At 65.9% G+C, this 676,292-nt stretch carries 609 protein-coding genes, 7 tRNA genes, 1 pseudogene and 2 riboswitches (1 of these 619 running past the window's edge); of the genes and pseudogenes, 289 read left to right on the top strand and 328 right to left on the bottom strand.

Annotated elements, in window-relative coordinates:
• Positions 1-529: 529 nt before the first annotated feature.
• Positions 530-1,303 (bottom strand): helix-turn-helix domain-containing protein, encoded by a 774-nt coding sequence (locus ACQR1E_RS10240; RefSeq protein ID WP_315717055.1) that lies wholly within the window; start codon positions 1,301-1,303, stop codon positions 530-532.
• A gap of 200 nt (positions 1,304-1,503) precedes the next feature.
• On the opposite strand from ACQR1E_RS10240, the gene ACQR1E_RS10235 reads away from it, so the two are divergent.
• The 4 genes from ACQR1E_RS10235 to ACQR1E_RS10220 all read left to right on the top strand — a co-directional run bounded on the left by ACQR1E_RS10235 (position 1,504) and on the right by ACQR1E_RS10220 (position 6,152).
• On the top strand, positions 1,504-3,771 hold the full coding sequence (locus ACQR1E_RS10235; RefSeq protein ID WP_434843325.1) for a marine proteobacterial sortase target protein: 2,268 nt from the start codon (positions 1,504-1,506) through the stop codon (positions 3,769-3,771).
• A gap of 100 nt (positions 3,772-3,871) precedes the next feature.
• Entirely contained in the window at positions 3,872-4,441 is a 570-nt protein-coding gene (locus ACQR1E_RS10230; protein WP_434896986.1) for a class GN sortase, read from the top strand.
• Between the two features lie 113 nt (positions 4,442-4,554).
• Positions 4,555-5,271, top strand: a complete 717-nt coding sequence (locus tag ACQR1E_RS10225) for a DUF1614 domain-containing protein (RefSeq protein ID WP_315751140.1) — start codon at positions 4,555-4,557, stop codon at positions 5,269-5,271.
• A 56-nt stretch (positions 5,272-5,327) separates the two neighbouring features.
• Positions 5,328-6,152, top strand: a complete 825-nt coding sequence (locus ACQR1E_RS10220; RefSeq protein WP_434896985.1) for an MlaD family protein — start codon at positions 5,328-5,330, stop codon at positions 6,150-6,152.
• 29 nt (positions 6,153-6,181) lie between these two features.
• Here ACQR1E_RS10220 and ACQR1E_RS10215 read toward each other — a convergent pair whose 3' ends face one another.
• The 7 genes from ACQR1E_RS10215 to urtA all read right to left on the bottom strand — a co-directional run bounded on the left by ACQR1E_RS10215 (position 6,182) and on the right by urtA (position 13,156).
• Positions 6,182-6,523 carry an FmdB family zinc ribbon protein gene (locus tag ACQR1E_RS10215; RefSeq protein WP_434896984.1) on the bottom strand — a complete coding sequence of 114 codons (342 nt, stop codon included), beginning with the start codon at positions 6,521-6,523 and terminating at the stop codon, positions 6,182-6,184.
• A 98-nt stretch (positions 6,524-6,621) separates the two neighbouring features.
• A complete protein-coding gene (gene fmdA, locus ACQR1E_RS10210) occupies positions 6,622-7,851 on the bottom strand; it encodes a formamidase (RefSeq protein ID WP_315827910.1) in 1,230 nt (409 codons plus the stop codon).
• A gap of 36 nt (positions 7,852-7,887) precedes the next feature.
• Entirely contained in the window at positions 7,888-8,577 is a 690-nt protein-coding gene (gene urtE, locus ACQR1E_RS10205) for an urea ABC transporter ATP-binding subunit UrtE (protein WP_315751136.1), read from the bottom strand.
• 204 nt (positions 8,578-8,781) lie between these two features.
• Positions 8,782-9,537, bottom strand: a complete 756-nt coding sequence (gene urtD, locus ACQR1E_RS10200) for an urea ABC transporter ATP-binding protein UrtD (RefSeq protein ID WP_315751135.1) — start codon at positions 9,535-9,537, stop codon at positions 8,782-8,784.
• A 10-nt stretch (positions 9,538-9,547) separates the two neighbouring features.
• Entirely contained in the window at positions 9,548-10,687 is a 1,140-nt protein-coding gene (gene urtC / locus ACQR1E_RS10195) for an urea ABC transporter permease subunit UrtC (RefSeq protein ID WP_315751134.1), read from the bottom strand.
• Positions 10,688-10,726: 39 nt separating this feature from the next.
• The gene (gene urtB / locus ACQR1E_RS10190) at positions 10,727-11,653 is read right to left on the bottom strand and encodes an urea ABC transporter permease subunit UrtB (RefSeq protein WP_316165667.1); all 927 of its coding nucleotides are present in this window, start codon (positions 11,651-11,653) and stop codon (positions 10,727-10,729) included.
• Positions 11,654-11,893: 240 nt separating this feature from the next.
• Complete coding sequence (urtA, locus tag ACQR1E_RS10185; RefSeq protein ID WP_316187897.1) at positions 11,894-13,156, bottom strand: urea ABC transporter substrate-binding protein; 1,263 nt, start codon at positions 13,154-13,156, stop codon at positions 11,894-11,896.
• Positions 13,157-13,342: 186 nt separating this feature from the next.
• Between urtA and ACQR1E_RS10180 the strand changes: the two genes are divergently transcribed.
• Positions 13,343-16,717, top strand: coding sequence for a hybrid sensor histidine kinase/response regulator (locus ACQR1E_RS10180; protein WP_316195115.1), 3,375 nt, complete (start codon positions 13,343-13,345; stop codon positions 16,715-16,717).
• Positions 16,707-17,624 carry a response regulator transcription factor gene (locus ACQR1E_RS10175; protein ID WP_315750850.1) on the top strand — a complete coding sequence of 306 codons (918 nt, stop codon included), beginning with the start codon at positions 16,707-16,709 and terminating at the stop codon, positions 17,622-17,624. The genes ACQR1E_RS10180 and ACQR1E_RS10175 overlap by 11 nt, the downstream gene beginning before the upstream one ends.
• Before the next feature lie 217 nt (positions 17,625-17,841).
• On the opposite strand, the gene ACQR1E_RS10170 is transcribed toward ACQR1E_RS10175, so the two are convergent.
• The gene (locus tag ACQR1E_RS10170) at positions 17,842-19,344 is read right to left on the bottom strand and encodes a flavin-containing monooxygenase (protein ID WP_315750821.1); all 1,503 of its coding nucleotides are present in this window, start codon (positions 19,342-19,344) and stop codon (positions 17,842-17,844) included.
• A gap of 110 nt (positions 19,345-19,454) precedes the next feature.
• Positions 19,455-20,225: a S1 family peptidase gene (locus ACQR1E_RS10165; RefSeq protein WP_409999278.1), complete on the bottom strand. Its 771-nt coding sequence runs from the start codon at positions 20,223-20,225 to the stop codon at positions 19,455-19,457.
• A 90-nt stretch (positions 20,226-20,315) separates the two neighbouring features.
• Here ACQR1E_RS10165 and ACQR1E_RS10160 point away from each other — a divergent pair, with 90 nt between their 5' ends.
• Positions 20,316-20,951: an HAD-IA family hydrolase gene (locus tag ACQR1E_RS10160; RefSeq protein WP_315750818.1), complete on the top strand. Its 636-nt coding sequence runs from the start codon at positions 20,316-20,318 to the stop codon at positions 20,949-20,951.
• Positions 20,952-21,040: 89 nt separating this feature from the next.
• Here the strand turns inward: ACQR1E_RS10160 and mtnA are convergent, their stop codons facing one another.
• The 3 genes from mtnA to ACQR1E_RS10145 all read right to left on the bottom strand — a co-directional run bounded on the left by mtnA (position 21,041) and on the right by ACQR1E_RS10145 (position 23,397).
• The gene (mtnA, locus tag ACQR1E_RS10155; protein WP_315717039.1) at positions 21,041-22,147 is read right to left on the bottom strand and encodes an S-methyl-5-thioribose-1-phosphate isomerase; all 1,107 of its coding nucleotides are present in this window, start codon (positions 22,145-22,147) and stop codon (positions 21,041-21,043) included.
• 11 nt (positions 22,148-22,158) lie between these two features.
• Entirely contained in the window at positions 22,159-23,034 is an 876-nt protein-coding gene (locus ACQR1E_RS10150; protein ID WP_316165677.1) for an S-methyl-5'-thioadenosine phosphorylase, read from the bottom strand.
• Positions 23,035-23,124: 90 nt separating this feature from the next.
• Positions 23,125-23,397 (bottom strand): phosphopantetheine-binding protein, encoded by a 273-nt coding sequence (locus tag ACQR1E_RS10145; protein ID WP_315717167.1) that lies wholly within the window; start codon positions 23,395-23,397, stop codon positions 23,125-23,127.
• Positions 23,398-23,739: 342 nt separating this feature from the next.
• Here ACQR1E_RS10145 and ACQR1E_RS10140 point away from each other — a divergent pair, with 342 nt between their 5' ends.
• The 3 genes from ACQR1E_RS10140 to ACQR1E_RS10130 are packed head-to-tail and all read left to right on the top strand — an operon-like array spanning position 23,740 to position 26,892.
• A complete protein-coding gene (locus ACQR1E_RS10140) occupies positions 23,740-24,966 on the top strand; it encodes an acyl-CoA dehydrogenase family protein (RefSeq protein WP_316185581.1) in 1,227 nt (408 codons plus the stop codon).
• 42 nt (positions 24,967-25,008) lie between these two features.
• Positions 25,009-25,971, top strand: coding sequence for an amino acid--[acyl-carrier-protein] ligase (locus tag ACQR1E_RS10135; protein WP_316169882.1), 963 nt, complete (start codon positions 25,009-25,011; stop codon positions 25,969-25,971).
• A 39-nt stretch (positions 25,972-26,010) separates the two neighbouring features.
• The gene (locus tag ACQR1E_RS10130) at positions 26,011-26,892 is read left to right on the top strand and encodes an acyl-CoA acyltransferase (protein WP_434896983.1); all 882 of its coding nucleotides are present in this window, start codon (positions 26,011-26,013) and stop codon (positions 26,890-26,892) included.
• Between the two features lies 1 nt (position 26,893).
• On the opposite strand, the gene ACQR1E_RS10125 is transcribed toward ACQR1E_RS10130, so the two are convergent.
• Positions 26,894-27,781 (bottom strand): branched-chain amino acid aminotransferase, encoded by an 888-nt coding sequence (locus ACQR1E_RS10125; protein WP_434896982.1) that lies wholly within the window; start codon positions 27,779-27,781, stop codon positions 26,894-26,896.
• A gap of 141 nt (positions 27,782-27,922) precedes the next feature.
• On the opposite strand from ACQR1E_RS10125, the gene ACQR1E_RS10120 reads away from it, so the two are divergent.
• The 5 genes from ACQR1E_RS10120 to ACQR1E_RS10100 all read left to right on the top strand — a co-directional run bounded on the left by ACQR1E_RS10120 (position 27,923) and on the right by ACQR1E_RS10100 (position 33,121).
• The gene (locus tag ACQR1E_RS10120; protein WP_434896981.1) at positions 27,923-28,879 is read left to right on the top strand and encodes an alpha/beta hydrolase; all 957 of its coding nucleotides are present in this window, start codon (positions 27,923-27,925) and stop codon (positions 28,877-28,879) included.
• Between the two features lie 149 nt (positions 28,880-29,028).
• The gene (locus ACQR1E_RS10115) at positions 29,029-30,333 is read left to right on the top strand and encodes an O-acetylhomoserine aminocarboxypropyltransferase/cysteine synthase family protein (protein ID WP_434896980.1); all 1,305 of its coding nucleotides are present in this window, start codon (positions 29,029-29,031) and stop codon (positions 30,331-30,333) included.
• Between the two features lie 12 nt (positions 30,334-30,345).
• Positions 30,346-31,326 (top strand): homoserine O-succinyltransferase MetA, encoded by a 981-nt coding sequence (gene metA / locus ACQR1E_RS10110; RefSeq protein WP_316191837.1) that lies wholly within the window; start codon positions 30,346-30,348, stop codon positions 31,324-31,326.
• 87 nt (positions 31,327-31,413) lie between these two features.
• The gene (locus ACQR1E_RS10105; RefSeq protein ID WP_434896979.1) at positions 31,414-32,655 is read left to right on the top strand and encodes a DUF763 domain-containing protein; all 1,242 of its coding nucleotides are present in this window, start codon (positions 31,414-31,416) and stop codon (positions 32,653-32,655) included.
• 4 nt (positions 32,656-32,659) lie between these two features.
• Positions 32,660-33,121, top strand: a complete 462-nt coding sequence (locus ACQR1E_RS10100) for an NUDIX domain-containing protein (protein ID WP_315827900.1) — start codon at positions 32,660-32,662, stop codon at positions 33,119-33,121.
• 23 nt (positions 33,122-33,144) lie between these two features.
• On the opposite strand, the gene ACQR1E_RS10095 is transcribed toward ACQR1E_RS10100, so the two are convergent.
• The 3 genes from ACQR1E_RS10095 to ACQR1E_RS10085 all read right to left on the bottom strand — a co-directional run bounded on the left by ACQR1E_RS10095 (position 33,145) and on the right by ACQR1E_RS10085 (position 38,223).
• Positions 33,145-34,842 carry a methyl-accepting chemotaxis protein gene (locus ACQR1E_RS10095; protein ID WP_315827899.1) on the bottom strand — a complete coding sequence of 566 codons (1,698 nt, stop codon included), beginning with the start codon at positions 34,840-34,842 and terminating at the stop codon, positions 33,145-33,147.
• A gap of 839 nt (positions 34,843-35,681) precedes the next feature.
• A complete protein-coding gene (locus ACQR1E_RS10090) occupies positions 35,682-36,887 on the bottom strand; it encodes an MFS transporter (protein ID WP_434896978.1) in 1,206 nt (401 codons plus the stop codon).
• Positions 36,888-37,290: 403 nt separating this feature from the next.
• Positions 37,291-38,223 carry an alpha/beta hydrolase gene (locus tag ACQR1E_RS10085; RefSeq protein WP_434896977.1) on the bottom strand — a complete coding sequence of 311 codons (933 nt, stop codon included), beginning with the start codon at positions 38,221-38,223 and terminating at the stop codon, positions 37,291-37,293.
• Between the two features lie 184 nt (positions 38,224-38,407).
• On the opposite strand from ACQR1E_RS10085, the gene ACQR1E_RS10080 reads away from it, so the two are divergent.
• On the top strand, positions 38,408-39,307 hold the full coding sequence (locus ACQR1E_RS10080; protein ID WP_434896976.1) for a helix-turn-helix domain-containing protein: 900 nt from the start codon (positions 38,408-38,410) through the stop codon (positions 39,305-39,307).
• A 217-nt stretch (positions 39,308-39,524) separates the two neighbouring features.
• Here ACQR1E_RS10080 and ACQR1E_RS10075 read toward each other — a convergent pair whose 3' ends face one another.
• Entirely contained in the window at positions 39,525-39,776 is a 252-nt protein-coding gene (locus ACQR1E_RS10075) for an excisionase family DNA-binding protein (protein ID WP_434896975.1), read from the bottom strand.
• Positions 39,777-40,129: 353 nt separating this feature from the next.
• On the opposite strand from ACQR1E_RS10075, the gene ACQR1E_RS10070 reads away from it, so the two are divergent.
• A protein-coding gene (locus ACQR1E_RS10070) for an IS3 family transposase (protein ID WP_434896974.1) occupies positions 40,130-41,316 on the top strand; the annotation gives its coding sequence in 2 pieces (ribosomal slippage) (positions 40,130-40,382 and positions 40,382-41,316; 1,188 coding nt in all).
• A 263-nt stretch (positions 41,317-41,579) separates the two neighbouring features.
• On the opposite strand, the gene ACQR1E_RS10065 is transcribed toward ACQR1E_RS10070, so the two are convergent.
• From ACQR1E_RS10065 to ACQR1E_RS10030, 8 genes and pseudogenes are all read right to left on the bottom strand, one after another.
• Entirely contained in the window at positions 41,580-42,518 is a 939-nt protein-coding gene (locus ACQR1E_RS10065) for an HNH endonuclease (protein ID WP_434896973.1), read from the bottom strand.
• Positions 42,515-42,919 (bottom strand): very short patch repair endonuclease, encoded by a 405-nt coding sequence (locus ACQR1E_RS10060; RefSeq protein ID WP_434896997.1) that lies wholly within the window; start codon positions 42,917-42,919, stop codon positions 42,515-42,517. The genes ACQR1E_RS10065 and ACQR1E_RS10060 overlap by 4 nt, the downstream gene beginning before the upstream one ends.
• A gap of 28 nt (positions 42,920-42,947) precedes the next feature.
• Complete coding sequence (locus ACQR1E_RS10055) at positions 42,948-44,771, bottom strand: response regulator receiver domain (protein WP_434896972.1); 1,824 nt, start codon at positions 44,769-44,771, stop codon at positions 42,948-42,950.
• The gene (locus ACQR1E_RS10050) at positions 44,764-47,679 is read right to left on the bottom strand and encodes an ATP-binding protein (RefSeq protein ID WP_434896971.1); all 2,916 of its coding nucleotides are present in this window, start codon (positions 47,677-47,679) and stop codon (positions 44,764-44,766) included. Before ACQR1E_RS10050 ends, ACQR1E_RS10055 begins: the two co-directional genes overlap by 8 nt.
• Positions 47,676-48,821 carry a DNA cytosine methyltransferase gene (locus ACQR1E_RS10045; protein WP_434896970.1) on the bottom strand — a complete coding sequence of 382 codons (1,146 nt, stop codon included), beginning with the start codon at positions 48,819-48,821 and terminating at the stop codon, positions 47,676-47,678. The genes ACQR1E_RS10050 and ACQR1E_RS10045 overlap by 4 nt, the downstream gene beginning before the upstream one ends.
• Positions 48,822-48,828: 7 nt before the next feature.
• Positions 48,829-49,020 (bottom strand): hypothetical protein, encoded by a 192-nt coding sequence (locus ACQR1E_RS10040; RefSeq protein ID WP_434896969.1) that lies wholly within the window; start codon positions 49,018-49,020, stop codon positions 48,829-48,831.
• A gap of 1,734 nt (positions 49,021-50,754) precedes the next feature.
• Positions 50,755-51,016: pseudogene (locus tag ACQR1E_RS10035) on the bottom strand (conjugal transfer protein TraD).
• 1 nt (position 51,017) lies between these two features.
• Positions 51,018-51,344 (bottom strand): conjugal transfer protein TraD, encoded by a 327-nt coding sequence (locus tag ACQR1E_RS10030; RefSeq protein ID WP_434896968.1) that lies wholly within the window; start codon positions 51,342-51,344, stop codon positions 51,018-51,020.
• A 170-nt stretch (positions 51,345-51,514) separates the two neighbouring features.
• On the opposite strand from ACQR1E_RS10030, the gene traA reads away from it, so the two are divergent.
• Both traA and ACQR1E_RS10020 read left to right on the top strand, forming a co-directional pair.
• Positions 51,515-54,526 (top strand): Ti-type conjugative transfer relaxase TraA, encoded by a 3,012-nt coding sequence (gene traA, locus ACQR1E_RS10025; protein ID WP_434896967.1) that lies wholly within the window; start codon positions 51,515-51,517, stop codon positions 54,524-54,526.
• A gap of 128 nt (positions 54,527-54,654) precedes the next feature.
• The gene (locus ACQR1E_RS10020) at positions 54,655-54,867 is read left to right on the top strand and encodes a helix-turn-helix transcriptional regulator (protein ID WP_434896966.1); all 213 of its coding nucleotides are present in this window, start codon (positions 54,655-54,657) and stop codon (positions 54,865-54,867) included.
• A gap of 5 nt (positions 54,868-54,872) precedes the next feature.
• On the opposite strand, the gene ACQR1E_RS10015 is transcribed toward ACQR1E_RS10020, so the two are convergent.
• On the bottom strand, positions 54,873-56,786 hold the full coding sequence (locus ACQR1E_RS10015) for a hypothetical protein (protein ID WP_434896965.1): 1,914 nt from the start codon (positions 56,784-56,786) through the stop codon (positions 54,873-54,875).
• A 663-nt stretch (positions 56,787-57,449) separates the two neighbouring features.
• A complete protein-coding gene (locus tag ACQR1E_RS10010) occupies positions 57,450-57,686 on the bottom strand; it encodes a helix-turn-helix domain-containing protein (RefSeq protein WP_316179274.1) in 237 nt (78 codons plus the stop codon).
• A 204-nt stretch (positions 57,687-57,890) separates the two neighbouring features.
• On the opposite strand from ACQR1E_RS10010, the gene ACQR1E_RS10005 reads away from it, so the two are divergent.
• The gene (locus tag ACQR1E_RS10005; RefSeq protein ID WP_434896964.1) at positions 57,891-58,421 is read left to right on the top strand and encodes a hypothetical protein; all 531 of its coding nucleotides are present in this window, start codon (positions 57,891-57,893) and stop codon (positions 58,419-58,421) included.
• Between the two features lie 264 nt (positions 58,422-58,685).
• On the opposite strand, the gene ACQR1E_RS10000 is transcribed toward ACQR1E_RS10005, so the two are convergent.
• On the bottom strand, positions 58,686-59,927 hold the full coding sequence (locus tag ACQR1E_RS10000; RefSeq protein WP_434896963.1) for a tyrosine-type recombinase/integrase: 1,242 nt from the start codon (positions 59,925-59,927) through the stop codon (positions 58,686-58,688).
• A gap of 161 nt (positions 59,928-60,088) precedes the next feature.
• A tRNA-Ser gene (locus tag ACQR1E_RS09995) sits at positions 60,089-60,178 on the bottom strand.
• A gap of 221 nt (positions 60,179-60,399) precedes the next feature.
• Between ACQR1E_RS09995 and ACQR1E_RS09990 the strand changes: the two genes are divergently transcribed.
• Entirely contained in the window at positions 60,400-60,744 is a 345-nt protein-coding gene (locus tag ACQR1E_RS09990) for a hypothetical protein (protein ID WP_315717023.1), read from the top strand.
• Positions 60,745-60,782: 38 nt separating this feature from the next.
• On the opposite strand, the gene ACQR1E_RS09985 is transcribed toward ACQR1E_RS09990, so the two are convergent.
• From ACQR1E_RS09985 to ACQR1E_RS09970, 4 genes are all read right to left on the bottom strand, one after another.
• Positions 60,783-62,243, bottom strand: a complete 1,461-nt coding sequence (locus tag ACQR1E_RS09985; RefSeq protein WP_315750791.1) for a trehalose-6-phosphate synthase — start codon at positions 62,241-62,243, stop codon at positions 60,783-60,785.
• A 216-nt stretch (positions 62,244-62,459) separates the two neighbouring features.
• Complete coding sequence (otsB, locus tag ACQR1E_RS09980) at positions 62,460-63,281, bottom strand: trehalose-phosphatase (RefSeq protein WP_315750788.1); 822 nt, start codon at positions 63,279-63,281, stop codon at positions 62,460-62,462.
• Complete coding sequence (locus tag ACQR1E_RS09975) at positions 63,282-64,796, bottom strand: MFS transporter (protein WP_315750786.1); 1,515 nt, start codon at positions 64,794-64,796, stop codon at positions 63,282-63,284.
• A gap of 407 nt (positions 64,797-65,203) precedes the next feature.
• Positions 65,204-67,240, bottom strand: coding sequence for a methyl-accepting chemotaxis protein (locus ACQR1E_RS09970; RefSeq protein WP_315750784.1), 2,037 nt, complete (start codon positions 67,238-67,240; stop codon positions 65,204-65,206).
• A 297-nt stretch (positions 67,241-67,537) separates the two neighbouring features.
• Here ACQR1E_RS09970 and ACQR1E_RS09965 point away from each other — a divergent pair, with 297 nt between their 5' ends.
• The 4 genes from ACQR1E_RS09965 (at position 67,538) to ACQR1E_RS09950 (ending at position 72,683) form a co-directional block, all read left to right on the top strand.
• On the top strand, positions 67,538-68,023 hold the full coding sequence (locus tag ACQR1E_RS09965) for a (2Fe-2S)-binding protein (RefSeq protein ID WP_315717018.1): 486 nt from the start codon (positions 67,538-67,540) through the stop codon (positions 68,021-68,023).
• Between the two features lie 99 nt (positions 68,024-68,122).
• A complete protein-coding gene (locus tag ACQR1E_RS09960; protein WP_315717017.1) occupies positions 68,123-70,468 on the top strand; it encodes a xanthine dehydrogenase family protein molybdopterin-binding subunit in 2,346 nt (781 codons plus the stop codon).
• Between the two features lie 18 nt (positions 70,469-70,486).
• Entirely contained in the window at positions 70,487-71,287 is an 801-nt protein-coding gene (locus tag ACQR1E_RS09955; protein ID WP_315750781.1) for an FAD binding domain-containing protein, read from the top strand.
• A gap of 283 nt (positions 71,288-71,570) precedes the next feature.
• On the top strand, positions 71,571-72,683 hold the full coding sequence (locus ACQR1E_RS09950; RefSeq protein WP_315717014.1) for a CaiB/BaiF CoA transferase family protein: 1,113 nt from the start codon (positions 71,571-71,573) through the stop codon (positions 72,681-72,683).
• A 368-nt stretch (positions 72,684-73,051) separates the two neighbouring features.
• On the opposite strand, the gene hppD is transcribed toward ACQR1E_RS09950, so the two are convergent.
• Positions 73,052-74,170 (bottom strand): 4-hydroxyphenylpyruvate dioxygenase, encoded by a 1,119-nt coding sequence (gene hppD, locus ACQR1E_RS09945; RefSeq protein ID WP_434896962.1) that lies wholly within the window; start codon positions 74,168-74,170, stop codon positions 73,052-73,054.
• A 122-nt stretch (positions 74,171-74,292) separates the two neighbouring features.
• On the opposite strand from hppD, the gene ACQR1E_RS09940 reads away from it, so the two are divergent.
• On the top strand, positions 74,293-74,772 hold the full coding sequence (locus ACQR1E_RS09940) for an Lrp/AsnC family transcriptional regulator (RefSeq protein ID WP_315750774.1): 480 nt from the start codon (positions 74,293-74,295) through the stop codon (positions 74,770-74,772).
• Positions 74,773-74,864: 92 nt separating this feature from the next.
• Positions 74,865-75,176 carry a DUF1272 domain-containing protein gene (locus ACQR1E_RS09935; RefSeq protein WP_434843331.1) on the top strand — a complete coding sequence of 104 codons (312 nt, stop codon included), beginning with the start codon at positions 74,865-74,867 and terminating at the stop codon, positions 75,174-75,176.
• A gap of 64 nt (positions 75,177-75,240) precedes the next feature.
• Here the strand turns inward: ACQR1E_RS09935 and fahA are convergent, their stop codons facing one another.
• The 5 genes from fahA to ACQR1E_RS09910 all read right to left on the bottom strand — a co-directional run bounded on the left by fahA (position 75,241) and on the right by ACQR1E_RS09910 (position 80,937).
• A complete protein-coding gene (fahA, locus tag ACQR1E_RS09930) occupies positions 75,241-76,533 on the bottom strand; it encodes a fumarylacetoacetase (RefSeq protein WP_434843332.1) in 1,293 nt (430 codons plus the stop codon).
• 198 nt (positions 76,534-76,731) lie between these two features.
• The gene (gene hmgA / locus ACQR1E_RS09925; RefSeq protein WP_434843333.1) at positions 76,732-78,078 is read right to left on the bottom strand and encodes a homogentisate 1,2-dioxygenase; all 1,347 of its coding nucleotides are present in this window, start codon (positions 78,076-78,078) and stop codon (positions 76,732-76,734) included.
• Positions 78,078-79,034, bottom strand: a complete 957-nt coding sequence (locus tag ACQR1E_RS09920) for an MBL fold metallo-hydrolase (protein ID WP_315750766.1) — start codon at positions 79,032-79,034, stop codon at positions 78,078-78,080. The genes hmgA and ACQR1E_RS09920 overlap by 1 nt, the downstream gene beginning before the upstream one ends.
• Before the next feature lie 27 nt (positions 79,035-79,061).
• Positions 79,062-79,289 carry a DUF2783 domain-containing protein gene (locus ACQR1E_RS09915; protein ID WP_315750764.1) on the bottom strand — a complete coding sequence of 76 codons (228 nt, stop codon included), beginning with the start codon at positions 79,287-79,289 and terminating at the stop codon, positions 79,062-79,064.
• Positions 79,290-79,302: 13 nt separating this feature from the next.
• A complete protein-coding gene (locus tag ACQR1E_RS09910; protein ID WP_315828366.1) occupies positions 79,303-80,937 on the bottom strand; it encodes an FAD-dependent oxidoreductase in 1,635 nt (544 codons plus the stop codon).
• A 150-nt stretch (positions 80,938-81,087) separates the two neighbouring features.
• On the opposite strand from ACQR1E_RS09910, the gene ACQR1E_RS09905 reads away from it, so the two are divergent.
• Positions 81,088-81,645, top strand: a complete 558-nt coding sequence (locus ACQR1E_RS09905) for a MarR family winged helix-turn-helix transcriptional regulator (RefSeq protein WP_315750760.1) — start codon at positions 81,088-81,090, stop codon at positions 81,643-81,645.
• 135 nt (positions 81,646-81,780) lie between these two features.
• On the opposite strand, the gene ACQR1E_RS09900 is transcribed toward ACQR1E_RS09905, so the two are convergent.
• Both ACQR1E_RS09900 and ACQR1E_RS09895 read right to left on the bottom strand, forming a co-directional pair.
• Positions 81,781-84,234 carry an adenylate/guanylate cyclase domain-containing protein gene (locus tag ACQR1E_RS09900; RefSeq protein ID WP_316204101.1) on the bottom strand — a complete coding sequence of 818 codons (2,454 nt, stop codon included), beginning with the start codon at positions 84,232-84,234 and terminating at the stop codon, positions 81,781-81,783.
• Positions 84,235-84,493: 259 nt separating this feature from the next.
• Positions 84,494-86,575 (bottom strand): AsmA family protein, encoded by a 2,082-nt coding sequence (locus ACQR1E_RS09895; RefSeq protein ID WP_316165710.1) that lies wholly within the window; start codon positions 86,573-86,575, stop codon positions 84,494-84,496.
• Positions 86,576-86,787: 212 nt separating this feature from the next.
• Between ACQR1E_RS09895 and ACQR1E_RS09890 the strand changes: the two genes are divergently transcribed.
• A complete protein-coding gene (locus ACQR1E_RS09890; RefSeq protein ID WP_315717001.1) occupies positions 86,788-87,462 on the top strand; it encodes a Crp/Fnr family transcriptional regulator in 675 nt (224 codons plus the stop codon).
• 266 nt (positions 87,463-87,728) lie between these two features.
• Positions 87,729-89,363 carry a glycosyltransferase family 39 protein gene (locus tag ACQR1E_RS09885; protein WP_434896961.1) on the top strand — a complete coding sequence of 545 codons (1,635 nt, stop codon included), beginning with the start codon at positions 87,729-87,731 and terminating at the stop codon, positions 89,361-89,363.
• A gap of 24 nt (positions 89,364-89,387) precedes the next feature.
• On the opposite strand, the gene ACQR1E_RS09880 is transcribed toward ACQR1E_RS09885, so the two are convergent.
• The 4 genes from ACQR1E_RS09880 to ACQR1E_RS09865 all read right to left on the bottom strand — a co-directional run bounded on the left by ACQR1E_RS09880 (position 89,388) and on the right by ACQR1E_RS09865 (position 95,976).
• The gene (locus ACQR1E_RS09880) at positions 89,388-92,537 is read right to left on the bottom strand and encodes an efflux RND transporter permease subunit (protein WP_434896960.1); all 3,150 of its coding nucleotides are present in this window, start codon (positions 92,535-92,537) and stop codon (positions 89,388-89,390) included.
• Positions 92,537-93,463 carry an efflux RND transporter periplasmic adaptor subunit gene (locus tag ACQR1E_RS09875; protein ID WP_315828371.1) on the bottom strand — a complete coding sequence of 309 codons (927 nt, stop codon included), beginning with the start codon at positions 93,461-93,463 and terminating at the stop codon, positions 92,537-92,539. The genes ACQR1E_RS09880 and ACQR1E_RS09875 overlap by 1 nt, the downstream gene beginning before the upstream one ends.
• A 160-nt stretch (positions 93,464-93,623) precedes the next feature.
• Complete coding sequence (locus ACQR1E_RS09870; RefSeq protein WP_434896959.1) at positions 93,624-94,301, bottom strand: OmpA family protein; 678 nt, start codon at positions 94,299-94,301, stop codon at positions 93,624-93,626.
• Between the two features lie 130 nt (positions 94,302-94,431).
• Complete coding sequence (locus ACQR1E_RS09865; protein ID WP_434896996.1) at positions 94,432-95,976, bottom strand: caspase family protein; 1,545 nt, start codon at positions 95,974-95,976, stop codon at positions 94,432-94,434.
• Between the two features lie 351 nt (positions 95,977-96,327).
• Between ACQR1E_RS09865 and ACQR1E_RS09860 the strand changes: the two genes are divergently transcribed.
• Entirely contained in the window at positions 96,328-97,134 is an 807-nt protein-coding gene (locus ACQR1E_RS09860; protein WP_434896958.1) for an N-acyl homoserine lactonase family protein, read from the top strand.
• A 759-nt stretch (positions 97,135-97,893) separates the two neighbouring features.
• Here the strand turns inward: ACQR1E_RS09860 and ACQR1E_RS09855 are convergent.
• Positions 97,894-98,871 carry a L,D-transpeptidase family protein gene (locus tag ACQR1E_RS09855; RefSeq protein WP_434896957.1) on the bottom strand — a complete coding sequence of 326 codons (978 nt, stop codon included), beginning with the start codon at positions 98,869-98,871 and terminating at the stop codon, positions 97,894-97,896.
• A 200-nt stretch (positions 98,872-99,071) separates the two neighbouring features.
• Between ACQR1E_RS09855 and ACQR1E_RS09850 the strand changes: the two genes are divergently transcribed.
• Complete coding sequence (locus ACQR1E_RS09850; RefSeq protein WP_315716991.1) at positions 99,072-99,950, top strand: efflux RND transporter periplasmic adaptor subunit; 879 nt, start codon at positions 99,072-99,074, stop codon at positions 99,948-99,950.
• A 212-nt stretch (positions 99,951-100,162) separates the two neighbouring features.
• On the opposite strand, the gene ACQR1E_RS09845 is transcribed toward ACQR1E_RS09850, so the two are convergent.
• Positions 100,163-101,023, bottom strand: a complete 861-nt coding sequence (locus ACQR1E_RS09845) for a caspase family protein (protein WP_315750742.1) — start codon at positions 101,021-101,023, stop codon at positions 100,163-100,165.
• Between the two features lie 430 nt (positions 101,024-101,453).
• Between ACQR1E_RS09845 and ACQR1E_RS09840 the strand changes: the two genes are divergently transcribed.
• The 4 genes from ACQR1E_RS09840 (at position 101,454) to ACQR1E_RS09825 (ending at position 107,552) form a co-directional block, all read left to right on the top strand.
• Positions 101,454-103,178: a hypothetical protein gene (locus ACQR1E_RS09840; RefSeq protein ID WP_316169903.1), complete on the top strand. Its 1,725-nt coding sequence runs from the start codon at positions 101,454-101,456 to the stop codon at positions 103,176-103,178.
• A 197-nt stretch (positions 103,179-103,375) separates the two neighbouring features.
• A complete protein-coding gene (locus ACQR1E_RS09835) occupies positions 103,376-104,101 on the top strand; it encodes a thermonuclease family protein (RefSeq protein ID WP_315716988.1) in 726 nt (241 codons plus the stop codon).
• A 155-nt stretch (positions 104,102-104,256) separates the two neighbouring features.
• Complete coding sequence (locus ACQR1E_RS09830; RefSeq protein WP_315716987.1) at positions 104,257-105,444, top strand: pyridoxal-phosphate-dependent aminotransferase family protein; 1,188 nt, start codon at positions 104,257-104,259, stop codon at positions 105,442-105,444.
• 8 nt (positions 105,445-105,452) lie between these two features.
• On the top strand, positions 105,453-107,552 hold the full coding sequence (locus ACQR1E_RS09825; protein WP_434896956.1) for a S9 family peptidase: 2,100 nt from the start codon (positions 105,453-105,455) through the stop codon (positions 107,550-107,552).
• A 216-nt stretch (positions 107,553-107,768) separates the two neighbouring features.
• Here the strand turns inward: ACQR1E_RS09825 and ACQR1E_RS09820 are convergent, their stop codons facing one another.
• The 5 genes from ACQR1E_RS09820 to ACQR1E_RS09800 form a co-directional block, all read right to left on the bottom strand.
• The gene (locus ACQR1E_RS09820; protein WP_434896955.1) at positions 107,769-108,488 is read right to left on the bottom strand and encodes a ribonuclease activity regulator RraA; all 720 of its coding nucleotides are present in this window, start codon (positions 108,486-108,488) and stop codon (positions 107,769-107,771) included.
• A 121-nt stretch (positions 108,489-108,609) separates the two neighbouring features.
• Complete coding sequence (araD, locus tag ACQR1E_RS09815; RefSeq protein WP_434896954.1) at positions 108,610-110,346, bottom strand: L-arabinonate dehydratase; 1,737 nt, start codon at positions 110,344-110,346, stop codon at positions 108,610-108,612.
• Positions 110,343-111,203 carry an ABC transporter permease gene (locus ACQR1E_RS09810; protein WP_315750732.1) on the bottom strand — a complete coding sequence of 287 codons (861 nt, stop codon included), beginning with the start codon at positions 111,201-111,203 and terminating at the stop codon, positions 110,343-110,345. Before ACQR1E_RS09810 ends, araD begins: the two co-directional genes overlap by 4 nt.
• Positions 111,204-111,214: 11 nt before the next feature.
• Complete coding sequence (locus ACQR1E_RS09805) at positions 111,215-111,979, bottom strand: ABC transporter ATP-binding protein (protein ID WP_315750730.1); 765 nt, start codon at positions 111,977-111,979, stop codon at positions 111,215-111,217.
• Entirely contained in the window at positions 111,979-113,010 is a 1,032-nt protein-coding gene (locus ACQR1E_RS09800) for an ABC transporter substrate-binding protein (RefSeq protein WP_434896953.1), read from the bottom strand. The genes ACQR1E_RS09805 and ACQR1E_RS09800 overlap by 1 nt, the downstream gene beginning before the upstream one ends.
• Positions 113,011-113,134: 124 nt before the next feature.
• Here ACQR1E_RS09800 and ACQR1E_RS09795 point away from each other — a divergent pair, with 124 nt between their 5' ends.
• From ACQR1E_RS09795 to ACQR1E_RS09785, 3 genes are all read left to right on the top strand, one after another.
• On the top strand, positions 113,135-113,845 hold the full coding sequence (locus ACQR1E_RS09795; protein WP_434896952.1) for a GntR family transcriptional regulator: 711 nt from the start codon (positions 113,135-113,137) through the stop codon (positions 113,843-113,845).
• A gap of 381 nt (positions 113,846-114,226) precedes the next feature.
• The gene (locus ACQR1E_RS09790) at positions 114,227-114,661 is read left to right on the top strand and encodes a response regulator (RefSeq protein WP_315750724.1); all 435 of its coding nucleotides are present in this window, start codon (positions 114,227-114,229) and stop codon (positions 114,659-114,661) included.
• Positions 114,642-118,253 carry a PAS domain S-box protein gene (locus ACQR1E_RS09785; protein WP_316227040.1) on the top strand — a complete coding sequence of 1,204 codons (3,612 nt, stop codon included), beginning with the start codon at positions 114,642-114,644 and terminating at the stop codon, positions 118,251-118,253. The genes ACQR1E_RS09790 and ACQR1E_RS09785 overlap by 20 nt, the downstream gene beginning before the upstream one ends.
• A gap of 114 nt (positions 118,254-118,367) precedes the next feature.
• On the opposite strand, the gene ACQR1E_RS09780 is transcribed toward ACQR1E_RS09785, so the two are convergent.
• The 10 genes from ACQR1E_RS09780 to ACQR1E_RS09735 form a co-directional block, all read right to left on the bottom strand.
• On the bottom strand, positions 118,368-119,003 hold the full coding sequence (locus tag ACQR1E_RS09780) for a response regulator transcription factor (RefSeq protein ID WP_315750719.1): 636 nt from the start codon (positions 119,001-119,003) through the stop codon (positions 118,368-118,370).
• A 461-nt stretch (positions 119,004-119,464) separates the two neighbouring features.
• Complete coding sequence (locus ACQR1E_RS09775) at positions 119,465-119,974, bottom strand: response regulator (RefSeq protein WP_316165721.1); 510 nt, start codon at positions 119,972-119,974, stop codon at positions 119,465-119,467.
• A gap of 197 nt (positions 119,975-120,171) precedes the next feature.
• The gene (locus ACQR1E_RS09770; RefSeq protein ID WP_315716973.1) at positions 120,172-120,495 is read right to left on the bottom strand and encodes a PilZ domain-containing protein; all 324 of its coding nucleotides are present in this window, start codon (positions 120,493-120,495) and stop codon (positions 120,172-120,174) included.
• Between the two features lie 34 nt (positions 120,496-120,529).
• Positions 120,530-121,399 (bottom strand): CheR family methyltransferase, encoded by an 870-nt coding sequence (locus ACQR1E_RS09765; protein WP_315750716.1) that lies wholly within the window; start codon positions 121,397-121,399, stop codon positions 120,530-120,532.
• 29 nt (positions 121,400-121,428) lie between these two features.
• Positions 121,429-121,818 carry a response regulator gene (locus ACQR1E_RS09760; protein ID WP_315716971.1) on the bottom strand — a complete coding sequence of 130 codons (390 nt, stop codon included), beginning with the start codon at positions 121,816-121,818 and terminating at the stop codon, positions 121,429-121,431.
• 30 nt (positions 121,819-121,848) lie between these two features.
• A complete protein-coding gene (locus ACQR1E_RS09755) occupies positions 121,849-122,322 on the bottom strand; it encodes a chemotaxis protein CheW (RefSeq protein WP_315750715.1) in 474 nt (157 codons plus the stop codon).
• A gap of 26 nt (positions 122,323-122,348) precedes the next feature.
• Entirely contained in the window at positions 122,349-125,117 is a 2,769-nt protein-coding gene (locus ACQR1E_RS09750) for a hybrid sensor histidine kinase/response regulator (RefSeq protein WP_315714011.1), read from the bottom strand.
• A 256-nt stretch (positions 125,118-125,373) separates the two neighbouring features.
• A complete protein-coding gene (flbT, locus tag ACQR1E_RS09745; protein WP_434896951.1) occupies positions 125,374-125,769 on the bottom strand; it encodes a flagellar biosynthesis repressor FlbT in 396 nt (131 codons plus the stop codon).
• A gap of 216 nt (positions 125,770-125,985) precedes the next feature.
• On the bottom strand, positions 125,986-127,536 hold the full coding sequence (locus ACQR1E_RS09740; protein ID WP_315825812.1) for a flagellin: 1,551 nt from the start codon (positions 127,534-127,536) through the stop codon (positions 125,986-125,988).
• A gap of 297 nt (positions 127,537-127,833) precedes the next feature.
• On the bottom strand, positions 127,834-128,583 hold the full coding sequence (locus tag ACQR1E_RS09735; RefSeq protein ID WP_316169910.1) for a histidine kinase dimerization/phospho-acceptor domain-containing protein: 750 nt from the start codon (positions 128,581-128,583) through the stop codon (positions 127,834-127,836).
• A 669-nt stretch (positions 128,584-129,252) separates the two neighbouring features.
• Here ACQR1E_RS09735 and ACQR1E_RS09730 point away from each other — a divergent pair.
• From ACQR1E_RS09730 to ACQR1E_RS09710, 5 genes are all read left to right on the top strand, one after another.
• A complete protein-coding gene (locus tag ACQR1E_RS09730) occupies positions 129,253-129,975 on the top strand; it encodes a Crp/Fnr family transcriptional regulator (protein WP_315715994.1) in 723 nt (240 codons plus the stop codon).
• Positions 129,976-130,212: 237 nt separating this feature from the next.
• A complete protein-coding gene (locus ACQR1E_RS09725) occupies positions 130,213-130,602 on the top strand; it encodes a response regulator (RefSeq protein WP_008968243.1) in 390 nt (129 codons plus the stop codon).
• A 223-nt stretch (positions 130,603-130,825) separates the two neighbouring features.
• Entirely contained in the window at positions 130,826-131,140 is a 315-nt protein-coding gene (locus tag ACQR1E_RS09720) for a response regulator (RefSeq protein WP_315825810.1), read from the top strand.
• Between the two features lie 6 nt (positions 131,141-131,146).
• Complete coding sequence (locus ACQR1E_RS09715; RefSeq protein ID WP_434896950.1) at positions 131,147-133,696, top strand: ATP-binding protein; 2,550 nt, start codon at positions 131,147-131,149, stop codon at positions 133,694-133,696.
• 247 nt (positions 133,697-133,943) lie between these two features.
• On the top strand, positions 133,944-134,189 hold the full coding sequence (locus ACQR1E_RS09710; protein ID WP_006614403.1) for a hypothetical protein: 246 nt from the start codon (positions 133,944-133,946) through the stop codon (positions 134,187-134,189).
• A 123-nt stretch (positions 134,190-134,312) separates the two neighbouring features.
• Here ACQR1E_RS09710 and ACQR1E_RS09705 read toward each other — a convergent pair whose 3' ends face one another.
• Complete coding sequence (locus tag ACQR1E_RS09705) at positions 134,313-134,918, bottom strand: helix-turn-helix transcriptional regulator (protein ID WP_315825808.1); 606 nt, start codon at positions 134,916-134,918, stop codon at positions 134,313-134,315.
• A 315-nt stretch (positions 134,919-135,233) separates the two neighbouring features.
• Between ACQR1E_RS09705 and ACQR1E_RS09700 the strand changes: the two genes are divergently transcribed.
• On the top strand, positions 135,234-136,385 hold the full coding sequence (locus ACQR1E_RS09700; RefSeq protein ID WP_315750707.1) for a hypothetical protein: 1,152 nt from the start codon (positions 135,234-135,236) through the stop codon (positions 136,383-136,385).
• A gap of 32 nt (positions 136,386-136,417) precedes the next feature.
• Here the strand turns inward: ACQR1E_RS09700 and ipdC are convergent, their stop codons facing one another.
• From ipdC to ACQR1E_RS09680, 4 genes are all read right to left on the bottom strand, one after another.
• A complete protein-coding gene (ipdC, locus tag ACQR1E_RS09695) occupies positions 136,418-138,055 on the bottom strand; it encodes an indolepyruvate/phenylpyruvate decarboxylase (RefSeq protein WP_315715990.1) in 1,638 nt (545 codons plus the stop codon).
• 156 nt (positions 138,056-138,211) lie between these two features.
• Positions 138,212-138,403, bottom strand: coding sequence for a hypothetical protein (locus ACQR1E_RS09690; protein WP_315715989.1), 192 nt, complete (start codon positions 138,401-138,403; stop codon positions 138,212-138,214).
• A 141-nt stretch (positions 138,404-138,544) separates the two neighbouring features.
• Positions 138,545-139,456 (bottom strand): acyl-CoA acyltransferase, encoded by a 912-nt coding sequence (locus tag ACQR1E_RS09685; RefSeq protein ID WP_316167734.1) that lies wholly within the window; start codon positions 139,454-139,456, stop codon positions 138,545-138,547.
• Positions 139,457-139,651: 195 nt separating this feature from the next.
• Complete coding sequence (locus ACQR1E_RS09680) at positions 139,652-140,911, bottom strand: hypothetical protein (RefSeq protein WP_316167814.1); 1,260 nt, start codon at positions 140,909-140,911, stop codon at positions 139,652-139,654.
• 108 nt (positions 140,912-141,019) lie between these two features.
• On the opposite strand from ACQR1E_RS09680, the gene ACQR1E_RS09675 reads away from it, so the two are divergent.
• Positions 141,020-142,204: a glycosyltransferase family 4 protein gene (locus ACQR1E_RS09675; protein WP_316167736.1), complete on the top strand. Its 1,185-nt coding sequence runs from the start codon at positions 141,020-141,022 to the stop codon at positions 142,202-142,204.
• Here ACQR1E_RS09675 and ACQR1E_RS09670 read toward each other — a convergent pair whose 3' ends face one another.
• The 9 genes from ACQR1E_RS09670 to ACQR1E_RS09630 form a co-directional block, all read right to left on the bottom strand.
• Entirely contained in the window at positions 142,205-143,383 is a 1,179-nt protein-coding gene (locus tag ACQR1E_RS09670) for a glycosyltransferase (protein WP_315750701.1), read from the bottom strand. It lies immediately after the preceding gene.
• Complete coding sequence (locus tag ACQR1E_RS09665) at positions 143,376-144,398, bottom strand: polysaccharide deacetylase family protein (RefSeq protein WP_315750699.1); 1,023 nt, start codon at positions 144,396-144,398, stop codon at positions 143,376-143,378. Before ACQR1E_RS09665 ends, ACQR1E_RS09670 begins: the two co-directional genes overlap by 8 nt.
• The gene (locus ACQR1E_RS09660) at positions 144,395-145,915 is read right to left on the bottom strand and encodes a lipid II flippase MurJ (protein WP_434896949.1); all 1,521 of its coding nucleotides are present in this window, start codon (positions 145,913-145,915) and stop codon (positions 144,395-144,397) included. The genes ACQR1E_RS09665 and ACQR1E_RS09660 overlap by 4 nt, the downstream gene beginning before the upstream one ends.
• Complete coding sequence (locus tag ACQR1E_RS09655) at positions 145,912-146,091, bottom strand: hypothetical protein (RefSeq protein WP_315750695.1); 180 nt, start codon at positions 146,089-146,091, stop codon at positions 145,912-145,914. The genes ACQR1E_RS09660 and ACQR1E_RS09655 overlap by 4 nt, the downstream gene beginning before the upstream one ends.
• A complete protein-coding gene (locus ACQR1E_RS09650; protein ID WP_434845008.1) occupies positions 146,088-147,245 on the bottom strand; it encodes a glycosyltransferase family 4 protein in 1,158 nt (385 codons plus the stop codon). Before ACQR1E_RS09650 ends, ACQR1E_RS09655 begins: the two co-directional genes overlap by 4 nt.
• Positions 147,242-149,512, bottom strand: coding sequence for an exopolysaccharide transport family protein (locus ACQR1E_RS09645; RefSeq protein ID WP_434896948.1), 2,271 nt, complete (start codon positions 149,510-149,512; stop codon positions 147,242-147,244). The genes ACQR1E_RS09650 and ACQR1E_RS09645 overlap by 4 nt, the downstream gene beginning before the upstream one ends.
• A gap of 26 nt (positions 149,513-149,538) precedes the next feature.
• Complete coding sequence (locus ACQR1E_RS09640) at positions 149,539-150,693, bottom strand: glycosyltransferase (RefSeq protein ID WP_434842401.1); 1,155 nt, start codon at positions 150,691-150,693, stop codon at positions 149,539-149,541.
• 377 nt (positions 150,694-151,070) lie between these two features.
• Positions 151,071-151,763, bottom strand: a complete 693-nt coding sequence (locus ACQR1E_RS09635) for a DUF2848 domain-containing protein (protein ID WP_434842152.1) — start codon at positions 151,761-151,763, stop codon at positions 151,071-151,073.
• Positions 151,764-151,835: 72 nt separating this feature from the next.
• The gene (locus tag ACQR1E_RS09630) at positions 151,836-153,161 is read right to left on the bottom strand and encodes a DUF3422 domain-containing protein (protein WP_434842402.1); all 1,326 of its coding nucleotides are present in this window, start codon (positions 153,159-153,161) and stop codon (positions 151,836-151,838) included.
• A gap of 1,181 nt (positions 153,162-154,342) precedes the next feature.
• Here ACQR1E_RS09630 and ACQR1E_RS09625 point away from each other — a divergent pair.
• Positions 154,343-155,647: a PQQ-dependent sugar dehydrogenase gene (locus tag ACQR1E_RS09625; protein WP_434842403.1), complete on the top strand. Its 1,305-nt coding sequence runs from the start codon at positions 154,343-154,345 to the stop codon at positions 155,645-155,647.
• A 60-nt stretch (positions 155,648-155,707) separates the two neighbouring features.
• Here ACQR1E_RS09625 and ACQR1E_RS09620 read toward each other — a convergent pair whose 3' ends face one another.
• Positions 155,708-155,956 (bottom strand): hypothetical protein, encoded by a 249-nt coding sequence (locus tag ACQR1E_RS09620; RefSeq protein WP_315715976.1) that lies wholly within the window; start codon positions 155,954-155,956, stop codon positions 155,708-155,710.
• A gap of 186 nt (positions 155,957-156,142) precedes the next feature.
• On the opposite strand from ACQR1E_RS09620, the gene ACQR1E_RS09615 reads away from it, so the two are divergent.
• The gene (locus ACQR1E_RS09615; protein WP_315715975.1) at positions 156,143-156,316 is read left to right on the top strand and encodes a hypothetical protein; all 174 of its coding nucleotides are present in this window, start codon (positions 156,143-156,145) and stop codon (positions 156,314-156,316) included.
• Positions 156,317-156,446: 130 nt separating this feature from the next.
• On the opposite strand, the gene ACQR1E_RS09610 is transcribed toward ACQR1E_RS09615, so the two are convergent.
• Entirely contained in the window at positions 156,447-157,325 is an 879-nt protein-coding gene (locus ACQR1E_RS09610; protein ID WP_316186403.1) for an NAD-dependent protein deacetylase, read from the bottom strand.
• A 38-nt stretch (positions 157,326-157,363) separates the two neighbouring features.
• Between ACQR1E_RS09610 and ACQR1E_RS09605 the strand changes: the two genes are divergently transcribed.
• Positions 157,364-157,519 (top strand): hypothetical protein, encoded by a 156-nt coding sequence (locus ACQR1E_RS09605; protein WP_315715974.1) that lies wholly within the window; start codon positions 157,364-157,366, stop codon positions 157,517-157,519.
• Between the two features lie 6 nt (positions 157,520-157,525).
• On the opposite strand, the gene ACQR1E_RS09600 is transcribed toward ACQR1E_RS09605, so the two are convergent.
• From ACQR1E_RS09600 to ACQR1E_RS09580, 5 genes are read right to left on the bottom strand one after another with little or no spacing between them, the layout of a single operon-like run.
• Positions 157,526-158,431 (bottom strand): polysaccharide deacetylase family protein, encoded by a 906-nt coding sequence (locus ACQR1E_RS09600; protein WP_315715973.1) that lies wholly within the window; start codon positions 158,429-158,431, stop codon positions 157,526-157,528.
• 4 nt (positions 158,432-158,435) lie between these two features.
• Positions 158,436-159,236: an ABC transporter permease gene (locus tag ACQR1E_RS09595; RefSeq protein WP_315715972.1), complete on the bottom strand. Its 801-nt coding sequence runs from the start codon at positions 159,234-159,236 to the stop codon at positions 158,436-158,438.
• Complete coding sequence (locus ACQR1E_RS09590) at positions 159,233-160,099, bottom strand: ABC transporter permease (protein WP_434896947.1); 867 nt, start codon at positions 160,097-160,099, stop codon at positions 159,233-159,235. Before ACQR1E_RS09590 ends, ACQR1E_RS09595 begins: the two co-directional genes overlap by 4 nt.
• Before the next feature lie 2 nt (positions 160,100-160,101).
• Complete coding sequence (locus ACQR1E_RS09585; protein ID WP_315715970.1) at positions 160,102-161,172, bottom strand: ABC transporter ATP-binding protein; 1,071 nt, start codon at positions 161,170-161,172, stop codon at positions 160,102-160,104.
• Positions 161,169-162,203, bottom strand: coding sequence for an extracellular solute-binding protein (locus ACQR1E_RS09580; protein ID WP_315715969.1), 1,035 nt, complete (start codon positions 162,201-162,203; stop codon positions 161,169-161,171). The genes ACQR1E_RS09585 and ACQR1E_RS09580 overlap by 4 nt, the downstream gene beginning before the upstream one ends.
• Before the next feature lie 198 nt (positions 162,204-162,401).
• On the opposite strand from ACQR1E_RS09580, the gene ACQR1E_RS09575 reads away from it, so the two are divergent.
• Positions 162,402-163,139 carry a GntR family transcriptional regulator gene (locus ACQR1E_RS09575; RefSeq protein WP_315715968.1) on the top strand — a complete coding sequence of 246 codons (738 nt, stop codon included), beginning with the start codon at positions 162,402-162,404 and terminating at the stop codon, positions 163,137-163,139.
• Between the two features lie 14 nt (positions 163,140-163,153).
• Here the strand turns inward: ACQR1E_RS09575 and ACQR1E_RS09570 are convergent, their stop codons facing one another.
• Positions 163,154-165,250 carry an adenylate/guanylate cyclase domain-containing protein gene (locus tag ACQR1E_RS09570; protein ID WP_316204056.1) on the bottom strand — a complete coding sequence of 699 codons (2,097 nt, stop codon included), beginning with the start codon at positions 165,248-165,250 and terminating at the stop codon, positions 163,154-163,156.
• Positions 165,251-165,538: 288 nt separating this feature from the next.
• On the opposite strand from ACQR1E_RS09570, the gene ACQR1E_RS09565 reads away from it, so the two are divergent.
• Genes ACQR1E_RS09565 through ACQR1E_RS09550 form a run of 4 tightly spaced genes read left to right on the top strand, consistent with a single transcriptional unit; the run spans position 165,539 to position 168,103 of the window.
• Positions 165,539-165,844, top strand: a complete 306-nt coding sequence (locus ACQR1E_RS09565; protein ID WP_315715966.1) for a BufA1 family periplasmic bufferin-type metallophore — start codon at positions 165,539-165,541, stop codon at positions 165,842-165,844.
• A gap of 39 nt (positions 165,845-165,883) precedes the next feature.
• On the top strand, positions 165,884-166,804 hold the full coding sequence (gene bufB / locus ACQR1E_RS09560; RefSeq protein WP_434842404.1) for an MNIO family bufferin maturase: 921 nt from the start codon (positions 165,884-165,886) through the stop codon (positions 166,802-166,804).
• Positions 166,791-167,573, top strand: a complete 783-nt coding sequence (locus tag ACQR1E_RS09555) for an HvfC/BufC family peptide modification chaperone (RefSeq protein WP_434896946.1) — start codon at positions 166,791-166,793, stop codon at positions 167,571-167,573. The genes bufB and ACQR1E_RS09555 overlap by 14 nt, the downstream gene beginning before the upstream one ends.
• Positions 167,573-168,103 carry a DoxX family protein gene (locus ACQR1E_RS09550; protein ID WP_409977912.1) on the top strand — a complete coding sequence of 177 codons (531 nt, stop codon included), beginning with the start codon at positions 167,573-167,575 and terminating at the stop codon, positions 168,101-168,103. Before ACQR1E_RS09555 ends, ACQR1E_RS09550 begins: the two co-directional genes overlap by 1 nt.
• Here the strand turns inward: ACQR1E_RS09550 and ACQR1E_RS09545 are convergent.
• From ACQR1E_RS09545 to ACQR1E_RS09535, 3 genes are all read right to left on the bottom strand, one after another.
• A complete protein-coding gene (locus tag ACQR1E_RS09545; RefSeq protein ID WP_316169931.1) occupies positions 168,043-169,662 on the bottom strand; it encodes a hypothetical protein in 1,620 nt (539 codons plus the stop codon). The genes ACQR1E_RS09550 and ACQR1E_RS09545 overlap by 61 nt on opposite strands.
• 150 nt (positions 169,663-169,812) lie before the next feature.
• Positions 169,813-171,321: a bifunctional class I SAM-dependent methyltransferase/glycosyltransferase family 2 protein gene (locus tag ACQR1E_RS09540; RefSeq protein ID WP_316195928.1), complete on the bottom strand. Its 1,509-nt coding sequence runs from the start codon at positions 171,319-171,321 to the stop codon at positions 169,813-169,815.
• A gap of 619 nt (positions 171,322-171,940) precedes the next feature.
• Positions 171,941-172,438, bottom strand: a complete 498-nt coding sequence (locus tag ACQR1E_RS09535) for a YchJ family protein (protein ID WP_315715960.1) — start codon at positions 172,436-172,438, stop codon at positions 171,941-171,943.
• A 132-nt stretch (positions 172,439-172,570) separates the two neighbouring features.
• Here ACQR1E_RS09535 and ACQR1E_RS09530 point away from each other — a divergent pair, with 132 nt between their 5' ends.
• Entirely contained in the window at positions 172,571-173,809 is a 1,239-nt protein-coding gene (locus ACQR1E_RS09530) for a hypothetical protein (protein ID WP_315715959.1), read from the top strand.
• Between the two features lie 533 nt (positions 173,810-174,342).
• On the top strand, positions 174,343-175,377 hold the full coding sequence (locus ACQR1E_RS09525; protein ID WP_315750659.1) for a hypothetical protein: 1,035 nt from the start codon (positions 174,343-174,345) through the stop codon (positions 175,375-175,377).
• 41 nt (positions 175,378-175,418) lie between these two features.
• Here ACQR1E_RS09525 and ACQR1E_RS09520 read toward each other — a convergent pair whose 3' ends face one another.
• Complete coding sequence (locus ACQR1E_RS09520) at positions 175,419-175,754, bottom strand: MmcQ/YjbR family DNA-binding protein (RefSeq protein WP_315715957.1); 336 nt, start codon at positions 175,752-175,754, stop codon at positions 175,419-175,421.
• Positions 175,755-175,944: 190 nt separating this feature from the next.
• Between ACQR1E_RS09520 and ACQR1E_RS09515 the strand changes: the two genes are divergently transcribed.
• Entirely contained in the window at positions 175,945-176,553 is a 609-nt protein-coding gene (locus ACQR1E_RS09515; RefSeq protein WP_315716186.1) for a hypothetical protein, read from the top strand.
• Positions 176,554-176,730: 177 nt separating this feature from the next.
• Here the strand turns inward: ACQR1E_RS09515 and ACQR1E_RS09510 are convergent, their stop codons facing one another.
• From ACQR1E_RS09510 to ACQR1E_RS09490, 5 genes are all read right to left on the bottom strand, one after another.
• The gene (locus ACQR1E_RS09510) at positions 176,731-177,633 is read right to left on the bottom strand and encodes an HNH endonuclease (RefSeq protein WP_434842410.1); all 903 of its coding nucleotides are present in this window, start codon (positions 177,631-177,633) and stop codon (positions 176,731-176,733) included.
• 165 nt (positions 177,634-177,798) lie between these two features.
• Positions 177,799-178,557 (bottom strand): DUF7168 domain-containing protein, encoded by a 759-nt coding sequence (locus ACQR1E_RS09505; RefSeq protein WP_315750657.1) that lies wholly within the window; start codon positions 178,555-178,557, stop codon positions 177,799-177,801.
• 211 nt (positions 178,558-178,768) lie between these two features.
• Positions 178,769-179,347: a hypothetical protein gene (locus tag ACQR1E_RS09500; protein ID WP_434896945.1), complete on the bottom strand. Its 579-nt coding sequence runs from the start codon at positions 179,345-179,347 to the stop codon at positions 178,769-178,771.
• Positions 179,348-179,412: 65 nt separating this feature from the next.
• Positions 179,413-180,405, bottom strand: a complete 993-nt coding sequence (locus ACQR1E_RS09495; protein ID WP_434896944.1) for a DUF6925 family protein — start codon at positions 180,403-180,405, stop codon at positions 179,413-179,415.
• A 29-nt stretch (positions 180,406-180,434) separates the two neighbouring features.
• The gene (locus ACQR1E_RS09490) at positions 180,435-182,438 is read right to left on the bottom strand and encodes a TonB-dependent receptor plug domain-containing protein (RefSeq protein WP_434896995.1); all 2,004 of its coding nucleotides are present in this window, start codon (positions 182,436-182,438) and stop codon (positions 180,435-180,437) included.
• A gap of 188 nt (positions 182,439-182,626) precedes the next feature.
• Positions 182,627-182,842: riboswitch (cobalamin riboswitch) on the bottom strand.
• A 208-nt stretch (positions 182,843-183,050) separates the two neighbouring features.
• On the opposite strand from ACQR1E_RS09490, the gene ACQR1E_RS09485 reads away from it, so the two are divergent.
• The 4 genes from ACQR1E_RS09485 (at position 183,051) to ACQR1E_RS09470 (ending at position 185,357) form a co-directional block, all read left to right on the top strand.
• Positions 183,051-183,260, top strand: coding sequence for a CbtB domain-containing protein (locus ACQR1E_RS09485; protein ID WP_434896943.1), 210 nt, complete (start codon positions 183,051-183,053; stop codon positions 183,258-183,260).
• A gap of 88 nt (positions 183,261-183,348) precedes the next feature.
• Complete coding sequence (locus ACQR1E_RS09480) at positions 183,349-184,119, top strand: CbtA family protein (protein WP_434896942.1); 771 nt, start codon at positions 183,349-183,351, stop codon at positions 184,117-184,119.
• A gap of 15 nt (positions 184,120-184,134) precedes the next feature.
• Complete coding sequence (locus ACQR1E_RS09475; protein ID WP_434896941.1) at positions 184,135-184,707, top strand: histidine phosphatase family protein; 573 nt, start codon at positions 184,135-184,137, stop codon at positions 184,705-184,707.
• Positions 184,707-185,357, top strand: a complete 651-nt coding sequence (locus ACQR1E_RS09470) for a hypothetical protein (RefSeq protein ID WP_434896940.1) — start codon at positions 184,707-184,709, stop codon at positions 185,355-185,357. Before ACQR1E_RS09475 ends, ACQR1E_RS09470 begins: the two co-directional genes overlap by 1 nt.
• Before the next feature lie 260 nt (positions 185,358-185,617).
• Here ACQR1E_RS09470 and ACQR1E_RS09465 read toward each other — a convergent pair whose 3' ends face one another.
• The 7 genes from ACQR1E_RS09465 to ACQR1E_RS09435 form a co-directional block, all read right to left on the bottom strand.
• Positions 185,618-187,375, bottom strand: coding sequence for a DUF3363 domain-containing protein (locus ACQR1E_RS09465; protein ID WP_434896939.1), 1,758 nt, complete (start codon positions 187,373-187,375; stop codon positions 185,618-185,620).
• An 879-nt stretch (positions 187,376-188,254) separates the two neighbouring features.
• On the bottom strand, positions 188,255-189,652 hold the full coding sequence (locus tag ACQR1E_RS09460) for an AAA family ATPase (RefSeq protein ID WP_434896938.1): 1,398 nt from the start codon (positions 189,650-189,652) through the stop codon (positions 188,255-188,257).
• Positions 189,653-189,707: 55 nt separating this feature from the next.
• Complete coding sequence (locus ACQR1E_RS09455; RefSeq protein ID WP_434896937.1) at positions 189,708-189,959, bottom strand: helix-turn-helix domain-containing protein; 252 nt, start codon at positions 189,957-189,959, stop codon at positions 189,708-189,710.
• Between the two features lie 197 nt (positions 189,960-190,156).
• Entirely contained in the window at positions 190,157-191,380 is a 1,224-nt protein-coding gene (locus tag ACQR1E_RS09450) for a tyrosine-type recombinase/integrase (protein ID WP_434896936.1), read from the bottom strand.
• Positions 191,381-191,544: 164 nt separating this feature from the next.
• Positions 191,545-191,634, bottom strand: a tRNA-Ser gene (locus tag ACQR1E_RS09445).
• Between the two features lie 233 nt (positions 191,635-191,867).
• Positions 191,868-192,527, bottom strand: coding sequence for an outer membrane protein (locus tag ACQR1E_RS09440; RefSeq protein ID WP_409998630.1), 660 nt, complete (start codon positions 192,525-192,527; stop codon positions 191,868-191,870).
• A 473-nt stretch (positions 192,528-193,000) separates the two neighbouring features.
• A complete protein-coding gene (locus tag ACQR1E_RS09435) occupies positions 193,001-194,140 on the bottom strand; it encodes an ROK family protein (RefSeq protein WP_315750655.1) in 1,140 nt (379 codons plus the stop codon).
• 359 nt (positions 194,141-194,499) lie between these two features.
• Here ACQR1E_RS09435 and rplU point away from each other — a divergent pair, with 359 nt between their 5' ends.
• The 3 genes from rplU (at position 194,500) to ACQR1E_RS09420 (ending at position 196,025) form a co-directional block, all read left to right on the top strand.
• Positions 194,500-194,883, top strand: a complete 384-nt coding sequence (gene rplU, locus ACQR1E_RS09430; RefSeq protein WP_315750653.1) for a 50S ribosomal protein L21 — start codon at positions 194,500-194,502, stop codon at positions 194,881-194,883.
• 139 nt (positions 194,884-195,022) lie between these two features.
• The gene (gene rpmA, locus ACQR1E_RS09425; RefSeq protein ID WP_315750651.1) at positions 195,023-195,292 is read left to right on the top strand and encodes a 50S ribosomal protein L27; all 270 of its coding nucleotides are present in this window, start codon (positions 195,023-195,025) and stop codon (positions 195,290-195,292) included.
• Positions 195,293-195,434: 142 nt separating this feature from the next.
• On the top strand, positions 195,435-196,025 hold the full coding sequence (locus tag ACQR1E_RS09420; protein WP_434896935.1) for a GNAT family N-acetyltransferase: 591 nt from the start codon (positions 195,435-195,437) through the stop codon (positions 196,023-196,025).
• Between the two features lie 78 nt (positions 196,026-196,103).
• On the opposite strand, the gene ACQR1E_RS09415 is transcribed toward ACQR1E_RS09420, so the two are convergent.
• Positions 196,104-197,021 carry a DMT family transporter gene (locus tag ACQR1E_RS09415; protein ID WP_315825786.1) on the bottom strand — a complete coding sequence of 306 codons (918 nt, stop codon included), beginning with the start codon at positions 197,019-197,021 and terminating at the stop codon, positions 196,104-196,106.
• A gap of 201 nt (positions 197,022-197,222) precedes the next feature.
• On the opposite strand from ACQR1E_RS09415, the gene obgE reads away from it, so the two are divergent.
• The 11 genes from obgE (at position 197,223) to ACQR1E_RS09360 (ending at position 208,233) form a co-directional block, all read left to right on the top strand.
• Entirely contained in the window at positions 197,223-198,293 is a 1,071-nt protein-coding gene (gene obgE / locus ACQR1E_RS09410) for a GTPase ObgE (protein WP_315715949.1), read from the top strand.
• A 144-nt stretch (positions 198,294-198,437) separates the two neighbouring features.
• Positions 198,438-199,574, top strand: coding sequence for a glutamate 5-kinase (proB, locus tag ACQR1E_RS09405; protein WP_434896934.1), 1,137 nt, complete (start codon positions 198,438-198,440; stop codon positions 199,572-199,574).
• 74 nt (positions 199,575-199,648) lie between these two features.
• Positions 199,649-200,938 carry a glutamate-5-semialdehyde dehydrogenase gene (locus ACQR1E_RS09400; RefSeq protein WP_434896933.1) on the top strand — a complete coding sequence of 430 codons (1,290 nt, stop codon included), beginning with the start codon at positions 199,649-199,651 and terminating at the stop codon, positions 200,936-200,938.
• A gap of 66 nt (positions 200,939-201,004) precedes the next feature.
• Positions 201,005-201,628, top strand: coding sequence for a nicotinate-nucleotide adenylyltransferase (locus ACQR1E_RS09395; RefSeq protein ID WP_315716185.1), 624 nt, complete (start codon positions 201,005-201,007; stop codon positions 201,626-201,628).
• Between the two features lie 311 nt (positions 201,629-201,939).
• Positions 201,940-202,296 carry a ribosome silencing factor gene (gene rsfS / locus ACQR1E_RS09390; protein ID WP_315715946.1) on the top strand — a complete coding sequence of 119 codons (357 nt, stop codon included), beginning with the start codon at positions 201,940-201,942 and terminating at the stop codon, positions 202,294-202,296.
• A 57-nt stretch (positions 202,297-202,353) separates the two neighbouring features.
• Entirely contained in the window at positions 202,354-202,836 is a 483-nt protein-coding gene (rlmH, locus tag ACQR1E_RS09385; protein WP_315715945.1) for a 23S rRNA (pseudouridine(1915)-N(3))-methyltransferase RlmH, read from the top strand.
• A gap of 33 nt (positions 202,837-202,869) precedes the next feature.
• The gene (locus tag ACQR1E_RS09380; RefSeq protein WP_315715944.1) at positions 202,870-204,240 is read left to right on the top strand and encodes a murein hydrolase activator EnvC family protein; all 1,371 of its coding nucleotides are present in this window, start codon (positions 202,870-202,872) and stop codon (positions 204,238-204,240) included.
• The gene (locus tag ACQR1E_RS09375; protein WP_315715943.1) at positions 204,237-205,589 is read left to right on the top strand and encodes a S41 family peptidase; all 1,353 of its coding nucleotides are present in this window, start codon (positions 204,237-204,239) and stop codon (positions 205,587-205,589) included. Before ACQR1E_RS09380 ends, ACQR1E_RS09375 begins: the two co-directional genes overlap by 4 nt.
• A gap of 182 nt (positions 205,590-205,771) precedes the next feature.
• A complete protein-coding gene (locus ACQR1E_RS09370; protein ID WP_316200560.1) occupies positions 205,772-206,989 on the top strand; it encodes a divergent polysaccharide deacetylase family protein in 1,218 nt (405 codons plus the stop codon).
• 89 nt (positions 206,990-207,078) lie between these two features.
• Positions 207,079-207,585 (top strand): RNA pyrophosphohydrolase, encoded by a 507-nt coding sequence (locus tag ACQR1E_RS09365; RefSeq protein WP_315715941.1) that lies wholly within the window; start codon positions 207,079-207,081, stop codon positions 207,583-207,585.
• A 141-nt stretch (positions 207,586-207,726) separates the two neighbouring features.
• On the top strand, positions 207,727-208,233 hold the full coding sequence (locus ACQR1E_RS09360) for an RNA pyrophosphohydrolase (protein ID WP_316169939.1): 507 nt from the start codon (positions 207,727-207,729) through the stop codon (positions 208,231-208,233).
• Positions 208,234-208,319: 86 nt separating this feature from the next.
• Here ACQR1E_RS09360 and ACQR1E_RS09355 read toward each other — a convergent pair whose 3' ends face one another.
• From ACQR1E_RS09355 to ACQR1E_RS09330, 6 genes are all read right to left on the bottom strand, one after another.
• Positions 208,320-210,002, bottom strand: coding sequence for an adenylate/guanylate cyclase domain-containing protein (locus ACQR1E_RS09355; protein WP_316159429.1), 1,683 nt, complete (start codon positions 210,000-210,002; stop codon positions 208,320-208,322).
• A gap of 166 nt (positions 210,003-210,168) precedes the next feature.
• Entirely contained in the window at positions 210,169-210,576 is a 408-nt protein-coding gene (locus tag ACQR1E_RS09350) for a F0F1 ATP synthase subunit epsilon (RefSeq protein ID WP_315715938.1), read from the bottom strand.
• Between the two features lie 90 nt (positions 210,577-210,666).
• A complete protein-coding gene (atpD, locus tag ACQR1E_RS09345) occupies positions 210,667-212,109 on the bottom strand; it encodes a F0F1 ATP synthase subunit beta (protein ID WP_315715937.1) in 1,443 nt (480 codons plus the stop codon).
• 95 nt (positions 212,110-212,204) lie between these two features.
• Positions 212,205-213,083: a F0F1 ATP synthase subunit gamma gene (locus ACQR1E_RS09340; protein ID WP_315715936.1), complete on the bottom strand. Its 879-nt coding sequence runs from the start codon at positions 213,081-213,083 to the stop codon at positions 212,205-212,207.
• A 155-nt stretch (positions 213,084-213,238) separates the two neighbouring features.
• Positions 213,239-214,771 (bottom strand): F0F1 ATP synthase subunit alpha, encoded by a 1,533-nt coding sequence (gene atpA / locus ACQR1E_RS09335; RefSeq protein WP_315715935.1) that lies wholly within the window; start codon positions 214,769-214,771, stop codon positions 213,239-213,241.
• Positions 214,771-215,331 (bottom strand): F0F1 ATP synthase subunit delta, encoded by a 561-nt coding sequence (locus ACQR1E_RS09330; protein WP_315715934.1) that lies wholly within the window; start codon positions 215,329-215,331, stop codon positions 214,771-214,773. The genes atpA and ACQR1E_RS09330 overlap by 1 nt, the downstream gene beginning before the upstream one ends.
• 649 nt (positions 215,332-215,980) lie before the next feature.
• Between ACQR1E_RS09330 and ACQR1E_RS09325 the strand changes: the two genes are divergently transcribed.
• Positions 215,981-216,529, top strand: a complete 549-nt coding sequence (locus ACQR1E_RS09325) for a septal ring lytic transglycosylase RlpA family protein (protein WP_315715933.1) — start codon at positions 215,981-215,983, stop codon at positions 216,527-216,529.
• A gap of 112 nt (positions 216,530-216,641) precedes the next feature.
• Here the strand turns inward: ACQR1E_RS09325 and ACQR1E_RS09320 are convergent, their stop codons facing one another.
• Positions 216,642-218,852, bottom strand: coding sequence for a primosomal protein N' (locus tag ACQR1E_RS09320; protein WP_434896932.1), 2,211 nt, complete (start codon positions 218,850-218,852; stop codon positions 216,642-216,644).
• 316 nt (positions 218,853-219,168) lie between these two features.
• Between ACQR1E_RS09320 and ACQR1E_RS09315 the strand changes: the two genes are divergently transcribed.
• Both ACQR1E_RS09315 and ACQR1E_RS09310 read left to right on the top strand, forming a co-directional pair.
• Positions 219,169-220,071 (top strand): tyrosine recombinase XerC, encoded by a 903-nt coding sequence (locus tag ACQR1E_RS09315; RefSeq protein WP_315716184.1) that lies wholly within the window; start codon positions 219,169-219,171, stop codon positions 220,069-220,071.
• Positions 220,072-220,153: 82 nt separating this feature from the next.
• Positions 220,154-220,744, top strand: coding sequence for a DUF4337 domain-containing protein (locus tag ACQR1E_RS09310; RefSeq protein ID WP_315715931.1), 591 nt, complete (start codon positions 220,154-220,156; stop codon positions 220,742-220,744).
• Between the two features lie 40 nt (positions 220,745-220,784).
• Here the strand turns inward: ACQR1E_RS09310 and ACQR1E_RS09305 are convergent, their stop codons facing one another.
• The 11 genes from ACQR1E_RS09305 to ACQR1E_RS09255 all read right to left on the bottom strand — a co-directional run bounded on the left by ACQR1E_RS09305 (position 220,785) and on the right by ACQR1E_RS09255 (position 234,392).
• Positions 220,785-221,315: a hypothetical protein gene (locus ACQR1E_RS09305; protein ID WP_315715930.1), complete on the bottom strand. Its 531-nt coding sequence runs from the start codon at positions 221,313-221,315 to the stop codon at positions 220,785-220,787.
• A 129-nt stretch (positions 221,316-221,444) separates the two neighbouring features.
• Complete coding sequence (gene lpdA, locus ACQR1E_RS09300) at positions 221,445-222,848, bottom strand: dihydrolipoyl dehydrogenase (protein ID WP_315715929.1); 1,404 nt, start codon at positions 222,846-222,848, stop codon at positions 221,445-221,447.
• Positions 222,849-222,893: 45 nt separating this feature from the next.
• The gene (locus tag ACQR1E_RS09295) at positions 222,894-223,640 is read right to left on the bottom strand and encodes an SDR family oxidoreductase (RefSeq protein ID WP_315715928.1); all 747 of its coding nucleotides are present in this window, start codon (positions 223,638-223,640) and stop codon (positions 222,894-222,896) included.
• A 68-nt stretch (positions 223,641-223,708) separates the two neighbouring features.
• Positions 223,709-224,947: a 2-oxoglutarate dehydrogenase complex dihydrolipoyllysine-residue succinyltransferase gene (odhB, locus tag ACQR1E_RS09290; RefSeq protein ID WP_315715927.1), complete on the bottom strand. Its 1,239-nt coding sequence runs from the start codon at positions 224,945-224,947 to the stop codon at positions 223,709-223,711.
• Between the two features lie 137 nt (positions 224,948-225,084).
• Complete coding sequence (locus tag ACQR1E_RS09285) at positions 225,085-228,042, bottom strand: 2-oxoglutarate dehydrogenase E1 component (RefSeq protein WP_315750632.1); 2,958 nt, start codon at positions 228,040-228,042, stop codon at positions 225,085-225,087.
• 139 nt (positions 228,043-228,181) lie between these two features.
• Positions 228,182-229,066 carry a succinate--CoA ligase subunit alpha gene (sucD, locus tag ACQR1E_RS09280; protein ID WP_172184319.1) on the bottom strand — a complete coding sequence of 295 codons (885 nt, stop codon included), beginning with the start codon at positions 229,064-229,066 and terminating at the stop codon, positions 228,182-228,184.
• Positions 229,067-229,121: 55 nt separating this feature from the next.
• Positions 229,122-230,318: an ADP-forming succinate--CoA ligase subunit beta gene (gene sucC / locus ACQR1E_RS09275; protein WP_315715925.1), complete on the bottom strand. Its 1,197-nt coding sequence runs from the start codon at positions 230,316-230,318 to the stop codon at positions 229,122-229,124.
• A gap of 127 nt (positions 230,319-230,445) precedes the next feature.
• Positions 230,446-231,414, bottom strand: coding sequence for a malate dehydrogenase (mdh, locus tag ACQR1E_RS09270; protein ID WP_009031546.1), 969 nt, complete (start codon positions 231,412-231,414; stop codon positions 230,446-230,448).
• Positions 231,415-231,640: 226 nt separating this feature from the next.
• Entirely contained in the window at positions 231,641-232,822 is a 1,182-nt protein-coding gene (gene zapE / locus ACQR1E_RS09265; RefSeq protein ID WP_315715924.1) for a cell division protein ZapE, read from the bottom strand.
• A gap of 153 nt (positions 232,823-232,975) precedes the next feature.
• A complete protein-coding gene (gene thpR, locus ACQR1E_RS09260; RefSeq protein WP_315715923.1) occupies positions 232,976-233,554 on the bottom strand; it encodes an RNA 2',3'-cyclic phosphodiesterase in 579 nt (192 codons plus the stop codon).
• A 205-nt stretch (positions 233,555-233,759) separates the two neighbouring features.
• The gene (locus ACQR1E_RS09255; protein WP_315750842.1) at positions 233,760-234,392 is read right to left on the bottom strand and encodes an arylesterase; all 633 of its coding nucleotides are present in this window, start codon (positions 234,390-234,392) and stop codon (positions 233,760-233,762) included.
• Between the two features lie 55 nt (positions 234,393-234,447).
• On the opposite strand from ACQR1E_RS09255, the gene ACQR1E_RS09250 reads away from it, so the two are divergent.
• From ACQR1E_RS09250 to ACQR1E_RS09235, 4 genes are all read left to right on the top strand, one after another.
• Positions 234,448-235,185: an ABC transporter ATP-binding protein gene (locus tag ACQR1E_RS09250; protein WP_315750630.1), complete on the top strand. Its 738-nt coding sequence runs from the start codon at positions 234,448-234,450 to the stop codon at positions 235,183-235,185.
• Positions 235,182-237,752, top strand: coding sequence for an ABC transporter permease (locus ACQR1E_RS09245; protein ID WP_434871768.1), 2,571 nt, complete (start codon positions 235,182-235,184; stop codon positions 237,750-237,752). The genes ACQR1E_RS09250 and ACQR1E_RS09245 overlap by 4 nt, the downstream gene beginning before the upstream one ends.
• Before the next feature lie 264 nt (positions 237,753-238,016).
• A complete protein-coding gene (locus ACQR1E_RS09240) occupies positions 238,017-238,808 on the top strand; it encodes a Bax inhibitor-1/YccA family protein (protein WP_434896931.1) in 792 nt (263 codons plus the stop codon).
• Positions 238,809-238,963: 155 nt separating this feature from the next.
• On the top strand, positions 238,964-239,491 hold the full coding sequence (locus ACQR1E_RS09235; protein WP_315716183.1) for a GNAT family N-acetyltransferase: 528 nt from the start codon (positions 238,964-238,966) through the stop codon (positions 239,489-239,491).
• Positions 239,492-239,536: 45 nt separating this feature from the next.
• Here ACQR1E_RS09235 and ACQR1E_RS09230 read toward each other — a convergent pair whose 3' ends face one another.
• The 3 genes from ACQR1E_RS09230 to acnA all read right to left on the bottom strand — a co-directional run bounded on the left by ACQR1E_RS09230 (position 239,537) and on the right by acnA (position 244,011).
• On the bottom strand, positions 239,537-239,902 hold the full coding sequence (locus ACQR1E_RS09230; RefSeq protein ID WP_315750627.1) for a DUF2794 domain-containing protein: 366 nt from the start codon (positions 239,900-239,902) through the stop codon (positions 239,537-239,539).
• 420 nt (positions 239,903-240,322) lie between these two features.
• Positions 240,323-241,105 (bottom strand): DUF1223 domain-containing protein, encoded by a 783-nt coding sequence (locus tag ACQR1E_RS09225; RefSeq protein ID WP_315716182.1) that lies wholly within the window; start codon positions 241,103-241,105, stop codon positions 240,323-240,325.
• Between the two features lie 188 nt (positions 241,106-241,293).
• On the bottom strand, positions 241,294-244,011 hold the full coding sequence (gene acnA, locus ACQR1E_RS09220) for an aconitate hydratase AcnA (RefSeq protein ID WP_434896930.1): 2,718 nt from the start codon (positions 244,009-244,011) through the stop codon (positions 241,294-241,296).
• Between the two features lie 223 nt (positions 244,012-244,234).
• Here acnA and ccmA point away from each other — a divergent pair, with 223 nt between their 5' ends.
• The 5 genes from ccmA to ACQR1E_RS09195 all read left to right on the top strand — a co-directional run bounded on the left by ccmA (position 244,235) and on the right by ACQR1E_RS09195 (position 247,502).
• Positions 244,235-244,864: a heme ABC exporter ATP-binding protein CcmA gene (ccmA, locus tag ACQR1E_RS09215; RefSeq protein ID WP_315715916.1), complete on the top strand. Its 630-nt coding sequence runs from the start codon at positions 244,235-244,237 to the stop codon at positions 244,862-244,864.
• A 325-nt stretch (positions 244,865-245,189) separates the two neighbouring features.
• Entirely contained in the window at positions 245,190-245,858 is a 669-nt protein-coding gene (gene ccmB / locus ACQR1E_RS09210) for a heme exporter protein CcmB (RefSeq protein WP_315740697.1), read from the top strand.
• 93 nt (positions 245,859-245,951) lie between these two features.
• A complete protein-coding gene (locus tag ACQR1E_RS09205) occupies positions 245,952-246,728 on the top strand; it encodes a heme ABC transporter permease (protein WP_316191882.1) in 777 nt (258 codons plus the stop codon).
• Position 246,729: 1 nt separating this feature from the next.
• Positions 246,730-246,909 carry a heme exporter protein CcmD gene (gene ccmD / locus ACQR1E_RS09200; RefSeq protein ID WP_315715913.1) on the top strand — a complete coding sequence of 60 codons (180 nt, stop codon included), beginning with the start codon at positions 246,730-246,732 and terminating at the stop codon, positions 246,907-246,909.
• Positions 246,906-247,502: a DsbE family thiol:disulfide interchange protein gene (locus ACQR1E_RS09195; RefSeq protein ID WP_315750624.1), complete on the top strand. Its 597-nt coding sequence runs from the start codon at positions 246,906-246,908 to the stop codon at positions 247,500-247,502. The genes ccmD and ACQR1E_RS09195 overlap by 4 nt, the downstream gene beginning before the upstream one ends.
• Before the next feature lie 302 nt (positions 247,503-247,804).
• Here ACQR1E_RS09195 and ACQR1E_RS09190 read toward each other — a convergent pair whose 3' ends face one another.
• Together ACQR1E_RS09190 and ftsY are read right to left on the bottom strand one after the other, a co-directional pair.
• Positions 247,805-248,407, bottom strand: coding sequence for a septation protein A (locus tag ACQR1E_RS09190; RefSeq protein ID WP_315750623.1), 603 nt, complete (start codon positions 248,405-248,407; stop codon positions 247,805-247,807).
• Between the two features lie 85 nt (positions 248,408-248,492).
• A complete protein-coding gene (gene ftsY, locus ACQR1E_RS09185) occupies positions 248,493-249,440 on the bottom strand; it encodes a signal recognition particle-docking protein FtsY (RefSeq protein ID WP_434896929.1) in 948 nt (315 codons plus the stop codon).
• Between the two features lie 59 nt (positions 249,441-249,499).
• Here ftsY and ACQR1E_RS09180 point away from each other — a divergent pair, with 59 nt between their 5' ends.
• Positions 249,500-250,399, top strand: a complete 900-nt coding sequence (locus tag ACQR1E_RS09180) for an RluA family pseudouridine synthase (RefSeq protein ID WP_315750621.1) — start codon at positions 249,500-249,502, stop codon at positions 250,397-250,399.
• A gap of 53 nt (positions 250,400-250,452) precedes the next feature.
• On the opposite strand, the gene mtaB is transcribed toward ACQR1E_RS09180, so the two are convergent.
• The gene (gene mtaB, locus ACQR1E_RS09175) at positions 250,453-251,775 is read right to left on the bottom strand and encodes a tRNA (N(6)-L-threonylcarbamoyladenosine(37)-C(2))-methylthiotransferase MtaB (protein ID WP_315750620.1); all 1,323 of its coding nucleotides are present in this window, start codon (positions 251,773-251,775) and stop codon (positions 250,453-250,455) included.
• A complete protein-coding gene (dapF, locus tag ACQR1E_RS09170; RefSeq protein WP_315750619.1) occupies positions 251,772-252,638 on the bottom strand; it encodes a diaminopimelate epimerase in 867 nt (288 codons plus the stop codon). Before dapF ends, mtaB begins: the two co-directional genes overlap by 4 nt.
• Before the next feature lie 170 nt (positions 252,639-252,808).
• Here dapF and ACQR1E_RS09165 point away from each other — a divergent pair, with 170 nt between their 5' ends.
• Both ACQR1E_RS09165 and ACQR1E_RS09160 read left to right on the top strand, forming a co-directional pair.
• Positions 252,809-253,582 carry a GyrI-like domain-containing protein gene (locus ACQR1E_RS09165; RefSeq protein WP_315750618.1) on the top strand — a complete coding sequence of 258 codons (774 nt, stop codon included), beginning with the start codon at positions 252,809-252,811 and terminating at the stop codon, positions 253,580-253,582.
• 5 nt (positions 253,583-253,587) lie between these two features.
• Positions 253,588-254,298: an SIMPL domain-containing protein gene (locus ACQR1E_RS09160; protein ID WP_315750617.1), complete on the top strand. Its 711-nt coding sequence runs from the start codon at positions 253,588-253,590 to the stop codon at positions 254,296-254,298.
• Between the two features lie 212 nt (positions 254,299-254,510).
• On the opposite strand, the gene ACQR1E_RS09155 is transcribed toward ACQR1E_RS09160, so the two are convergent.
• Entirely contained in the window at positions 254,511-255,503 is a 993-nt protein-coding gene (locus ACQR1E_RS09155; protein ID WP_315750616.1) for an MBL fold metallo-hydrolase, read from the bottom strand.
• 336 nt (positions 255,504-255,839) lie between these two features.
• Here ACQR1E_RS09155 and ffh point away from each other — a divergent pair, with 336 nt between their 5' ends.
• The 7 genes from ffh to ACQR1E_RS09120 all read left to right on the top strand — a co-directional run bounded on the left by ffh (position 255,840) and on the right by ACQR1E_RS09120 (position 262,303).
• Positions 255,840-257,387 carry a signal recognition particle protein gene (gene ffh / locus ACQR1E_RS09150; protein ID WP_315715903.1) on the top strand — a complete coding sequence of 516 codons (1,548 nt, stop codon included), beginning with the start codon at positions 255,840-255,842 and terminating at the stop codon, positions 257,385-257,387.
• 169 nt (positions 257,388-257,556) lie between these two features.
• Positions 257,557-257,889 (top strand): 30S ribosomal protein S16, encoded by a 333-nt coding sequence (gene rpsP, locus ACQR1E_RS09145; protein WP_008964221.1) that lies wholly within the window; start codon positions 257,557-257,559, stop codon positions 257,887-257,889.
• A 127-nt stretch (positions 257,890-258,016) separates the two neighbouring features.
• Positions 258,017-258,610, top strand: coding sequence for a ribosome maturation factor RimM (gene rimM / locus ACQR1E_RS09140; protein ID WP_315750615.1), 594 nt, complete (start codon positions 258,017-258,019; stop codon positions 258,608-258,610).
• Between the two features lie 197 nt (positions 258,611-258,807).
• Entirely contained in the window at positions 258,808-259,584 is a 777-nt protein-coding gene (gene trmD / locus ACQR1E_RS09135) for a tRNA (guanosine(37)-N1)-methyltransferase TrmD (RefSeq protein ID WP_315750614.1), read from the top strand.
• A gap of 109 nt (positions 259,585-259,693) precedes the next feature.
• On the top strand, positions 259,694-260,077 hold the full coding sequence (gene rplS, locus ACQR1E_RS09130; RefSeq protein ID WP_015663536.1) for a 50S ribosomal protein L19: 384 nt from the start codon (positions 259,694-259,696) through the stop codon (positions 260,075-260,077).
• Positions 260,078-260,488: 411 nt separating this feature from the next.
• Positions 260,489-261,895 (top strand): 3-isopropylmalate dehydratase large subunit, encoded by a 1,407-nt coding sequence (leuC, locus tag ACQR1E_RS09125; protein ID WP_315750613.1) that lies wholly within the window; start codon positions 260,489-260,491, stop codon positions 261,893-261,895.
• A 192-nt stretch (positions 261,896-262,087) separates the two neighbouring features.
• Positions 262,088-262,303 (top strand): hypothetical protein, encoded by a 216-nt coding sequence (locus ACQR1E_RS09120; protein WP_315750612.1) that lies wholly within the window; start codon positions 262,088-262,090, stop codon positions 262,301-262,303.
• Between the two features lie 83 nt (positions 262,304-262,386).
• On the opposite strand, the gene ACQR1E_RS09115 is transcribed toward ACQR1E_RS09120, so the two are convergent.
• From ACQR1E_RS09115 to ACQR1E_RS09100, 4 genes are all read right to left on the bottom strand, one after another.
• Positions 262,387-263,037, bottom strand: a complete 651-nt coding sequence (locus tag ACQR1E_RS09115) for a hypothetical protein (protein ID WP_315750611.1) — start codon at positions 263,035-263,037, stop codon at positions 262,387-262,389.
• Between the two features lie 316 nt (positions 263,038-263,353).
• On the bottom strand, positions 263,354-263,629 hold the full coding sequence (locus tag ACQR1E_RS09110; protein ID WP_434896928.1) for a hypothetical protein: 276 nt from the start codon (positions 263,627-263,629) through the stop codon (positions 263,354-263,356).
• 94 nt (positions 263,630-263,723) lie between these two features.
• Entirely contained in the window at positions 263,724-263,993 is a 270-nt protein-coding gene (locus ACQR1E_RS09105) for a hypothetical protein (RefSeq protein WP_315715894.1), read from the bottom strand.
• 286 nt (positions 263,994-264,279) lie between these two features.
• Entirely contained in the window at positions 264,280-264,597 is a 318-nt protein-coding gene (locus tag ACQR1E_RS09100; protein ID WP_434896994.1) for a hypothetical protein, read from the bottom strand.
• Between the two features lie 131 nt (positions 264,598-264,728).
• Between ACQR1E_RS09100 and ACQR1E_RS09095 the strand changes: the two genes are divergently transcribed.
• The 5 genes from ACQR1E_RS09095 (at position 264,729) to ACQR1E_RS09075 (ending at position 267,635) form a co-directional block, all read left to right on the top strand.
• Positions 264,729-265,127: a metallopeptidase family protein gene (locus ACQR1E_RS09095; protein WP_316173403.1), complete on the top strand. Its 399-nt coding sequence runs from the start codon at positions 264,729-264,731 to the stop codon at positions 265,125-265,127.
• A gap of 89 nt (positions 265,128-265,216) precedes the next feature.
• Positions 265,217-265,819, top strand: coding sequence for a 3-isopropylmalate dehydratase small subunit (gene leuD / locus ACQR1E_RS09090; RefSeq protein WP_315715892.1), 603 nt, complete (start codon positions 265,217-265,219; stop codon positions 265,817-265,819).
• A gap of 81 nt (positions 265,820-265,900) precedes the next feature.
• Entirely contained in the window at positions 265,901-266,701 is an 801-nt protein-coding gene (locus tag ACQR1E_RS09085) for a hypothetical protein (protein ID WP_315715891.1), read from the top strand.
• Positions 266,702-266,812: 111 nt separating this feature from the next.
• Entirely contained in the window at positions 266,813-267,229 is a 417-nt protein-coding gene (locus tag ACQR1E_RS09080; protein WP_315715890.1) for a DUF6455 family protein, read from the top strand.
• A gap of 34 nt (positions 267,230-267,263) precedes the next feature.
• The gene (locus ACQR1E_RS09075; RefSeq protein ID WP_315715889.1) at positions 267,264-267,635 is read left to right on the top strand and encodes a c-type cytochrome; all 372 of its coding nucleotides are present in this window, start codon (positions 267,264-267,266) and stop codon (positions 267,633-267,635) included.
• Positions 267,636-267,639: 4 nt separating this feature from the next.
• On the opposite strand, the gene ACQR1E_RS09070 is transcribed toward ACQR1E_RS09075, so the two are convergent.
• A complete protein-coding gene (locus ACQR1E_RS09070; RefSeq protein ID WP_315715888.1) occupies positions 267,640-268,518 on the bottom strand; it encodes an HpcH/HpaI aldolase/citrate lyase family protein in 879 nt (292 codons plus the stop codon).
• Positions 268,519-268,619: 101 nt separating this feature from the next.
• Between ACQR1E_RS09070 and ACQR1E_RS09065 the strand changes: the two genes are divergently transcribed.
• A complete protein-coding gene (locus tag ACQR1E_RS09065) occupies positions 268,620-269,264 on the top strand; it encodes a carbonic anhydrase (protein WP_315715887.1) in 645 nt (214 codons plus the stop codon).
• 66 nt (positions 269,265-269,330) lie between these two features.
• Here the strand turns inward: ACQR1E_RS09065 and ACQR1E_RS09060 are convergent, their stop codons facing one another.
• Complete coding sequence (locus ACQR1E_RS09060) at positions 269,331-269,873, bottom strand: TIGR00645 family protein (RefSeq protein WP_315715886.1); 543 nt, start codon at positions 269,871-269,873, stop codon at positions 269,331-269,333.
• Positions 269,874-269,907: 34 nt separating this feature from the next.
• Positions 269,908-270,942, bottom strand: coding sequence for an aspartate-semialdehyde dehydrogenase (locus ACQR1E_RS09055; RefSeq protein ID WP_315715885.1), 1,035 nt, complete (start codon positions 270,940-270,942; stop codon positions 269,908-269,910).
• Positions 270,943-271,056: 114 nt separating this feature from the next.
• Here ACQR1E_RS09055 and ACQR1E_RS09050 point away from each other — a divergent pair, with 114 nt between their 5' ends.
• Together ACQR1E_RS09050 and ACQR1E_RS09045 are read left to right on the top strand one after the other, a co-directional pair.
• A complete protein-coding gene (locus tag ACQR1E_RS09050; protein WP_316186217.1) occupies positions 271,057-271,857 on the top strand; it encodes a hypothetical protein in 801 nt (266 codons plus the stop codon).
• Between the two features lie 228 nt (positions 271,858-272,085).
• Positions 272,086-272,469, top strand: coding sequence for a hypothetical protein (locus ACQR1E_RS09045; RefSeq protein ID WP_316186218.1), 384 nt, complete (start codon positions 272,086-272,088; stop codon positions 272,467-272,469).
• 1,138 nt (positions 272,470-273,607) lie between these two features.
• Here ACQR1E_RS09045 and ACQR1E_RS09040 read toward each other — a convergent pair.
• The 4 genes from ACQR1E_RS09040 to leuB form a co-directional block, all read right to left on the bottom strand.
• A complete protein-coding gene (locus ACQR1E_RS09040) occupies positions 273,608-274,549 on the bottom strand; it encodes an ABC transporter substrate-binding protein (RefSeq protein WP_316169954.1) in 942 nt (313 codons plus the stop codon).
• Between the two features lie 135 nt (positions 274,550-274,684).
• Entirely contained in the window at positions 274,685-275,725 is a 1,041-nt protein-coding gene (locus ACQR1E_RS09035) for an ABC transporter permease (protein WP_315825755.1), read from the bottom strand.
• 4 nt (positions 275,726-275,729) lie between these two features.
• Positions 275,730-277,241 carry a sugar ABC transporter ATP-binding protein gene (locus tag ACQR1E_RS09030; protein ID WP_316187930.1) on the bottom strand — a complete coding sequence of 504 codons (1,512 nt, stop codon included), beginning with the start codon at positions 277,239-277,241 and terminating at the stop codon, positions 275,730-275,732.
• Between the two features lie 566 nt (positions 277,242-277,807).
• A complete protein-coding gene (leuB, locus tag ACQR1E_RS09025; RefSeq protein WP_316169956.1) occupies positions 277,808-278,920 on the bottom strand; it encodes a 3-isopropylmalate dehydrogenase in 1,113 nt (370 codons plus the stop codon).
• A gap of 275 nt (positions 278,921-279,195) precedes the next feature.
• On the opposite strand from leuB, the gene ACQR1E_RS09020 reads away from it, so the two are divergent.
• Positions 279,196-280,392 (top strand): YbfB/YjiJ family MFS transporter, encoded by a 1,197-nt coding sequence (locus ACQR1E_RS09020; protein ID WP_316200546.1) that lies wholly within the window; start codon positions 279,196-279,198, stop codon positions 280,390-280,392.
• Positions 280,393-280,556: 164 nt separating this feature from the next.
• On the opposite strand, the gene ACQR1E_RS09015 is transcribed toward ACQR1E_RS09020, so the two are convergent.
• From ACQR1E_RS09015 to ACQR1E_RS09005, 3 genes are all read right to left on the bottom strand, one after another.
• Positions 280,557-281,339 carry a molybdopterin-dependent oxidoreductase gene (locus ACQR1E_RS09015; RefSeq protein ID WP_316193727.1) on the bottom strand — a complete coding sequence of 261 codons (783 nt, stop codon included), beginning with the start codon at positions 281,337-281,339 and terminating at the stop codon, positions 280,557-280,559.
• A gap of 14 nt (positions 281,340-281,353) precedes the next feature.
• The gene (locus ACQR1E_RS09010; protein ID WP_316187932.1) at positions 281,354-282,007 is read right to left on the bottom strand and encodes a cytochrome b/b6 domain-containing protein; all 654 of its coding nucleotides are present in this window, start codon (positions 282,005-282,007) and stop codon (positions 281,354-281,356) included.
• Positions 282,008-282,221: 214 nt separating this feature from the next.
• Entirely contained in the window at positions 282,222-282,776 is a 555-nt protein-coding gene (locus ACQR1E_RS09005) for a fasciclin domain-containing protein (RefSeq protein ID WP_315715875.1), read from the bottom strand.
• Positions 282,777-283,258: 482 nt separating this feature from the next.
• Here ACQR1E_RS09005 and ACQR1E_RS09000 point away from each other — a divergent pair, with 482 nt between their 5' ends.
• Complete coding sequence (locus tag ACQR1E_RS09000; RefSeq protein WP_316200543.1) at positions 283,259-283,627, top strand: hypothetical protein; 369 nt, start codon at positions 283,259-283,261, stop codon at positions 283,625-283,627.
• 12 nt (positions 283,628-283,639) lie between these two features.
• Here the strand turns inward: ACQR1E_RS09000 and ACQR1E_RS08995 are convergent, their stop codons facing one another.
• Positions 283,640-284,827, bottom strand: coding sequence for a DNA topoisomerase IB (locus ACQR1E_RS08995; RefSeq protein ID WP_434896927.1), 1,188 nt, complete (start codon positions 284,825-284,827; stop codon positions 283,640-283,642).
• A gap of 378 nt (positions 284,828-285,205) precedes the next feature.
• Here ACQR1E_RS08995 and acs point away from each other — a divergent pair, with 378 nt between their 5' ends.
• Together acs and ACQR1E_RS08985 are read left to right on the top strand one after the other, a co-directional pair.
• Positions 285,206-287,158, top strand: coding sequence for an acetate--CoA ligase (gene acs / locus ACQR1E_RS08990; RefSeq protein WP_315715872.1), 1,953 nt, complete (start codon positions 285,206-285,208; stop codon positions 287,156-287,158).
• A 228-nt stretch (positions 287,159-287,386) separates the two neighbouring features.
• Positions 287,387-287,881, top strand: coding sequence for a L,D-transpeptidase (locus ACQR1E_RS08985; protein WP_409998633.1), 495 nt, complete (start codon positions 287,387-287,389; stop codon positions 287,879-287,881).
• An 84-nt stretch (positions 287,882-287,965) separates the two neighbouring features.
• Here ACQR1E_RS08985 and ACQR1E_RS08980 read toward each other — a convergent pair whose 3' ends face one another.
• Complete coding sequence (locus ACQR1E_RS08980; protein WP_315825830.1) at positions 287,966-288,160, bottom strand: DUF1674 domain-containing protein; 195 nt, start codon at positions 288,158-288,160, stop codon at positions 287,966-287,968.
• 255 nt (positions 288,161-288,415) lie between these two features.
• Between ACQR1E_RS08980 and ACQR1E_RS08975 the strand changes: the two genes are divergently transcribed.
• The 3 genes from ACQR1E_RS08975 (at position 288,416) to purH (ending at position 293,596) form a co-directional block, all read left to right on the top strand.
• A complete protein-coding gene (locus ACQR1E_RS08975) occupies positions 288,416-289,768 on the top strand; it encodes an RsmB/NOP family class I SAM-dependent RNA methyltransferase (protein ID WP_434842119.1) in 1,353 nt (450 codons plus the stop codon).
• 242 nt (positions 289,769-290,010) lie between these two features.
• Positions 290,011-291,726 (top strand): heparinase II/III family protein, encoded by a 1,716-nt coding sequence (locus ACQR1E_RS08970; protein WP_315825829.1) that lies wholly within the window; start codon positions 290,011-290,013, stop codon positions 291,724-291,726.
• A gap of 173 nt (positions 291,727-291,899) precedes the next feature.
• Positions 291,900-291,980: riboswitch (ZMP/ZTP riboswitch) on the top strand.
• A gap of 23 nt (positions 291,981-292,003) precedes the next feature.
• A complete protein-coding gene (gene purH / locus ACQR1E_RS08965) occupies positions 292,004-293,596 on the top strand; it encodes a bifunctional phosphoribosylaminoimidazolecarboxamide formyltransferase/IMP cyclohydrolase (protein WP_316194680.1) in 1,593 nt (530 codons plus the stop codon).
• A 130-nt stretch (positions 293,597-293,726) separates the two neighbouring features.
• Here purH and ACQR1E_RS08960 read toward each other — a convergent pair whose 3' ends face one another.
• Positions 293,727-295,136: an MFS transporter gene (locus ACQR1E_RS08960; protein WP_316194679.1), complete on the bottom strand. Its 1,410-nt coding sequence runs from the start codon at positions 295,134-295,136 to the stop codon at positions 293,727-293,729.
• 124 nt (positions 295,137-295,260) lie between these two features.
• Between ACQR1E_RS08960 and ggt the strand changes: the two genes are divergently transcribed.
• Together ggt and ACQR1E_RS08950 are read left to right on the top strand one after the other, a co-directional pair.
• The gene (gene ggt, locus ACQR1E_RS08955) at positions 295,261-297,012 is read left to right on the top strand and encodes a gamma-glutamyltransferase (RefSeq protein WP_410051834.1); all 1,752 of its coding nucleotides are present in this window, start codon (positions 295,261-295,263) and stop codon (positions 297,010-297,012) included.
• A gap of 167 nt (positions 297,013-297,179) precedes the next feature.
• On the top strand, positions 297,180-298,586 hold the full coding sequence (locus ACQR1E_RS08950; RefSeq protein WP_434896926.1) for a serine hydrolase domain-containing protein: 1,407 nt from the start codon (positions 297,180-297,182) through the stop codon (positions 298,584-298,586).
• A gap of 3 nt (positions 298,587-298,589) precedes the next feature.
• On the opposite strand, the gene ACQR1E_RS08945 is transcribed toward ACQR1E_RS08950, so the two are convergent.
• A complete protein-coding gene (locus tag ACQR1E_RS08945; protein WP_315715866.1) occupies positions 298,590-299,255 on the bottom strand; it encodes a glutathione S-transferase family protein in 666 nt (221 codons plus the stop codon).
• A 162-nt stretch (positions 299,256-299,417) separates the two neighbouring features.
• Between ACQR1E_RS08945 and ACQR1E_RS08940 the strand changes: the two genes are divergently transcribed.
• The 5 genes from ACQR1E_RS08940 (at position 299,418) to panE (ending at position 304,051) form a co-directional block, all read left to right on the top strand.
• A complete protein-coding gene (locus tag ACQR1E_RS08940; RefSeq protein ID WP_434896925.1) occupies positions 299,418-299,990 on the top strand; it encodes a DUF2239 family protein in 573 nt (190 codons plus the stop codon).
• 151 nt (positions 299,991-300,141) lie between these two features.
• Positions 300,142-301,455 (top strand): MATE family efflux transporter, encoded by a 1,314-nt coding sequence (locus tag ACQR1E_RS08935; RefSeq protein ID WP_315716177.1) that lies wholly within the window; start codon positions 300,142-300,144, stop codon positions 301,453-301,455.
• Positions 301,456-301,559: 104 nt separating this feature from the next.
• A complete protein-coding gene (locus ACQR1E_RS08930) occupies positions 301,560-302,168 on the top strand; it encodes a 2-hydroxychromene-2-carboxylate isomerase (protein WP_434862526.1) in 609 nt (202 codons plus the stop codon).
• A gap of 108 nt (positions 302,169-302,276) precedes the next feature.
• Positions 302,277-303,014: an SDR family NAD(P)-dependent oxidoreductase gene (locus ACQR1E_RS08925; protein WP_434896924.1), complete on the top strand. Its 738-nt coding sequence runs from the start codon at positions 302,277-302,279 to the stop codon at positions 303,012-303,014.
• Positions 303,015-303,127: 113 nt separating this feature from the next.
• Positions 303,128-304,051, top strand: coding sequence for a 2-dehydropantoate 2-reductase (gene panE, locus ACQR1E_RS08920; RefSeq protein WP_434896923.1), 924 nt, complete (start codon positions 303,128-303,130; stop codon positions 304,049-304,051).
• 251 nt (positions 304,052-304,302) lie between these two features.
• Here panE and ACQR1E_RS08915 read toward each other — a convergent pair whose 3' ends face one another.
• The gene (locus ACQR1E_RS08915; RefSeq protein WP_434862527.1) at positions 304,303-304,878 is read right to left on the bottom strand and encodes a c-type cytochrome; all 576 of its coding nucleotides are present in this window, start codon (positions 304,876-304,878) and stop codon (positions 304,303-304,305) included.
• A gap of 172 nt (positions 304,879-305,050) precedes the next feature.
• Positions 305,051-306,328 carry a PQQ-dependent sugar dehydrogenase gene (locus ACQR1E_RS08910; RefSeq protein ID WP_315750582.1) on the bottom strand — a complete coding sequence of 426 codons (1,278 nt, stop codon included), beginning with the start codon at positions 306,326-306,328 and terminating at the stop codon, positions 305,051-305,053.
• A 384-nt stretch (positions 306,329-306,712) separates the two neighbouring features.
• Here ACQR1E_RS08910 and ACQR1E_RS08905 point away from each other — a divergent pair, with 384 nt between their 5' ends.
• From ACQR1E_RS08905 to ACQR1E_RS08895, 3 genes are all read left to right on the top strand, one after another.
• The gene (locus ACQR1E_RS08905) at positions 306,713-308,056 is read left to right on the top strand and encodes an amidase (RefSeq protein ID WP_434896922.1); all 1,344 of its coding nucleotides are present in this window, start codon (positions 306,713-306,715) and stop codon (positions 308,054-308,056) included.
• Positions 308,057-308,155: 99 nt separating this feature from the next.
• A complete protein-coding gene (gene pncB, locus ACQR1E_RS08900; protein ID WP_316173099.1) occupies positions 308,156-309,460 on the top strand; it encodes a nicotinate phosphoribosyltransferase in 1,305 nt (434 codons plus the stop codon).
• 113 nt (positions 309,461-309,573) lie between these two features.
• Entirely contained in the window at positions 309,574-311,007 is a 1,434-nt protein-coding gene (locus ACQR1E_RS08895) for a caspase family protein (protein ID WP_434896921.1), read from the top strand.
• 37 nt (positions 311,008-311,044) lie between these two features.
• Here the strand turns inward: ACQR1E_RS08895 and ACQR1E_RS08890 are convergent.
• Positions 311,045-311,119, bottom strand: a tRNA-Gly gene (locus ACQR1E_RS08890).
• A 288-nt stretch (positions 311,120-311,407) separates the two neighbouring features.
• Between ACQR1E_RS08890 and trxA (ACQR1E_RS08885) the strand changes: the two genes are divergently transcribed.
• Entirely contained in the window at positions 311,408-312,328 is a 921-nt protein-coding gene (gene trxA / locus ACQR1E_RS08885; RefSeq protein ID WP_434896920.1) for a thioredoxin, read from the top strand.
• 48 nt (positions 312,329-312,376) lie between these two features.
• Positions 312,377-313,051 carry an LON peptidase substrate-binding domain-containing protein gene (locus ACQR1E_RS08880; protein WP_315715855.1) on the top strand — a complete coding sequence of 225 codons (675 nt, stop codon included), beginning with the start codon at positions 312,377-312,379 and terminating at the stop codon, positions 313,049-313,051.
• On the opposite strand, the gene ACQR1E_RS08875 is transcribed toward ACQR1E_RS08880, so the two are convergent.
• The 3 genes from ACQR1E_RS08875 to ACQR1E_RS08865 form a co-directional block, all read right to left on the bottom strand.
• Positions 313,052-313,882 (bottom strand): FTR1 family iron permease, encoded by an 831-nt coding sequence (locus tag ACQR1E_RS08875; protein ID WP_315750577.1) that lies wholly within the window; start codon positions 313,880-313,882, stop codon positions 313,052-313,054. It lies immediately after the preceding gene.
• Positions 313,883-313,893: 11 nt separating this feature from the next.
• Positions 313,894-314,190 carry a cupredoxin domain-containing protein gene (locus ACQR1E_RS08870; RefSeq protein WP_315715853.1) on the bottom strand — a complete coding sequence of 99 codons (297 nt, stop codon included), beginning with the start codon at positions 314,188-314,190 and terminating at the stop codon, positions 313,894-313,896.
• 348 nt (positions 314,191-314,538) lie between these two features.
• Positions 314,539-314,889: a hypothetical protein gene (locus ACQR1E_RS08865; RefSeq protein ID WP_316169970.1), complete on the bottom strand. Its 351-nt coding sequence runs from the start codon at positions 314,887-314,889 to the stop codon at positions 314,539-314,541.
• 89 nt (positions 314,890-314,978) lie between these two features.
• Here ACQR1E_RS08865 and ACQR1E_RS08860 point away from each other — a divergent pair, with 89 nt between their 5' ends.
• Genes ACQR1E_RS08860 through ACQR1E_RS08850 form a run of 3 tightly spaced genes read left to right on the top strand, consistent with a single transcriptional unit; the run spans position 314,979 to position 316,708 of the window.
• Entirely contained in the window at positions 314,979-315,521 is a 543-nt protein-coding gene (locus ACQR1E_RS08860; RefSeq protein ID WP_315715851.1) for a TetR/AcrR family transcriptional regulator, read from the top strand.
• 56 nt (positions 315,522-315,577) lie between these two features.
• Positions 315,578-315,775, top strand: coding sequence for a Trm112 family protein (locus ACQR1E_RS08855; protein WP_006613415.1), 198 nt, complete (start codon positions 315,578-315,580; stop codon positions 315,773-315,775).
• A gap of 3 nt (positions 315,776-315,778) precedes the next feature.
• Positions 315,779-316,708 (top strand): alpha/beta hydrolase, encoded by a 930-nt coding sequence (locus ACQR1E_RS08850; protein WP_316169971.1) that lies wholly within the window; start codon positions 315,779-315,781, stop codon positions 316,706-316,708.
• An 86-nt stretch (positions 316,709-316,794) separates the two neighbouring features.
• On the opposite strand, the gene ACQR1E_RS08845 is transcribed toward ACQR1E_RS08850, so the two are convergent.
• On the bottom strand, positions 316,795-318,015 hold the full coding sequence (locus ACQR1E_RS08845) for a ubiquinone biosynthesis hydroxylase (RefSeq protein WP_315715849.1): 1,221 nt from the start codon (positions 318,013-318,015) through the stop codon (positions 316,795-316,797).
• 155 nt (positions 318,016-318,170) lie between these two features.
• On the opposite strand from ACQR1E_RS08845, the gene tesB reads away from it, so the two are divergent.
• Entirely contained in the window at positions 318,171-319,046 is an 876-nt protein-coding gene (gene tesB, locus ACQR1E_RS08840) for an acyl-CoA thioesterase II (protein ID WP_315715848.1), read from the top strand.
• A 5-nt stretch (positions 319,047-319,051) separates the two neighbouring features.
• On the opposite strand, the gene ACQR1E_RS08835 is transcribed toward tesB, so the two are convergent.
• On the bottom strand, positions 319,052-319,927 hold the full coding sequence (locus ACQR1E_RS08835) for a DUF4339 domain-containing protein (protein WP_315750571.1): 876 nt from the start codon (positions 319,925-319,927) through the stop codon (positions 319,052-319,054).
• A gap of 208 nt (positions 319,928-320,135) precedes the next feature.
• Here ACQR1E_RS08835 and ACQR1E_RS08830 point away from each other — a divergent pair, with 208 nt between their 5' ends.
• The 4 genes from ACQR1E_RS08830 to ACQR1E_RS08815 all read left to right on the top strand — a co-directional run bounded on the left by ACQR1E_RS08830 (position 320,136) and on the right by ACQR1E_RS08815 (position 324,088).
• Entirely contained in the window at positions 320,136-320,474 is a 339-nt protein-coding gene (locus ACQR1E_RS08830) for a P-II family nitrogen regulator (protein ID WP_172112996.1), read from the top strand.
• Between the two features lie 90 nt (positions 320,475-320,564).
• Positions 320,565-321,875, top strand: coding sequence for an ammonium transporter (locus ACQR1E_RS08825; protein ID WP_434842433.1), 1,311 nt, complete (start codon positions 320,565-320,567; stop codon positions 321,873-321,875).
• Positions 321,876-322,207: 332 nt separating this feature from the next.
• The gene (locus tag ACQR1E_RS08820; protein ID WP_006611147.1) at positions 322,208-322,546 is read left to right on the top strand and encodes a P-II family nitrogen regulator; all 339 of its coding nucleotides are present in this window, start codon (positions 322,208-322,210) and stop codon (positions 322,544-322,546) included.
• A 39-nt stretch (positions 322,547-322,585) separates the two neighbouring features.
• The gene (locus tag ACQR1E_RS08815; RefSeq protein WP_316186420.1) at positions 322,586-324,088 is read left to right on the top strand and encodes an ammonium transporter; all 1,503 of its coding nucleotides are present in this window, start codon (positions 322,586-322,588) and stop codon (positions 324,086-324,088) included.
• Between the two features lie 1,018 nt (positions 324,089-325,106).
• Here the strand turns inward: ACQR1E_RS08815 and ACQR1E_RS08810 are convergent.
• The 4 genes from ACQR1E_RS08810 to tsaD all read right to left on the bottom strand — a co-directional run bounded on the left by ACQR1E_RS08810 (position 325,107) and on the right by tsaD (position 328,342).
• On the bottom strand, positions 325,107-325,322 hold the full coding sequence (locus ACQR1E_RS08810) for a dodecin family protein (protein ID WP_316186421.1): 216 nt from the start codon (positions 325,320-325,322) through the stop codon (positions 325,107-325,109).
• Positions 325,323-325,490: 168 nt separating this feature from the next.
• The gene (locus ACQR1E_RS08805) at positions 325,491-325,904 is read right to left on the bottom strand and encodes an EVE domain-containing protein (RefSeq protein WP_434896993.1); all 414 of its coding nucleotides are present in this window, start codon (positions 325,902-325,904) and stop codon (positions 325,491-325,493) included.
• 175 nt (positions 325,905-326,079) lie between these two features.
• A complete protein-coding gene (locus tag ACQR1E_RS08800; protein WP_315750570.1) occupies positions 326,080-327,060 on the bottom strand; it encodes an NAD(P)H-dependent glycerol-3-phosphate dehydrogenase in 981 nt (326 codons plus the stop codon).
• Between the two features lie 214 nt (positions 327,061-327,274).
• Positions 327,275-328,342, bottom strand: a complete 1,068-nt coding sequence (tsaD, locus tag ACQR1E_RS08795) for a tRNA (adenosine(37)-N6)-threonylcarbamoyltransferase complex transferase subunit TsaD (RefSeq protein WP_315715842.1) — start codon at positions 328,340-328,342, stop codon at positions 327,275-327,277.
• Between the two features lie 140 nt (positions 328,343-328,482).
• On the opposite strand from tsaD, the gene ACQR1E_RS08790 reads away from it, so the two are divergent.
• The 5 genes from ACQR1E_RS08790 (at position 328,483) to ACQR1E_RS08770 (ending at position 334,465) form a co-directional block, all read left to right on the top strand.
• A complete protein-coding gene (locus ACQR1E_RS08790) occupies positions 328,483-329,211 on the top strand; it encodes a uroporphyrinogen-III synthase (RefSeq protein WP_315825732.1) in 729 nt (242 codons plus the stop codon).
• A gap of 50 nt (positions 329,212-329,261) precedes the next feature.
• The gene (locus ACQR1E_RS08785) at positions 329,262-330,560 is read left to right on the top strand and encodes a COG4223 family protein (protein ID WP_434896919.1); all 1,299 of its coding nucleotides are present in this window, start codon (positions 329,262-329,264) and stop codon (positions 330,558-330,560) included.
• Positions 330,561-330,577: 17 nt separating this feature from the next.
• On the top strand, positions 330,578-332,455 hold the full coding sequence (locus ACQR1E_RS08780) for a heme biosynthesis HemY N-terminal domain-containing protein (RefSeq protein ID WP_434896918.1): 1,878 nt from the start codon (positions 330,578-330,580) through the stop codon (positions 332,453-332,455).
• Positions 332,456-332,605: 150 nt separating this feature from the next.
• Positions 332,606-332,681: transfer RNA gene (locus tag ACQR1E_RS08775), tRNA-Thr, on the top strand.
• 380 nt (positions 332,682-333,061) lie between these two features.
• Positions 333,062-334,465: a GSCFA domain-containing protein gene (locus tag ACQR1E_RS08770; RefSeq protein ID WP_434862531.1), complete on the top strand. Its 1,404-nt coding sequence runs from the start codon at positions 333,062-333,064 to the stop codon at positions 334,463-334,465.
• A 17-nt stretch (positions 334,466-334,482) separates the two neighbouring features.
• On the opposite strand, the gene ACQR1E_RS08765 is transcribed toward ACQR1E_RS08770, so the two are convergent.
• Positions 334,483-335,061: a hypothetical protein gene (locus ACQR1E_RS08765; protein ID WP_315716722.1), complete on the bottom strand. Its 579-nt coding sequence runs from the start codon at positions 335,059-335,061 to the stop codon at positions 334,483-334,485.
• A gap of 425 nt (positions 335,062-335,486) precedes the next feature.
• On the opposite strand from ACQR1E_RS08765, the gene ACQR1E_RS08760 reads away from it, so the two are divergent.
• The gene (locus tag ACQR1E_RS08760) at positions 335,487-335,888 is read left to right on the top strand and encodes a hypothetical protein (RefSeq protein WP_315716723.1); all 402 of its coding nucleotides are present in this window, start codon (positions 335,487-335,489) and stop codon (positions 335,886-335,888) included.
• Between the two features lie 79 nt (positions 335,889-335,967).
• Here ACQR1E_RS08760 and ACQR1E_RS08755 read toward each other — a convergent pair whose 3' ends face one another.
• Positions 335,968-337,014 (bottom strand): polysaccharide deacetylase family protein, encoded by a 1,047-nt coding sequence (locus tag ACQR1E_RS08755; protein ID WP_434862532.1) that lies wholly within the window; start codon positions 337,012-337,014, stop codon positions 335,968-335,970.
• A 321-nt stretch (positions 337,015-337,335) separates the two neighbouring features.
• On the opposite strand from ACQR1E_RS08755, the gene ACQR1E_RS08750 reads away from it, so the two are divergent.
• The gene (locus ACQR1E_RS08750; protein ID WP_315716725.1) at positions 337,336-337,623 is read left to right on the top strand and encodes a hypothetical protein; all 288 of its coding nucleotides are present in this window, start codon (positions 337,336-337,338) and stop codon (positions 337,621-337,623) included.
• 115 nt (positions 337,624-337,738) lie between these two features.
• Positions 337,739-337,954, top strand: coding sequence for a hypothetical protein (locus ACQR1E_RS08745; RefSeq protein WP_316166443.1), 216 nt, complete (start codon positions 337,739-337,741; stop codon positions 337,952-337,954).
• A 28-nt stretch (positions 337,955-337,982) separates the two neighbouring features.
• Here ACQR1E_RS08745 and ACQR1E_RS08740 read toward each other — a convergent pair whose 3' ends face one another.
• Positions 337,983-339,665: an MFS transporter gene (locus ACQR1E_RS08740; protein ID WP_316173431.1), complete on the bottom strand. Its 1,683-nt coding sequence runs from the start codon at positions 339,663-339,665 to the stop codon at positions 337,983-337,985.
• Positions 339,666-339,842: 177 nt separating this feature from the next.
• Here ACQR1E_RS08740 and ACQR1E_RS08735 point away from each other — a divergent pair, with 177 nt between their 5' ends.
• The 6 genes from ACQR1E_RS08735 (at position 339,843) to ACQR1E_RS08710 (ending at position 346,762) form a co-directional block, all read left to right on the top strand.
• A complete protein-coding gene (locus ACQR1E_RS08735) occupies positions 339,843-341,213 on the top strand; it encodes a hydrolase (RefSeq protein WP_316173432.1) in 1,371 nt (456 codons plus the stop codon).
• Positions 341,214-341,414: 201 nt separating this feature from the next.
• The gene (locus tag ACQR1E_RS08730; RefSeq protein ID WP_434896917.1) at positions 341,415-342,806 is read left to right on the top strand and encodes a cytochrome P450; all 1,392 of its coding nucleotides are present in this window, start codon (positions 341,415-341,417) and stop codon (positions 342,804-342,806) included.
• Between the two features lie 69 nt (positions 342,807-342,875).
• Positions 342,876-344,285, top strand: a complete 1,410-nt coding sequence (locus ACQR1E_RS08725) for an adenylate/guanylate cyclase domain-containing protein (protein WP_316166436.1) — start codon at positions 342,876-342,878, stop codon at positions 344,283-344,285.
• Between the two features lie 126 nt (positions 344,286-344,411).
• Positions 344,412-344,879, top strand: a complete 468-nt coding sequence (locus ACQR1E_RS08720; RefSeq protein WP_315716731.1) for a TerB family tellurite resistance protein — start codon at positions 344,412-344,414, stop codon at positions 344,877-344,879.
• A 216-nt stretch (positions 344,880-345,095) separates the two neighbouring features.
• Positions 345,096-345,875 (top strand): SDR family NAD(P)-dependent oxidoreductase, encoded by a 780-nt coding sequence (locus ACQR1E_RS08715; protein WP_315716732.1) that lies wholly within the window; start codon positions 345,096-345,098, stop codon positions 345,873-345,875.
• An 80-nt stretch (positions 345,876-345,955) separates the two neighbouring features.
• The gene (locus ACQR1E_RS08710; RefSeq protein WP_315716733.1) at positions 345,956-346,762 is read left to right on the top strand and encodes a glutamine amidotransferase; all 807 of its coding nucleotides are present in this window, start codon (positions 345,956-345,958) and stop codon (positions 346,760-346,762) included.
• A 149-nt stretch (positions 346,763-346,911) separates the two neighbouring features.
• On the opposite strand, the gene ACQR1E_RS08705 is transcribed toward ACQR1E_RS08710, so the two are convergent.
• A tRNA-Ala gene (locus ACQR1E_RS08705) sits at positions 346,912-346,987 on the bottom strand.
• 199 nt (positions 346,988-347,186) lie between these two features.
• Here ACQR1E_RS08705 and ACQR1E_RS08700 point away from each other — a divergent pair.
• From ACQR1E_RS08700 to folD, 3 genes are all read left to right on the top strand, one after another.
• The gene (locus tag ACQR1E_RS08700) at positions 347,187-347,477 is read left to right on the top strand and encodes a YggT family protein (protein ID WP_315716734.1); all 291 of its coding nucleotides are present in this window, start codon (positions 347,187-347,189) and stop codon (positions 347,475-347,477) included.
• Positions 347,478-347,494: 17 nt separating this feature from the next.
• On the top strand, positions 347,495-347,833 hold the full coding sequence (locus ACQR1E_RS08695; RefSeq protein WP_315716735.1) for a DUF167 domain-containing protein: 339 nt from the start codon (positions 347,495-347,497) through the stop codon (positions 347,831-347,833).
• A gap of 264 nt (positions 347,834-348,097) precedes the next feature.
• On the top strand, positions 348,098-348,982 hold the full coding sequence (folD, locus tag ACQR1E_RS08690) for a bifunctional methylenetetrahydrofolate dehydrogenase/methenyltetrahydrofolate cyclohydrolase FolD (protein WP_315716736.1): 885 nt from the start codon (positions 348,098-348,100) through the stop codon (positions 348,980-348,982).
• On the opposite strand, the gene ACQR1E_RS08685 is transcribed toward folD, so the two are convergent.
• The 3 genes from ACQR1E_RS08685 to ACQR1E_RS08675 form a co-directional block, all read right to left on the bottom strand.
• Positions 348,979-350,466: a M20 family peptidase gene (locus ACQR1E_RS08685; protein WP_434871760.1), complete on the bottom strand. Its 1,488-nt coding sequence runs from the start codon at positions 350,464-350,466 to the stop codon at positions 348,979-348,981. The genes folD and ACQR1E_RS08685 overlap by 4 nt on opposite strands.
• Before the next feature lie 126 nt (positions 350,467-350,592).
• The gene (ppa, locus tag ACQR1E_RS08680) at positions 350,593-351,129 is read right to left on the bottom strand and encodes an inorganic diphosphatase (RefSeq protein WP_434896916.1); all 537 of its coding nucleotides are present in this window, start codon (positions 351,127-351,129) and stop codon (positions 350,593-350,595) included.
• A 198-nt stretch (positions 351,130-351,327) separates the two neighbouring features.
• Complete coding sequence (locus ACQR1E_RS08675; RefSeq protein ID WP_006611902.1) at positions 351,328-351,837, bottom strand: GNAT family N-acetyltransferase; 510 nt, start codon at positions 351,835-351,837, stop codon at positions 351,328-351,330.
• Between the two features lie 240 nt (positions 351,838-352,077).
• Here ACQR1E_RS08675 and ACQR1E_RS08670 point away from each other — a divergent pair, with 240 nt between their 5' ends.
• The 6 genes from ACQR1E_RS08670 (at position 352,078) to ACQR1E_RS08645 (ending at position 357,304) form a co-directional block, all read left to right on the top strand.
• Positions 352,078-352,983 (top strand): alpha/beta hydrolase family protein, encoded by a 906-nt coding sequence (locus tag ACQR1E_RS08670; protein ID WP_434871759.1) that lies wholly within the window; start codon positions 352,078-352,080, stop codon positions 352,981-352,983.
• A gap of 9 nt (positions 352,984-352,992) precedes the next feature.
• Complete coding sequence (locus ACQR1E_RS08665) at positions 352,993-353,460, top strand: DUF2269 family protein (RefSeq protein WP_316169984.1); 468 nt, start codon at positions 352,993-352,995, stop codon at positions 353,458-353,460.
• A gap of 10 nt (positions 353,461-353,470) precedes the next feature.
• Positions 353,471-354,796 carry an SDR family oxidoreductase gene (locus ACQR1E_RS08660; RefSeq protein ID WP_434896915.1) on the top strand — a complete coding sequence of 442 codons (1,326 nt, stop codon included), beginning with the start codon at positions 353,471-353,473 and terminating at the stop codon, positions 354,794-354,796.
• Complete coding sequence (locus ACQR1E_RS08655) at positions 354,796-355,206, top strand: thiol-disulfide oxidoreductase DCC family protein (protein WP_434871757.1); 411 nt, start codon at positions 354,796-354,798, stop codon at positions 355,204-355,206. The genes ACQR1E_RS08660 and ACQR1E_RS08655 overlap by 1 nt, the downstream gene beginning before the upstream one ends.
• Positions 355,207-355,341: 135 nt before the next feature.
• Complete coding sequence (locus ACQR1E_RS08650) at positions 355,342-356,412, top strand: YeiH family protein (protein WP_434896914.1); 1,071 nt, start codon at positions 355,342-355,344, stop codon at positions 356,410-356,412.
• A 7-nt stretch (positions 356,413-356,419) separates the two neighbouring features.
• Complete coding sequence (locus ACQR1E_RS08645) at positions 356,420-357,304, top strand: LysR family transcriptional regulator (protein WP_316166427.1); 885 nt, start codon at positions 356,420-356,422, stop codon at positions 357,302-357,304.
• Positions 357,305-357,401: 97 nt separating this feature from the next.
• Here the strand turns inward: ACQR1E_RS08645 and ACQR1E_RS08640 are convergent, their stop codons facing one another.
• The 3 genes from ACQR1E_RS08640 to ACQR1E_RS08630 all read right to left on the bottom strand — a co-directional run bounded on the left by ACQR1E_RS08640 (position 357,402) and on the right by ACQR1E_RS08630 (position 361,764).
• Positions 357,402-358,646 (bottom strand): flavin monoamine oxidase family protein, encoded by a 1,245-nt coding sequence (locus ACQR1E_RS08640; protein ID WP_316194674.1) that lies wholly within the window; start codon positions 358,644-358,646, stop codon positions 357,402-357,404.
• Between the two features lie 126 nt (positions 358,647-358,772).
• Complete coding sequence (gene typA, locus ACQR1E_RS08635; RefSeq protein WP_315716745.1) at positions 358,773-360,599, bottom strand: translational GTPase TypA; 1,827 nt, start codon at positions 360,597-360,599, stop codon at positions 358,773-358,775.
• A 403-nt stretch (positions 360,600-361,002) separates the two neighbouring features.
• Positions 361,003-361,764, bottom strand: a complete 762-nt coding sequence (locus ACQR1E_RS08630) for a Crp/Fnr family transcriptional regulator (protein WP_315716746.1) — start codon at positions 361,762-361,764, stop codon at positions 361,003-361,005.
• A gap of 167 nt (positions 361,765-361,931) precedes the next feature.
• Here ACQR1E_RS08630 and ACQR1E_RS08625 point away from each other — a divergent pair, with 167 nt between their 5' ends.
• Positions 361,932-362,306 (top strand): response regulator, encoded by a 375-nt coding sequence (locus tag ACQR1E_RS08625; RefSeq protein ID WP_315750548.1) that lies wholly within the window; start codon positions 361,932-361,934, stop codon positions 362,304-362,306.
• 45 nt (positions 362,307-362,351) lie between these two features.
• On the opposite strand, the gene ACQR1E_RS08620 is transcribed toward ACQR1E_RS08625, so the two are convergent.
• Positions 362,352-363,923, bottom strand: a complete 1,572-nt coding sequence (locus tag ACQR1E_RS08620; RefSeq protein WP_434896913.1) for an alkaline phosphatase D family protein — start codon at positions 363,921-363,923, stop codon at positions 362,352-362,354.
• Positions 363,924-364,062: 139 nt separating this feature from the next.
• Positions 364,063-365,406 (bottom strand): TAXI family TRAP transporter solute-binding subunit, encoded by a 1,344-nt coding sequence (locus tag ACQR1E_RS08615; RefSeq protein WP_315750546.1) that lies wholly within the window; start codon positions 365,404-365,406, stop codon positions 364,063-364,065.
• Between the two features lie 375 nt (positions 365,407-365,781).
• Between ACQR1E_RS08615 and ACQR1E_RS08610 the strand changes: the two genes are divergently transcribed.
• Positions 365,782-366,084: a 4a-hydroxytetrahydrobiopterin dehydratase gene (locus tag ACQR1E_RS08610; RefSeq protein ID WP_434896912.1), complete on the top strand. Its 303-nt coding sequence runs from the start codon at positions 365,782-365,784 to the stop codon at positions 366,082-366,084.
• A 105-nt stretch (positions 366,085-366,189) separates the two neighbouring features.
• Positions 366,190-366,591, top strand: coding sequence for a YkvA family protein (locus tag ACQR1E_RS08605; RefSeq protein ID WP_434896911.1), 402 nt, complete (start codon positions 366,190-366,192; stop codon positions 366,589-366,591).
• A gap of 119 nt (positions 366,592-366,710) precedes the next feature.
• On the opposite strand, the gene ACQR1E_RS08600 is transcribed toward ACQR1E_RS08605, so the two are convergent.
• The 3 genes from ACQR1E_RS08600 to ACQR1E_RS08590 form a co-directional block, all read right to left on the bottom strand.
• Positions 366,711-367,886: a TAXI family TRAP transporter solute-binding subunit gene (locus tag ACQR1E_RS08600; protein WP_316201882.1), complete on the bottom strand. Its 1,176-nt coding sequence runs from the start codon at positions 367,884-367,886 to the stop codon at positions 366,711-366,713.
• Between the two features lie 149 nt (positions 367,887-368,035).
• Positions 368,036-369,046 (bottom strand): hypothetical protein, encoded by a 1,011-nt coding sequence (locus ACQR1E_RS08595; RefSeq protein ID WP_316173442.1) that lies wholly within the window; start codon positions 369,044-369,046, stop codon positions 368,036-368,038.
• Positions 369,047-369,566: 520 nt separating this feature from the next.
• Entirely contained in the window at positions 369,567-370,541 is a 975-nt protein-coding gene (locus ACQR1E_RS08590; RefSeq protein ID WP_315750543.1) for an NADPH:quinone oxidoreductase family protein, read from the bottom strand.
• 262 nt (positions 370,542-370,803) lie between these two features.
• On the opposite strand from ACQR1E_RS08590, the gene ACQR1E_RS08585 reads away from it, so the two are divergent.
• Both ACQR1E_RS08585 and rlmN read left to right on the top strand, forming a co-directional pair.
• Complete coding sequence (locus tag ACQR1E_RS08585; RefSeq protein ID WP_315716756.1) at positions 370,804-371,415, top strand: invasion associated locus B family protein; 612 nt, start codon at positions 370,804-370,806, stop codon at positions 371,413-371,415.
• A 115-nt stretch (positions 371,416-371,530) separates the two neighbouring features.
• The gene (gene rlmN, locus ACQR1E_RS08580) at positions 371,531-372,742 is read left to right on the top strand and encodes a 23S rRNA (adenine(2503)-C(2))-methyltransferase RlmN (RefSeq protein ID WP_315750541.1); all 1,212 of its coding nucleotides are present in this window, start codon (positions 371,531-371,533) and stop codon (positions 372,740-372,742) included.
• Here rlmN and ACQR1E_RS08575 read toward each other — a convergent pair.
• Positions 372,709-372,900 (bottom strand): hypothetical protein, encoded by a 192-nt coding sequence (locus ACQR1E_RS08575; RefSeq protein ID WP_316186429.1) that lies wholly within the window; start codon positions 372,898-372,900, stop codon positions 372,709-372,711. The genes rlmN and ACQR1E_RS08575 overlap by 34 nt on opposite strands.
• Here ACQR1E_RS08575 and ACQR1E_RS08570 point away from each other — a divergent pair.
• The 3 genes from ACQR1E_RS08570 to argG all read left to right on the top strand — a co-directional run bounded on the left by ACQR1E_RS08570 (position 372,899) and on the right by argG (position 375,660).
• On the top strand, positions 372,899-373,384 hold the full coding sequence (locus ACQR1E_RS08570) for a hypothetical protein (RefSeq protein ID WP_315716758.1): 486 nt from the start codon (positions 372,899-372,901) through the stop codon (positions 373,382-373,384). The genes ACQR1E_RS08575 and ACQR1E_RS08570 overlap by 2 nt on opposite strands.
• 46 nt (positions 373,385-373,430) lie before the next feature.
• Positions 373,431-374,210 (top strand): phosphatase PAP2 family protein, encoded by a 780-nt coding sequence (locus ACQR1E_RS08565; protein ID WP_315825708.1) that lies wholly within the window; start codon positions 373,431-373,433, stop codon positions 374,208-374,210.
• Positions 374,211-374,322: 112 nt separating this feature from the next.
• Positions 374,323-375,660, top strand: a complete 1,338-nt coding sequence (gene argG / locus ACQR1E_RS08560; protein ID WP_316169991.1) for an argininosuccinate synthase — start codon at positions 374,323-374,325, stop codon at positions 375,658-375,660.
• A 242-nt stretch (positions 375,661-375,902) separates the two neighbouring features.
• Here the strand turns inward: argG and ACQR1E_RS08555 are convergent, their stop codons facing one another.
• From ACQR1E_RS08555 to sdhC, 10 genes are all read right to left on the bottom strand, one after another.
• Positions 375,903-378,116 carry an OmpA family protein gene (locus ACQR1E_RS08555; protein WP_316169992.1) on the bottom strand — a complete coding sequence of 738 codons (2,214 nt, stop codon included), beginning with the start codon at positions 378,114-378,116 and terminating at the stop codon, positions 375,903-375,905.
• Between the two features lie 244 nt (positions 378,117-378,360).
• Positions 378,361-378,579: a hypothetical protein gene (locus tag ACQR1E_RS08550; protein WP_434896910.1), complete on the bottom strand. Its 219-nt coding sequence runs from the start codon at positions 378,577-378,579 to the stop codon at positions 378,361-378,363.
• Complete coding sequence (locus tag ACQR1E_RS08545; RefSeq protein ID WP_315825706.1) at positions 378,579-379,064, bottom strand: pyridoxamine 5'-phosphate oxidase family protein; 486 nt, start codon at positions 379,062-379,064, stop codon at positions 378,579-378,581. The genes ACQR1E_RS08550 and ACQR1E_RS08545 overlap by 1 nt, the downstream gene beginning before the upstream one ends.
• Positions 379,065-379,146: 82 nt before the next feature.
• Entirely contained in the window at positions 379,147-379,974 is an 828-nt protein-coding gene (locus ACQR1E_RS08540; RefSeq protein WP_315750535.1) for an FkbM family methyltransferase, read from the bottom strand.
• Positions 379,975-380,092: 118 nt separating this feature from the next.
• Positions 380,093-382,048 carry an ABC transporter ATP-binding protein/permease gene (locus ACQR1E_RS08535; RefSeq protein WP_434896909.1) on the bottom strand — a complete coding sequence of 652 codons (1,956 nt, stop codon included), beginning with the start codon at positions 382,046-382,048 and terminating at the stop codon, positions 380,093-380,095.
• A gap of 64 nt (positions 382,049-382,112) precedes the next feature.
• Positions 382,113-384,263 carry an ATP-binding protein gene (locus ACQR1E_RS08530; protein ID WP_434896908.1) on the bottom strand — a complete coding sequence of 717 codons (2,151 nt, stop codon included), beginning with the start codon at positions 384,261-384,263 and terminating at the stop codon, positions 382,113-382,115.
• Between the two features lie 121 nt (positions 384,264-384,384).
• The gene (locus tag ACQR1E_RS08525; RefSeq protein WP_315716769.1) at positions 384,385-385,167 is read right to left on the bottom strand and encodes a succinate dehydrogenase iron-sulfur subunit; all 783 of its coding nucleotides are present in this window, start codon (positions 385,165-385,167) and stop codon (positions 384,385-384,387) included.
• Between the two features lie 48 nt (positions 385,168-385,215).
• Positions 385,216-387,054, bottom strand: a complete 1,839-nt coding sequence (sdhA, locus tag ACQR1E_RS08520) for a succinate dehydrogenase flavoprotein subunit (protein ID WP_315750532.1) — start codon at positions 387,052-387,054, stop codon at positions 385,216-385,218.
• A gap of 3 nt (positions 387,055-387,057) precedes the next feature.
• Positions 387,058-387,432: a succinate dehydrogenase, hydrophobic membrane anchor protein gene (sdhD, locus tag ACQR1E_RS08515; RefSeq protein WP_315716954.1), complete on the bottom strand. Its 375-nt coding sequence runs from the start codon at positions 387,430-387,432 to the stop codon at positions 387,058-387,060.
• Positions 387,433-387,452: 20 nt separating this feature from the next.
• Entirely contained in the window at positions 387,453-387,851 is a 399-nt protein-coding gene (gene sdhC / locus ACQR1E_RS08510) for a succinate dehydrogenase, cytochrome b556 subunit (RefSeq protein ID WP_315716771.1), read from the bottom strand.
• A gap of 555 nt (positions 387,852-388,406) precedes the next feature.
• Between sdhC and ACQR1E_RS08505 the strand changes: the two genes are divergently transcribed.
• Positions 388,407-388,664, top strand: a complete 258-nt coding sequence (locus ACQR1E_RS08505) for a hypothetical protein (RefSeq protein WP_315758639.1) — start codon at positions 388,407-388,409, stop codon at positions 388,662-388,664.
• A gap of 7 nt (positions 388,665-388,671) precedes the next feature.
• Here the strand turns inward: ACQR1E_RS08505 and ACQR1E_RS08500 are convergent, their stop codons facing one another.
• Positions 388,672-390,198 (bottom strand): malonate--CoA ligase, encoded by a 1,527-nt coding sequence (locus ACQR1E_RS08500; RefSeq protein WP_434862539.1) that lies wholly within the window; start codon positions 390,196-390,198, stop codon positions 388,672-388,674.
• Between the two features lie 186 nt (positions 390,199-390,384).
• Between ACQR1E_RS08500 and ACQR1E_RS08495 the strand changes: the two genes are divergently transcribed.
• Positions 390,385-391,143, top strand: coding sequence for an SDR family oxidoreductase (locus ACQR1E_RS08495; RefSeq protein ID WP_434862540.1), 759 nt, complete (start codon positions 390,385-390,387; stop codon positions 391,141-391,143).
• Between the two features lie 1,161 nt (positions 391,144-392,304).
• Here the strand turns inward: ACQR1E_RS08495 and bamA are convergent.
• The gene (gene bamA, locus ACQR1E_RS08490; protein WP_315716775.1) at positions 392,305-394,806 is read right to left on the bottom strand and encodes an outer membrane protein assembly factor BamA; all 2,502 of its coding nucleotides are present in this window, start codon (positions 394,804-394,806) and stop codon (positions 392,305-392,307) included.
• Between bamA and ACQR1E_RS08485 the strand changes: the two genes are divergently transcribed.
• The 4 genes from ACQR1E_RS08485 (at position 394,757) to ACQR1E_RS08470 (ending at position 400,277) form a co-directional block, all read left to right on the top strand.
• The gene (locus ACQR1E_RS08485; RefSeq protein ID WP_315716967.1) at positions 394,757-394,945 is read left to right on the top strand and encodes a hypothetical protein; all 189 of its coding nucleotides are present in this window, start codon (positions 394,757-394,759) and stop codon (positions 394,943-394,945) included. The genes bamA and ACQR1E_RS08485 overlap by 50 nt on opposite strands.
• Before the next feature lie 670 nt (positions 394,946-395,615).
• Positions 395,616-396,830, top strand: a complete 1,215-nt coding sequence (locus tag ACQR1E_RS08480; protein WP_434896907.1) for an aminotransferase class I/II-fold pyridoxal phosphate-dependent enzyme — start codon at positions 395,616-395,618, stop codon at positions 396,828-396,830.
• A gap of 11 nt (positions 396,831-396,841) precedes the next feature.
• Entirely contained in the window at positions 396,842-399,319 is a 2,478-nt protein-coding gene (locus tag ACQR1E_RS08475) for a DNA translocase FtsK (RefSeq protein WP_434896906.1), read from the top strand.
• A gap of 196 nt (positions 399,320-399,515) precedes the next feature.
• On the top strand, positions 399,516-400,277 hold the full coding sequence (locus ACQR1E_RS08470) for an outer membrane lipoprotein carrier protein LolA (protein ID WP_315716778.1): 762 nt from the start codon (positions 399,516-399,518) through the stop codon (positions 400,275-400,277).
• Positions 400,278-400,296: 19 nt separating this feature from the next.
• Here the strand turns inward: ACQR1E_RS08470 and ACQR1E_RS08465 are convergent, their stop codons facing one another.
• Complete coding sequence (locus ACQR1E_RS08465) at positions 400,297-401,367, bottom strand: DUF2336 domain-containing protein (RefSeq protein WP_315825700.1); 1,071 nt, start codon at positions 401,365-401,367, stop codon at positions 400,297-400,299.
• A gap of 233 nt (positions 401,368-401,600) precedes the next feature.
• On the opposite strand from ACQR1E_RS08465, the gene ACQR1E_RS08460 reads away from it, so the two are divergent.
• From ACQR1E_RS08460 to ACQR1E_RS08450, 3 genes are all read left to right on the top strand, one after another.
• Positions 401,601-403,139, top strand: coding sequence for a YifB family Mg chelatase-like AAA ATPase (locus ACQR1E_RS08460; protein ID WP_434896905.1), 1,539 nt, complete (start codon positions 401,601-401,603; stop codon positions 403,137-403,139).
• Positions 403,140-403,242: 103 nt separating this feature from the next.
• Complete coding sequence (locus ACQR1E_RS08455; RefSeq protein ID WP_434896904.1) at positions 403,243-403,722, top strand: hypothetical protein; 480 nt, start codon at positions 403,243-403,245, stop codon at positions 403,720-403,722.
• A gap of 137 nt (positions 403,723-403,859) precedes the next feature.
• Positions 403,860-406,094 carry an ATP-binding protein gene (locus ACQR1E_RS08450; RefSeq protein WP_434896903.1) on the top strand — a complete coding sequence of 745 codons (2,235 nt, stop codon included), beginning with the start codon at positions 403,860-403,862 and terminating at the stop codon, positions 406,092-406,094.
• 47 nt (positions 406,095-406,141) lie between these two features.
• On the opposite strand, the gene coaA is transcribed toward ACQR1E_RS08450, so the two are convergent.
• From coaA to hisB, 7 genes are all read right to left on the bottom strand, one after another.
• A complete protein-coding gene (coaA, locus tag ACQR1E_RS08445) occupies positions 406,142-407,098 on the bottom strand; it encodes a type I pantothenate kinase (protein ID WP_315716783.1) in 957 nt (318 codons plus the stop codon).
• A gap of 33 nt (positions 407,099-407,131) precedes the next feature.
• Positions 407,132-407,455, bottom strand: a complete 324-nt coding sequence (locus ACQR1E_RS08440; protein ID WP_315716784.1) for a phosphoribosyl-ATP diphosphatase — start codon at positions 407,453-407,455, stop codon at positions 407,132-407,134.
• A 77-nt stretch (positions 407,456-407,532) separates the two neighbouring features.
• Positions 407,533-408,309 carry an imidazole glycerol phosphate synthase subunit HisF gene (gene hisF, locus ACQR1E_RS08435; RefSeq protein ID WP_315716785.1) on the bottom strand — a complete coding sequence of 259 codons (777 nt, stop codon included), beginning with the start codon at positions 408,307-408,309 and terminating at the stop codon, positions 407,533-407,535.
• Between the two features lie 11 nt (positions 408,310-408,320).
• A complete protein-coding gene (gene hisA / locus ACQR1E_RS08430; protein WP_434896902.1) occupies positions 408,321-409,055 on the bottom strand; it encodes a 1-(5-phosphoribosyl)-5-[(5-phosphoribosylamino)methylideneamino]imidazole-4-carboxamide isomerase in 735 nt (244 codons plus the stop codon).
• Between the two features lie 59 nt (positions 409,056-409,114).
• Positions 409,115-409,765: an imidazole glycerol phosphate synthase subunit HisH gene (gene hisH, locus ACQR1E_RS08425; protein ID WP_315750522.1), complete on the bottom strand. Its 651-nt coding sequence runs from the start codon at positions 409,763-409,765 to the stop codon at positions 409,115-409,117.
• Positions 409,762-410,286: a DUF2628 domain-containing protein gene (locus ACQR1E_RS08420; RefSeq protein ID WP_434896901.1), complete on the bottom strand. Its 525-nt coding sequence runs from the start codon at positions 410,284-410,286 to the stop codon at positions 409,762-409,764. Before ACQR1E_RS08420 ends, hisH begins: the two co-directional genes overlap by 4 nt.
• 27 nt (positions 410,287-410,313) lie before the next feature.
• Positions 410,314-410,907, bottom strand: coding sequence for an imidazoleglycerol-phosphate dehydratase HisB (gene hisB / locus ACQR1E_RS08415; RefSeq protein WP_315716789.1), 594 nt, complete (start codon positions 410,905-410,907; stop codon positions 410,314-410,316).
• Between the two features lie 195 nt (positions 410,908-411,102).
• Here hisB and hslV point away from each other — a divergent pair, with 195 nt between their 5' ends.
• From hslV to ACQR1E_RS08395, 4 genes are all read left to right on the top strand, one after another.
• Positions 411,103-411,663, top strand: coding sequence for an ATP-dependent protease subunit HslV (hslV, locus tag ACQR1E_RS08410; protein ID WP_434896900.1), 561 nt, complete (start codon positions 411,103-411,105; stop codon positions 411,661-411,663).
• Positions 411,664-411,666: 3 nt separating this feature from the next.
• Positions 411,667-412,266: a DUF2585 domain-containing protein gene (locus ACQR1E_RS08405; protein ID WP_315716791.1), complete on the top strand. Its 600-nt coding sequence runs from the start codon at positions 411,667-411,669 to the stop codon at positions 412,264-412,266.
• Between the two features lie 51 nt (positions 412,267-412,317).
• The gene (hslU, locus tag ACQR1E_RS08400; RefSeq protein WP_315716792.1) at positions 412,318-413,622 is read left to right on the top strand and encodes an ATP-dependent protease ATPase subunit HslU; all 1,305 of its coding nucleotides are present in this window, start codon (positions 412,318-412,320) and stop codon (positions 413,620-413,622) included.
• Between the two features lie 234 nt (positions 413,623-413,856).
• A complete protein-coding gene (locus ACQR1E_RS08395) occupies positions 413,857-414,978 on the top strand; it encodes a hypothetical protein (protein WP_434896899.1) in 1,122 nt (373 codons plus the stop codon).
• A gap of 3 nt (positions 414,979-414,981) precedes the next feature.
• Here the strand turns inward: ACQR1E_RS08395 and ACQR1E_RS08390 are convergent, their stop codons facing one another.
• From ACQR1E_RS08390 to ACQR1E_RS08380, 3 genes are all read right to left on the bottom strand, one after another.
• Positions 414,982-415,557 (bottom strand): Smr/MutS family protein, encoded by a 576-nt coding sequence (locus tag ACQR1E_RS08390; RefSeq protein WP_315716794.1) that lies wholly within the window; start codon positions 415,555-415,557, stop codon positions 414,982-414,984.
• A 12-nt stretch (positions 415,558-415,569) separates the two neighbouring features.
• Positions 415,570-417,150: a murein transglycosylase A gene (gene mltA, locus ACQR1E_RS08385; RefSeq protein WP_434896898.1), complete on the bottom strand. Its 1,581-nt coding sequence runs from the start codon at positions 417,148-417,150 to the stop codon at positions 415,570-415,572.
• Between the two features lie 169 nt (positions 417,151-417,319).
• Positions 417,320-418,021, bottom strand: a complete 702-nt coding sequence (locus ACQR1E_RS08380; RefSeq protein ID WP_315716796.1) for a Tim44/TimA family putative adaptor protein — start codon at positions 418,019-418,021, stop codon at positions 417,320-417,322.
• Between the two features lie 384 nt (positions 418,022-418,405).
• Here ACQR1E_RS08380 and secB point away from each other — a divergent pair, with 384 nt between their 5' ends.
• Complete coding sequence (gene secB / locus ACQR1E_RS08375; protein WP_315716797.1) at positions 418,406-418,894, top strand: protein-export chaperone SecB; 489 nt, start codon at positions 418,406-418,408, stop codon at positions 418,892-418,894.
• Between the two features lie 57 nt (positions 418,895-418,951).
• On the opposite strand, the gene dnaQ is transcribed toward secB, so the two are convergent.
• The 4 genes from dnaQ to ACQR1E_RS08355 are packed head-to-tail and all read right to left on the bottom strand — an operon-like array spanning position 418,952 to position 421,790.
• Complete coding sequence (dnaQ, locus tag ACQR1E_RS08370) at positions 418,952-419,650, bottom strand: DNA polymerase III subunit epsilon (protein WP_315716798.1); 699 nt, start codon at positions 419,648-419,650, stop codon at positions 418,952-418,954.
• A gap of 42 nt (positions 419,651-419,692) precedes the next feature.
• Positions 419,693-420,292, bottom strand: a complete 600-nt coding sequence (gene coaE, locus ACQR1E_RS08365; RefSeq protein ID WP_315716799.1) for a dephospho-CoA kinase — start codon at positions 420,290-420,292, stop codon at positions 419,693-419,695.
• A gap of 38 nt (positions 420,293-420,330) precedes the next feature.
• Positions 420,331-420,939, bottom strand: a complete 609-nt coding sequence (locus ACQR1E_RS08360; RefSeq protein WP_315716800.1) for a Maf family protein — start codon at positions 420,937-420,939, stop codon at positions 420,331-420,333.
• A gap of 11 nt (positions 420,940-420,950) precedes the next feature.
• A complete protein-coding gene (locus ACQR1E_RS08355; protein WP_315716801.1) occupies positions 420,951-421,790 on the bottom strand; it encodes a pyruvate, water dikinase regulatory protein in 840 nt (279 codons plus the stop codon).
• 414 nt (positions 421,791-422,204) lie between these two features.
• On the opposite strand from ACQR1E_RS08355, the gene hemJ reads away from it, so the two are divergent.
• The 7 genes from hemJ (at position 422,205) to ACQR1E_RS08320 (ending at position 430,369) form a co-directional block, all read left to right on the top strand.
• On the top strand, positions 422,205-422,627 hold the full coding sequence (gene hemJ, locus ACQR1E_RS08350; protein WP_316166404.1) for a protoporphyrinogen oxidase HemJ: 423 nt from the start codon (positions 422,205-422,207) through the stop codon (positions 422,625-422,627).
• A gap of 239 nt (positions 422,628-422,866) precedes the next feature.
• Positions 422,867-424,132, top strand: coding sequence for a transcription termination factor Rho (gene rho, locus ACQR1E_RS08345; RefSeq protein ID WP_008965552.1), 1,266 nt, complete (start codon positions 422,867-422,869; stop codon positions 424,130-424,132).
• Positions 424,133-424,311: 179 nt separating this feature from the next.
• A complete protein-coding gene (gene mnmE, locus ACQR1E_RS08340; RefSeq protein WP_434896897.1) occupies positions 424,312-425,649 on the top strand; it encodes a tRNA uridine-5-carboxymethylaminomethyl(34) synthesis GTPase MnmE in 1,338 nt (445 codons plus the stop codon).
• Between the two features lie 229 nt (positions 425,650-425,878).
• Entirely contained in the window at positions 425,879-427,756 is a 1,878-nt protein-coding gene (gene mnmG / locus ACQR1E_RS08335; protein ID WP_434896896.1) for a tRNA uridine-5-carboxymethylaminomethyl(34) synthesis enzyme MnmG, read from the top strand.
• Positions 427,757-427,784: 28 nt separating this feature from the next.
• Entirely contained in the window at positions 427,785-428,435 is a 651-nt protein-coding gene (gene rsmG, locus ACQR1E_RS08330) for a 16S rRNA (guanine(527)-N(7))-methyltransferase RsmG (protein ID WP_434896992.1), read from the top strand.
• A gap of 34 nt (positions 428,436-428,469) precedes the next feature.
• On the top strand, positions 428,470-429,321 hold the full coding sequence (locus tag ACQR1E_RS08325) for a ParA family protein (protein ID WP_315716805.1): 852 nt from the start codon (positions 428,470-428,472) through the stop codon (positions 429,319-429,321).
• 154 nt (positions 429,322-429,475) lie between these two features.
• Positions 429,476-430,369, top strand: a complete 894-nt coding sequence (locus tag ACQR1E_RS08320; protein WP_315716956.1) for a ParB/RepB/Spo0J family partition protein — start codon at positions 429,476-429,478, stop codon at positions 430,367-430,369.
• A gap of 413 nt (positions 430,370-430,782) precedes the next feature.
• On the opposite strand, the gene holA is transcribed toward ACQR1E_RS08320, so the two are convergent.
• The 3 genes from holA to leuS are packed head-to-tail and all read right to left on the bottom strand — an operon-like array spanning position 430,783 to position 434,992.
• Positions 430,783-431,811 (bottom strand): DNA polymerase III subunit delta, encoded by a 1,029-nt coding sequence (gene holA, locus ACQR1E_RS08315; protein WP_315716806.1) that lies wholly within the window; start codon positions 431,809-431,811, stop codon positions 430,783-430,785.
• An 18-nt stretch (positions 431,812-431,829) separates the two neighbouring features.
• Entirely contained in the window at positions 431,830-432,381 is a 552-nt protein-coding gene (gene lptE, locus ACQR1E_RS08310; protein ID WP_315716807.1) for an LPS assembly lipoprotein LptE, read from the bottom strand.
• The gene (gene leuS, locus ACQR1E_RS08305; protein ID WP_316173472.1) at positions 432,368-434,992 is read right to left on the bottom strand and encodes a leucine--tRNA ligase; all 2,625 of its coding nucleotides are present in this window, start codon (positions 434,990-434,992) and stop codon (positions 432,368-432,370) included. Before leuS ends, lptE begins: the two co-directional genes overlap by 14 nt.
• A gap of 324 nt (positions 434,993-435,316) precedes the next feature.
• On the opposite strand from leuS, the gene ACQR1E_RS08300 reads away from it, so the two are divergent.
• Positions 435,317-436,303 (top strand): GGDEF domain-containing protein, encoded by a 987-nt coding sequence (locus tag ACQR1E_RS08300; protein ID WP_315716957.1) that lies wholly within the window; start codon positions 435,317-435,319, stop codon positions 436,301-436,303.
• A 21-nt stretch (positions 436,304-436,324) separates the two neighbouring features.
• On the opposite strand, the gene ACQR1E_RS08295 is transcribed toward ACQR1E_RS08300, so the two are convergent.
• Positions 436,325-438,022 carry a sensor domain-containing diguanylate cyclase gene (locus tag ACQR1E_RS08295; RefSeq protein ID WP_316173475.1) on the bottom strand — a complete coding sequence of 566 codons (1,698 nt, stop codon included), beginning with the start codon at positions 438,020-438,022 and terminating at the stop codon, positions 436,325-436,327.
• 109 nt (positions 438,023-438,131) lie between these two features.
• Between ACQR1E_RS08295 and ACQR1E_RS08290 the strand changes: the two genes are divergently transcribed.
• Positions 438,132-438,818, top strand: coding sequence for a YggS family pyridoxal phosphate-dependent enzyme (locus tag ACQR1E_RS08290; RefSeq protein WP_316166397.1), 687 nt, complete (start codon positions 438,132-438,134; stop codon positions 438,816-438,818).
• Between the two features lie 26 nt (positions 438,819-438,844).
• On the opposite strand, the gene ACQR1E_RS08285 is transcribed toward ACQR1E_RS08290, so the two are convergent.
• Both ACQR1E_RS08285 and ACQR1E_RS08280 read right to left on the bottom strand, forming a co-directional pair.
• Positions 438,845-439,630, bottom strand: a complete 786-nt coding sequence (locus tag ACQR1E_RS08285) for a 2-keto-4-pentenoate hydratase (protein ID WP_434896895.1) — start codon at positions 439,628-439,630, stop codon at positions 438,845-438,847.
• 23 nt (positions 439,631-439,653) lie between these two features.
• Entirely contained in the window at positions 439,654-440,175 is a 522-nt protein-coding gene (locus tag ACQR1E_RS08280; RefSeq protein WP_315825687.1) for a L,D-transpeptidase family protein, read from the bottom strand.
• A gap of 274 nt (positions 440,176-440,449) precedes the next feature.
• On the opposite strand from ACQR1E_RS08280, the gene ACQR1E_RS08275 reads away from it, so the two are divergent.
• Together ACQR1E_RS08275 and ACQR1E_RS08270 are read left to right on the top strand one after the other, a co-directional pair.
• Positions 440,450-441,136: a response regulator transcription factor gene (locus tag ACQR1E_RS08275; RefSeq protein ID WP_315716813.1), complete on the top strand. Its 687-nt coding sequence runs from the start codon at positions 440,450-440,452 to the stop codon at positions 441,134-441,136.
• 66 nt (positions 441,137-441,202) lie between these two features.
• Positions 441,203-441,646, top strand: coding sequence for a cyclic nucleotide-binding domain-containing protein (locus ACQR1E_RS08270; RefSeq protein ID WP_315716814.1), 444 nt, complete (start codon positions 441,203-441,205; stop codon positions 441,644-441,646).
• Between the two features lie 13 nt (positions 441,647-441,659).
• Here ACQR1E_RS08270 and ACQR1E_RS08265 read toward each other — a convergent pair whose 3' ends face one another.
• The 4 genes from ACQR1E_RS08265 to rsmI all read right to left on the bottom strand — a co-directional run bounded on the left by ACQR1E_RS08265 (position 441,660) and on the right by rsmI (position 444,925).
• Positions 441,660-442,478: an exodeoxyribonuclease III gene (locus ACQR1E_RS08265; protein ID WP_315716815.1), complete on the bottom strand. Its 819-nt coding sequence runs from the start codon at positions 442,476-442,478 to the stop codon at positions 441,660-441,662.
• A 115-nt stretch (positions 442,479-442,593) separates the two neighbouring features.
• Positions 442,594-443,535, bottom strand: a complete 942-nt coding sequence (gene gshB, locus ACQR1E_RS08260; protein ID WP_315716816.1) for a glutathione synthase — start codon at positions 443,533-443,535, stop codon at positions 442,594-442,596.
• A gap of 33 nt (positions 443,536-443,568) precedes the next feature.
• A complete protein-coding gene (locus ACQR1E_RS08255; RefSeq protein WP_315716817.1) occupies positions 443,569-443,979 on the bottom strand; it encodes a YraN family protein in 411 nt (136 codons plus the stop codon).
• Positions 443,966-444,925 (bottom strand): 16S rRNA (cytidine(1402)-2'-O)-methyltransferase, encoded by a 960-nt coding sequence (rsmI, locus tag ACQR1E_RS08250; RefSeq protein WP_315716818.1) that lies wholly within the window; start codon positions 444,923-444,925, stop codon positions 443,966-443,968. Before rsmI ends, ACQR1E_RS08255 begins: the two co-directional genes overlap by 14 nt.
• 300 nt (positions 444,926-445,225) lie before the next feature.
• Between rsmI and ACQR1E_RS08245 the strand changes: the two genes are divergently transcribed.
• Positions 445,226-446,434 (top strand): penicillin-binding protein activator, encoded by a 1,209-nt coding sequence (locus ACQR1E_RS08245; RefSeq protein WP_316170007.1) that lies wholly within the window; start codon positions 445,226-445,228, stop codon positions 446,432-446,434.
• Between the two features lie 13 nt (positions 446,435-446,447).
• On the opposite strand, the gene hemW is transcribed toward ACQR1E_RS08245, so the two are convergent.
• The 3 genes from hemW to rph are packed head-to-tail and all read right to left on the bottom strand — an operon-like array spanning position 446,448 to position 448,946.
• The gene (gene hemW / locus ACQR1E_RS08240; protein WP_315716820.1) at positions 446,448-447,605 is read right to left on the bottom strand and encodes a radical SAM family heme chaperone HemW; all 1,158 of its coding nucleotides are present in this window, start codon (positions 447,603-447,605) and stop codon (positions 446,448-446,450) included.
• Positions 447,592-448,236: an RdgB/HAM1 family non-canonical purine NTP pyrophosphatase gene (gene rdgB / locus ACQR1E_RS08235; RefSeq protein ID WP_315716821.1), complete on the bottom strand. Its 645-nt coding sequence runs from the start codon at positions 448,234-448,236 to the stop codon at positions 447,592-447,594. Before rdgB ends, hemW begins: the two co-directional genes overlap by 14 nt.
• Complete coding sequence (rph, locus tag ACQR1E_RS08230) at positions 448,233-448,946, bottom strand: ribonuclease PH (protein WP_315716822.1); 714 nt, start codon at positions 448,944-448,946, stop codon at positions 448,233-448,235. Before rph ends, rdgB begins: the two co-directional genes overlap by 4 nt.
• Positions 448,947-449,110: 164 nt before the next feature.
• Here rph and hrcA point away from each other — a divergent pair, with 164 nt between their 5' ends.
• A complete protein-coding gene (gene hrcA, locus ACQR1E_RS08225; protein ID WP_316173482.1) occupies positions 449,111-450,199 on the top strand; it encodes a heat-inducible transcriptional repressor HrcA in 1,089 nt (362 codons plus the stop codon).
• A gap of 132 nt (positions 450,200-450,331) precedes the next feature.
• The gene (grpE, locus tag ACQR1E_RS08220) at positions 450,332-450,952 is read left to right on the top strand and encodes a nucleotide exchange factor GrpE (RefSeq protein WP_315716824.1); all 621 of its coding nucleotides are present in this window, start codon (positions 450,332-450,334) and stop codon (positions 450,950-450,952) included.
• A gap of 156 nt (positions 450,953-451,108) precedes the next feature.
• Here the strand turns inward: grpE and ACQR1E_RS08215 are convergent, their stop codons facing one another.
• Both ACQR1E_RS08215 and ACQR1E_RS08210 read right to left on the bottom strand, forming a co-directional pair.
• The gene (locus ACQR1E_RS08215; RefSeq protein WP_315716825.1) at positions 451,109-452,044 is read right to left on the bottom strand and encodes a hypothetical protein; all 936 of its coding nucleotides are present in this window, start codon (positions 452,042-452,044) and stop codon (positions 451,109-451,111) included.
• Between the two features lie 208 nt (positions 452,045-452,252).
• Entirely contained in the window at positions 452,253-453,761 is a 1,509-nt protein-coding gene (locus ACQR1E_RS08210) for a hypothetical protein (RefSeq protein ID WP_434896894.1), read from the bottom strand.
• 418 nt (positions 453,762-454,179) lie between these two features.
• Between ACQR1E_RS08210 and dnaK the strand changes: the two genes are divergently transcribed.
• From dnaK to ACQR1E_RS08170, 8 genes are all read left to right on the top strand, one after another.
• Complete coding sequence (gene dnaK / locus ACQR1E_RS08205) at positions 454,180-456,075, top strand: molecular chaperone DnaK (RefSeq protein ID WP_315716827.1); 1,896 nt, start codon at positions 454,180-454,182, stop codon at positions 456,073-456,075.
• Between the two features lie 145 nt (positions 456,076-456,220).
• A complete protein-coding gene (gene dnaJ / locus ACQR1E_RS08200) occupies positions 456,221-457,351 on the top strand; it encodes a molecular chaperone DnaJ (protein WP_315716828.1) in 1,131 nt (376 codons plus the stop codon).
• Positions 457,352-457,587: 236 nt separating this feature from the next.
• Complete coding sequence (locus ACQR1E_RS08195; RefSeq protein ID WP_315716829.1) at positions 457,588-458,190, top strand: class I SAM-dependent methyltransferase; 603 nt, start codon at positions 457,588-457,590, stop codon at positions 458,188-458,190.
• A gap of 45 nt (positions 458,191-458,235) precedes the next feature.
• On the top strand, positions 458,236-458,814 hold the full coding sequence (locus ACQR1E_RS08190) for an NADPH-dependent FMN reductase (RefSeq protein WP_316186447.1): 579 nt from the start codon (positions 458,236-458,238) through the stop codon (positions 458,812-458,814).
• 6 nt (positions 458,815-458,820) lie between these two features.
• On the top strand, positions 458,821-459,552 hold the full coding sequence (pyrF, locus tag ACQR1E_RS08185; protein ID WP_316186448.1) for an orotidine-5'-phosphate decarboxylase: 732 nt from the start codon (positions 458,821-458,823) through the stop codon (positions 459,550-459,552).
• A gap of 33 nt (positions 459,553-459,585) precedes the next feature.
• Positions 459,586-459,888, top strand: coding sequence for a DUF1330 domain-containing protein (locus ACQR1E_RS08180; RefSeq protein WP_315716832.1), 303 nt, complete (start codon positions 459,586-459,588; stop codon positions 459,886-459,888).
• 94 nt (positions 459,889-459,982) lie between these two features.
• Complete coding sequence (gene dapB / locus ACQR1E_RS08175) at positions 459,983-460,801, top strand: 4-hydroxy-tetrahydrodipicolinate reductase (RefSeq protein ID WP_316191524.1); 819 nt, start codon at positions 459,983-459,985, stop codon at positions 460,799-460,801.
• Between the two features lie 24 nt (positions 460,802-460,825).
• Positions 460,826-461,449: a 2,3-bisphosphoglycerate-dependent phosphoglycerate mutase gene (locus ACQR1E_RS08170; protein WP_434896893.1), complete on the top strand. Its 624-nt coding sequence runs from the start codon at positions 460,826-460,828 to the stop codon at positions 461,447-461,449.
• A gap of 602 nt (positions 461,450-462,051) precedes the next feature.
• Here ACQR1E_RS08170 and ACQR1E_RS08165 read toward each other — a convergent pair.
• Positions 462,052-462,951, bottom strand: a complete 900-nt coding sequence (locus ACQR1E_RS08165) for a bifunctional helix-turn-helix domain-containing protein/methylated-DNA--[protein]-cysteine S-methyltransferase (protein ID WP_315750496.1) — start codon at positions 462,949-462,951, stop codon at positions 462,052-462,054.
• Positions 462,952-463,271: 320 nt separating this feature from the next.
• Positions 463,272-463,805, bottom strand: coding sequence for a DUF2244 domain-containing protein (locus ACQR1E_RS08160; RefSeq protein WP_316193793.1), 534 nt, complete (start codon positions 463,803-463,805; stop codon positions 463,272-463,274).
• A gap of 22 nt (positions 463,806-463,827) precedes the next feature.
• Here ACQR1E_RS08160 and nth point away from each other — a divergent pair, with 22 nt between their 5' ends.
• The 4 genes from nth (at position 463,828) to ACQR1E_RS08140 (ending at position 468,033) form a co-directional block, all read left to right on the top strand.
• A complete protein-coding gene (gene nth / locus ACQR1E_RS08155) occupies positions 463,828-464,652 on the top strand; it encodes an endonuclease III (RefSeq protein ID WP_434896892.1) in 825 nt (274 codons plus the stop codon).
• 209 nt (positions 464,653-464,861) lie between these two features.
• A complete protein-coding gene (locus ACQR1E_RS08150; protein WP_315750493.1) occupies positions 464,862-465,914 on the top strand; it encodes a type III polyketide synthase in 1,053 nt (350 codons plus the stop codon).
• Positions 465,911-466,417, top strand: a complete 507-nt coding sequence (locus ACQR1E_RS08145) for an isoprenylcysteine carboxyl methyltransferase family protein (protein WP_315716838.1) — start codon at positions 465,911-465,913, stop codon at positions 466,415-466,417. Before ACQR1E_RS08150 ends, ACQR1E_RS08145 begins: the two co-directional genes overlap by 4 nt.
• A complete protein-coding gene (locus tag ACQR1E_RS08140; protein ID WP_434896891.1) occupies positions 466,414-468,033 on the top strand; it encodes a DHA2 family efflux MFS transporter permease subunit in 1,620 nt (539 codons plus the stop codon). The genes ACQR1E_RS08145 and ACQR1E_RS08140 overlap by 4 nt, the downstream gene beginning before the upstream one ends.
• Here ACQR1E_RS08140 and ACQR1E_RS08135 read toward each other — a convergent pair.
• A complete protein-coding gene (locus tag ACQR1E_RS08135) occupies positions 467,971-468,723 on the bottom strand; it encodes a sulfate transporter family protein (RefSeq protein ID WP_434896890.1) in 753 nt (250 codons plus the stop codon). The genes ACQR1E_RS08140 and ACQR1E_RS08135 overlap by 63 nt on opposite strands.
• A gap of 76 nt (positions 468,724-468,799) precedes the next feature.
• Positions 468,800-471,268, bottom strand: coding sequence for a heavy metal translocating P-type ATPase (locus ACQR1E_RS08130; RefSeq protein ID WP_434896889.1), 2,469 nt, complete (start codon positions 471,266-471,268; stop codon positions 468,800-468,802).
• On the opposite strand from ACQR1E_RS08130, the gene ACQR1E_RS08125 reads away from it, so the two are divergent.
• The gene (locus ACQR1E_RS08125) at positions 471,267-471,524 is read left to right on the top strand and encodes a hypothetical protein (protein WP_434896888.1); all 258 of its coding nucleotides are present in this window, start codon (positions 471,267-471,269) and stop codon (positions 471,522-471,524) included. The two genes, ACQR1E_RS08130 and ACQR1E_RS08125, sit on opposite strands and share 2 nt — an antisense overlap.
• A gap of 15 nt (positions 471,525-471,539) precedes the next feature.
• On the top strand, positions 471,540-471,815 hold the full coding sequence (locus ACQR1E_RS08120; RefSeq protein ID WP_315716843.1) for a metal-sensitive transcriptional regulator: 276 nt from the start codon (positions 471,540-471,542) through the stop codon (positions 471,813-471,815).
• Positions 471,816-471,827: 12 nt separating this feature from the next.
• Here the strand turns inward: ACQR1E_RS08120 and ACQR1E_RS08115 are convergent, their stop codons facing one another.
• A complete protein-coding gene (locus tag ACQR1E_RS08115; RefSeq protein ID WP_315716844.1) occupies positions 471,828-472,805 on the bottom strand; it encodes a YiiX/YebB-like N1pC/P60 family cysteine hydrolase in 978 nt (325 codons plus the stop codon).
• Positions 472,806-472,998: 193 nt separating this feature from the next.
• Here ACQR1E_RS08115 and ACQR1E_RS08110 point away from each other — a divergent pair, with 193 nt between their 5' ends.
• Positions 472,999-474,411 (top strand): flavin monoamine oxidase family protein, encoded by a 1,413-nt coding sequence (locus ACQR1E_RS08110; RefSeq protein ID WP_316170009.1) that lies wholly within the window; start codon positions 472,999-473,001, stop codon positions 474,409-474,411.
• Positions 474,412-474,548: 137 nt separating this feature from the next.
• Here the strand turns inward: ACQR1E_RS08110 and ACQR1E_RS08105 are convergent, their stop codons facing one another.
• The 7 genes from ACQR1E_RS08105 to rpmI all read right to left on the bottom strand — a co-directional run bounded on the left by ACQR1E_RS08105 (position 474,549) and on the right by rpmI (position 481,098).
• Positions 474,549-475,493 carry an MBL fold metallo-hydrolase gene (locus ACQR1E_RS08105; RefSeq protein ID WP_315750484.1) on the bottom strand — a complete coding sequence of 315 codons (945 nt, stop codon included), beginning with the start codon at positions 475,491-475,493 and terminating at the stop codon, positions 474,549-474,551.
• Positions 475,494-475,526: 33 nt separating this feature from the next.
• Positions 475,527-476,303 (bottom strand): sulfite exporter TauE/SafE family protein, encoded by a 777-nt coding sequence (locus tag ACQR1E_RS08100; protein ID WP_315750483.1) that lies wholly within the window; start codon positions 476,301-476,303, stop codon positions 475,527-475,529.
• On the bottom strand, positions 476,300-478,708 hold the full coding sequence (gene pheT, locus ACQR1E_RS08095; protein WP_316166384.1) for a phenylalanine--tRNA ligase subunit beta: 2,409 nt from the start codon (positions 478,706-478,708) through the stop codon (positions 476,300-476,302). The genes ACQR1E_RS08100 and pheT overlap by 4 nt, the downstream gene beginning before the upstream one ends.
• A gap of 16 nt (positions 478,709-478,724) precedes the next feature.
• On the bottom strand, positions 478,725-479,144 hold the full coding sequence (locus tag ACQR1E_RS08090; protein ID WP_315716850.1) for an endonuclease domain-containing protein: 420 nt from the start codon (positions 479,142-479,144) through the stop codon (positions 478,725-478,727).
• A 92-nt stretch (positions 479,145-479,236) separates the two neighbouring features.
• The gene (pheS, locus tag ACQR1E_RS08085; RefSeq protein ID WP_316166383.1) at positions 479,237-480,319 is read right to left on the bottom strand and encodes a phenylalanine--tRNA ligase subunit alpha; all 1,083 of its coding nucleotides are present in this window, start codon (positions 480,317-480,319) and stop codon (positions 479,237-479,239) included.
• 142 nt (positions 480,320-480,461) lie between these two features.
• Positions 480,462-480,821, bottom strand: a complete 360-nt coding sequence (rplT, locus tag ACQR1E_RS08080; protein WP_012040570.1) for a 50S ribosomal protein L20 — start codon at positions 480,819-480,821, stop codon at positions 480,462-480,464.
• A gap of 76 nt (positions 480,822-480,897) precedes the next feature.
• Entirely contained in the window at positions 480,898-481,098 is a 201-nt protein-coding gene (gene rpmI / locus ACQR1E_RS08075; protein ID WP_008539890.1) for a 50S ribosomal protein L35, read from the bottom strand.
• A 261-nt stretch (positions 481,099-481,359) separates the two neighbouring features.
• On the opposite strand from rpmI, the gene ACQR1E_RS08070 reads away from it, so the two are divergent.
• Positions 481,360-481,740, top strand: coding sequence for a hypothetical protein (locus ACQR1E_RS08070; RefSeq protein ID WP_316166382.1), 381 nt, complete (start codon positions 481,360-481,362; stop codon positions 481,738-481,740).
• Between the two features lie 90 nt (positions 481,741-481,830).
• Here ACQR1E_RS08070 and infC read toward each other — a convergent pair whose 3' ends face one another.
• Positions 481,831-482,370 carry a translation initiation factor IF-3 gene (gene infC / locus ACQR1E_RS08065; RefSeq protein WP_315716960.1) on the bottom strand — a complete coding sequence of 180 codons (540 nt, stop codon included), beginning with the start codon at positions 482,368-482,370 and terminating at the stop codon, positions 481,831-481,833.
• 327 nt (positions 482,371-482,697) lie between these two features.
• Between infC and ACQR1E_RS08060 the strand changes: the two genes are divergently transcribed.
• Complete coding sequence (locus ACQR1E_RS08060) at positions 482,698-483,483, top strand: alpha/beta hydrolase (RefSeq protein WP_315716853.1); 786 nt, start codon at positions 482,698-482,700, stop codon at positions 483,481-483,483.
• 11 nt (positions 483,484-483,494) lie between these two features.
• Here the strand turns inward: ACQR1E_RS08060 and queG are convergent, their stop codons facing one another.
• Both queG and ACQR1E_RS08050 read right to left on the bottom strand, forming a co-directional pair.
• On the bottom strand, positions 483,495-484,679 hold the full coding sequence (gene queG, locus ACQR1E_RS08055; protein ID WP_316191544.1) for a tRNA epoxyqueuosine(34) reductase QueG: 1,185 nt from the start codon (positions 484,677-484,679) through the stop codon (positions 483,495-483,497).
• Positions 484,628-485,320, bottom strand: a complete 693-nt coding sequence (locus ACQR1E_RS08050) for a glutathione S-transferase family protein (RefSeq protein ID WP_315716854.1) — start codon at positions 485,318-485,320, stop codon at positions 484,628-484,630. Before ACQR1E_RS08050 ends, queG begins: the two co-directional genes overlap by 52 nt.
• A 357-nt stretch (positions 485,321-485,677) precedes the next feature.
• On the opposite strand from ACQR1E_RS08050, the gene ACQR1E_RS08045 reads away from it, so the two are divergent.
• On the top strand, positions 485,678-486,484 hold the full coding sequence (locus ACQR1E_RS08045) for an undecaprenyl-diphosphate phosphatase (RefSeq protein WP_315716855.1): 807 nt from the start codon (positions 485,678-485,680) through the stop codon (positions 486,482-486,484).
• A gap of 124 nt (positions 486,485-486,608) precedes the next feature.
• Here the strand turns inward: ACQR1E_RS08045 and ACQR1E_RS08040 are convergent, their stop codons facing one another.
• Positions 486,609-487,577, bottom strand: coding sequence for a complex I NDUFA9 subunit family protein (locus ACQR1E_RS08040; protein WP_434896887.1), 969 nt, complete (start codon positions 487,575-487,577; stop codon positions 486,609-486,611).
• 222 nt (positions 487,578-487,799) lie between these two features.
• On the opposite strand from ACQR1E_RS08040, the gene ACQR1E_RS08035 reads away from it, so the two are divergent.
• Positions 487,800-487,886: transfer RNA gene (locus ACQR1E_RS08035), tRNA-Leu, on the top strand.
• Between the two features lie 1,334 nt (positions 487,887-489,220).
• On the opposite strand, the gene ACQR1E_RS08030 is transcribed toward ACQR1E_RS08035, so the two are convergent.
• The 6 genes from ACQR1E_RS08030 to ACQR1E_RS08005 form a co-directional block, all read right to left on the bottom strand.
• Positions 489,221-490,105, bottom strand: a complete 885-nt coding sequence (locus ACQR1E_RS08030; RefSeq protein ID WP_434896886.1) for an NAD(P)-dependent oxidoreductase — start codon at positions 490,103-490,105, stop codon at positions 489,221-489,223.
• A gap of 31 nt (positions 490,106-490,136) precedes the next feature.
• Positions 490,137-490,295, bottom strand: coding sequence for a hypothetical protein (locus ACQR1E_RS08025; RefSeq protein ID WP_315750477.1), 159 nt, complete (start codon positions 490,293-490,295; stop codon positions 490,137-490,139).
• On the bottom strand, positions 490,282-490,710 hold the full coding sequence (locus ACQR1E_RS08020; RefSeq protein WP_315750476.1) for a hypothetical protein: 429 nt from the start codon (positions 490,708-490,710) through the stop codon (positions 490,282-490,284). Before ACQR1E_RS08020 ends, ACQR1E_RS08025 begins: the two co-directional genes overlap by 14 nt.
• A gap of 127 nt (positions 490,711-490,837) precedes the next feature.
• On the bottom strand, positions 490,838-492,130 hold the full coding sequence (locus ACQR1E_RS08015; protein WP_315716864.1) for a TRAP transporter large permease: 1,293 nt from the start codon (positions 492,128-492,130) through the stop codon (positions 490,838-490,840).
• Positions 492,121-492,666, bottom strand: coding sequence for a TRAP transporter small permease (locus tag ACQR1E_RS08010; protein WP_315716865.1), 546 nt, complete (start codon positions 492,664-492,666; stop codon positions 492,121-492,123). The genes ACQR1E_RS08015 and ACQR1E_RS08010 overlap by 10 nt, the downstream gene beginning before the upstream one ends.
• A 75-nt stretch (positions 492,667-492,741) precedes the next feature.
• Positions 492,742-493,713, bottom strand: a complete 972-nt coding sequence (locus ACQR1E_RS08005; protein WP_315716866.1) for a TRAP transporter substrate-binding protein — start codon at positions 493,711-493,713, stop codon at positions 492,742-492,744.
• Between the two features lie 479 nt (positions 493,714-494,192).
• Between ACQR1E_RS08005 and ACQR1E_RS08000 the strand changes: the two genes are divergently transcribed.
• The 7 genes from ACQR1E_RS08000 (at position 494,193) to ptsN (ending at position 501,045) form a co-directional block, all read left to right on the top strand.
• A complete protein-coding gene (locus ACQR1E_RS08000; RefSeq protein ID WP_315716867.1) occupies positions 494,193-494,807 on the top strand; it encodes a ribonuclease D in 615 nt (204 codons plus the stop codon).
• A 161-nt stretch (positions 494,808-494,968) separates the two neighbouring features.
• On the top strand, positions 494,969-495,670 hold the full coding sequence (gene lptC / locus ACQR1E_RS07995) for an LPS export ABC transporter periplasmic protein LptC (RefSeq protein ID WP_315716868.1): 702 nt from the start codon (positions 494,969-494,971) through the stop codon (positions 495,668-495,670).
• A gap of 4 nt (positions 495,671-495,674) precedes the next feature.
• On the top strand, positions 495,675-496,367 hold the full coding sequence (locus ACQR1E_RS07990; RefSeq protein ID WP_434842483.1) for an LptA/OstA family protein: 693 nt from the start codon (positions 495,675-495,677) through the stop codon (positions 496,365-496,367).
• Between the two features lie 351 nt (positions 496,368-496,718).
• A complete protein-coding gene (gene lptB, locus ACQR1E_RS07985) occupies positions 496,719-497,732 on the top strand; it encodes an LPS export ABC transporter ATP-binding protein (RefSeq protein WP_315741251.1) in 1,014 nt (337 codons plus the stop codon).
• A gap of 211 nt (positions 497,733-497,943) precedes the next feature.
• Entirely contained in the window at positions 497,944-499,581 is a 1,638-nt protein-coding gene (gene rpoN / locus ACQR1E_RS07980; RefSeq protein ID WP_315825669.1) for an RNA polymerase factor sigma-54, read from the top strand.
• A gap of 72 nt (positions 499,582-499,653) precedes the next feature.
• A complete protein-coding gene (gene hpf / locus ACQR1E_RS07975) occupies positions 499,654-500,256 on the top strand; it encodes a ribosome hibernation-promoting factor, HPF/YfiA family (RefSeq protein WP_315741249.1) in 603 nt (200 codons plus the stop codon).
• Between the two features lie 327 nt (positions 500,257-500,583).
• A complete protein-coding gene (gene ptsN, locus ACQR1E_RS07970; RefSeq protein ID WP_315716874.1) occupies positions 500,584-501,045 on the top strand; it encodes a PTS IIA-like nitrogen regulatory protein PtsN in 462 nt (153 codons plus the stop codon).
• Here the strand turns inward: ptsN and ACQR1E_RS07965 are convergent.
• The 10 genes from ACQR1E_RS07965 to ACQR1E_RS07920 form a co-directional block, all read right to left on the bottom strand.
• Entirely contained in the window at positions 501,006-501,878 is an 873-nt protein-coding gene (locus ACQR1E_RS07965) for a hypothetical protein (protein WP_315750472.1), read from the bottom strand. The genes ptsN and ACQR1E_RS07965 overlap by 40 nt on opposite strands.
• A gap of 311 nt (positions 501,879-502,189) precedes the next feature.
• Positions 502,190-502,696 carry a GNAT family N-acetyltransferase gene (locus ACQR1E_RS07960; RefSeq protein WP_315750471.1) on the bottom strand — a complete coding sequence of 169 codons (507 nt, stop codon included), beginning with the start codon at positions 502,694-502,696 and terminating at the stop codon, positions 502,190-502,192.
• Positions 502,697-502,857: 161 nt separating this feature from the next.
• Entirely contained in the window at positions 502,858-503,121 is a 264-nt protein-coding gene (locus tag ACQR1E_RS07955; protein ID WP_009026315.1) for a DUF1150 family protein, read from the bottom strand.
• 58 nt (positions 503,122-503,179) lie between these two features.
• The gene (locus ACQR1E_RS07950; RefSeq protein ID WP_006613108.1) at positions 503,180-503,605 is read right to left on the bottom strand and encodes an Hsp20 family protein; all 426 of its coding nucleotides are present in this window, start codon (positions 503,603-503,605) and stop codon (positions 503,180-503,182) included.
• Positions 503,606-503,739: 134 nt separating this feature from the next.
• Complete coding sequence (locus tag ACQR1E_RS07945; RefSeq protein WP_315750470.1) at positions 503,740-504,819, bottom strand: sn-glycerol-3-phosphate import ATP-binding protein UgpC; 1,080 nt, start codon at positions 504,817-504,819, stop codon at positions 503,740-503,742.
• Positions 504,820-504,925: 106 nt separating this feature from the next.
• On the bottom strand, positions 504,926-505,774 hold the full coding sequence (gene ugpE, locus ACQR1E_RS07940) for a sn-glycerol-3-phosphate ABC transporter permease UgpE (RefSeq protein ID WP_315716878.1): 849 nt from the start codon (positions 505,772-505,774) through the stop codon (positions 504,926-504,928).
• Positions 505,774-506,655 carry a sn-glycerol-3-phosphate ABC transporter permease UgpA gene (gene ugpA / locus ACQR1E_RS07935; RefSeq protein WP_315716879.1) on the bottom strand — a complete coding sequence of 294 codons (882 nt, stop codon included), beginning with the start codon at positions 506,653-506,655 and terminating at the stop codon, positions 505,774-505,776. Before ugpA ends, ugpE begins: the two co-directional genes overlap by 1 nt.
• A 50-nt stretch (positions 506,656-506,705) precedes the next feature.
• Positions 506,706-508,025: a sn-glycerol-3-phosphate ABC transporter substrate-binding protein UgpB gene (gene ugpB / locus ACQR1E_RS07930; RefSeq protein WP_315716880.1), complete on the bottom strand. Its 1,320-nt coding sequence runs from the start codon at positions 508,023-508,025 to the stop codon at positions 506,706-506,708.
• Positions 508,026-508,227: 202 nt separating this feature from the next.
• A complete protein-coding gene (locus tag ACQR1E_RS07925) occupies positions 508,228-509,430 on the bottom strand; it encodes a CaiB/BaiF CoA transferase family protein (protein ID WP_315825665.1) in 1,203 nt (400 codons plus the stop codon).
• Positions 509,431-509,551: 121 nt separating this feature from the next.
• Entirely contained in the window at positions 509,552-509,977 is a 426-nt protein-coding gene (locus ACQR1E_RS07920; protein ID WP_009026309.1) for an organic hydroperoxide resistance protein, read from the bottom strand.
• A gap of 169 nt (positions 509,978-510,146) precedes the next feature.
• On the opposite strand from ACQR1E_RS07920, the gene ACQR1E_RS07915 reads away from it, so the two are divergent.
• Entirely contained in the window at positions 510,147-510,608 is a 462-nt protein-coding gene (locus ACQR1E_RS07915; RefSeq protein WP_315716963.1) for a MarR family winged helix-turn-helix transcriptional regulator, read from the top strand.
• Between the two features lie 7 nt (positions 510,609-510,615).
• Here the strand turns inward: ACQR1E_RS07915 and ACQR1E_RS07910 are convergent, their stop codons facing one another.
• From ACQR1E_RS07910 to ACQR1E_RS07900, 3 genes are all read right to left on the bottom strand, one after another.
• A complete protein-coding gene (locus tag ACQR1E_RS07910; RefSeq protein ID WP_315716882.1) occupies positions 510,616-510,852 on the bottom strand; it encodes a GIY-YIG nuclease family protein in 237 nt (78 codons plus the stop codon).
• Between the two features lie 415 nt (positions 510,853-511,267).
• A tRNA-Ala gene (locus tag ACQR1E_RS07905) sits at positions 511,268-511,343 on the bottom strand.
• 81 nt (positions 511,344-511,424) lie between these two features.
• Positions 511,425-511,829 (bottom strand): TIGR02300 family protein, encoded by a 405-nt coding sequence (locus ACQR1E_RS07900; protein WP_315716883.1) that lies wholly within the window; start codon positions 511,827-511,829, stop codon positions 511,425-511,427.
• 151 nt (positions 511,830-511,980) lie between these two features.
• Here ACQR1E_RS07900 and aroA point away from each other — a divergent pair, with 151 nt between their 5' ends.
• The 12 genes from aroA to ACQR1E_RS07840 all read left to right on the top strand — a co-directional run bounded on the left by aroA (position 511,981) and on the right by ACQR1E_RS07840 (position 523,971).
• Positions 511,981-513,318: a 3-phosphoshikimate 1-carboxyvinyltransferase gene (gene aroA / locus ACQR1E_RS07895; RefSeq protein WP_316170023.1), complete on the top strand. Its 1,338-nt coding sequence runs from the start codon at positions 511,981-511,983 to the stop codon at positions 513,316-513,318.
• Positions 513,315-513,953: a (d)CMP kinase gene (gene cmk / locus ACQR1E_RS07890; protein WP_316166372.1), complete on the top strand. Its 639-nt coding sequence runs from the start codon at positions 513,315-513,317 to the stop codon at positions 513,951-513,953. The genes aroA and cmk overlap by 4 nt, the downstream gene beginning before the upstream one ends.
• A 248-nt stretch (positions 513,954-514,201) precedes the next feature.
• The gene (gene rpsA, locus ACQR1E_RS07885; RefSeq protein WP_315716886.1) at positions 514,202-515,911 is read left to right on the top strand and encodes a 30S ribosomal protein S1; all 1,710 of its coding nucleotides are present in this window, start codon (positions 514,202-514,204) and stop codon (positions 515,909-515,911) included.
• 206 nt (positions 515,912-516,117) lie between these two features.
• Positions 516,118-517,098, top strand: a complete 981-nt coding sequence (gene sppA / locus ACQR1E_RS07880; protein ID WP_434896885.1) for a signal peptide peptidase SppA — start codon at positions 516,118-516,120, stop codon at positions 517,096-517,098.
• 169 nt (positions 517,099-517,267) lie between these two features.
• Positions 517,268-517,585: an integration host factor subunit beta gene (locus tag ACQR1E_RS07875; RefSeq protein ID WP_315716888.1), complete on the top strand. Its 318-nt coding sequence runs from the start codon at positions 517,268-517,270 to the stop codon at positions 517,583-517,585.
• Positions 517,586-517,662: 77 nt separating this feature from the next.
• Positions 517,663-518,055 (top strand): lipopolysaccharide assembly protein LapA domain-containing protein, encoded by a 393-nt coding sequence (locus ACQR1E_RS07870; RefSeq protein ID WP_315750462.1) that lies wholly within the window; start codon positions 517,663-517,665, stop codon positions 518,053-518,055.
• 77 nt (positions 518,056-518,132) lie between these two features.
• Positions 518,133-518,792, top strand: a complete 660-nt coding sequence (locus tag ACQR1E_RS07865; protein WP_434896884.1) for a phosphoribosylanthranilate isomerase — start codon at positions 518,133-518,135, stop codon at positions 518,790-518,792.
• Positions 518,789-520,012 carry a tryptophan synthase subunit beta gene (gene trpB / locus ACQR1E_RS07860; protein ID WP_315716891.1) on the top strand — a complete coding sequence of 408 codons (1,224 nt, stop codon included), beginning with the start codon at positions 518,789-518,791 and terminating at the stop codon, positions 520,010-520,012. The genes ACQR1E_RS07865 and trpB overlap by 4 nt, the downstream gene beginning before the upstream one ends.
• On the top strand, positions 520,009-520,845 hold the full coding sequence (gene trpA, locus ACQR1E_RS07855; protein WP_434896883.1) for a tryptophan synthase subunit alpha: 837 nt from the start codon (positions 520,009-520,011) through the stop codon (positions 520,843-520,845). The genes trpB and trpA overlap by 4 nt, the downstream gene beginning before the upstream one ends.
• Positions 520,846-520,939: 94 nt before the next feature.
• The gene (gene accD, locus ACQR1E_RS07850; RefSeq protein WP_315716893.1) at positions 520,940-521,878 is read left to right on the top strand and encodes an acetyl-CoA carboxylase, carboxyltransferase subunit beta; all 939 of its coding nucleotides are present in this window, start codon (positions 520,940-520,942) and stop codon (positions 521,876-521,878) included.
• A complete protein-coding gene (locus ACQR1E_RS07845; protein ID WP_315716894.1) occupies positions 521,875-523,218 on the top strand; it encodes a bifunctional folylpolyglutamate synthase/dihydrofolate synthase in 1,344 nt (447 codons plus the stop codon). Before accD ends, ACQR1E_RS07845 begins: the two co-directional genes overlap by 4 nt.
• 12 nt (positions 523,219-523,230) lie before the next feature.
• Complete coding sequence (locus ACQR1E_RS07840) at positions 523,231-523,971, top strand: metallophosphoesterase family protein (RefSeq protein ID WP_315716895.1); 741 nt, start codon at positions 523,231-523,233, stop codon at positions 523,969-523,971.
• A 2-nt stretch (positions 523,972-523,973) separates the two neighbouring features.
• On the opposite strand, the gene ACQR1E_RS07835 is transcribed toward ACQR1E_RS07840, so the two are convergent.
• From ACQR1E_RS07835 to ACQR1E_RS07815, 5 genes are all read right to left on the bottom strand, one after another.
• On the bottom strand, positions 523,974-524,984 hold the full coding sequence (locus tag ACQR1E_RS07835; protein WP_316183771.1) for an ATP-dependent DNA ligase: 1,011 nt from the start codon (positions 524,982-524,984) through the stop codon (positions 523,974-523,976).
• A gap of 142 nt (positions 524,985-525,126) precedes the next feature.
• Positions 525,127-525,447, bottom strand: coding sequence for a thioredoxin (gene trxA / locus ACQR1E_RS07830; protein ID WP_015663255.1), 321 nt, complete (start codon positions 525,445-525,447; stop codon positions 525,127-525,129).
• Positions 525,448-525,546: 99 nt separating this feature from the next.
• The gene (addA, locus tag ACQR1E_RS07825) at positions 525,547-529,020 is read right to left on the bottom strand and encodes a double-strand break repair helicase AddA (RefSeq protein WP_434896882.1); all 3,474 of its coding nucleotides are present in this window, start codon (positions 529,018-529,020) and stop codon (positions 525,547-525,549) included.
• Positions 529,014-532,160 carry a double-strand break repair protein AddB gene (addB, locus tag ACQR1E_RS07820; protein ID WP_434896881.1) on the bottom strand — a complete coding sequence of 1,049 codons (3,147 nt, stop codon included), beginning with the start codon at positions 532,158-532,160 and terminating at the stop codon, positions 529,014-529,016. The genes addA and addB overlap by 7 nt, the downstream gene beginning before the upstream one ends.
• A 545-nt stretch (positions 532,161-532,705) precedes the next feature.
• Positions 532,706-532,876: a hypothetical protein gene (locus tag ACQR1E_RS07815; protein ID WP_434896880.1), complete on the bottom strand. Its 171-nt coding sequence runs from the start codon at positions 532,874-532,876 to the stop codon at positions 532,706-532,708.
• Between the two features lie 251 nt (positions 532,877-533,127).
• On the opposite strand from ACQR1E_RS07815, the gene ACQR1E_RS07810 reads away from it, so the two are divergent.
• Positions 533,128-533,661 carry a hypothetical protein gene (locus tag ACQR1E_RS07810; RefSeq protein WP_434896879.1) on the top strand — a complete coding sequence of 178 codons (534 nt, stop codon included), beginning with the start codon at positions 533,128-533,130 and terminating at the stop codon, positions 533,659-533,661.
• Between the two features lie 516 nt (positions 533,662-534,177).
• Here the strand turns inward: ACQR1E_RS07810 and ACQR1E_RS07805 are convergent.
• The 8 genes from ACQR1E_RS07805 to ubiE all read right to left on the bottom strand — a co-directional run bounded on the left by ACQR1E_RS07805 (position 534,178) and on the right by ubiE (position 544,172).
• Positions 534,178-534,900 (bottom strand): nucleotidyltransferase family protein, encoded by a 723-nt coding sequence (locus ACQR1E_RS07805; RefSeq protein ID WP_315751761.1) that lies wholly within the window; start codon positions 534,898-534,900, stop codon positions 534,178-534,180.
• Between the two features lie 150 nt (positions 534,901-535,050).
• Entirely contained in the window at positions 535,051-535,356 is a 306-nt protein-coding gene (locus ACQR1E_RS07800) for a PilZ domain-containing protein (RefSeq protein WP_315751762.1), read from the bottom strand.
• 184 nt (positions 535,357-535,540) lie between these two features.
• The gene (gene tsaE, locus ACQR1E_RS07795; protein WP_434896878.1) at positions 535,541-537,094 is read right to left on the bottom strand and encodes a tRNA (adenosine(37)-N6)-threonylcarbamoyltransferase complex ATPase subunit type 1 TsaE; all 1,554 of its coding nucleotides are present in this window, start codon (positions 537,092-537,094) and stop codon (positions 535,541-535,543) included.
• Entirely contained in the window at positions 537,091-539,598 is a 2,508-nt protein-coding gene (locus ACQR1E_RS07790; protein WP_434896877.1) for a PAS-domain containing protein, read from the bottom strand. Before ACQR1E_RS07790 ends, tsaE begins: the two co-directional genes overlap by 4 nt.
• Positions 539,599-539,787: 189 nt before the next feature.
• Positions 539,788-540,246 carry a dUTP diphosphatase gene (dut, locus tag ACQR1E_RS07785; RefSeq protein ID WP_315716902.1) on the bottom strand — a complete coding sequence of 153 codons (459 nt, stop codon included), beginning with the start codon at positions 540,244-540,246 and terminating at the stop codon, positions 539,788-539,790.
• The gene (gene coaBC / locus ACQR1E_RS07780; RefSeq protein WP_316191508.1) at positions 540,243-541,670 is read right to left on the bottom strand and encodes a bifunctional phosphopantothenoylcysteine decarboxylase/phosphopantothenate--cysteine ligase CoaBC; all 1,428 of its coding nucleotides are present in this window, start codon (positions 541,668-541,670) and stop codon (positions 540,243-540,245) included. Before coaBC ends, dut begins: the two co-directional genes overlap by 4 nt.
• A gap of 169 nt (positions 541,671-541,839) precedes the next feature.
• On the bottom strand, positions 541,840-543,414 hold the full coding sequence (ubiB, locus tag ACQR1E_RS07775; protein ID WP_315716904.1) for a 2-polyprenylphenol 6-hydroxylase: 1,575 nt from the start codon (positions 543,412-543,414) through the stop codon (positions 541,840-541,842).
• On the bottom strand, positions 543,411-544,172 hold the full coding sequence (ubiE, locus tag ACQR1E_RS07770; RefSeq protein ID WP_434896876.1) for a bifunctional demethylmenaquinone methyltransferase/2-methoxy-6-polyprenyl-1,4-benzoquinol methylase UbiE: 762 nt from the start codon (positions 544,170-544,172) through the stop codon (positions 543,411-543,413). Before ubiE ends, ubiB begins: the two co-directional genes overlap by 4 nt.
• Positions 544,173-544,277: 105 nt before the next feature.
• On the opposite strand from ubiE, the gene mutM reads away from it, so the two are divergent.
• From mutM to ACQR1E_RS07755, 3 genes are all read left to right on the top strand, one after another.
• Positions 544,278-545,159 carry a bifunctional DNA-formamidopyrimidine glycosylase/DNA-(apurinic or apyrimidinic site) lyase gene (gene mutM, locus ACQR1E_RS07765; protein ID WP_434896875.1) on the top strand — a complete coding sequence of 294 codons (882 nt, stop codon included), beginning with the start codon at positions 544,278-544,280 and terminating at the stop codon, positions 545,157-545,159.
• A gap of 605 nt (positions 545,160-545,764) precedes the next feature.
• Entirely contained in the window at positions 545,765-546,385 is a 621-nt protein-coding gene (locus tag ACQR1E_RS07760) for a Fic family protein (protein WP_434896874.1), read from the top strand.
• 267 nt (positions 546,386-546,652) lie between these two features.
• The gene (locus ACQR1E_RS07755) at positions 546,653-547,135 is read left to right on the top strand and encodes a Crp/Fnr family transcriptional regulator (RefSeq protein WP_315716907.1); all 483 of its coding nucleotides are present in this window, start codon (positions 546,653-546,655) and stop codon (positions 547,133-547,135) included.
• 122 nt (positions 547,136-547,257) lie between these two features.
• On the opposite strand, the gene ACQR1E_RS07750 is transcribed toward ACQR1E_RS07755, so the two are convergent.
• Both ACQR1E_RS07750 and ACQR1E_RS07745 read right to left on the bottom strand, forming a co-directional pair.
• Positions 547,258-548,061 carry a ParA family protein gene (locus tag ACQR1E_RS07750; protein ID WP_316191506.1) on the bottom strand — a complete coding sequence of 268 codons (804 nt, stop codon included), beginning with the start codon at positions 548,059-548,061 and terminating at the stop codon, positions 547,258-547,260.
• 451 nt (positions 548,062-548,512) lie between these two features.
• Positions 548,513-549,871, bottom strand: coding sequence for a peptidoglycan-binding protein (locus ACQR1E_RS07745; RefSeq protein WP_434896873.1), 1,359 nt, complete (start codon positions 549,869-549,871; stop codon positions 548,513-548,515).
• Between the two features lie 153 nt (positions 549,872-550,024).
• Here ACQR1E_RS07745 and ACQR1E_RS07740 point away from each other — a divergent pair, with 153 nt between their 5' ends.
• A complete protein-coding gene (locus tag ACQR1E_RS07740; protein WP_434896872.1) occupies positions 550,025-550,828 on the top strand; it encodes a HesA/MoeB/ThiF family protein in 804 nt (267 codons plus the stop codon).
• A gap of 219 nt (positions 550,829-551,047) precedes the next feature.
• Here the strand turns inward: ACQR1E_RS07740 and ACQR1E_RS07735 are convergent, their stop codons facing one another.
• On the bottom strand, positions 551,048-552,052 hold the full coding sequence (locus ACQR1E_RS07735; protein WP_316191505.1) for an aldo/keto reductase: 1,005 nt from the start codon (positions 552,050-552,052) through the stop codon (positions 551,048-551,050).
• Positions 552,053-552,174: 122 nt separating this feature from the next.
• On the opposite strand from ACQR1E_RS07735, the gene ACQR1E_RS07730 reads away from it, so the two are divergent.
• On the top strand, positions 552,175-553,119 hold the full coding sequence (locus tag ACQR1E_RS07730; RefSeq protein ID WP_434871743.1) for a LysR family transcriptional regulator: 945 nt from the start codon (positions 552,175-552,177) through the stop codon (positions 553,117-553,119).
• 111 nt (positions 553,120-553,230) lie between these two features.
• Here ACQR1E_RS07730 and ACQR1E_RS07725 read toward each other — a convergent pair whose 3' ends face one another.
• A complete protein-coding gene (locus tag ACQR1E_RS07725; RefSeq protein WP_315716913.1) occupies positions 553,231-554,232 on the bottom strand; it encodes a 2-hydroxyacid dehydrogenase in 1,002 nt (333 codons plus the stop codon).
• Positions 554,233-554,645: 413 nt separating this feature from the next.
• On the opposite strand from ACQR1E_RS07725, the gene ACQR1E_RS07720 reads away from it, so the two are divergent.
• On the top strand, positions 554,646-555,131 hold the full coding sequence (locus tag ACQR1E_RS07720) for an SH3 domain-containing protein (RefSeq protein ID WP_434896991.1): 486 nt from the start codon (positions 554,646-554,648) through the stop codon (positions 555,129-555,131).
• A gap of 107 nt (positions 555,132-555,238) precedes the next feature.
• On the opposite strand, the gene irrA is transcribed toward ACQR1E_RS07720, so the two are convergent.
• On the bottom strand, positions 555,239-555,709 hold the full coding sequence (gene irrA / locus ACQR1E_RS07715) for an iron response transcriptional regulator IrrA (RefSeq protein ID WP_315716966.1): 471 nt from the start codon (positions 555,707-555,709) through the stop codon (positions 555,239-555,241).
• Between the two features lie 456 nt (positions 555,710-556,165).
• Here irrA and fabA point away from each other — a divergent pair, with 456 nt between their 5' ends.
• The 4 genes from fabA to ACQR1E_RS07695 all read left to right on the top strand — a co-directional run bounded on the left by fabA (position 556,166) and on the right by ACQR1E_RS07695 (position 561,145).
• A complete protein-coding gene (gene fabA, locus ACQR1E_RS07710; RefSeq protein WP_315716914.1) occupies positions 556,166-556,687 on the top strand; it encodes a 3-hydroxyacyl-[acyl-carrier-protein] dehydratase FabA in 522 nt (173 codons plus the stop codon).
• A gap of 76 nt (positions 556,688-556,763) precedes the next feature.
• Complete coding sequence (gene fabB, locus ACQR1E_RS07705) at positions 556,764-557,987, top strand: beta-ketoacyl-ACP synthase I (protein ID WP_315716915.1); 1,224 nt, start codon at positions 556,764-556,766, stop codon at positions 557,985-557,987.
• 147 nt (positions 557,988-558,134) lie between these two features.
• Positions 558,135-558,935, top strand: coding sequence for an enoyl-ACP reductase FabI (gene fabI, locus ACQR1E_RS07700; protein ID WP_316203447.1), 801 nt, complete (start codon positions 558,135-558,137; stop codon positions 558,933-558,935).
• A 224-nt stretch (positions 558,936-559,159) separates the two neighbouring features.
• Entirely contained in the window at positions 559,160-561,145 is a 1,986-nt protein-coding gene (locus ACQR1E_RS07695) for an autotransporter outer membrane beta-barrel domain-containing protein (RefSeq protein WP_434896871.1), read from the top strand.
• Positions 561,146-561,163: 18 nt separating this feature from the next.
• Here ACQR1E_RS07695 and ACQR1E_RS07690 read toward each other — a convergent pair whose 3' ends face one another.
• The 11 genes from ACQR1E_RS07690 to rimP all read right to left on the bottom strand — a co-directional run bounded on the left by ACQR1E_RS07690 (position 561,164) and on the right by rimP (position 574,142).
• Positions 561,164-561,796, bottom strand: coding sequence for a hypothetical protein (locus ACQR1E_RS07690; RefSeq protein ID WP_315825654.1), 633 nt, complete (start codon positions 561,794-561,796; stop codon positions 561,164-561,166).
• A gap of 259 nt (positions 561,797-562,055) precedes the next feature.
• Positions 562,056-562,892 carry a hypothetical protein gene (locus ACQR1E_RS07685; RefSeq protein ID WP_315716919.1) on the bottom strand — a complete coding sequence of 279 codons (837 nt, stop codon included), beginning with the start codon at positions 562,890-562,892 and terminating at the stop codon, positions 562,056-562,058.
• A gap of 114 nt (positions 562,893-563,006) precedes the next feature.
• Positions 563,007-563,477 carry a GNAT family N-acetyltransferase gene (locus tag ACQR1E_RS07680; RefSeq protein ID WP_315716920.1) on the bottom strand — a complete coding sequence of 157 codons (471 nt, stop codon included), beginning with the start codon at positions 563,475-563,477 and terminating at the stop codon, positions 563,007-563,009.
• A 139-nt stretch (positions 563,478-563,616) separates the two neighbouring features.
• Complete coding sequence (gene pnp, locus ACQR1E_RS07675) at positions 563,617-565,773, bottom strand: polyribonucleotide nucleotidyltransferase (protein ID WP_315716921.1); 2,157 nt, start codon at positions 565,771-565,773, stop codon at positions 563,617-563,619.
• Positions 565,774-566,135: 362 nt separating this feature from the next.
• Positions 566,136-566,405 carry a 30S ribosomal protein S15 gene (rpsO, locus tag ACQR1E_RS07670; protein ID WP_009025947.1) on the bottom strand — a complete coding sequence of 90 codons (270 nt, stop codon included), beginning with the start codon at positions 566,403-566,405 and terminating at the stop codon, positions 566,136-566,138.
• A gap of 2 nt (positions 566,406-566,407) precedes the next feature.
• Positions 566,408-567,514, bottom strand: coding sequence for a tRNA pseudouridine(55) synthase TruB (gene truB, locus ACQR1E_RS07665; RefSeq protein WP_434896870.1), 1,107 nt, complete (start codon positions 567,512-567,514; stop codon positions 566,408-566,410).
• A complete protein-coding gene (gene rbfA, locus ACQR1E_RS07660; protein ID WP_315716923.1) occupies positions 567,514-567,930 on the bottom strand; it encodes a 30S ribosome-binding factor RbfA in 417 nt (138 codons plus the stop codon). The genes truB and rbfA overlap by 1 nt, the downstream gene beginning before the upstream one ends.
• Positions 567,931-568,090: 160 nt before the next feature.
• The gene (gene infB / locus ACQR1E_RS07655; protein WP_315716924.1) at positions 568,091-570,850 is read right to left on the bottom strand and encodes a translation initiation factor IF-2; all 2,760 of its coding nucleotides are present in this window, start codon (positions 570,848-570,850) and stop codon (positions 568,091-568,093) included.
• A gap of 94 nt (positions 570,851-570,944) precedes the next feature.
• A complete protein-coding gene (locus ACQR1E_RS07650) occupies positions 570,945-571,658 on the bottom strand; it encodes an RNA-binding protein (RefSeq protein WP_315751781.1) in 714 nt (237 codons plus the stop codon).
• Positions 571,659-571,738: 80 nt separating this feature from the next.
• Entirely contained in the window at positions 571,739-573,361 is a 1,623-nt protein-coding gene (gene nusA / locus ACQR1E_RS07645; RefSeq protein ID WP_315716926.1) for a transcription termination factor NusA, read from the bottom strand.
• 13 nt (positions 573,362-573,374) lie between these two features.
• The gene (gene rimP, locus ACQR1E_RS07640) at positions 573,375-574,142 is read right to left on the bottom strand and encodes a ribosome maturation factor RimP (protein WP_315716927.1); all 768 of its coding nucleotides are present in this window, start codon (positions 574,140-574,142) and stop codon (positions 573,375-573,377) included.
• Between the two features lie 424 nt (positions 574,143-574,566).
• Between rimP and ACQR1E_RS07635 the strand changes: the two genes are divergently transcribed.
• Positions 574,567-575,643: a DUF2336 domain-containing protein gene (locus tag ACQR1E_RS07635; RefSeq protein WP_434896869.1), complete on the top strand. Its 1,077-nt coding sequence runs from the start codon at positions 574,567-574,569 to the stop codon at positions 575,641-575,643.
• 21 nt (positions 575,644-575,664) lie between these two features.
• On the opposite strand, the gene ACQR1E_RS07630 is transcribed toward ACQR1E_RS07635, so the two are convergent.
• From ACQR1E_RS07630 to murJ, 16 genes are all read right to left on the bottom strand, one after another.
• Positions 575,665-576,399 (bottom strand): tRNA (guanine(46)-N(7))-methyltransferase TrmB, encoded by a 735-nt coding sequence (locus ACQR1E_RS07630; RefSeq protein WP_434896868.1) that lies wholly within the window; start codon positions 576,397-576,399, stop codon positions 575,665-575,667.
• A complete protein-coding gene (locus tag ACQR1E_RS07625; protein WP_315716930.1) occupies positions 576,396-577,526 on the bottom strand; it encodes a M20 family metallopeptidase in 1,131 nt (376 codons plus the stop codon). Before ACQR1E_RS07625 ends, ACQR1E_RS07630 begins: the two co-directional genes overlap by 4 nt.
• A gap of 318 nt (positions 577,527-577,844) precedes the next feature.
• Positions 577,845-578,261, bottom strand: coding sequence for a helix-turn-helix domain-containing protein (locus ACQR1E_RS07620; RefSeq protein WP_006615449.1), 417 nt, complete (start codon positions 578,259-578,261; stop codon positions 577,845-577,847).
• Positions 578,262-578,493: 232 nt separating this feature from the next.
• The gene (gene lnt / locus ACQR1E_RS07615; RefSeq protein WP_315751784.1) at positions 578,494-580,104 is read right to left on the bottom strand and encodes an apolipoprotein N-acyltransferase; all 1,611 of its coding nucleotides are present in this window, start codon (positions 580,102-580,104) and stop codon (positions 578,494-578,496) included.
• Positions 580,101-581,270: a hemolysin family protein gene (locus ACQR1E_RS07610; RefSeq protein ID WP_315716932.1), complete on the bottom strand. Its 1,170-nt coding sequence runs from the start codon at positions 581,268-581,270 to the stop codon at positions 580,101-580,103. Before ACQR1E_RS07610 ends, lnt begins: the two co-directional genes overlap by 4 nt.
• Positions 581,271-581,272: 2 nt before the next feature.
• On the bottom strand, positions 581,273-581,782 hold the full coding sequence (gene ybeY, locus ACQR1E_RS07605) for an rRNA maturation RNase YbeY (RefSeq protein WP_316170042.1): 510 nt from the start codon (positions 581,780-581,782) through the stop codon (positions 581,273-581,275).
• 63 nt (positions 581,783-581,845) lie between these two features.
• The gene (locus ACQR1E_RS07600; protein ID WP_315716934.1) at positions 581,846-582,823 is read right to left on the bottom strand and encodes a PhoH family protein; all 978 of its coding nucleotides are present in this window, start codon (positions 582,821-582,823) and stop codon (positions 581,846-581,848) included.
• 64 nt (positions 582,824-582,887) lie between these two features.
• Positions 582,888-584,285 (bottom strand): tRNA (N6-isopentenyl adenosine(37)-C2)-methylthiotransferase MiaB, encoded by a 1,398-nt coding sequence (gene miaB / locus ACQR1E_RS07595; protein WP_315751787.1) that lies wholly within the window; start codon positions 584,283-584,285, stop codon positions 582,888-582,890.
• A 56-nt stretch (positions 584,286-584,341) separates the two neighbouring features.
• A complete protein-coding gene (locus tag ACQR1E_RS07590; RefSeq protein ID WP_315716936.1) occupies positions 584,342-585,061 on the bottom strand; it encodes an HAD family hydrolase in 720 nt (239 codons plus the stop codon).
• Complete coding sequence (locus ACQR1E_RS07585) at positions 585,054-585,506, bottom strand: Fur family transcriptional regulator (protein ID WP_315716937.1); 453 nt, start codon at positions 585,504-585,506, stop codon at positions 585,054-585,056. The genes ACQR1E_RS07590 and ACQR1E_RS07585 overlap by 8 nt, the downstream gene beginning before the upstream one ends.
• Positions 585,507-585,549: 43 nt before the next feature.
• Positions 585,550-586,032, bottom strand: a complete 483-nt coding sequence (rimI, locus tag ACQR1E_RS07580; protein WP_316166350.1) for a ribosomal protein S18-alanine N-acetyltransferase — start codon at positions 586,030-586,032, stop codon at positions 585,550-585,552.
• Entirely contained in the window at positions 586,029-586,730 is a 702-nt protein-coding gene (tsaB, locus tag ACQR1E_RS07575) for a tRNA (adenosine(37)-N6)-threonylcarbamoyltransferase complex dimerization subunit type 1 TsaB (protein WP_315716939.1), read from the bottom strand. The genes rimI and tsaB overlap by 4 nt, the downstream gene beginning before the upstream one ends.
• A 574-nt stretch (positions 586,731-587,304) precedes the next feature.
• Positions 587,305-587,874, bottom strand: a complete 570-nt coding sequence (locus ACQR1E_RS07570) for a NifU family protein (protein ID WP_434896867.1) — start codon at positions 587,872-587,874, stop codon at positions 587,305-587,307.
• A 108-nt stretch (positions 587,875-587,982) separates the two neighbouring features.
• A complete protein-coding gene (locus tag ACQR1E_RS07565) occupies positions 587,983-588,477 on the bottom strand; it encodes a universal stress protein (protein WP_315716941.1) in 495 nt (164 codons plus the stop codon).
• Positions 588,478-588,667: 190 nt separating this feature from the next.
• On the bottom strand, positions 588,668-589,720 hold the full coding sequence (trpS, locus tag ACQR1E_RS07560; protein WP_015663202.1) for a tryptophan--tRNA ligase: 1,053 nt from the start codon (positions 589,718-589,720) through the stop codon (positions 588,668-588,670).
• A gap of 48 nt (positions 589,721-589,768) precedes the next feature.
• Positions 589,769-591,328, bottom strand: a complete 1,560-nt coding sequence (gene murJ, locus ACQR1E_RS07555) for a murein biosynthesis integral membrane protein MurJ (RefSeq protein WP_434896866.1) — start codon at positions 591,326-591,328, stop codon at positions 589,769-589,771.
• Between the two features lie 70 nt (positions 591,329-591,398).
• On the opposite strand from murJ, the gene ACQR1E_RS07550 reads away from it, so the two are divergent.
• A complete protein-coding gene (locus ACQR1E_RS07550; protein WP_315751792.1) occupies positions 591,399-592,400 on the top strand; it encodes an adenosine kinase in 1,002 nt (333 codons plus the stop codon).
• Positions 592,401-592,610: 210 nt separating this feature from the next.
• On the opposite strand, the gene ACQR1E_RS07545 is transcribed toward ACQR1E_RS07550, so the two are convergent.
• Positions 592,611-593,804 carry a serine hydrolase domain-containing protein gene (locus ACQR1E_RS07545; RefSeq protein WP_315716945.1) on the bottom strand — a complete coding sequence of 398 codons (1,194 nt, stop codon included), beginning with the start codon at positions 593,802-593,804 and terminating at the stop codon, positions 592,611-592,613.
• 342 nt (positions 593,805-594,146) lie between these two features.
• Between ACQR1E_RS07545 and ACQR1E_RS07540 the strand changes: the two genes are divergently transcribed.
• Together ACQR1E_RS07540 and ACQR1E_RS07535 are read left to right on the top strand one after the other, a co-directional pair.
• On the top strand, positions 594,147-594,467 hold the full coding sequence (locus ACQR1E_RS07540; protein ID WP_011942561.1) for a hypothetical protein: 321 nt from the start codon (positions 594,147-594,149) through the stop codon (positions 594,465-594,467).
• 152 nt (positions 594,468-594,619) lie between these two features.
• Entirely contained in the window at positions 594,620-596,113 is a 1,494-nt protein-coding gene (locus ACQR1E_RS07535) for an NAD-dependent succinate-semialdehyde dehydrogenase (protein ID WP_316194641.1), read from the top strand.
• 17 nt (positions 596,114-596,130) lie between these two features.
• On the opposite strand, the gene ACQR1E_RS07530 is transcribed toward ACQR1E_RS07535, so the two are convergent.
• Positions 596,131-596,733 (bottom strand): hypothetical protein, encoded by a 603-nt coding sequence (locus ACQR1E_RS07530; protein WP_315716947.1) that lies wholly within the window; start codon positions 596,731-596,733, stop codon positions 596,131-596,133.
• Positions 596,734-597,032: 299 nt separating this feature from the next.
• Between ACQR1E_RS07530 and ACQR1E_RS07525 the strand changes: the two genes are divergently transcribed.
• The 4 genes from ACQR1E_RS07525 (at position 597,033) to ACQR1E_RS07510 (ending at position 599,875) form a co-directional block, all read left to right on the top strand.
• The gene (locus ACQR1E_RS07525; protein WP_434896865.1) at positions 597,033-597,716 is read left to right on the top strand and encodes a phytanoyl-CoA dioxygenase family protein; all 684 of its coding nucleotides are present in this window, start codon (positions 597,033-597,035) and stop codon (positions 597,714-597,716) included.
• 57 nt (positions 597,717-597,773) lie between these two features.
• Positions 597,774-598,403, top strand: a complete 630-nt coding sequence (locus ACQR1E_RS07520; RefSeq protein WP_434896864.1) for a glutathione S-transferase family protein — start codon at positions 597,774-597,776, stop codon at positions 598,401-598,403.
• A 4-nt stretch (positions 598,404-598,407) separates the two neighbouring features.
• Complete coding sequence (locus tag ACQR1E_RS07515; protein ID WP_434896990.1) at positions 598,408-599,076, top strand: HAD hydrolase-like protein; 669 nt, start codon at positions 598,408-598,410, stop codon at positions 599,074-599,076.
• Positions 599,077-599,197: 121 nt separating this feature from the next.
• On the top strand, positions 599,198-599,875 hold the full coding sequence (locus tag ACQR1E_RS07510) for a nitroreductase (RefSeq protein ID WP_315751798.1): 678 nt from the start codon (positions 599,198-599,200) through the stop codon (positions 599,873-599,875).
• On the opposite strand, the gene ACQR1E_RS07505 is transcribed toward ACQR1E_RS07510, so the two are convergent.
• The 3 genes from ACQR1E_RS07505 to ACQR1E_RS07495 all read right to left on the bottom strand — a co-directional run bounded on the left by ACQR1E_RS07505 (position 599,872) and on the right by ACQR1E_RS07495 (position 603,396).
• Positions 599,872-600,570 carry an alpha/beta fold hydrolase gene (locus tag ACQR1E_RS07505; protein WP_315825640.1) on the bottom strand — a complete coding sequence of 233 codons (699 nt, stop codon included), beginning with the start codon at positions 600,568-600,570 and terminating at the stop codon, positions 599,872-599,874. The genes ACQR1E_RS07510 and ACQR1E_RS07505 overlap by 4 nt on opposite strands.
• Before the next feature lie 951 nt (positions 600,571-601,521).
• Positions 601,522-602,436: a phosphoribosylaminoimidazolesuccinocarboxamide synthase gene (locus ACQR1E_RS07500; RefSeq protein WP_315715007.1), complete on the bottom strand. Its 915-nt coding sequence runs from the start codon at positions 602,434-602,436 to the stop codon at positions 601,522-601,524.
• Between the two features lie 42 nt (positions 602,437-602,478).
• On the bottom strand, positions 602,479-603,396 hold the full coding sequence (locus tag ACQR1E_RS07495; RefSeq protein ID WP_434842500.1) for a pirin family protein: 918 nt from the start codon (positions 603,394-603,396) through the stop codon (positions 602,479-602,481).
• A 140-nt stretch (positions 603,397-603,536) separates the two neighbouring features.
• On the opposite strand from ACQR1E_RS07495, the gene ACQR1E_RS07490 reads away from it, so the two are divergent.
• Together ACQR1E_RS07490 and ACQR1E_RS07485 are read left to right on the top strand one after the other, a co-directional pair.
• Positions 603,537-604,589, top strand: coding sequence for a helix-turn-helix domain-containing protein (locus tag ACQR1E_RS07490; RefSeq protein WP_316194636.1), 1,053 nt, complete (start codon positions 603,537-603,539; stop codon positions 604,587-604,589).
• A 141-nt stretch (positions 604,590-604,730) separates the two neighbouring features.
• Positions 604,731-606,137, top strand: coding sequence for a serine hydrolase domain-containing protein (locus tag ACQR1E_RS07485; RefSeq protein ID WP_434842502.1), 1,407 nt, complete (start codon positions 604,731-604,733; stop codon positions 606,135-606,137).
• Positions 606,138-606,145: 8 nt separating this feature from the next.
• Here the strand turns inward: ACQR1E_RS07485 and ACQR1E_RS07480 are convergent, their stop codons facing one another.
• Entirely contained in the window at positions 606,146-607,516 is a 1,371-nt protein-coding gene (locus ACQR1E_RS07480; RefSeq protein ID WP_434842503.1) for an MmgE/PrpD family protein, read from the bottom strand.
• A 121-nt stretch (positions 607,517-607,637) separates the two neighbouring features.
• Here ACQR1E_RS07480 and ACQR1E_RS07475 point away from each other — a divergent pair, with 121 nt between their 5' ends.
• Positions 607,638-608,780 (top strand): FUSC family protein, encoded by a 1,143-nt coding sequence (locus tag ACQR1E_RS07475; RefSeq protein WP_316191484.1) that lies wholly within the window; start codon positions 607,638-607,640, stop codon positions 608,778-608,780.
• A gap of 5 nt (positions 608,781-608,785) precedes the next feature.
• Here ACQR1E_RS07475 and ACQR1E_RS07470 read toward each other — a convergent pair whose 3' ends face one another.
• The 9 genes from ACQR1E_RS07470 to dnaA form a co-directional block, all read right to left on the bottom strand.
• Positions 608,786-610,171: an MATE family efflux transporter gene (locus ACQR1E_RS07470; protein WP_434896863.1), complete on the bottom strand. Its 1,386-nt coding sequence runs from the start codon at positions 610,169-610,171 to the stop codon at positions 608,786-608,788.
• Positions 610,172-610,938: 767 nt separating this feature from the next.
• Positions 610,939-611,418: a DUF2867 domain-containing protein gene (locus ACQR1E_RS07465; protein ID WP_315751811.1), complete on the bottom strand. Its 480-nt coding sequence runs from the start codon at positions 611,416-611,418 to the stop codon at positions 610,939-610,941.
• A 142-nt stretch (positions 611,419-611,560) separates the two neighbouring features.
• Positions 611,561-612,856: a UDP-N-acetylglucosamine 1-carboxyvinyltransferase gene (murA, locus tag ACQR1E_RS07460; RefSeq protein ID WP_316170050.1), complete on the bottom strand. Its 1,296-nt coding sequence runs from the start codon at positions 612,854-612,856 to the stop codon at positions 611,561-611,563.
• A 174-nt stretch (positions 612,857-613,030) separates the two neighbouring features.
• Positions 613,031-615,466 carry a DNA topoisomerase (ATP-hydrolyzing) subunit B gene (gene gyrB, locus ACQR1E_RS07455; protein ID WP_315751813.1) on the bottom strand — a complete coding sequence of 812 codons (2,436 nt, stop codon included), beginning with the start codon at positions 615,464-615,466 and terminating at the stop codon, positions 613,031-613,033.
• A gap of 282 nt (positions 615,467-615,748) precedes the next feature.
• Entirely contained in the window at positions 615,749-617,890 is a 2,142-nt protein-coding gene (locus ACQR1E_RS07450; RefSeq protein WP_316170051.1) for a hypothetical protein, read from the bottom strand.
• A gap of 131 nt (positions 617,891-618,021) precedes the next feature.
• Positions 618,022-619,158: a DNA replication/repair protein RecF gene (gene recF / locus ACQR1E_RS07445; RefSeq protein ID WP_434896862.1), complete on the bottom strand. Its 1,137-nt coding sequence runs from the start codon at positions 619,156-619,158 to the stop codon at positions 618,022-618,024.
• 63 nt (positions 619,159-619,221) lie between these two features.
• A complete protein-coding gene (locus ACQR1E_RS07440) occupies positions 619,222-619,509 on the bottom strand; it encodes a GIY-YIG nuclease family protein (RefSeq protein ID WP_316170053.1) in 288 nt (95 codons plus the stop codon).
• A gap of 69 nt (positions 619,510-619,578) precedes the next feature.
• Positions 619,579-620,697, bottom strand: a complete 1,119-nt coding sequence (dnaN, locus tag ACQR1E_RS07435; protein ID WP_315751817.1) for a DNA polymerase III subunit beta — start codon at positions 620,695-620,697, stop codon at positions 619,579-619,581.
• A gap of 311 nt (positions 620,698-621,008) precedes the next feature.
• Complete coding sequence (gene dnaA / locus ACQR1E_RS07430) at positions 621,009-622,448, bottom strand: chromosomal replication initiator protein DnaA (RefSeq protein WP_315715023.1); 1,440 nt, start codon at positions 622,446-622,448, stop codon at positions 621,009-621,011.
• Positions 622,449-622,938: 490 nt separating this feature from the next.
• On the opposite strand from dnaA, the gene ACQR1E_RS07425 reads away from it, so the two are divergent.
• Positions 622,939-623,259, top strand: a complete 321-nt coding sequence (locus ACQR1E_RS07425; RefSeq protein ID WP_315715025.1) for a hypothetical protein — start codon at positions 622,939-622,941, stop codon at positions 623,257-623,259.
• A 539-nt stretch (positions 623,260-623,798) separates the two neighbouring features.
• Here ACQR1E_RS07425 and rpsT read toward each other — a convergent pair.
• On the bottom strand, positions 623,799-624,065 hold the full coding sequence (gene rpsT, locus ACQR1E_RS07420) for a 30S ribosomal protein S20 (RefSeq protein ID WP_315715026.1): 267 nt from the start codon (positions 624,063-624,065) through the stop codon (positions 623,799-623,801).
• Between the two features lie 358 nt (positions 624,066-624,423).
• On the opposite strand from rpsT, the gene ACQR1E_RS07415 reads away from it, so the two are divergent.
• The 3 genes from ACQR1E_RS07415 (at position 624,424) to ACQR1E_RS07405 (ending at position 626,476) form a co-directional block, all read left to right on the top strand.
• Entirely contained in the window at positions 624,424-624,741 is a 318-nt protein-coding gene (locus tag ACQR1E_RS07415) for a hypothetical protein (protein ID WP_315715027.1), read from the top strand.
• Between the two features lie 184 nt (positions 624,742-624,925).
• Positions 624,926-625,582, top strand: a complete 657-nt coding sequence (msrA, locus tag ACQR1E_RS07410) for a peptide-methionine (S)-S-oxide reductase MsrA (protein WP_315751818.1) — start codon at positions 624,926-624,928, stop codon at positions 625,580-625,582.
• 177 nt (positions 625,583-625,759) lie between these two features.
• Entirely contained in the window at positions 625,760-626,476 is a 717-nt protein-coding gene (locus ACQR1E_RS07405; protein WP_315715029.1) for a polysaccharide biosynthesis/export family protein, read from the top strand.
• A gap of 99 nt (positions 626,477-626,575) precedes the next feature.
• On the opposite strand, the gene ACQR1E_RS07400 is transcribed toward ACQR1E_RS07405, so the two are convergent.
• Complete coding sequence (locus tag ACQR1E_RS07400) at positions 626,576-627,247, bottom strand: dienelactone hydrolase family protein (protein ID WP_315751819.1); 672 nt, start codon at positions 627,245-627,247, stop codon at positions 626,576-626,578.
• 31 nt (positions 627,248-627,278) lie between these two features.
• Positions 627,279-627,593: a hypothetical protein gene (locus ACQR1E_RS07395; RefSeq protein ID WP_434896989.1), complete on the bottom strand. Its 315-nt coding sequence runs from the start codon at positions 627,591-627,593 to the stop codon at positions 627,279-627,281.
• A 296-nt stretch (positions 627,594-627,889) separates the two neighbouring features.
• Between ACQR1E_RS07395 and ACQR1E_RS07390 the strand changes: the two genes are divergently transcribed.
• From ACQR1E_RS07390 to ACQR1E_RS07375, 4 genes are all read left to right on the top strand, one after another.
• Entirely contained in the window at positions 627,890-628,378 is a 489-nt protein-coding gene (locus ACQR1E_RS07390; protein ID WP_315715032.1) for a (2Fe-2S)-binding protein, read from the top strand.
• Positions 628,375-630,657: a xanthine dehydrogenase family protein molybdopterin-binding subunit gene (locus ACQR1E_RS07385; protein ID WP_315715033.1), complete on the top strand. Its 2,283-nt coding sequence runs from the start codon at positions 628,375-628,377 to the stop codon at positions 630,655-630,657. The genes ACQR1E_RS07390 and ACQR1E_RS07385 overlap by 4 nt, the downstream gene beginning before the upstream one ends.
• A gap of 218 nt (positions 630,658-630,875) precedes the next feature.
• Positions 630,876-631,985 (top strand): HD-GYP domain-containing protein, encoded by a 1,110-nt coding sequence (locus ACQR1E_RS07380; RefSeq protein WP_315715034.1) that lies wholly within the window; start codon positions 630,876-630,878, stop codon positions 631,983-631,985.
• A gap of 112 nt (positions 631,986-632,097) precedes the next feature.
• Positions 632,098-633,399 carry a cytochrome P450 gene (locus tag ACQR1E_RS07375; RefSeq protein ID WP_316183721.1) on the top strand — a complete coding sequence of 434 codons (1,302 nt, stop codon included), beginning with the start codon at positions 632,098-632,100 and terminating at the stop codon, positions 633,397-633,399.
• Positions 633,400-633,407: 8 nt separating this feature from the next.
• On the opposite strand, the gene ACQR1E_RS07370 is transcribed toward ACQR1E_RS07375, so the two are convergent.
• Positions 633,408-634,982 carry an AMP-binding protein gene (locus ACQR1E_RS07370; protein WP_434896861.1) on the bottom strand — a complete coding sequence of 525 codons (1,575 nt, stop codon included), beginning with the start codon at positions 634,980-634,982 and terminating at the stop codon, positions 633,408-633,410.
• A 155-nt stretch (positions 634,983-635,137) separates the two neighbouring features.
• Between ACQR1E_RS07370 and ACQR1E_RS07365 the strand changes: the two genes are divergently transcribed.
• A complete protein-coding gene (locus ACQR1E_RS07365) occupies positions 635,138-635,962 on the top strand; it encodes an RnfABCDGE type electron transport complex subunit D (RefSeq protein ID WP_315715037.1) in 825 nt (274 codons plus the stop codon).
• On the top strand, positions 635,959-637,287 hold the full coding sequence (locus tag ACQR1E_RS07360) for a DUF2330 domain-containing protein (protein WP_434896860.1): 1,329 nt from the start codon (positions 635,959-635,961) through the stop codon (positions 637,285-637,287). The genes ACQR1E_RS07365 and ACQR1E_RS07360 overlap by 4 nt, the downstream gene beginning before the upstream one ends.
• Positions 637,288-637,305: 18 nt before the next feature.
• On the opposite strand, the gene ACQR1E_RS07355 is transcribed toward ACQR1E_RS07360, so the two are convergent.
• Positions 637,306-637,716 (bottom strand): VOC family protein, encoded by a 411-nt coding sequence (locus ACQR1E_RS07355; RefSeq protein ID WP_315751825.1) that lies wholly within the window; start codon positions 637,714-637,716, stop codon positions 637,306-637,308.
• Between the two features lie 112 nt (positions 637,717-637,828).
• Here ACQR1E_RS07355 and ACQR1E_RS07350 point away from each other — a divergent pair, with 112 nt between their 5' ends.
• The 9 genes from ACQR1E_RS07350 to ACQR1E_RS07310 all read left to right on the top strand — a co-directional run bounded on the left by ACQR1E_RS07350 (position 637,829) and on the right by ACQR1E_RS07310 (position 648,363).
• The gene (locus ACQR1E_RS07350; RefSeq protein ID WP_316166327.1) at positions 637,829-638,803 is read left to right on the top strand and encodes a Bug family tripartite tricarboxylate transporter substrate binding protein; all 975 of its coding nucleotides are present in this window, start codon (positions 637,829-637,831) and stop codon (positions 638,801-638,803) included.
• Positions 638,804-639,010: 207 nt separating this feature from the next.
• Entirely contained in the window at positions 639,011-639,304 is a 294-nt protein-coding gene (locus tag ACQR1E_RS07345) for a DUF3551 domain-containing protein (protein ID WP_315715041.1), read from the top strand.
• Between the two features lie 144 nt (positions 639,305-639,448).
• Positions 639,449-640,066 (top strand): hypothetical protein, encoded by a 618-nt coding sequence (locus ACQR1E_RS07340; protein ID WP_315715042.1) that lies wholly within the window; start codon positions 639,449-639,451, stop codon positions 640,064-640,066.
• Positions 640,053-640,433: a winged helix-turn-helix domain-containing protein gene (locus ACQR1E_RS07335; RefSeq protein ID WP_315715043.1), complete on the top strand. Its 381-nt coding sequence runs from the start codon at positions 640,053-640,055 to the stop codon at positions 640,431-640,433. The genes ACQR1E_RS07340 and ACQR1E_RS07335 overlap by 14 nt, the downstream gene beginning before the upstream one ends.
• A gap of 36 nt (positions 640,434-640,469) precedes the next feature.
• The gene (locus ACQR1E_RS07330) at positions 640,470-641,213 is read left to right on the top strand and encodes a di-trans,poly-cis-decaprenylcistransferase (RefSeq protein WP_315751826.1); all 744 of its coding nucleotides are present in this window, start codon (positions 640,470-640,472) and stop codon (positions 641,211-641,213) included.
• Between the two features lie 69 nt (positions 641,214-641,282).
• Positions 641,283-643,229, top strand: coding sequence for a tetratricopeptide repeat protein (locus ACQR1E_RS07325; RefSeq protein WP_434896859.1), 1,947 nt, complete (start codon positions 641,283-641,285; stop codon positions 643,227-643,229).
• Between the two features lie 152 nt (positions 643,230-643,381).
• Positions 643,382-644,479, top strand: a complete 1,098-nt coding sequence (locus ACQR1E_RS07320; protein WP_434896858.1) for an HlyD family secretion protein — start codon at positions 643,382-643,384, stop codon at positions 644,477-644,479.
• 8 nt (positions 644,480-644,487) lie between these two features.
• Positions 644,488-647,235, top strand: coding sequence for a ribosome-associated ATPase/putative transporter RbbA (rbbA, locus tag ACQR1E_RS07315; RefSeq protein ID WP_434896988.1), 2,748 nt, complete (start codon positions 644,488-644,490; stop codon positions 647,233-647,235).
• Positions 647,236-647,238: 3 nt separating this feature from the next.
• Positions 647,239-648,363: an ABC transporter permease gene (locus ACQR1E_RS07310; RefSeq protein WP_315751829.1), complete on the top strand. Its 1,125-nt coding sequence runs from the start codon at positions 647,239-647,241 to the stop codon at positions 648,361-648,363.
• 81 nt (positions 648,364-648,444) lie between these two features.
• Here the strand turns inward: ACQR1E_RS07310 and ACQR1E_RS07305 are convergent, their stop codons facing one another.
• Positions 648,445-649,266: an outer membrane protein gene (locus tag ACQR1E_RS07305; protein ID WP_315715048.1), complete on the bottom strand. Its 822-nt coding sequence runs from the start codon at positions 649,264-649,266 to the stop codon at positions 648,445-648,447.
• Between the two features lie 331 nt (positions 649,267-649,597).
• Here ACQR1E_RS07305 and ACQR1E_RS07300 point away from each other — a divergent pair, with 331 nt between their 5' ends.
• Both ACQR1E_RS07300 and ACQR1E_RS07295 read left to right on the top strand, forming a co-directional pair.
• Positions 649,598-649,867: a hypothetical protein gene (locus tag ACQR1E_RS07300; RefSeq protein ID WP_316166325.1), complete on the top strand. Its 270-nt coding sequence runs from the start codon at positions 649,598-649,600 to the stop codon at positions 649,865-649,867.
• Between the two features lie 152 nt (positions 649,868-650,019).
• The gene (locus ACQR1E_RS07295; protein ID WP_434896857.1) at positions 650,020-651,381 is read left to right on the top strand and encodes a UDP-N-acetylglucosamine-peptide N-acetylglucosaminyltransferase; all 1,362 of its coding nucleotides are present in this window, start codon (positions 650,020-650,022) and stop codon (positions 651,379-651,381) included.
• A gap of 27 nt (positions 651,382-651,408) precedes the next feature.
• On the opposite strand, the gene ACQR1E_RS07290 is transcribed toward ACQR1E_RS07295, so the two are convergent.
• Both ACQR1E_RS07290 and ACQR1E_RS07285 read right to left on the bottom strand, forming a co-directional pair.
• Positions 651,409-651,969, bottom strand: a complete 561-nt coding sequence (locus ACQR1E_RS07290) for a hypothetical protein (protein WP_434896856.1) — start codon at positions 651,967-651,969, stop codon at positions 651,409-651,411.
• 90 nt (positions 651,970-652,059) lie between these two features.
• Positions 652,060-653,649: an ATP-binding protein gene (locus tag ACQR1E_RS07285; protein WP_315715052.1), complete on the bottom strand. Its 1,590-nt coding sequence runs from the start codon at positions 653,647-653,649 to the stop codon at positions 652,060-652,062.
• Positions 653,650-653,928: 279 nt separating this feature from the next.
• On the opposite strand from ACQR1E_RS07285, the gene ACQR1E_RS07280 reads away from it, so the two are divergent.
• From ACQR1E_RS07280 to ACQR1E_RS07265, 4 genes are all read left to right on the top strand, one after another.
• Complete coding sequence (locus tag ACQR1E_RS07280) at positions 653,929-654,390, top strand: nuclear transport factor 2 family protein (protein ID WP_316226039.1); 462 nt, start codon at positions 653,929-653,931, stop codon at positions 654,388-654,390.
• A gap of 13 nt (positions 654,391-654,403) precedes the next feature.
• On the top strand, positions 654,404-654,967 hold the full coding sequence (locus tag ACQR1E_RS07275; RefSeq protein ID WP_316166320.1) for a TetR/AcrR family transcriptional regulator: 564 nt from the start codon (positions 654,404-654,406) through the stop codon (positions 654,965-654,967).
• A gap of 133 nt (positions 654,968-655,100) precedes the next feature.
• The gene (locus ACQR1E_RS07270) at positions 655,101-656,114 is read left to right on the top strand and encodes a formamidase (protein WP_316166319.1); all 1,014 of its coding nucleotides are present in this window, start codon (positions 655,101-655,103) and stop codon (positions 656,112-656,114) included.
• A gap of 105 nt (positions 656,115-656,219) precedes the next feature.
• Complete coding sequence (locus tag ACQR1E_RS07265) at positions 656,220-657,416, top strand: acyl-CoA dehydrogenase family protein (protein WP_434896855.1); 1,197 nt, start codon at positions 656,220-656,222, stop codon at positions 657,414-657,416.
• 13 nt (positions 657,417-657,429) lie between these two features.
• Here the strand turns inward: ACQR1E_RS07265 and ACQR1E_RS07260 are convergent, their stop codons facing one another.
• The 9 genes from ACQR1E_RS07260 to ACQR1E_RS07220 all read right to left on the bottom strand — a co-directional run bounded on the left by ACQR1E_RS07260 (position 657,430) and on the right by ACQR1E_RS07220 (position 666,351).
• The gene (locus ACQR1E_RS07260) at positions 657,430-657,936 is read right to left on the bottom strand and encodes a hypothetical protein (RefSeq protein ID WP_316166317.1); all 507 of its coding nucleotides are present in this window, start codon (positions 657,934-657,936) and stop codon (positions 657,430-657,432) included.
• A gap of 430 nt (positions 657,937-658,366) precedes the next feature.
• Positions 658,367-658,987, bottom strand: coding sequence for a hypothetical protein (locus ACQR1E_RS07255; RefSeq protein ID WP_316166316.1), 621 nt, complete (start codon positions 658,985-658,987; stop codon positions 658,367-658,369).
• A 23-nt stretch (positions 658,988-659,010) separates the two neighbouring features.
• A complete protein-coding gene (locus ACQR1E_RS07250; RefSeq protein WP_315784314.1) occupies positions 659,011-660,357 on the bottom strand; it encodes a type II and III secretion system protein family protein in 1,347 nt (448 codons plus the stop codon).
• 2 nt (positions 660,358-660,359) lie between these two features.
• On the bottom strand, positions 660,360-661,052 hold the full coding sequence (locus ACQR1E_RS07245; RefSeq protein ID WP_315784312.1) for a tetratricopeptide repeat protein: 693 nt from the start codon (positions 661,050-661,052) through the stop codon (positions 660,360-660,362).
• A 76-nt stretch (positions 661,053-661,128) separates the two neighbouring features.
• Entirely contained in the window at positions 661,129-663,144 is a 2,016-nt protein-coding gene (locus tag ACQR1E_RS07240; protein WP_316189442.1) for a flagellar biosynthesis protein FlhA, read from the bottom strand.
• 54 nt (positions 663,145-663,198) lie between these two features.
• Positions 663,199-664,188: a SctD/MshK family protein gene (locus tag ACQR1E_RS07235; protein WP_316189443.1), complete on the bottom strand. Its 990-nt coding sequence runs from the start codon at positions 664,186-664,188 to the stop codon at positions 663,199-663,201.
• Between the two features lie 513 nt (positions 664,189-664,701).
• Positions 664,702-665,154, bottom strand: a complete 453-nt coding sequence (locus tag ACQR1E_RS07230; RefSeq protein WP_315751842.1) for a hypothetical protein — start codon at positions 665,152-665,154, stop codon at positions 664,702-664,704.
• Between the two features lie 326 nt (positions 665,155-665,480).
• Positions 665,481-665,693, bottom strand: a complete 213-nt coding sequence (locus tag ACQR1E_RS07225; RefSeq protein ID WP_315751843.1) for a hypothetical protein — start codon at positions 665,691-665,693, stop codon at positions 665,481-665,483.
• A 61-nt stretch (positions 665,694-665,754) separates the two neighbouring features.
• Positions 665,755-666,351: a nodulation protein NolW gene (locus ACQR1E_RS07220; RefSeq protein WP_315751844.1), complete on the bottom strand. Its 597-nt coding sequence runs from the start codon at positions 666,349-666,351 to the stop codon at positions 665,755-665,757.
• A gap of 343 nt (positions 666,352-666,694) precedes the next feature.
• Between ACQR1E_RS07220 and ACQR1E_RS07215 the strand changes: the two genes are divergently transcribed.
• The 12 genes from ACQR1E_RS07215 to ACQR1E_RS07160 form a co-directional block, all read left to right on the top strand.
• Complete coding sequence (locus tag ACQR1E_RS07215) at positions 666,695-667,132, top strand: hypothetical protein (RefSeq protein WP_315825611.1); 438 nt, start codon at positions 666,695-666,697, stop codon at positions 667,130-667,132.
• A 2-nt stretch (positions 667,133-667,134) separates the two neighbouring features.
• The gene (gene sctJ / locus ACQR1E_RS07210) at positions 667,135-667,992 is read left to right on the top strand and encodes a type III secretion system inner membrane ring lipoprotein SctJ (RefSeq protein WP_434842514.1); all 858 of its coding nucleotides are present in this window, start codon (positions 667,135-667,137) and stop codon (positions 667,990-667,992) included.
• A gap of 63 nt (positions 667,993-668,055) precedes the next feature.
• Positions 668,056-668,718 carry a SctK family type III secretion system sorting platform protein gene (locus tag ACQR1E_RS07205; protein WP_315825609.1) on the top strand — a complete coding sequence of 221 codons (663 nt, stop codon included), beginning with the start codon at positions 668,056-668,058 and terminating at the stop codon, positions 668,716-668,718.
• Positions 668,715-669,332 carry a type III secretion system stator protein SctL gene (gene sctL, locus ACQR1E_RS07200; RefSeq protein ID WP_315825608.1) on the top strand — a complete coding sequence of 206 codons (618 nt, stop codon included), beginning with the start codon at positions 668,715-668,717 and terminating at the stop codon, positions 669,330-669,332. Before ACQR1E_RS07205 ends, sctL begins: the two co-directional genes overlap by 4 nt.
• Positions 669,332-670,675 carry a FliI/YscN family ATPase gene (locus ACQR1E_RS07195; protein ID WP_409997691.1) on the top strand — a complete coding sequence of 448 codons (1,344 nt, stop codon included), beginning with the start codon at positions 669,332-669,334 and terminating at the stop codon, positions 670,673-670,675. Before sctL ends, ACQR1E_RS07195 begins: the two co-directional genes overlap by 1 nt.
• Positions 670,676-670,707: 32 nt before the next feature.
• A complete protein-coding gene (locus tag ACQR1E_RS07190; RefSeq protein ID WP_434842515.1) occupies positions 670,708-671,160 on the top strand; it encodes a hypothetical protein in 453 nt (150 codons plus the stop codon).
• Positions 671,157-672,224, top strand: a complete 1,068-nt coding sequence (gene sctQ, locus ACQR1E_RS07185) for a type III secretion system cytoplasmic ring protein SctQ (RefSeq protein WP_434896854.1) — start codon at positions 671,157-671,159, stop codon at positions 672,222-672,224. The genes ACQR1E_RS07190 and sctQ overlap by 4 nt, the downstream gene beginning before the upstream one ends.
• A 9-nt stretch (positions 672,225-672,233) precedes the next feature.
• A complete protein-coding gene (gene sctR, locus ACQR1E_RS07180) occupies positions 672,234-672,881 on the top strand; it encodes a type III secretion system export apparatus subunit SctR (RefSeq protein WP_315735421.1) in 648 nt (215 codons plus the stop codon).
• Positions 672,882-672,905: 24 nt separating this feature from the next.
• On the top strand, positions 672,906-673,175 hold the full coding sequence (sctS, locus tag ACQR1E_RS07175) for a type III secretion system export apparatus subunit SctS (protein ID WP_315715074.1): 270 nt from the start codon (positions 672,906-672,908) through the stop codon (positions 673,173-673,175).
• Between the two features lie 51 nt (positions 673,176-673,226).
• Positions 673,227-674,045, top strand: coding sequence for a type III secretion system export apparatus subunit SctT (gene sctT, locus ACQR1E_RS07170; protein WP_315751851.1), 819 nt, complete (start codon positions 673,227-673,229; stop codon positions 674,043-674,045).
• Positions 674,042-675,091 carry an EscU/YscU/HrcU family type III secretion system export apparatus switch protein gene (locus tag ACQR1E_RS07165; protein ID WP_434896853.1) on the top strand — a complete coding sequence of 350 codons (1,050 nt, stop codon included), beginning with the start codon at positions 674,042-674,044 and terminating at the stop codon, positions 675,089-675,091. Before sctT ends, ACQR1E_RS07165 begins: the two co-directional genes overlap by 4 nt.
• A 272-nt stretch (positions 675,092-675,363) precedes the next feature.
• Positions 675,364-676,292 carry the 5' portion of a LysM peptidoglycan-binding domain-containing protein gene (locus ACQR1E_RS07160; protein ID WP_434896852.1) on the top strand. It continues 4,711 nt past the right edge of the window, so only the first 929 of its 5,640 coding nucleotides appear in the window; the start codon lies at positions 675,364-675,366; its stop codon lies off the right edge, out of view.

Below are 676,292 nucleotides of genomic sequence, written 5' to 3'. Positions count from 1 at the left end.
GGTACCTGCCGCCTGCATTCTTTTCGCAGGCGGGCCATGGGTGAGGCCTTCACCCGGCATTCCCTGCGCCCTCTGCACTTTCAGGAGGGACGAACCGGTCGCATAGCTCGGGCGTCACCCGCCGCGAGACTGTATCTTTGTGCCCCTCTTTCACAATTTCCGAGCGTTGCTGAGACCCGAATTGCTCGCAACGTTCGCGCTGTTTGAGATGTGAATCCGATCTCCCCTCCCGTCGTCCCGGACAAGCCGTGACGTGCGCCAGCACGCCGCGGCGCCGATCCGGGACCTATACGCCGCAGCAGACATGAGGGGCGAGATGCTCATGACTATCCTGCCTCAACCCACGCCCTATGGTTATGGATCACGGCGTTCGCCGGGATGACGGGGGTGCGTTGAGGCGATGCCGCCCCCCCCCAACATGCTCCGTCATTGCGAGTGAAGCGAAGCAATCCAGGCTGAGTGCGAGACTCTGGATTGCTTCGTCGCTTCGCTCCTCGCAATGACGGTGGTGAGTTTTGCGCCCAACACGTCACGGCACGCCCTGCACGAACAGCGCGAACGGCTCCTCGACCGTCTTGCGCAGGTGCTCGCGATACAGCGGGTAGTGCCGGTCATCCGCGCCGAGCCGGCCGAAGCTCGGCTCATCGACATTGCGCAGCGGCAGCAGCGCGATCGGCGCGGCGATCGGTGTCAGCAGCGAGCCGCGGCCGGCGAGCAAGGTCGTGATGATGCCGTACATCTCGCCGGTAATGGTGGGACGCGACACCGTGATCAGCCGGTGCTGGCCGTGGCGGTTGGTGACGAGGTAGACGAAGCCGGACTGGTTGGGCACGGCGACCTCGCCGAACTGCGTGAACGCCGCATCGAGCCGCGCGCCCTCGCGAAACACCAGCGACGACGCCGCATCGTCCCAGACGATGTCGGTGCGGTACGCATAGACGGCGTCCTTGTCGCCGAATGACGGCCGCAAGGTGACGTAGGTGCCCTCGATCCACTCCACAGCCCGCCGCGAATAGGAGCCGAGGCTGTCGGGCGCAATGCCGCCGCTTGCGGCAGGTGCGGCGAGAGGTGCACTCGGCGGCTTGCGCAGGGACATGCCGAGCGCCTGCTCGAGCCGGACGATGGTAGCGAGCGTGAACGGGCGGCGGCCGCCGAGGGCCTTCTCCAGGGTCGAGAGGCTCAGCTTGGCCTGCTCCGCCAGCGCCTGCCGCGACATCCGGCGCCGCGCAATCTCCTCGCGGATGGTCTCCGCGACCTGCCGGCTCTGTTCGTCGGAAAGCTCGCTGTTGTCCGGTATCGACATCCTGTCCCCTGCCGCGTGGTGCGCACCTCTTCTAGCAGACGGACAAATCAGCACAAACCCGGACAGATCAGCCGCGCTCTCGACCACCACCGGACATGCGCGGGCGGGCGGCGGCCGAACAAGACCGACCATTCCGCTCGCGGCGCTGGCGGGCTGCGCTCAGTGTCGGCATGCCGAAATTGTTCGTTGCGGAGCCAATGATGAGCGAGACGATGGACCACGATATCAGAAGCAGCACCCATCCGGTCCGGTCGTGGATCGTGACCATGCTGCTATTCCTGCTGCTGCAGGCCGCCGCCGTGCTGCTGGTCGGCTTCACGGCGCTGTTTCTCAGCGTCACCCCTGGCTGGTCCGCCGAAGGGCCGCTGGCGCCGCTGACCAGGCCGGGCGATGCCCGCTCCGGGGCGCTGCTGTTCAAGAGCGACGCCGGTTACGCCGAGGCGCCGCGGCTCGGCATCGACGTCGATATCGTCGTGTCGGGGCCGACGGCGCGGGCGCGCGTGACGCAACTGTTCAAGAACACGAGTTCGCAATGGATGGAGGCGGTCTATGTCTATCCGCTGCCGCCGGACAGCGCGGTGGACACGCTGAAGATGATCGTCGGCGACCGCGTCGTGGTCGGCGACATCAAGCCGCGCGAACAGGCCAAGGTGATCTACGAGCAGGCCAAGCGCGACGGCAAGACCGCGGCGCTGACCGAGCAGGAGCGGCCGAACATCTTCACCAACTCGCTCGCCAATATCGGCCCCGGCGAAACCGTGCTGGTGCAGATCGAATATCAGCAGCCGGTGGCGCAGGCGGCCGGCGAATTCTCGCTGCGGGTGCCGCTGGTCGTCGCGCCGCGCTACAATCCGGCGCCGATCGTGCAGAGCGTCGATTTGCGCCCTGATAGCAACGGCTGGGGCGCCGCTGCGAACGATCCGGTACCGGACCGCAAACGCATCTCCCCGGAGGTGCTCGATCCGGCCAAGAATGATCCGGTCAATCCAACCAGGATCGCGGTGCGGCTGCAGGCCGGCTTTGCGCTCGGCGAGGTCAAGAGCCACCATCACCAGGTGACGATCGACAGCCCCGATGCGAAGACGCGAGTCGTCACCCTGGCCGAGGGCGTGGTGCCGGCCGACCGCGACTTCGAGCTGACCTGGAAGCCGGCCGCTGCGACGATGCCGTCGGTCGGGCTGTTTCACGAGCAGGTTGGCGACGCCGACTATCTGCTCGCCTTCGTCACGCCGCCGGCGGTGGCTGCAACGGCGCAGCGCCCGCAGCCGCGCGACGTCATCTTCGTGATCGACAATTCCGGCTCGATGGGCGGCACCTCGATCCGCCAGGCCAAGGCCAGCCTGCTCTATGCGCTGGGACGGCTGCAGCCGAACGATCGCTTCAACGTGATCCGCTTCGACGACACCATGACGGTGCTCTTCCCCGCCTCGGTGCCGGCCGATGCCGAGCATGTCGGCAGCGCCACCAGCTTCGTGAGTTCGCTGGACGCGCGCGGCGGCACCGAGATGGTGCCGGCGATGCGCGCGGCGCTGACCGATGATGGCAGCGACGGCGACCGCGTGCGACAGGTGGTATTCCTCACCGATGGCGCCATCGGCAACGAGCAGCAGCTATTCGAGACCATTACCGCAATGCGCGGCCGCTCGCGCATCTTCATGGTCGGCATCGGCTCGGCGCCGAACACCTATCTGATGACCCGCGCCTCAGAGCTTGGCCGCGGCGCCTTCACCCATATCGGCTCGGTCGAGCAGGTCGAGGGGCGCATGCGCGATCTCTTCGCCAAGCTCGAGAACCCGATCGTGACCGGGCTCAGCGCGAGCTTCTCGGAGGCCTCCGCCGATCTCACGCCAGCCGTGCTGCCGGACGTCTATCGCAACGAGCCGCTCGTGCTCGCCGCCAAGATCGACCGTCTCGCCGGATCGCTGCAGCTCAAGGGCCGCATCGGCGACCAGCCATGGACCATCACGTTGCCGCTGTCCGGCGCCGCCGAGGGCAAGGGCCTCTCAAAGCTGTGGGCGCGGCGCAAGATCGGCGACGCCGAGGTGGCCAGGACCATGCGGCAGATGACGCCGGAGGAAGCCGACGGCGCCATTCTCAAGCTGGCGCTGGAGCATCAGTTGGTGACGCGCCTGACCAGCCTCGTCGCCGTCGACAAGACGCCGCGCCGTCCCGACGGCGAGCCGCTGAGGCTCGCCGAGTTGCCGATCAACCTGCCGGCCGGCTGGGACTTCGAGAAGGTGTTCGGCGAGCACGGCCGGGTGCCGGCAATGCAGAACGAGCGCCGCGCTGAGGCCGACGGCGACGTCCAGCTCGCCGCGGTGAAGCGACCGGTGGTGCCAGCGTCGCCCGCGACGATCACCCTGCCGAAGACGGCGACCGATGCCGAGCTGAGCATGCTGCTCGGGTTGGGCGTGCTGATGCTCGAACTGATCTGGCTCGTCGCGATCAGGCGACGAGTTGCCAACTAAGGAGCACGTCGTTGCGAGCGAAGCGAAGCAATCCAGGGCTCAGGACCCGACTCTGGATTGCTTCGTCGCTTCGCTCCTCGCAATGACGGGAGGAGAGAGAATGCCCCGCTTCGTCACCCCGCTCGCCGTCGCGCTCGTCGGTCTCATCCTGTTCGGCCACGGCGCCTTCATCCACGCCAAGGCCGTTCTCGCGCAAGTGCTGCTCGACCGCGCGTTCAGCCAGACCGTTGCGACCGGCCATGCCGCCAAGCCCTGGTCCTGGGCCGACACGGTCCCGGTGGCGCGCATCGAGGTGAAGCGCCTCGGCGTCTCCACCATCGCGCTGGCCGGCTCCAGCGGCCAGGCGCTCGCCTTCGGTGCCGGCCATGTCGAAGGCAGCGCCGAGCCGGGCGAGCCGGGCGTCGCGGTGTACTCCGCGCACCGCGACACGCATTTCCGCTTCCTGCGCGACATCAAAATCGGCGAAGAGATCGACATCGTCAGGCGTGACGGCAAGACGTTCCGCTATCGCGCCGACGCCGCCCGTGTGGTGCGCTTCGATGCCTCGGGGATCGATCCAGGGACCGAGAGCGCCGAACTGGTGCTGTCGACCTGCTGGCCATTCGACGCCCTGACACCGGGGCCCGAGCGTTATGTGCTGCACGCCACAATGATCGCTGCGGGCAAATGAACACGAGCATGGCCGCTCTCGGGAACCAGGCGACGAATGCCCATTTGTCACCCTGCCGCTCCCGTGGGATGATCCCACGGGCTCAGCAAGGCTCACACCCAAGCGCTTCCGACATGCATTCCCAGGTCCAATATCTGCCAATCACGCCGGTCTTCTTCGCCATCCTGGTGCTGGCGTTCGGCGTCCTGATCGTCCTGATCCAGCTCGGCATCCTGCGCTACGCCTACATGAAGCTCGGCGTCAGCTCGGGCACCGCGATGCTGCTGCTGTTCGGCTCGCTGGTCGGCAGCTATTTCAACATTCCGATCACCATGCTGCCCGGGCAGGTCGCGCGCTCCGGCGAGATCATCGACTTTTTCGGCATGCAATATGTCGTGCCGCTGGTGCATCAATGGCCCGGCACCCTGCTCGCTGTGAATGTCGGCGGCGCCGTGATCCCGACGATCATGTCGACCTATCTCATGCTGCGCTACCAGCTCTGGCTGCGCGCCGCGATCGCGGTGCTGGTGATCGCCGTGATCATCCACGCGATGGCGACGCCGGTGGAGGGCGTCGGCATCGCCGTGCCGGTCTTCGCGCCGGTCGTCGTGACCGCGATCCTGGCGTTCCTGCTGTCGCGCGAATATGCCGCGCCGCTGGCCTATATCGGCGGCTCGATGGGCACGCTGGTCGGCGCCGACCTGATGAACCTCGACAAGATCGGCAGCCTTGGCGCGCCCGTGGCCTCGATCGGCGGTGCCGGGACGTTCGATGGCATTTTTCTCACCGGTATCCTGGCGGTGCTGCTGGCCGGCCTCGCCGCGCCCTCCCGGCCGGGCCTTGCGCGCTGAGCTTTCAACCGGGAGACATAGCGGCTAAAATCGAGCGAGACAGCAGTGGGCACGGAATGCGCGCGATCAATCTCATCGTGGGAACCCTGACGATCGCGGCCGTCGCGGCCGGGATCAGCGGCGTCCTGATCAAGCAGAAGCATCGCCTTGCCGAGCAGCGCAGCATGATGCGCGTCGTGTTCGACGGCGGCTCGGCGGCGGGCCTGCGCAAGGGCGGGCCGGTGAATTTCGACGGCGTGCAGGCCGGGCAGATCCTGTCGATCAATCTGGAAAGCCCGCGCAAGATCGTTGCCATGATCACGCTCGACAAGTCCGCGCCGATCCGCAAGGACACCACCGCCGGCATCGAGTTCCAGGGCCTGACCGGCATCGCCGCGATCTCGCTGGTCGGCGGCGCGCCGACGGCACCGCCGGTGCCGCTGGATCGCGACGGCGTGCCGGTGCTCACGGCGGACCTGAAGGATCAGGAGACGATGGTCGAGACGGTGCACAACATCGACAAATACGTCGTCAGCAACGCACCGGCCATCAAGGAGGCGCTGCAGACCTTCGAGTCCGAGACGGCCTCGCTGCAGGCCAAGACCGCGGCGTTCGACTCCGCGATCGACAAGGCCGAGGACATCTTCAAGGGCTTCGACACGCTCGTGACCAAGATCGACGGCGCCATTCCCGGATTTGCCGACGGCAATCCCGGCCAGCTGTTCGACCAGATCAAGTCGATGCGCGAGCTGGTCGACGGCTTCAAGCGCAAATCTGCCAAGGTGATCGACGACAGCCGCAAGACGCTGGTCGACATCAGCGACGGCGCCAACGCGATGACCGTCAAGTTCGGCGGCCAGCCGGCGGGTCCGGGTCCGCGCCGCGTGCCGGCGTCACGCTGAGGGGCGGACGCGCCGCCCCTCGCGTTCGTTCAGTGGCTGATCATCCAGGGCCGCGCCGTCGGAAAGCCCTTGGCGCCGCTCCTGGTCTTGGTCATCAGCCGCGGCGATTTCTTAGGCCCGCAGCAGCCGCAGCCTGCACCGTGTTTGGCCTTGTACTCGGCCACCGTCTGCGGCGCGTGACGGCTGCGCTCGTTGGTGGCATGCGCCGTGCACCGCTCCGCCGGCATGCAGGCGAAGGCGGGCGCGGTGAGGATCACGCGCGGCGCCATGTCCTGGCATTGCGGACAGACCTGCGGATCATCACATTCCGCCATCGGACGCATGTCCGTGAACGGACCGCATGCATCACAGAGATATTCATAGACCGGCATCGTCTCGTCTCCTGCGCAACAATCGTCATCAACTCACGCGCGGCGGATGCGGGGCGGCGAATACGCTGCCGTCCCGCACCCATCGCGCAGGGAGATCGTTATTTGTCCGGCGAGATCGGCATCTGGATGTCGCCCTTGATGTGCTTGATCGGACCCGCCGACGACGGCATCACGTCGAAGTCGAAGATCTCGGTCGGCAGCCACAAGGTGGCGCAGGCGTTGGGCACGTCGACCACGCCGGAGATGTGGCCCTGCACCGGCGCGGTGCCGAGGATCGAATAGGCCTGGGCGCCGGAGTAGCCGAACTTCTTCAGGTACTCGATGGCGTTGAGACACGCCTGGCGATAAGCGATGTGGACGTCCAGATAGTGCTGCTTGCCGGTCTCATCGACCGAGATGCCCTCGAAGATCAGGTAGTCGCGATAATTGGGCGTGATCGGCGACGGCTTGAAGATCGGGTTCTTGATGCCGTACTTCGCCACACCATCCTTGATGACGTCGACCTTGATGTGCAGCCAGCCCGCCATCTCGATGGCGCCGCAGAAGGTGATCTCACCGTCGCCCTGGCTGAAGTGCAGGTCGCCCATCGAGAGGCCGCCGCCGGGCACGTAGACCGGGAAGTAGATCTTCGAGCCGCGCGACAGGTCCTTGATGTCGCAATTGCCGCCATGCTCGCGCGGCGGCACGGTGCGGGCGCCCTCGGCGCCGATCTTGGCCTTGACGTCGCCCTTGGCCTGGCCGGCATGCGCGGTCGGCGCGAACGGCGGGTTGGCGAGACCGGGCACACGGGTCGGGTTGGTGGCGATCAGCGCATTCTCACGCTCGTTCCAGGTCGCGAGCAGCTTCGGATCGGGCAGACAGCCGATCAGGCCGGGATGGATGAGGCCAGCGAAGTTCACGCCGGGCACGTGGCGCGACGAGGTGTAGAGGCCCTTGATGTCCCAGATCGACTTCTGCGCCAGCGGGAAATGGTCGGTCAGGAAGCCGCCGCCGTTTTGCTTGGAGAAGAAGCCGTTGAAGCCCCACAGGCTCTCCTTCAGCGGACCGACATCGAGCAGGTCGACGACCAGGAGGTCGCCAGGCTCGGCGCCCTTGACGCCGATCGGGCCGGACAGGAAGTGCACGATCGACAGGTCGATGTCGCGCACGTCGTCGGCGGAGTCGTTGTTCTTGATGAAGCCGCCGGTCCAGTCATAGGTCTCGATGATGAAGTCGTCACCCGGATTGACCCACTCCACCATCGGAATGTCAGGGTGCCAGCGATTGTGCACCTTGTCGTTCTCGTAGGCCGATTTGGTCAGATCGACCTTGATCAGTGTGTCAGGCATCAGAAGCTCCCCTTGTTACTTGCTTGCACGGAGTGGTTAGACGGACAGATATTTCGAGACCTGCGCAGCATCGACCTGGTCGCGCGGATCGTCGCGGACGATCTCGCCGTTCTCGATCACCAGCACGCGGTCGGCGATGTCGAGCGCAAAGCTCAGCACCTGCTCGGAGACGACGATCGACAGCCCCTTCTCGTCGCGGATGCGCTTCAGGGTGCGCGCCATCTCCTTGATGATCGACGGCTGGATGCCCTCGGTCGGCTCGTCGAGCAGCAGCACCTTCGGCTTGGTGGCGAGCGCGCGCGCGATCGCGAGCTGCTGCTGCTGGCCGCCGGAGAGATTGCCGCCACGGCGTCCCTTCATCTCCAGCAGCACCGGGAACAGCTCGTAGATGTCGCCGGGCACCTCGGACCCGCCGGACACGACGAGCCCGGTCTCGATGTTCTCCTTCACCGTCATGGTCGAGAAGATCATGCGGCCCTGCGGCACGTAAGCGAGGCCCTTGGCGACACGCTCATAGCTCTTCAGGCTTGCGAGCTCGGCGCCGTCCATCGCGATCGAACCGCTCTTGGCCGGAAGGATGCCCATCAGCGACTTCATCAGCGTGGTCTTGCCCATGCCGTTGCGCCCCATGATCGCAACGATCTCGTTGGGCGCGACCTTGACGTTCAGGCCATGCAGCACCTCGCTCTGGCCATAGGCGACATGGAGATCGGAGATTGCGAGCATCGGATATCTTCCTATGCAAGAGGGAGTGAGACGGCCGATCGAGCGGCATTGGCACTAAGCTCCCTCCCCCCTTGTGGGGGAGGGTTGGGGAGGGGGGTGGCTCCGGGCGAGACTGCCCGTGTGGACCCCCACCCCCGACCCCTCCCCGCAAGGGGGAGGGGGGCGCAGCGAGGGTGTGGATCGAGCGATTTCCCGAGCATCGGCTCAGTGCCCCAGATAGACTTCGACGACCTTGGGGTCGTTCTTGACTCGCTCCATCGTCCCTTCGGACAGGATCTGGCCCTGGTGCAGCACGGTGACCTTGTGAGCGATGTCCTCGACGAACTTCATGTCGTGCTCGATCACCAGCACCGAGCGGTCCTTGATGATGCGATTCAGCAGCTCGGCGGTCTTGGCGCGCTCGCTGACGCTCATGCCGGCGACGGGCTCGTCGAGCATCAGAAGGTCCGGGTTCTGGATCAGCAGCATGCCGATCTCGAGCCACTGCTTCTGACCGTGGCTGAGCACGGCCGCCGAGGTCTTGAGACGATCCTTGAGGAAGATCATCTCGGCGACCTCCTCGACGCGATCCTTGACTGCGGCGTCACGCTGGAAAGTCAGCGAGCCGAAAACGGTGCGACCGCGCGGAAACGAGATCTCGAGATTCTCGAACACGGTGAGATCCTCGAACACCGACGGCGTCTGGAACTTGCGGCCGACGCCGGCCTTGACGATCTCGTTCTCGCGCAGCTTCGTCAGCTCCTTGCCGCGGAACTGGATCGAGCCCGAGGTCGCCTTGGTCTTTCCGCAGATCAGGTCGAGCACAGTGGTCTTGCCTGCGCCGTTCGGGCCGATGATCACGCGGATCTCGTTCTCCTCGACATAGAAGGAGAGATCGTTGACCGCCTTGAAGCCGTCGAACGACACGGTGAGCGCTTCGACCGCGAGCAGGAATTCCTTGGGCTGATGACCGATGAGCATCGCTGTGTCCTCACTCTGCGGGGGCGCCGTTGGCGACGAGGCCGCCATTGCCGGATTTCTTGGTGCGGGAGGCCAGTAGCTTGTCGATGCGCGGCTGCACGTAGTCGCCCCAGATGCCGGCGAGGCCGTTTGGGAAAGCGAGGACGACGGCGATGAACAGCGCTCCCAGGCCAAACAGCCAGAGCTGCGGGAACGTCTCCGAGAGGCTGGTCTTGGCAAAGTTGACGAGGAGCGAGCCGTAGACCGCGCCGAAGATCGAGAGCCGGCCGCCGACCGCGGTGTAGATCACCATCTCGATCGACGGCACGATGCCGACGAAGGACGGCGACATGAAGCCGACTTCCAAGGTGAACAGCGCGCCGCCGACTGCGGCGAACACGGCGGCCGCGCAGAAAGCAAAGATCTTGAAATTGGCGACGCTGTAGCCGGAGAAGCGGACCCGGTCCTCCTGCTCACGCATCGCCACCAGGATGCGGCCGAGCTTGGTCAGCCGGATGAACTGGGCGACGAGGATCGCTGCGAACAGGAAGAACACCTCGACGAAGTAGAGGATGTACTTGGCGTGGTCGGTGCGGATGTCCCAGCCGTGCAGCGTGCGCAGGTCGGTGATGCCGTTGATGCCGCCGGTGTAGCCCTGCTGTCCCACGATCAGGATCGTCATGATCGCCGCGATCGCCTGGGTGATGATTGCGAAGTACACGCCGCCGACCCGCCGCTTGAACATCGCAGCGCCGATGATGAAGGCGAAGATCGCCGGCACCAGGATGATCGCGGCGAGCGCGAACGGGAAGCTCTGGAACGGCTTCCAGAAGAACGGCAGCTGCGTCAGCTGATTCCAATCCATGAAGTCCGGAATGCCCGGCGTCGACTGGATCTTGGTGTTGGCGACGCTGGAGGCTTCCAGCTTGAGGAACATCGCCATGCAGTAGCCGCCAAGGCCGAAGAACACGCCCTGCCCGAGGCTGAGAATGCCGCCATAGCCCCAGCACAGCACCAGGCCGATCGCGACGAAGGAATACGTCAGATACTTCGCGACGAGGTTGAGGCGGAAGATGTCGAGTGCCAGCGGCAGGATGACGACGAGCAGCAGCAGCAGCGAAGCGAAGCCGATGAGCTCGGAGCGGTTGAAGAAGCGCGTGTTGATGATCATGACCGTGCCTTCTGATTCCCTATTCCCTGCGCGTTTCGGCTATTTGCGGACCTTCAGGGCAAACAGCCCCTGGGGGCGCAGCATCAGGATCGCGACGATCGCCAACAGCGTGAGCACCTTGGCCATCGAGCCGGACATGAAGAACTCCATGGTCGACTGCGCCTGGGAGATGGTGAAGGCCGATGCGATGGTACCGAGCAGGCTGGCGGCGCCGCCGAACACGACGACCAGGAACGTATCGACGATGTAGAGCTGTCCGGCGGTCGGACCGGTCGAGCCGATCATGGTGAAGGCGGAGCCGGCGACCCCGGCGATGCCGCAGCCGAGGCCGAAGGTGTAGCGGTCGACTTTCTCGGTGTTGATGCCGACGGCGCCCGCCATGACGCGGTTCTGCACCACAGCGCGCACCTGCTTGCCCCAGCGCGACAGGAACAGCACGTAGGCCACGACGATCGTGATCAGGATGGTCAAGCACATCACGAACATGCCGTTGATTGGGATCTGGATGGCGTCGGTCGCCTGCCAAGAGCCCATCATCCAATCCGGCAACTCGACGCCGACCTCGCGCGCGCCGAACACGGAACGATAGGCCTGCTGCAGGATCAGGCTGAGACCCCAGGTGGCGAGCAGCGTGTCGAGTGGCCGCCTGTAGAGACGGCGGATCATCGCCCACTCGACCAGCATGCCGAGGGATCCGGAGGCGATGAAGGCGAAGATCATCGCGACGAAGAAGTAGCCAGGAAACAACGAGGGCAGGAAATGCTGGAAGGCGTTCGACGTCATCCAGGTGACGTAGGCGCCGAGGATCATGAACTCGCCATGCGCCATGTTGATGACGCCCATCTGGCCGAAGATGATGGCAAGCCCCAGCGCCATCAGCACATAGACCGAAAACAGGATGAGGCCCGCGAAGCCCTGCATCGCGAAGATGGCCCCGAGGTCGCCGATGGAATAGTCACCGAACATGATCCGTCCTCTCGTGATGCCCTGCTGCAAAATGGATCGGCGCCGGCACAGTGTGTCCGCAGCCAAGATCGCTCCCCCCCCCCTTGTGGGGGAGGGCTAGGGAGGGGGGCCTCCGCGCCGAGCTGCGGGTGGGGTACCCCCCTCCCCAGCCCTCCCCCACAAGGGGGGAGGGAGCGCACTTCCCGCGCAGCAGCATCAGCGATCTCATTCGCCTGTTGCTATGAGACGCGACAGATCAGCTCACTGGTAGCCCTTCGGAAACGGATCGGGCTCGACCAAGTCGGCGGTCTCGTAGATCAGCTCATACTGACCATCCGCCTTGGCGCGGCCGACGCGGGTCTTGGACCAGAGATGGTGGTTCTCGTGGATCCGAACGTAGCCTTCCGGCGCGCCCTTGAACTCGATGCCAGGCGAGGCGGCGGCGACCTTGTCGATGTCGAAGCTGCCGGCCTTTTCCACCGTCAGCTTCCACAGCCACGGACCGAGGTAAGCGGCTTGCGTCACGTCGCCGATGACGGTCTTCTCGCCCCACATCTTCTTGAATTCGGCGACGAAGGTCTTGTTGTTCGGATTGTCGAGCGACTGGAAGTACTTCATGCAGGCGTAGGCGCCCGCGATGTTCTCGCCGCCGATGCCGTCGATTTCGTCCTCGGTCACGGAGATGGTGAGCAGCGTCTGCTTCGACATGTCGATGCCGGCCGCCTTGAGCTGCTTGTAGAACGCGACGTTGGAGCCGCCGACGATGATCGCGTAGATCACGTCCGGCTTGGTCAGCTTGATCTTGTTGATGACCGAATTGAACTGGGTGTGGCCGAGCGGGAAGTATTCCTCGCCGACGACCTTGCAGCCCTGCAGATGGCCCTCGATGTGCTTGCGCGCGATCTTGTTCGAGGTGCGCGGCCAGATGTAGTCGGAGCCGAGCAGATAGAAGGTCTTCGCGCCCTTGGTCTTGTTGACCCAGTCGAGGCCGGCGATGATCTGCTGGGTGGCTTCCTGGCCGGTGTAGATGACGTTCTTGGACTGCTCGAGGCCTTCGTAGAAGGTCGGGTAGTATAGCATGCCGTTGTACTGCTCGAACACCGGCAGCACCGCCTTGCGGGAGGCGGAGGTCCAGCAGCCCATCACGGCGGCGCATTTGTCGTTGACCAGCAGCTTCTTCGCCTTTTCGGCGAAGGTCGGCCAGTCGGACGCGCCGTCTTCCTGGATGTACTTGATCTTGCGGCCGAGCACACCGCCCGCGGCATTGATCTGCTCGATCGCGAGCTTCTCGGCCTGCACTGACCCGGTCTCGGAGATCGCCATGGTGCCTGTGACCGAATGCAGAATACCGACGGTGACTTCGCTATCCGTGACTGCAAGGCCGGTAGTGTTGACAGCGGAGGTTGCGGGGCCGGCGCCGAAGGACGGCCGCGGCATCATGGCCAGCGCCGGGATCGCGGCCATTCCCATCAGCAATTGGCGCCGAAGCGGCGACTTCAGGCCCTTTTTCGTTTCGTCTGACATGAGCACCCCATTTATTTGGTTCGAGGACACGCGTTGGGTCAGACGAAGGATGGCGCGCTTTGTGCAACGCACGGATACGCAAGATTGCGTATACTGCACCGCAAAAGCGCGACGTAGGCTCTGCGTAAGTCTTGCGAGGGGCAGGACGAGCGTGCGGACAAGCGCTCGCGGGTGAGGAGTTCGAGAGTGGCAGGGCGGCAGCGGATCGACCGCGTCAGGCGCCAATACAACCAGTGGGTCGCCAACCAGACGTTGGAGGACTATGCGCTCCGTTTCACGGCCAAGAGCGCACGGCGCTGGTCGGCCGCCCGCGTCGCCAACACCGCGCTGGGCGCGATCTCGTTCCTCGCACTCGAGGCCATCGGCGGCACCATTACGCTGAACTATGGCGTCACCAACGCGACCGCCGCGATCCTGGTCGCCAGCGTCATCATCTTCTGTTGCGGCCTGCCGATCGCCTATCATGCGGCCAAATGCGGCATCGACATCGACCTGCTGACCCGCGGCGCCGGCTTCGGCTATATCGGCTCGACCGTCACCTCGCTGATCTACGCGTCGTTCACCTTCATCTTCTTCGCCATCGAGGCGGTCATCCTGGCTTCGGCGCTGGAGATGTGCTTCGGCATTCCCCGGCCGATCGGCTATCTCATCAGCGCCGTCGTCATCATCCCGCTCGTCACCTACGGCATCACCCTGATCAGTCGCTTCCAGCTATGGACGCAACCGCTATGGGTCGTGCTGCACATCCTGCCCTTTGCCGCAATCGCCTATGCCAGCCCGCACTCCTTTGTCGAATGGCAGCAGTTTCCCGGCGAGCACGGCGATCCCATGGGCCATCTCGATCTGGCGCTGTTCGGGACCGCGGCGGCGGTCGTGTTCTCGCTGGTCGCCCAGATCGGCGAGCAGGTCGACTTCCTGCGCTTCCTGCCGCGCGACAGCCGCACATCGAAGCGCTCGTGGTGGATCGCGCTGCTGTCGGCTGGCCCCGGCTGGATCGTGCTCGGGGCACTGAAGCTGCTGGCAGGCTCGTTCCTCGCCTTTTTCGCGCTGAGCCACGGAGTCTCCGCCGACCACGCAGCCGAACCCGCGCACATGTATCTGGAGGCGTTCCGCTATGTCTTGGCCCGGCCGGACCTGGCGCTTGCGTTGACCGGCACCTTCGTGATCGTCTCCCAGATCAAGATCAACGTCACCAACGCCTATGCCGGCTCGATCGCCTGGTCGAACTTCTTCTCGCGTCTGACGCACAGCCATCCGGGGCGCGTCGTGTGGCTGGTGTTCAACGTCGTCGTCGCGCTGCTGCTGATGGAGATCGGCGTCTACAAGGCGCTGGAGCAGACGCTGGCGCTGTACTCCAACATCGCGATCTCCTGGGTCGGCGCACTAGTGGCCGACCTCGTGATCAACAAGCCGCTGGGCCTGCGCCCGCCGCAGATGGAGTTCAAGCGAGCCCATCTCTACGACATCAACCCGGTCGGTGTCGGCGCGATGACGATCGCGACGATCGTCTCGATCAGCGCCTTCTATGGCCTGTTCGGGCCGACCGGAAAGGCACTGTCGACCTTCGTCGCGCTCGGCGTCGCGCTCGTCACCGCGCCTGCGATCGCCTATCTGACCGACGGCAAATACTATCTGGCACGCAAGCCAAAGCGGAGCTGGCAGAACATCGAGCGGATCCAATGCTGCATCTGTGAGCATCAGTTCGAGCCGGAGGACACCGCCTCTTGCCCGGCCTATGCGGGTCCGATCTGCTCGCTGTGCTGCTCGCTCGACGCCCGCTGCCACGACCTGTGCAAGCCGCACGCGCGGGCACAGGCGCAGGTCGCAGCGGCGCTCAGCGGCATGCTGCCAGAGTCGTTGCTGGCCAAGATCAACTCGCAGCTCGGTCACTATGTCGGTGTATTTCTGACATCGGCCGGGCTCGTCGCACTGACGCTCGGCATGATCTATCTGGAGACCTCGGCGGCGCTCCCGGGCTTCAAGGGCATCATCTCCGACGTGCTGTGGAAGGTGTTCTTCGCCCTGTCCATCATCATCGGCGTGGTGACCTGGCTGTTCGTGCTGGCGCAGCAGAGCCGTCGCGCCGCCGAGGCCGAGACGCGCCGGCAGACGCAGCTGTTGATTCAGGAGATCGAGGCGCACAAGCGCACTGACGCCGAGCTGCAACGCGCCAAGGAGGTGGCGGAGTCGGCCAATCTCGCCAAGAGCCGCTATGTCGTCGGCCTCAGCCACGAGCTGCGCTCGCCGCTGAACGCGATCTCCGGCTATGCGCAACTGCTCGAGCAGGACACGAGCCTTGCACCGAAGCCGCGGGACCAGGTCCGCGTCGTCCGCCGCAGCGCCGATCATCTGTCCGGCCTGATCGACGGCATTCTCGATATTTCCAAGATCGAGGCCGGGCGACTTTATCTGTCGCGCGACGAGGTCCGCCTGAGCGAATTCCTCGATCAGCTCGTGGGCATGTTCCGATTGCAGGCTGCGGCGAAGGGCGTCGACTTCGTGTTCAAGCGGCCTGCCGTACTGCCGCTGGTCGTCTATGCCGACGAGAAGCGGCTGCGCCAGATCCTGATCAACCTGCTGTCGAATGCCATCAAATTCACTGGGGAAGGCAGCGTCCAGTTCGTCGTGCATTATCGGAGCCCGGTGGCCGAATTCGAGGTGATCGACACCGGTCCGGGCATCCAGCCTGACGATCTGGAGCGCATCTTCGCGCCCTTCGAGCGCGGCGCGCTCGGGGTTGCGCAGCCGCAGACAGGTACGGGGCTCGGCCTGACGATCAGCCGTCTGCTCGCCGGCGTCATGGGCGGCGACATCAAGGTCGTGAGCAAAGTCGGCGCGGGCAGCACGTTCAAGGTCAAGATCCTGCTGTCGGAGGTCACCAACCCGACACGGCATCCACCGGTGAAGGCGCCGGTGGCCGGCTATCTCGGGCCGCGCAGGACGATTCTGATCACCGACGATGATCCTGTGCATCGCGACCTCCTGCGCGAGGTGCTGACGCCGCTCGGCTTCATCCTGCTGAGCGCGCCCGACGGTCCCGCCTGCCTCGCGCTTGCACAACATTGCCAGCCGGATCTGTTCGTTCTGGACATCTCGATGCCCGGCATGGACGGCTGGACAGTGGCCGAGACCTTGCGCAACAGCGGTCATCATCAGGCCCGGATCCTGATGACATCTGCGAGCGCGCTCGAAGCGCACGGCCGGCCGTTGGCGCAACCATTTCACGACAGCTACCTGATGAAGCCGATCGACATCCCAAGGCTGCTGGAGGCGATACGTCAATTGCTGAAGCTCGAATGGAGCTACCAGACCGATATCCCCGTGGTTTCGCCACGCTGGCGGCCGGACACCGGATCCAGGCCCCCGCTCAACTATGTCGAGGAGTTGATGAGCCTCGGCCAGATCGGCTACATCAGGGCCATTCAGCTCAAGCTCGACGAGATCCGCAATGCGCATCCGGAGCATGCCGACTTCGTCGCACATATGCGCACGCTCGTTGACCGCTTCGATCTCGATCAGTACATGGCAACTCTGAAGACCTTGCATGCCTATGAGCACTGACAGCAGGAAGCGTGACGTCGCGCTGGTGGTCGACGACTCGCCAGAAACGCTTCGGCTGCTCACCGACGCGCTGGATAGCGCCGGCATGACCGTGATGGTGGCGCTCGACGGCGCGGCCGCGATGCGCATCGTCGACCAGATCACGCCGGACATCATCCTGCTCGACGCGGTCATGCCGGGCATGGACGGCTTCGAAACGTGCCGCAAGCTGAAGCGCGAGGCCGGCCTCTCCAACGTCCCCGTGATCTTCATGACCGGGCTCGCCGATACCGAGCATATCGTGAAAGGACTGGAGGCCGGCGGCGTCGATTACGTCACCAAGCCCATCGCGGTCTCGGAAATGCTGGCGCGCATCCGCGTGCATCTCGCGAACGCCCGGATGACGCAGAGCGCGCGCGCCGCACTCGATGTCTCCGGCCGCTTCCTGCTTGCCGTCAACCGTGAGGGACGGCTGATGTGGGCAACGCCGCAGGCGCAGAAGCTGCTGTCGGACAGTCTTGGCACCGCCGACGACCTCGTGCTGCCGGAGGCGCTGCGGCTGTGGCTGGATCAGGCGCAGAACGGCAAGGGCGGTGCGAAGGCCGCCGCTTCGATCCCGGATCATCCCGAACTGCGCCTCTACTACATGGGCGGAGCCGGGCCCAACGAGTTCCTGCTGCGGCTCGCCAAGGAGTCCTCCGGTGAGCTGCCCAAGGAGTTCTCCAGCGAGTTCGGTCTCACCACGCGCGAGGGCGAGGTGCTGTCATGGCTCTCCAAGGGCAAGACCAACCGCGACATCGCGCAGATTCTGGGACTGAGTCCGCGCACCGTCGACAAGCACCTCGAGCAGATCTACGCCAAGCTCGGCGTCGAGAACCGCACCGCCGCCGCGGCGGTCGCGACGGGGGTGACGCGGCGGGAGGGATGAGGCGGGCCGACCAGCGTGCCCCAACCATCACTGCCGTCCCGCGCAAGCCCTGCGGCGCGAAGCGCCGGCGGGCGCCGACCCGGGACCGATACCGCGTGATGCTGCTTGAGGCGGGACGAAAGTTGACGTTGTGCCCAACACACCTGCCGGTGGCTATGGACCCCCGCTTTCGCGGGGACGACGCCGTCTTTGGAGCGGCACGCCGGCCGTCAAAAGCTCACCCATACACGAACGCCGGATCATCCAGATCGATTGCCGGGATCTGGTCCTTCTCGCTCCAATAGTCCTGGCTGTGCTGCCACTCCGGCTTATCGCCGCGCTTGGGCAGCAGGTGCATGTTGCGCATCATGTAGCCGGGGTTGAAGTTCTCCGGGTCGATCCATGGCAGCAGCGGCATGTTGTGATCCTCCGGGCGCAGCGCCGGCACGACCTTGCTCACGCCTTTTTCCTTCATGTGCGCGAGCAGGCGGCACACGAAATCCGCGACGAGGTCCGTGCGCAACGTCCAACTGGCGCGGAAATAGCCGAACACCCAGGCTAGGTTCGGCACGCCGGTGAACATCATGCCGCGATAGGTCACGGTGTCGGCGAAGTCGAGCGGCTTGCCGTCGATCGAGAATGCGATATCGCCGAGCACGCAAAGATCGAAGCCGGTCGCGGTGACGATGATGTCGGCCTTGAGCTCGTCGCCGGACTTCAGCTTGATGCCGTCTTGCGTGAACCGCTCGATCTCGTCGGTCACGACCGAAGCCTTTCCGCTCTTGATGCCTTCGAACAGGTCTGCGTCCGGTACGAAGGCGATGCGCTGCCGCCACGGACGGTAGCTCGGCGTGAAGTGCTTGGCGGTGTAGTCGGGTCCGAGGATGGCGCTGATCTGGCCGATCAGCTCCTTCTTCACCTGGTCGGGCTCGGTCAGGCAGCGCTTGGTGAACCAATCCTGTTCGAACAGGATCTTGCGCCTGACGATCTCATGGATCCATTCCTCCTTCACCTGCAGTCTCCGCAGCTCCTCGGCCAGCTCGATCGCATTGCGGCCGATGCGGAAGTAGGTCGGCGAGCGCTGCAGCATGGTCACGTGTGCGCATTGGCCCGCGATCGATGGCAGGATGGTCGCGGCGGTCGCACCGGAGCCGATGACCACGACCTGCTTACCCGTGAGATCGAGATCCTCGGGCCACACCTGCGGATGCACGATGCGGCCCTTGAACTCCGCCATGTCCGGCCACTCCGGCGTGTAGCCCTTCGAGTGGCGGTAGTAGCCCTGGCACATCCAGAGGAAATTCGTTGTAAAGGTGGCGGGCTGCTGATCCCTGCCCTTCACCGCCTGCACCGTCCAGAGACCGGTCGCGCTCGACCAGCTCGCCGACACGATGCGGTGGCCATAGCGAATGTGCCGGCCGAGATCGTTCTCCTCGATCACGTCACCCATGTATTTGAGGATCTCTTCCGCGGTCGCGATCGGCGGCCCGACCCATGGCTTGAAGCTGTAGCCGAACGTATGCAGGTCGCTGTCGGAGCGGATGCCGGGATAGCGGTGCGTCCGCCAGGTGCCGCCGAAGCTGTCCTGGCTCTCCAGGATCACGAAACGCTTGTCGGGCATCTGCCTGCTCAGCTGATAGGCGCTGCCGATGCCGGAGATGCCGGCGCCGACGATCAGCACGTCGAAGTGTTCGGTCGCGTGCGAGGACGCGGCCTCCCGGATGGGCGCGATGACGTTCATGTGAGTCCCTGGGCTTTGGTCTTGATGGTGTTTCCTCGCGTGACAGGCTGAACCCGATCACGACGATGGTCAACCCGCGACGGCGAGCCGCAACCCAGCCCTGAACGATCTCAATTTCCGCTGAGCGGCATGCCCCATTGCCGCGCGATTTGTGCGACCCAATCGCGATATAGCGTGAGCGGCGTGACGCCGGTCATGCCGCCGCAGCCGGCGCCGAGATTCGGTCCGGTCGACCATGAGATGACGCCGATCAGCACCTGACCCCGCGGCTGCGTCTCGAACGCAGGGCCGCCGGAGTCGCCGGTACATCCGCCCAGTCCGGACCGCGCGCCTTGCGTCGCCGGATCGACCAGCCGGATTTGCAACGTGCCTGGCTTGCCCGTCGCAACCAACGCCGCCCCACGCACCACGCCGCCGCTCTTGCCGTCGCCGGGAATCGCGACGCCGATCCCTGCGACCGTGAACGCGTTGCCGGCGGCAAGCGGCGGCTGCGGCACGCCGAGCGCCACCGGCACGCGCGCGTCCGCGGGCGCCTCCAATTCCAGCAGCGCGACATCGGCGGTGGCACGATGCGCCAGGATGGCCTGCACGCTGAAGCTCGGATGCACCGCCACCCTCCGGACCGTCTTGAGAACCGGCTTGCGGTCACGATCGTATTCCACGATGCGGTAATCGAGCCCCGGCTGCACGCAATGTCCGGCGGTCAGCACCAGCTTCGGAGCAATCAGCGCGCCGCTGCAAAAATTGCCGCGCGAGCCGACGATCGTGACCACGGAGCGGCCGATGCCGTCATTCAGCGCCGGCGCGTTGCCGACGATGGCAAGGATTGGCGATGGCGCGAGCAGGACGGCGGCTGCAATGATTGCGTGAGACGGCTTCATCGCGGCAGCAATAGCGGCTGCCGCCGAGGTCGCCAAGTGCGGCGTCCCGTGCTAGCGATCATCCAGGGATCGAGCGAGGACGGGACTGACATGGTCGAGGCGGTGATCTTTGATTTCGGTGGCGTGATGACGACATCGCCGTTCGAGGCATTCGCGCGGTTCGAGAAGGAGCGCGGCTATCCCGTCGACATCATCCGCAACACCAATGCTGCCAACCATCTCGAGAACGCCTGGGCGAAATTCGAGCGCGCCGAAATCGACCTCGAGACGTTTGATAGGTTGTTTGCCGAGGAGTCGCTGGCACTCGGTGGCGCAGCGGTCAGCGGGCGCGAGGTGCTGCCGCTGCTCGCCGGCGATCTCCGGCCCGACATGGTCGAGGCCCTCCGCCGCATCAAGGCGGAATGCAAGACCGGCTGCATCACCAACAATCTCCCGGCGAACGCAACCGGCAGCCAGGGCGGCCGCTCGTTGTACGTCGCGGAAGTGATGGTGCTGTTCGATCACGTGATCGAATCGGCCAAGATCGGGCTGCGCAAGCCCGATCCCCGGATCTACCAGATGATGACCGAGACGCTCGGAGTCAGCCCCGCGGACTGCGTCTACCTCGACGATCTCGGCATCAACCTGAAGCCGGCGCGCGAGATGGGCATGACCACGATCAAGGTCGTCAGCGCATCGCAGGCGATCGCGGAGCTGGAAGCGGCGACGGGATTGAGCCTGCGCTGATCATCATTGCGCGGCGAACTTGCGCCGAAGCAATCCAGAGGCTTCGTGGGATTCTTGATTGCGTCGCTGCGCTCGCAACGACGCTGATCTCAATAGTTCGTCTGTTTGGCCCGCTCCGGAAAAGCCGCCGCCAGTGCTGCGCCGTCGGCCCGCAGCACGCCACGCTCGGTGATCAGCCCGCTCACCAGCCGGGCCGGGGTGACGTCGAAGCCGTAGTTCGCGACTGGCGATCCCGGCGGCACGATGCGCACGGTCTCGATGCGGCCGTCGGCGGTGCGGCCGGTCATCTCGGTCACCTCCTGCGCACTGCGCTGTTCGATCGGGATCTGCCGTCCCTCGGCAACGGCAAAGTCGATCGTGGGCGACGGCAGCGCGACATAGAACGGCACACCATTGTCATGCGCGGCCAGCGCCTTCAGATAGGTGCCGATCTTGTTGCAGACGTCGCCATTGGCGGCGACGCGGTCGGTGCCGACGATGGCGAGATCGACCATCCCATGCTGCATGAGATGGCCGCCGGTGTTGTCCGGGATGACGGTATGCGCCACGCCGTGATGCCCGAGTTCCCAGGCAGTCAGCGAGGCGCCCTGATTGCGCGGCCGGGTCTCGTCGACCCAGACATGGATCGGAATGTCGCGATCGTGCGCGAGATAGATCGGCGCGGTCGCCGTGCCCCAATCAACGGTCGCAAGCCAGCCGGCATTGCAGTGGGTCAGCACGTTCACGACTTCGCCCGGCTTCTTGCGCGCCGCGGCCGCCTCGATCAGCGCGAAGCCGTGCGCGGCGATGCCCTGGTTGATCGTGACGTCCTCGCCGGCAATGTCGACGGCGCGGGAATAGGCCGCATCGCGACGCTCCGACGGCGCCAGCCGGCGCAGCATGGTGCTCATCGTGTCGAGCGCCCATTTCAGGTTGATCGCCGTCGGCCGCGTCGCGATCAGCATCTCGTAGGCGCGGTCGATGCCGGGATCGGAGCGGTCGTCGCGCATCGCCAGCGCCATGCCGAACGCGGCGGTAGCGCCGATCAGCGGCGCACCGCGGACCAGCATGCCGCGGATCGCGTCAGCGGCCTCCTCGCATGTCGTGATCTTCGCCACCACGAACTCGTGCGGCAATCGGCGCTGATCGATCGCGCAGACCGACCAGCCGTCGGAGTCGAGCCAGATGCTGCGATAGTGCCGTCCGTCCACCTTCATGTTCGCCCCCCTCAGCCGCGCAAGATACGGCCTGCGACCGCATCGAGCTTCTTCAGAAGCTCGGGATCGCGCGCCTCCGGCGCAGTGATCAAGGCTGTGTCGAGCGCACGGTCGGAGCCGATCGGGCACGGTTCGTGCTCGCGCGGAAACTCGCGGGCGAGCCGCGCCACCAGTGATTTCGCCTTGTCGGCGTTGGTGGTGAGCACGCGAATGATATCCTGCACGGTGACGGCGTCGTGATCCGGATGCCAGCAGTCGAAGTCGGTCACCATCGCGACCGTCGCGTAGCAGATCTCGGCCTCGCGGGCGAGCTTCGCCTCCGGCATGTTGGTCATGCCGATGACCGAATAGCCTGACGCCTTGTAGGTCATGCTCTCGGCATAGGTCGAGAATTGCGGCCCCTCCATGCAGACATAGGTGCCGCCGCGCACGATCGCGATGCCTTCCGCCTCGGCCGCCGCCGCCAGATGAATGCGCAACCGCGGCGAAACCGGATGCGCCATCGACACGTGGGCGACGCACCCCTTGCCGAAAAACGAGCTCTCGCGCTTGTAGGTGCGATCGACGAACTGATCGACCAGCACGAAGGTGCCCGGCGGGAGCTCTTCCTTGAACGAGCCGCAGGCCGACAGCGACACCAGGTCGGTGACGCCAGCGCGCTTCAGCACGTCGATGTTGGCGCGATAATTGATGTCGGAGGGGGACAGCCGGTGTCCCTTGTCATGGCGCGGCAGGAACACGATCGGCAGGCCCGCGATCGTCCCCCGGCGTACCGGCGCCGACGGCTCACCCCAGGGGCTCGCGATCACCTCTTCGCGGGCATCTTCCAGTCCCGGCAGATCATAGATGCCCGAGCCGCCGATAATGCCAAGCACAGCCTTCGTCATGACGTCCCCATCTCCAACGGAGACGAGAATGCCAGCTTTGCGACGAATTGAAAACAGCGACGCGATGATCCGTGGGGCGTGGCAACTGGATCAGGCAGCCTTGGCTGCCGCCAGCTGACCGCTCACCAGACGCTCCAGCGTGGCGACAGACTGGAAGTTCTCCGGCGTGATCAGCTCCTGCGGAATGGTGAAATCGAACTCCGCCTCAAGCGCCAGCATCAGGTTGACCATGTCCATGGACGTCAGCCCGATGTCGACGAGCTTTGCATCCGCCGTCACGTCGGCGGCCGTGGCGTTCTGCGCGAGGATATCGCGCACGAGCGCCACGATCCTGTGACTGACATCGACATCGAAACTCGGCATGGGGACCTCTTCACTCGCGGCTTGTTCGGGCACGTCGGATCTGATCGACGCTCGCGCAGGGAGATAATGCAATTCGGCGTCGAAAGAGTTACGCCGCATCCCGTTCCAAATCTGAACTCGTCTTAACGCTAACGGCTTGGTCCAGAATTCTCGGACCAAAACAACCAGGAATTAACCCCCACCCGTCGATGGCGCGGCGTTTACCCTGAATTTCGTCGACGTATTTGAATCAAATCCATACCCTGCGTGCAGCCCAAAGAAGGCGCAGTGCATCTGTCCTGATCTTGCGAGGACGCACGTGCCGATCTCTCAACGAGACAAAATCCGGAGTATCGATCGGTCATGACTCTCCAGGGAACCGCGCTTCGAAACCCGATCCCCGACGACGGCGAGAGCCTCCTGCTCGATCGCAGCGACCTGTTCCTGCAGCGGACCGCCGCTGTTGCCGCGCGGGCCGCCGCGGAAGCCGACGAGGTCGACCGTGACGGCCGCTTCCCCAAGGCCGCAATCGATGCGTCACGCGAGCACAAGCTGCTCGGGATGCAGATTCCGGTCGAGTTCGGTGGCTTCGGTGCCTCGATTCACGACATTGCCGATGCCTGCTATGCGCTCGGCCGCGCCTGCGCCTCCAGCGCCATGATCTTCGCCATGCACCAGACCAAGGTCGCCTGCCTCGTGCGTCACGGCCGCGGCAGCGCCTACATGGAATCCCTGATGCGCCGTATCGCATCCGAGCAGCTGCTGATGGCCTCGTCCACCACCGAGGGACAGAACGGCGGCAACATCCGCGCAAGCGCTGCGGCCGTCGGCCACGAGAATGGCCGCATCTCGCTGAAGCGCGACGCCACGGTCATCTCCTATGGCGCGGAAGCCGATGGCCTCGTCACGATTGCACGGCGCGCCGACGGCGCCGCCGCCTCCGATCAGGTGCTGCTGGCGCTGACCAGGGACGACTACACGATCTCGCGCACCCTTGGCTGGGAAACGCTGGGCATGCGCGGCACCTGCTCAACAGGATTCGCGCTCGAGGTGAGTTGTCCCTCCGACCGCATGTTCACCGAGCCCTATGAGCGCATCCACGGCCAGACGATGACGCCGTTCGCACATCTGTGCTGGTCGTCGGCCTGGGCCGGCATCGCTGCGGCTGCCGTGGAGCGCGCTCAGCGCTTCCTGCGCAAGGCCGCACGCGGCGCCGGCGGACAGATGCCGCCGGCAGCTGCGCATTACACCGCGGCGAAGATGGCGCTGGCCCGGCTGCGCGCAATGATCGTCACCAACATGGATGCCTTCGTCGCCCATGAGTATGACGAGCGGGCGCTGGGTTCGCTCGACTTCCAGTCCTCCATCACGCTATTGAAGGTGCAGGCCTCTGAACTTGCCGTCGAGACCGTGATGCATGCCATGCGCGCCTGCGGTCTCTCGGGCTATCGCAACGACGGCGAGTTCTCGATCGGCCGCCACCTGCGCGACGTTCTGTCGGCGCCGATCATGATCAACAACGACCGTATTCTCGCAAACATTGCCACGGCCAACTTGATGAGCACGGTACCGACTTCGCTCCATGAATGATCGCGCCGATTGCAGCCATTGCCTCGACCCAGGATTTGCACAATGACGATTCCCGTTCTCCCGCAGTCGCCCGAGATTGCACCCCAGCCGGCCGACGCGCTCGATCATCTGACCGGCGCGCTGTTCCATCGCATGGGCGCGGATGGCGTCTATGCGCGGACCGCGCTGTATGAAGGCGTGGTGGAGCGGCTCGCGACGCTCATCACGCGGCATCGCGAGCCCGGCACGGAGGTCATGCGCTTTCCGCCCGTCATGAGCCGCGCCCAGCTCGAAAAGTCGGGCTATCTGAAGAGTTTCCCCAACCTGCTCGGCTGCGTCTGCGGCCTGCACGGCACCGAGCGGGACATCCATGAAGCCGTGGCACGGTTCGACAAGGGCGGCGACTGGACCACCTCATTGTCACCAGCCGACCTCGTGCTGTCGCCCGCGGCCTGCTATCCGGTCTATCCGATCGCGGCGAGCCGCGGCGCGCTGCCGGTCGGCGGCCTGCGCTTCGACGTCGCGGCCGATTGCTTCCGCCGCGAGCCGTCGCGTCATCTCGACCGCCTGCAGTCGTTCCGGATGCGCGAATATGTCTGTATCGGCACGCCCGACGACGTCTCGGCATTCCGCGACCGCTGGATGGTAAAGGCACAGGCGATTGCGCGCGATCTCGGCCTGTCGTTCCGCGTCGATCATGCCAGCGACCCGTTCTTCGGCCGCGTCGGCCAGATGAAGGCGGTCAGCCAGAAGCAGCAGGCGCTGAAATTCGAGCTGCTGGTGCCGTTGCGCTCGGAGGAGCAGCCCACCGCCTGCATGAGCTTCAACTATCATCGCGAGCATTTCGGCACCACCTGGGGCATCGACGATGCCGACGGTGCGCCGGCGCACACCGGTTGCGTGGCCTTCGGCATGGACCGCCTGGCAGTCGCGCTGTTCCACACCCACGGCATCGATCCGGCGCGCTGGCCGTCGCGCGTGCGGGAAGCGCTGCAGTTCGAGCGCCAGGCAAGCACCGTCGGCTGACGCCACCAAGCCGCCGGCGAGGGATCGGCAGACCATCTCATGAGCGCGCTCCAGCCACCGATCCGGTGCCGCGAGATCGGAGCCTCCGATCTGGACGCGGTCGCCGATCTCTTGGCGCGCGGCTTTCCCCGGCGCCCCCGCCGCTATTGGTCGAGCGGCCTGCAGCGGCAGGCCGCGCGCCCGACGCCCGAGGGCTATCCGCGCTACGGCTACCTGCTCGAGCAGGGCGGCAATGCGGTCGGCGTCCTGCTGCTGATCTACAGCAATCGAGGCACACCAGCGCAGCCCCGGATCTGGTGCAATCTCTCGAGCTGGTATGTCGAGCCGGCGTTTCGCAACTACGCGACGATGCTCACCGCGATCGCCCAGCGGCGGGCCGAGGTCACCTACGTCAACATCAGCGCCGCTCGCCGGACCTGGCCGATCATCGAGGCTCAGGGGTTTCGTGCCTATTGTCACGGCCTGTTGTTTTCCGTTCCGGTGCTCTCCGCTGCGGGCCAGGGCGCTCGAGTCCAACAGGTCGCGGCAGACGCGCGCGCTGTAGACGGCATTCCATCCGACGAAGCGGATCTGCTGATCCGCCACGCCGGCCATGGCTGTCTCAGCATCGTGGTCAGGTCGAAGCAGAGCAGCATTCCCCTGGTGCTGCAGCAGGCGCGCATCCGGCAAGGACGGTTCGCACTGCCCGCCATGCAGCTGATCTATTGCCGCGACATCTCAGACTATGTCGCCTGCGCCGGCGCCGTCGGCCGTTTCCTGCTGCTGCGGGGCCGCGTGTCCGTCATCGTCGACGCCAACGGACCGGTCGCCGGGCTGTACGGCGTCTACACCGAACGCCGCGGCCGCAAGTACATCAAGGGGCCGCAGCCGGCGCGGCTCGGCGATCTCAGCAACACCGAGCTTCCGATCTACGGGTCCTGACCTATGCCGCCGCCCTGGCCTGGTGCGCATAGTCCCAGTACAGCGTGCGCGCACGGCTGAACACCGGACCGATCGGCATCGTCCGCTCGTCGATGCGGATCACCGGCGCGACCTTGGCGAAGTTGCCCGATGAGAATATCTCGTCGGCGTTCAGAAAATCGTCATATCGAAGCGTCGTCTCGACCACACTGACGCCGTCGCCTCGCAGCAATTCGATCACGCGCTGTCGCGTGATCCCGTTGAGGAAGGTTCCGTTCGGCACCGGCGTGAAGACAACGCCATCCTTGACCATGAACACGTTGGCATTGCCGAACTCGGCGACATTGCCGAGCAGATCCAGCATCAGGCAATTGTTGAAGCCGCGCGAGGCCGCCTCGATCAGCGCGCGCGAATTGTTCGGATAGAGGCACGCCGCCTTGGCGTCGACCGGCGCGCATTCGGCCGTCGGCCGCCGGAACGGCGACAGCGTGATGGCGTTGCCCGTCGGCTGCGGCATCGGCGCCTCATAGATGCACAGGCACCAATTGGTGGTCTCGGGATCGAACAGGACACCACCGCCGGCGCCGTGCTGCGCCCAGTACATCGGGCGGATGTAGAGCTCGGCTCTTGCTGCGAAGCGCGCGACGCCCTCCCGCGCCAGCCCCATCCAGGTCTCGACGTCCACCACGGGCTTGAGCCGGAAATTGATCGCGGACTGATTCACGCGCGCGCAGTGCCGATCGAGATCGGGCGTCACGCCTTCGAATGCGCGCGCACCATCGAACACGGTCGATGCGAGCCACGTCGCGTGGGTCCGGACGCCCATGATCGGTGCATTGCCCTCGCGCCATTCGCCGTCGAAGAAGGTCCAGGTCTGCGAGTAACTGACAGGCTTGACAATGTGGGTCATGGCGGCGCTCCCGTTCGGCATCGATCGTATCTGCACTTCTGGCGTGAATATTTTAAGGATTTCCCGGTCGCGACCTGCCGCTCATGATCGATTCACTGCTGATGGGCACAATGCCCGATGCCTTGGTTAACTGGAGCTGTCATGCCGCTCGACCCTCGCGCCCAGCGCCTGCTTTCGATGGTGGCGGCCGTTGTGACGGAAAGCCGGGAGCCTCCGAGTCCCCGGCAACGTCGGCAGTCGCTGGCGAAGCTGATGCAGTTCGCGCGCAACGACTGCGGCGCCGTCATCACGCGGGACGGCGATTTCTCCGGTCCCTCCGGGCTGCTTCGTTATCGCCTGTATACGCCTGCAGCAGGCCTGGACGATACCGGGATGCCGCCCGGCTTCGTATACTTTCACGGCGGCGGTCTCGTGGCAGGCAGCATCGACACGCACGACAAGGTCGCCGCCGCGCTTGCCGCCGCCGCCGGCTGCCGGCTGCTCTCGATCGACTACCGTCTCGCTCCCGAGCACATGTTCCCCGCAGCAATCGAGGATGCGATCGCTGCGGTTCACTTCGCCATCGATCACGCGGCCGCGCTCGGCATCGACGGCAATCGCATTGTGATCGGCGGCGATTCCGCGGGCGCCACGCTCGCCGCCGCGGTTTGTCAGCAGGCTGCCGGCAGCACCGGTCTCAGGATCGCGCTGCAATGCCTGATCTGCCCGGTGCTTGATTTTTCCAACCCCTGGCCGTCGCGCGAGTTGTTCGGGACCGGCTATCTGATCGACAGGGCGACCTGGCAGGCCGACCTCGCCGACTATCTGGCCGGCGAGTCCGATGTCGCCAATCCCCTGATATCGCCCTTGTGCCGCGAGACGCTGGCTGGGCTTCCCCCCGCCGTGATCCACACCGCGGAGTTCGATCCGATGCGCGACGAGGGCAATGCCTATGCGGCACGGCTCACGGAGGCCGGCGTCACCGTCGCGCATGTCTGTCACGACGGCATGGTTCACAATTTCCACACCCTCGGTGCGATCCTGCCGCAGGCGAAGGTCGCACTGGATCTGGTCGGGCAGCAGATCCGGTCGCTCCTGCGTGTCCCTGTTGCGCGCTAATTCGAAGCTCTTCGGCCACATCTCGTTAGGGTTATTTCGTCGTTGTTGTCGCGAATTATTGCCCGCTTTACGCCTGCGCTCCTACAACGGCACCACTCGCGGAATACGAGCAGCTCGCCGCATTGATCGAGCGAGCGTGGAGATCGCCGATGCGCAACGAGACGATTGCAATCCACGCCGGCTATGAGCCCGAAGCGACCACCAAGGCCGTCGCGGTTCCGATCTATCAGACCGCCGCCTACGCCTTCGACAGCGCCGATCACGGCGCAGCGCTGTTCAATCTCGAAGCCGAGGGCTATCGCTACAGCCGGATCTCGAACCCGACCACGGCGGTGCTCGAGAAGCGCGTCACCGAGCTCGAGGGCGGCGTTGGCGCGCTCGCCGTCGGCACCGGGCAGGCGGCGCTTCACTTCGCATTCGTCAATCTTGCCGATGGCGGCGGCAATATCGTCTCGGTGCCGCAGCTCTACGGCACCACGCACACGCTGCTCGGTCACATCCTGCCGCGCCAGGGCATCACTGGACGCTTTGCCGAAAGCGATACGTCCGACGCCATCGAGCGTCTCATCGACGAAAACACCAAGGCGGTGTTCGCGGAGACGATCGGCAATCCCGCCGGCAATGTCTGCGACATCGAGGCGCTGGCGAAGGTCGCGCATCGCAACGGCGTGCCGCTGATCGTCGACAACACCGTCGCAACACCGATCCTGCTGCGGCCGTTCGATTACGGCGCCGACATCGCGGTGCATTCGCTGACCAAGTTTCTCGGCGGTCACGGCACGACGCTGGGCGGAATGCTGGTCGACAGCGGCAACTTCCCCTGGAAGGATCACGCCGACCGCTTTCCCGCCTTCACCCAGCCCGACGCGTCCTATCACGGGATGGTCTACACCGATCATTTCGGCCGCAGCGCCTATATCCAGCGCGCGCGCAGCGTCTATCAGCGGACCATGGGCGCGGTGCTGTCGCCGTTCAATGCCTTCCTGCTGCTGCAGGGCATCGAGACGGTCGCGCTGCGCATGGAGCGTCACGTCGAGAATGCACGCAAGGTCGCCGAATTCCTGCGCAACGATCCGCGCGTGGCATGGGTCAACTACGCCGGTTTCGCCGACAGCCGCTATTATCCCCTGGTCCAGAAATATCTCGACGGCCGGGCGTCGTCGCTGTTCACATTCGGGATCAAGGGCGGCATGGAAGCGGGCAAGGCGTTCTATGACGCCCTGAAGCTCGTCACACGGCTGGTCAATATCGGCGATGCGAAGTCGCTGGCCTGCCATCCCGCATCGACCACGCATCGGCAGATGCCGCCGGACGACCAGCGCAAGGCGGGCGTCCTCCCGGAGACGATCCGGCTGTCGATCGGCATCGAGCACGTCAGCGACATCATCGAGGATCTCGACCAGGCGCTCGCCCAGGCCTGCCCTCGCACGCGTCAGCTGGATGCGGCGGAGTAGAGCGATCAGCCGATGACCCTGCTGTTCGACCGACATCGCAGGATCGCGAGCCCTGCCCTCGCGCCCGCTGAATTCGACGACCGCGGCCGACGCCCGATCGAGCTTTCGATCGGCCTCGTCAACAACATGCCGGACAGCGCCCTGAAGGCGACTGATCTCCAGATCGGCCGCCTGCTGCGGCAGTGCGCGCCGCGGCACGTCCGCATCCGCCTGCACTGCTTCTCGCTGCCCTCCATCTCTCGCTCGCAGGCGGCCAGGAGCCACGTCGCCCAGTCCTACGCCGACATCGGGTCGCTCGATCGGCTCGGCATCGACGGCCTGATCGTGACCGGCGCCGAGCCTGTCGCCGCGGCCTTGCGCGACGAGCCCTATTGGTCGGACCTCGCCTCCGTGATCGACTGGGCCAGAACCAACACGCGCTCGACCATCTGGTCGTGTCTCGCGGCCCACGCGGCCGTGCTGCATCTCGACGACATCGAGCGGCAGCGGCTGGCGAGCAAATGCTCCGGCATCTTCGACTGCGTGAAGGTCCAGGACGACTGGCTCACGCACGGCATCCATTTGCCGCTTCAGGTGCCGCACTCCCGCCTCAACGCCGTCAACGAGCCGCTGCTGGCGGAGCGCGGCTACGACATCCTGACCCGCTCGGACGAAGTCGGCGTCGACATTTTCGCGCGCTCGATGCCGAGCCGGTTCGTGTTCTTCCAGGGCCATCCCGAGTATGACGCGCTCTCCCTGCAGCGCGAATACATGCGTGACATCGCGCGCTTTCTCGCCGGGCAGCGCGACGACTACCCGCGGCTGCCGAAATCCTATTTCAGCGCCGAGAGCGAGGCGGTGCTCAACGCGTTCGAGTGGCGGGCCAAGGAAAGGCGCGACCCGACGCTGGCGGCCGAGCTCCCGGGATTGACGCTGCGGCCCGATCTCGCCGCCGAAAGCGCCGCCCAGACGCTGTTTAGCAACTGGATCGGCCATCTCGGGCAAACCGGATAGCGCCAAGGCCCGCGTCCCATCGCAGCGATCGCGCAATGGCGCGCTATCTGTTAGATTGGCACGGCACACTTCGCTTGCAAGGTTCCGATGGCCCGACGCACCGGCAGCGCCGATCTTCCGCTCCATTCCGGACGCGTCCCGGCCTGGCTCGGCACGCGCATGGCCTCGCTCGGCGCCATCATCACCCAGGCGATCGTGCATCATTACGGCCGCGACGAATTCCTGGCGCGGATGTCGCATCCGTTCTGGTTCCAGTCGTTCGGCGCCGTCATGGGCATGGACTGGCATTCCTCCGGGATCACCACGAGCGTGATCGGCGCGCTGAAGCGCGGGCTGAAGCCGCTGTCCGGCGAGCTCGGCATCTACGTCTGCGGCGGCCGCGGCGAGCATTCGCGCAAGACGCCCGACGAGCTGCGCCTGCTCGGCGACCGGCTCGGCCTCGACGGCGAGGAGCTGGTGCGGACCAGCAAGCTCGTCGCCAAGGTCGACAGCGCCGCGGTGCAGGACGGCTTCGACCTCTATCTGCACGGCTTCTTCGTCACCGCCGACGGCAAATGGACCGTGGTGCAGCAGGGCATGAATGGCGACGCCCGCCAGGCCCGGCGCTACCATTGGCATTCGCAACAGCTCGCGAGCTTCGTCGACGCGCCGCACAGCGCCATCGACGGTCCCGTCCAGGGCGAGATCGTCAACCTCACCGACAAGCGCGCCGCGCCGTCGCGCGACGCCCAGCTCGAGCTGCTCACCGAGCTCGGCCCCGACCGCGTCGTCGCCGAGTTCGCGCGGCTGAGCACGCCGGAGCCGGCGCAGGGCCTGCTGCCGCATCTCGTCATGCCGGCGCATCACGACGTCAGGCCGAAGGACATATTCGCCCGTCGCCTCCACGGCACGCTGGCGGCCGCGGCCGAGCGCGGCCCGGTCGACTTCCCCGACCTGCTGCTGACGCCGGGCGTTGGCGCCCGCACCGTGCGCTCGCTCGCCATGGTCGCCGAGGTCGTGCATGGCGCGCCGTATCGATTCGGCGACCCGGCGCGGTTCTCGCTGGCGCATGGCGGCAAGGACCGGCATCCCTATCCGGTGCCGATCAAGGTCTATGACGAGACCATCCGCGTGCTCAAATCGGCCGTCGGCAACGCCAAGCTCGGCCGCGACGAGGCGCTGTCGGCGCTGAAGCGGCTCGACGACCAGGCCCGCCGGCTGGAGCGCAGCGCGACCGGCCCCTCGCTCGATGCCTACATCGCGACCGAGCGCGCCGCCTCGCCAGAGCTCGACGGCCGTTCGGTGTTCGGCTGGGAGCGTGACCTCATCCAGCGCACCGGCGAGGCGTAGCGGCATGCCGGCGCGCAGCGCGGGCGTGCTCGCCTTTCGCCGCACCGCCGATGGACTCGAGGTGCTGCTGGTGCATCCCGGCGGCCCGTTCTGGCGCAACAAGGATCTCGGCGCCTGGTCGATCCCGAAGGGCGAGTTCGGTGCCGGCGAGGCGGCCGAGGCGGTGGCGCGGCGCGAATTCGCCGAGGAGCTCGGCACGACGCTGACGGCGCCGCTCGTGCCGCTCGGCGAGATCAAGCAGCGCGGCGGCAAGGTGGTCGAGGCATTCGCCGCCGAAATCGATCTCGATGCCGGCAGCATCACCAGCAACGCGTTCGAGCTCGAATGGCCGCCGCGTAGCGGCCACATCAGGCGTTTTCCCGAGGTGGACCGCGCCGCCTGGTTCGACCTCGCCGAGGCGAGGGTCCGGATCAATCCAGCCCAGGCCGCGCTGCTCGACCGTCTCGTAGCGATCGGCGGAGGGTGAGCTGTCACCATCCGCCGCCGACGTCACGCCGCGCGGACGTTTCCGAGGAAGCGCCCGGTCTGGGTCTTGAGCTGATCCGACTGGCTGCCGAGCTGGGAGGCCGCGCTCAGCACCTGCGCCGCCGCGGCGCCGACCTGGCCGGACGCCTCGCGCACGCCGACGATGTGCTGCATGACCCCCTGGGTGCCCTGCGCCGCCTGCTGGACGCTGCGGGCAATTTCCTTGGTCGCGGCACCCTGCTCCTCGACCGCGGCTGCGATCGCGTCGGTGATCTCGTTCATCTGGCCGATGGTCGCGCCGATCTCGCGGATGGCGTTGACGGTGGAGCCGGTGGCGTCGCGGATGGCTTCGATCTGGCTGGTGATCTCCTCGGTTGCCTTGGCGGTCTGCGCCGACAGCGCCTTGACCTCGTTGGCGACCACCGCGAAGCCCTTGCCGGCCTCGCCGGCACGCGCCGATTCGATGGTGGCGTTCAGCGCCAGCAGGTTGGTCTGGCCGGCGATGGTCTGGATCAGCGCCATGACCTCGCCGATCTTCTGCGACGCGTGGACCAGCCGGTCGACCATCGCCTCCGTCCGCGTCGCCTGCCCGACCGCGTTCTGAGCGATCGAGGACGACTGCGTGACCTGCTTGGCGATCTCCTGGATCGATGACGACAGCTGCTCGGCGGAGGCCGACACCGTCTGCACGTTCTTGGCGGTCTGCTCGGCGGCCGCGGCCACCTTCGCGCTCTGGTCGGTCGTGCCGGCGACGATGCTCGACATCGATTGCGCCGAGGTCTGCAGCTCGCCGGCGGCGGTCGCGGTGGTCTGGATCACGCCGCCGATCGAGCGCTCGAACTCGTCGGCGATCCGCACCAGCACCGTGCGGCGCTCCTCGGCGGCCTGCTGCTTGGACTGCTCCTGCTCGGCCCGGAGACGCTCGCTCTCGGCGAGATGGTCCTTGAAGATCTGCAGGCTGCGCGCCATGCGGCCGATCTCGTTCCTGCGATCCGTGAACGGCACCTCGAGGCCCAGATTGCCCTTGGTCAGCTCGTCCATCACGGCGCAGGTACGGTCGAGCGGAACGACGACGCTGCGTCCGAGCCAGAAGGCGACGACCGCGGCCACCAGCAGACCTGCGAGCGCGCCGAAGCCGGCCCACAGCGCGCGCTGATAGACGACCGCATCGACGTCGTCGACATACACGCCGGCCTGGATCGCCAGCATCTTGTCGCCGCTGCCATAGGCGCCGACGTAGGACATCTTCGGCAGCTCGGTCGTCCCCCCCGCGCGCGGCACCTTGTACTCGACGAAGCCGCCGCCGGCGCGCGCCATGCGCACGATGTCCTGGATCAGGAGCTTGCCGGTGGAATCCTTGAAGTCCCAGCGGTTGACGTTGATGTATTTCGGGTTGGCGTGGACATAGGTCACGCCGGCATCCGACGATCCGGTTCCGTAGACGCCGAGATAGTCGTTGTACTGGCCCCAGCGCATTGCGCCGATCGCGGCGTAGGCCTGCTGCCGCGCCTGCTCCGGCGCCATTTTGCCGGCGGTTGCCGCGGCGTCATAATAGCTCAGCACCTTGACGGCGGACTCGACGAGGTTGCGGACCATGGTCTGCCGCTCCTCGAGAACGGTTCCGCGCAGCATCAGGATCTGCATGGCGGAGACGGCGAACAGTGCGATCGACATCACGGCGATGATCGCCGCGAGACGCTGATAGACAGTCAGGTGTCGCATTTTCTGGTTCTCGTTGCGTGGACTGTATGCACGATACCAACCGTACATTAATGGTTTGCTATCCGTGCCGCCCGAACACTATCGAACTAATTAGTTTTTGGACGGATCATGTCCACTCACGCGAACTCAAGCCAGAGAACAACCAACCCGACCTGGGGTGGCGATCGTTCGAACTAACATGCGATAATCCGAGGTATCATCCAAGGGGACGGCCGGTTCCCTGCGAAGTTCCAGTGGGTTAGGTGTCGAGTTCCCACGGAGTTTCGTCGTCGCGACGCGTCAGGCGCCCGAGCTTTGTGCAGCTCAGCCCTCACCTCATCGAGGGCGCAGGGAAGACCAGGCATCGGCTGATTCCTGCGGCCCCCGTGCGGAAAGGAATGCACGGGGCAGGAACCACAGGTTCAGCCGGGTTTGCCCGGCCTTCCCTGCGCAATGGTGTTACGGCTGCTTCGCACTCTCCTCGGGGACCGACGTTCTTGCCCCCGTTTGCGGCAACGCGCCAATGGCACGCCGCGCAGGCATCAGCGTCGGGATGCCAGGACCATGCGACTTGACCGTCCGTGCCGGCGCCGCTCGTCAGTCGGCGCCTGCCCGTCCATCACATCCCACCCCAACGCTCCTGACGATGCGCAGCGCCCCTCGTCGATGAGGCGGGACAATCAGAGAGAAGCACGAATTCCGATAAAACGAAAGAACAAAATTTGCGCAAGCGGGCGCGATTGCGCCGATGTCGTTGAGACGGCGAATGAACTTCGTGTTTCGGCGCAGGGGGAATGCGGCATGTCGCGGCGCTCCCGGCGAGCCCATGTCCGGCCCGACGGGCGACTCGGTCGAACGCCTCAGGGAGAGACCGCCGCGCGCGCCGGCCGGCGCTGCCGCAGCAGCAACAGGATGACCACCGCCGCGCACGAGCAGGCCAGGCTCAGCGCCAGCGGCGCTTTGCTGCCGTAGCGGGTCAAGAGCTCGACGAGGATGGGCGCCGACACCGCCGACAGCAGGTTGAGCGGCAGTCCGATCTGGGCGGACGCCTTGGCGAACGCCGCCTTGTCGTAGAGCACCAGCGGCATCGTGGCTCGCGCCACGGCGAGCGCGCCGCTGCCAAGGCCGTAGATCAGGATGAAGCCGCCGATCGCGGCGTGCGACCCGTCGCTCAGCATCAGCAGCAGCATCGCCACCGGCAGCGCCAGTCCGGCGACGATCGCGGTGGTGATGCCGTCCCAGCGGCCGCCGCCGAGAAAATCGATGGCGCGGGCGCTGATCTGGATCACCCCCAGCATCGAGCCGAAACCGACCGCCTCGGCCGCCGACAGGCCTTTGGCCTTCAGGAGCTCGATCAGTACGGCCCCCATCCCGAACGCGACGAAGGCGTTGAGGCCGGAGGCGCCGACCAGCAGATAGAACGTGCCGCGCGACGGCGTCGATGCGGGAGCCGACGCCGGCGGATCCGACGACGGCGGCAGATGATCATGGACGCGCCGCGGCAGCAGGAACACGAACAGCGGCAGCGAGACCAGCAGCAGCAGGCCGGCATAGACGAGACAGGTGCTGCGCCAGCCGATATGCGCGGAGAGGGCCGAGGTGACCGGCCAGAAGATGCTGCTCGACAGGCCCGTGACCAGCATCAGCGCGCCGATGGCGCTGCGCGCGCGCAGGCCCGCGATCTCGTTGAGCACGATGTAGGAGGCGGTCGAGAGGGTGGCGCTGCCGGCCACGCCGAGCAGCAGCCAGGCGGCATAATAAGAGAGCGGCCCCTGCGCCGCAGACAGCAGCGCGTAGCCCGGCGCCGCCAGCAGAGTGCCCGCGATCATCACCCGCCGCCCGCCATGCTTGACGAACGGTCGCGCCAGCAGCGGCGAGCACAGCCCCATCGACATGTACAGCACCGTCGTGCTGGCGAAGATCGCCGTCAGCTCCATCTCCAGATCCGCCGCCATGGCCCGGCCGATCACCGCCGGCAGGCTGAGCGTGCCCCAGGCGATCAGCTGGGTGATGGCGAGCACGATCAGGACGCGCAGGAGGGAGGGGTCGGCGATGACGGAGGGCATTTCGGACGGGGGCACTGCACGGAGGTGACGCGCGGCGCGCGTTGCAATCCTAATTCTAGAGCATTCGCGCCGAATCAGCCCCGCTGTTTCGGAATTGCGGCCCCGCCACCGGCGGGGTGCTCGTGCCAGTGCCGGCAACTGCACGCACGGCCGCCGGCCCGAGCAGGAACAGCATGAGCAGCGCCGCACGGGAGCAGCCGATCGTCAGCCCCCATGGGTCTCAAGGCGAAGCAAGAGCATCGCCTAACGCGCCGCAGAGCGGCGCTCCTCACCATGAGGGCCGCGAAAAAGACCCTCATCCCGAGAGGCCGCCTTAGGCGGCCATCGCGAAGGATGGCCGCGAAACGAGCGCTCGCCACAGCTTGTTGCCTCATATGCGATCGCCCCACCCTATCGGCGGAGCTCAAGCTTCGCGCGTCTGAAGGAGGTGTGATCGGAACCAGTCACGCGCAGCCGAGGATGATCGTTCGAAGTGCTCGACATAGGGCGCGAAATGCCCGCAAGGCAAACTGACAAACTGTTTTGGCTCGCCGGCGCGCGCGAACGCCTCCCGCGACGCCTCGATCGGCATCAGCATGTCGCCCTCGGCCGCGATCAACATCAGGGGCCGCGGCGCGATGCGATGCAAGAAGGCGACCGGCTCGAAGCTGAAGGTGAGCTCCAGGCTGCGCACGGTAACCTCGTTGCGCCACAGCGGCGAGATCTTCGCCGCCTCCATGCACCAGTCGTAGGCGTCCGATGTCCCCAGGATGCACGGCGTCGTCGCCGGATCCTGCGCCACAACCTGCATGGTCATCGGCGGCTCGCCCGCGGCACGGGCCAATCGCTCGCCTACGAACAGCTGCGACAGCTGCGCCTTCGTCTCCGCCGGAATGTGGCTCCAGATCGCGCCGCCGCTGAGGAACGAGACCTGCACTGCCACGCAGCGGATGCGCTGATCGATCGCCGCCGCCTGGATGGCGACACCGCCGCCATAACTGGAGCCCCAAGCGCCGATCCTTCTGGGATCGACGCGCGGCAGGGTCATTGCGAAGGTGATGGCATCGCGGTAGTCGGCCAGCTGCTGCATCGGGTCGATCTCCTGCCGGACGCGCCCTTCGCTCTCGCCAAAATTGCGGGGATCATAGACCAGCGCGCCGAGACCGGCTGCGCTGAACGCGGCGGCATATTTGTCGAGATAGCTTTCCTTGAGCCCGCTGAAGCCGTGATGAAGCACGACGATGGGCGCTGTCGGCGCGTCCCCCTGCGGCGGCACGTGCCAGCCGCGCAGCACCGTACCATCGTCGGCCTTGAAGGCCACCTTCTCGAACCCAGCCCGCAGATCCGAACCGACCATTGCAACCTCCCTTTGCTCTCGTCTCTCCGCCTTGTCTGCACGGCGGTCACAGCCTAGGCTCTAGTCCAAGCGCGGCACCGACGTCCCGGACGGCAGCGAAAGCGAACCCGGACGACGGCGAAACGCGGGCGGACGCAGCCGCCGCAAGCGAGGGCCTCCGGGCGGCCGAGGGAAAGCGTTGCAGATGCCGAACGTGCAAGGGTTTGCCTCGCTGACCGCGCCCACGACGTCCCTCGACCCAATGCTCGGCTGGACCATTCACGAGGCCATCTCGCTCCGTCAGCAGTTGAGGCAGCTAGGCGATGCTCTCGTGATCGAAGCGCAGGTCGCACAGGGCTGCGCCGGGATGCGCCGCGCTTCCGATGCCGGTCTGGTGGTCGTGATGACCGTGATCGAAGGCCGGGAGCGCGGCGAGGACTCAACGGGCACGGTGCTGTTCGAGCCCGGCGACGTGATCGTCTGGAACACGCGCGAGACGCTCGCCTTCGCCACGCTCAGTCCGCTGCGCAAGATGATGATCGCCTGCCCTGAAGCCGTGATCCGGAATTTTCACCCCGACCTGATCGGACGCGGCCCCCTGCATCTGCCCGGCCGGCACGGCTTCGGCGCCGCCGTGTCCGGTTACTTCGAGGGCTTCGCCGGCACGCTGGCCGAGATGGACGACCGCGAGGCCCATGCCGCCGTCGATACCGGGCTCGAGATCGTCGCCAGGGCTGCGCGCCTCGTGCGCCGCGACGCTGCACCGCGCCGCTCATCCGCGCGGCTCGCGCGCATCATGAGCTACATCGACGCACAGCTGCACGACCCCGATCTCGACAGCGCCGAGATCGCCGCCCACTTCGGACTATCCGTCCGCTCCGTACAATTGTTGTTCGCCGAGCACGGCACCACGCCCTCGGAATGCATCCGCCAGCGCCGCCTCAACCGCTGCCGCCGCGACCTCCAAGCCGCGCGCCGAACCGAGAGCATCACCGACATTGCCCTGCGCTGGGGCTTCAACGACCCCTCGCATTTTAGCCGCCTCTTCCGCCGTCGATATGGCGTGCCCCCGCGCACGCTCGTGCGGAAGAGGCCGGAGGGCTGACGGCCCGCAGCGATTTCATCTTCTCGCAACTGAACGGAATGGCTGGGATGGGTGACTGGCGGAGAGAGTGTCCGCGTTTTTGTGCGAGATCTTTGTTTACCTTCAAATGGTTGCGTGATTTTGGGGCCAGCGCTTCCACCGAGTTACCCTCAGCCAATTGGCGAATTGGAACGGAAAAAGACGGAAAACTGCGGTCAAGTCTCCCAACCGCGAAGTGTTACCGAACCTTTTTTATACCTCCAGGTTCCGAGGGGGTCACGTGGAGCAGTGCGTGGAGCGAGCTCACGAGCACTAACCGCCGACGTCCTACCGTTATCGTAGTGAGTTGCCCTGCCCCAATTAACTCGTAAAGCTTCGTGCGGCCCAAGCCGGTGACCTCGCTCGCTTCGTGAATCGTGCAGGTGAGCCGTTGATCGAACGGAATCGACTTTGGTTCTCCGGATAGCAGATCAAATGGAGCAATCGGCAACCCTCGCTTCTGTCTCCCCCTTTCGACTGCATCCCATGTCTCCTCCTACTTTACAAAGCTCGGCGGGACCAGAGTTTGCTGTACGGGGATATACGTCAATGCGAACGCCCGAGAGCTCCCGCGCACACTGGAGCACGGCAACGGCTGTTCGAGCGAATTTGGATATCAACTGCGGCGTCGATTCTTTTTGGCGATTGAGGAGGACTGGCGGGCGCTGGAGCGAAATGGTTCTTCAGAGGCTAGCGTCAGCTAGGAACGTTTCCGAAGTTGAACACTGCCCACGCGCATTATGACCTGCCCCTAAGAATCTCCTCCAGAAGGATTTAGAGTCCGAACTGACGAAGGACGGACAGATGAACCGGAAGCGGTTCACGGAAGAGCGGATCATCGCGGTCTTGAAAGAGCACGAGGCCAGTGCGAAGACGGCCGATCTGGCTCGCAAGCACGGGATCTCGGAGGCGACGTTCTACAATTGGAAGGCCAAGTTCGGCGGCATGGAGGTCTCCGAGGCCAAGCGGCTCAAGGCGCTCGAGGACGAGAATGCCAAGCTGAAGAAGCTGCTGGCCGAGCAGATGCTCGATGCGGCGGCGCTGCGGGAGCTGCTTTCAAAAAAATGGTAGGGCCTGCCGCCAAGCGCGCTGCAGCGGCGCACCTGCAGGCCAAGCTCGGCCTGTCGGAACGGCGGGCCTGCTCGATCGTCGGGGCGGATCGGACGATGGTGCGCTACCGGTCTCGTCGCCCCTCGGACGCCGAGCTTCGGGGCAGACTGCGCGAGCTTGCCAACGAACGGCAGCGGTTCGGCTATCGTCGGCTGTTCATCCTGCTGCGATGGGAGGGCGAGCGATCCGGCATCAACCGTATCCATCGGCTGTACCGCGAAGAAGGGCTTACGGTGCGCAAGCGACTCGCCCGTCGAAAGGCTATCGGGATGCGGGCTCCGATCCCGGTAGAAGCGAAACCGAATGCTCGCTGGTCGCTGGACTTTGTCTCCGACCAGTTCGCCAACGGTCGGCGTTTCCGCATCCTTAACATCGTCGATGATGTCACCAAGGAGTGTCTGGGCGCGATCCCGGACACCTCGATCTCGGGCCGGCGGGTGGCACGAGAGCTGACGGCCATCATCGCCTGGCGCGGCAAGCCGGGATCAATTGTGTCCGACAACGGCACCGAGTTCACCTGCAATGCGATGCTGGCTTGGTGCGAGGACAACAGCATCGCCTGGCACTTCATCGCACCGGGCAAGCCGATCCAGAACGCCTTCGTCGAAAGCTTCAACGGCAGGATGCGCGACGAACTGCTGAACGAGACGCTGTTCTTCGGCATCGCCGAGGCACGGAGCAAGATTGCGGCATGGGTTGCCGACTACAACGGCGAGCGGCCCCACTCCTCGCTGAAATACCAGACCCCGGCGGCCTACGCAGCCACATTCACCGCAACGGGCGATCGGCTGCGCAACCCCGACCAGCTCCGCCGCTCGCCCGTTGCTCCACCCGCGCCAATCGGCGTAAAACCCACTCGGACTCTAGATGCTGCTGGATGAAACTTCGGTGGTAGGTCAATTAGGACAAAAGCAGCTCAAAGTGCCATTCAACCGCAAGCTCTTCCAGCCTGCGCGAGCTAGCACTACCTTATCGCCCCGCTAGGGTAAACGATCAGCTCCGGCGCGATTTTGCTCAACGGCGCGTTACACGTCGCCAACACTACTTTCTTCGCTAGTTGAGCCAATCATCGGCGTGTGGTGTGGCTTCTTCGATCGCCTTCTCAAGTTCGCGCAGTTGGTCTCGATAAGGACTCTGCAAGATGCTATCGAGCACGCAGCGGATGGGCCATGTTGATCGAAGCGAACTTGTCACGGTGCCGCTTCAGATAGGCCGGGTGGGGCCACTGCTCCTTAGTCCGGGGCAGGAGAATGCTGCCATCATGCCGATTGAGCAAAGACAATAATTCGTCAGGAATTCCGGTTCGCGCAGCGATAATGCGGTAATCGTCTGTAATAGAAATCAGAAATCGATCAAATAGCCAGTGAACCGTTGCAGTCAAGGCTATCCCGTTCTGGACCACATCGGGGCCGCCATCAGCTACCGCCCAAATATGCGCCGCGTGCACCTCCGAGTTTCCTCGACCATCAAACATTTGCAGCCCGGTTGCGGCGCAGCGGTTATCATACGCGTTATAGACCGCATTGCGAAAATTGGCGTCTCGAATTATACGATTGCTAAGAATTGATTCGATGCGACGTTCACGCTCTCCTGCCGGTGGCAGTTGTCGGAATGCTGCTGCCGCGTCCTCTACTACCGTCGCCGGTACCCCCAGACGCTGAGCATTGTCGGCGTTAAGAGTTTCGTAGAGGCCCATTGCGACCAAATCCGCAAAATCATCTTCCCCGAGATGCCTGACCGATCGTCCACGCAGGAACACACCCACCTGCGTTTGAGGAATGTCCCGCAAAGCCTGTTCGGAATAACGACCGTTTACGGTCCAGGGGACGGGACGGTCGAAGGGAAGATACTCGCCTAAATTGGCGTAGCTTAAACCGGGGTTCCTCTCATCGCGCTCAACGCTCACGACCCGCGCGACGGCAAAATAGGCCAAATTCCCGCCATCCGCTCGTGGTCTTCGAAGAACGATCCAATCTCCCACGCATCGTTCAATGATACCTAGATATCTACGAGGAAATTGATAATGCCTGGAAATATCATCATTGTAGATAGACGTCGGTTTCGTATCGAAGACTGCTTTCATGCCGTCCCCTTCGTCTTTCTACGCCGACCACTTTTCGAAAAGATTTCGGCCAGCTTGCGTTCAATTTCCTCGCCGTCTTTCGTCTCGCATTCCCAGATAACCGCAACGCGCCACCCGTCCGCGCGCAACGCACGAGTGGCCTCGCCATCCCGTCGAACGTTTCCGGAAAGCTTGTTAGTCCAAAACGCTCTGCGAGTTTGAGGCACCGACGCACGCCTGCAATTCGGATGCTGATGCCAGAAGCATCCATGAACGAATATCGCCACTTTATGTTGCGGAAACACCAAATCGGGCTGCCCTGCCAGATCTTTCCGATGAAGCCTAAATCTCAGTCCCATTGAATGGGCTACGGTTCGAACGCGCTTTTCGGGTACGGTATCCTTACTTCGGACCCGAGCCATAAGTTTGCTTCGTTGCTCCGGGCTGATTCTATCCATTGGCCGAAGGCGTACTGATGAAGTCTAATCCAACCCTTGAAAGATGCTGGCCGGTCATCTGCAGGACGTGGGTGGCATTCACACCGCGCAACTGTGCAATCACTTCAAATTGGCTCTCCACCCACTCGCGTTCGGTTTCGGACGCTTTCGTTTCGCCGTTTACCTGCACCAGCTTCGGAGTCAGACGCGACGCGTCGAATATAGTCTTTCCGGATTCCGCACGAACAAGACCCTGATCTTTCAACATAAAGAACTCGTATGGAGGTTGATAACCACTACCGGCCACAAATTTGAATGCCTTCTTATCGGAACCGCGCTCGAAGAAAATGTGATTTCCCTGCGATGCCACCTCTAAGGCCTTGTCGATCGGCACTGGATTTAACATGATCGCGACAAGTGGCGTAATGGGATGAACCGAGTGAGTCCACCATTGATCGGCCCCTGGACGCCGCGCGACCAAATCGCAAGCAGGCGATGCGGCCACGAAGTATTGATCTGTCGCTGCATGTTTGAAAATCGTGCCAGTGGTCAGATGTGCGCGACCGAAACGCTCGGTGCTTGAAAAGCTGTTGAGCCGAAACATTGTGTTGGAGTTTGTCGTGAGGCCTTTGGTACGCGCCAGCACAGTCGCGCCGTCCAACATAGTTTTGCCTCTTGGCCATGTATCTTTTGTCCAGCCTGTGTCCCTAAGCTCTCCTACTAGCGCCTGGACTGCCAGCTTCAGCAGCTCCGGATCGGACGACAAACGGCGTCGGACACCGTCGACAATCTTATCGACGATTGTCATTACAGCCACTTTCATGTCCGGCGGCGCTTGAGGATCAATAGGTCCCAAGGCGTCGAGAAGATAGTACCAAAGCGCGGTATGAGTGACAGGATCCTTGAGAAGTTCGTCTTCGCTGGCAAGAGCTTCGAGCTCAAGGATGTTCTGTATCTCGGAAACCAGAATTTGAATTAGGTTGGGTTTCCACGCCAATAAAGCGCTTCTCAAGCCGCTCATTATGCCGGCAGGATCATTTAGGTCCTCGGTGAGCTCGCTCTTCTGAACAATGGCTACAAAAACGCTGCCGGACTGTATCCATCGATTGCTTCCGCTATAGTCCCCAACGGTCGCCCGCTTCGGCTCACCCGCGTATCGGCCCGACCGTTGTGCCATCTCTCTGTGTATAAGTGCTTCAATTATGTCGCCGCAGGCGGCCTGCGGTACTTCCAGGTCGATCAATTGTTTCCGCTCGGTAGTCTGCACATCAGCCGGCAAGCCACGGAGGTCGCGACGTTTGGAATACGCCATAATCGCTTCCTTGCTCGCGCCCGGAAGTCGCCTTTCGTCGGAAAGCCTTTCCCAGTGAGTTTTTGGATCGCCGGTTAGAGCTGCAGGCAAGGTTGTCCAGCCACCGGAGAGAGCCGCGACGATCTCCAACCACACTTTGTCCAAGTCCGGTTCAGCCGTATATACGACGACGGTATTGAAATGTCGTGAGATTGAGAGCTCGCGAAGAATCTCGATAGCGCGATCACTGTTATTGTGACCAGGCCCCAGATGATAGTCTAGCACAACCAAGTCGCTTTTTCGTAGACGCTCAGGCCTGACGTCGTTAGCGACGTTTTCGACATCGCAAAGCATGTGGTTGCGTTGGAATGCATCATAAAGCAACGCGGCGCGGCCCTTATCGACAAAGCGATTTGCCGTGTCGGCAGTTTCGCCATTCGAGAGATCTAAATAGGTTGGAAATTGATCATCTACCAGCAGCACCGTTCGTAGCGGTTTACCCTGGAACGTGGCCTCGACGACGGATTCGTAAGCAGCATCAGCCATCGATACGCACCCCTTTAAAATCGATTAGAAAATTTGCGCCTCCAAGAACTTTGGGGTCGTCCCCGGTTGCATACCTGATTCTGTGGCCTGCCACCGAGAGATTGGCGCGACTTAGGTAAAGACCGATGCCACGCCCCGACCTCCGGGTCGTAAAGAAGATAGTGAACAAGCGCGACACGTCTTCCCGATCAACGCCTGGGCCGCTATCGGCAACAACCGCTAGACCATCCCGAAAATCCAACCGTATTTTGCGCTCGGCGGATTGGCTCGTCCAATAGATGGCATTATTCACGAGATTGATAAAAACGGGGAAAATGCGTGAGGGCATATCCGTGATAGCGATCTTCCGGAAAGACGCTGTCGCGAGAAAGTCGATCCGCTGATCCTTGAACGTCGATGAGAAAAACTCGGCTATGTAGTCTGCAATCTGCTGCCCTGTGATGGCTTCCCGCGTGCGATACCCACCGATTTTGAGAGGAGTCAAAAAACGCAAGCGATCCGCGAGAGCTTGATGAGACCGAATGGCCATCTTGTATGCGTCCGTCTGACGCAAGGCCAACGGGAGCTTTTCAAGATTGCGCTTTACCTCGGACTCCAATGTCTCAAATTCGTGTCCAATAATTTCGACTGTGATGCCGATCTGCGCTACAGCTTGAATGTCACGCAGCTGTTCTTCAAGCTCCTCTTGCCGCTCATTCGTAATATCGACCGCACCTTGAAGATCAATACCTTCGATCAGTAGGTCGAGAGCGCCGATGATAGATTGATATCGATCGGCGAATATCTCTGATAGCTCAGCACGATTGGCATCGAGCAAATTCATCATGCCAAGCAGATTAGCGGCATTGACCTTCGCTGTGAGCAAATGTCCGATGCGGCTTTGAATCTCCGCTTCGTCATCGCGACCTTGCGTTGTCCACTTTTGTCGAAGCTTCGCCAATCTGTCGTCAATGGTTGAGGAGAATTGCCGAAGCTGATTGAATAGAGCTTGACGTTGCTCTTTGTAGTAGTTGGACAAGACGTCTCTGGGCTTATCGCTTTGAACCGCCGCATCAACTTCCGCTGCAAGCGATGCCAAGCTTTGAAGTTTTTCCGAGAACACCTCAAAGTCATCGCGGTATTTACGCCAATCAACTTCCAAATCCCCCAGTCGCGATGAGGGGGTCGGCGGACGCAACGTATCACCAACCAGGCGAATATCGCGAACACGGGCAGCCAGAACTGTTGCCTGTACTTTGTCCTTTTTGGAGAGCGTGTCCTTCGCCAGTTCGATGAGCGATTCTGTCCGTCGAATCGCATCCTCCAATGGGGCGGCCTGTTCCTTCAGAAACTGTCGCATACCTTTGCGACGACGAAGGCGTGCCTTATCAGCAGCCTCCTTCTGGAGTGCCTTGCGCTCCATGATGCCCGGTAAGACTTCTGCACGTAATGGTGCATCCGTCCCGAAATACTTGCGGGCCGCATCCATCAGAAACTGGATCACCAGCAAACGCATTTCGCGAAATGCTCGGTTATCGACCAATCCTTCGCGGCCCGCTTTATCCTTCAGTGATGGATTTTCTGCTCTCGTAAAGCCAATCCTGCCAAAACTGCGCCTGTGGGCCCAAAACTCGCGCCCGGCATGCTTGCCTCGGCGTTCTTCCAGCTGGAGAAAATCCGCATTTGAGCGACCGTAAGGCATTACCCGCAGAAAGTCCCTAAATACAAGCACACCGCCGTATTTGTCCGACTGCAAGTCCAACCACGCGTGTCGCTGAGCATCATGCGTGGAGCGACGTTCATCCTGCTCATAAGTGCCAATTGTAAATGTGAATGCACCAAGCTTATCGCGCCCCCGCGGAGACAATGGACGCGCTGGATGATAAGTTTTGAGGCCCAAATCTTGACCGAATGCCACAATACGACCCGTGAACGTACCTCGCGCGTCGAACGCGCCATCGATGTAATGTTCAAGATCGTGCAAATCATCCATCCCGAAGACCTCGGTGGCTCCCAACAGCCGCCTGTCATCGTCGCCACGATGGATAAATACCTCGTAGTCGAAAGTCGGTCGATCTTTTGAATATGGATCAGTAAAATTCGTAAGCGTCTGCCTTAGGCGCTCCTTTGCTTCGTCCACTTCTTCCCCAGATTCTTCCGGGCGAACCCAAACGCCGAGCTCGTTGTTCAGGCCAACCATAAAGATTGCGGTACCGTGATCGGCGAGACCCAAAAAGACGGGCCATTCTTCCAGATGCCGTCGTGTGAGGGGCATGCTTTGCCAGGCCGCCTCTATCGAATCCGCGGTGAGCGAAAGCTTTTGACTCCCCTCATAAACGGAAAATCGCTTCCAACTATAAGCAAGCTTTTCCTCCCGCTCAGAGCCTTGGCCGCCCAAATTCGACTTCAAAGTGCTCAATAGGGTAGGCAACCCATCCACCAAATCGTCGGCGGACTTGAAGGTCTGCACCGGCAGCCGGATGTCGGATAGCTCAAGATAGGGGTTTTCAAATAATCTCCAATCGACAACGATGGCAACGAAATCTGAATCAGCTTGTTTGGATACCAGGATGGTCCCGGGAGCAAGGAATGCAACCGACAAGCGCCCGATGCCTTTCTCACCTTGCCGCGGCCTGACCGGCAAACCGAACGTCTGGACTGGCGTTTCATCGGATGCGTCGAACTTACTCTCGGTCCCGATGACCAACCATCGTTCAAGAACGTCATTCTTGTTCATTCCGACGCCGTCGTCGAAAATCGCCGCGACTTCAGGGCTACCGTCGAAAATATGCAGCGCTACGTTCTTCGCGTATGCATCGTAAGCATTCTTCCAGAGCTCACTGACCGCCGTCGGGGCATCGGCAATCTGCCCCCTGCCCAAATGGTCGATGGTTCGCGCGCGCGTCTGGAATGCTACGCTTTCAATCATGCGGCATCCGCCTGCTTTTCCGCCTTGCGGAGTTTGATGATTTCCTGGCGCAATGGTTTCAGCAGAGCCTTGGCCAAATCGACAGGCACAGCGTTTCCAACCTGTTTTCCGCCAGCCATTATCCCACCTTCGAAATTGTACCAATCCGGAAAAGACTGAAGCCGCGCGGCTTGGCGCAACGTGATGCCATGGTGCTGCGTGGGATGGACGAATCGCCCCTTCGACGGATTTATGCAGGCAGTTGTCATCGTCGGACCAGGGGCTGACGGATCGATCCGACCGTACACATCATGATGCCCGACATGGTCCTCGTGACAGGGCAGAATGCGGCCGGAGTCCTTTCGTGACCCACCATTAGGCGGTGTCTTTTCGAACACCTTCAGCAGCTCCGGTCCATGCTGCATATGGATGTTGTTCGGATCTCCAGGCAAAGCTTTCTTGAATGCCACGGAAGCGTTGACCCAGTGCGGCAAGCTATCTTCAGAGTCCGGTGACACGTGGGTCGCCTTCGGTGGCCAGGCCTTCACATCCGTGAGGCGTTTGCGGTCGTACCCCAAAATAAAAACACGGCGCCTATTCTGTGGCACCCCGAAATCTCTTGCATTAATGGTTTGGGGTTCAAGCACACCGTAGTTGGCCCGGTCAGCGAGTTCATAAAAAGCATCGAGGAACTTTTTGTGCTTGGGCCACAAAAGACCAGGCACATTCTCAACCAGGAAGAACACGGGCCTCAGGACGCGCACATACTCAAAATATCGCAAAAGCATTTGATTGCGAGGATCGTCAACGCCAGCGTCGTTCAATCTGTGGGCAGAGAAGCCTTGGCACGGGGGGCCGCCCAACAGGATATCGCAAGGCGCCTTATCGAAGCAGCATACCGCCTTCACTTTCGCGGGCGACAGCTTCGTAATATCGGCTTCAAAGAGGCAAGCGTTGGACAAACCGGTATCGATGAGGTTCTTCCGGTACGTCTCACACGCATACTTATCCCATTCGACAGCAGCGACTACTTCGATGCCAGCGAGATGCGCTCCCAGCGAAAAACCGCCAGCGCCTGCGAAGACGTCGCATGCGAGAACCGCATTGTCGGCTTTCGATTTCGTCTTGGTCTTTGTCTTGCTGTTTTTCCCAACGTTCCCCACGATACGCCTACTTCGCTTTTCTTTTGTCTTGAACTTCGTCTCCTGGGACTTGAATGCCCGCCTTGGCTAAAGCCTTGAGCACTATAATGCGCATCGTGTCTCCGCTTTCGGCAGCCTTTATTTTAAGGCTCTTCTTAGTCACGCTAGGGACGGTGATTTGAAGCGTCTCTTCCGGAGCAGGCTTCTTCGCTGCAGACATTTTTGTTTCCCTTAAATCATGAAACCATGATATCAAGTTCCACGGAACTTTCATAGACGGTATCGCAAGATTATTACGGTTAACGAGCCAAACCGACATCAGCCCACGCGGCTAATTCAATGGCGGTCTCTCCAGGACGACGATCGCATCTCCGGTGTCAACGGACGCCCTGGTTGTTCAAGGCCGTTCGCTCTCGGCGCCGGGGCCAGCAATCTCCGAAGGCATTGTCACCAAATGCGATATGCTCAAAACGCATACCCAGGGACATGTCGGAGGAATCAGTCCGTGAAACATTTCGAAGCGGCCGAGCCGCTCGCCGGAAGCGCCCGGCCTCGGTCCCGTCGTCAACGGCGTCGCTATCACTGCCCTTGATCCGGGTGCATTTTTAACCGGTCTCGCAGCCGAGGCCAGTCACGCGCCCGCAAGCGGCGCTTTTGCGTCTGCATGTCTCACGGGCCCGCTTCCCCTGAACGCTCAAGGGGCGCTGCGCCCGCACCAAGAGCTGCAGACTTCGCGAGCGGCTTACCCCCCGCTTTCGGCGAGGGCCAGGATCCCATCAGCCCATTGCAACCGACGCTGAATGAAGGAGAGTACACATGATTTCCCGCAATGTAGAATAGCTTTGACGGCTCACCGACGCCAGCAATGGCATCGCCACCAGCCTAACTCACGGGTGACGTTATGGAGGTGCCAATACGTTACCGACAAGGCGGGAGCTCACTGGGTGCTGGCAAAATCGCCAGGCACAGCGATCCACAAAAGCCGTGCCAACGGAGCTCTGGCTGGTGTCTTGAGGGAACATGGGAGGCGCTCCTTGATTTTCGATCTGCCGATGGGTTCCGTCCGGGACGGTCGCAGTGCTAATCTTTCCGCTTCACCCGCGGATATCTCCTTTCTGAAGGCGTTCGGCCTCTCCGAGGCCCCGAAATCGATCACGCCCCCGAAACCTTCGCGCTGCCTGGTCGTCCGGCTCGCAAAGCCTTCTTTCGCGAATGAGTCATAGAGCCGAGCACAGACCCTCACGGGTAACAAGTACTGAGGCGGCAACCGTCAAGCGGCATCCTGTTCAATGTTCTGCGGGGTTTGCCAAAAACCTATGCCTTCGACACGCTCGTCGACGCGCTGCAGCGACCGACGTTCAGGATGGATCTCCGGGAGGTCGGGGGGGCGGAAGCACTTTCATTCATCGGACGCCGGTCGCGATGCGAACATGCCAGGCGCGGTGCTCCGTCACGGCTCATTGTGAGAGGGACGGTGCCGTCCTGCCGTCGCAAGGCCCGATGTCCCAGGACAACAAGGTCGAGGAATTGACGGAGATCATCAGGAAGATCGAGCCTGCCGCGAGGACGGCGTACTCGTCCTGGCGACCCCGAACCGAAAAGAGGCGCTGGTTCCGGCTGTGCTGAGAAAGGACAATTCGGTCACTCGGTGCTTGTCAACTATCCCACGAAATAGGAAGTCTAACTTGCAATTCAGGGCATGTTGAACGAACGGCCGCAGGATGCCGCTGGCGGCGAACAGAGCTTGTTCTGCAGAATGGCGCGGATCGTGGAAGAAGACGCAGAAGTTGGACTCCTAGTTCATGTTGACGCCGCTTGCGGAACTTGGCGCGCTCTTGTAGTCGAGGGCTCCTGGGGATCAAGGCCCGAGCCCGCCAATGAGCTACATCGAGAATGGCGTTTTCGCTTGCAACTATTAGCTCCGATGGCGAGACATCAAGCGGTCGGCGCGCGATTACTCGCCGTTTTTGCGCGTGAGCGATCTTATCTCGTTGGTTGCCGTGTCCGCCTCGAACGCCTGCTTCCCCTTCGGCCCACAGCGCTCGCGCATGTTCGCCCTGATCGCTCTTTAGCGTGTCGGCCATCCAGAGCAGCGCGCCGTAGATGGCGGCGCGATCATCGCCCGTCGAAGTCACTAGTCCAGCTTTGACGACGAGGCCGCCCAGCTCGATGAGGTGTCGCGTGCGCTTGCGGCGCTCAACTTGCCACTTGCGCATGTCATGTCGCGCCCTGACGGCCCGATTGCGATTGCGGGCCGTTTGGTTGCGCAGGAGCGACATTAGCGTTGCGGTCAGTTGCTGGCGCATTTCGCCGTGGCCGGCTTTGAAAGAACGCGGCCCCGCGCTTGGCCCATGCCTCCCTCTTCCCGCCTTCTTTTGTCTCAGCCAGAACGATCAGTGCGCCTGCCAATTCCTCCGCGCTGAGTGCGTCCGCACCGGTGGCGATGACCAATTCGCCGAGCTGACGCACTTTGCGGCTCCTCAGTCCTCGCGCCTTTTCCTCGAGCGCCTTTAGGTCCGCATCGAAATCCCTTGGTTTGCGCATCGCTGTCTCCATGAGTGTCGGTGAAGAATGATAGCTGGGCGACCGGCATAATGCTGTAAGGTGGTCAGGACATCCTGGGACGCGATAGTCCCTCCCGAGATTTTTTCGAGGGAGGGCGCGCTTATACGTCGTGCCGACGTGCGCTTCGCTGTGTAGATGCTCTGATCGCGATGGCGATCTATCATCTTCACGTCAAGGTCATTGGCCGGAAGGCCGGGAGCAGCGCGGTGGCATCGGCGGCCTACCGCTCGGCGTCGAGGCTGCGCGACGAGCGTTTGGGCCGCGATCAGGATTTTTCCGGCAAGCGCGGCGTCGTCCATTCCGAGGTGATGCTGCCGGAGAATGCGCCGGAGGCATGGCGGGATCGCGAGCGACTCTGGAACGATGTCGAAGCGTTCGAAGTCCGTAAGGACGCGCAGCTCGCACGTGAAGTGGAGTTCGCGCTTCCGCGCGAGATGACTGAGGCGCATGGAATCGAGTTGGCCCGCGACTTCGTTCGGAGTGAGATCGTGGGTCACGGCATGATCGCCGATCTCAATGTGCATTGGGACAGAGCTGAGGACGGCCTGCCCAAGCCCCATGCCCATGTCATGCTGACCATGCGCTCGGTCGACGAGAACGGTTTTGGCCAAAAGGTGCGTGACTGGAACCGCACCGAGATGGTCGAGCGCTGGCGCGAACGCTGGGCCGAGCTTGCCAATGCACGCCTCGCCGAGCTCGACATCGACGCGCGGATCGACCATCGGAGTCTGGAGGCCCAGGGCATCGCACTGGAGCCGCAAAGCCAAATCGGCGCGCCTGCGAAACGCATCGAGGTTTCCGGCATCTCAGGCGAAGGCGGTGAGGCCGACCGGGCCGAGATGCACCGCGAGATCGCGCGCGGCAATGGCGCGCGGATCATCGCCGATCCCTCGCTTGGGTTAGACGCCATCACCCAGCAGCAATCGACCTTCACGCGCCGCGACCTCGCGAAGTTCGCTCACCGGCACAGCGACGGGCTCGACCAGTTCAACGAGGTGGTGGGCGCGATGCAGGGAGCGCCCGATCTTATCGAACTCGGCAAGGACGCCCGCGGCGAGGATCGGTTCACCACCCGCGAAATGATCGAAGCCGAACAGCGGCTGCACCGGGCTGCTGAACTGATGGCGGAGCGGGAGCGCCATAATGTGGGCGATGCGGAGCGCAGGGCAGCTTTGGCGCGCGCGGAAGCACGCGGCCTGGTGCTTTCGGGTGAGCAGGCAGAAGCGCTGGCGCACGTCACGAACGGATGCGATCTCAGCGTCGTAGTCGGCCATGCCGGGACGGGAAAGAGCGCGCTGCTGGGGGTGGCACGGGAGGCCTGGGAAGCAGCCGGCTTCGAGGTCCGGGGTGTGGCACTCTCCGGCATTGCCGCGGAAAACCTTCAAAGCGGATCGGGCATTGCGTCGCGCACGATAGCCAGTTTAGAGCACGGCTGGCGACAGGGCGGTGATCTGCTCAAATCGAGCGATGTGCTTGTCATCGACGAGGCGGGAATGGTCGGTACGCGCCAGCTCGAGCGCGTGCTGTCACATGCCGCCGAGGCTGGAGCCAAGGTGGTGCTCGTGGGCGATCCGCAGCAGCTGCAGGCGATCGAAGCGGGAGCGGCCTTCCGGTCGATTCACGAGCGTCACGGTAGCGCCGGAATCGGCGAAGTACGCCGTCAGCGGGAGGACTGGCAGCGCGACGCCACGCGCGATCTAGCGACCGGCAAGGTGGATCATGCGCTTGAGGCGTACCGCGCCCACTGCATGGTGCATGAGGCGCCTACCCGCGAGCAGGCGCGCGGCGATCTGATCGAGGGCTGGGATCGCGACCGGCAGGCATCGCCCGATGCGAGCCGGATCATCCTCACCCACACAAACGACGAGGTCCGCATCCTGAACGAGGCCGCGCGCGAGCGGATGCGGGCAGCGGGCGATCTCGGCGATGAGGTGCGGGTGACGGTCGAGCGCGGCGCGAGAAACTTTGCCAGCGGGGATCGCATCATGTTCCTGCAGAACGAGCGCGGCCTTGGCGTCAAGAATGGCACGCTCGGGACCATCGAGGAGGTCAGCGCGCAGTCCATAGCCGTGCAGACCGACGATGGCCGATCCGTGCGCTTCGACCTCAAGGATTACAATCGGATCGACCATGGCTATGCGGCGACGATCTACAAGGCGCAGGGCATGACGGTCGACCGCGTCCATGTCCTGGCGACGCCCGGCATGGACGCCCACAGCAGCTATGTCGCCCTGTCGCGGCATCGCGACGAGGTGGACCTGCATTATGGTCGCGATGATTTTGCCGATGCGAACCGGCTCACCCGCGCCCTATCGCGCGACCGCGCCAAGGATATGGCCTCGGATTACGAGGGCGTCGATCCGCTCCAGAGCTACGCCGAGCGACGTGGGATCACCTTCCGCGATCGCGTGGCCGAGATCGTGCGCAAGATCATTCCCGAGAAGCTACGCGACATCTTCGACGGCCTGCGCTCTCCGGCGGATGTGGCCGGACCGGACAGCGGACGGAGGCCGGAACAGGCAGCGCCGGAAAGGGAAAGCCGCGGTCCGGCAGCCGAGCCGCGCGGAGTCGAAGTCCCGGCAAGCAACGTGGCGCAAGATCCCGAAGCGGACGCCCGTCGCGTCCGGACACGAGCGCTGGTGCGCCATGCCCGCGCGGTAGATGCGATCTTCGCGGCGCAGGAGACGGGCAGCCGAGCGAGCAGAGAACAGGTGAAAGAGCTGCAAAAGGCGCGTCAGGCCTTCGAGGAGGTTCGCCCCTTTGGCTCCCGCGACGCTGAAGCCGCCTACAGGAAGAACCCGGTACTCGTCCGCGAAGCTGCCGGCAGGCGCCTCAATGGCGTTATCCGCGCGCTCCAGCTCGAGACCGAATTGCGCATTGATCCAGGCCGTCGCGCCGACCGCTTCGTGGAGCGTTGGCAAAAGCTCGACCATGTCAGCCAGCGCCAGTATGAAGCCGGAGACATGTCCGGCTACAAGGCCACGCGCTTGGCGATGGGCGACATGGCCAAGAGCCTTGAACGCGATCCGCAGCTGGAGTCCATTCTTGCCAGGCGCAAGAAGGACCTCGGCATTGGAATGGATTCGGGCCACAGGCTTGGGCAGCAATTGGCCTTTGCTCATGGCATCGAGCTCGGCCGCGGCCGAGGACTCGGACTTTAAGCCATCCCGTTTGCCGCCGGCTCTACGCCACGGCCGAAAACGTACGAGCTCCTCTTGTCCGCCTTCACTGATTCGTCCTGTCTGGTCTCACAAGACGTCAGAAACCGCCAGCGAGAGGCAGTTCGGCCATGCGAGAGCCGGATCGTATCATCCGTTTAAGGACCGTCATACTCAGGACAGGACTGTCCCGGTCTACCATCTACCGCAAGATCACCGAGGGCACGTTCCCGGCTCAGTTGAAGATTAGTGCCAATGGGGCCGGTTGGCATGAATCCGACATCGACAAGTGGGTCGCAAATCCAGCCGGGTGGATACCCGATCGAAATAACGCCAGCAATTAGTTGGTCTACAATGCTTGTTTTACAAACTTGATCGTCTTGTCATCAAATTTTCGGGCCATACAGTCCGCGTAGGTGGCCCCAGCCAAGCTACCAAGACGGTCCGGGTCAAGAAAATACATCGCCTTAGAGCGATCGAGCGTTAGGATTTTTTCATTCTTAAGGAGAGCCAACACGGCCGCACCTAGCCCCTTCGTCATCCGGGCGTGCTCTAGCTTATGCTGATATCTCGCGAGGCTACCCTTACTATGGGACCGGAATGAGATTATAAACTTACGAAATCTTCGCAGAGCCTCATCGGTCTTCGGGTCTTCGGCAGCGGTTGGCGCGGATGCGAAATTCGTCCAAGGATGATTCTTATCACCAGGCCAGGAGCACGAAAATTTGACGTTCCCGCGAACCGTTGGGACAGAAACAATCTGTGCTCCGTCATAGACTTGGGCCTCCAAATAGACTGACGCGTCTTCGCGACCCATCGAGGATTCAGCGATCACCTTCTCTGTTGTGAACTGCAATTCGCCGCACTGTATGCTTATCGGGGCCACCAAAATCGCTTCTGGTCCAGGACCTATTTCAACTTTCGCGTGGGGGGCGTCAATCTCAATATCTTCGAGATAGCGGCCTAGCTTCAGACCACCAGTTTGATCAGACTCGAAGTTAAGGATGCGCGGACGTTCCGCATCTTTTCTCGCAAGCGTGATTTCAACGTCTGCGCGCAGAACCTGCTCATCCTGAGCATCTTCTGGTGAACTGATGGAGAGGCTTGCCGAGTCTCCAAGTGATAGTCTAGCCCGAAGTGAAGCATAAAGGATCCCGATATGCTCCGGCGGCAGAAAGATACTCTCTCCATTGTCCTCTTCGTTCACATAGAACTCTGCCAAAAACGGGTTTGCCGCGGCTCCTCTTAGTAATTCGGCCTGTACCGCGGGCTGGCTAGCAGATTTGCTCCGAAGCGCGTGTACAGTAATGAATGCCTCGAAAACCGCCGACGATGTGCCCTGTTGCCCACCGAGAAATGGATGCTCCGGAACCCAGCTATCTAGAGCGGTCGAATAGGTTTGCGCGTCCCGCGGCGACATTGGTGGTAATGGTGGCGGCGCAAGCTTATACAGCCGCGCCACAAGCCGATCGAGCTGCTCGGTATCAGAATAGAGTCGCGAAGCTAGAGTCGGATCTTCAAAACTGAGACCAGCAAGCTTTCCCCTCTCGCGCTCTAGGATAGCCGAGACCACTTTTGGAAGAGTCACCGGCCTTTCGCCCTTTTCGATTTCGCCGATGAGTGCTGCCGGGTTGCCAACACCAGCAACGCGCTCGGATACAGCCCTCAGCACGGGCGCGTATCCGGCAAATCGATCACCATCACTCTCGGTCTGCTCTCTCAACTTCGAAAGTAACAACTCTATTGCACGACGCTCTGCCTGGGCATAGGGGCTTCGTGGCCGCGCGGCCCTCAATTGAGCTTCGGCAAAATCGACAGATGCCTCCTGTCCATAGAAGCCGATCTCAAGCACCGCGGACTGCGTTCCATTCGAATCCAGCAACAGCCACGTGTCCTGGATTGCGACGGTACGGCCAAACAGAATAGTTGGGATCACCCGCCCCTTTGTCAGTTGCGAGATGTCGGAAACGAACGCCTCGAAGGCTTCTTGCGTTACCCGGAAGCGAGCCTCATCGATCCCATCAATCAATACAGCCGTACTTCCGTCCTCCCATGCAGAGTAGAGTCCCGATTTTACCAAGCCGCCACTTAGTGTGTTGCCACCTACTGGATCAGCCTTCGATAGGTCCACATAAACCGCGCCGGTGATATAGGCAATTTGCCTCGCAAGCGTCGATTTTCCGACCGCGCCCGGCGCTGATACGAGCAAGACTGGACTCGTCTCCTCCTGGCCTTCGCTGCTTAGATCCTCATCGATAGACAAGGGGGCCTCCTTGAACGTGGGGAGGCCACACTTCTCCAGAGACCATCCCCGGACCGCACCTAGCCCATCCGGAGCCTTCACCTTCAGCCGCCGGGTCCAGAAATTGTCAAGGGTGAGGACTTTCGACATTGCTGTTCCGCCCTTCTGTGTTGTCGCCACAACTATATGGAGCCACTAGGGTCGTGTAAATTGGCTCGTGCAATCTTTCCGGGAGACGGAAACTCGCTCCTGCGAAATGTCTTAGGGCATCGAACGCCCCTCGTTGCCCGTAGGCGAAAGCACCGCCTCCCAATTGCTCCCGCCGTGCCAAAGTTTCAACCGTGGGTTAAGGCGAGGGAGCCTCAGTGATCAGACAGGCTATTGCACGCACCTAAGGGGGTTGATCCTCCGGCGAGCTGTGTTCGCGGCCTTCGTCTGCGCGATCGCCAAAACTCGTTTGAGATTCTGCCCCTCCGGCGCCAGCAGCACCGTTTCTATCCTGTTTCGCCGTGTCATCACAGGACTCGCACGAGAGTAGCGACCTCGACCGACGATATAACATCGAGGAGCGTGATAGTTAGGCGGACACTGATGGTGACTATGATCCTAATCTAGCGCAATTTACCGTAGCCGACTGCGCTCGACCGAAAAGCCGTCAAGTTTTTGCGCGCTCCGGCCTCATGCCTACTTGCGGCTCAGCTTCCTGACCACGTCGACCGGGTCAAACCCCAGGATCTTCCCTAGCTCGATCAACTCTACGACATCGATCCGGCGCTGGCCAGATTCCATGTGGGTCACCCAGGACTGGTAGACACCCATCTTTTCAGCCAGATCGACCTGCCTCATCCCCGCAGCCTTCCTGTGCTCGACCAGCATGGTGGCAAGCTTCTTTTGCAGCGGTGATGTCACCGTTTTCGGCATCCTGGCCTCCCGAGGGGGCCAGAGACATAAAACGACTTTTCAGATACCGATAAATTCGGTATTCTACGGGATCGACCCTATTTTCTTTCCGGAGCGTCCAATGAGAATGCAGATCCTTCGTATGCAGCGTGGCTGCGGCGGCCTACGCTGGCGCTCACCATGACCAATACGTGCAACTTCTTCGGAAATCGGTGTCCAAGGCGAATGGGCAATGCATCGTCAGAGCAAGCGGTGAATTCCACGACCTCTCCGAAAGCGAAGGAACTGGATCCTCGTAGTGAGTTCTCAGCGGACCAGAGGCCACAAGCTGAACAGCTTGAGCCTGATTTCGCGCTTGTCCAGTTAGACACGGCCTTTGTCACCCTATTGTTGGAGATTTCCGCGATCGAATGCCAGCAGGGTGACAATCAGGAGCCACTAGACGCGGCGAACGCTCGCTCGGACGCGGCTAGCCGAACACAGAGAATCGAATCGGTCCTGACTCGCCTGGCCCCGATTGAGCGGGCAATTATGTTCACGCCGGCGCAGACGATCGTAGGTCTGGGCATAAAGGCTCGCCATGCAGCCTACGTAGTATCGGAGCATTGGGATGTGCCTATCGATCAAATGGAATGGGATGCCCGATCCGTCCGCCTCCTGATTGAAGCAGTTTGCAAAGTTGCCGGCATGCGGTTGCCATTTTCGAGTGAGGCGGACGACGCCTCTCTTAACGGTCTCAGAACCCCGACTTTGTGACGGCTGGGCGCGCGAAAGCGAGCCGCGGCTCATTTGCTTGAACTAAACCGATCCCAACGAATACGCCTCGGCGCGCGTAGGCTCCTCACACAGCCCTTGTTCCATCTGCCGATCGCGAGCTTCAGCGCGTTGCCTCGCGAACTGTATCGGCCAATTTTGGCGGGCGCGTTGGACTACTAAGACTAGAGACCTGCGCTGGTAGTCGACCTCATCGGGAGACGGCCGATGACGAAATGTCCGTAGCCATCTAAACGAGGAGGCAGTTCAGGCGCGGATCGAGATGATCTTTTGATCGGCACCGCCACTTGAGGCACAAAATGTTGCCCAATCGAACATCAACGCCTTCCGCTTATCGAACAAATCCCCCCGGCGGTAAGCAGCCTCGACCTTGCTGCTGATCGTGTGGGCGAGTGCCATCTCGACCACTTCGTTGGGATAATTCGTGCACTCGGCGGCCCAGTCCCGGAACGTCGAGCGGAAGCCATGCGCGGTAAGGTCAGAACGGCCCATCCGATGCAGCAACGCCAGCAGAGCCATATTGCTGAGAGGCCTGTCGCGCTTCCCGCCCGGAAACAGATACGCCCCGCCCTGCTCCTTGCGCAGCGTATCGATATCGATGATGGCGAGCGCGGCTTCCGGCAACGGAACGCGGTGCTCCTTCGAGGCCTTCATGCGCCCGGCCGGCACCGTCCAGACCTTGTCCTTGATTTCTTCTGATCGCGCACCGATCACTTCCCCGGTGCGGGCTGCCGTGAGGATTAAAAACTCGAGTGCGCGCGCCGCGACGCCCTCTTGCGCGCGCAGAGCGGCCATAAATGCGGGTAGCTCATCGTAGGGCAACGCTGCATGGTGCTTGACCTTGCGCACCTTGGCACGCGCGGGCAGCAGCTTGTCGAGATGGCCGCGCCACCGAGCTGGATTCTCACCCTGGCGAAAGCCGCGCACGGTCGCCCAATCGAGCACGGCTTCAATCCGGCCTCGTAGCCGCGACGCAGTTTCCGGCTTCGTCGACCACAGTGGCTCGATGATTTTCATCACCAGCGCGGTGTCGATGCCGTGAACCGAGAGCGAACCGATCACCGGCTCGGCATACGTCTTCAGCGTCGAGCTCCACTGCGCCGCGTGCTTGGCGTTGCGCCAGCCGGCGCTGTGAGCCGCGAGATACTGCTTGGTGCACTCCTTGAAGGTCAGCGCCGCGGCCGCCTCCAGGGCCGCCTGGGCACGCTGCGCTCGGCGCGCCTCGATCGGATCGATGCCGTCATAGACCTGCCGTCGATACTCGGCCGCCTTTGCCCGCGCTTCGCCCAAGCCAAAGATCGAAAAGGAGCCTAGGCCCATTTCGCGGGAGCGGCCGCGGAGGGTGAAACGAAAGATCCAGGATTTGGCAGGGGTGCTTTCACCGTCGCCCGTGACCTGCAGATAAAGGCCAGCGCCATCGGCGTACATGCCGGGCTTCTTGACCTTTGTTACCTTCAGTGCCGTCAGGCGGCCCACCAGGTGCGCCATCTTTGCCTCGCAGCCTTACCCACGATGCTACCCGCGTCCTGCACGCGTTTACCCACGTTCTCGGGCGAACTCGCGCGGATGCTTGAGGGCATCAAACGCTAAAATTGCGGCGATTTTTCAGAGGCTTGACGGACGGCAGCGAACAGATGCGAACGCTGGGATGGCGGAGAGAGTGGGATTCGAACCCACGGTACGGTTTCCCGCACACACGCTTTCCAAGCGTGCGCCTTAAGCCACTCGGCCATCTCTCCGGCGGCCCTCTCTTGGCGGGGTCGGCGGCGTTTTGCAAGCCGGGCGGGGGCCTCGGCGGCAAATTTCCCCCAAATCGCTGATAAAAATCATCAATCCGCCCTGGTTGCGGGCTCGGCCGGGGGCCGCCGCCGCTCGCCGGCCGATCGATGAACCGGCCGGCCGGCCGGCACGACCACTGATTTGCAGCCCGTCGGTCCGGCTGCACACGAGGGACCTCGCGATGCCGTCATCCACCCCTGCCCGTCTCGCCGTGCTGCTGGCGGCAGCATTCAGCCTGACTGCCGCCGGCCCGGCGCGCGCCGATCAATGCACCAAGCAGGGCGTCGACGTGACCTGCGACGACGGCCGCAAGGGGATCTGGCAGGGCGATGCGATCCTGTGGCCGGACGGGACCAAGTCCAGCCTGAAGCCGCACCCGTCCGTCATCGTCGGCAACAAGGCATCGGTGGTGGTGGGACCCGGCGTGTTCGTCGGACAGGGCAACGGGATGGTGCCGATGGACAATCCGAGTTCGCCAAACAAGCTGCGCTGCGCCGTGCTCGACGGCGTCTCCTACTGCCATTGAGCCTCGCCGCCGTGCGGCGGCGAGGTGTAACGCCCGGTTCAGTGATAGCGCGCGCCGGGCGACAGCATGCGGCCGGCCAGAAAACCCGCCGGCGCTGCAGGCAGAGGCTCGATCTCGACCTCGGCCGAGTCACCGTCTTGCAGGGTCTCGACGAAGTCGGCAAACCATTGCTGGATCGAATGGCGGCGCAGCTTCGTCATCATGATCTCATAGCGCATGCGGCGCTCGTTGAGCGGCATCGACAGCGCCATCGCGATCGTCCGCGCCATGCCGTCGATGTCATGCGGATTGACGATCAGCGCCGCGTCGAGCTCGTTGGCGGCGCCGGCGAATTTCGACAGCACCAGCACGCCGGGATCGACCGGGCTCTGCGCGGCGACATACTCCTTCGCCACCAGGTTCATGCCGTCGTGCAGCGGCGTGACGACGCCGACCTGTGCGCTGCGATAGAGGCCGGCCAGCACGCCCTGACCATAGCCCTTGTTGAGGTAGCGGATCGGCGTCCAGTCGACCTCGCCGTGGCGGCCATTGACCTCGCTGACGAGGCGCGCGACCTCGCTCTGCAGATTGCCATAGGCCTCGATCGATTCGCGCGACGGCGTTGCGATCTGCAGCAACGACACGGCGCGCAGCAGGCTCGGGTGCATCGTCCACATCCGGTCGAACGCGTTGATGCGGTTGACGAGGCCCTTGGAGTAGTCGAGCCGATCGACGCCGATGGCGAGCTTCTCGCCGTGCAGGCTGCGGCGCAGCCGCGACACGTCCGGATGCGCCACCGCCTTCGCCGCCTGCTGCGCAAACTTGTCGGCATCGATGCCGATCGGGAACACCGCCAGACGTGTGCGGCCGTGCAGCGACCTGACCACGCCGTCACGCACCTGCAAGCCGAGATCGGCGCGGATGCAGGCGGTGAAGTTCTCGCGATCGTCCTCGGTCTGGAAGCCGATCAGATCATAGGCGAGCATCGCGGTGACGAGATCGCGGTGATTCGGCACGCTGTCGATGACGCTGCGCGCGGGCCACGGCGTGTGAAGGAAGAAACCGATCGGGCTCTTGACACCGAGCGTGCGCAACTCCGCGCCGAGCGACAGGAAGTGATAGTCCTGAATCCAGAACAAGGTGTCCGGCTTCTGGAACCGGAGCAGCGCGCGCGCCACGAAGGCGTTGACCTCGCGATAGGACCGATAGTCATCATGCGAGACGCTGATCAGATCGCTGCGTGAATGCAGCGCCGGCCACAGCGCCGAATTGGCGAAGCCTTCGTAGTAGCCGGCATAGTGCGCAGCCGGCAGATCCAGCAGCGCGAGCGCGCCTTCACCGATCTGCTCGATCTCCGCGATCGGTTCCGTCTGCGCGCCGTCGCGCACACGTCCCGAAGATCCCACCCAAACTGCCCCCGATTTCTCCACGATGGGCAGCAATGCTGCCGCAAGTCCGCCGGTCATTGGCTCGTTGGCTTTGCCACGTGCCACCCGATTCGAAACCACGACGAGGTTCACAGCTCCCTCCTGTTGGTCATGTCGGTTAACAGCTGTTCATCAATATGGTTCCAGGCCACCCTTTCAACCAAATGAAACCAAATTCGGGCATTCGCGCGGTGTAATCACAGCGTCAATCAAGTCAGAACGTTTCTAATCAAGAGCGACGCATGCAACATGCGAATGCATGGCGGATGGAACTAATAACGCGGCGATACCGACCCACTGCGCGGACCGCTAGGTCGATGAATTAGTTCCGCCGTCGGCGAGGCGCGCCAGGAACGCGCGCACGTCGTCCGGAGCGTCGAAATGTCCGTCGACACCGAGTGCCCGACGGCCGACCGAGAACGACAGGCCGGCGAAATCCGGCATGATCGCGAACACCGTCTCGTCGGTGACGTCGTCGCCGATGAAGAACGGCTTGCGTCCCTTGAAGGGCGCGTGCCGCATCAGCTCGCGCACGCCGCTCGCCTTGGTGAAGCCGGCATGCTTGATCTCGCACACACATTTTCCGGGCAGCACCTCGATCGGCGCCTCCGGCAACTCGGCGCGGATGCGCGACACCTCCTCGTAGATCGCCTTCTCCGCCTGCGGCGCGAGGCGATAATGCAGCGCCAGCGAGTACCCCTTGTCCTCGAGCAGAATGCCGGGGCTGAGCTTGGCGATCGCAGCGAGCCTGCGCTTCAGCTCCTTGTCCAGCGGCGGCGCCTTGATCGCATCCGCCTCACCGCCGCCGCCGAGCCGCATCTCCGCGCCATGACCGCCGACGGCGGGGTAGACCTCCGGCGCGAAGATGAGATCGATGTCGTTGAGTGAGCGGCCCGAAACCAGCGCCAGCGCGCCGGAGGTTCGTTGCAGCAACGCGTTCAGTGCCTCGGCAAGGCCCGGCGGGACCCACACCTCGCGCGGTGTCGGCGCAAGATCGAGCAGGGTGCCGTCGATATCGAGCAGGATCGCCACCTCGCGAAGATGCGGCACGAGACTCACCGGCGTCGGAACGATCTCGGCGGGCTCCGCCGCAGGAGAACCGATCAGATCGGAGTTGTCGGACATCATCATCTACTCCATGACAGCGAGCGGGCGCGCCACCTGCTCGAGCGATTTGCGCTCGGCCGCGATGGCATAGCGCCAAGCGACGAGCGCCGCCACCAGCATCAGCGCGGCACCGAACAGATAGCCGCCGAACACCGCGCCGCGCGCCCCGCTGTCGAGCAGCGCGCCGAACAGCGCGGGTCCCGCCACGCCGCCGATCCCGGTGCCGATGGCGTAGAACAGCGCGATCGCGAGCGCGCGCACTTCCAGCGGAAAATTCTCCGACACGGTGAGATAGGCGGCGCTCGCCGCCGGTGACGCGAAGAAGAAGATCACCATCCAGGCCGCGGTCTGCGTCGCGGCGCTCAGCACTCCGATCGAGAACAGATAACCGGTGAGCGCGAGCAGCACGCCGGAGACGCCATAGGTGAAGGTGATCATGGCACGGCGCCCGAGCGTGTCGAACAGACGGCCGAGCAGCAGCGGCCCGAGCACGTTGCCGGCCGCGAAGGGCAGGATGTACCAGCCGACATGATCGGACTTGATGCCGTAGAAGTCGGTCAGCACCAGCGCAAAGGTGAAGAAGATCGCGTTGTAGAAGAACGCCTGGGCGATCATCAGCGTCAGCCCGACCAGCGAGCGCTGACGATAGACCGAGAACAGCGTATGCGCGACCTCTCGTAACGGCGTGTGGCTACGCATCCGCAGCCGCATCCTCGGCAATTCCTTTGCGCGCGCCTCGCGGTCGTGGCCGGTGACGTCGCGTTCGATCTCCGCCACGATCCGATGCGCCTCTTCGGGATGGCCGTGAATCATCAGCCAGCGCGGACTTTCCGGAATCCACATCCGCATGACCAGCACGACCAGGCCGAGACAGGCGCCGATGCCGTAGGCCAGCCGCCAGCCGACATCCGGGCTGGCGACATCAGGATCGAGCAGCACGATGGCACCGACGGCGCCGAGCGCGGCACCCAGCCAGAAGCTGCCGTTGATCATGAGATCGGTCCAGCCGCGATAGCGCGCCGGCACCAGCTCCTGGATCGTTGAGTTGATCGCAGTATACTCGCCGCCGATGCCGGCGCCGGTCAGGAAGCGAAACAGCGCGTAGGTTGCGACATTCCACGACAAGGCGGTGGCGGCCGTCGCGGACAGATAGAGCGCGAGCGTGATGAAGAACAGCTTCCGGCGGCCGATGCGGTCGGTCAGCCAGCCGAAGCCGAGCGCGCCGAGCACGGCGCCGGCGAGATAGGCGCTGTTGGCAAGCCCGATCTCGAGATTGGAGAAATGCAGCGCCGGGCTCTGCTTGAGTGCGCCCGACAAGGCGCCGGCGAGCGTCACCTCGAGCCCATCGAGCACCCAGGTGATGCCGAGCGCCAGCACGACGCGGGTGTGAAAGGCGCTCCAGCGGAGGTCGTCGAGCCGGGCGGGGATGTTGGTTTCGATGATTCGATCCTGGCCAGCCGTGTCGCCCGGCGGCGCGCTGGATTGCGGCGCTGACGTGATGACGCGGAGGTGCGGAAAGGATGCCTGTCGGGGTGCCATGGAATCCCAATGCGACGGCGCGGGTCGCACCGCATGCTCGACCGAGAGGATGAAGCAAATGCGGCAATGAAACCCTGCCGCTGCGACCCAACGTCTCGCCGCGCGCTGGGTTCCCGGAAGTGGGGCGGGGTTCGGCGCTCGACCCGCCCCGGGGGGCCGCAGCGTTTCCTGGGTGAGGCCCAGGCGCGCCTCATTTCAGCTGTCGTCCCGGGCAAGCGGGCGGAGCGAGCGCGATCCGGGATCCATACCGCGTGATGCAAGATTGGGGCACGCGATCGATACCGCCCGCCACACATCTGACGCGGCGTATGGATCCCGGCGTTCGCCGGGATGACAGCGGAGGGTTTGGCCGCGGGCTCGCCAACGCATTTGCGAGCGGCGTGAAGACCAGCCTGTCGCCGCAAAACTCACGCCGCGCGGATGTTCGCCATGAAGCGGTTGAGCTCCGCGCGCAGGCGGGCGCTTTCCGAGGACAGCGACTGGGCCGAGCGCAGCACCTCCTCCGAGGCCTCGCCGGTCTGGGTCGCGCCGCGATTGACCTGGGTGATATCGGCGGCGGCGGCCTGCGTGCCTGCCGCGACGCTCTGCACGTTCCTGGCGATCTCCTGGGTCGCGCCGCCCTGCTGCTCGACCGCGGTCGCGATCGACGAGGCAATGGTCGAGATCTGACGGATCGTGCCGCCGATCTGCTTGATCGCGGTCACCGACTCCTGGGTCGCTGCCTGCATGCCGGAGATGTGGTTGGAGATGTCGTCGGTCGCCTTGGCGGTCTGCTCCGCCAGCGACTTGACCTCGGAAGCCACCACCGCGAAGCCGCGGCCGGCATCGCCGGCGCGTGCCGCCTCGATGGTGGCGTTCAGCGCGAGTAGGTTGGTCTGCTCGGCGATCGCGGTGATCAGCTTGACGACGTCGCCGATCTCCTGCGCCGCGCGCGACAGCTTGCCGATGCGCCCGTCGGTCTCCTCGGCCTGGGCGACGGCGGATTCCGCGATGCGGCTGGACTCGCGGACCTGGCGGCCGATCTCGTCGACCGAGGCCGACAGCTCGTCGGTCGCGCTCGCGACCGAGTGGATGCGGCCGGTGGCCTGGTCGGAGGTGCCGCTCACGCGGCTCGCCAGCGACTGCGTGGTCTCGGCGGTGCGCGTCAGGGTCGAAGCCGCCTGCTCGAGGTGCTCGGCCGAGCTCGAGACGTTGGACACGATCGAGCCGACGGCGGTCTCGAACTCGTCGGCGAAGCGGATGAGCTCGGCCCGGCGCGCGGCGCCCGCAGCCTTGTTCTGGGCGTCCTGCGTCGCGGCGTCGCGCTCGGCCTTGGCCACCGCCTGGACCTTGAACTCCTCGACGGCGGCCGCCATCTCGCCGATCTCATCGGCGCGCCCGAGGCCGGGCAGCCGGACGTCGAAATTGCCCGAGGCGAGCTCGCGCATCGCCTTGCACATCGTGATCATCGGCCTGGAAATGCCGTTGCCGAGCATCAGCGCCAGCACGGCGCCGAGCGTCAGCCCGCCGATCGCCAGCATCGCGATCAGCCGCTCGATGTCCGCGATGGTGGTGTTGGCGGCGGCCTCGATGCGCTGCTGGTCGGACGCGACCTCGGATTTCAGCCCGTTCGACAGCGCGATGATCTCGGTCCCGACGACGCCCATCTCCTGTTCGAGCTTGTCGAGCGCTTTCATGTTCTCCGACAGCTTGATGAAGGCGGCGCGGTACTGCTTGATCAGGTCGCCGAGCTCGGCGACGCGCTGGGTGATCTTCTCGTCATTGGCATAGATCGTCACCAGCGAGGTTTCCAGGAAGCGCGTGCGCGCGATGGCGCCGTCGGCCGTCTTGGCATCGGGCTTGGCGATGTAGGTCCCGACCAGCGCGGACACGGTCAGGTACTGGCCGGTGAGGTCCTTGGCCGTCGTCTGCACGGACGGCAGGCCGGCGAGCGCGGCGGTGTCCGCCAGATCATCGAACTTGAAGCGGATCTTGTTGCCGATGATGCCGATCTGGTCGGTCGCCAGCTTCGCGTTCTCGCGGGTCAGGGCAACGATGCTCGAGAATGTCTTGGCGAAGGCCTGAAACTGCGCCTGCAGCTTGCCGACCTGGGCCCGCCGCTCGGCACCGGTCGCAGCCATCGATTTGTCGATCGCGGCCTGGAGCGCCTGCTGGGCAGCGGTGGCCGCCGCCTCGTCGTCGGCTTTGCCGGTCAGGGCATAGTATCGGGCGAGAGCCTGGTACGAGACCAGCTCGCGATCGATGGTGCGGGTGGTGTCGGCTTCCGCAACGCTGCTGCGATAGGCCGCCACCGCTGCGGCGACCCGCTCGAACCCCAGATAGGAGAAGCCGATGCTGACGGCGGAGATGGCCAGCACCACGGCAAAGCCCAGGAAGATCTTGCCGCGAAATCGCAGGGTCAGAAAATTGGCACGCCGCGACTGCGGCGCAAGCTGCGCAGACATTCCCACCCCCGACACGCCATTCTTTATATTGGCCAGAAACCAACCGCCCGGCAGCAACGCACCAGAGCGTGATCAAAACTACGTCACAATGGCTAAGGGGCGGTAAATGGGCGGCCTCGGCCTGCGGCCTGCGCTTCACCCGCGCCGGTGCCGCCTCGCGTGGCGTGCCACATGCGACCGAATCGCCGAGGCCGCGCGCAAGACGTCGCAATGACATCAGAGACGAAAATTCGAGTTGCAAAGTCCTGAGGGCGCTGTTTCTAATCAGAATAAGAACAATTCATCGGGAGGTTACTCGTGTCGACAGTCAAACTGACGGTGAACGGCAAGGCGGTCTCGGTCGAGGCCGAGGATCGCACCCTGCTCGTTCACCTCCTGCGGGATCATCTGAACCTCACCGGCACCCATGTCGGCTGTGACACCAGCCAATGCGGCGCCTGCGTCGTCCATATCGACGGCCGTGCCGTGAAATCCTGCACCGTGCTGGCCGGCCAGGCCGCCGGCGCCAACGTCACCACCATCGAAGGCATCGCCAAGGGTGACGAGCTGCACCCGATGCAGGCGGCCTTCCGCGACAATCACGGCCTGCAATGCGGTTATTGCACGCCGGGGATGATCATGTCGGCCATCGACATTGTGCACCGCCACGGAGGCGAGCTCGACGAGAGCACGGTGCGCGAGGAGCTGGAAGGCAACATCTGCCGCTGCACCGGCTATCACAACATCGTCAAGGCCGTGCTCGACGCTGCCGGACGGATGAAGGTCGCGCAAGCTGCCGAATGAGGCCGGCGAGAGCCGCCGTTTACCGCAATACCGAGACCACGACCGCTGCGCGCGATGGCCGCGGCGGGACAATAGAACTCCGGTAGGGGAGAGATTCGCATGGGTATGGAAGGCATTGGCGCCAGCGTCGTCCGCAAGGAGGACAAGCGTTTCATCACCGGCAAGGGCCGTTACGTCGACGACGTCAAGCTGTTGGGCATGACCTTTGCCCATTTCATCCGCAGCCCGCACGCGCACGCCAAGGTCAAGAGCATCGACTCCTCGGCCGCCGAGGCAATGCCCGGCGTGGTCGCGGTGCTCACGGGCAGGCAGATCGTCGACGACAAGGTCGGCAACCTGATCTGCGGCTGGGCCATCACCTCGAAGGACGGCTCGCCGATGAGGATGGGCGCATGGCCGGCGATGGCGCCGGAGACCGTGCGATTCGTCGGCCAGGCCGTGGCGGTCGTGATCGCCGAGAGCAAGAACCTCGCCCGCGACGCCGCCGAGGCCGTCGTGGTCGAATATGAGGAGCTGCCGGCGGTCGCCGACATGCCCTCCGCGCTGAAGCCCGGCGCGCCGCAGCTTCACCCGGAGGCCCCCGGCAACGTCGTCTATGACTGGCATATTGGCGACGAGGGGGCGGTCAACGCCGCCTTCGCCAAGGCCGCCAACGTCGTCACCCTGGAATTGACCAACAACCGGCTGGCGCCGAACGCGATGGAGCCGCGCGCGGCGATCGCCGAGTACGATGCGGCCGAGGAGCATTTCACGCTCTATACGACGTCGCAGAACCCGCACGTCGCTCGCCTGGTGCTGTCGGCGTTCTACAACATCGCACCAGAACACAAGCTGCGCGTCATCGCGCCCGACGTCGGCGGCGGCTTCGGCTCCAAGATCTTCATCTATCCCGAGGAGATGGTGGCGCTGTGGGCCTCCAAGAAGGTCGGCCGTCCGGTGAAGTGGACCGGCGATCGCACCGAGGCGTTCCTGACCGACGCGCACGGCCGCGACCACATCTCCAAGGCCGAGATGGCGCTCGATGCCGACAACAAGATCCTGGGGCTGCGGGTCAAGACCCACGCCAATTTCGGCGCCTACATGTCGCTGTTCTCGTCCTCGGTGCCGACCTATCTGTACGCGACCCTGCTGTCGGGCCAGTACAACATCCCGGCGATCTATGCCGAGGTGATGGGCGTCTACACCAACACCACGCCGGTCGACGCCTATCGTGGCGCCGGACGCCCTGAGGCGAGCTACCTGCTGGAGCGGCTGATGGAGACCGCAGCGCGTCAGCTCAAGGTCGATCCGGCCGAGCTGCGGCGCAAGAACTTCATCACCCAGTTCCCGCACCAGACCCCCGTGATCATGGCCTACGACACCGGCGACTTCAACGCCTCGCTCGACGCGGCGATGAAGGCGATCGACTACGCCGGCTTCCCGGCGCGCAAGGCGGCCGCCAAGGCGCAGGGCAAGCTGCGCGGCCTCGGCTTCTCCTGCTACATCGAGGCCTGCGGCATCGCGCCGTCAAAGGCAGTCGGCAGCCTTGGCGCCGGCGTCGGTCTGTGGGAATCGGCCGAGATCCGCGTCAACCCGGTCGGCACCATCGAGGTGCTCACCGGATCACACAGCCACGGCCAGGGCCACGAGACCACCTTCTGCCAGCTGATCGCCGAGCGCCTGGGCGTGCCGATCAGCCAAGTCTCGATCGTTCATGGCGACACCGACAAGGTGCAGTTCGGCATGGGCACCTACGGCTCGCGCTCGGCCGCAGTCGGCCTCACCGCGATCCTCAAGGCGATGGAGAAGGTCGAGGCCAAGGCCAAGAAGATCGCAGCGCATGCGCTGGAGGCCTCGGAAGGCGACATCGTCATCGAGAACGGCGAGTTCAAGGTGACCGGCACCGACAAGTCGATCGCGCTGCCGATGGTCGCGCTCGCTGCCTACACCGCGCACAACCTGCCGGACGGCATGGAGCCCGGATTGAAGGAGACTGCGTTCTACGATCCGACCAACTTCACCTTCCCGGCCGGCACCTATATCTGCGAGCTCGAGGTCGACGAGGCCACCGGCAAGACGTCGTTCGTCAACTTCGTCGCGGCGGACGATTTCGGCCGGCTGATCAACCCGATGATCGTCGAGGGCCAGGTCCATGGCGGTCTGGTCCAGGGCATTGGCCAGGCGCTGCTCGAGCACGCAATCTATGACAGCAACGGCCAGCCGGTGACGGCATCGTTCATGGACTACGCGATGCCGCGCGCCGACGACGTGCCGTCCTTCAAGCTGAGCCACACCACGACCCTGTGCCCGGGTAATCCGCTCGGCGTGAAGGGCTGCGGCGAGGCCGGCGCGATCGGCGCATCCGCCGCCGTGATCAACGCGATCACGGATGCGATCGGCAACAACAAGCTGGAAATGCCGGCGACGCCGGACCGCGTCTGGCACGCGATCCACGGCAACGCCTGATCGAACGGAGGAGCAACCATGTATCAGACGACTTACCATCGTGCCTCCTCGGTCGACGAGGCGGCGGCGCTGTTCGCCAAGGGCAGCGAAGCCAAGTTCCTTGCCGGCGGTCACACCTTGATCCCGGTGATGAAGCAGCGCCTTGCTGCTCCGTCCGATGTCATCGACATCGGCAAGATCAAGGACCTGATCGGGGTGCAGTTGTCGGGCGACACGCTCGTCATCAAGGCCGCGACGACCTACTACGACATCATGACCAATGCCGATGTGAAGAAGGCGATCCCCGCGATCGCCCATCTCACCTCGGTGCTCGGCGATCCCGCGGTGCGCGCCCGCGGCACGATTGGCGGCTCGATCGCGAACAACGATCCGGCGGCGGATTTCCCGGCGGCGCTGATCTCGCTCGGCGCCACCGTGAAGACGAACAAGCGGTCGATCTCGGCGGATGATTTCTTCAAGGGCCTGTTCACGACGGCGCTGGAGGACGGCGAGATCATCACCGAGGTGTCGTTCCCGGTGCCGGAAAAGGCCGGCTACGCCAAGATGCGCCACCCGGCGTCGCGTTTCGCGCTCACTGGCGTGTTCGTCACAAAGACGAAGGGCGGCGACGTCCGCGTTGCGGCCACCGGCGCTTCGCAGAGCGGCGTGATGCGCGTGCCGGCGATCGAGGCGGCGCTGAAGTCGAACTGGTCGGCCTCGGCGATCGACGGGGTCACGGTGTCGGCGTCAGGCCTCTTGAGCGACATCCACGGCTCCGCCGATTACCGTGCCAATCTGGTGAAGGTGATGGCGCAGCGCGCGGTGCAAGCCGCGGGCTGACCTCACGACGCGGATCATTCCGCGCAACGGCACGACAAATTCCATGCGGCGCGCAGCGATGCGCGCCGTTTTGCTTTGCGGCATACGGCGCGCTTGCGTTGGCCTGATGCACGCGGGACAATCAAAGGATCAGGAAACGCATCGCGCGTGATGATGTTTGATTGATGCGGACAGCAGCCAAGCACACCCACCCTCCCCTGGAGGCGGAGGGTGAAGGTCACGGCGACCATCTTTGTCCGATCGACCTCATCACGCGCCGAAGCACCGCAGGGACAAGACAAACGTGCTCGACAAGACCGCACCACAGACCGAGATCCGCGCCACCGGACCGCTCGCGGGCTTCCGCATCGTCGAGTTCGCCGGCATTGGACCGGGTCCGTTCGCCTGTATGCTGCTGGCCGACATGGGCGCGGAGGTGGTGACGCTCGATCGCGTCGGTGCGCGCAAGACCATGAAGTCGGTCGCCGGCCGCGGCCGCAAGGTGATCGAGCTGGATCTCAAGGACAAGGGGGTCATCCCCCAGGTGCTCGATCTGCTCGCCGGTGCCGACGCGCTGATCGAGGGTTTCCGGCCCGGCGTGATGGAGCGGCTCGGCCTCGGCCCCGAGGTCGTGCTCGCGCGTAATCCGAGGCTCGTCTACGGCCGCATGACGGGCTGGGGCCAGGACGGACCGCTGGCGCATGCGGCCGGTCACGACATCAACTACATCTCGATCACCGGCGCGCTGGCCGCGATCGGACCCAGGGAGCGGCCGGTGCCGCCGCTCAACCTGGTCGGGGATTTCGGCGGCGGCGCGCTCTATCTGGTCGTCGGCGTGCTCGCCGCACTGCTCGAAGCCTCGAAGTCCGGTAAGGGGCAGGTGGTGGATACCGCGATGTGCGACGGCGCGGCCTCGCTGCTCGCGATGTTCTTCGACCTCACCGCGATGGGCCGCTGGACCGAGGGGCGCGAGCGCAACTTCCTCGACGGCGGCGCGCACTTCTACGGCGTCTACGAATGCGCCTGTGGCAACTTCATCTCCATCGGCTCGATCGAGCCGCAGTTCTACGCGCTGCTGCGGCAGCATGCCGACCTCTCCGATCCCGCCTTCGATGCGCAGATGGACCCGCGCGCCTGGCCGGCGCTGAAGGAGAAGCTGGTCGCGGTGTTCAAGAGCAAGACGCGCGAGGAATGGTGCGCGATCATGGAGGGCACCGACATCTGCTTCGCGCCGGTGCTGACGATGTCGGAGGCGCCGAAGCATGCGCACATGGCCGCGCGTGGCGTGTTCGTCGAGCGGCACGGCGTGACGCAGCCCGCGCCGGCGCCAAGGTTCTCGCGGACGCCGTCGAATATCCGCGAGCCGAAGGTGACGGAGATCGGCGCTGTGGTAAGCGCTTGGCAGGCAGGGCGGTAAAGCTCGATCGCTGCAGCAGCGCCGATCGAGCGCTGCTCGACTGTTCCGATGTCAACGAGTTGGCTACGCCGTCGCCTCAATCTCAGTGTCGTCCCCGCGAACGCGGGGACCCATAACCACCGGCCGTCCTGAGACGACGATTATCTGTCGCCGTGCCTCATCGACGCACCCTGCGGTATGGGTCCCGAGTCGGTGCCCAACGCCGCTTACGCGCCGTCGGGCTTGCCCGGGATGACAGTTGAGAGTTTGGCGGCAAACTGCCTCCAGTCACGCCGTCATTGCCAGCGAAGCCAAGCATTCCAGGGACAGACGGAAGTCTGGATTGCTTCGTCGCTCCGCTTCCCGCAATGACGGCCTACTTCCTTCGCCTACTCCGCCGCCTCCACCTTCAGCACGCCGCGGCGGATCTGGTCTTCCTCGATCGACTCGAACAGCGCCTTGAAGTTGCCTTCGCCAAAACCGTCGTCGCCCTTGCGTTGGATGAACTCGAAGAAGATCGGCCCGATCGCATTGGCCGAGAAGATCTGCAGCAACACCTTGGTGTGACCGCCAGCGACGACTCCCTCGCCATCGATCAGGATGCCGTTTCTCTGCAGGCGAGCGAGGTCCTCGCCATGCTTGGGCAGGCGAGACTCGATGCGCTCGAAATAGGTGTCGGGCGGCGACGGCATGAACGGCAGGCCTGATGCGCGCAGGCCCTCGACGGTGGCGTAGATGTCGCGGGCGCCGCAAGCAATGTGCTGGATGCCTTCACCGCGATAGATCTTGAGATACTCCTCGATCTGCCCGGAATCTCCGGCATCCTCGTTGATCGGAATCCGGATCTTGCCGTCGGGGCTGGTCAGCGCACGCGAGAACAGGCCGGAGGCGCGGCCCTCGATGTCGAAGAAGCGGATCTGGCGGAAGTTGAACAGTTTTTCGTAGAAGCCGGCCCAGACGTCCATGCGGCCGCGGTGTACATTGTGGGTCAGATGATCGATGTAGTACAGGCCGGAGCCTGCGGGGCGCGGGTCGCGCGCGCCGGTCCACTCGAATTCGAGATCATAGGCCGAGCCCTTGGCGCCGTAGCGATCGACCAGATACAGCAGGCTGCCGCCGATGCCCTTGATGACAGGAACGTCCAAGGTCTTCTGCGATGCAGGCAGGTCGGCCGGCTCAGCACCGAGCGCGATCGCCCGCGCATAGGCCTTCTTCGCATCGACGACGCGGAACGCCATCGACGGCGCACACGGCCCGTGCGCGGCGACGAAGTCGTGGCCGTGGCTGCCGGGCTCCTCGTTGACGAGATAGTTGATGTCGCCCTGGCGATACAGCGTGATCGCCTTGGTCTTGTGGCGCGCGACCGCGGCGAAGCCCATCAGCTTGAACAGCGCGTGCAGCTCGCTTGCTTCGGGGTGCGCATATTCGACGAACTCGAAGCCGTCCGTGCCCATCGGGTTGTCGGCGGAGATGGTGGCAGGAGGCGCATCGTGCGGAAATGGACCCATCGGGGGAAGCTCCTTCAGCTTGATGGGCCGATCATCTCCCGAATTCCGCGCACAGGGCATGCAAACCATTGTCATTTTTGCCTGGATATGCACGATCCATGCACGACCAGAGGAAATGGCGCATGATTTCGATCGACAGCTTCGATCTCCGTATCCTGGCCGCGCTGCAGGACGACGGCCGGCTCACAAACCAGGAGCTGGCGGATATCGCCGGCCTGTCGGCCTCGCAGTGCTCACGGCGCCGGATGCGGCTGGAGCAGGACGGCGTGATCGCGGGGTACCGCGCGCAGCTCGCCAGCCAGGCGCTCGGCTTCGAGCTGATTGCCTTCATCCAGATCACCCTGGCGACGCATTCGCCCGACAACGCGCAGAAGTTTCGCGCGCTGGTCAACCGCGTCGACGACATCCAGGAGGCCTACGCGCTGACCGGCGATTCCGACTATCTGCTCAAGGTCGTGCTGCGCGATCTCAAGAGCCTGTCCGACATCGTCAACAACGTGCTGATGCCGCACCAGAGCGTGGCGCATGTCCGCTCCTCGATCGTGCTCGACCGCCTGAAGGAGAGCGCGAAGCTGCCGCTGGCTTCGCTATCGACCGACTGAGCGTCTGCGGCGCAAATCGAGGGAAATGCGCCCTCCCCTTTGCGGCGCGGCTTTGCGACACTGCACTCACCAGCACACCTGCGAGACGACCAATGGCGCTCCAGCTCCGCCCCAATTGCGAATATTGCGACAAGGACCTGCCGCCCTCGGCAACAGAGGCACGCATCTGCTCCTACGAATGCACGTTCTGCGCCGACTGCGTCGAGACCAAGCTGTTCAATGTCTGCCCGAACTGCGGCGGCGGCTTTGCGCCCAGGCCGATCCGGCCCAGCCGCGAGTGGCGGTCGGGAGCTTGCGTGACGCAGCAACGGCCGTCCGACACGCGCGTGCATCTGAAATATGCGGCGGAGGATGTTGCGGCATTCGTGGCTGGTGTGAAGGACGTTATGCCAGAGGACCGCTAGATCTTCGTCATTGCGAGCGCAGCGAAGCAATCCAGGGCTGCGCACACGACTCTGGATTGCTTCGCTACGCTCGCAATGACGCCTGCTCCGCCGCCACGATCGTGCCTTCGACCTCGCCGAAGCCGACGCGATAGCCCTGCCCCTGGCACCAGCCGTGCATGATGAGGGAGTCACCGTCCTCCAAGAACGAGCGCTTCACGCCACCGGCGAGCTCGACCGGCTCGGTGCCGTTCCAACTGATCTCCAGCAGGCTGCCGCGCTGGTGCTTCTCCGGACCGGAGATGGTGCCGCTCCCCAGGAGATCGCCGACACTCATGGCACAGCCGGACGAGGCATGGTGCATCAGCTGCTGCACGCTCGACCAGTACATGTACTTGAAATTGGTCTGCGCGATGGTCTGCGCGGCGTTGCTGCCGGAGGCGCGCAAGGCCACGTCGAGGGAGAGATCGTAGTTCTGCGCCTCCTTCTGCTGCAGGTAGGGCAGCGGCGTTGGATCCTGCGTTGGCCCCGACACGCGGAACGGCTCCAGCGCCTCCCGCGTCACCACCCACGGGCTGATCGACGTCGCAAACGCCTTGGCCTGGAACGGGCCGAGGGGCACATATTCCCATTGCTGGATATCGCGCGCGCTCCAGTCGTTGAGCAGCACGAAGCCGAAGATCATCGCCTCCGCCTGCGCCTCGGTCAGCATCTCGCCGAGCGGCGAGGACTGGCCGATGACGACGCCCATCTCCAGCTCGAAATCGAGCCGCTTGCATGGACCGAAGCTCGGCACGTCGGCGCCCGGCGGCTTCAGCTGTCCGCGCGGCCGACGCACTCGGGTGCCCGACACGACCACGGTCGACGCGCGGCCGTTATAGCCGATCGGCATGTGCAGCCAGTTCGGCTGCAGCGCATTGTCCTTGCCGCGGAACATGACGCCGACATTGGTGGCGTGCTCCTTCGACGAATAGAAATCCGTGTAGCCGGCGACATGGAACGGCAGATGCAGCGTAACGTCGGAGCGCGGCAGCAGCGCCCGGCTACGCAACGGCTTGTCGTCGCGCAGCCGCGGATTGTCCTGACGCAAGAGGGCGCTGATCGCAGCCCGCGTCTTCGACCACACGACGGGGCCGAGCGCCATGAAGGCATTCAGCGAGGATTGCGCGAACACCTCATAGGCCGGCGCCAGATCGAGCAGGCCTTCGTCCTCGAGCACGGCGAGGTCGAGGACGACGTCGCCGATCGCCACGCCGACGCGCGGCTTCGGCGAGTCCTGCGCCGAGAACACGCCATAAGGCAGGTTCTGGATCGGGAAGTCGGAAGACGGATCGACCGGGATGAAGGAGCGGAGCGAGGGATCGTTGGGGTGGGGCACAGTTGTCTTCCTGAGTTCGGACCATGTCTCCGCTCGTCATTCCGGGGCGCGCGCAGCGCGAGCCCGGAATCCATAGCAACGGGCAGATGTGTGGGGCACAGTGGTTGTGGCCGAGCTTTGCATCCCCACGGCCGATCGTGGTTATGGATTCCGGGCTCGCCGCTGCGCGGCGCCCCGGAATGACGGCGGAGGTCGTGGCTACGGCCGGTTCGGATCGAAGCGCTTTTCGAGCCCGTTCCAGCAATCGGCATAGTCCGGCTGCAAGGTGCCGGACTCCGCCGCATGCTTCGTGATGCGCTGGGGAAAGCGCGTCTCGAACATGAAGGCCATGGTGCCCGTGAGCTTGACCGGCTTCAACTCGCCATTGCTGGCGTGATCGAACGCCTCGCGATCCGGCCCGTGCGGCAGCATGCAGTTGTGCAGGCTCATGCCACCCGGCACGAAGCCCTGCGGCTTGGCGTCGTAGACGCCGTAGATCAGCCCCATGAACTCCGACATGATGTTCATGTGATACCACGGCGGACGGAAGGTGTTGTCGGCCACCATCCAGCGCTCGGGGAAGATCACGAAGTCGATGTTGGCGGTGCCGGCCGTCTCCGACGGCGAGGTCAGCACGGTGAAGATCGACGGATCGGGATGGTCGAAGCCGATGGCGCCGACCGGCGAGAAGGTGCGCAGGTCGTATTTGTAGGGCGCGTAGTTGCCGTGCCAGGCGACGACGTCGATCGGAGAATGTTCGAGCTCGGTCTTGAACAGCGCGCCGCCCCATTTCACGTAGAGTTCGGTCGGCGTGTCCTTGTCCTCATACGAGGCCACCGGGGTCAGGAAGTCGCGCGCATTGGCAAGACAATTCGCGCCGATCGGGCCGCGCTCCGGCAAGGTGAAGGCGCCGCCATAATTCTCGCAGAGATAGCCACGTGCCGGTCCCGCCGGAATCTCCACCCGGAACTTGACGCCGCGCGGGATCACGACGATCTCGCCAGGCTCGGCGTCGATGCGGCCGAACTCGGTGACGAACAGCAAACGGCCCTGCTGCAGCACGAACATCAGCTCGCCGTCGGCATTGTAGAAGTGCTGGTCGACCATCGACTTGGTGATGACGTAGACATGCGCCGCCATGCCGGCCTGGGTCGTGGCATCGCCGGCCGTGGTCATGGTCTGCACACCCTGCAGAAACGTCACATCGCCTGCCGGAAGCGGCGTCGGATCCCAGCGCAGTTGCTGCACCGTGATCTCCTGCTCATGGCAGGGCGCGGTGCGCCACAGCCCGGCATCGACCTTGGCGAAGCGGCCGGAATGCTTCACCGACGGACGGATGCGATACAGCCAGGAGCGCTCGTTGGACCCGCGCGGCGCGGTGAACGGCGAACCCGAGAGCTGCTCGGCATAGAGCCCGTAGGCGCAGCGCTGCGGCGAGTTGCGCCCGATCGGCAGTGCGCCGGGCAGCGCCTCGGTCTCGAACGAATTGCCGAAGCCGGACATGTAGCCCGGCGTCACCTGCCCGGTGGCGCGGTTGAGCTGGTCAGGCGATGTATTGACGTTCATCATCCTTCTCCTTGCAAGCGGGCCCACATCTCGCGGTCGCGCTCGGCGGTCCAGATCACGGGATCGTCGATGCCGCTGGCCTCGTCATAGGCGCGCGACACGTTGAACGGCAGGCAGTGCTCGTAGATGGCGAAGCTCGAGAATTTCGGATCCATCACCTCGCGCGTCGCCGCCATCGACTCCTTCAGGCTGCGTCCCTTCGCGACCGACATCTCGGCCGCGCCATACAGCGACGTGACGAAGTCGCGCGTCATGGCGATCGCCTCGCGCACGGTGGCCTCGCCCTTCAGCGCATCGCCGCGACCGGGCGCGATCGCCTTGGGATTGAAGTCGCGGATCTCGTTCAAGGTCGACGGCCATTCGCGCAAATAGGCGTCGCCGCAATAGCAGGCCGAGTGATATTCGATCAGGTCGCCGGAGAACATCACCTCGGCATCCGGCACCCAGGCGACGATGTCGCCGGAGGTGTGGCCGGCGCCGAGTTGGATCAGCTGCACCTCGCGCTTGCCGAGATGGATCGTCATCTCGCCCTCGAAGGTCAGGGTCGGCCAGGTCAGGCCGGGAATGCTCTCGGCGTCCTGGAACAGGCGCGGGAAACGGCCGTATTCGGAGTCCCAATCCTGCTGGCCGCGCTCGACGATCAGCCGGTGCGTCTCCTGCGAGGCGACGATGCCCTGCGCATGATAGGCCGAGGCGCCGAGCACGCGCACGGCGTGGTAGTGCGACAGCACGACATATTTGATCGGCTTGTCGGTGACGGTCTTGACCCGCTCGATCACCTTGTTGGCCATCGCCGGCGTCGCCTGCGCGTCGAACACGATGCAGCCGTCGTCGCCGACGATCACCGCAGAGTTCGGATCGCCCTCCGCCGTGAAAGCATAGAGATCCGGGCCGATCTCCGAGAAGGTGACCTTCTTCTCGGCGAGATCCGTGGTCGATGCGAAACCCTTCGCCATCACTTCATTCCTTGTGTGCGCAGCAGCCTATTGCTGCTGCTGTTGTTGCTGTTGGCCGGCATCCGCCATGCTGCGTTTCGCCAGCGCGATCGCCTCGCCCAGCACACCGATGTCACCGATGTGATTGGCGAGGATCAGGACCAATGCCGCATCGAGATCGGCGCTTTCGAGGTCCGAGAGGCCCCGATGCGCTTCGACAATGGCGCGGAAGGCATCGTCGGGCTTGGCGAAATTGGAGGCGGTCGAGAGCGTCATCGTTGCGGCTTCCTCAGTTCAGGCCGGAGGCGCGGGCGACCGCCGCCGCGATCGCGGCGCGGCGCGGGTGGCGGAAGCGCGCCGCGACATAGCCATCCGGACGCAGCAGATAGGAGGTGCCGGGTTCGGCACCGTAACGCCTGCCCGCGAAGCCCTCGCTATCGGCAAGTCCATTCGGACCGCCGATGCTGACGACACCGACATCGTCGGGTACATCGATCGCCTCACCATTGGCAAAAGACAGCAGGGTGAAGCGCCGGCCCTGAGCATTGAATGCATCGGTGAGGTGAAGGTGCCGTCCGTCTGCCGTCTCGAGGGGCGCATCCGGCATCGATGTTCCCGGACGAGGGCCACTGTGCCAGGCCTCGTCGTCTTCGGTCGACAACGGCGTCTGGTAGACCGAGGGAACCGACAGCCGGCCGCCATTGACCATGCGCTTGCCGAATTCGGTGTCCCTGGCGAGCGCGAGCACCACCTTGCGCAGCCGCGCTTCCTGGTGCGAATTCGGCGCCATGAAATCCGTCGCCCGCGTGGATTCGCGAATGTTTTCGTCGGCGGCCGCGCTTCGCTCCAGATGGTAGGTTTCGAGCAGCGTCGCGGGCGAGGTTCCGCGCAGCACGCGATCGAGCTTCCAGGCCAGATTCTCGGCATCCTCGAGCCCCGAATTGGCACCGCGCGCGCCGAACGGCGAGACCTGATGGGCGGAATCGCCAGCGAAGACGACGCGACCATGAATGAAGCGCTCCATGCGCCGGCACTGGAATTTGTAGAGCGAGATCCATTCGAATTCGAACTGATCATGGCCGAGCATGCGCGCGATCCGGGGCCGCACATTCTCCGGCTGCTTCTCGACGTTGGGATCGGCATAGCGGCTGAGCTGCAGGTCGATGCGCCAGACATTGTCCGGCTGCCGGTGCAACAGCGCCGAGCGCCCGGCATGGAACGGCGGATCGAACCAGAACCAGCGCTCGGTGGGGAATTCGGCCGTCATCCTGACGTCGGCGATCAGGAACTGATCCTCGAACACCTTGCCGGAAAAACCCGCGCCGACCATCTGGCGCAGCGACGAGCGCGCGCCGTCGCAGGCGATCACATATTGCGCCGACAGCCGATAGGGGCCGTCCGGCGTCTCGATCGTCAGCACGACATGATCGTTGCGCTGTTCGAGCGCGGTGACCTTGTTGCGCCAGCGCAGCGAGATCTCCGGCAGCGCGTTGACGCGATCGACCAGATAGGCCTCGGCATAGAACTGCTGCAGGTTGATGAAGGCCGGCCGCTTGTGCCCGGGCTCCGGCAGCAGGTTGAACTGATAGAGCTCGGACGGACCGTGAAAGATGCGGCCGACGTTCCACACCACGCCCTTGTCGACCATCCGGTCGCCAACGCCGAGGCGATCCCAATATTCCAGCGAGCGCTTGGAGAAGCAGATCGCGCGCGAGCCCTCGCCGATCCGGTCGGCATCATCGAGCACCACGACCGCATGGCCGCGCTGCGCAAGATCGATGGCAAACGACAGCCCGACGGGACCCGCCCCCACGACGACGACCGGATGCGCGGCCGGCGTGGCCTGATCCTGGTCTTCGTGCCGATGATAGCCGAACTGAACCTTCGCCTGGCTCGCGCCCTGCCCCGGATTGGCCTGCACCATGGCTTGCTCGCCTTGTGGTTTTCTTGGACTTTCGAAGCGACCGACATTTCCTCGGGCGAGGCATCTGGCCGTCTTGCCAGATAGTCTCACCTGCAACTATTCTAAAGCCGACGGCTTCGGCCGCGTCAACTCAAAAATCGGAGCGCGATCTTGGCGAAGCCATCTACCGCGGCGTCCAGGCGGCAGGCGAAGCCGGTCGAGGATGACCGAAATGCGGCAGTGCCGCAGGACGACGAGCGGCTCGACCTGTTCAAGTTCGCGCCATTTCGGCTCAACCGTCTGGCCGCAGAGGTGAGCGCGGCGCTCGCCGTCGAATATCGGGAGCGCTACGGGCTCGACATTCCGGAATGGCGCGTGCTGGCGACGCTCGGCTTCCGCCGCGAGGCCTGCAGCGCGCAATATGTCGCAGCGTGCACCCGCACGCACAAATCGACCATCAGCCGGGCCGTGACGTCGTTGCTGGAGCGGCGGCTGATCGAGCGCGTCGAGAACGCCGAGGACCGCCGCGAGTTCCGTCTGCGCCTGACACGTAAGGGCAAGACGCTGTACGAGGAGCTGATCCCGCGTTTGCAGCAGCGCGAGCGCGAAATCATGGCATGCCTGTCCGCCGACGAGCGCAAGACGTTCGACCGCCTGATCGGCAAGATCGAGGCAAGCCTCGATCTGATCCAGACCAGCGAGGAGGCCGATGCGAAGCAGGCCTATTGAGCCGAGCTTCGTCGGGTGGCCAAAGCGCCGAAGGCGACCGGTGCCCACCATCCTTCGTCAAATGACAGCGATGGGCACGGGGGCGCGCGAGACTGCCGTCGACGACGAGCAAGGCGCCACGCGCCTTTGCCCGCCCTACTTGTTAGTCGCCGACGATCGCCGCCGCTCCTCGACTTCGACCACGTCGGCGCCCTCCCCCCGCCAGCGCAAGATCTCCATCGCCAGCACCGGGTGATTGAAGCCCTTGAGATGCAGGTCATCGATCGGCCTGGCATCGACCGACTGTTCGACGACGCCGAACACCCGGCGCGACACGATCACTTGGCCTGCCTTGGCCTCGTCGCACAGCCGCGAGGCGAGATTGGTGACGCTGCCGATCGCGGCGTATTCGAGCCGGTGCTCGAAGCCGACCTGGCCGAGCGTCGCATATCCCAGTGCGATGCCGACGCCGAACCCCAGGCTGTGGCCGCGATTTTTCCAACGCTCCGTCAATTGGCCGATCTCGTCGCGCATTTCGAGCGCCATCTTCACCGCGCGCGTCGTGTGGTCCTCGAACGGGATCGGCGCATTGAACAGGATCATCACGCCGTCGCCGGCATAGCGATCGAGCGTGCCCTCATATTTGAAGATGAGCTTGCCGAGCGCGGCGTGATATTCGCGCAGCACGTTCATCGCCTCTTCGGGCTCGGTCGTCTCGGTAAACGCTGTGAAGCCGCGCAGATCGCAGAACACCACCGTGACCTCGCGGCGGTGGCTTTCCAGCAGCGCATCATGGCCGTCCGACGACGCGATGATCTGCGCCACCTGCGGCGCCAGGAAGCGCTCCAGCCGCCTGATCCGCTCGATCTCCGCCAGTTGCTTCTCGACGCGCTCCTCGAGCGACTTGTTCCATTCGCGCAGCTGCTCGGTCTGCTCAGTGAGCTTTTCGGCCTGCTGCTGCACCGTCGCGTGGGTCAGCGCCAGCTCGCGGCCCTTCTGATCGACCTCGGTGAACAGTCGTGCGTTGCGCATCGCCAGCACGGCCTGGTTGGCGAACGTTCGCATCAGTCCGATCAGGTTCGGCGGGAATGTACCGGCCGACCGACGGAGCACCACGAGCGCGCCGAGCACGCCCTGCTGATCGACCAGCGGCGTGAACAGCACGGCGTGAAAGCCGGCGGCGACCGCGACGTCGCGCAGCGGGTGATCGGGCGCGTTTTCGAGCTCGGCGATCGCGATCGGCTCGCCGCTGCGCACGGAGTCGGAGAGCAGGCTCGTCCGCTCGTCCAGCACATTGTGCGGGCCGTCCCGGTCGACGCCCTTGGCCTCCACCAGCCTGAAGCGGCGTTCGGCGGCCTCATAGGAATAGATCAGCACGGCGTCGGTCTTGGTGATCTCCAGCGCCCGGGCCGCCACCGTCGGCAGCACCGCATTGAGATCGAGCGAGGAGGCCACCGCGCGGCCAACCTCCTCGAGCACCTTCAGCTCATTGATCGACTGGGCCAGATCCCGCGTGCGTTCCTCGACCTTGGCTTCCAGCACGGCATAGGACTGCGCGAGCTGGCCGGCCATGCTGTTGAACTGATCGGCGAGCTCCTCCAGTTCGTCATGCGTCCTCACCTCGATGCGCTGGGCGAAATCGCCGGCGCCGAGCTTGCGCGCGCCGGCGCGCAACGCGGTGATCGGGACGAGCATGCGTCGCGCCAGCACCGAGCCCGCGAGGATCGCAACCGCAAGGCCGAGCGCGATCAACAGCGCACCGCGCAACAGCTGATCGCGGATCGGCGCCAGCGCGTGAGCCGTGGACTGCTCGAAGAACACGGCCCAGCCGAGCTTGGGCAGCGTCGCGGCCGCCGAGAGCACCGCGTGCCCCTCGCCGTCGGTGCCGGAGGCCAGCGGCTCGCCATCCGGCGTGAGCACCGCCGCGACCTGCGGCAGCTTGGAGAGGTCCTGACCGACCGCCGGTCCCCTCGCCGAGCTCGCCAACACCTGGCCCCGCGGATCGACCACGTAGGCGGTGCCGACCTTGCCGATCTGCGCCTCGGTCATGAAGTCTTCGAGAAAGTCGAGGTCGATGTCGGCCACAGTCACCCCGGCATTGAAGCCGGAATGCGCGACCGAGATCGACATCATCGGCTGCGCGCCCTTGAAGGTCACGGCGGAGAAATTGCTTCCGTGTGTGACGGTGTCGGTGAAGCGCAGATCGCGTGACAAGTCGTTGCCCGAGGCAAACGAGATCGAGGTGCGCGACACGCGGAGCTGTTCCCGGCCCTGGCCGTCGAGCTGATACAGCTGCCGCACAGCCGGCGCCTGACTCAGCAGTTGTACATAGTCGGCGCGGCGGAGCTCCAGCGTATTGGCGCTCGCCCGCGTCACCCAGCTGATCTGTCGCTGCAGATCCGAGAGCGCCTGATCGATCCGCCGGGCGCTGGCGTCGGCCTTTTCGGCCATGGCGGCGGTCAGGCTCGCCTTGGTGGACTGATAGCTGATCCAGGTTTCGGTCGCGCCATTCACGGCCAGGACGAACACGACGAGCCCGACCAGCGACACGACGTATTTGGCGAACAGGCCCTGCCGCAACGACCAGCCTCTGTTCTCGACCTCGTTCATCCGGACCCCTCACGCGCGTCATCACCGAGGTCAGCCTCGGACAAGCGCGTCCGCTGCCGTCCTCGCGGCAGCAACACTTTGGAGGCAGGACCGCTCGGGTGCGAGACGGCCCGTCGCCGGCACCCGTTTAGCACAGAATGGCATGCACAGCGGCGACCATGCCGGCGCCCCGCGCCAACTCGTTATTGCTCGGCTGGCCCTGAATCGCATGCACCGCTCGAGGAGATTCTCCGCAGGCTCGGTCGATCGCGGCTATATATTACCTATTGAAGATGCGCTTCAGAACGTCGTTCATCGGCTGGCTGTCCTGCACACCCTCCTGCAAGGGCTCGGCGGGAGCTGCCTCCGCCGCGCCCCGGCCGTCGTCGCCCGGAGGCCGAGAAACAGCGCCGTCCTGAGGCGCAACCAGCGTACGGCCGCGGCTCTTGGCTGGCGGCTGCGCGGCCTGCAGTCCTTGCTGAATCAGATTGCCGATCGCCGATCCGAGATCGCCGCCGAGCAGGTCGGATTGGCCAGCCGCCGGGGCCTGTGCATTCGGGGCTGCCGTTGACGGCGCGCCGTTCGGACCAGCAGCACCGGTGGGCGCAGAATTTCCGATGAGGCCGCCGATGCCGTTGATCAAATTGTTCAGCCCGACCCCGTCCTTGCCGAACAGGCCCTGGCCCATCTGCTTGAGCCTGGCGTAGGCAGCATCCGGATTGTCGAGGATGCCGGCCATGTCGGGGTAGAAGCGCGGCTGACTCCAGGGGCCGTCGATGACGACGGGAATCCCGAGACCTATCGGCTCCGAGGTGCGGCCCTGCCCCTCGGTCGTCATCACGAGCTTCGGCTCGACCCGCATCGCCAGCGCCCGATTGCCCAGATCGATCGTCCCCGTACCGGTGACTTTGACCAGCGGTCCGACCAGGTTGAGGTCACTGGTGGCGGCCTGCCCGCGCTCGACCTGAAACGAGGCCGAGAGCTGCGTGAGATCGGTCGTCAGTTCCTTCGAATCCTGCCATCCCGACAGCGGATTGGACGTCAGTGAGCGGATCATCTGCGCAACGTTGATGCCGCGGATCGCGCCGTCCTGGAACAGCAGGAACGCCGAGCCGCTCAGGTTGCTCATGAGAGCCTGCTGGCTGGCGCCGCTGGAGCGCAAGGCCAGCTTGCCCTGCATCCGCGCATCGAGCTTGTCGAATCCGGCGACGCTCGAGAGCAGCGGCAGCGCCCGGATGCCGACGAGATCACAGTGCATCGCATAGGCCGGATTGCCCGTGGAGGCGTCGATCACGACCTCGCCACTGGCCTGCCCCTCATAGGCGCCGAGATTGGCGACGGTCGCCTTCAGCAGGCCGCCGGCCAGCGAGGCTTCGAGATCGAGCGGCCCGAGGCGAGTCCCGGAGAGAACGACATCCGTCGCCGACAGCTTCACGCGCGCGTCGACGTAGTTCAGACCCCGCAAGTCGATTGCCGCCGTGCTCCATCCCGACGCGCCGGCAGAGCCCTGCGCGGCAGGCGCTCCCAAGTCGAGCCGGCGAACGTCGAGATCGACCTTCACCAGCGGCTTGCTCGCCAGATCGACCGAGGCCCAGCCGTTGAAATCGCCGTCGCCAAGCGTGCCGCTGAGGCCGTTGATCATCACCACCGGGCCATTCAGCCGAACGTCGGCGCGGCCGGCAAGACTCCCGCGGAATGCAGAAGCCATGTCGATCTTGAAATCGACCGGCAGCGTCTGGCGCTCAATAGGCAGCGCGGGCGCGGCCGCTGTGAGGTCGAAGGTCACCGGACGGTCGCCGGCCCGGGCCGTACCCGTGATCTTGACCTTGCCATCGGACAGAGACGCCGTCGCGCCGATGCCCTCGAGCCGATTCTCGACGCGGTCGCGCGGGTTGGAGAGGACGACGGCGCCGTCCCTGACGGTGACCCGTTCGATCCGGGCCGCAAGCGCCGCTTCCGGCTTCGCCGAGGCACGGCTGCGCGGCGCATTGTCCCGCAGCCGTTCGCGCAGCAACGGCAGATAAAGTGTGGGCTTGTCGATGATGATCTCGCCGATGTCGGGCCGGCCGGACCACAGGCTCGACAGCGCCACGTCGGCCTGCAGCTTGCCGATCGTCAGCCGATTGTTGCCGTCACGCTCCTTCGGATCCTGCAGGGTGATGTCCGTCAGGGTCGCATGCAGCGACGGCCACAGGCTGACGCTCGCCGAGCCGGCGATGCTCAGGCGATAGCCGGTGTCACGCTCGACGCGGTCCTGGATGGCCACCGTGAGGAAGCTCGCCGGAAGTCCAAAAGCCAGCGCCAGAGCCAGCACGACGATGACGGCGCCAATCAAACCGCCTGCGATCTTCAATGCCTTCATGTCGATGTCCCAAGCGCGAGGCGCGAGCGGTCTCCACGGGTTAGCGTGCGGCAATGCCGACCCGGTTCAATCCGAAATTTTCTCGGAACGAAGACCGCTCCCAGCGCGACCAAAATAGTCGGAAGCCCGTGCGTCATTATGTGACTTATGACACACTTCCGCCCGGGGGGTTTCTGTAACTGAGGCTTTGAACCGTTGCCGAAGGTATAGTGATGAGCAAGCAGGCCGAATTTGCGGTCATTCTGAAGATGAACCCGATGTTCGCCGACCTCGGCGCGGACGAGCTGCAGCGAATCTCGAGCCTCTGCCACACCCAGCATCTGTCGTCGGGCGAGGTGCTGTTCCAGAAGGGCGACCCCGGCAATGCCCTGTTTGGGGTGCGGCGCGGCCAGATTCGCATCGAGACCGGTGCCACCGACGGCAGCCGGCTGACGCTCAACTTCATGGGGCCCGGCGATCTGTTCGGCGAGGTCGCCGTGCTCGACGGGCAGGAGCGCACGGCCGACGCCACCGCCGGTGAAGCGACCGAGCTGTTCGTGCTTCGCCGCGAGGATTTCCTCAGCTTCCTGGAACGCGAGCCCAAGGTGGCGATCAGGATCATTCAGCTGCTGTGCCAGCGCATCCGCTGGCAGAGCGAGCGAATGGAGGAATCGGTGCTGCAGCCGCTGCCGGTCCGGCTGGCACGCCGGCTGTGCGCCTTGGCGGAGGATTTCGGCTCCGAGGTTCATATCTCGCAGGAACAGCTTGGCGTCTTCGTCGGCGCGGCGCGTGAAAGCGTGAACCGCCAGTTGCAGGCCTGGCGCAAGGACAAGATCCTGGATCTGCAACGCGGCCGCATCCTTCTGCATGACCTGACCAAGCTGAACACGATCGCACGCAACGACTAATTGGCCGAGCGCGCAGCGTGCTCACCGCAAATTTGTCGATTGCGGGTCCGGTCCATGGCGGGAACCGCCCGCCATGCATCGTTTCGTATCAGCATCGGCCAAACATGATCGCAATTGGGCCACCACGCCTCACAATTTGCGACATGAACTCTTTTTAACAATTCTAACAGGGTTCAATCCGGCAGCGGAGAGTTCCATTTGCTCGCGCGCGGCGGCGCGCGGGGTGGAGCTTTGCGCGCCAGGCAAGCGTGGTTGGAAGTGACGTCATGAGTCTTGCGTTGCCGGCAATCGCCATCGAGGCCAGTGGTTCTGTTGGCCGTTGGCGCAGAGCTCTCGCGGTCTGGATCGACGCCGTGGAGGACGGCTGGGCCGTTCCGGCCTTGATCGTCGGGTTCGTCGCGGTCTGGATGGTGTATTTCTCGATCGCCTATCTCGGGGGCGATCTCCACCAGGACGTGATCGAGACCTGGTCGCTTGGACGCAGCTTCGACTGGGGTTCGACCAAGCATCCGCCGCTGATGGGCTGGGCGGCGTGGGCCTGGACCACCGTGTTTCCGCTGACCAACTGGTCGTTCAACCTGCTGGCGCTGACCAACGCAGCCGTCGGCCTCTTCGCCGTCGACCTCATCACCCGGCGTTTCGCGCGCGGTGACAAGCGGCTGGTCGTGCTGCTGTTGCTCATGCTGCTGCCGGTCTATCAACTGCATGCGCAGCGCTTCAACGCCAACGCCGTGCTGCTGTCGAGCTGGCCGCTGGCGACCTGGTGTTTCCTGCGCTCGTTCGAGACGCGTCACGTCGGCTGGGCCATCGCGGTCGGCCTGACCGGGGCGCTCGCGATGCTCGGCAAGTACTACTCGGTCTTCCTGATCGCGAGCTTTGCGGTCGCAGCGTTGTGCCACGGCGAGCGTCGGGCCTATTTCACCTCGCCCGCGCCGTGGATCGCGGCGCTGTCCGGCCTGGTCGCGCTGGCGCCTCATATCTATTGGCTGGCCACGACCGGCGCCCAGCCGTTCTCGCATGCAATCGAGCATCACGTCGGCAAGACCGCCGTGGCCGCCCTGGTCGAGGGCAGCGGCTTCCTGTTGGCGATGGCCGGCATCGCCGGTATCCCCGGCCTCATATGGCTCGCCATGACGCGGCCTCGCCCCACCCGCGTGCTGAACGATGCGCTCAGCCTCGACTCCGGACTCCGGCTGCTGGCGATGATCAGCATCGGGACCGTGGTGTTCCCCGCACTGGTCTCGATCGTGTTCGGCACCGACATGCCGCCGCTGTGGGGCCTGCAGGGCATCTTCCTGTTCGTCATCGTGATCGTGTGTGGCGCGAGCTATCACGCCCCCCGCGACATCACGATCAATCTCGCCGCTGCGACGATTGCAATCGCCGCATTCGCGGCCACAGTCGTAGCGCCCTTCCATGCAGTGTACCGGAACTACGTTCCGTTGAACGAGGGTCGCAACTTCTACGAGCCGGCCGTGACCGAGCTCGACCGCCTGTGGCAGACGGCATCGAACGGCGTCCTTCCCGCCGTCGGCGGCGATGACGGCCTCGCCTTTGCCGCAGCGTTCTACAGTCCCGACCACCCGCACTATGAAATGGCGCTGGTGCACCCGCATGAGCTGCACCCTCCGTCCGAAGCGCTGACTGCGCAGGGCTGGGCGGCGCTGTGCTACGACACCGACATCTCCTGCATCTCCGGCATGCAAGCCGCGGCGGCGCAGGCGCGGCATTCGGTGCGGGCCGATTTCACGCTCCGGACCAAGCTGTTCGGCCTGGAAGGCGCCAGCCAGGGCTTCGTTGCCCTGATCGTGCCGCCTGAGACCGTCGCGCCAGTCGACAGCGCCCCGAGCGGGGGTCACGATCTCAGCGCACGCCGCCGCATGCCCTCGACCGTGAACTGAAACAGCTCGTTCCGGCACGTCATCTCATTCCGCAGCCGGCGACATCGCCGACGGCGGCTTTGACTGATGCGCCGGCTCCGGCCCATGGCCGGACTGCGCCTCGTCGGCGGCATCGCCGGAAGAGACGATCAGCTTGCGGCCAACGCGGGCGAACAACGCGCCGACATCGTCCATCACCAGGAACATCGCCGGCACGAACAACAGCGACAGCACGGTCGAGAACACCAGCCCGCCGATCACGGCGAGCGCCATCGGCGAGCGGAACTCGCCGCCGGCACCGACCGCGAGCGCGCTCGGCATCATGCCCGCGACCATCGCGATCGTGGTCATCACGATCGGACGGGCCCGCTTCATGCCGGCATCGATGATCGCCTCGTCACGCCTGACGCCGGCATGGATCGCCTCGACCGCGAACTCGACCAGCATGATCGCGTTCTTGGTGACGATGCCCATCAGCATCATCATGCCGATATAGACGGGGATGGTGAGCTGCTTGCCCGTCAGCATCAGCGCGGCGATCGCGCCGCCGATCGACAGCGGCAACGAGAACAGGATCGTGATCGGCTGCAGGAACGTGCCGAACAGCAGCACCAGCACGGCGTAGACGATCATCAAGCCCGCCGTGATCGCCGTGATGAAGCCCGACGCCAGCTCGTTCAGGCTCTCGGCATCATCGGACGGGATCAGCTTGACGCTGGCCGGCATGCTCTTTCTGACCGGCAGCTCGTCGATCTGCTTGGTTGCATCGCCGAGCGCCGCAAGTCCGACGAGGTCGGCGGCGACGGTGGCCTGCCGCCCGCGATCGTAGCGGCTGATGCTGGTCGGGCCCTGGTCGAGCTTGATGTCGGCGACGACGGCCAGCGGCACGCCGCCCTTTTCGCCGTACTGCCCGAGCGGCACCCGCAACTGTTCGAGGATCTTCACGTCGCTGCGCGCCGCGTCCTCGAGCTGCACCCGGATCGGGACCAGCCGGCCGCCGGCGTCATACTTCGCCAGCGCAGGTCCAACATCGCCGATCGTGGCGACGCGGATCGTCTGCGACAGGCTTTCGGTCGACACGCCCAGACGTGCCGCCAGATCCGCGCGCGGCTGCACCCGCAACTCCGGCCGGTCGAGCGAAGTGTCCGACACCACGTTGGAGATGATCGGAATCCGCTTCATCTGCGAGGCGAGCTCGCTCGCAACGTTGTCGACCAGCTTGGGATCCGAGCCCGTCAGCACCAGCTTGATCGGGCGCAGACCATTTTCGTCTGTGAACCAGAAACGGATGTCCGGAATGGTTTCGAGATCCTTGGTGATCTCGAGCTCGAGCTCTTTCTGGGTGATCTTGCGCTCGGTCTTCGGCGTGTAGTTGACGATCATTCCGGCGCGACGAACCTCCATCGCGCCCTGAAGCCGGCCGCCGTCGACGAACACGCTGCGGACCTCGGGCCGCTTGCGCAGGCGCGCGACGATGTCCTCGGTGACCTTCTCGGTGTAGGCGAGCTGCGCGCCTGGCGGCAGCTCGATCGCGAGCAGCGATCGCGCCGCGTCCTGCGCCGGCAAGAACCCTTGCGACAGCAGCGTCGTGCTCCAGATCGAGGCAGCGAAGATCCCGATGCCGAGCAGCACCGTGACGAAGTAGTGCTTTACCGACCACGTCACGATGCGCTGATAGGCACGCAGGATGAACCCCGGCGGCGGATCGTCGTGCTTGTGGTCCTTGAGGAAGTAGGCCGCCAGCATCGGCGTGACGAAGCGCGCCGCCAGCAGCGAGAAGAACACCTGCACCGAGACGGTGATGCCGAACTGCTTGAAGAACTGTCCGGCGATGCCGGACATGAAGCTCGCCGGCGCAAAGATCGCGATGATGGTGAGGCTGATCGCGATGACCGCGAGCCCGATCTCGTCGGCGGCATCGAGCGCCGCGCGATAGGGCGACTTCCCCATCCGCATGTGGCGCACGATGTTCTCGATCTCGACGATGGCGTCGTCGACGAGAATGCCGGTCGACAACGTGATCGCCAGGAACGACACCATGTTCAGCGAGAAGCCGAGAATATCCATCGCCCAGAAGGCCGGAAAGATCGACAGCGGCAGCGAGATCGCCGCGATCACCGTGGCCCTGAAGTCGCGCAGGAACAAGAGCACGATGATGACGGCCAGGATCGCGCCCTCGAACAGGGTCGAGATCGCCGCTTCGTAATTGCCCTTGGTGAAATCGACCGACGTATCGATCAGCTTCAGCTCGACATCGGGATGGGCGGCCCGGACCTGGTCGATGCGCTTCTGAACCGCGGCGGCGACGACCACATCGCTGGCGCCCTTGGCGCGCTTGATGCCGAGCGCGACCACCGGCTCGCCGTTGAAGCGCGCAAAGGTGCGGCGATCGGCGATCGTGTCGGTGACCGTCCCGAGATCGGCGAGCCGGACCTCGCCGCCGCCGAACAAGGGAATCATCGTGTTGGACAGCTCGTTCAGCGTCTTGGCGCCGGCAAGCGTGCGGATCGCCTGGTCGTTCTTGCCGATCTCGGCGCGGCCGCCGGCGACGTCCACATTGGTGCCGCGCAGACTCTGGCTGACATTGACGGCGGTGAGACCCATGGCCTGCAGCCGGTCGGGATCGAGCGAGACCAGAATCTCGCGCTCGACGCCGCCGATGCGCTCGACCTGGCTGACGCCGCGCACGCCCTGCAGCTCGCGCTTGACCACGTCGTCGACGAAGAACGACAGCTGCTCCGGGGTCTTGCCCGGTGAGATCGCCGCATAGGTGACGATCGGCAGGCCGATCTTGTCGACGCGCGAGATCAGCGGCTCGGTGACGTTCTGCGGCAGGTCGGAACGAACGCGGGTGACGGCGTCCTTGACGTCGTTGATGGCGCGATCGGTGTTGGTCTCGAGCGCGAACGTAATCGTCGTCACCGACAGGCCGTCGGTGATCAGCGACTGGATGTGGCGCGCGCCCTCGACGCCGGAGACGCCGTCCTCGATGATCTTTGTGACCTGGGATTCAAGCTCCGACGGCGCCGCGCCGAACTGCGCCACCGCGACCGAGATCACCGGAATGTCGGCGTTCGGCAGCCGGGTGACCGCGAGCTTGGTGAAGCTCATCCAGCCCAGGATCAGCAGGATGATGGAGAAGAGGATCGACGGCAGCGGGTTCCTGATCGACCATGCCGAAATGTTCAGTGCCATCAGCGTACCCGCGTGCGATCGATGTCTTCGGCAAACATGGTCTTGATCTGGTCGCCATCGTGCAGCGAGCTGCCAGCGTCGGCCACCACGATTTCTCCCTCTGTCAGCCCGTCGAGGATCTCGCTCGCCGTATCCGACACCAGGCCGACCCGCACCCGGCGGGTCTCGATCGTGTTGCCCTTCACGACCTGGATGGTGAGATGATCGATCGCCGTATTGGGCACGGCGACGCCGCAGCTCCGCCGGGCATCGATATTGGCGCGCGCGAACATGCCGGGCTTGAGCGACGGATTGCTGGTCAGCGCGATGCGCACATGGCCCAGCTGCGTGGTCCGGTCGACCTGCGGCGCCACCACGCGCAGGCGGCCGACAATGTCGGGTAGGTTGTCGCGAGTGATGCGCACCGGCGCGCCCGTGCCGAGCTTCAGGAGATGAACGCTCGGAACTTCGGCGTCGAGCTCCAGCTCGTTGTTCACGGCGATGCGGAACATCGGACCGGCCTGCGGCGAGGCCGGCGCACCGGCGATCGTGCGGACCTCGGTGACGAGTCCTGCGGCCGGCGCACGCAGCGACGCCGGCCGGTTCGCGGCCGCCGCCGGCGCTCCCGGCTGCGGCGGTGACGGCGTCAGGCGCGCCAGCTCCTGGTTCTCGGTAACGGTGTCGCCCTCCTTGACCAGGACGTCGATGACCCGCGAGCCTTCCTGATCGGCGCCGACCACCGCTTCGCGGCGGGCCACGACGAAGCCGGTGACGCGCACGAGATCTGAGAAGCAGGCCTTCACCGCCTTGGTCACCAGCACCTGGGCCTGCATCGGCGGCTCCTCGGCGGTGTGATGGGGACGATGCTCATACCAGTAATAGCCGGCGAACAGGGCCACGAAGACGACCGCACTGGCCGCGGACTTGAGGGATTTTGGCAGCTTCATCGGCAGGGTGATCCGGTCGGCGCGAGATGCGGGTTATGGATGCTGCGAATTTGGCACGGGGCGCTCCGACAAGGCGATGCGCCCCGCAATCCTGCGGGACGCATCCGGCCACCTCGATCTCCGGCCACGCGACCTCCGACGGCGCTTGATGGACGCGGCGTTACTTGGCCGCCGCCGTCTTGCTCTGCATGTTGACGACCTGAACGCGGCGATTCACCTCGGCGAGCGGCTGGCTCGGATCCTTCAGCTTGCTCTTGCCATAGCCCACCGTCACCAGGTCGGCGCCGGCGATGCCGAACTTCTCGACCAGATAGCGCTTGATCGAATCGGCGCGGCGCTCGGAGAGATCCTGATTGTAGGCCTCGCCACCGGCGGCATCGGTATGACCGGCGACGACGAAGATCGACCCTTTCAGCTCGGCGTTGGTCAGCGCCCGACCGAGCGCCTGCACCGACGGCAGCGACTTCTGGCTGATGTTGGCGGAGTTGTAGTCGAAGGTGATCTCGAGGTCGATGTTCGGCTTGGTCTTGGCGACCGCCGCGATCTCCTCGCGCTCGGCAGTGGACAGCGACCGCGTCGAGCGGCCGCGAATGCTCTGCAGGAACTTGTCCTGCTCCGGCGCGACCGCGGGTGTGGCCTCCGACGGCGGCGACATCGACAGTCCCCGGGTCAGCGGCCTCTTCGGCCCGGCCAGGGCGCGGACGATCTGATCCTCACTGACATCATCGGCGGCGAAGGCCGGCATCGCGCTCAGCGACGCGGCCGCGCTCAGAACTGTCACGGCCAGGAGAGCCGTCAGGCCGGCGGTCATGGTCGAATTCGTTTTCGGTGCGGTCATTGCCAATCCCTCCTCACGCGAACTGATCGTCCCGGTCTCCGCCGCGCCCGGCGCGACACCCGGCTGTTCGCTGTTATGTCGGTCCGGCCTGCCGCATGGTTCGAGCCGGCCGGCCGACGCGCGCAACAAATCAGCGCACGCCGTAGGCTTCGAACTCGCGGACGATGTTGGGGTCCATCGCCTTGGCGTTGGCGATGTCGAGCGCCCCCTCCTGCGCGGCGCCGTTACGCTGTTTGGCGAGACCGCGGCCGTACAATGACGACGTCAGCCGCGGGTTGATCTTCAGCGCCGCATCGAAATCGGCGATGGCGTTCTTGACCGCGCCGCTCTTGAGGTTGACCAGCCCGCGGCTATCGAGCGCGTCGACGAAATTCGGCCGCAGCCGCAGCGCCTCGTTGCAGTCGCGCAGCGCAGGTTGCAGCTCGCCGACGACGGTGCGCGCCCAGCAGCGGTTGTTGAGCGCCTCGACGTCCTTTGGATTGATTCGGATGGTGTCGTCGAAATCGCGGATCGCCTGCGCGTAGGCGCCCTTGCTCGCATACACCTGGCCGCGTCGGTACAGCGCGCCGGCATCCTCCGGATTGGCCGCGATCTTGGCGCTCAGGCTCTTGATCGTCGGATCGTCGGCGAACGGATCCTGCGCGGGCGCTGCTGGGGCCGCGGGCGCAGCAGGCGCGGCGGGCGCGACGTTCGCGATCACGGGAGATGGCGCGGGCGCCGGCGGCGCCGGAGCAACCGGCGCGGGCGACGGGGTGTCCACCTTCTGCACCGGCGTCGGCTGCGGCGCGGGCGGAGCCGGCGGCAGCGGCGACGGCACCGGCGGCGCCACCACGACCTGCGTCGGGGTCGGCGCAGGTACAGGTGCAGGCGCCGGCGCGGCATTGCTCTCGGCCGGCGGCGGCCTGACGCCATTGCCCGGCACGAAGGAGAAGTCCTCCGCCAGCGACGACGAGATCCACGGCACCTGCTCGCTGCGCGAGGCGCGGGTGACGCCGACGCGGGTGCGGTTCAGCGTCTCCTCGGCGGTGAGGTCGGGAACGCGGATCTCCTTCAGGAGCTCCTGCACGAACAGGCTGCGATCGCGCCCGCCATCCGTCACGACAGCGGACAGCGCCGCCGAGTACATCACCAAAGTACCGCTCGGTGCGATGACCGGCGCGAGGCCGGCCGAGGCGGTGCGGAACCTGCGCTCATAGGGATTGCGCCGGGAGGCATCGAGCAGCGCGATCTTCACGCCGGCGCCGCGGCTGTTGATCTCCTGCAGCACCTGCTCGAGGCCGATGCCGTCGCGCCGCACGTCGGCCTCCTGCCAGATCTGCGCATCGACCGGGATCATGTAGCTCTGCCGGCTCGACTGGATGCCGTAGCCGGAGAAGAACAGCAGCGCCACCGAGCCCGGCTTGATCTTGCCATAGAGCCGATCGAGGCCGCGGCGCATCGCGTCGCCGCCGGCATTTTCCAGCGTCTCGACGCTGAAACCGTCACGCTTCAACTCGTCGGTGAGATCGCGGGCATCGTTGACCGGTTCCTTGAGCGGCGCCTCGGCATCCGGATATTTCGCATTGCCGATCACCAGGGCGAAGCGGTCGCCGGCCGCGTGCGCGGGCCAGGAGACAACGGCCGAAAACGCGACGGAGAACATCAGGCCGAGCGGCAACAGCAGGCGGAAAGTCATCACGATGGCGGTCCAGCGGTCAGCAATCAGGCGCCGTCCAGCTTGCGCCGCGGCGACCATATCCCACGCGTCAGGCATTATCAAATCGCCGTGACGGCACGTCAACCGCTTGCAGAGGTTGACGAATCGTCTGAGGCGGCGACCGCCCGCAGGAGCCTCTTGCGAGCTGCGGGCCATGACACGAGCGGACCATGCAACGATCCCAATGGCTTGAAATGTGAGATGCCTCACGCTGTGTCGCGGCAGCGCAGCGTCCGGTTCGACGAGCACCGCGATTGACCTCGATGCGATTGACCTCGATCCGTGCCGATGGCTCGATGGTTGCCGTGCCCAACCAACGAGAAGGCCATCATGGGGAACGCCGCCGAGGTCTACGCGCTGCGCTACGCGACGATGTCGCCGCGCACGCCGCACATGAACTTCCTGCAGCCCGATCCGCACGACAGCGCGGCGCAGGACCTCGACTATTTCGTGTGGCTGATCCGCCGTGACGGGCGTGACATCCTGGTCGACACCGGCTTCAACGCCGCGGAGGCCGAGATCCGCCATCGCACCCTGACGCGCGATCCGATCGATGCGCTCGCCTCCTTCGGCGTCGCGGCGGCCGACATCCGCGACATCATCGTGACCCATCTGCACTACGATCACGCCGGCAATCTCGACCGCTTCCCGAACGCGCGCTTTCACCTGCAGGAGCGCGAGATGGCCTATGCGACCGGACGCTGCATGTGCAACGGCATGCTGCGCTACCCGTTCACGGTCGAGCATGTCACCACGATGGTGCGCCACGTCTATGGCGAGCGCGTCACCTTCCACAACGGCGACGGCGAGGTCGCGCCGGGCGTCACCGTGCACCGGGTCGGCGGCCATTCCGACGGGCTGCAGGTGGTGCGCGTCGACACCGCGCGCGGCCCGGTCGTGCTCGCCTCCGACGCCGCGCATTACTACGCCAACCTGCAGCGCCGCAGCCCGTTTCCGATCGTGCTCAATATCAGCGACATGATCCAGGGCTGGGAGATCATCGAGCGCCTCGCCGGGCATCCGGATCGATTCATTCCGGGCCACGATCCGCTGGTGACCGAACTCTATCCGCGCGTGAGCGCGGCGGCCGATGCCTACGCACTGCATGTGGCGCCGTCGCGGTCGTTTGCGAGATAGCGGCGCGGCAGGACCAAGTGACGTGACAGGAATGAGCGTCGTTTCCGCCATCCCGAGGCGGTGCTGATTTCTCCACCGTCATCGCCCGGCTCGATGTTTAGCCCGGAGCGGGTGATGACACCTGAATCGACGAAGCGCCGCGCGAACATGACACTTCGGTCTCGCGGCGCGTTTCGCGTCCGAGCTTTACTCATCGAGACACCCTCTTCTGAACAGAGGGCGCAGGGAGAGCCAGGCCTCGGCTGAGGCCTGCGGTCCGCCTGCGAGAAAAAATGCAGGCGGCAGAACCACAGGTACAGCCGGAATGACCCGGCCCTCCCTGCGCGATGGCTTTACGACTTATACGCAGTCTCCTCGGTGACCGGCTTGTTTGTCACCGTGGCGACGACGCGCGCATCACGCGCGCCGCGCGGACCTCAGCGTCGGGAGGCCAGGACCCTGCGACTTCACCGTCCGCAGCATGGCGTACGTCCGCGTGCTCCCACGCTGCGCCCCGCCGCGGCCATCGCATCCCACCTCAACGCGTCGTGACGTTCGCGAAAGCGCCCCTCTTCAATGAGGCGGGACGGGCGGAAGTCTCCACCTGATTTGCCCGACGGCACAAGCGATTTCTTTTTTACCGAACATCTGGACAGCCCAGATCAAGTTGAGATGACTCAATACATTGGCCGCTACGCGCAGATGCAGATTGACGTGCTCCGTCATTGCGAGGAGCGAAGCGACGAAGCAATCCAACCGCCCCGGAATGATTGTGAACATTCAATGCAGCTCCACCTTCGCCTTCTTCGCCAGGTGGTCGCCGAGGAATCGCACGTCCCAATTGGTCAGCCGCACGCAGCCATGCGACTCCGACTTGCCGACCTTGGACGGCTCGGCCGTGCCGTGGATGCCGTAGCCGTTGCCGACCGACAGGCCGATCCAATAGGCACCGACCGGGTTGTTCGGGCCGGGCTTGATGGTGAACGGCTTGCGCGACTTGACGCCCTTGAACTCGTAGTCCGGATTGTAGCGGTAGTTGGGATCGGCATCCCGCGAGGTGACCTTGAAGGTGCCGTCGGGCGTCGGCTTTTCGTCGCTGCCGACCGTGGCGGGAAACACCGCCACCAGCTTGCCGTCGCGGTCGAACGCCTGCACCGTGCCGGCGTCCTTGCTGATGTCGAGCCGCATGATGTCCGGCGCCTTCTCGTCCGGCCTGATCACATTGGCGACGGCGATCTGCTCGCCCTCCTTGTCGAACCTGGCCTTCGGATTGAGCGCCGACAGCAGCGCTTCGCTCATGTGGAATTTCTCGGCCAGCGCCTCGCGCGGCGAGGTGTAGCCGAGCGCCGGGAGGTCCTTCATGTCCTCCATGTGCTGCGGCAGCTTCTTCAGGAACGGCCCTTTCACATCGTCGCGGGTGATCGTGTAGGAGACGATCGCCGGCGCCTGGTCGCCGCGCAGCAGCGCCTCCCACAGCTCGGGCGTCAGCTTCGCATCACCGGCAAGCTCCTTGGCGCGCGCGAACGCGGCGAGCGCCTTGCGCGCATTGTCGCCGAAGCGGCCGTCGATCTCGCCGGGAGAGACATGCGCGCGATCGAGCAGCACCTGGGCGCGGATCGCCACCGGATCCATCTTCTCCTCGGCAGGCGGCCGCTTGCGCAGCTCGGCGCTGTTGACGGCGTCTGCGGTGAGCTCGGCGGAGACCGCGGGCGTGACGCCGAGGGCGCAGAGCAGAAGCGGTATCCAGAGCCGAAGCATGGTCGTGAGTCCCAAGTGAAAGACGGCTGGCATTCGGCAACGTCAACGGCGACCCGGCCGAGAAGTTCGGCAGCGTCGGCTGAACGTCGCGGCATCCTGGCGCGACTACCAGGGACGCGGGTCGGCTGGCCCGGCGGCTGCGCGTCTGCTATCCCGGCGACAGCCGTGCAATGAATTGGGTTCGCGAGGATCGGTTTCGGATGGGACATGCCGCAATTGCCGCCACGATGCGCCGGATGCCGATGCTCGCCGCCGCCGGCCTGCTGGCGATGATCCAGGCTGCGGCAGCCGATGACGGCGCACCGAAGGGCGCCGCGGTCAGCGTGCTCAAGGCGACCAAGGCCTGCTTCGACAACACGGTCGAGGTGTCCGGCATGGTGCTGGCGCGCGACGAGACCGCCGTCAGGCCAGATCGTCCCGGCCTGAAGGTCGCGGAGGTGCTGGTCGATGCCGGCGACACGGTCACGGCCGGACAGAACCTGGCGCGGCTGACGCCGCCGGAGGGCGGCACGATCATGATCCAGGCGCCGGTCGCGGGCACCATCCTGTCATCAAGCGCCACCATCGGGGCGTTCGCCTCCGGTCGCGGCGAGGCGCTGTTCTCGATTCTCGCCCGCAACGAATATGATCTCGTCGGCCTGGTGCCGAGCGCCCAGCTCGGCAAGCTCGCGGTCAACCAGACGGCGCGGATCCGCATCGTCGGGGCCGGCGAGGTCGAGGGCAAGATCCGAAGGGTGGCGCCGACCGTCGAGCCGAACAGCCAGCTCGGCCAGGCCTTCATCGGCATCACCGGCACGGCGCGGTTGCTGGTCAATTCGTTCGGCCGCGCCGTGATCAAGATCGGCCAGAGCTGCGGCGTCGCGGTGCCGCTGACCGCCGTGCTGTACGATCCCGACGGCACGGTGGTGCAGGTGGTCCGGGCTCAGCGGATCGAGACCAAGCGGGTCGAGATCGGCCTGATGGCCGGCGGCCAGGTCGAGATCCGCGACGGCCTCGCCGAGGGCGACGTCGTCGTCACCCGCGCCGGCGCGCTGCTGCGCGAGGGCGACCCGGTGCGGCCGGTGATGGCGAGCAATTGAAAGACGCGACGCCGCAGGGGTCTGAGGGGCACGCGGCCCCACCCTCCCCTGGAGGGGGAGGGTCGTCGCGCGGCGCGCCAGCGTCGTGCGGCGGGGTGGGGTGAGCCACGGATGACGGTGCAAGTGGAGAAATCACCCCACCCCGCCCCCTCCAGGGGAGGGTGGGAGGCCGCCGAGAAGGCGGAGCATCTCAGGCGCGGGACAGGCTCAGCTCAGCTGCCGGCGTTGGCGACGTCGGCACTGAAGCGGATGTCCTCGACCAGCGAGGACGACACGGTCGGCACCTGCTCGCCGTCGGAGCTGCGGGCGATGGCGTTGCGAGTCTTGTTGAACACGGTCTCGGCGCTCGGGCTCTTGCCGAGCTGGTTCAGCAGCTCGGTGACCAGCACGCTGTTCTGGCCCTTCGGATCGTCCAGCACCTTGCCTGGCGTCGCCGACGACAGGATCAGGGCGTTGGCCGGCGCATTGATCGGCGCCAGGCCGTGCGAATAGGCGCGGAAGCGGCGCTCATAGGGATTGCGGCGGGCGGCGTCGATCACCACCAGCTTGGCGCGCGCACCCTGCTCGCGGACGGTGTCGAGCAGGCGCTCGATGCTGGTGCCGTCGCGGCGCACGTCGGCTTCCCGCCAGATCTTGGCGTCGACCGGGATCATGTAGCTCTCGCGTCCGGCCTGGATGGCGTAGCCGCCGAAGAACAGCATCACGACCGAGTCGGGCTTGATCCTGGCCTTGAGGCGCTCGACCGCGCGGGCCATGTCGTCCTTGTTGGCATCCTCGACGACATCGACGTCGAAGCCGTCGCGGCGCAGCGCGCCGGTCAGTGCACGGGCATCGTTGATCGGCTGGACCAGTGGCGCGTTGGCGTCGGGATAGTGACCATTGCCGATCACGAGCGCGAGGCGCGCGCCGTTGCCGGTCGCCACGCTGCTCTGCTCGGAGGCCGCGGCCTTGGGCGCCTCGAGCGAACGCTTGTTCAGGGCAGCATGCGCGCCGATCGCGAGCGACACCGTGCAGAGAAGCGCGGCGGCGATCACGGCCGATCGGCGGGAAAGAGAAGGCTGCCTTGCGGTCATCACGTCAATCCTGGTCCGAGCCTGCCCATCGATGCCAAAGGGGTGCACCCTTTGGTCGCGCTGGCGCCTCTGAGGTTTGAGGGGTTGCGAGACGATGTGTCGTCTCAATGCGCGCAAATTGCGGCGCCGCAACGAAGAAAGGCTTAACCCGAACGCGCATCCCAAGCAACATCGGAACACCATTGACTTTTCAAGCACTTGAAGAGAAACGCAAATTTAACCATGACGGCGATCTCCAAACGGCCCCGGACGGACCGCCGGGAGACCACATTGCCGCCAAATCCGCCTCCCGCGCCGTGACCGCCGTCACGTTGTCTTTGGCCGTCCAGCGTGTCAGTTTGCCCAATGCATGCGCGTGACGCGCCGTTTGCCGGGCGTCTCGAGCAACGCATGCCGCTCGTCCTGCCTTCGACAACCCGCGAGTCCTCGCTTGAGTTTCCAGTATTTCGCCGGCGCGGCCTGTCGCGCACTGACGGCCCGGAAGGATGGGCCCTCGCTGTACGAGGTCTGCGATCCCATCCTGCGCCGGCCCGGCAGCGGCGACCCGCATCTGTCGAAATTCTACCGGACCGCGCTCGGGAACCCGGCGCTGCGCGCATTGCTGCGCCGTGCCGGCCTGCCCGAGTTGAACGATCCCGCTGTTCTCAATGCGCTGCGCGACGCGCTGGTTCTTGCCCGCGACAATCCGACGCCGGATTGGGAGCAGGTCGGCCGCCCCGTCGCCGATCTGGTCGACAGCGTCGCCTTGCACCACCCTGCCCCGCCGCGCCGGACTGCGGCGGCGGCCATGCCGCCGGCCGGCGAGGTCGATCGCGTGATCCGGGCCTGTGGCGCCGACCTGCTCGGCTCGTTCAGCCGCAATGGCTTCATCCCGACCTATGCCGCCTTCAACCTGATCGGCGATCCCGACATGAAGGGCCGCGAGGTCAAGATGGCGCTGCAGGGGCTCGACGCCCGCGGCTACAAGAACTCGACCTTGCTGTTCAACCTCGCCCGCGTCTTCATCGCGCGATCGCCGGCGGCCGCGGTGATCAATCCGCCGTGGCGCGGCATCGCCGAGCCGATGTGGGAGCCGGTGCAGATCCGCCACCGCTCGGCCTATTACGACGCGTTCTTCACCGAGGCGCTGCTGAGCTATCTGGAGACGGGCCTCGCGTCATCGGAGCAGACAAGCGCGGCGCGCAGCGCCATCGCCGCCATGGTCGAGTTCTGCCTGACCATCAGCCGCGAGGAGGTGCGCGGCGCCGACGGCAAGAGCTACAATGTCGTCACCGCGCTGGCGCCGCCGCCGCATCCGCGCTTCTCGCGCTTCTTCACCCAGATCAAGCAGGACCTCGGCTTCGGCATCTACGTGCCGGATTGCGACACCACGGCGTGCTCGTTCTCGGCGGCGACGCAGGCCGGCTCGGACGATCCGATGTTGAGCCAACCGCTGCTGGATTTCTATGCGGGCTACCAGGTGCGCGCCGGCGGCAACGAGCCGCGCGTGACGGTGCCGATCAACGACAACATCGACTATGAAGGCGGTGTCGCGACCTGGATCGACAGCCTGGCCGGCGAGCGGCCCTACGGCAATGATCTCGATCCGACGTTGAACCTCGACGTGCTCGAGGTATCGTTCCGCAATCTCGGGCGCTGGCAGATCCTGGAGACGCAAGCCCGGCTCGACGTCGTCAGGCGGATCGTCGGCTTCCAGCAGCGGCTGGTGCTGAGCGGCGCCTTCGCCGACCCCCGCTCGCACATCTATTATCTGCCGGAGCTGTACTGCGCCTATTTCGGCCGCTGCTACCACGCCTTCATGGCGCTGCCGCCGGCGGCGCGGCAGGCGATCGATCCCGACGGCGCGTTCGAGCTCATTCGCCTGCGCGTGCTGGCCTATGTCGAGGACGAGTTGGTCGGCCGCGAGATGAACCCGTTCGACGCCGCGCTGGCGCTGATCGCGCTCGGCCATCTCGGCGGCGCTGCGGCGAGCTTCGCGCCCGCGGTGCATTGCATCGTGACGTCGTTCGGCGAGGGTGGCCGGCGGCATCCGTACCGCGCCTATGAATGGAACAAGATGAAGACCCCGACCCGCATCCTGGTCGGCGGCCCCGAGGTCACCTCGGCCTTCGTGCTGATGGGCCTGGCGCTGGCGCGGCGGGTCGTCGTGCGGTGAGGGAGTGATGGCGGTCGGCTCCCCCCTTGCGGGAGGGGAGCGCACTGCCGTCGAGGTGATAGCTCGAGTCGCCCTTCTCTCAGCGCGCCATCGCGCGAAGTTGAGCGGCTCAGCCAATCACGGCGCTGGAACCGCGGGCCGATCCGCCGCACAATTGCTCCAGCCTTCCCATCCCCAAGGACGACCCGCGCCCGTTGATGTCGATGAAACCAGCTTTGCTTGCGCTCCTCCTGCTGCTGCCCTCCGTCGCGTCCGCGGCCGACATCACCGGGATTCCCAAGATCCGTGAGGCCGATGGGATCACGATCGGGACCACCCGCATCCGGCTCGGCGGCATCGACGCGCCCTCCGTGGATCAGCTCTGCCTCAACAAGAACGGCGAGCGCTGGACCTGCGGCGTGGCGGCGCGTGACGAGCTGATCAAGTACGTCGACGGCAAGAGCTGGACCTGCCATCCGCGCTCGATCGACCGCCGCGGCCGCCAGGTCGCGCGCTGCGACGTCGATGGCGAGGACATCCAGAAATGGCTGGTGCGCAGCGGCTGGGCGCTGGCCTATCGCACCCTCTCGCATGACTACGAGCCCGACGAGGCGGAGGCGCGCGCAGCCAAGGCCGGCATGTGGCAGGGCGCGTTCATCGCGCCATGGGACTGGCGCGTGCGCAACAAGAAGACTGCGATCCTCGGGGCCACCAACCCGCCGGAGGGCGCGCGCAAAATCCTGCTCGCCTCGGCCTCGGGCCCGGTCGCGCCCTCGCCGGACTGCACCATCAAGGGCAATGTCAACGGCGCCGGCGAGTGCATCTATCACACGCCGCAGAGCCGCTGGTACGCGCAGATCAAGATGCACGTCGCCAAGGGCACCCGCTGGTTCTGCTCGGTCGAGGAGGCCGAGGCCGCCGGCTGCCGCGAAACGAGGCGCTGACGGCCCGACCCGCCGGCCTGCCGGGGCATGCCAGCCCCCCGGCTTCTCCGGCTTTTCTTAATGCGCCGCGCCACGTAAAACGACCATGGGCCGGCCGTGTGCGAGAGCCCGTCACCACCCTCAACCGCCAAACCACATCGCCGAGGACACTGACAATGACCGTTCGCGCGGGCCGGGAGTTTCTGGCCATCCCGGGACCCACCACGATGCCCGACGAGGTGCTGCAGGCGATGCACCGCCCCGCGCTCGACATCTACTCCAAGCAGATGGTCGAGCTGACCGACGGCATCATGTCCGATCTCGGCCGGCTGTTCGCCACCAAGGGCAAGACCTACATCTACATCGCCAACGGTCACGGCGCCTGGGAGGCGGTGCTCTCCAACGTGCTGGCGCGCGGCGACAAGGTGCTGGTGCTGGAGAGCGGCCGCTTCGCGATCGGCTGGGGCAATGCGGCGCGCGCGATGGGCGCCGAGGTCGAAGTGCTCCGCGGCGACTGGCGCCGCGCGGTGCGGCCGGCCGAGGTCGAGGCGCGGCTGCGCGCCGACAAGGAGCACAGCATCAAGGCGATCGTGGTGGCGCAGATCGATACGGCGTCCGGCGTCGTCAACGACGTCGAGGCGATCGGCCGCGCCATCAAGGCCGCGGGCCATCCGGCACTCTACATGGTCGACACCGTGGCCTCGCTCGGCTGCATGCCGTTCGAGATGGATGCCTGGGGCATCGACGTCGCGATGTCCGGCTCGCAGAAAGGCCTGATGACGCCGCCGGGTCTCGGCTTCGTCGCCGCCAATGACCGCGCGCTCGAGGCGCACAAGCGCGCCAACATGCGCACGCCCTATTGGGACTGGAGCGAGCGCGAGGGCACCGAGCACTATCGCAAATATGGCGGCACCGCGCCGGTGCATCTGCTGTTCGCACTGCGCCAGGCCATGGACATGCTGTTCGCCGAAGGGCTGCCGCACGCCTTCCGCCGCCATGAGCTGTTGGCCGAGGCCGTGCGCCGCGCGGTGGCGAAGTGGAGCGAGGGCCAGGTGATCGGCTTCAACATCGCAGACGCCGCCGAGCGCTCCAACACCGTGACCACTGTGCTGGTCGGCGAAGGTTATGATCCGGCCGTGTTGCAGACCTACTGCAAGGAGCAGTGCGGCGTCGTGCTCGGCACCGGGATCGGCGATCTCCAGGGCCAGGCGTTCCGCATCGCCCATATGGGCCATGTCAACGCGCCGATGGTGCTGGGCACGCTCGGCGTGATCGAAATGGCGCTGGTGGCGTTGAAGATTCCGCACGGCCGCGGCGGCCTCGACGCCGCGATCCAATGGCTCGGCGAGAGCGTGACCCCGTAAAGGACGACATGACCGACTTGAGCACCAAGGCGCCGGTGGCGCCGCGCCATCCGCACAGCTTCACCCGTCACGGCATCACCGTAAGCGACGACTATGCGTGGCTGAAAGACGCGCGGTGGCAGGAGGTGCTGCACGATCCGTCGCTGCTGGATGCTGATATCCGCGCCTATCTCGAGGCCGAGAACGCCTATGCGGAATCCGTGCTCGGCCACACCTCACCGCTGCAGAAGAAGCTCGTCGCGGAGATGCGCGGCCGCATCAAGGAGGACGATTCCTCGGTGCCGTCGCCGGACGGGCCCTACGCCTATTTCCGCAAGTATCGCGAGGGCGGCCAGCACGAGTTGTTCTGCCGGACGCCGCGCAACGGCGGGGCGGAGACGATCGGGCTCGATGGCGATGCGCTGGCGCGAGGCCACGACTATTTCAAGTTCGGCGGCAGCAGGCATTCGCACGACCACAAGCGCGTCGCCTGGAGCGCCGACACCAAGGGCTCCGAATATTTCACCATCCGCGTCCGCGACTGGGATAGCGGCAACGATCTCGACGACGTGGTCGAGGAGACCGACGGCGGTGTGGTGTGGTCACGCGATTGCACGAGCTTCTTCTACGTCAAGCTCGACGACAATCACCGCCCGATGCAGGTGTGGCGGCATAAGCTCGGCACCAGGCAGGCCGAAGACGCGCTGGTGTACGAGGAGAAGGACACCGGCTGGTTCACCCATGTGCACGAGTCGACGTCGGGCCGGTTCTGCGTCATCGCCGGCGGCGACCACGAGACGTCCGAACAACGGTTGATCGATCTCGATGCTCCCGAGGCGCCGCCACGGCTGGTAGCCGCGCGCGAGAACGGCGTGCAATATTCGATCGCCGATCGCGGCGACGAGCTGTTCATCCTGACCAATGCCGACGGCGCCATCGACTTCAAGATCGTCACCGCGCCGCTGGCCGCGCCCGAGCGCGCCAACTGGCGCGACCTCATTCCGCACCGCGCCGGCATCTACGTACTCGACCACGATCTGTATGCCGGGCACCTCGTGCGGCTGGAGCGCGCCAATGCGCTGCCGTCGATCGTCATCCGCGATCTCGCATCCGGCGAGGAGCACGCGATCGCCTTCGACGAAGGCGCCTATTCGCTCGACGCGATGGGCTCCTACGAGTTCGACACCACCAATCTGCGCTTTGCCTATTCGTCGATGACGACGCCGTCGGAGGTGTGGGACTACGACATGGTGACGCGCGCGAAAACCTTGCGCAAGCGCCAGGAGATTCCGTCCGGGCACAATCCGGCCGACTACGTCACCACGCGCATCATGGCCAAGGCGGAGGACGGCGCCGAGGTGCCGGTGTCGCTGCTGCACCGGCGCGACCTCAAGGCCGATGGCTCGGCGCCGCTGCTGCTCTATGGCTACGGCTCCTATGGCCATGCGATGCCGGCCTCGTTCTCGGCCAACCGGCTGTCGCTGGTCGACCGCGGCTTCGTCTACGCCATCGCCCATATCCGCGGCGGCACCGACAAGGGCTGGGGCTGGTATCTCGACGGCAAGCGCGAGAAGAAGACCAACAGCTTTGACGATTTCGCGGCCTGCGCACGGGCGCTGATCGCGGCGAACTACACAGCGGCCGGCCGCATCGTCGGCCATGGCGGCAGCGCCGGTGGCATGCTGATGGGCGCGGTCGCCAACCGCGCGGGCGAGCTGTTCGCCGGCATCGTCGCCGAGGTGCCGTTCGTCGACGTGCTCAACACGATGCTCGACGACACCCTGCCGCTGACGCCGCCGGAATGGCCCGAATGGGGCAACCCGATCGAGAGCGAGAAGGACTTCCGCACCATCCTGTCCTACTCGCCCTACGACAACATCGCGGCCAAGGAGTATCCCGCGATCCTCGCGATGGCCGGGCTGACCGACCCGCGCGTCACCTATTGGGAGCCTGCAAAGTGGATCGCGCGGCTGCGCGCGACGATGACCGGCGGCGGGCCGGTCCTCCTGCGCACCAACATGGGCGCCGGCCACGGCGGCGCCTCCGGCCGCTTCAACCGGCTGGATGAGGTCGCGATCGTCTACGCGTTCGCGCTATGGGCGGTGGGTCTGGCAGATCGGAGCGTTTGAGCCATGATCGCGCCTGAACACCAATGTCGTCCCTGCGAACGCAGGGACCCATAACCACCGGCGGCAATTGTTGAGCGCGCTGGAGCTACGTCCCTCGTCATCACAACCGCCTGTGGTTATGGGTCCCGGCTCAAGGCCGGGACGACAGCGGAGTATGGGGCCAATCTCGCCTCGCAATCGGCGTCGCATCCGCAACGACAGCCGAGGACGTAGCGGCTACCGGTTGTTCTTCGCGCGCCACGCCGCGAAGTCGGCGGGCGCCTGCGGATCCGTCGCGGGATAGAGGCCGAGGATCGAGCGGCCCTTGGCAACTTCCTCGGCAACGAAATCCTCGAACGCGGTCATCTCGAACGTCTCGTCCGCGATCTCGTCGGCGAGATGGGCGGGGATGACGATGACGCCGTCGGAATCGCCGAGGATGACGTCACCCGGAAACACTGGCGCGTCGCCGCAGGCGATCGGGCCGTTGATCTCGATCGCATGATGCAGGGTGAGATTGGTCGGTGCGCTCGGACGCTGGTGGAAGGCGGGGATGCCGAGCTTGGCAATGTCGGCGGCGTCACGGAAGCCGCCGTCGGTGACGACGCCGGCGACGCCACGCTGCTGCAGGCGGCTCACGAGAATGGCGCCGGCCGAGGCGGCGCGTGCGTCCTTGCGGCTGTCCATCACCAGCACGGCGCCGGGCGGACAATCCTCGACGGCCTTGCGCTGCGGATGGCCGCGGTCGCGAAACACCTCGATGGTGTTGAGATCCTCGCGCGCTGGGATGTAGCGCAAGGTGAAGGCTTCGCCGACCATGGTCGGCTGCGCCGGGCTGAGCGGATGGACGTTCTGGATGCACTGGATGCGCAGGCCGCGCTTGAACAGCGCGGTAGCGACCGTGGCCGTCGAGACGGTCTTGAGCTTGTTGCGGGTGGCGGTGCTGAGTCTGGTCATGTCCTGCTCTCTCCGGTCGTCATTCCGGGGCGCGCGGAGCGCGAGCCCGGAATCCATACTCCCGATCGTGGTTATGGATTCCGGGCTCGCCGCTCCGCGGCGCCCCGGAATGACGGGTGAACTAATAAATCGCTGGCTCGCCCACGGGCGCCCCGAAGTCCGTCTCCAAGAAATCGAAATCGCAGCCGTCATTGGCCTGCTTGATATGGCGGGCGAACATCCAGCCATAGCCGCGCTCGAAGCGCGGCGCAGGCGGTTGCCAAGCGGCGCGACGGCGCGCCAGCTCCTCCTCGGGCACGTCGAGATTGATGGTGCGCGCGGCGACGTCGAGGGTGATGCGGTCGCCATTGCGCACCAGCGCCAGGGGACCGCCGACATAGGCTTCCGGCGCGACGTGCAGGATGCAGGCGCCGTAGGACGTCCCGCTCATGCGCGCGTCGGACAGCCGGACCATGTCGCGCACGCCCTCGCGCACGAGCTTGGTCGGGATCGGCAGCATGCCCCATTCCGGCATCCCTGGCCCGCCCTGTGGCCCGGCATTGCGCAGGATCAGCACATGGTCGGCGGTGACGTCGAGATCGGGATCGTCGATCGCCTTCTTCATCGAGGGATAGTCGTCGAACACCAGCGCCGGGCCGGTGTGCCTGAGGAAGCGCGGATCGCAGGCAGAGGGCTTGATGACGCAGCCGTCCGGCGCAAGGTTGCCCTTGAGCACGGCGAGCGCACCTTCGCGATAGATCGGGTTCGACTGCGGACGGATGACGTCGTCATTGTAGACGCCGGCGCCCTTGATGTTGTCGCCGAGGGTGCGGCCATTGACGGTGAGGCAGTCGAGATGGAGATGCTCTTTCATCCTGCTCATCAGGCCGGGCAGCCCGCCCGCGTAGTAGAAATCCTCCATCAGATAGGCGTCGCCGCTCGGCCGGACATTGGCGAGCACCGGCACCTTGCGGCTGGCGGCCTCGAAATCATCAAGGCCGATATCGGCGCCGGCGCGGCGCGCCTGCGCGATCACATGGATGATGGCGTTGGTCGAGCAGCCCATCGCCATGGCGACCGCGATCGCATTCTCGAACGCTGCGTGGGTCTGGATCTTCGATGGCGTCAGGTCCTCCCACACCATCTCGACGACGCGGCGGCCGCATTCCGAGCTCATGCGGATGTGCTCGGCATCGGCAGCCGGAATCGACGAGGCGCCGGGCAAGGTCATGCCGATCGCTTCCGCGATCGCGGTCATGGTCGAGGCCGTCCCCATGGTCATGCAGGTGCCGTGGCTGCGGGCGATGCCCGCCTCCATCGCATTCCAATCGGCGTCCGACAGCTTGCCGGCGCGGCGTTCGTCCCAGTACTTCCAGGCGTCGGAGCCGGAGCCGAGCGTCTTGCCCTTCCAGTTGCCGCGCAGCATCGGCCCGGCCGGGAGATAGATCGCCGGCAGGTTCATGCTGGTGGCGCCGAGCAGCAGCGCCGGCGTGGTCTTGTCGCAGCCGCCCATCAGCACGACGCCATCGACGGGGTGGCCGCGCAAGAGCTCCTCGACATCCATCGCCAGCATGTTGCGATAGAGCATCGTGGTCGGCTTCAACAGCGACTCCGACAGCGACAGCGCAGGCAGCTCGATCGGGAAACCGCCGGCCATCAGCACGCCGCGCTTGACGTCGTCGACCCGCTGCTTGAAGTGCATGTGGCAGGGCTGCGCGTCGGACCAGGTGTTGATGATGGCGATGACCGGACGGCCCTTCCACTCCTCCTGGGCATAGCCCATCTGCATCACCCGCGAGCGGTGGCCGAAGGAACGGAGATCGTCGGGCGCGAACCAGCGCGCGCTGCGCAGCTGATCGGGGCTCTTCTTGTGGCTCATGATTGCGTTCCCCAGGTCAGCACGGTCTTGCGCTCGATGGTGCGGAAGATCAGGTTCTCGACCACGAGACCGATCAGGATCACGGTCAGCAGGCCGGCGAACACCGCGGGGATCTCGAGCAGATTGCGGTTCTCGAAGATGAACCAGCCGAGGCCGCCCTGCCCCGAGGAGACACCGAACACCAGCTCGGCCGCGATCAGGGTGCGCCAGGCGAAGGCCCAGCCGATCTTCAAACCCGTGAGGATGGCGCCGAACGCCGCCGGAATCAGGATTCGGATCACATAGGAGAAGCCGCTGAGACCGTAGTTGCGCCCGACCATGCGCAGCGTGTTCGAGACGCTTTTGAAGCCGGAATGGGTGTTGAGCGCGACGGGCCACAGCACCGAATGGATCAGCACGAAGACGAGACTGCCGCTGCCGAGCCCGAACCAGATCAGCGCCAGCGGCAGCAGCGCGATCGCCGGCAAGGGATTGAACATCGCCGTGATCGTCTCGAGGAAATCGGTGCCGATGCGAGTCGAGATCGCGAGCACAGTCAGGATCGCCGCGAGAACGATGCCTGCGGCATAGCCCATGAACAGCACCTTCAGCGAGGTCCAGACGCGCATCGGGATGGTGCCGTCGCGGACCTTCTCCCACAGCGCCGCGATGGTGTCGGAGAAGGTCGGGAACAGCAGGGGATTGTCGAGATAGCTGCCATAGGCCTGCCAGATCGCGGCGAGCAAGACAATGATCAGGCTCTTGCGCACGAAGCCGTCGTTCCACAGCAGCTCGAGCACGCCGAGCTTGCGCGCGACATCTGCAGGCGCGGCGCTCGCGGCCGACGTATCGCGCAGGATGATCTTGGCTTCAGCCATGGGCGCCGTCCTCAATGCGTCGTTGCAGGTTCGGAGAACAAAAGATCATGGATCTGCTTCTCCAGGCGCGCCGCGCTGCCGTCCTCGGCCGAGACCTTGTCGACGTCGACCACCTCGGCCTTGACGCGGCCGGGATGCGGCGACAGCAGCAGAATGCGGTTGCCGATCTTGATGGCTTCGGCGATCGAATGCGTCACGAACAAGACGGTGAATTTCGTCTCGTTCCACAACTGCAGCAGCTCGTCCTGGCAGGTGCGCCGCGTCAGCGCATCGAGCGCGGCGAACGGCTCGTCCATCAGCAGGATGTCCGGCTCCATCGCCATGCCCCGGGCGATCGCGACGCGCTGCTTCATGCCGCCCGACAGCGTGTGCGGATAGGCATCGACGACGCGCGTCAGCCCGACTTTCTCGATATAGGTGCGGGCGCGGCTCTCGGCCTCCTTGCGCGGCATGCGCCGCGCCGTCAGCAGCGGGAACATCACGTTGGCGAGCACGGTCTTCCACGGCAGCAGCTGGTCGAACTCCTGGAAGATCATCATGCGGTCGGCGCCGGGACCGGTGATCTCGCGGCCGTTGATGCGCATCCGGCCCTCGCTCGGCTTGATGTAGCCACCGACCGCCTTCAGCAAGGTCGACTTGCCGCAACCGGACGGTCCCAGCAGCACGAAGCGATCGGAGCGGTCGACGGAGAAGCCGACCCGCTCCGTCGCGGTGATCACTGCGCTGGAGGTCTTGTAGCGCAGGGTGACGCCATCGACGTCGAGCAGAGCGGACATCAGTTGCCCTTCAGATCATGCGCGACGGGGAGATAATAATCGGTCCAGGCCTTGGGCTGGGTCTTGATGGTGCCGATCTTGGCGAGATGGGCCGCGAACTTCATGGTGCCCTGCGGCTCCAGATTCCATTCCATCATGCCGGGCTCCTTGAGCCAGGCGAGCAGGTCATCGACCGAGGTCTTGTCGCCGGTGATCTCCTTGTAGATCTCGACCGCCGTCCTGGTATCGCTGCGGATCAGGTCCTGCGCTTCCTTGGTCGCATCGCGCACCGCCTGGATGATCTTCGGATTGACGTCGGCGAACTTCGTGGTGGTGAAGAACTGCGCCTGGCTCAGCGGTCCGCCCATGACGTCGGGCGAATTCATCACGACATGCGCGCCGGGCACGTTCTTCAATTCGAGGAACGTGTAGGGCGGGATCGAGAAATGATTGTGCACCTCGTGCTGCGGGTTCGACAGCGCCGTATAGGCGTCGGGGTGACCGAGCTGCACGGTGTTCGCGTCGAGCTTGTTCCACTGATCGGCGCCGAAAACCTCAGCGGCCGCGATCTGCAGCACGATGGCCTGGGTCGAGACCTTGACGGTCGGCACGGCGATCTTGTCACTGGGACCGAAGTCCTTGATCGACTTGATGTTGGGATCGCGGCTGATCAGGGTCATCGGCTGCGCCGAGGTGGCGACGATGCCCTTCACGCCGCCGCGGGTACGATCCCACAACAGCAGCAGATTGCCGGTGCCGGTGTTGAGGATGTCGACGCTGCCCGACAACAGCGCATCGGTCTGCGCGCCGCCGCCGGAGAAGGTCAGCCATTTGGTGGTGACGCCGGGCACGCCGAGCGCGGCCGCATGCTTCTCGATCAGCTTGTTCTTCTCGATGATGTGGCTCGGCATGTAGAAGATGCCAGGCTGGCGCGACAGCGAGATTTCGGTCTTCTGCTGGGCCTGCGCGGCGTCATTCCAGGCCGCCGCGACCAGCAGCGTGGCCAGCAGGCCGGCGGCTCGTGCGGCCGAGCGCGCGAACTTCTCGAACATGGGACATCCCTCCTCGCGTGCCGGCTCCTTCTTGACGGCCAGCGGAGAGATGCACTAATGCATTAGTGCATCTCTGACAAGGGCTGTTCTCCCCCTGCGACATTCGAGCCGGACGTCCCACCAAATGGCATTGCCCGCGACGCCTGCTGCGGTTCTCCCGCCCGAACGGCTCGATCCGAGCCGGCGCGCGGCACCGCAGGTCTTCGAGCGGTTGCGCGACCAGATCATCGCCCTCGCGCTCCCACCGGGAGCGCCATTGTCGCGGCCGGCGCTGCAGGCCGAGTTCGGCCTCAGCTCGACGCCGATCCGCGACGCGCTGATGCGCCTCGCCGAGGAAGGCCTCGTCGACGTGTTCCCGCAGCACGCGACCCTGGTCAGCCGCATCGATGTTGGTCGGGCGCAGCAGGCGCAGTTCCTGCGCCAGGCGCTGGAGCTCGAGATCGTGCGCCTGCTCGCGCTGCGGCCGGCGGCGGCGCCGATCGACGAACTCCATGCTCTGATCGCCCAGCAGCGGCGATTCGCCAGGGACGGCGACTTCGCGTCATTCACGGTGGTCGACAACGCATTTCACGAGCGGCTCTACACTGCCGCGGACAAGCACGAGCTGTGGACCCTGGTGCGCAGCCGCAGCGGTCACATCGACCGGTTGCGCCGGCTGCATCTGCCCTCGCCCGGCAAGGCGCAGACGATCCTGCGCCACCACAAGCAGATCGTCGACGCGATCGCCGCGAGCCGGCCGGACGACGCGCAGACGCATCTGCGCGAGCACCTGACCGGGACGCTGAGCGACCTCGCGACCATTCGCAGCCGCTGGCCGGACTATCTCAGTGGCTAGCGGCCCGCCCAATCGGAGGACGTGAGCGGTGTCACGCCGCACGCCGGCATGTCGTCTGTGGCCACTCCGTCCCGTGCTGGTCCGCACCGTCTGTCGCGCCACCTGGGATCGCACATCCTCAGACATGTGCTCAAATATTGTGCATTCGGCGCGACGACGAGGCGATTATGGAGCGCTCCGCGCCATGCAACTACGGCGCGAGCGCCTCGAATGCAGGCCCGGCGCCCGGATAGTCCACCCTTGTCCCGTACAGGACATCGATCACCGCGCCCCATCCTGCATGTGACTTGCCCGGCGAAACGCTTGCGGCGCGCCGCGAATTGGGCAAAACCTTACAACTGACCGTTGGTCTTGCTGCCAGCCAATCGGGAGATGCGGAGCGTGGCGAAGATTCTGGTCGTGGACGACGATCCGCTCATGCAGCTGACAATTCAGCGCGTGCTCGAACGGGCCGGTCACGTCGTCGGCATCGCCGGCGACGGCCAGAAGGCACTCGTCCGCTTCAAGAGCGAGAGCTTTGACTTGGTGATCCTCGACATCTTCATGCCGGGCATGGACGGGCTGGAGGCGATGCGCTTGATCCTCAAGCACACGCCGGGCGTTCCGATCATCATGACCTCGGGACGTGCCCACACCCCGACCTCGGTGACCGAGCCCGACTATCTTACCATGGCCACCAGGCTGGGAGCGGTGTCCGCATTGCCCAAGCCATTCAAACCGGCAGCCCTCCTGACGATGGTTTCCGAATGCCTGGCATCGGCAGGCGATCGGGCTGCTCGACCCCGGCCAGGCCAAGATGCTGTTCCGAAATCCTGACGGCCGAACCGAAGGGCTCCTGCTCAGCGGCGCGCAGCGCGCGAGCGAGGCGCCGCGGTTCGGCGGCCGCCTCACGCTGACGACGCGGCTGGCGATCGCGATGATCCTGCTGGTCGCGATCGCGGTGTTCGCCGTCGGCTGGCTCGGCTATCGCAGCCTCGAGCGGGCGCTGTTGCCGCGCGCGCTCGATCGAATCGAGTCGCATTCGCGCCTGATGGCGACCGAGCTCGAAAACTATGTCGGCAGCGCCCGGAATGACATCAACGGCTATCGCGCCTCGCCGAATCTGGCGACGTTGATGCGCACACTGAAGACGGGAGCTCCCGATCCCCGCGAAGGGCTGCCGGCGCAGTCGTGGCGCGAGCGGGTCGCAACGCGCTACTTCGCCGAGCTGCAGGCCAAGCCGACCTACGCGATGATCCGCCTGGTCGGGATCGAGAACGATTATCGCGAGCTGATCCGGGTCGACCGGCTCGGGCCGGGCAACACGGTGCGGATCGTTCCGGAGAACGAGCTGATCACGCGCGGCGAGCGCAACTACATCAAGGAGACGCTGAGCCTGCCGCCCGGCGGCATCCGGCTCTCGCCGATCATTCTCGACGGCAACACGACGGACCCCAAGACAGGCGTGCCGATGCTGTGCGTCGGCACGCCGGTGTTCGCGCCGGACGGCAAGCCGTACGCGATCCTGATCGTCGATCTCGACATGCGCCCGATCTTCGCGCATCTGCGCACGGCGGCCCGCCCGGGCGCGCAGCTCTATGTCGTGAACGCCCGCGGCGACTATCTCTTCCATCCCGAATCAGACCGGGAATTCGCCTCGAAACGCGGCCGATCGACGCGATGGCAGGACGATTTTCCGACGCTCGCCGGCGCGACCGGCAGCGCCGAGGGTTTCGCGCAGATCCTGCACGACGAAGCCGATCGTCCCGGCGGTGTCGCCTTCGCGCCGGCGCTGCTCGCGGGACAGGAATGGGTGGCGGTGATCGAGACGATCCCGAACACCGCCTTCATGGCGCCCGCCCTCGCCATCCGCAAGACGGCGATCGAGGTCGGCCTGATCGCGATGCTGTGCGCGGCCGCGCTCGCCTTCGTGGTCGCGCGCTCGCTGACGCGGCCGATCAACCAACTGACCCAGGCCGTCGAGGGCGTGGGGCGCGGCGAGGCGGTGAATATCCCGCTCGAGGCGGTCGGCGAGACCGGCGTGCTGGCGCGCGCCTTCGCCCGCGTGCTGGACGAGGTTCGCACCAAGACCGCCGAGCTCGAGCGCGAGGTCCAGGAGCATTACCTGACCGAAGCAGCGCGCGACCATTTCGCCGCCCGCGAACGGCTCTACAGTGCCGCGGTGGAATCGTCGAACGACGCGATCGTGACGCTGTCGCTGGACGGCACCATCACCGCCTGGAATCCGGCAGCCGAGGCCATGCTGGGCTACTCCGCCGAGGAGGCCGTGGGCCGCCTTGCGGATTTCCTCGTGCCGCCCGAGCGCATGGCCGAGGCCCAGGACCTTCTGGCGCGCATGGCCCGCGGCGAGCGGATCCAGCATTTCGAGACGGTGCGGATCCGCAAGGACGGTGAGCTGGTCCAGGTCTCGCTCAGCGTCTCGCCGATCAAATCACCGACCGGCCAGATCATCGGCGCCTCCAAGATCGCACGCGACGTCACCGAGAGCCGCCGGACCGAACTGGCGCTGCGCCAGCAGACCGAGGAACGGCGGCGCATCTTCGAGACGTCGCAGGACCTGATCCTCATCACCGACCGCAATGGCATCCTGGTTCAGGTCTCACCGAGCGTGGAGGCGATTCTCGGCTATACGCCGGCGGAGATGATCGGCCGCAGCGGCGCGGAGTTCATCCACCCGGACGATCTACCCAAAGCACGCGAGGAGCTTCGCGCCTCGCGCCTCGGCCTTCGGGCGCGCACCTCCGACTGCCGCTACGTCCACAAGGACGGCCGCGTGGTGACGCTGTCCTGGACCTCGAACTGGTCGGAGCCGGTGCAGCGCCACTTCTTCATCGGCCGCGACATGACCGAGAGCCGGCTGGCGCAGGAGACGCTCCGGGAGAGCGAACAGCTCGCCCGCAACATCGTCGAGACCGCGCTCGATGCCTTCGTCCAGGTCGACGACAACGGGGCCATTCTCAACTGGAACTCCCAGGCCGAGAAGATCTTCGGCTGGTCGCGCGCCGAGATCATCGGCAAGGACGTCTTCGACGTGATCACGGTCGGGGACGTCGGCGAGGAGCTGCGCGCCGCGCTCGGCCGCATCCTGATGACCGGACAAGCGAGCGCACTCGGGGTCGGCCGCCGACGCGAGGTCATGGTGAAGCGGCGCGACGGCCGCGAGTTCAAGGCCGAGCTCAGCGTGACCGCGCTGAAGACCCGCAACGGCTTCGTGCTGAACGGCTTCTTCCGCGACCTCACCGACAAGATCGCGACCGAGGAGCGGATCCGCCAGTCCGAGAAGATGGAAGCGATCGGCCAGCTCACCGGCGGCATCGCGCACGACTTCAACAACATCCTCACCGTGATCACCGGCACGATCGAGATTCTCGCCGCGGCCGTGGCCAAGGAGCCGCAGCTCGCCGCGATCACCAGGATGATCGACGAGGCCGCCGCGCGCGGGGCCGATCTCACCCAGCATCTGCTCGCCTTTGCGCGCCGGCAGCCGCTGCAGCCGCGCGAGGTCGACGTCAACACGCTGATGATCGACACGGCCAAGCTGCTGCGGCCGACGCTCGGAGAGCAGATCGAGATCGAGTCCGTCTTCCAGGACGAGACCTGCGTGGCGCATGTCGATCCGAACCAGCTCGCCACGGCGGTCATCAACCTCGCGCTCAATGCCCGCGACGCGATGCCGAATGGCGGCAAGCTCATCCTGGAGACCGGCTGGGCCGACCTCGACGAGAACTACGCAAGTCTCTACGACGACGTGCGGCCCGGTCGCTACGCGATGATCGCGGTGAGCGACAGTGGCAGCGGCATTCCCGCCGCCATCATCGACAAGGTGTTCAATCCGTTCTTCACCTCGAAGGGGCCGGGCAAGGGGACGGGGCTCGGATTGTCGATGGTGTACGGCTTCGTGAAGCAATCGGCCGGCCACATCAGGATCTACAGCGAAGAGGGCCACGGCACCACGATTCGGATGTACCTGCCGCCGGGCAGCGAAGAAGCGATCACGCAGCCCTCGGGCGACGCGCCGGCGATCCAGGGCGGCCAGGAGACGATCCTGGTGGTGGAGGACGACCGGCTGGTGCGCGGCTACGTTCTCGCCCAGCTCCATGCACTGGGCTATGCGACGCTGGAGGCGGCCAATGCCGCCGAAGCGCTGGCGATCACCAATGCCGGAGAGCCGTTCGATCTGCTCTTCACCGACATCATCATGCCGGGGACGATGAACGGCCGCCAGCTCGCATCCGAGATCCAGCGGATTCGTCCGACGCAGCGGGTCCTGTTCACCTCCGGCTACACCGAGAATGCCGTGGTGCATCACGGCCGGCTCGACGAAGGAATTCTTCTGCTGCCGAAGCCGTACCGCAAATCCGAGCTCGCCAAGATGATCCGCAAGGCGCTCGCCGCGACCGAGGCTTGAAAAACCAGGCTTGAAAAACGAGGCTTGGCCAATGCGGCCCGACCAACGCGGCCTGGCGCTTGCGGTTGCCGCTACTCCAGCTTGAGGCCCCGTGCGGGCGGCCCGGCCATCGGCTCAATTGGCGCGCGACGCCGTCATCACGATGCGGATCAGATCGGCCGCGTTGCGCGCGCCGAGCTTCTTCATGATGTTGGCGCGGTGATCCTCGATCGTGCGCGGGCTGATGCCCAGCGTGCGCCCCGCCTCCTTGTTCGAGGCCCCCGCCGTGAATTGTTCCAGGACCTCGCGCTCGCGCCGCGTCAGCGGCTCGCGGCCGGGGAAATGCAGCGAGCCGATCTTCGGCGAGGCATTCTCCTTCTGCCGCCGCGCGAACGCGCCGATCGCCTCGTTCAGACGGGCCACGATCTCACTGCCGCGGAACGGCTTCTCGATGAAGTCGAGCGCCCCGTTCTTGATCGCATTGACGGCCATCGGGATGTCGCCCTGGCCCGAGATCATGAAGATCGGAGCCGGATAGTCCTCGCCGTGCAGTTCCCTGAGAATGTCGAGACCGGACTTTCCGGGGATGTGCACGTCGAGCAGGATACAGGCCGGTGTCCTGCTCCGCGCCACCGCCAGGAGCGCGGCGCCGTCCGCAAAACAGATCACTTCATACCCACCTGCCGACAAGACCATCGAGAGGGTGTCGCGCACGGCTGGGTCGTCATCGACGACAAAAATCTCACCGCGGGAAGCTGTTTGTTCGGCCATGGGCGATTGCTCTTGCAAAGGAGAAGAAACAATGAAAGCGCGTCTTATGATACCATACTCGTCGGGTGCTTTGGGCACCCGTATTTGTACGGTTTATGATCCTAACCCACAAGTAGTAGCTGCAGATCGGTGATCGCCTTCACGAGACCATGATCTGGACACGATCTCAAGGCAGTCGTCTCGGGCAGCATGCTGCCTTGCAAAAACACATCAACGCCGACAGCGTCATGATCGACATCAAACTCTGGTCGCATCGGCGTTGCCCACGTGCACCACGCCCACAGACATGCTCGGCGGCGGACGCGTGCACGGCCCTCAGCCCACGAAAATCTGCACGGCATTTGACACAAGACGTACAGCCGTCAGCCGGCCTTGCCCTCGTTTTGATCAGAGATCGGCGGGATTCGGACGTTGCATAGGATTGTGCGCCCTGGACCGCGCCTTGCGCCGATGCAGCTCTGTCAGGACCGATGCTTCGCGGCAACACTTTCGGCTGCGACGCCGCCCCAGGTGTGAACCACGGGCAGGCCGAGCACAGTCTTGCCGAGATTCGCCAGGCAGATGCGCAACGCTGCCAGATCGACTGGCTTCGGCAGGCTCTGCAGGTCGATCCCGAGCGAGCGCGCGAACAGCCGGGCCTCAATTCGCTTCGCCGCATCCATGCCGCTGATCACGATCACGGAACCGGCGAAGCGGGTATCTGCGATGACCTTGAGGACCTCGGTCCCCTCGCCATCCTCGAGCATGAGATCGAGCGTCACGCAGTCAAAGCGGTTGCTGCGCACCTCGCGGATCGCATCGCTGCACGTGGCCGCGACCGTCACGGCGTGGCCGGCCTGCTTGGCCGCCAGCGCGATCAGCGTCCGCTGCGCGGCGTCGTCGTCGACGACCAAGAGCTGCAGCGCGCGCCGTTCGCCATCATCGGCGCGCTCCGACCGGCTGGATGCAAGTTCCGAACTCATGACCGGCATTGGCCGTCCCTGGAAAATTTGACCGACGTCATTGTCATACACGTCCGACCCTGCGGCGACGTAAAGCGGCTCTCGGAAAAAAGGCCACGCGTCTTAGGACTTGCGCAGGACCCGGGCTGGCGCGTCTCCTCGTCGCTCCGCGCGCGGAAGTTTCCCGAGCGGCGGGCGAGCAATGCGCCGTGCTGCCGCAAGGCGAACTAGTTGACGGTCGTTTCCTGGCCGGCGGAAGCGTTGCCACGCTTCTTCTTGTTCTTTCCCTTGATGAACTGGATGTCCATCTCGGAGCCGTTGACCCGGACCAGCTCGCAGCGGCGGTAGGCGAGCCCCGTCGAGGACAGCAGCAGAAAGAACTCTTTCAGATTCAATCCCTGGATCGATCCCTCGACCGTCAGCACCGCGTCGGTGTCCGAGATGGCGTTGAGCTGGCAGTCCCTGCGCCAGGTCCCGTCGATGCCCATGATGCAGACATCGTAACCACGGCTGAAGGTGACGCGCTCCGTACCTTTGTTGTCGTCAGACATCTTCGCGTCCTGCTCTATTGGGCTGCGGGAACATCTAGTTGCCCGCGGCCGCGATCCTGGGCATTCCCGGAGCGGACGCCTTCGCCGCGGAAGCGATCCCGCTCGGGCGATAAAGGCCACGCCGGTCCGCGAGCGGCTTGAACACGTCGGTGAGGCCGACGACGGTCTCCGCCGCACCGAGTACGAGGAAGCCGTCCGGCTCCATCTGCTTGGCGAGCCGGCCGAAGATGTTGATCTTGGTGTCCTGATCGAAATAGATCAGCACGTTGCGGCAGAACACGACGTCGAATGTGCCGAGCTGTGAGAAGTCGTGCAGCAGATTGAGCTGGCGATGCTGGACCATGCCGCGCACGTCGGAATTGATCTGCCAGAGTTCGCCTGCCTGCTTGAAATATTTGACCAGAAGCTGGATCGGCAGCCCGCGCTGCACCTCGAACTGGCTGTAGAGGCCGGCCTTCGATTTCTCCAGCACCTCCTGCGACAGATCGGTGGCGATGATCTCGATGCGCCATCCACTGAGCGCAGATCCCATCTCCTTGAGCGACATCGCCAGCGAATACGGCTCCTGGCCGGTCGAGCAGGCAGCGCACCAGATCCGGATCGACTTGCGGTTGGCGCGCGCCTTGAGGAGCTCCGGCATGATCACGTCGCGGAAATGATCGAACGGGACCTTGTCGCGGAAGAAGAACGTCTCGTTGGTCGTCATCGCTTCGACGACCTGACTTATCAAGGCGCTCGACCCGTCCTTCAGCTTCTGGACGAGATCGCTGATGCTGGCCAGACCGGCCTTGCGCGCGAGCGGAAGCAGGCGGCTCTCGATCAGATATTGCTTGTCGGCAGACAGATCGAGACCGGACTTGTCTCGAAGCAGCTTGCGCAGGAACTCATAATCAGGCTGGTTCACGGGCGGCCTCTTCTGGGCAGACGAAGGGATCAGGCGGATTCGGCTGACAGCGCCTGGATGAGACCAACTTCCTGGAATTTGGCGGCCACAATCTCTTTGTCGAACGGCTTCATGATGTATTCGTTGGCGCCGGCGTTCAGCGCGCGCGAAATGTGATCGATGTCGTTTTCGGTGGTGCAGAACACCACCTTGGGGCCTTCGCCGCCCGGCAGCCGGCGCAGGCGCCCGAGGAAATCATAACCGTCCATGACGGGCATGTTCCAGTCGAGCAGAATGGCGTCCGGCAGGCTCTTGGTGCAGATCTCGAGCGCCCGCTCGCCATCCTCCGCCTCGACGACGGAGAAGCCCAACTCCTCCAGGATACGCCGTGCGATCTTGCGCACGACGCTGGAGTCATCCACGACCAGACAGCTCTTCATTGTTGTCTCCCCTATGGGACGGTTGACGGGCTAGGCGGCGATTGCTGCCTTCGGCAGGAGCTCGAGCACGCGATCGACGTCGAGAATGACCATCAGCTGGCCGTCGAGGCGGTGCACGCCGCCGGCGAATTTCGCCATGCGCGGGTCGAGATTGACGGGGTTCTCCTCCCGGCCCTCCTCGGACAGCCGCAGCACCTCGCCGATCTGGTCGATCAGGAGACCGTAGGACTCGCCGCGCAGATCGACGCCGACCGCCATAGGCGGCTTGCCGTCCTCGGCGCGGGCAAGGCCGAGCCGCGCCCGCATGTCGACGACGGTCACGATGCGGCCGCGCAGGTTCAGGACCCCGGCGATCTCCGCCGATGACAGCGGCACCCGCGTCACCCGCTCCGGCATGAACACGTCCTGTACCCGGGAGATCGGCAGGCCGAACAGCTGGCCGCCGATCATCGCAGTGACGTATTCGACGGCGGCGCCCTCGGTGGTTTCGATCTTGCTGCTCATCGCACGCTACTCCTGTCCGCTTGCTGTCACGCGGCCCGCCGGTTGGCTTCGGCGCGGGCACGTTCCTCGATCTGTTCCTTCAGCGCCGCGATCAGGCCGGGCCGGTCGAACTTGGCGATGTAGTCGTAGAGGCCGGCCTGGCGGCCGCGCTCGATCGCCGCCGGCGACACCAGCGACGACACCGCGATGACCGGCATCTGGCTCAGGTTCTGGTCGGCGCGGATCGCCTCGGTGAACTCGAAGCCGTTCATCTCCGGCATCTCGATGTCGGTGACGACGATGTCGAAGCTGTGCCCGGAGCGCAGCGTGGCCAGGCCCTCGATCGCCGAGGCCGCCGTGCGCACCTTGTAGCCGGCCGACTTCAACACCGGCGCCAGCATGTTGCGGAAGAACGGCGAGTCGTCGACCAGCAGCACCGACTGCGTCTGCGCGTCGGTGTGCATCTCCTTGCGGATGAACCAGTCGGCGAAGGCCATCGGCAGGAAGTGGCCGACGTCGATCACCTCGGTCGCCTGGCCCTTGATCACCGCCGAGCCGAGGATGCCATCCTTGGCGCCGGAGACCTGGATGTTGAGCCGCTCCTCGACGATGTCGATGATCTCGTCGACCACGAGGCCCATCGCGCGGGTCTCGTCGGCGAACACCAGGATCGGCTGCGAGCCCGACGTCTGCACCGACACGCCTTCCATCTGCACCAAGGGCATCAGCTGGTCGCGGTACTGCACCATGTAGCGGCCGTTGGAGATCTCGATCTTGTCGGCCGCGATCTCCTCCAGGCGCGTGACCAGCGCCAGCGGCACCGCCTTGGGCTGCGCCGTGCCGGCGCGGAACACCAGCAGCGAGGTGAGCTGCTCGCCGCCGATGGCGTGATGCGCGGCGTGCTCGTCGGACACCGCCTGCGAGGCCGAGCCGGCGGCGCCGAGCGCTTTCGCAATGCCGTTCGGATCGATGATCATGATCACGGCGCCGTCGCCCAGGATGGTGTTGCCCGAGAACATGTCGATGTGACGCAGCTTGGTCGACATCGGCTTGACCACGATTTCCTCGGTGTGGAACACGCAGTCGACCACGATGCCGAAGGTCTGGTTGCCGACCTGCGTCACCACGATGAAGCCGTTCTCCGGATCGGTCGACGAGCCGTCGTCGATCTTCAGGAGCTTCTTCAGATGCATCAGCGGCAGCAGCTTGTTGCGCAAGCGCAAGACCGCGGTGTCCTTGATGCGCTCGATGCGGTGCTCGGAGTTGGCGCGCGCACGCACCAGCTCGACGACCGACAATTGCGGGATCGCGAAGCGGTCGCCGCCGGCTTCGACGATCAGCGCCGAGACGATCGCGAGCGTCAGCGGGATCTTGATGGTGACCGAGGTGCCCTCGCCGAGCACCGACTTGATGTCGATGGTGCCGCCGATCTGGTCGATGTTGGTGCGCACCACGTCCATGCCGACGCCGCGGCCCGAGACCGAGGTGACGGCGGCCGCGGTCGAGAAGCCCGGCTCGAAGATGAACTTGTGGATCTGCGCTTCCGTCATCTTCTCGAGCTCGGCCTCGGTGACGAGGCCGTTCGCCAAGGCCTTGGCCTTGATGCGCTCGGTGTTGAGGCCGCGGCCGTTGTCGGCGATGCAGATGATGATATGGCCGCCTTCGTGATAGGCGGACAGCCGGATGGTGCCCTGCTCGGCCTTGCCGGCCGCGGCGCGCTCGGCCATCGTCTCCAGGCCGTGATCGGCGGAGTTGCGCACCATGTGGGTGAGCGGGTCCTTGATCAGGTCGAGCACCTGGCGGTCGAGCTCGGTGTCGGCGCCGTGCATCTCGAGCTCGATCTGCTTGCCGAGTTCGGTGGCGAGGTCGCGGACGATGCGCGGCAGCTTCTGCCAGGCATTGCCGATCGGCTGCATGCGCGTCTTCATGACGCCCTCCTGCAGCTCGGCGGTGACGTTGGACAGCCGCTGCAGCGGCACCTTGAACTCGGTGTCCTCGTTGCGGCGGGCGATCTCCAGGAGCTGGTTGCGCGTCAGCACCAGCTCCGAGACCATCGTCATCAGATGTTCGAGCGTGTCGACGTTGACGCGGATCGACTGGTTGGCGACCTTGTCGTTCTCGTGCACCTCGCCGTCGGCATTGACCTTCGGCCGCGCCGCCTTCTTCGGCTCGGCCTTGGCCTCTGCTTCCGCCTTGGCAGGCCCGGCCTTGGCGACCGGCGCCGGGGCAGCGGCCTTGGGCTCAGGCGCCTTCTCATGCGCGGGCGGCAACTCGATCGCGGTCTCGCGGAAGGCCCGCTCGAGTTCGTCGAGCGACACTTCGCCCGGACGCAGCGGACGCTCCAGCGTCTGGTCGATCAGCGAGCCGTGCGTCACCGCGGGGGCGGGCGGCGCGGCCGGCACCAGCGGCGGGGCCGCTTCGCCCGCGGCCATCGCCGCCATGCCGCGCTCGACCATCGCCTCGAGCTCGCTGATGAGGTCGCGGTCCTCGCCCTCGGGCTCGGCCTCGTTGGCCTCGAGCTGTCCCAGGATGTCCTTGATGCGGTCGATCGTGGTCAGGATCAGCGTCACGGCCTCGCCGGTCACCGGCATGCCGTCGCGGAATTTGCCCATCAATGTTTCGGCGGCGTGCGCCAGCGCCTCGAGCCGTGGCAGGCCGAGGAAACCGCAGGTCCCCTTGATCGTGTGCACCAGCCGGAAGATGTTATCGAGGATCTTGGCGTTGTTCGGCTCCTGCTCGAACCGCACCAATTGATTGTCGACGGTATCCAGGCTCTCGCTGGTCTCCGTCAGGAACTCACGCAACAGGTCATCCATGAAACTGGCCTTCCAAGAATTGGCGCCGCGGTCACGGGGCGACCGCTGATCCTGTCAGAGCGACGGTCGGTCCCGGCCTTCACCAGCGGCGCGGATCGATACCCGGCCCTCGCCGACCCGGCTGAACAGACTTTCGTCCACGCCATCGTTAGGTGGGGCTTTTATCCGTCCCGTTAATTTTATTGTCCGTGCTAATACGGACGTAGCACCAACCTCTCAGGCTGTGGCGAGCCCGGCTCCTTCCGCGGCCGGAATGTCAAGGCATCGCTTCGACCGGCGCGACTGCGCGATCCTCTCGCTCGATCAGCGCCCTGATCTCCTTCAGCGCCTTGTACAGCGCTCCTTCCGTGACATGGCGATCCACCATCTCGGCTTGGCCGGCGGCTTCCGGAATCGCCCTGCGCAACTCGTTCATACAGGCGAGATAGGACGCGCGATAACGGATCGCGTCGTTCTTCAGATACATCGTCTGGACGCAGAGATAGAGGCGCTTGGCCGGCGTATCGGCGGTCTCGGCGGTGACGGTGTCACGCTCGCGGAGGATGGGCGCGTCGCCTTCGACGATGAAGCGGGCGCGCGTATTCGAATTAACGATGACGCTGTCGCCGATCACGATGCGCTCGAAAGGCTTCAGCTCGACCCGCAGGGGCATGGCCCAGTCTCCTCTCAGAAGGCTCCTCTCGGGAGTCTCCTCTCGGGAGCGGCGTCGTCGGCAGGCTGCATTCGCGTCGACACGACGTTGCTCTCGTGCTCGCTGTCCGGCTGATCCGGCGCCGCAGCCGAGCGGCGTCAATTTGCGAATAGTCTAGAGCCGAAAACGGCGGGGCAAGCCCCGCCGCCTCCGATATTCGTGGGTGCCGCCCGCGCCTTAGCGCAGGAGCTGCAGCACGCTCGCCTGCGACTGGTTGGCGAGCGACAGCGCGGACACCGCGATCGACTGGCGGGTCGACAGCGCCTGGCTGTTGGCCGCTTCCTCGTTGGTGTCGGCCAGCGTCAGGTTCGACGAGCCGGTCTGCAGCACGTTGATCAGGTTCTTGTTGAAGTCCTGACGAACCTGCACCACCGAGAGGTTCGAACCCAGCGTGGAGGCCTCGTTGCGCAGCGTGGAGCTCGCCGAGTTGAGGACGCCGATGACCTTGTTCGCCGAGTTGTTGTCGAGGAAGTCGGTGCCCGAGGTCAGGTTCGACAGGCCGAGGCCAGCCGAGTTGAACGTGACACCGGTGATCGACAGCGTCGACTTACCCGTTTCGTTGAAGGTCAACTTCAGCGTGTCGCCGTTCAGCAGGTTGATGCCGTTGAACGAAGCGTCAGCCGCGGTCGTGTTGATCTGCGCCAGCACGTTGTTGTACTGGGAGACCAGGCTCGCGCGCTGCGTCTGCGCGGTCGCGTCCGCCACCGGAGCCGCCGCCGTCAGGCCGTTGAAAGCCTGGCTGGATGCAGCCGACGTACCGCCGATCGCACCGATCGTGGCCGAAGCCGCGTCGTTGGTCGTGGTGATCGAGATCTTGCCGGTGGACGAGTCGATCGTCGCCTGCAGGTTGTTGGCTGCGAGCGCCGTGTTGAGATCGTTCAGCGACTTGACCTGTCCTGTCCCTAGTCCGAACGTGATGCTGGTCGCCGTGCCACCTCCTGTGGCGCCGACCGTCAGCGTCTTGCCGGACAGGCCGTCGCCGACGGCAGTCAGCCCGAGCTTGCCCAAGGTGCCGGTGCTGCCCGAGAGCGTCAGTCCCGCCGCCGGAGGCGTCAGGGTGATCGCGCCCGCGGTGATCGACGCGGTCACGCCGGTCTGGGTCTGGATCGCCGACAGCAGGTTGCTGACGCTGTCGCCGATGCCGATGCTGGTGCCCGTCGAGGACGTGCCGGTGACGAAGGTGAAGGTGGTGCCGTTGACGACCAGCGTCTCACCGGAGGTGATGCCGGTGGCGAGGTTGTTCGACGCGGTGCCCGCCGTACCCGACAGCTTGGTCGAGCCGGTGATCGCCACGGCGCTGGAGGTATTGTCGTTGTTCACGACCGAGCCGGTCACAGCCGTCGAGCTGGAGCCGAGCAGGTCGGTGGCGGTCGCGCCGGTCAGAGCCGCCGAGGTCACGCTCGACTTGGTGGAGTAGCCCACCGCGCTCTGCAGCACCTGGTTGGCGATCGACTTGGCGCTGTCGACGAGCTTCTGCAGCGAGGTGATGCCGGTGTTGGCGGCCTGCAGCACCTGCACGCCGTTGCCGATGCCGTCGAGCAGATTGGAGATGTCGGAAGCGCGGTTGTCGAGACCCTGGGCGGTGAAGAAGTTGGTCGGATTGTCGAGCGCCGAGTTGACCTTCTTGCCCGTGGAGAGGTTGTTCTGCGTGGTGGCGAGGAGCTGAGCCGTCGACTGGAGCGAGAGCAGGTTCTGGCGAACCGACGCAGAGAGTACGATACCTGACATTGTCATTCCCTTCTGGATGAACATGAGTAGACATCGCCGCACCGTTCTGTCGGCGATGGCGCAGACTGGTCCGCGGAATCCTACCCGTTCGTTAAATTGACTTCGGAACGGCCGCGCGCAGCCTCCGCCGCCGCCGTTAATCCTAATTGGCCGCTAATCAGTTTGATCAAATGCGTGCAGGCCGCCGCGATTCACGGTAAAATGGCGCACGGATCCGCGTCTGACGGTCGGCGCGCGCTGATACGCGGTGCGACCGTTAAGGCAGCGCTAACTATGAGCTTGCGGAAGAGCGGCCGGTTACGCGGGGGCGCGGTCCGCGTGCGGGAGGACGATCTCGACGCTGGCGGTCCGGCCGCGCGGCTCCTGGAGCTCCAGACGTCCGTTCGAGCGCCTGACGAAATCCTCGACCAGCCGGATCTCCGAGAACACGGGATCGGCTGGACCGGCCTCCGCCGCACTCACCGACGCCGTCAACACGATCTGCACGTCGGAGGAGATGCCGCCGGCGCCCGAGGCGTCCGCACTCATGCGCCTGGCCTGGATGTCGATGCGGCCGCCGTGCTCCAGTCGATGTCGGGCCCCGATCGCAAGACACAGCAATGCCGCCATCAACTGGCCCGGATCAGCGAAGACGGCCGGCACGTCCGCGCCCACCGACGTCGTCACCTCGACCTCGGTGCCCAATGTCGGACGAAGCAGGCGAGCGACGTCGACCAGGAGCTCGTTCAACTCCACCGCACATGGCTGCGGCGGCCGGCCCCTTGCGAACGACAGAAGCTGCGACGTCAATCGAGCGCCCCGGGTCGCGGCCTCGTCGATCAGACGCGCGACGGCCGCCAGTTCAGGCTTGTCCTCGACCGCTTCGGCGAGAATGTCGATGGTCCCCGTGATCACGGTGAGAATGTTGTTGAAGTCGTGCAGCAGGCCACCGGCAACCTGACCCACGATGGCCATCCCGGGGTGGATGTCCGGCGTCGCTGCAGCCGGAATGTCTGCGCCCGGGCTCGGTAGCGACTGATTGGACCGCTGGTAGGTGGAAGAGGCCATGAATCCTGCAATACCTGTTGGGGGGGAGGACGGCGGGGCTATCGGGACGCAAACGCACGGACGCCGCTGCGATGTTCAGCTTCGTCTTGATGCTCAGCCTTGGCGCTCAGTCTCACCGCTGACCATCGACGGCGCTCCGGCTGGATGCAGCATCAGTCGGACTCCTGCTCCTGCCAGGACGACAACCTCGTCACGCCAGTCGCAGGACACCGGCCGATGCCTCCACTCGCGACGAGAGTTGCATCCGACAGAAAAAGATCCGTCAACGAATCAGCGCGCTTATTAGCGATTTTGGCCGCAAGATGTCCGCTGTCAATTGCGGCGCTTGCTACGTGGCGTCCGTGCACATCGGAGCTGCCGCGGCCGGAGCAACGAGACGTTCGCCGCAAGCGTGCTGCGCTGCTTTCACGAGCCGAGGCGGAGGCCGGATGCGTGCCGACTGTATACAACCGCGCGCGATCAGATCAGCACATCGCACACACGTTGATGGCCCAAATCCGCAACGCGCATTCGCGCCTGTCTGCACGACAACGCACACAGCAGGAACGAATGGCCTTTACTGGGAATATTACCCGTGATTCTTCTTGTCAGCGGATGGGACGCAGTTCTATGGAACCATGAGGGCATTGAGATCTGCGAGGCTCCGATACTGCAATGCAGGAGATGGCTTTGGACCCCAGCTTGCGTTCTCCGAACGGTTTCCTGTCGTCGTTGACCGACGATGATTTCGAGCTGATCCGACCCTATCTGCGGACCGTGGATCTGGTGCAAGACTCCATTCTCGCCGAGGTCGGCGAAAAGCTTTCGCGCATCTACTTTCCTCATCGCGGCGTGATCTCGCTGGTCGTGAACCTCGCGCGCGGAGAGCGCGTTCAGGTGGCGATGATCGGTCGCGATAGCTTCTTCGGAAGCATGTCCCTGCTCGCGGGCGGCGATCCGGTGGTGCTGAACAGCGCGGTGGTCCTCGTTCCCGGTGCTGCATCGGTCGTCGACATCGACAGGGTACGGGCAGCCGCCGAACAGAGCCCCTCGTTTCGCGCGCTGATGTTGCGCCACGCACTCGCCATCTACGTGCAGAGTCAGCAGACCGCCGGTTGCAACGCCGCCCACACCGTCGAGTCGCGTCTCGCCCGTTGCCTGCTGCAGACGCATGACCTTTCAGGCGGCAACAAGCTCTACATCACCCAGGAGTCCCTGGCGCAGATGATCGGCGCCCGACGCAACAGCGTTTCGCTGGTGGCGAGCACGCTGCAGCAGGCGGACTTCATCCACTATAGCCGCGGCCATATCGAGATCATCGATCTGGAGGGGCTGAAGAAGACGGCGTGTGAGTGCTACGGCGCCGTGAAGGCCCACTACGAGAATCTGGTCCGGCCGCGCAGCCTGCCGTAAGCAGGCGTCGTTCCGGCCGTCGCGCGCCGGCGCCTCGCCGAACGCCCTTGCCTCCGTACAACTACGGCCCATTGCATGATCCCCATCACCGCTGCGGACGGAATTAACGCGCTGTTCAACGGGCGCTGATAATTGTCGACGTGCTGACGAGCGCGAGTTCCAAGAAGCGTCGAATTATCTTCGTGCTGATATATCTCGCCCGTGTTCGGCTTTTGACCAGACGCGCGGAGTAATGACATGGCCTTTGATCTGTCGATGCCGATCCTGGTGGTCGATGACTACGCCACTATGATCCGGATCATCCGCAACCTGCTGAAGCAGCTCGGATTCGAGAACGTCGACGACGCCAGCGACGGATCGGCCGCGCTCTCCAAGATGCAGGCGAAGAAGTATGGCCTCGTGATCTCCGACTGGAACATGGAGCCGATGACCGGCTACGACCTGCTGCGCGAGGTGCGCGCCAGCCCGGAACTGTCGAAGACGCCGTTCATCATGATCACGGCCGAATCGAAGACCGAGAACGTCATTGCCGCCAAGAAGGCCGGCGTGAGCAACTACATCGTCAAGCCGTTCAACGCTGCGACGCTCAAGACCAAGATGGAAGCCGTGTTCGGCCCGGCCGAATAGCCGAGCTCCCCGGAAATGCCCTGCGCGGCGGCCGGACCGGTGTCCGGCCGCTTTCTCTTTGGCGGACGAACTCCGCGCGGTCGACGATGGCAGGACGCATACATCGCCGCACGCTCCCCGTAGTCGTACGGAAACCAAAATTTACGAGGGGGTCAGAGCCGGCCGGTAGACATGATCCTGCTTGCCGATGACCGTGTCAGGGCGGCAACGGGACAGGGAATTCATGCGCAACGAACTCCTCGTGATCGAAGATGCCGCCGTGCATGTTTCAATCTTGCGAAAGATTGCAGCACAGGCCGGCTTCAACACGACGGACGTGAGCTCGGTCGACGCAGCCTCGATCGTCCTGCAGAAGAGGAGCTTGGACTGCACCATGCCGGACCTCTCGCTAGGCAAACGCCCCGGCACGGAGGTTCTCGAGCTCAACATAGATCCCCCCTTCTCGAAGCCGATCGACCTGATGCGGCCCCGGCAAACTCTGAAGCAGATCGCGCAGGAGACCGATCGCCGGCGGCTGGTCAGAGCGGCGGGCTGGTAGCAGGCGATGAGCAAAAAGAAGCGCTTTCTGGGAGCGCCTGCAGCGATCGCGCTGATCCTCGTCTGCGTCATTGCCGGCAGCAACCTCTTCTTCCTCACCAATCTGCGCGAGAACGCGCTTCAGCACGCCGAGGAAGATCTCAGCCGCCATAGCCTCACGCTTGCCGAGAACGCCGACCGTTCGGTGAAGTCCGTCGACCTCGTGCTCACGAGCGTGCGCGACTACCTGGTGCGCGGCGGCGCCATCGACGCTGCGGCGTATCGCAAGGTCGCGTCAGACCATCAGACCCACCTCCTGCTCAAGGAAAAGATCGCGGGACTGCCGCAGATCGATGCGGTGACGCTGATCGACGCGCAAGGCAGGCTCCTGAACTTCTCGCGCTACTGGCCGATCCCGGACGTCAACATCGCCGACCGCGACTACTTCAAGGCGCTGAAGGCCGACCCTGCACCGCACACGTTCCTCAGCACGCCGGTTCAGAATCGCGGCGACGGCACCTGGAACATCTATTTTGCCCGCCGGCTCGACGATTCCAATGGCGAGTTCATGGGCATGATGCTCGGCGCCATGTCGGTGCCCTATCTGGAGAACTTCTTCGGCTCCACCGCGCAGGGTCTCGATGCGGCGGTGTCGCTGATCCGCGAGGACGGGACGCTGCTCGCGCATTTTCCGCCCACGAGCGAGATCGGCAGGCCGACCTCCGGCTTCGGTCAGCGCGCGCTGTCGGCCGGCGGCGTGCTGCGCGAGCCCTCCACACGAACCGGCGAGATGCGCCTGCGGGCGGCAAAGATGCTGCCCAATTATCCCGCGATGATCGTGGTGTCGGTATTCGAGCACGACGTCCTGAAGGCCTGGCGCGACATGGCGACGCTTCTGGTCATCGTGTCGCTGGTGAGCGCGATGGCCGTGCTCGCGGCCGCGGTCCTGATCTCCCGCTGGTGGGAACGCCACGAGCACCTGATCGAGGCCGCCGAGGCCGCGAATGCGGCGAAGTCCACCTTCGTCGCGATGATGAGCCACGAGATCCGCACGCCGATGAACGCGGTGCTCGGCCTCGCCACGACGCTGCTGGAAACCAATCTCGATCCCGAGCAGCGCCGTTCGGTGGTGGCGATCCACAATGCCGGCGACAATCTGCTCGAGATCCTCAACGACATTCTCGACTTCTCCAAGCTCGAATCCGGCCAGCTCTCGCTCGAGGACATCGCGTTCCCCGCCGAGGCCCTGGTCCACAACACGCTCAGCATCATCGGGCCGCGGGCTTCCGCCAAGGACCTGAAGCTGAGGAGCGTCGGCGACCCGGCCGTGCCGCCGGCGCTGGTCGGCGACGCCGGCCGCATTCGCCAGATCCTGCTCAACCTGGTGTCCAACGCGGTCAAATTCACCTCGTCCGGCGAAGTGGTCGTCACGACGCGCTGCATCGAGAAGGATGACGAGAAGGCGACCGTGGAATGGACGGTGACCGACACCGGCATCGGCATTGCCGCCGACAAGATCGGCTCGCTGTTCGCGAACTTCGTCCAGGCCGACAATTCGATCAGCCGCCGGTTCGGGGGCTCCGGACTCGGACTCGCGATCTGCAAGCGACTGATCGAGCAGATGGGGGGTGACATCAGGGTCACCTCGACGCTGGGCAGCGGATCCACCTTCTCGTTCCGCCTGACGCTGCCGATTGCCGAGACCATCGCGGTGCCAGAGCAGAACGACGACGGCATCTACACCTCGCTGCAGAACCGGATCGCAGCGTTCGGCCGGCCGCTGCGCGTCCTCGTGGTGGACGACAATCCGACCAACCGCCTGGTCGCGACCAAGATGCTCAAGGATTTCGACATCCAGACCGACACGGCCTGCGACGGCGCCGAGGCCGTCACCGCCGCCAGCCGCTTCAACTACGACCTCATCCTGATGGACGTCCGCATGCCGGAGATGGACGGCTTCCAGGCGACCCGGACCATTCGCGCGCGAGGCGAGCGCCGCTCCAACGTGCCGATCATCGCCTTCACGGCGAACGCCTTCATGGAGGATATCCGAGCCTGCCGGGAAGCCGGGATGAACGATTTCGTCGTCAAGCCCGCCCGCAAGAAGGCGCTCGTGGAGGCCATCCTGCGCGTGCTGCCCCTGCCCGTTCCGGTGCTGGACACCGCGGCGTCAGACGCCCCGCTGGTGCCGGCTCAGGCGGATGCCGCGGCCCCCGACATTGGCGCCGACACCGAAATTGCTCCCGAAGCTGCGCTGGACCGCGAAGCCTACGCCGAGCTGGTCGGCGAGATCGGAGACGAGGCGGCGCAGGAGATCCGCGACGTGTTCTTCAGCGAGACGGATGCGCGGCTGAAGCAGCTCCGCCAGCTGACGCTCGACGGCGAGCGCATCAAGATCGGCCGCGAGGCGCATTCGCTGAAGAGCGCAGCCGGAACCTTCGGGTACCGCCGGCTTGCAACCTACGCGCTGGCGCTGGAGAAGAGCGCACCACGCCTGTCCGCCAAGGAGTATGCCGAGCTGCTCGACAACATCGAGGCCGCCTACGCCGCCGCCCGCGCCCAGGAGCTGCAATATTGACGCGGGGAGGCCGCAGGCCTCCCTGGCGCATGCCGATCCGCGCGACGTCCCCGCACGGTGCACCGCGGCGACGAGGACGGGCTCCGACGATCGAGATGGCAAACGAGACGTTCACGAACGCGGATTCGCCGAACCTGACCTTCATAATCCCTTACAATGGGTTGACGCCGTACTTCTACGGCTCACGATTTTCACAATCAACTAATCATGAGCTGCGAGACTCGGGGTCACATAGGAGATGTGTCCCATGTTTACTTTTGAAACCGCCGACCAGAAGGAAGTCAGGCGTTTCCGAATTGCGCAGTTCAACGGCCGGACCGCGACCGTGAAATCCGGCGGATCGACGATCACCGGCCACGTCCGTTCAGTCATGGAAAAGGAAGCGAGCGTACCGCCGCGCTGGACCATTACGATCGTGCCGACGCCGCCCAAGGCGCAAGCGCCGCTGCGCCCGACCTCCCGGGTTCGTCCCTTCGCCGAGGATTATTTCTGACAGCACGGACATCCGCGTCCGCAATCAGCGCGTTCGACCGAGCCGGTCGGACGCCGATTGTCGTTGTCTGCATCGCAGGGCCCACCTCGAAGGCACGAGCGCGGCATTCGCGCTCGTTCGCCGTCATCCGATCTGATTGAGGAGTGCTGCGCGGACGAGTTCGGCGGTATTGCGCGCGCCAACCTTGCGCATGGCTTCGGCGCGATGGCTCTCGAAGGTGCGGGGGCTGATGCCCATGCGCAAGGCGCCCTCCTTGTTCGAGTGCCCCTCACTGATCAGCTTGAGGACCTCGTATTCGCGCGGGGTCAGCGACTTGCTGGCCCGGCCGGGTGGCCGCCCGGGCACCGCGCCCTCCTCGAGAGCCGGCGCCGCCCGTGACAGCGGTCCGAACTGCCCGTGCGCGCCGGACATCTGGTTGACCAGGGCGCAGATCCGCTCGGTCTGCAGCAACGCGTTGTCGACGACGAGCTGGACATGCCGGCGCTCGCCGGGCGTCCTGGCAATCTCGTCGCTGCGCTGCTTGATTTCCTCCATGTAGAGCATCAGGGCGGTGAGCGAACCGTTCAGCTGACGCGCCAAAGCGAGCCTGCCCTGGTCGTCGTGACGTCCCATCGCGAGCGGCGCAGACATGCCGGAACGGGTCGCCAGGAGATCCGGGTCGTTAACCCCTTGGCCGCCCGGAGCAGGTGCGGCGTGAGCGTCGGAAAGGCTGTTGTTCAGCTGTGCCATGCCTCATTCTGACGCGAGGGCGGCTTTAACATGGTTAATTATGTCGTCCGTAGCAATACGGGATTGTTCCGGCAACTCGCGCAACCGTCGATCATTTCCCCAAAAAGTTGCAAGCTGCAATGGTTAAGCCGGGGCGTGATGCCACCCTTCAAGGAGACGTCCGCGGCGCGTGCGGCGGCGGCTGTCCACGATGCCGCGCATTACTACGATTGTTTACTGACATTAATTTCGCACCAACTGTTTCGTGCTTCCATGCGTTCCGTGCCCGTCCGTGGAGACGAGCGACCTTGAGATATAGCTGACAGCCTGACGCCAATGGGACCGGTCGACCGGATCTGGGAATTCCTGCAGCGGTTGTCACCGCTGACACGAAGCTGTCTGCTCAGCGAGCTCGAACGGCTGGAGCTGAGCGGCGTCGACATGCCGGGATCCGCCGACCTCCAGGCCCGGCTGCGCGCCGAGATCCGCAACAACAATGGCGCCGGCGGCCACCGCACCATCAATCCTTCGCGCTACTTCTTCATGCCGGTCGAGCAGCTTCTCATCGACGGTTCGCCGGAGCATGCCAATGAGGGCCGCATTGCCCGCGGCTCCCTCACGCCGATCTGGGAATGGATCTCGCGCGATCTGCTGCCGACCATGGCGCGCGACTATAATGCACAGATGAAGGACCTGATCGCGGCGGACAAGCAGCGCGAGATCCGCCAGACGGCGAGCGCGTTCCAGACCAAGGTGACGAAGTCGCTGGAAGGCACGTTGGCGCGCGCCGAGGGCATCGAGCAGGTCCGCAGCAAGCTGAAGGCCTATACGGCCTCGCCGTCGGTGTTCGACGATGTCGTCAAGCTGATGAAGGCGCTGCGCGCCCGCGAGGAACTCGCGAAGTTCGCCGATTCGCTGCCGGACCGGATCGCGGAGTTCGACGATCCGCAGGTGAAGAAGATGGTGCTGCTGCTCGATGCCCTGCGCAAGAGGCAGCCGGAAGCCGTGCCCTTTGCGTTGACGCTCGTCGCCAAGCGTCTGAAGGAGCCGTGGCAGGTGATGCGGCTGGCGACGAAGGCGGCGCGCTCGAAGAACATTGCCGACGTCATCGCGGCACCCTACGCGATGACCGTGCCGATGGTGCTCGACCAGTTGGAGGACAAGCGGCTCGCGCTCCGGATCGCGTTGAAGAACAACCGCGTCGTGACCGCCAAGGAAATCCTGACCAGCATCTATGACATCGAATATGCGATCCAGGTCCGCATCGATCGCATCGAGGACTCGGACTGGGGTACGCGCCTGAGCACCATCATGGCCAATACCGACAGAATGGTGCAGGCCGAGGTCAAGCGCTTCCCCGAAGAGGTCGGACACGTGCTCGGCTCGAACAGGCTGCGCAGCCATCGCTCGTTCGGCGGCCGCCTCACCTATTTCGCCTGGAAGGGCCGCGACGCGATCAAGACGGTGCTGCGGTCTGCAACCGGTTGACGGCGGCGCGTCGAGACGGCCTTCCGGCCATCCTATCCCTGGGCCATGCGTTCGCGCGCCGACTTGAAGCCCGCCACGAAGCGCGCCAGCGTGTCCGAGGTCTTGCCGCGCGGCAGCATCACTTCGATCAGCGAGAAGCGTCCGCGCCGATGCACTGCGCGCTCCAGCGCGGCGACGAGCTCGCTGCGGGTGGCGACGCGCTCGCCGGTGCCGCCGATGGAATTGGCGATGTCGGCATAGTGCCAGTCGTCGAGATCGTTGAACCGCGATTCCGGCTGGAACACACGCAGCATCTCCCAGCTGCAATTGTTGAACAGCACGACGATCGGATCGAGCCCGTAGCGGCGGCAGTTGCCGAGCTCCCATCCGGTCATCTGGAACGCGCCGTCGCCGACCAGGATCAGCGGACGAAGTCCGGTCGCGGCCACGCCGATGCCCGCCGGCACGCCGAAGCCCATCCCCGCGTAGTAGCCCGGCGCGGCCAGCGCGGTATTGTCGATCTCCATCGCGGTGAACAGGCAATCGCCGATATCGGAGGTCATCGGCATCCGGCCGTGGCGGTCGAACATGTCGTTGACCGCGGTCGCGATGTCCGAAGGCGCAATCGGCGCGCCATCGGCAGCGAGGCCGCGCGGATAGGCCGAGCGCTGCCGCGGCAGGCCGGGAGCTGCGGCCCGGGGTGCCGCGCGCTCGTCGAGCGCATCGATCAGATCGCCGAGCGGCATGTCGCGATAGGCGTGATGACCGATCTGCACCTCACGGCTGGCGGCCAGGATCATGCGGCGCGGGTCTGGCGCCCGGTTCGACAACGCGAAATTGGTATCCGACAGGATGACGCCCAGCATCAGCACGAGATCGGCATTCTCGACCAGCTCCGTGATCGCCGGATTGCCCGCGGCGCCGAGATAGGTGCCGGCGACGACATCGTCGGCCCTGTCGAGCAGGCCGCGGCCCATGAAGGTCGTCACCAGCGGGAGACCCAGCTTGCGCGCCAGCGCGGCGATCCTGTCCTCGACACCGTAGCGGCGGATTTCGACGTCGACGACGATCACGGGACGCTCTGCCTGCGCGATGCGGGCGAGGATCTCCTCGACGCATTCGTCGAGCGCCTCGCGGCTGGCCCGCCGCGGCGGCAGCGGCACCACCGGCTCGACCTCGGCATCGACCATGTCGCGCGGAAATTCGAGATACACCGGCAGCGACATCTCCTTCGCGCTGCGCAGCACGCGCGCAATCTGGGCCGGGGCGGTGGCCGGATCGCTCAGCACCGCCTGATCGCAGGTGATCTCCTTGAACACCGCGAGCTGCGTGTCGACGGTGCGGGCCTGGTGGTGCAGCAGAAAGCCGGAGACGCGCTCACGCGCGCCGGGCGCGCCCGCGATCACCACGACGGGCGAGCGTTCGGCATAGGCGCCGGCGACCGCGTTCACGACGTTGAAGGCGCCGGCGCCGTAGGTGACGACGGCGACGCCGAGGCCGCCATGATAGCGCGCGGCCGCATCCGCGGCGAAGCCGACCGCCGGCTCATGGCTCAGCGTGACGCTCGGCAGGATGTTGCTCTCCTCGATGACCTTGAACAGCGGCAGCACGAAGTCGCCGGGAATGCCGAAGATCTCGCGGGCGCCATGGTCCTTCAGGGCGGCGAGCAGCGCATGGGCAAGAGCAGGCATCCGGATCCCCTGAGCGTGGCGTAAGGTTCAGCCGGTGCTACACGATGAGGGGCGGACTGCCAACCGGCGGCCGTTCGATCTGCGAGCCGCGCCGTCTGGATCGCCCCGTCCAAACATCATGCTCGAGCGGCAAGGCCGGAGCTCACCCGCGCCACATCAGTTTGCCGTCAGCACCAGGGCGTGGGCGGATGGTGCGCCGCCATGCGGGACGGCCAGCGTAACCGTGAACAGGATGGCGACGACCATGATCATGCAGAGCTTCATCATGACCGTCCTGCGATCGGTGATCGGCAGGAACAGGAAGAACAGCAGCATCGCCGCCAGCGCGAGTTCGAAAACGTAAGACATGGATGACCTCCTCCGTTGCCAGGAGGATGGCGCATGCCGGAAGCCCAGACTGTGCGTGCCGTCACACCGGTCCCATAGACCACGCGAGCGAGTATCCCGGCCGCCGCAGCGGGACCATGCAACCCAATCGATTGCCACCTCTCAGCCGTCGAACAGCGCGGCTTCGGTGAAGGCGAGATCGCCGAGATGCGGCGGATGCGGACCTTTGGCATATTTGCGTCCGCGCTTGTCCGAGTACCAGCCGGCCAGCCCTGCGATGGGCCCATTGGCATCGAGCCGCACCAGCAGGCCGCCGCGCCGCAGCAGCAGCCAGCCGATGTTGCCGGCCAGCCGCACGAGGTCAGCGACATCCCGGCAATACAGCAGGCGATACACCGGCAGCGCATTCATCACCCGGTGCTTCTGAAACACGAACGGATACGCCGCATCGGCCTCGCGCGCGACGAGACTGAGACACCCCCATTGCGCATGCTGCCGCAACAGATCCGCCTCATCGGGAGAGAGCCCGTGCACATCGTCCTCGGAGAATTCTTCGATACGGACATCCGAGCGCGGTCGCGACAGGGCCAGCGCGGCGTAGACCTGTCCCTTGCAGTAGACCGAAAAGCCCTGAGCCTCGACCTGTGGCCAAGTGTGCGGGGCCGGCGTGATGTTGAAATAGGTCACCGTCTTGTCGCGCGTCGCCGCGCGCACCAGCATCGAGCTGAAGGCACGGAACGCCGGCTCGACATACCAGCTCGAGACATTGGCCCTGACGATCGGCTCACCGCCGATGTGGAGCTCGGAGAACAGCAGCAGGATCACGCCGACAGGCACCCCGGCTTGGTCGAGACAATAGCCGAATGCCGGATAGCCGGCCGGCCGCGGGCGCGCCGCGTGGCGTTCGAGTCCGCGCAACCAATAGGCCTCGCTGCGAAAGGCGAATCCGCGCGTCAGCAGTGCGGCGACCGCCGGCAGATCCGCCGCGCCGATCTCTCGGATGCGAACGCCGGTCACGGCCTGCGCGGGAGCCGGCCTGTCATTTGCAATCTCAGCCTTTTTGATTGGCTGCATTCCAGCATCACCCGAGAGAGATCCGGCGCGCCACCCATGGCGCGGCGGGATCGTCATGACGGCAATTATCGTAAAAAGCTTTGGCGGCAGTGAACCACGTCGTGCTGGCCTTACTTTTCAGTTAATGGAACATGCGAGCCACACCCGACAGGCTTCGATCAGCGCCGACATGATCTTCGCGATCCGAGCCGCCGCTCACGGCCGCGGCACGCGAAACATGTAGGTTTCATCGGCATTGAGGCCGTCGACGAAGAAACGTCCGGGCTTTGCCTCGATCCGGCGCCGCAGCCCATCCCAGCCCCAGACCTCGAGGCTGCGCGTCCCTGCGGGCAGCTCGAGCTCGACCGCGCGGCCCGGCCGCTCGGTCCAGCCGGCAATGTTCTGCCACACGATCAAATCGGCATCCGATCCGCGCAGCGTGTACAGCGCCAGCCGCCGGTCGATGGACACGATCCTCATGTGACCGGCGAGCTGCAGCACCGTCTTCACCACGAGGCTGCGCGCCTCCGGGGTCCAGGGATCCTTGCCCGTCGCCATCGCATAGGCCAGGCCGTCGACATCGGGTGTGTCGCCGAGATTCCAAGGAAACGCCAGCATGGACACCGGCATGCTGCCATCCTTGCCAACCACCGCAAGCTGGTCCCAGATCGCATTGAGAAACAATCTGGCCGCGTCCGTATCGCTGTCCCACGCGCCGGCGCGAGCGACGTTGAACTCGGTTGCGTAGAAGTTGATGTCGCGGCTCAGCCCCATCGCCTGCTTGATACGGTCGAAGCAGGTCTGCACCGAGAACTCGCGGCCGCGGGTCATCGGATACCATTTATCATTGTAGTAGGTATGCAGGTCGATGCCGTCGAGACGGCCGTCCTCGAGCAGATCGGCGATCGCCGGACCGTAGCCGCGCAACGTCGCATCGCCATGCGAGTTGCAGGTGGCAAAGCCGCCGGGAACGACCCGCAGCTTGGGGGCGACGCTGTGAACACCGTCGGCAAGCCCGGCCAGCGCGTCGTGATAGTCCTGGCGCGGGATCGTGGCCTGCACATCGGGCTCGTTGATGGCGGTGAAGACGGTAGCACCCCAATCGGGAATACCGTTTTCGCGGCCCCATTCGCCGCCGGGGCGGAAACGTCTCGCCATCGCCTGCCCAGCCGCGAACCAGTCCTGATAGGACCCGATCGGCTGCGGCGGAGTCAGGCTCTGATAGCTGCCTTCATACTCCAGCAGGATCAGCGGCATGATACCGTTCTTGTGCGCCTCCAGCATCGCGGCATCGAAATCGTGCGGCGTCGGTACCCGCGCCAACGTCCGCCAGCCGTAGGAATCCATTCGGCCCATCCTGGCACCGACACCGTGCAGTGCCTGATAGATCTGCGCGCTCTTGCCGGCCAGATGCGTGACCAAATTGCCGCCGCCGATGCGCTCGTCGATCCGCAGCGCCGAGGCGTTCGTTTCGATGGCGTGGACAGCGCTCGGCCATGGCGACGTGACAAACGTTAACAGGGCTGTGCTAATGACCAGCAGATTGGAACGAAGTCGCAATGTCTGATCCCTTAGATTTCCGCTATGACGTTTGAGATCGTCCAGGTCGTTCAAGAGATAAGCAATGCCGGCGGCGTGGAAACAGTCGCTATCGAGCTGGCGCGCGTTTTCGGCCGGAATGGTTTATCGAACATCGTGCTCGCGAGCACCGTCGCGGACAATCTCGAACACACGATCAGAGTCGAGCGCGTTGCGCCATGGCTGGCGCGGATTCCGACTCGCGGACTGTTCCGGCACATCGGCCGCGCCATTGTCGTGCCGCTGTTCACGCTGGCCGCGACACGGGCGCTGGCGCGTCACCCCGACGCCGTCGTCATCAGCCACGGCGACAGCCTCAAGGGTGACGTGCTGATCGTGCATGCCGTCAATGCGCAGAGCCTCGCCGAGAAACGCGCCGCCGGCAGCTGGCGCTGGATGCTCAACCCTATGCATCTGTGGGTCGCGCTGCGCGACCGGTTCATGATCGGAGGCCTGCGGTATCGGGCGTTCGTGGCGGTGTCCTCCCGCGTCACCGCGGAGCTGCAGCGCTTCTTCCGCGTGCCGGCCGCCCGCATCCACGTCATCTCCAACGGCATTGATCTCGCGCGCTTCAAGCGCGACGCCGTCGGCGGCCAGGCGATCCGGCGTGAGTTCGGCATCCCGGAGAACGCGCGCCTGCTGCTGTTCGTCGGCCACGAATTCAACCGCAAGGGACTGGCGCATGCGATCTGCGCGCTCGATCGGCTCGGCAACAACGTCTGGCTGCTGGTCGTCGGCTCGGACAATCCCGCGCCCTACCGCAGACTGACGCGCAACGCCCAGCAACGACTGATCTTCGCCGGCCCACGCTCGGACCTGCCGGCGCTGTACTCGGCGGCCGATGCCTTCGTGCTCCCCACGAGCTACGAGACCTTCTCGCTGGTCTGCATGGAGGCCATGGCCTGCGGGGTGCCGGTGTTCGCAACGCCGGTCGGCGGCATCGAGGACTATCTGCGCGACGGCGTCAACGGCTTCCGCATTTCAGCAGACGCCGACGACATCGCGGCCAAGCTCGCGGCCGTCTTCGCCGACCCCGCACTGATGCGCCGGCTGCAGGACGGCGCCCAGGCCACCGCGCAGATCTATGGCTGGGACCAGATCGGGCTGCAATACATCGAACTGCTCAAGCAGATCGATGCCGCCAAGCGCCAGTCCGGCCGCGCAGCGATGGCGCTGCCGGTGAAGGCCTAGCTAATTCGTCTGCAGCCGCTGTGGGCGGGCGAGGCCGGATGCGGTTCTCGACTGATGCGCCGCACGGCATGCCGTTTCAATCGCCGCTGCGACCGCATCATAGGTGAAGCGCCGGAGCACGTTCGCGCGGGCCGCCTCACTGCGAACGGCGAGCTCCGCCCGCCGACCGCTGAGCTCATCGATGAGCCGACACAGGCTGCCGGGATCCTGCTCCGGCACGATCCAGCCGCCGTCGCCGACGACATCCGGAATCGCTCCGCAGGTCGATCCGATCACCGGGATGGCGCAGGCCTGGGCCTCGATGATCACGCGGCCGAACTGCTCGCGCACCGCGTCCGTGGTTCGCGTCAGCAGTAGCAATGCGTCCAGGCCGCGCAGAAAAGCCGCGACCGCAGCGGGTGAAGCCCAGCCCTGGATGGTGACGCGCCCGCCCAAACCAAGTTCGGCCACGCGCCGGCGCAGATGCGGCTCGTGCGGACCTTCGCCCATGATGCTCAGCGTCGCCGCCGACTTGCTGCGCGCGAGCGCTTCGAGCGCATCGTCGAGGCCCTTCTCGACCACCAGCCGGCCGACATAGCCGAGCCGCAGCGGCGAGCCGGCCGTCGCATTCGATCGATCACCCGCCGGCATGAAGGTCGCGAGATCGACACCATAGCCGATCGGCGTCACCGGACCCGTGTAGCCGCACGCCCTCACGACCTCAGTCGCATCGGGACTGCGCGACAGGATGTGGGCGGTGCGGCCGAGGACGAATTTGCGGATCGCCTCGAATGGTGGCGGCAGCCGTTTCAGGATGTTCTGGTCGACCTCGAGCACGAGCGCCGCACGGCCGCGCAGCATCTGCGCCTGCAGCGCGACGATGCTCCAGGGCTCTTCCCAAAGGTGAATCACGTCGGGATCGAGCTCGCGCAGCAGGCGGCGCAGCGCCGGATAGAAGTGCAGGTACCATTTCATCGGACCCGCGTCCGGGAGTCGGATCGGGAGCCGATGGATGGGAAAGGCTTCGTTGGAGTGAGCCGCGGTGATGGTGCGGCCGAATTCCTTCCACACCTCGGGCGTCACGAGATGCAGATCGACGTCGGGCCGGGACGCGAGATGGCGGTAGCGCAGCCGGCCGGCCTCGCTGCTGGTGGCCGGATGCGCAATCGAGACGATTCGCAAGCGCCCCCTGCTAGACACGGCCCATCACCTTCGCTGCAGTCCCGCTGAAGCCCGTGAGATGCAGCTCCATCGCCGCAAGCGTACGATGCGCGCCATTCATGGTGTTGCGCGGAATCGAGAACGCATCCTGCCCTGCTTTGACAAGGCCCTTGCGCGTGGTCGCGGCACTGGCGAATCCGGCCTGCCGCGCCAGCGCAAAGTCCCGCGGTCCGCAATCGGCGGCGCGCCCGTAAGGAAATGCGAAGTGCCGGACGTCGATGCCGAGCCGCTCGTTCAATCGCAGCCGCGCGCCGGCCAGCTCGCAAAGGGCGTCTTCGGAAGACAGCGACGAGATGCGCGCATGCGAGACGGTGTGGGCTCCGATCTCGATGAGCGGATCCGCCGCCAGCACTTCCAACATCTCCCAGGAGATCGCATGTTTCCAATGCATCGCCTCGATGTCGATGGCGTTGGCGGCACAGAACGCGGCGTAACGATCCGCCGCCTGCGGGCCATCCCAGCGCGAGGCGATCTGCGCGAACACCGCGCGGCGCTGCTCGGCGCTCGACAGCGCGATCCGCTCATCGTCGACCCTGACATGGTCCCTGTGCAGCAGCGCATCCTCCAAGCCGGCGGCCCACAGCGGCAACGTGCCTTCGGGAATGCCGGTCGTCACGAACAGCGTCACCGGCACCTTGTGCCTGCGGAACACCGGCACAAGCAGATCGAACGTATCGCGGTAGCAGTCGTCGATCGAGAAGTTGACGTAGCGGCCGGACGGTTCGGCGCTTGCCGTCCGGCGCAGCGCCTCGCTGATCGTCACGACATCCCAACCCTGGTCGAGGACATAGCCGAGGAAGCGATCGAGAAAGTCGGCATCGACGTAGAAGTCGCGATTGGGCAGACGCTCCCACTGCTCTGCCGGCGCGGTGCGATGGAACGTCAAACAGCAGCCGCGCGGGCCGAGCACACGATCGATCGCTTTGGCGACGGGAAGGACGAAGGCGCCGGATGCCATCATCGCTTTGGCAGCAGCGAGGGCCAGCAGGGTCAACTCAGCTCTCCCTTCATCTTGAACGTACGACGAACATGACGGAGCGCCGTGCCGACCACGGCCGGCAGCAGGATGCCGATCGCGAAGGCCAGGCAGAGCAGATACGCCAATCCGCCGGCGAACAGGCGCGGCAGCAGGCCCGGCACGGAGGTCTGAATCATCAGGCCGAGCACGACCATCAATGCGGTCGGCAGCAGGGCCAGGCCGATCACGAGCAGGAGCTTTCGCGCATCGCCGAGTACGAACACCACGCCCGACAGCAGCACGAGGCTGCGGATCGCTTCGCCAACGCCGAGCAACTGCATGCCGGCCGCCGGCGACGGATCGAACAGCGGCATCAGCAGGTTGAAGCCCATGTTGGCGAGATAGGCCGAGACGATGATGACCGCAGCGACGCCGTTGCGCCCCGCGCCATTGAGCAGACGGATCAGGATCCAGCCGAGGGTCGCGGCCCAGACGCCGCAGGCGATGCCCTTGAGCGCATGCGAGGTCAGCAGCAGGGCCTCGTCGCCGAACGCGCCGCGGAAATAGATCAGGCGGACGATGTCGGTCGAGAAGACCAGCAGGAACGCCGAGGCCGGCAAGGTCAGCGCGAGCAGCGGCCGCAGCAGCGCCTCGGTCTGCGCACGCGGATCGCGTGGGGCATGCTGCGACAGCACCGCCATGCCGAGCGGTTGGCTGATCAGCAGCAGCGCGCTCTCGGTCAGCGAGCGCGCGTAGTCCAGCGACGCGACGGCGCCGGTCGTCAGCCGCGATGCCGTGAAGCGCTCGATCCAGACATTGCCCTGCTCGGCCAACGGCAACGCCAGCAGGACGCGCAGCCGGCGGAAGAATTCGATACCCTTGTCGATCACCATGCCGGCGGTCAGGCCGGAGACGCTCAGCGCGCCCTCGCGCCACAGCGTGAACAGACCCCAGGCGGCGAGGCCATTGAAGGCGACGGTGAAGGCGCAGGCGAGCATGTAAGCGTCGCCGGTCAGCACCAGCAGGCCGATGCCGCCGATCACCGCGACGTTGAGCAGGCTGGCACGGACATTGGTCAGCCGCGTGCGGCCGAGCGCGATCTCGCCGGCGGCAAGCACATTGAGCACCGCCGACGCCGGCATGCCGAACGCCATCATGCGCACGAAGTGCAAGGTCAGCTCGCGCCCCTCCGCCGAGAAGCCGCCGACGACGGCGTTCACCCAGAGCTCACCGAGCAGCAGGATGATCGCGGTCACCAGGCTCGAGACGACGGCAATGACGATCGTCAGCGCACCGAGGCTACGCGCGGCATCCGGCCGCTGCAGCGCCTCGCGATGCATCGGGATCATGATCGCCGGCACGCTCTCGTTCTGCAGGAACGCAAGCGGGATGAGCACGGCCGCCATGGCGGCCCGGAAGCCGTCGGCGATGAGCGAGGCGCCGAGCACATGCGCCATCAACACCTCGCGGCCGAAGCCGAGCATCTTGCTCGCCAGCGCACCGCTGATCAGCAGCGCACTGAAGCGCTTGAGCGAAGGACCGGAGGCGCTCATGCGGCATCCTCCGACACGGCCGGCGGCCCTTTCCATCGCGCAGGGACTTGTCCGTCCTCGAGCAGTTTCGACCACGACGGCACCGGCGCGAGAATGGCGAACGGCGGATCGCAGTCCGCGACGAGATCGACCATACGCCGCTCGGAGGACGGGGCAGGTGTGACGATCGTGCTCACACCGCCGCTCCCGCACCGACATTGCGGATCAGCAGCCCGATCGAGTCCAGCATGCGTGCAAGACTGTAATGGGTGCGCGCGCGGCGCGACGCGTAGTCGAGCTGGGGCGCGAGGAACTCGGGTTGAGCCAGCACCGCGTCCAGAGCCTCGGACAGCGCACGCGCGTCACCAGGCGGCACGAGCAGGCCGGCCCGGCCATGTTCGAGGATGTCCGGCGCAGCGCCAGCGTCAGTGGCGATCACCGGCACGCCGGCGAGCATCGCTTCGACCAGGGTGCGGCCGAACGGCTCGGGATCGATCGACGGATGCACCATCGCGTCCACCGCCTGCATCAGCAGCGGCACGTCGCTGCGATGCCCAAGGAAGTGAACGCGATCGCCGAGGCAAAGCTCCGCGACCAGCCGTCTCAGCTCAGCCGCGTAGTCCTGCTCGCCGAACAACGCGTCGCCAACGATGATACCGTGCACGTCCGGCAATTCGGCCAGCGCCTCGATCAGAACGTGCTGCCCCTTCCACCGCGCGAGCCGGCTGAACACGCCGACCAGCGGTCCCGACGGCAGGCCGAGCCGTTGCCTCAGCTCCTCGCGCGACACGGGCACGGGTTCGACGGCGAGACCATTGGGCACGACCTCGACGAGAGAGCGTCGACCTCCGGCCTCGATGAAGGCGGCTGCGGCAGCTTCGGAGGGGACGACGACCTTCGCCGCGAAGCGGTTGGCGAGAAAGATCTGCATGCGACGCTGCAGCGCGCCGAAATGAGCCGGGCTGATGATGTCGTGCAGATGCCAGATCAACGGCCGCCGTGCCGCGATGTTGGCGATGGCCGACAGGACAAAGGCCTTCTGCGAATTGGCATAGAGGACGTCATGCTTGCGCGCGGCATGCGCGAGTTCCGCGGTGATCGCCGCGAGTCTGCCGAACAGCGGCAGCGCCTCGAGCCACGAACTGTCGCGTCTGAACTGCCCCAGGCCGTGGCCCCAGCGCGACGTGACGACCGACATCCCGCGCTCAGCCAGCACCTGGCCGAGCGGGCCCGGCTCGAACAGGAACACCGACGAATCCTTGCGGCCCTGGACGACATCGAGCAGGATCAACTCGGCGCCGCCGATCTGCCCGGTGTGATCGACGAACAGGACACGCTCGGTCGACATCACCCGGCTCCGGCGTAGGCCGCCACGGGCGCGGTCTGGACCACAGGCGCGCTGCGGTGCTCGACGTCGGTCATGGTGACGACGATGCCGACATCGCGGGCTCCGAGTGCCCTGCTCCTGCTCACCGTCGCGACCGCCGGCTCGATCAACGACCGGTCACTGCGCACGCAGACGATCGCCCAGTCCGTACCGGCAAGGAAGTCGTTCCGTTGCGACGGCAATGGTGTGTCGACGATCACGGCATCATAGCCATCGAGACCAGCGAGGAGACGGTCGAGGCTGATCGCGTCGAGAATGTCGCCGACCGGACCGGTCGCCTCACCAACCGGCAGCACGTCGAGCGAGGGATGCGCGGTGGGCAGGACCATGTCCCGGAGCGGCGTCCCGCGCTCCAGCGCGCCGAGCCATCCGGGGCTTGCCGGCAGCGCCATGATCTCTGCAAAGGCGGGATGCGAGACGTCGCACTCGACGACCAGCACGCGCCAGCCTGCGGCCGCGAGGTGCTCTGCCAGCGCACAGGTCGTGGTCGTCTTGCCATCTGCTGCATCGGGAGAGGTCACAACGATGCGCTGCGATCGGGCGGACCGCTTCAAACCGAGTTCGTGGACGAGATCATGCAGCGTGTGCTGAAAATCAGTGTCCTCGGAGGCGAGGCGCAAGACGCGCGGGATCGCCAGCGGTTGGTGGCTTTGCAGGATCGCGCCGAGCGCCGACATCTCACGCAGGCTCTTCAGGCGCGGCAGGCAGGCCAGGATCGAAACGTCGGCGACGCTCGGGAGATGGGACCTTCGTTCAGGCGCTGCCGGTGGCGTCGCCGCTTGCGGTCCGGTCACACGCTCGGCCAATTCAGGGACGATGGCCGGAGCTTCGTCGACAGCGGGCGCCTCGACCTGCTCGGCCGGCGCTTCCGGCGTGACGGGCACGGGCGGGCTGATCAGGCGCGCGCCGAGCCTGTCGGCGAGCAGCGCAGCGCCGACACCGAAGATCAACGCGAGCGTCATGCCGGCGGCGAGGAACGGGATCTTCTTCGGGAAGAACGGCTTGCTCGGCAGCTCAGCGAGGCTGACGAGACGCGTGCTGCCGCGCAGGACACGCCGTTCGGTCTCGAGCTCGCTCGCCTTCTTGTAGAGCTCGGCATATTGCTGCCGCTTGATCTCGGTGTCGCGCACCATGCTCTCGATGGAGGCCTCGTCCAGCGTGGCCGAGCCGGCCTCCGCCTTCGCCGTCTCCATCTGCCTCTTCAGCGAGTTCACCAGCGCGGTGTTGGCATCGTACGTCTTCTGCGCGCTCGCCGCGATGCTCTGCATCTCGGCGATCAGCCGCTGCTGGATGATCGCCTGCTCGCGCGTCAGCGCCAGGATCGAGGGGTGCTTCGGCCCGAGCACACCGGCCGCACTGGCGAGCTGCGCGCTCACGGTCGTCAGTTGCTGCTTGAGGTCGGCGATGGTGCGGCTCTGCAGCACCGACGGGGCGTCGGTCGGCCCGCGCTCCTGCTCCGACTTGATCTCCTGCAGCCGCGCCGCGGCGTCGGCGCGCGCGGCCTCCGCCTGCGACAGCTGCTGGCCGATGCTGGTCAGCCGCTCCGAGGAGATCGGCGCATTGGCGCCACGCATCAGGCCCTTGGTGCGGCGGAACTTCTGGATCTTGTCGTCGGCCTCGCGCAGTTGCTGGTCGAGCTGCTTCAATTCCTTCCAGAGCCAGGAGCTCGCGACCTCGCGGCTGTTGGCGCCTTCGGTGCGCTGGTCCTCGAGAAAGGTCTGCGTCAACGCGTTGGCGAGCGTCTTCGCAGCCTCGGGACTGCTCGACTGATAGGAGATGTTGATGACGCGCGAGCGGCCGGCCGAAGCAACGCTGAAGCGACTGTCGACGTGATCGATGAACGCGCCCGGATCGGTCTTGAGGCGCTGGCACGCATCGCCCGAACCCATGAGACGGCCGCGCTCGCATTCGCCGACCACGGCGTCGACCACGCCGGGCGACGACATGATCTGACGCAGCAGGCGCGGCGAGCGAATAACCAGGAGCTGGCTTTCCATGTCGGCGGGATCGCCGATCTTCTGCGCCCACGCCGCCGAGGTGTTGGCACCCGGCTCCTGCTCGGCGATGATCACGGAAGCGGTGGCGAGATAGCGCACCGGCAGCAGCACGAGCGCGGCCACGGCAAGCGCGAGAACGGCGCCGGCCACGATGGCGAACACGCCGCGGCGGCGCCAGATCCGGGCGACGGCGTCAATGCCGGACAAGGCCTCGCCGAGAGCCGCCTGCCTCATGATCTGCACCCGTACCACATCCAATATTACGCAATCAGCCGCGTCGCGCGGCCCTGATGTCCCGCACGGAAACTGTCGATCTCCTCGTTGACCGCCGCGACGAACTGGCTGCGGAAACGCTCGGCCGAGAAGAAGCTGGCGCGCTGGCGGCAGTCGAGCCGCGAGATCGATTTCTCCTTGGCCACGAACGATCGCACGCAGGCCGCGATTGCCTCGGGCTCGGGCGAGCCGAAGAACATGCCGGTCGGCCGCGGCCCCGTCGTGAGGATCGACTCGCGTGCACCGCCGCGGCCGAGCGCCAGCACCGGTGCGCCTTCGGACTGCGCCTCGACCGGGATGATGCCGAAATCCTCTTCCGCCGCGAACACGAAGGCGCGGGCGGTGGTCATGAGGTCACGCAGCTGCTTGTCGGGCACGAAGCCGGCGAACTTGACGTTCGGCCCCGCGATCGACTTCAGCCGCGCGGCTTCCGGACCGTCACCGGCCACGACCAGCTCGAGGTCCGGCATGGTGTTGAAGGCGCGCACGATCGGCTCGATGCGCTTGTAGGGCACGAGCCGGCTCGCGGCGAGGAAGTGGTTGCCGACCGGCAGGATCGCATCGCGCTGCGCGATCGTCACCGGCGGATAGATCACCTTGGCATCGCGGCCGTAGATCTTCTTGATGCGGCGGGCGACGAACTGCGAATTGGTGAAGATGGCGTCGGGACCGTGCGCGGTGCGCGCATCCCAGATCCGCATCTTGTGCAACAAGGCGCGAGCGATCAGGCCCTTGACGCCGGTGGCGTAGCCGCTCTCCTGCAGATACTGGTGCTGCAGATCCCAGGCATAGCGCATCGGCGAATGCACATAGGCGATGTGGAACTGCTCCGGCCCGGTCAGAACGCCCTTCGCCACCGCGCAGCTGGAGGAGATCACCAGGTCGTAGCTCGACAGATCGAGCTGCTCGATCGCGAGCGGCATCAGCGGCAGATAGGAGCGGTGATACTTCCGCAAGAGCGGCATCTTCTGCAGGAAGCTGGTGTGCGACTTCTCGAATCCCAGCTTGGCGCGGTCCTCGGGACGCAGCAGGTCGAACAGCGTGAAGACGTCGGCGCCGGGATAGCAGCGCAGGATCTCCTGAAGGACCTTCTCGGCGCCGCCAAGAACGTAAAGCCAATCGTGGACGATCGCGACGCGCACCGCACTCTCCCAATTCCCGGGGTATTTAATAAAACCCTTAAGGGAGGCGTTCACGCGCACAAACCCAATCCTAAACTTCTAGTTAATCGCCCTTGTCGTCCGACCCGTCGAATCCGCTGCTATCAGGTAAGGATCGATTAAGGATATGCCAGCCGCATTGCGTCTCATGCCGTGACATGGTGTGCCGGACCAGAACGCGAAACGAGGCCATGGTCCCGCTTCGGCACACTCCGGCACGATAGGCCGCCTTGCTTAACAGGCCCTTGCGGATCGCAACGCCTGCGCGAATGCAGCCATGCATGGCGACGGCCGCGACGACACGCCGCGGCCTGATCGTTAGCGCATTCCGCCGCACGCGAACGTGATCGCGCGCCGCCTCAGCCGGCGATGGCGAGCTGCTCGATCGCGTATCCGTGGCGGATGGCGCGGTTCAGCACGGGATCGACCAGCTCGAAGTCGAAGCGGTCGGCGGGGCGGATGCCGCCCTTGGCGGCAAAGGTGCCGCCGAACATCGCGGCGCCTTCGGGCAGGCCGGCGTCACCATAGCGGCGCGCGATCAGGTCGAAAGGCGCCAGCATGCCGCGCAGCGCACCCTCCTGGTACAGCACACGCTTGCCGTTGATGGTCGCGTAGGCGCGCAGCATCAGCTGGTCCCAATGCGCGGCGACGTCGTCGACCAGCCAGAGCTCGGGCGCGACCGGCTTGTCGCACATCTGCTTGGACACGGTGATGTTGTAGGTCTCGACCTTGCGGTCGGTATGATCGGAGCCGACGCCGACCAGCAGCCTTCCGCCCGCTTGCACCAGCACGAACTCGACCTCGCCGGAGGAGTCGCCGCCGCTGACCTCGATGCTGTCCGACGTCGTCAGCCGGCTGGCCGCGGCCTCGTAATAGATCGGCGTCGTCGCCGGCCTGGGAATGCCGAGCTCTTCCAGCTCGGCGATGTGCTTGTCGCGGGCGACCGGATCGCGCCCGGTCCAGCCGGCGATGACGAGGCGGCTCAGCGTGATCCGATGCCGCGTCGCCGCACCATCCGCGTGAACCAGGAAATCGATCGTCGCACCGCTCATCGTCTCATCGCCTCTTGCTGACCAGCCCGCCGCTTAGCCGTCCGACCGCTCGCTGGCAAGGCGCCCAGCCGTTCACTCCTGCTCGGCCTTCTCCGCCTCGTGATCCTCCTTCAGGTGCCGCTTGCGGATCTGGTGGGTCGTGAACCAGATCAGCGCGATCGCGACCGGCACGAAGGCGGCGGTGGCCAGCGTCGGCTCGACCGGCAGGCCGGTGTCATGCGCGCCCTTGGCGAGATAGCCGAACAGGCTGACGACGTAATAGCCGATCGCGGCCACCGACAGCCCCTCGACCGTGCTCTGCAGGCGCAGCTGCAGCTTGGTGCGCTCGTTCATCGAGCGCAGCAGATCGCGGTTCTGCTGCTCCAGCTCGACATTGACGCGGGTGCGCAGCAGGTCGGCGGCGCGCGCCAGCTTGAGCGACAGGTTCGACTGCCGTCCTTCCAGCGCGTTGCAGGTGCGCATCGCCGGCGCGGTGCGCCGCGCCAGGAACGACGACCAGCTCGAATACGGCGCGACCGGCTCGCCCTCGATCACCGCCAGGCGGGCCTGCACCAGGTCGTAATAGGCGCGGCTCGCGCCGAACCGGAACAGGCTGCCGGTAGCGCCGCGCTCCAGCAGCGCCTCGAGCTCGGTCAGCTCGCGCAGCAAATGGTTGTTGAGCTTGAACGACTGCGCGCCCTGCATCTCCGCGAGCACCTCGACCAGCCGCCGCTCGATGCGGTCGACGTCCGGCGCCAGCGCCAGCGCCGCCGGCAGGCCGAGCAGCGCCAAAGTGCGGTAGGTCTCGAGCTCCAGCACGCGCTGCACCAGCGCGCCGAGCCGCTCCGGGGTCGGGCCGTCGGCGCAGACCAGGATGCGGGTGAAGCCGTCGTCGTCGAGACGGAAGTCGGAGGCGACCGCGCCGGCGCTGCCCTTGATCGTCACGATGGCGAGGCTGCTCTTGTCGAAGATCTCCTCCGCGCGCGCCACCGGATCGGCCGCATTTTCGACCTCGAGCTTGACCGCGACCAAGAGCTCGCCGGCCTGCGGCAGCGCCGCGATCAGTGCCTGCAGCTCGGGCGCGATGGCCCCGAAGCGGCGCGGGCCTGAGTCCGCGGGCGGGCTCCAGATCCAGGTGAGGGTGGCGAATTCCGAATGCTGCTCGAAGCGCAGCCTGACCGGGCCGAGATCGACCTGGTGATGCTTGACGCCCGGCTCCGGCGGCGGCGCACCGCGCTGCGCGCAGAACGCGGCGAGGCTGGCGCGGTCGACCGCTGGACTGTCGCCCTTGGCCATGAAGGCGAAGCGGATCACCAGCACCGGCTGCGTCAGCGGCGTGAACGGCCGCGCATGCACCTCGTTCAGCACGCTCTCGCGCAGGGCATGCGGCGTGAAGGCGGACTTGTCGAGCGACGTCATCGGGAGAGTCCGCGCGTGAGAGCGACACCTGACGCAGACGATCGCGCTGCGCCTGAATTGATCACCCCCGTCATGCCGTGCATCCCCCTGACTTCCATTGTCGTCCGGCCGGCCAACGCGCCGGCAGCGTGTGACACCAGTGTAGCGCAATTCGATGACGGCGCCACGGCTGCGGCGATGTCGTGCGCGCTGGCGGCTCTCTCAGCGCCACGGCAAGTCGATCATGATGCACGCAGACACACCAACACCTCCCGCGGCGCATCTGCACCCGAGATTGCCCTCATCAAAACCCTCCGAAAATGCCGAGGGCGCAGGGAAGGCCGGACCTCGACTGAGGCCCGTGGCCCCCGTGCGGAAAAATTGCACGGGGCAGGAACCACAGGTTCAGCCGGACAGACCCGGCCCTCCCTGCGCGATGGGTTTAACGTCTGCTCCGAGCTCTCCCCGGGGACCGGCTTGTTTGCCCCCGTCGCCTGATGACACGTCATGTCATCCAGACTTGGCGCCAGCATCGGGGCGCCAGGACCACACGGCTTGAACGTCCGCGAGCTGCCAATCGTCCAGCGCATCAGCACCTGACAGGCCCGCGGCCACCGCTCCCCGCCTCTACGTATCGTGACGACGCGTACGCCCCTCTGCATGAGGACGGGATGCAGGGAGTAGAGCATGATTTCGGAAAAATAGCAAGAAAGAATTTTGACGAGATGGGCTGGCCGAGGATGATGCGGGGCGACCGCATTTCGGGAAGATCGTGCCCGTCTCTTTCCTCATCGTCATGGCCGAGCTCGTCCCGGCCATCCTCGTCGTTGGTCGGGGAGAGACGTGGACGCCCGGAACAAGCCCGGGCATGACGGGCAACCGATCTGCGCGCTTCAGCGTCGCAACGGCCCATTTCGTTGCAAGCAATGGCGCCGATATAGTTGGGCTTGAGCAAGCCATGCCAATTGCCGATCGGCACTGCACGATCAACCGCAGCGCCCCGCATGCCAGACGCCGCCGGAGGTTGGCTCTGATACGTGAATGCGTGCCAGGTGAAAGCCCCGGGTTCCGCAGCCCCGATCCGCGACCCATGCAATTGTCACGGTGGGCGTGGTAGATCATAATAGATTGGCCCTTTGCCATCGCTCGATGGTCCCGCGCCCATCAGATCCCATTTGCATCAAAGCCCTCACAGGACTCCCATGACAACCCTCTCCTCGATCGTTGCGCGCGGCGTCGCGCTGGTTGGCAATGCGGCGCTGCAGTGGCGCAAGCTGCAGGGGGAGACGCCGCAACCGGCGTGGGGGGTGCAGCCGCAGATTCCCCTGGCGAAGCCACAGGGCCTGCTGCCGACCTTGAAGATGCCGACGGCGCGGGGCTGGCGTGACGGCGAAAAGCCGGTGGCGGCGGCGGGGCTGAAGGTGAATGCGTTCGCGACCGGGCTCGATCATCCGCGCTGGATCTATGTGATGCCGGACAAGTCGGTGCTGATCGCCGAGGCCACCCAGATTCCGAGCCCGGTGCGCAACATGTTCGGCTATGCGATGCAGGCGACGATGCGCCGCGCCGCAGCCCTCGGCGTCAGCGCCAACCGCATCACGCGGCTGGTCGATGCCGACGGCGACGGCACCGCCGAACGCCGCAATGCCTTCATGGAGAATCTCAGCCAGCCGTTCGGCATGGCGCTGGTCGGCGACACCTTCTATGTCGGCAACACCGACGGCATCGTCGCCTTCCCCTATGCAGCCGGCGCCGATCGGATCAATGCGCAGGGCAAGCGTCTCACCACGTTCAAGCCGGGCGGGCACTGGACGCGCAGCCTGCTGGTCAGCCCCGACGGCAGCAAGCTCTATGCCGGCGTCGGCTCGCTCACCAACATCGCCGAGCTGGGCTTCGAGGTCGAGGAGGGCCGCGCCTGCATCTATGAGCTGGACATCGCGAGCGGCGTGAGCCGCATCTTCGCATCAGGCCTGCGCAATGCGGTGGGGCTGGCGTTCGAGCCGTCGACGAAGGTGCTGTGGACCGTCGTCAACGAGCGCGACGGGCTCGGCGACGAGACGCCGCCGGATTACCTCACCTCGGTGCGCGAGGGCGGCTTCTACGGCTGGCCCTATTGCTACTGGGGCAGGACGGTCGACGACCGCGTGCCGCAGGATCCGGCCCTGGTCGCGACCGCGCTGACGCCGGACTACGCGCTCGGTGGCCACACCGCCTCGCTCGGCCTGTGCTGGCTGCCGGCGGGCGCCCTGCCCGGCTTCCCCCAGGGCATGGTGATCGGCCAGCACGGCTCGTGGAACCGCAGCAAGCTGTCCGGCTACAAGGTCGTGTTCATTCCGTTCGAGAACGGCAGGCCGTCGGGCCCGGCGCGCGACATCCTCTCGGGCTTCCTGGCGCCGGACGAGAGCTTCTCCTATGGCCGCCCGGTCGGCGTGACGCTCGGCCCGGACGGCTCGCTGCTGGTGGCCGACGACGTCGGCAACTGCATCTGGCGCGTGACGGGCGCGTGAGCCTCGCAGGCGAGGGCCGAGGCCGCGTTCGACCCCGGCCTTGCGCATGTGCCGCCATGCTCAGTCGTGGCCGTAGAACTGGCGATTGCAGTAGCGGCGGCCCTGCTCGTGGCGCGCGGCGCGCTCGGCCGGCGATGCATTCGCCGGCATCAGGAAGTTGCCGGTGTAGAACAGCTGCAGGCAGTTGATGTAGTTCTTGTTGCCCAGCCATTCCCAGCCGGCAGACGCCGGCGATGTCGATGCGGATGCGAGCAGGCCCGCGCCCGCGACGATGGCGGCGGCGGCGAAAAGACGAATGCTGGAAGTCATGACCTTGTCCCTCGTTGCTTGCGGCTGCCCCTGCAGCCCATGCGAGGATCATGACGGTCAGGGCGCGCTGCTTCCGTGATGGTCCGCACAGAGAGGGGTGATGCCGCATGAACGGCGCCGCGGCGCTCGGCCGCGGAACAAGCATCACGCCCGCGACGTTGTCCGGCACAGCGACAGGAGAGTTTCATGGCCGACAACGTCAATCCCGAGCAGAAGCAGCCGGGCGAGCATCACGAAGGCAAGTTCCACTACAATCCAGGCAACCAGGCCGGCAAGACGGTCGAGGTCGGCAAGCCGGAGAACGAGCAGGTCAACAACAAGGACCGCATCGAGAACCGCGAGAAACCGCAGTCGCGGTGAGGCGGACACCATTTTAGTTTTTCGTCATGCCCGGGCTTGACCCGGGCATCCATCTTCTGAAGCACCGAGGAGATGGATGGCCGGGTCAAGCCCGGCCATGACGGCGGAGAGAGGGCGGACCGCCCTACTCCTACAGCAGAAACGCCAGCGCCTCGTCGCACGGCGCTTCCACCTTCAGCGACAAGAGGTCATCCGCGCGGGTGCGGCCGAGATTGACGGCGGCGATGGGGATGTTGCGGTCCGCGGCGGCGCGGACGAAGCGGAAGCCGGAATAGACCATCAGCGAGGTGCCGACGACGAGCATGGCGTCGGCCTGCTCGACATGCTCGCGCGCGGTGGCGACGACCTCGCGCGGGACGGTTTCGCCGAAGAACACGACGTCGGGCTTGAGGATGCCGCCGCAGGCGCGACAGGCCGGCACATTGAAGTCCGCGAAATCGACGCCGTCGAGATCTGCATCGCCATCGGGCGCGGCGGCCGCATCATGCGCCAGCCAGCGCGGATTGGCGCCGGCCAGTTCGTCCTGAAAGTCGGCCCGCGACAGCACGGCGCCGCATCCCAGGCAGCGGACGCGATCGAGCCGGCCGTGCAGATCGATGACGTTGTTGGTCCCGGCGGCCTGGTGCAGCCGGTCGACATTCTGCGTCACCAGCAGCGAGCTCTTGCCCTGCGCCTCCAGCCGCGCCAGCGCATGATGCGCGCCGTTCGGCTGGGCGCGGCCGAACCGCCGCCAGCCGACCATGCTGCGCGCCCAATAGCGGCGGCGCGTATCGTCGCTGCCGACGAAGGCCTGATAGGTCACCGGCGGCGTGCGCTTCCACTGCCCGTCGGTGTCGCGATAGTCGGGAATGCCGGAGTTGGTGCTGCAGCCGGCGCCGGTGAGCACGACGATGCGGTGGTGATTATCGAGAAAGGATTTCAGCGCGGTGGGATCGGCCATGGCGCAGATGTAGTCGCCGGAACCGGCCTGCGCCAGTCCGCCACACCCCGGCCGGATCGCATGAACCATTGCGCACGCCCGGTCTTATCCCGGCGGGAGGACCTGCCATGACACCACGCAACGGGCATGATCGCGGATTGTGGCCGCTCGACGCGGACGAACGGGATGGCGAGCCGATCGATGACGAGCGCGACCTCGCGACCGGCGAGGGCGGCACCATCGAGGTGCCGCTGACCGACGAGGACATCGCCAACGACGATTGACCGCGCTCAGGATTCCGGCGGCACCGTCGCCAGCCAGTGCCGGGCGATGTCGGCGCGCGGCGCGATCCACGCCGCACCGTTGCCTGTGATGTGATTGAGGATGCGGTCGAGCGCGCCGATCCGGCCGGGGCGGCCGATCATGCGCAGATGTAGCCCGATCGACAGCATCTTCGGCGCCGTCGCGCCCTCGCGCACCAGCCAGTCGAAGGCGTCGATGACGTAGTCGGCGAAGTCCGCGCCGCGGAAGCGCGAGCCGTTGAAGAACTGCATGTCGTTGCTGTCGAAGGCGTAAGGCAGCACCAGATGCGGGCGGCCGGCGACGGCGACATAATACGGCAGGTCGTCATTGTAGGCGTCGCTGTCGTAGAGGAAGCCGCCCTGCTCGACCAGCAGCCGCCGCGTGTTGGGCGAGCTCGCCGAGCGCGTGTGCCATCCCAACGGCGGCCTGCCGGTGACGCGCTGGATCGTCTCCACCGTGCGCGCGATCACGCGGCGCTCCTCGGTCTCGCCCATGCCGGCGTGGCTCTGCCAGCGCCAGCCATGCGCAGAGATCTCATGGTCGCGCGCCACGGCATCGCGGGCGAGCTCCGGCGAACGCTCCACCGCGCGGCCGCAGGCGCTGACGGTGACCTTGACGCCATGGCTGTCGAACAGGTCCATGATGCGCCACCACGCCGCCCGCGTGCCGTATTCGAAATGGCTGTCGATGCAGGGGTCGGGGCCGTCGAGCCGGTGCACGACCTCGTAGATCGCCTCGTTGCTCGTATCGCCGTCGCACATCGAGAATTCAGAGCCCTCCTCGAAATTCACCACCAGCGACACCGCGACGCGTGCGTCGTGGGGCCAACGCGGATGCGGCGGCCTGCCGGCATAGCCCGTGAGATCGCGGCGGAAGGCAGGCTGTGAGGTCATCGTGTCAATCCGCGGTTCCGGCCATGCGGTGCAGGCCGACCAGGCGATCGCTGATCAGCAGCAGCACCAGGGTGCCGGCAAGAATGAGGGTGGAGAGCGCGGCCAACGTCGGATCGGGCGCCTCCTCGATATATTGCAGCATGCGGATCGGCAGCGTCTTGGAACGCACATCCGTCAGGAAGATCGAGACCGGATAGTTGTCGAACGAGGCCAGCAGGCTGAACAGCCCTGCGATCAGGAACGACGGCGCCAAAGCCGGCACCATCACCCTGAGCACGCTGCCGGCATAGGTGCAGCCGAGCGTGCGCGCCGCCTCGATCAAGGTGAAGTCGAAGCGGGAGAGCCCGGCGATCATGGTGCGCGCGACGTAAGGCAGCGTCACCACGAGATGCGCCACCAGCAGCGCGCTCCAGGTCGCGGTGAAGCCGACCATGCGGAAATATTGCAGCAGCGCGATGCCGAGCACGAGGCCGGGCATCATCAGGGGCGACACCAGCAGCGTGCCCAGCGCGGTGGCGCCGGGCAGCCTGCCGCGCGCGATGGCGATGGCGGCGAGCGTGCCGGCGACCAGCGACAGCGCGGTCGACAGCACGGCGATCTGCAGCGACAGCGACAGCGACGGCCAGAAACCGTCGAGCCGGCCGATGCGGCCATACCAGCGCAGCGATGCGCCTGACAGCGGCAGGTCGAACACCGGCGTCGGCGAGAAGCTTGCCGCGGCGATCACGACCAGCGGCAGCAGCAGGAACAATGCGAGCCCGACCGCGAGCGCCCAGCAGATGATGATGGCAAGGCGCGACATCATTTGGGCTCGCGCGACAGCATCGCGCTGAGCGCGACGACGATGACGGCGATCGCCAGCAGCACCACGCCGGCGGCGGCGCCGAAGCCGGGCTCGCGCGCCAGGAGATAAGCCTTGGCGATGGTGGTGGCGAGCGTCGGATATTTCTCGCCGATCAGCAGCGTCGGCACCACATAGGCCGACACCGACAGCGAGAACACCAGGGCGACGCCGGCGATGATGCCCGGCAGGGTCAGCGGCAGGATGACGCGGAAGAACACGACCAGCGGCGAGGCGCCGAGCGTCGCGGCGGCTTCCGCATAGCGCCCGTCCAGCTGCGCCACCACCGCGTAGATCGGCAGCGCCATGAACGGCAGGAAGATATTGACGGCGCCGACGATCAGCGCGGTCTGGGTGAAGATCATGCGGATCGGATCCTCGATGATCCCGACTGCGATCAGCACCGTGTTGATGAGGCCGTCGCTGCGCAGCAGGATGGTCCAGGCGAACGCCTTGACGATGACGGAGGCGGCGAGCGGCAGGAACAAGGTCGCCAGCAGGATCGAGCGCAGTGGGCCGCGCGCACGCGCCAGCGCGAACGCCGCGGGATAGGAGATGAGGAAGGCGATCAGGGTCGTCGGCAGGCCGAGCCGCAGCGAGTTCCAGATGATTCCGAGATAATAGGGCGTGCCGAGCAACCGGACGTAATGCGCCGAGGTGACGCCGCCCTTGGGGTCGAGCACGCTGACGCCGAGGAGCAGCGCCAGCGGCAGCACGAACACCAGCGCGATGATCAGCAGCGATGGCGCGACGAAGCCGAAGGCGGCGAGCCTGTCGCGATCCGGCGCGGGCTTGACGATCGGTGCTGATAGCACGGCGTCGGTCATGGTCAGGTCTCGGCGGCGAAGGCGAAGGTCTCGGCGACGGGCCAGGCGAAGCGGACCTCGTCATGCACGCGCGGCAGCTCGGCCTCGCGGCCCGAGAGCTCGGCGAGCAGGCTCGCGCCAGCGCCGGCATCGACGTCCACCAGGGTCCGCGAGCCCTGGAACACGACCGACCGAACTCGGCCGGCCGCGGAGTTGGCACCGTCACCAGCGCCCAGCCGCAACTGCTCCGGCCGCGTCGCCACGATCACCGAGGCGCCCGGCTGGAACGCGCCGCGCGCCGACAGGCGGCCGACCGGCGTCACCACCTCCACAGTGCCGTCCTGCGCGCCGACCACCTGGCCGGCGATGCGCGTCGACAGCCCGACGAAGTTGAGCGCGAACAGGCTGGCCGGCCGGGCATACAGCTCGCGCGGCTCGGCGAGCTGCTCGATGCGGCCCTTGTTCATGACCGCAACCCGGTCCGACATCGTCAGCGCCTCGTCCTGGTCATGAGTGACGAAGATCGCGGTCGCCTTGACCTCCTGCAGCAGGCGGCGCAGCTCGACCTGCATCTCCTCGCGCAGCTTGCGATCGAGCGCCGACAGCGCCTCGTCGAACAGCAGCACGTCCGGCTCGACCGCGATCGCCCGCGCCAGCGCGACGCGCTGCTGCTGGCCGCCCGACAGCGCCGAGATGCGGCGGCCGCCGAGATGGCTGAGCTTGACCAGCGCGAGCGCGCGCTCGACCGCGCGGTCGGTCTCGGCCTTGGGCGTGCCGCGCACCTTCAGTCCGAAGGCGACGTTGCCGGCGACGGTGAGATGCGGAAACAGCGCATAGCTCTGGAACACGACGCCGACATTGCGCCGGTGCGGCGGCACATGGGTGACGTCGCGCCCGGCGAGCGCGATCGTCCCGGTGTCGGGCGGCGCGAGGCCGGCGATCGCACGCAGCAAGGTGGTCTTGCCGCAGCCGGATGGGCCGAGCAGGGTCACCAGCTCGCCGCGGCGGATCGTGAGATCGACGCGATCGAGCACGGTCGCCGCGCCAAACCGCTTCGAGACCCCGCTGATGACGAGATGCGGAGCGGCGCTCATGTCATCTCCTTGCTCCAGCGATCGACCCAGCCGGCGCGGTTCTTCGCGATGAAGGCCCAGTCGGGCGCGAACAATGTCGCGGGATCGGGATAACCGGCCGGCAGCGGCGTGGCCTGATTGGTCGGCGCGATGAACGCCGTCTTGGCGAGGATGCTCTGCGCCTCCGGGCTGAGATAGAAGTCGATCGCGGCGTCGGCGAGGTCGCCGGCCGGCGCGCCGCTCACCTTGGCGATGCCCGACGGCATCGAGAAGCCGCCATCCCTCGGGATTGCGAGATCGACCGGCGAGCCGTCCGCTTTCCGGATCAGCGTGTAGGCCGAGAACTGGCCGCCGATCATCCAGGCCTCGCCCTGCTCCAGCAGATTGATGGCCTGCGGTGCGTTGGTATAGACGTTCAGCAGATTGGCCTTCAGGCTCTTGATCTTCTTGAAGCCGGCGTCGATTTCGTACTGCGCCTCCTTGTAGGGCTTGCCGGTCTCGAGATGCGCGGCGGCGAGCAGCGTCCAGAACCCTTCGGTGTTGGACAGCGACGGCACGACGATCTTGGAGTCGTATTTCGCGTCCCACAGCTCGGCCCAACTGACGGGCGGCGTCTTCATGCGCCTGGTGGAATAGGCGATGCCCACCCACGGCTTCTGGTAATTGGCCCACATGCCGTCCTGGTGCACGGCGTCGTCGACCAGCTTGCCGAGATTGGGAATCGCCGACGCCGACATCTTGGTGATCAGCCCTTCGGCCGCGGCCGGCAGCATCACCGGGTCGTCCATGATCACCACCGAGATCTTCGGGCTCGCCTTGTCGGCCTGCATCTTCTGCAGATTGGTCAGCGAGTTGGTGCCCTCATAGAGCACCTTGCAGTCGAGCTTCTTCTCCAGCACCGGAAACAGGTCGGAGTTGAAATATTTGGCGGCGCCGGCCGGGCCGCCGATCACGATCTCTTTCGGGGCGGCGCGCACCAGGGCTGGCGCGGCGAGCGTGGCGGCGAAGGCCGCACTGGTCTTCAGAAGGCTGCGTCGGGAGAAGGGGTGCATGACGAGGATCCCGTGTGAGCTGTCGCGTGGCGTGTCACCCGCGATCAGCAAGCGCCGTGCCAAATGTGCACATTCTTGATTCATCAATGAGATCAGCGTTCCGGGCTATGTCTCGATCCGCAGCGCGCCCGGCCGCGGACAGAATGTGCACATTTTTTGGAGGTGACGTGCCGCGCCTTTGGGCCTAGCTAAAACCTCATGGCGATGCGAGCGCAGCGAATCGGGAAGGCCAATCCCGCCGAGGACGAGGCGGTGTACCAGGCCATCCTGCGCGCGCTGCTGGAGGGCAAGCTCAAGGCCGGCACCAAGCTCGCCGAGACGCCGCTCGCCGCGCTCTTCGGTGTCTCGCGCGAGCGCATCCGAAAAGTTCTTCACCGGCTCGGCGCCGAGCGGCGGCTGGAGATGATCCCGAACCGTGGCGCGCGGGTGCCGCGGCCGACGCTCGATGATATCAGACGGGTTTATGAGGCACATCGCGTACTCGAGGCCGGCGTGCTCAGCCAGCTGGTGCTGCGGGTCGATGATCTCCTGCTCGCACGGCTCGATGCGCATCTGGCCGAGGAGCGCGCCGCCGCGCAGCGCGGCGATCGCGCGACGTCGGTGCGGCTGTCTGGCGCCTTCCACGTCCATCTCGTCGACTCCATCGGCAATCCCGAGCTGTCGCGCATGCTCGCCGATCTGCTCAGCCGCTCCTCGGTGATGGTGTCGGTATACGAGCCGGCGGCGCAGTCGATCTGCGCGGTCGACGAGCACGGCGCGATCGTCGACGCGCTGCGCGACCGCGACCTGCTGCGCGCGATCGCGGTGTCGCGAGAGCACTTCCTGCATGTCGAGGGCCGGCTGCGGCTCGACGACGATGCGGCGACGCCGTCTCAGGATCTCGCCGCCGTGTTCGCCGGACGGCGGCCGCTGCGCGGCAAGCTGCGGTCGGCTTAGTCGGACCGGCCACGTTACTTCGTCGTCAGCGCCGTCACCGGATGCCAATGATGATCCGCCCGCGTGCCTGCCAGGGGCCTGCAGCGCGTGATCATGACCTCGGCGGCGCGATCGCCGGGCTTGAGCGCGAGGACTGCTTCAAACGCCGCGATGGCTGCCTCGAAGTGCTGCGCGCGATAGTCCTGAAGTCCGCACGCGTAGTGTGCGATCCAGCGCACGTCCTGCGCGGCGACATTCTCCGCAAGCCCGACCAGCTCGTGGACGCGCAGGCCCTCTTCGCGGCCATAGACGGCGATGCGGTCGATCTCGCGGGTGAGAAACGCATCGCCCGCCAGCCGCGCGGTGCCCTCGCCGATCAGGATATCGGTGCCGTAGCTCTTGTTGGCGCCCTCCAGCCGGCTCGCGACGTTCACGGCATCGCCGATCACCGTATAGTTGAGACGCACCTCGGAGCCGATGTTGCCGACCAGCATGGGGCCGGAGTTGATGCCGATGCGGATGGCGAGCGGCCGGCCGTCATCGTCGCACAGGCCGCTGGCCTCCACCGCGTCTCGGCACGCCAGCGCGGCGCGGCAGCACAGAACCGCATGATCCGGCTGCGCGGCCGGCGCGCCCCAGAACGCCATCACCGCATCGCCGATGAACTTGTCGATGGTGCCGCCGTGGTCGACGATGACGGTCGAGATCAGGTCGAGATAGCGCGACAGCAGCGGCACGACACGGTCGCCCATGCGCTCCGACAACCCGGTGAAGCCGGCGATGTCGATGAACATCACGCTGAGCTCCTGGACATGGCCGCCCGGCCTGGCGTCGACGCCCTGCCGCAGCAATTGCCGGACGAGATCAGCGGGAATGAACTTGCCGAATGACGACAGCCCGCCGGCCATGTCATGAATGGCGCCGGACAGGCTCGCGATCTCGCGAAGCCGCGAGGGATGACGTCGCACCTGCTCGAGCGCGAAGGCCTCGACGTGACGCAGTTCGGCCACCACACGCCCGAGCGGGGCGGCGATGACGGCACGCGCCAGCGCGGCGGAGGCCAGCGCCGCGAGCACGGCGCCGATGCCGAGACCGATGATCACGCGCCGCAGCGCCGCGTCGACCGGACCGAGAAACTCCGCTTCCGGAATCACCGTAACCAGCGACCAGCCGGGAAACGGCAGCGCCGTGCGCGCGACCTCGAAGGCGCCGTCGCCCGATAGCACGCGCCCGCGCCAGGCCTCGTCGCCTTCGCGCGAGGACCGCATCGCCTGCTGCGCGATCGGCAGCAGCGGCTGGCGGCCCTGCCCGGCATTGACCTCGTCGGCGGTCTCGTCGGGCGCCGCGACCACGCCGCCATCAAGCGCCAGGATGAAGGCGCTGCCGGTGCGGCCGACCTGAAGCTGGGCGAGAAAGCGCGAGATGCGCGCGTGCTCGATGATGATGGCGAGCACGCCCTGCCGCTCCTGATAGACATCGATCGGGCCGGCCAGCGCGATCGCCGGGCGGTCTCCGCTCGGATGATGATCGACGCTGAACCAGCGCGGTTCGTCCGCAGCGAGGCTCTCCTTGAACCAGGGCTGGTCGGCGACCTTGAAACGGGTCGGCTCGAAGCGGCGTGTCGCGAACTCGATGTCGCCGGGCACGACGTCGTATTCATCGACACGGCGCTGGCCGGGATGATCGGTCAGGGAGATCTCCATCATCTCCAGGCGCCGGTCGCCGAGCTTGTGGGCGGCGAAGAACGAGCCGTCCGGCCAGCCGAACGCCGCCGATGAGATCGTCGCCTGCGACTGCAGCTGCGACAGGAACACGAATTCGCGCTTGTCCGCCTCGCGGGTGTCGAGCACGTTCTGCAGGAACAGCGTGCGGATGGCGGTGTGCGCGGCGCGCGCCTCGCTGACGATCGCGCTCACCTCCTTGCGCACGGCGCCCGCGATCTGCGCGTTGATGGTGCTCGCGAGCTGACGGCTGATCGCCTCCGAGGTGCGCCACCACAACAGACTCGAGGCAAGGGCCGTCAGCAGGATCGCGGTCAGCACCAGGGCCGACACGGCGAAGCGGATGCTGACGGTCAACCGCTCGTCGGCGGCGCCTCGGCGCGGCACTCGGCTCTTTGCGCTCGCCATCATCGCAGGTGGATCTCCGATCGGACCGAGCGGCGCGCGGGGCGGCGCGCGACCGGGAGCCGCCAGACTGCGCTCCGATGGCGTGAGCCGCCAATGCCGGCCGGCTAAGTCGATGATGCCTGCAAAGCATTGGCACTTCGAGTCGGCTTGCGCTCGACTAGGGCAGCTCCCAAGCACGCAATACCGCTCACAGGGTCGTGAGCGGAGTCGCCGCGTAACATTGTCGTGGCGGCGGGCGAAGGAGAGATGCGCGTCGCCAAGCGAGCGACGCAGAACACGAGAGGAATTGTCATGTCCGCCAAGAGAACCGTCACCACGCTGGCGCTCGCCGGCGCCGTCAGCACCGCGCTTGCAAGCCTCGCAATGGCCGGGCCACTGACCAAGGCCGAAGCGGAAGCCGCAATGGCCGCCAAGAAGGAGAAATGCTTCGGCGTTGCCCTGAAGGGCCAGAACGATTGCGCCGCCGGTCCCGGCACGACCTGCCAGGGCACCTCAACGATCGACTTCCAGGGCAACGCGTGGAAATTCGTCCAGGGCGGCACCTGCACCAGCATCGACGTGCCCGGCGGCCGCAAGGGCTCGCTGAAGCCGATCTGATAGATCTCGTTCACCCCAAGCGGAAAGCGGAGACGCAGCATGCGCACCGATGCCCCCCCTGCACCGGGCCCCACCATGCCGCTTCGCTTTCCGCCACCTCTCGGCGGCGTGGCCGGGACCAGCTTCAAGCCGTCGCACCTGGCCGCCATCCTGGCCGAGGCGCCGCAGCGCGGCTTCTTCGAGGTCCATGCCGAGAACTACATGGGCGCCGGCGGTCCGCCACACCATCAGCTCGAGGCGATCCGCAGGGATCATCCGCTGTCGATCCACGGCGTCTGCATGTCGATCGGCGGCCCAGGGCCGCTCGATCGCGAGCACCTCGCGCGCTTCCGCAAGCTCGTCGCCCGCTATCAGCCGAGCCTCGTCTCCGAGCATCTGGCATGGTCGACGCACGATACGACGTTTTTCAACGACCTGCTGCCATTGCCCTACACGGCCGCCACGCTGGCACGGGTCTGCGACCATATCGATGAGGTGCAGAGCGCGATCCGCCGGCCGATCCTGCTGGAAAATCCGTCGACCTACGTCGCCTTTCACGACTCGACGATGAGCGAGACCGACTTCATCCGCGCCATCGTCCGCCGCACCGGCTGCGGGCTCCTGCTCGACCTCAACAACGTGTTCGTCTCCGCGATCAATCATGGCTTCTCGCCACAGGACTATCTGGCCGACGTTCCGCTCGCCGCTGTCGGCGAGATCCATCTCGCCGGTCACGCCGTGCAGGCCGACGATGAAGGCGAGCCGCTGCTGATCGACAGCCATGACGGCCCCGTCGCCTACGATGTGTGGGCCCTGTTCGCCAGCGTGATCGCGCGCAACGGTCCGGTGCCGACGCTGATCGAATGGGACAGCAACATTCCGGACTGGCCCGTGCTGAAGGCAGAGGCCGCGGCCGCGCAGACGATTCTCGATGACCACGCCCCCAACTGCTCGCAGGAGGCGCGCGATGCCGCAGCCTGAGCAGGTTTCCGACTACGCCGCCCAGTTCGCCGCGGCGCTGCTGACGCCGGATTGCGCGACGCCTGTCGCCGTCAGGGGTCCGCTGGCCAAGGCGGCCGGGCGCCGGTTCAACGTCTACCGCAACAACGTCACGGTCAGCCTGATCGAGTCGCTCATCGCGATCTATCCGGCGGTGAAGCGCATCACCGGTCCCGACTTCTTCCGCGCGATGGCGCGGGCGCATATACGCGAAACGCCGCCGACGTCGCCGCTGCTCGTTGACTATGGACGCGACTTCCCCGCTTTCATCGCAGCTTACGAGCACGCCCGGACGATGCCGTTCCTGACGGACGTCGCACAGATCGAGCGGGCCTGGCTCGACGCCTATCACGCGGCAGACGCCGCGTCGCTCGACGGAGCCACGCTGGCGACGGTGCCGCCCGAGCGGCTGCCCGAGCTGCGCTTCGCCGCTCATCCCGCCACCCGCATCGTGCGCTCGGATTTCGCGGCGGTGACGATTTTCTCGGCCAATCGCGGCGATGCCCCGGTGCCGCGCATTGACGGCTCGGTCCCGGAGGACGCGCTGATCACGCGGCCCGCGTTCGACGTCGCCGTGCGCCACCTGCCGCGGGGCGGCGCGATCTTCGCGAGCCTGCTGATCACGCGGCAGCCGCTCGGCGTGGCCGCGGAAGCCGCGTTCGAGGCAGCGCCGGAGTTCGATCTCGCCACCAACATTGCCGGCCTGATCGAGGCCGGCGCCTTCACGGACATCAGTTTCGAGGACGCATGATGACGACGGACCACTCCATGGCGCCGACCGCGACACTGTCGCTGCCTTCCCTCGTCGGCCAGACCGTTCGGCTGCTGCAGAGCGCGACCCCGCTCACCCTAGTCCAGCTCGTCACTCGCATTGCGCTGGCGGTGCCGTTCTGGCGCTCGGGCATTCTCAAATGGGACGGCTTTCTCAGGCTGAGCGACACCGCCGTGACGCTGTTCAGCGACGAGTTCATGCTGCATCTGCCTGGCGGGCCATACCACTTTCCCATGCCGACGGTGATGGCGTTCCTGTCGGGCTGCGGCGAGGTCACCTTCCCCGTCCTGCTCATTCTCGGCCTCGGTACCCGCTTCGCGGCACTCGGCCTGCTGTTCATGACATGCATCGTCGAGCTCACGGTGCCCGACGGCTGGCCGATCCATCTGACCTGGGCCGCGATGGCGCTGGGCCTCATTGCCCATGGCGGTGGAAAGATCTCGCTCGATCACATCCTCGGCGGGCTGTTCGGCGGCGCGCACCAGGGCAGCACGAGCCGTGGCATGTAGTAGCCGCGCCACTCGCAGACCTCCTCGGGCCCCTTGCGCTTGAGCGCCATCTTGACCGGCTCGGCCTGGCTGATGCCGACATGGAGCGCGAGCAGCACCGCGCCGATCGGATAGGCGAAGCGGGAAAAGCGCAGGTCCGACAGACGATCGAGCAGGACCATGCCGGCGATGATGATCAGGGGATCGGTGAAGACGAAGTACTCGACCTTCAGCCCGCGGCGGACGCCGAGCGTGTCGATACCGATGGCCGCCAGCATCAGGAGGACGGCTTGGATGGCCGCCTGCCGCTCACCGCGGCGCCAGGCCATGACAATGCCGGGGATGATCAGCCAGGTCAGGAACACGGCGGGGCGGGCCGACGATTGCAGCACGAAGGTGTAGCGCCGGATGACCCCGAGGACGCCGGACAGCAACAGGCCGATCGCACCGCCCAGGCTGCCGGCGGCCTCGGGCGCGTCGACATAGGTGATCATCTTCTCGAGCGGATTGAGCACGACCACGACATCGTTGATGTCGTAGCTCAACTTCAGTGCCAGCAGGCCGAGGCTTGCGCCGGCCACCACCGCCAGCAGCGCCGCGACGGTCTCGGCCGCGCTCACGCGCCACAACCATGCGAAGGCGGCCATGCAGACCGCGACCACGCCGAGCAGCGCGAACTGGTAGAGGCCGAAGCGGCCGAGCAGCATCGGCTTGAGGCCGGCAGCCGTCGCATTGACGGGGTCGAAGCCGGCGGCGACCAGCGGCCAGGCGGCGATCGCGGCGACGATCGCCGCCACGGCTGCGACCATGACGGCCGCCCACGCGCGCGAGCTTTGCCAGAACGCCACGCTTGCGCTCGTCGCCGTCCCGAACGGCAACACCAGCACGGGAATGGTGGCGATCAGCAGGATCGCATGCACCTTGTTCTCCAGACCGAGCATGCAGAGCAGCGCGGCGAGTCCGACGGCGAGCGGCCGCGTCAGGCTGGCGCGGCGCGCGACCGCGATCAGGATCATCAGCGCGAGGATGCAGAACGACGCCGCGATCATCTCGCTGCGCAGGATGCGCAGATGCATCTGCACGCCGCCGGAGAAGGCGAAGGCGGTGACGGCGAGCATGGCGATGCGCCAATCCGACACCAGCCGGCGCGCGGCCCAAGCAAAGGCGAGGATGATGCCGGCGGCCGTCAGCAGCGCGGCGACGCGTCCGGCATGGACGGCGCCGGTCATCGCGACATCGAAGGCGGCGCGATCGGCGGGGATCGCCGACAATGTCCAGGCGTCGAGCAGGCCGAGCCGATGCAGCAGCGCGAACCAGGTCTCGACCGAGAGGATGGTGAGATAGGCCGGGTGATCGAAGAAGGCCTGTGCGCCGCCATCGTTCATGGCGAGCGCATTGTAGATCACCATGAAGTCCATGTCGGCATTGCGCCAATAGACGGTGAAATAGCCGGCGGTCAGGAACGACACGAGCGACAGCAGCAGCGCGACCGCGACCCCGCCGCGCCAGCCGAAGCGCGTCAGGCGGTCGAGGGCGTCGGGAAAGGGAGCCGATGCTTTCGGTACCGCTTTCTCCGTCATGCGCAGGCTTGTCCCACGCATCCATGTCGGCCCTCATCGACGAAAGAAGACGTCGATGGCCGGGTCAGGCCCGGCCATGACGATGTGGGAAGATGGGCAACCGATCCACGCACCGCTTGGTCAGGCTCGACGGCGTAGACAGCGGCCATCTCAGATCGCCTTGATCTTGAAGAACGCGAACACGACCATCTTCAGCAGCATCCAGCCGTGGCGGAAGCGGGAGATCTGGGTTTCGCCATAGCTGCGCGCGGCGTAGCGGATCGGCAGGTCGATCGATTTCAGGTTCAGCTTGGAGGCGCCGAAGATCAGGTCGAAATCGCCGAACGGATCGAAATCGCCGAAATAGGCCTTGCCGGCCTTGAGCCTGACATAGTCGCTGCGGCGGAGCACCTTGGTGCCGCAGAGCGTATCGGTGTAGCGCTGGTTCAGGAGCCACGAGAACAGATAGGAGAAGGTCTTGTTGGCGATGAGGTTGAGGAACCGCATCGCGCCCTCGTCCATCGGATAGACCAGGCGCGAGCCGTTGATGAACTCGCCCTTGCCGGAACGCAGCGCCTCGAAGAATTTCGGCAGTTGCTCCGGCGGCATGGTGAGGTCGGCATCGAGGATCATCAGCACGTCGCCGCGCGCGGCGTCGAACGCGGTGAACACCGCGTCGGCCTTGCCCTTGCCGGGCTGTCGCATCAGCTTGATGTCGTGATCGGGGAATGCCGCGCGCACCCGCTCCATCTCCTCATAGGTACCGTCCTGGCTGTGGCCCTCGACGAAGATGATCTCGACGTCGTTGCAGAACGCCGCGATGCGCCGGACCGCCGGCTCGATGTTGCCGCGCTCGTTGCGCGCGGGGATGACGACGGTGGCCGAGCGGACGTCGTCGCTCACGCAGCGCAGCGAACGCGACACCAGATAGTGCCGCAGCGCCAGCGCGCGCAGGCCCGGCAGCACGCTGAGGAAGCGGTTGGCGAAACGGCCGAAGCCGTAGAGCCGCAGCGGCGAGAGCACGCGCTGCTCTGACTTGACGGGATCGAAATCGGCCAGGTGCGCCAGGCTGCGCAGGTCGGCTGGCGACAGCACGTTCTGCTCCGGCTGCGGCATCCGCAGGCCCAGTGCTTCCGCAGCCTTCAGCAGCGGATACCAGAGGTGCGAGAAGTAGCCGATGACGAGTCGCGTCTCGCGCGTGCACAGCGGATGCAGCTGTTCGATGAACTGCTGGCAGTCGTCGAGCGAGCCGATGGTGTCGAGCACCAGGATGACGTCGAACGGGCCTGACACGGCGGCGAGTGTTGCCGGGTCCTCGGCATCGCCGACGACGAAGGTCAGGTGCGGATGCCGGGTGCGGGCGATCGCGATCTGCGCGTCGCTGAAGTCGATGCCGACGCCGTAGGACGGCTCGAGCGCGGCCAGGGTGTCGCCGAGGCCGCAGCCGATCTCCAGCACCCGGCTGCCCGGCGGAATCAGGAAACGCAGATAGCACGCGTCCTCGCCATGGAAGAACGATGCCTTGTCGCGCCAGCCCGCGCGTTCGGCAGCAAAGCGATTGGCATGCGCGAGGATGGCCGCCTTGCGCGGCGACAGCGGTCCGGGCGCAGGCGCCTCGCTTGCCGCGGCCGGTGGCCGCTCATGCTCGTCCTGCAGGACCTGACCATCCAACTCCGCCACTTGATACCATCCTCGTTTGGGGTTGCATCCTTCTAGGCCAGCCCGGTTGGGCGGAGTCAAGGCAAGTGACGAGGCGCTCGGCTCGCCACATTCGTCGCGGTGCTCACCCAGCAACCGGGCGCAGCGAAGCAGCCGACATCGTTCACGCGGCGCGTTCGCGCCCGAGTTTTGCGAGTCGTTCGCGCCCTCAAAATGCGAGGGCGCAGGGAAGGCCGGACCTCGACTGAGGCCCGTGGCCCGCCTGCGGAAAAAAATGCAGGCGGCAGGTACCACAGGTCCAGCCGGACAGATCCGGCCCTCCCTGCGCGATGGGTTGAACGTCTGCTCCGAGCTCTCCCCGGGGACCGGCTTGTTTGCCCCCGTCGCCTGCGCGACACGTCATGCCACACCGACTTAGCGCCAGCATCGGGGCGCCAGGACCACACGGCTTGAACGTCCGCGAGCTGTCCATCGTCCAGCGCATCAGCACCCGACAGACCCGCGGCCACCGCTCCCCGCCTCTACGTATCGTGACGACGCGTACGCCCCTCTGCATGAGGACGGGATGCGCGGATCAAACCATGATTTCTGAAAAATAGCAACAGAAATTTCGTTCATTCCGAATAATGGCCCACACAGCTCACCGCCCGCAGCAGAACTTGGATTTCTTGCCGCTGCCGCAGGGGCAGGGATCGTTGCGGCCGACCTTGGCCGCGCCGGCCGTCCGCTTCTGCTCTGTGACCACGGCCCGCGTGTCGCCCGAGACGAACCGCCAGGCGCCGTCGTCGTCGCGGCGGAACTGCGAGACCTCGTGGTGCTCGATGGTCCTGCCGCCCTCGCGATAGGTGGCGACGAAGCTGACCACGCCGTCAGCGTCGTCAGCCCCGCCGCGCGTCGTCGAGACGATGCGCAGGGAAAGCCAGGTCGCGCGCGTCGCCCAGTTATTTGCCGCGACGGCATCGAACGCGCGACGCTGGCCGGCCGCGAGCGTCGCTGCGATGTAGCCGATGTCGCCGCGCGTATAGGCTGTGTAGCGCGAGCGCATCAAAGCCTCGGCGGTCGGCGGCATCGCATCGCCACTGAGATAGGGACCGCAGCAGCGGTCGAAGGGAAGGCCTGAGCCGCAGGGACATGGCATGAAATTACGCTAGCACCGTTTCGGGGTTGATGAAATCTGACGGCGACGGCTGGCCTGCGGCCTTGGCCAGGAATAACGGTGGTTGTAACGAAACGAAGCCCATTCAGCTTGGAGGCTCGGAGCGTGAGGATAATGGTCGTGCGGCTCGTCTCGATCGTTGTCGCGCTGGTCGCCATGAACGCCGGTTACGGCGTCGCCGTCGAGCAGCCGGGACCCGATCGGATTTCGTCCATTCAGCGCGCCGTGTTTGCGGAGGGGCGGCTCTGGCTGCTCGATACCGGCGGCCGGCTGTCGAGCATGGCGGAGGGCGGTGAACGAAGCGACGTTGCTACGCCGGAGCCGGTGATCGAGTTATTCGTCCAGGATGGACGAGTGGCAATCGTGACTTGCCCGCAGGAGTTCTGCGTGCCGTGGACCTCCGTCGAGCGATGGACTGTGCGCCGACGGGATGGCGACGGTTGGGGAACGGTGGCCAATATCGCAACGAAGGGCGAGAAGTTCGTGGCCGCGACGTCCACCCTCTTGCTGACGGACAGCAGGATGATCGACCTGACCGGCGGTGAATTAGCGGAGACGGCACTTACATCGTCGTCCACGTCGTCGCGCGCCGCCCCAAGGCCGCTGAACGAGGGCAAGGATTTCAGGTTCGGCGGAGCCATCATGCTGCTGGAAGACGGCAGGACCATTGATCTCACCGAAGGCATGCCATGGGAGGCGGCTCCCCTCATGCCTTCCTCCAACCAAACGCTGGCACGCAAAAAGCCGTTGCGGAGATCGCCGGCCGCCAGCGTCCTCCTCACGGCGAAGCATGTCTTCGTCGGCTACAACGCCGGAGAATGGGGCGGCGGGCTGCAGCGGATCGATCGGATCACCGGGATCGTCTCCGATATCGACGATGTCGAGGGCGACCTGTGCGGCGGCAAGCTGAACCCCGAGTGCGATCCGGTCAACGGCATCGCAATCATTCCGTGGAAGCCGCATTGCATCGCCGTCGCGGTCGGGCTGATCCATATGGCCGCGCATGGGCGCATCGTGGAAGTGTGCGACGCCTCGATGCGGCAGCTCTATCAGCATGTCATCCAGGCACCGACGGATCAGACACCTGACGGGCGGACGCGGATCTCTTGGTTCGCCCAGACGACCGCATTCTTCGGGCTGCAGCGCCAGGGCGAGGATCTGCTCGCAATGGGACATGACGGCCTGTACCGGATCGGCCAGGGCGATGTGGTGCGACAGATTCCATTCCCAAACTTCAAGCCAATTGATGGCGTCGCGGTGAGTTTCGACATTCCTGGACTTGTGTTGCTGCTGACCACCGCCAACCGGCGCTTCTCGGTGAGCGGCAGCACGCCCATGCTGGTGCCGCGCTGAGTGTCACTCGCTCCGGCGAGGGATGACGCGCTCATGTTGAGGCTGGCCGCATAGACCATGTTCGACTATCGCACATCATCCGAACGGCTTGCGCGCCGGCCCACGCGTCGCGCCTCCGCTCACGCGCGAGTTGTGACTCCAAAGCCGCAGCTCGCGACTCTTCAGCTCGCACCGTCCCGCTACACGCGCCGCGCGGTTTCGAAACCGGCGAATCCGTGTTAACCATTGGTTAAGAACAAGGGTGTTGGGCAGATTGCTGACCGGCCCGGCCCCGCGCGGACCAGAACCTTCCGGGCGCCGCCTCATTACGCGGCGTCCGTGACCGCAGCCCACCGCATCATCGGCGGTTCAGGGCGCGTGAGATGCGAACGATTTCTTCGCGCGACGCCAGCCAGGCCGCAAGACACCTCAAGCCCGCCCTCGATGCGGGCCGCTGCTCACCTCCCGATCAGACGTGCACCCCGATGCCGGCGCGATCGGCGCTGCGTGCAAACGCAGCGTCGCGCCCATCACCACCGATTGGAGCAGCCCCGATGGCTGATGAGTCCGTAGTCGCATCCATCATTCCCTGGCAGCAGCCGAAGACGGCCAAGCCGCGTCCGAAGCGGGCCAAGGTCGTCAAGCCACGCCCGCGGCCCCGAGCCGACAAGGCCGAGAAGGCCAAGATGGCGGCGCTCGACGACGAGATGCTCGCGTCCGAGACGCTGATCATGCCGGATTTCCTGGACTACGTGAACGAGCCGGCGAAAGCTCCGGCCGTTGCCGAGGCGTCCCGCACGGGGGCGGCTGCCAGCGCGGCGGCCGCGGCGATCCCGGCCGCAGCGCCGCCGGCCACGATACCGCCGCGCGAAGCGTCGGCCGCGACCGAAGGCGAGGTCGTGCCGGCCGCCGCGCCGATCACGCCGGCAAAGCCCGCGCGCGCTGGCATCACCGCCTCGTCGGTCCTGCTGCAGCTGGCCGCACTGGCGCTGGCCGCGGTCGGCATGGCCATGAACGGCTGGTTCGCACACTCGCTCGGCTCGAACAGCACCGCGGGCTACATGTTTCTGGCGGTCGGCGTCACCGCCGACCTCGTCGCGCTGGTGATGCCGACCTGCGCCGCACGGCTGTGGCAGGCGCGCCACCGCGCCTCGGCACTGACCGGCTGGACGGTGTGGCTGATGACCTTCGTGTTCGCGGTCACCGCCGGCATCGGCTTCGCCTCCACCAACATCAGCGACGTCACCTTGGCGCGCGCCTCGCGCGTGACGCCCGCGGTGCAGGCCGCGCAGACGGCGCTCGCGGATGCAATGACCGCGCGCGACCGCGAGTGCAAGGGCGGCGTCGGCAAGTTCTGTCGGGAGCGCGAGGCTGCGGTCGCCGAGCGTCGCCTGGCGCTGGACGCGGCGATGTCCACGGTCAGCCAGACCGCCGATCCGCAGACCGAGGCCGCGATCAAGCTGGTGGCGTGGGTGTCGCGCGGCGTGGTGAAGCCCTCCGCCGACGACTTCGTCATGCTCCGCCTGATCCTGCTGGCGCTCCTGCCGCAGATCGGCGGCGTCCTGCTGATGGTCGGGCGGAGGGTATGAGAGTTCTTGTCGCCGCCGGCGATTGTTTCGCCGGGGTCGGCTCAGCGCCTGCTGCGGCCGCGTGAACGCTGCGGACGATGCGCGGCGCGCCACGCGCTCTCGAGCACGCCGCGCAGGCGAGCGGCGTCGACATCGGCGAGTGACACGGTGGTCCAGCCCTGATCACCCCATTTGTTCGGGACCCGGCGAAACACGCCGGGCTGCAGGCCGGCATGGTGCTCCTGCTCGTCGGGCGTGAGCAGGACGTTGGCGGATGCGCCATCGGCGGCGAGGGTCGCGAAGGTCCGGTGCAGCTTGAACGCGGTGCGATCGAAGTGAGGCGCCGCGGTCGTTCCGGCGAACGACAGGGCGAGAGCACGAAATTCGTCACCGGTCATCTCGACGCGCCTCGTGTGATCGTATTCGAACGATAGGACTAGCACCGGCCATGGCGGTCCGCCATACGGCGGACGTCGCGCCCTGCACGCAAACGTGAAGCCCCGGCATCCCGGGGCCTTGATGCAGGTCAAAACTATACGACCTCGTTTCTATATGGCTTGTCGCAGGATGGATCAGAGGAGAGCAGCCATGCCGGCACAGAGCACGATGCAGGTCTACCTGAACTGGGCCAGGGAGCGCCTCCACGAGATGGATGCCGCGCTGGAGTCGCTGGGGGTCAAGGCAGCCGAGGTCGAAGCAGCATCCAAGGTGAAGACCGAGGAGATCATGGCGGACTTGAAGAAGCGCCGCAGCGACCTCGAAGCCCTGCTCAAGACGCAGGCAGCGGCCGGCGAAGCCGCGATGGCCAGCGCGAAGACCGAGCTGGACGCGCACTGGGCCGGATTCGAGGCGCAGATGAAGGCCTATTTCGACGCCGCCGGCAAGCAGGCCGCCCAGCAGCAGGCGACCTTCAAGGACATCGCCGCCGCGCAGGCGACGGCATGGCGGGAGTCGGCTGACAGGTTTCGCGAGGCGGCGACCAAGGTGACGACGGTCGGCACGACCGATCTGGACGCCGTGCTGAAGCAGCTCAAATCCGACGCGGCAGAGGCCGGTGCCCATCTCGAGAAGCTGAAACAGACAGGCAGCGAATCCTGGTCGGTGCTCAGCGCCGCCCTGAGCGAATCCCGCAAGGCGTTCGATCAGGCCAATCAGGCAGCTTGGAATGCGTTGAAGGGGCCGGGCGGGAAGAGCTGAGGGCGGTACGGCCAGAACGCCGCGATCCATCATGGGGCGGCGTCGCGAAACGCGACGCGCCCCGCAGTCAACGGATGGACGAAATGTGACGGGGTCGAGGGAAGCCGCAGCACCGCCCCCAGGGCAAGCCTACCAGCGCGAGCGGACAGCGCCGCTCGGACTCACTCCCTGATCGAGTCACTGCTTGAAGCAATGGCGGCGATGCCATTGCAGAAAGTGAGGGTGCGGTCGATCTCGGGCGCGGTCTGGAGCGAAAGCAACCCCGGACTGATTGACGAAGCCACGGATACGAGCGATGTCGTTGACGTGCCGAGAGACCAGGATGGCGAGATCATCGTCAAGGCTGATCAATCCTCGGTCGAACATCCAATGGACCGTTCCCGACAAGGCCAGCCCGTTTTGCACGAGGTCGGGCCCGTTGGCCTCGACAGGGCGAATATGGGCCGCATTCACTTCGGCACGTCCGCCGCCGTTGATCAGTTTCAGCCCGGTGATGGCGCAACGTTCGCCATAGGCTCGCAGTACGATCTTGCGGAACAGGCGATCTCGGGCGATACGCGACGTCAGACGTTGGATGCGATCGCGGAGCTGCTCCGACACCAATGGCGTTTGATCCTCTTCAAACCCATTAAGGGGGTGGCCGGTCTCCGGCATACGCGGCAACAGGGCGTCTCGATCATCAAGACCGCGCTCGATGATACGCTGAAAGTCCTTCGGCGAAATCGGCCGCACAGCCGCCTGCGCCCGGCCCGAGAGCTTGCCCGTATCGTTGAGCAGGCCCCGCTCGATCGGGCCGTTCTGCTCGCTGAAGGGAACCGGACTGACGAATTCGAGGTATGAGCCGGGCTGAATGAGCGCGAGATACATATCGGGCGCCTTCGGATCTGGAATGATCCGCTCGACCCGAGCGATCGCGAAATAGCCGCGCGTTCCCAGCACTTTCGTCGGCTCTAAGTAGACAATCCAATCTCCGACGCTGCCCTGCGCGCGGCCGAGATATTGTTTGGGAAATTGGTACTGCTCCGCCGGACTATCGTCGTAAATCGAATCAGTCCGATGCATGAAGACGCAGTAGCTCATGCAGGCAGCTTAACTGAGCGACTCGGATGGAAGCAAATGTCGCAGCCAGCCGAGATCGCCGTGTCGCTGTACTTAGGAGTACGACGCTGGACGTCGATGCACGACGCCGCAACCGGCTTGGGCCGTGCTTGAAGGACCCACAGCCGACGTCGAACTAGGCGTCCGTCAGCCTCGCTTCGAACTACCTGGCGGTGGCGCGCCGCTCACGCCCGGACTGATCGCGAGCGTGGTGCCGGCGGCACCTCCCGCTTCATAGGCCGCCGTCGACACCATCCGGCTCGTGCTGCGCGCCGACCGCAGCTTCAGATCGAGCTTGTCGAACTCGGCATCGACCACCGAGGTCTTGAGCACGACCAGGCCGCGGCCGCTGCTCTGGTTGATCTGATCCCGGGCCGCCTTCATCGCCACCAGGCGGTCGGCGATCGACACCACCATGCCGAGGGCGAAGGAGGCATTGGCGAGATGCCGGTCCTGGTGCCGGAACCGGCGGTACTCGGCCGAGGTCTTGTAGCGGCCGAGTTCGGCGCGCACGGCGTTGTCGATCAGCTCCGCCAGGTAGTGCGCAACCTCGACATCCGCGGGGAGACCGAAGAACACATAGCTCGCTTCGCCGGCCGGATTCTTCTCGCGCCAGACCCGGCAATCGCAGAAATGCGCGATCGCGCCGATGCAGTCATCGAGCGGAATGCGCTTCTTGCGATGGGTCTCATAGACCTTGCGCTCGCACGCCGACGCCCGCAGCTCGAGGTCGGACAGCGACAGGTCGTGGCGATCGAGCAGTTCGGCGACCTTGGCGGCCGCGGACAGCGCCTCGTCCTCGGTGCAGCCATTGGCGATGGTCTTGGCGCGCAGCGCCTGAATGCGGGATTTCAGCTTGTCGAGCGCAACAGGATCGGAAGCGGCAGGATCGAACGTCTGGCTCACCGCTCAAGGCCCATGACAAGCCCCGCCGGGAGGTGGCCGAGGGAGGAACTGGCGGAGAGGGAGGGAGTCAACGCCTGTTGAAAGATGGACCATTTTCGATCCCGCGGGCCGAAAAACCACGGTTCGAGCCACTGAAATCACGTCTCGAACGAGGGGGCGCCGTTGAACAGTTCACGGTACGGCGCCATCGCATCCGATGGCGCCGTTTTGACTATCGGGATACCGCACGGTACGGCAGGATCGGTCTGAGCAGACGCACGATTTCGCAAGCTGCAACGAGCCCGATCAGCCAGGCCGCACTGGTGAACCCAATACGCGCGACGATCGCCAGCGTGAAGCTCGCCTCTCCGCCGAGTATGGGCGTCGCTGCAAGCAGCACCAGCTCATAGGTGCCGTAGGCCCCGGCCAGGGCCGCTCCGAGCGCGAGCGGCAGCATGGTAGGACGTAAGGCCTGCAACACGGTGCGGGCGACGACAGTGGCAGCAAGCGCAGCAGCGCCGATAGTGCCCCCCCAGGCCAGCGTGTTGACGTCCACGGGATAATGCAGGACGCCGAAGCCGATGCCCTGGTTGACGAGCCAGGCTCCGAGCACGCAGAGCAAAGCCGCGCGCAGCCTCAGCATCGCGGCTCCGACCACTGCGAAGGCGGAGAACGGCGTGGCGCAGGCAAAGGCGAAGCTCGCCAGCGCGCAGGCGGTGACCACCAGCGCGAAGCAGAAGGCCGCGGCATGCCGGGCCGGAACCGGCACGAGGCGCGCCTCGGACGGGGGTGTGAGGATATCAAGAGCCATGGGTCGTCTCCATTGAGGTTGATCGTAGTCCATTCGCGAACGAGGGCAACAGTCGGTTCGGTGATTCAGTGTGGGGCGTCAGCCGTCTCGGCCTCATCGCTGGCGCGGTCGTACGTGGAGAGCCACGCGGACAGCGCAGCAGATCTCGCACCCGATGCATGCAATTGACGCAACGTTACGCGGATCGTGGCGCGCGCCATTCGATCGTCGGGAAGGTCAGCTTCGGAGGGACCACGGCCGGCTCTCACGTGCGCCGCGACGTCGTTCTTGAGCGCGACGAGACGTGGATCGCCATAACGGTCCAGCAGCCGATCGAAGGCCGCGAGATGGCGGGCAACGAACGGCTGCGGCCGGCCGAGCGGATCACGCAGCGGATGTGGTGGATAGACATGCGCACATGGAATCCAGCCGTCGGGCAACGGCTCAGTCGCCGCGTGGGTGCGGCCATGGGCCAGCAGTTTCGGCAGGATGTGCGTGTGTGGCCCGTCCGGGCTGCGGCCGCCGGGGGGCGGGATCGGCTGGAAGATTTCGGCCCGGCCGATACGGCTGATGAAAACGCGGTGCGGATTGGCTGCCAGCATCACGCGCATCAGTTCGCCGTCGGGCGCGAACAGCGATGAGCCAACGTGGCGGCGCAATGCGGCAACGAGCTTTGGGTCGCGGCTTCGGACGCAGACGTCGACCTGCAGCGCCGTCAAACCGAGGTCGAATAGCACAGCCTCTCTGTCCTCCGGTCGCAGGGCATCGCGATCGGGGCCGAGCTCTGTTATTCCGGTTCGCTGGTTCATTGCGCAAGACGCGTGCGGCAGGCAGAGGGCGACGCGATGGCTCCAGCCGTCACGTGTCGGAAACTCGGATGCGATCAGACGAAGGTCGGCGTTGGCGCAGAAGCGTATGCCGCCACGCGCCGTCACCGCGCCGATAACTCCGAGATCGACGAGAAGCCTGACCGGTTCCTCTGCGTCGCGCGTGAACTCGGCGATTGCACCGAACGTGCCGAGGCTCCACCCGGTATCGAAGTCGACGAGAAAGTCCCGAAGCTGATCCATGGGCGCCATGTCATCTCTCCCGATCCTCATCTGAGCTGTCATTGCACGCCATAGGTCGCCACGCGGATGCCACCAAACACACCGAGACCTGGGGCCAGGAAGCCGGTCGGGTTCTGGTAGTGGCGATTGAACAGGTTATCGATGCGGCCGAACAGCTTGACCTGATCGGAGACCGCATAGTCGCCGCGCAGATTCGCGATCGTATAGCCGGGAGCGGCAAGTCCGGACGTCATGCCGTCACGGCTGACGTCGAGCCAGTCGCTGACGTGCAGCACGGTCGCCGACAACTTCAGCGGATCGATCGGTGTCCAGATCGCCGTCGCGCTCCATTTTTCCTTCGGTCGGCGTAGCAGCTGGATGCCCGTGGTCGCGTCGACGGCCCGGGTAAAGGTGTAGTCGGCACGGAGCGACAACCTATCCGTCAGTCTCGCCGAAACGAAGTTCTCGGTGCCCTCGGTCGTCGCGAGGCCCACATTGGCGTAGGACGTGAACGTCGCGTTGAAATTGATCAGATTGGTAATACTGTTGTGAAAATAGGTCGAGCCGAAGCGGATTCGATCTTCGAACAGCGGCTGCTCGAACCCCGCATCGTAGCCGGTGCTTTCCTCCGGTCTGAGGTTCGGATTGGCGAAGAAGTTGAACGCCGCCAAGTCCTGGTAGAGCTGGCTCAACGTCGGGGCCTTGAATCCGGTGCCATAGCTGGCTTTCAGCTTGGTCTCGGTGACCGGCAGGATCATGGCCGGCGCGATCCGATACGTCCCGTGCCCCCCGAACCGATCGTTGACGTCGTTGCGCAGGCTCGCGACCAGGAACAGGCGTTTTGCGAACTCCGTCTGCAGCTCGATGAATCCGGCCTTGTTGCCATTCTCGGCCGAGAGGTCAGTCGTCCTGAGTCGTTCGGTTTGCTGCTCGAGTCCCACGACGACATTGTTGTGGGGGGCGAGCTCAGTGACAGCATGCCAATCATACTTGACGCGCTCGCCGGTTGCGACCGCAGCGGTGGGATCGCCAGCCGTCAAGTCGGATGTCCAGTTGTTGACGTAGTTGATCCCGAAATAGTTCTTGATCCTGCCGTCCAGCAGCGACCAGACCGCTTCCTCGCGTGTTGCGAGCTGATGAACGGTGTGGGTGCTCTGGGCTGCATTCGGGACGCTGGGGAAGCCGCCGTCGCCGGTGAATAGAAGCGTTGCATCGGTGTAGCGAACGACCGAATTGAGCGTCCAGGCCTCATTGAGGTCAATTCCGAACTTGGTCGAGGCCGTGACGTTGTCGTAGGAATTGCCGATCGCTTTCTGCCCCGCCGGCAACAGCTGCCAGGGCGTGACCGGCAAGTCACCGGCGTGGAGGTGCGCGACGTTGACGGCATAGTTGACATTGTCCTGAGCGCCGCTGACGCCTGCCGATTGATTGAATGTCTTGAACGAGCCGGCCTCGACCGACGCCGTCGCCCGCGGCGGGCCCTCGCCCTTTCGCGTGATGACGGAGATGACGCCGCCAATCGCATCGGAGCCGTAGAGCCCGCTCTGCGGGCCTCTGAGCACCTCGAATTGCTGGATGTCGGAGGTCAGCAGGTGAGCGAAATCGAACGCGCCATTGGCATTTGTGACGTCACCGACATCGATGCCATCGATCAGGATTTTGGTGTGATTGGAATTGGTCCCGCGGATGAACACGGAGCTCTGTCCACCTGGTCCTCCGGTCTGCACGACATTCAATCCGGGAACGGAAGCGAGGACGTCGGGCACGCTGCGGGCCTGCTGCGTGGCGATGTCCTTCGCCGTCACGACCGTGAGCGCATTCGCCACATTGGCGGCAGGGGTCACGATTCCGGTTGGGCTGACGACGAGTTGTGCGTTGGCCTGCGCGCGAGCAACCGGGACCTGCGATGGGGCCGCAGCTGATGAGCGTGCGCGAGAGGTCTGGGACTGGCGCTGCATCGCGGGCTTCGGTACGGGCGGCTTGCGCGGCGGATCGACCTCGACGGGGGGCAGCAGGCTGGGAGAAGCGGATTGCTGGGCGCTGCCCGGATCCGCGTGGAGCATGGCGATGGACAACAGGAGCGTGGACGACAGCAAGCCGGCGCGATGGCGCCGGACGACAGACAGACTTGAGAACACGAGGGGACCTCGGCATGACGTCAGTGGCACGTCACCGCGAACGAGGTCTCACACCGGACAATGCTGTCCGGTGTAAAAACGATGCCAATGAACGCCCCGACCGGCATCTTCGCGTGTGACCACGGCTGACGGCAGGTCTCCTGGCTCGCGGGTCGTCACCTCAACGCCGCCTTCCCAGGACCGAGTGTTCCCAGTGGCATCTGACGTGAGATTCGCCGCATACAGTTGCGGGGGCAGCTGCGACCTTCGCACGACCCGGAAGGATCGTATCGGCACCGCATTCCCTTTTGAGCCCCGGTTAAGGGGGCACCGTCACATTCAGGTTACGGGCCGATGGTCGTCGATGTCAATCGATATGAACTGCGGCGGTCTCGCGGACCACGAGTGTAACCAATGCGGCGCGTCGGGCGACAGCGAAGCGGATCATTTTTCGACTATCCCCGCTCCAAGGGCCGCGTTTATATTCGCGCCACCGTTGCTTGGCGTGCCACCCGGTGCGTCCTCGGTAATTCCGACTCAGGATTAAGGAGCTCCTCCGTGGCAACAGCGGCGTCACTTTCGGGCACTCTGCCCTCAGCCATTCCCGTCCGCGAGATTCTGCCATGGGCGATCTTCGGCGGCCTGATGCTCGTTCTCGGCATCTATTTTGTCGGCGTCGAAGAAGGCGCAGCCGCTGTCTTCAACAGCATGTATGTCCATGAATTCGTCCATGACGGACGGCATCTCCTCGGATTTCCGTGCCACTGAACCGCGGGCTCGGCTGCGCCGGAGTTGCTCGATTGCGCGCCGGCCTTGAGGACAATTGTCGTGTTTCCTCTGCTCTGAGAGAAGATCGATGACGGGGCGGTTGCTCCTGCGCGGCATGCTGGCCGGCCTCGTGGCCGCCTTGCTTTCCTTCGGCTTTCTCAAGCTGGCTGGCGAATCATCGGTCGACCGCGCGATCGCTTTCGAGACCATGGTCGATGAGGCAAAAGCCAGATTGAGCGGCGGGGAGGCGGCAGCCAAGGGGCAGCCCGCGCCTGCCGTCCTGGCCGAGCCCGAACTGGTCAGCCGTACGGTACAGGCCGGCATCGGCCTCTTGACGGGCGTCATCGTCTACAGCACGGCGTTTGGTGGCCTGTTCGCGCTCGCCTTCGCGTTGGCCTTCCGGCGTATGGCCGATATCGGCCCGCGGGCGACCTCGGCCGTACTTGCGGCGCTTGGCTTCGTCGCCGTCTACGCTGCGCCCATGCTCAAATATCCGGCCAATCCGCCATCGGTCGGTCTCGCCGAGACCATCGGGATGCGCACAAGTCTGTACTTTGCTCTTATTTTGCTATCGCTTGCTGTGATGATCGCCGTCGGGATGCTGCGCATCCGCCTGCTGCCCCGGGTTGGCGAATGGAACGCGGCCTTGATCGCGGCCGGCGTCTATATCGCCATGATGACGGGCATCGGTCTCGCACTGCCTGATGTGAACGAGGTGCCGGAGGAGTTTCCGGCCACCGTGCTCTGGCAGTTCCGAATCGCCTCACTCGGCGGGCAGGTCATCATGTGGGCCACGCTCGGATTGCTGTTTGGCTTTCTTGCCGAACGACTCATTGCGCCGCAAAGCGCGCGTGCTTGAGCGGCCGCGGCAATTATGACGACGCGCCTGCATTTGATCTGCACGGCGGCTACCGAGGCAACGTCGGCAATTGCCTTTGCGGCTAACGAATCGATTGATGCGCGCGGCCGAGCCAGCATCGCCAGGCTAGGGGACTGGCTCCCGTCACATGACATCGCCTTGCGCAGCCCGGCCCGCTGCGCCGCAGAGACCGCCGAAGCCCTGACACTGCAAGCCAGATTGGAGCCCGCGCTGCGCGACTGCGACTTCGGCCACTGGACGGGACGATCGCTCGCCGAGGTTCAAGCTGAGACGCCGGAGGCGGTCAGGGAATGGTTGCAGGATGCTCATGCAGCTCCTCATGGCGGTGAGTCCTTCATGGACCTGATGACCCGCGTCGGCGGGTGGATGCAGAACATGCTCGCTTTCGAAGGCTCGGTCCTGGCGATCACACACGCGCTGATCATGCGCGCTGCAATCGCGCATGCCATCGGGGTGGGCCCGGAGCTTTTCCGGCACATCGACGTCGCACCGCTGACGCGCGTGAGGTTGTCGGGCATGGGCGGACGCTGGACGCTCGCTGCGCTCGTGCCGTTGAAGGACAGCTGATGGCGGCGTGTCGTACAAAGCAGGCGCTCACCGAAAAGCTCGTCGTCATGCTGATGGCGGCCTTGATCATCGCGGTCGCGCCAGCCCAAGCCCATCATATGCCAAAACCAGAAGGGACGCAGCTCGGCCATTCCGTTCCGGCCATCGGTCATGGCGAGATGCTGGTGGTCGCGCGCTACCGCTCCGCCATTCTCGACCTGGCGCAACATCAGATGCGGACAGATCCAACCATGCGACGGCTAATGGGCTACGTCAGCCTGCAGCATTTCGCCTGCTGGTGGGGCCTCGTTCCCGGCAGCTTGACCGACGAAGCGAGCCCATTCAACGAGTGCAGCCATGCCGACATGGCTGGCACTCGCGCACTGCTCACGCACCTTTCGACGATGCCAGGCGCACAGTCCCAGGCTCGGGCGCTGGAGGAGCGCATCGCGTCCGAGATCGCCGCCGATCCGGCCTTTGCCGCGTTATGCTCGAACAGCGACGAGACATTCGATAGCGGCGTCATCATCGGGCCGGAGTGGCGGATGGCTCCATCCCACATCCCCACGATTCTGACTGGACTGTCTCTGCTGGTTCTGGCGGCAGCCTGTGTCTCGCTGCTGGCACGCTGCCTGCGCTCTGAAAATCCTTCGGCCGCTTCCGCGGCATAGGGAGGGGCGAGACTGTCGCAAGTCCTGATCGCGCAGGGTCAGGTGGCAGATGGCCGCGCGAAGTGGTGAGCCGCTAGCTGCGCAAGATCTCGCGCTTGGCTGATTGTTCGGCAAAGACACGGGTGTTGACGTAACCGTCAGCATGGCTTTCGCCCTGGCGTGGCCATGAACGGTCCGTGGCCTGCCATCGCGAGAGCGGAGGAGCCATAAAGGGCGGCGCCTTGATTCGAGAGGGTCTGGTGGGACTTCACAGCTCCATACTACAGGCCGAGGCCTCGGCTTTTTCCAAAGGTCCATTCGATGCCTCCGTCATTGCGGTGCAAGCCGGCGATATGCTGGCCGATGCGCTTCTCCAGGACGGGTTGCCAAGGCACGAGCTGAAAGCCAAGGCCGTTCTCGATCATCGCGAAGCGGCCGCTGGCAAGAGTGGCGACGCCGGCGAGCCGACCGCTCACATAGTCGCCGGCACCACTGAGCATGAAAGTCATGCCGCGCTCTCTGGCCATCTGCTGGCCCACGCGGGTAACCTCCTGTCGTTCAAGCACCCGCACGGCATTGACGGGAACGTTGACTTTCCCCTCTCTTACGGTGGCAAGTCCCATTTCTACGAGTCGTTGAGCACGACGGTTGATCGCTCGATTGACTTCCCTGCCGAACCCGCTGTCCCTGATTTCCGACCGGTCGTTGCCAATCAGTTGCCGATCGAGCCACGTCGCACCGTCGCTGGCAATCTGGCTCTCAAGATTGGAGGCCGACAGCGTTCGTACGCTCAAGCTATCGCCGCCCCGACCGAGGTCATAGGACCGCCCTCGAGCGGCGAGGTCCTTCGGCATCTTCCATTGGTCGTCGTCGACCCGCTCGACGTGGCCGGCCCGGCGAAGGGCCTCCAGACGTCGGACATGGGAGCGAACGAAAGCCTCGGGGTCCTTACCCTGCCGCTCAAAATCGTCGCGAATGCGGGCCAGATGGATGCTTGGCCGGTATATGCCGTTGTCCGAGCCCGCATTGCTCGCGATGTTGCGGTCGGCGGCCCTCGGTCCGGAAACAACGGGAGCCACCTCGACGATCATGTCTCGCCTGACGTCTTCAATCGGGCTCACGTCCTTGAACTCGATGTGGTGAACCCTGCCGTCGATGCCGTCGACGACCAGATGGACCCGCTCGCTCAGTTCGTCGCCAGCCAGGCCTTTGGCCAGAACCCGACCGACGATCTTTTCGCCTGAAGTCCCACCGTGAAGGGCGATTTGCCCGACGCCTCGCTGCTCCGCAAGCCCATTCACAGCAAGCGCGCGATGGACCGCGTTGATGACGTCATTGCGACGCTCCAGCTCCTTCAGGACCTTCTCCGCACGGTCCGAAAGGGTCCAGCGTCCTGGGTCAAGCTCGGACGCTATTCCGTAGCGCTGGAGGTGTTGTAGACGCTGGGTCAGGAGGTGACGATTGTCGCGGGCGAGGAACGTTGCGCTCTCGCCGGGCCGCATGTCGATGAGGCCCTGCTCCCGCTGTTCGCTCAGCAGCATCTTGTCCAGACGGGTCACCCGCTCGACCTCGACCTCATTCTGCAGCTTGGTCTGAAGCTCCAACTCGCTCTGGTGGCCCAGTTCCCGGGTCACCAAGTCGCCCGCCCGCTGCCGGATTCCATGGGCGATATAGTCGCCGGCGATGTTGAGAATCCGGCCGTCGTCCAGCACGCCTCGCACGATGATGTGAGTGTGGGGATGGCCGGTGTTGTGGTGGTCGACCGCGATCCAATCAAGGCGGGTGGCCAAGTCAGCTTCCATCTGGCTCATGAGATCGCGCGTAAAGCCACGAAGGTCTTCCATCTCGGCGGCATCCTCGGGCGCTACGATGAACCTGAACTGGTGGCGATCTCCACGGCTGCGTTCCACAAAGGCCCTGCCGTCAGCCTCGTTCTCGAAAGCGGAATAGGCCTTGCCCCGCTCACCATCCCTGGTCACGCCCTCCCGTTCCAGATAGCGCAGATGGGCGTCGACGGCCCTGCTCGCCGTTGCCCGCATCTTCAGACCTCGCGAATCCTGCCTCTGCGGATTGAGCCGCGTGACTCTCGCCTTGACCACCACACGCCGTGCCCGATAGCGGCCTGCGGAGTCCCTCTGCCATCCGCCGTGCTGTCCCTGCCGGTGGAGCGAGGCAACCACCTTCGCACCCCGCCCACGCGCGTTGAAACGGCCTGTCGTTCCTCCTTCCCGGCCGCCGCTCGGCCGCGGACCAAGACCTATCCGGCGAACATCACCGCCCGCTTTTCGAACCGCGAATTGTACCTGCTCGAAGAATGATTGCGACCTCGTACTGGTGCGTGCTTGTCCGGCACGTGAACGGCCAGGTCGAAGCCGAAAATTCTCACTCTCGTCTCGTGCCATGATCGCAAGGGTCGGCATCGAAATTCGTTTGAGACAAGGGACTCCGGCGGCCATCGTAACAAGTCGTATTCGTACGTACGATAGAGGAGAATGTCGAACTCGCACGTATGGCTCTCAACGCTGCCGCCATCGCTGCAAGATTTGAAATCACTTGAGAAAACTCGAAGAGCGGCACTCCCTCCCGCGGAGTGGTGCCACTTTGGATCGCAAAAAACAATGTGCAGACAAGTCCTTGCGACCCAAGGGAGCCGGCGAACTCCGTTCGCTTTATCTTGCCGTCACTCCCGCCCTTGTCGATGAGCCCGCACATCTCGTCGTTCTTCTCCAACTCGCATCGAAGCTATGTGAACGCGAGCGAAGCCTGAGCGGAGCAAAGCGTTCCATCGCTGCAGGGGTGTGGGGGGATGGAACACCGGCGATGGAAGGGACGATGGCAGGCGATCGAACAGCCGTTGGCAGTGGCGTTCGGATGGGCGTTGGAAGTAGCCGAAAGCCGATCGAAGGGGCGATGGAAGATCATCGAGGCGCTCTTTCAATGTGCTTTCGGCGCTTCGATGCTGGACCCGTTTCCACGCTCACGATCCTGCCAGCCGTGAATAAACGCTCCATGGCAGCTCGAAGGGCGCCGGCCGATACGCCGTTCGCCTCGGGGTCACCTGCCAGTTCAAAGGGCGCACTGCCACGACCGCTGCTTGGTCGTACGGGCCGTCCCTGAGCGATGCGTTTGTCGAGCAATTTGAGGAAAAGCTCGTCGATACTGCGCTCGGCCGCCGCACGGTAAGACGAGCTTTCGGCCGACGTCGCCGGGACGAAGGTCAGACCGTTCCACCGCAGCCTAATCTTCTCACCGGCGCGGCCGTAATTCGATTTCTTGACCTCGAGCTCTCGAACATCCGGATCGTTTTTGTCAGCATCCGAAAGGTGCATCATCGCGCGAACCGAGTTGCGCCAATCGACGGAATTTGCCGTTCCTGAACCGTCGGCCATGCCGCGTACCGAGGGGTGGTCGAGCATCACAATCGCCGTCTCGTTTTCGCGCGCGATCTTCCGAAGCATTGCAAGAAAACTGCGGACTTGTCTTCGAGCGATGGCTTCGCCGTCGAACACCGCGGCGATCGAATCAATGACGACGAGGATCGGTCGATGCTCGCAAATCCAGGCCTCGATCTGCAGAAAAAGTGCAGTTCTCGTGAGCTTTCCGAGCCGATCGGCGGTCACCAGCCAAGTCGAATCGAGGTCGGGAAAATGCAGGTGCAGGTCATCGATTGCGTGCGGATCGATGTGACGGTGGCGACAGATTCGCTCGATCCGATCACGTACATTGGCTTCCGGCTCTTCACAGCTGAGGAAGAGCGCAGGCCCCGTCTCGACCACGCACCCCAGCCAATCGCCGAGCCCCGCGGCGACCGAGACGAGCAGTTGCGCTGCCGTCTCGGTCTTCCCGGCACCCCCGTTTCCCGAATACAGGGTGAGATCCCCGCAAGGAATGCGTGCAGCAGCCAACCAGCGCTGCGCGAGCGGCTCCGTCCCCTTCCAGGCTGCGGGCGTCTTGGTTTCGAGCGACGGTGGAGAAGGCGCGGGGCGAACAGGCGGGCCGTCGTCAACTTGCGCTCCTCCATATGGTTCGCGGGGCAAATTCGCTGACATTGCGATTTGCATGACGGCGGCTTCCCTGTCGCCGCCGGGTTGACCGATCAGCCCATTCGATTCAGCGACTTCGAAGATCTTGTCGACAACCGCCGCTCGGCTGAGGCACCCTCCCTCGACATATTGGCGCAATTCGTCGGCCATCTTCCGCAGCGCCTGAAGCCGCTCGGATATCGTCGGCGGTGCTGTAGCGACAGTACGAGCGGCGATCGAAAGCGCCTTTTGCGCGTCCCTTATGGGCGCGGCGATGCCGGAATCATGCTTCATCCGATCGTGCCCACATCCAGCCGATCGGCTTGCGACCGCTCACTCCGGTTCGCCTTCAGGGGATGCGATTGATCGTCTTGCCGTTGGCGGCATGGTTGCGGCGGGCAGCCTCTGCGGCAAGCCGCCGCTGGATGTAATCATTGATTGATCTGATCGTGATCCGGCGGGACTTGCCCTCCGTGTAGCTCTCCAGCTCTCCGGTATTGATCAGCTCGTATAATTTCTTGCGGGAGACCTGGATGGCTCTCATCGTCTGGTTCGGTGAAGCTACAAGCGGCTCTTCAAATACGGCAGAGTTGGAGGACATGAGATGCATCCTGTCGTTTCTGAGAGTCCCAGAGAATGCAGGAGAACGGCCTGGCTGCACAGCAACCGGGCTCACGTTCGCATTTTCGGCGGCTCAGGCGCAGAATTGGGCCACCGTGATACATATGGATGGACAGGGCCGGGTCGGCTGCCATGTGGAGAATTCGGTGACCGCTTTCCGGGAACATAGGATCAGGGTCAGACAGCGTCGCGGAGGCTCACCATATCCGATCCCGCCAGGAAACGCGCCCAATCCTTCATGAGAGCTCGGCGCTTCTCGAGCTTTTGCCCACGCTGATAGGCCGCGGTGGTCTCGGACTTGTACTTGTGAGCCAGCGCAGCCTCACGGACGCCGTCGGTATAGTCCGTGCACTCTTCGGCCCACGTCGCGAAAGTCGAACGGAATCCGTGCACGGTGACATGACTGTAGCCGAGACGATCGAGTACGGCGAGCATCGCGTTCTCAGAGAACGTTCCTCCGTTAGGATTTGGAAAGATCAGTTCGCCGCGGGAGCGGGTCCGCATGTGTTCGAGGATTGCGAGTGCTGGGCCGGCTAACGGCACGACATGGTCCTGATGCATTTTCATGCGCGCTCCAGGAATATGCCAGGTCGATGAAGAGCTATCGATCTCGGACCACCGTGCGTCGATCACTTCATTGGTGCGGCAGGCCGTCAAGATGAGAAAGCGGAGCATCGAAGCCGCCGCACCAGTGGCGCTGGACAAATCCTCCATGAACTTCGCTACCTCGGCGTAGGGCAAGGCCGGATGATGTCGGACGACGCGTTTCGGACGCCTTGGCAGCTTTTCGCGTAGCTGCTTAGTAAGCTCGGCAGGATTTCGGAAATCGGTGTCGTCGACATCGACGTTCTTCGCGATGATCGTTTCGATCCGCCCGCGGACGCGGTTCGCCGTTTCTCGCTTCTCGACCCAGACCGGCCGCAGCAGCTCATAGATGTGGCTGGGCTTGATTTCGGCGATGGTGAGCTTTCCGATTGTCGGATAAGCATATCGCTTGAGCGATGACGGCCATTGTTGACGGTGCTTTGCGCTCCAGGTCGACCAATGTTCGCGAATATAGGCCTCGGCGCATTGCTCGAAGGTGGGCTTGGTGACCCTGATCTCGACGGCCTTCGCTTCCTCGCGGGCAGCACGCTTCTCCTGCACAATGTCGACGCCGGGCGTACTGCGATCGCCTTTCACGCGAAGGCGCGCCGCATCGCGAGCAAGCCGGGCATCCTTGAGAGAAACGTCCTTGAGTGAGCCCAGGCCGAGCCAGCGCTCTTTGCCTTCCTTGTTGTAGCGATAGATCCAGTTCTTGGCGGTCGCGCCCTTCACGATGAGATAGAGGCCGCCGCCGTCGGCATATTTGCCAGGCCGAATTTCACGCTCGACGTCGAGCGGCTTGAGCTTGCCAGCCATGTGTTCTCCCTCATGCGCACCGTCCTCCGAACCCACGGCCAAAAACCACGGTTTGCACGGTAACTAGGGGTAACGTCACGGACCTCGCCGCAACAGCCTTCGTCACGCAAAGCGTTGTTTTCGCTGTCGTTTCGAACAATAGGATACGGTGGAGAACATCTTAGTGGCGGAGAGGGAGGGATTCGAACCCCCGATAGGCTTGCACCTATGCCGCATTTCGAGTGCGGTGCATTCAACCACTCTGCCACCTCTCCAGGCGCAAATCAGGGGCGAGCCCCCGGGTCGGGCGTCGTTCTAGGGCACGATGCGGGGGGTGACAAGGCAGCCGGTCGAAATTTTCCCGGGGCTCGCGCATGCGCGCGCCATTGCGGTCCGCTCGGGGAAGCGGACCGCACGCGGCGGCTGAACGGCTACACCGCTCGGCCCCGCGCTCCGAAGGCCCCAGACTGACGCGGGCCTTCGAACCCGCTGGTCTGCGCCGCGCTCGTCAGCGGAACAGGTCGAAATGGTAGTTCAAGCCGAGCCGCACGGAGTGAATCTTGGCCGCTCGCCAGTCCGGCAGATCGTCGTGCTTGAGGTCGGTGTAGAGGTATTCGAGCTTGGCCGACCATTTCGGCAGGAACGCCCATTCGGCGCCGCCGCCCGCGGTCCAGCCCATCTTCATCTTGTGGGTCGGCCCGTCCTTCAACTCGCCGGCCGCAAGTCCCGCCGTACCATACAGCCACAGGCGCTGGTCGAGCACCGCGATGCCGGCGCGCGCGCGGCCGGAGGTGAGCCAGGGCATGCTGACGGCCGGATTGACGAGGTCGGCCTTGCGCGAGAGACCGGTGAATTCGAGATCGTTCTCGATGCCGACCACGAACATCGGCGAGATCTGGTAGTTGTAGCCGGCCTGCAGGCCGCCAATCACGCCGGACAGCTCACCGCCATTGGCGCCGGCGGCGTTCGTGAAGGAGTCGTTTCCGGTGAAGGCGCCGCCGACATTGGCGCCGGCATAGAAGCCGGTCCAGGAAAACGGTGCCGGTGCGGCGGCATAGGCCGGCGCCTTGTAGGTGGTCGCCGCCAGGTCGGCTGCCTCTGCCCCGCCGAGGCCCAGCGTCGCCGCCGCCACCGCAGCCATCCAGCCTCTCGCCCGTCTGATCATCATGTCCTCACACTCCACCCGGCGCGAGATTGCGCCGTCAAATCCCACCCCATTTGGGATGTCCATTTATAAACCGACTAGACGGTTTGTAAATGGACTTGATTTATACCGACGACGATTTCTCCTGCCGTTGCGGACGCGGCGGCTGGCGACGGAGGCCAGGAGACAAAGGTGGGACCGCCGTACGCTGACACATACCGGCGGTCCCGTGTCGCTACATCTTGGGGAAACCGACGGAAGAGACGGGGGTCAATCCGGCCGGCCTGAGCGACGCCGGCGACCCTGAGCCATCTGCGCGTGCATCGCAATGCGAACCGTTCCTTAACCTAACCAGTCAAGGTTACCGGGTTCCAGGCCATCCGACTGGTTGTACGGCGGTTTTCCGCACGTCCGGGAGCGCGAAGGCGCCATGCTGCAGCGCAGCATGCACCCCCCCCTCCGGACCGCCGAGAGACATGGTGCGGCCGCGCCAATGCTCAATCCTTCTTCTTCTTGGCCGCCTTCTTGTCGTCGGCCTTGTCCTCCTTGGCCTTGTCGTCCCTGTCTCTGCGGCCGTTCTCCTTGCGGCGGTTGGTAAAGCGGGCATTGCCCAGGCCGGTGCCGATGGTCAGCACGCCCCAGCGCTCGAACTCCTGCATGAACGGCACCTCGGAGAGGCCCTGCACGACGCCGTCATTGTGCATCAGCACCGCGGTGTCGTGATCACCGATCATCGGGATCGCCTCGACCAGGCTAGCCGGCAGGTTGAACTTGCTGCTCTCCCAATTGCCCGGCAGGTTCTGTGCGCCCTTCTCGATCGAGCCGTCCTCGTTGATGACGCCGGGACAAGCGATGCCGATGAAGGGCGCCAGCCGCAGGCCCTCGGCGTCCGCCTCCTCGATCAGCTCCTTCAGCATCTTGGCGAGTCGCTTGACCGCACCTTCCCGCGTGGGTTCGTCATCGGCATGGCGCCAGAGATCGGACTTCCACACCGACGCTTTCGACAGGTCCGGGGCCTTCTTGCGCGCGGTCTCGACCACGCCGCAGCGGATGTTGGTGCCGCCGATATCGACCGCCAGGATGCTGTCATGGGCCTCGAAGATCCAGGACGGCGCCAGATGCAGTGCGCCGATCAAGCCGGCATCGTCGGGATGGTAGCGGATCGGCTCCAGCTCGACGCCAAAACCCTCGTCCTTGAGGATGATCTCGGTGCGCGCGATCGCGAGCTCGCCGAGGCGAGAGTCGCGAAAGCCGCCGCCGACCACGATGCATTCGGTCTTGGCCCAGGCCTTGGTGCGCAGGAAGCGCCGGGTGACGTGGGCGAGCTCCTGGGCGAATTCCTCGATCGCGGAGTGCACCACGGCCGAGGCCTCGGTGTCGTCGCCGACCAGGATGGCGTCCAGCGCCTTCTTGCTGATGGTCTCGCTGTCCTCGTCCCCGAACGGATCCTTGCCGGATTTGCGCAACGGCTTGCGCCAGCGCTCCAGGATCTTGCGAAAGGCGCCCTTGGAGGCGCGGTCGCCGAGGAAGCCGTCCTCGTCCTTGAGCTCGATGTTGAAGCTGTCGATCTCGACCGTCGGCAGCCGCGCGGCGCCGTGGCGGGCGATGCCCGTGGTGGTCATGACGTCGTCGGCCATGCGATCCTGCCCTGTTGTGCATTGGGCCCGGACAACGGCGGAGGGAACAGTTGGTTGCGGGTCCGGTGCGCCGGGTCGAGCGAATAGCGGCCGGGGGTCGGCGGGGCCCGGGCATCCCGTCCGAGCGGCAACCGGCCATTCACCTTGACTCGCCGGCTCACGCCGCTATAAGCGCCCGATCGACCGGCGCGGGCGTTCCTGCGCCGTTTGTCGTTGTGCCCTTTCTCGAGGCCCCAAAGCCTCGGGCGCGACTTCCGGCTCCAATCGGGCCGGACCACATGAACCATAACGACTGAACAAGAAGCCGACCCGGGGCCATCGCGCTCTGAGGCCGGGATCGAACACGAAGGATGAGAACGATGTTCGCAGTCATCAAGACCGGCGGCAAGCAATACCGCGTCGCCCCGGATGATGTGCTCGAGATTGGCAAGATCGACGGTGAGCCCGGAACGATCGTGCAGCTGAACGAGGTGCTGGTGGTCGGCGGTGATACGCCGATGCTGGGCATCCCCGCGGTGGCCGGCGCGTCCGTGGCCGTCGAGGTGCTGGACCACAAGCGCGGCCCCAAGGTGATCGCGTTCAAGAAGCGCCGCCGCAAGAATTCGCGCCGCAAGCGCGGCTACCGGGACGAGCTGACCTTGATCCGCGTCTCGGAGATCCTGACCGACAACGCCAAGCCGACCAAGGGCCCGCGCCCGAAGAAGGTCAAGGCGGAAGCCCCGGCGGCCGACGCCGCCGAGTAAGCGTGCCGGCGCGCGTCTCGCGCGCCGCACCGGCTTGAACCTCATCGCGCGTGGATTTTTCGTCCGCGCAGGTTGCAAATGTGAATGATCCCTTAGCGGAATCGCGCTAAAGGTGATCGCAAGAGATCGGAGACGAGCGATGGCTCATAAAAAGGCAGGCGGTTCATCCCGCAACGGACGCGACTCCAAGGGCAAGCGCCTCGGCATCAAGGCGTTCGGCGGCGAGCGCGTGATTCCCGGCAACATCATTGCGCGTCAGCGCGGCACCACCTGGCATCCCGGCCTCAACGTCGGCATGGGCACGGACCACACGATCTTCGCGAAAATCGAGGGCGTCGTCGAGTTCCATGACCGTGCCAACCGCACGTTCATCTCGGTACGTCCGGTACTCGCCGAGGCTGCTGAGTAGAATACGGTGGAACAATTCGCGTCCGCCGGGTCCTGACAAACCGGCGGAGCGCCAGATGGCTCCAGGGGAGGCGGGACAACCGGCCTCCCCTTTTCATTTTCGCTGATCCGAAGCTGATCCCGAAGCGTCGATGGAGCCTGACATGCTGCAGGACATCACCACTCCCACCTTGCGCGAGGTGAGACCTTGCGTCCTCGAAACCTCCCGGCTGACGCTGCGTGCGCCGGTGCTCGCGGACGTGACAGCCATCGCCCGGCTCGCCGACGACCGTGTTATCGCCGAGAATACCCGCCGCCTGCCGCATCCCTATTCGGAGGTCGATGCCGCTCGCTTCGTTCGCGCGCTGGAACAGACGGGTGAGACCGCCTTCCTGATCGAGCATCTGGACACGCCGATCGGCATGGTCGGGATCAATCGAGCAGCAACGGGCCGTGCCGAGCTCGGCTACTGGCTGGGCGTTGCGCATTGGGGCCGCGGCTTCGGCACCGAAGCAGCGCGCGCCGCGATCGACCATTTCTTCGAGACGAGCGAGGACAATTTGCTGATCGGGCACGCCCGCGTCAGCAACCCAGCCTCGCGCAACATCCTGGAAAAGTGCGGCTTCCAATGGACCGGCGTCGAGCTGCACCGCTTCGAGGTGATCGGCTCGTCCGCCCCGGTCGACGCCTTCCGCCTGACCCGCGGCGTCTGGTCCTCGCTGAAGGCCTGGGCCAATGCGGGGCGGCGGAGTTAGGCCGGGCCACCCACCCCGCCTCACGTGTCGCTTCGCTCCGCGTGAGGCGACCCTCCCCCTCCAGGGGAGGGTGGCATCTCAGGCCGGCGGATTCACAGCACCCTGGCCCTGCCCCAGGCTGCGCTCGCGCAGATAGATGTACAGCCCAGCGCCGATGATGATGGTGGCGCCGATGATGGTGGCGGGATGCGGCACGTCGCCGAACACGACGAAGCCGAACAGCACGGCCCAGACGATCATCGTGTACTGATAGGGTACGACCACCGAGGCCGGCGCCAGCTTGAGCGAGCGGTTGACGCAGAACAGCGCGGTCACCGAGATGAGGCCGGCGGCGGCGAACAGCACCAGGCTGCCGGGCGTCGGCGTCACCCAGCCGAACGAGGACATCGCGGCGCCGAGCAGGAAGGTCCCGACGAACTGCGACGACGCCATCACGATGTCGGGCGTCGCGCGCAGGCTGCGCGTGATCAGCATCAGCACCGCGAACGACAGACTGCCGCCGAGCGCGATCAAGGCCGGCAGGCTGAAGGTCTGCGCCGAGGGCCGCAGCGCGATCAGCACGCCGCAGAAGCCGATCAGAATCGCGGTCCAGCGCCGCCAGCCGACATGCTCGCGCAGCACCAGCGCCGACAGCGCGGTGACGAAGATGGGCCCGGCGAGATAGTAGGTGATGACGTCGGCGAGCGGCAGATAGACGGTGGCGAGGAAGAACGCTGCGACCTCCAACGTCGACAGGATCACGCGCACGAGCTGCAGCCAGGGGCGCTCGAGCTGCAGGAACGCGGCGCGGTTGCGCCAGATGAACGGTGCGAGCAAGAGCAGCGCCGCACAGGCGCGCAGCCACAGGAGTTGGCCGACGGCATAGGTCGACACCAGGAACTTGCCGAGGGCGTCGCCGAACGAGAACATCGCAATCGACAGCAGCATCAGGCCGATGCCGGCCAGCCGCGCCGAGCGCTCGTCGTTGGCGGTGGAGATTCGGGACAGCACGCTCATGATGGGGCTGCCTTATCAGGCACGCCGCCGCGGCTCCAGCCCTTCCGCATGGCGCGTCATGCAGCCCTGCTGCAACCCCTGCGCACGCCTTGTCCACGTGCTGCGCAGCGCGGCTTTACCGCTCGAAATTAAGGCTTCGGGCCGAATTAAACCCATTCCGCGGTTGCCGTGGGGACCCGCCTCGCCTACGTAGGACGCATCATGAAATTCCTCGATGAAGCCAAGGTCTATGTGCGCTCCGGCGACGGCGGCAACGGTTGCGTTGCGTTCCGGCGCGAGAAGTTCATCGAGTTCGGTGGGCCGAACGGCGGCAATGGCGGCCGTGGCGGCGACGTCATCATCGAGGCCGTCGACGGCCTCAACACCCTGATCGACTACCGCTACCAGCAGCATTTCAAGGCCCAGAAGGGCGAGAACGGCATGGGCAAGGACCGCCATGGCGCCGGCGGCAAGTCCGTGGTGCTGAAGGTTCCCGTCGGCACCCAGATCTTCGACGAGGATCGCGAGACGCTGATCCACGACTTTACCGCGGTGGGCGAGCGCTTCGTGCTGGCCGAGGGCGGCAATGGCGGCTTCGGCAACGCCCATTTCAAGTCGCCGACCAACCGGGCGCCGCGCAACGCCAATCCCGGCCAGCCCGGCGAGGAGCGCTGGATCTGGCTGCGCATGAAGCTGATCGCCGATGCCGGCCTGGTCGGCCTGCCCAATGCCGGCAAGTCGACCTTCCTGTCCAAGGTCTCCGCCGCCAAGCCGAAGATCGCCGACTATCCGTTCACCACGCTGCATCCGCAGCTCGGCGTCGTGAACGCCGACGGCCGCGAGTTCGTGCTGGCGGACATTCCCGGCCTGATCGAGGGCGCGCATGAGGGCGCCGGCCTCGGCGACCGTTTCCTCGGCCATGTCGAGCGCTGCCGTGTGCTGCTGCACCTGGTCGATGCCACCTGCGAGCACGCCGGCAAGGCCTACAAGACCGTGCGGCACGAGCTCGAAGCCTATGGCGGCGAGCTGACCGACAAGGTCGAGATCGTCGCGCTGAACAAGATCGACGCGGTCGATCCGGACGAGCTGAAGAAGCAGAGGGACCGGCTGAAGCGCGCCGCCAAGAAGACGCCGCTGCTGATTTCCGGCGCCACGGGCGAAGGCGTCAAGGAAGCTTTGCGCAAGCTCGCCGACGTGGTCGGCGAACAGCCTGTGTCCCTCAAGGCCAAGAGCACGACCGAGAGCGCCGCGACCGAGGAGCCGTGGGCGGCCCCAACGTCACCGCAGGGCTGAACTGAAGCCAACCTTGCCTCGCAGGCCCTCGCTTGCGACACTCGCCGCCATCCATCAACACTTGAGCCCCGTCCCGTGCGGACCGCGTGTCAGCCACGCACCTCTCATCACGATGCGAGGGCTCGAACCGACCCCGTTCACGCCATGGCACCCCGTCTCGAAAATTTTCGCCGCATCGTCGTCAAGGTCGGCTCGTCGCTGCTGGTCGATTCCGAGGCCGGCGAGGTCCGCGCCTCCTGGCTCGCCGCGCTGGCGGCCGACATCGCCCGGCTCCACAGCCGCGGCTGCGAGCTGCTGGTCGTATCCTCGGGCTCGATCGCGCTCGGCCGGAGCCGATTGAAGCTGCCGCGCGGACCGCTGAAGCTGGAGGAGAGCCAGGCGGCCGCCGCGGTCGGCCAGATCGCGCTGGCGCGGACCTGGTCGGAGGTGCTCGGCGCTCATGGCGTCAGTGCCGGCCAGATCCTGGTGACGCTGCAGGACACCGAGGAGCGCCGGCGCTATCTCAACGCCCGTTCGACCATCGCCAAGCTCCTGGAATGGCGCGCGGTGCCGGTCATCAATGAGAACGACACGGTCGCGACCGCCGAGATCCGCTATGGCGACAATGATCGCCTCGCCGCCCGTGTCGCGACCATGGCGAGCGCCGATCTGCTGGTGCTGCTGTCCGATATCGACGGCCTCTACACCGCGCCGCCCGCGCAGGATCCGAATGCGCGGCTGATCCCCGTGGTCGAGAGCGTCACCGCCGACATCGAGGCCATGGCCGGCAGCGCGGCTTCCGAGTTTTCGCGCGGCGGCATGCGCACGAAGATCGAAGCCGCCAAGATCGCCACCACTGGCGGCACCCACATGCTGATCGCCTCCGGCAAGATCGAGCACCCGCTGGCCGCGATCGCCAATGGCGGCCGTTCCACCTGGTTCCTGACGCCGGCAAACCCCGTCACCGCGCGCAAACGCTGGATCGCGGGTTCGCTGGAGCCGAAGGGCACGCTGACGATCGACGCCGGCGCCGTGACCGCGCTGCGGGCGGGCAAAAGCCTCTTGCCGGCCGGCGTCATCCGTGTCGATGGCCAGTTCGCCCGCGGCGATGCCGTGGTGGTGCGCGGCCCCGACACCCATGAGATCGGCCGCGGCCTCGTTGCCTATGACGCCGACGATGCCGAGCGGATCAAGGGCCGTTCGTCGCCGGACGTGGCCGTCATCCTCGGCATCTCCGGCCGCGCCGAGATGATCCATCGCGACGATCTGGTGATCGGCCCGGCAGGTGCCGGTCCGGTCTGAGACCGCGGCACCAGCGTTCGCAAACGGCCGAATTCCGTGCTACTGGAGAGCCTTAATTCAAGGTTGAAACGCCCATGACCGCGCCTTTGAAAGCCATCGACGGCAGCGCCGATCTGCCTGCGCTGATGAACGACCTCGCCAAGCAGGCGCGCGCCGCCGCGCGCGTGCTGTCGCTGGCGCCGGCCGCGCAGAAGAACCGGGCGCTGGAGGCGATGGAGCGGCTGATCCGGGCCCGCGCGGACACGATCATCGCCGCCAATGCCGAGGACGTGGTCGAGGCCAAGGCCGCCGGCATCACTTCCTCCTTCCTCGATCGCCTGACCTTGACCCCGGCCCGCGTCGCCGCGATGGCCGACGGCATCGCCGCCGTGCGCGACGTCGCCGATCCCATCGGCATCGTCACCGAGAGCTGGCAGCGGCCGAACGGCATGACCATCGAGCGCGTGCGGGTGCCGCTCGGCGTGATCGGCGTGATCTTCGAGAGCCGCCCCAACGTGGCGGCCGATGCCGGCGTGCTGTGCCTGAAGTCCGGCAATGCCGTGATCCTGCGCGGCGGCTCGGACTCGTTCCGCTCCTGCCGCGCCATCCACGAATGCCTCGTCGAAGGCCTGCGCGAGGCGGGCCTGCCGGAGGCTGCGATCACGCTGGTGCCGACGCGCGATCGCGCCGCAGTCGGCCTGCTGCTGTCGGGCCTGAACGGCGGCGTCGACGTCATCGTGCCGCGCGGCGGCAAGAGCCTCGTCGCCCGCGTCGAGGCCGAGGCACGTGTGCCGGTGTTCGCGCATCTCGAAGGCGTCAACCACGTCTATGTCGACGGCGCCGCCGACCTGGAGATGGCCAAGTCGATCGTGCTGAACGCCAAGATGCGCCGCACCGGCGTCTGCGGCGCGGCGGAGACGCTGCTGGTCGATCGCGCGAGCGCCGACAAGATCAAGCCGCTGGTCGACATGCTGATCGGCGCCGGCTGCGAGGTGCGGGGCGACGATGCGGTGCGCGCGGCCGATGCGCGGGTGAAGCCGGCCAGCAACGAGGACTGGGACACCGAATATCTCGACGCGATCATCGCCGCGAAGGTCGTCGACGGCGTGGAGGGCGCGATCGCCCACATCCACGCGCACGGCTCACACCACACCGACGCGATCGTCACCGATGACAATGCGGCCGCCGACAAGTTCCTCAACGAGGTCGACTCGGCGATCGTGCTGCACAACGCCTCGACCCAGTTCGCCGACGGCGGCGAGTTCGGTTTTGGCGCCGAGATCGGCATCGCCACGGGCAAGTTCCATGCGCGCGGCCCCGTCGGCGTCGAGCAGCTCACCAGCTTCAAATATCGCATCCACGGCACCGGGCAGACGCGGCCATGACGGCCGCATCCTGTGGTTGAGTTGCACGAGCAGCAGGCGGGGGCAGCCGTGACCGACGCCACAGCCATGCGCCTTGCGATCCGCCAGGCGCTGCCGCCCCACAGTGACGGCATGCGCATCGGCCTGCTCGGCGGCTCGTTCAATCCGCCGCACCAGGCGCACCGCGCGATCAGCCTGTTCGCGCTGAAGCGGCTGCAGCTGGACCGTGTCTGGTGGCTGGTGACACCGGGCAATCCGCTCAAGAACAATGGCGGGCTGCATGCGCTGGCCGAACGCGCCGAGGCGGCGCGCAAGGTGGCCGCCGATCCGCGCATCGAGATCAGCTGTCTCGAATCCGTCATCGGCACCCGCTACACTGCCGACACGATCGATTATCTGCGCCGGCGTGCATCGCGCTTGCGCTTCGTGTGGATCATGGGCGCTGACAATCTCGCGCAGTTCCATCGCTGGCAGAAGTGGCGGCACATCGCGGCCCAGGTTCCGATGGCCGTGGTCGATCGTCCGCCCCGCAGTTTCCGCGCCCTGAACGCGCCCGCCGCACGCGCCCTGGCGCGGTATCGCATTCCCGAAGCGCAAGCCAGCCGTCTGGCCGACCGCGCCGCTCCAGCCTGGGTCTACCTCACCGGCCTCAAGCTCAGCCTGTCCTCGACGGGCCTGAGGAACCCGGACGGCAGTTGGAAGTCGTTCTGAAAGGCCGCGCGTTCGCCATCGCGCGCGGCATCGGATATGCATGGAACTTGCCGTCTCCGCTACGGTCCGAAGCGGGGACGGCCTGGACGCTGTCGGGCCGGACGACCGGGGTACTGGATTGTTGAAACCCTTAACCCCACATGCCTAATATGGTCAGCAGGCCGGGTTGGATTCGGCCTGCGATACAGTGAAAGGAATGGTCCCTGACCACATCTGTATTGTCCCAGTCGGCCTTACCGAAGACGAAGGCAACGACTACCAAGTCGGCGACGGCCAAGTCAGCGCGTAAGACGTCGACCCAAGATGCGGCCTTGCAGGCGCAACCCGACGCCGACAAGACCCTGCGCACGATCCTCTCCCGCCTCGAAGATATGAAGGCGGAGGAGACGGTCACGATCGATCTTCACGGCAAATCGGCGTATTCCGACTACATGGTCATTACTACGGGCCGCTCGAACCGGCACGTCGGATCGATCGCGGAAAACGTCGCCAAGGGCCTGAAGGAAGCCGGCACCAAGAAACTCCACATCGAGGGCCTGCCCAATTGCGATTGGGTGCTGATCGATTCCGGCGACGTGATCGTGCACGTGTTTCGACCCGAGGTTCGCGAGTTCTACAATCTCGAGCGATTGTGGACTCAAGGGCCGAACCCGGCCAAGGCGGTCTAGGCGGTCCCACGCCGCGGCGGATGCGAATCGTGCGGCGCACGTGCTAGTCGGGTGCGCATGCGCCTGATCGTGGTCGCCATCGGCCGGTTGAAGCAGGGTCCCGAGCGGGAGCTCGCGGAGCGCTACCGCGAGCGTTTCGACGACATCGGCCGCAAGCTCGGCTTTCGCGGCCTCGACATCCATGAAATCCCGGAAAGCCGCGCGCGCGATGCGGCGACGCGCATGACCGAGGAGGCCTCCGCGATATCGGCGGCGATCCCCGACAAGTCCGTGCTCGTCTGTCTCGACGAGCGTGGCCGGAACGTCGACAGTACAACTTTTGCGGGTTATCTTGGGCGCTGGCGGGACGAAGGCATTCCGGCTGCCGTCTTCGCAATCGGCGGCGCCGACGGACTTTCGCCCGATTTGCGGCGCAGAGCCAAGCTTGGGGTTGCGTTTGGCGCCGCCACCTGGCCGCACCAGATCGTCCGCGTCCTGCTGCTCGAGCAGATTTACCGTACTGCGACGATCCTTGCCGGTCACCCCTATCACCGCGCTTGAACAAGGGACGATGGGAGCACAATAAGGACCTCGATGTTCGCTGCGCGGCCCCTCTCCTGCTTCCCAAGACCTGTCCGCAGCGGCCGGTCCTGCCGCGCGTCGCTCATCGCGCTCGTGGTGGTCTTTTCCGGATGTCCGGCGCTGGCGCAGAGCGGACTCCGGCCATCCATCCCCGGCACCGCGTCACCGACGCCGGCCACCCCGGAGCAGTTGAAGCAGCGCGAACAGGAGCTCGAGGCCGCCCGCGCCGCCCAGAAGGCCGCCGCCGAGGCCCAGGAGCGGTTGAAGGCCGACATCGCCGCGCTCGGCGAGGATCGCGGCAAGCTCAATCAGCAGCTGATCGACGTCGCGGCGCAGGTGCGTAGCGTCGAAGTGCGGGTTGGCGAGGCCGAAACGCGGCTGCGCGGGCTCGACGGCCGCGAGCAGGATCTGCGGACGTCGCTGGAAGCGCGGCGCTCGGAGATCATCGAGGTTCTAGCCGCACTGCAGCGCGCCGGCCGCCGCACCCCGCCGGCCCTGCTGGTCCGTCCCGAGGACGCGCTGCAGTCATTGCGCACGGCGATGCTGCTGGGTTCGGTGATCCCCGAGATGCGCAGCCGAGCGGAGAAGCTCTCGACCGATCTCGGCGAGCTCGTCGCCATCCGCAAGACGATCGCCAGCGAACGCGACAAGCTCGCCGGCGACCGCGACAGGCTGCGCACCGATCAGACCCGTCTCGCCGCCTTGGTGGAGGAACGCCAGCGCAAGCAGAGCTCGGCCGAGAAGGACATGGAAGCCGAAAGCGCGCGCGCCGCCGTGCTGGCGCAGCAGATCGACTCGCTGCAGGGACTGATCACGACGATGGAGCTGGACCTCAAGAGCGCGGCCAAGGCTGCCTCGACGGCGAGCCTGCAGGGGGTGCCGGTCAACAGCAAGCCGGACGCGAATGCGCTGCGCAACCCGGGCCGCAAGGCGCCCGCGATCGCGTTCGCCTCGACCAAGGGCATGCTGACGTTTCCTGTCAACGGCACCAAGATCCGCGAATTTGGCGCATCGGACGGTGCGGGCGGCTCGGATAAAGGCATTTCTTTGGCAACCCGGCCAGGGGCTCAGGTCACAACCCCGTGTGATGGCTGGGTTGTGTATGCGGGTCCCTTCCGTAGCTACGGACAACTCTTGATCCTCAACGCCGGTGGCGGGTATCATGTCCTGATCGCCGGGATGGAGCGCATTTCCGTCAACATCGGGCAGTTTGTTCAGACGGGAGAGCCGGTCGCGATCATGGGTAACAGCTCCCAGGTTGCCTCCATTCTCGCTACCAACGCGAGTCAACCAGTGCTCTATGTCGAGTTCCGTAAGGACGGCACTCCAATCGATCCAGGCCCATGGTGGGCCGCAAATGAAGGCGAAAAGGTACGCGGATGATGCGTAAGACTTCGGTAATTCTCCTGAGCGCGGCCACCGGTGCGGCATTGACCCTGTTCGTCTCGCAACCGCGCGCGGTGTTGATGGGATCGACGGCGCGCGCCGCGACCGCCGATACCTATCGCCAGCTCAACCTGTTCGGCGACGTGTTCGAGCGGGTGCGCAGCGATTATGTCGAGAAGCCCGACGATTCGAAGCTGGTCGAGTCCGCGATCAGCGGCATGCTCTCGGGGCTCGATCCGCATTCGAGCTACATGGATGCGAAGAGCTTCCGCGACATGCAGGTGCAGACCCGCGGCGAGTTCGGCGGCCTCGGCATCGAGGTGACGATGGAAGACGGCCTGATCAAGGTGGTGTCGCCGATCGACGATACGCCGGCCTCGAAGGCGGGCATCCAGGCCAACGACATCATCACCAATCTCGACGACGAAGCCGTGCAGGGCCTGACCCTCAACCAGGCGGTCGAGAAGATGCGCGGTCCGGTCGGCACCAAGATCAAGCTGAAGGTCGTGCGCAAGGGCGCCGACAATCCGCTCGACGTGACGCTGACCCGCGACAACATCCGCGTCCGCTCGGTGCGCTCGCGCACCGAGAGCGACGACATCGCCTATATCCGCATCACCACCTTCAACGAGCAGACCACCGAGGGCCTGAAGAAGAGCATCGCCGACCTGCAGAACCAGATCGGTGACAAGCTGAAGGGCTACATCATCGACCTGCGCAACAACCCGGGCGGCCTGCTCGAGGAGGCGGTCACCGTCTCCGACGCGTTCCTGGAACGCGGCGAGATCGTCTCGACCCGCGGCCGCAATGCCGAGGAGACGCAGCGCCGCGCGGCACATGCGGGCGACCTGACCAAGGGCAAGCCGGTCATCGTGCTGATCAATGGCGGCTCGGCGTCGGCGTCGGAGATCGTGGCCGGCGCGCTGCAGGATCACAAGCGCGCGACGCTGGTCGGCACCCGCTCGTTCGGCAAGGGCTCGGTGCAGACCATCATCCCGCTCGGCGCCGGCAACGGCGCGCTGCGACTGACCACCGCGCGCTACTACACGCCGTCGGGCAAGTCGATCCAGGCCAAGGGCATCGTGCCCGACATCGAGGTGCTGCAGGACGTGCCGGATGAGCTGAAGTCGCGCACCGACACCAAGGGCGAGGCGTCGCTGCGCGGCCATCTGAAGAACGACGGCGACGAGAAGACCGGCTCGCAGTCCTACGTGCCGCCGGACACCAAGGACGACAAGGCGCTCAAAATGGCCGCCGACCTGCTCCACGGCATCAAGAACAGCGCCAACACCCCGGCGCCGACCGAGAAGGCCGCGGCCGACAAGCCGGCCAAGGCGGCAAACTGAGGTCGCCAACTGAGCGGCAGCCGACCGACGCGAATCAGGTTTGAAGGGCGGCCTCCGGGCCGCCCTTCTTTTTTGGACGGCTTCTTGGTTTGCCGCTCCGCCGGTCTACGGGCTTGCGGACACCGGCCCTGCGTCCGAATCCCCGCCGTGGTATCGTCGACCCGATTGATTCGGGAATTTCGATGACAGAGACGGCCGACGAGCTGAGCGCCCCGCTCGGGCAGACGGAAAAGCGTCGCAGGCGCCGCATTCGGCTTCCCTTCACGGCCCTGCAGGCCCTCGCGATGCTGCTGGGGCTGTTCCTGGTCGTGTTTGCCGGCTTTGCGATGTTCAACGACAATCCGCTCGGTGGCGAGCCGATCGCCCGCGTCGCGATCAACGAGGGCGCAAAGCCCACCGACGACAAGGCCGCCGCCAAGCCGGATGGCAAGCCAGATGCAAAGGCCGACCACGGCGCGGCCCCCGCGGCCAAGCAGGAGGGCGGCGAGCGCAAGACGGTCACCATCATCGACGGCTCCAGCGGCGCCCGCCAGGAGGTCGCGATCGGTGCCGGTGGCGAGACGGCAGAGCCTGGATCGGCCGCGCCCGCGAGCCAGATGCCCGGCGTGGACCCGCGGCTGCTGGAGAAGTCGCGCTACGGCATGATCCCGGTGATGGCCGACGGGCTGAAGCCATTCACTGCCTATGCGGCCGAGGCCGACCGCGCCAAGGCGGCGCGCATGCCGGCCGTCGCGATCGTGATCGGCGGTCTCGGCGTCGGCGCCGCCAAGACGGCGGACGCGATCATGAAGCTGCCGCCGGCGGTCACCCTGGCCTTCACGCCCTATGGCTCCGATCCGACCAAGCTCGCCGAGCGCGCCCGGGCGCAGCGCCACGAGATCCTGCTGCAGGTCCCGATGGAGCCCTACGACTATCCCGACAACGATCCGGGTCCGCAGACGCTGCTCGCAACACTCGGACCGGACCAGAACATCGACCGGCTGTTCTGGCACATGAGCCGGCTGCAGGGTTACGTCGGCATCGGCAACTTCATGGGTGCGCGCTTCGTCGCAACGGAAGCGGCGATGCAGCCGATCGTGAACGAGGCCGCCAAGCGCGGTCTGGCCCTGTTCGACGATGGCGCAGCCCCGCGCAGCGTGGCAGCCTCGCTGGCCACGGGGCTCGCGATGCCGTTCGCGAAGGGCGACGTCGCCATCGACGCGGTGCCGACCCCGGTCGAGATCGACAATGCGCTCGCCAAGCTCGAAAGCCTGGCCAAGGAACGTGGCGTCGCCGTCGGGACCGCCTCGGCGCTGCCGGCCTCGATCGACCGCATCGGCACCTGGATCAAGGGGCTCGACCGCAAGGGCATTCTGCTGGTGCCATTGACAACCGCGATGCTGAAATCAAAATCGAACTGAACGAACGTGCGCCGGCCCGACTGGCGACGTGACAGCGGGAGGCCTGCGCAGCGAGGCGCAGGGGTCCCCGCAGGAAGGCCGAGACCGGAATGACGCGCTACGAGGACCTGCCTTACCGCACCTGCGTCGGCATCATGCTGATCAATTCGGAGGGGCTGGTTTTCATCGGTCGCCGCGCCGGCGGAATCGAGCATGTCGACGACACCCATGTCTGGCAGATGCCGCAGGGCGGCGTCGATCCCGGCGAGGATGCCTGGGAGGCGGCCAAGCGCGAGCTGTATGAAGAGACCAGCGTGCGCTCCGTCGAGAAGCTGGCCGAGGTCGGCGACTGGCTGACCTACGATATTCCGCGCACGGTCGCAGGCCGTGCCTGGAAGGGGCGCTATCGCGGCCAGCGCCAGAAATGGTTCGCGCTGCGCTTCACCGGGGCCGATGCCGAGATCGATGTCGAGCGCCCCGGCGGCGGCCACCACAAGGCGGAATTCGTCAGCTGGCGCTGGGAGCCGATGAAGAACCTGCCGGGGCTGATCGTGCCGTTCAAGCGGCCGGTCTATGAGCGCGTGGTCAAGGAATTCGCTCCGCTCGCAGGCGATTGAATCGCGATCCCCGCCCTCGACGCGGTACCCGACATCCGCTAGTCCGCTTCTGCGCAGGAGCTGCAGGGAATCTCTGCAGATGCGTCGCGACGATGCCGTCATGATGCACTGCCATGCGAACGACAGCTCATGGATTCGAGGATGACCGAGACCAGACCCTATCGTCCGAATGTCGGTATCGCGCTGCTCAACGCCGAAGGGCTCGTCTTCCTTGGACGCCGCTTTCGCGACGACGGGCCGGAGATCGTGCTGCCCGGGCTCGAATGGCAGATGCCGCAGGGCGGCGTCGACCCCGGCGAGGATCTTCAGGCAGCAGCGCGGCGCGAGCTGTGGGAGGAGACCGGCATTCGCGACGCCGACATCCTCGGCGAGACCGACTGGCTGACCTACGAATTTCCGCCGTTCGAGGATCCGAACCACCGGCTCGCGCGCTTTCGCGGCCAGCGCCAGAAATGGTTCGCGATGCGCTTCACCGGGCGCGAGGCCGACATCGATCCGGTGACGCCGCGCAACGGCCAGCCGGCCGAGTTCGACGCCTGGCGCTGGGAGCGGCTGGCGCGCATCCCGGAGCTGGTGGTGCCGTTTCGCCGCGAGGTCTATCGCGCGGTGGCGCAGGCCTTTGCGCATCTCGCCAACGTTGGCGACTGATCTACGTCGAAGCGCGGGGCTCTCCGTCATTCAAGGGCCGACGCTCCGCGCGCCTCGGAAAGGCGATGTCGCGAGAGTTCGCCGGCCTAATTGTCCTCGACCGTGAACGGCCCGATCGCAATCACCCGGCAGTCGTTGTCGCGCGTGGCGCAATCGGCCAGCGCGCCGCCGATCGCCGTCTCCTCACGGTCGCCATTGAGGCCGAAGCCGGGGTGGCCGGCCGTGCCGACCGCGACTGCATTCCAGCCCGACGTCGCGGCCTCGAGACGTCGCGCCACCTCCTCGCGCGCTTCCGGGGCGATCGCCTGATGGATGGCCGCGCGGAAGAAGCCGGTGGCTTTCATCACCGTCGGTATCGGCACCACGAAGGCATCGTCGAGCGCAACGATGATGCAGGCGGTGCCCGCCTGGGCACCGCAGGCTTCCAGATTGCGGCGAACCACATCGTCGACGAGGTCGCCGCCGACGCTGTAGAAGAACTGCCCGCCGGGCCCGAGCGCGATGGCCTTGGTCCGACGCGCCGTGCCGTAGTTCGCTTCGAGCCGGGCCCGGCCTGTATCGCGCACCAGCGGCATCTCTGCCGCGCTGAAGGCGCGCTCGGTCATCGGGTCGTGGCGCACCCAGGGCTGCGGCGGCAACGGCGGTTTGCTGTGCACGTAGACGACATTGTCGCCGACGGCATAGAGCTCGCATTTGCGCGGTCCGTTCGCATTTTCCGCGCGCTGCTGGCACTGCTCCAGCGCAGCCGATTTCGCCGCGTCGTCGCTCGCCTGTCCGGTGACATAGGCGCTGACGCCGTTGATCGTGGTCGCGAACGCCTTGTGATCCGGTGCCGGCACGTAGTCGCGCGCCAGCGCAATGCGGGTCCGCTCGCTCACGAACGGCACGGCTTCAGGTGCAAACTTCTCGGCGGCGACAGAGGATGAAGGCGAGGGCGACGGCTGCGGCGAGTCGGCCGGCTGCACGGCGGCGGATGACTGCGTCGGCGCGGGGGATGGGGATGCAGACGGGACCGAGGACGGCGAAGCCGGCGTGGCCGACAGCCGGGCCAGCGCTTCCGCGGCCGCCTTGGCGGCATCGCGCTGCGCGGGGTGCGGATCGCGATAATCCAGATAGAGCTCGGTCCCGACCCCGACGGCTCCCAGCGCAACCACGGCGGCCGCAATTCGCCAGATCAGGCGGAGCCCGCCCCCGCGGGCGTCTTTCTTTTCTTCCGGCGGCGCGTAGGTGCCGTCCTCGCGGCGCATCGCCACCCGATAGGCGTGCACCGGGGTCGGGATGTTCTTGACCTCCCGCGCGCCCATGTCGGCGAACTGCACCGACAGCTTGTTGGCGACCTGCTCATGAACGGCGCGCGAGATGCAGATGCCGCCGACGTCGGCGAGGCCCTCGAGGCGTGCTGCGATGTTGACGCCGTCGCCGAGCAGATCGCCGTCGCGCTCGACGACGTCACCGATGGTGATGCCGATGCGGTAGCTCATCTGCCGGCTCGGCGGATAGGCCATGTTGCGCGTGCGCAGGCTCTCCTGGATGTCGATCGCGCAACGCACCGCTTCGACCGCGCTGGGAAATTCCGCGAGCACCGCATCGCCAGCGGTGTTGAAGATGCGGCCGCCGGCTCGCGCGATGAAGTCGTCAACGACCTCGCGATAGGCCGCCAGTCGCCGTAGCGTCTCTTCTTCATCCTCCGCGACGAGGCGCGAATAGCCGGCGATATCGGCGGCGAAAATCGCCGCGATCTTGCGTTTCAAGACGATCTGTCCTGCCATGTCACCGCGCCCGCTGGATTGGCCGGGAGCATGCCGTCAGATCGGTGAGCATGCAACCGGCCTCCCTTGAAGTAGTCATCGACCGGCGCACGACGTTCGAGCCCCAAACGAAAATGGCCGGGCAGAGCCCGGCCATGAACGTTCATTCATACGTCGTGCGGTGGGATCAATGCAGCGCAGTCGTATTGAGCTGCTGCTGGATCGTCTTGAAGTGATCGAGCCGCTCGATCGCGCGATCGAGCTCGTTGCCCTGCTTCTCGTTCAGCTTGGATTCCATGCCGGCGATCTCGGCCGCGAAAGCGGTCTGGTCGAGCTCCTTCAGCGACGTGGCGACGTCGGCGAGAACCGTCAGACCCTTGTCCGAGATCTCGGCAAGGCCGCCGAGCACGATGATCTTCTGCTGCGATCCGCCTGATGTCACCGTCAGGATACCCGGCCGCAGCGTCGCCACGAACGGCGCATGCCCGGCGAGCACGCCGAAATCACCCTCCTGGCCGGGAACGTCGACCTGGTCGACCTCGCCCGAGAAGGCGATCTTTTCCGGCGAGACGAGATCGAAATGGAAAGTAGCCATTGGGAAACCTGCGAATAGCGAATAGCGAATGGCGAGTAGTGAAGGAGGAAGCAGCGAACAGCTCGTCTATTCGCTGCTCCCTATTCGCCCTTAGGCTGCCTCAGCGGCCAGCTTCTTGCCCTTCTCGACCGCCTCGTCGATGTTGCCGACCATGTAGAAGGCGGCCTCCGGCAGGTGGTCGTACTTGCCTTCACACAGGCCCTTGAAGCCCTTGATGGTGTCGGCGAGGTCGACGAACTTGCCCGGCGATCCCGTGAAGATTTCGGCGACGTGGAACGGCTGCGACAGGAAGCGCTCGATCTTGCGGGCGCGGGCCACGGTCAGCTTGTCCTCTTCCGACAGCTCGTCCATGCCCAGGATGGCGATGATATCCTGCAGCGACTTGTAGCGCTGCAGAATCTGCTGGACCTGACGCGCGGTCTGATAGTGCTCCTCGCCGACGACCAGCGGGGAGAGCATGCGCGAGGTCGAGTCGAGCGGGTCCACCGCCGGGTAGATGCCCTTTTCCGAGATCGCGCGGTTGAGCACGGTGGTGGCGTCCAAATGCGCGAACGAGGTCGCCGGCGCCGGGTCCGTCAAGTCGTCGGCCGGCACGTAGATCGCCTGCACCGAGGTGATCGAGCCCTTGTTGGTGGTGGTGATGCGCTCCTGCAGCGCGCCCATGTCGGTGGCGAGCGTCGGCTGATAACCCACCGCCGAGGGGATGCGGCCGAGCAGCGCCGACACTTCCGAGCCGGCCTGGGTGAAGCGGAAGATGTTGTCGACGAAGAACAGCACGTCCTGGCCCTGGTCGCGGAAGTGCTCGGCGACGGTGAGGCCGGTCAGGCCGACGCGGGCGCGGGCGCCGGGCGGCTCGTTCATCTGGCCGAACACCAGCGCGCACTTCGACTTGACGCTCGGATCGGGATTGTGCGGATCGGCGTTGACCTTGGACTCGATGAACTCGTGATAGAGGTCGTTGCCTTCACGGGTACGCTCGCCGACGCCGGCGAACACCGAATAGCCACCGTGCGCCTTGGCGACGTTGTTGATGAGCTCCTGGATCAGCACGGTCTTGCCGACGCCGGCGCCGCCGAACAGACCGATCTTGCCGCCCTTGGCGTAGGGAGCCAAGAGGTCGACGACCTTGATGCCGGTGACGAGAATCTCGGCTTCGGTCGACTGATCGGTGTAGCTCGGCGCGTCCGCGTGGATCGGACGCAGGCCCTCGGCCTCGACCGGACCGGCCTCGTCGATCGGCTCGCCGATCACGTTCATGATGCGGCCGAGCGTGCCGACGCCCACCGGCACCTGGATCGGCGAACCGGTGTCGGTCACCTCCTGGCCGCGGACCAGACCTTCGGTGGTGTCCATCGCGATGGTGCGCACGGTGGATTCGCCGAGATGCTGGGCCACTTCGAGCACCAGGCGGTTGCCGGCGTTCTTGGTTTCGAGCGAATTGAGAATGGCCGGCAGGTGACCTTCGAACTGCACGTCGACGACGGCGCCGATGACCTGGGTGATGCGACCGATCTGGTTGGCTGCGGTAGCCATTGAGTGTCTCTCCTTACGATCCGTATACGAAACCACGGTCGGCTCGACCGGGATATGTTCCTGGGTTGCGCTTCAACGGGCGCTGCGCGATCCGGCTAGACCGCCTCGGCGCCCGAAATGATTTCGATCAGTTCCTTGGTGATCATCGCCTGACGCGTGCGGTTGTAGATCAGCGTCTGCTTGCGGATCATCTCGCCGGCGTTGCGCGTGGCGTTGTCCATGGCCGACATCTGCGCACCGTAGAACGAGGCGTTGTTTTCGAGCAGTGCGCGGAAGATCTGCACCGCGAGATTGCGCGGCAGCAGTCCAGCCAGGATCTCGTCCTCTTCCGGCTCGTATTCGTAAGGCGCCAGCGGCGCCGCATTGGCCGGGCGCGCTTCGACCACCAGCGGAATGATCTGCTGAGCGGTCGGGATCTGCGCGATCACCGAGCGGAAGCGCGAGTAGAACAGGGTGCAGACGTCGAATTCGCCGGCCTCGAAGCGGGCAATCACCTTCTTGGCGATCTCGTCGGCATTGGCGAAGCCGATCTGGCGTACGGAGCGCAGGTCCATGTGCTCGACGATCTGCTTGTCGAACTGGCGGCGAAGCTGCTCATAACCCTTGCGGCCAACGCAGAAGAACTTCACCTCCTTGCCCTGGTTCATCAGGGCGAGCGCACGCTCGCGCGCCAGGCGGACGATCGAGGAGTTGAACGCGCCAGACAGGCCGCGCTCGCCGGTGCAGACCAGCAGCAGGTGCACCTGATCGCGCCCGGTGCCCGCCAACAGCTTCGGGCCGCCGGCGGAGGCGATGGTGGCGCTCGCGATGTTGGAGATCACGGCGTCCATCTTCTCGGCATAGGGACGCGCCGCTTCGGCCGCCTGCTGCGCGCGGCGCAGCTTGGAGGCGGCGACCATCTGCATGGCCTTGGTGATCTTCTGCGTCGCCTTGGTCGAGGCGATGCGGACCCGCATGTCTTTCAGTGACGCCATTGTTCGTCTAGCTCACCCCGGCGGCCGATCCGTTGAAGACCCGACCGCTCAACCCTGAGATTGGTCATGCCCGGCCTGGCGCCGGGCATGAGATGTCACGTTGTCCCACCCCGAAGGGCGTGGATCGCCGGCCGGAGCCGGCCACGACCTCGCGATCAGGCGAAGGTCTTGGCGAAGCCCTCGACGACCGCCTTCAGCTTGGCGGCGCTGTCGTCGGACAGATCCTTGCTGTCGCGGATCGCGTTGAGCAGGTCGGCATTCTTGCCGCGCAGCAGCGACAGCAGGCCGTCCTCGAAGGCGCGCACCTTGTTGAGCGGCAGCGGATCGAGATAGCCGTTGGTGCCGGCCCAGATCACGCAGACCTGCTCTTCCATCTTCAGCGGCGAGAACTGCGGCTGCTTCAGGAGCTCGGTCAGGCGCGCGCCGCGGTTGAGCAGGCGCTGGGTCGAGGCGTCCAAGTCGGAGCCGAACTGCGCGAAGGCCGCCATCTCGCGGTACTGCGCCAGCTCGCCCTTGATCTTGCCGGCGACCTTCTTCATCGCCTTGGTCTGGGCCGAGGAGCCGACGCGCGACACCGACAGACCGACGTTCACGGCGGGACGGATGCCCTGGAAGAACAGGTCGGTCTCCAGGAAGATCTGGCCGTCGGTGATCGAAATGACGTTGGTCGGAATGTAGGCCGACACGTCGTTGGCCTGGGTCTCGATGACGGGCAACGCGGTCAGCGACCCCAGACCATGGTCCTTGCTGAGCTTGGCGGCGCGCTCGAGCAGGCGGGAGTGCAGATAGAACACGTCGCCCGGATAGGCCTCGCGGCCCGGCGGACGGCGCAGCAGCAGCGACATCTGGCGATAGGCGACGGCCTGCTTCGACAGATCGTCATAGATGATGACGGCGTGCATGCCGTTGTCGCGGAAGTACTCGCCCATGGTGCAGCCGGTGAACGGGGCCAGATATTGCATCGGGGCCGGATCGGACGCGGTGGCGGCGATGACGATCGAATACTCCAGCGCGCCCTGCTCTTCGAGCACCTTCACGAACTGAGCGACGGTGGAGCGCTTCTGGCCGATCGCGACATAGACGCAGTACAGCTTCTGGCTCTCGGGAGCGCCAGCGACGTTCAGCGGCTTCTGGTTCAAGATGGTGTCGAGCGCGATCGCGGTCTTGCCGGTCTGACGGTCACCGATGATCAGCTCGCGCTGACCACGGCCGACCGGGATCAGGGCGTCGATCGCCTTGAGGCCGGTCGACATCGGCTCGTTCACCGACTTGCGCGGAATGATGCCGGGGGCCTTGACGTCGACGCGCTTGCGCTCGGTGGCCTGGATCGGGCCCTTGCCGTCGATCGGATTGCCGAGCGCGTCAACGACGCGGCCGAGCAGACCCTTGCCGACCGGAGCGTCGACGATGGCGCGGGTGCGCTTGACGGTCTGGCCTTCCTTGATCTCGCGGTCGGCGCCGAAGATGACGACGCCGACATTGTCGGTCTCGAGGTTCAGCGCCATGCCGCGGGTGCCGTTCTCGAACTCGACCATCTCGCCGGCCTGGACGTTGTCGAGACCGTAGACGCGGGCGATACCGTCACCGACGGACAGCACCTGTCCGACTTCGGTGACTTCGGCTTCCTGCCCGAAATTCTTGATCTGGTCCTTGAGGATCGCGGAAATTTCCGCGGCGCGGATGTCCATCAGCCTGCCTCTTTCATCGCGTGCTTGATCGAGTTGAGTTTGGTGCGAAGCGAACTATCGATCATGCGGCTGCCGAGCTTGACGACGAGCCCGCCGATAATCGCTGGATCGACTTTCACGTTGAGCGCGACGTCCTTGCCGGTCACCGTCTTCAGTGAGGCCTTCAAGGCGTCGAGATTCTTGTCGGAGAGCGGCTCGGCGACGACGACGTCGGCCGTGGCCTCTCCCTTGTATTTGGCGACCAGCGCGTTGAAGGCGCGGATCACGTCGGTCACCGCGAACAGGCGGCGGTTGGCGGTCAGCACGCGCAGCACGTTGGCGGCGACACCGGCGATGCCGGCCTTGTCGAGCACGGCATTCAGCGCCTTGAGCTGCACGTCCGCACCGAAGACCGGACTGCGGACGAGGCGCTTGAGATCGGCGCTCTCATCGAGGAGGGCATTGAACCTGTCGAGATCGGCCTTGACCGCATCGACGGACTTTTCGTCACGGGCCAGTTCAAACAGGGCCGTCGCGTAACGACCGGACACACCAGATACGGAGGGATCTTCAGCAGCCACAGACGTGCTCTTTTTATATGCGCCCAACCCACAAGAGGGACACCGGCGCGCCGCTGCGGCGCAAACCAGCTAAGCCCTTGGAATTCAAGCAGGACTTTGATTTTCGATCGCCGCGAGAGCAGCTTGATCACGAAAAGCGGCGCTTTGCTAACATAGCGTACGCGCAGCCGCAACAAGCGGCGGCCCGCTATTCGGCACCTTGTTGCCGCGCCGCGGTCGGAGCCTACGCGCGGTCCAACGGACCCGCTGATGGCCGCCCGCGCGCGCCCCGGCCCCGATACCAGTCACTCAGCGCAAGGTTCCAGCTGTTGCTGCATGGCCGCCATGCTGGTTTGGCCTTGACTCCCGTCGGCGGTGCCCGGCGGCCGCCGACCAGCCCGCACCGACATTACTTGCTGACATCTTGGCATCCTAAGTGAGAACTTAACTCAACAGTATTTCGAAGTATTTGATCGTTAATCAAGCGTTAACGCGGTGGATTACGGAATTTTCCGTGATGAGTAGACCGCGACGCAAGATGTTTCGATCAGAGCGGAACAATTTCTACTGCCCCATTCACGCCTCATTGCCCCACCAAACGGCGCGCGCCTCAACACCTGACGGGGGTCCACTGGCCGCAGAACGCGGCAATACTGTTCGAGGGACATAGATGCTGAAACTGAAGAACCTCTCGGCTGGCAAGATCGCCGGCTCGCGCACCGCGCTCGCTGTTGCCGTGACGCTGATCGTCGGCGGCAGCGCCACCGAAGCCTCGGCCCGGTCCAGGCACCACCATCACCACGCTCGCCACCACCATCATCACATGGCGCGTCATGCTGCTCAGCCCGCGGCCGACTCGTTTTCGAACGGATGGTCGTCCAACGGCTCCTCGTGGATGAACTCCAACGCAGCGGTTACGCCGTCGTCCGGCACCGGCCGCACTTTCTCCGGCATGGCGTCGTACTACGGCAACGAGTCCGGCAGCCGCACCGCCTCCGGCCAGCGCATGAACGCCAACGCGATGACCTGCGCTCACCGCTCGCTGCCGTTCGGCACCAAGCTGCGCGTGACCCATGGCGGCAACAGCGTCATCGTCACCGTCAACGACCGCGGCCCGTTCATCCGCGGCCGGGTGCTCGACCTGTCGACCGGCGCCGCCCGCGCCATCGGCCTGACCCGCGCCGGCGTCGGCCGCGTCACCGCCGAGGTCGTGTCGTAAGATACCCGATCTTTCCGCGCGTCATTGCGAGGAGCGAAGCGACGAAGCAATCCAGAGTCCCAACCCGGCCCTGGATTGCTTCGCTGCGCTCGCAATGACGGTGGAGAGAGCGCTACAAGAAGCTCTGCGGGTCGACGTCGACCTCGAGCTTGAGATTGCCCTTGGGCTTCTCGGCATGCGCCAGCCAGTGGCGCAGATAATCCGACAGGTCGAAATTGCGCGCCGACTTGAGCAGCAGCCGGAAGCGGTAGCGGCCCTTGATCACCGCGAGCGGCGCCTCAGCCGGGCCGAGCAGCAGCACGCCCTCCTCACGCGGCGCTGACGCGACCAGCCGGCGGGCGAAGCCTTCGGCAGTAGGCCGATCCCCCGCCGAGATGATCAGGCTCGCCAGCCTGCCGAACGGCGGATAGCCGGTGCGCTCGCGCGCGTCGATCTCGCTGGTGTAGAACGCCTCGCGGTCGCAGGCGACCAGCGCCTTCATGACGGGGTGCTCGGGCTGGTGGGTCTGCAGATAGCCGCGACCCCGCCCCTGCTCGCGGCCGGCGCGGCCGATCACCTGGTTCAAGAGCTGCCAGGTGCGCTCGGCGGCGCGCGGATCGCCATTGCCGAGGCCGAGATCGGCATCGACCACCCCGACCAGATTGAGCCGCGGAAAGTTGTGGCCCTTGGCGACGAGCTGGGTGCCGATGATGAGGTCGACGCGGCCTTCGGCGATCTCGGTCAGCTCGGCGCGCATGGTTTCGATCGAGGTGATCAGGTCGCTCGACAGCACCATGCTGCGCGCCTCAGGAAACAGCGCCGCCGCCTCCTCCTGCAGCCGCTCCACGCCGGGCCCCACCGCGACCAGCGATTCCTCGGCCGCGCAATGCGGGCAGGTCGGCGGCCGCGGCATCGAGAACCCGCAATGGTGACAGACCAGCCGCTGACGGAAACGATGATCGACCAGCCACGCGTCGCAGATGGTGCAGGCGAAGCGATGGCCGCAGGCGCGGCACAGGGTCAGCGGCGCATAGCCGCGGCGGTTCAGGAACAGCAGCGCCTGCTCGCCGCGCTCGATCGCGGTGCGGATCTCACCCGCCAGCCGCGGCGAGATGTAGCGGCCGCGCGGCGGCGGCTCGCGCCGGAGATCGATGGCCTCGATATGCGGCATGTGCTGGCCGCCGAACCGCGACGGCAGCGCGACGCGCTGATAGCGGCCCTTGCGAGCATTGACCTCGGTCTCGACCGAGGGGGTGGCCGAGGCCAGCACCACCGGAAATTTGGCGATGTGGCCGCGCACCACCGCCATGTCGCGGGCGTGGTAATGCGCGCCCTCGTCCTGCTTGTAGGCCTGATCGTGCTCCTCATCGATGACGATCAGGCCGAGATCGGCATAGGGCAGGAACAACGCCGAGCGGGCGCCGACCACGACCGGCGCCTCGCCGGCGGCGATCGCCGCCCAGTTGCGCTGGCGCGTGCGCGGGGTCAGCTCGGAATGCCATTCCAGCGGCCGCACGCCGAAGCGGCGCGAGAAGCGGTCGAGGAACTGGCCGGTGAGCGAAATCTCAGGCATCAGGATCAGCGACTGCCGGCCGCGGCGGACGGTCTCGGCGACCGCCTCGAAATAGACTTCGGTCTTGCCGGAGCCGGTGACGCCGTCGAGCAGCGCGACCTGGAAGCCGCCATCGGCGGCCAGCGCCCGCATCGCCGCGACGCCGGCCAGCTGCGCGTCGAAGAACTCGGGCTGCGCGAACGACGGATCGGGCGCCGGCGGCGGCAGCGCACGCGGCATCGCCTCGACCGTGAGGGTCCTCTCGTCGACCAGGCCGTCGATCACGCTGCTGGAGACGCCGATCTCGCGGACGAGGTCGGACTTTCCATGCAGCAGACCGTCTGACACCGCCTCGATGACCCGCCGCCGCGCCGGCGTCAGCCGCTTGGGCGGCTCGCCGACCAGGCGGACGCCGAGCCGGACACGCTCCGGGCCAAGATGCTCGCCCATGCGCAGGCACATCCGCAGCACCATGCCACGCGGCGACAGCGTGTAATTCGCGACCCAGTCGACCAGCGAGCGCAGCTCCGGCTTGAGGGGCGGCACCTCGAGCTTCTCGCCGACGTCCTTGAGCCGGTTGTGCAGCCGCGGATCCGGATTGGCATTCTCCGCCCACACCACCGCCAGTACCTCGCGCGGCCCGAGCGGCACGCCGACGATATCGCCCGGCTTCAGATCCATGCCGCGCGGCACGCGGTAGGAATAGGTGTGGTCGAGCGCGACCGGAACCAGCACGTCGACCACGCCGGTCGTGCTGGCTGCACCTGGAAAGAGGTCGGTCGCGCGGTCCATGAGGGCGGAGATAGCCTTGCTCTGGCTGAAGCGAAAGCCGTCCGGCAAAGTTAGCGAACGGTAAAGGACGACAGTGCGATATACATGACTCGACGAGATGAGATCGAGCTGTTCCCGCGAGCGCCATTGCACTCCCTCTTCCCGCTCTTGCGGGGAGAGGCGCAAACCGAGTTCGCGGCGATCGACAACGCTTCACAGCGACCCATCCGTGGGCACGGACGCCATGGCAAAGCAAACAGAGCCGACTCACGCGGACACGGACGAAGAGTCTGAGGCCACCGCCCTCCTCGGCGCCGACGAGGGCGTCGTCCAGGCCATGATGCAGTGGCTGGCGCATCTGCGTAGCGAGCGCCGGCTATCTCCGAAGACCGTGGAGGCTTATGCCCGCGACCTCCGGCAGTGCCTGCAATTCCTCTGCATCCATTGGGGCGAGCCGGTGACGCTGGTGCGCTTCGCGGGGCTGGAGGCCGCCGACATCCGCGCTTTCATGGCGATGCGCCGCGCCGACGACATCGCCGGACGTTCCCTGATGCGATCCTTGGCGGGCCTGCGCTCGTTCGGGCGCTTTCTGGAGCGCGAGGGCAAGGGCAAGGTCGGCGCCCTCTCAGGAATCCGCGCGCCAAAGATCGCCAAGAGCCTGCCGAAGCCGCTGCCGATGGACGCCGCCAAGCGCCTCGCCGATGCCGACGAGCGCGCCGGCGAGACCCGCGAGACCTGGGTGCTGGCACGCGACGCCGCGGTGATGGCGCTGCTGTATGGCTCCGGCCTGCGCATCTCCGAGGCGCTCGGGCTGAAACGCCGCGAAGTGCCGCGCCCCGGCGAAGGCGACGTGCTGGTCGTGACCGGCAAGGGCAACAAGACCCGGATGGTGCCGGTGCTGCAGAACGTGCTGCAGCTGATCGACGAGTATGCCAGGCTTTGCCCGTACCCGCTGCCTGCGGAGGGGCCGATGTTTCTCGGCGCCAAGGGCGGTCCGTTGAGCCCGCGCATCATCCAGCTCGCGATGGAGCGGCTGCGCGGCGCGCTGGGCCTGCCGGACAGCGCCACGCCGCACGCGCTGCGCCATTCCTTCGCGACGCACCTGTTGTCGCGCGGCGGCGATCTGCGCGCGATCCAGGAGCTGCTCGGCCACGCCTCGCTGTCGACGACGCAGATCTATACCGGCATCGATTCGGAGCGCCTGCTGCAGGTCTACGCGTCAGCGCATCCGCGACGGTGAGATTTTTCGTTCATATCGTTTCGCTTGCGCTGTCCCCCCGGTTCCGGCAATCGTCTTGGCAGCTTGATCCGGAGGGGAACAGATGAGCGCACATGAGAGCATGGAGCATGCGGAGCATGCCGAGCATGCGTCCGGCGAAAACAAGAAGATCGCGCTGCTGATCGCCGTCATCGCCCTGTTCCTGGCCCTGTCCGAAACGCTCGGCAAGGGCGCGCAGACCGAATCCATCAGCAAGAACGTCGAGGCCTCGAATCTCTGGGCCTTCTTCCAGGCCAAGACCGTTCGCCGCACCGTGGTGCAGACCGCCGCCGAGCAGGGCAAACTGAGCTTGCCGGCGCTGCCTGACGAGGCGGCCAAGGCGGCGTTGCAGAAGCAGATCGACGATTGGCAGAAGAATGCTGCGCGCTATCGCTCCGAGCCCGAGACCGGCGAAGGCAGCGAGCAGTTGGCGGAGCGCGCCAAGCATGCCGAGCATGAGCGCGACGAGGCGACGGCGAAGTACCACCACTATGAGCTGGCGTCGGCCGCCTTCCAGATCGGCATCGTGCTGGCGTCGGCGACGATCATCACAGGAATGATCGTTCTGGCCTGGGCCTCCGGAGGGCTCGCGCTGATCGGTATTGCCATGACGCTGCTCGGCCTGTTCCAGCCGCATCTCTTGCATCTGCACTGAGGTCAGCGACAGCAACTGGCTTGCGACGTCGCGACCACCACTACCGCGCCTGCTGCACGCTCCTGCGGAAGCGCATGATCACGCGCAGCACGCGCGATGACCAGCCATCGGCATTGCCGTGGATGATCTCGCGGATGCGCTGCTTGATAGGATCGACCAGCGCCGCGGCTTTCCTGCGCAGCGCGAGCACGGCCTCGTAGAGCCACGCGAACCAGGACATCTGCAGCAGCTTGCTGCGCGTCACATCGAAGATGAAGGCGGTGACGCCGACACCGACGATCTTGCCGAACACGATCGTGGCCAGCGCAAACTTCCACTGCTGGTGCATCAAAAGCCACATGCCGATCAGCTTGAGCGGAAACAGCAGCACGACCGGCACGACGAAGACGATCAGGGTCAGCGCCGGCGACAGGGTCTCGATGCGCGCGGCCAGCCAGTGCTTGAAGCTACGCAGCGGTATCGCGGCGACGATGCGCGCCACGATCGGCTCGAGATGGTCCCACAGCCAGGCTTCGATCAGGAAGATGATCGCAAGCAGAACCCAGAACGGCTGAAGCAGGCGGCGCAGCATCGGACTCCATCTCCGCCAGGCCTCGCGGGTTGAGGCCGCTATGACGATACGACCTCGCGCCTTGCCGTTCGGTTCAGCGTCATAAGCGGGCGTTTTGTCGCACCCACCGAAGGCGCCTCCGGGCGTCCATCACATATGGATGGCCCGCTTACCCACCGCAAGCGCGGCTTCCTTCACGGCCTCCGACCGTGTCGGATGCGCGTGGCAGGTGCGCGCGAGATCCTCGGCAGAGCCACCGAACTCCATCAATACGGCGGCCTCGTGAATGATTTCCCCGGCCTCGCGGCCGATGATATGGGCGCCGAGCACGCGATCCGTCTTCGCATCGGCTAGGATCTTCACGAAACCGTCAGTGGTCTGGTTGACCTTGGAACGGCCATTCGCGGTAAACGGAAACTTCCCGACGGTATAGGCGACGCCGGCCTGCTTCAGCTCGTCCTCGGTCTTGCCGACGGAGGCCACTTCGGGCGTCGTGTAGACCACGCCTGGAATGACGTCGTAGTTCACGTGCCCGGCCTGGCCCGCGAGGATCTCGGCCACCGCGACGCCCTCGTCCTCCGCCTTGTGCGCGAGCATCGGCCCTGCAACGACGTCGCCGATGGCGTAGACGCCGGGCACGCTGGTCGCGAAATGATGGTCGATCTGGACGCGGCCGCGGTTGTCGAGCGCGACGCCCGCTTCCTGCAGCCCGAGTCCCTCGGTGTAGGGCACGCGGCCGATCGCCACGAGCACCACGTCGGCTTCGATCTTCTCGGCAGCGCCGCCGGCCGCCGGCTCGATCATGGCCGAGAGCGTCGTGCCAGAGGTGTCGACACCGGTCACCTTGGCACCGAGCTTGAACGCAAAGCCCTGCTTCTCGAGGATTCGTTGGAACTGCTTGGCGATCTCGCCATCCATGCCGGGCAGGATGCGATCGAGGAATTCGACCACGGTGACCTTGGCGCCGAGGCGGCGCCACACCGAGCCGAGTTCGAGCCCGATCACGCCGGCGCCGACCACCAAGAGCGTCGAAGGCACCTTGTCCAGCGACAGAGCTCCGGTCGAGGACACGATGCGCTTCTCATCGATCTCGATGCCCTTGAGCCGCGCGATGTCCGAGCCCGTCGCGATCACGATGTTCTTGGTCTCGACGGTCTGCACGGCGCCGTCATTGCCGGTGACCTGCAGCTTGCCGGTGCCGAGGATCTTGCCCTTGCCCACGAGCACGTCGATCTTGTTCTTCTTCATCAGGAACTCGACGCCCTTGACGTTGCCGTCAATGCCCTGCTGCTTGAAGTTCATCATCGCCGGCAGATCGATCTCGGGCTGGGGCACCTTGATGCCCATCTTGGCGAAGGAGTGCCCGGCTTCCTCGAACAGCTCCGAGGCGTGCAGCAGCGCCTTCGACGGCATGCAGCCGACATTGAGACAGGTGCCGCCGAGGGTGGCGTTCTTCTCGACCACGGCCACCTTCATGCCGAGCTGTGCTGCGCGGATGGCGCAAACATAACCACCGGGTCCGGTGCCGATGACGACGAGATCGTAGGATGCCATGATCGAATGTTCCGTAAGCTTGCAAGTCAGAGATAGCGACGGTCGTCAGCGTCCGCCCGACACGTCGAGAATGGCCGAAGTGACATAGGAAGCCTCGTCCGACAGCAGCCAGACGATGGCATTGGCGATTTCCTCCGCGGTGCCGACGCGCTTCATCGGCACCAGCGGGGCGAGACGATGGGCGCGATCGGGCTCGCCGCCGGAGGCGTGGATATCAGTGTCGATCAGCCCTGGGCGAATGGCGGCGACGCGGATGCCTTCATTGGCGACCTCATGACCGAGGCCGACGGTGAAGGAATCGATCGCGCCCTTCGACGCCGCATAATCGACGTAGGTATTCGGCGAGCCGAGCTTGGCGGCGACCGACGACAGGTTGATGATCACGCCGCCCTGTCCGCCATGCCGCGTCGACATGCGCTTCACCGCCTCACGTGCGCACAGGATGCTGCCGGTGACGTTGACCGCCATCAAACGCTCGATGCGCTCCGCGCTCATCTCGTCGACGCGCGTGGTCGGACCGACGATGCCGGCGTTGTTGATGAGCGCGCCGAGCGTGCCGAACTTGTCCGCCGCCTTGAAGAGAGCGAGGATGTCGTGCTCGCGGCCGACGTCGCATTTGACTGCGATGGCCTTGCCGTTCTTGGCCTCGATCGCGGCCACCGTGCTCTGCGCGGCGGCCTCGTTGGAGGCGTAGCCGACCACGATCTTGAAGCCGCGCGATGCGGCGGCGATGGCGGTGGCGCGGCCGATGCCGCGGCTGCCGCCGGTGATCACTGCAACCCTGTCGGTCATGATGGCCCCCGTTAGGTCTGAGGCGCGCTCATGAAGCGCGCCTCATGTCTTCAAGTCGTCGCGTGCCCTCAGAGATCCAGCACGAGCCGTGCCGGATCCTCCAGGCTTTCCTTGACTCGCACCAGGAACGTCACGGCTTCCTTGCCGTCGATGACGCGGTGATCGTAGGACAGCGCCAGATACATCATCGGGCGGACTTCGATCTTGCCGCCGACCACCACCGGGCGCTCCTGGATCTTGTGCATGCCGAGGATGCCGGACTGCGGCGCGTTCAGGATCGGGGTCGACATCAGCGAGCCGTAGATGCCGCCATTGGTGATGGTGAAGGTGCCGCCCTGCATCTCGTCGATCTTGAGCTGGCCGTCACGGGCGCGGCGGCCGAAATCGGCGATGCCCTTCTCGATGTCGGCGATCGACTTGTGGTCGCAGTCGCGCACGACGGGCACGACCAGGCCCTTGTCGGTGCCGACGGCGACGCCGATGTGATAGTAGTTCTTGTAGATCAGGTCGGTGCCGTCGATCTCGGCGTTGACCGCCGGGATGTCCTTGAGCGCCTGCACCACGGCCTTGGTGAAGAAGCCCATGAAGCCGAGCTTGGAGCCGTGCTTCTTCTCGAACACGTCCTTGTACTGGCTGCGCAGCGCCATGACGTTGGTCATGTCGACCTCGTTGAAGGTCGTCAGCATCGCCGCGGTGTTCTGCACGTCCTTGAGGCGGCGCGCGATGGTCTGGCGCAGCCGCGTCATCTTCACGCGCTCCTCGCGCGCGGCGTCGTCGGCCGGCGACGGCGCACGCACCTGGACCGAGGCGGCGGGCTGATTGACCGGGGTCGGCGCGGACGCTGCGCGCTCGATGGCGGCCAGCATGTCGCCCTTGGTGACGCGGCCGTCCTTGCCGGAGCCCGGCACGGTGGTCGCATCGACGCCGCTCTCGGCCGAGAGCTTGCGAACCGACGGCGCCTGCGGGGTATCGGCGGGCAGCGCCTTGGCAGGGGCGGGAGCCGCAGCCGGCGGCGCAGCGGCAGCCGGCTTCGCCGGAGCCGGAGCAGCAGCGGCGGGCTTGGCAGCCACGGCGCCATCCGTGATCTGGCCGAGCAGCGCGCCGACGGCGACCGTCTCACCATCCTTGGCGATGATCTCGCCCAAGGTGCCGGCCGAAGGCGCGGGCACCTCGATCGTGACCTTGTCGGTCTCGAGCTCGACGAGGGGCTCGTCGACCGCCACGGCGTCGCCTGCCTTCTTGAACCAGCGGCCGATGGTGGCTTCGGTGACGGATTCACCCAGCGTCGGAACGCGAATTTCAGTCATGGTCTTTATCCTCAATAACCCGTGCGGTCATAAAGCCGGTCCGCCATCGCCTTGCGGCGAGCAAGCGATGCGGGACGGACGATCAACGCGATGTACTTGCGCCCCGCAGATTGCGGGGCGCGTCAAAAAAGGCAGGTTCAGTTCAGGGCTTCGTCGAGCAGCGCCTTCAGCTGGGCGAGATGCTTGGACATCAGGCCCGTGGCGGTCGCGGCCGACGCAGCACGGCCGGCATAGCGCGGACGCTTGCTCTTGCCGCCGGTCTGGTTCAGCACCCACTCGAGATACGGCTCGATGAAGTGCCACGCGCCCATGTTGCGCGGCTCTTCCTGACACCACACGACTTCTGCGTTCTTGAAGCGGCCGAGCTCGGCGACCAGCGCCTTGAGTGGCACCGGATAGAGCTGCTCGACGCGCATCAGGTAGACGTCGTTGAGCCCGCGCTTCTCGCGCTCGTCGTAGAGATCGTAATATACCTTGCCCGAGCACAGCACGATGCGGCGGATCTGGTCGTCCGGCACCAGCTTGGTCTTGTCGTCCGCCTGCATCTGGGCGTCATCGTACAGGATGCGATGGAACGTGGTGCCCTTGGCGAGCTCCTCGAGCCGCGACACCGCGCGCTTGTGGCGCAGCAGCGATTTCGGCGTCATCACGATCAGCGGCTTGCGGATCTCGCGATGCAGCTGCCGGCGCAGCACGTGGAAGTAGTTTGCCGGCGTGGTCGGATAGACCACCTGCATGTTGTCCTCGGCGCACATCTGCAGATAGCGCTCGAGGCGTGCCGAGGAATGCTCGGGGCCCTGGCCCTCATAGCCGTGCGGCAGCAGGCAGACCAGGCCGGACATGCGCAACCATTTGCGCTCGCCCGACGAGATGAACTGGTCGAACAACACCTGAGCGCCGTTGGCGAAGTCGCCGAACTGCGCCTCCCACAGGGTCAGCGCGGTCGGCTCTGCGAGCGAATAGCCGTATTCGAAGCCGAGCACGGCTTCTTCGGACAGTAGCGAGTTGATGACCTCGAAGTGGCCCTGCTCCGGCGCCAGATGGTTGAACGGCGTGTAGCGGCTCTCGTCCTCCTGATCGATCAGCACCGAATGGCGCTGCGAGAAGGTGCCGCGCTCGCTGTCCTGGCCGGAGAGGCGAACCTTGTGGCCTTCGAGCAGCAGCGAGCAGTACGCCAGCGCCTCGCCGGTCGCCCAGTCGAGCCCGATGCCGCTCTCGATCGCCTTGGCGCGGTTCTCGAGGAAACGCTGGATCGTCCGATGCAGGCGGAAGCCGTCCGGCACCTTGGTGATCTTGCGGCCGATCTCCTTGAGGCGGTCGATCTCGACGCCGGTGACGCCGCGGCGCGCCTCCTCCTCCTGGTCGGCGGACTTGAAACCCGCCCACTTGCCGTCGAGCCAGTCGGCCTTGTTCGGACGATAGCTCGTGCCGGCCTCGAACTCGGCGTCGAGACGGGCGCGCCAGTCGGCCTTGGCCTTGTCGACCTCGCCCTCGGTCATCACGCCTTCGGCGACCAGCCGCTTGGAGTAGATCTCCAAGGTCGACGGATGGCCGGCGATCTTCTTGTACATCACCGGCTGGGTGAAAGCCGGCTCGTCACCTTCGTTGTGGCCATGCCTGCGGTAGCAGAACATGTCGATGACGACCGGCTTGTGGAACTTCTGCCGGAACTCGGTCGCGACCTTGGCCGCGAACACCACCGCTTCAGGATCGTCACCGTTCACGTGGAAGATCGGCGCATCGATCATCTTGGCGACGTCGGACGGATAGGGCGACGAGCGCGAATAGCGCGGATAGGTCGTGAAGCCGATCTGGTTGTTGACGATGAAATGAATCGAGCCACCGGTCCGGTAGCCTTTCAGATCCGACAGCGCGAAGCACTCCGCCACCACGCCCTGGCCGGCGAACGCAGCGTCGCCATGCATCAAGAGCGGCAGCACCGAGATGCGCATGTCGGGCGGATCGCCGTGCTGGTCCTGCTTGGCGCGGACCTTGCCGAGCACCACGGGGTCGACGATCTCGAGATGCGAGGGGTTGGCGGTCAGCGACAGGTGGATGCGATTGCCGTCGAACTCGCGGTCCGAGGAGGCGCCGAGGTGGTACTTGACGTCGCCGGAGCCTTCGACCGCGTCGGGATTGGCCGAGCCGCCCTTGAACTCGTGGAACAGCGCGCGATGCGGCTTGCCCATGACCTGGGTCAGCACGTTGAGGCGGCCGCGATGCGGCATGCCCAGCACGATCTCCTTCACGCCGAGATTGCCGCCGCGCTTGATGATCTGCTCCAGCGCCGGGATCAGCGACTCGCCGCCGTCGAGACCGAAGCGCTTGGTGCCGGTGAACTTGACGTCGCAGAACTTCTCGAAGCCTTCGGATTCGATCAGCTTCTGCAGAATCGCGCGACGGCCCTCACGGGTGAACGAGATCTCCTTGTCCGGCCCCTCGATGCGCTCCTGGATCCAGGCCTTCTGCGCCGCGTTCGTGATGTGCATGAACTCGACGCCAAGCGTCTGGCAATAGGTGCGCTCGCAGATCGCGACGATCTCGCGCAAGCTGCCGTATTCGAGGCCGAGCACGTGATCGAGGAAGATCTTGCGGTCGTAGTCGGCCTCGGTGAAACCGTAGGAACGCGGGTCCAGCTCCTCGCGGTTGCGCGGCGCCTCGATGCCGAGCGGATCGAGCTTGGCGTGGAAGTGGCCGCGCATGCGGTAGGCGCGGATCAGCATCAACGCGCGGACGGAGTCGCGGGTGGCCTGGTTGACGTCGGCCGCCGACAATTCGACGCCCTTGGCCTGAGCCTTCTGCGCAATCTTCTCGCCGACCTTCTTCTCGACGACGGCCCAGTTGCCGTCCAGCGCCGAGGTCAATTCGTCCCGGGGGGAGACCGGCCAGTTGCTGCGCGCCCAGGAGGGGCCCGACGCATTCTTCTGCACGTCGGCCGGCGCATCCTTCAGGCTCTTGAAGAACTCCTGCCATTCCGGGTCGACCGAAGCGGGATCCTTCTCGTAGCGGGCGTAGATCTCATCGATGTAGGTGGCATTGGTGCCCTGCAGAAAAGACGACAGGGCGAAGGCGGCGTTCGCATCTTGGCGAGACATGGTGGCGTCCTGGTAATTTCGATGCGCCCAATCAAAACGGCGCAATGCCTGACCCGCGGGGGACGCGGATCAGGCTCGGGTTAGGACCGTTTACCTTATTTATTGTAAATATTCGCGCCGAAAAGCACTAAGTCCTGAATCAGGATTTCAACTTTTCGACAAGCGTCTTTCCGAGCCGCGCAGGCGACGGCGACACGGTAATACCAGCCGCTTCCATCGCGGCCGTCTTCGAGCCGGCATCGCCCTTGCCGCCGGAGATGATCGCGCCGGCATGACCCATGCGACGGCCGGGAGGCGCGGTGACGCCGGCGATGAATCCCACCATCGGTTTCTTGCGACCGCGCTTGGCTTCGTCCTTGATGAACTGCGCCGCGTCCTCCTCGGCCGAGCCGCCGATCTCACCGATCATGATGATCGAGGTGGTCTTGGGGTCAGCGAGGAACATCTCGAGCATGTCGATGAACTCGGTGCCCTTGACCGGATCACCGCCGATGCCGACCGCCGTGGTCTGGCCGAGACCTTCCGAGGTGGTCTGGAACACCGCCTCGTAGGTCAGCGTGCCGGAGCGCGACACGATGCCGACCGAACCGGGCTTGAAGATGTTGGCCGGCATGATGCCGATCTTGCACTCGCCAGCGGTCATCACGCCCGGGCAGTTCGGCCCGATCAGGCGCGACTTGGAGCCCTGCAGCGAGCGCTTGACGCGGACCATGTCCAGCACCGGGATGCCCTCGGTGATGCAGACGATCAGCGGGACCTCGGCGTCGATCGCCTCGCAGATCGCGTCGGCGGCGCCCGGCGGCGGGACGTAGATCACCGAGGCGTCGGCCCCGGTGGCCTCGCGGGCCTCCTTGACGGTGTCGAACACGGGCAGGCCGAGGTGGGTCGAGCCGCCTTTGCCCGGCGACGTGCCGCCGACCATCTTGGTGCCGTAGGCGATCGCCGCCTCGGAGTGGAAGGTGCCGTTCTTGCCAGTGAAGCCCTGGCAGATGACCTTGGTGTTCTTGTCGATGAGGATGGACATCGTGCTTTCTCTAAAAGCGTTGCGGTGAGGAATGAGCGAGCGCCTGGACCGGCGCTCAGCCTCCCTTGACGGCCTTGACGATCTTCTGCGCGGCGTCGTCGAGATTGTCGGCGGGCAGCACGTTCAGACCGGACTCGCTGATGATCTTCTTGCCGAGATCGACATTGGTGCCTTCGAGGCGCACCACGAGCGGCACCTTCAGGCCGACTTCCTTGACCGCGGCCACGACGCCCTCGGCGATGACATCGCACTTCATGATGCCGCCGAAGATGTTGACCAGGATGCCCTTCACGTTCGGGTCGGCGGTGATGATCTTGAACGCCGCCGCGACCTTCTCCTTGCTGGCGCCACCGCCGACGTCGAGGAAGTTGGCGGGCTCCATGCCGTAGAGCTTGATGATGTCCATCGTCGCCATGGCAAGGCCGGCGCCGTTGACCATGCAGCCGATGGTGCCGTCGAGCGCAACGTAGTTGAGGTCGTATTTGGAGGCCTCGATCTCCTTGGCATCTTCCTCGGTCTCGTCACGCAGCGCGACGACTTCCGGGTGCTTGAACAGCGCGTTGGAGTCGAACGACACCTTGGCGTCGAGCACGCGCAGCTGGCCCTGCTTGGTGACGACCAGCGGGTTGATCTCGAGCATCGCCATGTCCTTGGCGACGAACGCATTGTAGAGTTGGGTGGTGAGCTTCTCGGCCTGCTTGGCGAGGTCGCCGGAGAGCTTCAGCGCCTTGGCGACGGCGCGGCCGTGATGGCCCATGACGCCGGTGGCCGGGTCGACCGAGAAGGTCACGATCTTCTCGGGGGTCTCGTGGGCGACGTCCTCGATGTTGACGCCGCCTTCGGTCGACACCACGAAGGCGACCCTCGAGGTCTCGCGGTCGACCAGCAGCGACAGATAGAACTCCTTGTCGATATCCGAGCCGTCCTCGATGTAGAGGCGATTGACCTGCTTGCCGTCGGGGCCGGTCTGCACGGTCACCAGCGTCGCGCCCAGCATCTGCTTGGCGAAAGTGTTGACCTCGTCGATCGACTTGGCGAGGCGGACGCCACCCTTGTCGCCGGCCGAGGCCTCCTTGAACTTGCCCTTGCCACGGCCACCGGCGTGGATCTGGCTCTTCACGACCCAGACCGGGCCACCGAGCGTCTTCGCCGCCGCATCCGCGTCCTCCGGACGGAGAACCGGCACGCCCTTGGAAATCGGCACGCCGAACTCGTGCAGCAGTGCCTTGGCCTGATATTCGTGAATGTTCATAAGCGCTTGCTCCCCGAACCCGCGATGGGGTGACGACCAGAATTGTTGTTAGGATGCCTGGTATACCATATACCAAACATCCTGCAACTCGATGTGGGCGAGATTACGCCCCGTGAATGACCCCTGATCAGCGGCCGAGCAGGTCGGGCGCGATCTTCTTGCAGGCGTCGACCAGGCCCTGCACGGCGGCGACCGACTTGTCGAACGCCTCGCGGTCCTTGCCGGCGAGCTCGATCTCGACGATGCGCTCGACACCCTTGGAGCCGATCACGACGGGCACGCCGACATACATGTCCTTGACGCCGAACTCGCCGTTGAGATGCGCCGCGCAGGGCAGCACCCGCTTCTTGTCGCGCAGATAGCTCTCGGCCATTGCGATCGCCGACGCCGCCGGAGCGTAGTAGGCGGAGCCGGTCTTCAGCAGGTTGACGATCTCGGCGCCGCCGTTGCGGGTGCGATCGACGATCTCGTCGATGCGGGCCTGCGACGTCCAGCCCATCTTGACGAGGTCGGGCAGCGGAATGCCGGCAACGGTCGAGTACTTGGTCAGCGGAACCATGGTGTCGCCATGACCGCCAAGCACGAAGGCGGTGACGTCCTCGACCGAGACGTTGAACTCATCAGCCAGGAAGTAGCGGAAACGCGCCGAGTCGAGCACGCCGGCCATGCCGACGACCTTCTTGGCCGGAAGCCCCGAGGCCTTCTGCAGCGCCCAGACCATCGCGTCGAGCGGATTGGTGATGCAGATGACGAAGGCGTCGGGCGCGTACTTCTTGATGCCGGCGCCGACCTGCTCCATCACCTTCAGGTTGATCGACAAGAGGTCGTCGCGGCTCATGCCCGGCTTGCGCGGTACGCCCGCCGTAACGATGCACACCTTGGCGTTGTCGAGCGCCTCATAGGAGTTGGCGCCGGTGTAGTGCGCGTCGAAGCCGTCGACCGGCGATGACTGGGCGATGTCGAGCGCCTTGCCCTGCGGAACGCCTTCGGCAATGTCGAACATCACGACGTCGCCGAGCTCCTTGAGGCCGACGAGGTGAGCCAGCGTTCCGCCGATCTGACCGGAGCCAATCAAAGCAATCTTGTCGCGCGCCATGGCAAATTTTCCTTTGAACCCGAAGGAGTGAGGGAGGTTGAAAAGTCGACTGGTGGTTATCCCTTTCGCCCCGGCCGTTCAAGTCAAGCTATGGCCAATTGACGGGCCTGCCTTGATTTCGATCAGGACCGGGCGACGGCTGCTGATGATCCTTTCAGCATGATTGGCGTGGCCTTTTCGCGGCTGTGTGCCCGGCGGCTGGCGTTCGCCAAAACTCCAGTATTTGTCAGGTTTCGACCAACCCCGTGGAAGTCCCAGATGCCGCCGAGTCCTTCCGCCCGTGCGGCAGGGCCAGATAGGAGTCCGAACCCATCTCGATCAGGCGCGAGGTGGTCCGCTTGAACTCCATGGCCTCGATGCCCTCGGTCGCGACGTAGAGCGAAATCGGGTCGGCTTCGGCGGAGGCGATCAGCTTCACGGCGTTGTCGTAGAGCGTATCGATCAGGGTGATGAACCGCTTGGCGGCATTGCGCTCGGCCAGATCCATGACCGGAACGTGATCGATCAGGATCGTATGATAGTCGTGCGCGAGCCGCAGATAGTCCGAGGCCGCCAGCGGCTTCTCGCAGAGATCGGCAAAATCGAAGCGGGCGACGCCGTTGGCGGAGCACGGGACGTGCAGGATGCGCCCCTTGATCGTCATGTCGCGCGGCTTGCACTTGGCATGGCCCGTGAGCCGCGCCCAGGCCTTGTCGAGCGCCGCTCGCGCGTCGACATCGGCCGGCACCAGCCACATCTTCACGCCGGCCAGCTTCTCCAGCCGGAAATCGGTGCGCGCGTCCAGCCGCATCACGTCCATGTGGTCGGCAATCTGCTTGATGAAGGGCAGGAACAGCGCGCGGTTGAGGCCGCCTTTGTAGAGGTCTTCAGGCGCGACGTTGGAGGTCGCCACCACCACCGTGCCGAGCTCGAACAGCCTGGCGAACAGACGTCCCAGGATCATCGCGTCGGCGATGTCGGTGACATGGAATTCGTCGAAACAGAGCAGCCAGGCCTGATCGAAGATCGCCTGCGCCGTGAGACCGATCACATCGGCATCGGCGAGCTCGCCGCGCGCGATGTTCTGGCGGTAGCCGTAGATGCGCTCATGCACCTCGGCCATGAATTCGTGAAAATGCGCGCGGCGCTTGTGCTCGACGGGACAGTTCTGGAAGAACAGGTCCATCAGCATGGTCTTGCCGCGCCCGACCTCGCCGTGGACATAGAGGCCGTTCGGCGGCTCGCTCTTGTCGGCAAAAAGGCGGCCCAACAAGCCTTGCTTGCGCGTGGGCTTGTAGGTGGAGAGCCGGCGCTCCAGCGCCGCCAGGGCGTCGGCGACCTCGGCCTGGGCGAGGTCGGCCTCGATCGCACCGGTATCGACCAAAGACTGATATTGCGCGCGGAACGCGTCTGACGGAGTGGACAGCATGAGCCCACTCTAGGTCATGAGACTTACGCAAAATGCAATCCGCAAATGGTGGAAGCCGCCATGCGTCGGAGCCGTGTGGTCGTGGTATATGGCACGCAAACGCCGCCGTGATCGTTAGTCCGGGGCTAACGACGTTCGTCTTCGCTCCCGGCCTCAGCGAACGGCTGGCTTGAACGACCCCGCTGCAGACCTCACCCCCGGCGAGAGGTCGTAGGCGTCCTCGACCACATAGGGCCCGCCGCCGGTCGAGGCACGCGACGAAAACAGCACGAAGCGCTCGGCCATGAACACGCGGCTCGGGAAATAGCCGCGGACGGAGAGATAGTCGGCGACGTCCTGGCTCGACGCATCGTGCAGCCGCGCCAGCGTGACGTGGGGCACGAATTTGCGGCCCTCCGGATCGAGCCCGATCCGCTGCATGAGCCGCTCGAGCTCGGCCTGCAGCTCGATCAGGGGGCGGCTCGGCGCGACGTTGGCAACGACGGCGCGCGGCTTGCGGCCGCCGAAGCTGGAAAGACCCTGCACCGTCACTTCGAACGGCTTGCGGTTCACCCGCCACAGCATCGAGGCGATCTCGTTGGCGGAGGCGCCGTCAATGTCACCGATGAAACGCAACGTCACATGGTAATTTTCGGGATCGATCCAGCGGGCGCCGGGGAGGCCACCCCGCAAACCGGAAAGCGTGTGGCCAACCTCGGCCGGGATTTCCAGTCCAGTAAACAAACGCGGCATCGTTTCGGGACTCCCGATGCTGGAGGCTGATCTCGAAAATTGACGAGATCATGCCTTCGAGAAATGATCGACGACGAATCGCCAATGCATCATTCCTACCGAACTTATATGACTCCGCGACGGAAGGCGGGTTAACGCCGGTAAAAGCTGCGGAAAACCCGGTCCTTAAGGTTATCGCAAATGATCGACGCGGCGCTTCGTTCCGTCATTGCCCACGAAGCGGACGCAGGAATGCTTCCGCCGTAGGCAACAGCCTGGACACGATGATGTCGACGCCCGCCGCAGTGGGGTGGATGCCGTCGGCCTGGTTCAGCTTGGCGTCGGCGGCGACGCCATCGAGGAGGAATGGATACAGCGGCACGTCGAACTGCTTGGCGAGATCGGGGTAGATCGCGTTGAATTTCGCGGCGTAGTCGCTGCCGAAATTCGGCGGCGCCAGCATGCCGCACAGCATCACGGCGATGCCCCTAGCCTTCAGCCGGGCCACGATCTCGCTCAAAGCCTTGCGCGTCACGGCGGGATCGATGCCGCGCAGCGCGTCATTGGCGCCGAGCTCGACGATGACCGCTTCGGTCCCCTCCGGCACCGACCAGTCGAGCCGGTCGCGGCCGCCGGACGAGGTGTCCCCGGACACGCCGGCATTGGTGAGGTCGATCGGCAGCCCCTTGGCCTGCAACGCCTTCTGCAGCTTGGCTGGAAACGCATCCGAGGCGGACAGGCCGAGTCCCGCGCTCAAGGAATCGCCGAGAACGACGAGCTTGATCGGCTTGACGGCCTCGGCACCCGCGAACGCGGGCCCGACTGTCATCAAGGCGAGCATCAACACGAGTATGTGCACGAAGATATGTCCGCGCCTCTCGACCCGGCTTGCGGAGTTGCCATATGACCGAGCCATGGACAGTCTCATCGAAACCTCGCCTTTGGCCGGCCTTGCGCCGGACACCATTACCATCTCGAACGTCAACCTCTCGCTCGGCACCGGCGCGGCGCGGGTCCATATCCTCAAGGACATCAGCCTGCGGGTGGGACAGGGCGAGACGATCGGTCTGATCGGACCGTCGGGCTCTGGCAAGTCCACATTGCTGATGGTGATGGCGGGGCTGGAACGTCCTGATGGGGGTGAGGTGGTGGTCAACGGGACCGCTTTCAATGCCCTGGACGAGGACGCTCTGGCGCGGTTCCGCGGCCGCCAGGTCGGCATCGTCTTCCAGTCCTTCCATCTGATCCCGACCATGACGGCGCTGGAGAATGTCGCGGTGCCGCTGGAGCTGGCGGGCCATTCCGGCGCCGCCGAGCGCGCCGCCCGCGAGCTGGATTCGGTCGGACTCGGACACCGGCTGCACCACTATCCGACCCAGCTCTCGGGCGGCGAGCAGCAGCGCGTGGCGCTGGCGCGGGCACTTGCGCCGGACCCGGCCATTCTGGTGGCCGACGAGCCGACCGGCAATCTCGACGAGACCACCGGACGGCAGATCGTGGACCTGCTGTTCACCAAGCATGCCGAGCGCGGCATGACGCTGGTGCTGGTGACCCATGACAGCGGGCTTGCGCATCGTTGCGACCGCGTGGTCCGGCTGCGCTCGGGGCGAATCGAAGCCGACGGCGGCGCGCACGAGCCGGCCCTCGCATGACCACCGTCGCTGAACCGATCGCCGGCGGCCGCATGGCCGCGCTGCCCGTGCGCTACGCGTTGCGCGAGCTGCGGGGCGGCCTGCGCGGCTTCTACGTCTTCATCGCCTGCATCGCGCTGGGCGTGCTCGCCATTGCCGGTGTCGGCTCGGTGGCGGCGAGCCTCAACGACGGCCTGGTTCGCGAAGGACGCACGCTGCTCGGCGGCGACGTTGCCTTTTCACTGTTTCAGCGCGAGGCCAAGCCGGAGGAGATCGACTTCCTGCGCTCGCGTGGAACGCTGTCGCTGGCTGCGACCCTGCGCGCCATGGTGCGCTCGGGCGACGCCAAGCTGGCGCTGGTCGAGCTGAAGGCGGTCGACAACGCCTATCCGCTGCTCGGCAAGGCCGAGCTCCAGCCAGATCTGCCGATGGCCGACATCCTGGCTGAGCGCGACGGCGTCTACGGAGCTGCGGCGGATCCGGCGCTGCTGGCTCGGCTCGATCTGAGGATCGGCGACACCGTCACCATCGACACGGTCCGCTTCCAGATTCGCAGCGCGCTGCAGGCCGAGCCCGACAAATTGTCCGGCGGCATCGGCCTCGGGCCACGCTTCCTGATCAGCGAGGCGGGCCTGCGGGCCACACCGCTGCTGCAGCCGGGCAGCCTAGTGCGCTGGACCTACCGGGTCCGGCTGCCCGACAATGCCAAGGACGACCACGCCGCGGCGTCCTTCATCGCCGATACCCGCCTGACGCTGCCCTCGGCGGGATGGGAGATCCGCAGCCGCAGCAACGCCTCGCCGCAACTGGAGCGGACGATCGGCCGCTTCACCCAGTTCCTCACCCTGGTCGGTCTCGCCGCCCTGCTGGTCGGCGGCGTCGGCGTCGCCAATGCGGTCAAGAGCCATGTCGACCGTCGGACCGAGGTGATCGCGGCCTTCAAGGCCCTCGGCGCCACCAGCCGCGACGTGTTCGGCATCTACCTCGTGCAGGTGATGGTGCTCGCCACGATCGGTTCGATCATCGGCCTCAGCGCCGGGGCGGCCCTGCCGTTTGCCATCGTCGGGCTGTTCGGCAACATCCTGCCGCTGCCCGTGATCCCGGCCATTCATTCGGACGAGCTGGCGCTGTCCTTCGTCTATGGTCTGCTCACCGCACTGGCGTTCGGTCTGTGGCCGCTCGGGCGCATACGCGACGTGCCGGTGGCGGCGTTGTTCCGCGAGGCGGTCATCGCCGAATGGCACCGTCCGCGCTGGAGCTATCTGGTGCTGATCGCGGGCACCGTCGCGCTGCTGATCGCGGTCGTGATCGGACTGTCCTACGACAAGCGCATCGCAGCCGTGTTCGTCGTCGCCGCCGCGCTGGTGTTCGTGCTGTTGCGCGGCATTGCCGCCGCGGTGATGGCGATTGCGCGCGCCCTGCCGCGCAGCCGCTTCCCGATGCTGCGGCTGGCGGTCAGCAATATCTATCGCCCGGGCGCGCTGACACCGTCCGTGGTGCTCTCGCTCGGGCTGGGACTCGCCGTGCTGGTCACGATTACCCAGATCGACGGCAATCTGCGACGCCAGTTCCTGGCTCAACTGCCGGAACAGGCGCCGTCCTTTTTCTTCATCGACGTCCCCTCCGGCGAGGCCGACCGCTTCCGCGACTTCCTCAGGGACCTCGCCCCTCAATCCACTGTCGAAGACGTGCCGATGCTGCGCGGGCGCATCGTCTCCGCCCGCGGCGTGCGCGCCGAGGACCTCAAGGCGACGACGGACACCGAATGGGTGCTGCAGAGCGACCGGGGCCTGACCTATACCGCCGAAGTTCCCAAAGGATCCAAGGTCGTCGAGGGCGAGTGGTGGGGCGAGACCTACAGCGGCCCGCCGCTGGTTTCGATCGAGAAGCGGATCGCCGACGGTCTCGGCCTCAAGCTCGGTGACGACATCGTGGTCAACGTGCTCGGACGCGACATCACGGCGCGGATCGGGAACATGCGCACCATCGACTGGCAGGGGCTCGGCATCAATTTCGTGCTGGTGTTCTCCCCGAATGCCTTCAAGGGAGCGCCGCACACCCATGTCGCCACCCTCACCGAGGCGCGCTCCGATACCGCCGAGGATGCCCGTGTCATCCGCAAGGTGGCCGACGCCTTCCCGATGGTGACCAGCGTGCGGGTCCGCGAGGTGATGGAGACGGTGGGCTCGGTGGTCTCCAACCTCGCGCTCGCCATCCGCGGCGCCAGTGCGGTGACGCTGATCTCGGCCATCCTGGTGCTGGGCGGCGCGCTGGCAGCCGGCCACCGCCACCGGGTCTACGATGCCGTCATCCTGAAGACCCTGGGCGCGACAAGGCTGCGGCTGCTCGGCGCCTACGCGCTGGAATATCTGATGATCGGGTTTGCCACCGCCGCGTTCGGCGTCATCGCCGGCTCGGTGTCCGCCTGGCTGATCGTGACCCGGCTGATGACGTTGAGCTTCGCCTGGCAGGCCGGCAGCGCCGCGCTGGTCGTCGTAGCCGCGCTGATCGTGACGGTCGGCCTCGGTCTGGCCGGCACGCTGCTGGCGCTCAACCAGAAGCCCGCGACGGTTCTTCGGAATCTGTAGCGACTTGCGCGCTCATGCCGCACGGTTAACGCGATTTCTGCGGCTGGGACGCGCGCGGAGCGACATTCAGCCGCGCGTGGAAGCTTGCGGCGGATATGCTAGTTTCCCATCTAGGGAATGGGCTCAGAGACCTGCCAAAAGATGGCGAATTTGCCGATGACGCAAATTTAATATCTGCAGCAGTGGGTATGAGATAGGGTTTTTCGAGAACCGGCCGAAGGTCCTGTCAGGACCGGGCTGCCGGGCAACCAACGGGAATCGACCATGTCGGACCTAGACCGCAACTATGCTTCACCCTTTGGCCGGGTGGCCGGGCGCGCCGATGCCGCGACCGTCGACGCCGGTCTGCGCGCCTACATGCTGCGCATCTACAATTACATGAGCATCGGCCTGGCCATCACCGGCCTTGCGGCACTGGGCGTCTACATGGCGTCGGTGACCGGCGATCCCGCGGCCGGCGTGTTCAAGTTCGGTAACGCCTATCTGACGCAGTTCGGCTACGCGATGTTCGTGAGCCCGCTGAAGTGGCTGTTCATCCTGGCCCCCCTGGTCATGGTGTTCGCGATCTCGGCCGGCATCAACCGCTTGGCGCCGTCGACCGCACAGATCCTGTTCTGGGTGTTCTCGGCCTCGATGGGCATCTCGCTGTCGTCGATCTTCCTGGTGTACACCCACACCTCGATCGTGCGGGTGTTCTTCATCACCGCGGCGACGTTCGGCGCGCTGAGCCTCTACGGCTACACGACCAAGCGTGACATGACGGGCATGGGCTCGTTCCTGTTCATGGGCCTGATCGGCATCGTGCTGGCGAGCCTCGTGAACCTGTTCCTGGCGAGCTCGATGCTGCAGTTCATCGTCTCGGTGATCGGCGTGTTCGTGTTCGCCGGCCTGACCGCCTGGGACACGCAGCGTCTGAAGAACGAGTACATCTACGGCTACGCTTCCGCGGGCGGCGACATCGCGGAGCGCGCGGCAATCACCGGCGCCCTGTCGCTGTACTTGAACTTCATCAACCTGTTCACGCTGCTGCTGCAGTTGCTCGGACAGCGCGACTGATCCAAGCGCTCGAACGAGCGACCTTCGAAGCCCCGGCCTCACCGCCGGGGCTTTTCGTTTGCACAAACCCCGATTGTGACCGGCGCAAAGCCGCAGCGGCAGCCATGCCGCGAGGCCGGATTGATCGCCGCGTCCGCCTGGGTATGCTTCCCCCCATGTCCGACATTGAAATCCGGCCCACCCAGGAGGCCGACCTTCCCGCCATCACCGCCATCTACGGCCAAGCCGTCCGCGAGGGCACGGCCACCTTCGAGCTCGACCCTCCGGATCTGGCGGAGATGACGCGCCGCTTCCGGGCGCTCCGCGACGGCGGCTTCCCCTATTTCGCTGCCCTGCTGGACGGAGAGGTGGTGGGCTATGCCTATGCCGGGCCCTACCGGCCCCGCCCTGCCTATCGCTTCACGGTGGAGAACTCGGTCTATCTCGCTCCGGCCAGCCAGCGTCGCGGCATCGGGATGCGCCTGATGCGGCGGCTGATCGACGCCTGTGAGGAGGGAGGCTTTCGCCAGATGATCGCCGTCATCGGCGACTCCGCCAATTCCGGCTCGGTCGGGCTGCATACCGCCTGCGGCTTCCAGATGATCGGCACCCACCCGAGCGTCGGCCTGAAATTCGGCCGCTGGCTCGATACCGTGATGATGCAGCGCCCGCTCGGGGCCGGGAGCAGCGACGTCCCGGCGTAAGGCAGCGCCAGTCGGAATGTCATGATCAAGCCGGAGCGCGTGGGATCAAACCAGGGCTGGTTTGGGCGCGATCACCAGCAGCACGCGCTCGAGCTCGTGGCCGCGGCGCAGGATCAGCCCGGTGGCCGAGATCACGCTGTACATGCCCTGCTTGCGTGCGAGACGCGGATCCTTCTCGATGCGGTAGATCGGCACCTCGGACGCCCGGCGAAACACGGAGAAGACGGCCCGGTCACGCAGGAAGTCGATCGAATAGTCGCGCCACTCGCCGTCGGCGACCATGCGGCCGTAGAGGTTCAGGATGCGGTTCAGCTCCAGGCGGTCGAACGTCACCCGGCTCGGCGCTGCGGCCGCACTGCGCGCCGCCGCGCGGTTCTCGCTGGGGTCGGCGTCCTCCGGCGTGAGGTTCATTGGCGTCCTCCTGTCATCCGTGTGACATGATCGCGCCATCCGGCAGAAGCCGCAAGGGGCCGTTTTCGTTGTTGAAGTTCGACCGAGCCTGCGAGGCCGTCGGTTCCGCGAACACGCAAGCGTCACGGGATCGTTAGCAGAATCATAATCGCGCCGTCTTTCCGCCCACCGACCGCCCCCGACCTTCGGCATAAGATTCGTGTGCGTTGGCCCGGTCCTTTCGGTTCCGGATTCCTCAGCCCCCAGCCCCCCGGGGTCGTCAGGATCGGGTCTATTCACAAGTAAGGCAAAGGGCCAACGCAAGTTGGTCCTTTTGCTTTTCTGGCGTGAGCTGCGCGTAAGATTGTCGGGACACGCCGTCGCACGGACGTGACGCGCCCAACGCAGGTCAGCGAAAACGAAGATCAGGACGACGGAAGATCAGCGCTCGGGACCGCGCGCCGTTGCTGAAGCCCGTCCGCCCAACGGCAACTCGGAAAAGGCGGCCCCGAGCATCGGCCCAGGGCGGTCGCGACTGCCGTCCTGCACATAGACGACGGTGCCATCGACGCCCTCGCGGGCGATCTTCTCCAGCGGCACGCTCCATCTGACCGGCGACCCGTTCCAGTCACCCAGCTTCTGAAGCCCGCGAACGACGTTGTAATAGGTCAGGTCACGGCCGCTGTTCTCGCCGCGGCCGACCGAGATCGGGACCACCCGCGAGATCGAGCAGACCCAGACCTCGCCGTGCTTGCGCGGCATCTGGTCGTTGGCCGCGGCCACGGAGACAGTAAGGTCCTGGCCGTCGACCGACAGCCTCACCGGCACCGACATCACGCTGCCACCCTGGACGGTCTCCTCGATGGCGCCCTCGATCGCCTCGCGGTCGCTGCCGATCACATGCACGGAGCCGTTGACCACCGCCTGCGGCGTATAGACCTCGCGGTCGCCGCGCGCACGAGAATAGGCCCGCTGCCGGGCCGTGAAGCGGGAGTCGGCCAGCGTGTCCTTCCAGCCGAGATAGTCCCAGTAGTCTATCGGCAGGGACAGCGCGATCACCGAAGGATCTCTGGCGAGCTCGCCGAGGATCTTGTCAGCCGGCGGGCAGGACGAACAGCCTTGCGAGGTGAAGAGTTCGATCACCGCACGGGGATCGGACGCAGCGGGCCGGACGAAAGCGATGACCGCACAGACACTCAGCGCTGCGCGCGACCACCACGACATCTGTCCACTCATCGCCACTGTCCCGTCTGGACCACCGTCCGCTGCGCCCTGTGCATCACTGCATCCGCGATGCCGTCCTCGTAGTTAACAAACCGAAAATGCAAAAGAGGCGGCCTTTGTCATAGGCCGCCTCCTTCATCACCCGCTACTCACTTCAGAGTGAGCCAAACTGTCGCATCGCGCGTTGGTTAAGCGGCGAGCTTGCGCAGCACGTACTGCAGGATGCCGCCGTTGCGGTAGTAGTCGAGCTCGTCGAGCGTATCGATCCGGCAGAGCAACGGCACCTGCTGCGCCGCACCGTCGGCCGAGACGATCTCGGCGGTCAGGGTTTGGCGCGGCTTCAGGTCGCCTTGCAGGCCCTTGATGGTAACCTTCTCGTCGCCCTTGAGGCCGAGCGAGGACCAGGACGTGCCTTCCTGGAAGGTGAGCGGCAGCACGCCCATACCCACCAGATTGGAGCGATGGATGCGCTCGAAGCTCTGGCAGATCACGGCACGGACGCCCAGCAGCCGGGTACCTTTGGCGGCCCAGTCGCGCGACGAACCGTTGCCGTATTCGGCGCCGGCGAACACCACCAGCGGCACGCCCTCTTCCTGATACTTCATCGCGGCGTCGTAGATCGACATCTGCTCGCCGTCGGGCCAGTGCTTGGTCAGGCCGCCCTCGGGAATGTTGCCGTCGGCACCCTTGAGCATGAAGTTCTTGATGCGGATGTTGGCGAAGGTGCCGCGCATCATGATCTCGTGATTGCCGCGGCGCGTGCCATACTGGTTGAAGTCCGCCGGGCGGACCTGGTGTTCGCTAAGGAACTTGCCGGCAGGCGAAGTCAGCTTGATCGAACCGGCCGGCGAGATGTGGTCGGTCGTGATCTTGTCGCCGAACAGCGCCAGCACGCGGGCCTCGACGATGTCCTTGATCGGCTCGGGCTCCTTCTTCATGCCCTCGAAATACGGCGGGTTCTGCACGTAGGTCGACGACATGTTCCAGCGATAGGTCTCGCTCTCGACCGTCTTGATCTTGCGCCAGTTGGTGTCGCCCTTGAACACGTCGGCGTAGCGCTTCTTGAAGATCGACGCCTTGACGAACTTCTTGACGAAGTCGTTGACCTCCTTGGTCGTCGGCCAGATGTCCTTCAGGTAGACCGGCTTCTTGTCCTTGCCGATGCCGATCGGCTCGACCGAAAGATCCTTGGTCACGGTGCCGGCCAGCGCATAGGCCACGACCAGCGGCGGCGAGGCCAGATAGTTGGCCTGCACGTCCGGCGAGACGCGGCCTTCGAAGTTGCGGTTACCCGACAGCACGGCCGCCGCGACCACGCCGTTGTCGTTGATCGACTTCGAGATCTCCTCCGGCAGCGGGCCGGAATTGCCGATGCAGGTGGTGCAGCCGAATCCGACGAGGTTGAAGCCGACCTTGTCGAGGTCCTTCTGCAGGCCCGAGTTGGCAAGGTATTCGGCAACCACCTGACTGCCGGGAGCGAGGGAGGTCTTCACCCACGGCTTGGCCTTGAGGCCCTTGGCGGCGGCGTTGCGGGCCAAGAGGCCGGCGCCGATCAGCACGCTCGGATTCGAGGTGTTGGTGCAGGAGGTGATGGCGGCGATGACGACGTCGCCATGGCCGATGTCGAAGTCCTTGCCCTCGACCGGGAAGCGCTGCGCAGCGTCGGGCTTCTTGTACTCCCCAGCCAGCGCGGTCGCGAAGCCTTCGGCCACCGCCGGCAGCGCGATGCGGCCTTCGGGACGCTTCGGACCGGCCATCGACGGCACGACGTCGGCGAGATCGAGGGTCAGCGTCTGCGTGAACACCGGGTCCGGCGACTTGGCAGTGCGGAACAGACCCTGCGCCTTGGCATAGGCCTCGACCAGCGCGACGCGCGGCGCCTTGCGACCCGAGGTCTTGAGATAGTCGATGGTGGCGGCGTCAACCGGGAAGAAGCCGCAGGTCGCGCCGTATTCCGGAGCCATGTTGGCAATGGTCGACTTGTCGGCGACCGAGAGATGGTCGAGGCCGGGGCCGAAGAACTCGACGAACTTGCCGACCACGCCGAGCTTGCGCAGCATCTGGGTGACGGTCAGCACGAGATCCGTCGCGGTCACGCCTTCCTTCAGCGCGCCGGTCAGCTTGAAGCCGACGACGTCTGGCAGCAGCATCGACAGCGGCTGGCCGAGCATGCAGGCCTCGGCCTCGATGCCGCCAACGCCCCAGCCGAGCACGGCGAGACCATTGACCATGGTGGTGTGGGAGTCAGTGCCGACCAGCGAATCCGGATAGGCGACCTCGAAGGTGCCCTTGGTGCGGCCGACCGTCATCTTCTCCTTCTTGGTCCAGACCGTCTGCGCCAGGTATTCGAGGTTGACCTGGTGGCAGATGCCGGTGCCGGGCGGCACGACGGAGAAGTTCGAGAACGCCTTTTGGCCCCATTTCAGGAATTCGTAACGCTCCTGGTTCTGCTTGTACTCCTCGGCGACGTTCTTGCCGAACGCCTTGTTGTCACCGAAGTAGTTCACGATCACCGAGTGGTCGATGACGAGATCGACCGGCACCAGCGGGTTGATCTTCTCGGCATCGCCGCCCAGCTTCTGCATCGCGTTGCGCATCGCCGCGAGGTCGACCACCGCCGGCACGCCGGTGAAATCCTGCATCAGCACGCGCGCCGGGCGGAAGGCGATCTCATGCTCCAGCGACTTCTTGCGCAGCCATTTGGACACCGCGACGATGTCGTCCTTGGTGACGGTGCGGCCGTCCTCGTTGCGCAGCAGGTTCTCGAGCAGCACCTTCATCGAATACGGCAGCTTGGAGATGTCCTTGAGACCGTTCTTCTCGGCTGTGGGCAAGCTGTAATAGATGTAGCTCTTCGTTCCGACCTTGAGGGTCTTGCGACACTTGAAGCTGTCGAGCGAGGTCATGCGTGGAAATCCCAATTGATCTGTATACCCGGAGGGGGTATTTAAGAACCGTCAGCGCGAGGCGCCGGATGGCTTGCAGCGGGCGATTGTGTGCTGCATCAAGGTCGGGCTTATAGAAGCTTTCTAACTGCGCCGCCACAGAGACAAGCAAGTCCCGACGTGGCATCACCCACAAATTCTCACGCGCTAGCCATCAATTCCCTAGGGGCTGTCACGACGGGCCATGCAGGCGACTTCAACACTGTCTCCGAAGCTGTTCGGCCGCGACGTCAGGTGCGTGCGCGGCGGCCGCGAGGTGTTCGCAGGACTAGCCTTCGAAGCGGTCGCGGGCGAGGCGCTGGCGGTGACCGGACACAATGGTGCGGGCAAGACATCACTGCTGCGGTTGATTGCCGGTCTGCTGCTGCCGGCGGGCGGCTCCATCGCGATCGAGGGCGGTGAGAGCGAGCTCACGGTGCCCGAGCAGGCGCATTATCTCGGCCACCGCGACGCGCTGAAGCCGGCGCTCAGCGTGCGCGAAAACCTGACCTTCTGGGCCGAATTCCTCGGCGGCGGCATCACGCGGCCGATCCCCGACTGCCTCGCGGCCGTCGGCATCGCCCACGCCATCGACCTGCCCGCCGCCTATCTGTCCGCCGGCCAGCGCCGCCGGCTGTCGCTGGCCCGCCTGCTCGCGGTGCCCCGCCTGCTCTGGCTGCTCGATGAACCGACCGCGGCGCTCGACGTCGCCGGGCAGGCGATGTTCGCGGGGCTGATGCGGGAGCATCTCGCCGGGGGTGGGCTGATTGTCGCGGCGACGCACGGCCCGCTCGGCATCGACACACGCGAGCTGCGGATCGGGGAGGCTCGATGATTCCCTCTCGCCTCTTCGCAGTCCCACCCACCGCTCTCTCCGTTCCCGCCCCCCTTGTGGGGGAGGATCAGGGACGGGGGTGCCCCACGACGCGCTCTAACTTGTTTGACGAGATTCGGTTGCACCAACCAACGTCCCATCGGCGCGCCGACCCCTCCCCCCTGCGGGGAGGAGCCGGCGGTCCGCAACGGCAGCGTCACCTGGAGCCACCCCCCTCCCCAGCCCTCCCCCATCTCCCCCACAAGGGGGGACGGAGCGCAGTTTGCGGGTCGAGGGAGCGCGGCTCACCATCTGCCATCAAGCAATCAGCCGAGGCCCTATCCGCATGACCGCCCTCGGTGCCCTCATCCGCCGCGACATCAGGATCGCGCTGCGTATCGGCGGCGGCGCGTTGATCGGCGTGCTGTTCTTTCTTACCGTCGTGGTGCTGATGCCATTCGCGGTAGGGCCGGATCTGGCGCTGCTGACCCGGCTCGGCCCCGCCATCCTCTGGCTCGGTGCCCTGCTCTCCAGCCTGCTCACCCTGGACCGGCTGTTCACCGCCGACCACGAGGACGGCTCGCTCGACCTGGTCGTGATGAGCCGGACACCGCTGGAGCTGGCCTGCGCCGCCAAGGCGCTGGCGCATTGGCTCGCCGCCGGCCTGCCGCTGGTGATCGCGACGCCCGTGCTCGGCCTGCTGCTCAACCTCGACGCCACAGCGACCGGCGCCGTCGCGCTGACGTTATTGGCGGGCACGCCTGCCCTGACCTTCATCGGCATGATCGGTGCAGCACTGGCTGTGACGATGCACCGCGGCGGGCTGCTGCTGGCGGTCTTGGTGCTGCCACTTTCGATCCCAGTGCTGATCTTCGGCGTCGCGGCGTCGCAGGCGGCCATCGTCGGCCCGCTGCCGTTCGGGGCGCCGTTCTCGATCCTGTGCGCATTGTCGCTGGTGAGTTTCGTGATCGGCCCGTTCGCCGCCGCGACAAGCTTGCGGAACGGGCTGGATTGACCCGCCGCCCGCCGGGGTTTGACCATGATCAACTCTTACCTAGCGGCGTCGTGCTGATTGCCTGCAACCGCTTCCGCCTTTAACAAGGGTCTCATGTCGCTGATCGACCTCGCCAATCCCACCCGGTTCCTTGCGCTGGCGGCGCGGCTGCTGCCGTGGCTGGCGCTGGTCACGGCCGCGCTGCTGGCTGCCGGCCTGTACCTCTCCGTGCTGGCGCCCGACGACTATCAGCAGGGCGCGACCGTCAAGATCATGTTCATCCACGTGCCCAATGCCTGGCTGTCGATGTTCGTCTGGAGCATCATGAGCATCGCCTCGCTCGGCACCTTGGTGTGGCGGCATCCGCTCGCCGACGTCGCTGCCAAGGCCGCCGCCCCGATCGGCGCCAGCTTCACGTTCCTCGCTCTCCTCACCGGCTCGCTGTGGGGCCGGCCGATGTGGGGCACCTATTGGGAGTGGGATGCGCGGCTGACCTCGGTGCTGATCCTGTTCCTGATGTATCTCGGCCTGATGGCGCTGTGGCGCGCGGTCGAGGATCCGACCCGCGCCGCCCGCGCTGCCGCCGTACTGACGCTGGTTGGCGCGATCAACCTGCCGATCATCAAGTTCTCCGTCGACTGGTGGAACACGCTGCATCAACCGGCGTCGGTGATGCGAATGGGCGGTCCGGCGCTCGACAAATCATTCCTGATCCCGCTGCTGGTGATGGCCGTCGGGTTCTCGTTCCTGTTCATTACCCTGCATGTCGCGGCGATGCGCAACGAGATCCTGCGCCGGCGCGTCCGCAGCCTGCAGATGATGCAGGCCCGCGCCTACACCACGGCCGCACCAGCCGACGATGCGGCAGGCCAGATCGCGGGAGCGGCTTGACATGGACCTTGGCCCCTATACCTCCTTCATCGCGACCTCCTATCTTGCAGCGGCGCTGGTCGTGATGCTGCTGATCGGCTGGATCGCCATCGACTACCGCACCCAGAAGGCGCGCTTGCGCGCGCTCGAGGACAGCGGCATCAGCCGTCGTTCCGGCCGCGCCGCGACGGATATCCAATGATCGAACAGGCTGCGACAGAGCCGGCGCCGCGGCGCCGCTCATTCCTCATGCTGCTGCCGCTCGTGGTGTTCCTCGGGCTGGCGGCGCTGTTCTGGTCGCGCCTCGGCAACGGCGACCCGTCGCGCATTCCATCCGCGCTGATCGGCCGCCCCGCGCCGGCCACGCCGCTGCCGGCGCTGCCGGAACTGGCGAGGGACGGCACGCCGGTGCCCGGCCTCGACCCGGCTGCGCTCAAGGGCAAGGTCAGTATCATCAATGTCTGGGCATCGTGGTGCGTGCCCTGCCACGACGAGGCGCCGCTGCTGGTCGAGCTCGGCCGCGACAAGCGCTTCCAGATCATCGGCATCAACTACAAGGACGGCGCCGACAACGCCCGCCGCTTCCTCGGCCGCTACGGCAACCCTTATGACGTCGTCGGCGTCGACGGCAACGGCCGCGCCGGCATCGAATGGGGCGTCTATGGCGTGCCCGAGACCTTCGTCGTCGGCCGCGAGGGCACCATCGTCTACAAGCTGGTCGGCCCGATCACGGCGCAGAACATCGATGCGGTGTTGAAACCGGAAATCGAGAAGGCGCTGAAGGCGGGTTCGTAAGCCTCGCGCAGCCATCGGAGCTTCAGCGGCAAACACGCTCCTCTCTCTGCGTCGTCATTCCGGGGCGGCGCGAAGCGACGAGCCCGGAATCCATACTCACGAGCGGTCGTTTGGCGAAGACGGGCGCCACAGCCATCTCGCGTCACACGCCTTGTCGTGGTTATGGATTCCGGGCTCACGCCGCTGCGCGGCGCGCCCCGGAATGACGGCGCGGAGAACCTCGAAGCGAAGCAATCCGGAGCACCTACGGGCCTTGGATTGCTTCGTCGCTACGCTCCTCGCGATGACCGCGTTCGGGGCAGCTACCCCTTGCTCACATCCCCTTCCGCCGCATCGCTGGCTTCGAGCGACGCCGGGTCCTGGTGGTAGCGCTTGATCAGCGGCATCTGGGCGATGGCGAAGATCATGGTCAGCGGCACGACGCCGAACGCCTTGAAGCCGACCCAGAAATCGGTGCTCTGCGTGCGCCAGATGATCTCGTTCAGCACCGCCATCGCGGCAAAGAACAACGCCCAGCGGAAGGTGAGGATGCGCCAGCCCGCGGGCGTCAGATTGAACATCTGATCGAACATGATCGCGATGAAGGAGCGATTGAACAGCAGCCCGCCACCGAGCACGGCCGCGAACAGTCCGTAGATGATGGTCGGCTTGACCTTGATGAAGGTCTCGTCGTGCAGCACCAGGGTCAGCGTGCCGAACACGATGACGACGACGGCGGTCACCAGCGCCATCAGCGGGACGTGCCGCGTCACGACATAGGACGCGATCAGCGCCGCGATGATCGCGACCATGAACGCGCCGGTCGCCGCGAACAGGTTGAACTTGGCATTGACCACGAAGAAGATGATCAGCGGGCCGAGCTCGGTCGCGAGCTTGAACAGCGGGTGCGGCTGGGTCTTGTCCATTCAATGTCCTGTTGGCTGCAGCCACGGCAGCGGTTGATCCGGTCGTCTCGATCTGGCGGTGGGCCGGAGCCCGAGCGTGGCGACGTCAATCCTCGATGCCGGCGATCGCCCGCGCAAAATCTCTCGCGGCGAACGGTGAGAGATCATCGACCCCCTCGCCGACGCCGATGAAGTGCACCGGCAGCTTGAACTTCTCCGACAGCGCCACGAGGATGCCGCCGCGCGCCGTACCGTCGAGCTTGGTCATCACGAGGCCGGTGACGCCTGCCGTACGATGAAACGCCTCGACCTGCGACAGCGCATTTTGTCCCACCGTCGCGTCGAGCACGAGCAGCACCGCATGCGGCGCCGACGCGTCGACCTTGCGAATGACACGCACCACCTTTTCGAGCTCGTTCATCAGCTCGGCCTTGTTCTGCAAACGGCCGGCAGTATCGATCAGCAGGATGTCGGGGCCCTGCTCCTTGGCCGCGGTGATGGCGGTGAACGCAAGGCTGGCGGAGTCCGAGCCTTGAGCGCCGGCGATCACCGGCGCCTTGGTGCGCTCGCCCCAGACCTTGAGCTGCTCGATCGCGGCGGCACGGAACGTGTCGCCCGCGGCCAGCATCACCTGCCTGCCTTCGGAGGCGAATTTCTGCGCCAGCTTGCCGATCGTGGTCGTCTTGCCGGAGCCGTTGACGCCGACGACGAGAATGACAAACGGTTTGTGGCCCGGCGCGATCTCGAGCGGCTTCGCCACCGGCGACAGCACCTTCTCGACCTCGGTCGCGACGACCGCCTTGACCTCGTCGGCGCTGATCGTCTTGTCGTAGCGGCCGGTCCCGACGGCGTCGGCGATTCGCGCGGCGACCTGGGTGCCGAGATCGGCGCGCAGCAGCACGTCCTCGATGTCGTCGAGCATCGCGCGGTCGAGCTTGCGCTTGGTGACGAGATCGGCGACGGCCGTGCCGAGCGCGCCGGAGGTGCGCTTCAGGCCGGCCGACAGCCGCCGCCACCACGACAGCTTGGGTGTTTCCGAGGTGGTATCGTTCATGGCGTGGTGTTAGCCCTTTCCATTCGCAAACGAAAGCTCACACCCGCGTTACGGTTTCCATGGACATTAACCAACCCACCGACGAGGAAATGCTCGCCCGTGTGCTCCACCGCGACGGGCTGATGCTGGTGATCGACAAGCCGGCCGGCATTCCCGTGCACAAGGGACCGAAGGGCGGACCGAACCTCGAAGCCTCCTTCGACGCGCTGCGCTTCGGCCTGCCGCGCCCGCCGGTGCTGGCGCATCGGCTGGACAAGGAAACCTCGGGCTGTCTGGTGCTCGGCCGTCATCGCAAGGCAACCGCATCGCTCGGGCTTTTGTTCAAGCATGGCAAGATTTCGAAGACCTATTGGGCCGTCGTCGAGGGCGGACCTGACGCTGACGAGGGCGTGATCGAGCTCCCGCTCGGCAAGCTGAACGCCGAGCGCGGCTGGTGGCAGAAGCCGGATCCGAACGGGCAGCCAGCGGTGACGAAATGGCGGGTGCTGGGGAGGTCGTACTCTCTTGCCAGTCTATCCCTGAACTCCCCTCCCACTCGTGGCAACGACTCCCCTCCCCCTTGCGGGGAGGGGTCGGGGGTGGGGGTCCCCACGGGCAGTGTCGCTTGGAGCCACCCTCCTCCCCAACCCTCCCCCACAAGGGGGGAGGGAGCGCAGCTGCCAACCGGAGAGGGAGAGTCGGTGCACTCCAATCGCAGTCCGCGACTCACTTGGCTGGCGATGGAACCGGTCACCGGCCGCACGCATCAACTGCGCGTGCATTCGGCAGCGTCGGGATGGCCGATCGTCGGTGACAACATCTATGGCAACGGCCCGCGCTTCGGCGAGCCGCGGCTGCATCTGCACGCACGCGAGATTTCGATTCCGCTGTCGAAAAACAAGCCACCGGTACACGTGGTGGCGCCGGCGCCGGTGCACATGCATGAGCGGCTGAAGATGTGCGGGTGGAACGGGGCGTGAGCCCATCTCTTTCCGCACCGTCATGGCCGGGCGAAGTCCCGGCCATCCACGTCTTAGTTCTTGGGGACAGCGTGGATGCCCGGGTCAAGCCCGGGCATGACGGAATTCTGGACTAACAGCCGGGCCCCATGATGCCCCGTGATCGTGAGCCGCTGCACGGTGCCTGGCAACGCAGTGGTCGTGGCGACCGGCAGATAATGCTCCGTCCGTCCCTGGGTCTCACTCTCGATCAGCACCTCACGCTGACAGCCGATCTCCTGCTCCAACCGCCGCCGCAACGCCGCCTCTCCCGCGGCCCGCAGCCGCCGGGCCCGATCACGGATGACGGCGCCGTCCACCTGCGGCATGCGCGCCGCCGGCGTGCCCGGGCGCGGCGAATAGGGAAACACGTGCAGGAAGGTCAGGCCGCATTCCTCGACCAGGTCGAGCGAGCGCGCGAACATCTCCTCGGTCTCGGTCGGAAATCCCGCGATCAGATCGGCGCCAAGCGTGATGTCCGGCCGCAGCCGGCGCACCTGAGCACAGAATGCGATGGCATCGGCGCGCGCATGCCGTCGCTTCATGCGCTTCAGGATCAGATCGTCACCCGCCTGCAGCGACAGATGCAGATGCGGCATCAGCCTGGCATCATCCGCGAGCGCATCGAGCAGGTCGGCATCGGCCTCGATCGAATCGATCGAGGAGATGCGCAGGCGTCTCAACTCCGGCACGTGGCGGAGGATCTGCTTCACAAGCCGGCCGAGCTTCGGCGTGCCGGGCAGGCCGGCGCCATAGCTCGTCAGGTCGACGCCGGTGAGCACGATCTCGGCATGGCCACGATCGGCCAGCGCGCGGACCTGATCCACCACAGCGCCCATCGGCACCGAGCGCGAATTGCCGCGACCGAACGGGATGATGCAGAAGGTGCAGCGATGATCGCAGCCGTTCTGCACCTGCACGAACACGCGCGGCAGGCCGCGCTGGAAGCCGTCGACCAGATGCGGCGCCATCTCCATCACCGCCATGATGTCGGAGACGGCCACCTTCTCGGACGCATCGATGCCGAACCGTGGCACCGCCAACGCCTGTGTCGTCGCACGCCACGCATCGGGCCGCAGCTTGTCGTCATTGCCGATGACGCGGTCGACCTCGGGCATGGCAGCGAACATGCCGGCCTGCGTCTGCGCGGCGCAGCCGGTCACGACGATGCGCGCCGCGGGGCGCTCGCGCTTCAATTTGCGGATCGACTGCCGGGCCTGCGCCACCGCCTCGTTGGTGACGGCACAGCTGTTGATGACGATGGTGTCGTCGGCACCGGCCGCCTCGGCATGTTTCGCGATCAGCTCGGATTCGAACGCGTTGAGGCGGCAGCCGAAGGTAACGACGTCGACGCTCATGCGACGCTGGCGAACATCGACGGCTCGAACCGTCCCTCGAACTCGAACGTCGCGGTGCCCGTCATCAGCACGTGATCGTCGCGCTCGCGCCACTCGATCGTGAGCTCGCCGCCGGGCAGCCTCATCTGCACGATCCGGTTGGCACGCTTCAGCCTGACGGCCGCGACCGCTGTCGCACAGGCCGCCGAACCGCAGGCCTTGGTCAGCCCCGCGCCGCGCTCCCAGGTGCGCATCGTGATGTGGTCGCGATCGACGATGTGGGCGAGCGTGATGTTCGCACGCTCCGGGAAAATCGGATGGTTCTCCAGCAGCGGCCCGAAGCGCTCCAGATCATAGGCATTGACGTCGTCCACCCAGAACACCGCGTGCGGGTTGCCCATGTTGACGACCGAGGGCGAATGCAGGATCGGCGCATCGATCGGCCCGATCTGCAGCTCGATGTAGCGGGTGTCGCGGAACTCCTCGGCGAGAGGAATGTCCTGCCAGCCGAACTTCGGCGCGCCCATATCGACAGTGTAGAGGTCGGGCGCCGGCCCCTGCCAGCAGTTCAACAACCCGGCGCGGGTCTCGAACGTCGCACTGGTCTGGCCGGTCTTGCCGAACATCTGGCGTACCACGCAGCGCATGCCGTTGCCGCAGGCGCCGGACTCCGATCCATCATTGTTGTAGATGCGGATGAACGCTTCGGTGCCGTCGAGCCGCGGCGGCTGCAGCACCATCAGCTGATCGTAGGGCACCCGGGATGCCACCGCCCGCGCCTCGTCCGGCGTGACGACATGCTTCACGTCGCGCAGATCGACCACGACGATCTCGTTGCCGATCCCGTTCATCTTGACGAAGCTGTGGTTGGCCAGCGCGCTCATGAAAATATCCAAATTGTGTCCGCCTTATATGGCGAATGGCGCGGCATTGACCAGCCTGCAGAGCGACATGACGCATCTGTCATGGGACGCCGCGCCGCCGAGCATGTTAGGACCGGTTCATTCGCCGGCACGAACCGGGCAAAGCAGCACGGCCACTGGAGAATAGTCGAATGAATCTCAGCACTTTCCGCCTCGTTCTGGCCGTGAGCTCGGTCGCGCTCCTGCTCGGCGGCGCGCCCGCCCGGGCCCAGGCGCCGTCGGCCTCGCCGGCTCCGGCGGCCTCAGCCACGCCCGCACCGGCCCCGAGCGCGCTACCGGCGCCGGTGGCGCCGGCCTCTCCTGCGCCTGCCGCGTCGGCCAGTCCGGCGCCCGCGACCAGCCCGACGCCGGCCGCCAGCGCGAGCCCCTCGCCGTCGTCATCTCCGACCGCGGCCCAGTCCCCGGCCACGACGCCGCCGCAGGCCGCGGCGCCGGCCCAGGCGGCCGACGCCTTCGGCGACGAGATCAAGCTCGAGGCGAAGAAGGTCGTCCTCGTCAAGGGCACCGCGAATTGGGACAATGCGTTCGACACGCTGATCGACTCCTTCAAATCGCTGTCGGCCACGCTGGACAAGCAGGGCATCAAGCCCGCCGGCAACGGCATGATCGTCTACACCTCGACCGACGACACCGGCTTCACCTTCCTGGCCGAGATGCCGGTCGAGCAGGAGCCGAAGACGCTCGGCAAGGGGATGAGCATCGGCCAGTCGCCCGAGGGCAAGGCGCTGAAGTTCGTCCATCGCGGCTCCTACGACAACATGGACAACACCTACGAGGCGATCACCAACCACCTCGACGAGCGCCGGCTGGAGGCCAAGGACACCTTCATCGAGGAGTACCTGACCGACCCCTTGAAGACGGCCGAGGACAAGCTCGTCATCAACGTCTACGTGCCGCTGAAGTGAGCACCATGATCATCAGACCCATCCTCGCGGTCGCGCTCGCGACCAGCTTCGCAATGCCCGCCCTCGCGGATGACATCGCCCGGCAGGACACGCCGGCGATCACCGTCAGCGGCGAGGCCAGCGTGTCGGCGCCGCCGGATCTGGCGCAGATCGACGCCGGCGTGGCATCCGACGCCAAGACCGCGCGCGAGGCCGCCGAGGCCAACAACGCCGCCATGGCCAAGGTGCTGCAGGCGCTGAAGGCGGCCGGGATCGCCGACAAGGACTATCAGACCTCGCGGCTGTCGCTGCAGCCGCAATATGCGCAGAACCGGCCGGCCCAGCCGGCGGTGACCGGCTATCGCGCCAGCAATCGCGTCACCATCAAGCTGCGCGACGTCGCCAAGGTCGCCAGCGTGATCGATACTCTGGTCGCGGCCGGCGCCAACGATGTCGGCAACATCTATTTCAGCGTCGCCGAGCCATCCAAGCTGCTCGACCAGGCGCGCGAGAAGGCCGTCGCAGACGCCCGCCGCAAGGCCGAGATCTATGCCAAGGCCGCCGGCGTGACGCTGGGTCAGCCGCTCAGCATCTCCGAGGATGGCGCGCCCGCCCCGGTGTTCCGCGCCAAGACCTTTGCCGCACCGATGGCCGCGACGCCGACACCGGTGGCGCAGGGCGAGGAGACGCTGTCGATCACGGTCAACGTGACCTGGGCGATCAAGGCGGCGCAGTAGGTCGGCCTCACGCCCACGCGACGCATTGTGCGTCGTGGCAGCCGACAACGTAGCTACAAACTCGGTGTCGTCCCGGCCTTGAGCCGGGACCCATACTCCGGGGCGGTAATTGTCGCGCGAGAGGGAGCTGCCAGCCTTCACAACATTGAATTCGGTGTTTATGGGTCCCGGCTCAAGGCCGGGACGACATCTGTTTTGTGGCGGCGGCCTGCTTAGATCTCCACCACCTGCCCCGGCTTCAACACACCAAACCGCTCGCGCGGGATGCCGGCCTGGTCGAGCGCGGCGTGCAGGGCGCGCACCGGCGCGTCGATCGCCTCGTCCGTCAGTTGGAACGTGCCGTGGTGATGCGCCAGCGCGGCCTCCGCGCCGCAATCCTGCAGCGCCTGCACGGCATCCTCCGGGTTCATGTGCTGGTCGCGCATGAACCAGCGCGGCTCGTAGGCGCCGATCGGCAGGATCGCGAGCCTGATCGGCGCGTGCTGCTCCGCCACGCGGCGGAAATGCTTGCCCGTGCCGTAACCGGAATCGCAGACGATGTAGACCCTGCCGCGCGGCGTCTCCAGCACGAAGCTCGCCCACAGCGCCTTGTTGCGGTCGAACAGGCCGCGCGCCGTCCAGTGCCGCGTCGGCACCAGGGTCACGGCGACCTCCTCGTTCAGCGTCACGCGATCGTGCCAGTCATAGGCCTCGGCGCGGATCTTGGAGTCAGCGTCGATCATCGTAAGGTCGTTGCCCAGCGGCGTGACGACCCGCGGCGAAAATCGCGCGGTCAGCTTCGACAACGTCCGGATGTCGAGATGATCGTAATGCCCATGCGACACCAGCACGACGTCGATATGCGGCAGCCCCTCAAAGGCGATGCCGGGATCATTGTGCCGCCGGGGACCGGCGAACGCGAATGGCGACACCCGCTCCGACCAGACAGGATCGACCAGGATGTTGAGCCCGCCGGTCTGGATCAGCCAGCTGGCGTGGCCGATGAAGGACAGCCGCACTGTCTCGCCGTCGATCCGGTGCGGCGGCGTGTCGGCGTGCGGGCTCGCCGCCCAGGACGGCCAGCGGGAACGCTTGCGGTTGCGGTCGAACTGCCAGCGCAGCACCTGGGACAGGGATTTGGGCGGAACGCCGTCGGGATCGTAGAAGCGCTTGCCGTCGAAATGGTCGGTGACGGGGCCGGAATAGGTCCTGGAACGGCGCAGCAAGGTCGTCCTCGCAAGGGAAAGCTGAACTGGCGCAAGAGGTAAGCGCCCCCACAGGGTCCGGCAACGGGACGGCGAGAAGCAAGTTTCCTTGACTTTTGCGGCTGCTGAGGGTTTAACCCGGCCGAATTTCGGAAAGTTTCGTCTTTTCGAGCCACCGCCCGGCCCTGGAGGCCGGAGGTCACCGCCCGACAGCGCTGTGCGCCCTCGGGCGCAAACGTGTTTGGACTGACGGTTTCGGCCGACGGGCCGAGGTTTATATGGTCGTCATGGGCCGCAGCAAGCGGCGATGACGGGCGGCAATGAAGCGAGCGCCCGCAAGGGCAAAGGATAACGGCATTGTTCGACAATCTGTCGGAAAGGCTTGGCGGCATTCTCGATCGGCTGACGGGGCGTGGTTCGCTCTCGGAAGCCGATGTCGACGCCGCGATGCGCGAAGTCCGCCGGGCGCTGCTCGAGGCCGACGTCGCGCTGGAGGTTGTCCGCAGCTTCACCGAGCGCGTGCGCGAGCAGGCGATCGGCGCCACCGTCGTCAAGTCGGTCACCCCCGGCCAGATGGTCGTCAAGATCGTCCATGACGAGCTGGTCAAGACGCTCGGCGACGACGGCCAGACCATCGACCTCAACGCCGTGCCGCCGGTGCCGATCATGATGGTCGGCCTGCAGGGCTCCGGCAAGACGACCACCACCGCCAAGCTCGCGCGCCGCATGGTCCAGCGCGACAAGCGCAAGGTGCTGATGGCCTCGCTCGACGTCTACCGTCCGGCCGCCATGGAGCAGCTCGCGGTGCTCGGCCGCGACCTGGACATCCCGACGCTGCCGATCGTGGCCGGCCAGATGCCGCCGCAGATCGCACGCCGCGCCATCGAGGCCGCCAAGCTCGGCGGCTACGACGTGGTGCTGCTCGACACCGCCGGCCGCACCACGCTGGACGAGGACATGATGAAGGAGGCCGCCGAGATCAAGGCGGTCGCCAACCCGCACGAGGTGCTGCTGGTCGCGGATTCGCTGACCGGCCAGGACGCCGTCAATCTCGCCCGCGCCTTCGACCAGCGCGTCGGCCTCACCGGCATCGCGCTGACCCGTATCGACGGCGACGGACGCGGCGGTGCGGCGCTGTCGATGCGCGCGGTCACCGGCAAGCCGATCAAGCTGCTCGGCACCGGCGAAAAGACCGACGCGCTGGAAGACTTCTATCCCTCGCGCATTGCCGGCCGCATCCTCGGCATGGGCGACATCGTCTCGCTGGTCGAGAAGGCCGCGGCGAACATCGACGCCGAGAAGGCCGCGCGCGCCGCCGAGCGGATGCGCAAGGGCCAGTTCGACCTCAACGACATGCGCGAGCAACTGCAGCAGATGGCGCAGATGGGCGGCATCGGCGGGCTGATGGGCATGATGCCCGGCATCTCGAAGATGAAGAACCAGATCGCGGCCGCCGGCATCGACGACAAGATCCTCAAGCGCCAGGTCGCGATCATCGATTCGATGACGCGCGAGGAGCGCAAGCATCCCGACCTGCTCAAGGCCAGCCGCAAAAAGCGCATCGCGGCCGGCTCCGGCCAGAGCGTCGAGCACGTCAACAAGCTGCTCAAGATGCACCGGAACATGGCCGACGTGATGAAGGCCATGGGCTCAGGCAAGCGCGGCCCGCTGGCCGGCATCGCCCAGGCGATGGGTTTTGGCGGCGGTGGCGGCATGCCCTCGCCGGATCAGCTCAAGGCGCTTGCGGAAAAGATGCCGGGTGGCATGCCCGGCGGACTGCCGAATTTGCCGAAGGATCTGCCCGCCGGCCTGCGCGGCGGCCTACCGAACCTCCCCGGCCTCACCGGTCTCAGCGGCAAGCCGACTCTGCCGGGCCTCGGCCTTCCTCCGGGGAAGAAGAAATAATGAGGATCATCCGCTCCTCTTTCCATTCGTCATTCCGGGCGCGCGCAGCGCGAGCCCGGAATCCATACGCACGATCGTGGTTATGGATTCCGGGCTCACCGCTTCGCGGTGCCCCGGAATGACGGCTTAGCTGACATCAACTCATCAGAAGACACTCAGGAGAACCTACATGTCCGTCGTCATCCGTCTCGCCCGTGCCGGCACCAAGAAGCGCCCGGTCTATCACGTCGTCGTCGCCGACTCGCGCTTCCCGCGTGACGGCCGCTTCATCGAACGTCTCGGCTACTTCAATCCGCTGATGCCGAAGGACAACGAGGCACGCCTCAAGCTGGACATGGAGAAGGTGAAGGGCTGGCTCGCCAAGGGCGCGCAGCCGTCCGACCGCGTCGCCCGCTTCCTCGACGCCGCCGGCGTCAAGAAGCGCGAAGCCCGCCAGAACCCGATCAAGGCCGTGCCGCGCAAGGAGCGCAAGGCGCAGGCCGAAGCCGCCGCCAAGGGCTAAGGTCGTTGACGAGCGCGGCCTCATGCTTCGAGATGCACGGCTTGCGCCGTGCTCCCTTGCATGAGGAACTGGCTCCTCCTCCTGAGGAGCGCGCGTTCGAGCGCGTCTCGAAGGACGAGGCACGCTGATGTCCAAGCTCATCTGTGTCGCCAGAATCGGCGCCGCGCATGGCGTGCGCGGCGAGGTTCGCTTATGGACCTTCACCGAGGATCCGCTGGCCGTGCTGCATTACGGCCCGCTCACGACCAAGGACGGCAGCCGTTCGTTCGAGGTCGCGAAGGCGCGCGAGGCCAAGGACCATCTGGTCGCAGCCATCAAGGGCGTCACCGACCGCAATGCGGCCGAACGCCTCAACGGGCTCGAGCTCTACGTGCCCAGAGACCGCCTGCCCGAGACGGCTGACGACGAATACTACCACGCCGACCTGATCGGCCTCGCCGCGGAGACCGCTGACGGCGCGCAGCTCGGCCGCGTGCTCACGATCCATAATTTCGGCGCCGGCGACATCATCGAGATCGCCCCGCCCTCGGGCAGCACGTTGCTGCTGCCGTTCACCAATGCAGTGGTGCCGACGGTCGATCTTGCCGGCGGCCGCGTGATCATCGAGCTGCCGGCGGAGATCGAGGGCGAGGATGAAGCCGCGGATGAACCGGCTTCCGCTGAAGATGACGCTGCCGCCGCACCCTCCGCTCGTCGTCCCCGCGAAAGCGGGGACCCATAGCCACCGCAGCTGATTGGCTTGCGCGGGACTGGCCGCATGCCTCGTTTCGACATCACGCGGTATGGGTCCCGAATCGGCGCCGCGACGCGCTGACGCGCGTCACGCTTGTCCGGGACGACACCGGTGTCGAGGTCGCAAGAGCCGGCAATGCATCCAGGGCTCGATCTCGCAACCTGGGTACCTTAACACAGAGCATCATGACGACTTCGCCCCCATCCCCAGTCGCACCTTGGCGCGCCACCGTGCTGACGCTGTTCCCGGAGATGTTTCCCGGGCCGCTCGGCGTCAGCCTGGCCGGCCGCGCGCTGGCCTCCGGCATCTGGTCGTTGGAGGCGCGCGACATCAGGGCCTCCGCCACCGACAAGCACCGTAGCGTCGATGACACGCCGGCCGGCGGTGGCCCCGGCATGGTGCTGCGCGCGGACGTGCTGGCAGCCGCGATCGACGCGGCGGCGATCGATCCCGAGCGGCCGAAGCTGCTGATGAGCCCGCGTGGCCGGCCGTTGACCCAGGCCTTCGTCCGCGAGCTCGCGGCCGGTCCGGGCCCGCTGATCGTCTGCGGTCGCTTCGAAGGCGTCGACCAGCGCGTCATCGATGCCCGCTCGCTGACCGAGGTCTCGATCGGCGACTACGTGCTGTCGGGCGGCGAGATCGCCGCCCTGGTGCTGATCGACGCCTGCGTCCGGCTGCTTCCGGGCGTGATGGGCAAGCTCGAATCGGGCACCGACGAGAGTTTTTCCGATGGCCTACTTGAATACCCGCAATACACCCGGCCCCAACTATTCGAAGGCCGGACCATTCCGGATGTGCTCACCTCGGGTGACCACGCCAAGGTCGCCGCTTGGCGCCGCGCCCAGGCCGAGGCGCTGACTGAAGCGCGAAGGCCGGATTTGTGGGCCGAATGGCAGGGGCGCGACGGCCGAGAACAAAGAGGGACCGGCCAAAAAGAGCCAAAAAGCACGACAGACGGGTGACAAGCCTCGCGCTTTGGCTTATAGGAGCGCCCAATTCCGCAAGTGACGGCAGGAACAAGCGCAGCCCCCGCGTGACCCGGCTGGGCGCGCCGCCGATGGAGATTTACCCGTGAACCTGATTCAGCAGCTCGAAAAAGAGCAGTTCGACAAGCTGTCCGCCAACAAGACCATTCCGGAGTTCGGCCCGGGCGACACCGTGATCGTCAACGTGAAGGTGGTCGAAGGCGAGCGCACGCGCGTGCAGGCCTATGAGGGCGTCTGCATCGGCCGGTCCGGCGGCGGCATCAACGAGAGCTTCACCGTGCGCAAGATCTCCTATGGCGAGGGCGTGGAGCGCGTGTTCCCGATCCTCTCCCCGATGATCGATTCGATCAAGGTCGTGCGCCGCGGCAAGGTGCGTCGCGCCAAGCTGTATTACCTGCGCCAGCTGCGCGGCAAGTCGGCCCGCATCGTCGAGAAGCAGGACCGGCAGCAGACCGCCGTCAACGAGTAGTCGTTGCTTTCATTGGATTGACGAAGAGCGCGGGCTGGCCCCGCGCTTTTTTGTTTTTGCGCTGCCGTCATTGCGAGCGAAGCGAAGCAATCCAGAGTCCTTGCCCCGGCCCCTGGATTGCTTCGTCGCTTCGCTCCTCGCAATGACGGCGGGCGCAAACGCATCTCGCACTCCACGGCACGCGTGCTATATACCCCCTGAAATGGTTCTAGATCGCACCAGCATGGCCTGTCGCCGCGTCGTCATCGACGATCGCCGCCGGCTGCCCGGGCGGTTCTTCGGACGCTTCGCCACCTCGGCAACATCTGAGCTTAGGCGCGCGCTGTAAGCCGCAGCGCCTCATTGCTGATTGTTCACGCGTGCCCGGCACGCGCTCAGTTTCCAACCTTCAATTCCCGGGAGCATTCGCTCATGTCGAAGCCGACCACCCTGTACGACAAGATCTGGAACGACCATCTGGTCCACGAAGCCGAGGACGGCACCTGCCTGCTCTACATCGACCGCCATCTGGTCCATGAAGTGACCTCGCCGCAGGCCTTCGAAGGCCTGCGCATGACCGGCCGCAAGGTGCACGCGCCTGAGAAGACGCTGGCCGTGGTCGATCACAACGTGCCGACCACCGACCGCTCCAAGCCGAATCCGGATCCGGAGAGCATCGAGCAGATCAAGACGCTGGCCGAGAACGCCAAGGAATTCGGCATCGAATATTACAACGAGTTCGACCGCCGCCAGGGCATCGTCCACGTGATCGGCCCGGAGCAGGGCTTCACCCTGCCCGGCACCACCATCGTCTGCGGTGACAGCCACACCTCGACGCATGGCGCGTTCGGTGCGCTGGCGCACGGCATCGGCACCTCCGAGGTCGAGCACGTGCTGGCGACACAGACGCTGATCCAGAAGAAAGCGAAGAACATGCGCGTCACGGTCGACGGCGTGCTGCCGGACGGCGTGACGGGGAAGGACATCATCCTCGCCATCATCGGCGAGATCGGCACCGCCGGCGGCACCGGCTACGTGCTGGAATATGCCGGCGAGGCGATCCGCGCGCTGTCGATGGAAGGCCGCATGACCGTGTGCAACATGTCGATCGAGGGCGGCGCCCGTGCTGGCCTTGTGGCGCCCGACCAGAAGGCGTTCGACTTCCTGCGCGGCCGTCCCAAGGCGCCGAAGGGCGCCGCCTGGGATGCGGCGATGCGCTACTGGGAGACGCTGCGCTCCGACGAGGGCGCGCATTTCGACCACGAGCTCCGGCTCGACGCCGCCAAGCTGCCGCCGATCGTGACCTGGGGCACCTCGCCCGAGGACGTGATCTCGGTGACCGGCGTGGTGCCCGATCCGGACAAGATCGCAGACGAGGCCAAGCGCATCTCCAAGCATCGCGCGTTGAAATACATGGGCCTGACCGCGGGCACGAAGATCACCGACATCAAGCTCGACCGCGTCTTCATCGGCTCGTGCACCAACGGTCGCATCGAGGATCTGCGCGCCGCAGCCAAGATCGCCGAAGGCAAGACCGTCAGCGGCCACGTCAACGCGATGGTCGTTCCGGGCTCGGGCATCGTCAAGGAGCAGGCGGAAGCCGAGGGCCTCGACAAGATCTTCATCAAGGCCGGCTTCGAATGGCGCGAGCCGGGCTGCTCGATGTGCCTCGCCATGAACCCGGACAAGCTGGCGCCAGAAGAGCGCTGCGCCTCGACCTCGAACCGCAACTTCGAGGGACGCCAGGGCTTCAAGGGCCGCACCCACCTAGTGTCGCCCGCGATGGCCGCGGCGGCCGCAATCGCAGGACACTTCGTCGACGTACGCGACTGGCGCTGACGTCATCTCGCTGCTTCACATCCGGCACGGCGGCCGGTCTACAAACGAACGCGATGGCTTCACCCAAGCCATCGCGTTTTTCATTTCACCTCAACGTCGACACAGTTCGGCAAGGGCTTCTTAAGTCTCGTCGCGCACAATCCTACCGCCGGACGCGCTGCGTCTGCAGAGGAACGTGCCGAGGAGCCTGACATGGCCGACAAGCCGGAATACGTCGACCTCATCCGTGATGCGACGCGCCAACGCCGCAAGACACCGCCCGCCAAGATCATTGCCCAGCCCGAGGCTCCGAAGGAGGAGCGGCGGTTGTCGAACTGGCCGCCCGGCCGCTTTGCCAAATGGCGCCTGGAGACGCTGGTGCCTTGGAAGCTGAGTGTGAGGAATTGGCAGTTCAAGAATTGGCTCTGACCGCCGCGCCCCACTCCATCCCCTTGAAATGAGAGAAGGACGCCGTTGGGCGCCCTTCCTGTTTTGTCGAACTTCAAGTCCCGTCAGTAGTAGCGCCAATGGTGGCGGTGGCGATGATGCCACCGGTGATAATGGCGCCAGTGATGACCTCGCCAATGCCGATAGTGGCAGATGCGGCGCGGCCCGTAGTGGGTCCAGACGACGCGGCAGCGGCGATAGGGATAGTAGTAGCCCGAGGTATAGACCGGCGCGTAGTAGCTGCGATAGCCGTAGAAGTGCCGGCGGTGATGGTGGAAGTACGGCCGGTAGGCGTAGTACGGACGATGATGATAGCCGCCGCCATGGAATGCGGGGCCGCCACCGTGGAAGACAGGACGCGGGCCACCACCGCCGAAGGCATGTCCTCCCCCATGAAACGCGGGGCTGCCGCCGCCCCTGAACATGGCGCCGCCGCCATGGAACGCCGGGCCGCCGCCTCCGCCGTGGAACGCCGGACCGCCGCGGAATCCACCACCGCCGGGATGCCCGCCACCACCGCCGCCATGGCCGCCGGGGCCTCGGACCTGAACGGTCAATACGTCCGAAGGCGTCTGCGTGGCGGAGCCGGCACCGGGACTCACCGGCGACATCGCAAGCGCAGGCCGTCCGGACGCGCCCGCCAAGACAAACAGTGTGGCCGCCGCAAGACTGAGGCGACGAGCAAGACCAGCGCGCTGGTCCTTCATCCTCATCATGGTCCCTTCTCCCTGAATGCTGTGCAACGATGGACCCATGCAGCGCCGATGCTGGTCGTCCGATCGGTGGATTGGCGCACCCCCAACATGAACGTAGAGATAGCGACGTGAATGCGGCATGAATGATGCACGTCAGTGATGCACGGTGCACGCGCATCTGCGGCGTGGCGTCGCGGCAGAGGAGATGCACGTGAGCCTCTAAGTCGTCCTGCAACTCAGGATCACGGATGCCGACGCAACGGCTCACGTGCTGCTCGTGCGGGGACTTCGCAACTAACGACACGCAGGAAACGCAGCGCGCCTCGCCGACATGGCCTCAATGGTAGAACGGCGTGAATAGAACCAATGGCCCCGGCGGATAGGCCGGCGTGTAATCCGTGGGACGGTCGAGATAGCGCGGCACCTCTGCCGTCGACACCACGGGCTTCGATCGGCGGCCCTGCCGACGCGGGCCAGCATCCGTTACGGTCTGACGCGCCTGCGTAACGGCTGGAGCTGCGGCCACAGGAGCGGTGGCGGCGGAACTTGCGAGCAGCATCGCCACCGTGACAACGCTGATCCCGAGCCAGGTTCTGTTGACTGATGGTTTCATGGCGAACCTCGTTGCCAGCCCCCATCAACGTACAGGCCCGCAAAGCGGGCCTGTTTGATTTCGGTCATTGTCTCGATCGGATGGAAGGCGCGGCTTACCAGCGGCCGTGATGGCGATATCCGTAGTGATGCGGCCGCCAGTGATGACGCGGATGGTAGTAATGCCGAGGATAGTAGTGGCGCCGGGGATGCCAATGGCGGCGGCCATGCCAATGCGCCTGCGTGGTCTCCTGCGCCGTGCCCTGCTGCACCGCGGTCGCAGCGCCCGGATTGATCAGCGACAGCGCCTGCGCGCGTTCGGCGGGGGCAGCCATCGCGAGAACGGCGCCAACCGCCGCGATGCCCAACAGCTTCATCACAGTCATGAACTTCTCCCTCGATCGCCTGACATCACGTCCGGCACCGTACCTTCCGCCTTGTCAGTTGCCTGAAGGGCGGCCGCAGCAGCGCGACGCAGACCAGTCTCGAACGAGCGACGTGAATGGGACATGAAGACCTGCGCAGGAGCAGAATGCCGATATGTCGCGCATGGTTCCGCCGCAGTACGCGACATATCGGCACTGTGTCCGGCCGGTAACATCAGGCAACGTCGCGATCGCGACCGGATCGCGTGCGCGCTTGCCGAGCCGATCAGTGCGCGGGACCCAGGAGTCAGCCGCGTCGCCAGACGCAACTCATATGCGGGACGATCACGGTGCCGCTCGGCCGATGCTCCGGAACATAGGTGGCGTCGCATACACGAACTGCGTTCGGACCCGGGTTGAAGCGCGGCACCACGTCGGGCTGCCAATGACCCTCGTAGCGCGGATAGATCTGGATTCGTCGTGGCCGGCGCTGTGCGGAGAGATCCGTGCTCACCTCACTCTGCACGGCGCCGCGCGCGCCGGCGGCTTGCTCCGCTTGCGCTGTTGCCGAGATCGAGACCACGACCGCCGCAGCCAGCGCCGCTCCGGCCAGCACCATCGACATCTGCCTCATCTGTCCCCAACCCCCAGTTCGCGCGTCACGGTCGCCGGTTTCATCCCCTGCGTCAACCAGCTCCGCCACACATGTCATAGAACCAAGATGCAAGATGATCAAAGCCGGGCTAGAAGGCGGCAATGTGGACAGATCTGAAAGCCCCCTCGCTCGCCGACATGGAAGTCATGGCGCACGAGATGTTCGAGCGTCTGCCCGAGCATTTTCGCAGGATGTGCGAGGGCGTCATCATCCGGGTCGACGACTTTCCGACCGAGGAGGTGCTCGACGAGATGCAGTCCGAAAGCGAGTTCGACCTGCTCGGCCTGTTCCAGGGCACGGGACTGCCGTTTCGCAGCAACGACGACCTGCCGCGCCTGCCCAACATGATCTGGCTCTACCGCCGACCGATCCTCGACTACTGGGCCGAGCACGACGAGAGCCTCGGCCACATCGTCCGCCATGTCCTGATCCACGAGATCGGCCATCATTTCGGAATGTCCGACGACGACATGGAGGCGATCGAGGCGTCCGTCGACTGACGACCCAGCGATAGCACCGGGATTTTGACTTTATCCGCCCTGCCGTTCGGGCTAAACAGCGGCCTGCCCGTATTCTCGAAGGTGCCCCGATGGACAAGTTCACCACGCTGGAAGGCGTCGCCGCGCCGCTGAAGATCATCAATGTCGACACCGACATGATCATCCCCAAGCAGTACCTGAAGACCATCAAGCGCACCGGCCTCGGCAAGGGCCTGTTCTCGGAGCAGCGCTACAAGGACGACGGCAGCGAGAACCCGGATTTCGTGCTCAACCAGCCGGCCTATCGCAACGCCAAGATCCTGGTCGCCGGCGACAATTTCGGCTGCGGCTCGAGCCGCGAGCATGCCCCCTGGGCGCTGCTCGATTTCGGCATCCGCTGCGTGATCTCGACCTCGTTCGGCGACATCTTCTACAACAACTGCTTCAAGAACGGCATTCTGCCGATCCGCGTGTCGCAGGCCGATCTCGACAAGCTGTTCGACGACGCCGAGCGCGGCGCCAACGCGACCTTGACGGTCGATCTCGCCAACCAGGAGATCCGCGGCCCCGACGGCGGCACCGTCAAGTTCGACATCGACCCGTTCCGCAAGCATTGCCTGCTCAACGGGCTCGACGACATCGGGCTGACGCTGGAGAAGAAGGCGTCGATCGACAGCTACGAGGCCAAGCTGGCCGAGCGCGCCTGGGCCTGAGGCCCGCCGAAGGATGGTGAGTTCGCGGGCCCCGGACCTCGTCCGGGGCCCTGTTTCGAGAGCAGCCCAGCAGGTCCGCCGTTGACGCGCGTATTGCCCGAGGTCGTCACCTTCTGGCGGGGGCCGCTCGACCGCCTGCGCCAGACCTGCCTGCGCTCGCAACTCGCCGCCGGCCACAAGGTCACGGTCTACAGCTTCGATCCGCTGCCCGGCCTGCCCGACGGCGTCGGCAATGCCGAGGCCGAGGCGGTCCTGCCTTATGCGTTCTCCGAGCGTCTGAGGCCGCCGCAGCCGGACGGCGGCTGGCGCGATTGGACCACCTTGCAGTTCAGCGACTTCTTCCGGATGCGGCTGATGGCACAGCGGGCCGGCCTCTGGCTCGATGCCGACGTACTGCTGCTCAGGCCGGTCGAGATCGACCCCGCCGTGCCCTATTTCGCCTGGGAGCGGCCGCGGCAGCTCGGCAACTCCGTGCTCTACCTGCCGCCGGAGGATCCGATCGTCGCCGAGTTCGCCGCACTGATGGCGCAGGACGCGCTGACGCCGAACTGGCTTTCGCTGCGTCACCGCCTCACCTTTGCGCTGCGCCGCCTGCGCGGCGGCTCCGACCGCCTCTCGGACATCCGCGTCGCCATCTTCGGCCCTGCCGCGCTGACGGCGCTGGCCCGCCGCCATGGCTCGCTGCACCATGCGCTGCCGAAGCGCAGCTTCTACGCGGTGCATGCCGAGCCGAAGGCGTTCTTCGACCCTTCCGACTTCTCCGGCCTGATCGGCGATCCCGGTGTCATCGGCCTGCACATCTCGCCGAAGGGCCGCGGCGGCGAAGCGCCGATCCCGGGCAGCCTCTATGCCTGGGCGGCCGCACGATTTGCCCCGCGCTGACCTTCGCCGCGCAGCTTTGCGGCCGGCGCAGGGCCGATTTGCTGCTTGATCTACCGCAACGTCCGCGCGGCCACCCGGTGATTGATTGCGGGCCATCATCGGAGACGTGTCATGACCGTAGACGCCAAGCCCTATCCGCGGGTTCAGTTCCTGATCGATACGTTCGCGCAATGGCTCCGGCACCGGCGTGAGCTGAGCGAGATCCGGCAGCTGGACCGTGACGATTTCGAGCGCATCGCGATGGACCTGCAGGTCACACCGGCGGATCTCGACGAGCTGGTCCGTCACGGCGAGCACGCCGCCGACGAGTTGCCGCAGATGCTGAAGGCGCTCGGCATCGACGAAGCCGCGCTGGGGCGCGCCGAGCCGCTGGTGCTGCGCGACATGGAGCGCGTCTGCGCCATGTGCAAGGACAAGCCGCGCTGCCATCGCGATCTTGCCGCCGGGACGAGCGCCGAGCACTACGAGGAATACTGCCTCAACGCCCCGACCATCGACCGCCTGGGCAGCGCCGCGGTCAAGCACTGATCGCCGCCTCCCTCTCACCCAGCGGAGCAATGCGATGAGCCTGCCGAATCTGCACCGCAACACCTGGCTCCATGTCGGCGCCGCGATCCTGCTCGCGCTCGGCGCGATGCTGCTGATCCGGCTGCACAATGCCGGCGGCGTGACGCCGGCCGCCGACAGCGTGCAGGCGGGACGCAAACTGGCGGAGGCTTGGTGCAGCACCTGCCACGCCATCGACACCAGCGGGGCGAGAGCCCAAACCACGACCGCCCCCGATTTCGTCGCGGTCGCCAACATGCCGTCGACGACCGAGCTATCGCTCAAGGTGTTCCTGCAGAGCAGCCACCCGACGATGCCGAACGTCATTCTGACGGCCGAGCAGCGCGGCGACCTCGTCAACTACATCCTCAGTCTCCGCCGCATCTGACGCCTCACTTCGCCACCGCCGCGATCGCATCGGCGATCGCGATCGTGCGTCGCGCCATCTCGGCATGCAGCCGCTCGACCATGCGGCCGTCGATCTGGATCGCGCCGCGCGAGGCATTCTCCGGCAGCTCGAACGCGGCGATGATCTTGCGTGCCGCAGCGACCTCGTCGGCGGGCGGCGTGAAGATCGCGTTGCAGGCGTCGATCTGGCCGGGATGGATCAGCGTCTTGCCATCGAAGCCGAGATCGCGGGCCTGGATGCATTCCTGAGCGAATCCGTCGGTGTTGGCGAAATCGCTGTAAGGCCCGTCCAGAATCTCCAGCCCATGGGCGCGCGTCGCCAGGATGCAGTGGCTGATCATCGGCAGCATCGTGGAGCGGCCCGGCAGCATCCGGATGCGAGTCTCACGCGAGATGTCGTTGGGTCCGAACACGAAGCCGGCGAGCCGCGAGCCTTCCTCGTGCACGGTGGCCGCGAGCAGATCGGCATCGAGCACGGCACGCGCCGTCTCGATCATCGCCCATACCTTCAGCGCGGGATCGGCGCCGACCTCGGCCAAGCGATCCGTGACCAGGCGAAGGTCCTCGACGGTCGACACCTTGGGAACGAGGATGCCGTCGGTCGCCGCCTGTCCGGCCATGGCGACGTCGTCGCGCCACCACGTCGTATCCAGGCTGTTGATCCGGATCAGCAGTTCCCGCTTGCCGTAGCCGTCGGCCGCCACCGCCTTGGCGATCTGGTCGCGGGCGGCGGCCTTGGCGTCCGGCGCCACCGAATCCTCGAGATCGAGGATCAGCCCGTCGGCCGGCAGGTTCCGCCCCTTCTCCAGCGCGCGCGCATTGGAGCCGGGCATGAACAGAAGACTGCGGCGCGGGCGGATCATTTCGGCGTTTCCCTTGGTTTATCGACGCGGCCCGCGATACCATTTCGGGGGCCGGCCCGAAAGGCTTGTTCCCGGAAGGCGCATGTGTTTAGGCAAGGCCCATGATCTCGTTTCCGCAACGCCTGCTCGAAGGCTATCGCGCCTTCGCCACCCAACGCCTGCCGACCGAACAGAGCCGTTACCTCGAGCTCTCGGAGCGCGGCCAGTCGCCCGAAGTAATGGTGATCGGTTGCTGCGACTCGCGCGTCTCGCCCGAGGTGATCTTCGACGTCGGTCCCGGCGAATTGTTCGTGCTGCGCAACATCGCCAACCTGGTGCCGATCTATCAGCCGGACGCCAACGCGCACGGCGTGTCCGCGGCGCTGGAATATGCCGTCACCGTGCTGAAGGTGAAGCACATCGTCATCCTGGGCCACGCCCAGTGCGGCGGCATCCGCGCCTTCGTCGACAAGGCGGCGCCGCTGTCCCCGGGCGACTTCATCGGCCGCTGGATGTCGATGTTCATCAAGCCCGGCGAGGTCGTCGAACAGCGCACGCATGAGAGTTTCCAGGACTTCGTCACCCGGATCGAGAAGGCCGCGGTGTTCCGCAGCCTCGAGAACCTGATGACCTTCCCATTCGTGCGCAGCCGCGTCGAGGCCGGTGATTTGCAGCTCCACGGCGCCTATTTCGGCGTCTCCGAGGGCTCGCTGTTCGTGCTCGACAAGGCCAGCAAGGAATTCAAGAGCGCGCGCGCTGGCGAATAGCGAATGGGGAGTAGCGAGTAGTTCACCTGCCCTATTCGCCATTCGCGCCTCGCTATTCGCCGCCCATCAATGGTCACCCGACCAGCGGTCCGACAGCGCCAACATCAGGGTCGACACCACGAAGGTCATGTGCACGCCGACCAACCAGGCGAGCTTGGTCGAGTCGTAGCCGGCGTCGAGATTCATGAACGCCTTCAAGAGCTGGATCGCCGAGATCGCGACGATCGAGGCGAGCAGCTTCTGCTTCAGTCCGGCGAAATCGACCTTGGTCATCCATTCCGGCCAGTCGGGATGGCCGCCGGGATCGATGCGCGAGACGAAGTTCTCATAGCCGGAGAACACCACGATCAGCACCAGGTTGCCGGTCAGGCAGACGTCGATCAGGCTGAGCACGCCGAGGATGATGTCGCTCTCCTTGGCGGTCGGCAGATGGACGATGTTCTCCCACAGCAGCAGCACGAACTTGAACAGCAGGACGACCAGGCTGACGACGAGGCCGACATAGAACGGCGCCATCAGCCAGCGGCTCTTGAACAGGAAGCCTTCGAGCCCGCGCTCGAGCGGACCCGGCGCGTGCCTGGCGGCGTCCGGCGTCGTCTTCTCGCTCATTGCGTTCCGCGCCTCACCCTGACGACGTCTCCGCTCAGGCCGCCTTCTTCTTGGCCGTGATCAGCTTGCGGTTGATCAGGACCTCCGCGATCTGGATCGCGTTCAGCGCCGCGCCCTTGCGCAGATTGTCGGACACGCACCAGAAGGCGAGGCCGTTCTCGACCGTGCCGTCCTCGCGGATGCGGCTGATATAGGTCGCGTCCTCGCCGGCCGCCTCATAGGGCGTCACGTAGCCGCCCGGCTCGTGCTTGTCGATGACGAGGCAGCCCGGCGCATTGCGCAGGATGTTGCGGGCCTCGTCCGCCGTGATCGGATTCTCGAACTCGACATTGACGGCTTCGGAGTGACCGACGAACACCGGCACGCGCACGCAGGTCGCAGTGAGCTTGATCTTCGGATCCAGGATCTTCTTGGTCTCCATCATCATCTTCCACTCTTCCTTGGTGAAGCCGTCTTCCATGAAGACGTCGATCTGCGGAATGACGTTGAAGGCGATGCGCTTGGGAAACTTCTTATTGACCAGCTCGTCGTTGGTGTAGACGGCCTTGGTCTGCGAGAACAATTCGTCCATCGCATCCTTGCCGGCGCCGGACACCGACTGATAGGTCGACACCACGACGCGCTTGATCTTGGCCTTGTCGTGCAGCGGCTTCAGCGCGACGACGAGCTGGGCGGTCGAGCAGTTCGGATTGGCGATGATGTTCTTCTTGTTGAAGCCGGCGGCGGCGTCGGCATTCACCTCCGGCACGATCAGCGGCACGTCGGGATCCATGCGCCAAGCCGACGAGTTGTCGATCACGACAGCGCCGGCGGCGCCGATCTTGGGCGACCACTCCTTCGACACCGAACCGCCGGCCGACATCAGGCAGATGTCGACATCGGCAAAATCGTAGTGCTCGAGCGCTTTGACCTTCAACGTGCGGTCGCCATAGGACACCTCGACGCCGACGCTGCGGCGTGAGGCCAGCGCGACGACCTCGTCCGCCGGGAACTGGCGCTCGTCGAGAATATTGAGCATTTCCCGCCCGACATTGCCGGTCGCGCCGACCACTGCGACTTTGTAACCCATCGTTCACTCTCCGAAGAAATTTGGCCGGCCGCGCGTGTCAGCGGAAACCGAAGCGGCAGCGCTTCTATGCGAGAAACGTCCCTGACACAACGTTACCACGATGTCTCGCATCCGATGCAGTCCGATTCGGCCAGAACAGCCGCAGCGCCCCGATCCGCGTCCGTCCTGCAGGGGCTCCAGGGCTTCGCGGACGAGGTCTGCGGCACCTTTGCGCGCCTGTTCGCCTATGTGGGGGCTCTGGCGCTGATCGCCATGCTCGGGGTGGCCGGCTGGAATCATCTCGACGACGGCGACGCTTTGCCCGGCCGTGCCGGCTGGACCTTGGCCGACGCCGCAGTGCCGGCGTTCTCGCTTCGTCTCACCGACCAGCCCGACAGGACCGCCACCTACACCGTGCTCATCCACCCGGAAGGCGGCCGCAAGGACGTGTTGCGCTGGGGCGAACCCGCCGATCGCCCCGCTGCCGAGCTCGAGGTCTACCGGTTCGGACCGGAGCGCGATGCAAGGCGTGATCCCCGGGCCGATCTGGCGGCCCGGATGGGGCGCAACTCCGCCTCCGAGCTCGAGACCGCCGGCGTGATCGACAGCCGGTTCGGCCCCGTCAGTCTGGTTCGCCGGGCCGGGGCTCCCGAGGGCGCCGGAGCCTGCCTCGGCTTTCTCAAGACCATCGCCGAGCCGAGCTTGCGGATCTCCGGCTGGTCGTGCCAGGGCGTGACGATGCCGATGCGCCGCGCCATGGTCGGGTGCATGCTCAACCGGCTGACCCTGCTGGCGCCCGACCAGCACCGCGCCCTGAACCAGCTGTTCATGGGGTCCGATCAGCGGCGCGGCGGCTGCGACGAACCCACCGTCGCCACCGGCAGCGCCGATTGGGTGACGTCGACCGCCAATCCGAGGCTGCGCGGCGCCTTGTGAATGTCCGCCTGCGTCCGGATGTTGCTGGGCGTGACCGCATCCTATTCGACCCGTCAAACCCACGGGCAAGTGACGGATATTGATGCAACTTTCCCGCCACAGCAGGGATTTATCTTGCCCGTCGCCGCGGGAATGACCTTGTGATGCCACAGCCGACCCAGATATTGTGCGGGCCAAATCATGCGCATGGCGAGCGCCCGCCCCTTTTGGCGCGAGGAAGAGGACGTGATGATCGAATTTCCTGCTGCGACCCGGGTCATGGCCTTGGCGGTGATCGCCGCGACGGGCCTTGCCGTCACGTCTCTTGCCGCCACCTCGGCGGATGCCGCCACCACCAAGCGCCGTGCCGTTGCCGTCACCAACAGCGGCAATCCGAACTATTCCTACCAGTCCGGCCCGCGCACCCGCATCTACATCACCCGCCGCTCGTTCCTCGACGGCGGCACCGAGGTGCTCCCGGGCGACCGCAAGTTCTCGGATTACGCGTTCCCGCCGGCCGTCGGCTATCCGTCGTTCGCCCGCGAGAACCTGAACCGCCCGATCGACCGTCAGCCGCTGATGGCGCCGTCCGATCTCGGTGGCTATCCGACCCGGATTCCGATCCCCTACTGAGGGCGGCCGCATCGTCAGATCATCAAGGCCGGGCCCCGCCCGGCTTTTTGTTGTTTTGCCGCGCTGACGTTCCATCGCGTCGTCATCGATCATGAGCTGGTCACTGCTCGATTTCGAACGTGTGAGACGACCGTTCGGAGACATGGCTGACACATCGCTACACGCCGATGGAGGCCAGCCCGTTCCCACCCCTCAGTGTCACCCCGGCGAACGCCGGATCCATAACCACCGGCCGGCATGCCCCCCCGGTCTCATCGCTCCAGCGTGCCTCACACCCATGTCGGGGAGTCTGGGTCCCGGCGTTCACCGGGACGACACCGGAATTTTCGGCACGACTGGTCATCCTCGCACCCGCTTTCGCGTCCGAGTCTTTACTCGTCTGATCGCCCTCTCCTTGCAGAGGGCGCAGGGAAGGCCGGGCCTCGGCTGAGGCCCGTGGCCCCCGTGCGGAAAAAAATGCACGGGGCAGGAACCACAGGTACAGCCGGATCGACCCGGCCTTCCCTGCGCGATGGTTTTCACGCTTACTCTACGCTCTCCCCGGTGTCCGGCCTGTTAGCCACCGTCGTCGTCGGGATCATCGCCCTTCCGACTTGGCGCCAGCATCGGGGCGCCAGGACCACGCAGCTTCACGTCCGCAAGAGCCTCGTTCGTCCGCATGTCCCTAGGACATGCTGCGAGCCCTCGCGGCCACCGCATTCCCGCCTCACGCCTCGTGACGATCGCGAAACGTCCCTCGCAAGCGAAGCGGGATGGAGGGAGAAGACCATGGATTCTGGAAAAACGAAAGTGGAATTCTTGGCGGAGGCCGACTGATCAAGCGGAGGAGATTGAAATCGCTGGCGAAATAAGTTCTTCGCCGCGGAGGGAATAGAGCCACGGGACGACCGGCAACCTCCGTCAATCGCCATCGATCGCACCCGAGAGCTGATCTGATTTGCCCGACGAGCAGTCGCGACAAGCAAGCGTGCGAGTTGGCTACTCCGTCATGCCCGGGCTTCTCCCAGGCATCCACGTCCTTCCCAGGATGCCTCGCGACGTGGATGGCCGGGACGAGCCCGGCCATGACGACGCGGAGATGGACCGCCGCAAACTCAGATCATCATATGCGATCGCCCGGCCCGACCTCGCACCGGTCTCAATCGTAAAGCACAGCCGCGATCTTCGGGTCGGTGATGTTGGACTTGTCGTACCAATAGAAGCCGGTGTCGGTGACCTTCGGCAGCTTCTCGCCCTTCAACGCCTTGACCGCTGACTCCACGGTGCAACTGCCGATGCCGATCGGGTTCTGGGTGATGGCGCCGGCCATCTCGCCCGACATGATCGCGGCCTTCTGCTGCTTGCCGGAATCGTAGCCGATCACGACGATCTTCTTCTTCATCTCCTTGACGCCGTTGAGCACGCCGATCGCCGAGCCCTCATTGGCGCCGAAGATGCCCTTGAGGTTCGGATTGGCCTGCAGGATCGACTTGGTGATCTCGGTCGATTTGAGCTGATCGCCGCCGCCATACTGCACGCTGACGATCTTGATGTTCGGATGCTTGTCCTTGATGCGCTTGAGGAAGCCGTCGCGACGGTCGATGCCGGTGCGGCTGGTCTGGTCGTGCACGACCACGGCGACGTCGCCGGCATCGCCGATCATGTCGGCCATCTTGTCAGCGGCGAGGCCCGCCGCGGCGAGGTTGTCGGTGGTGCAGGTGGTCAGCGGAATGTCGCTGTCGACGCCGGAGTCGAAGGCGATCACCGGGATCTTGGCGGCTTGCGCCTTCTTCAGGAGCGGAATGGCGGCCTTGGAATCGAGCGCGGCGAAGCCGATCGCCTGCGGCTTCTTGGCGAGCGCCGCGGAGAGCATGTCGATCTGCTTGTCGACCATGGCCTCGGTTTCCGGTCCTTCGAAGCTGATCTTGACGTTGGCGGCCTTCGCGGCCTGCTCGGCGCCGAGCTTCACCGCCTGCCAGAACTGGTGCTGGAAGCCCTTGGAGACGAGGGGGATGTAGACATCATCGGCACGCGCGCTCGCGGACACTCCCGCGACCATGAGGGCGCCGAGCGCGACGCCGAGGAGATGCTTGCTCAACATTGGTGTTTCCTCTGCTCTCTTCAGTGACCTTGTCGTTACAGTGATGATCGTGGTCGTCGCCGCTCGCTGTCGGCGGGCAGCGCAGTCTTCAGCGCGACGTCGGAGCGGTGCTGGTCGCTGGTCCTCCTTGAAGGGTCAGGCGCGGTTTCGACGGAGCATGTCGGCGTAAACAGCGAGAATGATGATGACCCCGGTGACGACGAATTGCCATTCCTGGGCCACCGAGAGGATGCGCAAGCCGTTGGTCAGAACGCTCATGATGAAGGCCCCGATGATGGTGCCGAGAATGGTGCCGGTGCCGCCGCTCAGCGACGTGCCGCCGATCACGACGGCAGCGATCGCATCGAGCTCATAGCCCTGGCCGAGCGCCGGCTGGGCGGAATTGATGCGCGACGCGATCAGCAGTCCCGCGACTCCGCAGATGGCGCCGCCGAGGCCGTAGATGATGATCTTCCAGCGGTCGACATTGACGCCGGAGAGCCGCACCGCCTCCTCGTTGCTGCCTATCGCGAAAGTGTAGCGGCCGAGCGCGGTGCGGTTGAGAACGACGGAGGCCAGCACCGCCATCACGAACAGGATCAGGGCTGCATTGGGAATCGGCAGCGCCGGCACGAGCGTGCCGAGCAGCGAGTCCTGCGAGATCATCGAGAAGTTCTCGGTGTTGGTGAAATAGATCGGCTTGCTGCCGGAGACGACCAGGGCCAGCCCCTTCAGCACCAGCATCATGCCGAGCGTCGCGATGAACGGCGGCACCTTCATCTTGGTGATGACCGTGCCCGACAGCGCGCCGCTGAGCGCGCCGGTCACGATCGCCGCGACGATGCCGGTCCACATCGGCAGCTCCCAATAGGTGAGGAACACGCCGGCCATCACCGCGCAGAAGGTCATCAGCGTGCCGACCGACAGATCGATGCCGGCGGTGATGATCACGAAGGTCGAGGCGATCGCCAGCACGCCGTTGACCGCGGTCGCCTGCAGGATGTTGATCATGTTGTCGGTCTGCATGAACGCCGGCGAGGCGAAGCTGAAATAGGCCAGCAGCAGCACGAGGCTCGCGAACGCCAGCAGCTTCTGCAGCGCTGCAGGCCCGAGCAGACGGCGCCGCAGCGCGGCCATCGCGCCGCTCGGCGCGAGGCCATCCTTGACCTGATCCTTGACCAATGCGGGGTCGCTCATGCCGTCAGCCTGCCTTCATGGTTTCGCGCTGGGTGGCCAGATGCATGATCCGCTCCTGCGTGGCCTCGTCCGGCGACAATTCGCCGGTGATGCGGCCCTCGCACATCACGACGATGCGATCGCTCATCCTGATCACCTCGGGAAGCTCCGAGGAAATCATGACGATCGCCTTGCCCTGGTCGGCCAGCGCGCGCAGCAGGCGGTAGATCTCGTTCTTGGCGCCGATGTCGATGCCGCGGGTCGGCTCGTCGAAGAACAGGATGTCGCAATCGCGATCGAGCCATTTGGCGATCACGATCTTCTGCTGGTTGCCGCCGGATAGCAGGCGAACCTGCTGCGACGCCGAAGGCGTGCGGATGTTCAGCATCCGGATGAAGCGGCCGGCGGTGTCGCGGATCGCGCGCTTCCTGAGCATGAACTTCATTGCAAGGTAGTTCGCGAGGTTCGACATCACGACGTTGGACTCGACGTCCATGCCGGTGGCGAGGCCGAAGCGCTTGCGGTCCTCGGAGAGATAGCCGATGCCGTGGGCGACCGCATGCGCCGGCGAGCGGATCGTCACCTTGCGATTGTCGACGAGAATATCCCCGGACGGAACGGCGTCGGCGCCGAAGATCGCGCGCGCGACCTCGGTGCGGCCGGCCCCCATCAGGCCGGCAAAGCCGAGGATCTCGCCCTTGCGCAGGGTGAAGCTGACGTCGCGGACCAGCGGCCCGCAGTTGAGCCCGCGCACCTCCAGCGCGATCGCGCCGACGGGCTGCGTGCCCGCGACGCGGGCGTCGCCCAAGGTGCGGCCCACCATCATGCCGATGATGGTCTCGATCGTGGTGGTCTCGGCCGGCACCGTCGCGACATACTCGCCGTCGCGCAGCACGGTGACGCGATCGGCGATCTGCTTCAGCTCGTCCATCTTGTGGGAGATGTAGACGATGCCGACGCCGCGTGCCTTCAAGGCGCGGATCATCTTGAACAGCTCGGCGATCTCGCGATCGTTCAGCGCGGCGGTCGGCTCGTCCATGATCAGGACGCGCGAGTTGAAGGACAGCGCCTTGGCGATCTCCACCATCTGCTGCCTGGCCACCGTCAGCCCGCCGACTGTCGTGCGCGGGTCGATCGACAGATTGAGCTGGGCAAGCAGCTCGGCCGCCTGCCGGTTGAGCCTGTCCTCATCGAGCAGCAGCCCGAACGCCTTCATCGGCTCGCGCCCGATGAAGATGTTCTGCGCCACCGTGAGGTGGTTCATCAGTTGCAGCTCCTGATGAATGATGCCGATGCCGGCGGCCTGCGCCTCGCGCGGTCCTGGAAAATCGACGCTGGCGCCGTCGTAGATGATCTCGCCGGAGTCCTTGCGGTAGACGCCGGCGAGGATCTTCATCAGGGTCGACTTGCCGGCGCCGTTCTCGCCCATCACGGCATGGACCTCGCCGGCGCGCAGCTCGAACCTGACATTGTGCAGCGCCCGGACGCCGGGAAAGCTCTTGCACAGGCCGTGAACGGAGATGAGCGGCGCAGTCATGCGTCAGCGTTTGTGGTGAGGGAGGTTGCGTACAATCGCCACGGGGCGGTGGTCGCGACATTGGCGACGACACCATGCACGGCGAGCGACATATCGCATCGCAAGCGCGATCACATTCATCCTCCCCGGCCCTCGCACGCATCATGTCGAACGCGTGCGAGCCCGCGTCCATTCAATGGCGCGGCGTTGGGGTCAGGCTATTCATCCGGGGATGAAAGTCTATAGGTAAAATCGACAGGCCTTGCGATGCGCCTGCAGGACGCGACCGCGGAATAGCGACGACGCGCCCGGTGGCGCGATCGAACACGTCGTGCGTTGAATTTGCGCTATCTCGACAACGACGGTGAGCCCCCCTCCCCCTTGCGGGGAGGGGTCGGGGGTGGGGGTCCCCGGGCGATACTTGATGTGATGAGCTCGGGTCGAGACGTGCAACGACGAAAAGTAATCGTCTGGGCAGGTGAGACGGTGCCTCAAGCGGGGCTCACTGGGTGTGGACCCCCACCCCGGACCCCTCCCCGCAAGGGGGAGGGGAGTGCACCTTCGGCGCGGCGGAACCTCGGCTCCGACTACGCCGTGAGCTTCTCCAGCTCCTTGATGATCGCCTCGCCCATCTGCGCGGTCGAGGCCGGGGTCGAGCCTTCGGCCTTGATGTCGGCGGTGCGCAGGCCGGAGGCGAGCACGGCGGCGATGGCGGCGTCGAGCTTATCGGCGAGCGCGCCCATGTCGAAGGAGTAGCGCAGCGCCATGCCGAACGACGTCAGCATCGCGATCGGGTTGGCGAGACCCTTGCCGGCAATGTCCGGCGCCGAGCCGTGCACCGGCTCGTACAGCGCGCGGCGCTTGTGGGTCTTGGCGTCGACCTCGCCGAGCGAAGCCGACGGCAGCATGCCGAGCGATCCCGTCAGCATCGCCGCGATGTCCGAGAGCATGTCGCCGAACAGATTGTCGGTGACGATGACGTCGAACATCTTCGGATACTTGACCAGATTCATGCCGCCGGAATCGGCGAGCTGGTGCTCGAGCGTGACGTCCTTGTATTCGCGATTGTGAACCGCGGTGACGACCTCGTTCCAGAGCACGCCCGACTTCATGACGTTGCGCTTCTCCATCGACGTCACCTTGTTGCGGCGCTTGCGCGCGAGGTCGAAGGCGACGCGGGCGATGCGCTCGATCTCATAGGTGTCGTAGACCTGGGTATCGACGGCCCGCTTCTGGCCGTTGCCGAGATCGGTGATGGTCTTGGGCTCGCCGAAATACACGCCGCCGGTGAGCTCGCGCACGATCATGATGTCGAGGCCCTCGACGATCTCGCGCTTGAGGCTGGAGGCATCGGCGAGCGCCGGATAGCACACGGCCGGACGCAGATTGGCGAACAGGCCGAGATCCTTGCGCAGGCGCAGCAGCCCCGCCTCGGGGCGGACCTCATAGGGAACGCCGTCCCACTTCGGACCGCCGACGGCGCCGAAGATGATCGCATCCGCCGCCTTGGCCTTGTCCATGTCGGCTTCCGAGATCGAGGCGCCATGGGCGTCATAGGCCGCGCCGCCGACCAGACCCTCCTCGGTCTCGAACGAGGCCAGCCCCTTGGCGTTGAGCCAGCCGATCAGCCGCTTCACCTCGGCCATCACTTCGGGGCCGATGCCGTCGCCGGGCAGCAAAAGGAGCTTCTGGGTCGCCATGGTCGTTGTCCTCACGGGGCTTGTCATGCCGGGGCCTGAGCCCGGACATCCGTCATCTTTTGGTTGGATTGCCGGCTCGCCCCGATGGGTCGGGGACAGCAGCCCGGCAATGACGAGAGTTGCAAAATCGGCGGAGTGCTAAAGCGCTCCTGCGCGGTTGGCAAGCCACCATTGCCGCCGCCCGCCTTCTGTCGCGCCGGGCAAGGCTGTACTGTGCTCGAAACTGGCGGCCGAGCAGCATGATTTGCCGGATATGCGCCACGCCGGAGCATGTCTTGCCGATCTCCCGTTCCGATCCGCCGCCGGCCCACCCGGCGCTGACCAACCTCACGCTGTCGCTCGGTCCCATCATCGGTCTCGGCATCGGCCGCTTCGCCTATGCGCTGGTGCTGCCGGACATGCGCGACACGCTGCACTGGTCGTATTCGGCGGCCGGCTTCATGAACACGGTCAATGCCGCCGGCTATCTGATCGGGGCGTTGATCGCCGCGCAGACGGCCCGGCGGTTCGGCGGGCTGACCGCGGTGCGCGGCGGCACGCTGGCGGCTTTGGTCTCTCTCGTCGTCTGCGCCATGACGGGCGATTTCATTGCGCTCAGCCTGGCGCGGCTCGTGACCGGCATCGGCGCCGGCGTGGCGCTGGTGGCCGGCGGCGCGGTGGCGGCGCGGGTCGCCTTGGCGCGGCCGGCGCAGGCGAGCTTCGTGCTGAGCCTGTTCTATGCCGGGCCGCCGCTCGGCATCGTCATCTCAGGCCTGATCGCGCCGTTCGTGCTGCAGGCGTTCGGGCCCGGCTCATGGTGGATCGTGTGGGCGGTGCTCGCAGGCGCCGGCGCAATGCTGATCGTGCCGCTGCTGCTGATGCGGCTTCCAGCGAACGCCGCCATGCCGGAGACGCGCGCGGACCGCGTCTCGCTGCGGCCGATGGCGATCTATCTGTTCGGCTACTTCCTCTACGGCGCGGGCTACATCGCCTATCTCACCTTCATGATCGCCTATGTCCGCGACCTCGGCGGCGGCGCCGCGGCGCAATCCGGCTTCTGGTGCCTCATTGGCCTCGCCGGCTTCACCACGCCCTGGGTGTGGCGGCGCGTGCTGGCGCTCGATCGCGGCGGCTGGCCCACCGCCCTCATCCTCACCATCAACGCGATCGGCGCCGCCCTGCCCTCGCTCAGCCATTCGCCCGTCATGCTGACCTTGTCGGCCGCAGTGTTCGGCATCGCGTTCTCGACGGTGACGACCGCAACGACGGCCTTCGTGCGCTTCAACCTGCCGCAAGCCGCTTGGCCGCGCGCGATCGCGGCGCTGACCATCTCGTTCGGCGTCGGCCAGACGTTGGGTCCGTTCGCCGTCGGCGCGATCACCGATGCGATGGGGAGCCTGACCTATGCGTTGAATGTGTCGGCGGCGCTGTTGCTGTTGGGCGCGGCAATGGCGGCGCTGCAGGGGAAGTTGAAAGCCACCGATCGAGCCTGATCGACGGTGTCGTCCCTGCCAACGCAGGGACCCCTACCGCGGACGCTATCGAGGAATCCGGCTGGTAGTTGCCTGCCTCATCACGGCCTGTGGTTATGGGTCCCTGCGTTCGCAGGGACGACAGCGGAGATTGCGGCCGCCATCCGGGCTCGATTGGCGGGAGATCAGCTCCCGCTGAACGAATTGTACCCCTGATCCTCCCAGTAGCCGCCCTTGTAGTCGTTGGTGACTTCCATCGCGACGACGTATTTGGGGTTCTTGAAGCCGAGCTTGGTGGGCACGCGGATCTTCATCGGGTAGCCGTAGGCGCGCGGCAGGATCTGGTCGGCGAACTTGAAGGTCATCTGGGTCTGCGGATGCAGCGCGGTGCGCATGTCCAGAGGCGAGTTGTAGCCGTCCTTGTCGGCGCAGTTGAACCAGACATATTTCGCACTGATATCCGCGCCGATCAGCTTGAGGAAGTCGCGCAGCGGCGTGCCGGTCCAGGAGCCGATCGCGCTCCAGCCCTCGACGCAGATGTGGCGCGTGATCTGCGTCACCTGGGGCAGCGCCTGCAGCTCATCGAGCGTCCACGACTTCTTGTTGTCGACGAGGCCGCGCACCTCGAGCTTCCAGTCGGCGGCGTCGATCTCCGGCGCCTCGTCGAGCGTGTAGTAGGCATTGAACGGGAACGGCTTGGTGATCGCGCTCTCCGGGAAGGTCGGCGCCAGCGCATCCGGATTGAACATCCAGGCCTGCACCGCGTCGTTGAACTTCGAGACCTTCTTGAGCAGCTCCTCGGCGGTGTCGCCGTCGACGACGTCGCAGCCGGCGAGCAAGGTCAGCGCGCCGAGGCTGGCGCCGCCGGTGATGAAGCGGCGCCGCGTGAGATCGGGCATCACCTTCAGCGAGTCCTTGATCAGGAGCCGCTTGTCGACGCCGGGAATGAGGAACGGACGTTTCGCCATGGTTGTCTCTCCTCTCAGCGGCCGATGATCATCGCGCGCAGGCTCTTCGGCACCAGCAGCGCGAGCAGGATGTGGATCACCAGGAAGGCGCAGATCAGCGCCATGCAGACGAAATGGACGTAGCGCGCCGCCGGATAGTCGCCGAACAGGCTCACCAGCCAGTGCAGCTGCACCGGCTTCCACATCGACAGGCCCGTGAGCACGACGACGATGCCGACGCAGATGATGCCGAGATAGAGCAGCTTCTGCACCGCGTTGTAGACGGTGAGGTCGTCATGGGCGAGCTTGAACGTCAGCGCGGCCTTGAGGTCGGCGACGACGGACGCCGGCGAGATCGGCAGCAGCTTGCGGCGGAACCGGCCGGTGGCGAGACCGGTGACGAGATAGGCAAGGCCGTTCAGCATCAGCAGCCACATTGCCGCGAAGTGCCACAGCAGCGCGCCGCCGAGCCAGCCGCCGAGCGTGAAGCTGCGGTCGAAGCGGAAGTCGAACAGCGGCGAGGCGTTGTAGATCTGCCAGCCCGACATGATCATCATGATCATTGCGACGGCGTTGATCCAATGCATGACGCGCACCCAGGCCGGCTGAACGACCTTGGTCGCGACTCCGGTTACAGGTCCCCCGGTCGCCGCGAGGGTCGAAGGGGCGCTGGTGGTGGCGCTCGTCATGGCGGTCGGCTCCGTCGCTTGCATTTACGTCGCTTGCATTCGTCACGCCAATTATACGCCGGCTCGGTGGGCTCCGTTACACCGCGGCGCCGATCAAAACGATACGCAGAAACTATCGCGTTCACAAAGAAGCGAGCCGGGGGGGCCCGGCTCGCTCCTGGTCACATCCGCGAGGAGGAGGAAGAAACGGACGTGTCCGGTGTCGCGCCGGGCCTCAGGACGCCGGCATCAGCACGGTGTCGACCACGTGGATGACGCCGTTCGACTGGTTGACGTTCGGGATCGTCACCATCGAGGTGCCGCCCTTGGCGTCGACGATCATGACGTTCTTGCCCTCGCGCTTGACGGTGAGCTGCTCGCCCTCGACCGTCTTCAGCATCTGGCCGTCCTTCAGGTCGGACGCCTCGAGCTTGCCGGGCACGACGTGATAGGTGAGGATCTTGGTCAGCGTCGCCTTGTTCTCCGGCTTGACCAGGCTGTCGACGGTGCCTGCCGGCAGCTTGCCGAACGCGGTATTGGTCGGCGCGAACACCGTGAACGGTCCCTTGCCTTCCAGCGTCGGCACGAGGCCGGCGGCCTTCACCGCGGCGACCAGCGTCGTATGATCCTTCGAGTTGACCGCGTTCTGCACGATGTTCTTCGACGGATACATCGCCGCGCCTCCGACCATCACGGTCTTCTCCTCGGCGCTGGCGGGCGCGACGAAGGTCGAGGTCAGCGACAGCGCGCTGAAGGCGGCGGCAGCGAGAAAGGCAATGCGCTTGGACATGGGTAGCTCCCTATGAAAGGCGGCGGCAGAGCCGCGTGATGAGTTCGACTGCGACACCGATGCTGATCTTGAGCGGATGCGCTCTTGCGTCGTGTCAGGCCGAGCTACGCCGCGTTCGGAAGCGAGTTTCGGCGCATAATTTAACGTGATCCGTGAAACCTGCGGCGATCGAGATCGTCTCGCCGACTCATTGAACGAGATCCGCGCCGCATTGTCGCAGCCTGCTGCGAACTGATCAGCTCTCTGTCGGTCATTGGCCGACGCCGATGACCGATCATCGTCGCCATTAACTACAATGCGAGCCGAGCCCGGCCGAACCTGCCGAAAACATTGCGAGTAAGACTTTCTTAAGGTTGATTGGTCGGCACGGCGCCGGCTGCGGGAAGGGGATGTCCTGCACTGTCCGGCGCGATCGGCGGGGGTTTCCTACAGTGAACAGAACGATCTGGATTGCGGGGTTCTGCCTCGTGATAATCTGCTGCTTGCTTGCAACGAAGATGGTGCTTGCCGCGGTATCGCCCGGCGACATCGCGGGCGAAGCGACGTCGTCGCTGATCCGCGAGCCCATTCCCGGCGTTGATACGTTGAACGAGTCCGATCGCAGTTTCGAAACACCGCCGCTCGATCTCAACGAAGGCGCGCGCCTGCCGCTGCTCTCGCGGGCCGTGCGCGCGGAGGGACGTGGTGCGTCGGCTGCCCGCCGCGCCAAGCCGGCCAGCAAGTCGACCGTGCTGCGGCCGGCCAGGCGCGAGGCCGCGCCGGTGAAGACCGCGGCGGCGCCGTGCCGGCAGCTCGATCCGATCGCCCGCTTCCTTGCGTCGGCCAAGATCGGGCCGCGCTGCCAGGCTTGATGAATCGCGGCGTCAGGCCGAGACCGCCGTCACCACCTGCGCCAGCAATTGCTCGCGCCGCGTCTGCGAGCGCTGGCCCTTCATGGTGGCGGCGAAGCGTTCGAGAATGCCGTCCTCGAACGCCGTGACGATGGTGTCGTGCACGTAGCTCTTGCGGCAGATCGCCGGCGTGTTGGTGAGCTCGTCGGCGGCGGCGCGGATCGCTTCCAGGATCTGCTTCTTGCGGCCGCGCGCGCTCGCCGCCGGCGTGATCCGCGACAAGGTCTCCAGCGCCACGGCGGAGGCCATCAGCGTGCGGAAATCCTTCAGCGAGATCTTGATGCCGGCGATCTCGCGCAGGAAGGCGTTGACCTGCGTGGTCGAGACCGCGCGCACCACGCCCTGGGCGTCGCGGTATTGGAACATGCGGCGGCCGGGCACGCCGCGCAAAATGCCGACGGCCCGCACCAGCTTGGCGGCGTCGCATTCCTTGCGCACGGCCTTGCCGCCCTTGGCCTTGAAGGTCAGCACCAGGGAGTCATCCTCGAGCGTGACGTTCGACTTCAACAGTGTGGTGGCGCCGCGCGTGCCGTTCAGCCGGGCATAGGACTCGTTGCCGGGGCGAATGGCCGTGCGCGCGATCAGCTCGATGACAGCAGCGAGCGCGAACTCGCGCGTCGGCTCGTCGCCGGCGAGATGTTTCGACACCGCGCGACGGATGCGCGGCAGCGCGCCGACCAGCTTGGCGAGGCGATGCGCCTTGCGATGCTCGCGCACCTTCTCCCAGTCGGCGTGATAGCGGTATTGCAGCCGGCCGGCGGCATCGACGCCAACCGCCTGCAGATGCAGGTTCGGATCGGGGGCGTAGCGCACCTCGCGATAGGCCGGCGGCACCGCCATCGCATGCAGGCGGCGGATGGTGCCGGCGTGGCGGATCGGGGTGCCGTTGGCGCGGATGAAGGTATAGCTCTTGCCCCGCCTGACGCGGCGGATGGTCAGCGCGGTCTGGTCGCCGAGCTTCAGCCCGATGCGCTTGGCGAGTTCCTCGACCGAGGTCTTGGCATTGCCTTGCGCGTCGGCGGTCTTGGCGTGGGCCAGATCCTTCAAGCTCAGCTTGCGGCGCGGCGGCTTGGGCGGCCACTGGCCCAGCGCTTTCGCGAGCGCGACCTCGGGATCGGCCGGGCCGACCCGCGGGCTCTCGAAATTCTGCTGGTCCATCATTGCTTTAGACGCCCTGCCGTCGTTTTCATCCGCTCAATGCCCCGGAGTCCGGTTTGGTTCCGGCCGGGTTATCCACAGCTTCAAGGCGATTTAGGGCGTGACGGGCCGGATAGCGAGTCCCTAATTTTGGGCAAAGCGGTTTCAAAATACCGGTACGCGCCCCGATTCCGGGTAACCTTGATGCTGCAGACTGTAGCGATCTCCGAGGCGCGGCCGGCGCACGCAACCTCCGCGCACAATTCTTTGATCCTGCTCAGACCGCCTCCCCGCCGAAGGTCCTACTTGTCTTGCCTTGTCGCCGCCGGTTACGCGGACGCATAGTGGGAACAACGATGGCCTGCGCGGGATCGACGGCAGGCCGCATGTGGAGGGTGTGAAATGTCCGAGAAGATCTACGACGTTCCGGCCGAGTGGGCGAAACGCGCCTTTGTCGACGACGCGAAGTACCAGGAGATGTACGCGCGCTCGATCAAGGACCCCAACGGCTTCTGGGCCGAGCAGGCCAGGCGCGTCGATTGGGTCAAGGCGCCGACGAGAATCGAAAACGTCTCCTACGCACCCGGCAACATCTCGATCAAATGGTTCGAGGACGGCGTCCTCAACGCCGCCTATAACTGCATCGACCGCCATCTCGCCACCCGCGGCGACCAGACCGCGATCATCTGGGAAGGCGACGACCCCTCGCAGTCGAAGCACATCACCTATCGCGAGCTGCACGACGAGGTGTGCAGGATGGCCAACATCCTGCGCAACCGCAACGTCAAGAAGGGCGACCGCGTCACCATCTATCTGCCGATGATCCCGGAGGCCGCCTATGCGATGCTGGCCTGCGCCCGCATCGGCGCCATCCACTCGGTGGTGTTCGCCGGCTTCTCGCCGGACTCGCTCGCCCAGCGCATCAAGGACTGCGATTCCAAGATCATCATCACCGCCGACGAGGGCCTGCGCGGCGGCCGCAAGGTGCCGCTCAAGGCCAATGTCGACGCAGCGCTGAACAAGGTCGACAATGTCGACTGGGTCGTCGTGGTCAAGCGCACCGGCGGCAAGATCGAGATGAATCCGAGCCGCGACCTCTGGTACCACGAGGCCGCCGAGATGGTGACCACCGAATGCCCGTGCGAGCCGATGAATGCGGAGGATCCGCTGTTCATCCTCTACACGTCGGGCTCGACCGGCCAGCCCAAGGGCGTGCTGCACACCACCGGCGGCTATCTCGTCTACGCCGCGATGACGCATCAATACGTGTTCGACTATCACGAGGGCGACGTCTACTGGTGCACCGCTGACGTCGGCTGGGTCACCGGCCACAGCTACATCCTCTATGGGCCGCTGGCCAATGGCGCTGTCACGCTGATGTTCGAAGGCGTGCCGAACTATCCGGACAATTCGCGGTTCTGGAACGTCATCGACAAGCACAAGGTCAACATCTTCTACACCGCGCCGACCGCGATTCGCGCGCTGATGCAGGGCGGCGACGCGCCGGTGAAGAAGACCTCGCGCGCGTCTCTGCGCCTGCTCGGCTCGGTGGGCGAGCCGATCAATCCGGAAGCCTGGGAGTGGTATCACCGCGTCGTCGGCGACGACCGCTGCCCGATCGTCGACACCTGGTGGCAGACCGAGACCGGCGGCATCCTGATCACGCCGCTGCCGGGCGCGACCAGACTGAAGCCGGGCTCGGCGACGCGGCCGTTCTTCGGCGTCGTGCCCGAGATCGTCGATGCCGACGGCAAGACGCTGGAAGGCGCGACCGAGGGCAATCTCTGCCTCACCCGCTCCTGGCCGGGCCAGATGCGCACGGTGTATGGCGACCATGCCCGGTTCGAGATGACCTACTTCTCGACCTACAAGGGCAAGTACTTCACCGGCGACGGCTGTCGCCGCGACGCCGACGGCTATTACTGGATCACCGGCCGCGTCGACGACGTCATCAACGTCTCCGGCCACCGCATGGGAACGGCCGAGGTGGAAAGCGCGCTGGTTGCCCATCCCAAGGTGTCGGAAGCCGCCGTGGTCGGCTATCCCCACGACATCAAGGGCCAGGGCATCTACGCCTATGTCACCCTGATGGCCGGCGAGCAGCCGACCGAGGAGCTGCGCAAGGAGCTCGTCGCCTGGGTGCGCAAGGAGATCGGCCCGATCGCCTCGCCCGACCAGATCCAGTTCGCCCCCGGCCTGCCCAAGACCCGCTCCGGCAAGATCATGCGCCGCATCCTGCGCAAGATCGCCGAGGACGAGCCGGGCGCGCTGGGCGACACCTCGACCCTTGCCGATCCCGGCGTGGTCGATGATCTCGTCCAGCACCGGCAGAACCGCAAGGAGAAGCAGGCGTAAGCACGCCGTGCCCCGCGGGCGCGGAGCGCGTTCGCCGCAATCGTCAAGTCTCATCGCACTCCCGCGGCTGATTCCGCGGGAGTGTTGTTTTCAGGTCATTTACTCGCAGACGGAGTTTTCCTTTCCTCATGCGATCTGCGTGCTCCCGGCCGGGGAGCAGGCGCCGCGGAACCGGCTGAGGGGATGACCATGCGGACTGGGGCGGTCAGGCTGACAATGAAGGCGGCGATGCTGGCCGCGTCGGTGATCGGAACCATGGTCACGACGGCCGGCTCTGCGTCGGCCCGTCCCGAGTTGGTCGCCGTCGCCGGCGACTTTTCGCCGGGCACCATCGTCGTGAGGACCGGCGAGCGGAAACTCTATCTCGTGCTCGATGGCAGCCACGCCTTGCGCTACACGGTCGGCGTCGGCAAGGCCGGCCGGCAATGGGCCGGCACCACCAAGATCGACGGCAAGTACAAGAATCCGGCCTGGGCTCCGCCCGCCGACGTCAAGCGCGACAAGCCGGAGCTGCCGGACGTCATTCCCGGCGGCTCGCCGCGCAATCCGATGGGCGTTGCCGCCTTGACGCTCGCCGGCGGCGAATATGCGATCCACGGAACCAACGTGCCGAATTCGGTGGGCGGCTATGTCTCGTATGGCTGCATCCGCATGCTCAACCCGGATATCACCGACCTCTACGAGCGCGTGTCGATCGGCACGACGGTGGTGGTCACGCGCTGAGTCACCGTTGCGATACGGGAGTGCGGCGAACGCGGGACCGGCAAGCCCGGCGCCGAACAACGAAAGCCGAGCGCGGACATCCCGTCAGAAGTCCGAGATGATTCCCTTTTTCTCCCAGTCGCCGTAACGGGTCGGCTCCGGCCCTTTCGGCCCCTGCAACTCCGTCGGCATCGGCTTCGTCTGTTGTGCTGCCAGTCGGCGGCGTTCCTCAGCCTCGGCCAGCGCGCGCTGCGCGGCCGGCGTCAGCGGCTTGCGCGGCGACTCATTGCTGGCGACCACGGCCAAAGCGGCCTTGCCCTTCGGCTCACTCCTGGGCTCATTCTCGGGCTCGTTGCTCATCGTACCATTCCACCATTGAACCGGTTCGTTCCCGACCTCATCAGATCGTGTGCCCACCCATGAAAAAACAGGGCTAATAAAAGCAGAGCCGATTCTTACATTTGGCATATTCCGGTGACAGAGGACCCGCAAGCTGATGGCATGCACCCGATGGTCGCGGAACTGCCTTTCTTCTTTCGCGAGTAATTCCCAGGCATGCCTCCGCCGCGTTTTGCGACCCCTTCCGAAGTCCCAGGCCTGGCGGCACGGCGCATCGCCGCCGACGTGGTCGACGGCGTGCTGCACAAGCATCGCACCCTCGACGATCAGCTCGACGGGACCGGCGCACATCCCGGACTGAAGCATCTGGCCGACCGCGACCGCGCGCTGATGCGCCGGCTGGTCGCCACCACCTTGCGGCGGCTTGGAACGCTCGGTCACGTGCTGTCGCGGCTGCTGGATCGCGGCGTGCCGACCGACGCGCCGCGGGCGCAGAGCGCGCTGCTGATCGGCGCCGCCCAGATCCTCTGGATGGACGTTCCTGACCACGCCGCCGTCGACCTCTCCGTCCGCCTGGTGCAGGCCGACCGCCGCGCAGCGAAATATGCCGGGCTCGTCAACGCGGTGCTGCGGCGCTGCGCGCGCGAGGGCGCAACCCTGCTCGACGATGCCACCGGTCAGCCGCTCGACATCGCGCCCTGGCTGCTCAAGCGCTGGATCGATCATTATGGCGAAGCGACCGCCAGGGACATCGCCGCGGCGCTCGGCCAGGAGCCGTCGCTCGACCTCACGGTGAAGTCGGACCCGGCGCAATGGGCGTCGCGGCTGCATGGCGAGGTGCTGTCGACCGGCACCGTGCGCACCGTGCTGCATGGTTCGGTGACGGTGCTGCCGGGCTTCGCCGAGGGACAATGGTGGGTGCAGGACGCCGCCGCCGCCTTGCCTGCGCGCCTGCTCGGCGACATCAGCGGCAAGGCCGTCGCCGACCTCTGCGCGGCGCCAGGCGGCAAGACGGCTCAGCTCGCCCATGCCGGCGCCCGCGTCACCGCGGTCGACCGGTCGCCGGCCCGGATGAACCGGCTGAAGGACAACATGACCCGGCTGCAGCTGACCGCCGAGACGGTCGTGGCCGACGCCGCCGAATGGCAGCCCGCCGACAGCGGCGGCTTCGACGGCCTGCTGCTCGATGCGCCCTGCACCTCGACCGGCACGATTCGGCGTCATCCCGACGTCGGCTGGTTGCGCAGCGAGGCCGACATCGCCGCGTTGTCGGGCTTGCAGGCGCGGCTGTTGACCAGGGCGGGCAGCCTGATCAAGCCGGGCGGAACCCTGGTCTACTGCACCTGTTCGCTGGAGCCCGAGGAGGGCGAGCAGGTGGTCGAGCGCGTGCTGGCCCAAACCACCGAGCTGCGCCGCGTCCCCGTCACCGCCGGCGAGGTGGCGGGACTGGCAGAGCTGGTCACCCCGGCCGGCGACTTGCGCACGCTGCCCTGCCATTTGCCGCACCAGGACCCCCGGCTCGGCGGTCTCGATGGTTTTTATGCGGCGAGACTGGAGCGGCGGCCGTGAGCGTGTCATCGTGCGCCGTGCGCCGGCCCTGCGTCGGTCGGGCTTTAAGGGCGTCGGCGTTGCGTTAGTCCGTTAAATCCTGATTTTGCACCAGATTCTGGTCCCGCGATGGTGCTGCACCGGGGCCAAAAATGGTGTATCGGCGGCAGTTGCGATCTATGAAGGATGCGCAACCGAATCCCCCTCTGAATCCAAGGCTTGGCGTGTCCGCCGCTCAACGCAGACGCATATCGACGCTGGTGATGGGCCGCTTTGCGCGCAGCCTGATGTCCAACGTCAGCGGTGTATCGGTATCCGTGTCCGGGTTGTGGCCCGGTCGCGCCGACCGACTCATCATTGCGCCGCATGACCTGCGCACGTCGGACGCGACGCGGGCGGCCGAGATCTACGCCGGCCGCTTCGTCTTCGCCGGCAAGATCGTGACCTGCCATGGCCGCTCGATCTTCGACCTGGAGCCGCCGTCGGAGGATTGGGAGGTGGCCCTGCTCGGCTTCGGCTGGCTGCGACATCTGCGCGCAGCCGACACCGCGCTGACCCGCGCCAATGCCCGTGCTCTGGTCGACGACTGGATCACCAACCAGATCGGCCGCCATCCGCTGAGCCGGCGCGCCGACGTGCTGGCGCGGCGGGTGATCTCGCTGCTGTCGCAGGCGCCGCTGGTGCTGGCCGATTCCGACGGCAAGTTCTATCGCCGCTATCTGCGCGGGCTGACCCGCGAGATCCGCTATCTGCGCTATTCGACGATCGACATCCCGGATGGCGCGCCGCGGCTGCAGGTGCTGATCGCACTGTGTTACGCCGCGCTGTGCCTCGCCAACCAGGCCAAGCACATCCGCAGCGCGACCCGGAAACTCTCCGACGAATTGCAGCGGCAGATCCTGCCCGATGGCGGCCACGTCTCGCGCAACCCGGGCGCGCTGATCGAATTGCTGATCGACCTGCTGCCGCTGCGGCAGACGTTTGCGGCCCGCAACATCGCCCCGCCGCCGGCGCTGCTCAACGCCATCGACCGCATGATGCCGATGCTGCGCTTCTTCCGCCACGGCGACGGCAACATGGCGCTGTTCAATGGCATGGGCGGCACCCCGTCCGACCTGCTGGCGACCCTGCTCGCCTACGACGACACCCACGGCACGCCGATGGCGAGCATGCCGCATTCCGGTTTCCAGCGGCTCGACGCCGGACCGATGACGGTGATCGTCGATACCGGTCCGCCGCCGCCACCGCATCTGAGCCATGAGGCCCATGCCGGCTGCCTCGCCTTCGAGATGTCCTCCGGACCGTGCCGCATCGTGATCAATTGCGGCATGCCGTCGACCGGCCGCGATAATTGGCGCGCCTTTGCGCGCAGCACGGTGGCACATTCGACGCTGACCTACCACAACACCTCGTCCTGCACCTTCGTCGAGATGTCGGCGATGAAGCGCCTGCTGCACGGCGCGCCGATCGTATCGGGTCCGACGCGGGTCGAGAACTTCCGCGAGATCGTGCCCGACGGCACCGTGCTGTCGACCTCGCACAACGGCTACGCGGCGAAATTCGGCCTGATCCATCGTCGCGTGCTGGTGGCGGCCGAGGACGGCTCGCGGCTCGACGGCGAGGACACCGTGACGCCGGCGCAGGGCGCGCGGCTCCGCGGCGGCGGATCGGACTACGCGCTGCGCTTCCACCTGCACCCGGCCGTCAAGGCCAGCCGGCTCAGCGACGGCCGCGGCGCCATGCTGGTGCTACCCAATCGCGAGGTCTGGACGTTCGAGACGTTCGACGATCGCGTCGACCTCGAGGACAGCGTGTTTCTCGCCGGCAATGACGGTCCGCGCCGCACCACGCAACTGGTGATCCGGCAGGACGCGCAGCAGGCCCCGTCGATCCGCTGGAGCTTCGTCCGCTCGTCGACGTCCCCGACCGAGACCAACGGGCGCCGCAACGGGCGGAGAGAGCCTGAGCTGCCGCTGTAACACCCTGGCTCTCGCTTCTCAGATCATCTCACATCACCGTCCGTCGAGACGTCCGCCTTCGGCGGGCCCTCGGAACGCGGCCGACGTTCGGGCGGCTCATCGTGAGACGTGCGGCCAAGGTGATCGTTCGATCGGCCACCCGTTGTCGCGGGCGGCAAAAGCTGATATGAGGCCCGCTCTCGCGCGACTGGCGACTTTGGATGGAGCACCATCGGGGAGCGCGGGATTTGACGCCGTGCGCCTGGGCATTTTGAACTCCTGCACAAGGACTCTGCCCATGACCAATCAGCTTCGTCGCGTTCACCGTGCCCTGCTTTCCGTATCCGACAAGACCGGCCTGGTCGACTTCGCCCGCTCGCTCGCCGCGCGCGGCATCGAGCTGGTCTCGACCGGCGGCACCGCCAAGGCGATTGCCGATGCCGGCCTCAAGGTGAAGGACGTCTCCGACCTCACCGGCTTTCCCGAGATGATGGACGGCCGCGTCAAGACGCTGCATCCGAAGGTGCATGGCGGACTGCTCGCGATCCGCGGCAATGATGAGCATGCCGAGGCGATGAAGACCCACGGCATCGCGCCGATCGATCTGCTCGTCGTCAATCTCTACCCGTTCGAGGCCACGGTCGAACGCGGCGCCCCGTTCAACGACTGCATCGAGAACATCGACATCGGCGGCCCGGCGATGATCCGCGCGGCGTCGAAGAACCACGAGGACGTCGCCGTCGTCGTCGACGTCAACGACTATCACGCCGTGCTGGACGACCTGGCGCGGCATGAGGGTTCGACCACGCTGCTGCTGCGCCGCCGGCTTGCCGCCAAGGCCTATGCGCGCACCGCCGCCTATGATGCCGCGATCTCCAACTGGTTCGCCGCCACCATCCAGAACGACGCGCCCGATTACCGCGCCTTCGGTGGCAAGCTGATCCAGTCGCTGCGCTATGGCGAGAACCCGCACCAGCACGCCGCTTTCTACGCGCTGCCCGGCCGCCGTCCCGGCGTCGCCACCGCGCGCCAGCTGCAAGGCAAGGAGCTGTCCTACAACAACATCAACGACACCGACGCGGCCTATGAGTGCATCGCCGAGTTCGACCCGGCGCGCACCGCCGCCTGTGTCATCGTCAAGCACGCCAATCCCTGCGGTGTCGCCGAAGGGCCCGATCTCGTCACCGCCTACCAGAAGGCGCTGGCCTGTGACTCGACCTCGGCGTTCGGCGGGATCATCGCGATGAACCGCAAGCTCGATGCCGCCACGGCGCACGCGATCACCGGCATCTTCACCGAGGTGATCATCGCGCCCGACGCGACCGAGGAGGCGATCGCGGTGATCGCAGCGCGCAAGAACCTGCGGCTGCTGCTCGCCGGCGCCCTGCCCGATCCGCGCGAAGCCGGCCTCACCGCCAAGACCGTGGCCGGCGGCCTGCTGGTGCAGAGCCGCGACAATGCTGTCGTCGATGACATGGAGCTGAAGGTGGTGACCAAGCGCGCCCCCACCGAAGCCGAGCTGCGCGACCTGCGCTTCGCCTTCCGCGTCGCCAAGCATGTCAAGTCGAACACCATCGTCTACGCCAAGGAGTCGGCGACAGTCGGCATCGGCGCGGGACAGATGAGCCGGGTCGATTCGGCGCGCATCGCCGCGCGCAAGGCGCTGGATGCGGCCAGCGCGCTCAAGCTCGCCGAGCCGCTGACCAAGGGATCGGTGGTCGCCTCCGACGCGTTCTTCCCGTTCGCCGACGGCATGCTCGCCTGCATCGAGGCCGGCGCCACCGCGGTCATTCAGCCCGGCGGCTCCGTGAAGGACGACGAGGTCATCAAGGCGGCTGACGAGCACGGCATCGCCATGGTGCTGACCGGCGTGCGGCACTTCCGGCACTGATTGCGCCCACAATCTCCGCCGTCATTCCGGGATGCGCCGCAAGGCGCAGGCCCGGAATCCATAACCACGATCGTGAGTATGGATTCCGGGCTCGCCCTGCGGGCGCCCCGGAATGACGGCGGAGCAAGTTTCAGGCGCCCTGCCCCGCACGACCACCTGCATTCACCCGCGCCAGCAACACTAGCCCCACCGCAAAGAACAGCACCAGCACGGCCATGCCGGCCTTCTGACTCGCAGTGACCGCGGTGATGGTGCCGATCAGCAGCGGGCCGATGAACGACGTCACCTTGCCGGTGAGCGCGAACAGACCGAAATACTGCGCGACGCGCTCCTTCGGCACCATGCGGATCAGCAGCGAGCGCGAGGCCGCCTGCAGCGGCGCGCCGCAGGCGCCGATGACGCAGCCGAGCAAGAGATAGGCGCGCTCCGGCAGCGAGGCGAACAGCGGGCCGCCCGGCACGGCCGGCGTAACCGAAATGAACAGAACCGAATCACGGCTCACCATGAGAATCGCGATGATCGCGAGCAGCAGCAGCGTCATGCTGCCGGCGATCACGCGCTTCGGCCCGAGAAAGTCATCCAGCTTGCCGCCGAGCCAGCCGCCGAACGTGCCGGCGGCGGCGAGGATGATGCCGAAGGTGCCGATCTGGATCGTGTTCCAGCCGAACGTGCCGGCGGCATAGATGCCGCCGAAAGCGAACAGCGACACCAGCCCATCGGTGTAGATCATGTTGGCGAGGAGAAAGAGCGCAACGTCGCGCTGCTGCGGCAGGCTGCGCAGCGTCTGCTTCAGTTGACCAAGCCCCTCGCCCACGGCCGCGCGCAGCCGGTGCCGCGCCGGAAAGTCCGGTGTGAACAGGAACATCGGCAATACGAACACGATGAACCAGAGCCCGGTGAGCGGACCGGAGATGCGGTCGCCTTCATGGCTCACGGGATCGAGCCCGAACAGCGGCTTGAATCCAAACAGCGTGCGGCCGCTGTCGGGATTGGCGGCGAGAAAGCCGAGCACGATGACGAGCGAGAGGATGCCGCCGACATAGCCGGTGGCCCATCCGGTGCCGGACAGCCGGCCGATGCGTTCCGGCGGCACCAGGGTCGGCATCATCGCGTTGTTGAACACGGTGGCGAACTCGACACCGATGGTGGCGATCACATAGGCCGCGAGCAGCGGCGGGATCAGCTCGGGCGCGCCGGGACGCCCGATCCACATCAGCGAGGCGCCGATCACCAGCATCGCGCCGAACGCCGCGATCCACGGCTTGCGGCGCCCGGTGGCATCGGCGATGGCGCCGAACACCGGTGACAGCAGCGCGATGACGATGCCGGCCGCGGCGGTCGCAAAGCCCCACAGCGCCTGGCCGCTCGCCGCGTCCGGCGCGACATGCGCCGCGAAATAGGGCGCGAAGACGAAGGTCGTGATCAGCGTGAAGTAGGGCTGCGCCGCCCAATCGAAGAAGATCCAGCTGACGACGGCCGCGCGCCCGGGATAGATTCGGCCGTCGGCAGGACCAGAGGTCTCGATCGTGATGACGGCCATTCGAAAATCCTCTGCAATCACAGCGTCGCATCTCGCGACGATCACGGCGTTGCGTTTTACGCCGGCGACGCGGCCCTATAACATCTGACGATCCCAGGCGGATGTCAGCAACGGCAGAATTGCGATGACCACGTTCACGATTGATCGACGACGGCTCCTTGCGGGTTTCATGCTGTTGCTGGCCGGCTGCCTGCCCGCGCGGGCGCTGGATTCGCAAACCTTCGATATCCCGCAGCCCCCCGGTATCACCGCGCCGGCGCAGCCGCCCGCACATGGCATGGTGGTGGCGCAGGAGCGGATCGCGGCCGAAGTCGGCCAGCGCATCCTTGCGCTGGGCGGCAACGCGGTCGATGCCGCCGTTGCCACCGGCTTTGCGATGGCCGTCACCTATCCCGTTGCCGGCAACATCGGCGGCGGCGGCTTCATGGTCATCCACATCGCCAGGACCAACGAGGACGTGGCGATCGACTATCGCGAGACCGGTCCCGCCGCGATCACGCGCGACATCTTCCTCGGCGCCGATGGCAAGCCCGACAACGTCAAGTCGCGCGATTCGGCGCTGTCGATCGGCGTCCCCGGATCGGTGGCAGGTCTCGCGCTGGCGCTGGAGAAATACGGCTCGGGCAAGTTCACGCTGGCGCAGGTGCTGCATCCGGCGATCGTGCTGGCGCGCGACGGCATCCCCGTCGCCGACGACGTTGCCGTCACCCTGCCGATGATGGCGCCGCGGCTGGCAAAATGGAAATCATCGGCCGCGATCTTCATCCGTCCCGATGGCACGGTGCTGAGGGAAGGAGACCGGCTGATCCAGCGCGATCTGGCGGCGACGCTCACCGCCATTGCCGAGCAGGGCCCGCGCGGATTTTATGAAGGGCCGGTCGCCGACCAGCTCGCCAAGGCGATCCAGGATGCCGGCGGCATCATGACAGCGGACGATCTCAAGGCCTACCAGCCGGTGCTGCGCACGCCGGTGCGCGGCACCTATCGCGGCTATGACATCGTGTCGATGCCGCTGCCGTCCTCGGGCGGCACCGTGCTGGTCGAGATGCTGAACATCCTCGAGGGCTTTCCGCTCGCTGAGCTGAAGCAGGGCTCGCCCGCCTCGCTGCATCTGCTGATCGAGGCGATGAAGCGCGCCTATGCCGACCGCGCGCGCTATCTCGGCGACCCCGCCTTCGTCGACGCGCCGGTGCGCGCGATGCTGTCGAAGGACTATGCCGCGCGCCAGCGCGCCGGGATCGATCCCGCGCACGCCACCAGCGCCGGCGACGTGCTCAACACCACGCCGCTGCGGGAGGGCAGCAACACCACGCATTTTTCGGTCGTCGACAATGACGGAAATGCCGTCAGCAACACCTACACGCTGAACTTCCCCTATGGCGTCGGCCTCGTCGCCGAGGGCACCGGCGTGCTGCTCAACAACGAGCTCGACGATTTCACCGCCGCGCCCGGCGCCTCGAATGCCTTCGGCCTGGTCGGCTTCGAGGCCAATCTGCCAGGCCCCGGCAAGCGGCCGCTGTCGTCGATGTCGCCGACCATCGTGCTGAAGGACGGCAAGCCCGTGCTCGTCACCGGCTCGCCGGGCGGCAGCCGCATCATCTCGACCGTGCTGCAGGTGATCGTCAACGTGCTCGACTATCGGATAGACGTCCGCCAGGCCGTCACCGCGCCTCGCCTGCATCACCAATGGATGCCCGACGAGGTCCGAATCGAGAAGGGTTTTGCCGAGGACGTGCTCGCCGGTCTGCGCGCCCGAGGTCACAAGCTCGAGGAGCCGATGGGACGGACCTCGGCCAACTCCATCCTGGTGACGTCGGATGGATTCGTCGGCGCGCCGGATCCGCGCAGCAAGGGCTCCACCGCAGCCGGGCGCTGAGGCGCCGGTTCCCAGGCGATGTCGGACATCGCGGCCCCGGATGACGATTTGCCGCCGCCCGGCGGGGCCCTGCACGCGCTTCCCTCCGTTGGCGTGGTGACCGAGGCGCGTTAGAAGCATACCAGGGCGCAGCGAGGCTCGCCCGCGAGACGGTGTCGGACGTTCTGGTGCATTTGCGAAGATTCGTGGTCGGTCTGCTGGTGTTTGCGGCCCTGCTGGTGGCGGGGTGGCTCACCTATCGGCCTGACCGGGCGCTGCGCGTCGCGACCAGCGCGGTCGCCGAGATGATCTGCGCCAAGACCTACGTCTCCGGCTTCGATCCGCAAACGGTGTTTGCGGAGACCATGGAACGGCCCGGTCTGCGCCGGCTGCGGGCCGTGATGCGCTACCGGGTGGAGCCCGACATGCGCATGGTGGAGGCGTCGCTGCTCGGCCTGCACGCCACCCGGGCCACGTATCATGACGGTCTCGGTTGCGTGACGCTCCAGGGCCAGAAGCCGCCTTACGTGCCTCACACCGACGTCGCTGCGCTGCGTGCCGCGGCGCCCGCTCCCGCGTTGCCCGACTTGGCGGAAGGCGCTGCAGTGGAGCCCGGCGATCCCGCGCTGAAGGCGGCGCTCGATCACGCCTTCGAGGAGCCGGCCAACCCGCCGTTCCGCCGCACCAAGGCGGTCGTCGTTGTCAAGGACGGTCGCCTGATCGCGGAGCGCTATGCGCCGAACATCAGCGTCGATACGCCGCTCTTAGGCTTCTCGATGACCAAGACGGTCACCAATGCGCTGCTGGGCATCCTCACCCGGCAGGGCAGACTGAGCCCGTCGGTCCCGGCGCCGGTCGCGGAATGGCGCGAAGCCGGAGATCCGCGCCACGACATCACCATCGAGCAGTTGATGCGCATGACATCAGGTCTGGCGCTGGACGAGACCAATTCCGGCTTCGACCCGTCGAGCCAGATGGACATCCACCGCGACATGGCGGCGTTCGCGGTGCATGCGCCGCTGATCGCGCCGCCCGGCCAGCGCTGGGCCTATTCGAGCGCGAGCACCCAGATCCTGGCACGCATCATCCGCGATGCCGCCGGCGGTCCCGAGCAGGCGATCGAACTCGCGTGGCGCGAGCTGTTCCATCCGCTCGGCATGCGCAGCGCGACGCTGCAGTTCGACGGCACCGGCACGCTGCAAGGTTACGGCAACATGCTGGCGAGCGCGCGCGACTGGGCGAAGCTGGGGCTGCTCTATCTCGGTGACGGCGTCGCCGGGGACAAGCGCATCCTGCCCGAGGGCTGGGTGGCGATGTCGGCGGCCGCGACGCTGGACACCGACTATGGCGCGGGACTGTGGACGAACCGCAGCCAGCATTTTCACGCGCTGGGACGGGCGCGCGCCGGCATCCCGGCGGACGCGTTCTTCGCCTTCGGCCTGCTCGGCCAGCGGCTCGTGATCATGCCGAGCCAGCGCATGGTGGTGGTCCGGCTCGGCGATTCCGTGGATCCGGACGGCGACATCAAAGGCGTCGCCCGGCTGGTGCGCGAGGTGATTGCGGCGACCGCGGCGCCGGCGACGGCCGCCAAATAGCGCTCAGCGGCCGACCTCGTAGGGCCCGCCCTTCTCCAGCGCGATCTTGTAGGCCGGCCGTGCCTCGATGCGGGCGAGGAAATCCATCGCCCGCGGATGGCCCTGCTCCAGGCCGCCGCGCGATGCCGCCGCCTGCAGCGGGAAGCTCATCTGGATGTCGGCCGCGGTGAACGAATCGCCCGCAAACCACTCGCTCTTCTGCAGCTCGCTTTCCCAGAACGCCATGTGCTGCTTCAACTGCGGATTGACCAGCGTGCTCAAGGCCTGGTTCGACACCTTGCGCACGATCGGACGGAGCAACGCCGGCGCGCGCTTCGGCATGATGTTGAACAGCAGCTTCAGCAGCAGCAGCGGCATCGCCGAGCCCTCGGCGTAGTGCAGCCAGTACGAATAGCGCAGCCGCTCCGGCGTCTTCGGCGGCGGGATCAGCCGTCCCTCGCCATAGGTCTCGATCAGATATTCGACGATCGCGCCGGACTCCGCGACCGTGTTGCCGTCGTCGGTGATGACGGGCGACTTGCCGAGCGGATGGATGGCGCGCAGCTCCTTGGGCGCGCGCATGTCCGGCTGGCGCTCGTAGCGAATGATCTCGTAGGGCACGCCGAGCTCCTCGAGCAGCCAGAGCACGCGTTGCGAGCGGGAATTGTTGAGGTGGTGAACGGTCAGCATGGGGTTCCCAGGGACGGATCGAGTGGCGGGCGCCGTTCCGTAGCAGGACAGGATGGGTTCGGCGAGGCGTCCTCGGCACTGGAGGCGGCCACAATAATTATCCGGGTAATATTGACTTTAATTTCACCCGGGTCTTATTAGGCGCATCACAGGGACCAAGCCATGGACACTTTCACCGCGTTTGCCGGCCAGACCCGGGTCGCCGCCGGGCCGCTGCCCAAGGTGGCGCTGGTGCTGAAACACGCCGCGCCGAACACCGAGCCGATCGTGATCTTCAACGACCGCACCGGGCAGCCGATCGACCTCGATCTGCGCGGCAGCGATCGGGAGATCCTGGCGCGCCTGCCGGTCGACGCCGGCGCGGTCGCAGACCAGCCGCCGAGCGGGCCGCGCGGCCGCGGCCGGCCGAAGCTCGGGGTCGTGGCCCGCGAGGTCACCTTGCTGCCGCAGCACTGGGACTGGCTGAACGCGCAGCCGGGCGGCGCCTCGGTGGCACTGCGCAAGCTGGTCCACGACGCCCGCCGCGTCAGCGGCGACACCGACCGCGCCCGCGAGGCGCGTGACGCGGCCTATCACTTCATGTCGGGGATCGGCAGCAACCTGCCGCAATTCGAGGAGGCCTCCCGGGCGCTGTTCGCCGGCGATCTCGGCCGCTTCGCCGCGCTGATGGCGGACTGGCCGGCCGACATCCGCGACCATGCGGTGGCGCTCGCGCATCGCCACAGGGCCGATTGAGATCGGCTGATTTCAACAGCCAGCGAGAGCGGCCGTTCGCGGCGGCTCTCATTCCAATTCCTCGCAACGCGACCGTACTCCGAATGAAGAGCGGTCGACGGAGAACCATGCCGTGTCGTCGCCAACCGCCTCGCTGCGCAAGCCGTTCCTGATGTTCGTCGTCCCGATGATGCTGAGCAACACCCTGCAATCGCTGTTCGGCACCATCAACAATGTCTATCTCGGCCAGATGATCGGCGTCGATGCGCTCGCCGCGGTCTCGGTGTTCTTCCCGGCGATGTTCTTCTTCGTCTCCTTCGTCATGGGCCTCGGCTCGGGCGCCGGCGTTCTGATCGGACAGGCCTGGGGCGCCGGCGAGCCCGCCAAGGTGAAGCAGGTCGCCGGCACGACGCTGACCATTGCGCTGCTGCTCGGCGGGCTGATCGCGGTGCTCGGCGGCCTGTTCAGCCGCGAATTGCTGACCGCGCTCGCCACGCCCGCCAACATCCTCGATGCAGCCGCGGGCTATGCCCGCATCATGATGATCACGATGCCGCTGACCTTCGCCTACATCCTGCTGTCGTCGCAGATGCGCGGCGTCGGCGACACCGTGACGCCGCTGGCCTCGCTCGCCGCATCGACGACGCTCGGGCTGGTGCTCACCCCGGTGTTCATCCGCGGCTGGCTCGGCGCGCCCGTCCTCGGCGTCGCCAGCGCCGCCTGGGCGTCGGCGATCTCGACCCTGACCACGCTGGCCTGGCTCCACGTTCATCTGCGCCGGCGCAAGCATCCGCTGGCGATCGATGCGGCCTTCCTGCAGGGCATGCTGCCTGATCCGAAGCTGCTGCGGGCGGTGCTGCGGCTCGGCATCCCCGCCGCGATCGGCATGATCGTGATGTCCTTGGCCGAGATGGTGCTGATCGGCCTCGTCAACGGCTTCGGCTCGGACGCGACGGCGGCCTATGGCGCGGTCAACCAGGTGCTGGGCTATGTGCAGTTTCCGGCGCTGTCGATCGCGATCTCGGTCTCGATCTTCGGCGCCCAGGCGATCGGCCGCGGGCAGGCCGAGCAGATCGGCGACATCGTGCGGACGGGCATCGAGATGAACGTGGTGCTGACCGGCGGCCTGGTCGCGATCGGCTATCTGTTCTCACGGGTGCTGATGGGTTTCTTCATCACCGACCCTGCCGTCATCGAGGTGGCGCAGCATTCGCTGCATATCGTGCTGTGGAGCTCCGTGCTGTTCGGCATGTCCATCACGTTCTCGTCGGCGATGCGCGCCTCCGGGACGGTGTGGATGCCGCTGGCGATCTCGGCGTTTGCGATCGCCGCGATCGAGGTGCCCGCCGCCACCTGGCTCAGCCGCAGCATCGGGCTCGACGGCGTCTGGCTCGCCTATCCCATCACGTTCGCCGCGATGATGCTGCTGCAGATGAGCTATTATCTCCTGGTATGGCGCAAGCGGACGGTGCGCCGGATGATCTGACGCACCACCGGCGTCTTCCGGCCGCTGGAATATGATGACCGTCATAAAACCCTGGACGGAGCTGCTGCGCTGGACCACAATGTGAAAAACCGAGGAGACCGCCCATGAGCCGTCCTGCGCCAGAATTCATGTTCGACTTCGGCAGTCCCAACGCCTATCTGAGCCATGAGGCGATCCCGGCGATCGTGAAGCGGATCGGCGTCCAGTTCTACTATGTCCCGGTGCTGCTCGGCGGCATCTTCAAGGCGACCAACAACAAGTCGCCCGCCGAGTCGCTCGCCGGCATCAAGAACAAGCGAGAGTTCCACGAGGTCGAGACGCAGCGCTTCCTCAAGCGCTACCACGTGCAGCCCTGGGTCTGGAATCCGTACTTCCCGGTGAATACACTGAACTTGATGCGCGCGGCCATCGCCGCCCAGCTCGAGGGCGTGTTCGATGCCTATGTCGACGCGGCGTTCCACCACATGTGGCGCGAGCCGAAGAAGATGGACGATCCCGAGATCGCGATCGCCGCGATCACATCCTCCGGGCTCGACGGGGCCAAGCTGTTCGCCCGCGCCCAGGAGCCCGAGGTCAAGGCGAAGCTCGTGGAGAACACCCAGCGCGCGGTCGAGCGCGGCGCGTTCGGCTCGCCGACCTTTTTCGTCGGCAACGAGATGTTCTTCGGCAAGGAACAACTGCGCGACGTCGAGGACTACATCCTAGGCAGGTAATCGCCGTCGTCGCGAGCGAAGCGAAGCAATCCAGAGCCACGACGAAGGACTGGATGGCTTCGTCGCTTCGCTCCTCGCAATGACGGCTCGGGAGAACGGAGACCAAGCATGCAGCAGCGCAACGCCACCGTCGCGGTCGTCGGGGCCGGCGACTACATCGGCGCCGAGATCGTCAAGAAGTTCGCGTCCGAAGGCTTCACGGTGTTCGCCGGCCGCCGCAATGGCGACAAGCTCGCGCCGCTGGTCGCGGAGGTCGAGAGCGCCGGCGGGCGGATCGTGGCGCGCTCGCTCGATGCCCGCAAGGAGGACGAGACCACCGCCTTTCTCAACGACGCCGACAAGCATGCGCCGCTGGAGGTCGTGATCTTCAATGTCGGCGCCAACGTCAACTTCCCGATCCTCGAGACGACGGACCGCGTGTTCCGCAAGGTCTGGGAGATGGCGTGCTGGGCCGGCTTCGTCACCGGGCGCGAGGCCGCCCGGCTGATGCTGCCCCGCGGCGGCGGCAAGATCTTCTTCACCGGCGCGACCGCGTCGCTGCGCGGCGGCGCCGGCTTCGCGGCCTTCGCCTCCGCCAAGTTCGGCCTCCGCGCGGTGGCGCAGGCGATGGCGCGCGAACTGATGCCGCAGAACATCCATGTCGCTCATCTGATCATCGATTCCGGCGTCGACACCGCCTGGGTGCGCGAGCGCCGCGCCCAGCTCTGGGGCGAGGAGGCGCTGGACAATCCGGACCTGCTGATGCCGCCGTCCTCGGTTGCCGGCGCCTATTGGCAGCTCTACCAGCAGCCGAAGACCGCCTGGACCTTCGAAATGGAGATCCGGCCGTTTGGCGAGAAGTGGTAGAGGCGAATAGCGAATAGGGAGTAGCGAATAGGGAATGGAGCCTATTCCCATTCGCTACTCGCCATTCGCCACTCGCTTCTGCATGATGCGGCCCGCTCACGGAGGATCCACCCATGCGTATTCTCGTCGTCGGCGCCGGCGCCATCGGCGGCTATTTCGGCGGCCGGCTGCTGCAGTCCGGAGCCGATGTCACGTTCCTCGTCCGCCCGCGGCGCGCGGCTGAACTCGCCAGCGCCGGCCTCGTGATCCGCAGTCCGACCGGTGACGTCACCTTGCCCAATCCGCGGACGGTGCAGGCGGATGGTTTGAAGCAGCACTTCGACGTCGTTCTGCTGAGCTGCAAGGCCTTCGATCTCGACGACGCGATCGGCTCGTTTGCACCGGCGGTGGGACCTGACACCGCGATCATTCCGATGCTCAACGGCATGAAGCACCTCGACGTGCTCGACGCCAGGTTCGGGCGCGCGCGCGTGCTCGGCGGGCTCTGCGCCATCGCCGCGACATTGAACGAACAGCGCGAGGTGGTGCAGCTGCAGCCGATGCAGTCGCTGAGCTTCGGCGAGCGCGACGGCGGATCGTCGGAGCGCGTCCGCGCGATCTTCGAGATCTTCCAGCGCGGCAATTTCAATGCGTCGGCCAGCGAGAACATCATGCAGGACATGTGGGAGAAGTGGGTGTTCCTGTCCTCGCTCGCCGCGTCGACCACCTTGATGCGCGGGCCGGTCGGCGTGATCCTGACCGCGCCGGGCGGCAAGGATTTCCTGCTCGGCATGCTCGACGAATGCAGCGCCACCGCTGCGGCCGCCGGCTACCCTCCGGCCGGCGCCTTCTTCCAGCGTGTCTCCGGCATGCTCACGGCGGAGGGATCACCGATGACCGCCTCGATGTTCCGCGATCTCCGCGCCGGCCTGCCGGTCGAGGCCGATCACGTCATCGGCGATCTCGTCGCCCGCGCCGATGTCGCCAAGGTCCCGGTGCCACGGCTGCGCATATCCTACACCCAGCTGAAGGTGTACGAGGCGCAGCGGCAAAGTTGACCGCAGTGGCCGGATAGTCTGGCGATTTAGGTTGATCAGGCACAGTCCCCGAGGCAAGTACAGGTGTCGTCCCTGCGAACGCAGGGACCCATACTCCGCGGCCGCGGTGAGGCAGGCAACTCGCAGCGAAATCCCTCGATGGACTCCGCGGTATGGGTCCCGGATCGGCGCCCACCAACGCTTCGCGTCGGCAGGCTTGTACGGGACGACAGCTGTGGGTGTGGCGCGAGACCCCATCCCATCACCAGCAACTACAGATGCGCCAGATAATGCGCGAGCGCCGTGATCTCCTCGTCGCTCAGCGGATAGGCAACATCCGTCATCGCCGCCTGGCTGCCGCCGACGCGCTGGCCGCTCTTGTAGTCGTGCAGCGCCTTGACGAGATATTCCTCGCGCTGGCCGGCGAGCCGCGCCACGCCCTTGGTGCCGGCATAGCTGTCGAGATGGCACGAGGCGCAGCGGCGGCCGGCGGCGGCTTGCGCGCCTTTGGCCGACAGATCCGGATCATTGTCGGGCGGCGCCTTGGCCGGCTGCAGCGAGGCGAAATAGGCGCCGAGATTGCGGATGTCCTCGTTGGTGAGCTGATCGACGATCGGCTTCATCGCCTCGTTCTTGCGTGTGCCGGCGCGGAAGAACACGAGCTGCCACTGGATGAACTGATCCTGCTGGCCGGCGAGCGAGGGAATGTTCTCGGTCTGCGAGATGCCGTTCTCGCCGTGACAGCCGGCGCAGAGCTCGGCCTTGGCCTTGCCGGCCTCGAGATCGGCCGCGGAGGCCGGACGCGCCGCAACCAAGAGCGTCAGCGCGGCCGCTGCTGCCCGGCACATTCTGGAGGTCCCTGGAGTCATCGCGGGGGTTCTCGCTCCCATCATTGCTATGGCGCGCGGACCGGCCTTCGGTCGATGAGCGGTACCTCGCCCCCGGTCAACGCGCGACTGTCAAAATAGTTGGGGCTGCGGCCGCCGTAAGGCAGCGCGCAGCCCCGCTTTCACGACGAGCTCATTTCTTCTCGTAGCTGATGCGATAGATCGCGCCGGCCCAGTCGTCCGCCACCAGGATCGAGCCATCCTTGGCGAGGATGATGTCGTCGGGGCGGCCGAGATAGCCCTGGTCGCCTTCGAGCCAGCCGGAGGCGAACACCTCCTGCTTGGCGTCCTTGCCGTCGGGACCGACGATGACGCGCATGATCCGCGCACCCTGGTACTTGTGCCGGTTCCAGGAGCCGTGCTCGGCGATCAGGATGTTGTTCTTGTACTCCGCCGGGAACTGGTCACCGGTGTAGAACTTCATGCCGAGCGGCGCCACGTGCGCACCGAGGTTCAGCACCGGCGGTGTGAACTCCGAGCACTTGTGGCCCATCGCGAATTTCGGATCCGGCATGTCACCCTGGTGACAATAGGGATAGCCGAAATGCTCGCCGATGCGGGAGATCATGTTGAGCTTGTCGCTCGGCAGATCGTCGCTGACCCAGTCGCGCGCGTTCTCGGTGAACCAGTAGCGGCCGGTGCGCGGATCGACGTCGCCGCCGACGCTGTTGCGGACGCCGAGCGCCCAAATCTCGGCATTGCCGGTGCGCGGATCGACGCGGCGGATCTGCGACACCGATGTCGGCGGAATGCCGATGTTGAAGGGCGGGCCGAAGGGAATATAGAACCAGCCCTCCTTGTCCACCGCGATGTATTTCCAGCCATGCGCCGCATAGGACGGCATGTCGTCATAGACGACCTTGCCCTGGCCGAGATTGTCGAGATTGGCCTCGGCATTCTCGTATTTGATCAGCTTGTCGACGGCGATGACGTAGAGATTGCCGTCCTGGAAGGCGAGGCCGGTCGGCATGTTCAAGCCCTTGAGGACCGTCTTGACCTCGCGCTTGCCGCCCTTGTCGCTGATCGCATAGACGTTGCCGAGTCCGAACGAGCCGACGAACAGCGTGCCCTTGTCACCCCACGCCATCTGCCGCGCGGCGAGCACGCCCGACGCCCAGACCTCCATCTTGAAGCCGTCCGGCAGCTTCACTTGCTTGACGATCTTCGCAAGCTCGGCATCGGAGGCGCCGGTCGGCGGGCCCGATGGCGGCGCCAGCCCCTTCTGCGCCTCGGTCTCGTCACCGAGGAACCAGTCGTCCGGCGGATGCGTCCAGAACTCCTTGGTGCCTGATTCGTATTTCTTCAGGCCCTTGCCCTGATCGGATTGCTGCTGCGCGCCGGCGATGCTGGTGCCGGCGAGAAGACTGATTGTTGCAAGCGCAAGAATGCTTCGGTGAAAAGCCGATGTCATCGCTTCACTCCCATGAGGCAGCTCGTGTGGCTGCGTCTACTATTCGGAACGTATCTGAAGACGTCCTTTGGCCGACCACACCAGTGGTCCTGCTCAAAAATGGTAGCACATCCTGAGCGGGTGAGAAGCGGATTGCTGCCAGGTTCGCGCGAGGCTCAAGAGATGCCGTTCCACTCATCTCATACTGGATGCGCATGCCCATGCTCACGCCTGCGCCGCATCGGCGATTGTCCGCCACGCGGCACGGGCCTGCCGCCATGCGCTGTATTCATATGCTCCGATCGGCCGGACGATTGGCGTGCGCTTGAACACCCGATAGGATCGGAACAACCGGCTGCGACCGTTCACCGCGCGGCAATGAGATCAAGTCGACAGGATCGATGAATGTCCGAGCGTATCCCTGTGTCCACGCCAAAGGCCGGTGCCGGCGTTCTCGAGCTGCTGCGACGGTTTGCAGCCGATCCGACAGCGGCCACCGCCTATGGTGAAGATTGTTTGAAGAAGACGCAGGCAATCGAGCCGCGGCTGAAAGCATTCGAATATCTGCCGCGGGATGTCGCTCCAAAGACCGGCCCGCTCGGTGGAATTCCCGTCGCCATCAAGGACATCATCGCCACCTCGGACATGCCGACCACCAACGGCTCGCAGATCTACCGCGATCACGTGCCGGATGCGGACGCCTGGGTGGTCGAGCGACTGCGCAATCTCGGCGCAACCATCTTCGGCAAGACGGTCTCCACCGAATTCGCCTGGCGTCATCCAGGTCCGACCGTCAATCCATGGAACCCCGAGCACACGCCGGGCGGCTCGTCGTCCGGATCGGCCGCGGCCGTTGCGGCCGGCCTGGTCCCGCTGGCGCTGGGCACACAGACACTCGGCTCGGTGATCCGACCGGCGGCGTTCAACGGCGTTGTCGGCTTCAAGCCGAGCTTCGGCGCGATTCCCCGCGTCGGCGTGCATCCGCTCAGCCCGTCGCTCGACCATGTCGGCTTCTTCGCCCGCCGCGTCGACGACGTGGCCTTGGCCCTCTCTCTGCTGGCCGGCACCAGCGCCGATGATCGCCACGGCTGGCCTCTGCCGGGCTTCACCGTCGACGTCAAAGGGGGCATCCCGCCGCTCCGCACGCCACGGCTTGCAGTGGTGCGCTTCGCCAAATGGGAGCGCGCCGAGGCCGCGCAAAAGGCCGTGTTCGAATCCGTCATCGACAAGCTGCGCAGCGCCGGCGCGACGATCGACGAGATCGAACTGAGAGAGCTCGACGCGGTGAACTGGGATGCGATCACCACGATCATGCTCAGCGAGGCGACCACGATCTTCTCCGATCTGATCGCGCGCTATCCCGACCGGGTCAGCGAGGTCATGAAGGGCCACGTCGAGAGCGGACGAAGCAAGACGGCCATGGAATATCTCGCTGCGAAGGCGGCCCAAGCCCTCAGGCAGAAGGCGCTCGCCGCTGAGCTCGACGGCTTCGACGCAGTGCTCACCTTGCCAGCCTTCGGCGAAGCGCCGCGCGGCCTGGATTGGACCGGAGACGCCGAATATTGCGCCCCTTGGACCTTCGTCGGAGCGCCGGCCATCTCCCTGCCGGCCGGGTTCGGCAACAACGGCCTGCCACTGGGCGTGCAGATCGCCGGCCCCTATCGCAACGACCTCCACGTGCTCCGCGTCGCGAAATGGGCCGAAGCGGTGCTGGCGTTCGATCCCGGCGTGCCGCTCCTGGCGCGCTAATCGCCGCCACGACCCCCGAGCAAGGATGCCGCCGCGCCACGAGGGCCTCCTCCGACAAGCCCAGTGGCGGGTTTGCGGCCAGCGCTGTAAAACGATCACATGACAATCACAGACATCGCGAGCAGAACCTATAATCACGGTTGGCGCCTCGATCCGATCGTGCGCAGCCTGCTCGACACCGATTTTTACAAGCTGTTGATGCTGCAGATGATTCGGGAGTTCTACCCGACTCAGCAGGTGACCTTCTCGGTCATCAACCGGACCCGGCGGGTGCGGCTCGGCGACGTCATCGACGAGGGCGAATTGCGCGCCCAGCTCGACCACGCCCGCACCATCCGCTTCGCCAAGAAGGAGCTGATCTGGCTGGCCGGCAACACCTTCTACGGCAAGACCCACATGTTCTCGCCGGAGTTCATCGCCTGGCTCGCCAATTTCCGCCTGCCCGAATACGAGCTGCGCAAGTCCGACGGCCAGTACGAGCTGCATTTCCACGGGCCCTGGACCCACACCACGATGTGGGAGATCCCGGCGCTCGCGATCGTCAACGAGCTGCGCTCGCGCCAGGCCATGAAGGGCCAGGGCCGGTTCGCGCTCGACGTGCTGTTCGCCCGCGCCAAGGCCAAGCTGTGGGCCAAGGTGGAGCGGCTGCGCAAGCTCGAGGGGCTGCGGCTGTCGGATTTCGGCACCCGCCGCCGCCACGGCTTCCTGTGGCAGCGCTGGTGCGTCGAGGCCGTCAAGGAAGGTCTCGGCTCGTCGTTCACCGGCACCTCCAACGTGCTGCTGGCGATGGACAATGATCTCGAAGCGATCGGCACCAACGCGCATGAGCTGCCGATGGTCGCCGCCGCGCTTGCCAAGGACGATGACGAGCTGCGCTTCGCGCCCTATCGCATTCTCGACCAGTGGCGGCAGACCTACGCAGGCAACCTGCTGATCGCGCTGCCCGACGCATTCGGCACCAAGGCCTTCCTGCGCGACGCACCCGACTGGGTCGCCGACTGGACCGGCTTCCGTCCCGACAGCGCGCCACCGATCCAGGCCGGCGAGGAGATCATCGCCTGGTGGAAATCGAAGGGGCGCGATCCCAAGCAGAAGCTGCTCGTGTTCTCCGACGCGATGGACGTCGAATCGATCGAGCAGATCCATCATCGGTTCTCCGACCAGGTGCGGCTGTCGTTCGGCTGGGGCACCAACCTGACCAACGATTTCGTCGGCTGCTCGCCGGACGGCTCGGTCGACCTCGATCCGATCTCGCTGGTCTGCAAGGTGACGTCGGCAGACGGGCACCCCGCCGTGAAGCTGTCCGACAACCCGGAGAAGGCGACCGGCGATCCCGCCGAGATTGCCCGTTATCTCCGCGTGTTCGGCGATGCCGGCCGGGTGCGCACGCCGGTGGTCGTCTAGGTCGCCGACAGCCCACGGCAATTTCTCATTCCTGCCACGATTCTTGTTCCTGCTTTGTTCGAAATGCGGTAAAATCGTCGCACGAGCAGATCGGGTGACAGGAGATCGTTGGCATGCGTCGGGTGATCGGCCGAGTTGGACAGCTGCTGTCTGCAACCATCCTTGTCGTCGGCGCGATCCTGATCTCGACCGGGCCCGCTGCCGCCGACAAGCGGGTGGCGCTGGTGATCGGCAACGCCATCCACGAGCACGCACCGCTGCTGGACGAGCCGGCGGCGGATGCCCGGCTGATCGCCGACAGCCTGTCGCGGCTCGGCTTCACCCTGAGCGGCGGTGCCGCGCAGATCGACCTCGACAGGCGAAGCTTCGGTCGCGCGCTTGCCGAGTTCAAGGGCCGGATCGCCGACGCCGACGTCGCGCTGATCTATTATGCCGGCTATGGGCTCAACCTGGGCGGCGCCGATTATCTCGTCCCGGTCGACGCGGCGCCGGCGACAGCTGCGGATCTCAAGACCGAGTTGCGCGACCTGACTGCGATTTTGCGCGAGCTGGGCGGATCGAGCCCCCGGCAGAACGTGATCATTCTCGACGCCTTCCGCTCCAATCCGTTCGCCGGGCGCGGCATCGCCGGTCTTGCCGCCGGCCTCGTCCCGGTCGACGTTTCCGCACGGACCGTGATCTCCTTTGCCGCACAGGCCGGGACGGCGGGACAGCGCGGCCCGGACGGTCACGGCGTGTTCGCCGCCGCCCTTGCAGAGGCGCTGCAGCAGCCAGGCCAACGCCTGATCGAGACCTTCAACCAGACCAATGCGGCGGTGGAGCGTGCCACGGGCGGAGCGCAGCAGCCGCTCGTGATGTTCACGTCGATCGACGGCGGCGCTCAACTGAGCGCCGCTGCGGCGAAGCCAGCGCAGCCCGCTGGCCCCGCCGCCGCCCGGAGCAGCGCTCCCGTTTCGAGCCCGACCGCATCGTCCGACGCGGCAGATGCGCGGACGCCCGGACTTGCCGTGCTGTATGATGAGGATCTCTCCGACCCCAAGGGTAAGCGCTATTCCGGCTCGGTCACCTGGCGGACGGAGACGGTCAAGAACGCACAATCGGGACGGCCCACGCCGGTGATCCGTGGCGAGATCGACATTCCCGAGCGCAAACTGAAGGTCAGCCTGCAGTTGCGCCGCAACGACGATCCCAGCCTGCCGGCCAGCCATGTCGCCGAGCTCACATTCAGGCCCGCTGCCGATTTCGTCGGTGGCGGCATCAGCAGCGTCCCAGGAATGCTGATGAAGACGGATGAGAAGTCGCGCGGGACGCCGCTTGCCGGGCTTTCCGTCAAGATCACCGAAGGTTCGTTCCTGGTGGGCTTGTCCAACGTCGAGGCCGATCGCGCGCGCAACGAGGAGCTTCTCGCACGGCGCGAATGGTTCGACATCCCGGTCGTCTATGCGAACCAGCGCCGGGGCATCCTCGCAATCGGCAAAGGTCCCAGTGGAGATCGGGTATTCGCCGACGTGCTCGCGGCCTGGGACAAATCCCCGCCGACAAAATGATGAGGCACGAGACGAAGGAACAACGGAGCGAAATTTTTGGAGCGGGCGAAGGGGTTCGAACCCTCGACCCCGACCTTGGCAAGGTCGTGCTCTACCACTGAGCTACACCCGCATCCGTGACGCCTTGGCGGCGTGGCCGCCAGCGACGGGCAGACCTATGCCAAATGCCGCGGACGAATGCAACAGGTCTGCGACAGGTTTCGTACGCCGGCGACGTTCAAATTTTAGCGGCCGGGACCGGCCGAACCGGGCTGAGACCTGCCCATCACCGGACCGCGATGGGCGCTGATTGAAATTTCCAGCTGGACCGCCACTTAAAGTGAAAGAAAACGTGTATTGAGGCGCGGCGGCGGCCGGTTCCCGGTCGCCGTTCATCGGAATTTTTCGGACGAGGGACCCCGTGACCATTGTTGAGCAGGGCGGCGGAGCGGCGCCGCAGGTGCCGGATCTGATCAAGGACACCACGACGCAGAGCTTCGTGAAGGACGTCATCGAGGAATCGAAGCGGCAGCCGGTCCTCATCGACTTCTGGGCGCCGTGGTGCGGACCGTGCAAGCAGCTGACGCCCATCCTGGAAAAAGCCGTCAAGGCCGCCAAGGGCAAGGTCAAGCTGGTCAAGATGAACATCGACGAGCATCCGGCCATCCCCGGCCAGATGGGAATCCAGTCGATTCCGGCCGTGATCGCGTTCGTCGGCGGACGACCCGCCGATGGCTTCATGGGTGCGGTGCCCGAGAGCCAGGTCGCCGCCTTCATCGAAAAGATCACCAAGGGCGTTCCCGGCGCCGGCGAGCCCGACATCGCCGAAATCCTCAAGGAAGCCGAAGCGGTTCTCGCTGAAGGCGATGCGGCCGGCGCGGCTGAGATCTATGCCGAGGTGCTCGCGATCGATGCCGCCAACATCCCCGCGATCGCCGGGCTTGCGAAGTGCCAGGTCGAGCTCGGCGCGATCAACGAGGCCAAGCAGACGCTTGCGATGGTCCCGGACTCCAAGCGCAGCGATTCGGCGGTCTCCGCCGTGCAGGCCGCGATCGATCTGGCAGAGCAGGCCCAGTCGCTCGGGCCGGTCGGCGAGCTCGAACAGAAGGTCGCCGCCAATCCGCTCGACCACCAGGCGCGTTTTGACCTGGCGACCGCACTGAACGCCGCGGGCAAGCGGAAGGAAGCCACCGACCAGCTGCTCGAGATCGTGAAGCGTGACCGCAAATGGAACGAAGACGGCGCGCGTAAGCAGCTCGTGCAGTTCTTCGAAGCCTGGGGCGGCGCCGACGAGGCCACCATCGAGGGCCGCAAGCGGCTGTCGACGATCCTGTTTTCGTAACCCGGCTGGACGGGACGCGCGCTCGTTCCAGCGGACACGAGGTATCGCATGCCGATCAATGCCGAATATCGCGGTCCCGCCGAGCTGCCGGAGATCGTTCCGGTGTTTCCGTTGGCGGGAGCCTTGCTGCTGCCGCGCGGCCAAATGCCGCTCAACATCTTCGAGCCGCGTTATCTCGCGATGGTCGACGATGCGCTTCGTGACGGCCATCGGCTCATCGGCATGATCCAGCCCGACGTCACGCACTCCTCCAGCGAGGAGCGCCCGGTGCTGTTCAAGGTCGGCTGCGTCGGCCGGATCACGCAGCTCGCCGAGTCCGGCGATGGCCGCTACATCCTTGAGCTCACCGGCGTGTCCCGTTTCAAGGTGGTCGAGGAAATGACGGTGCTCACGCCCTATCGGCAGTGCAAGGTCGATTATTTCCCGTTCGTCGATGATTTCACGGCGCGCAAGGGTGAAGACGCGGTGGACCGCGAAGCGCTGCTCGCGGTTCTCACCGACTTCCTCAAGGCGAACAATCTCAAGGTCGACTGGGCCGGCATCGAAGCGGCGCCGAACGAAGCGCTCGTGAACGCGCTGGCGATGATGTCGCCCTATGGTCCGGCGGAGAAGCAGGCGATGCTCGAGGCGCCGGACCTGAAGACCCGCGCCGAAATCCTCATCGCCGTGACCGAGATGGATCTCGCCAAGAAGCGGACCTCGGGCGATCCGCCGCTGCAATGATCACTCGGCGGGAGCCGCGCGCGGCGCTGGCGGGGCCGCCGTCAGGCGCATCAGTGCGATGGTGGTGACGATCACCCCGATGTAGACTGCGAGCTGCATCGCGGTAGGCTGATCCGTATAGCCGATCAGAGCCTTGAGCGTCCGCCCGGCGACGCCACGCTCGGGCAGAACCGCGCTCGAATCCCACACCACATGGTCGAACGTTGTCAGCCAGTTGGCGCGGGCGAGAAAGAACACCGCCTGCGCGGCCATTCCCGCCGACAGCAGGGTGATCAGCACGGTGGTGGTCTTGAACAGCGCGCGCGGCGGGATGCGCATCAGGCCGAGATAGGTCGCGAGACAGACGGCAACGCCGAGCAGCAGGCCAAGGACGCCGCCACCGAGTAGCGCCCGCCCGCTGCCGTCGCCGGAGGCCGCCACCCCATAGAGAAACAGCGCGACCTCGCTGCCCTCGCGCAACACGGCGATGGCGATCACGGTCGCCAGCGCGACCAGCGGCTTGGCGCCGTCTGCCACCGCTTGGCCCATCGTCCGCAGCTCGGTGCTCATCTCGCGGCCGTGCCGGGCCATCCAGACATTGTGCCAGGTCAGCATGATCACGGCAGCCGACAGGATCCCCGCATTGAACAATTCCTGCCCCATGCCTTCAAAGAGCTGCGTCAACGTTCCCGCGAACGCCGCGACGATGCATGCGCCGACCAGGCCGGCAAACAGCCCCGCGCCGATCCAGCGCAGGCGATGCGGAACCGCGCTGGTGACGGCAAGCACGATACCGACGATCAGGCCGGCTTCGAACACTTCGCGGAAGACGATGATCAGGGCGGCGAGCATGGGATCTGGACCTATTGGACGTTGACGAAGCCGCGGGCCTTTTCGTTGAAGTCATTATAGAACTCGTAGCGCCCGGACTTCATGGCGCGGACGTTGAGCACCGCCTCGCTGTTGGCCGCGATCACCTTCTCGACCTTCAGGGTCTCGCTCTCGAACTCGATGGCCTTGCCCTCCATGTTCCGGACGCGGATGGTCAGCGGCGCGTCCGCGGGAACGGTCGGCTCCTTGGGCTCGAATTGACCGTTGGCATAGGTGAGGCAGATCTCGCTCGATCCCCCGGCGTGCGCCTGCGCTGCCATCAACAGCATGCCGACGCTTCCACCTACGACGACCAACTTCCGCACCACGTCGACCAACATCGATCCGTCCCCTCTCCTATCCAGACAAGCAAATCGGAGAACGGTTGTGCGCCCGGATCGATGTCGACGCCGGGCACCCGTTCGCGACGACGAACAGCTAAGCGGCTCGTCGCCGTGTCTGCAAAGAGACTCCTTCTAAGTTGGAACCATTCTTGGCGAATGTGTCGTGGCAGTGGCCTCGCGGTGAACGGAGTGCGGCCGAACAGCAGTTGAGGCGACGCGGCGGTTACGGAGCGTCGCGATGCCTTCCTCTCGCCGGGTACGTGGCGGCGCTGCGGTGGACCGGGATTCGCCGCGTCAGTAGCCGGCGATGGCGAGACTGACTACGCCGGCGAGCATGACCCAGCCGAAATGCCGCCCGCGCGTCGCGAGCGCATTGGCGCCTGCGGCGAAAGCGAACACGACGATGACCGTGGTCACCGTCCAATGCCGCGCCGACTCCGACGTCATTTGCGGGGCGACGGCGAGCAGCACGCCACAGCCGATCCACGCCACCGTGCCAGTCTGCCAGACCAGCCGCAGCAGGGTTCGCAGCCGCTCCGGCGAGATGGTGGCACGCGCGAAAACCGTCGTCTCGCCGAGCACGCCGTGGATCACGGCGACGGTGATCGCCATCAGCCCCGCGGTCACGAGCAGCGCATCGCGCATGGCACGCCTCCATACAGTTATGTATGGACAATGCACGAAGCCCTGGCGGTCGTCAATACAGCTGTGTATGGTCGTCTCATGGTGACGACATGACCGATCAGCTCTCGGCCGACGATTGGCTGACACAGGGATTGAAGGTGCTGGCCAGCCGGGGCTTCACCGCGCTGAAGGCGGAGCCGCTGGCGAAAGCCTTGGGCGTGTCGCGCGGCAGCTTCTACTGGCATTTCGCCGATGTGGCCGGGTTTCACGCGGCCCTCCTCAAGAAGTGGCGGGAGATTGCGGCCGAGCAGATCATCACCGGGGTGGAGGCGAACGCCGGCGACCAGCCGGCCATTGCCGTGCTCCTCCGCCGCGCGTTCAACGTCAAGCTCACCCTGGAGCGCGCCGTGCGCAACTGGGCCGGATCCGACCCCGCCGCGCGGCAGGCTGTCCAAGCCATCGACAGGCGCCGGCTGGGCTATGTCGAGAGCCTGCTTGCAGCCGAGGGACTAGTGCCGGCGATCGCGCGCGCACGCGCCCAGGTGCTGTACTGGACCTTCCTCGGCCACGCGCTGTCGGATCGGCCGTTGCCGGCCGAGCAACTGGACGCGGTCATCGACGAGCTGATCCGGATCGCCCGGCACATGCCTTGAAGCACGACAAGCGAGCGGACGTTATGCTACAGAGGCGCCCGCCGGAGACCCTTGCCATGAACGCCCCGCTCGAACGCCCCGCCAATTCCGTCGATCCCAAGCTGCTCGAGATCCTGGTCTGCCCGATGACCAAGGGCCCGCTGGAATACGACGCGGCGAAACAGGAGCTGGTCTCGCGGTCGGCGAAGCTCGCCTACCCGATCCGCGATGGCATCCCGATCATGCTGCCCGAGGAAGCGCGGAAGATCGACTGACCGATGCGGCCCGTCGTGATCCGCTGTGCGCTCGCCGTGGCGCTGATGGCCCTCGCTTCGGGGGTCTCGGCCGAGGAGAGCGCCGTCCGCATTGGCGCACTCGACGCCGTCCTGACGACGCCAGCGGGTGTCGAGCGCCCGCCGGTGGCGCTGCTGATCGCCGGCTCCGGGTCGACGGACCGGGATGGCAATGGGCCGCAGCTCAAGCCGGCGACCTTGAAGAAGCTCGCCGAGCAGCTCGCCACCCAAGGCATCGCCAGCCTGCGCTACGACAAGCGCGGCGCACGCGGCTGGAAGGCGGAGTTCGGCAAGCCGGAGGACTTCCGCTTCAAGGACTACGTCGACGACGCCGCCGCGCTGGTCGACTTCCTGCGCGGCAAGTTCGCCCGCATCGTTCTCGTCGGCCACAGCGAGGGCGGCCTGGTCGCCATCCTCACCGCCCGCCGCACCCCGGTCGACCGCCTCGTGCTGCTCACCACATCGGCGCGGCGGCAGGGCGACCTGTTGAAGGCGCAGCTCGAGAAGAAGCTGCCGGCCGCGAAGATGGAGCCGGTCGCCAAGGCGATCGACGCCATCATGGCCGGGCAGGTCGTGGACCCGCCACCGCCCGAGCTGCCGGTCGCACCGAGCATGCAGCCCAGCATCGGCTCCGCCTTTGCCGAGGACCCGATCGATCCACTGAAGCAGCTCACGATCCCGATTCTGATCGTCGGCGGCGCCCGCGACCACCAGATCGCACGCCTCGACATGGTCGCGCTCGCCGCCGCCGCACCGGCCGCCAAGTCGCTGTGGCTGCCGGAGATGAACCACGTCCTGGTCGACGTCGCCAACGAGGACGAGAACCTCGCCTCCTACAACGACCCCGACCGTCCGCTCGACCCCGACATGGTCGAGGCCGTCGCCGGCTTCATCGCCGCCGCAGGCCCGCGCTGAGCTCTTTGTTCGAGCATGATCTCCGCGCAAACGCCTTCGGCGTTTGTCGCGAGGGAAGACCGGTTCCCGTTTTTCCGGATCATGCTCTACAGCGCCTCACCCTTCAGCAGCCGTGGCATCTCTCCGGTGAGGCCCGCGGCCTGCTTGATGAACAGCTCCTTCAACGGCGGCGCGCGATCGACGATGCCAAGGCCGATGTCGCGCACGGCCCGCAACAGCGTCGACTTGTTCGAGAACAGGAAGTTCAGCGAATTGGTGGCAACGCCCATCGCCATCGTGTCGAAGCGGCGCCAGCGCTGGTAGCGTTCGAGGACATCGACCTGCCCCGGATCGATCCCCATTCTTGCCGCATCGACCACGACCTCGGCCAGTGCGGCGACGTCTTTCAGCCCCATATTGAGCCCCTGCCCCGCGATGGGGTGGATCACATGGGCGGCGTCGCCGACCAGCGCCAGCCGCGGCGCGATGAACGAGCGGGCGACGAAGTAGGACAGCGGAAAAGCGCGCGGCTGGTCGAGCACCTTCAACTCGCCGAGATGCAGACCCGCGCGCTTCTCCAGCTCGGCATGGAATTCATCCGCGCTGAGCGCGACGAGGCGCTTCGCCTCGGCGCGCCGCTCGGTCCACACCAGCGAGGAGCGCTTGCCGGTCAGCGGCAAGATCGCGAATGGTCCGGGCGGCAGAAAATGCTCCTCGGCGCGGCCGCCATGGTCGCGTTCATGACCGATGGTCGCGACGATGCCGGACTGGTCATAGTCCCAGCCATGGGTCTGGATGCCCGCGCGCTCGCGCAGCTTCGAACGCGCGCCGTCAGCGGCCACCAGCAGGCTCGCCTCGAGCTGGCTGCCGTCGCCCAGAGTCACCGCGATGCCGTCGGCCCGCGTCACGAAGCCGGTCACCGGCATCGCCTTGAGCTCGACGCCTGCGGCCTCCGCATGCCGCACCAGCGCGTCGATCAAGAGCCGGTTCTCGACCATGTGCGCGAACGGCTCTCCGGCCTCGACCTGGCCCGCGAACGTCAGGAACGACGGGCGGGTCGCGTCCTCGAGCTTGGAATCGGTAATGACCATGTCGAGGATCGGCTGCGCCTGCGGCGCCACGTCCGCCCAGACCCCGATCGCATCGAACAGCTTGCGGCACGCCGCGACGATGGCGCTGGCGCGTGGATCGCGGCTCGGCCGGTTGGCGAGCGCCGGATCGGCCACGATCACCGGCACTTCGGGACCGAGCCCCTGCCGAAGCGCGAGCGCGAGCGCCAGGCCGGCAAAGGCCCCGCCACAAATGACAATGCTTCGCTGTGTCGTCATGCCACCCTGCTCACAGTTACTCTTGCGGGAGGATTATAGCTGGGCGAAACAGGGGCGTGAACCAAGGGCTGCCCCCCGAGGCCATCAATTCCGGATGCCTGATCCCGCGAGAACGGGACCGGAGCGGCCGGCCGAGCCAGCGAAAGCACCACGCCATGTCCAAGGGACTGATCGACCTGATCTCGATCCTCGATCTCGAGCCGATCGAGGTGAACCTGTTCCGCGGCAACAGCCCGAAGACGAGCTGGCAGCGCGTGTTCGGCGGCCAGGTGATCGGCCAGGCGATGATGGCGGCCTGCCGCACCGTCGAGGGCCGGCTGCCGCATTCGCTGCACTGCTACTTCATCCTGCCCGGCGACCCGCAGGTGCCGATCATCTACCAGGTCGAGCGTCTGCGCGACGGCAAGAGCTATGCGACGCGGCGCGTCACCGCGATCCAGCACGGCAATGCGATCTTCTCGATCATGGTGTCGTTCCACAGCGACGAGGAGAGCGCGTTCAACCACCAGGACAAGATGCCGGACGTGCCGCCGCCGGAGAAGCTGACGGCGGAGGAGATCTCCAAGCAGCCGATGTTTCAGGAAGTCTTCCAAAGGATGCCGGACTTCATCCGCCGCTACTACGAATCCGACCGGCCGATCGAGCTGCGCCCCGTCGAACTGAACCGGTACTTCGGCCAGAAGATCGAGGATGGCCGCATCAACGTCTGGATCAAGACGGCGGCGAAGCTGCCCGATGATCCGGCGCTGCACATGTGCGCGCTGGCCTATGCCTCGGACTTCTCGCTGCTCGACGCGGTCATGGCGCGCTATGGCCGCACCTTGTTCGACAAGCGCATGATGCCGGCCTCGCTGGATCACGCGATGTGGTTTCACCGGCCGTTCCGCGCCGACGAATGGCTGCTTTATGCGCAGGATTCGCCGAGCGCGCAGGGCGGCCGCGGGCTCACCCGCGGCTCGATCTTCAAGCCCGACGGCACGCTGGTCGCCTCCGTGGCGCAGGAGGGCTCGATCCGCGAGCGCCGCGCCTAGCCGCATCACACCGGCTGTGCCGTCCGCGGGACGACCGCGAATTGCGACACGTACCAGGCGCTGTACCAGCGCAGCAGCCACGGGATCGGAATGATCACCGAGCAGCCGAGCACGAACGCGAAGGTGCGCCACAGCACCTGCAGGCCCGAGCCGGTGAACACGACCTCGCGCCGCGTCCCCTGGATGTTGCGGCAGACCCAGCGCATCCAGGCGGTCAGCACCCAGGCCCAGCCGATGACGGTGATGCCCGACACGATCATCAGCAGGTACCAGCCGGCATAGACGACGGGGCTGCCTTCGAAATGGATCGGCAACCGCTCGCCATTCGAGGCGAGGTTGCTCAGCAGCCAGCGCAGCACCATCCAGCCCAGGAACGCCGGGGCAACCAGCGAGATCAGGTTGAGGATCGGCCGGTCGCTGAGGCCGACATAGGCCAGCACGCCCATGGCGATGAAGACGTACCAGATGTCGAGCGGCTGGCCGGTGAAGGTGAGGTTCGGCCGGCCGGGCACCCGCATCCGCTCGATCACGTAGCGGTAGAGATAGACAGCGGTCCAGGGCGTGATCACCACCAGGAACTGGCCGACGACATACAGCAGCGTCCAGCCGAGATAGGACCAGGTGTCGAGCTTGACCGAGAGCGCGCCGCCCGACGCAGGCACGCCGGCCTCGAACGCGGGCGGGACGCCGGGGGAGATGCTCGGCACGCCCGACATCAGGCCGGGAATGCGCCCGGCCTTCTCCCAGCCGGCCATGCCGTCGCTCCACAGCAGCGTCTCGGCCGTGACGACACCCCGGGCGATCAGGTCGCGCAGTTCGTCTTCCGAAATGGGGCCCTGTTGCTGGCCTTGCGCCGCGTAATACCAGGAACGATTCGACATGGGATGTCCTTGAATGGAGGATGGCAGGAAAACGTCTTCAGTCTGTCGGGCGATGTCGCGTTCCGTTCAGTGATATCCGTCACTCCTTGACGTTTTCGCTTAACGCTGCGCTGATTTTGTGCCATTTGCCTAGGAACAGGCCAAAACGGCCATCCCAAGCCTGCCTCCGAAACAGGCGGCTTCTACCTGAGGAAACCAAGGCCCGCCCATGAAGCTCGTCGTCGCGATCATCAAACCCTTCAAGCTCGACGAGGTGCGCCAGGCCCTCACCGCGATCGGCGTCCACGGCATGACCGTCACCGAGGTCAAGGGCTACGGCCGCCAGAAGGGCCATACCGAGATCTACCGGGGCGCCGAATATATCGTGAACTTCCTGCCCAAGCTGCGCATCGAGATCGCGGTCAACTCGGACATCGCCGAGAAGGCGGTCGAGGTGATCACGACGCACGCGCGCACCGGCCAGATCGGCGACGGCAAGATCTTCGTGACGCCGATCGATCATGCCCGCCGCATCCGCACCGGCGAAACCGACACCGACGCACTCTAAGCCCGTCAAGCAGCCGCAACGGCTGCACGCCCGCCGCAACGGCGCGGCGGACTGCAAAATCCTAACATCTGACATGCCGGGGGGACTGTCATGGAGACCAGCGCGTCTCGTAGCCTGCGCGCGTCTGCAGCATTGGCTGCAGCGGGAGCGATTGCCTTCACCACGCCAGCAGCGGCCGCAGCGCCGTCCACGATCGAACCGGCCGACACCGCCTGGATGATCGTCGCCACCGCTTTGGTGCTGATGATGACCATTCCGGGTCTGGCGCTGTTCTACTCGGGCATGGTGCGCAAGAAGAACGTACTGGCGACGATGGCGCAGAGCCTCGCAGCCGTGATGCTGATCTCGATCCTGTGGGTCGCATTCGGCTACTCGCTGGCCTTCGTCGGCGACGGCACCTGGATCGGCTCGCTCGACCGCGCCTTCCTCGCCGGCATGGGCATGGACAGCGTCCATCCCGGCGCCAAGACGATCCCCGAGTCGCTGTTCATGCTGTACCAGATGACGTTCGCGATCATCACGGTGGCGCTGGTGGCGGGCTCGGTCGCCGACCGCATGCGCTTCTCCGCCTACCTCCTGTTCAGCATCGCATGGTTCATCTTCGTCTATGTGCCACTGGCGCATTGGATCTGGGGCGGCGGCTTTCTCGCGCAGGCCGGCGTGGTCGACTTCGCCGGCGGTCTCGTCGTGCATCTCTCCGCGGGCACCGCGGGATTGGTCGCGGCGCTGGTGATGGGACGGCGCCAGGGCTACGGCAGCGAGAACCTCTCGCCGTTCGATCTGTCGCTCGCGGTGGTCGGCACCGGCCTGCTCTGGGTCGGCTGGTTCGGCTTCAATGGCGGCTCGGCTTTGGGCGCGAATGCGCATGCGGTGATGGCGATCCTGACGACGCATCTGGCCGCCTGCGCCGGCGCCGTCACCTGGGGCGCGCTGGAATGGTCGACGCGGCGCAAGCCGTCTGTGCTCGGCATGATCTCCGGCGCGGTGGCCGGCCTCGGCACCATCACGCCCGCGTCCGGCTTCGTCGCCCCCTGGCATGGGCTGGTGATCGGCGCGCTCGCCGGTATCATCTGCTACTGGGCCTGCACCTCGCTGAAGCACCGCTTCAACTATGACGATTCGCTCGACGTGTTCGGCGTCCACGGCGTCGGCGGCCTCACCGGCACCGTGCTGGCCGGCGTGTTCGCGACCGCCGCGATCGGCGGCACGACGGGGCTGATCGAGGGCAACCCGAAGCAGCTTACGGCCCAGCTCTACGGCGTCGCCGTCACCCTGGTGTGGTCGGGCGGCGTCACCTGGGGGCTCCTGAAGCTGGTCAGCGCCTTCGTGCCGCTGCGGGTGTCGCGTGAGCACGAGCTGGAAGGACTCGACATCTCCCAGCATGGCGAGGCGCTGCAATAGCTGCAGCAATTGACGCCAATTGACCTGTTCGGCGCCGCAGGATTCTGCCCGCGCGCTGAGCAGCATTGTGTCTTGAGCCTGACATGCGCAACTTTTGCGCATGCCTGCCCATTCCTTGAGCGCGACGGAATAGCGCAGCCCCTGCTGCCCCTCCCGAGGGGTGAAAAGGCCAGGATTCACCGCTCGTTAGCCCTGACCAGCCGTCTGGCACGGCATTTGATTCTATCGCTCCCGGCTGTGCCCGCGTCGTGAAGATTTCTCCGCGTGGTGAACCTCAGTCGACAGGAAGCGCTCGGTAACGTCCGTGCCGGGCCCAAGCGGGGATAGGACCCATGAAAATTGTTATGGCGATCATTAAGCCATTCAAGCTCGAAGAAGTCCGGGACGCCCTGACCGCCATCGGCGTTCATGGTCTCACGGTGACGGAAGTGAAGGGGTACGGCCGTCAGAAAGGTCATACGGAAATCTACCGCGGCGCCGAATATGCGGTGAGCTTCCTGCCCAAGATCAAGATCGAGGTCGCGATCCCCTCCGACCAGGTCGACAAGACCATCGATGCGATCAGCTCGGCCGCCAAGACCGGCCAGATCGGCGACGGCAAGATCTTCGTCATCAGCCTCGACCACGCCGTGCGTATCCGCACCGGCGAAGCGGACGCTGCGGCCCTTTGATTTCGCGCTCAAACCAGAACACTTACGGAGTACAATAAAATGACGTTCAAGCGTCCAACCAGCGCGGGATGGGTTACGCTCGCAATTGCAGGGCTCTGCGTCGCAGGCCTCGTCGATGTGGCGTTCGCCGAGGACGCGCCTGCCGCCGCTGCCGCAGCCGCCCCCGTTCCCAACAAGGGCGACGTCGCCTGGATGCTCGTGTCCAGCGCGCTCGTCCTGATGATGTCCATCCCCGGCCTCGCGCTGTTCTATGGCGGCCTCGTCCGCACCAAGAACATGGCCTCGGTCCTCACCCAGGTGTTCGCGATCGTCGCCATGGTCGGCGTGGTCTGGACGCTCTACGGCTACTCGCTCGCCTTCACCGACGGCGGCAGCATGACCAAATATGTCGGCGGCTTCGCCAAGGCCTTCCTGCACGGGGTCGATGCCAACTCCACCGCCGCGACCTTCTCGAACGGCGTCGTGATTCCGGAGTTCGCCTACTTCGTGTTCCAGATGACCTTCGCGATGATCACCCCGGCCCTGATCGTCGGCGCCTTCGCCGAGCGCATCAAGTTCTCGGCAGTGATGCTGTTCGTGCTGCTGTGGGTGACCTTCATCTACTTCCCGATCGCGCATTGGGTCTGGTACGTGCCCGCGCCGGATGACGTTGCTGCCGCCGCCAAGGCTCTCGCTGCCGCTGGCGACGCTGCCGCCAAGACCGCCGCCCAGGCCAAGCTCGACGAAGTTAGCAGCAACGCCGGCTGGCTGTTCCAGGCGGGTGCCCTCGACTTCGCTGGCGGCACCGTGGTGCACATCAACGCTGGCATCGCGGGCCTCGTCGGCGCCGTCCTGATCGGCAAGCGCACCGGCTACGGCAAGGAGCTGATGGCTCCGCACTCGCTGACCATGACCATGATCGGCGCCGCGCTGCTGTGGGTCGGCTGGTTCGGCTTCAACGCCGGCTCCAACCTGGAATCGAACGGCGTCACCGCGCTGGCCTTCGTCAACACCATGGTCGCGACCGCCGGTGCGGCGCTGTCCTGGCTGCTGTGCGAATGGGCCGTCAAGGGCAAGCCGTCGCTGCTCGGTATCTGCTCGGGCGCGGTCGCCGGTCTCGTCGCCGTTACCCCGGCCTCCGGTTATGCCGGTCCGATCGGCGCGCTGGTGCTCGGCCTGATCGTCTCCCCGGTCTGCCTGTTCTTCGTCTCCACCGTGAAGAACGCGCTGGGCTATGACGACGCGCTCGACGTGTTCGGCGTGCACTGCATCGGCGGCATCATCGGCGCTCTGGCCACCGGCATCCTGGTCAACCCGGCTCTGGGTGGCGTCGGCATCACCGACTACACCAACATCACCGGCAACAACGCCGGCACCTACGACTTCGCCACGCAGATGCTGGCGCAGATCCAGGCCGTCCTCGCCACGCTGGTGTGGTCGGGTGTCGGCTCGGCGATCCTCTACAAGGTCGTCGACGTGATTATCGGCCTGCGCCCGACCGTGGAGCAGGAGCGCGAGGGTCTCGACATCACCGACCACGGCGAGCGCGCCTACAACTACTGAGTTCTCCCGGGACTTGGTCGTACGCGACCAGGTCCGCAACTTCGGTTCGGGCAAATACCCGGCAATGCCCTGACCGTTGAGGGGCTCCAGCGCAAGCTGGGGCCCCTTTCTTTTTGTTTGGATCGTGAGGGCCGAGCGCGCGCCAAATAGCCGATGTCGTCCCTGCGAACGCAGGGATCCATACCGCGTGATGTTTGTAAGAGGCAGGCTGCGAGTCCCGTGCAAGACAACTGAACCCTGTGGTTATGGATCCCGGGTCGGCGCGCTTCGCGCTTGCCCGGGACGACAGCTGTGGTTGGCGGTCCCGGCGTTGCCTCGACAAGCAGCTCGAAGGCGAACGATCTCGTTCTCGCGACACGATGCGCCCGAGCTGTGCTGAAACTACCGCCCTCCTCAAACAGAGGGCGCAGGGAAGGCCGGGCGCTGGCCGCGCCCGTGGCCCGCCAGCGAAAGAAAATGCTGGCGGCAGGTACCACAGGTCTGGCCGAACACACCCGGCCCTCCCTGCGCGATTGGTTTTAACGGCTGCTTCGCGTTCTCCCTGGTGCGCCGGCTTGCTGGCCACCATCACGAGCGCGACACGCTGAGGGCATCGGCACCCGCTTGATATCAGCGTCGGGATATCAGGACCGCGCGACTTGACCGTGCGTGCATCGCCGTTCGTCCGCGCGATCAGCTCACGCTGCGTCGACCCACGCCCATCGCATCCCACTGCCAACGATCCGTGACGGTCGCGAAACGTCCCTCATGCGGCAGCAGGGACGTGCGGAAATGTGCAGGTGATTTGCCCGACGGTGCAATGCCGGCAGCGTGCGACAAACTAACACGACGGGCAATTCGCGCATGACAGGCTTGCGGCGGCAGCCGTCTGCCGCGCGGCGTTCCGGGACGCCGAACCGAAATCACGGAACAAGGTCATGCCCCTCGTGCGGGGCATGACGCCGGACTCGGAAGCTCGATCCCGCTGCCCGTCCATCGGCCGACGGAAGATTCGACGGAAGTCGAGGGTCAATTCAACTCACGAACCTTCGAACTTGAACGACACGTTGAGCTTGGCCCGATAGGCTTCGACTTTCCCCTTCGCATCGAGTTGCATGTCGAGCTTGACGACTTCTGCAACGCGCAGGTCCCGGAGTGTTTTCGCAGCTTGTTCGACCGCGTTCGCGGCCGCCTTTTCCCACGATTCGCTGCTGGTACCGATCAGCTCGATGACTTTGTAGACGCTGTCCGACATGCCGGTCTCCTGTTCGGTATGGAGCAGGAAGCAGGTGCTCCCTGCCACAACTGAACGTAGCATCATCGCGCGGCGCCTGAAAGGACGCAGCCTACCCATGGCAGCCACAGGTCCGGAGCTACCACGAATGGCGCTAACGCCTTGCGCGTCTCACAAGCCCTTGCGCCCCTACACGCCGCCCAGCTTGCAGACGTGCTTCCATTCCGCAGGCGTGACCGGCTGCACCGACAGCCGCGACTGCTTCACCAGCGCCATCTCGCTCAGCATCTTGTCGGCCTTGATCGCGGCGAGCGTCACCGGGGTCTTGAAGGGCTTGTGCGCCTTGATGTCGACGCAGACGAACTTGCCGGTCTTGTCGGTCGGATCAGGATAGGCTTCCTTGATGATCTCGGCGATGCCGACGATCTCCTTGCCCTCGTTGGAATGATAATAGAAGGCGAGGTCGCCCTTCTTCATCGCCACCAGGTTCTGCCGCGCCGTGTAGTTGCGCACGCCGATCCAGGCCTCCCCCTTCGCGCCCTTCGCCACCTGCTGGTCCCACGACCATACCGAGGGTTCGGATTTCACCAGCCAGTAGTTCATGATGGTCGTCTCTTTCCACTCGTCCTGGCCAGGCAAAAGCGCGAAGCGCTGGGAGGTCCCGGCCATCCACGTCGCACTGCTCGGCGCATTATCCAAGACATGGATGCCCGCGACAAGCGCGGGCATGACGGCGGAGAGAGCGTCGTGCTGGATGACGTCGGTCGCGCGGCGGCCCTCACTCCTCCGCCTTGAATGGGCGCATCATCAGCGCCTCGATCGCGGCATCGATCGTCACGGTGCCGGCGAGAATGGCGGCGACCGCCTGCGCCACCGGCATCTCGACGCCGCGCGAGGTGGCGAGTTCGACCAGCACGGGCGCGGTGTATTGTCCCTCGGCGAGCTTGCCTGCGGGCAGCGGCTCGCCGCGGCCGAGCGCGAGGCCGGCGGCGAAGTTGCGCGATTGCGGACCGGCGCAGGTGAGGATCAGGTCGCCGAGGCCGGACAGGCCGGTCAAGGTCTCGCTGCGCGCGCCATAGGCGCGGCCGAGCCGCACCAACTCGGCGAAGCCGCGCGTGGTCAGCGCCGCCAGCGCCGAGGCGCCGAGATTGCGGCCGGCAACGATGCCGGCGGCGATCGCCAGCACGTTCTTGGCGGCGCCGCCGATCTCGACGCCGCGCACGTCGGTCGAATGATAGGGCCGGAAGGTCGGCGAACCCAGCGCATGGACGAGGTCGGCCGCGAGCGCCTCGTCGGGCGCGGCGAGCGTCACCGCGGTCGGCAGCCCTCGCGCGACGTCGTCGGCGAAGCTCGGGCCGGACAGGATCACCGGGATCGCGTTCGGCGCGGCCTCCGCGATCACCTCGGTCATGAATTTATGGGTGCCGTGCTCGATGCCCTTGGCGCAGGCGACGAGCGGCGTGCCCGGACGGAGCAGCGGGGCGAGATGCATGACCGCACCGCGCAGATGCTGGGCGGGGACAACGATGAGAACGGCGTCGGCGCGGGCGGCCTCGGCGAGATCGGCGGTCACGGCGATGCTGGGGGCGAGCGGAATGCCGGGCAGTCGCGGGTTTTCGCGGGCAGCAGAGATGCGCGCGGCGTGGTGGCTGTCGCGCGCGTAGAGCGTGACCTCACGGCCGGCACGCGCGGCGACGGCGGCGAGCGCCGTGCCCCACGCACCGGCGCCGACGATGGAGATCGTTTGGAAACGAGTCATTCGCCGCGGATTCGGCTGCGCTCCCTCCCCCCTTGCGGGGGAGGGTTGGGGAGGGGGGTGCCACGAGCGAGAATTTTTATGGAGCCACCCCCACCCCCGACCCCTCCCCGCAAGGGGGAGGGGAGCGCACCGCGTATGGTGCAGGAGCTTGCCACATCACAGCCGAGGGCGATCCAGCCGCTTCGTGCAGGATGAAAAAGCAATTCCATCACCCTCAAAACCCCGCCCGCGTATTCGCGAACTTGCCCGGCACGCTGGCATTGGCATCCAGCAGCCAGCGCGCGCGCGGCGCGGCGTCCATGCCGTCCACCATCCCTAGCGCCAACCGCTCCAGCCCGGCCCAGGCGATCATCGCGCCATTGTCGGTGCACAGCGCCGGCGGCGGCATGATCAGGCGGGTGCCGGCCTGCTGCGCGACATCGTCGAGTGCGCCGCGGATCGCCTGGTTGGCGGCGACACCGCCGGCGGCCACCAGCGCGGTCGGCGCGCCGAAACGCTGCTTGAACAGATCGAGGCCGACGCGCAGGCGGTCGGCGGTCGAGTCCAGCACCGCGGCCTGGAAGCTGGCGCAGAGGTCGGCGATGTCCTGCTCGCTCACCTTGCCGAGCCGGCCGATCTCGTTACGCACGGCGGTCTTCAGCCCGGACAGCGAGAAATTGGCATCGCTGCGGCCCTGCATCGGACGCGGGAAGGCAAAGCGCTGACCGTCGCCGTTGCGCGCGGCCTGCTCGACCTGTGGTCCGCCCGGATAGGGCAGACCCAGCATCTTCGCGACCTTGTCGAACGCCTCGCCCATCGCGTCGTCGACGGTGGTGCCGAGCCTGACATAATCGCCGACGCCGGCGACCGCGACGATCTGGGTGTGGCCGCCGGAGGCCAGGAACAGGCAATAGGGGAAGTCGATTGCATCGGTGAGGCGCGGCGTCAGCGCATGCGCCTCGAGATGGTTGACCGCGATCAGCGGCGTGTCGTGCACCATCGCGATCGCCTTGGCGGTGGTGAGGCCGACGATGACGCCGCCGATCAGGCCCGGCCCGGCCGCCGCCGCGACGCCGCCGAGCGCGGCATAGTCGATGCCGGCCTCGCGCATCGCCGCGTCGATGAGATGGTCGAGCATGTCGACATGGGCGCGCGCGGCGATCTCGGGAACCACGCCGCCATAGATGGCATGCTCGTCGGTCTGCGAGCGCACAACATTGGAAAGGATCTGCCCCTTGCCGTCCGAATCACGCGCCACCACCGCCGCGGCGGTCTCGTCGCAGGTGGTTTCGATGCCCAGCACGAGCGTTTGCGATTCGTTACCCAATCTCAACCCTTTTGGTCATTATGAGTGCGCAGAACCGCCTAACACCACGAGGTCGCCAGGTGCAATCGTCCGTCCGTTGCAGCCCGGCCGATCCGTGTTCGACGGGAGCATAGCACATGGCCGTGCTGGTGACCCGTCCCGCCCCTGACAATGAACGCACCGCGAGCGCCCTGCGCGCGCGTGGCTTCGAGGTGCTGCTGGCGCCGATGCTGCGCTTCGAGCCGGTCGCGCTGCCGCCGGACGTCGGCGGCGATGCCGCCGGACTCATCGTAACGTCATCGAACGCGCTGCGCGCGGCGGCGCCGCAGCTCAGGGCGTCCGCCTTGCTGCGCCTGCCGCTGTTCGCGGTCGGCGACCGGACGGCCGCAGCCGCACGCGAGGCCGGCTTCACGCAGGTGATCTCGGCCGCGGCCGATGCGACCGCGTTGCGCGACCTGATCGCAGACAGCGGCGTCATCGAGGCCAGGGCCACCCTGCTCTATCTCGCCGGCGCCGACATCTCGCGCGACCTCGCCTCCGAACTCGCCGAGCGCGGCTTCGATGTGATCACCCAGACCGTCTATCGCATGGCGCAGGTGACCACCCTGCCGCGCGAGGTCTGCGACGCCTTCGCAGCCAACCGGATCGAGGCGGTGCTGCATTATTCGCGGCGGAGCGCGGTTGCGTTCGTGGCGGCCATCCGCGCCGACGGCGTCGAAATCTCGGCGCTGGCGGTGCCGCATGGCTGCCTGTCGGCCAATGTCGCCGAGGTGCTGCGCGAGGCCGGCGCCACCCAGGTCACAATCGCGGCGCATCCGGATGAAAACGACATGCTGGAGGGCCTGACCCGTGCGCTACGGTCGTGAATGGCGTAAGAGGGCCTGCTCAATCTTGCCTCAGCCAGGGAACTTCCACCATGGTCGATGAACCCGACACCGCTGCACCGGCCTCCGACACCGGGCGGCCGAAACGGCCACCGCCGACCATCGATTTGGAGCCGACCTCGCGCGAGGAGCGCCCGTCGGCCAGCGAGAGCGCGGCCGAGCGGCCGACCACGTCGCCCTGGTCGGCCCCGGCCGAAGCCTTGGCCGAGGGGTCGTCGGGCGCGGCGAGCCAGTCGCATCCGCATGGCGCCGGTGACGCCGAACCGGAATCGGCCGCCAGCGAGACGCCCGAGGAGACGGTCGCCGCGGCCGAGCCGCCGCACGCCGAGCTTCCTCCACCCCCGCCGCCGCGTCCGGTGTCGCCCTGGATCATCGCACCGTTCTCCGGCGCGGCCGCGGCCGCGCTGGTGATCGGCGTCGGCTGGATGCTCGGCTGGCCGCCTGTGCAGCCGCCCTCGGCGATCTCGCCGCAGTCCGCCGCTATCGACGAGCTCACCTCCCGCGTCGCCGGGCTGGAGCAGCGCGTCGGCAAGCCGGACGGCGCCGTGACCGGCCGGCTCGATGCCGCCGACAAGGCGATCGCAGCGCTGCGCAACGACGTCGCCGGCCTGCGCGCGCAGGCCGACAAGACCGTGGCGGCCCTCAACGATGTCCGGGCGCAGCCGCGCGACGGCTCCGCGCCGGCGCCCGAGCCGGTCGATCTCTCCGGCCTGACGGCGCGCATCGACGCGCTGGAGCGGGCGAGCAAGAGCCAGAGCGCGGCGCTGGCACAGGAGCGCGCCAAGCTCTCAGAGGCGGCCAAGCCGGCCGACGATGCGCCGCTGCGCCGCGTGGTCGCCGCGACCCTGCTCGACGTCGCCGTGCGTCACGGCGATCCCTATGGAGCGGCGCTGACCACCGCTAGATCGCTGGCGCCCGACGCGGCCGCGCTGAAGCCGCTGGAGGCATTCGCCACGACCGGCGTGCCGAGCCCCGCGGCACTGAGCCGCGAGCTGCTCACCATCGTGCCGAAGCTCTCGCCGCCGGCGCCCGAGAGCACCACGGGGACTTCGATCCTCGGCAAGCTCTCGGCCGGCGCCTCGAGCCTGGTCAAGGTCGAGCGTACCGACGGCGCCGGCACCGATCGCGGCGCGGTCGTGGCACGGATCACCGCGGCGGCGCTGCGCAACGATTTCGCCGAGGCCCGCCGCGAGCTGAAGGGTCTCTCGCCGGAGGATCGCGCCCCCGCCAATGACTGGCTCGCACGCGCCGATGCCCGCGACGCCGCGCTGTCGACCGCCCGCAAATTCGCCGACGACGCGATGACCGCGCTCGCCAAACCCGCGCAATAGGACGCCCAAGGACGCACATGTTCCGGATCGTCATTTTCCTCATCCTGGTCGGGCTCGCCGCTGCGGGCTCGGCCTGGGTCGCCGAGCAGACCGGCGACGTCGTCTTGAATTGGGGCCCGTGGCGGATCGCCATGACCTTGCCGGTGTTCGTGCTGGCGCTCGGCCTGACCATCGCGGCCTGCGTGCTGGTCTGGAACCTGATCAGCGCGCTGCTGCGGGCGCCCGGCCACATCCGCAAGGCGCATCGCGCCCGCCGGCATCAGCGCGGCCGCCACGCCATCACCCACGGCCTGCTGGCGATCGGCCAGGGCGATTCGACCGCGGCGCGGCAGCACGCCGACACCGCCAAGCGGCTGGCCGGCGATGATCCGCTGACGCTGCTCCTGCACGCCCAGGCGGCGCAGCTCGAAGGCGACCGCGACGGCGCCCGGCGCGCCTTCCGCGCCATGGCCGAGCGCCACGACACCCGCCTGCTCGGCTTGCGCGGCCTGTTCATCGAGGCGCAGCGCGCCGACGACGCCTATGCCGCGGTGATGATCGCCGACGAAGCGCTCAGGCTGGCGCCCAACGCCACCTGGGCCTCGCATGCCGTGCTCGGCTTCCGCTGCGCCGAGGCCGACTGGGACGGTGCGCTTTCGATCCTCGACGGCAACTACACCGCCGGCATGATCGACAAGCCGACCTACCGCCGTCAGCGCGGCGTGCTGCTGACGGCGCGCGCGCTGGCGCTGGAGACCGGGGATCGCGACCTGTCGCGCTCGAGCGCGATGGAGGCGGTGAAGCTGGCGCCGACCCTGGTGCCGGCCGCGGTGCTGGCGGCGAAGTTCGAGAGCGAGGCGCACCAGGTGCGGCGCGCGATGAAGATCATCGAGGCGGCCTGGGCGGCGTGTCCGCATCCGGATCTCGCCGATGCCTACGCCCATGTGCGGCTCGGCGATTCGGCCACGCAGCGGCTGGCGCGGGTGGAGAACCTGGCCGCGCGGACGCCCGGCCATGTCGAAGGCGCGCTGGCGGTGGCGCGCGCGGCGATCGACGCCGCCGAATTCGGCCGCGCCCGCGAGGCGCTGGCGCCGTTCACGGAGGATCCGACCCAGCGCGTGGCGATGCTGATGGCCGAGCTGGAGCGCACCGAGCATGGCGACGCCGGCAAGGCGCGCGAATGGGCGCTGCGCGCGGTGCGCGCCCGCCACGACCCGGCCTGGACCGCGGACGGCTATGTCAGCGATCGCTGGCAGCCGATCTCGCCGGTCACCGGCCGGCTCGACGCCTTCCAATGGCAGACGCCGGTGGCGAGCCTGCCCTCGGAGCGCAGCAGCGTGATCGAAAGCTCGGCCTTCGCCGAAGCCGTGCTGGCCCCGCCGGCCCGGCCCGCCGTGGCCGAAGCCGCGGTCGAGCCGCCGCGCGAGGCCGTGGTGATCACTCCGGCGGTGCAGGACAACGAGCCGCCGCGGCCGGTGGTCGCCGCCGATCCCGAGCAGGCCGAACAACCGGCCGAGGCCGTGGACAAGCCTGTCGACAAGCCGGTGGATATCCCTGTGGACATGGCTGAGGATAGCCGGTTGATCGAGGCCGGCGCCGCCGAGCCGGCGCCGCCGTTGCAGGCCGCGGGTCCCGTCGAGGCCGAATCGGAGCCGGAGACGGAGGCCGAGCCGAACGCGGTCGCCGCCAAGCCGGCCGAGACGGCGGCAGCCGCGCCGACGCCGCTGTTCCGCACCCGCAACGATCTCGCCCGGCCGGCGGAGACGCCGATCCAGGCGATCGTCCCGATCATGCGGCCGCCGGACGATCCCGGTGTCGATGACGACGACCAGCCCCGCGACGAGTTCGCCGAGCAGCTCGCGCCCAAGGCCCAGGCCGGCGGCTGGCGCGGATTCTGGTCGCGGTTCGGCGGCTGAGGACCGTCAGGCCCTCCCGCCGTTCCGGTCACACCGGTTCGTTTCGGAGCCGCGGCCGCGCGCGTTGTCCTTGCCAACGGGCCGTCCGCCCGATATCAGGAGCGCGTCCGCGTCGTCCGGCCGCGTGCCGGGCGCTCGCCGCTATGGTTCGCCGCAATAGCTCAGCTGGTAGAGCACGTCATTCGTAATGACGGGGTCGGGGGTTCGAGTCCCTCTTGCGGCACCAGCCTCTCCTTCCGTCCCCATCTCTCCTTTCCTGACGCGCCCGCTCGCCGCGCTCCATTTGCCGGTTAAGAATTGCTTAACCCAAATCGCGCCATCGTTCGGCGCGAGCGGCGGGATGAATGCCCGCACTGGCGGCTGGCGGCGATCCGGACGAGCGCGTCCGTCGCGTTCGAATCCCGCAGGTGCCGGTTGCGCTCGGGCGTACGCCAGCGGCCAAGCCGGTGGCGATCAGTATCCAGAGGTCATGGTGGGACGTCTCTCGCAAGGGCATGGCGCCTGTGCACGTGACGATTCGACCGGCACTGGCGATGCACCGGCTGCCGGCAGCGGCGCCGGACCAACGGCCGAAGACGCAACGCGAGACAAAGGCGAACCCGCGACATGAGCACGACTGCCCTCGACAGCCACACCCAGTTTCAATCCATCGTCGGCCAGATCCGGACGCTCGCCTACAAATACATCGAGGACAAGGACTTCGTCAGCGCCCAGCTCGCGTTCCAGAAGCTGCTCGAGCTCGACCCCAAGGACATCAACGCGCGCTTCATCTATGCGCAGCTGATCGACGACGGCTCACACAAGAAGCGCGCCGAAGCGCGCGACATGATGCTGGCGATCCTCGACGAGAACCCTGAGATCTTTGAGCAGGCCACCGAAGGCAATCTGCACCTGATCCGCAGCGCCGCCGTGCGCTGCAGCCATGTCGGCCCGTTCACGCGCTCGATGGAGCTGTTCCGCAAGCTCGCGGCAGCCTCCAACCAGGCCGCCGACTATTTCTCGCTCAGCGAGATCCTGACCCAGGGCAACGAATTCGAGGAAGCGGTCGCGGCGCTGGAAAAGGCGATCAAGCTCAACCCGGCCTATGACAACCCGATCAACCGCGAGACGCTGGAGCTCGCGCGGTCGAACGCCAAGAAGGGCAAGGCCAAGGAAGCCAAGGGCCGCGCCAAGGTCGGACGCTATCCGGAGACCAAGGACTTCCTCGGCGACCTGCAGACGCTGATCACCAGCCACATCGCGGTGAACCTCGCGGCCGCGCCGAAATTCCTCGACAAGAGCACCCGCTTCTTCACCATGGGCTCGTGCTTCGCGCGCAACCTCTCCAAGAGCCTCACCGACAGCGGCTATGCCAGCCACCACATGGAGATCTCGGAGTACATCAACACGACCTTCGCCAACCGCGTGTTCGTCGACTGGCTGCGCGACGCCCAGATCGATCCGGAGATCCGCGAGCGCATCGTCGAGTTGCTGCCGCCGGGATCGAGCAAGGAGAATACGCTCGCCGTCATCAAGCAGGCCGACGTCTTCATCCTGACGCTCGGCGTCGCCGCGGCGTTCTTCGACCGCGAGACCGGCGCCTTCGTGCTGCCGCGGCCGACCGCGCTGAACTCGCGGGCGCTGGCCGAGAAGTACAAGTTCCGCACCGCCGGCGTGCAGGAGAACGTCGACAACGTGCTCTATCTGATCGAGTTCATCCGCAGCATCCGGCCTGGCATCAAGGTGATCGTCACCGTGTCGCCGGTGCCGCTGCTCACCTCGTTCGAATATGAATCGGTGGTGCAGGCCGACTGCCTGTCGAAGAGCACGATGCGGCTGGTCGCGCATGAGGTCGTCAACAATTCGAACCTCGAGGACATCTGGTACTGGCCATCGTTCGAGGTGTTCCGCTGGGCCGGCTCCAACGCCTCCAGCTTCTTCGCCGCCGATGACGGCGCCGCCTGGCACGTCTCGGAGGACAAGGTTTCCGCGACGGTGCGCGCCTTCGTGCAGACCTTCTCGCCGGCCTGAGCGCGCGAACGGCTGCCTCAGGGCAGCCGCTTCTTCCAGAGGCGGATGACCAGGATGCCGGCCTGGGCGTAGCCCGGCGGCGAACTTTCAGTGCCGAACGGCGTCTTCGAATACAGCGAGCTCGAAACCAGGAAGCCGCCGACATACGGCTCAGGCAGGCCCGACAGCGCCAGGAAGCAGCGGTGCGTGAGCAGGCCGTCCTCCGGCAGATTGCCACGCACCAGCCGGCAATCGCCGATGCCGGTGAATGCGATGCCGTTGAGCTGGCCCTCGGTGTAGGTGCCGAGCAGGGTCGGATCCATCGCCTGGCCGACGCAGACCCGCATCTCGCCGATGCTCTTGTCGCCGGTCTCGGTCATGCGGCCGTCAGCCGGCCGGACCCCGACGGAGTGGATCGAGAGCTGATCCTCCAGCGCCGGCGCGAAGCCGGTCTTGGTCGGCGCGCAGAAATCCGACGGCACGACGCGGCCCTGGCGCACGCTCCGCGCAATGTAGATCTCTTCGACGTTGTCGTCGCCGGACTGCGCCCGGCCCGGCCCGCTGGCGGCCAGCAGCGTCACGGCCGCCAAGAACACTGCAACGATCACCCGGCGCATGCGCGCATCCTTCCCCCGAATCGATCGGTCCCCCTATCGGATTCGGCGAAGCTTCTGAACAGCACCAACGAACAGTACACGTACATACGATCATACCTCAACCCCGGATCTCACCGGCAGCATGGAACACCGCGCCTTGACGGTAATTTGGTAGCAACAGTCGGGTGTGCCGGATCGCGTCGCCCACCGCCCACGTGCTGCCGCCGGTGGATTTCCGGATGGGCTCGTCCAGAACTCCCCTCGTCCTGAGCGGACGTCCCCGCGGCGCCGGAAAGGTTTCGAGAAAGATGGCGCACCGATCCGCAGTGCCGTGTGCCGGCATCCGGCTTCATTCGCGCTTGCCATGCGGAGCGTGACGGGGGTCACATCGGACGGTCGCGCCGGCGCCTAAACCTTCCCGCAGCCAACAAAGGGGAGCTTACTCGATGCGCAAGATGATCCTGATCGGAGCCATGGTGCTCGCATCCGCCACAGTCGCGCAGGCCGAGGGCACACGCAGCCTGTCGCTGTCGTCGAACGACGCCGCCGCGCGGGCGCCGCGTCCGACCTACGTCCAGCAAGCCGGCGAGGTCACCGTCACCCCGGCGCCGGTGCCGGCCGTCGCGGCCGAGGTCCAGCCCGCTGCGCAACCGGTTGCGCCAGCGGCCCCGGCCGCCGCACCGCCGCCGCCGCAGCCCACCGCCGCTGCGGCGCCGGCACCGCAGCCGGGCTCTGTGCAGCAATCGTCGCGGCGGTCGAAATCGGCGCGCTCCGACCGGACGCGCCGCAAGAGCTGGACCGAAGCCCGCATCGTCCGCGAGCTGCATCGCCACGGCATCTATTGGTGAGCATCCGCCAATCGGCGACAAACGAAGAAGGCCGGGCGAATGCCCGGCCTTTCGCGCGAGGAGACCCTGCAGCGAGGCATCACTGCGAGATGGTCTGGATCACGCTCGAGATCGGCCGCGCATTGGTCATTGTCGTCGGCAGCTTCGGATCCTGGCCGATCATCGCGTCATATTCCGGCAGCGTGTCGAGCGTGCCCTTCGGCTTCATCGCGACCACCTTGTAGCCGCCGGCCTTGAGCCGCCGCAGCAGGGTCGGCAGCGCCAGCGCAGTGTTCTTCTGGAAGTCGTGCATCAGGATGATGCCCTTGCCCTTCTTGTCGAGCCCGGTCATCACGGTGTTGACGACCTGGTCGGCATCCTTGGAGCGGAAGTCGAAGCTGTCGACGTCGCAGGAGAACATCGCGACATTGCGGCTGCCGAGATAGGCCACGGCAGAGGACCGGTGCTGCAGTTGCGGGAAGCGGAAGAACGGCGCCGGGTTGGTGCCGAGCGCGAACTTGACAGCGCTGAAACCCTTCTCGAGCTCCTCCTTGGCCGTCTCGTCGGTCATCTTCTTGCCGTTCAGATTGGCGTGCGACCACGTATGCACGCCGACGACGTGACCGGCGGCCAGCACCTGGCGCAGGATCTCCGGATGATAGGTCGCGTGCTTGCCGATCGTGAAGAAGATGCCGGTGGTGCATTCGTCGGCCAGCGCCTTCAGCACCGCCGGCGTGTTGACCGGCCACGGGCCGTCGTCGAAGGTCAACACCACCTCGTGGTCGGCGAGGAAGTCGAACTGCTTGAAGTGATCGAGACCGAAACCCGGGCCGCCGGTGGTGTCGACCATGACGGTGCGGGAGATGCCGAGCGCGTCCGGATTGGCGCAGGTCGATCTGGGCAGCACCGGCACCGGGCCTGCTGCTGCGGCAGCGCGCGTGGAGACGGTACCGGTCGTCTCGACATCGTCCTTCGAGCTGGCCTTGGCGGCGACGCGCGCCGGAGGCGGCGCCGGCTCGGACGGCTTCGCCGCTGCGCTCTGCGCGGCGGCCTTGGCAGCGCTGGGCTTCGATACGTAGTACCAGACACCGGTGATCGCCAACGCCGCGACGACGGTGGCCAGCAGCAAGCCTAACGCATTACGCATGGTTACTCTTCCCGAAAACGCGAGACACTCGATGGCGGACGCAACGCTGTCCGCCTCCTTCAATTAGCTTCCATTAGTGCCAACGATTCCTTAACGCGGTGCCAACACGACCAGGATCGGACAAGATTTCCAGGATGATGCCCGCTCCGAAGCGGCCGTTCACCGGAGCGACATGGCGCCGCGGCCATCGGCCTGCCGAAACTGCCGACCAGGTTTGGATCTGGCGTGACCCGCATCACGGTTGCCAACAGGGCATCCCGCCATGATGGACGCATTGAAACACGCGGCCCCGCCAACATGCGGCGCCAATGGGAGCCAGCCATGACGAAGTCGACCAACATTCTGCGCAGGGCCGTTCTGACGGCCGCCAGCCTTGCCGCCCTCTCGACCTTCTCCTCGACGGCAAGCTTCGCCTTCAGCGCCGAGGCGCAGCAGATGTGTACCGGCGACGCGTTCCGCCTGTGCAGCAGCGAGATCCCGAACATCCCGGCGATCACCGCCTGCATGATCAAGAACCGGTCGTCGCTCAGCTCCGGCTGCCGCGTCGTGCTCGACCGCGAGATGTCCAAGCGCAGCGGCAAGGTCGCGGATGCCAATGAGGCCAATTGAGAGCGCTTCCGGCTCCCGCCTGCGCACCCCGGCTGCGACCGAGGCGCTTGCGACGGCCGGTTGCGACCACTAAAAGCGCCGCCAAACGTTCAGTCCCGGGAGCGAGGCGCCAGTCATGAACAAACTCTCTCTGATTATCCCTCTGGTCCTGATCGCGTCGAGCGCCTCAGCCCAGCAGCAGCCCGGCCAGGATGCCTGCGCGCGCGACGTCTCGCGGTATTGCCGCGCGGTGATGAACAACGGCGACCAGGCGGTGCTGGCCTGTCTCAAGGAGCATCGGGCCAAGCTGTCGAAGGCTTGCGAGAAGGTGCTGACCGAGCACGGGCAGTAATCGCCTGCTCGGTGCAGATGGTCCGAAGCTACGGCCCGCTGCGAGCCGCCGAGGCGACAGCAGGCGCCTGCTCGGCGGTGCGGTCGATGTCGTCCCTGGCCCGGACCGAGCCGAACGGGCGTTCCAGCATGCGGCGGATGCGCACCGGGTCGGTGCCGATGTGGAAGTCGATCGCGCGCTTGTGCAGCTCGCGCTCGGCGCGGGTCGAGCGGTTGCGCTGACGCAGATAGTCGATCCAGGTCGGGCAGTGATACCGCTCGGTCCATAATTCGGGGTCGGCGATGTCGCGTGCGATCGACCAGCCATAGGCGCCGTTGCGCTGGCGGCTGAGCTGCACGTCCTGCATCAGGTCGTGAAACGCACGGGCATTGTCTTCAGCGACGCGGTACTCGATCTCGACCACCAGCGGCCCCGAGCGCGGCGTCAGCTCGAGCTGCACCTCGGGATCAGCCAGCGTCTCGCCGTCCTCGTTGCGGGCCCCGATCGGCGGCATCCGCAGCCACAGGCCGAGCAGCGGCGACACCATCATCAGCGCTCCCGACGCGAGCAGCGCGACCTCGACGCCGGCGGCGTCGGTGAGACGCCCCCAACCCCAACTGCCGATCGCGATGCCGCCGGAGATCGCGGCCTGAAATGCCGCCAGTGCGCGGCCCGCGACCCAGCGGGGTGCCGAAAGCTGCACGCCGATGTTGAACAGCGCCACCGCCAGCATCCACACCGCACCGGCGATGACGAGCGCCGCCGCCGTCAGGACCGGCGCGGTGCTGAGCGCGACGGCCGCGGTGGCCGCGCCCAAGGTGAGCGCGCAGGTGCGGATCGCGGCCTCACCAGACAGCCGTTTCCTGATCTCGCCGATGTTGAGCGCGCCGACCACCGCGCCCATGCCGAAGGCGCCGAGCATGATGCCGTAGGTCTGCGCGCCGCCATGCAGCAGGTCGCGCGCGACCAGCGGCATCAGCGCCGAGATCGAGCCGCCGATGATGCCAGTGACCAGCGTGCGGATCAGCACGATCCGGATCGACGGCGAATGGACGATGTAGCGGACGCCGGAGACGATGGCGCGGTTGAGCGGCTCGCGCGGCAGCCGGCTTGGCTCGACCACGCGCCGCCACAGGAACAATGCCGCGAGCAGCGGCAGATACAGCAGCGCATTGGCCGCGAACGCGGCGACCGCGCCGGCGGCCGCGACCACGACGCCGCCGATCGCCGGACCGAAGCTGCGCGCGATGTTGTAGCTGATGCCGTTCAGCGCGACCGCGGCCGGCAGCGTCTCCGGCGGCACCTGCTCGCTGACGGAGGATTGCCAGGCCGGCCCCATCAGCGCCATGCCGCTGCCGATGACGAAGCACAGCGCGAGCAGGCGCTCCGGCGTCACCAGGCCGTACCATGCCAGCACCGTCAACGTGGTGGCGCCGCCGAGCGCCACGGCGAGCGCGACCAGCGCGACGATGCGCCGGTCATACATGTCGGCGATGGCGCCGGCCGGCATCGAGATGAACATCACCGGCAGCATCAAGGCCGTCTGCACCAGCGCAACCTTGTCGGCCGACGACGTCATCTGCGTCATCGCCCAGGCGGCGCCGACCGCCTGGATCAGCAGGCCCAGGTTCGACAGCAGGCTCGCCAGCCAGATGCGGCGGAACACCGCGTGCCGCAGCGGCGCGGCGATGCCTTCGGCGGCGAACAGCTCACGTTTCTGCGGCGCATTCATGCGGGTCCGTCCACGTCGCCAGTTCGCCTTGAAGCTCGCATCGAACTATCGCTTGATTCCAGCTGGACCTATGTGATGCCTGCGAATGTCCGCCGCTGTCCAGTGCTGCCTGCAAAGGCCGGCATCGGGGATCGCGGCCAACGAACACAAATGAATGAGACCAAAGGGAGACCGCCGATGAAGCTGACGCGCCGCAACATTCTGCAGGGAATGGGAACCCTTCCCTTGCTCACCAGCGGTCTGCCCTTACCGGTACGCGCCCAGAGCGCGGCGGCAACGACGGTGGGCGACATCCCTCCGGTCCTGTTCGTGCACGGCAATGGCGACCACGCGGCATTGTGGATGACCACGCTGTGGCGGATGGAATCCAACGGCGTGCCGCGCACGCGTCTCGCTGCGCTCAACTTCACCGACCCGCTGGCGCGCAACGACGACGCCGTGGCGCAGCCGAACCGCTCGTCGACCGACGATCAGCGCCGCGAACTCGCCGAGGCCATCAAGGCACTGAAGGAGCGCACGGGCGCTGCGCGCGTCGCGCTGGTCGGCAGTTCGCGTGGCGGCAATGCGATCCGCAACGTCGTGAAGAACGGCGGCGGCGCCGATGTCAGCCACGCCGTGCTGTGCGGAACGCCCAATCATGGCGTGTTCGACTGGGATGACAGCCCCGGCAGCGAGTTCAACGGCCGCGGCCCGTTCCTGCGCGGACTGAATGCCGGCGACACCGAGGTGACCGAGGGCACCGCCTTCCTGACGCTGCGCAGCGACGGGCTCGACAAATACGCCCAGGCCGACGGCCGCCTGGTCGGCAAGCCCGGCGTGCCGACCGGGATCACGTCCGAAGGGCCGGCGCTGAAGGGCGCAACCAATCTCGTGATCGGCGCGCTCGACCATCGCGAGGTCGCGTTCCACCCGCGCGCGTTCCGCGAGATCTACAAATTCATCGCCGGCCGTGAGCCGACGCAGATCGCGATCCAGCCCGAGCAGCAGGTGCGGCTCAGCGGTCTGGTGACGGGAACGCCGGGCGGCGCGCCGACCAATCGCCCGGTCGCGGGCGCAAGCGTGGAGGTCTATCGCGTCTCGAGCGAGACCGGCGCACGCAATGGCGAGCCTGTCTATCGCGGCCAGACCGGCGCCGACGGGCGCTGGGGTCCCGCGGAGGTCGATCCGACGTCCTATCTCGAGATCGTCCTGACCTCGCCGGGCGCGCCGGTCACGCACTTCTACCGCTCGCCGTTCCCGCGCTCGTCCGACGTCGTGCATCTGCGCGCGGCGCGGCCGCTCGGCCAGGCCGATGCCGGCGCCGGAGCGATTCTCATCATGATCAGGCCGCGCGGCTATTTCGGCCTGCCCCGCGACATCGTGCTGCTCGACGGCAAGGAACCAACCGACGTACAGAAGGGAATACCGACCGATGCGGCAACGACATTGCGGCTGCCTGCGGGCGACGTCGGACGCAGCGTCATCGGACTGTTCAACGAGGAACGCATCACCGCCCGTCTTTGGCCAGCATCGGAGAGCAGGATTGCGGTGATCGAGCTGACTAATTAGTTGCTGGAGTATGATGATACATCATAGCCTCGGAGAGGGCGGAAGCGCGCCCCTCTCGCTTGTGAGCGGGACGACAGAGTTACCTCTGGCAGAAGGCCGTCGTTGCGCGACGGCCCGTTGCGACCCCGCAACCGAGGCTCGGTTGCTCGCGATGCAGCCGATCGGTGGTTCCAGGCTCGTGACAGCGTCGAGAGGCCGTGAATGAGTACCGCCGACGTCCATTATCTGCCGCAGGCACGATTGCCGCTGATACCGCCGACACCGCCGCGGGCGCCTGACAGCATGGGCGCGCTGCGCCGCGTGCTGATGATGGGCGACAACGCGATCGCGACCTGGAGCCAGCGCGCCTATGAGGACGACATCATTCGCGGCCGCTTCTTCGGCAGCTCCAGCTACATTCTCAATACGCCCGACACGATCAAGCACGTGCTGGTCGACAATTGGGAGAACTACGCCCGCACCGTCGGCGCCATCCGCGTGCTGCGTCCGGTGCTCGGCGAGGGGCTGCTGATCGCGGAAGGCAAGGCGTGGAAGCACCAGCGCCGGACGCTCGCGCCGGCGTTCACGCCACGCGCCGTTTCCGGCCTCATCCCGCACATGGTCGCGGTGAGCGACGAGACCGTCGCCAGGCTGAAGCAGCAATGCGGGCAGGCGCTCGACCTGCGCGAGATCATGCAGCGCATGACGCTCGACATCGCCGGCCGCACGATGTTCTCGTTCGAGATGGGCCGCCATGGTGCCACCCTGCGCGATTTCGTCTACGAGTATGGCGCGCGGCTGGCCAGCCCGCATCTGCTGGACATCGTGCTGCCGCTGTCCTGGCCGACGCCGCGCGACTTCGCGCGCCGGCGGTTCCGCAAGCGCTGGACCGGTTTCGTCGCCATGCTGATGGCCGAGCGCCGCGCCGCCGGCAAGCTGGAGGACGCACCGCCGCGCGACCTGTTCGACCTGATGGGCGCGGCACGCGATCCCGAGACCGGCGCGGCGTTCACCGATGCACAGCTCGCCGACGAGGTCGCGACCATGATCCTCGCCGGCCACGAGACCACGGCAACGGCGCTGTTCTGGGCGCTGTATCTGATCGCGCTCGACCCGGCCAATCAGGACAAGCTCGCGCAGGAGGCCCGCGCCGCAACCGATCTCAGCGATCCGGATCAACTGCCGTTCACGCGCGCCGTGCTGGACGAGACATTGCGGCTCTATCCGCCCGCGTTCCTGATCGCGCGCGCAGCCAGCGGCCCCGACCGGATCGCCGCGTTCCAGGTGAGGCGCGGCGACGTCGTGCTGATCTCGCCGTGGCTGCTGCACCGGCACGAGAAGCTGTGGGATGCGCCCAACGCCTTCAAGCCCGAGCGATTCATGCCGGGCGCGCCGCCGCCGGAGCGCTTCGCCTATCTGCCGTTCGGAGCGGGCGCGCGGGTCTGCATCGGGGCTCATTTCGCCCTGACCGAGGCGGTGCTGGCGCTGGCACGGCTGGTGGCGGCCTTCGACATCGAAATGCTCGACGCCGCACCCGTGATGCCGGTCGGCGTGGTCACGACCCAGCCGGATCGCTCGCCGCTGTTCAAGCTCACGCCCAGGGCGGGCGTCTGATCCCGGCGGCGGCCGGGCCATCGCTTCGTCTCTTGCTTGTGGGTTTGCTAGGCACCATCTTAGCACGCCATGAGCGACATCCAGGCCCAGCTTTCGGTTCTGAAGCAGACCGCCGATCCGGCCGTTGCGGACGCGATCACACGGTTGATTGAGGCGGGTGAAGATCACGAACTCAACCGTATCAATGCCCTGGAGTTCTCGGCGCGCGCCGGTCTCGATGAAGAACGGGTTATTTCCGGGTTCCTGCATGCTGCACGGATCGGCTTGTTCGATCTGACTTGGAACGTGCTCTGTCCTGGCTGCAGCGGCGTGCTGGATGCGCACGCCACGCTGAAATCTCTCCGCCATGACGATTACCATTGCGGACTATGCGCTTGCGGCTACGAGCCTTCCATCGACGAGCAGGTCGAAGTTGCTTTCACCGTGAGCTCCAAGGTCAGGAGCATCGCCGCTCACGATCCGAACACGCTGCCGCTCTGGGAGTATTACAAGCAGGTCTTCTGGAGTTCCGGGATCGACCTCGACCGGGAGACTTTTGCCTCGCTCAGCGAAGAAGTGACGCTTGATGCGCTCGAGCTGCCAGCCGGTGAAAAAGCCGTGCTCTCGCTGCAGCTCCCATCCGATTTCATCATCATCTTCGAACCGGTGACGCATTCTGCGCATTTCATCGACGTTCAGGGCGAGCCCACCAGGGAACGCCAGCAGCTCGGACTACTATTCAACAGGGCGCATCCTCCGACCGGATCGATCACGTTGCGTCCAGGCCCGCTGCGACTGGCGCTCGACAATCAGGCCGGCGTACGGACGCTGCCGACCGTCTTCGTTGCCGGCGATGCGCTCCACCATCTCCTTGGCAAGCGCCGGCCTTTCCTGACCGCCAAGCGCATATTATCCAACCAGACCTTCCGCGACGTGTTCAAGGCGGACAATCTCAACATCGACCAGCGGCTGAAGATCACCTCGCTGACCTTCCTGTTCACCGACCTCAAGAGCTCGACCGCGCTGTATGAGCGTGTCGGCGATCTCGCGGCCTTCGACCTGGTGCGCGCCCATTTCCGCGCGCTGCTGGAGATCATCAACGCCGAGAAGGGCGCGGTGGTGAAGACGATCGGCGACGCCGTGATGGCGACCTTCGTCAAGCCCGAGCATGCGCTCGCCGCCGGCCTGCGCATGCGCGCGGCGATGCAGCGGCTCAATGCCGAGCGCGGCACCGAGGACCTCGTGGTCAAGATCGGCATCCACGAGGGGCCGTGTCTCGCGGTGATGCTGAACGACCGCCAGGACTATTTCGGCCAGACCGTCAACATCGCCGCCCGCGTGCAGAGCCTGTCGACCGCGCAGGAGATCCATCTCACCGCGCCCGTGATCGAGAGCCCCGGCGTCGCCGACATCCTGCGGGGCGCGAAGATCGCGCCAATTCAGAAGCACGCGGCGCTGCGCGGCATCGCCGACCGCATGATGGTGTACGAAATCCCCTGAGCCTTACCGAAATGTCATGCAGCCCGAAGGTCGCAGCGGATTGCCGGCGCAGCGTGGCATTCGCATATAATGAGCAGTCGCCGGCCGGTTTGCGGTCCACTACGGATCTGACAACGAAAGGACGCCATGCTCGAAGGATTGCGCCAATTCATCGCCGACGTCGTTTCGCCGCACGAGACCCCGGCGTTCGACGACAATGGCTATCAGCTCGCGGCGACGGCGCTGCTGATCCACGTCATCTCGCTGGACGGCGAGCCGAGCGAGATCGAACGGCGCAAGCTGCACGGCCTGATCGAGCTGCGCTTCGGGCTCGACCCCGGCAGCGCCGACCGGCTGATCGCCCAGGCCATGCTGGCGGAGGGCGACGCCGTCGATCTCTATCGCTTCACCAGCGTGATCATGCGCGAGGTCGACGAAGCCGGCCGCCTGCGCATCGTCGAGATGATGTGGGAGCTGGTCTTTGCCGACGGCAAGGTGACGGAGTTCGAGGACAATGTGGTCTGGCGCGCCTCCGAGCTGCTCGGCATCTCCACGCATGACCGCGTCGACCTGAAGCACCGGGTGGCGTCGCGGAAGTCCGGCGCCCCTGCTTGAACCGCCTGGCTCCGGGCGGAACCGACTTCATGCGGAGATGAACAAACTTTAATTTTGTTTCCGAACCCCCCGTTCATGTAAACCCATGTGAATCTGAGGCTATTGCCGCAATCCCGCGCAAGGCCATGGAGCACGGTGTCTTGCATGTTCCCGTCCCGCTATGCTCTCGTCCGCCGCGATTGGATGATGTGCGGATTGTGATCGAAGAGCAGGATCGTGGGTGAACGTGTCACGCTCGTAACGGGTGCCTCGGCCGGGATCGGCAGCGAGTTGGCGCGCGTATTTGCCGCGAACGGGCACCGGCTCGCATTGACGGCCCGGCGCGAAGACCGGCTCGCGGCGCTGGCCCAGGAGATCGCCGCCAAGGGCGGCCCGGCGCCGCTGGTGATCCCCTGTGACCTCACCTCCGCCGACGCCGGCGCGACCATCGAGGCTGCGCTGTCGGCTGCCGGCCTGGAGCTGGAATATCTCGTCAACAACGCCGGCTTCGGCCTGTTCGGCAAGGCGGTACAGCTCGACCGCACCGAGCAGCTCGACATGATTTCCGTGAACGTTCGCGCCCTGACCGAGCTGTCGCTGCGCTTTTCCGAGCAGCTGATCCGCAACAAGGGCGGCATCCTCAATCTGGGCTCTGTGGCCGGGTTCCTGCCGGGTCCCGGCATGGCCGTCTATTACGCCTCCAAGGCGTATGTGATCTCGTTCACCGAGGCGTTGCGCAAGGAGCTGGCGCCGCATGGCGTCCGGGTCACGGTGCTGTGTCCCGGTCCGGTGCCGTCGGAATTCCAGGACCGCGCCGGCTTCAAGCCGGGCGTGGATTCGGTGATCCTCAACGTCTCGCCCAAGGCGGTGGCGGAAGCCGGCTATCGCGGCCTGATGGCCGACAAGCGCGTGGTGCTGCCCGGGCTCGGCATCAAGATCGTGCCGTTCATGCTGCGCTGGTTCCCGCGCGGCTTCATCCTCGCCGCGGTCGGCCGGCTGCAGCTGAAGCGGACCTGATCGCGCTGGCCCGGCGCTTGCTTTGCAATGTGCGCTCGCTCACGCGCCGTTAACCTTTGCTTAGCTATGATCGCCAGGTGATGCTCAGGCAAGACCCTTCGCTCCATCCGAACGGGCCCCAGGCCGACGTTCGGCAGCTCCATCCCAAGCCGGCCATGGCGGCTGCGCCGCAGCGGCCCGTCCTCATCATCCTGCACCAGGAAACGTCGAGCCCCGGCCGGGTCGGCAATGCGCTGCGCGCCCGCGGCTATCCGCTCGACATCCGCCGGCCGCGGTTCGGCGATCCGCTGCCGGAGACTCTCGATGAGCATGCGGGTGCCGTTATTTTCGGCGGTCCGATGAGCGCGAACGATCCGGACGACTTCGTCCGCCGCGAGATCGACTGGGTCGAGGTGCCGCTGCGGGAGCAGCGTCCGTTTCTCGGGATCTGCCTGGGCGCGCAGATGCTGGCGATCCAGCTCGGCGCCGCGGTTGCGCCGCATCCAGAGGGGCGCGCCGAGATCGGCTATTATCCGATCCGCCCGACCCGGGCCGGGCGCAAGCTGTGCCCGCATTGGCCCGATCACGTCTATCACTGGCACCGCGAGGGCTTCGATCTGCCCGATGGCGCGGAGCTGCTCGCCGAGGGCGGCGACTTTCCGGTGCAGGCCTATCAATACCAGAACGCCACCGGGCTACAGTTCCACCCCGACGTGACCTACGCGATGATGTGCCGCTGGACCACGCGCGGTCATGCCCGGCTGGACACACCCGGCGCCCGTCTGCGCCACCATCATTTCGAGGGCCGCGCCGTGCACGATGCGGCCGAGCGAGCGTGGCTGGCGCAGTTTCTGGATGGCTGGCTTATGCGCGAGCCGGTGGCGGCGATGGCCGAGGCGGCGGAGTAGGACGGGCGTCCTGGTCAGTCGATTGTTGGGAATCTTTGTCATTCAGCCCGCCGTCGCCCTTCGGGCTCTGGCGCGGCAACCTTCGCACGCTTCGCTATTCATTTGCCGAAGCGGCTTGCCGAGCCGAAGCTCGCGACGCGAGCGAAGGTTGGTGGAGCCAGGCGGGATCGAACCGCCGACCTCGTCATTGCGAACGACGCGCTCTCCCAGCTGAGCTATGGCCCCGTAACACGACCGCCTCGATGTTGGGAAAAGGCAGCCGGCAGATCGGGCGCCATTTACAGTGGGTGCCGAGGTCAAGTCAAGAACGGTCACATCGCCCGTTAGCCTTGACGGGCACCTTCCCTTGTTTGCGCCGGGGGGAACCGATATCTACCGGTCGTCACAGGTCGAATTCGCGACCTCGCCCCCCGAGTGGACCCGCATGCGTGCCGTTCTCGACATCGTTCTGATCGTTCTCGACCTCTATGTCTGGCTGCTGATCGCCTCGGCGATTCTGTCGTGGCTGATCGCCTTCAACGTCGTCAACACGCGCAATCAGTTCGTCTCCGCCGTGGCCGAGTTCCTGTACCGAATCACCGAGCCGGTGCTGGCGCCGATCCGGCGCATGCTGCCCAATCTCGGCGGCCTCGACATCTCGCCGATCATCCTGATCCTCATCATCATGCTGATTCAGCGGGTGATCACCTACTACATCTATCCATTCGTGTTCTGACCGCCTCGCCGTTCGCCATGGACCCCTGGCGCGCCGCCGCTGACGGTCTCACCGTCGCGCTGCGTGTGACGCCGCGCGGCGGCCGCGACGCGATCGACGGCGTCGAAACGCTGTCCGACGGCCGCAGCGTGCTCAAGGTCCGCGTCCGGGCCATCGCGGATGGCGGCGAGGCGAATCGCGCGGTGACAGAGCTGCTCGCCAAGGCGATCGGCGTCACCAAGGCCTCGGTGCGAATCACCTCTGGCACCACCTCACGGCTAAAACAGGTCGCCATCGACGGCGATCCGTCCGCGCTCGATCAGGCCTTGCGCGACCTCCTTGCAGCCCATAAGCCGACCCGGAAACAACGAGAATAGACGCAAGAAGCGCGAGCCGAGGCCTTTCGGCTTCGCAAGCGGCGATCTTCACCCTCCCCTGGAGGGGGAGGGTCGCCTCACGGTGAGCGAAGCGAGCGTGAGGCGGGGTGGGGTGATCTCTCCACCGGTACCGGCATCCGTGGCTTCACCCCACCCCGCTCGCCCGCTTCGCGTGCGATAGACCCTCCCCCTCCAGGGGAGGGTGGGAGCACGCGGCCAGCGTCTTGCTCGATGAAACAGCCTTTGAACCGAGGATAGAGCAAAATGACCGCGCGCATCATCGACGGAAAGATCATTGCAGCCGACCTGCGCGCGCAGGTCGCCCGTGAGGTCGAGCGGGTCAAGCGCGACCATGGCCTGACACCAGGCCTCGCCGTGGTGCTGGTCGGCAACGATCCGGCGTCCGAGGTCTATGTCCGCAGCAAGCATACCCAGACCCAGGCGGCCGGCATGGCCTCGTTCGAGCACAAGCTGCCGGCTGACGTGTCGCAGGACAAGCTGCTGGCCTTGATCGGCAAGCTCAACCGCGATCCCGCCGTACACGGCATTCTGGTGCAGCTGCCGCTGCCGAAGGGGCTGGAGACCGAAGTCGTGATCAATGCGATCGATCCGGCCAAGGACGTCGACGGGCTGCATCCGCACAATGCCGGCCGCCTCGCCGGCGGCCAGCAGGCGCTGGCGCCGTGCACGCCGCTCGGCTGCATCATCCTCAGCAAGACCGTGCATGGCTCGCTGGAGGGCATGAACGCGATCGTGATCGGCCGCTCGAACCTGGTCGGCCGTCCGCTGGTCCAGCTCCTGCTCAACGAGAACGCCACGGTGACGATCGCGCATTCGCGCTCGCGCGACCTGCCGGCGCTGACCGCGCGCGCCGATCTGGTCTACGCCGCCGTGGGCCGCGCGGAGATGGTGAAGCGCGACTGGATCAAGCCGGGCGCGACCGTGATCGACGTCGGCATCAACCGTATCCCAACGGCTGACGGCAAGACGAAGCTGGTCGGCGACGTCGCCTATGCCGAGGTGGCGGAGGTCGCCGGCGCGATCACGCCGGTGCCCGGCGGCGTCGGCCAGATGACGGTGGCCTGCCTTCTGGTGAACACGCTGCGCGCCGCCTGCGCGATCGCCGGGCTGCCGAAACCGGCCGTCTAGGCCGGGCTCGCGGCGGCTTCCAGCAGCCGCCGATAGAAGCGGATCATGTCGGCATAGCCCTCGACCGACAGCCGCTCATTGGTGCCGTGGAAGCGCTTGAGATCCTCCGTCGTCGCGCGCAGCGGCGAGAAGCGGAAGATGCTGTCGGCAATGCCCGCATAGTGGCTCGAATCGGTGCCGGCGACCATCAGGCCGGGCGCCACCACCGCGTCGCTGAAGATCTCGCGAATGGTCCGGTTCACGAGCTGATAGGACGGTCCGGCGGTCGAGGTGACCGGCGGGGGCTCGCGGTTGCCGCGCAAGGACGTGATCGAGATGCGGTCGTTGGCCACGGTCTGCCTGACGTGGTCGATGATGCCCGCCTCGGTGTCCCCCGGCAGCAGCCGGAAATTCACGGTGGCGGAGGCGTTGCCCGGCAGCACGTTGTCCTTGTCGCCCGCGTTGAAGATGGTCAGCGCGGTCGTCGTACGGACCATCGCTTCGGCCGGACCGCTCTTGGCGAACTCGCCGAACAGCAGCGGTTTGGTCAGCCAGAGATTGGACAGCACGGCGCGGTTGATGCCGGTCATTTCCGGCGCCAGCGTATCGAACATCTCGCCGACCGTGCCGTCGATGCGCATCGGCAGCCGGTTGGCCTCGAGCTTCGCCAGCGCCGCACTCATCATGCCGATCGCGGTGTCCCGCGGCGGCATCGAGGAATGCCCCGGGGTGGCCTTGGCCGTCAGCACCAGGCTCGCATAGCCCTTCTCGGCAACACCGACCAGTGCCGCCGGCTTGTCGAGGCCCTTGACGCCGCCCTCCGAGATCAGCAGGCCCTCATCGATGACGAAGTCCAGCCGGACGTTGCGGGCGGCGAGGACGGCCGAGATGGCCTTGGCCCCCCGGGTGCCGCCGACCTCCTCGTCGTGACCGAAGGCGAAATAGATCGTGCGCTTCGGCTTGAAGCCGGCCTTGATCAGCGCCTCGGCCGCCTCCAGCATCGCATACAGATTGCCCTTGTCGTCCCAGGCGCCGCGGCCCCAGACGAAGCCGTCTTTGACGACGCCGGCAAACGGCGGCACGGCCCAGTCGGGCTCGGTGCCCGGCGCGACCGGCACCACATCCTGATGGGCCAGCAGCGCAATCGGCCTGGCCGCCGCATCCGAGCCCTTCCACCGGTACAGCAGGCTGTGCCCGGCCACGACCTCCTGTGTCGCGGCCGCATGAAAGGCCGGGAAGCTTGCCTCGATATGGGCCTTCAGCGCCGCGAAGGCATCGGCATTCAGCTCGGGATCGTCGGAGCTCGAAATCGTGCGAAAACGAACCGCCGCCGCGAGCCGCTGCGCCGCGGCCTCGGCATCGATGCTGATCTTCGGCAGCGCCGCGACATCGAGCTGCCGGGAGCCATGGCGAAACATGTTGACCAGCACGACCGCGACGAGCGCCGCGCCTGCCGCCAGGACGAGAGGACCAAGGTATCGAAGGGACCTGAGCAGGCGGCGCATTGCAGAACGCTCCAAGACAAGACGGCGCCGCAGATCCTATCTGCGACGCCGTGAAACTGCTCGGAGCGGGCTCGAAAGTCCATCGCCTGGAGCCGCGAAGCGCTGCGTTTGGAGCTTCCGCGCGCCCTACTTCTTCGCCGCCTTGGCGCGGGCGATGCCCTCAGCGATCAGCTGGTGGGCGTCGTCGGCATTGCCCCAACGCAGCACCTTCACCCATTTGCCGGGCTCGAGATCCTTGTAGTGCTCGTAGAAGTGCCGGATCTGCTGCAGCGTGATGTCCGGCAGGTCCGAATAGGTGCGGACCTTGTCGTAGCGCTGGGTCAGCTTCGAGGACGGCACCGCGATGATCTTCTCATCGCCGCCAGCCTCGTCCTCCATCAGCAGCACGCCGACCGGGCGCACGCTCATGACCGCGCCGGGCGCGATCGCGCGCGTGTTGGCGACCAGCACGTCGCAGGGGTCGCCGTCATTGGACAGCGTGTGCGGGATGAAGCCGTAATTGCCGGGGTAGCGCATCGCCGTATAGAGGAAACGATCGACGAACAGCGTGCCGGCTTCCTTGTCGAGCTCGTACTTGATCGGCTCGCCGCCGACCGGCACTTCGATGACGACGTTGACCTCGCGCGGCGGATCTTTCCCGATCGGGATGGCGTCGATGCGCATGGATGCTCCGTAGAACTTGAACGTTTGAGAACTTGAACGTTGAGGGTCGGACGCTCGACAGGCGAGCGCTGGCATTCGCAGTCGCAAAAAAATCGCGGCTGCGCAACAGCTACCTCAAGCCAACACTTTCAGTTCAATTCCAGTTCAATTCGCTGGCGCGTTAACGTTTAACGCGCCCGGAGCACGGCCGGCCCAGGCTCAGTTGGTCCAGGCAAAGGCAACCTTGTCGAGCGACTTCGGCCCGAAGCGCTCCGACGACCGCGCGACCATCCGGCCGCCCAAGGCGCGGTAGAACTCGGTGGCGGGATCGTTGTCGGACAACGCCCACACCACCATGCTCTTCAGGCCGCTCTGCGCGAGGTCGCGCTTGGCGGACTGGAAGAGCCGGCGACCGAACCCCAGCCCCTGAAATTCCGGTCGCAGATAAAGCTCGTAGACTTCACCGTCGAAGTGCAGGCTGCGGGCGCGATTGCGGCCGTAATTCGCATAGCCTGCGACCTTGTCGTTGAACACCAGCACGCTGACGCGGCTGCCTTTGCGGATCGCGCTGTCCCACCATTGCGGGCCGCGCCGGTTGATCAGCTTCTCCAGCTCTGCGCCAGGGATGATTCCCTGGTAGGCGGAACGCCAGGCTTCATCATGGGCTGACGCCACCGCAGCCGCATCTGCAGCCTTGGCCGGACGGACTTCGATCAGGGTTGTGCTCATGAGTGGATCAAAGCAAGTCGGCGGTCCGCCTTCAAGGTGCCACGTTAAAGATCGGTTAACCTGTGGACTTTCGGCATCACCGTGGCGGAAAGCTGTGCCGAAAAGGGACAAATTCGCAACATTGTTGAGGGTCGACGGTGCCCTGTCACCGCAGCCTCACGCCGCGTAGGAAAAATCGCATCGGACGGGCCGCGGCCTCGGCTAGTGTGGCGCAGGCTCAACATCCTCCCGTTCGGCTGAATGGTGCTGCTTCGCTGCGTCTCATGGTTGCTCGCGCTGGTCGTCCTGTCGGTCGCAGCCGGCGCAACGGCACAGCCGTTCGGTCCCGCGTCGCCCGAAGCCGAGCCTGCGCGCCGGCAGCAATGGCTGATTCCGTCGATCGAGACCGAAATTCCCGCGCATGCGATCCTCTATCGGCCTGCTGGCGGTGGACCGTTTCCGCTGGCCGTGATCGCGCATGCCTCGACGCAGAATCCGCTGTGGCGGGCACAGCTGCCGCAGCCCACCTACACGGCGCTGGCGCGTCTCCTGGTCGGGCGGGGCTATGCCGTGCTGGTCCCGGAGCGGCTCGGGCACGGCCGCACCGGCGGTCCCTATGTCGAAGACCAGGGCGGCTGCGCCGACGCGGACTACGAGAAAGCAGGACGCGCGACGGCGGCGCAGATTTCGCGCGCGCTTGCCTACATGCGCGAGCAGCCGTTCGCGGCGAATGGCGGCGCCGTCGTCGTCGGCCATTCGGCCGGCGGCTGGGGCGCGCTGGCACTCGCCGATCAACCGCCGCAGATCGTCTCGACAATCGTCGTGTTCGCGCCCGGCCGTGGCGGCCATGCCGACGACGTGCCAGGGCGCGTCTGTGCAGAGGCGCGCCTGCTTGATACGGCCCGCGCATTTGGACGCGGCGCGCGCGTGCCGGTCACGTGGCTGGTCGCGGCCAATGACAGCTACTTTCCACCGCCGCTTTCGCGTCGGCTTGCGGAGGCCTTCGGCTTGGCCGGAGGCCGGGCGGACTTCAATCTGTTGCCGGCGTCCGGCGAGGAGGGGCATTGGATGATCGAGCACGACGACGGCGTGGCACTGGCGGCGGATTTGCTGTCGCGGGCGCTGACAACGACACGTCGATCGACGCATCCGATGCCGCCGAACTAGCAGGACACGATGACGCTGTATTTCCTTGTCAAATATCTCCACGTGCTCGGCGCCATCGTCATTCTCGGCACCGGCACGGGGATCGCATTCTTCATGCTGATGGCGCATCTGAGCGGCGAGGCCGCGTTCATCGCGCGCACCGCAGGCGTCGTCGTCATTGCCGACATGCTGTTCACGCTCTCGGCGGTGCTGCTGCAACCAGTCACCGGCGGCACCTTGATGTGGCTGTCGTCGACAGCGATGACCGAGCGCTGGCTGCTCACCTCGCTCGCACTCTACGCCGTCGCCGGCCTGTTCTGGGTCCCCGTGATCTTCATGCAGATCGAACTGCGCGACCTCGCCCGTGCTGCTGATATCAACGCCCAGGCGCTGCCGCCGCGCTACTTCATCGTCTTCCGCCGCTGGTTCCTGTGCGGCATCCCCGGTTTCGGCGCGGTCATGGCCATTCTCTGGCTGATGATCGCAAAGCCGCTCTGACGAGACGCGCATGATCACGTCGACCACCCCCCGCATCCTCGTGCTTGGCGCCTCCGGCCTGATCGGGCGCTTCATCACCGACGATCTGCGCCAGCGCGGCTGTGCGACGGTCGGCGTCGCGCGCGCGTTCTCGCCATCGCAACGCACGTCGCCGTTCGACATCGAGCTGCCGATCATGGCGCTCGATGCGCCGGCTTTGGCGAGCCTGATCCGCGCCCACGAGATCGACGTCGTCGTCAACTGCCTCGGCGTCCTGCAGGATGGTCCGGGCAGCGATACCGCTGCCGTGCATCGTGAGTTCGTCGCGCGCGTGCTCGCAGCGATCACGGCCTGCGGCCGTCGCGTACGCTTCATTCACATCTCGATCCCCGGCACGGCCGATCAGGATCGCACCGCCTTCGCGACCACCAAGCGCGAGGCGGAGCAGTTGATTGCATCCTCAGACATTCCCTACGCCGTCCTGCGCCCGGGCTTCGTGATCGCGCCATCGGCCTATGGCGGCAGCGCGATGGTCCGCGCGCTCGCGGCGCTTCCGGTCGACCTGCCGGCGAGGGATGCGGCGACGCCGTTCCAGCCGGTGGCGGTGGCGGACATCGCCGCGACCATCGCCTGGCTCGCGATGCGGCCGATCGATGACGAGGCGACGCGCGCGGTGAGCTGGGACCTGATGCAGCCCGAGGCGGTGACGCTTGGCGACGTCGTCGATGCGTTTCGGCGCAGTTTCGGCACGACGGATTGGCCACGCGTTGCCGTGCCCGCACCACTGATCAATCTCGGCGCTTTCGCCGGTGACCTCTGCAGCCGGCTCGGCTGGATGCCGCCGATGCGCACCACCGCGATCGCCGAGCTTCACCGCGGGGTGCACGGCGATCCCGCACCATGGATCGCGGCAACCGGCATCACCCCCACGCCGCTGGACGCCGTCGGCGCGCGTGGCGCCACCATTCAGGACAAATGGTTCGCGCGGCTGTTCCTTATCAAGGCACTGATCATCGCGAGCCTCGTGCTGTTCTGGGTCACATCGGGGTCGATTGCACTGTTCGTCTCGTTCCCGGCGACCACGGCGGTCCTGACCACGCGCGGCTGGCCGGAAGGCTTTGCGATTCCGTTCGCGGCGATCACCAGCATGATGGACATTTCGGTCGGCCTATTGATCGCGTTCCGCAGAACCGCAGCATTCGGGCTCGCCGCCGGCATCCTCGTCTCGCTCGGCTACATGCTCGGCTGCGCGATCCTCACGCCCGATCTCTGGCTCGAGCCGCTCGGCGCCCTGGTGAAGACGGGACCTGCGATCGTACTGATGCTGGTCGCGCTGCTCATGATGGACAATCGCTGATGACCAACTGGCCCGACGATGACGTGATCCTCTACGACGGCGTCTGCGTGTTCTGCTCCCGCTGGGTGCAGTTCGTGATCGCGCGCGACACCGCCAAGCGCTTCCGCTTCACGCCGATCCAGTCGCCCTACGGCACCCGGCTGGCGCAGGCCTTCGGCATCGATCCCCAGGACCCCGACACGAATGCGGTCGTGCATGGCGGCAAGGCGCATCTGAAATCCGATGCTGCGCTGACCGTATTGTCGAACCTGCCGGGCTGGAGCTGGACGCGCGCGCTGCTCGCCATTCCGAAGCCGCTGCGCGATGCGGTCTATGGCGTGGTCGCACGCAACCGCTACCACATCTTCGGCAAATACGAATCCTGCTTTGTGCCGGATGCCGAGCTGCGCAAGCGGGTGCTGGAGTCGTGATCCGGTCGGCGGTGAGATGCGGCCACGAGCGCCGATTAATCGATTGAACCGAATGATACGTGCGATATAATCTATTGGATCGATTGGTCACAGCATGAAATTCTCTTCCTCGCACTTGGTTTGGGAGAGATTTCCATGGCTGCCCCCTCGCACGATCTGATCGCCGATGCGCCCGTTGCCATTCATCATCGACTTGCGCACGCGCCCGCGACGCCGGCGGCACCGACGCTGCTGCCCGGGCTCGCGCTGTCCGCGGCGCTCGCGGCCGGCGCCTTCGGGCTGCGCCTGCTGCCGGGCCTCGGCCTGTTCAGCCCGATGATCCTGGCGATCGTGGCAGGGATGGCGCTGCACAACGTGGTCGGCACACCGGCGCGGGCCAAGCCCGGCGTCGCCTTCTCGATGCGTCGCGTACTGCGGCTGGCGATCATCCTGCTGGGCCTGCAACTGACGGCGACGCAGATCGTCGAGGTCGGCGCGCGTGGTCTCGCCGTGATCGCGCTGAGCCTCACCGGCACCTTCCTGTTCACGGTGTGGATGGGACAGCTGCTCGGCGTCAATCGCAAGCTGGCGGAGCTGATCGCCGCGGGCACCTCGATCTGCGGTGCGTCCGCCGTGATCGCGACCAACACGGTCACGCGCGCCCATGACGAGGACGTCGCCTATGCGGTGGCCTGCGTCACGGTGTTCGGCTCGATCGCAATGTTCATCTATCCGCTGCTTCCGGCGCTGCTGCATCTCGACGCGCACGCCTTCGGCCTGTGGAGCGGCGCCTCCATTCACGAGATCGCCCAGGTGGTCGCGGCCGCGTTTCAGCAGGGCCAGCAGGCCGGCGAGTTCGGCACCATCGCCAAGCTGGCCCGCGTGATGCTGCTGGCGCCGGTCGTGCTCACGCTCGGCCTGCTGGCAACGCGGCGTGCGCGCCATGGCGGCGAGGCCCGAGGCAATGCGCAGCCGCCACTGCCCTGGTTCGTGTTCGGCTTCATCGCGCTGGTCGGCCTCAACAGCGTGATCAGCATTCCCGCCGAGATGAAGACGGTGATCGTGACGGCGACCACGTTCCTGCTGTCGATGGCGCTGGCCGCGATGGGACTGGAAACGGATTTCGCCAAGCTCAAGGCCAAGGGCCTGCGGCCGCTGGCGCTGGGCCTGCTCGCCTTCCTGTTCATCGCAGGCTTCAGCCTGGCCCTGGTGAAGCTCACCACATAGGACGCTTGTGACGCTCGAACAGCTCAGGATCTTCGTTGCGGTCGCGACCCGCGAGCACGTCACCCAGGCGGCGCGCGACCTCAATTTGACCCAGTCGGCGACATCGGCGGCTGTGGCCGCGCTCGAAGCGCGCTACGAGACCAGGCTGTTCGATCGAGTCGGACGCCGCATCGTGCTCACGGCGACCGGGAAGGCGTTTCTCGTCGAAGCGAAGGCGGTGCTGGCGCGCGCGGCCGCCGCCGAGACCGTGCTGAACGATCTCGCCGGCCTGAAGCGGGGGCAGCTGGCGCTGGCGGCCAGCCAGACCATCGCGGGCTATTGGCTGCCGGCCTTCATTCACCGCTTCAGTGCCGCGCATCCGGCGATCAGGCTGCAGCTGTCGATCGGCAATACCGAGCAGGTCGCGACCCAGGTCCGCGAGGGCTCTGCCGATCTCGGCTTCATCGAGGGCGATGTCGACGATCCCGTGCTCACGGCTCAGCCGGTCGCGGAGGACAACATGGTGCTGGTCGGTCCGATCGATCATCCGCTGTGCCGCGGAAGGTCAGTGACAACCAGCGACCTGAAGACGGCGCGCTGGGTGTTGCGCGAGCAGGGCTCCGGCACGCGCGCCGCGCTCGAAACAGCGCTTGGCCGCTTCGGAATCACTCCGGCCGAGCTCGATGTGGTGTTCGACCTGCCGTCCAACGAGGCCGTGCGCGGCGCCGTCGAAGCCGGCGCCGGCGTCACGGTGCTGTCGCGCCTCGTGGTCATGCGCGCCGTCAAGGCCGGGCTGCTCGCCGTCGCCAACATCGAGCTGCCCAAGCGGCACTTCTACAGCCTGCGCCACAAAGAGCATCACCAGACGCAGGCCGCACGGGAGTTTCTGCGGATGGTGGAGGAGACGTATTGATCGGCACGTCATCGCGAGCGCAGCGAAAGCGACCCGGAAATCCCACCGCGGTGACAGTCTGGACTGCTTCGCTGGGCTCGCAATGACGATCGATGGACTAGCGCCTGGTTAATGACGCCAGAGCTTCCCGCGCCGCGCGCTCGCCGCTGTCACGCGCGCCATGGGCGGTCGAAAAGAAATCCGGGGGCGTCGCCTCGCCGGCGAAGAACAGCCGATCATCAACCGGCGCGGCCAGCACGGCGCGCTTGTCGGCATGTCCGGGCAGTGCATGCGAATAGGCGCCGCGCGCGAACGGGTCGGCGCCCCAGCGGGACTCGGCGAGCGGACGGAGGCTGTTGCGGATGTCGTTGCCGAGCAGGGCCGCGATGTCGTCGATCGCCTGCGCCGCCAAGGCCCCCTCGCCCGCCGCCTCGATGTCGCGGGCGAAGCTGCCGCCATAAAAGCCTTCGATGCAGGGCTGGCCGAACGGGCGCAGCTGGAAGCTGCCGACCCGCGCGGTGTGGCTTCGGCCGCGCATGCCCGAATCCCTCGGCAGGTGCTCCCAGCCGTCGAGCGCCAGCGTCACCTTGTTGTCGAGACCGAGCGGCAGGCCAGCGGCGGCTTCGACCTTGCTCGGCAGGGCCGGCGAAAAGCGGAGCGTTTCGTCGGCCATGAGACTGGTCGGCACGGTGACGATGACCTTGTCGGCCGTCAGCGTGCCCTGTGAGGTCGTCAGGCGGATGCGCGTGTCGCCGTGATCGATCAGGGTCACGTTGCAGCTCATGGCGATCGGCAGGCCCCCGCCATAGGCGGCGACCAGCGCGCCATAGCCGCGGCGAATCCGCCAGTTCAGCTCGGTGTCCTCATAGGCCTCGAAGTCGAGCAGCGACATCTGCGCCAGCTCGCAGCCGTTGAGATAGGTGCAGATCGCGTCGATCATGCCGTTCCAGCGATTGCCGGGCTCGAGGCAGATGCTCGCCGGCGCATCGCGGCCGCTCCTGGCAGCCTCCGCGGTACGCATGAAGAACGCCTCCAGCGCGCGGATGAATTCTTCGCGCTCTTCGCGCGGGAATGCCGCCTCATAGGCCTGATCGCGCCAGGGCGGCCGGCTGGTGTCGATAGTGAAAGCAAGCTGCTCGGCAATGCCGACGAACGAGTTGCGATCAGCCGAATGCAGCCAGCCGCAGCCGAGATCGAAGGTGACATCAGGCGAAGCCATGATGGTGTGAGCGCGGCCGCCGATGCGGTCGCGGGCCTCCAGGACGATGAACGAGACGCCCTTGTCCTGCAGCGCATGTGCCGCGCCGAGGCCCGCGGCACCCGCGCCGATGACGGCGATGTCGATGGAGGATGGGAAAGACATTGGCTTATCCAACTCCGTCGTCATGCCCGGCCTTGTGCCGGGCATCCACGTCGTCCTCGCAAGCCCCAAAACGTGGATGGCCGGGACAAGCCCGGCCATGACGCATTTGAGAATGGAGGGCGGAAATTACGCCACCGCTTCCTTCTGCTTCTCGGCGCGCTTGCGCTCGTTCGGATCGAGATGCTTCTTGCGCAGCCGGATCGACTTCGGCGTGACCTCGACCAGCTCGTCGTCCTCGATATAGGCGAGCGCCTTTTCCAGCGTCATCTTGATCGGCGGCGTCAGACGGACGGCCTCGTCCTTCGACGTGGTGCGGATGTTGGTGAGCTGCTTGCCCTTCAGCACGTTGATCTCGAGATCGTTGTCGCGGGTGTGCTCGCCGACGATCATGCCGCGATAGACCTTCCAGCCCGGCTCGATCATCATCGGGCCGCGGTCCTCCAGCTTGAACATCGCGTAGGCCACCGCCTCGCCCTGGTCATTGGAGATCAAGACGCCGTTGCGGCGGCCGGCGATCTCGCCCTTGAACGGGGCATAGCCGTGGAACAAGCGGTTCATGATCGCGGTGCCGCGGGTGTCCGTGAGCAGCTCGCCCTGATAGCCGATCAGGCCGCGGGTCGGCGCGTAGAACACCAGCCGCAGGCGGTTGCCGCCAGAGGGGCGCATCTCGATCATCTCGGACTTGCGCTCGCTCATCTTCTGCACGACGACGCCGGAATGCTCCTCGTCGACGTCGATCACAACCTCCTCGATCGGCTCCAGCCACGCGCCGGTGGCCTCGTCCTTCTGCAGCACCACGCGCGGACGCGACACCGACAGCTCGAAGCCTTCGCGGCGCATGGTCTCGATCAGGATCGCGAGCTGCAATTCGCCGCGGCCCGACACTTCCATGGCGTCCTTGTCGGCGGATTCGACGACGCGCAGCGCGACATTGCCCTCGGCCTCGCGCAGCAGGCGGTCGCGGATCATGCGGCTCGTGACCTTGTCGCCTTCGGTGCCCGCCAGCGGCGAGTTGTTGACGATGAAGGACATCGACACGGTTGGCGGGTCGATCGGCTGCGCCGGGAGCGGAGTCTCGACCGAGGGATCGCAGAACGTGTCGGCGACGGTGCCCTTGGTCAGGCCCGCGATGGCGACGATGTCACCGGCCTCGGCCTCGTCGAGCGGCACGCGCTCGATGCCGCGGAACGCGAGAATCTTGGAAATACGGCCCTGCTCGACGACCTTGCCCTCGGCGTTCAGCACCTTCACGGCCTGGTTGGGCTTGATGCTGCCCGAGGTGATGCGGCCGGTGATGATGCGACCCAGGAAGTTGTTGGCCTCCAAGATGGTGCCGATCATGCGGAACGGCCCCTCTTCGACCGACGGCGCCGGCACATGGCGCAGCACCAGGTCGAACAGCGGCTGCATCCCGGCGTCCTTCGGACCTTCCGGGCTCTCGGCCATCCAGCCCTGCTTGGCCGAGCCGTACAGGATCGGGAAGTCGAGCTGCTCCTCGGACGCGTCGAGCGCGGCGAACAGGTCGAACACCTCGTTGATGACCTCGGTCGGACGGGCGTCAGGACGGTCGACCTTGTTGATGACGACGATCGGCTTGAGGCCGACCTTGAGCGCCTTGGAGACCACGAACTTGGTCTGCGGCAGCGGGCCCTCGGCGGCGTCGACCAGCACCAGGGCGCCGTCCACCATGTTCAGGATGCGCTCGACCTCGCCGCCGAAATCGGCGTGGCCGGGAGTGTCGACGATGTTGATGCGGGTGTCCTTCCACTGCACCGAGGCGGCCTTGGCCAGGATGGTGATGCCGCGCTCGCGCTCCAGATCGTTCGAGTCCATGGCGCGCTCGGCGACCTTCTGGTTCTCGCGGAAGGTACCCGACTGCTGCAGGAGACGGTCAACCAGGGTGGTCTTGCCGTGGTCGACGTGGGCGATGATGGCGATGTTGCGAAGATTCATGGTCGGTGTCTTCTAAGCTTTCTCAAGAGCCCGTGCTCTGTCCCCGGCGGGGCGCGCGCTTTGTTATAGTCGAATCAAGCTGTTAGCTTTGCGACGCGCGCTCGCGAAACTCGTTCGGCGGCAGGGGCCGGCAGCCCCAAATAGGAAGCCCGGCCAATCGACCGGGCAGACCTCACGCGTTGCGGCGCAATATAGGCAGAAAATGCCAAAAAACAATGACTGCTTTCAGGAACGGGGAGCGGTTTCCGAGCGGCTGGCTAACGCCTCCGCCGCCACGCGCCTCCGGGAGGCGCGGGAGAAGACAAGATCAACCACTCCGACCGGCAATCCCACGAGGACCAGCGCTGACAGCCAACGCGGTTGGCTGGAGTCTGTACGCGGGACGTCAATGGCGCCTGCAGGCTCAGCCCGCCGCGGCCTGCTCGGTCGGATAGACGCCGCGCAGGACCTCTTCGAAATGGGTCTTCACGGCCTCGTTGCACAGGCAGGAGCGGCGCTTCAGCGCGTCGAAGTCCCGCACCATGAAGGCGCCGCGGCGGGTTTCGAGAATGCCCTCGGCCCTGAAGGTCTGGACAACCCGGCTGACGTAGCTGCGGCCGACGCCCAGCAGCGTTGCCAGCTGCTCATGCGTCAGCGGCACGATCGGCTCGCCATCGGTACGGTCCATCGCGGCCACGATCCACTTCGCCGTCCGCTGCTCGATCGAATGGATTGCGTTGCAGGCGGTCGACTGGAACATCTGCGCCAGCATGCAATCGGCGTAGCGCGCGAACACGTTGCGCAGCGTCTTGGATTGCAGCTTGGCGGCCGCCAGGCGGGACAGCGGCAGCCGTGCGAACGGGCCGCCGAACTTGACGACGATCCGTGTGTAGGCCGGCAGGAAGCCTTCGCTGACGATCCCGCCGACGGCGCCCTCGCGGCCGACCAGGATGGTCTCGACGTCGCGGCCATCCTCATTGGGAACGAGATAGGACGTCAGCGCCGGCCCGCAGGGAAAATGCACGATCTGGACGTCGTCACCCGGACTGTAGAGCAGCTCGTTCGGCGTTGCCTCGTCCTCCACCAGATACGGCGAGATCAGCGCGTAGTCGGCCGGACTGAGCCGCCGCAGCAGGTTGTTGTAGGGCCGCTCCCGGCTCAGCGTGGTCACACCTTGGCTCAGCATCGTCATCCCCGTGCGCAACGCATGTGCGTGATCCGTGCACCTTGTGTTCACAAGTGCACCGACACAGGAACTCTGATATGCTGCCTTGGTTCCAGGAACCCGCCAGCGCGCTCGAGAGGAGGCGCCGGCCGCGGGGTCCATCCCTCATCCTGGAACCCGCAGATCCCATGACCAGCTCGCAATCAGGCGTGCCCGAGTTCTATCAGCATGTGCTGGTCGTCGAAGACGACCCCATCATTGCACTCGGACTGGAAGACACGATCACCGACCTCGGCGTTCCCGACATCAGGATCGCAGCCGACGTCGCAACCGCGCTCGCCATGATCGCCGAGCGCGTCCCGCAATTCGCGCTGCTCGATGTCGGCCTGGTCCGCGAAAAGAGCTTTGCGATTGCCGAGCGGCTGACGGCGCTCGGCATTCCCTTCGCATTCTCGACCGGCTATGGCGCCGACCGCGTGCCACCCGCATTCGCCGACCGGCCGCGGCTGCCGAAGCCTTGCCCGACCGAGGCGCTGGAGGCGGCGCTGCGGCGACGCGATTAGTTGCCGTCGCCGCACGCGGTCGTCTTGCCGCCGAACAACGAGACCTCAGCCCAGCTTCGGATCGAGCGTGGTCGACCACAGCGCGACGTCGGCGCGATCCCGCAGGGTCACGGTCATCTGGCCCGTGGCGCCTTCGATCTTGACGTGGCCGAAGAACTGCATGCCGGCCGACGGCGGCAGATTCTGCTTGTCGAGGCCGGGCGCCTTGATGAAGCGCACCTCGGGGCCGAAGGTGTTATCGAGCTCGTTCGGACCGAACGTGCCGGCATGCAGCGGACCGGAGACGAACTCCCAGAACGGCTCGAAGTCCTGAAACTGCGCTTTGTTCGGATCGTAATAATGCGCGGCCGCGTAGTGCACGTCCGCCGTCAGCCACACCGTGTTCTGGATCGGCGCGGTCTTGATGAAGCGCAGGATCTCGGCAATCTCGAGCTCGCGGCCGCGCGCCGGGCCGTCACCCTGGGCGATGGCTTCCGAGCCCTTCTTGTTGGCCGCGTCGTCATAGACGATGATGCTGAGCGGCATGTCGGAGGCGATCACCTTCCAAGTCGCGCGGGAATTGAGCAGCGCCTGCTTCAACCAGCGCATCTGCTCCGGCCCGATGAAGTAGGACGCCGGACCATACTCGTCCTCGAGATTGGGACCGTTGGCGCCGCGGTAGCTGCGCTCGTCGAGCACGAACACGTCGAGATGCGGGCCATAGTTGATGGTGCGATAGACTCGGCCCGGCTCGATGATGCTCTCGCGCATCGGATACATCTCGTGGAAGGCGCGCGCCGCGCGGGCCGCGAGCAACTGGATGTTGCGCTCCTTGTAGGCGGCGGGCAGCTCCTTGGAGGCCGACCAGTTGTTGGTGACCTCGTGATCGTCCCACTGCACGAAGATCGGCACCTCGGCATTGAAGGCGCGAACGTTCTCGTCGAGGAAATTGTATTTGTGGGCGGCACGGAATTCGTCGAGCGTCTCGGCGACCTTGGCCTTCTCTTCCACGGTGAGGTTCTTCCACACCTTGTTGTCCGGCAGCTTCACCTCGGACTTGATCGGACCGTCGGCGTAGATGGTGTCGCCGGAGTGCAGGAAGAAGTCCGGGCGGTGCTTCTTCATCGTCGAGAAGGTGAACATGCCGCCATCATCGGGATTGATGCCCCAGCCCTGCCCCGCCACGTCGCCGCCCCAGACGAACGAGACGTCGCGCTTGTTGCCTGGCGCGGTGCGGAAGCGGCCGGCCACGGCCTCGCTTTCGACCGCGGTATGCGACAGGTCGCGGAACTTGACACGGTAGAAGATGTCCTGGCCGCTCGGAAGGCCGTCGATCAGCATCTTGGCCGTGAAGTCGCTTTCCGGAAGCGCGGCAATCGGAGGCAGCGTACGCGCGTCCTTGAACGATTCGGTGGTCGCCACCTCGACCAGCATCTGCGACGGCCGGTCGGCGCGCGCCCAGACCACGCCGCCATCCATGCCGACGTCGCCGGACTGCACGCCATGCGTGATCTGCGGCCGGTCGGCGGCGCGGCTCAGATAGGGCATCGCCAGCGTCGTGACGCCGGCTGCGGCGGCCGTCGACAGGAAGCGGCGGCGGGACAGGGCGGTGTGCGGTCGAGGAATGCGAAGCGTCATGCGGATCTCCTGGTCGGATCGCGCGCGGGAGCCGGCGCGAGCCACGGCCCGGCAGACCTAGAAAAGATTGATGACGCTGGAATTACAATCGCGCCGTGGACAGCGCGTGACGCGGCCGCAGGGCGAACATCGTCCGCCCTCAGGTGCCGGCGGCACGCAACTGCGCGCCGGTTCGCTGCAGATTGGCGGGCATGCTCATCAGGATGAGCTTGCGATCGGCCACCGCGTTGTGGAACTGCTCGAGCGCGATGTTGAACGCGGTCAACGCCGCGTGCTCGATTGCACCGTCCTCGAAGCAGGTCAGCGTGTTGCGCAGGATCTCGTCGGCCTCGCTCTGCAGCTGGTCGAGCTCCTCGGTCGAATCGCTCTTGCGCGCGATCGTGATCATCTCCAGCAGACGATCGCGCAGCGAGGTGTTGATGGTGCGTTCGTCGCGCTTGAGATAGCCGGCGAACCACGCACCGGCCGAACCCATCGCCGAAAGCGCCATCAGGCCCCACCAGATGTAGTCGCTGTAGCGGTCGAGGAAGGTCTTCTCCTCGCCGTTGATGAACGCCGCCGCGCCGGGATGCGCCGGAATCGCGGCGTCCTTGTCGGTGTCGGGGGTCTCGATCTTGGCAGCCAGCGGGAACTCCGACAGCAATTGCTGGCGCACCGAAAACAGCTGATGGGTGAACGCGGACACTGTCGAATCCGACAGGCCTTTGCGCGCCACGATGTGGTGGTTGAAGCTGATGGTCTTCACCTCGTCCTCGGGACGATCGGGCGAGCCGCCAAACGCGCCGGCGGGAATTTCGGTCGATTCATATTCGGGGTGGTTCTGCGCGATCGCTTCGGCCGAATCGATCGCCAGGAAGGTCGGCGTGCCGCCGTCCTTGGTGGCAGCGGCGATCGCATCCGCCGTGATCTTGCTATTGATGGGTCCGGCCGCAAGATAGACGTCCGCCCGCTGGTTGCGCACGGCTTCGGCGGCCTCGGTGATCGGGACTTGGACGATCTCGACCTTGCTGGCGTCGACGCCGTACTGATGCAGGATCACCTTCAGCAAATTGGCGTTCGCCGGGGTCCGACCGATGATGCCGACCTTGTGGCCCGCGAGCTGGGAGATCTTGGTGATCTTGGCGCCCTTGCGACCCTTGCCCTTGCCGCCCGGAGGCACCCAGAGCACGGCGACGTTCTTGCGCAGCGTCGCCACGGCCTGCGCGTTCTTTGGGACCTCGAGGTCACCCCGGACGATCGCGAGATCAACCTTGCCTGCGGCCAGCGCCTGCGCGCTCTGTGCGGCGCCCTCGGTCGGAACCGGCCGCAGCCTGACGGAGGCGTGCGACTGGGAAAAGGCCTGGGTCAGGGCCTGGACGACCTTCAGGTCGTCGCTGTTGGGCGGACCGACCGCGATCTTGAGCACCACGGGACGCATCGCAAAATAGTAGGCCCCCGTCAAAGCGCCGACGACCGCGAGGATCCCGGCGATGACGATGAACACGGCAGGGCGCATCCGTGAGCGCTGCGCTGGCGTGGTCTGAGTATCTACCAGATCCCGTCCTCCGGTGGTCCCAGGCCCGGGCGATGCCACAGGCGGCTTCGTCTGGCCACGTCGTCCTTCAATAGAGCCGAACTGTAGCAAATTTCTTGTCCGCCCGGGGTGACATCTGCGTCATGGTTACCATCGCACCAGTCGCCGGAGGATCGGGGCAGTTCCAAGCGCCTCCGGCATCGCGCCTGTGACAAGGCTCTGATCGGGATGCGTTTTCGGTTAGTCTTGGCAACCGGACACCGGCGCGATCCAGCCGGAGGTAGCCCCGCAGTCGCCCGGATGCCGCCGCGTGTCCGGTCGATTGCACCACGAGAGGAGATCGAGATGCCGCAACCATTGTCGGCGGAGGCACGCGCCACCGCCTTGCGGGAGCTTCCCGGCTGGACCGAGGCACAGGGCCGTGAGGCCATCGCCCGCACGTTCACATTCACAGACTTCAACGAAGCCTTCGGCTTCATGACCCGCGTCGCCCTGGTCGCTGAAAAGGCTGACCATCATCCCGAGTGGCGCAACGTCTACCGCACCGTCGAGGTGGTCCTCACGACCCATGACGCAGGCGGCGTGACCATGCGCGACATCGCGCTCGCCAAGGCGATGAATGCGATCGCCGCGACGATGCGCGGCTGAGATCTTGGCGACGACGGCACGCGCCTTGCGGCCGGCGTCGCCATCACCACATCCGAGGGCGAGGACCGCGCCCCCAGCGCCGTCTGGAACCGGAGATCGGACATCATGTCGGATGCGACCGACTACAGCGTTGGCTTCGAGCCCGCGGAGCGGCTGGCCCGGGATCGCGAGACCCTTCGCCGTCGTTTCTGGATCAAGTTCAAGAAGGTTGTCGCGCGGCTGCCATTCGCCGAGGAGCTGCTTGCAGCGTATTATTGCGCCTTCGACAAGGAGACACCCCGGCACGTACAGGTCGCCCTGCTCGGCGCCATCGCCTACTTCGTCGTGCCGTTCGACTTCATGCCTGACGTGTTGCCCATCCTCGGCTTCACCGACGACGCGGCGGTGCTCGCCACCGCCATCCGCATGGTCGCCTCGAACATCACGCCCGACCATCATGCGGCAGCCCGCGCCGTACTCGCGCGGCTGGCGGCAGACAAGAACGCTGACGGCGAGAATATCGGCTGACGGCGGCTCCGGCCGGCAAGCCGGGCGCCCGCAGTCAGCGCATCGGAAGGGCACAACAGCAAAAAGCCCCGCATCCGCGGGGCTTTTCTCTTGATGGGATTTCGTCGAACGCTACGAGCTCAGCGCTGGCCGCGCGCCTGGGCGCGGGCGCTGCCGGTCTTCTCGGCCTCCCAGGCCTGGTACTGCTTGAACAGCGCCTCGCGGTCGGCCTCGCTCGGCATCGCCCTGCCGGCGCTGCTCTGCTTCAGGAAGTCATCGAAGCGGTCGCGCTGTGCGCCTTCCATGGCGTGGCTCTCCAGCCATTTGCTGGCGGACGGCAGCCGCTGCCAGCCGGCGAGCGGCGCCGACAGCGAAACCTCCTTCCACTTCGGATGGAACGGCGGATTCTGGAATGCCGGGAATTTGGTGAAGAAGGCGTCGACGAAGGTCGCGAGCTTGCGATAGCGGTCGGTGTTCGGCGCCCAATTATAGGCGGCGAGCACGGCCGGCACCGCGATCGTGTCGACCTTCTCGCCCTCGGCGATCAGGTTCGGGTAGTCCTTCGCCGTCAGGGTCGCCGGCAGATAGTCGGTCTGCAGCGGTCGATCGTAGTCGACGTTGACGAGATGGAAGCGGCCGTCGTTCACGAAGGTCGAGACCGACTTGTAGGGCTTGCCGCCGACCACGATGACGGCATCGAGCTCGCCGCGCTTCAGCTTCTCCATCGCGATGCGCTGCTCGATGTAGGCGAAGTTGGCGCGCAGGCCAAGCCGCTCGAACACCGTCAGCGCCGTGACGAAGGTGCCGCCATTCGGCAGGTCGACGCTGACGCGGCGGCCCTCGAGATCACGCAGGTTGCGCACCGCGCGCGGCGCGATCACCTGCATCTCTTCATTGTAGAGCTTGGTGACGTAGGTGAACTGCCGCTTGATGTCCTTGGCGAAACCCTTGCGCTCAAGGTAGTCGAGCGTATCGGCGCGGACGACGCCGAGATCGACGCCCTGCAGGAACAGGATGTCGGCCACGCTCTGCACCGAGCCGCGGCCGACGATCGGCAGGACGCGCAGATTGTTGCCGTCGTCGAGCAGCGAGGCCAGATCGGCGCCGAACTGCACATAGGTGCCGCCAATGGTGCCGGTGATGAGCGTCACCGTGTTGGCGTTCAGCGCCTGCTTGGTCTGCACCGAGCCGAACTGGAAGATCGCCTTGAGGCTGTCGCTCACCTTGGCGGGGTCGAACTCGCCTTCCTCGGCGTGGGCAGCGAAACCGCACGCTATGATCATTGCGGCCAGGGCCGCTCCAACAAGACGTCGCATCTGTCCCCCTTGATCTAAGGCTGGCACATGTTTGCGAGCCGGAACGCGGGCAGCGCCAAGTCTCGCCTGGCATCGCCCATGAACAGACTCGAAAATCACGCGTGAAACAAAAAAATGAAACGAGGCGGCATCGCTGCCGTCACGAGCGTTCAGTTCTGCAGTTGATCGAGCCTGCGCTGCGCTTCAGCCGAGCCGAGCTGGGCGGCGCGGCGGTACCAGTTGCGAGCCGCAGCCGGATCGGCATTGATGTTGCGGATGTCCTTCGTCCCCAGCACGTGGGGATCGTAGGTCTGCGCAAGCATCAGCGCCGCGGCCGGTTCTTGCGCCTCGGCCGCGCGCTCCAGCAGCAGTCGGGCCGGCGGGATGTCGCCCGCGGCCAGCAGGCTCTTGGCGCGTTTCATGATGCCCGCGAGTTCGTCGGGATCGAGCCGGCGGACCTGCGCGGGCGGCGGAGCGGCGGTCACGGCGCCGAGGCCGGGTGCGACGATTGCCGATCCGGCGCCCGGCGAATTGATCGAGGATGGCTCCATCGCGCTCGGGGCCGGCGCGGACGGTGCCGTGGCGAAGCTCGGTGGTGCTGCAACCGGCGCGGGCTGCGTCACACTGCGATTCTGCAGCGCTGTCTGGTAGGCGTTGGCGATGTCGTCACGCGTCGGGGCCACGGCTGCCGTCTGCACCGGCGCCGCCGCAGCCGGCGGCTCGGCGGGCGGCAGTCGCGCCGGCTCGTTCAGCTGCATGTCGCGCGCGGTGAGCTGCGTGTTGGTGGCCTGCGGCGGGGCCGTCGGGTCCGGCGTGGCGCCGATGATGGAAGCCTTGGCACTGGCGATCAGGTCGCGCGTCGCATCCGAGGTGACAAGCGCGAAGAGCACCGCGACGCCGGCCGCAGCCACCACGGCGAGAAGAATCCGGGACGAGACCGAGACGCGGCGGGCCCGCTCCGGCCACTGGTCCTCGAAATGCGTGCTGTCGATCTGGTTGCCGCTCTCATACTCAGAGAGGAACATCGGCATCGATTCGTCGTTTGGATAGTTGTCCTGGGTCGACCGGCCGAAACGATAGCTCGGGGGGCGCTCCTGAGGGAGTTCGTCGGGGAAAGGCCTGAAGTCAGGCTCCGAAGGAGTTCTGTTGTTGAAACGCCCGCGCGTCGTCCGCTCAGCCATGGCCTTCATCCCCATCTCAACTTCACGCAACATACTTTTGGTCCCAAGCCCGTCAGAAGCTCGAGACACGTCACGATTGCCAGAGGCACCCCACTGCCGACAACTAATTGACTAATTGAATCCGACTAAAAGTGGACGAGAGCCGGCATGATTCTGGAAACATTTTGATCTGATTGTGGCAACGCACGTGCGACATCGCACGGCACCAAATCCAGAAACGTCGTGATAACAACGGCAAAGCCTCGAATTAACCACGCCATAATGTGGCGCGGTTGCGTTAACCAAGAAACGCTCGTTTTCGGATTTTCTGCTTCCGGTTGCGAATCCGTGGCGCCGGCGCGGCAGACCGCCGAACAAATTTGCGACCGCCGCGCAGCGCGCGGATGTCACAGCGACGCCGGGCCGGCTCGAGCATTCCATCGGCACAACAGCCGGGGCTCTGCTCGGTTTGGTTGCACGGATCAGGGCGAGGCTATCCCGGGGAGTACAGCCCCCCGGGGGCCTTCATTGCGCGACGTCCTCAGGGGTGCAGGATCACCTTGCCCATCGCCTGGCGGCCGGCCAGCACCTTCAAGGCATCGGCGGTCTGAGCCAGCGGGAAGGTGCGGTCGACATGCGACGACAGCTTGCCCTCCGCGGTCCACTGCACGAGCTTTTCGAGGTTGGCGCGGTTCTTGGCGGGGTTGAGTCGGGTCCAGGCGCCCCAGAACACGCCGCGGATATCACAGCCCTTCAGCAGCGCGAGGTTCAGCGGCATCTTCGGGATGTCGCCGGCCGCGAAGCCGATCACCAGGAACCGGCCCTCCCACGCGATGGAACGCAGCGCCGCCTCGGCGTAGGCGCCTCCGACGGGATCGAAGATGATGTCGGCACCCTTGCCGTCGGTGAGCCGCCGCAGTCCCTCCTTGAGATCCTCCTTGGCGTAGTTCAACGTCAGCGTCGCGCCGTGCTGCCTGGCAAATTCGAGCTTCTCGTCCGAAGAGGCGCAGGCGATGACCTTCAACCCCATCAGCTTGCCCAGCTCGCAAGCCGCCAGGCCGGTGCCGCCGGCGGCGCCAAGCACGGCCAGCGTCTCGCCCGGTTTCGGACTGGCACGATCCTCCAGCGCATGCAGCGCAGTGCCGTAGATGATGATGATGCCGGCGGCGCGATCGAAATCGAGATTGTCCGGAATCTTGACGATCGAGGCGGCCGGCAGCGCGATCTTTTCGCGCGCGCCGTTGTGGCCGCAGGAGGCAACGACACGGTCGCCGACCTTCAGTTCGGTGACGCCATCGCCGACGCTCTCGATGACACCCGCGACCTCCGCACCCGGCGAGAACGGGAACGGCGGCTTGATCTGGTACTTGCCTTGGATCATCAGGATGTCGAAGAAGTTCAGCGCCGCCGCCTTGATCGCAATCACGGCCTCGCCGGGACCGGCCACCGGATCTGGCACCTCGGTGAGGACGAGATCGTCGGGCTGACAGAATTGCGAGCAGAGAATGGCTTTCATGGGCGCTCCTTGGTCGTTGGCGCCGGATCGAGGTCCGGCTTTGGGAACGTCATGCCGGATTTGCCGCCGCGCCACAATCATCATCAGGCCGCGGCAGCTGCGCGGCGCCGGGCCAGGGACGCGGAGCGCCGGACAATCCAGCTCTGCGGCCTTTGCAAGCGGTGCATTTAGCCGCTATCCATCGCGACCACGGTCAGCGATTCCGGGCCATTTTCCAGTCACAATATTGGTGGAACGAAGTCGCGGGGGAACTCAACGTATCATGTTGTTCGGGCGATTGTTGACAACGCTGGTCGGCGGCGTGCTGCTGTTCGGAGCTCCGAGCCTCGTAGCGGCACAGAGCGCCGCGCCAAAGGCCGCAGCTCCGCATCCGAAGGCCGCACCGAAATCGGAATCGAAGCCGGCCGTTCCCAACATCGGCGGCGCGGAACCGACGCTGATCGGACAGTTCGGCGGCTGGGGCGCCTATACCGCGATGCCCGGCGGCAAGAAGGTCTGCTTCGCGCTGGCCAAGCCGACATCCTCCAAGACCAATCCGCCCAACCGTCCGCGCGATCCCGCCTATGCCTTCGTGTCGACCCGGCCCTCCGAGAAGGTCTTCAACGAGGTCTCGATCATGATCGGCTATGCGCTGAAGCCGGGATCCGACGCCACGGTGGAGGTCGGCGGAGCCTCCTATGCCATGTATACCCAGGGCGACGGACTTTGGATCAAGAACGCCGCGGAGGAAGAGCGGATGGTCGATGCCATGCGCAAGGCGCCCGAGGCCGTGGTCAAGGGCGTCTCGGCCAAGGGCACGGAGACCACCGACGTGTTCTCACTGAAGGGCCTCGCCCAGGCGCTCGACCGCATCGCGCAGGATTGCCGCCGGTAGACGGCGGCCGCTGGTACCGCTCGTCAGGCGGGTCGCATTTGCCGGCCGGATCGTTATATAAACCCGCTGAACGCCTTCGGCCGCCGCGGCCGGGCAGCACTTTGGGCCCATCGACATGGCAACGACTGCCGGGCTGCGCGACTCCTCTGCGCCCCTCGAAAAGACTCCGCTCGAAACCTACGTCCCGCCGGCGAAGCCCTCGCTGATCGGCCTGTCACGCGCGGAGCTGGCAGCAAGGCTCGGCCAGGTCGGAGTGCCAGAGCGCCAGCAGAAGATGCGGGTGCAGCAGTTGTGGCACTGGATCTATTTCCGGGGCGCCAGGTCGTTCGACGAGATGACATCGGTATCGAAGGACACACGCACCGCGCTGGCCGAACATTTCACGGTCGACCGTCCCGAGGTCGTGGCCGAGCAGATCTCCAACGACGGCACCCGCAAATGGCTGCTGCGGCTGCCGAGCGGCGACAATCTGCAGAAGGCCCACGAGGTCGAGTGCGTCTACATCCCCGAGACCGATCGCGGCACGCTCTGCGTCTCCTCCCAGGTCGGCTGCACGCTCAACTGTTCGTTCTGCCACACCGGCACGCAGCGGCTGGTGCGCAACCTGACGGCCGGCGAGATCGTCGGCCAGGTCATGGTGGCGCGCGACCGGCTGAACGACTGGGCCGACCGCGAGACCCCGCTCGGCAACCGGCTCATCACCAACATCGTCATGATGGGAATGGGCGAGCCGCTGTACAATTTCGACGCGGTGCGCGACGCGCTGCTGATCGTCTCGGACAACGAGGGCATCGGCATTTCCCGCCGCCGCATCACGCTGTCGACCTCCGGCGTGGTGCCGAACATCAAGCGCGCCGGCGAGGAGATCGGCGTGATGCTGGCGATCTCACTGCACGCCGTGCGCGACGAACTGCGCAACGAGCTGGTGCCGCTCAACCGCAAATATCCGATTGCCGAGCTGCTGCAGGCCTGCCGCGACTATCCCGGCGCATCCAACGCGCGCCGCATCACCTTCGAATATGTGATGCTCAAGGGCGTCAATGATTCGCTCGACGACGCCCGGCTGCTGGTCAAGCTGCTGAAGGGCATTCCGGCCAAGATCAACCTGATCCCGTTCAATCCCTGGCCCGGCTCGGCGTATGAGTGCTCGGACTGGGAGCAGATCGAGAAGTTCTCGGAATACGTCTTCAACGCGGGCTATTCGTCGCCGGTGCGCACGCCGCGCGGCCGCGACATCCTCGCCGCCTGCGGCCAGTTGAAGTCGGAGACGGAGAAGCTGTCCGCGCGGGAGCGTCAGGCACTGCGCGCGATGGCGATGACGGATTGATGATTGATCGCGCCTGCATCTCCGAACGAGATCGTCATGCCCGGGCTTGACCCGGGCGCCATCGATTCATCGACCGAGAGATGGATGGCCGGCTCATGCCGGGCCATGACGAGCGAAGAAAGCGGGGCCTCGCTTGGGTAATACGGGTCTAAAGCCATGGCGCTGATCGGTCGTCTCGTCGTGATCGCGCTCGCGTTTCTTGCCGCGTGCTTCCTCGCGGGGCTGATCGTGGTGACCGCGGTCCTGTTTCCGGAGTTCTCCGATCTCGGCAACGGCCCGATCGATCAGGGCGCGTTCGAGGTCATCATCGGCTTCGGCTTCATCTTCGTGTCGGGCTTCGCGCTGATCCCGGCGCTGCTGATCGCACTGATCACCGAGGCTTTCTCGATCCGCAGCGTGCTCGCCTACGCGATCGGCGGCGGCGTGGTCGGCGCAGCCTGCTATCTCGGCCTGGTCCCGTTCGATCCCGAGACCTTCCGGTTCGAGGGCATCGTGCGTCGCCATCTCGAGATCCTGACCGGGGCCGGCATCGTCGGCGGACTGGTCTATTGGCTGATTGCCGGCCGCAACGCCGGCCGCTGGCGCGAGCCGTCGCCGCGCCTGCCGCCACCGCCGCCATTGCCGTCGGGATCGCCACGTTGAGCCGCCGGCCTTTCCATCGCCATCCGCTTTCGCTAAACCGCGCGCCATGAACCGGACCGGCCTCTTCATCGCATTGTCGCTCGCGCTCGTCATCGGCGTGCTGTTCGGCGTCTTTCCCGAGCTCGACCTCAAGCTGGCCGCGCTGTTCTACGATCCGCGCACGCACAGCTTCCCCGTGAAGCTCGACGGCTATGCTGCGTTCGCGCGCGATGCCGCGATGTGGGTCGCCTGGGGCATCGCGCTGCCGTCCATCGTTGCGCTCGTCGTGAAGCTCGTCCGTCCCGACCGGCCGCTGCTGGTGAAGGGCCGCACCGTGGCGTTCCTGCTGCTGACCTTATCGCTCTCGGCCGGCGTGCTCACCAACTTCACCTTCAAATCCTATTGGGGCCGGCCGCGCCCGGTTGTCGTGGCCGAGTTCGGCGGCGACATGCAGTTCGTGCCGTGGTGGGATCCGCGCGGCGGCTGCGGCCGCAACTGCTCGTTCTTCTCCGGAGAGGGAGCCACCGCATTCTGGACCCTGGCGCCGGCCGCGCTGACGCCGCCCGCGATCCGGCCCGTCGCCTACGGCGCCGCCGTCCTGTTCGGCATCGCCACCTCGGTGTTGCGGATGGCGTTTGGCGGACATTTCTTCACCGACATCGCCGCGGCCGGCCTCGTCACCTTCATCGTGATCTGGCTGCTGCACGGCTACATCTACCGCTGGCCGTCCACCCGCCTCACCGACGCCGGCATCGACGCCGCCCTGACCCGCTTCGGCTGGCCGGGCTTCCGCCTGATGCGCCGGCTGTTCGGCCGCCGTACCGCGGATACCAGCCCCGCAGCCTGAGCGCGGGCCGGTCACCCTCAGTCGCCATTAAAGGCGTGCCCAGCAACGCAAAATCTGTTATTCGCGCCCGAATTTCTGAACGGCGCAGCCACAAACACGGTTGGACTCTCCCATGACCACGATCCTGAAAAGCCTGCCCAAGGGCGAGAAGGTCGGCATCGCCTTTTCCGGCGGTCTCGACACCAGCGCCGCGCTGCTTTGGATGAAGCAGAAGGGCGCGCGTTGCTTTGCCTACACGGCAAATCTCGGGCAACCCGACGAGTCCGACTACGACGAGATCCCGCGCAAGGCGGTGAGCTTCGGGGCCGAGAAGGCGCGCCTCGTGGATTGCCGCACTCAGCTGGTGCATGAGGGCATCGCCGCGATTCAGTCGGGCGCCTTCCACATCTCGACCGGCGGCATCACCTATTTCAACACCACCCCGCTCGGCCGCGCCGTCACCGGCACCATGCTGGTCGCCGCGATGAAGGAGGATGGCGTCAACATCTGGGGCGACGGCTCGACCTACAAGGGCAACGACATCGAGCGCTTCTACCGCTACGGCCTGCTGACCAATCCGAGCCTCAAGATCTACAAGCCCTGGCTCGACCAGCAGTTCATCGACGAGCTCGGCGGCCGCGCCGAGATGTCGGCCTTCCTCACGGCCAACGGCTTCGACTACAAGATGAGCGCCGAGAAGGCGTATTCGACCGACAGCAATCTGCTCGGCGCCACCCACGAGGCCAAGGATCTCGAGAGCCTGAGCAGCGGCATCCGCATCGTCAATCCGATCATGGGCGTGCCGTTCTGGCGCGAGGATTGCGTGGTGAAGCCGGAGACGGTCGTGGTCCGCTTCGAGGAGGGTCAGCCGGTCGCGCTGAACGGCCAGAGCTTCAGCGATCCCGTGGCGCTGTTCCTGGAGGCGAACGCGATCGGCGGCCGTCATGGTCTCGGCATGAGCGACCAGATCGAGAACCGCATCATCGAAGCCAAGAGCCGCGGCATCTACGAGGCGCCGGGCATGGCGCTGCTGCACATCGCCTATGAGCGGCTCGTCACTGGCATCCACAACGAGGATACGATCGAGCAGTACCGCATCAGCGGCATGCGCCTCGGTCGCCTGCTCTATCAGGGCCGGTGGTTCGATTCGCAGGCGCTGATGCTGCGCGAGACCGCGCAGCGCTGGGTGGCGCGCGCCGTCACCGGTGAGGTGACCCTGGAGCTGCGCCGCGGCAACGACTACTCGATCCTCAACACCGAGAGCCCCAATCTGACCTACCAGCCGGAGCGGCTGAGCATGGAGAAGGTCGAGGACGCCGCGTTCACGCCTGCCGACCGCATCGGCCAGCTGACGATGCGCAATCTCGACATCACCGACACCCGCTCCAAGCTGAAGCTCTATTCGGACACGGGGCTGCTGTCGGGCGCGGACGGCGCTCAGATCTTCCAGCTCGGCCACGACAAGGGCTGAGTTGGAGCTGTCGAGCGCAATCCGCGCCGTCTCCACCGCTGTCGTCCCTGCGAACGCAGGGACCCATATCCACCGACTGACACGGTGAGAGCCGGCTGCGGCTCCAGCCATCGCAAAACTGGATCCTGTGAGTATGGGTCCCCGCGTTCGCGGGGACGACACCGAACAGGACGGAACGGATTGCCGCTTACAAAAATGGCCGGGATCGCTCCCGGCCATTTTCATTTTCGCTCAGTCGCGTCTCACCGCGGCGGCGCGACGCCCGGAGGTGGCGGCGGCAGGGCGGCCTGGCCGCCATTGAGCAGCGGCGTGATGCGGCGGACCGTGACGCGGCGGTTGATGCGGCTCGGCCCCTGCGTCTGCTCCTTCAGGTACTGCGCGCCGTAACCCTGCGAGGTCAGGTTCTCGGCGGGCACGCCGAACTGCTGCGTGAGCAAGGTGGCGGCCGACTCGGCTCGGCGATCCGAGAGCGACAGATTGTCGGTGTCGTTGCCGACCGCGTCGGTGTGGCCCTCGATCAGGAAGACCTCGCGCGGGTTGCGCTGGATCGCCTGGTTGAGGCCGTCGGCGATGACCTGCAGCTTCGCCACCTGGTCGGGACTGATCTCCCACGATCCGGTCTCGAAGGTAATCGTGTTGAGATCGATCGACGGCATCAGCTGTCGCACCGATGGGGAGTAGCGGACCTCGTCGAGCGAGTAGCGGCGCTGGACGCGTTCCACCGGCGGCGCGATCAGCGTGTCGTAGATGACATCCGGCTCGGCCTCATCCGCGTCGACGATGTAGCGGTTGTAGGGGATGCGGATCTCCGGCGGCGGCAGGTCGACGTAGAAGCCGCCGACCGCCTGGGGATCGCGGTAGGTGTTGTCGATGATGATGATCTCGCGGCCACCGATGTCGCGGCGGATGCGGCGCAGCAGCCGGCCGTCCGGCGCGGTGATCGTGACGATCTGGCTACCGTCGGGACGGATCACCACCGTGCGCGTCTCTCCCCGCTCCTGCTGGACGCGGATATCCCGCGCGCCGTAGCGGAAGCGCTCAAGCTCGTCATGACGCACGAACTCCTGACCGCTCGGATCGCGCACGATGACGCGGCCCGGCTCGTAGATCAGCGTGCGACCGCCCTCCTGGACCTCGCGGCGCTGGCCGCGGAAATCGTCCAGCCGCTGCGGCCCCGCCAACGGCGCGCCGGGCGCGATCGGCGTGAGCTGCTGTGCCGTCGGCGGCGGCGGCGCCGGGATGGGCGCAGTGACCTGCGGCGGCGGCCGATTGGACATGGCCGGGGGGCCGGCGGGCGGCACAGCGCCAGGACCGGCCTGCGGCGCGCCGGCGGGTCCCGGACCGGGTCCGGCAGCACCAGGACCTGCCGCCGGAGGCGGACCACCCGGGGCTCCTGGGGGCGTCCCCGGACGTCCGCCGGGCGGGCTCCCGGCTGCGGGCGGCGTGCCTTGCTGCGACGGCGTCTGGGTGGCCGGAGGCGCGGGTGGCGCCGGCGGAGTTCCCGGAGCAGGCGCGACGGTTCCGGCCGGCGGCGTCGGCGCGCCGCGTGGCGGGGGTGCTCCCTGGGGAGCACCAGGCGGCGGGGCGCCGGCACCTGGCTGTGTCGGCGGCCGCTGCCCGGGGCCAACCGGAGGAGTCGGAGCCGGCGTCGGCTGCGGAGACGGCGCCGCGGACGGAGCCGGCGAGTGCGCAGGCGGCGACGCGTTCCCGGCCGCTGGCGACGAAGGCGGGGGTGTCACGGCTGACGGCGGCGTTCCCGGCCGCAGGTTCGGTGCCGGACTCGGCGGAGGTGGCGGGGCGGGCGTGGCTACGGGCGGCGTGGGCGGCGTTGGACGCGCGGGAGCAGCCGTCGGCGGGGGCGCAGGCGGAGTCGCAGGACGTGCCGGCTCACGCGGCGGCCCCGGCGGAGGCGCTGGAGGCGGTGGCGTATGCACCGGCGGAGCCGCAACAGGTGGCGCTGGACGCGCCGGCGGAGGTGCAGGCGGCTCAGCCCGTGGAGGCGGCGGTGCCGAATGTGGCGGCTCAGCCCGCGGCGGCGGTGGGGGCGGCGGCGGAGCAGCCGGACGTGGTGGCTCGGCCCGTGGCGGAGGGGGCGGTGGGGGCGCCGGACGCGGCGGCTCGGCCCGCGGCGGAGCAGGCGGTGGTGGAGGGGGTGCGGGACGCGGGGCCGCTGCCGGTGGCGGCGCGGGCGGTGGAGGCGCTGGGCGTGGAGCAGCGGCCGGCGGCGGCGCGGGAGGCGGCGGAGGCGCAGCCTGATGCGGTGGCGGCGCGCCTGGGCCAGGTCGCTGCGGCTGCCCCTGCGGCTGCTGTTTCGGCCGGCCGTCTGGACCGACTTCGCCGCCGCCCGGGCCTTGGGCGACGATCATCGGCGCCCCCTGCGCATGGGAGCCGGAGCTCATTAGTTGCATCGCCGACAGCGCAGTCGTCGCCAGCAGCAGGACGCGAAGTTTGCTCATGTGTCTTGTTTTCCCGGAACGATCTTTTTCAAGCACGGAGAGATCAACAAGTATGCGTTAGGCCGGATTGTGGCGCAGTTCAAATCCGCAGGGGGATTTATTTCGACGCGAAGCCACCCCCGCAGGGCCGCCATTCAGGTTTTATTCAGCCTTGATTTTCAAGGGCTTGGCGCAGCCGCAGGGCTGCGGGACCGGCCCGCGACCAAGCCCCTGGCAGGCGATCATCATGACCGTCCAATCGCGGTCAATCCGTGGCCGGATTCGGTGTGGTCGGACCGAGCGGCCCCCGGCCGGGGATTTCGTCCGGCGTCTGCCCCGGCAGCTCGCGCGGCGACTCCGGCGCATCGGGTTCGTAGACCGGCGGCGGAATGTCGGGCTGCGGATTGCCGACGGGATCCTCCGGCGGCGGTTCGACCGGGCGGCCCGGCGTCGCCGGCGGAATCTCTGGCGGTTCGATCGGCATCACATCGCGACCTTTCGATTGTCGCCGAGGTCGGGACGCGTGCCTGTCACCGCGGCCGCCGCCATCTTGACGTAGCTCACGACCGTGCCGGGCGAATCCCAGAATTCGGCGTCGTCGGGCGTGATCTTCAAGAGGCGGATGTTCGGATCCTCGGCGCTGTCCCACCAGGCCTTGGCCGGCGTCGAGAACAGCTCCCGGATCTTGCCGCGATCGTTGGAAATGGCCGCCGTACCCGTGAGCGACACGTACTTCTGGTTGCCGGCGTCCGCGAACGACAGATTGACCTGCGGCGATCGCGCGATCTCCTCGTCCTTGTGATGCCGCGCGTCAGTGAGAAAATAGATCATGTTCTCGCCGCGCGCGAGATACGCGCTCATCGGCCGTGCCCGCAGCCTGTCACCGTCGCGGGTGACCAGCATCGCAAAGCCGATCTTCTTCATCAGGTCCCAAACGCGGTCCTGGTCGCGCGCGTCGTCATTGCTCATGGTCGGCTCCCTCAATGTCAGGGGCGACAACGCCGCGTGGGGCGCCGATGTTCCGGACGCGCCCGGGGAAAGCGAACGCCGTTCAGCCGCGCAGCAGCAGCGTATTGCTGCGCGTGCGGCCGCTCTCACGGTAACCGCGACCGAGCATGTCGGCGAGACAATCGTTCTGCCATTCGTCGCGCGACAGGTGTTCGATGACGACGGCACGCGGCCATAACGCGGCAGGCGCGTCACGGAAGAAGCCGGTCAGCACGCGGTCCTCAAAACCTTCCACGTCGATCTTCAGCGCATCAACCCTGGTCGCTCCGGCCTGTGCGAGAATGGTCTGCAGCCGCAACGACGGCACCTTGAACGCTTCCGCTCCGGCCTCGCCGGTCACGATGTGACTGGCGCCGAGATTGTCCCCATCGGTCTCGATCATCACCTCGCCATCGCTCTCACCCGCTGCCACCGCGAGCAGCCTGACCTGGGGCAGCGCGGACGCAGCACGGTTGAAGCTCAGCCGCGCATGCGTGACCGGATGCGGCTCCACTGCGATCACGAGGCCATCAGGCCCGACGTGACGGGCAAGCGGCAAGGCGAACGTTCCGACATTGGCGCCGACATCCACCACCACGCCGCCCGGCGGAACGTGGCTGCGCAGGAAATCCAGCTCCTCGCGATTGTAGTCGGGATTGAACAGTGCACCGCGCTCGGTCGCACTGACCTGATGGTAGAAGCGGAAATTGGCGCCCTGATAGCCGACGTCGACAGGGCCTGCTCCGAGCATGTTGACGACACGCGTCAACATCGGCCGGAACGCGCCGCGCTTCAGCCCGGAGCCGTGCGCCATGCGGATCACCAGCGCCTGGGCGGCATTCGGAGCGAAGGCACCAAAGGGGGGCGGAGAAGGATCGTTGTCGGGCGTCAAGGTCGCGTCCTGGGCTGAGGGCGACGTGTGATAGCTGGTTTCGCCGCGATCTCCAATGCAGGCGGCGTGGCCGCATTGTGTCGTCTCCAGGACCGCGCTGAGGCAACGCCCGAGCCGTTCAGGCCGCCTTGCGCTGACGCAGGAAGCGGCCGATGAGGCGGCGCTTCCCCTTGCGCGGAATGAGATCGATGTCGCTGACGAGCTTGGCGCCGCCCTTGCGCCGTTCGAGCACGATCTTGCGGCTGTGGAAGGCCTCGAGCTCCGCCCGATGCGCCACGCTGACGATGGTCGCCTTCGGCAGCTCGCTCGTCACCATCTCCATCATCTTGTCCTGGCTCTTCTCGTCGAGCGCGGAGGTGGCTTCATCGAGCACGACGATGTCGGGGCTGTGGAGCAGCAGGCGCGCGAAGGCGAGACGCTGCTTCTCGCCGCCGGAGAGCGTCTGATCCCAGGGCGCGTCCTCCTCGATCTTGTCCTTGAGATGGTCGAGACCGACCTTGTGCAGGGCTTCGCCGACCTGCGCCACGCTCCAATCCTCGGCAGCCCCGGGATAGGCGACGGCCCGGCGCAGGGTGCCCGATGGCACGTAGGGTCGCTGCGGCAGCATGAACAGCTTGCGGTCGGGGTGGAAGTTGATGCTGCCGCCGCCCCACGGCCACAGCCCGGCGATGGCGCGCACGAGCGTGCTCTTGCCGGTGCCGGATTCGCCCGCGACGAGCAGGCGCTCGCCGGGATCGACCACGACCTCGGTCTCGCCGACCACCGCGGTGCCGTCGTCGAGCGTCACCTGCAGATCATTCAGACTGAGCATCGCGTCGCCGGTGGTCTCGCCGCGCTTGATGCGGCCGATGCCGTCGCCTCTCTCGGCACGTTCCAGCGCATCGAGCGACATCATCAGCGAGGCGATGCGGCGGGCACAGGCATTCCAATCCGCGAGCCGCGGATAGTTGTCGACCAGCCAGCCGAACGCGGTCTGCACGATCGTGAACGCGCTCGCCGCCTGCATCACCTGCCCGAGCGTCATGCTGCCGTCGAGGAATTTCGGCGCGCACAGCAGCAGCGGCACGACAGGGGCGATGAGGCTGGAGCCCTGCGACACCAGGGTGGTGCGCATGTGCTGGCCGGCGAGCCGCGCCCATTGCTGCAGCACGTTACCGAACGTCCGGTCGATGCCGGCGCGCTCTTCGGTCTCGCCGCCGAGCAGGGCGATGCTCTCGCCGTTTTCGCGGACGCGGGTCAGGGTGTAGCGGAAATCGGCCTCGGCCTGGTTCTTGTCCTCGGAGACCTGCACGAAGCGGCGGCCGATCGTCATGATCGAGCCCGAGGCGATGGCGGCGTAGGCGATCGCGGCAATGACCAGAAAACCGGGAATGGTGATCTCAGTGGCGCCGAGATGCAGCGTCAGCGCGCCGCCGATGGTCCAGAGCACGACGATGAAGGTCGCAGCCGACAGCAGCGCCGAGGTCACGCCGGCGATGAAGTCGACCGGCGAATCGGTCGCGATGCGCAGGTCCTCGGCGATCCGGTATTCCGGATTCTTGTGGTCGCCGCTGACGAGATTGAGCTGATAGTAGCGCCCGCTGGCCAGCCAGCGGGTGACGACGCTGTTGGTCAGCCAGGCGCGCCAGCGCCGCTGGATCGACATGCGCGCATAGACCTGGGCGACCCCGAGTATGACGCTGCCGATCGCGAGCGGGAAGAAGATCGCGGTGAGATGAAAGACCGTCGCCGAATCGCGTTTCTCGATCGCATCGAAGATCGACCGATTCCAGACGTTGATGCCGTACTGAAATCCGACAGTCGCAACGATCAGGAACAGCAGCCCGATCGTGAATGCCCACGCCAGACGGTCGCCGCTCTGACCCCAATAACCGCGGGCGCTGATCCAGAACCGCGTCAGCAGATAGCGCTTGCGCAGCTGCTCTGCCTCTTCGGGCGACAGCTCCGGATCAGGCTCCACCAGTTCGGGCGGCGGCGGCTCAACCCGGGCGCCATTCTCGGCCGCGATCTCGATGATCGGCGCCTTCTCGGGCGCCTGTGCCGGCGGCCGCGCGGTGTCCTGAACCTGTCCCATCGCGCGATAACAGCAGTGCGAACAGAAGGTTCCCGGCCTGGTTCCCGCGCGATGCGCGCCGGTTTCAGGGCACCTGCGTGTTCGGCGCCATTGGTGGGGCGCGATACAGCGGCACCGGAACGACCTTGTTCAGCACGCGCGACAATTCCTCGATCGAATAGGGTTTGCGCAGCAGCTCGAAGCCATGCGTGCCCTGCTGCGCCAGCACATGGCTGTAGCCACTCGCGAGCACGACCGGCACGTTGAGCTCGAGCCGCCTGATTTCCTCGGCAAGTTCCAGCCCAGTCATGCCGGGCATCACGACATCGGTGAAGACGACGTCGAACCGGCTGGTGCCGCTGATCAGCTCCTCCAGCGCGTCTCTGGCGTTGTCGACCAGCGTGGTCCGATAGCCGAGCTCGGCCAGCGCTTCGGTCGCCGACCTGCCGACGTCGATGTTGTCCTCGACCACCAGCACCGACATGCCTCGACCGTCGATCGGCTCCGCATGGCTGCCGTCCTCGCCGCGCTGCACCTGGGCTGGAGCGACGCGCGGCAGATAGAGCGTGAACGTCGCGCCGCGGCCCGGCTGGCTCATGACCCCGATTTCGCCGCCGGACTGCTTGGCGAAGCCGAAGACCTGCGAGAGACCGAGGCCGGTGCCCTGGCCGATGGTCTTGGTCGTGAAGAACGGCTCGAAGATGCGTCCGAAATGCTCCGACGGGATGCCGACGCCGGTGTCCTGGACGGTGATGGCGACATAGCCCAGCGGCGGACGGTCGTGCGGCGCCGCCGGCGTCGGCAGCGCCGCTACAGGGGCGACGGTGATGCTGAGACGTCCCTGGCCGGCCATCGCATCGCGGGCATTGACGGCCAGGTTGATCAGTGCCGTCTCGAACTGGCCAGCGTCGGAATTGACGTAACACGGCTCGTCGGGAACGGAGACCGCGACCTCGACGCGTGACCCGACCAGGGTCTTGGTCATGTCGCGCAGGGTGACGACGCTGCGGCAGATGTCGAAGACCTCCGGCTTCAGCGTCTGGCGACGGGCGAACGCGAGGAGCTGCGACGTGAGCTTCGATGCGCGCGCTACCGTATCCGAGATCGCGTCGATATAGCGCTGCCGCCGTTCATCAGCCAGATTCGGCCGGCGCAACAGGTCGGCTGAGGCCCGGATCACGGTCAGCAGATTGTTGAAGTCGTGCGCGACGCCGCCGGTCAATTGTCCGAGCGCCTCCATGCGCTGACCGTGCTTGAGCGCATCCTCGGCCTCGAGGCGGCGGGCGGCCTCGACATGCAGGCGCTCGGTCCGCCGCTGGGCAAGGGCCAGGAAGACGATGAGCAGCGCGGTTGCCGGGATGCCGAAGATGAGATGCCGGCCGATCGTGCCGAGCCAGCGGTTGCGGATGGTCGACGTCGCAAGCCCTGCCGAGACGTAGACGGGATAGCCGCCGAGCCGCTGATACCCGACGAGACGCTCGACGCCATCGACCGGCGAGATCTCGGTGACGAGCTGCTCCGTATCTGCGGCCCGGGCGGCGATGTCGCTGGGCCCCGCAGCCGCGCTTCGCCCGCCAGCCGGGAAGCGCGCCAGAACGAGACCATCGAAGCGGCGCAGCGCGAAGTAGCTGCCGGGCGCCCGGCCGATCCGGGCATAGAAGTGCTCGAAATAATCCGGAAGCACCGAGGCCTGGATGATACCGGTGAAGCTGCCGTCGTCGCTCTGGCGGCGGCGGCTGATGCTGAAGAACGGCGCGCCTTGATAGGGCGGCCGCGGCGTCAACTGCGCGCCGATGAAGGTGCCGATGCTGTCCTTGACGTGGGCGCTGAAGTAGTCGCGGTCGAGGAACGTCATGTCCGGCGCCGGATAGATCATGCTGTTGACCAGCGGCCGGCCATTGGCGTCGAACACCCAGGCGGACTTCATCTGCGGCAGCGCGTCCGACAATTGTCGCAACCGGGCATGCAGCACCTGCTCGCGCGCCTTGATGTCGGCATCCGACAGATCGCGGACGACCTCGTCGATCTCCGAGAGGCTGCGCTCGATCGTCTCGAACACCTTCAGCGCGTGCTCGTGGACGATTTCGAGCGAGCGGCGGATCTCGCGATCGGCCTCCTCATACGTCGTGCCGTGGGATACGTAGGCCGTGATCACGAACAGCGCGACGGGAAGCGCGAGGGACGCGACCATCATCCAGCGCAGCATCGTCATCGATTTGCGTTGTGCGGTCTGCACGGTCGCTCCGGCTTCAAAGGGCCACGAGCTTAACGCAATCGACGGCAGCTACAAACTAGCCGCGCCCGAAACTTGCACCGGTATCGGGCGCGGAAGGTGAGATCGAAAGCCGCCCGTCAGGCTAGATCTGCCGCTCGACCAGCTTGAACTTGAGTTCCGCGATCGCCTCGGCGGGGTTGAGCCCCTTCGGGCAGGCCTTGGCGCAGTTCATGATGGTGTGGCAGCGGTACAGCCGGAACGGGTCCTCGAGATTGTCGAGCCGCTCGCCGGTGGCTTCGTCCCGGCTGTCCTTGACCCAGCGCGTCGCCTGCAGCAGAGCGGCGGGTCCGAGATAGCGCTCGCTGTTCCACCAGTAGCTCGGGCACGAGGTCGAGCAGCAGGCGCACAGGATGCACTCGTAAAGGCCGTCGAGCTTCTCGCGATCCTCGTGGCTCTGCCGCCATTCCTTCTGCGGCGTCGGCGAGGTCGTCTTCAGCCACGGCTCGATCGAGGCGTATTGCGCGTAGAAATTGGTGAGGTCCGGCACCAGGTCCTTCACGACAGGCTGATGCGGCAGCGGATTGATCTTGACCGCGCCGTCCTTCACGTCGTGCATCGACTTGGTGCAGGCCAGCGTGTTCTGGCCGTCGATATTCATCGCGCAGGAGCCGCACACGCCCTCGCGGCAGGAGCGGCGGAAGGTGAGCGACGGATCGATGTGGTTCTTGATCCAGATCAGCCCGTCCAGCACCATCGGGCCGCAATCGTTGACGTCGACGTAGAAGGTATCGACGCTCGGATTCTTGCCGTCGTCCGGATTCCAGCGATAGACCTTGAACTCGCGGACCTCGGTGGCGCCGGCCGGCTTGGGCCAGGTCTTGCCGCCGGTGATCTGAGAATTCTTCGGAAGTGCGAACTCAGCCATTTCGGAAGGCCTTCTTGGGTTTGACGGACGGGCTCAGGTCACACGCGATCAGTACACCCGCGCCTTCGGCGGGATGTACTGCACGTCGTTGGTCATGGTGTAGTTGTGCACCGGGCGGTAATCGATCGTGGTTTTGCCGTCCTTGCTGTCGATCCACGCCAGCGTGTGCTTCATCCAGTCCTTGTCGTCGCGATCCGGAAAATCCTCGCGCGCATGGGCGCCGCGGCTCTCGGTGCGATTGACGGCCGAGTCCATCGTCACGACTGCCTGCGCGATCAGATTGTCGAATTCGAGCGTCTCGATCAGGTCGGAATTCCACACCAGCGATCTGTCGGACACCGCGATGTCGCCGATGCCGCCATACACCTTGTGGATCAGGTTATGGCCTTCCTGCAGCACCTCGCCGGTGCGGAACACGGCACAGTTGGTCTGCATCACGTTCTGCATGCTCTCGCGCAGCTTCGCGGTCGGCGTGCCGCCGGAGGCGTAGCGATAATGATCGAGCCGGCTCAGCGCCTTGTCGGCGGAGTCCTTCGGCAGATCCGGCTGCTTGCCGTTCGGCGTCAGCTTCTCGGCCAGCCGCAGCGCCGCCGCGCGGCCGAACACCACGAGGTCGATCAGCGAGTTCGAGCCGAGCCGGTTGGCGCCGTGCACGGACACGCAGGCCGCCTCGCCCACCGCCATCAGGCCGGGGACGATCGCGTTGTCGTCGCCATCCTTCTTGGTCAGCACCTCGGCGTGATAGTTGGTCGGGATGCCGCCCATGTTGTAGTGCACGGTCGGCACGATCGGGATCGGCTCGCGCGTCACGTCGACATTGGCGAAGATCTTGGCCGATTCGGAGATGCCGGGCAGACGCTCGGCCAGCACCTTCGGGTCGAGATGGTCGAGATGCAGGAAGATGTGGTCCTTCTTCCGGCCGACGCCGCGGCCTTCGCGGATCTCGATGGTCATCGCGCGGGAGACGACGTCGCGCGAGGCGAGGTCCTTGGCGGACGGCGCATAGCGCTCCATGAAGCGCTCGCCTTCGGCGTTGACGAGATAGCCGCCTTCGCCGCGCGCGCCTTCGGTTACCAGACAGCCCGAGCCGTAGATGCCAGTCGGGTGGAACTGCACGAACTCCATGTCCTGCAGCGGCAGGCCGGCGCGCAGCGCCATGCCGCCGCCGTCGCCGGTGCAGGTATGCGCCGAGGTGCAGGAGGCATAGGCGCGGCCATAGCCGCCGGTCGCGAGGATGGTGGTCTGGGCGCGGAAGCGGTGCAACGTGCCGTCGTCGAGCTTCAGCGCGATGACGCCACGGCAGACGCCCTGGTCGTCCATGATCAGGTCGATGGCGAAGAACTCGATGAAGAACTCAGCGGCGTGCCGCAGCGACTGGCCATACATCGTGTGCAGCATCGCGTGGCCGGTGCGGTCGGCGGCGGCGCAGGTGCGCTGCGCCTGGCCCTTGCCGTAGTCCAGGGTCATGCCGCCGAACGGCCGCTGGTAGATCTTGCCGTCCTCGGTGCGCGAGAACGGCACGCCCCAATGCTCGAGCTCGTAGACGGCGTCGGGCGCGTTGCGCACCATGTATTCGATCGCGTCCTGATCGCCGAGCCAATCCGACCCCTTGACGGTGTCGTACATGTGCCAGCGCCAGTCGTCCTGGTGCATGTTGCCGAGCGAGGCCGAGATGCCGCCCTGCGCCGCCACCGTATGCGAGCGGGTCGGGAACACCTTGGTGATGCAGGCGGTGCGCAGGCCCGCCTCGCTGCAGCCGACGACGGCGCGCAGGCCCGCGCCACCGGCGCCGACCACGACGACGTCATAGGTGTGGTCCTCGATCGGATAGGCTTTTCCGTTCGTCGCGGGCGCGCCATTCGCGCTGCCATTTGCTCCGCCGGCCATAGGCTAGACTCCAGTGGACAGTTTGATGAGGGCGTAGATCGAGGCGAGCGCCACGGTCACCGCGAAGAAGTTGTTGGCCATGATCGCGACGAGCTTGAGCGGCTCGCTGTGCACGTAGTCCTCGATCACGACCTGCATGCCGATCTTCATGTGCCAGCAGCTCGCGATCACGAACAGCAGCATGATCACCGCGATCGGAATCGAGCCGAGGATCTGCGCCGCGCCGGCCTGGTTGCGGCCGAGCAGCATGATCACGACCACGACGACCGGCACGATCAGCAGGGTCATGGCGACGGCGGTGAGCCGCTGGCGCCAGAAGTCGCCGGTGCCGGAATGCGCTGCGCCGAGGTTGCGGACCCGGCCGAGCGGGGTGCGCATCGATTTCGCGTGTGCGTTGCTCATCGGCCGCCTCCCACTGCGTAAGCCACGATCCACACCAGGACGGTCAAGGTGATGCCGCCGATCAGGGCGCCCCAGGTGAGCGCCTCGCGCTCATTGGCTTTGAAGCCGTAGCCGAGGTCCCAGACGAAGTGGCGGATGCCGGACAGCAGGTGGTGCAGCAGCGCCCAGGTGTAGCCGAACACGATCAGGCGGCCGAGGAAGCTGCCCATGAAGCCCTGGACGTAGGAGTAGGCGCTGGGACCGGACGCGGCGGCGATCAACCACCAGGCCAGCAGCAGCGTCCCGAAATATAATGCAACCCCGGTGGCGCGATGGACGATCGAGAGGATCATCGTCAGCGTCCAGCGGTAGGTTTGCAGATGCGGCGAAAGCGGTCGTTCGATCCTGGCTGTCATTGGTTGCTTTGATGATTTCTTGTGGGCCGTGAACGCGGGGGGCTTGCGGCCGTGTGGATCGGCAGGCGGGCTTTATTTACGGAGAAGGAACAGGCGTTGCAACGGACAAATCGCCCAAATCCGAACAAGGATTCAGTCCTAGGCGACCGATCGCAAAAGGATCAATGGCCGTCGTGGTATACCAGAAACCGATCGCGCCCGGATGCGGCGAACTATTATTCATTCCTAACTCCTCACCAAGGCCACAACCAACGCGGCGAGACTGTCAAATGGCGCCGACTGTCGAGCGTTGATTCACCGCTTAGCTACGGTCCTGAGCAAGCCGGTTTCGCGGCAAGCGCCAGCGCCATCTGATGATTCTGCAAACCTGCCCGGAGCGATTCGCGGAGCAACAACCTGCGTTGCGACCGCCTGCGCTGCAGCAAATCTCCCTCGATCTCCCGCGTTCCTCGCCCACACGGGGCCCCTCCGCCGGTCGATTTTGCCGCATGTCGCCGCCCGGCGAAGCGGCCTAGTCTGAGGCGAGGTGCAACAGACGCGGTGCAGGGAGCCTCGATGCCGCTGCCGACGGTCCGACCGACAACCACCGAACGCCCGGCGGCACTGCCGGCGCGCAAGGTGTCGTCGCACGAGCCCGTCGAGGAGCCCCTGACCTGCGTGCTCGGCTTCACCGCCGCCGGCCTGTTCGCCGCCTGTCTCGCGCTGGCCATCCAGCATGAGATTGCCTCGCTCGCCGTGCTCGAATTCGTGCTGATCTGCGCCGCGCCGCCGCTGGCCGCGCTCGCCGGCCTCGCGATCGGACGACGGCGCTAGGCCGCCGTCACTTCGTATAGATGTCCTTGTACTGATCACGCAGCACGTTCTTCTGCACCTTGCTCATCGCATTGCGCGGCAGCTCGTCGACCACGAACACGCGCTTGGGCATCTTGAATTTCGCCAGTCGGCCGTCGAGACCCTTGAGCACGCCGGCCTCGCTGACATCGGCCCCCGGATGGCGCACCACGACCGCCGTGACACCTTCGCCGAAATCGGGATGCGGCACACCGATGACGGCGGACTCGACCACGCCCGGCATCGCGTCGATCTCGCTCTCGATCTCCTTCGGATAGACGTTGAAGCCGCCGGAGATCACGAGGTCCTTGCCGCGGCCGACGATGTGGACGTAGCCCTGCTTGTCGATCTTGCCGAGATCGCCGGTGATGAAGAAGCCATCGTCGCGGAATTCCGACTTGGTCTTCTCCGGCATCCGCCAATAGCCCTTGAACACGTTCGGGCCCTTCACCTCGATCATGCCGATCTCGTCGCGCGCGAGCTCCTTGGCCGTCTCGGGATCGGTGACGCGCACCGAGACTCCGGGCAGCGGGAAGCCGACCGCGCCGGGTACGCGCTCGCCCTCGTAAGGATTCGACGTGTTCATGTTGGTCTCGGTCATGCCGTAGCGCTCGAGGACGGCATGGCCGGTCCGCGCGAACCATTCGCGATGGGTATCGGCGAGCAGCGGCGCCGAGCCGGAGATGAACAGCCGCATGTGGCTGGTCGTCTCCTTCGACAGCCGCGGGTTCTGCAACAGCCGCGTGTAGAACGTCGGCACACCCATCAGCACGGTGGCGCGCGCCATCAGGTTGATGATCAGGTCCGGATCGAGCTTGGGCAGGAAGATCATCGACGCCCGCGCAAACAGCGTGACGTTGCTGGCCACGAACAGACCATGGGTGTGATAGATCGGCAGCGCGTGGATCAGCACGTCGTCCTTGGTGAAGCGCCAGTAGTCGATCAGGGTCAGCGAGTTCGAGGCGAGATTGTCGTGAGACAGCATCGCGCCCTTGGAGCGACCGGTGGTGCCGGACGTATAGAGAATGGCGGCGAGATCATCGGCGCCGCGTGGCACCGTGGTGAACGCCTTGTCGGCCTTGTCGGCCGCCTCGGTCAGCGAGCCCCTGCCCGACGCATCGAGCGTTTCCACCTTGGCGCCGACCTTGGCCGCCAGCGCGCCGATGCCCTCGGCCTTGGCCGGATCGCAGACGACGACGGTCGGCTCGGCGTCGCCGATGAAATAGTCGAGCTCGTTGAGCGTATAGGCGGTGTTGAGCGGCAGATAGACGCCGCCTGCACGGACCGTGGCGAGATAGAGCACGAGGCCGGACACCGACTTCTCGGTCTGCGCCGCGACCCGGTCGCCCGGCTTGACACCGCGAGCCGCCAGCACATTCGCCATCTGCCCTGCCCGCGCGATCAGGTCGCCGTAGGTGATGCGCTGACCGTCATGGGTCTCGATCGCCAGGCGGCTGGGATCGTCGAGGCCATCGAACAGGCGGGAGAACAGATTGGCGTTGGCGGCTTGGTTCATGCAACATTCCCCTGGGAGCATGGGCAGGCCGGCAGTGCCAGCCGGCGGAACATCATGCTCGACGAAGACGAAAAGGGCCGGGACAGCGAACAAGACCGGTGACATCGCCATCACCACGGTCGCCATCTCTGATCGAGGCTGCTCTAGCAAAAACGCCCTTTCGAAGGCAACGGGAGACGCTGGGATATGGTCAAGGGAAAACGGATCGCGTGGATCACCGGCGGCGGCACCGGAATCGGCGAGGCCGGCGCACTGGCGCTCGCGGCCGACAGCTGGACGGTGATCGTCTCGGGCCGGCGCACGGCCGCGCTCCAGGCCGTGGTGGCCAAGATTGCCGCGGCGGGCGGCACGGCCGAGGCCGTCGCGCTCGACGTTGCCAAGGCCGCCGACGTGCAGGCCGCGGCTGATGCCATCCTGGCGCGGCATGGCCGCATCGATCTGCTGGTCAACTCGGCCGGCGTCAACGTGCCGAAGCGGCGCTGGGACGACCTGACGATCGAGGGCTGGAACCAGCTGGTCGAGATCAACCTCAACGGTGTGCTCTACTGCATGAAGGCGGTGCTGCCGGCGATGCGGGCGCAGCAGGACGGCACCATCATCAACGTCTCGTCCTGGGCCGGCCGTCATGTCTCGAAGATGCCGGGGCCGGCCTACACCTCGACCAAGCACGCGGTGCTGGCGCTGACGCACTCGTTCAACATGGAGGAATGCGTCAACGGCCTGCGCGCCTGCTGCCTGATGCCCGGCGAGGTCGCCACGCCGATCCTGCAGCAGCGCCCGGTGGTGCCGAGCGCCGAGGAGCAGGCGCGGATGCTGCAGCCGGAAGACCTCGGCCGCACCATCGCCTTTGTGGCGAACATGCCGCCGCGGGTGTGCGTCAACGAGATCCTGATCAGTCCGACGTGGAATCGGGGATTTATCCAGACGCCGGGCAACCGGGATTGAGCGGGGCTGGATATCGGTTGCGGCAATCGTGTCGGCGCGGGTCATGAAGATCGAGGTGATGCCCAGCTACCGGTGTCGTCCCTGCGAACGCAGGGACCCATACCGCGTGATTGTTGTAGGAGGCAGGCGGCGAGTCCCGTGCAAAACAACTGAACCCTGTGGTTATGGGTCCCTGCGTTCGCAGGGACGACGGCGGAGGTTGGCGTTGGCAGCGTTGCCTTCGAGACAGAGTTGAATACGTGTGTGTTCACCCCGCGACGCATCCGCGCCCGAGCTGTGCTGAATTTGGTCGCCCCTCAAACAGAGGGCGCAGGGAAGGCCGGGCGCTGGCCGCGCCCGTGGCCCGCCTGCGAAAGAAAATGCAGGCGGCAGGTACCACAGGTCTGGCCGAGAACGCCCGGCCTTCCCCGCGCAACGGTTTTAACGGCTGCTTCGCGTTCTCCCTGGTGCGCCGGGCTGTCTGGCCACCATCCCCACGCGAAGCAAAGCCTCGACGTGAGTTGACATCAGCATCGGGATGTCAGGACCGCGCGACTTGACCGTGCGTGCATCACCGTTCGTCCGCGCAGACTGATCCACGCTGCGGCGACACACGCCCATCGCATCCCACTGCCAACGGTTCGTGACGGTCGCGAAGCGCCCCTCATGCGGCAGCAGGGACGTGCGGAAATGTGCAGGTGATTTGCCCGACGGTGCAAGCCTTATTGCTGCGGCAAACTAACACGACGGGCAATTTGCGCATGGGAGGGATGCTGGCAGCCCCACCGTCATTGCGAGCGAAGCGAAGCAATCCAGAGTCCCGCCGGAGCTCTGGATTGCTTCGTCGCTTCGCTCCTCGCAATGACGGTGGCGAGCATCACGCTATCGACCGCCGGCATGATCCCCAGCCGCCTCATCATTCTGGTCGAGCTATTACCACGACAGCAGTCTGCTCCCTCCCCCTTGCGGGGAGGGGTTGAGGGTCCGCGGGCGTTGAATTCGGTGGCGTGCGTGACCTCGAACAACAAAGTGCGATGAACACGATCGACGGATTATTGGCTGGGGGGCTCGGACTCCGATTGAGAGCGGACTCGTGTACCCGCCCCGCTCCCCACAGGGGGAGGGGAGCGCACCGCCCGCGTGGTGAGCGCACCTCTTCTGGGAGCTCAGTCGCTGTGCGCCTCAGAACGACGTGCCGCCGCCGAACCTGAACTCCTGGACGGTGTCGTATTTGCCCTTGGACAGCGGCACCGCGTAGTCGAAGCGCAGCGGGCCGAACGGCGAGGCCCAGATCAGGCCGACGCCGACGGAGGAGCGCACCACCTTGCTGTCATCGTACAGCAGGCCGCATTTGCAGGTCGCGGTGTTGACCTCGCCGGTCGCCGCCCAGGAGGTCGGGCCCTGATAGCCCCACAGCGAACCGGCATCGGCATAGACGGCGCCCTTCAAGCCCACTTCCTTCGGCAGGAACCAGAACGGCATCTGCAGCTCGGCCGAGGCGCCCCAATATTTGGTGCCGCCGAGCGCATCGCCGGTGGCACCGAGGCTGCGATAGGTGATGTCGCGCGCCCCGATTCCGTTCGAGGCGAAGCCGCGCACCAGGCTCGGTCCCATCTGGAAGTGATCGAGCATCCGCAGATCCTTGTCGCCGATCTTGTTCAGCATGCCGCCCTGCAGATGGATGATGCCGACGATGTCGGCCACCAGCGGCGAGTAATATTTCGCATCCACCGCCGACTTGAGGTAGCTGACATTGCCGCCGACGCCGGCGAAATCCTGCTTCCAGTCGATCAGCAGACCATCGGTCGGGTTCTTGTTGTTGTCGAGCGTGTTGTAGCTGAGCGTGTAGCCGAGCGCAGAGGTCAGCGCGGCGCCGTCGCTCAGCTCCTTGCGGACCGGCAGGCTCGACTCGCCATCGCCGTAGCAGCCCCAACCATAGTAGCCCGAGCTGGTCGAATTGGTCGGATCGACGCCGCCGAGCACGCTCTTGATGTAGGCCGGGGTCGGGTTGAAGGCGAGCAGGCTGTTGGCGGCGTTGTTGTTGCAGTTCTTGTAGTAGGACGGCAGCGATATCTCCTGGCGATACAGCGAGTAGCGCAACTGGAGCGAGAGGTCTTCGCGCAACTGGAAGCCGAGCCGCGGACTGAAGCCGATCGTCGTCACACCATAGCTCGTATAGCTGTTCGCCAGCTGCTGCTTGTAGTAGACATCCAGGCCGAGCGCGATCCGGTTGTCGAGCAGATAGGGCTCGACGAAGGACAGCGAGACGCCCCTGCTGTATTGGCCGTAGCTCACGGACGCCTTGGCGTACAGACCGCGGCCGAGGAAGTTGCGCTCCGAAACCGAGACCTCACCCAGCGCGCCATCGGTGGTCGAATAGCCGCCGGAAACGGAGAGGTCGCCGGTCGACTTCTCCTCCAGATTGACCACGAGGATGACGCGGTCGCTCGACGAGCCCGGCTCGGCCGCGATCTTCACGTCCTTGAAGAAGTCGAGATTCTTCAGCCGGCGCTCGGCGCGGTCGACCAGCGCGCGGTTGTAGGCGTCGCCCTCGGACAGATCGAACTCGCGCCGGATCACGTACTCGCGGGTGCGGGTGTTGCCGCGGATGGTGATGCGCTCGATATAGGTGCGCGGGCCCTCGTCGACCTGGAATACGATCGCGACCGTATGCGCTTCCAGATTGCGGTCGCCGCGCGGACGCACGACGGCGAAGGCAAAGCCGCGACGCGAGGCCTCGATCTGCATCTCCTCGACCGACTTCTCGAGCTGCTCGACGTTGTAGAGCGCGCCGACATTGACGCGCGAATAGCCGCGCAGCGTGTTGGCGTCGAGCGCCGCGACGCTCGACTGGAACTGCACCGAGCTGACGCGGTATTGCTGGCCCTCCTCGATCTGGAACGTGACCAGGAAGCCCTTCTGGTCCGGGTCATATTCGCTGAGCGCCGCGACGACCTGAACGTCGGCATAGCCGTTCTTCAGATAGAAGCGGCGGATCAGGTCGCGATCGGCCTCGACGCGGTCGGGGTCGTAGACGTCGTTGTTGCCGAGGAAGCTGAGCCAGTTCGTTGCGTGCGTCTTGATGACGTCGCGCAGCCGCGCGGCGGAATAGGCGTTGTTGCCGACGAAGCTGATCGACTTCACGCCGGTCTTGACGCCCTCTTCGATGGTGAAGACGAGGTCGACGCGGTTGTTGGGCTGCTCGATGATCTCGGGCGTGACGCGGACGTCGTAGCGGCCGGAGCGGCGGTAGATCTCGGCGATGCGCTGCGCGTCCGACTGCACCATCGGACGGGACAGCGTGCCGCGCGGCTTCGATTGCACTTCCGCCGAGAGCTGCTCGTCCTTGACCTTCTTGTTGCCCTCGAAGGCGACGCGGCCGATCACGGGATTCTCGACCACGCGCACGATCAGCCGGCCGCCCTGCCGGTCGATCTTCACGTCGGCGAACAGGCCGGTCTGGACCAGGGCCTTGAGGCCGTCGTCGACCTGGCCGGCATCGAGCGTGCCGGCGGGACCCGGCTTGAAATAGGAGCGGATGGTGTCGGATTCGACGCGCCTATTACCCTCGACGGTGATCGCGCTGGCGACGGCGGGTGCCGCCGCGGCCATGCGGGGCAGCGAGGAAACGGGCATGGCCAGCAGCATCAGGGCAAGCACGCCCGGCAGTCTCAGACGCATCATCGACGCTCTTTCGAAAGTCAGAGTCCTCGGCGCGCAGACGTTCGTCGGCACGCCACCGGAATCGCTGATGCCCGTCAAAGATGGTCGCGATGCGCCGATCTCGTTTCGTGAAATGTCTGATGATGCTGGATGTGACTGAGTGTTTCCGGTCAGACAAGATTCTCGGGCCAACCGAGCGGCAGAGGGCATGAGCAGCTAATAAGTGCGTCGCCCGCGCTGCGACCGGAAAGCCACGGCTGAGACGGACATCTCCGTTAAGCAATCGGCCCGGCCGCGCCGCATTCGGTGGCTTCCGAAATCAAATTCTACAAATCTTCGGAAATTGGCAATACGAGGGAAAAACGAGGGTGCTAATTGATCGTCATCCGAACTAAGCCCCCAAGTAGTTCGGCCAAGGCCCGGTGCGCGTAGATTCCCATTTATATTCCGGCGCACCGGGCCGCCCGTTTTCCCTCGCGCGCGAGCCGATGGCCCGTAGGATGGGCGGAGGCGGTCGTGCCGCGGCTCCATCCGAGGTCGCGGCAGCGCCATGCCCACGGTCTGAGCGCGAATGCGCGGCGCGGCGGTGTGCAGGCCGCCGCCTTCGGCGGCCGCCTTGCCCTCCTACGGTTCCCGCCGCCCCACCCGAATCACCACAATGTCCGCCGCTGTTGCGAAATTGCCTCTGGATCGGGGCGGGAAAACCGATCAAAACGGGCGGCAGCGCCGATGGTTAATCGCGTCTTAACCTCGCCCCACCTATGGTGACCAGACAGGCACCGGTTCATGGGCGATCGGCGGCTTCCACTGGTTTGGCGCGCGTTTTACGTATGGCAATGACCGCTTCATCCCCCGCGCCCGCTGGCGCCAGCCATTCGGAGAGCGAACGCTCGCCGTTTGCGCGGCTGAACGAGCTGCTCGCCCCTTACAAGCCGGGCAAGCCGATGATCACACTCGCCGTCGGCGAGCCGCAGCATCCGGTGCCGGACTTCGTCGGGCCTGTATTGGCCCAGCACATCGCCGAGTTCGGCCGCTACCCGGCCGCCAAGGGCATCGAGCCGTTCCGCAAGGCAGCCGCCGGCTGGCTGTCGCGCCGATTCGCGCTGCCGCGCGCTGTTGATCCCGAGCACGAGATTCTGGTCCTGAACGGCAGCCGCGAGGGCCTGTTCTTCGCCGCCCATGCCGCGCTCCGCCATGTCGGCCCGCGCCGCGGACGGCCGGCGATCCTGATGCCGAACCCGTTCTATCCGGTGTATGGCGTCGGCGCCCGCACCGCCGGCTGCGACTCCATCTATCTGCCGACCACGCGCGACAACGGCTTCCTGCCCGATCTCGATGCGATCGACGAGGCGACCCTGGCGCGCACGATCGCGTTCTACCTCGCGACGCCGGCCAACCCGCAAGGCGCGGTGACATCAGCGGACTACATGCGCAAGCTGGTCCAGCTCGCCAACGCTTACGGCTTCCTGATCTTCAGCGACGAATGCTATTCGGAGATCTACACGAAGGCGGCGCCCGGCAGCATGCTCGAGCATGCCGGGCCCGACTACACCAACGTCGTCGCGTTCCAATCGCTGTCGAAGCGCTCCAACGTGCCGGGCATGCGCATCGGTTTTGCCGCCGGCGATCGCAGATTCCTCGCGGGCTTTCACGAGCTGCGCAACATCGCGGCGCCGCAGGTGCCGGTGCCGCTGCAGCACGTGGCGGTGGCCGCCTATGCCGACGAGGCGCATGTCGAGGAGAACAGGCGGCTGTACCGCGCCAAGTTCGACCTCGCCGACCAGATCATCAGCAACCGTTATGGCTACAAGCGCCCTGATGGCGGCTTCTGCGTCTGGCTCGACGTGGCGAATCGCGGCGGCGACGAGGAGGTGACGGTGCGGCTGTATCGCGACGCCGGCGTGCGCGTGGTGCCCGGCAGCTACCTGGCGCGGCCGCAAGCCGACGGCTTCAATCCGGGTCTCGGCTACATCAGGCTGGCGCTGGTGGCCGACGCCGACTCCACCGGTGAGGCGTTGCACCGGCTGGTCGAGGTCCTGGGATAATCGCGGGGCTGATGCAGATGCCGGCGATCGAACGAGTCATTCCCCTGGTCAACCACCTGCCGACGTCGCTGCGCGACGCGCTGGTGCGGCGGCTGCGCGAGCTCGCGGGCCTCGCGCTGATCGGCCTGTCCGGCATCGCCGCGGCGGCGCTGATCACCTGGTCGGTGCAGGACCCGAGCCTGAGCCACGCCAACTCGCGCGCGATCCGCAACATCGTCGGCTATCCCGGCGCGATCGGCGCCGATCTCCTGATGCAGATCTTCGGCCTCGGCGCGATCATGGTCATCCTACCGATCGCGATCCGCGGCTGGCGCATGATGACGCACCGGCCGTTCGATCGAGAAGCGCTGCGCTTCGGCGCCTGGGTGCTCGGCGCGATCATCGCCGCCGGTCTCGCCAGTTGCTGGCCGCGCTCGCATGCCTGGCCGCTGCCGACCGGCCTCGGCGGCGTGGTCGGCGACGCCCTGGTGCGCGCGCCAGCAGTGGTGTTCGGACCGCCCGGTGTGATCTATCGGCTGGTGCTCGGCACCCTTCTTCTGGTTGCGATGATCAGCTGCCTGCTGGTGGCCGGCGGCATGGGCGCGAAGGAAGCCGATCCGAGCCTGCTCGCGGAGGAGGACGACGACACGCCGTTGGCCGATCCCGAGGACGACGACGACCGCAAGGCGATCCGGCTCGGCTGGGTGTTCCACGCCATCATGAGCGCGAAGGCGCAGGTCGTCTGGTTCCTGAGCACGGCCTACCGCGCGCTGGTGTCGAGCGGACCGCAGCCGCGCGCCGCCGCCGCAGGCCGGCAGGAGCCGAGCCTGGGGCGCGGCCAGGGCAGGCCGACGCTCGCGCCCGAGATGGACGAGGACGGCGGCGACGAGGAGGAGGCCGACGAGGGCGAGGACGACGAAGAGGAGGAGGAGCCCGCTCCCCGCGCCCGCAAGAAGCCCGCGGCCAAGACGCCGGCGCGCAAGTCCAACGACAAATACGACCTGCCCTCGGTCTCGATGCTGGCGGCACCGAAATCCTCCGATCGCCAGCCGCTGTCGAAGAGCGAGCTGGAGGCCAATTCGCGCGCGCTCGAAGGCGTGCTGCAGGATTTCGGCGTGCGCGGCGAGATCGTCAAGGCGCATCCCGGCCCGGTCGTCACGCTGTATGAGCTGGAGCCGGCGCCGGGCATCAAATCGTCCCGCGTCATCGGCCTCGCCGACGACATCGCCCGCTCGATGAGCGCGCTGTCGGCGCGCGTCGCCGTCGTGCCCGGCCGCAATGCCATCGGCATCGAGCTGCCCAACGCGCACCGCGAGAAGGTGTATTTGCGCGAGCTGCTGGTGGCCAAGGAGGCGACCGAGAGCGTCGCCAAGCTGCCGCTGTGCCTCGGCAAGAACATCGGCGGCGAGTCCATCATCATCGATCTCGCCCGCACCCCGCACATGCTGATCGCCGGCACCACCGGCTCGGGCAAATCCGTCGCCATCAACACCATGATCCTGAGCCTGGTCTATCGCCTCCGGCCGGACCAGTGCCGGCTGATCATGGTCGACCCGAAGATGCTCGAACTGTCGGTCTATGACGGCATTCCGCATCTCCTCACGCCGGTCGTGACCGATCCGAAGAAGGCCGTCGTCGCGTTGAAATGGGCCGTGCGCGAGATGGAGGAACGCTACAAGAAGATGGCCAAGCTCGGCGTGCGCAATATCGACGGCTACAACGCCCGTCTGGGCGAAGCGCGCGCCAAGGGCGAGGAGCTGACGCGCACCGTCCATACCGGCTTCGACAAGGAGACCGGCAAGGCGATCTACGAGGAAGAGAAGCTCGACCTCGATCCCCTGCCCTACATCGTCATCATCGTCGACGAGATGGCCGACCTGATGATGGTCGCCGGCAAGGACATCGAGGGCACGGTGCAGCGCCTCGCGCAGATGGCGCGCGCCGCCGGCCTGCACGTCATCCTGGCAACGCAGCGCCCGTCGGTCGACGTCATCACCGGCACCATCAAGGCGAACTTCCCGACCCGCATCTCCTTCCAGGTCACGTCCAAGATCGACAGCCGCACCATTCTCGGCGAGATGGGCGCCGAGCAACTGCTCGGCCAGGGCGACATGCTCTACATGGCCGGCGGCGGCCGCATCAGCCGTGTGCACGGCCCGTTCTGCTCCGACGAGGAGGTCGAGAAGGTCGTCAAGCATCTCAAGGCACAGGGCTCGCCGGAATATCTCGAGGCGGTCACCGCCGAGGAGCCGAGCGAGGAGGATGGCGCCGTGTTCGATGCCACCGGCATGGGCGGCGGTGGCGGCGGCGACGACCTGTTCTCCCAGGCGGTCGCCGTGGTCAAGCGCGACCGCAAGGCCTCCACCAGCTACATTCAACGCCGGCTGCAGATCGGCTATAACAAGGCCGCTTCGCTGATGGAGCGGATGGAACAGGAAGGCATCGTCGGCCAGGCCAACCACGCCGGCAAGCGCGAGATCCTCGTGCCCGAGGAGGAAGGCGGGTTCTGACGGCCCCGATGGCCGCAGAAACGCCGCTTCGGTGCCCGATCTTCACGCGATTACGATCACGCTGCCCGGCCGAACCGGGATAGAACGCGTAAAACCTCAGGACGTCGTTTTGAAAAGCTCCTTGTTGAACAGCACGTTTTCGTATCACGCAGCTTGGCGCGGGCGCCGGATCGGCGCTTGGCTGGTCGCCTGCGCCGTGACGATATGCTCTGTCGCCGGTGCGTCCGGTCACGCCGCCGCGCAGGGCACGCCGGCTCCGAAATCAGGCCCGAAGAGCGGCTCCCAGCTCAGCGCCTCCGACCAGCAGCGGGCCGGCCAGAGCCCCTCGACCACCCAGACGGCCCCGCCCAATCCGGTCATTCCCGATCCCCGGCGCAACGTGCCGGCCAGCATCTTCACCTCGTTCGACGCCAACCAGAAGGCGCAGGCGGCCAAGGTCAGCGCCTATCTGTCGTCGCTGCAGACCCTGGTCGGGAACTTCGTCCAGGTCGGCCCGGACGGCAGCAAGACCAAGGGCGATTTCTACATCCAGAAGCCGGGCAAGGTCCGCTTCGAATACGAGCCGCCGACGCCGATCGACATCATCGCCGACGGCTCTTCCTTGGTGGTGCGCGACCGCAAGCTCGCGACCCAGGACGTCTATCCGCTGTCGCAGACGCCGCTGCGTTATCTGCTGTCCGACCGCATCGACCTGTTGAAGGACACCAACGTGATCGCGGTCGCCGCCGACGACCTCTACGTCACGATCACGATCGAGGAGAAGCAGGCCCTGATCGGCACCAGCCGGCTGATGCTGATGCTCGGCGCCAAGGACGGCCAGCTCAAGCAGTGGACCGTGACCGATCCGCAGGGCTACGACACCACGATTGCCGTCTACAATCTGGATACGACCAAGAAGCTCGATCCGGCGATGTTCAAGATCGACTTCACGGCCTATCCGAGCACACCGCCGGGCTGACGCCGCCTCTCGCGCTCGCTCAGCGCGATTCGAGCCCGCGCACCTTCCATTGCGCTTCAGACAGTGCGAGCTTCTCGAAGCGCTTGCGCGCCTCTTCGAGGTCATCGGCCGGAAGCGCGTCGCAGCCGGGCCGGTCGCGCAGGATCATCGACGTCGTCGCCCAGCTCAGCCGCGCGGCCTTGCAGGCCAGCAGCAGGTCCGTGATGCGGTCCTCCTCCAGCAGCGATTCGATCGTCTCGATGGTGACGACGCAGAGCAGCGCCAGCGCTGCGATCACGGCAGGGAAATCGCCGGTGGCGCAGAAGCGGTTGACGGCGGAGTCGCCGAGCTTGCCGGTCCGGCTGAGGGCGGCAACCTCGGCCTTGACCTGCTGATAATCCCATATCGCGCGCATCGCCGCGCCGGGCGAGCGCGTCGGCGTCGCCTGAAGGGTGGCGCGGGTCGCCGGCGGTGCGGCCTTGATGAAGCGGGCGCGGGCGCCCTCGCTGGCCGCGGCGACGAAGGCCCGCGACAGCTTGGCCGGCAGATCGGTGCGCAGCGCCAGCTTCTCGGCGAGATCCTCGTCGCGCTCGGCGATCTTGAACAGGCTGCGATAGCCGTCCTCGGACAGCCGCGCGGAAAGATTCTGCGCCAGCGCCATGCGCACCGCCGGAAAGCCGCGCGCGATTAGCTGCGTCGTGAGGCTGTCGCCGATGCCCCTGCGGCTGGCGATCGCGACGAGATGCGCCGGGCTGCCGGTGCGGATGAACTCGGCGAGATCGCGCTCGGTCAGCACCGCCGCCTTGGCCAGCATCGGCCCCGCGACGCGCAATTCGGGGTGAACGGCGAGCATCCGCGCCGTCGCGTAAGGCGCGCGCTCGACGCCGGCGAGCGCCATGCTCAGCTCGGCCAGCAGCTCGGTCGCGACCTGCGGCATCAGCCGGGCGAACATCTGATCGTAGAGATCGAGCTGCTCGGTCGACGCCGGCCGCGGACCGGCCAGGAACAGGCTGGTGGTCCGGCGTAGCATGTCGGTGGCGAGCTCGGACACCGTCCGTGCATCACCGGCGGGCGTCTTGGCGGTCGGAGCTGCCGCAGGCGCTGGAGGCATCACACGTCCCTCGTTGGGCGCCTCCCCCGGCTGTGACGGAGGCGCGGGTCGATCATCAATTGAGGAAGAATGCGAAGGCCGGACTAAAGGGGCGTTAAGCGCAGCGGACGGAGCTGCAACCCCACGCGGCTGTCGTTAATGGATTGCGACAGAGCGCGGCAACGACAATGTTCCCGTATTGTTCTTGCGAACGATGCCGGCTTCCGCTAGCCTCCTTGCCCGGGAGGGGCATCATGGTCCAGCGCGTTTCCACCGTCGCCTTCGAGGGCATCGAGGCCCGCGCGGTCGACGTGCAGGTCCAGGTCGCGCCCGGACTGCCGGCGTTCGCCATCGTTGGCCTGCCGGACAAGGCGGTGTCGGAAGCGCGCGAGCGGGTCCGCTCTGCGCTGATCGCCTCCGGCCTCGCGCTGCCGGCGCGGCGCATCACCGTCAACCTGGCCCCAGCCGACGTGCCGAAGGAAGGCAGCCATTACGATCTGCCGATCGCGCTCGGGCTGATGGCTGCGATCGGGGCCATTCCGCCGGATGCGCTCGGCGGCTTCACGGTGCTCGGCGAGCTCGGGCTCGACGGCTCCATCGCGCCAGTTGCCGGCGTGCTGCCGGCGGCGATCGGCGCCAATGCGCGCGAGGAAGGATTGATCTGCCCGGCCGCCTGCGGCGCCGAGGCGGCGTGGGCGAGCCCCGATTTGCAGATCATCGCGGCAAGCTCGCTGATCCAGATCGCCAACCACTTCAAGGGCACGCAGGTGCTGTCGCGGCCGCAGCCGAAAATTCAGGAGGCGCCCGCCAGCCTGCTCGACCTGCGCGACATCAAGGGCCAGGAGAGCGGCAAGCGCGCGCTGGAGATCGCGGCCGCCGGCGGGCATCATCTGCTGATGATCGGCTCGCCAGGCGCCGGCAAGTCGATGCTGGCGGCGCGACTGCCGTCGATCCTGCCGCCGCTGTCGCCGGCAGAGCTCTTGGAAGTTTCGATGATCGCCTCGGTGGCCGGCGAGATCGAGGGTGGCGCGCTGACGTCGCGCCGGCCGTTCCGCAGCCCGCATCATTCCGCCAGCATGGCGGCGCTGACCGGCGGCGGCCTGCGCGCCCGCCCCGGCGAGATCTCGCTGGCGCATCAGGGCGTGCTGTTCCTCGACGAGCTGCCGGAGTTCGATCCGCGCGTGCTGGATTCGCTGCGCCAGCCGCTCGAGAACGGCGAGGTCTCGATCTCGCGCGCCAACCACCGCGTCACCTACCCTGCCCGCTTCATGCTGGTCGCGGCGATGAATCCGTGCCGCTGCGGCAACGCCTTCGAGCCCGGCTACGCCTGCAAGCGCGGCCGCATCGACCGCTGCACCGCCGACTACCAGATGCGCATCTCCGGCCCGCTGATGGACCGCATCGACCTGCGCATCGAGGTCCCCGCCGTCACCGCCGCCGACCTCATCCTGCCGCCGTCGAAGGAAGGCTCGGCCGAGGTCGCCGCCCGCGTCGCCGCCGCGCGCGACCTGCAGCGCGCCCGCTACGCCAAGGCCGGCCTGCCGCACATCCGGACCAACGCCGAGGCCCCCACCGCCGTGCTCGACGAGGTCGCCAGGCTGGATGCGCCCGGCCAGAAGCTGCTGCGCGAAGCCGCCGAGACGATGCGGCTGTCCGCCCGCGGCTATCACCGCGTCCTGCGCGTGGCGCGGACGCTCGCCGATCTCGACCACACTGATGCGATCGGCCGGCTGCATCTGGCCGAGGCGCTGTCGTATCGCGCGCTGGCGGAGGACAGCCGGCATGCGGCGTAAAGGCGCCCCCTCCCCCTCAACACTCTGGTAACGGCTTCTCTTTACGCTCCGACAACCATAAGGCCCGCGTTTTGTCCTCAGGCCTGCCGCGTCGGTGCGTATCATGTTGCGTTTCAAGGTCCTCGTCTCGGCTGTGCCGCTGATCGCGGCCGCTGTCATCGCCAGACTCGAATTGGCGCCCTCCCCGCAGCCCTGCATTGCCGTCGGTGCCGACAGCGTCTCGCTCGGCTCGGCGCCGTTTACCGCCGATCTCCATGTCGACTTCACCGATGACCCGGCGCTCGCCACTATCAGCGTGGCGCTGGCCGACAGTCCGGAGACGGCCGATTTCGTCGCGGTCGACGATGTGCTCACCAAGGAGGATCGTGGCTGCGGCATGACTGCCGCGACTGCGGTCGTCGCGATCGCCGCCGATCCGCATCCTGGCGCGCTCCGGATCCATCTCGCCAAGGACAGTGCAGCAGATGCTCACGCCGACGATCGCATCCACGTCCGCTCCAGCCACGCCACGGCGCAAGACGCCGCCGGGCTGATCGTCTCGGCGCGCAGCCACGACTCACCGCCGGCCGATCCGGTTCCGTGAGCCGGGCTAACGCCCGGTTCACCATCTCAGCACGGCTTCATCGCGCGTGCATGACCTTTCAAAGTCTCAGCAATACCGACGCCGCATGGTGCGGGCCGGCCATGACATTGGGATCGAAATCGTCGGGGGTGATCGAGATGGGACCGATTTTTCACGTCAGGCTGCGCCTGCGCCGGTTCATGCGCCGTCACCGCACCATCTTCGCCATCCTGCGCTCGCTGATGATCTTCTCCGCCGGCTTCGGCGGCGCGTACGGCTTCATCAAGGCCAGCATCTCCGACAACTCCGGCTATAACCCGCACACGTTCGCGATCGGAGCCAGCTTCCTGTTCGCGCTCGCCTGCGTCGGCCTGGCCACGCTCAGCATGCGGCTGCGCTTCGTCGCCAGGAAGATGCACAAGATTGCGCTCCACAACGAGGTGCTGGCCGACCGGAACTGGGAGCTGCAGGAAGCCGAGCAGCGCGCCCGCAATCTGTTCGAGCAGCAGGGCGATCTCATCGTCATGCGCGAGCACGGCGGCAGCATCATCTTCGTCAACGACGCCTATTGCCGGATGGCGGGGCTCGATCGCGACAACCTGCTCGGCAGCGCGTTCACCTTCGAGCTGATCGAGCAGGGCGACAGCGCGCTGGAGCCGAACGGCACGCGCGTCCACGACCAGCGCATCGAGAGCGCGATCGGGCCGCGCTGGATCGCGTGGCGCGAGGCGCTGGTGCGTTCCGACGCCGGCCAGCCCGCCGTGCTGCAATGTGTCGGCCGCGACGTCACCGACCGCACCGAGACCGAGCGGGCGCTGGCGGACGCGCGCGATCAGGCCAATGCCGCGAACCGCGCCAAGTCGCGGTTCCTGGCGATGGCCAGCCATGAGATCCGCACGCCGCTGAACGGCATCCTCGGCATGAGCGGACTCTTGCTCGAAACGCAGCTGACGCCGGAGCAGACGACCTACGCCAAGGCGGTCCGCACCTCGGGTGAGGCCTTGATGTCGCTGATCGACGAGCTGCTCGACTATTCCAAGATCGAGGCCGGCAAGCTGGCGCTCGAGGCGCAGCCGTTCTCGCTGGCGGCGCTGATCGAGGAGATCACCGAGCTGCTGGCGCCACGGGCGCAGGCCAAGCAACTGGAGATCGCGGCCTATCTCGACGAGCGGCTGCCGACCTGGGTGACGGGCGACGCCGCGCGGCTGCGCCAGGTGCTGCTCAACCTCGCCGGCAACGCCATCAAGTTCACCGCGACGGGCGGCGTTGCCCTGATCGCCGAGCCCGGCATCTGGCCGAACGAGATCAGCTTCCAAGTGTGCGACACCGGTATCGGCATCGCAGCCGACGCGCAGGAGCGGATCTTCCGCGAATTCGAGCAGGCCGACGACAGCGTCGCGCGCAGCTTCGGCGGCACCGGGCTTGGCCTTGCGATCTCGGACCGGATCGTCAAGCGGATGGGCGGCCGCATCGCGCTGCAGAGCGCGCTCGGCGCCGGCTCGACCTTCGAGGTGTCGGTGCCGCTGCCGCCGGCGCTGGAGCGGGGCGAGCAGAACAGCTTCCGCGGCCCCGATCTCGCAGGACGGTCGATCATGCTGGTCGCGCCGGCCGGGCTGCAGGCCGAGCTGATCGAGCGGCGCTTGCAGAACTGGGGCGCGCAGACCTGCCTGGTCGCCGAGGCCGAGGTGGCGGAGGCCCTGCTGCCCGAACGCGCCTGGCACGCCGTGCTGGTCGACGACAGCATCGGCGGCGATGAATCGCTGCGTGTGGGCGGGGTCGCGCAACATCATACGACGCGGCTGATCGTGCTGGTGACACCAGCGAGCCGCCACGAGCTGGCGCCGGGGGCGCCATTCAACGGCTATCTCGTCAAGCCGCTGCGGGCCGCATCGCTCGCCGCGCGCGTGAGCTTCGACACCGACGGCACGGTCATGGCCGACGATCCGATCCCGACCATCGCGCCGCCGATCGCGGCCCAGGCCGGCACGGGACTGTCCATCCTGGTCGCCGAGGACAACGACATCAACGCACTGCTGATGCGCTCGCTGCTGAGCAAGCTCGGCCACCACGCCGACATCGCCGTGCATGGCGAAGCCGCGCTGGACTCCTGGCTCGCGGCGCGCTCGGCCGGCGCGCCCTATGATCTGATCCTGATGGACGTGCAGATGCCGAAGCTCGACGGCATCGCCGCCGCCAGACGCATTCGCGCCATCGAGGCCAGCGAGCCCGGCGGCCGCACCCCGATCCTGGCGCTCACGGCCAATGCTCTGGTCGAGGACCGTTACGCCTGCTTCGAGGCGGGCATGGATGGGTTCCTGGTCAAGCCGATCGATCGCGACAAGCTCGACGAGGCGCTGGCGAATCTGGCGGCGGCGCGACAGGTGCCAGCGTAGGTCATTAGTTGGAGCGGATCAGCTCGCGCCGCGCTCGCGGGCCCCGCTCACAACCGCCTGAGCGCCACCGTCTCGATCTCGTGATCCGCGCCCTTCTTCAGGATCAAGGTCGCACGCGGCCGTGTCGGGAGGATGTTGTCCTCGAGATTGGCCAGGTTGGTGCGCTCCCAGATGGCGATCGCGGTGGCGATGGCCTCCTCGTCCGACAGCAGCGCGTAGCGGTTGAAGTAGGACCGCGGATCATGGAACGCCGTGTCGCGCAGCGACAGGAAGCGCTTGACGTACCATTTGCGCAGGATGGCCTCGTCGGCGTCGATGTAGACCGAGAAGTCGAAGAAGTCGGAGACGACCGGCACCGCCTGGCCGTCGCGCGGCAGCGGTCCGGTCTGCAGCACGTTGACGCCTTCGACGATGAGGATGTCCGGCTGGTCGATCTCGGCCCATTGATTGGGGACGATGTCGTAACTCAGATGGGAATACACCGGTGCGCGCACGGGATGGCGGCCGGCCTTGATGTCGGAGAGAAAACCGAGCAGCCGCGGCAGGTCATAGCTTTCCGGAAAGCCCTTCTTCTGCATCAGGCCCTGCCGCTCCAGCACCGCGTTCGGATACAGGAAGCCGTCGGTGGTGATGAGATCGACCTTGGGCCGCGGCGACCAGCGGGTCAGCAACGCCTGCAGCACGCGCGCAGTGGTCGACTTGCCGACCGCCACCGAGCCGGCGACGCCGATGATGTAGGGCATCTTGCGGTCGCGGATGCCGAGAAACTGGCGCTGCGCGTAGTACAGCCGCTGCGCCGCATCGACATACATCGACAGCAATCGCGACAGCGGGAGGTAGATGTCCTCGACCTCCTGAAGGTCGAGACGATCGTGCATCGACCGCAGCTTGGAGAACTCGCCGGGCTCCAAGGTCATCGGCGTGTCGTTGCGCAGCTCGGCCCATTGTTCGCGGGTGAAGACGCGGTACGGATTATATTGTTGTTCGGTGGTGCGCATGTCCATGACGCTGCCCTTCGTTTCCCCCGCCGTCGCGCCCTACTCCGTCTTGCGCGACGCCTTTTCTTCCAGCCCCGATTGGCCGGTCCGCTTGCCGAGCGCCGCCTCGACCTCCTCGAGCCGGACGTCGCGCGACTTCAACAACACCAACAGATGAAACAGCAGGTCGGCGCTTTCGGAGATCAGATGCTCACGGTCGGTGCCAAGTGCGGCGATGACCGTCTCGACCGCCTCCTCGCCCATCTTCTTGGCGCATTGCGGCGGGCCCTTGTCGAGCAGCTTGCGCGTATAGGACGCCTCACCGCCCGCCGCGGCGCGCGCGTCGATGATGGCAGCCAGGTCGTGAAGCGTGAAGCGGGACATCAGCCGGTACTCGGAACGCCTGCCCGACCACGGCGGCCGGACCAGCGTTCATCTAACATTTTTGCGACGCAATGTCGTCAGGGATCGAGCCGCATCGGCAGCCCCTGGCGCACCATGTGCTCCTTGGCCTGCCGGATGGTAAATTCCCCGAAATGGAAGATTGACGCCGCCAGCACCGCGGTCGCGTGGCCCTCGCGGATGCCGTCCACCAGATGATCGAGGTTACCGACACCGCCGGAGGCGATCACCGGCACCGGGACGCTGTCGGCGACTGCCCGGGTCAGCGGCAGGTCGAAGCCCTGGCGGGTGCCATCGCGGTCCATCGAGGTCAGCAGGATCTCGCCGGCACCGAGCGCGACCACCTCCTGGGCGTATTCGAGGGCATCGATGCCGGTCGATTTGCGGCCGCCATGGGTGAAGATCTCCCAGCGGCTGCCGCCGCCCGGCCGCGACACGGACTTGGCGTCGATCGCCACCACGATGCACTGCTCGCCGAACTTCTCGGCCGCCTCCTTGACGAATTCGCGCCTGCTCACCGCGGCCGAATTGATCGAAACCTTGTCGGCGCCGGAACGCAGCAGGGTCTTGATGTCGTCGATGGTGCGCACGCCGCCGCCGACCGTGACCGGCATGAAGCAGGCCTCCGCCGTGCGCCGGACGACGTCCAGCATGATGCCGCGGTTCTCATGGGTGGCGGTGATGTCGAGGAAGCACAGCTCGTCGGCGCCGGCCGCGTCATAGGCGATCGCGGCTTCGACCGGATCGCCGGCATCGCGCAGATTGACGAAGTTGACGCCCTTGACGACTCGTCCGTCCTTGACGTCGAGGCAGGGAATGACACGGACCTTGAACATCCTGTTTCCTCCTACGCACGCGCCGCGCGGATCAGCGCCAGTGCTTCCGCGGGATCGAGGCGGCCGTCATAGAGCGCGCGGCCAGCGATGGCGCCTTCGAGCTTTTTCGCCCGCGGTGTCAGCATCGCCTTGACGTCCTCGATCGAGGCCAGGCCGCCGGAGGCAATCACGGGAATCGAGATGGCGTCACCTAGCGCGATCGTGGCATCGAGGTTGAGGCCCTTGAGCAGGCCGTCGCGCGCGATGTCGGTGAAGATGATCGCGGCGACGCCGGCGTCCTCGAAACGCTTGGCAATGTCGAGCGCCGTCACTTCGGATGTCGCGGCCCAGCCCTCGACGGCGACCTTGCCGTCGCGCGCATCGAGCCCGACGGCGACGCGGCCAGGGAAGGCCTTGGCTGCGGTCTTCACCAGCTCGGGATCGCGCACCGCCGCGGTGCCAATGATGACACGGGTGATGCCTTTGCTGAGCCAAGCCTCCACCGTCTTGAGATCGCGGATGCCGCCGCCGAGCTGCACCGGCATCTTGACGACTTTCAACATCGCTTCCACGGCGTGCGCATTCATCGGCTTGCCGGCGAAGGCGCCGTCGAGATCCACGACGTGGAGATAGTCGAACCCCTGGTCGGCGAAGCTCTTGGCCTGCGCGGCGGGATCGAGGTTGAACACGGTGGCGCGCGCCATGTCGCCCTGCTCCAGGCGCACGCACTGGCCGTTCTTCAGATCAATGGCAGGAAACAGGATCATCGGAGCTGTCTTTCAGGCAAGCGCCCTGCTCGCCCCTTGGACGAGCAGGCACGCTGCGCTCATGGCTTCCACTTCAGGAAGTTGGAAATGAGGGCGAGACCGAATCGCTGGCTCTTCTCGGGATGGAATTGGGTGCCGATCGCGGTGTCCTTGCCGACGATCGCGGTGACCGGTCCGCCGTAATCGGCGCGTGCCAGAACGTCGCTCTCGTTGACGGCATTCAAGTGATAGGAGTGCACGAAATAGGCGTGCAGGCCCTTCGGTCCGAGCGGCAGCCGCTCCAGCACCGGATGCTCTTGCAGCGCATCGAGCGTGTTCCAGCCCATATGCGGGATCTTCAGGCTCTCGTCGCGAGGCGTGATCTTCTCGACGTCGCCGGAGATCCAGTCGAAGCCGTCGGTGGTGACGTGCTCCTTGCCGCGCGTTGCCATCAATTGCATGCCGACGCAGATGCCGAAGAATGGCCGCGCCTTGTGGCGCACGGCTTCGGTCATCGCCTCCAGCATGCCGTCGACGGAGTCGAGCCCGCGGCGGCAGTCGGCGAAGGCGCCGACGCCGGGCAACACGATGCGATCGGCGCGATAGACCGTATCGGGATCGCGTGTCACGACGACCTTCTGCGGATCCGCCATGCCGCGCGCAGCGCGCTCGAACGCCTTGGCGGCGGAATGCAGATTGCCGGAGCCGTAATCGATGATCGCAACACTCATCGTCCACCTCCGGGTTCGGGAAACAAGCCAATGATGCTGGCATGCGGCAGCGGCGGCGGGTGCTGCCCATTGCCATTGTCGCGTGTCGGCGGCGCCGCGCCGCGATCGACGGTGTGATTGTCGTAGCCGAGCGTGCTGCGCCGGGCGGCCCAGCGCTCGAAGAAGCGGCGCTCGGCGGCATCGAGATCGTCGGCGACGACGACGTTGATCTGGCGCCAATTGCCGCGCGAGTAGCTCCAGCGCTTCAGGCTCGAGGCTTCGAGCCCGAGCAGGATCGCAAGCAACAGATCGATTCCGGCAATCGCGCCGCCGCTGACGCCGACGCGCACCAGGACGACGTCGAGCGCGATCGTCAGCACGGCCCAGACCAGCATCGCAAGCCAGAGGCGATGCCAGGCGAGCCAGACGGCGCCGAGCACCGCGGCCCAGAAATGGAAGCCGTCGCGGATGAAGACGAAGCGATCGGTCGAGCGCAGATCGGCCCCGGCGGCGAGGGGAGCGTGAACCGTATAAACGGGCATGTCGAAAATCCCTTGGGAGGAGGGAGGTCAGCCGCCGAGCTGACCCTTGGTGGATGGCACTTCGCCCTGATTGCGCGGATCGATCGCAAGGGCTGCGCGGAGGGCCCGCGCCAGACCCTTGAAGCAGGATTCGGCGATATGATGGGCGTTCTCGCCGTACAGCGTCTCGACATGCAAGGTGATGCCGGCGTTCATGGCAAAGGCGTTGAACCATTCGCGCACCAGCTCGGTGTCGAACTCGCCGATCTTGTCGCGCGCAAAGGTCGTGCGGAATACCAGCATCGGCCGGCCCGATACGTCGATCACGACGCGCGTCAGGGTCTCGTCCATCGGCATGTGGATCGAGGCGTAACGGGTGATGCCGGCCATGTCGCCGAGCGCCTGACGCACGGCCTGGCCGAGGGCGATGCCGACATCCTCGGTGGTGTGGTGGAAATCGATATGGAGGTCGCCGACCGCCTTGACGGTCATGTCGATGCGGGAATGCCGGGCCAGCAGATCCAGCATGTGATCGAAGAAGCCGATCCCGGTCGCGATGTTCACGACGCCGGTGCCGTCGAGGTTCACGGACACCTCGATCTCGGTCTCTTTGGTCTTGCGCTTGATGGTCGCGCTACGCATGGGGTCAGCTTTCCCTTGAAAACGCGGCCCTTTTATCAGGCGGATGTCACCTTAGCTACTGCGGGATGACGCCCCTCGGCCTTGATCTCGGGCCATGGTGAGCGGATTTCAAGGCCCGCCAGGGCAGGGCAGGGACCCGGTAATTGTATCCCGACGCCTGAACGCCTAAATCAGAGGATCAACCAGGGACCCCCCATGCACGCATCCGCGAACGAGCCCACCGTCTGGCACGGCACCACGATCCTGACCGTCCGCAAGGGGGGCAGGGTGGTGATCGGCGGCGACGGCCAGGTCTCGATCGGCCAGACCGTGATCAAGTCCAACGCCCGCAAGGTGCGCAGGCTCGGCAAGGGCGACGTCATCGGCGGCTTCGCCGGCGCCACCGCCGACGCCTTCACCCTGTTCGAGCGGCTGGAGAGCAAGCTGGAGCAATATCCGGGGCAGTTGACCCGGGCAGCTGTCGAGCTCGCCAAGGACTGGCGCACCGACCGCTATCTGCGGCGGCTCGAAGCCATGATGATCGTGGCCGACAAGGAGGTCTCGCTGGTGCTGACCGGGACGGGCGACGTCCTGGAACCGGAGGCCGGCGTGATGGCGATCGGCTCCGGCGGCAACTATGCGCTTGCGGCCGCGCGTGCGCTGATCGACACCGACAAGGACGCCGAGTGCATCGTGCGCCGCTCGCTCGACATCGCCGCCGACATCTGCGTCTACACCAACCGCAACATCACCATCGAAGCGCTGTCGGCCGAGTAGACGATGACCGCGGACGAGATCGGCGCCCCGTCCCGGCATTGGTCCGGACCCTGGCTCATCCTGGCGCTCGGTCTGCTGGCGCTGCAGGCCGCACTGTTGTTCGCGATGGGCCGGCTGCCGATCTGCGCCTGCGGCACGGTCAAGCTGTGGCACGGCGTGGTGCAGAGCTCTGAGAACTCCCAGCATCTCGCCGACTGGTACACGTTCTCCCATGTCATTCACGGCTTCCTGTTCTATGCGCTGACCGCGCTGGTTCTGCCGTTTCTGCCGTGGCAGGGGCGGCTGATCATCGCGATGCTGATCGAGGGCGCCTGGGAGCTGGTCGAGAACTCCAGCTTCATCATCGAGCGCTATCGTGCCGCCACGATCTCGCTGGACTATTTCGGCGACAGCATCGTGAACTCGGTCGGCGATACGCTGGCGATGATGACCGGCTTCCTGCTGGCGCGGGTGCTGCCGGTCTGGCTGACCGTCGTGATTGCAGTCGCGTTCGAGATCGGGGTGGGCCTGCACATCCGTGACAACCTGACCCTGAACATCTTGATGCTGATCTATCCAACCGAGGCGATCCGGCAGTGGCAGGCCGGACCGCCGCTCCTGTGACGGCGGAAATCCGGCTTGCCCTCATCCCCGTCCGACCCTAGCTAGAGCCTCATGACCGACTTTTCACCCCGCGAAATCGTCTCCGAACTCGACCGCTACATCGTCGGCCAGGCCGACGCCAAGCGGGCGGTGTCCATTGCCTTGCGCAACCGCTGGCGCCGGCTGCAGCTCGATGCAGGCCTACGCGAAGAGGTGCTGCCGAAGAACATCCTGATGATCGGGCCGACCGGCGTCGGCAAGACCGAGATCGCGCGGCGGCTGGCCAAGCTTGCGGGCGCACCGTTCCTCAAGGTCGAGGCGACCAAGTTCACCGAGGTCGGCTATGTCGGCCGCGACGTCGAGCAGATCATCCGCGACCTCGTCGAGGTCGCGATCGCCCAGGTCCGGGAGCGCAAGCGCAAGGACGTCGCCGCCCGCGCGCAGCTCGCCGCCGAGGAGCGCGTCCTCGACGCGTTGGTCGGCGCCAATGCGAGTGCTGCGACGCGCGACTCGTTCCGCCGCAAGCTGCGTGCCGGCGAGCTCAACGACAAGGAGATCGAGATCGAGACGCAGTCCTCCGGCGGCGGCTTGCCGATGTTCGAGATCCCCGGCATGCCGGGAGCCCAGATGGGCGCGATCTCGATCGGCGACATCTTCGGCAAGCTCGGCGGCCGCACCAAGACGCGGCGCGTGACGGTCGAGGCCTCGCACGACATCCTGATCGCGGAAGAATCCGACAAGCTGCTCGACAGCGAGCAGCTGGTGCAGGAAGCAATCAGCGTGGTCGAGAACAACGGCATCGTGTTTCTCGACGAGATCGACAAGATCTGCGTGCGCGAGAACCGCGCCGGCGGCGACGTCTCGCGCGAGGGCGTGCAGCGTGACCTGCTGCCGCTGATCGAGGGCACGACGGTCTCGACCAAGCATGGCGCGGTCAAGACCGACCACGTCCTGTTCATTGCCTCCGGCGCGTTCCACATCGCCAAGCCCTCGGACCTCTTGCCGGAGCTGCAGGGACGATTGCCGATCCGGGTCGAGCTGCAGGCGCTGACGCGCGACGACATGCGGCGCATCCTGACCGAGCCGGAGGCATCGCTGATCAAGCAATATGTCGCGCTGATGCAGACCGAGGGTGTGACGCTCGACATCACCGACGATGCGATCGACGCGCTCGCCGACATCGCGGTCGCGGTGAATTCGACGGTCGAGAACATCGGCGCGCGCCGGCTGCAGACGGTGATGGAGCGCGTGCTCGACGAGATCTCCTTCACGGCGTCCGATCGTAACGGCGAAACCATGCGCGTCGACGCTGCGTATGTGCAGCAACACATCGGCGACCTCGCCAAGAACGCGGATCTCAGCCGGTTCATTTTGTAGTCGGCTGCGCCTAGCAAGCGCTGAGCTTCTTCGCTCCGGCGCGGCGTCAAAATCCGCTGTCGTCCCCGCGAACGCGGGGACCCATAACCACCAAAGCTGATTGTGACTCACGATGGCGGCTCCAGCCTTGCCTCACCACGAACGGCGGCGGCTATGGGTCCCGGCTCAAGGCCGGGGCGACAGTGGTGGACGGGGCGACGACCTCGTCTCCATCTATCACCGCTCGGACGCCGCATGACCGCCGCCTCCAGCAAACACTGGCGCCTGATGCTCGCCGTCAACGCCGCCGTGATGCTCGGCGTCTTCCTGCACAAGCTCACGCTGCCGCCCTACATTCCGTACATCCATCTGCTGGTCGACTATCACTTCGGCTTCATCAAGCGCGCGCTGATCGGTGCCATGGTCGGCCTGTTCGCCGCGAAGGTGCCGGTCTGGCTGGTGTTCGCGCTGGCCGGTTGCGTCTGGCTCATCACCTTCGCGCTGTTCGCGCAGCTCTTCCGCCGCACGTTCGGCTTCGATCGCGCGCAGCTGCCGCTGTTCATCTTCACCGCCTGCTCGCCGTTCGTGTTCAAGAACTTCCTGTTCACGCTCGGCCATTTCGACATCTATGGCTGTCTCGGCGCGATCGTCCTGCTGCTGGTGCCGGCGCGCTCGCTGGCCTACGTGCTGCTTGCGGCATTGATCTCGGCCCTGCTCGTGCTGATTCATCACATCCATCTGCTGATGTACGTGCCGACCATCACCGCGATCGTCGTGCTGCGCTACTACCTGACACGTCCCCCCACTCGCCTGGATATTGCAGTCGGCGCCAGCGCGCTGCTCGGCCTCGGCGCGCTGTTCCTCGCGGCGCAATTCCTCGGCACCATGCCGCTGCCCGAGGCCGACTTCGTGTCCTACTTGCGCTCGCGCATGGTCGATCCGTCGCGCACCGAGCTCTTGCAGTTCGCCTATGTCTGGTATCAGCCGCTCGCCAAGGAGGTGCAGGACACCTGGGCGCGGCTGCCGTCGAACCTGCTGGGCCTGCCCATCTATGCGCTGCTGCTGTGGCTGCACGCGCCGCTGTGGCGGAATCTCAAGGATCTCATCGGCGCCTTGGCTGACAAGCGCCATCGCCAGATCGTCATCGCCGCGCTGATCGTCATCAGCTCCGCTTACCTCGTCATGTTCGCCATGGTGTTCGACTATTCGCGCTGGATCTCGAGCTGGGTGGTCTGCATGGTACTGATGCTGCACGCGGTGAAGACGCTTCCTGCGACCAAGCCGATCACTCCGATCGACGCCGACGACCGCATGACGACGATCCTGGGATGGATCGTCACCGCCGTACCGCGGATCGGGATCATCCGCCCGTTCTGACGCTCAGCCGCGGGCGCGCCTGATCCGGACATAGAGCGCGCCGGCGCCGCCATGGCCGACATGAGCCTCCTCGAAGCCGACGATGAGCGAGCGGAATTCCGGCAGGCTGAGCCAATGCGGCACCTGCCGCCGGAGCACGCCGCGTTCGGGATCCGCCCCGATGGTGCCCTTGCCGGTGATGACCAGCACGAAGGTGAGACCGTCATGCTGGGCGCGATGCAGGAAATGATGCAGCGCCTGATGCGCCCGACTCTGGGTCATGCCGTGCAGATCGAGCCGCGCATCGATCTCGCTGCGGCCGCGCGACAGCTTCGACCGCTCCTTGCGGCCGAGCGAGACCAGCGGCGGGATCGCCGGCCGGGCCGGCTTGGGCACGACCACCGGCGCGACCGGCCGCGGTGTCATCATCGGCTTGTCCGGCTGCGGCTCGGCCGTCACCATCGGCGGATGCGGCCGCACCGGACGGTGCGTCTTGCGCAGCGGCTTGACCTGGCGCGCCACCGTCTCCCACAGCGTGCGCTCGTCCTCGGAGAGGCCACGCTTGCGACGGCCGCGCGGCGGCTCGGGATCTTCAGACATGGAGACGGCTTGTCATCGGCGGTTGCGATGGCGCCTGCCATAACGCAATCGGCGGATATTGCGATCACTTTCGATACGGGGGCGGGCCTCGGGCAGGGGCACGGGCTGCGGCGCCACAACGTTCTGCGCCACCGTGGTTGCCGGGATTGCGCTCGCGGCGGAAGCAGGGGCCTTCGCATCGTTGACCGGGGAGGCGGCGGCTTTGGCGGCCTCCTTCGGCAGCACCTGCGGAAACAGTTTTGCGATCTTCTCCGACGGGCGTGCATCCGGCAGCGGCATCTTGCGGCCACGCGCGACCGGATCGAGGCTCTTCGGCACCAGCATCACGAACTGGATGCTGTGCTTGAGACGGCCGGAGACCTTGCCGGCGTCCTGGCCGGCGCCGAAATAGAGATCGGCGCGCGCAGGTCCGACGATCGCCGAGCCTGTATCCTGCGCAATCATCAGCCGGTGGAACGCGGTCTTCGACTTCTCGGATTCGATCGGCAACTCGCCGGTGATGAAGAACGGCGTGCCATAGACGTGCAGCGACTTGTCGACCGCGATCGAACGGCCGGGCGTCAGCGGGATGCCCTGCGCGCCGACCGCCTCGTCCTTCTCCGACAGCTGCACCTCGCGGAAGAAGATGTAGGAGCGGTTCATCCGCCGCAGCTCGTTGGCACCTTCCGGATTCTGCTCCATCCAGTCGCGGATACGCTGCATCGACATCTGCTCGCGCGGAATGATGCCGCGCTCGATCAGGATGCGGCCGACCGGTGTGTAGGGAAGGCCATTATAGGCATCGTAGTTGATGCGGATGGTCGAGCCGTCGTCGAGACTGATGCGCGCCGATCCCTGGATCTGGGCAAACAGCAGGTCAGTCTGGTTCCTGAGCCACGCGATCTCCAGGCCGCGGCCCTCGATGGCGCCGTCCTCGATCTCCGCGCGGTCGTAATAGGGGACCAGCTTGCGCCGTCCGATCTTCCGATAGACGGGACCCTTGTTGGGCAGACTCGTCGCGTCCTGCTTGAAGCCACGGACGAACAGATTGGAGGGGCGACGATAGACCGGAACGTTGTAGACCTCGTTCTGGGTCCGCGAGCCCTCGATGACGGGTTCGTAGTAGCCGGTGACGAAGCCATCGGCATCGCCGAGCTTGGAGATCTTCAGCGGCTCGAAGTGCCGTTCGAAGAAAGCCCTTGCCGCAGCATTGTCGGCGAGATCGGTGGCCCGAGCGTCGCGACAGGGGTCGCGCAGGGAATCACCCAGCGGCTTGCCATCCGCCTTGGCATCCGGCGCTGCATCCGTCTTTGCGGCGATCGGCTTGCAGCTGGCGCGGAACGTCCGATAGGCCGCAAGCTGGTCGTCGTCGTTCCAGCCGGGCACGTCGTTCCAGGCCAATGGCAGGTACTGGCTGTTGCTGATCTCGAGCGGCCAGTCGAGTTGCGGGTAGGGCAGGTGGCGCACCGGGGGCGCCGCCGCCCGGGGGCGCGAGCGCACCGCCTCGGCCGCATAAGGGGCGAGCGCCACGGCGGCGACGCTCAGGGCGAGCGCCGGCGTCCAGTATTTCAGGCGATGAGCGGTGAAACCCCGCTTCCAAATTTCGCGAACCATGCTTGCACCATCAAAGTACCACTCAACGCGAAATTCAGAGGAAACGGGATGCTGAAAAGATCCGGGTCAAAAAGCCGAGGATGGACCTCGTCGTCCTCCTTGCAGAACGGGGTCGACATCGAGAGCGGGCGATCTCCCGATGTAACGCCGGCGGCGGCAACCTATTCCATCAATGGCTGCCGGTGCCGACCAGCTTCCAATTGGGATCGCGCGAGCCGGTATCGCGGGCGAAAGTCCAGATGTCGGTGATGTCGGCCACCTTGTCCGGATTGCCGTCGACGATGTTGCCCCCCTTGTCGCGTGTCACCGAGATCATTTGCGAGACGAAGCGCACCGTCACCTGCGCGGTGCGGTCGCGCAGCTCGGCACCGACCAGTTCGGCGGTATCGATGGAGACGAAGCGGGTTTCGGTCTTCTGCTCCTGCTTCTCACGCTCCTTGATGACGGCGTCGAAACTCTCATAGACCTCGGACGACAACAGGTCGCGCAATGCGCGGCGATCGCCATTGGCGAACGCCAGCACGATCATCTCGTAGGCACTGCGCGCGCCGGTCAGGAAATGGCGCGGATCGAACGACGAGTCGTCGGCGACGATCGCGTCGAGGCCACGGGCGAGCGGTGTGCCCGGCTCGGCCAGGCCGCGCCAGCGATCGCCCGGCGCCGGCATCTCGCCGCCGGGGACCGCAGCCGAGGGATCGATGGGCTTGTTGGGAACCGGCATGACGTGGTTGTCCGGCGCGCCCTGGACCGCGTTTCGGGCGGCATGATCGAACGGCGTCCGCTCGCTCCCGGTGCGCTGCCCGAGCACGGCGCGCAGGCGGATGAAGATGAAGACCGCCAGCGCCAGGAAGATGATGGTATAAATGTCCACTTCGTGTTCGCTTTCTGACTTGTCGAGCCGAACGCGGAGCCCGGCCACCGGGCACCCGTTCTACAGGATCCGGGTAAAGACCCGTGAATCCCTCGGTCGACCCGGATGTAGTCATCGAATTGGGCCCGGCCAATGGCACATTGTGGCCCGGTGATCCTAACCCTTTTCCCTCTCAAGGGGAAATCCGATCGACCTTGGATTGGAACAGAGTAGACGGTCGCTGGTTCCGCCCCCGGGCCGATGCGACAAATAGAGGCATGCCGGCCGGATCAACCCTCTGCCTCGGCCTTTTGCGGCGTCCGTGCCTCGTCCTTGTGGAACAAGCCGGCCCTATGGTAGCCACGCGCCGCAACGACCCGCCCTTTTTGCCTGGAGAACACTGCGATGACCAACGGTAACGGCGCCACTCCCGAGGCGGCTCCTCCTCCTCAACTGAACGTGCTGGCGCAATACATCAAGGATCTCTCGTTCGAGAATCCGAACGCTCCGCAGTCCCTGGCGCCGCAGGGCCAGCCGCCGCAGATCAACATCCAGATCAATGTCGGCGCCAATGCTCTGAATGACACCGAATACGAGGTGACGCTGACGATCGAGGGCAAGGCCGAGAGCGGCAGCCAGGTGATGTTCAGCTTCGAGCTGGTCTATGGCGGCGTGTTCCGGCTGGTCAACATTCCGCGCGAGAACCTGTCGCCGATGCTGCTGATCGAATGCCCGCGCCTGCTGTTCCCGTTCGCCCGCGAGATCGTCGCCAATTCGGTGCGCGACGGCGGCTTCCCGCCGCTGATGCTGGACCCGGTCGATTTCGTCGGCCTGTACCGCCAGAACATGGAGCGCCAGGCGGCGGCCCAGGGCGGCCAGGTGCTGTCGAGCTGATCCGGTTCTGCTTACGATTGATGTTTGCCGGGCGTGATCCGCTGCCGATCAGGCGGATCACGTGCCGGCGAGAAACTCCGTCCAGATCGGCTTGTCGCCGAGCGTGGCGATGAAGGCGCGATGCGCCTCTCGCTCCGCATCCGTGACCCGCGGCAACAGCGGCTGCTCGCGCTGACGGCGCGGCGTCTCGCCGGCAGATCCGATGCGGATCTCCTGGCTGTCCTGGGTCAGGATCAGCTGCGACTGCCGCGCCCCGACCAGATCGACATAGACCTCCGCCAGCAGCTCGGCGTCGAGCAACGCGCCGTGCTTGGTGCGGCGTGAGTTGTCGATCGCATAGCGTGAGCACAGGTCGTCGAGGCGGTTCGACACGCCGGGATGCTTGCGACGTGCCAGCAGCAGCGTGTCGACCAGACGGTCCCTCGGAATGGCCGCGCGCTTGACCCGGTCGAGCTCGGCATTGATGAAGCCGATGTCGAACGAGGCGTTGTGGATCACCAGCGGGGCATCGCCGATGAATTCCAGGAACTCCTCCACGATCTCGTGAAACAGCGGCTTGTCCGCGAGGAACTCGCTCGACAGTCCGTGAACCGCGAACGCTTCCGCCGGCATGTCACGTTCGGGATTGATGTAGCGGTGGTAGACTTGGCCGGTGGGCATGCGGTTGATGATCTCGACGCAGCCGATCTCGACCAGGCGGTCGCCGCGCAAGGCGTCGAGGCCGGTGGTTTCGGTGTCGAGAACGATCTCACGCATCTGATTTGATCCGTCGAATTCCGCGCGGCCGGCGTTCGCGAATCAGCCCCGGCGCTGCGGCATTCTAACGACCTCCGCCAGGATGTCGCGGATGCGTGCCCGCACCGGATCGAGCCCGTGCGAGGTATCCACGACGAAATCGGCGCGCTTGCGCTTCTCGGCATCCGGCATCTGCCGTGCGAGCAGCGCATCGAGCGCTTCTTCCGTCATCGTGCCGCGCGCCAGAATGCGCTGACGCTGGATCTCGGGCGCGGTCGACACCACCACCACGGCATCGACGCGCTTGTCGCCGCCGGTCTCGAACAGCAAGGGGACATCGACGACGGCAACGGGCACGCCGGACTGCTCGGCGTCGTCGAGAAACTTCTGATGATAGGAGCGCAGCATCGGGTGCACGATCGCTTCGAGCCTGCGGATCGCGTCGGGATCGCCGACGACCTTGGCGGAGAGCCTGGCCCGATCCACCTTGCCGTCCACCGTGGTCCCAGGAAATTCGGCTTCGATCGCCGGCGCGGCTTCGCCCTCATAGACCTTATGAACGGTCGCGTCGGCGTCATAGACCGGGACGCCGGCTTCGGCGAACAGCTTTGCGGTCGTCGACTTGCCCATGCCCATCGAGCCGGTCAGACCCAGCACTCTCATCCGCGGTCACTCCCCCTTGCGCGTGGCTGCGGTCGGCCTCAGATCCTGAGCAGCTTCGCTTCGCGAAAATAGGCGAGCAGCGGCAGCAGCGGCAGGCCGAGGATGGTGAAGTGATCGCCGTCGATGCGGTCGAACAGGTGCACGCCGAGCCCTTCCAGCTGGTAGGCGCCAACGCTGGATGTGACGGTTTCGCCGGCGGCATCGAGATAGGCTGCGATCTCGGTTTCGGTGAGGGCACGCATCGTCATCCAGGCGACGGCGACGTGCGAGAACAACACCTCGCCATTGCGGACCACGGCGATGGCCGAGTGCAGCGCATGGGTGCGTCCGCCCAGCGCCAACAGTTGCTGCATGGCATGCTGGCGGCCGGCTGGCTTGTTGAACATGCGCTCACCCAATGCCAGCGTCTGATCCGCGCCCACCACATATGAATTGGGCCTGTTTGCCGAGACCGCTGCGGCCTTCGCGTTGGCAAGGTGCAACGCAATCTCGTAGGGCGCGACCAGGCCGGCTTCGGCCTGCACCGCGCGTTCGTCGATATCGGCCGGAAGCGCCTCGCAGGCGAGGCCTGCGTTCGCGAGCAGCATCCGCCGCGCGCGGCTCTGCGATGCCAGAATGAGAGGCTCGTCACTGCACCAGATGGACATTGATCCGCTCACTAGTCCGGAAGCCGCTGCCGCTGCCGGTCGGTATAGAGTTTCAGGATCGCGGCGGCCGTCTCCTCGATCGAGCGCCGCGTCACGTCGAGCATGACCCAGTTGAACTTCGCACTCAGCTTGCGTGCATAGGCGACCTCGTCCGTCACCGACTGCTTGTCGACATAGTTCTCATTGCCGGATTCCGCACCCATGCTGAGCAGGCGATTCTGCCGCACCTGGATCAGCCGCTCCGGGGTCGCATGCAGGCTGACCACCAGCGGCTTCTTCAATGTCTCGAGCTGATGCGGGATCGGAATGCCCGGGACCAGCGGCACGTTGGCGGTGCGCACGCCGCGGTTGGCGAGATAGATCGAGGTCGGAGTCTTCGACGTCCGGCTGACGCCGACCAGCACCACTTCGGCGTCTTCGAGGCCGTCGACCATCTGCCCGTCATCGTGGAGCATCGTGTAGTTCAGCGCATCGATGCGGGCGAAATATTCGGCATTGAGCACGTGCTGCGCACCGACGCGGCCGGCGGTCGATGCGCCGAGATAGGCCTCGAACAGCTGCATCACCGGACCGATGATCGACAGGCTCGGGATGTTGATCTGCTGGCACTTGGCTTCGAGCCGGCTGACCAGATCCTTCTCGAGCAGCGTGAACAGCACGATGCCCGGCGCTTCCTCGATCTCGTCGAGCACGCGGTCGAGCTGCTTCTGGCTCCGCACCAGCGGGTACACGTGCTCGACCGGGGTCACGTTGGTGTATTGCGCGGCGACCGCACGCGCGACCGTGATCAGGGTTTCGCCCGTCGAATCGGAAACCAGATGGAGGTGAAAGTAGTTGCCGGTGGTGGGCATCAAATCCTTAACGATCTGTGAATCCCTGTGAAGGATGGGGCCAAAAAGTCGCCTCGGACCGCTCCCTTTGTATAACCCCGATTGTTCTGCACATGGTCGCCGTCCGGGACAACGTCAGGCAGCAGCGCGATGATATCGGGACGAGGCCCATTTGTCTCTGGATAAGCTGTCGAAGGATTTCGACAAGCGTCTGAATCACATCAGACTCTGGGGCGATCCGGCGTGCGCAGCTCGCATGTTGAGGGATGTGAACAAGCTGCGGGCAGACTGCGGATGACATTGCATGAGTCCAATCCACCGCTACCTAGACTCAAACCTTAAGATTCTAAAATTATTTGGTTTGGAGGGGACTGAGCGAGCGGATATGTCTCGACACGCAAGCCGATCGCCAGCCGAGAGGATCACGCGTTTCCGATGTATGAGTGGATCAAGGCCCTTCACGTCATCGCTGTCATCGCGTGGATGGCCGGCATGCTGTATCTGCCACGGCTGTTCGTCTATCATTGCGACGCCGAGATCGGCTCGAAGCAGTCCGAGACGTTCAAGATCATGGAACGGCGCCTGCTCAAGGCGATCATCAATCCGGCGATCACCGTGACGTGGCTTGCCGGACTCTATCTGGCCTGGTCCGGCCACTGGTATACCAGCGGTTGGTTTCATGCGAAATTTCTGCTGGTGCTGATCATGTCCGGGGTCCATGGACTGTTCACCCGCTGGGTCAGAGAATTCGGCGCCGACAAGAACACCCGAAGCCAGAAATTCTACCGGTATATCAATGAGGTACCAACGGTGCTGATGATCGGCATCGTGATTCTCGTCATCGTCAAGCCGTTCTGACCGCTTCCCAGGGAATACCGCTCCGCTGCAGATGCCTTGCAGACGACGGCGCGATTTTCTATATTATGGATATCCCACCCCACGCAGGCGGATGTGGTTGCGTTCCGGCTTGACCGGCCGCCGCATCAGGTCTGGTGCCTCATCGGCGCCAATCTTGCTCAGACCTGCGGACCTCATTTCGTCCGCCTTCCCACAGCCACCTCGCATCCCTCCCAAGTCGCTTCCACAGGACCACCCCAATGCGGGAAATCAAACTACAGGACCTCAAGTCAAAGACGCCGGCCGAGCTCGTCTCCTTCGCGGAGGAAAACGGGGTCGAGAACGCCAGCACGATGCGCAAGCAGGAGCTGATGTTCGCCATCCTCAAGCAGCTCGCGATCCAGGAAACCGACATCATCGGTGAGGGCGTCGTCGAGGTGCTCTCCGACGGCTTCGGCTTCCTGCGCTCGCCGGATGCGAACTACCTGCCCGGTCCCGACGACATCTATGTCTCGCCGTCGCAGATCCGACGCTTCGGCCTGCGCACCGGTGACACGATCGAAGGGCATATCCGCAGCCCGAAAGAAGGCGAACGCTATTTCGCGCTGCTCAAGGTCAACACGCTGAACTTCGAGGATCCCGAGAAGTCCAAGCACAAGGTCAATTTCGACAATCTGACGCCGCTGTTTCCGGACGAGCGCTTCCGGCTCGAGCTGGAGGATCCGACCCGCAAGGATCTGTCGCCACGCGTCATCGACATCGTCGCGCCGATCGGCAAGGGCCAGCGTGCGCTGATCGTCGCGCCGCCGCGCACCGGCAAGACGGTGCTGATGCAGAACATCGCGCACTCGATCACGGCCAATCATCCGGAGTGCTACCTGATCGTGCTGCTGATCGACGAGCGCCCCGAGGAAGTCACGGACATGCAGCGCTCGGTGAAGGGCGAGGTCGTGTCCTCGACCTTCGACGAGCCGGCCGCCCGTCACGTCCAGGTCGCGGAGATGGTGATCGAGAAGGCCAAGCGCCTGGTCGAGCACGGCCGCGACGTCGTCATTCTGCTGGACTCGATCACCCGCCTCGGCCGCGCCTACAACACCGTCGTGCCGTCCTCCGGCAAGGTGCTGACCGGCGGCGTCGACGCCAACGCGCTGCAGCGTCCCAAGCGCTTCTTCGGCGCTGCCCGCAACATTGAGGAAGGCGGCTCGCTCACGATCATCGCGACCGCGCTGGTCGACACCGGCAGCCGCATGGACGAGGTCATCTTCGAGGAGTTCAAGGGCACCGGCAACTCCGAGCTCATCCTCGACCGCAAGGTCGCGGACAAGCGGACCTTCCCGGCGATCGACATCGCCCGCTCCGGCACCCGCAAGGAAGAGCTCATCACCGAGCCGCAGAACCTCAAGAAGATGTACGTGCTCCGCCGCATCCTCAATCCGATGGGCACCATGGACGCGATCGACTTCCTGCTCGACAAGCTCCGCAGCACCAAGAGCAATGCCGAGTTCTTCGAGTCGATGAACACCTGATCGAGGCACTGCTTCAATCTGCAAAGGGCGCTCTCCGGAGCGCCCTTTTTGTTTGACGTGTTTGTCGCTGCGCTCGGCGTGAAGACCTCGATGCTTATCCGCCCGCCATGGTTCGCCGGCGTAAAGCATGCCGCTGCAAACCGATTGTCTTTCGCTGCCGGTGAGCCCAACTGAGGATCATGCATCCACACGACCAGTCCATCTTCGCGCTGTCCTCCGGACGCCTGCCGAGTGCGATTGCGATCGTCAGGCTCTCCGGGCCTCACGCCGGCATCGCCCTTCAGATGCTTGCGGGGAAACTGCCGCTGCCGAGGATGGCGACGCGCGCCTTGCTGCGGGATGGTAATGGCGAGCCGATCGACGATGCCGTCGTGCTGTGGTTTCCCGGACCCGCAAGCGCCACCGGCGAAGATGTTGCCGAGCTGCATGTGCACGGCAGTCGAGCCGTCGTGGCGACAATGTTCTCGGTGCTGTCGACGATGCCGCAGATGCGCCCTGCTCAGCCGGGCGAGTTCACGCGGCGCGCGTTCGAGAATGGCAAGATCGATCTGACCGAGGCCGAAGGTCTCGACGACCTCATTCACGCCGACACGGACCGCCAGCGGCGCCAGGCGTTGCGGCAGCTGAAGGGTCTGTTGGGCGACAAGGCGCGGAGCTGGCGTGAGCAGATCATCGAGGCGGCGGCGCTGATCGAGGCCGGGATCGATTTTGCCGATGAAGGCGACGTGCCAATCGAGCTGATGGCGCCGGCGCTCGCCCGGATTGGCCAGCTGTTGACCGAGATCGAGTCGGTGCTGTCGGCCCAGGGCCGGGCCGAACGTCTGCGCGACGGCCTGACGGTCGTCATTGCCGGACCGCCGAACGCGGGCAAGTCGACCCTGATGAACCAGCTTGCGCGTCGCGAGGTCGCGATCGTCTCTCCGCAGGCCGGCACCACGCGCGATCTCATCGAGGTCCAGCTCGATCTCGACGGCTATCCAGTGACGGTGATCGACACCGCGGGCATTCGCGAGACGGACGATCCGGTTGAGCAGGAGGGTGTTCGGCGCGCGCGGGACCGAGCGGCGCAGGCGGATCTGGTGCTGTGGCTGTCGGAGGATGAGCAGGCCGAGGTTGAGCGCCAAAGCGAGGCTCCCGTCTGGCTCGTTCGTAACAAGATCGATCTGAGCAGAGGTGGGGAGGGGGGTCGTCCATCGTCCAGCGGAGATAACCCGGTCTTTCAAATCTCCGCGCGAAGCGGGGCAGGGCTGGTCGAGCTGCTGGATGCGCTGGTTGGCTTTGCCCGGGACTATTTTGGATCAACTGAGAGCGGCCTGATCACACGGCAGCGGCAGCGGACTCTGCTCGCCGACACCGCCGCTGCGCTTCAGCGTAGCATCTCGGCGATCGACCTGGGCGAGGAGCTTGCTGCGGAGGAGCTGCGGATCGCCGCGCTTGCGCTCGGGCGTCTTTTGGGACGAGTGGATGTCGAAGACCTGCTCGACGTGATCTTTCGCGAGTTCTGCATCGGTAAGTAGCCGCGGCCCCACGAACCGGGTCGAATATACTTAATGAAGCGTTGCTTGGTTAATCGATCGTCAATTGTTTCACGTGAAACAGGATGTGCGGACGCCGTCAGGGATGTTTCACGTGAAACACGATGGGACCGCTGGTCGTGTTTCACGTGAAACAACGAGGATTCGACGTCGGCGAATGTTTCACGTGAAACGTCTTCCGAGCATTGTCTGCAGGCGTTAGATAAGCCCCATGATCCAGCATCTGACATCCTACGACGTCGTCGTCATCGGTGGCGGCCACGCCGGCTGTGAAGCCGCGGCGGGCGCGGCGCGCATGGGCGCCCGAACCGCGCTGATCACCCATCAGTTCGCGACGATCGGGGCCATGTCCTGCAATCCGGCCATCGGAGGATTGGGGAAAGGACATCTGGTTCGCGAGGTCGACGCTCTCGACGGCTTGATGGGTCGCGTCGCCGACGCCGGCGGCATCCAGTTTCGCGTTCTGAATCGCCGCAAGGGACCGGCCGTTCGAGGTCCACGCGCCCAGGCCGACCGCAAGCTCTACGCCGCGGCGATGCAGTCGGCGATCCGGGAGACCCCGAACCTCACCGTCATTGAAGGCGAGGCGGACGAACTGATCGCTACCGGCGGACGGGTGGCAGGGGTGCGGTTGGCTGACGGCCGGACCTTCATCTGTGGCGCTGTCGTCATCACGACCGGCACGTTCCTGCGTGGTCTGATCTACCTGGGTGAGAGGACTTGGCCGGCCGGCCGGGTCGGCGAAGCGCCGGCGCTGGGGCTGTCCCAGTCTCTCGAAGCCATCGGATTTCGGCTCGGCCGCCTCAAGACCGGCACGCCGCCGCGCCTGGATGGATCGACGATCGACTGGAGCGTGGTCGAGATGCAGCCCGGCGACGATCCGCCGGAGCCGTTCTCCGTTCTGACCGACAGGATCACCACCCCGCAGATCCAATGCGGCATCACCCGGACGACGACCGCAACCCACGAGGTGATCCGCGCCAACGTCCATCGCTCGCCGATGTACTCCGGGCAGATCAAGTCGACCGGGCCGCGTTACTGTCCCTCGGTCGAGGACAAGATCGTCCGCTTCGGTGACCGCGACGGTCACCAGATCTTCCTGGAGCCCGAAGGGCTCGACGATACGACGGTCTACCCGAACGGCATCTCGACCTCGCTACCGGAGGAGGTCCAGCTCGCGCTGCTGCCGACCATCCCGGGTCTCGAACGGGTCCGGATGATCCGGCCGGGCTATGCCATCGAGTACGACCACGTCGATCCGCGTGAGCTCGAGCCGACCCTGCAGACCAAGCGGATGAAGGGTCTGTTCCTCGCTGGCCAGATCAACGGCACGACCGGGTATGAGGAGGCCGCAGCTCAAGGTCTGGTCGCGGGTCTCAATGCCGCGCTGGCCGCGGGCGGCGGCGGGCCGGTCGTATTCGATCGCGCCGATGGCTATCTGGGGGTGATGATCGACGACCTCGTCACGCGGGGGATCACCGAGCCGTATCGGATGTTCACCTCGCGCGCCGAGTATCGACTGACGCTGCGGGCGGACAATGCCGACCAGCGGCTGACCGACAAGGGCATGGCGCTCGGCTGTGTCGGCAATGATCGTGCGCGTTTCCATCGGAGCAAGATGGGCGCGTTGGAAGCTGCCCGCGCGATGGCGAGGTCGCTGACGATCACGCCCAACGAGGCGGCGAAGCATGGCTTCACGCTCAACAAGGATGGCCAGCGCCGCTCGGCCTTCGAACTGATGGCCTATCCGGAGATCGGTTTCTCCGAGGTGAGGGCGATCTGGCCGGAGCTCGGCGCGATCGATCCCGCCATCGTCATCCATCTTGAGATCGATGCCAAATATGATGTCTATGTCCGCCGGCAGAGCCAGGACGTCGACGCCTTCCGGCGCGACGAAAGCCTGGTGCTCGGTGACGTCGACTATGCGCTCGTCCCAGGTCTCTCCAATGAGGCGCGAGCGAAGCTGACGGCGGCCAGGCCGTGGACGATCGGGCAGGCCGGCCGGATCGATGGCATGACGCCGGCGGCGCTCGGGATCCTTGCGGCCTATCTCCGCCGCGAAGCGCGTCTTAGCAAGACCACCGGCTGAGGCGTTTCACGTGAAACAGGCATCGCCGATGACGGCGTCCAAGACGATTGAATCGGACAAGGCGACAGCACTCGCCTTGACGCCTGTTTCACGTGAAACGGAGCAGCGCCTCGATCGCTACGTCGCACTGCTGCTGGAGTGGCAGGCGAAGACCAATTTGATCGCGCCGTCGACCTTGCCGCATCTCTGGACCCGCCACATCGCCGACTCGCTTCAGCTTCTAGACCTCGCGCCCGACGCCAGGATCTGGATTGATCTCGGCAGCGGCGGCGGCTTCCCGGGCGCCGTCCTCGCCTGCGCCCTGGCCGAGCGGGATGGCGCCCAGGTCCATCTGGTCGAGCGCAACGCCAAGAAGGCCGCCTTCCTGCGCGAGGCAATTCGCGTCACCGGCGCTCCGGGGATCGTGCATTTGTCAGAGATCGGGGATATCGTGGAGAAGTGGAGCGGGCGAGTCGATTGCGTGACCGCACGCGCGCTGGCTCCGCTACATCAACTCATCGGCTTTGCGGAGCCCTTGGTGAAAAAAGGCGCGAAAGCGCTGTTTCTCAAGGGTCAAGATGTAGAAGCGGAATTGACCGAATCTACTAAGTATTGGAAAATTGAGTCGAAACTTCACTCCAGCCGGACGGGCGGGCAGGGCTGGATCGTCGCAATCGATTGCATCGAGCGACAGAGCTGAATTCCGTCAAGACGACAACCAATGGCGATCGCGCATGGCCGTAATTGATCAGATTTATCAAGAAGATAGAGCCCCGCACCCGGAGGGGCATCCGCGCATCCTGGCGCTCGCCAATCAGAAGGGCGGGGTCGGCAAGACCACGACCGCGATCAACCTCGGTACGGCGCTGGCCGCGATCGGCGAGCGGGTGCTGATCGTCGATCTCGATCCGCAGGGCAACGCCTCGACCGGCCTCGGCATCGACCGTGGCAGCCGCAACTGCTCGACCTATGACGTGCTGATCGGCGAGGCCTCGCTGCGCGACGCCGTCGTTGCGACGGCCGTGCCGCGGCTGCACATCGCCTCCTCGACGATGGACCTGTCGGGGCTCGAGCTCGAGCTCGGCTCCACCGCCAACCGCGCCTTCCGTCTGCGCGATGCGATCGCCGGCCTCAACAACAACGTCTCGCCGGAGAACGACTACACCTACGTGCTGGTCGATTGTCCGCCGTCGCTGAACCTGCTGACGGTCAATGCGATGGCCGCGTCCGACGCGATCCTGGTGCCGCTGCAGTGCGAGTTCTTCGCGCTCGAAGGTCTGTCGCAGCTGTTGCAGACCGTGGAGCAGGTGCGCTCGACCTTGAACCCGAACCTCTCGATCCACGGCATCGTGCTGACGATGTTCGACTCGCGCAACAACCTGTCGAACCAGGTGGTCGCCGACGTCCGCCAGTTCATGGGATCGAAGGTCTACAACACGATGATCCCGCGCAACGTGCGCATCTCGGAAGCGCCGTCCTACGGCAAGCCGGTGCTGGTCTACGACTTGAAGTGCGTCGGCAGCGAGGCCTATCTCAAGCTCGCGACCGAAGTCATTCAGCGCGAGCGTGACCTGCGCACGAACTGACTTTGCCTCTGCTCCGGGGGACCTCGTCGCCCGGATCTCATTCGAGGACGGCAGCGGATTCCGAAATGAATCCGCTCCCTCGTTCATTGTGCCGGCGGGACCCGATCGGCAGCAGACGCAAGCGGAGCGTGACGTGAATCCAAAGGAGAAGGCGATGGCCGACGAGTCGCGATCGCGATTGGGCCGGGGTCTCGCAAGTCTGATCGGTGACGTCGGCCGCGAGGCCGGCGCGCCGCCGGAGCGGCCGCGCAATCAGCGCAAGGTGCCGATCGAATTCCTCAAGCCGAACCCGCGCAATCCGCGTAAGACGTTTTCCGACGGCGAGCTCGCCGAGCTCTCGGCCTCGATCAAGCAGCATGGCGTGATCCAGCCGATCGTGGTGCGTCCGGTGAAGGGCCAGCACGACCGCTATGAGATCATCGCCGGCGAGCGGCGCTGGCGCGCCTCGCAGGCCGCCGGCCTGCACGAGGTGCCGATCGTTCCGGTCGATGTCAGCGACAGCGATGCGCTGGAGCTCGCGATCATCGAGAACGTGCAGCGCGAGGATCTCAATCCGATGGAGGAGGCGCAGGGCTATCACGCGCTCGCCAACGAGTTCAAACGCAATCAGGAAGACATCGCCAAGATCGTCGGCAAGAGCCGCAGTCACGTCGCCAACATGATGCGGCTGACCAAGCTGCCGGCCGAGGTGCAGGGCTTCATCGCGACCGGGCAGATCTCGGCCGGCCATGCGCGAGCGCTGATCAACCTGCCGGATCCGATGTCGGCGGCGAAGAAGATCATCGCGGAAGGGCTGAACGTCCGGCAGACCGAGGCGCTGGCGCATGAGGAGGGCGTGCCGGAGCGCAAGCCGCAGAAGCCGCGCAGCAGCGGCAGCGCGCCGGCGGAGAAGAAGGACGCCGACACCATCGCGCTGGAGAAGCGCGTCGGCGATGCACTCGGCCTTTCGGTGTCGATCAGCCACCGCGACCCCGGCGGCACGGTGCAGATCACCTACCGCAGCCTCGAGCAGCTCGACGAGGTGATGCGCCGGCTGGAGCAGGGCTAGGTTGTTAGGTCGTGGCGCTCATTGCGCCGCCGCGGCTGTGCCTCGGGCCTCCATGAGTTCGTTGCTCCGCTCTCACCTACGTCACGGCCGGGCTTGACCCGGCCATCCATTTTTTTGGACGAAGCGGATGGATGCCCGGGTCAAGCCCGGGCATGACGAGCTAATAATTTGGAAGAGCTACGGCTGTGTTTTTCGTCGCGATTGCCAAAGCGAGCACACGACTCTCTCCTCCGTCATTCCGGGGCGTGCGAAGCACGAACCCGGAATCCATCTCTCAGCAGATCCTGTAGCCCGATGGATTCCGGGCTCGCCCTTCGGGCGCCCCGGAATGACGGCTGAGGTTGGAGAGCGATCTCGGGTCCACTCGGGCTGAAGTTCTCGACGCCGTATTCAGGGAGCCGGCGCACCGACCATCACCCCTTCCGCCGTGCCGCGACCGCGATCGACAGCAGCGTCCGCTGCGCGATCGCTGCCGCCAATCCCGGCTGCTTGCGCATGTCGAGCGCGGCTGTCGCCAGTTGGTCGATGATCGGCAGCAGGCGGGCAGGGGAGAAATTGCGCAGCGCCGTCTCGGCGCTCGGCTTGCGCGAGAAGTGCAGCCGGGGGAAGCCGCCTTCGAGGATGGACGAGACTGGCGTGCCGGAAGCGACGGCGAGCGCCGATTTATGCAGCCATGCGGCATGTCGCTGCGCGGCGGAGATGATGACGCCGGGATAGGTGCCCGCGATCATCGCCTTGCCGAACTCGGTCTCGACCATTTCCGGCTTGCCGCCGAAGGCGCCGTCAACGATCGGATCGAGCTTCATCTCCGAGGCGTCGGCGACCACGGCCATCACATGGTCGAGCGTCACCTCGCCTTCGCCGTGGGCGAACAGGGTCAGCTTGCGCAGCTCGTTGCGGGAGGCCTGGCGGTCGCCGCCGAGCAGCGCCATCAGATAGGCGCGGGCCTCCGGAGAGATGCGCAGCGAGGCCAAGCGCAATTCGTCGTCGATCAGCTTGGCGAGATCGCGCTCGGTGTCCGGGTAGCAGCCGATCGCCACCGCCGTTCTGGCCTTCTCGCAAATCTTGCGCAGTGGCGAATCGGGGCGGATGTCGCCGGCCTCGATCACGACGCGGCAGTCCCGCACGTTCATCTCGCTGAGCGTCTCGACGCCGCTGGCGAAATTGCGCGAGCCGGCGCGCACCCGGATCGCCCGGCGGCCGCCGAACAGCGGCACGGTCATGGCTTCGTCGACGAGGCGCGACGGCTCCGCGGAGAGCTCGTCACCGTCGAGCCTGACCACGGAGAAGGGATCATCGGGGTTGTCGACGGCCGAAGCGATGAGGGCCTCGGCGCGCTCGCGAACCAGGCCGGTATCCGGACCGTACAACAGGATCAGCGGACGAGCGGCGTCCGGTTTGGCCAGGAAGGCATCGATGTCTCGTCCGCGCAGCGCGACCACGGCGATGTCAGCCGTGCGTCAGGTGCCCGCGGTGAAATAGGCCGCGAGCCGCGTTTTGATCTTCTCGGCGACCTCCTCGGAGGCGCGATCCTCAGCGTCACGGAAGGCCCGCTGCCGGGCGAAGCGCTGGTACGAGCCGGGGATGTCATAGGAGGTGCGCGCGAAGGTCGTTCCGGTCATGACCGATTTGTTGGTCGCCAACTCGACCAGATTGTACTGCACGTCGAGGCCGACATTCTCGGTGGTCGGCAGGCCGGTGGTCTGTGAGACGATCAGCGAGGACCGGCTGGTCTGCAATCGCAGCACCAGCTTGTGGGTCGGCGCCGTGCCGGTTGCGGTGCCGTACAGCTTGAAGGCGAGCGCGTTGCGGATGCCGACGCCGATGCGCGCCTCGGGCGAGGCGTTCGGCTTGTCGACCGGCGGCAGCTCGATGCCCATCAGCTTTTCGCGCAGGCCGGGCGTGCCGTCGGTATGCTCTGCATACATCGGCTGGAAGCAGCCTGCCGTCAGCGCGGCCAAAGCGGCCACGGCAACAAGCCGAGCAGCGATCCGAAACCTAGCCGACGACATTCACGATCCTCTTGGGAACAATGATCACCTTGCGGACGGGTCTACCATCCAGCGCCAGTTTTACTGCATCGAGGGCCAAAACGGCAGCCTCAATTTCCGGATTCTGCGCGTTGCTGGCGACTGTGACTTCTCCGCGCTTCTTGCCGTTGACCTGGACGACCAGGGTCATGCTGTCCTCAACCAGCAAATCTCGTTCGATTTGCGGCCAGGAGGCCTCCGAGATCAGCCCGGTCTGGCCCAGCACCTGCCAGCATTCTTCGGCCAGATGCGGCATCATAGGCGAGAACAGCTGCACCAGGATCCCGGCGGCCTCGCGAATCGCCCAGGCCAGGTCGGCCGCCGGCTTGGCCGGCCGCGCCAGGACGTCGGCCAGCGCATTGGCGAACTCGCGGATATGCGCCAGGCAGACGTTGAAGTGCAACCGCTCGATGCCACCGGTCACCTTGTCCAGGGCGCCGTGGGCAGCCTTGCGCAGCGCCAGCGCGTCGGGGCCGAACGCGGCCGGGCGGGAGGAGGGGGCCTCGGCCGCTGCCGCGACCGATTCGTTGACCAGCCGCCACAGCCGCTGGACGAAGCGCGCCGCGCCCTGCACCCGCTCGTCGCTCCAGATCACGTCGCGGTCCGGCGGCGAGTCCGACAGCATGAACCAGCGCGCGACGTCGGCGCCGTAGCTCTCGATGATGTCGTCGGGGTCGACGGTGTTCTTCTTCGACTTCGACATCTTCTCGATCGGGCCGATCGTGATGTCCTCGCCGGTGGCGGCCAGCACGGCGCGGCGGCCGTTGCCGCCGATCTCGATCTTGACCTCCGCCGGGTTGACGTAGGTGCCGTCGGCTTTCTGATAGGTCTCGTGGACCACCATGCCCTGTGTGAACATGCCGGCGAACGGCTCGTCCATCGCGACGTGGCCGGTGGCTTTCATCGCGCGGGTGAAGAACCGGCTGTAGAGCAGATGCAGAATCGCGTGCTCGACGCCGCCGATATACTGGTCGACCGGCATCATCCGGTTGGCCACGGCCGGCGTCGTCGGCGCGGTCTCGTTCCATGGATCGGTGAAGCGCGCGAAGTACCAGGACGAATCCACGAAGGTGTCCATGGTGTCGGTCTCACGCTGCGCCTTGCCCCCGCATGCGGGGCAGGTGACGTGCTTCCAGGTCGGATGGTGGTCGAGCGCATTGCCCGGCTTGTCGAAGGTGACGTCGTCCGGCAACACCACGGGCAGGTCCTTGGCCGGCACCGGCACGACATCGCAGGTCGGGCAGTGGATCACCGGGATCGGGCAGCCCCAATAGCGCTGGCGCGAGATGCCCCAATCGCGCAGGCGGAAATTGACCTGGCGCTCGCCGACGGCGGCGCCAGCGCGCTGCTCGGTCTCCAGCCGCTTGGCGACCTCGTCCTTGGCCTGCGCGATCGTCATGCCGTCGAGGAAGCGCGAATTGATCAGGCGGCCGTCGCCGTCGAACGCGGTGTCGGTGATGACGAAGCTCGCCGGGTCTTGACCCTCGGGGCAGACCACCGGCGTGTTGCCGAGATTGTATTTGTTGACGAAGTCGAGGTCGCGCTGGTCATGCGCCGGACAGCCGAAGATGGCGCCGGTGCCGTATTCCATCAGCACGAAGTTCGCGACATAGACCGGCAAGGTCCAGCTCGGATCGAACGGATGCACGGCGCGGATGCCGGTGTCGAAGCCCTGCTTCTCCGCGGTGTCGATCGCCTCCTGCGCGGTGCCGATCCGCTTGATCTCGGCGATGAACGCGGCGAGCTCCGGGTTCTTGGCGGCCGCGGCTTGCGCCAGCGGATGGTCCGCCGAGATCGCCATGAACTTGGCGCCGAACAGCGTGTCCGGCCGCGTCGTGAATATCTTCAATTCGGTCTCGCCCGCCGGCGTCGTCTTGGGATCCAGCGCGAAGCGGATCAGCAGGCCTTCGGAGCGGCCGATCCAGTTGCGCTGCATCAGCCGCACCTTGTCGGGCCAGCGGTCGAGACTATCGAGCGCGTCCAGCAGCTCCTGCGAGTACTTCGTGATCTTGAACACCCATTGGTTCATCTCACGCTGTTCGACCACCGCACCGGAGCGCCAGCCGCGACCGTCGATGACCTGCTCGTTGGCGAGCACGGTCATGTCGACCGGATCCCAGTTCACCTTGCGCTTCTCGCGCTCGACCAGCCCCGCTTGCATGAAGTCGAGGAACATCTTCTGCTGGTGCTTGTAGTAGGATGGATCGCAGGTCGCGAACTCGCGCGCCCAGTCGAGCGACAGGCCGATCGAGCGCAGCTGCTTCTTCATCGCCGCGATATTGTCGTAGGTCCACGCCTTCGGCGCGACCTTGCGCTCGATCGCTGCGTTCTCCGCCGGCAGGCCGAACGCGTCCCAACCCATCGGATGCAGCACGTTGAAGCCCTTGGCACGCATGAAGCGCGCCAGCACGTCGCCCAGCGTATAATTACGGACATGGCCGATATGGATGCGTCCCGACGGATAGGGAAACATCTCGAGTACGTAGTATTTCGGACGCGGATCGTCGTTCCTGGTGGCGAAGATCGCCTTTTCGTCCCACTGGCGCTGCCAGCGTGGCTCGGCTTCACGGGCGTTGTAGCGTTCGGATGTCATGGAATCGCTTGTAATTTTCGAGGATTCGCGTCGTTTGAAGACGGCGGACTAGGCCACAAAAGCGGCAGCCCGGTCAATGGGGCGACAGATGATGATACCATTTTGGGCATCCGCTAAGCGACGGTAATCGTGAGTTTTTTTGCAGCCTCTGCCGGCAGTGTCGAAGGTCCGATTGAGGCACGGTTAAGACTTGAATGGGAGACTGAGTGCATACATCCAGGCATCAGCCCGCATCTGGGATCACTCCACATCGTGTCCGGCGCTACGTTCGACGAGCTTGACTTCGAGTACGCGACGACGGTCGCGGAAAAGGCCATGAAATCCATGGCTCAACAGCGCGTGCCACCGACGCCTAACAACTTCCATCTGTGGTTCAAGTACTCACTGGGCTCGGCGTCGGATCTCAAGCGCGCCGTCGACATCCTGGTCAGCAACAAGCGCAAGTTCGACAAGACCACCAACCAGGCGCTGTTCGACACGTACATCGGCCAGCAGGGTACGGAAGCGGCTGTCGTCCACAAAGTCTCGCAGCAGTTGCATGGCGTGATGGACTCCGCCAAGCAGTATCTGACGGCCGCGATCGCCGACAACCGCACACATATGGCGGCGATCGATGGCGTCGCCGAACGCAGCGAGCAGGGCGTCGATCCGAAGATCCTGATCGAGAACCTGGTCAGCGAGCTCGCCCAGGCGACCGCGCGTGCGGCGAAACTCGAAGCGAGCTTTGCCGAGAAGTCACGCGAGCTCGACACCATCCGAGACTCGCTCAACAAGTCGGAGCAGCGCGCACGCACGGACACGCTGACCGGATTGCCGAACCGGCGCGCGCTCGAAGAGTTCTTCCGCCATGCGCAGGTCGAGGCGATGGAGCGCGACGAACCGCTCAGCGTCCTCCTGATCGACGTCGACCACTTCAAGAAGTTCAACGACAATTACGGCCATGGCGTCGGCGATCAGGTGCTGCGCCTCGTCGCCAAGGCATTGCGCGAGCGCGTTCGCGACAAGGATCTTCCCGCACGCTACGGCGGCGAGGAACTGATCGCGGTGCTTCCGCAGACCGACCTCGAAGGTTGCACCGTCATCGCCGAGCGCATCCGGCGCACCATCGCCGATTGTCAGTTCACGCGGCGCTCGACCGGCGAGGTGCTGCCGCAAATCACGGTGTCAATCGGCGTCGGCCAGTTCCAGTTCGGCGAATCGATGGCTGATCTGATCGACCGTTGCGACCGCTCGTTGTATCTCGCCAAGAAGCTCGGCCGCAACCGCGTGGTCAGCGAGCTCGAGCTCGACCAGAAGCTCGCGGTCGGCTGATCGCAGGCCGCCGCCGCAGCCCTATCCTGCGCGTGCCACGCCGCTCCTGTCATCCGCGACATCCGCGAAGCCATGCGCGATGACCGTGTTGCGGCCGCGATGCTTGGCCGCATAGAGCGCGGCATCGGCGGCTTCGATCAGGTCGGAGGGCGTCAGCGACTCGTTCGGCCGGGTCGAGGCGACACCGACGCTCACGGTGACGCACCGATGCGCCGACGTCGCGTGCGGCAGCTCGAGCTCGAGAACCGTGGCGCGTACCTGCTCGCCGACCGCGAGCGCCTCTCTGGCGCCCATGCCCGGCAACAACAGGCAGAACTCCTCACCGCCATAGCGGCCGGCGAAAGCCGTCATTGCGCCGGCGATCTGCGACAGCGTCTCGCCGAGACGTGACAGGCAGGCGTCACCCTCAGGGTGCCCATACGTGTCATTGTAGAGCTTGAAGTGGTCGACGTCGATCATCAGCAGCGACAGCTCGGTGCCGGCCTGCTGCGCGCGGCTCCATTCGACGTCGATGCGGTTCTGGAAGCCGCGGCGGTTGGCGAGGCCCGAGAGCATGTCGATCGACGCCATCACCGTCAGCCGGTCATTGGCGGCGACCAGCTCGCGCTCGCGCTGGCCGAGCTTGGCGGCCATCGCATTGAAAGACTTTGCCAGCGGAACGAACTCCGACGGCAGATGCTTGGTGGTGACGCGCGCCGACCAGTGGCCGTGGCCGAAGCGCTTGGCGGTCGCGGCGAGCATGCTGACGGGCTTCACGATCAGCTTCTCGGCGGCGATCAGCGCGCCGAGCAGCACGATCAGGCAGACGAGGCCAGCCTGCAGATAGGCGTTGCGGATCTCGCGGTCGATGGCGGCGGTGACGCGGGTCTCATCGATGCTGACGATCAGCCGCGATCCGGTGTCGGCGATCCGAGTGAAGGTGATCGCGCGCTTAGAACCATCCGCCGCCGTGAAACTCATCGTCTCGCTCGGCTTCCCCGAACTCAGGGCAGTCTCGGCAACGGCCGATAACAACGGTACGCTGTCGAGCGGCCGGCCGATCAGCTCGTTGCGGTCGGCGGGCGCCGCCAGCACGGTTCCTTCGCTGTCGACCAGCACCGCCGTGATGCCGGGGCGGCCGCCAAGATTGTTCATGATCTTGGACATCCATTCCAGGTTCACGCTCGCCAGCATCACCGCGTCCGGCTCGCCGGTGATCGCGCCGACCGGATAGGCGGCCATGACGATCGGCACGTGCGACGGCTTCGACAGCAGGTAGTCGCTGAACACGAAATCACGTGATTCCTGGGCGCCACGGAAATACGGCCGGTCGCTGAAATCGAGCCCGACATATTGGTTGTTGGTCGAGCACTGGATGCGGCCGTCGCGGCCGGCGATCATCAGGGTGCGGATCCACGGCAGGGTCGCCGGCAGGCTGGCGCGCATCATGTCGCAGCTGCGGCTCACGCCGGTGCTCGACGCCCGGACATAGGCCGTCGACTTCAGTACCGTCTCCACCGACATGATGACCTCGCGCTGCATGTCGGCGCTTTGCCGGGCGAGGCCGGAGAATTCCTCCGATGCGAGTGCGATCTGCCTTGTCCTGGCGCTTTCCAGCGAGCGCGCGCGTTCCAGCATCAGCGGCGCGACCAGGATCAGGGCGAGCAGCGCCAGCCGGGCGCGGATCCCCATCAGCCGGTTCAGCTTCACTCTATTGCGATTGAACCGGATGCTTGGCATTTCTTCCCCCTACCCCCGGCCGTGAAGGGTAAGGAGAAGGGCTCAAGAACCCTTTCTCGAACTCCGTAAAATTGCAGCCAAACCCGTAAATCTACCGACGGACGCCATCGTGCCTGATGAATCGAACGCCTCAACCTCGTCCTCGCCGTCCGCGCTCGCCGCCGTCGAGCAGGAGATTCTGCGCGCCTGCCGCGACGCCAAACGCGATCGCGGCTCGGTCACGCTGATCGCTGTGTCGAAGACCTTCGATGCCGACGCGATCGAGCCGGTGATCGCGGCCGGACAGCGCGCGTTCGGTGAAAATCGCGTTCAGGAAGCCAAAGCCAAGTGGCCGCCGCTGATGGCCGCGCATCCGGGGCTCGCACTGCACCTGATCGGGCCGCTGCAATCCAACAAGGCCAAGGAGGCGGTCGCGCTGTTCGACGCCATCCATTCGGTGGACCGGCCAAGCCTGTGCGTGGCGCTTGCCAAGGAGATTTCCGCCCAGGGCCGGCATCCGCAGCTGTTCGTCCAGATCAATACCGGCGAGGAGCCGCAGAAGGCGGGCATCGCGCCCGGCGACGCCGACGCCTTCATCGCCGCCTGCCGCACGGATTACGGGCTCGCGATTTCAGGGCTGATGTGCATTCCGCCGGTCGACGAAGCACCGGGGCCGCATTTCGCGCTGACTGCCAAGATCGCCGCCCGCAACGGGCTCGCGCATCTGTCGATGGGCATGAGCGCCGATTTCGCCACCGCCATCCAGTTCGGCGCCACGCATGTCCGGGTCGGCTCGGCGATCTTCGGGCATCGCTGAAGGAGGGGCGCGGTCGCGGCCGGTCCCTACTCGAACCGCACCGATACCTGCCCCAGATCGCCGAAATCGGCCTCCATGTGGTCCCCGCTGCCGATCGGCAGCGGCGGATGACAGGTGCCGGTCGTGACCACCTGCCCTGCCCGCGCGGGCACGCCGAGCGCGCTGAGCTCGTTGACCAGCCAGGCCAGCGCTATCAGCGGATCACCGAGCACGTTGCGGCCGTGGCCGATGAAGGTCTCGCCACGCAGCGCGATGCGCGGCCGCTCCGCGATCAGGTCGCGGCTGCGCCAGTCGGCGGTGCTGGCCTCGCCCAGCACGAACAGATGCGCGCAGGCATTGTCGGCGATCAGTTGCGCCTCGCCGGCGCTGACGAAGTCGGCGAACCGCGAATCGGGAATTTCGATCGCGGGGTGCAGCGTGTCGACCGCGGCCAGCACCTCCGCGACATCATAAGGTGTCGGTCTGGGCGGCAGATCGCGTCCGAGGCGGAACGCGAATTCCGGCTCGGCGACCCGCATCGCGTTGCCGGCCATCGATGCGGTGCCGCCGACCGGCAGCACCGTTTCGGCCAGGATCCGCCCGGCCATCGGACCGGCGACATTGATATGGCGCTGGCCGGCCTCGCTGGTCGCCGCAATCTTCCAGCCAAATAATGGCTTGGGCGAGTGGCGCTCGAGCTCGGCCTGGATGGCATAGCCTTCGGCGCGATCTCTCGGACGCAGCTCAGTCGGCAGCTCTGCCAGCTTGCTGCCTTCGCTCCAATGCTGGCGCAGGATGCCAGCGGCGCTGGCTGGCTGATCCGGTGCGCGCATGACGTCCTCCCCCAACTCGCTTCTCATTCGATGACGATTCTGGTGCGCGGACCGATTCTTTGCAACAGACGCAGCATCGCCGGCCGGGTCATGGCCACGCAGCCTGCGGTCGGGCCGAAATTCGGCCGCGCCAGATGCAGGAACACGGCGCTGCCGCGGCCCGCGATCCGCGGCCGCGTGTTGTGGTCGATCTCGATGATGAAATCGTACAGATGGTCCTGGCGCGCCAGCCGGTCTCCGGGATGGTCGCCGTGCAGCCGGATCGCCTGGTTGTAGTGCCGGTCGGCCGGGTCCTCGCACCACGCATCCTCCGGGCCAATCGGCCGGATCGGCAGAAAGGTGCGCGGACGCGAATGACGATCGGCCCGCCACCACAGCCGCCGGGGCCGGAAGGTCCCTCGGGGGGTGCCGCCATCTCCCTCGCGCTTGTTGGCCAGGACGCCGCCGCGCCCGAGCGCCACCGGAATGACATGGCCCCAGACATGGAGCCAGCCGCGCTGCCGCGACCCGGCTTTGGTGCGAATCGAGATCCGCGATGCTGGCATGCCAGGCTTCACCTTCGCTAACGACATGAAACAACGTGCCTTTTCATTGCCATGGATTGCCCGGTAATTGCCTTAATGTCGGCAAATGGTCCGCCGCGAGGGTCGAACAGGACAATCATCTCAATCCCTGCTCAATTCTGGAGTAGAGTCCCGGGCGCTTGTGAATCGGTAACAGCCCCCTACTTCAAGACGGAACAGGGCTGATGAGCCTGTTTGCCCACCGTTGACGGCGCCACCCATCCGATCCCGCCGGCGCCACCTAGAGGATTGTACAATGGCCAATGCCCGCAAGATCCTGATCGTGGATGACGACACCGATCTGCGCGATGCCCTGATGGAGCAGCTCTCGCTGCATGACGAGTTCGAAGCCCAGGCCGTCGATACCGGCGCCAAAGGCGCCACCGCCGCAAAGGCCAATTCACCCGACCTGGTTCTGATGGACGTCGGCCTGCCCGACACCGATGGCCGCGAAGTGGTGCGGTCCCTGCGCAAGGGCGGCTTCAAGGCGCCGATCATCATGCTGACCGGGCACGATACCGATTCGGACACGATTCTCGGGCTCGAATCCGGCGCCAACGACTATGTCGCCAAGCCCTTCCGCTTCGCCGTGCTGCTGGCACGCATCCGGGCCCAGCTTCGCCAGCACGAGGCCAGCGAGGACGCGGTGTTCTCGGTCGGCCCCTACAGCTTCCGGCCGGGCTCGAAGATGCTGACCGGCGCCAACGCCCGCAAGGTCCGCCTGACGGAGAAGGAAACGGCGATCCTGCGCTTCCTGTACCGCGCCGGCCAGCAGCCGGTGTCGCGCGAGACGCTGTTGCAGGAGGTCTGGGGCTACAATTCCGGCGTCACCACCCACACGCTGGAAACGCACATTTACCGTCTGCGGCAGAAGATCGAGAAAGATGCCGCGAATCCGGAGATTCTGGTGACGGAGGCCGGTGGCTACAAGTTGGTACCGTGATAGGTTCGGGGATGGCGGTTTCGCCATTTATGATATTGGTTCCATTCAGCCTTCCCCGGGCCCTTGATGTCGATCGAAGACGATATTGCGCTATTGGAGCGGGTCCCAACATTGCGCCTGCTGGGAAGCGACTCGCTGCGCATGATCGCCATCGGCTCCGAGCAGCGTAACATCCAGAGCGGAGAGACCCTGTTCCGCGAGGGGGACACCGCCGATTGCGGCTATGTCGTGCAGCGCGGGTCGTTGCGCATCAGCGACGAGGTCGGTGCCGAGATCGTCGCCACGCCGACCATGCTGATCGGCGAGCTGGCGCTGCTGGTCGAGATGCGGCGCCCGGCGACCGCGACGGCCCTGGAATATTCGACCGTGGTGCGGATCTCGCGCAGCCTGTTTCAGCGTGTGCTGGAAAGCGACGCCAAGGCGGCGCGCCGGCTGCGCGACGAGTTCGCCCACCGCGCCAGCCGAATCGCCAACGACATCATGGCGGCCGGGGCCAAGCTGACTTCGTGACCGCGCGGGTCCGCTACGACACGTCCAGAGTCACCGTGACCGGCACGTGATCCGACGGCCGCTCCCAGCTGCGGGCGTCGCGCAGGATCCTGAAATCGCTGACCCGGTCCTTCAGTGCGCGTGACACCCAGATGTGGTCGAGCCTTCGGCCGCGATCGCCGACGGTCCAGTCGGCCGCGCGGTAGCTCCACCAGGTGTAGACCTTCTCCGACATCGGGATGCGCTCGCGAGCGACATCGACCCATTCGCCATGGGTCTGCGCCGCCAACAGCTTTTCACATTCGATCGGCGTGTGCGACACCACCTTCAGGAGCTGCTTGTGCGACCAGACATCGTGCTCATGCGGCGCGACGTTGAGATCGCCGACCAGGATATGCCGGTCGTCGCCGCGTGGATGCAGCGGCTCGCACGCCTTCATTTCGTCGAGGAATTGCAGCTTGTGCTCGAATTTCGGATTGAGCGCGGGGTCGGGAATGTCGCCGCCTGCGGGCACATAGAAATTGTGCAGCACCAGCGGCTGCGCGAGCTGCGCCTTTTCGCCGAACGCCACCGTGATGTGGCGCGAATCCACCTTGTCGCAGAAGGTGCGGACGTTGGTCTCCTCGAACGGCCATTTCGAGATCACGGCGACGCCGTGATAGCCCTTCTGCCCGTTCAGCGCGACGTGCTCATAGCCGAGCCTCTTGAAGCGCTTCAGCGGAAAGGCGTCGTCGATGCACTTGGTCTCCTGCAGGCACAGCACATCGGGCCTGACCTGCTTGATGAGCTTGGCGACGAGGTCGATGCGCAGGCGCACCGAGTTGATGTTCCAGGTGGTCAGGACGAGACGCATGAGACCCGCGTCATACCATGAATTGCGGCGATGTCAGCGATTCCGCATCGCCTCGGACGCATCGGACTGACCGCGTTGGTTGGCCTTATCCCCAGCCATGTGGGACGGCGCCTGATCAGCGCCGTTTGCTCTCGATGACGTCCCATACGCGGGCGGCGATGTCGGGTCCGCCGAGCCGCGAGATCGCGCGGATGCCGGTCGGCGACGTCACGTTGATCTCGGTGAGGTTGCCGTCGATCACGTCGATGCCGACCAGCAGCAGGCCGCGCGCGCGCAATTCCGGACCGAGCGTGTCGCAGATCTCGCGCTCGCGTGCGCTGAGATCGGTGGCCTGCGCGGCGCCGCCGCGCACCATGTTGGAGCGCAGATCGTCTGCTGCCGGCACGCGGTTGACGGCGCCGGCGAACTCGCCGTCGACCAGGATGATGCGCTTGTCGCCGTGCTTCACCTCGGGGAGGAAGCGCTGGATCACCCAGGGCTCCTTGAACGTCACCGAGAACATGTCGAACAGCGAGCCGAAATTCATATCCTGCGGCATCACCCGAAACACCGCCGCGCCACCATGGCCATGCAGCGGCTTCATCACGACAGCGCCGTGCTGATCGCGGAAGGCGTTGATCTCGTCGAGATCGCGCGAGATCAAGGTCGGCGGCATCAGTTGCGGGAAGTTCATCACGAACAGCTTTTCCGGCGCGTTGCGGACGCTTGCGGGATCATTGACCACCAGCGTCTTCGGATGGATGCGCTCGAGGAAATGCGTCGAGGTGATGTAGGCGAGATCGAACGGCGGATCCTGCCGCAGCAGCACGACATCAAAGGATGTCAGCGCGGTCGGTTTCGGTTCGCCGAGCGTGAAATGGTCGCCGACCTGGTCGCGCACCGTCAGCGCCTGCACCGGCGCATAGAGCTCGCCGCCGCGCAGCGACAGCTTGTCGGGCGTATAGTAACACAGGCCATGGCCGCGCCGCTGCGCTTCGAGCAGCATCGCGAAGGTCGAGTCGCCGCGGATGTTGATGCGCGCGATCGGGTCCATCTGGACGGCGACGTTCAGTTTCATGGGCAGGTCCCTGCTCTCTGCAATCAGTTCATGTCAGGTGCTGGCGTCGAACGCCGCTACCAGATGGCGCGGCAGGCTGCGCGGCGCAACCAGAATCGCGTCGAAGCGCAGCTCCAATTCGGCATGGTCGGGATGCGCCATCAACCAGGCCTGCGCGGCATCGATGATGCGCTGCTGCTGGCGCGGCGTCACCGCATAGGCGGCATCGTCGAGCGAGGCACGCGCCTTGACCTCGACGAAGGCAACCAGGCCGCGCCTGCGCGCGATGATGTCGATCTCGCCTTGGGGCGTGCGGAAGCGTTTGGCGAGGATGCGATAGCCCTTGGCGATCAGCAGCGCTGCGGCGCGGGCTTCCGCCGATAATCCGGTGCGGAAGGCGGCGACGCGTTCGGGTGCCGCCGTCTTCGCCGGCTTGTCAGGGGAGACGCGCTCAGTCTTCGCCATCGGCCGACCCTGACCGCGCGTCCTTCACCAGCTCGAGCGCGCGCGCATAGACTTCGCGGCGCGGCCGGCCGGACAGCTCGACGGCATGCATCACGGCATCCTTGACGCTCGATCGCTGCAGCAGATCCTTCAACACGGCGTCGAGCGCATCCGGCGTCAGCACCCCGGCGCCGCGCGGCGGCGGACCGATCACCAGCACGAACTCGCCGCGCGTTTCGAGATCGCCGGCCTCCGCAGCGAGATCGCCGATGGCGCCGCGCAGCACCTCCTCGTGCAGCTTGGTGAGCTCGCGGCAGATCGCGGCCTGACGTCCCGCCATGGCATCGGCGAGGTCGGCCAGCGTCTCCTGCACCCGGTTGCCGGCTTCGAACAGCACCAGCGTCGCGTCGATCCGCGCGAGCTCGGACAGCCGCGTACGCCGCGCCTGCTGCCTGGCCGGCAGGAACCCCTCGAAGAAGAAGCGGTCGGTCGGAAGCGCGGCCACGCTGAGCGCCGCGAGCACGGCGGAAGGTCCCGGCAGCGCGGTGACAACATGCCCGGCCTCACACGCCTCGCGCACCAGCTTGTAGCCGGGATCGGAGATCAGCGGCGTGCCGGCGTCGGACACCAGCGCGATGGCCGCGCCTTCGGCGAGGCGCTGCAGGATCCTGGGTCTGACGGCTTCGGCATTGTGCTCATGATAGGCTGCGAGTTCCGCGCTGAGGCCGTAGCGCTCGGTCAGGCGCCGGGTGATTCGCGTGTCCTCGCACAAGATGAGGTCGGCGCCGGCCAGGGTTTCCAGCGCGCGCAGCGTGATGTCGCCGAGATTGCCGATCGGGGTCGCCACCAGATGCAATCCAGGCCGCGCCTTGGGCGCCGCAACGATCTGCCCCGCCACCAGATAGGTCGACGTGGTGGAAGATTTGCCGTCATCCGGCGACGTCTTGGGGATTGCCTTCGCGCCCATCGAGGTAATTTAAAGGGCCTGCCGCGGGATTGCCACAGGGGAACAGCCGCGCAGCGATTTTGAAGTGCCGATCGGCACGGGGGGGCCGTTCATCGCAGCTTCAAGTTCGAAGCTGCACCTCGATGAGGGTGTGTACGAGCAGGGGATAGGCCGTGCAAAACGTCGAATTGATCGGCTGTGTGGCGCTGACAGCCTTTTGTTTTGCTTAACTATTCGTCGACAATATGAGTGAATCTGCACGGCCTGCGGGACGTGCGTTTGGGGAACTTCTGGCCGGACTCGGCCGAACGAAGAGATGCCATGGTGGGCCCGCGTCATCCCAACTCTCTCGGTCCGGGACCCCATGGGGTCGCCCGGCGAACGGCGCTGGGCCTGATCGTCGGCGCGCCGCTGCTGTCGGCGTGCTCCAACGTCCAGCAGGGCTTCAATCCGTTCGAGCAGCCGACCGCGCCGGCGGGACCGCCGCAGCAACCGGCGGTGGCCGGCAACGGCCAGGTCAAGGTCGGGCTGATTCTGCCGCTGTCGGCGTCGGGCAATGCCGGCGTCGCCGCGCAATCGATGAAGAACGCCGCCGAGATGGCGCTGGCCGAGTTTCAGAACCCCAACATCCAGCTCCTGATCAAGGACGACGCCGGCAGCCCGCAAGGGGCGCAGCAGGGCGCGCAGCAGGCCTGCGACGAAGGCGCCGAGATCATTCTCGGCCCCCTGTTCGCGGGCTCAGTGCCGGCGACGGCTCAGGTGGCGCGCGCGCGCAACATCTCGGTCATCGCCTTTTCGACCGATTCGAGTGTGGCGGGGCGCGGCGTCTATCTGCTCAGCTTCCTGCCGGAGTCCGATGCCAGCCGCATCGTCGAATATTCCGCCAGCGTCGGCAAACGCTCGTTCGCGGCGCTGCTGCCCGACAATGCCTACGGCACCGTCGTCGAGGGGGCGTTCAAGACCGCGGTCAGCCGCCGCGGCGGACGCATCGTGGCATTCGAGAAATATTCCGGCGACCGCAACGGGCCTGCGCGCACGGTGGCGCAGGCGCTCGGCGGCGCCGATGCGCTGCTGCTGGCCGATGACGGCGAATCGGTCGCGGCGACGGCCGATGCGCTGACCGCTGCCGGCGCCAATCTGCGCAACATCCAGTTGCTCGGCACAGGGCTGTGGGACAATCCGCGCGTCTATGCCAGCGCCAGCCTGCAGGGCGGCCTCTATGCCGCGCCGGATCCCTCCGGCTTCCGCGCCTTTGCCGGCCGCTACCGGACGCGATTCGGCGGCGATCCCGTACGTACGGCGACCCTCGCCTATGATGCGGTGGCGCTCGTGGCCGCGTTGGCGCGCACCCAGGGCAACCAGCGTTTCGCGCCCGATGTCCTGACCAATGCATCCGGCTTCGCCGGCATCGACGGGCTGTTCCGGTTCCGCAGCGACGGCACCAATGAGCGCGGGCTTGCGGTGATGCGCGTCGGTTCGGGTGGCGGACAGGCGGTCGCCGGCGCGCCGAAGAGTTTCAGCGCGACGTGAGTCGCAGCACTTCTCAGGCGGCGAGGTCGGCGACGACCGCGTCGAGCACCGGAAAGCCGTCCTGGGTCACGCGCAGCCGCCCGTCCGGATCGACCGCGATCGCGCCCTCCTCGCGCAGCAGCGCGATGCGGCGCGGATCGAGCCTGCGGCCGGAGATCCTTGCGTAGCGCTGCGGGTCGATGCCCTCGGCCAGTCGCAGCCCCATCAGCAGGAATTCGTCGGCGCGCTCCTCGCGGTTGAGCTCGTCGTCGGTCATGACACCATGACCGTTGGATTCGACCCGCATCAGCCAGGCTTCCGGCCGCTTGTCGGTCGCTGTCGCGTGCCTGATGCCGCCGATGTCGAGGCGGCCATGGGCGCCCGGGCCGATGCCGGCATATTCCTGGCCGCGCCAGTAGACGAGGTTGTGCCGGCACTCCGCGCCGGGCCGGGCGTGATTGGAAATCTCATAGGCCGGCAGTCCGTGACGGCCACAGATCTCCTGCGTGACGTCGTACAAGGTGCGCGCCAGGCCTTCGTCCGGCGTCTTCAGCTTGCCTGCGGCGTGCAGGCCGAAGAACGGCGTGCCTTCCTCGATGGTCAGTTGATACAGCGACAAATGCTCAGCCGCCTCGCCGATCGCCCGCGTCAGCTCTTCGGTCCACATCTGCGGCGTCTGGTCGGGCCGCGCGTAGATCAGATCGAACGAATAGCGCTCGAATGCATGGCGCGCGATCGCCACCGCCTTCATCGCCTCTTCAGCGGTGTGCAGGCGGCCGAGCATCTTGAGCGACGCATCGTCCATCGCCTGGACGCCGAGCGAGACCCGGTTGACGCCCGCGGCGCGATAGCCGGCAAAGCGGGTCGCCTCGACGCTGGTCGGGTTGGCTTCGAGCGACACCTCGACATCGCCAGCGACGTGCCAGTGCCGGCCGATCGCGTCGAGAATGGCGCCGACCGTCTGCGGCTGCATCAGCGACGGGGTGCCGCCGCCGAGAAAGATCGACGTGACGGTGCGCGGCCCAATGCGGGCGGCCGTGGTCGCGATCTCCTGCGCAAAGGCGCGGGCGAAGCGGTCCTGATCGATGGCGGCATGCCGGACGTGGCTGTTGAAGTCGCAATACGGACATTTCGACAGGCAGAACGGCCAGTGCACATAGACGCCGAACGCTTCGCTGTCAGCGCTGCTCAAGACAGATCTCCGCGAGTTTCACGAAGGCGCGCGCCCGGTGCGACAGGCCGAGCCCGAGCGGCGGCAGGCCATGTTTCTCGATGCTGGTCATCTCGCCGAAGGTCCGGTCGTGGCCCTCGGGCAGGAACATCGGGTCGTAGCCGAAGCCCGCCGTGCCACGCGGCGGCCAGACCAGGGTGCCGTCGACCCGCGCCTCGACCTCCTCGACGTGACCGTCCGGCCACGCCACGCACAGCGCCGAGACGAAATGGGCGCTACGCTTGTCGGCACCAGTCGCGTCCCGCTCCTGCAGGAGGCGCTCGATGCGCGTCATCGCGCCGGCGAAATCCTTGTCCGGTCCTGCCCAGCGCGCCGAATAGATCCCCGGCGCCCCATCGAGCGCATGAACCACGATGCCGGAATCGTCGGCAAAGGCAGGAAGCTGCGCGGCTCTGGCCGCGGCGACCGCCTTGATGCGGGCGTTGGCCTGGAAGGTCTCGCCGGTCTCATCCGGCTCGTCCAGGCCGAGATCGCCGGCCGACACCGCCTCGACGCCATGGGGAGCGAGCAGCTCGCGCATCTCGGCAAGCTTGCCGGGATTGTGGGTCGCAATGATGATGCGACCGGTGAGCTTGCGGTGCGGGCTGCTCACGCGACCGCCATCTTCTGCAGGTCGACCAGCCGCGCGACGCCCTTGCGGGCGAGCGCCATCAGCGCCAGGAATTCGGCCTCGGTGAACGGCGTCTTCTCCGCCGTGCCCTGCACCTCGATGATGCGGCCGTCGCCGGTCATGACGAAATTGGCGTCGGTCTCGGCCTCGGAGTCCTCGGCGTAGTCGAGATCCAGCACCGGCGTGCCGTTGTAGATGCCGCAGGAGATTGCGGCGACGTTGGCGCGCAGCACCTCGGTCTTGATCATGTTGCGCGATTTCATCCACTTGATGCAGTCGGCCAGCGCCACCCAGGCGCCGGTGATCGACGCCGTGCGCGTGCCGCCATCGGCCTGCAGCACGTCGCAATCGACCGTGATCTGGCGCTCGCCGAGCGCTTCCAGGTCGATCGCGGTGCGCAGCGAGCGGCCGATCAGGCGCTGGATCTCGACGGTGCGGCCGGTCTGCTTGCCGGCGGAGGCCTCGCGCCGGGTCCGTTCCAGCGTGGCGCGCGGCAGCATGCCGTATTCGGCGGTGATCCAGCCGCGTCCCTGGCCCTTCAGCCAGGGCGGCAGCCGGTCCTCGAGCGTGGCGGTGACCAGGACATGGGTGTCGCCGAACTTCACCAGGCAGGAGCCCTCGGCGTATTTGACGACGCCGCGTTCCAGGCTCACGGCCCGCAGTTCATCCGGTGCACGGCGGCTCGGCCGCATGATTCTCTCCGTGAAAGCGCGCGAAAGACCGACTTTGACGGGCCTTGTAGGAGCCGGGACCGGCAGCGGCAAGGGTTTATCATGGCTTCGCCCGCGAGCGCCGACCGGCTTGCCACCGAGCCGCCGCATGGACACATTATAGGCAGCTGGGAGGAGTGCATCTGGTGGCCCACCACGATCCGATCAACCTGATGACACCGCCGGCCGGTCTGGCGCACCTGAACGAGCGCTCGCGCGAGATCTTCCGGCAGATCGTCGAAAGCTATCTGGCGACCGGCGAACCGGTCGGCTCGCGCAACATTTCGCGGCTGATCGCGGTTCCGCTGTCGCCGGCCTCGGTGCGCAACGTCATGGCCGATCTCGAGCAGCTCGGTCTGATCTACGCGCCGCACACCTCGGCCGGCCGGCTGCCGACCGAGGCTGGCCTGCGCTTCTTCGTCGACGCCCTGATGCAGGTCGGCGACATGACGGAGGCCGAGCGGCAGTCGATCCAGAGCCAGCTCGCGGCCGTCGGCCGGGCGCAGTCGGTCGAAGCGGCGCTGGATGAAGCGCTGACCCGGCTGTCGGGTCTGACCCGTGCCGCTGCCGTGGTTCTCACCGCGAAATCCAACACCCGCCTGAAGCACATCGAGTTCGTCAGGCTCGAGCCCGAGCGCGCGCTCGTCGTTCTGGTCGGTGAGGACGGACAGGTCGAGAACCGGGTCCTGACCCTGCCGCCGGGCGTGCCGTCGTCGGCGCTGACCGAGGCGTCCAATTTCCTCAATGCCCGCATCAGAGGACGGACGCTGGCGGAAGCGCGGCTCGAGCTCGAGACCGCGCTGGCGCATGACCGTGCCGAGCTCGATCAGTTGACGCAGAAGGTGATCGCCGCCGGAGTCGCGAGCTGGTCCGGAGGGGACAGCGACGAGCGGCAGCTCATCGTGCGCGGCCACGCCAACCTGCTCGAGGACCTGCATGCGCTCGAAGATCTCGAGCGTGTCCGGCGGCTGTTCGACGATCTCGAGACCAAGCGCGGCGTCGTCGATCTGCTCGGACGGGCGGAGAGCGCGGAAGGTGTCCGCATCTTCATCGGCTCGGAGAACAAGCTGTTCTCGCTGTCGGGCTCGTCGACGATCGTGTCGCCCTATTCCGACGCCACGGGGCGCATCGTCGGCGTGCTCGGCGTCATCGGTCCGACCCGGCTCAACTATGCCCGGGTGATTCCGACGGTCGATTATGCCGCGCGTCTGGTCAGCCGGCTGCTGGGCGGCTGACGCGTGACTTGGTTCACCCGCGGACAGCGCCTCCGGGCGCGATGGTCAGGCTGCGCTTGATTTTCGACGCTCAAAGCACGATATCCCGCCCCATATCCCCCAAACCCGTCAGCCGAACTTGCGAGTCTGTCCATGACCGATCCCGACCTGCATAAGAATGATCCGGAAAACCCGGCGCAGGCCAGCGAACCCGTCGTCTCCAAGCCCTACATCATGCCCGATGATCCTGAGGCCGGCTCGGCCGAGGCGCTTGCCAAGGAGGCGGCCGACGCGCGCGACAAGATGCTGCGCACGCTCGCGGAGATGGAGAACCTGCGCAAGCGGACGGCCCGTGAAGTCGCCGATGCGCGCATGTACGGCATCACCGGCTTCGCCCGTGACGTGCTCGATATCGCCGACAATCTGCAGCGCGCGCTCGATGCCGTGCCGGCCGAGACGCGCGCCAATGCCGATGCGGGCCTGAAGTCGCTGATCGAGGGCGTGGAGCTCACCGAGCGCTCGCTGCTCAACACGCTGGAGAAGAACGGCGTCAAGAAGTTCGATCCGACGGGACAGAAGTTCGACCCCAACTTCCAGCAGGCGATGTACGAGGTCCCGGATCCGTCGGTGCCGTCCGGTACCGTGGTGCAGGTCGTGCAGGCCGGCTTCATGATCGGCGAGCGCGTGCTGCGTCCCGCGCTGGTCGGCGTGTCCAAGGGTGGCGCGAAGGCGGCGCCGGCGGCGAGCAACGATCAGTCGAACAGCGCCGCCTGACGGCGAGCATAGGCAGGCGTCCTGCTGCCGTCCTGTCGATCGAACGAACAAGCCACGGGCAACGATGCCCGTGGCTTCTTGTTTGTCGGCGCGACTTTGTAGTTCGTCTCACGGCGAGCGGCCGACGTGATCACGACGTCCGATGCCGGACTGGTCTCAGCCTCTCGGCTGGATGCCGTCGCGGACGGCGCGGAAGCGCGGGAAGGCCGCCGACCACTGGTCGCGCGGCGCGCTGCCGATGATCCGCAACGTGTTCGGCCCGCCGAAGCGCAGCCACTGCACCACCGTCACTGGCGTATTGTCCTTGCCGCTGGTGGCGTCGATCCGGGTCTCATAGGCCGGCTGGCCGTCGATGCGGATCGGCTCGGACATCGTGATGCGCGCTTCGCGGACGCCCGGAATGGTGGTGGCCGCCTGCTGCGCGACGCGCGCGCGGTCGCCTGCCTCCGGGGCGACGCCGGCCACCAGCCCGATCACCACGAAGGGCGCGGCCTCGAAGCCCTTGTCCTCTTCGCCATCGGCCAGGATCAGGGCGCCCGGCCCGAGCGTGCGGATGGTCTTGAACCCGGAGAGGTCGGTGACCTTGAACGGCATCATCGCGAGCTGCTCGTCGACCGGAACGTCCTTGCGGACGACGGCGGAGGCGAACATCTGGCGCACGGCATCGTCGGTATAGATCCGGCTCGCGGTCTCCGGGATCTGCACGGCCACGTAGCCGGAGAAGCCGTTGCCGGGCAGGATCATCGAGTAGCGCCGCACCGGCGTGGCGCCATCCCGGCCGTTCTCCACCGTGTAGTAGGCGGTGCCGGCGGCGGTCTCGATGCTCTCCGGCTTGACGCTGCCGGTCCCGGCGGGATTGGCGGTAAACGCATTCTTCACCTCGCCATAGGCGGCCGCCGGCAGTTCGGTCAGCAGCACCTTGACGCTCTGGTCCTCGGTTTCGAAGCCGGAGAACGTCTTGGCCTTGGCGAGTCCCACCAGGGGCGCGAGCCCGATGCGGACGCCGGGCGGAAATATGGCGTCGGCGGCCAATGCGGGGTGCAGCAGCGACATCAGCAGGGTGGCCGCGGCGAAAAATCGAACGATCATCATCAACATTGCCTCGTTGACCGAGGCCTCGTGCCGAGGCGGTCGGGATCCTCGCCAGCGTGGTCTTCGGCGGGCACGCTTTTAGCGGCTTTGCGCCCCCCGCAACAGGCCGGGCGCGCGGTTTTGATCGCCTGCGGCGATTGGCGGGACCCCGCAGGGGCGCATTTCGCGGATAATTCGCCTCGAAAGGCGGATTCAGGATGGTCCAGCGCTAGCTGCGTTTCAGGATTTCGACGCCGTCGACGGTCTGTACCAGCACATAGGGCTCGAGCAGAGCCCTGAGTTCGGGGTCGGAACGCGCCCAATCGCCCCAGTCGCTGTTCTGATTGTCGATCAGGACGACGTCGGGCGGCTGTTTCCGGAAGTCGGCGACGATCCCGGCGCGTTCGCGTTCCACGTAGGGCGCGAGCCTCTGCGCCGTCTGTGAATCGATGGTTCCGTCCTGTTGCGAGCGGCGAACGATTTCCCGAACCCAGAACGCCTCCTGGCGCGAGATCCAGGTGCCATCAAGGGTCCGCACCATGGGGTGGCCGATGACCGCGGCCGCGCTGAGCACCAGCATGCTCGGGTGCGGACCGAGCCGCGCCACCTGGGCTTCGATCTGCCGGACGTCGACGCTGCCATTGAACCAGAAGCAGGTCGGCACGAACAGCACGGCGCCGGCGAGAGCGGTGGCGGCACGCGGCCAGCGTCGCGCGTCGCGGCTGCTGTCGATCGCCGACACCGCAAGGCCGGCGGCAAGCAGCGCCAGCGCGACCATGGGGTAGGCGTGATAGCCCCAGCCTTTCTGCTGCGCGACGAACGACACCAGGAAGCCGAGCGATCCGGCCAGCGTGGTGAAGGACGCCGCGTCGCGCTCGTATTGCCGGCGCTGCAGGAGGAGGACGACGATTGCCGCGGCGAGCCACAGGCCCATCGGCAGAGTGACGAGGATGGTCGGTACGGGCGCCTTCAGAAGCAGATAGACGTCGCGGACCAGCGGATAGATGACCGTGAAATATTCGGGAAAGAACAGGTAGATGCACGCCGCGTTGAGCAGCACCAGGGCCGCGGCGATCCAGTTCTCCAGCGCGAACAGCACGCGCCAGTCGCGCGCCTGCGCGGCGGCGGCGAGAATGCAGAAGCCGACGCTGAAGGCGAAATAGGGCTTGAAGCTCATCGTGAGGCCGGCGCTGAGCCCGGCGATGAGGATGGCCGTCGGGGCTACCCGCTCGCCCTCGGCGCGCAGGATATACACCGCGATCGCCGGCAATATCGTGATCAGGGCCAGATGTTCCCGCTGGCCGAAATCATACATCGGCGCGATCAGGAGCAGGGCGGTCGTCCACGCCGCCAGCCGGCCGTCCGCGAGCCGATGGCGCAGGGCCGATGTCCGCAGCACCAGCCACACCAGCGTCAGGGATGCCGCGGTCAGCGCGAAGATCAGGATATTCGTCGCCAGCTCGGGCCTGAGATGGATCGCACGCGCCAGTGCGACCGCCAGAAGATAGACCGATCCCGCCATCGGCGGATTCGTCTCGAGGATGTCGACGTAGAGTCGCTGGCCATCGAGCATGCGCTCGCTGACGAGGAGCCACCAGCTGACGTCGACATTGAGGGGAAGGATGTACCGCAGCCACGCCGCTGCAACCACGATGGCGCAGATCAGCAGTCCCGGGAACGTGGCCTGGCCGGCTTCGCGCGCGCGTTGCGGAAAGCCCCAATCGGTGTCGATGACCATGCCTCATTCCCGTCCCAGGAGTGCGGCAGGCTAGGGCCCGTGGGTTAACAACGCATTTCGGTCATTGGGGCAGATCAGCGGTACCGGGTCTGTCGCACTTGCCGGCGATCGCACCCTGCGTTTCGCACCAGCCGTTCGATGTGCCGACAGGTGGACCCGCACAGTCGCCTCCGGTCCGAGCCGCCGTTCCGCGTCGCCGCCGGGCCCGATGGGCCGCTCTGATGTCTCCATGATGACCTTGGGCGGCGGCCGTGATTTTCGTGGGGTCGAACCCCTGGTCCGGTCCTTGCGGGCCACTCCCCCCCTCCTATATGACGCTCATCGTCGCAATATCGCGAGCATTTGATCTGAGGGGGTTTTGGATGGGGGCGCCGTCAGGGCCCCACCCAACCTGCCGCAAAAAGAAGGATATGAGACCATGGGAAAGGTCATCGGGATCGATCTCGGCACCACGAATTCGTGCGTGGCCGTCATGGACGGCAAATCGTCGAAAGTCATCGAGAACGCCGAGGGCATGCGCACCACGCCGTCGATCGTCGCCTTCAGTGACGATGGCGAACGTCTGGTCGGTCAGCCGGCCAAGCGCCAGGCCGTGACCAACCCCGAGCGCACCTTCTTTGCGGTCAAGCGCCTCATCGGCCGCCGTTACGACGACCCGATGGTCGAGAAGGACAAGAAGCTCGTCCCCTACAAGATCGTCAAGGCCGGCAACGGCGACGCCTGGGTCGAGGCCGACGGCAAGACCTATTCGCCCTCGCAGGTCTCCGCCTTCATCCTGCAGAAGATGAAGGAGACCGCGGAAGCCCATCTCGGCCAGAAGGTCGACCAGGCCGTCATCACCGTCCCCGCCTATTTCAACGACGCCCAGCGTCAGGCCACCAAGGACGCCGGCAAGATCGCGGGCCTCGAGGTTCTGCGCATCATCAACGAGCCGACCGCGGCCGCGCTCGCCTACGGCCTCGACAAGACCAAGGCCGGCACCATCGCCGTGTACGACCTCGGCGGCGGCACCTTCGACGTCTCGATCCTGGAGATCGGCGACGGCGTGTTCGAGGTGAAGTCGACCAACGGCGACACCTTCCTCGGCGGTGAAGACTTCGACATGCGTTTGGTCAGCTACCTCGCCGACGAATTCCAGAAGGAGCAGGGCATCAACCTGCGCAACGACAAGCTCGCTTTGCAGCGCCTCAAGGAAGCTGCCGAGAAGGCCAAGATCGAGCTGTCGTCGACCACCCAGACCGAGATCAACCTGCCCTTCATCACCGCGGACCAGTCCGGTCCGAAGCATCTGACGATGAAGCTGACCCGCGCCAAGTTCGAGGCGCTGGTGGCCGACCTCGTCGAGAAGACCATCGAGCCGTGCCGCAAGGCGCTGAAGGATGCCGGCCTCACCGCCGGCGAGATCGGCGAAGTGGTGCTGGTCGGCGGCATGACCCGCATGCCGAAGATCCAGGAGATGGTGAAGCAGTTCTTCGGCAAGGAGCCGCACAAGGGCGTCAACCCCGACGAGGTGGTGGCGATCGGCGCGGCCATTCAGGCCGGCGTGCTGCAGGGCGACGTCAAGGACGTGCTGCTGCTCGACGTGACCCCGCTGTCCCTGGGCATCGAGACCTTGGGCGGCGTGTTCACCCGCATCATCGACCGCAACACCACGATCCCCACCAAGAAGAGCCAGGTGTTCTCGACCGCCGAGGACAACCAGAACGCGGTCACCATCCGGGTCTTCCAGGGCGAGCGCGAGATGGCGGCCGACAACAAGATGCTCGGCCAGTTCGACCTGATGGGCATTCCGCCGTCCCCGCGCGGCATGCCGCAGATCGAGGTGACGTTCGACATCGACGCCAACGGCATCGTCAACGTGTCGGCCAAGGACAAGGCCACCGGCAAGGAGCAGCAGATCCGCATCCAGGCCTCGGGTGGTCTGTCGGAGGCCGACATCGACAAGATGGTCAAGGACGCCGAGGCCAACGCCGTGGCGGACAAGAAGCGCCGCGAGGCGGTCGACGCCAAGAACCATGCCGACGCGCTGGTGCACTCGACCGAGAAGGCTCTGGCCGAGCATGGCTCGAAGGTCGCCGACACCGAGCGCCGTGCCATCGAGGATGCCGTCAGCGATCTCAAGGAAGCGCTGAAGGGCGACGATGCCGAGGCGATCAAGGCCAAGACCAATACGCTGGCCCAGGCGTCGATGAAGCTCGGCGAGGCCATGTACAAGCAGCAGGCCGAGAGCGATGCGGCCCGCGACGCCGCCAAGGATGACGTGGTCGACGCGGAGTTCACCGAGGTCGACGACGACAAGAAGAAATCTGCTTAACTGAGGCAGAGGTAGTGACCATGACCCCCATTCCAAAGAGCGCTTTCAGCGGCTCGTTGGATGGGGGTCATTTTCATTGACCCGGAACGCGCGCGGCGATCGCGCCAGCCGTTCCTGTTGGGCGAAGTTCGGGCGGGTTTGATTGATGTCCACCAAGCGCTGCTACTACGAGACCCTGGAAGTCGAGCGCGACGCCGACGAGAGCAAACTCAAGGCCGCCTTCCGCAAGCTGGCCATGAAGTGGCATCCGGACAAGAATCCGGGCGATGCCTCCAGCGAAGTGAAATTCAAGGAAATCAACGAGGCCTATGAGGTGCTGCGCGACGCCGACAAGCGCGCCGCCTACGACCGCTATGGCCACGCCGCCTTCGAGCAGGGCGGCATGGGCGGGGCGCACGGCTTCGGCGCCGGTTTCGCCTCCTCGTTCTCCGACATCTTCGAAGACCTGTTCGGCATGGCCGGGCAGCGCCGCGGCGGCACCGGACGCGAGCGCGGCGCCGATCTGCGCTACAACATGGAAATCACCTTGGAAGAGGCGTTCCAGGGCAAGACCGCACAGATCGAAATTCCGGTCTCGGTGACCTGCGAATCCTGCTCCGGCACCGGCGCCAAGGCCGGCACCAAGCCGAAGACCTGCGCGATGTGCGGCGGCGCCGGCCGCGTGCGGCAGGCGCAGGGCTTCTTCACCCTGGAGCGGACCTGCCCCGGCTGTCACGGCCGCGGCCAGATGATCGAGGACCCCTGTCCGTCATGCTCCGGCTCGGGCCGTGTCACCCGTGACCGCACGCTGTCCGTCAACATTCCCCAGGGCGTCGAGGACGGCACCCGCATCCGTCTCGCCGGCGAGGGTGAGGCGGGCCTGCGCGGCGGGCCGCCGGGCGATCTCTACATCTTCCTGTCGTTGACGGCTCACGAGTTCTTCCAGCGCGACGGCGCCGACCTGCACTGCCGGGTGCCGATCTCGATGGTGACCGCGGCGCTCGGCGGCGAGTTCGAGGTGCCCACGATCGACAAGGGCAAGACCAAGGTGAAGATTCCCGCCGGTGCGCAGTCCGGGCGCCGGTTCCGGATCGCGGCCAAGGGCATGCCGGTGCTGCGCTCGCGCCAGACCGGCGACATGTATGTCCAGATCGTTGTCGAGACGCCGCAGAACCTGACCAAGAAGCAGCAGGAATTGCTGGCCGAGTTCGAGAAGCTGTCCTCGGGAGCAACCCAGCCCGAGGCCGCCGGCTTCTTCACCAAGGTCAAGGACTTCTTCGGCAAGGCGGCGAGCTGAGCCGTGAGTGCAGAACCGCGGGGCCGCATGCTTTCGCTGAACGGCATCGGAATGTCGATGTCGAGCGAATTTGCTGCTCCGCACATGCAAAAAATTATCGAATGCAACTGTAAGAGCGCGGACCCGCCAGCCTTAATCGTACGTTACGGTTCGGCTTGACCGCCCCGCCTGCGCCCTATACGTCTTTGTGACTCTTTTCTGACATCGCCGTGAAGACGGTCCCGTCTGGTACTGAGATGCCCCTGCAAACGTCCGTGCGTGCGTCGAAAAAGCCTCTCCGTCTGGACGACGAAGTGCGCTTCCTCCGCTCATGGATCGAAAAGCCGCTGCACATGGGCGCCGTCATGCCGTCGGGCCGACTGCTGGCCCGCACCATGGCGCAGTACGTCGATCCGCACGGGACAGGCCCCGTCATCGAGCTCGGACCGGGCACCGGCGCGATCACCAATGCGCTGGTCGAACATGGCGTCGATCAGAAGCGGCTGGTGCTGGTCGAGTACAATCCGGGCTTCTGCGCCCTGCTGCGCGACCGCTACCCGCAGGCCAAGGTGGTCCAGGGCGACGCCTATCGCCTTCGCGACACGCTCTGGAACGTGCTCGGTGCCCCGGCCTCGGCCGTCGTCTCCGGCCTGCCGCTCGTGACCAAGCCGATGCTGACCCGCATGAAGCTGATCCGCGATGCGTTCGCGGCGATGTCGCCGAATGCGCCGTTCGTGCAGTTCACCTATTCCGTCGTGCCGCCGATTCCGAAGTCGCTGCCCGGCGTTACCACGCAGGCCTCCGAGCGCATCTGGATGAATCTTCCGCCAGCGCGCGTCTGGGTGTATCGCAAGCCCTGACCGGCGGCCGCGATCCTTCGTGGCGGGTCGTTGACCGACCTCACGATGTCCGCGCTGAAGATGCTCATCATCCCCGGTTCGACGCGAGCCGGCTCGCACAACGCGAAGCTCGCCGCGGCCGCCGCCTATCAGTTCGTGCAGGCCGGCGCCGACATCACCCGCATCTCGCTCGCCGACTTCCCGCTGCCGATCTACGACGCCGACCTAGAGGCGCAATCGGGCATTCCGCTTCACGCCGTGAATCTGACGCGCATGATCGGCGTCCATCATGCCGTGCTGCTGGTGACGCCGGAATACAACGCCTCGGTGCCGCCGCTGCTGACCAACGCCATCACCTGGATCTCGCGCGTCGACGAGCCGCCGGGCAGCCGCGGCGCGGTGTTCCGCAACAGGCCGTTTGCGATCGCCGCCGCCTCCGAGAACCGCTTTGGCGGCATCCGCGCCCTTGCCGCGTTGCGGCTGATGCTGACGGCCTGCAACGCGACGGTGATCCCGAGCCAGCTTGCGTTGGCCTTCGCAGACAAGGCCTACAACGACATGGACCGGCTCAAACTGCCCGCCGACATCACGGCGCTCGACGCGCTGGTGCGGGAGCTGGTCGCAACAGCGCAACATACGATGTGAGGTGACATGCCGACTGAGATTGCTCCCCGCGACCGCCTGATCGTGGCGCTCGATTTGCCGAGCGTGGCGGAGGCCGAAGCCATGATCGCACAGCTCGGCGACGCCGTGACGTTCTACAAGATCGGCATGGAGCTGACCTATGCCGGCGGCCTCGGTCTCGCCGAACGGCTCGCGGCCGAGGGCAAGCACGTGTTCATGGACCTCAAGCTGCACGACATCCCGAACACCGTCGAGCGCGCCACCCGGCAGATCGCCAGGCTCGGCGCGCGCTTCCTCACCGTGCACGGCTTCTCCCAGAGCATGAAGGCGGCGCTCGCCGGCGCTGCCGGCTCCAGCCTCGAGCTGCTCGCCGTCACCGTCATGACCTCCTACGACGATGCTGACCTCGCCGCCGCCGGCTACGCCATGGGTGTCAAGGAACTCGTGGCGCACCGCGCCAGGCAGGCCAAGGAGATCGGCATCCACGGCCTGATCCTGTCGCCGGAGGAGACCCAGCTCATCCGCCCGCTGGTCGGCCCTGATATGCAGCTCGTGACCCCCGGGATCCGCCCGGCGGGATCGGACGTTGGCGACCAGAAGCGCATCATGACCCCGGCGCTGGCGATCGCCGGCGGCGCCGACCGCCTCGTCGTCGGCCGTCCCGTCACCGGCGCCGCCGATCCGGCAGCGGCCGCCGAGAGCATCGTCGCCGACATCGCCAGCGCCGTCGCGCTGGTCGGCAAGACCAACCGAGCTTGAGCAAGCGCGCCAGAGTGCAAGGAGACGACAGGGATGCCCAAGGCCTATTGGATCGCGCGGATCGACGTACACAACATGGACGGCTACAAGGACTACGTCGCGCAGAACGGCGCCGTGTTCCACCAGTACGGCGCCAAATTCCTGGTCCGTGGCGGCCAGTACGAGACCAAGGAAGGCACCTCGCGCTCGCGCAACGTCGTGATCGAGTTCAAGGACTACGCGACCGCGCTGGCGTGCTACAATTCCCCTGAATACCAGCGGCTGGTGGCGATGCGCGCGCCGCATTCGCAAGGCGACTTGGTGATCATCGAGGGCTATGACGGCCCGCAGCCCTGATCGCCGCCCGCCCCGGCCACCCGCGACCTGGCCTCGCTCGGTTGCCGCCGCTATCAGCCCCGGCTATAGCCCTTGAAGGGGCAGAGGAGTTGACATGTCCAAGATGCGCTTGATCGTTGCCGGAGCCGGCGGCCGCATGGGCCGCGCCCTGGTGCGCGCGATCGCCGAGACCGACGGCGCCGTGCTGGCGGGCGCGCTCGAAGCCCCCGGCTCGGAGCTGATCGGCAAGGACTCCGGCGCCCTCGCCGGCCTGCCCGCCAACGGCATCAAGCTGTCGGGCGACCTCTGGAGCATGTCCGCCGAGGCCGACGGCATCCTCGATTTCACCGTCCCGGCCGCGACCATCGCCAATGTCGCCATCGCCGCCCAGCGCGGCATCGTCCACGTCGTCGGCACCACCGGCCTGTCCGCGTCGGACGACGCCGTCATCAGGAGCGTCACCAAGCGCGCCATCGTCGTGCAGTCCGGCAATATGAGCCTCGGCGTCAACCTGCTGGCGGCGCTGGTCAAGCAGGTGGCGAAGTCGCTCGATGCCGGCTTCGACATCGAGATCCTCGAGATGCACCATAAGCACAAGGTCGACGCGCCCTCGGGCACGGCGCTGATGCTCGGACGCGCCGCCGCCGAAGGCCGCGGCATCACGCTCGATGAGCATTCCGCGCGCGGTCGCGACGGCATCACTGGCGAGCGCCGCAGCGGCGACATCGGCTTCGCCTCGCTGCGCGGCGGCACGGCGGCGGGCGATCACAGCGTCATCTTCGCCGGACCCTCGGAGCGGCTGGTGCTGTCGCACCAGGCCGAGGACCGCATGATCTTCGCCCATGGCGCGCTGAAGGCGGCGCTGTGGGCGCATGGCAAGCCGCCGGGCTACTACACGATGGACGACGTGCTCGGCCTCAAGGACCTTTTCTAGTTCAACGTCGATGGAAGCGAACTGATGAGCGAACGTCTCCTGGTGCTGGTGCGCCACGGCCAGAGCGAGTGGAATCTGAAGAACCTGTTCACCGGCTGGAAGGACCCGGACCTGACCGAGCAGGGCGTCGCCGAGGCCAGGGAGGCCGGGCGCAAGCTGAAGGCGCAGGGGCTGGTCTTCGACGTCGCCTTCACCTCGGTGCTGACGCGCGCCCAGCACACGCTCGACCTGATCCTGACCGAGCTCGGCCAGACCGGCCTGCCGATAGCCAAGAACCTCGCGCTCAACGAGCGCGACTATGGTGACCTCTCGGGCCTCAACAAGGACGACGCCCGCGCCAGATGGGGCGAGGAGCAGGTCCACATCTGGCGCCGCTCCTACGACGTCCCGCCGCCCGGCGGCGAGAGCCTCAAGGACACGCTGGCCCGCGCGCTGCCCTACTACGTCCAAGAAATTCTCCCGGGCGTCCTCCGCGGCCAGCGCACCCTGGTCGCCGCCCACGGCAACTCGCTCCGCGCCCTGATCATGGTGCTGGAAAAGCTGACGCCCGAAGGCATCCTGAAGCGCGAACTGGCGACCGGCGTGCCGATCATCTACCGCCTGAACGCCGACTCGACGGTCGAGTCGAAGCTGGACCTGGCGGGCTAGGACCGTCGCCAGATTCCACTGCTCATGGGTGATCGCATCCCCATGAGTTGAAGCCCAGCCCCCGCCGTATCGACGCTGCGCTCCCTCTGCCCGTTCTCAAGGGCAGAGAATTGAGAGCAGCCGAGGTGAGCCCCGCTGTCACCCTCCCCTGGAGGGGAGGGTCGGCTCAGATGCGCGGAGCGCATGTGTGCCGGGGTGGGGTGATCTCTCCACTTGCACCGGTTTCCGCGGCTCACCCCACCCCGCTCGCCCGCTTCGCGCGCGATCGACCCTCCCCCTCCAGGGGAGGGTGAGACTGAGATCGCGGCGCCTGCCGTCGGCATCATCGAAAGTTGGCGACGTTCGCGCAGCGCAACCGCCACGATCTGCCATGCGATGGATTCCGGGCTCGTGTTGCGCACGCCCCGGAATGACAGCGGAGAGAGTGGCGCCTGACTGGAATTCGTGTCGTACGAAAAGCTGCGTAGTTTCTCAGTCGTCATGCCCCGCGAAGGCGGGGCATCCAGTACGCCGTGACGGTCGCGAGACTCGAGACGTCGGTGTTTACTGGATCGTCAGCGTTCGCGGACGGTGACAGCGAGAGTAGCAGCGGCCTCGCCGCTCTACCCCATCCCCACCTGCCCGGCCTCCCACCCGATCATCGCCTGCTTCCGGGTCAGCCCCCAATGATAGCCCGTCAGCGCGCCGGTCTTGCCGAGCGCGCGATGGCACGGCACCACGAACGAGATCGGGTTCTTGCCGACCGCCGCGCCCACGGCGCGCGAGGCTTTCGGCGACTCCAGCCGTGTCGCGATGTCCGAGTAGCAGACGGCGCGGCCCATGGGGATCTTGAGCAGGGTTTCCCAGACGCGGACCTCGAAGTCGGTGCCGATCAGGACGACGCGCAAGGGCTGGTCGGGCCGCCACAGGGTCTTGTCGAAGATGCGCTGGGCGAGGCCGGCGGTGCCGGGGACGTCTTCGATATAGGTGGCGCGGGGCCAGCGGCTCTTCATGTCGGCGAGCGCGCCAGCCTCCTCGCCGGGGTCGGCGAAGGCGAGGCCGGCGAGGCCACGCGGGGTGGCCATCACCAGCGCGATGCCGAACGGGCAGGGGTGGAAGCCGTAACGAAGCGTGGTGCCGGCGCCGCCGGTCTTCCATTCGCCGGGCGACATCGCTTCATGGGTGACGAACAGATCGTGCAGCCGGCCGGGGCCTGAAAGCCCCGAGTCGAGCGCGGCGTCGAGCACGCTGGCTGAGCTCTTCAGCAGGCCCTTGGCGTGATCGAGCGTCAGTGCCTGCATGAACGCCTTCGGCGTCAGCCCGGCCCAGCGCCGGAACAGATGGTGCAACTCGTCGGGCGTGAGGCTGGCGGCGTCGGCCATGTCCTCGATGGTCGGCTGCCGGCGCCAGTGCTCGGAGATGAACGCGATCGCGCGGCGCACCGCATCGTAGTCGCGCAGCGCGGCCGATTGTTGCGGGCCCGGCTTGGCCAGGGCGGAATCGTGAATGGCGAGGGTCATCATGATCCGGATGTAGGGCGGCCGGGGCGCGGACTCCACCCGATTTCCGATCGGGAGGCTAGGGGCGTTGCGATCGGCTTCGGCTTGAAACAGGAGTTTCCCGGCTTGCTCCGTCATTCCGGGGCATCGCGCAGCGATGAGCCCGGAATCCATAACCACGAGAAGACGTGTGAGGCGAGATGCCCACTACCCGCGTGCCCCACACAAGGTCCTGTGGGTATGGGTTCCGGGCTCGCGCTGCGCGCGCCCCGGAACGACGCCGGAGGGTGTTAGCGGCGCTTTCGCCTGGGTAGAGCTGCCCGCAGTCAGTGCCCTTGGACGCGCTACAGCGGGTTGTACACCGGCCCGCGCTTCGCGGCCTGCAGCCCGGCCGTGAGGGCCTTCGCAAAACTGGCTTTCTCCTCCGGGCCCAAAAAGCTCGCGATGGCGACGCGCTGGCCGCGCGCCACCAGGTAGAGGCGCTCGATACCGAACTCCTCGTGGGTCTCCTGGTCGAGCCGCACCCAGAGCGGGTTGAAGCGCCATTCCATGACGTGGCCCTTGTGGCTGACGCGGCGCAGGCGCAGCTCGGTCAGGGTGATCGAGACGTCCTCATAGGCGTTGGCGCGGCGGAAGTTGACCTTGAAGGCCCAGTAGATCGCGAGCGCATCCAGGCCGAAGAAGCCGAGCACCGGCCAGGCGCCCATCAAGAGCGAGGCGATGCCGCCGATGAAGCTGATGGCGCAGACCACGACCATCAGCACCAGAAAGCCGGTGCGGCTGAGCGAGCGATGCGGCGTCAGCCGGGCCGAAAACAGCTCGGGATCAGCGGCGTCAGTGCCGGTCTCCTGATACGCAAAAGCATTGCCTGGCGTCATGGGGCCTCAGTATACCCGGATCATGGCCAAAATCACCCGCCCCCAACGCGCCAAGCCGGCGCCGGTTCGCAGCCCCTTGAAGAAGGCCGCTCCCAAGGCCGCTCCCAAGTCAGCCCTCAAGGCCGCCTCGAAACGGGCCGCCAAGAAGGCTCCGACGGCCAAGCTGAAGAGCCCTGCCCGGCCGGTCAAGACAGCGTTGAAGGCGGCCAGGCCCTGGACGCCGGCCGAGATCCGCGAGGCCTTCAGCCGCTTCGCTCAGGCCAATCCCGAGCCGAAGGGCGAGCTCGAGCACCTCAACCCCTACACCTTGCTGGTGGCCGTGGTGCTGTCGGCGCAGGCGACCGACGCCGGCGTCAACAAGGCGACGCGGCCGCTGTTCGCCGTCGCCGACACGCCGCAGAAGATGATCGCGCTCGGCGAGGACAAACTCCGCGACTACATCAAGACCGTCGGCCTCTACCGCACCAAGGCCAGGAACGTGATCGCGCTGTCGCAAAAGCTGATCAGCGAGTTCGGCAGCGAGGTGCCGCGTACGCGCGCCGAGCTCGAGTCGCTGCCCGGTGCCGGCCGCAAGACCGCGAACGTCGTGCTCAACATGGCGTTCGGCGAGCACACGATGGCGGTCGACACCCATGTGTTCCGCGTCGGCAACCGCACCGGGCTGGCACCCGGCAAGACGCCGCTCGAGGTCGAGCTCGGGCTGGAGAAGGCGATCCCGGCCGAGTTCATGCTGCATGCCCATCACTGGCTGATCCTGCACGGCCGCTACACGTGCCTGGCGCGCAAGCCGCGCTGCGAGCTGTGCCTGATCAAGGACCTCTGCCGCTGGCCGGAGAAGACCGCCTGATACGTTGTGTGTGACGAACGGTTTCGCCTGAGAACGCGTTTGACAGTCACTATTGTGTCACGGCGCGACGCCGTCTCACCATGGCCGGGCCACATCGCCGCCCGCATTGGACATAAGATGACACCCGTAATCCGGGGCGATGTGAGTGGCGCGTGACGATTCCCGCGTTCTCGGACCTTTCTGCGCCGGGACGTTGAAGGATCAGCCGCATGGACAACACTGCCGCACTCGTGTCGCTCGCGACCTCGGTGCCACCGCATCAGTTTCGCCAGAACGAAGTGATGGAGGCCGCCCGCGTGGTGCTGGCGCCGCGCTTTCCGCAGTTCGACACGATGGCGAGCCTGTTCGCCAACACCGGCATCCGCCAGCGCTACGGCGTCAAGCCGATCGAATGGTACATGGAGCGGCGCGGCTGGCCGGAGCGCACCGAAGCCTATCTCGAAGGCGCCGAGGCGCTGTTCGTCGACGCGGCGAACAAGGCGCTTGCGCAGGCCGATCTCAACGCCGCCGACATCGACACCATCGTCACCGTGAGCTCGACGGGTATCGCGACGCCGACCTTGGAAGCGCGCGTCGCCGGCCGCCTGGGTTTTCGCGCGGACGTGTCGCGCGTGCCGGTGTTCGGGCTCGGCTGCGCCGGCGGCGTCTCGGGCCTGTCGATCGCCGCGCGCCTGGCGCAGGCCCGGCCCGGCACCAACGTGCTGCTGGTGACCTTCGAACTGTGCACACTGGCTGTCCGCCATGATGAGTTGACGAAGGCCAACATCGTCGCGCTGAGCCTGTTCGGCGATGGCGCGGCGGCCGCGATCCTGCGCGCCGGCGATGGCGGCGCTATCCGCGTCGAGGCGACCGGCGAGAAGCTGTGGCCCGATACGCTCGACATCATGGGCTGGAGCGTCGATCCCGAAGGTTTTGGCGTGATCTTCCAGCGCACCATTCCGGACTTCGTCACCGAGAACATGGGCCCGGCGGTCAACGAGATCCTGGAGCGGATGAAGCTCGCGCCTGCCGACGTCGACCGCTTCGTCTGCCATCCCGGCGGCGCCAAGGTGATCACGGCGCTGGAGCGCGCGCTGTCGCTGGATCAGGGCACGCTGGACCATGAGCGCGAGATCATCGCCGACTACGGCAACATGTCCGCGCCGACGGTGCTGTTCGTGCTGGAGCGCGCCCGAGCCCGGGGCTTGCCGCCGCGCTCGGTGCTGACTGCGCTCGGACCTGGGTTCACCGCAAGCTGCGTTTCATTGAGGCACGCCGCATGACCTTCGCCGCCTTCGTCCTCGCCCTCGTCACCATGCAGCGGCTCGGCGAGCTCGTGCTCGCCCGCCACAACACCAAGCGCCTGCGCGCCATGGGCGCGGTTGAGGTCGGGGCGGATCATTATCCGCTGATGATCTCGATGCATGCGGCCTGGCTGGTATCGCTGTGGCTGCTCGGCGCCGACCAGGAGGTCGACCCGTGGCTCTTGAGCGGCTTCGTGCTGCTGCAGGGGCTGCGCTGGTGGGTGCTGGCGACGCTCGGTCCGCGCTGGACGACGCGCATCATCATCCTGCCGGGGGCGCCCCTCGTCACCGATGGTCCCTATCGTTACATCTCGCATCCGAACTATCTGGTGGTCGCAGCCGAGATCGCGCTGCTGCCGCTGGCGCTGCATCTGCCACTGATCGCCCTGATCTTCTCCGGCCTGAATGCGGCGGTGCTGTTCATCCGCATCCGCGCCGAATCGGAAGCACTCACCGGCATCGGCGGCGGCCAGACCGCATGAGCGCATCGGCCGCGCCGCAGGATCGTCCGAGCCTCGCCACCTGGCTCGGCTTCATCCTGATGTGCGTCGGCATGTTCATGGCGATCCTGGACATCCAGGTGGTGGCGACGTCGCTGCCGACCATCCAGGAGGCGCTCGGCATCACGCCGGAGGCGATGAGCTGGATCCAGACGGCGTATCTGATCGCCGAGATCATCGCCATTCCGCTCACCGGGCTGCTCACGCGGGTGTTCACGTTGCGCTGGCTGTTCGTCGGCGCCGTCGGCATCTTCACCGCCGCCTCGCTCGGTTGCGCGTTCAGCGGCGATTTTCACACGCTGCTGGCGTTCCGCGTGCTGCAGGGCTTCTTCGGTGGTCTCTTGATTCCGGTCGTGTTCTCCGCCGTGTTCCTGCTGTTTCCACCGCGCCTGCACGCGGTCGCGACGACGATCGGCGGCGTGGTCGCGGTGCTCGCGCCGACCATCGGCCCGGTCGTCGGCGGCTTCATCACCAACACCTGGTCGTGGCCCTGGCTGTTCCTGATCAACATCGCGCCCGGCCTCGTCGCCGCGCTGGCGACGCCCGGCCTGCTGCCGAAGCAGCGCATGGACCTCGCGGAGCTCGACAAGCTCGACCTGTTTGCGCTGCTGCTGCTCGCAGTGTCCCTGGCCAGCCTCGAGCTCGGGCTGAAGGAGGCGCCGAAGGGCGGCTGGCTGTCGTCGAACTGCATCGCGTTCCTGGTGCTGAGCGCGTCGTGCCTCACCTTGCTCGTCCAGCGCCTGCTGACCTCACCGCATCCGATCCTGCGGCTCGGCAGCTTTCAGCGGCGGTCGTTCACGCTCGGCTGCCTGTCGAGCTTCTGTCTGGGCATCGGGCTGTTCGGCTCGGTGTATCTGATGCCGGTGTTCCTCGCCTTCGTGCGCGGCCACGATGCGTTCGAGATCGGCAAGATCATGCTGGTCACCGGCGTGGCGCAACTGATCGCCGCTCCGCTGGTGACGGCGCTGGACGGCAAGGTCGACGCGCGTCTCCTGACGGCGTTCGGTTTCGTGCTGTTCGGCTCCGGTCTGGCCGCGAGCGCGTTCCAGCCGCCGACCGCCGACTATCAGGAGATGTTCTGGCCGCAGGTGGTGCGCGGCGTCGGCATCATGTTCTGCCTGCTGCCGCCGACGCGGATCGCGCTCGGCGACCTGCCACAGGCCGAGGTCGCCGACGCCAGCGGGCTGTTCAACCTGATGCGTAATCTCGGCGGCGCCATCGGCATCGCGCTGATCGACACCATCATCTATGGCCGCGTCGCCATGCATGCCCAGGCGTTTCGCGACCGCCTGCTGGCCGGCGATACCGCGGCGGCCAAGGCAATCGGGCTCGCGCCGGAGCTGCTGCGCAACCGGCCGCGCGGCATCTCGGAGGAGCAGGCGATCGCCTATGTCCGGCCGCTGGTGGAGAAGGCCTCGCTGGCGCTGTGCGTCAACGAGGCCTGGTCGCTGCTCGCTGGTGTCGCGCTGCTCGGCTTCCTGCTGATCCCCTTCGCCCGCAGCAAGGCGGCGAGCCTGTCGCCGCGGATGATGGCGCTAGAGGCTGCGCAGCCGGCGCTCCGGCGACGGCTCGATCAGCTCGGGCCGCGGTCCGGATAGGCGCTTGTGCAGGTGGACCATGAAGGCCATGCCGAACAGCGGCGTCGCCAGGTTCACGATCGGGATGGTGACGAAGGCCGCGATGATCAGCCCCGCGGTGAACACCGTGATCGCATTGTCGCGCCGCATCGCCTTGGCCTCCGCCGGCGGCCGGAAGCGCATCGCGGCGAGCTCGAAATATTCGCGGCCGAGCAGCCACGCGGTGGCGAGGAAGAAGATCACGAAGCCGGCGCCGGCCAGGAACACGAAGGGCAGGGCGACCAGATAGACCAGGATGGTGAGGCAGGCGGCCTTGAGGCCCTCGATGATGGCGACGCCGAATGGCAGGGCGACGCCGGGGCGCTCGGCCGGATAATGCTCGCGCTCGACAAGGTCCGCGACGTCGTCGACGAACAGGCTCGCGATCACCGAGGTGATTGCCGGCATCAGCATGATGCCGCCGAACACGACGCCGAAGCCGGCGGCGATCGAGATGATCCAGGTCAGCACCTCGAGCGTGCCGTGCGAGTTCGGCCCGAGCATGGCCTCCGCCCAGCCCTCGCCGGCAGTCGCGAGCCAGGTCAGGAGCCGCTGCAGCCCGATCGCGAGCACCGTGACCAGCACCAGCGCCAGCCCGATCGAGCGCCACAGGATCGAGCGCATCGGCGGCGACAGAATCTGCGAAATCGCCTTGATGGCGGCGTCGATCATGGCGGGGTCCCTCGCTGCAAAGCCCGCGGCAGAGGTAGACATGCCGGCGGGCTTCGGCAAGTCCGCCGGCATCGTATCAAAGATCGGTCGCCCGCAGCCGCAGCGCGTTGCCGACCACGCTGACCGACGACAGCGACATCGCCGCCGCTGCGATGATCGGCGACAGCAGGATGCCGAACAGGGGATAGAGGATGCCGGCGGCGATCGGGATGCCGGCGGCGTTGTAGATGAACGCGAAGAACAGGTTCTGGCGGATGTTGCGCATCGTCGCCGCCGACAGTTTTCGCGCCCGCGCGATACCGCCGAGGTCGCCCTGCAGCAGCGTGATGCCGGCGCTCTCCATCGCCACGTCGGTGCCGGTGCCCATGGCGATGCCGACGTCGGCCGCGGCGAGCGCCGGCGCATCGTTGACGCCGTCGCCGGCCATCGCGACGATCTTGCCGCTGGCGCGCAGACGCGCGACCACGGCGCTCTTCTGCTCGGGCAGCACCTCGGCCTCGACCTCGGTGATGCCGATCCTGCGCGCGACCGCGGTGGCCGTGGTGCGGTTGTCGCCGGTCAGCATGATCACCTTGATGCCGTCGGCCGCGAGTGCCTTCAGCGCCTCCGGCGTCGACGCCTTGACCGGATCGGCGACCGCAAACAGCGCAGACGGCTTGCCGTCGACGGCCATCGTGATCACGGTGGCGCCCTCTTCGCGCAGCCGCTTGCTCTCGACGCCGAGCGTATCAGTGATGATGCCGAGCGAGGCGAGATAGGTCGCATTGCCGAGTACGATGGCCTTGCCGTCGACCTCGCCGCGCGCGCCCTTGCCGGTCGGCGCGTCGAAGTTCTTGACGTCGGCGAGCTTGATGTTGCGCTCCGCGGCATGCCGGACGATGGCCTCGGCCAGCGGATGCTCGCTGGCGCGCTCGACGCTGGCGGCCAGCCGCAGCGCGTCGGCCTCGTCGAAGCCTTGAGCGGTGACGATCGCCGTCACCTTCGGCTTGCCCTCGGTCAGGGTGCCGGTCTTGTCGACGACCAGCGTATCGACCTTCTCCATCCGCTCCAGCGCCTCGGCGCTCTTGATCAGCACGCCGGCCTGGGCGCCGCGACCGACCCCGACCATGATCGACATCGGCGTCGCAAGACCGAGCGCGCAGGGACAGGCGATGATCAGCACGCTCACGGCGGCGACGAGGCCGAAGGCGAAGCGCGGCTCGGGACCGAACGCGTACCACGCGACGAAGGCGGCAATGGCAGCAGCGATCACCATCGGCACGAACCAGCCCGCGACCTGGTCGGCGAGGCGCTGGATCGGCGCGCGCGAGCGCTGCGCATCGGCGACCATCTGCACGATCTGCGACAGCAGCGTCTCGCGGCCGACCTTGTCGGCGCGCATCACGAAGCTGCCGGTCTGGTTCAGGGTGCCCGCGATGACGCGCTCGCCCTCGTCCTTGGTCACCGGCATCGACTCGCCGGTGACGAGCGATTCGTCGAGCGACGAGCGGCCTTCGAGAATGATGCCGTCGACCGGCACCTTCTCGCCCGGGCGCACACGCAGGCGATCGCCGACCGCGAGCTCGGCGATCTCCACCTCATGATCGTTGCCGTCGGCATCGAGGCGGCGCGCTGTTTTGGGCGCGAGCTGCAACAGCGCCTTGATCGCGCCCGACGTTGCCTCGCGCGCGCGCAGCTCCAGCACCTGGCCGAGCAGGACGAGAATGGTGATGACCGAGGCCGCCTCGAAATACACCGCCACCGCGCCGCCATGGCCACGGAACGCCGGCGGAAACGCCTGCGGCGCGACGGTCGCGATCACGCTGTAGACATAGGCGACGCCCGTGCCCATCGCGATCAAGGTGAACATGTTGAGATTGCGGGTCTGGACCGACTGCCAGCCGCGCATGAAGAACGGCCAGCCGGCCCACAGCACGACCGGCGTCGCCAGCGCGAACTGGATCCAGTTCGACAGCACGGGATCGATCAGGCCGTGGCCGCCGACGAGGTGGCCGCCCATCTCGAGCACGACAACGGGTGCCGACAGCACAGCGCCGATCCAGAACCGCCTGCTCATGTCGGCGAGCTCGGGATTGGGCGCATCGTCGAGGCTGATGACGTCGGGCTCCAGCGCCATGCCGCAGATCGGGCAGGTGCCTGGGCCTTCCTGACGGATCTCGGGATGCATCGGGCAGGTGTAGATCGTGCCTGCCGGCATCTCCGGCGGCGGCTCGCGTTCGCCGAGATACTTGTCCGGCTCGGCCGCGAACTTGGTGCGGCAGCCGGCCGAGCAGAAATGGAAGGTGTGACCCTGATGGTCGAAACGATGTGTCGAGGTCGCAGGATCGACGCTCATGCCGCAGACGGGATCGATGACCGTTGCCGGGTCATGCTCATGGTGGTCATGACCGCCACAGCATGACTGAGCGGCTGCAGGCGCTGCGGCCGTCGCGAGATACTTGGCGGGATCGGCGGCGAACTTGGTGCGGCAGCCGGCGGAGCAGAAATGGAAGGTCTGTCCCTGATGCTCGAAGCGATGCTTCGAGGTCACGGGATCGACCGACATGCCGCAGACCGGATCCGTTGCCTTCGCTGGTTCAGGCGCGGCGGGGTCCGAGCCGCCGCAGCAGGCGCCCGAAGCGCTGGCGGGCGCCGCGCCGGCACGATCGCTGCAACAACTGTCCGCGGATGCCTGTTCGTGTCCGGTTTCCACCGCGCGCGCGCGCGATCCACAGCCGCATCCGCCCTCGCCGCCCGCCGCGACGCCATGCTCGTGTCTGGTTTCCGACATCGCTCAGCCTCTTGAAACCTATACCCTGTAGGGGTATATAGGCTCCATGCGCGAGGACATCAAGACATCCTGTCAGAAACGTTTGAGTCGGATCGAAGGGCAGGTCAGGGGCCTGTCGAAAATGGTCGAGGACAACCGCTACTGCATCGACATCGTCACCCAGATCTCCGCTGTGCGGGCGGCGTTGCGCCGGGTCGAGGAGGAGATCTTGCGCGACCACGTCGCGCATTGCGTCGAGCACGCCATCGCATCGGGCGACAAGGCCGATCAACGGCAGAAGATCGCGGAGTTGATGGATGTGATCGGCCGGTCTGATCGCTGAGGTCAGCCCAGCTCAGACCGCCACCTTGTTGCGGCGGCGCGCGGTCGGACGTGGCGCGACGTTTCGTACCGGCTCGGCGACGAGAAAATGCTCGTTGACCACGAGCCGTTCGCCGAGCTTCGCAACTATTTCCTCAGCCGCAGCCTGCTGCGTCGCCTCTTCGTCAGCCGTCTCAGGAACGAGCGGCGGCGCTGTGATGGCTCCTGGAAACACGGCGAACTCGCCCGCTACCTCCGCGAGCGGCTTCTGCTTGTCGGCCCAATGCAGCGTCGTGTAGTCGAATCCATTGACGATGGTCGGCTTGACGATCTCGAAATAGGGCGAGATGTCGAAGTCGCGCGGCATGTAGAGCGAGGAATCGCGGATGTGCAGGATCTCGCGCTTGGCGCGCCGCGATGGCGCCCGCGTGATCTTGGGCAGGATCGGGTAGCGCACCGCATCGAAGGCCTGCGCGATCAGCGCCGAGCAGATCATCTTGGTCGGATCACCCGAGCCCAGCGCGATCATGCGCCGCCGCCAGCGTTGCGGAATCGGCATCGGGATCAGATAGCGCATCAGGTCGATGATGTTCTTGGTGTCGTAGCCGAAGCCGATGCGATTGATGGCGTAGCGGCACACCGTGTGCCGGTCCTCATAGGTCAGGCCGACCGGACGGCACACACGGGTGTGATAGGCGAAATATTTCGACAGCGGCGCCGAGATCACGCCGTCGCCGACATAGGCCTCGACCAGCACATGCGGCTCGCCGTCGGGCTCGACGGCGCCGTCGATCGGTCCGACATAGAGCGCGGCGTGCGACCAGGTCGACTGCGTGAGGTATTTGATGATGCCGGAGATGCGGCTGTTGCCCTCGACGAGCAGCACGTCGCCGGGCTGGACGTCCTTGCGCAGATAGTCCGGATCGCTCGGCGTGAACGGCTCATAGCCGGGGATCTCCTTCTGGAGATAGGCGGCAATCAGCTTGCCGATCTGATCAAGTACGATACCCATAACGCTCCCCGGGCGACCTTGGCCGGTCGCCGGCTTTTTTCCCTTCTTCCATGATGGTCGATTGCGGTTGCAATTTGGTTCATAGTCGACGCGTTCTGCACGGTATCACGTTTACCATCCCGGTTGCCGCAGCGCGGCAGATGCGGCAAATTCGCGGGTATTCGTTTGGTTCAAAGCTTTCGGAAACCATGTCATGAATGTCACGCGCCGCGGCTTCCTCTCCGCTTCCGCGGCGCTGGCCGTGCTGCCCATCGCCGGCCGCGCCGCGCAGGCGGCTGTTCCACGAGAGGCTGACATTGTCGTGATCGGGGCGGGTGCGGCGGGAATCGCCGCGGCCCGCCGCATCGTCGCGGCCAATCGCAAGGTCGTGGTGCTGGAGGCCGCGCCACAGCTCGGCGGCCGTTGCCGCACGGATGCAGCCACCTTCGGCGTGCCGTTCGATCGCGGCGCCCGCTGGCTGCTCAACGCCGACGGCAATCCCATCAGCAGGCTCGCGCGCGGTCTCGGACTCGATCTCGTCGCGGCTCCCGTCGGGCAGAAGATCCGCGTCGGCCGGCGCAATGCGCGGCCCGGCGAGACCGAGCAGTTCCTGGCGGGGCTGGTGCGCGCCAATCGCGCCATCGACGAGGCGGCGCGCGGCAAGCTCGATACGTCCTGCGCCGCGGCGCTGCCGAAAGATCTGGGCGACTGGACCAGCACCACGGCATTCGTGCTCGGCGCCAGCGCGACCGGGAAGGATCTCGCCGATCTCTCCGCGATGGACAAGGCGCGTGCGCAGGATCGCAGCGCGCCGCTGGCCTGCCGCCAGGGGCTGGGCACGTTCATCGCCAGGCTCGGCGAATCGTTGCCGTTGTCGCTGTCGACTCCAGCAACGCGCGTCGTGTGGGCCAACCGCGACGTCGCGGTGGAAACGCCGGCGGGGCGAATCGCGGCGCGCGCCGTCATCCTCACGGTGTCGACCAACGTGCTGACATCAGGCGCCATCAAGTTCGCGCCCGAGCTGCCCAAGCGGCAGCTCGACGCCGCCGCGAAGCTCAGCCTCGGCAGCTATGATCACATTGCGCTGATGCTCGCGGGCAATCCGCTCGGCCTGTCGCGGGACGAGGTCATCATCGAGCAGAGCAATTCCAGTCGCACAGGTCTGCTGCTTGCCAATATCGGCGGATCGTCGCTTTGTACCGTCGATGTTGCCGGCGCCTTCGGCCGCGAACTATCAGCGCAGGGCGAGGCGGCGATGGTCGACTTCGCCAGGGAGTGGATAGGCAAGCTGTTTGGAAGCGAGGCCGCCGCAGCGGTGAAGTCGTCCGCAGCGACGCGCTGGAACCTGGCGCCGGGCGTGCTCGGCGCGATGTCGGCGGCCACGCCCGGCAGCCAGGGCGCCCGCAAAATATTGGGCGAGCCCTTGGGTCCGCTGTTTCTTGCGGGAGAGGCCACGCACGAAGCGCTGTGGGGCACGGTCGACGGCGCCTGGGACTCCGGCGAGCGCGCCGCGGAAGCCGCGCTGCGCCGGATCGGCGCGATCAAGGACGCCGAACCGGAGCCGAGCAGTGAGCGGCAACGACCGCGCCGTCGTGGCAAGGTGCGCTCGGCCTCGCCGGAGGATTGACCGTCGATCCGCAAGCTCATCAGCAAGAGGGTGGGCACGGCGCAACTGCGATCTCAAGCGTGAATGGCACGGCTGCGCCTTTGCCCACCCTACGGCTGATGCAGGCGAGTTGCCGATTGAAGCACGCCCAGCCTTGGCTACACCGGCAGCTTCAATTCCATCAGGTCTTTCGCGACCACGATGCGGCCCGTGTAGTTCTTCTTCACGTCCCGCGTCCAGTCCTCGTCCGTCACTTCGGGGTCATCACCGGGCACGAAGTGGCTGAGCACCAGCACCTTCACGCCTGCAGCCGCGGCGATGCGTCCGACGTCTTCCGTGGTCGTGTGACTGTCGAGCAGGTGCTTCTTCAGCGTCGAGCCGTTCTTCGTCTTGGCGACCAGCCGATCGACCGCGGGCACATAGAGGCATTCATGCACGAGAACGTCTGCGCCCTTGGCAAACTCTGCAAGCTTCGGGTTATAGGCCGTGTCGCTCGAGAACACGATCGTGCCCTCGGGCGTCTCGAACTTGTACGCGAAGTTGTCGGTGATCGGCGGATGTGGCGTGCGGAACGCGGTCACCGTCACGTCCGCCGTCTTCAGCACGACGCCGTCCGCGTCGATATCCTTCGCGACCAGGAGTGGCCGCGGATCTGGCCGGCCTTCATCCGCGATGCGGGTGTCGACGTCGAACTTGTTGGTTTCCCAGAAGCTCCTGGTCATCGCCTCCAGGCCCTTCGGTCCGAACGACTGGATCGGCGTCGACAATCCTGCGGCCCAGGCGTTGTAGAACAGATTGCCGTATTCGAGATTGTGATCGGAATGGTGATGGCTGATCAGGATGTACTTGATCGATGGGATCGGAACCCCAGCGCTGACGAGCTGACGGCTGACGCCCATGCCGCAATCGATCACGAACGGCGTGCCGTTGACGACGACGAGATTGGCCGGATTCGAAGCGCCGACGCCGACGCGCGGGCCGCCCTTGGTGCCGAGGAAGACCATCCGCGTGCCGGTCTTCGCGCCTTGCGCGAACGCCGCGGGCGCCGCGATGGCGCCGGCCGTTCCCAGCGCGAGCTTGAGCATTGTTCGCCGATGGATCACGGTGGCCTCCCAGTCTGCTTCGTTGCAGGAAGGCTAACCCCGCCCGAGCACGCCGTCGAGGGCCGGCAGGCCGGCGATCACGGCGATTGCGATCAGCGCATAGCAGATGGCGCGGAACACCTGCTCGCTGGCGCGGCCGAACAGCGACGCGCCGAACGCGACACCGAGCGCGTAGACCGGCCCGATCAGCAGCGAAAGCTTCAGCGAATCCCAGGTGATCAGCCCGCTCATTGCGTAGCTCACCATCGCGAAGAAGTCCGATGCGCCGAAGAACAGCACGATGTTCGCCCGTGCGATCTTTGGCGGGATCGGGCGTCCCAGCCAGTAGCCGACGATCGGCGGGCCCCCGGTCTGCGCCAGTCCGCTGCAGAATCCGGAGATGCAGCCGACAACGACCGACAGCGCGGTGTACTCCCTGCCGCGATAGCGCCAGCCGGACAGCAGCAGCGCAAGCAGCCCGATCACGAAACCGGTGATGATCCAGCGGACGGTGACCGGGTCCAGCCGGCTGAGGAAATAGGTGCCCACGGGCACGCCGACCAGCGCACCCGCGACGATCACCGCGGTGGCCTTGCGGTCGGCCTCGCGCCAGGCCGGCGCCACCATCGGGGCCATCGAGACGAAATCGATCACCAGCAGCAGCGGCGCGACCAGACGGGGCGTCGCAAAGCTGCTCGCGAGCGGCATGAAGATCAGTGCTGCGCCGAAGCCGGAGAAGCCGCGCGCGGTTGCGGCAATGAAGGCGACGATCGCCAGCGCGATCGTCGCGAACAGGCTGAGATCGGCAGGGATGAGCCCGGAGAGGCTCATCCGCGCAACGTGCCGCCGGTCTTCTTGGCTACGTCGGCCGTGATCTTCGCCGCGACCGCGTCGATCTCCTCGTCGGTCATGGTCTTGTCGCGTGGCTGCAGGGTCACGGCGATCGCGATCGACTTCTTGCCGTCCTCGATGCCCTTGCCCTCGTAGACGTCGAACACGGTGACATCGGTGATCAGCTTCTTGTCGACGCCCTGCGCGGCGCGGACGATGTCGCCGGCCTTGACCTTGCGATCGACGATGAAGGCGAAGTCGCGCGACACCGGCTGGAATGCCGAGAGCTCCAGCACCGGCTTGGCGCGGGTCGGCTTCGCCTTGGCCGCCGGAATGCGATCCAGGATCACCTCGAAGGCGACCAGTGGCCCGTCCGCCTTCAGCGCCTCCAGCGTGCGCGGATGCAGCTCGCCGAAATGCCCGAGCACGTTCTGCGGGCCCATCTGGATCGTGCCGGAGCGCCCCGGATGCATCCAGGCCGGCCCGCCGGCGACGATCTGCAGCGAGGCCATCGGCGCGCCGGCCGCCGCGAGCACCGCGAGCGCATCGGCCTTGGCGTCATACGCGTTGGCCGGCTGCGATCCCGTCCAATGCCGGCCGAGTCCCTTCGCCGGCGCGATGCCGCGGCGGATGCCGCTCGCGGCCACGAACTGATCCGTGGGGCCATCGCCCTTGAAGACCTGCCCGACCTCGAAGATCGCGGCATCGCCGAAGCCGCGATCGGCATTGGCCTGCACCGTCGCGGTCAGGCCCGGCAACAGGCTCGGGCGCATGTCCGAGAGATCGGCCGCGATCGGATTGGCGAGAGCGAGCTCGGCCTTGCCGCCGCCGAACAATTCGGCGGCCGGCTTGGAGATGAATGACCACGTCACGGCTTCGACCATGCCGCGCGCGGCCAGCGCGCGCTTGGCGCGCCGCGTGCGCAATTGCAGCGGCGTCAGCACCGGCTTGCGCGGGGCGTCGCCGCGCTCGAACGGCGTCATAGGCACCTTGTCGACGCCGACGATGCGCACGACTTCCTCGACGATATCGGCCTTGCCGTGCACGTCGCTGCGCCAGGACGGCACCGCGACCTTCACGATGGGGCCGTTGCCGGCGACCACGAAGCCGAGATGCGTCAGGATCCGCCGCATCTCGGTCAGCGGCACCTCGATGCCCGCCAGCCGCTTCACCTCGGTCAACGGGAAGTCGACGATGCGGTCATCGCCGAACGGATTGCCGACGACGACAGTCTCCGACGGCGTGCCGCCACACAGGTCGAGCACGAGCTTGGTCGCCATCTCCAGGCCCGGCACCATGAAGGCCGGATCGACGCCGCGCTCGAAGCGGTAGCGCGCGTCGGAATTGATGCCGAGCTTGCGGCCGGTCTGGGCGATGTTGATCTCGTTCCACAGCGCCGATTCGATCAGCACGTCGGTGGTGCCTTCATCGCAGCCCGAAGCCTCGCCGCCCATGATGCCGGCGAGCGATTCGACGCCGGAATCGTCGGCGATGACGCACATCGAATGGTCGAGCGTGTAGGTACGGCCGTCGAGCGCGAGCAGGGTCTCGCCGTCACGCGCGCGGCGGACGACCAGATTGCCCTTCACCTTCTTGGCGTCGAACACATGCAGCGGACGCGCGCGGTCGAAGGTCATGTAGTTGGTGATGTCGACCAGCGCGTTGATCGGGCGTAGGCCGATCGATGTGAGGCGCTGCTGCAGCCACTTCGGCGACGGGCCGTTCTTGACGCCGCGCACCAGCCGCAGCGCGAAGCCCGGACACAGCTTCTCGTCCTCGACCGTGACCTTCACCGGGCAGGGGAGCTCGCCCTTCACCGGCTTGATGCCGGGATCTTTCAGCTTGCCCATGTCGGCGGCGGCGAGGTCGCGGGCGATGCCGTGCACGCCGGTGCAGTCCTGGCGGTTCGGCGTCAGGTTGATCTCGAATTGGGGATCGCCGAGCCCAGCCCATTCGGCGTAGGGGGTGCCGATCGGCGCATCCGCCGGCAGCTCCATGATGCCGTCGTGATCGTCGGAGATCTGCAGCTCGGCCGCCGAGCACAGCATGCCGCGGCTCTCGACGCCGCGGATCGTGCCGACCGACAGCGTGATGTTCTTGCCGGGGATGTAGGTGCCCGGCGGCGAGAACACCGACACCAGTCCCGCGCGCGCATTCGGCGCGCCGCACACCACCTGCACCGGCGCGCCACCGTCGCCGGTGTCGACCATGCAGACCCGCAGCCGGTCCGCATTCGGATGCTGCTCGGCGGAGACGACGCGCGCGATTTTGTACGGCGCGAGCAGCTTCGCCTTGTCCTCGAGATGCTCGACCTCGAGGCCGATCATCGTGAGCTTGTTGGCGAGCGTCTCGACCGACTCGTCGGTGTCGAGATGGTCCTTCAGCCAGGACAGCGTGAATTTCATGGCTCTTTCCGCTGATTCAGTCCCGTTCCCTCCCCCGCTTGCGGGGGAGGGTCAGGGTGGGGGCTCTCGCCGCAATGGCAGCGGCAATGGTTTCAAGAACGCCGGCGCGATTGGCCAGGACGTCGTTATTGGCAAAGCGCAGGATGTGAAATCCTTTGGCTTCGATCGCAGCTGAGCGTGAAGCGTCGCGCTGTTCGCCTTCAGTTGAGAAGTGCTGTCCGCCATCGAGCTCGATGACGAGACGTGCGGTGTGGCAGACGAAGTCGACGATGTAGCGGTCGATCGGGACCTGACGGCGAAAGCCCGCGCCGAGCAGGCGATGGCCGCGCAGCTCGGACCATAATATTCTCTCGGCATCCGTCGAGTTTTGGCGGAGGGCGCGCGCATTCGTTCGAAGCTTCGGCGAGACTGTCCAGATGGGCTTCTCGTCGTCCATCGACACCTCCTGCGCGGAGAGACCCCCACCCCAGCCCTCCCCCGCAAGCGGGAGAGGGAGTTCGAGCGTTTGCTGAGAGAGGGCGAGGCTCATCACGAACTCAGCCCTCCGGCCAAGGTCGGGACCTCCAACGGCTTGAAGCCGTAATGCGACAGCCAGCGGACGTCGCCGTCGAACAGCTGGCGCAGGTCGCTCATGCCGTATTTCAGCATCGCGATGCGGTCGATGCCCATGCCCCAGGCAAAGCCCTGGTATTCGTCGGGATCGATGCCGCAGGCGCGCAGCACGTTCGGGTGCACCATACCGCAGCCGAGAATCTCCAGCCAGTCCTCGCCCTCGCCGAAGCGGATCTCGCCCTTGTCGCGGCGGCACTGGATGTCGACCTCAAGAGACGGCTCGGTGAACGGGAAGAACGACGGCCGGAATTTCATGTTGATGTGGTCGACCTCGAAGAACGCCTTGCAGAACTCATGCAGGATCCATTTGAGGTGACCGAGATGCGAGCCCTTGTCGATGACGAGGCCCTCGACCTGGTGGAATTGCGGCGTGTGGGTCGCGTCCGAATCGATGCGATAGGTGCGGCCCGGGCAGATCACGCGGATCGGCGGCTTCTGGCTGAGCATGGTCCGCACCTGCACCGGCGAGGTGTGGGTTCGCAGCAGCATGCGCGAGCCGTCCGGCTTCGGATTGAAGAAGAACGTGTCGTGCATCTCCCGCGCCGGATGGCCTTCCGGGAAGTTCAGCTTGGTGAAGTTGTAGTCGTCGGTCTCGACGTCGGGACCTTCCGCGATCGAAAAGCCCATATCGGCGAAGATCGTGGTCAGCTCGTCCATCACCTGGCTGAGCGGATGGATGCGGCCGGTCTCGGCCGGCGAATCCTGCAGCGGCAGGGTGACGTCGATGGTCTCGGCGGCGAGACGGGCGTCGAGCGCGGCGGCCTTGAGGACGTCGCGCCGCGCGGCCAGCGCCTGCGTGACCTTGTCCTTGGCGAGGTTGATCGCGGCGCCTTGCGTCTTGCGTTCGTCCGGCGACATCTTGCCGAGGGTCGCCAGCAGCGCCGAGATCGAGCCCTTCTTGCCGAGGGCTGCGACGCGGACGGCTTCCAGCGCGGCTTCATCGCCGGCGGCGGCGATCTGGTCGAGGATCGAGGTTTCGAGCGAAGCGAGGTCGGACACGGGCAAAATCTCCGCGGGACAAAAGGCGGCTGGGTTGTCGCCGCGCGGGCGACAGGGGTCAAGCGAAGGATTGATGTCGCCGGATAGCAAAAAGCGGCCGAGAGCATCGGCCGCTTTTGAAATCCTCACGATGCGGAGGCGATCAGGCGGCGAGCGCCGCCTTGGCCTTCTCAACGATCGCCTGGAACGCGGCGGGCTCGTTGATCGCGAGATCCGACAGCACCTTGCGGTCGACGGTGATGCCGGACTTCGACAGGCCGTCGATAAATCGGCTGTAGGTGAGCTCGAAGGGACGCACGGCGGCGTTCAGGCGCTGGATCCAGAGCGCGCGGAAGGTGCGCTTCTTGCGCTTGCGATCGCGGAACGCATACTGGCCGGCCTTCTCGACGGCCTGCTTGGCGGTGCGGATCGTGTTCTTGCGGCGGCCGTAATAGCCCTTGGCGGCCTTGAAGACTTTCTTGTGCTTGGCGTGGGCGGTCACACCGCGTTTGACGCGAGACATGCCGGAAATCCTTGGATTCAGAGATGACGATCAGCCGCGGCTTTGAGGCGGCCAGGGTTCGGACGCGAGAGGCCGGTCAGGCGTTCGGCAAGAAGTACTTCTTGACGTTGTCGCCGTCGGTCTTGAACAGCACGCGGGTGCCGCGCAGCTGCCGGATCTGCTTCTTCGTCCGCTTGATCATGCCGTGGCGCTTGCCGCGCTGGGCGTGCATCACTTTGCCGGTGGCAGTCACCTTGAAGCGCTTTTTGGCGCCGGATTTGGTCTTCAGCTTGGGCATTTGGCTCTCCTTGATGCCAACGGCAAGCCGCCCGCTAGAGCGGCGCCATCTGGCGAAAATGCTCGTTAGAGCGTTGGTTGTGCTCAGGTTTCGGGTCCAAACGAGGACCCACCCGCACAGAAACATCGCCACGGCAGCCCTTGATCAGCCGGGCGACGAAGGCCGCGCTTATGCCAGAGACAAAGCCTGTTGGCAACGTCGAACCACGGAATCAGCTATTCCGACCCATGATCAGCCGACCATGACAGTCGAGGATCGACCATGACCCGCCTCATTCGCCGCGCCATCTCCGTCGCCTTCACGACCGCGCTGCTGACGGGCCTCGCGGGCCTGACGGCAAGGCCGGCGCACGCTGCCGGCTTCGATGGCGCCTGGACCGTGCTCATCATCACCGAGGCCGGCAGTTGCGACCAGGGTTACAGCTTCCCGATCCGGATCAGCGGCGGCCGGGTCCTCTCGAACAGCACCGCCAACATTACCGGCTCGGTTGGCCGCGGCGGCGCCGTCACTGTGCGGGTATCCCAGGGTGGTGCCTCGGCCAGCGGCACCGGCCGGCTTGGCGCCACGTCCGGCGTCGGCCGCTGGAGCGGCAAAGGCTCGTCCGGGACCTGCAGGGGGCGGTGGCAGGCGACGCGGTCCTGACCCGGGCCCGCAAGAGCGGTCCTGACGGGCGCAAGAGAAAAGCCCGCCAAACGCGTGGCGGGCCCGGCTTCAGGTGTCGGCGTGCTGGACTTAGCGCGGCGCCAGAACCATGACCACCTGACGTCCCTCGAACCTGGCGTCCTGCTCGACCTTGGCGAACGCCGCCACGTCGGACTTCACCTTGTCGAGCAGCTTGGTGCCGATCTCCTGGTGCGCCATTTCGCGGCCGCGATAGCGCAGCGTGATCTTGACCTTGTCGCCCTCTTCGAAGAACCGCTGCATCGCGCGCATCTTCACGTCGTAGTCGTGGTCGTCGATCATTGGGCGGAGCTTGATCTCCTTGATCTCGACGACCTTCTGCTTCTTGCGGGCCTCGGCGGCCTTCTTCTGCGCCGAATATTTGTACTTCCCGTAGTCCATGATCTTACAGACGGGAGGCGAGTTGTTCGGCGAAATCTCGACCAGATCCATGCCGGCATCAGCGGCCATCTTGATCGCGACAACGGTCTCGACGACACCACGGTTGGTGCCTTCGGCATCGATCAGCTGGATCTGCGCATTGCGAATCTCATCATTGGTACGCGGCCCGTCTTTGACGGCAGCGGGCGGGGCTCGATTGGGGCGGCGAATGGGTAGTGCTCCAAGGTTGTGGAAGAAGGCGGCTAGTTTGAAGGAAGATGCTTTCGCGGGCAAGGTCGCAACGGTCCGGTGCGTCGAAATTCCGCCCGGTCGTCGCGGCTCCTGCGTCGCATGCGCGAGACTTGCGCGTCGGTGCATTCCCCCAAGGAAGCCACACGGCCGAGAATTGCGATCAAACTCGCGCTTTTTCGGGCCCTCGTGGTTCCGCCGGGGGACATAGAGTGCGCGGCGCGCTTTCGCAAGCGGCTGCGTCGGGCCGCGCCGATTGACGGAAACGGCCGGTTCGCCCACACAACACCCGACAGCGAGTAACGATCCATGAACCCTGCTGCAGAAAATGCCGATCCGCCCGTCTTCGTCGCCGTCGGCGCGGGCGAATCGTCGCGCCGGATCGCGGTGCGGGCGCGGCCAGGCCGTCCGCCCGGGCTGTTCTGGCTCGGTGGCTTCAATTCCGACATGAAAGGCACCAAGGCCCTGGCCCTCGACGCCTGGGCCGCCGAGCGCGGCCGCGCCTGCGTCCGCTTCGACTATTCCGGGCACGGCGAATCCGGCGGGCGCTTCGTCGACGGCACCATCAGCCGCTGGCTCGAGGAGAGCGTCGCGGTGTTCCGGCAATTCTGCCGCGGACCCCAGGTCGTGATCGGTTCCTCGATGGGCGGCTGGATGGCGCTGCTGCTGGCGCGCGAGCTGCTCAAGGACCCGGCCGAAGCAACGCTGGCGGGCCTGGTCCTGATCGCCCCGGCGCCCGATTTCACCGAGGAGCTGATGTGGAAGGGCTTTGCGCCGGCGGTCCGGACCGAGATCGAAACCAACGGCGTCTGGATGCGTCCGTCGGAGTACGGCGAGCCCTATCCCATCACCCGGGCGTTGATCGAGGACGGGCGCAACCATCTCCTGCTCGGCGCTGCCATCAAGGTCGGCTGCCCGGTGCGCATCCTGCAGGGCGCGCAGGACCGCGACGTCCCCTGGCAGCATGCGTTCGCACTGACCCACCGCCTGCCGGCCGAAGACGTGGTGCTGACCATGATCCAGGACGGGGACCACCGGCTGTCGCGTCCGCAGGACATCACGCGTATGCTGGCCGCCGTCGGCGAGATGGGCTGACGCGGCCCGCTTCAGCATCGCGCCTGCCATTCCGCGCGGACGCTCTCGTCGGTCTCCGACGTCAGCGCCGCCTCCGCACGTCGCGCGTAAGCAGCCTCGTCGAGCAGCCCAGCGAGCGCCCAGGCGGCGGCACCGCGCACCAGCGGACTCGGATCGGCGGCCAGCCGCTCGGCTGACGACGTCAGCGCCACATCGCCGGAGTTGCCGATCGCGATCAGCACGTTGCGCAGGAAGCGGTCGCGGCCGATGCGCTTGATCGGCGATTTCGCGAACAGTGCGCGGAACGCGGCATCGTCGAGCGCCGCCAGCTCCGCCAGCGAAGGCGCGCGCAACGCGTCGCGCGCCGCCAGCTTCGCCTCGCGTCCCGCCTGCGCGAACTTGTTCCAGGGACAGGCGGCGAGGCAGTCGTCGCAGCCATAGATGCGGTTGCCCAGCGCCTTGCGGAACTCGCGCGGGATCGGCCCCTTGTTCTCGATCGTCAGATACGAGATGCAGCGCCGCGCATCGAGGCTGTAGGGGGCCGGGAACGCCGCGGTCGGGCAGCTGTCGAGGCAGGCCCGGCACGAGCCGCAATGATCCCGCTCCGGCGCGTCCGCCGGCAGCGCCAGCGTCGTGTAGATGGCGCCGAGGAACAGCCAGGAGCCGAAGCCGCGCGACACCAGGTTGGTGTGCTTGCCCTGCCAGCCGAGCCCGGCCGCTTCGGCCAGCGGCTTCTCCATGACGGCCGCGGTGTCGACGAACACCTTCACATCACAGCCGGCCTGCGCGACCAGCCAGCGAGCGAGCGCCTTGAGGTTCTTCTTGATGACGTCGTGATAATCGTCCCCGCGGGCATAGACCGAAATCGCAGCATTGCTGCGCCGGGACAGGACCGCGCGAGGGTCCTCGTCGGGGCCGTAATTGACGCCGAGCATGATGATGCTGCGGACCTCGCGCCACAGCGTGGTGGGATCGGTGCGGCGGGACGGCTCGCGCGCCAGCCAGTCCATGTCGCCGTGCTGGCCGGCGGCGAGGAAGCGTTCGAACGCAGCGGCCCGTTCGGCACTCACGACCGGGGCGGTGATACCGACGACATCGAAGCCCAGCCGTTGCGCCTCGGCGGCCAGCGCCGCCTTCAACGTCTCCGGCGTGGGCCTAGCGGCGCTCAGAAGTCCAGATCCACATAGGTCCGCGACGCCGGCACGCCCGCCAGCCAGTCGGAGAGCAGCGGCCGGAACGACGGCCGCGACTTCACCCGCGCGTACCACGCCTTCGCGGCGTCGTCCTCGATCCATGGCACGTCGCCCAGATAGTCGATCGCCGACAGATGCGCGGCGGCGGCGAGGTCGGCATAGGTCAGGCGGTCGCCGGCCAGGAAATTGCGCCGCTGCGCCAGCCAGCCGATATAGGCGAGATGATAGCGCACATTGGTCTTGGCGGCGCGAATCACGTCGGTCGACGGCGGCCCGCCGCCATCCTCCTCGCTCATGAAGCGCTTGTAGATGCGCTCGGTGACCAGCAGGTTCGAGGCCTCCTCGAAGAACTTGGTGTTGAACCAGTCCATCAGCCGGCGCACCTCGATGCGCTCGGCCGCCGAGGCCGGCATCAGCCGGCGATCACCCATCTCGGGCCCGCAGGTCTCGTCGATGAATTCGGCGATCACGCCGACACCGGGCACCGGCGGCAGGCCTTCGACCGACAGCACCGGCGTGGTGGCCGCGGGATTGAGCACGAGAAACGCCTCGCGGCGCTCCCAGGCGCGTTCCTCCACCAGGCGCAGATCGAGCCCGTATTCGCCGAGCACCAGCCGGACGAAGCGTGAATGCGGGCAGAAGGGATGGTGGTAGAGCGTGTACATGGAGCCTTTCGACGATTCCGCGGCTACGGCGCTTAACGAACAATCAACCATCGGTTCGCACCGACGCCTCGTCCCGATACCGGCGCGCGGGTGCGCTCGCGAATCGGACCATTAGCGCATGGTCGGCGAAAGTGTAAGCAGTAGGGCGACGGGCGGTCATGCGGGAAACGACGCTTTCGGGAACAGCGATCAGCGCGCCCGATCCGCCGTCCGGCATTGCCCCGTTCTGATTCGCATGGCCGATCACACGCCGGTTCATTCATCGGATGTGGCCGGTTCGAGCGCTTTTTGCAATTGCGGGCGCGGGCCGAATAGGCGAGAAGGGCGGCGTTTTGCCGGCCATCCAGGATCCGATCAATGATGTCAGATACGCTGCGGGCGGTGCTTCTCGGCATCGTCGAGGGCGTCACCGAGTTTCTTCCCGTATCCTCGACGGGCCATCTGCTGCTCGCCGAGCGCTTTTTCGGGCTCGGCGACGAGGGGTTCTGGAAGAGCTTTGCGATCCTGATCCAGCTCGGCGCCATCCTCGCCATCGTCGCGCTGTACTTCTTCAAGCTGTACCGCGTCGCGATCGGCGCGCTGACGAACCCTGACGACCGCCGCTTCATCATCGGCGTGCTGATCGCCTTCCTGCCCGCGGTCATCATCGGCCTCATCGCCGGCAAGTACATCAAGGCGCTCCTGTTCGATCCCTGGGTCGTGTGCTTCTCGCTGATCGTCGGCGGCGCCATCCTGCTGTGGGTCGATCAGATCGATCTCAAGCCGCGGGAGCACGACGCCACGCGCTATCCGCTGATGATGTATCTGTGGATCGGCGTCGCGCAGTGCGTCGCGATGATCCCCGGCGTGTCGCGCTCCGGCGCCACCATCGTGGCGGCGATGCTGCTCGGCGGCGACAAGCGCTCGGCCGCGGAGTTCTCCTTCTTCCTGGCGATCCCGACCATGGTCGGCGCCTTCGTCTACGACTTCTACAAGAGCCGCGCCGAGATGACGGCGGACCATCTCGGTTTGATCGCGATCGGCTTCGTCGTCTCCTTCATCACCGCGATGATCGTGGTGAAGGCTTTCCTCGGCTACGTCACCCGCCACGGCTTCGTGCTGTTCGCCTGGTGGCGCGTCATCGTCGGCACCCTCGGCCTGATCGCGCTGGCGCTGGGGAAGTGAGCTGAGCCCCAGCTCCATCCACCGTCATTGCGAGCGTAAGCGAAGCAATCCAGTGTGGTGTCCGCGACTCTGGATTGCTTCGTCGCTTCGCTCCTCGCAATGACGAGGACCAGCAGTTGTGGCCTCACGCGTTCTTGCGCTGGAACTGGCCGGACGGACGGAAGCGCCACAGATATTGCGGGGCGATCGCCTCGAGCGAATCCGGCGTGATGCCGAGGCCCTGCAGCGTCAGCCCCGCCGCCTTCGCCGCTTCCGACACCACGTTGTCATGACGCAGCAGCTCGACCTGGTCCGGCGTCAGCTTCAGCGGCCCCGGCGCGAACTGCAGGGTTGCGGCCTGCAGTTTGGCGAGCCCGAACGGCAGCGGCAGCAGCGCGCGGTCGCGGTCGGTGATGTCGAGGATGATTTTCAGGATCTCCCGGAAGCTCAGCACCTCGGGCCCGCCGAGCTCGTAGGTCGCGCCCGGCTGCGCCTTGCCGTCGACCGCGTCGGCCACCGCGGTGGCGACGTCGCCGACATAGACCGGCTGCATCTTCGTCTCGCCGCCGCCGATCAGCGGCAGGAACGGCGAGATCCGGGCGAGCCCCGCAAAGCGGTTGGTGAACTGGTCCTCGGGGCCGAACACGACCGAGGGGCGCATGATCACGGCCTCGGGCACCGCAGCCAGCACGGCGGCCTCGCCGGCCGCCTTGGCGCGGGCATAGCTCGACGCCGACTCTGCGTCGGCGCCGATCGCCGAGACGTGCACCATGCGGGCGCCAGCGGCGGCCGCCGCCTTGGCGACGGTGGCGGCGCCCTCGGCCTGCACGGCCTCGAAGGTCTGCGCGCCGCTCTCGGTCAGGACGCCGACGAGGTTGATCGCGACATGGCTGTCACGCAGCGCCGATGCGACCGAGTCGGGATAGCGCAGATTGGCCTGTACGGCGTGGATCTGGCCGACCCGGCCGAGCGGCTGCAGGTGGCCGGCGAGCTCCGGCCGGCGCACCGCGACGCGGATGCGATAGTCGCGCTTGGCCAGCGCCCGGACCACGTTGCGCCCGACGAAGCCGGAGCCGCCGAAGACGGTAACCAATGTGTCCAGATTCGATGCCATGGAATGAGTCCTGGGATTGCCGGGCGGTCGGTCCGCCCCGGACGAGATAGCTGTCAGCGGCGATTCGCACCCCGCGGCCCGCCATCCTGGGCCGCTGTATAGCCCATCGCCCGCGCCGCGGAAAAGGGAGCCGTATTTTTGCGCATGGGGTGAGAAAAATTGTCATCTTGGGCGTTCAGCGGTTTGACAAGCGCCCGTTCGATCCGTACACAGCGCCCCCATGCCCAGGTGGCGGAATTGGTAGACGCGCTGGCTTCAGGTGCCAGTGGCTTAACGGCCGTGAAGGTTCGAGTCCTTTCCTGGGCACCATTTTTGGTGGTGACCTCCCCCGTACAAGAGATCTGCGACGGACGAGCGCGCTGATGCGCGTTGCGGTCGAATAGAGGTCGGTGTCGATTGGGCCGATGTCTTCGACACGTCGGCCTCACGCGTTTCACCGAGATTGCGAACGATTTTGCTTCGGGCATCCGTGATGCCGCTGCTGCCGGCTGCGAGCCTCCACCCTCCCCTGGAGGGGGAGGGTCGATCGCACGCGAAGCGGGCGAGCGGGGTGGGGTGATCTCTCCACGCACGCCAGCGCCAGAGGAGAGATCACCCCACCCCGCCTCACGTTTCGCTTCGCTCTCCGTGAAGCGACCCTCCCCCTCCAGGGGAGGGTGGGCACCGCCTTCGTGTTGAGTGATCACCATGACCGCCGTGGTCTTTCTCGTTCAGGGCAAGACCTATCAGCCTCGCGGCGCGCTTTGCGCCCGAGCTGTGCTGATCGTCTCGCCCTCGAAATCATGAGGGCGCAGGGAGAGCCGGGTGCCGACCGCACCCATGGCCCGCCAGCGAAGGAAAATGCTGGCGGCAGGAACCACAGGTACGCGCCGGATCATCCGGCCCTCCCTGCGCGATTGGTTTTAACGGCTGCTTCGCGTTCTCCCTGGTGCGCCGGGCTTGTTGGCCACCATCCCCACGCGAAGCGAAAGCTTCGTCATGAGTTGATATCAGCGTCGGGATATCAGGACCGCGCGACTTGACCGTGCGTGCATCCTTGTTCGTCCGCGCGAACTCAATCACGCTGCAACGACACACGCCCATCGCATCCCACTGCCAACGTCTCGTGACGGTCGCGACACGCCCCTCATGCGGCAGCAGGGACGCGCGGAAATGTGCAGGTGATTTGCCCGACGGCGCAAGCCCGGATGCTGCGACAGACTGGCACGACGGGCAATTTGCGCATGACAGGCATGCCATCTCCACCGTGATTGCGAGCGAAGCAATCCAGAGCCACGGGTGTCGCCCGGGATCGCTTCGTCGCTTCGCTCCTCACAATGATGGTGGTGAGCACTACGCCCCGAGCTGGCTTAGGAGCAACCTCACCTATCAACTTGCATTGGCGCACAGGATTAGCACGTGAGTTCGGCGCAGAGCTTTCGCTTCACCACCGGTGTCGTCCCCACGAACGCGGGGACCCATACCACGCAGGCGGTACGTTCCGCGCGACTCGTCGCAGCCGGTGACCATCTGTCTCGGATCGGCGCCCGCCGACGCGTTGCGTCGGCGAGCTTATCGGCGACGACAGAGGATGCCGTTGTCAGCTGGCCGTCACAGGCGCAGTTCGCCCGTCCAGGGCAGGCCGACAAAGCCCGATGGGCGGGTCATGCCGTGCGTGATGCCGCGATCACGCGCGCCAGCACTGGCCAATACAGATCGCCATAGCCCGCCTCGATCGCCTCTCCGAGTCGCCTGTCGGCAAGCTCCGCGCCCGGCAGGTCGATCTGCACGGACCTGGCGAGATCGAGAGCATAGCCGATGTCCTTGCGCGCATATTCGGTCGAGAACGCCCGCTCCGGATATGTGTCGGGCAGCATCGCCTTCATGCCGTGGTTGCGCAGCGCGAAGCTGTCGGCCGAGCCTTTGGCCAGGGTCTCGAACAGCAGCGTGGCATCGAGGCCAGCGCGCTTGGCAGTCTCCAGCGCTTCGCCGAGCGCCACCACGGTCTGCATCAGCACCATGTTGTTGAGGATCTTCACGACCTGGCCGGCGCCCACGCCGCCGCAATGGGTGATGTCGGTCGCGAACATCGCGAACAGCGGCCGCAGTCTCTCGAACGTCGCCGCGTCGGCCCCCACCATCACGCTCAGCGTGCCGTCCTCGGCCGCCTGCCGGGTGCGGGCGATCGGCGCATCCGCGTAGGCGGCGCCCTTGGCCGCGAAACGCTCGGCGAGCTCCCGGCTGGCCTGCACCGGCGAGGTGCCGAGGTCCACGATGGTGTGACGCGCCTCCACGTGGCGGAGCAGGCCGTCATCGCCGTCGCACACCGCTTGGACATGCTTGCCGCTCGGCAACGCTATGAAGATCACGTCGGTCTGGCGCGCCAGCTCCGCGAGCGACACGGCACGCTTGACGCCGACGGCGGCGAGGCGCTGCAGCGGCGCGTCCGCACGATCGAAGCCGAGCACCGGGACGCCTGACTTGAGGGCTAGGTTGCGGCACATCGGCTCGCCCATGACGCCTAACCCGATAAATCCGATCGCCCCCATTGCAAGTTCCTCTTCATTCGGACCTGCCTGTTCAATCGACCATGGCGCCGCGCTGCAGGTTGGCCCAGTCCCGTTCCGGATAGTCGTCTGAATAGTCGCAGGTGTCGATCGAGCAGACGATCCTACCGCTCATGCCGGTGACACGGATCTCGTCGCCGAGCCTGGCGATCTGACCGTCAGGGGAGCGCATCTGGTTCGTCCTTGCGCTCGGGACCGGGTGGGTTGCGAAAAGGATACACGGTGATGCCGATAGCCGCGCCGAGCGTTGCGATCCGCAGCAGCAGGTCGGCGGGGATGGTGGTGTCGAGCGCGGGGAAGTCGCGGCCGCCTTCGAAGCCATAGGAGAACGTGCGCGACGTGCAGCTGTCCCACAGCTCCCTCGGGGTCTGGGGCAGCGATTCGATCAGCGTAAGGAATTGCTCGGTGGATGTGGTCGGATGCGGGGATCCTGTATCGTTGATCTCCAGCACCAGCAGAAACTCCTGCTCATGCTCCTCATGATGCAGGACATGCGCGTTCTGATGCAGATGCGCGATCAGCGGCGAGAAGTCGGACTTCGACTTCAGGACGAGATCGAGATTCAGGAAATGCGAGAGTGCGGCCATGCTCGCTCGCGCGGGTTGCTGCGGACGACGGGTGTCGAAGCTCCGCGAGCGCTAGCGGCAAGTCGGGACCGAACGCATCGGGATGCGGCCAAGGTTCGCCGGCCGAAGCCGGCGAACCTTCAGACCGCTATCCCTTATACCCCATCAGCAGCCGCGGCAGCCACAGCGAGAACGCCGGCACGTAGGTCACGAACATCAGGGCGGCGATCAGGGCGGCGTAGAACGGCAGGATGGTGCGCATGACGGCGCCGACCGAGATGCCGCCGATGGCGCAGCCGACGAACTGCGTGGTGCCGACCGGCGGGGTGTTGAGGCCCAGCGCGCAGTTGATCAGCATCAGCATGCCGAACTGCACCGGATCCATGCCCGCCTTCATCGCGATCGGCAGGAAGATCGGGGTGCAGATCAGGATGGTCGCCGCCATGTCCATGAACGTGCCGAGCAGGAACAGGATGACGTTGATCAGCAGGAAGATCATCCAGGGCTGCGTCGACACCTTGCTCATCAGGTCGCCGGCGAAATCGGCGACCTCGTACAATCCCATCAGGTACTGGAACATGGTGGAGACGCCGATCAAGAGCAGCACCACGCCGGTCGTCTTGACCGCCTTGGCGGCGGCCCGCAGGAAGTTCTGCAAGGTCATCGTGCGGTAGATGAAGAACGTCAGCAGGATCGTGTAGGTGACGGCGACGGCCGCGGACTCGGTGGCCGTGAACACGCCGGACAGGATGCCCGCCAGGATGATGCCGACGATCAAGAGGCCGGGCAGCGCCGCGGCGAACGAGCGGAACACCTCCGCCCAGCCGGGAAACTTGCCCGCGGGATAGCCGCGCTTCACCGCGACCGCGTAGGCCGCGACCAGCATGCAGACCATCAGCACGAGCGCCGGCAGAAGACCGGCGGCGATCAGCGCGCCGATCGACACCTTGCCGCCGGCGGCGAGCGCATAGATGATCATGTTGTGGCTGGTCGGCATCAGAGCGCCGACCAGCGAGGCGTGGGTGGTGACGTTGACGGCGTAGTCGGTGTCGAACCCTTCCTTCTTCATCATCGGGATCATCACCGCGCCCATCGCCGACACGTCCGCCACGGGCGAGCCGGAGACGCCGCCGAACAGCGTGCAGGCGACGACGTTCGACATGCCGAGCCCGCCGCGGATGTGACCGACGAGATTCTTGGCGAGCTGCACGATCTTGTCGGCGACGCCGCCATGCAGCATCAGCTCGCCGCTGAAGACGAAGAACGGGATGGCGAGGAACGAGAAGATGTTCATCCCCGACATCATCTGCTGGAAGATGACGGCAACCGGCAGGCCTTCATAGAGGATGGTGCAGATCGCCGAGAGGCCGATCGCAAACGCAACGGGAACGCCGAGGACCAGGAAGCCGAAGAAGGTGACGCCGAGAATAATCAGTTCCATGAGGGGACGACCTCTTCGCCGCGCAAGAGAGCAATGATGTGCTCGATGGAAAACATGACGATCAGGATTCCCGAAGCGATCAGCGGCACGTAGCGGACGACTTCGGGCAGGCCGAGATTGGCGATCTTCACGGTGCCCACGGAGGCGCCGAGGATCCAGCCGTTGTAGGCCATCGCGACGCCGAACATCGCGACCAGCACGTGGATGACGAGCTCGATCTTTTCCCGCATATGATCCGGCAGCATCACGAGGAGGCTGTCCATGCCGATATGGCCGGCGTCGCGAACGCCGACGGCGGCGCCGATCAGCGTGACATAGAGGATCAGGACCAGCGCCAGGTTCTCGGTCCAGGTCGGGCTGGAGTTGAGAACGTAGCGTCCGAACACCTGGTAGAAGACGATGGTGACGATGACGAGCAGGCCGGCGACGGACAGATACATGCCGACGCGCGCGATGACGGCGTTGATCCGCGAGAGCAGGCCGGTCGACGGACGTCCCTCCTGCTGCTCGTGGTCTCCGACATGTGGATCTGTCATTCCCGTCCCTCCCCTGGCCTGAGTCCGGTGCCGCCGCACGGCGACGCCGGACCCGGTCCCTATTTTATGTGGTTCTTACTTGGTGTCCTGGATGCGCTTGACGAGGCTCGAGAGCTTCTCGTCGCCAGCGAACTTCTGGTACACCGGCTTCATCGCGTCGACGAATTCCTGCTTGTTGGCGATCGTCACGACCTGGACGCCAGCGGCCTCGACGGTCTTGCGGGAGGTCTGCTCGCGCTCGTCCCAGAGCTTGCGCATGACCGGCACGGATTCCTTTGCCGCCTTGCGGATCATCGCCTGATCCTCCTTGCTCAGCGTGTCCCAGACCTTCTTGGACATCACGAGGACTTCGGGCGCCAGCGAGTGCTCGGTGACGTTGTAGAACTTGGCGGCCTCGAAGTGGCGCGAGGATTCGTAGGACGGCCAGTTGTTCTCGGCGGCGTCGACGAGGCCGGTCTTGAGCGCGGTGTAGACCTCGCCATAGGGCATCGGGGTCGGGTTGGCGCCGAGGCTCTGGATCATGCCGACCCAGAGGTCGGACTGCTGGACGCGGATCTTCAGGCCCTTGAGGTCGGCGAGCGACTTCACCGGCGCCTTGACCGTGTAGATCGAGCGCGCGCCGCTGTCATAATAAGCTAGGCCGACCAGGCCGGCGGGCTCCATGGCCGCCAGGATCTCGTCGCCGATCGGCCCGTCCAGGACGTTGCGCATGTGCTGCGTGTCGCGGAACACGAAGGGCAGGCACAGCGCGACGGTCTCCGGCACGAAATTGTTGAGCGGCGAGGAGTTGATCCGCATCATGTCGAGCGCGCCGATCTTGAGCTGCTCGATCGTGTCCTTCTCGGAGCCGAGGGCGCCGTTCGGAAACACCTTGACGCCGAGCTTGCCGCCGCTCGCGGCAGCGAGCTGCTTGCCCATGAACTTGACGGCTTCGACGGTCGGATAATCGGCAGGGTGCACGTCGGCGGAGCGGAAATCGCGCGCGGTCGCCAAAGGCGACGAGACCGCCAGCACAGCGGCCGCAATGATACCTGTAAGTGCCTTCATCTTGGCTTCCTCCTCAATTGATTATGTCGTTGTTGGGCAGATGCTGCAGACCGCCTTGGGTCGCTGCGCTCCAGATGCGAAGTCCTGCGACAATATCACGCGTAGGGCCAGTGGCTATTTCTGTCCAAGCCAAAGGCGGCATCGATCAATGCAAGAGTTGCATCGATCGATCGGGTGCGATCTGGCGCGATGCAACCAGCGGGTCGACCGCCCTCAATGACGACGGCGCCGCCTCGAACGGCCGCGGAGACACTGCCGGCGCCACCTCAGATGCGATCACTTGAGATGCGATCACTTGGCCCTGTCCGGCCCTTGCGCCCGGGCGGCGGGGCTGGCATTCCCACGGCTGATCTCCGGACCGGCCCGGCGCGTTTGCCGGTTGGTTACCAGCGCCGGGCTACAGCCGGTTCCCGAGCGCTTCCCGCGGCGTTGCTCCGGCCCGTCGCGTCCGATTTCGATTCGACGAGGTTTTGAGAGCCATGACCGTACGCCTGCACCGCGGCGACCTGCCTGATCTTTCCCGCTATACCTCGTCGGTCGCGATCGACACCGAGACGATGGGGCTCAATCCGCACCGCGACCGGCTGTGCGTGGTGCAGCTGTCGCCCGGCGACGGCTCGGCCGACGTGGTGCAGATTCCCAAGGGGCACACCGACGCGCCGAACCTGAAGGCGCTGCTCGGCAACCCGGACATCACCAAAATCTTCCACTTCGCGCGCTTCGATGTCGCGGCGCTGTTTCACGCATTCGGGGTGATGCCGCAGCCGGTCTATTGCACCAAGATCGCCTCGCGGCTGGCGCGCACCTATACCGACCGCCATGGCCTGAAGGATCTCGTGCGCGAGCTGCTCAACGTCGATCTCTCCAAGCAGCAGCAGTCGAGCGACTGGGGCGCCGAGCAGCTCAGCGAGCCGCAGCTCGCTTATGCCGCCTCCGACGTGCTGCATCTGCATGCGCTGCGCGAAAAGCTCGACGGGATGCTGGCGCGCGAAGGGCGGCTGGCGCTGGCGCAGGCCTGTTTCGCGTTCCTGCCCCACCGCGCGACGCTCGATCTGGGCGGATTCGAGGCCGAGGACATCTTCGCGCATTCCTGAAGCCGGCGAATCGCGGGCGCGTTCACGATCATTAATGTCTCGTAATGATCGCAAGCCGCCCCGCGTCGCGATTTCGCGCCAGTTCCAGGCTGCAATGGTGAAGGCGTCCATGGTAGGATGGGCGCTGTTTCGCGCGCCTCCCCGTGTCCGTCGGAGCCCTGGTGAACTCGGTCCACAACCCCGCCTATGACCCCACCCTGCAGGCGCGCTTCGCGGTCGCGGCGCGCCACAGCCGCTTCGTGCGCGTGCTGCGGGTCGCGGTGCCGGCGGCGGTGGGACTGGCGATGGCGGTCGTGATCGGCATCGCGCTGTTCAATCCGTTCCACATGGAGATCAACACCCCGAATCTCACCGGCAATCTCGTCATCTCCGGCCGCAAGATCACGATGGAGACGCCGCATCTCACCGGCTTCACGCCGGACCAGCGGCCGTATGATCTCGTCGCCCGCAGCGCGGTGCAGGACCTCACCGATCCCGATCACGTCGAGCTCAACATCCTCCGCGCCAAGGTGCTGATGGAGGATCAGTCGACGGTGACCTTGAAGGCGAATACCGGCGTGTTCGACACCAAGCAGCAGCAGCTCGAGCTGACGAAGGATATCCTGCTGACGACGTCGACGGGCTACGAGGCGCGGCTGAGCCGGGCCTCGGTCGACATGGCCAAGGGCACCGTGAGCTCGGACGAGCGTGTCGACGTCAAGCTCACCAACGGTACGCTCTCCGCCGACCGCCTGCGCATCACCGACAATGGCGAGGTCATCCGCTTCGAGGGCAATGTGATGATGAACCTCGACAACATGAATGCCGCTCCGGCCACGACGGCGAGCGCCGATCCCGGCCGTCCGGCCCGCAACGTGAAGTGACCTCATGACCACGTGCCGTTTCATTCCCGTAGCGATTCGCGGCGCCGGCTTCGCCGCGCTGGCGTTGCTCGCGCTTGCCGACTCATCGCAGGCGCAGAGCGCGACCACCGGCGTGCCCAACGCACTGCAGGGGTTCTCGCAGAATCGCGACCAGCCGATCCAGATCGAGGCCGCCGCGCTCGAGATGCGCGACAAGAAGAAGGAGGCGACCTTCACCGGCAACGTCAAGGTCGTGCAGGGCGACACCACCATGACCTCGAAGTCGCTGGTGGTGTTCTACGACGGCGGCGCCCAGCCGGGCGGCGCCAAGGCGACCAAGGCCACGCCGGCGGCGACGCCTGGGCCGGACGGCAGCTCGGCGATCCGCCGTCTCGAGGCGCGCGGCGACGTCAAGGTGACCCAGAAGGACCAGGTCGTGACCGGCGAGACCGCGGTCTACGACACCAAGACCAACATGATCTCGATGCAGGGCGGCGTGGTGCTGACCCAGTGCAAGAACGTGATGCGCGGCGACCGGCTGACGGTGGACATGACCACCGGCGTGTCGCGCGTCGAATCCGACAGCGGGCGCGGCGTCCAGGTGCTGCTGCCGCAGGCGGGCGCGGGCACTGGCGCCGGCGGCGGCTGCGGTCCGTCGACGGCCTCGGCTCCGGGCAGCGCCGCGCCGCTGCAGCTCGGTCCAGGCAAATCGAAGTGACTTCAATTATTTAGCAAATCGCCGGCGGCCCAGTTGAACCGCGCCGCTGCTGCCTCTATCTAGCGAGCGGGCGGTTCTGTCGCAGGACCGATGCAACGGGAGGCCGTGGAGCCCGTTGCGTGGCTGCGAAAGAGTGATGCCGGACACGATTGCGATCTTGCGATCGGTCGCCTGCGTGGCGACCGCGACTTCGCCGTCAGACGACAAACTCCGAAGCGCGGCCTGCCGCGCTTTGGCCGGCCTCGCGCTCCTGTGATCCGCGAGAGGTGAGATGCGTTCGCTCGCGGTGAGCGGGCGAGCCAGCGCTGCGGTCGATGACGGGCAGCCTCGAAGGGCGTAAGCGAAGCGGGGATGGTGGATCTACTCGGCATGTTTCGTGGGCGTCCCGCCAAGCGCGGCCAGCGAGGCTCCTCGCGCCGGCGCGACGACATCACGGCCATGGACGATCCGTTCGGCAATTCCTACAGCGATGATCCGCTCGCCGCGCTCGCCGACTCCGTGCGCGATGAAACGGTGCCGCGCATCAATCCGCGCTCGCCGCAGAACACCGAGCAGATCCAGCGCAAGCGGCCGGCCTCGCAGCCGATGCCGGCCAAGCCGCGCAACAATGGCGCGGGGGGCGGTCCGCAACTGCTGCGCCGGCCGGGCTTCCTCGCCGTGCATTCGATCGAGAAGAGCTTTGGCAGCCGCCAGGTCGTGCGGGGCGTGTCGATCTATGTCCGCCGCGGCGAGGCCGTCGGCCTGCTCGGGCCGAACGGCGCCGGTAAGACCACCGTCTTCTACATGATCACCGGCCTGATCAAGGCCGATCGTGGCGCCATCGAGCTCGATGGCCACGACGTGACGCGGCTGCCGATGTATCAGCGCGCGCGGCTCGGCATCGGCTACCTGCCGCAGGAGGCCTCGATCTTCCGCGGACTCACCGTCGAGCAGAACATCCGCGCCGTGCTCGAAGTGGTCGAGCCCTCGCGCAAGAAGCGCGAGCGCGAGCTCGACGCGCTGCTGGAAGAATTCACCATCACGCGGCTGCGCAAGTCGCCCTCGATCGCGCTGTCCGGCGGCGAGCGTCGCCGCGTCGAGATCGCGCGTGCGCTGGCGACGCGCCCGAACTACATGCTGCTCGACGAGCCGTTCGCCGGCATCGATCCGATCGCGGTCGGCGACATCCAGCAGCTGGTGCGCCATCTCACCAACCGCGGCATCGGCGTGCTCATCACCGACCATAACGTCCGCGAGACGCTCGGTCTCACCGACCGCGCCTACATCGTCTATGCCGGACAGATTCTCACCGAAGGCAGCCCCGAGGAGATCGTCGCCGATCCCGACGTGCGCCGACTGTATCTCGGTGAGGAATTCCGGCTGTAGGATTGCCGACGCGCTGTTTGTCCGCTTTGTCGGACACGGGACAGGTCACGGAAAACGCTGCGAATACCGCTGTTTCCAGCTGCTTTGCGAGGACCGGTAACCTCGTCTTCCGCCGCGCCATACTCCGTTTTTCTTATTCGTCAAGCCGTGTACATCGCGCGCAGATTAGGATAAGCAAGAATTGGACCAGTAAGGGAATGTTCTTGCTCCCATGGCGTTGACGCAGAGATTAGAATTCCGCCAGTCGCAGTCGCTGGTGATGACGCCGCAGCTGATGCAGGCGATCAAGCTGCTGCAACTGTCCAATCTCGACCTCTCCACGTTCGTCGAAGAGGAGCTGGAGCGCAATCCGCTGCTGGAGCGGGCCAGCGACGGTCCGGAAGCGCCGGTCGCGGGCGAGCAGCAGATGTCCGAGCGCGCCGAGTTCTCGGAAGGTGGCGAGACCGGCGGCGACGATTTCGGCGAGGCCGGCGGCAGCGGCGGCGACAGCTTCGAGGGCGCCCAGGAAGACTGGATGAGCCGCGATCTCGGCACCCGTACGGAGATCGAACAGACGCTCGACACCGGACTCGACAACGTGTTCTCCGAGGAGCCGGCGGAGGCCGCGGCGCGCAACGCGCAGGACGCCGCGCCGACCACCTACACCGAATGGGGCGGTGGCGCCTCGGGCGACGAGGACTACAATCTCGAAGCCTTTGTCGCGGCCGAGACCACGCTGTCGGATCATCTCGCCGAGCAGGCGGCGGTGGCCTTCACCGCGCCGGCCGACCGCATGATCGGCCAGTACCTGATTGATCTCGTCGACGAGGCCGGCTATCTGCCCGCCGATCTCGGCCAGGCCGCCGACCGCCTCGGCGCCGAGCAGGCCGACGTCGATGCGGTGCTCGGCGTGCTGCAGACCTTCGATCCGCCCGGCATCTGCGCCCGCAATTTGAGCGAATGTCTCGCGATCCAGCTGCGCGAGCTCGACCGCTACGATCCGGCGATGCAGGCGCTGGTCGAGCACCTCGATCTCCTGGCCAAGCGCGACTTCGTCGCTCTTCGCAAGCTGTGCGGCGTCGACGACGAGGACCTCGTCGACATGATCGGCGAGATCCGCAGGCTCGACCCGAAGCCGGGGCTGAAGTTCGGCACCACGCGCACACAGACCATGGTGCCCGACGTCTACGTGCGCCCGGGTCCCGACGGCGGCTGGCTGGTCGAGCTCAACAGCGACACGCTCCCGCGCGTCCTGGTGAACCAGCACTATTACTCCGAGCTGTCGAAGACGATCCGCAAGGACGGCGACAAGTCCTACTTCACCGACTGCCTGCAGAATGCGACGTGGCTGGTGCGCGCGCTCGATCAGCGCGCCCGCACGATCCTGAAGGTGGCGACCGAAATCGTGCGCCAGCAGGACGGCTTCTTCACCCACGGTGTCGCGCATCTGCGGCCGCTCAACTTGAAGGCCGTTGCGGATGCGATCCAGATGCATGAATCGACCGTGTCGCGCGTCACGGCCAACAAATACATGGCGACGAATCGCGGCACGTTCGAGCTGAAATATTTCTTCACCGCCTCGATCGCATCGGCTGATGGCGGCGAGGCGCACTCGGCGGAAGCCGTGCGCCATCACATAAAGCAATTGATCGATGCGGAAGATCCCTCCGCAATTCTCTCCGACGACACCATCGTCGAGAAGCTGCGGACCGCCGGCATCGACATCGCCCGCCGCACGGTCGCGAAATACCGGGAGGCGATGCGGATCCCGTCCTCGGTGCAGCGCCGCCGCGACAAGCAGAGCATGCTGGCGCATGCCCTCTCGGCTCCCGCCAGCGCCGACCGCACCCGGGATGCCGCGTCAGTTTGACCGCTGCGCAAGATTGCGCCTTAACCAAATAGGCTTAGTGTCATACTTGGTTCACATGAATCGAGGCGACACATGACCCTGCGGATTTCCGGAAAGAGCATCAGCGTCAGCGAAGCGCTGCGTGGGCGCGTCAGCGAGCGCACCGACGAAGTCTTGCGAAAATACTTCGACGGCAACTATTCCGGCCATGTCACGCTCTCCAAGGACGGTTTCGGGTTCAAGACCGATTGCGCGCTGCACCTCGATTCGGGCATCACCCTCGAGGCCGAATCGAACGCGCCGGACGCCTATGCCAGCGCCGACCAGGCGCTCCTGATGATCGAGAAGCGCCTGCGCCGCTACAAGAGCCGGCTGAAGGACCGCTCGGGGCGCAAATCCCATGCCGCCAATGCGGCGCTCGCCAATCTCGACGGCGCGGTACTGGATGCGCCGAGCTACGTGATCGAGGCGCCGGCCGAGGGCGACGAGGAGATCACCGGCTACAGCCCGGTGATCATTGCCGAGAACACCACGGCGTTGAAGCGCCTGTCGGTGTCCGAAGCCGTGATGGAGCTCGATCTTTCGGGCGCGCCCTGCATGGTGTTTCAGCACGGTTCCAGCGGCCGGGTGAACATCATCTACCGCCGCGCCGACGGCAATATCGGCTGGGTCGATCCGCCGGCGGTGAAACCGTAGCCGCGCGGACGCCTTCCAGGGATCTCCCGGCGGCGCGAAAACCGGTTCCCGATCAGGTGGTTGGCGGACCGGTTGCGACGTCACGCCACGGCAATGAAGGGATGCGATCAAGCGGTTGGGGCGCTGGCGCCTTCAGGCCGCCACGCTCCGGCGATCTTTAAGGATAGGCTGCGGGAACGCGCTTGCGGGTGTTGGCACGGCCGTTGCGTTGGGGTAGAAGCCCACCCATCGGACACGGGTTAAGCCCGCCTGCCGCCTCAGCTTCTTGACGCCGGTCTGTCCCGACCTATTTCGCACCCTGACGGTTCAATCACCTCGGAACGCCCTATGCCGATTACCGATCTGGTCGCACCCGAGGCGATCGTGCCGGCTTTGAAGGTCATCAGTAAGAAGCAGGCGCTGCAGGAGCTTGCCGCGCGCGCGGCCGCGCTGACCGGGCAGAACGAGCGCAACGTGTTCGAAGTGCTGCTGCAGCGGGAGAAGCTCGGAACCACGGCCGTCGGGTATGGCGTCGCGATTCCCCACGGCAAGCTGCCGAAGCTGGAGAAGCTGTTCGGCCTGTTCGCCCGGCTGGAGCGGCCGATCGATTTTGAGGCCATGGACGGCCAGCCGGTCGATCTGGTGTTCCTGCTGCTGGCGCCGGAAGGCGCCGGCGCCGACCATCTGAAGGCCCTGGCGCGGATCGCCCGGCTGCTCCGCGACCAGGATGTCGCCAAGAAGCTCCGTGCCTCGCGCGACGCCCAGGCGATCTATTCGGTGTTGGCGCTGCCGCCCGCTTCCGCCGCCTGACGTCGTATCGCGCCGCCCCGCAAGGACCGACAAAGCCTGCTGGCGAGCCTCCGCGCGGCCCCGAGCCCGTTCGTCCGCGCGGGCGTGTGCAACGGCGTCGGCTCGTAGCCGAACTCGACGACGAGCTCCTGGAATGCCTCGCTGCGGAGCAGGTCGAAATGATGCGGCATCATTCGCTCCTTGTAGATGCCGACCTTCCGGCCGCGTCCCGACGACGTCAGGCCGCGGCCGAGCACATCGAGCTCCGCGGCCGTCTTGCGCGGAAGTCCCAGGTAGTCGCAGATGCGGTTAAGGACAGGAAACGACGACCGCGCCACATCGTCGATCGCGAGCTCTGAATAGAGCTCTTCGAACTTCACGGTCAGGCAGGCTGGCGAGTCCAGCCAGCTCATGAACTTCTTGATGCCCGATCGGGGCAAAGAGAGGAGGGTCGATGTGATTCGGGAGGCGTCATCGGGGTGAGCGGCCGATCCGGCCGACCGCAGATAGGCGTTCCACTTCCGCATCTTCGGGTAGGCCGCCGAGTGGTAGACGAAGTCGACCCAGCTCACGACGATGTCGCGGGGGTCGCGGACGATGAACAGCATCTTGTGTTCTGGTCTGCCCAGGAGGTATTGCTCGAGATACGGACAATACTCGGTGTGCGAGGCGCAGGAATAGCCGGAGCGCAGGGCCGACGCCCAGAGCGGGGCCGGAAGCGCGCGTCCGTAGTCGAGCGAACCGTCGGGATTCAGCTTGCTGATCGATGACGTGTAGGTGTGATAGCCGACATCGACATGACCGCCCAGCGCTCTGACGAGTTCGACCAGCAGGTACGTCCCCGCTTTCGGCACGCTGTTGCAGATGACGTAGTAAGGGCTTGGCCCCGGCGGAGGACTGTCAAGAAAGACGTGCCGATTGGGTAGGGTCCCGAGCGCAAGCTCTCGAAAGACGCCTGCATCAAGCCGTGATTCATGCATCTGCCATCCCTACACATGCTCGTCACACATCGGACTAGCGCGTGCCGCAACAGGGACAACTTAAGGATTGGACACCTTCGCCTTAAACCGGGTCGGATTGTATCTGGTTGTCAAATCGACCGTTCCGGACATCGACGGAAACAATTTCTCCAAAGCACTTCCGCAGCCGCTTCGTCCTTGGCCGGCTATCGCAATGATCTCGCCATGTAGCGCACCGTCTTGGCGCCGCCATGGATGCCGGCCGTCGCCAGCGGCGCGAAGCCGAGCGCAGCATGAAACGCGTCCGACTGCGGATTGGGCGGATCCAGATTGACCTCGCAGACGATGCGGTCGTGGCCCGCCGCGGTCGCCTCCCGAATCAGCTCCTCATAGAGCTGCCGCGCCAGGCCCCGGCCGCGGGCGGCCGGCGCCACCACGATGCGGTCGACATAGACGAACCGATCGTAGCGCGCGCGAAACCAGCGGTGATTGGGATTATCGTAGACGGCGGCGTGGTCGAGCGCGATCATCAGCGCATCGGCCCTGCCAATTCGCCAGGCCAGCCATGCCCGATCGAGCAGCTGCATGAGCGTTTCGGGCGTGAGCCACGACAGCTCGGAGGCATGCGCATTGTTGAGCGCGAGCAGCGCGTCCGCAAGCGCAGGATCTGCACGCAGTCCGGCCGGGCTCATGGGTGTCGTCATCAAGGTCATGCGCGGCCATCGTTACGAGCAGAAAAAAGGGCCGTCCCCGTTTCCAGGGACCGCCCTCGTGTCAGTCCGTGAGCTGCATGCTCCTCGTGAGCATCGCGTCTCAATGAGCGTTGAGTCTCACGAGAAGCGGCCGTTGTCAGCGCTGCGGCTCGGCCTTTGCGTCAGTGGACGCTCACGGCCTGGAGTTCGTGACTCCACGCATTCGCGATCGCCGCTTCGCGGCTGTCGGTGAGCATGATCGGCGTGCCGTCGGCGGCATGCAAGGCGAACAGCTTCAGTCCCGGCGCGATGTGCGGCGCCTGCGGAAACAGTCCCGGTACGTCCTCGGAGCGGATCTGCTTCACGTAAGCGATGTGGCCCTCGCCCAAGGTCGCCAGCGACTCCAGGGAGACGGGGGATTCCGACGCAACATTACCTTCAGTCATGGTCTCGACTCCTTCTGAGACTCAAGCGGTCGAGTCCGCTACTCGTTCCATCAAACCATTATTCGTGTTCATTGATCGCTATTGTCTTAACGATCCGCTCAGGCTCTGGCCTGGCCAGATCGACCGACAACAGCCCGTTCTTCAGGTCCGCACCAAGCACATGCATTCCCTCCGCCAGCACGAAGGTGCGCTGGAAGTGGCGCGCGGCGATGCCGCGATGAATGTATTGCCTGGTCTTGTCGTCCTGCTGCCGGCCGCGGATGACGAGCTGGTTTTCCTCAATGGTGACATCGAGTTGGTCGCGGGTGAAACCCGCCACCGCCAGCGTGATCCGCAGACGCTCGGGCTGGCCATTGGTGCGTTCGAACCGCTCGATATTGTAGGGCGGATAGCCGTCGGCACCTTTGACGACGCGGTCGAGCACGCGCTCGATCTCGTCGAAGCCCAGCAGGAACGGACTGGAGAGCGAAGGAACACGAGACATGGTTTACAAAGTCCTCTCGAAGCGACTTTGATGTATCAGGGCCCTGACGGCACCCCTTGAGCAGCAATATGGGCACGATCCGGGGCGCGTTCAAGCACCCCGAATGCGCCGGAACAGCCTGTCTGTGGAAGGGTTTAAACGGACAGCCGCTGACGGCCGTCGGCCGAGAACAGATGCAGCTTGGCCCGCGGTGCCACGGCGCGAATCCGTGCGCCGATCTCCGGCGCGGCGGTACCCGGCAGCCGCACGATGATGTCGTTGGCGGTCGCGGAGAGCCGGTCATCGCTGCCCGTGTCCTGGCGTGCGCCGTAGACATAGGTCTCGGCGCCGACATGCTCGATCGCCTCGACGCGGAGGTCGAGCCCGATCCCGCCCGCCGGAACGGTGTCGCCAAGCTGGAAATCCTCAGGCCGGATGCCGAGCTGGCCCGCTTCTTGGGGAACCGCGTCGGCGCCGAGCAACTGGGCGCGCACGCCATCGGTCGGCATCAGGTTCATCGGCGGCGCGCCGATGAAGGACGCGACGAAGGTGGTGGCTGGACGCTGATAGATCTCGAGCGGATTGCCGATCTGCTCGACCTTCCCGCCGTTCATCACCACCAGGATGTCGGCGAGCGTCATCGCCTCGAGCTGGTCGTGGGTGACGTAGATCGCGGTGGTGTTGAGCCGGCGCTGCAGCTTGCGGATCTCGACCCGCATCGCGATGCGCAGCTTGGCGTCGAGGTTCGAGAGCGGCTCGTCGAACAGGAACACCTTGGGCTGGCGCACGATGGCGCGGCCCATCGCCACGCGCTGGCGCTGGCCGCCGGAGAGCTGGCGCGGCTTCCGCTCGAGCATGGTGCCGAGCTCGAGGATGCGTGCGGCGTCCTCGACCCGCGTCCTGATCTCCTTTTCCGCCATGCCGCGATTGCGCAGGCCGTAGGCCATGTTGTTGTAGACGGTCATGTGCGGATAGAGCGCGTAGTTCTGGAACACCATCGCGATGTCGCGATCCGCCGGCTCGATCGCATTGACGATGCGGCCGCCGATGTCGATCTCGCCCGAGGTGATCGTCTCGAGCCCCGCGACCATCCGCAGCAGGGTGGATTTGCCGCAGCCCGACGGCCCGACTAGCACGCAGAACTGACCGTCGCCGACATCGACATCGACGCCTTTGATGGCTTCGAAGCCGCCCTGGTAGACCTTGCGGACGTTGCGGAGGGTGACGTTGGCCATTGGTGGTTACCTAGCGAATAGCGAATGGGGAGTGGCGAATAGGGAAGGGGACGAAGCGAGCCGTTGCGCGAACATCCCTATTCGCCACTCGCTATTCGCCCCTTCGTCACTTTTCCGTCTCCACCAGCCCCTTGACGAACAGGCGCTGCATGACGACGACGACGAACACCGGCGGCAGCATCGCGAGCACGGCCGTCGCCATCACGATCGGCCACTCGGTCAGCGCGTCGGTCGTCGTGATCATCTTGCGGATGCCGATCTGGATGGTCTGCATGTCGTCGCGCGTCGTGATCAGCAGCGGCCAGAGATATTGGTTCCAGCCGAGGATGAACAGGATCACGAACAGCGCCGCCATGTTGGTGCGCGACAGCGGCAGCAGGGTGTCCCAGAAGAAGCGGAACGGCCCGGCGCCGTCGATGCGGGACGCCTCCAGCAGCTCGTCCGGCACCGTCATGAAGAACTGGCGGAACAGCAGCGTGGCGGTGGCGGACGCGATCAGCGGCAGCGCGAGCCCGGCATAACTGTCGAGCATGTGGAGGTCGGCGACGATCTTGTAGGTCGGATAGATGCGCACCTCGACCGGCAGCATGAGGGTGATGAAGATGAGCCAGAAGATCGCCATGCGGAACGGGAAGCGGAAGTAGACGACCGCATAGGCCGAGATGATCGAGATCGCGATCTTGCCGACGGCGATCAGCAGCGCCATGACCAGCGAGTTCAAAAGCATGGTCGCAACCGGCTCGCGGGTCGAGCCGCTCGTGCCAACGAAGATCGTCTGATAGTAGGTCGACAGGAAGTGCCCGCCAGGCAGCAGCGACATCTGCCCGTTGGCGATCACCGCATTGTCCTGCGTCGAGGCGACGAATGCGAGATAGACCGGGAACGCGACGATCGCGATTCCGATCCACAGGATGGCGTGCGCGACGTAGCGTCGAATGCCTTCTTGCTCGACCATCAGTAGGTCACCTTGCGCTCGACGAAGCGGAACTGGATCGCCGTCAGCACGATGACGATGACCATCAGAACGACGGATTGTGCGGCCGACGAGCCGAGATTGCCGCCGAGCAGGCCATCGGTATAGACCTTGTAGACCAGCGTCTCGGTGGATTTGCCAGGACCACCGCGGGTCATCGTGTCGATGATGCCGAAGGTCTCGAAGAAGGCGTAGACGATGTTGATGACCAGCAGGAAGAAGATGGTCGGTGACAGCAGCGGGAAGGTCACGGTCCAGAACCGCCGCATCGGCCGCGCGCCGTCGATCGCGGCCGCCTCGAGCACGCTCCGGGGGATGCTCTGCAGCCCGGCGAGGAAGAACAGGAAGTTGTAGGAGATCTGCTTCCAGGCGGCCGCGAGGATGATCTGCAGCGCCGCCTGGTCGCCGTCGAGCAGCGGATTCCAGTCGATGCCAACAGCGCGCAGATAGCGCGAGATCACGCCGAGCGACGGGTGGAGCATGAAGATCCAGAGCACGCCCACCACCGGCGGCGCCACGGCATAGGGCCAGATCAGCAGCGTCCGGTACAGCGTGACGCCGCGCAACGGCTTATCCGCCATGACCGCGAGCAGCAGTGCGACCGACAGCGACGAGAGCGCGATCGCGAAGGAGAAGCCGAAGGTGCGGAGAATGGCCTGGAAATAGTCCGGCTGGCTGAGCAGGTCGGCGTAGTTCTCGAACCAGACGAAGCTCGTGGACAGGCCGAACGCGTCCTGCAGCAGGAACGACTGGATGACGGCCTGGATCGCGGGCCAATAGAAGAAGATCAGCACGATCGCGAGCTGGGGAGCGACCAGCACGAACGGCAGCAGTTTTGACTGAAAGATGGCGTTCTTCTGCATGGTCGGTCGGCGAACCGGCAGGCCGCGGGGCGGCCTGCCGGCTCATGGCCTCACTTCACGGCCGTCTTTTCGAACTGGCGCAGCATCTGGTTGCCGCGCTCGACGGCGGCGTCCAGCGCCTGCTTGGCGGTCTTCTTGCCGGCCAGGGCCTGCTCGATTTCCTCCGACCAGACGTCACGCAGCTGCACCATGTTGCCCAGACGCAGGCCGCGGGAATTCTCCGTCGGTTCCTTGTTGGTCAGTTCGAGCAGGGGCGTCTCCAGATAGGGCTGATCCTTGTAGAAGCCCTCGGCCTTGGCCTTGGCGTAGGCCGCCTTGGTGATCGGCAGATAGCCCGAGGCCTTGTGGATGTAGACCTGACGATCGGTGTCCGAGAGGAAGGTCAGGAACTTCGCCACGCCCTTGTATTCGTCCGCGCTCTTGCCGCCCATCACCCAGAGCGAGGCGCCGCCGATGATCGAGTTCTGCGGCGCGCCCTTGGCGTCCGGATAATACGGCATCGGCGCGGCGGTGAAGGCGAACTTGGCCTGGGCCTTGACGTTGCCGAAGAACGCCGACGAGGTCAGGTAGATCGGGCATTCGCCCGAGGTGAAGCGGCCCTCACCGGTGTTGGTGCGGCCGGCATAGTCGTAGGTCTTGTCCTTCTGCAGCTCGACCAGGTTTTCGAGATGCTTGACCTGCAGCGGACCGTTGAACTCCAGCACGGTGTCGAAGCCGTCGAGACCGTTCGCCTTGCTGGCCAGCGGCACGTTGTGCCAGGCGGAGAGCTGCTCGAGATTGACCCAGGTGACCCACGAGCCCGAGAAGCCGCAGGTCGCATGGCCGGCCGCCTTCAGCTTCTTGGCGGTCTCGAACAGTTCGGGCCAGGTCTTCGGGATCTCGGCGTTGACCTTCTTCAGCTCGTCGAGATTGACCCACATCACCGTGGAGGACGAGTTGAAGGGGAACGACAGCATCTCACCCTTGGAGGTCGAGTAGTAGCCCGTGATCGCAGGCAGATAGCTCTTCGGGTCGAACGTCTCGCCGGCGTCCTGCATCAGCTTGTAGACCGGCTTCACGGCGCCGGTGGCGGCCATCATGGTGGCGGTGCCGACCTCGAACACCTGCATGATGTGGGGCGCATTGCCCGCGCGGAAGGCGGCGATGCCGGCATTCATCGTGTCGGCGTAGTTGCCCTTGTAGGTCGGGACGACCTTGTAGTCGGACTGCGAGGCGTTGAAATCGTTGGCGAGCTTGACGATGACGTCGTTGTTGGCGCCGGTCATCGCATGCCACCACTGGATTTCGGTCACGGCATGCGCAGGTGCTGCGGCGCTCAGGACCAGCGTGACTGCCGCAGTCGCGGCCGTCCAGAATTGGCGAAGTGACATTAAAGAATACCTCCCGTGAAACGTCATCGGCGTCGCGGCCGTAGCAGCGCGAGATGACAGTTTCGTGAATGTATAACCGGTTGGATCGTCAGCGGAAAGCGCGTTCATCGCGGCGGAACGCAGCGACTTGCGGGAGACGGTGCCGCGCCGGGGCGATGCCCCGGCCGGCGCTGGCGGTGAGAGACGACAGGCTGATGGCGCCTCAGCGCTTGCGCTCGGCGCACACCGTGCCCTGGGACAGCAGCGCCTCGATCTCGCTCGGCGTGTAACCGAACTCGGTCAGCACCTCCTGCGCGTGCTGACTGAACTTCGGCGGGGTGGAGCGCAGGCTCGGCTTGGTGCGTTCGAGCCGGATCGGCGACGCGACGCCCTTGTACCAGTCCTTCTCGATGACATCGCCGCGGTAGATCGTGTGCGGATTGGTCAGCGCCTGGTCGATCTTCTGCACGGGTCCTGCCGGCAGACCGGCCGCGAGCAGCCGGTCGCACAGCGGCTCCGCCTCGAACTGGCTGAACACGGCGGCAAGCTCGGCGCGCAGCGCCTCGCGATTGGCGACGCGATCCTTGTTGCGGGCGAAGCGCGGATCGGTGCCGAGTTCGGGGCGGCCGATCTCCTTGGCGAGCTTGCGGAAGGTGCCGTCATTGCCGACGCCGATGAAGATATCGTCGGTCTTGGTCGCGAAGATCGCATACGGAACGAGGTTCGGGTGCTCGTTGCCGGTCAGCGACGGCGGCTTGCCATGCATGAAGTAGTTTGCGGTATGCGGATGCATGATCGCGAGACCGGTCTCATACAGCGTGACCTCGAGGAACTGACCGATGCCCGAGCGCTGCCGCTCCGACAGCGCCATCAGGATGCCGATCGCGGCATAGAGTCCGGTGGTGATGTCGACCAGCGGCACGCCGATCCGCATCGGTCCGCTCTGCGGCGAACCGGTCGCCGCGATCATGCCGGTCATCGCCTGGATGATCGCGTCGTAGCCGGGATTGCCGCCGCGCGGGCCATCCGCGCCGAAGCCGCAGATGCGGCAGTGCACCAGCTTGGGGAATGTCTCGCGCAGCGTGTCGCTGCCGATGCCCCATTTCTCCAAGGTGCCAGGCTTGAAGTTCTCGATCAGCACGTCGGCCGTCTCGAGCATCCGCATCAGCACGGCGCGGCCGCCCTCTGAGGCGAGATCGAGGCCGATCGAGCGCTTGTTGCGGTTGATCCCGACGAAATAGGCGGCGTCCTCATCGTGGAAGGGCGGACCCCAGTCACGCACCTCGTCGCCGGCCGGCGGCTCGACCTTGATCACGTCGGCGCCGTGATCGGCCAGGATCTGCGTGCAATAGGGGCCGCCGAGCACGCGCGTCAGATCGATCACGCGCAGGCCGGCCATGGCGCCGGGAGCAAATTGGGGTGTCATCGGATGTCGCGAGGTTGGTTTCAGCTCGCGATCATTAAGCATTGCTGCGGCGGCGGCGCAAACGGGGGCTGCCATGCGGCAGGACAACGGAGGCCGTCCTGCCGCATGACGGAATTGAAGCTCAGACGACGCTCAGCTTGACGTCGACATTGCCGCGCGTGGCGTTGGAATAGGGGCACACCTCGTGCGCCTTGGCGACCAGCGCTTCGGCGTCGGCCTTGGCGAGTCCGGGCAGCGACACTGCGAGCTCGACGGTGATGCCGAAGCCGCCTTCGGAGCGCGGGCCGATGCCGACCGTCGAGGTCACCGACGTGTCGGCGGGAACCTTGGGGCCGCCCTGCGAGCCGACGAACTTCATCGCGCCGATGAAGCAGGCTGCGTAGCCGGCCGCAAACAACTGCTCCGGATTGTTGCCGGCACCGCCGCCGCCGCCGAGCTCCTTCGGGGTGGAAAGCTTGACCTTGAGCGAGCCGTCGAGGGTCGCGGCTTCGCCGTCGCGGCCGCCGGTGGCCTTGGCGCTGGTCTTGTAGAGCACGTTCACGGACATGGGTGTCTCCTGGTTGGATGGACGAATTCAGCGCGGCCATATTGCACACAATTAGATTGTGTACAATATAATTGTTCGGTAGAAAATTCGTGATCGGTGCGCCGGGCCCGTTGTCGATCCGAGGCGTGCGGGCTCAAGATGCCGATAGGATCGACCTGTGGTGACCTCGATGCGAAAGAAGTCCGCGGCAGACCTGCCGCTCCAGCTCGGCAACCAGCTCTGCTTCGCAGTCTATTCGACCGCGCACGCCTTCAACCGCGTCTACAAGCCCCTGCTCGACCGCCTTGGCCTGACCTATCCGCAATATCTGGTCATGCTGGTGCTGTGGGAGCAGGACGGCTTGACGGTGAAGGACATCGGCGCGCGGCTGTTCCTCGACTCTGGCACGCTGACGCCGCTGCTGAAGCGGATGGAGGCTACGCACCTGATCAAGCGGACCCGGTCGGCCGAGGACGAGCGTCAGGTGATCGTCACCCTCACCGCCCAGGGCGCGGGCCTGCGCGACAAGGCAAGGTCGATCGTGCCGCCCGCGATCCTGGATGCGACGGGCTGCTCGATCGCCGAGCTGGCCGACCTGCACGGCAAGCTGGTGCGCCTGCGGGAGCGGCTCGATGCGGCTGTGGAGGGGTGAGGGGGCTCTAAAGGCGCTTCTTCGCGAAAGCCCGGCCTGAACCCGACTTGAGAAATTTCTCGAAGGCAAATGCCTGCTTCACATCGCTGAAGGCAACGTAGGTCTTGAGCCGCCAAGGCCGAAACTTCGATGTGTGCGGGACTTCACCGGCATTGTGCTTCGTGACGCGGGCCGGAACGTCGTCGGTGATGCCTGCGTAGAAATGCTCGCCGTTGAGACTTTCCAGGATGTAAACGAACTTCATCGCAGGCCGCCCTCGACCCTTCACGGGCGCGAATGTGGCAGGTCGTGCTGCGTGGCGTCCAGAGCTTGGATGGGCTGAACTGCTCAGTCGACTGATGAAGGGGCATCATGGCCCGGAGCCTAGTCCGCCTTCGCCTTCCCGCCTCCGCCCAAGAGGGCTACGGCGTCCAGGCTACGGCGCGACAGCCTTCACTCGCTTCGCGCAACTGAGAGTTTGGGGTGGCTTGCCGAGCCGAAGCTCGCGAAGCGATGGGGAGAGAGCATTATCGCCCGGAGCCCAAGTCCGCCTTCGTCTTCCCGCCTCCGCCCAAGGGGGCTTCGGCGTCCAGACTACGGCGCGACAGCCTTCGCTCACTTCGCGCAACTGGCAGATTGGGGTGGCTTGCCGAGCCGAAGCTCGCGAAGCGAGCGAAGGCTGGTGGAGCCAGGCGGGATCGAACCGCCGACCTCTTGCATGCCATGCAAGCGCTCTCCCAGCTGAGCTATGGCCCCTGAACCGAGCCGGCGGTCTGGGTGACCGCCGGGGAGCACCGTGAACCACAGTTCGCGGCTGATCTCAAGTGTCTTCGACGATTATTCTTCGTCGCCGCCGACATCACCGATGATGTCGGTCACGTCCTCGTCGCCTTCTTCCTCGTCGGCGATGAAGGTCGAGTCATCATCCTCGTCATCGTCGAGCGTCTCGTCGATCTCGATGTCGTCCTCCGATTCGGGAACGACGGCCTTGACCTTGCCGGAGTTCTCCTCGGCGTCGGCCTCCTCGAGCGGCACCAGCTCCTCGGCCTCCGCGGGCTCGACCACGTCGGCCGCCGCAGCAGCGCGCGCAGCCTCGCCGCGCATGGCGCGGGTGGGCGCGATCGGCGCAATCGGCACGACCTCGCCGGTGTAGGGCGAAATCACCGGGTTCTTGTTGAGGTCGTAGAACTTTTTGCCCGTCGTCGGGCAAATGCGTTTGGTTCCGAGCTCGGATTTGGCCACGTGCAGGCGTCCTGGCAATGTCTGAAAAGCGGTGTCTCACTTGGCTAGTTGCCGCGCCGCTGTCAATAGCGCTGTCAACGGGAAAATCACCGCTCGTGACGGAGGGCGGGGGCTGTGATACCTGCCGCGTCCGAAACACGAGGATCCCGCCGTGAGCACGTCAATCGCCCCGACTCCCCTGGAATCACGCGCCTCAGGGCCCCTCTCGGGCACGATTCGCGTGCCTGGCGACAAGTCGATCTCGCACCGGGCGCTGATCCTGGGGGCGCTGTCGGTCGGTGAGACCCGGATTTCCGGCCTGCTCGAGGGCGAGGACGTCCTCAACACCGCCAAATCGATGCGATCCCTGGGTGCCAAGGTCGAGCGCACCGGCGATTTCGCGTGGACCGTCCGTGGCGTCGGGGTGGGCGGCTTCGCCCAGCCGAGCGCGCCGCTGGATTTCGGCAACTCCGGCACCGGCTGCAGGCTGGTGATGGGCGCCGTGGCCGGTTGCCCGATCACGGCCGTTTTCGACGGTGATGCCTCGCTGCGCAGCCGTCCGATGCGGCGCATCCTCGACCCGCTGGTGCTGATGGGGGCGAAGGTGACCGCCAGCGCCGAGGGCGGCAAGCTTCCGTTAACCCTGCAGGGCGCCGGCAACCCGGTGCCGATCGAGTACCGTACGCCGGTGGCTTCGGCCCAGATCAAGTCGGCGGTGCTGCTCGCGGGCCTCGCCGCGCCCGGTGTGACCACCGTGATCGAGCAGGAGGCCAGCCGCGACCACACCGAGCTGATGCTGAAGCATTTCGGCGCGGAGATCGTGACCACGCCGGAAGGGTCTCATGGCCGCCGCGTCGCACTGACCGGCCAGCCGGAGCTGCGTGGTGCGCCAGTGATCGTTCCCGCCGACCCGTCCTCGGCCGCGTTCCCGCTGGTCGCCGCGCTGATCGTCGACGGCTCGGACCTCGTGCTGTCGGACGTGATGACCAACCCGCTGCGCACCGGCCTGTTCACGACCTTGCGCGAGATGGGCGCCTCGATCGAGGAGGACGACGTCCGCGGCGATGCCGGCGAGCCGATGGCCCGCCTGCGCGTGCGCGCCTCGAAGCTGCGCGGCGTCGTGGTGCCGCCCGAGCGGGCGCCGTCGATGATCGACGAATATCTCGTCTTGGCCGTCGCCGCCGCCTATGCCGAGGGCACGACCATCATGCGCGGCCTGCATGAGCTGCGCGTCAAGGAATCCGACCGGCTGGAGGCCACCGCGGCGATGCTGCGTGTCAACGGCGTCAAGGTCGAGATCACCGGCGACGATCTGATCGTCGAGGGCCGCGGTCACGTGCCGGGCGGCGGCATCGTCGCGACCCACATGGACCACCGCATCGCGATGTCCGCCCTGGTGATGGGTCTCGCCTCCGACAAGCCGGTCAGGGTCGACGACACCGCCTTCATCGCCACCAGCTTCCCCGATTTCATCCCGCTGATGTGCAAGGCGGGCGCGGATTTCGCATGATCATCGCCATCGACGGCCCGGCGGCCTCGGGCAAGGGCACCCTGGCCAAGCGTCTCGCGGCGCATTACGGCCTCAGGCATCTGGATACGGGCGTGATCTACCGGGCGGTCGCGCATGCGCTACTGACCGCCGGCATCGACCTCAAGGACGAGGCGCGGGCGGCGGACGTCGCCATGAGCCTGGATCCCTCGAGCTTCGACAATCCGGCGCTGAGGTCGCACCAGGTCGGGTCCGCGGCCTCGGTGGTATCGGCGTTGCCGAAAGTGCGCGAAGCGCTGGTGGCTTTCCAGCGCCAGTTCGCAAGCCGGCCGCCCGGTGCCGTGCTCGACGGCCGCGACATCGGAACCGTGATCTGCCCGGACGCCGAGGTGAAGATCTACGTCGTCGCCGATCCCCGCATCCGGGCGCATCGTCGCACCCTCGAGGCGCTTTCACGTGGGGAACCGGCCGATGAGGCTGCCATTCTGGCCGACATCCTGGCGCGCGACGAGCGTGACCAGAACCGGGCCGTCGCGCCTTTAAAACAAGCCCCGGATGCTTACTTGCTTGACAACTCCCATTTGGATATAGAAGGCGGCGTCCGGGCCGCCATCGATATCGTCGAGGCCGTTCGAGCGGGCCGCCAGCGGGTTTGATTTCCGCCGGCGTCATTGGAGGAATGCCCGCTCCCGCCCTTGACCGTCGATAGCTCGATTGCGGTTCAATCGAGTCCGATCATCCGGACGCACTTCATACGTATCGCATGTGCAGGCACTGCCGGCCCGCGTCGTTTGCGCTTATAGCGCGGCGCGCGGACGTCTGGGGATTTGTGGACCTCCAGGCACTGTCCATTCGATGCGCCGATCAACCCAAGCTGGCGAGAATGTCCGCATCTGGAGAACAAATGGCTTCGAGTACCTCTGCTTCTTCCTACAATCCCAGCCGCGATGATTTCGCCGCGATGCTGGACGAGTCCTTCACGAAGGGCAACCTGCAGGAAAGCTCTGTCGTCAAGGGCAAGGTTGTTGCGATCGAGAAGGACATGGCCGTCATCGACGTCGGCCTGAAGACCGAAGGCCGCGTGGCGCTGCGCGAATTCGCCGGGCCCGGCCGTGACAGTGAATTGAAAGTCGGCGACGAGGTCGAAGTGTTCCTCGATCGCATCGAGAACGCACTCGGCGAAGCGGTGCTGTCGCGCGACAAGGCGCGCCGCGAAGAGAGCTGGGGCAAGCTCGAGAAGGCGTTCCAGAACAACGAAAAGGTCAACGGCGTCATCTTCAACCAGGTCAAGGGCGGCTTCACCGTCGACCTCGACGGTGCCGTGGCCTTCCTGCCGCGCTCGCAGGTCGACATCCGTCCGATCCGCGACGTCGCGCCGCTGATGAACAACTCGCAGCCGTTCCAGATCCTCAAGATGGACCGCCGCCGCGGCAACATCGTCGTGTCGCGCCGCACCGTGCTGGAAGAGACCCGCGCCGAGCAGCGCCAGGAGCTGGTGCAGAACCTCGAAGAGGGTCAGGTCATCGACGGCGTCGTCAAGAACATCACCGATTACGGTGCGTTCGTCGACCTCGGCGGCATCGACGGCCTGCTGCACGTCACCGACATCGCCTGGCGCCGTGTCAACCATCCGACCGAGGTGCTCAGCATCGGTCAGACGGTCAAGGTCAAGATCATCAAGATCAACCACGAGACGCACCGCATCTCGCTGGGCATGAAGCAGCTCTTGGACGATCCGTGGCAGGGCATCGAGGCCAAGTACCCGCTGCAGGCCCGCTTCCACGGCCGCGTCACCAACATCACCGACTACGGCGCGTTCGTCGAGCTCGAGCCGGGCATCGAAGGCCTGATCCACGTCTCCGAGATGTCGTGGACCAAGAAGAACATGCACCCCGGCAAGATCGTGTCGACCTCGCAGGAGGTCGAAGTGCAGGTGCTCGAGGTCGACAGCGTCAAGCGCCGCATCTCGCTCGGCCTCAAGCAGACCATGCGCAATCCGTGGGAGGTCTTCGTCGAGAAGCATCCGACGGGTTCGGTGGTCGAGGGCGAGGTCAAGAACAAGACCGAGTTCGGACTGTTCCTGGGTCTCGAAGGCGACGTCGACGGCATGGTCCATCTGTCGGATCTCGACTGGAAGCTGCCGGGCGAGCAGGTCATCGACAACTACAAGAAGGGCGACATGGTCAAGGCCGTGGTGCTCGACGTCGACGTGGAGAAGGAGCGCATCTCGCTCGGCATCAAGCAGCTCGAAGGCGATCCCTTCGCCGAGCCGGGCGATGTCAAGAAGGGCGCGGTCGTCACTTGCGAGGTGCTCGACGTCAAGGACGGCGGCATCGACGTCAAGATCACCGGCACCGACTTCACCACCTTCATCAAGCGCTCCGAGCTGGCGCGCGATCGCAACGATCAGCGCACCGAGCGGTTCGCCGTCGGTGAGAAGGTCGATGCTCGCGTGATCCAGTTCGACAAGAAGGCCCGCAAGGTGCAGGTGTCGATCAAGGCGCTGGAAGTCGCGGAAGAGAAGGAAGCCATCGCGCAGTACGGCTCGTCCGATTCGGGCGCCACGCTGGGCGACATTCTCGGCACCGCGCTCAAGAACCGCGACTCGAAGTAAGCCTTCGCGTCCTGCGATCAGATCAAAGCCCCGGCGCAAGCCGGGGCTTTTTTGTTCCAGCGAGGCATGGATGCGCGTGCCGGCCGCGCGGATCCGGCCTCGCCGCAAGCCTTCCTTTCTTCAAATTGCGCCGCGATTGATGTAATCGGATAACGAGATATTCAGGCTGCGGATGCAAAACGCGCCGAGACTTCCAGGAGCTGTCCATGTCGCTTGATTCGGATGTGATCGTCGATCGCCGCAGGCTGCGCCGCAAGCTGACGTTCTGGCGCGTCGTCGCGGTGCTGATTGCGATTGCGGCTCTGTCCGCCATCGGTCTCGCCATGTCGCCGCGCGGCCGCACCGTGCTCTCGACCTCCGGCTCGATCGCCCGCGTCAATATCGAGGGCCTGATCCGCAGCGACCATGAGCGCGTCGAGGCGCTGGAGCGGCTCGAAAACTCCTCGGCCGAAGCCGTCATCGTTCACATCAATTCGCCGGGCGGCACCACCGCCGGCTCCGAGCAGCTCTACGATTCGCTGGTCCGGCTGAAGGCGAAGAAGCCGCTGGTCGTCGTCGTGGAAGGCCTCGCGGCGTCCGGCGGCTACATCGGCGCGATCGCTGCCGACCACATCGTCGCGCAGCAGAGTTCGCTGGTCGGCTCGATCGGCGTGCTGTTTCAATATCCCAATGTCGGCGAGCTGTTGAAGACGGTCGGCGTGAAGATCGAGGAGGTCAAATCCTCGCCGCTGAAGGCCGCCCCCAACGGCTACGAGCCGACCAGCCCGGAAGCGCGTGCGGCGCTCGACGCCCTGGTCAAGGATTCCTATGCCTGGTTCCGCGGACTGGTGAAGGACCGCCGCGCCATGAACGATGAGCAGTTGGAGAAGGTGGCCGATGGCCGCGTCTTCACCGGCAGGCAGGCGATCGACCTGAAGCTGATCGACGAGCTCGGCGACGAGAAGACCGCGGTCGCTTGGCTCGTCGCCAACAAGAACGTCAAGAAGGACCTTCCGGTGCGCGACTACAAGCTCACGCCGCGGTTCGGCGATCTCACCTTCCTGCGAACGGCCACCGCGATCGCGCTCGACGCCGTCGGTCTTTCCGGAATCGCCCGCCAGCTCGAGCGCACCGGCGTGGTCCAGGCGGTCGACCGGATCGGTCTCGACGGCATGCTCGCGCTCTGGACGCCCGCGCCGGGCAATTGAACCCGCAAAGACCATTCCCAGGGCAATCTTCCCGCTTCGCGTGTGCCGTGGCGAGACCCCGTACCGGGCCTCGCACCCCGATTCACGGCCGCGATGAATGATTTAGCGTCTTGACAGTCCAGCATATTTTCACGGAAATGGGACCTGTCTCCCCGGGTACATTTTCTCGATGATCAAATCCGAGCTTGTTCAGCGTATCGCCGAGCACAACCCGCATCTCTACCAGCGGGATGTCGAGAACATCGTCAATGCGATCCTCGATGAGATCGTCGCGGCGCTCGCCCGCGGTGACCGCGTCGAGTTGCGCGGCTTCGGCGCCTTCTCGGTCAAGCATCGGCCGGCCCGCGCCGGGCGCAACCCACGGACCGGAGCTCATGTCCCGGTGGACCAGAAAAGTGTCCCGTTCTTCAAAACGGGCAAGGAAATGCGCGAGCGGCTGAACCGGGACAATCCCGCCGGCGCCGCGGCTGACGACGCCGACGATTGAAGCATCTCGCGCCGGCCGTGCTAATCGTCTGCGGCTGATCTCGAGGCGAATCCGGCCTGACTGACACGAGCGAGCGCATGCGAAAATTCTTCACTGTCGTGGTCGTCCTTCCGCTGCTGGTGCTGTTCGTCATCTTCGCGGTCGCCAATCGGCATTTCGTTACCGTATCGTTTGATCCCTTCAACGCGACCGATCCAGCGCTCTCGGCGTCGGTCCCGCTGTTCGCCTTGATCATCGCCGTCGCGATCCTGGGCGTGATCGCGGGTGGCTGTGCCACCTGGATCGGCCAGCGCCGCTGGCGGCGGGCCGCGCGCCGCCATCAGGCCGATGCCGAAGCGGCCCGCGCGCAGGTGGCGCAGTTGAGCGCCGCGGCGCGTGCAAAACAGGGCTCTGCGCAATCTCTGGTTCCGGCTGCGCCGGCGCGGCTTTTCGCCCCTTATGGGCGAGACAAGCAGGGCGCCGCGTTGTAGAAGGCGCGAAAGCTCGGCGGCCCTGGAAGCCGCCGGCTTCTGGTGATCCTTTCCGCCCGGACGTGCGTTGTTCATTGATGTCCCTGCTCGTCAAAATCTGCGGCCTGACCACGCCCGACACCCTCGCTGCGGCGCTCGACGCGGGCGCCGACATGGTGGGCTTCGTGTTCTTTCCGCCGTCCCCACGCCATGTCGGCCTGACGGCCGCGCGTGAGCTGGGTCGTGACGTCAGGGGGCGCGCGCTCAAGGTGGCGCTGACCGTCGATGCCGACGACGCGATGATCGAAAACATCGTCGAGACGCTGCGGCCTGATCTCCTGCAGCTGCATGGCCGCGAAAGCATCGCGCGCGTCCGCGACCTCAAGCAGCGCTTCGGCCTACCCATCATGAAGGCCATTCCGGTCGCGACCGACGCCGATCTCGCGCCGTTGGCGGGCTATGCCGACGTGTGCGACCGCATCCTGTTCGATGCGCGGGCGCCCAAGGATGCGACCCGTCCCGGCGGCCTCGGTGCCACCTTCGATTGGCGTCTGCTAAAGGGCGTGAAGCTCGATCGCCCGTTCATGGTCTCCGGCGGTCTGAGCGCCGACAACGTCGCGGAGGCCGTGCGGATCACCCGCGCGGGCGGCGTCGACGTGTCATCTGGCGTCGAACGGGCGCCGGGTGTGAAGGATTGCGACATGATCCGGGATTTCATTCGCGCGGCGCGGGCCGCTGAAGAGTTGAGCGTTCAATGACGACAGCCATTCCCAATTCCTACCGCAGCGGTCCGGACGACCGCGGTCATTTCGGCATCTTCGGCGGCCGCTTCGTCGCCGAAACCCTGATGCCGCTGATCCTCGATCTGGAAAAGGCCTATGCGGAGGCCAAGGCCGATCCGGCGTTCCATGCCGAGATGAACGGCTACCTGAAGAACTATGTCGGCCGGCCCTCGCCGCTGTACTACGCGGAGCGCCTGACCGAGCATCTCGGCGGCGCCAAGATCTACTTCAAACGCGAGGAGCTCAACCACACCGGCTCGCACAAGGTCAACAACGTGCTTGGCCAGATCATGGTCGCGCGCCGCATGGGCAAGAAGCGCATCATCGCCGAGACCGGTGCCGGCCAGCACGGCGTTGCGACCGCCACGCTGTGCGCGCGTTTCGGGCTCGATTGCGTCGTCTACATGGGCGCGGTCGACGTCGAGCGGCAGCAGCCGAACGTGATCCGCATGGAGATGCTCGGCGCCAAGGTGGTGCCCGTGCAGTCCGGCGCCAAGACCCTGAAGGATGCGATGAACGAGGCGTTGCGTGACTGGGTCACCAACGTCCACAACACGTTCTACTGCATCGGCACGGTCGCCGGTCCGCACCCCTATCCGATGATGGTGCGCGACTTCCAGTCGGTGATCGGCAACGAGACCCGCACGCAGATGCAAGAGGCTGAGGGCCGGCTCCCGGACTCGCTGATCGCGTGCATCGGCGGCGGCTCCAATGCGATGGGCCTGTTCCATCCGTTCCTCGATGATCCCTCGGTCGAGATCTATGGCGTGGAAGCGGCGGGCCATGGCCTGACGCATCTGCACGCCGCCTCGATCGCCGGCGGCCGCCCCGGCGTGCTGCACGGCAACCGCACCTATCTGCTCATGGACGAGGACGGGCAGATCGAGGAGGCGCATTCGATTTCGGCCGGTCTCGATTATCCCGGCATCGGGCCGGAGCATTCCTGGCTGCACGAGGTCGGTCGCGTGAACTATTTGTCGGCGACCGATGAGGAAGCGCTGGCGGCGTTCCAGCTGCTGTCGCGGCTCGAGGGCATCATTCCGGCGCTGGAGCCCGCGCACGCGATCGCCAAGGTGATGGAGCTCGCGCCGAAGAAGTCGAAGGACCATCTGATGGTGGTCAACATGTCCGGCCGCGGCGACAAGGACGTGCCGCAGGTGGGCGACATCTTGCGAGGAAGGGCGAAGGCATCGTGACCAGCCGGATGGATGCGCGCTTCGCGCAATTGAAGCAAGAAGGCCGCTCGGCGTTCGTCACCTTCGTGATGTCAGGCGACCCTGATCCTGAAACCTCGCTCGCGATCGTCAAGTCGCTGCCGCAGGCTGGCGCTGACATCATCGAGATCGGCATGCCGTTCACCGATCCGATGGCCGATGGCCCGTCGATCCAGGCGGCGGGTCTGCGCGCGCTCAAGGCCGGCATGACCTTGAGGAAGACGCTGCAGCTCGTGCGCAGCTTCCGCGAGGGCGACGCGGCGACGCCGATCGTGCTGATGGGCTACTACAACCCGATCTACATCTACGGCGTCGACAAGTTCCTCGATGATGCGAAGAGCGCCGGCGTCGACGGTCTGATCATCGTCGACCTGCCACCGGAGGAAGACAGCGAGCTGTGCATTCCCGCGCTGAAGGCGGGGCTGAATTTCATCCGGCTGGCGACGCCGACGACCGATGACAAGCGGCTGCCGGCGGTGCTCGCGAACACCTCGGGCTTCGTCTACTACGTCTCGATCACCGGCATCACCGGCGCGGCGGCGGCGGATTCGTCCGCCGTCGGTGCCGCCGTGGCCCGGATCAAGCGGCATACGGCGCTGCCTGTCTGCGTCGGCTTCGGCATCCGGACACCGGAGACCGCCCGCGCCATCGCCGCCCATGCCGACGGTGCCGTGGTCGGCACCGCCCTGGTCGACGCGCTCCGCGCCAGCCTCGATGCCGAGGGACGCGCGACGGCCAAGACCGTGAGCGCCGTTTCCGACCTGGCCGCTGCGCTGGCAAGGGGCGTGCACGGGGCGCAACAGGCCGCGGAATAGGCCGTCAACCACTATTCGACCGGACGTCGCGGCCGTCTTGCCGTGACCCCGCCGTCCCGCCATATATCCGGGCGACCGCAACACGGAGCGACACATGAACTGGCTTACCAATGTGGTCCGGCCGAAGATCCGCAACATCCTGCGCCGTGAGACGCCGGAGAACCTCTGGATTAAGTGTCCGGATTCCGGACAGCTCGTGTTCTACAAGGACGTCGAGGCCAACCAGTTCGTCATTCCGGGCTCCAATTACCACATGCGCATGGGCGCCGTGGCGCGGCTGAAGTCGATGTTCGACAACGAGACCTGGTTCGACGTCGCGCTGCCCGAGGTCACACCCGACCCGCTGAAATTCCGTGACGAGCGCCGCTATGCCGACCGCATCAAGGATGCGCGGGCGCGGACCGGCATGAACGATGCGGTGAAGGTCGGCTTCGGCAAGCTGGAAGGCATGGGCGTCGTCATCGCCGTGCAGGATTTCGATTTCATGGGCGGTTCGCTCGGCATGGCCGCGGGTGAAGCCATCGTCCGCGGGCTCGAACTCGCGGTCGAGAAGAAGTCGCCGTTCATCGTATTCGCGGCCTCCGGTGGCGCGCGCATGCAGGAAGGCATCCTGTCCCTGATGCAGATGCCGCGCACGACCGTGGCCGTGCAGATGCTGCGCGAGGCCAAGCTGCCCTACATCGTCGTGCAGACCAATCCGACCACCGGCGGCGTCACCGCGTCCTACGCGATGCTAGGCGACGTCCACATTGCCGAGCCCGGCGCGCTGATCGGGTTCGCCGGCGCCCGGGTGATCGAGCAGACCATTCGCGAGAAGCTGCCCGAAGGTTTCCAGCGCGCTGAATACCTGCTCGACCACGGCATGGTCGACATGGTCGTGCACCGTCATGACCTGCGCCCGACGCTGGCGCGGCTGTGCCGATTGCTGACCAAGGCGCCGGCCGTTGAACACGCCAAGCCCGCGCCGCAGCTGCCGCCGCCTGCCAAGCCCGCCGAAACCGCGGAAGCGCCGGCGGTCGCAACGAGCGCGTGAACGATTCTGCCGCCCAGCCAAGACCGTCGCTCGACGAGCTGATCACGCGGCTTTCTGTGTTGCATTCGAGCCGGATCTCGCTCGGGCTGGAGCGCATGCACCGGCTGCTGGCGCAGCTCGGTCATCCCGAGCGCAAGCTGCCGCCCGTCATCCATGTCGCGGGCACCAACGGCAAGGGCTCCACGGTCGCATATTTGCGCGCGATGCTCGAGGCCGCGGGGCTGCGCGTCCACGTCTTCACCTCGCCCTGGCTGGTGCGCATCAACGAGAGCTATCGGCTCGGCCAGGTCGGCGGTGGCGTCCTGGTCGAGGACGATGAGCTGATCTCCGCGCTCTTGGAGTGCGAGCGGGTCAACGCCGGCGCGCCGATCACCTTCTTCGAGGTCAAGACCGTCGCGGCCTTCGTGCTGTTCGCAAGGCATCCAGCCGATGTCGTGCTGCTCGAAGTCGGTCTCGGTGGCCGGCTCGATTCCACCAATGTTGTCGAGCAGGTCGCGGCCTCCGTGCTGACGCCGATCAGCATGGACCACATGGAGTTCCTCGGCGACACCCGCGCGCTGATCGCGGCCGAGAAGGCCGCCATCATCAAGCGCGGCTGCCCGGTGATCTCGGCGGCGCAGGAGCCCGATGCCATGGCCGTGATCGAGCGCGAGGCCAGGCGCCAGCGCGCGCCGCTGTTTGCGGCCGGTGAGAGCTGGCACGTCAATGTCGAGCGCAACCGGCTGGTCTATCAGGACGATCGCGGTCTCCTCGATCTTCCGGCACCCAAACTGTTCGGCCGGCATCAGTTCGACAATGCGGGCCTGGCGATCGCGACCTTGCGGGCGGTCGATCATTTCAAGCTCACCACCAAGGCGTTCGAGGACGGCATCGTCGGCGCCGAATGGCCGGCGCGCATGCAGCGGCTGTCGAACGGCGCGCTCACCGCGATCGCGCCGCAAGGCGCGGAGATCTGGCTCGACGGCGGCCACAACGCCGAAGGCGGCCGCGTCGTCGCGGCCGCGATCGGCGACCTCGAGGAGCGCGTGTCGCGGCAGCTCGTCGTCATCGTCGGCATGATGGGCAACAAGGATGCCGCTGCTTTCCTGGCCAACTTCGCCGGCCTGACGCGCCACATCATCGTCGTGCCGATTCCGAACGAGAGCAAGGCGATGGCACCGGCTGATCTGGCCGCCGCCGCGCGCACGCTCGGCATGCGCGTCGAGATCGCCGATGGCGTCGCGTCGGCGCTCGCCGGCATCGCGCGGCTTGCCTATGAGGTCCCGCCGCGTATCCTGATCACGGGATCGCTCTATCTCGCGGGCCACGTGCTCGACCTCAACGGCACGCCGCCGACCTGAGGGGAATAGCGCATGCGCTTTGCCGCGATCGCAGACGTCCACGGCAACCACCTCGCGCTCGAAGCCGTGCTGGCCGACATCCGCGCGCAAGGCGTCGATGACATTGTCAATCTCGGCGATATGGCGAGCGGCCCGCTCGATGCGCGCAAGACGATGGACTTGCTGATGCCGCTCGATGCCGTCCATGTGCGCGGCAATCACGACCGCTGGCTGATCGATCGGCCGCCGGAGAGGATGGGCGCCTGGGAGCGGCCGGCCTACGCGCAGCTCGTAGCCAAGCATCTCGACTGGCTCGGCACGATCCCGCCGACGTCCATCTATCGCGACGAGGTCTTCCTTTGTCACGCCACGCCTGAGGACGATAACGTCTACTGGCTCGAGAGCGTCGCGCCGGATGGCGCGGTCACATGCGCTCCGCTCGATGCAATCGAGACAACGGCCGAGGGCATCCCGCAGTCACTGATCCTCTGTGGCCATACCCACACCGCGCGCGCCGTGCGGCTTCGCGACGGGCGGCTGATCGTCAATCCCGGTAGCGTGGGCAGCCCTGGCTATTCCTACAACGTACCGCATCCGCATGTGATGGAAGCCGGCACGCCCGACGCCCGCTATGCGATCCTTGAACTTAAGCCCGCAGGCTGGAGCGTGACGTTCCGCCACGTGCCCTATGATCATCAGGCGATGGCCGCGCTGGCCCGCGCCAATGGTGATGTCGAATTCGCCTCGGTTCTCGCGACCGGCTGGATCCGCTGACCTCACGCGAGCAGCTTCAAGGGATCGGCGACCTTCTGCTCGAGCTGCTCGAAGGTGCATTGCTTCGGCGATTTGTCCGGGCGCCAGCGCAGGATCGAGGTGCCGTGGCGAAAGCGCTCGCCGGAGAAATGGTCGTAGCAGACCTCGATCACCAGCTTCGGCTTCAGCGGACACCATTCCGCCGAGCGCTCGGTCGACCAGCGGCTCGGGCCGCCCGGCGCATTGCCGGTGAAGCCGGGCGGCGAGATCAGCGGCTCGAGCCTGTCGGTCAGTGCGGGCTTCTCGTCCTTCTTGAGCGCGGAGGTGAAGCCGACGTGATGCAGCAGACCGTCATCGTCGTAGAGCCCGAGTAGCAGCGAGCCGACCAGCTTGCGTCCGTTCGCGCCGCTGTTGGTGGCGTAGCGGAAGCCGCCGATGACGCAATCGGCTGAGCGATAGCGCTTGATCTTCTGCATGCCGTCGCGGTTGCCGGCCTGGTAGGGCAGGTCGGTCCGCTTGGCGATCACCCCGTCCGAGCCGCCGCCGGAATGCGCCAGCCAGTCTTGCGCGGTCGCGAAGCGCGTCGTCGCCGGCGACAGCCGGAACGTCGGATGATCCGCGAAGTTCGCTTTCGCGAATGCTTCCAGCGCCGGCCGCCGCTCGTGCAGCGTGTGCGTCACTAGCTCCTTCTTGCCACTCGCCAGCAGATCGAAGGCCAGGAACAGCGCCGGCGTCTCCACCGATAGCCTCTTCACCCGGCTGGCGGCGGGATGAATCCGCTGCAGCAATGCATCGAACGAGAACGACTTCGCCTGCGGCACCACCAGCTCGCCGTCGAGGATGAAGCTCGTCGCCTCGAGCTCGCGCGCCGCGGCGACGACCTCGGGGAAGTAGCGCGCGAGGTCCTCGCCGGCCTTCGACTGCATCGTCACCGTTGCGCCGTCGCGCGTCAGCAGACAACGGAAGCCGTCCCATTTTGGTTCGTATTGCCAGTCCTCGCCGCGCGGGATCGCATCCACCGAGCGCGCCTCCATGGCCAGCAGGCCGGATTTGCGGGAGGGCGAGCGATGGGCGCGGGCGGGCATGGCGACATCCGAAAACGCTGAATCACACCCCTCAACGCAAACGGCCGGCGATTCCGCCGGCCGTTCGACAAAAATCATTGTTCCGCAAGCGTCACACCGCCGACGAGATCCACTGCTGCAGCTTCGCCTTCGGCGCGGCGCCGACCTGGCGCGAGGCCATCTCGCCGCCCTTGAACACCATCAGGGTGGGGATCGACATCACGCCGTACTTCGAGGCCGTCTTCGGGCTCTCGTCGACGTTCAGCTTGACGATCTTGACCTTGTCGCCCATCGCGCTCGAGATCTCGTCGAGGGCGGGCGCGATCATGCGGCACGGGCCGCACCACTCGGCCCAGAAGTCGACCACGACCGGGCCGTCGGCCTTGAGCACTTCGCTTTCGAAATCGGCGTCGGAAACCTTGCCAACGGCCATGGAAATTACCTCGTTTGGTTGGAGGGAGCGGCACGGACGGGCCGCCTCAGCGTGGACGTCAAAGTAGGAATGGCGTGATCCCGGGTCAAGCGGGCTCACTCAGACGTGCTGGGATGGCAGCATGGCGTCCAGCGCGGAGGCGGGAAGCTCCATGAATTCAGCGGCTTCGGTCCAGAGCAGCGCGGCGCGGACGACGCGGCCGGGGTACAATTGGCCAAGCACGGCGCGGTACAGCGCGAGCTGCCGGACATAGGCCGGGGGCACGTCGGCGAGTCCCGAGGGCGGCTGCTGGTTGGTCTTGAAGTCGACGATCAGCACCTCGGCCGCGGTCACCACCAGGCGGTCGATCTGGCCGGAGACCAGCGCCGGAGGCTGGCCGGCCAGTGCGAGGCGGCCCACGATCGAGACTTCCGCCCGGCTCCCGGCCGCGAACACCGCGGCAAAGCGCGGGTCTTCGACCACGGCGAGCACGCGTTCCGCAAGCCCCACGCGCTCGTCCTCCGGCCAGTCGGCGGCGTTGCGAATCAAATATCGCAGCGCGGCATCGCGCCGCCGCTCCGGCGCCACGTCAGGCAGCGACTGCAGCAGGCGATGCACCAGCGTGCCGCGCTGCATCGCGAGGTTGCGCGCCGCCAGCGATTCGCCCGTGCGCACCGGCCGCTCGTCGGCGGATGGATCGGACGGCCGGAGCACAGCGACCTCGCCGGGCGCCTCCACCGCCGCCGTGCGCAGCCACGCCGGCAGTTCGACGGCCGTCTCCACCATGCGCCGCGTTTCGTCAGCAGCGGTTTCCGCGATGTCCTCGGCCCGCGCATAGCGCTTGACCGGTCCGTCCTCGGTTTCGATCACCTCGACCTGCAGCTCCGCGGCATCGAGCCCGCGGGCCATCAGGTCGTACCAGCTGCCGCCGCGGACATTGTTCATGTTGCCCGGCATGCAGCCGCCGATGACCAGCCGATCCGCGGCGCGGGTCATCGCGACATAGAGCAGCCGGCGATACTCGTCCTCGGTCTCCTTGAGCATCGCCACGCGTGCCGCCGCGACGGCTTGCGGATCGTCGGCCTTGCGCCCGGCCCAGACCACGATCTCCTGCTCGCCATGCGGCACGTGGATCAGCCGCAGTCGCTGCGAATCCGCCGGCGACGAGGTGGTGTCGACCAGGAAGACGACGGACGCCTCGAGGCCCTTGGCGCCGTGCACGGTCATCACCCTGATCTCGTCGCGCGAGATCTCCATGTCGCGCTTCACCTCGGTGTCGGCGGCGCGCAGCCAGGCGACGAAGCCCTGCAGCGAGGCCGGCGCCTTGCGCTCGTAGGACAGCGCGAGCTCGAGGAATTCGTCGAGGGCGTCATTGGCCTCGTGACCTAGCCGCGCCAGGATGCGTCGCCGGCCGCCATCGCCGCCGAGCAGCCAGGCGTAGAAGGCGAACGGCGTGTCCTCGGCGGCACGGCGCTCGCATTGCTGCAGCCGGCGCAGCACCGCCTGCAGCCGCTCGTCGTCAGCCGCATGTGCGGCGAGCGCCTCGCGCAACGACCCGCGGCGCTGCCAGGCGAGCTTGAACAGATCGTCGTCGTCGAGCCCGAACAACGGGCTCTTCAGCGCGGTCGCCAGCGCCAGATCGTCCTGCGGCAGCAGGAGCGCGTCGGCGAGGTTCATCAGGTCGATGATCGCGATGTGCTCGGTCAGCTTCAGCCGGTCGGCGCCCGCCACGGGGATGCCCGCGTGCTTGAGCGCCTGGATGACAGCGTCGAACGCATTGCCACGACGGCGCACCAGGATCAGCATGTCGCCATAGCTCAGCCGCCGTCGCGCGCCGTCATGGCCGGTCATCGTGCCCGTCGAAATCAGCCGCTTGATCTCGGCCTGGATGCGCCTGGAAAGCTTGACCTCGGGGCTGGTGACGGAGACGCCGTCGAACGGCGCACGCCAGCCCTCGATCTCCTTGCGGTCGTCGCGCTCGCACAGGCTCCACAGCTCGACCATGCTCGGTCCGGCATCGGTCAGCGCGTTGTGGATGGGATGGCCGATGTCAGGCGAGTGAATGCTGCTGTAGACGTCGCGCTCGCGGAACACGTGGTCGACCGCGTGCAGCACCGTCGGCCCGGAGCGGAACGAATAGGTGAACGACACCGGATCGAACAGCAGCCCGGCGTCGGTGAAGCGCTTCTGCAACTGGCGCCTGCGCGCATCGAACTCGTGCGGGTCGGCGCCCTGGAACGAGAAGATCGACTGCTTCTCGTCGCCGACCGCGAAGATCGTGCGCGTGAGTCCGTCGCGCGCCCCGGCGCCGGCGGTGAACTCTTCGATGATGTGGGCGACGATGTCCCATTGCCGGGGGCTCGTGTCCTGCGCCTCGTCGATCAGCACGTGATCGACGCCGCGGTCGAGCTTGTAGTGCACCCAGCCGGCGGAGACGCGGTTCAGCATCGCCAGCGTCTTGTCGATCAGGTCGTCATAGTCGAGCAGGCCGCGCTCTTCTTTTTCGCGGCGATAGTTCGCGGCGGCGGCGGTCGCGATCTGCAACAGCGCCTCGGTGCGGTCGCGCACGACCGCCGCGCGGCGCTTTTCGATCAGGCGATCGAGCCGGCGCGCCTCCGATTCGAACAGGCCGGCGATGCCGGGATTGGCGTCGGCGAACTTCTTGGTCAGCAGGGACTTCCGCGGCTCCTTGTCCTCGGTCAGGAATACGCGGAGATATTCATCGACCTGATCGGCACCCGAGAACGCCAGTGCGGCGCGGAGTTGCTCCGCCTGCTTCTGGTCGGTCTTGGCGCCGCCGTCGAGCCGCGCGGCGATATCGGTCCAATCCCTCAGTGGCAGATTGGGGCCGTCGACGATGTCGCGCTCGATGGCTTCCAGCGTCTCGCCGGCGCTGATGCCGAGCACCTCGCCGAGATGTTGCGCGGCAACCTCGACGCGGCCGGCGCCATCGGTCCAGGCCATGAAGTGATCGCGGCTCAGACAGGCCTCGCGGACGACGTCCTTGAAGGTCGAATCCGCCGCATTGGCCATCGCCACCTGCAGCGCGCGGCCGACCGCGCTGTCGGGCGCCCGCGCGGCGTCGAGCAGCACCTTGAGATTGGCGCGCTCCATCATCTCGGTCTGGTCGCGCTCGTCGAGCACCGAGAACCGCGCCGGCACGTTGGCTTCGAACGGGAACTGCTGCAGCAGCCGCGTGCACAGCGCGTGAATGGTCTGCACCTTCAATCCGCCCGGCGTCTCCAGCGCGCTGGCGAACAGTTTTCGCGCCGAGGCCCGCAGCTTCTTGTCGGGATTGGGAATGCCGGTGGACTGGATCGCGCCGTCGAGCGCGTCGTCGTCGAGCGTCACCCAATGGCCGAGCGTCGAGAACACGCGCTCGGCCATATTGGCGGCCGCGGCCTTGGTGAAGGTGATGCAGAGGATCTTCTCCGGCGGCACGCCGTCGAGCAGCAGCCGGATCACGCGCTGGACCAGCACATGCGTCTTGCCCGAGCCGGCATTGGCCGACACGAACGCGGAGGCAGCCGGGTTCGATGCGCGCGTCTGCGCCTCGCGCACGGCCTGCGGAATGGGGCGGGGCGCCTTCACCATTCCTCCACCCCCAGGCCGCCGGCCGCCGACCATTCCTTGATACGGGCGAGATCGTCATAGCTACCGTAGCGGTTCGCCCACATCGACAGGTTCAGCGAGGTGTAGCCTTGATTGACGTCCTCGAAGCTGCGGATCAATGCCTCGAGCTTTTCGCGCGCCTCCTGCGCGGCCTGGTCCGGATGTTGCGGCGGGTCGCTCTTGTTGATCTTCAATTCGAGAATGCGCTCTTCGCCCGGCGGGTTGTTGCCGGACAAGCGGACATAGACGAGCTGGCTGATCAGGCTGCCGGCGGGGATGCCGTCGAAGCCGCCTTCGCGCAGGATCGCGGCCTCGAGCGTAAGCTGCGGCGACAGCCCCATGCGCACCTGCTTGGCCGTCGGCGGCTGGCCAGTCTTGTAGTCGAGAATGGCGTAGGTGCCCTCGGCACGCTGTTCGATGCGGTCGGCGCGCGCCGACAGCATGAAGGTGCGGCCCTGATCCAAGGGAATGCCGATCTCGCCGCGGATCTCCGCGGTGATGGCGCCGATCTGCTCGCGTCTCGCGGTCTCCCACGCCGCGAACCAGCCGGCGATGCGCTGGAAACGCGGCCACCACAGCGCCCGCGCCTCGGGCCGCTCCATCAGCGGCGCAAAGTGCTTCTCGCCGATCACGCGCAGCGCATGCGCCGGATGCAGCGGCAGGGCATCGGCATAGGTCTGCGTGAATTCGCCGATCGCTTCGTGAATCGCCGAGCCGCGATCGGCGGCCGACAGCGGCATGTCGACGGGATCGAGCGGATCGAGCCGCAGGATGTAGCGCGCGAAGATGGTGTAGGGATCGCGCAGCCAGTCCTCGATGGCGGTCACCGACATGCGCAGCGGCCGTGCTGCCAGCGGCGGCTTCGGCGCCGGCTGTTCGACCGGCTTCACCGCGGCGGGCTGGTCGAGCACCTCGGCATAGCGGACGTAAGTCTCGCCGCGCGCGGTCGCCGCCTTCCAGCGCTCGGCGCCAGCGACGGCTTCGAGACGGTGCAGGAAGCGCGAGGCCACGGCCGGCGCGCCGCCCGATTTTGCGGCGTGCGTCAGGATCACCTCGGGCGCGCCGAGCAGTTGTGCGAAATCGTGTGCTGATAGTCCGATGCGGCGCTCGGGCAGGTCGAGGCCGAGCTGATGCCGCATCGGGCGGCTGAGCCAGGGATCGATGCGCGGCGCCGGCGGCCATATGCCCTCGATCAGGCCGCCGACGATCATGCGGTCGGCCTGCATCAGTCGCGCTTCGAGCGGACCGTAGATCTGCAGCTGCGCGCCGTGGCGCTCGGGCCGGCGCACCGCGCGATCGGAGAAGGCGGTATGGAACAGATCCGGATAGTCCGACAGCGGCGCCATCAGGCCGCAGCGCTCGCCGGACGCGAGCAGGTCGTCGAAGCAGCGCGCCAGCGCCGCGCCGTCGCGATCGGTGAACGCGGTGCTGACACCGACATCGTCTGTCGAGAGCGCGATCAACACCTCACGATGCCGCGCGGCGAGCTCGGCGAAATCCTGCGGGCGCGGCGAGGCGAGGTTTTCCAGCGGCGCCAGAGCCGTCTGCAATTGCGCGATCAGCGCGCTGGCGCGGTCGAGCTGCTCGGGACTGAGACGCGCGCGCGGCTCGGCCTTGTGCAGCGATGATGCTTCGCCCTGGTGCAGCTTGGTGTGCTCGTCGCGGAAGCGCGCGAAGTCGCGCGCGAGCCCGCTGCTTCCGGCTTGTGGCCGCGTGCCGCGCAGCACCGCGAGCTCCAGCGTCTCGATGGCACTCTTCCAGCCATTCGCGGTGCGCCCGAGCCGGCACAGCGGATGCTTGAGCAGCGCCAGCAAAGTCGGCGGCTCCAGTCCGCGCGCGGCGGCTTCGGCGGCGAGGCGCGCGAAGATGCCGGCCGGCGTCTCCAACAGCGCGTCACCGCCGGAATCGTCGAACGTCAGGTGCCAGCGCGTCAGCGCCGCCATCACGCGCCGCGCCAGCGCGCGGTCCGGCGTCACCAGCGCAGCGGACTTGCCGAGATGGCGCGCCTCGCGCATCGCGATGGCAATCGCCAGCGCCTCCATTTCCGGATTGGGCGCGGCGACGACGGCGAGATTGTCCATCGCTTCGGCAATGTTGGCGGCGATGTCGAACTGGCGCAGGCGCTCGTGCCAGACGGCGGTGGCTTCCGACGGCCGCATCGCTTCTGAGATCAGCACCTCGCGGCCGCCACGGCCGGGTGGTGCGAGGCGGATCACGTCGCGCCGCTCCAGGCCGAAGCGCTTGAGCAGCAGGTGCATGGCATATTGCGGATGATTGACCGCGGGCGGCGTCAACACGCGGCCGGCGCGGTCCTTGGCACCGCCGATCGAATTCCACGCGGCTTCGTCGAGATCGGTGTCGAGCCCAGGCAGCACCACCGCGCCATGCGGCAGCTTGGCGACGGCGAGCAGGAATTTTGCCGTCGCCGGCATCGAGCCGGTGGAGCCTGCGGCAATGACGGGACCATCGGGATGCGCCGACAGCCGCGCCGCTTCGGCCGCGATCAGCAGATCGCGCCGCGCCGCCGGCTCGATGCGCTCGATCTCCTGCAGATAGGCCGGCCACGCGGTCCGCGCGATGCGCAGGAACTCGAGCGAATACTGCCAGTATTTGTCGAGCTGATCCGGCACCAGCGCATCGAGCGCATCCCACGACACGCCGCGCGTCACCATGTCGTCGATCAGCCGCGCGAGGTCGCCGGCCAGCGCAAGCGTCGAGGCGGGCCCGCCGATCACGAGCGGCGCCGACACCGGCGTCTTGGCCCAGGCCGCGACCAGCCGCGCCAGCGTGAGCCGGCGCTGCAGGTCGTCGAGCCGTTCCGGAATCTCCAGCGGCGCCGGCCCGAGGAACGCGTCGCGGTCCTCCGCGAAGGCGAGCTCGTCCTCGTCGATATCGCCCAGCGCGACCAGGCGCGGCAGCACCGCGGCATCGGTCTTCAGCTCGTCGAGGAACATCTCGCGCGCCACCCGCAGGGAGCGCCGCGTCGGCAGATACAGCGTCGCGGTCGCGAGCCGGGCGGGATCGCTGCGTGCCTCGAAGCCGTCGACCAGCCGGCCGTCGACCAGCGCGGCGATCACGCTGCGCAGGAACGGCGCCGAGATGGGAACGGTGAAGACGCGCATGGCCTGCGATTCGGGTTGCTGTGCCGTCTATATAGGGAGCGATCGGGCGGAGGTCATATCCGGGGTGTGGACGGGTGTTGATAGGTGCGTGACCTTTGTCCCTGTGCTGGAGGACGCCGTGCGCCTGAGCCCCAGCTGCAGCCACGCTCTCCGCCATCGCCCGGCTCAACCGGGCGATCCGGTCCTCCGAGGCGGTTCAGCTTGATTCGAGAGGCCGCGGCGTCCTGGATCGCCCGCTTTCGCGGGCGATGGCAGCTGACTACGGAGCACGAGCTGCCCACCCCCATCGTCATTGCGAGCGCAGCGAAGCAATCCGGGCCGCCTCTGCAGTGGGACTTCGCTGCTCGCAATGACGGAGACAAACATCCTCATTCCCGCAACGCTTCTCGCGCCCGAGTGATGCAAATCGTTCGCCCTCATCCGAAGCAAGGGCGCAGGGAAGGCCGGGCCTCGGCTGAGGCCCGTGGCCCCCGTGCGTGAAAGAGTGCACGGGGCAGGAACCACAGGTTCAGCCGGAACGACCCGGCCTTCCCTGCGCGACGGTGTTACGGCTTATACGTCCTCTCCTCGGTGTCCGGCTTGTAGCCACCGTCGCCCGCGCGCAGCGTCAGCGCGAGCTTGGCATCAGCGTCGGGATGCCGGGACCTTACGATTTCGCCGTCCTGCCAAAACCGTTCGTCGGCGCGCATGAGCACGCTGCGGTCCTGACAGGCCATCGCATCCCGCGCTCAACGTTCGTGACGACCGCGATACGCCCCTCGCAACGAGGCGGGATGCTGGCATAAGAGCACACTATTCGGAAAAACGAAAGGAAAATCTTCTTGCACGCCGCAAACGTGTCATCAGGGCTCTATTATTCCAAAGAGTACATGTGCTTAGCGGCATAGGCATTGTGATGCCGTTGACTCGCCAAATCCGCGAATCGTGAGTAGTATTCTAGCTCTTCAGCAACCGAAAGGCATGGGCGATGGGTCTGGCTTATGAGAACCTCACTGCCGACGTGCGAGCCCTTATGGTCGAAGAAATTCAGATGGCTATCGCTGACGGTTCCCTCTACGTCAGTTCGTATCTTAGTCCGCGCGGGCGGGAGGATTGGAGCGCGCTCCTTGTAGAAGCAGCCAAGAATGGAAACGACGATACTCTAGCTGCAGAGCTTAAGCGCTTTGCAAGGATTGCTGAGACGACGCAACGTCGAAAGCCTAGCGGGGGCTATACGACGGCTCGAGTACCCTACACGGCAGCTGAAACCATGGCTGAGGGTGAATTCAACAGATTCTATTGTCGCGGGCTCTGCCGCTTCGCACTATCTGCTGGCGTTGAACAGCTTCAAGCATATCGCGCAAAGGCCGTCGCCGAGCCTCGTCCAGGCTCAGAACAGAAGATCGGAATGCTGTTCAATGCCAAAGCTATCCTCGATGATCTGCGAACTTCGGCCGGAGTTGAACCAACGCTTGGCCTGCCGCCCGGCCCGAATTCCGGTCTGACCCTTCGGTTGCCCTAACCTAGCCGAAGTACGGCATCTTGATCAGCAAAATACGAATGCTGATAGTCTTCAGTCTCCAAGACGAACAGTATCGCATCTCCCGCGATCCCGATCCCGTGCTTTCGGCAAAGTTCGGATAACTCGCTTGTGAATTGAGCTGTCATCTTCTGCTCGCCAACGCCCGTATGCGTTGTCGCGAGGTTCGATGCGGCTGAGTTACGCATGACGAAGATTCCTTGTTTGAACAGCAACGTTTTATCTCTTTTGAGGTTCCTCCAGGGATGCTGCGTCGGCTCCCCGGTGACCCTCTGTTTCCGGGGAACCAATGGTAGCGATCCCCGCAGCTTCCATTCTATCACGAATTCCGAAAAAGCGAAAATATAAAACGGCGACTGCCGTTGAAGCGCAATGGTTCTTTTACGCCGGCGCAATGGATTCTCCAGGCATCTGGACGGCTGTAGGAGGAGGCGAGTTCACAATCTTCAGCACAGATCGCGGGGATGCTGCTACCTGATTCGCCCGTCGGGCAGTCCGCTACGCCGCACTCTCCATCAGAGCCTCTTCCGCTTCCGCCACCGCGGCCGGCGTGCCGACATGCATCCAGACGCCTTCGAGGCGGAGGCCGAACAGGCGGTCCTGCTCGTTCGCCTTGTCGAACATCTTCGTCAGCGAGAACTCGCCCTTCGGCGCGCCGTCGAAGATCGACGGCGAGATGATCGCGGCGCCCGCGTAGACGAACGGCACCACCTGATGCTCCCGCCGCTTGCGCAAGGTACCGTCGGCGAGCATCGCGTAGTCGCCTTGACCCGCGTAGCCGATCGAGGTCGCGGTCGGCGCCATCAGCAGCATGATGTCCATGCGCTCCGGATCGAACGCGTCGGCGAGCCGGGACAGGTTCTGGCGCACGCCCTCGATCCACATCGTGTCGGAGTTGACGTGGAAGAACGGCTCGTGGCCGAGCAGCGGCAGCGCCTTGACGACGCCGCCGCCGGTGCCGAGCACCTGGTCGCGCTCGTCGGAGATGATCACGCGGGGCGTGCTGCGCGCCGCCGTGTGCGCGATGATCTGGTCGGCGAGATAATGGACGTTGACGACGGCTTCGGTGACGCCGGCTTCGGCGAGGCGGTCGAGCACATGGTCGAGCAGCGGGCGGCCGGCGACGCGCACCAGTGGTTTGGGCATCGTCTCCGTCAGTGGGCGCATGCGCAATCCGAGACCGGCGGCGAGGACCATGGCTTTGTGCGGCTTGACGGGCATCTTCAGGGCATCTCGATCAACGGTGGCATGTGCGAATCATACCACGCAAAAACATCTATCGTCTCGGCCGGTTGCGATAGCCCGTGCCGATGACGAATATGCGACGGCTGCCCGGCCATCGTGATGCAAGATGCCGCAGTCGTGGCTCGGTCAGGCTTCGGCCGAGGCGCGCTTGTTGGTCTTCTTCTTGCCTTGCTTCAGGAAGGTGACGCCGATCTGGTCGCCATTGACCCAGGCCAGCTCGCAGCGCCGGTAGGCCAAGCCGGTCGACGACAACAGCAGGAAGAACTCCTTCAGGTGCAGGCCTTCGACCGAGCCCTCGACCGTCAGCTTCGCCCCGGTCTCCGAGACGTCCTCGATGGTGCAGTTGCGCCGCCAGGTGCCGTCGATGCCCATCATGAAAGCCGGGATGCCGCGCTCGAAGACGACGCGTTCGCCCTTCATCCGCTCTGCCATCGCAACCTCCATTCACGCGCGGCGCGCAACCGGCGCCGCGGGCGCAAGGTAAAGGGGGATGGCTAAGAACCGGTAAAGCTAAGGAGGTGCGCGGTTTTGGCGCGTTCTCTCTCCACGGCGGCGATCGGCTCCCCTCCCCGCAAGGGGGAGGGGGAGCGCACCGGTGGTGCTGCGAGACGCTGCCTTAAGCCACCCCTGCCGGTGGCGGCACGTTGGCCGCGTACCAGTCGCGGACTGGGTCGAGCGCCGCGTGCGCCAGCGACCGGTGGAGATAGTCCCAGATGCGAGGCTGGTGCTTGAGGTAGTGCGGCTTGCCGTCGCGGCGGTTGAGGCGGGCGAAGGTACCGAGCAGGCGGGTGTTGCGCTGGACGGACATGATCGCGTAGTGCGCGCCGAATTCGTCGGCGTCGAAGTCCGTCGACGCCGCTTGGCGTGCGGCGATGTAGCGCTCTCGGAGCGCCCGCTCGAGTTCTGCCGACACGTCGATGCGGGCGTCCTGCGCCAGGGAGACCACGTCGTAGGCCGGCGGTCCCATCACCGCGTCCTGGAAGTCGATCACGCCCACGCGGGCGATGCCTTCGCGCGCGGGCAGCCAGAGCAGGTTGGGCGAGTGGTAGTCGCGGATCACCCAGGTCGGCTTAGATGTCGGCTTAGATGTGGGCTTGGCCGCGAGCGGCGTCTCCAGCAACTCGCGCCATATTTCCAGGAATTCGGCGCGTAGCACCTGCGACAGCTCCACGCCACGGTCGGGCAGGTACCATTCGAGCATCAGGCCGATCTCGATCAGCATGGCTTCGACGTCGAAGGTCGGGACCTCGTAGGTCACCTGCGGCGCCAGCGGCAGCACCGAGGGGACGTCCTGCGCGTGCAGCGCGGCCAACAGATCGGTCGCGGCCTCGTAGCGCTCCACGACCGGTCGTGGCGGGTCGCCCTCGATCACGCCCTCGCGTCCGAGATCCTCGGTGATGAGAAAGCCGTGGCCGAGATCGGCGTCGTTGATCTTCGGCGCCGAGATGCCGCGCCCGCGCAAGGCGGCGGCGATCGCGACGAATGGGCGGACGTCCTCGGCGAGATGCACGGCGCCGCTATAGGGCTTGCCGTTGTAGATCGCCGGGCCGTCGGGCCGCTTCGGCGAGTTCATCAGGATGGAGACGCGCTCGCCCTTGTGGAGCCGCGCATAGGAGCGGGTCGAGGCATCGCCGGCCATGCGCTCGCGGCGCGATTTGGCGTGCCCGGCCTCGGCGAGGAATTCGCGCAAGGCTTTCAGCCGTGCAACCACCGCGGCCGCCTTGCCGCTGCCGGTGATCTCGGCGCTGCGGGCGGTGTCGCCCTGCGATGGATCGTGGCGCAGCGCGATGTCGACGCGATCCAGCGGGAGAGTGCCGCCGGCGCGCTCCGGCCATTCGATCAGCACGACGGTCGCCTCCGGCAGCGGCGACAGGCCGATCTCCTCGAGCTCCGATGCGTCGCTGATGCGATAGAGATCGGCATGCACCAGCGGGAAGCTCGGCAGGTCGTAGCTCTGCGCCAGAGTGAAGGTCGGACTCGGCACCTCCAGCTCGTCGTCGCCGGCGAGATAGCGGATCATCGCCCGCGCCGCCGCCGTCTTGCCGGCGCCGAGATCGCCCGTGAGCGTGATCAGTGCACCCGGGCCGATCAGCAGCGCGAGATCGGCCATCAGGGCGGCGGTGGCGGTCTCGTCCGCCAGCGTGGTGGTGAATGTCAGCTGGTCCGTCATTCCGCGGCGTTGCGTTGCGCGACGTGGTCGGTCGGGAAGTCACAGGTGACCGTGGTGCCCTTGCCGACCACCGAATCCATCCGCACCCTGCCGCCATGCAGCTCGACGAAGGAGCGCACCAGCGACAGTCCGAGGCCGGCGCCGCGATGGCGCGAGCCCTGCGAATGGCTCTCGAACCATTCGAACACCTTGTCCTTCACCTCGGGCGGAATGCCGGGGCCGGAATCGGTGACCGCGAAGATGACGCTGTGGTCGGTGCGGCGGGCGCTGACGACGACGCTCGAATCCGGCGGCGAGAAGCCGACGGCATTGGCGAGCAGATTGTAGAGCACCTGCACGACGCGGCGCTCGTCGCCGACGAAAGAGCCGACATCAGGGTCCACCGCGATCGTCAATCGGATGCGATCCGTGGCAAGCCGGTCCTGCACGCCCTCGGCGGCGGCCTCGATCGCCTTGGCGGCGTCGACAGGACCGAGCTCGAGCTTCATGGCGCCGGCATCGATGGTGGCGAGGTCGAGAATGTTGTTGGTCAGCGCCAGCAGCGCGTTGGTGGATTTGGTGACGTAGTCGAGATACTCGGCCTGCTTCGGGGTCAGCGGCCCGGTCGACGGATCGGACAGGAAATGTGCGAAGCCGATGATCGTCGTCAGCGGCGCGCGCAGCTCGTAGGACACGTGGTGGACGAAGTCGATCTTCATCTGGCCGGCGGCTTCGAGCGCCTCGTTGCTCTCGCGCAGGGCTCGCTCGACATTCTCGGTGTCGGTGATGTCCTGGAAGGTCAGCATGGTCGCGCCGTCGGGCAGCGGGCGGCTCATGCAGTCGAGCACGCTGCCGTCCTTGCGCTCGAGCTTCAGCGCAACGTCGAGCCGGTTCTCGATCGACGTGATCGCCTCGCGGATGGTGCGCCAGGCGACCGCATCGTCATAGAGCTGATGGCACCAGGATTCCACGGTGTCGATGTGCGGATGCTCGCGCAACTGATCCGGCGACAGCCGCCACATCTTGGCGAAGGCCGGATTGAACAGCTCGACCCGGCCGTTCGAGCCGAACACCGCGACGCCCTCGGCAAGGCTGTCGAGGGTCTCGCGCTGGACCCGGATCAAGCCGTCGAAGCGGCGGGCAAGCGCGAAGCTCTCGGTGACGTCGTCGAACAGATAGGTGACGCCGCCTTCCGGGTTCGGCGTGGTGACGACCGACAGCGCGCGGCCGTCGGGCAGGAACCAGGTGTCCTTGGCGGCCTCGACGGCGCGATAGGCCTCGTGAAGCTTGGCCTTCCAGGCCCGGAAGTCGGCCTGCTCGGGCAACTTGCGCGCGGCGCGAAGACGGTCGAGCACCGACGAGTCATCCGGCTGGCTGTCCAGGAAGGCGGGATCGAGACGCCACAGCCGGCGGTAGGAGTCGTTGTAGAAGGCGAGCCGACGCTGGCCGTCGAACACGGCTACGCCCGAGGACAACTGATCGAGCGTGCGCCGGTGTGCTTCCCGCATCCGCACCACGGCCGCGTCCAGGGCCGCCGCCTCGCTGGCGTCGATGGCGACGCCGGCGCTGCCGTGTCCCAGCATGAAGGCGCGCACGTCGTACATGCGGCGCTCGCCGCCGGTCACGATCGGCAGCCGGCCCTCGAAACGGCCGTTGGTGGCGAGCGCGCGCTGCAGGTCGACACGGTCGGCCGAGTCGAGCAGCTCGATGTTGCGGCCGATCGCGTCCGGCACGTCGCGGGCATCGGCGGCACGGGCATAGGCGGCGTTGACGTAAGCGAGAGCGCCATTGGCCTGCCGTGCCCAGATCGGCCACGGCAGCGCCGCTGCCAGCGCGCGCAGCGACTCCGTCTCCTCGCCGAGCGCCTTGAAGCGGAGCTGCGTCTCGGCGAGCTCGCGGCGCAGGCCGGACAATTCGCGGATACGCACGATGGCCTGGCCGCCGATGGCGCGGCCCATCGCCTCGATCGCATGGCCGTGCGAGGTGGTGAGATTGAGCATGAAGCCTTCGCCCGCCTCGCGCAGCGCGTCGACGGCGCGGTCGAGCTGCAGCGCGGGCTCCGGCGGCAGCCAGGTTCCAAAGGCGAGAATGCGCTGCGGCTGATCCTGCGGCACCAGCATCGAGGTGTCGCCGGAGATCTGCGGACGGTGGCCGCCGGCCGGCCAGGCGATCAGGATCTGCGGCTCGGCGAACAGCAGCGCACGGTAGCGATCGGCCTGCAATTGCAGCCCGGCGACGTCGGCGCGCAGCCGCGCTTCCTTCCGGCCGGCCGCCAGACGCGTGCGCACCAGCGCGACCGCGGCGACGACGGAGAAGCCGAGCAGCGCCAGCATCGCCGTGACCTCGGCGATATCAGGACGGCTCAGCTCGAACAGCGTCGTGATCGCATCCGGCGGCACGCCATCGCCTGCGAAGCCCGGCGTCGCCGGCGCAAGCGCAGTCGCAGCGAGACCCATCAGGCCCTTGCGCGCAAGTGACGTGCACGACAGCAGCGTCTGACGCATCACCACGATCACGCCCGACATATTTGCCCCAAACCGCACGAAGTTCCGCGCGGCGCCGATCGCGTCGACCGCGCCGTCTCACGAATCAATCAACCATAACCGCTTCGGGACTCCAGCGGTAAGAGTCCAGACCGTGAACGATGGTTGCGCCTGAGGAAAATGCGTCCGCCGATCGACTCTTTCGAGTCGGAACGGTGGCAAGCCCGTAGTTCAACGGCCCGTCGAGCCGAAGCCGCCGCTGCCGCGCGCGGTCGTCGTCAAGGTTGTCGCGAGGCTGAGCTCGGCGCGCGCGACGGCGGCGATCACCATCTGCGCGATGCGCTCGCCGCGGCGGATCGTAAACGGTTCCTTGCCGTGGTTGATCAGCAGCACGCAGATCTCGCCGCGGTAGTCCGCGTCCACCGTGCCCGGTGAGTTCAGCACCGTGACGCCGTGCCGCGCAGCGAGCCCCGAACGCGGCCGCACCTGGGCCTCGTAGCCGTCGGGCAGCGCGATCGACAATCCCGTCGGCACCATCGCATGGCCGCCCGACGCAAGGACGAGCGGAGCATCGGGCGGAACCGCGGCGAGCAGATCGAGCCCCGCGGCATGTGCGGTCTGATAGGCCGGCAGCGGCAGGCCCTCGCCATGCGGCAGGATCTGCACGTCGATCGCGATCGTCTGTGTCACGCAACGGGTCCCATGGTTCTGGCGATCTCGGCGACGAGCGCAGTCGCGACCTCGTCCTTGGTCATGATCGGCCAGGACGCGACATGGACGCCATCGGCGTCCTTCGTCAAGAGATGTACGGTGTTGCGGTCGCCGCCCATCACACCGGTCGCGGCCGAGACGTCGTTGGCGACGATCCAGTCGCAGCCCTTGCGGGCGAACTTTGCCTTCGCGTTGTCGATCAGGTGCTCGGTCTCGGCGGCGAAGCCGATGACGAGACCAGGCCGCTTCTCCTGCAGCTTCGAGATCGTGGCGAGGATGTCGGGGTTCTCGACCAGCGTCAGCGGCGGGATCGCCTTGTCCGTCTTCTTCAGCTTCTGGCCGCCCTCATTGGCGACGCGCCAGTCGGCCACCGCCGCGGCGAAGATCGCGACGTCCGCGGGCAGCTCGGCCTCGACGGCGTCGAGCATCTGCCGCGCCGATTCGACGTGGGTGACGCTGACGCCCTTGGGGTCGGCAAGCTCCACCGGTCCTGCGATCAGCCTCACGTCGGCGCCGGCGGCCTGCGCGGCGGCGGCGATCGCAAAGCCCTGCTTGCCGGAGGAGCGGTTGGCGATGTAGCGCACCGGGTCGATCGGCTCGTGGGTGGGGCCCGCGGTGATCAGCACGCGGCGGCCGGCGAGCGGGCGCGGCGTCGGCGGCTTGAGCATGGCGACGACGGCGTCCGCAATCTCGGTCGGCTCGGCCATGCGGCCGACACCGGCCTCGCCCTTCTCCGCCATCTCGCCGGCGTTCGGCCCGATCATCTGGACGCCGTCGCGCTGCAGGGTCGCGGCGTTGCGGCGCGTCGCCGGATTGCTCCACATCATCGGGTTCATCGCCGGCGCCAGCAGGATCGGCCGGCTCGCCGCGAGCAGGATGGCGCTGGCGAGGTCGTCGGCGGCGCCGTGCGCCATCTTCGACATCAGGTCGGCGGTCGCCGGTGCCACCACGATGAGATCGCAGTCGCGTGCGAGCCGGATGTGGCCGACGTCGAACTCGCTGCGCGCGTCGAACAGATCGGTGAAGACACGATCTCCCGACAGCGCCGATGCGGCGAGCTCGGTGACGAATTGCGTCGCCGCCTTGGTCAGCACGCAGCGGACCTGGATGTGGCGCTCCTTGAGCCGCCGGATCAGGTCGAGCGATTTGTATGCGGCGATGCCGCCGCCGATGATCAGGGTGACGCGGGCCTCGCGCGTCTGGCCGGGCTGGGGGACGAGCGGGGCGGAGAGGTTGGCTGGAGCTGGCGGCGCCATCGGCGGCTCGGATGGATCGGCAGGCTCGATCAGCGCGCGCAGGATGACCCGGACTTCCTCCTCGACGGAGCGCCCGTTCTGCGCCGAGCGCAGTCGCAGATAGGTCTTGAGAGATTCGTCCAGCTTGCGGATGGTCAGGCTCGCCATGACCGCCTCCCCAGCATTGCCCTTGTGAAGGCAATGCTAGCAGAAAATGATAGCAGTGCAATCAGTAGACACCAATGCCGATTGGTGAGCCTAGCTATTTGCCGCCGTCATTCCGGGCTCGCGCTTCGCGCGCCCCGGAATGACGAGTGGAGAGAGCGGGGCTCTCAGGTCACAGCCTGAGCACCGCGAACAGAATGCCGATGAAGGTCAGCGCGATGACCCACAGCGCGATGGCGCGCCAGCGGCTCTTCTTGCCTTCGGTGCGGCCCATGGCGGCGATGGTTTCCGGCGACAGGCGCAGGCCGTCGCGGGTCATGGTCTCCATGTGCTCCAGCACGGCGGCGGCGCGGGCGGCGAGCACGGGCAGGGTCGCGCTGAGCCGGACCAGGTCGCCGACGCCGGACACGGCGCCTTCGATGCGGCCGAGCGGGCCGAGATTGCGCTCGATCCATTCGCGCACCACGGGATCGGCGACCTTCCAGATGTCGAGCTTGGGATCGAAGCCGCGCGCGACGCCCTCGACCACCACCATGGTCTTCTGCAGCAGGATCAGCTCCGGCCGGGTGCGCATGTCGAACAGGCCGGTGACCTCGAGCAGCAGGGTCAGCAGCTTGGCCATCGAGATTTCTTCGGCCGTGCGGTTGTGGATCGGCTCGCCGATGGCGCGGATGGCCTGGGCGAAATTCTCCACCGAATGATGCGGCGGCACGTAGCCGGCCTCGAAATGCACTTCGGCGACGCGGCGATAGTCGCGGGTGATGAAGCCGAGCAGGATCTCGGCGAGGAAGCGCCGCTCCTTCATGCCGAGCCGGCCCATGATGCCGAAATCCACCGCGACCAGCCGTCCCTGCTGGTCCAGGAACAGGTTGCCCGGGTGCATGTCGGCGTGGAAGAAACCGTCGCGCAGCGCGTGGCGGAGAAAGCTCTGGATCACCTTGCGGCCGACGTCGGGCAGATCGACATTGGCCTCCGCGAGCCGGGCGTGATCGTTCAGCGCGATGCCGTCGATCCACTCCATCGTCAGCACGGTGTTGGCGGTGCGATCCCAGTCGACCGTGGGTACGCGGAAGTCCGGATCGTCCTTGATGTTCTCCGCCATCTCGGAGAGCGCAGCGGCCTCCAGGCGAAGGTCCATCTCCATCGCGACCGAGCGCGACATCGTGTTGATGACCTCGACCAGCCGCAGCCGCCGCGCCTCCGACGAATGCGCCTCGGCCTTTTCGGCGACGAAGAAGAAATCGGAGAGGTCGCGGCGGAAGCGCGAGGCGACGTTCGGCCGAAGCACCTTCACCGCGACCGGACGACGAATGCCGTCGCGCTCGACCTCGCCGCGATGCACCTGCGCGATCGAGGCGGCGGCGACCGGAGGACCGAGATGCGTGAACAGCTGGCTGATCGGGCGCTCGAGCGCGGTGGCGATGACCGCCTCGGCCTCGGCCTGCGGGAATGGCGGCAGCCGGTCCTGCAGCGATTCGAGGTCGCGCGCCATGATGACGCCGACGACGTCGGGCCGCGTCGCCAGGAACTGGCCGAGCTTGAGATAGGCCGGGCCCATGCGCTCCAGCGCCCGCGACAATCTTGGCCCGGACTTGGCGCCGGGGCGCTCGACGAGGCGCGCCAGCTTCAGCGCGAGCTGGCCCGGCGGCGGCGCCAGGCTCGGATCGACGGCGCCGAACACGCCCTCGCGCGCGAACACGAAGGCGGCCCGGGCGAGCCGCGTAATGTGGGTGAGTGCGGAGATCACAAACGCCAGCCGGAATGAAGCGCGACGATGCCGCCGGAGAGAGTCTGCCAGGACGCGCGGGAGAAGCCGGCCGCCGAGATCATCTCGGCGAAGGCGCTGGGGCGCGGAAACTGGCGGATCGATTCGACGAGGTAGCGGTAGGACTCGGCATCGCCGGTGACGGCGCGGCCGAGCTGCGGGATCACATTGAAGGAGAACAGGTCGTAGAGCTTGTCGAGCCCTGGCATTTCGACAGTGGAGAACTCCAGGCACAGGAAGCGGCCGCCATGCTTGAGCACGCGGAAGGCCTCGGCGAGCGCGAGCTCGATCTGCGGCACGTTGCGGATGCCGAAGGCGATCGTATAGGCGTCGAAGGAGCGGTCGGGAAAAGCGAGCTTTTCGGCATTGCCCTCGATGAACGAGACCTTGTCGTCGAGATATTGCTTCAGCGCCCGCTGGCGGCCGACCTCGAGCATGTCGCTGTTGATGTCGCACACGGTGGCATGGAAGCCGGCGCCGGCCTTCCTGGCGGCGCGGAAGGAGATGTCGCCGGTGCCGCCGGCCACGTCGAGCAGCGCAAACGGCGCATCGCTCTTCGGTGGGTTCAGCGTGTTGATCATGATGTCCTTCCAGACGCGGTGCAGTCCGCCCGACATCAGGTCGTTCATCAGGTCGTAGCGCTGTGCCACGCTGTGAAACACGTCGTTCACCAGCGTCTGCTTCTCGCCCAGAGGCACGTCCCTGAAGCCGAAATGAGTGGTTTGGTCCGGCTGATCCATCACCCTTACTCCGATACGGCACCATAGCGCTGATGCGGCCAAGGCGCTATCACGTCAGCCGGACAAGGTGAATGGTCGCGGATGCAAAAGGTGAAATGAGCCGGCATGCCTGAGCTGCCCGAAGTCGAGACCGTCCGGCGCGGGCTGCAGCCCGTCATGGAAGGCGCCGTCATCGTCAAGGCCGAGGCCCGGCGCGGCGATCTCAGGTTTCCGTTCCAGCCCGATTTTGCGAAGCGCCTGCAGGGCCAGACCGTCAGGGGACTCGGCCGGCGCGCCAAATATCTGCTGGCCGACCTCGGCTCCGGCGACGTGCTGCTGATGCATCTGGGCATGTCCGGCTCGTTCCGGGTGATCAAGCCGGAGCACGAGGAGACGCCGGGCGAGTTTCACTATCCGCGCGGCAAGGACAGCGTGCACGACCATGTCGTGTTTCACATGTCGTCTGGCGCCGACATCGTGTTCAACGATCCGCGCCGCTTCGGCTTCATGAAGATCATCGGCCGCGGCGAGATCGAGACCGAGCCGCACCTGAAGGATCTCGGGCCCGAGCCGCTCGGCAACGAATTCGATGCCGCCATGCTGGCGCGCGCCTGTGCCGGCAAGAAGACCAGCCTCAAGGCGGCGCTGCTCGACCAGCGCGTCGTCGCCGGCCTCGGCAACATCTATGTCTGCGAGGCGCTGCTCCGCGCCCATCTGTCGCCGCGACGGCTGGCGGCGACGCTGGCAACGAAGAAGGGCGAGCCCACGGATCACGCCAGGCGTCTGGTGGAAGCGATCCACACCGTGCTCAACGAGGCCATCCGCGCCGGCGGCTCGTCGCTGCGCGATCACCGCCAGACATCAGGCGAACTCGGCTATTTCCAGCATTCGTTCCAGGTCTATGACCGCGAGGGCGAGCCGTGCCGGACGGATGGCTGCGAGGGCGTGGTGAAGCGTTTCGTGCAGAACGGGCGGTCGACGTTCTGGTGCCCGAAGTGCCAGACGTGAGGGGACCTCCTGTCCGCCGAGTGTTCGGAATGCCGAATTTTAGGCCGTCTCGGCTGGCGAGACATTGAGGCCGGAACAGACGCCCATAAGCTAGGGCTGCCTAGTTTCTTGAACAGAGATGGGTTGGCCATTATGAAACGAGACTCGGGCAATTTCCGACTGCTGGCGTTGCCGATTTGGGACACTTCTAGGAATTTCCCCAAGAGTTCGGCAGAACTCGCGGTTTGTGGACGAATCGTGATAGCCGTCGTGGAAATATTTTCGGTGGCGACTGTTCTAGGCGGATCGGTCGTTATATCTTCTTAAGAAAAAGCCAAGGTATCTTGGTGGACGATAGGCGGAGAATCGCAATGGCAGAACGCAAACCATCCTTAAAAAGGGCGCCCGAACGCCCCGAACTTGAGCGGCTTCTAAAGCTGAACAAGGAGAGGGGTGTTAGCGAGGCCACTATCCAGGAGCAGCGCGCAAGCTTTGCTTACGGTAACGCTCCGAAGGGGTCCCGGATCACTAAGGATTCGGCTCGGAGTGCGTCAAAAAGTATCCGGTTGCAACACGCTTAACTGCGTAGTGGGGAGGGAGCCCGGTTCGCCCGGGCTCTTTTGTTGATGTTGGTACTAGAGGGCGAAGATCAAGAGCTCTATGACCGGGTTCAGGAGAAGAACCTAATCCGGCAGTATGACCTGCTTACAAATTGCATCGAGATAGGACTGCAGTTCGATCACACGGCGTTCGACAAGTATATGATTTGGTCACTGAACCACGTCGCTGTGGCTCACATTTCCCAGTTCGGTGGCCGATTTAGAGAAGAGCCAATTTACGTCGGCAAACACATCCCGCCGCACTTCAAGGAAGTGCCGGACTTGATGGATCGATTTATCTCTTTCGTTCACGAGAACTGGTACATTTATTCGCCAACAGAATTGGCCGCCTATGCTCTGTGGCGAATGAACTGGATCCACCCGTTTATCGAAGGAAATGGGCGCACTGCTCGAGCAGTTGCATATTACATTTTCTGTGTGCGAGACGGCGCGCTCCTCGGTGGTTCGAAAATAATGCCGGAGCGTATCAAAGAGGATCGTGAAGGTTACGAAGCCGCGCTGGAGGCGGCGGACAGAGCTTGGGATCAGGGCCACTTGGACTTCTCGATGATGGAAGAATACTTAGCTGCGATTGTTCAGGCGCAGCTAGCCGACGATGGTGTGCCTAACCCTGGCCCGGTTGTATAAGCGAATTTCATGGTACTTAGATATCCTAAGCAGTCGTTCATTCGACTACTTTGCATGGGTTTAGCTTCTGGTTTCACTACATCTAAGTAGATCGTGAGTTGATGGTTGTCGCTTCGCCTGCGTTTGTCGCTGTGATGTCCCAAGAGCGACAGGTAATGAGACGGCCGATCGCAGTCGAATTCGCGGCTTGTTTGACCCGACTTGCTTGGACTATTTCCCCTTTCTTGTAGTACTTGCCGCCGTCGGGCTCGCAAGTATACTGCCGCCATGGCTGTCAGCTCGCCCGATCTGAAAGCATTCCTGCTCGCGACGCCGTTCTTCGGCGGCCTGCCCGATGCGAGCCTCGATCTGCTGGTCTCGATGCTGGTCGCGCGTGAGTTCGAGAGCGGCGCCGTGGTCGTCGCCGAAGGCGAGGCGGGTCGTTCGATGTTCGTCGTGCACAGCGGCACGCTGGAGGTGAGCGAGCGCCTGGAGACGGGCGTTGCGATCCATATGTCGCGTCTCGAGCCCGGCGATTTCTTCGGCGAGATGACCCTGCTCGACATGCAGAACAGATCGGCCACCGTCGTCGCGGAAGCGCCGACCGTATTGTACGAGCTGACGGCGCAAAAGCTGTATGCCTTCTACAAGGCTGACATCCACGCCTATGTGATCGTGCTGCAGAACATCAATCGCGAGCTATGCCGCCGCCTGCGTCGCGCCGATGCGCGGATCAAGCAGCTGGAGATGCGCGAGGCTGGAGAGCGCTAGGCCCGGTTGGATTCGGTGGACTCGATCCCGCGGTCGGTGATGTTTCCCTCGCTCCGCTTGCGGGGCGAGGGAGCGCACCGCATTTGCGGTAGCTCGTATCCGATGACGACCACAGCCCGCCTTTACAGCCCCGCCTTCCAGTTGATGCCATTGTCGGCCCAGGTCGGGTAGGCCCGCGTCACCGGCAGCTTCGCTTCCTCGGCGGGCGGCGTCAGCATGATCGGGAATTCGACCTCGGCGTGCTCGCTCGCGTCCTTCAGCTCGCCAGCGTCATGCATGACGTGGTCGCCGGCGAGCTTGCCCGCGGTCCAGCGCCACAGGCTGCGAATCTCCTGCGCCGACTTGCCGGCCGCATCGAATTCGCTGACGCCGAGACCGGCGGCGAGCGCGTCTTGGTGGTCGTTGCGCATCATGATGAAGGGCTGCGCAAGCACCTCTGCGATGTCGCGCGGCGCGTCGACGTCGAGCGCAGTCGTCGCATCGGTGACGCGATGGCCGCCGCGGATCGGGGCCTGGTTGAGCACGAAGGCAAACGGCTTGCGCCAGGCGCGCACGACGCTCAAGGTCGGTGCCGTCGCTTCGATGTCGGCGACGCTCGGACGCGCCGGAATGAGGCACAGATCGCAGTGGCGGATCGCGGCCGTCGTGGATGCCGTGATGCCGGCCCCGGTGTCGATCACGCAGAGGGTGACGCCGTCGCGGGCCAGCGCTTCGAGGCGAGGCTCGATCGTCTTGGCATCGTAGACGGGTTCGACGATCGGCTCGCTCGCGGCGCGGCGCGCCTGCCATTTGGTCAGCGTGCCCTGACGGTCGGTCTCGATCACGCGCACCTTGTGGCCGGCCTGCTGGGCCGCCACGGCCAGACCAATCGCCAGCGTGCTCTTGCCGCTGCCGCCCTTCTGCGTGGCCAAAACGATCGTGTACATCGGGAGACAGTCCTTCGGATGTTGACGGAACTTATGAGAACGCCAAAGCTGAGCGCATCGCGATCGCGGTGCAGAGCTATTCTCGCTCAGGACAGTCCCGGCCCGATCCAACTCATGAAGAGCGATCGCGGTGGTCCGAATCAGCACGCCGACAAAACTGTTCGAACTATTTCACGCTCGGCCTGTGCCTGCACAGACCGGTTGACTACGGCGGGAGCCGTTCCGAGTTGATAGCAAGGTGCTAGGAAGTTGAGTGGCAGCGAGCCGCGGGCGAGCGATCGGCATCGCCGAGCATCATCCCATGCAGTCGCGATGCTGCACGTCCGATCCCCGCCGGCCGCCGTTGGGCCCTTAATTTTTTCTAAAACGACATGCTTAACATTGCGTAAACGCCGCCGCGCCGCAGGGCGCGGCGGCATGATCGCGATGCCGGACCGGTTTGGCGCAGGCGCTACTTCCGCACGCAGATCACGCGCACCGTCGCCGCCTTGGCGTCGAGCGAGGTTCCGTCGGGCTTGACGCCATGCGTGGCGAGAAAGGCGCGCGTCGCATCGGCGCTGACCATCACGACCTGCGTCGATGGGATCAGCGCCGTGCCGGCGAGGACGCCGGGCTTGAGCAAGGTGACGCCGGCGAACTTGCCGTCGCCGTCGAGCGCCGCCGCTCCGGAAAAGCCGAGCCCGGGCGCCGGCGCCAGCGAGGCGTCGCCGGCGCCGTTGGCGGCGAGCTGCGCCTTGACGGTGCTGATCGCGGCACCGCCGCCCTGGCTCTGCGGATCGGCGATGCCGACGATGTCGACCGACGATTTCGCACTGCCGCCCGACAGCGCCAGCGGCTTCAGGCCGCGCGCGCCGTAGATGCGCAACAGCGCCAGGCCGCGCTCCTTGTCCTCGGCCACGCGCTCGGCATGGCCGAAACCGGGAATGGTGATCGCCACGCAGGCATCGGTCACCTCGCGATCGGCGATGATGGCGCCGTCCTGGGTGGCGATGATGCCGGTGCCGTAATCGACGCGGCGCCGTGGCGCGGGCTGCGCGGCCAATGTCGACGGAAACGCGGTGAAAGCGCTCGACATCGCGATCACGACCGGCTCGACCGTGTTCTCGGTGGCCTGATCGTAGAGAATGGTCAGGATACGCACCTCGTCGCCCCGAAAGGTGCCGCGGATGTAGAACTTCTTCAGGTTCTGCAGGCCCGAGAGCACGAAGAAGTCGGGCTTCACCACGCTGTAGTCGACGGTGCGGCCGGGCTCCTTCTTCTCGCGGTCGGCGAGCGCCGCGGTGGTCGGGTTCGCCTCCTTGCGGCGTGACAGCACGACCTGCACGGTGCCGGTGGGCGAGGTCCATTTCGAGCCGGTGCCGTCGCTGGTCTGTTGCGGCACCAGCTTTGCGGGAATGCCGAGCCGTGCGCCGCTGACCGGCTCGGTCACGAGCTTCCAGCCGACGCCCTCCTGCTTGCGGCGCGCGGTGTCGGCGAGCACGGCGCGCTCCTGCGGGTTCAGCACGCCGGTCGGCTTGCCGCCGACGAGCTTCTGGTATTCCTTGATCGCGTTGACCATGCGCTCGCTGACGTCGCCGGTGATCGCGCCATTGTACTGGCCGACCCAGGCGAGATCGGATTGCAGCGCGAGCCGCTCGGCCTGGCTCATCGCATTGGCGGTGTCGGCGGGAGCCTGCACGCCCGGGCGCGCCGGCTGGGTCGCGACGGGCTTGGGCTTGGCGCCCGGCGACGCGCCCTGCGGCGTCTGTGCCTGCGCCGACGCGCATGCGGCGATCCCGCAGATGAAGGTTGCCGTGGCCAGCCGTCTCATGACAAATCCCGATGCTCTTGCCGCGCCGCTAAATAAGCACATCTGCTTGGTCGGTCACAATCCGGCGAGGGTTCAGTGCGGAGATCCGCCGTCTTCGCCATGGGCCGGCAATGGGCTGACAGCGGTGCGGCAGCGGAAGGGCGTGGTGGAACGATGCTGAGCGACGAAGAAGTGGAGCGCTATGCCCGTCACATCGTGCTGCGCGATGTCGGTGGTCCCGGTCAGGCGGCGCTGAAGCGCGCTGCGGTGCTGGTGATCGGCGCAGGCGGCCTTGGCGCACCGGCGCTGATGTATCTCGCCGCGGCCGGCGTCGGCACGATCGGCGTGGTCGACGACGACGTCGTGTCGCTGTCGAATCTGCAGCGCCAGGTCATCCATGCGACCCCCGACATCGGCAGACCCAAAGTCGAGAGCGCTGCCGAGCGCATCAACGCGCTCAATCCGCATGTGAGCGTCATGGCGCATCGGACCTGGCTCAATGCCGACAACGCGCTCGATCAGATCGGCGGCTATGATCTCGTGCTCGACGGCTCCGACAATTTCGACACCCGCTATCTCGTCTCCGACGCCTGCTTCCTGGCCGAGAAGCCGCTGATCACCGGCGCGCTCGGCACCTTCGATGCGTCGCTGACGACGATCCGGGCGCATGAGCGGAATGAGAAGGGCCAGTTTAATCCGACCTATCGCTGCCTGTTCCCCGAGCCGCCGCCGCCCGGCACGGTGCCCGCCTGCGCCGAAGCCGGAGTCATGGGTGCGCTCGCCGGCATGCTCGGCTCGATGATGGCGCTGGAGGCGATCCGCGAGATCGTCGGCTTTGGCGAGGGGCTGGTGGGACGGCTCTTGATGCTGGACGCGCGCACGATGCGGTTCGAGACCCTGCGCTATGGGCGCGATCCGGCCAATCCGCTGAATGGTGACGGGCCAGTCATTGCGGACTTGAGCGCGCATCGGAAGTGATGGCCGCTTGAGTCGAGAGGCGCGCCACAAATTCACTGTCGTCCCGGACAAGCCCGGCGACGCAACGCGTCGTCGGGCGCCGATCCGGGACCATACTCCGTGTATGCAATGAGGCGCGCGGAACGGGTCATCTGCCTGTTCCAGACATCACGCGGTATGGGTCCCCGCGTTCGCCGGGACGACACCGAGTTTGTTGCGCGACCTGGACTCACATGACGCTCAGCTCGGCTGACCGCGCTCGCTGTCCATATGCACCAACTGCGCCTCCGGATAGCGCTCTCCGGCGGCGACACCAATGGGGAAGGCCTTGTCCAGCGCGGCGAGCTGGACCTCGGTGAGCTTGACGCAGAGCGAGCCGAGCGCCTCGTCGAGGCGGTCGCGGCGGCGGGCGCCGACCAGCGGGACGATGTCGTTGCCCTGCGCCGCCACCCAGGCGATCGCGACTTGCGCCGGCGTGGCGCCGACCTCGCCTGCCAGGCTGCGCAGCGTGTCGACCAGGCTGAGATTGCGATCGAGATTGTCGCCACTGAAGCGCGGCGAATGGCCACGGAAATCAGCGGCATTGGCGCGGTCCTTCGACCAGTGGCCGCTGATCAGTCCGCGCGAGAGCACGCCGTAGGCGGTGATGCCGATGCCGAGCTCGCGGCAGGTCTGCAGGATGTCGCTCTCGATGCCGCGTGAGATCAGCGAGTATTCGATCTGCAGATCCGAGATCGGGTGCACCTTGTGCGCCCGGCGGATGGTCTCGGAGCCGACCTCCGACAGTCCGATATGCTTGATGTAGCCGGCCTGCTTCAGCTCGGCCATCGCGCCAATGGTCTCCTCGATCGGCACCTTGGGATCGAGCCGCGCCGGGCGGTAGATGTCGATGGCGTCGACGCCGAGCCGCTGCAGCGAATAGGACAGGAAGGTTCTGACAGCTTCAGGCCGGCTGTCATAGCCGAGCCAGCTCTTGTCGGGTCCGCGCAGGGCACCGAACTTCACCGATATCTGCACGTTGCGCGGACCGGCCGAGGCCAGCGCCTCGCGGATCAGCATCTCGTTGTGGCCCATCCCGTAGAAGTCGCCGGTGTCGAGCAGCGTGATGCCGGCGTCGAGCGCGGCGTGGATGGTGGCGATGCTCTCGGACCGGTCGGTGGGGCCGTAGAAGTCCGACATGCCCATGCAGCCTAGTCCGATGACCGAAACGTCGGGGCCGGTCGAGCCGAGTTGGCGGGTTTGCATGATCAATCTCCTCTTGCTGGCGCAGGCGGCTTGGTGGCCCGCCCGGACAACGCGGATATCGGCGCATTTCCGCGGATCGAAAAGCTGGACAATTCCGAATGGACTGTTCAGCATATCGAACAATGAGCGAGCCGGACCTCCGCGATCTTCAAGCCTTCGCTGCCGTGGCTCGCAGCGGCAATTTCCGCCGCGCTGCGCGCGAGCAGGGACTCGCGGCATCCAGCCTCAGCCAGCGGCTCAAGGAGCTGGAGCAGCGGCTCGGCGTCCGGCTGCTCAACCGGACCACGCGGAGCGTCGGCCTGACGCAGGCCGGCGAGGCGCTGCTGGCACGGCTCGAGCCTGCGATGGCCGAGATCGAAGCGGCGATCCATCAGGTGCGCGGCCAGCAGCAGGTCGCGGCGGGGCGCCTGCGCATCAATGCGCCGCCGCCCGCGGTCGATCTGGTGCTGGCGCCGATGGTCGCGCCGTTCCTTCAGGCCTATCCGCTGATCGAGCTCGAGATCGTCGCCGACAGCGGCTTCGTCGACATCGTGCAGGCCGGGTTCGATGCCGGCGTGCGCTATGGCGAGCACCTGGCGCAGGACATGATCGCCGTGCCGCTCGGCGAAACGCAGCGCTACGCCATCGTCGCCTCACCGCACTATGTGGCGCAGCATGGCCGTCCCGCGCATCCGCGCGACCTGCTGCAGCATGGCTGCATTCGCACGCGCTTCTCGTCCGGTGCGATGCTGGATTGGGAGTTCGAGAAGGACGGGCAGGTGATCAGGATCGCGCCGCCGGCCCGGCTGATCGCGGTCCAGCTCGGTCTGGCCTTCCGTGCCGCCTGCGACGGGGTCGGCTACTGGGCGACATTCGAGGGACATGTGCGCGATGCGCTGGCGGCAGGCCGCCTCGTCAGCGTGCTGGACGACTGGTGCCCGCCGTTCCCCGGACCGTATCTATATTACCCGAGCCGCCGGCAACCGCCGCCGGCGCTGGCGGCGTTCGTCGCGTTCGTCGGGGAGTGGCGGAAGCGCGCGGGCGCCCCGCACCCAGCTGCCGTCCCGGCCTTGAGCCGAGACCCATAACCACCAGCGTGAACGAGACGATGACGACCAGCGATGTCCCACGCGGACATTACGCGGTACGGGTCCCTGCGTTCGCAGCGGCGACGCTGATTATGGGGTCGAGTGACCGGCCTACAACATGCTCGGCAGCACGCGGTCCGGCGGGCGGTGGTTGTCGAGGAAGGTCTTGATGTTGATGATGACCTTCTCGCCCATCTCGACGCGGCCTTCGATGGTGGCCGAGCCCATGTGCGGCAGCAGCGTCACCTTGCCGGCCTTGGCGAGCCGGACCAGGCGCGGATTCACCGCGGGCTCGTGCTCGAACACGTCGAGACCGGCGCCGGCGATGTCGCCGGCCTCGATCAGCCGCGTCAGCGTCTCCTCGTCGATCACCTCGCCGCGTGCGGTGTTGACGATGTAGGCGTCCTTGCGGATCAGCTTCAGCCGGCGTGCCGACAGCAGATGGAACGTCGCCGGCGTGTGCGGGCAGTTGACCGAGATGATGTCCATCCGCGCCAGCATCTGGTCGAGGCTCTCCCAGTAGGTAGCGCCGAGCTCGTCGGCGATCACGGGAGCGACCGGGCGGCGGTTGTGATAGTGGATCTGCAGGCCGAAGGCGCGGGCACGCCGCGCCACGGCCTGGCCGATCCGGCCCATGCCGATGATGCCCAAGCGCTTGCCGCCGATGCGGTGGCCGAGCATCCAGGTCGGCGACCAGCCCGCCCAGTTCTTGCCCTCGGTGAGGATCGAGGCGCCCTCGATCAGCCGCCGCGGCACGGCGAGGATCAGCGCCATGGTCATGTCGGCGGTGTCCTCGGTGAGGACCTTCGGCGTGTTGGTGACGGTGATGCCGCGCGCCACCGCCGCCGCGACGTCGATGTTGTCGACGCCGTTGCCGAAGTTGGCGATCATGCGCAGCTTGCAATCGGGCTGATTGAGAATGTCGGCGCTGATGTGGTCGGTGACGGTCGGAACCAGCACCTCGGCGGTGCGCACGGCGTCGGCGAGCTGTTCCTGGCTCAACGGCTCGTCGTCGAGATTGAGCCTGGCGTCGAACAGCTCGCGCATGCGCGTCTCGACCGAGTCCGGCAGCTTGCGTGTCACCACGACGAGGGGCTTTTTCCTACCTGACATGTGCTGCTCTCATGAGATCCTTCAGACCTCATTAACCGGGTTCGCCGAAACTACCGTCGTCGCCTGAGATCGGCGCTTCCCTGGACTGGTCGTGTCGGATCTCGCAGGTGGGCCGATCCGTCCCTGACAGGGCTTCGCGAGCGATTCTCAGGCGCTTCCTGGCCGCTTGTGTTCGGTCCTGTCTAGCAGAAGGCCCGGCCAAGACAAGAAGCCAACGGCGGGTCGGGACTGGCGCTTTCGGCAAGCCCTCTCCGAGCACGAAGGGGGGCAGCCGGGCGGTTCGATGGGGATCGGGCGAAGGATCGCAACGCAATCCGCTTTGATCGGAGCGCGGGTCGATCCTTTCGAGGGAGAGTGAGTTGAGTAAATTGACGTTGTGGCGTTTCGGTGCTGTCGTGGTGCTGCTGGTCTGTCTGTTCGACGTTGCCGTCGGCAGGGGCGGCGTTGCGGCGAAGGACTCCGTTCTCACCACCAGCGGCCTGCCGGTGCCGCGCTATGTCAGCCTGAAGTCGGATCATGTGAACGTTCGCGCCGGTCCGACCAAGGACAACGACGTGGCCTGGGTCTATACGCGCTCCGGCCTGCCGGTCGAGATCACTGCGGAATATGAGAACTGGCGCCGCGTGCGCGATTCCGAAGGCTCGGAGGGGTGGGTCTATCACTCGTTGCTGTCGGGGCGCCGTACGGCGGTGGTCACGATGAAGAACAAGGACGATCTCGCCCCGATCTACGAGAACGCCGACGCGACCAGCGCGGTCACCGCGCGGCTGCAGGCCGGCGTTGTCACGCAGGTGAAGAAATGCGGCAACGGCTGGTGCCGCGTGCTCGGCAATGGTTTCGAAGGCTGGATCCAGCAGCAGCGGCTGTGGGGCGTCTACGCCGACGAGCAGGTCAATTGAAGGCCCAGGTCAGCGCAATGCGCTGACCTCCATCCTGACGCGCTCCCGACAAAAAAATGCCCGCAGCGGGTGCGGGCATGGTGCTTCGATGAAGACCTTCCGGAGGCTCAGCGCTTCTTGCGCAGCCGGACGACCATGTCGATCCGGGCGATCTCGTAACCTTCGGGCGCCTCCGGCAGCTTCGACAGCGCCAGATGCTGGTCCGGGATGTCGACCAGCTCGTGGTTGTTCTCGAGATAGAAGTGATGGTGGGCGGTGACGTTGGTGTCAAAATACGTCTTCGTGCCGTCAACGCTGACCTGGCGCAGCAGGCCGGCGTCGGTCAGCTGGTTCAGCGTATTATAGACCGTGGCGAGCGAGACCGGAACCTTGGCCAGCGTCGCTTCCTCATAGAGCATTTCGGCGGTCAGATGCCGCGCGCCCTTGCCGAACAGCAGCCAGCCGAGGGCCATGCGCTGGCGGGTCGGGCGCAGCCCGGCCGCCTGCAGCATCTCGTTGACGTCGTGCCATGGGCAGCCATTGAGTGCTGGCTGCCGGCCGTTCCCGAGATCCGGGTTGCCGCGGTCATGACCACTCATCGAGGCGTTGTTGCTGACATCCACTTCAAGCACCGCACAATCTCGCTCTCATCCACAACCGATATAGGAAGAAACCCATTCAGATGCAAGCTTATCGCAACTAACGTATCTAGAACGCTCCTAAACTGCATTTGCCGCCCGGTTCGGGCGCCGGCCCTGGTGCTGCGTCGATTTACCTGGATACGCGCATTGACGCCGCAATCCTCTATGTTAGAGAGCGCCCGGACCCGATTTGCCCTGCCATGGTGAGCGCCGGCGGCCGTGATGGCCATGTGCGCGAATCCAGGCGTCGTTAGGCCCGCCGCTGACAGCGGTCATGTTCGCCAAGTGCGATGGCCCAGCCTTCGTGCCGACGCGATGACCGGCCAGCGCGGCGCGGAAGGGGGCGGCGCGCGGGAAGGGTCCATGTCGCGCGGCACAAATTCCACCGGGGATCGTTGAGAAAGGCCACCAAGCATGCTGGATCGGCGCAGCGCATATGAATACGAGGACCTGCTGGCCTGCGGCCGCGGGGAGCTGTTCGGCCCCGGCAATGCACAACTGCCGCTGCCGCCGATGCTGATGTTCGATCGGATCGTCGAGATCTCCGAGACCGGCGGCGAGTTCGGCAAGGGTGTCGTCCGCGCCGAGCTCGACGTGAAGCCGGATCTCTGGTTCTTCGGCTGCCATTTCAAGAATGATCCGGTGATGCCGGGCTGTCTCGGCCTCGATGCGATGTGGCAGATGGTCGGCTTCTACCTCGGCTGGACCGGCGGCGCGGGGCGCGGCCGTGCGCTGGGCCTCGGCGATCTCAAGTTTTCCGGCCAGGTGCTGCCGACCGCCCGCAAGGTTGTGTACAACGTCGACATCAAGCGCGTGATGCGCTCAAAGCTGGTGCTCGGTATTGCCGACGGGTGGCTTTCGATGGATGGCGAGATTATCTATCGCGCCAAGGACCTGAAGGTCGGCCTGTTCAAGCAGGGCGCCGCGCCGACTTGAACCGGCAGGCTGCGACCACAGACAGTGCAGCAGGCACGGCTGCAACACAACACACGAGCAAGGTGAGGCGGACATCATGAGGCGGGTTGTCATCACGGGCATGGGCATCGTCTCATCGATCGGCAACAACACCCAGGAGGTGCTCGCCAGCCTGTACGAGGCGAAGTCCGGTATCTCCCGCGCCGAGAAATATGCCGAGCTTGGTTTTCGTTCGCAGGTGCAAGGTGCGCCGACGCTGAATCCCGCCGATGTGGTCGACCGCCGCGCCATGCGCTTCCTCGGCGAGGGGGCGGCGTGGAATCATGTCGCCATGGAGCAGGCCATCCTCGATTCCGGGCTGGAGCCGACCGACGTCTCCAACGTCAGAACCGGCATCATCATGGGCTCAGGCGGGCCATCGACGCGCACGCTGGTGGAAGCGGCCGACATCACCCGCACCAAGGGCCCGAAGCGCGTCGGTCCGTTCGCCGTGCCGAAGGCAATGTCGTCGACGGCCTCGGCGACGTTGGCGACCTGGTTCAAGATCAAGGGCGTCAACTACTCGATCTCCTCGGCCTGTGCGACGTCCAATCATTGCATCGGCAATTCCTACGAGATGATCCAGTACGGCAAGCAGGACGTGATGTTCGCCGGCGGCTGCGAAGAGCTCGACTGGACGCTGTCGGTGCTGTTCGACGCGATGGGTGCGATGTCGTCGAAGCACAACGACACGCCCGCCACCGCGTCGCGGCCCTATGACGTCACGCGCGACGGCTTCGTGATCGCCGGCGGCGCCGGCGTCCTCGTGCTGGAAGAGCTCGAGCACGCCAAGGCGCGCGGCGCCAAGATCTACGGCGAGATCGTGGGCTACGGCGCGACGTCCGACGGTTACGACATGGTTGCGCCTTCCGGCGAGGGCGCCGAGCGCTGCATGCAGCTCGCGCTGTCGACCGTGAAGACGAAGATCGACTACATCAATCCGCATGCGACCTCGACGCCGGCCGGCGATCCGCCGGAGATCGAGGCGATCCGCAAGGTGTTCGGCCGCGGCGAGAAATGTCCGCCAATCTCGGCGACCAAGGCGCTGACCGGCCACTCGCTCGGCGCCACCGGCGTCCAGGAAGCGATCTATTCGCTGCTGATGATGAAGAACGGCTTCATCTGCGAGAGCGCCAACATCACCGAGCTCGATCCCGCCTTCGCCGACATGCCGATCGTGCGCAAGCGCATCGACAACGCCAAGCTCGGCACCGTGCTGTCGAACTCGTTCGGCTTCGGCGGCACCAACGCGACGCTGGTGTTCAAGCAGCTCGACGCTTAAGATTTCCAACAGCACTGGTTTCGTCGGCATCATGGCCGGGCAGCAGCGCGAAGCTCATTCTTCGCACCGATGTCCGGCCATTGGCGTCTCGGAGGCGGAACGATCATCCTGGCTGGGCCGATCCCGGCATGACGAAGGAGAGACATCATGCAGGGTCTGATGGCAGGCAAGCGCGGCCTGGTCATGGGCATCGCCAACGACCATTCGATCGCCTGGGGCATCGCCAAGACGCTGGCGGCGCATGGTGCCGAGATGGCCTTCACCTATCAGGGCGACGCGCTCGGCAAGCGCGTCCGTCCGCTAGCCGATGAGCTCGGCGTCAAGCACGTGCTGTCCTGCGACGTCGAGAACATTGCCAGCGTCGATAGCGTATTCACGGCGCTCCGCGAGGCCTGGGGCGGGCTCGACTTTGTCGTCCACGCGGTCGCCTTCTCCGACAAGAACGAGCTCAAGGGCCGCTATGCCGACACCTCGCGCGAGAATTTTGCGCGCACGATGCTGATCTCCTGCTTCTCCTTCACCGAGATCGCCAAGCGCGCCGCCGAGCTGATGCCGGAGAGCGGCGGCAGCATGATCACCTTGACCTTCGACGGCTCCAACCGCGTGATGCCGAACTACAACGTGATGGGTGTCGCCAAGGCCGCGTTGGAAGCCTCGGTGCGCTATCTCGCCGCTGACTACGGCCGCCGCAGCATCCGCGTCAACGCGATCTCGGCCGGCCCGGTGCGCACGCTGGCCGGCTCGGGCATCGGCGATGCCCGCTTCATGTTCGCCTTCCAGCAGAAGCACTCGCCGCTCGGTCGCGGCGTGACCCTGGAGGAGCTTGGCGGCTCGGCGCTCTATCTGCTGTCGGAGCTGTCCGGCGGCGTCACCGGCGAGATCCACTACGTCGATTCCGGCTACAACGTGATCTCGATGCCGCGCCCCGAGGATCTCAAGGCGGACTGACCTCCGCGCGCATCGGCGGTATCAGGGGAACGCGAGACTCCGTCCCCCGATCGACCCAAATTTTCCCAGTTGAAGACAATGTTCCTGAACGGCTAATCAGGAAGCATTGGCGCAACTCGTGTTGGTTGTTGCGACGACGCTGCGATGCATCATGACCGGTGCATCGGCCGCGGCCGTCAGCCAGCCGCTCGCGCCGGCAGCAAGACAAGTCGTGGGGGCGATTGATGCTGCGTTCGAAGGCCCGTGTCATCGCTCTCTGCGCGATGACCGGCATTGCGCTTGTGGCAGGGGGCGTCGGGCCGGCGCAGGCGCAATCGAGCGTCTGGGACTCCACGATCTCCAACACCAGCTGGTATGTGCCGACGGCGCAGCTGCTCGCGTACATGTCGCCGAAGACGGGCTTCTCCAATCCGGTCCCGATCGGTGACCAGACGTTGTGGACCTTGGGCACCGCGAGCAACGGCGCCTTCACCGGCACCAGCGTCGCGCAGCTCAGGATCGGGCTGGCGCTGCTGACGGACACCTCGACCATCCAGGGCTTCGTCACCACCAGCGGCCAGATCACCATGCTGTTCACGCCGACCGGCGGCGGCACCGTGACGGTCGGACTCGGCTATATGCGCAACGTCAACGGCGTGACCAGCATGGAAATGCAGATGATCACCGGCGACAGCCTGCTGGTGACGCATTGGGCCTACATGCTGCCCTATGATCCCGCGACCTTCACGCCGCCGCCCTCGGCACCGGTGCCGGCCAACTCCGTGCCGCAATGGGCGTGGACCGCCGGCACGCCTTGGCGGATCGTCAGTCCGACGTTGTTCGGCACGCAGGCGCCGGGCCGTTTCGTCATCACCAACTATCAGAACGGCTATTTCTGGGGTGCGGGCGTCGCACCGCCCGGCAGCGCCGCGGCGGGCTTCACGCTGCTCGGCTCGGTGACTCCCGAGGGCAGCCTGCTGTTCAACACCCTCTCGCGCGGCACCCTGACCAGCCTCTATGGCACGGCGAGCGGCAACGCCGCGGGCGCGCAGATGCTGGTGTCGACCTACGACCTTACCGGGAATTTGACTGGAGGACTGGCGACGATGTCGCTGATCCAGCCTTATGCGGAAACGCTGCGGTCTGCAGGCGGCCGCGTCGGCTTGGAAGCGGCTGACGTACTGTACCGGCTGTCGATGACGTCGGCCGGCTGGACTGGATCGATGGTCTCGGGCTTTGCCGCGCTTGATAATCTCAGCGGTCCATCTCTCAGCGCCGCCGTGAAGCAGACGTTGCCGGTGCTGACCGGTGCGGCCTCGCAGGCGACCCATGTCAGCCAGCAGGCGTTCCGGCAGACGATGACCAACAGGCTCGACGATGTCGGCAGCATCGGCTGGGCCGCTGGTCGCAATGTCTGGATGCAGCCTCTCGGCAGCACCGCGCAGCAGACGGGACGCGATGGCGTTCCCGGCTATGACGCCTCCGGCGGCGGTCTGGCGTTCGGCGCCGACGTCGCAGTCTCGTCCCGCGCCATCATTGGCGGCGTTCTCGGTTATTCTCATCACACGATCACCGGAAGCGACGCGGCCGTGCCGAACCGTCTCGGTCTCGCCTCCTATCAGCTCGGGCTCTATGGAGCCTACGCGATCACCCGTGATGTCCTCTTCGACTATCAGCTCGATGGCGGATCGACCGATAACGGCGAAAACCGGTCGCTGAGCTTCATGGGCGCATCCGCCGGCGGCAGCTATCGCTCCTACAGCGGCCATGCCGGCGCAGGCATCAAGACGCGCATTCCGCTGCAGGACGGATTCGCGCTCGTTCCAGCACTGCGCCTGGACTACGGCACGGTTCGCAGCAATTCCTACGGCGAGAACGGTGCCGGCGGCTTCAGCCTCAACGTCGATCCTCAGATCTATCAGGAGCTCGTGACGACGGCGCAGCTGAAAGCGGTCTACGCGCCCACCAGGCAGATTCGTCTGACCAGCGATATAGGCGTCGGCTACAACACGCTGAATCAGCCATTGCAGATCCGCGCGACGTTCTCGGGCGGCGGCGAGAGCTTCGTCACCCACGGCCTCGGCCTGTCGCCATGGATCTATTCGGCGGGCCTTGGTCTTGTGGCCGCCGGCAACGACCGGCTCGACCTCAGCATCCGCTATGGCATCAACGCGACATCGTCCGGTCTCGTCCAGCAGTCGGGCCACGCGGTGCTGAAGATCAGGCTGTGACGCGCCGAGCTCGTCGTTCTATTCGCGCCCGAAATAGGCCGGCAAGCGCTGGTCGAGCCGGAATTTGAGCATCGAACGCGCCATGTCGCGCAGCACATTGTTGTTCGCAGCCTCCGGCGGCGAAGCGGGGAATGCGGAGTTGTCGACGTCCCCGGCGTGAGACGGCGGTCCGACGCCGGACGTCAGCCGTGAGAGCAGCGATCTGGAGCTCGTGGCAGGCTCGCGCGTCTCGAACGTCGCGCCGTCATAGAGCTGGATATCGATCATGGTGAAGACGTGGCTGATCCGGCCGAATCCCTCGCCCCGGTTGATGACACCGACGCCGGTAACCTCGTCGTTTGTCGAGGGTTCGCTGTCGGTCCGGCGGGTGATCACGAGGTAGCGAGCGCACCCTGCCGTGCCGGCCACCTTCCTGACGATGGGCGTGAGCTTCCCGTTCTCGGCCTTGACCGGTGGCGACTGATAGAACGGATCGAATGCGCCCTTGGGGACGCTGATGCGGCGGATCCCGCTATCACCCGCGGCTGCCTTCACACGCGCGTAGACGATGTCGTCGAAACCCCAGGACACCGGCACTTCGGCGTACTCGTTGCCCAGGCGGGTCATGCCGTTCTTCTGCACCGTGAAGACATCGCCGAGCGCGGCGATCACCCCGACCTCGCACGGTCCGCCCTCGCGAAGGGCCGTCGTCGGCTTGGCTGCCTTGGCAGCGGTGCCCGCGGTCTTTGGCGCTGTTTTGGCATTCAGCGGCGCCGGCGCTGATTGCGCCAGGGCATTGGTGCATGACCAGATCACGGCCATGAACAGCGGCGCCAGTCGGCGAGAGATTGTCACTGGGAGAGCTCGTCGCATAAGGGAGAGGATTGGGCCAATGAAGCTCGTTCGAACCGTGTGAACGCGGGCGACGGCATCATTCGATCTTCAGATAGCTCGGCAGGTCGCGATCGAGCTTCGCCGCGACCAGAGTACGCAGCCGCTCGCGCAGGACGGTGCTGGAGGCCGCAGCCGCGAGAGGCTCGGGGAAGTCGGCGTTGTTGAGCTTATTGAGAGGATCCTCGGTGAGCCTCATGGTCTCGGCCAGCCTGGCGCCGGTATCCGCCGAGAACGAGCTGATCTTCTCGTAGGATTGGCCGTCGATGAGCGTGATGTTGACGTTCGCAAACAGATGCGAGTGCCTGAGGATCGATCCGACCCCCTGATTGTAGGCGCCGATGCCTCTGAGCCTCAGGGTGGTGTTGGGAATGGTCGTCTCGAACCTGGTGACGACGAGGTAGCGTGCGCAGTTGGCATTCGTGGTGACGTTGCGCACGATCGAGGCCAGGCTCTCCTTCGGATCGGGCAGGAAGCGCGACGTCGGATGGTAGTAGGGCTCGAACGCGCCTTTCGGATAGCCGATCCTGTGCACGGCCGGGTCGCCGCCGGTGGCCGCGCGCACGCGCGCCATGGCGAGGTCGTCCAGTCCCCATCCCGGCAACGTGACTTCGTCCTCTTCGATTTCAAACACGGTGAGGCCGAACTTGCTGACGGCGAGCTGGTCGCCGAGTGCGGAAATGACGCCAAGACGGCACGGACCGCTTTCGATGGCGCCTGGTTTCGCCATCGCCTTTGTCTTTCCGGAGGGTTTCTTGGCCGCGGCGGCGGCCTTGGGCGCCGTTGCTGACGGAGCCTGGGCCCAAGCCCCGGTTGCGAAGGCAGCGGCGAGGACGACGAGCGCAAGGCGACGGATCAGCAGGAGCGGCACGGACATGGGGACGGTTCGAGAATGCAAGGTCGTCGGGAACTCGAACTTAGTTCGCCTGCGAAGGCGCACGCAACGGTTTCCGGTCGCCACGCGCAAGATTTGCGCTTGCACGCTCTGCGATCAGGAGGCCGCCGCCTGACCGTCACGCTTCCAGCGATAATATTTCATGATCCGGCCGTGCAGCGGGTCAGCTTCCTCCTTTTCCAGCACGAAGCCCTCGCGCTCGTACCAGCGCCACGCCTTGTCGTTGCCCTTCGCGCAGCGCAGCCACACTTCGTCGGGGAGCAGCTCGCGGGTGAAGGCGAGCAGCCGGCGGCCGAGCGAGCGGCCCTGATGGGACGGGGCGATCATCAGCTGGTCGAGATAGAGCGTGGGGACGTTGATCGCGAGCATCGCCGCGAGGCCGCCGCGGTCGTCGGCGACATACAGGCTCCAACCGCCGGCGACTTCGCGCGGCACGCGCTCCCTGAGGACCGCGAGCAGCCTCTCGCTCTGCGCTTCCAGACCCGTCGAACACCAGCTCTCCATCCAGAGCCTGGCGACGGCGTCGTATTCGTCCGGGCGGGCAGGGCGGATGATAGGATGGTGCATGTGGGTGACCTTAAGCGGGGTGACGGCCTCTGCATCCGCAGCCGTGACCCGGGACGCGCGAGGGTGCACGACCAATAGGACAACAAAAAAGGGCGGCCCGAAAGCCGCCCTTTGTATTTCATCGAAGGGGACGCCGGCTTTACTCGCCAGCGGCTTCGCGCGCCTCGGCGGGCGCGTCCTTCTGTTTGGCCTCGAGATCCTCGCCGGTGGTCTGGTCGACCGCCTTCATCGACAGCCGGGTCTTGCCGCGGTCGTCGAAGCCGAGCAGCTTGACCTTGACCTTGTCGCCTTCCTTGACGACGTCGGTGGTCTTCTGCACGCGCTTGTCGGCGAGCTGCGAGATGTGCACGAGGCCGTCGCGGGTACCGAAGAAGTTCACGAAGGCGCCGAACTCCATCACCTTGACGACGGTGCCGTCATAGATCTGGCCGACCTCCGGATCGGAGGCGATCGACTTGATCCACTTGATGGCGGCCTTCATCGCCTCGCCGTCGTTGGAGGCGACCTTCACGGTGCCGTCGTCCTCGATGTTGACCTTGGCGCCGGTCTTCTCGACGATCTCGCGGATCACCTTGCCGCCGGTGCCGATCACTTCGCGGATCTTGTCGGTCGGGATCTTGAAGGTCTCGATGCGCGGCGCGTATTCGCCGAGCTCGGCGCGCGCGGCGGTCAGCGCCTTGGACATCTCACCCAGGATGTGGATGCGGCCTTCGCGGGCCTGGCCCAGCGCAACCCGCATGATCTCCTCGGTGATGCCCTCGATCTTGATGTCCATCTGCAGCGAGGTGATGCCGCTCTCGGTGCCCGCAACCTTGAAGTCCATGTCGCCGAGATGGTCCTCGTCGCCGAGAATGTCGGACAGCACGGCGAAGCGGCTGCCTTCCAGGATCAGACCCATCGCGATGCCCGCAGTCGGCCGCTTCAGCGGCACGCCTGCATCCATCAGCGCCAGCGAGGAGCCGCAGACGGTGGCCATCGACGACGAACCGTTGGACTCGGTCACCTCCGACACCACGCGCGTGGTGTAGGGGAACTCGTGGTGCGGCGGCAGCACCGGGTGGATGGCGCGCCAGGCGAGCTTGCCGTGGCCGATCTCACGGCGCTTGGTGCCGCCGAGACGGCCGGTCTCACCGACGGAGTAGGGCGGGAAGTTGTAGTGCAGCAGGAACGTCTCTTTGTACGTCCCCGACAGCGCGTCGATGTACTGCTCGTCCTCGCCGGTGCCGAGCGTGGTTACGACCAGCGCCTGGGTTTCGCCGCGGGTGAACAGCGCCGAACCGTGGGCGCGGGGCAGCACGCCGACCTCGCAGACGATGTTGCGCACCGTCTTGGCGTCACGGCCGTCGATGCGCTTGCCGGTGTCCAGGATGTTCCAGCGGACGATCTTGGCCTCGAGCTCCTTGAACACGGCGGCGATCCGGAGCTTGTCGTATTTCGGCTCCTGCCCCTCGGGGAAGAAGTAGGCCATCACCTTTTCCTTGACGGCGCCGACGGCAGCATAGCGCTGCTGCTTGATCGGAATCGCGTAGGCGTTGCGCAGGTCCTGCTCGGCGATCCCGAGCATCTCCTTCTCGATCGCGCCGTTGTCGATGATCGCGACGTCGCGCGGCTCCTTGGCGGCCTTCTCGGCGAGCTCGATGATCGCGTTGATCACCGGCTGGAAGTGACGGTGACCGAACATCACCGCACCGAGCATGATGTCCTCGTTGAGCTCCTTGGCCTCCGATTCCACCATCAGCACGGCGTCCGAGGTGCCGGCGACGACCAGGTCGAGCTGGGTGTCGGCCATCTCGTCGAGGGTCGGATTGAGGATGTATTCGTCATTGGCGAAGCCGACGCGGGCCGCGCCGATCGGGCCCTTGAACGGAACGCCCGACAAGGTCAGGGCGGCCGACGCGCCGACCAGCGCCACGATGTCCGGATCGTTCTCCATGTCATGCGACAGCACGGTCACGATCACCTGGGTCTCGTTGCGCCAGGCATCGACGAACAGCGGGCGGATCGGGCGGTCGATCAGGCGGGAGACCAGCGTCTCCTTCTCGGTCGGACGGCCCTCGCGCTTGAAATAGCCGCCGGGAATGCGGCCCGCGGCGTAGGTCTTTTCCTGATAGTCGACGGTCAGGGGCAGGAAGTCGACGCCCTCGCGCGGCGCCTTGGCGGCGACGACGGTCGCGAGCACGACGGTCTCGCCATAGGTGGCGACGACGGCGCCGTCAGCCTGACGGGCGATCTTGCCGGTTTCCAGCCTGAGCGGACGCCCACCCCAGTCGATCTCGACGGAATGCTTGGTAAACATGGGTATCTTCTTTCATGAGATGATCGAAGGCAGACCCCCCGGAAACAAAAAAACCATGCGCAAGATTGCAGGGCGCTGGAAAACGATCAGCGCCCTGCGATCCTGCCATGGTTTTCTTATTTCGGATGGCGTCCATCCTTCTCGTAAATAACGGGCACCTTGCCCGTTACGCCCAGCGGCCGGATTGCTGCTGAGGCGTACTGCATGGTCCGGGAAGGATCAGGCGAAGAGCGTATCTGCCTCTTTCCATATCCAGCCAGACCGCATGATCCCGGACTCGCGAACGCCGCGATCGAAGCGGCGTCCTCGGCATCATGCCATCAACGCGCGCAATACCGCGCGCGCCCATTCCAACGCGAAGCTCAACGACGGATGTTGTGCTTCTCGAGCAGCGCCTTGTAGCGCGCCTCGTCGTTCTTCTTCAGATAGTCCAGCAGCGAACGGCGGGTCGACACCAGCTTCAGGAGACCGCGGCGGGAGTGGTTGTCCTTGCCGTGGGTCTTGAAATGGCTGGTCAGGTTGTTGATGCGTTCCGACAGGATCGCAACCTGCACCTCGGGAGAACCGGTATCACCGGCCTTGGTGGCATTCGCCTTGATGATTTCCGCCTTGCGCTCTGCGGTCACCGACATCGTCAGTCTCTTTCGTTGCGACCGGAGCTGGCAGTCAGTCCGGTCAGGTTGAACACGCGCTTGGGGATGAGTTCGCCATTGCCAATTTCGGCAAGCGCCAGAAGGCGGCCTGCGACCGTGACATAGACTGTGCCGCTACTATTGGGCGCATCCCGTCCGCGCAACAAAACGGCCTGGCCCCTGTGGAGCCTTGCCGCATCAGCCCGAGTGACGGCCAGTGCCGGGATGTCGTCCAGCGCGGTCTCAACGGGCAGGAGTGCGTCGGCGAGGCTTCCCTCACCGGACGCGGCTCTATTGCACAAAGCCTCCAACTGTTCCAGCGGAATCATGTCGTTCTCGGTAAACGGACCCACCAGGGTCCGTCGGAGCGCGCTGATATGGCCGTAACAGCCGAGGAGGCGGCCCATGTCGCGGGCCAGCGCCCGGACATAGGTTCCCTTGCCGCATTCCGCCTCGAATACCGAATGGTCGGGGTCGGGCTGGTCGACGAGGGTCAGTTCATGGATCTCGACCGGGCGCGGCTGGAGCTCGACGACCTCGCCGTCGCGTGCGAGATCATAGGCGCGCTCGCCCTGGATCTTGATCGCGGAATAGCGCGGCGGCGTCTGTTCGATCCGGCCGGTAAATTGCGGCAGTAGCGCCCGGATCGCCGCGGCATCCGGCCGGCTGTCGCTGGTCTCGACGACCCGTCCTTCGGTGTCGTCGGTATCGCGCTCCTCGCCCCAGGTCACGGTGAAGCGGTAGCGCTTGCGGCCGTCCATCACGAAGGGAACCGTCTTGGTGGCTTCGCCCAGCGCGATCGGCAGGCCGCCGGAGGCGAGCGGATCGAGCGTGCCGGCATGGCCGGCGCGCTTGGCCTGGAACAGGCGCTTCACCACCGCCACGGCCTGGGTCGAGGTCATGCCGATCGGCTTGTCGAGCACGACCCAGCCATGGACGTCGCGACGATCGCGGCGCGGCTGGCTGCCCTGACCGTTCCCTTGGCGCGGCTTGTGGCGCGGATCGTTGTTGTCGCGCGGCGGGCGTCCGTCGGCAGAATGGATCGTCTTGGCCGCGGTCGGTTCGGCGCTCGGCGCGTCGACAGTGCCGGTTTCGGGGGGAATGGTCATCAGCTCTCTTCCGAATCCGAATTGAGGTCTCTCTGCACCGCGGGTGTTCGCAGTAATTTCTCGATCCGTTCCGCTTCGTCGAATCGCTCGTCGACGCGGAAGCGGATGTCAGGTGCAAATTTCAGGTTAACGCGCCGCGCGATGTCGCCGCGCAGGAACTTCTTGTTGCGCTCCAGCGCCGTGAGCACCACGTCCGTATCCTGTCCGCCGAGCGGCATGATGTAGATCGTGGCGAGCTTCAGATCGGGCGACATGCGGACTTCGGGCACCGTAATGATGTGTCCCTCCAGGTCCGGGTCGTGCACGTCACCGTGGCTGAGAATGTCGGCGACAGCGTGACGCACGGTCTCGGCCACGCGCAACTGACGCTGCGAGCCGCCGGAAGCGGCGCTTCCCCTCTGGTGATGGCGAGGCATTTTTCAAAAATCCAATGGATCGTCGCCCGGCGTGAGCACGGGCGAGAGGATCATTCTGATTGAGTTCAACGACGCTTCGTTAAGTTCAAGAGGCGCGGCGATTCCGCATGTTCACGGAATCGCTGCTCGCTCGAATTGCAGCGCTCTGTAGGATTCGGACTTACAGCGAGCGCTGGATGGTCTCCACGCGATAACACTCGATGACGTCGCCGACACGCATGTCGCCGTAGCTCTCGAAGGCCATGCCGCATTCCTGGCCGGCCTGCACTTCCTTCACTTCGTCCTTGAAGCGCTTCAGGGTCGACAGCTTGCCCTCGTGAACGACGACGTTGTCGCGGATCAGGCGGACATTGGCGCCGCGTTCGACAGTGCCGTCGGTGACGCGGCAGCCGGCGACCTTGCCGACCTTGGAGATGTTGAACACCTCCAGGATCTGCGCATTGCCGAGCATGGTTTCCCGAAGCGTGGGGGCCAGGAGACCGCTCATCGCCTTCTTCACGTCATCCACGAGGTCGTAGATGATGTTGTAGTAGCGGATCTCGATGCCGTTGCGCTTGGCGAGTGCGGCCGCTTCCTTGTTGGCTCGCACCGAGAAGCCGATGATCGCGGCGTTGAAGCCTTCGGCCAGCGTGACGTCGGACTCGCTGATGCCGCCGACGCCGGCATGCAGGATGCGGGCGGCGACCTCCTCGGTGCCGAGCTTCTCCAGCGAGCCGAGAATGGCTTCCAGCGAGCCCTGCACGTCGGCCTTGATGATCAGCGGGAATTCCTTGCGGCCCACAGTCTTCAATTGCGACATCATCTGTTCGAGCGAACCGCGCATGCCGGAGATCGAGGCTGCCGCGTTCTCGCGCTTCTGATGCGCGCGGTAGCTGGTGACCTGGCGGGCACGGGCTTCGTTCTCGACGACGGCGAGACGATCGCCAGCTTCCGGCGGACCGTTGAAGCCCAGCACCTCGACCGGCACCGACGGGCCTGCCTCCTGCAACGTCTCGCCCTGGTCCGAGATCAGCGCGCGGACGCGGCCCATCTCGGCGCCGGCGACGATGATATCGCCGACCCGCAAGGTGCCGCGCTGAACCAGCACGGTCGCGACCGGGCCGCGGCCGCGATCGAGCTTGGCTTCGATCACGGTGCCTTCGGCCGGGCGATCCGAATTGGTCTTGAGGTCGAGGATGTCGGCCTGCAACGCGATCATCTCGAGCAGACGATCGAGATTGGTCTTGTTCTTGGCGGACACCTCGACGTCGACGACCTCGCCGCCCAGCGATTCGACCTGAACCTCGTGCTGGAGCAGCTCGGTGCGGACGCGCTCGGGACGGGCGTCGGGCTTGTCGATCTTGTTGATCGCCACGATCATCGGCACCTTCGCCGCCTTGGCGTGGTTGATCGCCTCGATCGTCTGCGGCATGACGCCGTCATCGGCCGCGACCACCAGCACGACGATGTCGGTGACCTTGGCTCCGCGGGCGCGCATCGCGGTGAACGCGGCGTGGCCGGGCGTGTCGATGAAGGTGATCTTCTTGCCGGAATCCGGCGCGGTCACCTGATAGGCGCCGATGTGCTGGGTGATGCCGCCGGCTTCACCCGAGACCACATTGGCGTGGCGCAGCGCGTCGAGCAGCGAGGTCTTGCCGTGGTCGACGTGGCCCATGACGGTGACGACCGGCGAACGCGGCTCGGTGTCGGTCGAATCGTCGACGACGTCGAACAGGCCCTCCTCCACGTCCGAGGCGGCGACGCGCTTGACGGTGTGGCCGAGTTCTTCCGCGATCAGCTGCGCGGTGTCGGCATCGATCACGTCGGTGATCTTGTGCATCGCGCCCTGGCGCATCAGCAGACGGATCACGTCGACCGCGCGCTCCGACATGCGGTTCGCCAGCTCCTGGATGGTGATGGCTTCCGGAATCGTCACCTCGCGGACGAGCTTCTCCTTCTGCTCGTTGGCGGCATGGCCCTTCAGGCGCTGGGTGCGGCGGCGGAACGACGCGATCGAGCGCTCGCGCACATCGTCGGCCGTGAGCGCCGTGACCACCGTCAGGCGGCCGCGCTGCTTCTGCGGGCCCGGCTTGTGCGTGGTCTTCGGCGGCGGCGCGGGACGTGCGGCTCCGCCGGGACCCCTGCGGATCTGGCGCGGACCCTCATCCTCGTCCGGACCGGCGGCAACCGCCGCCGGCGCGCGGCCGAGCGGACCGCCGGCGGCAGGACGGGCGCCGGCCGGGCGTGCGCCCGCCGGCTGAGCGCCACCGGGCCGCGAGCTCGGACCACCAATCTGCTGCGGCCGGCTGCCCGGTGCGCCGACGGGCCTGCCGGGGGCGGGCGTCGAGCGGGCCGGTGCGGCTGCGGCGGGCTGGGGCGCGGATGTCGCCGGACGGGGCGCCTCGCCTTCACCGAACCGCTTCTTGGCTTCGAGCTCGGCCTTGCGCTTGGCTTCCTCTTCGTGACGGTGCCGCTCTTCCTCGGCCTTGCGGCGCGCCTCGGCAGCCTCGCGCTCGGCGCGTTCGGCGGCTTCGCGCTCGGCGCGGCGGCGGGCTTCCTCTTCGGCCTGGCGGCGTTCCTCGATGTCGCGCACGCGGGCATCGGCCAGCGCGCTGGCGCGCGCCGAGCGCTCGTCCTCGGTCAGGGTGCGGAGCACGACGCCGGACCCGCCGCGCTGCGACGAGCCGGATGGGCGCGGTCCGGATGAGCGCGGCGATGGCGGGGGCGGCGGCGCCTTGGCGACGGTCGGCTCCGGTGCATGCGGAGCATCGGGCCCCCCATCGCCGACGCGGCGCTTGCCGCGCTTCTCGACCACCACCTGCTTGCTCCGGCCATGTGGGAAGCTCTGGCGTACCGTGCCGGTCTCGACGCGCGGCTTCAGCGTCAAGGTCTTGCTCGGGACACTCAGTTTCTTGTCGCCCGGAGTGTTGTTGTCGGCCATTCAGTCGTCCTAATCTCGTTACCAGCGTGCGGGCTACCGCACCGTCTCATTCGTGCAATCGTCGCGATGTCTTCGTAGCTATGGCTTCAAAGTGCTATGTCTTCGAAGTCGAAGCAGATTTCGTGGCCGCGGTTCCGGCAATCTTGTCAGCGTCGGCCGACCGGTATCGGACCAGTGTCTGGCTGCGCGACAGGAATGTCCTGCTCGCCGGGCCTGCGAGCACGGCAGCATGTATCACATTTGAGCGCCCAAGTGCCAAATCCAATTCTGCCGAAGTGAGACAGCAGATGATCGGAATTGTCGGGGCTTGGTCCTGACCCCCGTCGTTCGGCCGCACCAGCGCGTCGAGCTTGCGGATCCCGTCGGCTGCGCCGTCCGCGGCATGGACGAGGGCTGCCAATGTCGACCGTGATGGCCGCTGCGACAGCGCCGCTTCCACCTTGGAGAAACCGGAGACGACCTGACCGGCCTTGGCGGCAATCCCCAGCGCTTCGATCGCGCTGCGGGCCAGCAAGGCTTCCAGGTCTTCGGCAAGGGTTGGCGGGACGCGGACGTTGGTCTTGAAGCCCCGGCTGAAATGGTGACGCCGCACCGCCTCCGCAACCGCCTGGCGCGAGGCGGTGATCCACAAGCCCCGTCCGGGCAGCTTGCGCTTGATGTCGGGCACGACCTCGCCCGACGGGCCGACGACGAAGCGGATCAGCTCGCCGATCGGCCGCACTTCGCGGCTGACCGCGCACATGCGCATGGTCGCGGACTTCTCGGTCCGCGGTCCATTGTCGAGCTCGGGGTCGGCCAAAGCGAGCATGCGGTGATGCGGCTCCTCATCTCACGCGAGCTGGGTCAGGGTGGGGGTCATCGTGGTGTCCATGGGGCGAGCCAAGCGGGTCAGGCGGGCTGTCCTTCGGTCGTTTCGTCCTCATTCTCGGGTTCGGCTTCGGCCTTGGCGAGGTCAGCCTCACTGACCCAGCCGGCCTTGACGCGGGCCTGCATGACCATGGCCTCGGCATCGTCGCGGGAGATATCGAGACCGTCGAGAATGCCGGGGAATTTGGTGGCTTCGCCACCCTCCTTGCGCTCGGTCCAGCCGACCAGATCGTCGGTCGCGCAGCCCGCGAGGTCCTCGACCGTCTTGATGTCGTTCTCGCCGAACTTGACCAGCATCTTGGTGGTGACGCCGGGCACGTCCTTCACCGCGTCCTCGACGCCGAGCTCCTTGCGCCTGGCCTCTAGCTCGGCTTCCTGCTGCTCGAGGAATTCGCGGGCGCGGGTCTGCAGCTCGGTCGCGGTCTCCTCGTCGAAGCCCTCGATGCCGGCGAGATCCTTGAGGTCGACCAAGGCGAGCTCCTCGACCGAGGTGAAGCCTTCGGACGCCAGCAGCTGGCCGACGACCTCGTCGACGTTCAGCGATTCCATGAACACGCGGGTGGAATTCTCGAAGTCGGCCTGGCGGCGCTCGGATTCCTCCTGCTCGGTCAGGATGTCGATGTCCCAGCCGGTCAGCTGCGAGGCGAGGCGGACGTTCTGGCCGCGGCGGCCGATCGCCAGCGAGAGCTGGTTGTTGGTGTCGGGCACCACGACCTCGATGCGCTCGCGGTCCTCGTCGATGACGACCTTGGCGACCTCGGCCGGCGCCAGCGCGTTGACCACGAAGGTCGCGATGTCGGGCGACCACGGAATGATGTCGATCTTCTCGCCCTGCAGCTCGTTCACCACCGCCTGCACGCGCGAGCCGCGCATGCCGACGCAGGCGCCGACGGGGTCGACCGAGGAGTCGCGGGAGACCACGCCGATCTTGGCGCGCGAGCCGGGGTCGCGAGCGACCGCCTTGATCTCGACGATGCCGTCATAGATCTCCGGCACCTCCTGCGCGAACAGCTTGGCCATGAACTGCGGATGCGTGCGCGACAGGAAGATCTGCGGGCCGCGGGTCTCGCGGCGGACGTCGAAGACGTAGGCGCGGACGCGGTCGCCGTTGCGGAACACCTCGCGCGGCAGCATCTCGTCGCGGCGGATGATCGCCTCGCCGCGCCCGAGGTCGAGGATCACGCTGCCATATTCGACGCGCTTGACGACGCCATTGACGATATCGCCGATGCGGTCCTTGAACTCCTGGTACTGCCGGTCGCGCTCGGCCTCGCGCACCTTCTGCACGATGACCTGCTTGGCCGACTGCGCGGCGATGCGGCCATATTCCAGCGGGGGCAGGGTGTCGGCGATGGTGTCGCCGATCTGCGCGCCCGGGTTGGCGCGGCGCGCGTCATCCAGCGAGATCTGGTTGGAGGGGTTCTCGACCTTCTCGACCACCAGCATGTGGCGCGACAGCCGCAGCTCACCCTTCTTCGGATCGATCTCGGCATGAACGTCGGTCTCGCTGCCGTAGCGGGCGCGGGCGGCCTTGGCGATCGCGTCTTCCATCGCGGCGATCACGATGCCGCGGTCGATCGACTTCTCGCGCGCGACGGCGTCGGCGATCTGCAGCAGTTCCAACCGGTTGGCGCTGACGGCCATGGCTCAGTCTCCTCTAATCAGGATCGATCTCGCCTCTGCGCGCGCGATCGGCGGCGAGGCGATGTTTCTTGGTATTGGTCGGCAGCGGCTTCTTGGCCGGCTTGTCGTCTTTTGCTTTCGGCTTCGGCTTGGGCTTCGCCTGGGCCGCCGGCTTGGCGTGCGGCGCCAGCGGTGGGACGATTCCAAGCTCGCGCTTCTTCTCGCGCTCGGCCGCCTTGCCGCGGCGCATGGATTCGGCGATCAGCTCGTCGGTCAGCACCATCTTGGCGTCGCCGATGTCGGCCATCGGCAGCACGACATCCGGCTCCTGGTCCTTGGCCACGTCATCGCGGGTGATGCGTACGCCGTCGCCTTCGACGCCGGCGATGATGCCCCGGAAGCGTTTGCGGTTCTGATGTGCCACCGCCATCTCGATCTTGACGAGATGACCGATGTGACGTTCGAAATCGGAGCGGCGGACCAGCGGCCGGTCGATGCCCGGCGAGGAGATCTCGAGCCGATAGGCACGGTCGATCGGATCGGCGATGTCCAGCACCGGCGACAGCGCCCGCGACACCGCCTCGCAATCCTCGATCTGCATCGTGCCGTCGGGACGCTCGGCCATCACCTGGACCGTGCAACCACCTTCGCCCGAAATGCGGATCCGCACCAGGCGGTACCCCATTCCCTGCAGCACGGGGTCGGCCACCGCCGCCACGCGCGCCGCGACGCCCGGCTCGACGACGAGGCGGGGCTCGGTCAGGAGGTCGGTGTCAGCGGTTGCGAACGTAGGTTCCGTCATCGAGGCGTCGATCGCGTGTCTTGCTTGGTTGGGCCGTCGGGCCTGTTCGATCGCGCTCACCGGACCGATCCCGCCCGTGGCGGAGCGATCCAGGTAACAAAAAAGAGCGGGTCCGGAAGGGCCCACCCTCACTACGCGATCGTATATGAGATGATGTTTGATGGCGCTCATATAGCCGCTTTGCCGCCTGACGGCAAGGGTCGTGTCGCCTCAAACGGCGCCTGGAACTGGGAATTTGCTCCGCGCCCGGACTGCGGATCGGATCGTTTTCCCTGACCGGGAACGGTCGAATGCCGCAGGGTCTAACCCTTCATTCACCAAGATCGCTTAAAAATGAGCTGAGTTCGTGCTTTTCGCCCCCGTCGTCGTGCCGCACGGAGTGGAGCGCACGGAAACGTGTCGTGTTGCGTATCGAGTAGACGTCATGACCCCGGCAACCGCGCTGATCCCCGGCCTTGGCGGGATCGTCAGGCAGGGCAATGCTGAACGCGGCCTCGAGGCCACGCGCCGCATCGCCGACCTGTTCTTCGAGGATGCGACGAAGCTGCGTCCCGAGCATATCAATCTGTTCGACGGTCTCCTGATCGATCTGGTCCCGTTCGCGGATCTGCCGACGCGGATCGATCTGGCGGAGCGGTTGTCGCGGCTCCTCAAGGCGCCCCGTGCCGTCGTCAGCCGGCTGGCGCGCGACGACGAGGTTGCGGTGGCGGGTCCGCTGTTGCGCCGTTCGCTCGTGCTCGACGATCCCGTGCTCATCGCTATTGCGCGCGACAAGAGCCAGGGTCATTTGCTCGCGATGGCAGAGCGGACGCGCCTATCGGCCGATACGACCGATGTGCTGGTGCGCCGAGGTGATCGCGACGTGGTGCGGCGGGCCGCTGCCAATGACGGCGCAGCGTTTTCCCCGCGCGGCTATGCCGCGCTGATCCACCGCGCGAGTTCAGACGGCGTGCTGACGCTCACGGTCGGCCGGCGCGCAGATGTTTCCGACGATCATCTGAAACAACTGCTGGCCGGCTCGCTCGATGTCATCAGGCGGCGGCTGTTCGATGTCGTGCCGCCGGACAAGCAGGCGAGGATCAGGCAGGCTCTCGCCGAACTCGCCGATGCGGCGCGTACAGCGCATAGCACGCGCGATTTCGTGCCGGCGCAGCGGACCATCCTGTCGCTGTATGAAGCCGGTGCCTTGGACCAGTCGGCGTTGTTCGGCTTCGCATCCGAGCACAAATACGAGGAGGTCATCGCGGCGCTCGCCGCAATGACGGGATTGAAGATCGCGACGCTCGACCGGCTCATGTCGGGCGATCGTCACGATCCGCTGCTGATCCTGGGGCGCATGATCGGGCTCGATTGGCGCACCGTGCACGCGCTGATCCTGCTGCGCCTCGGACCGAAACGCGTGCCGGCGCAGCGCGATATCGATGCGATCAGGGTCAACTACGCGCGCCTGCTGCCATCGACCGCCGAACGCGTCGTCGCGTTCTGGAAGACACGACACTGAGTGACCTCGCCGGCGCAGCGGTCAGCGCCGGCTGAAGATCAGATAGTTGGCGACGCGGCCTTCGCGCGTCGCCTTCCGCCCGTAGCGCGTCATGGTGTAGCCCGGCCAGGGCAGACGCCAGTCGTCGGCGCGCTCGGCCGTCCAGGCGAACTCCGGCGAACGCAGCAGATGCCACAGCGTCCAGGCGCAATAGTCGTCGATGTCGCTGACGAAGCGGAACTCGCCGCCGGGCTTCAGGACGCGCGCCATCGCTGCGATCGTCGCATCCTGCACGAAACGCCGCTTCCAGTGCCGCCGCTTCGGCCAGGGATCGGGATGGATCAGGTCGATCCGCTGCAGCGACTGCGGCGGCAGCCAGGCCAACAGCTCGGCGGCGTCGCCCGCCACCAGCCTGATATTGCCGATGTTGTCGGCCTCGATGGCCGACAGGATCTTGGCCATGCCGTTGACATAGGGCTCGCAGCCGATGAAGCCGGTGGTCGGAAACGCCTTCGCTTCGGCGGCAAGATGCTCGCCGCCGCCAAACCCGATCTCCAGCCGCAGCGCGTCGACCGGCGGATGGTACAGCGTGGGCAGCACGGCTTCCGCGGGCGCGGCGAGATCGAGCGCGAGGTGCGGCAGCAGGTTGTCGACCAGGCCGGCCTGATGCGCCCGCAGCTTGTGGCCCTTGCGCCGGCCGAAGAACGAGCCCTGGCCGTGCAGGGCCTCGGTGCCGGTGTGATCGTCGTCGACGGGCATGTTGATCGCGGGGCTCATCGCAGGGTTTGATAGAGACGGTAGAGCAGCCTTGTCCGCGGCTCGATCGAGGAGATGTACATCTGCTCGTAATGCGTATGCGCGCCCTTGCCATCGACGCCGAGCCCATCGAGCGTCGCCGTGAACGGTGCGGTGAAATTGCCGTCCGAACCGCCCCCGGTATAGGTGTCGACCAGCTCGAAGCCGATCTCGTCGGCCAGGGATTTCGCATGCTCGAACAGGGCGGCGCCGGCGTTGCCCTTGACGTAAGGCGGCCGGTTCACCTCGCCGCTCACTTCGACCGTGACGCCATCGCTGCGCGAGGTCAGCCCCAGGATCTTGGGCAGGATTTCTTCGGCATCGGCAGGCGTCGGCAGCCGTGCATCGACCTCGGCATAAGCTTCCTCAGCGATCACGTTGGGACGGGTGCCGCCGCGCACGACGCCGACATTCACGGTGATGCCGCGGGCGGGGTCGTTGAGCGCTTCGAGCGCATGGATGACGTTGGCGAGTTCGCGGATCGCACTGCGTCCATCCTGTGGACGCGCGCCAGCGTGCGCGGGCACGCCGCGGATTGCCACGTCGAACCGCGCCACGCCCTTGCGTCCGGTCACGATCTTGCCGCCGTCGCGCGCCGGCTCGGTGACGAGGACGTATTTGGCCTTGCGGCCTTCCTCCTCGATCAGCGCGCGCGAGGTCGGGCTGCCGATCTCTTCATCCGAGACGAACAAATGAGTAATGCCGAGGGGCGATTTTTGACCCTCTGCGCAGAGCTGACGAAAGGCGTGAAAGGCGAGATAGGCGCCGCCCTTCATGTCGTAGATCCCGGGACCGTACGCAACGTCGCCGTCGACTGCGAACGGCAGCCGCGCGATGAACCCGATCGGATGTACCGTGTCGAGATGGCTCAGGACCAGGATGCCCGGCTCGTCCTGTCCCCACGACGACCGTGCGACGAGGTGGTCGCCGCAGCCGTCGCGTCCGGCGATCCGTTCGATCGTGGCATCGAGCCCGCGATAGCCATCCGCGACAAGGGAAGCCAGCTTGTTGACCTGATCAGGCGCCTCGGTCGGGGTCTCGATCTCGACCCATTGGCGGATGCCTTCGAGAATTGTGCGACTATCGAACGGGCTGCTGCTGGCGGTCATGAGCTTTGTAAATCGTTCTCGATGGTTACGAAGTGGTAGCAGGCGGCGGACTGGCGCGTCGCAGGGCGGGTTGGCGGCTGGGACACCGGAGTTCCAGGCCACATGTGCATAAAAAGATTTAGAGCGCGATAGCCTTTCCCGAAGGGGAGCCATCGCGCTCTATTGGTCGTGATCCAACCTGTCTATCGGCTCATTCGTCTGGCGGAACGCAGCGTGCCCAGCGCGTCGTCCGCAAACGTGCCCCGCTGATGGCCCCCCGAGGGCGCTGACATTCCTATGAGAGTGATCACGATAGGAATGTCAGCGCCGGCGCATCAGCTAGCCTTCTTCCGGAGCTTCACGATCAGCGATCTGCTCGACCAGGTCGACGATGCTGCGACGAAGCTTCGAATCGTGGATCCGCGTGAATGCGCGGGTCAACGCCAGTCCTTCGGAGGTTGCCAGGAAATCAGACACATAGGCGGGCGAAGCGCCTTCGCCGAAAGCTTCACCGTTGGTCCCGCCACTCGGGACCCCTTCGAACAGGAAGGAGACCGGGACCTGCAGAACCTCCGAGATCTGCTGAATCCGGCTGGCGCCGACTCGATTGGTGCCTTTTTCGTACTTCTGTATCTGCTGGAACGTGAGTCCGAGAGCCTCGCCAAGTTTTTCCTGGCTCATGCCCAACATGATACGGCGCATCCGCACCCGGCTGCCGACATGCTTGTCAACAGGGTTGGGCGCTTTCGTCGACATCTCTCAACTCCTTAGAATGGGCCTCGGAACGAGGCGGTCGCAGTATGCCTCAGGCGCTCACACCGTCAATTTATGTTCGCATGTCGTACTAACGAAGACGGCCGAGCAACGAACTGGACGGCTCATGCTGCCGCGCGAGAATGCGAATTGCAGCAGCTATCTGTCAACACTTGGGGTTTTGCTTGTCAAAAAAAATCTTACGGACCCGGAAAGAATCGAGATCTTGCTGTCGTCAGGGAAGCTTTTGAGCAACACGTCTGCGAACGACGGTGCTCAGGGCGATCACTAACAGGATCGCAACCGGAATGTCGCCGAGCCTTGCATAGGCTGTCGGCTGCAACGCAACAGGCAGCGCGGAATCCAGCACGCCCTCTGCGCCGAGAGGCAATTGCTTAACGATACGGCCGACGGGATCGATCACTGCGGAGATGCCGGTGTTCGCAGATCGAACTAATGGAAGTCCTTGCTCGATCGCGCGCCACTGCGCTTGCTGCAGATGCTGATGAGGCCCAGTCGAAATGCCGAACCAGCCATCGTTCGTCAAGTTGACGATCCAGCCCGGTCGTTCTTCGGTCGGCACGCTGTCACTCGGAAAGATCGCCTCGTAGCAGATCAAGGGAAGAACACGCGGAGCGTGTGGCACGTCCAGGTTGCGTCGCGCCGTGCCGGGGATGAAGCCGCCCTGCACCCGCGTGAGTTGCTCGAGCCCGATCCGCTCCAGCAGATTCTGGAACGGCAGGAACTCGCCGAACGGGACCAGATGGAGCTTGTCGTAGACCGACAGCACGGTGCCGTCGTGATCGATCACGTAGATCGAATTGTAGGCCCGGGTGATGGGGGTGTTGCGAGGCGCGTCGGGGGCGCGGACCGAACCGGTGATCAGCACCGTGCCCGGCGACAGCAGGTCGGCGATCTGGCCCATCGCGTCCGCCTCGCGGGTCAGGAAGAACGGGAACGCCGATTCCGGCCAGATCAGGACGTTGGTGTCCCGGACGCCGGTGGCGTTCGGGCCCGAGGCGCGGTCCGACAGCGCCAGATAGCGGCGCATGACATCGGCCTTGGCGCCATAGTTGAACTTCACGTCCTGCTGCAGGTTCGGCTGCATGATCCGCAGCTTGAGGTCGGCGACGAAGGCCGTCGGATGCAGGCCGAGCCGGATGGCGCCGAACACGCCCATCATCACGAGCAGGGCGGCGGCCGCGGCCGGCGCCCGCCAGCGCTCACGCCATGTCTTGCCGTCGATCAGCACCGCGGGGCTGGCAAAGATCGCGATCGCCAGGAACGTCATGCCCCAGATCCCGATCAGCGAGGCCGTCTGCGCCAGCGCGAGCGGCTGCGACAGGGCATAGCCGAACGTGTCCCAGGGGAAGCCGGTGAGCGCGTGGCCGCGCAGCCATTCGCTCGCGGTCAGGCAGACGGCGAGCGCCAGGATGCGGGTTGCATCACGCGTCCAGATCAACCGGGCCAAGGCGAAGCCTAGGGCCGGAAACAGCGCGAGATAGGCCGGCAGGCCCAGCACGGCGAACGGCATCAGCCAGGCGAAGGTGTCGGCATCGACCAGGAACGCGTTGCCGATCCAGTAAAGGCCGGGGACGAAATAGCCCATGCCGAAGCAGAAGCCGGTGAAGGCGGCAGCCGGGATGCCGCGCCGCCGTCCCGCCGCGGCGCCATCGATCAGCCAGACCAGAACCGGGAAGGTGATCGCAAGCACCGGCCAGGCGTTGAACGGGGCCATCGCGAGCGAGGAGAGCGCGCCGGCGGCGAGCGCGATCGCCGCACGCTTCCAGCCCCAGGCCAGGACAACGCCAATGGCGAGGCCGCGAATCGTCGATGGGCGGATCACTGTGAGCTGGCTCCATCGCCCCGTGGCGGGCTGCTATCGTCGTGGACCGGCGCAGGGCCGGCCTCTGTCGGCGGCGGCTCGGCCGGGACGTCCGTGTCCGCCGGGGTCACTTCCGGCGCAACGTCTCGACGCCGGCTTTCGCGCTGCGGGCGGGGCGTCGGGCGTTCCTTGCGCGGCGCGATGCGCAGGCGCTTGACCCGGCGCGGATCGGCATCGAGCACCTCGACCTCGAAATTGCCGGGGCCGGAGATCAGCTCGCCGCGCACCGGCAGCCGGCCGACATGGTTGACGAGATAGCCGCCGAGCGTCTCCACCCCTTCGCCCGCCTCTCCCGTCACGAACTCCTCGCCGATCACCCGGCGTACGTCGTCGAGGCTGGCGCGGGCGTCCGCGATGAAGGCGTTGTCGGCCTGCCGCACGATCGCCGGCGGCTCGTCGCTGTCGTGCTCGTCGTCGATCTCGCCGACGATCTGCTCGACGATGTCCTCGATGGAGACCAGCCCGTCGGTGCCGCCATATTCGTCGACGACCAGCGCCAGGTGGATGCGCGAGGCCTGCATTTGCGCCAGCAGGTCGATCGCGCGCATCGACGGCGGCACGTAGAGCAGCTTGCGGATGATATTGGCCTCGAACAGCGGCATCGACAGATCGACGGCCTTGAGATCGAGGCCGGCGGGCAGCGGCTTCTTGCGCCGCGCCTTCACCTCGTCGGAGACCCGGGCCTGCGCCGTGGTGAAGGCAAGCAGGTCGCGGATGTGCACCATGCCTTCGGGGTCGTCGAGCGTGTCGTTGTAGACGACGAGGCGCGAATGCGATGCGCTCTCGAACAGGCTCATCAGTTCGCCGAGCGTGATGTCGCGCCGGACGGCGACGATGTCGGCACGATGCACCATCACGTCGGCGATGCGCCGCTCGTGCAAATCGAGGATGTTGCGCAGGAGCGTGCGCTCGACCGCGGAGAAGCCGATGTCATCGGGCGTCGAGGCATCGAGCACGACCTGCAGGTCGTCGCGAACCGAGCCGCCGCCTTTCCAGCCGAACAGGTTGCGCAGCGCGCGAAACAGCCAGTTCTCGCCCGGCGAGCGGCCGAGCTCGGCCGGCGGCACCACGGCCGGCAGATTGCGCGTCTGGCGCGGATTGTCATGGATGGGCTCGGAATCGGCCATGGTCAGTTCATCCGTTCCCGATCGGCATAGGGATCGGGGATGCCGAGATGGGCCAGGATCTCGGTCTCCAGCGCCTCCATCTCCTCGGCCTCGTCATCGGTCTCGTGATCGTAGCCGATCAGATGCAGGAAGCCGTGCACGGTGAGATGGCTGAGATGATGCTCGAACGGCTTCTGTTCGTCGTCGGCCTCGCGCCGCATCGTCTCATAGGCGATGGCGATGTCGCCGAGCATGCGCGGGGCATCATCCTCGCCGCGCGGTCCGGTCGGCTGCAGCGCCGGAAACGACAGCACGTTGGTGGGCTTGTCGATGCCGCGCCAATTGCTGTTCAGGGTGCGGATGCCCTGGTCGTCCGTCAGCATGACGGCGATCTCGGCGTCGCCGACATCGGCATCGACCGTCTCGGCCGCGGCGAGAATGGCGCGTTGTATGACGTCCTCGGCGTCAGGCTGGTCCTGCCAGCAATCGGCTGCGACGATCACCTCGGTCGTTGGAATGGGACTTTGTGGCATCCTGGTCGATATCTGTGCGGATGGCGCTGGAACGACGCGACCATCGGCGTGCTTGCTCTCGCGTCAGCGGGCTTTCGGCCCCTCATAGGCGGCGACGATGCGCGCCACCAATTCGTGGCGGATGACATCCTCGCCGGTGAACCGGACCTGTGCGATCCCCTCGACACCGTCGAGCAGGCGCGCGGCTTCGGCGAGTCCGGAGGTCTGGCCGTTCGGCAGATCGACCTGCGAGGGATCGCCGGTGATGATCATGCGGCTGTTCTCGCCGAGACGCGTGAGGAACATCTTCATCTGCATCGATGTGGTGTTCTGCGCCTCGTCGAGGATGATCGCGGCGTTGGTCAAGGTGCGCCCGCGCATGAAGGCGAGCGGCGCGATCTCGATCTCGCCGGCCTGCAGCGCGCGCTCGACGATGCGCGCGTCCATCAGATCGTACAGCGCGTCGTAGATCGGGCGCAGATAGGGATCGACCTTCTCACGGAGGTCGCCAGGCAGGAAGCCGAGCCGCTCGCCGGCTTCGACCGCCGGGCGTGAGAGGATGATGCGGTCGACTTCCTTCCGCTCGAAGAGCTGCGCGGCATGCGCGACCGCAAGCCAGGTCTTGCCGGTGCCGGCCGGGCCGATGCCGAACACGAGCTCGTGCCGCTTCAGCGCGCGGATGTAGGAATCCTGCGCGGCGGTGCGGGCGCGCACCGGGCGCTTGCGCAGGTTGATGCTCTCGAACGCGTTCTTGGCGTTCTTGGCGTCGAACTCGAACAGCGAGCCCTGCGCCACCACGGCGCGGATCGCGCCCTCGACGTCGCCCTGCGCCAGATCGTGGCCCTTCACGGCCTGCGCATAGAGCGATTCGAGCACGCGCCGCGCGGCATCGCAGCCGTCGCGTGTTCCGCCGATGGTGATGTGGTTGCCGCGGGAATCGACGACGACGCCGAGCCGTCGTTCGACCAGGGCCAGATTCTGGCCGTAAGGCCCAACCAGGGCGGAGGCGGCACGGTTGTCGTCGAAATCGATGACGACCTGGGTCTCGGGGGGCATGGACATGTCGCGGTCGTACTTGCGGCTGGGAGCGAGGGAAGACGGATCCGATGCGCTCTTGGGCAAGTGCTCAGCCTCCGATGGACACGAGGGGCGTGGGGGAGATCACTGCCGGCGCGGCCGTGACGAGCTCGCCGAGCAGGCTGTAGCGTTCGAGACTGTCGATCCGCACCGGCAGAACCTGGCCGATGATGTCGTCGGACGCCATGACGTGGGCCGGTTGCAGATACGCGGTCCGTCCGACCAGTTGCCCGGGCTTGCGCGCTGGCCGCTCGAACAACACGTCGACGACCTGGCCGATCGCGGCCTTGTTGAAGGCTGCTTGCTGGCTGTCGATCAAGCTCTGGAGGCGCTCCAATCGCTCGTCCATCTCGGTCGCTGACACCATCTCCGGCATGTCCGCTGCCGGAGTTCCCGGGCGCGGCGAATACTTGAACGAATACGCCGCAGCGTAGCCGATTTGGTCGATCAGGGCGAGGGTGGCGCGAAAATCTTCCTCGGTCTCGCCCGGGAACCCGACGATGAAATCCGAAGAGAATGCAATGTCGTGACGGGCGGCGCGAAAACGGTCGACGACTTTGCGATAGTCAGTCGCCGTGTGTTTGCGGTTCATGGCGTTCAGGATGCGGTCAGATCCCGACTGAACCGGCAGATGCACGAACGGCATCACCGCTTCGAGATCGCGATGCGCCGCGATCAGGCTGTCGTCGACGTCGTTGGGATGGCTGGTCGAGTAGCGGATCCGCGCCACGCCCGGAATCTCGGCGATCCCATGGAGCAGCCGCCCCAGCGTCCAGGGCCGGCCGTCAGGGCCTTCGCCGTGATAGGCGTTGACGTTCTGGCCGATCAGGGTGATCTCGCGAACGCCATTGTCGACGAGCTGCGTCACGTCGTCGACGATGCGTGTCACCGCACGCGACATCTCGCTGCCGCGCGTATACGGCACCACGCAGAAGGTGCAGAACTTGTCGCAGCCTTCCTGCACGGTCACGAAGGCCGAGACGCCGCGGGCGCGGATCGCCTCGCGGCTGGGCTTCGCCAGGAAGCCGAACTTGTCCTGGGCCGGGAATTCGGTCTCGATCGCCCGCTCGCCGCGGCGGGCCTGGGCCAGGAGCTGCGGCAGATGGTGGTAGCTCTGCGGGCCGACCACGACGTCGACGGTGGGGGCGCGGGCGATGATCTCCTCGCCTTCCGCTTGCGCCACGCAGCCGGCCACGGCGATCTGCATCGTCCGGCCGGCCCGCGCGGCGTCCTCCTTCGCGACCCGCAGCCGCCCGAGCTCCGAATAGACCTTCTCGGAGGCCTTTTCGCGGATGTGGCAGGTGTTGAGGATCACGAGATCGGCGTCGCCGGCCTCGGCGGTCTCGACGAAGCCCTCAGGCCCCAGCGTGTCCACCATGCGCTGGGCATCGTAGACATTCATCTGGCAGCCATAGGACTTGATGTGCAGCTTGCGCGGCGGCGTCATGAACCCTTGCATGCAGTCGGAGGCGCGCCCAATTCGGCGCCGCGCTCAGATATAGGCTAGGGGGCCGAAAATCCAGCGATCGCGGGCTTTTTCTCGGCCAGCCGGCTCAGAATCGCCGGCAACTGCCGCATGTCGTCGAAAACCACGGTGGCGCCGGCCGCTCGCAGGTCGTCGGCGTGCCCGGGCCGGCAGTGGCTGCCGCCGTGAAACCCGAGCACTGTCATGCCGGCCGCGACACCGCCCCGGATACCGGCCGTGCTGTCCTCGACCACCACGCAGGCCGCGGGACGCGCCTTCATCTGCGCTGCCGCGAACAGGAACAGATCGGGCGCGGGCTTGCCGTTCTCGACTTGGGAGGATGAGAAGATGTGCGGGGCGAGGCGATCGTAGAGCCGGGTGGCGCCAAGGCTGACGCGCATGCGCTGGTGCGAGCCGGAGGAGGCGACGCACACCGGCACGTCGATGGTGTCGAGCGCCTCCGCGATCCCGTCGATGGCCGCGAGGTCCTGCTCGAAGGCGCGGAACAGGCGATCCTGCAGTTTCGGGTTGAAATCGTCGGGCAGGGAACGACCGAGCTCGGCCTCGACCTCGAGCTTCGCCTGTTTCAGGGAGCGGCCCAGGAACCGCGCGAACACCTGCTCGGTCGTGATCGGATAGCCGCACAGGCTGAGCACGTCGGCGTGCGTCTGACAGGAGATCACCTCGCTGTCGACCAGCACGCCATCGCAATCGAAAATGACGAGATCGAGGTTCGAAGCCGGCGCCGCGTCAGCCATTCGTCTCTTCGTCGAGCGGCACGCAATACAGCTCCAGCCGGTGATCGACCAGCTTGTAGCCGAGCTTGCGGGCGATCTCGGCCTGCAGCTTCTCGATCTCCTCGGAGGTGAACTCGATCACCTTGCCGTCGCGCAGATTGATCAGATGATCATGATGGCTGTCGCGCATCTGCTCGTAGCGGGCGCGGCCCTCGCGGAAATCATGGCGTTCGATGATGCCGGCATCCTCGAACAGCTTCACGGTGCGATAGACCGTGGAGATCGAGATCTTGTCGTCGACGGCGACGCAGCGCCGGTACAACTCCTCGACGTCGGGATGGTCGCAGGCTTCCGCGAGCACGCGGGCAATGACCCGGCGCTGCTCGGTCATGCGCATGCCGGTGGCGGCACAGCGGGCCTCGATTCCGGTGGAATTGAGCGCTGGCGTGGTTTTCAAGGAGGTCATCGTGTCTCGCCTCAAGGATGCGCTTTCTGCCACCAAGCGCAGGTTACGACAAGTCCCGGCGCATCAGAAGCGCATTCAACTGTTCCCCGCCGGGCTGAAGGTAATAGCGTTCCCGACGGCCCACGGTCGCAAATCCGGCGCGTTCATAGAGTCGGCGGGCCGGCTGGTTGTTTTCCTCCACTTCGAGAAAGACCGTCCGGACCCCGCGCCCCGCGAGGTGCCCGAGATGCTGCAGCAACAGATCACGAGAAAATCCGCGGCCGCGCTGATTTGGGTCAAGTGCAACTGACAATATTTCCGCTTCGTCCGCGCCGATTCGCGAGACGATGAAGCCGATGAGCTTCCGCCCGAGCCGCAGCCGATGGATCATGGTGTTGCGCTCGGCCAGCATCGCCTCGAACTCGCCTTCGCCCCAGCCGCGGTGAAACGAGGCGGCGTGGATCTGGGCGAGCCTGGCGGCGTCGCGCGGCGCGGCCGCTTCGATCAACGGTTTGGGGCTGCCGAGCCAGCGGAAGAACATGTTCATGACGAGACGGCCGTCTGCGCCGGTTGACGCGCCGCACCGGCGGGCGGCTTGACGTCGGGCGCGCGCAGATAGAACGGCCGCGCCGGCGCGTGCGCCGGGTCGGCGGCCGCGCCGAGCCAGGCGACCCAGCCGATGTCGGGCCCGTCTTGCGAGTCGACCGCAACTGGCGCGGCTGCGTCCTTGGGCCACCGCTCGGCCAGCAGCGCCGCGGCGTTGCCGACGAGGTGCGGGGCGCCGAGCCGCGCGGCCGCCAGGACGTCGTCTGTCGCAGCGACCTGGGGCGCGACCAGTTCCTCGCCGCTGCCGCTCACGACTTGGTAGTAGACATGGTCGTGCCGGGCATCGATCGCCGAGATCACCGGGTTGGCGCGGTCCTCGCTGACGATCGGCGCCGCGTAGGCCGACAGCGTGGTCACGCCGACGACCGGCTTGTGCGCCGCCAAGGCAATGCCGCGCGCGGCGGAGAGGCCGACGCGCAGCCCGGTGAAACTACCAGGACCCGTCGTCACCGCGATGCGGTCGAGCTCGTGGAAGCCGACGCCCGACTGGCGCATCACGCGCGCGATCAGCGGCATCAGCGCCTCGGCGTGGCCGCGCTTCATCGGCAGCGTTTCCTCGGCGCGCATCGCGGCCGAATCAGTGTCCAGAACGGCAGCCGCGCAATGGTCGAGGGCAGTATCGATGGCGAGGATCAACATCCGGTCAGATTCACATTGAAAGGAGCGCCGAATACCTTTTTGGGGCTTTGATAAAGTCGGTTGCCGCTTTCTTACATCCTGATCGGGAAAAACGCATCACGGCGCACGACCGCAAACTACTGAATTGGCGCTCATTCAAGCAAATCTTTCCGGGCTGTTGGATTGATCGTCCGGTTCGACGTTCAGGCCGCCGCGCCATCCCGGTGGCAAAGGCGATGCCGGCGCGATGGGGCCGGGTCGAGGCGATCAATCGCTCGCAAGCCGGTGCTCGGGTTCGGCACCGATGGCATGGGGGTCGCCGCCTCATCCGGACCAGCCTCAAACGCCCAATTCCGCTCGGTCAAGTTCGAGCGCAGTGGGGGGCGACGAACAGGTCCGGCGAAAGTACCGATTGGCGCAAGTCTGGGCGGCGCCGGCGAAGCCGGTCGGCGCGCCGAGCGCGGTGACGAGCGAGATACCGTCGAGCATGCGGTGGGGGCGGCCGTGGCCGCCACCCTCGGCAGCGCAGCGTGAGCAGAGGCAAATGATGATTAGCGCGCAGATCTGTTCGCCAACCCCATTCGCCATTGCCTTCCTACATCGGCCGGACTTCAACCACCTCGGGCACGAAGTGCTTCAGCAGGTTCTGGATGCCGTGCTGCAGGGTCGCGGTCGACGACGGGCAGCCCGAGCAGGCGCCCTTCATGTTGAGATAGACGATGCCGTCCTTGAAGCCGCGGAAAGTGATGTCGCCGCCGTCATTGGCTACGGCCGGGCGGACGCGGCTCTCGATCAGGTCCTTGATCATGCCGACCGTCTCGGTGTCGGCCTCGTCGTAGAACTCGTCGTCCTCGTCGGCGGATTCATCATTGGCGGCGCTGCCGTCGGCGAGCAGCGGCGCGCCCGACATGTAGTGCTCCATGATCGCGCCGAGGATCGCCGGCTTGAGGTGCTGCCACTCACCGTCGCTCTTGGTGACGGTGATGAAATCGGCGCCGTAGAACACGGCGCTGACGCCGTCGACGGCGAACAGGCGCTCGGCCAGCGGGGAGCGCGCGGCGGCGTCGCGGCTGCCGAACTCCATCGTGCCCGCGGGCAGCACGACGCGGCCCGGGATGAACTTCAAGGTGGCGGGATTGGGGGTGGCTTCGGTCTGGATGAACATGGTTTTCTCCGGCAGCGCCGGTTCAAGGCCGGCCTGTGGTGTCCTCATAGCAGATGGCGCGAACGCGCGCACGATCAAGGGGGCATGGCCGGCGTTTCCGATCTAAGCCTATGATAGAGCGTCGAGATCGGCGTCACCGAGATCGCCCGGCACGATCACCAGCGGGATCGGGAAGGCACCGCTCGTCTTGGTGACATGGGTGACCAGCGGGCCGGGGCCCTCGGGGCCGGAATGGGCGGCGAGCACCAGCAGCGCGATGTCGCTGTCGTGCTCGATCGTCTCCAGGATCTGCGCCGTCGGCTCACCCTCGCGGATCACCCGTTCCGGCGCGGTCACGCCGATCGCCGACAGCAGCGCCGCGGCCTGGTCGAGCTCGGCATGCGCCTGCTCCTGCGCCTCGGCCCGCATCAGATCGGCGACCCCCAGCCATTGCTGGTTCTGGTCCTCCGTTTCGATGACGTGCAGCATGACGATACGGCCGCCGGAACGGACCGCCCAGCGGCCGGCATAGCGGACCGCGCGGTCCCACTCCTCGCTGTCGTCGACCACGACCAGGCATTTCGGCGCATGGCCGGTCTGGTAGCTCTGCCGCTGCGCCGCCATCGCGTTCCCGCCTGCTGCTGCGAGTCGATCCGGCCGCGATGCTGCCACAGCCCATCTCCGTTGGGGAGAGGGCTGCGGGTTCCATCGCGCCCGCAACGACAGCGGTGGTGCGGCTTCTAGTAGCGAGGATGTCGCTTCGCTCATCCTGGCTACGGCCGCAAGGCCGACTCCGGAGCGCGCGCCGTGCTGCTTAGGGCTTGCGGATGAAGCCGACGATGTCCTTGGCCGTCTTCATGGTCTCCGCGGCGATGGCCTGGGCGCGGTCGGCGCCGTCGACCAGCACGGACTCGACGTAGCCGGGATCGGCGGTCAGGCGCTTCATCTCCGCGGCGATCGGCCCGAGCTTGGTGACGCACAGCTCGACCAGCGCGTTCTTGAAGCTGGAGAACTGGCCGCCGCCGAAATCCCTGAGCACATCGGCCTTGCTGCGGTCCGACAGCGCCGCGTAGATGCCGACGAGGTTGTCGGCCTCGGGACGCGCGTCCAGCCCCTTTTCCTCGGTCGGCAGCGGCTCCGGATCGGTCTTGGCCTTGCGGACCTTCTGCGCGATCGTATCGGCATCGTCGGTCAGGTTGATGCGCGAATAGTCCGAGGCATCGGACTTCGACATCTTCTTGGTACCATCGCGCAGCGACATCACGCGCGTCGCGGGACCGGTGATGAAGGGTTCCGGAAGCGGGAAGAACAGGCCGTCGCCGAAGCCGTGGCTGCGGATCGAGTCGCCGTAGTCATTGTTGAACTTCTGCGCGATGTCGCGCGAGAGCTCGAGATGCTGCTTCTGGTCCTCGCCGACCGGAACATGGGTGGCGCGGTACAGCAGGATGTCGGCGGCCATCAGCACCGGATAGTCGTACAGACCGACCGATGCGTTCTCACGGTCCTTGCCGGCCTTCTCCTTGAACTGCGTCATGCGGTTCAGCCAGCCGATGCGCGCGACGCAGTTGAAGATCCAGGCGAGCTCGGCGTGCCCTGAGACCTGGCTCTGGTTGAACACGATGTGCTTCTTCGGATCGATGCCGGCGGCGATGAAGGCGGCGGTGACCTCGCGGGTGTTGCGCGCGAGTTCGGCGGGGCCGCCCCAGACATCGATCGGCATCGTGATCGCGTGCATGTCGACGACGCAATAGATGCAGTTATGCGTCTCCTGCATCTTCACGAAGTTGACGATCGCGCCGAGATAGTTGCCGAGATGCAGGTTGCCGGTCGGCTGGACGCCCGAGAAAACCCGTTCCACGAAGGCCATGGTCACTGTTCCGGATGAATGGATTTGGGGTCGTTTGGCACGTGCGCCTCAAAGGTGCAAGTCGCCGGCGGGCTTTTGCCGGATCGCCCGGACGGTTTCGCGCCAGCTTACGGCGCCCAGGGACAACAGAAGCACGCCGTAGAGGATGATGGCGCCGCTGATCAGGGCGGCGAGCAGGGCGGCCGCGCCGAGATGGCTGCTGCTCCACGTGCCGGCGAAGCGTCCGGCGACGGTCCAGAGGACCGCGCCCATGACCATCGCAGCCAACGTGATGCGCGGCAGCCGGCGCCGCGAGGCAGGGGGAAGCGCGAAACCGAAGCGCGTGGCGCCACGCCGGATCAGGACCGCCGCATTGGCCCAGGCACCGAGCGCGAGCCCTGCCGCGATGCCACTTGCCGCAGACAATTGTGCGAGCAGGAACGCCAGCGCGATCGCGACACCGCATCCGATCAACGTCGCGCGCAGCGGCGTCCGCGTGTCCTCGCGCGCGAAGAAGGCGGGCTGCAGCGCCTTGGTCAGCACCTGCGCCGGCAACGCTGCCGCGAGCCAGGTCAGCACCTGCGCCGTCGCGGCGGCATCGTCCGAACTGAATGCGCCATGTTCGAACAGCAAACGAATGATCGGCTCGTTCAGGATCATGAGTCCGAGCGTCGCAGGCAGCGCGAGCCCGATCGTCAGCTCGAGGCCGCGCGATTGCACCTCCGCCAGAGCCTCCTCGTTGCCCTCGTGCAGCGCGCGCGTCAGCTCCGGCACCAGCACCGTGCCCATGGCAACGCCGACGAGCCCGAGCGGCAGCTCGATCAGGCGGTTGGCGAAATACAGCCACGACACCGCGGAAGGCGAGGTGGAGGCGATGACCGCGCCGCCGACCGCGAGCAATTGCGGGCCGGCGCTGGCGACCATGCCGGGCAGCGCCTTGGCGAAGAAGCCGCGCATTTCGCCATGGAAGGTGACGCGCACCGGCGAGGCGAGGGGGCCGTCGCGGCCTCGCCGCGCGAGCATCGCGAGCTGCAGCAGCCCGGCGACACCGATCGTGGCGGCGAGCAGCAGCGCGGCGCTTCCAGGGTCCGGATGTTGCATCAGCAGCACGATGGTCACGCTGATCAATGCCACGTTGAACAGCAGCGGGGCGAAGGCCGCGAGCGCAAAGCGTCGTTGCGCGCTGGACAGTGCGAGCAGCACCGTCGAGGGGCCGGCAAAGGCGAGATAGGGCAGCATCAACCTGGCATCGTTGACGGCCAGGGTGAGCGTCTCTTCACCGGCGAAGCCCGGCGCGAGCACGGTCATCACGAACGGCATCAGCAGCGCCAGCACCAAGGTGGCGGCGAGCAGGCCGGCGCTGACGGTGCCGAGCACGCGGCCGGCAAAAGCTGCCGCATGTGTCCTACCAGACTGCTGGTATATTCGCAGCCAGGCCGGCACCAGGGCTGCATTGAGCGCGCCCTCCGTCAGCAATCGCCTGACGACGTTGACGAGCTGAAACGCCGCGAGAAATGCGTCCGCGACCGGACCGGCGCCGAGCAGCGCGGCCATCAGCGCATCCCGGACGAAGCCGAGCAGGCGCGAGGCCAGTGTTCCTGACAACACAGTCACGAATGAGCGGATCATCAGGCTTCTATAGCAGCGCCGCTTGTGATAGGCCGCAGCGTTTGCAAAACGCCGTAAACGGGGCCAGTGGATGACTGACGCGAAATACGATGTTCTCGGGATCGGCAACGCGATCTTCGACGTGCTGGTGCATGCCGATGAAGCCTTTCTCACCCGGCACGGCATGACCAAGGGCAGCATGGCGCTGATCGACGAGGCCCGCGCGGCCGCGATCTATGCCGATATGGGTCCGGCCACCGAGATGTCCGGCGGTTCGGGGGCCAACACCATCGCCGGCCTCGCCAGCCTGGGCGCGCGTGCCGCTTACGTGGGCAAGGTCAAGGACGACCAGATCGGCCGGATGTACCGGCATGATATCCGCGCCGCCGGCGTCACCTTCGATACCGTGCCCGCTGCCGACGGCCCGGCGACCGGCTGCTGTTACATCCTGGTGACGCCGGACGGCGAGCGCACCATGAACACCTATCTCGGCGCCGCGCAAAATCTCACCGCCGCGGACATCGATCCCGCGCAGATTGCGGCGGCGCGCATCATCTATCTCGAAGGTTATCTGTGGGACCCGAAGGACGCCAAGGATGCGTTCGTGAAGGCGGCGGCGATCGCGCATGACGCCGGACGCGAGGTCGCGCTGACCTTGTCGGATTCGTTCTGCGTCGATCGCTATCGCGAGGAGTTTCTCGACCTGATGCGCGGCGGCACCGTCGATCTCGTCTTCGCCAACGAGGCCGAGCTGCATTCGCTGTACCAGACCTCGGATTTCGACGGCGCGCTGAAGCAGCTGCGTGAGGACGCCACGCTCGGCATCGTCACCCGCAGCGAACAAGGCTGCGTCGTGGTGTCGAATGACGGCGTGATCTCGGTGCCGGCGCATCCGATCGAGAGCCTGGTCGATACCACCGGCGCGGGCGATCTGTTCGCCGCCGGCTTCCTGTTCGGGCTGGTGCGCAAGACCGGCTATGAGATGGCCGGCCGCCTCGGCGGCCTCGCCGCCGCCGAGGTGATCCAGCACATTGGTGCAAGGCCGCAGGTGTCGCTGAAGGAATTGGCGGCTCAGAACGGACTGAAGGTGTAGGTCGAAGCTGTGGTCACGCAGCCGTTCTCTTGCGCTTCCGACACCACTCTCTGCACCGTGATATCTCTGCACCGTCATGGCCGGGATTGACCCGGCCATGCACGCTTCTTGAGTTGTCGTCGTGAAAGACGAGGATGCCCTGGCCGAGCCCGGACATGACGTCGAACTAACAACGAGTCCGCTCGGAGCGGGACCGAGCTATCAATCTGATCACGCCGCCTTCTGTCCGCCCGCGGCATCGAGCCCGGCATAGACCCCGCGTTCGAAGCCGGCAAAGGTCTCCAGGCACAGCCGGTCGGCGAACGGCAGGAGCTGCATCAGGATCACGCCGGTGACGTCGCGCGCAGGATCGATCCAGTAGTAGGTGTTGGCGAGGCCGGCCCAGGCGAGGCTGCCGGCACTGCGGCCCTCCGGGGTCTGCGCCGTCGTGATCATGAAGCTCAAGCCCCATTTCTTGACGATGTCGGGATAGAGATCGACGTCGTTGGTCACGCCGGGCACCGCCGCGGCCATCTTCGTCATCTCGAGCTCGCCGATATGGTTGTCGCGCATCGCCGCGACCGTCTCGGGCTTGAGCACCTGGTTGCCGTTGCCGCGGCCATTGTTGAGGATCATCCGGGTGAAGCGGATGTAGTCGCCGGCCGTGCCGTAGAGCCCGCCGCCGCCCATGTGGAATTCCGGCTCCTGCTCGAGCTCGAACGGGATCGGCGCCAGGCTGCCGTCCTCGCCGCGGGCATGCATGCCGACCAGACGCGCGCGCTGCGACGGGCCGAGCTTGAAGCCGGTATCGTCCATGCCGAGCGGTGCGAACAGATGGTCGCGCAAGTACGCGTCGAGCTTCTGGCCGCTGGCGGCCTCGACCGCCTTGCCGACGAAATCGATGTTGATGCCGTATTCCCAGCGCGTGCCGGGATCGGAGGCGAGCGGCAATTTGAGAGCGTCGTTCTTGCAGGTGATGATGCCGGGCGTTCCGGCCTTCTGCACATAGGTGGCCATATCGCCGTTCCACATGTCGTAGCAGAAGCCGGCGGTGTGGGTCATCAGATGGCGCAGCGTGATCGCGGTCTTCGCCGGCCGCAGGATCGGCTCGCCATTGGCGTCGAAACCGTCGAGCACCTTGGGCGCGGCGAGGTCCGGCAGCACCGTGCCGATCGGCGCATCCAGTGACAGCCGGCCCTGCTCGACCAGCTGCATCCCGGCCGCGCAGGTGATGGCCTTGGTCATCGAGGCGATCCAGAACACGCTGTCGGTGGTCATCGGGTCGTCGCGGCCGAGGTCGCGCTTGCCGAAGGCGCCTTCGTAGATGATGCCGTTGCTGTCAGCGGCGATAGCGACGACGCCGGGAATCTCTCCCGCCTCCGCCTTCTGCCGCAGCACGCCGTCGATGTCGGTCTTGTTCTGCATGGTCTCCTCCGTTCCGTTCTTGATGACGGTAGGCGATTGTTTCTCGGGCCGGCCTGGGCAGCAAGGACCGCCGGTCTTACGGCCGGTCGCGATCTCGTGATGATGCGGCGCGAACGAAGCAGGCGGGGGACAACAGCGCTGCGGAGGCCACAGCGCTTCAATTTCTCGCCAGAATCATGATTAGTTCCACTCAGTCGCGAGTCCGACACATGGGGGCCATGTTCCCACCACGGCCTTGCGACTGTTGTGAGTTGCAACCATTTTTGCATTAAAGGGTTCAAGAACCGGCTTTTTCGAGCCGATGGCATGGCTTTGGCGGCAATGTCCGCCGTTGGGGGCGATATGATTTCAACGTGGAGCGAGTGGAAGCGGTATCCCCGCCCGGGGCGCGGCGACAATATCGAGGCGCCGATCACGCCCGGCATCTACGAAGTGCGCATCGCGGCGACCGGGGCGCTGTATGCGTTCGGCGCGGTCGACAATGTGGCGCAGGCCCTGGCGCTGCTGCCCGTGGGGCAGAAATCATGGTTCGGCCGTCGTGATCCCGCCGCCTTGCCGGACCTGGAATACCGCACCTGCGCGACCTCGACCAAGGCCGACGCCAAGGCGGCGGCGGAGCGCATGATCGGCCGGCGCGAGACCTATATGAGCGGCGCGGCCTGATCCCGGGTCGGCTCGTCAGCATTCAGCATTTGGTGCCGTACAGGCACGGATCGCCGGATCGAATGTACCGTTGAGGAGGCGCACGCGCCGTGCGCCGCCACCGGGGCGTGGCTATATTCGGGGACGATCGCTCGCTTTCGAGGAGTAGCCCGATGACACCGCCCGCCGCCGCCCGTGCCTCCACTGCCGCCCCGAGCCTGCGTGACCGCCTGAAGGATCCGTCGCTGCTGCGCGAGCAGTGCTACATCGATGGTGCGTGGGTCGGTACGCCGGTGCTCCCGGTCAACAATCCGGCCACCGGCGCCGAGCTCGCCAAGGTCGCGCAACTCGGTGCGGCGGAGACCACGCAAGCCGTCGAGGCCGCCGCGCGCGCGTTCCCGTCCTGGGCCCGGCTGACCGCCAAGCAGCGCTCCAATACCTTGCGCAAATGGTTCGAGCTGATCACGGCCAACCGCGAGGATCTCGCGCTGATCCTCACCTCCGAGCAGGGCAAGCCGCTGACGGAGGCGCTCGGTGAGGTCGATATCGGCGCCGCCTATATCGAGTTCTTCGCCGAGGAGGCGCGTCGCGTCTATGGCGAGACCATCCCGACCCAGAAGCCGGATGCGCGCCTGCTGGCGCTGAAGCAGCCGATCGGCGTCTGCGGCGCCATCACGCCATGGAATTTCCCGAACTCGATGATCACCCGCAAGGTGTCGCCCGCGCTCGCCGCCGGCTGCACCGTGGTGCTGAAGCCGGCCAACGAGACGCCGCTGTCGGCGCTGGCGCTCGCCGTGCTGGCCGAACGCGCCGGGATTCCTGCGGGCGCGCTCAACATCGTCACCGGCGACGCGCCGCCGATCGGCAAAGTGCTGTGCGAGCATCCGTCGGTGCGCTTCATAGGCTTCACCGGCTCGACCGAGGTCGGCAAGATTCTCTATCGCCAGTCGGCCGGCACGGTGAAGAAGCTCGGGCTCGAGCTCGGTGGCAACGCGCCGTTCGTGGTGTTCGACGATGCCGATGTCGATGCGGCTGTCGAAGGCGCCATGGTCTCGAAATATCGCAACATGGGCCAGACCTGCGTCTGCGCCAATCGCCTCTATGCGCAGGATGGCATCTACGACGCCTTCGTCGCGAAGCTCGCCGCCAAGGTCGCGGCGATGAAGATTGGCGAGGGCACCGAGGCCGGCGTGACCCAGGGGCCGCTGATCAACGAAGAGGCGGTTGAGAAGGTCGAACGCCACATCGCCGATGCGGTCAAAGGCGGGGCGAAGGTCGTGACCGGCGGCAAGCGCCATGCGCTCGGCCGCACCTTCTTCGAGCCGACCGTACTTCGGGACGTCAAGGCCGACGCGCTGGTCGCGCATGAGGAGACGTTCGGCCCGCTCGCGCCCGTCATTCGCTTCAAGGACGAGGCCGATGTCATCGCGATGTGCAACGCCTCGCCGTTCGGCCTCGCGTCCTACTTCTATGCCCGCGATCTCGGCCGGGTCTGGCGCGTCGCGGAGGCGCTGGAATCAGGCATGGTCGGCGTCAACACCGGTCTGATCACCACCGAGGTCGCGCCGTTCGGCGGCGTGAAGGAGAGCGGCCTCGGGCGCGAAGGCTCGCATCACGGCATCGAGGAATACCTCGAGATCAAGTACGTGATGATGGCGGGCGTCTGAGCTCTGGACGCCTGGGCTCAGGCCGTCTTCGGCAGCTTGTCCACCGGCACCAGGTAGGACTTGTTGCCGACCTGGAAGATGACCTTGCCGCTCTTGCCGTCGGTCGTCGAGATCTGCGACTGACCGAACATGATGACGTTGTTGTAGACGATCCCCGTGCCCTGGCGCGTGACGCCGTTGGTCGTCACGCTGACCTGGGCCTCCTTGCCGCTGACGGACAGCACGCGAAAGCTCGCGCTCTGGCCGTTTTCGCCGGAGTAGCCGGCCCAGCTGCCGACCAGATTGCTCTCGTCGGCGGGAGGCGCCTGTTTCTCCAGCATCGCGGTGGCCTTGCCGCCGCCGGCCGAAAACAGCAGCACGGCGTTCTTGCCGTTCTTGGTGCCGAGCGTGACCGCGCCGAAGTCGATGGTCGAGCCGTTGACCTGGCCGATGCCGCGTTCGGTGCGGCCGTTATGGGTGTATTCCACCGTCGCGGCGGCGCCTCTGATGTTGACGACCTTGAAGCTCACGGCCTGGCCGTTGGCCGTCCAACTGCCCTTCCACTCGCCCAGCAGGTTGCTCTGGCGATAGACCCGCTCGTTGGCGGGCGAGATCTGGTTGGTGCTTTGGATGGCGACCATGTGTGTTTCCAAGGAGCTCGACTGCTCGTTTACCCCGTATGTCGGATCGTTGCAGAGTGTTGCTAACGAGGCGTAGGTCGAGAGGGTTAACGAACGGTGAACTGCGGCTGCGAGCCGCCCGTTCCGCAGTGCGGCCCATCGTCTCAGCGTCTTCTGCGGCGATGGACATCACCACCGGATGAATGCGACGGCGCGAAGCGCCACCGGGCTGCACGGGCGTAAGCGAGCCGCTTGCCCAGACGCGCCGGATCGTCGACCATGACGCGGCGAACCACGACCTCTCAATGTGCGAGCTCACCATGACCGCAGCCTTCACGCGCGTCGGTGTCGGCCAGCTTCCGGACGCGGATGCGCGCCGCCTCGATGCGGACGGTTATCTGCTGCTGCGCGGCGCGATTCCGGCGGACTGGCTCCCGCCGCTGCGCGATGCGTTCGAGGCGGGCACGCTGCCATCCGAGCAATGGCCGGTGCCGCGCGGCCGCGACTGGCGCCACGCGATGGTCGATCTCGATGCCACGGTGCAGCGCGCCTGCCGGCTGCCGGTGATGCTCGCGGCCGTGTCTCACATTCTCAAGGCGCCGTTCTTCCTCGGCCAAGTCGAGGGCCGCGAGCCGCTCGCCGATGGCGGCCAGCAGCCGTTGCATCGCGACGGCGTCGACCGGTTCCGTACCGACGCCGTCTCGGCGCTCGCCTTCCTCGATCCGTTCGGCCCCGACAACGGCGCGACGCAGGTGGCGCCGGGCACGCATCGCCGCGACACGGATGATGCGCAGGCCGCCCCGTTCGTCACGGCAGGCGAAGCCGGCGACATCCTGCTGTTCGACGTCAACCTGCTGCACGGCGCGACCCGCAACCGCAGCGGCGCCCGCCGTCGCTCGCTGCTGATCACCTACGCCACCTCGGTGCAGCTGGACGCGTGGCGACGGACCCGCGCCTTGCGTGCGGTGCGCATGGACCAGGACGAAATCTTCGGCGCGGCGTAGCCGCGCCATCCGCCGCACCTGCCAACCTTCCAGCCAAATCCCGCAGAGAGGACGCTCATGAGGCTGTACGATTCCGCGACCGCGCCAAGCCCGCGCCGCGTGCGCATCTTCCTCAGCGAGAAGGGCCTCACGATTCCCACCGTTCAGCTCGACCTGCGCGCCGGCGAGCAGTTCCGGCCGGAATTTCGCGCGCTGAACCCGCAATGCACGGTGCCGGTCCTGCAGCTCGACAGCGGCGCTGCGATCACCGACATCATCGCGATCTGCCGCTACCTCGAGGAGCTGCATCCCGAGCCGGCCCTGATGGGGCGCAGCGCGGAGGAGCGCGCCGTCATCGAATGCTGGGTGCGGCGGATCGAGTGGGACGGCATCTACGCCATCCAGGAAGCGTTCCGGAACAGTGCGCCAGGGTTGGAGAGCCGCGCTCTGCCCGGCCCGTTGCCGCTCGAGCAGATTCCGGCGCTGGCGGAGCGCGGGCGTCTCCGCGCCACGCACTACTTCGCCTGGCTCGATGCGCGGCTGGCCGACCACGCCTTCGTCTGCGGACCCGACTTCACCATTGCCGACATCAGCGCCATGGTGACGATGGATTTCGCGGTCCGCGCCAAGCTCGATCCGCCGGATCACCTCCACCATCTCGCGCGGTGGTATGGTGTAGTTTCGAGCCGTCCCAGTGCGAAGGCTTGATATGATGAGCCTCGATCGTCACTCCGTCCTGCTCGACCTCGACGGCACTCTCATCGACTCCCAGCCCGGCATCGCCGCGAGCACCCTGGCCGCCTTGCGTGCGCTCGGACACGCGCCGGTCGACACGCTCGATATCCGCAGTGTCATCGGGCCGCCGCTGCAGGACATGTTGCGGGCGCTGCTGCAGGCCTATGACGATGATCGGGTCGACGAAGCGGTGTCCGCCTATCGCCAGCATTACGGCGAGAGCGGACTGTTCGGCAGCGAACTCTATCCCGGCATTCGCGACGCGCTGCACGAGATGCATGGTGCGGGGGTGCGGCTCTATCTCGCGACGTCCAAACGGGAGGTGTTTGCGCGCCGCATCCTCGAGCATCTCGATCTCGCGTCGCTGTTCGACGCCATCCACGGCTCGGTGCCGTCAGGTCTGCTGGACCACAAGCCGGAGCTGCTCGCGCATATTCTCACCGAGCGGAATATCGCACCCTCCGACGCGATCATGGTTGGTGACCGCCGCCACGACATTGCCGGCGCCCATGCCGTCAGGATGCGCAGCCTCGGCGTGCTCTGGGGCTATGGCAGCCGCGACGAGCTCGAGATGGCCGGCGCCGACCGCCTCGTGGAATGTCCGGCCGATCTCGCGCGCGCTGTGCTGTCGATGCTGAAGGTCTAGCTCGATCACAACCTCCTGTGTTCGCGACACCCCGATCGGTTCGCGCGTCAACCTTGCACCGGAACCGGAAAGCCGCGAATATTCCCGGCAGATCAGCTGTCATCACGGGACTATCACACACATGCAGTTCGACGACGTCATCCTCGGCCGCCGCAGCATCCGCGGCTACAAGCCCGATCCGGTGCCGCGGGCGCTGATCGAGGAGATCATCGGGCTTGCGATGCGCGCGCCGTCGTCGATGAACAGCCAGCCCTGGAATTTCTACGTCATCACCGGCGAGCCGCTGAACCGCATCCGCGCCGGCAATACCGAGCGGATGGTCGCCGGCGTCCCGCAGTCGCGTGAATTCCGTATCGGCCAGCCCTTCGCGGGCGCGCATCGCGAGCGCCAGGTGCAGGTCGCCAAGCAGTTGTTCTCCGCCATGGGCATCGCGCGCGACGACAAGGACAAGCGACAGGACTGGGTGCTACGCGGCTTCCGCCAGTTCGACGCACCGGTCTGCATCATCGTGACCTATGATCGTGCGCTCGACGGCAGCGACGACACGCCGTTCGACTGCGGCGCCGTCACCAATGCGCTGGTCAACGCCGCCTGGTCGCGCGGCCTCGGCGCCGTCATCAACAGCCAGGGCATCATGCAATCGCCCGTGGTCCGCGAGCACGCCGGCATCGCCGACGACCAGGTCATCATGAAGAGCATCGCGCTGGGCTGGCCCGATCATGATTTTCCGGCCAACGCCGTGGTGTCGGAGCGGAAGCCGGTGAAGGAAGCGACGGTGTTCGTGGGGTTCGAGGACTAGTTGCGCTCCAAGCGCCGGCAGAAATCGTCGATCACCGCCGCCGCGGCCTCGGCATGGGTTGCCAGCAGCATGTGCGGTGCATCCAGCTCGCACAGCTTGCAGTCGGGGCGTGCCGTGAGGATCTCGGCGGTCTGTCGCCGGCCCACGAGCCGATCCGCGCGGCCGTGCAGGCACAACGCCGGACAATTGGTCAGGGCCAACCGGTCGCATTTGTCGACGCGAAGGGCGTCCTTGGCGCGTGCTTGAAGAACTGCCGCAGGAAGCGATCTCAAGACGTCCTTCAGCTGCAGCCTGAGCTCCGGTGTCGCCATCCGTCCCATGATCATCGCGGCGAAGAGGTTTGATGGAAGCCATCTCAGATCGAGCAGCGACGCGACGTGCGAAAGCCAGGCCGGTAACGGATGGCGCGCGAAGCTCGATGCAAGGATGAGCCCTGCGACTCGCGCGTCAGTCGCTGCAATCTCGATGGCGATCGGTCCGGAGAACGACTCGCCGAGAATGACGAAGGGATCTCTCGGCAACCGCTCACTGACGAAGGTCGCGAGCTGGTCGTAATCGAGCGGTCGATCGAGAGGGTAGGCGATGATCTGCGTCGGCCGGTTCGCGGACAGGCGCTCGGCAAGCGGCTTCAGGAGCTCTCCGGTTCCGTCCATTCCTGGCAGCAGGATGATGGCGATGGTCGTAGTCGGCGTCATATGATGTTGTAGCACATCCTAATCGTGACCATCGCGGGATGGGTCGGCCGGTACGGTGGGGCGGCAGCGTGCCCACCCTCGATCAGCGACTTGGTGGGCACGGCGCCACCGCGATCACGTTCGGAGACAGCATAGCTGCGCCTTTGCCCTCCTTACGGCCCCGGCCGTCGGGCTACTCTATCACCAATCAATTTTTGACTTGCGTTATTTCCGAAATCATGTTCTTATCCGCGCATCCCGTCCTCATGCAGAGGGGCGTACGCGTCGTCACGATACGTAGAGGCGGGGAGCGGTGGCCGCGTGCCTGTCAGGCGCTCTTGCGCTGACGAACGGCAGCGCGCGGACGGTCAAGCCGTGTGGTCCTGGCGCCCCGATGCTGGCGCCAATCTCGCGATGACGTTCGTGCGTCGTGGCGGGCGACGGGGGCAAACAAGCCGGTCCCCGGGGAGAGTACGGAGCAGCCGTTAAACCCATCGCGCAGGGAGGGCCGGGATGTCTCGGCTGAACCTGTGGTGACCGCCGCGTGCATTTTCTTTCGCACGCGGGCCATGGGGGCGGCCAGCTCCCGGCCTTCCCTGCGCCCTCGCATTTTCAGAGGGCGAGATCGATCAGCATAGCTCGGGCAAGCATGGCCGCGAGATCGACGCAGCGCGTCTCGTTAGCAACTCTCCGATGATCAACGATGCCTTGGCTGATGTGAGCACGCGCCTCGCAGAACGATCAGTTCTCACCTCGTCCCGCTTGCGGGGAGAGGTCGGATTGCATCGAAGATGCAATCCGGGTGACGGGGGCTCTCCGCGAGTCTGGTGTGCATGGAGAGCCCCCCTCACCCCAGCCCTCTCCCCGCAAGCGGGGCGGGGGAGCGCACCGCCGATACGGTACCAGTTCGACTCCCACTCCGAAGAAAATACTGCCTTCGGCTCCGTCATCGCGGCGAGAGACGTGCAGTGCTCAGATCTTCAGCTCGCTGCCCGTCACCCGCCGGAACGCCTCCAGATAGCGCTGGCTGGTCGCATCCACCACGCTCTGCGGCAAGGGCGGCGGGGGGGCGTCGCCGTTCCAGCGGCCGGCACGGCGCTCGGCATCGAGATAGTCGCGCAGCGGCTGCTTATCGAAGCTCGGCTGCGGCTGGCCCGGCTGATAGGCATCGACGGCCCAGAAGCGCGACGAGTCGGGCGTCATCACCTCGTCGATCAGGATGATGTGACCGTCCTTGTCGCGGCCGAACTCGAACTTGGTGTCGGCGATGATGATGCCCTGCTCGCGCGCCAGCTTTTCACCCAGCGTGTAGACCGCGCGCGTCATGCTCTCCAGCGTATACGCGGTGTCGTCGCCGACCACCTCGCGCATTCGCGCAATGGTGATGTTCTCGTCATGGCCGGTCTCGGCCTTGGTCGCGGGGCTGAAGATCGCGGGGTCGAGCTTCTGGCTCTCGACGAGGCCGGCGGGAAGCTGCTCGCCGGCCAGCGTGCCATGGGCCGCATATTCCTTCCAGGCCGAGCCGGAGAGATAGCCGCGGATCACGCATTCGATCGGGAACACGGTGGTGCGCTTGCACAGCATCGCGCGCCCGAGAATCTCGTCGCGATGCGGCGCCAGCGCTGGCACCTCCGCGATGATCGTGTCGGTGTCGGCCGAGATCATGTGGTGATGCACCACGCCTTCGAGCGCGTTGAACCAGTAGGCCGAGATCTGCGTCAGCACCGCGCCCTTCATCGGGATGGTTTCGTTCATCACGACGTCGAAGGCCGAGATCCGGTCGGTGGTCAGCAGCAGCACGCGGTCGTCGCCGACGGCATAGATGTCGCGGACCTTGCCGCGGCCGATCTTCGGGAGCGGCAGATTGCTGGCGAGAAGCGTGGTCATCGTGCAGAGCCTTCGAAACGGGAGCGTTGCGACCGCAATAGCCTATTCCGGCAGCGGAATGAACTCGTGCTCCTGCGGAACGGCGGCGAAGCGGCCGGTTTTCCAGTCCTGCTTGGCCTGCTCGATGCGCTCCTTGCTGGAGGAGACGAAATTCCACCACACGTGCCGCGGCCCTTCCAGGGCGTCGCCGCCAAGGAACATCATCCGGGTCGGCTTCACCGTGCGCACGCTGATGGCGTCGCCCGGGCGGAAGATCAGGAGCCGCGGGCCCTCGTGGCGCTCGCGCGCGATCTCGACCTCGCCATCGACGATGTAGATGGCGCGCTCCTCGTGATCGGGATCGAGCGGCACCACCGTGCCGGCCTGCGCCGTGACCTCGACATAGAACCAGGGCGAGACCATCGTCACCGGCGAGGCCGCGCCGAACGCCTTGCCGGCAATGACGCGCGCGGAGAAGCCGGTGTCGCTGACCGTCGGCAGCGCGTCCGCCGCGTAGTGCTGGAAGCTCGGCGCGATCTCTTCCGATTCGACCGGCAGCGCGATCCAGCTCTGCAGGCCCAGCATCCTCTGCCCGTTCTGCCGCTGCAGGTCGGGTGTGCGCTCGGAATGCGCGATGCCGCGGCCCGCCGTCATCAGGTTCATCGCGCCGGGCTGGATCTCCCGCACGTTGCCCTCGCTGTCGCGATGCATGATGGCGCCGTCGAACAGATAGGTGACGGTGGCAAGCCCGATATGCGGATGCGGCCGCACGTCCATGCCCTTGCCGGACATGAATTGCACCGGGCCGAAATGATCGAAGAAGATGAACGGCCCGACCATCTGCCGGCGGCCGTGCGGCAGCGCGCGGCGCACGGCAAAGCCGTCGCCGAGATCGCGGGTGCGCGGCACGATGACGTGCTCCAGCGCGTCGCAGGATGTGGGATCGCCGAACTCGGGATCGATCGATGGCTGCCAGCTCATGGGGCGCTCCTGCAATGTGGTCGCGCGAGCTTAGCAGCTTTGCCGAGGCGACGGCAGGGCAGGAGGTCGCCGCGTTTGCTTGATTTGAACGAAGCGAAGCTCCGGCCTAGAGTTCCGGCGCTGACAACGGACCCGTGACGATGACGCTCGAAAGCCTCGATCTCGCGCTTCGCGCCGCCGCCATCGCGCTGCTGGCCGAGCTCGCCGTCGCGCTGGGACGCGATCTCGGCAGGCAATGGCGCGGACGGCTCGCGATCGCGCTGGCGCTGGGCTCGGCCGCGCATGCCGCGACCTTCAACATCGGCGGCACGGCCGCGCCATCGCTCGCTTCCGCGCCGCTGATTGCGGTGGCGACCGCCGATATCGTCGTGCTCTGGCTGTTCTGCCGCGCGCTGTTCGACGACGGCTTTGCGTTGCGTTGGCTGCACGGCCTGATCTGGCTCGCGGTGTTCGGCTTCAGCCTGCTGAGCTGTCTCGTGCTGGGGCCTGCCGGACATGGACGGCTCGTGATCGTCGCCAATAATGTGCTGGCTCTCGGCTTCCTCGGCCTGACCTTGGCGCAGACCATCCGTTCCTGGGCGGCGGATCTCGTCGAGGGACGGCGGCGCATCCGCGCCTTCGTCGTGATCGCGGCGCTGTCCTACGGTGGCGTCAATGCGCTGCTGCAGATGGCGTCCGCCGGCAGCGGCCCGTCCGAGCTTGCCAATGTGGTCAATGCGGCGATGTTCTTGGTCGTGGTCGGGGCCGTTGCGCTGATGCTGCTCAAGGTCGGTGCCGGCGATGTGCTCGCGCCGGAGGCGCCACCGGCTGCGGCGCTCGAAGCGGTGGCTCCGAAAGCCGCCGACCGCAGGCTGGTCGATTCGCTGATGCGGCTGATGGCGGACGAGCGAGTCTATCGTCAGGAGAACGTCACGATCGGCATGCTGGCGACGAAGCTCTCCATTCCTGAATACCGGCTGCGGCGGCTGATCAATGGCGAGCTCGGCTACCGCAACTTCAACACCTTCCTCAACGCCCACCGCATCGAGGAGGCCAAGGCCGCGCTCGCCGATCCCGCCCAGGCCGAGGTGCCCGTGATCACCATCGCGATGGACGCTGGGTTCCAGTCGCTTGGGCCCTTCAACCGCGCCTTCAAGGCGGTGACCGGGGTGACGCCGACCGAATACCGGCGCATGAGGCTGTCGGCGGCGTGATCTGTTCAGCCTTGAAACTGCAGAGGAATTCCAGAATCGGCGAGATCCCGGCGATTCTCGGCTGGGATGATTTCCGAAATCGGCGAGCGTCCGGGCCGCAGCCGCAGTCTGGTCCGGCAGATCCAACTGCCGGAGCTCCTCATGACCAGACGCCGCCTGCTGCTTGCCCTCGTTGCCACCACCGCGCTGACCGCCCTGGCGGTCGGCGGGGCCCGCGCCCGCGATGTGCCGAAGGTGGCAACCGGCTTCATCGCCAGCCTCCTGTGCTCGGAGACCTTCGTCTCCGGTCTCGACCCGGACCGCACGCTCTCCGAGACCCGGGCCGCGATGCCCGGCGCCGGCCTGCTGAGCTGGGCGATGGACGTCCGCGTCGATCGCGCCGCCAAGGACGTCACCGTGACGCTGCTCGGGATCGGGCAGAGCCGGGCCGTGTATCGCGACGGGCTCGGCTGCCACATGGACCATGGCGAAGCGGCGGATTGGCCGGCCATCCGGCCCGCTGCGCCAACCCCCGCCTTGCTGCCCGACATCGCTCCGCCACGCGTCGTCGCGCCGGTCACTCCGGCCCTCGCGGCAGCGCTGGATCGCGCCTTTGCCGAGCCGGACTCGCCGCCGTTCCGGCATACCCATGCCATCCTGGTGATGAAGGACGGCAAGGTGATCGCCGAGCGCTACGCCCAGGGCTTCACGCTCGACACGCCGCTGCTCGGCTTCTCTGCGACCAAGTCGATGACCGCGACCTTGATCGGCATTCTCGTCCGCCAGGGCAAGCTCGCGCTGCATACGCCCGCGCCCATCGCGGCGTGGCGGGACGACAAAGATCCGCGCCACGCCATCACCGTCGATCACCTCTTGCGCCACACCGCAGGCCTCGCGCTCGGCAGCTCGCTGCAGGCCTCGCTGTTCTCTGTGCTCGAGCCTGTCAACCGCATGAAATTCGTCGAAACGGACCGCGCCGCCTTCGCCGAAACCATGCCGCTCGAAACCACGCCGGGCGCGGTCAGCAATTATCACGACGGCAACACCGTCATCCTCTCTCATCTCATCCGCGACGCCGTCGGCGGCAGCGCCGCGGATGTGCTGCGCTTTGCGCATCGCGAGCTGTTCGATCCGCTCGGCATGACCAGCGTCACCCTCGAATTCGATGCCGCCGGCACACCGGAGGGATCGAGCCAGATGCTGGCCTCGGCGCGCGACTGGGCGCGACTCGGCCAGCTGTATCTCGACGACGGCGTCGTGGCTGGCCGCCGCATCCTGCCCGCCGGCTGGGTCGCGTATGCCAGCGTGCCGACGCCCGGCGCGTTCGTCGGCCTCGGCGCCGGCTTCTGGACCAACAGTGGCGACAGCTTTGGCGCCAACTACCGCACCTCCCATGGCTGGCCGCGCGACGCGTTCTTCGCCAAGGGCACGCTCGGCCAATATGTCATCGTCGTCCCGTCGGAGCGTCTCGTCATCACGCGTTTCGGCCGCACCGTGAACTGGCCGCCGGAGGCCGATGGCGTCGCGCAGCTCATGAGCGACGTGATCGCGGCGACGCAGGGAGAATGACGCATGCGTTACGCTCTTCCCAAAGCGGTGGCCTGCTCGACACGTTCGAATCGCTCCAGCGACAGGATCGCGTCGGCGAAGCTCTGTGCCCGGCTGCTCAGCACTGGCCGTGCCAGCGTCAGAAACTTGTCGCTCATCGCCTGTGCTGTCGGGAACGAGGTCGGCTCGCCGGAGGGATCGTCGTGCAGCCGCTCGTGCACGCCATCCGCGGTGGTGATGGTGACGCGCGCGCCGAACGGATGGCTGTGGCCGATCTCCAATTTGTCGTCCTGCACGACGTCGAACTTGTCGGCCAGCGCATTGATCGCGGCGTCACCAAGGCGCGTGTAGTCGTCCCAGCCGAAGCGGCCCTGGTCGAGCGCGAGCGCGCCGGTGAAGAACATCGAGAACTGGCCGCCGACGATCGAGGTCGGATGGCGCTTGGTGGCGGCATCGCCCGTCAGGGTGATGCCGTTGCGATGCAGGCCGATCTCGACGCGCTTGACCTGGTCCGGCGTCAGATTGTGCTCGCGGCGCAGGGCGATGATGGCGTCGATCGCAGCATGGGTATAGCGGCAGCTCGGATACGGCTTCACGCCGATCTTCATCGTCTCATAGGTGGAGCCGAGCCCGGCGACGGCCTTGTCGTGATGCGGCGTGTCGGTGTAGCCGACCAGAAGACCGTGCTTGCCCTCGACGGATTCGATCGCGCCGACGAAGTCGTTCTTGGCGAGCGTCGCCGCGATCACGCCGTTCATCGCCGACGCCCCGACCTGATAGCGCTTGTTCCAGGCGCCGTTGACGAGAAACTGCAGCGAGCCCGCGGCCTGGCTGCCGGAGACGCCGAAAGCGTAGATCAACTGCTGCTCCGACAGCCCGAACAGCTTGCCGGCGGCGGCCGCCGCGCCATAGGTGCCGGCGGTCGCGGTCGGGTGGAAGCCGCGGGCATAATGCGAGGTCGGATCGAGCGCGTTGCCGAGCCGGCAGCACACCTCGTAACCGGCGACGATCGCGGTCAGGACCTCGCGGCCCGAGGCGCCGACCATCTCGCCGACGGCGAAGGCGGCCGGCACCACCGGCGCGCTCGGATGCAGCGAGGAATCGGCGTGGGTATCGTCGAAGTCGAGCGAATGGCCCATCGTGCCGTTGAGCAGCGCCGCCACCGCCGGCGTCCAGGTTCTGTCGTCGCCGAATACGGTCGCCTCGCCCGCTGCATCGAGCTTCAGCGCCGCCAGCATCTTCACCACCGACGGCGTCGATTCCGCCTCGCGCCGGGCCCGGATGGCGCTGCCGAGGAAGTCGAGCGTCAGCACCTTGGCGCGGTCGAGCACCTCGGGCGGGATATCGTCATATTTCAGCTCCGCGACATAGGCGGCGAGCGTTGCGGTTTCCTGGGCCATCGTGTTTCCTCGCATCGTTGCAATGACCGTAGGCAAGCCGATTCCGCCTTTCAAGCCGGTTCGGCCCGGTGGGGAGCTGCCATGCCGCGATCGCGCTGGTGCTTTTCGAGGTGAGCGACTGATGGTGTCCTTGAAACGGCTGTTCGGCCGGTTGCGCGCCCGCAAGGCGCCGATGTCGCTGGCGGTCCGCGGCACGGTGGCGGCGACGCTTGCCTTCGCGATCGCCACGGCCTTCCACCTGAAGCTGCCGCTGTGGGCGGTGCTGACCTCGCTGATCGTGACGCAAGGCAGCGTCGGGCGCTCGTTGAAGGCAACGCGCGACTACATGTTCGGTACTATCGGCGGTGCGATCTATGGCGGCGCCATCACGGTCTTCATCCCGCATTCGGGCGAGCTGCAACTGCTCGGCATGCTGATCCTGGCGGTGACGCCGCTCGCCTTCATCGCCGCGATCAATCCAAGTCTCAACGCGGCGACGGTGACGGCCGTGATCGTGCTGCTGGTGCCCACGATGGGCCATCTCGATCCGCTGGGATCGGCGATCGACCGTGTGTTCGAGGTCGCGGTCGGCGCGCTGACCGGCCTCGCCGTTTCGTTCATCGTGCTGCCGTCGCGCGCGCACGTGCAGATGCGTAGCGCGGCGGGCCGTCTGCTCGAGCTGATCGCAGCCGCCTTCACCGAGCTGCTGGCCGGCCTGTCGCGCGGCCGCGACAACGACGCGTTGCATCGGATCCAGGACGGCATCGGTGCCGCGCTCACCGAATTGAATGCGACAGGAGCGGAGGCCGAGCGGGAGCGCTCGGCGCGGCTGTCCTCCGGCGCCGATACCGGCCCGCTGCTGCGGACGATCCTGCGCCTGCGCCACGACGTCGTGATGATCGGCCGTGCCAGCGTGGTGCCGCTGCCGTCGGAGCTCCAGGCGCGCTTGTCGGGACCGGTGTCGCGCGTCAGCGATGCCATCGCGAGCTATCTGCGCGGCTGTGCCGCGGCCATCCGCAACGGCTCCGGCCCGCCGGCCATCTGGCCGATCCACGTCGCGGTGAAGGCCTATGCGGAAGAGGTCGCCGCCGTCCGCAGCGACGGTCTCACGCGGGGCCTGCCGGGTGACGCCGCCGAGCGCTTCTTCGCGCTCGGCTTCTCGCTGGAGCAGATGCGTCAGAACCTGATCGACCTCGAGCGCGTCGTCGCCGAATGGGCGGGAGCGTCGACCGGGAAGCCGCATCGACCGGAGCGCGACGAGACGCCGGATACAGCGGGGGCCTGATCTCCTCATCGCGACAACCGGAGGAAGCGCAGCACCAGCAGGGCCGCATAGATGGCGGTGCCGATCGACAGGCCGATCCAGATCCCGGTCGCGCCGAGCGCGGTGTGGAACGCGAGTGCATAGGAGGCGGGAAAGCCGATCAGCCAGTAGCCGAGCACGGCGAGCAGCAGCGGGATGCGCGTGTCCTTGATGCCGCGCAGTGCGCCGACCGCGATGGTTTGCAGCGCATCGGTGATGAAGAAGGTCGTGCCGACCAGGAGCAGCGTGGCAGCAAGTGCCACAGTCGCCGCGGCATCGGCGAGGCCGGCGCCAAGAAACAGCTGCGCGATCTCGAACCGCGCAAGGATGATGCCGAGCGTGAACAGCATGGCAAGGACGAGGCCGAGCAGCATCGCCATCAGGCCGGCGCGGCGCACACCGTGCGCATCGTTGCGGCCGGCCGCATGGCCGACGCGTACGGTCGCAGCCATGCTGATGCCGAACGGCACCATGAACAGGATCGCCGTGATCTGCAGCGCAATCTGATGCGCGGCGAGAGCGGCCGTGCTGATCAGCCCCATAAGGATCGCGGCCGCCGAGAACAGGCCATATTCGAGCAGGAACGACAGCGAGATCGGAGCGCCGATGATCAGGAGCTGCCGCATCAGCCGCCAGTCGATGCGCCCGAGCCGGGCCAGGACATGATAGTCGCGGAACGGCGGGCGCAACGCGGCGAACCACAGACCGGCAAGAAACGTTCCGAGGTTGACGGTCGAGGTGGCGAGGCCGACGCCGGTCAGGCCGAGCTGCGGAAAACCCCAGTGGCCGTAGAGCAGCGGATAGACCAGCAGCGCGTTGAGCGGGATCGCGGCCAGGGTGATCCAAAGCACCGGCTCGGGGCGGTTGACGGCGCCCATGAAGCTGCGCAGCGCCAGGAACCACAGCATCGGCGCGATCCCCCAGGCGAGACCGGCGAGATAGTCCTGCGCGAGATGCGCCACGTCCGGCGCCTGTCCGAGTGCGAGCAGGATGATCTCGCCGTTCAGCGCGATCAGCATGATCGGCAACGCGATGAACAGCCCGGCCCACAGCCCGACACGCAGCGCGCGCCGGACCAGCCCGGCGTCGGCCGCCCCGAACGCCTGCGCGGCGAGCGGTGCCACCGCCGACATCAGACCCATGCCGAAGGTGGAGCCGACGAAGTAGACGGTGCCCGCTAACGCCGCCGCTGCAACCGCATCGCCGCCGAGCCGGCCGATGAAGGCGAGATCGGTCGACATCATCGCGATCTGCGACAGCTGCGTCAGCGCCATCGGCGCGGCCAGGCGGACCGTCTCCCAGAGTTCGAGGGCGAGAGAAGATGTCGGCGCGGCCGGCGGCGGCGCGTGGTCGGTTCCAGCTGTCGAGGTCATGATCGAGGCTATAGCAGTCCCCGCAGTGACGTGCACATCACGCCGTCGTCGTCCTGGGCGGTGCGAGACGAGAGCGTCGCGGCAACGTCATCGTTGGAGCTTGGGTTCGCGATGGAGGTCGAGAACTGCTCTCGTGCCAAACCAGATCGGATCGGACGGCCACACGCGTTCCCGCGGCACGCCGTGCCCGGGTGATGCTCGATTTGCTCCCCTCGAACAGGAAGAGGGGCAGGGAAGGCCGGGTGCTTGACCACACCCATGGCCCGCCTGCAAAAGAAGTAGCAGGCGGCAGTCACCACAGGTGGGCCGCACATCCGGCCTTCCCTGCGCCATGGTTGGAACGGCTTATACGTACTCTCCCCGGGGACCGGGCTTGTTTGCCCCCGTCACCTGCGGATCGCCCGCCGGCTTGACCTCAGCATCGGGAGGCCAGGACCATACGATTTCGCCGTATGCGACAGCCCCTTCGTCCACGCGCCAGCCTCGAGGAAACCCCAAGTGCGCGCTGTGAGCCGCCGCATCCATCGCATCCCACCCTCAACGGTCCGTGACGATCGCGAAGCGCCCCTCTCATGAGGACGGGACGGGTGCATTGTTTCTGATTTTCGAAATAGAAGCAAGCGAAAAATTCTGAAAACCGGCAAGACGCAACGTGGTGGCTCGGCTGGGCTGCCGCGCGGTTCGATGCGTTCTCCGTCATTGCTTGCGGAGTATTCAATCCGGGGACGGAGAGCCGGCGCGGCGGCGGGTCGAAGACTTGCGCGGAATCAGGCGGCCGTTGCGACCTGCCGGAGCATCGCCTTCACGACGAGGCGGTGAAACGGCTTTATCACGGCGAGATAGACGCGGCCGAGAGCGTTGTGGGTCTGCACCAGAGTGCTCGCTGTTACTTGCGTGGTCGCGCGATGAGAGACCACGTCGACCAGGACACGAAAATCCAGATGCTTGTCGTCGAAGCCGAGCACGATTCGTTGCGGCGTTTCGTCCACGACAGGAAACATCCCGATCAGAGGACGTGGGTTGCCTGGGTCCGCGCCCGAGGTCTTCAGACCGAAGGGTCTGACCAGCAGGTTACGGAGCTTCAGGAGCGCCGCCATCCACCAGGGCGCGTGACCGAGCATGCGCTCGGCCGCCGTGCGGGCATCGATGGCCGGCTCGTCAATCGCGATGCGAAATGCATCAGCGAACTCCGCGCCGGCGAGCCATCTGGTACGGTCGACGTTGGGAGTGATCTCGCTGATGGCCATGTGCAATGAGCCTCACATGTCACGGTTGTTCCCGCGCTGTGCGCGATACGAAGCATCATCGCACACGGATGTCCGCGAAGCCAGCACGCGAATGCCATAGCGCTGCTCGCAATGACGGCGGAGAGATCCTGCGCGAATAGCGCTACCGTCCGCGTTCCGGAACGCGCGTGATCTTGGCGCCCAGCGCATTCAGCCGCTCGTCGATGCGTTCGTAGCCGCGCTCGATCTGGTCGGCATTGTCGATATACGAGGTCCCCTCGGCGCACAGCGCGGCCAGTAGCATGGCCATGCCGGCGCGGATGTCGGGGGAGACGACGCGGGCGCCGCGCAGGCGGCTCGGGCCGGCGACGATGGCGCGGTGCGGGTCGCACAGCACGATGCGCGCGCCCATCGAGATCAGCTTGTCGACGAAGAACATCCGCGACTCGAACATCTTCTCGAACATCAGGATCACGCCCTCGCATTGCGTGGCGGTGACGAGTGCGATCGACATCAGGTCGGCGGGAAAGGCCGGCCAGGGCTGGTCCTCCAGCTTCGGCACGTGGCCGCCGAAATCGTCCTTGATCCGCAGCGTCTGCTCCGAGGGCACGATGAGATCGTCGCCGGCAACCTCGCAGACGATGCCGAGCCGCTCGAAGCCCATGCGGATCGAGCGTAGATGCTCGGTGCCGGCGCGCACGATGCGTAAGGGAGAGCGCGTCACCGCGGCGAGCCCGATCAGCGAGCCGACCTCGATGTGATCGGGCTGGATCGAGTAGCTCGCCTGGCCCAGCGTGCTGGCGCCATGGATCACCATCGTGTTGGTGCCGATGCCCTCGATGTTGGCCCCGAGCGCGACCAGGAAATGGGCGAGATCCTGGACGTGCGGCTCGGAGGCGGCGTTGCGCAAGTAAGTCGTGCCATGCGCGGCCACCGCGGCCACCAACGCGTTCTCGGTCGCGGTGACACTGGGCTCGTCCAGGAAGACGTCGGCGCCCTTGAGGCCGGAGGCGCGCAGCTCGATCCTGTCGGTCGCGGTGACGGTGGCGCCGAGCTGCTCGAAGGCGAGGAAATGGGTGTCGAGGCGGCGGCGGCCGATGACGTCGCCGCCTGGCGGCGGCAGCGCCACTTCGCCGCAGCGGGCGAGCAGGGGCCCTGCCAGCAGGATCGACGCGCGGATGCGCGCGCAGAGGTCCGGATCGAGGTCCGCGGCGCGGATCTCCTTGGCATGGATCGTGAGCCTGTTCCGGCCGCGCCATTCGGCGGAGGCGCCGACCGAGCGCACCAGCTCGACCAGCGTCTCGGTGTCGCGGATGCGCGGCACGTTGTCGAGCGTGACCGGATGCTCGGTCAGCAGCGCGGCGGCGATGATCGGCAGCGCGGCGTTCTTGTTGCCGGACGGCTCGATCGCGCCCTTGAGCCGGTGACCGCCCTCGACGATGTATTGAATGGGCGCCATGCGCGAAAAGTCCGTTCTGAGATGGTGATTCGCCCGGGGGACCGGCGAAAGCGGAACATCGATCTTCAACGGAATTAACACGGAAGGCACGGGCAGGCCACTGCTCCGCAGACTCAGGGTGCGCCTGGTCGTCTATCGCGCCAGTGCGAGGTAGACTCGGGCTGGACGTCGTGCCTACACGTCCACGTTGGCCGACAGCGAGTTGTCCTGGATGAACTCGCGGCGCGGCTCGACCACGTCACCCATCAGCTTGGTGAAGATGTCGTCGGCCTCGTCGACCTCCTTGACCTTCACCTGCAGCAGCGTACGGGCCTCGGTGTCGAGCGTGGTCTCCCAGAGCTGTTGCGGGTTCATCTCGCCGAGGCCTTTGTAACGCTGCATGTTGATGCCCTTGCGGCCGGCATCGGTGACCGCCTCGAACAAATCGACCGGGCCATGGATCACGGTCTGGACGTCGCCACGGCGCAAGGCGCCGGGCTTCGCATAGGCCTCCTGCAGGCGGGCCGCATATTCGTCCAGCTTGCGGGCATCGACGGACGCGAGCAATGCGTCGTCGATGACGGCGACGTCCTTGACGCCCCGCACGGTGCGCTCGAAGGTGAAGCCCTGGCCCTCGACGAAGTGGCCGATCCAGCCGCGCTCGACCTCGTCGGCCAGCACGTCGAGCCGCTTTGCGATGTAGGCGGCCGCGGCGTCCGCCGTCGGGATGTCGCGGGTGATGTCTGGGCGCAGCACGCCGGCGATCGCGGCCTGCTCGACGACCTTGCGGTCGTAGCGCGTGTGCAGGTTGCGCAGGATGTTGCGGACGAGACGCGCTTCCTCGACCAGCGCCAGGAGGTCACGCCCCTTGCGCTCCTCGCCTTCCGCCGTCTTGAACACGCAATCGTCGAGGCCGGTGCCGATCAAATAGTCCTCGAGCGCGCGCTCGTCCTTCAAATACTGCTCGGACTTGCCGCGCGTGACTTTGTAGAGCGGCGGCTGGGCGATGTAGAGGTGGCCGCGATCGATGATCTCGCGCATCTGCCGGTAGAAGAAGGTCAGCAGCAGCGTGCGGATGTGGGCGCCGTCGACGTCGGCGTCCGTCATCACGATGATCTTGTGATAGCGCAGCTTGTCGATCGAGAACTCGTCGCTGATGCCGGTGCCGAGCGCGGTGATCAGGGTGCCGATCTGCTCGCTCGACAGCATCTTGTCGGGGCGCACGCGCTCGACATTGAGGATCTTGCCGCGCAGCGGCAGCACCGCCTGGAACTCGCGGTTGCGGCCCTGCTTGGCGCTGCCGCCGGCCGAGTCACCCTCGACGATGAAGAGCTCGGACTTGGCCGGATCCTTCTCCTGGCAGTCGGCGAGCTTGCCGGGCAGCGAGGAGACGCTGAGCGGGCTCTTGCGGGTCAGCTCGCGCGCCTTGCGCGCGGCCTCGCGTGCCGCCGCGGCCTGGATCACCTTGCCGACGATGGTCTTGGCCTCGCCAGGATGCTCCTCGAACCAGGCGGCGAGCGCCTCGTTCAGAACGTTCTCGACCACGGGACGCACTTCCGAGGACACCAGCTTGTCCTTGGTCTGCGACGAGAATTTCGGATCCGGCACCTTCACGGAAAGGACGGCGGTGAGACCCTCGCGACAGTCGTCGCCGGTCAGCGCGATCTTCTCCTTCTTCGCATTGGCCTCGGCGTAGCCGTTGACCTGGCGCGTCAGCGCGCCGCGGAAGCCGGCGAGATGGGTGCCGCCGTCACGCTGCGGGATGTTGTTGGTGAAGCACAGCACGTTCTCATGATAGCTGTCGTTCCACCACAGCGCAGCTTCCACCGTGATGCCGTTGACCTCCGAGCGCACCATGATCGGCGCCGGAACGATCGCCTTCTTGTTGCGGTCGAGATATTTGACGAACTCCTCGACGCCGCCGTCGTAATGCATCTCCTCGCGCTTCTCGACCGCGTGGCGCATGTCGGAGAGCACGATGTTGACGCCGGAATTGAGGAAGGCGAGCTCGCGCAGGCGATGCTCGAGCGTCGCGTAGTCGTATTCGACGTTCTTGAAGGTCTCCGTCGAGGCCAGGAACGTCACCTCGGTGCCGCGCTTGCCCTTGGCCTCGCCGACCACTTTCAGCGGCGCAATCGCGTCGCCATGGGCGAACTCGATGAGATGCTCCTTGTCGTCGCGCCAGACCCGAAGCTGCAGCTTGCTCGACAGCGCGTTGACGACGGAGACGCCGACGCCGTGCAGTCCGCCGGACACCTTGTAGGAGTTCTGGTCGAACTTTCCGCCGGCGTGCAGCTGGGTCATGATGACCTCGGCGGCGGACACGCCTTCGCCCTTGTGAATGTCCACGGGAATGCCGCGGCCGTCGTCGCGCACGGTGACCGAATTGTCCGGATTGAGCACCACCTCGACCGCGGTGGCGTGACCAGCCAGCGCCTCGTCGATCGCGTTGTCGACGACCTCGTAGACCATGTGATGCAGGCCGGAGCCGTCATCGGTGTCGCCGATATACATGCCCGGGCGCTTGCGCACGGCATCCAGGCCCTTCAACACCCGGATCGATTCTGCGCCGTATTCGTTCGCGGTTGCAGGCTCGTTGTCGGCGATGGTTTGCCGGGCGGGTTCGGTCATGTGGGGCCTTCGGAAGGGGTGGTCGAATCGGCATTGCAGATCGCATGCCGAGAGCGCTCTTTCTCTCACGAAAGAAGCCACGCGCCTAGCGCAAAGTGGCCCGTCGTAAGACATTGAAGAGATAGCGCTTTTTAACGGTTTTTCAAGGCCTGGCGAGGGTCGTTTTCGTCCCCTCCGAAAGCCGGATTCAGGCCATTCCCGCGGCTGGTTTTGAGGCGTGCGGCGGGGCGCTTTCGCGTGCGATTCAGGGCACGAGTCACGCGTGACGCGGCAGGTGCCGCCTCAGTAGAGCGGGAGCGGCAGGGCGGTGCCACCCGGGCCAACCATGAGGCCCCAGGCATCGCCGGCGGCGAGCTCCAGCGTGTCGATCACGGCGGGCCGGCGGGCGATCTTCAGCTCGTAGCGGTGCTTGCCTGGCGGCAGGTCGAGCAGCGGGCCCTTGGGCGATTGCGGGCTGCCGGTGCCGGCCGCGATCCCGATCGTCTGCCCGTTGATGGTCAGCACGGCGTCGGTGTCGCCGATATTGCCGAGCATCAGCTTGGCCCGGCCAGGCTTCGGCAGGATGCCGGCCTTGGCCGCCGCTTCTGCATTCCTTTGCACCAGGTTGACCGAGGTCTCGCCTTTGGCGCGCCCGAGCGTGAGCACGGCGGGTCCCTGCGACGAGGTAAAGGTGAGCCGGACCCGATCGGGGCTGGCCTGCGCGTCCTCGGGCTTCTCCCGCCAGCCGAGCCTGGTCAGCTCGGCGCGGTAGAAGGCCGTGACGGCACCGAGCTCGGCCGGGACGCTGGCCTCCAGCTCCAGCCGCAGCGGCGTGTCCATTCCCGGCGCCCTGGACCGCGACAGCGCGGTCGCGCTGTGCTGCTTCGGCACCGGCAGCGCCGAGTCGGGATCGGCCTCGAGCGGCGTCGCGTCCTTGGCCGGTCGGGCCGCGGCCGAAGGCCTGGCGGCGGCGAGCAGGCCGGTGCCGTCGGCCGTGACGCTCACCTTGGGGCCCATCTGCATGATCGTGAACGCCACCGACTTGCCCTTCGCCGAGAACTCCAGGCGCGCCATGGTCGGATTGTCGATCACGGTCGGCGCCTCCTTCCAGCCGGCCGTCTTCAACGTGGAACGGAAGAAGCCGGCGAGTGTCTTCACCGACGAAGCCGACTTGAACGCGAGCTGTCCCCGGTCGCCATCGAAGCTCACGGCCTCGGCGGTCTCGGGCAGCGCGATCGGCGCCGGATTGCCGGCCAGCGGCTTCACGGGCGCATCCGACATGGCGCCGGCCTGCACGGCGCGGCGCGCCTCGTCGGCGGCGATCACCTGCTTGGCCATCGCGGCGGCATCCGCCATGAACCTGTCGTCGGCGTCCTTCTTCGCCTTGGCGCGGGCGGCCAGGGCGGCTTCGGTGGTGCGCATCGACAGCTCGACCATGGTGAGATCGTACTTGCGGGACAGCTTCAGCGTCCCGTTGTCCTCGGGCGCGACGACCTTGAGCGTGACCTCGTCCGGCGTTCCCGGACCGGCCGTCTCGATCCGCCAGCCGCGCGCGGGGATCTCCCGCGTGTAGAAGGCGAGCACGGCCGGCAGCTCGGCGATGACGGCGCCATTGGCCTGGCGGCTCGACGAGGCCGCGCTGCCGAGGCTTTGCGACCACTTGGTCGGCTTCGGCATCGGCAGGCCGGCGTGGTCGTCGCCGGCTTCGAGGGTGGAGGGTAGCGCGAATGGCGCGATCCGGATCTCGACATGGGTCCGGCCGTCGTCGCGCCGGGTCAGCGTCAGCATCACCGGATTCTGCCGGCGATAACCGTCGCCGTCGTCATGGCCGTAGAAGGCGCGCACGCCGCCCGGCGCGGTCTCGCCCAGATCGGCATTGGGCCAGCGCGCGGCGGCCTCGGCCGTCAGCGGCTGCCAGCCGAGGGCGGACATCTCCTTGCGGAACAAGGTCAGCGCCGCATCCAGCGTCATCGGCGCGATGCATGACAGATAAGGCCGCGTCTCGTCGAACACGATGTCAGCAGCGCCATCGGGGAACGGCAAATTGGCGTAGATCCGCTGCGGCGAGTAGGTCACCTCCGACTGCCCGGCGCGGCCGGCGCTGCCTGTGAAGAAGACCAGGAGCCCCTGCTTGTCCTTCTTGTAGCTGAGCGTCGGATTGCGCTCTTCGAGCGGCCTGACATAGCGCACCCAGCCGTCGGCGCCGAGCAACTGCTGCGTGGCGGCATTGGCCGCTGCGACAGGCGCCGGCAGACGATAGATGGCGCGGTAGCGATCGGGATGCGACGTGTCTTCCACCGCACCCTCGAGCCGCGGCAGCGCGTGGACGTCGACGATGGCGTCGTCGGCGCGCGCAGGTCCGGCACAGCTCGCGAGCAGCAACAGCCCGCACGCAAACCGACTCAGCCGCGGCGCGGCGATGGCCTGCTGCCAAAGCTCTGACATCATCGATCTCCGGGATTTCGAGTTCGGGGCGCTTGTGCCCTCGGGCGCTGGAGGAGAGCGGTTGGCGCCGGCGTGCCATCCAACGACAACTAGTCGAACCGGCGAACTGATAGGTTCAACGGCGGAATGAGCTACCGCCGCGCGCTGATCCGCCCCGCCTCGACGTCGAAGATCTCGCCGAGCTCGCGTAGTTCGGCAAACGCCGCGGGATCGGCGCCGGTCAGCCATACCTGGGCACCGAGCGTGCCGAGCTCGGCGAACAAAGCGGTGCGGCGGCCGGGATCGAGATGGGCGACGATCTCGTCGAGCAGCAGCATCGGCACGATGCCGGTGGTTTCGGCGACCAAGGTCGCATGCGCAAGGATGAGGCCGATCAGCAGCGCCTTCTGCTCGCCGGTCGACGCGTCGCGCGCCGGCATGCTCTTCGGCGCATAGACGACATGGAGATCGGTGAGATGCGGACCGTCGAGCGTGCGGCCGGCGGCGGCATCGCGCGCGCGATTGTCGCGCAGGACAGCGCGATAGCGGTCCTCGACGGCGAGGGCCGGCTCGCTCAGCAGCGCATTCTCCATCCAGCCGTCGAGCGCGATCTCGGCGGACGGGAACGCCGAGGCTTGTCCGCGCTGGCGCAGCATCGCGGCGAGCTTCACCGCGGTCTGGCCGCGGCTCGCGGCGACGGCGACCGCGAGCTCCGCGGTCTCGCGCTCGATCGCGTCACACCAATGATCGTCGAAATTGCGGACCTCGAGCAGCCGGTTGCGCGAGCGCAGCGAGCGCTCCAGCGCCGACACCCGGCTCGAATGCTCGCTGTCGATCGCGAGCACCAGGCGGTCGAAGAAGCGCCGCCGCTCGGAGGCCGCGCCCATGAACAGGCCGTCCATCGAAGGCGTCAGCCACACCATGCGGATGTGATCGCCGAAGGCGGCGGCCGAGCCGACCGGTTCGCGGTCGATGCGGCAGCGGCGTGTTGTGTTCGCATCGCTGTGCGGCGGCTCGATGCCGGTGCCGAAGGTCGTCAGCCCCAGCGCGCCCTCGACCTCCGCCGAGACCGCCCACGACCCGTCGCCCTGGTTGTCGGCGACGTCCTCCAGGGTGGCACGGCGCAGGCCGCGGCCCGGCGCGAAGAACGAGATCGCCTCCAGGCAATTGGTCTTGCCGGCGCCGTTGGCCCCGACCAGCGCGACCATGTCCGCCTGCACGCTGACGCTGGCAGCGCGATAGCTGCGAAAATGCGTCAGCGCGAGACGGTGGATGCGGGAGGGGGTCATGGGGTGGAGTTGCAAGCCCAGTTCTGTCATTGCCGGGCTTGACCCGGCAATCCATCGTCCGCGTCAGCGGACCATTTCATCATAGAGATCGCGCCAGTCCGGGTAGTTTGCGACGATCAAGTCGACCTTCCATTCGCGTGACCAGTGCTTGATGTTCTTCTCACGTTGCAGCGCCGCCGCGATTGTTTCATGCGCCCCGAAATAGACGAGGCGCTTGATGCCATAGCGGCGCGTAAAGCTCTCGGCGAGACCTTCGCGGTGCTCATAGACGCGCCGGACGAGATCATTGGTCACGCCGACATACAGCGTGCCGCCCGGCTTGCTCGCGAGGATGTAAACCCAGTAGGCCATTTGTAAGGATGGATGGCCGGGTCAAGCCCGGCCATGACGGGTTAAACTCGATCTCGCAGAAGTCTCGCCTCACACCCGCATCGGCATCAGCACGTACAACGCATTCCTGTTGTCGCGGTCCTGGATCAATGTCGGCGAGCCTGGATCGGCGAGCCGGAGCACGGCGACCTCGCCCTCGATCTGGGCAGCGATGTCGAGCAGATAGCGCGAGTTGAAGCCGATATCGAGCGCGTCGGCGGCGTATTCAACCTCGAGCTCTTCGGTCGCGCTGCCGGAATCCGGATTGGTCACCGACAGCACCAGCTTGCCGGGCGCCAGCGCCAGCTTCACGGCGCGGCCGCGCTCGGAGGAAATGGTGGAGACGCGGTCGACGGCGGCGGCGAAATCGGCCTTGTCGACGACCAGCTCCTTGTCGTTGTTCTGCGGAATGACGCGGCCGTAATCCGGGAAGGTGCCGTCGATGAGCTTCGAAGTCAGCACCACCTGCCCCAAGGTGAAGCGGATCTTGCCCTGCGACAGCTCGATCCTGATCTCGCTGTCATTGTCCTCGATCAGCCGCTGCACCTCGCCGACGGTCTTGCGCGGCACGATCACGCCGGGCATCTCGGCGGCGCCGGCCGGCTGCGGCAGGTCGACCTGGGCGAGGCGGTGACCGTCGGTGGCGACGGCGCGCAGCGTCGGCTGCTTGGCGGTGCCGCCGGCGTGCAGATAGATGCCGTTCAGGTAATAGCGCGTCTCCTCGGTGGAGATCGCGAACTGCGTGCGGTCGATCAGGCTCTTGATGTCCTTGGCGGGAACCCCGAACGCATGCGTCATGTCGCCTGCGGCGAGATCCGGGAAGTCGCTCTCCGGCAGCGTCTGCAAGGTGAACTTGGAGCGGCCGGCGCGGATCGCGAGCACCGCGCGCTCGCCGTCGCTCTCCAGCACGATCTGCGAGCCGTCCGGCAGCTTGCGGACGATGTCGTAGAACATGTGCGCCGGAACTGTGGTCGAGCCCGCGGTGGCGGTCTCGGCCGCCAGGGTTTCCGTCACTTCGAGATCGAGATCGGTCGCGCGCAGCGACAGCCGGGCATTCTCGGCGCGCACCAGCACATTGCCCAGGATCGGGATGGTGTTGCGGCGCTCGACCACACGATGGACGTGGCCCAGCGACTTCAGGAGCTGTGCGCGTTCGACGGTCACCTTCATTGTATTATACCCGCCCGTTCCAACTGAGCTTGTCCTGGAATGCCGGCGGGCTATAGCAGCGCCGCGGCCGATGGCACCTCGCGCCCGAACGGCGCTTGGCCAGCGTCCAGGAGCGTGAGGGGGAGGCGTAAAGTGGCGCGGATGGGGCTCAAGCGCAAGGGATGCGGAGCCGATTTCCCATGTTTCGGCAGGCTCTTCCGTGACCCGGAGGCGGGGGCCGAGCATGACGTCCGAGGACAGCGTCGAACGGCCGGGACAACGGCCCGGCTGGGGGCGAACCTTCTGTCCGCTCCCCTGGCCGTGCGTGCCCTCTAATCCTGCAACTGGCGCTTCAGCGACTCGACTTCGTCGTTCAGCGCGACGTCCTTGCCGACGAGCGCCTCGATCTTGCGCACCGCATGCAGCACGGTGGTGTGGTCGCGCCCGCCGAAGCGGCGGCCGATCTCGGGCAGCGAGCGCAGGGTCAGCGTCTTGGCGAGGTACATCGCGACCTGGCGCGGGCGCACCACGTTGGCGGTGCGGCGCGACGACAGGAGGTCGGAGCGGCTGACGTTGTACTGCCGCGCCACGACGCGCTGGATGTCCTCGATCTTGATGCGCTTCGGTTCCTGCGGCCGCACCAGGTCGCGCACCTCGCGCTCGGCCATGTCGAGCGTGACCGGCTGGTTGTTGAGCTTGGAATGCGCCAGCAGGCGGTTGATCGCGCCCTCGAGATCGCGGCCGTTATGGGTGATGGAGCGGGCGAGATAGTCGAGCACCGGCTCCGGCACGTCGAAGCTCGCATGATGGGCGCGGGCCGCCGCGACGCGCGACTTGAGAATGCCGAGGCGGAGATCCTCGCCCAAAGTTGCCATCTCGACGACGAGGCCGCCGGCAAGCCGCGAGCGGACGCGATCATCGAGACTTTCGAGGTCGGACGGCGGCCGGTCGGCTGCGATCACAACCTGACGCCCCGCGTCGATCAGCGCATTCAGCGTATGGCAGAACTCCGCCTGGGTGGATTTGCCCTGCAGGAACTGCAGGTCGTCGATCACCAGCACGTCGATGCCGCGCAGCGCCTCCTTGAAGGCCAGCGCCGTCTGCGATTTCAGCGCTGCGACGAAGCCGTACATGAATTTCTCGGCGGTGAGGTACAGCACCTTGCGTTCGCCGCCGGCGTTGCCGGCCCAGGTCACGGCCTGCAGCAGATGCGTCTTGCCCAGCCCGACACCGGCATGGATGTAGAGCGGGTTGAACATCACGGGATCGCCGCGGCGACCGTCGGCGACCTGGCGCGCCGCCGCATGGGCCAGCGTGTTGGCGCGGCCGACGACGAAGCTGGCGAAGGTCAGTCGCGGATCGAGCGGCGAGCCGCCGAGCGCATCATGGCTCGTGGCGAGCGAAGCCGCAGCCGACGCCGTTCGCGCGTCGGCGCTGGTCGCCGGCCTGGCGTCGTTGCGTTCGGCGCGGCGGGCTTCGACGGCGACGGGAGCTTCCTTGACCGGCGCCGCGCAGCGCATCGCGGTGCGAACGGACAGATCGATACGGTGCACCTCCGGCATCTCGGCCTGCCAGCACGACAGCACGCGCTCGGCATAATGCGCCTGGATCCAGCTCTTCAGGAAACGCGTCGGCACCGACAGATGAACGCTTTCGTCCTGGACGGCTTCGAGGTCCATCCGCGCGAACCAGCTCGTATAGACGTCCTCGCCGACGGTCGAGCGCAGCCGACCCTTCACGCGAGACCAGCGTTCCTGTTCCGAATTTGTCATGGCAGTCGCAACTTTTCGAATTGAGTGGTGGTGTCGTGTGATCGCCGGGCAGACGTCCCGTGAAAGGACACGTGTGCCGCAGCGAGACCTCGAGCGGAGGCTCAACTCCAGACATGGCTCGCCGTTCGGCGTGGACGCCGTCGGGCCATCAATGCTGGTGGAAGAAGCTTCTCCGCGAGGTCAGCGCATACTCAGATGCGCGATGGACGCGGGAGGGCCGATCGCCGTGCTGGCAATGGCCGGGCTGGAGATGTCGATCACTTCAGTGTTGACCGCCAAGGGTGCGTTGTCCGGAACCAGCCTATAGTGTGTGCCCGCAATGTGTCCGTAAAACATGCAACCTCCCCGCCCTGCCGTGATTGCTCACGGCAAGTTGTCATCCCAATGCCGCCGCGCCCGAACCCCAAGATTCAGCCGCACCGCCGTACATCCCCGTCCAACTTGTCCACTCGGTGAGCGAAGCCGCCACGAGCTCCAGCCGGGTCGACCGATGTCGTATTTCTCTTGTTCAAAGCGGCGCAACGATGATGCTGCGCCCGAGAAATTTCGACAAAGTTCAATCGTTCCCCATATTGCTATGGGTACAGATCCGGCCATCGCTTTGGAAAGCGTCGCCAACGCGCACACCGCCGCCGATTTGCACGTCCGCCCCGTTTCTAAAACCGCGCTGGTCTCAAGATCGTGGGCGCCGCGAGTGATTAAAGAAATACACGATGCGTCAGGACTCGCAATCCATAAGATCGGAGCACGCGTTACGAGTCTTCGCAGCGGTTGCGACGCGGTGTTGCGCGTTAAGAAAGCAACGTTTTGAATCATCGCGAGGAATCTCGGATGTGACAAACAACATCGTCTGCCCAAAATTTCTTCATAATTTTTTTATGTTTCGACCGGCCTCACCCGCTTTTCCAATCACTTGGTCACGCTATGCACTTAAGTCATTTTCGAAACGATGTTTTTCGCGATTGCTCGAAGCGGGTAACTCCCGCGATGCGCGGTGCGCAAAGTGAGCGGCGCATCGCGCGCTCTTGACATCGATGCGCAAGCGCGGCGCGCAGATTCGCAGCTGTTTCAGATGAGACAATATTGTCACTGCGTAAAAATACGGAACTTCGTGTAGTTCCGACGGAACATGTGTCAGGCGCGCACGACATCGCGCGGGTTCCACCACGCGCGAAGATCGTATTCGCGATGCGATATCACCATCAAGATGTGACCATCAAATGGAGAAGGCGCGGCGAGCGATGGAGGGATGCGCGACAGCCGAACGCGCAATTGAAGATGGTACAAAAGAAAAGCCCGGCGCGAGCCGGGCTGTTTGCATCTTGATAGTTCGTCAGCCGATCGTCAGCGTCACTTCGCGAGCTTGGCGATCTGATGCGTGAGGCGCGACACTTTGCGGCTCGCGTTGTTCTTGTGAATGATGTTGCGCTGCGCGGCGCGCATCAGCTGCGGCTCGGCATTGGCCATCGCCTTCAGCGCGGCGTCGCGATCGCCCTTCTTGATCGCGTCCTCGACGGAGCGAACCGCGCCGCGCATCTGGGTGCGGCGCGACTTGTTGATGATGGTGCGGCGGGCAATCTTGCGCGTCGCCTTCTTCGCGGAAGTCGTGTTGGCCATGCTCTCAAATATCCTTCGGCGGCGAGCAGTCGCCGCTCTTGCGGGTACGCGCGCGGCCCGCTTGACGCGGCCCCATCGACGCGGTGGGTTGTTCGGACGCCTCTCTGAGAATGCCATGACCGGAGCGGGTGCTCGGCGGATCGGCGCTGCTCAAAGAACAGCGGCGGCGGGATTGCGCCCACCGCCAATGGCGACCTTATAGGGGCAGCCCTGCCGAGCGTCAACGGTCTCGGAGCGGCCCGCGGCGGCCGGAATCGACCAAAACCCGGTTCTAAGCCCCTGACGAGGTTGAATTTCTGCGGGGCCCCCGCTATGGCCTTGCTGCCCGCAAGGGCGAGCGAGAGAGGGCAGGTGAGGCATGATCCGCGGTTTTTTCCGTCTGGTAGGGCTGTTGCTGCTGGCCGGAAGCTTCATCTTCCTGGTCTATGACGGCGCGCGCTGGGTGGCCGACCAGACCCTGCAGTTCACCCGTTTCGGCCAGCTCTGGAACGACGTCCACCAGGCGAGCCAGGCCGCCTTCAAGGCCTGGATCGAGGCCAAGGCCCCGTTCCTGTGGGAGTGGATCGTCAAGGTATTTTTGGACCAGCCAGTGTTTGCGGTGCTTGGCCTGCTCGGAATCCTGCTGATGCTGCTGTTCCGGCCGCGCAAGCCGCTCATCGGCTACGGGCGCGACTGAGCGCGGCTGTTCGTCTCGCCGCGCCGGCAGCTGTCTTGGATTCCGCTGGCAGCGCGGCGCGGGAACCGCTGGCGCGGCGTAACAGCGCTACTGCCGGACCCGTAGAGCCCTATATATTCCCCTGACAAGAGGTCATCGCGCCGTGGGCCGTCCCGCGGGCGCTGGCCATGAGCGGAGACATCCCATGTTCTTCATGCGCAAAGCCCCTGTCATGCCGTCTGCCGCCGAGGCGCTGCCCGGCCGCGCCCAGCCGATCCCCACCGCCGCGACGCATTTCGTCAACGGTCGCCGCCTGTTGCCGCCCTATCCGGACGGCCTCGAGCAGGCCGTGTTCGGGCTCGGCTGCTTCTGGGGCGCGGAGCGTAAGTTCTGGCAGCTCGGTGACGGCATCCACGTCACCGCCGTCGGCTATGCCGGAGGCCATACGCCGAACCCGACCTACGAGGAGGTGTGCTCGGGGCAGACGGCGCACACGGAGGTCGTGCTGGTGGTGTTCGATCCCAAGATCATGTCCTACGAGCGCCTCCTGAAGACGTTCTGGGAGAGCCACGACCCGACCCAGGGCATGCGTCAGGGCAACGACGTCGGCACGCAATATCGCTCGGCGATCTACACGTTCAGCGACGCGCAGCGCGAGGCGGCCGAGGCGTCGAAGACGGCCTACGAGTCGGCGCTGCGCGCCAAGGGGCTCGGAGCGATTACGACGGAGATCGTCCCGGCAGGGCCGTTCTATTTCGCCGAGGATTATCATCAGCAGTACCTGGCCAAGAATCCGGCCGGATATTGCGGCCTGGGCGGAACGGGCGTCGCGTGCCCGATCGGAGTCGGCGTGAGCGCATAGGCAGGCTGAGCGCGCCCGATCACGGTGAACATCGGATCCCTCTCCCACGCCGTGGGAGGGGGATTTTTTCGGGCGGCTTTGACCGTCGCCCGCTTGCGACGGGGACTACACGCGCCAACGGTTTGTTAACCTTAACCGCGCATGACTAGCGCACATCCTCATTCAAGGATTGTTCGAGTGCGCGCGTTGTTTGTTCCGGTCATTGCCGTCCTGTCCGCGATCCTGTTGTCGGGCTGCATGCAGACGATCTCCCCCGTCGCTGCCGTCCAGCCGCAGAGCGATCTCGACGCGATGGCCTATGGAACGCCTTCCACCGGCCCGGTTGCCGCCACCGGGCAGGGCGGGGCGATCCCGGCGCTGCGCAACTCGTTCGCTGCCGCCACCGGCGCAGGCGCCTATGTCGTTCCCGCCGGCTATGCGCCGGCGCGCCGCGACTCCGCCTATCATCTCGACGCCGGCGACAAGCTGCGCGTCGTCGTCTACGGCCAGGAGGGCCTGACCAACACCTATGCGATCGATGCGTCCGGATCGATCACGATGCCGCTGATCGGCAGCGTGCCGGCGCGCGGCCGCACCACCGCCGGCCTCGCTGCCGAGATCACCGCCAAGCTGCGCAACGGCTACATCCGCGAGCCCTCGGTGGCCGTCGAGATCGAAGCCTATCGCCCGTTCTTCATCCTCGGCGAGGTGCAGGCGCCCGGCCAATACCCCTACGTACCCAACATGACGGTGGAGAGCGCGATCGCGATCGCCGGCGGCTTCTCGCCTCGGGCGCGGCGCGACGTCGTCACCCTGACCCACACCGATGCTTCCGGGGCCGCGCGCTACGAGGTGCCGCTCGGCACCTCGCTCAAGCCGGGCGACACCATCCAGGTCGGCGAGCGCTGGTTCTGATCTCCGCACGAGTGATTGCGGCTCAACGCCTACCTGAGCACCTGCGTCGACCTGACGCTGAGTGACGCGAGGCTCCTCGCAATGACGGTGGTTGGACGTTCAGTGCAGGTGCTGCGCAAGGAACGCCAGGCTGCGCGTCCAGGCGAGATCGGCGCTCGGCTGGTCGTAGCTGGCGCGCTCGTCGCAACCGAAGCCGTGCTGTGCGCCGGGATAGACGAAGATCTCGACGTCCGGCCGCTTGGCCTTGATGGCCTCGACGTCGCGCAAGGGGATGCCCGCGTCCTTCTCGCCGAAATGTAGCTGGGTCGGCACCGTCGGCTTGTCGTCGGCGAACCGCGCGACAGCGCCGCCGTAATAGCCGACGGCAGCGCGGAGGCCCGACAGCTTGGTCGCAGCCGCATAGGCGATGCTGCCGCCGAGGCAGAAACCGATGATGCCGACCGGCCCGACATTCTTCACGCCGTCGATTGCGGCCTGGGTGTCGCGCAAAAAGGCCGCCCAATCCGGATTGGCGACGAACTTGCGCGCGACCGCGATCTCGTCTGGCGAATAGCCTGAGGTGAAGCCGGGTTCGACGCGGTCGAAGATCGCCGGCGCGATGGCAACGTAACCCGCGGCGGCGAGGCGGTCGCAGACGTTGCGGATGTGATGGTTGACACCGAAGATCTCCTGGATGACGACCAGCGCGCCCTTTGCACTTCCCGTCGGATCGGCGCGATAGGCGCCGAGCTGGAAGCCGTCGGATGCCGTCAGCTTGATATCTTGTCCCACGTTCTGTCCTCTTGCGGTCGTCAGGCGCGCGTCAGCGCCACATCCAGTTGGTGCCGTAGTCCTCTTTCCAGCCGGTCAGCCGTCCCCTGCGGAACTTCAGGTAGAGGCGGTGATGGTGCGGGACCAGTCCGCTGCCGCCGAGATTACGCAGTGCCAGAAAGGTCTCGTTGCCGGGCGCGCCGTTCAGATAGATCAACGGCTGCTCCAGCACGCGCGATGTCTCACCGACATCCATGCCGAAGGCAAGCGGCGCGACGTTGGATAACGTCGCTGTGAAAGGCGCGTCGGCGACGCCGAGCGTCTGCCCTGCCGCAGCAGGGCTTACGGCCGACAGGCTCGGCAGCATGGCCGCAGCCAGGCACAGCGTCATACGTACGGATGGTCTCATGGGCTGAAATCTCCTTTCGCTGTCGGCGTTGGCTGCACCTTCTTAGCCTGCCCGGCGTCACCAGCCCAGCATCGTTCGCGCTGCACAACGCAAATGCCATTTCATGTGGCAGGCCGGCGTTCAAATCCCGTTGCGTCGCCGTCGCAACGGGATCATTCTTATGATGGCTGGCATCTATCCGGTGGGTCCCAGCGAATCGATAAAACCGAACTTCGCCGTAAGCGAAGTCGCACGCCGGGCGGGGAAGAAACCAAATGCCCAATCTCACCATCAACGGGCGGACCATGTCCGTCGACGCGGCGCACGACACGCCGCTGCTATGGGTCATCCGCGAGCAGTTGCAGATGACCGGCACCAAGTTCGGCTGCGGCGCCGGGCTGTGCGGCGCCTGCACCGTGCATGTCAACGGCGAGGCCGTGCGCTCGTGCCAGACCATGGTCGGCGACGTCGCGAACAAGAAGATCACGACCATCGAGGGGCTGTCGCAGAAGGGCGATCATCCCTTGCAGAAGGCGTGGATCGCCGAGCAGGTGCCGCAATGCGGCTACTGCCAGTCCGGCCAGATCATGCAGGCGGCCACGCTGCTCGCCAAGACCACGAGCCCGACCAAGGAGGAGATCGTCGCGCATATGGACGGCAATCTCTGCCGCTGCATGACCTATTCGCGGATTCAGAAGGCGATCCAGCGCGCCGCGTCCGAAATGCGCACCGCGTCCAACTCGAGCGACCGGAGAGCGACATGAACCAGCACGTCAAAACCAATTCCTCGGTCGCGACCGATCTCAGCCGCCGCTCCTTCCTGGTCGGCACCGCCGCCACCGGCCTCGTGCTCGGCTATGCCGGCCTCGCCGACAGCGCACTGGCGGCCGCGGCGCCGGCCAATTTCGAACCCAGCGTCTGGTATGCGATCGCGCCGGATGGCCTGGTCACCGTGACCTGCGGCAAGGCCGACATGGGCCAGCACATTGCGTCCACCATGGCGCAGATCGTCTGCGAGGAGCTCGGCGCGGCCTGGAAGGACATGCGGGTCCAGCTCGCCTCCAACGATCCGAAGTTCAACGATCCCGTGCTCGGCGCCCAGATCACGGGCGGCAGCTGGAGCACGATGATGAACTTCGATGCCATGAGCCGCGCCGGCGCCGCGGGCCGCATCGCGCTCACCGAAGCCGCTGCGACCGCGATGGGCGTGCCGGCCAACGAACTCGTGGTGCGCGACGGCGTCGTGATGCATCCGAAGTCCAAGAAGCAGATGAGCTACGCCGAGATCGTCAGGAGCGGCAAGATCACCAAGAGCTTCACGCCTGACGAATTGAAGGCGCTGACGCTGAAGACGCCCGATCAGTACACGATGATCGGCGTCTCGGTGCCGCAGCTCGACATTCCCTCCAAGACCAACGGCACGGCGAAATATGGCATCGATACGATGCTGCCGGGCATGGTCTACGGCAAGGTCGTCACGCCGCCGGTGCGCTTCGGCGCGACGGTCACGGCGGTCGACGACTCCGAGGCCAAGAAGGTGCCGGGCTTCATCAAGGCGGTGACGCTCGACGACAAGACCGGCTCGACCTCGGGCTGGGTGGTGGCGGTCGCCAACACCTATGCCAACGCCAGGAAGGCGGCGGACGCGCTCAAGATCAGCTATGACAAAGGCCCCTATGCCAATGTCAGCACCGACACCATCATCACCGAGGCGATGCGGCTGCAGGCGCAGGACGATGCCGGGCAGTTCTTCGTCAAGGACGGCGATCCCGTTGCAGCGATGTCGGGCGCGGCCAAGGTGCTGGAGGCGGAGTACACCACCAGCATCAACATCCATGCGCCGCTGGAGCCGATGAACGCGACCGCCGAGTTCAAGGGTGACATCCTGCACATCTACACCGGCAATCAGTTCGCGACCCGTTCCGGCGCGATCGCGGCGGCTGCGGCCGGGATCGATCCGAAATACGTCGTGATGCACCAGGCCTGGCTCGGCGGCGGCTTCGGCCGCAGGCTCGATGCCGACATGATGGTGCCGGCGGTGCAGGCGGCCAAGGCGGTCGGCAAGCCGGTCAAGGTGATCTACTCGCGCGAGAACGACATGACGATGGACTACTCGCGGCCGCTCACCTACCAGAAGGTCAAGGCCGGGCTCGACAGCAACGGCAAGCTCATCGCGCTCAGCCATGACGTCGTCTCGGCCTGGCCGACGGCGCGCTGGGGCATCCCGGACTTCCTGTCGCCCTCGGTCGACAAGAAGGGCCCGCTCGACTCGTTCACGGTCAATGGCGCCGACTTCTTCTACACCGTGCCCAACCATCATGTGCGCGCGATCAAGAACGAGCTCGCGCATAATGCGACGCCATCGGGACAACTCCGTTCGGTGGCGCCGGGTTGGACGTTCTGGGCGGTCGAGAGCATGATCGACGAGATCGCGGTGGCCTCGGGGCAGGACCCGGCGCAGTTCCGCATTGCTCTGCTCGACGGCAAGGGCAAGAACGACGGCGGCGCGCAGCGATTGCGCAACACGCTGCTGGCGGCGATGGGCCTGTCCGGCTACGGCGCCAGGAAGCTCCCGCAAGGCGAAGGCATGGGCGTCTCCTGCGTTTCATCGCAGGAGCGTGCCACGGCGAGCTGGACGGCGTGCGTCGCCCATGTCGCGGTTGCGCCCACGGGCGCGGTCACGGTGAAGAAGCTCACCGTGGCGACCGATGTCGGCACCCAGGTGCATCCCGACAACATCCGCGCCCAGGTCGAGGGCGCGGCGCTGTGGGGGCTGTCGCTGGCGATGTACGAAAAGGCGACGCTGAAGGACGGCGGCATCGAGCAGACCAACTTCGACAGCTACACGCCGCTGCGGATGAGCCAGGTGCCGGAGGTCGCGATCGCCGTGATCGCCAATGGCGAGAAGGCGACCGGCGTCGGCGAGCCCGCGGTGACCGTGGTCGCGCCAGCGCTCGGCAACGCCATCTACAATGCCTGTGGCGCGCGGTTGCGCTCGCTGCCGATCACCGCCGCAGCGGTCAAGGCGGCGATGAAGGCCTAGCGTCGTCGCGAGACCATTCCTGTATCTGGGAACCGCCGGAGCTCGTCTCCGGCGGTTCTTTATTGCGCTGCGGTCAGGTTCCCGCGCGGCACGATTTGAATGATCCTCTTAACGTCTCGCTCACCTGAAACGATACAGCTTGAATGATCGGCTTAAGCCGCGACGAACCCGTATCCCGGTAACTTGCATGGGCAGCAAACCGCAGGGGGCGAGCACGTATGAGCGCGACAGCCAAGCAGACCGTGACCCAGACCGCGAACAGGCGCCATCTCCTGCTCGCGTCGGATCGCGGTGACCAGAGCAGCGAGCTGGCGCGCATCCTGCGCTCGGTCGGCGACGTCGACATGATGCCGACCACCGAAATCCCCGAGAACCCCGGCAACCGCTTCTCCGGCGTCATCGTCGACATCAACCTGCGTTCGCCCGAGAGCGTGCAGCGGGTGCGCAAGAAGCTGTCGTCACGCGCCTATAGCGACGTGCCGCGGCTGTTCGTGCTCGCGGAGGCGCTGCACCACGCCACCATGCAGGCATGGGCGCTCGGCGCCACCGATACCATCGCGCGGCCGTTCAGCCCCGCCGACGTGCTGCAGCGCATCCGCTCGGCGCTTCCCGCCGACGACGGCTATGACGAGACCGATCGCGGCAAGCTGCTCAATCGCGGCGTCGAGGCCGCGCAGGCCATCATGGTCAAGATCTTCGAGAAGCTGCCCACTGGCGCGCATCTGACGATGGAGGACATCGTCGCGGCCGAGAACAAGATCCTGAAGGCGATCAAGCACTCCTCGCTGCGCGAATGGATGACCGTGGTCGGCTGTCATCACAACGACACCTATCGGCATTGCCTGTTCGTGACCGGCCTTGCGGTCGGCTTCTCGATTCATCTGGGCATGCGCGACGACGACCAGCGCCGGCTGGTCCGCGCGGCGCTGCTGCACGACGTCGGCAAGGCGTTCATCCCGGTCGCGATCCTCGACAAGCAGGGCAAGCTGACGGCGGAAGAGATCGCGCTGCTGCGCCAGCATCCGCGCCGCGGCTACGAGGCGCTGTGGCGGCAGGGCGGCTTCCCGCCGGAGATGCTCGACGTCATCCTGCATCACCACGAATTCCTCGACGGCTCCGGCTATCCCGACGCGCTGCACAACGAGCAGATCAGCGACATCGTGCGCCTCACCACGATCGTGGACATCTACGCCGCGCTGATCGAGCACCGCGCCTATCGGCCGGCCTTCACCCATGCGCGCGCGTTCCAGATCATGGAGAACATGGGCCCGAAGCTCGACCAGCAGCTGCTACAGGCGTTCCGCCCGGTCGCGATGGGCGCGCATTGACGCGATCGCCTGAGAGCGCATCCATCGCCCGAGGGTAGCCGCTCGACGCAAGTGCATCTCGGCCGAGGCGCACTATCCTACCCGCCAATCGGTGAAAGGCGGGAGGAGCAGCATGGGCGCAGCCGAACAGGCCGGCGAGGTCATTCCCGGGCACATCGCCGCCGCGCTGGTCGATCCGGCCTGTTATGCCGACCACCGCATCCATGATGCCTATCGCTGGCTGCGCGCCAACAATCCGCTCGGGCGGGCCGAGCTCGATGCGTTCGATCCGTTCTGGGTGGTGACGCGGCACGCTGACATTCTCGCCATCAGCCGTCAGAACGATCTGTTCCACAATGCCGACCGTGCGACCACGCTGACCAACAAGGCGGTGCTGGAGCGCGTTCACAAGATTACCGGCCAGCCCAATCTCGTGCGTTCGCTGGTGCAGATGGATGCGCCGGACCATCCGAAATATCGCGCGCTGACGCAGGGCTGGTTCATGCCGGCCAACATCGCCAAGTTCGAGCCGCGCATTCGCGAGATCGCGCGGGCGACCGTCGGCCGCATGGCGGCGAAGGCCGCGGCGAATGGCGGCGTCTGCGATTTCGTCGCCGACGTCGCGCTCCACTATCCGCTGCACGTGATCATGGAGATTCTCGGCGTGCCGGAGGAGGACGAGCCGCGCATGCTCAAGCTGACGCAGGAGCTGTTCGGCCCGCAGGATCCGGACACGGCGCGGGTGCGGGAGGCGCTGTCGGCCGAGGTGTTCGCGGCGATGCTGCAGGCGGTGGTGGCCGATTTCGCCGCCTACTTCCAGCGCATCACCGAAGACCGCAAGGCTCATCCGCGCGACGATCTCGCCACCGTCATTGCCAACGCCAGGATCAATGGCGAGGACATGCCGCTGCACGACCGCACCAGCTACTATATGATCGTGGCGACCGCGGGTCACGACACGACGTCGTCGTCCACGGCAGGCGCGATCTGGGCGCTGGCGGAAGATCCCGAGCAGTTCGCGCGCGTCAAGGCCAATCCCGAGCTGATCCCGGGCCTCGTCGACGAGGCGATCCGCTGGATGACGCCGGTCAAGCATTTCATGCGCAGCGCCACCGCCGACACCGAGCTCGGCGGACGCAGGATCGCCAAGGGCGACTGGCTGATGCTGTGCTACGCGTCCGGCAATCGCGACGAGGCGGTGTTCGAGCAGCCCGACACGTTCCGCTGTGACCGCAAGCCGAACCGCCACGTCGCGTTCGGCTATGGCGCGCATCTCTGCCTCGGCCAGCATCTCGCCAAGCTCGAGATGCGCATCCTGTTCGAGGAACTGCTGCCGCGGCTCACATCGCTGTCGCCGGCAGGGCCGGTGCTGATGACGCGGGCAACGTTCGTGAACGGACCGAAGAAGCTGCCGATCCGCGTCACGATGGGCTGACGCGGCGCTCAATCCAGCAGCTTGCGCAGCTCGGCCTTTGCGACCTTCTCCAAGGTTGAGCGCGGCATCTCGTCGACCAGCTTGACCTCGCGCGGCACCTTGAAGTCGGCGAGCCCGGCGCGGCAGGCGGCCAGCACCTTGTCGGGCAGCTCCTCGCGCGCGATCCCGGGCTGCGGGATCACGAACGCGACCGGCACCTCGTCCAGCATCGGATGCTTCCTGGCGACGACGGCGGTCTCGCGTACGCCGGGCACGGTGATGATGACCTGCTCGATCTCGGACGCCGCGACGTTCTCGCCGCCGACCTTGAGCATGTCCTTGGTGCGATCGCCGAACTTGATGAAGCCGTCGGGCAGGCGCGTGACGCGGTCGCCGGTCAGGAAGAAGCCGTCGGCATCGAAGCTCGTGCGCGTCGCTTCGTCGTTGTAGAGATATTCGGCGAACAGCGACAGGCCGGGCACGCCCTTGATGGCGAGATTGCCGGTGGCGCCGACCTCGGTCGGCCGGCCGTCATCGTCGGTGATGCGGATGGTGTATTCCGGCGCCGCGCGGCCGATCGACATCGGCGCGTTCGGCTGATCGACCTCGCCGACGATGCCGTGGGTGATGGTCTCGGTCATGCCCCACCAGCCGATGATCTTGATGCCGAACTTGGCGAAAGCGGGCGGCTCGGACACCGCCGTGCCCCACAGCCGGAACTTGTGATGCTTCGGCACGTCCTGGTCGAGCAGCGCCTTCATGCAGAACGGGATGGTCGAGGTCCAGGTGCTGCCATGCTCGAGCGCCGCGCTCCAGAACCGGCTCGCCGAGAAGCGCGGCTGGATCACGCAGGTCGCGCCGATCCAGAGTGTGGCAAGCATCGAATAGGCCAGCGCGTTGGTGTGGAACAGCGGCAGATAGGTCTGGTGCACGTCGCCCTGATGCAGATCCTCATGGACGGCGTTGACCTTGGCGCCCCACAGCGCGTTGGCATGCGTCCACAGCACCGCCTTCGGCCGCGATGTCGTGCCCGAGGTGTATTGCACGCTGCACGGCGCCAGCGGATCGGCCGGCCGCCGCGGCCGATCGGCGCTGTCGGCAAACAGCGCTTCGAAGCGCTCGCCTCGTTCGACGGCCGACGCCTCCGCCTGACCCGGATCGTGCGAGATCACGGCGATCCATTTGAGACCGCGGCAACGCGCTGCGATCATCTCGGCATAGGCGGGCTGCGTGATCGCAGCCACCGCGCGACAGTGCTCCGCGAAATAGCTCATCTCGGCGGCTGCCGAGCGCGTGTTGGTCGTGACGGCGAGCGCGCCCAGCTCAACGCAGGCAAACCAGGCAAGCATCGCCTCGATGCAATTGTCGAGATGGATCAGCACGGCATCGCCGGGCCTGACGCCGCGCTTAGCCAGCCCGGCCGCCAATGCGCCGACACGCTCGTGAAACGCGCCGTAGGTCCAGCGGCGCGCCGGTGCATCGAACGGCGCCGAGATCAGGAACGGATGATCGCGCCGGGTCTCGCTGCGCAGCTTCAACAGCCACGGCACGTCCATGCCGTCGAACGGCGTCACCGTGCCCGCTGCCATCGTCGTTCCCTTCATCTTCGCTCCCGTCGTTCTTGAGTACGGCCTGTCTCCGGCCGCTTCGTTCTCGTCGTCATCTTCTGCCACCTTGCGTCGCCGCGATCAAATCGGGATTGAACCCGTCTCCGTTCGCGGGCGACCAATGGCGCGGCAAGACACGCCCGGAGGTTTGCATGCAGGCCGAGCCACGACCATGGCGGCTGCCCGATGCCCGCTATTTCCAGATCGCGGCATTGGCGACGCTGCTGGCGATCAATTTCGCCATGATCGATTTCGGCGCGCGTCCCGCAGCGAGCGTCGTCGCGGTCGCCATGGCGCTGCTCACGCAAGTGGTCTGCTGCCGCATCTCCGGCGCGCCGCTCGATCTCAAGTCACCGCTGATCACCGGCCTGTCGCTCAGCCTGCTGCTGCGCGCCGACGCGCTGTGGCTGCATGCGGCGTCAGCCGTGATCGCCATCGGCTCGAAATTCGTGCTGCGCGTCGACGGCAAGCACGTGTTCAACCCGGCGGGGCTGGCGATCGTGGCGCTGCTGTTCAGCTCCAAGGGCGTGTGGATCTCGCCCGGCCAATGGGGGACGGAGATCTGGTTCGCGAGCCTCGCCGGCTTCTTCGCGATCCTGGTGCTCGGCGCCTCTCGACGCGCGGACATCGCATTCTATTTTTTCGCCAGCCATGCCGCACTGCTGCTGCTGCGCGCCGCCTGGCTCGGCGATCCCCTGGCGATTCCGCTGCATCAGTTGCAGAGCGGCTCGCTGCTGATCTTCACCTTCTTCATGATCTCCGACCCGCGCACCTCGCCGGACTCGCGCGTCGGCCGGCTGCTGTTCGCGCTGAGCGTTGCGGTCGCGGCGCACTACCTCACCTTCGCCATGCAGATGCGGCCGGCGCTCTACGTGTCGCTGATCGCGCTGTCGCCGCTCACGCTGCTGCTCGACCGGCTCGTCCCTGAGACCCGCTTTTCCTGGCGTTCGCCCGTTCCCGAAGGAGTGTCGACATGACCCTGCGTTACAGCAAGCTCTTCCGCACCGGCGTCGCGGCCGCCGCGATCCTGGCGAACGCAGCGATGGCGCCCGCGAATGCCTTTTGCGGCTTCTATGTCGCCCAGGCCGACGCGAAGCTGTTCAACCAGTCATCGAAGGTCGTGCTGGCCCGCGACGGCGAGCAGACGGCGATCACGATGGCCAGCGACTTCGAGGGCGACGTGAAGGAGTTCGCGGTGGTCGTCCCCGTGCCGACCTTCATCGAGCGCAAGCAGATCGGCGTGGTCGAGCCGAAGACCATCGACCATCTCGACAAATACACCGCGCCGCGGCTGGTCGAATATCATGATGCCGATCCATGCGCGCCGGTCGTCGTTGCGGCGCGGGCGATGCCGGCGGCGCCGATGATGGCAGGCGCTGTCTACGAAATGACCCGGCGGAACTACGGCGTCACCGTCGAGGCCAGCTACGACGTCGCCGAATACGACGTGCTGATCCTGTCGGCGCAGGAGAGCGACGGACTGACGCGCTGGCTGACCGACAACGACTATCGCATCCCGCAAGGCGCCGAGGCCGTGCTCGGCAGCTACATCAGGCAGGGCATGCGGTTCTTCGTCGCGAAGGTCAATGTCGAGCGGATGAAGGGGATCGGCAACGGCTCCCTGCGGCCCCTGCAGGTGCGCTACCGGAGCGCCAAGTTCATGGTGCCGCTGCGGCTCGGCACGGTCAACGCCAGGGGACCGCAGGACCTGATCATCTATGCGCTCACCAGGAGCGGCCGCATCGAGGCGGCCAACTATCGAACGGTGAAGATCCCATCCGATATCGATGTTCCGCTCTATGTGAAGGACGAGTTCGGGCCGTTCTACAAGGCGCTGTTCGAGCGGGCGGTCGCGCGCGAGAACATGCAGGCGGTGTTCGTGGAATATGCCTGGGACATGGGATGGTGCGACCCCTGCGCCGCCGATCCCATGAGCAACAAGGAACTGGTCGAGCTCGGCGCGCGCTGGATCGGCAGCGACGATGACACCGCCTTCAGTCTCCGCCGGGGCACGGCCGGAGCCAGCGCCTTCGTGACCCGGCTGCACGTGCGCTACGATGCGAAGTCCTTCCCCGAGGACGTCGTCTTCGCCGAGACCAAGGACCGCAGCAATTTCCAGGGTCGCTATGTCCAGCACCATCCCTGGCGCGGCGAGGCGTCCTGTGCCGCGGCGAAGACCTACCGGGACAGTCTCGCCGCGCGTTTCGCCACGCAGGCGACGGATCTCGCGCAACTGACCGGATGGTCGCGCAGCGAGATCATCGCGAAAATGGACAAGAGCGGCGAGACCGTGACGAAATGACCTAAGGGCGGCCTCGGCTCAATCCTGATACGAGGAGATCTCGATCAGGCTGCCGTCGGGATCGCGGCAATACACCGAGCGCAGCGTGCCGCGCGCGCCCTGCTTGGCGACCGGGCCCTCCTCGATGGCAATGCCGAGCGCCTCGAGATGCGCCACCACCTCGTCGGGGGTGCTGGTGGTGAGGAAGCAAACGTCGTCGCTGCCGGCCGCGACATGGTCGGCCGTGAACCAATCGACCTTGTCCGCGTCCTTCGGTCGCACGTTGATCTTCTGGTTCCCGAATAGCAGCGACGTGCGCCTCGCCTTGCCTTGTCCGGGATCGAACACCTGGACCGTCATGCCCAGCACCTGTTGGTACCACGCCGTCGTGCGGTCCACGTCGGCGACATTGATGACCAGATGATCGAGCGCATCGACCTTGACCGGCATGGGGCTCTTCCCTCCTGATGGGGCATCGATCTCGCCGCAATCGCGGCACTCTGCTACAATCGATCCCGGCGGCTCGTTAACCGCCGCTCAACGATAATGCCTGAGGAAACGCATGATTTCACGTCGTACCGCGCTTGGTCTGATCGCCTCCGCCGTCCCGTCCATCGCTGGCGTTCGCAAGGCGTCCGCGGCCGACTATCCCACCCGTCCCGTCCGCTTCGTGGTGGGTTATCCTCCGGGCGGCGCGACCGACATCCTGGCGCGGCTGATCGGCCAGCGGCTGTCCGAGACGCTCGGTCAGCAGTTCATCGTCGAGAACAAGCCGGGGGCCGGCAACAATATCGGCACCGATGCCGTCGTGAACGCGGCGGCCGACGGCTACACCGTGCTGCTGGTCAATCCGGCCAACTACATCAATGCGAGCCTCTACACCAATCTCAAGTTCAACTTCGTCCGCGACATCGCGCCGGTGGCCTCGTTCAACCGCGTCCCCAACGTGATGACCGTCAACAAGGACATCGAGGCCAAGAACGTCGCCGAGTTCATCGCCTATCTCAAGGCAAACCCCGGCAAGGTGAACATGGCCTCGTCCGGCAACGGTACCTCGGTGCATCTGTCGGGCGAGATGTTCATGGCGATGACCGGAACCAAGATGCAACACGTGCCCTATCGCGGCGCGGCGCCCGCGATCACCGACATGCTCGGCGGCCAGGTGCAGGTCATCTTCGACAACATGCCCTCCATCATCCAGCACATCCGCTCCGGCTCGTTGCGAGCGCTCGGCGTCACCACGCAGCAGCGTTCCCCGCAATTGCCGGACGTCCAGGCCGTCGCCGAGACCGTACCCGGTTACGAGGCGAGCGCGCTGTTCGGCATCGGCGCGCCGAAGAACACGCCAAAGGAGATCGTCGAGAAGCTCAACAAGCAGGTCAACACCATCCTGGCCGAGCCCGAGATCAAGGCCCGTCTGGTCGATCTCGGCGGCGAGCCGCTGATCCAGTCGCCGGAGCAGTTCGGCGCCCAGATCGCCGCCGAGACCGAGAAGTGGAAGAAGGTCGTCGAGTTCGCCGGCCTGAAGGTCGAATGAGACGACCAGGCGACGCCGCAATCGCTGGGCCGCGTGCCGCGCGGGTCTTCGATGCGGCGCCGGCCCGCCGGGCGGGCGTCGAGGGCTGAAAGTGACGTGCCGCGCACGCGACACGTCACGGCCTTGGTTGGTGATCCGTCCCGCCGATTTGTCGTTTTTTGACCATGCCGGTGTGGTGCAACCCTCCGGCCAAAAGAGGAACAGATCATGCGCAAGGTTATGATGATGGCAGCCGGCCTCGTCGGCGTTGCACTTGGTGGCGGTATCGCGCCGGCCTCCGCAGGCGGTTACGACTATCCCTGGTGTGTGCAGGGCCGAGGCGTCGGTTACCCCGGCGACTGCTCCTATCAGACCTTCGAGCAATGCCGGGCGAGTGCCTCCGGGCGCAATGCAGGCTGCGGCATCAATCCGCGCGTCGCGTTCGATCCTGCCCGCCGCGGCCCCTCGGTCTATGTCGACATGCCGCCGCCGCGCCGCGTGCACCGCTATCAGTATTACTGACGCCTCGACCGAGCGGGTCGGCACGCGCGGCCAAGCGGCTGACGCAGGCGCGCTTCCGGAATCGCGCGGGCTTGCATCGACTTTGCGTTCGTATATACTTTGTATTGCAAAGTTAAACGAGCCGTTCCGGGCCTCAGGTGAGACATGCGCGACCTCGATAAGGCGCTGGCGGACATCATCGCGATCCGCAGCCAGCTTGCGGCGGGCACGGCATTTCGCGGCTACGGGCCGGCGACGATGGCCGCGACCTCGGCCGTCGCGCTGGTCACTGCGCTGCTTCAGCAGCTGTTTCTGCGCGACCCGACGGCTGACGCGTGGACGTTCCTGCTCGGATGGGCGGCGGCAGCCTGCGTGTCGCTGACGATGATCTGGTTCGAGATGCGGGCGCGGTCGCGCCGGCATCATTCCGGCCTTGCGGACGCGATGATTCATCAGGCGGTCGAGCAGTTCCTGCCAGCGGGCATCGCCGGCGTCCTGCTCGCGGTGCTGCTGTGGAAGTTCGCGCCGGAGGCGCTGTGGATGCTGCCGGGCCTGTGGCAGATCCTGATGTCGCTCGGCGTGTTCGCGTCGGTGCGCTCGCTGCCACGCACGGTGGCGCTTGCCGGGGCGTTCTATTTCATGGCCGGCTTCGCCGTGCTGCTGGTCGGCAGCGCCACGCATGCGCTGTCGCCCTGGACGATGGGGCTTCCGTTCGCGATCGGACAGGGGCTGATGGCGGGCATTCTGTATTTTGCGACCGGAGAGTCCGATGTCGAAGACTGACGGCAGCGCGCCGTTCTCCTATGACGGCCTCGATCGCGTCATCCACGAGAAGGCACGGCTCGGCCTGCTCACCTCGCTGATGGCGCACCCGAAGGGTCTGGCTTTTGCTGACCTCAAGCAGCTCTGCGGGCTGACGGACGGCAATCTGTCGCGCCATCTGCAGGTGCTGCAGGAAGCCGGTCTCGTCGAGGTCACCAAGGGCTATGAGGGCAATCGCCCACATACCACCTGCCGGCTGACCAAGGCGGGACGCCGCCGCTTCCTCGATTATCTCGCCGTGCTCGAGCGCCTCGTCCGCGACGCCGCGGCGGCTGCCGGCAAGGAACATACGCCATCGTCGGTCGGCCTGATCCCGGGCCGCATCTGAATCGCGCATCGCACTTTTTTGACCTGGAGCTTTGCAATGCAAAGTAGTCTGCAACCTAAATCACCTGCTGTGGTGGATGGCCTGCATGTCGGCATCATCATGGACGGGAACGGCCGCTGGGCGACGCGCAAGGGCCTGTCGCGGCTGCGCGGGCACGAGGCGGGCGTCGAGGCGATCCGGCGCGTCGTCGAAGCCGCGCCCGACCAGGGCATCGGGACGCTGACGCTGTATGCGTTCTCCAGCGACAATTGGCGCCGCCCGCGTGCCGAGGTCGCCGCCTTGATGGCGCTGTTGCGGGTCTATCTCGCCAGCGAGGTGGAGTCGCTGGTACGCAACGGCGTCCGCCTCACCGTGATCGGCCGTCGCGACCGGTTGCCCGGCGGCATCGCCGATGCGATCGGCCGGGCCGAAGCGGCAACCCGCGACGGCAGCACCCTGCATCTGCGCATCGCCGTCGACTATTCGGCGCGCGACGCGATCCTCGAGGCCGCGGCGAAAGCCCGCGAAATCGACGGCCTGACGCGTGCGGCGTTCTCCGACCTCGTGACCGGCGAAGCCGGCTTGCGCGACGTTGACCTGATCATCCGCACCTCCGGCGAGCAGCGCCTGTCCGATTTCCTGCTCTGGGAAGGCGCCTATGCCGAGCTGCATTTCACCCAGCGGATGTGGCCCGATTTCGATGCCGCAGATCTGGCGCAGGCGCTCGCCTCGTTCCGCGGCCGCGAGCGCCGCTTCGGAGGACTCGAGGCGGTGCCGCTGGCGCCGGCACCGGTCGCCTGACGACGGCCCAATCTTTCCGCACATCGGGGAATCATCTACCGCTCGCAGCACGAGCGCAGAGATCCCCTGATGAAGCACAAGCAGCGCCGGCCTGCCGGCAAGCCTCCGGTCAGATCCGGATCGATGGGCCACACCGATACGCCCGATGCGCTGTGCGCCGCCGCCCTGCGGCTGCTGCGCGCCGGCCAGCTCGCGCAGGCCGAGGATGCGTGCCGCCGCGCGTTGACGCTGGACGGGGCCTCGCTCGACGCGCTGCGTGCGATGGGGCAGGTCTGCCTGGCGCTCAAGCGCGCCGATGATGCGATCGAGTGGTTTGCCCGCGCCGTTCGGCAGGACATGTCCGCAGCGGAGTCCTTCGTCGGCCTGGCGCAGGCGCTGCGGCTCGCTGGCCGCACCGATGAAGCGATCAAGGCCTATGATCGCGCGCTGCAGCTGCAGCCGGACGCGATCGAGAGCTGGGATGCGCTTGGCGAACTGCTGCAACTAAGGCAGCGACACGCCGAGGCGGCGCTGGCCTGTGACCGGCTGCTGCAGCTCGCGCCCGATCGTGCTGCGACCTGGTTTCGTCTCGGCGAGGTGCTGGAAGCCCAGGGCCGGCGCGACGAGGCGGCGCTGGCCTTCGATCAGGTGGCGCAGCTCAGGCCCGATCACCTCGAGGCGGCCAACAAGGCCGGAGCGCTTCATTTCGATGCTGGCCATTACGAGCAGGCCATCTCGCGCTTCGGGCAGTCGCTGGCAGTGATGCCGGATCAGGCGGGTGTGCTGTACCTGAACGGCATCGCGCTGCGGCGGCTGCGCCGCTACCAGGAAGCCGAGACTCTCGGCCATCGCGCGCAGGTGCTGGCGCCTGACAATCCCGACTTCGCCAATGGCTATGGATGCATCCTGCAGAATCTCGGCCGTCACGATGACGCCGTCGCCATGTTCGACAAGGCGATCGCGCTCCGGCCGCAGACCGCGGATTTCCACAATCATCGCGGCACGTCGCTGGCCGAGCTGCATCGCTTTGCAGAGGCGTTCGAAAGCTTCGATCGCGCCGTCGCGCTGAAGCCTGATCTGGCCGATGCGCATTGGAACGCGGCGCTGTTCCGGCTGCTGACCGGCGACTTCGCCCGCGGCTGGGCGGCGCGCGAATGGGGACGAAAATGTCGCGCCGTCGGCTTCGTCGAGCGCAGCTTCGAGGCGCCGCTGTGGCTTGCGGACGCGCCCCTCGCCGGCAAGACGATCCTGCTCCATAGCGACGAGGGGCTCGGCGACACGATCCAGTTTTCGCGCTACGCCACCCTGGTGGCCAAGCAGGGCGCGCGCGTCGTGCTCGAGGTCGACGCGCCGCTGCAGCCGCTTCTGTCCGGCCTGGATGGCGTGGCGCAGTGCCTTGCCCGCGGCATCGATGCGCTGCCTGCCGTCGACTATCACTGCCCGCTGTCGAGCCTGCCGCTCGCCTTCGCCACCCGGCTCGACACCATCCCTGCCGCGCCGTGCTATCTGCCGCGTCCTCCCGAGGCGCGCCGGGCGATCTGGGAACAGCGACTCGGTTCGCATGACCGCTTGCGGGTGGGCCTGGTCTGGTCGGGCAACCCCGCGCATCTCAATGATCACAACCGTTCGATTCCGTTGCCGACGCTCGCGCCGCTGCTCGAGACTGGCGCGCGGTTCGTTAGTCTGCAGAAGGAGCCTCGGCCGTCCGACAAGGCCGCGCTCGCCGCGCGCGACGACATTCTCGATCTCACCGCTGACATCCGTGACTTCGTCGATACGGCGGCGCTGATCGACAATCTCGACCTGGTCATCACCGTCGATACCAGCGTGGCGCATCTGGCCGGCGCGCTGGGCAAGCCGACCTGGATCATGCTGCCCTTCACGCCGGACTATCGCTGGCTGCTCGGTCGCGACGACAGTCCCTGGTATCCGAGCGTGCGGCTGTTCCGCCAGGACGCGCGACGTGACTATGCCGACGTCGTTGCGCGCGTGCGCGAGGCGCTCGCCGCACAGCTCGCGATGGTCAGCGTGTGCTGAACGTTTGAGCATCAACGACGCCATAACTGAAACGTGATCGGCTGGCTGAGCCGCCGGCGCGTGCCGCCCGATGGCGATTGAGCTGCGTCAACGGATTTCTGCGTGCGTATGGCACACGGAACGCCTGCTTCAGCGACGAAGGCGTTTTTGGAATGAATCAGCAGGAATCCGAGCTTGTCAGTGACATCCGGCCTGTTCGTGATACGCATGCTGGACCCGGCGCTGTCGTTCCCTCGTCGGCGCCTGTTGCCGTGTCCCATCAGCCGCGGCGCAGGTGGGCGTTGTGGCCGTTTCTGCTGCTCGTGCTCGCCGTCGGGGCGGCCGGTGGTGGCGGCTACGTCTGGTGGCAGCGCCTGCATCCGCCGCTGCCGGTGGGCATCAGCGTGAGCAACGGCCGCATCGAGGCTGACGAGATCGACATCGCGACCAAATATGCCGGGCGCGTCGCCGAGCTGCGCGCCGATATCGGCGATCGCGTCGAGGCCGGGCAGATCGTGGCGCGGATGGACACGAAGGAGCTGCAGCAATCGCTGTCGAAGGCGCAGGCCCAGGCCGAGCAGGCGCAGCACGTCGTCGACCAGGCCCGTGCCAATCTCGCGCAACTGCAGGCGCAGAAGACGCTCGCCGAGCAGGAAATGGAGCGCACCCGCAGCCTGCTGCAGAGCGGCTGGACCACACGCGAGCTGGCCGATCAGCGCCAGCAGGCGCTCGACAATGCGACCGCCGGCCTCGCCGGCGCGCAGGCGCGGATTTTCGAAGCCGAACGCGGGCTCGAGGCGGTTCGTCACGACGTCGCGCTCTACACCGTTCAGATCGCCGACAATTCCTTGATCGCGCCGAAGCCCGGCCGCATTCAATATCGTCTCGCCAATGTCGGCGAAGTTCTCGCCGCCGGCGGCAAGGTCTTCACCATGCTGGACATCGGCTATGTCTACATGGACGTGTTCCTGCCGACCGAGGAGGTCGGCAAGGTCAAGATCGGCACCGAAGCGCGGATCGTGCTCGATGCCTATCCGGATCGTCCGATCCCGGCGAAAGTTGCGTTCGTGGCGAGCCAGGCGCAGTTCACGCCGAAGACGGTCGAGACCCGCAGCGAGCGTGACAAGCTGATGTTTCGCATCCGTGTACGCGTCGATCCGGACAGACTGGCTGCGCATGCCGATGCCGTGAGGAGCGGATTGCCGGGCGTGGCGTATGTCAGGTGGAATCCCGACGTCGCATGGCCGGCGCGTCTGCAAGTCTCGCCATGATGGCCGACATGATCGGCGATGCGTCTCCGGTCGCGATGGTCAGGAACGTCTCGCAGCGCTATCGCGGCGTGATCGCGCTCGACAACGTCTCGATCGACATTCCCGCCGGCCGCGTGGTCGGGCTCATCGGTCCCGATGGCGTCGGCAAGTCGTCGCTGCTGTCGATCCTGGCCGGCGCGCGCGCGATCCAGGACGGCCAGGCGCGCGTGCTCGGGGCCGACATGGCGGACCGGCGCGCCCGCACGCAGGTGTGTCCGCGGATCGCCTACATGCCGCAGGGTCTCGGCAAGAATCTCTATCCCGATCTCAGCGTGCGCGAGAACATCGCGTTCTTTGCCCGGCTGTTCGGCCAGTCGAGGTCCGAGCGCGACTGGCGCATCGCCGAGCTGATGGAGGCGACGGCGCTGTCCGATTTCGCCGACCGGCCGGCAAAAAAGCTGTCCGGCGGCATGAAGCAGAAGCTCGGCCTGTGCTGCTCGCTGATCCATGATCCCGATCTGCTCATCCTCGACGAGCCGACCACCGGCGTCGATCCGCTGTCGCGCCGGCAGTTCTGGGACCTGATCGACCGCCTGCGCGCGCGTAGCGCGGCGGGCATGAGCGTCATCGTCGCCACCGCCTATATGGAGGAGGCGGAGCGTTTCGACTGGCTGATCGCGATGAACGACGGGCGCATCCTCGCGACCGGCACGCCGACGGAGCTCAAGGCGCAGACCCATGCGGCGTCGATCGAGGACGCGTTCGTCGCGCTGCTGCCCGACCGGCCGGCGCGCGACCGCGCCGAGATGCCGGCCAAGTCCGAGCTCGACGGCAGCCACGAGACCGTGATCGTCGCGCGCGACCTGACCTGCCGCTTCGGCGATTTCACCGCGGTCGACGGCGTGAACTTCCAGATCCGCAAGGGCGAGATCTTCGGCTTCGTCGGCTCCAACGGCTGCGGCAAGACCACGACGATGAAGATGCTGACGGGGCTGCTGCCTCCCAGCGCCGGCGAGGCGCTGATCTTCGGCCGCTCCATGGAGGCCGGCAATCATGAATCGCGCAGTCGCGTCGGCTACATGTCGCAGGCGTTCTCGCTGTATGGCGAGCTCACCGTGCGGCAGAACCTGGTGCTGCATGCGCGGCTGTTCCATCTGCCACTCGCCGCTGCCGGGAAGCGGATTGCCGAACTGATCGAGCGCTGCGACCTCACCGATCACGTCGACGGCCTCGCGGCCGATCTTCCGCTCGGCATCCGCCAGCGCCTGTCGCTCGCGGTGGCGATCGTCCACCGGCCGGATCTGCTGATCCTCGACGAGCCGACGTCGGGCGTCGATCCGGTCGCGCGCAACCAGTTCTGGCGCCTGCTGATCGAACTTTCGCGTCAGGATGAGATGACGATCTTCGTTTCCACGCATTTCATGAACGAGGCGGCGCGCTGCGACCGGCTGTCGCTGATGCACGAGGGGCGGGTGCTGGCGACCGACACGCCGGACGGCCTGATCCGCGCCAAGGGCGCGCAGACGCTGGAGCAGGCCTTCATCGCCTTCCTCGAGCAGGATGCCGGCGTCGCCGATCCGCCGGTCACGCTGACTCAGGCGAGACCCGATCCACGCCCCGCCGATCGGCCGCGGGACGAGCAACGGCAGGCCGCCGTCAGCCTGCGGCGGCTGCTCGCTTACACGATCCGCGAAGGTCTCGAGCTGATCCGTGACCCGATCCGGCTGATGTTCGCGCTGTTCGGAACGGCGTTCCTGATGATCGTGATCGGCTTCGGCATCTCCACGGACGTCAACAACCTGACCTTCGCCGCGCTCGACCGCGATCAGTCGCCGGAGAGTCGCGCCTATCTGTCGGAGCTCAGAGGCTCGCGCTATTTCGTCGAAAGGCCACCGCTCGCCAACTATGCCGAGCTCGAACGGCGGATGAAGAGCGGCGACATCAAGGCCTCGATCGAGATCCCGCCGAACTTCGGTGTCGACATCAAGCGCGGCCGGCCGGCCTTCGTGTCGGCCTGGATCGACGGCGCGATGCCGTTCCGCGCCGAGACCATCCGAGGCTACCTCGAAGGCACGCATCAGCTCTATCTCTCCGATCCCGCCGTCAAGACGACGCAGCCGTTGCCGGCCTCGCCGGTCAATGTCGAGATCAGGTTCAAGTACAACCAGTCCTTCGACAGCATCTACGCGATGGCCCCAAGCACGATCGCACTGCTGCTCGCGCTGTTTCCGGCCATCCTGATGGCGCTCGCGGTCGTGCGCGAGAAGGAGCTGGGGTCGATCACCAATCTCTATGTCACGCCGGTGACGCGGCTCGAATTCCTGCTTGGCAAGCAGCTGCCTTACATCGCCGTCGCGCTGGTGAATTTCGCGCTGATGTACGTGATGGCGATGGTCCTGTTCCGAGTCCCGCTCAAGGGCGCCTTTCTGCCGCTGATGGTCGGCACCTTGGTCTACGTCGTCACCACGACCGGCTTCGGCATGCTGATCTCGACCTTCTGCCGCACCCAGATCGCGGCCCTGTTCGGGACCGCGATCCTGACCGTGCTGCCGGCCACGCAATTCTCGGGCATGCTGGTCCCGGTGTCGTCGCTGTCCGGCGTGGCCAAGCTGATCGGCATGGTCTTCCCGATGACGTACTACCGCCCGATCGCGGTCGGCACCTTCACCAAGGGGCTGGGCTTTGCCGATGTCGGCGCCGACATCCTGATCCTTTTGATCTTCATTCCCGTCCTGACCGGGTTCAGCCTGGCGATGCTGCCGAAGCAGGAGGCGTGAGCCATGATGCGCTCGCTCTCCAACGTGTTCTGGCTCGGAACCAAGGAGCTGCGTAGCCTGTTCGGCGACGTCGTGCTGATCGGGCTCGTGATCTATTCGTTCACCGTGGCGGTGATCAGCCAGGCGCAGAGCAGTTCGCAGGAGCTGCATCGCGCCTCGATCGCCGTCGTCGACGAGGACAGCTCCGAGCTGTCGCGCCGGATCGCCAGCGTATTCCAGCTGCCTTACTTCCAGCCGCCTGTCTACATCAGCCAAGGCGAGGTGGAGCGGCTCATGAACAGCGGCCGCTTCACGTTCGTGCTCGACATCCCGCCGAATTTCCAGCGTGACGTCCTTGCCGGGCGGAAGCCGTCGGTGCAGGTCAACGTCGATGCGACCGCGATGATCCAGGCGGGAATCGGATCCGGCTATGCGCTGCAGATCATCAATACGGAGGTCGCCTGGTTCGTCGCCCGCTCCGAGACATCCTCGTCCGCCCCGGTCAATCTGGTCACGCGGATCGCGTTCAATCCCAACGTCACGACGGCCTGGTTCGAAGGCGTGATGGGCATCATCAACAGCGTCACCATGCTCGCGATCATCCTGGCCGGCGCGGCGCTGGTGCGTGAGCGCGAACATGGCACCATGGATCATCTGCTGGTCATGCCGCTGTCGCCCTTCGAGATCGCGATGTCGAAGATCTGGGCCAATGCGCTGGTGATCGCGGTCGCCGTCGCCATCGCGCTCTACGCCGTCGTGCGGTGGTATCTGCGCGTGCCCATCATGGGCTCGATCCCGCTGTTCATGGTGGGCACCGTGCTGTATCTGTTCTTCGCGACCGCCGTCGGGCTGTTTCTCGGCACCATCGCGCGGTCGATGCCCCAGCTCGGTCTGCTCTATATCCTCGTCGCCGTGCCGATGAACCTGTTGTCGGGCGGGATGACGCCGGTGGAAAGCCAGCCGGTGTGGCTCGCCACCATCATGAAGGCGTCGCCGTCGACGCATTTCGTGTCGTTCGCCCAGTCGATCCTCTATCGCGGCGCCGGCATCGATGTCGTCTGGCCGCAATTCGTAGCGGTGGCGGCGATCGGCGCGGTGGTCCTGGCGTTGACCTTGCGCCGCTTCCGGGCGGCGATCGCGGCGGCCTGAGCCCGCCCTCGACCCTAACAAAAAAGCCTCGGCACTGGGCCGAGGCTCTTCCTTGAATGGCGTCGCTATGGATGACGGCGATCAGTAGCGCGCGGCCGCCGGGCCGCCAAACTTGTAGTTCACGCCGACCCGGACCGTGTGGAATGAGAAGTCCTGGGACAGGCGCTCGACGTAGTTCGAGCCGGGCGGGGCGAAGGTGCTGCCCGGGACGTAGGCCGAGGTGTAGTTGATGCTGCCGAGGTCGGTGTAGAGATACTCTGCCTTGACGGTCCAGTTCGGTGCGAACGCATGCTCGACACCCGCGCCGACGGTCCAGCCGACCCGGGTCTCGTTGGCCGAGGCGGTCTTGGTGTAGCCGTTTGCCGAGGTCAGATCCCAGCTGCCCTTGACATTGCCGACCGCGAGACCGCCAGTGACGTAGAACAGCGTCGTATCGACCGCGTAACCGGCGCGGCCGCGCAGGGTCATGAACCAGTCGTTCCGGATGCTCTCGTTGAAGGTGCGGGTCGTGGGCGGGTTGGCCGCCGTGTAGACAGTCCGCTTGTTGAGGTCCGATCCGTTGATGTCGGCCTCGATGCCGAAGACGCCGGCGCCGCTCTGCCAGTTGTAGCCGGCCTGGAGACCGCCGAGCACGCCGGCCGGATTGAGCCGGTTGTTGCTGATGTTGACGAACTCATTCTGGAAGGCGGCGCCCTCGACCGCCCAGCTGCTGGTCTGGTCCAGCGTCGTGTTCAAGTTCGACCGGCCCCAGCCGTAGCCGACGCTGCCGCCGAAGTAGAAGCCGGTCCAGTTGTAGATCGCGACCGGAGGGGGAGCCTTGGTGTAGCGGGCCGGCAGATCCGCGGCGAATGCGCCGAGCGAGCTGGCGAGGAGCAAAGAGACGGCTGAGGCAAGAGTCTTCATCGGTCACAATCCTCAATCAAAATCAGCAACATTGAGACAAGCTTTTCTCACAATTCGGCCGATTAGGCTGTAGTTCAACTACAACACTCGTGAGCGTAAGTATCTGTGACGACGTCACTTTCCGCGCGTGTGGTCTTAACCTTAAGTCATTGTAAATCCGACGAGGCGGTCAACTGATACCGAGCCGTTTCGACGAAGCGGACAATCGGCCGCACCGCGTTAGTCAAGGATTCGCCAACCATCCGGGCACGCGGTCTTGCCCGCTAACGATTTCGCAAATCGGGCGCGTGCACCTTCGGCGCGTCCTGGGGGACGGAGAGGGGAGAGCATCATGATGATGAATGGGGAAGCGGTTCTCGAGAACGTGCGGCGCTATCGGACCATCGCCTCCTTGTACCGCCAGACTGCGGCATTTCGCCCACATCAGCGCGACTCGCTGCTGGCGCAGGCGGCCGAATGGGAAAGCCGTGCGGTCGCCGAGCTCGAGGATTATTTCGTCGCTCGCCAGGCACCGTCGCAACCGCCGGCGAACATCAACTACAATATTGGCCATCACGGGGCCTCCTACCGGCCGTCGCACCGGCAGATGGCGGCCGCGTAGTTCTTCGGGCACAGCGCGTCATTCCCGCGGCGCGATCGGCGCCAGAGCGACAGTGAGGGAGTTGTCACAGCGCGTCTCCATTTCATCTGCAGGCCGGGGTCTGGCGCAGGACTTGCTGGGTCTGATGTCAGCTCCGCCATGGATGGACCTGAATGAGATCGCTCGGGCGCGACCGCGGCATGTGTGCCTGGGACGATTTCGCCCGGTCGTCGACCGACGCCCGGCTGTCGCTGGCGCAGGCGCGGTCGGGGCAAATTCCGCCATTCCTGCTGCTATCGGTACCCGGCATGAGCGCCGGCGAGCATCGCCTTTGCTCCGAGCTGTGGACCCGCGACCGGATCGCAGCCAGCAGCGCCGAGCGGGCGCGGCTGGATTTTGGCTTCGATCTGACATTCCGCGACAAGCTTCGTGTCGGATACCTTTCAAACGACTTCCACGACCACGCCACGGCGCATCTGCTGATCGAAGCGCTCGAGGCGCATGACCGCGATCGCTGCGAGCTGCATGCGTTCTCGTTCGGCGCCGACGATCGCGGCGCCATGCGGGGCCGGCTGCACGCCGTCTTCGACGGCTTCCATGATGTGACCGCGCTGAGCGACAGCGCCGCCGCGGCCGCGGTGCATGCCGCGCAGATCGATATTCTGGTCGACCTCAAGGGCTATACGCGCGGCGCCCGGACCGGAATCCTGATGCTGCATCCGGCGCCGGTCCAGGTGAATTTCCTCGGCTATCCCGGGACGCTGGGCGGCGACATCTGCGACTACATCATCACCGATCCGTTCATGACGCCGCTGGCCGTTGCGGCCGATTATTCGGAGAGTTTTGCCTACATGCCGCATTCGTATCAGCCGCACGGCCGGGCGGCGCTGGGCCCGGCGCCGACCCGTGCCGAGGTCGGCCTGCCGGACGCCGGCATCGTGTTCTGCTGCTTCAACCAGGCCTACAAGTTCACGCCCGCGGTGTTCGACCTGTGGTGCCGCCTGCTCGATGCGACGCCGGACAGCGTGCTGTGGCTGCTGGCGTCCGATCGGGCCGAGGGCAATCTGCGCGGCGAGGCGCTTCGGCGCGGCGTGGCGCCCGGTCGCCTGGTGTTCGCGCCGGAAACGACGCAAGGCGAGCATCTGCGCCGGCTCCAGCTCGCCGATCTCGTGCTCGACACCGCGCCCTATGGCGCCCACACCACGGCGAGCGACGCGCTGTGGGCCGGCGTGCCGATCGTCAGCTGCGCCGGGGATACGTTTGCCTCGCGGGTGGCTGGCAGCCTGTTACATGCGGTCGGATGTCCCGAGCTCATTGCATCGGACGAGGCCGACTATCTGGCGGTGGCGCTGACGCTCGCCGCCGAGCCGGATCTGCTGCAGGCGGCCAAGGCCAGGCTCTGGCGCAACCGGCCGGCCGCGCCGCTGTTCGACGCTGCCGCCTATGCCCGGTCGCTGCAGGATCTCTACGACCAGATGTGGCGCCGCCGCAGCAGCGGCGGCGCGCCAGGGCCGATCTGGGCGTCGAAGTCTTGAGCAGGGACGAGGCGGGCCTGCTGCGCCTTACTGCGTCGCCATGCGTCCAGCAGCGAGGATCCCGATCAGGGCCGTCAGCGCGCCGACGCTGGTCGCGTTGATTGCGACGAGCGACCCGTAATTGGAGTTGGCGACCTTCATCAGCGGCGCGCCAAGGCGGGCATCGATCAGCAGATAGGACACGAATGGCAGTCCCAGCAAAGGCAACGACATCAGGCGCTCCGCTGGCCGGAACAGCAGCGCGCCGAGCAGGGCGCAAGGCAGCAGGAACAGCTCGACGCCGCTCTGCGCGCCGAACAGCTTGACGGAGAACACCGTGTTGGCCGTGCCGGTCAGGACCATCAAGGCGCGGCCGGCGAACGGACTGCGCCGCGCGAGCATCGGCACGCTGGCGAACAATGGCGTCGCGAGCAGCGTCAGCCAGGCCGGCCACGCCGCCGCGCCCACGATAGCATGGAGATAGAGCGGATAGAACGGCTGGTTGGAGACGATGATCAGCGCGACCTTGGCGGCGATGTCGGACTGCGGGTCATCGGCCGACGCATAGGCCTGCACGGCGGCCAGCCCGCGTGAAAACATCTCAGCCATTCAAGTCCCTCAGCTCCGCAAGAAGGTGCGCATCACCGGCCCGGAAACGCGCGCGCCTGCAGGCCGGATCATGCGTCGCGCATCGCACGGTCAAGAGTTCAGGGCGGTCCGCAGCATGCGTGCGAGATCGGCGCTCTGATACGGCTTGGTGAGCAGCAGCACACCGGCATCGAGGCGGCCGTGGTGAACGATCGCGTTCTCCGTATAGCCCGACGTGTACAGCACCTTGAGGCTGGGACGCCGCTTCAGCGCCTCGATCGCGAGCTGGCGGCCGTTCATTCCGCCGGGCATGATGATGTCGGTGAACAAAAGATCGATCCGCGTCGCGCTGTCGATCAGCGCCAGCGCCTCGTCGGCCTTGCTAGCCGCGAGCGTCGTGTAACCGAGCCGCTTGATCTGGGCGATGACATATTCGCGCACCAGCGAATCGTCCTCGACGATCAGGATCGTCTCGTCGCCGCGCTCCATGCCCTCGGCGCCGATGGTCGACAGTGCCGCATCGGCATCGGCATTGGCCTGCGGCAGGTACAGCTTGACCGAGGTTCCGTGCCCCGGCTCGCTGTAGATCTTGATGTGACCGTTGGACTGCTTGACGAAGCCGTAGACCATGCTGAGGCCGAGGCCGACGCCCTTGCCGACGTCCTTGGTGGTGAAGAACGGCTCGAACACCTTGTCGAGCAGGTTGGCGGGAATGCCCTCGCCGGTGTCGCTGACCGCGATCATCACGTAGTTGCCGGGGATCACCTCCGGGTTCATGCGCGCATAGGCGGCGTCGAGCAGCACGTTCTTGGTTTCCAGCGTGAGCTTGCCGCCGTTCGGCATGGCATCGCGCGCGTTGAGCGCGAGGTTCAGGATCGCGGTCGACAGCTGGCTGGGGTCGATCATCGCCGGCGCCGAATCGTGCGCCAGCATGGATTCGATCTCGATCTGCTCGCCGAGCGTCCGGCGCAGCAGGCGCGCGGTGTCGACCACCATGCCGTTGATGTCGACGCTGCGCGGCTGCAGCGGCTGGCGGCGGGCGAACGCCAACAGGTGCTTCGTCAGGTCGGCGCCGCGCGCCGCCGCCGAGTTGATCAGGCTGGTGATCTGCACCAGCTGCGGCCGGTCCTTCACCGCCTCGGCCAGGATCTCGATGGTGCCGGTGATCACGGTGAGGATGTTGTTGAAGTCGTGGGCGACGCCGCCGGTGAGCTGCCCGATCGCCTCCATCTTCTGCGCCTGCCGCACCTGCGCTTCGGTGGCCTCGATCTCCTGGAACCGCCGGACCATGGCTTCCGCACTGCGCCGTTGCCGCGTCTCCTCCTCGAGCTGCGCATAGGCGTTCCGCAGCTCGGCGCGGGACGGCATCGTCAGCACCCGCGGCAGCAGCAGCAACAGCGCGGCGGCGATGCCGACCGACAGGAAGGCCAGGAAGCCCTTGGTCGCCGCCTCCAGGCTGTAGGCCGGAACCCAGATCGTGAGCACCTCGATCAGCCGTGTCAGCCCGCAGACGGACACCCACAGCGCGAAGGCCCAGAAGATGTAGCTGAACTGAAAGTCGCGGCGGCGATAGACGATGAAGGCGAGCACGAACGCGATGGTGAAGAAGGCGAAGGAGATGAGGATGTCGGACACCGTGTTCACCCAGATCAGCTCAGGTGTCCACAGCAGGCACTCGCCATGCGGCGTGAGCATCGACATGTCCGATATCCCCAAAAGTGTGGCCGACGGACCGTGTCGCCCCCGCGGCGCGGTCGGTTCCCTTAGCAGATCATCGAATTTCCGTTGAGCACACAAGGGTCCTGACTGTCGCGACGCGCACATTTGGTAGAGGGGCACCGCAGGGATAGTAGGCCCTCGCGCGTCGACGCGGATTGCGCACGGCCGAGCCTGTGCCTGGAGCTCCGCTCGACATCTGAGGGTTGACGGTGTGTACCGATCGGTATAGTCCGTACGATATAGTACACAAGGAGATGTCCCGTGAGCTCTCTCGCCCCGCCGTTCACGCTGCAGACCGCCACCCAGAAGGTGCGCATGGCCGAGGATGGCTGGAACAGCCGCGACCCCGAGCGCGTGTCGCTGGTCTACACGCCCGACAGCCGGTGGCGGAATCGGGCCGAGTTCATCACCGGCCGCGCCGAGATCGTCGCCTTCCTCTCCCGCAAATGGGCCAAGGAGCTCGACTACCGCCTGATCAAGGAAATCTGGGCCCACGGCGACAACCGGATCGCGGTGCGCTTCGCCTATGAGTGGCACGACGACAGCGGCAACTGGTTTCGCTCCTACGGCAACGAGAATTGGGAGTTCGACGCGCAGGGGCTGATGCAGCGCCGTTACGCCTGCATCAATGACCTGCCGATCAAGGCGGTCGATCGCAAATTCCACTGGCCTCTCGGGCGCCGGCCGGACGATCATCCCGGACTGACCGACTTGGGACTTTGACGCAGGGAGAGCCATGCGGACGCTCAACGAGCGCGCCGACGTCATCCCGCTGATTGCCGAGGTGTTCCGCGAGTTCGGCTTCGAGGGCACCTCGCTCAGCCGGATCACCGAGATGACGGGATTGGGCAAAGGCAGCCTCTATCACTTCTTTCCAGGCGGGAAGGACGAGATGGGGCGGGCGGTGCTGGCGCATGTCGACGCCTGGTTCGAGCGCGAGATCTATGCGCCGCTGCGCGATGATCCGCCGGAGCAGTCGATCGCGCGGATGTGGAGTGGCGTCGACGACTACTTCCGTTCCGGCCGACGCGTCTGCCTCGTCGGGGCGTTCGCGCTCGACGAGACGCGGGATCGCTTCGCCGCCGCCATCGCCAGCTACTTCACACGCTGGATCGAGGCCTTGCGCGATGCGCTGATCCGCGACGGCTGGCCGGCGGCACAGGCCGCCGACGGCGCCGAGGAGGTGGTGCTCGGCATCCAGGGTGCACTGGTGCTGGCGCGCGCAACCGGTGAGGCGGCCGTTTTCGGCCGCGCGCTGACGCGGTTCCAAGCGCGCCTGCAACGATCATCCGTCGTCTGACTCCCGAAGCGCCGGCGACCGCTGCCTCAGCAAGCGGCAAATGGCGGGCTGAAATATCGGCGCGCGGCTCTCGTGAAATCGTGGTTGTCTTGGGCAACGTCTCGAGCAGTGGCGACATCCAGGGAGGTCCGGCATGAACGGGTTAGGCGGTCTCAATAAATCCGACAACGGCGTGGTCATCGGCCTGGTGCAGCTGCAGCTGCCGGTCGTTGTGAGCAAGGACGACCTCGCGCGGCAGACCGAGAAGATCGTCTGGATGGTCGGCAAGGCCCGGCGGAATCTCGGCACCATGGATCTCGTGGTGTTCCCGGAATACTCGCTACACGGGCTGTCGATGGACACCAATCCCGAGATCATGTGCCGGCTCGACGGGCCGGAGGTCGCCGCGTTCAGGCAGGCCTGCATCGACAACAAGATCTGGGGCTGCTTCTCGATCATGGAGCACAACCCCGACGGCAACCCCTACAATTCGGGTCTGATCATCGACGACCACGGCGACATCAAGCTGTATTACCGCAAGCTGCATCCGTGGATTCCGGTCGAGCCGTGGGAGCCCGGCGATCTCGGCATACCCGTGATCGAGGGACCGCGCGGCGCCAAGATCGCGCTCATCATCTGCCATGACGGCATGTTCCCGGAGATGGCGCGGGAATGCGCCTACAAGGGCGCCGAAATCATGATTCGCACCGCCGGCTACACCGCGCCGATCCGCGACAGCTGGCGCTTCACCAATCAGGCCAATGCGTTCCAGAACCTGATGGTGACGGCCAATGTCTGCATGTGCGGCTCCGACGGCTCGTTCGATTCGATGGGCGAGGGCATGATCGTCAATTTCGACGGCAGCATCATCGCGCACGGCACGACGGGGCGCGCCGACGAGATCATCACCGCCGAGGTGCGCCCCGATCTCGTGCGCGAGGCTCGCATCAACTGGGGCGTCGAGAACAACATCTACCAGCTCTGGCACCGCGGCTATGTCGCGGTGAAAGGTGGCGCGATGGACTGCCCTTACACCTTCATGCACGACATGGTCGCCGGCACTTATCGGTTGCCGTGGGAGGATCATGTCAAGATCACCGACGGCACCTCCTGCGGCTTCCCGGCGCCGACGCGCGTGTTCGGCAAGCTCGGCAAGGCGGCGGAGTGAAGCGCACCGGACGCGGCGGGTCGCGGATGACGCTGCCGGAACCTTGACAAGCCGATCGATCGCCAATTATTTTATACTTAAAATAATATGGCGGACAGATCCATCATGAGTGCATCGGCCAAGGTCATCCCGCGCGACTGGCTCGACTGGCCGTTCTTCGAGCCGCGGCATCATCGGCTGTGCGAGGCGCTCGATCGCTTCGTCGGCTCCGGCGTCCTCGACGACGTCGATCACGACGACGTTGACACCGCCTGCCGCAAGATCGTGCGCGCGCTTGGTGCCGCAGGCTTGCTCGACAGCGCCGTCGTGGCGCCCGATGCGGATGCCGGCGCGATCGACTCGCGCGCGATCTGCCTGTCGCGCGAAACGCTCGCTTATGCCGACGGCCTCGCCGATTTCGCCTTCGCCATGCAGGGACTGGGCTCCGGCGCCATCGCGCTCGGCGGCTCGCCGGAGCTGCGCGCCAGTGTGCTGCCCAAGGTGCGCGCCGGCGAATGGCTCGCGGCCTTCGCGCTGTCGGAGAAGGAGGCGGGCTCCGATGTCGCCGCGATGGCCTGCGCGGCGCGGCTGGACGGCGATACTTGCGTGCTCGATGGCGAGAAGACCTGGATTTCCAACGGCGGCATCGCCGACGTCTACACGCTGTTCGCCCGCACCGGCGAGGCGCCCGGCGCGCGCGGCATCTCCGCCTTCGTCGTGTTTCCCGACGATCCGGGGTTCTCCGTGGCCGAGCGCATCGAGGTGATCGCACCGCATCCCCTGGCGACGCTCCGCCTGCAGAATTGCCGCATCCCGGCCAACCGCCGGCTCGGCGCGCCCGGCGGCGGCTTCAAGCTGGCGATGCAGACGCTCGACATCTTCCGCGCCTCGGTGGCGGCCGCCGCCCTCGGCTTCGGCCGTCGCGCGCTCGACGAGGCGCAGGCGCATGCGCAGAGCCGCAAGATGTTCGGCGCCACGTTGTCGGACTTGCAGATGACGCAGGCGGCGTTCGGCGAGATGGCGACCGAGACCGATGCCGCCGCGCTCCTGACCTACCGCGCGGCCTGGCGCCGCGACGTGCAGAAGCTGCCGACCACGCGCGAGGCCGCGATGGCCAAGCTCACGGCCACCGAGACCGCCCAGCGCGTCATCGACCGTGCCCTGCAGATGTTCGGCGGCCGCGGCGTCCGCAAGGGCGAGATCGTGGAGAGCCTCTACCGCGAGATCCGCGCGCTGCGCATCTATGAAGGCGCGACCGAAGTGCAGAAGCTGATCGTCGCGCGCGAGTTCCTGAAGTCGCGGGCCGGCGTGGTGCGCGGCTGAGGCGCGCTGCGCGTCAGGCCCGCAGACGCAAGGGCGCGTGCCAGCCGGGATCTCTGTCGCACGCAGCCTCGCCCATGGTCACGCGGCGGCCTCGGTCGTCACGCAGCAGTTGGATTTCGATCTCGTCGAAGGCGAACCGGGCGATCGCCTGCAATGGGTCGACCACCCGTTTTCCGAACGTCCACGGATCGGAGTTTCCGCGCGGCATGGGAAACGCGAAAGGACGCGAGGGGATGCGGAAGAGAAGGCGGCCATCCCGGGACTCGCGATCGCGCAGCTCAGGTTGCCGCATGCCGACGTGACTCAGATAGGCTTGGCAGGCCTGCTCTCGTAGCGAGATGGTCACCCTGAAGCCCGTGAAGTCGATGTCGCCGCGCATGTACTGATCGTAGACCAGTGCCTCCTTCACCTCGACGCTGCCCAGTGCGCTGCCGCTCTCGTCCGGCCGAAAAGAGAAGAAGCGGTCCGAACACATGTGATTGTAAGGGACGATGTCGTGGCGCGGCGGTCGCTGCGTCAAAGCCCGATCCAGGCCGCTGCAAAAGCCGATGTCATCTATGTCGCCGCGGACAGGCTCGAAAAAGAGTCCTTTGGGGGGGAGCGACGTCTTCGTGCAGCGAACTCGAAGAGACCGATGGAGAGAGCGACTTAGCCGCGTAATCCAACACGGACAACTTGATAGCTGAGCCAACGCGCCGTGACGCTGCGACGTCGAGATCCGCTGTCTCGAACCCGACCGCGTCTTCAAGTGGAAGTCGGAGGCGTACCTCCTCTGGATACTTCGCCCCCGACCTCTTTCGCAGGAAAATATTAGAGCTCTCCGAGGGCTTGCGATCAAGAAATCTGCGGATCAACGGCACCATCGCTTCCGCTTTATCCTTGAGCAACGTGCGACGCTGAAGTTTCTCCAGGTCGGAATGGCGACTGGCTGAGCTCTCCGGCTTGAACAATCATTGCGCGGGATGAGCCGTGGTCTGCGGGTGGTCCTCGCCGGTTGGTTCGGCACGGGTTGGTTGCTCCCCGCGCAAATTCGCGACCGCGCGGGTGGCCGGTTCCCCTTCCGCGCGGCTACGTCCTTTTCCGGCTTGAAGATCCTCCGGATCCGCAACCATGCCGCCAAAGGCCGCAGCCGTGCTGCAGCCGAGGGCCGGATCGGCATCATTGTCGGCGAAGATGCCGCGATTGAAGCCATCCGACAGATGGCAGCGAACGGAGCTGATGAGCAGGCGATCGATGTGAACACGCGTCGCGTGGTGCACTGCCGAGGCAACGTCGTGCCTGACGTGGGAGCGATCCACGCCGGCTCGGATGATGGAATGCTCGATCGCCGCCGTGCATGGCCCCGGCGGTCCTTCGATCCAGGCACGGACGCTTTCAGGGCGGCCATTCGCCGTCGCGGCCACGAAGTGTTCGACGCCGGAACTCGCCGCAGAACAGCGTCCTGCAGGTACATCGTAGACGTAATGAACGGTCTCACCTGCGAGCTGCGGTGGCGGTGCCGTCCGGTCCACAGCGCAGCCTGCAGCCAGCACCGCGAGGGCAATGGCGAGGCCGCTTCTGATCGGTGCCATGTTTATCGCTCCTTGGAGGACCGTCATTCGATCAGGAAGCCGGCATCGCCACGCAATCTCCGGCCCGGCACCGGCACCTCGATCGGGCCTGCCCCGGGGCGAGTCGTTCCAAGACGGCCGAATATGATGCGCTCAAGCTCGGAAGGCGGCCCGACGAAGTCGGTCGGGACCGGTATGCGTGCCGATTCGCTGATCGGGCGAACGATTGTCGGCGTGACGATGATGATCAGTTCGGATTCGTTCTTCCGGAACTGTGTCGACCTGAACAGAGCGCCCAGTACCGGCAGGTCGCCCAGCCCCGGCAACATGTCCAGGCCGGTGTTGAACTTGTTCTGCAGCAGTCCGGCGATTACGAAGCTCTCCCCGCTGCCGAGCTCGACTGTGGTCTCCGCCCGCCGGGTAATCAGGCTCGGGACGCGGGCGCCGTTCATGATCAGGGCGCCTTCGTTCGAGAGCTCGCTGACCTCGGGCTTGACCTGCAGGTTGACCAGACGATCGGAGAGTACCGTCGGTGTGAACTCCAGTCCCACGCCGTAGCGACGAAAGTCGATCGAGATGCGGTCCAGCCCTTGGGCGACGGGGATCGGAAATTCGCCGCCTGCCAGGAAGTTCGCCTTCTGACCCGAAACAGCGGTGAGCGTCGGTTCTGCCAGGATTGAAACCAGTCCCTCCTGAGCGAGCGCATCCACGATGGCAGTCACACTGTAGCTGCCGTTTGCCGGCGTATTGATCCTCCCTGAGGCCGCCGACGAGAGCCCAAAGCTGAAGCCACCGGCCGAGCCTGCGGCCTCCCAGTTGACGCCGAGTTGCTTCACCGCGTTGCGCGAGACTTCGGCAATACGGACCCGCAGGTTCACCTGCGTGCTACCGCCTATCTTCAACTGATTGAGCAGCACCTCGTCCTCGCCGAGGAACTGCGCGCAGGTGGAGCGGACCTTCTCGGCGATGTCGGCGTTGGGCACCAGCCCGCTCAGCACCGCGCCGCGCGGCGTCCGCGACAGCCTGACGTCGAGGTCTGCGAATTGAGCTCGCAGCAGCTGCCGTAGATCACTCTCGTCATAGGCAATCGCAATCCGGAACGTCGCGACGGTCGCGCCGGAATCGTCGAGCGCGAAGAGCGTCGTACGGCCGGGCTTTTTGCCGAAAACGAAGACGCGGTTGGCGGCCGCGACCTGGACGTCCGCAACAGCCGGCTCGGCGACGAAGACCTTGGAAGCCGGACGGGGCAAGGTCAGCATCTCGCCCTGAGACGCGTAGATTCGCACCTGTTGCCGCGCGTTGGATGATGCCGGCGCGCAATGAACCAGCATCGTAAGGATCACCACGATCGAGGTCAGCCAGGCGGATGGCGAAATTCGAAACGGTCCCATCGTCAGCGCCGCATCGCCGAAAGCATCTCGAGATTGAGCCTCACGTCCTCTTCCCGAAGGTCGACCCGCGCAAGCTTGGCGGCGCCATCGCGATCTCCGCTCAGCGCCATAGCGATCACGAGGTTCTGGCGTGCACGAGGCGAGGCGCTCTCACCGAGCGCGATCGGCCGCAGAACCGTCATCGCGTCGGCGTACCGGCCCGTCAAGGTAAGCGACAGGCCCAGATTGTTGCTTGCGATCATGTCGGCGGGGGCGATTGCGAGCACCTGACGATAGGCTGTCTGAGCTTCGTCATGGCGGCCGAGCATGTCGAGAGCCACTCCGAGGCCGTTGAGCGCCGGAATGTTCTCGGGGTCCGAGGTGAGCACGCTGGTAAAGATTGCCAGGGCAGGCTCGGCTTGATGTCTGGCGAGCTCGCTTCGCGCTTTTCTGATTCGATCGTCCTTGTCTTCCATCCCGGCGACTTGGTTGGCGGGAGCTGCTGCGGCTGCCGTGGAGGCCGGGAGATTGCGACCCTCGACCGAGGCGCGTGCGGTCGTGGGCGTCGGCACCGGTCCGCCAATGTCTGGGCTCAGCGACGAACAGGCGCAGAGCAGACCGGCGATGCTGCCAGCCAGCGCCATTCGCCTGCAAACACCGGCACTTGGTTTCAGATGGTTGTTGAACGCGGTTTCCCGGCCTTCAGAGCTACGCATGTACTTCCTACGGATATTGCACTGTCTTATAGTTCAGGTCTCGAAACCTCGCAGGTGTCGTCGCGGGTTGACTGGTTCATTGCATCGCCGGGATCGGGGAAGGTTCAGCCTGCTCGCGTGATTCATCCAATCCAAGGACGGCGATCGGCTCGACCCGAAAGTCCTTTGAGATTTCCTGATAGGAGAGCACGACCACATTGAGACCGGACGGCGCAAGCAGCGTCCAGACCACCCGGCGCAGGTCGGCGGAGGCCAGTACAATACTCGGCGATGCGGCAAGATGATCGACGTCGGCAAGCTGCCGGGTCAACGCATCAAGCAGGCGCGTGCTGACGGCAGGATCGAGAGACGTCTGAGCGTTTTCATCGAGGGCGTGCACGGCCGTTCGGATCGCTTCCTCTGTCTGTCGATCAAGCACGAAGCAGCGCAAGGTCCGATCAAATCCTGAGCTTTCGAAGCAGATCTGCCGGCGCAGCGCCAGCCGCACGTGCTCGACCAGCATGACGCTGCTCTGCTCCCGCATTCCCCACTCGGCCAGCGTCTCAAGAATCAGCCGCAGATTGCGGATGGACACCCGCTCGTCGAGCAGCCGGCGAAGGACATCGGTGATGCGCTGTGTAGGGACCACACGCAAGGCCTCGCGCACCAAGTCGGCGTAGTCAGCCTCTAACTGGTTGAGCAGGCGCTTGGTCTCCTGTATGCCGAGGAACTCCGGCGCATAGCGGACAAGAACGCGCCGCAGCTCGGCATCGACTGCGGAGATGGCCGCTCCCCCCGCCGTTCGGGTTGTCGGCTGATCCAGTTCACCGGACGAGAGCAGAAGAGGCACGCCATGCAGCTCGATCCTGAAATGACCGGGCGCCAGGGCGCTGCTTTCGTCGACTGCCGCCCCTGGACAGGCGCATCCGAGCCAGTCTGCCACGTCCTGTCGCGTCCGCCTGATCCGATCATGAATGCCGGCTCTCCGCAGTTCATCGCACAAGGCGGCTTCCGCGAGGATCATGATCGGTGCAGACTTGGCCGCCGGGATAGCGATCCGCGAACTTCTCGTGGGCTCTGACGGGTCGGACGGTTGCGCCGTGCCGGAGGTTCGTTGGGCTCGCCGTCGAGCCAAGAGCATCGCAACGCCGGAGCCGCCGAACACGGTGGCCATAAAAAGGAAAATCGGCGCCGGAAAACCCGGTACGAACGCCAGCCCGAGCATCATGAGACCGGCCAGCTGCAGGGATTGCGGCTGCGACGTGATCTGCTCCATGATCTCGGAACCAAGATTGCTCGGCGCTTCTGTCGCAACCCGGGTCACGACCGTTCCCGCCGCCATCGACACGAACAGCGCCGGGACTTGGGAGACCAAGCCGTCGCCGATCGTCAACAACGAGTAGAGCTGGATCGCTTCGCTGATACGCAGCCTGTGCTGCACGGTGCCGACAACGATGCCGCCAACGAGGTTGACGGCGATGATAATGAGACCGGCGATCGCATCACCTTTGACGAACTTCATGGCGCCGTCCATCGCTCCGTAGAGCTGGCTCTCGCGCTCCAGCCGGCGTCGGCGGCGCCGGGCCTCGGCCTGGTTGATGTCGCCGTTGCGAAGGTCGGCATCGATGCTCATCTGCTTCCCCGGCAGCGCATCGAGCGTGAATCGGGCAGCAACTTCGGCGACCCGTTCAGATCCTTTGGTGATGACGACGAACTGGACGATCGTGATGATCAGGAACACCACGAGCCCAACCACGACATTGCTGGAAACGACGAACTCGCCAAAGGTCTGAACGATGGACCCGGCATCGGCCTGGCTGAGCACTAGGCGCGTAATGGTGATGGAAATCGAGAGCCGGAACACCGTGGATATGAGAATGATTGCCGGAAGTGCGGAGAATTCGACCGCGGCGTTCAAGTAGAACGCCACCATCAGCAGCAGAATCGACGCGCCGATGTTGACGGACACCATGACGTCGACGAGCGCCGTCGGAATCGGCAGGATCATCGCCATGATCGTGCTGACGATCAGGATGACGACGAGAAGCTCGCGCTTGTCGTTCGACCAGCGGGTCAAGCTCTCGACAATGGCCGTCATAATCTGCGGTTCCATCCAAGCGGGATCGAAACCTTCGTCACATTGATCGAAACGCAGAGCGGCATGGTCTTACAAGCTCACGGCGAGCAGGTCTGCGCCGCGACGCAATACGACCCGATCTTGTTCAATTCGATCGACGATCCACCCTTCGCTGATAACGGCGCCTGCGAACAGCTTCTGACCGCGTCCATCAATGACATACGGCCCATTTCCGGCCCAAATCGCCTGAACGGTCAAAGGGGCGCTACGCTTTACAGATTTCGCCTCGACCTGGCTCGTCAACACGATGGCAATGCCGAACGTGCCGTCGAACCATCGCTCAATGTCGCGCCACCTGCCTAACGCCGCGGGTTCAATGCTTCCTCTCGCCGTGATGGCGTTTGAGTCGCTGACAATCTCGACGGTCGTGAGGCCCGCAGTCAGCAATCGCTGGCGCAGCGCGTCCGCCGCGCTGTTCAAATCCGCCACCGGCGCGCCGGGCTCCGCGCCGGCCCGTCCCGTTCTGTCCTGGCCGGGCAGTCGTGCGGGCGTAAGGGTGGGGGCGGGCGAATTGGGCGCGTGCCTGCTCGGATATTTCGTCGAACAGTCGGAGTCGCAGCGGGGGGATCTCAGCCGCTCAGCTGTGGCATAGCCGCCATCGCCGGGCACCTTGTCCGCACCAGCGGGAAATCCCTGCAGAAGCAGGGCTAGACAGACCAGGATCGCGGCGGTGCCGAGTCCATACCTCAAGAAGGTATAGCGGGTCGTTCTGCGCTTGCGGGTGAAGCGGAGCTGAATTCCATTCAGAACGACATCGGCCGGATAACGACTGATCCGTGCTTCTCCGGCACCGAGCAGGGTGCCGTTCAGCAGAACATTATCTGCGGTGCCTTCGATTTCGCAACAGTCCGCCTCTAGCGCGAACCGCGCGTGCAAAGGAGCCAGACAGTCATCCATGAGAACGACATCGGCGTCCATCGAGTGACCCACCAGATAGGTCCCGGCGTCGAGTTCTTGCCTGACCCCGGCATGAAGGCCCGATCGGATTGTGAGTTCGAATGGGGACGGTGATGCCGGCATTCTCTGCCTCTCCATCAGGGCCTAGCAGCCATGTTGGCAGCGGAGCGCTCGGTACGAACGCCCCGTGCCGTAAGCGGTTGGTAGCTGTCCGAGGGCGATCGCTGGATCAGCCGACGTTCGGGCGCTGCTGCGCGACCGTCTCGATCGATCCCCAGTGCGTCTTCTTGGTCGTGATCTCGGCATTCGTCTTGATCGCTTCGTCGAAGGCACTCTTCATCTTCGCGATCGCGCTATCGATGCTCGAGTTCGATGACGTCGTCGAAGAAACGGAGCCTGTTGAATGGGACATCGCTTTATCTCTCTATGTTCGTGTTGCGTTGAGGATTGGGCTGTCGGGGAATGCCCTCCAGCCGGGAAGTGATCGTTAGCGTTGTCCACGCTGATCACCTCTCGGCTGAAGCGGCGGCTTGGATCCCGTCCCGAGGCGCACCTTGTGAGGTACGCCTCTCGCGCTTCCTTCAACGTCCTGGTCTCATCGCTCTCGTCGCGTTGCGAGAATGAGGCCTCGTTGCTTTACTCAGCTCTGTCGGTGATATGGTTGTCGGCCGAGAGGTGTCCCGCGGAGCGGTCGCATGGCGATCCCGAGCTTGAATCCGCGAGTTGCAGAATGATCGAGGAAAGCTTGTCGAGGATGTTGTTCTTCGTCGCTTGGTCAAGGCCCTTTGCCTCTGAGACTTGGCTGACGAGCTGATTCAGCGTCTTGAGTATCGAGCTGTTCGCGCCGGGTTGATGGGATGGGCCGGACACGAGTTGCTTCAGGATCTTCGCGATCCCGTCGAGCAGCTGACCTTTGGCGGGATCGCTGGGCCCAGTGGAATTCGTGATCTGATGGGTCAGGTCACCAAGGATCTTGGCAACGCGGCCGTTGTTCCGCGCGTCGCACTGGCTCGGTCCGCCCCTCAGGATGCTGATGGCCGCCGAGATCAGAGCCGCCTTGTCTGCAGGTGTCTTTGCGTCCGCGACCAATCCAAGAACGTCCGATGCTATGGAAGACGTCCGCGGATCTTGCTGCTGCGAAGCGGGCGGCATCGACGACTGCCACCAATCCCCCGCATCACAGCGATGAGCCGGATGAGCTGACGACCCGCCGAGCGTGGGCTGAAATCCTGCAAAGCCGGGCCAGGACGACGCGTGTCCGTGCGGACCCATCATGTGACCGGTGTGAGCTTCACGTGAGGATGATGCGTGGGAGCTGACCCTAGACATGCAACTCTCTCCTTGTTTGCGATCCGATGTCTTATCTGTCTTGTTCTGAGCAAAGGGTCTAACGAGGCGTCAGTCGGCAGGCTCCGTCACGGATCCGGGGTTGCACTATTCTCGTCGCCAACGGATGCCATCTCCTGAATACCGTCCTGAGCAACAGTCATGAGCATGAACGCGGCCGCCTGCGGCATTGCGCTGAGAAACGCCTCCTCGAACTTTGCTTGATCCTCAGCCGAGACTGCCTCGCTGCTGCTCGAGGCGCTTGCCATCGCGGTCGTCATGCTCGATGCTTCTACGGCCATTCTGACCCTCCTTTGATCCGTCCGGTCGATCTGGCAGGACTTGCGAACCCGTTGATCTGCGTCATGGCACGTCGCCTGGGGCGTTGAGCTTGACCACTTGGACGTGCTCCCCGCGATAGACGGTGACGGACGATGGCTGGTCAGCTCGAGGCTTCAGTGCTGCGAGCGTACGCTCCACCGCTTGGATGTATTGCGGGGGACCCGAGACCAGGGCCATGTCGGCCTGCTTGATGGATCTGAGTGAGAATCGCGCGTCGGAGAGCGCGAGATCGCGAAGTGCGGCTTCGAGACGCTGGAGCGGCACGGCACCGAGTTGAACGAGCCTGCTCGAAGCTTCCTTGTTGCTAGTGACATAAATCCGGAAGCCGTCGAAATACCAGTCGAGTCCGTAGTTCCGGGATAGATGCTCGATGAATTCTCTTGCCTTGAGTTCAGGCAGAGGCCCGCGCACACGTCCCCGTACTTCCGGGCTCACCTCTAACCGCAGGCCGGTATTTCGTCCGAATTCCTGAAGAACGTTGCCAAGGTCTTGGTCGACGATGGTGTACCTGTAGGACTCGGTCGGCCAAGCAGGTTCACCCGCGTCTGCGGACGTGGTGTGGATTGCAGCCGCCGAGAGCGTCAGGCAGACGGTCGCGATCGCAGCCCCGCTGCGCAATGGGACCAGAACCCGAGATGCCAAAGGGTCGCATGGGAAAACGTGGCCTTCGTGCGGCCTTGTCGCGGAACAATCGTGGCAATCGTGTAGTTGATCGCGCGTACCCACGAGCAGACTCACATGTACTTGTTGCTATCAAGCTCATCTCATTCAATCACAGCGGTCGCGGGTGCGTCGGAGAATATATTAGGAAAATATTATGCTCTGCCCCGCTGGGCGCCGTGCAAAGCTCTGTCTGATCCGTTGTGCAAGCCATGGTCCGGCTGTCCTTGTGAGTCATTATTTGTTTGGAGTGAGCAATGGCGAGAGCACGAGGGGTCCTGAGACGGCATGGAGCGGTGACATGACGACGATTGCGCCGTTGGGTGGCGTCACAGCTTCCGGAACAGTTGGTGTCAGTTTCGGAGCCGTTGAGCCCGGAGCGGCCGCCCAGCAGTCGTTTCAGGACGCTCTGCATAGATCGGTCACTAAACTGCCTATGGAGCCTGAGCACGCCGTCGACCAACTCGGCGGCAAGGTGATGGAGTGGATGGAGAGTTCGTACGAGCGGGTCCAGCGCAATGTCGCGCCCGAGCTCAATCTCATGCCGGAGCCGGCAGCATCCGGTCCAGCATCTTCCAACATTGGCGGAACGGCCCTGGGAGCGGACAAGCCAGACGCGGGCCGTCAGGCCCTGCAAATGCTGGAGTACGCATTCTCGTTTGCCATTGAGGCGACGCTGATGTCGAAAATCTCGACCGAGTCAACCCGGATCTTCAACACGTTCTTGAAGGGACAATGAGAATGGCCGGTTGCGGCAAACAATGGCTGGCCGCTCGAGGGCGCGGATTGAATTTGGCGCTGGTGCTGGGCTTGGCGTTCATGCTGAGCGGTTGCAAGGGTGAGCTCTATAGCCGCTTGAGCGAGAAGGAGGCTAATCTGATGGTGGCCCTTCTGCTGCACCACGGCATCGCCGCCGACCGACTCCAGGCAAAGGACGGCAGCAATACTGTCAGGGTCGAGCAGGAGCGATTTGCCGACGCTGTGACGCTGCTGAATGCGTCCGGGTTGCCGCGTGCGAAGTTCGAAGACATGGGCAGCATATTCTCAAGCAATGGTCTGGTGTCGTCACCCACAGAGGAGCGAGTCAGGTTGATTCACGCGCTCAATCAAGAGTTGGCAAGGACGATCATGGAGATCGACGGAGTCATCTCTGCCCGAGTCCACGTGGTGCTGCCTAAGATAGACCCGTTGCGTCACGATCAGGTTCCGTCGTCGGCGGCATCGGTGTTCATCAAGCACGACGCGCGCGCCGAAATCGCCGTGCTCCTACCGCAGATCAAGACCCTCATTGCCAACAGTGTCGAAGGACTGACGTACGACAGGGTGGCCGTGGTTTTCGTGCGTGGCAGTTCGGATCCCGTCGAAGTCAGCCCCTCCACGTCGATCGAGACGACGGCATCCGTTCTATCTCACGACGGATCTGCCCTGCGTGACGGTCCGCTCATCCTGCAGGTGTCAGCCGCGGTAGGGCTGGGGCTGCTGGGATCGATCGGAATCTTCCAGCTCTGGCGCCGGGCACGCGTGGGATATGCGCAACGCAACGCGCCGCGTCGGGAGGCGCGAAGGCCGGCGCGTGATCGGCTGCGTGTCATATCCTAGTGCGATTGAAGTGGGCTTGGCCGGCAAATGAGTAGGCTTGTGCAACCTGGAGCATCCCTTGGCTTGCGTGCTCCGAAGGTCGGCGGTGGCTGCGAACCCGGCGCGCCGGTGGGGCATTGGCCGGTGATCGATATGGACACGTTTTGTCGATTACCGGCACGCTACATCCACGTTGAACGATTTCTCGCGTGCGTACCGGGCGTTTCGCCCGGGCTTGCCGCACGGATTCTCGCCTGCGACCGACTCCACCGAGATATCTCAGAGCGGATCGTTGTGCATTATGAGCTTGATTGCTGCACGGCAGCCGACGTCGCTGACACGCGCAGTCGCATTGCGCTTCTCGACTGTGAGCAGCTATGCCGCGTCGGTGAGCTGGCCGGCGGTGTTTGGCATGCCCACGCAATTCGTTCCACGGTCCTCAAGACTACGCTCCGGGAGCATCTCGGAGAATTCGATTCCCGACTCCACAAGGTCGCGCTCGCCAATATCGATCTGTCGCCCAAACCCGATCGCCCCCCGAATCCATCTGCGCTTGCGGACCTCATCCGAGGTGATGGGATGCAATGTCTCAATGCCGCAATCTGGCGACTCCCCGCCACCTTGCGCAGCCGCATCCTTCTTCGATTTCCGATTAACTCGCCGCTGGGCTCCTCGGTCTCGCGGCGACACCAACAGCTTGGTCCGGAGATTGTTGATCGCGTTCTAGCCGATGGGATGGTGCCGTGAAAGCCCCCGAGAGTGACAAGCCTGTCGGCACGTTCCATCCGCTCGGACCCGTGGTTCGAGCCGAAGAGGCGGAGACCTGGTTTTCCGCGGCTGCCTCTCTTGCCGACGCCCGGCGGCAATGCGAGCAGATCGCCGCGCAGGCCCGGCTCGCGTTCGAAGAGCAGCGCATGAGAGGCTTCGAGGATGGTCGTCTCGCGGGAGTTGAGGAGGCGGCCCGCCTGATTGCGGAAACGAAGGTCACGGTTGATGATTTCGTCGCCGATCTGCAAGACGAACTTATCACGCTCGTCGTCGAGATCATCAGGGAGATCCTCGGAAGTTTTGAGCCGGACGATCTCGCCGCGCGCGCCATCACCAGAGCACTCGAAGAGATGCGTTCCGGTACGGCCCTCGTGCTGATGACTGCGCCGCAGGAGATGGAGTCCATCCGTGTACGAGTGGCGACGCTGCTGGAGGATGGTGCCGACCAGCTCACCATCGTGTCGGACCCGCAGTTTGCGCCGGGGCGCTGTATGCTTTGGAGCGAGTTCGGGCAGATCGATGTTTCCGTTGACGCCCAACTGGAGCAGCTCGCCTTGGCGCTGCGTGCCGGTTTCGAGGGGGTGGAGCCATGATGCCGGCAGGCTCTGCCACTCACCGACTCGCGCGAATCCTGCCGCAGTTGCGTGAAGCTGCAGGCCGTTCGCAACTGCGCCCGATCCGCGGGCGCGTGATTCAGGTGTCGGGGACCCTCATCAGGGCGATCGTTCCCGATGCGCGTGTTGGCGATATCTGTTTGCTCCGTTCTGCCCATGCCTCGGCTGATCTGCGGGCCGAGATCGTGGGCATCGAAGGCGGAGTCGCGTTGCTGACGCCTCTCGGAGACGTGGCGGGTCTCTCAACAAGAACGGAAGTCGTCTCGACAAGGCAGGCCCTCGGCATCATGGTTGGGCCAGCGCTGCTCGGCCGCGTCGTCGACGGGCTCGGGCGCCCTCTCGACGTTCAGGAACGAGGATGGCCCGAGTTCGACCAGATTCGACGAGTCCGCGGAGCTGCGCCGGCGCCCTTGGCACGGCGGCTCGTTGACGGCCCTTTGTCACTTGGCATCCGGGCGATCGATGGTCTGCTCAGCTGCGGCGAGGGGCAGCGGATCGGCATCTATGGCGAACCCGGCGCGGGCAAATCGTCGCTTGTCGCCCAGATCGTCCAGAACGCGGACGTCGACGTCTGCGTTGTCGCACTGATTGGCGAGCGTGGGCGCGAAGTTCGAGAAATGGTCGAGCGCTGCCTGGCCGGAGCGGCTCGGGCGCGATCAGTTGTGATTGTTGCAACCTCCGACCGGCCGCCGACGGAGCGCGTCACGGCTGCCTATGTCGCCGTGACGATCGCGGAGTACTTCCGGGATTGCAACGCACGCGTGCTCCTGGTGCAGGACAGTGTCACTCGCTTTGCGAGGGCATTGCGTGAGATCGGACTGGCCGCGGGCGAGCCGCCGACGCGCCGGGGCTTTCCACCGTCGGTGTTTGCGGCATTGCCCGAGTTGCTCGAGCGGTCCGGTCCCGGAGTCGCCGGCTCAATCACTGCATTTTACACCGTGCTGGTTGAGGGGGATGGTACCGCGGATCCGATCGCGGAGGAGACGCGCAGCATTCTGGACGGGCACATCGCGTTGTCACCTAAGCTCGCACAGTCGGCGCATTTCCCTGCGATTGACATCGTGTCCAGCCTCAGCCGCGTCATGGATCAGGTCGTGACGAGCCGTCATCGCTCTGCAGCCAGGAGGGTGCGTGAACTCATAGCTCGCTATGCAGAGCTTGAGTTCCTGCTGCAGGTTGGGGAGTACAAGGCCGGATCCGATCCGATCGCCGATGAGGCGATCGCCAAGCAGGATGCTATCAAGTCCTTTCTGCGGCAGGGCCTCGGCGAGGTCGTTCCGTGGGATCGCACGATCCATCAACTCGAGCAGCTCGCGTCATGAGGTACGATCCACTGCTCACGCGCATACGCAGGATGCGGATCGTTCTCGGAGAGAGGGAGCGGCGGGCGAATTCCGCGCTTCAGCGCGGCGTGGAGGCACAGGTCGAAGCGGCTGCAGAACTGACGCAGATTAATCATGCGGTTGCGTTGCAAGCAGCGGCGCGTGGCGCACGCGAAGGTCAGATCTACCAGCAGATGGTAGGGCGTCCAATGTCCGCGCGGGAGATCACCCAACTTGACGCGCAACTCAGGCGCCTCGAGTCGCTGGCAATGGCGCTTGCCGAGCAGCGCCTTGCGAGCATCCGTACGCTCGACCTTGCGCGTAACGAAGTTCAGGGTCTACGCCTCGAATTCGTGAAGGCTCATCGGAGGCGTCGCAAGTGGGATGAGTTATCGCAGCAATCACGTCGCCGTCGCGAGGACCGTGAGACGTTGCTAGAGGAGATGGCTAATTCGGACGGCAGGGCGGCGGGGCGGCAAGCATGAACGCGCCATTCCCCGCTCGCAGGCGCGGAGCGCCTGACGGTGAGATCACCGAATTTCATCCGGACGTGCTATCCATTGCTGATGTTCTACGTGCCCGTCGTTGGTGTCGGCGGCTGGCTGAACTCACCTGCGAGTTGGCGGGTCTGCCGCTGCGGATTTCCTTCTCGGGCGCCTCCTCGGGCGTTTCGAGCCGGCCGGCGTGTCATCTGCATTTTACGATCGGCGGTGATCCATGCGCCGTAAGTCTGCCTGTCGAGGTGATCGATGCAACGCTGCAGGCGATTGATGGTCCGCCTCGAACTAGGCTCGCCGAGCCCGATCTGCTGCTTCTGATCGAGTTCGCCTGCGCCGCCATACTTGATTCAATCGAGGAGACGCTCGGCCTCCCCGTCATCCTCACGCATGCTTCCTTCGATGGCAGCGTTCCGGACTCGATCGGAATCCTGTGTCGTGGCAGGTTTGGCGAACGATCGTTCAGTGCTTACCTGTCTTTACCAGAGCCATACGAATCCCGTTTGGCAAATCAAGTTCAAGCATTGGGTCCGGCTGCCGCCGTCGGAGTTCCGATCTGCGCGGCCTTCCGGCTTGGTGTTACGCGCGTCAGCGCCCGCTTGCTTGCGAGCTTACGGGCGGGAGACGTCGTGATCATCGAACACGCGATGCCGGATGGACGCGTCGCCGCCGTCTTCGGCGAGCGTCGGCTCACCTCATGCCGCTTCGAGGGAAGCGACGCGACAGTGGTGGACTCGTTGCACCAGATCAGAGGCGATCTTCATCATCATTGGACGGCTGTGGACATGACGGCACATGAAAGCGTCGATACAGGCGCAGACGATGTGAGCCTGGACGACCTCCAGATCAAGCTCCTATTTGAGATCGGCCAGCTCGAGATACCTCTCGGCGAGTTGCGCATGATTGCGCCCGGCTATGTCTTCAATCTCGGTCGGGATCCGCGACATGCAATTGAGATACACGCGGGGAATCGGCGGATCGGGCAGGGCGAGATCGTCAGGATCGGCGAGGCAATCGGCGTGCGGATCAACAGATTGTTCAATCACGAATGAGCTGAAGCCGTGACCCAGTTCAATTTGTTCGCTGTTCTCGCGGTCATCGCCGGACTTGGCCTTGTCATCTTTGTCGTCGTGACGATGACATCGTTCGTCAAGATCGCCGTGGTCCTGTTCCTGATCCGGAACGCGCTGGGAGTGCAGCAGACGCCTCCAAACCTCGTGCTCTATGCCATTGCGCTGGTTCTGACGGCCTATGTCAGCGCGCCGCTAGTGCAGACCGTGTATGAGCGCGTCAATGATCGTCCCAGCGAGTTTCAAACCTTTACCGACTGGAAAGATGCTGCTGAGCGGGCAGGCCAGCCAATTCGCGAACATCTGAGCCGGTTCACGACGGTCGCGGAGCGGGAGTTTTTCGTCACCGCCACCGGCAGCTTATGGCCCGATAGCAGCAGGGCCAAGCTATCGAGCGAAGATCTCGTTATCCTCGTTCCCTCCTTCATGAGCTCGGAGCTCAAGCGCGCCTTCGAGATCGGCTTCCTGCTCTATCTGCCCTTCATCGCGATTGATCTCGTGGTGTCCGCGGTTTTGATGTCCCTTGGCATGTCGATGGTGCCGCCATCGACGATCTCCGTCCCATTCAAGTTGTTCTTGTTCGTGATGGTCGAGGGCTGGTCGAAGCTGATGCATGGCCTGGTCTTGAGTTACGGATAGCCTGCGAGATGGGGAGGGGAAGCAATGGGCCAAGCGACAATCGTCGATCATCTGGTCAGGGGTCTGACGGTCGTTCTCATATTTGCCATGCCTCCCCTGGGTGTGGCGATGGTTGTTGGCCTCTTCGTCTCAATTCTTCAGGCCGCAACCCAGATTCAGGATCAGGTGCTGCCGCAGACGATCAAACTGATTGCCGTCGTGGCCACGCTGGCGGTGTTCGGCGCAGTGTTGGCGGCACCGCTGATCCAATATGCCGATCAGATCCTTGCGGATTTTCCTGCACTGACGCGTTGACGGGCCTTCCCTTCATCGTGCTCGGAGGGACATGGGCGACGCGGAGTGGCGATGGGGCTTGACCTCATGCCGTTGGACAGCATCGAGGCGGGGGCCAATCTCGTCTTCCGTCATCTTCTTTCGTTGGCGCTCGCCATCGCGCGTCCCAGCGCCTTCGTCATGACCTTTCCGGTGTTTGTTCGCCTCGGGCTGACCGGCTTGATTCGTGGTGCCTTCGTGGTCGCGATCTCGCTACCGGTCATGACCGGACTTGTTGAGGTGCTTCCTCCGATCGGCACGCAAACATTGCGATTGGTCGCGGTCGGGTTCAAGGAAGCGATCATCGGAGGGCTCCTTGGTCTGCTGCTTGGGATCCCGTTCTGGGCCGCCGAGGTCGCGGGCGACCTGCTCGACTACGAACGTCAGGCCCCCGATGCCCAGCTTCAGGATCCCAACGCCATGACCGAGTCCACCGCGTCTGGCACGCTTTTTATGCTCGCTGCGGTGGTTCTGTTCGTCGCAGCCGACGGCTTTCATAGCGTCGTCGAAGCCCTTTATGGCAGCTACAGGCTCTGGCCGGTCATTGAGCTCGCGCCGTTGCTACGCGCGGAGAGCGGCCTATTGGCGCTGGAAATGCTCGTCCGCGTGCTGCAGTTGGCATTGATCCTGGCATTCCCAGTGCTGGCGGCCATGTTCGTTGCGATGTTCGCGCTGATGGTGATTGCCCGTTTCGCACCGCAGTTGAATGTGTTCGATCTTTCGATGGCGGCGCGCAACTTGGTCTATTTCCTGGTTCTGCCGCTCTATGCGGCCTTTCTGCTCGATCACTTCGGTACTCAGCTTGGAGAGTTGACCGGAATCCTGGACCAGCTAGGGCAGTTCCTGCGATGAGCGAGGATGGCGGCACTGAGGAGCGGACGCTGCCTCCGAGCGAGCGGAAGTTACGTAAGGCGCGCGAAAAGGGACAGGTCTTTCGCAGCACCGATATGGTCGCCGGTGCATGCCTGTCGTCCATGCTGCTCTATCTCTGGCTGATCTTGCCGGAGCTTTTCGCGCGGCTACGGGGAGCCATGATGCTCGTGGGCGATGCGGGCGGGCAACCGTTTCGGGAAGCTGCGGGCACGATCGGAACGATGATGTACGAAGCCGCCGTGCCATACCTTGCAAGGGGGGCGGCCATCGTCGTCCTAATGTCCCTCGTCGTCAACGTCGCCGTCACCAAGGGGATCGTCTTCAGCCTTGACCCTATCAAGCCCCGCGCAGAGCGCTTGCATCCCGCAAAGGGTTTGAAGCGAATTTTCGCGCTCAAGAGCCTGATCGAGCTGGTGAAGAGTCTGGTCAAGACGACCCTGCTCGTCACGATCTCGGTTTTCGTCCTCGAGATGTCGCTCAACTCCTTGGTTCACACGCCAGGATGCGGCCTTTCGTGCCTCGCGCCGGTGATCGGGGCGGTGATGGCACCGCTCGTCGTCGCGGCAATCGTCGTGCTGATGGTGGGCGGCCTTATCGACGTTCTCTTGCGGCGCGGACTGTTCATGCGCGAGATGCGGATGACACGAAGCGAGGCGAAGCGCGAGCGGAGAGACCAGGAGGGCCTGCCGGAGGTGCGCTCCGCACAACGCCGTCAGCGTCAATCGCTGGCGCACGGGGGAGGGCGGGGAGGAATCGAAAGCGCAACACTGGTCATTGAGGGCGACGATGTGATGGTCGGGTTGCGCTATGTTCCGGGTGAGACACAGGTCCCAAGGCTCGTGTGCAAAGGACGTTCCGTCCGTGCGCACAATCTCACCGAAGCTGCGGCTGAGCTTGGCATTCCTCGTTTCCGCAATCCAGACCTCGCAGAGGAACTCGATCGCCGCATCGCTCAGGACCATTACATCACCGAGGAGTTTTTCCAGCCGGTGGTGTCGGCCTTGCGCGCGAGCGGCATATCCTGAGTGTAGCCGTGCTGCCCGACAGTATTTTCACAATATATTTCGGATCGGCCGCCGGCTGATGCCCTAAACTGTCGCTCGGACATGATCGCCGAGCGGGCTGCATGGCTGACGAACTGCGTCTGCCAGAGCAGAGCCGCCGCCGCTAACGGGGAGACGCACGAATGCGGATAGATGACGCAGGTGGCTCGGTTGTCGCCAGTCCGCCTCCTCCTCCGCCCCCACCCCCACCCCCGCTACCTCCGCGGCCGAAGTCCGCGGCATCATCGTCGGGCATGCTCGATCGCAATTCGGCGCGCAGCGTTGGATCATCATCGACCGCACCTTCGCCGCTCTTTCAGCCCCTTCGGCCTTTCATAGGTCCGGTTCTGCAGCCGACGCCTGTGTTGCTTGGCCCGCCTGCTCCGCCGAAAGCGGCGGCAACATGTCCGGGAGTTCCCGCCCCGGCGCCGGCGGCGCCGGTCCCGGACGCCGTTTCGCAGGCAAAATCTGTTCAGACAAAAGCGCAGACCACTCTCGACGGTGATGCTGGAAAGCTGCATAAACTGCAGACCGAACTGAATGATGCACAGGGAACGAAGGCTCCGATCGGGTACGGTCGCGGCGCGGGCGCCGCGGCGGCTGCGCATCAAGCCCATATCAGCGATCTGAAGAAGCAGGTTGCGGCCGCTCAGCAGCAAGTCACCGCCGACCAGGCGGTGTTGAGTTCGGCCAAGAGCAATCTGAGTGCTGCACAACGCATCGACGCCGCCGCAGCGAACTACAAGCCGGCACCGCCGCCGGTCACCGTGAAAGATCCAGTCGCGCGGAAAGTTGCCCCGCTCGTCGACGCGGCCTCGGCCCAGGTTTCCGCGGGAAAGGCCAAGGTCACCGCCGATACGGCTGCTCTCGAGCAGACCAAATCGCAGCTCGGCCGTCTGGACACCGAGATGGACCGGGGGATCAGCGCCGGAACATTGCACCGTCTGTCGTTGCTGAATCAGCAGCAGGATGCGCGGCAACACAAGCTGGCGACGGACCAGCGCAAGCTTGATGCCGCGAGCGCCGACCTTGCGGCAGGGAAAAGCGTCGTCTACGGGCAGCAGGCCGCGGCGGACAAGAAAGAGCTCGAGAGCGCTTCCACAGCGCTGAAGAAAGCCGGTGTCACGATCGACCAGAACGAAAATCCGACCCAGGCGAATTTGACGCCATCGCAGCTGCGCGC

Source organism: Bradyrhizobium sp. HKCCYLRH1030 (assembly GCF_051168395.1).
In the GTDB taxonomy this organism is placed as follows: Bacteria; Pseudomonadota; Alphaproteobacteria; order Rhizobiales; family Xanthobacteraceae; genus Bradyrhizobium.
This window is presented reverse-complemented; position numbering and strand designations above follow the sequence as displayed.

Excerpts from the sequence above, each read along its gene's own strand:
- ACQR1E_RS09080 (WP_315715890.1), top strand. The coding sequence starts at position 266,813 with ATGACCGTAGACGCCAAGCCCTATCCGCGGGTTCAGTTCCTGATCGAT.
- ACQR1E_RS09775 (WP_316165721.1), bottom strand. The coding sequence starts at position 119,974 with ATGCCGGTCATGAGTTCGGAACTTGCATCCAGCCGGTCGGAGCGCGCC.
- ACQR1E_RS07810 (WP_434896879.1), top strand. The coding sequence starts at position 533,128 with ATGGGTCTGGCTTATGAGAACCTCACTGCCGACGTGCGAGCCCTTATG.
- dnaN (WP_315751817.1), bottom strand. The coding sequence starts at position 620,697 with ATGAAGGTGACCGTCGAACGCGCACAGCTCCTGAAGTCGCTGGGCCAC.
- ACQR1E_RS07635 (WP_434896869.1), top strand. The coding sequence starts at position 574,567 with ATGACCCCGGCAACCGCGCTGATCCCCGGCCTTGGCGGGATCGTCAGG.
- ACQR1E_RS08895 (WP_434896921.1), top strand. The coding sequence starts at position 309,574 with ATGCGTCGGGTGATCGGCCGAGTTGGACAGCTGCTGTCTGCAACCATC.
- ACQR1E_RS09460 (WP_434896938.1), bottom strand. The coding sequence starts at position 189,652 with ATGAAGCATGATTCCGGCATCGCCGCGCCCATAAGGGACGCGCAAAAG.
- ACQR1E_RS08060 (WP_315716853.1), top strand. The coding sequence starts at position 482,698 with ATGAACCCTGCTGCAGAAAATGCCGATCCGCCCGTCTTCGTCGCCGTC.
- ACQR1E_RS09850 (WP_315716991.1), top strand. The coding sequence starts at position 99,072 with ATGGGACATGCCGCAATTGCCGCCACGATGCGCCGGATGCCGATGCTC.
- ACQR1E_RS07325 (WP_434896859.1), top strand. The coding sequence starts at position 641,283 with ATGAAGCACAAGCAGCGCCGGCCTGCCGGCAAGCCTCCGGTCAGATCC.
- ACQR1E_RS07470 (WP_434896863.1), bottom strand. The coding sequence starts at position 610,171 with ATGACCTCGACAGCTGGAACCGACCACGCGCCGCCGCCGGCCGCGCCG.
- ACQR1E_RS08665 (WP_316169984.1), top strand. The coding sequence starts at position 352,993 with ATGACGCTGTATTTCCTTGTCAAATATCTCCACGTGCTCGGCGCCATC.
- ugpB (WP_315716880.1), bottom strand. The coding sequence starts at position 508,025 with ATGTCACTTCGCCAATTCTGGACGGCCGCGACTGCGGCAGTCACGCTG.
- ACQR1E_RS08045 (WP_315716855.1), top strand. The coding sequence starts at position 485,678 with ATGATGTCAGATACGCTGCGGGCGGTGCTTCTCGGCATCGTCGAGGGC.
- ACQR1E_RS08005 (WP_315716866.1), bottom strand. The coding sequence starts at position 493,713 with ATGAAGGCACTTACAGGTATCATTGCGGCCGCTGTGCTGGCGGTCTCG.
- ACQR1E_RS08460 (WP_434896905.1), top strand. The coding sequence starts at position 401,601 with ATGGTCCAGCGCGTTTCCACCGTCGCCTTCGAGGGCATCGAGGCCCGC.
- ACQR1E_RS09365 (WP_315715941.1), top strand. The coding sequence starts at position 207,079 with ATGACGCGCTACGAGGACCTGCCTTACCGCACCTGCGTCGGCATCATG.
- ptsN (WP_315716874.1), top strand. The coding sequence starts at position 500,584 with ATGCCGATTACCGATCTGGTCGCACCCGAGGCGATCGTGCCGGCTTTG.
- ACQR1E_RS08195 (WP_315716829.1), top strand. The coding sequence starts at position 457,588 with ATGCCCCTGCAAACGTCCGTGCGTGCGTCGAAAAAGCCTCTCCGTCTG.
- ccmD (WP_315715913.1), top strand. The coding sequence starts at position 246,730 with ATGGACCTTGGCCCCTATACCTCCTTCATCGCGACCTCCTATCTTGCA.
- ACQR1E_RS09740 (WP_315825812.1), bottom strand. The coding sequence starts at position 127,536 with ATGTCAGGTATCGTACTCTCTGCGTCGGTTCGCCAGAACCTGCTCTCG.
- ACQR1E_RS08545 (WP_315825706.1), bottom strand. The coding sequence starts at position 379,064 with ATGAGCAATGACGACGCGCGCGACCAGGACCGCGTTTGGGACCTGATG.
- ACQR1E_RS07195 (WP_409997691.1), top strand. The coding sequence starts at position 669,332 with ATGCCGGCAGGCTCTGCCACTCACCGACTCGCGCGAATCCTGCCGCAG.
- sdhA (WP_315750532.1), bottom strand. The coding sequence starts at position 387,054 with ATGGCCGGCGGAGCAAATGGCAGCGCGAATGGCGCGCCCGCGACGAAC.
- ACQR1E_RS08450 (WP_434896903.1), top strand. The coding sequence starts at position 403,860 with ATGGGACCGATTTTTCACGTCAGGCTGCGCCTGCGCCGGTTCATGCGC.
- ACQR1E_RS09420 (WP_434896935.1), top strand. The coding sequence starts at position 195,435 with ATGCTGCAGGACATCACCACTCCCACCTTGCGCGAGGTGAGACCTTGC.
- ACQR1E_RS09605 (WP_315715974.1), top strand. The coding sequence starts at position 157,364 with ATGACACCACGCAACGGGCATGATCGCGGATTGTGGCCGCTCGACGCG.
- ACQR1E_RS07530 (WP_315716947.1), bottom strand. The coding sequence starts at position 596,733 with ATGGTCGCCATCCAAAGCACCAACCAGATCTCGCCCGCCAACGAGCGG.
- ACQR1E_RS08115 (WP_315716844.1), bottom strand. The coding sequence starts at position 472,805 with ATGGGTATCGTACTTGATCAGATCGGCAAGCTGATTGCCGCCTATCTC.
- ACQR1E_RS08970 (WP_315825829.1), top strand. The coding sequence starts at position 290,011 with ATGGGCCGCTTTGCGCGCAGCCTGATGTCCAACGTCAGCGGTGTATCG.
- ACQR1E_RS09490 (WP_434896995.1), bottom strand. The coding sequence starts at position 182,438 with ATGCTCCACGCGGATCCGGGCAGCGCCCAGCAATCCGCTTCTCCCAGC.
- ACQR1E_RS08300 (WP_315716957.1), top strand. The coding sequence starts at position 435,317 with ATGGCTCAACAGCGCGTGCCACCGACGCCTAACAACTTCCATCTGTGG.
- ACQR1E_RS08720 (WP_315716731.1), top strand. The coding sequence starts at position 344,412 with ATGCTCGAAGGATTGCGCCAATTCATCGCCGACGTCGTTTCGCCGCAC.
- ggt (WP_410051834.1), top strand. The coding sequence starts at position 295,261 with ATGACCACGTTCACGATTGATCGACGACGGCTCCTTGCGGGTTTCATG.
- hppD (WP_434896962.1), bottom strand. The coding sequence starts at position 74,170 with ATGGGTCCATTTCCGCACGATGCGCCTCCTGCCACCATCTCCGCCGAC.
- thpR (WP_315715923.1), bottom strand. The coding sequence starts at position 233,554 with ATGCCGCGTTTGTTTACTGGACTGGAAATCCCGGCCGAGGTTGGCCAC.
- ACQR1E_RS08000 (WP_315716867.1), top strand. The coding sequence starts at position 494,193 with ATGACCGTACGCCTGCACCGCGGCGACCTGCCTGATCTTTCCCGCTAT.
- ACQR1E_RS08565 (WP_315825708.1), top strand. The coding sequence starts at position 373,431 with ATGAACCGGACCGGCCTCTTCATCGCATTGTCGCTCGCGCTCGTCATC.
- ACQR1E_RS10065 (WP_434896973.1), bottom strand. The coding sequence starts at position 42,518 with ATGAAAGCAGTCTTCGATACGAAACCGACGTCTATCTACAATGATGAT.
- ACQR1E_RS08850 (WP_316169971.1), top strand. The coding sequence starts at position 315,779 with ATGCGGCCCGTCGTGATCCGCTGTGCGCTCGCCGTGGCGCTGATGGCC.
- ACQR1E_RS07480 (WP_434842503.1), bottom strand. The coding sequence starts at position 607,516 with ATGGCCCAGGAAACCGCAACGCTCGCCGCCTATGTCGCGGAGCTGAAA.
- ACQR1E_RS09630 (WP_434842402.1), bottom strand. The coding sequence starts at position 153,161 with ATGACGTCGCTCGACAAGTCCGCCTTCACGCCGCATGCCCTGCGCGAG.
- gshB (WP_315716816.1), bottom strand. The coding sequence starts at position 443,535 with ATGAAACTGAACGTCGCCGTCCAGATGGACCCGATCGCGCGCATCAAC.
- ACQR1E_RS08995 (WP_434896927.1), bottom strand. The coding sequence starts at position 284,827 with ATGATGGACCAGCAGAATTTCGAGAGCCCGCGGGTCGGCCCGGCCGAT.
- ACQR1E_RS09355 (WP_316159429.1), bottom strand. The coding sequence starts at position 210,002 with ATGGCAGGACAGATCGTCTTGAAACGCAAGATCGCGGCGATTTTCGCC.
- rpsA (WP_315716886.1), top strand. The coding sequence starts at position 514,202 with ATGGCTTCGAGTACCTCTGCTTCTTCCTACAATCCCAGCCGCGATGAT.
- ubiE (WP_434896876.1), bottom strand. The coding sequence starts at position 544,172 with ATGGATCAGCCGGACCAAACCACTCATTTCGGCTTCAGGGACGTGCCT.
- ACQR1E_RS08975 (WP_434842119.1), top strand. The coding sequence starts at position 288,416 with ATGCCTCCGCCGCGTTTTGCGACCCCTTCCGAAGTCCCAGGCCTGGCG.
- recF (WP_434896862.1), bottom strand. The coding sequence starts at position 619,158 with ATGACCCCCTCCCGCATCCACCGTCTCGCGCTGACGCATTTTCGCAGC.
- ACQR1E_RS09910 (WP_315828366.1), bottom strand. The coding sequence starts at position 80,937 with ATGGTGCAGGCCAATCCGGGGCAGGGCGCGAGCCAGGCGAAGGTTCAG.
- ACQR1E_RS08640 (WP_316194674.1), bottom strand. The coding sequence starts at position 358,646 with ATGTCTTTCCCATCCTCCATCGACATCGCCGTCATCGGCGCGGGTGCC.
- ACQR1E_RS09395 (WP_315716185.1), top strand. The coding sequence starts at position 201,005 with ATGCGCCTTGCGATCCGCCAGGCGCTGCCGCCCCACAGTGACGGCATG.
- ACQR1E_RS08760 (WP_315716723.1), top strand. The coding sequence starts at position 335,487 with ATGCGCAAGATGATCCTGATCGGAGCCATGGTGCTCGCATCCGCCACA.
- ACQR1E_RS07920 (WP_009026309.1), bottom strand. The coding sequence starts at position 509,977 with ATGTCCGTGAACGTGCTCTACAAGACCAGCGCCAAGGCCACCGGCGGC.
- ACQR1E_RS09770 (WP_315716973.1), bottom strand. The coding sequence starts at position 120,495 with ATGTCTGACGACAACAAAGGTACGGAGCGCGTCACCTTCAGCCGTGGT.
- ACQR1E_RS08440 (WP_315716784.1), bottom strand. The coding sequence starts at position 407,455 with ATGTCCCGCTTCACGCTTCACGACCTGGCTGCCATCATCGACGCGCGC.
- ACQR1E_RS09360 (WP_316169939.1), top strand. The coding sequence starts at position 207,727 with ATGACCGAGACCAGACCCTATCGTCCGAATGTCGGTATCGCGCTGCTC.
- ACQR1E_RS07440 (WP_316170053.1), bottom strand. The coding sequence starts at position 619,509 with ATGGCCTACTGGGTTTACATCCTCGCGAGCAAGCCGGGCGGCACGCTG.
- ACQR1E_RS09495 (WP_434896944.1), bottom strand. The coding sequence starts at position 180,405 with ATGGCGCCCATGGATCAGCTTCGGGACTTTCTCGTCGACTTCGATACC.
- ACQR1E_RS08495 (WP_434862540.1), top strand. The coding sequence starts at position 390,385 with ATGGTCAAGGGAAAACGGATCGCGTGGATCACCGGCGGCGGCACCGGA.
- ACQR1E_RS09610 (WP_316186403.1), bottom strand. The coding sequence starts at position 157,325 with ATGGTTCATGCGATCCGGCCGGGGTGTGGCGGACTGGCGCAGGCCGGT.
- leuD (WP_315715892.1), top strand. The coding sequence starts at position 265,217 with ATGGACAAGTTCACCACGCTGGAAGGCGTCGCCGCGCCGCTGAAGATC.
- ACQR1E_RS08675 (WP_006611902.1), bottom strand. The coding sequence starts at position 351,837 with ATGAGCACAACCCTGATCGAAGTCCGTCCGGCCAAGGCTGCAGATGCG.
- tsaB (WP_315716939.1), bottom strand. The coding sequence starts at position 586,730 with ATGTTGATCCTCGCCATCGATACTGCCCTCGACCATTGCGCGGCTGCC.
- ACQR1E_RS10030 (WP_434896968.1), bottom strand. The coding sequence starts at position 51,344 with ATGCGCAAACCAAGGGATTTCGATGCGGACCTAAAGGCGCTCGAGGAA.
- ACQR1E_RS09500 (WP_434896945.1), bottom strand. The coding sequence starts at position 179,347 with ATGGCTCTTGATATCCTCACACCCCCGTCCGAGGCGCGCCTCGTGCCG.
- rpsO (WP_009025947.1), bottom strand. The coding sequence starts at position 566,405 with ATGTCGGTGACCGCAGAGCGCAAGGCGGAAATCATCAAGGCGAATGCC.
- ftsY (WP_434896929.1), bottom strand. The coding sequence starts at position 249,440 with ATGAACGATACCACCTCGGAAACACCCAAGCTGTCGTGGTGGCGGCGG.
- ACQR1E_RS09195 (WP_315750624.1), top strand. The coding sequence starts at position 246,906 with ATGATCGAACAGGCTGCGACAGAGCCGGCGCCGCGGCGCCGCTCATTC.
- ACQR1E_RS08480 (WP_434896907.1), top strand. The coding sequence starts at position 395,616 with ATGGCAATGACCGCTTCATCCCCCGCGCCCGCTGGCGCCAGCCATTCG.
- ACQR1E_RS09690 (WP_315715989.1), bottom strand. The coding sequence starts at position 138,403 with ATGTCTTACGTTTTCGAACTCGCGCTGGCGGCGATGCTGCTGTTCTTC.
- ACQR1E_RS07630 (WP_434896868.1), bottom strand. The coding sequence starts at position 576,399 with ATGAGCCCCGCGATCAACATGCCCGTCGACGACGATCACACCGGCACC.
- pyrF (WP_316186448.1), top strand. The coding sequence starts at position 458,821 with ATGCCGACTGAGATTGCTCCCCGCGACCGCCTGATCGTGGCGCTCGAT.
- ACQR1E_RS08165 (WP_315750496.1), bottom strand. The coding sequence starts at position 462,951 with ATGATGACCCTCGCCATTCACGATTCCGCCCTGGCCAAGCCGGGCCCG.
- ACQR1E_RS08700 (WP_315716734.1), top strand. The coding sequence starts at position 347,187 with ATGCGTGCCGTTCTCGACATCGTTCTGATCGTTCTCGACCTCTATGTC.
- ACQR1E_RS09040 (WP_316169954.1), bottom strand. The coding sequence starts at position 274,549 with ATGTTGAGCAAGCATCTCCTCGGCGTCGCGCTCGGCGCCCTCATGGTC.
- ACQR1E_RS07740 (WP_434896872.1), top strand. The coding sequence starts at position 550,025 with ATGCTGAGCGACGAAGAAGTGGAGCGCTATGCCCGTCACATCGTGCTG.
- ACQR1E_RS09350 (WP_315715938.1), bottom strand. The coding sequence starts at position 210,576 with ATGGCTACTTTCCATTTCGATCTCGTCTCGCCGGAAAAGATCGCCTTC.
- ACQR1E_RS08610 (WP_434896912.1), top strand. The coding sequence starts at position 365,782 with ATGCCGCAACCATTGTCGGCGGAGGCACGCGCCACCGCCTTGCGGGAG.
- lpdA (WP_315715929.1), bottom strand. The coding sequence starts at position 222,848 with ATGGCATCCTACGATCTCGTCGTCATCGGCACCGGACCCGGTGGTTAT.
- urtA (WP_316187897.1), bottom strand. The coding sequence starts at position 13,156 with ATGTCAGACGAAACGAAAAAGGGCCTGAAGTCGCCGCTTCGGCGCCAA.
- rimM (WP_315750615.1), top strand. The coding sequence starts at position 258,017 with ATGTCCAAGCTCATCTGTGTCGCCAGAATCGGCGCCGCGCATGGCGTG.
- ACQR1E_RS07300 (WP_316166325.1), top strand. The coding sequence starts at position 649,598 with ATGATGATGAATGGGGAAGCGGTTCTCGAGAACGTGCGGCGCTATCGG.
- ACQR1E_RS07525 (WP_434896865.1), top strand. The coding sequence starts at position 597,033 with ATGACCGCAGCCTTCACGCGCGTCGGTGTCGGCCAGCTTCCGGACGCG.
- ACQR1E_RS09225 (WP_315716182.1), bottom strand. The coding sequence starts at position 241,105 with ATGTCGTGGTGGTCGCGCGCAGCGCTGAGTGTCTGTGCGGTCATCGCT.
- ACQR1E_RS09960 (WP_315717017.1), top strand. The coding sequence starts at position 68,123 with ATGGGTATGGAAGGCATTGGCGCCAGCGTCGTCCGCAAGGAGGACAAG.
- ACQR1E_RS09435 (WP_315750655.1), bottom strand. The coding sequence starts at position 194,140 with ATGGCCGACGACGTCATGACCACCACGGGCATCGCCCGCCACGGCGCC.
- ACQR1E_RS07320 (WP_434896858.1), top strand. The coding sequence starts at position 643,382 with ATGAATCAGCAGGAATCCGAGCTTGTCAGTGACATCCGGCCTGTTCGT.
- mnmG (WP_434896896.1), top strand. The coding sequence starts at position 425,879 with ATGATCCAGCATCTGACATCCTACGACGTCGTCGTCATCGGTGGCGGC.
- ACQR1E_RS09580 (WP_315715969.1), bottom strand. The coding sequence starts at position 162,203 with ATGCACCCCTTCTCCCGACGCAGCCTTCTGAAGACCAGTGCGGCCTTC.
- ACQR1E_RS09465 (WP_434896939.1), bottom strand. The coding sequence starts at position 187,375 with ATGCGGGCAACGGCGAGCAGGGCCGTCGACGCCCATCTGCGCTATCTG.
- ACQR1E_RS09600 (WP_315715973.1), bottom strand. The coding sequence starts at position 158,431 with ATGACCTCACAGCCTGCCTTCCGCCGCGATCTCACGGGCTATGCCGGC.
- ACQR1E_RS08320 (WP_315716956.1), top strand. The coding sequence starts at position 429,476 with ATGGCCGACGAGTCGCGATCGCGATTGGGCCGGGGTCTCGCAAGTCTG.
- fabI (WP_316203447.1), top strand. The coding sequence starts at position 558,135 with ATGCAGGGTCTGATGGCAGGCAAGCGCGGCCTGGTCATGGGCATCGCC.
- ACQR1E_RS09370 (WP_316200560.1), top strand. The coding sequence starts at position 205,772 with ATGACAGAGACGGCCGACGAGCTGAGCGCCCCGCTCGGGCAGACGGAA.
- ACQR1E_RS08985 (WP_409998633.1), top strand. The coding sequence starts at position 287,387 with ATGCTGGCCGCGTCGGTGATCGGAACCATGGTCACGACGGCCGGCTCT.
- ACQR1E_RS07330 (WP_315751826.1), top strand. The coding sequence starts at position 640,470 with ATGCAAAGTAGTCTGCAACCTAAATCACCTGCTGTGGTGGATGGCCTG.
- sucD (WP_172184319.1), bottom strand. The coding sequence starts at position 229,066 with ATGTCCATCCTCATCGACAAGAACACCAAGGTCATCTGCCAGGGCTTC.
- ACQR1E_RS09320 (WP_434896932.1), bottom strand. The coding sequence starts at position 218,852 with ATGGACCGCGCGACCGACCTCTTTCCAGGTGCAGCCAGCACGACCGGC.
- ACQR1E_RS10090 (WP_434896978.1), bottom strand. The coding sequence starts at position 36,887 with ATGCCCTCCGTCATCGCCGACCCCTCCCTCCTGCGCGTCCTGATCGTG.
- ACQR1E_RS08285 (WP_434896895.1), bottom strand. The coding sequence starts at position 439,630 with ATGCGCGCACCGGATCAGCCAGCCAGCGCCGCTGGCATCCTGCGCCAG.
- panE (WP_434896923.1), top strand. The coding sequence starts at position 303,128 with ATGCGTATTCTCGTCGTCGGCGCCGGCGCCATCGGCGGCTATTTCGGC.
- ACQR1E_RS08810 (WP_316186421.1), bottom strand. The coding sequence starts at position 325,322 with ATGTCGGACAGCGTCTACAAAGTCATCGAGCTGATCGGTACCAGCAGC.
- ACQR1E_RS07730 (WP_434871743.1), top strand. The coding sequence starts at position 552,175 with ATGAGCGAGCCGGACCTCCGCGATCTTCAAGCCTTCGCTGCCGTGGCT.
- ACQR1E_RS09755 (WP_315750715.1), bottom strand. The coding sequence starts at position 122,322 with ATGAGCAGCAAGATCGAAACCACCGAGGGCGCCGCCGTCGAATACGTC.
- cmk (WP_316166372.1), top strand. The coding sequence starts at position 513,315 with ATGATCATCGCCATCGACGGCCCGGCGGCCTCGGGCAAGGGCACCCTG.
- ACQR1E_RS08750 (WP_315716725.1), top strand. The coding sequence starts at position 337,336 with ATGACGAAGTCGACCAACATTCTGCGCAGGGCCGTTCTGACGGCCGCC.
- ACQR1E_RS09795 (WP_434896952.1), top strand. The coding sequence starts at position 113,135 with ATGGCATTGCCCGCGACGCCTGCTGCGGTTCTCCCGCCCGAACGGCTC.
- ACQR1E_RS09315 (WP_315716184.1), top strand. The coding sequence starts at position 219,169 with ATGATGCAGTGGCTGGCGCATCTGCGTAGCGAGCGCCGGCTATCTCCG.
- ACQR1E_RS08135 (WP_434896890.1), bottom strand. The coding sequence starts at position 468,723 with ATGATCGACGCCGCCATCAAGGCGATTTCGCAGATTCTGTCGCCGCCG.
- ACQR1E_RS10060 (WP_434896997.1), bottom strand. The coding sequence starts at position 42,919 with ATGGCTCGGGTCCGAAGTAAGGATACCGTACCCGAAAAGCGCGTTCGA.
- lptE (WP_315716807.1), bottom strand. The coding sequence starts at position 432,381 with ATGTCGTCGGCTAGGTTTCGGATCGCTGCTCGGCTTGTTGCCGTGGCC.
- ACQR1E_RS07540 (WP_011942561.1), top strand. The coding sequence starts at position 594,147 with ATGATTTCAACGTGGAGCGAGTGGAAGCGGTATCCCCGCCCGGGGCGC.
- ACQR1E_RS07750 (WP_316191506.1), bottom strand. The coding sequence starts at position 548,061 with ATGTACACGATCGTTTTGGCCACGCAGAAGGGCGGCAGCGGCAAGAGC.
- dnaA (WP_315715023.1), bottom strand. The coding sequence starts at position 622,448 with ATGACAAATTCGGAACAGGAACGCTGGTCTCGCGTGAAGGGTCGGCTG.
- ACQR1E_RS07385 (WP_315715033.1), top strand. The coding sequence starts at position 628,375 with ATGAACCAGCACGTCAAAACCAATTCCTCGGTCGCGACCGATCTCAGC.
- ACQR1E_RS10125 (WP_434896982.1), bottom strand. The coding sequence starts at position 27,781 with ATGACCCACATTGTCAAGCCTGTCAGTTACTCGCAGACCTGGACCTTC.
- tsaE (WP_434896878.1), bottom strand. The coding sequence starts at position 537,094 with ATGACGGACCAGCTGACATTCACCACCACGCTGGCGGACGAGACCGCC.
- ACQR1E_RS08695 (WP_315716735.1), top strand. The coding sequence starts at position 347,495 with ATGGACCCCTGGCGCGCCGCCGCTGACGGTCTCACCGTCGCGCTGCGT.
- ACQR1E_RS07375 (WP_316183721.1), top strand. The coding sequence starts at position 632,098 with ATGGGCGCAGCCGAACAGGCCGGCGAGGTCATTCCCGGGCACATCGCC.
- ACQR1E_RS09525 (WP_315750659.1), top strand. The coding sequence starts at position 174,343 with ATGGCTGATGAGTCCGTAGTCGCATCCATCATTCCCTGGCAGCAGCCG.
- ACQR1E_RS09970 (WP_315750784.1), bottom strand. The coding sequence starts at position 67,240 with ATGTCTGCGCAGCTTGCGCCGCAGTCGCGGCGTGCCAATTTTCTGACC.
- ugpA (WP_315716879.1), bottom strand. The coding sequence starts at position 506,655 with ATGCAGAAGAACGCCATCTTTCAGTCAAAACTGCTGCCGTTCGTGCTG.
- leuC (WP_315750613.1), top strand. The coding sequence starts at position 260,489 with ATGTCGAAGCCGACCACCCTGTACGACAAGATCTGGAACGACCATCTG.
- fmdA (WP_315827910.1), bottom strand. The coding sequence starts at position 7,851 with ATGCCTGACACACTGATCAAGGTCGATCTGACCAAATCGGCCTACGAG.
- secB (WP_315716797.1), top strand. The coding sequence starts at position 418,406 with ATGACCAACGGTAACGGCGCCACTCCCGAGGCGGCTCCTCCTCCTCAA.
- miaB (WP_315751787.1), bottom strand. The coding sequence starts at position 584,285 with ATGACGCCGCCGCGCAAGCTGCACATCAAGTCCTATGGCTGCCAGATG.
- ACQR1E_RS07815 (WP_434896880.1), bottom strand. The coding sequence starts at position 532,876 with ATGGCCTGTCAGGACCGCAGCGTGCTCATGCGCGCCGACGAACGGTTT.
- ACQR1E_RS07790 (WP_434896877.1), bottom strand. The coding sequence starts at position 539,598 with ATGTCGGGCGTGATCGTGGTGATGCGTCAGACGCTGCTGTCGTGCACG.
- ACQR1E_RS08110 (WP_316170009.1), top strand. The coding sequence starts at position 472,999 with ATGAATGTCACGCGCCGCGGCTTCCTCTCCGCTTCCGCGGCGCTGGCC.
- ACQR1E_RS08835 (WP_315750571.1), bottom strand. The coding sequence starts at position 319,927 with ATGTCGAATCGTTCCTGGTATTACGCGGCGCAAGGCCAGCAACAGGGC.
- ACQR1E_RS07490 (WP_316194636.1), top strand. The coding sequence starts at position 603,537 with ATGACGCTCGAAAGCCTCGATCTCGCGCTTCGCGCCGCCGCCATCGCG.
- ACQR1E_RS08960 (WP_316194679.1), bottom strand. The coding sequence starts at position 295,136 with ATGGCCGTCATCACGATCGAGACCTCTGGTCCTGCCGACGGCCGAATC.
- ACQR1E_RS08620 (WP_434896913.1), bottom strand. The coding sequence starts at position 363,923 with ATGACGCTTCGCATTCCTCGACCGCACACCGCCCTGTCCCGCCGCCGC.
- zapE (WP_315715924.1), bottom strand. The coding sequence starts at position 232,822 with ATGCTGTCCACTCCGTCAGACGCGTTCCGCGCGCAATATCAGTCTTTG.
- ACQR1E_RS08815 (WP_316186420.1), top strand. The coding sequence starts at position 322,586 with ATGACGTTCAAGCGTCCAACCAGCGCGGGATGGGTTACGCTCGCAATT.
- ACQR1E_RS07360 (WP_434896860.1), top strand. The coding sequence starts at position 635,959 with ATGACCCTGCGTTACAGCAAGCTCTTCCGCACCGGCGTCGCGGCCGCC.
- ACQR1E_RS10130 (WP_434896983.1), top strand. The coding sequence starts at position 26,011 with ATGAGCGCGCTCCAGCCACCGATCCGGTGCCGCGAGATCGGAGCCTCC.
- ACQR1E_RS07345 (WP_315715041.1), top strand. The coding sequence starts at position 639,011 with ATGCGCAAGGTTATGATGATGGCAGCCGGCCTCGTCGGCGTTGCACTT.
- ACQR1E_RS09015 (WP_316193727.1), bottom strand. The coding sequence starts at position 281,339 with ATGGCGAAACGTCCGTTCCTCATTCCCGGCGTCGACAAGCGGCTCCTG.
- ACQR1E_RS09750 (WP_315714011.1), bottom strand. The coding sequence starts at position 125,117 with ATGGATGACCTGTTGCGTGAGTTCCTGACGGAGACCAGCGAGAGCCTG.
- ACQR1E_RS08800 (WP_315750570.1), bottom strand. The coding sequence starts at position 327,060 with ATGACTCGTTTCCAAACGATCTCCATCGTCGGCGCCGGTGCGTGGGGC.
- ACQR1E_RS07865 (WP_434896884.1), top strand. The coding sequence starts at position 518,133 with ATGTCCCTGCTCGTCAAAATCTGCGGCCTGACCACGCCCGACACCCTC.
- ACQR1E_RS07535 (WP_316194641.1), top strand. The coding sequence starts at position 594,620 with ATGACACCGCCCGCCGCCGCCCGTGCCTCCACTGCCGCCCCGAGCCTG.
- ACQR1E_RS08160 (WP_316193793.1), bottom strand. The coding sequence starts at position 463,805 with ATGACGCCAGGCAATGCTTTTGCGTATCAGGAGACCGGCACTGACGCC.
- rplU (WP_315750653.1), top strand. The coding sequence starts at position 194,500 with ATGTTCGCAGTCATCAAGACCGGCGGCAAGCAATACCGCGTCGCCCCG.
- ACQR1E_RS09675 (WP_316167736.1), top strand. The coding sequence starts at position 141,020 with ATGACGTTTGAGATCGTCCAGGTCGTTCAAGAGATAAGCAATGCCGGC.
- ACQR1E_RS10005 (WP_434896964.1), top strand. The coding sequence starts at position 57,891 with ATGGGCAATGCATCGTCAGAGCAAGCGGTGAATTCCACGACCTCTCCG.
- leuS (WP_316173472.1), bottom strand. The coding sequence starts at position 434,992 with ATGACATCCGAACGCTACAACGCCCGTGAAGCCGAGCCACGCTGGCAG.
- ACQR1E_RS09110 (WP_434896928.1), bottom strand. The coding sequence starts at position 263,629 with ATGAAACCATCAGTCAACAGAACCTGGCTCGGGATCAGCGTTGTCACG.
- ACQR1E_RS07505 (WP_315825640.1), bottom strand. The coding sequence starts at position 600,570 with ATGACGCCGACTACGACCATCGCCATCATCCTGCTGCCAGGAATGGAC.
- ACQR1E_RS09325 (WP_315715933.1), top strand. The coding sequence starts at position 215,981 with ATGCTGAAACTGAAGAACCTCTCGGCTGGCAAGATCGCCGGCTCGCGC.
- ACQR1E_RS08655 (WP_434871757.1), top strand. The coding sequence starts at position 354,796 with ATGACCAACTGGCCCGACGATGACGTGATCCTCTACGACGGCGTCTGC.
- urtE (WP_315751136.1), bottom strand. The coding sequence starts at position 8,577 with ATGCTCGCAATCTCCGATCTCCATGTCGCCTATGGCCAGAGCGAGGTG.
- ACQR1E_RS07570 (WP_434896867.1), bottom strand. The coding sequence starts at position 587,874 with ATGTTCATCCAGACCGAAGCCACCCCCAATCCCGCCACCTTGAAGTTC.
- ACQR1E_RS07380 (WP_315715034.1), top strand. The coding sequence starts at position 630,876 with ATGAGCGCGACAGCCAAGCAGACCGTGACCCAGACCGCGAACAGGCGC.
- ACQR1E_RS09305 (WP_315715930.1), bottom strand. The coding sequence starts at position 221,315 with ATGCTGCGCCGCCTGCTTCAGCCGTTCTGGGTTCTGCTTGCGATCATC.
- mnmE (WP_434896897.1), top strand. The coding sequence starts at position 424,312 with ATGCATCCACACGACCAGTCCATCTTCGCGCTGTCCTCCGGACGCCTG.
- ACQR1E_RS08050 (WP_315716854.1), bottom strand. The coding sequence starts at position 485,320 with ATGTACACGCTCTACCACCATCCCTTCTGCCCGCATTCACGCTTCGTC.
- ACQR1E_RS09070 (WP_315715888.1), bottom strand. The coding sequence starts at position 268,518 with ATGATCCGCCCGCGCCGCAGTCTTCTGTTCATGCCCGGCTCCAATGCG.
- ACQR1E_RS07450 (WP_316170051.1), bottom strand. The coding sequence starts at position 617,890 with ATGTCAGAGCTTTGGCAGCAGGCCATCGCCGCGCCGCGGCTGAGTCGG.
- ACQR1E_RS08405 (WP_315716791.1), top strand. The coding sequence starts at position 411,667 with ATGACCGCGGACGAGATCGGCGCCCCGTCCCGGCATTGGTCCGGACCC.
- ACQR1E_RS09585 (WP_315715970.1), bottom strand. The coding sequence starts at position 161,172 with ATGAGCGCCGCTCCGCATCTCGTCATCAGCGGGGTCTCGAAGCGGTTT.
- urtD (WP_315751135.1), bottom strand. The coding sequence starts at position 9,537 with ATGCTCATCGGTCATCAGCCCAAGGAATTCCTGCTCGCGGTCGAAGCG.
- ACQR1E_RS07335 (WP_315715043.1), top strand. The coding sequence starts at position 640,053 with ATGTCGAAGACTGACGGCAGCGCGCCGTTCTCCTATGACGGCCTCGAT.
- atpA (WP_315715935.1), bottom strand. The coding sequence starts at position 214,771 with ATGGACATCCGCGCCGCGGAAATTTCCGCGATCCTCAAGGACCAGATC.
- ACQR1E_RS09825 (WP_434896956.1), top strand. The coding sequence starts at position 105,453 with ATGACCGACTTGAGCACCAAGGCGCCGGTGGCGCCGCGCCATCCGCAC.
- ACQR1E_RS07520 (WP_434896864.1), top strand. The coding sequence starts at position 597,774 with ATGAGGCTGTACGATTCCGCGACCGCGCCAAGCCCGCGCCGCGTGCGC.
- ACQR1E_RS10160 (WP_315750818.1), top strand. The coding sequence starts at position 20,316 with ATGGTCGAGGCGGTGATCTTTGATTTCGGTGGCGTGATGACGACATCG.
- ACQR1E_RS09160 (WP_315750617.1), top strand. The coding sequence starts at position 253,588 with ATGATCATCAGACCCATCCTCGCGGTCGCGCTCGCGACCAGCTTCGCA.
- ACQR1E_RS08910 (WP_315750582.1), bottom strand. The coding sequence starts at position 306,328 with ATGACATCGGCTTTTCACCGAAGCATTCTTGCGCTTGCAACAATCAGT.
- rimP (WP_315716927.1), bottom strand. The coding sequence starts at position 574,142 with ATGACGGAACCTACGTTCGCAACCGCTGACACCGACCTCCTGACCGAG.
- ACQR1E_RS08500 (WP_434862539.1), bottom strand. The coding sequence starts at position 390,198 with ATGAACCAAGCCGCCAACGCCAATCTGTTCTCCCGCCTGTTCGATGGC.
- ACQR1E_RS08740 (WP_316173431.1), bottom strand. The coding sequence starts at position 339,665 with ATGAATGCGCCGCAGAAACGTGAGCTGTTCGCCGCCGAAGGCATCGCC.
- ACQR1E_RS09230 (WP_315750627.1), bottom strand. The coding sequence starts at position 239,902 with ATGAACCTCACGCCGGAGGACGCCGACCCCAGCGAGAACCGCGCGGCG.
- ACQR1E_RS08145 (WP_315716838.1), top strand. The coding sequence starts at position 465,911 with ATGACCTTCGCCGCCTTCGTCCTCGCCCTCGTCACCATGCAGCGGCTC.
- acs (WP_315715872.1), top strand. The coding sequence starts at position 285,206 with ATGTCCGAGAAGATCTACGACGTTCCGGCCGAGTGGGCGAAACGCGCC.
- ACQR1E_RS07425 (WP_315715025.1), top strand. The coding sequence starts at position 622,939 with ATGTCGTATTTCTCTTGTTCAAAGCGGCGCAACGATGATGCTGCGCCC.
- ACQR1E_RS08605 (WP_434896911.1), top strand. The coding sequence starts at position 366,190 with ATGTCGGATGCGACCGACTACAGCGTTGGCTTCGAGCCCGCGGAGCGG.
- ACQR1E_RS08070 (WP_316166382.1), top strand. The coding sequence starts at position 481,360 with ATGACCCGCCTCATTCGCCGCGCCATCTCCGTCGCCTTCACGACCGCG.
- ACQR1E_RS09295 (WP_315715928.1), bottom strand. The coding sequence starts at position 223,640 with ATGACCGACAGGGTTGCAGTGATCACCGGCGGCAGCCGCGGCATCGGC.
- otsB (WP_315750788.1), bottom strand. The coding sequence starts at position 63,281 with ATGATGATGTCCGACAACTCCGATCTGATCGGTTCTCCTGCGGCGGAG.
- ACQR1E_RS08210 (WP_434896894.1), bottom strand. The coding sequence starts at position 453,761 with ATGGTCATCGACACCGATTGGGGCTTTCCGCAACGCGCGCGCGAAGCC.
- ACQR1E_RS08940 (WP_434896925.1), top strand. The coding sequence starts at position 299,418 with ATGGACACTTTCACCGCGTTTGCCGGCCAGACCCGGGTCGCCGCCGGG.
- ACQR1E_RS09475 (WP_434896941.1), top strand. The coding sequence starts at position 184,135 with ATGACGACGCGCCTGCATTTGATCTGCACGGCGGCTACCGAGGCAACG.
- hisH (WP_315750522.1), bottom strand. The coding sequence starts at position 409,765 with ATGAGTGTTGCGATCATCGATTACGGCTCCGGCAATCTGCATTCCGCC.
- ACQR1E_RS07475 (WP_316191484.1), top strand. The coding sequence starts at position 607,638 with ATGGTGTCCTTGAAACGGCTGTTCGGCCGGTTGCGCGCCCGCAAGGCG.
- ACQR1E_RS09725 (WP_008968243.1), top strand. The coding sequence starts at position 130,213 with ATGGCCTTTGATCTGTCGATGCCGATCCTGGTGGTCGATGACTACGCC.
- ACQR1E_RS09450 (WP_434896936.1), bottom strand. The coding sequence starts at position 191,380 with ATGGCTGGCAAGCTCAAGCCGCTCGACGTCGAGCGTGAAATTCGGCCT.
- dnaK (WP_315716827.1), top strand. The coding sequence starts at position 454,180 with ATGGGAAAGGTCATCGGGATCGATCTCGGCACCACGAATTCGTGCGTG.
- ACQR1E_RS09855 (WP_434896957.1), bottom strand. The coding sequence starts at position 98,871 with ATGCTTCGGCTCTGGATACCGCTTCTGCTCTGCGCCCTCGGCGTCACG.
- ACQR1E_RS10140 (WP_316185581.1), top strand. The coding sequence starts at position 23,740 with ATGACTCTCCAGGGAACCGCGCTTCGAAACCCGATCCCCGACGACGGC.
- ACQR1E_RS09705 (WP_315825808.1), bottom strand. The coding sequence starts at position 134,918 with ATGGCACAGCTGAACAACAGCCTTTCCGACGCTCACGCCGCACCTGCT.
- ACQR1E_RS09035 (WP_315825755.1), bottom strand. The coding sequence starts at position 275,725 with ATGAGCGACCCCGCATTGGTCAAGGATCAGGTCAAGGATGGCCTCGCG.
- ACQR1E_RS09635 (WP_434842152.1), bottom strand. The coding sequence starts at position 151,763 with ATGAGCGGTGCGACGATCGATTTCCTGGTTCACGCGGATGGTGCGGCG.
- ACQR1E_RS07545 (WP_315716945.1), bottom strand. The coding sequence starts at position 593,804 with ATGCAGAACAAGACCGACATCGACGGCGTGCTGCGGCAGAAGGCGGAG.
- ACQR1E_RS08625 (WP_315750548.1), top strand. The coding sequence starts at position 361,932 with ATGACCAGCTCGCAATCAGGCGTGCCCGAGTTCTATCAGCATGTGCTG.
- metA (WP_316191837.1), top strand. The coding sequence starts at position 30,346 with ATGACCCTGCTGTTCGACCGACATCGCAGGATCGCGAGCCCTGCCCTC.
- hpf (WP_315741249.1), top strand. The coding sequence starts at position 499,654 with ATGACCCTGCGGATTTCCGGAAAGAGCATCAGCGTCAGCGAAGCGCTG.
- ACQR1E_RS08125 (WP_434896888.1), top strand. The coding sequence starts at position 471,267 with ATGCCGCAGACCGGATCCGTTGCCTTCGCTGGTTCAGGCGCGGCGGGG.
- leuB (WP_316169956.1), bottom strand. The coding sequence starts at position 278,920 with ATGGCGACCCAGAAGCTCCTTTTGCTGCCCGGCGACGGCATCGGCCCC.
- ugpE (WP_315716878.1), bottom strand. The coding sequence starts at position 505,774 with ATGGTCGAGCAAGAAGGCATTCGACGCTACGTCGCGCACGCCATCCTG.
- ACQR1E_RS07925 (WP_315825665.1), bottom strand. The coding sequence starts at position 509,430 with ATGACACCCCAATTTGCTCCCGGCGCCATGGCCGGCCTGCGCGTGATC.
- atpD (WP_315715937.1), bottom strand. The coding sequence starts at position 212,109 with ATGGCTACCGCAGCCAACCAGATCGGTCGCATCACCCAGGTCATCGGC.
- ACQR1E_RS07805 (WP_315751761.1), bottom strand. The coding sequence starts at position 534,900 with ATGCCCGTCAAGCCGCACAAAGCCATGGTCCTCGCCGCCGGTCTCGGA.
- ACQR1E_RS09045 (WP_316186218.1), top strand. The coding sequence starts at position 272,086 with ATGATCGAATTTCCTGCTGCGACCCGGGTCATGGCCTTGGCGGTGATC.
- ACQR1E_RS09120 (WP_315750612.1), top strand. The coding sequence starts at position 262,088 with ATGGCCGACAAGCCGGAATACGTCGACCTCATCCGTGATGCGACGCGC.
- ACQR1E_RS07245 (WP_315784312.1), bottom strand. The coding sequence starts at position 661,052 with ATGCGTAGCTCTGAAGGCCGGGAAACCGCGTTCAACAACCATCTGAAA.
- mutM (WP_434896875.1), top strand. The coding sequence starts at position 544,278 with ATGCCTGAGCTGCCCGAAGTCGAGACCGTCCGGCGCGGGCTGCAGCCC.
- ACQR1E_RS09760 (WP_315716971.1), bottom strand. The coding sequence starts at position 121,818 with ATGAAGAGCTGTCTGGTCGTGGATGACTCCAGCGTCGTGCGCAAGATC.
- ACQR1E_RS07610 (WP_315716932.1), bottom strand. The coding sequence starts at position 581,270 with ATGGCCGATTCCGAGCCCATCCATGACAATCCGCGCCAGACGCGCAAT.
- ACQR1E_RS07960 (WP_315750471.1), bottom strand. The coding sequence starts at position 502,696 with ATGACCTTGATGACGACACCCATGAGCCCGGCCGGACTGCGTGCAGAT.
- rbfA (WP_315716923.1), bottom strand. The coding sequence starts at position 567,930 with ATGCCTCGCCATCACCAGAGGGGAAGCGCCGCTTCCGGCGGCTCGCAG.
- hslU (WP_315716792.1), top strand. The coding sequence starts at position 412,318 with ATGACCGACTTTTCACCCCGCGAAATCGTCTCCGAACTCGACCGCTAC.
- ACQR1E_RS07495 (WP_434842500.1), bottom strand. The coding sequence starts at position 603,396 with ATGAGCTGGCAGCCATCGATCGATCCCGAGTTCGGCGATCCCACATCC.
- sctQ (WP_434896854.1), top strand. The coding sequence starts at position 671,157 with ATGAACGCGCCATTCCCCGCTCGCAGGCGCGGAGCGCCTGACGGTGAG.
- ACQR1E_RS09810 (WP_315750732.1), bottom strand. The coding sequence starts at position 111,203 with ATGGCTGAAGCCAAGATCATCCTGCGCGATACGTCGGCCGCGAGCGCC.
- ACQR1E_RS09805 (WP_315750730.1), bottom strand. The coding sequence starts at position 111,979 with ATGTCCGCTCTGCTCGACGTCGATGGCGTCACCCTGCGCTACAAGACC.
- ACQR1E_RS10010 (WP_316179274.1), bottom strand. The coding sequence starts at position 57,686 with ATGCCGAAAACGGTGACATCACCGCTGCAAAAGAAGCTTGCCACCATG.
- ACQR1E_RS08275 (WP_315716813.1), top strand. The coding sequence starts at position 440,450 with ATGGCCAATGCCCGCAAGATCCTGATCGTGGATGACGACACCGATCTG.
- ACQR1E_RS08010 (WP_315716865.1), bottom strand. The coding sequence starts at position 492,666 with ATGACAGATCCACATGTCGGAGACCACGAGCAGCAGGAGGGACGTCCG.
- ACQR1E_RS07350 (WP_316166327.1), top strand. The coding sequence starts at position 637,829 with ATGATTTCACGTCGTACCGCGCTTGGTCTGATCGCCTCCGCCGTCCCG.
- araD (WP_434896954.1), bottom strand. The coding sequence starts at position 110,346 with ATGAGCCACAAGAAGAGCCCCGATCAGCTGCGCAGCGCGCGCTGGTTC.
- ACQR1E_RS09010 (WP_316187932.1), bottom strand. The coding sequence starts at position 282,007 with ATGACGAGCGCCACCACCAGCGCCCCTTCGACCCTCGCGGCGACCGGG.
- ACQR1E_RS08780 (WP_434896918.1), top strand. The coding sequence starts at position 330,578 with ATGTTCCGGATCGTCATTTTCCTCATCCTGGTCGGGCTCGCCGCTGCG.
- hmgA (WP_434843333.1), bottom strand. The coding sequence starts at position 78,078 with ATGAACGTCAATACATCGCCTGACCAGCTCAACCGCGCCACCGGGCAG.
- ACQR1E_RS07600 (WP_315716934.1), bottom strand. The coding sequence starts at position 582,823 with ATGTCCATGCCCCCCGAGACCCAGGTCGTCATCGATTTCGACGACAAC.
- ACQR1E_RS08725 (WP_316166436.1), top strand. The coding sequence starts at position 342,876 with ATGAGCGACATCCAGGCCCAGCTTTCGGTTCTGAAGCAGACCGCCGAT.
- ACQR1E_RS09165 (WP_315750618.1), top strand. The coding sequence starts at position 252,809 with ATGAATCTCAGCACTTTCCGCCTCGTTCTGGCCGTGAGCTCGGTCGCG.
- ACQR1E_RS08215 (WP_315716825.1), bottom strand. The coding sequence starts at position 452,044 with ATGATGATCGTTCGATTTTTCGCCGCGGCCACCCTGCTGATGTCGCTG.
- ACQR1E_RS10170 (WP_315750821.1), bottom strand. The coding sequence starts at position 19,344 with ATGAACGTCATCGCGCCCATCCGGGAGGCCGCGTCCTCGCACGCGACC.
- infB (WP_315716924.1), bottom strand. The coding sequence starts at position 570,850 with ATGGCCGACAACAACACTCCGGGCGACAAGAAACTGAGTGTCCCGAGC.
- ACQR1E_RS07760 (WP_434896874.1), top strand. The coding sequence starts at position 545,765 with ATGTTGGTACTAGAGGGCGAAGATCAAGAGCTCTATGACCGGGTTCAG.
- ACQR1E_RS08355 (WP_315716801.1), bottom strand. The coding sequence starts at position 421,790 with ATGCCCACCACCGGCAACTACTTTCACCTCCATCTGGTTTCCGATTCG.
- ACQR1E_RS08590 (WP_315750543.1), bottom strand. The coding sequence starts at position 370,541 with ATGAAAGCCATTCTCTGCTCGCAATTCTGTCAGCCCGACGATCTCGTC.
- rpoN (WP_315825669.1), top strand. The coding sequence starts at position 497,944 with ATGGCGTTGACGCAGAGATTAGAATTCCGCCAGTCGCAGTCGCTGGTG.
- ACQR1E_RS08755 (WP_434862532.1), bottom strand. The coding sequence starts at position 337,014 with ATGCGTAATGCGTTAGGCTTGCTGCTGGCCACCGTCGTCGCGGCGTTG.
- ACQR1E_RS07250 (WP_315784314.1), bottom strand. The coding sequence starts at position 660,357 with ATGGGACCGTTTCGAATTTCGCCATCCGCCTGGCTGACCTCGATCGTG.
- ACQR1E_RS09785 (WP_316227040.1), top strand. The coding sequence starts at position 114,642 with ATGCTGTTCCGAAATCCTGACGGCCGAACCGAAGGGCTCCTGCTCAGC.
- mdh (WP_009031546.1), bottom strand. The coding sequence starts at position 231,414 with ATGGCGCGCGACAAGATTGCTTTGATTGGCTCCGGTCAGATCGGCGGA.
- rpmI (WP_008539890.1), bottom strand. The coding sequence starts at position 481,098 with ATGCCCAAGCTGAAGACCAAATCCGGCGCCAAAAAGCGCTTCAAGGTG.
- ACQR1E_RS09535 (WP_315715960.1), bottom strand. The coding sequence starts at position 172,438 with ATGCCATGTCCCTGCGGCTCAGGCCTTCCCTTCGACCGCTGCTGCGGT.
- ACQR1E_RS07370 (WP_434896861.1), bottom strand. The coding sequence starts at position 634,982 with ATGAAGGGAACGACGATGGCAGCGGGCACGGTGACGCCGTTCGACGGC.
- ACQR1E_RS08865 (WP_316169970.1), bottom strand. The coding sequence starts at position 314,889 with ATGCGCGATGCGCTGCTCGTGACCGCGGGGCTGATGGCGATCACCGTC.
- trpS (WP_015663202.1), bottom strand. The coding sequence starts at position 589,720 with ATGGCCTTCGTGGAACGGGTTTTCTCGGGCGTCCAGCCGACCGGCAAC.
- ACQR1E_RS07295 (WP_434896857.1), top strand. The coding sequence starts at position 650,020 with ATGAGATCGCTCGGGCGCGACCGCGGCATGTGTGCCTGGGACGATTTC.
- addA (WP_434896882.1), bottom strand. The coding sequence starts at position 529,020 with ATGGTGAAGGCGCCCCGCCCCATTCCGCAGGCCGTGCGCGAGGCGCAG.
- ACQR1E_RS09935 (WP_434843331.1), top strand. The coding sequence starts at position 74,865 with ATGGCGCTCCAGCTCCGCCCCAATTGCGAATATTGCGACAAGGACCTG.
- ACQR1E_RS09860 (WP_434896958.1), top strand. The coding sequence starts at position 96,328 with ATGGGGAACGCCGCCGAGGTCTACGCGCTGCGCTACGCGACGATGTCG.
- ACQR1E_RS09715 (WP_434896950.1), top strand. The coding sequence starts at position 131,147 with ATGAGCAAAAAGAAGCGCTTTCTGGGAGCGCCTGCAGCGATCGCGCTG.
- ACQR1E_RS09235 (WP_315716183.1), top strand. The coding sequence starts at position 238,964 with ATGTCCGACATTGAAATCCGGCCCACCCAGGAGGCCGACCTTCCCGCC.
- ACQR1E_RS08120 (WP_315716843.1), top strand. The coding sequence starts at position 471,540 with ATGCGCGAGGACATCAAGACATCCTGTCAGAAACGTTTGAGTCGGATC.
- rimI (WP_316166350.1), bottom strand. The coding sequence starts at position 586,032 with ATGAACATGTTCTTCCGCTGGCTCGGCAGCCCCAAACCGTTGATCGAA.
- ACQR1E_RS07390 (WP_315715032.1), top strand. The coding sequence starts at position 627,890 with ATGCCCAATCTCACCATCAACGGGCGGACCATGTCCGTCGACGCGGCG.
- ACQR1E_RS10105 (WP_434896979.1), top strand. The coding sequence starts at position 31,414 with ATGGCCCGACGCACCGGCAGCGCCGATCTTCCGCTCCATTCCGGACGC.
- ACQR1E_RS08785 (WP_434896919.1), top strand. The coding sequence starts at position 329,262 with ATGGTCGATGAACCCGACACCGCTGCACCGGCCTCCGACACCGGGCGG.
- ACQR1E_RS10115 (WP_434896980.1), top strand. The coding sequence starts at position 29,029 with ATGCGCAACGAGACGATTGCAATCCACGCCGGCTATGAGCCCGAAGCG.
- ACQR1E_RS08555 (WP_316169992.1), bottom strand. The coding sequence starts at position 378,116 with ATGAGCAAACTTCGCGTCCTGCTGCTGGCGACGACTGCGCTGTCGGCG.
- ACQR1E_RS07550 (WP_315751792.1), top strand. The coding sequence starts at position 591,399 with ATGACTGACGCGAAATACGATGTTCTCGGGATCGGCAACGCGATCTTC.
- ACQR1E_RS10145 (WP_315717167.1), bottom strand. The coding sequence starts at position 23,397 with ATGCCGAGTTTCGATGTCGATGTCAGTCACAGGATCGTGGCGCTCGTG.
- ACQR1E_RS08805 (WP_434896993.1), bottom strand. The coding sequence starts at position 325,904 with ATGAACTACTGGCTGGTGAAATCCGAACCCTCGGTATGGTCGTGGGAC.
- coaE (WP_315716799.1), bottom strand. The coding sequence starts at position 420,292 with ATGAGAGTGCTGGGTCTGACCGGCTCGATGGGCATGGGCAAGTCGACG.
- ACQR1E_RS09400 (WP_434896933.1), top strand. The coding sequence starts at position 199,649 with ATGACCGCGCCTTTGAAAGCCATCGACGGCAGCGCCGATCTGCCTGCG.
- ACQR1E_RS07240 (WP_316189442.1), bottom strand. The coding sequence starts at position 663,144 with ATGGAACCGCAGATTATGACGGCCATTGTCGAGAGCTTGACCCGCTGG.
- ACQR1E_RS08935 (WP_315716177.1), top strand. The coding sequence starts at position 300,142 with ATGTTCGTCGTCCCGATGATGCTGAGCAACACCCTGCAATCGCTGTTC.
- ACQR1E_RS10235 (WP_434843325.1), top strand. The coding sequence starts at position 1,504 with ATGAGCGAGACGATGGACCACGATATCAGAAGCAGCACCCATCCGGTC.
- ACQR1E_RS09310 (WP_315715931.1), top strand. The coding sequence starts at position 220,154 with ATGAGCGCACATGAGAGCATGGAGCATGCGGAGCATGCCGAGCATGCG.
- ACQR1E_RS07310 (WP_315751829.1), top strand. The coding sequence starts at position 647,239 with ATGATGCGCTCGCTCTCCAACGTGTTCTGGCTCGGAACCAAGGAGCTG.
- ACQR1E_RS08535 (WP_434896909.1), bottom strand. The coding sequence starts at position 382,048 with ATGGGACAGGTTCAGGACACCGCGCGGCCGCCGGCACAGGCGCCCGAG.
- pnp (WP_315716921.1), bottom strand. The coding sequence starts at position 565,773 with ATGTTTACCAAGCATTCCGTCGAGATCGACTGGGGTGGGCGTCCGCTC.
- ACQR1E_RS07585 (WP_315716937.1), bottom strand. The coding sequence starts at position 585,506 with ATGACCTCCTTGAAAACCACGCCAGCGCTCAATTCCACCGGAATCGAG.
- ACQR1E_RS08390 (WP_315716794.1), bottom strand. The coding sequence starts at position 415,557 with ATGTCTGAAGATCCCGAGCCGCCGCGCGGCCGTCGCAAGCGTGGCCTC.
- ACQR1E_RS08020 (WP_315750476.1), bottom strand. The coding sequence starts at position 490,710 with ATGGCCGCACTCTCGCATTTCCTGAATCTCGATCTCGTCCTGAAGTCG.
- ACQR1E_RS08150 (WP_315750493.1), top strand. The coding sequence starts at position 464,862 with ATGGACAACACTGCCGCACTCGTGTCGCTCGCGACCTCGGTGCCACCG.
- ACQR1E_RS09205 (WP_316191882.1), top strand. The coding sequence starts at position 245,952 with ATGTCGCTGATCGACCTCGCCAATCCCACCCGGTTCCTTGCGCTGGCG.
- ACQR1E_RS09480 (WP_434896942.1), top strand. The coding sequence starts at position 183,349 with ATGACGGGGCGGTTGCTCCTGCGCGGCATGCTGGCCGGCCTCGTGGCC.
- ACQR1E_RS09245 (WP_434871768.1), top strand. The coding sequence starts at position 235,182 with ATGACCACCGTCGCTGAACCGATCGCCGGCGGCCGCATGGCCGCGCTG.
- bufB (WP_434842404.1), top strand. The coding sequence starts at position 165,884 with ATGCGCACCGATGCCCCCCCTGCACCGGGCCCCACCATGCCGCTTCGC.
- ACQR1E_RS10120 (WP_434896981.1), top strand. The coding sequence starts at position 27,923 with ATGCCGCTCGACCCTCGCGCCCAGCGCCTGCTTTCGATGGTGGCGGCC.
- ACQR1E_RS09515 (WP_315716186.1), top strand. The coding sequence starts at position 175,945 with ATGCCGGCACAGAGCACGATGCAGGTCTACCTGAACTGGGCCAGGGAG.
- ACQR1E_RS09835 (WP_315716988.1), top strand. The coding sequence starts at position 103,376 with ATGTCGATGAAACCAGCTTTGCTTGCGCTCCTCCTGCTGCTGCCCTCC.
- ACQR1E_RS07870 (WP_315750462.1), top strand. The coding sequence starts at position 517,663 with ATGCGAAAATTCTTCACTGTCGTGGTCGTCCTTCCGCTGCTGGTGCTG.
- ACQR1E_RS08140 (WP_434896891.1), top strand. The coding sequence starts at position 466,414 with ATGAGCGCATCGGCCGCGCCGCAGGATCGTCCGAGCCTCGCCACCTGG.
- sppA (WP_434896885.1), top strand. The coding sequence starts at position 516,118 with ATGTCGCTTGATTCGGATGTGATCGTCGATCGCCGCAGGCTGCGCCGC.
- ACQR1E_RS07875 (WP_315716888.1), top strand. The coding sequence starts at position 517,268 with ATGATCAAATCCGAGCTTGTTCAGCGTATCGCCGAGCACAACCCGCAT.
- ACQR1E_RS07235 (WP_316189443.1), bottom strand. The coding sequence starts at position 664,188 with ATGCCGGCATCACCGTCCCCATTCGAACTCACAATCCGATCGGGCCTT.
- rlmN (WP_315750541.1), top strand. The coding sequence starts at position 371,531 with ATGGCAACGACTGCCGGGCTGCGCGACTCCTCTGCGCCCCTCGAAAAG.
- ACQR1E_RS09720 (WP_315825810.1), top strand. The coding sequence starts at position 130,826 with ATGCGCAACGAACTCCTCGTGATCGAAGATGCCGCCGTGCATGTTTCA.
- ACQR1E_RS09115 (WP_315750611.1), bottom strand. The coding sequence starts at position 263,037 with ATGATGAGGATGAAGGACCAGCGCGCTGGTCTTGCTCGTCGCCTCAGT.
- ACQR1E_RS08505 (WP_315758639.1), top strand. The coding sequence starts at position 388,407 with ATGCCGCTGCCGACGGTCCGACCGACAACCACCGAACGCCCGGCGGCA.
- ACQR1E_RS07165 (WP_434896853.1), top strand. The coding sequence starts at position 674,042 with ATGAGCGAGGATGGCGGCACTGAGGAGCGGACGCTGCCTCCGAGCGAG.
- dapB (WP_316191524.1), top strand. The coding sequence starts at position 459,983 with ATGTCCAAGATGCGCTTGATCGTTGCCGGAGCCGGCGGCCGCATGGGC.
- ccmB (WP_315740697.1), top strand. The coding sequence starts at position 245,190 with ATGACCGCCCTCGGTGCCCTCATCCGCCGCGACATCAGGATCGCGCTG.
- ACQR1E_RS09250 (WP_315750630.1), top strand. The coding sequence starts at position 234,448 with ATGGACAGTCTCATCGAAACCTCGCCTTTGGCCGGCCTTGCGCCGGAC.
- ACQR1E_RS09895 (WP_316165710.1), bottom strand. The coding sequence starts at position 86,575 with ATGAAGGCATTGAAGATCGCAGGCGGTTTGATTGGCGCCGTCATCGTC.
- murJ (WP_434896866.1), bottom strand. The coding sequence starts at position 591,328 with ATGATCCGCTCATTCGTGACTGTGTTGTCAGGAACACTGGCCTCGCGC.
- ACQR1E_RS08670 (WP_434871759.1), top strand. The coding sequence starts at position 352,078 with ATGGTGCTGCTTCGCTGCGTCTCATGGTTGCTCGCGCTGGTCGTCCTG.
- rplT (WP_012040570.1), bottom strand. The coding sequence starts at position 480,821 with ATGTCTCGCGTCAAACGCGGTGTGACCGCCCACGCCAAGCACAAGAAA.
- ACQR1E_RS09955 (WP_315750781.1), top strand. The coding sequence starts at position 70,487 with ATGTATCAGACGACTTACCATCGTGCCTCCTCGGTCGACGAGGCGGCG.
- ACQR1E_RS09380 (WP_315715944.1), top strand. The coding sequence starts at position 202,870 with ATGTTCGCTGCGCGGCCCCTCTCCTGCTTCCCAAGACCTGTCCGCAGC.
- ACQR1E_RS08575 (WP_316186429.1), bottom strand. The coding sequence starts at position 372,900 with ATGGCTTTAGACCCGTATTACCCAAGCGAGGCCCCGCTTTCTTCGCTC.
- urtB (WP_316165667.1), bottom strand. The coding sequence starts at position 11,653 with ATGTTCGGTGACTATTCCATCGGCGACCTCGGGGCCATCTTCGCGATG.
- ACQR1E_RS08685 (WP_434871760.1), bottom strand. The coding sequence starts at position 350,466 with ATGCGCCGCCTGCTCAGGTCCCTTCGATACCTTGGTCCTCTCGTCCTG.
- ACQR1E_RS08280 (WP_315825687.1), bottom strand. The coding sequence starts at position 440,175 with ATGCCAGCATCGCGGATCTCGATTCGCACCAAAGCCGGGTCGCGGCAG.
- ACQR1E_RS09440 (WP_409998630.1), bottom strand. The coding sequence starts at position 192,527 with ATGATGATCAGACGGGCGAGAGGCTGGATGGCTGCGGTGGCGGCGGCG.
- ACQR1E_RS08025 (WP_315750477.1), bottom strand. The coding sequence starts at position 490,295 with ATGCGCTCCCCTGACGGTCAGATCGCCAGGCTCGGCGACGAGATCCGT.
- ACQR1E_RS09520 (WP_315715957.1), bottom strand. The coding sequence starts at position 175,754 with ATGACCGGTGACGAATTTCGTGCTCTCGCCCTGTCGTTCGCCGGAACG.
- ACQR1E_RS09735 (WP_316169910.1), bottom strand. The coding sequence starts at position 128,583 with ATGGCCTCTTCCACCTACCAGCGGTCCAATCAGTCGCTACCGAGCCCG.
- ACQR1E_RS09875 (WP_315828371.1), bottom strand. The coding sequence starts at position 93,463 with ATGAAGCTGCCAAAATCCCTCAAGTCCGCGGCCAGTGCGGTCGTCTTC.
- ACQR1E_RS09830 (WP_315716987.1), top strand. The coding sequence starts at position 104,257 with ATGACCGTTCGCGCGGGCCGGGAGTTTCTGGCCATCCCGGGACCCACC.
- ACQR1E_RS08190 (WP_316186447.1), top strand. The coding sequence starts at position 458,236 with ATGTCCGCGCTGAAGATGCTCATCATCCCCGGTTCGACGCGAGCCGGC.
- addB (WP_434896881.1), bottom strand. The coding sequence starts at position 532,160 with ATGCGCGTCTTCACCGTTCCCATCTCGGCGCCGTTCCTGCGCAGCGTG.
- ACQR1E_RS07190 (WP_434842515.1), top strand. The coding sequence starts at position 670,708 with ATGCGGATCGTTCTCGGAGAGAGGGAGCGGCGGGCGAATTCCGCGCTT.
- ACQR1E_RS09920 (WP_315750766.1), bottom strand. The coding sequence starts at position 79,034 with ATGGCGAAGGGTTTCGCATCGACCACGGATCTCGCCGAGAAGAAGGTC.
- hemJ (WP_316166404.1), top strand. The coding sequence starts at position 422,205 with ATGTATGAGTGGATCAAGGCCCTTCACGTCATCGCTGTCATCGCGTGG.
- ACQR1E_RS08870 (WP_315715853.1), bottom strand. The coding sequence starts at position 314,190 with ATGCTGTTGATGGCAGCGCAGGCGCACGCCGGGGGATCGAGCGAGATC.
- ACQR1E_RS07950 (WP_006613108.1), bottom strand. The coding sequence starts at position 503,605 with ATGTCTCGTGTTCCTTCGCTCTCCAGTCCGTTCCTGCTGGGCTTCGAC.
- trxA (WP_015663255.1), bottom strand. The coding sequence starts at position 525,447 with ATGGCCGTTGGCAAGGTTTCCGACGCCGATTTCGAAAGCGAAGTGCTC.
- ACQR1E_RS08170 (WP_434896893.1), top strand. The coding sequence starts at position 460,826 with ATGAGCGAACGTCTCCTGGTGCTGGTGCGCCACGGCCAGAGCGAGTGG.
- ACQR1E_RS09915 (WP_315750764.1), bottom strand. The coding sequence starts at position 79,289 with ATGACGCTCTCGACCGCCTCCAATTTCGCCAAGCCCGACGATGCCTTC.
- ACQR1E_RS10000 (WP_434896963.1), bottom strand. The coding sequence starts at position 59,927 with ATGGCGCACCTGGTGGGCCGCCTGACGGCACTGAAGGTAACAAAGGTC.
- ACQR1E_RS09340 (WP_315715936.1), bottom strand. The coding sequence starts at position 213,083 with ATGGCGTCACTGAAAGACATGCGGGTCCGCATCGCCTCGACCAAGGCG.
- ACQR1E_RS07650 (WP_315751781.1), bottom strand. The coding sequence starts at position 571,658 with ATGCTCGCTTTGGCCGACCCCGAGCTCGACAATGGACCGCGGACCGAG.
- rph (WP_315716822.1), bottom strand. The coding sequence starts at position 448,946 with ATGCGGCCGAGCCGCCGTGCACCGGATGAACTGCGGGCCGTGAGCCTG.
- ACQR1E_RS08845 (WP_315715849.1), bottom strand. The coding sequence starts at position 318,015 with ATGACGACACAGCGAAGCATTGTCATTTGTGGCGGGGCCTTTGCCGGC.
- ACQR1E_RS09530 (WP_315715959.1), top strand. The coding sequence starts at position 172,571 with ATGGTCGTGCGGCTCGTCTCGATCGTTGTCGCGCTGGTCGCCATGAAC.
- ACQR1E_RS08945 (WP_315715866.1), bottom strand. The coding sequence starts at position 299,255 with ATGCTGACCGTTCACCACCTCAACAATTCCCGCTCGCAACGCGTGCTC.
- fabB (WP_315716915.1), top strand. The coding sequence starts at position 556,764 with ATGAGGCGGGTTGTCATCACGGGCATGGGCATCGTCTCATCGATCGGC.
- ACQR1E_RS09375 (WP_315715943.1), top strand. The coding sequence starts at position 204,237 with ATGATGCGTAAGACTTCGGTAATTCTCCTGAGCGCGGCCACCGGTGCG.
- tesB (WP_315715848.1), top strand. The coding sequence starts at position 318,171 with ATGTCCAAGGGACTGATCGACCTGATCTCGATCCTCGATCTCGAGCCG.
- sctT (WP_315751851.1), top strand. The coding sequence starts at position 673,227 with ATGGGGCTTGACCTCATGCCGTTGGACAGCATCGAGGCGGGGGCCAAT.
- ACQR1E_RS07290 (WP_434896856.1), bottom strand. The coding sequence starts at position 651,969 with ATGGCTGAGATGTTTTCACGCGGGCTGGCCGCCGTGCAGGCCTATGCG.
- ACQR1E_RS10220 (WP_434896985.1), top strand. The coding sequence starts at position 5,328 with ATGCGCGCGATCAATCTCATCGTGGGAACCCTGACGATCGCGGCCGTC.
- ACQR1E_RS08325 (WP_315716805.1), top strand. The coding sequence starts at position 428,470 with ATGGCCGTAATTGATCAGATTTATCAAGAAGATAGAGCCCCGCACCCG.
- ACQR1E_RS08395 (WP_434896899.1), top strand. The coding sequence starts at position 413,857 with ATGACCGCCGCCTCCAGCAAACACTGGCGCCTGATGCTCGCCGTCAAC.
- ACQR1E_RS10085 (WP_434896977.1), bottom strand. The coding sequence starts at position 38,223 with ATGGTCGGTTCGGATCTGCGGGCTGGGTTCGAGAAGGTGGCCTTCAAG.
- ACQR1E_RS08130 (WP_434896889.1), bottom strand. The coding sequence starts at position 471,268 with ATGTCGGTCGATCCCGTGACCTCGAAGCATCGCTTCGAGCATCAGGGA.
- ACQR1E_RS10080 (WP_434896976.1), top strand. The coding sequence starts at position 38,408 with ATGCCGAACGTGCAAGGGTTTGCCTCGCTGACCGCGCCCACGACGTCC.
- purH (WP_316194680.1), top strand. The coding sequence starts at position 292,004 with ATGACCAATCAGCTTCGTCGCGTTCACCGTGCCCTGCTTTCCGTATCC.
- ACQR1E_RS07215 (WP_315825611.1), top strand. The coding sequence starts at position 666,695 with ATGACGACGATTGCGCCGTTGGGTGGCGTCACAGCTTCCGGAACAGTT.
- ACQR1E_RS09470 (WP_434896940.1), top strand. The coding sequence starts at position 184,707 with ATGGCGGCGTGTCGTACAAAGCAGGCGCTCACCGAAAAGCTCGTCGTC.
- ACQR1E_RS10095 (WP_315827899.1), bottom strand. The coding sequence starts at position 34,842 with ATGCGACACCTGACTGTCTATCAGCGTCTCGCGGCGATCATCGCCGTG.
- ACQR1E_RS07270 (WP_316166319.1), top strand. The coding sequence starts at position 655,101 with ATGAACGGGTTAGGCGGTCTCAATAAATCCGACAACGGCGTGGTCATC.
- nth (WP_434896892.1), top strand. The coding sequence starts at position 463,828 with ATGGCCAAAATCACCCGCCCCCAACGCGCCAAGCCGGCGCCGGTTCGC.
- ACQR1E_RS09975 (WP_315750786.1), bottom strand. The coding sequence starts at position 64,796 with ATGGCACCCCGACAGGCATCCTTTCCGCACCTCCGCGTCATCACGTCA.
- ACQR1E_RS08790 (WP_315825732.1), top strand. The coding sequence starts at position 328,483 with ATGGCCGTGCTGGTGACCCGTCCCGCCCCTGACAATGAACGCACCGCG.
- ACQR1E_RS08595 (WP_316173442.1), bottom strand. The coding sequence starts at position 369,046 with ATGGCTGAGCGGACGACGCGCGGGCGTTTCAACAACAGAACTCCTTCG.
- mtaB (WP_315750620.1), bottom strand. The coding sequence starts at position 251,775 with ATGAGCGTCGACGTCGTTACCTTCGGCTGCCGCCTCAACGCGTTCGAA.
- ACQR1E_RS08100 (WP_315750483.1), bottom strand. The coding sequence starts at position 476,303 with ATGAGCCTCTCCGGGCTCATCCCTGCCGATCTCAGCCTGTTCGCGACG.
- sctS (WP_315715074.1), top strand. The coding sequence starts at position 672,906 with ATGGGCCAAGCGACAATCGTCGATCATCTGGTCAGGGGTCTGACGGTC.
- ACQR1E_RS09845 (WP_315750742.1), bottom strand. The coding sequence starts at position 101,023 with ATGACCGCAAGGCAGCCTTCTCTTTCCCGCCGATCGGCCGTGATCGCC.
- ACQR1E_RS07275 (WP_316166320.1), top strand. The coding sequence starts at position 654,404 with ATGCGGACGCTCAACGAGCGCGCCGACGTCATCCCGCTGATTGCCGAG.
- irrA (WP_315716966.1), bottom strand. The coding sequence starts at position 555,709 with ATGAGTGGTCATGACCGCGGCAACCCGGATCTCGGGAACGGCCGGCAG.
- ACQR1E_RS07745 (WP_434896873.1), bottom strand. The coding sequence starts at position 549,871 with ATGAGACGGCTGGCCACGGCAACCTTCATCTGCGGGATCGCCGCATGC.
- ACQR1E_RS07510 (WP_315751798.1), top strand. The coding sequence starts at position 599,198 with ATGCAGTTCGACGACGTCATCCTCGGCCGCCGCAGCATCCGCGGCTAC.
- ACQR1E_RS08475 (WP_434896906.1), top strand. The coding sequence starts at position 396,842 with ATGCAGATGCCGGCGATCGAACGAGTCATTCCCCTGGTCAACCACCTG.
- truB (WP_434896870.1), bottom strand. The coding sequence starts at position 567,514 with ATGACCATTCCCCCCGAAACCGGCACTGTCGACGCGCCGAGCGCCGAA.
- ACQR1E_RS09700 (WP_315750707.1), top strand. The coding sequence starts at position 135,234 with ATGGGACCGGTCGACCGGATCTGGGAATTCCTGCAGCGGTTGTCACCG.
- ACQR1E_RS09865 (WP_434896996.1), bottom strand. The coding sequence starts at position 95,976 with ATGACTTTCCGCCTGCTGTTGCCGCTCGGCCTGATGTTCTCCGTCGCG.
- ACQR1E_RS08090 (WP_315716850.1), bottom strand. The coding sequence starts at position 479,144 with ATGGACGACGAGAAGCCCATCTGGACAGTCTCGCCGAAGCTTCGAACG.
- ACQR1E_RS08930 (WP_434862526.1), top strand. The coding sequence starts at position 301,560 with ATGAGCCGTCCTGCGCCAGAATTCATGTTCGACTTCGGCAGTCCCAAC.
- ACQR1E_RS07755 (WP_315716907.1), top strand. The coding sequence starts at position 546,653 with ATGGCTGTCAGCTCGCCCGATCTGAAAGCATTCCTGCTCGCGACGCCG.
- argG (WP_316169991.1), top strand. The coding sequence starts at position 374,323 with ATGACCACGATCCTGAAAAGCCTGCCCAAGGGCGAGAAGGTCGGCATC.
- rpsT (WP_315715026.1), bottom strand. The coding sequence starts at position 624,065 with ATGGCCAACACGACTTCCGCGAAGAAGGCGACGCGCAAGATTGCCCGC.
- ACQR1E_RS08455 (WP_434896904.1), top strand. The coding sequence starts at position 403,243 with ATGTTGCGTTTCAAGGTCCTCGTCTCGGCTGTGCCGCTGATCGCGGCC.
- odhB (WP_315715927.1), bottom strand. The coding sequence starts at position 224,947 with ATGACTGAAATTCGCGTTCCGACGCTGGGTGAATCCGTCACCGAAGCC.
- ACQR1E_RS07285 (WP_315715052.1), bottom strand. The coding sequence starts at position 653,649 with ATGTCGATGCTCACGCCGCATGGCGAGTGCCTGCTGTGGACACCTGAG.
- ccmA (WP_315715916.1), top strand. The coding sequence starts at position 244,235 with ATGCAGGCGACTTCAACACTGTCTCCGAAGCTGTTCGGCCGCGACGTC.
- sucC (WP_315715925.1), bottom strand. The coding sequence starts at position 230,318 with ATGAACATTCACGAATATCAGGCCAAGGCACTGCTGCACGAGTTCGGC.
- ACQR1E_RS07990 (WP_434842483.1), top strand. The coding sequence starts at position 495,675 with ATGACCACGTGCCGTTTCATTCCCGTAGCGATTCGCGGCGCCGGCTTC.
- ACQR1E_RS10055 (WP_434896972.1), bottom strand. The coding sequence starts at position 44,771 with ATGGCTGATGCTGCTTACGAATCCGTCGTCGAGGCCACGTTCCAGGGT.
- rho (WP_008965552.1), top strand. The coding sequence starts at position 422,867 with ATGCGGGAAATCAAACTACAGGACCTCAAGTCAAAGACGCCGGCCGAG.
- obgE (WP_315715949.1), top strand. The coding sequence starts at position 197,223 with ATGAAATTCCTCGATGAAGCCAAGGTCTATGTGCGCTCCGGCGACGGC.
- grpE (WP_315716824.1), top strand. The coding sequence starts at position 450,332 with ATGACCGATCCCGACCTGCATAAGAATGATCCGGAAAACCCGGCGCAG.
- ACQR1E_RS10050 (WP_434896971.1), bottom strand. The coding sequence starts at position 47,679 with ATGATTGAAAGCGTAGCATTCCAGACGCGCGCGCGAACCATCGACCAT.
- ACQR1E_RS07225 (WP_315751843.1), bottom strand. The coding sequence starts at position 665,693 with ATGGCCGTAGAAGCATCGAGCATGACGACCGCGATGGCAAGCGCCTCG.
- ACQR1E_RS09620 (WP_315715976.1), bottom strand. The coding sequence starts at position 155,956 with ATGACTTCCAGCATTCGTCTTTTCGCCGCCGCCGCCATCGTCGCGGGC.
- ACQR1E_RS07465 (WP_315751811.1), bottom strand. The coding sequence starts at position 611,418 with ATGGCCATCAGCGAGATCACTCCCAACGTCGACCGTACCAGATGGCTC.
- hslV (WP_434896900.1), top strand. The coding sequence starts at position 411,103 with ATGCACGCATCCGCGAACGAGCCCACCGTCTGGCACGGCACCACGATC.
- ACQR1E_RS09710 (WP_006614403.1), top strand. The coding sequence starts at position 133,944 with ATGTTTACTTTTGAAACCGCCGACCAGAAGGAAGTCAGGCGTTTCCGA.
- ACQR1E_RS08465 (WP_315825700.1), bottom strand. The coding sequence starts at position 401,367 with ATGCCTCCAGCGCCTGCGGCAGCTCCGACCGCCAAGACGCCCGCCGGT.
- ACQR1E_RS08420 (WP_434896901.1), bottom strand. The coding sequence starts at position 410,286 with ATGCCCGTTTATACGGTTCACGCTCCCCTCGCCGCCGGGGCCGATCTG.
- ACQR1E_RS09595 (WP_315715972.1), bottom strand. The coding sequence starts at position 159,236 with ATGATGTCGCGCCTTGCCATCATCATCTGCTGGGCGCTCGCGGTCGGG.
- ACQR1E_RS09510 (WP_434842410.1), bottom strand. The coding sequence starts at position 177,633 with ATGAGCTACTGCGTCTTCATGCATCGGACTGATTCGATTTACGACGAT.
- ACQR1E_RS08825 (WP_434842433.1), top strand. The coding sequence starts at position 320,565 with ATGGAGACCAGCGCGTCTCGTAGCCTGCGCGCGTCTGCAGCATTGGCT.
- ACQR1E_RS08820 (WP_006611147.1), top strand. The coding sequence starts at position 322,208 with ATGAAAATTGTTATGGCGATCATTAAGCCATTCAAGCTCGAAGAAGTC.
- urtC (WP_315751134.1), bottom strand. The coding sequence starts at position 10,687 with ATGATCATCAACACGCGCTTCTTCAACCGCTCCGAGCTCATCGGCTTC.
- ACQR1E_RS10215 (WP_434896984.1), bottom strand. The coding sequence starts at position 6,523 with ATGCCGGTCTATGAATATCTCTGTGATGCATGCGGTCCGTTCACGGAC.
- ACQR1E_RS08710 (WP_315716733.1), top strand. The coding sequence starts at position 345,956 with ATGCTCAGGCAAGACCCTTCGCTCCATCCGAACGGGCCCCAGGCCGAC.
- dapF (WP_315750619.1), bottom strand. The coding sequence starts at position 252,638 with ATGAGCGCGCTGGCCAACCACAGCTTCGTCAAGATGAACGGGATCGGC.
- rpsP (WP_008964221.1), top strand. The coding sequence starts at position 257,557 with ATGTCCGTCGTCATCCGTCTCGCCCGTGCCGGCACCAAGAAGCGCCCG.
- ACQR1E_RS07255 (WP_316166316.1), bottom strand. The coding sequence starts at position 658,987 with ATGGCACCGATCAGAAGCGGCCTCGCCATTGCCCTCGCGGTGCTGGCT.
- ACQR1E_RS09625 (WP_434842403.1), top strand. The coding sequence starts at position 154,343 with ATGACAACCCTCTCCTCGATCGTTGCGCGCGGCGTCGCGCTGGTTGGC.
- ACQR1E_RS07725 (WP_315716913.1), bottom strand. The coding sequence starts at position 554,232 with ATGTCAGGTAGGAAAAAGCCCCTCGTCGTGGTGACACGCAAGCTGCCG.
- ACQR1E_RS08860 (WP_315715851.1), top strand. The coding sequence starts at position 314,979 with ATGACCGATCAGCTCTCGGCCGACGATTGGCTGACACAGGGATTGAAG.
- ACQR1E_RS09240 (WP_434896931.1), top strand. The coding sequence starts at position 238,017 with ATGTCGGACCTAGACCGCAACTATGCTTCACCCTTTGGCCGGGTGGCC.
- ACQR1E_RS10230 (WP_434896986.1), top strand. The coding sequence starts at position 3,872 with ATGCCCCGCTTCGTCACCCCGCTCGCCGTCGCGCTCGTCGGTCTCATC.
- ACQR1E_RS08265 (WP_315716815.1), bottom strand. The coding sequence starts at position 442,478 with ATGCGTCTCGTCCTGACCACCTGGAACATCAACTCGGTGCGCCTGCGC.
- ACQR1E_RS07685 (WP_315716919.1), bottom strand. The coding sequence starts at position 562,892 with ATGTCCGTGCCGCTCCTGCTGATCCGTCGCCTTGCGCTCGTCGTCCTC.
- ACQR1E_RS08770 (WP_434862531.1), top strand. The coding sequence starts at position 333,062 with ATGAGCACGACTGCCCTCGACAGCCACACCCAGTTTCAATCCATCGTC.
- gyrB (WP_315751813.1), bottom strand. The coding sequence starts at position 615,466 with ATGACCGAACCCGCCCGGCAAACCATCGCCGACAACGAGCCTGCAACC.
- ACQR1E_RS09075 (WP_315715889.1), top strand. The coding sequence starts at position 267,264 with ATGAGCCTGCCGAATCTGCACCGCAACACCTGGCTCCATGTCGGCGCC.
- ACQR1E_RS08735 (WP_316173432.1), top strand. The coding sequence starts at position 339,843 with ATGAAGCTGACGCGCCGCAACATTCTGCAGGGAATGGGAACCCTTCCC.
- ACQR1E_RS09545 (WP_316169931.1), bottom strand. The coding sequence starts at position 169,662 with ATGACGGAGAAAGCGGTACCGAAAGCATCGGCTCCCTTTCCCGACGCC.
- dnaJ (WP_315716828.1), top strand. The coding sequence starts at position 456,221 with ATGTCCACCAAGCGCTGCTACTACGAGACCCTGGAAGTCGAGCGCGAC.
- ACQR1E_RS08600 (WP_316201882.1), bottom strand. The coding sequence starts at position 367,886 with ATGCGACGTCTTGTTGGAGCGGCCCTGGCCGCAATGATCATAGCGTGC.
- ACQR1E_RS07355 (WP_315751825.1), bottom strand. The coding sequence starts at position 637,716 with ATGCCGGTCAAGGTCGATGCGCTCGATCATCTGGTCATCAATGTCGCC.
- bamA (WP_315716775.1), bottom strand. The coding sequence starts at position 394,806 with ATGATGCGTCTGAGACTGCCGGGCGTGCTTGCCCTGATGCTGCTGGCC.
- ACQR1E_RS07915 (WP_315716963.1), top strand. The coding sequence starts at position 510,147 with ATGCGAAAGAAGTCCGCGGCAGACCTGCCGCTCCAGCTCGGCAACCAG.
- ACQR1E_RS09890 (WP_315717001.1), top strand. The coding sequence starts at position 86,788 with ATGAGCAAGCAGGCCGAATTTGCGGTCATTCTGAAGATGAACCCGATG.
- ACQR1E_RS07620 (WP_006615449.1), bottom strand. The coding sequence starts at position 578,261 with ATGTCGACGAAAGCGCCCAACCCTGTTGACAAGCATGTCGGCAGCCGG.
- ACQR1E_RS07835 (WP_316183771.1), bottom strand. The coding sequence starts at position 524,984 with ATGGAGGCGCGCTCGGTGGATGCGATCCCGCGCGGCGAGGACTGGCAA.
- ACQR1E_RS09990 (WP_315717023.1), top strand. The coding sequence starts at position 60,400 with ATGCCGTCATCCACCCCTGCCCGTCTCGCCGTGCTGCTGGCGGCAGCA.
- ACQR1E_RS08660 (WP_434896915.1), top strand. The coding sequence starts at position 353,471 with ATGATCACGTCGACCACCCCCCGCATCCTCGTGCTTGGCGCCTCCGGC.
- ACQR1E_RS07945 (WP_315750470.1), bottom strand. The coding sequence starts at position 504,819 with ATGGCCAACGTCACCCTCCGCAACGTCCGCAAGGTCTACCAGGGCGGC.
- ACQR1E_RS07680 (WP_315716920.1), bottom strand. The coding sequence starts at position 563,477 with ATGCACCATCCTATCATCCGCCCTGCCCGCCCGGACGAATACGACGCC.
- ACQR1E_RS09780 (WP_315750719.1), bottom strand. The coding sequence starts at position 119,003 with ATGGCCGAACAAACAGCTTCCCGCGGTGAGATTTTTGTCGTCGATGAC.
- fabA (WP_315716914.1), top strand. The coding sequence starts at position 556,166 with ATGCTGGATCGGCGCAGCGCATATGAATACGAGGACCTGCTGGCCTGC.
- ACQR1E_RS07590 (WP_315716936.1), bottom strand. The coding sequence starts at position 585,061 with ATGGCTGACGCGGCGCCGGCTTCGAACCTCGATCTCGTCATTTTCGAT.
- ACQR1E_RS08830 (WP_172112996.1), top strand. The coding sequence starts at position 320,136 with ATGAAGCTCGTCGTCGCGATCATCAAACCCTTCAAGCTCGACGAGGTG.
- ACQR1E_RS08485 (WP_315716967.1), top strand. The coding sequence starts at position 394,757 with ATGGCCAGCAGCATCAGGGCAAGCACGCCCGGCAGTCTCAGACGCATC.
- lptB (WP_315741251.1), top strand. The coding sequence starts at position 496,719 with ATGGTGGATCTACTCGGCATGTTTCGTGGGCGTCCCGCCAAGCGCGGC.
- ACQR1E_RS09455 (WP_434896937.1), bottom strand. The coding sequence starts at position 189,959 with ATGTCCTCCAACTCTGCCGTATTTGAAGAGCCGCTTGTAGCTTCACCG.
- ACQR1E_RS08255 (WP_315716817.1), bottom strand. The coding sequence starts at position 443,979 with ATGGCGAAGACTGAGCGCGTCTCCCCTGACAAGCCGGCGAAGACGGCG.
- ACQR1E_RS09820 (WP_434896955.1), bottom strand. The coding sequence starts at position 108,488 with ATGACCAGACTCAGCACCGCCACCCGCAACAAGCTCAAGACCGTCTCG.
- ACQR1E_RS07365 (WP_315715037.1), top strand. The coding sequence starts at position 635,138 with ATGCAGGCCGAGCCACGACCATGGCGGCTGCCCGATGCCCGCTATTTC.
- ACQR1E_RS08180 (WP_315716832.1), top strand. The coding sequence starts at position 459,586 with ATGCCCAAGGCCTATTGGATCGCGCGGATCGACGTACACAACATGGAC.
- ACQR1E_RS09285 (WP_315750632.1), bottom strand. The coding sequence starts at position 228,042 with ATGTCTCGCCAAGATGCGAACGCCGCCTTCGCCCTGTCGTCTTTTCTG.
- ACQR1E_RS09660 (WP_434896949.1), bottom strand. The coding sequence starts at position 145,915 with ATGAGCGCCTCCGGTCCTTCGCTCAAGCGCTTCAGTGCGCTGCTGATC.
- ACQR1E_RS08915 (WP_434862527.1), bottom strand. The coding sequence starts at position 304,878 with ATGTGCCGGGCAGCAGCGGCCGCGCTGACGCTCTTGGTTGCGGCGCGT.
- ACQR1E_RS09575 (WP_315715968.1), top strand. The coding sequence starts at position 162,402 with ATGGCGATGCGAGCGCAGCGAATCGGGAAGGCCAATCCCGCCGAGGAC.
- ACQR1E_RS08765 (WP_315716722.1), bottom strand. The coding sequence starts at position 335,061 with ATGCGCCGGGTGATCGTTGCAGTGTTCTTGGCGGCCGTGACGCTGCTG.
- ACQR1E_RS08650 (WP_434896914.1), top strand. The coding sequence starts at position 355,342 with ATGGCTGCCCCCTCGCACGATCTGATCGCCGATGCGCCCGTTGCCATT.
- accD (WP_315716893.1), top strand. The coding sequence starts at position 520,940 with ATGAACTGGCTTACCAATGTGGTCCGGCCGAAGATCCGCAACATCCTG.
- ACQR1E_RS07340 (WP_315715042.1), top strand. The coding sequence starts at position 639,449 with ATGCGCGACCTCGATAAGGCGCTGGCGGACATCATCGCGATCCGCAGC.
- ACQR1E_RS09105 (WP_315715894.1), bottom strand. The coding sequence starts at position 263,993 with ATGACTGTGATGAAGCTGTTGGGCATCGCGGCGGTTGGCGCCGTTCTC.
- ACQR1E_RS09180 (WP_315750621.1), top strand. The coding sequence starts at position 249,500 with ATGGACATTAACCAACCCACCGACGAGGAAATGCTCGCCCGTGTGCTC.
- ACQR1E_RS08730 (WP_434896917.1), top strand. The coding sequence starts at position 341,415 with ATGAGTACCGCCGACGTCCATTATCTGCCGCAGGCACGATTGCCGCTG.
- ACQR1E_RS09885 (WP_434896961.1), top strand. The coding sequence starts at position 87,729 with ATGAGTCTTGCGTTGCCGGCAATCGCCATCGAGGCCAGTGGTTCTGTT.
- ACQR1E_RS10135 (WP_316169882.1), top strand. The coding sequence starts at position 25,009 with ATGACGATTCCCGTTCTCCCGCAGTCGCCCGAGATTGCACCCCAGCCG.
- ACQR1E_RS08295 (WP_316173475.1), bottom strand. The coding sequence starts at position 438,022 with ATGCCAAGCATCCGGTTCAATCGCAATAGAGTGAAGCTGAACCGGCTG.
- ACQR1E_RS07955 (WP_009026315.1), bottom strand. The coding sequence starts at position 503,121 with ATGACTGAAGGTAATGTTGCGTCGGAATCCCCCGTCTCCCTGGAGTCG.
- mtnA (WP_315717039.1), bottom strand. The coding sequence starts at position 22,147 with ATGAAGGTGGACGGACGGCACTATCGCAGCATCTGGCTCGACTCCGAC.
- ACQR1E_RS07800 (WP_315751762.1), bottom strand. The coding sequence starts at position 535,356 with ATGGCAGAGCGGATGAAGGGCGAACGCGTCGTCTTCGAGCGCGGCATC.
- ACQR1E_RS07415 (WP_315715027.1), top strand. The coding sequence starts at position 624,424 with ATGATCCGCGGTTTTTTCCGTCTGGTAGGGCTGTTGCTGCTGGCCGGA.
- ACQR1E_RS07395 (WP_434896989.1), bottom strand. The coding sequence starts at position 627,593 with ATGCTGCCGAGCCTGTCGGCCGTAAGCCCTGCTGCGGCAGGGCAGACG.
- ACQR1E_RS09095 (WP_316173403.1), top strand. The coding sequence starts at position 264,729 with ATGTGGACAGATCTGAAAGCCCCCTCGCTCGCCGACATGGAAGTCATG.
- hisA (WP_434896902.1), bottom strand. The coding sequence starts at position 409,055 with ATGATCCTGTTTCCTGCCATTGATCTGAAGAACGGCCAGTGCGTGCGC.
- nusA (WP_315716926.1), bottom strand. The coding sequence starts at position 573,361 with ATGGCCGTCAGCGCCAACCGGTTGGAACTGCTGCAGATCGCCGACGCC.
- ACQR1E_RS09570 (WP_316204056.1), bottom strand. The coding sequence starts at position 165,250 with ATGATGGCGAGCGCAAAGAGCCGAGTGCCGCGCCGAGGCGCCGCCGAC.
- hisF (WP_315716785.1), bottom strand. The coding sequence starts at position 408,309 with ATGTTCAAGGTCCGTGTCATTCCCTGCCTCGACGTCAAGGACGGACGA.
- ACQR1E_RS07910 (WP_315716882.1), bottom strand. The coding sequence starts at position 510,852 with ATGAAGTTCGTTTACATCCTGGAAAGTCTCAACGGCGAGCATTTCTAC.
- ACQR1E_RS08245 (WP_316170007.1), top strand. The coding sequence starts at position 445,226 with ATGGTGGGCCCGCGTCATCCCAACTCTCTCGGTCCGGGACCCCATGGG.
- ACQR1E_RS08040 (WP_434896887.1), bottom strand. The coding sequence starts at position 487,577 with ATGGCATCGAATCTGGACACATTGGTTACCGTCTTCGGCGGCTCCGGC.
- sdhC (WP_315716771.1), bottom strand. The coding sequence starts at position 387,851 with ATGACAGCCAGGATCGAACGACCGCTTTCGCCGCATCTGCAAACCTAC.
- acnA (WP_434896930.1), bottom strand. The coding sequence starts at position 244,011 with ATGACCTCGCTCGACAGCTTCAAGTGTCGCAAGACCCTCAAGGTCGGA.
- ACQR1E_RS09645 (WP_434896948.1), bottom strand. The coding sequence starts at position 149,512 with ATGAGGCAGGCGGCTCTCGGCGAGGCCTTGTCCGGCATTGACGCCGTC.
- ACQR1E_RS08875 (WP_315750577.1), bottom strand. The coding sequence starts at position 313,882 with ATGCTCGCCGCCCTGATCATCGTCTTCCGCGAAGTGTTCGAAGCCGGC.
- proB (WP_434896934.1), top strand. The coding sequence starts at position 198,438 with ATGGCACCCCGTCTCGAAAATTTTCGCCGCATCGTCGTCAAGGTCGGC.
- sctJ (WP_434842514.1), top strand. The coding sequence starts at position 667,135 with ATGGCCGGTTGCGGCAAACAATGGCTGGCCGCTCGAGGGCGCGGATTG.
- ACQR1E_RS08550 (WP_434896910.1), bottom strand. The coding sequence starts at position 378,579 with ATGCCGATCGAACCGCCAGAGATTCCGCCGGCGACGCCGGGCCGCCCG.
- ACQR1E_RS07565 (WP_315716941.1), bottom strand. The coding sequence starts at position 588,477 with ATGGCGGCGCAGCGGCAGAGCTACCAGACCGGCCATGCGCCGAAATGC.
- ACQR1E_RS10225 (WP_315751140.1), top strand. The coding sequence starts at position 4,555 with ATGCATTCCCAGGTCCAATATCTGCCAATCACGCCGGTCTTCTTCGCC.
- ACQR1E_RS07840 (WP_315716895.1), top strand. The coding sequence starts at position 523,231 with ATGCGCTTTGCCGCGATCGCAGACGTCCACGGCAACCACCTCGCGCTC.
- coaA (WP_315716783.1), bottom strand. The coding sequence starts at position 407,098 with ATGGACATGCGCACCACCGAACAACAATATAATCCGTACCGCGTCTTC.
- ACQR1E_RS08570 (WP_315716758.1), top strand. The coding sequence starts at position 372,899 with ATGGCGCTGATCGGTCGTCTCGTCGTGATCGCGCTCGCGTTTCTTGCC.
- ACQR1E_RS09800 (WP_434896953.1), bottom strand. The coding sequence starts at position 113,010 with ATGTTCGAGAAGTTCGCGCGCTCGGCCGCACGAGCCGCCGGCCTGCTG.
- ACQR1E_RS09055 (WP_315715885.1), bottom strand. The coding sequence starts at position 270,942 with ATGGGTTACAAAGTCGCAGTGGTCGGCGCGACCGGCAATGTCGGGCGG.
- ACQR1E_RS09900 (WP_316204101.1), bottom strand. The coding sequence starts at position 84,234 with ATGAACGAGGTCGAGAACAGAGGCTGGTCGTTGCGGCAGGGCCTGTTC.
- ACQR1E_RS09030 (WP_316187930.1), bottom strand. The coding sequence starts at position 277,241 with ATGACTGCGCCGCTCATCTCCGTTCACGGCCTGTGCAAGAGCTTTCCC.
- ACQR1E_RS08855 (WP_006613415.1), top strand. The coding sequence starts at position 315,578 with ATGAACGCCCCGCTCGAACGCCCCGCCAATTCCGTCGATCCCAAGCTG.
- ACQR1E_RS08030 (WP_434896886.1), bottom strand. The coding sequence starts at position 490,105 with ATGGGGGCGATCGGATTTATCGGGTTAGGCGTCATGGGCGAGCCGATG.
- rpmA (WP_315750651.1), top strand. The coding sequence starts at position 195,023 with ATGGCTCATAAAAAGGCAGGCGGTTCATCCCGCAACGGACGCGACTCC.
- ACQR1E_RS09065 (WP_315715887.1), top strand. The coding sequence starts at position 268,620 with ATGATCTCGTTTCCGCAACGCCTGCTCGAAGGCTATCGCGCCTTCGCC.
- coaBC (WP_316191508.1), bottom strand. The coding sequence starts at position 541,670 with ATGGCGAGCCTGACCATCCGCAAGCTGGACGAATCTCTCAAGACCTAT.
- ACQR1E_RS09100 (WP_434896994.1), bottom strand. The coding sequence starts at position 264,597 with ATGTCGATGGTGCTGGCCGGAGCGGCGCTGGCTGCGGCGGTCGTGGTC.
- ACQR1E_RS09550 (WP_409977912.1), top strand. The coding sequence starts at position 167,573 with ATGACGACGGACCACTCCATGGCGCCGACCGCGACACTGTCGCTGCCT.
- ACQR1E_RS08630 (WP_315716746.1), bottom strand. The coding sequence starts at position 361,764 with ATGCTGAGCCAAGGTGTGACCACGCTGAGCCGGGAGCGGCCCTACAAC.
- ACQR1E_RS10165 (WP_409999278.1), bottom strand. The coding sequence starts at position 20,225 with ATGAAGCCGTCTCACGCAATCATTGCAGCCGCCGTCCTGCTCGCGCCA.
- ACQR1E_RS09565 (WP_315715966.1), top strand. The coding sequence starts at position 165,539 with ATGTCCGCCAAGAGAACCGTCACCACGCTGGCGCTCGCCGGCGCCGTC.
- ACQR1E_RS09415 (WP_315825786.1), bottom strand. The coding sequence starts at position 197,021 with ATGAGCGTGCTGTCCCGAATCTCCACCGCCAACGACGAGCGCTCGGCG.
- ACQR1E_RS08015 (WP_315716864.1), bottom strand. The coding sequence starts at position 492,130 with ATGGAACTGATTATTCTCGGCGTCACCTTCTTCGGCTTCCTGGTCCTC.
- folD (WP_315716736.1), top strand. The coding sequence starts at position 348,098 with ATGACCGCGCGCATCATCGACGGAAAGATCATTGCAGCCGACCTGCGC.
- flbT (WP_434896951.1), bottom strand. The coding sequence starts at position 125,769 with ATGCCCCTGCGGGTCGAGCTGAAGCCTTTCGAGCGCATCGTGATCGGC.
- ACQR1E_RS09060 (WP_315715886.1), bottom strand. The coding sequence starts at position 269,873 with ATGAGCGAGAAGACGACGCCGGACGCCGCCAGGCACGCGCCGGGTCCG.
- ACQR1E_RS07625 (WP_315716930.1), bottom strand. The coding sequence starts at position 577,526 with ATGACCGCCAGCAGCAGCCCGTTCGATAGTCGCACAATTCTCGAAGGC.
- ACQR1E_RS09190 (WP_315750623.1), bottom strand. The coding sequence starts at position 248,407 with ATGGACAAGACCCAGCCGCACCCGCTGTTCAAGCTCGCGACCGAGCTC.
- ACQR1E_RS09005 (WP_315715875.1), bottom strand. The coding sequence starts at position 282,776 with ATGTCCAAGCGCATTGCCTTTCTCGCTGCCGCCGCCTTCAGCGCGCTG.
- rsmI (WP_315716818.1), bottom strand. The coding sequence starts at position 444,925 with ATGGGCGCGAAGGCAATCCCCAAGACGTCGCCGGATGACGGCAAATCT.
- ACQR1E_RS08925 (WP_434896924.1), top strand. The coding sequence starts at position 302,277 with ATGCAGCAGCGCAACGCCACCGTCGCGGTCGTCGGGGCCGGCGACTAC.
- dnaQ (WP_315716798.1), bottom strand. The coding sequence starts at position 419,650 with ATGCGTGAGATCGTTCTCGACACCGAAACCACCGGCCTCGACGCCTTG.
- hisB (WP_315716789.1), bottom strand. The coding sequence starts at position 410,907 with ATGCGTAGCGCGACCATCAAGCGCAAGACCAAAGAGACCGAGATCGAG.
- rsmG (WP_434896992.1), top strand. The coding sequence starts at position 427,785 with ATGACGGCGTCCAAGACGATTGAATCGGACAAGGCGACAGCACTCGCC.
- ACQR1E_RS09615 (WP_315715975.1), top strand. The coding sequence starts at position 156,143 with ATGGCCGACAACGTCAATCCCGAGCAGAAGCAGCCGGGCGAGCATCAC.
- ACQR1E_RS10240 (WP_315717055.1), bottom strand. The coding sequence starts at position 1,303 with ATGTCGATACCGGACAACAGCGAGCTTTCCGACGAACAGAGCCGGCAG.
- ipdC (WP_315715990.1), bottom strand. The coding sequence starts at position 138,055 with ATGCCTGCTCTTGCCCATGCGCTGCTCGCCGCCCTGAAGGACCATGGC.
- ACQR1E_RS07305 (WP_315715048.1), bottom strand. The coding sequence starts at position 649,266 with ATGAAGACTCTTGCCTCAGCCGTCTCTTTGCTCCTCGCCAGCTCGCTC.
- ybeY (WP_316170042.1), bottom strand. The coding sequence starts at position 581,782 with ATGCCACAAAGTCCCATTCCAACGACCGAGGTGATCGTCGCAGCCGAT.
- typA (WP_315716745.1), bottom strand. The coding sequence starts at position 360,599 with ATGAATCTTCGCAACATCGCCATCATCGCCCACGTCGACCACGGCAAG.
- ACQR1E_RS09050 (WP_316186217.1), top strand. The coding sequence starts at position 271,057 with ATGCAGTCCGATTCGGCCAGAACAGCCGCAGCGCCCCGATCCGCGTCC.
- mltA (WP_434896898.1), bottom strand. The coding sequence starts at position 417,150 with ATGGTTCGCGAAATTTGGAAGCGGGGTTTCACCGCTCATCGCCTGAAA.
- ACQR1E_RS08270 (WP_315716814.1), top strand. The coding sequence starts at position 441,203 with ATGTCGATCGAAGACGATATTGCGCTATTGGAGCGGGTCCCAACATTG.
- ACQR1E_RS07500 (WP_315715007.1), bottom strand. The coding sequence starts at position 602,436 with ATGACCACGCTTCTCGCCAGCAATCTGCCGCTCCCGAAGATCGGCCGC.
- ACQR1E_RS08360 (WP_315716800.1), bottom strand. The coding sequence starts at position 420,939 with ATGTCCATCTGGTGCAGTGACGAGCCTCTCATTCTGGCATCGCAGAGC.
- traA (WP_434896967.1), top strand. The coding sequence starts at position 51,515 with ATGGCGATCTATCATCTTCACGTCAAGGTCATTGGCCGGAAGGCCGGG.
- ACQR1E_RS09590 (WP_434896947.1), bottom strand. The coding sequence starts at position 160,099 with ATGACCGACGCCGTGCTATCAGCACCGATCGTCAAGCCCGCGCCGGAT.
- rbbA (WP_434896988.1), top strand. The coding sequence starts at position 644,488 with ATGATCGGCGATGCGTCTCCGGTCGCGATGGTCAGGAACGTCTCGCAG.
- ACQR1E_RS09880 (WP_434896960.1), bottom strand. The coding sequence starts at position 92,537 with ATGGCACTGAACATTTCGGCATGGTCGATCAGGAACCCGCTGCCGTCG.
- ACQR1E_RS08905 (WP_434896922.1), top strand. The coding sequence starts at position 306,713 with ATGTCCGAGCGTATCCCTGTGTCCACGCCAAAGGCCGGTGCCGGCGTT.
- ACQR1E_RS07515 (WP_434896990.1), top strand. The coding sequence starts at position 598,408 with ATGAGCCTCGATCGTCACTCCGTCCTGCTCGACCTCGACGGCACTCTC.
- pncB (WP_316173099.1), top strand. The coding sequence starts at position 308,156 with ATGACAATCACAGACATCGCGAGCAGAACCTATAATCACGGTTGGCGC.
- trmD (WP_315750614.1), top strand. The coding sequence starts at position 258,808 with ATGACGACTTCGCCCCCATCCCCAGTCGCACCTTGGCGCGCCACCGTG.
- ACQR1E_RS08745 (WP_316166443.1), top strand. The coding sequence starts at position 337,739 with ATGAACAAACTCTCTCTGATTATCCCTCTGGTCCTGATCGCGTCGAGC.
- ACQR1E_RS08525 (WP_315716769.1), bottom strand. The coding sequence starts at position 385,167 with ATGGCTGAGTTCGCACTTCCGAAGAATTCTCAGATCACCGGCGGCAAG.
- rlmH (WP_315715945.1), top strand. The coding sequence starts at position 202,354 with ATGCGCCTGATCGTGGTCGCCATCGGCCGGTTGAAGCAGGGTCCCGAG.
- pheT (WP_316166384.1), bottom strand. The coding sequence starts at position 478,708 with ATGAAATTCACGCTGTCCTGGCTGAAGGACCATCTCGACACCGACGAG.
- ACQR1E_RS07695 (WP_434896871.1), top strand. The coding sequence starts at position 559,160 with ATGCTGCGTTCGAAGGCCCGTGTCATCGCTCTCTGCGCGATGACCGGC.
- ppa (WP_434896916.1), bottom strand. The coding sequence starts at position 351,129 with ATGCGCATCGACGCCATCCCGATCGGGAAAGATCCGCCGCGCGAGGTC.
- ACQR1E_RS08585 (WP_315716756.1), top strand. The coding sequence starts at position 370,804 with ATGTTGTTCGGGCGATTGTTGACAACGCTGGTCGGCGGCGTGCTGCTG.
- ACQR1E_RS10020 (WP_434896966.1), top strand. The coding sequence starts at position 54,655 with ATGCGAGAGCCGGATCGTATCATCCGTTTAAGGACCGTCATACTCAGG.
- ACQR1E_RS09940 (WP_315750774.1), top strand. The coding sequence starts at position 74,293 with ATGATTTCGATCGACAGCTTCGATCTCCGTATCCTGGCCGCGCTGCAG.
- ACQR1E_RS10040 (WP_434896969.1), bottom strand. The coding sequence starts at position 49,020 with ATGTCTGCAGCGAAGAAGCCTGCTCCGGAAGAGACGCTTCAAATCACC.
- ACQR1E_RS07265 (WP_434896855.1), top strand. The coding sequence starts at position 656,220 with ATGAGTGCATCGGCCAAGGTCATCCCGCGCGACTGGCTCGACTGGCCG.
- msrA (WP_315751818.1), top strand. The coding sequence starts at position 624,926 with ATGTTCTTCATGCGCAAAGCCCCTGTCATGCCGTCTGCCGCCGAGGCG.
- sdhD (WP_315716954.1), bottom strand. The coding sequence starts at position 387,432 with ATGCGCACCCCGCTCGGCCGGGTCCGCAACCTCGGCGCAGCGCATTCC.
- ACQR1E_RS10100 (WP_315827900.1), top strand. The coding sequence starts at position 32,660 with ATGCCGGCGCGCAGCGCGGGCGTGCTCGCCTTTCGCCGCACCGCCGAT.
- trpB (WP_315716891.1), top strand. The coding sequence starts at position 518,789 with ATGACGACAGCCATTCCCAATTCCTACCGCAGCGGTCCGGACGACCGC.
- ACQR1E_RS09685 (WP_316167734.1), bottom strand. The coding sequence starts at position 139,456 with ATGCAGCCAATCAAAAAGGCTGAGATTGCAAATGACAGGCCGGCTCCC.
- ACQR1E_RS08880 (WP_315715855.1), top strand. The coding sequence starts at position 312,377 with ATGCCGATCAATGCCGAATATCGCGGTCCCGCCGAGCTGCCGGAGATC.
- ACQR1E_RS09555 (WP_434896946.1), top strand. The coding sequence starts at position 166,791 with ATGCCGCAGCCTGAGCAGGTTTCCGACTACGCCGCCCAGTTCGCCGCG.
- ACQR1E_RS10150 (WP_316165677.1), bottom strand. The coding sequence starts at position 23,034 with ATGACGAAGGCTGTGCTTGGCATTATCGGCGGCTCGGGCATCTATGAT.
- ACQR1E_RS10175 (WP_315750850.1), top strand. The coding sequence starts at position 16,707 with ATGAGCACTGACAGCAGGAAGCGTGACGTCGCGCTGGTGGTCGACGAC.
- murA (WP_316170050.1), bottom strand. The coding sequence starts at position 612,856 with ATGGCGCCCATTCAATACATCGTCGAGGGCGGTCACCGGCTCAAGGGC.
- ACQR1E_RS07735 (WP_316191505.1), bottom strand. The coding sequence starts at position 552,052 with ATGCAAACCCGCCAACTCGGCTCGACCGGCCCCGACGTTTCGGTCATC.
- ACQR1E_RS09870 (WP_434896959.1), bottom strand. The coding sequence starts at position 94,301 with ATGACCGCACCGAAAACGAATTCGACCATGACCGCCGGCCTGACGGCT.
- ACQR1E_RS07485 (WP_434842502.1), top strand. The coding sequence starts at position 604,731 with ATGACCAGACGCCGCCTGCTGCTTGCCCTCGTTGCCACCACCGCGCTG.